Raw genomic sequence first — 922,746 nt, 5'->3', positions numbered from 1 at the left:
GTGGATGAACGCCCAGCTTCCATGGCCCCAAACCCTGCACACTTGTCAAATCAGGTAAAACCCGGGAACAGAGCAAAAACCGATACCTTCCCCGAGTGGAGGGAGACTGTTATTCAGGGTTACACTTGACACATCATGAACCTGTACCCGAGACACCTGTTTTGACCAATCTCGTCCGGATCGCTCCCGGCGCCCTCACCATTGGCCGGCCGTTACCGTGGAACGTCTACGACGCCGACGGCAATGTGCTGTTGCGCCAGGGCTATGTGATTCAGACCAACTCCCAGTTGGAGCAGCTGTTCGAGCGGGGCCGATTCAAGCCCCGTAAGATTGAACGTCCACAGGAGGAAATCTTCGAGGATAACCGGGAACGCAACCCCTTCGCGGACTACCCGGACCTGCTGCATACCCTGGAAGCCACGCTGAACGCCATTACCGGAGCCGACCCTTCGGCACATAAGCGTCTGCTTGGTCTGGCACGAATGATTGAACGCACCTGTACCGAGTCACCTGACGCAAGTCTGGCGCTGATCCATCTATACTCCATCGGTCCGGTCATTCATGAACAGATTCTGTTTCACGCCATCCTTTGCCAGTTCATTGGCCGGCAGTTCGGGCTGGAAGAAAAGCGCATCAGTGTTCTCACAACCGCGGCACTCACCGCAAACCTTGCGCTCGTTCCGATAGCAGACAAACTTAACGCGTCAAACAAGGTACTCAGCAATGAGCAGCGAGGTGTCATCCGCAAGCACGCGGAGCGCAGCATTCAGGCCCTCCGATCGGCGGGCATCAATAACAAACTGATGCTTACCATCATTGCCCAGCACCATGAACAGGCCGACGGCAGTGGCTATCCGAGAGGCCTGAGCGGCACCGACATCCGACCGGAGGCGGAAATTCTGGCCCTGGCCGAGCGCTATATCGCCATGATTACCAAACGCGCCTACCGCGACCGGATGGATGTGGCAAACGCCCGAAAACTCATTGCCAATCTGGCCGATGGGAAATTCCGGCCGGCGATACCAAAAGCTCTGTTGCAGGTTCTTGGCGAATTTCCGCCGGGCATTCTGGTGCGCCTGGAAAACAATGAGGTGGGCGTAGTCACCGGGCGGCCGGTGAGGGCAAGAGGGCCTTTCGTCAAGGCGATCTTCGGCCCCCGGGGCAACCGTTATGCCGGAACCTTTGAACGCGATACCAGCCTTCCGGAATTCAACGTCCGGGCTCTTGAGGAGCCCGAAATCATGCCATCCATAGACTTCGGCCTGGTCTGGGGACTGAATTCATAATCCCAGCGCGTCGGCATGATGGTCCAGATGATCATCAATAAACGAGGCAATAAAAAAGTAACTGTGGTCGTAACCCCGATGCATGCGCAAATTGATGTGGTGGTGAAACTTCTCACAGGCATCAGCCAGGGCGTCCGGGTTAAGCTGACTATCGAGGAACTCGTCCGCGGTGCCCTGATCCACCAGTAACGGCAGGCGCTCCCGGGCCGTCGGGATCAGCAGGGTCGCATCCCACTCTTCCCAGTTGCGGGTATTGTCACCGAGGTACCCGGTGAAGGCTTTCCGCCCCCAGGGGCATTCGGTCGGGTTGGCGATGGGCGCGAAGGCCGACACCGAGGCATAGCGGCCCGGGTTTTTCAGGGCACAGACCAACGCGCCGTGACCTCCCATGGAATGGCCACTGATCGCCCGGTTGTCCGTTACCGGCAACTCGCTCTCGATCAACTGCGGCAATTCCTTAACTACGTAGTCGTACATCCGGTAATGGGGTGCCCAGGGTTGCTGGGTGGCGTTGATGTAGAACCCGGCGCCTGAGCCAAAGTCGTAACTGTCGTCTTCGCCGGGCAGGTTCAGTCCGCGGGGACTGGTATCGGGGCACACGATCGCCATGCCCAGTTTCGCGGCCCGTTTCTGGGCGCCGGCTTTCTGCATAAAGTTCTGGTCGGTGCAGGTCAGCCCGGAGAGCCAGTACAGAACCGGCACTTTTTTCGGGTTCAGGCCCATCGCCGCTGGCGGCAGATACACCGCAAATTCCATGTTGCATTCGAGGGTAGCGGAGGTATGCCGGTAACGGCGATGCTCTCCTTCGAAACTGACGTTCGTGGATAAGAGTTCCATAGTGTCCTCGATCTTTGAGAGGGATGTGGATCAGTCCTCCGCGCTGGCGTATTTGGGCAGCTCAAGCCCGAAACCGGTACGCGCCAGTTCTGCCAGGATGGCACTGCGCGTCACAATGCCGATCAGTTTGCCGTGATCCACGACAGGATACACCTTTGGCTTGCCGGCACCGAGGTTCTGGGCGAGATCCACAACCGCCATCTCCGGCGAAATGGTCAGCGGCTTCCGGAACATGACATCGTCGACGATCGGGTCCCCCTCGCAGTGATAGCTGCTCACCAGCAGGGCATGGATGCAATCGTGCTCGGACACGAACCCAAGCACATGGCGGTGCTCATCAACCACCGGCAAACCGGTCACATGGTTGTGCAGCAGGATTTTCACGACCCTGGTGAGCGGCACACCACACCGGATCGGCTCAATGTGATTCCACATAACATCTGAAACTTTGAGTGAACGCATGGACACAATCCCTCCTGTTTGTGGATGCTCGCCTCTGCTATGAGCATAGGCAATCACACCCGAATCCACCACTTTTACCGGCCTATCAGTTTACACGGGAATATAACCGACTAAACTCAGTCGGTTATACCCTCTTTGGGTCAAACAGTGAATCCAATACATGGCACGCACAGGGAGAACCCATGGAAGCCATTGAACAATTTGTCAAAGATGTAAACGGACTGGTCTGGGGCCCCCCCATGCTGGTCCTGATTCTGGGTGTCGGGCTGTTCCTCAGCCTGGGCCTCAAATTGATGCCGGTCCTCAAACTTGGCGCCGGTTTCAAACTGATGTGGAGTGGCCGCACCGCGGCGGGTGCTGAATCCGAAGGCGAAATCCCTCCTTTCCAGGCCCTGATGACGGCTCTGTCCGCCACTGTCGGCACCGGTAACATCGCCGGTGTTGCCACGGCCGTGTTCCTCGGTGGCCCGGGCGCCCTGTTCTGGATGTGGCTCACGGCCCTGGTTGGCATGGCCACAAAATATTCCGAGGCGGTCCTCGCGGTCCGTTTCCGGGAGGTAGACGAACGCGGCGCCCACGTCGGCGGCCCCATGTACTACATCCGCAACGGGCTGGGTAGCAAATGGGCCTGGCTCGGCATCCTGTTTGCCATTTTTGCCGCCATTGCCGGATTCGGTATCGGTAATACTGTCCAGGCCAACTCGGTGGCCGATGTGATGCAGACGAGTTTTGGTCTGCCGCACTGGGTAACCGGCCTGATCCTGATGGTTCTCGTCGGCATGGTGCTGATCGGCGGTATCCGCCGGATCGGCCACGTCGCCAGCACCCTGGTGCCATTGATGGCGGTTTCCTACCTGATCGCGGGGCTGGTGGTTCTGGCCATCAATGCCGCGGACATTCCCGCGGCGTTGGCCCAGGTGCTCGGGCATGCCTTCAGCCCCATTGCCGCCGAAGGCGGCTTTGCCGGTGCTGCCGTCTGGGCAGCGATCCGGTTCGGTGTTGCCCGGGGCATTTTCTCCAACGAAGCGGGGCTGGGTTCCGCGCCCATTGCCCACGCTGCCGCGCAAACCAGGAATCCCATCAATCAGGGCATGGTGGCCATGCTCGGCACCTTCATCGACACCATCATTATCTGCTCCATTACCGGCCTGGTGATCATCACCTCCGGCACCTGGACTTCCGGGGAGTCCGGCGCAGCCCTCACTTCCATGGCTTTCGAGGGCGCGCTGCCCGGTATTGGCAACTACCTTGTGGCCATTACGCTTGCGGTCTTCGCCTTCACCACCATTCTCGGCTGGTCGTTCTATGGTGAGCGCAGTGTCGAATTCCTGTTCGGCGTGAAAGCCATCGTGCCCTACCGGGTCGCCTGGATTCTCGCCATACCGGTGGGGGCCACCATGAACCTGGGTTTTGTGTGGCTGCTGGCAGACACGCTGAATGCCATGATGGCACTGCCAAACCTGATCGCCCTGTTGTTGCTCAGCCCTGTGGTATTCAAGCTGACCCGGGAGCACTTTGAAAAAGAGAAGGCAATGGGGCTCTGAGCCCCTTGTAATTGCCTCACCCGGCACCAAGGTCTGTCTTATACATTCGGAATGTAACCCCGGTCACTGTTGAGCCGGAATGACAAACGAAATCGTCACAACCATGATCACAGGAGAGTAAACATGACTTTACGTCTCGGAGACACCGCACCGGATTTTGAGCAGGAGTCCAGTGAAGGGAAAATTTCGTTTTATGACTGGCTGGGCGACAGCTGGGGCGTTCTGTTCTCGCACCCGGCTGACTTTACGCCCGTGTGCACCACTGAGCTGGGCCTGACCGCCAAGCTCAAGAACGAGTTTGCCAAACGCAATGTCAAAGCCATCGCCCTGAGCGTGGATCCGGTGGACTCCCACAAGGAGTGGATCAAGGACATCAACGAAACCCAGGGCTGCGCAGTAAACTTCCCGATCATCGCAGACCAGGATCGCAAAGTGTCCGAGCTGTACGACATGATTCATCCCAACGCCGACAGCAGCCTGACTGTACGCTCCCTGTTCGTGATTGATCCGAACAAGAAGGTTCGGCTGATGATCACCTACCCCGCCAGCACCGGCCGTAACTTTAACGAAGTGCTGCGGGTTATCGACTCGCTGCAGCTGACCGATGAACACAAGGTTGCCACCCCGGGTAACTGGGAGCATGGCGGCGATGTGGTCATCGTGCCGTCCCTGCAGGATGAGGAAGAGATCAAAGAGCGCTTCCCGAAAGGCTACAAGGCCGTGAAGTCCTACCTGCGGATGACACCGGATCCGAAATCCAACTGGAGCGGTGATTGATTGGATAACTGAAATTGGGGTCATGAAATTGGGGTCAGATGAAAGCTTTCATCTGACCCCGGGCTTCCGGGCTTCTCCGACCTTCTCGGTTATCAGAATGCCGGAACCACGGCACCTTCATACTTCTCCATGATGAATTCGCGAACGGCATCAGAGTTCAGCGCGGCCGCAAGCTTCCGCATCGCGTCACTGTCCCTGTTGTCCGGACGGGCAACCAGGATGTTCACGTAGGGTGATTCGGAACCCTCAATCACCAGCGCATCGTCAGATGGGTTCAGGCCCGCTTCCAGTGCGTAGTTGGTGTTGATCAGTGCGAGGTCAACCTGGTTCAGGATGCGCGGCAGAGTGGCGGCCTCAAGCTCTTTGAACTCGAGACCTTTCGGGTTCTCGGCAATATCACGAGGTGTCGCTGTGATCTTGCTGGCATCCTCAAGCCTGATCAGACCGGCCTTCTGCAGAAGCAGCAGTGCACGGCCACCGTTGGTGGGGTCGTTCGGAATAGCGACCACAGCGCCCTCTTTGAGGTCATCCAGCGAATCAATCTTGCTGGAGTAGGCGCCGAACGGCTCAACGTGAACGCCGGTCACGGTCACCAGACTGGTACCACGGCCGTCATTGAACTCATCCAGATACGGCTGGTGCTGGAAGAAGTTCGCATCCATCCGCTTCTGGTCCACCTGGATGTTCGGCTGGATGTAGTCGGTGAATACCTTAACGTCCAGTTCCACACCCTGTTCAGCCAGCTGCGGCTTCACAAATTCCAGGATCTCCGCGTGGGGTACGGGAGTTGCGGCTACAGACAGCTCCCCGGCAGCAACTGCGCCAGAGAAAGTAGCGGCCGCAGCCAGTGCTGCGAATGTTTTCTTCAGATTCATACGTCTGTTCTCCTTTGAGAAATTACGAACAATGAAATCAGTCCGGGAGTACGGCCCACGGCCGGAAACCCCTTCCGAAAAACGCCCGTAAATACATCCATGTAGGGCTCGGTCGCGCCATCCCTGGCGCTCCACGTTTTCGGAAGGGGTTTCCGACCGCGTGCCTATATCTGGCTGTACCTATTTGCGGCTGAAATACAAAACCAGACGGTCGCCGGCCATCTGCAGGACCTGGACGAAAATGACCAATAGGGCCACAGTAATGACCATAACATCGGTCTGGAACCGTTGATAACCGAAGCGGATGGCCAGATCGCCGAGGCCGCCGCCACCGATGACACCGGACATGGCGGCGTAAGATACCAACGTGATGGCTGTCACCGTAATGCCAGCGATAATGCCAGGAAGCGCCTCTGGCAGCAGGGCACCGAAGATGATCTGGCGCACGTTGGCGCCCATGGCCTGGGTGGCTTCGATGATGCCCCGGTCCACCTCCCGAAGGGACGTTTCCACCAGCCGGGCAAAGAACGGCGCACCACCGGCCACCAGCGGCGGAATCGCACCGGCAACGCCGAGAGACGTTCCGATCAGCATTACGGTGAAGGGAATCATCACGATCAACAGGATGATAAAAGGCACTGAGCGCAGCACGTTCACCACGAACGACAGCACCGCGTAGGCAACGGGCTGCTCCAGCAACTGGCGCTTGCCAAACAGGAACAACAGCACACCGGTGGGCAGGCCAATCAGCACGCTGAACAACAGCGACAGGCCGACCATGACCAGGGTATCCCAGCTGGCCCAGCCGATCTCACTCCAGTCTACATTGCTCAACAGGGCTTCCATCAGCGCAGCACCTCCACATGAACGTCGGCGGCATCCAGCGCCTGCATGGCAACGCGCAGGTCACCGCCCACCAGGGACAGTGTAAGCTGGCCATAAGGGGTGTCCTTGATGTGGTCAATACGCCCGGACAGAATGCTGAAATCCACGCCGGATTCCCGGGCCACGCTGCCCAGTAATGGCTTGTAGGTTGATTCACCCTTGAACGTCAGCCGCAGGATCCGGCCATCGGCCTTGCTCAGGTCCTGCCGCAGTTCGTCCCGGTCAACACTTTCACTCTCGAACACAAAATCCCGGGTGGTCGGGTGCCTGGGATGCAGGAATACCTCGCTGACCGGTCCCATTTCCACCACCTGGCCGGCGTCCATTACCGCCACCCGGTCGCAGACACGGCGGACCACGTCCATTTCGTGGGTGATCAGTACAATGGTCAGGCCCAGTTCCCGGTTGATGTCCGCCAGCAGCTTCAGGACCGACTGGGTGGTTTGCGGGTCCAGGGCGCTGGTAGCTTCGTCGCAGAGCAGGATCGTGGGCCGGCAAGCCAGAGCCCGGGCAATGCCTACCCGCTGTTTCTGGCCACCGGAGAGCTGTGACGGGTATTTGCTGGCATGGTCAGTGAGGCTGACGCGGGCCAGCAATTCCCGGACCCGCTCCCGGATTTCCGTTTTCGGGTAGATGCCCGCCAGCTTCATGGGGAAGGCAATGTTGTCGGCCACGGTTTTCGAAGACAGCAGGTTAAAATGCTGGAAAATCATTCCGACTTTACGGCGGAAGGCCCGCAGTTCGGCGGCGTCATAATCGGTAATATTCTCATCGTCGATCAGAATGCGGCCGCCGGTGGGTGGTTCCAGCAGGTTGATCAGACGCACCAGCGTCGATTTGCCCGCGCCGGAGTGGCCAACGATGCCGAATACCTCGCCGGTTTCTATGGTCATATCGGTGGGGTGTAGCGCGGGGATCGCCCGGCCGCCTACCTGATACGACTTCTGTACCTGGTCAAATACAATCACGGTCAGCGCCTTGTGGGTGCAGCGTTAAAACCGGCGATTATAGCCGATACGGCGGGCAAACCCGAATTCCGGCAGAATTCGCCGGGTGGGTAGATATCCCTACACAAACGGTTACCTGACACCGGACACCCGCCTGAACTAGACTGTGGGCCACAGAATAACCTTCCATTTCCCAGAGGCGCGCTGCCCAGAGACTCACTAACGTGACCAACGAAAAACAATCAACGCCCCCAAGGATGAACTCCACCCAGGCATGGGTCACCTATCTCAGCAAAGTCGAGCTACCGGTACTGGCAAATACGCTCCGGCGCATCAGCGAACTGACGGACAGCCGGAACAGCACCGTCAACGAACTGGCCAACGTTATCCTCAATGATGCCCAGTTGACCTCCCAGGTGTTGCGGCTGTCCAATACCGTATTCTACAACCAGACCCGCACCCAGGTGAGCACCGTCAGCCGGGCCATTACCCTGATCGGTTTCGACGCCGTGAAATCCATGGCGATTTCCTCACTGATCGTGGACACGCTACTGCAACGCAATGACCGCCCCCACTTGCTGCGCTGCCTGGCCCGGGCAATCCATGCGGCCGTGCAGGCCCGGAGCCTGATGCCCAAAAGGAACGAAACCGCGCTGGAGGAAGTGTTCATCGGGGCGCTGCTGATGAACATTGGCGAGCTGGCATTCTGGTCCTGCGAAACTCAGCAGGCCACCGAACTGGAGGAACGACTTCGACTGGATGAGCCCCCGGCGGAGGCGCAAAAGTCCGTACTGCATACAACGTTTACCGAAATTACCCGCGGTCTGGTAGAGGCCTGGTCGTTGGGGCCGTTCATCCGGGACGTCGTTTCCCCGGGCCAGGCCAATTCCGTGGCGTCCAGCCTGGTGCGCAACTCCGTAGAGATGGCCAGGCTGTCGGAACAGGGCTGGAGCGGCCCGGAGATGAACAAGGTTCTGGAGCGGCTTGGCAGGAATATCGGCGAAAGCCCGGCCGTGGTCCGGGATCAGCTCAAGGTAAACGCCTCGGAAGCAACTCGCGTCGCGGTCTCCCTGGGCATTCCCCAGGTCACGGCCATGATGCCGGGCGCGGAGCGAGACTCAGGTGATGCCGCACGGGCACCGGACATGGACGCCGAACTGCAGTTGGAAATCCTGCGTGAGTTAAGCCAATGCCTCACGGAAAAGCCGGACATCAACGAGGTGTGCCAGCTTGTGATCGAAGGCATCCACAGGTCAATCGGCATGCAGCGGGTGGCCCTTTTGATGAGCGACCGGACCGGTAACGAACTGGTGCCGCGGAAACTGGGCGGGCGCGGAACTGAGGAATGGCGCGAGAACCTGGTCATTCAGAAAGATGGAACGGGGCCTTTGGGCTCGCTTCTGCCTCCTGCCCACTGCACCATTTATGAACCCGAACCGGCATCGGAAGGCGTGCCTTACGACCGGTGGCTTGGCAAGGTGCCCGCCCTGACCGGCCCGATCACGGCAAACGGTCGGCTGGTAGGCTTGTTCTACGCGGACAACGCAGCCTGCGCCTATGTGCCCTCGAAGGAGCAGCTGTCAGCGTTCGGGCATTTTATCCGGAACGCCCAGCTTTGCCTTACATTGCTCTCCAGCCGCTGATATCCGGGGCTTTTGCCCCGGGTAAAGGGTGTGCCTGTCAATGCAGAGCCCGCAACTGCCTTGGGTAGAGTGCAGCACTCACTTCGGGCTCCTCCAGAAGATCCGCCAGTTCGCGGTCCACATCGGTCTCCGCACCGTCTTCAGGCAGCGGCTCAAACAGCGTACTCAGCCACGAGGCAACCGAAGGCGCTTCATCACGCTTGTAGTCGGTGGACAGCGCCTTGATCCGGCGAAAGCCGATAATGCGCTGGTGTTTGGGATCCCGAATCTGTTCAAAACCCCGCCAGTAGACATGATCCCGGGTGTGCAGCTGCACAAACAGGGTATCGATGGGCCCGTCTGAGTCGTCAAAGTCATCGGACTCGTCCGGCACATCCTCGGAGGCCGCTTCGGCTTCCAGGTCCGGTTTCTTATGGCGGATGGTAGTCCAGGCCGGATAGAGCACGGCCACGGCATCCGCTTCAACATGCTCGCGGGCGGCGCGGAGGATTAACCCCCAGCGGGCCTTGTCGGCATCGGTTTCAAGGGAATTGATGGGCAAGTCATAGCTTTGTTCGCTGGACAGGACAATGGCCATCATCGGGGCGTCAAGCTCCCCCATGGCCTCGGCCTGTGCTACTGATACCAGTTCGTCGATTGCCATCGGTTGGTTCATAATACGCTCGCCTCCTCGATGCCATCAGGATCTGTCAGGAAGAAGGGCCTTCCTGTCTGACAGCATAGCCTGTTCCGCCTGCAAAGATAAACGTGGAGTTTCACCAGCCGGATCACAACCCCTGCTGTCTCAAAACGCGTCCTCAAGCTTTTCGTAGTTGCTGAACCAGGGGTTCGCCTCTTCCAGCTGGGCCGCCAGCTGAAGCAAAACCGCTTCGGCCCCGTGGCGCGCACCGAACTGGACACCAACCGGCAAACCTCCGGAAGTCCAGTGCATGGGGACAGACATGGCCGGTGTTCCGGTGAGGTTCGCCAACTGAGTGAATGGCGTACGGGCCAGACTTTCCAGGGCCATCTGGTCTACCTGGCCGGATCGGTGCACCAGTTTGCCTGCATTGAGCTTGAGCATCAGCCGGGCCGCCAGTTTCAGATGGGGCGGTGTCTCCAGCTCCCCGATCACCGCCGGCAGTTGCCCGGTGGTGGGACTGAGATAGAGATCATAGCTGCCAAAAAAGGCCCCCAGGGCCCGGGCAAATTCATTCCACTGCTGGCGACGGCGGACATACTCCGACAGCGGCATGGTTTGGCCCAGCATGCCGATCAGGCGGGTATCCAGCTCAAAATCACGGTCACTGGCGCCGAATTGCTCTTTCGCCTTCGCCATCAGCGCCGACACTTCGCCGAAGTACAGGGCCAGATAACAGCGCGCCAGGGCCATGCCGTCGAATTCCGGCGCAGCGTACTCGACCTTGTGGCCCAGGTTCTCCAGGACCCGCGCCGTTTCTTCAACCGCCGCAACGCACTCGGGGGCCACCTCGGTGTTGTAGGGAGAGGAGGTGAACACGCCGATTCGCAGGCTGCCCGGCGACTTCTGCATCAGATCAGCATAGGCCGAGGCCGGCGACGGAATCGCAAAAGGATCACCCGGAGCAGGGCCACTGAGTACATCCAGCATGGCCGCGCTGTCTCTCACCGTCCGGCTGACCACATGATCGGTGGACGCGCCGGTCCAGGCTTCCCCCATGAAGGGGCCCACGGAAATGCGGCCACGGGACGGCTTCAGGCCGAACAGGCCGTTGTAGGCAGCCGGTATCCGGATGGAACCGCCGCCATCGTTGGCGCCGGCCATGGGCACGATACCGGCCGCGACGGCGGCACCTGAGCCGCCACTTGAACCGCCAGGCGTCAGTTCCGTGTTCCAGGGATTGCGGGTCGGGCCCCACAGCTCGGACTCTGTCACCGCTTTTAAACCAAACTCGGGGGTTGCGGTTCGTCCCAGAAAGACCAGCCCGCCATTGCGGGCCCTGCGGACAAATTCCGAGTCCTGGGGCGCGACGTTCCTTTTCAATCCCCGGCTGCCATAGGTACACGGGTGCCCCGCCTGCTCCTGGGCCAGGTCCTTGAGCAACAGGGGCACGCCGGCAAAAACGGCCTGCCCGGGAAAGTTCTGGCCAAGCGCCTCGGAGAACTGAGGGTAACAAATGGCGTTGAGCGTACCGTTCACCTGGGTTGCCCGTTCCACAGCCGCCTCGCATACTTCCCTGGAGCTTACCTCGCCCCGGCGGACCAGATCAGCCAGTGCAGTTGCGTCGTAACGAAGGTATTCGGATTGCTTCATGGCAGGTTCCATTTGTTATTGTATTTTGGGGAAGGTCACGGACAAAACACTTATGATCAGATTTCTCAAGAGCTTACGCCAACTGGCCTGGTTTTTCATCCTGACCGCAACAACAGCCGCCCTGGCTCAGGAGGGTGAGGAGATCTCGGCCGGCGACAGTGACTGGACCCGAATTGTCCGGACATCGCCCTATTGGGTCAGCCAGGGGGTATTCGAAAACATTCTGACCATCCGGCGCTGGGTGCTGAAGGAATCCGGCTACTGTTCAAGCCCCGACCGCCACATCATATTCGACATGCGTGGCCAGTTTCTGGCCTGGATCAGTGACGGGGATGACCGCGAAGCGACCCAGCGCCGTCTCAACGAAGCCCGGCAATCCCTGTACGACAAGGGCCGTGTGGAAACCTGGGTGCCGGGCGATGCCGGACAAACCGGCTATCCCTTTGCCCTGTCCTGTGACCAGCCACACGTGAACATCAATGAGGCGGTTGCCCGCTACCTCGGAACGCTGCCCGGCGACCGTATCTGGGGCGCCTGGGATGATCTTTCCTTCGCCACCAGTGGGGCGCCGGGCGCGCTTCATGATGCCCTGCTTTATGTTTCACAATACCGGAACAGCCAGAACCGCCTCTCTCTGCCCAAAACCCTGCCCCGGTATCTGGCCGGCCAGATTCTGATCGAAAGCGGGGCACAGGCCCGGGCCCATTCCCGGGCTGATGCCCGAGGCATACTGCAATTGTCGCCCGCCGCCCTGGGTGACTGCGAAATCGCGCCGAGAAACACCTGGCACCGGCTGGCCCAGATTGACTGCGCCCTGCGCCTGATGAACCAGAACGCTCGCAACCTTGAGCCGGTATTCCAGCAACGTTTCGGCGATCTGCCCGACAGCAAACGGAACCGCTTGTTCAGCCTCTTGCTGATTCAGGCTTATCACGGCGGCGTTGGGCGGGTTCAGGCTCTGCTCGAAGACCCTGTTCTGTCACAGCCGTCAGAGTACTTTGCCGACAACCATGAACGTTTTACCGCAGGCGACATTGCCTTCGGCCTGATCTTCCACAACCTGGGCCGCGATAGACTGGGGCTGGCTTCACTTTACTATGTTGCCGATGTGCAGCTGGCTACCGAAGCGCTGTGCCGCACGCCGCGCCTGAAACCAACGGAATTCTGTGAATGGAAGTAGCGTTTATTCCCGACTACCTGATTCCCGAAAGCCTGAGCCTTCCCGTGGCGCTTTTCCTGCTTGCCAGCTCCACCATCACTTCCATGATTACCGCCAGCCTGGGCGCCGGGGGAGGCGTACTGTTGCTGGTACTGATGGCTACCTGGATGCCGCCAGCGGCGATTATTCCCGTGCACGGCATGATTCAGCTGGGTTCCAATTTTGGCCGGGCCACACTGACCTGGCGCCATGTGGACTGGCGGGTCATCGCCGCCTTCGCCCCCGGAGTTCTCGTTGGCGCGGCTCTGGGCGCCTGGTTGCTGGTAAATCTTCCGGCCCATATCTGGCAGCTCACAATCGCCCTGTTTGTGCTTTACCTTTGCTGGGGCCCGGCTTTGCCCAAGGGCGCTTTCGGAGCACCAGGGGTTTTCCTGGCCTCGGCGCTGACCAGCTTCGTGAGCTTATTCGTGGGCGCCACCGGGCCACTGGTTGCCGCCTTCATCAAGCAGATTCACGCCGACCGATTCAAAACCGTTGCCACCTTTGCCACTGCCATGACGTTACAGCATGCACCCAAGGCACTGGTGTTTGGAATTGCAGGGTTTGTGTTCCTGGAATGGCTGCCGTTCATTCTCGCCATGATCGCCTGCGGGTTTGCCGGCACCTGGCTCGGATTGCGTGTGCTGAAATCCCTGAGCAACCGCTGGTTCAGCCTGATCTTCAACCTCGTGTTAACCGCCCTGGCGGTTCGCCTGCTCTGGCAGGCCAGCGCCTCAGCCGGCTGGTGGTGACGGCACCACAACAACCGCGTTACGGCCGCGGGACTTGGCAAGATAGCAACCCTCATCGGCCCGGCCCATGGACTCCCTGGGGCTGCTGTCATCCGGCGCCAGCTCGGTCAGACCGATACAAGTAGTGACACCAAACGACCGACCGTCGTGTTCTATGCGAAGGTCTTCAACATTCGCCCGTATCTTCTCGGCAAGCGCCTCGGCTCTGGCAAGCCCACAGGCCGGCAGAATAATGCCGAATTCATCTCCACCCAGCCTCGCTACCGTATCAGACTGGCGGACGGATTCCTTGAACAGGTCCGCGAGCCGGCGTAACAGCTCATCCCCGAGCAGGTGCCCACCCTCATCGTTTACCGGTTTGAAGTGATCCAGGTCTATCAGCATCAGCACTGAGCGCACCTCCTGGCGGCCGGCCTCGCCCATGCACCTGACCAGGGCGGCATTGAATGCCCGGCGATTAAGCAGCTGGGTGAGACTGTCGTGGGTCGCCTCCCAGGAGAGCCGCTCCTCTTGCCGGCGGCGATCACTGTCGTCACGCAACACGAAGACCAGACGTTCATCCTCGAGGCCCCGGCGGATGTGGAGCAGGGTCAGGTCGATATCGAAGGTTTCACTGGCCGTGTTCAACAGCGTTACATACAGGCTGCCCAGATCCTCGCCAGTGAGAAACTCCTGCCGTGTCAATTCGCGGTCGTGGTCCTTGATTGTTACCAACTGGAAAAAATTGCGAAGCAGGCATTCGCCTTCCGCACCCAGAAAACGGCAGGCTGCGTCGTTGGCGTAACGAATGGCACCCTCGGTATCGACCATCAGAACCCCTTCCTGAAGCACACCGAGGAGTGTCTCGGCCCGCTGTTGCTCATCCCGAAGAGCCTCTTCCACCTCCAGTTCATGAGAAATGTCCCTGACAACGGTAACCGTACCCAGTGCTTTCTCCGGCGTTTGAATAGGTGCGGTCATCACGTCTCCCCAGATCAGCCGGTCAGGCTCGCGGGGCGCGAGACGAAACCGCCCCCGGAACACACTCTGGTTACGGATCGCATGTTTCCAGCCGGCAATGGCAGCGTCACGGTCTGCCTCGTGCACGCGACCTGCAAGCCAGGTTTGAGTAAGGTCCTCCGAGGGACGGCCGATAATGGCTTCAAAGGCAGGATTGGCAAATTCGATGCGACCCAGAACGTCGGTCTGCACAATGCCGATAGGCGCACTCTGAGTAAGTGAACGAAAGAACGCTTCGCGCTCAGCGAGCGAGACCAGCACTTCATCCCGCTCATCCATGACGGTATTGAAAATCTCCGCCACTTGTCGGATCTCGGTACCCCCAGATACATCGACCGGGTCAGACCGCATCCCGAGATGACGCTCACGAATCTGATTGCCCAGCATCTCCAGCGGCGCCATCAGCCGGCGGAACCGCCACAGGGCGATGGGTGCTATCAATACAATCACCAACAACAGCACCCAGATAAAGGCATCTGCGGTGCGGGTTATCGGCGCGTAGGCTTCACGGGATGGCCAGACTGCAGACACGAACCAGGGTACCTGGGTCAGTTGCCGTACCGACATAATCGTGGCCTCCCCCTCACCATTGCGGGTTTGCAGCGTACCCTCAAAACCTTCCATCGCATCCCGCAAAACCGGATTGGCGACCCGCACCGGTGCCATTGGCCGGCCAGAACGACCGTGAGCAACCGTCACCCCGCTTCGGGTAGCAACGCCAAGGTAGCCGGTTTCACCGATCCGGAGGTTAATGAACTCTTTCATAAAGTTATCGCCATCCAGCAGGATGGCACCGCCAATCATTCCGACAAAACGCTGGCGATGATCAAAGACCGGCGTCGCCACCATAACGGCGGGTTTATCCTGATAGTTTGATATATATGGCTCACTGATCACCGGTGTCAGGGTGGAGGCGACCCGCCGGAAATACTCTCGGTCACTGACATTCAGCCCGGTTTGCTGGAAGGATTCCGGGTACTCCGCCAGTACCTGGCCTGACTCATTGATCAGGTAAATGCCATCAAACAGATGCTGCAGTGCCGTCTGGCGCCGAACCAGCAAGCGGGCGCGGGCATCCAGAGCGTGTATGGACATGGTAAGGCTCCGGGCGACATGGCTCAGGGTTTCAAGCCTCAGCACCAGCTTGTCATTCAGTTCCCCCGCCACCAGTTCGGCAATGGTCTCAACCTGGCTACGGGCCTGTTGCTCCAGCTCTGCCCGGCTGAGAAGGGCGCCAGCAACGGTGACCAACAGTGCCGAGAGAACAATTACCACAACCACCAGGGCAACCGCCCGGTTAACCAGACTGCCCAACCAACGCTTGATCAACACAACAGCCACATTTTCGGGTAAGCCCGACCAACAGTGATGATCTTTACCTCCGATTCCAATCGCATACCTTTGCTTCTTATTTCTGACCGAATTCTAACAGAGGCATCACCGGTATCAGGTTACACTCTTGCATATTAAATAATAATCTTTATTATTTAGATCCAACTTCATTGCGCCTGAGGGTCATGCCATGACAGACATTTCCGCGCCTTTTAGCAACGGCCTGCTGGCTCAACTGACCGAGATGGGCGGGCCGGTGATGGTCGTGCTCCTGGTGATCGCCGTGCTTGGCGTCGTTACCTTTATCTACCTGATGTTGCTGGGGACACTATACGCACCCCGCTTGCCGGGTAGTCTTAAAAAAACCGTAATCAGCTGGCAACAAAACCCCGGCTCTGTGTCGCCCGCCGCCATTCGTGAACAGGCTGGTCGCTGGGGCAGGCTGAATCCGTTGCTGCACCTGGTTACCAACACCTTTGAAGCACTGAACAGCCAGCAGGATGAGCGGCAGATTCGTGAAACCGCGGCACGGGACGCGCAGCAGTCACTGGAGCCGTTCGAAGCGCCCCTTAAAATCATTGAAGTGATTGCGGCCCTGGCACCCTTGCTGGGACTTCTGGGAACCGTGCTGGGCATGATGGAAGCCTTCAGCGCCATGGCAGCCACCGAAGGACGCGCCAACGCCACCCAGTTGAGTGGCGGTATTTATGAGGCCCTGACCACCACTGCAGCCGGCCTGGTTGTTGCCATACCCTTTGCAGCACTGGCAGCCTGGGTGGAATTCCGTTTACGCCGCATTCACAAAACCATCAACAGCACCCTGGTTTCGATCCTGAACGTAACCGTTGACCCCGATGCCAAAGCGCAGGCTGATGCCCGGCAGGCCGTGGCAACCCGGGAGTGTGCGTCAACCCAGCCCGGGGCCGATCTCTCATACGACAGCGCCAGCGATCGACGATTCGCCCATGCAACTGGTTGAACCCCGGCCGAATCGCCCGATACCAATCCGCATCACGCCGTTGATTGATGTGGTGTTCATTCTACTGGTGTTTTTTATGCTCACCAGCCGCCTGCAGCCGGTGGATCACCTGGAACTGGCCAACAACCCGTCCGCCCGGAGTCCGGCGACTGGTGAACCGCTTCCGGAGCTGACCGTTATCGCAAACGGTCAGATTCAGTGGCAGGACATGACAATGCCACTGGAGCATCTCCTCCCTGAACTTGCACAGGCCGGGATAACCGAGGTCAACCTCGCCACGACGAACGACGCCAGCCTTGGCGCCTTCACCCTGGCACTCAGCCAACTGACCGACAGTGGCATCGACACTCACTGGAAACGGGAAAACGACAAAGCACCATGACCGACCTGGTTCCACCCCCGTTTTCTTCTGGCAAATCCCTGATGGAGCGAGTGGAAGATGCCCTTCTGCCGCTGATCAACCTGGTGTTCCTGCTGCTGATGTTTTTCATTGTGGCAGGCCAGCTTGCCGACGACCCGCTGCCCGAGCTCCCCGCCACAACGCAGACCCGGGAGCAGCGGCCACCCGATGCCGATCTGACAGTGGATGCCGGGGGCAATTGGCGGATTGCCGGAGAGACACTTGATGAAGAGTCCCTTCTATCAACTCTGCCTGCCCCGAATGAGCTGCACCCCCTGAGAATCGCTGCAGCACAAACGATCACCATGGCGGATCTGGAAACCCTGTTCCGGGTGCTTGAGAAGGGTGGCCACACGGATATTCTGTTGCTGACGGAGCCGGGTGAATGACTCTGCAACCCCAACCCTCACGCTTCGTTTTGCTGATGCTTGCAGCGGCAATTACAGCCGGCGCTCTGGTCTTGACCGCACCCGGGAAAACCGTGGAGCTCAATTCCCTGGGCGAGGCCGCCATCAACACGGCACCGGCCATCCGCATCAAGCTTGCCGCGGAACCTGGGCCTGAACCGGAAGTTACGCGCGAGCCCAGCCCGCAACCCGAAGCGAAGCCAGAGCCAGAGCCAGAGCCAGAGCCAGAGCCAGAGCCAGAGCCAGAGCCAGAGCCAGAGCCAGAGCCAGAGCCAGAGCCAGAGCCAGAGCCAGAGCCAGAGCCAGAAATGGTGGCGGAGGTACCGGAGCCGGAATCAACCCCCATAGAGCCTGAGCGTACCCAGACTGGGGCAGCGGCAGAATCTTCCACTTCCCAACCGGCGGAAAGTGAGGTGGAGGAAGCCGAGTCCCGCGCCACCATTCCACTGCAAAACGCAGGCGAGCGCTCCGAGGTCGATCACTATCTGAGCCGCCTCAGGCGCCACCTGGCCCGTTTTTACGACTACCCCCGGCGGGCCAGGCGACTAGGGCAGGAAGGCACACCGGTGATCGTCTTCGAATTCCGGCGAGATGGTTCTCTGGTAGCACACAGCCTGCAAACCGGCTCCGGCCACTCGTTGCTGGACGACTCTGCCCTGGCCATGCTGGAACAGGCCGCGCCTCTGCCCGCCGTGCCCAGGGAGATCTCAGGGAATCGCTTCCGCTACGCGCTGCCGGTGCGCTTCAGTTTGCGCTGACAGCTTGCCCCGCTGATTGCGCCAGCCTGCAGCATAAGGGGCCGGCCACGCACCGAACAGGTGCGCAGGCTCGGGTAAGCGCAGTTACCATGACGACCACCACAAACCCGCCACCGACCTTTACCTCATTGAAATCAGTGCTGTTTGGCAAACCATAATCACTCTGGCACGGTCTCTGCAATCTCTCCTGCTAACGGAACCAATGTGGGTTCTGTTCACGGCAACAGCTTCATTCAGACGACGGCGTCTACTTGCACCTGCGAAATGCAGGCGGCGGGTAACGCCGTTTTTTGTGGCCAGTCCATCGGGTTGGTTATCAGGTTAAGGTCAGAGGAACACACTATGTCTTACATCGCGCCTTCAGAGTTCGTCACCAAAATGGTCGACGCGGGCGAATCGAAAATCTATATGTCCACCCGGGACACCCTGATCCGGGCCTTCATGGCCGGGGCCATCCTGGCTCTGGCGGCAGCTTTTGCCATCACCGTTGCGGTCCAGACCGGCGTTTTTCTGATCGGGGCGATCCTGTTCCCCATCGGGTTCTGCATGCTGTACCTGATGGGGTTTGATCTGCTCACCGGCGTGTTCATGCTGACACCGCTGGCGCTGCTCGACAAACGGCCCGGCGTGACCGTGCAAGGCATCCTGCGGAACTGGGGCTGGGTCTTTCTCGGCAACCTCGGTGGTGCGCTGACCGTTGCCTTCATGATGGCGTTTATCTTCACCTATGGTTTCAACACAGACCCTGGCGCGGTTGGCACCAAGATTGCCAGTATTGGTGAAGCCCGTACCCTGGGTTACGCTGAGTACGGCGCTGCCGGTTGGGCCACCATCTTCATCCGCGGCATGCTGTGCAACTGGATGGTTTCCATGGGGGTGGTTGGCGCCATGATCTCCACCAACGTCAGCGGCAAGATCCTGGCCATGTGGATGCCGATCATGCTGTTCTTCTTCATGGGTTTTGAGCATTCCATCGTCAACATGTTCCTGTTCCCGTCTGCGCTCATCATGGGAGGCGAGTTCTCGGTGATGGACTACCTGTGGTGGAACGAAATCCCGACCGTTCTTGGCAACCTGGTCGGGGGGATCGCGTTCACCGGTCTGACCCTTTACACCACCCACGTCCGCACAGCACCGAAACGTCAGGCTCCGGCCGCCCGTAACGCCGCCGCCCTGGCGCGGTCCACCTAAGCCCGGCACTCCCGCAACTCCGGTAGCCGCACCCGCCGGAGTTGCCTTTTCTTTTACAGTGGAAACCCTGCCTGACGATGACAGCTTTCCTTGCCATCTCTGCCGGCCAGCACTCAGAAGCCGGTAAAAAACCGGTCAACCAGGATTTTCACGGACTGCTGGTGCCGGACAATCATCAGTTGGTGACCAAAGGCATTGCCGTTGCCATCGCCGACGGCGTCAGCTCCAGCAATGTCAGCCAGATCGCCAGCGAATCCGCGGTCGCCGGTTTTCTCAGTGATTATTTTTCAACGCCAGACAGCTGGTCCGTCAAGCAGTCTGCCCAACGTGTTTTGCGGGCAACGAATGCCTGGCTGTATGCCCAGACCAGGCAAAGCCAGTACCGCTATGCCCGGGACCGTGGCTATGTCTGCACCCTGAGCGTGATGGTGTTCAAATCCGCCACGGCACACCTGTTTCATATCGGTGATTCCCGCATCTACCGGGTTCACCCGGCTCAGCTTGAGCTCCTGACCACCGACCATCGGCTCTGGCTTTCACGGGAGGACAGCTGCCTGACCCGGGCCATGGGCATCGGGGACCAGCTGGATATCGATTACCAGAGCCTGCCGATCCAGCCGGGCGACACCTTCCTGCTGGCAACGGACGGCATCCATGAGCACATTGATGAGCGCGGCATGGCGGCCATCATCCGTGAATCCGGAGACGATCTCGACGAAGCCGCCCGCCGCCTGTCGGCCGCCGCCCTTGAGCGGGGAAGCGATGACAACCTGACCGCACAGATTATCCGGGTTGACTCGGTGCCCTCGGAGCGCGGGAACGACGAGCTGTTCCGGCAGTTCGCGGGACTGCCCTTCGCACCCGAGCTTCGCCCCGGGCAAAGCCTTGATGGCTATCGGATTCTGAGGCAGATACATGCCAGCAGCCGCAGCCATGTTTACCTCGCTGCGGATGAAGCCACCGAAGCCCGCGTGGTACTGAAGCTGCCATCCATGGAGCAGCGGCATGACCCGGTGTACCTGGAGCAGTTTTTCACCGAGCAGTGGATTGCCCGGCGACTCAACAATGCCCATGTTGTGCGCCCGTTTGCGCCGGACCGGCAACCCGGGTTTCTGTACCTGGCCACGGAATTCGTGGACGGCTGCACACTCCGGCAATGGATGCTGGACAACCCGGCTCCGGACCTGGAAACCGTGCGCAATCTGGTAGAGCAGATCGCCCGGGGCCTGCGAGCCTTCCACCGGCTGGAAATGGTGCACCAGGACCTGAAACCGGACAATGTTCTGGTGGACGCCCACGGCACCATTACCCTGATTGATTTCGGCGCCACCCGGGTCGCCGGCCTGGAGGAGTCCGAAACCCCGGAAGAGCAGCCCGGGCCACGGGGTGCCGCCCTGTTCAGTGCTCCCGAGACCTTCCTCGGAGAACCCGGTGGCCCCGAATCCGACCTGTTCTCCCTCGGGGTGATCACCTACCAGCTGCTTACCGGCCGCTTGCCTTACGGAGCCGAAGTTCCGAAACTGCATAGCCGCAACCAGCTGCGCCGACTCAATTACCAATCGGTCCGGCTGTTCCGGGAGGATGTACCCGGCTGGTTCGATGAGGCCATCGGAAAGGCGGTTCATCCACAGGCCCACAAACGCTACCCGGCACTCTCGGAGTACCTGTACGACCTCCGCCACCCTGCAATGGACTGGCACAGGCGGCAGCGTCCGCCGCTGATCGAGCGGCATCCCATCGCCTTCTGGCAAGGTGTATCCGCCTTGCTATTGTTGGCCTTGCTGACCTCCCTGGCCTTTGACTAACGCAGGGGCCACTCGAGCAATTTCTTGCCTCGCCAGCAATCCGTTGCCCGGCAAGCGGGCGCGGGATTGCCCGCCAGTGTGGAAAGCAATCCCGGAAATCCGGCAACCATCTGTTTTAACTCGTTTTAACTGGCTTTAACTGAATTGGCACAGGCTTTGTAATATCAGTAACCGTCCAGGGAACACCCCGGGGACGTTACTCACTCACCCGTCATGGAGCATGACTATGCCAACTCCTTGTTATATCAGCATCGAAGGCCAGACTCAGGGCAACATCACTGCCGGCGCATTCACGTCCGATTCCGTAGGCAACATCTACGTCGAAGGCCACGAAGACGAAGTGCTGGTCCAGGAATTCAGCCACGTTGTCACCGTACCGACCGACCCCCAGTCCGGTCAGCCCTCCGGCCAGCGTGTGCACAAGCCATTCAAGTTCACCTCGGCACTGAACAAGGCCACCCCGCTGATGTACAACGCCCTGGCTTCCGGCGAAATGCTGCCGAAGGTCGAACTGAAGTGGTACCGCACCTCCGTTGAGGGCAAGCAGGAGCACTTCTTCTCCACCATTCTCGAAGATGCCACCATCATCGACATCAACTGCAACATGCCGCACTGCCAGGATGCCGGCAACGCCGACTTCACCCAACTGGTCACCGTTTCCCTGTCCTACCGCAAGGTCACCTGGGAGCACGCCGTTGCCGGCACTTCCGGTGCCGACGACTGGCGCTCGCCGATCGAGGCGTAAGTCAGACCGCCACTAGCGGAATGGATGCTCCGGAGGCCGAGAGGTGTTCGGAGTATCCGCTTTGGAACTCCAAGGAACGAAGAGCATGAGCGACCCAATTATTCAGAATGATGTTGATATCATTCAAGCAATCATCAGGTCGTTTTATGGGCAAGGCAATGCCCGTCTGTTTACCTCATCCACAATCACGGATGGAACTATTATTAAAGTGGTGGAATTATTGGCAGAAACGGAAGACTGCAGCACTTGGATTGACGCAGTTCCCAGCCCGCAGGATTTGCTTATGCCCGGCAATAAATTAAGAAAGTGGGCTCTGCGAATCATCAGAAAGTCTGGAGAGCCCTTTCTACTGGGAAACGTGCGCATTAACCTAATGTGTAAGCGCTTCCGCGCTGCGCAATTCAAACCTGGTATCATCGACTCTTTAAATTGAACAGGGATCCGTTTAATGAAAGCGTTCATCGCTTGCGGGATTTTTTGGGTCAGCCTGATCTCAGGTTGTGCCTCTCTTAATCAAGAATCCATCGAATTTCACACTTCCAATAACATCAAATTTGAACTCAGTAGTGGACGATTTGATAGTGTCAATGTCCAACCGTTTGAGACTCAGCTCTGGCTCGACACGGAATTGGTGGGCTCTATACTGACGATGGAAACCAACCCAGACTTCTCAACGGCAGTAGAAGAAGTCAGACAGGGTTTTCGGGAAGCGCAGAAATCCTCCGGTAACGTGACGGAACTGGACTTAGGCGAGGGAATCTTTGGCTTCTCTGTGGCCGTAAACCGCTACACCACTGCATTTATAGCAACGTCGCAACACCCTTCATCATGGATTATTATCAGCACTACTGATAGCGTTTCCGACGAAGTGTTATCCACTTTGAAGGTCCACTAAAGGTACGAATTATCTACGCCGTCTATGTCTCGTCTGCACGGGTGGCGGTAAACATGGACGCATCAACAACCGGGGTCAAGTCTTGCCTTTTGCCTCTCGAGGAATTCTACTGACACGGGAATAATGCCGCCCAAAGAAATCACCAATCTCTTTCATGCGGTATGCCCCGCTTGCACAGGATAGAATGATTGCCTCGTTCCGGAAGGAGGCGATGTCAGCATAGCGTTTCAAGGTGCCTTTAAGTCCTGTTGATAACCCACCGTCGCTCGATAACTGCTCCATAGCCAATCAACAGCGGGTCGAACCATGGCAGCGCGAACCGGATTTAGAACAATGTACCGACAAAGCTCCAGAAAATAGCTGTCTTTTTTGACGAGGATGGCTTTGTAGTGCCCTGCCCCGGTACGCTAGTAGTAGTTGGCTTTCCCGAAAATGGCTTCTATTTCCTTCGGCCACTTGTATTTGAAAGGAGAGAATTTCCACCAAATAACGGTTGGCATAAGAAAAATAAAAACCAGATGACCAAAAACTTTGGCTCTTAAAGACTTCCCTTGCATCTCATCCAAATATGAATCGTAGTTAGCCAAAGCAAGATTATCAGAATCTTCAGGAAGTCTGCCTCGATTAAAGAATCTCAATACAAAGTTCCACCTCCGATAAAGATCTTCCTCTTTATAACAAGAAAAAAACTTCTTACGCTCCAGTTGCTTTTTAGGGCGTCTACCACATAAATAATTCTTATCCCGAAGATAGATATGGGCGTAATATTGCTTATCCCACATCACGCCTGAACCAAAATATTGCCAATTGTATGAAAAGGCCACCTCTAGCTCTTGCCAGGGGATCTGGTAACAGGTACCCCGACGGACAACGTAGACACACTTGCCCTCGCGATCTATTCTGACTGGCAGCGTTAGCGGAAAGAAGATCTCGAATAAATAGCACGCAGCCCATACGGGCACAAGGAAAGCCGCTGTTGCCATTAGCGCTTCCGAATAGAAGTTATCCATTAACCACATTAGTAACAGGATGGCCACCATAAATAGATTTACGACAACCAGCATACCTCTTCGGAAAAGGGAAAATGCCGTCCGTAAATCTATAAATCGTTCGCAGATGTAAGCAACGGCCAATTCCATCTCTTCCGACGAATCAGATACACCAACCACTGGCTTCGCCGGTGGACTCGCAAGCCGTGCTCCCCGCGTATGGAATACCCTGGTTTCAAGCAGGTCTTCCAGATCCGTTTCTGGAAAATCACAAATCAAAGGTGAGTCTTTCATCGACACTCAACTCCTCTACGTCATTTCCATTTAAAATGAGGCGGAGTCCGTTTTCGCCCGTGATTTTCCGGCCATCCTTTACGTACTCAATCAGCATTTCAAGCTGCTCCCAATTGTCGTGGTTGTAGTGGGTAAACCGGTAAATCGCCCCATGGGAAGTAGCCTCTACCTTCTTCCTATTATCAAACAGACGGGTAATCTCGTTCGAATCGTCGTCAGAGAACCAGTTTCTATTCGCCTCGAACAGCTTGATGGAAACCGCGCAAGTCCCCTCGATAAAACCCGGGAAATACACTACGAGACTCGTGAATTCCGACAGAACTCGTTGTTCGCCCTGTTGGGTAACGTCCCAATGCTTGGGCATGTACTCGGTTATCTGCACTATGGGGGAGAACAGCATGTAGTAGAACGCATCCAGTTCCGCTTCGAAATAGCGCCTGACTTCAACGCCCTCATCCGGCGAAATTACGGTTCGGCTTTCCTCCAGCAGCTCTCCGCTCAATGGCCTGGACTGTTCATTCCAGTATCGCAGCGTGGGCGCGTTACCCCAGAAACACAGAGATAGAAAATCTTCAATCTGGGATCGGGCAATATAGGCCTGTACCATGCCAATCGCGATGGAAATTATGATCAACGCAACCCCTACGGCCACCCCCACACCTAATGAGAAAACCCCAATCGCAGCCAAGCCGGGTAAAACAAGAAGACTGACACTGAGCCCGAATTGAACGTTTCCTAGGGCTGTGGAGGCGTGGTGTCCAGTTTCCAGGGATCTGTTAATCGTCCTCAACTCCAACCACATCGTTAATATCGGCCCAGCTATTGCAACAGTCTTAACCATTCCTTTTGCAATTATCTTCGTTACAAGCCCCACCACCCTAAGTTCTTTAGATGCGCTAAGGGCCACTGAAGCCTTTGACCCTGTTGCCAATGACATCCTCGATTTCAGAGCATTCACGTGTTCTGACTTTGCCAATAAAGCGCTGCCGTTAATGACACCCTCGGCCACATTGGCCAGACTATCCATAAAAGGCAGCCAACGGTCGAGTACCGAGCGATCCCCCAGCATCACGTCTTCCCGGGTCTCTTTCAAACCCGAGAACAGGTTGGCCATATTGATCGCCTGAAAGAAGGTCACCGCCCCAATAAACTTTCCCCGGTTCTCCTTGATACTCTCAACAAACGGACCAAGGCGTGTGTGAAGCCACCCGAATGGGTTGTCTCTTAGATTCGGATCAAGGTGGAACACGTTCATCAACCCTTCGCGCAGATAACCCCTGATCCTAGCATCGGCCATGCCGGCTGCCAGTGGTGTCATTGAGAATTCAGAAAGGTTGTGACCCAACGCCGCGTCCAGCGATCTGCGATTAACTTCCAGAAGTAATTCTGTTGCGTCATTCAGATTGATTTCACGCTCGTGGAGCTCGATGCCGTAACGTTTCGAGACATGCCTGATCCACTTCTTCCACTGTGGACGGGTTTGTTCGTTTTTCGCCCACTCCCCCATGACGGCAGCGGGGGCGGCAAACTCCAGCATTAGAGTGTCGGTAGAGAGATTTACCGGCACATACGACGGCATGTCATAAATCCGATCCACCACCTTCAGGCTGCCATAATCGAATTCGGGGAGATCTTGCAGTTTTCGAGTAATCTTGTTTGCAGCCGATGTTAGGAACAACACACTTTTGAGCAAGGTTTCTAGAGTACCGGCCCCATCATCTTCTGCGACCATCCATTTCTCTGCATCTTGCCTGCCCTTTTCTGCGCCGACGTAACCGTCGAGGATGTCTGCAAGCTCTTTCTCGATGGCTTCAAACCCAGTTGCACAATATATGTCGTTGAACTCCAGCTTCTTTGCCAGTTGCACAGAGTCGATCCATCTTTTCCAATCATCAAATATGCGGCCACGTGCCTGGTCGTATTCCTCAATTTTCTTATGGTAACCCTCTATGAACGCGTCCTTGTCAGCGGAACGGATGCGTTCCTTGAGTTCCTCTATTGTCTCATTCCGTTCGTCTTCCGTTTCCTTCTTACTGGCCTCACGGGCAATGAGCGCGTCCACCATCTGGGAGGTGGTGTAGGCGTAGGCGTTCTCCTCCGCGTAATTCATGATCAGATTTACATGAAGTGCATGCAGTTGGCCTAATTCGGAGGTGATACCGATTTCATCATCAAGAGCAACGCAGTACGAAAATTCAGTTTCCTTTTTGCACTGCCCCTGCAAATCCGACTCTCCGATTCCCTGTGCAAACTCCGTCAGGCTCCACTCGAAATCCATTGGCTCTGGCCGAAAATCTTCAACCACCCCGCTTATCGCTTCGGTTTCGCTGATATTTACGCCTTCACGCTTTTCCGGGAGTCCGCTCAAGTCGAATGACTGCATGTGTTCTTCACGAACTTGCACGTCCGTTCGCACAAGTTCCTGCAAACGCACAGTCCATCGATGCTGCACGAATTTCAGAAGCACCTCGCCTTCCGCGGGGTGGTGTATGGCGGGCAAAGCACTTTGCGCTTCAATATCTGGCAGCAGTACAGAGTTTACACCAGGCTGCACTTCCGTTATCTGGCCCTGCTCATTGACCCGGTACTCATGCAACGTTCCGAAGGCTTCGGAGAACATGTAGACCCAACCGGCCGTCAGTTTGCGAACGCAGTAATGAGTAGTTCCAAGCGCGACGGAAGGTGGTTGGAAATTGGCGGGCAAAGCAACTTCTTCCTGACTGATCGCCCAGCGCACCGGATACAACGCAACGGTTTTGAGCTGGAGCGGGCAGACCTGTGCCGCCGAGTCGATGTCATCGGCACCCTGCAAAAATGCTGAGCTGTTAGCACTACCCATGAGCCAGTCCCTCCTTTGACTTTTTCTGGGCAAATTCTGCAATTCGCACTATGGCTTTAGCCGGTGATGCGGAATTCTCCCTCCACAGGCTCTGCACATCACTGTCTTCGAATGCATGGTGCCCAAGCCAGCCAATCGTATTGATGTACAGAGCAATATCACGGGTGCTGTATAGACCTCGGCCTCTGGCCTGGCTGACCAGATCAGATATCACTCCCCAAGCCTGACCGGTTGTATCAGGATGGTGAAGCAGATGCGGAAAGTATTTTGCCGTGTGAATTTCCAGCTTGCTTCTGGCTGTCCGCTCTGCGGCGCGTTCCATGGCAACCTGGTGTTCCTTGTGAACGGTGAACACCTCTTGCTGACTTTCATCCGATGGCTGGTGATTGTATAGGCATTCCCACTCGCCCGAACGGCGGTCCTGGATGGCAAAGACACTGCAGGGCCCCATAAACCGCCTGACACCCTTACCTGATGAATCGCGCTTCAACAGGTGCCGCGCGATTTCAGGATCATAGAACCGAAAAATAACCTCTTCTCCCGTCGCCAGCCGGGCTATAAGCAGCCCGCGCAAATGGTCCAGAACATCTTCGAACGGGCAATCGGCCTGCAAAACGATAGCAGCCCCCAGCTGCTTCCACTCCTCAAAACACTTCCGTGCCAGTGCACTGTTCAAGTGTGTTTCGACCAACCAGGGCGATACCTCCAACAAATCGGCGAGTTCAGTTCCCCGGTAAAGCGCATCACAGCGAGGGTTCGCTTCTTCGCGGTAGATGGCCTGTGCCAGGTCTTTCACCTTGGCGCCATCAATTAGCAGGAAAGTTTTACTTTCTTCTGCAAGGCCAGCCAGATTGCCCATCAGGTCGTTCCTCGTGGTTCCGGTGAGCAGACCTGGCAAATCCCCTTGCCCTGATTCGCTGCATTCTTGATGGCCCGTATCTGATCTGGTTTGGCCATCGGCCTTTGGGGGGCCTCTGGCAGTTTTTCAGGCGCGTTACTAACAATCCCTTCCCTGGCCACCGACCCAGGCATCTCCGGCACCTGCACCTTCTGTCCGCTACCCTTCCCTGGCGAACCTCCGGCATTCAGTTGGATCGCCGCCCCGCCCATGGCCACGCCGCTGGGATCGATCATCACAAAGCTGCCACCAGCCTTGAGGGTGATTTCGGCGCCGGCTTCAATCACGGCTTTCTGGCCGGCCTTGATGTGCAGTTCGGTGCCGGATTCACTGAGCCAGGCGGTGCCGGCTTTCAGGTGCAGGGTGCCGGTAACGTTGAAGCTGTGGTCCTTGCCAGTCTGATCACGTTTTTCGCCGTCCACGGTGTGATGGCTGCTGCCTTTGACATGGCTGAAGCGGTTGTTTTCTACCGTCAGGTGGCTGTCGTTCCGAATGACTTCGGTGCGATTATTTTGCGTCAGCAGGTCCAGGTTTTTCTGGGCGTGGATGTAGATCTGTTCCTGGTCTGCTTCGTCTTCGAATCGCAGTTCGTTACTACCCTCGCCCTTGTGTGTCCGGGTCTTGAGGGTGGTACGTGTCTTGTGTTCCGGCAGCGCGTAGGGCGGTGTGTTGGTGGCGTGGTAGGTGTGCCCCGTGATGATGGGCTGGTCCGGGTCGCCGTCCAGGAAAGAAACAATCACTTCGTGGCCGATTCTGGGCAGGGCCATGAAGCCATACTGGCCGCCGGCCCAGCCCTGGCTGACCCTGAGCCAGGCACTGCTGTGTTCGTCATTTTTTGCGTAGCGATCCCAGGGGAACCTTACTTTCACCCGGCCGAACTGGTCGCAATGGATTTCTTCGCCTTCCGGGCCGGTGACCATGGCCATCTGGGGCCCATCCATCAGGGGTTTGTGTTCACACAGTGGCCGCCAGACGCGGTCCGCCGGAATGGCGTTGAAGTGATTGCCGTAGGTTGTCGGTTCGCGGCCAGCCTCTTCTTCAAGGGCCTGGGGCTGTGAGCCGGTATGGGTGATCGCCATGAGCAGCCAGTCCCGGTTCAAGGTTTCGCTGTCATGGTCGGTCAGCAGGACCCTGGCGCCAGGCGCAAAATCCGGGCGATTGCTTTCACCACGGGCGGTGCTGGCGTCGCTGCGCAGGGCCTCCAGCCTCGCTTCGGTGAAAGGCCGGCCGCTGGCGTCCTGTTTGAATCGGCCGGGGTAGTCGTAGTGCTGGTAATCCTCCCGGTGGACGAGCTGGTCGCCGGACGGTTCATGCATCAGGGCGTAGGCCGGGTTTTTGAAGGTGTAATCCTTCATGGCGACCGAAGCAGGACGCACCCGCTCTCGGTACGCGAAACGGAAAATACAAGGCGTTCGGGTATTGCCCCCTGCTTTTCCGTTGTATGGCACAGCCTCCAGCCGTGGCGCGTCACCATGGTGATCGGCAAAAATCAGGGCAGGTGGTTCCTGACCATCCAGGCTGCCGTGTTGGTAGCGATAGTGCCACCCTTCCTCAGCAGCCAGTCGTTCGACAAAGGCCAGATCGCTTTCCCGATGCTGGACGCAGTATTCCCGCTCCTGGGGCCTGCGTTTGAGATCAAAGATAGTGTCGACGATCCCCCGCTCCTCGAGCAGGGTGCGCACGATCACGTCCGTGCCCTGGTTCTGGAAAATGCGGCTGTTGTGCATCAGTTCCAGGCGCCAGAGCGGCGGCAGAATAACCAGTTGGTAGCGGGTGCGCCGGTGGCCGGAATCGCCGCGGGCAAATTCGCTGACCACACCGGTGAAGCGCCGCAGCGGTGCCCCGTCCCGCCAGATCACCAGATCCACCGGTTGCTCCAGCACGTCGGACGCGCCAACGGACGGATCGGTACTGGCCAGGTCAAGGCGGCCCTGGAACAGCTCGGACAGCCGTTCTGTCAGCGCAAAGCCAACAACGGAAAAGTGATCAGAGGGGAATTCGCCAATGGTGGCGGTAAACTGCAGTCCGCTTGCCTGGGGCATGTCTTCGGTCCCTGAAGAGTGAGGATTTTCCTGAGGCCCGGTGACAACATCCTGCCATCACCTGGGCCTGGATAGTCTAATACAGGCTGCGGGGTATACGGTACCCCGCCAGCAGTTGCTGTGTGAACGGGTTGGTGTTGCTGGCGGCATGGAGGCGATAGCGCATCTCGCCGTCGTCGACCCGGAACCGGACATCCACCGCGCTGCTGCTCACGCCGGTAATGTCGGCTTTATCGAGCAGGCGGAACAGCGCCCAGGGGCCGCTCTCCGAGAGGCTGCGGGGCGAACGGTTGACCTGGACCGGAACCAGGGTAATGCGGCTCTCCACAGAGTCCCGGAGGGTATTGGGCCAGACCAGCGGAATACTCTGGCGCGGGCCGTGGCTGAACTCCACCAGCTGTCCATCCACGTTGACCACACTGCGGCGCTTGTTGGATGAGAGATTGAGAGGCTCCAACGCGAACTCCACATCCAGGGCGCCACCGCCGGTGAAGTAGGCCCTGCGGATCCGGTCTGCGTTTTCCAGGGAGGCCAGTACCTCACGGCGCACCAGTCCGGCACGCCGGGCATCGCCCACCTGTTCGGGGTGATCCTCGAGGAACAGTTTCAGGTTGTCCTGATAAAAGGTGTCCAGTGCCCCGCCCGGGGCAAAGAACTGCTCAAAGTCCTGCAGCGCGACATCACGCCCGGAATCAGGGTTGAACGGATAATGGCGTGCCAGGTTCTGCTGGAAGGGCTGGTATACCTCGCGGTACCACTCACGCTCCAGCTGTGCCACGGCCTGGTCCAGAACCACCCGCCAGCTTTCCGTGGCCAGCCGGCTCAGAAGCCGGTTCAGGGGCTCCGGCTGGTTGCCGGCCATGCGCTGCAGGGTGAAGATCGGATCGGCGCCCTGCAGGCCCATTCGGGCCCGGGCAGCGGCGAGGGCGGCCTTGCCCTTGTCTGGCGCTTCCTGGATGTTGCGCATGTATTCGTGCAGCTCACCGACCACCATCATGACCTGTTCGAGCCCGGTTGGCTGATCGCCATTGTTCCGGGTCAACTGGTTGAGGTCCGCAAACTGCCGCTCAATGTCCTGCAACATGCGAAAATGGGGCGACTGCTCCAGAAGCTCCCGGGCCGCAGCATTCTCCCCTTCAGCCGAGGGAACAAGGCGCGTGTTGAGGCGAACCTGCCCAAGCAGGTTTGCCAGGGGTTTGTGGCCGCTGGTCAGGCTCTCAAGAATGCGTACGCCGTGGTTCAGGTCCTCAAACCGCTGAATATTGATGCGGCTGAGTGCCATGCGCCAGGCCTCGGCATAGTGCTCTGCATAGAGGGTCTGCAAACTGGCCAGCAGTTCGGCTTCGTCCGCCTTGCTGAAATCGACGTTGTCCCGGCGGCCCAGCACCCAGGCATCCACCAGGGCCAGATCCGTTACCGAGCCGGACTTGCGCAGGAACCACTTTTCCAGCCCCGCCCGGGTCAGCAACGCGGGGATGATCAGGGGATCGTCATCCACCACTGGCCCGGAGTCGGCCGGCTCGCCATACTCATCCACCCGGGTGAACACCGTGCTGAATGCCGGCCCGGATGCCCGGGCCAGTTCCAGCGGAGCCCGGAATTCCCGTTCCGCTTCGGCTTCCAGATCCCGGTAGACCCGGTCTGGCGTGGCAATCCGGCCAAGCTCGTGTTGTGCCCATTGAACGCTGCTGCGGAACGGCGCCAGGGTCATGTCGGCGACGGCATCGCCCTGGCGGGTCAGCTGTGCCAGGTCGGTATGGGCCATGGCATAGTCCAGGTGACCCAGTAACCGCTGCTGCAATTCACTCTGGCCGGGGAACGCGTGCTGCCAGTAGTCCTGCATGTAGCGGGTCACGATATCGTCCCGGCGACCACTGGCGTCGTAAAGCATGCGCAGCACCCGCAGGTGCTCCAGGCGCTCAGTGCTATTGTCCGGTGCCCGGCCCATTTCAGCCATCACACCAAACATCAGCGCCGGCAAATACTGGTAAGCCAGCATATCCAGGTAGGATGCCTCCACTTCCGGCCCGACCTCGTGGCCACGGTAAAGACCCATGTCGCTGAGCAGCGGCCACTTCCGGCGATGATCACCAAAAGCCAGGGTCGCCTCGCGAAGCTCGTCCAGCGGGCCAAGCAGGTTCCGGCCAGTGTTGTCCGGTTCAAGCCCCACCGGTTGCCAGTTGTCGATGAACCCCCGGATACGGGTTTCAACGGCAGTGGCAGCCTCCGCATTCCTGATAAAGAAATGCTGCCAGCCGGCGGTCAGGCCCGCGCCGGCAAATACTGCCACCACTGCGGCCACGGCCAGCCTGCGTTGCCGGGTCTGAACCACCCTTCGGTTATCACCGGCAAGGCCGGCCTCCGGATAGATGATCTCCGGAAACAGTGCCCGGGTGAACAGGTTGGCTGACTGCCCCGCCCTCTGGGCAGGTTGGATGGGGCCAGCTATCTGGTAGTTGGCAGCAGCCGCTGATACAAACGCATCCTCCGGCACGCCCTCCTGCAACACAGATGTAAAATAGGTGCCGCGAACCATCGCCGGCGTCGAGAACACATCCGCGGACAACAGGTCGGTCAGGAAATGCTCCAGTACCGGCTTCAGTCCGGCCAGTTGGCGGGTAAAGGAGTAAGCCGCCGCCCGTTCCTCGGCGTCCCGGGTATTGGCCAGGACATCCGGCAGGCGATCAGTGAGCCGCTCAACCATGGCTGTGTATCCGTCGCCAAACTGGTTCAGCCAGTCGTCATTAGCCGGCTGACCTCCGAGGCTGAAGGTAAAGCCAAGGGCCTGCTCCTTGTCCTGCTTGCTCAGGGTTCGCACCAGCGGACCAAAGCCATAGAGCAGGTCCATCTTGGTAAAGGTCACATAAACGGGCAGGCGCGAACCGATCTGTTCCATCAGCTCCCGAAGACGCGTGCGCAACAGGATTGCCCGGTCCTGCCTCTGGCCGGGATCTGCCACGCTCAGACTGGCCAGATCAATCGCCAGCACCACCCCGTTCAGGGGGCGTTGTGGGCGATTTCGCTCAAGCCAGGCAATGAAATGATTCCACAGGCGCTGCTGGATCTCCGCGCCAGCGCCCTCGCCTTGACTCTGGCTCAGCAGCTTACCATCCGGATCAATAAGCACGCCCTCATCGCCGATCCACCAGTCGAAGCCGAAGGGGTTGCGATCAACCCGGTTGTTTCGGGTTACGTTGGTGAGCGTGTACGTCTGCCCGGAGCGCTGAATCAGGCTGGTCTTGCCAGCGCCTTCAAGGCCCATCACCAGATACCAGGGCAACCGGTAAATGCCTTTGCGGCCCGGGAGATTGCTTTTCAGGGCCGCCAGCTGGCGATCCAGCAAACGCTGTTGTTTGCGCTCCATCGGCAGAACCGGATCTTCCTGCTCCTTCTGTTCTTCCGCCTGCTTAACGTTCACCTTGCGCAGGCGGCGCGCCAGCATCATGCCCCACACCATGGCGACAACAAGCACAACGCCCAGGGTTACCAGAGCCCGCATCTGCCAGGCCGCCAGAGGGAATTCGCCATTCACTTCCCAGCGTGGTCCCAGCCACCAGGTGGCCACCAGCAATGCAATAACGCCCAGTGTCAGGGTGACCGGGGCTGCGTTTTTAAGGTATGGCAGAAGCCAGCGACCGATGAGTAAAGCTTTTCTCCACATGGTGTCCATTCCTGCTGTGATTCCTTGGTGTGTTCCGGGGATCAGCCCAGCTTTTCAAGCTGCCTGATCAGGGCGGGCTCCCAGTCCTCGAGAGCCAGCCCGCGGACCTGTGCCTGAAGGTCCTGAACCTGCTGCGCGGCGAGGGATTTCAGGCCCGCGTCTTTCATCAATCGTGCGCTGGCAAGACGCCAGTAGAAACGGGCTCTTGGCTCCCTGGCCTCCGCCAGACCGTCTTCCAGAAGCTGCATCGCGGCAGCCAGCCCCTTTTGCGCAACCAGGTCCCGGGCCTTGTCATAGGCCTGTTCCCAGGCATTGGCGCTGCCGGCAGGACCGCCGCTGGCCGGCGCGGACCAGAGCCATTCTTCAGCTTCCGGGGATAGGAACGGGGTGCCGTCGTTGAAGGTAAGCTCCGGCAACTGGGCAAGCCGCTCGACAAAGTCTTTTGCGGCAACACGAATGGCTTCGGCGCAGGCAGCATGGCCGAGAGCAACTGCCGCCCGGGCACTTAACCAGTGCCCATCGAGCCAGAACGGACTGACCGACAGGCTCTGCTCGATCCGCTGCCACAACGCCAGGTCCGGAGATTTTTCCAGCGCTTCCCGGTAATCGGCCACACGATCAGCGCTGACGGCCGCAAGATCGGTCCGCTTGCCGTCCCGTGTCGGCGGCACCGTGGTGATGTTCTGCCAGATAGCGTACCGGCGAAGCTGATACCCCAGAGGTTGGTCCGGTCCCGTTTCGGTAAGCATGTCGGCAACTTTCAGAAGACTCTGCCGGGTTGCCCGCTCGTCGCCCGGGTCCAGAGTGAGCGAACCCAGGGAAGGCGTTGCCTGTGCGGGTTTTGGATCCCGCGTCTCAGTGTCTGAGTCCTGGCTGGCCCGCGATGCTACCGGACGGGTCTCGGGCGCTGCCGTGGCATCATTGACCCTGGGCAGCTTTTCCACGGCCCGCTTGAGATCCAGCAGTGACTCCTCCGGCAATTCCCGGCTTGCCGCCTGGTCCATCAGCCTGGCCAGAACATCAAGACAGAACTCGCGGCCGTCGCCAACACTGCCATCGAACGCCAGGCTATCCACACCCTTGCCGGCGCGCTGGAGCATCTGGGTGAACATCATCTTGCGGGCCCGCTTGCCCTTGTCCCCGGGGTAGGGCCAGGCCTGCTCCCACCATCCGTCCAGAACCCTGTGCAACAGGTACAGGGACAGGGCAAACCGTTCACCGTCGCCACCGCGTTGCAGGGCAATCAGCAGAAAGCCCAGCACCTTCAGATCCTTGCTGCGGTCCGAGAGAATGGTCAGGGCAGCGCTTTCGACTTTGCTCCAGTCGATGTCGGTATGGGCCAGCGAGCCCACCTTCATGATCTCGTTTTCCAGATACTCAAGCGCTGCATCGTCTCCGAGTGCCTCGCCCACATCCGACTCACCGGGCAGTGGCGGGACAACCAGTTCAACGTAGGGATGTTGCTCAATGATCTGCATATTTCTATCCTGACTTTCTGTGTTCAGCCTGCGTTTACCAGCCACAGGTCTCGCGTAACGGTTCGATCGCCTGGCGGTATCCCGTCAGATCAAACAGCAGGCCATGGATGCGACCGTTGGGCGATTCGATGCGAACCTCTGTGCTGGCTATCATGGCCTTCACGGTGCGAATGGCCGGCAGCCCCCGGCCACCGCTGAGTACGAAACCGTTGTCCCGCACCCGCCAGACTGTCTGTGCCCCGCCAAATCCCAGACGCACCCGTTCCTCGTCCAGCGCCTCTGGCAGCATCAGGGTGAGTTCGGTGATGTTGTTGTGGCACTGCAGGGCCAGCAGAGGCCGGGGAGGCTGCACGCCCAGAGCCGGAACCGTGACCAGCTGGCCGGCCGCCCGCCCGGTATTCCGGTAAATCACACCGGAGCCACCGTTTTGCTCATCAAGGCCGGCATAGGCCTGTCGCCAGCGTTCAGACCGCCGGGCATCCGGGGCCGTGCTATCGGCTCCGGGTGCCGCCAGCGGCGTACCGAAAACGTCATCAAAGCAGGCCAGCCGTTCAAGTCGCTGAGGCTCGCCTGTACAAAACCGGGCATCCTCAAGCTGGTCAGCGGAAGCATGCGACAGCAGGGAAAACAGCAGGGAAACCAACGCCAGCGCCGCCGGAACGCGACCGGGAAAACGCACTTTCCGGGACATCATAAATCCGTCACCCGATACTTCAGACATTTGTGGGCCAGGGTCCGCTTTGGCAGCCCGAGGCTTTCCGCCGCCTGGGCGCGGTTGCCACCGTACTGGCGCAGACGCTCACGAATAATCGTCGCTTCGAAGGCCTGGGCTGCAGCTTTCAGGTCCCGGATCTCGTCCAGGGCCGGCCCCTCAACGGACGCGCCACCTCCGGCATCCCAAGGTGCGGTACTCCAGCTATCGGGTTCTTCAAACAGATCATTGAGCCTGAGAACTTCCGGCTGGATATCATCCCCGCCCGGCGTCTGCAGGCAGGCCAGCTCAATGATGTTGCGCAGCTCCCGGACGTTGCCGGGGAAGTCGTAACCGGCCAGCAGGTGCAGGGCGTGGCTGGAAATGCCCATGGGGCCGTTACCCTCACGCTCGGTATATAGCCGGATGAAGTGACGGCTCAGGGCTTCGAGGTCGTCGGGGCGTTCCCGCAAAGGGGTTACCCGCAGCGGAAACTGGCTAAGACGGTAAAACAGGTCCCGCCGGAAGCTGCCGCCTTCAATTCCTGCCTGCAACGGTTGGTGGGTGGCCGCCACCAGGCGGAAGTCCGAACGCTGTTCCTCACGGGCGCCCAGGGGGCGGAACTGGCGGCTTTCCAGCACCCGGAGCAGCTTCGATTGAAGGGCCATGGGCATGTCGCCGATTTCATCAAGGAACAGGGTGCCGCCATTCGCCTGGGCCAGAAGCCCCTGTTTGTCCTGATCGGCACCGGAAAACGCGCCTTTGGTGTGGCCGAAGAGTTCACTTTCCAGCAGGGTGTCCGGGATGGCAGCACAGTTGACCACGACCATGGGGCCTCCGGCCCGGTCGGACAGTTCGTGAATACCGCGGGCAACCACGTCTTTGCCACAACCGGTTTCGCCCTGCACCAGCACCGACAACTGGCTGCTGGCAGCCCGGACGATCTGGGCCCGGAGTCTGGTCATGGCTTCGGAGTTGCCTACCAGGGTTCGGGCCAGCTGTTCGCAGCGGCTGCGGACGGTTTCGGCGTCGTGCAGATGATCCAGGGAGCGTTTGAGCAGGCGGCGCTGCCAGACCTGGTCACGGCTCTGCAACTGGGCAATCCATTGATGGATAAGCAGTTGCCGGAGGCCACAATACAGGGGCTGGCCGGTGATACCGTCCCAGTCGGGCTCGTCCCGGCAGAGCACGAGTATGCCGAGGGTTCGGCCGTCATTGCCGGTCAGGGGCTCGAGCCAGAGGGATCGGGGGCGGTCACTGGCGTCGAACAGTGCCTGGAAGCCGGTGTGGTCGAGGCGGTAGCTGGCAACGCGGGTCAGTTCCCGGGCTTTGCCGGTTTGCAGTACGTGGGCAAAGGGGGTGGCTGAAGTCGCCACAATCGAATTCGCTCGGTTCGGCGAGGTCGCTGCAGTGCAGGGTTCGGCCGCTGAGGTCGAGTTCGAGTGCCCAGCAGCGGGTCAGGCCGAAGGCGTTTTCCAGCTGTCTTGTGGCGGTTTTCAGCAGATCCGGCAGGTTGTCCTGCCGGATCAGTGCCACCGCCAGGTCGATGCCGGTGTGCAGTTCCATCTGCATCCGTCCCATTCTTCTTGTTCCCTTTGTTGAGTCTTCGCCGACCGCGGCCCCTGTGGTTCGGCTTTCCAAAACACGCTGTGAATACGTCCCTGTAAGCTCCGCTCCGCCATCCACGGCTCCGCAGGGTATTTGGAAAGCCGAACCACAGGGGCCGCTACCTCCCCAGTTGCCTCAAACAACGGTCCCCACGAATCGGTCCTCATCTACCCCAAGAGTCACCTTTGTTACCGGTTCCCTGGCCGCCAGTTTCTCAAGCAACGCCAATGAAACCGGTGGTAACAACTCACCCTCTATGATCGACTCCAGCATCCTTGCGCCGTTTTCACTTCGTGTCGCCCGGCTTCGGATGGCTTCGATAAGGCCTTCTTCCAGTTCCACTTCGGCGTGGTAACGGGCTTTAATCTGGTCCGCCAACCGCTGGAGTTTGTCGCCGACGATTCGGTTGAGGGTGTCTTCGCCCAGCGGCAGGAAGGGCACCACTTCCATTCGGGCCAGTAATGCCGGTTTGAAGAAGTTGGCCAGTTCCGAGTAGAGGGCCTGTTCCAGGCTGGCCGGGGACTCGGCGTGGTTGACGATGGTCTGGTAGCCGAGGTTGGAGGTGAGGAAGAAGACGACGTTTTTGCAGTCGATCAGCCGGCCTTCGCCGTCGGCCAGTTCGCCCTTGTCGAAGGCCTGGTAGAACAGGTTGAGGACGTCCGGGTGGGCTTTTTCGACTTCGTCGAGCAGTACCACGGAGTAGGGTTTCTGGCGGATGGCTTCGGTGAGGATGCCGCCTTCGCCGAAGCCGACGTAGCCCGGCGGTGAGCCGATCAGGCGGGAGACGGTGTGCTTTTCCTGGTATTCGGACATGTTGATGGTGGTGAGGAACTGGCGGCCGCCGTAGAGCAGTTCGGCCAGTTGCACCACGGTTTCGGTTTTGCCGACGCCGCTGGGGCCAACCAGCAGGAACGCGCCCATGGGGCGGCCGGGCCGGCGCAGGTCGGCGCGGGCGGTGAGCAGATGCTGGTGCAGGCAGTCGATGGCGGTGTCCTGACCTTTGATGTGGGTCTGGAGGTACGCCGGCAAGTGGGTGATTTTTTCCAGTTCATCGGCGGTCATGCGGTTGACCGGGATGCCGGTCCAGTCGGCGATGACTTCGGCCACCTGGCGGGCATCGACGCGGGCGTGCACCAGAGGTTCGTCGGCCTGGAGTTCGGCCAGTTCCTGCTCAATGGCCCCGGCCTCGCTTTTCAGGTCCGGGCATTGCTCATCGCCCTTTGCCGGCTGATCTCCAGTATCCTGTATTTCAGGCTCTTCACCGGTAAGCAGTTGTTCACGGATCTCCACCAGGCGGGCCACCAGCACGCGTTGGTCGTTCCAGCTCTGTTCCAGGGTTTCCGATTCCGCTGTCAGCTCGGCGATGCGCTGGTCCAGTGTCTGTTCACGCTCGTTATCAACGCTCTGGCCCAGGGCGTGTTCGCGGTTAAGCAGGCCCTGCTCCATGGCCAGTTGGTGCAGCTCGCTGCGCACGTGGCTCAACCGACGCGGAGGCGTGCTGAGGTTCAGGCTGACCCGGGCGCAGGCGGTGTCCAGTACGTCAATGGCTTTGTCCGGGAGCTGCCGGCCGGCCAGGTAGCGGGCAGATAGTTCGGCGGCGGCTTTCAGGGCGCTGTCGGCGACCAGAACCTTGTGGGCCTGTTCGTAGACGCTGCGCAGGCCACGGAGGATGTGAACGGCTTCACCCGGGGTTGGTTCGTCCAGGGCGACCGGCTGGAAACGGCGGCTCAGGGCCGGGTCTTTTTCGAAGTATTTCTTGTACTCGCGCCAGGTGGTGGCGGCGATGGTCCGCAGCTCGCCCCGTGCCAGGGCCGGTTTCAGCAGGTTGGCGGCATCGGAGCCGCCTTCGCTGTTGCCGGCGCCGATCAGGGTGTGGGCTTCGTCGATAAACAGGATGATCGGGGTGGCGGAGCCTTTGACCGCTTCGATCACGCCTTTGAGGCGCTTCTCGAATTCCCCTTTCACCGAAGCACCGGCCTGCAGCGCTCCCATATCGAGGGTCCAGAGCTCCACCTGTTTCAGGCGGTCTGGTACATCGCCGTTAACGATGCGAAGGGCAAGGCCTTCCACCACGGCGCTTTTACCCACACCGGCGTCCCCCACCACGATGGGATTGTTCTTGCGGCGGCGGCAGAGGATGTCGATCATCTGGTCGATCTCGGCGTCCCGGCACACCACCGGGTCCAGTTTTTCTTCCCGGGCCAGTCTGGTGAAGTCGGTGGCGTAGCGTTTGAGCGGGTCCAGATCAGCACTCGCCACCGGTTCTCCGGACTCTTGCACGTTCAGTTCCGGATGCTCCGCGGAGCCCTCGGTGAGCCGGTCAAACTGCTTGCGCAACTGCTCACGATTGATCTCCACCAGGGCCTGGGCCACCCGGGGCATCAGGTAGCGGTCGGCGTTCATCAGCAGGGCCAGGAACACGGCGCCTGAGCGCAGTTCGCTGTGGCCCAGTTCGGTGGAGGCCAGCAGCCATGCGTCCTGCATCAGTTCCACCAGCAGTGGTGAAAACGAAGGATAGGCCTCGGCGGTTTGCGGTTCGCCGTTCAGGCTGTCGCCCACGACTGGCTGCAGTTGCAGATGATCGATACCGGTGTGCTCCAGAATCTGGCGCACATCGGAAAACGGGATTTCCAGCAGTTTGAACAGCAGGTGCGCCGGGGTAATCTCGGCGCCCTGGCGGCTGATGCACAGGGCCGCGGAGGCCTCCAGGGCCTGGCGTGACAGTTCGTTGAGGCGCCCGATCAGCGCCGGCAGTTCTACCCGAATCACAGTGATGTCCTTATTTCGGTAGTTGATCCAATACGCGCAATACGTCCGTGATGCGCTCGTTCAATGCCATGTTATACAGGGAGTAGATCCCGGCCATCGCGGCCACAAACAAACCGGCGATCCCCCAGACCGGCAAACCGCTGCGCAGCCGGTTACGGGTTGGCGTGACGTTGGTGCGGGCATCCGCCAGGGGGGCGTGATCCTGCTGCTCCCGCAACGCTTTCAATTGCTCGTGAAGGCCGCGGACAATCTGGTCGTATTCATCCCGGCCGTTCTCCATCACCTTGTACCGGCCCTCGAAACCGAGACAGAGACACAGGTAGATAAACGACAGCATGTCGCGGTAGCGGGCCGGTTCCTGCTCCATCCGGGCGAGGATGGCAAAGACCTTTTCCCCGCCCCAGGTTTCGTTGTGGAAACGGGACAGCAGGGAATGCTGGGACCAGACACTGTGGGCGCCCCAGTCGGTTCCCAGCACTGCCTCGTCAATGAAGGCGCAGAGAACGTACCGGTAGGCCACAACGACCGGCCGGTCGTAACCCTGCTCCACCAGTTCCCGGTCAATGGCGGCGATCTCATCCACCACCTGCTGATAGAGGGTTTCCACGGCGCGATAATCCACCAGTCTGCGTATCCGGATAACCAGGCCCAGCAATGGCGTGGCGGCATCAATCAGGCGGTTGTGTTCCAGTCCCCTGAGCTGGAACTGTTCATCGACCTGGCCTTCACGGTTGCCCTCAGCGGGGCCCTGGCTGTCGGCAAACATCAGATCACTGAACGCACTGCGGCCGGGATGCGTGCTGCCATCGGGTAAATCCATTACCTGTGCATCTGCCATGGTTTAGCTCCTGATTGCCCAGAACTGCATTTCCATGCCCGGGAAACTGCCGGCCACGTGGAACGCGAATCCGCTGGCGTTGTCGAGCATCTGCCAGGCCTGGCTCTGGTCGTCCAGCCGGAAGTACACAAAACCGGCGTGATACGGCAATTGCCGGGGTGCAACCGGTAGCGCAGAGAGCGGAATCCCCGGGAGCTGCAAGCTGATGAGGTCCCGTATTTTCTCGACCGAGGCCACCTTGCACTGCTGGGTGAACTGCTTGCGCAGATCGTCCAGCGGCATGTCGGCTTTGACCGCAAGAATGAATTCCGCGCCCTGGACCAACTGGGCATCCTGAACCGGCGCCACCGTCAGGCCGTACTGGCGCTGCTGGAGCTGGATGGCCAGAGCCCGTGGTTCCAGCACCGTGCTCAGGGACTGTCGCAGTACCTGCATGAGCGGCGTAAAACAGTCTTCCGGCAGATCGTGATCATAGGCCGGGTACTCCCTCGGCAGGCGCCCCTCATCGGTGAAGGTCACCAGCTCGCCACACAGCTCAAGCAGGGCTTCGAACAGTCGCTCCGGATGCAGCTGACGCAGTCGGGCAAGGTGCATGAACCTGGGATGGGCCCGGTTCAGCATCTGCAGCAACATGAAATCCGCCACATCCGCAACGCCGCCCTGCCCGGGCGCACCGACACGCTCGGCGATAGTGCGTGCGCGCTCCCGCATCAGGCCCGCCATTTCCCCGACAAATCGCTGCAGCCTCGGTGCCGCTCGCACACTCAGCATGGTCGGGATGAAGTTCGGGTCCATCACCAGGCTGCCGTCCGGGCGCTTCTCAAGAATCCGGCCGATGGCCAGGGCCGCATAGGCACTGCGATCGTCCCGCTCCAGCATCAGGCGGGGTGCAACCCGGCCCACATTGATGGTGTGGGCATCACCGTCGACCGAATGCAGATCCCGGATTTCCAGGGAGTCGGCACGGAACCGGCCCGCCACCGGGGCGTCCGGCCATTCCACTTCGGCGAGGCTGTCACTGCCCAGTGGCAGGGCCAGGTACACGATCTGATTGGCCACGGAGGCATCGGTGATTTCCATCGGCTCCGGCATCACATCGTCCTGGGGCAGACTGAAGCGGGTGCCATCGGGAAACAGTCCGGATGCCCGCACCAGACCGACCCGGCCGAAACTCAGATACTCCGCGTTCAGTTCCAGGTCACTGAAGCCGTACAGATAATCGGAGATCGCCAGGGCGCGCTCGTTGATCTGGTGCTCCAGGTACCGCTGCTGTTGCTGGAAGTGTTGAGGCTTGATGAACAGGCCGTCACTCCAGACAACTCGATTGGTTACCGCCATCAGGTGTCATCCGAATGCTTGAGTTGAACTTCCCGCTCCCGAAGGTTCACCAGCAGGTTGTAGCGGCCTCCGATCGGATCCACCTTCACCACCTTTTTCCACTGGGACAGGTTCGGATAGGCGTAGAAGGCGATCACACCGATAAAACGGGTGTCCTTGCCGATTTCAAAGGGCTCAATGAACTTGAACTGGCCCGGCACCAGGGAATAGTCGCTGTGGTCCACATAGTTCTGGCCCAGTGACGACTCAAGATCACTCAGCAACTGGTCGAAATCTCCGGCCATCAACAGGGAGCTGTCGCGCATCTCAATGACCTGAAATGCAATGGGGGTGGGTGCCAGGGATTCATTCGGGTTTACATCCGGCTCGGCGACCATGGTCAGCCCCACCCGGCTGGGCAGATCTTCCGCGTACCCCACTGGGATATCCGGGTCCCAGAGTACTTTCGCGGTTTTGGTGACCGCGTTGTAGGGGGTACTGCATCCTGCCAGCACGAATACGATGGCCAGCAAACTCCATTTGCAGGTCTTCACAACGGGTTCTCCCTCTGTAGTTGGCGCAGGTGTTGGTCGTAAGCCTGTTCGAACACCTCCCGGAACAGGCGCTCGAATCCCTGCTGACGACTGGATTTCAGTTCACGGTAATAGTGCTGGTACATGTCCCAGGCCCAGTGGCCTTCGTCTTCGTTCTCCCGCAGGCCACGACGGTATCCGTGAAAACGGCGTAGCAAGGCCTCCGGCGAAAAGGCATGCAGGATGGCTTCCAGTGCTTCGCTGATCGCTTCCCGGGTGGCCTGCTGGTGATGATTCAGGCTCTGCAGGCTCTCCCGCACCGCCGCCGGCGCCGACAGGTGAACCGGGCTGCGGTGGCTGGCGAACAGGGTCTGTACCGTGTCCTCATAATCCTCACCCAGACGCAGTGGATTGTCTTCAATGGGTTGCAGACGGGTCCTCAGCGCCTGATGCCGGCTGTCTTCGCCCTGGTGCAGGGCCAGCAGGCCTTCCATGGTGGCCTTCAGGGTTTGCCCCGCCTCCTCCAGGAACAGCCGCATCTCGTCGCTGTCGGCAAAGTCCAGCCCGGCTTCCATGCCCCGCAGCAGGGGGGCACCACTGATGTGTTTGCTGCTCTGATCTGACGCATCCCGGCGATCACCCGTCTTTGTGATCTCAGACATCCTGTCTCTCTCTCCTTTGCGAACGGGTAGGCCGACCGCCACGTCGCGGTTTTCCCGGTACTCATCCGACACATTCCTTTCCGCGGCATACCAGGAGGCCTCGCCGGCCATCAGGGCGTCGGTATCCGGCTCTTCTTCACCGGGCTGTCCATTCCAGGGCGCCAATGGGTCCTCACTCATGGCCGCCACGGCTACCGAAGCGAGTTTCTGCAACGGCTCCGGATTCTCGTTCAGGCCCATGGGATCCGACCCCCGGACCAGTTGCCCCTCGCCCACATCAACCAGGTGAGTGGTCTGCTCTGTCTCACCGCTCTCAATGAATGTCTCCGAGACGGCCTCGGCCAGCTCGGCACGAAGCCGGTAGCGCCCGACACTTATCCTGTCGCCATGCTTCAGTCGTGCCCGGCGGCCCCGCCCCACGGGCTGACTGGCGCTGTTGATGTAGGTCCGGCCACTGCGATCAATCAGGCAGAAGCCACCATCCAGAAACCGGATTTCCGCGTGGCCCGGAACCGCGCCCGTTCGCTGGGGCGACAATCGCCAGGTATCGCTGGCGGCCGTGCCGATGGAGCCGCCGCGAACGCTGAAACAGTGCTCGATGGTCGCGCCACCGCCGGCAACGGTCGGATTGGTGATGGTCAGTTTCAGGCCCGCGGCCTGTTGTTCTTCCATGAGTGCCTTCCCTGCCGGATCTACCGGCGTATCTGAATCCGGACCGCCGGCCGGCGCTGGGCCTTGTCGGGGGTGACAAAGGAATTCCAGCCCAGGCACACATCCTCACCCAGTTGCATGGGGCGGATATCCTTCGGACGCATCTGGAGTTCCAGGTCGTAGGCCAGTTGCTCCCGCGTGGCGAACTCCACCAGTTTGACCAGGCGCTGATGATCCTGGCCATTGGGCAGGAAATCCGCGAATCGTTGCCGGCTGAGGTTCCGCAACCGGAGCACGAACTTGCCACTGCGGTCCCGAATGGCCGATCCCACCAGCGTGTCGTTGCCCAGGCAGGCGTTAGCCTGCCCCAGCCGGGTCTGTTGATCGCTGGCGATGGCCACCTTGCGCAAGACCCATTGCTCAATACTGACGTCATCCAGATCAAAGCAGTGGGCCACGATGCCACTCACCACCTCTGGCGAGCGGCTGCGGCCCGCCATCAGACCGGAATACGCCAGCATTCTGGACCAGTTTACCGGCGTGGCCTCCCGCAACCGGCTGTCGCCGAGGCCCACCAGGGCAAAGATCAGTTCCGAAAAACCGTCCGAGGCGCCGGGCTGAAACCGAACGTAGTAGCGGTACTTGCGCCACGCCCGGTGAAACAGGGTGACCAGGCGATGGTTGAAGAAATCGAGAAAATGGCGGCGGATGCCCAGATTCTGGCCCGCCTCCCAGGCCAGATCCTCCAGATAATATCCCGGCAACGGCGACTGGGAACCGTGCAGCCCCAGAAAGCTGACTTCCATCTGATAAGGCCCGTGCTCGTGCTCCGGGGACAGTGCCGATACCACGTCGCTGCCGGGAAAGCCGAGACCCGCGGAGGCGGAAAACCGGATCCGTTCCTGGCGGGGCTGATCGTCGCTGTTTCGCTCGAGATCATCGCCATGATGCCGGTGAATCAGGTCCACCAGCTGGAAAAAGCTGTATCGCCGCGCATTGCCCAGAACGGGTTGCAGCCCGGCTACATCAGCGGCTGCTGACCTTGCTGTAACGTCCATGTGTACCGTTCCTGATTGTCGGTATTCACCACTTCCAGTTGGTGAAATGCGTTGATACTGGCGTAAAGGGCAAAGAACTGGCTGAGAACCGTGCCGAACAGGTAAAGATCACCCTCTGAAGCAAATGCCTGCTGGTCCAGCTTCAGCACCGAGCGGATGCCCCGCACGGGCAGCCCTTTCACCATCCGGTCCACCGGGCTTGTCTCGATGCCGGTGATACCGGCCAGGCGCTTCCGGGACACCCGCTCCGCCTGCCGGTCCACCAGTGCCCGGAAGTCGTAGACCCGCAGCACCGTGCGCAGGGCATCCACATCCAGCATGGACAGATAGTTGAGGGACAGATTCGATATCAGCGTCCACAACAGGCTGCCGTCGAGGGTCGGCCGCAGGGTGGCGGTGGGCCGGGTAATATTACTGAAGGTGGCAAACGCCGGCGTGCTCTCGGTTGCCATGCAGATTTCGCCCACCGCCAGCTGACTTGGCAACTGCCGGTTGGTGCAGGTTAGTGTCAGGGAAATCGCTTCCTGCCGGCTCAGGCACTCGGACTCGTCACCCCGGACGAACGACATGTAATGATCAAAGCCGTCGCCGCGAACACTGTTCCGCGCCCGAACCCGGTAGTACAACGCCGTACGGCCCCGATCCCGCTCCACCTCATGCTGGAAACTCTCGAAGGCGGTGTAGATGCGGGGCTCACCACGCCCGGACCGGCCTTCCAGCCAGCCTTCCACCTGCTCGATGCTGAACACCTCAAAATGGTCCGGCGACCGGCTGGACGGTGAAATCCGGTACTCGGTCTGCCGGCCGTTCAGATCCACCGGTTCGCCTTCGTGGGTAAAGAGGTTCACCGCCGGCGTGCAGTACAGCTGGAAATTGTCTTCCCGAACCTTGGCATCCGGCGGCAGTATCCGGCTGAAATGAAAACGCAGGCTGATTTCGTCCGCCTGCACGGCCGGCAGCCGCCGCCCTAGATCCTGAATGTCCACAAACCGGAACGCCTCGGGGAAGCTCAGATATTCCTGCAGAATGCGGTAGCCTGGGTAGGCATTCTTTGGATACGGCAGCAAGGCTTCGTCATCGCCGAAGCCGACCGGCTGCAACAGCGAGGCGGGCAGGCGGTAGACCGATTCACCCACCACCAGTTCGATCCGCTCCAGATAGTGGTTGAGCCAGAGAAACAGGGTTTCCGCAATGTGGCTCTCGCCGCCCAGGTAAAAGCGCAGGCTGTCCATGCCCAGGGATGACAGCGGCTGATCGGTGTGTAACGCCAGGTCCAGGGTTACCGAGGACACTTCCCGTGAGTGCTCGGCGTGGGCCGCGGCCACGCTCACCGGAAACACGTCCACGGCCCGGCAGGTCCGGAACCGGCACTGGGTCTGGCGGGTAGCGTCGCCCAGGGGCCGGCTCTTGATCTCGGTATGGCGGTCCACCCGCTGGTGTTCGCTGATGGCGTGCAATTGCGGATCAAAGCGCATGATGGTGCAGCTGGGCACCGGCCGCAGGTAGTTCGGCCACAGCATGTTCAGCAGCGAGTGGGTGATTTCCGGAAATTCGTCCTCAACTTTTTCACGGAGCTTGCCGGTCAGGAAGGCGAAGCCTTCCAACAGCCGTTCAACATCCGGATCGGTGCTCTGCTCCGAAAGGAACCTTGTCAGCTGTGGATGGGCATCCGCGAATTCCCGGCCCTGAAGCCTGAGAAAACTTAACTCGTCCCTGTAGAATCGGTTCAACTTCATAACTACTGCACCAGTCTGGCTCCGAGTAGGGGGGTGGGCAGGCTTTCCAAAAGACGCTTCAAGCCCATCCATGGGACGCTTGGGCTCCGCCATCCTTGGCTCCGCACACTTTTGGAAAGCCTGCCCACCCCCCTACTCTCATCCTTGCCTGCAAACTATCTACATCACTCTGTAGTAGCGCTTGTCGTCCAATAACAAATCAATGGTCGTCTTATCATCTTCCGAACCAACGCGAAGATACACCGTCACCTGAAACCTTAGTTGCAGCGGATCAGGCCCTTGGGGAAGATTGACGACGTCTACCCGCTTCACCCTGGGTTCAAACTTCTCGATGCACTGTCGGATCGCGCCGCGGATCTGAACACTCAGATCGTGGGTGCCGAGCGTGGCGTCGTTGAAATCCAGCAACCCCAGATCCGGTACGCTGGCGCTGTTGCCCGGATGGGCGTTCAGCAGGCGGACCAGGTGGCGTTTGATGGATTCAACAACATGGGTGACGTCTCCCATGCTCTGACCGGCCGGCGCGGCGGCCTGTTCCAGTCGTTCGAACAGGCTGCCGCTGCTGGCCTGCGATCCGTCGCTGGCCGGGTGATGGAACACGGACTAATCCTTGTCCAGTCGGCCAACCAGTGACAGTTCGAAGTTGGCGCCCATGTACTTGAAATGCGGACGCACCGCCAGGGAGACCTGGTACCAGCCCGGATCGCCTTCCACGTCGGAGACGGTGACCTGCGCGGCGCGCAGGGGGCGACGGCTGCGGACTTCCGCCGGCGGGTTTTCCTGGTCGGCCACGTACTGGCGGATCCAGGTGTTCAGTTCCCGCTCCAGGTCCTGGCGTTCCTTCCACGAACCGATCTGTTCCCGCTGCAGCACTTTGATGTAGTGGGCCAGGCGGTTGACGATCATCATGTAAGGCAGTTGGGTACCCAGCTTGTAGTTGGTTTCCGCTTCCTTGCCTTCCTTGGTGTTCGGGAACTGCTTGGGTTTCTGCACCGAGTTGGCGGAGAAGAAGGCCGCGTTGTCGCTGCCCTTGCGCATGGTCAGGGCGATGAAGCCTTCGTCGGCCATTTCGTATTCGCGACGGTCGGTGATCAGTACTTCGGTCGGGATCTTGGCTTCGAGCTGGCCGAAGGATTCGAACAGGTGCACCGGCAGGTCTTCCACCGCACCGCCACTTTGCGGGCCAATAATGTTCGGGCACCAGCGATACCTGGCAAAGCTTTCGGTCAGGCGGGTGGCCAGCAGGTAGGCGGTGTTGCCCCACAGGTAATGCTCGTGGTCGGCGGACACGTCTTCCTTGTAGTTGAAGCTGCGCACCGGATTTTCAGTGGGGTCGTAAGGCACCCGCAGCAGGAAGCGCGGCGATGCCAGGCCCAGATAGCGGGCGTCCTCGGACTCACGCAGGGAACGCCACCTGGCGTATTTCGGACCTTCGAAAACCGCCTTCAGCTCCTTGATGGCCGGCAATTCCTGGTAGCTGTCGACACCAAAGAACGAGGGTGCCACGGAGGACAGGAATGGCGCGTGGGCCATGGCGCCTACGGAAGAGACATACTGCAGCAGCTTCATGTCTGGCGTGGACGGGGTGAACGCGTAGTTACCCACCACCGCGCCGACCGGCTCACCGCCGAACTGGCCGTATTCGGTGGAGTAAATATGCTTGTAGAAGCCGGTCTGGGTGACGTCGGGCGCGAACTCGAAGTCTTCCAGCAATTCGGTCTTGGTGGCGTGAAGAATATCCACCTTGATGTTCTCGCGGAAATCGGTGCGATCTACCATCAGCTTCAGGCCACGCCAGGAGGACTCCAGTTCCTGCAGTTTGGGCGCATGCAGGATTTCATCCATCTGGGCGCTGATCTTGCGGTCCAGTTCAACCACCATCTGGTCCACCAGCGCCTTGTTGACCGGCTGGCCTTTCTCATCGCTTTTCAGCAGGTTGGCAATAAACGTTGCCACGCCCTTGCGGGCGACATCGTAACCCTCATCGGCCGGCGCCATTCGGCTGTTGGCCATCACCTGGTCCAGCAACGAGCCCTCAGCCCCTGATTGAATAGCATCTGCGGCGGATTCGGAGGCAGCAGATTGCTGCACGGCAGTATCAGACATACCACATCCCTTCAGTACGTGTTGAAAACAGAGTTTTGTGAACCTGGCGTTACCCGCCGGCTTCGATTACTCGCTGTCGGTGGCCAGTTCCAGTTCGGCCAGCAGTTTGTCCCGGGCGCCATCGTTGTCCAGCAGTTCCTGTAGTTTGGACCGAAACGACGGTACATTACCCAGCGGGCCCTTGAGGGCCACCAGAGCTTCCCGCAGTTCAATCAGCTTGTTCAGCTCGGGCACCTGACGGGCAACGCTGTCCGGGGAGAAGTCGTCGAGAGTCTGGAATTCCAGGTTCACCGGCAATTCGTCGGCGTCCTCCTCCAGCTTGTTGGTAACCGTGGTGGAAAGGGTCAGGCCGGCTTCCTTCATGACCGAACGGAAATTGTTCTTGTCGACGGAAATGGCCTTGCGATCTTCGATGGGGGTTTCTTCGGCGTGTCCCTTGAAATCGCCAACCACGAACATTTTCAGCGGTAGCTCGGTTTCAGCCTGCTGATCGCCGGTGGCGGGGACGTACTTGATATTAATGCGCTCTTTCGGCGCGACGGAACCGTCTTTTGAAGACATGCGCTTGCTCCCTGTGCAAATCATTTGCGATTTTTCAATCCCTTGCACGCACCGTCCTGGCGCGCAACGATCAAAACTCTACACAGATCACTTGCCTTTCTCAAGCAAAAACTGGCCAGTATTCTTCCAGAATGTGCGCCCGGGCAAGCTTTTGCCAGAATACCTCCGTTTCGCCGCCCGTGCAGGGTTGTAGAGCCAATGACGGACCACCTGGCTGTGGCTATACTCGCCCAACTGACAGGAACAAAGTGTAACCAGTAAGGAGATCAACATGAGTGACCTGAAAACCCGCTTCGACGAAGCCGTCAACTACATCCAGACCGCCGAGGGTGACTTCAAACCGTCCAACGAGATGAAACTGGAATTCTACGCGCTCTACAAACAGGCTACCGCCGGTGATGCGTCTGGCAAGCGCCCGGGCATGATGGATTTTGTCGGCCGTGCCAAGTTTGATGCCTGGGAAAAACTCAAGGGCATGTCCGGCGACGATGCCATGCAGAAGTACATCGACAAGCTCGAATCACTAAAGTAAGCCGCACTACCCCGGATCCCGGTCAGGAGCCTGATCGGGATCAATCCCCTCCCAAAAGTTTTGCGACGGTCAAAAGACTGTCATAAGATGCGCGCACTATAACAATACCAATTCATCAGGAAGAGTTTCTCATGGACATCACCGAGGCGCTGGAACAAAGCCAGCCGGGCCTTGTGGGCCGGGTCAAGGACGCCATCCGCAAACATCAGCTCAATCAGCGTTCCGAACAGACATACCTTCACTGGATCACCCGATTCGTGCTGTTCCACGATCCGAAGAACCCGGAAGCCCTGGCCAATGAAGACCGCCAGCTGTTTCTGGATTATCTGAGCGATCGCCTCCGGGTATCCCGGGCACGATTCAACCAGGCCAGTCAGGCACTGGCGTTCTTTTACGAGGATGTGCTTGGCAAGGCGTCGATGGACAGTACCGGCTGTGCCGCTGCCTGAAACCAGCTTCAGCGCCCGGTCATGTTGATGTTCAGGGCGTCGTAGGTGCGGTTCTCGCCCGGGCGGATCACATAGTTGTTGCCATGGGTCTGCCCGGGTATGGACTTGGGATTACTGAACCGGAACTCCACCGGAATCTCGGAGCGGCCCAGGTCGGTGCGGTTGTCGCCCGGGCGAAGGCCCAGACGGTCCAGATAGAAATCATCCTCTACCCAGGGCTTCAGCGGAACAGTCATTGCCGGAACCGTAAGGCCGCCCTCGATCACCGTGTTCGCCAAGGCTTCTTCCTCAATGGAACGAAGCGGAATGGTGTGAATCGTCGACCGCTCTTCAAACTGGAAGGCGCTGACTTCACTCTCAGCGGATGACGCTTCCTCGGCCAGGGCAAAGGCCGGACACATCAACGCTGTCACCAACCCGACAAAAGCCAGCGAATGACTGGCATTCCTTTCCGTTTTCCCGCATTCCGAACGCATACCCATGATGACAATCCCGGCTGGCAGATCCTTGCCAGTAAAAAGCAGTGTGACGATTTTTGATCAGTCTATCGCCAAAACACACCGATTGCCTGGCCAGGCGACGATTCTGTGACGCTTTTCACTTGTCGCCCAAGAGCTCCTGATAGCGGATGCCAACCACAAACACCGATTTCCAGCCCTCCGGGGTGCGGACACTCACCTCATCATCAAGGCGCTTGCCGATCAGGGCCCGGGCCATCGGCGAGTTGATGCTCAGATAGCCTTTATCCAGATCAAATTCATCCGCCCCTACCAACCGATAGGTCTGCTCGTCGCCATCCTCATCTTCCACTGTCACCCAGGCGCCGAAAAATACCTTGTTGCGATCATCCGGCAACCGGTCCACAACGGTGAGCTCTTCCAGTCGCTTGCCCAAAAAGCGAACCCGGCGGTCGATTTCCCGTAACTGCTTCTTGCCGTAGATGTATTCAGCATTCTCGGAACGATCGCCAAGGGCAGCGGCTTCTCTCACTGCCTGGGTCACTTCCGGCCGCTTCACCTTCCACAGGTACTGCAATTCGTCACGCAGTGCCCGCTCACCGTCCGGGGTGATGTATCTGGGGCGCGGAGCACCATTTCCGGGAGCCTCGGTCATCGGTTCACAATGTCCTGTGCCTGTATGAAAAATATGAGGGTATAAAAAAACCCCGTAAAAACGGGGTAAGGCTAGCGCTGTGCTGGAGGGAGAAGCAAGCAACAATTCGTGCATGCTTCCAAAGCTACAGTGTCTATTATGCACAGCGAGCATTACACCGGCGTGGCCGAGGAATTACCTTTTGGTCAGGGAAATGGCCGACCCTCTCCCCCGGGAATTAGGTTGCACACTCTAGGGGCAAGGCATAACTTTGCAAAATAACTTTTTACAGGTTCCAGTGACGGAGATACCGACATGAATACTCAAAAATTGTTGAATATGGCGCTTAATGGCGTAGACGCCGTGGGTTATAGGCTGGACCAGTTCGGCATCACCGGCAAGGTGAACCGCCATAACATTGCGGCCTTTCTGATGGCCGAGCAGAAGCATCTGGAGGGGGAGTGGGACAGTATTCAGGTGCGGGTGAATCGCCGCCGTTCACAGGTTGAAAAGATCACCCACCAGATTGAATGCCGCACAGATGCCCTGGTAAGCCCGGTACTGTCGAGGATTAACCGGTTCCGCGCCAGTCAGTGAGTTTCTGCGCCAGTGGATTCTGTTGCGATTCGGGCTTCCGCTCCCGCTGAGTCCGCTGGCTGTTCTGCCTGCGCTGCCCGGATCCGTTTCCGGGCCTCGGTAAAGGCAGGCATCCGGACGGTCACAGTCAGTCCGGGCGGAGTATCCCCCGGGTGGGTATCGCTCAGAACAATTCGGCCCTGGTGGATTTCCGCAACCGCGCTCACCAGGCTCAGCCCCAGGCCGTTGCCTGGCAATGAGCGGCTCTTGCCAACACGATAGAAGCGCTGGAACACCTGATCTTTCTCGGCGTCGGGAATACCAATACCACTGTCCCGAACCTCGAAGATCGCCTCGGCACCTTCCTTTCGAACGGCAACACCAATAACCCCGTGTTCCGGAGTGTATTTGATCGCGTTATCGATCAGGTTACTTACCATCTGGAACAGCAGATCCCGGTCACCTTCGATCATCACGCCGCTTTCCAGGGACTGCTCAAAGGACTGGTCTTTATCCTCCGACAACGCCTCATAGAGTTCGCAGGCGTCGGTAACCAGTTCATCCAGCGATACCGGTTTCATATCAGCCGCATTGCCCCGGGTTTCAAGCCGGGCAATCCGCAGCAAGGCGTTGAAGGTTGCCAGCAACTGATCGGCCTCGGCCACGGCGCGGCCGGCCTGTTCCCTCGCTTCATCGTTATCTACCGACATCAGGGTATTTTCAAGCTGGTTCCGCAGGCGGGTCAGGGGGGTGCGAAGGTCATGGGCAATGCTGTCGGAAACGTGCCGGATACCTTCCATCAGATAAACAATGCGGTCCAGCATCTGGTTAAGGTTTTCCGCCAGCTGGTCAAAATCGTCGTCCGTTCCACGGGTAGGAATTCTCAGGGACAGGTGGCCATTCATGATCCGGCGGGAGGTGTTGTTGATGATCTCAATGCGGCGGGTGGTGCTCCGGCTCATCAAAAAGCCGCCCAGCAGGGCGAGCCCCAGAGTGATCCCCATCCCCCAGTTGATGGCGGTTTCAATCACCCGCTTCAGATTGGTGAGCTCGTCCACATCCCGCCCCACGAGCAGTCGCAGACCACCCTGCACCTCGAAGATGCGGGCGCGGGCCAGCCGTTCAGGCCCGGTCCAGCCAACCGATTCGTTCAGGGTGAAGTTGATCCAGCCGCTCTCGGAACGGCTGCCTTCCGGCCAGGTCTCGATATTTCCGGCCAACTTCAGGAAGTCGTCTGTGGTCAGCAGGTAAATGGATTTGGCATTGGGATCGCGGGCAACCCGCTCGCGAATAATGGTGATCAGGCCGTTTACCCCACGGCCCCGGTACTGCTCCGCCAGACCGGCGATTTCCGCTTCAATGGTTTCGTCGGTCTGGGCGGTCATGAAGCCCGCTGTACGCCAATAGATAAAGGCCAGTAACAGAAATACCGAGGTGGCAAACACCACCATGTACAGCAGGGCTAACTGAAAAGACGAGGTCCTGAGCTGGCTAAGCAGTTTCACGTAACATGTACCCTGCACCCCGGATGGTTTGCAGTAAGGGGGTATCGAATTCCTTGTCGATCTTGGCTCGCAGCCGGCTGATATGCACGTCTATGACGTTGGTCTGGGGATCGAAGTGATAGTCCCAGACTTTCTCCAGCAGCATGGTCCGGGTGACCACCTGGCCGGCGTTGCGCATCAGATATTCCAGCAACCGGAATTCGCGGGGCTGAACATCAATGTTCTGGCCTGCCCGCTTGACGGTCCGGGCCAGCAGATCCATCTCTAGATCGGCCACCCGCAATACGGTTTCGGTTTCCGCCGTCTGCCGATTGCGTCGGATCAGGGATTCGATGCGGGCCAACAACTCGGTGAAGGAAAACGGCTTGGTCAGGTAGTCATCACCGCCGCCCCGCAGACCCTCAACACGGTCGTCCACATCGCCCAGGGCGCTCAGAATCAGAACCGGCACCTGGTTTCCGGTGGCCCGGACGGTCTTGATGATAGACAGCCCGTCCATCCCCGGCAGCATGCGGTCCACAATCATGATGTCGTAGTCCTCACTGGCCGCCATCATCATGCCTTCCTTGCCGTCGGCCGCATGATCCACCACGAAGTCGGATTCCTTCAGCCCTTTGACAAGATAATTTGCTACGTCCTGATCGTCTTCGATTACCAGCGCTTTCACCGGCTCTCCTCCCGATAGCGGATTACATTGACCACGATTTCATTGACCACATTTCATTGACCACAAGGGTACGAAGAACTTGGTAAGCCGGCCAGTTACCATCTTGTAAGAGGGTGTCGCCTATGGCGACGGTCAACCCTTACCTTTAAACCAGCCCAGACTGTCGCCCGTGGCGCCTGAGGGCCGATACTCGGCACTTACCCAACCTTCATAGTCCATGCTGTCGATGGCCGCAAAAACATTCGAAAAGTTAATCTCCCCGGTGCCCGGTTCATGACGCCCCGGATTATCGGCAAACTGAATGTGGCCAATCCAGGGCAGCAGACACTCCATCGAGCGCACCAGATCCCCCTCCATGATCTGCATATGGTAAAGGTCATACTGCAGGCGAACGTTGTCTGCGTCCACCTCCTCAATCACTGCAAGCACCTTGCCGGAGGTGTCCAGAAAGAAATCCGGCATATCCACCCGTGAGTTAATGGCTTCCAGGCACAGGGTGATGTTGTCCTCTGCCAGCTTTCCGGCCGCCCAGGCCACGTTGTCCACCAGGGTCTGCCATGCGATATCCTCGGGCAGATCGGCCGGCTTCAGCCCTGCCAGGCAATTCAACTGCCTGCAACCCAGCGCCCGGGCATACACGATTGCCTGAGTCACACCAGCTTTGAACTCATCCACCCGGTCTGGCAGGCAGGCAATGCCCCGCTCACCAGCCTCCCAGTCACCCGGCGGCAGATTGAACAGCACCTGCGTCAGCTGATTGTCGTTCAACATCTGACTGAGCATGTCTTTCGGGTAGGCATAGGGGAACAGATACTCCACTCCCTCAAATCCCGCAGCCCGGGCCATGGCAAAACGCTCGGGAAAATCGACTTCTGTGAACAACATGGACAGATTGGCAGCAAAACGGGGCATGGCGTCGTTACTCCTTGGGGCGGCGGCCAAGAGCGCCAAGCAGAGCACCATTCAGGTGCTCCAGCTCAAGCAGCAGACCGCTGTGGTCAACCTCACTGTGACCATTGGCCACCAGCGACAGATATTCATTATGGGTCTGCTGGGCCAGCGGCAGGGTTAAACCTTCCGCGCGAGCCTCATCCAGAATCATGCGCATGTCCTTGAGCTGAATACGGGCCGGAGCGCCGGGCGCGAAATCACGGTCAATCATCCGCTGACCGTGCAATTCCAGAATCCGGCTACCAGCAAAGCCGCCCAACAAGGCTTCCCGAACCGCTGCTGGATCCGCCCCGCCCTTCGCAGCGAGCAACAACGCCTCAGACACCGCACCGATGGTAATCCCCACAACCGCCTGGTTGGCCAGCTTCGCCAGCTGCCCGGATCCCACCGGACCAATCCTCGTACACTTGCCAAGCGCATCAAACACCAGCCGGGCCCGGTCCACATCCGCCTCCGAGCCACCGGCCATAATGCTCAGGCGGGCCTCAGCGGCACCCACCGTGCCCCCGGATACCGGCGCGTCCACATAACCAGCATTGCGCTCCGCGGCCAGCTCGCCATGACGCCGGGCCACAGACGGCTGAACAGAGCTCATATCGATCACCAGCGCACCCGGCTTCAGGGCATCAATCGCCCCTTGTACCACCAGCACCTGCTCCACCACATCACTGTTCTCCAGCATGGTGATCACCACATCGGCACTGGCAACCGCCTCTGCCGGAGACTCGGCAATCGATGCCTCCGAGGCGAACGGCTCACACTTGCTGGCAGTCCGGTTCCACAAAGTCATCGGGAAACCCGCATTCAGAAGATTTCGGGTCATCGGCGCGCCCATCAGGCCGATACCCAGAAAGGCAATATGAAGACGATTTGTAGTCATTTTTCAGGCCTTAACACCAGAAGTTCGAGAAGGGATTGGGTGGGCCTTTCCAAAACCGTGCGGAGCCATGAATGGCGGAGCCGAGCGTACAGGGACGTATTCACAGCGTGTTTTGGAAAGGCCCACCCAATCGCTTCTGCCCCCAAGTTATAATTTCCGATTATACAAACAAAAACGCCACCAACCGGAACCGGTGGTGGCGTTCTTAATTGCGCAGCCCAGAAAGCCTGGCCGATAAATCAGGCAGCCTCAGACATCTGCACGCGGATCTTCTTCATCGCATTCTTCTCAAGCTGCCGAATCCGCTCCGCAGACACGCCATACTTATCAGCCAGCTCATGCAACGTCGACTTGCTTTCAGACAACCAGCGCTCGCGCAGGATGTCCTGGCTACGCTCATCCAGCTGCTCCAGAGCCTCCATCAGGCGGCCATTGGAATCCTCTGACCAGTCGGAGTTCTCCAACTGGGTGGCCGGATTGCTACGGGTATCTTCCAGATAATACGCCGGCGCCTGATAGGCGTTGTCCTCGTCATCGTCCATCGGACCATCGAACGCCGTGTCATGGGAGGCTAGCCGGCCTTCCATTTCCCGAACAACCTTGGGCGCAACACCCAGATCTTCCGCCACCGCGTTCAGCTCATCGTGACTGAGCCAGGCCAGCTTCTTCTTCTGGCTGCGCAGATTGAAGAACAGCTTGCGCTGGGCCTTGGTAGTGGCCACTTTCACAATACGCCAGTTACGCAGAATGAACTCGTGAATCTCGGCCTTGATCCAGTGCACGGCAAAAGACACCAGCCGAACCCCATACTCAGGGTTAAAGCGCTTGACTGCCTTCATCAGGCCAACGTTACCTTCCTGGATCAGGTCTGCCTGCGCCAGGCCATAACCAGAATAGCTCCGGGCAATGTGGATCACGAAACGCAGGTGTGACATAACCAGATAACGGGCTGCGTCCACGTCGCCCTCATAATGGAGCCGCTCGGCCAGCTCCCGCTCTTCATCCGCTGTGAGCACCGGAATGCGACTCGCAGCCTGAATGTACGACTCGAGATTTGCGCCCGGAACCAGTCTGTCAACCAGCTGTAAACTCGTACCCATGCCTTAACCTCCGAACCCGACGATCCTTAAATATACCAACTGCACGTTAGACCGCCAAGAACCTTAAAAGTTCCCGGACTCCCCAGTAAAACGTTATGAATCAACTATCTGGAAAATCCACCCTGAATATGCTGTCCTCGACACTACGTCAGCGGAAGCTGTCTCCACAATACGGTTTTCCCGCTATCCGGATCATTAACCCCCGGTAATATCGCCCGGCTCCATGTCATCCAAATGACGTTTCACCGCGACCCAGGCGCCAAGCCAGCCTAGCAGCATTGCTACAATAATCAACGCCAGCGCACCATCAAAGTTCAGTCCGTTGAGCGAGAAATCACTCCGGTACAGGCCTGCCAGCCGCTCTATGGGCCCACTGAGCCACCATAAGGAGAGCTGCAACAATATCAGTGCTACCACCCCACCACCCAAACCGAACCAGGCGCCGGTATAGAGAAAGGGCCTGCGAACGAAGCTGTCAGTGCCGCCCACCAGCTTGGCGACGAGGATTTCATCCCGCCGGCTCTCGATCGACAGTCGCACAGTATTCCCTATCACCAGCACCACCGCAGCCGCCAGCAGGATAGCCAGCGCCCAGACAGCCCGGGCCAACAGGTCGGTCATGGCATTCAGGCGCTGCAACCAGCCCAGGTCCACCTGAACCCGCTCGACGCCTTCCATCCCCTCCATAAACCGGACCAGAGCTTCCACACCTTCCGCAGAGCGGGCACCTTCCTCGGGCGTCACCAGCAGGGTGTGCGGCAAGGGATTTTCTTCCAGGTAATCCAGGGTATCTTCAAGCCCGGACGATGCCCGGAACTCCTTCAGCGCCTGATCGCGGTCCACCAGTTCGACACTGGCGATCCGGCCGTCCGCCGCCATCTCATCACGGAGCTCGCGAGCCTGTTCCAGGGGCACCTCCAGGTCGATATAGGCGGTCACCCGCGCACTGTTCTCCCAGCCAGCACTCACACCCTGAAGACTGGTCAGCAATAATAGCAACGCGACCGGCAGCGCCAGCGCCACCCCCATCACTGTCCAGGTCATCAGGCTGGCAACCGGGGTGCGCCCCAGACGCCGGGCGCTGTCGCGGGCCACCTTGCGGTGGTGGGTCAGGTAGCTTTCCACCTGCTCGCGCCATGCCGAGCGGACCCTGTTTGCGCCACGGGTCTGCTCCGGCCTTCGTCGGGGGTCAGTAGCCACTCACACCCCCTGCCATTGGCGCGCCACCCGCTGTCAGGCGACCGTGATCAAGCGTCAGGGTCCGCCGCCCCATTTTGTTGATCAGGGCAGTGTCGTGGGTCGCGATCAGCACGGTAACACCCACCTGGCTGAACTGACCAAAGAGGTTCATGATGTCGGCAGACAGCGCCGGATCAAGGTTACCCGTCGGCTCATCCGCCAGCAGGACCGGGGGTTTGTTAACCACAGCCCGGGCAATACCCACGCGCTGCTGCTCACCACCGGAAAGCTGCACCGGGTTCATTTTTTCCTTGTTCAGCAACCCCACCTTGTCCAGGGCGGCCCGAACCCGGCGCCCGGTATCCCTCGGGGATGCCCCCATAACCTCCAGAGGCATGGCCACGTTGTCAAAGACCGTACGGTCAAACAGCAGCTGATGGTTCTGAAATACCACTCCGATGTGACGGCGAATGTAGGGAATCTGGCGACGGGGTAAACGGTTCAGCACTTGCCCGCCCACAATAACCTCGCCGGCACTGGGGCGCTCCATCACCATGATGAGTTTCAGCAGGGTACTTTTACCGGCACCGGAGTGGCCGGTGAGAAACGCCAGCTCACCACGCTCCAGGCCAAAATTGACCTGGCGCAGGGCGGTGTGATCACTGTCGTATCGCTTGGTGACCTGACGGAACTCAATCATGGGCGGCTACCGCTGGACTTAACTCCGGGCTATTCGTCAAACAGTGCACCCACAAAGGTTTCGGCATCGAAACTGCGCAGGTCGTCCACCTGCTCACCAACACCGATAAAGCGGATGGGCAACTGCAACTGACGGGCAATGGCAAACACAATACCGCCTTTGGCGGTACCGTCCAGTTTCGTTAACGTAATGCCGCTCACGCCGACCGCCTGCTGGAAAACCTGGGCCTGGCTCAGGGCATTCTGGCCGGTGCCTGCATCCAGCACCAACATCACCTCATGGGGCGCGGATTCGTCCAGCTTTTTCATCACCCGGACAACCTTCTCAAGCTCGCTCATGAGGTTATCCTTGTTCTGCAGCCGGCCCGCGGTATCCGCAATCACCACGTCCACGCCCCGGGACTTGGCAGACTGGATCGCATCAAAGATGACCGATGCACTGTCAGCGCCGGTGTGTTGCGCCACCACCGGCACGTTATTCCGCTCACCCCAAACCTGAAGCTGCTCAACGGCGGCGGCGCGAAAGGTATCACCTGCCGCCAGCATCACCGACTTGCCCTCATTCAGGAATTTTTTGGTGAGCTTACCAATGGTCGTGGTTTTACCCACCCCGTTAACACCCACCATCAGGATCACATAGGGCGCCTTGCCGGCATCCACCTCCAGGGGCTTGGTGACATCTTTCAGCAGACCGTTCAGCTCATCCCTCAGGGCCTTGCGAAGCGCCTCGCCATCCTTGAGCTGATTACGCTCAAGCTTGTCGGTCAGAGATTCGATAATCTCGGAGGTGGCGGTAACGCCCACGTCTGCCATCAGGAGTGTGGTTTCGATTTCCTCCAGCAGATCCTCGTCAATTTTCTTGCTCAGCGAGAAGATATCCGACAAGCCACCGGTCAGATTCGCCCGGGTTTTGCCCAGGCCCTGCCGGATGCGCTCAAACACACTGACCTGGGGCTCAGGTTCCGGAATGCGCTCCGGTTCGGGGGCTGCCTCGGGCTCCGGTTCCGCCTGAGACGGCGGTACGATGGCGGGCGGTGCTTCGCTCTCGGATGATTCTGGCCCGGGTGCAGGCGCCGGACCCTTCGCGACCTCCGGCTTACGTTGCGGAACCGGCCTGGGCCGTGGTGCGCGGCTTCGGTTGCCGGCGATATCCAGAACAAATACGAGCACAAGAAGGGCCAGAAGGCCGATTGAAATCCACTCTGCCGTCATAAAGTCATACCATCAGTCTGAATGGGCGGGACAAATTAAAGCCGACATTCTAGCAGACTGTCCCGGTGAAGTGAGGACTACGCGGATTATCACGCCGGGCCCGCTTTCCGTTACCATGCACCGGATATTCCGAATCAGACCCGCCTCTGGAGCTGCAAACATGGCGCGCCGAAACCCCGCAAACCGGAGCCAGCCAGGAAAACCAAAACCCCGGCCGGGTGCTTCCTCATCCCGGAAAGAGGTTGGTACCGGCGAGCTGCGCATCATAGGCGGCGACTGGCGCAGTCGGAAACTGCGCTTTCCGGACGCCGGCGGCGTCCGCCCGACACCGGCCCGCGCCAGGGAAACCCTGTTCAACTGGCTCACCTTTCACCTTGCCGGCAGTAGCTGTCTGGATCTGTTTGCCGGCTCGGGCGCATTGGGACTGGAGGCACTTTCCCGGGGCGCTGCCACGGTCACCCTCGTGGACCACACCCCGGCATTGGCCACGGCATTAAGAGACAATCTAAGGCTGTTGAAATCCAACGGCGGTGAAGTGATCTGTGCCGACGTTGAAAGCTACCTGAAACAGAGGAACCGCCCACCGTTTGACATTGTGTTCATGGATCCACCATTCCGTCAGGGCTGGCTGGGAAGACTGTTTCCACTCCTTGACCAACAGGAATGGATCAGGCCCGGGGGCTGGGTTTACGTGGAACACGAAAGCGAGATCCCGACCCCTGCCGTGCCAGGCACCTGGCAGCTGCATCGCCAGAAAAGCGCTGGCCAGGTGACCTATTCCCTGTTTCGGGTGATGGCTGAGGCGGAATGACAAAGGGTAAAGACGGGGTCAGATGAAAGCGTTCATCTGACCCCATATTCAGTCGCCTATCAAACTCCGGCAGAAGGCCGCAGAGAATAAGCCCTAAGGTGCTCGGCAAACTCTTCCAGGTAGCGAATACCACTGGCTTCCGCTTCCCGACACCACTCCATCAGAGCGTTGAGCTTGTCCTGGGGTTTGAGACCACGCTGGCGCCAGAGTGCTTGCAGCTCATGACTTTTCTCATAGATCTGACGCAGCACCGGATTTCGCGCCAATACGGACTCCAGGGTCTCCTTTTCTGTCGGCTGAATCAGTGTGACTTCACGAGACAGCAGCCGTTTGAGCTTCCGGTACCGGGGACGGATTTCATCGTCCATAAGCGCCTTCTGCTGGCGCAGCACGGGCTCCATCACCCGCTTGCGGTACTGACGCATGATATCAAACCGGTTATTGGCAATAGCCTGAACGGTTTCCACGTCAACATCGATCTTGCCGGGCACATGATGGGCAATCGGGCGGAACCCTTTCGGCTTCGCCAGTCCGAACAACTGGAACAGCCGGATGTAGCCCCAGCCAATGTCCACTTCGAACCAGCGACGGGATAGCTTGGAGGAGTTCGGGTAAGTGTGATGGTTATTGTGCAGCTCTTCGCCACCGATCAGCAGCCCCAGGGGCGAGATGTTGCGGGCGTTATCGGCACATTCATAATTGCGGTAACCCATCCAGTGGCCGATACCGTTCACCACGCCAGCGGCCCATACCGGGATCCACATCATTTGCACCGCCCAGATCCAGATTCCGTGAACACCGAACAGCGCCAGATTGATGATCGCCATCAGGGTAATGCCCAGCGTCCTGTGCCGGCTGTAGACGTTGCGCTCGACCCAGTCCTCCGGGGTGCGCTGGCCGTAGCGCTCAAGGGTCTCAGCCGTTGCCGAATCGGCATAAAGTTCGGCGCCCTGGAACAGTACCTTGCGGATACCCAGCACCACCGGGCTGTGAGGATCTTCCTCAGTTTCGCATTTGGCGTGGTGCTTCCGGTGAATAGCGGTCCACTCCTTGGTGTTCTGGGCCGTGGTCAGCCACAGCCAGAACCGGAAAAAGTGTTTCAGAGCCGGATGCAGATCCAGCGAATTGTGCGCCGAATGGCGATGCAGGTAGAGCGTTACACTGACAATCGTGACATGGGTCATTCCGAGCGTAACCAGAATGAGCTGCATCACCGACAGGTCAAGAAGACCATTAAACCACATAGCAAACCCTCAAAATCATAATCCCTGGCGCAAGGCCAACTTCATCACTTTAGCGTACAGCTGTAAGCCACAACAACAGCATTTGGCTGCAAAATTGTTACTGATTACACTTATTCCTTTTCCTGTGGAGACTCCCCTTTGCCCGAACTGCCTGAAGTCGAAACCACCCGCCGCGGTATTGCGCCCCATTGCGAAGGCCAGACCATTGTTGGCGTTACTGTACGAAACAGCGGCCTGCGATGGCCCGTTCCAGCGGATCTGGGCGAGAGACTCAGGGGGCAGATGATAAGAAGTATAGACCGGCGTGCGAAATATTTGTTCCTTAATGTGGACCAGGGAACGGTGATTGTTCACCTGGGCATGTCCGGCAGCCTCCGGATCATTACTGATGACACACCACCTATGGCCCATGACCATATTGACTTGGCACTACAATCCGGTGTCATTCTGCGGTTCAACGATCCCCGGCGCTTTGGCTGCTGGCTCTGGGCCGACTCCGTCACAGATCACCCGCTGATCAGCCACCTTGGACCTGAACCTCTGGCGCCGGAATTCAACGGTGCGATGCTGTTCCGGCGTTCCCGAGGCAAAAACACCCCAGTGAAGTCCTTCATCATGGACAATCATGTGGTGGTGGGCGTTGGCAACATCTACGCCAATGAAGCCCTGTTCAAATCGGGCATACACCCCCGGCGCAAGGCGGGTCGCATCAGCCGGGACCGCTATCACCGGCTGGCTGAGGCCATTCGGGAGACCCTCAGCGCAGCCATCCTGATGGGCGGCACCACCCTGAGAGATTTCGTCAACAGCGACGGCAAACCCGGCTACTTCGCCCAGTCTCTTCTGGTGTATGGCCGTGGCGGAGAACCCTGCAAGAAATGCGAAACCCCGCTAAAAGAAATTCGCATGAACAACCGTGCCACGGTTTACTGCCCCCGCTGCCAGCACTGAACGCTAACGAAAATGCACATTCCGCAACGGAAAATCGTTTGAAAATGCGCAAATATGATTCATAGTTAACAGAGGATTAACGCCCACGGTTTACAATTAGGATTGTATCCACTCGATGCGATTCTGGTGCCATTTTCTCTGGAGACAGCACCTACAAGGGCCAAAAAAGCTCAGGAGACAGTACGATGACCCGCAAGATTTCCCGCACCCTGGTGGCCACTGTGGCGGCCTGCCTGTTGGTATTTTCATCCCTCGGACACGCTCAGGCTGTGGATGAAACCCCGTCAGCGTTAGCGATGACCGGCGACGCCATTTTTGTTCGCCCGGCCCTGCTGGCAACCACCATCGTGGGCAGCGCCGTATACCTCGTATCACTGCCCTTCTCCCTGCTGGGCGGTAACGCAGATGAAGCCGGTGAAGTGCTGGTAATGGGCCCGGCGCGAGCCACCTTTGTACGCTGTCTCGGCTGCACCCGTACCGGCCGCAAGCCGGAAACGGTTAAACAGACCGACAACTGATCCGGACCCAGCGGGACAGCCTCCGTACTATCACGGCTTGCCCCGGCGAGCGATCTCCGGCAGCCTGAAGAAAAATTTTCAGGCTGTTTTTGTATATGGTTGACTGGTCTTCCCTCGAAACGGTGTTCCTTGATATGGACGGAACACTGCTGGATCTGCATTTTGATAACCACTTCTGGCTCGAGCATCTGCCCGCACGCTATGCCGAGCACTATGACCTCCACCCTCAGGAGGCCAAGGACCGGCTGATCCCGATGATCATGGCCGAACGCGGCTCCCTGAACTGGTATTGCACCGACTACTGGAGTGAACGGCTTTCCCTCGACATCACCGGCCTGAAAGCGGAAGTCGGCGACCGGATCGGTTACCGGCCCCACGTGACCGATTTTCTTGACGCCCTTCGGGCATCCGGCCTTCGCTCGGTCATTGTCACCAACTGCCACCCGGCCCCCCTGGCCCTGAAACTCCGGCGTACCGGTCTTGAAGCGCGGGTCGATGACATTGTTTCCAGCCACCAGCTTGGCAAACCCAAGGAAGACCCCGAATTCTGGCAGGATCTTCAGGGGCTGGCGCCTTACCGGGCCGAAACCACCCTGATGGTGGACGACAGCTTTCCGGTGCTGGAGAGCGCTCGAAGTGCGGGCATTGCGCAATGCCTTGCGGTACTGGCACCAGACAGCCAGCAACAGGCCCGGGCCCGGCACCCGGAAATACCCTGCATTCACCACTTTGACGAAATCCTTCCGGCCCTGCGAAAGCGCTCACCCCTGCCATCCGGCCGATGACAGGGTTATAATCAGGTTACAAGCCCATCAGGTGAGGAGATATGACGGCATCAACCCCTGACGACCTACACGTAAGGCTCGACAAATGGCTCTGGGCTGCGCGCTTCTACAAGACCCGATCCCTGGCCAAGGAAGCGATTGAGGGCGGCAAGGTTCACTACAACAGCCAGCGCTGCAAGCCCGGAAGGCTGGTGGAGACCGGTGCCAAACTGACCCTGCGCCTGGGCTGGCAGGAAAAGGTGGTCATTGTTGATGACATCAGCGACCGGCGCCGCGGTGCACCGGAAGCCCAGAAGCTTTACCACGAAACCGAAGACAGCGTAAAAAAACGCGAGGAAATGGCCTGGCAGCGTAAAACCATGCAGGCAGCGCAGCTTCCTCCGGCCAGGCGTCCTTCCAAAAAGGACCGCCGGGATATTCAGCGCTTCCGCGAGCAAAACCGCATCTGAGCCCATTCATGCACCCCCGCACGTATGTCGGGATCATCACTGCCAAGACCGGCATTCAGTTTTCAGGAGACACATAATGGCATCCCGCGACCAGTTCCAGCGTTTTATCTTCGAGCACAGTCAGGTGCGGGGAGCCTGGGTACAGCTGGGAGAAAGCTTTCGCGAAATCGGCAGCCAGGCGCCTTACCCGGACACCGTAAGAGGCCTGATGGGCGAAGCCCTGGCTGCCAGCATTCTGATGAGCAGCACCCTGAAGTTCGAGGGCACCCTGTCGATCCAGGCCCAGGGGGAAGGGCCTCTGCGCACACTGATGGCAGAATGCAGCCATGACCGCTACATCCGGGGGCTGGCACGCTTTGACGAACACGCCGTCAGCGAGGACAGCTTCCACGACCTGTTAGGCGAGGGCCGTATGGCCATCACCATTACTCCGAACAAGGGCAACCGTTATCAGGGTGTGGTGCCACGGGAACAGGGCACCCTCGGCGGCTGCCTGGAAGACTATTTCGAGCGCTCGGAACAGATTCCCACCAGCCTGTTCCTGTTTGCCGATGAAAATGCCGCCGCCGGCCTGATGCTTCAGCGCCTGCCGGGCGCCACCGAAGAGGACGACGACCTTTGGGACCGGGTCAACCATCTCGCCCGGACGGTAGAGGCCTCCGAGCTACTGGAACTGGACAGTGAAACGCTCCTGCACCGCCTGTTCCACGAGGAGACCGTGCGCCTGTTCGATGCCGAACCGGTCGCCTTCCGTTGCAGTTGCTCCAGGGAACGAACCCTCGGTGCACTGGAGGCCATTGGCAGTGAAGAGTGCTACAGCATTCTGGATGAACAGGGCACCATCGATATGGATTGCCAGTTCTGTCATGCTCACTATCGTTTCGATAGAAATGATATCGATCATCTTTTCACCGGTCATACGCTACACTAACAGCTCTTCTGATTCGCCGGGAAGCCACTGATAGCAAGGCTTCCCGGGCAGTCGTTTTTTACCGGCGTGTCTGGCATAATAGCGCGCCTGAATTGACCCGATTGTTCAGATTTCCGTCAATTTTGGGGGCAGCCTGAGCAATCACTAAGACATCCCGAGGGCGAGGTCGAAGTGAGCAACACTTATCATGATCTGAGTACAGCACGACTGGTCGAGGTGGCACTGGCACGTGACGAAGGCCAGCTGGCTTCCAACGGGTCACTGGTGGTAACAACCGGTGATCGCACAGGCCGGTCTCCCATGGACCGTTACATTATCGAGGAGCCAAGCACCTCTGACGACATCCATTGGGGTCCGATCAACCGTCCGTTTGACGCTGAAAAATTCGACGCACTCTGGGACCGTGTTGAAGCCTACATTGCCGAAAAAGACCGTTTTATATCCCACGTTCACGTCGGCTCCGACCCCGAGCACTATCTGCCGGTGAAAATGACCACCGAAACCGCCTGGCAGAACCTGTTCGGCCGCAACCTGTTTATCCGCCCGGACAGTTACAACCCGGCCGACAAGCAGGAATGGCAGATCCTGAACGCCGCCAACTTCGAGTGCGTGCCCGAGCGGGACGGCACCAACAGTGACGGCTGCGTCATGATCAACTTTGCCAGGCGCAAGGTTTTGCTGGCAGGCATGCACTACGCCGGCGAAATGAAAAAAGCCATGTTCTCCGTGCAGAACTTCCTGCTGCCGGAAAAAGACGTGCTGCCGATGCACTGCTCCGCCAACGTGGGCGAGGACGGCGAAACCTGCCTGTTCTTCGGCCTGTCCGGCACTGGCAAGACCACCCTGTCTGCTGACCCGCACCGTTTCCTGATCGGCGATGACGAGCATGGCTGGGGCCCTGGCACCGTATTCAATATTGAGGGCGGCTGCTACGCCAAGTGCATCGACCTCTCCCAGAAGAACGAACCGATCATCTGGAACGCCATCCGTTTTGGTGCCATCGTCGAAAACGTGATGATCGACCCGGAGACCCGCGAACCGGATTACACCGACGTTTCTCTTACCGAAAACTCCCGTTGCGCTTACCCGCTCGAGCACGTCGAGAAACGGGTGATCGAGAACCGTGCCGGTGAACCCTCGCACATTGTGTTCCTGACCTGTGACATGACCGGCGTACTGCCGCCCGTGTCCATCCTGAGCCGTGAAGGTGCCGCCTATCACTTCCTGAGCGGCTATACCGCGCTGGTCGGCTCCACCGAGATGGGATCTTCCTCCAAGCTGAAGTCCACCTTCTCCACCTGCTTCGGCGCACCGTTCTTCCCGCGCCCGGCCGGCGTTTACGCAGAACTGCTGATGAAGCGCATGGACGAGTTTGGCAGCAAGGTCTTCCTGGTCAATACAGGCTGGACCGGTGGTCCCTACGGTGAAGGCGAGCGTTTCAGCATCCCGACGACCCGCGCCATCATCGCCGCGATCCAGAACGGTGATCTTGACGATGTGGCAACCGAGCACCTGCCCACCCTGAATCTGGACGTTCCGAAACGCGTACCCGGCGTGGATACCAAGCTGCTGAACCCGCGCAATACCTGGGTAAGCCCGGACTACTACGACGGCAAGGCCCAGGAGCTGATTGCCCAGTTCGTGGAGAACTTCAAGAAGTTCGATGTGGCAGAGGCGATTGTAGACGCTGGCCCCAAGCTGAGCTGAGGCTAAATACTGAAAGAGGGGTCAGATGAAAGCGTTCATCTGACCCCGGGTTCACGTTTTGCCGTTACCCCGCGTAGAACATCAAAGGCACAAAGGCCACCAACAACAACGAGATGCCCATGACAATCAGCGGCATGATAATGCGCTCGTGGCGCTGATAGAAAGTCCCGGGTTCCTGCTGCGCGGCCAGCACCTCTGCCTCGCCCACCACCTGCCGGGTCAGCAGGTGATTCAGGGCCACCGGCGGGCTCAGGTAACCCAGTTCAAACGCCACCAGAGTGACCATCCAAAAATGAATGGGGTGAATGCCACTGGAGTAAGCAATGGTCGCAACCGTGGCGGTCACCAGGATCACGGCGCCGAAGGCGTCCATGATCATGCCCAGTACCACCAGAATGACCACCATCAGCAGCATCGCCGACCAGGCACTGTCGAAGGACTGCGGGAAGGCCGCCATGATGTGGGAGCGCTCGATAACCCCGCCAATGCTGACCGACAGCCCCAGTAACAGGAGCAGTGCACCGATCTCGGCCGTTGTGTCATTGGTGGCGCCACGCAGGCTTCGCTCCAGTCCCTGATGATTAATCTCCCCGGATGCCCTGCCCCTGCGGTTTTTCAGGCTGACATGCTCAAACACCAGGATTGCGAGCATAATCACCGGCAACAGCCTGGGTGCGGAGAACTCGTCCATGCTCACGTCCAGGGCAAGACGGTAGAACAGCACCACACCGGTGATCACCAGCACATAGGGAATCAGCGGCCAAAGGGCCTGAGTCATGGCCGGGAAGGCCTCGGCGGACGGTGCAAGATTGAACTGGCTCTGGCGGTTTACCGTCAGGGCCACCACCGCAAATAGGGTGGCGGTCAGCACAAACACCCAGATGCCCCAGCCGAACAGCTCGTCGGTGGTCACTTCCCGGTTCAGATAGGCAATCACAACCACCAGCAAGCAGGGCCGCAAGACCACCCCCAGCGAACCGGACATGGCCGTCGCGGCCAGTGCCAGATGGCGGCGGGCGCCGGCGGCTCGCAACTCACTGTAGATCACCGCCCCGGCCGCAATCACAAAGATGCCGGAAGCACCGGTGTAGGCGGTCGGCACCGCCGCAACCAGAACGGCTACGACGGCCAGCATCTCCGGCGGCATGCGCCAGGGCCGAAAGACATTGAACACCAGAGTGGCAAGTCGGGTCTGCTTGAGCATCATACCCACCCACACGTAAAGACCGACATTCAGGAACATATCGGACAGTTCCATCATCTTGCCGAGATAGATGCCGATCCCCGAGGCGTGCCCGATCAGGGCGAAATAGGTACCGGAAATCAGGGTCATAACGGTGTAGAGCGGCACCGCCAGGAAGGCCTTGTTCAGGCTGCCGCCTTCGGGCAGATCATCCGGCACCCGGAACAGCCGGTACAGGCTGGCCAGGGTCAGGCAGGCAAAACCGATAATCCAGAAATTGTGCAGCAGCAGTTCTTCCGATGAAACCGCGGTATCCGAGCCCAGGCTGGATTGCCGGAAGATGGCACTGGAACCCAGCAACATGGCGTTAGCAATGGTTTGCAGCGTATGGGATACCGTGTGGTCCAGCCGGGTCTCCATCGCACGCATGGCGATGTGATGGCGGGTCAACGTGGCGGTCACCGCGCACAACATGACCAAAATCACCAGAATGAAACGCTGGGATTCCAGGCCAAAGGCGATCAGGTCGGCAATGAACAGTTCCACTGTCCGGTAGGCTGTGACACCCGGCGTCAGCTGGTCCCGGAGGTTCTCGAAGCTTCGATGGGCCTGCCTGCAGTCGGCGACAGACCGCTCGATGGCCAGCCGGATGTCTGCCGGGTCCTTTTCCCCGGCGCCCAGCAAGGCGGCCATCGGGTCGTCTGCAGGGGCATCCGCGGCCAGTTCAGCAGCCACTGCCGCCTCAATGTCCCGATCGGGATCACAGGTTGGCTGAACCGGATCCACGCGCAACTTGTAATACCCGCTCCACAGCTGCTCACCTCCGCGCAACATCTGGTTATGGATATCACTGCTGGTGGAGAAGATGACCACTGCCAGCAACAGCAGACACGCGGGCAGCGACGAAAACCACTCCAGCCCGCTACGATGAAAACCGCGCTTCGACATAACTGATCACTCTGGGTATGGAATGGTTACAGCAGATCGTCCAGATCCATGGTTTCAACGGCTTCCTGCTTGTCATCCCAGAAGGTACCAAGCTGGCCAAGCGGTGTACGGTGGCCTGTGTTCTCAACCCAGAGGCGGTCGGAGACTGCCACGATCATGTCCGTTGCCATGGCATCTACAAACCGCCAGTCCTCGTTGGCTGGCGCACTCTCCAGGGACTCGGCATGGTTCCGGATCACCTCGCGGACCATGGCCTCATCACCCCTGTTCAGGGCAGCGATGGCGTGAAATACATGGGGCAGCCGAACACCGGCCGCTTCCCCCTGGGCATCCGCAATTTCCAGTCGCTCGAAGGCGTCTTCACCCTTCGGCTGGGCGCCGGGGATCATGGCCCATACGGTTGCCCGCAAAGCCATAGGTGCGCCCCACCACTTGTCATTTTCAAGACAGCCGGTGGCCCGGGCCACGACCGAACCGATATTCGCCGGAACGCCAATGGATGAGGTGGACTGGGTCTGGGCGTTCAGGGCCTGCAGACCTGAAAGCAGGCCGGCCATGTAGATGAACTCATCCATGTCGTCGTCAAAATCGGGACACTCGCCATTGCCTGGCTCACCGTAATGGGCGTTGTGGTGCTGCCAGCCCTTGAAATAGCGCCGGGCAGCAAGGGCATGGGCCCGCTTCTGACGGATCATCGCATCTTCTGCGGCATTCCCGTTCATGGCGTGCAGGGCGGCAAGGGCCGCCAGCTCATGTTCCCGCGCCTGTTCATCGGCACAACCGCCGGCAGAGAGATAGAGCATGACCGCCAGCTGATCCGGCTCGCTGGTCACCCGGCCGAAAGACATCAGCAACGGTGCCGTCGCCTCACTCATGGCACAACCCATGGCCAGGTCACCGCTCTCCATGAGAAAGGGAACGGTGTGATCGCGGGAGAAGCCTTGCATGACATCCCCGGTGGTCTTGTACATCATGTGATTGACCGCACCGCAGCCGCTCAGGATCGCACTGGCTGTACAGGCTGCCACCAGGTTACGGAAACGGCGCGCCGTAAAAAGCGCCTTGCGGGATGGATTCCGGAAATGGGTCATACCTTCTTCACCTTTTGCGTGTTTTGTTCTGATGCACTCTTATGCGATGCCGGTCACACCGGCTAACCAACCGGTTTGTTACAGAGTGTAATCAGGCACGCATTATGGCGTACGAGATTCTGTTTTTATGCGACCGATGCCGCAAATGACGCCAAATTACACACACCGCCAACGCCCGATCGTTTGCACAACAGGCCGCGAGCCACTATAGATTGAAGCAACCGTGAGTCGTTGTGATTCCGGCCAGGACCCAGACCAAACAGCAGAATTACAAAGCAGAACTACAAAAAAGGAGTATCCGATGCGCAAACCTGAACTCGCCGCGGCCATTGCCGACCGCACAGGCCTGACCCGTGAAAAAGCCAGCGAAGTGATCACCGCCTTTACCGACCAGGTCTCAGCCGCTGCTTCCCGGGGCGAAGATACCACCCTGACCGGCTTTGGCACGTTCAATATCCGCAGCCGCGAGGCGCGGGAAGGGCGAAACCCGAAAACCGGCGAAACCATTCGCATCCCTGCCAGCAAAACGGTCGGATTCAAGGCCGGCAAGGCACTGAAAGACAAGATCCGGTAGGCAGTCGAAGGCCCGCCGACGCGGGCCTGTTTACCCTCTGACCGAATTTCAGGTTCCGGCCACGGACGCACACTCGGAACGGGTGGCATCAACCCGGCAGCGAATCGCTTTCATCAGCTTGATGGCGCGCTCGTCGTAAACCCCGTCTTCCAGCAGAGACAGACGAACCTTGCGCAGCATCTTGTCATACTCCGCCGTGTCTTCCTGTGGCAGAATCATCCAGACATCCTCAGGGATCTCCGCCTCTGCCTGGGCAATGATTTCATAGGCCTCATCAATGCGTTTGATCGCCTGTTCCCGCACCATCTGGCCGGCGGAGTCGGGGAAACGGTCGCGGCGGATGATCACCTGGAAATTCATGTAACCCAAAGCGTACTTCACCACCGCGCCGTTTGGCTGCACACCCTTGTAGAGCTCAAGCGGGGTATAGGCGACCGCCGGTGCGTACGCCAGATCGACACTGCCGTTATTGAATTTGCCGGCAAAGTTGGCCGAGTTCGATCCCACCACCGATGCGCCTACGTGGCGAACCATACGGACGGACGCCTGATCATAGTCCAGGGTAGCGATCCGCTTGCCCTGCAGCTTCTCGACCGAATCGATACTGCGGTCACGGGTGTGCAGATAAATGGCACCGCCCGGGAAGACACCGGCAACCTCATAGGGGCCGTCGATCAGGAACGGCCGGGCCTTGGGCTGGCTCAGGGTGTTGTACAGCAGCCGCATTTCCGCTTCACCGGGCACAGCACCCATGGCCTCCAGGCTGCCTGTGAACTTGTTGAACTCCCGGGCCCGGGTGCCGGTTAGCAGGACGGCATCGCACTGCCCTGCCTTGAAGTCCTCGGCGGCAACTTTCTCATCGGTGTAGGCCCGGAGATCCAGCTTGATGCCACTATTCAGGGCAGCCGGCTGGAAGGTTTTGGTGATGGCGAACAGCGGGCCATTGGCACCAACCGGGTCGAAGACGCAGAAGCTGCGCTCAAGAGGCTCGTTCTGTGCCTGAGCATGACCCAGCGAGGGCAACGCCAGACTGGCACACAGGGCAGCCGCCATGGCTACCCACTGGGGGAGATTTGTTGATTTCACGGGATGACTCCTGATTTTTATTGTCGGGCACCGGCCGGGCCACACGTTCCTTGGTCGACCATAGGACGACGGCTACAAGAATACGTCGGCACGGGTGCCTGCTATCAAGGGTTTTTCAGCAAGAGGGGGTGATTCTGTGATGGTGTCGACAGAGGTTCCGCAACCCCTGCCGCATTTTGGACCGGCGACCGGAAATCAGCCCGCCGGCTGTTGCCAGGCTTTTCGGCCCTCAGCAAGAGTGAGCCGGACCACGCCAGGCAATTCCCGGTCGGTTACCGGCGCATGACGGCCAACCGAGACAAGCGTTTGCGGACCCGGTGCCCAGAACGCTTCCGGATCAAACAGACAAAGATCGGCAGGCTCACCCTCCGCAAGGCGGGCCGTTCGGCCAAGCACGGAGGCGGGACCGGTGGTCAGCGCCCGGACCAGGTCAGGCAAAGCCAGTTCGTTCATTTCCACCAGTTCCAGCCCCAGCGACAACACACTCTCAATGCTGGAGAGCCCCGGTTCGGTGGCCGCCATGGGCGCCTGCTTGGCCGCAGTGTCATGGGGCTGATGCTGGCTCACGATGGCATCAATGACGCCCTCTCGGACTCCTGCAATCAAGGCCTTTCGGTCTTCCTCGCTGCGCAGTGGCGGACGCACATGGAACCGGCTGTCGAATCCGGCCAGGGCGTCGTCGGTGAACACCAACTGGTGCATGGCCACGTCGGCCGTCACGGCAATGCCTCGGCGGCGGGCATCCGCGAGCATCTCAACACTGCGGGCACAGGACAGCTGGCTCAGGTGCAACCGCACGCCGGTTTCCTCTGCCAGCAACAGCATTTCCATCACCGCCGCCGTTTCCGCCACTTCCGGAATACCCAGCAGACCCAGACGGGAGGTTACCAGCCCGTCGTGGGCATAGCCGTCCGCCGCCAGGGCCTGGTTCTCGGGGCTGAACATCACCGTTAAACCGAAGGTCTGGGCGTAGGCCATGCACCGGCGCAATATCCGGGCATTGCGCACACCCCGGGAGCCATTACCGACCGCCACGCAACCGGCAGCGGCCAGCCCAGCCATGTCGCTGAGCAGGTCGCCTTCAAGGCCCCTGGTAATCGCACCTACGGGTAGCACCCGGATAGGCGACCGGCTGGCGGCACCGTCACGAATCAGGTGGGTAACGGCACTGGAATCGTTCACCGGAGAGGTTTCCGGAGAGGCACAGACGGTGGTAAAGCCACCGTGGGCCGCTGCCCGGGTTTCCGAGGCAATATTGCCTTTCTGGCCATTGCCCGGTTCACGGAGGTTGCAGCAAAGATCAACAAAACCCGGGGCAATCACACAGCCTTCAGCGCTGATGGTTTCGTCCGCCCGCTCCCTGGTGGCCGTTTCACCCATAGCGGCGATCCGGCCATCCCGAACCAGCAAGGCGATGTTTTCAGACTCATTTCCTTCGCCATCGTACAGACGTCCGCCAGTGATTTTCAGGCTGTTGCCGCTGGATGTTTCAACACTGCTCATGCCTGCCCCCTCCCACTCAGTTTCTGCTGGCGCTCGGCCACCTGGCCACCCATGGCCATGGACATGACCGCCATCCGGATGGCGATGCCGTTGGTCACCTGATTGAGAATCACGGATTGCGGGCCATCGGCCACCGCCGATTCAATTTCAACGCCCCGGTTGATCGGGCCCGGGTGCATCACAATGCACGCCGGATGAGCCAGAGCCAGCTTTTCCTGATTCAGGCCATAGAGCCGATAAAACTCACGCTCGCTCGGCAGCAGGGCGCCTTCCATCCGTTCGTTCTGCAGGCGCAACATGATCACCACATCCAGATCCTTCATGCCTCGGGTCATATCGTACTCGACCTTACAACCCAGACTTTCCACATCCTTGGGCAGCAAGGTCCCCGGGGCAATCACCCGGACCTCTTCCGCCCCAAGCACATTCAGGGCACGAATCTGGGAGCGGGCCACCCGGGAGTGAAGCACGTCACCCACAATGGCCACCTTCAGGCCCTCAAAATGCCCCTTGTGCTGGCGAATGGTGAGCATGTCGAGCATGGCCTGGGTCGGGTGCGCATGGCGGCCATCACCGGCGTTGATAATGGCCACGCCCGGGGTGACGCTCTCGGCAATAAAGTGCGGCGCGCCACTCTGGGAATGCCGAACCACGAACATGTCGCTGGCCATGGCCTCCAGGTTCAGAAGCGTGTCGGACAGGGATTCGCCCTTGGACGTGGCCGAGGTGCTGATATCAAGGTTAAGCACATCGGCAGACAGACGCTTGGCGGCCAGCTCAAAGGTGCTGCGGGTCCGGGTGCTGGATTCAAAGAACAGGTTCACCACAGTCCGGCCGCGAAGCAGGGGCACTTTCTTGATGGTGCGTTCGCCGACTTCAATAAACGAATCGGCGGTATCCAGGATGTCGGTCAGTAAGGCGCGGTCGAGGCCATCAAGGGTGAGAAAGTGCCGCAACTGACCATCCCGGGTCAGCTGCAAGGGGTGCGGGGAAGCGTCGTTTGCGGTCATGGGTCGCCTGTTATCTGTTTCGGAGGTTTACTGTCTGGCTTCCTGGAACTCGATGCGGAGCGGGTCGGGGCCACGGAGCTTGACGCGCTGATGGGAGTCCAGTGCCAGCGTCTTGCCGGTCACGTCCGGCTGGATCGGCAGTTCCCGGGCTCCGAGGTCTATCAGGGTGGCCAGTATGATACTGGCTGGACGGCCATAATCGAAAATTTCATTCATTGCCGCGCGAATGGTGCGGCCACTCATGATGACATCGTCAATCAGGATGATGTCCCGTCCTTCGGTATCAAAGGGCAGACTGGAAGGCTTGACCCTGGGGTTCAGCCCGATGCGGCTGAAGTCATCACGATAAAAGGAAATATCCAGTTCCCCGAACGGCTCTTCAATATCAAGACGCTTACTAAGCACATCCGCCAGCCAGACCCCACCGGTACGGATACCAATGAGCACTGGGGATTCAGCGCCCCGTTGCTCAAGAACCTGGCGCAATCCGGTTTCCATCTGATCCAGTAACTGGTCGATATCAAGCAATGCGGTCATTAATGCCTCACTGTTATTAAAAGCCGGGGACTATCCTTACTGTCATTCACCGGCAAGGTTGCCCTGCAGGCCAAACCAGGTTTCCAGAATCAGAACCGCCGCCCGGTCATCCACCCCATGGCGGCCAAAGTCGCGATTGCCACCGGCTGCCATTACATCGCCCTTGGCCTCAAAACTGGTCAGGCGCTCGTCCACCATTTCAACCGGCACATGGTAACGGCCGTGGAGGCGCTTGCCGAACTTGCGCGCCCGGGCACACATGTCGTTCTCAGTGTCGTCCATATTCAGCGGCAGACCAACCACCACCAGATCCGGACGCCACTCCTGCAGCAGCATTTCAATCTTTTGCCAGTCCGGAATACCGTCCCGGGCGGCTATCAGCGCCACGGGCTGGCCGGTTCCCAGCATTTCCTGGCCGGTGGCAACCCCGATCCGGCGGGTTCCGAAATCAAACGCCATCACGCGACGGTTACCGGTCTCAGGCATGGCCAATCGATTCGCTGAGCTGGTTAAGATCAATACCAATCACTTCAAGCACGGCCTTGTAACGATCTGCCCAGGGAGTCCGGAACAGGATATCCGTGGTAGCAGGACACGTGAGCCAGGCGTTGCTGCCCAGTTCGTCCTCCAACTGGCCCTCGCCCCAGCCCGAGTATCCGAGCGCCACCAGGTATTCCTCCGGCCCTTCCCCACGGCCAATGCCCGCCAGTACATCACGGGATGTGGTCAGCAGAACGTCTTCGGTCACCTTTGCCGTATTCTGCCAGCTGGTCCCGGGAGAATGCAGGACAAAGCCCCGTTCCGGCTGCACCGGGCCACCACTGAATACCGGCAAATCCAGCTCACCTCCAGGCAAGTCCAGCTGCTCCAGAATCTCGCCCAGATGGATGTCCAACGGGTGATTGATCATTAATCCCAGGGCACCGTCATCGGAATGTTCACAGAGATAGATGACGCCGCCATGGAAACGCGGGTCGGCCAGGTAAGGCGAAGCCACCAGAAAGTGGTGCCGCAGGCTGTGGGGAGAATGTTTTGACGCTGTCATCCGGATGTCAGCCCCCGACGCTGGAAGGACCAGGTGCGTATGATTTCAAGTTCGTCCACCTCTTGCCGCATTTCCTCGGGGAACGGGGCAAAAGGTGCGGCCATTCTGACAATCCGGATGGCGGCATCGTCCAGAACGGTGCTGCCGGAGGACTGCAGAATCGCTACCTCTTTGAGGGTGCCGTCTTGCTTCAGGGACACCAGCATTCTCAGTGTGCCATAGATTCCGGCACGGCGCGCCTCGGTGGGGTAGTTGATATTGCCAACCCGGGTCACCTTGGTCACCCAATTCTGTACGTACCAGGCGTTGGTGGATTTGAGTGTGGAGGCTGCGGTTACGCGCATCACCCTCGGCTTCCGGGCGTAAGCCCTTTGCTGGGCGTCGAAGCGGGCCTCCAGGCTGGCGATCTCAAGACTGCGCTCCATCAGGCTCCTTTTCTTGCGCACCGGCAGTGGCTCTTCTTCCGGTGTCGTCCGCTCCTCCGGCTGCTGCACTGCCTGACTGGACCGGCTTTCGGTCTGCACCACCGTTTTTTCCTGGCGCGGCTGCGGCTCGGTCTGCGCGGGTGGCTCCGGCTGGACCCGGGCCACTTCCGGCTGGCTGACCTCGGCCGGCAGGGGCGTGGTCATTTCCCGGACCTCCTCTTCAGTACCACTGCCCTGCTGGCTGGTCTGGGCAAGAAAGTCCGCTTTCTCCGGTGCTTTCTGGTCATCAAACTGAGAGAGGGTAATTTCCATGGTCTGAGCGGACGACCGGGGTGGTTCAGGCGCAAAGCTGATCCCCAGCACAACAATGGCGTGCACCGCCAATGCCATAAAAAGGGTGAAGGAAAACCGGTCAAAGTCGCTTACCTGAACTGCCATTCCTGATCTTGGTCCTGTCGTTAAACCTGTCCCGCCAGTGTTGCCGGGTTACGCCTGTCCCAGACGCTTTGCAATGGCGTCCATCAGCATGCCCCCGATATCGATCCCGAAGGCCGTATCAAGCTCCCGGATGCAGGTCGGGCTGGTGACATTGATCTCGGTAAGATAATCACCGATCACGTCCAGCCCCACAAAAATCAGGCCTTTCTCCCGGATCACCGGCGCCACACGATCGCAGATCTCACGGTCCCGGGCGGTCAGCTCACGGCCCTCGCCTCGCCCGCCAGCTGCCAGGTTGCCGCGATTCTCTCCCTGGGAGGGAATTCGCGCAAGTGCATAGGGCACCGGCTCACCGTCAATCAGCAGAATGCGTTTGTCGCCATCACTGATTTCCGGGATGTATTTCTGGGCCATGGCCTGATGGCTGCCATAGTTGGTCAGGGTTTCAATGATCACCCCGAGATTGAAGTCGTTTTCCCGGATACGGAAGATGGAGTGACCACCCATGCCATCCACCGGCTTCATGATGACATCGCCGTGCTCGGCGTAGAACTTCCGGAAACGGGTCGCCGACCGGCTGACCAACAGTGGTGGTGTCAGATCCTCGAACTGGGTGGCAAACAGCTTTTCATTGCAATCGCGCAATGTTGAAGCAGGATTGACCACCAGCGCGCCCTGCTGCTCGGCCGATTCCAGTATATAGGTGGCCATCAGGAACTCCCGGTCCACCGGCGGATCCTTGCGCATCAGGATCACATCCAGATCGCCCAGCGCCCGGTCCTGGCTCGGACCAAAGCTGTACCAGTTCTCGGGATCCATGTGCACGGTCAGATCCCGGGTGTGGGCCATTGCCTTGCCGCCATCCAGATACATGTCCGGCAGTTCCATGTACTCGATCTGCCAGCCCCGTTTCTGGGCAGCCAGCAACATGGCCAGTGAACTGTCTTTCCTGAAGTGGATATCTTCAATCGGATCCATCACGATCCCGAGGCGGACGGTCATAGGCTCTCTTGCGCTCCTGAGGATTAAAAACACGAACCGGTCTGCAGAGTGCACCGGGCAAACAGTGCTATGCTGTGAAATCAGATGGTATTGTACCCGAGCCGCGAATGCATCCGGAGAAATCCTCAGTCAGTTACGTGACGTTGCGGGCAGAAGTACATTTGGTCACAAACTAATACTTTTTATCCGGCCATTGATAATCTATAAATGAGCGGGGTTTATAGAAGAACCCTAAGGTTTGTGTTAAAAACCCCGTTTTAAAATAATGACAGTCGCTGAGCGCAAGGCAGTTGGACAATGGATGACAACTTCGAGAACTTGAAGATCATGGTGATCGACGACAGTAAAACCATACGTCGCACCGCGGAAACCCTTCTGAAAAAGGTCGGCTGTGAGGTCATCACCGCAACTGACGGCTTTGACGCTCTCGCCAAGATTGCCGATTCCCAGCCGGACATCATCTTTGTTGATATCATGATGCCCCGCCTGGACGGCTACCAGACCTGCGCACTCATCAAGAACAATTCCTCCTTTAAAAAGACGCCGGTTATTATGCTCTCCAGCAAGGACGGGCTGTTCGACAAGGCCAAAGGCCGGATCGTAGGCTCGGACCAGTACCTGACCAAACCGTTCAGCAAGGATGAGCTTCTTAATACCATCCGCCAGTACGTTCCGCAGGCGGAACAGTAAACCTGCTGACACCAAGAACCATCGAGGAAACCATGGCCCGCATTCTGATTGTTGACGATTCCCCTACCGAGGTTAAGAAAATTTCCACCATTCTGGAAAAGCACAAGCACGAAGTCCTGACCGCCGATAATGGCGCGGACGGCGTTGCCAAGGCCCGTGCTGAAACCCCGGATCTGGTTCTGATGGACGTGGTTATGCCGGGCCTGAACGGCTTCCAGGCAACCCGTCAACTGACCCGCGCGCCGGAGACCGCATCCATCCCCGTGGTTATCGTGACCACCAAGGATCAGGAAACTGATCGTGTGTGGGGCACGCGCCAGGGCGCCAAGGGTTATCTGGTCAAGCCGGTTAACGAAGACGATCTGATCAAAACAATCAACAGCCTGATTGCCTGATCCCCAACCGTGGAGTATGCATGTCCGCCCAGGCCGCCCCTTTCGCCGTTCTGACGGATATCGCCCAGCGCAGCCGGTCCATGGCCGCCGGCCTGCCGGAACAACCGGAAGCCGTTGAACTGTGGAACGGCATCGGCTTCGTTCTTGCAGGTGAACGCTACGTTACCCCAATGGGCGAAGTCACTGAAATCCTCCACGTCCCCCGGTTTACCCATATTCCGGGGGTTCGCCCGTTTCTGCTCGGAGCGGCCAATGTTCGCGGCCGCCTCCTGCCTCTTGTCGATCTCGCCGGCTTTTTTGATATTCCCCGCTCGTCCCGAAGCCAACGGGAGCGCCGGGTACTGGTTGTTGAACAGGGGGACATTTTCAGCGGGCTCGTGGTCGACAGCGTACTGGGCATGCAGTACTTCGCAACAGACAGTTTCAAGGATGCGCCCGAAGGCGTACCTGAAAACGTTCGGCCGTTTGTCTCAGGCGGTTACGAGCGCAACGAAGAAGTCTGGAAAGTGTTTTCGGCCGTCGACCTGCTCGAAGACGAACGCTTCCTGGACGTCGCACAGTGGTAAGGGTGGTGACAATGGCAGGAACATCACCCTGACCGCCTGAAGCCCGATAAAACAAACTTGCCAATTTCTTGAAGAGGCCGGGAGCCAGAAAATGAAGAACAGAGCCGGAAGACTCAGTATGGGACAGGGAGGCAACAAGCTGGTTGCCAGCCTGATCGCCGCACTGATCGCACTCACCGTCCTGCTCGTTGTGGTGCTGTTCATTCTCAATAAAGACAGCCAGCACGATCAGGAATACATCTCCAACACCGCCGAGCTGAGGGTGCTCTCGCAGCAGATCGCGAAGAACGCGACTGAGGCTGCCGGTGGTACCGCCGAAGCGTTCAACCAGCTGCGCAGCTCCCGTGATGATTTCCAGCAGCTCTGGACCAACGTGACCGAGGGCAACCCGAAGACCGACCTGCCACCGAGTGAGCTGGCCCGGCAAAGCGGTGTACAGGAGAACTGGAACACTGTCCGGGAAAACGCCGACAGCATCCTCTCGACCCAGCACGCGGTACTTGGCCTGCACGAAGTAGCCCGGACCCTCAACGAAACCATCCCGCAGCTTCAGGTCGAGTACGACGACATCGTACAGATCCTGCTGGACAACAACGCGCCCGCCGAACAGATCGCACTGGCGCAGCGCCAGTCCCTGCTGGCGGAGCGGATTGTCCGCTCGGTTAACAACGTACTGTCCGGTGACGAGGATGCGGTTATCGCCGCCGACCGTTTCGGCCGGGACGCCAGCCTGTTTGGCCGGGTTCTTGAAGGCCAGCTCAATGGCAATGAAGCCATGGGCATCTCCCGGGTAAACGATGAAGATGCCATTTACGGCCTCGAGGCCGTTGATGAGTTGTTCCAGTTCGTTTCCCAGAACGTAGACGCCATCCTTGAAGCCTCTCCCGACCTCTTCAAGGTGCGTACTGCGGCCAGCGACATCTTCCAGAATTCCGAAATCCTGCTTTCCGAACTCTCTGTACTGGCGGAGAGTTTCCGCAACCAGCCCGGCTCGCGATTGATCAGCCCGACCCTGGCCTTTGCTATCCTGGCCGCCATGGTGGCCATTGTTGTGTTCATCGGCCTCGCCCTTTACCGGGGAGCCCAGGCCCGGCTGGCGGCCACCCAGGAACAGAACGAACAGAACCAGAACGCGATCCTGCGACTGCTGGACGAACTGGCCGACCTGGCCGACGGTGACCTGACCACCGAGGCCACGGTCACCGAAGACTTCACCGGTGCCATCGCCGACTCCATCAACTACGCGATTGACCAGATGCGCGGACTGGTACAGGCGATTCGTGGTACTGCCGTACGGGTAGCCTCAGCCGCCCAGGAAACCCAGGCCACGGCCATGCACCTGGCCGATGCTTCCGAGCACCAGGCCCAGGAAATTGCCGGCGCCTCCGCCGCGGTGAATGAGATGGCGGTGTCCATCGACCAGGTATCTTCGAACGCGGCGGAATCCTCCGCGGTTGCGGAGCGGTCGGTTGCGATCGCGAAGAAAGGCGCGGAAGTGGTGCAGAACACCATCCGCGGCATGGACAACATCCGTGAGCAGATCCAGGAAACCTCCAAGCGGATCAAGCGCCTGGGTGAATCTTCCCAGGAAATCGGTGACATCGTATCCCTGATCAACGACATTGCCGACCAGACCAACATCCTGTCCCTGAACGCCGCAATCCAGGCCTCCATGGCCGGTGACGCGGGCCGGGGCTTCGCGGTGGTTGCGGACGAAGTTCAGCGGCTGGCGGAACGTTCCTCTGCGGCAACCAAGCAGATCGAGGCACTGGTCAAGACGATCCAGTCTGACACCAACGAAGCCGTTATCTCCATGGAACACACCACCGCCGAGGTGGTCCGTGGTGCCCGTCTGGCCCAGGACGCGGGTATCGCCCTCGAGGAAATCGAGAACGTATCCATGTCTCTGGCGGAACTGATCCAGAACATCTCCAACGCGGCACGACAGCAGTCGTCGTCTGCGGCGCACATTTCCAACACCATGAACGTTATCCAGGAAATCACGTCCCAGACTTCCTCCGGCACCAACGCCACTGCGAAGTCTATCGGTAACCTGGCGGAAATGGCGTCCGAGCTGCGGTCCTCCGTTGCCGGCTTCACCCTGCCGGAAGAAGACGAGGCTGATCAGGAAGAAGAGGAAGACAGCGACGTTCCGGTGGTGGGCTGATTTCGGATCCAGGGCTGTTGACGGTTTATGGCGCAAATGCATAACAACCTGTCACCCGCCGAGGGCATCTGGTCACTGCGCCGACTCCCGGATATGGACGAGGCGCAGTTCAGCCAGTGGCAAACCCTGCTGGAACATCGCACCGGCATAACCCTGCCGGCCGGGCGCCGTTCGTTTCTGGAGACCAACCTTGGCATCCGGATGCGGGAAATCGGCTGCAGCAGCTATCAGGCCTATTACGAAAAAATCGTCTCCGGGCCTGATGCGATCAGGGAATGGTCAACGCTGGTAGACAGGCTGACGGTTCAGGAAACCCGGTTCTTCCGGGATCCCGACGCCTTCCGGCTGGTTTCCGACTATGTTCTGACACGGCCCCGGGAACCGTTGAAAAAGCGTCCCCTGGAAGCCTGGAGTGTCGGATGCTCCACCGGAGAGGAGCCGTACACACTGGCCATGGTGCTGAACGAGTGCATGAGCCAGCTGGCGTTGCAGCCGCTGTTTGGTGTCACCGGCTCTGACATCAGCAAGCCCGTGATCGACAAGGCCAGGAACGGCCAGTTCAATCCCCGCAAATTGCTGGGAGTGGACGAGGACATGAAATCCCGGTATTTCCGCCCGGCCGAGCGGAATACTGTAGAAATTGTGAACAGCATCCGCGACAGGGTGTGCTTTACCAGACTGAACGTTCTGGATCTCGACAAGGCACCCATGCACGGGATGAACATTATCTTCTGCCAGAATCTGCTGATTTATTTTCGCCGCTGGCGCCGGCGGGAAATTGTCAGGCGACTTGCAGAGCGGCTGGCGCCCGGGGGGCTGCTGGTTCTGGGCCAGGGGGAACTGACCGATTGGCAGCCTCCAGGGTTACAGAGAGTTCCCTCGGAACATGTGCTGGCGTGGATCAAACGCCAGACTGACGAAGAATAACCGGAGTGGTTATGGGCAATCACCATGACAGCATCGCCCTCGACTGGGTTCGGGGCGAAATACAGGACACGCTGACCCAGGGCCAGCATGCACTGGAAGCGTATGTCGAGAATCGTGACGACACTGCGCGCCTGCGCTTCTGCCTGAATTATCTCCATCAGGTGCATGGCACCCTGCAAATGGTCGAGCTTTACGGTGCGGCGCTGCTCACCGAAGAAATGGAAAAGCTCACCCAGGCGGTACTCAACGACACCGTTGCCAATACGGATGAAGCGGTCGAAGTACTGATGCAGGCAATCCTTCAGTTGCCCCAGTACCTTGAGCACCTGGCCAGCAGCCAGGACGATTTTCCAATGGTGCTGCTGCCGCTGCTGAATGACCTCCGTGCTGCCCGTGGCGAATCCCTGCTGTCTGATACGTCACTGTTCAAACCTGACCTGAGCCCCTCAAAGATCCGGGTCACCGGAAAGGTTTCACAGCGTCTGCAGGACCCGACAGTTCTCGGCCACATCCGCAAACTGCGGCAGATGTACCAGTTCGCTCTGGCCGGCGTCATCCGGGAGGCGGATCTCGGCGCCCACTTCGATTACATGCAGAAGGTCATCCAACGGCTCATCCGGTTATGCCAGAAAACGCCCAGGGGCGAACTCTGGAAGGCCGCAAGCGCATTTGTTGAGACCCTGCAGGCAAACGTCAATCCGGTGAACGCAGCGGTGAAGTCCCTGCTTCGGGAACTCGACAGCGAAGTGCGCCGGCTGACCGATGAGCACGCGGATATTCTTCAGCAACCAGCGCCGGAAGCCCTGCTCAAGCACCTGCTTTACTACGTGGCCCGCGCCCGTGACCTGGACTCACCTCAGGTCAGTGCCCTTCGGGATACCTACCAGCTCAGTCAGGCGCTGCCCTCGGAAGACGACGTGGATGCCGCCCGAAGCCGGGTCTCCGGCCCTGGCCGGGATGCTATTCACTCGGTTGTCGGCGCACTTAACGAAGAGCTGGCCAAGCTAAAAGACCAGCTCGACCTGTATGTACGTTCAGAGCTTCGCCAGAACAGCGAGCTTGACGACCTGCTGCCCGGACTGCGCCAGGTGGCCAATACCCTGGCGGTACTCGGTCTCGGCATACCACGAAAAGTCATTACCGAGCAGGTTGAACTGGTCGAAAAACTCAGCGCCCAGACCGAACCGGTGGATGACGGCACCCTGATGGACATTGCCGGTGCGCTGCTCTATGTCGAAGCCAGTCTGGCCGGCCTGGACGCAGAAGGCCGCCAGGAAACTTCCGGCGATGAAGCCAACGATGCTCCGGTTAACCTGGGCTCTCGTGAGCTTGGAGAGGCCAGCGGCGCCCTGCTGAGAGAATCCCGGAACACCCTGGAACAGGTCAAGTCCGCCATTGTGAACTTCATTGCATCACAATGGGATACCCGGGAAATTGGGCACGTGCCCGGCCTGCTGCACAGCATTCGCGGTGGCCTCAGTCTGATCCCGCTGGATCGCGTTGCCAGCATGCTGGCCTCAGCCGAGCGCTACATTACCGACGTGCTGCTGGGCAGCAAGCAGGTACCGGACTGGCAACAGCTCGACATCCTGGCCGATGCGGTAACCAGCATCGAATATTACCTGGAGCGCCTTGCCGAAGGGATCGGCGAGAACGACTCCATCCTCAGAGTGGCAGAGGACAGCCTGGCCTCCCTCGGCTTCCCGGTTGGTGCCGAGCCCACCTGGTCCGAATCCGCTGCGGAAGAAATTCCCGTGGTTGAGCCGGCTGAAGAGTTTCCGGAAACCGATGCAGCCAGTCCCAAAGAATCCAAGGGCTCGGATTCGGAACTTCTGGACGATGAAATCCTCGGTATTTTTGTTGAGGAAGCCGAGGAAGTTCTCGAAACCATCCATGAGTTCTACCCGCGCCTGCGCCAGAATCATGGTGATCGTGAAGCCCTGACCGAAGTGCGTCGCGCATTCCATACGCTCAAGGGCAGTGGTCGCCTCGTCGGCGCAACCAGCATTGGTGAATTAGCCTGGTCGGTGGAAAACCTGCTCAACCGCGTTATCGACCAGACCATCCGGCCGACCGACGACATGTTTACTCTGGTGGATGAGGTCAATGCCCGCATTCCCTCACTGATTCGGGAATTCAAGACTGGCCAGACGGCCGGTGATGTCGGTGAGCTCATTCAGCGCGCCGAAGCCATGGCTACCACACGCCGCACCGAGGGCGAGGCACCGGCCGAAGCGGATACCCGAAAAGCCGCTGAAGAGCCAATGGTGCAGGCGCCTCCTGTCGAGGAACCTGAGCTCACGCCCGCGGACACCAGCGCCGCAGCTGAAAAGCCCGCCGATGACGACAACCTGATCGACGACGAAATCCTTGAAATCTTTGTCGAGGAAGCCGGCGAGGTACTGGAAACCATCCGCGAATACCTGCCCATGCTCCTGCGGCGGCACGATGACCGCAGTGCGCTATCCGAAGTCCGCCGGGCGTTCCATACCCTGAAGGGCAGTGGCCGGATGGTAGGCGCACTGGTTGTCGGGGAGCTGGCCTGGTCCGTGGAAAACATGCTGAACCGGGTCATCGACGGCAGCATCTTCATGAATGACGACATTGCCAGCCTGCTGGACGATGTCACCACCAATCTGCCGGCACTGGTTGAGGATTTTGAAAAGCGCCGGGCACCCTCACTGGACATTTCCAATCTTGAAGCCCGGGCTAACGCTCTGGCCAATGGAGAAATTCCGGACGCCAGCATAATGCCCGCCGCGGAATCCATGGACGAGGTGGAAACAGAGACCGGAACTGACGCCGGAGAAGCTGAGGAAGACGCCGTTGATCCAGTTTTGCTCGACATCTTTGAGAGCGAAACCGAGACCCACCTGCAAACGCTGAAGGACTTCCTGGCCACAGCCGGTGACAAGACGACCGTTACCTATACCGACGACCTGTCCCGGGCCCTGCACACACTCAAGGGCAGCGCCCATACGGCCGGTATTGCACCGATCGCGGCAGTCATCACGCCGCTGGAACGGTTCGTCAAGGAATCCCGTGCCCAGAACAAACGGGCCAACCGCGAGGTACTCTCGCTGATCGGGTCTGCCTGCGATTTCCTGACCCAGGGACTGGCCCAGATTCGCGAAAACCCGCAGGCCTCCCTGCCAGGCACTGAAGTGTTCCTTGAAAAACTGGATCGCCTCACGGATGAGACCCTGCGCACTCATAGCGAAGACAAGACCGACCAGCATCAGCAGGAAGCCCCCTCTCAGCTGGTTCAACTGTTCCTGAACGAAGGTCTGGATATCGTTCTGGATGCCGACCGGATTCTTGATCACTGGGCCGCTAATCCTCAGGAGACTGGCTCACTGGACCAGCTTCGCTCCGAACTTGAGCAGCTCACCCAGGGTTCTTCCGATGCTGGACTTACAGACCTGGCCGCGCTCTCGGGTGCCCTGAAAGATACCTACGATTCCGCCGCCGAAAACGATGAAGCGCCCGATGACGGTTTCTTTGAGACCGTTCGGGCCGCCCACGAACAATTGATCAACATGATGGATCAGGTCGCCGCCGGACTCGCCACCGAGTCCAGTGACGAGCTGGTTGCCAGTCTCGAAGCCCTGAAGCAGGCCCCAACGGAAGAACACGCCGAGCCGGATGCCTTCGAACAGGAGTTCACCGACGACCTGGAAGAGATCGATCTCAGCTTCGACATGGACGAGACAGAAGCGCCTTCGGAAGCACCATCCCCGGCCGAAGAACAGCCGCCCCTGCCGGAATTGTCGGAATCCGACGATGATATGGACGAGGAACTGGCAGAAATCTTCCTGGAAGAAGCCCAGGACCTCATCGACAGCACCGCGGAAGCCCTCCAGAGCTGGAGCGAGAACACCGGCAACCTCGATATCCTCCGCCTGCTGCAGCGGGACCTGCATACCCTCAAGGGCGGTGCACGACTGGCGGATATTCCAGCCGTTGGCGATCTCTCCCACGAGCTGGAGAACCTGTTCGAAGGACTGACTGAACAACGGCTGTCGGTCAACGATGAGCTGTCAGATCTGCTGTTCCGCTGCCACGATCGCCTGGCCGGCATGGTAGAGAACCTGGAAGCCAGGGAAACACCGCGCCCGGCACCGGACCTTATCGGTGAGATCCAGGCTTATATGGACAGCGCCACCGGGACACGGCCAGTGACTAACGTCAGTGCCCGCGACGATCAGACGGACCTGGAGGACAGCTCCGGGGAGCAGGCTCCACTTCCGGAGCTTGATGAGCCGGAGAAGTTCGAACCGGCAGAGGTTGCCTCCGAACAGGAGCCTGATGCCGGGGACGGCGTAACCGACCTCTCCCACCTGGATCCGGAACTGTTAGGCATCTTCCTGGAAGAAGCCTATGACCTGATCAATTCCACCGGCAGCGCCCTGCACACCTGGACCGAAGATCCCTCGGATCGCCAGGTTGCCGCAGAACTCCAGAGGGACGTGCATACCCTCAAGGGTGGCGCCAGAATGGCCGGCGTCGAAGCCATCGGCGACCTGACTCACGTTCTTGAAGACCTTTTCGAGAAGGTTGCTGAAGGTCAGCTGGACGCCAGCGATACCATGAACGACCTGCTGTTCGCCTGCCATGACCGGCTGGCCCGGATGGTCGAACAGGTCGCCACCCAGAAACCCTGCCCGCCAGCGCACGAACTGGTCGCTCAGGTTCAGGCTCTTCTTCGTGGCGAACCCATGCCGCCTCTGGCCGGCGTGGAAGAGTCCGGCGAGCCGACAGAAGCCGAGCCTGCCGAGGCAATGCCGGAAACAACCAGCCTCAGCGCCACCCTGGCCCAAGCCAGTGATGACGACCTCACTGGTATTTTCCTGGATGAAGGCCTGGAAATCCGCGACGCCATCCGTGAGTGTCTGGACCAGTGGCGCGACGAACCGGAAGAACTGACCGGCGTGACCCAGCTGCAGCAGGAGCTACATACCCTTAAAGGCGGAGCAAGACTCTCCGACATCGACCCGATTGCCGATCTGGCGGAAGCCTGGTCTGATGCCCTGGACCCCCTGATCTCGGGTGCCAACAACCAGAATACCCTGCTTGGCCTCAGCGACCGCGCGCTGGCCAGCCTGAAGGTCATGCTCAACAGCCTGGAAGAAGGCAAAAAGGCGGAACCCGATGGCGGACTCATCGCTGACTTCCGGTCAGCCCACGACATCGCTGCCGGAGAGACTGCCTCGCCTCGGGAAGAAACCGAAGAAACGGGGCAGGAAGCCATTGATCCGGAAGTTATGGAAATCTTCCTCGAGGAAGCCGGTGACATCATGGATCAGCTCGAACAGCTGCTCGATGACTGGCGCAAGGAACCCGCAAACCACCACTTCAACCAGGAAGCCCAGCGGGCCTTGCACACCCTCAAGGGTGGCGCCCGCCTGTCCCGGCTTACCCAGCTTGGCGACAAGGCCCACGCCCTTGAAACCCGGCTGATTGACCTGGGCGGCAATGCCCCCGACGAGCATCAGTGGCAGGCCATTACCGAAGACCACGACGCCATTATTGCCCTGGTCTCCGGTATTCAAAAACGCTTTGAATCCGGTGCGTCTGCGCCGGAACGGGTCCAGGCCGAAGAACCCAGGCCAGCCCCCGTCGCGCCGGAACCGAAACGGCCGGAAGAGCCGGCCGCACCAACGCCAAAGCCCGCGAAGTCTCCCGCCAAGGTTCGCAAACAGGCGGCGGAAGCACAGCGCGCTGCCCAGGAAACCATCCGGGTATCCGCACCGCTGCTGGACGAGCTGGTCAACCTGGCGGGTGAAACCAGTATCACCCGTGGCCGGCTGGAGCAACAGACCAGTGACTTCGGCCAAACCCTGGACGAAATGGCCGCCACCATCGAGCGTCTGCGGGAGCAGCTGCGCCGGATGGAAATCGAAACCGAAGCCCAGATCCTGTTCAGTGCCGAAAAGGAGCACGGGCCGGACTACGGCGACGATTTCGACCCTCTGGAGATGGACCGTTACTCGTCCATTCAGCAGCTGTCACGGGCACTGACCGAGTCCTCCTCTGACCTGGCAGACCTTCGTGAAACCCTGTCTGACCGGGTTCGGGACACAGAAACCCTGCTGGTACAGCAGTCCCGGATCAACACGGAACTCCAGGAAGGTCTGATGAAGACCCGGATGATTCCGTTCGCCTCCATGGTGCCGCGCCTGCGGCGGATCGTCCGCCAGATCAGCGGCGAACTGGGCAAGAAAGTGGACTTCGATGTCCGCAACGCCGAAGGCGAGATGGACCGGAACATCCTTGAGCGCATGATTGCACCGCTGGAGCACATGCTCCGGAACGCGCTTGACCATGGTATCGAGAGCCCCGCCGACCGCAAGAAATCCGGCAAGCCGGAAACCGGCGAAGTCACCCTGTCACTGACCCGCGAAGGTGGTGATGTGGTGCTGCGCATGATTGACGACGGCGCCGGCATTCCCTCCCCGGTCATCCGCGACAAGGCCATCCGCCAGGGCATGCTGCGGGAAGATGAGGATCTGTCCGAACGGGAAATCCTGCAGTTCATCCTGCAGCCGGGCTTCTCGACCGCGCAGCAGGTAACCCAGATTTCCGGCCGTGGTGTGGGCATGGATGTGGTTGCCAGCGAAATCAAGCAGCTCGGTGGCAGCCTGGATATCGATTCTGCGGTCGGTCGTGGTACGACCTTCACGGTGCGCCTGCCGTTTACCGTATCCGTGAACCGGGCCCTGATGGTCTCCACCGGCGAAGACTTCTACGCCATCCCGCTGAACACCATTGAAGGCATTGTCCGGGTCAGCACTTACGAACTCGAAGAGTACTACAAGCCGGACGCGCCGATGTACGAGTATGCCGGCCAGGAATACCGGCTTCAGTACCTCGGCAGCCTGCTGAACAGCGACCACCATCCCAAGCTGCAGGGCCAGGCCCTGCCACTTCCGGTGATTCTGGTTCGTGGTGCCGAACAGCCCATGGCCCTGCAGGTGGATAACCTGATGGGCAGCCGGGAAATTGTTGTTAAATCCCTTGGGCCGCAGTTCAGCACGGTCCGGGGCGTGTCCGGTGCCACCATCCTGGGGGATGGTAACGTGGTGGTGATTCTCGACCTGCCGGCGATGATCCGTTCCGACATCCTGTCCGAACGCCAGCGCCTGGCCAATCTCGAGAAAGCCCGCGAGTCGGCGCGGTATGAGGAGCAGGCCACCGTGGTGATGGTGGTGGACGATTCGGTTACGGTACGGAAGGTTACCTCGCGACTGCTGGAGCGCAATGGCATGGAAGTCATCACTGCGAAAGACGGCCTGGATGCCGTGGCCCAGCTTCAGGACCACAAACCGGACATCATTCTGCTGGATATCGAGATGCCGCGCATGGATGGCTTCGAGGTTGCCAGCTTCGTGCGCCACGACGATAACCTGCGGGAAACCCCGATCTGCATGATCACCTCCCGTACCGGTGAGAAACACCGCGAGCGGGCGCTCGCCATCGGCGTGAATGAGTACCTCGGCAAGCCATTCCAGGAAACCGAGCTGCTCGAGACGATTGAGCGACTGACCGGAAGGCAGTGATGGCCGGCCAGTCTGCCAGGCCGAGGGTCGGGATTGTCTCGGATGTGGTCCTGCAGCGTCATCGCTTGCAGGCCGCCACGGCCAAGTTCGGTCTCGACGTCTGCTTTTCCGGGGATCCGGACCGGCTTCAGGGCTATCCGGAATTTCCGGATGCCAGCCTCTGGCTGGTGACCCTGGAAGACGAGGCGGATCACCCGGTGCTGTTCGATCACCTTCTGGAGAACACCGAAGTGCCGGTGCTGTTCGGTCTGGACGAAGCGCCCAGGCCCGGCAGCACCGAGTATTTTCGCTGGGAACGGCGACTGCTGGGCAAGCTGGAGCAACAGCTTGGGCACCTGGAAGAACTGGATTCAAAGGCAACACTGGAGCAACTGGAGGAGGACGCTCCGGCCGTGCCTTCCTCGCCGGACCTGCCACACTGGATTACGCCGGCGGTTCCCGGATCGGTGGCCGAGGAAGTCTGGATTCTGGGCGCCTCACTGGGTGGCCCGGCGGCGGTCAAGACATTCCTCGATCACCTTCCAGCCGGCCTTCCGGTGGGTTTTATCTACGCCCAGCACATCGATGGCAATTTCACAGATGTGCTGACCCGGGTGCTGGGCCGCCATGCCCATTACGAACTCAAACGGGCAGGCGAAGGCTACCGGGTGAAAAACGGCGATGTGGTACTGATGCCGGTTGAACACGAATGGAAGCTGAATGAGCAGGGTGCGCTGACGGAAACCGGCAACACCTGGCCGGGACCCTACGGCCCTTCCATCGATCAGGTGCTGCTGAATGTTGCGGATCATTATGGCCAGCGCTGCCATGCGATTCTTTTTTCCGGCATGGGCAACGACGGCGCGATTGCAGCACCTTTGCTGAAAGCCTACGGCAGCCGGATCTGGGTGCAGGAAAGCACCAGCTGCGGCAACAGCTCAATGCCGGACTCCGTGGCAGCCACCGGCTGCACCGGATTCTGCGGCTCCCCGGAACAACTGGCCCGGGAACTGGTAAAAATCATTGAAGAATCCTGCCTGCTCAAGAACCGGCAGAAACGTGATTCCGCCTGAGGAAACAAGCAATGAATGACAACAGCCAAACCCTCTCCTGCGTCATGATCCCCATGAGCGGTCGGCAACTGTTGCTGCCCAACGTCTCGATTGCGGAAGTGGTGGATTACGCCAGCACCGAAGCGGGAGCCAATACACCGGAGTGGCTTGTGGGCTACCTGGACTGGCGGGGCCTGCAGCTTCCGGTGATTTCCTACGACGCGGCCAACGGCGGCGCTCTGACCGTGCCCGGCGACAGCCGTGGCCGGATTGTGGTTCTCAACAGCATCGGAGACCACCACAAGGAAGTTCCGTTCATGGCCCTGGTTACCCAGGGTATTCCCAGCCAGGCCCGCCTGACCGGGGAACAGGTCAGGAAGCTGGATGGCGAACCCGGCCCCGCTGACCTGATGCAGGTGGAAGTGGACGGGGAAAACGCCTGGATTCCCAACCTTGAGTTCCTGGAGTCTCTCGTCCGACAGACCCGTCACTGAGCTGTTCTCCCGGACCGCCGCGCCGGCATGGCAGGGATTCTTGCAAATGTTATAATGTTGCAAATTTTGCAGGATTTCCGTCATGTCTGCCCGACCCATTCCCTATCGGCCCCACAATCACGATGCCTGTGTCAGCCAGGCTCTTGCTGACGCCAGGATCATCTGTCAGCAGCACAATGCCCGCCTGACCCCCATCCGGGAGCGCGTTCTGGAACTTATCTGGCAGTCCCACAAGCCCCTGGGGGCCTACGATGTGCTCGGAGAGCTGTCCTCTGATGGCCATAACGCGGCGCCACCCACGGTTTACCGGGCGCTGGATTTCCTGCAGCAAAACGGCCTGGTGCACCGCATTGCCTCCCTCAATGCCTTTATCGGCTGTACCCACGCCGGGGAAAGCCACACCGGTATGTTTCTGATCTGCCGCGCCTGTGGCAATGTCCTGGAGCTGACTGTGCCGGAAGTCTCTTCCGAGGTACGTAAAGCGGCTGCTGACGAGGGTTTCAGAGCCGAAAACACCACCCTCGAGATCGCCGGGCTATGTCCCCGTTGCCAGGCGGAGCCCGGCCATGACTGACCCATTGGTAACCCTCGACAATCTCACCGTCCGGTTTGACAAACGGCCGGTGGTGGACCGGGTCAATCTGAAAGTGCACCGCGGGGATATCATCACCGTTATCGGCCCCAACGGAGCGGGCAAGACCACCCTGATCAAGGCCATTCTTGGCATTCAGAAGGTGTCGGATGGCAAGGTGTCGCTCCGGAAAGGCCTGGTGATCGGCTACGTTCCGCAACATCTCACACTCGAAGCAACGCTTCCCCTGAGCGTAAAGCGGTTCATGTTGCTCAGTGGCATGCCACTGGCGGAATGTGAGTCAGCCCTGGCCCGCACCGGGGTCCGGCAGCTGCTGGACGCTTCCGTCCACCACCTGTCCGGCGGCGAGAAACAGCGGCTCCTGCTGGCACGGGCCCTGGCCCGGAAGCCGGATCTTCTGGTACTCGATGAACCCGCCCAGGGCGTGGATATCAACGGCCAGGCATCGCTGTATGACCTGATTCGCCAGCTCCGGGACGAGCTGAACTGCGGCGTGATCATGATCTCCCACGATCTGCACCTGGTAATGGCGGCAACCGACAAGGTCATCTGCCTGAACCAGCATGTGTGCTGCAGCGGCTCCCCGGCGGATATCTCCCACGACCCGGCCTTTATCGAAACCTTCGGACAGCCGGTGGCTGAGTCCCTCGCGGTTTACCATCACCACCACAATCATCGCCATGATCTGCACGGCGATGTGGTTGCCGCTGGACCGCATCGTGCCCATACCGGCCATGAGGGGTGTGACCATGCCCACCATTGATGCCGTTCTGGACGACTTCTTCTGGCGTGCCCTGATCGGCGGCCTGGGTGTGGCGCTGGTGGCGGGACCGCTGGGCTGTTTTGTGGTCTGGCGCCGCATGGCCTATTTTGGCGACACCCTGGCACACTCTGCCCTGCTCGGCATTGCCCTGAGTTTTCTGATCAGCGTGCCACTGAATGTCGGCGTGATCATCACCTGTGCGGTTCTGGCCATGGCACTGGTGATGTTTTCCCGCACCCAGGCCCTGGCCACCGATACCCTGCTGGGCATTCTCGCCCACAGTGCCCTCGCCATCGGTCTGGTTACCCTGAGCTTCATGCCGGATGTCCGGGTGGATCTCACCGGCCTGCTATTCGGCGACCTGCTCGCCATGAGCCGGAACGACCTGCTGTGGATCTACGGGGGCGCCACGCTCATCCTGATCCTTCTGGCCGTGCTCTGGCGCGGGCTGTTGATGAGCACCATCCACGAGGAGCTGGCCCGGGTCGAAGGCATTGCCGTGGAACGTCTCCGGCTGGTGCTGATGTTGATGTTCTCCCTGGTGATCGCGGTGGCCATGAAAATCGTCGGTGTGCTGCTGATCACCGCCTTGCTGATTATTCCCGCCGCGACCGCCCGGCGACTGGCCCATAACCCGGAAATCATGGCGGCCATGGCGGTGGTGTTCGGATTTGTTGCGGTGACCGGAGGCCTGAGCCTGTCCTGGCACCTGGACACGCCCGCGGGGCCTTCGGTTGTGGTGACGGCCTTTGCGACGTTTCTACTGGTGTACGGCGCGGCCGGAAAGGCCCGGGCCTGAGTATTTCCCTTAGGCAAGATTCTTGTGGCTGCCGTCGCAAAACGGGGCATTGCCGGTCTGCTTGCAGCCGCAAAACCAGACCCACTCCTTCTTCCGGGCCTCATACTTCACCGGTGTTATCCCGGTTCCTTTGTGGGTCCCATCACAGAAGGGCTGGCTTTGACTTCGCCCGCAAGCACACCAGAAGTAGTTCTTGCCGGCTTCCACAAGCACGGAGAAGGGTGTCTTACTGGCCACTACCGGTTTCTCATCTGACATATTCTTCTCCCGGACGGTTCGGTCTGCACTCTTTACCTGTAATCTGTACCAGTATAGACCGTCCGCGACTCAGAGGGGTCTGACAACCTCGGACAGGCTGCCAGGCCCGCTCAATGATCGCACTGTTTGCGTAAATCCCGGTAGGCGCTGAAGACGTCCCAAGGGCATTCGAAATGGGGGTAATGGCCGGTATTCCTCAGGCAGACCACATCGGCATCTGGAATCAGTTCCCGGTAACGTCTGGCCATGCCGGCACCGGACACCGGATCGGCGGTACCGGAAATCAGTCGCATCGGCTGTTTTGCCTTCTGCAAGGCGCCGACCCACCGGTTTCGATGACACCGGCGCTCCTCCATGAACTGGATCAGGTGGTGCAGTATGCCCCGGCCGTTGTTGTAGGTCAGCAGGTGCCAGAAGTCTTCCATATCCTGCCGGTCCGGCGGGTTCTGGCTCCCGAACAGCCGGCGGAAGTTGCGCTCGAAACTGCGCCGGGTCAGACCCCGGCTGATCAGCCCGCCAAAAGGGCTTCGCAACAGCTTCTGGATCAGCAAGGGATTGTGCACTTCCGGAAAAAGGGCACCATTCAGAAAGCACACACTGGCAATCCGGAACGGCAAACCACCTTCCTGCTCACGGGCCAGCAGCTCCTGGGCCACACTGCATCCGTAATCATGGACAAACAGATGTACCGAAGGCAAACCCAGGCCCTCGATCCAGCCCTGGAACAGGTCAGCCTGGTCCTCAATGCTGTAATCGTAGTTCAGAGGCTTGTCGGAAAAACCGAAACCCAACATGTCCAGGGTCAGAACATTGTGCTGCTGCACCAGCATCGGCCAAAGCCGGTTCCAGTCCCAACTGGCAGTGGGAAATCCGTGAATCAGGACCAGCGGCTCTCCCGTGCCCGCCATGCGACTGAAAATGGCATGGCCCTCGTAACTGAACCATTTACCTCCCTGTTGCCACCCCTCAAGGGTGGCGGCATCATGCCCTGCGGCGGTTGCACCACCGACATTGGCTATCACCTGTTCCATGCACTGTCCCCGGCGAACGTTCACAGCCTGAAACTTTAGAACAAACCCGCCCCCTCTGCCATAGCCTTAGCGAACTGCCATAGCCTTACCAAACAGGCGGGCAGCGTTACCGAGAAAGTGGTCTTTTCCCGGCGTGTTGCCGTAAACCGTAGAGATAACGGACGAATTGACTTAAGCTTTTGCCCTCGTAAGACACAGCTAACCGGAAGAGATTATGACCAGACTCCTTGACGACCTCTCGGGCCACTACCGCGCCATTATTGACGGGCTGGGCGAAGACACCAACCGTGAAGGTCTGCAGGACACCCCCATGCGTGCCGCCAAAGCCATGCAGTTCCTGACCCACGGCTATCAGCAGGATCTCGGCGACCTGATCAACAATGCCGTGTTCGAGTCTGCCATGGACGAGATGGTAGTGGTTCAGGACATCGAGCTGTACAGCATGTGCGAGCACCATATCCTGCCGTTCATTGGCAAGTGCCACATCGCCTATCTGCCCCAGGGCAAGGTGCTTGGCCTGTCAAAGTTTGCTCGCATTGTCGATATGTATGCCCGCCGCCTGCAGATCCAGGAAAACCTGACCCGGCAGATTGCCGAGGCCATTGAAAGCGTCACCGACGCCAAGGGGGTGGCCGTGGTCATCGAGGCGCAGCACATGTGCATGATGATGCGGGGCGTGGAGAAACAGAACTCCCGCATGAAAACCTCCATGATGCTGGGGCAGTTCCGAAAATCCCAGGCGACACGTACCGAGTTTCTCAACCTGATAGGCACCAACCGCTGAGAACAGCAACCCGGAGGGCGACGGTATGACAGAGGTTATCGGGAATCACCAGGCCAGGGTCCGTATCAAGGACCTGTTACTGAGAGCCTATATTGGTATCAAGGAAGAAGAGATCAGCAATCAGCAGGACGTGCTGATTAACGTAAGCCTGACTTACGATGCCACCGAGGCGGTCAACCGCAATGAGATTTCGGCGGCCCTGAACTACCGCACGATCACCAAGCAGATCATCCATCATGTGAATGGCAACCGCTTTGTCCTGCTGGAACGGCTGACCCATGAAGTGCTGACTATCGTGATGGAGCACGAGGCGGTCCAATGGGCCCAGGTGGAAATCGACAAGCCACACGCGCTACGCTATGCGGAATCTGTGTCAGTCTGCCTTGAGGCACACCGTTAAATCAGCGAAGGCGTCCATTCTTTATGCCAAGCAACAATCCCGACCAGTTGCGCCATATTCTGGAAACCGTAAAAACCATTGCACTTGTGGGCGCCAGTGAAAAGACCACCCGGCCCTCTCACGAGGTCATGGAATACCTGCAGGCCCACGGCTACCGGATCATTCCGGTGAATCCCCGGCTGGCCGGGCAGCAGGTACTCGGTGAACCCGTCTACGCCGACCTTCATGCCCTGCCGGAACCGGTTGACATGGTTGAGCTCTTCCTCGCGCCTGAGCGCACCGACACAGTGATCGATCAGGCCATCGAACTGAATATTCCGGTGGTCTGGATGCAAATTGGGGTGATTAACGAAGAGGGCGCTGCCCGGGCCGAGGCCGCCGGCCTGACAGTGGTGATGGATCGCTGTCCGAAACAGGAAATCCCACGCCAGGGCATCCCCCCAGTTGCCGGACGCACCTGAAACCTGACCTGAATCAGGAACCACGTCACACTTCTGGCACTCCGCTGTAACAGGCCTGTCAGGTCTGACATAATCGGCACAAATAATCAGAAGTCTGGTAGCGCCATGTGGTTCCGACGTAAATCCAGTAAACCGGCCCTGGAATCAACGAATTCAGCAGGCACGTTTCCTGACAACGCCCGCTCCCGCGTTTCGATCCTTCAGCGGGCAAGGCTACCTGTCGATCTGTTAAAACCGGGGATGCGGATTGTCAGCCTGGACCGGCCATGGACCCAGGTTCCGGTTCTGTTCCAGGGTTTTACCCTCACCGATGATGACGAGGCGCAGATCCTCCGCCAGTATTGCGAATGGGTCCTCGTGGAAGACGAGGAAGATCGGCTGAATCCGGTGCTCGACCAGGTATCGCTGCTCAAGCGGCGCACTACTGAGCCGTTACCGGAAACCCGCACCCTGGCCCAGGAAATCCCCCGGGCACAAGAGACCTGGAACCGGACTCAGGCGTTTGTGGAGGAGGTTACCCGAAAGATCGAGGCGGGCAAGGACCTCAATCTCCAGAGTGCCCGCCCGGTCATTCGGGAGTGTGTTGAGAGCGTGAAAGCCAATGCCAGCGCCATGTTCTGGATGAGCCGGATCAAATCCCGGGACGCCTACACCGCTGAGCACTGTCTGCGGGTGGCCATTTTCTGCGTGGCCTTTGCCCGATTTCTGGGACTGCCGGACGATGATCTGGAGACAGTGGGAATGTGCGGGCTTCTGCACGATCTCGGCAAGCTCAAGGTGCCTGACGAGGTCCTCAACAAGCCCGGAGCACTGACTCCGGACGAACACAGCATCATGCGCCAGCACACCACGCTGGGGTATGAACTGCTCCGGGCCGACTCAAGCCTTGACCCCATCGTCAGCGATGTCACCTGCCACCATCATGAAAGAATGGATGGTCAGGGCTACCCGCAACAACTGGCGGAATGGCAGATCAGCCGGTTTGCCCGGCTCGTCTCCATCGTTGATGCCTTTGATGCCATCACCAGCGACCGTTGCTACCGGGACGGGCTGCCCACTTCCGATGCCATTCGCATTCTCTACCGGAACCGGGGCCAGCAGTTCGATGCCAGTATGGTGGAGGCATTTATCCGAATGGTTGGTGTGTATCCGCCTGGCAGTCTGGTAGAACTGTCTACCGGAGAGGTTGCCATCGTGGTGGCAACACACCCGGGGCGCAAGCTGAGGCCGAGGGTGGAAATTATGTTGGATGCCGGCAAGAAGCCGGTAGAGCCCAGGGTGATTGATCTTGCAGCCACTACCGCTTTCCAGGGCCGGACCTCACCGGAAATTGCACGCCCCCTGCCTGATGGTGCCTTCGGAGTCTCGTTGCATGACCGGATTCAGCAACTGATAGCGGTGCCCGATCAAAATGCCTCATAATCGATTTCGCTCTGCCAACCCGTTCAAAGTCACGGAGTAACCTGTGGAAAAACCTGCATCGCCCCCTGGAGCCGTTATATCGGGTCTTTTAAGCCCGGTGTTTCCGGTGGTGATCTTTCTGGTTTTCCTGGGCCTGGCCACGGGCCTGCGTTACGGACTGGCACAACAGGACAGGAACCAGATCGATACCAGTCTGGCCAATGAAGCCCGGGCCCTGGCCAACCATCTGGAACGGGAGTTTCGGGTCCATTCCGAGGCCATCCGGCGCATGGCGAAACGCCTGCAGGCAAATCCCTCCACGACCGAACGTGAGTGGCGGCAAGACGCCCGCAATTACCTGGACGACTTCGGTGTTTACCAGGCTATCGAGTGGATCGACCGGAACTTTGTTATCCGCTGGCTGGAGCCGGTAACCGACAACGAAGAGGTTATCGGCTACAACGTGGCGTTTAACGATGAACGCCGACAGGCCCTTGAGCTGGCAAGGCAAACCGACAACTGGGACCTGTCCGGCATCGTTGATCTGCGCCAGGGCGGCAAGGGCATGGTGATCTATGCGCCGGTGGGCGCCGGCGCCGACAACAACGGCTTCATTGCCGGCGTGTTCCGGATGGACGTACTGGCCCGCCAGCTCCTGACCAGCCGGGTGCTGGAGTTTGTCCGGATCGAGATCCGCCAGGCCGGCGCAGTGCGCTATGTGCTGAACGACTCGCAATCCGTTAATCCTGACTTCGCGCATACCCACCCGGTTGATCTGCCAACACTGGACTGGACACTGACCCTCTACCCTTCCGAAGAGTGGGTGGAGAACCGGTACAGCGACTGGCCGGGAATGACCTTCACAACCCTCCTGCTGATGGGGCTGCTCACCAGCCTGACCGCATTGCTGGTGCAACTGATCCTGAAACGGAACCGGACCCTGCTGAAGACCCGCAGGGAGCTGGACCGGGAAATCGCGCAACGAGCCGCCATCCAGAAAGACCTGGCCCGGCTGGAATCCACGGATACCCTGACCGGCCTCGCGAACCGTCGTTTCTTCATGGAAGACCTGTCCCATACCCTGAATATTGCCGATCGCCAGATGCGCCAGGTCGCCCTGATCATGCTCGATCTGGACCGCTTCCAGACCCTCAACGACTCCCTTGGCCACCAGTTTGGCGATGAGCTGCTGATCAAGGTTTCCGAGCGGCTGAACCGACTCAGTAATGAGCGGATTCTGGTGGCCTACTCCGGTGGCGATGAGTTTATGCTCTGCCAGCAGCAGGTGGATGATATTGACGATATCATCCACCTGCTGGGCCAGATCAAACAGTGTTTCGACCTGCCTTTTGATGTGCAGGGACAATCCCACAGCATTACCGCCACCGTGGGCGTGGCGGTGTATCCCCAGAGCGGTCTGGATGCGGACACCCTGCTGCGCAATGCCGACGTCGCCCTCTACCGGGCCAAAGAGCAGGGTCGGAACACTTATCAGTTCTACACCGAAGGCATGCAGGACCGGGAGGTCATGCGCCTTGAGCTGGACAAGGACCTGAGCCAGGCCCTGGCCAACAATGAGTTCGTGCTCTATTACCAGCCCCAGCTGAACCTGGACAACGGTGAAATCCAGAGTGTTGAAGCGCTGATTCGCTGGCAGCACCCACGGCGGGGGCTATTGCCGCCGGTGGAGTTCATTCCTCTGGCCGAGGAAAGCGGCCGGATTACCGATATCGGTCGCTGGGTGGTGATGGCGGCGTGTCGCCAGTTGGCAAAATGGCAGGGGACCCCGCAAGAAGGGCTTTGCATTGCAGTGAATCTCTCCGGCCGGGAGCTGGATGACGAAGGCCTGGTGGATCACATCCGGGAAGCTCTGGCCGCGGAAAATGTGCCCGCTGATCGCCTGGAGGTGGAACTCACCGAGGAGATCTTCATCCAGAACATTGAGCACAACCTGAACCAGCTCTCCCGCCTGCATCAACTCGGGGTGCGTCTGGCGATTGATGATTTCGGGGTTGGCTATTCTTCTCTGGGCTATCTGCGCGACTTCCCGGTGGACCTGCTGAAAATTGACCGTTCCTTTATCACGGATGTCACCGAGCGCCATGATGATGCGGTGATCACGCGGGCAGTGATCAATCTGGCCCACAATCTCGGCATTCAGGTGGTCGCGGAAGGTGTCGAAACCGAGGACCAACTGAGTTTCCTGAAGAATCACCGGTGCAACTTTGCCCAGGGGTATCTGATCAGCCGGCCGATTCCAGTGTCCGATCTTGAGCAGGCGCTGGCTTCCGGCATTCTGGTGGCGGGCATTACCGCCGATTCCGGTTTGTAATTGCCGCCGGCCATCGCCATGATACCCGTCAGATACTTCAGGTGAGACTTTATGGCCGAAAAATACCTGACTCCGGAACAGGACGAAAAAATCCGCCAGTGGGAGCGCTGGAACCGGAACTATTTTATTTTTGCCTTTGTGGCGCTGACCATCATCCTGGTGTTCAGCAGTCAGCTTGGGTTGTCCAGTGGTGAGAGCTGGGGGCCTCTTGGGGTTCTGATCGCTGCTCTGATTACGCCGATCATTGTGCTTCAGTTGCGGCTGGCATGCCCGGCCTGTGGCCACAGGATTGGCTGGCAGGCGAAACTGATGGCACCGGACCAGTGCAAGGCCTGCGGTACGTTTCTTCGCTCCAGGGGCCAGTAGCTTTCCTTCCCAAAAAAACCTTTGACCTATGAGTTGCTCACAGGTTTTAAACTGTTGTAAGTTTTCGGTTTCGGTGATTGCCGCGTCGGCGTGGGAGATTCTTCCGAAAATGCTCGGAGCCAAGGATGGCGGAGAGCAAGCGTACAGAGACGTATTCACAGCGGTTTTCGGAAGAATCTCCCACGCCGGCGCTCCGCAAGTTGTATGCTTCCCGTCCGGGTAAATGATCAGAACTGTATCGGAAGATCCGCCATGAAAGTCAAAGACATTGCAGAAGCCGCTGGAGTGAACCCGGATACCGTGCGCTTTTACACCCGGGAAAATCTGCTGAAGCCGGCTCGCAATCCGGACAACAACTACCAGCAGTTTGATGCCGACGATCTACGACGCCTCCGGTTTGCCCGGAAGGCGCGGCAGTTGGGGTTTTCATTGCCGGAGATCCGGCAGATTCTGGATCAGGCGGACGATCACCATTCTCCGTGTCCGATGGTGCGGGATGTGTTTCAGCAGCGGCTTGCGGAGGTTGAGCGGGAAATTCGTGAGTTGCAGCAGCTTCGCCAGCGGATGACCGCGGCCTTGTCCGCGTGGCAGGAGATGCCGGATGGCACGCCGGATGGCCATACCATCTGTCGGTTGATCGAACACTGGGAAGACCCTTCGCCCATTCGTGGGAAAAGCGACCCGGTTGAGGAGCAGTAACGAATGAATGAGGCAGTCGTGTTACACACCACACTCAGTATTTCCGGGGCCTCGTGCCAGGGTTGTGCCAGAAAGATCCGCACGGCCCTGGAGCCGCTGACTGGCGATACGGAGCTGGTAGAAGTGGATCTCGACAAACAGACAGTCGCACTGCCTGAAGGAGTGAATGCGGCCGAGGCGGCGCGGATTGTGACTGAAACGGGTTACCCGGCCGGACCCTTCGAAGACGCCCCGGAGCCTGCCAGTTGCTGCGCATCCAAACACGAGGACAGCAAAGACATCGGTGATCGTCAGGATGATCTGGCTGACGTTACTCCTGAGGCGGTCTCTGACGATACCCGGTCCGGATCTTCTGCCGCCGGGGACGGTCAGGTTCATCTGTCGGTGACAGGCGCCACCTGCGCATCCTGTGTCAATACCATCGAGAAAGCCCTGATGTCGGTGCCCGGTATCCGCCATGCGCACATGAATCTGGCGGACAACACCGCAACGGCCACGGGTGACGCAGATCCCGGGACTCTGGTAAGGGCAGTGGAAAGCGCCGGTTATGGCGCCAGCGTGATTGAGGATGAGGACGAAGCGGACGACCGCAGGCAGGAACAGGACACCAGGCAGTACAAGTCCTTGCTGGTGAAGATGGCAGTGAGCCTCGTGCTGGGGCTCGGTCTGATGGTCTGGGGGATGGGCTTTGGCACCATGGTGGTGACCGAGGCCAACCAGGGCACCTGGCTCGGGCTGGGGGTGCTGACCCTGATTGTGATGGCCGCCACCGGCGGGCATTTCTACACCGGGGCCTGGAAGGCCCTCCGGCATCATAACGCCAACATGGATACCCTGATCGCCCTCGGTACCGGCACCGCCTGGCTCTACTCCATCGTGGTAGCCAGTGTACCCGGCGCGCTGCCGGAGATGGCGCGGCATGTGTATTTTGAGGCCTCGGCCATGATTATTGGCCTGATCAACCTGGGTCAGGCTCTGGAGCTGCGGGCCAAGGGCAAGACTTCCGAAGCAGTGCGCCGGTTGCTGGACCTGAGAGCGAAAACTGCCCGGGTGATCCGTGACGGTGAAGAGCAGGATATCCCGGTGGAAGAGGTCCGGAAGGGCGACCACATCCGGGTCCGGCCCGGGGAGAAACTGCCGGTGGACGGTATTATCGCCGAAGGCTCCACCCGTATTGATGAAAGCATGCTGACCGGCGAGCCCATGCCGGTGAGCAAGTCTCAGGGCGATGAGGTGTCTGCCGGCACCCTGAACACCCATGGCTCCATTGTCTACGAAGCCACAAGAGTGGGCAGCGAAACCGCACTGGCGCAAATCATCAGGCTGGTGAAAAAGGCCCAGGGCTCCAAGCCCGCCATTGGCCGGCTGGCCGACAGGATTTCCTCGGTGTTCGTACCCACGGTCATGCTGATTGCGGTAACGGCGGCATTGGTCTGGTACAACGTCGGGCCGGAGCCGGCAGTGGTCCACATGATGGTAGCCGCCACCACGGTGCTGATCATTGCCTGCCCCTGTGCCCTGGGGCTGGCCACACCCATGTCGGTGATGGTCGGCGTTGGCAAGGCGGCGGAATACGGCGCGCTGATTCGCCAGGGCGATGCCCTGCAGACGGCCGGAAAGCTGGATCTGGTGATTCTGGACAAGACCGGCACCATCACCGAAGGGCATCCGGCGGTAACCCGCGTGCATGCCAGCAATGGCGACAAGCAGCGCCTGCTGACTCTGGCGGCTGGGCTCGAACAGCACTCGGAACACCCTCTCGCCGAAGCCATTCTGGCAAAGGCGAAAGAGGAAGGTGCCGAGGCCGCAAAGGTCAGCGGGTTTGAAGCCCTGAACGGCAAGGGCGTTAGAGGCGAGTTCGACGGCGAGCCCTTGCGCCTGGGCAACCGGCGCTGGCTGGAAGGCGAAGGTATTGCCCTGGGCGACCTGACCGATGCCGCCAGCACGATTGCTGAAGAGGCCGGCACGCCGCTGTTCCTGGCACTGGGCAACAAAGCCCTCGGTGTCATCGGTGTTGCCGACGCCATCAAGGCCGACTCCCGGGCGGCGATACGGCGCCTGCACGACGCCGGAATTCGGGTAATGATGGTCACCGGCGATGTCGACGCCACCGCCAAAGCCATTGCGAACAAAGCGGGGATTGACGACTACCGGGCGGAAGTGCTGCCGGAAGACAAGGCCAAAGTGGTCAGTGAGATGCGCGGCAAGGGCCATACCGTCGCCATGGTCGGCGACGGCATCAATGACGCCCCGGCCCTGGCAGCGGCCGATGTTGGCTTTGCCATCGGCACCGGCACCGATGTTGCCATCGAAAGTGCCGGTATCACGCTGATGCGCGGTTCCCTCCACGGCGTGCCCGATGCCATTGAAATTTCCCGGGCCACGGTGAAAAACATTCACCAGAACCTGTTTGGCGCTTTCGTATACAACACACTGGGTATTCCGGTGGCCGCCGGCCTGCTCTATCCTGTCTGGGGAATCCTGATGAGCCCCATCCTGGCCGGCGCCGCCATGTCCCTGTCGTCCGTGACCGTGGTCTCCAACGCCAACCGCCTGCGGCTGTTCAGAACCGGCTACAGACCGGCACGGGACGACGCGAACAGTGGTCCGAAACAGCAAAAGGAGCGGAACTGATGGAAACACTTCTGGTCAATGCCGGAGGACTTGCCCTGATGGCTGCCATTGTCTGGTGGTTCTGGCTTTCCGGAGCCGGCGAAAAGGGCTCAAACGAACACCAACAGTCACCACTGAGGAAAACGCCATGAAAAAACACACCCTGGCTCTCGGCCTGATGGCCGCCCTGGGCTTCAGCACCACCACGCTGGCGGCGGGTGCCGCCCAGAATATCCATGTTTACAAATCACCGACCTGCGGCTGCTGCACCGCCTGGGTCAAACACCTGGAGGAAAACGGTTTTGAGGTAGACGTCACCGAAACCAGCAACCTCAATCCGATCAAGGCCGATGCCGGTCTCACTCCGGCCCTGGCCAGCTGCCACACCGCATTTATCGGTGACTATGTAATCGAAGGCCATGTGCCGGCCAGCGACATCCAGCGGCTGATAGCGGAAGCGCCGAAAGCCACCGGGCTGAGCGCTCCGGGCATGCCGATCGGCTCACCGGGTATGGAAATGGGCGACCGGAAAGACCATTATAAGGTCATCCTGTTTAACGAGACCGGCCAGACCCGGGTATTTGCACAGTACAATTAACCCAGACATTACGCCAAAACCGGGGCCACTGCGGCCCCGGTTTTGGTGGCGGGCTCAATACAGGTAAGGTGCCAGTGCCAGCTCCAGGCGTGCCTGGGCGGCATACAGATTGGCGACAGGAATGACAGGCTGTTCCGGCGGCACTGCTGTTGGCCAGGCCTTCAGCATCTCATCCAGAGCCTTGCCGGCATCCCGCCAGGCTTCTTTATTCCGCTTCTTGAGAACCACTTGGTGATTATTCAGATATTCCCGGGCAGAGCGGACAAAACCACGGCCGTCCTGGTATTCATGCTCGGCCACGAAACGCCCGTTTTCCAACGCCCCATCATACTCCAGTACCGCTTGCTTGGTCAGCGACAGTACAACTTTGGACACGCTGGCGGCACTGCGGCCCTCAACGGATTTCTCCGCCTTCTGGATGGCCATCCAGGCCGCCTGAAACTCCTGGCTGACATCCCCCCAGTTTTCTACCTGTCCGGCATTTTCAGCCAGTGCCTTCAGATGGTTGCCCAGCTCTTTCTGACCCCGGCTCTCAAGGCCTGCCTCGGCCATCGGATATATCTCAACCCAGGGATGGGTCAGATGGGGCCGGCCGTCGGCGGCTTTCCCCGATTTGATCAGTTCCCGGGCGGCCATCAGGTGCCCCTGCATCATCTGGAGCATGGCAACATAGGCTCCGTCGGAGTCAGCGGCAGACACAGCGCCTCCGGCCTCACCACCTTCGCCACCTTCACCACCGGCAGCAAAATAGCTGAACGCGGCACCGGCTTCGCCATGGTTTTCACCACCTTCACCGCCCTCTCCACCGTGGGAGCCAGAGGTCATCCCATCGTCGTGTTGCCGATCCTTGTGTTCATCGGCCATGGCACCGGAGCTTGCCAGCAAGGTCGCCACACCAATGCCGGTCCACAGTTTCAGTTTCTGATTTGTCATCGTGTTCTCCTCAAACAGGCCGCAGGCGGAGGGCCCTCAACGGCGGGAAGATTAATGGCTGTACCATGGTGGTGCATGATGCTTTAATGCCACACCTGATTGCAAATTATTCGTATTACGGATTGGAGGAACCATGATTCTGTGCATCAGCGAGATCCTGACCACCGGGCAACTGGACCGTATACGCGCTGCGCTGGACAGCGGCCGCTTTGAAGATGGCCGCAACACCGCCGGCTGGCACGCCAGACTGGTCAAGAACAATGAACAGATGCAGATGGCCGACAAAACCGCAAACGAGCTTCGCTCCGAGGTGGAGAAGGCACTGACCGAACACCCGCTCTTCCAGATGGCGGTAAGGCCCGCGAAAATGACGCCCATCCTGTTCAGTCGCTACCGGGATGGCATGACCTACGGTAACCATGTGGACGATCCGGTGATGGGCCGCGGGCCCGGCCGGTTGCGGACCGACATTTCCTTTACCCTGTTCCTGGATGATCCCGACAGCTACGAGGGCGGTGAGCTGGTGACCGATACCACGGCCGGTGAACAGTCCTACAAACTGCCCGCTGGCGCCGCCGTGATCTATCCCTCCTCGACCCTGCACCGGGTTGAGCCGGTGACCTTTGGCCAGCGCCGTGTCGCCATTGGCTGGATTCAGAGTACCATCCGGGATCCGGCTCACAGAGAGGTGCTGTTCGATCTCGACACCGCCCGGCGGCAGCTTTTCGAACGCGAGGGCAAGACCGCCGAGTTCGATCTGCTCACCAAGTCCCTGGCCAATCTCCAGCGATTCTGGGCCGAGATCTGATTCGGGTATTCTGCTATCTGACGCATGAGGCCATAACCGTTATACTCCGCCCCATCATTCATTATTTACCAGCCAGGTTACTTCATGCTTAATGCCGACGCTCTCAGCCAGTTGCGCCAGCTGAAATCCGATATTGAGGAAAACAAGGTGGTCTTCCCCGGTACCGTCAAAGCCACCAATGGCCGCTTCGGGTTCGTTGCGCTTGACGAGGGCCGCGATGTTTTTCTGCCTCCGGAAGAAATGCAGAAAGTCCTGCCGGGAGACCGGGTGAATGTCACCGAACAGGAAGTGGAGAAAGGCAAAACCCAGGGTGTGGTGGACGAACTGCTGGAAACCCGCCTGAACACCTTTGTTGGCCGTTACCTGGTCAAAGGCAAAGGCCATTTCGTAGTGCCCGAGACCCCGGGTATCAATCGCTGGATCTTCATTCCGCCCAAAGAACGGATGAATGCCCAGCCGGATGACTACATCTATTGCCAGATTCACAAGCATCCGATCAAGGATGGCAAGGGCCAGGCCAAGGTGCTGCGGGTCATCGGCAAGGCCGGGGAACCTGGCATTGAACGCGCCTTCACCCTGGCTACATTTGACCTGGCGGACACCTGGCCGGACGCCGTACAGAAGCAGGCCGACAGCCTGAGTGACCGCGATATCGAATCCCGGAAAGCCGGGCGGGAAGACCGCACAGACCGCGCCTATGTCACCATCGACAGCCCGGGCACCCAGGACATGGACGACGCCCTGCTGGCCGAGCCCAATGCCACCGGCTGGGCTCTGTCCATCGCCATTGCCGACCCGACCGCGGTGATTGAACCGGACAGCCCGGCCGAGCAGGAGGCGTTCAACCGGGCCACCGCCATCTACTTCCCCGGCGAGCCATTGCCGATGCTGCCGGACAGTATCAGTACCCGCCTGTGTTCCCTGATGCCGGAGGCGAGACGTCTGGCGCTGGTCTGCGACCTGCAGGTGAATAATGATGGCAGCCTGGGCGACTACAGCTTTCACCAGGCGGTGATTCAGTCCAAAGGCAAGCTCAGTTACGAGCTGGTCTCCAACCTGATCGAAGGCCGGATAGACGATGACATCAAGGCCCTGCCGGATGCCGTAGGCAACAGCCTGGACCAGCTGCATCAGGCGGCTACCGCCCTCAGAAAATGGCGCAGCGAGCATGCACTGCTCAGCGGTGACCGGCCGGAATTCCGGTTACGGCTGGATGAGAACAAACGCATCCGCCTGATTGAGCCGTCCGTGCAGAACGAGGCCCATCGTCTGGTAGAGGAATGCATGGTCGCCGCCAACCGCTGCGCCGCCGATTTCCTCACTCGCCAGACTGACGGCCTGTTCATCCGGCATCCCGGCCTGCGGGATGATCGCGCCGACAACATCCGGGCGCTGATCGACAGCCATGCACCGCACCTTTCCGGAGTGGACGCCCATCAGGCTGACGGCTTCAGGACCCTGATGAAGGAAACCGACGCACTGGAAGCGGAGGTGCCGGTCAAGGCCATCCTTTCAAGGCAGCTGGCGAGGGCCGAGCTGGGCTTCAGGCCCGAGCCCCACCACGGCATGGGACTGGAGGCCTACACCACCTTCACGTCACCGCTGCGCAAGTTCTCCGATTTCTATGTGCACCGGCTGATCAAGGCCGCTCTCTGGGATATACCCATGAAGGCTCTGACCGTGGATCAGCTGGAGGCCCTGCAGGCTGCCCAGATCCGCGCCCGCCAGGCCGCAAACAGCCTGGAAGCCTGGCTCAAGAGCGACTTTGCCAAAACCCTGGGCGACGAGCCCATGGCCGGTGTCATCAGCCGCACCGTGCCAGCCGGATTCTTTGTGCGCCTGGACGCAAACGGACTGGAAGGCTTTGTCAGCTGCAAGGATCTGGAGGGTAAATACGGCTTTGATCCGGTCACCCTCCGCCTGATCCACAACAAGAACGGTCGCATCTTCCAGCTGGAGCAGCCCGTAACCGTGAGTTTTTCCGGCGTGGATGAGGAGCGCAGACAGATCAATTTCAAGCTGGTCGCAGCCGAAGAAATCCCAACCGGGAACGGCTCCGCCAACGGTTGAAAAACCGCAGTGGCAGGCGCATCCGGATGAGATTGAGGAGGACGAAAGCAAGAGCTGACACCCTCCGCCGGTGTTATTATTGGGCCAGCATTCGCTCCAGCCGCTCATCTTTCGCCCGCCACTGATCCCGCAGCCAGTTTTTCACATTCCGGCGGTGCTCGGCATCCGTTGAATAGTCCCGGCCTTTCAGGTGTTCCGGGATGTCGACGGTGTGGATTTCCATTTTGACTTCGCTCACCCGGCCGCAGATAAACTCCCAGAAGGTCGGCGCGCCACCCGGGTAGGCGATGGTGACATCCACCAGGGTCTGGATCGAGTCGCCCATGGCGTCCAGCACGAAGGCGGCACCGCCGGCCTTGGGGGTAAGCAGGTGGGTGTAGTGGGACTTCTGCTTGTCGTGCTTGGCCTGGGTAAACCGGGTGCCTTCCACGAAGTTCATGACGCTGACCGGGGTATGTCGGAACTGCTCACAGGCCCGGCGGGTCGCCTTGAGATCTTCGCCCCGTTTTTCAGGGTGTTTGATCAGATACTCGCGGGTGTATCGCTTCATAAACGGGAAGTCCAGCCCCCACCAGGCCAGGCCGATAACCGGCACCCAGATCAGTTGCTGCTTGAGGAAAAATTTCAGGAATGGCGCCCGGTGATTGAAGACCCGCTGCATGGCGAAGATATCAACCCAGCTCTGGTGATTGGCCAGCACCAGGTACCAGCTTTCCCGTTTGAGGTTTTCGGCGCCTTTCACTTCCCATTTGGTTTTGTGGGTCAGCTTCATCCAGCCCGTGTTACAGGCGACCCAGGCTTCGGCGACCCAGATGATGGCTTTGGTGCACAGGATCCGGAAGCCCTTGGTGGGGATGATCAGTTTCAGGATGGCCGGGATGTAAAGCAGGATGCACCAGAACAGGGTGTTGAGTCCCAGCAGGATGGAGTTAAGTACGCCGATAACGGGGGCGGGGAGGAAGCTGAGCATGGCAGTCCTGTTTTTGGTGGTTGTTTCCAGTGGGGTGTAATCATATCAACCAGAGGCAGGATTGGGCAGTGGCCGGAAGTGACCGGTTTGCCCACCGGATGTGACCGTAATGCCATGGTGCTTTGTTCATCACCATGGATAATCAGCCTGCGAGGCCAGGAGTCCGGCGGTCAGTGGGCAGGCCTTTGCCAGGCACGCCGTGAACCCATCCCTGGGGGCTCGGCACTGCCATCCATGGCTCCGCACAGTTTTGGACAGCCTGACCCAACACCCGCCTCCGCTAGCTTTTAAGGTTTCGTAGCGCTGATGGTAGTTCCAAAAGACTGCTTATCACCGCCGAAGGTTCAATACCCCAATCTTCGAATACTTTATCAGGATCCCTTTTCACCCAGATTGCCAACAAACCAGACGCCCTCGCACCAATGACATCCCATGCGTTACTGGAAACGAGACAGAGAGGTTTCTCCCAAGCTCCGGTCACACGCCGCGCATAAGTATACACAGCGGGGTCGGGTTTAAAGCTTTTGATGTCGTCGACGGAGACAAGGCCTTCAAACTGATCAAGCAGGTTATTGTGCCCTAGCACTTTCTCAAGGGCCGGGTAGCTGCCATTGGAAAACGCAAACAACGGATACTGCCCCTTCAGGCTTTCCAGTGCCGGCAACGAATCGTCAAAAGCGGGCAGTGAGAGATACGCCGCCATCAGGGCGTTCTCACGTTCTTCGGTTAACGGCAATTTGTGGGCCGCCATGGCATAGCGCAGGGCCTGGCGGGTGCACACGCCAAAATCCTCATACACCTTCATCAGGCCCTTCCGGAACGAGAACTCCAGTTGCTTCTCGCGCCAGAGCGCAGCGACTGCTTCGGCTTTGTCTCCGGCATCTTCCGCCAGCAGGCGGGACATGCCCATGGGGTCGACCAGGGTTCCGTAGACATCAAAAGCAAGAGTCATGGTCATCGGTGGGACTCCTCATCCGGACGGGTATTGGGATCGTGTACTGAAACCACAGTATCGGGATTTGAACGATCACTCAACACGAACAGACAGGAACGCAGACCCACCGTGGCACCACCTGCTGGTATCGGGTTACACTGCCATTCATGAATCCAATTGATACATTGAACCTGGACTTCCGTGCCCTGAGCACTTTCCTGGCTGTGCTGGACGAGGGCAGTGTCTCCCGTGCCGCAGTGCGGCTGGGCGTCACCCAGTCCGCGGTGAGCCACACGCTTGAGCGCCTCCGCCACGCCCTCGGCGATCCGCTGTTCGTCAAATCCGGGCGGGGCATCGCCCCGACGCGGTATGCACTCCAGGCCGGCCCCCACGTGCGCCAGATTCTGGACGACCTCCAGTCCCTGTCCGCCGGCCCGCCCTTCAGCCCCGCCACCGCGGAGTTCACCTTCACGATCGCTGCCAACGATTACCAGCGCGACCTGCTGTTGCCGGGCCTCGTGCGCACCCTGCGCCGGGAGGCTCCCGGTATCCGCCTGCAGGTCATTCCGTCGGGTATTCCAAGGGCGGATATGCTCCGGAAGGACGTTTGTGATCTGATCCTCTCGCCCCACGCCCCGGAAGCCACGGACATTATGCAACGGGGCCTGATGGCGGACCGCATGGTGGTGTTCTACGACCCGGCGCACCGGGAGCCTCCGGCGGATCTGGCGGATTACCTGAAGGCCGACCACATCGCCCTGCTGTTCGCCACCGGCGAGAAACCGAGCCTGGAAACATCGCTCGACACCCGGGGCCTGATCCGCCGTAACGTGGTGACGGTCTCCAACTTCTCTGGCCTCCCCGAGTTCCTCCGTGGTACTGACATGCTGGCCACAGCCCCGCAAGGCATGAGCAAACACTTACTCCGCGACTTCGCCTGGGTGCCCCTGCCCTTTGATTTCAAACCCTTTACCCTGCTGATGCTCTGGCACCGCCGCAACCAGAACGACCCTGCCCATAAGTGGCTGCGCAATCAGATCAACGTCGTTGCGGCCGCACTCAACAGCCTGAAGAGTTAATCAATTACTTTTACTCATAGGTTGTATGAGCGTGCAGGCCGTTATCTTTTGGTCGCCCCTCGCCTAGACTGCCAACACTCGGTGGTCGGCCAGGTTGGGGAGGTGGCTTTCCGAAACACGCTCCTTGCGGCACATCCCTGTGACGCTTGGGCTCCGCCATCCATGGCTCCGCACAGTTTCGGAAAGCCACCTCCCCAACCTGACCTGTCGTAACTCCTCGATAACGCACTCAGGAAGCGAATGCTTACTTTGACCAGTGTCTGGACAACTGTACTTCTTGCTGCGGCTGTGGCTCTCGGGCCGCTGGCGACGGATATGTATCTGCCGGCACTGCCACAGATTGGCAGAGACTTCGGTACCGGCACCGATCAGGTACAGCTGACTCTCAGTCTGTACATGGTGGGCTTTGCCATTGCCCAGCTAGTCTGCGGCCCCCTGGCGGACCGTTTTGGTCGCAAACCGATCATGATTGGCGGATTTGTGCTTTTTGCCATCGCCAGTATTGGCTGCGCGCTGGCCACCAATATCGAAACCCTGATCCTGTTCCGCTTCCTGCAAGCCCTGGGTGGCTCCGCAGGCCCGGTACTGGGCCGTGCGGCGATCCGGGACATTTACACGCCCCGTGAAGCCGCCAGGATCCTCGCCATCCTGGCCAGCATCATGGCCCTGGCGCCGGCGATTGCACCAACCATTGGCGGGCTTATGACTGCCAGCCTGGGCTGGTCATCGGTATTCCTGGTACTGGGCGGCTACGCGCTGGTGATGGCTGTCGTGGTTGCCATCGGCCTTCCCGAGCCCATGCGCCCGGAGCATCGCCAATCCCTGAAACTCTGCAGCCTGCTCCGGAACTACCGCACCATCGCACGGGACATCAGCTTCCTCGGCTATACCCTGACCAACGCCCTGATCTTCTCCGGCCTGTTCGCTTTCCTGTCCGGCTCATCGTTCGTGCTCATCGACTTTCTGGGCGTACCCACGGAACAGTTTGGCCTCTACTTCGCCGGCATGGTCGCCGGCTACATTGTCGGCAACCTGACCGCCGTCCGGCTCGGCCGCCGCCTGCTGCCTGACCAGATCCTGGTTCGTGGCCTGGTAATCGCAGTAGGTGGAGGCAGCCTGATGGCCGTGCTGGCCCTGAGCGAAGTCTTCAGCGTCTGGGCCGTCATCCTGCCCCAGGCCCTGTTCATGATCGGCACCGGCATGGTCCTGCCCCAAACCATGGCCGGTGCCCTGGCCAACTTCCCGACCATGGCCGGCTCCGCCTCCGCCCTGTTCGGCTTCACCCAGATGGCCATCGCCGCCTTCGCCGGCATGCTCGTCGGCCACCTGCACGACGGCACCTCCCTGATCATGGCCACCATCATCGCCGCCTGCGCCGCCATTGCCATGGGCTGTTATCTGCTGCTGGTTCAGCGTTATCCTGCAAGGGGTTTCGAAGCACAAAGTGCGACCAGCGGTTAAGATCAGTTGAGCACTAAGGTAGGCCACTCCGAGGCTCGGGGACTGGTGCGGGGCGGTTATCCAAAACTGTGCGGAGCCATGGATGGCGGAGCCCAAGCGCCACAGGGATGTGCCGCAAGGAGCGTGTTTTGGATAACCGCCCCGCACCAGTCCAGCCACCAAAGCTCACATGCAAAATCATCCAAAGTGGTCTACACAGAGTACGTAAGACTCTAAACCAGACGACAAGGAGCAAACCCCATGAACAACGTTACCCTCGACGGCAACCCTATTGAACTGAGCGGCAAATTCCTCGAAACAGGCGACAACGCACCACCCTTCACCCTGACCAACAGCGGCCTGGAAGAAGTCAAACTCGATAACTGGGCCGGCAAACGCAAAATCCTGAACATCATCCCCAGCATCGACACCGGCGTCTGCGCCGCCTCCACCCGGAAATTCAACGAAAAAGCCGGCAACCTCGACAACACCGTGGTACTCGTTATCTCCGCCGACCTGCCCTTTGCCGCCGCCCGATTCTGCGGTGCCGAAGGCCTGAAAAATGTCGAAACCCTCTCCACCTTCCGGAACTACAGCTTCCAGCAGGACTACGGCGTCGCCATCCAGGACGGCCCCCTCGCCGGCCTTTGCGCCCGGGCAGTAGTGGTACTGGATGAGAACAACAAGGTTCTGCACAGCCAGCTGGTCGACGAGATCAAGAACGAGCCGGATTACGACGCAGCACTGAACGCGCTTTAAAACACTGGATCAGTAATCAGGCGCTGGCCGTAACGCCTGAGCTCGAGCAAAGCTGCTGGCGCGGCTTTCCAGGACTGTGCATTGCCAGGGATGGCAATGCCAAGCCCCCATGGATGGGTTCACGGCGTGTCCTGGAAAGCCGTGCCAGCAGCTTTGCTAACACCCAAACCAGAACCTGTTAGAATCCCCGCCCAAAGCCGGAACCCCAACCCAAGGCCCCAAACACCCCGTGCAAACAACCGCCCAACCCCCAAGCCTGGCCCGCCAGCTCTACAGCATGACCTGGCCCATGCTGTTCGGGGTACTCTCCCTGATGACCTTCCAACTGGCCGACAGTGCTTTTATCGGCCAGTTGGGAAAAGACCCGCTGGCGGCGCTCGGCTTCACCCTGCCAATGCAGCAACTGATCATCGGTCTTCAGGTGGGCCTGGGCATTGCCACTACCGCCATCGTTTCCCGCACACTGGGTGCCGGTGACGAACTCCGCGCCTATCGTCTGGGCGGCCTGATCATTACCGTAGGTGGAACCCTGGTTTTCCTGATCTGTGTGACCCTGTGGCTTCTCCAGGGCCACATCATGACCGCACTCGGCGCGGAAGAGACATTGCTGCCGCTGATCAGACGCTACTGGATTCCCTGGCTGATCGCCGCCTGGACCGGCGCGGTTCTCTACTTCGGCTACAGTGTGTGCCGCTCCCACGGCGACACCAGACTGCCGGGGTACATGATGGTGGCCACCAGTCTGACCAACATCGCCCTGGATCCGCTCTATATTTTTACCTTTGGCTGGGGTTTACCCGGCGCCGCCTGGGCCACCGTCACCTCGTTCGGTATCGGCTGCCTGGTGATCTACCCAAAACTTCTGAAGCGGCACTGGGTCCGGTTTGATCTGCGCCAGCTTGCCCTTTGGCAGGCCCTCAAGCAGCTCAACGGCATCATGGCACCGGCCATGGTCAGTCAGCTGATGCCCGCCGTCTCGGCGATGCTGGCAACAGCCCTTGTCGCCGGCTTCGGCTCCGCAGCCGTAGCCGCCTGGGGCCTCGGCACCCGCCTGGAGTTTTTCTCCATTGTCGTGGTGCTGGCACTGACCATGTCGATGCCGCCGATGATTGGCCGGTTGCTGGGTGCCGGAGATATTGAACAGATCCGAAAACTGGTGCGCATCGCGGTCCGGTTCGTGGTGGTCTGGCAGCTTGCCATTGGCCTGACCTGGGTGCTGGCTTCAGGGCTGGTGTCTGAATTGTTCTCAAGCGACAGCGACGTCCGGGAGGTGCTGGCCGCCTATCTGGTGCGGGTGCCGCTCAGTTACAGCGGCCTGGGCGTGTGTATGCTGATGGTGTCGGTGTGCAACGCCCTGGGACTGGCGATGCGGGCGCTGCTGGTATCCACTTTGCGGCTGTTTCTTTGCTACTTGCCGCTACTCTGGCTGGGCAGCCAGATCAGTGGCATCTTTGGCCTCATGAGTGGCGCACTGGTGGGCAATCTCCTCGCTGGCGTTATGGCTTACGGCTTCTATCGGGCCGGCATGAAACGGCTCCGGAACAGCACGAGACAGAATGGGGTCAGATGAAAGGGTTCATCTGACCCCGCCTTCATGTCCAGTGCTGGGTCAGGCAAAGCGTGAGCGGAAGCTTTCCGGCACAGGCACCACTTCCTTGCGCTGGTAGTTGAAGAACACGAATCCGTACTTGGCGAGCGCAACGGGCTGGCCGCTCTCGGCCTTGGTGACCCGGAAGACGAAATCCCCACCGTACCTGTTGAAGTCCATCAGGCCGACTTCGAAGCGCAGCATTTCCGGGAAGAAGGACTCGGACTGGTACATGGTGGCCAGGTCGGTGACGATGATGCCAGTGCCATCCTTGCCCGCTTCCTGGAGGCCGTAACTGACGAGGAACTGGGCCCTGGCTTCGGAGAGCATGGAGATCAGGGCGTCGTTGCCCAGGTGGTTGGCGCCGTTGATGTCGGTGATTCTGACGGGCATTCTGGTTTCGAAGCGGAAGGCGTCGTCCGGGAAGGAGAGTTTGATTCGGGCCACATTGGGTTCCTGTTCTCGCTGGGTCTCTGGGGGCGAATCATACGCTGTTCGACTTTAGTGTTCATCTCAAGACGTTCTGCTTTAAATCGGTTATCTTGCTATTGGACCTTTGCGCTGTAAGCTTTGGTGCAGCGACATCAGGAAAGAGCCTTCCAAAACACGCTCCTTGCGGCACGTCCCTGTGACGCTTGAGTTCCGCCATCCCTGGCTCCACACAGTTTTGGAAGGCTCTTTCCTGATGTTGTTCGTACTCTCTTCGCGCACCGAATAATAAAGATCGCATTTGGAGTTTTATGGATATCCGCCCTGCCGCCACATTGGTTTTAATTCGCGACACTGCCGAAGGCCTTGAAGTCCTGCTGCTGCAACGTACCTGGGATGCGGTGTTCATGCCCGGCTATTTTGTGTTCCCCGGAGGAAGGGTCGAAGAACACGAGCCCAGCGGGCGGGAACACGCCCTTGGGCCCGGAGATGCCGAGGTCAGTCAGACCATGAGTGTCGACGAGGGTGGCGCGGATTACATGCTGGCGGCGGTTCGGGAGTGTTTTGAGGAAGCCGGGATTCTGGTTGCGGTGGATGCGCAGGGGCATCCGGTTTCCGGGGACCATCCGGCCCATGGCGACCGGGAAGCTTTGTTCAGGGGCGATTTGTCGTTGGCCAGTCTGTGCAATAACCATGGGCTGTCGATTCCGCTGGACCGGCTGGCCTACCTGGGCCACTGGGTTACGCCGCCGGGACCGCCCCGGCGGTTTGATACACGGTTCTTTGTGACCACCGCGCCTGAAGGCCAACTGGCCAGTCATGATGGGGTGGAGACCATTGATCATGTCTGGATCCGGCCGGAGAAAGCACTGGAGGATCACCGCGGTGGCCGGCGGTTATTGGGGTTGCCGACGATCCGGACGCTGCGGGTGCTCAGTGATTTCGAAACCACGGATGCGCTAATGCGTTATGCCCACGCCAATCCGCCTGAACCTCATCCAAGCAAACCCTGGCCGGGGCTGAAGAAAGGCAAGCCGGTGACGCTGGAGCCGGGGGCGCCGGCCTATGATGAGGCGGCCAAGCTGGATCCGGAAGGGGAGGGCTCAACCCGGGCAGAGATTATTCCCGGTGAGCCGGTTGAAGTGGCGGCGGGGGTGATCCGGCTGACGGCACCCAACCCCGGGATGATGACCGGGCCGGGCACCAACACCTATGTACTGGGTCATGAGCGGTTTACCGTGATTGACCCCGGCCCCGCGAGCGACAACCATATTGAGCGGATTCTGGAGGTGACCGGTGGGGTGATTGATCAGGTGTTGGTTACCCACACCCATAAGGATCACTCGCCGGCCGTTGCGGCTCTCAAGGAGCGAACCGGTTGCCGTGTTTACGGCTGGCCGGCGCCCGAAGGCGCGAGTCAGGACCAGACGTTCCGTGCGGATGACGAACCGGAGCACGGTGACCTGATTGTTACCGAAGCCGGGATTCTGAAAGTACTGCACACCCCGGGCCATGCCTCGAATCATTTGTGTTATCTGCTGACGGATCAGGAGCTGCTTTTCTCCGGCGACCACATCATGCAGGGGTCCACGGTAGTGATTAATCCGCCGGACGGGGACATGAAGGCCTACATTGAGTCCCTGTACGACCTGTTGGCCGAGTCCATCCGCTACATTGCCCCGGCCCATGGATTCTTAATGGGACAACCGGAAGCGGTCATTGATTTCCTGATTACCCACCGACTGTCTCGGGAGCACAAGGTCGCTCGTGCCCTGGAAGCGCTGACCCCGGTGAATCTCAAAACGCTGACAGCAAAGGCATACGATGATGTGCCGGCGGCGATTCACGGGGTGGCCGAACGGTCAGCACTGGCGCACCTGCTGAAGCTGGAGGCCGAGCACAGGGCGTTCCGCAGGGACGACCTGTGGCAGGTTGTACACGCGAACTAACAGGGCAGTAACAGAAGCACACCGGATGTCGCGATCAACCCCTATTGTTACAGGCCCTGTCGGCGTATAACGATCACCTTCATGCAAACCAATGCATTTGACACTGGCTGGACAGGTACTGCCGCGCCGGGTTTGCCCAGACTTCATGGAAGGGGCATTAAACCTTTGTTACAGCCGTATCCATGACCGCCAGAGACCCTCTATCCTTGGGCGCATACGGACGATCCGTGAGGAATTATGCTGTTTGAGCGGCTTCAAAAACCGAGCCACCTGATATTGCTGACCGGCCTGCTTGCAATCTCGCTGCCGGCGCCCCTGTTCGCCAATCCCGATCCCGCCAAATCCCGCAAGGCATCCGAAGTCCTGGTCGCGGAACTCGCCGAAGACGAGAGCGTGGAGGACGTTGAACAATCGGTGCCACGGACAACCGCGGAACGGGAAAACAAGGCCCTGAAGCCACATCCGTCCCGGACCGGGGCTGGTATCGATACGCCCTCGGCGCCTGCCCGCAAAGTGGCTCCGAATATTGACCTCAAGGAGGTTGCGCCAGCGCCTGAGGCACAGGCGACAGCCCCGGCCGAGAACACTGCGGATACCACCGGATCTGAATTGCCGGACGCTGGCGCCGGGACAGAATCGGAGCCCGGACCCGAGCTTCGGCCAGGAGAAGCTTTCACCCTCCTTGGTAATGATGTCATGCCGGGAACCTCGACCCGTCTGGCCTGGGCGCCGGGCATCCAGATTGCCGGTTTATCCCAGCCGACACCGGTGCTGGTGGTTAATGGCGTCAATGCAGGTCCGACCCTGTGCCTCACCGGTGCCGTTCACGGTGATGAACTCAACGGCATCGAGATTATTCGCCAGACGGTGTATGACCTGAACCCGGAAAAACTCTCTGGCCGGGTCGTAGGCATTCCCATCGTCAACCTGCCGGGGTTCCAACAAGGCAGCCGCTATCTGCCCGACCGGCGGGATCTCAACCGGCATTTCCCCGGCAGCCCGGAGGGCAGCCTGGCCGACCGGATTGCCTATTCGCTGTTCGAAAACGTCATCCGCCGTTGCGACATGCTGGTGGACATTCACACTGGCTCACTGAAACGCACCAACCTGCCCCAGCTCAGGGCCGACATGAACAACCCGGAAGTGGCCGAATTCACCCGGGGCTTTGACCGAATGGCGGTGGTTCACAGCACCGGCTCCCCCGGCATGCTTCGCACCGCCGCGGTTGCTGCCGGCATACGCACCGTGACCATGGAAGCCGGGGAATCCCACCGGATTCAGCAACACCAGATCAGCGCCGGGGTTAACAGCCTGACCAGCCTGATGGAACGCCAGGGCATGATTTCGCGGATGTTCGTGTGGGGGGATCCGGAGCCGGTCTACTACGATTCCGACTGGATCCGCGCTGATCACGGCGGCATTCTGTTCAGCGAGATCGAGCTTGGGGCCCGGGTATCGCAGGGAGAGATTCTCGGTTACGTCTCCGACCCCATCACCAATGCCCAGCATCCCATCCGTTCCTCCAGTGATGGGCGGGTTATCGGTATGGCGGTCGACCAGGTGGTAATGGCTGGTTTCGCAGCCTACCACATTGGTACGGAGGCAGAAGTTCCGGGAGAGTAGTATCCTATGCGTTTTATCGGCCAGTACCCAACCAACAGGAGCGTGTGTGTCTGCGGAAAGCGCCGGAATCTTGCCCCGAACTCCAGGGCTGGCCTACGTTGGTCTGGTCCTGACGCCTCTGTTCTGGGCCGGCAATGCCGTTGTCGCCCGGGGCACGGTTGAGAACATCCCGCCCCTGTCCATGTCCTTCTGGCGCTGGATCATTGCACTCGCCATTCTGTTGCCCTTCGGGTTTCCGGGTGTCTGGCGCCACCGCCAGGTTATTCGCCAGCGTTTCGGGTCCATGCTTGCCCTGGCGACCTTCAGCGTGGCGGCCTTCAACTCGTTACTCTACTTCGCGGCGACCACCACCACGGCCACCAACATCGCCCTGATCAACGCCACCATTCCGATCTTCGTGGCACTGCTGGCCTGGATTCTGCTCGGCGACCGGACCCGCCCCATCCAGGCCCTCGGTATCGCCCTGGCCATCATCGGGATTATCACCGTAGTGGCCCGGGGCGACATTGCGGTACTCACCGGCCTGCAGGCGCAGCCGGGGGACCTGATCATGGTGGCGGCGGTCTTCAGTTGGGGGCTGTTTTCGGTCCTGCTGCGACGCCAGGCGGTGCCGCTGCCGGCCCTGACCTTTCTGACTACCCAGATACTTCTGGGTACCCTGGTGATACTGCCTTTTTACCTGACCGATCTGTTTTTCTTCGCAGGTGGTTTCGATCTGTCGCGGGACACAGCCCTGCCCCTGCTGTATTTCGCCATTTTCCCGGGCATTCTGGCCTACGGTTTCTGGAATCACGGTGTGCATAAAATCGGCCCGGCCCGGGCGGCCATCTTCATGTACCTGACGCCGGTCTTCGCCTCCGTGCTGGCGGGTGTCTTTCTGGGGGAGTCCCTCGGGGTGTTTCATATCATCGGTGGTCTGCTGATTCTCGCCGGACTGCTACTGGCAACTCAGACCGGCAAACGTGCGAACTACCGGATCAAAGAACAGCAAGCAAAAGGAGACAACCATGACTGAATCCATCCGACGCTTTCGCAGCCTTCTCTTTCTGGTGCTGCTGATGCCTGGCCTCTCACTTCCGGCTGCCGCTAAGCCCTGTGATCCGGAGCAGGCCAAGTGGGTGCCTACCCGCTACTACCCGGCAGGCACTGTGGTATTTCATCAGGGAAACTGGTTTGAATCCCGTGAACTGCACGAAGGGCAGGAACCGGGAACGGCATTTAACTGGAAGCGGCTCGATTCGGTTCCGGACTGTGGCGCCAAAAGCGACAACGCCGGCGGCAAGTCCGGCGCCCGCGTCGACACTGATGCAAGCATGTCAGAAACCGGCAACAGTGAGCGGTCGACTGCCCAGAGCCGTAACCCGGCTCAGGAGCCGTGCGAACAACCCGAGCCATGGCTGTTCTCCCGAAGTTACACCGTCGGCAGCCTGACCCGCCACGGAGGCAAGATCTGGGAGGCAATCCGGCCCACCAGTGGCGACCTGCCCGGCATAGCCGAACCACCCCACTGGAAACCGGTGCAAAATCACTGCTCCATGAAGGATCAGTGATCCGGTCCGAGGTTCCCGAGTGCGGTTTCGATTCGATCAAGAACCTCTTCAAGCACGGCTCTGGGGCAGCCGATGTTGAGCCGCATGAAGCCGCTGCCCTGATCACCAAACGATACCCCGGGATTCATGCCGATACCGGCGTCCCGGACAAAAAACCGCTTCAGGCCGGCATCGTCCAGATCCAGCCCGCGGCAATCCAGCCACATCAGGTAGGTTCCCTCGGGAGCCGATACCCGAATGCCCGGCAGCCGTTGGCTGACCGCCTCCACCACATAATCCCGGTTTGCCTGAAGGTATGCCATCAGATCATCCAGCCAGGGACCGCCGTGGCGATAACCGGCTTCGAAGCCGGCGATGCTGAACGGGTTGCACTGGGGCAGATGCATGGACGCGAACACGGCTTTCATGGCGCTGCGCCGGTCCGAATCGGGGATCACCAGCGCGGACAGCCCCAGGCCGGGCATATTGAAAGTCTTGCTGGGTGCCACCGCCATCACCAGGGCATCCTCCGGCCCGGCCAGGTTGGCCAACATGGTGTGGCGGGGCTTGTCCCGATAGGTCAGGTCGCAGTGAATCTCATCCGAGACCACCACCAGCTGGTGCCGTCGGGCAATGGCGAGCACGGCCCTGAGCTCGTCATCAGACCAAACCCGCCCAACCGGGTTGTGGGGTGAACACAGCAACAGGATACGGGCATCCGGTCGCGCGGCGCACTGTTCAAGGTGGTCCAGATCCATCCGGTAATGGCCGGGGTCACCGGTGTCAGGGTCTTCCGGCACCAGGGGGTTCTCGATCACCTTCCGGCCACTGTGCCGGATCGAACTGAAAAACGGCGGATACACCGGTGGCTGGATGATGACACCCTCGCCCGGCCCGGCATAGGCCATGCAAGCCGCGTTCAGGGACGGGACCACACCGGGCGCCATCAGGATCCATTGCCGTTGGATCTGCCAGCCGTGTCGGTCGGCGAACCAGTCGATCATGGACCGATAAAGACTGTCCGGAAACAGGGTATAACCATACACCGGGTGTGTAGCCCGCTCGCTGAGCGCCCGGGTAACAGCCTCAGGAGCGGCAAAATCCATGTCGGCAACCCACACCGGAATAACGTCATCGCGGCCAAACACCGCCCTTCGGGCATCAAATTTGACCGAACAGGTGTGTTCCCGGAAAACAGGCTGATCAAAGGGACTGGACACAGGGACTCTCCGCAGCAGATTAAGAATCTCAGGCCGGTATTCTGGTGGGCCTGGCCGGCCACCGCAACCTGGTCCGCTCACACCATATTGCCTCCGGCTTTGGTCGAACGTTTGCGATTAATGCTTGCCCAACCGGCTCGATACTTGCGAACCTAACGGATTATTCATTCACTATCTCTCTTACGCCTGTCGGAGCCTGTTCAATGATCGGCCAGATTCTGTCCACCATGTTGCCGGTTTTCCTGATCGCCGGTTGCGGTGCCCTTTATGGCCGTTACCGCACCCCGGATATCCAGGGACTCAACGTTCTCAACATGGAGCTGTTCGTGCCCATGCTGGTGTTTGCGGTGCTGGCGGACCAGAAGGCCCCCCTGCAGGACTATGCCCAGCTGGCGCTGGCGGCCACGGTGGTGGTGCTTGGTTCGGGTATCGTGCTGTATCCGCTGGCAAAGGTTCTGAAGCTGAACCTGAAAACCTTCCTGCCTCCCATGATGTTCAACAATTCCGGCAACATGGGCATTCCCCTACTGGTGCTGGCCTTTGGTGACGGGGCCCTGCCAGCGGCAATTGTGCTGTTCATCGTGGAAATGCTGCTGCACTTCTCTGTCGGTCTGTACATACTGGACCACCATGCCTCCATTGTGAAACGCCTGAAACTGCCGATTGTGCTCGCCAGTGTTGCCGGGCTCTCGGTGAATCTTGCTGCCGTTCCTCTACCGGAATGGCTGCTGGAGACACTGAACATGCTTGGTGGTGTCAGCATTCCGCTGATGCTGTTTGCTCTGGGCGTCCGCATGCTGGATGTGGATTTCAGCGACTGGAAACTGGGCATGCTCGGTGCAATCGCCTGCCCGGCCAGTGGCCTGCTGCTGGCCTGGCCCATGATCGCCATCCTCGACCTGCCGGGGATGCAGGTCGCGGCGCTGTGGGTATTCGCCGCCCTGCCGCCGGCGGTACTGAACTACATAGTGGCAGAACAGTATCGCCAGGAGCCACATAAGGTGGCTTCACTGGTATTATTGAGCAATCTTGGTAGTCTCGTTGTGATGCCCGTGGTGCTCGGGCTGGTATTCGCAGCCGGTTACATCTGACCACCGGATCAAGTCAGCCCTGTTTCGTTGAGGAAGGACCCCATGTCTGAAACCGTCGCGGTGGTGCGTGCCGCCCGCCCCAACTTTCTGGTGCTCGCCCCCCTGTGTGCGGGCCTCGGTGTGGCATTGGCCTGGCAACAGGGCGAGCCACCGGCGTTACTGGATACCTTTCTGGTTCTGGTCGGCGCCCTGCTCGCCCACGCGGCGGTCAACCTGCTCAATGAATACGAGGACTTTGTTTCCGGGCTGGACCTGATCACCCGGCGCACGCCCTTTTCCGGCGGCAGCGGGGCGCTTCCGGAGGTTCCCGCCGCCGCAAAACGTGTGTTGCTGGCGGCCCTCGGCACGCTCGCCTTGGTGGTGGCCATCGGCCTGTACTTTCTCTGGCTCCGGGGGCTGCCCATGCTGGTGCTCGGGGCCGCGGGCGTGGTGCTGGTACTGACTTACACCCGCTGGATTACCCGCTCGCCCATCCTCTGCCTGCTGGCCCCGGGGCTTGGATTCGGGCCGGTGATGATACTGGGCAGCCTGATTGCCCTGGGTGCCCGCATCGACGCTGCAGCCATTGCAGTGTCCGCCATCAGCTTGCTGCTGGTCAGCGAGCTACTGCTGATCAATCAGATACCGGATGCCGAAGCAGACCGGAAAGTCGGGCGCCGACACCTGGTGATAACCCTGGGCCAGCCTGCCGCTGCCCGACTGGTGGGCATTCTGCTGCTGGGAAGTTACGGCGTTCTGGGGGCCGGCATACTGGTAGGCTGGTTGCCGGTATGGGCCACCATCGCGCTCGCTCCGGCGCCCGCAGCTCTGTGGGTCAGCCTCAGGCTGCCGGGCGCCCTGGCGGACCCTCCGCGGCTTAATTCTGTTCTTGGAATGAACGTGGCGGTGCTGCTGACCACTCTGGCGTTACTGATTTTTGGCCTCAGCTTTTAAGGCCGATCATACCAACCAAGCCCTGCACCCGCCGGCTCTCCTTGCAACTGCAGGGACTTTGACCGATGGTTAGAAGCACAATCTGGCTGATTGCATTCACGATACGGAGGTCTGCCCCATGAGTGTTCTTTTCCTGCTGATCAGTGCCCTGATACTGATTTATCTGGGTATCGGCGGCACCACAGCTGCTTTGGTGATGTCCATTGCCACAGTTATCGGTCTGTTTCAGGATGACTGGCACATTCTCAGCATCCTTTTCGGTGGCGCTCTGCTGGCCCTGGCCCTGATTCTGGCGATTCCCGGCGATTTACGGCTCGACAAGCTCAGCCGGCCACTGCTTGGCTGGGTTCGCAGCCGCCTGCCGAAACTCTCGGATACCGAGGCCGAAGCCCTGAAATCCGGCTCGGTGGACTGGGACGGTGAACTCTTCTCCGGCAAGCCCAAATGGAACAAACTGCTGGACGCCAAACCGGCACACCTCACCAGCGACGAGCAGGCCTTTCTGGATGGCCCGGTGGAAAAGCTCTGCGCCATGCTGGACGATTGGAAAATTACCCACGAACAGTACGACCTGCCGGACAAGGTCTGGAAATTCATCCGGGAAAAGGGTTTTTTCGGCCTGGTGATCCCGAAAGAGGACGGTGGCCTGGGTTTCTCCAACACCGCCCACTCGGAAATCGTGATGAAAATCTCCACCCGCAGTGTGTCGGCCGCCGTCACCGTGATGGTGCCCAATTCGCTGGGCCCCGGCGAGCTGCTGATGCACTACGGCACCGATGAGCAGAAAAAGCACTACCTGCCAAGACTGGCCGGTGGCGACGAGATTCCGTGCTTTGCCCTGACCTCGCCGGTGGCCGGCTCCGATGCAGGCGCCATTCCCGACAAGGGCATCGTCTGCAAGGGTGAATGGAACGGCAAGGAAGTACTGGGCCTGAAGGTCACCTGGAACAAGCGCTACATTACCCTGGCACCGGTGGCCACACTGATTGGCCTGGCCATCAAGGTTTATGACCCGGACAAGCTGCTCGGCGATAATGATGAGATCGGTGTGACCTGCGTGCTGGTCCCGCGGGAGACCGAGGGCGTCAATGCCGGCGCCCGCCACCTGCCCATGAACACTGTGTTCATGAACGGGCCAACCTGGGGCAGCGATGTCTTCATTCCCATGGACCAGGTCATCGGCGGCCAGGACATGCTCGGCAAGGGCTGGACCATGCTGCTGGAGTGCCTCTCCATCGGCCGGTCCATCTCCCTGCCCGCCCTGGGCACCGGCGCCGGCAAGGTGGCCAGCCTTGCCACCGGGTCCTACGCTTACACCCGGGAGCAGTTCGGCCGTTCCATCAGCCAGTTTGAGGGCGTACAGGAAGCTCTGGAGCCAATTGCCGGCTACACTTACATGATGGACGCGGCCCGGCTGCTCACTTCCGGTATGCTCGACCGGGGGGGCAGGCCCTCCGTGCCCTCGGCCGTGCTGAAGTACCGCAACACTGACCTGATGCGGGAAGTGATCAACCACGCCATGGATGTTGTGGCGGGCCGGGGCGTGATCACCGGCCCGCGCAATTTCCTGGCCCGGGCCTACCAGGCGGTGCCCATTGGCATCACCGTGGAGGGCGCCAACATCCTCACCCGCAGCCTGATGATCTTCGGCCAGGGCTCCATCCGCTGCCATCCCTTTATCGTGGAGGAAATCGAAGCGGCCGGCATGGAGGATGAAGACAAGGCCGCGAAGACATTCGACGGCATTTTCTACCGCCACCTGGCTCATACCACCCGCAACGCCCTGCGGGCCTTGCTGCTGGGCCTGACCCGGGGCTGGATCGAATCGGTGCCTCGCCAGGGTGATATCAAGCCCTGCTACCGGCAACTGGCCCGGTTCTCAGCCGCGTTCGCACTGATGACGGACGTAACCCTGCTGACGGTAGGTGGCGGCCTGAAGGCCCGGCAACGGCTCTCAGGCCGAATGGCGGACTGCCTGGTACACCTGTACTACGCCACTGCCGTGATCAAACAATGGCACGAGGAGGGCTACCCGGATGACCAGCGGCCACTGGTGGAATGGTGCCTGAAAACCTGCCTGCGGGATCTTCAGGGTTCCATGCGCGAAGCCATCATCAACTTTCCGGTAACGGCCCTGCGCTGGCCACTGCGCCTGCTGGTATTCCCGTTGGGCGCCACCGGGCTCAATGGTCCGGACGACAAACTCGGCGCCAGAGTGGCTGAAAGTATTGTGAAGGACACCCCCGTGCGTCAGCGGATCAGCCGTGGCGCCTACACCACCATGGACCCGGAAGATCCCCTGGGGCGGGTACTCAATGCCTACAGACTGGCCAACGAGACCGCAGAGATGCGCAGCCGGCTGCATGAAGCAATCCGCAACCGGAACGAAGACGAACTGGATGGCATCGCCCTGCTGATGGGCCACGAACGCAAGGAACTGGTGGACTGGGCCTGCGCCGAGGGCGTCGTCAAGGCGGACGAATGCGACAAGCTGCTGGAGGCGCTGACCGCACTCTACGACGTTATCCGTGTGGATGCCTTCGATGGTGATGGCCTTAAGGCCCTGTCCCGTTGTGCCAAGGGCAAACGCAAGGTCGTTGAGCGACCCGCCCGGGAGTGAGTCCAGTCTCTGCCCGCCGGGCCGCTCTCACAGCCCGGCCACTTCACTCTGATCTTATCTCCTTGCAGAACTGGCGCAATTCCCCAGCCGGGATTCCCCGTCAGTGTCCTCGAATAGGTAAAAGTGCATAATCCACTTTTATACAACGCTTCGTAGTTATAAAATAGAGATTGTTTATTCTTTTTTAGAATATAAACATATTCTGGCGGGTTATATGGAACTCCATTTCGACCAGGTGACCAAAAGCTTTGGCGACCTGAACGTGATCAAACAGTTCGACACCACCATCCAAACCGGAGAAATAGTGGCGCTCGTTGGCCCGTCCGGCTGCGGCAAGTCCACCCTGCTGCACATGGTCGCGGGCTTGCAGGGTGCCTCTACCGGCACCCTGACGGCCGATGGCAAAAGTGTCTCGAACCCCTCACCGGAGCGGACCCTGGTGTTTCAGGAACACGCTCTCTACCCGTGGATGACGCTGCTCGAGAACGTGGCTCTGGCCCTGGAATTCCAGAACCAGCCAAAGCAGGCCGCCCGGGAAGATGCCCACAAATGGCTGGGCCGGGTAAAACTCACCGGTTTCGAGGACTATTACCCGCACCAGGTGTCCGGTGGCATGCGCCAGCGTTGTGCCCTGGCGCGGGCCTTCATTGCCCGGCCCCAGGTGCTGCTGCTGGATGAACCGTTTGGCGCCCTCGATGCCCTCACACGAATGACCCTGCAAAGCGTGCTGAAAGACCTGATCGAGGAAGAGCGTCCGACGGTGGTCCTGGTCACCCACGATGTCGACGAAGCCCTGTACCTGGCCGACCGGGTGCTGGTGTTCAGCAACCGCCCAGCCGTTGTGCTCAAGGAAATTACCCTGGGCCACATTCCCAAAACCCACGACCTGTCAGCATTCGCCGATATCCGTCGCGACGTTCTGAACCTGCTCGGTATCGACACCGACACAACCTCAACCCCTGTTGAGAAAGGAGAAACTGTATGATTCGCTGGTTAGTTACGGCTGCCCTGGCACTGGTGATCGCCAGTCCGGTTAATGCGGCAGAAGAATTCCGGGTCGGTTACGTCCGGGTTATGGACGATGCCCAGGCCATGCTGGCCTATGAGGCCGGGCTGTATGAGAAGTACGGCCTGGATGCCAGACTGATCGAATTCAGCTCCGGCACCGACCTGATCAAGGGCATCGTGGGCGGCCAGCTCGACATCGGTGTGCTTGGCTTCTCCAACGCCTTTACCTGGGCGTCCCGCGGGGCGGACCTGAAAATCGTTGGTGGCGCCCAGCGCGGCTACCACTCCCTGCTGGTGCGTGACGATTCCGGCATTGAATCGGTGGCGGACCTGAAAGGCAAAAACCTGGCTTCCCAGAAGCAGGGCAGCACCGCCGACATCGTGCTCAAAGGCGTGATGCTCGACAACGCCGGCCTTCAGCCCGGTGATCTGAACATCATGGGTGTGGCACCGGCTGTCGCCGTTCAGTCCCTGGTTGGTGGCCGGGTGGATGCGGCCTTCCTGTTCGAACCCTACGACCGTATCGCCCGGCTGGTGGCGCCGGTCAAGCAGATCTATGAAATCGGCGAAGTCTGGCCGTTCCCGTGCATGGTGGTCATCACCTCCGCCGACACCCTGAAGAACCGGAAAGACGTTCTCTGGGCGGCGCTGGATGCCCAGCGCGAGGCCATTGACATGCTTGAAAGCGAGCCCGCGACAGCGGCCCCGCTGATAACCGAGTATTTCATCAAGGATGAGTTCGTCGAATCACGCAACCAGGGCAAGGTTCCTGCCGTGGACGTCATTACCCAGGCCATCCAGACCAATGATTTCAGCGCGAAACTGACTGAGGATGACATCAACCGGATGAAGGAACTGGCCGGCATCATGCAGGCCCAGGGCATTCTTCCGGCAGACAGCGATTTCGACGTTGACTCGCTGCTCGATCTGTCCTGGCAGAAGGCCCGTGAGCTTTAAGCATGAGTACTAATCAAACCGCCGGCGTCGCCAGCAAACGGGCCTATGTGGTCGCCATCGCCGTCATTCTGTTCTTCTGGCAGGTGGCGGCCTGGTTCCTGCCGGACTTCCTGATGCCTGACGTTCCCGCCGCCTTTGTCCGTCTGTGGGAAGAGTTCAACAACCCGACCTTCTGGGAAGGGCTGGGCAACAGCATGACCCGCCTGGGTGCCGGTTACGGCTCCGCAATCGTGCTCGGCATCCTGATCGGGCTGGTGGGCGGCACCCTGAACGCGGTTCGCAGCCCACTGAAAGCCGCCATCATCATTCTGCAGTCGATTCCCTCCATTGCCTGGGTGCCGCTGTTCCTGATCCTGATGGGATTCGGCAACCTGCCGATCATCGTGGTGGTGGCCATTGGTGCCTTTTTCCCCACCGCTCTGAGCGTGATGAACGCCACCGAGAGCGTGGAAAAAGTGCATATCTCCGCCGCCCGGGTGATGGGCGCTTCGAAGCTGCAGATGCTCAAGCGGGTCTATTTCCCGGCGGTGACACCGGAACTGATCACCGGCGCTCAACTGGCCTTCGGCAACGCCTGGCGGGCATTGATTTCCGCCGAAATGATTGTCGGTTTCAGTGCCGGCCTGGGCAAATCCCTGGCCTACTCCGGCGAAATCGCCGACATGACCGGTGTAATGACCAACATTCTGGTAATCGCGGTGCTGGCTGCGGTGATCGACCAGGTCGTCCTCGAACGCATCAAGCACCGGCTGCTGCGTTACCAGTATCTGTAAAACCGGTTTCCGCTCTCCGGGAGGCGCCCTGCCTCCCCTCTTTTCTTGACAGACTCCACACTCCCCGACTATTACTGAATGTCAGTTCAATTGGCAGTATCTGCAACCTTTTCAGAAAAATTTTGAATAACAAATAATAACGAACCTACGGCGCACCCGTCGCCGACTTGAACCGAAAGGGGTGTATTTCCGTGAACGACCAGGCTGCGGGCGAACAGACAACGCCTTCCCCGATCATCCTCGAAACCCGGAATCTGCAAAAGGATTTCAAGGGCTTTACCGCCATCAACAACGTCAGCGTAAAAGTGGAGACGGGGAGCATCCATGCCCTCATTGGCCCCAACGGTGCCGGCAAAACCACTTTTTTCAACCTGCTGACTCAGTTTCTCAGGCCCAGTGCCGGCCAGATCATCTACGACGGTAAAGACATCACCCACTCCCGGCCCGCCGGCATCGCCCAGCAAGGCATGATTCGCTCGTTCCAGATCTCGGCGGTGTTTCCGCACCTGTCTGCCCGAGAAAATGTACGCATTGCCCTGCAGCGCACACTGGGGGTTTCTTACCAGTTCTGGCGTTCCAAGCGGGTGCTGGACCAACTGAATGAAGAAGCCCAGGCAACCCTGGAGCTGGTCGAGCTTGGCGCCTATGCCGACACCAGGGCGGTCGAGCTGCCTTACGGCCAGAAGCGGGCCCTGGAAATTGCCACCACCATTGCCCTGAAGCCCCGGCTGATGCTGCTGGACGAGCCCACCCAGGGCATGAGTTCCGAGGATGTGGGTACGGTCACCGATCTGATCAGACGAGTGGTCGAGGGCCGGACCATTGTGATGGTAGAGCACAACCTGAATGTGGTCGCCACCCTGGCCGACACCATCACCGTGCTTAACCGGGGCGAGGTACTGGCGGAAGGTGATTACGACACCGTATCCACCAACCCAGCCGTGATGGAAGCGTACATGGGGACCACCGATGCCGCCTGATCAACGCCCGGAGTTACTCCGAATCGAGAACCTGCACGCCTGGTACGGCGAGTCCCACATTCTCCACGGCATGAACCTGACCCTGCACGAAGGCGAGGTGATTACGCTGCTGGGCCGTAACGGGTCCGGGCGCACCACCACCCTGAAGGCCATTCTGGGCCTGGTGGGCCGTCGCACCGGTTCTATCAAGATCCATGGCACTGAAATCATCAACATGCCCACACACCGGATTGCCCATGTCGGCAAGCTCGGCTATTGCCCGGAAGAGCGCGGCATTTTTGCTTCACTCAATGTCGACGAAAACCTGGAACTGCCCCCGATGGTCGCCGAGGGTGGCCTGTCGGTGGATGACATCTACACCATGTTCCCGAACCTCAGGGAGCGGCGGAAAAGCCAGGGCTCCAAGCTCTCCGGGGGTGAGCAGCAGATGCTGGCCATTGCCCGCATCCTGCGCACCGGTGCCAACCTGCTGTTGCTGGACGAAATTACCGAGGGGCTTGCTCCGGTGATCCTGAGAGCCCTGGATGATGTCATTCGCAAACTGAGGGAAAAGGGCTTCACAATCATTTTGGTGGAGCAGAATTTCCGCTTTGCCGCGCCTCTGGCCGATCGACACTATGTGATCGAGCATGGTCAGGTGGTAGAGCAGATTGATGCGGCCGATCTCGAGGCCAAAAAAGAGCAGTTGAACAGACACCTGAGTGTCTGAGCCTGTGGGCCTGGACCGCCTTCGCCGGTCCGACCCGGAATCTAATAACAAAAGGATACCCACTATGTTCAAGCACTGGAAACAAGGACTGGTCGGCGCTGTGACTGCAGCAACACTAACTTTGCCGCTAACCGCAGCCGGAGCTTTGTCTGACGACAAGGTCAAAATCGGTGTACTCAGTGACATGTCCGGGGTCTACAAGTCCCTGGAGGGCCCGGGCGCCGTTATCGCGGCCCAAATGGCCATCGAAGACTTCGGTGGCTCGGTTATGGGCAAACCAATCGAAATCATCTCTGCTGATCACCAGAACAAGCCTGACATCGGCGCCAGTACTGCCCGGGAATGGATCGACGCCAAGGAAGTCGACATGATCACCGCCCTCGACAACTCCTCGGTGGCCCTGTCGGTTCAGGGACTGGCCAAGGACAAGAAGATCATCACCATGAACACCGGCGCCGGCACCACGGCCCTCACCGAGGAGCAGTGCACGCCCTACGGCATTCACTATGTCTACGACACCCACGCGTTACCCGTGGGCACGGCCACGGCCATGGTCAAGAACGGCGGTAAGAGCTGGTTTTTTATCACCGCTGACTATGCCTTCGGCCACTCCCTGCGGGACAACACCGGCGCGGTAGTGGAGAGCCTGGGCGGTGAAGTGGTTGGCAACGTCAACGCGCCGCTGTCCACCAACGACTTCTCCTCCTATCTGCTGCAGGCGCAATCATCCGGTGCCGATGTCATCGGGCTTGCCAACGCGGGCCAGGACACCGTGAACGCCATCAAACAGGCCAACCAGTTCAGGATCGTCCAGAGTGGCCAGAAACTGGCTGGCATGCTGGTATTTCTAACCGATGTGCATAGTATGGGTCTCGACATTGCCCAGGGCCTGCAGTTCACCACCGCGTTTGTCTGGAACCAGAACGACGAAACCAAAGCGTGGTCCAATCGATTCAATGAGCGCCATGGTGCCATGCCAACGATGGTCCAGGCGGGTGTCTATTCGGCGGTGACCAACTACCTGAACGCGGTTAAGGAGACCGGAACGGACGATACCGACACGGTTCGCGCCAAGCTGGGGGAAATGACCCTGAACGACATGTTCGTAAAGGGCGGAAAAATCGCGCCCAACGGCTCCATGCTGCACGACATGTACCTGGTGGAAGTGAAGAAACCGTCGGAATCGAAAAGTGAGTGGGACTTGCTGAACGTGGTCTCGAAGATTCCCGCCGACCAGGCCTACATCTCGATGGCAGACACCAAATGTTCGCTGGTTAACTAACACACGGTTTGACCACCACTTAAAGAGGAGATAGCCAACGTGTCGATGCAGGTCATCCTGGCCCAGGCGCTGCTTGGGCTTAATGTCGGTGTGTTCTACGCCATGTTGAGCCTCGGGCTTGCGGTGATATTCGGACTGCTCAATATCATCAACTTTGCCCATGGCGCCATGTACATGCTCGGTGCCTTCATCGCATTGATTGGCTACTCCTTTCTGGAGCAATGGTTTGGTATCAGCGTTCAGATCGGCTTCTGGGCGTCCCTGATTCTGGTGCCCGTGCTGGTCGGGCTGCTGGGGGTTCTCATTGAACGCCTTCTGCTCCGGCGTCTGTACGCTCTGGATCACATCTACGGGCTGCTGCTGACCTTCGGTATCACGCTGATTCTGCAGGGTCTGTTTTCCAACTATTTCAACGTCTCCGGCACCCCCTACCCGGGCCAGCCGGAGAGCCTCAGTGGCGTGGTCAATCTTGGCTTTATGTACTTCCCCACGTACCGCCTGTTTGCCATTGTGTTTTCCCTGGTGGTCTGTTTCCTCACCTGGTGGGTCATCGAACACACCAAGCTCGGGTCCCGGTTGCGGGCCGGCGTAGAAAACCCCGACCTGACCCAGGCCTTCGGCCTGAATGTTCCCCTCATGGTCACCCTGACCTTCGCCTTCGGTGCTGGCCTGGCTGGCCTGGCCGGGGTTCTGGCCGCTCCCATCTACTCCGTCAGCCCGCTGATGGGGGCCGACCTGATCATCGTGGTGTTTGCCGTGGTGGTCATCGGCGGCATGGGCTCGATCATGGGCGCCATCCTCTCCGGCCTGGCCCTGGGCCTGGTTGAAGGGCTGACCAAGGTGTTCTACCCGCCCGCCGCCAGTACCGTGATTTTCTTCCTCATGGTGCTGGTTCTGCTGTTCCGCCCCGCCGGCCTGTTTGGTAAGGAGAAGTAAGCGCCATGACCAACCGCATCCTCTTTATCCTCATGCTGGTGGCAGGCCTGACAGCGCCACTGTTCGCCTACCCGGTGTTCGTCATGGACCTGCTGTGCTTTGCCCTGTTCGCCTCTGCCTTCAACCTGTTGCTGGGCTATGCCGGCCTGCTCTCGTTCGGCCACGCTGCGTTCTTCGGCGGCGCCGCCTACATCACCGGTTACGTCACCAAGGAATGGGGCTTTACCCCGCTGCTTGGCATACTCGCCGGCGCGGGGTTTGCCATGGTGCTCGGCGCGGCCTTCGGGTTCCTGGCCATACGCCGCCAGGGCATTTACTTCGCCATGGTGACCCTGGCACTGGCCCAGATCATTTACTTCCTGGCCCTGCAGATGCCCTTCACCGGCGGCGAAAACGGCCTGCAAGGCATTCCCCGGGGGCACCTGTTCGGCCTGATCGACCTGAACAACTCCCTCGCCATGTATTACTTCGTGTTCGCCATCTTCCTCGTTGGCTTCGGCATCATCTACCGCACCATCAATTCGCCGTTCGGCGAAGTGCTGCAGGCGATCCGGGAAAACGAATCGCGCGCGCTGTCGCTGGGCTACGATGTCGATCACTTCAAACTGCTGGCCTTCGTGATATCCGCCACCCTGGCCGGGCTGGCCGGCGCCACCAAGGCGATCATTTTCCAGTTCGCCGCGCTCACCAACGCCCACTGGCAAACCTCCGGTGAGGTCATCCTGATGACCCTGGTCGGCGGCCTGGGCACGGTATTCGGCCCGGTGGTGGGTGCCATCACCGTGGGAGCCCTCAGCCACGAGCTGTCCGCCTTTGGCTCCTGGGTACAGGTCATACTCGGCACCATCTTCGTGGTCTGCGTCATGGTATTCCGCCGCGGCATCATCGGTGAAATCCAGCGACTGGCCAGTCGTAAACAGGGTTAAGGTCTATGCGGGTTATTTCTGCACAGGAGGTGGCCGGCGCACTGGCATGGCCGGCACTGATTGAACGTCTCGCCACCACGTTTCGCGAGGGAGTGGAAGCGCCGCCACGACATCATCACGCCATGCACCGCCCGGACGGTGAGGCCACCATGCTCCTGATGCCGGCCTGGGAAAAAACAGGTTACATCGGCATGAAAATGGTCAACGTGTTTCCCCAGAACGCCAACGCCGGCCTGCCCGCCATCTCGGGTCTGTACATCCTGTGCGAAGGCGAACATGGCACTCCGCTCGCGTGTATCGACGGCAGCGCCCTGACCAGCCGACGGACCGCCGCGGCCTCAGCCCTGGCCGCCCGCGAACTGGCACGGCACGATGCCAAATCGTTGCTGGTGGTCGGCACCGGCAAACTGGCGCCAATGCTGGTTGAGGCTCACGCGGCCGTCCGGCCCATCGATACCGTACGGATCTGGGGCCGAAACCCGGACAAGGCAAAAGCCCTGGCCGACACATTCCGCGACCGGTTCGACTGTGAGGCGGTAACCGATCTGGAAACCGCAGTACCCGAGGCAGACATCATCAGCTGCGCCACCCTGTCGACCGAACCGCTGATCCGGGGTGAATGGCTGCAACCTGGCAGCCACCTGGATCTGGTGGGCGCATTCCGGCCCTCCATGCGGGAAACCGACAGTCAGTGCCTGGCCCACAGCCAGGTCTTTGTCGACACCTACGCCGGTGCCCTGGGCGAGGCCGGCGACATTCTCCAGGCCATCGACGAAGGCGCGTTCCGCAAGACCGACCTGCGGGCCGAACTGGCGGAACTGCTGCGGGGCGACAAACCGGGACGCACGAGTGATGACGCCATCACCCTGTTCAAATCCGTGGGCGCCTCGCTGGAAGACCTGGCCGCCGCCATCGAAGTCTGGGAAACCCTGGAACGCGGCTAGTCCGCCTCACCCCGAAGCCCACCCTCGATGGCCTGACTCACCAGCCAGCGTCGCAACAACTGAATACCCCGCTCCTGGCGCCGGCTGGTTTTCCAGGCAAAGTAGAACTGGTCCCCAGTCATCACCGGATGGCACGGCAACCGGACAAAGTCCTCCGAATCCTTACGCGTGCTCAGCATGTAGTCGTTGGTGAGCGCGATACCCTGATGGAACCGGGCCGCTTCCAGCGCCAGCAACATGTGGCTGAAATGCTGAACCCGGGCGTGCCGCGGAATTAGCTGTTCGACGGCCTTATACCAAACCTCCCAGTCACCCGCGGCACGGTCGAAAATGCTGTGGGTCGATAACAACGGGAAACGGGAAATGTCCGCGGGTGTCAGTGAGATATCATCACCATCGACCCCTTCCAGGCCCAGCTCCCGGCGGATTTTCTGCCAGTAATCCTGACTGCACACGGGAAACAGACGCTCCACATACAGCAACTCATAGCTGTAAGCCGGTGAGTCCTTGTGGATGGTTATGAAGCAGTCCGCCACCCGGTCCGACAACACCGGATTCTCACTGCTCATCTCCAGCGCCAGATCCAGCTGCGGATGCAAGCGCTGCAAATCCGGCAACCTTGGCACCAGCCAGCGCACTGCAAACGAACTGAACACCGACAACCGCAACCGCGACTCCTCATGCCCCAGCAACTGTTCACTGGCCCGTTCAATCTGCAACAGGGCCGAACTGACCGCATCCAGGTACTGCCGGCCTTCGTCGGTCAACGAAAGAGTTCGCCCACTGCGCCAGAACAACTGCTCCCCCAGGTAGGTTTCCAGCTGTTTGATCTGATGACTGACCGCACTCTGGCCTACCGCCAGTTCATCGGCAGCGAGTGAAAAGCTGTTGAGGCGGGCAACGGCTTCGAATACGGGCAGGGCTTTCAGGGGTGGCAGCTTCATTATCTATTTTTCTAATACCGGTTAAATAAAGATCATTTTATCGGATATTAAAACCCAAATAGACTCTCACTGCGAGTTAGGGGAGACCAGGCAGGAAATGGCTTCCGAAAATGCTTGGAGCCATGGATGGCGGAAAGCAAGCGTACAGGGACGTATTGACAGCGGTTTTCGGAAGCCATTTCCTGCCTGGGCTCATGCACTCAGGGTTTGAGAACGGAGGAAAAGAATATGTCAGGAAAAACCGTAAACAGTGCCATTGTGCTGCTGATCATCGGCAACGCCATGGCGTTGATTTCTGACGTATTCATAAAACTGCTCGAGCCCGGCGCACCGGTGTTCCAGTTTGCCTTCCTGCGCAGCCTGATCACACTGGCATTCCTGCTGCCCCTGGCAGGACAACTGGACCGGAAGAATCTCTTCGCCGGCCTGAAAATCCACGCTTTCCGGGCCCACATCCACCTGGCCGGGATCATCTGCATGGTCATCGCCCTCGGCAACCTGCCGCTGGCCACCGCCAATGCCGTCTTCTACGCAGCGCCCATTCTGGTTATGGTGCTCTCCGTTTTCCTGTTCCGGGAGAAACTGACGCCGCTGAGTGTGACCGCCGTGTTCAGCGGTTTTGCTGGCATCGTATTGATCCTCCGGCCGGTGGAATTCAACTGGGCCGCCGTCGCAGCTCTGGCGTCCGCGTTTGCCCTGGCCATCAATGCCGTATTGGTCCGCCAGCTCCCGAAACAGCAGACTACCGTCCACAAACTGTTCCTGAACTACCTGCTGATTCTGCCAGCGGCCGGCGCCCTGGCCTGGTGGGAAGGCGCACAATGGAATTCAGGGATGCTCATCAGCGCCATGGGATCTGCCCTGTTCATACTGGGCTACAACATCACTGTGCTGCTGGCCTACCGCCAAGTGGATGCCAACCAGGTCACCAGCGCCGAATACACCGGGCTGATCTGGGCCGTGGGCATTGGCTGGATCTGGTTCGGAGAAGTGCCGGACCTCTGGTTCCTGGCCGGCAGCCTGATGATTGTGGTGCCCTTGCTGCTGATCGGCCTGCAGCAGCGGCGCAGGTCACCGGCCCGGGGTTTCAATCCCGCCCCGGTGCCGCGGCATAGCTCTGGTTCACTCAGCGGCGCGACGATTCAATCAGCACATGAGTGTCGTGAATGATCCGGCCAATCCGCGCCTCTGGCGGAAGACCGAAGATGGGATTCAATGGCAAAGGTGTGGGGACAATCGGCGCCAAGGGCGCGCAGCGATTCCGCCAGCCTCAGAAGATATTCCGCATTGGGGCCGCTGGGGCCAGTCGCCGTGGCAATCTGACGGGCGATATCTGCCTCCGGCGCGTGGCCGAGGAAGGCTTCGTTGTCTTCAGTAGCAATGTAAACCAGACCTCCGGCATGGCTGCCGTCCTCGAACGTGAGGGTAGTGCTGAAGCGGAGGTAACCGTTCTTTTCCCGTACGTCCAGGTGCTCGAAGACATTGGGCGACACCCGGAACGCCATGCCCTTGCAGACGGCACCGGGCTTCTCCACCAGGGTCACCACCCGGCCCGGCGCTTCCGGCGTGCCCCGGTGATCGTGGGAGCCCTGCCAGAACCGCCGATCCCAGCCACGAATCGAGGCCGGGCGCCGCTCCAGGAACGGGAAATCCACCTTGTAGATCAGCGAGCCGTAGCCGAACAGCCAGATCGACTCAACGCCGGAGAAGTTGTACCGGTTGCGGTTATGCTCAATGGTGTTGGCGGACATCACAGACCCCACTGCGGAAAAAAGACCCGCGATACTCTAGGTGGATGCGATGAATCCCGCAATGCCCGTCAGCACAATTTCAGCAGCCATGGCGGAGAGAATCAGCCCACTGATTTTCGAGAGAATGTTGAGGCCGGTCTTGCCCAGAACCTTTTCCAGATAGCCGGAAAGGTGCAAAAGAACCCCGAGGATCAGCAACCCGGACACCAGCCCGAGAAGCCCACCGGACACTTCGGCGACGGTTTTCAGCTCCGCTCCGTACACCAGAATCGCACCAATGGTCGCCGGGCCGATCATCACCGGAATCGCCAGGGGCACCACGGCGATGTCGTCACGGTCTTCATCCGGCAAGCCGGTGGCGTGATTGCGGGTGCCACTGGTGACCAGACTGATGGCGGTCAGGAACAGCAAACTGCCTGCGCCGATCCGGAAGGAGTTGAGGGTGATACCAATGGCGCTGAACAGCAGCGGACCGGCAAAGAACAGAATCACGCCCAGAACAAACGCCGAGACACAGGCACGGCGGATGATCGACGACTTCTCGGGTGCCGGCAATCCTCTGGTCAGTGCCAGGAACATGGTCACCACGAAAAAGGGTGCCAGCAGGAACAAAAAGCGAACAGTACTGCTGATAAAGGTGGAGAAAAACGTCTCAAGCATTCCGGGCAGTCCAAGGTTCAAAGAAAGCCGGCAAGCATAGCGTGCTGCAACGGTTTCTGCCGTAAGGAAGTGGACGTATGAAGCGCTTGCGATACTGTTCCATGGTGCAGCCCACGGTTCGCCTGAACAATTGAGAACCGGCACAGCGGGAAACCGGGCATTTCATCAACCGGCAGTTTCGGGCAGATCTGGCAACCTGCACTAGTATGTAGGTATGTAGGTATCCAGGTAACTGGTTCATCGGGCAATCCGGAGGACATACCAACAATGAAAATCGGTATCCCCAGGGAAATTTTCAAGGATGAGCGGCGGGTGGCAGCCACGCCACCGTCCGTTCACAAACTTATCGGGCTTGGCTACGAGGTGGTCGTTGAAGGCGGCGCCGGCGAGGCCGCGAATTACTCCGATGAGGCCTATGAGAAAGTGGGCGCGGCCATAGCGGTCGATACCACGTCGCTGTGGCAGGACGCGGATTTCATCCTGAAAGTCCGCGCGCCGATGAAAAACCCTTCCCTGAACAGGCATGAAGTGGACCTGATGAAGGAAGGGGCGTTTCTGGTCAGCTATATCTGGCCGGCGCAGAATCCGGAGCTGCTGGAAAAGCTGGCGGCGAAGAAGATTACCTCGTTTGCCATCGACAGCCTGCCCCGCATCAGCCGGGCCCAGAAGATGGATGCACTCAGCGCCATGGCGAACATCGCCGGCTATCGGGCGGTAATCGAGGCGGCCAATCACTTCGGGCGTTTCTTTACCGGCCAGGTGACGGCGGCTGGCAAAGTGCCGCCGGCGAAGATCATGGTGATTGGCGCCGGCGTGGCGGGACTTGCCGCCATTGGTGCCGCCAACAGCATGGGTGCCATCGTGCGGGCATTCGACACCCGGCTGGAGGTGAAGGAACAGGTCGAGAGCATGGGTGCCGAGTTCCTGGTACTGGATTTCGACGATGAGGATGGCAGCGGTTCCGGCGGCTACGCCAAGCAGATGAGCGACGAGTTCATCAAGGCGGAGATGGCGCTGTTTGCGGAGCAGGCTGAGGAGGTGGACATCATCATCACCACCGCGCTGATTCCCGGCAAGCCGGCACCGAAACTGATCACCGCCGATATGGTCAAATCCATGAAACCCGGCAGTGTGATTGTCGACCTGGCATCCGAGCGCGGTGGCAACTGCGAACTCACCGAACCCGGCAAGGTGGCCCATCACCACGGCGTGACGCTGATCGGCCACACCGACCTGCCCAGCCGCATGGCCAAGGTGGCCAGCGATCTCTACGCCACCAACCTGTTGCACCTGCTCACCGAACTGACCCCGGAGAAAGACGGTAAGCCCCTGGTCAATATGGAGGACGACGTCATCCGGGGCCTGACCGTGGTTCGGGACAACAGCATTACCTGGCCGCCACCCCAGCCGGAGGCGCCCGTCAGCTCCGCACCGCCGCCGGGAACAGAGGAACCGTCGGCCGCCGACAAAGCCGCGGCAAAGAAGAACGCCGACCGTCGCAGCCTGATTGGCAAGAGCACGCTTCTGGTGGTAACAGCGCTGGCGCTCTATGGGGTTGGCGCCTACGCGCCGGAAAGCTTCCTGCAACACTTCACGGTGTTTGTGCTGGCCTGCTTTATCGGCTGGCAGGTGATCTGGAACGTGACACCCTCCCTGCACACCCCCCTGATGAGCGTAACCAACGCCATCAGCGGCATCATCGTAATCGGTGCCATGCTGCACCTGGCCCAGGCGGAGAACCTTGCCGTCGGCATCATGGCCTTTGTCGCGGTGCTGATTGCCAGCATCAACGTGGGGGGCGGCTTCCGGGTCACCCATCGCATGCTCAAAATGTTCCGCAGGTAGGAGACGCCCGATATGAGTACAGGACTGGTGAGCGTGGCCTACGTGGTCGCAAGTATCTGCTTTATCCTCAGCCTGGGCGGCCTCAGCCACCAGGAATCGGCACGGCGGGGCAACCTCTACGGGGTCGCCGGCATCATCATCGCGGTGGGGGCCACCCTCGCCAGCGTGGGTGATGGCGGCATCATCGCCATCGTGATTGCGGTGCTGCTGGGCGCCGGCATTGGCATTCCCATCGCCAACAAGGTGGAAATGACCCAGATGCCGCAACTGGTGGCCCTGCTGCACAGTTTTGTCGGGCTGTCGGCGGTGCTGGTGGGCTTCTCCGGCTATATCGAACCGTTGGGCGCAACGTCCGGAGCCGAGCACACCATCAAACTGGTGGAAGTGTTTGTGGGCATCTTTATCGGTGCCGTCACCTTCACCGGGTCACTGGTGGCCTGCGGTAAGCTGGATGGCCGCATCGACAGCAAGGCCCTGACCCTGCCCGGCCGCCACCTGATGAACCTGGCGGCGATCATCGCCTGCGTATTGCTGGGAGTCTGGTTCCTGGGCACCGACAGCATGGCGCTGGGCATCGTTGCCCTGGTGCTGATGACCGCCATCGCCTCGGTACTCGGTATTCACCTGATCATGGCCATCGGCGGAGCCGACATGCCGGTGGTGGTGTCCATGCTCAACAGCTATTCCGGGTGGGCAGCGGCGTCCATCGGCTTCATGCTGGGCAACGATCTGCTGATCGTGACCGGTGCACTGGTGGGCAGCAGCGGCGCCATCCTCAGTTACATCATGTGCAAGGCCATGAACCGCTCGTTCATCAGCGTGATTCTTGGCGGCTTCGGCCAGACCACCAGCAGCGCGGGCGCGACCGATTCGGACCAGACGGTCCATGAATCCAGCGTGGATGATGTCTGTGAAGAACTGCGCAATGCCGACTCGGTGATTATTGTGCCCGGTTACGGCATGGCGGTGGCCCAGGCCCAGAATGGCGTCAGCGAGATGACGAAGATACTCCGGGAGCGGGGCGCGAACGTGCGGTTCGGCATCCACCCGGTGGCCGGCCGGTTGCCCGGGCACATGAACGTGCTGCTGGCTGAAGCCCACGTGCCTTACGACATTGTGCTGGAAATGGACGAGATCAACGCCGATTTCCCGGAAACCGATGTGGTGCTGGTAATTGGCGCCAACGACACGGTGAATCCGGCAGCCGCCGAAGACCCGGGCAGCCCGATTGCCGGCATGCCAGTGCTGGAGGTCTGGAAAGCCCGGCAGGTGGTTGTTCTCAAGCGGGGCATGGCCACAGGCTATTCCGGTGTTGAGAACCCGCTGTTCTTCAGGGACAACACCCGCATGCTGTTCGGCGATGCCAAGGAAAGCATCGATAAACTGGTAGGAGGGTTGCGGGGCTGAGGACAGCCCCACGCCTGTTTTCTACGGAGTTTATTCGGTGGTGTTGTAAACGTAGGAGGACACGGTTCCGTCCTGGTTGAATCGCACCACCAGATCGGTGGTTTCCGCGTCACCGAAGGCCGACCATTTGTACTTGCCGTAGGTCCAGGTCCGTTTGCCGTCCTCGATCCCGGTGCGCCAGGGCTCGCCGAACATCTCCTGGATGTCTGACCTTGTGGTTTCACCAACCTGTATCTGATCGATGTTGTGGGTGGCAAAATCCTTTCCAACGGTCGCACAGCCCACCATCGCCGCCATCACCAGTGCCACAAACAGTACTTTAACCGAACCAATCATCGACATACGGGCCCCTCACTTTTGGGTGAATTTCATCCATCATAACGTGTCTCAGTTCAGACGCGATTACGAAGACGACAGGTTCGCCGGGGGCCACAAAAAAGCCGCAGGCCCGAAAGCGCTGCGGCAGGTTCTGATCGAAGGGGCGATCAGTAAAGCTTGGCGAGGGACTTCCTGGCGAAGGATTCCACCTCGTTCAGGCGGCCTTCCTTCACTTTGACCAGCCACTCCGGGTCCTGCAGAAGCGCACGACCCACGGCAATCAACTCGAACTCATGGTTGTTCATGCGCTCCACCAGCTCATCGACGCCGGCCTTCTCAACGGCTTCCTGCTTGCTGGCAAAGGTTCCGCTGATAAAGTCTTCCGTCAGCCCGACACTGCCAACCGACATGGTCGGTTTACCGGACAGCTTCTGGGTCCAGCCGGCGAGGTTCAGGTTCGAACCTTCGAATTCCGGCTCCCAGAAACGGCGCGTGGAGGCGTGAAAAATGTCCACACCGGCTTCCACCAAGGGCGTTAGGAACTGCTCGAGCTGTTCCGGGGTGTTCACCAGTTTCGCCTCATAATCCTGCTGCTTCCACTGGGAGAAACGCAGCATGATCGGGAAGTCCGGACCTACCCGGTGGCGAACCGCCTCAACAACCTCGACCACGAAACGCAGGCGGTTCTCCATGCCGCCGCCGTATTCGTCGTCACGCTGGTTGGTGCCTTCCCAGAGGAACTGGTCCAGCAGGTAACCATGGGCGCCGTGGATCTCTACACCGTCAAAACCGAGGGCTTTGGCATCCTGCGCCGCATCGGCAAAGGCGGCGACCACATCGTCAATATCCTCTTTGGTCATGGCTTTGCCGTTGGGCTTGCCGGGAGCGAACAGGCCGGACGGGCTGTAGCCGGGCACCGAAGGATCCGGAGGTGTACCTTCCTTGCGCACAGCACCAACGTGCCAGAGCTGTGGGAAAATGGTGCCCCCCGCCTCGTGCACGGCATCAACAACGTTTTTCCAGCCTTGAAGGGCGTCGGACCCATGAAACGCTGGAACATTAGGGTAACCACTGGCCGCCGGGTGATTCACCGTGGTGCCTTCGGTAATGATCAGGCCAATGCCGGCCTCGGCACGCCGACGGTAGTAGGCCACCACGTCCTCGCCCGGAACACCATCAGGCGAGAAGTTGCGGGTCATCGGCGCCATGGCGACCCGGTTACGCAGCTTGAGGTTGTGGAGTTCAAACGGTTCGAAAAGCGGGCCAAGATTTATACTCATGGTAATGTGCAACCTCACTAATTTGGTTTCGTTAAGCAACCCTATTGAATCTGGTTTTAAAATGCAACCCTATTCAGTACACTCCCACCATGGCCAGAAAACGTTTTGATGACTCCAGTTGCTCCGTCGCCCGTGCCCTCAATGAAGTGGGTGACTGGTGGTCCCTGCTGATTGTGCTGCACGCCATGTACGGCACCCGCCGATTCGTGGATTTCCAGCAGGAACTGGGCATTGCCAAGAACATCCTCTGCGATCGCCTGGCCCGGCTGGTGGATAACGAGGTGTTGCGCAAGGTGGATGTCGGCGAACACGGCTCCCGCTTTGAATACCGCCTGACCGAGAAAGGCCGGGATCTGTTCCCGGTGGTGATTGCCCTGCGCCAGTGGGGCGACAAATGGAATCCCGCCCCGGACCAGACACTCCTGGACCTGCGCGACCGTGCCACCGGCCGCCCGATTCAGGCGGTTGAAGTCCAGAATGCCGACGGTAATCCCCTGACTATCCGTGATGTGTTCGTACCAGACGAGAGTCTGCCCGAAGGCAAAAGAACTCAGCCTGACTCTCCGCAGTAATCGCAGCGCCGCCCGATTTCTTGAGCTACGTCAATCTGGCGATCAAACCAGGCCCCCTGCCCGGCCAATCTTGCGCTAAATCAAGTTTCCTTTCTCCGCTGCCACTAATCTGAAGCCATCAACGATTCAGGTTAAGGAGATGGATATGTCCCGCACATTTAAACTTGGTGTTCTGGCTGCAGCGGTTATGGCTGCGGCGCCGGCTGTTCAAGCGTACGAAGCTGGTGATTTTATTGGCCGCGTTGGCGTGGTGACTGTTGCACCAGACGCTTCGAGTGACCCTATTACCAACCTCAGCTCCGACGCGAGAGTTGACGTAGACAACAACACCCAACTAGGTCTGACCCTGAGCTATATGCTTACAGATCAACTGGGTTTGGGCGTGCTCGCAGCAACGCCCTTCAGCCACGATATTAAAGGTGACGGTGATCTGGCTGGTCTTGGCAAGCTGGCCGAGACAAAACAGCTGCCACCAACCATCACACTTCAGTATTTCCCGATGCCGAGCGGCAGCAAGCTGCAACCCTATGTTGGAGCGGGTGTGAACTATACCATCTTTTTTGATGAACAAACCGCTGGCGCTCTTGCAGGCACCGATATTGAACTCGATGACAGCTTCGGCCTGGCTGCGGAGGTTGGCCTGGATTACATGATCACTGAAAACATCGGTGTTAACGCGGCAGTCTGGTGGATAGACATCGACACCGAGGCGAAAATTGAAGCTGTAAACCAGACCGTGGATGTGGAAATTGATCCCCTGGTTTACATGGTCGGCCTGTCCTACAAATTCTGATCCCCGTGCCCTCCGCCAGCCTCCATGATCTGTGGGCTGACGAAAGGTGCGCTCTCCTGTGCGGGGCCCTCCGGCCCCGCCTTTTTTTGTCCGCCAGAAACAGGAAGGCGGAGCATCTGCTCCGCCTTCCTGAACTGTCCTGACCGGCCTCAGGCACTCTGGCGCTGGGCTGAGCGGCTTCGCTGACCGCCGCCATTCTGGCTCCGGCCACCACTGCGGCCACCTGGCTTGTCCCCAAAGCTTTTCGGCTTGCCTCCGGGCCGGCCATTGCCAGCGCCGTTACTACTGCGGGTACGGGCGCGGCTGGGGTCTGCCTTGGCCTTGGGCTTCAGCGGCAGGTTGTTGGTGGGCTCGAAGCCTTCCATGCTCTTGCGCGGCAACTGCTTCTTGATCAGCCGTTCGATACCCGTCAGTAGTTTGCCTTCATCCGCACTCACCAGTGACAACGCATGACCGCTCTCACCAGCACGGCCGGTACGGCCGATACGGTGCACGTAATCTTCCGGTACGTTGGGCAGTTCAAAGTTCACTACCTGGGGCAGTTGCTTGATGTCCAGACCACGGGCTGCGATGTCCGTCGCCACCAGCACACGCACTTCGCCGGCCTTGAAGTCAGCCAGCGCACGGGTGCGGGCACCCTGCGACTTGTTGCCGTGAATGGCGGCGGCGGTAATACCGTCCTTCTCCAGCTTCTGGGTCAGGCGGTTGGCGCCGTGCTTGGTACGGGTAAAGACCAGTACCTGGTCCCAGCTATTGTCACGTACCAGCTTGCTCAGCAGCGCCGTTTTCTGGCTCTGATCCACCGGGTAGACAGACTGCCTGATGTTTTCCGCAGCGGTGTTACGGGCCGCTACTTCCACCTGCACCGGGTTATCCAGCAGGCCTTCCGCAAGAGTACGGATCTCGTTAGAGAAGGTGGCGGAGAACAGCAGGTTCTGGCGCTTGGCCGGCAACAGCGCAAGAATCTTGCGGATGTCGCGGATAAAGCCCATGTCCAGCATTCGGTCGGCTTCGTCCAGCACCAGAATTTCCACTTCGTTGAAGCGCACAGCGTTTTGCTGATACAGGTCCATCAGCCGGCCCGGTGTTGCCACCAATACGTCCAGACCCTTGCGCAGCTTCATCATCTGCGGATTGATTTTCACACCACCGAAAACCACAGCGGCCTTGGTAGGAACGTATTTGCTGTAAAGATTCACGCTGTCGTGAACCTGTGCCGCCAACTCCCGGGTCGGCGTGAGGATCAGGGCACGGGGCCCCTTGCCGGTACGGGAGGTTTCGCCAAGACGCTGCAACAGCGGCAGGGTGAAACCGGCGGTTTTGCCGGTGCCAGTCTGGGCGGCAGCCATCACATCCCGGCCGGAAAGAACGGCGGGGATGGCCTGGGCCTGAATTGGGGACGGTGTTTCATAACCCTGATCGGTGGTGGCACGGACCAGCTGCTCGGACAAACCGAGTGAAGAAAAACTCATATAGAATCAACTCTTGATTGTTCTGCCTCCACGAACACCGGTTTCGGCGAATGCGGGCAGATACCATGAACATTCATGGAATAAAAGACGACTACAGTCACGCGCCGGTATCGGGGTGACGTCCTCTGACAGGTCGTATGGAAAGGTCGCACGGGCTTAAAGCCTTGAACTGCGGAATCCCTAGAGGCAGGATGCGGGCACAGTAACAGAGGACCTTCGAAATAGCCATAGATGCTTTTAGTTAGCAGGCTCTTTATTTTTCAGAGAAAAGCAGAAAGATGGAACTCACGCCTATGTCAGTGGTCACTACTCGCCTTGCTGCAACGAAAATCATCCGATGACCGGAGAAGTCAGGGTGGGCGCCCGCCTTGGCTTTGTAGTCCGTTACTTTGGACGCCAGCCATCTCGAATCATCACCAAAGGAGGCAACAACCCAATGAGCCTTTCCCCATCTCGCCGTGTGCTGCATGGTGCACTGCTATCCACCGCCATCGCTGCAGCCAACGTTCAGGCCGGGGATTTCCCGCCGGTCATTCAGAAACTGGAACAACAGGGTGTGGAGGTTATCGACAGCTTTGAGGCACCCGGTGGCATGACCGGCTATGTGGGTGAAATGAGAGGACGCTCCCTGGCCTTCTATCTGACGCCCGATGGGGATCACGTTATCGTTGGCACCCTGATGGACGAACCGCATGATGGGCCCGCGCCCCTGAGGCCTCCGAATTCACGCCAGCCAAAGCGTGGAGGATGAGACAATCAGGCTCGCCATTATCCAGTCGTAACAATCTAACAATGTAGGGTGCGAAGGATCATTCCGTGGCGGCTTTGGCGAATGCGGCCAGGGCGCCACTCACCTTTTCAAGCACCTCGTCACAACCCTCGATACCGTGGCGGGACTTCAGGTAGTCCAGATCATTGTAAGCCAGCCAGGTATCGCCATTTTCATCTTCCCAGATCAGCGCTTTCTGAGGCAGATCAATGGCCACGCTCTGGGCACACTGCATCAGCGGCGTGCCGACTTTGGGGTTTCCGAAAATCAGCACTTCGGTCGGGCGAAGCTCCAGCCCTGCCTTCTTGGCGCCTTGCTGATGATTCACACGGGCCATTACGGTCATGCCCTTGTCCTTCAATACGGACTCAAGTTTGTCCACCGTGGCCTTGACGTCGTGACTGCTTTTGACGGTTACCAGACCTTCAGCACCCAGGGTCAGGGTGGCAAAAAACAGGGTCGAAACCACCAGAACCGATTTCAGAATGCAGCGCATAGTATCCTCCAAAGCTTGTGATGACAGTTTGAGCATAGGACATCTGGCCGCGGTACGCCGGGAAGTGATTCATTCCGCCGTTGACTGATCAGGCCCCAAACAGAGCCGAGCGGATTGGTCGCAGGCAGCCACTGGATTCACTCGCTCTGGCAGGGGTTCGTGTGCCGTCGAACTCCAGATAGCCGTCTTCAATCGGCTCGAAACGCAGGATTTTCACATCCTCCAGATAATTCTGTGAAGATTTCCAGGGACCATGGGTGCCCTGGCGAGGCAAGCGGTCGGCCGCGCGGCGAATGTAGCCGGAGTTGAGGGAACCAAGGATGGTGTCTTCGGCACGGCTGTTTTCCGTATCCCTGGCAACCACGGTTCGGTAACCCTGTCTGTCCATCAGATTCATCAGGCGGCACAGGTATTCCGCCGCAACATCCACCTTCAGGGTCCAGGAAATATTGGTGTAGCCGAAGATCATGCCGGCGTTGGGGACGCCCTCCACCATCACGTTCTTGTAGATGACCTTGTCTTTCATCACCACTTCCTGGCCATCCACCGTCGGCCGAATGCCTCCCAGCATCTGGATATCAAGGCCGGTGGCCGGGATGATGATGTCTGCCTCAAGCTCTTCACCGGATTTCAGGCGGATCCCGGTTTCGGTGAAACACTCAATGTGATCAGTGGCGATAGATGCCCTGCCGGCTTTCATTGCCTGGAACAGATCCCCGTCCTTCACCACGCACAGGCGCTGGTCCCACGGGTTGTAGTCCGGTGTAAAGTGCCGCATGTCGGCCCTTCCGGCCACCTGCCGCTTGATAATTCCGAGAAACAGGCGCCGCATGAACCGGGGGCTTTTTCTGGAACGCAGGTAAAGAAAACGGGAAATCGCAATATTCCGGGCCCGGGTAAGCCGGTAAGCGGTCTTCTCTGGCAAAAACTTCTGCAGGGCCAGGGTAACCTTGTCGGTCGATGGCAAGGATATCAGGTAGGTGGGCGAGCGCTGAAGCATGGTGACATGGGCGGCCTTCTCCGCCATGGTCGGCACCAGGGTAATGGCGGTTGCACCACTGCCGATTACCACCACCTTCCTGCCGGTGTAATCGAGATCTTCCGGCCAGTGTTGCGGGTGCACAATCCGGCCGCGGAAATCGTTCTCACCCGGAAAATCCGGTTTATAGCCCTGGTCATAGTTGTAATAGCCGGTACAACCGATCAGGAAACTGGCGGTGAAGGTTGCGGTTTCACCGGTAGCTTCATTGCGGGCGGAGAGCTTCCAGCACTTGTCCATACCGGACCAGTCTGCCGTTTTCACCGCCAGTCCGTAGCGGATGTGGCGCTCAACATCATGCTCTCTGGCCGTCTCGCGCACATAATCCTTGATGGAGGCACCGTCCGCCAGCACCTTGCCGCCGGTCCAGGGCCGGAAGTCGTAGCCGAAAGTGAACATGTCCGAATCGGACCGGATACCGGGATAACGGAACAGATCCCAGGTGCCACCCAGGGACTGCCGGCGCTCCAGGATGGCAAACGACTTGCCCGGGCACTCACGCTTCAGGTGACACGCCATGCCAATGCCGGAAACGCCGGCGCCGATGATCAGTACATCGAAATGCTGCTTGCCCATTACCTGCCCTCTCGGATTCCAGTCCGCTTTTGGTAATCAATGGTCTGCAATCAAGATAGCTCAGGCCGGGCTATGCGGAAATTGGCCAAAGTGGTCTCGGACCCTGGTTGTTTCAGTCAGTCGTCTGACCCGGGGACGTAGTGCTCGGAAAGACGTCCGTGATCGATTTCCAGGTAACCCAGGCAACCAGGCCAAAAAAGCTGGCCCAGCCCCTCGGCCAGGGACAGTTCTGCGATCAGATCAGTCATAGCTCGCCGGCGAGCTGCCGGATCAGCTGCCCGGCGGGAATCTCCCGGCAGCCGCTGGCGTTCTGTCCCGACCACAGGGGGGTGAAATCACCGGAGCCTTTGGCTTCAGCCGCCGCCCGGAGCGGAGCGATGGCCGAGGTCGCCAGCGGGAATTCAGGCGCCACCTCTGCGACCGGCCCCAACTCCCGCATCACTCGGTTCATGATGCCCCGCGCCGGGCCGCCGGAAAACAGGTTGGTGATAGCGGTGTGGCGGACTTGCGGGCTTTTCAGTGCCTCCCGGTGAATGGGCCTGGTGGTAGCCTCCGGGCACAGCAGGAAAGCGGTCCCGAGCTGAACGCCTACCGCCCCCAGATCCATGGCCGCACGAATACCACCGGCGTCGGCAATGCCGCCTGCTGCGATTACCGGAACCTTTACTGCGCCCACCACCTGGGGTAACAGGGCAAAGGTGCCCATCTGCGTGGACATGTCCCTGGTCAGGAAAATACCGCGATGGCCACCGGCTTCCAGCCCCTGGGCGATGATGGCGTCTGCCCCTTGCTGCTCCAGCCAAAGCGCTTCTTCAACCGTCGTAGCTGTCGACAATACCTTCGCGCCGGCCGCCTTGACCCGTTGCAGCAATGTGGCATCCGGTAGCCCGAAATGGAAACTCACCACCGCCGGCCGGAACTCCTCTACCAGAGCAGCGGCTTCCGCGCTGAAAGGCGTGCGGCCACCCCCGGCAGGAATGGTCTGGGGGTCAATACCGAACGCGCTGTAGTAAGGGGACAACGCCTCCCGCCAGGCCTGTTCCCGGGCGTCGCTCGGTACTGGCGAGGTATGGGCGAAGAAATTGACGTTGAAGGGTTTGTCGGTACCGGCCCGCAGGGCCTCCAGCTCGGATCTGAGCGCCCCGGGGCCCAGCATGGCACAGGGCAGCGAACCCAGTCCGCCAGCGTTTGATACCGCCAGAGCCAGATCACTTCCCTGAACACCCGCCATGGGTGCCTGAATGATCGGCAACTCGGTACCCAGCAAATCTTGCAGCGTCATAACGGTCATCCCCTCTCCCTGAAAAAGGCTTCAGCCTGCCACAATTATCGCAATTGAGCCACGGAGTGCCGGGTGCACACCGACAACTATGTCGCCTTCCTGGATGCAGGGTTTCGAAAGGGCAACAGGCTGAGTCAGCCCTTGAAGCCCTTGCCCAGGACGTAGACTTCCCGGGAGCGGGCACGGGAGGAGTCGGGCTTGCGTACCACGACCTTGTCGAACACAGCGCGTACTGATTTCAGATACTCGTCATAACCCTCACCCTGAAACACCTTGGCGAGGAAGCTGCCTTTGGGCTTGAGCACCTGACAGGCCATGTCCAGCGCCAGTTCTACCAGATACATGGACGAAGCCTGATCGGCTACGGTGACCCCACTGATGTTGGGTGCCATGTCGGAAATCACCAGGTCCACGGGGTCATTACCCAGGGTGGCCATGATGGCCTCAAACACATCATTCTCGGTGAAGTCCCCCTGAATGAATTCCACACCGGCAATGGCATCCATGGGCAGAATGTCAGAGGCAATCACGCGGCCCTTATGGCCCACCAGATTTGCCGCCACCTGAGACCAGCCGCCCGGTGCCGAGCCGAGGTCCATGATCACCATGCTGGGGCGGATCAGCCGGTCCTTCCTGTTGATTTCAAGGAGCTTGTAACTGGCACGGGAGCGGTAGCCGTCCACCTGCGCCTGCTTCACGAAGGGGTCGTTCACATGTTCTTCAAGCCAGCGGTTACTGCTTTTGGATCGGGCCATAGGGACTCATCAAACGGGAAAGCCTGCGCCAATTGTACGTGCCGGGCCCGCCTGCGGCAAAATCCTGACAACCGGGGCGGGCACACGTACAATTCACCCAACATTCTCCGATTCCTCTTTACCCGGCAACGTCCACTCCATTAGCGGCAAGAGCCGGGCAGGACTGACTATGATCCGCCTTACTGAACTGGCGCTGCCCCTGGACCATCCGGAAAGCGCCCTGCGTGCTGCCATTGTCGAACGGCTGGGCATTCGCGATGCCGATCTGACCGACTTTGTCGTGTTCAAACGCAGCTACGACGCCCGCAAGAAAAACTCCGAAATCAAGTTCGTTTACATCATAGATCTGCGCGCCCGAAACGAAGAAGCCATCCTCGCCCGTTTTGAAAAAGACCAGCACGTACGCCCGGCACCCGATACCGACTATCACCCGGTCGCACAGGCACCCGCCGGTCTCACCGAGCGTCCGATTGTAATCGGTTTCGGGCCCTGTGGTCTGTTTGCCGCGCTGCTTCTGGCCCAGATGGGGTTCCGCCCAATTGTGCTGGAACGTGGCAAGGACGTGCGGCGCCGCACCAGAGACACCTGGGCCCTGTGGCGGAACAAGCAGCTGTCTCCGGAATCCAACGTGCAGTTCGGTGAAGGCGGTGCCGGCCTGTTCTCGGACGGCAAACTGTACAGCCAGATCAAGGACCCGAAGTTCTACGGCCGCAAGGTAATGCATGAGTTTGTCCGGGCCGGCGCACCGGACGAAATCCTGTACCTCAGCAAGCCCCATATCGGCACCTTCCGGCTGACCGGCGTGGTGTCTGCCATGCGCGAGGAAATCATCCGCCTCGGCGGAGAAATCCGTTTTGAAAGCAAGGTTACCGACCTGCGCATCCGCAACGGCCGGGTCGAGGGTGTGGAACTGGCCAGTGGCGAACGCCTCGACAGCCGTTATGTGGTGCTCGCCCTCGGCCACAGCGCTCGGGAGACCTTCCGCATGCTCCAGCGTAATGATGTCTTTATCGAGGCCAAACCCTTCGCAGTCGGCTTTCGCATTGAACACCCGCAATCGCTCATCGACACTGCCCGCCTTGGCAAATACGCCGGCCACCCGGCCCTGGGCGCGGCAGACTACAAACTGGTGTACCACGCCAGCAACGGGCGCGCTGTCTACAGTTTCTGCATGTGCCCGGGCGGCACGGTGGTGGCAGCAACCTCCGAACCGGGCCGAGTGGTCACCAACGGCATGAGCCAGTATTCCCGCAACGAGCGCAACGCCAATGCCGGTATTGTTGTGGCCATTCACCCGGAGGAAGACTTCCCGGGCGGCCCGCTGGCCGGTATCGACCTTCAGGAGGCCCTGGAATCCCGGGCCTACACGCTGGGCGGCAACGATTACTGCGCGCCAGCCCAACTGGTGGGTGATTTCATCAAAGGCAAACCCTCCACCGAACTGGGCGAGGTCGAGCCTTCCTACAAGCCCGGCATCAAACTGGGCGACCTCGCGCCTGCCTTGCCGCCCTACGCCATCGAAGCCATCCGCGAGGCCCTGCCGGCCTTTGGCAAGCAGATCCGGGGCTTTGACCGGCACGACGCCATCCTGACCGGCATTGAAACCCGAACCTCCTCGCCGGTGCGAATCACCCGGGACCGGGTAAGCCTTCAGAGCCTGAATACCCGCGGGCTCTATCCGGCAGGCGAAGGTGCAGGCTATGCCGGAGGTATTCTCTCGGCCGGAGTGGATGGCATCAAGGTCGCCGAGGCGCTGGCTCAGGCCATGCTGGAAGACCTCCAGGACAGTGAGGGAACCCCCGCGTGAATCTGGCTGATATAAGGAAACTGCAACAGAAAAAATACCGCCAGTCACTCGGTCACTACCTGGTCGAGGGGGAGCACCTGGTGCTCGAGCTGCAGGAAGCAGCTACCCGCCAGCCAGCGCTGCGGGCCTCGGAGTTGTATGTGACCGGTGCCTACGGGCACTGGCAAAGCCCGTTCAAAACCCATCTCATCAACGACCGCCAGATGGCACAGCTCGCCGATACCCGCACACCACAGGGAATTCTGGCCGTGGTCCCCATGCCGGACAGCCCTCCTGAGCCGGAACCCGGCGAAAAAGCCATTTACCTGCACGAGGTTCAGGATCCGGGCAACCTGGGCACGATATTGCGGTCCCTCGCCTGGTTTGGCGGTTTCCGGTGCCTGCTGAGCCCGGGCAGTGTGGATCCCTACAACCCGAAAGTGGTTCGCGCCAGCATGGGGGCGCTCTTCCACGTTTCCCTGGAAACCGAGGTTACCCTGGCCAGCCTGTCCGGCCGGTACCAAAGCCTTGCCTGCCTCGACCTGAATGGCGACTCGATGATGTCGGAAGCCTTCCGGCAGCACGACTGTTACCTGTTTGGCAACGAAGCTCGGGGCGTGCCACGGGACGCACTGGCTGAGCTTCAGGCGGCGCCCTATACCATTCACGGTCGGGGCCAGATCGACTCCCTGAACCTGGCCTCGGCGGTAAACATGTGCACCTACGAACTAATGCGCGGCCAGTAAACCGCCAGCACCAGAGCAATGAGCTATTTCGGCAATCGTTCTGGCGGATACCGCCATTGCCTGTCGGCGGGGATTTGGTGACGATCAGGGGCTGATACCGATACCGGACTTTTGATTATGGAACCCTATCTCCAGCCAACCACCTTCTTTGACTACGACCAGCCCCAGCTGAAGGCCTGGATTGAAGCACAGCTGGAGGGAGCGCCTGACGACCCGCTGGCGCAGATCAAGGCACTCTACCTCTCGGTACGGGACAGTATCAGCTACAACCCCTACGTGTTCCAGACCGCTCCGAACACCTTCAGCGCCAGCTACGCCCTGGAAGCCGGCGAATCCTACTGCATTCCCAAGGCGGTTCTGCTGGGTGCCGCTGCCCGCTCCATTGGCATCCCCAGCCGGCTGGGCCTGGCGGATGTGCGCAACCATCTGTCCAGCCCCAGGCTGATCGAATGGCTGCAGTCGGACATTTTCCGCATGCACGGGTTTATCGAGTTATACCTGAACGGTAAATGGTTGAAGGCCACCCCGGCCTTCAACCGGCAACTCTGTGAACTGATGAATGTGGAGCCTCTGGAGTTTGATGGCCTTCACGATTCGATCTTCCAGGAGTACACAGAATCCGGTGAGGCCCACATGGAATACGTCAACGACCACGGCCTGTTCGAGGACGTGCCCCACGCCTTTATCGTGGCGGGTATACGGAACGCCTACCCCCATCTTTTTACGGAATCGGGAGGGGAAGAACCTTCTCTTTCTGAAGCAGGTAGTCTGGAAGCGGATCTGGAGTAGCTATCGGTTGCTAACGACCTGCCCGCCGCCCTTCTCCTCCGAGAGCACCGATGTGAAGCGATCCATAAGCTGATCAGCATTCAGGGATAGTTCGGGCTCTGCCAGACTATGGGCACGGCTGAAACGCCGGAAATCCAACTGCCGCCAGTTTTCCGGATCCAAAATCCGTTCAACCTTGTGAATATTATCCTCAGTGGCCGGCTTAAGCTGGTAGCTCAAAGAAGCGGAAGACACCCCCTTCGCGAAGTCGTAACCATGATGAAAATCGTGCAGTAACAGCAGAGCCAGACCTCCCCCCATGAAGTGGCGCCCCAGACTGGTGGCAAGCTCTCCACGGCGTATTGCATCCAGAGCCCGGGGCTCCCAATCCACCCCACCGACTACAACGTCTTGTCCTGGTTGCTTGCCGTGCATTTTTGCCGCTTCAATGGCCCCCATGGCCATGCCGTCACTGGCACTCCAGATGGAGGCAACCTGTGGGTATCGTTTCAGCAGTACCAACGATTTTTCTTTCGCCAGCCGATCGCTCCAATCGGCATACACCAGTTGCAGAATCTCGCTACTCTTGTCATCTACAGCGGCTTCGAGCCCCCGGTTCCGGTCCTTTGCTGCAGATGAATCCAGGGTTCCGGACAGGGCGATCATTGGCAACGGCTGCCCCGGCTCGCCTAAATCCAGTCGCTCGGCTCGTTGCTCAAGGAGTGCTGTCAGGGTGCGACCGGCACCGACGTTATCTGGCGCCATATGCCCGATCCAGTTTGGCAAGGTCTCTCTGGGCAGGCCGACCGCAACCCTGGTATCGGCAGGCACATCGGTATTGAAGGTGAAAACTTTTACTCCCAGATCATTCGCACGTGTCAGCATTTGGGTGGTGACAAGCTCCCTGCAAATGAACAGCAGGTAGTCTGGCCTGTCCTCACGGCGGAGAACCTGTTCGGCCATTCTCAGGTAACTGAAGCGGTGGCTGTCCTGATCGACCCGGACTTCAAGGTCCATATCCAGATCAGTTGCCACCTCGGCCATGAACTCCGACACCATTTGCCAGAACCGGGAGTCATCCGGCGAGAGGAAAACAACGCTGGGACGAGGCCCGGCATCTGCTACACGAAATCCCGATAGCAAAAGCAGGCTGAGCAGAATCAGGGCTGTACGGAACATCATATAGTTACTCATCCCCTGGATGATCCGGCATGACTGGCGTTCAGGAGGATAAGCTACCTGGCAGCCAGCTCACAGGCAAGCAGGGAAGAGAAACCGACATCTCAGTTTTCGTTTACGCCGCTTCGCTCTCGCTGTCATCCACGGAATTGCGGATCAGGAAGTCGAAGGCGCTCAGAGCTGCCTTGGAACCCTCGCCCATGGAAATCACGATCTGCTTGTAGGGCACAGTGGTGACATCGCCGGCGGCAAAGATCCCCGGAATGGAGGTCTCGTTGCGATCATTGACAATAATCTCGCCATGCTGGCTCAGCTCGATGTCCCCCTTCAGCCACTCGGTGTTCGGAACCAGGCCGATTTGCACGAACACACCTTCCAACGCGACGTGGTGCTGCTCGCCGGAGTTGCGATCCGTATAGTTCAGGCCGTTGACCTTACCGTTCTCACCAGTAATTTCAGTGGTCTGTCCGGAAGTGATGATTTCCACATTCTTCAGGCTGCGCAGTTTCTTCTGCAATACGTCATCCGCGCGCATCCCGGAACCGAACTCGATCAGAGTCACGTGGCCAACGATACCGGCCAGGTCGATGGCTGCCTCTACACCGGAATTACCACCACCGATCACGGCAACACGCTTGCCCTTGAACAGGGGGCCGTCACAGTGCGGGCAATAGGCGACGCCCTTGTTGCGGTATTCCGCTTCGCCCGGCACGCCCATCTGGCGCCAGCGGGCACCGGTGGACAGCACCAGGCTGCGTGCCTTGAGGGTCGCGCCATTTTCCAGTCGAATCTCGTGGGGCATGCCCGGGCGTGAGGCCGGGATCAGCTTCTCGGCGCGCTGCATGTTCATGATATCGACGTCATACTCTTTCACGTGCTGCTCCATGGCCGCCACCAGCTTCGGGCCCTCGGTGTAAGGCACGGAGATCAGGTTTTCGATGCCCATGGTGTCGGCCACCTGGCCACCAAAACGCTCGGCGGCAATACCGGTAGAGATGCCTTTGCGGGCAGCGTAAATGGCGGCAGAGGCACCGGCAGGGCCACCACCAATCACCAGAACCTCAAAGGTGTCTTTCTGATTGATTTTTTCGGCCTCTTTTTCGCTGGAGCTGGTGTCCAGCCTGGCAACGATCTCTTCCAGCGTCATCCGGCCCTGACCCCAGGGCTCACCATTCAGGTAAACGCTGGGCACCGCCATCACTTCCCGCTGCTCCACTTCGTCCTGGAACAGGGCACCGTCGATGGAGGTGTGCTTGATATCCGGGTTCAGCACGCTCATCAGGTTCAGGGCCTGAACCACATCCGGGCAGTTCTGGCAAGACAGGGAGAAATAGGTTTCAAACTCGAACTTGCCTTCCAGTGACTGAATCTGCTCAATCACCTCCTGGGAAGCCTTGGACGGGTGCCCACCCACCTGCAGCAGCGCCAGCACCAGCGAGGTAAACTCGTGGCCCATGGGAATGCCGGCAAAGCGAACGCCAATATCGGTACCTACACGGTTGATGGTGAAGGAAGGACGACGCACACCATCGGATTCTTCGGTGCGCAGGCTGATTTTGGAAGACATCGGTTCCAGCTCTTCCAGCAGCTCCCGAAGTTCCTGGGACTTCTTGCTGTCGTCGTAAGCTGCCACCAGCTCGATCGGCTGCTGCAGTTTGTCCATGTACGCCGTCAGTTGTTCCTTGATATTGGCATCCAACATATTCCTGCTTCTCCTTTAGAGGTTGAAACTAAGCATCTGAATTTAAAACGGGTCGCCAAGCGAAGATGGCGCAACAATACGGCGTGGCAAGCGTACGCTCAAATTAATTGCCACAAACTGTTTGATAGAACTTTGCTATGCTGATTTATTGAAGGTCTCCTGGGGCTTGACCAATAGCGCATATCCACCCGAAGCCTGTCGACGTATCATGTTACAAGGACGTCGCAACATCACTCTCAGGCACCAGAATAGGCAACGCATGTTTCTAGACCGTTTCCACTCCGTCCAGGACGGACACGTAATCATCTCGGCCCTGCAGGCCAGTCAGTTCGCCAAGGAGGTCGCCGGGGACTTCAACCCCATCCACGATCCGGATGCCCGCCGCTTCTGCGTCCCCGGGGACCTGCTCTTCGCCCTTATTCTGGCGCGCTTCGGGCTCTCGGAAAACATGACCTTCCGGTTCCGCAGCCTGCTCGGCGAGGGTGTACCGCTCAAGTTCGTGGAGACCGAGGACGCCATTGAGGTCTGCGATGATGCGGGAAAAGTCTACATTGAAGTGGCCCGCAGTGGCGCCCGGACCCAGGACGAGCAACTGATTAAAGACATCACCCGCGCCTACGTGGCGGCCTCCGGCAAGAACTTCCCCCATACCCTGAAGCCGTTAATGGAGTCTAATGGGGTGATGTTCAATCCCGACCGCCCGATGGTGATGTACGAGAGCATGAGCGTGGCCCTGGACAACCTGGATCTGCCGTCGCCGGGCCTTGAGCTGCACAACGCGACCCTGGATGCAGCCGGAAAGCGGGGCAACGTTCTCCTTGAGTACCAGCTGACCGCAGACGGCAAAACCGTGGGCGAAGTCACCAAACGCCTGGTTCTCAGCGGCCTTCGGCCTTATTGCGCGGAGGCCATGGCCGGCGTCATTGAGGAGTTCTATCGCCTCAAAGCCCGTGGCGCGAACTACTTCAATAACGACAACAACGGAGGTGTGAGCAATGCCGATCCAGCCCGGTGATACCCTGCCAGACATCGAGCTTCAGGTGATGGGTACCAGTGGCCCCGAGAAGATTCGCACCGGTGACCTCTTTGCCGGCAAAAAAGTGGTGCTGTTCGCCGTACCAGGAGCCTTCACGCCCACCTGTTCGGCGGCCCATCTGCCCGGCTTCGTAGTAAACGCCGACAAGCTTCGCACCAAAGGCGTCGACAGCATCATTTGCACGTCCGTCAACGACACCTTCGTGATGGACGCTTGGGGTAAAGCCCATAACGCAGACGACATCACCATGCTGGCCGATGGCCTGGGAGAGTTCGCCAGGGCCATCGGCCTGACCCAGGACCGGACCGCGAGCCAGATGGGCATCCGCAGCCAGCGTTACGCCATGATTGTCAATGATGGCAAGGTGGAACTGCTCAACATCGATGCCCAGGGCCTGGACCAGACCAGCGCCGAAACCATTCTCGACGCGCTCTGAGCAAACCTTTTTCCAGATACAAAAAACCCCGGAAAAATCCGGGGTTTTTTGTCCGTAAGCTTCCCTTGAGGGAGAAACTCAGATCTTGCCAACCAGGTCCAGGGACGGCGCCAGAGTTGCTTCGCCTTCTTTCCACTTGGCCGGGCACACTTCGCCGGGATGGTTGCGAACGTACTGGGCCGCTTTAACCTTGCGCATCAGGTCGTCAGCGTCACGGCCGATACCTTCGGCAGTGATTTCCATGGCCTGGATAACGCCATCCGGGTCGACCAGGAAGGTCGCGCGGTCTGCCAGGCCCTGGCCTTCACGCATCACACCGAAGTTGTTGGTGATGGTGCCGGTCTGGTCGCCCACCATGTAGTAGTTGATCTTGCCGATGGTCTCGGAGCTGTCGTGCCACGCCTTGTGGGTGAAGTGGGTGTCGGTAGACACGGAGAACACTTCAACGCCCAGCTTCTGCAGCTCTTCGTACTTGTCTGCAACGTCGCCCAGCTCGGTCGGGCAAACGAACGTAAAGTCTGCCGGGTAGAAGAAAAATACAGCCCACTTGCCTTTGACGTCTGCTTCACTGATCTCAACAAACTCGCCCTGCTTAAAGGCGGTGGCGTTGAACGGCTTGATCTCGCTGTTAATGATGCCCATTAAAGCTAACTCCTTGTTGATGGATTCATACGTTACTGAATATACGCCGCGAACAATACGGAGATTTGACGACCGAATAAAATTGATAATTTCCAAGCCAAAGATAGGCTGTGCCTATCAGGGTCGTCCTGGCGTAGACACAGTCCCTGCCGGGCGCCAAGGCAGCGGTTCCTATCCGCTGAACCGGCCGCCGCCCCTCTATGGAGTCTTAACAAAGGAAGGGCACCAGAAACTTGGTGATGTGGCGCAAATCACGACGTTAAATATCGGATTCCGGCTTTCTTGCCGGGGAAAGGCGAGTAAGCTGAATTATGCGATAGCAAGAAAAGTCTGACGGCCACCAAACGGGGTTTGCTGTTCGTGATCCTTAACAAAGCTCTGCGTATCTTTATTCCGATTCTGGCTTCCTGCGCCCTGCAACTTGCCAGCGCAAACTCAGGCACGATCACTATTACCCCGGATGCGCCCATCGAAAGCCATTTTCAGTACTGGGAAGACCCAGGCGCCGATGCAGGGATAGACGAAGTCCTGACAATTCCCGAGTCAGAATGGCAGCTCAAACCCTCGGGCAAGGCCTCATTCGGTATTACCGGCTCCGCCTACTGGCTTCGGCTATCGGTACAGAACCAGACCGGCCAGGACCAGCTTCTGATCGCCGAGCTTGCCTACCCCCTACTCGATGACGTCGTGTTCCACGAGTTCTCCGGAAACACCCTGCTCCGCGAATTCCGAACCGGCGATACCCGCCCGTTTTATCCGAGGGATGTCGACCACCCCAATATGCTGCTGCGATTCCAGCTTGCGCAGGACACCACCAAAACCCTCTATATCCGCGTAGCCACTGCGGGCTCCATGGTAGTGCCCCTGCGACTCTGGCGCCAAAAGGACTTCTATGAAGCCGTTGCCATTGAAGAGAAACTGCATTTCTTCTACTACGGCAGCCTGACGGTCATTATCCTGATCAATCTGGCCGTGTTCCTCACACTGCAGGAAAAGCTGTACCTGTTCTACGCTCTGGCCATTTTCGGCTACCTCGTGTTCTTTGCCTCCTTCCGGGGTTTCACCCTTCAGCATCTCTACCCGAACGCCCCATTTCTCCATACCCATGTGCTGTTGCTGTCCATACCCTTCCTGGCCATATTCTCGATTCTCTTCTGCATGGAGTTCCTGAAAATACGCTCCCACAGCCCACGTTTGCGACGGGTGTTACTGGGAATGCTGGCCTTCGAGATTGTGTTTTTCCTGAGCGCGCCCTTGCTCGACTATGAGACTGGAGTCCGAATCGCAGCGGTCTCCGCTTTTATCTTTTTCTCACTGTTGTTGGTGGCCGGGCCCATCGCCTGGGCGGCCGGTGTTCGGGCAGGTGTCTTTTTCACCATCGCCTGGTCGCCACTTGCCTTGGGCGTTTCTGCAACCGCCGGCCTGGCGCTTGGTCTGTTGCCGGAGAATTTCTTCACCGAATACGCCATGCAGATCGGCTCGGGGCTTGAGGCATTCATACTGACCCTCGCACTTGCTGATCGGCTTTACCGTGAGCGGGAACAGAAAATACAGGCCCAGGCCGATAACCTTCAAAAAGAAAAAGCCCGCAGCGAGATCCAGGACCGACTGAATGAGGCACTCACCCATGATCCGGTTACCGGCCTGCCCAACCGGAACCGATTCGAACGGATGGTCGACGAGCAACTGGAACGCAACCCCGATGGGCGCTACATGGTCGGCGTGGCCCGGGTGTCACGGCTGAAGGAAATCAACCGCACGCTCGGCCTGGAGCGAAGTGAGCGCTTGCTAAAGCGCAAGGCGGAGCAAATGACCGAACTGGCCGAAAGCCTGCCGATGGTCCACGCAACCCGTGACAATCAGGGCCGGCAGGAACGCGTGTACCAGCTCTCGGGAGACAGTTTCGGCTTGCTCGTCAATGTCAGCAAAGCCGGTGGCGACTTCCAGACCCTGAACGAGGCACTCAAACGGCTGGCCGACCCGGTGTTACTGGATCATCTTGCCATCGAACCCAACCTGAAATTCGGGGCCGCCAGCTACCCGGAGCATGGCAGAAAGGCCGCAATGCTGATCCGGAATGCCCATGTCGGCATGGAAATGACACCCCACGGCTCCTTCGAAACCGGCGTTTACTCCAGCAAGAACGACATCTACAGTGAGAGCCGGCTGACCCTGATGTCTGATCTTCGGGGCGCCCTTCACCACAACCGGACCCAGTTGCATTATCAGCCCAAACTGGACCTCAAAACCGGGCAGGTCGTGGGTGTGGAAGCCCTGATCCGCTGGCACCACCCTGAAAGGGGCTGGGTACCTCCCATCGAGTTTATTCCACTGGCCGAAAAAACCGGCGTTATCAAACATCTGACCCGATGGGTTGTGGACCAGGCCCTGAACGACCTCAAAACCCTCCACCAGGTTGATCCGGCACTGACCGTGTCAGTCAACGTATCCGCCCGGGATCTGATCTCGTCGGAGCTGAAAGGCCTGTTCGAAACCCGGATGAAGCGTTACCAGCTGCGCCCCGATCAGATTACCGTGGAGCTCACCGAAACCGCAGCCATGGATGACCCCGAGAAAGGGCTCGCGGCGCTGGAAGGGCTGGCCAATACCGGACTGAAAATCTCGATTGATGACTTCGGTGCCGGCTACTCTTCCCTGTCTTACCTTAAACGGCTACCGGCCACGGAAATCAAACTGGACCGGGCATTGGTGCAGGATATCGATTCCAGTGAAAGCTCCCGAATGATTGTGGAAACGGCGATCAATATGGGCCGCGGCCTGGGCTTTCAGGTAGTGGCGGAAGGCGTGGAAACAGAGCAGACGGCCCGTCTGCTACAGGGCATGGGTGCTGGCCTGTTACAAGGCTACTGGCTCTGTCGCCCCATAGCCCTCAGCGAGTTAAGCAACTGGTTGGTGATTGAAAGACAGTCTCCCCGCCTCCAGCACACAGACTAGTCTCTCCCCGCGCTCGCCACCCCCTGTTATAGTCAGAACTCCAACACGGATACGGAAGCGTGACATGTCGCAGAGTATGGAACTGACCGAGCGGATTGAACACATCCGCGAACTCACCCCCCTGGCTGCCGCCGAAGAGCTGTTTCCGCTGCCGGCGGACGATATCCAGTTCATTCTCTCGGGGTTGCCCACGGAACAGGCTCTGACTATCGCCTCTCACCTCGGAGAGGTAGCGGCGCCGAACAACGCGGCCACCCGTGCGGTGCTCTCAGGTATGGAGGACACCATCGGTGAACTGATGACACCGGTTACAGCGACGTTACCGCACAGCTATACCGTCGCAGAAGCGCTGACCTTTATGGTCAAGAGCGCGGATGTTTCCGAGATCAGTTACATCTTTGTGACTGAAAATCACCGCCTGGTCGGTGTCGTGGGCATGCGCGACCTCATTCTTGCCAAGCCCTCCGAAGCCTTGTCCAGCATCATGGTGCGCGAGCCCTTCGCCTTTCAACAGGACACACGGATCGAAGCAGCGATTAGCGAAGTGCTTTACCGGCACTACCGAATGTACCCGGTGGTGGACGACGCACAGCACGTGGTGGGTGAGGTGCGCGGCTGGAAACTGTATGAACGCATGGCCTCGGAACTGAGCGCCCAGGCCGGCTCCCAGTATGGTGTCGCGAAAGAAGAGCAGATAAACACACCCGTGCTTGCCGCCTTTCGCATGCGCCACCCCTGGCTGCAGGTGAATCTGATCACCGCCTTTGCCGCAGCCTTCGTGGTAGGCATGTTTGAGAACACTATCGCCCAGATCGTCGCCCTCGCCGCCTTCCTGCCCGTACTTGCCGGTCAGAGCGGAAATACCGGTTGTCAAGCGCTGGCGATTACCCTGCGTGGTATCACTTTGGGGCAAATAAATGACTATCCGATCAGGCAATTGCTGCGCAAGGAAGTCCTGCTAGGCGCCCTCAATGGCGCCGCCGTGGGCGTGATCGCCGGCGTCGCCATGTTCGCCTACGCCTTCGCCACCGATTCCGCCAACCCCGCCATGCTCGGCCTTGTCATCTTCATTGCCATGATCGGCGCCTGCATTGGCAGCGGCATCTTCGGGGTGGCAGTGCCATTGGTGCTCAAACGCTTCGGCGCCGACCCGGCAACCGCCAGCAGCATCTTTCTGACGACCTTCACAGACATCATCGGTATGGGCCTGATGCTGTTCCTGGCAACGTCATTGGTGCTGTAGCCAACACCGAAGGAAAACCGGGACTGATCTATTTTGAGGCCGCGGAAAAGGTTTCTCGGTTCGGTTTCTCACATCAGGCATCGGGCTTAAACTTCTCGATCTCTGACCACGGTATAATCCGGTTGAACTGGATAGTTTCAAACACTTCCTTTGCGTTGCTTTCGCCACTCATGAGCCATAGCAGCACCAGTGCCCCCTGATAAGACGGAACGCCGCCATTACTGGTGATTCGATTGCGATCAACCACCACGTTTTGATCGACGACCACATCAATCTTCGGGAACTGGTCCTGTAGGTCCGGTTCACCACCCGCCCAGGTTGTTGCTCGATAGCCATCCAGAAGCCCTGCGTGGGCATAAAGGAACGCACCGGAGCAGTTGCTGGCCAGCCACTCGACCTTTTTGGCCTGATCTCTCATGAATTTGGTCAGATCCTCGTTTTCAAAGAGCCAGTCCATATCGTATGCGCTGTTGACGATCAGCACATCCAGATCAAGATCGTCGTAGATCGTGGCATCGACCTGGAGGGTCAGCCCTTCCTCTGTCGTCACCGTTTCGTTTCGCTCTACGTTGATGAGTACAACCTCATAGTCCGAAAACCAGGCCTTTCGCGAGGCAACGCCGAACACTTCGGCGGGGGCGACAGCGTCACTGGTCAGCACTTCGTCATAGACCAGTACACCAATTTTCTTATCGGCGGCTGAGGCTGAAAAGCTGAAGCCGGCCAAAACGAGAAACGCGAGTAACGTGTGAAGGGTATGTCTCAAAAGCATGTCGGAATCTCCTTAGAACTATGCTTACAGATTTAACGGATCTTCATGGACATTGTCCGAAATCGCTGAAAACGACTACTCGAACAACCGGTCAATACATGCGTTGGTGTCCTCAAGCGCATTGTCGGAACAGCCGCTATTCATGGCGGTATATTCCAGGGTGATGGTTTTCACGCTCTGGATACCCAACATACCCAGGACGGCGGTAAGGTACGGTTCCTGAAAGTTCATGGGAGCATATGCCCCGCCCGGTTCGTAGCCGTAGCCGCCTCGCACCAGCATCAGGTAGGTGGGCTTGTCGCTCAAAAGACCGACATAGGGACTCTGCGGGGTATCGGGCACCAGTTTGGTGGTGACGCCGATACGTACGACCTGATCAATGTAGGCTTTTAACGTACTGGGCACGGACAAGTTATGCATAGGGCAACCAATAACGATGGTTGTCGCGTCCTGTAGTTCGGCGACCAGAGCATCGCTGACCTCAAGAGCGGCTCTTTGATTGGGAGTCCTTGCCTCCTCCGGCGTAAACGCGGCGCTTATCCATTGCTGATCCACGTGAGGCACAGGCCAGCGGCCGAGATCGCGCTCAACCACTACGCCGTCCGGATTATTTTCAGCCCATCGACGGGTAAAGCGCGCCGTCATCTGGCGGCTGTGTGACGCCTCGCCCTGAGGGCTGGCATTAATCACGAGCAGGTTTTCCATTGCGGGTCCTTTCTGGCCTGCCATAGCAAGTGTCATTTCCAATAATACCGGGTTAAGGTTCATTAAAAAGAACCATGAATGGCAATTTTCAATGTACCATTCGCAAACCACGCCTGAGTCACCGCACCATGGATGATTTGCGCATAGAACTGAACCGTCAGGCCGGAACGTCTTTGGTCGAACAGATCGTCGAAGCTATCGGAACCTCCATTTCCGAAGGGCGCTTGTACTCCGGGGCTCGCCTGCCCTCGTGGCGTGATCTCAGCGCCCAGCTTGGGGTCGCGCGCGGTACGGTAAAGTCCGCGTACGAGAGGCTGATCGATGAGCAACTGGTGGTCGCCCGCGGCGCTGCGGGTACCTTTGTCGCCGATCGGTTGCCGGTGTCACATCCGGCAGACACCAGTGACTTACGAGGGCCGTTGCCCGAGTTCTACCAGCATCCATTCGGCGACCCGGCCATGGTGTTCCAGGTTGGTATACCTGCCCAGGACGTATTCCCCTACAAGGTATGGTCGCGTATTGCCTCAGGCGCCGCCCGCGAGGCTGCCATGGCGTCGGTCAGCTATCCGGACCCACGTGGTGAGCCAGGCTTGCGGGCTGAAATTGCGGCTTACCTGTCGCTGTCACGGCGTCACCAGTTGCTCGAATGGGCGGCCAGACGCGGGGGTTGGATCATCGAAGACGACTACCTGAGTGAGTTGCAGCTCGCCGGTCGCGCCGCTCCGGCTCTGGCGTCGCAGGACAAATACGGCCGCGTTATTCATATCGGCACCTTCAGCAAAACCATAAGCCCCGGTCTGCGTCTCGGCTTTATTGTGGTGCCGCCGGCGCTGGCAAACCGGGTTGGCGATGTTGCCGCCGCTCTGGCCCCAGCCGCTTCGATAGCGAGCCAGAGAGCGCTCGGCGAGTTCATGCGCAAAGGTCACTATCTGCGCCATTTGCGCAGGATGAAACGGACCTACACCGCCCGGCGCTCTTCACTTCAGCGCGCCTTAAACGCATCCGCTACCGATGAAGCCATGGCGGGCTTGGCGTTATTGCTTCGATTACCCGATGGCACGGACGACAAGGCGATTGCTCTTGAAGCGCTGGAGTTTGGCCTGGCCCCCGCCCCATTGTCTACCTGGTATGCCGATCCGGCGAGGACCCGAAGCGGGTTGCTGCTGGGTATCACCAATATTCCGGAACAGGGGCTGGATGCATGCTGCAACCGCCTGAAACAACTCGCCGGAATCGCCGTCGGTCAAGAATAGGAAGTCTAATTGAGATACCCACCGGTAACCTGAGTAACGCCCAAGTGGGAAAATAGTTCTGTCCCGGTTTCGCGGTTTCGAGTCGAGATCGCCCGAATCGCGGCGCCCTGCTATTTCAAAATCGAGGCCGTACCCGACTAACACCAGCCGCGCAGGTGCATCGCCTCTTCAATCCGTTTGAGCGCATTAATCCAGGCACCCAGCCTGACCGATTTCACCTGGTGGTCAGCCGCAGCATTCGCGGCTTCCCGATAACCCCTTGCCAACCGCTCCTGTCGCAGGCGGTTAATCGTATCGATATCCCAGTAATTATCGGAAAGGCCCTGACTGCGTTCCATCTGGCACAAGTGCACGCTACCGGCATTAGCCAGCACATCCGGCACGATGGTTACGCCCCTTTCCAGCAGCATCACTTCGGCTTTTACGGTCGTCGGCGCATTGGCAGCTTCCACGACCATCCGGGCCTGGATCCGGTCCGCATTGTCCGCGGTAATCACGCCCTGAACCGACGCGGGCACCAGCACGTCGCAGTCACATTCGAGCATCTTTTCACTGGTAATCGGCTCGCTGCCGGCAAAGCCCGAAACTTTACCCGTGGACTTTTTGTGCGCCAGCAGGCCGGGAATATCGAGCCCGTCGTTCGAATAAATGCCGCCGCGGCTATCACTCACCGCCACAACCATACAGCCGGCTTCGTAGAACATACTCGCCGCCACCGAGCCGACCTGGCCGAATCCCTGGATAGCGACACGGGCATTTTCGATGGCAAAGTCGGCCTGCTCCGCGGCCTCCCTGAACACATCGAAAACCCCACTCCCGGTCGCTTCATAGCCCCCCAGCGACCCGCCGAGGATGGGCGGTTTATCGTTGACCGCTGCCGGTTCATGATAGCCGGTGACCGACTCGTATTCGTCCAGCATCCAGCTCATTGTTTGCAGATCCGTGCCGATATCCGCACCGGGGACATCGTACGCCTGCCCTTTCGGGCGCAGGTAGCGAATATAGGCGCGGCAAAGTGACTCGAACTCCCGGTCACTTAATTCACGCGGGTCGGCCACGATGCCCCCTTTGCCGCCACCTGCCGGAATTCGCCCAGCCGCGTGTTTGATCGACATAATCAAGGCGAGGGACTTCACCTCATCAAGGTCGAGATCGGCAGAAATACGCGTCCCATCACGGCTCGGCCCAAGCGCATCGTTATAACGGACACGGTGAGCATCAAACACCCGAAAACTGCCATCGTCCATTTTCATCGGAATGCGAAAAGACACTACGCGCCCGGGTGCCGCGAGAAATTCAATCACATTGGGGTCAATCTTACCGAGACGGCCCGCCTCACGAAGAATTTGCCCGCTTTCGTCCAGAAAATCGTAGTTCATGGAACTCCCCATAAATGCTGTGCACGACATTGCTCCCTGTTTGGCAGGGTGCCCCAACCTGCCACCCCCGGCTGATTGATCCTCGGCTGGATGGTAATCAAGCGGGGCGGGGAGGCTCCTCAACTTAAAACGTAGCAGTTACCGGCATTATTGTGGAATGGATTTGCCCGTCTTTATAGAAAGCTTTTTATGCAATGGGGTTTTTGGGTACGGTGGCGAAGCCGCCCCCAAAGTTCAACGCAGCGGAAGATGTCATTTCGAAAAAATTGTTAAGTGTTTCGGTACCAGGCACCGAACTCATCAGCTACTTTTCAGGTTAATCTGCTTCGAACCTGCAGAGACGATTTGCCCACTTTTACCTTTGCCTACATCCTCAATAGCTCCGACAGGCTTCAAAAAGGCAGCAGTTTGCTCTCAAAAACCGGGACAGATCCATTTTGCGGGAAAATAGTTCTGTCCCCCTTTCGTCCCTGTCCCCGTTTCGTCCCGTTTCGCGCACGCGCGGCCAACCTGCCAGTAGCAAACTGAGAGCCGTTGGCTATACTGGAAAACAGCGTATTTGACATTATTTGACAATATGGCCAGTACCGTCACGCTGCGGATCATGTTGTGAACCCGGGAGTTCCTTTATGAAACCGCACCTTTCAATGACACGCACTCTGACTACCCTCACGTTGGCGACCCTTTTAGTCGCCTGTGCCGGGCCGGGGCCAAAGCCCAACAGCGAGCTGCAGTCTGCGGAATCCGCCATCAAACAGGCCGAGGCCTCGGACGCCCGAAGATTCGAGCCTGTGTTGCTGAATGAAGCGAAAAACAAAGTGGCCGATGCTCGCGGCCTCATGGACAAAGAACAGTACAAGGAAGCCAGGCGCTTGCTGGAGCAGGCCGAGGTTGATGCGCAACTCGCAGGCGCGCGCTCGGAGACCGAAAAGGCTCAGCAAGCGGTTGCCGAGATCAACAGTAACATCGAAAACCTCCGCAAGCAGCTCAATTCAAATCAGCAGTAAGCCCGGCGACAGGAGACACGAAAAATGAACGTTACACTATCTATCGGTTTCGCGGTCGGGCTGTCCGCAATTATGGTTGGCTGTGCAAGCACGCCCAAACAGAATGCCGACATTGACGAAGCCAGAGCCGCATACACGGAAATAGAGCAGGATCCCAACGTCGCGCGCAGTGGTGCGGCACAACTGCGCCAGGCCAAGATCGAACTAGATCGTGCCCAGGCGCTGTTAAATGAAGGCGCTGACGTAAACCGCGTCGAACACGCAGCCTACCTGGCAAAGCGTCACGCCGAGATCGCCATGCAACAGGGAAAGCGTGCCGATCTGGAAGAAGAGATCAGCTCTGCGGAAGAGCGCCGCAAACAGCTAATGTTGCAAATGAAGTCAACTGAGGCGAATGAGGCTCGCATGGAGGCAGAAGCGCTGAGGGCTGAAATGGCCGCTCTCAAAGCGGAGAAAACCGAACGTGGAATGGTGCTTACGTTGGGTGATGTGCTCTTTGACCTCAACAAAGCTGATCTGAAAGCCTCCGGCAAGCGCACCGTGGAACGACTGGCTGACTTTATGAAGCAGTACCAGGAGCGCCGGGTACGCATTGAAGGCTATACGGACAGCACAGGCTCTGCCGAATACAACCAGGGATTGTCAGAGCGACGCGCCATGTCGGTTCAGAGCGAGCTGTTGAATCAGGGAATACCCGGTAACCGGATTGAAGTGGAAGGCTATGGCGAGGCCTATCCCGTTGCCACCAACGATACCAGTGCAGGGAGACAGCAGAATCGCCGAGTGGAGATCGTGATTTCGGATGAATCCGGCATGATCAATGCGCGTTAACTTTTTCAATGAAACTGCCGCCCCCATCGCCGGCGACAAAAACACAGCTGATCCGGGTTCCAAGCACCAGGAAGGCGTGGAACCATTCGAGGACACTGCTGCCGGGGCCGGCGTTCTTTGCCAGTGATTTGGCGATAACGCCATGGTACGACGAAAAATGGTGGTACGACGAAAAACGGTGTTTTTTACCGCAGGCAGAAAGGTGATTTGCCGGGGTTGACCTGGTTTGTGTGACTTACGACGGTCTGTTTTTTTGCCCGGTTGTGCCACACTTCTCGAACCAACAACGACAACACCCAAAACCGAGCCTGTCGACATGAGCGAGACCCAGACCCACTATCGCACCTGCAATATCTGTGAAGCCATGTGTGGCCTCGAAATCAAGCACCGGGGCAACGAGATCCTGTCGATCAAAGGCGACCACGACGACCCGTTCAGCCGAGGCCATATCTGCCCAAAGGCGGTCGCCCTCCAGGACTTCTACAACGACAAGGACCGCCTGAAAACACCCATCAGGCGCACCGCTGACGGCTGGCAAGCGATCAGCTGGGATGAGGCGTTCGAGGAAATCGCAGCCCGTTTTCGTGGCATCCAGGAGGAACATGGCCAGGATGCGGTCGGTGTGTATCTCGGCAACCCCAACGCCCACAACTTCGGCAATGCCATCATGCTGCCGCGGTTCTTCAAGACCCTGGGCACCAACAACCGCTACAGCTCCGCCTCCGCCGATCAGTTGCCCCACCACGTGGCCTCCAACTACATGCTCGGCGCCGGCATGCTCATCCCGATTCCAGACATCGACCACACCGATTTCATGCTGATCATCGGGGCCAACCCGATTGTCTCCAACGGCAGCCTGATGACGGCCCCGGGTGTCGGCAAACGGCTCAAGGCGATTCAGCAACGGGGTGGCAAGGTGGTGGTGGTTGATCCCCGTCGCACCGAGACCGCCAGGAAGGCCGACCAGCACCTGTTTATCCGCCCGGAGACCGACGCCCTGTTCATGCTGGCGCTGGTGCACACCCTGTTTGACGAACAGCTGGTGACTCTTGGCCACCTGGAACCCCGGATTGACGGCCTGGACCAACTGGCGGGTGCGGTTCAACCCTATTCGCCGGAAACCGTGGCGGAGGCCTGCGGCATGTCAGCCACCGCCATTCGTGGGCTGGCGCGGGAAATGGCCGCCGCCAAGAGCGCGGTTTGCTACAGCCGCATGGGTGCCTCGACCCAGTCTTTCGGGGGCCTCTGCCAGTGGCTGAACAACGTGCTGAACCTTCTCACCGGCAATTTTGATCGCCGGGGTGGCGCCATGTTCCCGCAGCCGGCGTTCGATCTGGTACGGGATAAGAAGGGCAAACCCAGCTCCTACGGCCGCTACGAATCCCGGGTGAGAAAACTGCCCTACTTCAACAACGAGTTCCCGGTCGCCACCCTGGCCGATGAAATCCTCATGCCGGGCGACGGCCAGATCCGCGCGATGATCACCATCGCCGGTAACCCGGTGCTCTCCGCGCCCGGCGGCGCCCGGCTGGAAGAGGCTTTCGAGGCGCTGGATTTCATGGTGTCGGTGGATATCTACCTGAACGAAACCACCCGCCACGCGGACATCATCCTGCCGGCGACGACGGGCCTGGAAGTGCCCCATTTCGATGTCTTCTTCAACTCGTTTGCGGTGCGCAACACCGCCAAATTCTCCGAGCCGATGTTCGAGAAAACACCCGACCAGAAACATGACTGGGAGATTCTCCGGGATCTGACCCTGCACCTGACCGGGCTGAAAGACGATGGCGTCACACCCGAGGCGATGCTGGATCTTGGCCTCAGGCACGGCGCCTATGGCAAGCAGGGCATGAGTCTCGAAAAGCTGAAAGCCAACCCCCACGGATTAGACCTGGGGCCTCTTCAGCCCTGCCTGGAACAACGCATCCAGACCGGGGACGGCATGATCCGGATCGCGACCTGGCTGTACCTGGACGACCTGAAACGCCTGGATGCCTCGGGCCTGCTGCAGGTTGATCAGAGCAACGACTATCCCTTCGCCATGATCAGCCGCCGACTGCCACGCAGCCACAACACCTGGACCCAGAATTCCCACCGGCTGGTGAAAGGCAAAAACCCGTGCACGGTGCAGATAAACGACGCCGATGCCCGCAAGCTCGGCCTTCAAGACGGGCAGATGGTGAGTGTCAGCTCAGTCACCGGCACCATCCAACTGCCGGTGGAAATCGACGACGACATGTTCGAGGGGGTGATCAGCATTCCACAGGGCTGGGGCCATAATCGCGACAACACCGGCATGTCCATCGCCGAATCGCAACCTGGGGTCAGCATGAACGACGTGACGGATTCGCAGCGCATCGATGCACTGACAGGGAATGCGGCGTTTAACGGAACGCGGGTGGCGGTGCAGGCAGTCCGCTCATAGGCCCCCAATGGAGGCGAAGCCGGAACGAAAGAGCCGCCGCCGTGCCTGGCCTTAAGCTGCTTCGAAATCCAGGGGATGAATGCCATCCAGGTTCACCGTGCTGCGAGCCACCCAGAGATCGTACATGCCCTGCATCGCCAACCAGCTCTCAGGGCTACGTCCGAGAACCTTGGATAGCCGCAGAGACATTTCCGGGCTAATACCACTATCCCCTTTGAGCAAGCGAGACAAAGTAGAAGGAGAAACGCCCAGACTGGAAGCAAGCTGACGGGAACTGATGCCGAAAGGCTCCAAGTACACCTCCCGAATGAATTCACCAGGATGCGGCGGATTATGCATAGTCATTAGTGATAATCCTCATAATCAAGAATGTCGGCGTTGCCGTCCTGAAATTCGAACGTCGTGCGCCAATTTCCGTTAACCCAAATCGACCACCGCCCTTTGTCTTTTCCCTTCAATGGGTGAAGCCGAAAACCAGGGATGTCCATGTCTTCCACCGAAGTGGCTGTATCCAGAGCAACGAGCTGCATACGCAGCTTCTTGGCGTGATCAGAGACTGTATGCCAGCCATGCTACCGGTCGAGTAGAACCGTTTTAGTCCTTTGTGACGGAATGATTTAATCATGAGGGGAGCCTAGCATGTTGCGCACCACGCAACAATAGTGCTTAGTCGGGTCGGGGTAAGGCTTGCGCAAAACCGTAGTAGCCTTTCCAGCCCCTCAAGTACACCGCTAACTCGTCGATCACCGTTTGCATGGCCCGACCCCCGCGTGAGTTATTGTCAAATCTGGTGTATGACCATCAGGCAGCGTTCCTGTCAGATTGATCTTCCACCTCTATACCATCCCGAAACTGCACGTTATTCACGACCAGCTTCAGTTGGTCAAACCCCTTGATCCGCTTCCAGCGTTTCTGGGCGGACTGGAGCAGTTTGAACACCATCGATAACGTGGTGTCGCGGGAGCCGCAGGATCGGCTCCGTTTGGTTCTCAGCCGTACTGTGGCGAAGGTGGATTCAATCGGATTGGTGGTCCGCAAATGAATCCAGTGAATCGCCGGGAAATCATAGAAAGCCAGCAGCTCATCCCGGTCTTTCTCCAGGTTTTCCATGGCCTTCGGGTACTTGTCCCGGAACCGCCGCAAGGTGCTATCGAACGCTTTGTGGGCGCTATCACGGGTCTCTGCCAGATAGATCTCATGCAGTGCCGACTTGACCTTGGGTTGTACCGATTTGGGCAGCTTGTCCAGCACGTTGGCGGTCTTATGCACCCAGCACCGCTGATGCCGGGTGTCCGGAAATACCTTGCTCAGGGCTTTCCAGAAGCCCAGTGCGCCGTCGCCAACAGCCAGCTTGGGCGAAGGCTCCAGGCCACGTTCCCGCAAGTCCGTGAGCAGCTCTCGCCAACTGGCTTCGGACTCCCGGTGGCCATCCTCGACAGCCACCAGTTCCTTGTGGCCATGCTCAGTCACGCCGATGATCACCAGCAGACAGAGCCGGTCATCCAGGCGAACATTGCTGTACACGCCGTCTGCCCACCAGTACACATAGCGTGTCTGGCTCAGATCCCGGCGCTGCCAGTTCTTGTGCTCGTCCAGCCACTTCACCTTTAGCCGGGACACGGTGTTGGCCGACAAGCCATCAGCCTGTTCGCCGACCAGGGCACTCAGGGCTTCCTGGAAGTCGCCTGAGGAGACGCCGCGCAGATAGAGCCAGGGATAAGCTCCTCAAGACTCCGGGCGCGCTTCAGGTACGGCGGCAGCAACTGGCTATTGAAGCGAATGCCGGAGCCACTGCGATCCCGGATCTTGGGCACCTGGACTTCAACGTCGCCAACGCCGGTCTGGATGGTGCGCTTGGGCAAATGCCCGTTGCGCACCACCGCCTGGCGTCCATCGGGTGTCGTGACATCCGCATACTGGTTCAGCAGGCCTTCCAGTTCCGTTTCAACGGCTCTGGCAATCAGGTCACGGGCACCTTGACGAATCAGCTCGTGCAGTGGGTCATTGGTCGCTGTCTCTGGTTGTGAAAGAGCATGCAGGTTAGACTTGGACATGGCGTATCATTCCTCTGTTGGTTGTGATCGTCGCGGTGATCAACCAACAGGATACGCCACCTCTTCAGCCTGCTTCCATACACCAGAAATCACCATAACTCCCCCCGCGTTCGCCGGGTAGAAGCTTCTGTCCCACTCCGCCTGCAAGACCTGGAGCAGTGCCTGCTGGATCAGGCGGTCAGGTCGTCAACGGTCATGCCGTCTATCCCCGCGCTTCCCTTGTTGCGTTTGACCTGACGGAAGGCACGGCGCAGGTAGTCCCTTTCCAGCACCCCGCTCCATCAGTTGATCGTGAACAACCGGAGTGTCTTCCCTGCCAGATCCAGCCACCACTTCACCCCCTGTTTCCAGAGACAGCGATTGCTGTTTCTCCGGTGCGGTCGGAGCCAATCACTCAGCTCCCAGCGGTTTTCGGCTGCACGCTGCGTCCCAGCGCAGCATCAGGAGATCTCCCAGGGTAAGACACCCGACTTTCATTGCGTAAATGCTGGTTTTATAAAACGCCGGCCAAGTGCAGATGGCGGGCTTAATGGTCACGTGCCCACTGGCCCCACCGATGCCACACCTCTTATCCAGCTCCTGTCCGTCATCCCGCAATTTTGCGTTGGGCTTACTTCCGGCCGGCGCTCCGGAGACTTCCCCTCGTGGGTTTGCCCTTACCCTTTCGCTAACCTTCGGCTCTGCGAATACCTGGTATCGGGACTTTCACCCGACAAGTCTGGGGCCATGCCTGGCACACCGCCCGGCTCACGCGCCGGTTTGGAGCCGCGAGGCGGCGGAAAACCGGTCGCCGTGCAGCCGGTTATGCCCTATGCCCGATTTCTGATACAGCACTCCACGGACGAATATTCTTCAGCTGATCCTCAAGCGCATCTTCCGCAATCTCAGTGTCATAGGCTGCCTGAGCTCGCAACCAGTAGCCATTGGACAAACCAAAGAAGCGACAAAGTCGCAGGTCCGTGTCTGCGGTTATCGAACGCTTCCCAGCAATAATCTGGCCGATCCTCTGAGCAGGCACCCCAATCTCTTTAGCCAAGCGGTATTGAGAAATACCCATCGGCTCAAGGAACTCTTCCTTCAGTAACTCGCCTGGCGTTACAGCTTCAATGTTGCGCATGAGTTACCTCCTAATGGTAATCAACAATTTCGACATCTTCCGCACCAGCCTTGGTCCAGCGGAAGCAAACCCGGAACTGCCCGTTGATTCGAATGCTGTGCTGACCTTGGCGGTCACCGTGCAATGGCTCCAACATATTGCCGGGCGGTACTTTAAGATCATCCAACTGGCTTGCAGCCTGGAGTTGCCGAATTTTTCTCAAGGCAACTCGCTCAAAATTGACGAAGCGTCTGACGCGACGTCCGCTTGCCAGCTTCTCGGTATCCTTACACTTGAACGATATGATCATAGAGAAATGATGACGCAGAGCGTTAATAACGTCAAGCGTTAGTATACGACAAAGTAAGCTGAGAGAGGGGCATAACGAATGAGCTTAGCGGCGCCCTTGTAATGAAGGCGAAGCCGCAATGAAAAGGGCGTCCGGCGGCCATCGGCCGCGTACTACAGCGACTGTTATGCAGGTTCATCTGAGGGCCCGACCCAGAACAGCGGGTTGTGAGCCACTTCCCAGAGATAACCATCTGGATCAGAAAAGTAACCTGCGTAGCCACCCCAATCCGTTTCCTGAGCAGGCTTCGTGACAACGGCACCGGCTGATGCAGCCTGAGTCATAACTTGGTCAACCTCTTGCTCGGAACTAACATTGTGCGCCAAGCTGAACCCTGCAAATCCGCTTGATTCTCCAGACACCGACGCATCTTCCGCCAGAGCTTCACGCCCATATAATCCGAGCCAGGTCCCATTCAGCGTAAAGAATGCCACCCCAGGCGGAGAGTCCATTCGCGGAAGATCTAACCCCTGCTCATAGAACACAATTGAGCGTTGCAGGTCATTTACCCCCAAAGTGATCATACTAATCCGTGGCTTCATTTTGGCCCCCTGCATAACCTCTGTCTCAACGGCAGACAAAATTGGTGCTTAAATTGCGCAAGCAATTTGAGTGACAGTTTTGGCTGTCCGATTTCCGATTGCAGGCACTTGTTAGCAAATGACATCCACATTGGTGATTTAAGATTCCAATGTAGTTTTCACCACAAGACTATTTAAACCATTGGTATTTCAAATTTTGTCATTTTAAAACGGAATTGGTCCATCATCATCTTCCATATATGACATTTCGCTCATCAAACCGAGAAAAACCCCAAGCGATTCGCTTAAGTTTTTAACTATTTCACTGTACATGAGCTTTTCTTCAGCCGTCTTGGCTTTACCCATAGCTTTTAGAGCAACAGACATCTCCTTGGAAATGCCTTCCATCAATTTATCTGGTTCCATTACTTAATATGCCTCATTTTATTTTTCGCTAATCTTTTCTCATTCTAAGAATCAAAGCAATTTCATGCAAACGTATACTCCTGAATCCGTGACTTCGCACGGCTTGATAAGGGCTATGACGGCTATGACCCGAGTACCCGCCTACCTGACTCCACCTGGCGAACGTGATAACGTGATCGGGACAAATCGCGATTGGCGCTCAGTTCAAGAGCTCCCACCCCAAAACATCATGAGTCACTACCAAACCCGGTACGGCCTGCTTAAACTGACTATCTGCCGCGTGTATATTGGTAACGAAGGCACTGATGGTCATCAGAAGCGGTGGCGGCGCAACGAACCGGCCCAACTTGTCCGATAGTAATTTCACCTGACCCATCAATAAGCATTTCAATGTTTTTAAATTTCATGCGCGAGAGTCTGACTCCTTACAAACATAACGCTGAACTAACCGGCGCCGTAGCGAAGCGGAGGGAACCAAAAGCGCCACGCTTTTGGCGTCCGGTTGAGTGACTTGATACTGATTGAGCCTTCTCCCCAGCCCAGCGGTTGCCCGCTAAGCTGGAAGGCGACCAAGCACTACAAGGGAGAAGACTCATGAACTTTTACCATAGCAGTCACAGGCATTATTGTGGAATCGATCTGCACGCCCGCAGCCTGTACGTCTGCATCCTCGACCAGCAGGGGGAGGTGTTGCTGCACAAGGAAATCAAAGCTCGTCTGGAACCGCTGTTGGCACTGCTCGAACCCTTTCGCGATGATCTTGTGGTTGGCGTCGAATGCATGCACTGCTGGTACTGGATCTCGGATCTGTGTGAAGAACACGGCATCAACTTCATCCTGGGGCACGCGCTCTACATGAAGGTCATCCACGGTGGTAAAACCAAGAACGACCGTATCGATTCCTTCAAGATCGCCATGCTCATGAAGGGCGGCAACTTCCCGCTGGCCTACGTTTATCCGAAGGAGATGCGGGCAACCCGGGATCTGCTTCGTCGACGCACCCGCATCGTCCAGCACGGGGCCATGCTCAAAGCTCATGTGGTCAACACGACCAGTGACCTTGTTTGGCAGCCCAGTCCAGCAAAGCTACCAGAATCCACCATCCTCTCAGACCGCTCAGAGTTAATGAGCATGCGACGTGGCTCCAGGCCAGTGGTTAACGACGTACTGAAAAGATGAGAATGGCAACAAAAAAGACAACGCGATCGCTGATGAATGGCGTGCCCTCGGAGACTCACAGGTGTCGTACTCAAGCAGCGTCTTGTGACGCACCTGTGAGTCTCCGAGGGTAGCTGAAAAAGCGTTCAACAACGATCTCCCTTATTTTGTTTCGTGGTTCAGATCTCAACTCGAATAATACTGGTTGAATATGGCTATGTTGGTTTTCACTGTTGGTACGCTCTAATAATACTGTATATACTACTGTATAAACAGTCCTTCAGTGGAGAGTATCATGAAGCGAGCCGACATTAATGCTATTGAAAAGAGCTTAGCCAACCTCCCTGTTGACCTGAAAAAATACCTTGCCGATCAGCTCCTTGGGCAAATCAATGCTCAGGCGCACGCCTTGCTCGAAACGGCCACTTCTCACCGCCTTTGTCCTCATTGCAACGGTGAACATTCCGTAAAGTGGGGCCATTCCGCGGGCCTGCAGCGCTACCGCTGCCAGACCTCGATCTGCCGCAAGACTTTCAATGCTGTTTCACGAACACCACTGGCCAGGTTGCGCCACCGTGATAAGTGGTTTGATTACTTACGATGCATGCGAGACAGTCTGACCCTGCGGGTATCGGCAGCCCGGGTAGGCATTAATTTGAAGACAGCTTTCCGGTGGCGCCATCGTTTTTTACACGCCAGCGCAAACGCCAACGCGAATGCCCTTTCCGGGATTATTGAGGTGGATGAAACCTTCTTTGCTGAGTCCTGCAAGGGGAAGCGAAAACTTGAGCATCGCAGCCCCAGAAAACGGGGTGGCCAAAGTAACCGGAAGTATAAATCCGATAAAATTCCTGTACTTATTGCAAGAGACCGCAACGGCCATGTCAGCGACCTGGTAGATCCGACGTTGAACAAATCGACGGTCCATGAGTTTCTGACGCCGATCATCAATCGTGATTCGATTTTATGTTCAGACGGCCACAGTTGGTATAAATCCTTCTCAAAAGACCGTGGCATTGCGCATCATCGACTGATCACGCTCGACAACCAAAGGGTGATCGGCAAGGAATACCATATTCAAAACGTCAACAGCTATATCAGTCGATTGAAGGGCTGGATGGCTCGCTTTCATGGGGTGGGGACGGCCTATTTGCCGAGCTATCTGGCCTGGCGACGGCTGTTTGAAAATGAGCAACCTTCTGAAGAGGCTTGGCTACTTACCGCGATAAATGCAAAACAACAGTCAATGCCAACATAGCCTTGAATATACAGTTATTTTTATCTAACTTACTGGGTCTTTGGGTTCATTGCACTTACTGAGGCCTGTCCAAACGCCGCTCAGCACGCGCGGCTACGGAATGGAGGCGAAGCTGCAATACAGTAGACGTCGCCGTGACTGGCCTGCTTAGGCGCACTATACCCGTCCTCTCAGCTTAGCAGCGATGTATGGTGCGAGGACCGTTGCCGCAAGAACAACAGGCCAAATGTTGCCACCCTTGAACGTGTAGGCCTCAAGCAACTCGGACCACGACTTGCCTTGCCAAAGCCCGAACGAAAACTCAAAAACGAGAGTAAGAGCGAGCCAGCCCACCCCGACGACACAGAGCCCGACGGGGCGACTAATTTGCAGCCAAGGAAGCGAAAAATACGCCACGCCAATGATTAATGCTGAAAGCAGCAAACCGCTTAGCAAGAGCGCGGCCGGAGTTCCGAGCCCTGGCACAAATACCGATTCACGCAACACTCCATTGGCAACAGCTAGAACTAGGATGCCAACCCAAATTACTAAAGCCTTTAAAGCGACTACCGTCAGCATTGACTGCTCCCATAGCGCCTAACGACCAAGCTGTGCGGCGTGAACGAAGCGCAGCGTAGTGAACGTCCGAACGAGCGCCTTAGGTTCCTCATGATGGGACGGCTTCAAGAGTACGCTGTTTCCATTTCTCGACGCTCACACCCTTGATCAAGAGCCACAACGGAAGCAGTAATTCTCCCCAGAACGTATACATGGCGATCGGTCCAAAACTAGGGAAGAAGAAGAACCTGATCGAGTCCGCCAGATAGCCAACGCCGCCGATAATCAATAGGACGCCTAGAATTTTGGGCAGGAAGTCCGACTTAACGATCAAATACCCCATGGGAAATAACCAGAGACCCCAGAACATGCCGGAGATATGAATTCCATGCTCATGCAAATCAAGGAAGAGGAGTACTTGAGCATTCAGCTGATCCTTTCCGAATACTGTCAAATAGTCAGCGCCGCTTAAGAGTTTCAAGACGGCAAATTGGTTGACCTCATTGAGCATCGTAATGGGAGCGCTGACAAGAAAGAAGACCACCATGAGCAAAGCCTGGTTTCGATTGACTGGCCTCAGCAGCTTGTACAGCACTAGAACTAAGAGGATGTTGACGATCTGGACAACCAAAGCGCTCACGATGCTGAGGTGGAACAGCAATTCAGATGCCTTGATATTGCTGACTGTTGTTGCAGCATCTCCGGGCGCGACAAGGTTGGAGTGACCGAACATTCCGAAAAACCCCAGTGGGACCATCGCCAGGTACAGGATCCCTGCAATTCTAGCGATCCTGTTGGGATTCGTGTTCTCTTCAGCGTGCATGATACTTGGTCCTTGCTGTTCGGAACATAATCGGGATAGGGAGGCGCCTCACGGCGCCCCTCCTCCCACACCACCGGGCATACGGGTCACGTACCACGGCGGTTCGGTTAATTGTTTTGATTCACTACCATGGTGAGCCAACGTCATGAACGTCCATTCAAAACAGTCGAATCGGTAGTGTGCCAACCGGATTCCAATCACTTGCCAAGCCCACCGCCGCTTCACCAGGTCTGGTGCAATACCGCAGTACCAAGGCAAGGCTTCCTCCTCTTAACCGTTCAGGCCTTCCTGCCGCTATTCACTTCACGATGCAACACCGTGCCGAGTAGGCCGCAGTACTATGCCCTCTGCTGACTTCTGCAACGCGATCAGGGGCAATTGCTCACCCCTCAGTTGATCCCTCAACACGCTACAGACCTCCCGGGGTAAGACACCAGACTTTCATGGCGTAGACGCTGGATTTATAAAGCGCACCCCAGTTGCGGATGGAGGGCTTCGCTGTCACGTGCCAGCTCGCCCCGAGTACGCCACACCTCATATCCAGTTTCTGTTCGTCGCCCCGCCAATTTGCGTTGAGCTTCCTTCAGACCCCACCTCGCGATGACGCCCTTGCTCTTTCGCTAACCTTCGGCTCCGCGAATACCTGGTATCGGGACTTTCACCCGACAAGTCTAGTGCCATGCCCGGCACACACGCCTGCATAAACGGCGCCCGACTAGGGCGTCCGGTGGAGGGCCGAAGGCCCGGAACGTACTACAACTACTGGTTGAACGAAGCCGCTACGCGGCAGAGGCATAATTCGTCTGTACTTCCCTGACCCCTTCCACTGTGGAAGGGCCTGTCAGGAGAAGTCTGATGAACACCCACGAACAAACCCGTTTTCAAGCTCTGCAACAACGCTACCTCACCGAACTCACCCTGCGGGGCAAAAGCCCTACAACATCGATCTCTACACCCGCTGCCTACGACAGGTGAGCGACCATTTCGATACCTGTCCCGACCAGCTTAGCACCGATCAGCTGCAGCAGTATGTCATGTACCTGGTCGAACATCGCTCCTGGAGTCTGGTCAAGATTGCCCGCAATGCCCTGCAGCGTTTCTATCAGTATGTCCTCGGCAAGCCCTGGGACTACGTGCCCATCGCCAAGCCACCCAAGGTTCAGACCCGGCAGGATGTGCTTTCCCTGAACGAGATCGGGCGCCTGATCAGCCACACCCGTAAACTCAGCTATCAGGTTTGCTTCCTCACCACCTACAGCCTGGGCCTGCGGCTGAGTGAGTCCCTGAACCTGACCATTGCCGATGTCGACAGTCACTTGATGCGGGTCCACGTGCGCTGTGGCAAGGGCAGGAAGGACCGGTTCGTGCCTTTGCTGCTGATGACGCTCAAGGCCCTGCGACGTTACTGGACCACGCATCGTCACCCGGACCTGTTGTTTCCCGGCGGCCAGCCGCCCTTTGAGGGCGGCGAGTCCCGGATCATGGCCCGGGCCGGTGACCACCGCCCGTTACACCCGAATGACCCATGAGGCCCAGCAGAACAGTGCCTTGATGATCAATGCCCTGGTGGACCGGCTGCAGGTCGACTGGGTGACCGAATGATCACCCTGGCGCAGATTCTGCGCGATCATCAGCTCAACCTGCAGCACCATTTTGGCGAGCGGATGCGACCGGAGCATCACGCGGCCATTCAGTCGATACTCGCCTGTCATACGCCGGACTGTGGCGAGGTCCGCTATCAATGCGTGCCCCGCCAGGGCAAACCAACTGTCGGTTTTACCGACGGCCTCGGGCAACTCTGGCCTGACGAAAGAGCCGCCCCAAAGTCAGGGCGAAATCACCTCTGAGTTCTCCGCCGCTATTTCCTTAATAGAGAAGCACCGGGCTCGTCCAACACCGGATCAGGTCGCGGCTGCGCGCGACCTATCCTTATTTGTTAAGTTTTTATAGGCTCGCTTCTCTATTTAACGCTTCAGATGCCCATTGATTTATACTTTGCCCGCTTAACTCCGCTGCCGTAGCAACAGCTGCGTGAATTTCAGGACGAATGCGTAGCATTAGCTTACCTGAATATGGTTTTTGAGGTGTCTTACCAACTGCATGACATGTTTCTAGGTAATCATTAACAGCTTCTTCAAATGCAGTTTTTAACTCAGAAACTGTTTCTCCATGAAAGCCTACAACGTCTTTTATGCCTGCAATATGCCCGATAAAACACTCATCTTCTGAACTAAACTCTATGCGAGCAGCATAACCCTCATATACCATTGAATTACTCATGGCTCTACTCCTAGTTGTTTGAGAAAGGTTCGTGCATCTCTGACTTGATATGGTTTTGCTTCTTTTTTCGGGTGTGGACGATGAAAACTCGCAATAATTCCATTCTTATGGAACCTTACTCGAGAACCATTGCCTTCTATTACTTCAACTTCCAAAGATACAAAAAGAGATTCAATATCTTTCCACGCTAAAGAGGATGATACCGGATCAGTGTATATAGTTTTCAAAGTGCGCTTTTGTTTTGAATTCATACCGTCATGATATCACATAACGATATCATGGCAATCTATTTCTTGAAACTTAACGCCTGAGTTCAGGGGCGTTTGAGGCGATGACTGTTTTTGCGGCAGCAAAAATGGGCAGCGGGTCAAACGTCCCTTGCAACGATTTGATACTGATTGAGCCTTCTCCCCAGCCCGGCGGTTGCCCGCTAAGCTGGAAGGCGACCAAGCACTACAAGGGAGAAGACTCATGAATTTTTACCATAGCACCCACCGTCATTATTGTGGAATCGATCTGCACGCCCGCAGCCTGTACGTCTGCATCCTCGACCAGCAGGGGGAGGTGTTGCTGCATAAGGAAATCAAAGCCCGCCCGGAACCGCTGTTGGCACTGCTCGAACCCTTTCGCGATGACCTGGTAGTCGGTGTCGAGCGCATGCACTGCTGGTACTGGATCTCGGATCTGTGTGAGGAAATGTTCGGCGACAAATAGGATGACCGGCATGACGTCTAACTGGATCAAACAGGATGATGACTGAAAGCCGGGAGTCCGCTGACTGGTACTCGATACCAAACCGGCCCGGTCTTCTATCACCGCCGTTGAAGCCAGTCGCTTTGATTAGCCACCCCGTGGGCGTGCCTTAATACCATGAGCCAGCGCGCTTACACCGGTCCTGAGCCTGACCCTAACTGGAGCCATGCAGCCCGACACCTTGAATAGTGCCAGTGACCGGTTAACCGATGAATGTCTGGTGCCCCTGACCGACCGAAGGAACGACTGGTCAGGCCGTGGTCCAAAGCCACGTAAGAGAGCCCCTATATGTGTTTGCTGTGAGTGCCTGACAGCCCCCGCGAGACTCGCGAAGCAGGCGTTCTCGCTCATGGGTTTAGGTTGGCCGCTGGTGCGGCCAAAAAAAATGACTATTGCCTATTGATTCCGAGAAGGCTCATATGGGTTATGTGTTTGCACTGCGCCCACCTACAATTGCGAACCAAAAAAACGCTACCCCAGCCAAAACAACCCCCAGCGCGGTGTGATTAGGCTCGATACTCCGAACGTAAAGCAGCGGAGTTGCAGCCATTGCAATCGAAACGAGCACATAGACACCGTAGCGCCACCCTCGGCCGTTACCTAATTTCTTGCGCCATGCATTTAGGAGCAGAGTGCCCGTTGGAATAAAAACAATCATGCCTACTTCGAAAATACCCATGATCCCTCATGACACATAATCGGGATAGGGAGGCGCCTCACGGCGCCCCTCCTCCCACACCACCGGGCATACGGGTCACGTACCACGGCGGTTCGGTTAATTGTTTTGATTCACTACCATGGTGAGCCAACGTCATGAACGTCCATTCAAAACAGCCGAATCGGTAGTGTGCCAACCGGGTTCCAATCACTTGCCAAGCCCACCGCCGCTTCACCAGGTCTGGTGCAATACCGCAGTACCAAGGCAAGGCTTCCTCCTCTTAACCGTTCAGGCCTTCCTGCCGCTATTCACTTCACGATGCAACACCGTGCCGAGTAGGCCGCAGTACTATGCCCTCTGCTGACTTCTGCAACGCGATCAGGGGCAATTGCTCACCCCTCAGTTGATCCCTCAACACGCTACAGACCTCCCGGGGTAAGACACCAGACTTTCATGGCGTAGACGCTGGATTTATAAAGCGCACCCCAGTTGCGGATGGAGGGCTTCGCTGTCACGTGCCAGCTCGCCCCGAGTACGCCACACCTCATATCCAGTTTCTGTTCGTCGCCCCGCCAATTTGCGTTGAGCTTCCTTCAGACCCCACCTCGCGATGACGCCCTTGCTCTTTCGCTAACCTTCGGCTCCGCGAATACCTGGTATCGGGACTTTCACCCGACAAGTCTAGTGCCATGCCCGGCACACACGCCAGCAATAAACGGCGGCCCGACAGGGCCGTCCGGTGGAGGCCGAAGGCCGGAACAAATTTAATGGCCTTGTTACGTGTTTAATGCAAGCGGCTGGCCACCAGCCTATTTAGGCTAACACCAGCCTCCGCAGCTTCTATCGCCAGGTGACGGTGTGTTTCTGGTGGCACACGCACCATAAACTTACCGCTATATTTTTTTGTTGCCATCGGCTCTGGCGCTAACTCCCCATTCTCTTCCATATCGCTGAGGCATTCTTTAACCAGAACTCTAATACCGGATAGCGCTTCTTCCTGAGTTTCAGCAAGCCAGCTAAGGCTAGGGAACTCAGCACACATTGCGACATATTCCTGGTCTTCTTCCGACCAAGTGACGCGGTATGTATAACGATCAACAAACTTAGCCATTTTTCACCTCCAGCCGCTCGGTAGCAGCGAGCACTTGCCGCACCTAATAAGGCTTGGCTTTACCTTTGGCATTTTGGATATTGACTCGTGGATCTCCCTGCCACGGTGTTTTGTAGACACGATGACTGGAACCCGACTGACGAGCTTCTCCAAAGTAGGTCTCGCAGACCTTGCATAAGTCATTGAACCTTATGCTTTTTGGGTTAGCTCGCATTTTAGCGAGGATATCTTCTATATTTGCCATCACTCAATGGTATCAAAAGTGATACTAAACATAAAGAAGATAGTGCTGAGAGGGGGATGAGTTTGACACACCTGGTAGCTAAGGGCCTTGCGGCCCTTCGCCCCATAAGAACTGTACGTGATAGTTTCCCATCATACAGCTCAAGCCCTTTGAAGGCCGCGCAGGCGACCCACCTATTCATATCCAGTAAGGCCTCCCTTCAGGCGGCCAGTTTCTCGTACGACGAACGGTTGAGGAATCGTCGGTCCCGTCGTGCGTTCATCCGCTGCTTTCGGGCTCTCGCTTCGAAGTAGTCTTTGTCCGCCAGGTCATAGGGATTGGCACCACTGCGGATTTTGCTATGATACCGAATCGGCAAGTCCCCGGCCTTGAACAACCGTATGAGCTTCATACCTGACGCGGTCGGGTAATAGCACCCATACTCAATACGACCTTTGAAACGCCCTCGGTAGCGCTTTCTGATCCAATGCCCACGTCTTGGATCGGTGCTCCTGCTGTAACCACTTTTTAACCAGTGGGTAGATCCTGTCATCGACGTAACTCAGGCGTTCTTTCGCTACCACGTGTCGATACGCATAGGCCCAGCCTCTGATGACGGCATTGAGCTTTGCCAGTAAAGCGTGGAAAGGGATGCCACGGTACTTCTTCAGCACACCTCGCACTTTCTCCGGCAACTCCCGGGTTTTGCCGTCTTGCGGCTGGACCAGCAAGGTACTTCGGTATTTCCTGTAGTGAAAGCCCAGGAAGTTGAAGCCTTGCCCAATATGGCGGATGCGATCAAAACAGGCCTTGATATCGGCTTCCAGAATCCACTGTGCAGCGGTTCTTTGGGCCAGTACGATAAAGCCTTGTTTGCAGGCATCGTGCAAGCTACGCCCCTCTCTGAATCCGTAGGAGTGTTGGTCTCCGGTGGTTTCTGCTATGGGTTTGAGCCCCAACGCATAGAGAGCTTGCATCGCCCGGTCGTGAAGGGTGGGTATCCCTAAAGGGCGGCGATCGCCGTTCTTTTTCGGGATGTAGATCCTGCGCAGCGGTTGCGCTTGATAACCGGCTGTCCCTAGTCTTTGCGCCGCGCGCCAGTATTGGCCGGGTGACGTCCAAAGCACCCCGTCAACACCGGCGGTGCGACTTCCTTTATTGGCTATGACTCGTTTGACCGACAGCACTTTCGCGGCAAACGAGCGCGACAACAGATGCTGCAAAGCACGCGCCTTGCCCCACCTTTGTTCGCGAACAGATTGTGCGATACGCACCTGCAGTCGATAAACGCGCTTTTCAACCTCCGGCCAGTCAATCGCCTGCCAGCGTTGTGCATCGCTTGAAGGTGCACTAGCCTGTTCGGCCATCATTTGCCTTCCTTCATAAAATCAATCCCGAAAATTCTCTCGCACCAAAGCACCAAGGGGACGTCTGCACACTTTCGCGTCGGACAAATCCTGAATCCGTATGTCTTCCATTACAGAAGACCCTTCGCTTCTTCCCCCATCTCATCGACGCAGAGTCTCCGGCTCCATCACGGGTTACCTTCTTCCTCCCTGAAGGCTCTACGACATTGCCATGGTTCATTGTCCCCAACGCTTCATACCAAGTCCTTTTCGCATGGTGGGTAGGATACTGGTGGTAGAACACCAGGTTGCACTTCCGACATCCGCTCAGTTACGGAAAAAACATCGGGTTACAACATATATTCATGCAACTTCATGTCGCAAGTAACGCCCGGCTCACGTGCCGGTTTGGAGCCGCGAAGCGGCGGAAAAGCGGTCGCTGTGCAGCCAATTGTTAAATCCTTCTATGTACGGTATTCTGCACAGGAACAACATTCTGTACAGGAGCAGCCTTATGGATGCCATTAGCTACACAGCCGCCAGAACCAATCTAGCAAAAACCATGGAGCAGGTCTGTGAAGACCATTCTCCTGTGGTCATCACCCGAAGCAAGTCGCAATCCGTTGTGATGATCTCCCTTGAGGACTATGAGGCGTTGCAAGAGACCGCATACCTTCTGCGCGCTCCCAAAAACGCCCGTCGTTTGCTGGAATCCGTTGCCGAACTGGAGCAAGGCGGTGGGCAGGAAAAGGAACTTCTTGAATGAAACTTATCTTCTCCGAGAACGCCTGGGAAGACTATCTGTACTGGCAGAAAACCGACAAAAAAATCCTGAACCGAATCAACAAGCTTATCAAGGAGATCAAACGAGAACCATTCGAGGGAGTGGGCAAACCGGAACCCCTCAAACACAGCCTCGCTGGTTACTGGTCCCGCCGAATTAACGAAGAACACCGCATCGTTTACAAGGTCACGGATGACGCTTTGCTCATTGCCCAGCTCCGGTACCACTACTGATTTAATCGGGATAGGGCGAGGCCTCACAGCCCCGCTCCCCCCACACCACCGGGCATACGGATCACGTACCACGGCGGTTCGGTTGATTGAGCTGTTCAGCGATCCACAAGGTCCGGTAACCCCATCGACATAAAATACTGTCGGGGTAAGGCTTGCGCCAATCCCGGACTGCGGCTCAAACGCCACGGACCATGAGCCGACTTAGCCGTATTCCAGGCCAGTCTTACACTCACTCCGCGCTTGCACAACTGGCGGTAGCCGGATCGTCCCCATTGCTTCAGGTGATAGCAACGTAGCTTGCGGCGTACCCACTTTTCCAAGTCCTGGATCGGCGATTTCACTTGCGCAAAACCGTAGTGGCCTTTCCAGCCCCTCAGGTACACCGCCAGCTCGTCGATCACCGTTTGCATGGTTCGGCCCCGCGTTCGCCGGGTGATTTTCCGGACACGATTCTTGAACTGCGTGATCGCATCGTCACTCACCTTACGCCGCTTTTCCCGACCTTGACGGGTGAACGTGAACCCCAGGAACACTCGCTCCCAGGGGCGACCAACCGCGCTCTTGTCCTCGTTTACCGTCAATTTCAATCGGCGACGCATCAGGCGGTCGAGTACAGTCGGAATGCCCAGTTTGCGCACGCCACCTTTGGGCTTCGGTATCTCTACCTGCCGTACCGGCTGAGGCCGGTAGGTGCCTGCCAGTAGCTGAGCGCCAATTCTGGGCCAGTGCTGTTGAACAAAGGCGGCCAGGTCGTAAACGGTCCTGCCGTCTATCCCTGCGCTTCCCTTGTTAGGCGAGAGAATGCACCGCCAGCTAATCATACGGTCACTCCGAAGAGCGCTCCGACCCCAGCCGTCAAAGCCATTGCCAAGGCCCCCCAAAACGTAACCCGAGAGGCTGCCTTAAGAACAGGAGCGCCGCCGACTTTCGCTGCTAATGAGCCTAGTAAGGCAAGGAACACCAGTGAACTGCCGGGGACGACCCACATAAGCAACGATGCCGGAAACAACAGGACGACACATAGGGGAAGGGCCGCACCTACCGAGAATGTGCCTGCCGACGCAAATGCAGCCTGAATTGGACGGGCCGTAGAGACCTCTGAAATTCCAAGTTCATCGCGTGCATGTGCCCCAAGTGCATCCTGCTTCATCAGTTGACTTGCTACGGTGTCTGCGAGCGCCCGGTCTAACCCGCGCCTGACGTAAATCTCGGCAAGCTCCGCATGCTCTTGTTCAGGCGCATCAGCCAGCTCGGCTCTCTCTCTGGCAAGGTCGGCCCCCTCCGTGTCGGCTTGAGAGCTGACTGACACGTACTCACCCGCTGCCATCGACATAGCGCCTGCAACGAGACCAGCAACGCCTGCGACCAATAAAGCCTTGGAGTCCGCCCCGGCTGCTGCCACACCCAGGACCAGGCTCGCAGTAGATACAATCCCGTCGTTTGCACCAAGAACCGCAGCACGAAGCCAGCCGATCCGTTCTGTTTTGTGTCTTTCAGAGTGCCTCACGCGAAGTTCCAAATAAAAAGGTGAGCAGAAGCGCAAACCTGGTAGCTAAGGGCCTTCCGGCCCTTCGCCCCATAAGAACTGTACGTGATAGTTTCCCATCATACAGCTCAAGCCCTTTAAAGGCCGCCCAGGCGACCCACCTATTCACATCCAATAACGCATCCATTCAGGCGGCCAGTTTCTCGTAGGACGAGCTGTTCAAGAAGACTCGGTCCCGGCGCGCGTGCATTCGCTGCCTTGCGGTTCTCGCCTTATAGTAGTCGCTGTCGGCCAGGTCATAAGGATTGGCGTCACTGCGAACTTTGCTGTGATACCGGATCGGTAAGTCTCCAGCCTTGAACAAGCGTATGAGTTTCATGCCCGATGTTGTCGGGTAGTGGCACCCATACTCTATGCGACCCTTGAAGCAACCCCGGTAGCGTTTCCTTATCCATGCCCACGTCTTGGATCGGTGTTCCCGTTGTAGCCACTTTTTCACCAGTGGGTAGATCCTGTCATCGACGTAACTCAGGCGTTGTTTCGCTACCACGTGTCGGTACGCATAGGCCCAGCCCCGGATCACGGCATTGAGTTTGGCCAGCAGAGCATGGAAGGGGATGCCTCGGTATTTCTTTAACACCCTCGCACTTTCGCCAGCACTTCTCCGGTCTTGCCGTCCTCGGGCTGGATCAGCAGGGTTTTCCGGTACTTCTTGAAGTGAAAGCCCAGAAAGTTGAAACCCTGATCAATATGACTTAAACGTGTTTTCTCTACTGACAACTGTAGCCCACGCTCCGCCAGAAAGCGCTCGACCTTGGGCCGGACTTCGTGCTCCAGAATGGCGGGGGTGGTCCCGGTGATGATAAAGTCGTCCGCATATCGAATGATATGCAGTTTGCTGCGCCCCTGACTGCGGGACGCCGGCACAACCAGATCTTCCAGGCCATCCAGTGTCATGTTGCAGAGGGTGGGCGAGATAATGCCACCTTGCGGGGTGCCGTCTTCCGTCTCGTAGCGTGCTTCCTTGTCCAAGTACCCCGATTTAAGCCACTGCCCTAACACCCGCCTGGGCAGCGGGATATGCGTCAACAACCAGTCATGACTGATGCGGTCGAAGCAGGCTTTGATGTCTGCCTCCAGAACCCACTGGGCCGCGGTTTTCTGGGCCAGTATAATGAAGCCCTGTTTGCAAGCATCGTGCAGGCTGCGTTTTTCCCTGAAACCGTAAGAGTGTTTGTCTCCCGTGGTTTCCGCAATGGGGTTAAGCCCAAGAGCATAGAGGGCTTGCATCGCCCGGTCATGAAGGGTGGGTATCCCCAAAGGACGGCGGTCACCGTTCTTTTTCGGGATATAGATCCGGCGCAGTGGTTGCGCCTGATAACCGGCTGTCCTTAGTTGTTGCGCCGCCCGCCAGTATTGCCCGGGAGCGGCCCACCGCTCTCCGTCAACACCTGCCGTGCGGCTTCCTTTGTGGATATGACCCGTCTGACGGCGATCAGCTTTGCCGCAAACGAGCGCGATAGCAGATGTTGCAGGGCTCGCGCCTTACCCCACCGCTGCTCGCGGATAGATTTTGCGATACGCACTTGCAGTCGATACACGCGCTTTTCCATCGCCGGCCAGTCTATGGACTGCCAGCGTTGGGCGTCGGTTGAAGGTGCACTCGCCGTGGCGGCGATCATTTGTCGTTCCTTCATGAAATCGATTCTGTCAGCTCTCTCGCAACAAAGCACCGAGGGGACGTGGGCTCACTTTCGTGCCGGACAAAGTTTGAATCCGTATGCCTCCCATTACAGGAAACCCTTCGCTTTTTCCCCCATCTCATCGACGCAGAGTCACCGGCTCCCTTACGGGTTACCTTCTTCCTCCCTGAAGGCTCTACGACATTGCCATGTTCTGCATAAGCACCTTTACGAGCGACGTAGATGGAATCTGTATCCCGGCAATGCGGTGTCTACGCGCCGCCCACGTTATCAAGGCGACGACCGAGATTGCTTACCTTTTGGTGACTGCCTGTCAGCGCCTTTGGCAGATCTGGCATCTCACGGAACGTCAACGATTCTTCACTTACGTTCATCCTATCGCTCCATCCTAGCCCCCGACCGCCTGGCACTGGCAGTTCCGATTCCCCTCACGGTTCCTCTTAACAGGGTTCATTGTCCCCAACGCTTCATACCAAATCCGTTTCGCATGGTGGGTAGGATACTGGTGGTAGAACACCAGGTTGCGCTTTCGAGTACTTCTCTGTTGGGTGGGCCAATGGTGCGCAGAGCCAACAACTACGAAAATAACTCGAATTACAACATATACTTATGCAACTTCATGTCGCAAATAACGCCCGCAGCATGCGCGCCCATGGAATGGAGCCAAACACGCAATCTAATGGGCGTCGCCGTGCCTGCACTGGTTATGCATTGTTACCCGCAGCACGGATCTTCCGGAATACTTTAGCTATAAAGTCGTTACCTAGAATCAGAGCTACAGACAAAATCAGAACTGCAAACCAACCATAGTTTAGTGAGGCTTGCGAACCCAGCTGAGTCAACAAAACACTCGCAGAGCGAACGAACCAATAAACGCCTATCAAGAACACTCCAGCAGCCACGACACCACTCTCCGGAACTACCGGCCCAGGGACCTCGGGCGAAAGTGCGGCCTTGGCAATTTTTGGGGCTCTAAGCCACAAAATAATGCCGATACCGATGGGCACAGAGACGCCTGCCGCTAAGAACCCAATGTACGGTGAATTTGGCCCGCTGAATGCGTTAGGAACTAAAGCCATGGGGACATAATTCCCCACAGTGCTAAAGACCAAATAGGCCGCAAAAACCTTTATTACGATCTCGATGAGTTCTCTCATAGTCCCTTATGCATAATCGGGATAGGGAGGCACCTCACGATGCCCCTCCCCCCACACCACCGGGCATACGGATCACGTACCACGGCGGTTCGGTTGATTGAGTTGTTCAGCGATCCACAAGGTCCGGTAACCCCATCGACATAAAATACTGTCGGGGTAAGGCTTGCGCCAATCCCGGACTGCGGCTCAAACGCCACGGGCCATGAGCCGACTTGGCCGTATTCCAGGCCAGTCTTACACTCACCCCGCGCTTGCGCAACTGGCGGTAGCCGGATCGTCCCCATTGCTTCAGGTGATAGCAACGTAGCTTGCGGCGTACCCACTTTTCCAAGTCCTGGATCGGCGATTTCACTTGCGCAAAACCGTAGTAGCCTTTCCAGCCCCTCAGGTACACCGCCAGCTCGTCGATCACCGTTTGCATGGTTCGACTCCGCGTTCGCCGGGTGATTTTCCGCACGCGATACTTGAACTGCCGGATCGCGTCTTCGCTCACCTTGCGGCGCTTTTCCCCACCTCTACGAGTGAACGTGAACCCCAGGAACACCCGCTCCCAGGGGCGACCAACAGCACTCTTTTCCTCATTCACCACCAGTTTCAGTCGGCGACGCAAGTAGCCGGTGATGCTCGCCAGTACTCTCTGCCCTGAACGCTGGCTCTTGACGTAGATGTTGCAGTCGTCCGCGTAGCGGACGAACCGGTGGCCACGTCGCTCCAGTTCCTTGTCCAGTTCGTCGAGCAACAGGTTTGCTAATAGCGGTGACAGTGGACCACCCTGTGGGGTGCCTTCCGAAGCCGGAGCCCAGACATCTCCCACCAAAGCGCCTGCCTTGAGGTAGCTGTTGATCAGTTTGAGTACCCGCTCATCCGTGACTCGCCGCTTCACCAACGTCATCAGTTTGTCGTGGTTGACCCGGTCAAAGAACTTTTCCAGATCCATGTCCACGGTCCATCGGTAGCCTTTGTTGATATAACGCTGGGCTTGGTGGATGGCCTGATGGGCGGAACGCCCCGGTCGGAAGCCATAGCTGGAATGGGAGAAGCTTCCGTCCCACTCCGCCTGCAAGACCTGGAGCAACGCCTGTTGGATCAAGCGGTCGAGTACGGTCGGGATGCCCAGTTTGCGCACGCCACCTTTGGGCTTGGGTATCTCTACCTGACGAACCGGCTGGGGCCGGTAGTCGCCCGCCAGTAGCTGTGCCGCGATGCTGGGCCAGTGCTGTTTTACAAAGGCGGTCAGGTCGTCAACGGTCATGCCGTCTATCCCTGCGCTTCCCTTGTTGCGTTTGACCTGACGGAAAGCGCGGCGCAGGTTGTCCCTCTCCAGCACCCGTTCCATCAGTCGATCGTGAACAACCGGAGTGTCTTCCCTGCCGGATCCAGCCACTACTTCACCCCCTGTTTCCAGGGACAGCGTTTGCTCTTTCTCCGGTGCCTTGTGGGGTCTCATCGCGACAGTGACTGCTCTCTTCATTTAAGCCCGGTAAAGGGCACCGTTCGGGCCTTCCCGCCGACATTCACTTCAGGCCATGCCTGCCGAGTAATCCGCGGTACTATGCCTTCTGCTGACTTCTCCTGTGCGGTCGGGGCCAATCACTCAGCCCCCAGCGGTTTTCGGCTGCACGCAGCGTCCCAGCGCAGCTACAGGAGATCTCCCAGGGTAAGACACCAGACTTTCATTGCGTAGATGCTGGATTTATAAAACGCCGGCCACATGCAGATGGAGGGCTTAATGGTCACGTGCCCACTGGCCCCACCGACGTCACACCTCATATCCAGTTCCTGTTCGTCATCCCGCAATTTTGCGTTGGGCTTCCTCCAGACATTCCCTCGCGGGTTTGCCCTTGCCCTTTCGCTAACCTTCGGCTCTGCGAATACCTGGTATCGGGACTTTCACCCGACAAGTCTGGTGCCATGCCTGGCACACACGCGAAGATAAGCGGCGCCCTGTAAAGGGCGTCCGGTGGAGGCCAACGGCCGGAACGAACTTGATCGACTTGTGTACGCCCAGCATGGGCATGAACTAATGGGGTGAAAGTCCCCTGTGGGAAGATCACCGTTTAGCCGGTTTTACCCGATTGAACGCTAACCACTAGCGAATGGCAAGGGCCGATCCGTGAGGGGCGGTCTCCGGAACGCCGGCCGGAAGTAAGCCGCTAGCAAAACTGCGAGCTGATGAACAAGAACATCATATGAGGCGTAGGCTGAAGGCGAGTTGGCACCAGACGACGAAGCCACGTGATCTAACGGCCACCGTAAATGATGCAGCAGTGCAGTGACAGTGCATGCTCTTATCTGGGGCGGTCCGACGCATCGGGATCTGCTCAACGAGCGATCGGTCAATTACCAGTCAGGCCACTGGTCGATCAAGCCTGGGCGCAGCCGTTGCCATCGGCGGTTGCGAGCGAATGAGATGGACACCGATAGCGCCGATGGGGGTAACCCCACCGGTGATTGAGCAGAAGTCAGCAGCGGCCATAGTAGCCAAACGCCCGTCGTAATGGTCGGGACAGGGTGAAGGGCCTAACACCGGAAATAAAGGAGGAGCCTTGACCGACTTGAACGCACGAATGCCGCCCGGCAATGACGTGACTCAGCGTACGGTCACGAAGCCAGCCTTTAGTGAAGATCTACTCGATGCGGTACTGCACCGGGCTAATCTACAACAAGCCTGGAAGCAGGTTCGAGCCAATAAGGGAGCGGCGGGTATCGATGGCATGACCATCGAGGAGTTTCCCGCCTGGGTAAAGGGCGGCCATTGGAGTGTGGCCCAGCAGTCGATTCGCTCGGGCGATTACCAACCAGCGCCGGTGCACCGGGTTGAGATCGACAAACCGGACGGTGGCAAGCGCCAGCTTGGCATCCCGACGGTGACAGACCGGGTGATTCAGCAAGCCATTGCCCAGATCCTGATGCCCCTGTTCGACCCGGGATTCTCAGCGGACAGCTACGGCTTCCGTCCGGGGCGGAACGCGCACCAGGCGGTGCGACGGGTACAAAGCGCTCTCAAGGAAGGGCGACGCTTTACCGTGGATGTGGACCTGTCGAAGTTCTTCGACCGGGTCAATCACGACCTGCTGATGACACACCTGGGCCACAAGGTCCGGGACAAGCGTTTGCTGGGACTGATTGCCCGGTACCTGCGAGCTGGGATTATCGATAACCAGCTCTATCTGGAGAGTCGGGTGGTCAGAACCAATGACAGCAAGTTCCTGGGCTTCACCTTCAAGGGAACCCAGATCCATTGGCACCCGGACACGCTGCGCAAGTTCAAGCAACGTATCCGGGAACTGACGAATCGGAACTGGGGTGTGTCGATGCACTACCAGCTTTTCAAGGTAAGCCAGTACCTTCGGGGCTGGATCAACTACTTCGGCATCGCCACCGGCTACCAACGCTGCTGCGATCTGGATCACTGGATTCGTCGCCGCGTGCGAATGGCCTACTGACGACAGTGGCGCAAACCGCGAACCAAAGTCAGGAGCCTGATGAAGTTGGGTGTGCACGTGCAGGCCGCCGTAGCGTGTGGCATTACCAGTAAAGGTCCCTGGCGTAGCTCCAAGACGCCCGGCATTCAGCAGGAATTATCCAATGACTATCTGAAAGCCGAGGGTCTGGTATCGCTGCGTGATGGATGGATCAAGCTTCACCATTCCCGGTGAAACGCCCTGTGCGGAGCGGCCGGTCCGACGCATCGGTGCAGGGTGTTGTGGGGGCTGGGGGTTAAATACCCCCGGCTACCCGATTATGTAGTGCGCGGCGCAAACATGATGATTGCCATGCCCACTAAAGCGACTGCTGAGCCAACCAAGTCCCAGGCCGTTGGACGGATGCCATCCACTGCCCACAGCCAGAGTATTGCCATGAAAATATAAACGCCACCATACGCAGCATAGACTCTACCCGCAGCGGTCGGATGTAATGACAGCAGCCAAGCAAATGCCGCAAGACTCAGCGCACCTGGTACCAGAAGCCAGATAGTTTTACCTTCGCGAAGCCAGAGATAGGGTAAATAACAGCCAACAATCTCCGCTAAAGCGGTAACGAAGAATAGGCCAATGGTTTTCAACTCAGGCAAAAGAACCTACTCCTTGGCAGTAACACATAACGCCCGCTATCACCGGTGACAAAACCGGAGCGAAGCGGAGGGTTTGGCATCCGGTGCATGGCATTATGTGGGCCTGCCTCGAAGGTCAAAAGCAAACGTTCACCAACCGTCGTATCGTATTCCGTTTTCTTGAAGAAAATCTCCCTGCCTTTCAAGATAACTCTCCGTACGCCTAGTGTAGACCTCGCCTTCTTTTTTGTGATCGTAAGGCGTAGCCTCGTACCGCCCCACTTCAATCGCATTTTCCGCCCCGTTCATGATCCAGACAACCACTGTTCCTCCAGGTGCCAGACCAAATACGAGGTTGTAACGAGGTACCTCAAGAATATTGCCATACCGCTCAAGTTTGGTGATTTGTTTCATTTTATCTTCGATTTCTCGAGCATTCTCTAGTTTGATCAACGCCCGGTAAGATTGCTGTTCTGCAAACGAAAACCACTTGATGAGCACCAGCCCCGGCATTGCCTGCCATTCTGCGTTTTTTCCAGACGGATGTTTCCAACAGCAGGTGATTATGCCGATGGGTGCCCGCCAACCGATTTCACCCGACACAGATTCGAGGATAAAAGTCTCCACCCATGCATCGTAGTGTTGCGGCACCACAACGGAGATACTTCGATAGGAGGGATCCGGGCCATACGTTGGTTCTTCTGATTCAGTGTGATCCGAACACCCCAGAAGCAAAAAAACGCAAAGACTGACGACGAGCGTTTTAATACTCATGGTATTCCCCCTCAATCCATTGCCCTTTATTCGGATGGACGGTTCGGCGGCCATACTCGCCGGGCTTGAAAGGGTATAAGGGGCCAAGAAGCAGGTAATGATCGGAATGGTGAATATATCGCTGTTTCAGTAGTGCTCTGGATTCCGGTGTCATCAACAGCGGACCGCCATGCCAGACATGGGCCGCGAGATTTCTGGCGACGGTTATTAACTCATCAGGAAGAGAAAGTGACGAGTCTTCAGGATCAATCACATCAAAAGGCACACCAGCATCCACCGCCAACTTATGCATCAGGTACAGCGGAATACGGGAGTATTCACCACGAACCTCGCGGTCCAGCCAAAGGCGAAGCGTGATGTCGCCACCAGGCAAACCACGTGAGCGCTCCTGTTCAATTTCAAGTGTGGCGAGTGGGTTAAGTGGCCCAATCCAAGCCTCGTTTTTAATCAGCGCCCGTTCCTGCAACATGCGGGAGAATTCGAAACTGGCTTCGGGATTACGACGGTCCTTTCCTTTGACGACCAGGGGCGGGCGAACTTCAATCCGTTCCCGGAAGCGATCCGGGTAACCGCCGCCAATATCGGAGTGGACACCAGGCAACACCCATTCGCTGAAGTGGTCCGGCAAGCTGCCGGACTCACCCCTGAGGCTGTTGAGTGAGAAGTTGTGCCGACGCTCATCCCTCGCGGCAAACTGAACGACTCGTTCGGCATCCTCCGGCCGTAGGTTGACGTTGATACGTCCGGTTTCTGCATCGTGAGCCGATACGTCCAGATTGCCGAGGTCGGCAATCCCCGCAACAGTATCGAACAGGCCGACAAAACGAACGGTAACTTTCTTGGGCCATGGGATGCCCTGCCGCTCGAATGCTCTGACTAACCTTCCCTTATATTCACCATATAAGGAATCCGTTGTGTCACGAACCTCCCGCCTGACAAAATGCCGCGCAGTCGCCGCGCCACGGCTGAAGCCGAAAACGTCAAGAATCAGTTCATCTATGGGTTCGCTGACATAATCAAAAACGTCAATCGCCAGATTGGCACAGCCTTGATCGATTTTCTTGAGTATCCCTTGTTCGCCAAGGCCGAGTCCCATGCTGGGGCCATCGTCAGCTTCTCCGGACTTTGTACCCACACCGGATACGTAAGATGAAATGCGGTGAACTTGGTCGCGGTCGCCACTCTGGACTTGGCCCTGCTGATACATTCGCTCTAACTTGGAGACATTGGTTTCCGCATTAAGGTAACTGCCCTCCATGATCTGCGACAGTTCGCTGCTGCATTCTTCTTCTGAAATGGCTCCGGCAGCATTGGCCGTCAGACACTCGTCCATCTGCTGCTGATACGTCTGGGTGTTGTCGCGGTTATTGCCAGTGCCGTCGAAAAAGATGCCAGCCTCTACCCGAACCTTGGGGCGATCTTCTTCAGCGGGGGAATCTTCCGGTTCTTCGTCCGGCAAGCCTTCGTCAATCAACGCACCCTTCTGAGCGGCTTTGCGAACAAATTCCTGCGGGTCTTTGTCCAGCAACTTTTTGGCGGCGCGGGTAAGTTGGCCTTTGTCATCCAGTGTGCCAGCCATGGCGAAATCCACAACCGGTGCCGTGTTAGTGGCCACACCCAAAATCACTCGTGGATTACCGCTGACAATGGAACCACCATGATTGGTGGGGCTGCCAAGGTACGCCACAGGCATACCATCAGCCAACGCCAGTGGGTAGCCTTGAGTAATAACGGCACCGCAGCCGGTGACATCGCCCACCCGGGCAATGGGTTTACCTTCAACAAGGATGCTGGAGCCGTTGGGCATGATGGGGGAGGAGCCGTGCCCTTTGATCGGGCAAACGTGTATGTCGCCGACGCAGGCGGCAATCAGATTGCTCATGGTGAGAGTTCCTTTCAGTAAAAAGTAGCTTCCTGGCTACCCGTGATTAAACATTGTCCAAAACCCGTGAGTGTAGCATGGTTGGCACCACATAACGCTTTTGTTCAGCGGCAGCCTTTGCGTAGCGAAGCGGAGAAAAGGCTGTCCGGTGGAGGCCCGCCAGGGCCGTAACGAACTGGAACTATTGGGGTTAGGTGCCAACCATACCCAGTAACCAGTAACCGAAAGCCCAAGCACATAAGAGCCATACAACAATAACTACAGCGGCTGCACCATTGCTGACTGGCTGAGCCGCCACTTCAGCCGCTCTCGTCCGGCTTACCTCTATGACCAATGCTGGCGTCAGCTTGATAACAAGCATGATGCCTAATGGCAACAGAATAACGTCATCCAAATAGCCAAGGACAGGTATAAAGTCTGGAATTAGGTCTATTGGGCTCAAGGCGTATGCTGCGATTGCAAGTGCGAGAAGCTTTACGAATATTGGTGTATCCGGATTCCGCGCAATAAAGTAAACGGTCAACGCATCATGCTTGATGCGTCTTGCGGACTCTTTAAGCTTTCTCATCAACTCCATAAGCACCTAACTCGGCATAATCCGGAATGCGGCATTATGGCGCTTATGCCGAATTCGGCATAACCGGCATACCTTCGCTACCGAATTGCTGAAACGAGGTAACGACATCCGCACGGTGCAGGATTTACTCGGCCATTCGGACTTGCGCACCACGCAAATCTATACCCATGTACTGGGCCAGGGTTTTGCCGGGGTGCGCAGTCCCCTGGGTTAGCCTTTGCGCTAACTCATGGTCAGTGCGTATTCACCACTCCAGTTGTGCCCCGGTCTGGTACTCGATCACCCGAGTCTCGAAGAAGTTCTTCTCCTTGCGCAGGGTGGCCTGTTCATCCAGCCAGGGTGAGACGTTTTGCGCGCCGGGGAACGGCTCTTCCAGGCCCACGGTTCTGGCTCGGCGGTTGGCCACGAAGCGGAACTGCTCGCTGTGGTACTCGGCGGAGTAACCCAGGATGGGGTCGCGCAGGATGTAGTTGGCGTAGGCGGTTTCCGCCGCTTCTGACTCATCCCACATCTCGCGCACGGCTTTGGGATCGAAGGTGATGCTCTCCTCTTCCATAATCTGGTTCACCACTTTCAAGCCGAAGGAGAAGTGCATGGCTTCGTCCCGCAGGATGTACTGCAGCTGCTCACCGGTGCCGCGCATGAGGCCGCGGCGCTGGAGGGCGAAGATGGGACTGAAGCCGTTGTAGAACCAGGTGCCTTCGAACACGGCCGCAAAGAACAGGTAGGACATGATGAATTCCTCCAGGTCATCCTTGTTGCGCAGGTTCATGTCCGGGCGCATGGCGGCGTTCAGCCGGCGGTTGGCAATTTGGATTTTGCCGTTGATGGCGGGCACCACCCGGTAGCGGTTGTAGATCTCGCTCTGGTCCAGGTTCAGGGTTTCGATGCAGTGCTGGTAGGCCCAGGTGTGCATGGCTTCTTCGTACACCTGCCGGGCCTGGTAGATCTGCAGTTCCGGCGCGCTCATCTTTTCCATCACAGCCAGGCCGATGTTGCGCATGGCGAGGATGTCGGAGGTGGTGAGGTAGGCCAGCACGTTCTCGTACACGTGCTTTTCCGGCGCGGTCAGCCGGTGGTGGTAGTCATGGACGTCCTGGGCCATGTTGACGTCCAGCGGCGTCCAGTGGTTCTTGTTGGCGTTCATGAAGTACTCCCAGGCCCAGGGGTACCTGAATGGCGCAAGCTGGTTGATGTCGGTGTTGCCGTTGACGACGCGTTTGTCGTCCACATTCACTGGGGCCGGGGCGTCTGGATTGGCGGCCCTGGTTTCGGTTTTTGGTTCGTCGTCCCAGTTCAGCATTATTCGTTCCTTTTAATTTGATTTGCCACGGACCCACACGGACAAAGACAAAGATGTTTTTTCGTCTGTGTGGGTCCGTGAGTGTCCGTGGCTAAAAAAGTCAGTTACTGACAGGCCTCGCAGTCCGGATTATCGATGCTGCAAACCTGCGGCTGTGGCGCGGATACGGGTGCGATTTTTTCGGCGCCGGTAGCTCCCAGGGAACGCAGGTAGTAGGTGGTTTTCAGGCCCCGTTCCCAGGCCAGTTGGTACAGGGCATCCAGTTTCTTGCCGCTGGGTTCGGCCATGTAGAGGTTCAGGCTCTGAGCCTGGTCCAGCCATTTCTGGCGGCGGGCGGCGGCTTCCACCAGCCAGCGGGCGTCAAGCTCGAACGCAGTGGCGTAGCGGGCTTTCAGTACCGCCGGAATACGGTCGATCTGCTGCACGGAGCCGTCGAAGTATTTCAGGTCGTTGACCATTACGTTGTCCCACAGCCCCTCCGCCTTGAGATCCCGAACCAGTGAGGGATTGACCACCGTGAACTCGCCGGAGAGGTTCGATTTCACGAACAGGTTCTGGTACGCAGGTTCAATAGACTGGGACACGCCCACAATGTTGGAAATGGTCGCCGTAGGGGCAATGGCCATGACGTTGCTGTTGCGCATACCGTGTTGGGCAATCAGTTCCCGCACCGGGGTCCAGTCCAGCCGGGCATTGGTATTAATGGACAGGTCCCCTTCCCTGCGTGCGTTTTTGAGCAGGCTGATGGAGTCGATGGGCAGGATGCCTCGCTGCCAGAGGGAGCCGTCATAGCTGTCGTAAGCGCCGCGCTCACCCGCCAGCGTGGCCGAGGCGCGGATGGCGAAGTAGCTGAGCTGTTCCATGGCGACATCGGCAAACTCCACTGCCTCGGGGCTGGAGTATGGCAGGCCCAGCTGGTAGAGCGCGTCCTGAAAACCCATCAGGCCAAGACCCACCGGGCGGTGCCTGAGGTTGGAATTGCGGGCCTGGGGTACGGCGTAGTAGTTGATGTCGATGACGTTATCGAGCATGCGCACGGCGGTGGTCACGGTGCGCTCCAGTCGCTGCACATCCAGCTCGCCGTTGGCGATGTGGGCGGCCAGGTTCACCGAGCCCAGATTGCACACGGCAATTTCATCAGCGCTGGTGTTCAGGGTGATTTCCGTGCACAGATTGGAGCTATGCACCACGCCCCGGTGCTGCTGGGGTGAACGCAGGTTGCAGGGGTCCTTGAAGGTGATCCAGGGGTGGCCAGTCTCGAACAGTACAGTGAGCATCTTGCGCCACAGTTGTTTGGCCGGGGTCTTCCTGAACAGGTTGATCTTGCCCTGCTCCGCCAGTGCCTCGTAATACTCATAGCGTTCACGGAAAGCATTGCCGTAAAGATCGTGCAGATCGGACACATCGCTGGGGGAGAACAGCGTCCAGTCGCGGTCTTCGCGCATGCGTTCGATCAGCAGGTCCGGTACCCAGTTGGCGGTGTTCATATCGTGGGTGCGGCGGCGTTCATCACCGGTGTTCTTGCGCAGCTCCAGGAATTCCTCAATGTCCAGGTGCCAGCTTTCCAGATAGGCGCACACCGCGCCCTTGCGCTTGCCGCCCTGGTTCACCGCCACGGCGGTGTCGTTCACCACTTTCAGGAAGGGCACCACGCCCTGGCTCTGACCGTTGGTGCCCTTGATGTGAGCGCCCAGCGCCCGCACCGGTGTCCAGTCGTTGCCCAGACCGCCGGCCCATTTGGAGAGCAGGGCGTTGTCGCGGATGGCGCCGTAGATGTCTTCGAGGTCGTCGCCGACAGTCGTCAGGTAGCAGGAAGACAGCTGGGAATGGCGGGTGCCGCTGTTGAACAGCGTCGGTGTGGAAGCCATGTAATCGAAACTGGACAGCAGCTTGTAGAACTCGATGGCGCACGCATTCGGATCGTCTTCACGCAGGGCAAGGCCCATGGCCACCCGCATGAAGAATACCTGCGGCAGCTCAAGCCGGGCCTTGTTCCAGTGCAGGAAATACCGGTCGTACAGGGTTTGCAAACCAAGGAAACCGAACTGCAGGTCCCGCTCCGGTTTCAGGGCCGCGCCCAGGCGCTCCAGATCGTAGGCCGCCAGCGCTTCGTCCAGAAGCTCATAGCGAATACCGGCCTCAATGAATGCCGAGAGTGCCTGCGGGTAGATTTCCGCCAGCGGCCGGCTGATGGGCAGGTTCAGGGCGGCGGCATTCTCCAGTCTCAGCTGTTCCAGCAGCAAACGCGCAGTAACTACGCTGTAATCCGGCTCCTGCTCGATCCGGCTGCGGGCGGTCATGATCAGCGCGGAGAGTACGTCTTCCTCGGCGATGCCGTCATAAAGATTGGTGAGTGCATCGTCCACCAGGGAATCGCCATCAATGCCTTCGAGCCCGGTCGCCGCCTGCTCCACCTGGAGCTTCATCAGGCCAAGATAGAGGGCGGCGATCTCGCCGCTGGTTTTCTTCACGGTCAGGTGCGGGTGGGCCTCCACCGGGGCATGGCGGGCACGCTCGCGGGCGTGCTCTTCCCGATACAGCACATACGCCCTGGCCACTTTCTGTTCCTCGGCCCGCATCAGGGCCAGTTCCACCTGGTCCTGGATGTCTTCGATGTGCACTTTACCGCCGGCTTTCAGGCGCCGGCCAATGGCGTGGATAACCTGTTCGGTGACCCGGTGCACAGCATCGTTAATACGGGCAGAACCGGCGGCTTTGTCCCCTTCCACGGCCAGAAACGCCTTGGTGACGGCGACGCTGATCTTGGACAGATCAAAGCCAACGAGGGTGCCGTTGCGTTTGATGACCTGCAGGGATTGGGTATCGGCGTGTGAGGTTGACCGGGGTTCGGCCGGGGCAGAGGCGGACATGCTTTGTTCTCCTGAATACGCGTTGAGTTCCATAACCTTCGCGTAGGCAGGGGATCTGAGCAGCAGCACCGTAGGATTAGCGAATGCGTAATCCGACCTACGAGCCTGGCCTGGGTCCGATCTGCTCACCTTGAAACGCGAAGGTGCAGTGTTCTCCCAGGCAGGTCTTCGGACTCAGGGGCGTGAATCGTTCGATTCAGCCTTGCGTGGCGACTTCCCGGCTTGCGCCAGTGTCTGTGATGCCACGCTCGTTCCCCAATACCGCTGCGCGTCAGTTCCGGAGTCTCACCGGATTCCCGATACCAGGATGTAGGGATTGATCAGGCGCCAACCATGTTGGTTATGCGATGGTCACTACATATGGTATTTTGCCAAGGATGGAGACACTATATACAGGTAGCTTTTACAGAACAAGGCACTTTCCGGTAAAACATCTGTCTGCCTTCTTACTGTCTGAGCATAGGAAAACCGTCATGCATTTAACCGGGTATTGCAAAACCTGGGCTCTGAGCCTCGTTTGTTTGTTGGCGTTTTCCCAGGCCGGTGCGCAGGAAGCAATCCTGACTCCGTTTTCTGAAATGCAGTCCCTTAACGACGGCTGGGAGCCTCTGGAGTTTCCCAAAATCGACCAGCTCACCCGCTATGAGTTGGTAACAGAGGATGGAGAACAGGTGGTGAAGGCCACCACCAGGGGCGGAGCTTCCGGCCTGATTGCCCGGGTGAATCTGGAACCGTCCGACTCGCTGGTTCTGCAATGGCGCTGGAAAGTCTCAAACGTTTTTGAACAGGGTGATGCCCGGGAAAAGTCGGGGGATGACTACCCCGCCCGAATCTATGTCGCCTTTGAATTTCAGCCTGAGAAGGCCGGCTTTTTCGAACGTGCCAAACGCAAGGCCGTGGAGGTGCTGTTCGGCGAAACCCTGCCGGGCAATGCCCTGAACTACATCTGGGCCAACACCCTGCCGGAGGGGAAGTTCGTACCCAACCCCTACACCGGGAAAACCGTGATGGTCGCCGTCAATTCCGGCTCGGAACAGGTCGGCGAATGGGTCACGATTGAGCGGGATATCGTGGCCGATTATCGAAAGGCCTTTGGCGAGGCACCGCCGCCGGTAGTGGGTATTGCGATCATGTCGGATTCAGACAACACCAACGAAACAGCGACCGCCTGGTACGGTGATATCGTGCTCAATCCCTGATATATCCCTGTGCAAAGGGCCGTTTACCGAAGTTCCTCGGGGAACCCTGGTATCACATAACCTCCGGTAATTTCACGCACCGGGGGCACTTCGCCCTTCTCCACCAGTCGCAGGTAGGCATCATCAAAGTCGTCCCGCAGCAACGCTGCACGGGGATGTGCAAGCGAGAAAATCCACGCGGCATTGCGGGTGCGCACTTCCGATTCCCGGATAACACTATCCGAAGGCTCTGTCAGGATTTCCTGAACCGGTTGCCGGTAATCCAGGAGATAGTCACCCCGCTTGCGCTTCAGCATATCAACGGCCGATCGGTGGTTCGGCGCTTCGGTTACCCGTATGCCACCGTTCTGTTCCAGCCAGGCCAAAAGACCACCGTAGGTGTAGCCGCCAATCACGATCACCCGTTTGCCTTGAAGCAGATCAAAATGATCAAGGGCCGGGGTGCCTTCACGGTACCAGGCACTCAGTTGCACAGCCAACGGGCTGACCCAGCTCTCCAGGACATCGTCCACCAGGCGTGGAACCTCGGTCACACCGGGCCAGACATCGATCCTTCCGTTGCTCAGGTAAAGATACGTGCGACTCAGCGGCAAGTAGACAAATTCCGGCTTGTAGCCCGCCTCAACCGCCACTTTACGGGTAAGTTCGATGAAGCTGCCTGCCGGTGCGCCGTCGTCGGTTTGATAGGTAATGGGCGGAAACTCGACATAAGCCACGCGAAGGGTTTTTGCGCCCGGGCCAGACTGGGCGGTGGCGCTTGTTGATAACAGAGCGGCTACCAACAGGATAACGAGCCGGGCGACATGAAAGAGCCCGGGCGTCAGGAAGACAAACAAGTGAAGTGAAAAGCTGCTGCGCATGGAATCCGGAAATGTCGGGTCTGTTTAAGCAAAGATTAACAGACCCGACCAAATCTACACTGACACTGCCCGCAAAAAAACCGGGAAGATTGTCAAATATAGTTAGTTTCCGTCCATAAACGGCCTGTTTTCAAGGCTACTCGCCCGGCCGGGTCGGTCAAATTGTTTCTCTTGACCCACTTTATCCCGGTCACATCACAACCTGTGGTCTTCCGTCGCCATTTTGACCGCGAATTGGCATTTTTCAGGCACAGGAAAGCCTCGGCCAGAGTGCCGATAAGGCTTTTTGTGAGTGCTCTTGAGTGGCTCGGGCTGAAGCGCTATCTGGCGAGCAGTCGCGAGAACACGGCCAGGTTGTGGGCGACCACAGCCGACCACACGTACGACTTAAAGTGCTCCAGCCCCTTCCAGGTGCAGCGCGACAAACCGTAGGACCGCTTCAGGCAGGAGATGCCCGCTTCGATCCCGGCCCGGAAGTTGCGCAGCTTGCGATAAACCCAGTCGCTCTTCGCCATCTGCTCGACCTTCAGGCCCTTCTTTTTGTGGAAGGCCACATCCTTCACGCCTTTGTCTTTGGCTTGCTGCACGTTGTCTTTGCTGGCATACCCCCCGTCCGCTGCTATTTGCCGGGGCGCACGGCCATAGATCTCGATCTGCCGTTCCAACAGCGGCATAAAGCGTTCGCTATCGGCTGGATTACCTTCCTCGATAACGGCATCAAGAATCAGGCCGCTACGACCGCTCGTCAGGTTCAGCTTGTGCCCATACTGAATATCACGGCTGCCTTTGATAATGATATCGGTGTGCTCCTCGAACAGACTGAAGATCTTCTCGGTGGCAGGAACCTGTTCACCGTTGATGACCCGCCGTTGCGCCTGGTCGATCACTCCCTCGATCAATCCCCGGTAGTGCTTTACCTGCGCTTCCCAGGCGGCGAACGCCGCCTCATCGACGGTCAGTTGGCTTAACCTGCACCAGGCCTTATCCAGGTAAGTGAGACCCTTGCGAGTGACCTTGATCAGATCCCGATACCAATTGGCCTTTTTTTCCTTCCCCCGGGAATACTGGATCTGACAGGCACGCTTTTTGGCCACGCGCCGGTGGTTGCACCAGGTCAGTCGCGTCTGCCCAGCCAGCTCTTGCGCTTGCTCCATCAGCCGCACCTGGGTGCGGACCGAATCCCACAGCAAAGTGCTGTCTGTTGGTTCGTGAACCGGTGTCTCCGTGACCGTGCTATCGACCCGGACCACGCGCCCGCGCTCGATTTTCTGAACGTTGGCATCCCGGACCATCAAACGGTGGATCCGCTCCCAGCTGGCATCGCTAATGGCACTGACCCCTTTCTGTAAAACCGACTTCTTTGGCCTTAACCCGAGAGGCAGCCGTGCAAAGGCCTGAAAGGAATGGGAGTCCTCCAGATGAAAGGCCAGTGCCTCGTAGCTGAGCTGACGATGCTGTTTAAGAATGGCGCTACGCACGATCGACTCGACTGACAACCCTTCACGCCCAGTCTCTTTGATTTCAGCCCGGCACAGCTCTGGCGCAATCCAGTCCAGAATCTCGGGATGCTTATCCAACCAATCGGACATGGCCTTCAGTTCGCGTCCGATCTCGTGCTCTGCGTAAAGATCAAATATACTGCCCTGGACGGTGCGTTTTTGACGCATTGTCACCTCCGCGGATTTTTGGTTGTTCTTTTGTTTCAATGGCTTGCGACAAAGAATACCATTTTCCGCTGGAGGTTTCCCTCTCGGTTACTGAATTTTCCTGTTTAATATCAGCTTTTTATGTTTATGGATGGAAACTAGTTAATTACCATGTACAGGCCGACTCCGCCCATCACCAGTGTGTAGGGAAACGCCATGATGACCATCTTGCCATAGGATAAACGCACCAGCGGAGCAATGGCGGATGTCAGCAGAAACAGGAACGCGGCCTGGCCATTCGGTGTAGCAACACTTGGTAGATTGGTGCCTGTGTTGATGGCAACCGCCAGCTTCTGGAAGTGCTCATAGCTGATAGCACCGGCATCCAGGGCCTGCTTGACCTCACTGATGTAAACCGTCGCTACAAACACGTTATCGCTGATCATCGAGAGAATGCCGTTGGCGATGAAGAACATGCCGGGCTGCTGGTTGGCCGGCAACGAGAGCACGTAATCAATGATCGGCTTGAACAGGTGCTGTTCGTGAATTACAGCCACCACGGCGAAGAAAACCACCAGCAGAGAGGTGAAAGGCAGCGATTCCTGGAACGCCCTGCCGATCTGGTGCTCGTCGGTAACGCCGGTAAACGAGGTAATCAGGATAATCACCAGCAAGCCAATCAGGCCCACCTCGGCCAGATGAAACGCCAGCCCCACCACCAGGATCAGCGCGGCCAGGGCCTGAACCCACAGGGCGGCCTGGTCTGCCTTGGTCCGTTTGGCGCGCTCGTTATCGGCAAACTCCTCCAGCACCCGGCGAACGGGTTTTGGCAGCCGTCCGCCGTAACCAAACCAGCGCAGCTTCTCCAGGGCCCAGCAGGTGAACAGACCCGCCGCCAGTACCGGCAAACTGACCGGCGCCACGCGCAGGAAGAAGGTCGCAAAATCCCAGCCCACCACTTTCGCGATCAGCAGGTTCTGGGGCTCGCCCACCATGGTCGCCACGCCACCCAAGGCGGTGCCGATGGCACCATGCATCAGCAGGCTGCGCAGGAAAGCGCGGAAATTTTCCAGGTCCTCCCGGTGCAGCTCGATCACTTCTTCGTCGCTGTTGGCATTGTGGTCGGCGTGTTGATAGCCCTTGCCGGAAGCCACCTTGTGATAAACAGCATAGAAACCCACGGCGACCGAGATAATAACGGCGGTTACCGTCAAGGCATCCAGAAAAGCCGACAACAACGCGGCCGCACCGCAAAACAGCAGCGACAGCGCCGATTTGGACCGCACACCCACCAGGATCTGGGTGAAGGTCACCAGCAACAGCTCCTTCATGAAATAGATCCCCGCCACCATGAACATCAGCAACAGGATCACCGGGAAGTTGGTCAGCACCTCCAGATACACTGCATCCGGGTTAGTCAGCCCGATCAGCAGGGCCTCCACAGCCAGCAGGCCACCGGGCAACAGCGGATAGCACTTCAGGGCCATGGCCAGAGTGAAGATGAACTCGGCAATCAAAAGCCAGCCCGCCGCTCCGGGCCCAAGCACATACATCACAATCGGGTTGGCAATGAGAAACAGCAGGATCACCTGCTTGTACCAGACAGGCGCCTTGCCAAGGAAGTTGTAGGTAAAGCCGGAGATAACAGTCGTGGGCATTGCGAAAATCTTCTGAGAGAACGGGTTGTCGGTATTGTGTGGCAGAGCGTCGACATCTTCCTTGATATTTATGTACCGGGGTATGGTCCAAAGGTACATTGTTTGACCGTATTTGGTCTTAATAACAACAAGAAGGTGAGGTGGGTCTAACCACTACGGATTTTTTTCGTAATATTACTTAACTAAAGTAATAAGAGCGACCGCATTTTAACCGATTCCCGGCGCAATGCGGTCGCTTTGCGAAAAAAATAACAAAATAACAAAACTGGTGTCAGAAGAACGCCTGGATCCCGGTCTGGGCCCGGCCCAGAATCAGGGCATGGACATCGTGGGTGCCCTCATAGGTGTTCACCACCTCCAGATTCACCAGATGACGTGCCACACCGTATTCATCGCTGATACCGTTGCCACCGAGCATGTCCCGGGCCAGGCGGGCAACATCCAGAGCCTTGCCACAGGAGTTGCGCTTCATGATCGAGGTAATCTCTACGGCAGCGGCGCCCAACGCACCCCAAGAAATACCATAGCGGGCAATCATACCGCCCGGATCGGAACCGTGATCCGGCTCAGTCAGACCGAAACGAGTGTTTTGACGATGTTTCCACAGGGAGGCTTCTCAAGGAATGCTCTGAGGAGGCCGCGGATCTGCCCGACTGACGCGTCGGGAGTTGGCTCCTTGTCAGACGACAATAAAGTTTGATAGAAAACAGTAAATATTCGCGTGCTTTTGTGCCTCAGGGTATTTCAAACTTTGATAAGATTTTTGTCGACCAGCTAGATTTTTGCTGGGAGGGGTGTCAAAAAAGTTTGATAAATTCCGAGCAAGAGCTATGTCCATCCAACATAATTCGAACTCTTTTAGTTTTTGCTGGAGTCTATTCAGGTCTGCTTACCATTAACAACAGATACGATTAATGCACTAGAAATCAAAAGTATTTGGTGTAGTCTCGTTCACAACTCCAGAGCGTACGCGACATCCAGAGATATGATCCTGTCACCCTCGTCAAAATCGTATGCAAGTGCAGTAAAAGGTGAACTCCAGACTACGCCCTGAGTTTCTTGTCCAAGGCGGTCAAGATACCTCTCTCCATTCTCACCCAACATTCGTAGCATTTGCGTCAACCAGTGCAGGCCTTCTGTATACACCGGCAAGCCAACATCAAAACTCTGCTTGATGTAATTCAGGATCTTGGCTCGTCTCGGTCGCCCAAGTGTACAGTGCGCAGCTGCGATAATGTAAATATCCGGAATATCTGGGTGGCAGCGCTCTAAAGCCTTAAGCGAATCCTGCATTAAACTAGACGGTTCAAGCCGTAGCAGCAGATAGAGAGCTAAGATTGTGGAATAGGGATCGGTTTCTCCTGAATGTGGACCAGAAACCGCCAACCTCGCCCAGTCCAACAGAGTTCGAGCGGAAACATAGTCACTTTGGGCAATATAACCGCCTACGGCATCCGCATCAGAGGATACGGTTCCAACACGAACGCTAATCAAGTAATGGTTTGTCCCAACTAAGTCCGAGCGTACGAAAGCAGATTTCACACTACCGGGTATTCTTATTTGAAAACGTCTTCGGCCATCTATAGTTAGCTCGTAGGGCTTATCTTGAGCCTCAGGTGTGAAGTAGACTTCGTCTATGTCTTCATCGACCATCCCAAGTACAGCCGGTTTCCAGCGAACGTTAAAATCGCCTGGAAGCTTTGTCTCTACATCCCCGCTGATTTGTGAACGTCTGTACAATCTTCCATAACGGAGACGAAGAGGATCCAAAACCTCTACAGACCGCATCGTATTGTAGGCTTCAACCTGAGCAATACTGAGCTGTCGCAAACGACTCAGTTGCGTTATGGCATCGGGCCTAATTAAAGAGTCTCGCGAACCATAATATTCAAACGCACTGACACCTCGTTCGATTGAATGAACAGCGTTTGGTGTTGCACTTCTCCGGATCAAGTTGGGAGTAATTAAGTACTGCAAGTCGCCCGCATGGCGCAAATTCACGGTTCGGCCTGTGGGAAGACGCAGGCGGATGAAAGAATCAGAGGAAGGCACTTCGACAATCTTTTCTTCACCCGCAGCTAGCGCACAATGCTCAATGGTACCATGCTTCGGCGTCACAACCTCGAATGCCGTCATCGGCATGTCAAGGTCGAACCGAATATTCATTAGTTCACTCACAGGGGAAACTCCAGGTCGTAGACAGGAGGATCTATCAATTCGTTGATAACCTCGGTCGGAAAATTGCTGAACTTAACGCGGATATCAACATTCCCTGCGACCGCGGGTTGTATCCAAGGCCGAGGATCCCCTGGCGGTGACATTTTTATACCAGTGTCCTGAATGAGCGTTATATCTGCTTCATTATTCATATCTTCTGATTTACATCCCACTTTCACCATTACTCGCCCATTAGGGGGAAAGTGCAACGGCTCGGGCTTCTGCATTCGACACTCGCAACTTAGCGGGAGATTTTCGCGAGCGGCGATCGCCTGGATCACCGAGACCAGTCCACGACTCAAAGTAGCCGCATCTACGCGCCAGTTGCGACCTCCTGCAAGCCGGCTAGCACCCATACCATCAAGGCACATTATTAGCGCTTCACAGAAGAAAGTTTCACCTCCATCACGACCAAAAGCTTGTCTACCATCTGACGCGGCCGAATAGTCAGCAGACAATTCAACAGTATCGCTCAAATCAGCCCCTCCGATCAGACTTGCACCGTGCGGATTTCGCTTCGTTAAAGCATCTACAGGTGCGTCTCGACAAGCATCGAAGAAGTAGTACTGGTGCTGAGCGTTACACTTAAACATTCCCGATCGTAACCCGCTGCCATCAATACAGTTCCTCCAGTCGTCGGCGATATCCGGGTTACCAAAGTCTGCAGGTAGCAAGTAGCTGCCTTTAACGGTGCTAATTCCGTGCCCAACAAAATAAAAGAATACGATATTGTCCTTCGAAGAGTCGCAACGTCGAAACCAACGGTTCGTGGCCGCTTCGATGTTGGCCATGTCAGCTTTTTCAACGGCGACTTTCGAACCGTCTTTGCGAGTGTAATCACCTGCTGGTGCTAAAAGGAGTTCGATTGATCCCAGAGGACAGTTCGGATTTGTATATTTGTTTTCAAGCCATGCAGCTAGTCGGCGAGCAGCTGGTTCAGTCACCGTTAGCGGTTTTAATCCACTCAACAAACGGCTTGGCTTTGGTACGCCCAACCCTAAGTGATCGTATTCACCCACGCCTATGATGAGTGCGTGCAACCTGCCTTGCCCCGACACAACACTTGCCTCATCGGCAGGAAATATTAAGCTCATAAACTGTCAATCCTTGACCGAAGCCGATCATAAAATCGAGCCTGCTTAAAGTACTCTGAGTGCGATTTCACAACATAAGTTCTTGTGTCGTACTCAGCGTCCACATCTACTCTATCGAATACTTCCGAGCAGGCGTACGAAAAAACGTCCACTGTGTCAAATATATTAATCCAGTGCCGAATATTAGTTGGAGTTGGTGCTTTTGCAGGTGATTTTTTAGCTTTGTCACTGACGTGATAAAGCTTAATCTCCTCGAAATGAGCAACTTGGGATCCCACAGACACAAACAAGTCCACATTTAACCCTGGACGGTAATGACTCAAAAGATCGAAAGTAATTACTCCTCCCATACTGTGACCGATAATTATCAATGGCTCATTTTCTACCTTGCTATTAGCTGCGGCAGCGTCAATGTCTTGTAATATACGACCGGGAATTGCTCCAACATTCTCTTGATCCCCACGTCCATCAAAGTAGTGGAAAACGTCGCCGAAAAAACATCCGAGGTTTTCATTGAGCGGTTCTCGCACCCAGCCCAACAGTTTGCTTGAGGCAAAATCACCCGTAGCGTCTACAACCTTGCCGGCCAAGCCTTTAACACAATCTTTGAGTTTTTTTGCAGCGATGGCTACTGCATTGAAGATGTCACCCAAGCCCTGCGCTTGAATATTGCTGTCTTCGTCGACAGCAATTTTTAGGCTTCCGATGAACTGTTCGTCGGTGGAGAGGTTAGTCAACCACCGCGGAGTGGTTTCAACCATCGCATAATTTTGTATAGCAACTACGAAGCGCGCGACTTCGTCCTCTTTCCCCCCCGCTGTATCTTCTATCAAAAGGGAGGTTAACACTTCGACGGCCAACCCGAAGTCCTGTTTGGCCATTGCTAGGAGAGGTTCTTCACCCAGGCCAGACTTACTACCATCCTTGAGTGTGGCGGCAACCGCTTTCAGACTGGCTTCGGCCGCTCCTCCCAAAGCCTGTATGTGGCCACGGGGCAAAGACGCCATATCCCAAGCAAATGAGGTACCCAAATCTCCCCAGTACGGAAAGAATATTTTGTTAGATTGAGTAAGGTCTTGGAGCTTCTTGCCGTTGAGAACTACTCCATTGAGTCGCTGCTGCAAAAAGTTGTTAGTAACAGCTACCTGAGCATCATAGCTCGTTTCCGTCCATAAACGGCCTGTTTTCAAGGCTACTCGCCCGGCCGGGTCGGTCAAATTGTTTCTCTTGACCCACTTTATCCCGGTCACATCACAACCTGTGGTCTTCCGTCGCCATTTTGACCGCGAATTGGCATTTTTCAGGCACAGGAAAGCCTCGGCCAGAGTGCCGATAAGGCTTTTTGTGAGTGCTCTTGAGTGGCTCGGGCTGAAGCGCTATCTGGCGAGCAGTCGCGAGAACACGGCCAGGTTGTGGGCGACCACAGCCGACCACACGTACGACTTAAAGTGCTCCAGCCCCTTCCAGGTGCAGCGCGACAAACCGTAGGACCGCTTCAGGCAGGAGATGCCCGCTTCGATCCCGGCCCGGAAGTTGCGCAGCTTGCGATAAACCCAGTCGCTCTTCGCCATCTGCTCGACCTTCAGGCCCTTCTTTTGTGGAAGGCCACATCCTTCACGCCTTTGTCTTTGGCTTGCTGCACGTTGTCTTTGCTGGCATACCCCCCGTCCGCTGCTATTTGCCGGGGCGCACGGCCATAGATCTCGATCTGCCGTTCCAACAGCGGCATAAAGCGTTCGCTATCGGCTGGATTACCTTCCTCGATAACGGCATCAAGAATCAGGCCGCTACGACCGCTCGTCAGGTTCAGCTTGTGCCCATACTGAATATCACGGCTGCCTTTGATAATGATATCGGTGTGCTCCTCGAACAGACTGAAGATCTTCTCGGTGGCAGGAACCTGTTCACCGTTGATGACCCGCCGTTGCGCCTGGTCGATCACTCCCTCGATCAATCCCCGGTAGTGCTTTACCTGCGCTTCCCAGGCGGCGAACGCCGCCTCATCGACGGTCAGTTGGCTTAACCTGCACCAGGCCTTATCCAGGTAAGTGAGACCCTTGCGAGTGACCTTGATCAGATCCCGATACCAATTGGCCTTTTTTTCCTTCCCCCGGGAATACTGGATCTGACAGGCACGCTTTTTGGCCACGCGCCGGTGGTTGCACCAGGTCAGTCGCGTCTGCCCAGCCAGCTCTTGCGCTTGCTCCATCAGCCGCACCTGGGTGCGGACCGAATCCCACAGCAAAGTGCTGTCTGTTGGTTCGTGAACCGGTGTCTCCGTGACCGTGCTATCGACCCGGACCACGCGCCCGCGCTCGATTTTCTGAACGTTGGCATCCCGGACCATCAAACGGTGGATCCGCTCCCAGCTGGCATCGCTAATGGCACTGACCCCTTTCTGTAAAACCGACTTCTTTGGCCTTAACCCGAGAGGCAGCCGTGCAAAGGCCTGAAAGGAATGGGAGTCCTCCAGATGAAAGGCCAGTGCCTCGTAGCTGAGCTGACGATGCTGTTTAAGAATGGCGCTACGCACGATCGACTCGACTGACAACCCTTCACGCCCAGTCTCTTTGATTTCAGCCCGGCACAGCTCTGGCGCAATCCAGTCCAGAATCTCGGGATGCTTATCCAACCAATCGGACATGGCCTTCAGTTCGCGTCCGATCTCGTGCTCTGCGTAAAGATCAAATATACTGCCCTGGACGGTGCGTTTTTGACGCATTGTCACCTCCGCGGATTTTTGGTTGTTCTTTTGTTTCAATGGCTTGCGACAAAGAATACCATTTTCCGCTGGAGGTTTCCCTCTCGGTTACTGAATTTTCCTGTTTAATATCAGCTTTTTATGTTTATGGATGGAAACTAGCTCGGGCTCTTTCGATTATTTACACCGTGAACGAAAACAATAGGCATGATCATCTCTTCCATGTAGAGGCCACCACCTTTGATCAAAAAATAGCCTACCGAGCCGTGAGTTCAAGTTGCTGGCTCACATAATTCATCTTTTTTGCTTTGATCAGATACAAAAAGGGGGCGAATCCGAACTCCGGATCTATTTCTACGAGGAAGACTTGTGAACAAGTGCGATCCTGGAAAGAGGCATAGTTTTAGGACGCTTATGTGCAGAAAAGCTTGGATTTTCTGGCAATTAGCGGTAATGAAGCGGAAATAGGGCCACCAAAACCCTAACCAAATACAAACGGTTCAATCTCTTCCGGATTCGCTACAACCAAAGGCTGCTCCTCCGGCTTAAACCTTTCCCTGCCCAAGAACACATTCAGCGAGAGCATCAGGTAATGCACCATGGCCGCCCTTACACGGACATTCAGGTATCGCTCATCACCCATACCATAGTCCAAAGCCACCATTCGCTGTTGCGCTTCACTTAGTTCCGGATTGGGAATTAACCTAACCCGAATTATTCATAAAAAAAGGCGAACCTTGCTCAACCCATTGATATAATGGGAGTTACACCAATAACGCTTCGGAAGAAGCTAAACAAGGTTCGCCCATGTCCAATTCTATCCCAACTCAACTGCGCTTTCCTCCCTTTGCCGGCTTTACCGTGCGAGCTGATTTCGAGGGCGGAGCGTTGTCATCCGACTTTGGCCCCCTGCTGCTGCGTGGGGTGGACCAACAGATTGGCCTGGTTCATCGACTGGCCCAGGCCATCGACGACCGCCGTCACGCCTCTTATATCGACCACTCACTTTCCGATCTATTAACTCAGCGGATCTTCCAGATCGCCTGTGGCTATGCCGATGCCAATGACGCCAACACCCTGCGCCGTGACCCGATGTTCAAGCTCGGCACCGAACGCAAGCCGCTTGAGCCAGAGCAGGATCTGGCCAGCGCACCGACCTTCTCGCGCCTGGAAAATGCCGTTAACACCCGCGACCTTTACCGTCTCGCCGAGGCCTTTGTAGAGCAGTTTGTCGCCAGCTACGCCAAGCCTCCAGAGATGATCGTGCTGGACATGGATCACTCCGAAGACCAGACCCACGGCCAACAGGAACTGGCGTTTTATAACCACCATTACCAGAGTCACTGCTACCTGCCACTGTTTCTGTTTGAAGGTCTGTCGGGCAAGTTCATTACCGCGGCACTGCGCCCCGGCAAACGCCCGACGGGGGCAGAGAACGCAATGATCCTCAAGCGGGTGCTCAAACGGCTGCGCCAGCATTGGCCCGAGACCCGCATCCTGCTGCGTGGTGATGCTCATTTCGCCAACGTGGAATTGATGCAACTGGCGCTCGACGATCCGTACACCGATTTCCTGTTCGGCCTGGCCGGCAACAGCCGTCTGAAAAAACTGGCCGAGCCACACCTGCAATCCACCCGGCGGCTGCACGATACCCGCTGCCATAACGCTCGCCTCGCGGAACAGGCCCCGCCGCAACGCTCGCGCACCTTCCACGAGATCGATTATCAGGCCCGTTCCTGGCCACAGGCGTTTCGCACTGTCCTGAAAGCCGAAACCATGGCCCTCGGCGATAACCCCCGCTTCGTCGTCACCTCCCTGGAAGAGTCAACCCCGGAAATACTGTACGCCGAGCTGTATTGCGCCCGGGGCCAGGACGAGAATTTCATCAAGATGATGAAAAACGACCTGGCCAGCGACCGCACCTCGGATTGCCGCTTTGCGGCCAACCACCTGCGCCTGTTTTTCTCCTGCGCCGCCTATGTGCTGCATCACGCCTTGCGCGCCGAACTGTTGCAAGGCACCGAGTTGTCTCAGGCCCAGCCCTCGACGGTCATCATCAAGCTGTTCAAGCTGGCCGTACGGGTGGTGCAGTACAAAGACCGCATCAAGCTCCACCTGCCAGGTAGCTGCCCGGTCAAGGCCCTTCTGCACACAGTCACCGAACGGTTATATCGCCTGCCTCGGCCCAGGTTAAACACCGGCTGAGCCGCCGTCGGCGCTCACCTCCATCTCGGGCTCGGGAGGCCTTCCCTCGCCCGGACGCTGGAATTGATCAAATAATAAACACTTAAGGCCGGTGACTGGATGACATCAGAGCGACATTGGCGCGCATACTACTAATAATTCTCATATCTGGGCGTAATGGGCTAACCGAGAAAATTTCGTGGCTGCTGCTTGGGGTGTTTATGAAATGTTCGGGCTAAGGTCAATCTGGCGATTCCAGTTTTCATCCAATGCTGGATCAGCCTCCGGTAAGGCTTCACCGATCACTTCGGCACCGGGTTCAATACGTGTGAGCACAAAATCCCGAAAGTTTTTATGCTTCTCGCACCATGCACGAGCATGCCAGCGTAGTCCTGAATAGACCAAAGTGTGAGGTGCAATAATGCGATCTTCCCCATCCGGGCTTGAATGTGACCGATAAACTAACTCCAGCCTTGATCTTTGTTGCGTTGCAACAACCACTTGCCTGACAACCGAAGGCGAAACAGCCCTATGGGGAATCGAGATTGCCTCTGTCGGTGCAGGTAGATCTTTGATGCCGGAAAAAGATGGGTTCAGAGTATCGTGTTGGGTCATAAGCGACAGGTACTCGCCCAGATCACCGATGCTGAACTGGAAGTCAAAGCTGTCGCTCGGAACATAACCTCTGTGGCTAGCAGAGTAGCTCAGGTTGCCACGTGTAATGCTGTTATACGCTTGGAATAGTCGAGAGCCGGTAGTGCGACTGTTTATTTTGAAAGCGCGCTTTAAGTGATCGTTCGTCACGCGCCCCTCCCAATAGGCAACTACTTCGATTAGGTGGAATTTACTCTTCTTTTCCCACGCGACATCATCCGCTGACATGGCTCTCCCGATTACACCTGTTCAAAAAGTGGACGCATTGTAGACCTATCCAGTATCGAGATTTCTGGCGAAACCCGGCAACCTGCTATCCATCTTTTCATTAAAAGGAGTTGGGAATGATAACAGAGCGTGGGTTTGCAGGTGATTCCAAACCACCACTCTCGCCATTGGATGAGATCCTGCAACGCGATCTACAAGACGTTCTGGGGGCAGAAAATGATCAAGGCTGCCTGGTGCCGATACCAGCGCCAACGGGTATAGGGAAGACCCACAGCATCAAAGTCGCCATCCTGGAAGAGCTCATCCAATCCCAAAATCTAGACCCAAACCGCCGTCGCACTATCTACTACATTACTAACTCCGTGGACAACGTTCGTCATACCTATGAAGAACTTCTGCAATTGATCGATTCACAAGCCGTCGACGGAAAACCACGCCTATCTGAGTATGAAAAAGAGCAACTAAAGCAACGAATCGTCTATTTAACAGGTCAAGACTCTCAACTGCTCGACGTGAACGAATCCGTTGTTGAGTCGGTTATGGATCGATTTGGCCTGCATTCCGACCCAAGAATTCAAAACTGCTGGAGATCCTTACAAAAACTCAGGCAGTCGGTCGCCGCACACCCTTCGATGCGTCCCGGCGTGCAAGAGGTCATAAAGGAGAAGGCGGCAGAGACCTATCGGCTCATGCTCAACAGAATTCACAGCATCCTGCGAAGCGAAAAAGGGATACAACTATCGGCATCTGATTATCAGAACCTAGATCAATTGGTCCCAGGCGATCGCCTTCAACGGAAGGTGGCCAACGTATGCTTCATGACCACTCGTAAGTTTCTCTCAGGCTATCAAACGCTGAGATCAAGAGTTCATCCCATTCGGGAGCTCGATGGCGCCGTGCTCATTATCGATGAATTTGATCGCCAGAACGAAGTTATCCTTCAGCACATGGCCGAACAAACGGCCTTGGACTTAATCCAAGTGACCCGGACAATACATGCAAATCTTCAACAACATGAGCTGGAACGCTCAGAACGCTACGAAGGCATTGAGGAAATATTCGACGACCTAAAACAAAGCCTCAAAGAATTTGCTGATCGCTGGCATATTCAGTTTGCCTTCAACACTGAAGGAACAACGCTGGAGACGGAAAAGGTCCGGCTATTTTCGGATCGAACCATTACACATGCGCACAGTGCAGAGCACATGCTAAGACTGCGCACAGATAGCGATCGACGCAAAAACTTCATTCACAGTGAGTCCCTTCCCGCCGATGCAATGCATCCAGAGCAGCTCTCAAACCGGCTGAGTCGATTCGTCAATGAAGCGGATTGGCAATTCCGACGCTTCATCTGGACGATGCGGGCGTCAGTTTGGCGTTATCTCAGTAATAACGCCTCTTCTCACTTCGGCGATTCTGGGTCGCAGAGTTCTACCTATCAAGAAGCTGTGATGTCTATTTTGCGGCACTTCAACTTACAGGACCTGAGTCCGGCAGTGTTCGCTGCTTTCGACGCTCAAGTCAGCTTTGCAGGCAGGCGCTCAAAATTCCTGCAATCTCCCACCCGTATGGCCTCTCGAACTTACCATGATAACGGCCTGAAACTCACCGATGTTCGTCGAAACGAAGGCACGAGTGACACGGTTAGCTGTTTCTACACAGGTTTCACAATTACGCCTTCTGGGCTTATGGCACGCTTGGTTGAATCAGGCGCCAAGATCCTCGGTATCAGTGCGACCGCCACCTCCCGAACTGTCATCAAGAACTTCGACCTGGAGTATATGAAAACCAGGCTCGGCTCCAGGTTCATCGAGTTATCCCCAGCGCAGACAAAGAAAATCAGCGACTACTACCATTCTAGGCGGAGATATAGCTCGTGTGGGGTCAGCGTGAATTCAAGCTTTTTGACGGCAGACCGCGGGTTAGTTGCTGAAGAACTATCTGCCCAATCCGGGAAGCCCGTGCGGAAGCCAGCAATGGTCCTTAATACCTGGTTGCAGCTGGATCAAGATGGAGAGTACGTCTTGAACTGGGTATCCAAGCTTCTCAAAGCTCTGGAGCACTTTATGGCTGCTCAACATAATCGATATATGCTCGTAATGTTGAACCGCACGATTGATTCCGCCCGTTACCCAGACTTTGTTCGCTTTCTCCAGCAATTCCTCGATGATAAGAACTTGTCGGGGAAGAAACGAGTTCGGCTATTTCCGGGAATGGATGCGCAGTCGATGAAGCTCGGAGAGTTCAAAGAGGTGCTCACTCAACTGAGTAATACCGATGACAAGGTCATTCTTTTGTCCACTTACGCATCAATGGGCGAGGGCAAGAATCCTGACTACCACGTGGTGCATCCTAACGATCAGGACAATCTTATTTGGGTCGGGGATGGTCCTAGAGCAGAGGAGGTCAAAACTGACATCGATACCCTATATCTAGAGAAGCCATCTCATCAATGGCTTTCGGACACGGACGATTATCAAATCAACCAGTTGCTGCTTTTCCACCAGATTATGGCTTTACAGGAATCAAACTGGATTCCATTTAGAGAGGCCAGGCAATGGATAAAGAGTTCGCTTCTGGGCTCCCGGCACGAGCAAAACCTTAGTCGCTATCATCAGACCGGCGATTACATTTGGCTTGTTCGTAAAATTGTCGAGCAGGCGGTTGGCCGCACCGCCCGAACAGCCTTTAAAAGACCAAATATTGAACTGCTAGCTGATGGAGACCTACGGGAAGCTCTGGCGTCAGACCACCGGCCTGAAGAAGGACTTTCAATTGAATATGTGACTCTTGTAAAGGCAGCACAAGCCCTGGGAACCGACATCTTTAAGGATAGGGAAACGACGCGCCTACACAATCGCGCTGCCTTCTACACTGCAGATACACTTTCACTGATAAAGGAACTGATGTCCGGTTTTCGGGGAAACGATCCCGAAGCGGCCATTCGCGATTGGGAGGCCCTACGAAAACAGCTTTTAACTGAGCCAACACGCGAAACAGCTGCCGGAACCTATCCTCGTGTCTATATTAAATCGCCAACCCAGGATGGATACCTCTTCACCGGAAGCCTTGAGACGAAGACGGAGGCTCTCAGCTCTGAGGGCGAACTCAAGTTTTTCGACCGAGCTGACCGCGGACGCTGGGTAAGCGAGGGCGAGAGTGGCCTGCCAGAACTGATGAGAAATTCAGAGGTACGCAAGCATTTTGAAGAACAAGGCTTTGCGAAAGCATGGCAACCACATCCATACCTTATGAATCCAGCGGCATTTTTTAACTTGTACAAGGGCGCTCTCGGCGAAGAGGGGATCAAAGTCATACTCCGCCATTTCGGCTTTGAGGTCTCCGAACTCCCCAATCATGTTTATGAAACATTTGATTTCCTCATCAGGTCATCACCTGACTCAGCCTGGATTGCTGTAGATGCAAAACATTGGCGCAATGAAGGTATAGTCGAAAATCACTCACGCAAAGCTGCCGCCCTTGAGCAAGCTATCGGAGTCACACGCTTTGCCTACATTAACCTGTTTGACTCCACGGGTAGCGAGCTTCGGTTCTTGGACAAGGAGTTAAAACCGACACATCAGGCAGCGAGCTCTGTCATTGAAATACCAGGAGCAATTGAAAGAAGCTCCGGAACCGTTATCGAGAAGCACTTGGTGACCCTCTTGGAGTGGATAGGGAGCGCCCAATGAAGCCAGTTTTAACGAATTTCATGACGATGACACCATCCGACTTACCTGCCCTGGCCGATCGGTTTTCGGTGGCATCGATTTCGTATCGTGGCTGGAGCGAAAAAGAAAAGGAGTCCGGATTCCCGCATCTAGCGACGAGAATTTACAAATCCGGCTCAGTGCTGGCTTTGATCAAGGAAGGGAAAGAATCACGATTTCTAGTGCTACTCCCGAAATCCGAAACCATCTCGCTGCACGACCACACGTTGAGCGTAAAAGCAGAACCGCTAGAACAGATCCCGCAATGGGCGTTGCGAGCACTCCTGATAAGGGCCATCCCAAGGGTCTTAGACCCGGATGACAAGCCCACACGGTTCGATGCTGACGGTCTTTACTACGTAATAAGGCAGAAAAAATTTGCCGCAAAATGGAACGTCATTACAACGGTTCGGATAGATCCGACCTGGAGCCGGATCGCAAAACGCTGGCGTTTGGATATTCAGACGACGACGTTCACTCCCCTAAAAATGCACGAAAATGAACAAGGGCAGCTTCCACCAAAGATTGCCAAACTACCACGATATGAACTGGATAGCTTAGGGCAGGAGGTTCGTAAAGGTACGTCAGGCGAGTACGTCAAAAGAGCGCCGGCGACAAAAAGGAAAAATCGCGTTTCAGCAATTGATCTACAGGGACAGCCGACACTGGAGTCCTATTACCAGACCCGCCTTGGGGTTCTCTCCATGTTTCTGGATGACCTGAAAAGGGCCTATGGTTCCACCATCGATTTTAGTCAGGAATCAATCTATCCAGACATCCACCAGCGAGTAAAGCACCAGCAAGTAAGCGATGCGTACAAAAAGTTAAATGATCAGATGAGGCAACACCCTATTTGGGTGACAAATTCTAGCAACGATCCGGAAGCTGGTGTTCGACTCACAGCGGAGCTGGACCGTCTTGGAATTCAGTCAGAGTTCACTAACGAAATCGAAGGAAATGGACTGAACATCCTGATCGTCAATGCCAAGGACAGTTATGAAAGCAAGGATATAGATCCCTATCAAATAGCTCGCAGAAAGTACCCAGATACGGTTATACAGTCCTGCTATCCTGAGCGTTTGCACGAGGAGGGAAAATCTCACGTTGCTCAGGTTCTTATAAAAGAGCTATTGATCAAAATGGAGGTAAGAGAGAGAAGATTATTTCTCGACTATCCGGACTTGCCAGCCGACGCCTGGTTCATCACATCTATAAGGCCCTCAACGAAAAACTTACAGCCGAAGGCACCTTGGCCAATGTTTTACGCTCGCCGGGATCACGACCGATTAGTCTTCGAAAGCCTTCCAGATGCTGTAAGGGACGAATTATGGATGGATCTCGATGAAAGCCGACAGAAGCAGGTCTTCGAGGGCTACGATCGCGCCGATCTCATTTATTGGCCGGACACTGGTAAATTCATTATCGCAGCCGATACTGAAGCAGTTTGCCTTCCAAACGAAGCGCAGATACACACCTGGGTCAAAGAAATGGACGCCGCGCTTACAAGCGGCATTCCCGCTCAACTCATCGCGCAGTATTGTGCCGATAATCCCGATAGCACGTTAGTGCCAAAACTGATGGAATTTGTCTCCAGCGCCCGGGGGACTATTTCTGCCCGTAAATTGAGTGACATAGACTATAAGAGCTTGGAAAAACGCCATTTCCATGACTTCCTCGCAGACCATGGATACCGGCTAAAAGCTCCCTTCGCTTCTTGGGAGCTAGGCGTATTTCAAGCCTCAACAGGGACATGGATTAATCGGGAATCGGGCATGTACACAGCGGGTGCAGTTGGATCGCCCGCCCGGAAGCAAGATAACTTCAATCATGTCTATATTGCAGATGCTGGAAATGACACCGTACCCGAGTGGTTTTGGAATAGCCTAGATGTTTGGCATGTCCGCCACAAAGGAATAACAGCATTTCCTTTTATTTTTAAACACTTACGAGAATATGGAGAGCGGAAAGCGCAATTAACGAGCTAATTTTTGATCTTACTGATCCCAGGCGAGAATCGCGGATTCCCCTAAAAGTCCGCTACGACTTATCGGAGATCCATGAACGGCAAAACGATTCTCTGTAAGCGCAGCGAGCGGCTACAGGAAAAGCAAACGTTGAGGCATCAATGAATTTTCCACTCGGAAAATCGTTGTTTAGCGTCCAATGTCACAGATCTCTAACAAGCATAAGTACCGGCTCCGGCTCAAAACCCCTGATCAACCAGTCCCGAGGAGAATAGCACTCCTCATCATTTTCAAGATCAATGCTTTTCATCAGCATGAACCGTGAGAAAACTAACGGACTGACGGACTCTTCAACTACTGACAGCAGGCTATGCAGGTTCGGTATACGGCCTAACTCATAAAATTGCCACTTTGGAAAAAGCCATTGGCCGTTGTCTGCCAGTTTGAAAGCATACAAATCACGAGCCCTGCCACTCGTACAAGCTTTGGTGGCTTCCGGAGAAATCCGAAGCCGTTCTGCAACGACTTCAAGTTCATAGGATTGCTCTACTAGTTCTCGGCACTCATGTAAGTGCTTTAGAGCCATCAAATGCTTCTCAGCTTTCGTGGCATTTGTATTTCCGTCCAATCCAAGGGCGCCCCCGGATCGCAAAACTGCCTTCTCAGTTGGTGATAGTCCTTGAGATTCCGCCTGCTCCGATGGCATCAAATTGTCTGGTATCGGAAGGCCTGCTTCATTCAATAAAATTCGAATGAGTGCAGCAGGGACCCCAAGACGCACCATCAGTTGCACATCATCGGTACCAATCTGAGTATCGTTCGGAGTGCTAATAGTCATGGCAAACCTTGGGGAAACGGCCCGTCGTTGTCATAAGCCTACCACCTTTCATCAGCCCCTGGGCAACGCCATTCCGTACGAAGAGCCCCGAAAATATCGACCCCGCAAAGCCAGCAAGCTGTGCGATACTGATTACCAAGGGCTCGATCCGGCAACGGACTTTCTTGCCCAGTTGGAGGGCCATATATAAGAATTCCGGAGCTCTGAAAAAGGTGCACCGGAATTGGCCGGCTAGAACATGACATCATCTGAATCTGTTAGGAGGCTTTTCTAACCTGTTTAACCAGCGCTTTAATATTACGCTCCAGTATATTCACCCACCTCTCCAGATAATCCTCGGGGCTAACCACCATATTTTTGCCATTTCTCCGGGTTTGGCGGTGAGGGTGCCTGCTATGTTTAGCGACAGCACTCAAGCTTCGGATATGCTCCAAATCCCAATGAACGCCATCGTTCGAGCAACGCCTAAGCAATGATGCAACTCCATCAGCTGCATTTTTGGAGAAGATCACAACCAGTGTGCTCAGCGTGTGCTCTTTCTGAATACTTTCTGTGTCTACCTCAATAATAACGACGGGGATTGACTGATATCTGATTAAAGAAACACAAGCCTGAATTGGCTGTCCCGTTGCTGTCCGTGTGGCTGTCAAATTACCACCCTTTGGCCACGGCAAACGTATCGCTGAAATTTTCTCGAAGCTGAAGTTCTCGCAGTCGCCTAACCGACGAACAACCTCATCGAAAATCGAGAATCTTTCCGTCAGCTCAACCTCAGCAAGCTCCTCCACCGTGAGATCTTCACTCTCTTCGGGTCGGTTAATCCCGTAGTCCAGTTCTTGGCCACTTCCTCGTTCGGTCGCATGCCCCGGACTGGTGGTTTCGGTCGCGGGAGTCGATTCAGGATCCACTATGGGTTTTACCGCGTACCGCGTTTTATTTACCTGTATCCCGACCTTCAGATTATCGTTGAACGAACAGGAAAATCCTGACTCCGACACTTGGTCCAACCGCTTGCCAAGCAACGGTTCAACACTCAGATCCAATTGGGCATCGTCATCACGACGAGGAACGGTCGGCCTCTTTCCATTTGCCGGATCTTTGGCCAAAAGCTCGTTGAGTTTCGGATGATCGAAGACGATCTGTTTGGGGTGGTAGAAAACAGGGTTATGGAAGTGCGTGATCTCGTCGATGGTGAATATGTTACTGGAATCACCTGTCCCGTAATAACCAGACCCTGCTATATGCCAACCTGTTAGACGGGGTGGCTTGAAGCGGAAATTCCACTCCTCGCTATTCGAATTCATCCAGAAATTGAGGATTGATCCAAAACTCTGCCGAGCATCGTTATCCAGAACCACCCATGACAGATGGGTCAAGGCTGCATGCGTTCGCAGATTCGAGGGCGGGTAGTCCACCATCGCAGGAAATTTAATAATGGTCGCATCATTGGTTTCAGACACCTGGGCCAAGCCAGCAAGGCCATTGTGCCGAAACGCTGTTCGGGCTAAATGAAGATTCTGAAGGAACAAACACCTTGCCAACTCCAACTGCCGGACGCGAACGATATCCCCTTTCTTGGTTCTAAACCTAAGCCAATGCACTCCCGAGGACGTCGTTGTCGACTTCGGCTCGCTAACTACGTTTAATCGCACGTCTTTGGCGTTAGGGCGTGGAAATCTTTTCTTGTTTTCGTAAGTGCTCCCTACCGCTAGCATGGGGATCAGCTCTGCCGGGACAGATTGCGGTCCATTCCCTTCAAACCAGACACTTATGAAGGGGCGAGCTTTCATGAAAAACCACTTGCGATGGTGAATTCCATCCACCTTTTTGAGAACACTATCGGAGGGAAATCTCCTTAGAAATGCGCCAGGCTGGGATTGCTTCGGCAAGAATCTTTCGGCCAGCTTCCCGACATTTTCGCTGATCAAGCCCGGCAATTCGTTCAATTTCATAGTTGGGTATGAGCCATTCTTTTTGCAGAACCAAGCGAGTAAATATACTCGCCAGCCGCCGTGCCTGATACTCATCAATCCATTCTGCGTAGCGGATGAAGAATGCTTGGCATAAGGGCAGTTTACTAAGCTTCTTTTCCAAGGTTCTTCGGCTGGCAACTTGTTTGCAGTACCAGCTTTTAGAACGCCTTGGACCCTCCAGAGTTTGCCAGACTGAGCGCTCAATGATTATGAGCTCCCGCACAATAAACCGGTCTCGCTTTGCCCAATCGACTTTTGGCTGTCTTTTAACGCTGATCTTCTTGGGCTTGTGTTCGACGAGCCATTGCGAATCAAAGCGATAAAGCCAGGAGTAGACTCTTGCACCATCCCTATGCCTTCTAACCTCACGTAGTGAACCATAACAGTTCAACAATTCCGCCCAACGTGCACGGTACTGTCTAAAAACCTGGCGGGCGCGTGATGAGTAATAGCCTACTTTCGTTGGGGGCTGTGCTGAAAAATGAACGGCCTCTGTCATTACTTCGTCCAAAGTCGGCGCCATATCATACAAAGCAAGCCAACACGCGAAATGCTGAAGATAAGAAAAGGGGCGACGGTGTTTTCGAAACATTGAGACCAGCCAGTTATCATCGGCGTCGAGCGAGAGACCTTGTCTTTCCAGCCATCCAACTCCCCAGTAGCCCCGCACACGGGTGGCAATCTCCCAGTGCAGCACACCTTTGCCCCTACAAAGACCCTGCTCAGTGGCTAGAGCTCGGTAGAATCTGGTCCATTGGTGGTTATTTGGCGCTTTAGCCACCTCACTCCGAAGCAACTCTTTTACAAGAGAAGATAACAACACACTTTTACCATCTCCCAGTGACGAAACTGCAGGAATCGGTCTCCTGATCGCTTGGGTACCCACAAACCGGTGTCGACTGGATGACTGCAACGGGATGCCTGAATCGACCAGTACGCATTGATGTTCCGGACAAGCGTCGACGCCTGGGCATTGGAAGAGTCGCTGCCAGTAATAATAACCAAGCCTTCTCGATTGATTCTGGCAGCATAGGGGACACACGCGGTAATTCGATGGCCAAACAATATTCGAAGCATTCAGGCCTGTTCTGAGCATGCTATGATTCTTGCCCTCACCGCATAGATCTCGAACAAAGCGATCGTATGAATCTACAGGCACAAAAGGCCGAAAAATCGGAATAAGGGTATGTTGTTCCAACAGATCATGGGCCGAGATATTCCAGAGGTGACCGACCTTTTCGAGGAGCTGGTTCACATGCCCCTGGAGGACTGACGATGGAACGATCTTCCGAGAACCGAAAAGCTGATTCAAGGCCACCTTATCGTCGTTTAGGCCCTGCCTGTGTACAAACCTCGCTATGATGCTACCCAGCAATTCGTCTTCATGGGCGACGGGAAACTGCATCAACATATCCGAGCAACCGAGAACGCATTTGATCAAATAATAGTCGACAGTTTATCCCTCAGCAGATTGGTCAGCCCAACTACTGTTGATACAGTCATAACGAAGTTAGCAAGCGAACCAATAATCCTATTCGAACAACGTGTAGTCAAAGTGATGGATCACCTTTATGCTCAACACGATTTGAGTACGGCCCAGACTGTCTAACTATCCAAATGCTGCCCATCGTCACATTGATCGCAACGACTCCACGGCTAGAGCAGCTGGAGCTTCACGCGCTGCCATCTATCCGAAAACAACTCACCCCCCCGTCTTTGGTGGTGATAGTTTCAGATAGCCGCAGTTTACTCGATTCCGAAAAGCAATCGATTCGAGACCAACTGCCCGGGATCGATGTTCTAGTTTTGGATAACGAGAACAGTCCAGGAGCCGCTGGCTGCTGGAATACAGGTATCAAGGCAATTCTAAAGATCTTCGCTGACTGCTATGTGGCAATCATCGACGATGATGACGATTGGCGGGAAAACCACCTTAAGGTCTGTCTGGACGCCTCAGAGGCTTGCTCCGCGGATGTCGTGATTTCAGGGATCAACCGTGTCATCGATAACCAAGTCGCGGAAACCAACCTGCCATCCAGATTACATCCGGAAGATTTTCTAAGGGGCAATCCCGGCTGGCAGGGATCCAACACTTTTATAAAAGCATCAATGCTTCAACTGGTTGGAGCTTTCACTGATGGGTTGGTCAGCTGCAACGACCGGGATCTTGCCATTCGGGTGCTTTCTCAGCCAATGGCTAATATCCGCTACACAAAAACTGCGACCACATTCTGGAACTGCAACGCTACCCCTCATGCCCTTTCCGCTCCCGGTTCCCTTCAGAAGCTCAGAGGTTGTGCCCAGTTCCTCCAACTCTACGAAAGACGAATGTCGGAGCTCGACCGCATCGCTTTCTTTCATCGGATAGAGGAATTATTCAAGTGGTCAATGCAGGATATAGAGGCAGAGAAACTGAGACTTTCCTTTGAATAAAAAATTCACTCCATCCGCCCCCAAACAATATTCAACCGTCTTGGCCGACAGGAGATTGTGCACTCTTAAAGACTGTTCAAGCCAATACCACAATGCTTCGGTTTTGATCGCCATTGCGCATAGAAACCAGTCAAAAGAGCTCAGAAGAGCTCTATCCAGCGCTCTCAACCAGACGTTGGTCAGGCGAGCAGAGGCGCGGATTGCTATCCTTGATGATCAGTCTGAAGAAGGCTGGGAGTCGGCAGTGGAAGATCTCTTGAACGAATCACCCGTTACGTTGTTAAGCGCAGAGTGTGGCTCTCCAGCCAGAGCACGCAATCAGCTTCTGGACTGGGCGGACAAGCAAGCCGGAATCCAGTGGGTAGCCCGCTTAGATGCAGATGACGAGCTCGCCGAGATCAACAGCCTGGAAACTTTATTCAACGAAGCGAACGGTCACGATACGATTGCCGTGATTGGCAGCAACGCCCTCCGGGTAGGCGAACGAATTCTTCCATGGACGAATCGCGCCGACTCCAATGAGCTTCTCGATCTCACTAATTTGACCGAGTACGTCGAGCGTTTTTCGTCAGGCACACAGGAACGCGAACTACCTTCCTGCAACCTGATGATGAAAACCAGGCTAGGATTGCGCTATCCCAACACTCGGAGCGCAGAGGACCACTGGCTTCTTTGCAACTTGCTTATTAAATTCCCAAAGCATGTTCGTACAGTGTCCGATCCACTTTTTTGCATTTATTCTCTTGGTGGAACTGATACCACACAAAATAAACAGGCTGGGGTTTGGCAAAACCAGCGCCGGCGGCTTGCCTATTTTTTGCAAAGACTGAATCTGTTGAAGAACACGCATCCCGAGATCCTCGGTTATGGCATGGAAGGCATTGTCTGGCGAGAGGGGGATCGGATCATAAAGGAATTCTACCCTTGGGCGATGTCTGATTCGGACGTCGAGCGCCTTGAAGGGCTTCTTGCTGGGCCTCCACCTTCCATTTCGAGAGTTAGCTGGGCGAAGCGACAAGATACTTGGCAGTGCAGTAGCCCTCGGTCCCAAACGAGAGCAATCGAAACCTATATCCCTAGAGACAGCATCTTCAAATTTCTGGTAGAGCTCTATGAATCAGGAATATGTGCCTTAAATATCAAGCGGGACAACCTCCGTCTGGATGACGATGACAATCTGCATTACATCGATATAGGAAAAGACATCTGTCGGCTTTCTAGCAGCGGATTCCTGGATATGGCGGGTAGGCTCTACTCGATCGGCATTCTTGGCAATGACGACGAGGAGCTGGTTCGCAGAATGTCTTGGAGAACGCAGGAGGAGTCACTGCAACAAGTACCGGGCTTTCAGGAATTCTACCAACAGATTATCGAGCATTTGCATGTCCGACCTATCGAGCAAACGCCTCTGTTCCGGCCAGTTAAAGAATACGGGCACGTCACACTTCTGATCAAGGCATGCGCTCAAGATGCCGACGGTTTCTATGAACAGATATCCCACATCGTCTACCAGCTGACGTTCCCGGCCAAGTTCGCCCAAGTATTGGTCCTCATTGACCACTACCCCGGCCCATTCCTTCGGCAATATGCGGAGCCGAATCTCCAATTGCTCATCGAACAAACCCGGCAATTGAAGGAAACGGGGGTGATCGATGGGTGGCTGGCACCACCCACAGACGAATCAACTATCCAGAGAACCTATAAAAAGTGGTTCAACAACGGCGAAATAGTTCAAACCCACACGATTAATAACGCGCCACTCTATCCCCAGATATGGGCCTTTTCTGAGCTCGATACTCGATATGTACTGCAGTGCGATTGCGATGTGCTGGTGGGGCGCAAGGACTGGCATCATGACTATCTGGCGGACATGTTGGAAGCCTTAAATCCGGATAGTGTTCTCGCAGTAGGGTTCAACATACCGAAGCAAACCGATCGTTTTCTGGACTATTTTGGAGAGCCCGGTCAATTTGCTCCCGAAGTACGTTTCGGCTTATTAGATCTACACAGCGTAGAGAGCCATTTACCCATCGAAAATCCAATTGAAGAGGCCCGCTTTAAGCTAACCTGGCACCGAGCAATCCAGAAATATCAGCGCTCAAGCCAGAGCTCCACTTGCGTGCGAGGAGGCGACCCAGCTTCGTTTTACATACACCCTCAAAATAGTGATAAAGCAGCACTTCAGTCTGGCGTAATCAGGGATCTAATTTCACAGGGCGTGGTACCAAACCATCAGCTTGAGCAGTTCGATCTTATCCCTCAACCACAATGGCTTTACCCAGAGCGCAACGAATCAGTCATCTTCCTCCTGAAGGGTCGTCATACTCCAAACGAAAAACTTCGGCGTTGCCTGGATTCCCTTGCACGTCAGTCACAGCAAGGGTTTGGCCTAATCGTAATTGATGACTCAAGTGGTTTTCAGGAAACCTGGCACTACCCAATGATGCTTGCCCAATTCGAGGGCCGTTGCACCTTAGTACGACGAGCAGAGCATCACGGCCGAATGCCAAACTTTCTTCTCGCAATCAATGAAATCTGTGCGCGCGCAGACTCGCTGGTTGTTGTTCTGGATCAGGATGACTTTCTAATGCAGGACGATGTCGTCGCCCAACTTCTCGAAGCGCAGAAGCACGGGTGCGACCTTATACAGATGCCTATGTATCGTCCGGAAAAACCTCTTAAACAGTACCAGCCTGACTACCATCAACCCAGACTAAAGGGTGGAGGTAATACCTGGGCCCATTTGAGGGCATTTCAAAAGTCTCTTTTTCAGAAGGTTCCGGAGTCCTATTTTAAAAGGCCGCAAGGTGGCTGGTTCGATAGTGCAACGGACTACGCGACCATGCTGCCAATGTCAGAACTCGCCAAACAGCCAACTTTCTTGGACACAGGTTATGCGTACTGGCATGAGCGCGCGCCTTACGACCAACGTGAGCTATCTCACCAAGCGCAATTAATTCCTGAAATACTGGCTAAGCCCTCAGCCAGAGAACCTGCTGAGCTCGGGCGAGCTGATGAAGAATGTGAGACATTGCCTTCGAAGCAGCGCGGTCGTACAACCACCAGTTAGGAGTCGTGGTTTCGGATCTTGAGAGGAAGAAAAGCGGCTCCAGTTCCCGAATTGCCTCTTGGGTCGCATGTTCTATCCACTGTTGCGTAGCCACGTGCTCTAGTTCTGCAATCAGCTTCTGCCCTTCTGAGCGCTCAAGATCCGATAGCGCTGTCAGTAAAGAGTAGGGATTGATAGAACCAGCTCCATAACTTTGGTCCTCGGACAGCCAAAAGCCGGGCCAGCGCAATCCGTTCACTATTGGTAACGCGACCCTGCGCTCCCCCAGCCAATTGTGAAAAGTGCATGGAACCGGTACTCGTGCTCCGAGGTTCATTGGCCTGACAATGGAAGGCAACAGATTCATACAACTGAGTCTGACGGTAAGTCCGGCATTATAGAGAGTGAAAAGGGCTGCCAATCCCGACGATGGCCTAGTACCCAGCTCCTCTTTGAGTTTCTCCGCACTGTCCCTTAACAAGGTTGCAAATCCATGCACCGGCTCAACGCCATCTACGGAAAATGATCGGCTTTCACCTGCAAGCTTGCCGTTGCAGATATTGAGATCCCAGCGTTCATCACTATCAGGTCTTCTGTTGAACCGAACGATCTTCTCACCAGCCCGGCACACAACCCCTCCGTCTCCGCTGCCAATTAAGTGCCAGGTGGACATTGTTGGATTTACCCTACGCTATCGACTTCAAGTCTCGGGACCTTCCCGCCAAGAATGATAGATCTTTGCCCACGATTTGGATGTCTTCTGTTCCATCAGAGGTTTTCGCAACTTCTCGGGCACATAATGTCCGTCTCGAAAACGGCCACATAGGCGACATGCCTCAGCCATTAAATCACGCATGTCATCGCCCGTGTGGGGGATGGATTGTCGACCACGTTCAAGACCCAGCACTCTGTCTATACCACCAGCCACCGCACATGGGTAATAGCCTTGGGGTGTAAGTCCAATCCCACAACTCTGAGCAATATCGCAGCCATTCCGATAATCAGCGAAAGCGTATTGCCAGCTATCAATAGGCGCCAGATTGAAGGGGCCGAAGCCTGGCTGAATGTTCTGGCTTTTGGCCGAGTTCTCTACCTGAACACCTTCAGGAATCCTGTCCAGAATCGCATTGACCTTCGCACCAAACCCATTGGTGACCACTTCGATGATCGTTTTCGGTGCAACCTCTTTGAGCCTGATCAGAATCTCCATAATTTGAAGGAACTCAGGGTGTAATGTCGGCTCCCCTCCCAAGATACGAATGCGCCTCCAGTGGCGCTTCTGGGCGATTGAGTCATCAACAAACTGCCTGATTTGAGAGATGCTCATATGGCGAGCTTCTGGGGCCTGCGCGGACGAACGGTTGCAGTTGTTACACCTCAGGTTGCACAGGTATGTTAAGTCAATCTCTATCAGATCCCGGGCTGGAGCATATTGATAGCCCAGAAATCGAGTAACAGGCTTTTGAATCCTGACCCAGCGTTTCACACTCTTAAAAGCGAATTTCAGGCGTACCCAAAAAACAAAACGGGTCGGGTAGTTCCTGGGATATCGAAAACCGCCCTCGCTCTTCTTCCTATTAAAATTCAGAATAACCGGCTTCCTCCAAGTGCTTGAGATGAAACATCCTGAAAGCGGTCATTTAGTCTCAGGCTCCAGTAATGGATTAAAATTGAAAACCCTTTTCTATGGAAATCCATGTTCCAATTTGCCGATGACGCTTCTGAGCATTTGAATGCGTTCGAGGCTATTCATAAAATCGATCGGCCTCTCGTTCCCGAGAACCTTAATCGGTTGGTGTAGCCAGGATTCTGCTAGCTTTGCATCGCCGTCAAACGCCTCAATGACCGCTTCCCTGGCTACCGCTCGCTGTTCTTCCAAGGCATTGATTCGGTCGTTCATGGATGAAGCTCCGATAAGTTCTCGCGAATTTCTATAGGCATGAGCCAAATACTGCCAATAAAACTGGAGCGACCAAACCACAGGGAGTTCCATACAACGAAACTAATCACTCAGAGCAAGAAAAGCAGGCTTTTCCTCACCAAGCTTGGATAAGTGTCTCACGGCAATGAAAACCCGCCCAGTCAGTAATAATAGCCCGGCGACCTTGGTTCCGGGCTATCTAAGATCGCATCGGATACAGCTACCAATGGGTCAATGCAATCTGCTTTTATCCGAGCCCAAGAAATCCAGTCTGCAAGTTCCTCACTTGCCTGGCCATTACTAACCGCTGATTGCTCTACTGCATCGATATATTGTCTTAGTCGTTCCGCTTCCATCCACTGCGCAGCACTCGTCTTCAGCTTCTCAATTTGCTCAAGCTCCTGTTTACGGAGCTCCATTTGACGGTCATACCGGTCTCTTGCCTTTTGCCAGGCCAGACGCCTGCGTTCATGTTCTTCAGTTCGAAGACGTTCCTCTTCAATCAGGTCCAAAGCACCCGCAACAACTTGGTGTAGCCTTTGCTCTAACGAGGTCTTAGGAGTATCACTCCAACTTCTGGAAGGATAGCCGCCGATTGAAATCGTCAGCTTTCCAGTTGGGTGGTAGTCATAGTCAGGTGGGCTTGGGTAATGGTATCCAGTTCCCCAGCGATTTGGAGACCGTCGCCAGCGCTCAATGGCTTTTTGCTCCGCTGCGGTTACCTCATGCTTAGTCCTGGCAACATGCTCGCTGATAGCTATTTGCAGAGAGGTGTCGTCCAGCCCTATCAAAGTACGACTCTTCTCAGGATCCACCCATACTTTTATGTTCTGGCTCTCAAGCGCTTTTATCAGCGTATCGCCGACTAGTAGTGCTCGATTGATCGCGTCGTGAGTCACTTCGAAATCGAATATTTCTGCCGGCGCTGAGCGCAGGCCCTTGTAGTTGTCCCAACCTGTCTTCCGCTTTAATCGCTTGGATGCAGATCGTATTAGTCGATGCGGTGACTCTAACTCGTCTGGTACTGCGATTATCCCTATTCGTTCCTGGGCGGTGATGGCCTTTTTCCGAGAAGCATCGGGGTTGTTGGGATCATAGGTGGGTGATCGGCTGAGCGGCAGGGAATGATTCTCAAATTCCTTGGCAGTGGGAAGCGGGAGTTTTCTGGGTGACTTCCCGGCATTGATTTTTGCCCAGTAGCCCCTGGGCGGCAACGGTATTCTGTACTTACGACACACCTTCCCCAATGCAACATCAGAGATCCCATAGCGAGGTGCGACCCTGGAGACCGGCTCAGCCCAGACCTCCTCGTAAAGCGATTCCCTAGTAATTGTAGCGGAGCTGTTCATTGACCACCTCTTCTAATCCCGAAGTGACATCCAAGTGTCATGCTCATGAGGAACTACAAAGTTACCCAACAGGGCTCCGCCACACCGTTAAGAGACACGATCCATCCTTACAGACGTATCGAATCTGACGGGAGCCACTTTTCCAAAGATTTGCTTTTAATAAGTGCAACAAACAACTACTAATTGGGCTCCACATCTTCTGATTCAGCATCCTGAGCCAGCTCTTCTAGCACTTCAAACACCTTCGGCAAGTCCTCATGATAAAAAGCAATATAACTCGGCGTATAAACTTTTTTGTCACCTCCATCATGAAAATACTGCAGAATAGTTTTGCTGTGCTTGCGCCAATAGCGACCCATCTCGACGGGATCAAGGCCTCCCGGCAAGCCGGCCTTCGTCGGGATATAACCTTCCTCAAAGCTCCCTGACATGAAAGGGCTACTTAGATTTGATAGGCAATGGTTAACGAAGTGAATCACATTGTCGGGATCGATGCTTGGGTCAAAGCAAACATTAAACACGTACTCGTTCATAGCTGCAGCTATGCCTGCACAATCTGCCGATCCGTCTTCGTCATAATATCCACAGCCTACTCCTGAGCCCTTCGGAGGGGATGTGTTGCTCAACTGGTAAATAACAAAGGATCTGAAATAATTCCGATAGGCAGACAGCTTCTCCGACAGGTCTGTCGGCATCTGCTCTGCCTCTCTGGGGTCACCTGAGCCCATTTCCAAAGATGCGAACAATGCATCTCCAAGAAGCTCTTTATCTGAAACAGCGAGAGCTTCTGAATAGAAGTTACGCCGTGGGTCAATGAAGGTTTGTCTAAATAGCGAAAACACTTCTTGAGACAGTCTCCTCATTCCAGTAATGGCAAGTGAACTGACCAAACCCGAAGTCTCCGCATCCATATCCGAATAGACGATGAGTGCTGAATGAAGATTATGCAGTTGCCCTTGTCGATCCGCCGAGCAGTGGAGCCGGAACAACATAAGGTCGTACCACCCCAGAACTCCTCGATCATCGTTTGTAAGCCTCTGCAGTATCCCCTTGTTTTGGTGGGACTGCTCGCCGAAGATTCTCCAAGCAACCTCAACAATATTGTCCCTCGAATTCGGGAGCCGATGCCCCGACGTTCTTCCCCAACCTGCACGATCTAATAACCGCAGTAGCGAATAAATTGACCTCTGTCGTAAACTCAGGTCATCAGACGATATGAAAGAATAGCGCGGTAAATATTCGATTAGCGTGTTAATCGAATCCTCGGCAACGACGTCAGTGAAATCATGAGACCGATTGACCAGGACGCGCCAAAACTGATCATGGGCGTGCTCTCCCTGATCTAAACTGAAATCTGGTGATTCGAGGATTGACGGAACAGAGGTACCACTACGAACCTTCTCTACAGCCTCTTGGTAGAGTACGAAGGTCTCTCTCGGCTCGGGCGTGGCGACTCGGACGATTAATTTTAAATAACCCTCAAGGTTTCTAAACGAATCTTCGTTAAAACACGCGCGAGATCTCAAAACATCCTCTTCAAGTCCGGTTGCAGAGTTCAGGCCCAGTGTTTGTACATCGAAAAGTTGCTTTAGCAAGAAAGCAGCTGTTTCTGGATGCTTATCTAAACCTGCAGAGAACTCCTTACTGTTCTTGAACTCATCCTCTCCGAATTCACGATGCACAGAGAAGATGCCTTTACGCCCCTCTGTTTCTTCTGCATAAATTCGTCGAAATAGCCCAGGGTAGTGCAGATGCAGGAGCATCAAATTAATAAGATCTCGTTCGTAAAAATCCGTCCGCCCCAGATCGCTTTTCTCGATTTGCATCAGTAGCATCGCATTGACAAAGCGCTTTACTTTTCGCAAATCGCCGACGAGCGGCAAATACTTTGCTGCGTTGTCACCATCGAGTATGTTCGAGAGTTCGGTCAGCACGGAGCCGAGTTTCACCATCGTGTCCGAGGGAATGGAACCGAGCTGATTTTCTATTCGTTGCCAGTCCCGTCGCAGAAAGTCCCGAATACGCGAACTGTCCACAAATAGACTCAGTTTCACGGTCACGAACTTCTCCAAAAACTCTCGCGCTCGGGAGCTCTCCTCGTGGTTTTCAGCGAGGACCTCGGTGTCGTAGCATAAAATATAGGTAGCTTGAGATAACTTGAACGTCTGACGGGTTGCAAACAGAACATTATTCACAGTCTTAGCATCAAGGCGATCAAGGTCGTCTACGACAATAATGACACGGCGATTAATCCGACGAAGAACTTCATTGATATCGTCCAGCAGCTCATCGACAGTCTCCTGGGATGGCTCCAATGAGAGCCGGAAGCCAAGGAAGGAAAAATCAGCTTTTCCCTTTATCAGCCTGGAGTACCGTGAGGCTGCAGGACGAAATTCCGGTGCAAACACAGTTCTTTTAATCGCTGCTGACAGATCTCGAATCAACCGCTCTACAAGGTCAGGCTCTGATGCGTACCGGAGCGGTTCGAACCTACAAACAATGGCTTTGTCTTCTGCCTTTGCCCAATGCCTCTCAGCAAGATTGATAAAGCTTGTCTTTCCTATACCCCAAGGTCCGTCTACCCCGAAGATGAGACCTCCGTGAGCACCGCTTGCCAGCACAGTCTCAGCGAAAGACTTAGCTTGGGACTTGCTCTCAAAAAGATCCTCTGCCTCATTATCAATCTCTTCATCTGCAAGGAAGTACAGTTGATGGTCTCGTCTTCGAGATTTCGGCAAATAGTATCGAAACAAAGTAGATAACAGCGTTGCGCTGAGTAGAAGCAAAACCAGAGGGGCCCAGTGTGGATCTGCACTTTGGAAAACACGATGAAACTTGGCAAGCATGGGAGAAACCAAGATATTTATCCACACCCCTACAGCCAGTGCGATAAATAGATCAAGCCGAAAACTACGGATCATCCGCTCGGCTATTACATGGATTCCTCGATTAAACACGTAAACAACGCATAAGGCTGCGACGAGCAGGGTTCCAATAGCTACCAGCCAAGGATTGCTTCTGGATAATGAAGGGGCGAAGTTCTCGCCTAAATAAAACGCAAGGCGCCAACCTTCGGCGAGCACAAAGCCGCTAGTCAGCGGCTTTGTGAATACCAAAAGCTCAGGCATGTTCATTGCTGGCTTGTTATCTACCATTTGTTCAGGTCCCACTCTCCTTGTTAGTTTATTCGCCAGCTAGAATGCTTTTCCCATCAGCTCCGGAAGCAATTCAATCCTCCTCAAACTCCGAAGAGCTGAATCTCAGCACATTACAGTTCTCCTTGATAGTTCGCTGCAATGATTCATCGAAGCCATCCTTCTTCCGGGCTTCGATCTCTACGGAAATGGTTACGTCTACACCCAGCTGCGCAGTGAACTGCTGAACCACTTCATCCATGATGGTGGCGAAATCCATCTTCGCCTTTACGGCGTCCAGCTCGACTGTTCCATAGAAGTGGCTCTTGGCGGTACCCGTTACTGCTGGCGGCGGCGTAGTTGCTCCACCAGGTTGACCGCCGGGTACACCCGGGGGAGTCAATGGACTGTCCGTGTCGCCAGTTGGCGGTGTTGGTCCCCCAGCTCCTGAGGTCGTGCCTCCCGTGGGAGGGGTGGGTTGTTCCGCTGCCCGCAGCTTTTCGGCATAGGCTGCTGCTGTTTCACGCTCGATCAGCAGAGAAGACTCGGCGAGGTCCGCAAGTGAGTTCCTGCCGAACGAGAAACCAAGGTAGCGGTCGCCTTCCTTTCCGGAAGCAAAGCCGAAGTAGTCCTCGGATTCAACGCCTTGCGCAATGGCATTCCGGAACACCTGGTCGTTCACCAGCCGTGGCAGATAGAGGTAATGGCAGCTGTCCTGCCATACCTTAAGCGCGCTGATTTCTGTCACTCCGTCCTTCAGGTACCAGTCTGATAGAACCTTGCGCAAGTGGATGGGGGACCACTCGTATACCAGCCACTCCTCTTCCCTGAGCTTTTCCTCAATGCTCTTGACGAGGTAGGGCGCAGTTGGAGGTACAGTCACTACTTCCCAACTGAGCTCCGGGCGGCCTTTCACAAAGTTCTCGACAGGTGCCATCAGCCATTTCCAGGTTTCCCGGATTAGCTGGCCAAGGCTTTGCCCTGCTGCATCTCGACTCCGCTCTGATTGCTTGAGGTGCGACAAATCCTGATTAAGCGTCCCATTCTCGATATCCGTCACGATGGAGCGCCAGGCAAGGTAGATCCTGGTTTGCTCCTTTAACCGTCCAACAACATCAAAGTCCGGAGCCAGGAACAGCAGGCGGTTTTGCTTCTGGCGGGGTTGTTCACCGCGGTTGCGGAGGATCTTCTCAGCCTGTCCGTAGGCCTGATTGGTCTCGGTGCGGCTATAGCCTGCATCCAGTGGGAGAACTACAAGGCGAGGCCCGGTTCCATAGTCATCCGGAACATCTGCAGACGTCGTAAACACATGGATGCCGGCAAAATGGTGGTTCTGCCCCCTGAAAAACTGACCAACACGATCTTTCAGTAGCGGAATCACGTCGTCCCGCTCACTGATATTCTGCTTGCGGCTCTCCATCTCACGACGCAGGTTCGGCTTGGTGTCCAGCCAGTACCGATCTTGCTCTGCGTACAGGTAATGCAGCCGATCCCTCAGGCGCTTGAGCACATCCTCAAACACACCAATGGTCTGACCAGGCTGAACAGAGCCAAGCAGTATGCGCTCGGTCTGAACACCGCGGATCATTTCTGCCTGGGTCGAAGGAGCACTGCCAAGGAAAATGGTTCTTGCGGTTCGGCGGGCGGCTTGAACACCGCCAAATAGAGTATGGTGGCCGTCGATATCGGCCGGTACCGACCTTGGCCCATCCACTTCCTTCTCAATGACGGGCTCCCAGCCTTGAGGCAGGTAGTGAATGCTCTTGTTACGGACATTCGCGTCATCCAGGGGCAACGAGCCAGGCATGATCAAAGCGTCACGGTTACCATCGTTCCACAGGCGGTGGATGACGATGGCCATGTATTGAAGAACGCCCCGAGTTCGCTGGAATTTGTCGAGTGTAGACCAATCTTCATAGAGCCGGTCGAAGACCTCCGGATGGATCGGGTAGGAGGAGCAGAGGCGTTCATAGTATTCGTTGGACTGGGTTTCTACCGGGAATTTCTCTGCGTGCTGGCGATAGAAGTCTGAGAACTGACGACTGATACCCTCCACCTCGGCACGCTCGCCGGAACTTTCGAACAGCCGGCGTCTTACGATCTCGAAGGCCTCACTGGAGCCGACGGGCTTCCATACAGACTCTACCCGGGCAAAGTATTTCTCCAGGGAGTTCAGGGTGCGCTGGCCCATGGTGCCACCCACTTCCAGCTCGGACTCCGGGAGTGAGGCCAAGAGAATGGCATTGGGTACAGCCTTCAGTGCCTCCGTCAGCGCCTGGATAAAGCTGATGTTGCTGTCGAAAGTACCACCTTTGTACTGCTTGCCCAGTTCCAACTGGCGGATGTAGGCGACCAGCTCGTCCACCAGGATGACGCAGGGCGCGGCGCGAGTGAGCAGCTGTTTCAGGCTGTCTTTACCCGGTGAGGTGCCATCCCGGTCGCTATCCGCCACCAGTGCATAGCCTTCTTCACCCAGCAGTTGCCAGGCCAGCTCGCCCCAAAGCGTGTTCACTGTAGTAGAGCCGTAGGTGCGAACCTGGCTGGGTGACAACTGAATACCATCGATCACAGCCATGCGGGCGGTAGGGAGCTCAGTAATACCGGCTTCATCCAGCACCGGAGGGATGCCCATCAACTTATCGGTACTCACTTTGCGGCTTGCGAGGTGGTAAACAGCCAGCATGGTGTGGGTTTTACCGCCACCAAAAGCAGTTTGCAGCTGAACGACTGGGTCGCCGCCCTGGCCTGCGAGTCGCTGTGCGACAGAGATCAGCAGAAGGCGCATCCCTTCAGTAATGTAGGTTCGGGAGAAGAACTTCTCGGCGTTTTGGTATTCTTCTGGTGCGGTGCCCGTGGCCACTTGGGTGATATCCGCGGCGAACTCCGACTGCTTGAAAGTGCCTTCCAGAACATCTTTGTGGGGGCGTGCTATCTCACTCCAGGGTTTTAAGCTCATAATCCTATCCTGTTACCTGCCACTGCATCTCTGGCCGAAGACTATTCTGATCCACAATGCGGGGATGTGGATCTACTGCTTTAAGGGTCTGTTTTAGCTTCATCAGAAGCTTTGACTTATCAACAGCCTGAGGGAAAAGCTTCGAAGGTTTGTCTGGTTGTTCAAGATGGAGCACGATGGAAAGCCTGTTTCTCTTTAGCGCCTTGCGAGCAAAAGAACGCTCAGACTGATCATTTGCGTTGACTTTTGCTGCGGCTAGACCAGCAAGGGTATCTCTAACTTTGAATGCTAGCTCTTCGCCTAAATCAATCGTTTTCGTGCGCCTGTTGGCACGATAGTCTTTCACCTCGATCAGCCAAGTGCGGTCGTTGTCTACGCATATGAAATCGACGGCTTTCGTGCTGCCAAACGCGCTATTGAACTGATTACGGTAAAAAGCCCAGTCATCGTATTGGCTGGCTTCAGCGCTTGGTTGAAATGTAAACGTTAAACGTCCTTCCATAAGCACTGACATATCAGTTGCCGGCCTCCATGAATCTGTCGGATTGAGAAAGTTCCTCATCCAGAAGCACCAGCGTATTCAGGTCGTCGATGCGCTCACCTTGTTCGACCTCTACACCATGGGTTTCAGGCTTCAAGGCAAAATATCTGTGTTTCACTTTCTTGAACTCTCGCTCCTGAGACAAGACCTCTAGTTCCCTGAGGAGGAAAAGCGAATGTGTGGCTATAAATACCTGAATACCTTGCTGACATAAGTGATAAATGACCTTGGCAACCAACTTAACCAATTTTGGATTGAGGTTTGTTTCTGGCTCATCCCAGAACAAATAACCTTTATCGAGAAGCGAACCGGTACTTATCAGCCGGGCAATCATGGCCAGCTTTCGCAAACCTTCAGCCACGAGAGGCATTTCCATATTTCCCTTGCCTGGTAGCTGAAGGTAGAAACGTCCATTTTTATCAAGAACAACCTTTCCACCCATGGCCTCTTCGAGTGGCTTCAACAACTCTGCAATTTGCTTTTCTCTTGGTCCTCGCAGGGCCAAGGCACCAAGTAACAAACAGGTGTCTCGGTACGTTTCTTCAAATTCCAAATAATGATTTTCATAAACTGAAACAAAATTAGGAAATATAGTCAGCAGCTCGCGAGTAGGGATAAAAACAGGGGATTTTTCATGCCATTTCCCGGGCAACTGGTTTATTTGAACTTCAGACTTGCTGGAGGTGGCAAAACTGAAAGTACAATCAAGTTGGGAATCGTCAAACTTGAACGCCACTTCACAGCGCTTCCTGCCTGGAGCTCGTGCCGCCAAGCGGCCCAGGGTTTCGGGGCGCATCACATGGACGAGCTTGTCAGCTATAGTTTTCTGTAGCGTATTTTTAGTCGGATCACCGGCTGTCGGTTTCTTTCCTTCCTCAGCACTGTTGGCAATAACTGAATAGGCCACTTTTAGAAGGTGAGATTTACCACAGCCATTTTCTCCCACCACCACATTGAGGCCAGGAGCAAAAGACAGCTCGGAGTCAGAGAAAACGGTAAAATCCGTCAGTTTGAGTTTTTTAAGCATGGGAGTCTCTCACTTAACCTGTCTCTATTGGTGTTAGTACCGAAGCAGCGCTATACCAATTAACGAAATCCAATAAATCATCAGCACCCTCAAGCTTCCAAACATAGGCTGGATTCCCGAGGCGTAAAGCAGGGCAGTTCTTTCGGTTAAGATTTGAATTTCGGGGATCCGTGTCGGAATACTCTCGCGCCGGCTCAAACTCCGCCCCGGACAGAGATACCGTTTGCGTCCAAAGGGTAATGTCCCGACCCTTTCTCTCCAATGCAAGCTCTTTGCCGTCTTTTGTTCTGAAGCCTGCAATATATTTTGTCGGCTCAGCTATGCGTTCAAGAAATTTGGCCAGTGTCGCTTCAGGGCCTTTTGCATCCACGCCATCAAGGGAGCTTTCTCGCTCTTCTCCCTCAGCTTCCAAGGAGTTCACCCCATCCGTCAGATCGTCATTGTCCGATGAAACCACAACGTCTTCGACCTCGTCTGGCTCAACATTGTCGATGGCATCGGGCGTACTGGAGAATCGATCTGTTTCAGTATCTGTTATCAGATGTTTCAATTTTTCTACAATCAACGCCCTACGCGCTTCGAGGAAGTCTTCAAAGCGCTCAACCTCCCATAGTGAAGGTCTTTTGGGTATGAGATGCATGTCCAGATATGCATCGGATTTGTCCGCGAACCAGTCCCGAGGGAGCGCATCATTTTTACCCTGAAAGCCGTTTTCATCAGCGGGCAGCAGCATACAGTTTGCCAGTTGGTCTCTGGTCGCTGCGGGATAGCGCATCAGTGATTGCCGGCCGGTTTCAGGGTTTTCATCCTTAATGCTCTTCAGCAATGACTGGGGGAAAATATGGTCCACCTGCGGCAGATTCCCTGCGTACGCAGGTTGGTAGTCGAATTGCCGGTACCACAGATTAAAAATCAGATGAATGGCGCGAGATCCGTAGCTTGCCTGGAGGAGGCTTTCCTCGGAAACATCCAGATTGCGCCCGTCACTGCGGATGACCTCAAAGAGGTTGGCAACTGAGAAGGTTTTATCCTGATTGATACGGCGAATGCATTTATCAATCAAACCGTCCGGTCGTCCGTTAAAGGCACCGCAAAGCAATGTTCTGAGTAGGTATGTGTCCAGCCCGGCCAAAGACTGCCAGTTCTCTGGATAGTGATAGCGGTAGTAGATGACCGGTATCAGTGTCAGATAAGAGGGCAGCGCCTTATCGGAACGAATGTAGGTTTTGGAGAACAAGTAGTCTCTCACATCTCTGATGGCTGCAGAGATCTGGGGCCACTTGTCGATCATCGACTGCTTGGTTTGCTCGTCCCGAAATTTCTTCACATCGTAGGCAGCACCCTTACCCAGCAACACCAGGCAAGTCTTCATTACGAAATCGCGGGTGAACTCATAGCCCGAAACATTCAGCTCAGAAATTAGCTCTTCCATCGCTTCATCGGCATCTTGCCAGGAAGCCGTTAATAGTGAGAACAGGAGATCAGATTTGCCAAGCTTCGTGCCACCGGAGTTGGCGCGAATGAAAATCTCGACCACATCATTTTCGGTGTATGCGTCTGGGTTATCGACGCTATCCAACTCCTGATAACCCACATACTCCTCAGATACAAACACCTTTTGGGCCTGCCAGAGATTCCGGATCAGTCTTCGCTCTTGCTCATCGGTGATAGGCGAAGCGGCTTTGGTTTCCAGCTGTTTGGCCAAGTCATTTGGCATTTCATTACTAAATACAATGTCCTTGAATTTAACCCATGGGAAGCTGGCTCGGTTAGCATCCAGAAAACGGTACTGATACCGCATTTCCTCGGTATGCGTTGGTGCTCCACTGAGAACGTTGAAGTAAAGTTCCTGCTTGCTGTGGCTACCACATAACCCGATAAACAGGCTCTGAAGCCGCTGCTGACCATCCAACACAAGGAGCTTTGTACGACTATCTTCCGGCACCTGGAACTGGGAGAGCTTGATGCCATCGTGGTAGTTGTCGATAAACTTCCGCCGCTTGATCAGGGAATGGGTACGCCAAACCAGCATCGTACTGATCGGGTATTCCCGCATGATGGAGTCAAACAGCTTCTCGATCTGTTCCGGGCTCCACACGAATGGCCGCTGGATGTTTGGCAGCCAGAATCCGCCGTCGTACTCTGGGTTGTTGAGATATTTTACAACCTTACGTATGGCTACATTTTTGTTCTTCACATACGCTCCTTAGAGTTCCAGTCCTTGTTGTTCGCCTTTGTGGCCTGTGTCGTGGGATGCCTCGACAATGGCATGCCAGGAGCCAATCAACTCGTTGTAGGCGCGGGCCTCTTCGGCCCATTTCTTTCGCTCGCACAGAGTGTACAAGTGGTAGGCCAACTGGCGGATGGCTTCGCCTTTCTCTGGCATTTTTGCCAATAACTCACCGGCTGCGGACTCGCCACTGTTATTGAGCCGGCGGATCATCTGGTGACAAGCTTCCCACACCGGGGTGCGATCGTCTTTGGTCGGATCCCAGTCGGATTCGTATTCGGCCCAGCGCAACAATCGCACCTTGCCGCCTCCGGACTCGGCCACACCGGCGGCTTTAACACCATCCACCGTGGTACCTTTGGCCTGAGCCAGCACGTTAGCCTCCCCAAACTGGCCAGCGTTCCATCCATATTGCTCGAACCAGCTTGAGCAGAACTGGGTGTCAGCATCGAAGCTGCCGGAGTCGGGGCTCAGATACTCGGTAATCGCGCGGTTAATCAATACCAGAGCATCGTGCACACTCATGCGACTGCCATCCTGGTTCAGCACCGCTTCGTATTTAGCCCGAATTATTCATAAAAAAAGGCGAACCTTGCTCAACCCATTGATATAATGGGAGTTACACCAATAACGCTTCGGAAGAAGCTAAACAAGGTTCGCCCATGTCCAATTCTATCCCAACTCAACTGCGCTTTCCTCCCTTTGCCGGCTTTACCGTGCGAGCTGATTTCGAGGGCGGAGCGTTGTCATCCGACTTTGGCCCCCTGCTGCTGCGTGGGGTGGACCAACAGATTGGCCTGGTTCATCGACTGGCCCAGGCCATCGACGACCGCCGTCACGCCTCTTATATCGACCACTCACTTTCCGATCTATTAACTCAGCGGATCTTCCAGATCGCCTGTGGCTATGCCGATGCCAATGACGCCAACACCCTGCGCCGTGACCCGATGTTCAAGCTCGGCACCGAACGCAAGCTGCTTGAGCCAGAGCAGGATCTGGCCAGCGCACCGACCTTCTCGCGCCTGGAAAATGCCGTTAACACCCGCGACCTTTACCGTCTCGCCGAGGCCTTTGTAGAGCAGTTTGTCGCCAGCTACGCCAAGCCTCCAGAGATGATCGTGCTGGACATGGATCACTCCGAAGACCAGACCCACGGCCAACAGGAACTGGCGTTTTATAACCACCATTACCAGAGTCACTGCTACCTGCCACTGTTTCTGTTTGAAGGTCTGTCGGGCAAGTTCATTACCGCGGCACTGCGCCCCGGCAAACGCCCGACGGGGGCAGAGAACGCAATGATCCTCAAGCGGGTGCTCAAACGGCTGCGCCAGCATTGGCCCGAGACCCGCATCCTGCTGCGTGGTGATGCTCATTTCGCCAACGTGGAATTGATGCAACTGGCGCTCGACGATCCGTACACCGATTTCCTGTTCGGCCTGGCCGGCAACAGCCGTCTGAAAAAACTGGCCGAGCCACACCTGCAATCCACCCGGCGGCTGCACGATACCCGCTGCCATAACGCTCGCCTCGCGGAACAGGCCCCGCCGCAACGCTCGCGCACCTTCCACGAGATCGATTATCAGGCCCGTTCCTGGCCACAGGCGTTTCGCACTGTCCTGAAAGCCGAAACCATGGCCCTCGGCGATAACCCCCGCTTCGTCGTCACCTCCCTGGAAGAGTCAACCCCGGAAATACTGTACGCCGAGCTGTATTGCGCCCGGGGCCAGGACGAGAATTTCATCAAGATGATGAAAAACGACCTGGCCAGCGACCGCACCTCGGATTGCCGCTTTGCGGCCAACCACCTGCGCCTGTTTTTCTCCTGCGCCGCCTATGTGCTGCATCACGCCTTGCGCGCCGAACTGTTGCAAGGCACCGAGTTGTCTCAGGCCCAGCCCTCGACGGTCATCATCAAGCTGTTCAAGCTGGCCGTACGGGTGGTGCAGTACAAAGACCGCATCAAGCTCCACCTGCCAGGTAGCTGCCCGGTCAAGGCCCTTCTGCACACAGTCACCGAACGGTTATATCGCCTGCCTCGGCCCAGGTTAAACACCGGCTGAGCCGCCGTCGGCGCTCACCTCCATCTCGGGCTCGGGAGGCCTTCCCTCGCCCGGACGCTGGAATTGATCAAATAATAAACACTTAAGGCCGGTGACTGGATGACATCAGAGCGACATTGGCGCGCATACTACTAATAATTCTCATATCTGGGCGTAATGGGCTAACCGAGAAAATTTCGTGGCTGCTGCTTGGGGTGTTTATGAAATGTTCGGGTTAGAGTAAATAGCCATCCCAGGGCCAATGGCGGACTGAGCCAAGTCAACGGGCGCAATGGGAGTTTGGCCTGTCTGACCTCCGATCATGGTTTCCAGAGCCTCGGGCATTTCTTCCCGCAGTTGCCGTTGGAAATCGCGACGGGAGATAGATTCCGCATTGGTTTCGCGTTTGCGGCAGACCAGGACGATGGACGATGCGAGGGCATTAGTGCCGATGCCAATCATCCTAGCACCTCTTTCAGTCCTCAAAGGCCAGGTGCCATCAATTGAAAAGCCCGCTTGGATAACGGCTTCCAAGAAAGTCACCCAGCCGGTGCTGGTGGTGCTGCCTTCTTTGGTCTCTGACTGCTTGAAGGCGTAGTAGATGGAAACTGGAAATCCAGGATGCGCTTGCACAGCCAAGTTATGAATCGCACGGGTCATGCCATCCATAAAAAAAGCTTCGGCTTGGTCTTTATCACCGTGGCGGTAGGGCGTAGCGACCAGTTCTTCGGCTTTCGGTACCGCCATAGTGCTAAACAAGGCAGGATAGATGTTCCGTAACGATCGGCGCATCCACACGTAAAAAAAGTCAGAAAGATCAGCATAGCCGATGTTATCGTAGTAAGGCGGATCAGTTGAAATGACTTTGTCAGAGCTAATACTCTGTGATTGAGCATCAGATTGAAAAGCACTTCCTGACGATGCAGGAGTAAAATTTCGAATTACTCGGATTACCCAGTCCAAACACGTTGATTCCCAATTCCCACTGCCTCCAGAGAATGGATTCGCCTCTGAATAATCCCAAATCATAGGTATCGCTTGACGGGTAAATGCATGAGCAATGAAACCGCCGCCAGACTCCCATGTAGCATTGGAGTTCCAATAATCTGATCCTCGGCCAAGCGTTAAGGCCAGAAATGTTGCCAAAGCGTCCCCGTATGCGGTTGATCCTGCGCCGCCTTGATCCAGGCCTTGGCCGTCATCCGGCCAGCCGGCAGCTCTGGCGTCGGTAATGGCTTTTGTGCGAGCTTCCTGTACCAAATCGGAAAAGGTCGTTAGTGCTACTAGTTGGCGTTGGCTGAAGAGGTCACCGTAAGTTCTCAGCCCATATGGAATGGTCCAAAAGTTTCTTGGGTCATCTGGCAGGCGGGTTTCGGGCCTCCATTCAGGTTTGGCACTCTTCGCAACTGCTTCGGCTTCCTGGGTAGGTGATAAATACAGGCGGCCGCGTTTCCCTTCAACAACGACGGCCATTAAGCGAACGCCTAGCCGGCCTGCTTCACCCTCACCTTTGATATGCGGACCTGATATCGGGGTTCCTGACATCAAACAGGTGAAGTTGGCGCCCCTTGCAGCCTTGGTTCCTTGCTTTGCTTCAACAGGAGGGATTCCTACTTTGATTTCAAACCGATACTGATCACCCTCAATAACCGGCTCTACGTATGCCTCTTTGCCCTTTTTACTGGACAACACGAAGCTGGATGATAGTGGCACTTCTACATGACTGAATGCCGGGTTGGGACTTTTCACGGTTCTGGCCCAAAGCCAGGCAATGACGGTCAGTTCCTCACCTTCATAGGCTTTCAGGTCGGGCCGCTCGGCGGCCATATCTGAAGTGACCTTGATTTTAGGGTACAAATGACCGATGCGCCTAAAGGCCTCGTCGCGCATCCAGTGGCCATAGCGTCGCACGTCTTCGGCAAGGCCTTTAGCACCGGTCCAGTCTTCCATCATGTTCTGCTGCTTTTCACCTTCCGGCAGCGGGCCAACTGGCGCCTGCCCGGCAAACTTAGGCGGAATCTCGATCATCGCTTTGTTGATCATTACCGCCACCGGGTTCAGGTCGCTGGCATAGCTTTCCAGTCCCAACCGCTGGGCTTCCAGCGGAATGGCACCTCCCCCGGCAAAGGGATCGTGGAAGGCTGGCAGCTTGTCTGGATTAAACAGCTCAGCAGCCTGCGGATGATTACGATTAAGGTGGCAGGTTTCACGCCAGCTTTCCCAAATCGCTGCGCGGGCGCGGTTCAGCACCTCTTCGTTGTTGGTATTTTCCCATTTCACCAGATCGCGGATGATCTGGAACAGCTTCTCCCGCTTGATCTCCGCCTCTTTCTTGTTTACCCCATACCCCAGCTCGCGCTGATACCCGGGATCGTTCACTAGCTGGGCAAAGAGTACCGCGCGTGCAGCGGCAAGGGGTCGGCGTGCCCACCAAAGGTGGAGGGTGCTGGGGTGGCCGTGACGAATGGATTTCTCGCGCGCCGCTGCGGTGTTAATGTCATCCAGTGGTAGGGCCACTTCGATGAGTTTTTTGGGCGTTTTAATGCTGATCATGAATATTCCTACTTCCAGGTTGCCGGGCGCTGCAGAGTAACGCCGTCGGCAGTGGTAACGGTCTCAGGCAGCTGGCTAGTCTGTACCTTTTTTCTGCTTATCTGAAAAGCAGTGGTAGCGGCCTGGCTGAGCTGGTTGGAGTTTCTGCCCGGCGGCTGGGCAATCACGATTTTTTTGTTAGGAAAGCGCTCACGTACAAGCTGAACGGGCGTGGTCAGGTCGCTGTCTGCAGAGATGATCAAGGCGGTATCAAAGTTGTCATCGAAGGCGTCGGCGATAAGCTGAACCGCAATATTTACATCGGTCATCTTTTCCTCATAGTCGGGCCAGCTGGCCCCACAGCTCCGACATTGGCGGGTTTTCCTCAAGTAGTGTCCGTGGTGAATCTGCAGGTTGTTGCGCGTGAGCAACGCATCAAGATAGTCGTCTTGCCGCTGTTTATCGGCGTGGTTGTTTCCAACCAGTCTCAGCCGAGCTGTAAAATAGTGGGTGGCTTCCAGCATTTGGCCGGGGATCATGAGTGCCGTTGAGAGCGCCTCAAGATCGAGCCAGTAGTAGCGCTTCCAGCCCTTGTTTTTCAGGCCAAAATACAGGTTGAAGCCGTCGATGTAACTGATAACCCGGCTCATAAAGCGCTCCAGGCTGAGTTGGAAAAGACTTGACAAAGCTGGGTGGGGTAACTAGAGTTTGCCTCGTAAACCCCGCTAGCGAGAGCATCGCTGGCCCGGCGCCACCCTTGAGGTGGCGTTCTTCTTTCTATACCCCCCAAACGAAAGATTCCCAGAATCACTGGCTCGCCCCTTTTTCGGCCTTGCCGAGCAGATACTTCAGTTCATAATTCACAGACGGCACCCCGAAATCTGGCTCGGTCGTAAATGGATTCTTTACGTAGTAAGGGCCTTCGTAATCGTCCCCATCAACCAGCACAATGGCCAGCCAGAATTTGTCTGCCTGGTTGAGGGCATAGAGAATCTCGTTGCGACTCACTGTGATCACTTCCTGGCCCTTCGCTCGGCCTTTTACTTCGATGTGCCGGTCTTGCGGCAATGAGCCATCGGGTAGGGTGGCGGGGCGAGCCGTGATGTCCCAGCCGCATTTCTCCGCAGATACGTCTTTGGTGGCGTGACCAAGGGATTCCTCATGCCGAATGACAGCCTGCATGGCAACTTGCTCAATACGAGCGCGGGCCTGGGCATCAACCGTGACTGTGGTTTCGCCCTTGCGCATAGCTAACAGCCCTTGGGGTATGACGAGCGCACCGCCGATAACGACTGGTGTACTGGAAACAACACTTTTCATGGCTTCCAGCTCTCGCTTTCGCTGGGCAAGGCGTTCGGTAAGTTCATCCACTCGGCGGCGAGCCATTTCGGGCTGCATGCGGGGCTGCTTGCCGGCGGCTACATCATCACTGAGCTTGATGTAGCGATCTGACCAGTAGTTGATTTCCTTAACCAGTCTCTCGTTAACAGCGGCCATAACCTTGTCTGCTTGTCGCTCACGGCGAGTTTTTACTTCCTGATAGTGCTCCGGAACCAGCTTTTGAGATGCATGGTGCAGGGCCAGCGCTTCAAGGTTATCCGTTATCCAAGGGGCATTGAGAATGTCCTGGATCAGTTTGTGGTCGTAGTTATCGATTGGCTGAAGATCCAGGTGTGGCGCCCAGCCTGCATGGTGGGTACCGCCCTTCTCGTCAATTTCAACGAACTGCAAGCGGCGGGATGCAATGACAGGTTTCCCACCGCTACTTTGATGTTCACCCTCGCGGATGCTGTGGTCCACCATAAACAGGACTTTCGGTTCGATCCCGTCGTCATTGGGATCTACCAGCACGGCACCCTGTTTCAGTTTGCTTCGATGGGCGGACAGAACCAAGTCTGTAGTAGCAGCCATTAGCGGGTGGTTGGGGTGAATCAGGTCAGCCATTGGTTTGCCAGACATACGGATCAGCTGCTTTTCAAAGCAGATGCGCTCGTACTTTTTGAGTACGGGTGTGCGGCTTTCCCCGATAATCCTGTCTCGCTCGCGGATGGCTGCGGGCACATGACGTACTTCATAGCGCCCCGACTCTCGTTGGCGCATCTCACCACTTAACGTCTGGAACGCTTCGGTGAAGAAGGCTCGGATGAAGTAGGGCTGGAGCTTGCGCGCCTCAGCCTTTTCCATTTCTTCTTTCACCGCGTAGAGATCCTGCAAGGACATGTGCTGCTCGACCAGCGCATTGCGTTTGAGGATTTCCTTGAGGTGTTCGGTATCCAAGGCACCATCAATGACCTGATTGAGCTTGGCTTTAACCTCGGCGGACTCGCCGTAGCGAATGGCCTCGACCAATAGATCCTTGAGGGACTGGTTCTCGAAGGCTTCGCCAAGAATGTCGAATACCTTGCCACCCAACGCCTGTTTCTCGACCTCCAGTTTGTCGAAGAGCTTTTTGAAAACCTCGCCTTCACGGGTTTCGTTGGCCACCAGGTTCCAAAGATGGCAGACCTCAGTTTGTCCGATTCGGTGAATACGACCAAAGCGCTGTTCCAAGCGGTTGGGGTTCCAGGGAAGGTCGTAGTTGACCATGAGGTTCGCGTTTTGCAGGTTAACGCCCTCCCCTGCGGCATCGGTAGCTACCAACACCAACACCTCGGGGTTATTACGGAACTCTTCCTGGGCCTTGCGGCGGTCATCCCGGTTGGTTCCGCCGTGAATGGTGATCACGGCACCAGGGTCTCCCAGCATGCCGGAGATGCGGTGCACCAAGTAGTTCAGGGTGTCTTTATGCTCGGTGAAGATAATGAGCTTGCGGCGACTGTCACTGGAGGTGTACATCTCGGGACGGTCTTGCAACAGGTGGGAGAGCTCTTCCCATTTCTTGTCGTTGCCAGACTGCACTACCGTCCTTGCCTGATATTCCAGGTCCTTGAGGATCACGATTTCAGCTTCCAGCTCTGGAATGGTCTCGGCAGCTGTGGCCTGATCTACGACCTGCTCAGAGAGGATTTCGTATTCTTCTGCGCTGAGTTCATCGTCTTCCAGTTCGTCGATGTTGTCCGGAATGTCGAGCTTCTTGGTGACCTGGTACTCTCCAAGAGTCTCAGCAATGCCGTTGTTTTTGGCCTGTGAAGCCGACTGGCCCCGGGCAACGAGCTTCATCTCTTCCAGCCGGGATTCCAAACGTTTGCGCCGGCGCTTAAGGGACTGGTAAATGGCTTCAGGGCTGGAGGCCAGCCGACGTTGGAGCTGGGTGAGAGCGAAGCCTACGGTGCCTCTGCGTTTACCATCCAGACTATCCGCCCGGTTCATTTCGTTGCGGACGTAGTCGGTGACCTGTGCGTAGAGCTCTGCCTCAGCATCAGACAGCTGATAGTTGGCAGAATAGGCACGACGTTCCGGGAACAGGGGGGTGCCATCAAACTTGAGCAGCTCTTCCTTGACCATGCGGCGCATCATGTCTGAGACGTCAACTTTGTGTGCACCTTCGCGGAATTTGCCGTAGAAGCGGTCGCCATCCAGCAGCGAGAGCCAAATCTGGAAGTCTTCTTCCTTGCCGTTGTGAGGGGTGGCTGTCATTAGCAGGAAATGGCGGGTGATCGAGCCCAGAAGCTCTCCAAGCTGGAAGCGCTTGGTTTTATTGACCTTGCTGCCATAGTAGTTGGCCGAGAGCTTGTGGGCTTCGTCTACGATGATCAGATCCCACTCAGTGTTCTTGAGCTTCTCCTGGAAGTCTTCGTTGCGGGATAGCTGGTCAAGGCGACAGATAAGCAGGTCAGCTTCGTCGAAGTAGTTGCCAGAGGCGCACTGTTCCTGCTTTTCGCGGCTGAAGATCTCGAACTGAACGCCGAACTTCTCCAGCATTTCGTCTTGCCACTGTTCGGTTAGCCCACCCGGGGAGACTATCAGCACCCGCTTGGCATCAGCTCTCATTAGCAGCTCGCGAATGAGCAGGCCCGCCATGATGGTCTTGCCTGCCCCCGGGTCATCGGCCAACACGAACCGCAGAGGCTGGCGGGGGAGCATTGACTCGTAGACTGCTGAGATCTGGTGTGGCAATGGTTCTACATTGGATGTGTGAACCGCCATCATGGGGTCGAATAGGGCTGCCTGGGTTATTCGGTAGGCTTCCAGGCCGAGCTTAAAGTCTGCCCCGGGCGCATCAAATGCCCAAGGGCGACCAGCCTCTGCCATCTCCAGGCGGGCTTCATCGGAACGGAACAGCATTTGCTCGTTGAGGCGGCCCTGGCTGTCTTTGTAGTAGATGGTCAGAGCATGCTCGCCAACAGGCTCCGTTTGCACGATGCGGACGATCTCTTCGCCCTGGATGCCTCGGATTTGGGCGTCTTTCTTGATGTCTTCCAGTTTGATCATTCAATGTCTCCCCAGTCCCTGGTAGTTTTGCCGGTAGTTCTTCTCTCTCTACTTGCCGGTAGGTTAGTCGCAGATGAGTCATAGCCAGGGGCCAGATTCAGGTTTTCCACACCGTACAATGTTGGTTGATTGCTCAGCCAAAGATGATATTCAGGTCCTTCTAAACTATGTTCTGCCGAGCAATCTACATTCCACCGGCGCAAAACATACCCTGCAACGGCAGCACGAACCTGAACGTTTAGTTGTCCACCCTGCATACCATACTCGTATTCAATCGTTTCCGGGTGCGTCAGTTTTGGGTGGGGAACCAGATGCATGTCCACTATTCGATTCCACTGGATATCAGCGTCTTTCGTCTCCTTGGATCCGAAGTTTGTATCTACCAGTGGGCAGACATCGCTGATTCGGTTGATAACAAAGTCGCTGAATTTGTCACGGAAGCGATCATAAGCGCGAACGTGCCACCTCAAACCATTGTCCACAAGCGCATGAGGAATAATCTCCCGCTGGGTTACTCCGCTACTAAGAGACCGATAGTCAATCTGTAGTGGGATTCTGTGATAAATCGCTCGACTGACGGCAGAAATCTTATCCAGGTGTGGCAGGTTAAGCTGGGTCGGTGTGTCAGTTGGGATTAGAGCCTGATGAGTCCCAAGGTAGTCATCACCCAGACCTTGGCTCAGTGCCGACAATGCCTGGCTTTGTGAACAGGAAAACAACGGAGAGAATTTAGTGGCGGCGGTATAGACCTTAGCCTTCGTATCATATTCGAGATTTCCAGGAGCTACTTCTTTGTAAAGCGATAGATCTCGCGTTGCAGCCGCCGCTTTAATTCCAAACCGATTGACGAGATCAGCGCGGGAAACTTCGCCCAAAAATCTGAGCTTGAAGTCTATGTGAAAAAGCCGCTCTCTTTGAGCCTGGCTGATGTCTTCCAGTCCATCTCGGGGCATTTTTCTTCCGTCTAGGAGTCAATTTGTACCCTTATGGGCAGGACCTCATTGTGCCATATCCGACTTATTTTGGAACTGGGTGGTCATCAAAAAGAGGCGCATTGCTGTAAGGACCACGTAAGGGCATCTAGCCGAGGATCGCCTTGCGGCACTGCTGAAAATCTAAAGAGCGCAGAATCGATCTCGCATCCTCATAGGTATGAGGAAATCTCAATGATCACCCCCCTCGCTTTCAAGGTCTGGTAGCATTCTTCCGAATCATCATCCCTTATCAAACGCAGATCATCTTCCAGATAGACCGGGGCTGATTTCTCCTTTGTTCGCGAACGAACCTTCGGTGATGGTGCGGCCGGCTTTCTCTCTTCCAGGTGTTTTATATGAGCCACCAACTCAAATAAATCATCATTTGGACACTCCGACAGAGCTTGGTCTGCAACAGTAGGAGCGATGTCCTCTCCGATACCCATCTGGACCAATATTGTAACCAGGCTATCCCGCTTGGAGCCTTTAGCTTCAGCGGGGCTTTCCTGATCAAATGACTCAAGATGAGCTGCAGACTGCAACGAGCTTTGAGCCCGGAGAGACTCTCGGGGAACATCGAGATCGGCATACTGGAGAATCGTTGCCTCAAGACCACTCCGCAAAGCGGCAATCATTGGATGAATCATGGCAAGCTCTTCTTGATAGACCTTGTTTACAAGAGTCCGATCAATCACTTCCCTGCCAGCGACGACAGCTCGCGCCTGGCTGAGGTAAAAAAGAGCAACAGCGATGTGCGCAATTCCTTGCGTATACTCCCAGAACAAATCCATTATTTCCTGGCTCAGGGGAGTGGGGCTTTCAAACCACTGAAGCTTCCATAACCGTTTGAAAAATCGCTCCCACTCTCCATCAGCCCCCTCATTCTCAGCCCGTGCAAACCGTCCCCAGTCCAAACTACCAAATTGCGCTGCTCGCCTTGCCGATCTCATGGTTGGCTGGAAAAGCTCCAAAGCCTTTGGCGTTCCGATGAAAAGAACCGGAACCTTGATGACGTTAGTCAGCGTCACGAAGAAATTTAGCATCTTTACCGCCCCGCCAAATCGGGACTTCTCCAAGTGCTGAATTTCATCAATGGCAAGAACACCAACTGAATGTAATGCTGATACTCGGGCGATATCCCCAAGCATGGACTCCGCCGAAGACCGGCTTTTTACGTAGAGCGCCTGGTAATCCGTACCCAGCGCATCATCGACAGCCCGGAAAAAATTGGTACATAGACTCTTGACCGAGCCATCATGAGGGCACTCCACCTTCAGCCAGACCAATTGGGCATGCTGGTATTCTGGATGATAAATCGCTTGCGGGTAGGTTTTCAGGATTGCTTCTACAGCCGTGGATTTGCCGGTGCCGGAACACCCGATAACGGAACTCACGAGGGCCTCATTTCCGGCATTTCGAACGATCGCATTAAAATCGGTATGGCCAACGTCGTCCAGGTTGCGTTGATAGTCCGGAGTCGCAATATTTCGGCTAAGGTAGCCGCGACGAATCATGCCGGAAATCATCTGCTCTAATTGGAGATGGGATTTCGTTGGGTACAGGAATTGATCCAGAATCCTCATCATGGCGTGGCGACGAATGTGGGCTGGCAATGCCTTTTCAGCCTCGTCGACTTTTGGGAAACGAGCCAGCATCCTCGCTGTATCCTGCGGCGAATTAATGGGTGGCAGGGCATTGATTAAGGGCTGTCCTTCGTATTCCCGGATTTCTGCTTCCCGATATTGTGCCAGTGGCAGTTTAATCATCGTCGTCCTCCAAGAAGGCATCCATATCCGGGTAATCGAGACTGTCGTTTGATTGGATCTTATTAGAGCGGAACGGCACTACATCCGCCGGACGGTCACGCTTTGAACGTTTCTTGGATTTGATTCCGCTGCGATTTCGCTCAACCTCTTTTTCTGTGGCTCGGTTCTGCCGTATGCCCCGAAGTCGCTCAGAGTCAGTAAGGGACGGTTCACTGGTTTTCTGCCGCTTCTTCGCGTTCGAAACGATCGCCTCAACCGCGGATAAGGCATCCGGCTTCTGATAATCCTCCTCTTGTTTGGCTGTGGCTTTGGTGCGATTCATCTCTTTCAGTATTCCTGCGGCCTCCACGAAGCTCATGCCTTTATATCGCCTACTTCGGTCCGAAAGCTCGCATACCCAGTAGCTTTCGAATTTGGAATCAGGTCTCAGATAAACAGTGTCAGTCCGTCTCGGGTCAAAAGCGATTTCTACTCTTGAAGGGCGGTTCGGGCGAATGCGATCAAACCAGCCTTGCGCCAGCGCCTCCTGACAGGTGTACACAATTCCTTTGAAGGTGATGCCAACCTGTGACACCGTTCCACTCTCATAGGGCAGGAGATTAATGCGGGCCAAGTCTTCATCACAGGAGCGAAGCTGGCCGGTACGGTTTTGAATTCCCCAGTTCCATAGTTCACGCGGCACTGCGGGCAAGTCCGTTGGCATATCAGGTGCGAAATCATAACCTTCAACAACATGCTGGGTGTTGTAGATGATGACGAGGTTAATCAACATTTTTGTGAACTCAGAGAGGTTAAGTACAGCATCCAGCTCGAAGCGTTTTCCGGTACGCTTTTTCCCATTCACTGGCTCGACTACCCCGCCAACATAGGGCCGAAACTTACTCTGAATAGTGTTGAAAAATCGCTCACAGATCGCTTTGTCATCACCGCGATAGGCGCGTGAATTGCTCAATTGAATGTTGAATCTGTTAACCAGCACATCCGCTTGTTTGTAAAGAAGCTCACCGCGGTCAGCCATGATAGACGCGGGAAGGCCGAAACTTGGCCAGTCTTCTTTACCGATAGCTATCCCATAACCTCGACAATACGTTGTTTTATCGCTGAAAGCGTTACTAAGAGCTAACATTGCTGCAACCCATGAGGGATTCTCAAGACCCACATACATTCCAACAACCATACGGCTGAATACATCTTTAACGAAATACAAAACCGGACGGCCAATGATGAGAGCAGGATCGTCTTCTGCTACTAAATAGAGATCCGCAATGGTCGCGTCTATTTCATACCGGGCTCCCGGGCCGAAGTTGAGATTGCCTGAAGTGCTGGTCAAAGCCCGTTTATCTTTTTGATAAATGCGGCTTGGAGTCCGTGTCCTTACCACATCAGACTTCCGGTAATTCGTTTCATAGAAGTACCGGAATTGTCTCATCGTGGGCATACTTTTCTGTGTTGCCGAGGGATAGCGCGCTTTAAAAAGACCGACTGCCTTGTCTTTTGCGGCAGTCAAAGGAACCTTCTCACTGGTTAGATAAAAACCATCGAGTGCCATCCGAAACAGTTCAGCAATTTCCTCTGTGACTGGCACTCCCACTCCGGGCGTAACTGAACGTTTTGGACCAACCTTTTGCTCCACCTCACGTCTGGGACGCCCTTTGGCCCCGCATTTGTGGTAATCGGGTACCAGGGCATTCGGAGCCATTCCCCTTTGCCAATATCGACGAAGTTGTCTAGTGATATATAACCTTGGCTTATCGGTGGATTTAAGGAGTTCTTTTATCAGCCGATTGCGTTCGTTTTTAACCAAAAGTGATTGATAGTGTTCCAACAATGGACTGATCGTGGCCCAGGCTTCATCACGTCTTTGGGCGCCGATGCTGCCATCCTCGACACTCGGCATCGGATAAGGGTCGGAAATGGAGTCATACCCAACCGAACGTAGCTCGTCTTCTGACATTGGGAAAGGCCAGGCCTTGTCACTGTCGACGTCGATTAGCATCAAATCTGAGAGGTGCTCAAGAACCACACGATATCGCTTGCCTGTCGAGGGATCCTGGAATACTTGATTAAGAAGCATTGTTCACCTCGCTGGCGAACTCTGGCTTTCGTAGAGTCAGGTCTCCGAATTTCCAGCTGTGAAATGCGTTGTTCAGAGGAGCCTTTATGAAACGGTGAGCTACAGCGTATCGAAAGATACTCAAATGGAATCCGCGATCGACGTTATATTGGTCATCAAGCTTCGCACAAAGCCGTGTGATCTTGGTTTGTGGATGCGACTGAAGCCGATGGAAAAGATCCTGCACATCTGAATAATCCACCTCTTGATGTGCCGCCATATCCGGGGATAGATAGGGCTGGATCCACAAAAGGTTTTCTCGCATCCCATCTGTGACTTCTCTCTCTGTGAAAATCTTCCATTCCACATCACGAGTTTCCCAGTAGGTTTTTTCAATCTGGAGCTTCTCCATCACTCTCAGCTTGGATAGCTCCGACGACGATTTCACTGCAATCGCCAACCGATGGCCCGACGAGAAGTCGACTAATAGATCCGTTGAAACCACCGTTAAACTGCCATGCATCTGGGGATGACGGATTCCCAGTCGAGCACAAATGTCGAGGGTATCGTCTATTGGCAGGGGGTATTGTTCACGGATATCGGTCGTTTGCTCGAACTGATCGAATACGAGGAACGCTAGTAGTTCTATACCGGACAGCAGATGATGAATCCGTCCTACCGAGGCACTGCGGATTCTTACGCTCTCACCTGAACTGCTGAGTTCATGAACCTTGATGAAAGGTTCATAGTCTTTGCCTGATCCCAATCCACGAGTTTTCAACAATTTCTCGTGTTTTGGATCAAGCGGTTTGTTGGCATCTGTCATGAAAAAAGCCCCCTGCTATGTTGAGAATAGCAGGGGGCTTTTTTTGATCAAACTTTAATGTAAATTATCAAACATTAATGTTATTTTTCAAACTTTAATGTCCTCTGACACTCCTCTTGCCTGACCAATGGCGGTTTATTCTACCGTCACACTTTTGGCCAGATTTCGAGGCTGGTCCACATCCGTGCCCTTGAGCACCGCCACATGATAGGACAGCAGCTGCAGCGGAACCGTATAAACGATCGGGGCAGTAATCGGATGCACTGAAGGAAGCTGCATCACATGGATGCCCTCTTCCGGCTTCACGTCCGCCTTTTTATCGGCAAACACGAATAACTCACCACCCCGGGCGCGGACTTCTTCCAGGTTGGATTTGAGCTTTTCCACCAGGTCGTTGTTCGGCGCTACGGTGACGACCGGCATCTCACTGTCTACCAGAGCCAGGGGGCCATGCTTGAGCTCACCGGCCGGGTAGGCCTCGGCGTGGATGTAGGAAATTTCCTTCAGCTTCAGGGCACCTTCCAGGGCAACCGGGAACTGGGAACCACGACCCAGGAAAAGGCTGTGGTGTTTGTCCATAAACGCCTTGGACATCTCGGCAATCTCGCCATCCAGGGCCAGCACATCACTCACCTGGCCGGGCAGCAGGTGGATCGCCTCCACGATCTCTGTCTCCTGGTCTTCAGGCAGGCCGTTGTGGCGGGCCAGTGCCAGGGTAAAGATCAGCAATGCCGTCAGCTGGGTGGTGAAGGCCTTGGTGGAGGCAACGCCGATTTCCGGCCCGGCCTGGGTCATGATCACCAGGTCCGATTCCCGCACCAGGGAACTGCCGGGTACGTTGCAGATCGCCAGGGCGGCACGGAAACCGGCTTTCTTGGCCTGACGCAGGGCGGCCAGGGTGTCGGCGGTCTCACCGGACTGGGAAATGCACAGGAATAGGGTGTCCTGCTGGATCACATGCTTGCGGTAGCGGAACTCGGAAGCCACCTCTACAGAGCAGGGCACGCCGGCCAACTCCTCAATCCAGTAGCGGGCCACCATTCCGGCGTGGTAGCTGGTGCCGCAGGCAATGATCTGGACATGACGAACGTTTTCGAGCAGATTCGCCGCATCGGTACCCAGGGCCTGTTCCAGTACCCGGGTGTTGGTTACCCGGCCTTCCATGGTGGCCTTGATGACCCTGGGCTGCTCGTAGATTTCCTTGAGCATGAAGTGGCGGTATTCGCCCTTGTCGGCGGAATCGGCGCCGTGCTCGAATCGGGTAATCTCCCGCTCCACGCTCTGCCCGTCCCGATCAAGGATGGCAATACCATCCTTGCGGATATCAGCAATGTCCCCCTCTTCGAGGAACATGAACCGGTCGGTGACCGGCAGCAGAGCCAGCTGATCGGAGGCAATAAAGTTCTCGCCGATACCGACACCGATCACCAGGGGACTGCCTTCGCGGCATACCACGAGATGATCAGGCTCATCCCCGTGGACCACTGCCAGGGCATAGGCGCCGCGGAGGCGAGCGATGGCCGCCCGGACCGAGTCCTGGAGGTTACCCAGGGAACGGTAGTTCTTTTCGATCAGGTGCGCGATCACTTCGGTATCGGTTTGCGAGGTGAACTCAAAACCCTCGGCACGCAGCTCTTCGCGAAGTTCCTGATAGTTCTCGATAATGCCGTTATGGACGATGGCCAGGCGGTCACCCGACATGTGCGGGTGGGCATTGAGCTGGGACGGCTCGCCATGGGTGGCCCAGCGGGTGTGGGCAATGCCCAGATGGCCCGCGAGGGGGTTGGCTTTCATGGCGTCTGCCAGTGAGGCGACCTTGCCCACTTCCCGAGCGCGCTGGACGCTGTGGTCACCACCGATCACGGCCATACCGGCGGAGTCGTATCCCCGGTATTCCAGGCGGCGCAGACCCTCAAGAAGGATGCCCTGAACGTCCCGTTCCGAAACCGCGCCTACAATTCCACACATACTGTTCTACCTGTCTGTTGATCGTTTGAGTCAGTGTTTCTTCGGCTTTTCCCAGCCGGAGATATTCCGCTGGCGGCCACGGGCCACGGCCAGTTCGCTGTCCGCCACATCCCGGGTAATGGTGGACCCGGCTCCGATGGTGGCGTCTGCCGCGACCGTCACCGGCGCTACCAGGGAGGTATTGGAACCCACAAAAACGCCGTCACCGATCACGGTCCGGTACTTGTTCACACCATCATAATTACAGGTGATGGTTCCTGCACCCACATTCACATTACGGCCCAGTGAGGCATCGCCCACGTAGCTCAAGTGGTTGATCTTGCTGCCCTCGCCGACCACGGCCTTTTTGGTTTCAACGAAATTTCCCACCTTGGTGTTGGCGGCCAGTTCAGTGCCGGGACGAATACGGGCAAATGGCCCGACTTGGGCGTTGGCACCGATCGTGGCACCTTCAATCACGCTGTTGGCCCTGATTTCAGTGCCCTCAGCGATGGTGGCATCCTTGATCACACAGCCGGGCCCGATCGACACGTTGCTGCCCAATGTGACCCTGCCCTCAAAAACCACATTCACATCAATCCACAGATCGTTGCCGATGGTCAGCTCTCCGCGCACATCAACCCGCGCCGGATCAGCCAAAGTGGCGCCTTCGGCCATCAACCGGTCTGCCTCCCTACGCTGGAACCAGCGCTCGAGTTCAGCCAGCTGAAGGCGGTTGTTGACGCCCTGTACCTCGTAGGGGTCCTTGGGCTGGGAAACCGAAACGTTCAGGCCCTGCTCCACCGCCATGGCAATAATATCGGTCAGGTAGTACTCGCCCTGGGCATTGCTGTTGGACAGCGCCGGCAGCCAGGTTTTCAGATGCTTCGCCGAAACCGCAAGAATGCCTGTGTTGACCTCGCGGATCTGTTGCTGTTCCGGCGAAGCGTCTTTCTGCTCCACGATGGACTGCACCGCGCCATTGGCATCGCGGACAATGCGGCCGTAACCGTGGGGATTGTCCATGGTCACCGTCAGAAGCCCAAGGGTGTTGTCATCCAGGGTGCCAACCAGTGCGTCCAGGGTATCGTGACGGGTAAGCGGGACATCGCCATAAAGCACCAGAACCCTGGCCTCGTCCGGAAGATCGGGCAGGGCCTGGGCAACGGCGTGGCCGGTACCCAGCTGCTCACTCTGGGTCACCCAGTTCACCGAGGCCCCGGTGGTGGTTTCCCTAACCCTGTCGGCACCATGCCCGATCACAGTGTGAATCTTTTCGGCGCCCAGCTGTTTGGCCGTGGCAATCACATGATGAAGCATGGGGCGACCGGCCACCGGGTGGAGAACCTTGGGCAGGGCGGATTTCATTCTGGAACCCTGGCCAGCGGCCAGAATGACAACGTGTAACGGGCTCATGGAATGGTCAGGCTCCCGGTGTATGGAATGTCTTGAATCGGAAAATAAAAAAACCGCACCCCTCGGGACCGGAGGCCCAACGCCGGGCGTTGGTCTTCCAGCCGCTCAGGATGCGGCTTCGGTGTTCGGCACACCCGAAACAGAAATGCTTAGCGCATTTTGTTACGCAGCTGCTGGATGGTGCGAAGCTGGGCAACAGCCTCGGCCAGCTCTGCAGCGGCACGGGAGTACTCGAATTCACCGGTCTTGTTGGCAAGTGCTTTCTCGGCTTCTTTCTGAGCCTCAAGTGCGGCTGCTTCGTCCACATCCTTTGCACGAACCGCAGTATCCGCCAACAAAGTGACCAGATTGGGCTGGACCTCCAGATATCCGCCGGACACGTAAAGAATCTCTTCTTCACCGCCCTGCTTGATGATCCGAATGGGACCCGGCTTCAGCTCGGTCAGCAGCGGGGTGTGACCCGGGGCAATACCCAGGTCACCTTCAGAGCCCGCAGCGATCAGCATTTCAACCAATCCGGAATAGATCTTTGTTTCGGCACTTACCACATCACAATGCACGGTCATACCCATGTCAGTTGCCTCTTTGATCGATCCGGAAACAAGTGCTTCGGCTCAGATTAACTCTTTGCCTTGCTCTTCATTTCCTTCGCTTTCTCGACCGCTTCCTCAATAGTACCAACCATGTAGAACGCCTGCTCGGGCAATTCGTCATAGTCGCCATTCAGGATGCCCTTAAAGCTGCTGATGGTTTCCTTGAGGGAAACGTACTTACCAGGCGAACCGGTGAAGACTTCAGCAACGTGGAACGGCTGGGACAGAAAACGCTCGATCTTACGGGCACGGGCAACGGTCAGCTTGTCTTCTTCTGACAGTTCGTCCATACCCAGGATGGCGATGATGTCTTTCAGCTCCTTGTAGCGCTGCAGGTTTGTCTGCACGCCACGGGCCACTTCGTAATGCTCCTGGCCGATCACCAGCGGATCCAGCTGACGGGAGGTGGAATCCAGGGGATCGATCGCCGGGTAGATACCCTTTGAAGCGATGTCGCGGCTCAGTACCACGGTCGCATCGAGGTGCGAGAAGGTGGTCGCAGGCGACGGGTCCGTCAGGTCATCCGCCGGTACGTAGACCGCCTGGATAGAGGTGATAGAGCCGTTCTTGGTGGAGGTAATCCGTTCCTGCAGCTCACCCATTTCCTGGGCCAGCGTCGGCTGATAACCTACCGCGGAAGGCATACGGCCCAGCAGTGCCGATACCTCGGTACCGGCCAGGGTGTAACGGTAGATGTTGTCAACGAACAACAGTACGTCACGACCTTCGTCACGGAACTTCTCAGCGATGGTCAGACCGGTCAGGGCCACACGCAGACGGTTTCCGGGAGGCTCGTTCATCTGACCGTAGACCATGGCAACCTTGTCGAGAACGTTAGACTCCTTCATTTCATAATAGAAGTCGTTACCTTCCCGGGTCCGCTCACCCACACCCGCGAATACGGAGAGACCGGAGTGCTCTTTCGCGATGTTGTTGATCAGCTCCATCATGTTTACGGTTTTACCAACACCGGCACCACCGAACAGGCCAACCTTACCACCCTTGGCGAACGGGCAGATCAGATCGATAACCTTGATACCGGTTTCCAGCAGGTCAGCCGAAGCGGCCTGGTCTGCATAGCTCGGTGCCTTGCGGTGAATGGCCCAGCGTTCGTCTTCGCCGATCTCGCCGGCTTCGTCAATGGGACGACCCAGAACATCCATAATACGACCAAGGGTCTTGGTACCAACCGGTACCGAGATTGCCTTACCGGTGTTTTCTGCTTTCAGGCCACGCTTCAGGCCTTCGGTGCTGCCCATGGCGATGGTACGTACAATGCCGTCACCCAGCTGCTGCTGGACTTCCAGAGTTGTTTCGCCACCTTCAAGCAGCAGTGCGTCATATACTTTGGGTACGGAGTCACGTGGGAATTCCACGTCGATAACCGCGCCAATGATCTGAACGATTTGTCCGCTACTCATGCTCGGTTCCTCGTTATCTTGATAGTCAATAAAACCAGTTGGATTGTGGGCCGGATCAGACCGAAGCGGCGCCGCTCACAATCTCCGATATCTCTTGGGTAATGGCTGCCTGACGCGCCTTGTTATAAGCCAGCTGAAGTTCGTCGATAATGCTACCGGCGTTATCAGTTGCGCTCTTCATGGCGATCATCCGGGCTGCCTGTTCACATGCCAGATTTTCTACCACACCCTGGTACACCTGGGATTCAATAAAACGTGGCAGAAGGCCATCGAGGATCTGCCTGGCATCGGGCTCGTAGAGATAATCCCACTGGTTCTTGATCTCTTCTTCGTCTTCGCTCGGAGGCAGGGGCAGAAGCTGCTGTACCTTCGGGCTTTGGGTCATGGTGTTGACGAATTCGTTGCTCACCACGTACAGGCGATCAATCTTGCCCTCGGAGAACGAATCCAGCATGACCTTGACGTTGCCGATGAGTTTTTCAGAGCTCGGGCTGTCACCCAGGTGGGTCAATGCCGCAATGACATTACCGCCATAGCTCCGGAAAAAGGAAGCCCCTTTCTGCCCGATGGCGCACAGATCGGTTTCCACTCCTTTTTCTTTCCACGCTTTCATTTCACGGACAAGCGCTTTGAACAGGTTGATGTTCAGACCACCGCAGAGGCCACGATCAGTTGACACCACGATATAGCCCACGCGCTTAACGTCGCGCTCGAGCATGAACGGGTGCTTGTACTGAGCGTTCGCCTTGGCAATGTGCCCGATCACCTGACGCATCTTGTCGGCATACGGGCGAGTCGCCTGCATGCGTTCCTGAGCCTTGCGCATCTTACTCGCAGCCACCATTTCCATGGCGCTGGTGATTTTCTGCGTGCTCTTGATGCTTGAAATCTGGTTACGTATTTCTTTGCCGACGGCCATAACTCACTGCCTTCTCAAGTTAGACACTCGTTGCTATGAAAAGCGGCCCGCGACACACGCCGCAGGCCCGTTTTCTTACCAGCTCTGAGTGGTCTTGAATTTCTCAAGTGCAGCTTTGAGGCCGGCAGCGATTTCGTCGTTGTAATCGCCTTTCTCGTTGATCTTGTCGAGGAGGTCTTTCTGCTCGGAGCGCATCCAGTCGAGCATCTGCGCTTCAAACTTCACTACCTTGTCGACATCAACGTCGTCCAGGAAGCCTTCGTTGGCTGCAAACAGAACCGTACCCATTTCAGCCACGGACATCGGGCTGTACTGGTTCTGTTTCATGAGTTCCGTTACCCGCTGACCGTGCTCAAGCTGCTGCCGTGTTGCTTCGTCAAGATCGGAAGCAAACTGGGCGAAAGCGGCCAGTTCACGGTACTGGGCCAGGGCCAGACGGATGTTACCGCCAAGCTTCTTCATGATCTTGGTCTGGGCGGAACCACCTACCCGGGATACGGAGATACCGGCGTTCATCGCCGGACGGATACCGGAGTTGAACAGGTTGGTTTCCAGGAAGATCTGGCCGTCGGTAATGGAGATTACGTTGGTCGGTACGAACGCGGAAACGTCACCGGCCTGGGTTTCGATGATCGGCAGAGCGGTCAGGGAACCGGTTTTGCCTTTCACTTCACCGTTGGTCAGTTGCTCAACGTAATCCGCGTTAACACGGGACGCACGCTCCAGCAGACGCGAGTGCAGGTAGAATACGTCACCCGGGTAGGCTTCACGGCCTGGCGGACGACGCAGCAGCAGGGAAATCTGGCGATAAGCCACGGCCTGCTTGGACAGATCATCATAGATGATCAGGGCGTCTTCGCCACGGTCACGGAAGTATTCACCCATGGACGTACCGGAGTACGGAGCCAGGAACTGCATCGCTGCAGGATCCGCGGCGCCGGCGGCAACCACGATGGTGTGGTCCATGGCACCGTGCTCTTCCAGCTTGCGCACAACCGCGGCGATGGAAGACTGCTTCTGGCCAACGGCAACGTAGATACACTTGATGCCGGTGTCTTTCTGGTTGATGATCGCGTCGATGGCCACCGCGGTCTTACCGATCTGGCGGTCACCGATGATCAGCTCACGCTGGCCGCGGCCGATCGGCACCATGGTGTCGATTGCTTTCAGACCGGTCTGGACCGGCTCGTCAACGGACTGACGTGCGATAACGCCCGGTGCCACCTTTTCAACCGGAGAGGTCAGGTCGGTACCGAGGTCGCCCTTGCCGTCAATCGGGTTACCCAGAGAGTCGACAACGCGGCCCATCAGTTCCGGACCAACCGGTACTTCCAGGATGCGGCCGGTGCAACGAACTTTCTGGCCTTCGGCCAGATCTTCGTAGTCGCCCAGCACAACCGCACCAACGGAATCACGCTCCAGGTTCAGAGCCATACCGAAGGTGCCGTTGGCAAATTCAATCATCTCACCGTACATAACGTCGGCAAGACCGTGGATCAGCACGATACCGTCGGAAACCGACAGGATCGTACCTTCGTTCTTTGCTTCGGAAGAGATGTCGAGTTTCTCGATTCTCTTCTTGATGATGTCACTGATCTCGGATGGATTCAGTTGCTGCATGCCAATATCCTCAAACCTTGTGCTGAAATCAGGAGCCCAGAGCGTCGGCCAGCTTGGTCAGCTTTCCGCGTACAGAAGCGTCAATGACCAGATCACCGGTGCGAATAATCACGCCGCCAATCAGAGACTTGTCCAGTGACGCTGCGAGTGACACTTGCCGCTCGAGTTTCTTCGAGAGTGCCTGGGCGAGCTTCTGTTGCTGTTCGTCCGTCAGCTCGAAAGCCGCGGTAACTTCGATATCAACAGTGCGCTCCAGATCAGCCCGGTACATGTTGAAGAGCGCTGCAATCTCAGGAAGAAGAGTCAGCCGGCGGTTTTCAGCCAGTACAGCGAAAAAGTTCCGGACCTGTTCGGTGACGCCTTCTTCGGCGACCTCCAGAATCAACTCCGCCTTCTTCTGCTCTTCGAGACCCGGATTCGCGAGAAGCTGTCGAATGTCTTTGTTCGCGGTGACCTGTCCGGCAACCGTCAGCACCTGTGACCACTCAGCCAGCTGCTTATGCTCCTGAGCGGCAGAAAATGCTGCCTTTGCGTATGGACGGGCCAGCGTTCTCAGTTCTGCCATGATGAACCTCGTCGTTTAAAGTTCTGCCGCCAGTTTGTCCAACATCTCGTTGTGCTTGGAGGCATCGACAGAGGTTTCCAGGATCTTCTCAGCACCGGCGACAGCAATAGCGGCAACTTCTGCACGCAGCGCGTCACGGGCCTGATTCCGCTCCTGCTCAATTTCGGCCTTGGCCTGCTCAACCAACTTCTGGCCTTCCTTGCGGGCGTCATCCTTGGAGGCTTCCACAATCTGGGCCGCACGCTTGTTGGCCTGTTCAATCAGACCAGCAGCTTGCTGCTTGGCTTCACGCAGTTCCTGAGCTGACTTTTCCTGAGCCAGTTCCAGATCGCGCGAAGCGCGGTCTGAGGCAGCCAGTCCGTCAGCGATCTTCTTTTGACGCTCCTGCAGTGCGGCCATGATAGGCGGCCACACATATTTCATGCAGAAGACGACAAAGATAAAGAACGCGATGGCTTGACCAATCATCGTCAAATTAATGTTCACGTCTTCACCTCTCGCCTGTTTTGTTAAGAATCATCTGACCGGAGTGTAGCCCCCGGCTGGCGACTCGATTAACCGGCGATCTGGCCGACAAACGGGTTGGCGAAAGTGAAGAACAGAGCGATACCAACACCGATCATGGTTACGGCGTCCAGCAGACCTGCAACGATGAACATTTTAACCTGCAGCATCGGGGTCATTTCCGGCTGGCGCGCAGCGCCTTCCAGGAACTTGCCACCGAGGATACCAAAGCCAATCGCAGTACCCAGGGCACCCAGGCCAATCAGCAGTGCAACGGCAATAGCGGTCATTCCAACTACAGTTTCCATGATAACTCCCAGTTTTCAGTTAGGTTTTTCAGTTTAAGGGTTTAGGGTTTAGGGTTTAGAACTACGGCTTAATGGTGTCCGATCAGTGACTGTCCTCATGAGCCATGCTCAGGTACACGATCGTCAACATCATAAAGATGAATGCCTGCAGGGTGATAACCAGAATGTGGAAGATCGCCCAGGGTACAGACAGTGTCCACTGCGCCCAGAGCGGCAGCAGTGCAATCAGGATAAAGATCAGCTCGCCGGCATACAGGTTACCGAACAGACGCAGAGCCAGTGAGATCGGCTTGGCGATCAGGCTCACGCCCTCGAGCAGGAAGTTTACCGGCACCAGCAGGATCTTCAGGAACAGGTTGTCGGAAGAGAAGGGGTGGAGGGTCAGCTCACCGAGGAAGCCACCCACGCCCTTCACCTTCAGGCTGTAGTAGATGATCAGCGCGAATACGGACAGGGACATGCCCAGAGTCACGTTCACGTCTGTGGTCGGAACCACCTTCATGTATTCCAGACCCATCAGGTGGAACAGCTGGGGCAGGAAATCCACCGGCACCAGATCCATGAGGTTCATCAGGAACACCCAGCAAAAAATGGTCAGTGCCAGCGGCGCGATGACCTTGTTCTTGCCGTGGAAGGTTTCCTTAACACTGTTATCGACAAACTCGATCATGACTTCAACGAAGTTCTGCAGCCCACCGGGCTGACCGGATGTGGCGCGTTTGGCCGCCAGACGGAAAATGAACAGGAAAATCGCACCCAGGGCGACGGACCAGCCGAGGGAATCGACGTGCAGTGCCATGAACCCCATATCGGATGCTTCAGCCGCATTGTGGGCCATAGTCCACTGCGCTTCCTGCAGTACCGTGCCGTCGGCACGTTCATAACCCGCAGGCAGCTTGCCATACGTCAGGTTCTGGAGGTGATGCTGGATATATTCGGATGCATTTCCTGCCATAACGGTTTCCCAGGTCCAGTTAGCTTTGCTGCGTATTGCTGCCCGCCAGAAGCGGTGTCAACCAGTTGGTGACCAGCATGATCGCAAATGTTAGAAAAAGTGCCGCTACGTCGAGCGGCTGAATCCATTTGAACACCATCGTGAAAAGGATGGCGCACAGGATGAGCTTGCCGGCCTCACCCTGGTAAAAAGAGCTCATGATCTTTCTGGCAGACCGCGCGCCGGCGTAGCGGAATGCCTTGAACGCAAAATAACCATGGGGGATCAGAAAGATAAGTCCGCCCAGCAGCGCAGAATAACCGGCCACCTGGCCTCGCAAGAGAAACGCCAGGCTGACGACGGCAAGTATCACACTTTCTATTACAAACCATCGTGCGATGGGCGGGCGGCCGATACCCCCCGAAGCTGCCTTCGTCATGTTTGTCCCGAAAGTACGGTGCTTTTCGCCCGGTGCAGTTTAAAAAGTAAGCAAATACACCGATACGAGCGCCGCAGATTATATGTGTTCAATGTGCACGAATCAACAAAACCCGGTGCCAGCTGGCCCGTCAGAAGTGGCGTAATAACTGGGTTTTGGCAATTTTCGTCACAAATAGACGGCCGTTCAGTTTTTCACCACTACATGTTGTGTACATAACCAGATACGAACTTTCGTAGGGGGGTCGGAAGACCCACAAAAGCCCAACGATTTTATTTGATGTGGCCCAGAATGCCGTCGAGTTCGTCCAGGGAACTGTATTCGATCACCAGCTTGCCTTTGCCACGCTGGCCATGGTCAATGGACACTCGGGCTCCAAGCCGTTCGGCCAGATCATCCTGCAACGCCCGAATGTTGGGATCCAGCGCGCCTTTTTTCCGGGATTTACTGTCCGGCGTTTCCTGCTGGACCCGGCGCACCAGGGCCTCGGTCTGGCGAACGGACAGGGATTTCGCCACCACCTGTTTCGCCACCTGCATCTGCAATTCCGGCGCCAGGGTCAGCATCGCCCGGCCGTGGCCCATCTCCAGATCGCCATGCTCCAGCATGATACGGACATCTTCGGAGAGCCCGATCAGGCGCAGCAGGTTGGTAATGGTGGTCCGGGATTTGCCGACGGCTTCGGCAACCTGGGCCTGGGTCAGGCCGAACTCGTCCTGCAAACGCTGCAGGGCAAAGGCTTCTTCAATGGGATTGAGGTTTTCGCGCTGGATGTTCTCGATCAGCGCCATGGCGATGGCGGCTTCGTCCGGAACATACCGGACGATGGCGGGGATGCTGTCCAGACCGGCCATCTGGGTGGCACGCCAGCGACGCTCTCCGGCAATCAGTTCATAGCGGCCTTCGGCGATGGGGCGAACCACCACCGGCTGCATCACCCCTTGCTGACGAATGGAATCGGCCAGTTCCTGCAGGGCGGCCGGATCCATATCGCGCCGGGGCTGGAAGCGGCCACGCTGGATCAGGTCGACCGGGACTTCGCGGAGCTCACCGTCGTGGTCTTTCAGCTCCTGGTCCAGATTGACCCTGGAGCCCGCCAGCAGGGCGCCCAGTCCGCGTTCACCCAATCCTCGTTTCTTAGCCGCCATGGTGTCAGTCATTCTTCCCGTTGAAAATCGTTGTGCTTCAGTGAGTGACAGGGCGGTATGTTACACCGCAACCGGCGCGGATGTCTTTTTCGAGCCATGGCGGCGTACCATCTCGCCGGCCAGGGCCAGATAGGCGATGGCACCCTTGGAGGCCCGGTCGTATTTCAGCGCCGGCATGCCGTAGCTTGGCGCCTCGGCAAGGCGGACATTGCGGGGAATCACCGCACGGTAGACCTTGTCGCCGAAGTACTCGCTGAGCTGGCCGGACACATCCAGGGTCAGGCTGTTCCGCGGATCGTACATGGTCCGAAGGATACCCTCCACCTCGAGATTCGGGTTCACGGTCTCCTGGATCTGGTCGACGGTGTTCATCAGCGCGGCCAGGCCTTCCAGCGCGTAGTACTCACACTGCATCGGAATCAGTACCGCATCCGCAGCGGACAGGGCATTCACCGTCAGCAGACTGAGCGAGGGCGGGCAATCGATCAGGATGTAATCGTAGTTGTCGCGAACGGTATTGAGGGCAAGGCGCAGACGGTGCTCTCGGCCGATTTCGTTCATCAGTTCCACTTCGGCAGCAGTGAGATCGCCGTTGGCCGGCAGGATATCGAAGCCGGAAGCTTCTGCAGGAATGATGACTTCGGCGGCGCTGGCCCGTTTGGTCAGCATGTCGTAACCGGACCGTTCCAGGGCGTTCTTATCCACACCGCTGCCCATGGTGGCATTGCCCTGGGGATCCATATCCACCAGCAACACCCGGCGTTTGGTGGCGGCCAGGGAGGCGGCAAGGTTGACGCAGGTGGTGGTTTTGCCCACACCGCCTTTCTGATTGGTCACTGCAATCACGCGCGCCATGTCTTGCCTCCTTGTTTATGGGTTACCGGTTCAGAAACTCGACTGCCGAACTATCGCCAATTCTCTGCCCGGGCGATCACCAACAGATGGCGTTCGCCGTCGGCGCCGGGGACATCCAGGGAATGGCTGGATCTTACCTGCCAGCCAGCCGGAAGGGCCGCCACTTCATCATCCGGAAACTGACCTTTCATGGCAAGGAACTCACCCTCATTTGCCAGCAAATCGCCGCACCAGTTCACCAGATTCTCCAGCGCGGTGAAGGCGCGGCTGCTGATCCGGGTAAACGGTTCGTCAGGGCTACAATCTTCCGCCCGGCCGTGAATCACCTCGACGTTATCCAGGCCCAGCTCCAGCACACACTGATTAAGGAACCGGGTTTTCTTGCCGTTGCTGTCCAGCAGGGTAAACCGCTTTGCGGGCAGGGCGATGGCCAGGGGAATTCCGGGCAGGCCGCCGCCGGCACCCACGTCCAGCAGATGATCCGTGGTAACCCAGGGCAGGATGCTCAGGCTGTCCAGCAGCTGCCGGGACACCATTTCCCGCTCATCACGAACCGCAGTGAGGTTGTAGGCCCGGTTCCATTTGTTGAGCAGGCCAAGAAAGGCCAGCAGCTGTTGCTGTTGGCCGTCGTTCAGGGAGAGATCCATTGCCGCCAGCCCGTCCCGGAGCTGACCCTGCCAGAGCGTGTTGGTCATGGCCACGGATCAGGCGGACTGCTTGCGCAGCAGGTCGCGCTTTTTCAGATGCACCAGGATCTGGCTCACCGCCGCCGGGGTCACGCCCTGGATGCGGGAGGCCTGGGCCACGGTTTCCGGACGAACGGTCTGGAGTTTCTGCCTGATCTCGTTGGACAAGCCGCCAATCACGTCATAGTTCAGATCCACCGGCAGGGCGGTGTTTTCGTTCCGGCGTAAACGCTCGATCTCATCGGTCTGGCGGGAGATATAGCCTTCGTACTTGATCTCGATTTCCACCTGATCCGCCACCACCGGGTCTTCTGCCTGCTCAGCACCAATCTCGGCAATGTGGCTGTAAACGATTTCCGGGCGACGCAGCAGCTCCGCCAGGGACTGATCCCGGGTCATCGGCTGCTTGAGAAAGCCGTTGGCCCGCGCACCGGCTTCGGTGTTCGGATGAATCCGGGTGGCTTCGAGACGGCTGCGCTCGGTGGCAATGGCCTCACGCTTGCCATTGAATTTCTGCCAGCGTTCATCGTTCACCAGGCCCAGCTTGCGGCCGGTTTCGGTCAGGCGCAGATCGGCGTTGTCTTCCCGCAGGATCAGCCGGTACTCGGCACGGCTGGTGAACATGCGGTAGGGCTCGGAGGTGCCCATGGTGATCAGGTCATCCACCAGCACGCCCAGATAGGCTTCATCCCGGCGCGGGTACCACTCGTCTTTGTCCTGGGACCGCAGGGCGGCGTTGATCCCCGCCAGCAGACCCTGGGCACCGGCTTCTTCATAGCCGGTGGTGCCGTTGATCTGGCCGGCGAAATACAGACCCTGGATGAACTTGGTTTCCAGGGTGTGTCGCAGGTCCTGGGGGTTCAGGTAATCGTATTCGATGGCATAACCCGGCCGGGTTATGTGGGCCTTCTCGAACCCCGGAATCGAACGCACCGCCGCCAGCTGGATATCAAACGGCAGGCTGGTGGAAATGCCATTCGGGTACAGCTCGTTGGTGGTCAGCCCTTCCGGTTCCACAAAAATCTGATGCGAATCCTTGTCGGCAAAGCGGTTCACCTTGTCCTCGATGGAGGGGCAGTAGCGAGGGCCCACACCTTCAATGCTGCCGGCAAACATCGGCGAACGGTCAAAACCGCTGCGAATGATGTCGTGGGTTTCTTCAGTCGTGCGGGTGACGTAACAGCAGACCTGTTCCGGATGCTGACTGCGGCTGCCGATAAACGACATCACCGGAGCCGGGTCATCACCCCACTGCTCCTGCATCACCGAGAAATCCACAGACCGGGCATCAATCCGCGGCGGTGTGCCGGTTTTCAGGCGGCCGACATTGAACGGCAGTTCCCGCAGGCGTTTGGCCAGGGCGTTAGCCGGGGCATCGCCGGCACGGCCGCCGGCATGGTGTTGCATACCGATGTGGATAACCCCGCCGAGGAAGGTCCCTGTGGTCAAGACCACTGTCTTCGCGTTAAATCGGATGCCCGTCTGAGTGACGACACCGGTCACCTGATCGTTTTCCACAATCAGGTCGTCCGCCGCCTGCTGGAACAGGGTCAGGTTCGGCTGGCTCTCCAGGGTATGGCGGATGGCCGCCTTGTACAGTACCCGGTCCGCCTGGGCGCGGGTGGCACGGACCGCCGGTCCCTTGCGGCTGTTCAGCACCCGGAACTGAATGCCAGCCTGGTCCGTGGCTTCTGCCATGGCGCCGCCCAGCGCGTCGATTTCCTTCACCAGATGGCTCTTGCCGATACCACCGATGGCCGGGTTGCAGGACATCTGGCCCAGGGTCTCAATGTTGTGGGTCAGCAGCAGGGTTTGGCAACCCATGCGTGCAGCCGCCAGCGCGGCTTCGGTACCGGCATGGCCACCACCAATGACAATGACATCGAAACGGGTCGGAAAATCCACAGTTCACCTCGGAAATCGGGCTGAAAAAAAGGTATAAAAACAGGGCGGCGAGTATAACGCCTCACCTGGGAAAATGCAGTCGGAATGTGCAAATTTTAACCAGATAAAATCGCCATTGAAAGCCGGCTGGTTGTCACAGGGGGCCGGAAACCGCTTTTTTCACGATTCAGTGGGTAGTGGAAAACCGAAATTTCCGGCTTTTCATAGGCTTGGATTGCTCTTCTCAGAAAAGTTTTCAAGAAAGTTATCCACATGCAAGGCTACTTGTCAACCACCCAAAATAACACCTTAACCTATTGTTTTAATTAATATACATACAGGTAATCCAGAGTTTGTCCGTAGGTTGTCCAACTAATTATCCACAGAATGAGCCGCGGTTTTGCGCCGCAGCTGCCATACCACCACCAGAACCACCCCGTTCAGCACTGACAACAACAGGAAAAAGCCCGGAATGCTCACTTCAAGCAGGCCAAGGACTACAATCCCGGCCAGGGCACTCACCACCATGAACAGGGCGTTGATCACATTCAGTGCAGCGATGATCCGGGCGCGTTTGGTTCGCGGGGTTTCATGCTGGATAAAGGCATACAGGGGCACGATGAACAGACCGCCGCATACCCCGATGCCGGCCAGATCCAGCAGGACTCTCAGGTAAACCGGGTCGGTCACCAGGGTCCACCAGGTGGAGGCAACCGGATCGTCCGGCACCGCGAAGAACAGATCAATCCCCAGCAGACTCAGGCCAAGGGCGCCCCAGGGCACGGGGGCCAGGGTAATCCGGTGTTTGGTGAGCCGTTCGCACAGCATGGAACCGATGGCGATACCGATAGTGAACATGGCCAGCAGCAGCGTCACCACCGTTTCATCGCCCAGCAGACTGGTGCGGGCAAAGTTGGGAAACTGGGTCAGGTAGGCGGCGCCAAGAAACCAGAACCAGGAAATCGCCAGTACCGCCAGCAGAACCTGACGTCGCTCCGCCGCCACGATCATCAGATTCCGGGTTTCCAGCACCGGCCGGAAGCGAACCGTAATGCCGGAAACGTCGGGCCCGGTTGCCGGAACCTGGCGCGCCGCCAGGTACCCCAACACCGCCATCACCACCACGGCAATCGCCGTCAGCCTGGCGGCAGTCTCAAAACCCATCAGCAGGCCCGCGGCAATGGTGCCCAGCAGGATCGCCACGAAGGTGCCCATGCCCACCAGACCGTTGCCACCCACCAGTTCGTCGTCTGCCAGTACCTGGGGCAGGATGGCGTATTTTACCGGGCCGAAAAACGTGGACTGGGCGCCCATCAGGAACAGCAGGACCAGCAGCAGTTCGTACCATCCAAACCAGAGCCCGAGTGCCGCAACCGACATGATCACAATTTCCGCCAGTTTCACATTCCGGATGATCCGGGCTTTTTCATAGCGATCCGCCATTTCCCCGGCGATACCGGAGAACAGGAAGAACGGCAGTATGAACAGGAAGGCCGCGAGATTGACCACGACATTCACCGACAGGCCCATCAGGTCGCCGGCGCTGTAGGTAATCAGCAGCAACAGGGCGTTCTTGTACAGGTTGTCGTTGAAGGCACCGGAGAACTGGGTCAGGTAGAACGGCAGAAACCGGCGCTGACCGAGCAAACGGAACTGACTGTGTGTTGCCATGAAGAATCCTGTTTTGGTGCAGCTTGCAAGGCCGGCGCCCTCAGAAATCGTCAGCACGGTTCCGGGGTGCTGCTGCCAGCCCGGTGCCACCGGCCCGGCCTGCGGCCTGGCGTTCCAGTTCCTTTTCCACGGCGTTGGAGGACTGGGCAAACCGGGCCAGCAAGTTGTACAGCACCGGAATGATGAACAGGGTCAGTGTGGTGGCGAAGGTCAGGCCACCGAGAATCACCATCCCGATGGCCGCCCGGCTCTCGGCCCCGGCACCGGTGGCAATCACCAGGGGAATCGCACCGAACACGGTTGAGATGGTAGTCATCAGCACCGGACGGAACCGCAGGCAGGCACCCTCAAGAATCGCATCCCTCACCTCGTAGCCCCTGTCCCGGAGCTGGTTGGCAAATTCCACAATCAATATGCCGTTCTTGGCCATCAGCCCCAGCAACATGATGATTCCGATCTGGCTGTAGATGTTGAGACTGATCCCCGTCCACCACAACGCCAGCAGGGCACCGGTGACCGCCAGGGGCACCGAGAGCATGATGATCAGCGGATGAATCCAGCTTTCAAACTGCGCCGCCAGCACCAGGAAAACGATGACAAACGCAAGAGCGAAGGTGACATAAATCGCGGCGGAGGACTCCTGGAATTCCCGACTCAGGCCCCTGTAACTGACCCGCGCTTCCGGAGGTAGGTTATCCACAGCCAGGTTGTTCAGATACGTGAGGGCAGAGCCGAGATCGTAGCCGTCAGCCAGAGAGGCACTGATAACTACCGCCGGAAGCCTGTCAATACGGCGCAGGTCCGGATTGGCACCAATCTCTTGCACCGAAACCAGCGCCTGCAGCGGGATCAGGTTGCCACCCTCACGGGGCCGCAAAAAGATTTGCCCGAGGTCTTCCGGCGTCGCACGGTTGGCATCCTCTGCCTGGATGATGACATCGTACTCACGGCCACGGTTGAGGTAAGTGGTGACTTGTCGGGACGCCAACATGGTCTGGAGTGTCAGCCCCACATCCTCAATGGTGATGTCCAGATCGGCGGCCCGTTCGCGGTCAATGGAGACCCTCAGTTCCGGCCGGGTAAGTTCAAAATCCGTGTCGAGGTTCTGAAGATTCGGGTTTTCTCTGGCCCGCTCGACAATCTCGTCACTCCAGGCCTGGACCGATTCGTAGTCCGGGCCGGCAATCACGAACTCAACCGGCTGGCTGAATCCTCGCTGACCCAGACCCGGCGGGTTTACCGCCACAGTCCGGATACCTGAAACGTCAGCCAGCTTCTTTCTTATTTCACTGGCGACCTCTTGCTGCTTGATGTCCCGCTGCTCCCAGGGCACCAGGCCCATAATCAGGAACGCAGCGTCTTCTTCGTCCCGAAACCCGACGATAGCCAGCAGCCGATTGGCGATGCCCTCGTCCAGATAGGGAAGAAGCTGCTGCTCTACCTGGCGGACATAGTGATCAGTGTACTCGACCGTCGCCCCCCTCGGGGCGCTGGTGGGCATGATAATCACGCCACGGTCTTCCGTGGGTGCCAGTTCCTGGGGCAGCTTCGGAAAAACCACCACCGCAATCACCAGTCCGACCATGCCAATCCCCAGCAGCAGTCCGGGCTGGTTCAGGGAAAACTGCAGCAGCCTTCTATAACCGTTGGTAAGCCCGTTCAGGACTTTTTCACTGGCGGCCCAAAGACGGTGCCCCTCGGCCGATTCCGGGCTGTGCCTGAGCCACCTGGAGCACAGCATCGGTGCCAGGGTCAGTGCCACCAGACTGGAGAAAACCACCGCCGCCGCCAGGGTAAAACCGAATTCGGCGAACAACCGGCCGATGTTGCCCCCCATGAACGAGATGGGAACAAACACCGCCACAAGCGTCAGTGTGGTGGCAATGACCGCAAAAGCGACCTGTTTTGCGCCCCGGTACGCGGCGAGCAGAGGCGGCTCCCCCTCATCAATCCGGCGCTGGATGTTCTCCAGCATCACGATGGCATCGTCCACCACCAGGCCAATGGCAAGAATCACTGCCAGCAGGGTAAGAACGTTGATGGAGAATCCGAGAAAGCCCAGACCAATAAAAGCACCAATAACCGCGACCGGAATGGTCACCGCCGGAATCAGGGTGGCCCGCCAGGAACGCAGGAACAGGAAAATCACAAGGATCACCAGAGATACAGCGATCGCCAGGGTGGTGACCACCTCCTTTATGGAGGCCCGGATAAAGATGGATTCGTCGTAGCTTTCGGCAATGGTCACTTCCGGCGGCAGGATTTCCCGGATCTTCTCAAGCTCGGCCCGAACGGCATCGGATACCGCTACGGTATTGGCCTTGGACTGCCGGATAACGCCCATCCCGATGGCGGTCTGGCCGTTGGCACGCAAGCGACTGACATCGGACTCAACGCCCATCTGCACGTTCGCCACCTCACCCAGGCGCAGCAGATCGTTGCCATCCCGGCGAATCACCAGTTCCCGGAACTCCTCAACATTCGACAGACGCCCCTCGGCCCGAACCGTGAAATTGCGGGTGGAGGAATCCACCGAACCGGCTGGCAGCTCAACGTTATTGGCTCGCAACGCCCGCTCCACCTCCGCCACGGTGATTTCACGGGCAGCCAGCCGCTCCCGGTCAAGCCAGACCCGGATGGCATACCGGCGTTCACCGCCAATGCGGACATCGGCGACGCCGTCAAGAACCGACAACCGGTCTGCCAGCACGCGGTCGGCAAAATCACTCAGCTCGGCGCTGTCCCAGACATCACTGCGCAGGGTGACCCACATCATCGGCCGGGCGTCGGAATCTGCCTTTTGCACCACCGGGGGATCCGCTTCGTCCGGTAGCTGGTTGGCAACCCGTGATACCGCATCGCGCACATCGTTGGCGGCGATATCCACATCCCGGGAGGTGGAAAACTCGATACTGGTCCGGGACTCGCCCTGCTCGGTTGAAGATTCAATGGAACGGATGCCTTCAATACCACTGATCGCACCTTCAATCACCTGAGTGATCTGGGTATCCACCACCTCCGCCGCCGCGCCGGTGTAATCGGTGGATATGGACACCACGGGCGGGTCGATATCCGGGTACTCTCGCACCGGCAGACCCAGCAATGCCGCCAGTCCGAACACCACAATCAGCAGGCTGAGTACGGTGGCAAAAACCGGTCGCTTGATGGAAAGGTCTGAGAGAATCACGAATTATGACTCCCTGGCGGTAACAAAACGGTTATCGGGAATGGCCTTGTCATCCTCCAATACCCGAATCCGGTCACCGCTGCTGAGGCGGTCCTGGCCGGTGACAATGACCGGATCGTCTTCCCCAAGCCCACTGGCAATCTCGACCAGGCCCGGCATACGGGAACCCAAAATAACAGAGACCCGCCGGGCCACCCCGTCTTCCGCGACAAAAACATACTGTTCATCACCCCGGACCATCACCGCCTGCTCCGGAATCACCAGGGCCTGCCGTTCCCGAAGGGTGAGCGTGGCCGACATGAACTGACCCGGCCTGAGCAGCCCGTCCGGGTTATCAATCAGCGCGCGTACCGGCAACGACCGGCTCAGCTCACTGACCCGCGACCCAAGTTCAACCAGTTGTCCGGAAAATGGTCGGTCCGGATAGGCTGGGGACGTGCCCTTTACCTGTTGCCCGAGACTTACCTGGCCGAGAAAGCGTTCGGGAATCGAAAAGCCGAGCTCCATCCGATCCGTGGTGTCCAGGGAGGTTACCGTAGTTCCGGAGGTAATATAGGCGCCTACGCTGATATCACTCAGGCCGACCACGCCGGTAAACGGCGCTTCAATACGGTGATTTTCCAGACGGACCCGTGCCGACTGACGCTGGGCCTCGGCCACATCCACCGCTGTCCTCAGTGCATCCACCTGGGACTGGGAAATACTGTTGTTGGAGCGCAACCGCTGCGCCCGCTCATATTGCCGGCGGGCATCCGCCAGCTGGGCTTCGATCACCTGCAGATCGGCCCTGGCCTGGCGATCATCCAGGCGCAACAACACCTCGCCCTGCTCTACCCGGCGACCTGTCCCAAGATTCAGGGCCACGACCCTGCCGCTGAGTTCGGTAGTGAGTTCCACCGCGTTCAGGGCCTTCAGGCTGCCAACAGCCCTCACCACATCCTGAACCGTTTGCAGCCGTGGCAGGATCGTATTGACCGCACTGGCCGGACGCTCACCACCGTCCTGAGCTAGGGTGCCCTCGTCCAGCTTCTGGTAGATAACGGCGCCGCCGACAGCTAAAGCCACCATCACCAACGCAATCAACCACTGTTTCCACATAGAATTTCCAGGCTCTTCCCGGTTACGGTTTATCAGTTATTCGTTATCACATTTACCGGATAACAAGCACCACTTCACCCAGGGTTCCCACCCCGTCGTCATCCCAGGTAGCGGTAATGTCCGCATCAAAGGTGCGAATGACCTCCCCGGAAAAGTTCCTGACCACGCCACGGGCCGAAAGTTCGCCGGTGAAGAAGGCTTCAGGTACCAGTTCAGGGGTCCTGTCCGCGTAATCATCGAGCGATGGACCGGCGCAGCCGCTCAGCAGCAGAGCTGAAGCTACTATCCAGAGTATAGGTGCCGGTAGGCACTTCGAAATCACAGTTAGCAGGCTTTGCATGACTTTTACACTCCCTGATCGGTTTTTGGGATGGCATGGGTGCTGAGAGATACGCCGGCCCGGTCGGTAACGACCATTCCCTGAAACCACCGATGCCGGTTCCGTCAGTTCGGCCAATTGTCCGTTCTGACATTCCTGTCAGTGGTTTTCGTCAATGGCAGTGCCTGGGGAATGGCGTACAACAACAGAAACGGGCGGTTGTCGCCCCAGACTGATTCCGGGACAGATACAGAGGATTCCGCCATGCCGGTTTACAAGGCGCCCCTGCGCGACATGAAGTTTCTGCTGAACGAAGTGTTCGACTACCCGCGCCATTACGCAACTCTGGCCAGCGGTGAAAGCGCCACGCCGGACATCGTGGAAGCCATACTCTCTGAGTGTGGAAAATTCTGCGAGCAGGTACTGAGCCCCCTGTATCTCTCGGGAGATGAAGAAGGCTGCAAGCTTGAGAATGGTCAGGTAACCACACCGGCAGGCTACCGGGAAGCCTATCAGCAATACGCCATGGCTGGCTGGCAGGGGCTCTCGGCCCCGGAGGAATTTGGCGGCCAGGGTCTGCCCGCTTCCATGGGCCTGCTGAAACAGGAAATGATGGGCACCGCCAACTGGCCGTTTTCCATGTATCCCGGTTTGTCCCTGGGCGCCATGAACACGATTTTCCTGCACGGCTCGGACGACCAGAAACAGACCTACTTGCCGCCACTGACGGAAGGACGCTGGGGCGGCACCATGTGCCTGACCGAGCCCCAGTGCGGCACCGATCTCGGACAGGTGAAAACCAAAGCCGAACCCCAGGCCGATGGCAGCTACCGGCTCACCGGCACCAAGATATTCATCTCTTCCGGCGACCACGACCTGACCGGGAATATTGTTCATATCGTGCTGGCCCGACTGCCGGACGCGCCGAAAGGAACACGGGGTATCAGCCTGTTTATCGTTCCCAAGTTCCTGCCAGACAACGAGGGTGGCCCAGGCAAACGCAATTCTGTGGTGTGCGGCAGCCTGGAAAAGAAAATGGGCATAAAGGCCTCCGCCACCTGCGTGATGAATTTCGACGAGGCTACCGGCTTTCTGATTGGGCCGGAGAACGAAGGCCTGAACTGCATGTTCACCTTCATGAACACCGCCCGCATCGGCACCGCGATTCAGGGTGTCGGGCCCGCGGAGCTGTCCTATCAGTGGGCCCTGGCCTACGCGAAGGAGCGCCGCTCCATGCGCGCGCTCTCGGGCAAGAAGGAACCGGACCAGGTAGCCGACCGCCTGATCCACCACGCCGATGTACGCCGGATGCTGCTCACCCAGAAGGCCATTGCCGAGGGCGGACGGGCGATGCTCTACTACGCCGCCCGTCTGGCGGATCATATGGTGGAGGGCTTTACCGATGGGGATCACAAAAAGGCGGAGAAGTACGACGACAAACTCGGTTTCCTCACCCCGATCCTCAAGGGTTTTCTGACCGAACTCGGTTACGAGGCGGCTAACCTGGGCGTGCAGGTGTTCGGCGGCCATGGCTATATCCGTGAACATGGCATGGAGCAGATTGTCCGGGATACCCGCATTGCCACCCTGTACGAAGGCACCACCGGCATCCAGGCCCTGGACCTGCTTGGCCGCAAGGTCTTGCTCATGACCCGGGGCGGCGCGGTGCGTGAATTCACCCTGAACATTGCCAACTTTGCCCGCAAGCACCTGACCGATAAACGGCTGCGGCCCTATGCCCTGGAGCTGCTCAAGCTGACTGGCCAATGGAATCTGCTGACCGTGCGGATCATGCTGGCCGCCCGCAAGGACCGGGATGTGGTCGGCTCCGCCGCCTACGATTTCCTGATGTACAGCGGTTACGTCACCATGGCCTATATCTGGCTACGCCAGGCCGCCGTGGCTGTGGCTAGGCTCGATAGCGGCGGCGAGGAATCGGCCGGGTTCTACCAGGCCAAGCTGGCCACCGCCGAGTTCTATTTCCAGCGGTTGTTGCCCCGGGCCCAGAGCCACGGGGCCAGCATGCTCAGCCCCAGCAAGAACCTGATGCAACTGGATGCCGAGGATCTGGCCTTTACCGGATAAGCTCTCCAGACGAGGGAAGTCGGCTGGCTTCCTTTTTTTGGTACAGGCTCCATAGGCGCCAGTGCCTAATGATTGCTTTGTAAGCTTTGGTCGAACGCGTCACGAATCGGCGCCATCCTGTTTGTCGCCACCTGCTGTTTGGCCAAACAGCAGTTTTTTTCCTTCGTCGGTGACCGTCGGGCGACCAGACCAAGGCGCGCCTTTTTCATAGGCAGCAATCACCGCCGGACGCTCTTGCATCGAGCGGAACCAGCGCTCGAGGTGGGGGAAGTCAGTCAGGGTTTGCTTTTGCCGCTCATGAGGGACGATCCAGGGATAGATGGCGATATCGGCAATGGAGTAATCGCCGGCAACCCAGTCCCGACCACTCAGGCGGCGATCGAGTACACCGTACAGGCGGTTGGTTTCATTGACGTAACGATTGATCGCGTAAGGGATCTGTTCCGGTGCGTACTGCGCGAAGTGATGGTTTTGCCCCGCCATCGGCCCCAGCCCTCCCATCTGCCACATCAGCCATTCCATGACCGTTTTTCTCCCGCGCAGATCAACAGGCAGGAGCCGCCCGGTTTTTTCCGCCAGGTAGAGGAGGATGGCGCCGGATTCGAACACTGTGATCGGTCCATCACCATCGCCGGGGTCGTGGTCGATGATGGCCGGCATGCGATTGTTGGGTGAGAAGGCAAGAAACTCCGGCTTGAACTGGTCTCCAGCGCTGATATCCACCGGATGAATCCGGTAATCCAGGCCGGTCTCCTCCAGAAAAATGGTGATCTTGTGGCCATTGGGCGTCGGCCAATAATAGAGATCGATCATCATTCAGCTCCAGGCATTAATTCCAGAGTCTCGGCCAACAACTCCACCCGATCCTGACCCCAGAACTGCTCGCCATTCAACACATAGGCAGGAGCACCGAGAACGCCCTGCCGGACGGCATCCTCGCTGTTGCGGTCGTACTGGTCCGTAATATTCGTTGACTGGGCGGCCTGGATCAACCCGTCGGCGTCCAGTTCAAGGGCGTTCAGAATGTCACGAATCACCGCTTCATCCGCAATGTTTTTCTCCTCGGCCCAACAGGCTGCCAGCACCCGCTGCACAAACTCGCCAGGATTGTGGCCGGCCTGCTGCAGTGCAATAACACAACGATCTGCCAAGCCGGGGTCTGTCGGAAAATGCGCAGGTTTGAGGTTGACGGCCAAACCGCGTTTCCTGGCCCATCGTTCAATCTCAAGCAGGCGGTACGCCTGACGGCATGCCGGGCGTTCAGGGACGGGTTTCGCGCCGGAGTTGGCAAACACCTCTGCCAGTTTTACTGGCTTGAAGTTGACCTCAGCCCCCGCCTGCCCGGCGGTCTCAAGGAATGCCTGATGTCCAAGGTAGGTGAACGGTGAAATGCTGGTGAAGTAATAATCAATCCTGGGACTCATCGCTTTCGACTCCTGGACAATTGCTGTTGGTTTTTACCTGTCCAGTACTCTATCGGTTATTGAGTGATCGCTCAACAAAAAGTTCAGCGCGTGAAGCCTCACGTGCTGCCGCTGAAGCAGGCCTGAAGAACATCTCGGGCTGACGTGTTTTCCCTGTTCTTCTCAAAATCTACAGTAGCCGGGTTTGCTGCTCGGAATGGCCAAACTGCACGCAGACCGCCATTGATGAAGTCCTCCTGCCAGCAGAGCAGATTTCTCCGGAAAACGTGATGACTGGCAAGAGGTGCGTAATTACATCGAGGCCGTCAACTCTGCGATTACCCAACTTGCCAGTACCCCCCCCCTTTCCAATCGTCTGCTGAAACATACTCATGAACTGTTGCTGCAAGGGGTGCATGGCGAACACAAATTGCCCGGGGAGTTTCGGAGCAGCCAGAACTGGATTGGTGGTTCCAGCCTAGCCGATGCCAGTTTCATCCCACCCCATTATGAAGGTGTGGTGGCAATGATGGGCGATCTGGAATTGTTCTGGCATAACGATCAGATTCAGGTGCCCCAACCGATCCGTATTGGCTTGAGCCACTACCAGTTTGAGACCATTCACCCGTTTCTTGATGGTAATGGCCGTATCGGGCGCTTGCTGATTCCACTTTACCTGGTAAGTCATGGCTTGCTGAATAAGCCATCGCTGTACCTGTCGGACTTTTTTGAGCGCAACCGCGCCAGTTACTACGATGCGCTGATGCAGGTACGAACCAATAATAATGCTGCGGTTTTTCCTGAATGGGGTGTCGGAAACCGCCACTCGTGGGCGTGATCTGTTCCGGGAGATTCTGGCATTGCGTGCTCAAGTGGAGCAGGACGTGCTGGGACAGCAGACACTGATTACACTAGGTGGCTACTACCCTTCGTTATCAATCATATAATAGCTTTCCGGGGTTCGCTCGGGGAATGTGCAGAAAATCGTAAATTTTGCGCCTTTTCGCGTTTCACTTGCCGATAGTTCGACGCACGCACGGCCAAGGGCATCAGTTGGCTCCTAAACCGTCTAAGCTTACACTACGCCCTGATAAATTTTGTTCCGAGCAGCAGTCATGGCCACCACCTACGCCAGAATCAATGCAGATATCCTAACCTGGGCCCGGGAGCGGGCACAGCTTAGTGTGTCTGCTCTGGCATCCAAACTGGGGGTGCCAAACGATAAACTTGACGCCTGGGAGCGAGCGGAGAAACCACCGACCTTCAAGCAGGCTCAAGACTTTGCCGCCAAAACCCATATTCCGTTTGGCTATCTTTATCTGAAGCAGCCGCCGGAAGAGACGTTACCGCTACCAGATCTTCGAACGGTCGGGGGGCATCATCCTAACCGACCTTCTTCCGAGCTTATCGAAATGGCCCAGATCGTTCTGCGACGGCAGGAATGGTACGCGGAGTATCTCCGAGACCAAGGTGTGGAGCGCAACCCATATGTTGGTCGGTTCACTGCTCGTTCCAATATCCTGGATGTGGTTCAGAACATGCGGCAGGTGCTCGGCATACCAGCTCATCCCGAGCGAGGTAACTGGGAAGATTACTGGCGCCTACTCATCCGCAAGATCGAAGAGGCGGGCATCCTGGTCATGCGGCAGGGATTCATCCGTCATCACTCTCGCCCGCTGTCTGTTCAAGAATTTCGCGGCTTTGCGATTTCCGATCCTCTGGCACCGGTGATTTTCGTCAACCAAGCCGACGCCCCGGCCGCACGATTGTTCACCTTGATCCATGAATTGGTGCATATCTGGCTTGGCAAAAGCGGGGTTTCTGACGCAAGTCCCGATACTCACCAAAGAGAAGAGATTTTCTGTAACGCTGTAGCGGCGGAATTTTTGGTTCCTGAGGCGGAATTTGATACCCACTGGCAAGATGCGGAAGATTGGAAAGAAAACCTTCCAGTATTGGAAGCTCATTTCCGCGTCAGCACATGGGTAATCGCAAGGCGGGCACTGACACTCGGGAAAATCTCCCGGGATGAGTACCGGAATTACGTCGACGATCTTCAGGAACGTTACCGGAACCGTGAACGAACTCAAGGTGGCCCTACGTTCTACAGAACTCAACGAGGGCAGATCAGCGAAACCTTCTCTAAGGCTCTGGTCAGTGAAGCTCTCAGTGGGCGCGTTCTTCTTCGGGATGCGGGTAGCTTACTGAATATGAAACCCCACAAAATAACCAACTATGCCAAAGAATTAGGGATCTGATGTATTTGCTGGACGCCAACACCTATATCCAGGCAAAGAATCTCCACTACCAAATGTCATTCTGTCCGGCTTACTGGGCGTGGCTCGACCAACAGTACGCGATGTCAGCGCTGGCGAGCATCCGCACAGTCTATGACGAATTGTCTGATGGAGATGACGAGCTTTCGGATTGGGTAAAGGATAGGAAGGACCAGTTCATCCCGGTTTCAGACGACGATATCCAGAAAAAGTTCGCAGAAGTAGCTCAGCATGTAGCTGAGCTGGAAGGAAAAAAGCAAGAATTTGTAGCGGAGTTCCTCAGCAAGGCTGATCCTTGGCTGATAGCAACTGCGGCTGTTGTCGGTGGTACTGTCGTTACTCACGAAATACCAGTTCCCCAAAACAGTACCAAGGTCAAAATTCCAAATATCTGCGACGTCTTCGGTGTACCCTATATCACCACTTTCCAGCTCTTGAATCAGCTAGAAGCCCAGTTTGTGCTGGGATAGCGAGCATCCATACATCGTCACCACTCTTGAGCCCATAAGCCGTCTTCATCCTGTCTTCGGGCGTCTAGCTCGTAAGATTTCGCAAGGTCTTCGATCATTGCCGCAAGGTTGGGTTTCGAGTCTTTCCAATGGGTAGAAAAACGCCTGAATTCGTCTGAAACCTTGCGTTCCTGCTTCCCGCCATCGTATGGCATGCGAGAAGTAACACCTCGTGAATTGTATAGGCTGATTCCTTCACGGGGAGAACGACGGTTGCCAAGTCGGTTATCGGTGATGACCACCAAGTCAATGCCAGGGTTGGCATCCACAAACTGCCAGCCCTCTTCTGAGGTCACGCAGGCGGCGCGTGGAGAATAGCCTTCTTCAATCAATAGTGCGCATACAAAGGCAACAGCTTCGGACTGGCTGTCTGCCATAATGGAAATCAAAGGTTCGCGCTGCTGAATGCTGTTCTTGAGTGAACCCCTGGATTCCTCTCGCCCGGCAAACAACTTAGAGGCTGTTACGGCCGGTTTGGATTGGTTGCTCCAGTGCGCCCAGTGATTCTCTACAGCCTCTATGCCGTGACCGGCGATACCCAACTGAATGCCCAACCACAAAGCGGTTGCAGGAGAAGTTTCCAGCCAGGCTTCAAGGATTTCCCTCCACCGTTTCTATAACGCCATCCCAGCCTGGTAGGTTCACCGAGTCGCCGCCCGGCATGGCAAGCGCCGTGGTGCGAGCTGTTGCCGAGATCAACCTTCTCACAAATACAGGAAGCGTTCCTTGGGCTTCACGCTTGTCTGACCACTGTGCGAGATGAGTTGCCGTTATACGCATGGTGAAAAATCTCCGCAGTTATTGCCTGCATGCTAAACATCATGGGTAGAACCGAAACTATTTGCCAATACAGAAACTGCTGAAGATCTTGCCGAGCAATTCATCGGGTGTCAGATGCCCGGTAATCTCGCCCAAGGCATCCTGGGCAGCGCGCAGGTCTTCGGCCAGCAATTCACCGGCACCGAAGCCCTCGAGTTGACTCTGGCCCTGAACCAGCAGTTCCAGAGCTCTCTCAAGGGCATCCAGATGCCGGCGGCGGGCCAGGAATCCGCCTTCGGTGGTACTGGCAAACCCCATGCATTGCTTGAGATGGTCCCGGAGAATCTCCAGCCCTCCGGCAGATTTCGCTGCCAGACGGATGACCGGAGCACTCTGGTGAGGCTCCGCGCTGATACCAACCCCTTCACCGGAAAGATCCACCTTGTTGCGGATGACCGTAACCGGAGCGTTCGCTGGCAACCGGTCGATAAAATCCGGCCAGATTTCATGGGGCTCGGTTTTATCGGTGGTGGTCGCATCCACCATCAGCAGGATGCGATCGGCCTGACGGATCTCATCCCACGCCCGGGCGATCCCGATCTGTTCCACTTCATCCGGGCTATCCCTCAGGCCAGCGGTATCAATGATGTGCAGCGGCATGCCATCGATGTGGATATGTTCCCTGAGGACATCCCGGGTGGTACCTTCAATGGCCGTTACAATCGCCGCTTCGCGACCGGCCAGGGCATTGAGCAGACTGGATTTGCCCGCGTTTGGCCGCCCGGCGATCACTACTTTCATGCCGTCCCGTAAAATGGTGCCCTGCTGGGCGTCGGCAAGAATCCGCTCAAGCCGGTCAAGCAGGGCCTGAAGGTCACTGGCCACCTTGCCATCGGCGAGAAAATCGATTTCCTCTTCCGGAAAATCGATGGCCGCCTCAGCGTAGATCCTCAGGTGGGTTACCGCCTCCACCAGGTCCTCAATCTGCCGGGAAAACACCCCCTGCATGGAACGCACGGCACAGCGGGCGGCCTGTTCCGAACTGCTCTCGATCAGATCGGCAATCGCCTCGGCCTGGGCCAGATCCAGCTTGTCGTTCAGGAACGCCCGCTCGGAGAATTCACCGGGCCTCGCCAGTCTTGCGCCCCGGCTACAGACTTCACGGAGCAGGAGATCCAGGATCACCGTGCCACCATGGCCCTGCAACTCGAACACGTCCTCTCCGGTAAAGGAGTGGGGATTGGGGAAAAACAGTCCTATTCCTTCATCGATCAGTTCACCGTCGCTGTCCAGGAAGGGGCCGTAATGGGCATAGCGTGGTTTGGGGCGGAAACCCAACATCTGTCCGGCAATCTCCGAAGCCTTCGGGCCGGATACCCGGACAATGCCAACACCGGCCTGGCCGGGTGCCGTGGCAATGGCGGCGATGGTGTCAGAATTCTGGCTCATGTTGGTTGTTCCTCGGGGCGGAAACAACAGAGGCTCCGCGAAGGAGCCTCTGTTTGGGTCAGATCAATTGCACGGGTCAGTGCTTTTTGGCTGCCGCGTCTGCTTCAATTTTGCGGGTAATGTACCACTGCTGACTGATCGACAGAATGTTGTTTGTCAGCCAGTACAGCACCAGACCTGCCGGGAACCACAGGAAGAACACGGTAAAGACCAGCGGCATCAGCTTCATGATCTTGGCCTGCATCGGATCCGGTGGCGTCGGGTTCAGGTGCATCTGCAGGAACATGCTTGCACCCATCAGGATCGGCAGGATGAAGTACGGGTCCATTTGAGAAAGATCATTTATCCACAGCACGAAGGGGGAATGTCGCAGCTGTACGCTCTCAAACAGAACCCAGTACAGGGATATGAACACCGGCATCTGCACCAGGATTGGCAGGCAGCCACCCAGCGGGTTGATTTTTTCACGCTTGTACAGCGCCATCATTTCCTGGGACATGCGCTGGCGATCATCGCCATAGAGTTCCTTGAGCCGGGTCAGTTGCGGCGCCGCCGCACGCATTTTGGCCATGGACTTGTAGCTGGTGGCGGACAAATGGAAGAACACGGCTTTCACCAGAACGGTCAGCAGGATAATGGAGACACCCCAGTTCCCGACAATGCTGTGAAACCACTCCAGGATGACGAACAGTGGCAGGGAAATAAAGAACAGCCAGCCGAAGTCGACGGTGCGATCCAGATTGGGCGCCATGTTTTCCAGACGATCAATAATTTTAGGCCCAACGTAGGCACGGGCACCGATTTCAGCGGTCTGGCCAGGCTCAACGGTTGTCGCCGGGTAGACAAAGCCCATTACGTAATAGGGCCCGCGACGGGTAGTCTGGAACTGGGCAGCCTGGTCGCGCTCGGGAACCCACGCTGAAATGAAGTAGTGCTGGAGGAAGGCCAGCCAGCCGTTGGTGACGGACCGGTTGAGCTGGTTTTCCTGAAGATCGTCGAATTTGAATTTCTGGTACGGATCCTCCGGAGAACTGACAACCAGACCGAGGAAGGCCTTAATACCCATGCTGGCCTGGGATGTGGGGTCGGGAGACTGGTCACGTACAATTTTTCCGGTGAAATTGGCCTGCCAGTTCTCACTGGACTGGTTTTCAACCAGGTATTTCACAGCAATTTCGTAACTGTTGCGTTCGAACTGATAGCGCTTGGTGATCCGGACGCCCTTGTCGGTTGTGAAGGTCAGGTCGACGGTTAGCTGATTATCACCTTCGGCCAGTTCATAGCTCGACGCTTCGGTCTGGTACAGGGGGGCTGTGCCGTTTTTACGGCTGTCCGGACCGTCACGGCCAATAAGCCCACTCTCAAGAACATACAACCGGTTTTCGGTGTTATTGAGCAGTGTCAGAGGTTCTTTGCTGTGGAGTGATTTGTCGTAATCCAGAAGCTGGGCGCGGACAAGATTGCCACTGACACGGTCAATCGTCAGCTCGTAAACATCAGTCCGAACCTTAACGAACTGATTCGTGACGGTGGTACCAGCTTCGGTCTGGCTGACAACGGACTTTCCGGTTTCGGGAGTGGCAAATTCTTCAGAGCCAGGGTTTGGCACGGATGAGCCAGTACTGTTTTCCGGCAGCACCATATCATCTGGATTGCCCGGGCCAACCGTGGTTTGTGACGGAGCGGATTGAGAAACCTGGGCGGCCTCCGGTTGCTGGTGGTAATCCTCATTCCAGGCAAGCACCATCAGATAACTGACAATAGCCAGGCCGGCAAATAATACGATGCGTTGAATATCCATAGAGTTACTGTCTGGTCTGGGTTGTTGTGTGGGGATGATCAGCGTGCACGCAGGGTGTTCCGGATTCCAGGCCCACGGATTTTTCCGTGCCCGGCACCGGATCATACCCGCCTTCCGCCCAGGGATGACACCTTAACAGACGCCGGATTGCGAGAAATAACCCTTTCAGGGCGCCATGATGAGTAATGGCTTCAACGGCATATTGTGAGCAGGTGGGGTAATGGCGGCAATGGCTGGCCATCATGGGACTGATGGCATACTGGTAGAAGCGGATGGGCAGGAGCAAAAGTTTGCGCATTAACCCGTTCCTCGACCGGCAGTCTCCGATGGTGCTGCCCGGGATGGCTGAGATTGAGTGTATTTTTTCCTGAGCCGTCGCCAGAGGTCGTCCATGGATGCGCGAACGGTTGGGTTGTCCAGGGAAACAAGGCCCTGTCTTCCCAGTACCACAACGTCAAGCCCCGGGAGGTCCGTCTGAAGTCGGAAGCTTTCCCTGACCTGGCGTTTTATCCGGTTTCTCTGGACCGAGAGCTTCAGATTTTTCTTGGAAAAAATCAAACCGATCCTGGCGTGACCGAGATTATTCGGTGTCGCCAGGATCAGAAAATTCCTGTGCGGAACTTTCAGCTGCACGTCATCGAAGACTTTACCGTAATCAGCAGGTCGCAGGAGACGATTTGATTTCGGGAAACCCAAAGCCTTCATTCGGCGGACAAAGCTTACGCGGACAGACGTGCGCGGCCTTTGGCACGACGACGGGAAATAACCTTGCGGCCGTTGGCAGTTGCCATACGGGCACGGAAACCGTGAACGCGCTTACGCTTCAGGACGCTTGGTTGAAACGTTCTTTTCATGGTGATGGTCTCACAATTCGTAAGTTGGAAATTCAGTAACTGGCCGGAAATTGTACAGCCGAAACAGGAGCGGCATTCTATGCAAATAGCGGCGGGAATTCAATGTTTATTGCTACGGGGTTATGCCAATGGCTGAAATCCGGAACAGGTTCGACCAGGTAATAAATTCAGTAAGTCTTTTTAGAATTTCTTTAAGGATTAATTATTACTGTTATTAGAGACGACGTTTTCTGTGGATAAGCAAAACTAAGTCCGAAAAAACAACATGTTGGTTGGTTGACAAGGGTATTGACAATGGGCCCTGAAGTCTGTGGACGACGCAAGGGCGGAATGTGGGTAACACGGTATTGTTGAATCCGATCGAGTTATCCCCGGTTGCGTCCCATGGTTCCTAACAGGGTTCGTCCATGCTTGTACACACAGGGCTGTGTATAACCCTGGAAGCGGAAATTTTCTGTACACAAGGTTGTAGGTAAGTTCGTACAAAATTGAAATATAAGGGAATAAATTTCCACAGGCTGTTCATGAACTGGCTTTAGCACTTTCACTGCGGGCCCTGGCGGGTTAGAATCCGGGGTCATCTCTCTGGACAGGATGTCCTTTATCCGTTCAGCGACATTTCAGGGTTATCGGGAGCAGGCTGTCGTGCCAAATAGTATGTGGCATCAATGTCTTGAAGTACTTCGGGACGAGTTTCCCGCACAACAGTTCAATACCTGGCTCAGGCCCCTGCAATCCGATCACCGGGAGGGGCAGCTGATGTTGTTCGCGCCCAACCGCTTTGTGATGGATTGGGTAAACGAAAAGTACCTTCGGCGCATTGAAGAGGTTCTCAAGGATCTGAACGGTGGTCAGGCGCCCCGGGTTAACATGAAGGTGGGATCGGCGCCCCGGGAAAGTGATCCGGTCAAGCGCTCGGAAATGCCTGCCCGGCTGAACGGCCAGGTGCTGGAGGAAGCCGGGAGTCGGGTCACGGAAGAGGAAAGAGGCGTCGCCGCGACGGTGCCCGGATCAACGTCTGTGCGACCCAAAAGTTATAGTGAGCGCCGGCCGGTTCAGATTGAAGGGGATATCAAGCACCAGAGTTTTCTCAATGAAGGCTTCACCTTTGAAACCTTTGTAGAGGGTAAGTCCAACCAGTTGGCGCGGGCGGCGTCCATGCAGGTGGCTGAAAATCCGGGTGGCGCCTACAATCCTCTTTTCCTCTACGGTGGCGTGGGTCTGGGTAAAACCCACCTGATGCATGCGATTGGGAACGAGATTGTCCGTCGCAATCCCAAGGCAAAAGTGGCATACCTCAGGTCAGAGCGTTTTGTGGCCGATATGGTCAAGGCGTTACAGCTCAATGCCATTAATGAATTCAAGCGCTATTACCGGTCGGTGGATGCCCTGCTCATCGATGATATCCAGTTTTTTGCCCGCAAGGAGCGTTCCCAGGAAGAATTCTTCCATACCTTTAATGCGTTGCTTGAGGGCGGCCAGCAGGTCATTGTGACCTGTGATCGTTTCCCGAAAGAAATCGTCGACATGGAAGAACGGCTTAAATCCCGGTTTGGTTGGGGGTTAACGGTCATGGTGGAGCCTCCGGAGCTTGAAACCCGGGTAGCCATATTGATGAAAAAGGCGGAGCAGGCCAACGTCAAGCTGAGCAGTGAAGCGGCCTTTTTTATTGCCCAGAAAATCCGATCGAATGTTCGGGAGCTTGAAGGAGCGCTGCGTTTGGTGATAGCGAATGCTCACTTCACGGGTTCCGAAATCACTCCCCCGTTTATCCGTGAAAGTCTGAAAGACCTGTTGGCACTTCATGAGAAGCAGGTGAGTATTGATAATATTCAGCGCACCGTCGCGGAATATTACAAGATCAAGGTGGCGGATCTGCTGTCGAAACGGCGGACCCGCATAGTGACCCGGCCACGGCAGGTTGCCATGTCTCTGTCCAAGGAGCTGACCAATCACAGCCTCCCGGAGATTGGTGATGCTTTCGGCGGTCGCGACCACACCACCGTGCTGCATGCATGTAAGAAAATCGTGGAGTTGCAGGAGACTGATCCGGGCATCCGCGAGGATTATCAGAATTTTATGAGACTGCTGACAACCTGATGCCGGGCGTTGGCGAACAACATTCACCCTTCCAACATAAAGAAAGCTGAGTGCCATGAAACTGACGATCAGCCGTGAATCCCTGCTTATCCCGCTGCAAAGCATTGCGGGCGTCGTGGAAAAGAAACAGACCATGCCCGTGCTGTCCAACGTATTGCTGGTGGCGGAAGACAATACCCTGACCCTGACCGGGACCAACATGGAAGTGGAACTGGTTGCCCGGGTAACACCGGTGCATGTGGATCAGCCTGGCCGGATTACTGTTCCGGCCCGCAAGCTGTCCGACATCTGCCGGGCCCTGGGTGATGAGGCACCGATGGAGCTGTCGCTGGAAGGCGATCGTTTGCATCTGCGCTGTGGTGCAAGTCATTTCACTCTGTCCACGTTACCAGCTGAGCACTTCCCCAATGTGGAAGACGAAGCGGAAAGTTTCCGGCTGGAACTGCCCCAAAAAGAGTTGGGTCAAATGCTGGATACAACCGCCTTTGCCATGGCTCAGCAAGACGTTCGTTACTACCTGAACGGGTTGCTGCTGGAAGTGGATAAGGATCATGTGCGGACGGTTGCCACCGATGGTCACCGTCTGGCTATGGCTCACCTGGACCTGCCGACGAATTGTCCGGAACTTCGCCAGGTTATTGTGCCCCGTAAAGGCGTGCTGGAACTGGCACGGTTGCTTGAGGATGTGGAATCACCGGTCACCCTGGTGATTGGCGATAATCACCTGCGCGCGACCGTGGGCGCTTACACCTTCACCTCAAAACTGATTGAGGGCAAATTCCCGGACTATAACCGGGTGATTCCCCGGGGCGGCGACAAAGTGGTACTGGCAGACCGCGCCACGCTCAGGAATACGCTGCAACGGGCGGGGATTCTGTCTCACGAGAATATTCGGGGTGTGCGCCTGAATCTTGCCCCTAACGAACTCCAGGTATTCGCCAATAATCCGGATCAGGAACAGGCCGAAGACGCGCTGCCTGTGGATTATCAGGGCGAATCCCTGCAGATCGGTTTTAATGTAGGCTACCTGGTGGACGTGATGAACGCACTGGATGAGGATCAGGTAAAGATGACCCTGTCCAACCCCAACAGCAGTGCGTTGATCGAAGCGCAGAACGATGCCCGTTGTCTTTACGTGGTTATGCCCATGAGGCTGTAGGAGGATGAGACTGATGAGTGCCGTAACGAATGGAATCAAAGGAGCTTTCCGGATTGGGCAGACTGTGTCGGTACTCGGGCGCACAGGGATCAACTGGGTTCGGGGAGATCGTCCCCCGACACCCCGGCTGCTGAGGCAGACATTTGAATCACTGGGTGCCACCTACATAAAGCTCGGGCAATTTATCGCCAGCTCACCGACGTTCTTCCCCAAGGAGTACGTTGAGGAATTCCAGAACTGCCTGGATAAGACACCCAACCTCCCCTTTGGCGTGATCCGGAAGATCATTACTGAGGAACTGGGGCGTCCGCTGGACGAAGTCTATTTGGACATTGATCCTGTAGCCCTGGCGTCCGCCTCTATTGCGCAGGTACATGCCGCAAGACTGGTGACCGGTGAAGACGTGGTCATCAAGGTACAGAAGCCGGGTGTTGAGAATATCCTGCTGACGGATCTGAACTTTCTGTATCTGTCTGCGCGGATTCTGGAAACACTGGCGCCGAAATTGTCCTGGACCTCCATGTCCGGGATTGTCGAAGAAATCCAGCGGACCATGATGGAGGAATGTGACTTCATCAAGGAAGCCAACAACCTGAAGGTGTTCCGGGAATTTCTGCACGATACTCATAACCAGGATGCGGCCGTCCCCCGGGTTTTCGAACATTGCAGTACCCGTCGAATCCTGACCATGGAACGTTTTCACGGGGTGCCGTTGACCGATCTGGAAAGCATCAGGGGTTATGCCCGGGATCCGGAGCGGACGTTGATCACGGCGATGAACACCTGGTTTGCGAGTCTGACCCAGTGTGAATTTTTCCACGCGGACGTTCATGCCGGAAACCTGATGGTCCTGAAAGATGGGCGAGTCGGGTTTATCGATTTCGGAATCGTGGGCCGGATAAAGCCGGATACCTGGCAGGCGGTCAGTGATTTTATTTCTGCGGTGATGGTTGGAAATTTCGAGGGCATGGCCGACGCCATGATCCGTATTGGAATTACCCATAAGACTGTCCGGGTGGACGAGCTTGCCGGCGATCTTCGCAGGCTCTACCAACAGATGGACAAGATGGTACCCGACGAGGTTCCTTACGAGGCCGATAAGGCCGAAGACGATGTGAATCATATTCTGATGGATATGGTAAAAATCGGGGAAAGCCATGGACTCCACTTCCCCCGGGAATTTGCCTTGTTACTGAAACAGTTTTTGTATTTTGATCGCTATGTGCACATCCTCGCGCCGGAAATGGATGTGTTCATGGATGAGCGGCTGAATATGCTTCATTGAGGCGGTCGCCTTCAGGCATTGGCTTTTGTACACTAAGGCAGCGTTACCGGAAGCGGTAACGCTGCCTTTTTCATTGTGCGGATTCTTTTTTCGGCTCCTTCCTTTCCGCTTCGAGTTCTCTTGTCTATGGCGTTAGTTAAATTCCAGACTGAAAACTTCCGCAATCTGTCGTCGGCGCCCGTGACCTTTTCTCCTTCCTTTAACCTCCTGTATGGAGAGAACGGCAGTGGCAAAACCAGCGTTCTGGAAGCTATTGGTTATCTGGGGTTGGGGAGATCGTTCCGGGTAAATCGGCATCAGGCGGTAGTGCACCATGGTGAGCAGCGATTCACCGTGTTTGGCGGACTCGATCACGGACTGACGGACGATGCCAGGAAAAGCGGTAATGGTCTGGTACATCGGTTGGGTATCTCCCGCGATGTGGTGCAGAAAGAGACTGCGTTGCGGGTCGACGGCGAAGGCGTTCGTAGTTTGTCCTCGCTTGCAATGCATTTACCGGTATCGGTGATTGATCCGGGCGTTTTCGATGTCGTTGCCGGGGGGCCGGGGAAACGACGGCAGTTCCTCGATTGGGCAGTGTTCCACGTGGAACCTTCATTTGCGTCAGTGTGGCAGCAATGTCAGAGAGTGACATCACAGCGGAATCAAACGCTCAGAAATGGTAGACTGGACGAATCCTTATTGCGGGTCTGGGACCGCCAGTACGCTGCCTTGAGTGACCGGATCAATGACGCCCGAATCAATACGTTTGTCCGCTTCAAGGCCGCATTCGAAGCGCTGGTCAGGGAAGTTGAAGTGCAGTGGACCGAAGGGTTGAAGCTCGAATTTTACGCCGGGTGGGATGCCACTCAATCCCTGGTGGACGTACTGGTAGGCCATCGGGAGCAGGAGCGTAAAATGGGGCACACCCTTTATGGGCCCAACCGCGCGGATATCCGGTTGAGGTTTCAGGGACGGCCCGTTGCGGAAACCTTCTCCCGGGGCCAGCAGAAAACCCTGGTAATTTTGATGAAGATTGCCCAAGGCATGGTGTTGAGTGACATGGGCAAACAGGTGACCTTTTTGCTTGACGATATTAATGCCGAGCTGGATGAAGGGCACAGGGCGATGTTGGCCCGCAGGTTACAGGCATTGCGTTGTCAGGTGTTTATTACGTCGATCGAACGGCCTCGGGTTGGTCAGCTTTGGCCGGACGGGAAGGCACCAGAATACAGAATGTTCCACGTGGAACATGGCAAATTGATGGAAGAATAAGACCGGTGCGGAACGCTAAGATGCCCCGGCCTAATCACGCTTCAGGAGTTTCCGAATGAGTGAATCGAACTACAATTCCTCCAGTATCAAAGTCTTGAAGGGACTGGATGCGGTGCGAAAACGGCCCGGCATGTACATCGGTGATACCGATGATGGCACAGGCCTGCACCACATGGTCTTTGAATTGGTGGATAACTCCATCGATGAAGCGCTGGCGGGCCACTGCTCCGAGATCGGCGTTGTTATTCACCCCGATGAATCGGTAACGGTAAAAGACAATGGTCGTGGTATTCCGGTGGACCTGCACGAGGAAGAAGGCGTCTCCGCCGCCGAAGTTATCATGACGGTTCTGCACGCCGGTGGTAAATTTGATGATAATTCCTACAAGGTCTCCGGTGGTCTGCATGGCGTAGGCGTGTCGGTTGTTAATGCCTTGTCCTCTACCCTGACCCTGACCATTCGTCGCGATGGCAAGGTCTACGAGCAAACCTATACCCACGGTGTACCGGACGCCCCTTTGGGCCCCGTTGGTGAAACCGACGCATCCGGTACCAAGGTTCACTTCATTCCGTCACCGGAGACCTTCACCCATATCGAATTCCACTACGACATTCTGGCCAAGCGCCTGCGGGAGCTTGCGTTCCTGAACAGTGGTGTGCGCATTCGTCTCACAGACGAGCGCAGCGGCAGAGAAGAAGTGTTTGAATACGAAGGCGGTTTGCGGGCATTTGTTGAGCATCTGAACACCAACAAGACGCCGATTAACCGGGTGTTCCACTTCAACCGTGAGCGTGAAGACGGCATCGCCGTGGAAGTGGCGATGCAGTGGAACGATGCCTTCCAGGAAAACCTTTACTGTTTCACCAACAACATTCCCCAGCGGGATGGTGGTACTCACCTGGCCGGTTTCCGCGCCGCCCTGACCCGGTCCCTGAACAACTATATCGAGCACGAAGGCCTCGGTAAGAAAGCGAAGGTCGCTACGTCTGGTGATGATGCCCGGGAAGGCCTGACCGCGATTGTCAGCGTCAAGGTCCCAGATCCGAAGTTTTCTTCCCAGACCAAAGACAAGCTGGTGTCGTCGGAAGTGAAAACTGCGGTCGAACAGGAGCTGTATCAGAGCTTCGCCGATTACCTTCAGGAACAGCCCAACGAAGCCAAGCTGATCGTCAACAAGATGATTGAAGCGGCCAGGGCCCGTGAGGCGGCGCGCAAGGCCCGTGATATGACCCGTCGCAAGGGCGCTTTGGATATTGCCGGCCTGCCTGGAAAACTGGCGGATTGTCAGGAGAAGGATCCGGCACTTTCAGAACTGTACATTGTGGAGGGTGACTCGGCCGGTGGCAGTGCCAAACAGGGCCGGGACCGCAAGACCCAGGCGATCCTGCCGTTGAAGGGCAAGATCCTGAACGTGGAGAAAGCCCGGTTCGACAAGATGCTGTCCTCAGCAGAGGTCGGTACCCTGATCACCGCCCTTGGCTGCGGAATCGGCCGGGAGGAATTCAACCCGGACAAACTTCGGTACCATTCCATCATCATCATGACCGATGCGGATGTGGACGGCTCCCACATCCGTACCCTGCTGCTGACTTTCCTGTTCCGCCAGATGCGCGAAATCATCGAACGTGGCCATGTCTTTATTGCCATGCCGCCGCTGTACAAGGTCAAGCGAGGTAAACAGGAACAGTACCTGAAGGATGAGAAAGCCAAGGAGGCCTACCTCACCCAGACGGCTCTGGAAGGCGCACAGCTGTACGTAAACCCTGAAGCACCGGCGATCAAGGACTCCGCGCTGGAAACCATGGTTAAGGACTATCAGGCCGTGATGGCCATGATCGGAAGGCTGTCCCGGGCGTATCCCGCCAAGGTGCTGGAACAGATGCTTCAGAACATCACTCTCAAGTCAGAGCACCTGAAGGATGAAGAAACGGTGACCCGCTGGGTCGCACGCCTGGGCGAGGGGCTGGATCTGGATACCCGTACCGGCACCAAGTACACGTTCTCGGTCACTAAGGATCCCGAGCGGGATCTGTACCTGCCGAAGGTCACCATCTATGTTCACGGGATTCCCCATGAGCACGTCTTCAGCCATGAATTCTTTGAGTCGTCTTCCTACGGCGCTATTGCCCGCATGGGCGAAACCCTGGATGGCCTGATTGAAGAGGGTGCCTATATCCAGCGTGGTGAGCGCAAGCAGCCGGTTCTGTCCTTTGAAGGCGCTCTGGACTGGTTGATGAAGGAAGCCCAGCGTGGCTTGAGTATTCAGCGTTACAAGGGCCTCGGTGAAATGAACCCGGATCAGCTGTGGGAAACCACCATGGATCCGGAAACCCGTCGCATGATGAAAGTGACCATTGAAGATGCCTTCGCGGCCGACCAGATATTCACCACCCTGATGGGTGACGATGTGGAGCCGCGGCGTAACTTTATCCAGACCAACGCTCTGGAAGTCACCAACCTGGACATTTGATTCGTCAACGTTCTGATGAATAAAAAAAGCGGCGAAGGTTACTAACCTTCGCCGCTTTTTTTCGTCCAGGATTTACCGTTATCAGCGTTGTTCTATTTCCTTGATGTCGATTCCGCGGACTTTTCCTTTTCAGCAAGGTGCGGCGCCATAACCTCTTCCAGGGTAAACCCGGTCAGTCGGCGAATGGTGCGCCACAGGTAGTAAAAAATGAGCACCATCATCACCATCGAGGGAACGGCAATCATGGGATAGCTGACCAGCGTCATTTGGCCAAGCTCTTCGTTGAAGGCCTCGGTCCCGGAGGGGCTGACCACGATCCACTTGGCGAGCACGTAATTCATGATCGACGAGAACAGAAACGTGCCTGCAAAAAAGTAGCTGGCCTTCTGTAGCCGTTGTTCGAATTCGTCGACCTGATTGTGTTCTTCCAGAGAGCGCTGGATCTTCTCAACATCCAGTACGTTCGGGTTATACAGCAGGGTCCGGACCAGCGGGTACTTCGTCCATGTGGATATCAGTACGGCCAGACCAATGATGGCAGGAATCGCTGCTTCCTTGATGGCGAGCCAGCCGGCATCCAGCTCCAGTAATCCGATGCCTCCTGTGAGCCCCACACTGATCAGACCCAGCACTGCAATAAAATTCTTCTTGTGGTACTTAACCAGCTCGAACAGCCCCCAGCCCAGGGGAAAGGCGAGCCCGATCAGCAAGGCATTCACACTGCCCAAGTGCTCATCGCCACTGAGTTTCATCAGGATCACGGAAGGAATAATGATACTGACCAGCAGATCGACCCAGGGCCTTGGTTTGTGGTCCGGAATGTTGGAGGAACTCGGAGAGGTCATGGTTTAGCCTGGTTGGTGAAACAACAGCAGGCCGAACGGCACTGCCGGAGAACTCACCGCAGTATACGATGAATCCGAAGGCTTGCGTAGGCGCACAAAAAAGCCGGGCCCTTGAGCCCGGCTTTGATCTTCACAGAAAGTCTAAAGGGTTTTAAGCCCCAACTTCCTTCAGGCTCTCTTCCACAATCGCGAGCCCTTCTTCCAGCACATCGTCCCCAATGGTCACCGGCATCAGGAACCGCAAGGTATTGCCGTACATACCACAACTCAGCAGAATCAGCCCCTTCTCCTTGGCCTTCTTGGTCACCGCAGCCGCCAATTCCGGCTTCGGCGTATGGCTGGATTTGCTTTCTACCAGCTCAAAAGCCGCCATGGGACCGAGGTTGCGGACGTTATCCACATGCTCGAACTGCTCCTGCCACTGGCTGAAACGCTTGTTCAGCTTTTCGCCGAGTGCCTGGGCCTTGCCAAGGATGTCCTCTTCCTTGAACACATCGAATACCGCCAAAGCTGCAGCACAGGCGGTCGGGCTGCCGGTGTAGGTACCGCCCAGAGAGTTTGGTCCGGAAGCATCCATGTGCTTGTCCGTACCCACGATGGCCGAAATTGGCATACCGTCGGCCATACTCTTGGCCATGGTTATCAGGTCCGGCTCAATACCGCTGTGTTCAATGGCAAACATCTTGCCGGTACGGCCAAAGCCGCTCTGAACTTCGTCCACAATCATCAGGATGTCGTTGTCATCGCAGATCTTGCGGATTTCCTTCAGGAAACTGGTCGGTGCGGCGTAAAAACCGCCCTCGCCCAGTACCGGCTCAATCACGATGGCCGCCGTATTGTTGGCCGGTGAGTCCGCTTTCATGGTCATCTTCAAACCACGAAGTGCTTCGTCTTCGCTGACCCCGTGATACGGCACCGGGTATGGTGCGCGGTAAACCGTGCCTGGCATCGGCCCGAAATCGGTCTGGTAGGGCGCCGCTTTACCGTTCATGGCCATGGTGTAGAAGGTACGGCCGTGATAACCACCATCGAAGCAGATCACGTTGGTTTTGCCAGTGGCTGCCCGGGCGATCTTCATTGCGTTTTCCAGGGCTTCCGCACCGGAGTTGGCCAGCATAACCTTGGCGTGGCCCTTGACCGGAGCCACTTCGCTGAGCTTCTGCGCCAGCTTTACGTAGCCCTCATAGGGCATCACCGTCTGGCAGGTGTGCATCAGCTTGTCCAGCTGGGCCTTTACCGCCTCTACCACTTTCGGGTGGCGGTGGCCGATGTTAAGTACGCCGATGCCGCCGGCAAAATCGATCATGCGTTTGCCGTCTGCATCCCACAGCTCCGCATTCGTTGCATGGTCGGCAAACTGTTCATTGGGACTTGCCGCGCCCGCTGCAACGTAGCGTTCTTTGAGTGCCTGCAATTCTTTATTGCTCACTTTGCCATTCTCCCTGGGTTCAGGTTCAGAAGTTTCACCTACCAGTGTAAGTAGTACGGTGACAGGAAACAAACCGACTATTGTCGCTGTCAGGCGGCGTTTTCCCGAAACTGCAGTTTTGCCAGCCGCCGATAGAGACCATTATGGCGCATTAATTCGTCGTGGGTACCCACGGCCAGCAGGCGGCCCTGATCGAGAACCGCGATGCGATCTGCGTCTCTGACGGTCGCCAGTCGATGGGCAATCACCAGCGTGGTGCGCCCGGTTGTGAGTGCTGGCATGGCTTGCTGAATGAGATTTTCACTCTCCGCATCCAGCGCACTGGTGGCTTCGTCCAGCAGGAGAATCGGGGCATCGGCCAACAAGGCCCGGGCGATGGCAAGGCGCTGCTTCTGCCCGCCGGACAATCCCAGGCCGGCATCCCCCAGGGATGTCCCGTAGCCCTTGGGCAGGCTCTGGATAAAGTCATGGGCGTAGGCTATCCGTGCGGCCTGCTCGACATCCCCCTGGCTCGCATCCGGACGGGCATAGCGGATGTTGTCCGCCACCGTGCCATGAAACAGCGCCGGGTTCTGGGGCACCAGGGCAAAACACCGGCGCAAGGATTCCAGAGACAGGTCAGCCGTATTTATCCCGTCAATCAGAATCCGGCCCTGACCGGGCTGGTAAAAATGCAGTAACAGATCGAACAGGGTCGATTTGCCCGCGCCAGACGGGCCCACCAGTGCCAGGGTTTCTCCGGCTTTCACCTCCAGGGTAAAGTCAGAGAGTGCAGGCTGCTCCGGACGCCCAGGGTAACTGAAGCCCAGGTGCTCAATGCGGATCTCGCCTTTGATGGGATCCGGAAGGGCTTTGCCCGCATTCTTTCGAACAAATTCCGGCTCCGTTTGCAGCAGTTCGAACAGCCGCGCCGCCGAGCCTGCTGCTCTCTGAAGTTCACCAATCACCTCACTGATGGCGCCTGCCGCCACCCCCACCAGCAGGCTGTAGAATACAAACGCCGCCAGTTCACCGGGGCTGATGCGGCCATGAATGACATCCAGCCCGCCAATCCAGATGACGATGCCCACGGCCCCCATCACCAGGGAAATGGCCAGAGTGGTCAGCCAGGCGCGCTGACGGATACGCTGCCGGGCAATCTCGAAGGCCTTTTCCGAAACCCCGGCAAAAAAGCGCCGGTCATGGGGCTGGTGATTGAAGGCCTGAACGGTCTTGATCTGGGTCAGGTTCTCGCCCACGTAGCTGCCGACGTCCGCGACCCGGTCCTGACTGAGACGGGACAGCGCCCGCACCCGCCTGCCGAAAAACAGGATCGGTGCGATCACCAGGGGAAACCCCAGCAGAATGATACTGGCCAGTTTGGCGTTGGTAATGAACAGGAGCAGCAAACCCCCAACCAGCATGAGGGCGTTGCGCAGGGCAATGGACACGGTGGAGCCAATCACCGACTGCAGCACCGTGGTATCCGCGGTAAACCGCGACTGGATTTCCAGGGCACGGTTCTGCTCAAAGAAGCCGGGATGAAGATCAATCAGGTGGTTGAATACCTTCTTGCGAATGTCCGCCACCACCCGTTCGCCGATCCACGACACCAGATAGAACCGGGTAAACGAGCCGAATGCCAGGCCCAGCACCAGCACAAAGAACAGACCGATAGCTTTTGCCAGATTCTCAGGGGATTCGGTGGCCAATCCCTGATCCACAAGGATTCGTAAACCCTGACCAAGACCCAGAGTAATTCCCGCAGTGAAAATCAACGCCACCAGAGCACCGGCCACGGCTCGGCGGTAGGGGCTGATAAATCCAATAACCAGTTTCAGGGCCTTGCGGTGACGGGTTCTGATGATGTGCCTCCTGAGTGCCGGCTGCTGTAGACTCTGGCAACCATACGATTTGTTCTCCAACAGGACCTATCATACATCCGGGTAGAGCGCGAGTGGGTGGTAGTGACTTCCGGGACACGCTGTAAATAGGTCCCTGTACGCTCGGCAAAAGCCATCCATGGCTTTTGACGGTCCCGGAAGACACTCTACCACCCACTCGCGCTCCCCAACCTTGGAGTTATTCGCAACAGTGAGAGCCTACGCTGATAACGATTATCCCGCTGACCACAAACCCGACTGGAAAGTGATTGCCGGTCTCTGGCCTTATCTGGCCGAGTTTCGGGGCCGGGTGGCCCTGGCTCTGGCATTGCTGGTCCTGGCTAAACTGGCAACGGTGGCCACTCCGGTGGCGCTGAAGTACATCGTCGACTATCTGGACCAGACCCGTGGCGCGGACATGCTGCTGTGGATTCCGGTGGTACTGGTGGTGGCTTATGGTTCGCTGCGTTTTGGGGCCACCCTGTTCAGCGAATTGCGGGATGCGGTGTTCGCCCGTGTAGCAGAGCGTGCCATGCGTCGGGTGTCGTTGCGGGTCTTCGAGCACCTGCATCACCGGGAACTGGCCTTCCATCTGGATCGAAAAACCGGAGGCCTGGCCAGGGATATCGAACGGGGCACCAACGGCATCAGTTTCCTGCTGCGTTTCACCCTGTTCAATATTGCCCCCACCCTTCTGGAAATCCTGATGGTCGCCGGCATCCTGTTCGTGGCGTTCAATGTGGGATATGTCCTGGCCATTCTGGTGGCTGTGGCCGTTTATGTGGTCTTTTCCATCAAAATTACCGAGTGGCGTACCCGGTTTGTGCGGGAGGCCAATGCCCGGGATAACCAGTCCAACTCCCGGGCGATAGACAGTCTGCTTAACTATGAAACCGTCAAGTACTTCAACAATGAGCGCTATGAATCGCAGTTGTACGACGTGGATCTTGAGGACTGGGAACAGGCACGGCTGAAGAACCGCCTGTCACTGGCGGCCCTGAACTCGGGCCAGGCGCTGATCATCGGCCTGGCGATGATCGTGATTATGGCCATGGCAGTGCGGGAAGTGGCGAGCGGCGCGATTACCCTTGGTGACTTCACCATGATCAACGCCTACCTGTTGCAGCTGTTTATTCCCCTGAATGCATTGGGTTTTGTATATCGGGAAATCCGTCAGGCGCTGGTCAATATCGAGCGGCTGTTCAAACTGCTCGGGGACGAGCCGGCCATTCAGGATGCACCGGAGGCCAGGGAACTGGCTGTGGATAACGCTGAGGTGCGCTTCGACCACATTCACTTTGCCTATCGCCCGGATCGCCCGATTCTGCAGGATGTGAATTTTTCCATTCCGGCCGGCCATACGGTGGCCGTGGTCGGCGCCAGTGGTGCCGGCAAGTCTACCCTCGCCCGCCTGCTGTTCCGTTTCTACGATGTCGATAAAGGGGCCATCCGCATTGATGGTCAGGATATCCGCCAGGTCACCCAGGACAGTCTGAGATCGGCCATCGGTGTGGTGCCCCAGGATACGGTGCTGTTCAACGATACCCTTTACCGGAACCTGGCTTATGGGCGGCCAGAGGCCACGGAAGAAGATGTGTACCGGGCAGCGCGCCTGGCGCATCTGGAAGATTTTATCCACAGCCTGCCGGATGGCTATGAAACCAAAGTGGGTGAGCGCGGTTTGAAACTATCGGGTGGCGAGAAACAACGGGTGGCCATTGCCCGGGTGATTCTCAAGAACCCGCCGTTGCTGATTCTGGATGAGGCTACCTCTTCCCTGGATTCGTTGTCGGAACAGGCGATCCTGGGCGCACTGAAGGAAGTCAGCCAGCAGCGGACGACGCTGGTGATTGCCCACCGCCTTTCCACTATCCGTGATGCCAACACCATCCTGGTGATGGACGGCGGCCGGATCGTCGAGAGTGGCAGCCACAACGCGCTGCTGGCCGCCGGTGGCCACTACGCCCATCTGTGGGCGCAGCAGCACCGGAGTAGCGACGACACAGACACTAGCCCTCGCTGAGTCTCCTGGCTAGCCCGGAGGCGCGGATTACCTGCTGCCCAACGCTGTCTTTCAGAACCTGGGAGTCGCCGGTAATCAGGCTGAACCAGTTTTTCGCCCGGGTGATGCCGGTGTAGATCAGCTCCCTGGTCAGCACCGGGCTGAGGCGGTCCGGCAGTACCAGGCAGGTATGGTTGAACTCGGAGCCCTGGGATTTGTGCACGGTCATGGCGTACACGGTTTCCTGTTGCTGTAGCCGGCTGGGGGAAATCCAGCGGATGGCTCCAGTGCTGTCGCCGCTCGGGAAGGCGACCCGCAGCGTGTCTTTGGGTTCACCGGATTCGGTCCTGTCCCAGGGCACGTTGAAGGTAATGCCGATATCCCCGTTCATCAGGCCCAGGTTGTAGTCGTTGCCGGTGACCAACACCGGCCGGCCAGCGTACCAGCCTTCCGCCCTGGGGATCAGCTTTTCCGCCAACAGATGCCGGGCAACCCGGTCGTTCAGACCTTCCACCCCCCAGGGACCCTTGCGCAGGGCACAGAGGATCTGAAAGTCGTTGAAGGCGTCCAGAACCCGAACCGCCAGGGCATCCCAGTCTTCGCGAGGACTGGTTTCTGTCAGGCCGTGATCCTGCATCCGTTTCAGGTAATGGCAATAACCGACTGGCGGCGGTAACTCCTTGTTATTCAATACCCGACCCTGCCCGGCGTTGCGGAAAGCCTCCGGCGTGCCGGTAATGGCATGGCGGCAAATCAGCGCCTGTGTTTGCTCCGGATCTGGCCTTGCTTTGTCGCCATTCAGCCAGACCACATCCTCGAACTCTGCTTCCCGGATCTGGTGCAGCACAGCGCTATCAAGAGCGTTGGTGTTCACAGCGTCCGAGAGCGCCCGGATACCGCTGTCTTGCTGGAACCGGTAGCTCTTGCGCAGCATGGCCACGGCCTGGTCCAGGGGTTGGCCGCCAGGATCAATCAGGGTCTCCGGAACCTGATTGCCGGTGATGGCGGTAAGCCACCGGGCGGTTTCCGGGGTGTAATGCGCTTTCAGAGCACGCTGGCACAGCTCACCCAATACCGCACCGGCATCCACCGAGGCCAGCTGGTCCTTGTCCCCCAGCAGGATCAGTTGGGCATTGGCGGGCAGGGCGTCGAACACCGAGGCCATCAGGTCCACATCCACCATGGAGGCTTCGTCGATCACCAGAATGTCCACCAGCAACGGGTTGTCGCGGTTGTGGCGGAACCTGCGGGTATCCGGCCGGCTACCAAGCAGGCGGTGCAGGGTGGTGACCCTGGTGGGAATATCCTCCAGCTGTATGTTGCCCGGCAGTTGGTCCAGTGGCAGACGACTGACCGCACCGCCAATGGATTCGTTCAGGCGGGCGGCAGCCTTGCCGGTGGGGGCGGCCAGACGAATGCGGTATTTCCGGCCGGCCCGTTCCGGGGACTCACCTGCTACTGCCTGCAGCGCCGCCAACAGGTTGACCACGGTGGTAGTCTTGCCAGTGCCGGGGCCGCCGGTGATCACCGAAAAGCGGTTACGGGCGGCCAGGGCGCAGGCGAGTTTCTGGTAATCCACCGGTTCCGGTGACTGGAACAGTTGGTCAAGAGTTTTGGACAGGGTTTGGGCCGGGGCGGAATCCGGCTCCGCCAGGGGTGATGGCAGGGCCAGACGCTGCTGAATCCCTTCGGCAATGCGCTGTTCATAGCGCCAGAAACGGCGCAGGTAGAGCCGGGTCTCGTTCACTACCAGGGGAGTAGTCAGTGAGCCATCACTAACCGCTAGAGAACCGTTCAGGGCGGCTTGGCAATCGGCCAGGGTAATCCGCGTAAGCAGATCGCCGGGTTTCAGCTGGCTCAGCCCGGCCGCTTCGGATTCGGTGAGGGTGTCGCGAACTGGCTCCTCCGGCGGCAGCGACAGGGTGTTGCCTGTATCCGCCAGCAGGTTGGCCAGATCAATACAGACATGGCCCCGGCCCACTTGATGGGAGGTCAATGCCGCCAGCAGCAGAACCAGTGGATTGGGGCGTTCGCCCTGCTCTTCCGACAGTTCACAGATCAGCCGGGCAAAACCCACATCCAGGGGGCGTAGCCATTCTGCCTGTTGCCATTGCTGGAGCAGAGCCTCGGTTTTATCCAGGCTGGTGAGCAAACCAGAGGTGTCAACGGCCCTGTTTTCCGGCCCGGGCATGGGGGCGACGTGCGGGGTGGAATCCCCAAAATCCAGCGCGATCTGGTTTTCGGTATTGTGGGTGTGAGTGCGGGTACGGCTCATGCGGCCACCCTCCCTGGCACGGATTCACCATCAAACAGGGCATCCAGCTGTTCAATCAACGCTCTCGGTGGTTTGTCGGTAAAGGCGCCACCGGTGGTGGAATTGACCCCCCGCAGGAACAGGTAGACGGCGCCGCCGATGTGCTGGTCGTAGTCGTAACCGGGCAGCCGGGCTTTCAGCAACCGGTGCAGTGCCAGCAGGTACAGCACATATTGAAGGTCGTAGCGTTTATCCAGAATGGCGTTACCCATGGCCTGATCAGTGTAGGCGCTGTCTTCCTCGCCCAGGGTATTGGATTTGTAGTCCAGCACGTAATACTGCCCGTTGTGTTCAAACACCAGATCGATAAAGCCCTTGAGCATACCGTTAAAGCGGTTCTCCTCCACTCGGGGCCGGTCGGCGCCGTTCAGGGTGTAATGGGTCACCAGCTGGTCGAGCTTGCCGATGCTGACGTTGCGGCTCTCAAACCAGAATTCCAGTTCCGGGCGCAGGGTGGCCAGGTCTGCCAGGCTGACGCTTTCAGTGCCAGAGCGTTGCAGTTGTAGTGGCCGGGTGATCAGCGCCTGCAGCCAGTGTTCCAGCGGGTCCAGCCAGTCATTCCAGCCCCGGGTGCCGCACCGGCGTGTAAGTTGTTCCCGGAGCGTGGACGGATTATCCACAACCCGCTGGAAGCCATGCTGGCTGCACCATTCCAGCAGTTCGTGCAGGAAGGTGCCGGGGCCGGCGCCTTTGGGGAAATTGTGCTGGTTTCGATGAGCCGTCATCGGTGCTGTCTGCTCGCCGTCTTCCTGGGTGCTTTCCTCCAGCAGGTTCTGGGTCTGGGCGTCCTCCACCTCACCGGTGAACGCAACTCCGGTGCCGGCCATGCCGGTGTATTCGATGGCGGAGTAACTGGCAATCCACCAGTCCTCTTTCGCCTCACGGGTGGATTCCAACGCCGGGCCCAGGGCCTCCGGCGCCGGTTCGCTGTATTGAGTCTGTTCCGCTTCCGGCAGCGGGGTTATGGTAATTTCCGGTTGGCCTTCGCCCAGCCGGGTCAGGCAGTCGGTGATCCGACTCCCCGCTTCACCGGCGATCAGATAACCCAGGCCACTTTGCGGCCAGTTATCGAGGGCAGCAGCGCCTACCCAGGTCGCAAACCGGGCCCGGGTCAGGGCCACGTAGAGCTTGCGGATATCCTCGCCCAGACGCTCCCGGTCGGCCTTGGCAACGTCTTCGGCGTTGGGGTCGAAGACAGTGACCAGTTTGCCCTGGTCATCGTGGTAGCGCACAAAGGCCTGCTTTTCGCTCTGGGCCCGGTAAGCGGTGCCAAAGGGCAGGAACACCAGCGGGTATTCCAGCCCCTTGGACTTGTGCACGGTAATCACCTTTACCAGTCCGGCGTCGCTTTCCAGGCGTAAGGTGCGGTGTTCGTCTTCCTCGTCCGCCGCCCGCAGAATCCGGGTGTAGTGATGCACCAGGGCATGCTCGCCGTCCAGTTGCAGGCTGTCCTGCTGCAGCAGTTCGGCGATATGCAGGATGTCGGTCAGCCGCCGCTCGCCATCGGCCCGTTGCAGCAACCGGCCGGGCACCCCGAAATCCATCAGGAAGCTGCGCAGCATCGGCAGTACACCCTGTTTCTGCCATTGCTGCTGGTAGCCCATAAACCGTTCGATTTCCCGCTCCAGGGCAATCTCATCGGTGAGCAACCGGTCCAGGGCCTGCCAGGACTGGCTCAGGGTGGGGGTGGCCAGCGCCGCGCGAATGCAGGCCAGTTGCCGGGGCTCGGCGAAGGCCCGCAGCCAGCACAGCATTTCCTTGGCTTCCTGTGAGGTCAGCACCGAATCCCGGTCCGACAGGTACACGCTCTTGATGCGCCGGCGGCCGAGGGCATCCCGCACTGCGCTGGCTTCGTTGCGGTTGTTGACCAGAATGGCGATGTCTTTGGGGGTTACCGGTTCCAGATCTGCCGGGTTCTCCGGCAGGGCAAAGCCGGCCTGCCCGGCCTGCCCCAGCGTGAGCAGACGGGCGATCTCGCTGGCGCAGGTTTCGGCGACATCGGCGGTGGCGGTGCCTTTGGCCAGGCCCTTCGGGTTGCCGTCTTTGCCCTCTTCCCCGGATTCGTGCGTCCAGAACATCAGGCTGGATTGAACCTCGCCGTTTACCGACCACAGGCGTTTGGTGCCGTTGGCGGCCACACCCTGGAATGGCAAGGGTGAGTTGTCGCCCTTGCCGAACAGGAAAGCGCCATCGCGGCTGTGCTGGTCGCTGTGTTCAAACACCCGGTTCACCGCAGCCACCATGGGTTTGGCGGAGCGGAAGTTCTTGCCCAGCGTGTAGGTGCGCTCTTTTACGCCCTGGCGGGCCAGAAGGTAGGTGTGGATATCGGCGCCCCGGAAACCATAAATGGCCTGCTTAGGATCCCCGATCATCAGCAGGCAGGTGTCCGGATCGCTGCCTTCCACATTGTAGACCCGGTTGAAGATACGGTACTGCACCGGGTCAGTGTCCTGGAATTCGTCGATCAGCGCCACCGGGAACTGGCGGCGGATGGTGGCGGCCAGCTGATCACCCCGGGGCCCGTGCAAGGCTCCGTCCAGGCGGGTGAGCAGATCATCAAAGCCCATCTCCGAGCGTTTCTGCTTTTCCGATTCCAGCCGTTCGGCAATCCAGTGGCTGGCGTGGCGCAAAATGTCGGATTTGGCGCTGGGCTGGTTCTGGCTAAAGTCCATCAATGCTTCTATGGCTTCGAATGCCGGGTGATGGGGAGCGGGCTCCTCGCCTTTGAGAATATTGGCGAGGCCCTCAGGCGTCTGGTTTTTGAACCCGGCGGCATTGTCTATCTTGTCCGGTAACAGGTCGTCGGATTCCGCCCACGTGATCAGAGTGTCCCAGACCTTGACCATGGCGTTCTTGCTGGCGCCATGGAGCCGTTTGCTCTTGTTCAGGTCGTTCAGGAGGTCGATCACCTCTGCCTGCCACCGGTCCCAGGGATGGGCCTTCAGCGTTTGTGATTGCTGTTGACGCAGGCTGACCACCTGATTGATGGCCTGTTGCACGTTTTCCGGCGGGGTGCCCAGGCTGTCCGGATCATCGATCAGGTTGCGCACGGCCCTACGCAGGTCGGCCGGGGTTTTCCAGTGGCTCAGGGCCTCGTCCATCAGCGCCGGCGGCAGCGGGTACACAAAGGTGCGCCAGTAATCCCGGGTGACATCCTCCAGCAGTTCGCTCTGGTCGGTTTCCAGGGTGAGCTTGAACAGGCTGCCGCTGTCGAAGGCGTGCTCGCTGAGCATGCGGTTGCAGAAGCTGTGGATGGTGGACACTGCGGCTTCGTCCATCCATTCGGCGGCCAGCAGCAGCTTCTTGCGGCAGTCTGGCCATGTGGCCGGGTCCGGGTAACCTTCATTCCGAAGCTGGTAAATCAGTGCCGTTTCGGCCGGCGGATCGGACTCGTCGGGGGCATCGGAAAACACCTCGGCGGCCTGGGTCAGCCGGGTGCGGATACGGTCTCGCAGCTCTTTGGTGGCAGCCTCGGTGAAGGTAACCACCAGCAGGTTAGGCGGAAGCAGATTCTGCAGCGGGCTGTCTTCGGTCTGGCCATGGCCCAGCACCAGGCGTACGTAGAGGATGGCGATAGTGAAGGTTTTGCCGGTGCCGGCACTGGCTTCGATCAGGGCGCTGCCTTTCAGGGGCAGGGCGAGGGGGTTCAGACTGCGGCCAAGGGTGTGGTTGTTCATTTTGGGAAAGATACGCCATACCAAAGTTCTGCAGCGAGGAAGACGTAGACGCTCAGAGGTAGTTTGTAGATAGTTCGCATGGTGTGGGTTTTACCGCCAGGTTTTAAATTCATGGTTGTACTCCTGCCAACCGTTTGATGCCACCAATCAACTGATTAAAACTTTGGGACTGGTTCTCATCCAGTGACAACACTGGGCCAATGGCACGTGAGCCAGAGAGCTTCTGATAGGTTTTGGCGATACGTTTCAGTTCCTGGGCGGCGTTGTTGAGGCGATCCGGATCACGGTATTTCGCGTTGTTTTGTTGTTTGGCCAGTTTTTGTGGCCCAATCGTAGCGGCTACGGCATTCAAGTCGCCCAGATAAAAGCTTTCCAGCTCATGACAGGCAATGCGAATCAGTGCATCCGGTCGGCCTGCTCTATCACAAATGCCTGCCAGCTTGCCTTTAATCTCGTAGCAATCACCAGAATCCTGGTCTCGCATCACCAAAAAGCGAGCATGGGGGTTCTGCCAGCCACGTAATCGACGTGGAAGGCGTTTTTCCAAGTCCTGCTTGCCTTCAAATACCACATAACGTACGTTAATGCTGTCATCCAGAAGCCTGGGGACCACACCTTCCAGCATGGCTTTGGCGGATGGCTCCTCAAGAAAAAATACCAGTTCGGTCATCGTGGATCAGCCCCCGGGAAAAAGCCTTCTTTCCACAGGTAGCCCATCTGGTCCCCTTCGTTTATAAAGGCCTTCAACTGTGGGTCATCTTCCGCCCGACGAATGTGGGTATAGCCCTGCTCTTTCACCAGCCAGTACACTTCCTCAAGCTTTACCGCGTTCAGGAAATCGGGCGAGTGGCTGGACACAAATACCTGGCCACCCCGCTCAGCATAGGCACGGAATTCTTCAGCCAGCTCCCAGAGTAAGGTGGGGTAAAGCTGATTTTCCGGCTCTTCGATACACAGCAGCGGATGCGGCTCCGGGTCGTACAACAGCACCAGGTAGGCAAACATTTTGATGGTGCCGTCAGAGACGTACTTATCAATAAAGGGGTCTTTGAACGTGTCGTCCTGGAAGTTCAGGATCAGCCGTCCGTCCTGGGTTAATAAGGGTTCGACCTGACTTACACCGGGAACCCGGTGTTTCATTGCGGTGACGATGTTCTGAAAAATTTCCGGGTGACTTTCATAGATGTTGCGAGCCACCAGTTGTAGGTTATCACCGGAAACCGACAGATGTTCGTACTCACCAATGGCCTCTTTGCTACCTCTGGCGAGGTTGATGTGAAAATCCGACACATGCCAGTTCTCAATAAGCTGCCGAAAAGCATTGGCGGCTTTAAAGCGCTCGAACTGCCCTAAGCCTTTGATGGCAAGCGCATCTTTGCCGACATTCTGTTGTTCCCTCTCGAGCTCCTCATCCTGCTTGTCAAAGTCCTCCTCGTTGGTAATGGCATAGCCGGTTCCTTTGGTAAAATCGAGGAAGTGGTAAGGGGAGCCATAACGCCCGCGTTTGTAACGCAGCACTTCACGAAGTACCACTACCTGGCGGTTATCCATACCAACTTCGATAAGGTAGGTTACCAGTCGCTCGACTCCCGCAATATTCATCCGAAATTTGATTTCCAGCTCAATGGATTTGGTATCGTCTACGCCTCGGCTGAGCACCTCACGAAATCCTCCCCTGACCTGGAGAGCCTGTTTTACGTTGAATGTCAGGCAGTCTTTCAGAAAGCCAAAGACATCGAACAAGTTGGACTTCCCGCTTCCGTTGGCACCAACCACAACGCAAAACCGGGGGAGGTTTTTCATCTGGGCTTGGCGAAAGCTTTTGAAGTTTTTGATGCGAAGGCTTTCTATCAACATGGTTTTTCCCTTAAAAATCTAGCCAGGTTTGCTCGACTTTATCGCAGATGTGGTAAGACGCGGTCACACTGGTATGACAGGAGCCATCATTTCGCAGTAGGCGTGGCTTCCCAGGCCCATTGCATCCCAGGCAGCTACCACTGTGCAACCCTGGCACGCTCGAAATCAGGTGGCCAGACTCACTATGCCACGACAAAACCCGAGGAAGTTGCATCGTTTCCAAAAAAGGTCGCTCATTCCAAACTCCCAATCTGGTCCGCGGCCGACTTGCCCTGCTCCGCTTCCCACAGGGGCACATAGAGTTCATGCAACAAAGCTTCGAACTCGCCACTGGCCAGCAATAACTCCGGGCTTTCAAAGGCCCCGCGCAGGTAGCCGGTATCCCGCTCCAGGGCAGTGCTGTAGGCCTGTTCCGCATCGCTGATGGCCCGTTCGTGGTCACCCAGGAATTTCTTACTCTGGTAGAAGCTGTAAATCCAGGCAAAGCCGGCATCGCAGTGAATGGGCAGTGCCCGGGTGGTGGCATCCATCCAGCGGCTGAGGATGGCATCAAAATGGCGCTTGGCAATCTCCGGCGCCAGCGGCGCGAAACGGAATTTCCGACCCTCTTCCTTGCCCAGAATCAGGGTTTCAAACGGCTGGCCACCGAGCTGGCCGGCCAGGTGAATCACCCAGTCCCGCATCAGGTTGGCGTAGCGCACTTTCCTGCTGCCTCCGGAGCCGGTCAGCAGGCCGGAACTGGCCACCACCAGGCGGCACAGCTGGCCCGCAGGGTTGCAGCGCAGGCTGTCAATCAGATCCGCCACGTCCACGGCACCCATCGAGTTTTCGAACCGGTAGTCGAAGGGCAAGGGTTCAGCCACGGCCTCCGGCCATTCTGCGAGAGCGCTCTGGTAACGTTCGAACAGATCCGGCAAACGCCCGGACAGCTCCGAGCGCAGCCGGTGTTCGGTCACCCCCATGCCCAGATCCCCCCGGCGGGCCATGCGATCCAGAGTGTTTTCCAGCCGCTCGTGCAGCTCCTCTTCGGAGCCGGCTTTCAGTAGGCTGTCCTGAATCAGTTCGTTGTCCAGACGCCAGCGGTCCAGGCCATTCAGATCAAAGTTTTCGTTGTCGGTATCGTCGTCTTCGACATCCTCAAACCGCACCTGCAGGCGACGCTGGTAGAAGGTGTCGATGGGCTTTTTCAGGAAGCCGGCCAGATCGTTCAGGCTGATGGGTTCTTCCGGTGTCTGGTACGGCAGGGCAGTGCCAGTCTGTTCGGACGCTTCAACGCCATGGGCGCCGCGCCATTCCCGTTCGTAGGTGAACAGGTTGCGGGCCTGAAGCACCTCGGCCAGGGGTTTCGGCGGGCTGTGTTCACTATCAGCCCCGCTTTCGCCCATGCCATTGGCTTTCGGGAAATAGGCCCGGCTGAAGGGTTGCAGTGGATGCTGGATCGTCAGGGCTCTGGTGACTTTCGCATCGGGGTCGCCGGCCACTGTCCACAGACTGTCGAGATGATCCTGAAGCTGTCCGACCAATACCGACGGCGGCCGTTCGGAATCGTCCCTGATGCTGCGCCCTACCCAACTGATATAAAGCTGTTCCCGTGCTGACAGCACGGCTTCCAGGAACAGGTAGCGGTCGTCCTCCCGTCGGGAGCGGTCCCCCGGGCGGTAATCCTGGGCCATCAGGTCGAAATCCACCGGTGGCCGGGAGCGGGGGTAGTCGCCATCGTTCATGCCCAGCAGGCAGACCTTGCGGAAGGGGATGGCCCGCATGGGCATCAGGGTGGCGAAATTGACCTTGCCGGCCAGGAAGCGCTGGTTCAGGCCGCCCTCGTCCAGGCCTTCGAGCAGCACATCCTTGACGATGTTCAGGGGGAGTTTCCGCTCCTCAAGTCCCGCGGCCAGGGAATCCTCCAGCCATTGTTCCAGCTGCCGGCGGAAACGGTTGAGCAGTAACAGATCGCTGCCTTCGACCTTGTGGAAAAACTGCCCGAGCATGTCCGAAAACAGGGTTTCCCAGTCGCCCGGGCTTCGGCTGGTTTGCAGTGCCTGCCACAGGGTTTCCAACTGGTGCACGAATTCGCTCAGACGCCCGGCCAGGCTGGCCTGCAGGCCGCCGATTTCGCCATAGGGCTCCACGCCGGCCCAGGGTTCGTCCTCGCCCATGCCATAGCCCAGCAGCATGGCCCGCAGGCCGGACTGCCAGGTGTTGCGTTCCAGCTCTGCCGGCAGGTCCAGGCTTTCCCGGTGGCGGCCGTGCAGGCCCCAGCGGATGTTGGCGCCTTCCACCCAGCGCCGGGCCACGGGAATCTCGTCTTCGCGGATGCCAAAGCGGTCGCGGATGCCGGGCACCTCCAGCAGGCTGATGATTTCACTCACGCCGAAACGGCTTCGGGGCAACGACATCAGGGTTTCCAGGGCGATCAGCACCGGTTCGTGGTGGCGCTGGCCCTGGTCGGAAATGGTAAAGGGAATGTGGCGTTTGCGGCCGGGCTGGTAGCGGCCGAAGACCGCCTGAATGTGGGGCGCGTAGACGTTGATATCCGGCACCATCACGATGATATCCCGGGGCCGAAGGTTCGGGTCGGCATTGAAGGCGGCCAGCAGCTGGTCGTGCAGGATCTCCACTTCCCGCTGGGGGCCGTGGGCCGCGTGGAATGCCAGGGAATGGTCGTGGACCAGATCCAGCTGGCGCTGCTGTTCCCGGATTTCCTGCAGCGGGGTGAGGTTGTGGATATCGTTCTGCAATTGGTACAGCAGGCAGGAGGCTTCGCCGGCGCCATGTTCCGAGAAGATGTCGATCTTCTGGTCCGGGGTCTGGAAGCTGCTGCGGTAGTCGTCCGGGTTGTCGAACTCGTCCAGCAGCCGGATGTAGTCCCGGCCCTGCTTGCCCCAGGCGGCCAGCAACGGGTTGGCGTGCTGGTGCAGCTGGTCCGGATCGGCAATCTGTGACAGCACCGGGTGGGCCACACCCCGTTTGCGTTCGGCTTTCAACAGTTCCCGATCGCTGATGATATCGGCCCAGTAGAACTGGCAGGGGTTGTGGACGCAAAGCACCACCTGGCTGAAGCGGCTGAGTACGTATAAGGCTTCCAGGGCCTGCCGGGGCAGTGACGACACCCCGAATACCACAATGCGCCTGGGCAACCGGGCCGGATTGGCCGGGCTGTTGACCTGTTGGCCCTGTTCCATAAAGCGGGTGTGGATTTGGGAGCGGCTGGTGTCGGCGGCTTCGCCAACGTCTTCCACCAGTTTGCGCCAAAGCAACGGTTGCCAGCGGGTCTCCGTGTCCAGGGCTTTTTCCTGGCCCCGGGCGGTGATGATCGCATCCTTGCCCTGCTCCCAGGCCGCCAGCCAGTCAGCGCGAAAGACCTGGTACTGGTCGAACAGGTCGGCCACTTTCTCGGCCAACTGAAAATTACGCAGATCCGGATCCGTGCCTTCCAGAAACCGTGCCAACGGGGTGAAGGCGTCGTCCTGCCCCACCAGTTCCGGCAGCAACCGGTACAGCCGCCAAACCAGCCGGCGCTTGTCGAAGGGGGACTGCTCCGGTACTTCCCCGTCCGGCAGAACGGCCCGGTAGGCCTGCCAGATAAAACGGGCCGGGAACAGGAAGTCCATGCCGGCGGCAATGCCCAGACCACCCTCTGCACCATCGTCCGTCCGCTTCTCCGCCAGCGCCAGCTTCAGCCACTGGGCAATGCCGTTACTCTGCACCAGGAAGGTTTCGCTCTGCAGCGGCGGCATGGGGCTCTGCCGGCAGATGTACACCACCGCCCGGCGCAGGTCTTCCAGATGGTTGGCGTGGATGGCGTGAAAGCCGGGTTCGATGGTGGTGGGTTTATCGGTGGACGGAGCAGCCATGGGTTTCCTTGTCTGGTGAGCAGTTCAATCCTGATGCCACAGGTTACCGTATGTGACCACAGATTCAGACAGTCTGAAACGCCTGATCGCTGCAGTCATGATCCACAACCGCATCGATATCATAAAGGGAGCACTCCCGGGGCAGCCAGCCCGGGGCATTGTGAATGATGGCCCTGAGGCGGCCGGTTTTCGTCTTGAGGGTTTCAACAAAGGCATCGATACCTTACATTCGTGGCAAAATCCGCATGGGTGTAACCGGCACCGGCTTTGTGCAGGGCGTCGACCGCCGGCCGGTAGGTGCGACAGGTGACGATGACGGGCTGGCCCTCTTCAAGACAGGCTATGGCAGCACGGAGACCGATGGATAACAGACCGGGCACGGCGGATCTCGACAATCCGCTGTATTACCTTGAAAACATGGAAACCGTGATCGGCTGGGTGCTGAGCCATCATGCTGATTTGCTGATCAGGGAGGAGCGGGATCGACTGAGCGCATTCCGGGAGCTTTCAGTGCCTGCCCGGGCACTGCTGACCCGGATGGTCATGCGTACGGGCGAGCTGTTTCGTGCCGATAAACTGCGTTACCCGGAGCTCGGCGTACCGGAATCCGTGGCCCTGGAAGAACTGGTTACTGGCAACTGGGTGGATACCGGCCCCGTGCTCACCATCGATCAACTGTTTCGCCTCTACACGCTGGGTGAGTTACGCCCGGTGTTTGCAGCGGTGCTGCAGGAAGCGGGATGGCCGAAAATACTGCCGAAGGGGCACATGCTGGAGGCTTTGCGGCAATCCTTTCCCGATGCACGCCCGCTGGCGGACTGGCTGGGGACAGCGGTAAATCCTGTTGTCTGCATTAACCACATGGCGCTGTTTGACCGGGTCCGATTGATGTTCTTCGGCAATCTCCGCCAAAGCTGGTCCGATTTCGTTCTGGTGGAGCTGGGCCATCAGCGCTATGAACCGGTGACCTTCACCCCGGATTCCCGGGCTTTTCAGCTTCGTTCGGAGGTGGACCTGTATCTGGCCATGCACCAGTGCCGGGAATGGCTGGATGAGGGCGTGCCCGCTCGTGAGGTCTGGCCAGAGGTGCCGGCGCCGTCGGACAACGCCTGGCTGAGCAGTCGTCGGGACCGGTTGTTGCTGGAGCTGGGCCGCCAGGCTGAACGGCAGGGCGACCGGGAACTGGCCTTGCAGGCGTTTGGTGCCGGTGGCCACCGGGAAGCGCGACTGAAACAGCTCCGGCTACTGGAGCGGATGAAACGCCATCGGGAAGCCTGGGGCATCGCCTCCAGGTGGCAGGCACAGCAACTGAGCGATGCCGAGGCCCAGGGCCTGGCCCGTATTCTGAAACGCCTGGCAAGCAGGCTCGACGAGACGCCCCCACCTGCTTCCATGCAGCCGCCAATCCGGGAATTCACCCTGACTCTGCCAAAACCGGCGCTGGGTTCGGTCGAAGTCGCCGTGCAACAACACCTGTGGCGGGACGATACCCCGGTGTTCTATGTGGAGAACACCCTGGTCAACGGTTTGTTCGGGCTGTTGTGCTGGCAGACCATCTTTGAGCCCGTGCCCGGGGCCTTCTTCCATCCGTTTCACGTGGGGCCGGCGGATCTGACCCGGGAGGATTTCGTGGCCCGTCGCCAGGCGTCGTTCGACCGGTGTTTCGCCTGCCTGCAAGATGGCAGTTACCGGGACCGTATCCTGGCAAATTACCGGGCCAGGCAAGGCACCACCAACCCTTTCGTGATCTGGCCGGTGATTACCGACGAAGTGCTGAATCTGGCGCTGGGTTGCATTCCCCCGGCGGATCTCGAACGCCTGTTCCGGCGCCTGTTGCTGAATATCCGGGAGCATCGCAGCGGCTTTCCGGACCTGATCCGGTTTCACCCCGGCAATACCGCGTCTGGTCGGCGCTATGAGATGATCGAAGTGAAAGGCCCGGGCGATCGGCTTCAGGATCACCAGATTCGGTGGCTCGAATTTTTCGCGGGTGAGGGAATTTCCGCGAGCGTGTGCTATGTGCGCTGGCAGGATAACAGGGTGATGGAATGACCGTGAAGGTTGCCATCCGCACCCTCTGCGAGTTTGCTGCCCGCCGGGGTGATCTGGATTTCCGCTATACGCCGGCACCCAGTGCCGAGGAGGGTATTGCCGGTCACCAGGCGATCCAGTCCCGGCGTGGCTATGGTTATAAAAGTGAGTATTTACTGACTGGAGAGTGCCTGGGACTAGAGCTTTCCGGGCGTGCGGATGTTTATAACCCGCACCGTGGGCGGCTGGAAGAGATCAAGACCCACCGGGGCGACCTGTCCCGCATTCGTGATCATCAGCGGGCGCTCCACCGGGCCCAATTGAGGGCCTACGGTGCCCTGCTGTGCCGGCAGGAGAGCTGGAAAAACCTGGAGCTTGCCCTGATCTACTATGACACCGGCAAGGACAAGGAAACGCCGGTGGTGGAAACCGCCAGTGCAGAGGCGCTCTGGCAGGAACTGGAAACCCTGTGCCGCCAATACAAGGCCTGGGCCGGGCAGGAAGAACACCACCGGGTGCAGCGGGATGCCCTGCTGTCCAATCTGACGTTTCCCTTCCCGGCGTTCCGCCCCAGACAGCGCCAGTTGGCGGAGACCGTGTACAAGAACGCGGTGAAGTCCGGCACCCTGCTGCTTGAGGCCCCGACCGGCCTCGGCAAAACCTTGGGCACCCTGTTCCCGGCGTTAATGGCCATGCCGCCGGCGCAGCAGGACCGGCTGCTCTACCTCACCTGCCGCAACACCGCCCGCCAGTTGGCCATGGATGCGGTGGCGCGCCTGCGTTCGGCTCAGGCCGCTCCGGAATGGCCCCTGAGAACCCTGGAACTGGTGTCGAAAGACGACGCCTGCGAGCACCCGGACAAGGCCTGCCATGGCGACTCCTGCCCCCTGGCGAAAGGCTTTTTCGACCGGCTGCCCGATGCCCGGGCCGAAGCGGCTCAGATCGAAGGTACGCTGGATCAGAACACCCTGGCGAAGATCGCGGCCGGTCACGACATCTGCCCCTATTTTCTGGCCCAGGAAATGGCCCGCTGGAGTGATGTGGTCATCGGCGACGTGAACCGGCTGTTCGATCAGTCCGCCCTGCTCCATGGCCTGATCAGGCAGAACAACTGGAAGGCCAGTGTGCTGGTGGATGAAGCCCATAACCTGGTGGACCGGGGCCGGGGCATGTATTCCGTGCGGCTGGAGCAGCAACGATTGCTGACACTAAAAAAGGTGGCACCGAAGCCGTTGAAGTCGGCGATTGACCGCACGGCCCGGGCCTGGCAGAGCCTGATCCGGGATCATCAGGCTGCCCCTGAAAGCCCGCAGTTCCTGGAAACACTGCCGGCCCAGTTACTTGGTGCCCTGCAGGGCCTGGTCTCCAGCCTGACTGATTACCTGGCCGATAACCCCCCGGACCTGGCCTTGCAGGAACTGCTGTTCGAAAGCGTGGCCTTTATGAAACTGGCGGACCGCTTCGGCGACCACTCCCTGTGTGAATTTCAGCGCGCCGGCCGGGGCCGGGCCAGCCTGACCATCCAGAATCTGATACCGGCGGACTTTTTGCGGGACCGGTTTGAGGCGGCGCACTCGGTGCTGCTGTTTTCCGCCACCCTGAGCCCCGGTGTCTACTACCGGGATCTGCTGGGACTTCCCGAGGACTCGCGGTTTACCTCCCTGCCCAGCCCGTTCAGCGCCGATCAGTTGCAGGTGCATTTCACGCCGGGCATCAGCACTCGCCAGGTTCACCGGGACACGTCGTTGAAGCCGGTTGCCGAACTGATCGCCCGCCAGTTCCGGGAGAGACCGGGGCACTATCTGGCGTTTTTCAGCAGCTTCAAATACGCGAAGCAGGTCTGCGAAGCCCTGGCTGAACAAGCGCCGGATGTTCCCCAGCGGAGCCAGCAGCCGGGCATGTCGCCTCAGCAGCGAGCCGCGTTCCTGGCGGGTTTTAAAGAGCCGGAAGGCAGTGTGGCGTTTGCCGTCCTGGGTGGGGTGTTCAGTGAAGGGATTGATCTGCCCGGGGATCAGCTGATCGGTGCCTTCGTGGCCACCCTCGGTCTGCCGCCCTTCGATGTCTGGCATGAAACCCTGAAGGTCCGCCTTGAGCAGCGCTTTGGCACCGGTTACGACTACACCTATCTGATTCCGGGCCTTCAGAAAGTGGCCCAGGCCGCCGGTCGGGTGATTCGCACGCCGGAGGACCGGGGCGTGATCTGGCTGATTGATGACCGGTTCCTACAGCCGTCGATCAATCGGCTTTTGCCACCTTGGTGGTTCCCGAAAAATCATGCTGAAAAGTGACCTCTGTTGGCAATCGAACAGACCGGTTGCGGGAGCAGCGTTAATCTTGAAGTTGCCCGGTTAGCCAACCGCCGGGGCTTGGTTCCCAGTGGACCTACGGTGTCTGGTGTTGGTGGTCAGAGGAGAACACGATATGGAACGGATAATGCGATCGGTCCCGATGCTGGCGATGGCGATGCTTTTGGCCCTGTTTGTCGGATGCGCCTCTACGGAATCCAGTTCGGGTACTGGTGAGTACATCGACGATACGGTGATCACTACTAAGGTCAAGGCGGCGATTTTTAACGAATCAACACTGAAGAGCGCCGAAATCAATGTTGAGACATACAAAGGTGTCGTTCAGCTGTCAGGTTTTGTTAGCTCGCGGGAGGACATTGATACCGCTGTCAGAGTGGCCCGTGGTGTCAAGGGTGTGAAATCGGTCACGAACGGTATGGAACTGAAATAGCCTCTCGCGGGTTAATCAAGGATGCTGTGGAAAGCCTCCGTTTGGTCCCGCGTCAGAGCTTCGGCTTCTGCCGTAATGACGATTCCAGGTTCTTGGTCTCGGTAATATCCACCAGGGTGATGACCACTCCATCAATCATATTATCCAGCCTCCGGTAAGGTATGATCCTGACCGAAAACCAGCGGTCATCGCTGGTGGTTATCTGTTTTTCGGTGGCTACCAGGCTGTCCAGGGTCTTCCGGGTATCTTCCTGCAGTCCGGGGTAACGGAGGCTGGTGGCCAGGTCGCTGAGTGGGCGACCGATGTCGCTTTCCCGCAGGCTGATGATGGTTGAGGCCCGCTCGGTATAGCGCCGCACATTCAGATCCTGATCGAGAAACAGAACCGCAATTTCGATGCTGTTGAGCACATTCTGCATATCGCTCTGGGCGAGGGCGAGATCATCCAGTTTGGTTTGCAGCTCGGTGTTGATGGTCTGCAACTCTTCGTTCATCGACTGCATTTCTTCCTTGGAGGTTGTCAGTTCCTCATTGGCGGACTGCAACTCTTCGTTGGTGGACTGCAGTTCCTCATTGGAGGCCTGCAATTCCTCCCGTGACAGTCGTGCCTGCTCTTTCAGGTGTTCGATTTCCTGCCGATATTGCTGGATCTGCGCGCCGTTGTCCGCATCGCCGGGTTGCGCGGATTTGCGCCGCCGGGCGCCAACCCTGGCAGGCGCATCGCGGAACACCACCATGGTCATGCCTTTCAGGGCATCGGGCTCACGGAGGGCCTGGACGGTCACATCAACCAACTGGATACCGGAGCCGGTCTGGATCAGCAGCCCGGTAAGCTCCACTGGCTCGGATTGGGAAACCGCCTGTTTCACCGCGGCATACAGTGGCTCCCGCAAACCTTCACGGGCCATGGCGTGGATGTTCCAGTTGGCCTTTCCGGCAGCAGGTTCCAGATACTTGCCGGTACGCCCGCTGATGTACACGATATCAGCCCCGGAATTCAGCACGACGGCGGCTGGTGCATAGACCTGCAGCAACACATGATCCGCGGCGGATTGCAGGCTGTTGAAGGCGTCCTGTGGCGGAACCGGCTTGGTCGGCACGGGTTGCTCCTTGGGCAGGGTGGACATGGGAGGAAAGGATTCTAGCAGGAACTCAGAGTGGCGGACGGATTTGTAGGGCTTGCTCCGGTAAAGGCGCAGTTTTGGCTTCAACGGCGCGAACAGATGGTTCAGCCGGCCAACGGTTTCTGAACTGCCCAGCAGTAACAGCGCGTTCGGACGCAGGCTGTAGTGGAACAGGGGCAGTATCCGGCGTTGCAGTTTCAGATCAAAATAAATCAACAGGTTGCGGCAGGCAATCAGATCCAGCTTGGTGAACGGTGGATCCAGGATGACGTCGTGCTGGGCAAACAGGATCTTGTCCCGTATGGATGGCTTTATCTGGTAATAGCTGTCGTGTTTGGTGAAAAAGCGCGCCAACCGGTCCTCAGAGACAGAGTTTTCAATAGTGAGCGGGTACTGCCCCCGCCTTGCCACGGTAATGGCTTCGGGGCTGATGTCGGAAGCGAAAATCTGCACACTGGGCTCCCGCCCCGGCTGGGTGTGTTCCAGCGCTTCCGTGAATGCCATGGCCAGGGAATAGGCCTCTTCACCGGTTGAGCAACCCACCACCCAGGCTCGTAGCGTGTATTCCGGCGGGAGTCCGGCGAGCAACTCCGGCAGACCGGCCTCAATCAGGTAGGTCCAGGTGTCTGGATCCCGGAAGAAATGGGTAACACCGATCAATAATTCCCGGAACAACAGCTGTACTTCCTGAGTGTTGTCGGCCAGGAAGCGCGAGTAGTCAGCCAGATCCGAAATGCCATGGATGGCCATGCGGCGCTCAATACGGCGATTCAGGGTCGTCGGCTTATACAGGGAAAAGTCATGCCGGGTCTGTTCCTGCAACAAGTGGAGAATCCGGTCGAGCTGCGGCAGTGAGGTTTTAGCCTGGTGGTCAGGCTCAGGGCGATGATCCGTTTCGGGAACGCGCCGGACGTAGTCGAGTATGCGAGCTGGCAATTCAGCAGCAGGCGCCACGATATCGCCACAGCCGGCGGCAATCGCGCTTTTGGGCATGGCATCGAACTGGGCCGATTCGGGGGCCTGCACCACGGTCAGCCCCCCTGTGGCCTTGATGGCCTGCAGGCCCAGGGTGCCATCAGAACCCATGCCCGAGAGCACAACGGCTATGGCCTGCTCGTTCTGTGCGCTGGCCAGGGACGAGAACAGTACGTTGATGGGGAGGCGCAATCCGCGGGGTTCCGCTGGCCGATCCAGCTTCACGGTGTTGTTGAGCACACGCAGTTCCCGGTTCGGCGGGATGACGTAAATGGAATCCGCATGAATGGCCATGTTCTGTTCGGCTTCATACACCGGCATTTCAGTGTAGCGTTGCAGGAGTTCCGGTAACAGAGCCTTCTGGGTCGGATCCAGATGCTGCACCACCAGAAACGCCATGTCGGCATCGCAAGGCGTATTGCGGAAGAAGTCCTCCAGGGAGGCCAGGCCGCCAGCGGAGGCGCCGATACCAACGATACGCATCAGGAACTGGCGGAGGTTGTCGTGGCTTCGGTCAGTATCATCAGAATGCTGTCCCCGGCGGCGGCAGACCGGGCGTTGATCGCCAGCTTCCGGTGATCCGGAAGTTCAACCGAACCGTGTCGGGCGGGCCGAATGCTCGTCTCCTGTTCTCCTGAATTCCCGAGGAGTGCCGCTACGGCGTTTTTCTGGCCAGGCGCCAGAAGCGAGGCAAGGGCTTTGCCGGTCAATGTCATGGCCGATTCCCCGAAAAGCACACCTGCCGCCTGATTACCTTCAATAATTTCACCGTCAGTGGCGACAACCAGGTAGGCCGCGGGAGCCAGTTCGAAGAGTGATCGGTAGTGTGTCAACTCTTCAGTGATTTCATATTCGTTGGCCTGTAGTTGCTCATACAGCAGATCAAGCTCCACCTGATAAGTCTGAAGCTCATGAAGCAGTTTTTGGGCTTCGGCAGCGGATTCGGGTGTGCTCGCTCGCTGGTAAAGCAATTGCAGTGCATCCACGCTGAGAGTGCCGCCACGGTGAGGTGGTGGCACCCCGTGATCAATCAGCTCCCTGGCGCTGCGGCGCAGCCGCTCATGACTTTCGGCATTCGGGTATCCGTGCTTGTCGGCCATAGTCCCTCCAAAGAGTCCCTCCAAAATGCGCCTCGCAAAATCGGCGTCTGAGCTGTGCCATTCAATACTACGCCACCCCGAGACAGGCTAATAGCGCGCGTCAGGTGTTTTTTAACAGGGGGGACCTTCTTTGTGCGTTAGCGAACGGAAGGTCTGCCGGCTGAGGGCCTAATGTGGTTGTCAGGAGTGTGTTAGGACTGCTGAGGTTCGGGCGACTCCGTGGCATAAGGAGCCATGTTATGAATACCGACATAATCCGGTGCGCTTTGAGACGCATCGGTCTTTTCACCGCCCTGATGTTCGCCGCATTGACTCTGGCTGCCTGCGCGTCTGCGCTACTGCCACCAACGGAGTCTCTGAACGCGGCCCGGGATGCCATTGCCAGTGCTGAGCAGGCCGAAGCCCGGCAGTACGCCGGGGCCGAACTGGAAGAGGCGAACCGGCACCTGGCGGCGGCCGTTAAAGCGGTTGAGGCAGAACGCATGGCGGAGGCGGATCGTCTGGCCAAACAGGCCCATATCGCTGCTGAATTGGCCATAGCCCGGACACAAGCCGCAAAGGCGGCTGCCATTAATCGTGAAATGGGGCGCAGTGCCGAGGCTCTGGATGAAGAGATGCAGCGTCGGGGAGACAGGCAATGAATATTCCATCGTTTTTGAGACCGGTTCCGGGCGTGAAGACCATTACCGTGGTATTGCTTTCCTCGTTGCTCCTGACGGCCTGCGCCATGTCGCCGACGAGCCCCGATGGCTCAGAGGATGTGCGCGCGAAGCTGACGATGCTGCAACAGAACCCGGACATGATGAACTATGCCCGTGTGGAATTGCGTGACGCGGAAGCCGCGGTCCAACTGGCCGAGCAGCCACTGGGTAACGACGAAGCCGCGCTGGCAGCTCACAGGATTTACATGGCAGACCGGATGGTCGAAATTGCCCGTGCCAAAGGCGAGACCCGGCTGATGGAAGCGGAGCGGGTACGGTTAGGCGAGCAACGCGACGCGGCCAGGCTTTCGGCCCGCACCCGGGAGGCAGACCGGGCGCACGCCGAGGCGGAGAGTGCGCGCAGCTCGCAAGCACAGGCGGCCGCCATGTCAGCCCGCGAAGCCGAGGAGTTGCAACGGCAGATCGACACTCTTGAGGCCGAAGCGACCGAACGGGGGCTGGTCCTGACTCTGGGCGATGTTCTGTTTGCCACTGGCAGCGCTGCCATCCAGGGCGGTACGAACCGGAACCTGGAGAAACTGGTGAATTTCCTCAATCAGTACCCCGATCGCCAGGTGTTGATTGAAGGCCATACCGATAACGTGGGCAGCGCCGCTTTCAACCAGACACTGTCACGTCAACGGGCTGAGTCGGTCCAACGGTTTCTGGTAAATCGTGGCATTAACAGCCGAAGACTCACGGTGTCCGGGTTCGGCTTCGAACGCCCCGTCGCCAGCAACGACACTGCAACAGGTCGTCAGCAGAATCGCCGTGTTGAGGTCATCATTGAGAACAGGGAGTAAGGGCATGTTGCGCTATCGCGACTTCTTCCCGCTGGCGGCGGATACCCAAGCCAGCGCGGGCCTGGGCAGGGGTATTCCGCTGAGCGATGCTTTGCCCCTGGGCATACTGGTGACGGATAGGGATGGCAAATGCCTCTACAGCAATACCGCCTACCAGAAACTCTGTGGCTGGACCGGCGACGAGCTGATCGGATCGCACTGGAGTTCGGTTATCCACCCACAGGATCTCGACAAGACGCTCCGGCACTGGGATAAAGCAGTGCTGGGGCATGAGGCCTTCCTGTGCGAAGCCCGATTGAAGTGTGCTAACGGCCAGGTCATCTGGACCCGTCGTAACGCGGCCTTGCTGACGGATGGCATGCCCGGGCATGGTTACGTACACACGGTCGAGGACATCAGCACCTACAAAGCCCATGAGAGAGCCCGGAGACAGGCCGAGGAGCAGCTGTTTGATGAAAAGGAACGGGCACAGGTGACGCTCGACTCGATTGGGGATGCGGTTTTGAGCACCGATATCGACGGCCGTGTGTCCTATATGAACGTCGTAGCGGAAACGCTCACCGGCTTCGGTCGCCATGAGGCTATTGGACGACCCCTGAGTGAGATTTTTCATGTGGTGGATGCAAACACGCACAAGCCTACTTCCGATCCGGCACGGCGGGCGATACTGTCGGACAGTATTGTTGCCCTGGAGGCGAATGCCCTGCTGGTGGCCAGAAACGGCGTGGAGTTGGCCATTGAAGACTCTGCAGCGCCCATCCACAACCGCCATGGGGTGGTTGTTGGCGCGGTCATCGTATTCCACGACGCCCGCTTTTCCCGGGAAACCACCGCCCGTATGGCATACCTTGCCCAACATGATGAGCTGACGGGGTTGCACAACCGCAACGCCTTTTACGAGCGCTTCGACCAATCTCGGGCACTGGCACGGCGGCATGGCGTCCAGATGGGCCTCCTGTTCATTGACCTTGATAACTTCAAGAGCGTCAACGACGTTCTTGGCCACAACAGTGGTGACATGATTCTGGAGGTACTGGCTGGCAAACTGAAGAGCTGCGTCAGAGCGGCGGATACGGTTTGCCGGTATGGAGGGGATGAGTTTGTGGTGTTGCTGGCCGAAATCGCCCAGCCGGATCACGCCTACGCCGTTGCCGATAAAATACGCGAAGCCGCCGCCGAGCCTATGGTTATTGGTGGCCATGAGGTGTCGCTTCAGCTCAGTATCGGGGTCAGTGTATACCCGGACAACGGAGAGACTGCCGACGAACTCCTGAAACTCGCGGATAGAGCCATGTATCGGCTAAAGACATTGAATCGGCGCCCCGTCGCCGGGAGCCTGATACCCGTTCCGACGAGTCTGCAGCGGCTGCTCTAAGATAGGGTGTTGGCGTAGGTCAGGCGGTCGGTTTCCCGCTTGACCACAACGTAGCATTCACAGCAGAGCGCTTCGAGTCCTGGCCGGTCAATCACGGTAATGTGCCCGCGGTGGTACTCGATAACTCCCAGTTTCTGCAGCTTGCCCGCAGCCTCCGTGACACCCTCGCGGCGAACCCCCAGCATGTTGGCAATGAGTTCCTGGGTCATGGCCAGCCGGTTGTCCGGGAGGCGATCAAGGGACAACAGCAGCCAGCGCACAGTTGCTGATCGATCGAGTGATGGCGATTACACACGGCAGTCTGGGACATCTGGGTGATCAGCGCCTGGGTGTACCTCAGGGCCAGCACCCTTACCTCGGGGCTATTATTGAACTCAGCCTTGAGTTCCGGGGCGGGCAGCCGGTAAGCGAACCCCCGGCTTTGCACAACCGTTCGGCTGGGGGTGCTGTCGCCGCCCATGAATACGGCGATACCGGCCATACCCTCATTGCCAACCACCGAGATCTCAGCGGATGAGCCGTTGATCATGACGTAAAGCAGCGAAATGATGCAATTGGTCGGGAAATAGACGAATTCGATGGGCTGGCCGGATTCGTAAATCACGTCGCCCAGATTCAGCTCAACCAGTTTGAGCTTTGGAAATATCCGCTCTCTGGCACTTTTCGGCAAGGCGGCCAGTAAATGATTTTGCCCGGGGAAGATTGGTGCGTCAGACATAGTCACCTCCCTGGTGGACCTATCGTTGATGGGCACATTCCCCTTATGCGGGTGACCATTGGCGGGGAATGAGCGATCCCTTTAATCACGACACGAAGCTAACACACATCAGGCACTCTGGCTGCAGCAATAACAATATAAATATCGGGGCAGGAAAATTCCAGACCGGCCGCGTTAACCTGAATGCAGAATGAAAGACAATAAAAGTGGCCCTCCCTTTAGGTAAGGCCATTCATCATTAACCGAAGTGGAAAAACGCCAGCTTGTTGCCGTCCGGGTCTTTCACGTAGGCGCCGTAAAACTGGTTGGGAATTCTCTGGCCGGGTTCGCCGTCGCAGGTAGCACCCAGCTCGATGGCCTTGTGGTAATGGGCATCCACTGCCTGTTTTGAGCCCGGCTGAAGGGCCAGCATATTGCCGTTGCCCGGATGGTTCGGCTCACCGTTGAACGGTTTGCACACCGCCAGCATGGGCGAACTCATGTTCTTGCCGATAAAGGCAATGCGGTCCAGATCCAGCAGTACCTTTGCGTCCAGGTGCTCCAGCAGGTCTGTTCGTCGAACTCGATGCCGCCATGGGCGTTCCTTGCATGGCTTGTCCATGCATGCTTTTGTCAGCTTTCCGAACCAGGCCTGGAGGCTAATCCGGCCCGAGTCGTGCCAGCCGAACCAGTTGTAACTCAGAGCCGAAGCCCAGACAAATGCCTTGAAGCCATCGTGACCTTTCCACATCGCTTTCGCAGCCATATATTTGATTCCTTATTCGGTTTCATGCTTACTTGGGCTCTTTAGTCCCATTAATTTCCAGAGCCGCTTTGTCAAAGGTATACAAAGGAAAAACCGACAAAGTTTTATTGATCCCGTATCGCTGGGATTTGTTCACAATCAATGCATCGGCAAAGTCGGCTTGCTTGGTCTTTCCACTGACCTTTATCGGCTTGGCGTTAACAAAATCATCTAGGGCGCACCAGACTGCATGGCCATCTTCCCACACGACATTCGGTTCTTCGATTAGGCTGTGTATTACCTCTATCAGCGCCTCTTTGGAGAGCGCATAACGCTTACCCCGAAGCGTCCAGATAGTTTCAACCAAGACCACATCGGTGATCAGGATTTTCTCATGCCCCATGAACTGCTTACTTGCTTTTGACGACTGCTTCACATCATCTTGCAGCAGGTAGCGGAGTACCACATTTGTATCAACGGCAATCATCAGCGCATGGCACTCGCAAGGGATTCTTCCTCGTTCACCTGGTCATTGACCGGAATCCCTTTAAGCAGGCCCTTGGCGGCCCCTTTGTGCTTAATAACTATGGAAATTACACCCTTTCGACTGACAAAGCTCTCGTACTCATCGCCGGGCTGAATTCCTGCAATTGAGCATTGTTCGACGGGAAGAGTAACTTGTCTTTTTTGGCTGACAACTGGCATACGGGCCTCTTTACTATTGACTATACGTAAAGAATAACATCCCTTTACAAAAGAAGCAAAGTAAAGCGCTTGGGGTGAGTGGTCTGGGCAGGCTGGTTTTGCTGGCGATTTGTGCCATATCGGTCACTGAACTGAGGCAAGTGGAGGGTAGCGTTTCTCCGTCAGTTAACCCGAATGGCATAGACCGCCATTGGGCTAGATCCTACGTGTTTGCGCTCAATAATCTGGAATTTAAAGCCCCGCCACGGGCACATGAGTATTCGATCAGAATCATTTGCTGCTGGGTAGCCCAGTTTGATGTGAGCCTCGTCGCATTCCCATAGATCAGCGTGAAATCCTGCGGGCTATACCGCGAGGCAATGTTGAATTCTCATCACGGTCAATGATCGCCAGGCACCATTCGCACATTGCTGGCCGATTCTCGCAGAGTGCAGACCGCCTGATTTGATCCTTGCGGAGCAAGCCTGCAGCAGAATAACCACGACTGGCTGCGAATGGATAGGCAAGTCTGGGGAAAGATGTCAGTGGAGAGCGGGAAAGTGGTCGGCGTGGCAGGATTCGAACCTGCGACCCCTTCGTCCCGAACGAAGTGCGCTACCAAGCTGCGCCACACGCCGATCAACGGCCGGTATTATACGGATTCGCTTTGGTTTTACCAGCCCTCGGCGGATAAAAGCGCATCCGTGAATTTGCTGAGATTGTCGTAGATGCTGACATGGGCGCCGGGTATCGGCCTGGCGTCCAGGTGGCGTTCAGTGTCCAGTCCATTGCCGGTTCTCACCAGCACCGGTTGGCAACCTGCGGCGTAGCCTGCCTCCAGATCCTTGCGGCTGTCGCCGACCATGATGGCGCCCTCGAGGCTCGTCAGGTGAAAATGCTGGCGGATCTGTTCGAGTAAGCCGGTTCGCGGTTTTCGGCAGTGACACCGGTCGTTGGGGTGATGGGGGCAGTAGGCGATGAAATCGATGCAGCCGCCCTGGGCTTCCACCAGGTGCTCCAGCTTTTCATGCATGGCATCCAGTTCGTCGATGCCGTAGTAACCGCGGGCGATACCGGACTGGTTGGTGGCGATGGCGATGCGGTGGCCGGCATTACAGAGCCGGGCCATCGCTTCTACGCTGCCGGGAATCGGGTGCCATTCATCCGCTGAGCAGATGTAGTTGCCATCGTACTCGTTGATGACCCCGTCCCGGTCCAGGATAATCAGCATCAGCGCCACGCAGTAGGTCAGCGAATTAGCCGGCGGCGGGCAACAACGAAATATCCGCAACGCGCAGGAACAGGTTGCGCAGCCGGTTCAGCAGTGCCAGGCGATTGTTCCGGATGGCTTCGTCGTCGGCCATCACCATCACTTCATCGAAGAAGTTGTCCACCGGCTCCCGCAGGCTGGCCAGGGAGCTCAGGGCGCTGGCGTAGTCGCCGTTCTCGAACAGAGGCAGGACCTTCGCGGCCTGTTGGTCGACCTGTTCGGCCAGGGCTTTCTCGGCACTGTCCTGCAACAGGCTGGCGTCGACGGTTTCACCGATGCTGTCACCGCCCTGCTTGGTCAGGATGTTGGACACCCGCTTGTTGGCGCCCGCCAGGGCCTGGGCTTCCGGCAGCTGGCGGAAGGCTTCGACGGCCTTCACCCGGCGGTCGAAGTCCAGCGGGCGGGTCGGGCGCCGGGCGTGAACGGCCAGGTAAACCTCGGCGCCGATGCCCTGCTCGTCGTAATGGGCCCGGAAGCGCTCCAGCATGTAGTCCACCACGGTGCTGGCGGTATTTTGCTCGGTCAGCACCGTGAAGTTCTCTTGCGCCCACTCGCAGCAGGTCTGCAGATCCAGCGGTAGCTCACGTTCGATGATGATACGCAGTACCCCGAGGGAAGCACGGCGCAGGGCGAACGGGTCCCGGGTACCGGATGGCGGCTGGTGGATGCCGAACAGGCCGACCAGGGAATCCAGGCGGTCGGCGATGGCAATGGCGCAGCCGGTCAGGGTGGTGGGCAGACTGTCACCGGCGAAACGGGGCATGTACTGCTCGTTCAGCGCCTTGGCCACGTCTTCCGGCTCACCATCGTTGGCGGCGTAGTACTGGCCCATGATGCCCTGAAGGTCGGTGAACTCCAGCACCATCTCGGTGACCAGATCGGTCTTCGCCAGCATGGCGGCACGCTCGGCCAGGGCCGGGTCACTGCCGATGGCACCGGCAATTTTCCGGGCCAGGGCCGCGACGCGGACGGACTTGTCGTAGATGCTGCCGAGCTTTTCCTGGAACACGATAGGCTTGAGGGCGTCAACGCGGTCCTCGAGCCTGGTTTTCCGGTCGGTTTCGTAAAAGAAGGCGGCGTCGGACAGGCGGGGCCGGATCACCTTCTCGTTACCGGAAATCACCTGCGCCGGATCCTTGCTCTGAATGTTGGCGACGGTGATGAACAGGGGCAGCATTTCGCCATCGGCAGCCACCACGTGGAAGTACTTCTGGTGCTCCTTCATGGAGGAAATCAGGGCTTCCGCGGGAACCTCCAGGAACCGCTCCTCGAAGCGGCCCATCAGGGGCACCGGCCACTCGTTCAGGGCGGTTACTTCGTCCAGCAGGTCTTCATCAATTACCGCCTTGCCGCCGGCTTCCTTCTCGGCCAGTTCGGTCACGCCGGCGCGGATCTGTTCCCGGCGCCCGGCGAAATCGGCAATCACATAGCCTTCCTGTCTGAGCACCACTTCGTAATCGCCGGGTGTGGGTACAATCAGGGATTTCGGGCAATGGAAGCGGTGGCCACGGGTCTTGTTGCCCGGAGTCAGGCCCATGATGGGCGTATCAATCACCTTGTTGCCGAACAGCATGATGACCCAATGTACCGGGCGCACAAACTCGGTCCGGTGGGCACCCCAGCGCATGCGCTTGGGAATGGGCAGGCCCGCCAGGGACTGCTCCACCAGTTCCGGCATCAGTTCCACGGTGGGCTTGCCCTGTTCCACGGTTCGGTAAACCACCCAGGCACCCTTGTCGGTCTCCAGGGTGTCGAGCTGGTCCGGGGTTACGCCCAGAGAGGTTGCGAAGCCGGTCAGCGCCCGGGTCGGGTTGCCGGCGTCGTCGAAGGCGGCCTTGACCGCCGGGCCGCGTTTCTCAACAGACTTGTCCGGCTGGGCATCGGCCAGCTTCCGGATACGGACCGCCAGACGGCGCGGTGCCGCGAAGGCCTCAATCTTGCCGAATTCGATGCCGGCCTCATCCAGACCCCGGGCAATGCCCTGGGTGAAGGCGTCAGACAGTGGCTTGAGGGCCTTGGGGGGCAGCTCTTCGGTGCCCAGTTCGACCAGAAAATCCTGTGTTGCCATGATTATGCGTTCCCCTGTTCCTGCTGTGCCTTCTTCGCTTTTTTGCCGTTTTGGCTCTTCGCCTTGTCATCGGCGGCCTCGGCGGCGGCCAGCACTTCCTTGCGCAGAGCCTCGGGCGCCAGCGGGAAGCTCAGTGCCCGGCGGCTGTCGAAGTACGCCTGGGCGACTGAACGCGCCAGGGTACGTACCCGCAGGATAAAGCGCTGGCGCTCGGTCACCGAGATGGCGTGGCGGGCGTCCAGCAGGTTGAAGGTGTGGGAGGCTTTCAGAACCTGCTCATAGGCTGGCAGCGCCAGGCCGGCTTCGATCAGGCGGGCACTCTCCCGCTCGTGGACATCGAAGCTGTGGAACAGGAACTCGGTATCGGCGTGTTCAAAGTTGTAGGTGGACATCTCCACTTCCTGCTGGTGGAACACATCACCATAGGTGACCACACCATCAGGGCCTTCGGTCCAGACCAGATCGTAGACACTGTCGACACCCTGCAGGTACATGGCGATCCGCTCTAGCCCGTAGGTGAGCTCGCCGGTCACCGGGAAGCATTCCAGGCCCCCCACTTGCTGGAAGTAGGTAAACTGGGTGACTTCCATGCCGTTAAGCCAGATTTCCCAGCCCAGACCCCAGGCGCCGAGGGTGGGTGATTCCCAGTTGTCTTCCACAAACCGGATGTCGTGCACCAGCGGGTCCAGGCCCAGAGCCTTCAGGGAATCCAGGTACAGCTCCTGAATGTTGTCCGGCGACGGCTTGAGGACCACCTGGAACTGGTAGTAATGCTGCAGACGGTTGGGGTTCTCGCCGTAGCGGCCATCAGTCGGTCGGCGGCTGGGCTGAACGTAGGCGGCATTCCAGGTTTCCGGCCCGATGGCCCGCAGGAAGGTGGCCGGGTGGAAGGTGCCGGCGCCCACTTCCATATCCAGTGGCTGGAGAACCACGCAGCCATGTTGCGCCCAGAAATTCTGCAGAGCCAGGATCAGGCCCTGGAAGGTCCCGATGTCCGGATTTGTCTGTTTCGTTGCCTTGTCTGTCACGACGGTTGCCTGCTGATCAGTCTGTGTGTGGCACCCCGGTTATCCTTCGGGGCACTCCGAAAAAAGGCGCATTATACGCGTGCTGGATGCGTATTTCTAAATCAGAAGAAGGTGAGACCCACCTGGAACAGTTTTTCCACTTCCCGTATCCGGGTTTTGTCCACCAGGAACAGGATAACGTGGTCATCTGGCTGGATCCGGAGGTGGTCGTGGGCAATCAGTACTTCGCTGCGCCGCACGATGGCACCGATGGTGGTGCCTTCCGGAAGATTGATCTCGTCCAGCCGTTTGCCGACCACCTTCGATGACCGGTGGTCACCATGGGCGATGGCTTCGATGGCCTCGGCGGCCCCTCTGCGCAGTGAGTGAACATTCACAACGTCGCCTCTGCGAACGTGGGTAAGCAGACTGCCGATGGTGGTTTGCTGGGGAGAAATGGCGACATCGATGTCGCCGCCCTGGATCAGATCGACATAATCCGGGTTGTTGATCAGGGTGAGTACTTTCCGGGCGCCCAGGCGCTTGGCCAGCAGCGAGGCCATGATGTTGGCCTCGTCGTCGTTGGTGACCGCGCAGAACACATCGGTATTCTCGATGTTCTCTTCCAGCAGAATATCCTTGTTGGCGGCATTGCCTTCGAGGACCACGGTCTTGCGGAGGTTTTCCGACAGCATCACGCAGCGTTCATGGCTCCGTTCCAGCAGCTTGACCTGGAAACGGTTTTCCAGGGTATGGGCCAGCCGTTGGCCGATGTTGCCGCCACCGCAGATAAAAATGCGTTTGTAGGGCTTCACAAGTGGCTGAAGCTCGCTCATAACCGATTTTATATGATCGCCTGCGGCAATAAAGAAGACCTCGTCGCCATCCTCAATGACGGTGTTGCCCTCGGGCATGATGGCCCGGTCTTTCCGGAAAATGGCGGCCACCCGGGTATCGATTTTGGGCATGTGGGTGCGAAGGTAAGACAGCTCATGGCCGACCAGTGGCCCGCCCCGGGTGGCGCGGAGGGCAACCAGCCGGGTCAGGCCTTTGGAGAATTCCAGAACCTGCAATGCCCCCGGGTTTTCGATCAGCCGGGTGATGTGTTTGGTTACCAGATGTTCCGGGCTGATCAGTACGTCGATGGGAAAGCCACGCAGGCTGTCCAGATCTTTTGTCTGATCCCGCTGGTAAAACAGCTCGGATTTCGCCAGGTAGGCACTGGCCCGCACCCGGCAGATGGTGGTTGGCGTCTTGTACAGGAGCTTGCTGACCTGGCAGGCCACCATGTTGGTTTCGTCGCTGTTGGTGACGGCGATCAGCATGTCGGCGTCTTCGGCGCCGGCTTGTCGCAGTGTCGTCGGATAAGATGCCTCGCCCTGAACGGTGCGGATGTCGAGCCGGTCCTGAAGTTCACGCAACCGGGCACTATCGCTGTCGATAATAGTGATGTCGTTGGCTTCGTTGGCGAGGTTTTCCGCGAGTGTGCCGCCCACCTGGCCAGCACCGAGAATCAGGATTTTCATGGTTCGGGTTTCTCCAGCACGGCGTAGAAGAAGCCGTCATGGCTGAACGGATCCGGGAGCAATTGCCGCCCGGCACCCATGTCACGCCCCCATTGAGCGTTGGGCCCAACAAGGATGGCATCGGTTTGCTGTTTGCAGAACCGCTGAATTATACGGTGGTTTTCCTGGGGGAACACCGAGCAGGTGGCATACACCAGCCGGCCACCGGGTTTCAGGATAGCCCACATGGCGTCCAGCAGACCAAGCTGGATAGCGGCCAGTGGGACAATATCCGATTCCCGGCGCAGTAACTTGATGTCCGGGTGGCGGCGGATGACGCCGCTGGCGCTGCAGGGCACATCCAGAAGAATCCGGTCGAAAGCCTGGCCATCCCACCATTGACCGGTAGCGGCAGCATCCGACTGTTTCAGGGTTGCGTCCAGATCCAGGCGATCGAGGTTTTCCTGTACCCGGGGTAGTCGATCGGCGGACTCATCAATGGCCACAACTTCTGACAGTTCCGCACAACTTTCCAGGATTGCACAGGTTTTACCTCCGGGAGCGGCACAGGCATCCAGAACCCGCTGACCCGGAGCCAAATCCAGTAACGTGGTGCAAAGCTGTGCAGCCTCGTCCTGGACACTGGCAGCGCCGTCGGCGAACCAGGGCAGGCGCTCCACGGGAACCGGGCTGGCCAGTTGAATGCCATGGGGCGCGAAACGGGTCGGGCTGGCCTCAATGCCGGCTTCTTTCAGCAGCGCCAGATACTGGTCCCGGTGAAAACGCAGGGCGTTAACCCGCAGGGTCATGGGCGCCTGAGCGTTGTTGGCTCCCAGAATCCGTTGCCAGTCTTCCGGCCAGTTGTGGCGCAGCTTTTCCACCATCCACACCGGGTGGCTGAAACGGGCAGAGTCATTGGCAGGTTCGGGCGAGCCTTCTCGCTCGGCCGCTCGCAATACGCCATTGACCAGACCGGTGAGGTGCGGCTTGTCCAATGCCCGGCAGGCTTCCACGGTTTCGTTCAGCACGGCGTAGGTAGCCTGCTGGCTGAAGCGCAACTGAAAGAGCGCAACCAGCATCAGGTGATGGACAATCCGGTCCGGTTTGCGCAGAGGTTTCTTCAGTCGGCCATTGAGCTCACTATCAAGCCGGTGGAACCAGCGGCAGGTGCCGTAACACAGGGCCTGGAGTTCCGGGCGCTCATTCGGTGGCAGGCGGTTCAGGGCCGGCGGCAGGCACTGGGACAGGGACTGGCCATGCTCCACCGCCAGCATCACGCCGGCGGCGATGGCACGCATGGGCTGTTGTTGGTCGCCCATGTCAGTGCAACTCCTGGCCGGGCATGAGCAGCTCCTTGCCGCCGTTAATCAGGTCGTTCACGCTCTGGGCCCGGGAACCGGGCAGTTGCAGCCGGCTGATGCGCAGGGTTCCGGTTCCGCAGGCGATGTCGATGCCGTCCCGCTCCCGCCGGAGTACCGTGCCTGCCGGTTTGTCGCCAGTGTCATTGAGGGCTTTGGCTTGGTGAATCCGGATGCGCTGATCGCCCAGATCGGTGTAGGTCCCGGGCCAGGGGTGGAAGGCACGAATCAGCCGTTCAATGGAGATGGCATCTGTGTGCCAGTCGATGTGTCCCTCGTCCTTGCTTAACTTACGGGCATAGCAGGCGAGATCGTCGTTCTGGGGTTCGCCACGGAGTTCACCTTTCTCCAGCAACTCGAGGGCTTTGACAATGGCCTTGCCGCCCATCTCTGCCAGCCGGTCGTGGAGGCTGCCGCCGGTATCGTTTTTTCCGATGATGGTCAGGGATTTGAGGAGCATGGCGCCAGTATCCAGGCCCTCGTCCATCTGCATGATGGTGATTCCGGTTTCCTGGTCGCCGGCGGCAATGGCCCGCTGGACAGGCGCGGCGCCGCGCCAGCGGGGCAGCAGGGAGGCGTGGATGTTCAGGCAGCCGTGGGTCGGGATCTCCAGTACATCTTTCGGCAGGATCAGACCATAGGCGGCGACGATCATGACGTCCGGCCGCAGGTCTGCCAGCTCTTGCCTGGCTTCCGGTGTTTTCAGGCTCTCGGGCTGGAGCACTGGAATGCCGTTATCCAGGGCGACCTGCTTGACCGGGCTGGGTTGCAGCTTCCGGCCACGGCCGGCGGGCCGGTCCGGCTGGGAGTAGACGCCCACGATGCTGTGGTGGGTGCCGATCAGGGTCTGGAGAGCGGTGGCAGCGAAATCCGGAGTGCCGGCAAAAACAAGTCGCACGGTGTTTTGGTCTCTGTTCCGTTGAATACGAAAAGACCGGGTCGTGACCCGGTCCGGAATAGTGCCTGGTTTTTGTTACCCGCCCGCAGGCGGATCAGGCGCTCTTCTTGTGGAGTTTCTCAAGCTTCTTGCGAATGCGGGTACGCTTCAGGGAGCTGAGGTAGTCCACGAACAGCTTGCCGTTCAGGTGATCCATCTCGTGCTGGATACAAACCGCCAGCAGGCCCCGGGCTTCCAGCTCGAATGGTTTGCCGTCACGACCCAGCGCCCGGATCTTGCAGTGTTCGATCCGCTCAACCTCTTCATAGAAGCCGGGTACTGACAGGCAGCCTTCCTGCATGGCTTCTTTTTCGCCATCCAGTACTTCCACCTGCGGGTTGATAAACACCCGGGGCTCGCTCTTGTCTTCCGACAGATCCATAACGATGATCTGTTTGTGAACGTTCACCTGGGTGGCCGCAAGGCCAATGCCAGCCGCATCGTACATGGTCTCCAACATGTCGTCGATCAGCTTGCGGTCGGCGTCTGTCACCTCTTCAACCGGTTTGGCGACGGTGCGCAGACGGGGATCCGGGTATTCGAGAATCTCTAATATCATATATTCATACTTTTAGTCTGAATGACAGGACGCCAGTCGATCCGGCCGACGTCTCTTTTAACTTTGTAACCTTTTAACTTTTGTAACTTTTGTAGCATTGTGAAAGTGATCTCCGAAATGCGACAGCGTACTGCGCAAATTTTCGCCCTGACTTTACCATTATCGGGGCGGGGCCTCAGCTTTCAACGGCTGACGGAGTATCCAACGTTAGGCCCACTATTATCTAACAATTCGGCGATTGAGTACAAACTGATCAGTTAATAGTTAAAATCTTTCACCGGTGGGATAGAATTTACTGGAAGAACAAAAGATAACATCACAATTTTCGAGACTTCTTCTATAGTAACTGGAATACCAACGTAATAAGCTGCAGGTAACTGACTGCATCCCAACAGAATGCAAAAGAATCAAGGCACGCGATCAAGGACTTACACAATGAGGAAACTGCTGTACGCTCTGGCAGCAACTACGCTGCTGTTAACCTCCTGGGCCCATGCGGCACCGGAGTTGCGGTCCGATCATCCCGAGCGTTACACCGTTGTGAAAGGTGATACCCTCTGGGACATTTCGGCCCGTTTTCTGAATAACCCGTGGTATTGGCCGGAGATATGGCATGTGAACCCGCAGGTCGCCAACCCTCACCTGATTTACCCCGGCGATCGCCTTGCCCTGGTTTACATTGATGGCAAGCCCCGTATTACCAAGGTAGCAACCAGCGACGTGGTCAGGCTGTCGCCACAGGTCCGTTCCGAGCCCATCGATACGCCGATCCCCGCAATTCCGCTGGATGCCATCGGCAGCTTCCTGACCGACACCCGCATCGTAAGCCCGGAAGAACTCAATGGTGCTCCTTACGTGCTGGAAGGTGAGGATGGCCGGATTATTACCGGCGCTGGCGACCGGATCTACGCCCGCGGAGAAAAGCCGGCCAACAAGGTTGGAGTCTTCCGTCGCAGCAAGGAATTCAGGGATCCGGGGACGGGCGAATTCCTTGGTCTTGAGGCCCGCAGCATCGCCCGCGGTGACGTGGCCCGTGAAAATGGTGACGTACTGACTGTGAACCTGACCAGCTCCAATGAAGAAGTTCGTATTGGCGACCGGCTGCTGGTAAGCGAAGACCGCCGCCTGACCACCAGCTTTGTGCCCAGCGTACCCAGCGAAAACGTAGAGGGTCAGATGATCTCCGTCGATGGTGGTGTCAGCCAGATCGGCCAGTTTGACGTGGTTGCCATCAACCGCGGTACCCGCGAAGGCCTGGAAGCGGGTAATGTGATGGCGGTGCTGAAGAGTGGCAACCTGGTTCGCGATCCCGTGACGGGTGAAACCATTGAGCTGCCCTCAGAGCGCGCCGGGCTGCTGATGGTTTTCCAGGCCTATGAAAAAATGAGTTATGGCCTGGTGCTTCAGGCCAGTCGTGCCCTGGCAGTTGGTGACAAGGTCACCAACCCCTGATCGACTGATATTGAGTGGCCGGACCAGGAAGGCCGGCCGACGCTTACTGCAAGGATGATGCTGTGTTTTCCTCCCCTTTGGCCCCCTGGCTGCTGCTTACCTGTTTACCAAAATTCGGCCATGCCCGACGCCGCGAATTGCTGGCGGAAATCCCTGAACTGAAGAACCTGCTCACCATGAACCCGGCCACCCTGCGGGCACTTGGCCTGGCCGCAGAAAGCCGTGCGGCCATCCAGGCGTGGCAGCAGCAGGACGAATCGCATCCGGTGGTGCGTGAGGTCCGGACCATTCTGGAAAACTGCCGGCGCCATAACATTGGCATTCTCACCTGGCAGGATGTCGACTATCCGGAGCAGCTAAGGCACATTCACGACGCCCCACTGGTACTCTATACCCTTGGCAACACGGGGCTTCTGGGTCGGGAGCAGATTGGCATTATCGGGAGCCGCAAGGCCACACGGGCCGGTCTGGACCATGCACGCCGGTTCGCGGCTGAACTCAGCGCCCGGGAGTTGCTGGTCACCAGTGGTCTGGCGCTGGGTGTGGACGGCGCCGCTCATGCCGGCGCCCTGGATGCGGGCTTCCCGACCACGGCGGTGATCGGGTGTGGGCTGGATCGTCTTTATCCAAACCAGCACCGCCGCCTTGGCGAGCGGGTGATTGCCGAGGGGCTGATGATTTCCGAATACCCGCCTGGTACCCCGGCCAAAGCGGCCCACTTTCCCCAGCGTAACCGGATTATCAGTGGCCTGAGCCGCGGCGTCCTGGTGGTGGAAGCGGGTCTCCGCAGTGGTTCCCTGATCACCGCGAGGATGGCCCTGGAGCAGGGACGCGAGGTGTTTGCCATCCCGGGGTCGATCCACAGTCCGGTCGCCAGGGGCTGTCACCATCTGATCAGGCAGGGCGCGCGCCTCGTAGAAACAGTGGACGACATTCTTGAGGAACTGGGGTCCTGGTGGTCCGGGTCATTGACGGAAGATGTCGCCACCACGCCGGAGCCGAAGCGGCAGAACCGGTCCAGCCAGTTGCTGGCCGGTCTGGACAGCCGGGAAATCGCGGTATTTGAGGCTTTAGGGTATGATCCACAATCAACCGACGCACTGAGTTCAGCCACCGGTCTCCCCGCTGACCAGCTCATGCAATCCCTGTTGCTACTGGAGTTGCAAGGGTTGGTGAGCTCGGCACCGGGAGGCTTCCAGAAAATCGCCTGAGCCCCGTGTGATCATCCACCCTGATTGATTCTGACAAGAGCAGTATGGCTGTTTCCCACCCGCTTTCTGACTGGCAATTGCATTGTGTTCGCCGCACTGTGATGCACGGGGGTGTGATCGCTTATCCGACCGAAGCGGTCTGGGGCCTGGGCTGTGACCCCTGGGACCAACAGGCGGTGGAACGGATTCTGGAACTGAAGCGTCGTCCCGTCGGAAAAGGGGTGATTCTGGTAGCCTCCTCTGTGGACCAGATTCGTTTCCTGCTGGATCCCCTGCCCCGGTCGCTTCAGGCCGAAGCAGAACGTCACTGGCCCGGGCCGGTGACCTGCCTGTTGCCGGATGTAGAGCAGCAGGTGCCGGAATGGGTGCGTGGCCAGCATCATTCCATTGCGGTTCGGGTAAGTGAGCATCCAGTGGTGCGTGCCCTGTGCGACACGGTTGGCATGCCGCTGGTATCCACTTCCTGCAACCCGGCCGGGCGCCAGCCGGCGCGGAATATCTGGCAGGTCCGGCGGTATTTCGGTAACCAGCTCGACTGGATTGTGCCCGGCTCGCTTGGCGGCAATCGCAAACCCAGCCGGATTATTGATATTGTCAACGGTAAGCAGCTTCGTTAGGAGAATTCATGTCACAGCAGCCCGATAGCCATGCGGTAAAAGAGTACCTGCTGAGTCTGCAGGAAAATATTTGCAGCCGCCTGGAAGTCGTGGATGGCGGCGCTGCCTTTATCCGGGATGCCTGGGACCGCCCGGAAGGTGGCGGCGGTGTCAGCCGGGTAATTACCGAAGGGAAAGTGTTTGAAAAAGGCGGAGTCAACTTCTCCCATGTGATGGGAGAGACCATGCCGGCTTCAGCCACGGCCCACCGACCCCATCTTGCCGGCGCGCCCTGGGAGGCTATGGGCGTTTCCCTGGTGATTCATCCGAACAACCCCTATGTGCCCACCTCGCACGCCAATGTCCGCTTTTTCATTGCCAGGCCCCGGAACAGTGAGCCGGTTTACTGGTTTGGCGGCGGTTACGATCTCACCCCCTATTACGGTTTCGAGGAGGACTGTGTGCATTGGCACAAGACCGCCCGGGCCGCGTGCGAAGCCTTTGGTGAGGGTACCTACCATCGCTTCAAGCACTGGTGCGACAATTATTTCTATCTCAAGCACCGGGACGAGCCCCGGGGTGTGGGTGGTCTTTTCTTTGATGATCACAACACCGGGGGTTTCGAGCAGGACTTCGGCCTGATGAAAGCCGTCGGTGACAGCTATATTGAAGCCTATGAGCCCATTGTCCGGCGCCGGATGGATCACCCTTACGGTGACCGTGAGCGGGATTTCCAGCTCTACCGGCGTGGGCGTTACGTGGAGTTCAATCTGGTGTACGACCGCGGCACCCTGTTTGGGCTGCAATCCGGCGGCCGGACGGAGTCCATCCTGATGTCCCTGCCGCCCCTGGTGCGCTGGGATTACAACCGGACCGTGGAACCGGGGTCTGACGAGGCCCGGCTCACGGAGTTTTTCCTGACCGGCCGGGACTGGCTGGAGGCCAACCATGACTAACGATCTGTACGCCGTTGTTGGCAACCCGGTCAGCCACAGCAAGTCGCCAAGGATTCACAGCCTGTTTGCCAGCCAGACCGGCGAGGCGGTGGAATACACCGCCATCCAGGCGCCCCTGGACGGTTTCCCGGGCACCGTGAGGCAGTTTTTCGAGCGCGGTGGCCAGGGCCTGAATGTGACGGTGCCGTTCAAGGAAGACGCCTGGAAGCTGGCTGAACGCCGGACCGAGCGGGCGGAGAAGGCCGGGGCGGCCAACACCCTTTATCAGGATGGCGCCGGCGTGCTGACCGCCGACAATACCGACGGCTGCGGCATTGTCCGGGATCTGGTCCGGAATCATGGGGTGCGCCTTGAGGGTGCCGATATTCTGGTTCTGGGTGCCGGAGGGGCGGTCCGCGGCGTTCTGGGCCCCCTACTGGCGGAGCGGCCGGCCTCTCTTACCATCGCCAACCGCACGCTTGCCCGGGCGCAAGCCCTGGTTGAGCTGTTTGCACCGGTTGCCGGCTCCACACAGCTGTCTGCCTGCGCTTTTGACGAGCCCCGGGAACCCTATGACCTGATCATCAACGGCACCAGCGCCAGCTTGCAGGGCGATCTGCCACCTCTTTCACCGGAGGTGATTGGTGAGAAAACGGTGGTCTACGACATGATGTATTCCTTGCAGACCACGACCTTCAATCAGTGGGCCCTCGATCAGGGCGCGCAAACCGTTTACGACGGTCTTGGTATGCTGGTGGAGCAGGCGGCGGAATCATTCCGGATCTGGCGTGGTGTGGCCCCGGAAACCGCGCCGGTGATTGATGAATTGCGCGACGACTGAGCCCCTGGCCCCGGATTGGGCTATGCTCAGGGTCAACATTCCGTAAGGATTTTCAATGGATATTCTTACCCTTGTGGGGCTTGTAGCCGGTGTCCTGATTGTCATCCTGGCAATGCTGACCAATGCCTCATTCCTGACATTTCTGAACCTCCCGGGCCTGGCCATTGTGCTGGGCGGAACCTTTGCCGTTACCCTGATCAAGTTCCGCATGGCGTCTGTGATGAGCGCCTTCCGCCTGGCCATGTCGGCGGCGTTCACCGACCGCATGGCCCGGCCCGCGGAGTTGATCCGGGAGGTAGGCTCGCTGGCCGTGGTGGTGCGCAAGGAGGGTATTCTCGGGCTGGAGAATCATCAGACCGGCAACGAGTTCCTGCAGAAAGCCATCAATCTCTGTGTTGATGGCCATTCGCCTGAACTGGTCGAAGAAGCTCTGGCCCAGGAGGCCCAGCAGACCGCCGAACGCTATGAGGTGGCCGAGCGGGTGTTCCGCGGCATCGGGGAATCCGCGCCGGCTATCGGCATGTTGGGTACTCTGGTGGGGCTGGTGCAGATGCTCAATACCCTGGACGACCCCTCGTCCATAGGCCCGGCCATGGCCATTGCCCTGTTGACCACCCTGTATGGTGCCTTCATCGCCCAGCTGATCGCCCTGCCCCTGGCGGACAAACTCCAGCTCAAGGCGGAGGACGAGGCGCGCAACCAGCTACTGATTCTTACCTCGATCAAGAACATCATGCGTGGCGAGAATCCGCGGGTAATGACCGAGCTGTTGTCATCGTTCGTCACTCCGGAGCAGCGTACCGGTCTGGCGCCGGAGCGGGAGGCCTGAGGCTTTGGAGCTGGTCCGGAAGAAAAACAAGCTGCGTCTGAAGAACGACACTCCGGCCTGGATCGTCACCTTTGCCGACCTGGCCACCCTGCTGCTCACCTTTTTTATTTTACTGTTGTCCTTTGCAGAATTGGATGTCGAGAAATACCGGGCCATGGCCAACTCCATGGCGGTCGCTTTCGGGTCCAGCAATGTGCTGGCAGACGATGTCGGCGGCTCGCCCCTGACCCTGATCGAATCGGAGTCCGTTTCGCTTCCTCAGCCATCCGAATCCCAGGCGAGGGTGCCGGAGTTTATTGACGAGCGCACAGATGGCGCCGCCCCTACCAAGATTCCCGGCGGCGTGATTGATCTGGCCAGCCGGATGATCCGGGAGCTGGAACCGGAGGTGGCCTCAGAGGCCCTGAGCGTCAATTACGATGAAAACCAAGTGGTTATCCGGTTCTCCGAGGAAGCCACCTTCCGCTCCGGGGAAGCCGCTATCAAGCCGGAGATGATGCCGATTATCGAACGTGTCGTGAACGTGCTGTCAGCCTGTACCGGTGACGTTCTGGTATCCGGATATACCGATGACCGGCCCATTTCCAGTGACCGTTATCGCTCGAACTGGGATCTTTCAGCGGCCCGGGCGGTTTCCGTGGTCCATGAGCTGGTCATGAACCGCCAGGTTCCGGCGGAGCGGGTGGTTGCGGCCGGTCGCGCCGAGACCAACCCGCTGGTGCCTAACGACTCACTTGAAAACCGGGCGCTGAACCGCCGGGTGGAAATCGCCATTCGCAATCCGGAATGCAATGACGAGGTTGCCACCGGCGATCTTCCGGTCGAAATCCTGCCCTGAGCCTTATATCTGCTGCGCAGCCTCTCATGCGCAATCCATATAACTGACGTGCTTTCAGGGCTTTATACTATGCCCCCGATAATTCACTGGCACAGCGGAATGAGAGAACAACCATGAGTGGACCGGACAAGCCCAAAGTCATTGGCGAGGAATGGAGTGATGAGCGGGTCAGGAGTTTCCTGGACATCCTGCCCTGGGATGCTGCTGAAAACGCCGATTACAACGCCCTGCTGAAGGCCTACCAGGCCATGCGGGCCGGAGATTTCGAGCGCTTTATCGGGTTCTTCGTTGCCGAGGGCCGGGATCTGAACGCCACCAACGGCGAGGGTGAAACCATCCTTGATCTGATTTCCCGGCATCGTCGGAGTGTGGACTACGCCCGGTCGCTGGAAAACGCCGGTGCCAAAAAAACGACCGCAGCCGGGAGCTGATCCCGGTGCGGCCGCGTCTCGCGGTCTGAAGCCGGCGGAAGTTACTGCACGTCGACCTCAATGGCCTTGGGCTCTTTCGGTTCAGTCTTCTGGAGTGTCAGGGTCAGCATGCCGTCCCTGAAGCTGGCCTTCACGCTGTTTTCATCGACATTGTCCGGCAGCGTGAAGCGGCGCAGAAAACTGCCGTAGAAGCGCTCAATCCGGTGGTGCTTCTTGTCTTCGGCTTCTTCCTCGCTCTTGCGTTCGCCCTGAATGCTCAGAACGCCCTCGTGCACGGTGACTTTCACGTCTTCCCTGGACATGCCCGGCAACTCGGCTTCAATGGTAAAGGCTTCCGGCGTCTCCTTGATGTCGACCGCCGGGGCCCAGTCGCTGCGGCTGAACAGATCCCTGCCTTCGCGCTCGCCACCGGAGCGGGTCAGGCCAAACATGCGGTTATAGCGGTTCATCAGGTCTTCAAACTCATTGACCGGATTCCAGCGGGTAATATTGCTCATAAGGATTTCCTCCTTTTCGTCGTGAACGAATCTGAATAAACAGACATCAGCTTCGATCACGGAACAGCTCCATGCCGGTGGCGCCAGCCGGATGGTTATCCGTGAACCTCTGCTAATTTCGAATGTAGGTGCGCACGAAGGGTTTTCAAGGGCTGGGTGTTCGGATTTTGATCGGAATCAATCCCCACCGGACTGTGGCGCCTCAAGGTATTCATCTTTCAGCCGGACATAGTTGGCGGCCGTGTATTTAAAGAACCCCCGCTCCTGGTCGGTCAGCGCCCGGGCCTTTTTACACGGCGAGCCAACGTACAGATGCCCCGATTCCAGCGTCTTCCCCGGCGGCACCAGACACCCGGCAGCGACAATCACCTCGTCTTCCACCACGGCCCCATCCATGATGATACAGCCCATACCCACCAGCACCCGGCTACCAATGGTGCAACCATGCAGCAGCGCCTTGTGGCCGACGGTTACATCATCTCCCAGCGTTAGTGGGTAACCCCCGGGGTTATAATCACTGGCGTGCGTGATGTGCAGCACCGATCCGTCCTGAATGCTGCAGCGATCCCCGATCCGGATTTGGTGCATGTCCCCACGCACGACCGTCATGGGCCAGATGGAGACGTCATCACCGGTCTGGACATCGCCAATCACCGCGGCACTGGGATCAACCCAGGCGCGCTGTCCAAAATGTGGCGTGATACCCTTGTGTGAGCGTACATTTGTCATTACATAGTACCTGTTAATTAAGCGTTTACCCGGTGGCCCGGGGTACCTGTGGGAGAGGCCCTTCCAAAACTGTGCGGAGCCATGGATGGCGGAGCCCAAGCGTCACATGGACGTGCCGCAAGGAGCGTGTTTTGGAAGGGCCTCTCCCACAGGTGCCCGCCCCGGTAGTTGATACACCGAAACTACCTTAGATACAAAGAGCTGAGAAGGGGACTTATGAATAACCCGTTACTGACCGATGACCTGTTGCCGAAGTTTGACCATGTCCGCACGGAACACATGGAAACGGCAATTGACCAGATTCTCAGTGAAAACCGGATGAAGATCAGCCAACTGGCCGGGCAGGAGGACCCCACCTGGGATACCCTGGCGCAGCCGATGCAGGCAATGGAAGACAAACTGAGCAACGCCTGGTCGGTGATTTCACACCTGAACGGGGTGATGAACAGCGACGACCTGCGCAAGGTGTACAAGAACTGCCTGGAGAAGCTGACCGAGTACAGCACCGAAGTCAGCCAGAACGAGGCACTGTGCAACGCCTATAAGAAACTGGCGGCACGGGAGGATTTCAGGGATCTGAGCGAAGCCCAGCGCAAGTCGGTGGACAATACCCTGCGGGATTTCCACCTGGGCGGTGTCGACCTGCCCGAGGACAAGAAAAAGCAGTACGCCGATCTGTCCCGGGAGCTGGCAGAGCTGTCCAACCGCTTCAGCGACAACGTTCTGGATGCGACCCAGCACTGGTTCAAACACATCACCGATGTGGATGAGCTGACCGGCATTCCGGAAACCGCCATCGAAGGCGCCAGGCAGGCGGCCCGGCAGAAGGAGTTGGACGGGTATGTGATTACCCTGGATTTCCCCAGCTTCTTCCCGGTGATGACCTACTGTGACAACCGGGATCTGCGCCGGGAAGTCTACGAGGCGTTTGTTACCCGGGCGTCGGATCAGGGCCCGGATGCCGGCCAGTGGGACAACACGCCGGTGATGGCGGAGATTCTGAAGCGCCGCCATGCTCTCGCCCAACTGCTCGGTTTTGACAACTTCGCCGAGCGCTCCCTGGTCACCAAGATGGCCCGCAGCAGCGACGAGGTGCTGGAGTTCCTGACCCAGTTGGCGGCCAGGTCCAGGCCCCAGGCCGAAAAAGAGTTTGCCGAACTGAAGGCTTTTGCCAAAGACGAGTATGGCGTGGAGGACATGCAGGCCTGGGACATTGGCTACTACAGCGAAAAACTGCGCCAGAAACGTTATGACATTTCCCCGGAAACCCTGCGCCCCTGGTTCCCGGTGAACAATGTAGTGCCCGGCCTGTTCCGGGTGGCGGAGAAGTTGTTTGATGTGCAGATCGAAGCCAGACCCGAGGTGGAGACCTGGCACGAAGACGCCACCGCCTACTGCATCAGCCGTAACGGCGAACCCCTGGCCTGGTTTTACCTGGACCTGTTTGCCCGCCAGGGTAAGCGCGGCGGCGCCTGGATGGCGGATTGCCGGGTTCGCTGGCGCAACCAGCGTGGCCACCTGCAGCTACCGGTCGCTTTCCTGACCTGCAACTTCACGCCCCCGGTGAACGGCCAGCCGTCATTGTTGACCCACGACGAGGTCACCACCTTGTTCCATGAGTTCGGTCACGGCCTGCACCACATGCTGACCCAGGTCGACGTGCTGGACGTATCCGGCATTAACGGCGTGGCCTGGGATGCGGTGGAGCTGCCCAGCCAGTTCCTGGAGAACTGGTGCTGGAACCCGGAATCCCTGGGATTGATCGCTTCGCATCACGAAACCGGCGAACCGCTTCCGGAAGATCTGTTGCAGAAGTTGCTGGCAGCGAAGAACTTCCAGTCCGGAATGGCCATGGTGCGCCAGTTGGAATTCTCCCTGTTTGACTTCCGCCTGCACGCGGAGTTCACCAGAGAGGCGCCCACCAACCCGCTGGATATGCACCGCAAGGTGCGCAGCGAAATTGCGGTGGTGCAAGCCCCGGAATTCAACCGCTTCCCGAACTCGTTCTCGCACATTTTCGCGGGTGGATACGCAGCCGGTTATTACAGCTACAAATGGGCGGAAGTACTGGCGGCCGATGCTTTCTCACTGTTCGAGGAGAAAGGCATCTTCGATCCTGAAACCGGCAAGGCCTTCCTGAACAACATCCTGGAGAAAGGCGGCTCGCAGGAGCCCATGGAGCTGTTCAAAGCGTTCCGCGGCCGGGAACCGCAGGTGGATGCCCTGTTGAGACAATCCGGCATCACGGACGAAGCCGCCTGAGAATAAACGGTGTCGGGTCAGGCCAAAGGCCGTAACCCGACAACCAATACCCATATTGACGGGAGTACTCTTATGGCGAGTCCAAAACGTTTTATCGCCGGGGCCGTCTGCCCTCGCTGTGGTGAGATGGACAAGATCATGATGTTCACCACCGATGACGATGACCAGGTACGCGAGTGCGTGGCCTGTGGCTTCACCGATGCGGTGTCTGACGTCGAACAGCCGACCAGCCCGGAGCTGGAAACCCGGGTGAACAAGCGCAAGAACGAGGACGATCACACCGTCCGGCAGGTGGTGTTTTTCAAGGCCGGGGCAGACGACTGACGCCGGCAGTCAAGGTACGTGATTACCGTCAGGCTTCGTCGAGGCGGGCAAAACGGGGAACCTGCTCGCCGGCCACTTCCACGGTTTCCCGGAACATGGTCAGAGGGCGTACCCAGAGGCTGTAGTCGCCGTACAGGCAGCGGTAAACCACCATCTGCTCTTCGGTTTCACTGTCCCGGGCGATGCCGATCACTTCGTAATCCTTGCCCTTGTAGTGGCGATAGCGGCCGGGCCGTATCGTGTTTTTATGTTCTGTCATCCTGTACCTCGGCGGATTCAGGCCTGTTGAACCCTGCTTTTACGGGGGACGCAGGGGGCGTAACCGTATAAACTTGATCAGGAATGGCAGGGATGCGAAAAGACTCAGCCAGGGCCTGAAGTGTAGAACAACTACCCGGCCCCGGAAACCGGAAACCGCTATGACTTGGCAGGCCTCCTGCGTATTCCTGATTCTATTGTGGCTGACAGGTCTGGCCAGCGCCCCCGTTCAGGCAGCCCCGGTGGCTTTCGAGTGGCTGGAGGCGCCGGCCAATGAGCTGGCGCTGGCTGATGTCCGCGCTGCGCCGTCGGCCAGTTGGCAACGCTTTGGCGCCAGCGAGGTTTTCAATCGCGGTTTCAGCAATGGCAGTTTCTGGCTTAAGATCGAGGTTCCGCCAGAGCCGGCCAACCGGGTGCTTGAGATTGGCTATCCGCTGCTGGACGAGGTTTCTGTGTACTGGGTGCTCAATGGGGAGCTGATCCAGACTCACCAGACTGGCGACACCCTGCCTTTCAGCAGTCGCCCCATCTATCATCGCAATTTCGTGTTCCTGGTGCCCTCGAATACCCAGCCGGTGACCGCCTTCGTGCGGGTGAAAACCCTGGGATCGGTTCAGATTCCCGTGGCGGTCACGCCTTCGGCCGAGTTTCTGGCCAATGAGCAGTTGTCCTATGGCTGGCAAACGGTGTTTCTGGGCATCATCATCGCGATGGCGCTGTACAACCTGTTCCTGTTCGTTATTGTCCGTCATTCAACCTACCTCTGGTACGTGCTGACGGTCGTTGCCACCGGGCTGGTACAACTGAATTTCCATGGCCTGCTGTTCCAGTGGCTGTGGCCGGATTTACCCGTTATCAACCGCTACTTCACGGTGCCGGCCATCAGCCTTGCCCTGTTTTGTGCCGCCATGTTTACCCTTCGGTTCCTGAACGTCCGCCTCTACAGCCATGCCAGTTACCGGTTTCTGCAACTGGCTCTGGCGGGCGCCGGATTTGCGTTTCTGTTCGGCCTGTTCGGCAGCTACCAGGCGGGAATCGTGCTGATCAGTGTGCTTGCCGCTGTGGTAACACCGGCGGCCTGGCTGATTGGCATGCTGGTCTGGCGCAAAGGCCAGATCCTGGGTGGCTTCTATGTGCTTGCCTGGACGCCGCTGCTGATCGGCCATCTGATTCTGGCCTTAAGCAAGCTGGGTGTCATGCCCCGCAGCTTCATGACCGAGTTCGTGCCCCAGGTGGGAATAGCCCTGGAAGTGATCCTGCTTTCATTCGCCATGGCCTATCGCATCAACCTGGAGCGCCGCCGGAGACACCAGGCTCAGGAACAGGCGCTGGTTATTCAGCAGCAGGCCAACCAGACCCTGGAGTCGCGGGTTCAGGAGCGCACCGAAGAGCTGGAGCGGGCCAACGAGCAGCTCAAGGCTATCAGCCTGACGGATGGCCTGACGCACGTTGCGAACCGACGGCGGTTCGATGAAAAGCTTGCTGACGAATGGAGTCGGGCCCAGCGTCACGGTCATCCGCTGAGTCTGTTGATGCTGGATATCGATCGTTTCAAACGGGTAAATGACGAGCTTGGGCACCTGGTGGGTGACGATTGCCTGACGGAAGTCGCAGCCCTGTGTGCCCGTGAAATCCAAAGATCCGGAGATCTGCTGGCCCGTTATGGCGGTGAGGAATTCAGTATTCTGTTACCGGCAACGCCGGAACAAGGCGCGGTTGAGGTGGCCGAGCGGGTTCGCCAGGCGGTGGCCCGCCATCCGGTGCATTCCAGGGAGCGGGTGGCACCGGTCAGCCTGACCATCAGTGTGGGTGTCGCCTCCCTGGTGCCCACTCCGGGCATGGCAGCCCACGAGCTGATCCGGCAGGCCGATGAGGCGCTGTATGCCGCCAAGGAATCGGGCCGCAACCGGGTAATGGTTGCCCGTGGATTCGGGGCGGCGTCGGTCCCCGGCGCCTGACCAGAGCAGTCAGTTTTTCAGCTTGTAACGCCCAGGCCCGAGGAAAATCACTGCCACCGCTGTGAACAGGAAGAACCCCTGGAGTTCCAGCGCCCAGCCTCCGTTGCGGCCCAGGGTCAGTAATTCGTTGGTATGCACAAGCACAATTGCCACCAGCATATTGAACACGATCAGCAGGGCGCCAATGCGGGTCTGGTAGCCCAGAATCACCATTAGCGGGGCAATGATTTCACCCACGAAAACCCCGTAAGCCAGGAAGCTGGGCAGCCCGTGGCTGGCCAGCGCGCCTTCAATGAAACCAACACCGTTGAGCAGTTTGGCAATACCGTGGAACAGTATCAGGCCGCCCAGGGTCAGGCGGATAATCAGTTTTCCCAGATCAGCGTTTTCGAGCAAGGTGTGGGTCTCCAGTGTACTGTTGATGGTCGCCGCATCACGGCAGGCCACGGCAGAGCACTCAAAACCTGTCAGGACAGGCCGGAACCGAGGGAGAATCGAATGTGGTTCCTTACCAGCAGATTTTCCCAGTAATGCCGCATCCAGTCCCAGGCGGCGTTGTTGACCTGTTCGACGAAGGGGTCGAGGTTGAGCTCGTAATAGTCTGGCGTGCCGGCTATCTGCAACACGGTCACGGTTATGGAGTCGTCCAGTTCATTGGCAAAAGGCTCGCCAATCAGCTGGTGAGCGAGCAGGTTAGCACGAGTCGCCTCCATATCCACCAGTTTGCTGGTCCGGGTGCACCGGTTGTTTTCATACATTTCTTCCATCAGCCGGTGGCACAGATAGGCCCGGATCAGCAGGCCATCGAGGCCGTCATAACGCACCAACAGGGCTGAGGGCTGGGTGAAGTAACGGATGGCGGCACTGACAAACGGTTCAAACAGATCGGCTTTGCCGGCCTCACGGGCACAGGCTTCGACGCATTCAATCAGTCTCGGTGCCAACTCTACGTATTCAACCACAAACTGGAACAGACAGGTGGCCGGCTGGTAGCCCTCGATAGTGACGGCAGAGGGCAACGCGGCAACCTTCGCATGCAGCTGCCGGAGGAAGGTGCCGGAGCGGGCTTCCTTGCGCCGAGCCTGATCAATAATTTCGAGGACTACCTGTGGTGTCATTTCAGGAGATGCCAATGTTTGAACGAATTGAGGTCGCAAGGCGCCTCCCGTTGTTAGTAGCAGTTAGCAACGAGTTCCCGGGCAGGTAAAGAGTAGGGCTGGCTACCCCATCGTGCCTGCCTTTTCTGACAAGTGTAGCCGAGATTCGGCCAACTGCTTTTCCGGCATTGTGAAAATACACAGTCGTAATGTTACAGATTGAACTCCGGTCACTGGCTCTCAAACCATCGTCCGTTTCGGGTATGAGAGCGGCACAGCTACCCATACTGAGACTCGGGGCTATCGAGGAGCCCTGGCACGGCGGCGTCCACCAGCCCCGGCAGGGGAACGGTGAGGTTGGTGAGCATCAATGGTCAGGCCAGCACCCAGAGACGCCGGTTGGTTACCGGAAGGTTAAATAACATATTCGTTTTAATTCTTAAAAATTCTCAGTTAGATTTTTTGGGTTTAGCCGATTTTTTAGTCTTTTCTTGATCTGTGTCTATACTCGGAACTGATGTATCCGTAAGTAGGCTTCCACTCTGGTTTTTTCGGTGTATGCGAGCGCCAGTCAGGCCAGAGGGGTAACGCAAAATCCGACAAGAATAACACTCTGTGGAGACACAGTATGCGCGTGCACGCTCAGCGGGCAGGTGCCCTTTTAGGCGGTCTGATGTTCCCCGCCTGGTCCATGGCGGACTGGACACTGAACATGACCCCGGGGGTGACCGGCACCAGTAACGAGATTTTTGACCTTCACATGACCATACTCTGGATCTGCGTCGTCATCGGCGTGGTGGTATTCGGTGTCATGTTCTGGTCCATCTTCGCCCACCGGAAATCCCAGGGCGCAAAACCTGCCAACTTCCACGAAAACACCCTGGTCGAGATTCTCTGGACCATCATACCCTTTGTGATCCTGGTGGTTATGGCGATTCCTGCCACTGCTACGCTGGTGGACATGTACGACTCCACAAAGTCCGAGGTAGACATCAAGGTCACCGGGTACCAGTGGAAGTGGCAGTATGAGTATATCAACGAGGACTTTGGTTACTTCTCGAACCTGTCCACGCCTATGGACCAGATTGAAAACCGGCAGGTCAAAGGCGAGAACTACCTCCTGGAAGTCGATAACCCCCTGGTGATTCCGGTAGGTAAAAAGGTTCGCTTCCTGCTGACGGCCAACGATGTGATCCACTCCTGGTGGGTGCCGGATTTTGGCGTGAAGAAAGATGCCATTCCCGGCTTCATCAACGAAACCTGGACCCGGGTGGACGAGCCGGGCATCTACCGTGGCCAGTGCACCGAACTTTGTGGCAAAAACCACGGCTTCATGCCCGTGGTGGTCAAGGCTGTTCCTCAGGAAGAGTACGCGGCCTGGGTGGCCGAGCAGAAGGAGGCAGCCGAGCAAGAGCGTGAGCTGACCCAGAAAGACTGGACCATGGCCGAGCTGATGGAGCGGGGCGAAAAGACCTATCAAACTGCTTGTGCCGCCTGTCATCAGGCCGATGGCAGTGGTGCACCGCCGGCGTTCCCGGCGTTGAAAGGCAGCAAAATAGCCACGGGAGATATGGCAGCGCACATCGACATCGTTGTGCATGGTAAATCCGGCACCGCGATGCAGGCCTTTGGGAATCAATTGAGCGAGGTGGACCTGGCCGCAGTCATTACCTATGAGCGGAATGCCTGGGGTAACAGTACCGGCGAGATGGTTACACCAAAAGAGATCTTTGATTACAAGAACCAGCAGTAATCAACGCCAGATAACAGATATCACCAGCCACAATAAATGGCGGTAACGGGGGTTTTCATGAGTGCGGTTGCAGATACCCACGCCCAGGATCATCATCACGGCCCGGCTAAAGGCATCAGCCGCTGGCTGCTGACCACAAACCACAAGGATATCGGGACAATGTACCTGATATTCAGCTTCACCATGTTCCTGCTGGGCGGAACCATGGCCATGGTCATTCGCGCCGAACTGTTCCAGCCCGGTCTGCAGATTGTGCAGCCGGAATTCTTCAACCAGATGACCACCATGCACGGTCTGATCATGGTCTTTGGCGCCGTCATGCCGGCCTTTGTGGGGCTGGCGAACTGGATGCTTCCGTTGATGATCGGCGCGCCGGACATGGCGCTGCCACGGATGAACAACTGGAGCTTCTGGCTGCTGCCCTGCGCCTTCCTGATCCTGGTCTCCACCCTGTTCATGGAAGGTGGCGCGCCCAACTTTGGCTGGACTTTCTACGCGCCCCTGTCGACCACTTACGGGCCGCCAAGCACCACCTTCTTCATCTTTGCCGTCCATATCATGGGTATTTCCTCGATCATGGGTGCCATCAATGTGATTGCCACCATCCTGAACCTTCGGGCCCCGGGCATGACCCTGATGAAAATGCCCCTGTTCGTCTGGACCTGGCTGATCACCGCGTTCCTGCTTATTGCAGTAATGCCGGTGCTGGCCGGTGTGGTGACCATGATGCTGATGGACATCAACTTCGGCACCAGCTTCTTTGATGCCTCCGGCGGCGGTGATCCCGTTCTGTTCCAGCATGTGTTCTGGTTCTTCGGCCACCCCGAGGTCTATATCATGATCCTGCCGGCGTTCGGGGCGGTGTCCCACATCATTCCGGCCTTCTCCCGCAAGCCCCTGTTCGGCTATGCCTCCATGGTGTATGCGGTCGGTGCCATTGCCCTGCTGTCGTTCGTGGTCTGGGCGCACCACATGTTTACGGTGGGCATTCCCATTACCGGCCAGGTGTTCTTCATGTACGCCACCATGCTGATCGCCGTCCCCACCGGGGTGAAGGTGTTCAACTGGGTAGCCACCATGTTCCGGGGTTCGCTCAGTTTTGAGGCGCCCATGCTGTTTGCGGTGGCCTTCGTGATCCTGTTCACCATCGGCGGTTTTTCAGGTCTTATGCTGGCGATTGCGCCGGCTGATTTCCAGTATCACGATACTTACTTCGTGGTTGCCCATTTCCACTATGTGCTGGTGCCGGGCGCGATCTTCGGAATCTTCGCCTCTGCGTATTTCTGGCTGCCCAAGTGGACCGGCCACATGTACGACGAAACCCTCGCCAAAACCCATTTCTGGCTGTCATTCATCGGCATGAACCTTGCCTTCTTCCCCATGCACTTCCTTGGGCTGGCGGGCATGCCTCGGCGGATTCCGGATTACGCGTTGCAGTTTGCGGATTTCAACATGGTGTCCAGCATTGGTGCCTTCATGTTTGGCGCTACCCAGATCCTGTTCCTGTTCATTGTGGTCAAGTGTGTCCGGGGCGGTGAGAGAGCGGCTGCCAAGCCCTGGGACGGCGCTCAGGGCCTGGAATGGACGGTGCCGTCGCCTCCGCCCTACCACACCTTCGCGACACCGCCGGAAGTGAAATAGGGATGTGAAGACGCACTCGCTCCAGGACAAAAACAACTAACAACGAATAAGCCATCGGAGACTGTCATGGCGGAAAACCAGAGCTATTACGTTCCGGAACAGAGCAAATGGCCGATCATTGCCACGGTTGGCCTCGGGGTAACCCTCTATGGCGCCGCGTCCATCATGGTCAATGCGCAAAAGGGTGAGAGCTCCACCGGCGCCTGGATCATGTTCCTGATTGGCGCGATGATTATGGCCTACATACTGTTCGGCTGGTTTGGCAACGTGATCCGGGAGAGCCGGGCGGGGCTCTATAGCCCGCAGATGGATCGGTCATTCCGCTGGGGAATGAGTTGGTTTATCTTTTCCGAGGTCATGTTTTTCGCGGCCTTTTTTGGCGCTCTGTTCTATGTGCGGGTGTTCGCCGTGCCGTGGCTGGGCGGTGAGGGGGACCGGGGCAGCTCAAATATGCTCTGGGAGGGATTCCAGGCAACCTGGCCGCTGATTCAGACTCCTAATCCCGAAGCCTATCCGCCGCCAGAGGCCATCATCGGCCCCTGGGGCCTGCCACTGGTAAACACCATTCTGCTGGTGACTTCTTCGTTCACCATCACCGTTGCCCATCATGCGCTGAAAGCAGGCAACCGCACCAAGGTCAAGATCTGGATGATTGCCACGATTCTGCTGGCTATCGGCTTCCTGGTCCTGCAGGCCGAGGAGTACATGCACGCCTACCAGGATCTGAACCTGACTCTGGAGTCTGGCATCTACGGCAGCACCTTCTTCCTATTGACCGGCTTTCACGGTGCCCATGTGACACTGGGAACACTGATGCTTTTCATCATGCTGATGCGTATCAACAAGGGCCATTTCACGGCGGACAGTCACTTCGGTTTCGAGGCCGCGGCCTGGTACTGGCATTTTGTGGATGTGGTGTGGCTGGGTTTGTTCGTGTTTGTCTACATCATTTGATGTACAGGGTCAGGGAGTCGGATTCAATGTCAGGCTCCCTTGCCAGAGCGCAATAAGAATCACCGCCAGGAGCAGTATGCTAAGCGTGACCCGAACCGCCAGGGAATTCACCACCCGATTGGTTTTACCACCATCCTTGATGAGAAAGAACAGGCCACTGAACAGGCTCACGACTACGGCAAGCATCAACACAACGATAACGGCCTTGAGCATGGAACTTCCTGTTTTTATTGGTGTTGTGAATATACAGTCCGGAACGTCTTCCGGGCTCGATGAGGTCACTATAGCAGAGCATGTCTGATTCGCAGCGCCAACGCCGTCACTGGCAATTCGATTGGCGGTTGCTGGTATTCAGTGGGGTCTTCCTGCCGGTTCTGATCAGCTTGGGTGTCTGGCAGCTCAACCGGGCAGCGGAGAAACAGCTACTGCTGGATCAGTGGCAACAGGAGGCTGTAAACCTGGACTGGCCAGACATGGTGGCTCTGGATCTGAGCAATGGCCGGCCTGTGACCCTGACCGGTCTTTACGGAAACCGGAACTGGCTGCTGGATAACCGGACCCGGGATGGTGTGCCAGGGTATGAGGTTCTCACCGTGTTTCGCCCGGTTTCGGGTCCGCCGGTGGTGGTCAATCGCGGCTGGGTGCAAGCGCCCCGGACCCGGGACCAGCTTCCGGAGGTTGACCCGCCGGATGGTGTTTTCACGTTACAGGGGCGGATCAGCGATTACCCGGTGCCGCCGGTTCTTGGTGATCAACCCCCGGCAACCGGCCCCTGGCCCCGGCGCGTGCAAAGCCTCTCCAAAGAGGCGGCCCGAGCCGAAATCCCGGAGCTTCCCGGCAGGATCGTTCGCCTTTCCGGCGACCATCAGCCTGGAGCCTACCGGGCCGACTGGAAGCCGGATCTGATGGGACCGCAAACCCATTACGGATATGCCACGCAATGGTTTGCGCTGGCTGTGGCGCTGACTATATTGACTATAGTGGCAAGTTACCGAAAGACAGGAGCCAATAATGACAATGACGATGGCTAACCGGATATCCGACCAGGAGCAGAATGAAGGCCCCACCCCGGAACAGGCCCGTCGTGGCCGTCGGACCGCACTCCTTCTGTTCGTACTGGGTTTTGGCCCGATCATTGTTGCCACCATCATGTTCTACACCGGCTGGCTGAACCCGGCCGGCCACACCAACAACGGGGTTCTTCTCCAGCCGGTCGTGCCGGTTTCAACCCTTAATGTTGAAACTTCATCCGGGACACCACTGAGCGAACGCTTTGGCCCGGACAAGGCCGATCCTGACTGGATGATGATTGTGGCGGCCGGGCAGTGTGGCAGCCAGTGTGAGGAACTGCTCTACCTTGCCAGGCAGGTCAACATTGCCCTTGGCAAGAATGCCAGCCGGGTATCGCGGGCAACGGTACTGGGCAGCGTACCGGCCGATCTGCAGGCCCGCTGGCCACAGGAATACAGTTCAATGGAGCGGCTGGTTCCAGCCGCCGGCACTCAGCCTGCCTGGCCCGCCGGCATCGATCCGGAAGCGGAGCCCCGTATCCTGTTGGTGGACCCCTTCGGCAACATCTTGATGCATTACGGTTCCGAGCACACGGGTAAGGACATGCTCGAGGATCTCAAACATCTGCTCAAACTGTCGCAGATTGGTTAATGGTCAGAGCCGGAGAGTCAGCCTTGAATCAGTCGTACCTTTCACCATCACCATCACCATCACCATCACCCGCGGCCCGGGTTATGGCCAGATGGGCAACCCTTGCTGTTTTGCTGGCCGTTGTGGTGATCATGCTCGGCGCCTGGACCCGACTGGTGCATGCCGGGCTTGGCTGTCCCGACTGGCCAGGCTGTTATGGGTTTCTGACGGTTCCCCAGAGTGACTCGAGCATCGCCATCGCCAACGCGCGTTTCCCGGAAACGCCGGTGGATGTCGAGAAGGGATGGCCGGAGATGATTCACCGCTATGCCGCCGGTACCCTCGGACTGGTGGTCTTTGGTCTGGCCGCCTGTGCGGTTCGCCACCGGCGTAGCGGCGTGCCGGTGAAACTGCCTTTGTTCATTGCGGGTTTCATTATTCTGCAGGGTGCCTTTGGCATGTGGACGGTGACTCTGAAGCTGTGGCCCCAGGTGGTGGCCTTGCACCTGTTGGGAGGATTTACCACCCTCAGTCTGCTTACTCTCCTTACCTTGCGGCTACGGAAACGGGCGAAAGGCGAGGAGACTCGGGAGCAACCCCGCCACGCCGGAGTGTTAGCAGGTTTCCGCCCCTGGCTTTATGGCGGGCTTGTGCTGGTGGTGATGCAGATTGCCTTCGGTGCCTGGACAGCCGCCAATTACGCCGCCGTGGCCTGTACCGATCTGCCCACCTGCCAGGGCCAGTGGTGGCCCGGGGGTATGGATTTTCGCCACGGCTTTGATGTTACCCAGCATGTCGGCCCCAACTATCTCGGCGGCCAGCTGACTGCCGACGGGCGGGTAGCGATTCACGTGACACATCGTTTGGGAGCCGTGGTCGTGCTGGTTTACTTTGCGACACTATTGACCCTGATGTGGCGCCGACGGGGGAACACCGGCCTGGGCAATGCCATCCGGCTGGTGGCCGTAGTGCTGAGTGTGCAGGTCCTGCTGGGGCTGGCCAACGTCCTGTTCCATATTCCCTTGTCTGTTGCCGTCGCCCATAACGCCATGGGCGCCGGACTGCTCCTGTCAGTCATTCATCTGATCTGGCGGCATCAGCTGTTACCGAAAGCGCACACCGCGGCAGCAACACACACAACAACAATGAACCAGGAGGTTACGGCATGAGCGAGCAAGTGGAAGCACTGCCGGCCCAGGCAATTGCGAGCGAATCCAGAACACCCATTTCGTGGCGTGACTACCTGGAGCTGACCAAGCCCCGGGTGGTTGCGTTGATGATCCTCACATCGGTGATCGGCATGTTGCTGGCTGCGCCGGGGGTGCCTGGCTGGGGCGTTCTGGTGTGGGGTAACCTGGGTATTGCGTTGTTGGCCGGCGCCGCGGCAGTGGTCAACCATGTGGTGGATCAGAAGATTGACACGGTCATGGCCCGTACCCGCAAGCGTCCGGTGGCCACAGGCAAGATCTCACCCCTGGACGCCATCCTGTTCGCGACCATTCTTGCCGGTATTGGCATGGCCGTACTGATGTGGCAGGTCAATCACCTGACCGCCTGGCTGACCCTGGCCTCCCTGGTGGGCTATGCGGGCGTGTATACCCTGTTCCTGAAGCGGGCCACGCCCCAGAATATCACCATTGGCGGCCTGGCCGGCGCCATGCCGCCACTGCTTGGCTGGACCGCGGTTACCGGCCAGGTGGAAGGCCACGCCCTGCTTCTGGTGCTGATCATCTTTGCCTGGACGCCACCGCATTTCTGGGCCCTGGCGATCCACCGCAAGGAGGAATACGCCAAGGCGGGTATTCCCATGCTGCCGGTAACCCATGGCAACAAGTTCACCGAGCTCCACATCCTGTTGTATACCCTGATGCTGCTGGCGGTCAGCCTGCTACCTTTTGTCACAGGCATGTCCGGCGGCATCTACCTGGTTGGCGCCCTGGCCCTTGGCCTGCGCTTCCTGCAGTACGCCGTCCGGCTCCTGAAGGGCGATGACCGGCGGGTCGCCCTGAATACCTTCAAGTATTCCATCACTTACCTGATGGCCCTGTTTGTGGTATTGCTTGTGGATCATTTTGTGTTTTTCTGAAGTAGACACCGTGCGGGCGCAGGCGGGAAGGGTTTTCCGAAACACGCTGTGAATACGTCCGTGTATGCTCGGCTCCGCCATCCCTGGCTCCGCACGGTTTCGGAAAGCCCTTCCCGCCTGCTCGATTGGTCACCGAATTGGATTCAGCATGAACAGCTCTATTCGCCTTACCCTTTTCTGCCTCCTGTTAATTGTGGTTTTGATCTTCGGGCTTGTCGTGGGACGGCAGGTGTTCCTGATCGGCAGCCAGGAACCGATCCCCGCACCGGAACTGACCGAGCTCAATACCTATGTATATGACCAGCCGCGGCAATTGGCCGAGTTCACATTGACCAATGAAAACGGCGAGACGGTGACCCGGGAGAGCCTGAAGGGGCGCTGGACCTTTGCTTTTGTGGGCTATACCAACTGCCCCGATATCTGCCCGGCGGCGATGGCGAATCTGCGGCGTACCGATCAGCTTCTGTCGAATGAGCTGCCTCAGCCCAACTATCTGCTGGTCAGTGCTGACCCGGAACATGACACTCCCGAGAAGCTCCGGGAGTACACCGACTTCTTTGGCGAGCACTTTCATGGCCTGACCGGGGATCTGGAAACCCTGCGTGCGCTGGCCAAAAGCCTGAGCGCGGTGTTCGTGCACCGAGAGGTGGATGGCGAGTTGCTGGTGGACCACAGCGGCCATTTCGCCTTGCTGAACCCGGATGGTGAACTTGCTGCGGTGATTCAGCCGCCTCATAATCCCGAACAGCTGGCCGAAGCCTTCGAGCGTATTTACCAGTGGGCGAAGGCCAATCGTGACCGGGCCCGTTCCTGACGCTGTTCAAACCCTGGTCGCCGCCGTAAAACCGAAGTCCGGAATCCCATGTTCCCTATCGATGCCATCCTTCCAGAGCTGAAAAACGCCCTGGAACAGACCAGTACTGCTCTTTTGCAGGCGCCACCCGGTGCCGGCAAGACCACCCGTGTTCCCCTCGCCCTGCTGGATGCACCCTGGCGGCGTGATGGCAAGATCCTGATGCTGGAACCGCGTCGCCTTGCGGCCAGGTCCGCAGCCCGGTTTATGGCAAAACAGCTGAATGAGAAGCCCGGCCAGACCGTCGGTTACCGAACCCGGCTGGATACAAGGGTGTCGGCGGTCACCCGCATTGAAGTGGTCACCGAGGGTATCCTGACCCGGTTGATCCAGGCCGATCCGATGCTGGAAGATTATGCGGCCGTCATTTTTGACGAGTTTCATGAGCGCTCCCTGCAGGCGGATCTCGGCTTGGCCCTGGTGCGGGAATCCCAGCAGGCGCTGCGCGAGGACTTGCGGCTATTGGTAATGTCGGCCACGCTGGATACCGCCCCGATTGCCAGGGTGCTCGGGGATGTGCCGGTAATCTCCAGTGAAGGCCGGGCCTTCCCAGTGGAGGTGTTGTATCGGCCGCTGGCCCGCAATGCCCGGGTGGTGGATCAGGTGGTGGCAGTCATTCAGGAAGCAGTACTGGCGGATCAGACCGGATCCGTGCTGGTGTTTCTTCCGGGTGCCGGGGAAATCCGGCGTGTGGAGCAACAGCTTCGGGGCACACTGGCGGAGAAGGTGCGTGTCGCGCCCCTCTACGGCAACCTGAAATCGGAGCAACAGGATCAGGCCATCTCGCCGGCGCCGGAAGGCCAGCGTAAAGTCGTGCTGGCCACGGCCATTGCCGAAACCAGTCTGACCATTGAAGGTGTCAGAGTGGTGATTGACACCGGCCAGCAGCGTCGGGCGGTATTTGACCCCAACAGTGGTATGACCCGCTTGGTGACCGGCCGGGTGTCCCGGGCCTCCGCGGAACAGAGAAAAGGACGGGCGGGACGGGTAGAGCCCGGAGTGTGTTACCGGTTGTGGAGTGAATCGGAGCAGTTCGGGCTGGCGGAGTACACGCCGCCAGAGATTCTGGAGGCAGACCTCGCGCCGCTCGTCCTGGAACTCGCCCAGTGGGGTGCCCGTGAGGCCGCCGGCGTTGCGTGGATCGATGAACCGCCGCGGGCCCACTGGCAGCAGGCCGTGGCCCTACTGCAATGGCTGGACATGCTGGATGCGGATGGCGCCATTACCGATCATGGCAAGGCCGCCCGGGAACTGGGTATTCACCCCCGCCTGGCCCATATGGTGTTGCGCGGAAGAGAGCTCGGTCTAGAGGTGCCTGCTGCGGAACTGGCCGCTTTGCTGGGGGAGCGTGATCTGCTTGGCCCCGGCGCCGGGGCGGATATGCACGAGCGTATTCGCGTGCTCCATGGCGAGCATCGCGATCCTTCGTTGGACCCTGCCCGCCTCAAGGCTGTGCGACAGGCGGCAAAGCGGCTGTGTGGTACTGCTAACCCTGGTGGTCGGGAAATGCCCACAGAAACCGACATCGGACGTTTACTGGCCCAGGCCTATCCGGACCGCGTTGCTCGCCGGCGATCAGGCACGGCGCCGAGGTATCAGCTCAGCAATGGCAAAGGGGCGGTCCTGAGAGAGGATGATCCTCTCGCCAGACACGACTGGCTGGTTGCCGCGGAGCTGGATGGCAAGGCCCGGGAAGCGACCATCTATCTGGCGGCGCCGGTGGATATCCCGGATCTGGAGCAGGATCTGGCCAACCACATTCACGACACCGAAGAAGCACTGTGGGACGACGCCAGGGGCAGGGTGGTGGCCCGGCGCCTCAGGAAACTGGGTGAGCTGGTGCTGCAGGAAAAACCGCTGGCGCAGGTGGACCCGGTGCTGGTCCAGCGGGGTCTGCTCAATGCCATCCGGAAGAAGGGGCTGGAAAGCCTGCCCTGGACGGACGACGGCCACCAATGGTGCGCCCGTGTCCGGTTGCTGGCCGAAACCTTCCCCGATGATGACTGGCCTGATACCAGTGAAGGGGCCTTGCTGACGAATCTGGAACAGTGGCTGGGGCCGTTTTTGGCCGGTAAGAGTCGCTGGTCCGATCTGGGCCGTCTGGACCTGTTGAACGCTCTCAACAGCCTTCTGGGTTATCCGGCACAACAACAGCTCCAGGCGCTCGCGCCGGTTGCCCTGACCATCCCCACAGGCCAGCGGGTCCGGCTCGATTATGGCCCGGAGAACGGACCGGTGCTGGCAGCCAAGCTCCAGGCCCTGTTCGGCTGGACTGAAACCCCGCGAGTGGCTGGCGGCCGCGTCCCGGTGGTCATTCATTTACTGTCACCGGCTCAGCGCCCGCTGGCAGTGACCGCCGATCTCGCCAGCTTCTGGCAGAATGTTTACCCGGACGTGCGCAAGGACATGCGTGGTCGTTACCCCAAGCATCCGTGGCCGGACGATCCGTTTACCGCAGAGGCCCAGCAGGGAACGAAAAAACGCCCTGCTCGCTGATCTGCTTCTATGGTAAATAAACACTTTGAAAAACCTGAAGACCGGGCGGCTGTTGCCTTCGTTTGAAGGGTTGGGTTGAGAGTCGGCTGGCAGCGCAGGATTACTCCATATAACGCCCGCCATCTGAAGGCTCATTTGGGTTATGTGGTGACTAACTGCCAAACTGTCAGGCTAAGCACCTACCAGCCATCCAGCTTGATTCCATTTTCCCGGAGATACTCGCCCTCTTTCTCCAGATATTCATCTACCCATTGCGAATAGTCCGACTTTTCGTTGTTGTACGGCTTGGCCTCGTAACGCCCTACCCGCACTGGCCTGGCCGGGCATCAGGAAACGTCGGCCACCGCGTCAGAGGTTTTCGTAGCGGTTGATGTCGAAGATGCCTGCCTGCAACGGCTGGTGTTCCCGATGCCAGGCAGTGATGTCGTGGAGGATGGTCCAGAAGTCCGGATGCGTGCGGCGTACGCCCCAGATGCTGACCAGCTCGTCGAATGCTTCCTGGGTCTTCAGCCGCCGCAATGTGTTGGTGAACAGGGCCACCTGCGCGGCCGGTACATCAAACATGAAATTGGGATAGCTGCCAATGATGCCTGGATAAATGGTCAGTTTGTCGTCATCCGGCTGATACCGGAAATCCTCACCAAACATGAAGGCAACATTACTGTGGGCGCGGTCCCGGATCACCGTGTAAACGGTACGTTCACCCTTTTCGTTACGTACCCGCAGGAAGCTGACCTCCGGCAGGAAAGTAATCGCCGGCAGGAACTCGGCGCGGGTCGACGCCAGTTGGGACAGCGTCTGGTCGGTGCTGCGAATCCACTCAGGCAGATAAGGGCGACCACAGCTGCTACCACCGCAGCGGTTGATCGGATCGTTCCGTTCGGCGTTCAGGTCGCGAAACGTGAGCAGCAACCTGGCCCCGAGCTCCTCATTGTGGGCGCTGGTGACATAGGGTACCTGGGAGGGGGTGCGGTCATCCATGTCAGCATAGCTGTAACCCAGTTTGAGCTTGCCGGCACCCTGGTACCAGCGTTTCAGCACCCGGTTGCGCTCTCCGGCCGGGATCAGGCGCAGGTAATTCTGCTCAGCACCGTTGCGAATCAGGTCAAAATAGAGCCGGGTCTGGGTCTGGTGGGCGACATTGCCGAAGACATCGAAGTTCACCACCAGTTCGTAGTAGGTGCGCTCAAAGAGTGGGTAGTCCATCCACCAGCTTGTTGTCGGCACCTGGCCAATCAGGCCCCGCTGCACGGAGGCGTTGTTGTGATGGCGGAAAATGGTGAGCAGGGCATTGGTGTTGTAACCGTCACCATCCCAGATCTGGTCCAGCCCGGCGCCATCCGGATAGGCAAGGCGATAAGCGGTCGAGCGCAGTCTGCTGTATTCGTTACGCTTGGCCTTATAGGTGCTCCAGTTATCACCAAAGTCCAGCAGGTCGCTGTCCTGGCCGGGTAGGGCCAGCAACGGCGTTACCCGTTGGCGATAACCGGGATCGGTGACATACAGATCGTCGTCGGGGGCCTGGAACACGGCCCAGAACTGGTCGCGGATCACATCGGTGGCAATCTGCCCACGGCACACTGGCCCGCGAATGAAAGTGCGGGTGAAATACTCGGCGTTGTCCAGCATGAACTGGTAGCGGGCGCGTGCCGGGATGGCGGCGAAGGTGGCAAAGGGGTTGGCCCGTTCATCGGCACCATAACCCGGAAGGGTGGCCAGCGGCCAGTCGTGGCCAAAGAATAACTGTTGTGTCCGCTGCCGTTGCTGGGGGCCAAACGCTAAGGTGATGTGGCGTTTGTGGATAATGCTGCCGGCGACCGGGCGCAGACGATAGTAAAGGGCCCCCCCGGGCGCCTCATTGGGACGGCGGGTGGCAATCAGCTCAACGGGCGCGCCGGGCGGTGTGCGCGAGCGAACCAGTTCGAAGAAGCGGGTGTCGGCACCATCGTCCACAAAATACAGGTGGGCCAGGTAGAGATGCTCGTACAACCAGCGGCTGACCAGTTGCTGGTGGTTTTCTGGCTGATTCAGCCATTGTTCCCACTGCTCGATATGCTGCTGTTCCGCCGGGGTCACCTCAACCTGATGAGGGTGGATAGCGCCGCCCTGGTTGAGCCAGCCGGCGAGGGTGGCGTATTCGTCGTCGGTGAGGCCGGTCACCGCCAGGGGCATGCCCTCATAGGGATGGTCGTCGGCGTAATCGCCAAACTCCGCGTTGGTCACACACTGGTTGACACGCCCGATACCCAGTTCGATGTCCCCGGGAAGTTTGCTGTTGGGGGCAAACTCGTGCTGCTTGCCCAGGCGGATCATGTTTTCAAACAGACTACGGGTTTTGTTGCCCTGCGCCAGCACCGAGTAAAAGCCCAGATCCCGCCACTGCTGTTCGGTCTGGGCATCGATACCCAGGCGGGTGGTGGCCTGGGTCTGCAGTCTAGCGCTGTTATAGACCGGCTTTGGATGAGCCCCGCGGATCAGGCCGTCGGCGTATTCCATCTTTAGCTGACAGGGGGCGTCGTAGCAGCTATGGCAGGCCAGGCATTTGCGCTCAAGAATGGGTTGGACATCGGCCTCGAAGGCAATCGGTTGCTGCGACGGGGCCGGCAGTATTCGCTTCCCGGTGGATTCCGAGGTGTTTTCGGCACAACCGGCCAGCAGCAACAGGCATACAGCAACCAGAATGGCGGGCATGACCGGACTCCCTGATAATCGATCTGTGGGTGGGGCGGCAACTATAAGAGTTCAAGAGTAAAACCGCCATAATACCGGAGTCCGGTCGATCCGTTTACCGCCGAGGCCCAGCCGGGGGCGAAAAAACGCCCTGCTCGCTGATCCGCAGGCCGACCAGTTGCTGCGGAACGGTTTCAAAATACACGTTGCGCGGGGTTATCCAGTGCCCCTCCGGGGCCTTGAGCTCACTGGCGGGCATTTCCTCAAGGGTGGCCGAATTGTGGCTGGCATCGCTGTTGCGAAAGCTGTCCGCCAGCACCCAGAATGGCTTACCGGCGGCCTGTGCCGCCAGTGCAAGTGGCCCTGTGCCGACCTTGTTCACAAAATAGCCGTCTGTCAGCCAGGTGTCGCACCCGGTGATGACCACATCCGCGCTGGCGACAAACACGCCCATCTGGGCATCCGTAATCAGGGTGACCGGCACCGCCAGGTCATTCAGCGCGCGGGCCAGGATATGCCCCTCAAACCCGGGGCTGCTCTGGGTGCAGATGACGGAAAAGGGCTCACCGGCGTCGGCCAGCGCCCGAAACAGGGCGAGCACCACCGAGCTGGCGCTGTGGGTCATTAACACGGGATTCTCAGGTAACTGGCTTCGCGCGTGTCGGGTGATCGCCATGCCCGCATTTTCGAGTTGTCGGAGGGTGTCCAGAATCGCCTGCCGGGGTCGGTCCGGGGCCTCTGCCCAGCGTTCCCGGACCATGCCAAGGGCGTTGCCAATGACGATCATGCTGGGACGGGCGGCCCGAAGTTCGGATATCAGGCGAGACAGGGTTTCAGCGTCGGGGTTGACGTCATCCAGGTACCAAAGCAGTTCATTGAGCGTGCGACTGGCCAACTGAGTGGCACCGGACTGGTAATCCTCCCGCACACCGGCCAGCAGAGTCTCCGCCTTTGTATCCAGCTCCTGCATACTGTCTGTCCCGGGCATCGTTCAGCTCAAGGGTAGCAGCGGCTGAAGCATTTGTCCGATGGCCCGGTGGAGCCGGCGCCTTGGTGGCCAGTGGCTGTCAGAGAATTTTCACGCCAACTTTCATGCCATTGGCCTGTCGCTTTTCACGGATTACGCATGGGTAGATATGCTCATATCCGGGCCTGAAAAAAAGCCTGATGATCGCGCCATCTAACGGGTGCTGCAGCGTTGCTGTGGCGCCTTTTTTTATGCCTGTTTGCCCTGTGGAGGGAAACACCATCCATGACCGAGTCAGCCAACGCTAACATCGCCGATTATTACAGCGCCGAGACGTTCAAACGTATCAAAGACTTTGCAGATGGCAGGGAAACCCCGTTCGTGGTGATTGATACCGCCACGGTTGATCGCCAGTACGATGAGCTGGTGGAAGGCTTCCCCTACGCCAGGGTGTACTACGCGGTGAAAGCCAACCCCGCCCCGCAGGTCCTGACCATGCTGCGTGACAAGGGTGCCTGTTTCGACATTGCGTCGGTGTATGAGCTGGACAAGGTGATGGCCCTGGGTGTGACCGGAGAGCGCATCAGCTACGGCAATACCATCAAGAAGGCCAAGGACATCCGCACCTTCTACGAGAAGGGCGTGCGCCTGTTTGCCACCGACTCCGAGGCGGATCTACGCAATATTGCCAAGGCGGCACCGGGCTCAAGGGTGTACGTACGTATCCTGACCGAAGGCACGTTGACAGCGGACTGGCCCTTGTCCCGCAAGTTTGGCTGCCAGACCGATATGGCCATGGATCTGCTGATCCTGGCCCGTGATCTGGGCCTGGTACCTTACGGTGTGTCCTTCCATGTTGGCTCCCAGCAGCGGGAAATCGGCGCCTGGGACGCGGCCCTGAACAAGGTGAAGGTGATTTTCGAGCGCCTGAAGGAAGAAGATGGCATCGAGCTGAAGATGATCAACATGGGCGGCGGCTTTCCGGCCAATTACATCACTCGCACCAATGAACTGAAGGTGTACGCGGAGGAGATTGCCCGGTTCCTGCACGAGGATTTCGGTGCCGAGCTGCCGGAGATCATCATTGAGCCTGGCCGCTCGCTGATTTCCAATGCCGGCGTGCTGGTAAGTGAGGTGGTGCTGATTTCCAGGAAATCGCGAACGGCCCTGCACCGCTGGGTATTTACCGATGTGGGCAAGTTTTCCGGGCTGATCGAGACCCTGGATGAGGCGATCAAGTTTCCGATCTGGACGGAGAAGGTGGGCGAAGGCGAGGACTGCGTGATTGCCGGGCCCACCTGTGACAGTGCCGATATCATGTATGAGCACCACAAGTATCCGCTGCCTTTGAATCTCGCTATTGGGGATCGGATGTATTGGCTCTCTACCGGGGCTTACACGACTACCTATAGCGCTATTGAATTTAACGGGTTTCCCCCGTTGAAGGACTACTACATCTAGGTTTGGGGTCTGGCCAAGGGGTCAGAAGAAAGCTTTCTTCTGACCCCATTTTCACCTGACCCCATTTTCACCTGACCCCATTTTCACCTGACCCCATTTTCAGCTTTTAAAGGATCAGCTTCCGGGCTGTGTTTCAGGTCCAGCGTGAAGGCCCAGGGCAGAACCAGCAGGCTATAGGCGATGATGGTGAGAATGGCGTGTCTGGCGTCGCCGGTCCAGTCGGCGACCAGGCCGCCGAGCATGGGGATGGAGAAGGCCAGGGTGTAACCGACCAGGAAGGTGCCGGCGGAGAGGCGGCCGGTTTCCTGGGAGATTGTGACCAGGGGTGGCACGGCGACCAGGAGGATCAGGAGGATGCCTGAGGTCAGGCTCATCAGGGTCGCGCTGACGATGGACCACCAGCCGGTGACGGTGATGGCGCCGAGGGCGCCCAGGATGCTCAGGGCAGCGGTAACGATGATGGTGGAGCGGCGGCCGACCCAGGCCCGGGCCATTTTGAGCATGATCAGGGACGCGAGGACCTGGGCGAGGTTGAACCAGAACAGGGCGTCGGAGAGTTTGCCGAACTGACCCTGCTGTTCCAGCAGGTTGCCCATATAGGCATTGAGGCCGAAGAACATGGAGCCGGACAGGCCGAGAAGCAGGCCGATTTTCAGGGTAAGCGGGTTGCTCCAGTCCGGAAGCCAGGCGACTTTACCCACGGGTTTTGCCTGTTCTCTTTTGGGCAGGTAGAGGGCAGCAGCCACCAGCAGGGCCGGTAGTGACCAGGCCAGGAGAGTGGCGCGCCAGCTGTTGTCGAACAGGGGCATGAGCACTGGCAGGGTCATACCGGCGCTGATGAACTCGCCCATCAGCATGCCGTTCATGTAGATGGCGGAACCCAGGGCCAGGTGGTGGGGCTCGAGCCATCTCGGCAGAAGTGCCGGCAAGGCCGGTTGCATCATGGCCACACCAAACCCCATGACGGCGCTGGCCAGCATCAGTGTGAGGGTGTCGGGTACCAGGGCGCGGCCAGCGGAGCCGATCACCATGATGACCATGGCCAAAGCCAGGGTGTTCCGGGGACCAATGCGGGCGATGGCCAGGGAGCCAGGCATGGCGCCGATGGCCAGCATCAGAATGGGCAGCGTGGTCAGTGCCCCGGTGAGGGCCTGGGTCAGTGCCAGTTCATTACTGATAAACGGCGCCAGAGGTGGGGCCACCAGCACGGGTATACGCAGATAAATGCCGGCGAGCCAAAGCAACACCGCCACCGGCAGCAGCCTGGCTGACGGTGGCGGCGTGGTTGCGGCCTGGTGTTCAGCCACGGATCAGCGAATCAGCCTTCACTGGTATCCGGCAGGTAGGCGCCGTCTTCGTCGTGCACTTCACGGCCGGTGACCGGCGGGTTGAAGGCACAGATCAGGCGCATGTCCTCGGTGCCACCGCGCAGGGTGTGCTGGTCATGCTTGTCGAGCGCATACAGGGTGCCGTCGGTGATCTGGTGGGTTTCACCAGTGGCCTTGTCCAGAATGCTGCCGTTGCCCGCCACGCAGTAAACCGCTTCGAGGTGGTGCTTGTACCAGAGGTTGAGCTCTGCGCCGGCCGGAATGATGGTTTCGTGGAAGGAGAAACCCATACCGTCCTTCTTAAGCAACATCCGGCGACTGGTCCAGCCCGGACCGGTGACTTCGCGCTCGGTACCAATGATGTCTTGCACTCGTACAATTTTCATTCGCATTCCCCATTGTGTGATGGAACAGCCTTTCAGTATAAACATCCCTGTCAGGTCCGGTTCAACCGCCAGTCGTCGTAGATCGCCATGGATTGCTCGATGGCTGCGGTGAATTTCTCCCTTTGGCGCTGGTCCAGGGGGCGCCGTTTCCGGCACTTGTCGAAGGCCCGCTGGATGTCCTGTCGGCTGCTTTTATCAAGGCTTTCCAGCCAGTGGTGGCCCGCTGGTTCCAGATCCAGCAGGTCCCGGCCGGCGTGGTTCCGGTGGCTGATGTGCCACCAGTGATCAATCGCGCGCCCTAATACAACATAGCCGAACTGGCTGTCCTGTACAGGACCGAAGGTGGCTGTTTTCAGTCCGTCCCGAAGCACCCCGATGTTCAGCGCCGGCAGGGTGAGGCGGTCGCCATAGAAATAACTGCCGGCAGCGCCGATCAGCCCACCCACCAGGGCGCCGGTTCCCAGGGAGGAACCCAGGGTCAGGGCGTCGATGCCGGCTCCGCTCACCGCTCCGGCGCCGAAACCGGCAGTTGCCAGGTAGCGTTTGCTGACCGCCCACGCCTTGCGGCTGTCTTCGGAAAACAGATCGTGCTCGCTATGCCACTCCAGCTCGGCTTCCTGGCGCCGGATGCGCTGGTGCTGGTACAGATGCTCGATATCAACACGCAGGGTCAGTTCCCGCTGGCGTTGATGACGGTACCAGCGCTGGCGGAGCTGTTCGGCCAGTGAGCCGTCGCTGGTTTCGGCGGCCTGGCTGGCGGTCAGGGTGCGTTTTTCCCGGAACGACATCATGTCCTCCAGGGCTCTGGCAACCAGCGCGGCGGCCTGCCGACGGCGGTGCCGCCGCTGCCCGGACAGGAACTCGGTGGCCTGCTCAAGCGGCTTTTCCCAGTCTGGCTCCAGTTGGCCGAATGCCCGCAACAGGCCGAGATGTTGTGCAAACGGGGCGCGAACGGCGTCGAACCTGCGAACAACCTGGAAGAACTGGCCCAGCGCGGCCTGCCAGGTGTCGCTGTAATCGTCCGCACCAATGCTGTTGATCAGCGCCAGGCTCGGGCGGCCCGTCCAGCGCAGGATGGTCATCTCGGCCTCATGTTCGGCGCTGTAGGGTACCGAGCCATCCACCACATAGATAATGCCAGCGCCTTCCAGCAACGGTGTCAGCAGTTCGCATTCATCCGTAAAGCGGCCATTGCCCTGGTGCTGGGTCACAAAGGCCCTGACGGTGTCGGCGTGGTCAGAGGCGGACACACTGTGGGCCTCCAGCCATTCCAGGACCCGTCTCGGGCGTTGAAAGCCGGGGGTGTCCACCAGGGTGTACAGGGTTTGTCCGTCCACTTTCAGCGGATAGGCCTGGCGTTTTCGGGTGGTGCCGGGTTCCAGGGCAATGGCGATGGCATCGTTCTGGGACAGGGTGGCTACCACGCTGGATTTGCCCTTGTTCGGGTGCCCGACCACGGCGAAGGTGGGTATTTGTGTCATGAGGGCTCCCCACTGGTCGTGTAAGGGAACTGCCGCAGGAGCGGTGGCAGTGACACCCTCACGAACTCGTTGCCGACACGCTCAGCGAACCGGAGCCAGGGCTGGATCTGTTGGGCATCCGGCTCGAGGTTTGTGTCAGCCGCCAGGGGTACAAGCGCGACCCGGATTCCACCGGGCCAGAGTCGGCGGGCCGATTCCAGGAAATCCTGAAGCTCGCCGGTTGGCGGCTCCCAGCACCGGGTCAGCAGGATCACGGCGTTGCCACGGGTCTTCAGGCAGTGCTCCGCCACCTGCTTGAGGGTCTGCTCGTCGTCTGTGAGGCTGGCCCTGCCCCCGGCCCGGAGAATCAGGTGCCTGCCTGAGCGCAGGGCTTCGGGCAGTTCCGGTTCGCCGGCTCCGGCCCAGCACAGCAAGGTGTCGCTCTCAGGCAGCGGAAGCAGATTGTCGCGGGCTCTGGTATCCGGCAGGTCGTCGGCATCGTTATGCTCATTGCCTGTGTCCAGGGCCGGCGTTTCCATGCGGTACAACAGCGCATGCATCGCCGGATGGCTGGATAGCAGCCGGCGAGCCCGGTTCCGGATCAAGGCCGAAGTCACAAGCCACATCAGCAGGCGCGGCAGCAGTACCCAGGTTGTCCACAGCATGGTGACAAACGGCCACCACTGGCCCCAGAGGCCGGGATCCGGGCTAGCATTATCTATTCCGGCCCGGAAAAAGCGCGTGGCTTCGACCAGGGCGAGATCCGGAACCGCCGCTGGCCACAACCAGGTCCAGGGTACAGCTATGATTTGCACCAGCCGGTGGTAGTTTGCGGCAGCCGTCTCCAGTGTGGTGCTCCAGCCGAAGGCGAGATCCTGTACCACCACCAGCACCAGTAGTGTGGCCAGTCCCGAGATGGCGAAGCAAAGACCGCCGATGTGGGCGGCCCTGGCCATCAGCAAAGGATGGAGCCTGCTGATCACAATGTTGGCCGGGCTGGTCCGGAAGCGTCGAAGAAGCCAGCGCCAGGGCTGCCATCCGACCAGTGACTGCAGGCTGGTGAACAGGGCGAGTATCAACTGGAGCAACACGAAGCCGAGCAAGACGGTGATATTGATACGCTGGCCACCGTCGTAAAACAGCAGTCCGGCCATGGTAAGCAGTCCTGTGATAAGGCCGACCGCTGCAAAACCCGCATGGACCCGGCGCCAGAAACCCAGGGTCTGGTCCGCTGCTGACGGTGTCGTGTCGGGTCCGCTCAGACGGTTCAGGTGTGCCAGCCAAAGAGCCGCATTCGGGTCAACGCCCTGCTCTTCGCAGATCAGTGCGAACTTGCGGTCCCGGCGATGGAGGAAGGTCAGCGACTGTGACTTGTCCCGCTGGGCCTGGGCATCAAAACCCAGCAGCAGTCGGAGGGGGCTATCGGTCATTCAGTGTCCCGGGTGGTGAATTCGGCCAATCATGCTTTGATGCTAGGATATAGGGATTCCCGCTTCCGATACCAGACAACGAGCCGCCATGCCACACCATCTGATGAACCTGCGCCATGTGCCCGATGACGAAGCCGACGAAATTCGGGCTCTTTTTGAAGCCCATGACGTGGTTTATTACGAGACACCGGCAAGCCGCTGGGGTATCAGTATGGGAGGCTTCTGGGTACACGATGACGACGAGGCAGCCCGCGCCCGGGCGTTGCTCGAGGCCTATCATCGGCAGCGTCAGGAAACCCAGCGGCGGGTTTATGAGGAGAACCTGGCCCGGGGCGAGTCCGGCGGTGTCTGGTTTATGTTCAGACGCCATCCGCTAAGGACCCTGGCCGCCTGCCTGGCGATTTTGGTGGTTATGGGGCTGAGCCTGTTGCCGTTTGTCCGATAATCCATACGGTGTCCAATTTTCCGGACACCTTGGCCCAGGCTCGTATTTACCACTATCTTTACGTCATTTCCCACTCCGGACTGTCCGGATATCCGGATTATTCTTTCTCTCTATCTACCGGATTTCAAATATGGTCATTTAAAATCAATGCCCTGGGTGATTGGCACAGGATCCGCATGGCGTTCCCCGGGGCCTGGCTCAGGGCCTGGCCCGTTCGTTAACAACAACAAACAAGGAACGACCATGAAACGAATGATGCTCTTCGCCCTGATCGGCGCCACGGGGTTTGCGTTGACTGCCTGCAAGGACGGCAAGTCCCCGTTCAATGAAATTCCTGATTTCGTCCAGGGCGATATTCAGCAATCCAGCTACGATGGCATTACCGATGACCTGCTGACGGCAGGACTGGGTGCCACTGGTCTTGGCAGTAGCCCGGCACCGGCGTTCGCTGATCCCCTCAACCCCACTGCCGCCGAACTCCGGCGTCTGGCGATTTACAACAACTACCGGGCTTTGGTCGATACTGCGCCGGGCGGCGGCTACGGCACCTTCTTTGGTCCTCAGGTGGGTAGCGGCGGTGAAGGTCTGATTCCCGGTGAGGAGTTTATTGCCTTTATGTCCGTGCCTGGTACCGATGTACCGGTGACCGTGATGGCCCAGGTGCCAGACAGTTTTGATCCGGATCGCCCGTGCATGGTAACGGCACCGTCCTCCGGTTCCCGTGGCATTTACGGTGCAATTGGCACGGCCGGGGAATGGGGTCTGAAGAAAGGCTGTGCCGTGGTGTATACCGACAAGGGTACGGGAACCGGTGCGCACAACCTTGCCACCAACAGCGCACAACGCATTGATGGCACCCTGAGCGCCACGGACGGGGCCGTTCAGTTCCGGGCAGACCTTACCGACGCAGAGAGGGCCGCGTTCGAGAGCAGCTGGCCGGATCGCTTTGCCTGGAAGCACGCCCATTCCAAGGCCAATCCGGAAGCAGACTGGGGCCGCCATGTGCTGCAGTCCATCGAGTTCGGCTTTTACGTGCTGAATGAAAAATTTGGCCGGGAGCTGGGCAATGGCGAGATTCTGCGGACCATCAAGCCGAAGAACACTCTGGTGATCGCGTCCAGTGTGTCCAACGGCGGCGGTGCTTCAATTCGTGCCGCCGAACAGGATAAGAATGGCCTGATTGATGGCATCGCCGTATCCGAGCCAAACGTCAATCCGGCGGTCGACCGGAGCTTTACCATCCGCCAGGGAGAAGGCCCGGTGATTACCGAGCACAGCCGAAGCCTGCTGGACTACACCACGGCCCTGGCCGTGTACCAGGGTTGCGCCAACCAGGCGCCGGCGATTCGTGACACCGCGCCACTGAACGCGGCGTTCAATCCTCCGGTGATCGGCGAGAACATCTGTAACTCGCTCGCCAATAAGGGGCTGGTGACCGGTGCCACCCTGGACGACCGGGCCACCGATGCCTTGCGCATACTGAACGAGGGGTTCGGGGTTCAGCCTGAGCAGAACCTGCTGGCGCCGGTGCACTTCGGGCTGGCCGTGGCCCAGAGCATTTCGCTGACCTACGCCAATGCCTACGGCCGCGCCGGTGTTGAAGACCGGGTATGTGACCTCAGCCTGGCCGCCACCGATTCAGCCTGGGCGGTGACGCAACTGGCGCCCGCCGCCGAGGCGGCCCTGTTTGCGACCAGTAACGGCATTCCGCCGTCAGCCGGGGTGAATATTGTGTATGACAGCGCTGAGGGCCAGCCCACCAACCTCGCAGCCAGTGCCTCGCCCAGTTCCAGTCAGCCCGATTACGGCCTTGATGCCCTGCTGTGCCTGCGCAGCCTTGCCCAGGGTAGCGACGCGGTGACGGGTGCGGCCCTGACAGGTCCGCAAGCCGAGCTGGCATCGGTCATTGCCGAGGGCATCGCTGAAGTGCGTGCTACCGGTGATCTGCAGGGTAAGCCGGCGGTTTTCGTTACCGGGCGCGCCGATGCCATCCTGCCGATTAATCACACCTCCCGGCCCTACTTTGGTCTGAACCAGCGGGTGGAAGGCAGTAAGGGCAACCTGCGGTACTACGAAATCCTGAACGCCCATCATCTGGACGTGCTCAACGGTTTCCCGGGCGTTGCCGACCGCTATGTTCCGCTGCACCACTACTACTTCCAGGCGCTGGATCTGGTCTGGGCGAATCTGACGGAGAAGCAGCCGTTGCCACCGAGTCAGGTGGTCCGGACCGTGCCCCGGGGTGCCATCACAACACCGTTGGCGGAAGTGAATCTGCCGGCAATCAATCCTGCCCCGGACCAGGGTGACCGCATTGTGTTTGCGGATAACCAGCTCCGGATCCCGGAGTAACCGCGCCGCTCGCCGGCCCGGGCTGGTGTCGGGCCGGCTTTGTTTGCCCCCGCTCCGGGGGCCCCATATACTTCCGTGACTGCATCCGGCGTGCCGGGTGCCGGGGTTTTTACCATGAATGACACCCAACCCATTGGTGCACGGTACATGACAGAGCTGTTTACCGATAAGAACAAGAGTGGCCTGACCCGGGACCTGATTGAAGCCCTGTTTCCGATGTTTGAGGAGGCCAGTGCCGGTGCCATCGCCGTGGACCGGGACGCCCGGATTACCTGGATCAACGCCAGCTATTCCCACCTGCTGGGCCTGGGAGATCCTTCGCGGGTCATTGGCAAGCCGGTACGTCAGGTGATTCCCGAGACCCGGATGCCGGAGGTGGTCGAAACCGGCAAGCCTCTGCTGCTGGATATCATGGAGCACAACCAGCAACAGCTGGTGGTGACCCGGCTCCCCTTTTACGATGAGGAAGGACAGATTGTCGGCGCGGTCGCGTTTGTCCTGTATGACGATCTGCAGCCCTTGACGCCGCTGGTTTCTAAATACCGGCGACTTCATCAGGATCTGGCTGCCGCCCGCAAGGCTTTGGCGAGGAAGGCGCGAGGAACCCGGTACAGCCTGGGCGATTTTGTCGGTGCCAGCCCGACCGCACTTGAAGTCAAGCGGCGGGCTCGCCTGGCTGCCGGACGGGACATGCCGGTGCTGTTGCTTGGGGAAACCGGAACCGGCAAGGAAGTTCTGGCCCAGGCCATCCATTCGGTTTCCGCCCGTGCCGAAAAGCCGTTTGTGGGTGTCAATGTAGCCGCTATTCCAGACAACCTGCTGGAAGCGGAGTTTTTCGGGGTGGCCCCGGGTGCCTATACCGGCGCGGATCGGAGAACCCGGGAAGGCAAGTTTCAGCTTGCCAATGGCGGTACGCTGTTCCTGGACGAGGTGGGTGATATGCCCCTTCCATTGCAGGCCAAACTGCTTCGGGCGTTGCAGGAAGGGGAGATTGAACCTTTGGGCTCCAACAAAGTTGTTCCGGTGAATGTCCGGGTTATTGCCGCTACCAGTCGCAATCTGGAAGTCATGATTTCCGAAGGGGGGTTCCGTTCCGATCTCTATTACCGGCTCAACGTTCTGGAAATTTCGATTCCACCCTTGCGAGACCGGCTGGCGGACCTCGGGGTGCTCTGCGAGGCCTTGCTGGAAGAGGTTTGTGAAGGCCTGGAGCTGCGGGGAGAAATTACGGACGCCGGCGTTTCGGCCCTGGGCAGCTATGACTGGCCCGGCAATATTCGGGAATTGCGGAACGTTCTGGAGCGGGCGCTGACCATGGGTGAGGATGGTGGCCTGCTGGATGCCGATGCGATCTTCAAGGTGCTACCCCGAAATGGCAGTCGTTCAGTCTCCTCATTAACGTCGCAACCGGTCCGGCCCTTATCCCAGACACTTGCTGAAGCCGAGGCCCAGGCCATTGAGGAAGCCCTGGTAGCCAGTCGTGGCAACCGGACCAGGGCCGCCAAGCTTTTAGGTATTTCCCGATCGGTGCTGTATGAAAAGCTCGCCAGATTGTCCTGAAATCCGGACGATTGTCCTGGTGTCCGTACAATCACCTACGACTGATGTCTAAATGTGTCTGGATTATCGGACGATTTGTTTCTGTTGGAGTCTTCTGTATATTTTTAAGTATATGAAATAAAAGGGAAAGTATTTTTTGGCATGATGCCTGCCTTTGTCCGGTGGCAGGACGTCAGAACAATGCAGAGAACAAGACTGACGCCAACCGTTGGACTCCCGATTTTGCCCTGTCCGTCTTTTCCTGCATTTCTATCTATACTCAGACCAGGCCTTTCAGGTTGTACGCCGCCAGGCCAGATACAATAACAACGCTAGGAGACTTGCCAATGAAACTTCTTAAGGTTCTCGCCGGTGTGGCCGGTGCGATCGCCCTTACCACAGGTTCCGCTTTCGCAGAAGATCTGCGCTGGAAAATGCCGGTTGCCTTCGCGACCAACCTTCCCGGTCTCGGCTCTCCCGCCGCCTGGGTTGCCGACAACCTGACCACTGCGTCTGACGGCAGTATCCAGGTTCGTGTTTATGAGCCGGGAAAACTGGTTCCCCCTTTCGACATTCTTCAGTCTGTATCCGACGGCAAAGTTTCGGCAGGTTATACCTGGATCGGTTACGACCAGGGTAAGGTGCCTGCGATTCCGCTGTTTGCTGCTGTACCCTTCGGCATGAAGCCGCCGGCCTACATTGGCTGGTACTACTACGGGGGCGGCCACGAAATGCTGCAGGAAACCTACGCCAACAAGGGCTTCAATGTGTATGCGCAGCTGTGCGGCATTATCGGGCCTGAAACAGCCGGTTGGTATTCCAAGCCCATCAAGACACTGGAAGACTACAAGGGCCTGAAGATTCGCTTCGCCGGTCTGGGTGGCAAGGTGCTCGAAAAGCTGGGCGCTTCCGTGACCATGATGCCCGGCGGCGAGCTATACCAGGCGCTGGAGAAAGGCACCATTGATGCGACCGAATTCTCCATGCCTGCCATTGACCAGATCCTTGGTTTTGATCAGGTGGTCAAGTACAACCTGTTCCCGGGCTGGCACCAGCAATTTACTGCCCAGTACATGCTGATCAACAAGGATGAGTGGAACAAGGCTACAAAGGCGCAGAAGGCGTTGGTTGAGGCCTCCTGTACCGCTGCCACTACCCGTGGCCTGGCCGAGGGTGAGTACAAGAATGGCAAGGTTCTGGCCGAGTTCCAGGACAAGGGCGTTCAGGCCGACCAGATTCCCCGCGACGTTCTGCTCAAGCTGAAAGACGTGACTCGGGAAGTGCTTGAGGAAGAAGCGTCCAAGGATGCCGACTTCAAGCGTGTGTACGAAAGCCAGCAGGAGTTCATGGAAACCTACAAGATCTGGGATACACGCGCCTATGTTCCGGCGGACCTGTAAGGTTCGGGGCTGACCCTGAGCACCGGAAGATAATCCGGTGCTCTCTGATCCAGTCTGGATGGCCCTGCGGGGCCATCCCTGTTTCATGGCATGCTTTCTGAACGAGGAACTGTTGTATGGCAGTGTCTGATAAAGGCTCACCGCCCGATGTGCACGCATCGGCGTCGGACGCCGGTCAATTTATTCATCATCACACGGAGTTTCCTACAACCCGCCTCAGCCAGGTTATGGACGCGGTGATTTCTGCAATAGGCAAGAGTGCCTCCTGGCTTTGGGTTGTGGTTACCGGCGTAATCATCTACGCCGTGGTCGGTCGCTATGCCTTTGGCTCGGGGTCGGTAACCCTGGAGGAAGTTCAGTGGCACCTGGCCGGTGCAGGCTGGTTGCTGGGGCTGGGCTACACCCTGGTGACGGATGATCATGTCAGGGTGGATGTGATCCATGAGCGCCTGTCCCTCAAAGGCCAGGCCTGGATTGAACTGTTCGGCCTGGTATTCCTGCTGTTGCCGTTTCTCGGGCTGGCGGTTTACGAAATGGTCCCCTACGCCTTCAGTTCCTGGCAACAGGGCGAGACCAGCCAGGCACCCGCCGGCCTTCCTTATCGCTGGATTCTCAAGGGCGTTCTGGCACTGTCTTTTGTGCTGCTGATTATCGCTGCCCTGTCCCGTCTGCTGAAAGTCACTGCCCTGCTTTTCGGCTTTCCGAAGCCAATCCGGGTCGAGTCCGGGGATAACAAGAAAGAGGATGCGTCCTGATGGAGCTTGAAACCCTGTTTGTAATCGGCATGTTCCTCACGTTCGGGGCGCTGTTGATGACCGGTTACCCGGTTGCGTGGGTGTTGGGTGGCACCGCGGTTATCTGGACAGTCATCGGTGTAATCGCGGTCGAAAATTTTGGCGCCAATCTATGGTTTGACTATTCCTCCTCCATGGGGCTTGTGCCTGAGCGGATATGGAAGGTCGTAAACAGCGAGACCCTTGTCGCCCTGCCCATGTTTATCTTCATGGGCATCATGCTTGACCAGTCTGGCGTGGCTGAGCGGCTGATGAACAGCATGGTAAAACTGTTTGGCGCCGTTCGCGGAGGTTATGCGGTTACAGTGATTGTCATCGGCGTACTGCTGGCAGCGACCACCGGTATCATCGGTGCGTCCGTGGTGCTGCTGGGCATGCTGTCCCTGCCCGTGATGATGGAGAACAAGTACGACAAGGGGTTTGCCGTGGGCACGGCCTGTGCCACCGGGACCCTGGGTATCCTGATTCCGCCTTCCATCATGCTGGTGCTGATGGCTGACCGGCTGGCGGTTCCCGAAGCGTCGGTCGGCGACCTATTCATGGGGGCGTTCTTCCCCGGCCTGATGCTGGGTGCCATGTACGTGACCTACGCCATTATCCGTCCCATGCTGCAACCGCACATTGCGCCGGTGCCGGAGGGTACGGAGAAAGTGACATGGGGCATCGTCTGGGAAGTGGCGAAGGCCGTTGTACCGACGGCCGCGTTGATTCTGGGTGTGCTGGGCTCCATCTTTGCCGGAATAGCGACACCAACGGAGGCTTCCGGTGTCGGCGCACTGGGCGCTCTGCTGTTGGCCCTGATGTCTGGCCGACTGAACCTGGAAGTGCTCAACTCCTCCATGCAGCAGACAACCCGCACGGCGGCGTTCATCTTTGCCATTTTCCTGGGCGCAACCGCGTTCTCTGTGGTGCTGCGGGGTCTGGGTGGCGACCAGGTGATCGAAGACGCCCTGCTGGGCCTGTCTTTTGGACCCTATGGTGTGGTTCTCACCATCCTGTTTGCTGTCTTCCTGCTCGGCTTCTTCCTGGACTGGGTGGAGATCACCCTGATCATCCTGCCCCTGGTGGCACCGGTAGTGCAGCAGCTCGGTTTTGACCTGGTGTGGTTCACCATCCTGTTTGCCATGTGCCTGCAGACGTCGTTCCTGACCCCGCCGGTGGGCTTTGCGCTGTTCTACATCAAGGGTGTGGCGCCGCCGGAGATCAAGGTAACGGATATCTATCGTGGCGTTGTGCCGTTCATCATTATTCAGCTGGCAGCCCTGGCTATCGTGTTCCTGGTACCGGAAATCGCGACCTGGTTGCCGAGCGTGGCTTACGATTAAGGAGAAAATAACAATGCGTCTGGAAAACAGGATTGCCCTGATTACCGGTGCCGGCCGCGGCATCGGCCGGGCCATCGCCGAACATTATGGCCGGGAGGGTGCCAGGGTTGCGGTTGCCGACCTGACCCTGGAGAGTGCCCGGGAAGCCGTTGATGCCATCGAAAAGGCCGGTGGCACCGCCATGGCCCTGGCCATGGATGTCACCGATGAAAAGGCAGTTGATGATGGTGTCGCCGCCATTGTTGAAAAGTGGGGCGGCCTGGATATCGCCCTGGCCAATGCCGGCATCCAGCATATCGACCCGGTGCACAAACTGGCGTTCTCCGATTGGCAGAAGGTCATGAGCGTGCACCTTGACGGTGCCTTTCTGGTCACCCGGGCTGCGTTGAACCAGATGTACGCCAATGGCGGTGGCACCATGCTCTACATGGGTTCGGTGCATTCCCTGGAGGCGTCTCCACTGAAGTCACCCTATGTCGCCGCCAAGCACGGCATGCTGGGCCTGTGCCGGGCGGTTGCGAAGGAAGGCGCGGAACACGGGGTACGCAGCAATATCATCTGCCCCGGCTTTGTCCGCACACCACTGGTGGACAAACAGATTCCCGAACAGGCAAAGGAACTGGGCATTTCCGAGGAAGAGGTCATCAGCAAGGTGATGCTGAAAAATACGGTGGACGGAGAGTTCACCACGCTGGAGGACGTGTCTGAACTGGCCGTGCACCTGGCGGCCTTCCCGTCTGCGGCGCTGACCGGCCAATCCATCGTGGTCAGCCATGGCTGGCACATGCAGTGAGTAACAGGAGAGACGGATGAGTCACACAGAGCAATCACCGGTAGTCTGGTCTCCCTCGGAAGACACCCTGAAAAATTCCCGCATGGGCCAGTTCAAGGCCTGGCTGGAGCAGCAGGGCTTCGGCCCTTTCGAGGATTACCATGCCCTGCATCAGTGGTCGATTGATGAGCTGGATACCTTCTGGCAGAAGGTATGGGATTACTGCGGCCTGGTGTGCGATACCCCGGCTAACCAGGTCTTGGGCAAGCGCGATATGCCCGGTGCCCAGTGGTTCCCGGGCATGAAACTCAACTTCGCCGCCAACCTGCTCCGGCTGGCGGATGGTGAGCATGCGGACCGCGAGGCCGTGGTGGCCTATTGCGAAACCCGGCCGGTGCTGCGCCGCAGTTATGCCCGGCTCAAGGCAGACGCCGGCGCCCTGGAGGCCTTCCTGCGAAGCAGGGGTATCCGCCAGGGGGATCGCGTCGCGGGTGTCGTGACCAACGGTTATGAAGCCATGGTCGGCATGCTGGCCGCTACCAGCCTTGGTGCGGTGTGGAGTTCCGCCTCGCCCGATTTCGGCGTGGGTGCTATTCTCGACCGGTTTGGCCAGATTGAACCCGCCGCACTGATCGTGGTGAACGGCTACGGCTATGGCGGCAAGGTCTTTGCCCGCCAGCAGGACTTTGCCGGGCTGGTCAACGGCTTGCCGACGCTTAAAACCGTCGTCAGTGTCCAGCAACTGCCGGACGAAGCGCCTGTTTCGGGTGACCTGGTTACCACCTGGGAAGACGCTCTGACCTTCGGTGCTGGCAAGCCGCCCTCGTTCACCCCGCTGCCACCGGACCATCCCGTTTATATCCTGTACTCCTCCGGCACCACTGGTAAACCCAAGTGCATCGTCCATGGCAACGCCGGCCTGCTGGTGAATCATGCCAAGGAACTGATGCTGCACGGCGATGTGGGCCCGGAGGACCGGTTCCTCTACTTCACCACGTGCGGCTGGATGATGTGGAACTGGCAGGCCTCCGCCCTGATGACCGGCGCGGCGGTGATTACCGTCGACGGCTCCCCGGGTTATCCGAGCCTCAGCTTCCTCTGGGACACCGTGGCGGAGGAGAAGGTCACTCACTTCGGCACCAGTGCCCGGTTCATCGCCGGCTGCCGCAAGGCCGAGCTCCAGCCCGCGAAAACCCTGGACCAGAGCAAGCTGCGGGTCGTGTTCTCCACCGGCTCCCCGCTGCTGCCGGAAGATTACGACTGGATGTACACCGATGGCGCCCCCGATGCGCTGCTCGGCTCCATCGCCGGCGGTACCGACATCTGCGGTTGCTTCGTGGGTTCTACCCCGCTGCTGCCGGTGCGCCGCGGTGAGATCCAGTGTCGCTTCCTCGGGGTGGATGCCGTTGCCTATGGCGATGACGGCAAACCGGTCAGTGAAGGTCGGGGCGAACTGGTCTGCCGCCAGCCACTGCCGTCCATGCCGGTGTGCTTCTGGCAGGACCCAGAGGGCGAACGCTACCGCGACGCCTACTTCAATACCTTTCCCGGTGTCTGGGCCCACGGTGACTTCATCGAATTCACCGAACACGGCGGCGCCATCATTTACGGCCGCTCCGACGCCACCCTTAACCCCGGCGGCGTCCGCATCGGCACCGCGGAAATCTACCGTCAGGTAGAGACCGTGGCCGAAGTCAAAGACAGCCTGGTGGTTGGCCGCCAGATCGAAGGCGATGTGGAAGTGGTCCTGCTGGTGGTCCCTGCCGAAGACCAGGCCATCACCGACGACCTGCTGAAACAGCTCAAGAGCCGGATCCGCGAAGGTGCCAGCCCACGCCACGTGCCCAGGCACATCGTGCAGGTGAATGACATTCCGTACACCCGCAGCGGCAAGAAGGTGGAACTGGCGGTGGCGCGGTTGATCAACGGCTCGAAAAAGGCGGACAACCGGGATGCTCTTGGGAATCCCGAGGCCCTGGACCATATTCGGGAGCGGTTGGCTGCGGTCGGGTTGTTGCCGGAATAAGGCTGGTTTTGTTGACAATAAGTCGCTGAAAACGGGCGAGATTCTTCCTGCGGAACTCACCTGAATAGCCCAACAGCGGGACGGGTGGAGCCTCCCAAAACTGTGCGGAGCCATGGATGGCGGAGCCCAAGCGTCACAAGGATGTGCCGCAAGGAGCGTGTTTTGGGAGGCTTTACCCGCCCCGCGTCTACTCCAAGGCAATGTTAGAAAGTTTCGTAAATTCCCGCCATTTCATCGTCTTGTAATCGAAGATCAGGCATTTTTAGTCTGTTCTTATACTAAGATCGTAACCAAAATTTACGAAAAAATGGTATCTTAGTCAGTCTATCAAAAGTTCCTAATCAGTCATTGCTCAGGCCAGGCGTTCAAGAGACGCCTGGCCCCGCCATGACCGTCCTGAACCCACCCATTAGCCTGAGGACGAAAATGACATCATCCAAAGCCAAGATTGTCTACACACTGACCGATGAGGCACCAGTCCTCGCGACGCGGTCACTTCTTCCGATCCTGGAAACCTACGCCAAGCCCGCTGGTATCGAGTTTGAAACCAGCGACATCTCTCTCGCGGCGCGTATTCTGGCGACCTTCCCGGATTATCTGGAAGAAGATCAGCGGGTTCCGGATGCCCTGGCCGAACTGGGCGACTACACCAAAGACCCCGACGCCAACATCATCAAGCTGCCGAACATCTCAGCCTCCATCCCGCAGCTGCGTGCGGCTATCAAGGAGCTGAATGAACAGGGTTACAAGGTTCCCGAGTACAAGGAACACCCCGAGACTGACGAAGAGAAGGAAATCCAGTCCCGCTATGCCAAAGTCCTCGGCAGTGCGGTAAACCCGGTGCTGCGTGAAGGTAACTCTGATCGCCGGGCTCCGGCCGCGGTCAAGGCGTTTGCCCGCAAGTACCCGCACTCCATGGGCGAATGGAGTCCTGCTTCCCGTACCCACGTGTCACACATGCGCGGTGGCGATTTCTACTCCAGTGAACAGTCGGTGACCCTGGACAAGGCCACCAACGCGCGCATTGTGTTCGAGAACAAGAAGGGCGAACAGACCGTTCTGAAGTCTGACCTGCCGCTGCAGGAAGGCGAAGTGCTGGACGGCATGTTCATGAGCAAGAAGGCCCTGGTGAAGTTCTTCGAAGATGCCATCGAAGACTGCGAAAAGACCGGCGTCATGTTCTCCCTGCATGTGAAAGCCACCATGATGAAAATCTCCCACCCGATCGTGTTTGGTCACGCGGTGAAGGTTTTCTACAAGGACCTGTTCGATAAGTACGGCGACCTGTTCGACGAAATCGGCGTTAACCCGAACAACGGGCTTTCCAGCGTGGTCGAGAAGATCAAGCAGCTGCCGGAATCCAAGCAGGAGCAGATCCAGGAAGACCTGCATGCGTGCTACGAGCACCGTCCGGAAATTGCCATGGTCGATTCCGTCAAGGGCATCACCAACCTGCACGTGCCCAGTGATGTGATCGTCGATGCCTCCATGCCGGCGATGATCCGTAACTCAGGCAAGATGTGGGCCCGGGATAACAAGCTCAAGGACACCAAGGCGGTGATGCCCGAGTCCACCTACGCCACCATCTACCAGGAAGTGATCAACTTCTGTAAGACCCACGGTGCCTTTGATCCCACCACCATGGGGACGGTGCCGAACGTCGGCCTGATGGCCCAGAAGGCGGAAGAGTATGGTTCCCACGACAAAACCTTCGAAATCAGGGAAGACGGCATTGTCCGTGTCGTGACCGAAGACGGCACCGTACTGACCGAGCACAACGTTGAGCAGGGTGATATCTGGCGCGCCTGTCAGACCAAGGACCTGCCGATCCGGGACTGGGTCAAGCTGGCCGTCAACCGCGCCCGTGCAACCGGCATGCCGGCCGTGTTCTGGCTGGATGATGAGCGTGCCCATGATGCCCAGTTGATCAGGAAAGTCGAGACTTACCTGAAAGAGCACGACACCGAAGGCCTCGAGATTCACATCATGTCGCCGGTTCGCGCCATCCGCTGGACCATGGAACGCCTGATCCGCGGACTGGATACCATCTCCGTGACCGGCAACGTACTGCGTGACTACCTCACCGACCTGTTCCCGATCCTGGAGCTCGGCACCAGTGCCAAGATGCTGTCCATTGTTCCGCTGCTGAACGGTGGAGGCCTTTACGAGACCGGCGCCGGCGGTTCCGCGCCCAAGCACGTACAGCAATTGCTGCAGGAAAACCACCTGCGCTGGGACTCCCTGGGTGAGTTCCTGGCCATCGCGGTATCCCTGGACGAGCTGGGCGAGAAACAGAAGAACGATCGCGCCTGCCTGCTGGGCCAGACCCTGGACAAGGCCACCGAGCGCCTGCTGGAGAACAACCAGTCGCCGTCCCGTGTTACCGGTGAGCTGGATAACCGTGGTTCCCACTTCCACCTCGCTCGTTACTGGGCGGAAGAGTTGGCCAACCAGGACGAGGACAAGGAGCTGAAGGAGTTCTTCGGTAAGCTGTCCACACAGCTGGAAGAGAACAAAGACAAGATCCTTGAGGAAATGAGTGTGATCCAGGGCCATCCGGCTGATCTCGGTGGTTACTACCATCCGCCGACGGAGGAGGTTTGCAAGGTGATGCAGCCGAGCGAAACCTTCAACAAGATCCTTGCCGATGCGCGAGCGTCTGTGAAATAAGGATACGGAATCACGCCCGGCCCTCCGTCGGGAGCCCGTTAGACTGTGTTGGTCTTACGGGCTTTTTTATGCCGGTGGAGCCGATAACCAGCGGCAAAATGAACATTCGGCGAATACCAGCAGCACGCTGAAGAGAATTGCCCTCCATGCATCGTCGATGGCAACCACCCCGTGGCGTGATTCATCGCTTACTCCTGATGCAACGGGGCAAAGGTGCCTCCGGTCAGCCGGGCCAGGTCGCCCGGTGCCAGTTCGATTTCCAGACCCCGGCGGCCTGCGCTGACAAAAATGGTTTTGAAATTCCGGGCGGACGCATCAATAAAGGTTTTGAGTTTTCTTTTCTGGCCCAGGGGGCTGACTCCGCCCAATACGTAACCGGTGCTGCGCTGTACAGACTGTTTGTCGGCCATGGCGGCCTTTTTGCCGCGGGCTGCCCGGGCAATCAGCTTCATGTTCAGCATGGTGGTCACCGGAACCACGCCGACAGCAAGCTCCTTGCCATCAATGGCGACCACCAGTGTCTTGAACACCCGGGCGGAATCAACGGCCATTTTCTCGGCTGCTTCCGTGCCGTAGCTCTCGCTGGACGGATCATGGTCATACTCGTGAATGGAATGGGCCACGTTGGCCTTGCGTGCGGCGTTGATGCCCGGCGTCATGCTCGGCTCCTTCGGAATGACTGGATTCCGGGATTAGATCAGCTAAGGACGAGAGCGACAACTGCTCGCTGGCGGGCGGAGAGGGACAGGAACCCCGCTGATTTTACCGGTAATGACATTTGGCCCTCGACTTGAAGTCCCCTTATGACTATTTTTCGTACATCATGAAAATCCAAACGCTGGTGACAGTGTGTCCATGGCGCCTTCAGGGGCGAAACATCGGGGAATGAGTACTTTGAGCAGCAATCAGACGCCTCTGCGTCGGGCCGGCTGGGCAGTTACGGTGTACCTGATCGCCGGCTTCGCCTGGATTATGTTTTCCGATGCCCTTGCCGAGGTCTGGTTTCCGGACCCGAAGACCCTGTCTATGGTTCAGACCTGGAAAGGCTTCTTTTTTGTCCTTACGACCGGCCTGGTGCTGTTTTCGGTGCTTTTCCGCCAGCTCACCAGGGACCGGGCGCTGCTGGCCCTGCAGCACGGCCAGCGTCTGGCGCTGCGTAAACGGGAGCGCCAGCTCCAGGTGTTGATGGACAACCTCCCGGGCATGGCCTACCGGTGCCGGTACGATCCCCAATGGACCATGCTGTTTGTCTCCCGGGGTTGTGCCCGGTTGACGGGTTACGAGCCGGAGGAACTGATAGAAAACCGCGTAACCAGTTATGCCAGCCTGATGGACGACGAGGACGGTGAGCGTATCTTCTGCGAAGTGAAGGCGGCACTGGCGAACGACAAATCGTTTTCACTGGAATATGGCCTGACCCGTAAGGACGGCAGCCGGATCTGGGTCTGGGAGCGTGGCCGGGGTGTTGAGGAGGAGGACGGCACGGTCGTGCTCGAGGGCATTGTCCTGGACATCTCCGACCGCAAGGAGTTGGAATCCGAGCTGGAGGAACTGGCGATCCGGGATCCACTGACCGGACTCTTCAACCGGCGGGAAATGTCGAGGGTTCTGGAGGAGGAGCTGGAGCGGGCCAGGCGTTACCAGCGACCGATGGCTTTGCTCTGGATTGATTTTGACCATTTCAAGGACGTTAACGATACCTACGGCCATGCCGCGGGTGATTCGGTGCTCCGTTCTATCAGTCGTCTGCTGTTGGGCAGCGTCCGCAGTGTCGATTCCATCGGTCGGTTCGGGGGCGAAGAATTTGTGATTGTATTGCCGGAAATGGGTCTGGACGAAGCACGTGACACCGCCGAGCGTTTGCGCCGCAAAGTAGCCGGGGCGCCACAGCCACTGGGCGACGGAAAAACCGTGCCACTGACCATCAGCGTCGGTGTCGCGGTCTACCCCGAACACGCCCAGAACGGGGCAGCACTGTGTGCCGCCGCGGACAAGGCAATGTATCTGGCGAAGGGCTGGGGCCGTAACTGTGTGGCCATGGCGCACCTCCACGACCAGGTTCATAATGAGTCCTGAGGCCCTTGCCGGGGGGAGTCGTTGACGCTGGCCCGGACGCCATCCGGCCAATGTCATTTGTGTCGGCTGAATTGAAGATAGAATAAAAACAACCATCTTGATAAAGGTTTGACCAGATGAACCGATTTGCCCGTCGTGCGCTTCACACCTGCCAGATTCCCGGAGATCTCGAGACCGTCACCTTCCGGGACGCTGCGGGTGAAAATCCGGCAGCCGCAGGTGTCAGTGAAGAGACTGTCGAGACGATCTGGCGCAGCGTCCAGGGGCTTTACCGGACAGGAGTGCACCCCGGAATCCAGATTTCTGTTCGCCACCAGGGCGAACAGATCCTGCATCGCGCCATTGGCCACGCCACCGGCAACGGACCGCACGACCCCCCGAATGCGGTCCGGGTTCCGATGACCACCGATACACCGATCTGCTACTTTTCCGCCTCCAAGGCGGTAACTGCCCTGCTGATGCATATTCTGGCGGAACAGGGGCTGGTTAACCTGATGGATCCGGTGTCCTACTATTGCCCGGAGTTTGCCAGTAATGGGAAACGGACCATCACGGTCCATCAAATCCTCTCCCACCGCGGCGGTATTCCGGCCATTCCGAGGGAAACGCCCATTGATGTGTTGTGGGATCGCGACGAGATCTGGCGCCTGTTATGCGCGGCCAGGCCTGTGGAAGTGGACGGTGCCAAGGTTGCCTACCATGCCATCACCGGTGGCTTTGTGTTACAGCGGGTGTTGGAGAGTGTCACCGGGGACACCATCGAAAACTATCTCGACCGGCACCTGCGCCGGCCGATGGGCATGAAATGGTTTACCTATGGCATTGCCCCCGAGCACCTGAATGATCTGGCCAGTAATTACGCCACCGGTCCGACGCCCAGGTTCCCGGTTTCCTGGATAGTAAACCGGGCCCTGGGTGGCGACATCCGGACAGTTGAGAGGGTTGCCAGCGACCCCCGCTTTCAGGAGGCTGTGATCCCGGCAGGGAACCTGTGTGGGACAGCAGAAGAAATGGGGCGTTTTTTCCAGATGATGCTGAACGGGGGCCTCTGGAATGGCCGGCGGGTCTGCAGTGAGCTCACCATTCGTCGTGCCATCCAGCAGTTCGGCTCGCTCCAGATCGACCGGACCATGATGGTGCCCATGCGGTTCAGTGCCGGCATGATGCTGGGCGGAAATCCGGTGGGTCTCTGGGGACAGCAGAGCCGGTTTGCCTTTGGCCATGTTGGTCTGATCAACAAGCTGTGCTGGGCCGATGCTGCCCGGGATATCTCGGTCAGCCTGCTCAACACCGGCTTTCCGATTGTTGGCCATCACCTGCCGGCACTGGGGAAGTTTGTCTACACTGTCTGCAACCGGTTCCCACTGATCCCGGAGCACCGGCGACCGATGATTGCCGCCTGAGGCGGAGGCCTCACATGGTTCGCAGCTGTGCTTCCAGAATGCCCAGCACAGACGACAGTATGTCGCGGAAATCGGTCAGTGTCTGGGTGCGCTGGATCACGTCCTCCCGGTTTTCATCCAGCCGTTCCAGTTTTGGGACAACCCGCCTGATACCTTCCGTAATCACTTCGTAGGGATAGTGGTGATCCTGGATGCTGAGCTTGTTGATCTCGGCCACTTCCTGGCTGAAGATGCTGATGATGTCATACAGCATGTCCTTGTGATGAATGCTGCTGGCTTCCCAGTAGGCATCGTCCAGCAGTTCCAGCAGTGACAGGTATTCACGCAGGGTATCCGCCACGGATGTCTGGGTCATGGTAGCTCCTGTAAGGGTGGGAAATTTCTTGTCTACAGGGAACTATAGCAGGGGTTCTGTTGCCTGAGCCGCATGCGGATTCTGCCAGCCCATAAATAAAAATGGGGTATACGGATTTTCCACTCATCCAGGGCATCGTTGGCCATGCGCACCAGATGGAACTTATCGACGACGATTCGGGCTTGTGGCAGCACGGCTTTGACGGCGGGCGGCCAGCAGATCGGGCAGGGTCCTCTCCTCGATGTTGGTCAGAATGCAGCGGTAGCGCTTGTTCAGGTACAGCTCGTCGATGCCCAAAATGCGGGGCGTCTCGAAGCGGTGCCAGCGACCCAGGAACTCGGCGCGGGCGTTGAATATTTCCCGTACCGTCTTCTCGTCCAGGCCGGTCTGGGCTGCCACGAAGGTGTAGGGGTGGTTGAAAGATTCCTTCTCCACGTATTCATATGGACAACAGGGCATACGGCGAGAGATTTTTGCCAATAATGGACATTATTTAACCCTTGAGCGCCAGAATACGCCTGGCACCGTTAAGCACGACAACCCCCGCGATGGTACCAATTATCAGATCCGGATAATTGGATCCGGTCCACGCGACCAGGGCGCCAGCGGCGATGACGCCCACGTTGATTACCACGTCATTAGCCGAGAATATCCAGCTTGCCTTCATGTGCGCCCCGCCCTCTCGGTGTTTGGATATCAGCAGCAGACAAATGGTATTGGCAATCAATGCGACGAATGCGATAGCCATCATCATCAGCGATTCGGGTTCACTACCGAATAAAAAGCGTCTCACCACCTCTGCGAGTACGCCAACAGCCAAGATCAGTTGGAGTACACCAGCAAGATGCGCGGCACGTACCTGCATTTTCACGCTATGCCCAACGGCATAAAGGGCGAGCCCGTACACTGCCGCATCGGCAAAATTGTCCAGGGACTCGCCAATCAGGCCGGTGGACTGGGCAATCAGACCGGCAGTCATTTCCACCACGAACAGGACTGCATTGATGCCGAGCAACCAACGCAGGGTGCCGGACTCTTGCGTAGCAGAGGCTGCCGAGGACTCGGCGGCCTTGATTGTCTCCGGATCGGCAGCAACAGTTTCCTGAAGCGAGGCTCCTAGCCTCAAGGTCGTCAGTTTCGCGGTGATGGGCTCGACCTCGCCGTCGTGCACGACCTCCAACCGACGGTTCGACAGGTCGAACGACAGCGTCCGAATATCTTCAAAGCCGTTCAGGGCCAGGCGAATCATTCGTTCTTCTGATGGACAGTCCATCTTCGGCACGGCATAAACGCTGACCCATTTCCCCGATGCTTCGGAGGAGTCCCGCATATCGGTATCCGCTGGGGGCGTTGCATCGCAGCCACAGGCGTCTCCACAGGTTTTGCTCATGATACGACTCCACTTGAACATTATTGGGTTATCATTTAAAACCATATAGCCACTATAAGGTCAACAAAGCGGAGAGAATCCGTTGAGGAGGAGTCTGATGCGCATTGGTCAGTTGGCACGGTTAGTAGGGGTCGATACACAGACGATCCGCTTCTATGAACAGCAGGGCTTGTTACCGCCGCCTGATCGGCAGGAAAACGGTTACCGTGTCTATACCGAGAAGCATAGTGAGCGGCTGGCCTTCATCCGTCGCTGCAGAATCCTGGACCTCTCATTGGCTGAGATTCACGAACTACAGAGCTATCAGGACGACCCTCATCAGCCTTGTACTGCCGTCAACGCCTTGCTCGATGATCACATCTCTCATGTGCGGTCGCAGATAACCGCTCTGCAAGCGCTTGAGAAGCAACTCGTTTCACTGAGAGCGAGTTGCAACGATGACCGGGAAGTTGAGGCGTGTGGGGTTCTTGCTGGAATTAGCGAGGGAAGCATGCACCAGCAGTAGGTTGATGTATCAACCAGATAATCCGATCACCCTAAAAATGAAACTCTATTCATTTTCATTGCGCTTTGTCTGACAGTTGTGCAGACTTACGAAATGGGAAAAGGATCTATCACGACTCAATGGACGAGAGGCCGAATGGACAAACCCACACTACCCAGCCACCAGCCTGTCTCCCGCGAGGTCAGGCTGGATCATCATGACAGTGTTCGCAATCATGTGCATCAGCAGGTGCGTTCGGAAGTAGAGCGCCTTGAGCGCCGGATTGAAACGCTTCGTTTAGTTAAAGCCCCGCACGCGGCGATCATGATTTCCACCTATGAGCGGATGATCGACCGGAAAAAGGGTTTTCTGCGGAACTGGGATCTGCGCGAAGAGGGTCACTGACGATCTTCGACGTTGATCGTAGTGTAGATAAAAGCTTCATCTCCACTCCGTTGGTTTCCGCAATGCTGCGGATTGCGCGTTCTTGCGTCTCCCTCTTCCAGCATGGCGGGTTCGTCTTTCGAGGTAAAAACCCGGGCCCGCGTCTCCCCGTAATTTATTATGACTTTCACGCAATCCGGCTCGTCCCCGTTAATGACAATTCCTGAGGCGTTAGTGAGTGTCAGGGTATCGCGTTGGGTTTCCATGAATTCCTGAAGAAGCTCCACATTGCCAAGGGTGCGACCGGTATAACTTGTGGCGGAAAATTCCGGTTGGTTGAATCCGGTGGTGCCAAACGTATTCGAGCTGAATCGGCCGCTCCAGGCCGCGCTGGCTACTTCTGCCGGGCTCTCGTCATCCTCGGCCGGTTGCCTGGCAACAAACTGGCTGGCACGAAATACTTTCTTCATCGCAGGGTTGTAAGTCCAGTCCAGCATCACGTAGATCCAGGTGCTGTCGGCTTGTGAGGCGCTGTCCTCGCTTCCAGTTTCGGTGAACCGGATCAGTGCGTCGTTGGCCGGAGTGTTAAAGCTTGCGGCTTCGTCCCTTTCAATGCTGTCCCGCATCAGGCGACGCCCCTCATTGAAGTTATCCACCTGGCCTGAGCGAATCACCTCATTGATGAGGTCGAGAGGGTTGCGCAAGCTGATGTAATCGGACCCTCCGGAATCCGGCTCTGTACCCAGGAAGTTATCCAGATGATTTCGAATCGCCATGGCGCTTCCGTTATCGTTGCCCTCGGTTGCCGGCTCCATGCCCCGGTAGAGGTCCTGGAAGGTTGTGTATTGCAGAACCGAGTCCAGCCCTTCAGTGTCTCTCAGCCGGAAGGTTTCCAACGGCAGGTCTACGTCGGTTGCAGGGTTCAGATAGCCACCACCGGAGGTGTCCGGGTCGCACCCTGCCAGAACCAGGGTCACAATGGAAGTTGCGGCGAACAGGTAGGAATGTCTCATTTCAGAAGGCCCCGGGATGCGAAAAGCAGTGTAAACCGCTAAAGTGAATGACCGCGGGGCGAATGTCCCTGCGCGGCTGCTGACAATAAAACATAAAACCGGTATCTACCCTCGCGGAGATCACATTTTGCGGCAACGGCTTACATTGGCGCTCCCAGCGGTGACGCGTTCGTTGATGGTCCTGCTGTTCCTGGCCACCATCACGATGCCGGCGTCGGCCGGTGCGGCCGAACCCTGCCGTGATGGCGAGATTATCCTGAGTGCGGGTGTCGAGAGTATCCGGGATCTGGGGGGCTGTATCTGGTACCTGGAGGACCCGGGGCAGACCCTGACCCTGGATGAGGTCCGCAAACTTGAACCTGGCGCGTTCACCCGTCACGACGGCGGCGTGCTGAACTTTGGCTACACGGAATCCGCCTACTGGGTACGCCTTGATCTGCGTCCAGGCAAAAACCCGGACCAGACCGACTGGATTCTGGAACTGGCCCTGCCCCTGGTGGATGAAGTCGCCCTGTTCATGGTTCGCGACGGCACCCTGGTTGAGCAGCGGCGGGCCGGCTATAAAGATAACTGGGCGGAGAGGGACCTGGCGGTGCCCAACCCGACCTTCCGACTGTCCCTGGCGCCCGATACCCTGAACCGGGTTTACCTGCGGGTCATCAACACCAACACCTTCCGGCTGCCCATCAGCCTGTGGCACCCCGACAGCTATATTGAAAAGGTATCGGTGGATGAACTGGTCCGGGGCATCCTGCTGGGAGCGGTGCTGGCGATTCTGGCCTATAACCTTTTTGTCGCCGTTTCGGTCCGTGAGCGCAGTAATATCTATTACGTGCTCTATCTGGTGTCAGCGACCGTCTTTATTTTCACCGAACAGGTCCACGGTATCCAGTTACTAGAGAACCGGCCTGCCCTGTTCAACAAGCAGTTTCTGCACTTCCAGATCACTCTGACCTGGTTCTGGGGCCTGCTGATGGCCCGGTCGCTGCTGGAGACCCGGGAGCGATCAGCGGATCTTGATCAGGTTATCCGGCTTTGTCTCTATGCCGTGGTCACCACGTTTGTACTGTCGCTGTTCCTGCCCTATCACGTGGCAATGGAATGGATTGTTGTCGGCTCGATCCTGCTGAGCCTGATCATGATCGTGGTCAGTTACCTGTCCTGGCGCTATTACAACCCGGCGGCCCGCTCCTACTTCTTTGCCTGGACCCTGGCGCTTGTTGGCTTCGGGATCTATGCCTTTACGGTAATGGGCCTGCTGCCCCTGAACACCTTCACCACCTATTCACCCCAGTTCGGCCTGACGGCCCAGATCATACTCTTCTCGTTTGCGCTGGCGGACCGGATCAAGCAGGTCCAGGGCGAGGCCCTGGGCTGGAGCCAGCGGGCCTTATCGAATCTGCAGCGCTACCAGTCACTGTTTGACAATGCCATTGAGGGGGTGTTCCAGATGTCCCCGGGCCGTCGTTTCGTCACTGCCAACCCGGCGATGGCCAGGTTGCTGGGCTATAACAGCAGCCGGGAGCTGCTCAAGCGCAATCCGGACGTACTGGAAACCTGCATTGCCGATGATCGCCTGCGCCGGTTGGTGGTGGAGCAGTTGGAAGCAAAGGGCACAGTGAAGGGTATCGAGGCCCGGTACCTGACCCGGGACGGCGATGAGCGCTGGGCCACCATTTCACTGCATACGGTGTACGACGCCGATGGCGAACCGACGCACCTGGAGGGAACCTGCATCGATGCCACGGAGAGCCATAACCGGCAGCGCATCGAACGGGAACGAGAGCAGGAGCGCCTGGAGAAGGAGCTGGCCCGCAATTCGGCCGAGGCGAAAAGCCAGTTCCTGGCCAACATGAGCCATGAAATCCGCACGCCGCTGGCAGCGATCATCGGTTATGGCGAAACCCTGCTTGACCCGGACCTGAGCGAGCCGGAGAAACGAAGCAGTGCCGAGACAGTGGTGCGCAGCGGGCGCCATCTGCTGGAACTGGTCAACGATATTCTTGATCACTCGAAAATCGATGCCAACAAACTGGACGTGGATATCGTCTCGGTCAACCTGCCGGAACTGCTGGATGAAATCCGGGCATTTTTTGCGCCCCGGGCCCGGGAAAAGGGCCTCGATTTCAGCATTATCTGTGAATACCCGTTACCGGAACAAATCCAGACGGACCCGACCCGGTTGCGCCAGATCATTATAAATCTGTGTGGAAATGCCCTGAAATTCACTGAAAAAGGCTCGATTTCCCTGGTCGTACGATGCGATCGCGATCAGGAGCTACTGGTGGCCCGGATTGTCGATACCGGTATCGGCATGAAGCCGGAGCAGTTGGGCCGGCTGTTTGATCCCTTCGCCCAGGGTAGTGCCGCCATTTCCAGACAATACGGTGGAACCGGGTTGGGGCTTAGCATCTCCCGACGTCTGGCGGAAATGTTAGGGGGCAGTATCCGGGTAGACAGTACCTATGGCGAGGGCAGTGAGTTTGAGCTTTCGATCCGTACCGGATCACTGGAGCAGGTGCATTTCCTGCGGGATGCCTCGGAGCTGAGTCAGCGTCGCAGAGCCATACCCATGGTGGTGGCGCCGCGACTCTCTGGCCGAATCCTGTGTGCCGAAGACAACGACGTTAACCGGCGCCTGGTGTCCCTGCTGGTGTCTCGCACCGGGGCAGAGCTGGTGCATGTGGCCAATGGCGCCGAAGCACTGGAGCTGGCCATTCGTGAACCTTTCGATCTGATTCTTATGGATATCCAGATGCCGGTCATGAATGGTCGGGATGCGACTGCGGCGTTGCGCGAAGCCGGCGTGAATACGCCGGTTATTGCCCTCACTGCCAATGTGATGTCTGAGGATATTGCCGATTACCGGCTGGCGGGCTGTAATGAGCATCTGGCCAAGCCCATTGACAAACAGCGGTTTTTCGAAACCCTGGCCAAGTATCTTGTGGTCAGCCCGGACAGTGCGCAACGGCCCGCGCGGCGTTATCAGGGCAAGGTGCTGGTGGCGGAAGACAACGAGGAAAACCGCCAGCTGGTGGAGCGTATGCTGCGCCGTGAAGGGGTGGACGTGGTGGCCGTTACCAGTGGGGATGAAGCGGTCCGGACGGCGCTTTCAGACACGATCCATCTGGTCCTGATGGATCGCCATATGCCTGGCATGGATGGCGTTGCCGCCACCGCGCTGCTCCGCCAGGCGGGGTTCCGGCGGCCGGTGATTGCCTTTACCGCCGGCGATCAGCAGGAAACGGATGCTCTGCTTGATGCCGGTTGTGATGGGGTTTTGAACAAGCCTATTGATCAGTCGCATCTCCGATCGTTGCTGGAACGACTGCTGGTTGCCAGCCCGGCCTCCGTTACGGAGGCCGGTGAGGAGGCCGAGGTTGCCGGCCTGGTAGCCCGGTTTCTTGACAGTCTGGCGGATCGCCGGCATAGGATGGAAGAGGCGCTGGCCCATGGCGATCGGGAAGTCTTAAGAACGGAAGCCCATCAGATTAAGGGAACAGCAGGGGCAATGGGCTATCCTCTGATGACCCGCCAGGCGGGCAGGCTTGAAGACCTTCTGAAAGCCACTGACCCGGACTGGGATCGGGTTCGCAGCGAACTGGAAGGGCTCGGTGAAATGATAGACCGCGCCCTGACGGCTTCGGAGGCCCCGGGCTGATTCGACCCGTGAACAACCAACAGGAACAACGCAATGAGTGAACTGCCGGAACGCCGAGAGCACCATTCCCTCAGCATGATGTACGGGACCTATGCAGACATCCTGTTCGTCCTGTTTCCCTTTCTGATCATTGGTATGCAGCGGCTGTGGGAAGGCCGGCTCTACGAAACCCTGCTCCGGCCGGATCTGAGTATTGCGGCGGCCATTCTGGCCGGTCTTGCCATTGGCAAGTTTGTGCTCGGGCTGGTTACCAACCGGGACCTGGGGCGCTACAAGGAACGCATCGTTTTCTTTATCGCGCTGACCCTGTTTGTGGTGCTGGGCCCGGCAATCATTCTGATATTGAGTATACTGGGAAGTTCCGATGTGCCCGGCTTTGTCACCTTTGTTCAGCCGATCCTCCTGATCATCGCCATCTCCCTGTACACCACGGCGGTGAGCATCAGCAATATCCTGACCCGATTTGGTATGGAGGAATCACTGACCGGGCCGCAGGAGGTATCGGCCAGCTCGGATCTCAGGGAGCCGGACCAGCCCCGCCCTGCGCCACTGGATCTGCCCCGGCGCACGGGCAACGACCCAACAGTATGACAGGAGCAACCCATGACAGATCTGAGAGTGTTGGTAGTAGAAGACGAGCCGGTGATGAGAGAGCGGCTGGTGGAAATGCTCTACAAGGCCGGGGCAACGCAGGTAGCCGAATGTATGGATGCGGGCTCAGCCAGGGCGGCTTTTGAAGCCCAGGAGTTTCAGATCATTCTGCTGGATCTGGGCCTGCCTGACGGCGATGGCCACGAGCTGATGTTGGAGTTCAAGCGCAGCCGGGAGCAGCAGCATATCGTGCTGGTGACAGCCGATGATTCCATTGAAAGCATCCAGCGGGCCATCAGTGCTGGCGCCAACGGTTATGTGGTGAAGCCCTACTCCCAGGAAAAGATTCATGATGTGGTGAACAACTACGCCATGGTCCACGGGGGAGACATGGCCATGATGCAGGGCCTGAACCGGCGCCATTGACCGGTTCAGGCCCTGTACGTTCCAACCCTGAAGACGGCGGTCAGGCGACCTGACGCGCAATCCAGGAGTTATAGCGATTAGCCAGTGCCCTGACGTAACGGGCCTCGGCACCGTCCAGATTGCCCAGAACGCCGTTGAAGATCCAGCCACGCTCGTACACACCCAGCACCCGCTGCTCATCATCCAGGTTGACGCGCTGATTCAGTTTTTGGCAGATCGCATCCAGCAGCGGCAGCTTCTCCGGAGGCTTGATCGGCCCCTGGCGATTGTTCATGGGCTGGTTCGCTGCTCGTGTTGTCGGATGTCTTTTCATGATGTTCTCCTTGTCGTTTTGCGGCTGCAAAAACAAAACCCCGGTGCCGAGGGCGACCGGGGTTTTGCGGAGAAGCTGACCCGGTCGCTACAGAGGCTCCCGGGACTGACCGAAAGCCGTCAGATGTCGTTCACCATCGCGCGAACAGACTGCCCTGCATGGCAACCTGCGGCTGTGTAAGCAATGAGTTGTGGAATCATTCTGGTCATACCGGCTCTTGTGTTTCGGTTCGACTATCAGTGTATAGGCTAACGGGCCGTTTGCAATAGGCCGGCATCTTCGGCAAACCCCTACAGACGGCGCCATGGGCGGTTGGCATAATTCCCAGCGTCACGTGTTTTACGTTGTGCAATCCCGGCTGCCTGCCGCGCCAGGCAGTCGATGGATCTCTCCTTTATACGCAGCCTCTATGGCTGCGTTTTTTTTACGTAGTGAAAACGTAGTGGAAACCTCGTAGCCACTACTTCGTACAGATTTCCGACCCATCTCTGGCGATAAAACGATCAGGCCTGGCGGCTGTGGCCGGCCAGTGGCATCGCGGAGTCTTCTGGCAGGGCGATCCGTTCCCAGGTTTTGTGGAGGATCAGGGCGTCATTGGCCGCCCGGTGCACTGGCAAGCCGAGTTCTGAAATCACCTGCTGGCGCATGGCGGACCACTGCCGTAGCTGCTGCGAGTTCAGCAGCGCCGAGATAGATTCAAGCTGGAAAGCGGGCCTGATACGGGCTGCCCTGAATAACCGGTGCAGCCAGAAACTGTCGAAGGTCCAGGCATCGCAAAATACCTGTTCCGGTAGCAGCTCATTCAGGGCCCGAGCCACTTCACTGGCCGCAATGCCCTCTGCCTCAAGCGTCTGGCGGGAAATGCCGTGAATCTGTTCAGCGCTCTCCGACCAGTCTTGCCACAGAACGTAGGGACAGATCAGCCAGCTGTGCAGGGTGCCGTCCGGCATACAGATGCCTACCTCAATCGGGTAGCTTGCGATCAGATCAAGACTGGATGCCTCGAAATCGATAAATGCCGGGCGGATAGTAGTCATGGGATCAGTGTAGATGATGAGTTGTTTTTAGCCGAGTTTACCCGCCCCGAACCCGAGACGCGAACCCAACCTGAGCCTGTACTGTTACAATATGTCCATTCATTGTAAAAGCCCGATGACAGCAACAGGAACGGGCCCGACAGTAAACCAGCCGAACTCGAATCGCACCATACGGGGAGCCCGAATGACTGACACCGTGGTTGTAATCTATTCCGGAGGCATGGACTCCTACACGCTGCTACACCTGGCCAGAAATCGTGGTTACCGGGTTCATGCCCTGTCTTTCAATTACGGGCAGCGACACGTCCGCGAACTGGAGTGTGCCCGTTCAGTGTGTGAAGCCCACGACATTCCCCACAAGGTGATTGATATCCGGGCCATGAGCGAGGTGATGGCCGGCTCGGCGCTGACCTCGGAACTCGAGGTGCCCGAAGGTCACTATCAAGAAGACAGCATGAAGGCCACCGTGGTGCCCAACCGCAACATGATCCTGCTGTCCCTGGCCACCGGATACGCGGTAACGGTGGGTGCCAGGGCTGTATGGTACGGTGCCCATGGTGGTGATCATGCCATCTACCCGGATTGCCGCCCTGAATTTGTGGCAAGGATGGACGCGGTGTGCCGTGTGGCCAACTATGAGCCTGTGGGCATCGAAGCGCCCTTCATGGCTATGGATAAGGGCCGGATCCTGGCCGAAGGCCTCCGTCTGGGGCTGGATTATGCACAGACCTGGACCTGCTACAACGGTCGCGAGCGCGCCTGTGGCCGCTGTGGCTCCTGTGTGGAGCGGCTTGAGGCGTTTGCTGCCAATGGTGTTCCAGATCCAATCGAGTACGAGGATAACTGCTGATGTACCGGGTCAAGGAAGCCTTTTATACCTTGCAGGGTGAAGGCGCCCAGGCCGGCCGGGCCGCTGTCTTCTGCCGGTTCAGCAAGTGCAACCTGTGGACCGGGCGGGAGAAAGACCGCGCCAGTGCGGTCTGTCATTTCTGTGACACGGATTTTGTTGGCACCGATGGCCAGAACGGTGGCCGGTTTGACTCACCGAAAGCCCTGGCCGGGCACATTCGCAGCCTCTGGCCGGATGCGCCCGGTAAACCCTATGTGGTTTGTACCGGCGGCGAACCCTTGTTGCAACTGGACACGGCCGCGATCGAGGCGTTCCACCGGGAGGGTTTCGAAGTCGGTGTGGAAACCAACGGCACCCTGCCGGCCCCCGCTGGCATTGACTGGCTGTGTGTCAGCCCGAAGGCGGATGCGCCGGTGGTTATCGAAACCTGTGACGAGCTGAAACTGGTGTATCCGCAGCCTCTGGCCACGCCGGAGCGGTTCCTGCACATTCGGGCCAGTCACTATTTTCTTTCCCCGATGGCATCGCCGTCAGCGCCGGAAGGTGGTGTTGACGGCGTCAGGCAAAGCAATACCCGCCTTGCCACGGATTACTGTCTGGCCCACCCGCAATGGCGTCTGACCCTGCAAATGCACAAGATCATCGGTATCGACTGACTACCCGGCTGTCAGTATCCGGTCTGTTGGCGCTGGCACGGAGCCAGGTGTCCTCGAAGCGTTTCGGTAATGGCTTGGGCTGGTATTGGTCCAGCGCTTGAAGGCCCGGGTGAAATTGGCGGCATCGGCGTAACCCAAGGCATCGGCAATCTGGCTCAGGTTCATGGTGGTGTTTCGTAGCAGGTCGCCCGCCCGCTCCAGGCGGACCTGATCCACCAGCTGCTGAAAGCTGGCCTCTTCCTCCTGTAACCGGCGCTTGAGTGTCCGTTCGGAGATAAACAGGGTGCCGGCAACCCGGGCGAGTTTCGGTGGAAAGGGATGGCTGGTTTCAATAACCCGCCGTACCCGACAGGCGAATCCGGCGTCCTCGGTCAGCTGCCGTAACGCCTCTTCGCATTGGGCCCGGGAGGAAGCAGCCAGCTGGTCGTCGGTGAACCGCACCGGCAGGCTCAGCCGGGAGACGGGAATCACCAGGGCGTTGTCGGTGGCACCAAACTCCACCGGTACCGGTATCTGTGAGCGAAACCGCTGAAAATAAGCGGGTTCCGGGCACCGTCGAAGGATCCGCAAGCCGTCAACGACCGATCCGGTCAACTGGGCTCCCATGGACACGCAACCGAACAGCATGGCATCCATAATGAAGCCGTGCAGCGGCCCGAGATCGATATCGCAGGTCACGATGTACCAGACGAGGTTGGCGTTTTCGCGTTTGCTGATCTGGAGGTGAGGTACCCGCAGGGTGAGGTACCGGGTCATCAGCTCCATGGCGTCACCCAGGGTGCGACTGCTCATGACGGCGGTACCCAGGGCACCATGGAGCGGAAGCTTCAGTTTCCGGGCGAGCATGATGCCGAGTCCCGGCTCTCCGCTTTCGATGATGGCCCGGGTGACAAACTCGCTGGCTTGGGTCTGGCTGACCCGGAGTTCAGTGGATTTCAGCCTGGCCGGGTCCAGCCCGACCCGGAGCAGAAGGTCCTGCTCATCAACACCAATGGTGTTCAGCAGTTCGGCCAGAAGGTGCAGGTAAATGGCCGGCATGCCAAGATCCTGTGCCGTTGATACTGAGGCGCGCATGGGGTTTCCTCGTCGGGTTCTGTTGTTGTTATTTAGCGGATCGCATAGCGTGTCCGATTATGGCGACTCCCGATGCATTCCCCCATGACTTCGCTGACGGATTAAAATGGCCCGAAAGGCCAACTGCCGGTCTGGTCCGGCGGACGGGCAATCGGTAGCGTTGACCCGGGGGACAGTTCTCAGAGCCTGAGGTCGATAATCACCGGGTTGTGGTCGGAGGATCGCCAGGGCCCTTGCTGATCGGATTGGGAAATGCCCTGATAGCCGAGCGCCCGGGGCTCATCGGCATTGATCAGCCAGGTCTGTGCCTGGAGTACCAGTGGTCGGAGGCTTTTGGAGGCCAGGGCGTAATCCAGGGTGCCTTTCTCACCCTTGTAACGATAGGTGTAGTGGGGGCAGGTCGCGCGAGTGCAGGGGTGGAACTGGTGCACCATGCTGGTAAAGCCGGCCCTGGTTAGAACGGAAAGCGGATGTTCACGGGCGTAACTGTTGAGGTCGCCGACAATCAGGGTTCCGGCGGATCGGGTGTCCCGGGAAAAGGCACCGGGCCAGTTGGCCAGGGCCCTGGCTTCGGCAACCCGCCGGCTGGTATAGCAACCCTGCCCGTCGGATTGATCCTGATCTTCGCCCACGGCGCCCCGGCAGGATTTCGATTTCAGGTGAGGGACAACAACCCTGACTGTCTGCTCACCGTCAACACGGCGAAAATCCTGTGCCAGAGGGGGGCGGCCTCCGGATCGAAAGACACCGTCGGTCAGGCGTTCGGGTAAACCGATTGGTGTTATCCGGTCGCGGCGGTATAGCAAGGCGGTACGGATTTCGTCGCCACCGTCGTTACCCGGGGTGCTGACAAATTCCCATTGACTCCCGAGAAAACGGGCCAGCCCGGCGATTGTGCTGGCGGCGGCATAACCGTCATTTTCCAGTTCGGCAACCGCCAGGATGTCCGGGTCTGGCGCCTGAAGAGTCTGAATCAGACGCTGTCGCTGTTGGCGAAACTCAGCCCTGGTTTCAGCGCCTCGCGGGGTGGGAAAGCCAGCGCCCTGGCCATTTCCGTTGAAGAAGTTTCCGAGATTCAGGGCCATCACCCGCACAGCATCGCCTGGCGGACGTGGGGGCGCCTTTTTGCGCGGGTTGGTCACGACGAATCGGGGCTCAGTCACCGGCTGGATTCGCCAGGCATCAAAGCGGAAATCGAGGATGCCAGCGAGTCGGTCGATCTGATCACCGGCCCGCACGGTGGCTGATGGCGACAGGCCGGTTGGCGGCCAGGGGACCGGCCTGGGGTCCCGTTGGGAGCGGTTGTCATCCAGCAACACCCGGCTTTGCCGATGGCTGGCAGACCGTCGGTGCGCCCGCTGCCCGGGGGCCAGGTATTCGGTGGGCTGGACCTGATCCGATGCCGCCAATGCCAGTTCGCCGTATTTTGTGAGGTTGTAGTTGTCCACCACTGTCAGGGGGTAGCGGAAGGTCACCCTCATGTTTTCCAGACTCTCGGGGTCCCTGGACCAGGGCAGCTCGATGGTGGCCGGCTCTGGCTGCGCTTCCTGGCCGCATATCCGGAGGTTCTGTACGGCGACCAGTTCGGTCAGTCCGTGGAATTCCCTGACCTTGCCGGTTACTCGCAGACGCATGCCGGGTTTTCCGGTATCCCGGTTGGTATAGACGAAAACCGCTTCAGAGGTGGCCGGGTTGTTGTCGGTCTGGTGGTCTGCCTGCTGAAGATAGAAGCCGCCGAACCCGCCTTTTGAGCGGGAGTCCAGGGTAAGAATACCCTCCACCGTCACCGTCTGGCCGGTGAGGGCAGAGGCAGGGCCATCGCCCTGGACAGCAGAAATAGCTGTGGCCGGTTCACCACAGCCTGGTTCTGCCGTTGTTGCCATTGGCAGCAACGGCAGAACCAGAAAACTGAGGAAGGGAAGAAACCGGGTTTTGGAGCTCACACCGGGAGTCTAGCAGAGGCCGGCGACGGCTTTGAGCGCCTGCTCGCGTTTGCTGCCGAAACCAAGCTGATCCGGGTTGGCCAGTTCAAGCTGTTGTACCAGAGGGTCCGGGTGCTGGTTATCGAAGGTAATCCCCAGGCGTGACAGCACGTAGGGTGCGAGCGCAGCGCGGGTATCGATCTCCAGCCGGCCACGTTCCATGCCGTAATCCCTGGCGATAATCTGTTGCTGGGCCTCGGTCAGGCGCTGATCCGGTGTCACCACCAGGGTGACTTCGCGGTTCCAGTCGTCGTCCTGCTCGCGAGTATGTTTTGCCCGTGGTCTCAGAGCTTCCGGGGAAGTGCGGAAGCGGCTCAGGGCGAAGTCGCGGAATTCCCGGTTTGAATCGCACCAGGCCCTCAGGTGCCAGCTGTTGCCGGCACAAACCAGGGTGTGTGGTTCAAGGATGCTTTCCACGGCTTCAGGCCGGCTCAGGGACGCGTAGCTGGCCCGCAATTGTCGGCCTTGCCGCGTTGCCGCGACCACCGTCCGCATGGTTTCAGGCGCAATCACCCGGTTGGGGCCCTGGACAACCGTACTGTCGGGCAGGCCGATGTTCAGGGACTTGAAGGTGCTGCTCAGGCTCTGCTGGCGGGCAAGCAGGTCCAGATACTCGTTCACCAGTCCCCGGGTAACCACCGGCCGAAATTTCGCGGCTGGCACATAGCCCTTCAGATGGCGATCGTAAACCAGATTGCCGGGTGCCAGCTCACGCAGGTAGGTATTGATGTCCTTGGATGCTTGCTGACGACCAATGCCAAAGCTGTGGCAGATGTGGTTGGTGGTCAGGCGACCTTCCCACAGGGCAATGGTTTCAATCAGTCGGTAGCGAAGCAGCAGATCCCAGCGGATGGGCCAGTCCGTTTTTTTCATAACCAGGCGCTCATGATCCAATGAATAGCTTGATTTCATGTTACCCGCTCCGACACGCAGGGTCTGTTACGGCACATTAATGTAAAACTCTGTTAAACAGCAATATAGCGGCCTTTGCGGGTTTTTGTGACGCAGTTAACGGGTTTCGGGAAGTGCTTAGTGGTTTTACTTCAGGCTCCTGATCTAATACGTAGCCGGCAAGGTCCGGTGCTTGCTGCTACTTTGAGTTCCATCACCCCGAAAACATCCTGTAACGCCCGGAGCTGCTGTAATGACCCGAATGGTCGCCTCCCTGTCTGCCCTGATTCTGAGTATCATTCTGCTGGTCAGCGGTAATGCGTTCCTGATGACCCTGTTGGGTATCCGCCTCAGCATTGAGGCCATATCGCCAGATATTATCGGCTGGATTCTGGTCTGTTACTCCATCGGTTTTGTGCTTGGCACCCTATACGTCCACCGGATTATAGGTCGTGTTGGCCACATCCGTGCCTTTGCGGTGCTGGCTGCGATTGCTGCCGTGACTTCCCTGCTCTATCCGATGGCCATTTCCGAGATTTTCTGGGCGGCACTGCGAGTGCTTTCCGGTTTCAGCATTGCCGGGGTTCTGGTTGTTATCGAGAGCTGGTTTTCCAGCCGGGCAACCAACGCCAACCGGGGCGCGCTGTTTGCCGTTTACCAGATAGTATTTTACCTCTCAGCCGCCGGTGGCCAGTTGATCGTCAACATCGGCGACCCGGCCAACTTCATGCCATTCTCGATTGCAGCGATTCTGTTGACGCTGGCCCTGGTTCCGCTGGCGATGACCCGTATGGAAGCACCGGTGATTGAACAGGTTCAGCGTATCTCCATCTTTACTCTGGCCCGTGAGTCCTTTACCGGCGTCGCCGGTGCTTTGGTCTGTGGCATCATGATTGGCGGCTTTTATGCCCTCGGCCCGGTTTACGCCACGCTGGTCGGGCTGGACCTTGCCAGGACATCCACCTTCATGGCCAGTGCCATCGTGGCCGCGATGATACTGGCCTGGCCACTGGGCCGGCTCTGTGACCGGTTTGAACGTCGTCGGGTGATGTTCTGGGTGGCTGTGTTTGCGGCCTCCGCGGCCGGCGGTATCGGGGTTCTGGGGGCGTCTAACCCTTGGTTGCTGACCCTGCTGGTGGGCTTGTTTACCGGCCTGTCTGCCACCCTGTATCCGATTGCGGTGGCCATCACCAATGACCGCATGGAGAGTACCCGCATTGTTGCTGCCAGCGCCACGCTGCTGCTCAGCTACGGTGTTGGCAGTGTCATCGGGCCGGTCGCCATGGCCGAACTGATCAATCTGCTTGGGCCGAAAGGGCTGTTTCTGGGCAATGCCGGCTTCCTTCTGGTGCTGGCGGTTATCACCAGCTATCGGATCAGTCATACCGAGGATGTTGCGGTGAAAGATCAGGAGCACTTTGTGCCGGCCATGCCGGAAACGTCTCCGGTGCTTACCGAGCTGGATCCACGGAATAGCGAGTTCCACCAGTCTCCTGAAGTCGATGAGATGCAGGACGAGCTGCGTCAGGCCGGCTGACGCAGCTCTCGGTTTTCCCCGATTTTGTTTTTACTTCCACATCTGTTTTTATTTCAATGATTAGCATACTATTGGTAACTTTCCGATATGTGGCTTATTGGCTGATTGCCGGTCTTTCCGAAGGCTTGACCTTGTCCCTTTTTGAACGGAGTGACGACAAATGAGAGAGCAGTTTCCTTTTGCGGTAGCCCGGGTTACCCGCCGCTGGAGAAAAATGCTGGATGAGCGCCTGAAGGATCTTGGCGTAACCCAGGCACGGTGGAGCACCATGGTGTATCTGGAGAAGGGCGGTGAAGGCCTGACCCAGCGTGAACTGGCCAGCCTCATGGCTATCGAGAATCCGACCCTGGTTCGGCTGCTGGACAGCCTGGAACAGCAGGGGCTGATTGAACGCCGGCCCTGCCCGAACGATCGCCGGGCCCGCCGCCTGCACCTGACGGACGCCGGCCGTGCCTTTATGGATGAGCTTTCCGGGCGAGCCGAGGTACTTCGGGAGGAAATGCTTGAGGGCATCAGCGACGAAGAGATCGAGTGTACCGTCAAGGTTTTCCACAAGATCCTGGAAAACGCTGAAAAGCAGAAGTAATCCTTGGCTGATAACTCGGTTGAGGGCCTGAAGGCCCGCTACGGGGATCGCTGGCGTTGGCTGGCACTGGCTACGGTGGTTACGGGCACCATGGCCACTGTTCTCAGCGCCACTGTGGTCAACGTGGCGCTTCACGACATCATGGTGGAGTTCGGTATCCGTCAGGGCCAGGTGCACTGGCTGGCAACCGGATTCATCGCCGCCATGACCACCACCATGCTCGCCTCTTCCTGGTTGCTGGATCATTTCGGGGTTCGAAAAACCCTGGCCACGGCCATGTTCCTGTTCACGCTGATTTCCCTTGCCGGTGGGTTCGCCAGCTCGCCGGAGCAATTGATTGTCGCGCGGATTGGTCAGGGCGCCATGGCCGGTCTGATGCAACCCATGGGGATGTACCTGGTGTTCCGTATTTTTCCCCGGAACCGGCGTGGTCAGGCCATGGGCATCTATGGCATGGGCGTGATCCTGGCGCCGGCTCTGGGTCCGGTACTGGGCGGCTTTCTGGTTGATCAGCTGAGCTGGCGATACGTGATGTTTGCCCCGGCTCCGGTGACGCTTGTGGGTGTCCTGATGGCATGGCGCTTTCTGCCTCTGCCAGTGTCGCGGCCGGCTCCCTACCCCTTTGATCTTCCCGGCCTGGCGTTGCTCGGGTTTACCATCGCACTGTCACTCGACACCCTGAACAGGCTGCAGCAGGCGGACGGACAGCAGGCATGGCTCGTGGCTGAGGCACTGTTGGCGATAGCAACCCTGTCGCTCTTCATCTTCCGGGAGCGGCGCATCCGGCACCCGTTGGTGAACATTAGCCTGTTGCGCAAGCCGGCCTTTCTCTATGCCTGTCTGGGTGCTATGGCACTGGGCCTTGCCCTGTTCGGATCCACCTACCTGATTCCCCTGTTTGTACAGACCGCCCTGGGGTTCACGGCGACAGAAGCCGGGTTGCTGATGTTGCCGGCCGGCATTGTCCTGGGCATGATTTTCCCCCTGGCGGGCCGTCTGGCGGACAAGCAGAGCGCCCGCAAGCTGGTTATCTTCGGCATTGCAGTATTTGCCCTGTCGGCGGCGCTGTTCGCCCTTTCGGATCTGGATCTGGCCTTTGGCTGGCTGGCCCTATGGGCAGTGCTGGGCCGGATCGGTATCGGCTTTATGCTTCCGGCACTGTCAACGGGTGCCCTGAATCCGCTGGAACCGCAGGAGCTGGGTGCCGGTTCCAGTACTCTCAATTTCATGCGACAGCTGGGCGGCGCCTTCGGCGTCAACTTGGTGGCGCTGACCATTGAGTTTGGTGAACACAGTGCGGGAATGCCCACGGTCAACGCCTTCCATTCGGCCTGGTGGCTGGTGGCGGTGTTTGTGGCGGTCGCGGCGATACCGGTATGGCGGATGCGGGTTTAGTTGCCATAGCGGAAACCGGTGACAAGGCCCAGGTGGCGACGGTTGTGCTCGCTGCTCGTGTCAGCAAGACCCGCTGGGTTATCCCGGGAGTCACGGTGGGGATGCTGCTGGCCAGCATACCGGTTATTATGACGGGGCGTTGGCTGACGGAACGGTTGCCCCTGGCCACGGCGCGAACTGGTGCGGGCGTTCTGTTTATTGCGCTTGCTGTAGTCACGGTATGGGCGACCTACGTGAACTCCTGACCTACGTGAACTCCTGAAGGTACCTGCTGTCATTACCCGGGTGCCCCTGATGCTTTCGGAACTTTGTTTATGTGGTTGAGATCTCTAGTGGTGTTTTTCCTGGCGCAGTTCCTGATGCTACCGGCACTTCAGGCTGCGGAACCTGCAGAAGGTGTGTCTGCACAGGGTGGAGAGAATGCCGGCGATCCCGAAAGCCCGGAAGCGCCGGACCGAAGCCCCCGTGTTCCGACCTTCCCGGTCCAGGGTGACCTGGCGGGACAGTTGGGAGTCTATGAAACCAGTTACGAGGATACCTTTGCGGCTATTGGTAACCGCTTGGCTATGGGGTATCTGGAGCTGGTGAAGGCCAACCCCGGCGTTGACCCCTGGCTGCCCGGCGAAGGCACCACCATTACCCTGCCGCGCCGGTACGTTTTGCCGGATGCCCGGCGTGAGGGGATTGTCATTAATCTGGCCGAATATCGCCTCTATTATTTTACCGACCAGGGCGTGCAGGTTTACCCGGTCGGAGTTGGTACCGCGGAAAATCCCTCACCCCTGACCGATGCGGAAGTGACCATGCCTCTGGAATCCCCTGCCTGGTATCCGCCGGCCAGTATCCGGGCCGAGTACGAGGCATCTGGTGATTATCTGCCCCGAATGATTCCCCCTGGTCCGGGGAATCCCCTGGGTACTCATGCCCTGTTGCTGAGTGAGAAGGGTTATCTGATTCACGGCACCAACAAAAAGTTTGGTGTGGGTATGCCCGTTAGCCACGGTTGTTTCCGGATGTATAACGAAGACATTTCAAGGTTCGTTTACCAGGTTGAAAAAGGCACGCCGGTTCAGGTAGTGCATGATGCCGTCAAGATCGGGTTTTCCGATGGCGAGGTCTGGCTCGAAGTGCACCGCCCCCATGAGGACTACAATAGTCAGGACCGGGACCGTTTGTGGCAGCAGGTATTTGCCGAAGTTGAGTCTTTCCGGGCAAACCATCCGGGGGTAGAGGTGAAGCGCAGCGCCATTGAGCTTGCCGTGGATCAGGCCGATGGCCTGCCCACCATGATTGGTGAACGGGTTACCCGGATGGCTGCGGACAGGACCGTTGACGAGAAAACGCCCGAATCCGAGAGCGAACCGGAACAGCGGCTTTACTTCTGAGGGGGAGCTTGCGGCCAGTCCAGTTCCCCACAATAATGAAAAACAGGGAGTGTCCATGAGTCAAACCATTCTGATTACCGGCGCCAGTTCCGGCCTGGGGGAAGGCATGGCACGCGAATTCGCGGCCCGCGGCGACAATCTGGCCCTGTGCGCCCGGCGCACCGATCGCCTGGAGAAGCTCAGGGAGGAACTTGGCCGGGAGTACCCAGGCATCACGGTGAGTCTTCGGGCTCTGGATGTGAACGATCATGATCAGGTGTTTTCGGTATTCAGGGCGTTTCGTGACGAGTTCGGTAGCCTGGAGCGGATTATTGTCAACGCCGGAATCGGTAAGGGGCAGCCATTGGGCACCGGCAAGTTCGATGCCAACCGGCAGACGGCGGAGACCAATTTCGTGGCGGCCCTCGCCCAGATGGAAGCGGCCATGGAGCTCTTCCGGGAACAGAACCGGGGCCATCTGGTCACCGTATCTTCAGTAACAGCCGTGCGGGGCCTGCCAGGGAATGTTACCACCTACGCGGCAACCAAGGCTGGTATTGCGGCTCTGTCCGAGGGGTTGCGCGTGGACCTCGCGAAAGCGAAATCCCCGATAAAGGTGACTACACTGTACCCAGGGTATATTCGAACCGAGATCAACGAGAAGGTCCGCAACACGCCCTTTATTGTTGATGCAAAAACAGGATGCAGGGCCATGGTCAAGGCGATTGAGTCGGGTAAGGACGAGTGTTTTGTGCCCACCTGGCCCTGGACTCCGATCGGATTTTTGCTTCGGCGTCTGCCGGTTTCGGTGCTCGCCCGAATATTCTGAATTTCTTCCGCATCCGGGGAGGCGTTATGCAGGTACACCGTGCCATGCGATCACAGAATCCCGCCCGTCTGCGGCTCTGGGCCCTGGTGCTGTTGACCGGTGTGCTTCTGGCACTGGCTTCTCTGGCGCACCAGGTCTTTGCCCAGCAGAAGTCGTCCGGCATCGCCCTGGTACTCACCGTTGAGGGCGCCATCGGCCCCGCGACCATGGACTATGTCACCCGAGGCATCCGCCGGGCTGAGTCCGAAGGCGCCGGCCTCGTTATTATCGAAATGGACACACCCGGCGGCCTGATGAACTCCATGCGGGACATCATCAAGGTCATCCTTGCCTCCGAAGTGCCCGTGGCTACCTATGTTTCTCCCCAGGGCGCCCGGGCAGCCAGCGCCGGCACCTACATTCTGTATGGCAGTCACATCGCCGCCATGGCACCGGCAACCAACCTGGGCTCGGCAACCCCGGTGCAGATGGGCGGCCTGCCGGGAAGTCAGGAGCCGGCCAGTGAACCTGCACCCAAAGACGCTGATGCCAAGGAGGGCGCTGAGTCCGGAGCTGAGTCGCCTGCTGCCGAAGAAAATGCCGGGGAAGAGAGCAACAAACGTCGTGGCACCACCGCCATGGAGCGCAAGGTGCTGGAAGATGCCGTCAGTTACATTCGCGGGCTCGCAGAGCGCCACGGCCGCAATGCCGACTGGGCAGAAGAGGCGGTGCGGGAAGCGGTGAATCTTGGTGCCGCCGAAGCGCTTGAGAAGAACGTCATAGACGTGGTTTCTCCGAATCTCCGGGATCTGCTTCAGCAAGTCGACGGCCGTCAGGTTGGCATGGCGTCGGGAGACATGACGCTGGCAACCGCAAATCTTGAAATTGTCCGCTCCCAGCCAGACTGGCGCACCCGCCTGCTGTCCGTGATCACCGATCCGAACGTCGCCTATTTCCTGATGATTATCGGGTTTTACGGCATTATTTTCGAACTGGCCAATCCCGGTGCCGTGGTGCCCGGCGTGATTGGCGCCATCAGTCTGATTCTTGCACTCTTCGCCTTCCAGGTGCTGTCGGTGAATTACGCCGGTCTGGCGCTGATTCTGCTCGGGTTGGCGTTTATCGTGGGTGAGGCCTTTGTGCCGAGTTTCGGAATACTGGGTGTCGGCGGGATTGTCGCCTTCGTGACCGGATCGGTCATCCTGATGGATGGCAGCCACCGGGATATCTCCCTGCCGACCATTGGCGGCACCGCCGTGGTTGCGGCCGGGTTTATCCTCTGGACGGTCACCCGGTTCATTGGTCTGCGCCGCAGGTCTCCGGTCAGTGGCACCGAGCAGTTAACCCACGAGGAGGGCGTGTCGCTGGACGATTTTTCAGGAGAACATGGTCACTACCGGGGGCACGTCAGACTCAGCGGTGAGCGGTGGAATGCCATAAGCGAGGAGCCCGTCAAAGAGGGCGACCGGGTCCGTGTTGCAGCAATCGAGGGTTTAACGGTAACCGTCAGGGTCATCCCGGAAAACGGCTGATCCGGCAAACAGAGTCTAACGGCAAAACAAGGAGGCCGTATGATTGGCGAACTGATTCCTTACCTTGCACCTATCGTGGTGTTATTACTGATTCTCGGCTCGGCCATCAAGATACTGCCGGAATATCAGCGTGGTGTGGTGTTTTTTCTGGGCCGGTTTCAGGGGGTGAAAGGCCCGGGCCTGATCATCATAATCCCGGGTATACAACAGATGGTGCGGGTTGACCTGCGGGTCATTGTACTGGATGTGCCCAGTCAGGACGTGATTTCCAAGGATAACGTCACGGTTCGGGTAAATGCCGTGCTCTATTATCGGGTAGTGGATCCGGAGCGAGCGATCATCCGGGTTGAGGATTTCGACTCGGCCACCAGCCAGCTGGCGCAAACGACACTGCGTTCGGTGCTGGGCAAGCATGATCTGGATGAAATGCTCTCGGAGCGGGACAAGCTGAATTCGGACATTCAGGAGATCATCGATTCCCAGACGGAGGAGTGGGGCATCAAGGTGGCCAATGTGGAAATCAAGCATGTGGACCTGAACGAATCCATGATTCGTGCTATCGCCCGTCAGGCAGAGGCCGAGCGTGAGCGGCGGGCCAAGGTCATTCACGCCGAAGGCGAATTGCAGGCGTCGAAGAAACTGGTAGAAGCGGCGGATGTGATGTCAGCGAATTCGGGGTCGATGCAGCTCCGGTACTTGCAGACGCTGGCGGACATGAGTAATACCAATACGGCCACCATCGTGTTTCCGCTGCCGATGGAACTGATGACAACGTTCCTGAAGGAGAACAAATCGGTGACTCCGGAAAACCCGGACGCCGAGGCATAAAAAAGGCCGGAAAACCCGGCCTTTTCAGCATCATCGGCGTGAGCCTTACTTCATGCTTGAGCGCTCGAGCATACGCTTGGCACGCTCGTTGGCTTCGTCAGCAGCCCTTTGAGCTGCCTTGGCTGCCGCCAGTGCTTCTTGCGCAGTCTGCTGGGCAGAGCGGGCAGTGCCGGCAGCGCTGTTCGCGGTGCTCAGTGCATTTTTAGCAGTGCTCTCAGCGGAGCTTGCTGTTGCATTTGCTTCGTCGACGGCACCCTGATCCGTCGTGGCACAGCCTGCAGTCAGAACAGTGGCCAGTGCAAGCCCGGCGATCGTCAGTTTACGCATTGTAAATCCCCTTATTGGTCGAGTTATTTCCTGTGATCCGAAAGTCAGTATAGACGACTTCCTGTCAACCTGCCCGATAGGTGCAATAGGCAACGACTACCGGAGTCGTTAAACAGTGTAAAACACTGTAAGGCAAAATGTTAACTCAGGATAGGTAAATATTCTTAGCTTATGACAACAACTTAATGCTGTTGCCAGACTTTCTTCAGGGATGAATGCTGATCGGGGTGCCGTTGGACACGAGTTGCCAGATTTCGTCTATCTCTTCGTTGGTAACGGCGATGCAGCCGTCGGTCCAGTCCAGGCCGCGGTAGGCAAACGCCATGTCTTCCTCGCCGTTCGGCAAGCCGTGAATCATGATGCTGCCACCGGGATCCAGCCCCCAGGCAGAAGCCAGCTCCCGGTCCCGCTCGCTGGGGTAGGAAATGTGGATGGATCTGTAGAAATCGCTTTCGGCGTTGCGCCAGTCCAGGGTGTAGTCGCCCTCCGGGGTCCGTTCGTCACCCTCATACAGCTTATGGCCTTCCGGGTTGTCGCCCAGGGAAATGCGATAACTGCGCACCACCTGATCCCCGCTCATGAGGTAAAGGCGCCGTTCACCCTTGCGAACCACGACCTTGCTGACATCCTGAATATCGACGGGGGTGTATGCGGTTTCTGCAGGCATCCGGGGGTCGGCTTTGGCCAGCAACTCCGTGGCCATAGCCTGAGGTGTCATTGCCAGCCAGAACAGGACCAAGGCGTAGAAAGCAGCGCGAGTAATCAGCATATCGTTAACTTACCAATGATTAATCTTTGTACAGGCGTTTTATACCATAGCCTGTCAGCGATCTGTTAAGGGGTTTTGTTAACTTTTTTAGCTATCCGGGTCGTCCCTCAGCTGTTTTGTGAACTGTCCATTTTAAGACCCACCTTGGTCACCTGGTCGGCACTGGTAGCCCTGGCAACCAGTGTAACCGGCCCAAGGGTTACGATATCCCCAACAACCGGGTGCCCCTTGGTCCGTCTGGTGAAGCACTCGGCCAGGGACAGTTCCGGGGGCAGTTCGTCGAACTCGATGCCGTAGACCTGCTCCACGTCCCCCAGCAGGGCATCGCCATTGAGAACGAAATCACCAAAGAATGCCCGCTCGGCAAGGTATTTGGGGGCATGGCGGCCGCTGAGTGCCTTACCGAGCTCCGGCAACACGCCGGGCGTGGCAAACATCGCCACCATATCGCCACTGGCCACTTCCAGATCCCCTTTTGGTTGCAGGCAGACCCGATTGCGGAAAACACCGGCCACCGCCGTGTTTTCCGGAAATCGCAGCTGGCTCAGACGGCGCGGTGTCTCCCAGCTCTTGCCGCGCAGGGGAAACAGCATCAGTTCGTGATCACCCGCCGCAGGGGCATCCAGGGGCAGCCGGCGATAGGGGTCCTCTCCGGCAGGAACCTCCAGGCGCAGTTTACGGGCCAGGGGCGCCATGGTGGTTCCCTGAACCAGCAGGGAAACAAGGACAATGAAGAAGGCCGCATGGAACACCAGCTGCGCCTCCGGCAGGTCCGCGATGATCGGGAACAGGGCCAGGACGATCGGAACCGCCCCGCGCAGGCCAACCCAGCTGATAAAAATCAGCTCCCGCCGGTTAAAGGCAAACGGCCAGAGCGTGAGCATAACCGTGAGTGGGCGAATGACAAAGATCAGGGCGAGTGCCAGCACCAGGCCACCACCGGCCAGCGGAATCAGATCGGACGGATTGACCAGCAAGCCGAGCATCAGGAACAGGCAAAGCTGTGCCAGCCAGGCGAGGCCATCGTGGACCTGCAGGATCATCGGCATCATCCGTACATGGCGGTTGCCGATCACCACACCTGTCAGGTAAATCGCCAGGAAGCCACTGCCTCCCAGGGCGTTGGTGGCGGAAAATACCGAAATGCCGGCAGCGGCCACCAGCAGCGGATATAAAGAGGGTGTCAGGCGAATGCGGTTGGCCAGCTCCACTACGGCAAAGCCGCCAAGAATGCCCGCTATACCTCCAATTCCGAACTGTTTGACCAGCATGGTCAGCGCTGCCCAGCCGGCCTGGTCGCCGGTATTGCCAATCAGGGTAACCAGCATCAGGGTCAGAAAAATGGCCATTGGATCGTTGCTGCCGGATTCAATTTCCAGGGTGGCGCTGACCCGCTCATTCAGGTGCAGGCCGCGGCCCTGAAGCAGGGAGAAAACGGCGGCGGCATCGGTGGAGGAAATGATGGCACCGATCAGCAACGCAGTCAGCCAGTGCAGGTCAAATACCCACCAGGCGACAACGGCAGCGCCCGCGGCTGTCATGGCCACCCCCAGCGTTGCCAGCACCAGGGCGGGTTTCAGACCTACCCGAAAGGTTTCTGAACGGGTACGCATGCCGCCATCCAGCAGGATGACGCCCAAGGCCAGGTTGGCAATCACGAACGCCAGTTCAAAATCATTGAACTCGATTCCGCCCGGGCCGTCCTCGCCCATCATCATGCCCACGATCAGGAATATCAGCAGCACAGGCATACCCACCCGGCTGGAAAGCGGGCTGAGCACAATGCTGATGACCAGCATCAGGGCACCGAGCAGGGTCAGGGTGGGGTCCATTTATTCTCCAGACAGAATCCTTGCCCATAACCGGGCTGACCGCTTATATTGCTCACGCGGCCATTGTTTTGCGGGTGTAGTTCAATGGTAGAACGGCAGCTTCCCAAGCTGCATACGAGGGTTCGATTCCCTTCACCCGCTCCATTGCCTCTCCGGCCGGTTTCCTTTCTAGTGTAGTTTGAGACGCGGGTGCATGGCACGGCTGATTTTGTCCATCAGCCAGATGATGCCGGTGCGGAGCATGCCGTGCAGCGCCACCTGGTGCATCCGGTAAAGCGACAAATAAAACAGGCGCGCAACCTTGCCTTCAATATACATGCTGCGGCCTGACAGATTGCCCATGAGGTTGCCAACGGTGGTATAGCGGCTGAAGTTGATCAGTGAACCATGATCGTTGTAAACGAATGGCACAGCTTCGCCGTTCTCAAGCCGGTTGCACAGGGTCTTGAACAGGGTGTCGGCTTGCTGGTGGGCAGCCTGGGCCCGGGGCGGTACCGGCCGGTCTGAATCCGGTTGCGGGCAGGCGGCGCAGTCACCGAGGGCGAAGACATCGGTGTCCTGGGTAGTCTGCAGGGTCTGCTCCACCACCAACTGGTTGCTGCGGTTCACCTCCAGGCCGTCCAGCTCGGCCAGGAACGCCGGGGCCTTGATTCCGGCTGCCCAGATGGTCATCTCGGCGGGCAGCTCGGTGCCGTCCTTCATGATAATGCTGGCCTCCCGGACCTCGCTGACCGGCTGGCCGGTGAGTACCTGTACATTCTGGTGCTCCAGCTCTCGCGTGGCCGCGGCCGAGAGCCGGGCTGGCAGTGCCGGCAGGATGCGGTCAGCGGCTTCGATCACACTGATCGAGACGTCGGATGCCTGCAGGTGATTCATTCCGTACACCGGCAGCTCCCGGGACGCCAGGCGAAGTTCTGCCGCCAGTTCCACTCCGGTGGCGCCGGCGCCGATAATACTGATGTTCAGGGTGTGCTCTGCACCTTGCAGTGCCTTGTGATTCTTGCGCAGGAAGGCATTGAGCATGAGCTTGTGGAAGCGCCTGGCCTGTTTCAGGCTGTCGAGGAACAGACAGTTGTCCTGGGCGCCGGGCGTACCGAAATCATTGGCGGTGCTGCCCACGGCGATGACCAGGGTGTCGTAGCTGATGTGGCGCTCGGGCACCACTTCTGCGCCTTCTTCGTCGTGAAACGGAGCAATGACCAGTTTTTTGGCGGTGCGGTCCAGCCCGCTCATGCGCCCGAGCTGGAATTCGTAGTAATGCTTCCTGGCATGGGCGCGGTAGTTGATCTCGTTGGCGTTGGCGTCCAGGGAACCGGAGGCGACTTCGTGAAGGAGGGGTTTCCAGACATGGGTGAGCCCGGCATCCACCAGGGTAATTCTGGCCCTGCGCTTCTTTCCCAGTTTGTCGCCCAGGCTGGTTACCAGCTCAAGACCACCAGCGCCGCCGCCAACCACAACAATATGATGAAGTTTGTCCATAGCAATCAGACCTGTAAGTGAAGAAAGCCAAGCGCTCTGCAGGCAAAACGCTTGGCTGTCCTCACTGGGGAACCGATGAAAGATAGGGTGCTAATGCTACCGCAGTGTCGCTACCTTCAGCCCCGCCCCGCCCCCGGGGCCGGTAAACCTAGTGGTGGGTGCGGTAACAGTCCAGAATAGCTGCCATGTCGTCGCCGAGCTCCTTTATGGTCTGGGCCTCAAGCTTGCGCTCACCCATGGATCGGAGCCCCATAATCTGGGCCTGAAGCAGCCGGGCAAGGCGCCGGCAATCCACCGATTGCACCAGCTCGCCCCTTGCCCTGGCCTGTTCCAGCAGTTCCGTAATGGACTGCTCGATGGCAGCAAGAATGCTGTTGGCCTGGGCGGCCAGGGCCAGGTGAGTGTTGCTGGATTCCAGCAGTGTTTTCACGATCATGCACGCCCGGGAGGGTGGTGTATCTTCACCGCCACAACTGCAGGCGATGCCGCGCAGGTAGTCCTGTAGCCCGTCAACGATGGACTCGTACCCTTTAAGGTGGGCCGCCAGTTCAAGCCCCCCCTGTTCGGCGTAGGCCGCCAGGGCTTCTGAAAACAGGCCATCCTTACTGCCGAACGTAGCGTAAATACTGCCCGGGCGCATATCAAGGGCCTGCTCAATCTGTTTCATGGAGCTGCCGTGGTAGCCTTTCTCCCAGAACAGTCCCACCGCTTTTTCCAGAGCGATTTTTCTGTCGTAGCGTGCATGTCTGGCCATAACAACGAATCACCAATACCGTGTTTTGAATGACTGCTCAATTATAGCTTGAGTAATCAATCAATAACAGTCAGCTGGCGTCGGTTGCCAGAATGTTTTCCTGCCTTGCCCGTTTCCTGTTTTCGAGCCGCTTGTCGACGCAGGCTTCCTCATCCCGCAGGATAACGACGCACTCCAGGCACTGAATGCACTCATCGTAGTCTACCCGGCCGTCCTTGCGGATGGCGTTGATGCCGCAGGCGTTTTTGCAGTGCTGACAGGGATTGCCGCAGAGCTCGACCCGGTCCAGCCAGCTGAACAGCCGGAGACGGCCCAGCACCGCAAGGCCTGCCCCGAGCGGGCACAGGTAGCGGCAGTAGAACTTGTGAATGAACATGCCGGTCACCAGCAGGCCAACGGCGTAAACCACGAATGGCCAATAGCGAACGAAGAGCAGCGTAATGCTGGTTTTGAAGGGCTCCACTTCCGCCAGTTGCCCGGCCAGGGTGAGAGAATAGAACGCAGTACCTACCAGTCCCAGCAGAATCGGGTATTTGATCAGGATCAGGCGCCTGTGCCAGTGCTCGGGTATTCTGGCCTGACGGAATTTCAGTTTTTCCCCGAGCCAGGCGGCCATTTCCTGAAGGGCCCCGAACGGGCACAGCCAGCCGCAGAACAGGCCCCGGCCCCAGATAAACAGGGTGATAAAGGTATAGACCCAGAGAATGAAAATCACCGGGTCGAGCAGGAAAACATTCAGGGAAAAACCGTCCCAGATGGCCAGGAACAGGGTATAGACGTTGACGACCGAAAGCTGGCCCTGTGCATAAAAGCCGATAAAGAACAGAGTAAAAAACAGGAATCCCCAACGGAAACGGTGCACCAGTCTCGGGTGCCGGCTCAGTGTTCTCTGTTTGGCGAAGAACATTGTCAGTAATGCCAGGCTCAGAACCAGCAGCGAGATCTGCCACCAGCGTTCTTTCCAGAGGCCGACCCACACCGGTTCCCGCATATCCCGGGGGTTGGGGGCAACCTCAACGGTTTCAAACAGCGAATCATTGAATTTGACAGGTATTGTCAGTGAGGTGCTATCTACCATCAGATGGTTTCGGGCCAGCGCCACGTTGAGTTTGAGGCTGGCCTGGGCGCCGGGGTTGAAGCCGGCGTTACCGCCGACGCGGAACAGGTGGCGGGCCTCAAACGAGGGGATGCCGGCAGCATGGAAGTCCAGATCCTGATCAAGCAGGTTCAGATCCCGCATTTCAACGGCCAGGTTGTTCTGGATAAGGCCGATCCGGTCCGGTGAGCTGCCTGGGACAAACTCTTCGGACACATGGGGAAACACACCACGGGACATAACAGCGAGCACCTGGGCGTTGTCATCGAGCCTTTGCATTAGTCGCTGGTAGCCTTCGTTACCCAACAGGTTACGCCCGACCATGGGCGAGTTGATATAACCGAAGAACAGCTCGCTGAAGGGCTCACCCCCGGCGGGCTCGATATCCACCGGATAGTCGCTGAGCGGCCGCCCGAGCGCCGCTTCAATGGCCTCTCCTGAGGCCTGCCAGTGGCCGATAAAGCCACGGTCCACCAGCTGCTGCCAGGACAGGGGCTCGAAGAACTCCGGTTTCGCCCGCGTCGGGGCGCTCTGGGCAAAACCTTCGAGTTTGGTGCGGGCGACTTTCAGCGCCGAGGAAAGCACGGTGTCGTTGATGATCAGTACCGACACGGTGGCCTTGCTGACGCCGTCAAAGTGCACCACACTGCCGTCGCTGGTACGCCCGGACCGGCTGGAATTTGAGGTGCTGACAATAATCTGTTCCCGAAGTGAACGGCCTTCGTACTGGTCTACAAAGGCGAACAGGGGTTCTTCACCCAGCCCGTGCAGGAAGACCGGCTCGTGGTGGTTCAGCACCTTTACGCCGGTAAACCGACCCTTGGTGTCCAGGCCAATCAGCAGACTGATGGGTTTGCCGGCGAAGCCCTGGAGACGGCTGTGGTCCACGGACTCGTAGGCATAACCCAGCAGCTCCTGGAGTTGATACACCGGGTACACGGGAAAGTCCGGCAACTTGTCTTGAATCACGGTTGCCGAGGGGAACAGCTCCCGGATCATTGCCCGCTTGCTGTCCGACAATTCCGCGTCGGCTGCGGGCAAGATAAACAGACAGGTGAAAAGGAGCACAATGCGCCCCGCCATGGAGTACTCCTGTGGTTCTTTTTGTCTGATCTTCCATGCTAGAGTTTTCGGCCCCGGGCTCAATGCGACCTCGGAACCAGCTGACTGCTACTTTGTGAGGAGAAATGCCATGACCGACGCTACCTACGCACCACCGAAAGTCTGGAAATGGGACTCCGAGAGCGGGGGTAGATTTGCCAACATCAATCGCCCCATCGCCGGGCCCACCCATGACAAGGAACTGCCGGTTGGCAAACACCCGTTGCAGCTCTATTCGCTGGCGACACCCAACGGCGTGAAGGTCACCGTGATGCTGGAGGAGCTTCTGGCGCAGGGGTTTGAAGGGGCGGACTATGACGCCTGGCCGATCCGGATTACCGAAGGTGAGCAGTTTGGCAGCGGCTTTGTTGAGGTGAATCCCAACTCCAAGATTCCGGCACTCATGGACCACAGCTCCGATCCTGCGATCCGGGTGTTCGAATCCGGCTCGATCCTGCTGTACCTGGCGGAAAAATTCGACGCCTTCCTGCCCAGGGACATTGTCCGGCGCACAGAAACCCTGAACTGGCTGTTCTGGCAGATGGGCAGCGCCCCCATGCTCGGTGGCGGCTTCGGTCACTTCTATGCCTACGCGCCGGAGAAGTACGAATACCCGATCAACCGTTACGCCATGGAGGTCAAGCGCCAGCTGGATGTCCTGGACCGTCAGCTGGCAAATAGCCGCTATATCGCCGGTGATGAGTACACCATTGCCGATATGGCGATCTGGCCCTGGTACGGCGCCCTGGTGAAGAACAAGGTTTATGAGGCTGCCGAGTTCCTGGAAGCTCACACCTATGCCCATGTTCTCCGGTGGACGGACGAGATCGCCCAGCGGCCGGCGGTCAAGCGCGGGCGCATAGTGAACCGCACCTGGGGCGAGCCGAATACACAGCTGCACGAACGGCACGATGCCAGTGATTTCGAGACCCGGACCCAGGACAAAATCGGGGATGGCGAATGAAGATTGCTATCCCTTGCTTTCCTTTGCCTTCTGAATGGCTTCCAGTTTCTCGTGCAACAGGGCTTCCAGCTTGATCAGCTGCGCCCGGTTCTTTTCATTTGGCCGGTTGGTGTACAGGTCAACGTAGGTTTTGGTGACCTCGCTCAGCACCGGGTGGAGCTTCTTGTAGTCTTCCTCGCTCATGGCAGCACTCCCTACAGGTTTCTGTGAGTTCCTTACAACAAACTATGGTGCATCCTCACCAATCCTCAAGGATTGAGATCAAATCCCGGGTAGTTTCCTGCTCACTCGAGGCGACTGACCTTGGCCATAAGGCGGCGCCAGTCGATCGGTAGCCGGGTTTCCAGCTCCGCCAGAATCGGGTCTTTTGAGTGGACTGACTGGAAATGCTGTTTACTGGCGTAAATGACTGTGTTGTTGCTCTTGCTTTTGAACATCAGCAACACGGTGAAGTGTTTCTTCAGTTGCCTGAAATACAGCCCCTCGACATCCGGCGTGCGATGGTAATTCAGCACCAGCCAGCCATTGCTGCCTAGCACCCTGGCGCAGTCATCCACGAAGTGTCTCTGGGCCTGGGCGGGGCTCATACGGTCGGCGTTATAAAGATCAGCCAGGATCATGCCGGTGCTGGCGTCTGGCAGTTTTTCCAGCGCATTGCGGGCATCGGCGATGGTGACTTCAAGGCGATTGCTGACGGGCAGGTCAAAGAATTCCCGGGCGGTATCGAGAACCGCCTGCCGGAGTTCCACGGCGTGAATCCGGCATTCCGGGTAAAGATGATGGAAAGCGCTGGCCATAACGCCCCCGCCGAGGCCGAGGATGGTGACATGGCTGGGAGGGGCAAAAGCCGCTGGTAACAGCATGGCCCGATTGTATTCGTGCACCGGGAGATGCGGATAGCGCCGGTCGATCTTGCTCTGCTCGAACACCGAATTGAAGGTGAGTACCCGGTGCTTGCGGTAGTCGATCACCAGAATACTTCCAAGGGCATCCCGGGTGTGATGAATAATCTCGCCCTTGTTGAACATTGCGGGTTACTGGTTCGAGTCGCTGATCAGGCTCCGGACGCTGTCCGTTTTCGCCAGTGTGAGCGCGGTCTCACCCTCGTTATTCCGGGCCCCGGGATCAGCCCCTTTCTCCAGTAGCAGGCGGACCGTCTCGGAATGACCGTTCCGGCTGGCGAGCATCAGCAGGCTTTCGCCCTCGCTGGTGCGCATGTTAACCGGTACGCCGGCATCCAGCATCACGCTGAGCGGGCCGGCACCGCCATTGCGCGCGAGATCGAAAATACCCTGGGCAAAGGCAACGGCGTCCTCATCCTTCTGGTTGGCGGGCTTTTGCGGCTGGCCGGGTTTCTGGTGGCTCATCAGGGCTCCATGGTCAGGTCAGTTGATTTTGTGTTACAACCTATTATCACAGAACGGGCTCATTCCAGACACCGTCAGAGAGCCAAAGGCCAACGATTAACAGGAGGCAAAGCCGTGAAACTGAAGGTTCAAGGCATTGAAGAAGGCCAGCCGATTCCGGAGAAATTCGCGTTCGGGGTCTACAGCGAAGAGGATCACATGAGCTTCGGGCCCAATCGGAACCCCGAGATGGTCTGGGAAGATACGCCGGAAGGCGCAAAAAGCTTTGTGGTAATGGTGTTTGATCCGGATGTGCCCAGCGTGGCGGATGATGTTAACCAGGAAGGTAAAACCGTCTCCAAAGACATTCCGCGGGTCGACTTTTTCCACTGGCTGCTGGTGGATATCCCGGCCAGTATTACCCGGATTCCGGAGGGCGAGGACAGTGATGGCGTGATCCCCAAGGGCAAGGATCCCGGTCCGGGGCCCATCGGTGTCCGTGGTGTCAACACTTACACCCAGTTCCTGGCCGGCAACCCGGACATGGCAGGCACCTATGCCGGTTATGACGGTCCCTGTCCGCCGTGGAACGATGAAATCATTCACCACTACCATTTTGAAGTGCACGCACTGGATGTGGACAGTCTGGGCCTTGAGGGCGAGTTTGATGGTAACGACGTGCGCGAGGCGATGGCCGGCCACGTACTGGCCAGTACCCGGGTAACCGGTACCTACACATTGAATCCCGACCTCCGTTAACTCCCCGATTTAGCTGTTCCCTGTCAAGGTTATTGCCGGAACCCTTCTGCTTTGGTTCCGGCACCCTCCGATTCCTGATTATCTGAATCCCCGGCGATCAGCGCCTCGAAGGTGGTAATTTCGCCGGGGTTGTCCGGAGCGTAACCGGGCAGCTCCTGCAGACGCCCAATGAACGGTTCGGACCGCATCAGGCCAATAAGGCGAGAGAGGTTTGTCTGATTCAGCCGGTCCTCCCGGCACAGCAGGAGGTAGTGTTCCCGGGCCAGCTCGACAAAGGTCAGGCCGAATTGCCGGGCGGCGGCTTCAACGCCAAAACCGACGTCCGCCATGCCGGCGGCCACAAAGGCGGCAACGGCGGTGTGGGTGAATTCCTGCTGGGGTGACCGGTTAATGGCGTCTTCGGCCAGGCCCTGCTGCTTGAGCAGCAGGTTAAACAGAATTCGGGTGCCGGAATGGCGGTCCCGGCCGATGAAGCGCAACTGAGAATCGGCAAGATCGTGCAGGCTTTGGATCCGGTTTTGTTGGTTCTTCCGGAACATCAGCCCCTCCCGGCGGGTGACGAAGCGGATCAGCTTCAGGTTGTTGCCGGATAAATGATGGCGATAGTGGGCGAGAATTTCCCGGGCCCGTTCCGGGCAAGTGGGGAAATGGAAACTGGCCAGGTCGCATTCACCGTTGTTGAGTGCCGACAGGGCCTCTTCCGGATTGCGGTACTGGAGGTTGATCTCCAGCTGGTCCGGGAACTCCGGTAACAGGGCCACGGCGTATCCGTGGCTGGCATGCAGGCGCAGGACCGGGTGGCTGCCGGCCAGAAGCTGCTGGACCTGGTCATTGAGTTCCGAGGCCATGCTGTCGATCTGAGGCCCCAACCGGGCCTTGACCCGGTGATCGGCCCAGAGCAGCTTTTCGCCGAGGTCCGACAGGCTGGTGCCCTGGCCCTTGCGCATGATGACCAGGGGCAGGCCGAAGACATGGGTGGCACGGTTAAGCAGGTTCCAGGCGTGCCGATAGGAGATGCCGGCCGCCTCGGCGGCGACGGTGAGTTTGCCGGTGTCGCGGATACTTTCGAGCAGGCGGAACAGAACCGGCTCGAACAGTTCACCGTCCTCGGTCCGGAAGACCCAGGCGGGAGATATGTTGAGCTTCTTGGTATGCATTTCAGTTCATATTCCGTGGTCACGAATTGGGTGCTAGCGTAGTGCTAGAACTGTACCAGAACAAAAACAGACAGGAACAGTCATGCATATGTCAGAGCAGATAAATCAACAACCGGGTGGCTCCACCAGGCCCAGCGCCGGCGACTGGACACCTGACATGATCCGGGACGAAGTGGACGCACTGAAGCACAAACCCGGCGCCCTGCTTCCCATTCTTCACGCTGTCCAGAACCGGATCGGCTACATTCCCGAAGGCGCGGTAGCCATCATTGCCGGGATGCTGCAACAGACCCGGGCCGAAGTGCACGGGGTAATCAGCTTCTACCATCATTTCCGCACTCACCCGGTGGGCAGCAAGGTCATCCATGTTTGCCGGGCAGAAGCCTGCCAGGCCATGGGTGGCCGCGCTCTGGAAGACCATATCAAGTCGCGGCTGGGTGTGGATTACCACGGCACCACCGCCGATAACGAATTTACCCTGGAGCCGGTGTATTGCCTGGGCAACTGCGCCTGTGCACCGTCCATTCGCGTGAACGACGATATCCATGGCCGGATTACCCCGCAGAAGTTTGACCGCCTGGCGGACAAGCTCACCACCTCCGCGCTGGACATCCGGTAATCACAGGAGCCTTGATCATGGCGACAAAAATCTTCGTGCCCTGCGATACCACCGCCCTGTCCATGGGCGCGGACGAGGTGGCAAGACTGATCGAGTATCACGCCGGCGCCCGGGGCGTGGACATTGAACTGGTGCGAAACGGTTCCCGCGGATTGTGCTGGCTCGAGCCGCTGGTGGAAATCGGGACCGCCACGGGCAGGATCGGTTACGGCCCTATTGAACCGGACGACGTTCAGGCTCTGGTGGATGCCGGCCTGTTCGATGGCAAATCCGATCACCCGCTGTTTCTCGGCCCGGTGGCGGATATGCCCTACCTCAAACGCCAGCAGCGCCTGACCTTTTCACGGATTGGTATTACCGATCCACTGTCTATTGATGATTATCGGGCCCATGGTGGTTTTGGGGGGCTGGGCAGGGCCGTGGCCATGACGCCCCAGGCGATTGTGGATGAAGTAAAAACTTCGGGCCTGCGTGGCCGGGGTGGTGCGGCGTTCCCCACCGGCATCAAGTGGCAGACAGTTCATGATGAGCCCTGGCAGCAGCAAAAATACATCGTCTGCAATGCCGATGAGGGCGATTCCGGAACCTTCGCCGACCGGCTGGTGATGGAGTGCGACCCGTTCATGCTGATCGAAGGCATGACCATTGCCGGGCTGGCCGTCGGTGCGACCCGGGGCTATATCTACCTGCGCTCGGAATACCCGGTGGCGCATCGCATGCTGGACGAAGCTATCCGCCGCGCCGAGGCGGCCGGCTATCTGGGCGAGGATGTCCGGGGCAGTGGTCGTACTTTCCACCTGGAAGTGCGACTGGCGGCGGGCGCCTACATTTGTGGGGAGGAGACGTCGCTGCTGGAAAGCCTGGAAGGCAAGCGGGGACTGGTGCGCGCCAAGCCGCCCCTGCCCGCCATCAAGGGGCTGTTTGGCCAGCCCACGGTGGTGAACAACGTGCTGTCGTTCGCGGCGGTGCCGTTCATTCTCGATCAGGGCGGCCAGGCCTACGCCGACTACGGCATGGGCAAATCCCGGGGCACGCTGCCGATCCAGCTGGCGGGCAATATCCGCCAGGGCGGCCTGATCGAACTGGCCTTCGGCGTCAGCCTGAAGCAAATCCTGGAAGACTTTGGCGGTGGCACCTTCACCGGTCGGCCCATGAAAGCCGTCCAGGTGGGCGGACCCCTGATGGCGTATATGCCCGAGAGCCAGTGGGACACACCGATGGATTACGAAGCCTTCGCCAAGCTCGGTGCGGGTATTGGCCACGGTGGTGTGGTGGTGTTTGACGACACCGTGGATATGGGGGCGCAGGCCCGTTTTGCCATGGAGTTTTGCACCGTGGAGTCCTGCGGCAAATGCACGCCCTGCCGGATCGGTTCGGTACGGGGAGTGGAAGTGATCGATCGCATCCGCGCCGGCGAGAACCGGGAGGCTAACCTGGCGCTGCTGGAAGATCTGTGCGAGACCATGGTTGATGGTTCCCTCTGCGCCATGGGCGGTATGACACCCTTCCCGGTGCAGAGTGTGATGAAACATTTCCCGGACGACCTGACGGCCTGACCGACGCGAGTGGAGGCAATAACAATGTTGCACTATTACGACCCGAACAAGAGCGACCCCGGTACCCGCGGCCTGAATCCGGACATGGATTACGGCACGCCGCCGAGCACCTCCGCAACCCTGGTCAGCCTGTCCATTGATGGCACCGACATCAGCGTACCGGAAGGCACGTCCGTATTGCGGGCCGCCGCCCTGGCCGGGATTAACATTCCAAAGCTGTGTGCCTCCGACAACCTGGAAGCCTTCGGCTCCTGTCGCCTGTGCGCGGTGGCAATCGAGGGTCGTCGCGGCTATCCGGCGTCCTGCACCACGCCGGTTACCGAAGGCATGGCGGTCACTACCCAGAACGGCAAACTGGCGAAGCTTCGCCGCAACGTCATGGAGCTGTATATCTCCGATCACCCACTGGACTGCCTTACCTGCCCGGCCAATGGCAACTGCGAACTTCAGGATGTCGCCGGTGCCGTGGGCCTGCGGGAAGTGCGCTATGGTTTCGAGGGTGAAAACCATCTGGATGCGGAAGTGGACGACTCCAACCCCTACTTCAGCTTCGACCCCGGCAAGTGCATCGTCTGCTCCCGTTGCGTACGCGCCTGCGAGGAAGTGCAGGGCACCTTTGCCCTGACCATCGACGGCCGTGGCTTCGACTCCAGGGTGTCCGCCGGCCAGAATGACCCGTTCATGGATTCCGAATGCGTATCCTGCGGCGCCTGCGTCCAGGCCTGCCCCACCGCTACGCTGATGGAAAAGAGCGTGATCGACGCCGGCCAGCCCGGGCACAGCGTGGTCACCACCTGTGCCTATTGCGGTGTCGGTTGTTCGTTCAAGGCCGAAATGAAAGGCGGCCAGCTGGTGCGCATGGTTCCCTACAAGGGCGGCGAGGCTAACCATGGCCATTCCTGCGTGAAAGGGCGCTTTGCCTTTGGCTACGCCACCCACAAGGACCGTATCAGGGAGCCGATGATCCGGGACTCCATCAACGATCCCTGGCAAGTGGTGTCCTGGGGCGACGCCATCGGGTTTGCGGCGAAAAAACTCAAGGCCACCCAGGCCAGATACGGCCGGGAAAGTATCGGTGGCATCACCTCCTCCCGCTGCACCAACGAGGAAACCTACCTGGTGCAGAAGCTGGTCCGGGCTGCCTTCGGCAACAACAACACCGACACCTGTGCCCGGGTCTGTCACTCACCGACCGGGTTTGGCCTGAAAACCACTATGGGTGAATCCGCCGGCACCCAGACGTTTGATTCGGTCATGAAAGCCGACACCATCGTGGTGATCGGAGCCAACCCCACCGACGCCCACCCGGTGTTCGCCTCCCAGATGCGCCGGCGTTTGCGCCAGGGCGCCAAGCTGATCGTCATTGATCCGCGCCGCATCGACCTGCTGAAAACGCCCCACGGCAGTACAGGCATTCACCTGCCCCTGCGCCCGGGTACTAACGTGGCCATGGTCAATGCCCTGGCCCATGTGATTGTCACCGAGGGCCTGGAAAACACGGCGTTTATCGAGAGCCGTTGTGAGCCGAAGCAGTACCACGACTGGCGGGAATTCATAGCGGAGGAACGCCATTCGCCGGAAGCCGTGGAGGCGGTCACCGGCGTACCGGCCGAGCGGGTACGCCAGGCCGCCCGTGCCTATGGCGAGGCCGGAAACAGTGCCATCTATTACGGGTTGGGCGTCACCGAGCACAGCCAGGGCTCGACCATGGTGATGGGCATTGCCAACCTGGCCATGGCCACCGGCAACATTGGCCGTGAAGGTGTTGGCGTGAACCCGCTGCGGGGCCAGAACAACGTTCAGGGTTCCTGCGATATGGGCTCCTTCCCCCACGAATTGCCCGGCTACCAGCATGTGGGCGACCCGGCGGTGCGGGCCCGGTTCCAGGAGGTCTGGGGCGTGGCGATTGACGACGAACCCGGCCTGCGGATTCCCAACATGTTCGATGCGGCCATCGCCGGCAGCTTCAAGGCCTTGTACGTTCAGGGCGAGGACATTGCCCAGTCCGATCCCAACACCCAGCATGTGGAAGCGGCACTCAGCGCCCTGGATTGCCTGATCGTGCAGGACATCTTCCTGAATGAAACCGCCAAGCACGCGCACGTGCTGTTGCCAGGCGCCACTTTTCTGGAGAAAAACGGCACCTTCACCAACGCCGAGCGCCGCATCAACCGGGTGCGCAAGGTAATGGCACCGGTGGCAGGCATGGAAGACTGGGAAGTGACCATGGCTTTGTCCAATGCACTCGGTTACCCCATGGACTACAAGCATCCGTCCGAGATCATGGATGAGATCGCCCGGCTGACGCCCACCTTTGCCGGCGTCAGTTACGACAAACTGGAGAAACTGGGCAGCATCCAGTGGCCGTGCGACGAGGAGCATCCGGAAGGCACCCCGACCATGCACACCCTGGATTTCCCGATCGGCAAGGGCAGGTTTGCGGTTACCGAGTATGTCGCCAGCGAGGAGAAATCCAATCGCAAGTTCCCGCTGCTGCTGACCACCGGCCGCATCCTGAGCCAGTACAACGTCGGCGCCCAGACCCGCCGCACCGCGAACAGCCAGTGGCACGACGAGGATGTGCTGGAAATCCATCCCAGCGACGCCGAACTGCGCGGTATCCGGGAAGGCGACTGGCTGGGTATTTCCAGCCGTGTGGGCCAGACGGTTCTGCGGGCGCGGATCAGCGACCGCATGTTGCCGGGCGTGGTCTGGACCACCTTCCACCATCCCGGCAGTGGCGCCAACGTGATCACCACCGACAGCTCGGACTGGGCCACCAACTGTCCGGAATACAAGGTCACCGCGGTGCAGGTGGAGAAAGTCAGCCAGCCGTCGGCCTGGCAGCGCCACTTTGAGCAGTTTGACCAGCGCCAGCACCAGTTGCTGGCGCCCTCGGCCAGCCAGACGGAGCCATCCGATGCTTCGGCCCTCAAGTAATCCGGGCGCCGCTGCCATGGCAGTCACAGGCCTCGATGCTCCCAAGGATGTTTTGGTGGCCTGTGAGACCCCGGTGGAGGTGCGCGGCGGTATTGAAGGTGCGCCTTGCCGGGATCTGGTCGCTGAAGAGGTGCCCGTGGCGATGGTGTACAATGGCGTTTCTCACGCCGTGATGATGGCCTCACCCTGCGATTTGGAGGACTTTGCCTTTGGCTTCAGTCTGACCGAGGGCATTCTGGACCGCCCGGAGCAGCTGTTCCATCTGTATGCTGTGGTCAGTGAACAGGGTATTTCCCTGGAGATGCACATTGCCGGCGACTGCTTCGCCCGGTTGCGTGAACAGCGCCGGAACATGGCCGGACGAACTGGCTGCGGGCTGTGCGGCACCGAATCCCTGGCCCATGCCATCCGGGCCATCCCCAGGGTACCGGCGCGCCCGGCACCGGTTGACAAAGCGGTGCAACGAGCCCTGCGTAATCTCCCGACTTACCAGCCCTTGCAGGAAAAGACCGGAGCCACGCACGGTGCTGCCTGGTGTGATAACCAGGGCCGGATACAGCAGGCCCGGGAAGATGTCGGCCGGCACAATGCCCTGGACAAGCTGATTGGAGCGCGCATTCGCGACCATGGTGCCAGGGCCTTTGACGACGGTTTTGTACTGATTTCCAGCCGGGCCAGTTACGAGATGGTGCAGAAAAGCGCCACCGTCGGCGTCAGCAGCCTGATTGCCGTTTCGGCGGCCACCGCACTGGCCATCCGGGAGGCCCGCAAGGCCGGCATGACCCTGATAGGCTTTGCCCGCCCGGGCCGGCACGTTATTTACGTCCGTGGTGACGAGTAACCCTCTGAGGAGATGCGAGAATGAGCGACCAACAGCTCCAGAACCTGATCAAAATGATCAACCAGATCAGTATCAACAACCTTCACCACGGCGATGAAGATCAGGCCGCCGAGGTGGTGGCAACCCACATCAAGAAATTCTGGGCCCGAAGCATGAAGCAGCAGATCATCGCCTACGCGGAATCTGACGGGCTCGAGCTGTCCCCGGTGTCCCGGCTGGCGGTTAAACGACTGGCGGAGCCCCAGGAAGCCTGATCCCGGTCACTTAACTGTCGCTTGTCTGTCACCTCCCCGTCACCGCCCTTTGCGAGGGTGGCATCGTCCGGATATGTTTGGGAATCCCTGCCCCTGGGTGGTTCTGTTTCTTTTCTTGAATGTTCTATCAACAACTACTAACATCGTGGTTGTTGAGCATTCGTTCAAAAAAGGAGATTGAGTATGGCTGATTTCAAATTGCACGATATCGAATCCGCTCCGGAAGGCGCCAAGCCCTTCCTGGAAAATTCCCGGAAGAATTCCGGCATGATCCCCGGACTGCATGCAGTGATGGCGGAATCGCCACAGGTACTGGAGGCCTACCAGAAGCTGCACCAGCTGGTTCTGGACAACAGCTTCAACAACGACGAGACAACTGTGGTCTGGCAGACCATCAACGTCGAAAATGCCTGCCACTATTGCGTGCCGGCGCACACGGGTATCGCAAAGATGATGAAAGTCTCAGATGACATTGTTAACGCGCTGCGTGACGAGACTCCGCTTCCCAGTGACAAGCTCGAAGCACTGCGCAACTTTACCCTCGCGGTCATGCGCAAGCAGGGCAACGTCAGCGAGGAAGATCTGGCTGCTTTCTTTGAAGCAGGCTATGGCAACCGCCAGGTACTGGAAGTGATTATGACCTTGTCCCAGAAGGTTATGAGTAACTATATCAACCACATTGCTGAGACGCCGGTGGATGAGCCGTTCAAGAAATTTGCATGGAGCAAGGACCAGTAAACGTTCGTCAGGCCGTGCAGACTAATCCGCACGGCCAAGCCATTTTTCCCTCCCCCGATCCCTCAAGCCGGCTAGAATAGCCCGATGAACCATTCACCGTGGCTTTTCCGTCTCTCGTTTCTGGCGATCGTGGTCTTGCTGATGGCCGCCATCTGGCTGTTGCTCCAACAACTGAGCATGCCCGCCAGCCTTGCTCCCTCGGCACTCTCCGACTGGCTGGCCCAGCAGGGGCTCCTTGGCCCTGTGCTCCTGATGCTGATGATGATACTTGCGGTGGTTGTCGGGCCGATTCCCACATTGCCAATCAGTGCCGCCGCCGGACTGGTTTATGGCATGTTTACCGGCACCGCCATTGCCGTTACGGGAGCCCTGGCTGGCTCGATCATCGCGTTTTATCTGGCGCGGGTACTCGGGCGGGAAGCCATCCAGCGCAAGCTGGATCACAACCCGGTATTTTCGGCCCGCGGGTCCCAGCGCTTTCTCTTCATTGCGGTATTTCTGACGCGGCTTATCCCATTGTTTTCCTTTGCCCTCATCAGCTATGCCGCCGGGGTTACCTCCATCCACCTATGGCGCTATGCGCTGGCGACCGCCGTGGGCATGCTGCCCATGACCTTCGTGTTTGCCGGGCTGGGCCACAGCTTTGAGCTCAATCCAATACTTACGGTGATAGCCGCAGCCACTATCCTGGTGGTCATGAGTACCCTGCCGCTGTACCTCAGACGACGCCCCCACTCCCGGCTGTCCCGTTTCCTGCACCTGGATACTGAGGTCTGAAGTCAGGCTTACCGTTGTAACAGAACGCGACTGTCTTGGTCTGTAACTACGGTTCTGAAGTAATACTGAAGACTGACTTGGGAGTGATTATGCGTGGTTATCGATTGGCGTCCGGTTTTGTTGCACTGGTCCTGATGCCCGGACTGGTATGGGCGGATATCAATTCCGGCCTGTACAAGCCATACCAGCGACTGTTGTCCAGCTATCTCATTGAACGGACATTGCCCGGTGACGGGCTGGTCTCCGCTTTTGATTACCAGGCCGCATTGGCGGATACAGACCTGGTGTCGACGCTGGAGCGCCAGCGCAAGGCTTTGTCGGAATTCAACACCGGAGCCCTTGAGGCTAGGCAAGAGTCCGTCGCATTTTGGATTAATGCCTACAATTTTTTCATGCTTGAACAGATTCTTACCGAGCGGCCTGACGGCTATCTCGTCTCATCCGTCTGGGATTACGGTGGCCGGGTGAACCCGTTTGTTGACAGCGTCTTTGAACGGGAGAGCTTTGTGATTGGTGGTGAGCGCTTCAGCCTGAATGAGATCGAAAAAGGCGTGTTGCTGGGTGAAGGCTATCAATCCCGGGGTTGGAAGGATTCCCGCATTCACTTCGCCGTGAACTGTGCTTCTGTGGGCTGCCCGCCATTGCGGGATCAGATCTATACCGCTGCCAATCTCGAGGGCCTGCTGGAAGAAAATACCCGCCGAGCCTTCAATACCCAACATCACCTTCGGGTGACCGGCGACACCCTGTATGGCACCGAACTGTTCAAGTGGTACAAGGAGGATTTTGTCGAGGCGGAGGGCTCGGTTCGGGCCTTTATTCGTCGCTGGGCCAGCGACTCGGTAGCCGAACACGTGGCCAGGACGGCGGAACTGGATTACATCGACTACGACTGGTCCCTCAATCGGCCCGCTAATGTTGGGCTGACCGGATTCGAATGATGTGAACAGCCGAGGCTGGCGTAGTCAGGGAAAAAAGCGGCGGGGATGGCCCCCGCCGCTGATGGTTGATGTGTTTGATTACCGTGCCGAGACCTTTACATGTGCCACCGTGTCAACGGCTTTGGTCGGATAGCTCCTGGCTTCATTGATACGGTCTGCCTGACCGCCCATGGCAAGTGCGATGGTGGCAGCAACTCCAGGTGCGCTGTTGCCGTAACTTCATAGACACTGGCTGCTGTCCGCGTCGTCTGTTACAGAGAAGGCGCCTTTATTAATGGAAATATTCTCCATTTTCATAGACCAAAAAAGAATATTTGGGCGCCTATGCATAACGGATGTAAAGATTCATAATGATCGTTCAAAAATGAACTCCGACTTGGAGGTGGTTCGATGAATCGTTTAACGACAGTGCTTGTCCTGTTGCTGCTTAGCGGGCTGTCCTACGGTGCAGAACCAGGATTGCCTGCCCTGGTCGATGCCCAATGGCTGAATGAGCACCTGGACCAGAAACAGCTGGTGGTGCTGGATGTCCGCTCTGGCATTGATAACGGCGGTGATCGGAGCAGCTTCCAGGAAAGTCATATTGCCGGCTCTGTTTACAGCAGTTACACCAACGATGGCTGGCGGGAAACCCGGGACGGTGTGGCCGGTTTGATGCCCCCGGTCCGCTCTCTGGAGCGTCTGATTGGTAGCCTGGGGATTGCCAACGGTAATACGGTGGTCCTGGTTCCGGCCGGCACCGGCTCGACCGACTTCGGCAGTGCCGCCCGGGTATACTGGACCTTCAAGGTGCTGGGGCACGAGGCCGTGACCATCCTTAATGGCGGCTTTGCCGGCTGGAAAGCCGCAGGATACCAGGTTACCGAGGGTGACGGTGCGCGCCTGCCGGTGACGCAATTCGACGCTGAGCTTCAGGATCACCTGATCGCCAGTCTGGACGAGGTCCAGGCCGCCCGGGAGACCCAGGCTCAGCTGGTGGATGCCCGCCCTGTGGACTATTTTCGGGGCGAAACCAAGTCCCCGGCCGCCAAGGTAGCCGGCACGATTCCCGGATCAAAGAGCCTGCCCCACCACTCTTTTATCAACCAGGAAAACCAGGTGTTCTATCTGAATCGGGACGTCATCACCGAGAAGGTTAACAGCGCTGAGCTGGATCCTCAGGCCCGGACAATCGCCTTTTGCAACACCGGCCACTGGGCAGCCACGGACTGGTTCGTGTTGAGCGAACTGGCGGGTTTCCAGGAGGTTGCGCTTTATGATGGTTCCATGGCGGAGTGGTCCCAGGACAGCAGTCGCCCGATGCAGGTAGCCAGGAAGGGACTTGGTAAACTCCTGGACCTGTTTAACTGAGCCGTTTAGTTGAGTGATCAAATGGCAGATTCTGCAGTTCTCCAGTCCGGGCTTCAGCAGCCCGGGTGGCAGGTGGACCGTTTTATCGTATCCACAGCGCTGGCTGGCTTTGCCCTGCTGGGCGGGCTGATCTGGCTGGAAATCGCTCCGTTCATGGTGGCGCTGTTCGTGGTGGGCACCGTGCTGGGTATGGCCCTGTACCACGGTGCCTTCGGTTTTACCGCCGGTTGGCGCAATCTGGTGGTTAAGAAGCGCGGCGCCGGCATGCGCGCACAGTTACTGCTGTTCGGAGTGACTTCTCTGATCATGGTGCCCATGCTCCACAGCGGGCAGGCCGGTCTGGTGGGGGCAATCGCACCGGTGGGTACTTCCCTGGTGGTGGGCTCTTTCCTGTTCGGGATGGGCATGCAGCTGGGTGGTGGATGCGGCTCCGGCACCCTGTTCAACGTCGGCGCCGGCAATATTCGTATGGTAGTCACGCTGGTGTTCTTTATTGCCGGTACCGTGTTGGGCTCCATTCATCTGCCCTGGTGGCTGGACCGGCCGGGTTTCGATCCGGTGCCGCTGGTCGGCAGCTTCGGTGTCGTCGGTGCTATCCTGGTGCAGTTTGTCGGGCTGGGGCTGATTGCCTGGTGGGTCAACCGCATTGAACGCAAGGCCCACGGCGCCATCGAACGGGACGAACTGCTCTGGAAAAGCCAGGGTCACGGGGTGTTCCGAACCCTGCTCAGCGGTCGCTGGCCGTTTACCTGGGCGATCCTGATCCTGGCGGCCGGTAACGCACTGACCCTGGCCATCGGTGGCGCCCCCTGGAGCATTACCTTCGCGTTCAATGTCTGGGGTGCCAAAGCCCTGGAGGTGGTGGGCGTGAACATGTCCCAGTTCGAGTTCTGGACCTGGGATTACCCCGCCATGGCCCTGAAGGATTCGGTGCTGACCAACATTCCCTCGGTCATGAACTTCGGGTTGCTGCTCGGCGCCATGCTGGCGGCGGGCCTGGCCAATCGCTTTAATGAAGCCAGTCGCAACCGGCCGGAAAGTCGTCAGTTCCTGGCCGCCGTAGTCGGTGGTTTGCTGCTGGGTTATGGCGCCCGGCTGGGTTTTGGCTGCAACATCGGGGCGCTGTTTTCCGGCATTGCCTCGGCCAGCCTGCACGCCTGGATCTGGTTTGCCTGCGCCTTCGCCGGTTCGCTGATCGGCATTCGCCTGCGGCCCTGGTTCCGGCTGCCTAACTGATGCGGGAGGGCGTAATGGAAAGACCGTATAGCCGTACCCGCATTCTGGGTATGCTCGGGATCATTCTGGTACTGATTATGGCCGATCACCTGAACAGCCCGACGTTTGCATTCAATTCCGGTCGGGGCAACGTGGAAACGGCCCTGATGCAGCGGGATCAAACGGCTTGTGCGCCCTGTGGGGCGCCGTGCCCGTCAACACGAGACTGATGAGGTTCTGACACGCTGGCTGATGGTCGCCAGTACTTATCCTGCGCAACACGACAGTTGGCTCACATCTTTGGTGAAAGTCTGGGCACAGAGCTTCAGGCCTTCCACCATGGTCAGGTAGGGAAACAGCTCATCGCCGATTTCCTGCACGGTCAGGCGTGACCGTAGCGCCATCACTGCCGTCTGAATCAGTTCACTGGCCTCCCCGGCTACCGCCTGTACACCCAGCAAGCGCCCTGAATCGCGGTCGGCGACCATCTTGATAAAGCCATGAGTGTCGAAATTCACCAACGCACGCGGCACGTTCTCCAGATCGAGCACGCGGGTGTCCACGTTGAAGCCGTGTTGGAGTGCCTCGGCTTCCGTCAGGCCAACGGTGGCGACCTGAGGGTCGGTGAACATCACTCCCGGCATGGCGCTGAGGTCCAGGGTTGCCTCGCCTCCCGTCATGTTGATGGCGGCGCGGGTGCCCCCGGCGGCGGCGACATAGACAAACTCTGGCTGATCGGTGCAGTCACCGGCGGCATAAATGCCCGGTAACGTGGTTTGCAGGTGCTCATCCACCAGAATCCCACCCCTCGCGGTTTCAACGCCGATGCCGTCGAGACCAAGAGCCTCGGTGTTGGGTGTTCGTCCGGTGGCCACCAGCAGTTGATCGGCCCGCAATGTCCCGGCTTCGGTGTTTAGCACGAACTCGTTGTCAGTGTAGTCCACATGGCTGGCCTGGCTCTGATTGAGCACGTCAATACCTTCTCGTTGAAACGCCGCTTCAATGGCTTTACCTATTGCCGGGTCTTCGCTGGAGACCAAATGACTACGGGCCAGTACCGTGACTCTGCTGCCCAATCTCGAGAACGCCTGGGCCAGTTCCAGGGCGACAAACCCGGCACCGATCACGATCAGCCGTTCGGGGACGCTGTCCAGTGCCAGCGCACTGGTGGAAGTCAGGTAAGGCGTATCGGCCAGCCCCGGCAGCGGCGGTTCCGCCGGCCGGGCGCCCGTGCCGATAAAGGCGCGATCAAAAGGGACAGTCTGCTCCCCGCCCTCGTTCAGCTTAACCACCAGGTTACTGGCATCGACAAACCGGGCCTCACCGCGCAGGACCGTGATGGCCGGGTGGTCGCGCAGTATGCTTGCGTACTTGGTGTCACGCAGTTCCTCGACACGTGCCTGCTGTTGCCGGAGCAGTTTCGCCCGGTCCACCACCGGTGGCTGGGCACTCACCCCCAGATCAAAGGGACTCTCCCTGCGCAGCTGCGCGATGTGCGCGGCGCGAATCATGATCTTCGAGGGCACACAGCCGATATTGACGCAGGTGCCACCGATGGTGCCGCGCTCGATCAGGGTGATGCGGGCACCGCGCTCGGCCGCTTTCAGAGCGGCCGCCATGGCCGCCCCGCCGCTGCCGATCACGGCAATAGGCAGGTCGTTACTCATTCGGGGAATTCCTTATCCATTTTCGAGGGCTTCAGGGTGGAGGGGTACCCGGCGTTGGCCGTGGCTTCGGTCAACGCGTCCACGGACGTTAGCGTGTCGTCGAAGGTAACCACGGCCGTACGATCCGGGTAGCGCACGTCAACTTGCGAAACACCGTCCACCTTATTCAATGCTAGCTTGACAGTGATCGGACACGCGGAACAGGTCATACCAGATACCGAGAGCGTGACAGTCTGCATGGCGGCTGAAGCAGGCATGCTGAGCACGGCGATGAGCAACGTCAGAACAAGGCGCATTCTCATGGGACAATCTCCTTTTCAGTAGAACAGAGGCAGGACATAAGGGAACACCAGAGCAACCAGTACCAGTGCCGCCACCCCCCAGAAGATCACCTTATAGGCGGTTCGCACCCGGGGTACGGCGCAGATGTCTCCCGGCTGGCACTGTTCCGCTGGCCGATAGATTCGGCGCCAGGCAAAGAACATGGCTACCAGTGCCGCGCCAATGAAAAGCGGGCGGTAGGGCTCCAGGGCGGTCAGGTTACCGATCCAGGCGCCGGAAACGCCCAGAGTGATCAATACAAGAGGCCCAAGGCAGCAGGCCGACGCGAGCAAAGCGGCAACGCCTCCGGCAATCAGTGGGCCACGCCCCGATTTCGCATCCGACATAACGCTTGCACCTTTCATGACTTTATTCGCTGGGATAAGGTTACATCCGTAGTCAGCTACGGAGTCAACACGCATGTTTGATAAAACGGGTTCAATAACCATCGGTGGCCTGGCCAGGGCGGCGGGCGTGCACGTCGAGACCATTCGCTATTATCAGCGGCGCGGCCTGTTACCGGAGCCCCAACGCCCTCCCGGCGGGATTCGGCGTTATGGTCCCGCCGACATCGACAGGTTGACGTTCGTGAAAACGGCGCAGCAGTTGGGCTTCAGTCTGGACCAGATCAGCGATCTGCTTCGGCTTGAAGATGGCGCCCACTGCCAGGAAGCCAGTGCGCTCGCCGAAAACAAGTTGCGGGACGTGCGAGCGAAGATCGACAGGCTGGAGAAAATTGAAGAGGTGCTGGGCGAAATGGTTGACCGATGCCACGCCCAAAAAGGCAATATTACCTGCCCGCTCATTGCGGCATTGCATGGAGGGGTTGGGTAAAAAGCTAGCACATAGCCTTTCCAGAACGGGATCTAATCTCCAAGTAAAGCGGGTATGAGACCCGGAAGTACCGCCGCCCGGTGCCGAAAGTACGGATCGGTACCGGCGCGGCGATTACGCATTTAAGTTTCCGGTGGTGGTGTCGGTGCTCCCTTGGGCAGGCCGCGCCCCCGCCATAGCATGAAGATTGCCGGGTACACCACCAGCACTATCAGGAGGGCAGAAATCACGCCGCCGACCATCGGCGCGGCGATGCGCTGCATCACATCCGCGCCTGTGCCGCTTGACAGCAAAATCGGTATCAGCCCCATAAACAGGGCCACCCCAGTCATCAGCATTGGACGGATGCGCTGGCCTGCACCGCTCTGAATCACTTCCGCCATGTCCCCGCCGGTATTGAGTCGGCGCTCCACTTCGCGATCACGCCAGGCGATATCCAGGTACACCATCATCAGCAGACCCAGCTCCACGGCGAGGCCCGCCACGGCGATCATACCCACCCAGACGGCGACGCTGAGCTTGAAACCCAGCCACCACAATAGCCAGACAGCGCCGCTCAACGAGAAAGGCACGCTCAGCATCACCACCAGGGTCTCGGTGAGGGAGCCCCGGTGCATGAACAGCATGAAGAAGATCAAAAACAGCGTGGCTGGCACCAGTAACTGCAGCTTGGCTTTGGCCCGCTCGAAATACTGGAACTGTCCGGCCCAGGCCAGTCGGTAGCCGTCCGGCACCGTGACCTCGTCGGCGACGACCTGCTTCGCCCGTTCGACATAATCGGCAATGCCGATATCGCTTGTGACGTCGACAAAGACAAAGCCCACGAGCAGGCCATCCTCGCTGCGTATCGCCGGCGGACCGGTGCGGAACTCGATATCTGCCACTTGAGTGATGGGAATTTGCGCACCGGTGGGAGTGGGCACCAACACCCGCTCCAATGCCTCGACATTATCGCGGTAATCCCGGGCGTAGCGCACCAGAATGTTGTAGCGTTCCCGACCTTCCACAGTTTGTGATACGACGGTACCGCCCATGGCCGCCATAATCACCCGCTCCACGTCGCCAACGTTCAGCCCGAAGCGTGCGGCCGCCGCTCGATCAACGGTAAAGTCCAGAAAATAGCCACCGGTGCTGCGCTCGGCGAAGGCACTGCGGGTAAAGGGAGCCGTGCGCTCATCCTGCTGTAGCGCATTCTCGATGGCAATGCCGGTTTCCTCGATGGTGGCAAGGTCGGCACCAAAGACCTTGATGCCCAGGGCCGAGCGAATACCGGTGGCAAGCATCTCGGTGCGGGTCTGGATCGGCATCCAGAAGATATTGGGCATACCCGGAAACTTCAGTTTCCCGTCCATCTCCTGAATCAGCCCGTCCCAGGTCATCCCCTCGCGCCACTGGTTTTTAGGTTTCAGGGTGATCACCGTTTCCACCATGGACAGGGGTGCGGGATCTGTGGCGCTGGTGGAGCGGCCCACCTTACCGAAGACATGCTCCACTTCGGGGATATCGGCAATGATCCGGTCCATGGTCTGCATGGTCTGGGTCGCCTCGGTAATGGACATGCCCGGCAGGGCCGTGGGCATAAACAGAATCGAACCCTCGTTGAGGGGCGGCATAAACTCGTTGCCCAATTGCCGGAAGGGTATGACGGTTAACAGCAATACCAGCACGGCTGCTCCGGCCACCGCCCAACGAAAACGCACCGCAAAGGCGACCACCGGCCGGTAGGCGGCCACCAGCCACTGGTTCAACTTGCTGTGATCGGCGCGGATTTTGCCGCGGATCAGCCATACCGCCAGGGCCGGCACCAGGGTGATGGACAACAGCGCCGCAAAAGCCATGGAGTAGGTCTTGGTGAACGCCAGCGGTTTGAACAGCCGCCCTTCCGTGCCCTCCAGGACGAATACCGGCATAAAGGAAATGGTGATGATCGCCAGCGAGAAAAAGATGCTGGGCCCCACCTGCTGCATGGCCTCGATAATCACGTCCCGCCGGGACTTGGCCTGTTCCTCCTGATCGGCGTCGGGACTCTGCCAGCGATGCAGCCGTTTGTGGATGTTGTCGATGATGACGATGGCGGCATCCACCATGGCGCCGATGGCCACGGCGATCCCGCCCAGGGACATGATATTTGCCGTCAACCCCTGAAAATACATCGGGATAAATGCCATCAGCACCGCCACGGGCAGGGTGATCACCGCCACTAGGGTAGAGCGCACGTGCAACAGGAAGATGCCGATAATCAGGGAGACGATGAGCATCTCTTCGATCAGGGTTTTAGCCAGGGTGTCGATGGCGTCCTTGATCAGGGTCGAGCGGTCGTAGACCGGTACGATCTCCACCCCCTCGGGCAACCCCGGTTTGATATCCGCCAGCCGTTGCTTGACCTTGTTGATCACATCCAGGGCGTTTTCACCGTAGCGCATCACCACGATACCACCCACGGCCACGCCCTCGCCGTCCAGTTCCGCCTGGCCCCGCTGCATGGCGGGCCCCAGGGCCACATGGCCGACATTTTTCACGGTAACCGGGACGCCGGCCGAGGTGGTTTTCAGCACCACCTTCTCCAGGTCCGCCACAGACTTCACATAGCCCCGGCCGCGGATAAACTGCTCGTGACCCGCCACCTCCAGGATGCGTCCGCCTACATCCTGGTTGGAGTCGCCCACCGCCTCGGCTACCCGTTTGAGAGGGATGTTGTAAGAGGCGAGTTTGTTCGGGTCGAGACTGATCTGGTATTCCCGCTGGAAGCCGCCAATGGAGGCCACCTCGGCCACGCCTTCCACCGCCTCCAGGGCATAGCGCAGATTGAAATCCTGCAGCGAGCGCAGATCGGCCAAGCTGTTCTTGCCGGAAGTGTCCCGCAGGGCATACTGGTAAACCCAACCGACGCCGGTGGCGTCCGGACCCAGGGTAGGATTGACCCCATCCGGCAAGTCGGCGACAGCACTGTTCAGGTACTCCAGCACCCGGGAACGGGCCCAGTACATGTCCACCCCGTCGTCGAAGATGACGTAAACGAAAGACAAGCCGAAAAAGCTCTGACCGCGTACGTAGTTGACTCCCGGTGCCGCCAACAGTGTGGTGGTCAATGGATAGGTGATTTGATCCTCCACCAGATCCGGACTGCGCCCGGGCCAGTCGGTGAAGACGATCACCTGCACATCGGACAGGTCGGGTATGGCATCCAGGGGGGCACGCATCAGCGCCTGCCAGCCGCCGAAGGTCAGAGCGAGCACCGCCACCAGGGTAATCAGGGGGTTGCGGGCGCAATAGCCAATAGTTCGCTGCAGCCAGCCGATGGCCTGCCCTTCGGCTGGGGGGTGAGCTGGGGGGTGCCTTTGATCGTTATCTACCATTGTTCCATCCCCGCTTTGAGTCGGCTTTCCGAGGCAATGAGGAAGTTACCGGAGGTGACCACCCGGTCGCCGGCCTCGATACCCTCGATGATTTCGATAAAACCGCCGGCCCGCTGCCCGGTTTGCACCTTGCGCGGCGCGAGCCGGCCTTCGCCCAGATCCTCGAATACCACCCGCAATTCACCAGCGATAATGACGGCTGCTTCCGGCACCGCCACGCGTCGACCTAGGTCGGCCTTGAGCTTCACTTCGGCGTACATGTCGGGCTTGAGACGGCCTTCGGGATTGGCGACGGTAAGACGCACCCGCCCGGTGCGGCTGGCACCGTCCAGATAGGGATAGACGTAGTCGACCCGGCCCTCGAACGCTTCCCCGGGCAGGTAAGGCAGGGTCACCGTCACCGGCATTCCCTCCGTTAGCAGCGGCAGTTCGCCCTCGTAGATATCGGCTTCCACCCAGACCTGTGACAGGTCGGCGATGCGCAGCAATGTCATGCCTGCCTTGTGGGCGGTACCTTCCACCACGTTCTTGGCCACCACGGTGCCGCTGATCGGCGCGTGCATGGCGACATAGTCGAAGGGCTCGCCCCGTTTCTCCAGGTTAGCGATTTCCCCGGCGGTCATGTCCCAGAGCTCGAGCCGCTTGCGAGCGGCAGCCACCAGGGTTCTAGAGGCACTGCCACGGCGCTTCAGCTCCAGGTATTCCTGCTGGGTGGCCAGCAGTTCGGGGCCGTACACCGTGAATAGCGGTTCGCCCTTGGCGACGTGAACCCCCACATAATCGGCATAGAGCTCGCCAATCCAGGCATCGAACTTGAGGCTGACGTCTGCCAGGCGGGTCTCGTCGTAGGCGATCCGCCCTTCCGCGCGGATGGTCCGCGTCATGGTCATGGCTTGCGCCTCGGCGGTCTTGACACCGATCAACTGGCGGCGGCGATTGTCAAGGGTCACCATACCCGGCGGTGCCTCTTCGGCCATGTCGCCACCGTCGGTTCGGGCGCCGCCTGCCCCTTGTGTCAGGGCAGTCACGCCACTGGCCGGCTGCAGCCCCTTTCGGCCCGTGGCCAGATCGAAGTTGGCACGTGCGGAGCCAACACCCTCCTTGCTGATCTGCAACGTGAGTGGCCAACTGCCTTCCATTAATGGCTCGAAAGTCCCCCGATAGAGACCGGGTTCGATTTCCTGCATATCGGCCGGGGCCTGCATGGCGGGCATGGTGCCCATGGCGGGCATTTCCGCCACGGCCTTGATGGCAGCGCCACTGACCCGCTCACCTGAGCCATCCAGCAATGCCAGGGTCAGGTCGTTTATACCTACCCGGGGTGTGTCCGGCTCAATATCGATACCCAATTGAAAGGGACCGCTTCGGTAGGAGGCGCTGAGGGGCGGCCCCTCAGCGGGAGCGGCAGTGGTGGCATCCTCACCGGAGAGCCACTGAAGGCCCAATATGCCAGCGATACCTACCAGCAACCCGATAACAAACAGCGAAATAAATGTGGTGCGTTGAGTCATGCCAGTTACTCTTGCTCGAGGCGCTGACCGACGGTATCCGTCGGTGCCTGATTAATCTGGGTTGAGTGCGAACTGTCATTGGCCAGGAGCCGGCCAGCCGTCTGCTCCAAGGTCGCCAGAGCTCGAAGATAATCGGCATGGGTGCGGGCCAAGTTGTCCTCAGTACGCAGTTGTTGCCGCTCGGCATCGATGACCGCGAGGAAACTGCCCTGCCCCGCTCGGTAATCGGCCACGGCGGCATTGAGGCTCTCCTCGGCGAGGGGCAGCAGCCGCTGCCGGTTGATGGCCATGATGTCCCGGGTCTCCTGTACCTGCGCCCGCCCCTGTTCCAGTTGCGCCAGCAGTTGCGCCTCGCGATCCGTCAATTGCCACCGGTAGCGCATGACATCGGTCAAGGTCGCATTCCGAGTGGCACTGCGCTTGCCGGATAGATCGAAGGGCAGGTTGATACTAAGGCCCACCGTCCAGCGTTTGTCGGCGTCATCCCACAGGCTGTTGTAACCGGCGGACAACTTGAAATCGGGGAAATAGTCCTTCTCCGCTAAGCCGTGCCGGGCCCTTGCCTCGTCAATACGCGCCTGGATCCGGCGCAGTTCCGGGTGCTCCTCCAGGGCCGCCTTTTGCAACGCCAGCAACGACGGTGGTTCGGCCGGTGTGGGCAGTGGCGCTGGCGGCGGCAGCCGGCTTTGGGGAGGACGGTTCAGCAAGCCGTTGATCATCGCCTGGACTTCCCGCTGGCGCCGCTGATGAGTGACGATGCCGGTGTCGATAAGGGCCGCTTCCACATCCGCCTGCAGCACATCCTGCTGGCGGGCTCGCCCCGCCGCGTACCGGGTTTCGGCGACGCGGCGCAACTCGGCGAGCAGATCCCTGTGGGCGTGTTTGATTTGCAGGGTACGATGAATATATGCCCACTCGGCGAACAGGCTCTTGGCGGCCGCCATCAGGGCCAGCCGGCCGTCCGCCAGAGATTGTTTGGCACCCTCGGCCCGGGCGCGAGCCGCGTCTTCCCGAAGCCCGAGTTTGCCCGGCCAGGGGAGACTCTGACTCAACTCCACTCGTTCTTGGAAGCCACGGGGTCCGCCGACAGTTTTCGGAGCCCCGGCATAGGTCAGCATGGGGTCGTCCAGAGCGCCGGCGGGCTCAATACGGTAGTTCGCCGCCTTGGCAGCGGCTGTCAGTCCTTGAAGGCCCGGGTTCCGGGTCAGTACTGCGACCACTAGTTGTTCGGCGGTCAGCGCCTTCACATCCTGCAAGGATTGATTGTTTTGTTGTAACGACGGCGCAGCGATGCCCTTCAGCGGTACGATAAGCACCACCATGGCCATCAGGCCACCAATTCGGTTGCGCATGGGAAATACCCTCAATCGGCATAACGAAAAATCCTCGGCTTCCCAACAGGGAAAGCCAGAGTTCATGACAACTCGGGCGGATTAATCAGATACGCAGACGAAGGGTAGAGAAATAGACGGTACGACCACTTTCGGCCTGGGCAAGGAGCCAGCCCGGGGCAGGGGGAGAGGTCGCTGGAGACAGGGTAAACAGCGAATCCAGGTGGGGCCAGTACAGCAAGGCGACCATACCCACCCACGTTAATACCTGATCGGCGCTTGACGAGGCAGGAGCAGCGTCTTCGAATGCGGACTGGTGCTCGACTTCACAGCAGGACGCTGACGACGTGGTCGAGCCAACATGTTCGCAACCATCCTCCGAGGGGGAAGGCGCTTCCTTGTCGCAGCCCGCCATGCCGTCTTCACAACAGCAAACCGGCTGGGGCGGCATTTCCATGGTCTCGCAGGCATAGGTAAACTGCCCCCAAAGCATGAGGAACAGCGGAACCACTAAAAGCCAACGATTACGTTTAATCATCTGTCCTGGGTGCAATCTACTTAGAGTACAGAGTTTAATTTTAGCAGGGCTACCGATCCCTGAAATACTTTTCCCCACTTTTCTCGCTCAAAGTTGCTTGCCTTTCTATCACAGGTAAGAGTCGGGGTGAAGTGGTCTAATACTTCTGGGCACCCTGGATATAAGCGGCAGTGCGCAAGGGTATGGCTTCTCCTCCGCCAGGGTTAAAACAGGTATTCACCTCACGCTCAAAGCGCACCTCGCCCATTTTCGAGGGCTCCAGGGCGGTCAGGCTACCGATCCAGGCGCCGGAAACGCCCAGAGTGATCAATACAGGAGATCCAAGACAGCAGGCCGACGCGAGCAAAGCGGCAACCAGTGGACCAAGCCCCGATTTCGCATCCGACATAACGCCTGCACCTTTCATGATTTTATTCGCTGGGATAAGGTTACATCCGTAGTCAGCTACGGAGTCAGCGCGCATGTCGGATAAAACAGGTTCAATAACCATCGGTGGCCTCGCCAGGGCAGCAAGCGTTCATATTGAGACGATCCGTTATTACCAGCGGCGAGGGTTATTACCGGAACCCGAACGTCCTCCGGGAGGTATTCGGCGCTATGGTGATGCTGATATAGACCGATTGACGTTCGTGAAATCGGCGCAGCAGTTGGGCTTCAGTCTCGACGAGATAAGCGACCTGCTCCGGCTTGAAGACGGCACCCACTGCCAGGAGGCCAGTGCCCTGGCCGAGCATAAGCTGAGAGACGTGCGAGAGAAGATCGGCAGACTGGAAAAAATTGAGAGAGTGCTTGGGGAAATGGTCGACCGATGCCACGCTCAACAAGGCAATATCAACTGTCCGCTCATTGAGTCATTGCATGAGGGGATCAGAGAACAAGATTCTGAGAGGTAGCACCAGCCTCAAACTGGAGTACCGCTTCAGTACGCGCTGGACCGAACACTGGTTAATCACACCGAGCTTCGGTCTTGGTTCTTTTGACAATGGTCTGGATGTAAAGCTTGGAAGTAAACTGGGATTTCGCTCGGGGCTTAAATCGTTTATCGGTTTCACAATAAAATGCGTTTAGGGGTTGAGCTGTTTCATCTTTCGAACGGTGGCATTGCAGATCGTAACCCCGGGACAGAGAGGGTGGCAACGCGTTGACCGGCCTGCGGACGGGTTCTATCTTTAAAGGGTGAGATTCCGTAGTAATCGCTGACACTCACGAATATCACGGACTCATAGGAGACATCCCATGAACATGCCGATGAACGCTCTGCTCTTCCTGACGGCTCTGGTAGCCGGACTTCCCGCAGCCAATGCTGCAGAGCCTGCCAGGGCCACCGTGGCCGAAAAATCGCCTTTCGGCGCCTACCTGACTGATAGTGAAGGCAGAAGCCTCTACCTCTTTGAGGCCGACGAAGCCGGCAAAAGCACTTGTTACGATGCCTGCGCTAATGCATGGCCGCCTTATACTACGAGTGGCGAACCCTGGGCGGGTAAAGGTGTTGACGCCGATGCTCTCGGCACCCTCGAGCGCCGGGACGGTACGATGCAGGTGACCTACGATGGATGGCCGCTTTACTACTTCATCAAGGACAAGGCACCCGGCGATACCAGGGGCCAGGATATCAACGGCTTTGGGGCGGAATGGTACCTGGTCACGCCAGGCGGCCAAAAGGTTCACGCCGAGTGACGGCGTAATTCGGCCCAAACCGAAAGTATAAGGGGAGCTATGAGTCATACACTGGAAATTCAGGATATTCGAGAGGTTACTCACGACGTCAGGCAGATTCGGCTTGAAAAGCCCGAGGGGTACACCTTTACGCCCGGGCAGGCCACAGAGGTGGCCGTTGATCGTGAGGGCTGGACGGATGAGAAACGACCGTTCACCTTCACCTCGCTCAGCACGGATCCCTGGCTGGAGTTCGTCATCAAAACCTACCCGGACCACGAGGGCGTGACCGATCAGATTGGACAGCTTGGCGTGGGCGATAGGCTGATCATCGGCGACCCGTGGGGCACCATCGAATACAAGGGCGAGGGCGTGTTCCTGGCCGGCGGTGCGGGCGTGACGCCATTTATTGCCATTCTTCGCGACCTGCATCGCAGGGGCGAGACCGGAAACAACCGGCTGATTTTCTCCAACAAGACCGAGCGGGACATTATCCTGAAAGTGGAGTTCGAGACGATTCTGGGTGACCGTTTCATGAACGTTATCACCCAGGAGAAACCGACCGGTGATCATATTTTTCTGAATGGCGTTATCGACAAGACTTTTTTGAAATCACACATCGAGGATTTCGGCCAGGCTTTCTACGTGTGCGGACCAAGTCCGTTCAACAAGGGCATTATGGCTGCGCTTGAGGAACTGGGAGCCAGCCCGGACGCGCTGATCTTCGAAAAATAGATTGCCTCGCAAAATGCCCGGATTTCAGAGTAACAGAGGTTGCGTCACCGACAGCGCCGGCCGGGGCAGGGCCTGCCGCGTAGCATTCAGCCAGGCTGCAACCCCTTCTGTTGCAGCCACTGCGGGTTGAACAGCCGCGAGTAGTAGCGTCCGCCGCCGTCGCAGAGGACGGTAACGATGGTATGCCCGGGCCCGAGCTCGCGGGCGACACGGACGGCCGCAGCCACGTTGATACCCGACGAGCTGCCGAGGAACAAGCCCTCCTCGCGCAGCAGCCGATAGACACAAGTCACCGCTTCCTGGTCCTCAATGAGACAGGCATCGTCGATGGGTGTGCCCTCAAGATTGGCAGTGACGCGGCTGGTGCCGATGCCCTCGGTGATAGAGCCATCGCCCATGACCTCCAGGGTACCGGTACGGACGTAATGGTAGAGGGCGCTGCCGCTCGGGTCGGCGAGCACAATGCGCACCCGCCCGGAGCGCTCCTTGAGATAGCGGGCCACACCGGCGAGGGTACCGCCGGTGCCAGTGGCGGCGACGAAGGTGTCCACGCTGCCATTGGTCTGGGTCCACACCTCGGGGCCGGTAGTGGCGTAGTGAGCGTCGCGATTGGCGGTGTTGTCGAATTGGTTGGCCCAGATGGCGTTGTCCATTTCCCCGGCCATGCGCCGGGCCACCTTCTGGTAGTTGTCGGGATCCTTGTAAGGTCTCGCCGGGACGGTATGCACCTCGGCGCCGAGAGTACGCAACAGGTCAATTTTTTCCCGCGACTGGGTCTCGGGGATGACGATAACACAGCGGTAGCCACGGGCGTTGCACAAGTGGGCCAGGCCTATGCCGGTGTTGCCGGCGGTGCCTTCGACCACCGTGCCGCCCGGGCGAAGCTCACCACGCTCCTCGGCGACGCGCAGGATGGAGAGGGCGGCGCGGTCCTTTACTGAACCACCCGGGTTCATGAACTCCGCCTTGCCGAGGATCTCACAGCCGGTCTCTTCGGAAAATCCGCGCAACCGGATGAGCGGCGTATTACCCACCGCGCCGGCGAAGCCGTCAACAATATCCATGGAGAGCCTCCTTCGACACAACACCTCTCCTGACACTAACACACGGATCAGCGACGGAGCTATATTGCGAGCGTTGCCTAACGCCTCCCGGCCATACACGATGCGAGTGCCCGACAGTGCAGAAAATTGGCGACGGGCTGTTTCCCTGTCTCACTATGGTGGAAGGCTTGAAGCTCTGTGCCCAGACCTTCACCAAGGATGTGAAGCAGCTATCGTGTTGGGCGGCGTAAAGGGAAGTAAAGGGCAACTATAACTGACGACCCCACCCACGGCGAATTTTGAAATCCGTAGGGGAAGTGGCCATAAACCTGTTCGCTGGCGGTGCTGGATGCCGCCACGGGAAAGTATAGAAGTGCGCACGCTGGCTTTTTTTGAGTAGTGATCGCGGGTCTGTCTGGCCCTCGCCTTAAGAACCTTGACCCCGTACCACAGTACGGACGTTAATCTGAACTCAGGAATCGCGAAGGTGCGGCCATGACTGAAATGACCATTGGCAAAGTGGCTGATGTGGTGGGTGTCGGGGTCGAGACAATTCGTTTTTACGAACGGCGCAAGCTCATTGAACAGCCGCCACGTCCCAGGGAAAGTGGCTATCGGGTTTATTCGGACGCCACGGTGCGCCGACTGCATTTTATTCGCCGTGCGCAAGAGCTTGGTTTCTCCCTGCGTGAGATCGCCGAGCTGCTTGCGCTGCGTGATGCCGACAGTGACCATGCCGACGCAAGTGATGTGCGGCGACGGGCGATGACAAAACTCCACGATGTAGACCAGAAAATTGACCAGTTGCGGCAAATCCGCCAAGGCCTTGCGGCACTTGTGGACCGTTGTCCGGGGCAGGGGCCGTTGCAATGCTGTTCCATCTTTGAGGCGCTGGAACACAATGCGGGGTCTGCCAGCGGGCCAACAATGAGTGAGGAGATAGACATGCAGACAATCAGGCTTTCAATCGGCGGCATGCACTGCAACGGGTGCGAGGAAATTGTCCGCCATGTGCTCGAACAGCAGACAGGTGTCAAGGGGTGTTCTGTCTCCCATGAACGCGGTGAGGCCCGGGTGGCGGTTGACGAATCACGAATTTCGGACGAACAGCTTGCAGAGGCTGTGCGCGGTGCGGGCTATTCGGCAAGCGTCATGGAGACGAAGTAAACCCCTTGGAGTTTTCAGTTGCCTTGCCACTGGCCGTCGGCCTTGGGTTGCTGGCCTTCGTTGAGCCCTGTTCTGTGGGCAGTCACTTACTGTTCATCCGCTACCTCAAGGGGTTTTCACAGCGGATGAAGGTTGCCCACACGCTGCTTTTTGCCCTGACGCGAGCCTTGTTGATGGCAGTGCTCGGCGTGGTTGCCGTATTCGTTGGCACCGCCTTCACCGGACTGCAGCAAAGCCTCTGGGCTCTGCTTGGGAGTGTTTATGTGGTGGTCGGGCTGCTGTACCTGGGTGGTGGTACGTCCTGGTTTCTTGCGCTCGTGAACCGCTTTCTGCCACGCATAACCCGTATCCCCGGCGGTCCCGGATTGGGCGTGGTGTTTGGTTTGAATGTGCCGGCCTGTGCCGCCCCGCTGCTTGCGGTGCTGCTCGGCGACGCCGCTGCGCGGGGAGCAACGGACGGCGCTGTCATCTTCGGAGCCTCGACCTTGATGGTTTTTGGGCTGGCGTTTTCCGCACCCCTGCTGTTCATTGTGTTTACCGTTCGCGGCCGTCGCTGGCTGGAACACCTTACGCGCCTTGCGGGGCGCATGCCCCGCTGGACCGGCGCCATAATGGTTGTGCTCGGCATCTGGACCTTTTGGCTGGCGCTGGCTTAGCTTCTGATACCAAGCATTCTTCCTGTTCTGACATCCCTCTTGTTCTGATGGGTTTCATGTTCCTCGATCCCTTGACTCCGTATCTTGGTACGGGGCCTACCCTTGAAATGTGATTTCATTTCATCAAGGGGATGCATCATGGACACGGCAGTGACAACCGCTGACGACGATACCAGGCCCTGGAGTCTGGAACCCACGGCGGACCCCGACATTCAACGGGTCAAGGCTCATATCGGTGGACTGCACTGCTCGCTGTGCACCGGCACGATTGAAAGCGCGCTGGGCAAAAAGTCTGGCGTGCGCCGGGTTGCGGTGAGCCTGACTCACGAGCAGGCGCTGGTGGAGTTCGACGCCCGGGAGAACAGCGCCGAGGCCTTGATGGGTACCTTGCAGCAGATCGGCTACACCCTGAGCGACCCGCGCAAGGTGGAACCGTTCGAACGCCAGGAGCGGGCGTTGGCGATTGAGCGCAATCGGTTTGTCGTCGCCCTGGCCATGAGCCTTGCAGCGGTCGGATTGATCGTTGATTTTGCCTCGGCCTGGACCTTCGGGCTTTCCGCGCTGGTTTACGTCAGCTTGGTTCTGTTCGGCTTCGCGGTGTTACGCGGCGAGGGCATGTCAGCCGCACTCACGGGCACGGCCTTGTTGGCGGCAGGCGGATTGGCGTTTCTTGCGCTACGCACCGCCGGCGTTTTGGGCGGCTATGAGCCGTTGGCCGTCGGCGCGCTGGCACTGGGTATGGTGTTTGGCGTGGCGCGGCAAATGCTGAACATGGCCTTTCAGGCGTTGCGCCGTGGCATCCTCAACCAGCACGTACTGGTGGAAATCGGCGCCTTCGCCGGGCTGACCGGGGGCGCCATCGGCCTGATCGCATCGCCCGGAAGCTACCCCACTGCAGCGTTTTTCGCCGTCTCCGTCATGGTACTGACCTATCATCTATTCTCCGAATGGCTGTCGCTGATCGTCAAGACCCGCAGTTCGCAGTCGGTCAAGCGGTTGTTGGACCTGCAGCCGGAAACCGCGTGTGTCGTTACCGAAGACGGTGAGCGTGACATGCTCGCAGACCAGGTTGAGGTTGGTATGCGGGTACGGATTCGGCCCGGAGAACGAATTCCCTTAGACGGAGAGGTGGTTGAAGGCGGCTCGGCCGTGGACGAGTCCCTGATCACGGGCGAGCCGCTACCGGTGGAGAAAATGACCGGGGATACCGTCGTGGGCGGCGCGATCAATGGCTCCGGCACGCTTCTTCTGCAGGTAGCGGCTATCGGCAGCGAAAGCTTCCTCCAGCAAGTGGTCAGCAGCATTGAAGATGCGCGTGCACTCAAGCCAGGATTGCTGCATCTGGTAGATCGCGTGCTGAGGATTTATACGCCGGTCGTATTGATCATATCCGCGCTCGCCTTTGGGTTCTGGTCGGTTGGCCCCGTCCTGATTGGCGGCGAGCCGGCCCTGGAGCGGGCCGTGTTCGCCGCCTTGACCGTGCTGGTGATGGGTTACCCCTGCGCGGTGGGTATCTCCGCGCCCCTGTCCATCGTGCGCGGCGCCGGAGAAGCCGCAGACCGGGGCGTGCTGATGCGCACCGGTGAAGCCTTCCAGGCTCTGCGCAGGGTGAACAAGGTGGTGTTTGACAAAACCGGCACCCTCACGGAGGGGCGCCCCGCGGTGCGTGCCGTATACAGCGTGGATGGCGACGACGATGCGCTGCTGGCGCTGGCTGCGGCCGTCGAAGTGGCCTCCGAGCACCCACTGGGGCGGGCTGTGGTTGAAGCCGCACTTGAGAGGAATGTGGACTTTCCCGAGGTTGCCGACTTTCAGGCCGAATCCGGCCGTGGTGTCACCGCGCACGTGGACGGCAAACAGGTACTGGTAGGCAGCCCGCGCTTCGCCGAAGCGGCCGGCGTGAAAATGGCGTCCGTTGCCGATACCGTGGAAACGGACGAGGCTCAGGGCCATACGGTGATCGTGGTGGCCCGCGACGGATATTTGTTGGGCACCATCGCACTCGGCGACGCTCTGCGCCCCGACGCCGTCGACACCGTAGCCAGGTTGAAGGCGATGGGCATCCGCACCGCCCTATTGACCGGCGACAATGAACGCACTGCCCATCATATCGCGCTACAGGCCGGTATCGACGAAGTACACGCCGGTGTCCTGCCTGAACAGAAGGCAGATCGACTGCGCACAATGCAGCGAGACCAGCGGGTCGCCATGGTCGGCGACGGCATCAACGACGCCCCTGCCCTGATGCAGGCGGACGTCGGTATCGCCATGGGCGGCGGCACCGACATTGCCATTGATGCCGCCGATATCATCATCCTCAACAGCCGGGTGGGCGCCGTGGTGACGGCAATGGACATCAGCCGTTGGGGCTATCGCAAAATGCTCCAGAACGTCAGCCTGGCATTTCTGTTCAACGGCATCGGTATTCCGCTGGCCAGCACTGGTCTGATATATCCGGTCTGGGCGATGGTGGCCATGGCGGCCAGCGTCACCGCCATTTTTGTCAATTCGCTGTGGCAACGCCCGGCGCTGTTTTTCGATACGTTGGCGAGCGTGGGTGATTGAACAGGCCGGCCCGGTCTGGCAGGCAATGATGTTGCCTTGGACGTGGCAACAAACACAGTGGGGCTGACGCTGACCGCCATACGCCCAATGTCAAGAAGGATTCTGTTGATGAAAGACAATCGGCAACCCTTATCACTCACGCGATGGCAGGGCATTGCACTGATCGCATTGCAGCTTCTGTTTGCCGCGTGCGCGACAAGCGTTTTGGTCTACCGCGCCCAGGGCTGGGCGCCCGAGACCATCAACTTTGGCTTGCTGTCGTATCGGGCATTCAATATCTATATCTCACTTGGCCTGGTCATCTATTTTATCTGGGGCATCGTGCGCAAGAATCGTTATGTCGTGCCGTTACTTTCCTTGTTCGCCCTTTTTCACATGGTCGAGGGGATGATCATCGGCTTTTGGGTCAAATCGGCACTGCAATTGGCGACTCTGGTGATCCTTGCGCGGATTGTCTATGCAAGCCGGTCGTAAAACATTACCTCGCCCGGCTCTGAGGTGGAGTCAAATCAAGGTGAAAAGCTGTGATTGTACATCCATGGAGAGAGGATTCGTCATGTTAACAAAACTGTACGTGCTGCTATCGGCTCTGATATTCAGCATTGCCGTGCTGGCCGCCGATAATCAATACGTGCTGGGTGTGGACGGCCTGGCCTGCCCCTTCTGTGCCTACGGCATCGAAAAACGTCTGAACAAGGTCGACGGTGTCACTGATGTGCAGGTCGACGTTGGTGAAAGCCTGGTACGCGTAACCCTGCAAGAGGGCAAGACACTCACTGAGGAGCGGGCCCGTCAGGCAGTCGATGAGGCTGGCTTCACGCTGCGATCCTACTCAGAGGCCGGAGGCGAGACAGGAGGTGGCGATGCGAAATAACAACCATTTACTTAGCGTACCAGTGCTGGTCGGCGCTTTGTTAATGGCCGGTGTGTCTGCAGTACAAGCCGCCCCCAATACTTTCAACACCGCCCTGCCCGTGGCCCAGGGCCAGACTATCTGGCGTGAGCAGTTTGTGTTGCGGGAGCGCTCGGACAATGGGCCTATGGACCGCCAAGTCTCGGTACAGGCCCTGGGCAGTGTGCTGGGTTATGGCGTCACTTCGAAGTTCGCCGTGTTTGGCATGGTCCCCTACTTTTTCAATAAAGAGCTGGACGTTACCACACCCATGGGCCGGGTGGAGCGTGACACCAGCGGTTTTGGCGATATTTCGCTGTTTGGCCGCTACACGCTCTACAAGAAGGATTATACGGGCAGCACCTTTCGCGTGGCACCGGTTGTCGGCCTCACCGCCCCAACCGGCGACGATAACGACAGTGATCGTTTCGGCGAACTGCCACGCCCGCTACAGGCCGGCGATGGCGCATGGGATGTCTTCGGTGCTGTGGTAACTACCTACCAGACGCTGCAGTACCAGGTGGATGGGCAGTTACTCTACCGCGAAAACGGGCGCCACGATGGTTTCGCACGAGGGGATGAGACGCGCTTCGACGCTTCGCTGCAATACCGGATCTGGCCGCGAAGCATGAAGGGTGTGCCTGGCACGCCGAGCTTCGTCTATGCCCTGCTGGAGTCCAATGTAATCCATCGGGAACGCGACGACCTGGGGAGTGGCACCGATGCCGATTCCGGGGGTACCCAGTGGCTGCTGGCACCCGGGCTGCAATACGTTAGCAGAAGCTGGATCGTCGAAGGCACGGTACAACTGCCTGTGGCCGAAGACTCCAACGGTGACGCCATCGAGGACGATTATATTGTGCGCGTCGGCTTTCGCCGCAATTTCTAGGTTTCGGGTGCGGCATGAAAAAAATCGCTAAATGGTCAGGCTACAGTATTCTCGGTCTCGTGGTAGTGCTCACCATACTCGGCTGCGCGGGCGGGGCGATCAACTGGAACCAGGAGCCGCCGTACGCTCTCGTTCATAGCTGGGGTGAAAAAGGCAGCGGCCCGGGGCAACTGAATGACCCTACCGGTATTGCCGTCACGGATACCGAAGTCTTCGTATCCGATGCACGCAACGGACGTATCCAGGTCTTTGACCACGAAGGGCAACTCAAACGGGCATTCGGCACCACCGGCGATGGCATCGGCGAGCTCGGACGGCCGATGAACCTGACGATCCACGACGAAAAACTTTACGTTCCCGAGTACATGAACGACCGGATTCAGGTATTCAGCCTCGCTGGCGAGCCTCTTGCGGTAATCGGCGGCCCCGGTGAGGAGCCGGGGCAGTTCAATGCACCGGGCGGTGTTGCCGTCGCCGGTAATGGCGACCTGTTCGTGGCTGACTTTTACAACCACCGTGTTCAGCACTTACGGGCGGATGGTTCCTTCGTCAAACAGTGGGGAACCACCGGGGAGACGGGAAAGAGTGCAGGGCAATTTACTTATCCTACTGATGTAACATTTGCTGATGACAGAACTCTCTATGTGGCAGATGGCTACGGAAATCGTGTCCAGAGTTTCGATACCGGAGGTGATTTTCTGCACAAGTGGGGTGGGCCGTTTGCCCTGGGCATCTACGGGCCGCTCAAGGGCTGGCTCACCACCGCGACGTCAATTGCGGTCGGCCCTGAAGGCAACATCTTTGTGGCCGATTTTTATAACGATCGTATACAGAAGTTCGCGGCGGATGGGGACTACCTCACCGCATTCGGCAGCGAGCCGGAAAACCCCGGCCACACGGCAATGGCCGTCGCCATCGAGAGTGACGGAACCGTTTGGAGCGTGAACTTTGCCGATAATCGGGTCGAGAAGTGGGAACCCGTGAAGTAAGCTGGCAAAGAGGGGATCAGAAGACAGACGCTTCACTTACGTAGAAGATCGAGGAGATTCACCATGGGTAAAACCTATCAATCAGTTGTGGTCAATGCACCGGCTGAGACGGTCTGGGCAAAGCTTCGCGACTTTCACGACATGAGCTGGGCGCCGGATGTAGTAACCAATGTTGATATTGTCGGGGACAAGAAAGGCGACCAGCCGGGCGCCAAACGGGTGCTGAACGGGGCATTTCACGAGACCCTGCATGCTCTCGACGACGATAACCGAGAGCTCACCTACAGCATCGACGAAGGACCTTCTCCGGTTTCTTCAAATGAAGTCAGTAGCTACGAGGGGCATGTCCGGGTTCGTCCGGTAACGGAAGGTGATGGCGGCACCTTTGTGGAGTGGTACTCCAGTTGGACCGGTAACGATGAGGCAGCGCAGGAATTCTGCCAGGGGATATACACGGCTCTCCTGGGTCAACTGAAAAAAGCGTTGGACCAGTAATTCTTTGACGCAGGTTGGGCGTTCCCTGCTTTTGCGCATATCCTAGGCGTTTAGCGCCCTCAAAAGGGTGATGCGTATTTAAAGGATTCGGCAAACCCGGAGCAAAATGGACGACCATCCGGCCCCGTAATGATACTGGTATGAACCCGAAATACCTGGTTGATCAGGGGCTCGGTAATCACTTCCCCGGGGTTGCCGATGCTTTCGAGCTGGCCACCGGCCAGGACGGCGATCCGGTCAGCAAATTGCGCGGCCTGGTTGAGGTCGTGGAGTGACATCACAACGGTCAATCCGTGCTGGCGATTTAGCGTGGATAACAGTTCCAGCACTTCCAGCTGGTAGCCCCAGTCCAGAAACGTGGTCGGTTCATCCAGCAGAAGAATGTCGGTTTCCTGGGCCAGCGCCATGGCGATCCATACCCGCTGCTGCTGCCCTCCGGAGAGCGCTTCCACCGGTCGCTCCGCCAGGTCCGAAACCCCCGTCATTGCCATTGCATTGAGGGTCGCGCTGTCGTCGGTGGTGAGGTTCCTTTGCCACCATTTCCGGTGTGGGAAACGACCCAGCGCCACCAGATCCCGAACCCTGATGCCATCGGGTACAATCGGTTTCTGGGGCAGCATGGCGAGCCTGAGAGCCAGCCGGCGCCGGTCCCATTGCTCAACCGGCCTGTCGTCCAGGTAAACCTGTCCTGACCGGGCCGGTAGCAGGCCCGCGAAGCTTTTCAGGAGTGTACTTTTACCGGAACCGTTGGGGCCCAGAAGACAGGTGATCCCACCTTCTGGAATGGCCAGCGAGACGTTGTCCACAACTGGCTTGTCACCGTAGGCAAGTGAGAGATGCTCGGTTCGTAACATGGCGGATCCCGGCCTCAGGGTTGACGCGATAACAGGTAAAGAAAAAACGGTACGCCGAGGACGGCGGAAACCACACCCACGGGCACTTCATAGGGTGTGAACAGTGTCCGGCCGAGTAAATCCGCCAGCACCGCCAGTACCGCTCCCAATAGTACACATAACACCAACTGGGCCGGAAGATTGGCACCGGCCAGCCGGCGGCTGATGTGGGGAATCAGTAAGCCAATGAAGCCAACCGGCCCCACCACTCCAACGGCACTGGCGGCCAGCAGGGTGGCAATCAGCAGGGCAAAGGCACGCCAGCGATTCAGGCCCAGACCCAGGGTGCGTGCGTGTTGATCGTCAAGCTGCATGACCTCCAGTGGGCGCACGAGCAGCCCGACACCGGCCAGCCCGATGAGTGTCCATGGCAACAGCGCTCGGAGATGTTGCCATTCTGCGCCGTACAATGAGCCGGCCAGCCATTGGGCAACCAACTCGGTATGGGCGTGGCCCCAGAACGCCAGGGCGCCCGTGGTCAGTGCGTGTAACATGCCGGCAATTACCGCGCCGGTCAGGGTCATCTTGACCGGCGACAGGTGGCCATGTCGCATGCCAAGGAAGTACACCGAAAGGGCCGTCACAAGCCCGCCCGCCATGGCAAACAGGGGTAAATACTGAAGCGCGAACGACGCATTGTTGTAGGGATTCGCGCTGGACACTATCCAGTCTCCGATAATAAAGGCGGCGACGGCCACCAGACTGGCGCCCGCGGAGATACCAAGAATGCCGGCCTCGGCCAACGGGTTGCGGCTCAGCAACTGTAACAGCCATCCTGACAGGGCAAAGTGAATGCCAATCAGGGCGCCGGCCAGGGTGCGGGGCAGCCTTAATTCGAAGACCACTCGTTGCACGTGTTGCGAGCTGTTGCCGGTCAGTCCGGCCCATACCTGGGACCATGTCAGGTCTACCGCCCCCAACTGGACGCCCGCGACGATGACAACAACCAGACTGAGCCCGCCCGCCAGTAGCAGTCTGGCGACAGGGCCGGCGCCTGGAATCTGCATGCCACGGCGGCCTGCCCGAGGAGGTGTCGTTGCCGGATTTGTCACCTTATGCGCTCCGGGGTGAGGTTCGCGAATTGAGCAGATAAACCAGCCAGGGCGCCCCGATAAGGGCCGTCAGCATACCGACGGGTAACTCCTGGGGAAAAGCCAGCTGTCGTGCCAGGATATCGGCTGCCAGTAACAACAGCCCTCCAAACAGGGCGCTCAGGGGCAGCCAATGCTGGATCTGGTTGCCAATCATCCGCCTGGCAATGTGCGGCGCCACCAGGCCAATAAACACGATCGGACCGGTGAAAGCGACCAGTGCTGCAGCCAGCAGTAAAGCCAGCAACAGAAAAATCAGTCGCCAGCGCCCGACGGCCAGCCCCATGGCAAGCGCCAGATCATCATCGAGTTGCAGCAAGCGGAATGGCCGCTGCATGACGAACAAGGTGCCGAGTGGAAGCAGCAGCCAGGGCAGCACCATCTGGAGCTGAAGCCATCCCCGCCCCATCAGACTGCCGGCCAGCCAATAGTAGAGCTCTGCCGCCTCCGCCCCTGACACCAGCAGAAGGCCCGTGGTCAGTGCGGTGGCCAGCGATGTTACCGCTATTCCGGCGAGCACCACGCGCTCTGGCTGAAGTTGTCGCCGACCGGCGATGGCAAACGTCAGTGCACCACCCAACAGGCCTCCGGCAAGGGCCATCAGCGGTAGCCACAGGGCGCCGGGCGTACTCAGGGTATGAAGCGAAACCACTGCCAGGGCGGCCGATGCGATCACGCCGGTCAGGCCAGGCGAGGCCAGGGGGTTTCGGGTGACGCCCTGCATGACGGCACCGGCAACCCCGAGGGCTGCGCCGCCGAGAATGCCGAGCAAGTTGCGCGGCAGCCTCAGCTCCAGCACGGTGATGCGTGTCAGCAGGTCACTGCTGCCGTCCATGGCTGTCAGCAACAGGGTCGGCGACACCCAGCGGGAGCCCGCCATCAGGCCCACGAAGAACAGCAGCATCAGGAGCAACACAGTTGCTCCGTAAATGCTGATGGGGCGGGTGGTTGAATCGTCACTCATCATTTGTCGGTTCTGTCGGCGCTGACGTCAGCAACAGGCGCTGAATGTCGTCAAGGATCCGTTCCCTGGCGATGGGGCCGGCCCCTTCTTTCCAGTATTGCGGAACTTCGTAGACGCCGTTGTTGCGCACTGCCTTCAGGTAAGGCCAGATCGGATTCATTGTGAATGCTCGCTGACGACGGGTGGGCAACAGGAGAATGGTATCCGGGTTAAGCTCCAACAGTGCTTCAAGACTGATTCTGTAACCCAGCGGGATACCGCTGTCGGGATTAGGCGGCTTTCCCCCGACATTGTCGAAGCCCAGGCGCTCCAGCAGCGCTGTCGGCAGAAAGTGGTCGTAATAGACAAAGGGTGTTTCACTGCCGCTGGTCAGGAGCGCCACCGTTTCGGTCCCCTTTCCTTTATTACCCTTGGCGAGGGCCTGAAGGCGGTCCAGAAAGCGAGCGTTGAGTTCCGTGGCTTTTGCTGGTGCCCCCAGCGCTTGTCCCGCTAATTCCACGGCCCGCAGGCTGTCCTGAACCGTGATCAGGTCCAAGGCGAGCAGCGGGGCGATGGCTTCAATCTGATCACCGTCTTTCTCGGTATAACGGCCAATGGCGATGACCAGATCCGGCCGGACCGATGACAGCACTTCCAGGTTTGGCTGATGTCGCGGGCCGAGGCCATGAACACCGGTTAGTTCCGACGCCAGGTAGTCCGGGATCCCCTGGATACCGTAGTCGGTGACCGCAACCGGTGGGGTGCTCAACGCCAGTGCGACATCGGCGCCAAAGGTCGAAATCGCAGCGGGTCGGGTCGCGGGTTCGGATAACCGCAGGGTCTTCCCGCGGTCATCCGTCAGCCGGATGCCGCTGTCGTCAGCCAATCCTGAAGCAGGCGACAGCAGGACAATGATCAGGATCTTCGCGATCCGGTTCCGTAAACAGGCCATCAGATGTCGAGCTGCGCCTCAAGGATAAAGCTTCGGCCGGGCTGGGGCACACGGCCGACCGGACTGACGTCCACGCCCCGGAAGTAATAATCCTCATCCAGCAGATTGTTGACAGCCAGGCCCAGGTTAAGGACGCGATCACCGCCAACAGGGATATCGCGACCGACTCTGGCAGTGACCAGATGGTAGTCCGGCAACTCACCGGCGCTGCCATTACTGGTTTCTTCTTCTGTGTTGTCCGCATCACTGTAGCTGGAACTGACGTACACCCAGTTCAGGCTGGCATCCCAGGCCTGGTAACTGTACACCGCATCGGCGCTGACTTTATGGGTCGGCGCGTTGGGCAGTTCGTTGCCCTCGTTTTCACCCGTCAGTTGCTCCGTGTCCAGGAAGGTGTAACCAAAGCCGAGTTCCCAGTGGTTGTTGACACTCCATTGGTTCGTCAGCTCGACACCCTGGTGGCGGGTCTCTCCAAGGTTCTCGAAACGACTGGTAGTGCGATTGAACTGAATCTGGTCTTCATAGTCAATTCGAAACAGTGTTGCAGATGAGCTCAGACTGGGGGTTACCTGCAATCGTGCGCCAAACTCGTTATTCCAGGCAGTTTCATTGGCGACCGCGCCCTCACGCGTGGTCTGGGCAATCTGGACCGGCACAAGAGAGCGCTGGCTGTTGGCAAAGACAAACAGATCATTGGAAGCCTGATAACCGACAGTCAGGCCCGGCAATAACTCCTCGGCGCGGTTTCCCTCGGTGGTGCTGCTGAGGTTGTCACGGAAATCCATATCCACGTCTTCGTAGCGCAGACCCGGAGTTACGGTCAGGCGGTCATCCAGGAACGACAGGGTATCACTGGCGTAAAAAGCCATGGCCCGGGTGTCCAGGTGCCAGTCGCGCGCCACGGAACGGGTACCGGAGGAAAATTCCAGGCGATTGACGTCGAACTCCACATCCTCACTGACAAATCGGGCACCCAGCGTAATGTCGTGACGGCCATAGTTGATGGCGATTCGTGGCTCAGTGCCGTAAACGGTGAACAGTCTCGGTGAATCAGCGACGTGGGTAGAATCCAGCCCGGGATCCGCCCAGTGGCCGCTACCGCTGAGGTTCTGACCAAAAAAGAAGGTACGGTCGGCATCTTGCACGAAATTGCGCCATTGAAATTCCATGTTGTTGGCCGGCGTGTACGTCCAGGTGAAGGTGGCGCGACTCATATCCGCTTCGTATCCATCATACGGGCGCTGACTCTGGGTACGGTCCTGCTCATAGGCTTCCGGTGTCAGGGCACCGGGAAGTTCGGCATCCACACGGTAGTATTGCAACTGCGAGGCCAGTTCGTGCCGGTCGTTCAGGTAGTAGCGGGCGTCCAGGATCAGGTTATCCACTTCGGTATCGGAGTGATCGCGAAAGCCGTCACCGCGCTGGACGTTGGCCTGGAGCTGCAAGTCGAGTTTGTCGGTGGCGCGTCCGCCGACACGGTAATAGGTATCGGTGAAGACGTTGCCGGTCTCTTCGGCGATGGTGACCCGCTCGCGAAGGGTCTGGGAGGTTTTCGCCGGAATCGGCCTGGTCACGAAATTAACCACGCCGCCCACGTTGTTAGGGCCGTAATGAACGGAGGCACCGCCACGGACAATATCCACGGCTTCCAGGCTCGGAAGCGTGACCGGGAAAAGCGAGACGCCAACGTTACTGTAAGGTCCAATGGCAATCGGGTAGCCATCCACCAGAATCTGAAGCCGTTCACTGCGCAGCGGGTTCAGACCGCGCACCCCGATGTTGGGAAGAATGCCCGTACCTGTCTCATCAAGCACCGTGACGCCGGGTACCGGGCGCAGGGCATCCTCCAGATTCAGCGCCCCGGTATCCTGGAGTTCTTCTTCCTCCACCACCGTGCGGGCGCCGGTGTAGGTTTTCTCGGAGTCTTCGGTCGGCGGCCCCAGCCAGTCGGCGGTAACGTTCAGGCCGGGTAGCAGGGCGGGCGCATCAGCCTGCTTCTGTGCCAGGGCAGGTGCAGTACCAATAGCCAGAAGCGAGACCGGGAGCAGGGCTATTGCCACAGACAGTGGGTGGCGCTTAAGCGGCTTTGAATATTCGGATTTTGGCATTGGATTCTCCAGCACTAGTTCCATATTTTAGTGCGCATTTTACTGATAATGATTCGCATTACAATTAATTTATGGGTAAGGAGGGAAGCCGCGTGCTCGATTTGGAACCACCAAACCTTCACCACCGCGCCTTGCTCTCAAGGCCCTCAGTGGCTCAGTAGATTAGCGAATTAGCCAGACGGGGCACTGGCGGCCTGTCGGACTTAAGGCTGATCTACTGTGCCGCTTTCCCACCTTGCTCGTGACGATCACTTAAGTCCGACAGGCTTCTGGAGCGTGAACTTTGCCGATAACCGGGTCGGGAAATGGCAACCTGCCCTCCGGTAACATTTACCCTGTTCGCGTGTCCTGAACTTCAGGATAGGGAGCAGGGTTTTCATGTTTTCAGTCGCAATCGCACTGACCATTGCCGCGGTGATTGGTTACACCGCCCAGGTAACTGGCCTCTGTATGGTCCGTGGTGTCAACGACTGGATCAGGGGCCGACGTTTGCGCCTGACAGCTATCCTCATGGCTGGATTCTGGATCTATCTGTTCACGCCCCTGATTGAATATCATGACCATTCCTTTCTGGCGGTCTATCCTTTTCACTGGTCTATCCCCCTGGGTGGTTTTGTGTTCGGGGTCGGGGCAGCGATCAATGGCGCCTGTTCCATCTCCACGGCTACACGCCTTTCCAGTGGAGATCTGCGCATGCTGTTAACCATGCTGGGCTGGTTGGCCGGATGGGTATTGCTGATCATTGCAGACCTGAAGCCAGACCTCCGGAGCACGCCATACCAACTAGGGCTGCTGCCCTGGTTTGCGGTGGCAAGCCTGGTGCTGGCCTCGATACTGGTTTACCGGAAGTTTCGCCACCGCTGGCGCATGTGGGGCGGCATCATGCTAGTGGGAGTTTTTGCGGGTGCGCTCTTTCTATATGAGCCGGCCTGGTCGCCCAGTGATTTTGTTCGCGACGCAGGGCTTAACCTGATAGTAGGCACCTCGCCACCGCCGTCGTTCTCCCGGGCACTGATACTGGTCTCCATGTTGCTGGGCATGACCGCGGGCGCCTGGCGCTTCCGCCGTTTCCGATGGGTGGTGCCAGCCTCCGGCGAAACCGGCAAACACCTGGGCAGCGGGTTGTTGATGGGAGCCGGATCAGCTCTGGCGCTGGGGGGTAACGATTTCCAGTTGCTACTGGCCTTGCCCGCCCTGTCCCTGGCCAGCCTGTCTGCCCTGGCCGGTATGCTGGCAGGGATCTGGTTGGGGGTGCGGGAGCTATAAGAATCGCCGGTAGATCTTGTCACAAACGACTGATCACGGGGTTGATGAAAACCTCAACCACGCTATCTTCACCTTTGAACAGCCGTGGACGTGCAGGGACAGGGGGTGTAACAACCGTAAGCCTGTTGTGTCGATAGTACGTGGAATCAACGGGTACGCCAATCAACGGGAGACAGTGCAATGAGGTGGCCGGCTGGGATGGAAGCAGGTTTTGACGGTGCGAGGGAAGGCACTGGTTTCGGTCGGACCAACTGGCAATCGCTGATGAACTGGGCCAGACAACTTGTTGCCTGTCGGCTGTGCCGGAACCTGACCGTGGCCGCCTTTGTGGCGATCCTGGTCATCGAGTTCGTGATTCTGATTCCGTCTTATCGAAATTACGAAGAGAGCCTGTTACGCCAGCATGCCACCGTCGCTGAACAGGCCATCAAAACCTATCTGGCTACAAAGTCAGGCTCGGTAACCGCCGACTCGCTTGAGCATTTGCTCGAAAGCTCACGGTTAACGGGTATCGAGCTGATGGTGGGTGACCAGTGGTTACGCGCTGGTGAGGCGGTCAGGGAGCCGGGCGATGCCCTGGGGCGGCTGCGGGATCTTGAGCGGCCCGAAGGTATCCGGTTGGAGATTGCCTGGCGGGAGGGCCAATGGCTCGGCGACTACCCGGTGCGGGCGCGGGTGGACGTTACCGGTGTCTCGGCGGAGTTGACCGCGTTCGTAGCTCGCATTTCGGGGCTGTCGTTGCTGATTGCCATTTTCGTAACCATTGTCACCATGGCCGTGGTCGATCGCATGATGCTGTCACCTTTACTGAGACTACGCAGCCGTATTATCCAGGCCGGCACCGATGCCGAGCACCCCCTGAGCTACGTCCGGCAGCCGGAACGGTGTGATGAGTTCGGGGAGGTTGAGGGCGCGTTTAACGGCATGTTGAAACAGAATGCGTCTTACCTGAACCGCCTGCAGTCCCTGAACCAGCGCCTCGATCAGTTGCTGATGGAGCGGACCCGTTCACTGAAGCGCACCGAGCAGGAACTGGAGATCCGGAGCCTTTACGATCAACTCACCGGGCTGGCCAATCGTAACCTGTTTGAAGAACGGATTACGCAGTATCTGGCGGAGGCGGGCAAACACGATGCGGCAGCCAGTGCGCTTGTGGTGTTTGGTCTTGATGAGTTTCAGGCACTCAACGGGCTTGCGGGCCACCAGGCGGGTGATCGGGTATTGCAGGAGGTGGCGCGGAGGCTTGGCCGTTTCAGCCGGGAGCCGGGTTTTGTATCCCGGCTGGGCGGTGATGTCTTCGGTTTGTGGTTTACGGCCCGCGAAGACAAGCCAGAGGTACATCTGGAAGCGGATATTGCTGATGTGATCAGTGCCTGTACTGCGCCAGTCCAGGTTGGGGGATTCAGTCATGAATGCCATATCAGCGCTGGTGTTGCCGTTGCTCCGATGGATGGCAGTGACGCCGAGACCCTGCTGAGCCACGCCGAGATCGCCATGCACCGGGCGAAGAAATCGCCGGATCAGAAGGTCCAGTTCTTTGCTTCGGATTTCGGCGAACAGATTCAACGGCATCAGACGTTGGTGAGGGATTTGCGTACCGCTATCGAGCACCGGGAATTCGAGCTCCACTATCAACCCCAGTTTGACCGGCTACGTCGTTGTGTAGGGTATGAGGCCCTGCTGCGCTGGCGCCATCCCGCTGATGGTCTTGTGTCTCCGGCTGACTTTGTTCCGGTTGCGGAGCAGACCGGGTTGATTATCCCTATGGGTTTGTGGGTCGTTGAACAGGCCGTTGTGACCATGAAACGTTGGGTTGAACAGGGATTCGAGGGACGCATGGCCGTCAATATATCCGCCCGCCAGTTGGCAGACCCGTCTCTGGCTGAAACCATCGAAAACATTTTGCAGTCCCACAATCTGGCACCGGACTGTCTGGAACTGGAAATCACCGAAACCGCGCTGATGGAAGATGTCACCATGGCGCTGAAGATTCTTCAGCGCTTCCGGGCACTGGGCGTATTATTGGCGGTCGATGACTTTGGTACCGGTTACTCGTCGCTGGCCTACCTGAAAGCACTGCCGGTCAAACGCATCAAGATCGATCGGGCGTTTGTCATCGGATTGCCGGATAACGAACAGGATGAGGTGCTTTGTCGCACCATGATCTCCATGGCTCACAGCCTTGGCTGCGAGGTCATTGCCGAAGGCGTGGAGACAGAAGCCCAGGCCAGCTGGCTGCTGACCTCAGGGTGTGATGAACTCCAGGGCTTTCTGCTCGGTCGCCCGACACCTGAGGGTTACCGGTCCTCCCAGTCGATTGCCCGGTAATCGAAGTTGCCCTCAATGGTGGGCTTGATAATCCGGAAATAAGGTGAGGCATCAAAGTCCCTCGGTGTGAACAGGGAGGGATGCCGGATCCGGAAGCGCTCGATCTCGCAGTCTTCACAGTCCGGATCGTTGGCGGGAAATGTTTTCACCACTGGCAGGATCGGATAGCGCAGTTGCTGGAAGCCTTCTGCAATAAAGGTGGAACAGATGGCCCGCGTGGGATCGCCGCTTCCGAACGCCAGCAGTCTGTGCCGGTAACGCGTCGGCACCGGCGGTGTCGGCCACAGGTAACGCGCCAGATCAAACACGTTTTTCATGTCGTACTGGTGGCCGAGGCGGCTTAGGGCATAGTCCGTCAACGCGTGAATGTCGTCTTCATCAAGTCCGACCGGACGGCAGATGCGGGTATGGGTATTTCGGTAGAAAGACAGGGGAAGCGGGCGGATACCTGCCTCAAGGTCTGCCTCTATGAGTACGTGGGCTTCACCATCGTCCGAGGTTCCGAGACCGGCATCCGGCCCCAGGTACAGTGCCGCGTGAGACCAGGTGGACTGGGTCAGATACTTGATGGCAACACTGATTCGCGTATTACCCTCTACCAGCAGAACGTCTCCGGGCTCAAGCGTGTTTACCATGGCTTCCCAGGTGGAGGTTCGGGTGGAGTGCCGGGAAACTTCCTTGGAAAGGTAGGCGGCCAGGCGCCTGGAGAGCCAGTTCAACAGCATATTTTACCCCGGTTTTTCTTAAGTTATGCCAATAGAATAGACAAACATCGGGGAACTCTGTTACATCGGCCAGCCGAGGCCGCGGAGCAGAGGGTGCATGAAGAAGCACAAAAAATTCAGTTTCAGAAAGGCGCGTCGTAACACTTCGGTTGTTCAGGGGTCTCTCACCTTGCGGGCCATCAGGCTGGAGCAGTGTCTGATGGAGCTGGGGATATCAGGAGGTGAATCGTGAGCATGGATAACATGATTGGTTCGGTACTGATTGCTCTCTTGCTCTGGGCAACACAGCCGGCCATTGCCGAGAGCAAAAACGGATTTGATGTCAGCAACGCACGGGTGCCGGTTGATGAAATCCTCCGTGGTGGGCCACCTCGTGATGGCATCCCCTCAATAGACGATCCAAAATTTGAGCGCCCCGCCGATAGCCTGCCCTGGCGCGCCGATGACCTGATGCTGACCTTTGATGACGGAGACGCCCGCTTTGCATACCCCATCGGCATTCTGAACTGGCACGAAATCGTCAATCATGACCTTGACGGTACGCCGCTGCTGATTACCTTCTGCCCGTTGTGCGGAACCGGCATGGCGTTCGATCCGGAGGTTGAGGGTCGTCACCTGACCTTTGGTGTGTCGGGTCTGCTGTATAACAGTGATCTGCTGATGTATGACCATCAAACCGAATCCCTATGGTCACAGATTGAAGGGCGGGCAATTTCAGGCCCGCTGGCCGGGACTGAGCTGACGCCTGTCGCCATTCGCCATGAACTCTGGGGAAGGTGGCAGGAACGGGTTGGCTCTGACGGACAGGTGCTCTCAACAGACACCGGCCACAGTCGCAACTACCGGATGTCGCCTTACGGGGATTACGATCATTCTGAGCGGCTTTACTTTCCCGTCACCCACACCAGCCGGAAGTATCACCCGAAAACCTGGGTGCTGGGCTGGACCCATAATGGCGAGAGCAAAGCCTGGCCATTCCCCGAACTGGCGGACCACGGTGCTGTTCTAGAAGACCGGATCGGCGGCAAGGCGGTACGAATCCACTACGATCCGGAGGTGCCGTCGGCGGAGCTGCGGGATGCGTCGGGCAAGCTGCTTCCTGCCACGAGAGCCTTCTGGTTCGCCTGGTACACCTTTCATCCCGACACCCGGATTTATGAGGCCGATTAATTTTGAAAACTGGTGTAATAGTTCCGGAACTCATGTGTCTCCTTCATGACCGCCCCTTGTGCGGTGACGGGCTCCGAGGGCCCAACCCATAACTCCATGATCAGGGAGAGAGACCATGTCCACGATACATCCTCTTAGAAAAGCCATTCGCATTTCCTATGAACATCAGCGCACTGCCTGGTGGTCCGCTGCATTGATGACTGCCATGCTTGGCACCGGCGGGCTGGCGGTTGCCGCCTGCAATCCGTGCTCTCCTTGCAAGAGCAAGTGCAAGGCCGGGCAGCACTGCAAAGCTGGTTGTAAGGCCGGTTGCAATCCGTGCGCGGCCAAAAACCCGTGCGCGACTAAAAATCCCTGTGCCGTGAAGAACCCATGTGCCAACAAGAACCCATGCGCCACCAAGGGCTGTAATCCCTGCGCTGTGAAAGGCTGTAATCCCTGCGCAGCTACGGGCAAGTGTGGCGCCAAACCCAACCCCTGTGCTGCCAAAAAGGTCACTCGACCAGCCAACTATCAACCTTATGAGGGGAATCCCTGCAAGCTGATGGCTCTGGGGGAGAAGCTGTTTAACGATCCTTCCCTCAGCAGCAACGGCCTGTCCTGCGCGACCTGCCACAACGATGGCGCTGGCTACAACGCAACCTTTGCCAATGCCTATCCGCATTCCGTGGCCATGGCCAGGGACATATTTGGCATGGATTCGGTGCATCTGGATGAGATGGTCCAGGTTTGTATGGTTCAGCCCATGGCGGCAGAGCCTCTGGACTGGAGCGGTGAACAGCTGGCGGCGCTCACGGCGTACATGGGCAAGGTTCAGAAGCAGCTTGCAGCTAATCCCTGTGCCCTGAAGGGTGGCAAATGTGGCGCCTGTAACCCTTGCGCCACCAAAAACCCCTGCGCCACGAAAAATCCGTGCGCGACCAAAAATCCCTGTGCAGCGAAGAACCCCTGTTCGGCCAATGCCGGGAAACGATTGGCAGATGCCGCTGCCTGAGGTGAATAGACCAGTCGGACGCGCGCGGCTTCCGGGAACTCCCGGAGCCGCGCGGGTAAGGAGATAAGAGATAATGACGGAACTTGGTATTCCCAAATTGGCGAGTCTCACGGATAACCAGGTGTTGACCAGTCTGGCGGCCATTGACGATATCCGGGAGTGCTACCGGGTGCTGGAGAAAGGCGGGTTAAATGTGGTTGGTGAGGTGCTCAAAGGCCAGGGCCCTTTTTACGAGATGGACCACTACCCGAAAGAGGACGTCTATGACCGGGAAACCGCGTCCCAGTATTACTACCATGCTCACCGGGACGACCACGCCGAGCATGGGCATTTCCACCTGTTTCTTCGTAATGCGGCATTGCCTGAAGGGATAGAGCCGGTGATGGGGCCCACGGGTGAGGACAGGGTGGCGCACCTGGTCGCAGTTTCCATGGACGCCTGGGGTTACCCTACCGACCTGTTTGCCGTAAACCGCTGGGTAACCGATGAGAGCTGGCTGCCTGCGGAGACGATCATTCGAGTGCTGGATCAGTTTGCCATTGATCACGCCTACCCCAGCTGGCCGGTCAATCGCTGGCTGACGGCGATAGTGCGTTGCTTCCGGCCCCAGATCGAGGCGTTGCTGTATCACCGGGACGAGGTTATCTATCAGCGGCAGGCGCAGGGTCTGGAGCAGGTGCTGGAAGATCGTTCCCTGGAGATTACCGGGACTGTTCCGATCGACGTGGACAGTTGGGCGGATAAGCTCAAAGCGGAGCAGATAAAGCGTAATCAGGCCAAGCGAATTCAGCAAAACAGAAGCTCTGAATATACCAGGTAATCACTGACATCAAAAAAACAGGGTTTGACGGGTTATTAACTATCGCTGCCCCGGGATTTCAGTGCGTTAAGTGCCTCGGTCACACGTTCGTCGATCCTGCGCAGCAGCTCCTCGTCCGGCTGGGCCGAGGAGTGAGCCTTCATCAGCTCGGTACTCGCCCGCAGATTGCCGATAAAGGTTCGGCAGTCCTTGCACATCATCAGGTGCATTTTCACGGACAGGCTCTGCCGACCAGCCAGTTCGCCATCAATGTAATCACTGGCAATTACGGCCAGATCCCTGCACATCAGCATTCGCCCGTCTCCTGGAAGGTTTCGACCATCAGAAAGATTTTTTGCCTTGCACGGTGTAAAAGGACACGAAGGTTAGAGGCACTGACATCCAGAATGTTACAGACATCGTCGGATTTGTGCTGGTGAGCCTCGTAAAGCATCAGGGCGGAGCGCTGGGTTTCCGGTAGCGCGGAAAGGTGTTTGTCCAGGCAATCGCTGAGGGCACCATTTTCCATCAGTGTGTCCGCGGATTCGTGAAACTGCAGCTTTGGCGGCAGATCCCAGCGGCCAGTGGAATTAAAACGGCTGGCCAGCTCCGGCTCAAGGCTTTCGGAAAAATCGGTGGCCACTTCCCGTTTGCTGGAACGAAGCCTGTTTTTACAGCGGTTGGCAACAATCCGGTGCAGCCAGGTTTTCAGGCCCGACCGGCCTTCAAACTCTTGAATGGCATCGATCACGGTAACCCAGCAATCCTGGACAATTTCCTCGGCGCTGGAGTGGTCCAGATAGAACCGGGCGACCGCCAGCATCCCGGGTGTGTAAACGCGCACCGCTTCCCGATAGGACTGATTGTCGCCCGCTTTCAGGCTTTGAATCAGTGTTGCTTCCCTGGGGGTGTCTGGATCCGACATCGCTGTTTCCTATTGTGAACAACTGCTCAAGAATAGCAGTAAGTTCTGACAGCTGTCGAAAAGTTCCCTGCGTACACCATGCAAGGGGCCGTGACCAAATTGTTAGATATTCATGAGCAATCGTTGACACAATGCCGGCCTGAACGACGTACAACTTCTTTAAACCTGCGAAAGAAGCAAAGAAGCGAAACAGAAGGGCCGGATGTAACACTTCCGCAACTGGCGTGTCTCTGCGGTACTACATTATTAAGGGTAACAAGGATTATTACATGACATCGAAAAAATGGATTCTGGTCGCGTTGATCGTGGCGGTGATCATCGGTTTTATCGCCAGCGGTGGTAATGAACTGCTGACGCTGCAGAATCTCAAGGATAACCAGCAGCTTCTGGAAAGCTGGATTGGGCAGAATCTGACGACTGCGGTGCTCGGGTTTGTGGCCATCTATGTAGTGGTCACCGCGCTGTCACTGCCCGGAGCGACGATCATGACCCTGGCGGGCGGTGCTTTTTTCGGCAACCTGTACGGCCTGGCGGCGGTGTCGATTGCTTCCACCATCGGTGCCTCTCTGGCGTTTCTGGTGGCCCGCTTCCTGATGCGCGATACCTTGCGCAAGCGCTATGCCGAGACCGTGGCGAAAATGGACCGTGGCATCGAAAAAGACGGTGCCTTCTACCTCGCAACCTTGCGTCTGGTGCCGGTCTTCCCGTTCTTCCTGATCAACCTGGCGATGGGCCTGACTGCCATGAAGTTGCGCACCTATGCCCTGGTGAGCTGGATTGCCATGCTTCCGGGAACCTTCGTCTACGTAAATGCAGGCACCCAGCTCGGGCAGATCCGGTCCACCGGTGACATTGTCTCGGCCGACCTGCTGCTTGCCTTTGCCCTGCTGGGACTTTTCCCGCTGATTGCCAAGTTTGTGGTGGGCTTCATTCGTCGCCGCAAGGTCTATGCCGGCTGGAAGAAGCCCGAAAGCTTCGATTACAACCTGCTGGTGATTGGCGGTGGCTCTGCCGGCCTGGTTTCGGCCTACATCGCAGCGGCGGTGAAGGCGAAAGTGGCCCTGATCGAAAAGCACAAAATGGGTGGCGACTGCCTCAACACCGGCTGCGTGCCCTCCAAGGCGCTGATCCGCAGTGCCAAGGCAGCAGATACCCTGCGCCATGCCAACCGTTACGGGTTGGAGTCAGTGCCGGTGAACGGCTCGTTCAGGAGCATCATGAACCGCGTCCAGGACGTGATCGCCCAGGTGGAGCCTCACGATTCCCCCGAGCGTTATCGCAAACTGGGTGTGGACTGCATCTCTGGCGAGGCCAGCTTCGTATCGCCCTGGGAGCTGGAAGTCAGGCATAACGACGGCCGCACCGAACGGCTGACCGCGCGCAGCATTGTTGTCGCCACCGGTGGGAAGCCAGCCATGCCGCCGATTCCGGGCTTGAAAGACATGCAGCCGCTGACCTCCGATAACCTGTGGGAATTGCAGGAGCAGCCGGGGCGCCTGCTGGTACTGGGCGGTGGTCCGATCGGTTCCGAGCTGGCCCATGCGTTTGCCCGGCTGGGCAGCAAGGTGACTCAGATTGAGATGGGGGAGCGCCTGCTGGCAAAGGAGGATGTCGATGTCTCCGAGTTGGTCCTCAAGCAGTTCCAGGCTGATGGTGTGGATGTCCGTTTGAAACATTCTGCGGTGGAGTTCCGTAAAGAAGAAGACGAGAAGGTCGTCTACTGCGAGCATGAAGGTGAGCGGGTACGCATTCCCTTCGATCAGGTACTGGTGGCCGTTGGCCGTGCGGCAAACACCGCCGGCCTGAATTTGGACAGGATTGGTGTCGATACCTTGCCCAACGGCACCGTACCGGTGGAAGAGGACATGAGCCTGCGCTACCCGAACGTGTTTGCCTGTGGCGATGTGGCTGGCCCGTATCAGTTTACCCACGCTGCCGCCCATCAGGCCTGGTACGCCGCCGTGAATGGCCTCTTTGGGCAGTTCAAACGCTTCCGGGTGGATTACCGGGTGATGCCCTGGGTGACGTTTACTTCACCGGAAGTGGCGCGGGTTGGGCTTAGTGAGGCCGAGGCCAAAGAGAAGGGGGTTGCCTACGAGGTCACCCGCTACGGCCTGGATGACCTGGATCGCGCTATAGCTGAGAGCGAAGACCATGGCTTTATCAAGGTGCTCACACCGCCGGGCAAGGACAAGATTCTTGGAGCGGTTGTGGTTGGTTCTCATGGCGGTGAAATTCTCGCGGAATTCACCCTGGCAATGAAACATGGCCTTGGCCTGAACAAGATCCTGGGTACTATCCATCCGTACCCGACCTGGAACGAATCCGCCAAATACGCTGCCGGTGAATGGAAGCGCGCCCATGCTCCCGCGGGCATCCTGAAGTTGCTGGAAAAGCTGCACGGCTGGCGTCGCGGCAAAGACACAAAAGCACCGAGGAGTCTCTATGTCCCTGACTGAAACCCCCACGGCCCGCAGAAGGCGTATTCCGGCTGTGGAGGTCCTGGAGCCCCGGGCGTTCGACAGCTGGACCCACACCCGCAACGGTGACCCCCGGGGCTACATTGATGCGCACAGGCTGAAGGAGCTGTGGATTCATACCGGCACCGCCTGCAACCTGGCCTGCCCGTTCTGTCTGGAAGGCTCCCATCCCGGTGACGGCCGCATTCCCGGCATGAAGCTCAGCGATGTGAAACCCTTTATCCACGAAGCCATCGATATGGGCGTGGAGCAGTTTTCCTTCACCGGCGGCGAACCCTTCGTGATCCGGGACTTTGTCAACATCCTGGATTACGCCAGCCAGCACCGGCCCTGCTTCGTGCTGACCAATGCCACCGAGCCGCTGCGCAAACGCCGGCACCAGGTGTTGCCGTTGCTGGACAATCCCTACCCGATCCACTTCCGGGTTAGCCTGGATTTCCCGGACCGCGCCCGGCACGACAAGGACCGCGGTGAAGGCAGCTTTGATCTGGCGCTGGAGGGTATCCGCTGGCTGATTGAGCAGGGTTTCAAGGTGTCGATTGCCCGCCAGACCGATCCTGAGGAAATCCCGTCGGATGTGGAAGCGGTTTTCCGGGCGATTTTCCGTGACTGGCATATTCCCGAGAACCTGGCGTTTACCGCGTTTCCGGACCTTGGTACGCCCGGTTCGGAAGACGGCAGCCCGGAGATTACCGAGACCTGTATGGAGAAGTATCCGACCAAGGAGTCGCGGGCGCACTTTATGTGCACCTACACCCGGATGCTGGTGAAGAAGGGTGACCGGGTTCGGGTGTATGCCTGCACGCTGGTGGATGATGATCCGCAGTATGACCTCGGGGGCTCGTTGGCCGAGAGTATGGACGAGCGCATTATGCTGCGGCATCACCGGTGTTTTTCCTGTTACCGGTTTGGGGCCAGTTGTTCGGCTCCTGGTTAGTTTTTTAGGACTGGTCGCGGATATCGCGACCGAGCCCTACAGGGACGTATTCACGGGCGTTTTTTTGAGCCCCTTCCCGGCCAGCGCCGTCACCACCCAAATCAGAAACCCCGGGCAGGGCCCCGGAAATAACGAACCAGGAACAAGACAATGAATTTTACCGAAGCCTCCCTGTTCTGGGGATTCCTGCTGGTGTACGGCGTGGTGATGTACGTGCTGTCGCCAAAGAGCAAGAACGCGAATTCGTTTTACAAGGGCGCGGACGATAACGGCAATCCGGTGGGGCAGTGGTCATTGACGGCCAGTATTTTTATCAGCTGGATCTTCGCCAAGTCGGTCACCAACGCGGCTAACCTCGGTGCGGCCTATGGCGTGACCGGCGGCCTGGCTTACGCGAGTTACTGGCTGTCGATTCCCGTAGCCGGTTACATCATCTACCTGATCCGGACCCAGACCGGTGCCCGTAGCCTTCAGGATTTCCTGACCTCCCGGTTCGGGCGGTTTGCGGCGCTGGCGTTTGCCGCTGCGATTTTGATCCGTTTATACAATGAGGTGTGGAGCAACACCGCCGTGGTCGGTGGCTATTTCGGGTTGCCGGGCGAGTGGGAGTACTACACAGCGGCGATGGTGTTCACGGTATTTACCCTGGCCTACAGCCTGAAAGGCGGGTTGCGGTCCTCGATCTTTACCGACGTGATCCAGGCCTTTGTGTTTGTGTTCTTTGTCGGAGCGGTGCTGTTCCTGATTATTCCGGCCAACGATACCAGTGCCCTGCTGAGCAATGGCGAGTTCAGGCTTGATGCCGGCTTTGATCTGCTGCTGGTGGCCCTGCTGCAGATGTTCAGTTATCCGTTTCATGACCCGGTACTGACCGACCGGGGCTTTGTGAACAAGGAAAAAACCATGCTCAAGAGCTTTGTGGTCGCGGGGCTGCTGGGCTTTGTGGCGGTGTTTATTTTCAGTCTGGTTGGTGTTCATGCCCGTTTGAACGGAATCGAGGCCATGGGTAATGCGCCGGCAGCCGTAGGGCAGTCCCTGGGGCTGGCGGCCTTGTTCTTCATGAGTGTGGTAATGATGACCTCGGCCGGCTCAACACTCGATTCCACCTTCACCTCGCTGGCGAAATCGCTCGCTGTGGATCTGCCGCGGCTCGCGCGGCGGGCGCAGGATCGCCTTCCCGGCATTCGTGTGGGGGCGGTGGTGATGATTATCTTCGCCTTCGCGGGCAACCTGCCGATGTTCGCCGGCACCGATATCCTCAAGGCCACCACCATATCCGGCACCATGGTGATGGGGCTGGCGCCGGTGTTCCTGTTTTATCGCTTTACCCGTTGGTCACCCTGGAGTTTTCATCTGAGTTTCTGGACCGGTCTGAGCCTGGGGGTTCTGCTGGCTGTGGGCCTGATTCCATCAGGCTGGGCCATTGGTGAAGGCAAGTACGCCATGCTGCTGGGCGTAAACGCCTGGGGCTTTCTGATCTGTACGGCCGGGTTCTTTGTTCCGCTGGTACTTCGACGCCTGGCGGGGCGTTCCCTGGCGGCGCGCCAGGCCTGATATTTGGAGGCCTAAAGATTTTTGTGGTGCATGGGGTCCCGAGTCATTGGCAGGCCGGTTCGGCAGCGGGGGTCTTCTATCGGAACCGGATGCCCAGTGGCACGCCCCCGAAGTGGCACGTCCCTGAGTCGCGCGGATATCGTTTTTCCTTCCACTGTTTAATCAATTTGTCACTGGCGAATGGGACAATCCGGGCTATTCTGAAAGAGTGAGCCGGGGCACCCCGTCGGGCAGGTTCAGGGCTTAACTTGAAATATATTTTGTGGTCTATATAATTCAACACTAACTTTTTGACACGAACTGATCACGCTATGACATCAGAAGGATCGAATACCACCGCCATCATGCTTCGCACTCCGGTGAAGGATGATGGCTTCAGGCTCCACCAGCTGGTGGCAGAATGCCCGCCGCTGGACCCCAACTCGATTTACTGCAACCTGTTGCAGTGCAGCCACTTCGCTGAAACCGGCGTGGCCGCGGAGAAGGAAGGCGATCTGGTCGGCTTTATCTCCGGATACATCCCTCCCCAACAGCCCGATACCGTGTTTGTCTGGCAGGTGGCGGTTCACGAGAAAGGTCGTGGACAGGGCCTCGCCAAGCGCATGCTCAAGGAAATCGTCGGTCGTGATGCGTGTAAGGACGTCACCCATATGGAGACGACCATCACCGAAGACAACGAGGCCTCATGGGCGCTGTTCCGGTCATTCGCCCGTGATATGGGAGCCGAGCTCACCTACCACGAGCACTTCGAGAAAGAGACCCACTTTGGCGGGCAGCATGATTCCGAGTTTCTGCTGCGCATCGGGCCCTTCACGAAGCCAGTCTGAGAGCCCGGTCCAGGATCGGTCCTACTACGTGATGGCAGGGCTGTGAACGACTGTAAAGCTGTGATTTGGATTAGCCGGCAGGCCACTGAGGTAGGTCTGCCAACAGGCTTTAACCAACGCCCGGGGCCTATCGCGACCGAATCTGCATTTGTTTGATACGCCACCGCGCACCTACCTCGAACCTGACATGCTAAGAGGCAAGACAATGGAAATTTTCAAGTCGACTGAATCCGAAGTACGTGTATACAGCCGTGCGTTTCCGGTCATCTTCAACCGCGCCAAGAACGCGCACCTGTACACCGAGGACGGCAAGGAATACCTGGATTTTCTGGCCGGTGCCGGTTCCCTGAATTACGGCCACAACAACGACATCCTGAAGCAAGCGCTGATCGAGTACATCGAAGCAGACGGCGTGAGCCAGGGCCTGGACATGTTTACCACGGCCAAGCATGACTTCATGGAATCCTACAAGAAGCACATCCTGGACCCCCGTGGCCTGGACTACAAAATGCAGTTTACCGGCCCTACCGGTACCAACTGTGTGGAAGCGGCCCTGAAGCTGGCCCGTAAGGTAAAAGGCCGCAGCGGCATCATCTCCTTCACCAACGGTTTCCACGGTGTCACCATGGGTGCGGTCGCCACCACTGGTAACAAGCATCACCGCGGTGGTGTCGGCACGCCGCTGGGTAATGTTGATTTCATGTTCTACGACGGCTACCTGGGCGACGACGTGGACAGTCTCGCCATCATGGACAAGTTGCTGAGCGATGGGTCGTCCGGCTTTGAATTGCCGGCAGCGGTGATCGTGGAAGCGGTTCAGGGCGAAGGTGGCCTGAACGCCTGTCGTGCGGAATGGCTCAAGGGTTTGTCCGAGCTGTGCAAGAAGCATGACATCCTGCTGATCCTGGACGATATCCAGGCGGGCAATGGCCGTACCGGTGAGTTCTTCAGCTTTGAGTTTGCCGGCATCAAGCCTGACATTGTCACCGTTTCCAAGTCCCTCAGTGGCTACGGTCTGCCGATGGCGCTGGTACTGTTCAAGCCGGAGCTGGACGTCTGGGATCCGGGCGAGCACAACGGCACTTTCCGTGGTAACAATATGGCCTTTATCACGGCCCGCACCGCCGTGGAGACATACTGGAAAGACGATGCGTTTGCCAATGAGGTAAAGGCCAAGACCAAGGTACTGAGCGACGCCCTGCAGGTGATTTGCGACAAGTACCCCGGTCAGTTCAAAATGAAGGGGCGCGGTTTGATGCGTGGTATCGAAGCAAGCCACGCGGATATCACAGGCCCGATTACCAAACGTGCCTTTGAGCACGGCCTGATCATTGAGACCAGTGGTCCGAATGATGAAGTCATCAAGTGCCTGATGCCGCTGACAACCAGTGAGGATGACCTGAAAAAAGGTGCCGCACTGCTTGCCAAAAGTGTGGACGAAATCATGCAGGAAGGGCTCAGCGAGGCGTCGTAAGACGCCGCGCACCTCCGGACATTCATGCTGCAGGATAGCGAAGGCAAACCTATGACTAGCCAACTACATACCGTTGAAAAAATCGGCGGTACGTCGATGAGTAATTACGAGGCCGTCCGCGATAACATCATTATCGGTAATCGCAGCAAGGACGACCTGTACCAGCGCATTTACGTGGTGTCCGCCTATGGCGGGGTGACCAACGAGCTGTTGGAACACAAGAAAACCGGCGAGCCGGGCGTATATGCCCTGTTTGCGGATGCCGAGTCGGACTGGGCCTGGGGTGACGATCTCACCAAGCTGGTGAAGTTTCTGACCGACATCAACGGCGAGCTGTTTGTCGATCCGATGCTGAAACAACAGGCAGACCAGTTCATCACCGATCGTGTTGAAGGCGTACGGGGCTGCCTGATCGACCTGCAGCGTCTGTGCTCCTACGGCCAGTTCCAGCTGGAAGAACACCTGCTGACGGTGCGTGAGATGCTGGCCGGCATTGGCGAGGCGCACAGCGCCTTTAACACCGCCCTGAAGCTCCAGCAGGAAGGCATCAATGCCCGCTTTGTGGATCTGACCGGGTGGCGTGACAATGAGTTGCTGCCGCTGGACGAAAAGCTGAAACAGGCCTTCGACGCGGTGGATCTGAGTCGTGAGCTACCGATTGTTACCGGCTACGCCCAGTGCAAGGAAGGTCTGATGCGCACCTTCGACCGGGGCTACAGCGAGATGACCTTCAGCCGGGTGGCGGTGATCACAGAGGCCCGGGAAGCGGTTATCCATAAGGAATACCACCTGAGTTCCGCCGATCCCAACATCGTGGGCGCGGACAAGGTGGTGCCCCTGGGTCGCACCAACTACGACGTTGCCGACCAGCTGGCCAACCTGGGTATGGAGGCTATTCATCCCCGCGCCGGTAAGGGTCTGCGCCAGAACGAAATCCCGCTGCGGGTGATGAATACCTTTGAGCCGGAGCACACCGGTACCCTGATCACCGGCGACTATGTCAGTGAAAAACCGCAGGTGGAGATTATCGCCGGCGCCAAGGGCGTGTTTGCTGTGGAAGTATTCGATCAGGACATGCAGGGCGAGCCGGGTTCGGATCGCCGTATTCTGGACGTACTGGGCCGCTTCAAGGTGCGTTTCATGTCCAAGGACACCAACGCCAATACCATCACCCACTACGTGGGCAGCACCCTGAAGCACGTAAAACGTGTGGTTAAGGCCCTGAAGGAAGAGTTCCCCAATGCCGAGATCAACACCCGCAAGGTGGCTGTGGTGTCTGCCATCGGCAGCGACATGAAGGTGCCGGGCATTCTTGCCCGTTCCGTGAAAGCACTGGCGGATGAGGAGATCAGTGTGTTGGCCCTGCACCAGTGCATGCGCCAGGTGGATGTCCAGTTTGTGGTGGATGAGGACGACTACGAGAAGGCGATCGTGGCCTTGCATGGCGTGCTCATTGAGCCCCATAACCACGAATACGCCATTGTTGCAGCCTGAGCTGCACAGGAGGTCAGTGGGCTGGAATAAGGAAGAGCCAGGCTGCTGCGGACAGCTGGCATACCACCACTACCGACGTAAGCACCAGGCGTAGCCGCAGATACCATACCGGCCAGTACGCCCGCATCCATCCTGCATCCACCAGGTAGAGTGCCAGGTAAGCGGTGGTGTACAGGAGGACCTGTCCCGAGGTGGGCAACAGTAAGCCAATACCGGCGGCCACAAAGAATACCTGGCTGAGCAGCATGGTTACCAGTGGCGACACCGGATAGCTGCAATTATCGAGCTGCATGGCAATGGGCCAGTACACCCCTGCCATGAAGGCCAGGACGCCGGCGCTGTAAAGGTAGAAGTAACCAATCAGCGCGACACCGTGTTGGGGCATGAAAAACAGCCCCGCGATCATCGCGATAAACGGGATCAGCCCGGCAATGCCAACGAGAATGGCGAGCCTAGCTACAGCAATCACGTTTTCTGCTTCTGAGTTCGTTGAGGGTGATTCTCATGGTCAAGCTCCGGGGTTTAAAACACTCCAGAACGTACGACCCTCCAGTCCATTGAGATCATTGGCTCAGCAAATAGCATTCCTGATGTTGCGGGCACTGTACCAAGTGGTCGTTGATCATGCCGGTGGCCTGCATAAAGGCATAGACAATGGTAGGGCCGACAAAGGTAAAGCCAGCCCGTTTCAGGGCTTTGGACATGGCCTCGGATTCAGGGGTTGCCGTAGGCACTTCTGCCAGTGAGCGCCAGCGGTTCTGAACCGGCTGGTTTTCGACAAAGGACCAGAGAAAATCGCTGAAGCCAATGCCTTGTTCCCGCAAATCCAGATAGCTCCGGGCATTCTTGATGATCGACCGAACCTTTAGTCGGTTGCGAATGATGCCTGGGTCGGCCAGCAGTTCCTCCACCCGGGCTTCACCGTAATTTACGATTGTTTCCGGATCGAAGTGATCATAGGCCGCGCGGTAACTCTCCTGTTTTCGCAGGATGGTGATCCAGCTCAGGCCGGCCTGCTGGCCATCCAGGCAGAGTTTTTCGAACAGTGCGAGGTCGTCGTATTCGGGGCGCCCCCATACGGTGTCATGATAGTGCACGTAAAGCGGATCATTTCCGCACCAGGGACAGCGTTCGGGATTATCCATATAGAGTGGCCTTTGTTATCTCCGCCTGGTTCAGAACACTAGCAGCCTGTCGGGCGGATGGTACGCTGGAACAGCGGCTCCCAGGAAGCCTCCATCGATACCGCATCCACCAGGCTGAAATCGCCGGGCGGTGGTTCCAGCAGGGTGATGTCAGGCCATTGCGGCCGGCTTCCACGGAATACCAGGGTCACCAGGTAGCCCTCGATATAACAGCAGGAAGCCTGCCAGTCCTCGTCGGGCTGGTCTCCGTAGATTTCGAAATTCTTGCGCACCTCCAGCGTCTGCAGGTTACCGGCAATACCCCGGCCGGTGGCTTTCAGCCAGGCTTCTTTCAGGGTCCAGACCTTCAGGAACGCATTGGGGTCGTCTTCCCGGAACAGCCATTCCTGTTCAACCGGGGTGAACCAGCGCCTGGCCACCTTCTGCCATTGCGGGTGGCGCTGGCAGGGTTCCAGGTCCAGGCCAATGGCAGAGCTGGCACGAGTGGCACAGGCGGACAAACCGTGGCTGTGGCTGAGCGATAGCTGCCAGCCATCGGGGCGGCCTGAAACAGTGGGGCGACCGTCCACGGGACAACATTGATGCGCAGGCAGGCTGGCGGATTTGCCGATTGCCTGGCGAATCAGCCAGCGGCTGGTCAGATATTCCCGTTCACGGGGCCCGCTGAATTTTCCGACCGTATCCCGTTCGTACCCGGTTAGCCAGGCCGGAGGGGGCGCCTCGATTCCATCGGTCTGATGGCACAGCCAGATGGCTGGCCGGGGGTCAGGGCTGTAGCCGTTGGATGAGCCAGCCATCGCCTTCCCTCACATATTCAAAGCGGTCGTGAAGCCGGCTGGGCCGGCCCTGCCAGAACTCAATGCGCTCGGGAACCACCCGGTAACCGCCCCAGAAACCGGGCAGGGGCACTTCACCCTCGGTGAACTTGCGTTTCACCTCGGCAAGCTTCTGCTCAAGCAGCCCCCGTGAGGTGATGGCCTTGCTCTGCTCGGAGACCCAGGCGCCAATCTGGCTGCCTCTTGGCCGGGATGCGAAGTAGCGCAGTGATTCTGATTTGCTGACTTTTTCCACCTGGCCCTGAATCCTGACCTGACGGTTGAGGCCGATCCAGGGAAACAGCAGGGCGGCCTGCGGGTTTTCATCCATCTCCCGGGCCTTGCGGCTGCCGTAGTTGGTATAGAAAACAAAGCCGTGTTCGTCAAAGTATTTCAGCAACACGGTTCGGAGATCCGGCATGCCATCCCGCCCCGTTGTGGCCAGTGACATGGCGTTGGGCTCCAGAATGCCGGCCTCCCGGGCATCCTCGAACCAGGTCTGGAACTGCCTGACCGGGTTGTTGTCCAGGGTGTCGCGATCCAGACCCTCACTTTCGAAATCACGACGCATGTCGCCGATGTTCATAGACCTTCCTCTCGCTCGCTCGTGTTAATGACACGGGATAACCACGACTGCCGAGCATATCGGGTTCAGGGCCGCCTGTCAGCGCTCCGTGTGTCGTACCGGGTTGCAATTCGGCCAGTATCCCTTTGCGCATTGCCATGGGCCCGGGCGAAAGAGCGGGTCCTGCCCGATCAGCACCTGAGGAGCTGACAAAGTGGCGTCAGGCCGACTATCCTTGTGAACAGGCAGGTGGGCAAGATTGCCCCGGGATTCCGCCGCTTATGAGGAGATGTCCGTGGCCCAGAGCCGTCAACGCAGTCGTGTTCCCAGGAATCTGTTGATCGTATTCCTGGTCCTTCTGATTCTGTACACCCTTGCGGGTTTCCTGCTCCTCCCCTGGTGGTTGGAGCGGTCGATACCCGAACAGCTGGACCAGCGGCTGGGGTGGCAGGCGGAAGTAACCGGCATCAGCACCAATCCCTATACGCTGAGTGTCGAAGCGCTCGGGCTTTCGGCCAGGGACAGTAACGGCGAGCCGGTGGTTGGTTTCGACCGGTTGCTGGTTGACATGAATTTCTTTCAGCTGATCCGTGGCGTCGCCGGCTTTGAGTCGATTCAGCTGGAAGAACCCTTTATCCGGGTTGACCTGCTGAAGGATTACAGAGTCAATTTTGCCCGGGACTGGCAAAATGCCAATCCTGAACCTGTCGGGGCAGCGGGACCGCCTGCCGCTGAAGAAAGTACTGGGCTACCCCGCGTCTATTTCCGGCAGATCGTCGTGAATGGCGGCGAATTGCTGTTCCGGGATTTCAGCAAGCGGCAAATGGCTGAATTCCGGGTAACGCCACTGGATCTGACCCTGAACGACCTCGCCACCTGGCGCCGTGAGGGCCAGAATAGCGACTACTCCCTGAACGCCGCACTGGACCGCCAGACCGTTGAGTGGGCGGGGGATCTCAGTATCGCGCCGCTCTATTCCAGCGGTTCCCTGAAGATGTCTTCGGTGGGCTATGAAACCATCGCTCACTTCCTGGGCCCCTACTTTCCCTACGATCTGCGAGGCGGAAGTGTCACCCTCAGTTCCGACTATGAAGTGCAGGCCGGTGAGGTCTTCTACCTGGAGACCAGCAACGGTCAGTTGGCGCTCGAGGACCTTGCCATTGCCCTGAATGAGGAGAGCGAGCAGGTCCGGTTGAGTAACGGAACCCTGTCTGTCGATGCCATCGGATTTGATCTGAACGCGCGTGAAATCAACGTGGGCCAGGTCTCCCTGGAGAACCTGGATCTGGCGCTGGCCCGGAGTGAGACCGGCCAGATTGACTGGCTGGTGCCACTGACTTCAGACCCCCAAGCCAGCGAGCCATCGAATGGTGGGGCAGGGCCGGTAGTCACCGGGCAGCCATTCTGGTGGTCTGTGGCGGGCGTGACCCTGTCTGGCAGCCGGGTTCTCTGGCAGGATAACCAACCGGAGAATCCTGTGGAACTGACGCTGGAGCAGTTATCGGTGTCCACCGGGGCAATCAGTCATCAGTTGGAAGAACCGGTGACGTATAAGATGCAGGGCACCTTGGCCAGTGGCGGACAGTTGTCACTGACGGGTCAGGTAACCCCCTCGCCATTCACCCTGGAAGCCGCCATTTCCGGGGCCGGGGTGCAACTGGCTGCCTTTGAATCCTATGTTCAGGAGGGCGCAAATCTTGCCATTGTCAGTGGAAGCCTCGGAGTAGATGGCAATCTGGACCTGGACGGCCAGCAGGAGCCACTCACCGGCACTTTCAGCGGCACCGCGGAAGTGGCCGGGTTTAGTGTGCGGTTGCCCGACAGTTCCGAGCGGCTGGTGTCCTGGCAAACCCTGCGCCTGGCGCCCATCGAATACAATGTTTATCCCGCTCGTCTGGAAATCGGCACAGTGACCCTGGCACAGCCGGTAATCAATGTGGTTCGTAATGCGGACAGCGTCCATAACGTTGAGCGGATCGTCAGAAGGTCTGCCTCTGGCAACCAGGACGCCCCCTCTTCCGGCCAGCAGAAAGCGGGCGATTCAGAGCCTGAGTTTATCTTCAGGATTGGACAGCTGATGCTTGAGGATGGCGCCCTGGCCTATACGGATCGCACGCTGCAGCCGGCCTTCACGACCTTGGTCGATAAACTGAACGGCAGTGTCACCGGGCTTAGCAATATCGCCCCGCAAGAGGGCAAGGTGTCGATAAACGGCCGCGTCGGCGGCGTCGGGGATCTGGATTTTGAAGGCACTATTGGCACCCTCGGTACTGAGGGCGTCAGCGATCTCCGGCTGATTATGCAGAACCTTTCCCTGCCCACGCTCTCGCCCTATTTCGGCCGATACCTGGGGTACGGAGTAGACAGTGGCAAGCTTGATCTCAACCTCGATTATCAAATCGCCGGTACACGGATCGATGCCTCTAACCTGATGGTCATGGACCGTCTTGAACTGGGGCCTTCGGTGCCGGGTGACCAGGCCGTCAATGCTCCGGTCAAGCTGGGGCTGGCCCTGCTGCGGGATCGGAAAGGCGTTATCGAAGTCAATTTGCCAGTCAGCGGTGACCTTGCCAATCCAGACTTCAGTGTCGGTCAGGTTGTTATGCGGACGTTCGTGAACCTGCTGGCGAAAGCCGCAACGTCTCCATTCAGCATGCTGGGATCCATTGTCGAGCTGGCGGGGTTCAGTGGCGAAGAGCTTGGCCAGGTGGGCTTTGTTCCCGGCAGTACTGAACTGGCAGAGGGTGAAGCGGAAAAACTGTCGGCACTGGCGGACGCCTTGCTGGAACGGCCGAATCTGCTTCTGAACATCCGTGGCAGTGTCGCGCCTCAAGCCGACGGCCTGGCGCTACTGCGTGAAGAGTTGACCGGAGGAGGCCAACAGGAATTGTCCGGGGCGGCGTGGCAGGCGGCCCGGGAGGCATACATTGCAGGAGAGCGGGCGTTGGCTCCGGAGGCCCTGAGTAACCTCGCCTCGGCTCGTGGTGTCGCGCTTCGCAGTATCTTGCAGGACACTCACAAGATCCCGGCTGACCAGGTATTCCTGCTCGACCCCTCCCGCAGTGCGGAGGTTGGTGATGATGGCAGCGTGATCGTTGCGTTTGCCCTGGACGTTCGTTGAGCTCAGGGCGCTTCGGCACCGGTCGGGAAGTCGGCTGGCAGCCGCAGGCCCCACTTTTCAACGAGGCGCTGGTACCGGCCGTTCTTTATCAGCGGTGACAGTAGCTTCAGTATTTCGTCCGCACTCGCGGTGCCGTCCTTGCGGGCAATAATACCGAACTGGTAGCGTTGATCCGGTTTGTCCGAAATCAGCAGTGTGTCGCGGTCCTCCGGATGCTTGGCGAGGTGCATCTGCAGATAGGAGCGACTGATGACGGCCACTTCGGCAACGGAGGGCCTGTCCGCCTTGATCAGTTTAAGATTGCGGCTGTGGCTGTCCGAGAACTCGATACGGAACTTTTGCTCAAGTACTGAACTGTCGGTTTCATAACCGGCAAATCCGTAATGGTAACCGGAGATCACCACGATGGAGTGGTTGGGAAGGCCGTCGAAAAACGAAAGATCCCGGCCTGGTTTTCTCAGCGCCACGTAGAAATCTTCCTCTGCCAGAATGGGGCGGCTGATGCTCACCTCTTTTTTGTCGCGCCAGCCCCAGTCCGGGCATTCGAAGATCATCACGTCATAGAGCTTGGCGTCGAAATCCAGGAACCGGCGCTTCGGAGAGGTGTGGACAACCCTGAAAGAGATATCCTCGTGGGTCTGTTCGAGTTCTTCCAGCAGATCGCCGAGGAGTCCGGTTGGCTTGCCATCGGGACCGACGCTGGCGACCGGTGGGAAGTGATATACGCCGACCGTGATTTCGGTTTCCGCGACTGATATCGGGGACCACGCCAGCATGATGCCGGCGAAAAGTGCCGTCAGACTATTCCGAACGAAGGACACTGGACCGAACACTATGCCCCCGGGTATGTAACAATTGAATGCTTATTCAGAATAGCACGGCGAATTCCCGGATTTGAATAAAAAGATTATCAACTTTTATAAAACAGGACTGTGACTGATGGGTGATGTTGTCAGCCATTTTTTTGCCTATGTCTCCCGCCTGCGCTGGATCAAACGCTGGGGGTTGATGCGAAATGCCATTGAGGAGAACGTCGCTACCCATTCCTGGGAAGTGGCCACCCTCGCCCATGCCCTGGCGATTATCCGCAACCGGCATTTTGGTGGCCATGCAAACGTTGACCGGATTGCGGCAGCGGCGCTCTATCATGACGCAACCGAAGTGATTACCGGGGACATGCCGACACCGGTGAAATACCATTCCCGGGTCATGCGGGAGGCGTTCGGGGATATCGAACACAAGGCGGAAGCCGAGTTGCTGGCTTTGTTGCCGGAGGATCTGAGAGACGATTTTTCGCCCTACATTCGCGAGTCGCAGTTACCGGCGGAGGACAGGGAACTGATCAAGGCCGCCGACCGGCTGTCGGCGTGGCTCAAGTGCCGGGCGGAAATCCGGGCCGGCAACACGGAGTTCGAGCCTGCTGCCCTCCAGATTCGCCGGCGGCTGGATGAGGACGGGCTGCCAGAGGTTGCCTACTTCCTGAAGGTCTTCGCGCCCAGTTACGAGCAACCCCTGGATAACCTGCTGGGTTGAGAGCGCCTTTGCGGGATGCCAGGCCTTAACTGTTACCCGCAGAGCCGACCAGCCCGCCCCGCAGGCCGTCACGCTGGAGGTGCTGGCGAACCGTGTCTTCCGGGCTGCCCGCCAGTTCACGGAACATGCCCATGGAGCCCAGCAGTGCTGAGGATTCATAGGGCACAAACACCCGCTCCCCGTCCTTCGCCATGTTGGGCAGAACCTTGATGTAGCTCTGCCCCAGCAGGTAACCGATAACGGTCTGTTTGTTGTCTTCGGAATCCCCCATGGCACTGAGCACCAGGCGGATGGACTCCTGCTCGCCCTGGGCCCGGAGAATGGCGGATTCCTTGTCGCCCTGGGCATTGAGGATCGCCGATTCGCGCTGGCCCTGTGCCTTGGCAATCGCGGCCGACTTTTCACCCTCGGCTTCGGTCACCGTGGCCCGGCGCTTGCGCTCGGCGGCCATCTGCAAACGCATGGCCTCTTCTACCTCTTCGGGCATGCTGATGTCCTGAACCTCGACCCGGGTAAGCTTTACACCCCACTTGGAGGCCGCTTCTTCCATTTCGGCCTGGATGGCATTGTTCACCTCGCTGCGGGATTCAAACAGCTTGTCCAGTTCCATCTTGCCCACCACCGAACGCAGGGTGGTCTTGGCGAGGACTTCCACCGCCTGGCTCATGTTGGCGACTTCGTACACGGCCCGGCGAGGGTCAATGATCTGGTAGTAGAGGGCACCGTTGATATTAACAGTGACGTTGTCGGTGGTTACCACCGGCTGGCCCGGAAAGTCCATAACGGTTTCCCTTCGGTCAATCCGGATCTCATCGCTCATCACTGGATGATAATCCTCGCCCATGCGCACATAGCGGAGCATGCTGATGGGCCGTGGCCGCTCAATGAAGGGAATAATGATGTTCACGCCGCTCTCGAGGATGCGATTGAATGAGCCCAGGCGCTCAATGACCATAACCTCGGACTGGCGAACGATCACCAGGCCCTTGGCGATGATGAAAATACCGATAACGACAACAACCAGACTGATAATCAGTCCGGGTGAAAGATACGATTCCATGCTTACTGCTCCTTATGTGTGATCGTCTGAACAATGGCGGTAGTGCCGTCAAACTGTCTGAAAATGACGTCGGTTCCTTCCGGAAGGTCGGTGTCTCCGGTGTCACTGACTCGCAGGCGGTAAAAATCGCCATTGACCCTGATGCCGGTGGCGCCATCAAAGTCCCGCTTCAGGGTCTGGTAGCGCCGACCCTGCTCAACGCCGGTTCCTGTCGTGCCGTAGGCCACGCCCCGGGGCGAAAAGCGAGGGCGGATCCAGCGAATCGCAGTCGGTACCAGGATCCCCGAGAAAGCGCCCATGCCAACAAGCTGCCACTCAAATGACACGCCCAGAAATGACAGCAGGGATGTCAGCGCTGCCGCGATTCCCAGGGCGAGAAGCAACAGGACGCCTGATGCCAGTTCGGCGAGGCTGAGCACCAGGGCCAGGATCAGCCAGAAATGCGTAAGACTCCATTCCATAAAGAAATCCACTGATTCGGGGAAAGGTGCGCAGGCCGGTTCGATGAGCCGCCTGCTGGTATCGGATTGTACCCAAAACCCGGGGCCACGTCAGAGGGTGGCCGGATTGCCTTGAGGCAAAGTTCACTAAAGCCATATCTCGCCCTCAGGCAGCTGTTAGAGTACCTGCTTTAATTGCCAGAGCACACAACAAGAGACCTGTGACCATGAAAAATCTGAACAACAAAGTTGCCGTCGTGACCGGAGCCGGCTCGGGTATCGGCCGCGCCCTTGCGATATCCCTGGCTGGCCGCGGTTGCCGGCTGGCGCTTTCGGACGTCAATGAATCAGGCCTGGCCGAGACCGCCGAGGCGCTCACGGGCGTGGAGGTGAAGACCTATCGGCTGGATGTCTCTGACCGCGATGCCCTCTACGCCCACGCAGAAGACGTTGTGAAAGACTTCGGACAGGTTAATCTGGTGATCAATAACGCCGGTGTTGCGTTGTCTGCCACTGTGCGTGAGATGACCGACGAGGACTTCCGGTGGGTCATGGACATTGATTTCTGGGGTGTAGCCCACGGCACCCGTGCCTTTCTTCCCCATCTCATTGCTTCTGGCGATGGCCACGTGGTGAACGTTTCCAGCGTGTTTGGCCTGATCGGTGTGCCCAAACAGAGTGCCTACAACGCCGCCAAATTCGCGGTTCGTGGATTCACTGAAGCCCTGCGCCAGGAAATGAAACTGGAAAATCAGCCGGTAGCGGTGAGCTGTGTGCACCCGGGCGGAATCCGGACCAACATCGCCAATGCTGCACGCATGGGTAAATCGGAAAATGCCGACGCCCAGCGCAAAGGGTTCGACAAGCTGGCCATGACCACGCCGGAGAAGGCAGCCGAAATCATTGTAAAAGGCATTCTGAAGAATGAATCCCGCATACTGGTGGGTCCGGATGCCTGGGGCATCGACGCACTTAACCGTCTGCTGGGTTCTGCTTACCAACCACTGGTAGAGCGTTTCTCCCGTAAGAACCTGTATGTCTGACGTTTGAGGCTAACGGCGGCGGGTCAACGACGCACCGGCTGTACGTTTTACAAACAGGTTTTCAGGGCTATACTCGGAAGCTGGTCCAAGGAAGAGTCAGCATGAATTCACGCCACCATCCTGATCTGGGGGCCACTCTGGAACAGAGCCGCTCAGGTCTGCGCGATAGTCATCGCCGTTCACTGATGCGGCTGCTTTTTCTCAGCACTGGTTCTGCGCTGGTGGTTTTTGCGATCCTGCAGATCCTCAATGGTCACGTCTGGGTGGGTGTCGGTGAACTGGTGGCCAGTGTGGTACTGTATTTTGGCGTGTGGCGGCTGAGGGCCACGCCTCATCTGCAGCAGTGGATTTACGGCTATCTGGTTACTCTGTTTGTCTTCTTTCTGGTTATCATGTTGTTGCCGGAAGCGTCGGTTGCTGCCTTTGTCTGGGTCCTCATGATGCCGGTTCTGGCCTATCTGCTGCTCGGAAAACGTGAGGGCATGATTCTCAGCGTGCCCTTCATGCTGGCGGGAGGTGTGATTTACTTCGTTTACCTTGGCCAGGTGGGCAATCCCGGTGCCCTGATCGACCTCCTTAACATGGTGTTGTGTGGCATTCTGATGCTGGCGTTTATCCACCTGTATGAAATGCGCCGTGAAGAATCCGAGCAGCGCCTGGTGGATATGGCGCAGACCGACTCACTGACCGGCCTGGCCAATCGCAGCAATTTCCAGGGCACCCTTAACCGCACTATCGCGGAAAGCGAACGAAGTGGCTCCGGGTTCGCGCTGGTGGTTATGGATATTGACCATTTCAAGTTGGTCAACGATACCCTTGGTCACGAAGCCGGTGATCTTGTACTGAGAGATATCGCACGCTGTCTGACCGAGCGGCTGCGAAGTACGGACTTTGTCGGCCGGCTCGGTGGAGAAGAGTTTGGCCTGATCCTTCGGGACGTGGAACCCAACGCCGCCTTTGAGTTGATGGACGAACTGCGCCAGCGAATCGCCGACCGGAAACTTGAGTATGGCAAAGCCCGCATTCGTGTTACGGCTTCTTTTGGTATTGCCCAGTGGCCGGATCACGGGCGGCAGGCTGCAACCCTGTTCCGTATTGCCGATGGCTATCTCTACAGCGGAAAGCAGGCGGGCCGGAACCGTGTGGCCCGGGACGAAACCGGGCAAACTTCCTTTGCCAGGACGGTTCTGACTGGCGAGACTGGTTAGTTCTGGTATTCCTGGGAAAATGCCGTTAAGAGGAATAACCTACCCCCATGTGTGAATTGCTGGCCATGAGCGCCAACACGCCGACGGACCTGTGCTTCAGCTTCACCGGGCTGACCCGCCGCGGCGGGGAAACAGGCCCCCACAGGGACGGCTGGGGCGTCGCGTTTTACGAAGGCAAAGGCATCAGAGCCTTCCACGATGCCGACGCCAGCGCCAGCTCCCGCATTGCCGAAGTGGTCCAGACCCATCCGATCAAAAGCGAGGTGGCGGTCTGCCATATTCGCCAGGCCAACGTCGGCGAAATCTGCCTGGCCAACACCCACCCGTTCGTGCGCGAACTCTGGGGCCGATACTGGGTGTTTGCCCATAACGGTCAGCTCTCGGGGTTCCGGTCCTCCCCCGGCTTCTACGAGCCGGTGGGCACCACCGACAGCGAGGCCCTGTTCTGCGATATCCTCAACCACCTGCGCAGCCACTGCGACCGGAACACCAAAACCGATGAGATTGTCGACCGCCTGGTCCGGCTATGCCGGACCTACGCCAGCCAGGGCGTTTTCAACCTGCTCCTTAGCAACGGCGACTGGCTGTTCACCTACTGCACTACAAAAATGGCCAGCATCACCCGCCGGGCACCGTTTGGCCCGGCCCGTTTGAAAGACGCGGACGTTACGGTGGACTTTGAATCGGAAACCACGCCCAACGACATTGTCAGCGTGATCGTTACGGAACCGCTGACCAGCGATGAACAGTGGGATGTGTATCAGCCCGGTGAATGGCGGCTTTGGCGCAAGGGAGAGGTTATCCGTTCAGGCGTCGCTGAGCCGAATGCCTGACCTGGGAGTGGGTAAGCGGGTTGGGGAGGTCTTTCTTCTCGTTTCACCGTTTTCACGGAGTCTATGTGCATTTTTGCTAACTCCATAATTTATATACTAAATAAAGATTTCTTAAACCTGGCAGCCTGTCGGACTTAAGGCTGGTCTACTGTGCCGGTGGGAAAGCGGCTCAAATTTTTTGGATTTTTCGTTACCCTGAAGGGGCTAGTCTTCTGACTGGCAATTTGCGAGGTGGCTGCAGGGCGCCCTAAGAAGTTGCATTTCCTTAACCGACTGAAATTTAGGATCCCGTGTTCCAGAGTCCTTAGGGTGATGCATGCCCCAGATTCTATGAACAAAAATTAAATTGCGACAAATGTGGCAAATGGCGACCATGCACTATAATGTGTCTAAAAAATTGTCTAAGGCGAATTTGAACGGACACGAAAATGCCCGGCCAATACAGAAAACCACCGCTAATTTACGTCACTGCAACCATCCACACGGTTGAAATTCCGGAGCTGGATTCAAACGGTGACCGGGAGCTTCATCACGCGATGGTGCGCGCCGGTCTAACCGAACGCCGCCAAAGCACCACCAGCGGATACAATCTTGAAGAGCTGACTAGAGCCGCCCAAGGCGGTACAAGCCTACAGAACGTGCGGAAAGAGCTGACACGCAAGGGGTTCTTCAACGCCGATCATTCAGAGTGTCTGATTTTAGATCCGAATTATTTGGAATATCGGGTCACCAAGTACGAGAAGTATCAGACGTTCATTGATCGGTTGGCCGAGATTGTTAGGGCGGTCAATTCTGTGGACATTATTGGTTATATCGATGTGCGCGAAATTATTCTGACGTATTGCGACGCGATCATCCCGGTTTATGGAACGGAGTTATCCCAATATTTCAATGCTGATTCATCGGTATTGCCGCTTGATTTCATTAAAAATCACCAGCCAAACGATGTATTTCAGGCAGGACAACTTCAGGTCACTCGTGTGATCAGGCCCAATGAGAAAATTTCCATACACTTGGAACAATTGCCCTACGACAAGAACTCAACCATCTCGAAACCGACAAAATGGTTGACTGGACCTGTGATCGAACCGGACCCGAAGCTCAACATGCAATTACGTCCGCGTGAAGAATGGGTAACGCAGCCACGGAATGACCAGTATTTTGGCCTTTTGACGATACGAGCGAGCAAGATTTATCAGAAGCGAATGGCTGATTTTAATGTCGCCGACGCCTTTGCCAGCGCACACGAAATCACTAAGGAAACTTTCATTCAGGTTATCAATAAGCCAGTTTGCGACCAAGACTGGGAATTCATCGACAATTAAAGGACTGATACAGCATGGATATTCCAGATAACGGTGCCCTGGACCTGATGGCAGCGCTGAATCCCCCTTTTGCAGAAGTCCAGCCGTACAACACTAGACCATTGCCGCTTGATGAAGCTTATGACTGGTACCCATTCAGTGATCGAACACTGCTGACCGATCTGGTTATCTTTTCAGATGGTGGTTATTCCCTGTATGCGCAACCATCCTCAGTTGGCGAATCCAAATCGCCGAATGCAATCATCGGTATTGAAGATATGGTGAAGCATATTAAGGCGATTCTTGGTCTTAACGTCCACCAGATTGCCAAACTGGTTGGCGTTTCGCGAGCCACGCTATATAACCACATCCAGAATGCAAAGTCTGGCGAGGTAGATCGGTACCGGCCACTGTATGCAATCAGCCTAGCCGTGGAAGAAAAAGTGCCCGGTGGCATTAAGCGAGGCCTTAAAAACATCCTTGTGGAGAACAAGACTCTGCTCAGACATTTGCAGGACGATCTCTCAGACCCGGATCGAATGGCCAAACTCGCTGTCGAAGTGGATAGCAAACTGCGGAATCACGGTAATGCTGATGAGCTAACCACAGTCAAGCGCAGAGCCCGGATTCACGCTTATACTCGTGAGGGATGATTCGCAAAGGATACACAGTGCAACCCTCATCTCCGTCCGCCAACGCTACGACTGCCGAACTCATACTTGACCAGCTTCGCAAGGGGCATCTCATCGAGTCGTCCACTCTGGAAGAGAAGGTCAAGGCGCATATTCAAGACTCCCGCGTTATCATGGGTAAACGGGGGAAAGGACTAGGTGACTATCTGGTTGTACTTTCTCAAGATTGCGACATTGGCAATTCCAAGGATAAATGCGTCGAGGTCGTGGTCGGCAGAACCCTAAATGCCAATAAAGCGACCAGGGCAAAAGGCAGTCGCTTTGACAAACCGATCAATTACCAAAAATTGATTGTCCGATTCGGTGATCAGTACCTAGAGCTGCACACCGATTTAATTTCGGTAATCTTTGGATTTGGTTGCTGAAGCGCATGATATTTCTTTACACGACCTGACGTATCTCCGGCGATTCAATACGGCAATGGCCTGTTACCCCGACACCGACGAAGAATAACAGCCATTCATTACTCTGCTACAGCGAAAGTTCGATGGTGTTGCCTTCCTTGACTGAGCTTGAATAAGGCAACTCGCTGCGCTCAGACATCTTTTCCCCTGCAGAAAGACCTCCCCACCCGCTTACCTTCAGGGTCGGGGAGTTGCTGTCACGATCACTGAAGCGTGCGGCGACTACCTTTCTGATACTGGGGAGCAATGTGCGTCTGGATCTCCGCCTTGAAACGGGCAATCAGCTCGCTGTTGTCGTGATCCCAGGGGTGGAAGCCGGGTTTGAAGTACTCCAGCCAGGTCGGGATCAGGCTTGAGAAGGTGCCATTCTTGCCCCACATGCGCCAGAGACCTTTGGCGCCGTCTTTCAAAGAGAAGTTCCTGCGGTCGTTGAGCATCATCCGGCTGGTAAAATAGGTGCTCATCACACCCAGGGCGGCGGTGCTGAACGCGAGATAAAAGGTTCTTTCGGCGTAGGTGCCGCCAGCCTGCTGGAAGACATCGTAGGCAACCGCCTTGTGCTCGGTTTCTTCAATCGCGTGCCAGACCCACAGCGGACGCATGGATTCATCAATGTCTGCGCGCACATCGTCACGGGCCAGCAGCATGTCGGCCATCATTGCAGTGAGGTGCTCCAGGGCGCAGGTGATGGCCAGCTGGTGCCGTTTCGGCAGCTTCCTGGTGATGCCCAGAACTACTGCCAGGTGTTTCTCCAGCTCCTCCACCGGCATGCCCTGATCCCGAACGTGCTGGTTCATGGCGACGTGTTCCAGGGAGTGCATGGCCTCCTGGCCAATGAATCCGCGTATCTCTTCCTTCAGCTTGGGATCGGAGATCTGGTCCCGGAATGCTCTTACCGAATCCACGAAGAACTGCTCGCCCTGCGGAAACAGCACCGAGAGCGCATTCATGATGTGGCTGATGGTGTAGCTGTTGTCGACCCAGTAATGGGGCACCTGCTCGCCGAACTCAAAACCCATGCGCTGGGCGGTGATGGTGACGTTGTCCGGTGTGTTGGAGGCCCGGGTAACCGGAGCCTTCTTCTTTTCCGCGGTTTTGCTGCTCAGCATCTGTGTACTCCTCACTCTGGCTGATGTCATGGCTTCAGTGTGGGCCAGTCAAGGTCGGGCAGGAATGCGCAAAGGGGACGGCCGTCGATCAGGATGGGACACGCACGGGAAATTGATTGGCCAAGTTGACGGCCGGCATGGTGTGCCTGGCCCCACTGTTGCGGCACAGGGCATCTGATAGAGTCAGTTCAAGTGCTTCAGCCAACTCAATAATAAGGAATGCCCATGAGCGCAACCGGACCGGACAAAGAACGGCAGATGCTGGGATTGTTCCTGGTGCCGGGCGTCTACCTGCGGGTTCTGGCCGACACAGTCCGGCAACTGGGCTATAACGACCGGCTACTCTATGAAGGCCTGGACTTCAGTCCGGAGGATCTCAAAACCAATGACAGCCGGGTATTTGTCACCGATGCCATCATCATGGCCAAGCGGGCCGTGAGCCTGGCCGGAAATGACGGCCTCAGCTTCATGCTGGCCCGTGAGTTGCGGCTGACAATTCATGGCACCCTGGGCTTCGCCGCGCTGACCAGCCCCACCTTCGCCGATGCCCTGGATTCTGTTCGCCGGTACCTGCATCTGCGGGTGCCGTTCCTCAGCATGAGCCAGTCCGAAGCCGGCGACCAGGTGCTGGTAAAGCTCTGCGCCGAATTTGAAGTGCCCGGCCTCTATCCGTTTCTGGCGGAGACCGTCAGCGCCACGCTCATCCTGCTGACGGAACAGTTATTGGATCGCGAAGACGCGATCAAGCGCGGCTTCGCCCTGGAGGAAGGCAAACTCACGGGTGTCACAGTTCGTCTGAGCGCGCCGGAGCCGCCCTGGTACCGGCATTTCGCTGACCAGCTACCGGCGCGGTTCGAATACGGTCAGTCAGATGAGATGATGGTGTTCCCTCGGGAACTTCTGAACGTGCGGATGCGCCTGGCCGATGCGGAAGCCTCCCGAATGGCCCGTGACCCACCCACCTCAGGCCCTGCTGAGAGTCGAGATTGCCGTCTTAATTTTTATTGCTCTGTCTTAATTTGCTTTTCGTTTCTTATGCCACAATGTTTGAACGGACAGGGGAACATCCACCGACGAGACCGAAAACAGGACCCAGAAAACATGACCCAACGCCCAGACACCCACAGCAAACTGATCGGCTACCTGCTCTGGATCTTCGGATTCCTGGGCTCGCACCGTTTCTACTACGGCAAACCCATTACCGGAACCATCTGGTTCTTTACCCTGGGGCTGCTGTTCATTGGCTGGATCATCGACCTGTTCCTGATTCCCGCCATGGACCGGGAGGCGGATCTGCGATTCCGGGAAGGTGAAGTCAATTACAGCATTGGCTGGCTGCTGCTGACCTTCCTGGGTGTGTTCGGGCTGCATCGGATGTATATGGGCAAATGGATTACCGGCATCATCTACCTGCTCACCGGCGGGCTGTTCCTGATCGGTGTGCTCTATGACTTCTGGACCCTGAATGACCAGATCTCAGAGCGGAACCGGGAGCAACGCTTCGGCTGATCCCCTTCGGATCAAAGGCCGGCGGCGGATTCCAGTTCAGCCAGCGCGTCTTCGAGGTAGTCGAGCATCCGCTGCAGGCTTGGCAGGGTGCGGCGACAGCCGATCAGGCCGAACTCTACCTGGTCGCCGTAGCTGGTCAGGGTCATGTTCAGGGCCAGGCGATCCATGGCGATGGAGACCGGATACATGCCGTCGAGTTTGGCGCCGTTCCAGTAACAGGTTTTCCGAGGGCCGGGGACGTTGGAGATCACCACGTTGAAGGTCTGCCACTTTGGAGCCATGCCGGTAAGCAGATGAAAGGCTGCCGGCGCCAGGGTCAGGGCGGTGTAGTTGATGATCTCTTCCGGGGACATATTGGCATAGCGGTCCTTGGCGGCTTTTACGTCCTGGTGGATCTGCATCAGCCGTGTTACCGGGCTGGTCACATCGGTGTGCAGGGAGGCGAGGATCACGCCCACCTGGTTGCCGCCGGAGCTGTCATCCTTGCGCAGGGATACCGGCACCATAGCGATCAGGGGCTTCTCCGGCAGGGCGTCCTGGTTCATCAGATAGGTGCGCAGGGCACTCGCGCACATGGCCATTACCACATCATTGATGGTGGTTCCGTAGGCGTTGCACACTCCCTTAATACGGTTCAGGCCATAGGATTCCGCAGCAAAACGCCGGGAGCCGGTTATCTTCTGGTTCAGGGTGCTGCGGGGCGCGTGGAAGATGGACGAGTAGGCCGGATCCTTTCGGGCGTCGTTGATGGTTCGTAGCAGTTCCCGGGCCACGGTGGGCACAGTGCCAAGCTGTTTGCCGGACTTGCCCAGCAAGTGGCCAACGCTGCGCCATAGCGAGGGATTCCCCTCATTACCTTTCCGTGCCGGGCGGAGCGGCATGGCCCAGATCGGCGGCATGTCCCGCTCGCAGGTATCCTGGCACAGCATCTGTGTCACCATCCGCATGGCTGAGACACCGTCCACCAAAGCGTGATGCACCTTGATGTAAACCGCGAACTGCCGCTCCCCGAGCCCTTCAATCAAATGAAATTCCCACAGCGGGCGCTCCCGGTCCATCAAATGCGAATGTTCCGCCGAGACAAAGGACAATAGCTCCCTGACCCGCCCCGGTGTGGGCAGTGCTTCGAACCGAAAGTGATGCTCCAGGTCCAGATGCTCGTCTTCGACCCAGACCGGCTGACCGAAACGGTAATCCAGGCGTTGGTTGAACGGCGGAGTTACATCCGTGTACTGCCTTAACCGGTCGGCCAGCTGGGCAACATAATCGTCCGGTGCGTCGTCGGGAAAGGAGAACAGCTGAAGACCGCCCACGTGCATGGGCTGTTGCCGTTTTTCCAGCCAGAGAAAAAGCTGATCCGTAGGGCTGAGGGGTTTCACGGGAGCGTCCTTGTTGTCGGTATTGTGACAATAGTATCGCAGATAAACGCCTCCGGAATTGACCCCTGTGCAGTTTCAGACCACCGACCAGGCCATAGTTCAAGCGGCTATCGATTCCTGCCTGGTTTCGGAGATTTCCAGACGTATCTGGTTGCCGTCCAGCAGAACCGGATAGGTTTTGACCCGCACGGAATCGTCTTCCAGACAGATACCGGTGCGCAGACTGAAGTGCTGCTTGTACAACGGCGATGCCACCACCGGCTCGCCCTTCAAATCCCCGGTAATCCCCCGCGCCAGCACATTGGCCCCGCTGAACGGGTCAGTGTGACTGATGGCAAACAATGCCGGCAACCGGTGCGGCAGATAAAACACCGCCACCGGCCCGTCCGAAGTCCAGACGGCAATGCCGGACTCCGGCACCAGATCTTCGACGGTACATACCGCATCCCAACGAGTGCGTGCTTTCATGATGTCTCTCCAAATTGATCTGTGTTCATCTCGAACGGTTTTTTCTACCAGCTCTTCACCAAAACCGGAACGCTACGCAGACTCCAAAGCAGGCCGACGCTGCCCCCGCTCAACCGTCCACTCCTGCACCGGATCCGTCTGCGAAGGCGCATTCACAAACTCCCGGAAGCGCTTCCGCTTATCCGGATCCTCCACGGCGGTCTTCCACTCGCACTGGTAGGTACTGACAATGCCCTCCATATGCGCCTCAAGCTCGGCGCAAATGCCCAGGCTGTCCTCAAGCACCACCTGCTTCAGGTATTCCAGACCACCCTCAAGGTTCTCCATCCAGACACTGGTGCGCTGCAGACGGTCGGCGGTGCGCACATAGAACATCACCACCCGGTCGATGGTGCGAATCAGTTCCTCATCGGACAGGTCGGTGGCAAACAGGTCGGCGTGGCGCGGCCGCATGCCGCCATTGCCGCAGACGTAGAGGTTCCAGCCCTTCTCCGTGGCAATCACGCCAAAGTCCTTGCTCTGGGCTTCGGCGCACTCCCGGGTGCAGCCAGAGACCGCCATCTTCACCTTGTGGGGCGCCCTCAGGCCCTTGTAGCGGTCCTCCAGTCGGATCGCCATGCCCACGCTGTCCTGCACACCGTAGCGACACCAGGTGCTGCCGACACAGGATTTCACCGTGCGCAGTGACTTGCCGTAGGCGTGGCCGGTCTCGAAGCCGGCGGCGATCAGCTTTTCCCAGATCTCCGGCAGTTGGCTCAGGGTGGCGCCGAACAGGTCAACGCGCTGGCCGCCGGTGATCTTGGTATACAGATCGTATTCCTTGGCGACCTGACCCAGCACAATCAGTTTGTCCGGGGTGATCTCGCCACCGGGAATACGCGGCACGATGGAGTAGGTGCCGTTCTTCTGCATGTTGGCCATGAAGGTGTCGTTGGTGTCCTGCAGCGGCACATGGTCGGTGGCCAGGATGTGCTCGTTCCAGCAGGTGGCCAGGATGGATCCGACTGCTGGTTTGCAGATATCACAACCCTGGCCCATCCCATGCTGCTTGATAAGCGTTCTGAAGGTGCGAATACCGTTCACCTTCACCAGATGGAACAGCTCCTGACGGCTGTACGGGAAGTGTTCGCAGATGTCTTTACTGACTTCCACGCCGCGCTTCTCCAGCTCACAGTCCACCACGTTTTTAAGCAGGGCGGTGCAGCCGCCGCAGCCGGAACTGGCTTTGGTCTCGGCTTTAACGCTGCCGAAATCCGTGCAGCCAGCATCAATGGCACCGCAGATATCGCCCTTGGTCACGTTGTGGCACGAGCAGATGGCTGCAGTTTCCGGCAGGGCATCCGGGCCGAGGGCTGGTGCGCCGCCCTGGCTTTCCGGCAGGATCAGGGTTTCCGGGTTGTCCGGCAGGGCGATGCCGTTGAGGGCGTACTGCAGCAAGGTGTCGTAGTGGCTGTTGTCGCCCACCAGGATGGCGCCGAGCAGGGTCTTGCCGTCCTCGCTGATCACCATGCGGCGGTAGTGACCGGCCTGTTCATCGTTAAAGCGGATGTTGCGGGCGCCCGGCGTCTGGGCATGGGCGTCGCCGATGGAGCCCACATCCACCCCAAGTAGCTTCAGCTTGGTGCTCATGTCGGCCCCGGTGAACGCGGTCTCACGGTCGCCGTTCAAATTTGCGGATAAAGTACGGGCCATGGTGTAGCCTGGCGCCACCAGGCCGAAAATCTTCTGTTCCCAGAGCGCGCACTCGCCAATGGCATGGACATGGGGGTCCGATGTGGTGCAGTGGTTGTCGATCACGATACCGCCGCGCTCGCCGATTTCCAGGCCGCTGGCCCGGGCCAGGGCGTCCTGGGGGCGGATGCCGGCGGAGAACACAATCAGGTCGGTCTCCAGAAAGGAGTCATCGCTGAAGTTCATGCGCAGGCGGGCATCCTGGCCTTCGGTAATGGCCGTGGTCGCCTTCTCGGTATGCACCTGAACGCCCAGTTCCTCGATTTTTTTGCGCAGCAGGGCGCCGCCGTCGGCATCGAGCTGAACCGGCATCAGCCGGGGCGCGAATTCCACGACGTGGGCGTCTAGCCCGAGGCACTTCAGGGCGTTGGCTGCCTCCAGGCCCAGCAGGCCTCCGCCGACAACCACACCGGTCCGGACGCCGTCCGAGCTGGCGCGAATGGCGTCCAGGTCGTCCAGGGTCCGGTAGACCAGGCAATGGCGGCGATCATTGCCCGCAATCGGCGGCACAAACGGATAGGAGCCGGTGGCCAGTACCAGTTCGTCGTACCGGTAGCTGCCCTGTGGCGTTTCCACGGTTCGGTTTTCCCGGTTGATGCCGGTCACCTGTTCATTCAGGTGCAACTGAATGCCCTGCCCGGTGTACCACTCCAGCGTACCCATGGCCAGATCCGCATGGGTAGAGCCGCCGAAATACTCCGACAGGTGAACCCGGTCGTAGGCCAGTTGCTTTTCCTCGCCAAACACGATGATCTCGAAATCGGCAGCGGCCGGGCTGGCGCAGAATTGCTCCAGGAAATGGTGGCCGACCATGCCATTGCCGACGACTATCAGGGTTTTCTTGCTCATGGGTTTGTCCTCTTTCCGGGCGGATGGCTCTCTATGGGCTGAAGGCTCAGGCCGCCGCCTCGCAGTAGTTTTTGCCGAATGCAATGTGATCCCGGTACCGGGAAATGTCGTCCTGCTGCAGAATGCGCTGGCTGTACCAGGGGCCGTCTCGGGTATCACCCAGCAGCACGGCGCCGGTCAGGCGCTGGTTCTTGATCAGCAGCCGGCAATAGTGATTCTGTTCGTGGTCCTGCCAGACCACCGATTCGGTGTCCGGGCCGGCGCTGACCTGGCCGCAGGAAAAAATGGGGACACCGCTGATTTTCAGCCGTGTTGGTGTGTCCACTGGCCGGTACTCCGCCTCCGGTGTGCTGCCATTGAGCACGCCGGCGAGCACCTCCGCCTGCTGGTACCCCGGCTCCACCAGGCCGAAGGTGGTGTCTCCGAGCTGGCAGCATTCGCCCAGCGCAGAAATTGCCGGGTCTGTGGTCCGCAGCCGGCCATCCACCAGGATGCCGCGGTCGCAAGCCAGACCGGCGTCCCGGGCCAATCCGATCGAGGGTGAGATCCCGGCGGCAATCACCACCAGGTCAGTGCTGATCAGGGTTTCGTCCTCCAACTGCACCGCACGAATCTGATGGCGGCCGAGCAGTGCCCTGGGAGAAGCCTTGGTGCGAATGGAGAGGCCACGATCTTCCATGTGCTGTTGCAGCAGGTGCCCGCCGACCGCGTCCAGTTGCCGGTTCAGCAGGTGGCCACTTCGATGCAGAAGGGTGACGGCCATACCGCGTTGCCGGAGACCTTCGGCGGCCTCCAGGCCGAGAAAGCCTCCGCCGATCACCACCGCCCGGCGGTGGCGCCGGGTGGTCTCAATCAGGACCCGGGTATCGTCCAGATCCCGGAACGTCATGACGCCCGGGAGATCCTCACCCGGCACACCCGGTTTCGCGGGCCGTGAGCCGGTGGCCAGAACCAGGTGCGTGTAGGGCTGGACCCGGCCGGTTGCGGTAGCGACCGTACGGTCCTGCCGGTTGATGGCCGTAACCGGTTCGCCATCGTGTACTTCTATGGCGTTGTCCCGGAACCAGTCGCCGGGCTGCAAGGCAAGGGAGCGTTCGTCGGTTCCGCCGGCGAGCAGCGACGAGAGCTGTATCCGGTTATAGGCAGGCGTTGTTTCGCCATTGAACACGACAATGCGGGTAAACGGCCGCCCCGGCTCACGGCAAAGGGCTTCCAGCAGGCGCTGGGAAACCATTCCATGCCCGCAGATCACCAGGGTCGATTCGCTCTGTTTAGTCATCACCTTCATGCCCGTCCGTTTCGTTTCTGGCAAACAAAAAAAGCCGGAGCATCTATTCCCGAGGGAAGTCGATGGTCCGGCGCCAATGCCAACAACAATGATCTGATGGTCCGGCCTGATCCTTGGCCGGGAGGTTCGTCCTTGCTTAATGCAAAGCGATCTTCGTGCCAGTTTTTATAATTCAATAAAATCAATAAAGTAAGTGTTTTTTGTCTGTGTGTTGACCAGGCTGGCGCAAAAAAACTGCCCTGCCGCGGGGCAGTTTGCACGGCTTTGGGGCCAGAGTGCGGTGGCGCGGTAATTGCTCACATCACAACTGTCCAGAGGTTGGTTCCGTGAGCGATCTGACCTGTCATTGATTGTTGCATTCGAGGCTGCCGTGCCTCCGGAGTCTGTTATGAACACGAAACGCGCCGCCGCTCATAAATCGCCTTCAGCGGGCGATTACCTGATCGCCTCAAAGAGCTGCGAGTTGATGAATCTCCAGTATTTCCTGCAGATGGGCAAACTGGTCCAGTGCATCAGCAACCTGGTGCATGCGCTGCAGTGCGAGCGGGGCGCTTCCAATGTGTTTCTGGGCTCTGCCGGCGAGAAATTTGCCCAGGAGCGACAAACCATGGTCGCGGCATCTGATCGGCTGCGTGGAGAGTTCGATCAGGCCCTGGCGGAGATCCATCGGGAACTGACCGCCCACCCGGTGAGCAGCCGGCTGCTGAACCAGTTGGCCACTGCACTTCATAGCCTGGAGGGGCTGCCGGAACTGCGGCGTTGTGTGGTTGCCCGGAAAGTGACGGCGCCCTCGGCCACAGAGGATTACAGCTGCCTTATACATAACCTGATTGCGGTGGTGTTTGAGGCCGCGGATACCGCTGTTGACCCCACCATTGCCGGGCTCCTGGTGGCCATGGTGCATCTGATGAACGGCAAGGAGTTCTGCGGCCAGGAACGGGCTGTGGGGTCGGCGGGCTTTTCCAGCGGCCGGTTTGATCGTGCACTGTCTGAGCGCATGGCGCACCTGATTGAGGCGCAGGAGCGCTGTTTTGACGTGTTCACCAGCTTTGCGGATGATGGTTCCCTGGACCTGTGGGAAAAACTGCGCGACAACCCTCGCGAGGCCGATATCGAAAAGCTTCGGCAACGGGGTACAGCCATAGGCCGCTACAAAAGCCTCGATCCCGCCCTGGCAGACGACTGGTTCAGGTTGATGTCCGAGCGGATGGATGAACTGAAAAAGGTGGAGGATTCGGTGGAAGGCTGCTTTCACGCCCGCTGCACCGAGCGTTTTGCCGACGCCCGGAACTCCCTGGCCCATCAGGAAACCCTGATCATGTCCCTGGATGCCCAGGAACCGACCTCGCAGCCCATGCTGGTACTGTGCGATTCGGGGAACGAGCGGCAGGTGGGTGAATCCTGGGCCAGCGACGGTGTCGGGCAGCAGTTTGGCCGCTCCATCTTTGATCTGGTTCAGGAGCAGACCCGGCGCCTGCAACAGATGACCGATGAGTTGCGGAGTGCCCGGGAAGCCCTGGAAGACCGGAAAACCCAGGAAAAGGCGGTGCTGCTGCTGATGGACCATCGCAGGATCAGCAACGACGAAGCACACCGGGTGTTACGGAAACTGGCCATGGACCAGGGCCGGAAACTGCCCGAAGTCGCCCGGGCCCTGGTGTCCATGGCGGATGTATTGAAGTGATTGGGCCGGCTCAGGCCCTGGCCGCCCGGGACTCCGATTCTTTGGTCTCGGGCGCTTCGGGCTTTCCGGAACGACGTGGCGAGATGTGCTCCAGCTTGCGTTGCTTCTCGTACAGGAATCGCAAGACTTCCTGCCGGTAGTGCACGTATTCCGGGTTATCTGCCAGGGTCACCCGGTTCCGGGGCCGGGGCAGATCAATGTACAGATCCTCGCCGACGGTCGCCGCCGGTCCGTTGGTCATCATGATGATCCGGTCAGACAGCAACACCGCCTCGTCCACATCGTGGGTAATCATGATCACCGTATTGTTCAACTCCTGCTGAATCTCCATCAATGAGTCCTGCAGGTGAGCCCGGGTCAGGGCATCCAGGGCGCCAAACGGCTCGTCCATCAGCAGCACACTGGGTTTCATGGCCAGGGCCCTGGCAATCCCCACCCGCTGGGCCATGCCACCGGAGACCTCACCCGGCCGCTTGTCGGCCGCATGGGCCATATTCACCAGCTCCAGATTGTGGTGAATCCAGTCGCGCCGTTCCTGTTTGCTCATGGACCTGCGAAACACCTGCTGTACCGCCAGTTCCACGTTCTCGTACACCGTCAGCCAGGGCATCAGCGCATGGTTCTGAAACACCACCGCCCGTTCCGGTCCTGGCGAATTCACCTCATGGCCATCCAGTACGCAGCCACCCTTGGTGGCCTGAAGCAAGCCCGCCACAATGTTGAGGACCGTGGACTTGCCACAGCCGGAGTGCCCGATCAGGGAAACAAACTCTCCCTTTTTTATCTTCAGATTGATGTTGTCCAGGGCCACGAACGGCCCTTTCGGCGTATCGAATGCCATCTCAACGCCGGTTAATTCAAGATGTGATTTGGTCATGGAGAGCACCTCTCTGGTAAACGGAGCGCCGGGTGGGTTACGCCTCCCGAAACCCTCAAAAACATGGATGTTTTGGCGGAGCGTACAGGGATGTACTCGCCGCGTGTTTCGGGAGGCGTAACCCACCCGGTGCGGCTTGCTCCAAAGCGGAGTTCACTCGTTCCACGCAACCCGACGCTGAATCAAAAGCATCACCCGATCCAGTACAAAGCCAATAAACCCGATGGCCAGCACCGCCACCATGATCCGGCTCAGGGACTCACTGCTGCCGTTCTGGAATTCATCCCACACGAACTTGCCAAGCCCCGGGCTCTGGGCCAGCATCTCGGCTGCGATCAGCACCATCCAGGCAATCCCCAGTGACACCCGCAGCCCCGTGAAAATCATCGGGACCGAAGAAGGCAATACCACCTTGCGGACATGGGTCCAGAAGGACAGGCGCAACACCCGGGACACATTCAGCAGGTCCGGGTGTACCGCTGCCACGCCAACACTGGTGTTGATCAGCGTGGGCCAGAGGCTGCACAGGGTGACCGTGATCATGGAGGTCAGGAACGACTTCTCGAACATCGGGTCATCGCTCACGTAGGTGGCAGACACCACCATGGTGACCAGGGGCAGCCAGGCCAGTGGCGATACCGGTTTGAAGATCTGGATCAGCGGATTGACCGCGGCCTGGAAATGCCGGTTCAGGCCCACCACAATGCCCAGCGGCACCGCGATTGCCGTCGCCAGTACAAACCCCGCCAGAACCGTGAACAGACTCGTTACAACCTGGTCCGGAAAGGTGGGCGCGCCGGGGTAGTTGCGGATTTTTACCTCGGCCTCCGGATTGTCCGCCAGAATGCGGGCGTTCCGCTCTTCCTGCATGGCAATGAACCTGTCAGCCCGCTCGCGCTGGCTGACGTGCTCCTGCCAGAGCTGGCCCGACTGTTCCCAGACCTGGGCCGGGCCGGGAAAGCTGCCCAGGGAGGTGTCCACCTGGGGCGCGGCCAGGTGCCAGAAGCCGACAAACACCAGAATGCCCATCAATGGCAGCAACAGTTGCCGGCCGGCAGCAGCCAGCTGATCGGGTGCCAGGGCATCGCCCAGGGCCTTGAGCCTCTGGGCCAGCCAGCGCGGTGACTGAGGGGTGCTGTTGGCCGAAGTGATCGTAGTCATGGTGATAAAACCTCCTTGCAAACCCGGTTACGGGGTTTGCGTGCCTTTCAGGCCAATGTCGAAACTGTCGATATAGGCGTTCGGTGTCCGGGGGGTGAAGGCCACACCGTCAATCAGCTCACCCTGTTGCGGGCGCTGGAAGTTTTCGGCATCGAAATCCGGAAAATCCGATGCTTCCAGGGTTCCGTCCGCAATCAGTGACCGGGCGGCCTGCTCATAGATATCGGCACGGTAGACACGGGCTGCCGTCTCCATGTACCAGTCGTCCGGCCTGGCCTCGGGAATCTGGCCCCAGCGGCGCATCTGGGTGAGATACCAGATGGCATCGGACGGGTAGGGGTAGGTGGCGTGGTAACGGAAGAAGACGTTGAAATCCGGTACCTCACGGACATCGTCCTTTTCATACTCGAAGGTGCCGGTCATGGAGTTGGCGATCACCGCCTCATCGGCACCGACATAGTTGGAGCGCGCGAGGATTTTCACGGCTTCCCCGCGGTTGGCATTGTTGTTCTCATCCAGCCAGTGGGCAGCGCGAATCAGGGCCCGCAGCAGGCGCAGATGGGTGTTGGGGTAGTCCTCGGCCCATTGGCGGGTCACCCCGAAGACCTTTTCCGGGTTGTTCGGCCAGATCTCGTAATCGGTAATTACCGGCACACCGATGCCCATGAACACGGCTTGCTGATTCCACGGCTCGCCCACGCAGTAGCCCTGGATGGTGCCTGCTTCCATGGTGGCGGGCATCTGCGGCGGTGGCGTGACCGAAAGATGCACGTCTGCCTCAAGGGTGCCGCTGGTGTCGCCGCGCTGTGGCGCATAGTAGCCCGGGTTCAGGCCACCGGCGGCAAGCCAGTAGCGCAGCTCATAGTTGTGGGTGGAAACCGGAAACACCATTCCCATGCGAAACCGTTCGCCCCGGTCCCGGGCGGCTTCAACCACTGGCAACAGAGCACTGGCACTGATCGGATGTTCGGGTTTTCCATCTGCATTGTCTGGAATGTGCTGGCTCATGGTGTCCCAGACATCATTGGAGACGGTAATGCCATTGCCGTTCAGGTCCATGCTGAAGGCGGTAATGATATCCGCGCGGGTGCCGTAACCAATGGAAGCACCCAGGGGCTGACCCGCCAGCATATGGGCGCCGTCCAGCTCCCCGGTGATTACCCGGTCCAGCAGAACTTTCCAGTTGGCTTGTGCCTCCAGTTCCACGAACAGGCCTTCGTCCATGAAGAAGCCCTGTTCCCAGGCAACTGCCAGCGGTGCCATGTCCGTCAGTTTGATAAAGCCGAGCTTGAGGTCTGGCTTTTCGGCCGGACCTATTTCATCCTGGGCCAGCGCACTGCTGGCCCAGAAGGTGGCCACCAGTAGCATTCGAGTAAGCCATCGGGCAGGTTGTCGTGTGAGTATCTGCATGGGTGTGCCTCATTCTGTTTGGCCCAGACAAAAAAATGCCTGCTTTCCGTTGCCGGAAAGCAGGCGCCTGTGCCTGGGGATCGGTTTTCTGTTGAGTCGTAAACGCGCGTTCTGTAAAAGGCTCTTGCACGCCCTATGCCATATCTTTAAGGCGTCTTAAAACAGAGAGTTAGAGGTTTATCGCCAATGGGTGCCCGGGAAAGGGAATGGGTATCCGGATGGTTTTAGTGCGCCGACGGTCAGGTTTGCACCAATTTGATACCGGGTTTGGTCGTCGACGCGAGACCGTTTTGCAATCTGGCAGGAATGAAATCCTTCAGAGCCGCCGTATACGGGCGCTGGCAGGGCTTAGAGCCGATTCCGTCCGGAGTGGCCCTGTTATTGCAGCCGCGTACCTATCTGTTCAAGACAACTTAATCCTATTGGCAACGAAGCCCGCCCCTGATGGCCCCCTATGGCATCCGGATTGGCGGGCTTTTTGTTTCTGAAACAAAAGGATGTGCTGTGACCGGAACCAACAATAGACCGGCGACGGTTCAAACCACCTGTCCATACTGCGGCGTGGGTTGTGGTGTGAATGCGTCGCCATCCGCCACCCAGGGGGATGAGACCCATCCCGCGAATCTGGGCCGCCTGTGCGTGAAGGGCTCCGCCTTGCACGAAACCCTGACCCAGGATGGACGACTGTTGAAGCCGAATGTCTTCGGGCGGGAAAGCACCTGGCCCCGGGCAGTAACGGAAGTCGCCCGGGCTATCCGCGAATCGGTGGCCGTTCATGGCCCCGGGTCCGTGGCCTTCTATCTTTCCGGTCAACTGCTGACGGAAGACTATTACGTGGCCAACAAGCTGGCCAAGGGGTTTATCCGCACGCCCCATGTAGACACCAATTCCCGGCTGTGCATGTCTTCTGCTGTCGCCGCCCACAAGCGGGCTTTCGGGGGCGATTTGGTGCCCGCCTGTTACGAGGATCTGGAACTGGCGAATCTGCTGGTACTGGCCGGCAGCAATGCCGCCTGGGCCCATCCGGTGCTCTACCAGAGAATGAAGGCCTCGGGCCGGCCCGGTCGCCGGGTAGTGGTCATTGATCCCCGTAAAACCGCCACCAGCGATCTGGCGGATTTGCACCTGGCCATACGCCCCGGAACAGATACCGTGTTGTTCAATGGCCTGCTGGTTTGGCTGGCGGACCAGGAGGGCCTTGACCGCCGTTACCTGGCGGAGCACTGCGAAGGATTCGAAAACACCCTGAGGGCCGCGAAATCGGCGGCACCCTCGCCTGAGGCGGTGGCCCGACTCTGTGACCTGCCCATTGAGAGCGTCACCACCTTCTACCGTTGGTTCAGGGAGGAGCCGCGCACGGTGACCGCGTTCTCACAGGGAATCAACCAGTCCTCCGCCGGGACCGACAAGGGCAACGCGATTATCAATTGCCACCTGGCAACCGGCCGGGTTGGCAAGCCCGGCGCCAGTCCGTTTTCCCTGACCGGGCAGCCCAATGCCATGGGTGGCCGGGAAGTGGGCGGGCTCGCCAACTCCCTCGCAGCCCACATGGATTATGACAGCCCGGGTGCCCGGGACCGGGTGGCCCGGTTCTGGGGTACGGACGCCGTAGCGGAAGGGCCCGGAATGAAAGCCGTTGACCTGTTCGACGCGGTCGAGCGCGGCGATATCAAGGTGCTGTGGATCATGGCCACCAATCCGGCGGTCAGTTTGCCGGAAACCGATCGTATCCGCCGGGCCCTGGCCCGGTGCCCGACAGTCATCGTTTCGGACTGCGACAAAGATACCGACACCGCCCGCCACGCGGACATCCTGCTGCCGGCGGCCGGCTGGGGCGAGAAGGACGGCACGGTCACCAATTCCGAACGCTGCATTTCCCGCCAGCGCCGCTTCCTGCCGCTGACCGGTGAGGCCCGGCCGGACTGGTGGATCATCAAGGAAGTCGCCCGGGCCCTGGGGTATGAAGCCGGCTTTGACTATGAGGGGCCGGCGGACATTTTCCGGGAACATGCCCGCTTGTCGGGTTTTGAGAATTCCGGTCAGCGTTTCTTTGATATTTCCGGGCTGGCGGAGCTCAGTGATGACCAGTATGACACCCTTGAGCCCCGGCAGTGGCCGGTCACCGGGTCGGCCTCTGATTCGAGGCGTCTGTTTACTGATGGCCGGTTCGCCACCAGCGACGGCCGGGCACGCCTGATTCCGATAGCCTCTCGACTCCCGGCAAGGCCGCCGACGGATGCATTCCCGGTGATTGTGAATACCGGGCGCATCCGCGACCAGTGGCACACCATGACCCGGACCGCCCGGTCCAGCCGTTTGCTGGCGCACCGGCCTGAGCCGTTTATCGAGGTGCATCCCGAGGATATCCAGGCGCTTTCCCTGACGCCGGGGGCATTGGCGACACTCAGTAGCGCCCACGGCCACTTTGTCGGCCGGGTCCGAGCGACACCAGATCAGCGACGTGGCGAGGTGTTTGTGCCGATTCACTGGAACGACCAGTTTACCGGGCAGGGCCTGGCCACCGCACTGACCGACAGCGTGGTGGATCCGGTTTCCGGACAACCGGAGGCCAAGCACGGTCGCGCCACCCTGGCGCACTGGCCGGCCCGCTGGCACGGTCGTTTGCTGGTACGACGGGACCGGCCGAAACGTTGGACAGCAGACTACTGGGCCCGCCAGACGTTGGCTGATTGCGACAACTGGACCGTCGCCGGGCAGTCACCCATGGACTGGAAAACCGCAGTGCCAGACTGGCTGGGCGGCCAGCCGCAACTGGTTATGGAAGATGTCCGTGAGGGCCGCTTCAGAGCGGCCCGGTTGTACAATGGTCAGCTGGAGGCGGTTTTAATGGTGGACCGTGAACCGGACGCCCTGCCATCCATGGACTGGCTGGCCAGCTGCTTCAGCCAGCCGGAGCTCGACGAGACCACCCGGCGCGGCCTGCTGGCGGCAAGGGCAGTTGATGGAGATGATGCCGGCAACCTGGTTTGCAGCTGCTTCCAGGTGGGTGACCGGCAGATACAGCAGGCGATTGAACGGGGTGTGAACAGCGTGGACGCACTGGGTCGGGACCTGCAGTGTGGCACCAACTGCGGATCCTGTTTGCCGGAGATCCGGAGTTTGCTGGTGTCCGTTACCGAGGCGGTGTAAGCGGGCTCAGCATCTGCACCGGCACCCGGTAGCGCACCCCTTTCGAGGACCCGATGCCATCCACGGTACAGGTCTTGCGATTGACCCGGATGATCTGCCCGTGCAGCTCCCGGAGGCCGGCACCGAAACTAACGGTATCTCCCACTTGCCAGCGGTCCAGATGCTGCCGGGTGTCCACTGGCTCAAAGGGTGTGTCCGGTAACGCCAGCGCCTGTTTCCGGGCCTGGTCGGCAAGCGCCTCCCGCGTGGCTCCTGCGGCACCGCTTTCGTGCAACTCATCCAGAATGGTGTAGAAGTGCCGGTTGTGCACCGAACCCCGGCGCCGCTGCCCGGCGCTTTGCTGTAGCAGATGGGCAAACTCGTGGCAGCAGGTATGGGCCAGCAGGTTCAGGGTGCTCAGCTCGCCACCAAAGTAACCCCGTTTCCGGATCTCCCGCCCGGACAGCCAGCCGCTGGCTGTTTCCGGCTGGTGCTTGGCGGCAATCATGCGAACCCCGTAGGTGATCAGATGTTGCCTGTCGCGGGAATCGAAACGGTGGTAGGTCGCCTGGCCCGAACCCACGCGGCAATGCAGGAAACTGCCCGGGCTGCGTTTCCGGACCCATTGCTCGGCCGGTTGCCAGAGGCAGTCCCGGGTCACGGAACACATCAGTTCGCCAAGGCCAACGGCGGTTTCGGTTAATAGGGGCGTTTTCAGCAAACTTCGATACCTTGTCATCATCCGCGATAGGTTTGGTTCTCCAAGCTTAACGCCCGGAATTGCGGTTTGCTATGGTCTGGCTCTTCAGTATTGTTTATAGACGCTGGTGGGCAGATGACGGCTTGCGTTTCGATCTGGATACCCTGAACGCTGGGGCTATTACCGAGGATGCGGATTACCAGGGGCTGAGGGTGACCTTCACCGGTTTCCCCCATCGCTGAGAAGTTCCAGGCGATAGTGAACCTTGGCAAACCGAACAGCCGGATAAAGGACTTTTAATGTTCGCTTGCGTTTGCGCCAATTAGTACATGGCGACGTGGCCCGTTCATGCGTGCTATCCCAACTACATTCCGTGCTGACGGTGATGTCGGAGGTATCTCGCGGGCTCAGCCTCAAAGGCTTCACTACAGGCTTCGGAACAAAAGTAATAGGTCTTGCCCTCGTGAATGAGTTGATCAACTGCGGCGATAGGGCTGACCTCCATGCCACAGACCGGATCCTTGTGGCTGCGTTCGTTTCTTTCCCGTTTCATTTTTACTTCACTCCTCTGCTGCAAGCTCGCAGCAAGTCGGCATTGACGCAGTGTACAAAACTGCTTCATTCGAGCCTATCGCACTGGTCGCGTCCTTCTGTTGATACGCATCAATTGCACATGCCTCCGATTCAAATGACCGGGGGCCGGTCCGACAACGGCCATTGGTTAAATGCTTGAATGCGCATTTATGTGCGCATAAACTGAAGCGATGCATTAAATCGCCACTTGGAGGCTCCTATGGCCGAACTCTACAATGCAGCCGCACCCAAAAAAGCAGCGAACCTCTCAATCAATAGCGATCTGCTGCGGAAAACCCGGGAACTGAACATTAACTTGTCTGCCACCCTGGAACGAGCTCTGAAAGAAGAGCTTTCAAAACGAGAAGCAGCCCAATGGGTCGAGGAAAATCGCGCCGCGATCAAAAGTTATAACGATTTCGTCGAACAACATGGATGCTTCGGCGACGAATTCAGGGAGTTCTGATGGCACAGTTCGATGTGTATCCCAACCCAAGCAAAGTCAGCAAAGCGCACTATCCTTACCTTGTCGATATTCAGAGCAGCCTCCTGAGCGAACTGGCAACCCGCATCGTTATCCCTCTTGGCAAACGTTCCGCCTTTGGTGGAGGAGCCATGCACGGACTAACTCCGGAAATCAGCTTTGCCGACCAGGAACTACTGCTGTTAACCCCGCAAATTTCCTCTGTGCCTGAAAAGCATCTCAAAAGCCCAATTGGCTCCCTCTCGCATTTCAGAGCCCAGATTGTTGGAGCTCTGGATCTTGCTGTCACTGGCTTACCTGGTAGCTAAGGGCCTTGCGGCCCTTCGCCCCATAAGAACTGTACGTGATAGTTTCCCATCATACAGCTCAAGCCCTTTGAAGGCCGCGCAGGCGACCCACCTATTCATATCCAGTAAGGCCTCCCTTCAGGCGGCCAGTTTCTCGTACGACGAACGGTTGAGGAATCGTCGGTCCCGTCGTGCGTTCATCCGCTGCTTTCGGGCTCTCGCTTCGAAGTAGTCTTTGTCCGCCAGGTCATAGGGATTGGCACCACTGCGGATTTTGCTATGATACCGAATCGGCAAGTCCCCGGCCTTGAACAACCGTATGAGCTTCATACCTGACGCGGTCGGGTAATAGCACCCATACTCAATACGACCTTTGAAACGCCCTCGGTAGCGCTTTCTGATCCAATGCCCACGTCTTGGATCGGTGCTCCTGCTGTAACCACTTTTTAACCAGTGGGTAGATCCTGTCATCGACGTAACTCAGGCGTTCTTTCGCTACCACGTGTCGATACGCATAGGCCCAGCCTCTGATGACGGCATTGAGCTTTGCCAGTAAAGCGTGGAAAGGGATGCCACGGTACTTCTTCAGCACACCTCGCACTTTCTCCGGCAACTCCCGGGTTTTGCCGTCTTGCGGCTGGACCAGCAAGGTACTTCGGTATTTCCTGTAGTGAAAGCCCAGGAAGTTGAAGCCTTGCCCAATATGGCGGATGCGATCAAAACAGGCCTTGATATCGGCTTCCAGAATCCACTGTGCAGCGGTTCTTTGGGCCAGTACGATAAAGCCTTGTTTGCAGGCATCGTGCAAGCTACGCCCCTCTCTGAATCCGTAGGAGTGTTGGTCTCCGGTGGTTTCTGCTATGGGTTTGAGCCCCAACGCATAGAGAGCTTGCATCGCCCGGTCGTGAAGGGTGGGTATCCCTAAAGGGCGGCGATCGCCGTTCTTTTTCGGGATGTAGATCCTGCGCAGCGGTTGCGCTTGATAACCGGCTGTCCCTAGTCTTTGCGCCGCGCGCCAGTATTGGCCGGGTGACGTCCAAAGCACCCCGTCAACACCGGCGGTGCGACTTCCTTTATTGGCTATGACTCGTTTGACCGACAGCACTTTCGCGGCAAACGAGCGCGACAACAGATGCTGCAAAGCACGCGCCTTGCCCCACCTTTGTTCGCGAACAGATTGTGCGATACGCACCTGCAGTCGATAAACGCGCTTTTCAACCTCCGGCCAGTCAATCGCCTGCCAGCGTTGTGCATCGCTTGAAGGTGCACTAGCCTGTTCGGCCATCATTTGCCTTCCTTCATAAAATCAATCCCGCAAATTCTCTCGCACCAAAGCACCAAGGGGACGTCTGCACACTTTCGCGTCGGACAAATCCTGAATCCGTATGTCTTCCATTACAGAAGACCCTTCGCTTCTTCCCCCATCTCATCGACGCAGAGTCTCCGGCTCCATCACGGGTTACCTTCTTCCTCCCTGAAGGCTCTACGACATTGCCATGGTTCATTGTCCCCAACGCTTCATACCAAGTCCTTTTCGCATGGTGGGTAGGATACTGGTGGTAGAACACCAGGTTGCACTTCCGACATCCGCTCAGTTACGGAAAAAACATCGGGTTACAACATATATTCATGCAACTTCATGTCGCAAGTAACGCTTGCAGCATGCGCGGCTTTGGAATGGAGCCGAAGGCGCAATGTAATGGGCGTCGCGGTGCCTGCACTTAAAGCCTGCCAAGCCAGTACTGCGGACGTCGCCGATCATGGGCGACCGCCAGAACTTGAAAACCATCAAGTTTCTCTCGGTAAACGATGGATAGCGGAAATCTGTGAAGGGGCGCTCTACGAATATCTGGCGGCAACTCAACTTGCCAGGCTTTTGGTGACTCGCCAATTAAATTGGCCAGGGCCTCAAATTCCTCTATGAAGGCACCACCCAATCCCGGAACTTTTGATTCGTAATAACCAACTGATTCCAGAAATTCGGCTTCCGCTGCCGGGTGAAACGAATAGTTCATTTGATCAGTGCTCTAGCCTTCCTCATGACATCTTCACCGGACACGGCCTGAACTGAGCCATTATCGAGCTCTTCGCCTCTACGGCGGGCCTCAAGCAACCAATCTGACCTGAGTTCTTCTTCTGACGGAGACTCCAGGCTCAGTACCAGTCGCTGGATCAATTGAGCTCGCTCTTCTTTAGAGAGGTGTAGCGCCTCGTCTTCAATTCTCTGGAGATTCATGAAAGAAACCTCTCGTTCGCGTATCGCTCAATTTTGACACGGATAGGTACTGGGTGCCACGACTCGGCTTTTTCGCTTTAACGCCCGCCGGTTTGGAGTGGCAGCGGAAAACCGGTCGGGTGGAGCACTTTGATGCTATAAAGAATAGGTATCAGGATGCCCCTTCTTATATACCTCTAACCATTTTTTTGAAAGATTCGTTATCCAGAAAATCAGAATCCACCTTCAAAAGTTTGCCGTTATCTCCAATTATAAAGATGTATGACTTTTCTTTATCACCGGAGTACACGATAGAATATTCATTTGAAGACCACGTCTCAACTTGCTGACCTTCCACAAAGGACTCTTGCATTAACCTAACATTATCCTGATCACATCCAGATTTATCAGTATCGAAGAAAACATTCTTAAAGAAAACGCTAGCTAGACACCCATAATCAATAGTTTGATCATTCGTCATATCTGAAAAAGCCAAGAACCTCTTGCCCAACTCATCCCCATACCTGAATATTAAAATGTTTTGGTTGTCTCCTGCATCACCCACCACGGAGAAGTTCCCGGGTATTTTAAATCTGAGATCCGAGTAAACCAGCTCAACATCTGTCTTTGAAAATGCGCTAATAGAAAACAATAAAAGAAGAACAGAAAGTCCGAGTTTTAACATTTTAAATTCCTTTTAATGCCATAGTTATTTCAGATTTATAGCTTGCGCTAATTTTGACCTTACAAACATGGTAAACCAAGGTGTTTCCAGATATTATATTCTTACCAATGCTTGCAATCTGTTTAACTATGTATGAGATCCCCGGTTTGCCACTACTGGGTCTTGGAACGAGATCCATTGATGCAGAACACGCCTGCGCTTCAGCGACTGCTTTGTAAATCACCTCTGCAGATCTCTCATTTACTGATTGAGGCGATGCTGTGCCGTCCCCCAAAAATAGTTAATAACTGCAGATATGTATTCTCTATCGTAGTAATCCACGCCCAATCTCCCTTTGGTCTGTTTTAGCGATGATGTCCTCATGGACTGCTCAGAAACTACCAAAAAACGATGGCTCCCGTCAGAGCATAACGCCCACATAAACGGCGGAGCGTCAGCGACGTCCGGCGACCATAGGGAGCGAATTTAATGCACTTGTGTACGCCCAGCATGGGCATGAACTTATGGGGTGAAAGTCCCCTGTGGGAAGATCACCGTTCAGCCGGTTTTACCCGATTGAACGCTAACCACTAGCGAATGGCAAGGGCCAATCCGTGAGGAGCGGTCTGGAGGAAGCCGCTAGCAAAACTGCGAGCTGATGAACAAGAACATCATATGAGGCGTAGGCCGGAGGCGAGTTGGCACCAGACAACGAAGCCATGTGATCTAACGGCCACCGTAAATGATGCAGCAGTGCAGTGACAGTGCATGCTCTTATCTGGGGCGGTCCGACGCATCGGGATCTGCTCAACCAGCGATCGGTCAATTACCAGTCAGGCCCCTGGTCGATCAAGCCTGGGCGCAGCCGCTGCCATCGGTGATTGAGCAGAAGTCAGCAGACGGCATAGTAGCCAAATGCCCAGCGTAATGGCTGGGACACGGTGAAGGCCTGAACCCGGAAATCAATGAGGAGCCTGTGCAGCTCAACTGCTCTATATCCGACCGGACCCAGGAGCGTTGGCGCAAAATCAGAAGCCGTCATTGGGGTAAGAAGGAGGTAATCGGCCATTTTACTTTAAACATTTCCGGGAAACGCCCTGTGCCTGTCCGGTCCCGCATGCAGGGTGTTGTGGGGGCTGAGGGTTAGATACCCTCGGCTACCCGATTATGTTTCGTCATCACCGAGTTCAGACATCCGCAATAACTGGCTACTGCGACGCACAGTCAAAATATCAACCTGATCTTTGACGCTGTAAATAACCCGGTACGCTCCAAATATCAGCTCCCTGATGCGAGGTGACCCCACCTCAGGAACCATGCGTCCACTTTTAGGGAAATCAGCTAACCGCTCTACTGTGGCAAATAAATCATCAACCCACCGTATCGCAGTATCTGGGTTGTCTTCTGCAATATACCGAGCGGTATCCTCGACGCGCTCCAGCGCAAGCGGGGACCAAACAATCTTCATTGGGCCAGCCCGCTTAAAACCCGAGCCTTCGCGTCTTCATGCGCAATACCATCACCGGAAGTTATCTGTTCTTCCGCCTTATACACCTCTTCTAGTATTTCCAGACGTTCTTGCATCTTCTCGTACTCGTGAACATCCACCAGTACGGCAACGCCACGACCTCTTTGTGTCAGCACCATAGGACGACGGTTTTCATGGAGCTGCTTTACAAATGTGGCTACCCCTGCCCGGAATTCAGACAGAGGACGGATATCTTCATCTACACGAACCCTTGACATGGAAACACCTCGGTACGCTTAAGTGTACGTAAAAGAGTACGATACTGCGTGACGCCTGGCAAGGTGTTCAAGGGAAGGAATATAACGCTTTTGTTGAACGAAGCCGCTACGCGGCAGAGGCGTAATTCATCTGTACTTACCTGACCCCCTTCATTCCGGAAGGGCCTGTCAGGAGACGTATCATGAACGCCAACGAACACGCCCGTTTTCAAGCACTGCACCAACGCTACCTCACCGAACTCACCCTGCGGGGGAAGAGCCCCAAGACCATTGATCTGTACACCCGCTGCCTGCGGCAGATAAGCGACTATTTCGAGACCTGTCCCGATCAGCTTAGCACCGATCAGCTCCGACAGTACTTCATGCACCTGGTGGAACACCGGTCCTGGAGTCTGGTCAAGATTGCTCGCAATGCCCTGCAGAGCTTCTATCAATATGTTCTCGCCAAGCCCTGGGAATACGTGCCCATCGTCAAGCCGCCCAAGGTTCAGTCCCTGCAGGATGTGCTCTCCCTGGAGGAGGTCGGGCGGCTGATCAGCCACACCCGTAAACTCAGTTATCAGGTCTATTTCCTCACCACCTACAGCCTGGGCCTGCGCCTGAGTGAGTCCCTGAACCTGACCATCGCCGATGTCGACAGCCACCTGATGCGGGTTCATGTGCGCTGCGGCAAGGGCAAGAAGGACCGGTTTGTGTCCTTGCCGCTGATGACGCTCAAGGCCTTGCGGCGCTACTGGGCCACACACCGTCATCCCGAGCTGCTGTTCCCCGGCGGGCAACCGCCCCACGAGGCAGTCGCCGCTTCCGGTTCTGGTGTATCCCGGGTCATGCCTCGCGAGGGGGTACAGAAGGCCATCAAACTGGTGGCTCTGGAGTGTGGCATTCGCAAACGGGTCCACATCCACAGCTTTGCCACTCATCTTTTGGAGAACGGCGTTAACCTGCGCTCGATTCAGACTCTGCTGGGCCATGCCAGTCCGGTCACCACCGCCCGCTACACTCGGATGACCCACGAGGCCCAGCAGAACAGTGCGCTGATGATCAACGCTCTGGTCGATCGCCTACAGGTAGACTGGGTGGCCTCATGATCACCCTGGCGCAGATTCTGCGCGATCATCAGACTTCTTTGCAGCAACACTATGGGGCGCGGCTGCGCCCGGAGCATCACGCCGCCCTGCAATCCATCCTTGCCTGTCACACACCGGACTGCGGTCAGGTGCGCTATCAATGCTCGCCCTGCCAGCAGACACAGACCGCGTACCCCTCTTGCGGCCATCGCAGTTGCCCCGCCTGTTATGGCTTTTTACGGATTGCATCGAGTAGCTTACGATCATCAAAAGGTCGGTCAAAATAGCCAATGTCTTCTAGCGTCTGCCTAATTTCAGCGGGGACGGACTGATAAATCGCTTGAAATTTCCGAATGTCACCAGAGAATGCCAGCACCTTGATGGCTGAAATAGCTTCTCGTGTATGCTGCTGAAGCTCCTCATTTTCCGTGATCAAGATTGCATAAGCGAGTTCCGTCAACTCGGGTTTTTCGCACTCCTGACGCAACAATGCGGCCTTTGACATCAATAGACGCTCGATATCACGTTGAGTGAAATCGGTCAGTTTGGTGATTATTTCTTTACTAGGTAGATCCCTACTCTCCGCGATTTGATTACAACGATCAAATGCTTGAGTGTACTCCGCGATTTTGCCAGTGATGTAGTAATGATTTCCATCCGGTGCCCCTGCCACGGACAACGACGAAAGTGCAAGCAATAGCCCAGACATAAATAGCTTTGGCATCTCAATAGCCTCCGCACCCGTTGTCTACCGCGTCCCAAAACTGCCGCTGTTCATAGCTGAGACTACCAGTGAGAATTCGGATTTTGGCAACCTGACTAACTCTCGCACGGATCATGTCAGGGAGGGTACTCATGGCGTGGGCAAACAGGACCCAATCGGTAGAGTGGATGTTGTAGGTGGCTTGTGCCGCATTATTACCGAGGAATATGGTCGCCATCACTCCGGCGGGCATTACGACTTCGAGTAGACTCCCCGCACGCTGGGCTCTTCTGATCTCCTCAAGAGCCTCTTCATCGGCCCGGTCTAACTTCAGACTGCTAATATCGGGGCATTCCATGCCAATTTCTCCTTTGGTTTTCGAGGGTTAAATCTTACACTGAATTATCCACTGAGGACCATAACGCCGCGCTTTGCGGCTGCTTTGTAGCGCCAGCGGAAAAGCAGTCCGACAACAGCGCCTTGTTACAACTTGCCTCAATTGTGGCATGCTGCTACAATTGAGGCGAGTCAACACTGGAGGTAAAAATGGCCACGAACAGCATTCGTTTAGATCAGAATCTAATTGAAAAAGCCACTATTATAGCCAAAGCGCTTAATCGAACCCCGCCCAAACAAATTGAACATTGGGCAAAAATCGGCGAGATAATGGAAGATAACCCCGATTTACCCTACGAATTTGTAAGGCAAGCCATAATTGCGCAGGCAGAGCGGGACGCCGGAAAGCTAGAGGCCTACGATTTTGGTTAAAGCCACGAGTGTATTACAGACCCCTACGTTCAAGAAAGCGGTAAAGAAACTCAAGCCCAACCAGAAAAAAGACCTTGATTTGGCTGTTAAGGACTTAATGGCCGACCCCAACATTGGTGAGCAGAAGAAAGGAGATCTGGCCTTTCTGCGAGTCCATAAATTCAAGATGAACAAGCAATTGACTCTGCTGGGTTACAGTTTTGATGATGGTGCCCTTGTCCTTGAACTGATGGCCCTGGGCTCACACGAAAACTTCTACCGCGATATCAAGCGAAACAAGTGACGTTGTAACGCCAATATTCAGCGGCGACCTTTACGCAGCGGAGCGGAGAAAAGGGCGTCCGGTGGAGGCCCTGCAGGGCCGGAACGAACTGGAATGACTTGTTACGCGCTGGCAGATACCAGGGGTGAAATATGCGTTGTCGGGCGACTAGCAGACAGGTCGTAGGTTGACTGCAAGTTGAGCCAAAATTCCGGTGATGTATTGAACGCCTCAGCAAATAACCAAGCGGTATCTGGTGTAATTCCTCTCTTGCCGCGCGCAATCTCGTTGACACGCTGAACTGATACTCCAAGATGATTTGCAAGAGCTTTTTGGGTAAGGCCTATCGGTTCGAGAAATTCTTTAACCAGTATCACACCGGGATGTGTGCTTATTCTGTGAGTAGGAATCATGGAAACACCTCAATGATAATCAACAACTTCGACCTCATGAGCGCCCGAGCCTTCCCACCGAAAAACTATGCGCCATTGAGCATTGATACGAATACTGTGGAAGCCTGTATAGTCACCTTTCAATGCCTCAAGTCGATTGCCTGGCGGCGACCTGAGCTCATCGAGAGTCACTACCGAGTTCAGGACATCAAGCTTATAAAGAGCAGGCTCCTTGATGTTCTGCGGCAACCTTCTCACGCGAGCATTGGTCACACCATTATATAGGTCTTCGGTAATTCGGTTGCCAAAGGACTGAATCATGGATATAGGTTACCGGATACACGGTATCCATGCAATAGAGTGGGAAATGTGCGTAACGCCAGGCTCACACGCCGGTTTGGAGCCGCCAAGCGGCGGAAAAATTGTCCGGCAACAGCGACTGGTTATGCATTATTCGTAGTGGCTCCACAGCCTGAGGACTTTCACCACTTGCTTGTCCTCTAGCACTTGGTAGACCAGACGATGCTGAATATTGATGCGGCGTGAATAGGCCCCCGCAAGATCACCAATGAGCTTCTCAAACGGAGGCGGTTTGCGGTATGGATCTTCCGTTATCAGCGCTAACAGTTCCTGGGCTTTTGGTTTGAGGCCGCTGGAGGCCAACTTCTTTGCGTCTTTCTGGGCTTGCTTGGTGTAAACCAACTTCCATGTCACCAGTCCAGCTCCTCATCGCATTCATCCACGGGGGTATCCATCCCCTCACGAATAGACTCCCGCATACCTGGTACGGAGAGCAGGTAAAGTGTTTCCTGAATTGCAGACCAGTCTTCCTCGGAAACCAGGACGGCTTTGTTCCGCTTCCCCATGATGACGATCGGTTGGTGGGACTCGGCGGTCTCGTCGATCAACCGATATAGGTTGCTGCGCGCCTCAGTTGCTGTGATTCCGGTCATGACGCACCCCTTGTGTGTTCAACTTTTCACCAAGTGTACGCTTTTGGGTACGTACGTCAATACGAACGTCCGCATAACGCCAATATTCAGCGGCGGCCTTTGCGTAGCGAAGCGGAGAAAAGGCCGTCCGGTGGAGGGCCGCCAGGCCCGGAACGAACTGGAATGACTTGTGTACGCCCAGCATGGGCATGAACTAATGGGGTGAAAGTCCCCTGTGGGAAGATCACCGTTCAGCCGGTTTTACCCGATTGAACGCTAACCACTAGCGAATGGCAAGGGCCAACCCGTGAGGGGCGGTCCGACGCATCGGGATCTGCTCAACGAGCGATCGGTCAATTACCAGTCAGGCCACTGGTCGATCAAGCCTGGGCGCAGCCGTTGCCATCGGCGGTTGCGAGCGAACAAGGTGGACACCGATAGCGCCGATGGGGGTAACCCCACCAGTGATTGAGCAGAAGTCAGCAGACGGCATAGTAGCCAAATGCCCAGCGTAATGGTTGGGACACGGTGAAGGCCTGAACCCGGAAATCAATGAGGAGCCTGTGCAGCTCAACTGCTCTATATCCGACCGGACCCAGGAGCGTTGGCGCAAAATCAGAAGCCGTCATTGGGGTAAGAAGGAGGTAATCGGCCATTTTACTTTAAACATTTCCGGGAAACGCCCTGTGCGGACCCGCATGCAGGGTGTTGTGGGGGCTGGGGGCTAGATACCCCCGGCTACCCGATTAACTATCACTGCCACTGCAGTTTGAGATCCCTATGCTGGGTAGCACAGTCTCGAAGATACAAGTTGATCAAGCTCTGATAGGGAATTCCCTTCCGCTCAGACATTTGCTTGAAATACTCTACTGTATCCTCGTCCAACCTAATCGTTACCTGCTTCTTAAGCTTCGCGGCGTATGGATTGGGCTTAGATTCAGTGAAATCGTAGTGATCACGCATGGCGGAACCTCTCATAAATTTTTCTTTCCCGCTTCTCGGCTTTTCTCGCGGAAATGATGCGAATCCTGTCCTCCTGTCTGGTGCAGTGGCATACAACCAGCAGGCGCGAATGGATACTCGTTCCTAACAATAGGAAGCGATCCTCGCTAAGCTCAGAGTGATCTGGATCGCTCATCAACCGACCAAACTCATCAGTAAACACTGTCTTCGCTTCTTCGAACGAGACACCGTGCTTTCGCAAATTCGAGTCGCTTTTTGTGCTATCCCATTCGAAGGTGAAATGATGCATGCATATATTGTACTTACAGTGTAGTTTCTTCGCCAGTCCTACCTGATAGTTAACGCCAATATTCAGCGGCGGCCTTTACGTAGCAAAGCGGAGAAAAGGCCGTCCGGTGGAGGGCCGCCAGGGCCGGAACGAACTGGAATGACTTGTGTACGCCCAGCATGGGCATGAACTAATGGGGTGAAAGTCCCCTGTGGGAAGATCACCGTTTAGCCGGTTTTACCCGATTGAACGCTAACCACTAGCGAATGGCAAGGGCCGATCCGTGAGGGGCGGTCTCCGGAACGCCGGCCGGAAGTAAGCCGCTAGCAAAACTGCGAGCTGATGAACAAGAACATCATATGAGGCGTAGGCTGAAGGCGAGTTGGCACCAGACGACGAAGCCACGTGATCTAACGGCCACCGTAAATGATGCAGTTGTGCAGTGACAGTGCATGCTCTTATCTGGGGCGGTCCGACGCATCGGGATCTGCTCAACGAGCGATCGGTCAATTACCAGTCAGGCCACTGGTCGATCAAGCCTGGGCGCAGCCGTTGCCATCGGCGGTTGCGAGCGAATGAGATGGACACCGATAGCGCCGATGGGGGTAACCCCACCGGTGATTGAGCAGAAGTCAGCAGCGGCCATAGTAGCCAAACGCCCGTCGTAATGGTCGGGACAGGGTGAAGGGCCTAACACCGGAAATAAAGGAGGAGCCTTGACCGACTTGAACGCACGAATGCCGCCCGGCAATGACGTGACTCAGCGTACGGTCACGAAGCCAGCCTTTAGTGAAGATCTACTCGATGCGGTACTGCACCGGGCTAATCTACAACAAGCCTGGAAGCAGGTTCGAGCCAATAAGGGAGCGGCGGGTATCGATGGCATGACCATCGAGGAGTTTCCCGCCTGGGTAAAGGGCGGCCATTGGAGTGTGGCCCAGCAGTCGATTCGCTCGGGCGATTACCAACCAGCGCCGGTGCACCGGGTTGAGATCGACAAACCGGACGGTGGCAAGCGCCAGCTTGGCATCCCGACGGTGACAGACCGGGTGATTCAGCAAGCCATTGCCCAGATCCTGATGCCCCTGTTCGACCCGGGATTCTCAGCGGACAGCTACGGCTTCCGTCCGGGGCGGAACGCGCACCAGGCGGTGCGACGGGTACAAAGCGCTCTCAAGGAAGGGCGACGCTTTACCGTGGATGTGGACCTGTCGAAGTTCTTCGACCGGGTCAATCACGACCTGCTGATGACACACCTGGGCCACAAGGTCCGGGACAAGCGTTTGCTGGGACTGATTGCCCGGTACCTGCGAGCTGGGATTATCGATAACCAGCTCTATCTGGAGAGTCGGGTGGTCAGAACCAATGACAGCAAATTCCTGGGCTTCACCTTCAAGGGAACCCAGATCCATTGGCACCCGGACACGCTGCGCAAGTTCAAGCAACGTATCCGGGAACTGACGAATCGGAACTGGGGTGTGTCGATGCACTACCAGCTTTTCAAGGTAAGCCAGTACCTTCGGGGCTGGATCAACTACTTCGGCATCGCCACCGGCTACCAACGCTGCTGCGATCTGGATCACTGGATTCGTCGCCGCGTGCGAATGGCCTACTGACGACAGTGGCGCAAACCGCGAACCAAAGTCAGGAGCCTGATGAAGTTGGGTGTGCACGTGCAGGCCGCCGTAGCGTGTGGCATTACCAGTAAAGGTCCCTGGCGTAGCTCCAAGACGCCCGGCATTCAGCAGGCATTATCCAATGACTATCTGAAAGCCGAGGGTCTGGTATCGCTGCGTGATGGATGGATCAAGCTTCACCATTCCCGGTGAAACGCCCTGTGCGGAGCGGCCGGTCCGACGCATCGGTGCAGGGTGTTGTGGGGGCTGGGGGTTAAATACCCCCGGCTACCCGATTACACCTCACGCTGATTAGTGAAGCTGATTAAAAACTTCTGGGTGTTGCTCAGCAATGCGCAAAAGAGCAACCGCTGGCCCCTGTGGTTCCCTACGTCCCTGTTCCCAATCCTGAAGGGTTCGCACGCTCACTCCCATAAGACCGGCAAACGCGGATTGCGACATATTCAACTTCAGCCTGATAATTTTAGGTGGGGAGGGCTCTGAAAGCTCATGCGTTCGTAGAGCCAATTTGCCCTTCTTGAACTGCTTGATTTCATTGATACCGTCAAGAATCTCTGCCCCAAGGTTCCTGTCACCCATTTTTGATTGCCTCCGCTACCTGCTTGAGCGTATGGCCAGGAATACTGGCGCGCTCTGATTTACTGTACAGCGTGAGCATCCATATCTCGTGGTCAGACTTCTTCCAGTAGTAAATGGCTCTGATACCACCGCTCTTTCCCGAACCCGCTGGTGCCCATCGAACTTTACGAACGCCACCCGAACCTTTGATCAGATCCCCGGCATCCGGCTTCTGCAAAAGGTAGGTTTGAAGCCCACGGTATTCCTCGTCCGTGAGGTAGTTCGGCAATAGCTTGGTGAACGTTGAGGTTTCGATGAATAGCATTGTCAGAATATACGGCGATGCCGTATAAAATTCAAGGCTGGATCAGGGAGGTGTAACGCCCTGGCTTTGCGGCGTGCCGGAGCGCCAGCGTAGGTGCGTCCGCCAACAGCCACTGGTGTACGCCCAGCATGGGCATGAACTAATGGGGTGAAAGTCCCCTGTGGGAAGATCACCGTTCAGCCGGTTTTACCCGATTGAACGCTAACCACTAGCGAATGGCAAGGGCCAACCCGTGAGGGGCGGTCCGACGCATCGGGATCTGCTCAACGAGCGATCGGTCAATTACCAGTCAGGCCCCTGGTCGATCAAGCCTGGGCGCAGCCGCTGCCATCGGTGATTGAGCAGAAGTCAGCAGACGGCATAGTAGCCAAATGCCCAGCGTAATGGCTGGGACACGGTGAAGGCCTGAACTCGGAAATCAATGAGGAGCCTGTGCAGCTCAACTGCTCTATATCCGACCGGACCCAGGAGCGTTGGCGCAAAATCAGAAGCCGTCATTGGGGTAAGAAGGAGGTAATCGGCCATTTTACTTTAAACATTTCCGGGAAACGCCCTGTGCGGACCCGCATGCAGGGTGTTGTGGGGGCTGGGGGCTAGATACCCCCGGCTACCCGATTAGGCCTCATGTGGTTAACCCCACCCAATCGTTCTTGACGTCGAACCGCAGCCAACTCTGAGCTCTGGCATGAATAAAGAATCCGACAAAATTGTTGTTCAGATCAAATTCAACGAAGACGTTCTGCCGAGCACTCACAGCGACTCCGGTAAATTGACAGCGCGGATCGAACAACAACCAATAGCCCTGAGCTGCCTGTACTGTGAACCCTACTGCATCGAGACCTAGATCAAAGAGATATAGACCAGAAATATTGGATGAGAGGTTCGGGTTGATCGACGAAGTTACCTTGGGATTGATGCTCGACGTAAGACTTGGATTTCTGCTTGATGTGAGCTTGTAGTTGATGGAACTAGTCAGCTTGGGGTTAATATTAGATGTAAGTGCCGGATTGATGCTTGAGGTCAGCTTGGGGTTAATGCTCGACGTCAGCTTTGGATTAATGCTGCTAGTGAGACGCGGATTGATACTGCTCGTCAGGTTCGGGTTGACGCTCGACGTCAGGCTGGGGTTACGACTAGTTGGAATTTGCATTTTGTCTCCCTACGACGATAGTTTTCAGCGCGCACCTGGTAGCTAAGGCCCTTGCGGCCCTTCGCCCCATAAGAACTGTACGTGATAGTTTCCCATCATACAGCTCAAGCCCTTTGAAGGCCGCGCAGGCGACCCACCTATTCATATCCAGTAAGGCCTCCCTTCAGGCGGCCAGTTTCTCGTACGACGAACTGTTGAGGAATCGTCGGTCCCGTCGTGCGTTCATCCGCTGCTTTCGGGCTCTCGCTTCGAAGTAGTCTTTGTCCGCCAGGTCATAGGGATTGGCACCACTGCGGATTTTGCTATGATACCGAATCGGCAAGTCCCCGGCCTTGAACAACCGTATGAGCTTCATACCTGACGCGGTCGGGTAATAGCACCCATACTCAATACGACCTTTGAAACGCCCTCGGTAGCGCTTTCTGATCCATGCCCACGTCTTGGATCGGTGCTCCTGCTGTAACCACTTTTTAACCAGTGGGTAGATCCTGTCATCGACGTAACTCAGGCGTTCTTTCGCTACCACGTGTCGATACGCATAGGCCCAGCCTCTGATGACGGCATTGAGCTTTGCCAGTAAAGCGTGGAAAGGGATGCCACGGTACTTCTTCAGCACACCTCGCACTTTCTCCAGCAACTCCCGGGTTTTGCCGTCTTGCGGCTGGACCAGCAAGGTACTTCGGTATTTCCTGTAGTGAAAGCCCAGGAAGTTGAAGCCTTGCCCAATATGGCGGATGCGATCAAAACAGGCCTTGATATCGGCTTCCAGAATCCACTGTGCAGCGGTTCTTTGGGCCAGTACGATAAAGCCTTGTTTGCAGGCATCGTGCAAGCTACGCCGCTCTCTGAATCCGTAGGAGTGTTGGTCTCCGGTGGTTTCTGCTATGGGTTTGAGTCCCAACGCATAGAGAGCTTGCATCGCCCGGTCGTGAAGGGTGGGTATCCCTAAAGGGCGGCGATCGCCGTTCTTTTTCGGGATGTAGATCCTGCGCAGCGGTTGCGCTTGATAACCGGCTGTCCCTAGTCTTTGCGCCGCGCGCCAGTATTGGCCGGGTGACGTCCAAAGCACCCCGTCAACACCGGCGGTGCGACTTCCTTTATTGGCTATGACTCGTTTGACCGACAGCACTTTCGCGGCAAACGAGCGCGACAACAGATGCTGCAAAGCACGCGCCTTGCCCCACCTTTGTTCGCGAACAGATTGTGCGATACGCACCTGCAGTCGATAAACGCGCTTTTCAACCTCCGGCCAGTCAATCGCCTGCCAGCGTTGTGCATCGCTTGAAGGTGCACTAGCCTGTTCGGCCATCATTTGCCTTCCTTCATAAAATCAATCCCGCAAATTCTCTCGCACCAAAGCACCAAGGGGACGTCTGCACACTTTCGCGTCGGACAAATCCTGAATCCGTATGTCTTCCATTACAGAAGACCCTTCGCTTCTTCCCCCATCTCATCGACGCAGAGTCTCCGGCTCCATCACGGGTTACCTTCTTCCTCCCTGAAGGCTCTACGACATTGCCATGGTTCATTGTCCCCAACGCTTCATACCAAGTCCTTTTCGCATGGTGGGTAGGATACTGGTGGTAGAACACCAGGTTGCACTTCCGACATCCGCTCAGTTACGGAAAAAAAATGTCGGGTTACAACATATATTCATGCAACTTCATGTCGCAATCAACGCTTGCAGCATGCGCGGCTTTGGAATGGAGGCGAAGCCGCAGTGAAAAAGACGTCGCCGTGCCTGCGATGGTTATGTGCTGTGGGCGACATTCGGGAACCTTTCGGGATGCTCAATAATTTCCTCGGTAAGGTCTACGTCCAGATCAGGCCAATAGAAATGGCCAGGGAATTGCTCTTCGACATTTAGAATGGCACTGACTCGCTGCTCCTTGAACCAAGGAAAGCTGTTGTATGGCATGAAAAATTCGCGGTCGTGAGCCAAGAGCCACACACCGTGAGTCGATATATTTGTCACCTCAACTGCTGAAGTGTTGTTCCCAAGCGCTGACAAGCTCATCGCGGTGACCCTCCACCAATGACTCGATTTCTTTCAATTGCTGACGGCTATATCCGTGATTCTTGGCTAGTTCAAGGTCTGGTTCAAGCCAAAATTTGGCCTCGCCATCGCCTGAGACTATATGGACATGCATGCGAGACTCCTCCCGCGAGAAGAAAAAGAAGCGGTACCCCTTCTCCCTGAAAACTGTAGGACTCATCCATACTCCTCACACATAACGCTGGCATAACGGGCCGGTTTGGAGCGGCAGCGGAGAACCGGTCCCGTTGATGCGATGGTGTACGCCCAGCATGGGCATGAACTAATGGGGTGAAAGTCCCCTGTGGGAAGATCACCGTTTAGCCGGTTTTACCCGATTGAACGCTAACCACTAGCGAATGGCAAGGGCCGATCCGCGAGGAAAGGTCTGGAGGAAGCCGCTAGCAAAACTGCGAGCTGATGAACAAGAACATCATATGAGGCGTAGGCTGAAGGCGAGTTGGCACAAGACGACGAAGCCACGTGATCTAACGGCCACCGTAAATGATGCAGCAGTGCAGTGACAGTGCATGCTCTTATCTGGGGCGGTCCGACGCATCGGGATCTGCTCAACGAGCGATCGGTTAATTACCAGTCAGGCCACTGGTCGATCAAGCCTGGGCGCAGCCGTTGCCATCGGCGGTTGCGAGCGAACAAGGTGGACACCGATAGCGCCGCTGGGGGTAACCCCACCAGTGATTGAGCAGAAGTCAGCAGACGGCATAGTAGCCAAATGCCCAGCGTAATGGCTGGGACACGGTGAAGGCCTGAACCCGGAAATCAATGAGGAGCCTGTGCAGCTCAACTGCTCTATATCCGACCGGACCCAGGAGCGTTGGCGCAAAATCAGAAGCCGTCATTGGGGTAAGAAGGAGGTAATCGGCCATTTTACTTTAAACATTTCCGGGAAACGCCCTGTGCGGACCCGCATGCAGGGTGTTGTGGGGGCTGGGGGCTAGATACCCCCGGCTACCCGATTAAAAGATTGCCGGTCATGTGCTCACGAACGCTTGGCAAAAAGCTGCTGAAACAAGCGCTCGGATTCTTCGAGTCCTTTTTCTGTGAACACCACTGACTTTGCCTTGCCCACCGGATTTTGAATGAGACCTTTTTCGTGAAGCCTATTCATAGCTTCCCAGTCAAAGGATTTCCACGCGCGCCCTTCATCGTGCAATGTCAGATGCAGCAAGGCCAAAATGGCCTCATCGACTTTTTCTTCATCTATCTCCATGGCTTAAGCCTCTGATGCTTTACCTTTTAACGCTTTGGCTTTGCTGCGCACCGGAGCGCCAGCTTAGGTGCGTCCGCCAACAGCCACTGGTTATACAGACTTTGCTACCAGCATCTCGGTAGCACCTTTTTGAAATCGGTAGCTCACAGGCTGCAAGGAGACATTAATACCGTCTGCGGATAGTGCCGTCATGACCTGATCCAAATGATTCGAGACCTTTCCATCCAGCGACACAACAGGAAAAACCCGGACCTCGGTCGCAACTCTGCACAGCTCCCGCATTGATGCTAGGTGAGCAGGCCCATCTACATGGTCACTGTAGAGGAAAAGGAAGTGGGAGCAGAGTGCCAGATCGAATCCTGAGTCAGGAAATGGCAATGATGGCAGTGATGCTGATACATACCGCCCTTCTCGAATACCAACATCAAAATCAGAAAGGAACTTTGACATTGCCCTCATCCGGACCTCGCCAAGCTGCTCAACACTGCGCAGTGAGTCCCAGATATAGTTGTCCGCTCCCTGCTGGAGCTTAGTCATGATCTCCGGGTACACGTCATCAATCCGGCGACGTATCTCCTCTGCCTCGAACTGATATATCGGATCACAAGATGTGATTTGGCATCCCCGGCCTGTCGCTTCTGCATTAAAGCTCGCGGGGCCGTCACCGCATCCAAGGACTCGCTTGTTCAAATCATCTTCCGATAACCCGAACATTGCCTGGTATTCTTCAAAAGACCGGCCCCACGGGACTACGCTGGCTAACTCCAAGTTTGACTCTCCCTAGTCTGTACCTGGTAGCTAAGGGCCTTCCGGCCCTTCGCCCCATAAGAACTGTACGTGATAGTTTCCCATCATACAGCTCAAGCCCTTTAAAGGCCGCCCAGGCGACCCACCTATTCACATCCAATAACGCATCCATTCAGGCGGCCAGTTTCTCGTAGGACGAGCTGTTCAAGAAGACTCGGTCCCGGCGCGCGTGCATTCGCTGCCTTGCGGTTCTCGCCTTATAGTAGTCGCTGTCGGCCAGGTCATAAGGATTGGCGTCACTGCGAACTTTGCTGTGATACCGGATCGGTAAGTCTCCAGCCTTGAACAAGCGTATGAGTTTCATGCCCGATGTTGTCGGGTAGTGGCACCCATACTCTATGCGACCCTTGAAGCAACCCCGGTAGCGTTTCCTTATCCATGCCCACGTCTTGGATCGGTGTTCCCGTTGTAGCCACTTTTTCACCAGTGGGTAGATCCTGTCATCGACGTAACTCAGGCGTTGTTTCGCTACCACGTGTCGGTACGCATAGGCCCAGCCCCGGATCACGGCATTGAGTTTGGCCAGCAGAGCATGGAAGGGGATGCCTCGGTATTTCTTTAACACCCTCGCACTTTCGCCAGCACTTCTCCGGTCTTGCCGTCCTCGGGCTGGATCAGCAGGGTTTTCCGGTACTTCTTGAAGTGAAAGCCCAGAAAGTTGAAACCCTGATCAATATGACTTAAACGTGTTTTCTCTACTGACAACTGTAGCCCACGCTCCGCCAGAAAGCGCTCGACCTTGGGCCGGACTTCGTGCTCCAGAATGGCGGGGGTGGTCCCGGTGATGATAAAGTCGTCCGCATATCGAATGATATGCAGTTTGCTGCGCCCCTGACTGCGGGACGCCGGCACAACCAGATCTTCCAGGCCATCCAGTGTCATGTTGCAGAGGGTGGGCGAGATAATGCCACCTTGCGGGGTGCCGTCTTCCGTCTCGTAGCGTGCTTCCTTGTCCAAGTACCCCGATTTAAGCCACTGCCCTAACACCCGCCTGGGCAGCGGGATATGCGTCAACAACCAGTCATGACTGATGCGGTCGAAGCAGGCTTTGATGTCTGCCTCCAGAACCCACTGGGCCGCGGTTTTCTGGGCCAGTATAATGAAGCCCTGTTTGCAAGCATCGTGCAGGCTGCGTTTTTCCCTGAAACCGTAAGAGTGTTTGTCTCCCGTGGTTTCCGCAATGGGGTTAAGCCCAAGAGCATAGAGGGCTTGCATCGCCCGGTCATGAAGGGTGGGTATCCCCAAAGGACGGCGGTCACCGTTCTTTTTCGGGATATAGATCCGGCGCAGTGGTTGCGCCTGATAACCGGCTGTCCTTAGTTGTTGCGCCGCCCGCCAGTATTGCCCGGGAGCGGTCCACCGCTCTCCGTCAACACCTGCCGTGCGGCTTCCTTTATTGGATATGACCCGTCTGACGGCGATCAGCTTTGCCGCAAACGAGCGCGATAGCAGATGTTGCAGGGCTCGCGCCTTACCCCACCGCTGCTCGCGGATAGATTTTGCGATACGCACTTGCAGTCGATACACGCGCTTTTCCATCGCCGGCCAGTCTATGGACTGCCAGCGTTGGGCGTCGGTTGAAGGTGCACTCGCCGTGGCGGCGATCATTTGTCGTTCCTTCATGAAATCGATTCTGTCAGCTCTCTCGCAACAAAGCACCGAGGGGACGTGGGCTCACTTTCGTGCCGGACAAAGTTCGAATCCGTATGCCTCCCATTACAGGAAACCCTTCGCTTTTTCCCCATCTCATCGACGCAGAGTCACCGGCTCCCTTACGGGTTACCTTCTTCCTCCCTGAAGGCTCTACGACATTGCCATGTTCTGCATAAGCACCTTTACGAGCGACGTAGATGGAATCTGTATCCCGGCAATGCGGTGTCTACGCGCCGCCCACGTTATCAAGGCGACGACCGAGATTGCTTACCTTTTGGTGACTGCCTGTCAGCGCCTTTGGCAGATCTGGCATCTCACGGAACGTCAACGATTCTTCACTTACGTTCATCCTATCGCTCCATCCTAGCCCCCGACCGCCTGGCACTGGCAGTTCCGATTCCCCTCACGGTTCCTCTTAACAGGGTTCATTGTCCCCAAGAGTTATTGTCAAATCTGGTGTATGACCATCAGGCAGCGTCTCTGTCAGATTGATCATCCACCTGTTCTCCATCCCGAAACTGAACGTTATTCACGACCAGCTTCAGTTGGTCAAACCCCTTGATCCGCTTCCATCGTTTCTGGGCGGATTGGAGTAATTTGAACACCATCGATAACGTGGTGTCGCGGTTGCCACAGGACCGGCTCCGTTTGGTTCTCAACCGCACTGTGGCGAAGGTGGATTCAATCGGATTGGTGGTCCGCAAGTGAATCCAGTGAACCGCCGGGAAGTCGTAGAAGGCCAGCAATTCATCCCGGTCTTTCTCAAGGTTTTCCATGGCCTTCGGGTACTTGTCCCGGAATCGCTTCAATGTGCTGTCAAAGGCTTTGTGAGCGCCATCCCGGGTCTCCGCCAGATAGATTTCATGCAGGTCTGACTTCACCTTCGGTTGTACGGATTTGGGCAGCTTATCCAGCACATTGGCGGTCTTGTGCACCCAGCACCGTTGGTGCCGGGTTTCCGGAAACACCTTGCTCAGCGCTTTCCAGAAGCCCAGAGCGCCGTCGCCCACGGCCAGTTTGGGCGCGCGGTCCAGACCCCGTTCTCGCAAGCCGGTGAGCAGTTCCCGCCAACTGGCTTCGGACTCCCGGTGACCATCTTCAACAGCGACCAGCTCCTTGTGGCCGTGCTCGGTTACCCCGATGATCACCAGGAGGCAGAGCCGATCATCCAGACGAACATTGCTGTAGACACCGTCCGCCCACCAGTAGACGTAGCGCTTCTGGCCCAGGTCGCGGCGACGCCAATCCTCGTGCTCCTTCAGCCACCGCGCCTTGAGCCGGGACACAGTGTTGGCCGAGAGCCCTTTGCCTGTTCGCCAACCAAGGCACTAAGGGCCTCCTGGAAATCGCCAGAAGAGACACCGCGCAGGTAGAGCCAGGGGATGAGTTCATCCAGACTCTGAGCCCGCTTCAGATACGGCGGCAGGAGCTGGCTGTTGAAGCGAATGCCGGAACCACTGCGGTCCCGGACCTTTGGCACCTGAACGTCAACATCCCCAACGCCTGTCTGGATCGTGCGCTTAGGCAGGTGTCCATTGCGCACCACAGCCTGGCGACCATCGGGTGTCGACACATCGCCATACTGATCCAGTAAACCCTGGAGCTCCGACTCGACTGCCTTGGCAATCAGGTCACGAGCACCTTGTCGGATCAGATCGTGTAAAGGATCGTTGGTGGCTACTTCTGGTTGTGAAAGAGCATGCAGGTTAGACTTGGTCATGGCGTATCGTTCCTCTGTTGGTTGTGATCTTGGCGGTGATCAACCAACAGGATACGCCACCTCTTCAGCCTGCTTCCATACACCAGAAATCACCATAACTCTGTCCCCAACGCTTCATACCAAATCCGTTTCGCATGGTGGGTAGGATACTGGTGGTAGAACACCAGGTTGCGCTTTCGAGTACTTCTCTGTTGGGTGGGCCAATGGTGCGCAGAGCCAACAACTACGAAAATAACTCGAATTACAACATATACTTATGCAACTTCATGTCGCAATTAACGCTGCCAACACGCGCAGCTTTGTAGTGGAGGCGAAGCCGCAATGAAAAAGCTGTCGCTGTGCGTGGCCTGGTTATACGCGGGCATCGGTCCTGTAGCCATCCATGTAATAAATTGAGTTGTGGCTCCACTTATCAATACCGTAGACCTTTGCTTCTTTAGCCACTATGACTGAAATGGAACTAGCTCCATGCAGCGGGGGAATTATCACATCACGGTCAACAAAGTATATGTTGTGGTCCCTAATCTTGACCTCTTTAAGGTAGCTCTCTTTGGCACCATCCTCCCATGCTTTGATTTCTGCAGGCGTTGCTGGCTTAGCGACGGAAAAAAAATGATGCTTTATGGATTCTTGCAGTTGTTGGGCTTGTTCTTGTGCCCTTTGAACATCATGTCCCAAGCTCCATATTTGTGACTGGGTGTGGTTTAGCTGGCTTCTGAGCAAATCCATTTCGCTTGTAGACTCGGTCTTGTCCTTCTGAGATTCGAGTCTTTTAATGACCTGCTTTATTTTTGCACAGCTCCCTGTCACTGCATCCGATAAGTTTTCCTCTTGATCATCGTAAAATGAGGCTGTCACGCCAGCCAAGTCAGTCGGGAGACGAAAGGCCGTTTCTGCAGACTTTGGAACCAAAATAAAGCATCTCTCTAGCCCGAGCGCACCTATCCCGGATGTTTCATAAACGCTCCAAATTGCCACCCAATCCTGCAGCCGAAACGTCCATCTAACCCGAACATGAGATCTGTTCTTATTAACTGGCCGGAGTTCGCCTCCGAGCAGACAAATCACCCGCTCCAATCGATTACTATTTGAACATTTCCGGCGCCCAGGCGCGCGAAAGCCTCCTGAGACCGGGATAGCGGTGAGCGCCGACATCGGCTCAGCTGGTGTTTAACTTGGGCCGAGGCAGGCGATATAACCGTTCGGTGACCGTGTGCAGGAGGGCCTTGACCGGGCAGCTACTGGGCAGGTGGAGCTTGATGCGGTCTTTGTACTGCGCCACCCGCACGGCCAGCTTGAACAGCTTGATGATCACCGTTGAGGGCTGGGCCCGGGACAGCTCGGTGCCTTGCAACAGCTCGGTGCGCAAGGCCTGGTGCAGCACATAGGCGGCGCAGGAGAAAAACAGGCGCATGTGGTTAGCCGCAAAGCGGCAATCCGAGGTGCGGTCGCTGGCCAGATCGTTTTTCATCATCTTGATGAAATTCTCGTCCTGGCCCCGGGCGCAATACAGCTCGGCGTACAGCATCTCCGGGGCCGGCTCCTCCAGGGAGGTGACAACAAAGCGGGGGTTATCGCCGAGTCCCATGACTTCGGCTTTCAGGACGGTGCGAAAGGCCTGCGGCCAGGAGCGGGCCTGATAGTCGATCTCGTGGAAGGTGCGCGAGCGTTGCGGCGGCTCCTGTTCGGCGAGGCGGGCGTTGTGGCAGCAGGTATCGTGCAACCGCCGGGTGGATTGCAGATGTGGCTCGGCCAGTTTTTTCAGGCGGCTGTTGCCGACCAGGCCGAACAGAAAATCAGTGTACGGATCGTCGAGCGCCAACTGCATCAATTCCACGTTGGCAAAATGAGCGTCACCACGCAGCAGGATGCGGGTCTGGGGCCAGTGCTGGCGCAGCCGCTTGAGCACCCGCTTGAGGATCATCGCGTTCTCTGCCCCCTTCGGGCGTTTGCCGGGGCGCAGGGCGGCGGTGATGAACTTGCCCGACAGGCCCTCGAACAGAAACAGCGGCAGGTAGCAGTGACTCTGGTAATGATGATTGTAAAACGCCAGCTCCTGTTGTCCATGGGTCTGGTCTTCGGAATGATCCATGTCGAGCACGATCATCTTTGGAGGTTTGGCGTAGCTGGCGACAAACTGTTCCACAAAGGCCTGGGCCAGGCGGTAAAGGTCGCGATTGTTAGCGGCATTTTCCAGGCGCGAGAAGGTCGGAGCGCTGGCCAGATCCTGCTCAGTCTCAAGCGGCTTGCGCTCGGCGCCGAGCTTGAACATCGGGTCACGGCGCAGGGTGTTGGCGTCGTTGGCATCGGCGTAGCCACAGGCGATCTGGAAGATCCGCTGAGTCAATAGATCACAAAGCGAGTGGTCGATATAGGAGGCATGGCGGCGGTCGTTGATGGCCTGGCTCAACCGATGGATCAGGCCAATCTGTTGGTCGACACCTCGCAGCAGCAGGGGCCCAAAGTCGGATGACAATGCCCCGCCCTCAAAATCAGCTCGTACGGTAAAGCCGGCAAAGGGAGGAAAGCGCAGTTGAGTTGGGATAGAATCAGACATGGGCGAACCTTGTTTAGCTTCTTCCGAAGCGTTATTGGCGTAACTCCCATTATATCAATGGGTTGAGCAAGGTTCGCCTTTTTTTATGAATAATTCGGGCTATGAACATTCCAAGCTCGAGGACGACGTTATCCCTTACTGCACTGTATTCTGTGTTTCGAATAATGCTTTTATCATCCGGATGGAAGACGAAAACACTATAGTCGGCTTCCTTGGTCTTATCTATCAGAGTAGTAATAGTAACCGAGGACAAATCAAAGGCATTTTCCCACAACCTGACTCGCAACTCCTGTTCGAGCTTTATATGTACGGCCTCCGCGACTGATATCGCTTCCGAAGAGGACGCAATGAAAACTGTGGGCTTGTTACTCATGGAGAATTCCTCGACTAGAAAATACCGTATAACGCTTAGCTTAGCGGCGCCCTTGTAATGAAGGCGAAGCCGCAATGAAAAGGGCGTCCGGCGGCCATCGGCCGCGTACTACAGCGACTAGTTAGAAGCCGGTTCACCCGGTAGTTTACGGTCCGCCCCTTAACCCGCATGCGAACTCCAAAGAAGCCCCGCACATGCTCAAGGTCCGGCACCGATACAAAGCACCAAACTACCCGGCCTACTCGGAACTTTCGGCGAACAGCCCCACAACCTGGGCACCCTGCTGATAACCCGATAGAAGCCGAAATTGGCTTCCAGTTTGGACGACGATGTTGCTGGCCTTGGCAACGACGCGAAACCAGAAACTACCCACCAATTTGCCGCCAAGGCCGATGCACCCAACCACCCAAAAACTACCGGAGCCTTAGCTTATAACGCCTTGGCTTTGCGGCGTGCCGGAGCCGCAGCGTAGGTGCGTCCGACAACAGCTATTTGTTAAGCATAGGACCCGTTGATTACCTTCTCATACTCCAAAGGCAGTCGCTCTAAGATTCCCGGAATTTGGTCACAAAAGAAAAAGCGGTTCCGGAAAAACTCAAAGTCATCCTTTGGGTCAGATAGGTGCTTTTTAATCTGATTCCTGGCGAATTTTATGCCGAGCCTTGCCACTTTTGGATCTTGTAGAACTCGACTAACCAGCGCCTCAGTTCTTTTTCTCTTCTGTTTTCCTCGACAGTAATTCCAGTAGTACTTCCGAAAGCTCTCGGCAAAGAATCGCCTCGCGCCAAGGAATATAAACTTCTGAGATGGATCAGAGGCAGCCTGATTTAGCGAACCCAATGCAGCATTAGCATCTCCCGCAGTTTCAAAAAGAGTCCTGTAAAAGCTTTTGAAACGTCGTTCAAGATCTCCACTGGTAATCTCGCCATCAACGCCGATCACGCCGAAGAAGGGCGCGCCGTCCATATGGCTTGCAGTGCCAATCAAATGACCACCGTTACACGCACCAACAACCACCGTTAAATTAAGTTGTGTAGCTCGGTTTAGGGGTATCAGCTCGTTCTTCAATCTGGCCCATGGCAACATGCTTCCGTCTGCCATTTTTAATCCATGTTTGCTTCCATGACACTCAATATGGAGAAGCGGGATCAAATTCTGCTCATTCACCTGATCCGTCAATTGTCTAAGGGCATCAACAAACTCACCACTTGTGTCCACCTGTACAAGCTCTGATTTCAGGATGGGATATTGGGCATTAATATGCATTAGCTGATCATCGTATATTTGTTTACCTGTCTTCATTTCATTCTCAGGTAAGGATTCGAGCACCACCACGAAATTGAAGCTTGATGAAGCCTGCATAGCTTTCCTCGATTGCTTAACGCCAGCCATAAACGGCGCCCTGACAAGGGCGTCCGGTGGAGGCCACGTCTTTTGTGGCCGTAACGAATTTGATGGCCTTGTTAAGTGTATTACCTGCCGATGACATAAGCAGCCACCCCAAAAGTCCCGAAAACCAAGAACATTAACCTGCCCCAGAAGACGAGATTCTTGTGCTCTCGGCTAATACCGTTCTGGCCGTAGGGAAATACTAGCCACCAACCATTCAACATATTGACGCCGCCAAAAAATGATCGATCTATGCGTTTTGAATATGCAGATATGGACAACGCTAGATAAACGAGACCACAAATGACACACGCAATGAAAAGAGCAACTTTGAGCAAGACCATCCGTACCTTTTACACTTAACGCCGAAATAAGCGGCGCCCCGACAGGGGCGTCCGGTGGAGGCCGCAGGCCGGAACGAACTTAATTGACTTGTTAATTGCCAATGGTCACCCCCGGTTCCAGAAGCCAGCAACGGTCACTGTGCGTGTATCCGAGTCGACCATAGTACGAGCTGGCCGCTGGGGCTGCGAGTAGTGTCACTTTGCAACGAGGACCAAGCTGCATCTGAGTCAGTGACTGTAAACGCTTGCCTATGCCTGTTCTCTGGTAATTTTGGTGGACCGCAAGATCGGATAAATAGCAGGCATAGTGAAAATCTGTGACGCTGCGGGCAATACCAACGAGTAGCGAACCATCCCAAGCGCTTACGATGAGATTAGAATGTACCAACATTCCCTCCATACACGACCGGTCCTGTATCGGCCTGCGCTCCCCAAGCGTCGAGCTTTCAAGTAGGCCAATGAACTGGTCAGTTGTGACGGGATGGTTCACTTTGAAGTCGATGGTCATACCTTTCCTTGGCAATTAACGCTAGCCAGCATGCGCGGCTACGGAATGGAGGCGAAGCCGCAATGCAGTAGGCGTCGCCGTGCCTGGCCTTGTTAGATTAGTACTTTCACTCACACGGGTATGCATCCATAAATGCTGCAATTGCCAATACACCTTCGTGTTGATGAAGATCTTGTGGATTATCTTTCAAATACTTTACAACAATCCTTGTAGCTTGGCCGTTATTGATTCCGTCTTCCGGCCCGCAGAATAGAGCTTCATCTTCTAGCCGAATTTCATAAACCGAGTTCAGATTCGTGATCCCTTGCATCATGCCCAAACAAAAACCAATTGAGCCAAAGTCAGGGTTTTCTGGAGGGCTATCCATGAACTGAACAGCTTTATTGCACTTCTGAAGGAGATCGTTTCCATCTGCATTTGCTTGGAAAGAGAAAACTATAAATAACGAGAAAAACCAAGACAACTTTTTATAACTCATGACAGATAATTCCATATTTCTAAATGGGCATGCTATTCATGCTTTATTTCACCTAGCTTTACAGTTATTCCCCTCCCAGCGCCAAGTAACAATGCGTTTAGCATCATTTACCTCGAAGTATGTTCTGCACCGGAAATTTAGAGTTTGACCACCCGTTGTGGTCGAGTTTCCGTAAACGGTATTGCCAATGACGTTATAAGTCGTATTCGTTTGAGTTGGCATCGTGTAACTGCCTGAGCTCGTATAAACGTACACGGTATTTCCGTTCGGTGCTTCAAACGAACCGTCTGGGTACCCCCATGAACTTACCAACCGGTTTGCATCCGCACCAACCCAAGTATCCAAAATCTTTTCATAATTTGCTGTCGTAGCGCATCCTGCCAACACGCTGAGCATTGCAATTGATAGAAAAACTCTCATTTTCATAGCTACTCCTTAAAATCTAACGCGAAGCTTAGCGGCGCCCTTGTAATGGAGGCGAAGCCGCAATGAAAAGGGCGTCCGGCGGCCATCGGCCGCGAACTACAGCGACTGGTTAGCTGGGGGTTCCTGTGAAACCCGATACTCAGCAACCAACAAAACGGCATGCACTTTTGCCCTGGCACCGAAAACCGCCGAAGCACTGTGATTGAAAACACCGCCGATGATGCGGTGGACGAACCTGAACTTCAGACTAGCTGACCCAGACCCAATTTTCGGTGAACAACCCCACAAGGCAAGCACCGACTTTTATACCAACACCGGAACCAGATTGAGCTGCCAATCTGACCACGGATTCTGACGGCCTTGGCGAACCGCCAACCTTACCGGTTTTGCTACCCGCTTTCGGCCAAGGCTACTGGCACCCAGCCGCCAAAAAAGACCAAGGCACTACCAGCTAACGATATAGATAACCGTCCACCTCCCGCCAACTCTCAGGCACACCCGAACTAAGGCAGGCACGCGACCGGGCCCCTGTGGATCGGTTCATCGGCTTGTTGGACTGGTCCGCACTCGAGGTCTCAGGCTAGCCTATGGGGATTTGAAACGCCAGATTTCCGGAAGGGGCTCCGGAACAGCGGAAAGGCTCTGTGATTCCGGGTCAGTTTAAGGGCGTGGGCCTGATCCGGTCGAAACGGGCGAAGGAGAATGGCGTCGATTTTCTGCGATCTCCGGGCAACCGGCAAGACAAGCGCCCCACCGACGGCGCCTGTCATGGTGTGATTCCCTGTTATCCCTGAGTCCCGACAGCTCATGGCGGAGCCCTCGAAGGGGCAATGGGGGCCATCAGTGTCAGTTGCCGCTCACAGACCGAGCAGTGGGTCTGCTTCTGACTGTCGGGAAAACGGCCAAGATAACCTTGCCACCGAACCGGCTTCGGTTGGCGAACCGGCGCTTGCCCCACGTCCGCCCGGGCCTGGTCCAGCTTGCCCCGGCAGGCAACCGCATACAGACCATAACTGCGCACAATGTTCAGCCCCTTGCGGGGCACATGCTGCAGTAACCGCCCGGCAAATTCGCCCGTACTCAGGCGTTCCTTCCGGCACCGTTTACGTCCGCCATCCGGGTTGTCCCGGTGCGCATGGTAGCGGAACAGGACATCGTTCTGGTCGGTCCGGAACCTTGACAACTGACTCGGGCGCATCGGCCCGCCCCGCACGTAGCGGGCCAGGTATTCCACCACGCCTTCCGCGTTGTCATAACGCTCTCGAAGGTTCACATTCCAGGGCTTACGTCCCAATCGGTTAAACAGGTTGTGGCTGCTCGTCGGTGTCTCACCGTCCGGTAGCGACAACTCCCCGCAATCCACGGCGGATTTCAGCTGCGCCAGGAAGTGCCCACGATACTTGAACATGACCGCCCGGATCGGCAGAAAACAGTTCCTGACCGGCAACCGCCACAGCCCCTGATCGTCCAGACCACCCTCGGTAATGGCGCAATGAATATGGGGGTGCAACGTGAGCGACCGCCCCCAGGTGTGCAAAACGCTCAGAATGCCAGGTTGGGCCCCCAGGTACGCCGGATCGCTCAAAAACACATCAGCGTCTCTCGCACGGACTGGAACAACCAGCGAGTCATCCGGTCGGTGTTGCGGCGCCAGTACGGATGCAATTCGTGCGGCAGGGTAAAGATCACATGGCGATGGGGGTGATCAATCAGGCGTGACTTCTGGCCCTCCAGCCAACGCTCAAGCTGAATCCGGTTGCATTGCGGGCAACTGCGGTGGCGGCAGGAGTTGTACCAGACCCGCTGGACATGCCCCTCGGGGCAGCCCTGTATGTGACCGCCCAGTGCCGCCGTGCGGCACAGCACCACCGCCCTGGCCGCGCGATGAACATGCGGTGGCAGAGGCGTCTTCTCCGCCAGGGCCGGATACCCCCGGCCCATCACCTCTTGTAGTATCGTCTTCATCCTTGAAAACCCTACTCAGTAATCGATGATCAACAAAGATCTCAGGCGCGCTCCCCGCGCTTGCGCGGCTAGTTCAACGCCTTGCTCACCGGTAAATTAGGAGCGTAGCGAGTAATTTATCCGAGTGCAGCAAATTGTTATAGGTTTATCGGTCAATCTTCGATGAAGAAGTCAGTATCCACTTTCTTGACTTCGTATATGGCCGCAGAACTGACACCTACCCCATGATCGATCATTAACTGAACAAGGTCGGCGCCATCTATCAGAACGACTTTCGGATCGATCTGGCCAACATAATCCAGCGCCTCTTTTGAGAAACGGCTTGTGGTAATAAACACACCTTTCTTGGCTCGCTGACCATGAAGAGCGCCAACAAATTTCTGAATTTCCGGACGCCCAACCGCTGCTTCCCAGCGTTTTGCTTGAAGATATATCGTCTCCAGCCCGAGACGGTCTTCTTTGATAACGCCGTCAATGCCTTCATCCGCTGTTTTCCGCGTAGCCTTTCCGGCTTCTTTCACCGAACCGCCATACCCCATTGAAACGATAAGGTGAACGACAAGTTTCTCAAAAAACTCTGGTGTATTGCCTTTAATGAGATAAAGAAGCTCATTGGCGACTTCGTCCCGAAGCTGTTGATACGCTTGCTCTAGCGTTTCTTCAGGTGTCGTAGACGAGGTGTCGCCGTCGTCCGCATGGGTCACTTGTTGAGTGCGGTTCTTGTTGCTTGCCTGCCGAAATTCCTGAAATTCTTGGAACCGTTCCAGGTACTTGATACTGATTCGATCAGGGTTTTCTGAAAGGATTTTACTACCGCGGTCAGAAATATAGAATTTTCCCCGCTTGGGAGACTCCAAGACCCCTGCCTGAGTCAGATACACTTTTGCCCATGCCACACGATTTGCGAACGTAGATTGCCGGCCACTTGGCAGTTTTTCTTCGAGATCATCTTGAGACAGCTCCATTTTTGCTGCCAGCCCTTCTCGGGCTTCCTGCATCGTATGCTCTTCGCCATCTGCGGAAAACTTCAGCAGTGGCAACATCAATGATTGAAAGTCAGGTACAGCCAAGTGGTACTCCTATTTTTACCTATAACGCCGGCCATAAACGGCGCCCTGACAAGGGCGTCCGGCGACCGTAGGGAGCGAATTTGATGGCTTTGTTAGCTGCGAACGACCGAACCAGGATGAAACCCGATCTTTGGCAACCAACAGGACAGCCTGCACCGATGCCCCCTTGGCACCGGCAACCGCCGATGCACTGTGATTAAGACTACCGCCCATAATGCGGTGAATGAACCTGAACTTCAGAGTAGCAGGTAAGCAAGGAATCAGGTTTCGGCGGACAGCCCCGCAACGTAAACGCCCACCTTTATACCAACACCAAAACCCCGTTGAGCTACCAGCAAGACGACGAGTTCTGACGGCCTTGGCGACCCCGCAGGGCCTTCAGTTTTGCTGCCTGCTTGCGGCCAAGGCCACTGGCACGAACCACCCAAAAGGAACAACGCACTACACAGCTAACGATATAGATAACCGTCCACCTCCCGCCAACTCTCAGGCACACCCGAACTAAGGCAGGCACGCGACCGGGCCCCTGTGGATCGGTTCATCGGCTTGTTGGACTGGTCCGCACTCGAGGTCTCAGGCTAGCCTATGGGGATTTGAAACGCCAGATTTCCGGAAGGGGCTCCGGAACAGCGGAAAGGCTCTGTGATTCCGGGTCAGTTTAAGGGCGTGGGCCTGATCCGGTCGAAACGGGCGAAGGAGAATGGCGTCGATTTTCTGCGATCTCCGGGCAACCGGCAAGACAAGCGCCCCACCGACGGCGCCTGTCATGGTGTGATTCCCTGTTATCCCTGAGTCCCGACAGCTCATGGCGGAGCCCTCGAAGGGGCAATGGGGGCCATCAGTGTCAGTTGCCGCTCACAGACCGAGCAGTGGGTCTGCTTCTGACTGTCGGGAAAACGGCCAAGATAACCTTGCCACCGAACCGGCTTCGGTTGGCGAACCGGCGCTTGCCCCACGTCCGCCCGGGCCTGGTCCAGCTTGCCCCGGCAGGCAACCGCATACAGACCATAACTGCGCACAATGTTCAGCCCCTTGCGGGGCACATGCTGCAGTAACCGCCCGGCAAATTCGCCCGTACTCAGGCGTTCCTTCCGGCACCGTTTACGTCCGCCATCCGGGTTGTCCCGGTGCGCATGGTAGCGGAACAGGACATCGTTCTGGTCGGTCCGGAACCTTGACAACTGACTCGGGCGCATCGGCCCGCCCCGCACGTAGCGGGCCAGGTATTCCACCACGCCTTCCGCGTTGTCATAACGCTCTCGAAGGTTCACATTCCAGGGCTTACGTCCCAATCGGTTAAACAGGTTGTGGCTGCTCGTCGGTGTCTCACCGTCCGGTAGCGACAACTCCCCGCAATCCACGGCGGATTTCAGCTGCGCCAGGAAGTGCCCACGATACTTGAACATGACCGCCCGGATCGGCAGAAAACAGTTCCTGACCGGCAACCGCCACAGCCCCTGATCGTCCAGACCACCCTCGGTAATGGCGCAATGAATATGGGGGTGCAACGTGAGCGACCGCCCCCAGGTGTGCAAAACGCTCAGAATGCCAGGTTGGGCCCCCAGGTACGCCGGATCGCTCAAAAAACACATCAGCGTCTCTCGCACGGACTGGAACAACCAGCGAGTCATCCGGTCGGTGTTGCGGCGCCAGTACGGATGCAATTCGTGCGGCAGGGTAAAGATCACATGGCGATGGGGGTGATCAATCAGGCGTGACTTCTGGCCCTCCAGCCAACGCTCAAGCTGAATCCGGTTGCATTGCGGGCAACTGCGGTGGCGGCAGGAGTTGTACCAGACCCGCTGGACATGCCCCTCGGGGCAGCCCTGTATGTGACCGCCCAGTGCCGCCGTGCGGCACAGCACCATCGCCCTGGCCGCGCGATGAACATGCGGTGGCAGAGGCGTCTTCTCCGCCAGGGCCGGATACCCCCGGCCCATCACCTCTTGTAGTATCGTCTTCATCCTTGAAAACCCTACTCAGTAATCGATGATCAACAAAGATCTCAGGCGCGCTCCCCGCGCTTGCGCGGCTAGTTCAACAGCTAATTATACGAACGCGTTCGTATATCACCCGTTCGTAAAACTCCACTCAAGATTTCTCAGGAAAACGCCTGATTCTCTCTCAAAAACAGAGTCTTGAGAACCAGTTACCATGGCTACCGCCGGAGTTATACGCTCATTCCTGAGCCACTCCCGCTCTTGGCCATGGGCGTATAACTCCGCCCTTCCTGTTCCAACTTTTCAACCCTATCAGATAGTTACCTTATTTTCACACTCGGTGTTTTGGAGTTTTGCGAACGCGTTCGTATAACTGCGGCAGTCCGTTCATACCTGCAGGGTAGCCTACAAACCTGGAAGTGCCCCAAATGGCGGTTTTTGTTGCGTCGTTCATGGTGTTGGCGGGGGCTGCGGTGATAGAGTTTTCGCCTATCGTGAAAGCCTTTCGTTGGTAAAGGCGCCAAGGAAGCAAATAGTTGAAAAGGATTTCTGTGTGAAAGCATTAGTGGTTTTAATGTTCCTCTGCTCCATCCCCCTCTCCGCAAACGCGGGTGTCTACAAATGGGTGAATGCCAACGGCCAAACCCATTTCGGAGATCGCCCACCGGCCCAGGCGACATCAAGTGAAGTTGCGGTTAATGCCGCTCCGGCCAATGCGGATACGGGTGCCCGGGAACGCCATCAGAAAATGACGGAATTTCTGGAGCAGCAGCAGGCGGAACGCAAGGCGCGGCGGGCGGCTGATGCCAAGGCTAAGGAGAAAGCGGAGAAGCGTGCCGATGTTTGCCGAAAACTTCGGGCGCGTCTCAAGTATCTGGCCAGCGTCTCAACTTTTTATGACCTCAACGATCAGGGTGAGAGGGTCTTCGTGAGTGAGGCTGAGAATACCCGTATTCGTGAGGATTTCCGGGAGAAGGTGAGGAGCACCTGCGGAAACGAATAACGACCTGTTGATCATTATGGCCGGAACGGAATATCTGGTCCAGTAGAGCAAAGGAGCTGCCATGCTTTCCCGATTGTTTTGTACCGTGCTTCTGGTGCTGCCTTCCTTCTTGCCTTCCCCCGTGGCCTGGGCGGAACCACCAAAGCTCACACTCGCCAATGTCTATCAAAAAGGCATGCCGCTTGAGGGCTACTGGGTCAGTGAAAAGCTCGACGGGGTGCGAGCCTACTGGACCGGTGAGCGCTTTCTTTCCCGTGGTGGTCACGAGTATCGGGCGCCCGGGTGGTTTACCAAAGGGTTTCCGGCGCGTCCCCTGGATGGCGAGCTCTGGATGGGGCGTGGCCGTTTTGCGGAATTATCGGGGGCGGTGCGTCAGGTGGTTCCGGTAGCTGCCCAGTGGCGGCAGGTTCGCTTCATGGTATTTGATCTTCCGGATCAGGAGGCTACTTTCGATCAGCGTCTGGCCCGGCTGAGGGCATTGGTCGATAGGGTCGGATCACCCTATATGGTGCTTGTGGAGCAGCAGCGGGCGAGCACCCATGAGAAGTTGATGCGGCGTCTGGAAGAGGTGGTAGACAGCGGGGCAGAGGGGTTAATGCTGCACCTGGGGGCCAGTGGTTACCGAAGCGGTCGCTCGAATGACCTGCTGAAAGTGAAGCCGTACCAGGATGCCGAAGCGGTGGTGGTTCGTCACCTGCCGGGCAGTGGCAAATACGAGGGCATGATGGGGTCACTGCTGGTCGAGCTCGAAAATGGCCGGCAGTTCCGGATTGGTTCCGGGTTCAGCGATACCGAGAGGGCGTCCCCACCAGAGCCCGGAAGCACGATCACATTCAAGTATTATGGTCTTACGGCCACTGGTCTGCCCCGTTTTGCCAGTTTTCTGCGAGTCCGCAATGACGAACCGATGGATTAAGTTACAGTAACGCGCGCTCGAATATACTGTGCTAATTTTGGGGTAGGCGCTTCGCTGTTACGTTGTTGGGTTCAATAACTGGCAGAGGTTGTACTGTATTATGGAAACGCCACATCAGCGGTAAATCGATTGTTCAAGGAGGCAGAAGAAAATGGAAGCAAAATCTACCCAGGACGACTACGACCAGGTAAAGCGGGATCTGCAAGCGCTCCGGGACGATTTGTCCAAACTGACCCGGACTGTTTCGGAAAGCCAGAAAAGCAACATCAGCAGCCTCAGAGATGAAATTCGTCGCGAGAGCCGTGAGGCCTTGGATCAGGTCAAACAGAAAGGCGATGAAGTATTGCATCGCGCAAAGGATGCTGGAGACAAAGCCTTTCATGACGTTGAGCACAAAATTGAAGAACGGCCGTTCCTCAGCATTATTATCATGTTCCTGGCCGGTATTCTGGTGGGCAAACTGCTTGATCGCTGATCATGCTTGATTCTGCTCAGGTTCAGGGTGCGTTGCGCAAGGCTGCCGCTGCCCTCATTGGCTTTGTATTGGCGATGGTCTTGCTCACCACCCTGTTACTTACCGGGTTTTATCTTCTGGTTCAGGCAGTAATCCTGGCACTGTCCCCCTTGCTTGGCGAGGCCGGAGCCATGGGGCTGGTCGGGTTCGTCTGTGTCTTTTTCCTTGCGCTCTTTTTTCTGCGTTTAACTCGCCCAGCTTTTTCGGGCAAACGCCGTAAAGAGGCCAATGGCAAATCGGGTTCCGGTATTGACGTGCTTCGCGACCTGATTAAGGAAAATCCTCTGGAGGCGGCCCTGATGGCTTTTGCTGTGGGGATCGCGGAACAGGGAGACCCCCGACTTAAATCATTGCTGCTGCAAGGTGGCATGGTTCTGATGAAACGGGCGGACTCCGGAGTAACTGATAACAGCGCGGGCACCGGTGAGGCTTCTGCTCAAGATAACAACTCGCCGGCAGATCAAGGGACGGCCCCTTGACTTGATCGCCTTTCTCCTTTTTGGTTAATCCAGGATTACCAATTCTTAGGCCGGTTTTAACCCACTTCAGGCACAACCCCTAGTAGGGTGAGTTCGGGTAATTGAGAGACTGCTTTCGGTTACCCATGGAATGAGAAGGACATCTGAACTCACCAGGAGGAAAGCCTTATGAATTCCGGAATCCGTTTCGCCTGTGCAGCATTTTTCACAGCATCTGCCTTTTCTGTCCCCGCCGCCCTGGCTCAGGGCAGCGAGGAGCGAGATCAGTCAGGCCCATACATCAGCGGTAGCTACGGTGGTTACAAAGCCCACGGTGGAGAGTTTGAGGACGAGAACGACCTGCTTGGCGCAGCCCTTGGCTACCAGTTCAATCCGTTTTTTGCTCTGGAAGCGGAGTACATCGATTTTGGGAACTTCGGCGAAGATGATGTGGAAGGCAAACTCAAAGGAGTTGGCCTGGGCGCGATTGGTCGTCTGCCGTTGACTGACAGCTTTGGTGTATACGGCAAAGCCGGTGTATTTGCCTCGGCCTTTGATGTGGACGCCTTCGACGAGAGCGAGACTTACGATGAGGTGACGCCCTTTGTGGGTGCCGGTGTGGATTTCCGCGTAACGCAGCAGCTGACGGCGTTCGCGGAGTACAACCGCTACAACGTTGACATTGATGAAGAAGATTTCAACGGCCAGGTGACCAACAGCGGGCCGGAGTTTGATACCGGCCGGGTTGGCCTGAAGTACCAGTTCTGATGAGCACAAGGCGCAGCACAAGGCTGCGCCTTTTTTTCCTTACTGCACGTTTTCCAGCTCGCCAAATCGGTCAGCAAACAGGGCTGAGGAAAGATAGCGTTCTGCCGAATCCGGCAATACCACGACGATGTTCTTGCCTTTGTGCTCCGGCTGCTTGCTCACCCGGACCGCCGCGACAACGGCGGCACCGCAGGAAATGCCGCAGAGAATGCCTTCCTCCTGCATCAGCCGGTGGGCCATGTCCATGGACTCCTCGTTGGACACCAGTTCTACCTGGTCAACCAGTTCCAGGTCCAGGTTCTTGGGTACAAAGCCGGCGCCAATGCCCTGAATCTTGTGGGGCGCAGGTTTGGGGTCTTCCCCATTCATCACCTGGGTGATGACCGGTGAATCCGTGGGCTCGACGGCGACGGTGGTGATCTTCTTGCCACGGGTGTCCTTGATGTAGCGGGACACACCGGTCAGCGTGCCGCCGGTACCGACACCGGCCACGAAGATGTCCACCTCACCGTCCGTGTCATTCCAGATCTCCGGGCCCGTAGTGTCTTCGTGAATCCGTGGGTTGGCAGGGTTCTGGAACTGCTGGGGCAGGAAATGGTTGTCCGGATCGGAGGCGAAAATCTCTTCTGCTCTGGCGATGGCGCCCGGCATGCCTTTGGCTGGCTCCGTAAGCACCAGTTCCGCCCCCAGGGCTTTCAGGACCTTCCGGCGTTCCAGGCTCATAGAGGCCGGCATGGTCAGGACCAGTTTGTAGCCGCGGGCAGCAGCCACGAACGCCAGTGCGATGCCGGTGTTGCCGCTGGTGGGCTCCACGATGGTCATGCCCGGTTTGAGGGTGCCCCGTTTTTCGGCGTCCCAGATCATGGCCGAGCCGATCCGGCACTTAACGGAGTAGGCCGGGTTACGGCCCTCAATCTTGGCCCAGATGGTGGCGCCGTCATTGACCCGGTTCAGTTTTACCAGCGGGGTGTTGCCGATGGAGAGTGAGTTGTCCTCGTAAATACGTGCCATGGTTTTCTCCTTATCCTTGTTTTGTGTCAATCTTACCACCACTCAGGAACTGACCGCTCGCGCCTCCAGCCGGTTCCGACCATTTTCTTTGGCCTGGTACAGGGCCTGGTCGGCCTGTCTGAGAAATTCCGCCGGTGAGTCATCCGGCCCCGGAATACCGGTCGCCAGACCAATGCTGATGGTCAGCTTGATATCGTTGCCATCGCAAATACTGCAGGCATTTGCGACAGCCTCCCGGAAACGCTCCAGGCGGTTACGTATTTCATTCCTGTCCTCGTAGCTGGCAAAAATGACGAATTCCTCGCCCCCAAAACGCGAGAGCCTGTCTGTTTCCCGCCGGAAGTGTTCGCGCATGGTGTTTGCCAGAGTTTTCAGGCAAAGATCTCCGGCTTCGTGGCCATAACTGTCGTTGATTTTTTTGAAATGATCCGCGTCTATCATTGCGACCGCAAAGCCTGAATTGTGGCGCTGACACCACTGGAAGCTCTTGCGGAACTCCTGGTCAAAGTAGCTTCGGTTGCCTAATTGCGTCAGGTCGTCCGTTACGCTTAGACGTGCGAGCCTCTCATTGGCATCGGTCAGGTCTTTATTGAGGCGGTTGAGTTTCCGGTTCCAGTGAACCAGCAGAGCGGTAATCAGCACGCCAGCGACCAGCAGTTGCCAGGTCAGGGTGTAGTCCACGGATTGCTTGAGCCGTAAGTTCCGCCACTGCCGTTCAAGGTCTTTCCGCTCCTGGGCGGTGAGGCTGGAAACCAGCTTTTGCATGATGCCCAGAACAACAGGCTCGTCCTTTCTCGTTGCCACGGAGAGTGACCAGTCTGCGGGAACTCTGCCAATTACTTTCAGATCGGCAAGGCCAAGTTCCTGCATGTAGTAGCTGGCAGTTGCCAGCGTTGTGATGTAGCCGTCCAGCTCATTGCTTTGCAGTTTCCTTAGCCCGTCTTGTTCGTTCCCGACTTCGATAAGATTGAGAGAGGGGTAGCGGTTCTGCAAAAGCTCCGCGAACGCGTAATCCTCGACAACGCCAATCCTCTGGCCCCGCAGATCTCCCACGCGCTCGATGAAGGGGGCTTCAATCCGGCCAAGAACAACAGTCGGCACCTCAAGGTACGGCTCGGTAAAATTCAGGAATCGGGACCGTTCAGGGGTCTTCATTGCCATCGTGAAGATATCGCACTTGCCTTGTCTGGCGGCTCTCATGGATTCTTTCCAGCTGTCTGTGCGAACCAGCTCAAACCGCACAGGTGCACGTTTTGAGAACAAGCGGGCCACCTCGGCGGACAATCCGGTATGGTTGCCTTCGGCGTCTATGCCTTCAAGTGGAAACCAGTGTGGATCAACACACATGTTTAACTGACTGTTATGGGCTTCCAGCCAGGCCAGCTCTATTGCATTCAGAGTCACCTCACCCGTTTCAGCTACCTGCCGGTCAACGCTGGCTCCCAGCCAACGGCTCTCGATCGCATGCATCTCTTCAGCGCTGATGGCTGACAGTGCCTGATCAAGAATGTCGGCCAGCGGGGCGAGTCCGGGCCTTACCCCGAAACGGAGATCTTCGCCAGCCTGGCCCTCCAGCATCAGTTCACCCGCGATTCGTACTCCGGGGATACCCAGCTCCCGTATCCAGAAATTGCCATTGGGCAAAGCGGCGAGAACCACATCGACCTCGTCTCTGGCCAGGGCCTGGAACATGGCGTCCTGCGTTGTGAATATCCTCGCATTGTCACCCAATGCAGCTCTGACGGGTTTTTCGTAATAGATGCCGGAACCCAGCGCTACGCGTTGCCCCCTGAGGTCGTCAAGTGTCTCCAGTCTCAGGGACGGGTCATGGGTAAAGGCAACATTGGGAATCGTGTGGTAAGGCTGGGTAAAGCGAGTGAAGGTCTGACGTTCGGGTCTGAAAGACATGTTGGCCAGAAGATCAATTTCGCCGTCACGGAACAACGGTAACAATTCGATCCACTGCCCTTCGACTGGAATCACCTGCAATCCGGTCAGGTCCGATATGCGGTTAAGCACATCAATACTCAAACCGTGAATACGGGTGCCGCTTTCAAAACTGTAAGGGGCATAATCCCGCATTAAACCTACGCGAACCGGACCGGTTTCCGAAATAAACCGGCGCTGTTCCGGGGTCAGGGTAAATTCTGTGACTTTGTTGAGGTTGTTGCCGCCGAATTCCCGCCAGCGCTCAAGCAACTCCTGTATTCGCGGTTGTGGAATCTGTTGCAGGCCACGACTGATCTTTTGAAAGAGGTCCTGGTTGGTTTTCAGAACTCCAATGCGGAAATCCTCGTTAGAGAGCTCTCCGAAGGGGGCCGCACCGGCGATCTCGAGAAAGCCGAATCCAGCTTGGCTAGCGTAGTACTGGAGAGTCAGCCTTGGACCGACAATAACATCCACCCAGCCAAATGCGAGTGCCCGGATAAGGCTGTATAGAGAGTCGTAGGTAGTGATGGAAATACCCTGACCTGCCAGGGCATCGCGATAATAAACGTCACGTACCAAACCTACTCGACTGCCTTTGAGGTCCTCTATTGTGCTGATCTTTCCGATCGGTGTCTGGGTATTGTGCATCAGGAAGGTCTGACGCAGGTGGTACGGCTCAGTAAACAGGACTTTTTCAGCGTGATCCGGATGGAACGAAATTCCGTCGATAACATCAAGCTCTCCGCGCAGGAACGCATCGTAGATCTCCGGCCAACTGCCAGCTCGGAAGACGAAGTTCAGACCGGACTGCCTGGCGACCTCCCGGAGAACATCGACGGAAAAACCGGAGGCCCCCGGACCGTCATCAAAGGAATAGGGTTTGTTATCACCGACAATGCCGACAGTTATCGTTTCGTTCGACTGCTCTGCCGTTGCCAGCGGCGATGCGGGCAGCAGACACAGAACCCAGAAGAGAGCAACGGCCACGCTCAAAAACCGATGTTGGAGGAAAGTGGCATGACTATTCATTGGCGTGCCGGCGGTCCGTTACAGCTACCTTATCAGTGTAGTCATAACCACTGGCCTTGCCTAATGCCTCAGGCGCCGACCGGGCGACCGGTGTAATCGGAGAAATCCGGTTTTTTCGGCTGGTGCTGGTCGTCAGTCATGTAGGCAGAAGTCAGGATGAATTCCGCCGTTGCCCGGTTACAGGCCACGGGAATGTTCCAGAGTGCCGCGATCCTTAGCAGGGCCTTGATGTCGGGGTCATGGGGCTGGGGTTCGAGGGGGTCCCAGAAAAACACCAGCAGATCGATTTCGCCCTCGGCAATCTTGGCGCCGATTTGCTGATCTCCCCCTAACGGGCCACTGAGCAGGCAATGAATGTCGTCCCGCTCCAGATTGTCCCGCAACAGCCGGCCGGTGGTGCCGGTGGCATAGAGTTTCAGCGGAGCAAAGCGGGTGCGGTTGTCCGCGACCCAGTCCACCAGTTCCTTTTTCTTGTTGTCGTGTGCCACCAGGGCAACGGATTTTACGGCCATTTGGGGTAAAGTCTCCTTTTCAACCGGTTATAAACAGAGTGTTCAGTGTTTCACAGGCTGACACGGGACGGAATAGGAAAGAGGTGTATGTCCGGAACTGTATCTATAGACTGGCAAACCACGCCGGCGGCGGTCTGGCGCCGTCACCGCTCCGGTCTGCGGGCGATTCGCCGGCTCGATCCGGTGCAATGGCAGGATCTCGCCGGCATCCGCCGGCAGCAACAGGCACTGGCCCGCAATACTGAGCGTTTTCTCGCCGGTGAGCCTTCCAACAACGCTTTGCTTTGGGGCTCCCGGGGCACGGGCAAGTCGTCTCTGATCAAGGCGCTGCTGAATCGCTACCAGGAGCGCGGGCTGCGGATGATTGAGGTGGACAAGGATGATCTGGTGAATCTGCCGGAAATCGTCGATGACATCTGCGATTTGCCGTTCCGGTTCGTGATCTTTTGCGATGATCTGTCGTTTGATGTCGGCGAGACTGGCTACAAGGCCCTGAAAAGTGTGCTGGAGGGCTCCCTGGAATTGCCGCCGGAGAATGTGCGGGTGTATGCCACCTCCAATCGCCGGCACCTGATGCCGGAGTTCATGTCTGACAACCTCAAAAGCGAGATGCGCGACGGTGAAGTACACCCGGCGGAAGCCATCGAGGAGCAGGTGTCGCTGGCGGATCGCTTCGGCCTGCAGCTGTCGTTCTACGCGTTTTCTCAGGAGATCTACCTGCAAGCGGTGGATGCCCTGTTTCCGGAGGTGGCCGACAGGGAGAGCCTGCACCGGGAGGCCATCCGTTTCGCCACCGCCAAGGGTGTCCGCAATGGCCGCACGGCCCAGCAGTTTTACCGGCAGTTTGCCGGAGAGGCGGGCGCCGGCAGTTAGCAGCCTGTCAGCCTTAAGTCCGACAGGCTGCTGGTGTCGGCTACTGCTGTTTCGCCATTTTGATGAAGTGATGGTGAACCATCCGGACGCCAAGGAACACCAGGGTCATGACCACGGGAATGGCGACGCCGAGAATCAGTGTTTTGTTGACGGCGAAGCCTGCCTCGTAAATCGAATCCAGGCCAAACTTGAGCAGCCCGATCAGGTAGTAGGTAATGGCCACCACCGAGAAACCTTCCACGGTGTGTTGCATCATCAGCTGGATCCTGGAGCGTCGGTCCATGGAACTGAGCAGTTGCTGGTTCTGGCTCTGAATGGCCAGTTCCACCCGGGTCCGCATCATGTCCGAGGCCCGGTCCACCCGGCGTGACAGGTCTTCCAGGCGTTCGCTGACCGCTTCGCAGGTTTTTACCGCCGGTGTCAGCCGGCGGGTCATGAATTCGGTGAGGGTCAGGTGGCCGGACAGTTCGTCTTCCCGCAGCTCCTCCAGTCGGGTCAGCACCAGCCGATGATAGGCGCGGGTAGCGGAGAAACGGAAGGTGGAGTGGGCCCGGAAGGCCTCAATGCGGGCGGCGATATTGGTCAGCTGGGCGAGCAGCTTTTCTTCATCAACTTCCTGATTCTCGGCAAGAGACTGGGTGATCACCGCCAGCTTTTCGTCCATATCATTCAGGGATGGGGTGATTTTCCGGGCTACCGGCAACGCCAGCAGCGACATCAGGCGATAGGTCTCAATCTCCATCAGCCGCTGGGTGAGGCGCCCGATCTGGCTGTCGGACATGTGGTGGTTCATCACCATGAATCGGCCAAACCCGTCGCTGTGCAGCCTGAAGGTGCCCCACACCCGGGCGGCGCCTTCCTGGGGGCTGCTGCCGACCAGGCGCATGCCTTCAAAGTGTTTGCGGACATAGTCCAGATCCCCCTCGGTTCCGTCTGCGGCTGGTCGTATTTCCAGGTGAAAGGCGGCGATCACGGTGCCGGACAACTGCTCCAGCCAGCCTTCCGGAAGCGGTGTAATGCCAGCTTCGGTGAAGGGGGCCTTGTTGCTGGCGGCCAGATTGATGAAGGTGTAGGAGGCAAACTCCATGTGCATTTCACGGCGTACCCGGAGGGAACCGAACGTGTGCTCAAAACAGCCTGTTTCGTGCTCCGGCACCGGCTGGCCCAGCACCCGGTGCAGCTCCTGCAGGTGCCGGAACTGCTGCTGGCGCTGTTCCGGGGTGGTCAGCACCGCCATCTGGGTGACCCGTGCCGGAGTTGGCAGCACCTGGAAGGGACGCGAGTGCAGCTCGTTATAGAGTTCGTTGCGAAGTGGATGAATGTCGAGGGAGTCCAGTCGTGCGCTCACGGCGGTGCAGTCCTGTTTCAAGAATGGATGGCGGGGATAATAACGCGGAAGCATACACCGTCAATGCCACCTTGGGTGTGGTTCTGTGCGTCCACACGGCCACCATGGTAGTCGGCAATCAGGCTGACAATGAGCAGGCCCTGGCCCAGGTGGCCCTGTTCCTGCCCTTCCCGCAGTGATACGAAGGGGCTGAAGATGTCTGTGGCGGGGCTTTCCGGCAGGGCGGAGCCCTCGTTGAAAACCGACAGGCAGAGGCCATCGGTTGTGGCTTCCAGTCCGACTTCAATCAGCCCCCTTTCCGGTGTGAAATCCCGGGCATTGTCCACCAGTTTGTCGAGCAGCTGCACCATCAGCTCCGGCGAACCGGTCATCTGCAGGCCCGCTTCCGGACCGGAATAACGGATTCGATGGCCGCTATCCAGTGCCTGGTAGGCGGCGGTGGCCTGGGTTGCGACCTCGGCCAGGTCAAATGGTTCCTTGTCGGCGTGGTCCAGGCTCTGTTCCAGCCGGGCGGCTTCACTCATGCCATGGAGTATCTGCCGGAGACGTTCGGTGGCCGAGGCTGCCCGCTCAATGTATTGCCTGCGCTCGGCCTCAGAATCGCAATGGCTGAGGTTTTCCAGTGACGAGCGCACCACGGCAACCGGTGTTTTCAGTTCATGGGAGAGGCGCCGGGAAAAACTTTCCAGGTAGCGGTTGTAACCATGGAGGCGATCCACCATCAGGCTGAAATGCCTTTGCAACTGGCCCAGTTCATCCTTCGCACGGGAGTCCGGCACCGTACCCGTTATCCGCCCATCCTCGTCAATACTGGCGCTGACCGCCCGTTGCAGCCGGGTAATGCGCCACGACAGCCAGCTGGCGTAGCCGAGCAGCACCAGTGTCAGGGCCACGATAATGAGGGTGCTGCGGGCAATGACTGAGCCGAGCGTAGAGCCGGACAGCGTCAGGAGCTGATCCAGGGACTGTTCCAGGATCAGTGTGCGGCCACCGAACACCGGCCGGGTGGTCAGTAGCCAGACGCTGTCATCCTCGTGGCGAACCAGGCCTTCGCCGGGGAGTGTGTCGGTGTCTATCCGGTTTCTGCCGGTCTGGATGGCCGTTGGCTCCGGTTGGTAAAAGCGCACCAGCGCCCGGAGTGCGTTGAGACTGATCTGTTCCATCACCTGAAGCGGGCTGAGGGTGTTGAATTTCGGACCTGGCGGGGTAGAAGCGGCACTCTGCCTCGCAATAACCCAGCCTGCCGGTTCCACCAGACGGGCGCGCTGGCCCCGGTTCAGCTGCGGTTCAAGTTGCCGTTCAAGGGCCAGGTTACGGCTGACCAGTACCGGCAGCGGGTCGGTCGGGGTTGAGACCGCCATTTCCCGGTTCCCGCTCCCTCGCTCTCCCCAAAGGGCCGCAAAACCAAGCCGACTGCGGCCCTTGGGCATGGGTAACCTCAGCTCGAGTTGCCAGCCATCGCCCGCACCTTGCCAGAAGCTGGAAACCCGGTAGTCCGGTTTCAGGGTGGCCCCGATCAGGCCATAAACCTGCCCTGGTGCTGGTGTGCGGATCAGCCAGGAAAGTGCTGACTGGTCAGGCGAAACGCTTTGGATGTCGGGCTTCAGCCACAGTCTGAGCCGGTCGTGGGGCTGGTCCGGATTACCGGGGTTGAAGAACACCGGCTGGCGTGGAGTGACACGGACCAGCAGGTACAGGTTTTGCTGGTCGGTGGCGGCCTGCCAATGCAGGGTTGGCAGGCCGGAGCCGGAAGCGTTGCTGCTCTGCCAATTCCGGAGTGGGTTTTCTTCGTCATAGCCCGGCCAGTCGTCGCCATAGCCGTCCAGGTTGATGGTACCGGTGAGAGGTTCAACGTAAATCGCGGGTTCACCAGAGGCCACTGCGGGCATGCCGATCATCAGATCGCCGGCGGTCTCGGCCAGCCGTTCGGCCTGTTCCCGGAGGTGTTGCCGGGCCTGTTGTCGCAGGGCATCGTCCAGCTCCAGGACAAACTGCAGACCTGCCCAGGGAATCAGCAGCATCAGCAGGCTGGCAACGAGCAGCTGGCGCTTCAGGTTCAAGGCTCAGACCTCACGGGCATTCCAGCGATAGCCCATGCCGTAGGCGGTCTGGATGCCATCGAAGGTTTCATCCAGCTGCAGGAACTTGCGCCGGATGCGTTTGATGTGGGAGGTCACGGTATTGTCGTCCAGCACCGTGCTGGCGGCTTCCATCAGCTGTTCCCGGCTGCGGACGTGGCCCGGGTGCTGAACCAGTGAATACAGCATCCAGAATTCGGTCACGGTCAGGTCGATGGGTGCATCGTTCCAGGCGACGGTCATGCGATCCACGTTGAGGGCGAGTTGGCCCCGTTGCAGAACTTCGTCCGGCTTCTGTAGGGCTTCGGCCCAGGCATCGGCCCGGCGCAGCAAGGCGGTAACCCGGGCCAGCAGGTGGTCCAGGCTCATGTCTTTGGTGACGTAATCGTCGGCGCCCAGGCGCAGGCCGTGCACCGAATCGATGTCGCTGTCCCTGGCGGTCAGGAAGATGATGGGCAGGGTTTGCGACAGTGAGCGCAGGTCCTGGCACAGGGCAAAGCCGCCTTCCGGCTCGTCTCCCAGGCCGACATCAATAATGGCCAGATCCGGCAGCGATTGTCGCAGCACCTGCCAGGCCGATGCCCGGTCGCCATGGGCAGATACCCGGTAGCCGCGGCGCTCGAAAGCGGCGCGGTAGTTGTCGCGGATGGCGGGTTCGTCCTCAATCAGAACAAGGTGTTTCTTCATGGTGTCGGCTGTTTCCCCTGGCCGGTGAGTATCTATTTAACCACGGCAGGTATTGATGACAAGGGCGGAGGGCGTTGTTGCCATAATTCATCATTTTTTGTGGCCGGTTTGTCGCATTCTGCCATGGGAGTTCCTTTCCGGATTGCTGAAATGGGGGTGTTTCGCACAGTCATGCAGTCAAAAGGATTCCGCCATGATGCTTTCTAACTCCTTTTTACGGTTTTACTCCCCCGTTTTCGGAAAGAGCCGCGCACTTGCCTCAGTTTTTACGCGCTTTCAGAAACTTAACTCCAGGCGTGTTTGGGAGGGGGTAAGCCTCTGGTTCGCTGTCTTGCTGATGCTGTTTGTGCATCCTCTTTATGCCGAGGCGAATGTAACAGACAACGTCGGCCAGCTTCACTTTGTCGATGGCCAGGGTCAGTGGCAGGAACCGGCGCTGGTGCTGGGCAGTGAGTTTGATATCCGGGTCAGCGGGTTGATTGCCGACACCCGGCTGGTGCGCAGTTTCCGGAACACCAGTGACCAGTGGCGGGAGGGGGTGTTTGTGTTTCCGTTGCCGGAGAAGGCCAGTGTGTATGGCCTGACGATGAAGGTGGGGGAGCGGACGATTGAGGGCAAGGTGCAACCGAAGGAGATGGCCCGGCGAACCTATGAGAAAGCGAAACAGGCCGGGCAGCATGCGGCGAATGTTGAGCAGCAGCGCCCGAATCTGTTCACCGCCCGGGTGGCCAATATTCCGCCGGGGGAGACGGTGTCGGTGGAGCTGAATTATCAGCAGCCGGTGGGGTATCAGGCCGGGGTGTTTGAGCTGAGTCTTCCCACCACGCTGACGCCCCGTTATATGCCCGGAACACCCATCCGGGCTTCAACGGATCAGTGGCAGGGTGGCTGGGCTTTGCCTACGACCGAGGTGGCGGATGCCGATGCCATTAGCCCCTTTACCGTCAAGCCGGCCGATGTGGCAGGGGACAGCCACCGGGCGTCGATTGAGTTGTTGATTGATGCCGGACTGCCGCTGGAGGAGGTTTCCAGTCCGTCCCACCAGTTGACAACCAGCCAGGCCAGCCAGGATGGCCAGACGGTCACGGTGCGGCCCGCTGAGGGCAGTATTCTGATGGATCGGGATTTTGTGGTGCGCTGGCGGCCGCGGGCGGGCCGGGAGCCTTCTGCGGCGGTATTTCATCAGTCATGGCAGGGAGAGGATTATCTGCTGGCTATGCTGGTGCCGGGTCAAATCGGCAAACGCGTTCTGCCCAGGGAGCTGGTGTTCGTGATCGACACGTCCGGGTCCATGGCCGGGGAGTCCATCCGCCAGGCCCGCAGTGCCTTGCAGGCGGGTCTGCAAACCCTGACACCCCGGGACAGGTTCAATGTGATCCGGTTCAACAGCCAGACCCACGCCCTGTTCATGCAGCCGGAGGTCGCCACCGGCAATAACCTTGCCCGTGCCCGTCAGTATGTGGCTCGCCTGAGGGCCGATGGTGGCACCGAAATGGCACCGGCGCTGTCGCTGGCTTTGCAGGATCGCGAGGGCAGGGAAGAGGAGTCACCACGGGTACGCCAGGTGATTTTTATCACCGATGGTGCGGTGGGCGATGAAGCCGGCCTGTTTCGTCAGATCCGTCAGCAGCTGGGTGACCAGCGGTTGTTTACGGTGGGCATCGGTTCGGCCCCGAACCGGCACTTCATGCGGGAAGCCGCTCGCTGGGGCCGGGGTACCTATACCGCGATTCACTCGGCGTCGGATATGAGCGGGCCTCTGCAAGCGCTGTTCTCGGCCATGGAAGCACCGGTTCTGACGGATATCCAGGTGCAGTGGCCTGGCCAGGAGGCGGGTGTTGAGAGTTTTCCCCGACGCGCCGGCGATCTGTTTCAGGGCGAACCGCTGATTCACGTGGCGCGTGGTGTTTCGGCCATGGGAGAACTCAGGGTGTCGGGTCGTTTGCCGGATGGCGAGGACTGGCGGAAAACCCTGGATCTGCAGCAGGCAGCACCGGGAACCGGGCTTTATCGTCATTGGGCCAGAGAGAAAATCGACAGTCTGCAGGATGAGGCCAGGGTATCCGGCCAGGAGCCTGACAAAGCGGCTATTACGAAGCTGGCGGTCGCTCATGGATTGATGTCGGCTTACACCAGTTTTGTGGCAGTGGATACAACCCCGGTCCGGGATGCGGGAACGCCCTTGGCCCCGGACAACCTGCCCACGTTACTGCCGGCGGGGAGCGAGGCGGGAATGCTCCGGTATCCGCAAACCGCAACCGCCGCGCCCGTGCTGATCGCCCTTGGACTTGTCGGGCTGATGTTCGCCGTCGCGATTGTGCTGCTGCAGAGGAGGGCGTTGCCGTGACCAGGCTGCTGCTGTTGCTGTTGACCAGCTCTGCTACCTTGCTGGTATTCGGGTTGTGGATTCCGCTCAAGGCGGTGCTGGCCCAGGAAATGCTTGAGGTTGCCTGGGCAGAGAGCCAGGCCCGGCAGACGGAATCACGGCCCTGGCCCTGGGCGGACACCTGGCCGGTTGCCCGCCTGGCCATACCGGAGCTGAACGATTCGATGATCGTTCTGGCCGACACTCACGGCGAGAGCCTGGCGTTCGGGCCCGGCCGGCTGGCCGGCGACGACGATGGCAACGGGGCGGTGATTATTGCCGGGCACCGGGACACCCATTTTCGTGGCCTCAATGTGCTGGAGACCGGCAACGAAATCAGGCTTCAGGGCCGCAATGGCCGGTGGCGCAGTTACCGTGTCGAAAACACGCGTGTGGTGGACAGCCGTTCAGAGCTGATTGACACCCAGCGGTTACCGGGTGGCACCCTGTTGCTGGTGACCTGCTATCCGTTCAACAGTGTCGATGCGGGTGGCCCCCTCAGGTACGTGGTGCGGGCGCGAGCCGCCGGGATCACGGCCCCCCGGGAACAAATTGACACTGTCACCAGGATATAAGGTTGGCGTACACTTGTGCGCCATAATTTGGTTGCAGAGTTGTGTTACATGGGCGTTATCAGAAAATTCCTGGCGTGGTTGAGCGTGCCGGTCATCTGTCTGTTTGCGATGGTGCTGTATGTTGCCCGGCCATTCAACCCGGACAACAACCGTTTGCTGGGCTGGGCTGTGGCCCGGGTGGGCAGGGCACTTCTTGGCATGGAAAGGCCCCTCGAAGGGCGCGAGAACATACCGACAGGCCGGCCCACCGTGGTCATCGCCAACCACCAGCACAATGACGATCTGTTCGTGATAGGCGATCTGCTGCCACCGCGCACGGTGACTGTTGGCAAATCCGCACTGGTCTGGGTGCCTTTCTTTGGCCAGGTGTTCTGGCTCGGCGGCAACGTTATCCTCAACCGGGGCCGGTCCCACAAAGCCGTTGCCGTCATGCAGGCCACCGCCAGCGCCATCGCGGGAGACCGGAAAAGCCTCTGGGTGTTCCCGGAAGGAACCCGTAGCCGGGGCCGCGGACTCCAGAAATTCAAGAAAGGTGCCTTTCACGCCGCTGTCGCATCCGGGGCCCCCATCACCATGGTATGCATCCAGCAGTACCGTGATAAGGCCATTGGCTGGCGCGGCCGGCGTGAGTCGGTCGCCGTCCGGGTTCTGCCTCCGGTAGAGACGGAAGGCCTGACCATCGGGGATATTCCCGAGCTGACGGCGCGCTGTCACCGGCAAATGGCGGAAGCCATTGCCACCCTCTGATCCGGCCACCGGAAGTGCTTGAAGCACCAGCGGAAACAGGGCAGTCTTTGCGGGAATAATCGTTTCGTTCAACGACCCTCAGGGAGAGGCAAGAGATGAATCTGATTCTGTTTCTGATTATTGGTGGTGTCGCCGGCTGGCTGGCCGGACTTATCATGAAAGGCCGGGGCTTTGGTATTCTGGCCAATATCGGTATTGGTATTGTTGGCTCGTTCCTCGGCGGCTTTGTGTTTCGCCTACTGGGGCTGGCGGCCCAGGGTGCCGTCGGTGAGTTGGTGACGGCAACCGTTGGCGCAATCCTGCTGCTGGCCATCGTTAGCGCAATCAAGAAGGCCTGAGCATGATCGTACCCGTAACCGGAGTGTTTGCCGCAGTTATTGGTATTCTTCTGCTGGTATTGTCGGCCCGGGTTGTCAGGTTCCGCCTGAAATACCGCAAGGGACTTGGCGTTGCTGATGACCGGGATTTCGAGGCCGCGGTGCGGGCTCATGCCAACCTGATTGAGTATGCCCCCCTGGGTTTGATCATGCTGGCTATCGCAGAGCTCAACGGTGTGGCCAGTGGGTTGATCTACTGGACAGGTATGGCGCTGGTCGTCGGCCGCCTTCTCCATGCCTGGGGCATGATCAATGGCCGCGGTGGACTCCATAAGGCCCGGATGATCGGCATTCTGCTGACCTGGTTGGCGATACTGGTTGCTGCGGTATTATTGCTGTGGAATGTCTGGCAGGTTTACGGCTGAAGCTACGGTCACTGGCAGGAACGGCGGAGCGACAGAGGTGGAGTTACAGAGAAGGAGGCGAGGCCCCCTTCTTTTCGTTCGAGAGGCTGCTAGAGAGCCTGCGCCACATCCAGGGTCAGGTATTCCAGTTCAACGCGTCGATTGGCCGCATGGTCTTCCGGGGTTGCCAGTGGGCGACCCGCGCCCCAATGGGCCACCAGAATCCGGTGCTCTGGGACGCCTTCCCGCACCAGGGTTTTTGCCACCGCGTTTGCTCTCAACCGGGACAGGAACCGGTTGTAGTCTTCCGGGCCAAAGTTGTCCGAGTGGCCATGGACCCTGATACTGACTGAAGGATGCTGCCTGAGGTAGGCGGCATGCTGTTTCAGGAACGCCAGGTCTTCACTGTCCAGAGAGTGCTTGTTGAAGCCGTAATGAAACTTCATCCGGTGTGGTCGCCTGCTCCCGGCCTCAAAGGCCGCAGGGGTGAAGCCGGCTGCAATCGCTGCTTTGGCAATCAGCTCCGGGTTGTCCAATACGAGTATGGTCATCTGAAGAATCCTTGTTTCGGGTATCCGGTTTTTCTTGTTATTCCTGTTCACTATTGGCGGGAGCAGGAATAACGGCAATTGGCGAATGGTCGATAAGGGAGTGTGCACATTTCCGGTATTGACCCGGGGCGACCTTTGCACCGGATTCCATTTGAACGCGAAAAGAAGGCGTGGCTGTGGTAAAAAACACACTTTCCGGGACAGATTATGATGAATTGTGACCGCCCATGCTGATTATCCCCGCCGAAAACGCGATCAACTGGAAGCGCCCGCCCTGGGTCACCCTGGGTCTGATGATGGCGAGCCTGCTGGTTTTCCTGTTCTACCAGGGCGGCGACAGCCGCAAGCTTGAACTGGCGGTTGAGCAATATCTGGATGCCGAGCTCCACGTTCTGGAAGCACCGGCGTACGAGGATTATCTGCAACGCCAGATCCGGTTCGAAGGTGAGCAGAGCCGGATTTACGAACTCCAGCGGTTCCAGCAACTCCGGGAGGCAAACGAGAACGTCTGGCTGGCGGCCAACCTGTTGCTGGACCGGGAGTTCCACCAATACTTGCTGCGCAACCAGGATGTGATCTGGGCGCAGGCTGAGCGGGCCTACTGGCAGGAGCAGCGCAGTGCCATTGAGCTGAATTACCTCCAGAAGCTGAGTGCCAACCAGCTCGGGCTGGTACCTGCTGATCTGTCACTCCATACCCTGATTACCTACCAGTTCCTGCATGGGGGCTGGGGCCATATCATCGGTAACCTGGTGTTCCTGTTTCTGCTGGGCTTCACGGTTGAGAAGGCTCTGGGGCCGGGTAAGTTTCTGCTTGCCTACCTGATGTGTGGCGCCCTGTCCGGCCTGGTGTTCACTGCGTTCTCCACCGGCAGCTACGTTCCTCTGGTGGGAGCATCCGGCTCAATATCCGGGCTGATGGGCATGTACGTGGCCATTTACGGCTTGCGGAAAATCCGGTTCTTCTACTTCCTGGGTGTTTATTTCAACTATTTCCGGGCGCCGGCCATCGCCATACTGCCGGTCTGGCTGGGCAAGGAAATCTACGATTACTGGTTTGCCGGTGCCACGGGGATCGCCTACATGGCCCACGCCGGCGGCCTGATCGCCGGCGCGAGCCTGGTCTGGCTGCTGGGCAAAAGCTGGCTGCAGGTGCGTGAGGAATTCTTCGAGCCCAAAGAAGAGGAACAGGACGCCCGCTTCACCACCAGCTATGCCCAGGCCATGGCCAGCCTCGGCCGAATGGAGTTTGATCTGGCCCGCCGCCAGTTCGAAGCCTTGCGTGAGCATTATCCGGAGCGGCCCATCCTGCTGGAACATCTCTACCACCTGGCCAAACTCCGGCCAGACCTGCCGCAATACCGCGACCGTGCCAGGGAGCTGATGAATGATGCCCTTGGCCGTCGCCAGCCGGAGCAGACGATTGCCATCTGGCAGGAGTATCTGGCTAAAGGGGAACCTCACCATCCATTAACGGCGGAAGATCATAACCGGGTGCTGTTCAGCAGCCTGAAACAGCATGATCTCAAAGCAGCGGAGAAAGCCTTTGAACGGCTCAGAAGCACCGGTGACGAACTGCTCACTACTGAAGCCTGCCGGCTACTGGCTGAAGAATTTGAGAAACGCCAGATGACGCCCAAGGCCCGCCACTATCAGCAGATTCTGGAAGCCGCGCATTTTTGAGGACTTATCCGCAGATATTAATCATCACGAGCGATTGAGAGGTTAAAACAAGTACCACCATGTGGGTAGGTTGTTATTATTTATAGGTATTTTGGTCTGTTATATGCCGTTTACCGGGTGGTCAGAGCTCTCGGCTGACTTTCATCAAGGTTGGTACGGTTTGAAGCGCCCTAGACTCGCACAGCTTCATCCGCTTCTGTTTGTCAGCAACCCGTTAGCCAGCACACAAGGTACAATACCGATGAAAAAACGATCACTGCTCTTCAGTTCGCGCGCCCGGAAACTGTCGCTGCCGGTTTTGCCGCTCGGCATTTTATTGGTCTCGACAGCGACTCCGGTGGCGTCGCAAAGCATTACCGATGCGCTGACCTCTGGCACAGCGTCGGCTGATATTCGTTATCGCTACGAGTTTGTCGACCAGGACAACCCGCTTGATAATGCCCAAGCCTCCACCATCCGCACACGCCTGGGTTACCGCACTGCTCAGTATCAGGGGTTCGAGTTATTCATGGAGGCTGAGAACGTCACTGCGGTAGGTGATGAGAACTACAACAGCACCGTCAACGGCACCGTTGACCACTCGGTGGTGGCCGACCCTACAGAAACCGAGGTCAACCAGGCCTACCTGCGCTATCGCGGTCTGGCGGATACGACCTTGACCTACGGCCGTCAGCGTCTTGCGCTGGACAACCATCGCTTTATCGGCAACGTTGGCTGGCGTCAGAATGAGCAGACCTTTGACGGGTTCACCGCCATTAACACCTCGCTTCGGGATACACGGATAACCGCAGGCTATTTGTATAATGCCAATCGAATTTTTTCAGATGCGAGTCCGGTGGGTGATTTCCGCATGCGTGCTCCGGTGCTCAATGTTCAGTATGAGGGGCTGGCAGCAGGCACGGTGACGGGTTACGGCTACCTGCTGGACTTTACCGATTTACCCTCTTTGTCTACGCAGACCCTTGGCTTGCGTTTCGATGGAGGAACGGCCATTACCGAGGGGGCTAAGGCCGTTTACACACTTGAGTATGCGCGCCAGAGCGACTACGGGGACAATCCCCAAAGTTTTGATGTGGACTACTGGCTCCTGGACGCAGGACTAGCAGCCTTGGGAGTGACGTTTAAGGCGGGTGTGGAAACCCTCGGCTCCGATGACGGCAATGCGTTCCAGACACCGTTGGCGACGCTTCACGCCATGAACGGCTGGACCGATCAGTTCCTGGTAACCCCGGTGGACGGCCTGCAGGATATCCATGCGTCCGTTGCGACCTCGGTCAACGGGGTCAAGCTGATGGTGGTCTATCGGGACTTCAGTAGTGATAGGAATAGTGTTGATTATGGCAGCGAACTCGGTCTTCGGGCGACGTATGCCATTGATGAGAACCGCAGTGTGGGCGCCAAGTTCGCCAGTTTCTCGGCCGATGACTTTGGTGTCGATACGGACAAGGCCTGGTTGTGGGCTGGAGTGAAGTTCTGATCCGCCATAATTGGTGTTAACTTCAGGCCAGAAAACGATCCCCAGGGGGCGTTTTCTGGTTTTCCGTTCCCACCCGCTCATTATGGAGCTACGCGGGTTTACCTCTCCGTCAGATACTCAGCCAAAGCCTTAATATCCCCCTCTGACAAAGTCGCGGCGATCCCAATCATGGGCGTGCTTTGCTTCTCGGGATCCATGTCCTGAAACCGCTCCAAGGCAATCTCAAGATACTCCGCCGGCTGCCCCGCAAGCCGCGGCATATCACGAAAGCCCTGAGCGTCTTTTTGATGGCACGCCGCACACCGCCCAGCAAATAGCTTTCCGCCTGTTTCTGCCAGGGCCGGGTCGCTACCGGTCCGGGGTTTGGCAGTCTGCTGGCTGTAGTAAACCGCGATGTTAATCCGCTCTTCCAGCGAAAGCGTCTTCGCCAGTTTCGACATCACATAGTCTTCGCGGGTGCCGGCCCGGAACTTTTCAAACTGGTTGAAGAGGTATAGCGGATGCTGTGCCGCGAGATTCGGAATGTAATCCCGCTTGCTATTGCCATCCTCGCCATGGCAATAACCACAGAATCGAATGCGCTCGTGCCCCGCCTCGTAGCTGGCCTGCCGTTTCTCATCATCCGCCATGATGGCGTTAAGCTGGTCCATTGCATCGTCTGTCGAACCCGCAAGTGCGAGGGAGGAGGTTGTCAGGCCAAGCGCCAACACCAGATTCCTCAGGCGAGAACTACGAATCATAAGCCACCTACTGCTACGGGAAGGGCAAAGGATATTCGACCACTCAGATCTCAGCCTTGCCAAATATCAAAAAAACCAGAATAGCTCATCAGGGCGCGGTTTGTGAAGCAGGTCCGGTGTCTCTCTTGAGCTGTCCGTGGTTCCCCCATCCTGGGGTACCGGTTTCCGTTGATTGTCGCTTCCGAATCCACTCACTCCGACACGCTGAAGCGGGCCTTTGGCCCCTTCAGGGGTTCCCGGTTCTCCGCCTGCCTGAGATAAGTCGCAATCTGCTCCTGTAGTGGGTGACTAGCGCATCGCTTCTGGATAAATGTCAGGAAGGCGGTTGCCTTTTCCCACTGGGATAAACCGTTCGCCAGAGTCTGGGCCACCAGCAGGTACGCCGGCGCCAGCTGTTCGCTGTCCGGGAAGCGCTTATGGAAATCCTGCAGCAGCCTCAAAGCCGGTTTGAACTGGCCCCGGTTATACAAAGACCGGGCACAGCGCACGGACAGTTCGGGATCTTCAACCTTGAGACCCGGTTCTGCCTGCTGCAGGGTGTTCAGCAGGGCCGCAATACTTTCACCGTCGTTGCGGTCAGCCAGCCAGCCCAGAATTCTGGGGTGATAGCGGTACAGCTCCGCGGTATCGTTGCGTGCTGTGAGCAGCTGATACAGCTGGCCGATCCGCAGGGCGTTGTCCCGGTCCCGCTTCAGGGCTTCCTTCAGCATGCTCTGAACCCGGTCGTAGTTGCCGTCTTTCAGGTTCATGTCGATGTCTGCGTCGAAACGTGCGGTACGATCCCGCTGATGGGGATCCTGGCCGGCGGCTTCATCCTGAATGTCCGAGGCAAATCCCAGCTCTTCCTGATACTGGAACAGCAGGTAACCGAGCATGTGGAACAGGATCAGGGTGAAGGTACTGTTCAGGAAGCCGGCCAGGGGCCGGGCCGCCCACACCGGGAAATGACTGACGGCAAAGTCCTGGGCGGCGCCGGAGGCGAGGGTCAGCAGGATCAGGTAACCGTAGAGCAGAAAATACGGTGAGCCAATCCTGGAGATCAGCACCGCCAGATTCATCGGATTCACCGCCGCCCCCACCGAGCGCTCCATGGCCAGCACCATGATGCTGGCCGGCAGCGCCAGGATCACAAAAGCCAGGGCCAGCAGCATCAGGATCGGGCCGCCGAGCATGGCCGCAGCAGTCACCAGTCCGCCCATCAGAACGAAAACCAATAGCTGCAGGATGACAATGTCAAAACCGCTGCCGGTGAACGCGACGGACACCGGGGGTGGTTTCAGGTGGCCTTCCGCGGTGTGATTGATGACCGCATAGGTGTACTTGAACAGGGCAAGCGCGAGCACCAGCCAGATCACAATACCAATCAGGTTGGCCGGCGCGATCACCGGCACCAGGGTGAAAATGGAGACAACGATCAGTGGATCGGTATGAAAGGGATAACGGAAAAACGCACCGAGTCGTTGCCAGAAGGGTACCACTTCAGTAGCCGCCCCCAGGTAACGCATGGCCTTGTTGCAGTGGGGGCAGAGTGCGCGGCGCTGCCGGGTGTCGGCATCGGGCATACAGCGGCTGCAGTAGTGAATCTGGCACTCTCCACAGTGCCATTTGGCGGGGTCGCCCGGGTGGTAGTGGCAATCGTGTTTCACAGGTGCGCGTGTCCCGGTCCATCAGAAAATCGGTAGCTCATGATGACAGATGTCGCGGGTGATCGCAGCAAACCAGTTAACAGGCAGGCTATTGTCAGATTCCGGGCGTATTCAACCCGGCAGGTTGTCCGACATTGGTCTGATATTCACCGTACGCATTCCGAACATTCAGCAGCCAGCGGTTGAACTCTCGCAAATTGCTGCAATAGTTAAAGATGGCTATTCCTTCGGGAGTCCTTCCATCAGTCTGTTGTCCGGTTCCGGGGCGGCTTTCCGGCAGGGACGCTGATGAAAGGGCTTCTCAACAAGCCTTCCGGAGTGCGCGGACAACGACGAAAAAGGAGGCACCACATGTCGAATGAAAGTCTCAGCAAAGACAGCCTGAATACCCTTTCCAGCCTCGATGCTGGCGGTAAGACCTTCCACTACTACAGCCTGCCCAAGGCAGCGGACACCCTAGGCGATCTCAACCGTCTGCCTTTTTCCCTGAAAGTGCTGATGGAGAACCTGCTGCGCAACGAAGACGGTACTACGGTCGACCGGAGCCACATCGATGCCATGGTGCAGTGGCTTAAAGACCACCATTCCGAGACCGAAATCCAGTTCCGGCCGGCCCGTGTCCTGATGCAGGATTTCACCGGCGTGCCCGGGGTTGTCGACCTGGCCGCCATGCGGGAAGCGGTTAAGGCCGCGGGCAAGGACCCGGCCATGATTAACCCGCTGTCGCCGGTGGATCTGGTGATCGACCATTCGGTGATGGTGGACAGGTTTGGTGATGCGTCCTCGTTCAGGGACAACGTGGCCATCGAAATGGAGCGCAACCAGGAACGCTACGAGTTCCTGCGCTGGGGACAGCAGGCCTTTGACAACTTCCGTGTGGTGCCGCCGGGTACGGGTATCTGTCACCAGGTAAACCTGGAATACCTTGGCAAGACCGTGTGGCACAATGAGCAGGGTGGCAAGACCATTGCCTACCCGGATACCCTGGTGGGAACTGACTCGCACACCACCATGATCAACGGCCTCGGCATCCTCGGCTGGGGTGTCGGCGGTATCGAAGCCGAAGCGGCCATGCTGGGCCAGCCGGTCTCCATGCTGATTCCGGAAGTGGTGGGCTTCAAGGTCACCGGCAAGCTGCGTGAAGGCATCACCGCCACCGATCTGGTGCTCACCGTGACTGAAATGCTGCGCAAGAAAGGCGTGGTGGGCAAGTTTGTGGAATTCTACGGCGACGGCCTGAAAGACATGCCGGTGGCAGACCGGGCCACCATTGCCAACATGGCTCCGGAATATGGCGCCACCTGCGGTTTTTTCCCGGTGGATGAGCAAACCATCAAGTACATGCGCCTGACCGGCCGTGAGGACGACCAGCTCGAGTTGGTGGAAGCCTACGCCAAGGCCCAGGGGCTGTGGCGCGAGCCGGGCCATGAGCCGGTGTACACCGACAGCCTGGAGCTCGACATGGGCGAGGTGGAGGCCAGCCTTGCCGGGCCCAAGCGGCCCCAGGACCGGGTCGCCCTGAAGAATATGAAATCGTCTTTCGAGCTGCTGATGGAGACTGCCGAAGGGCCTGCCGAGAACCGTGAGGCCAATCTTGAGTCCGAGGGCGGTGGAACAGCCGTTGGCGCCCAGGACGCTTACTTTGAGCACCCGTCCAGTCAGCCGCTTCACATGAACGGGGAAAAGTTCCGGCTGGACCCGGGCGCGGTGGTGATTGCCGCTATTACCTCCTGTACCAACACGTCCAACCCCAGCGTGATGATGGCCGCGGGCCTCATCGCCCAGAAAGCCGTCGAGAAAGGTCTGAGCACCAAGCCCTGGGTGAAGACCTCACTGGCACCCGGTTCCAAGGTGGTCACCGACTACCTTCGGGTAGGGGGGTTCCAAGACGATCTGGACAAACTGGGGTTCAACCTGGTGGGTTACGGCTGCACCACCTGTATCGGTAACTCGGGGCCTCTGCCCGAGGAAGTGGAGCAGGCGATTGACGATGGCAACCTGACCGTGGCCTCGGTGCTTTCCGGCAACCGCAACTTCGAGGGCCGGGTGCATCCGCTGGTGAAGACCAACTGGCTGGCCTCGCCGCCCCTGGTGGTGGCCTATGCGCTGGCCGGCAACGTCCGTCTGGATCTGTCGAAGGATTCCCTGGGCACGGACAAGGACGGCAATCCGGTGTACCTGAAAGACCTCTGGCCCAGCCAGCAGGAGATTGCCGAGGCCGTGGAGAAGGTGAAAACCGACATGTTCCGCAAGGAGTATGCGGAAGTCTTCGACGGCGACGCCACCTGGAAATCGATCAAGGTGCCGGAAAGCAAAGTGTATGAGTGGTCCGACAAGTCCACCTACATCCAGCATCCGCCGTTCTTCGAAGGCCTGGGTGAAGAGCCGGAAGCCATCGAGGATATCAGGAACGCCAACATCCTGGCGCTGCTGGGCGATTCGGTAACCACCGACCACATCTCGCCGGCCGGTTCCTTCAAGCCGGACACCCCTGCCGGTAAATACCTGCAGGAGCATGGCGTCGAGCCGAAAGACTTCAACTCCTACGGTTCCCGCCGGGGCAACCACGAAGTCATGATGCGTGGCACCTTCGCCAACGTACGGATCCGGAATGAGATGCTCGATGGCGTGGAAGGCGGTTTCACCAAATTCGTGCCCACCGGCGATCAAATGCCGATCTACGACGCTGCCATGAAGTACCTGGAGCAGGGTACGCCGCTGGTGGTGATTGCCGGCAAGGAATACGGCACCGGTTCCAGCCGGGACTGGGCCGCCAAGGGCACTCGCCTGTTGGGCGTGAAAGCCGTAGTGGCCGAATCCTATGAGCGCATCCACCGCTCCAACCTGATCGGGATGGGCGTAATGCCGTTGCAGTTCCCCGAAGGCACGGACCGCAAGAGCCTGAAACTGACCGGTGAGGAGACCATCAGCATCGAAGGCTTGTCGGGCGATATCAAGCCGGGCCAGACCCTGAAGATGACCGTGGAATACAAGGATGGTTCAACCGAGACCTGTGAGCTGAAGTCACGGATCGATACCGCCAACGAGGCGGTATATTACCGGCATGGCGGTATCCTGCACTATGTGGTGCGGGAAATGCTCAAGTCTGCCTGAGCGTAAGCCAGCCTGAAGATTGGCTGGCTTACAAAAAACCGGCAGCGTTCGCCTGGGCAAACTTCTGGAATGCCCGGTCCCGGACATTATTCTCCGGCACACCGGGCCCCTGATGCCTCACCTCCACAGCTTTTCGATATCGGGCAGGTCGTCTATCAGGTGTCTGAGCTGATCGCTGTTGCGCCGGACAATGTCCAGCATCTGGATGGTTTTTTCGGTCAGCGGCCCGGTGACACCGCCCAGAATCAGATCCAGTGATCCTGAAATCGAAGTAAGCGGTGTCCGCAGTTCATGACTCACGGTGGAGATGAACTGGTTTTTCATTTCATCGATCTTGTGGCGCTCGTTAATGTCGGCAATGTAGCCGTGCCAGAGGACGCTGCCGTCGGGCAGCTTTTCGGGCTTGGCCTGATCTTCAACCCAGTGCCAGCCCCCGGTTTTCCAGCGTATGCGGTATTGATGTTGCCAGTTACCGAGGGTTTCAGCGGAGACCCGAATGGATTCTGAAACGCCGGCAAGGTCCTCCGGGTGAATTCGCCCGAATACTGGAGCTGCATCTGTCGCGGCTTCCTCCGCAGTGACGTCATAAATGTCCTGAATGCCGGGGCTGGTGTAGGGAAAGGTGCTGTGGCCGCCGGGCCAGAGCCGGTATTGGTAAAGCATGCCGGGTGTCTGGGTTACCAGCTTGTTCAGGGTTTCCGAATGCTGCTGCTGATAGATGGTATCGGCAACCCAGCGTGCCAGCAGGGTGACGAACATTTTCTCGGTGGTACTGAACGGCCGGCTTCTGGGGTGCCGGGCGGAGAAGTTGATGGTCCCGAAAATTTCGCCGTCAATCCAGACGGGCGCAGCCAGGTAGCTTTCCAGGCCGAAGACCTGATAGCACGTGTGAGCGTGATAAGGCGACTGGCCCATGTTGTCTATGGCGAGAACCTGTCCGGTTTCCAGCATCAGCGAGCAATAAGTGCGCTCCAGGGGAAGCGTGTTGCCATTGGCAAGGGTTCCTTCCAGGCGCGTGAAATGCCAGTGAACGGTGTTAGCGCGGCCGGTAATCCGGCTGACGATCCCGGTCTCAAGGCCTAGGTAGTCGCAGGCAATTTCCAATGCTCTGGTGGCTCTCTGGCCGGCATCGCCCTCCGTATCCAGGGCGACCTCGGTCAGAATGTTCAGGGCCCGATTGCGCTCTTCGTAGTAGTTGCCCAGTTCCCCGAGCCCGAATTCGCGTTCAACCAGATCGGCCAGATCCCGCAGGGTGGCTTTATCGCCCCCGGTGAAGGTCCTCGGTCTGTTATCGATTACGCACAGGGTGCCTACCCGGTGACCGTGCCGGTCGTGCAGCGGAGCACCGGCGTAGAATCGGATGTTCGGATTCCCTGTCACCAATGGGTTATCGGCGAACCGCTCATCGTTCAGGGCGTTTTCGATAACCAGGGGTTCCTCGCGAAGAATGGCATGGCCGCAAAAGGAAATATCCCGGGCGGTTTCCGGGGTTTCCAGTCCATACCGTGACTTGAACCATTGTCGGTTACGGTCGACCAGCGACACCAGGGCGACCGGAACGCCGAAAGTCCGGGCCGCAAGCCGGGTAAGCCGATCAAATCGCTCCTCCGGCGGTGTATCGAGAAGCGCAAGCTCATCAAGGGCTGACAGGCGATGCGCTTCATCGTGCGGCAGATCAGGCGTTTTCATGGTGGCCTCCGCTTTCCGGCGTTTCAGTATCCGTTACGGGCAGCTCCACCCGGAAGTGCGCGCCCTGCTGATAATAGTAGCCCACCTCGCCATCCATCAGCGTGGCCAGCTCCCGGGTAATGGCCAGGCCAAGACCGGTGCCGGCTCCAGTCAGATCCGGGCGGGCACAAACCTGGTTTCATTGGGCGGAGAATAGTGGATTTTGCATGTGTGGCAAAACACCTTCATCAGGAGAATTGATTTGGCTTCGCTTCACAGATAAGCGGCGATGTCTCGGCTCTCTGGTTCGGCGGGCACTTTCGGCTTGCCGGAGCTTGGGGCAGCGGCCAGATCCCAAGCCATTCGACCCCATGACCCTGGCAGAACAGATCGCCGAGATTCTGGCAGATGCGGCAGGGGACAATTTCCGGTAGTCTGGCCGGTCTGAGCCATCGTTTCCATCGTTTGATGAAAGAGGTAATTATGTCATCCTCCCCGTCCCGGGACGAACTGAAAGCGAAACTGAATCTCGAGACCTCCCGCATCCACTGGCATGACCTGCAAACCTATTTTGCCCGGGGCCAGGTGGTGATGGTGGCCCCGGAGCTGGATCTGCTGAAGGTCGCTACCGAACTGGCAGCCGACAACAAGCCCCGTTTTGAACAGTGGATGACTGAGGGCCAGGTTGGCGAGGTTGCGCCTGACATCGCGCAAGCCTGGTACGACCGCAATGCCGAACTATGGGCGGTGGTTGTCGCGCCCTGGGTGCTGGTTCAGGAACGGTCCGGCCATGTTCTGCACTGATCGGCCGGCACCATGAAACTCCACTATTTTCACGGTCGCGGCCCGCTCAGGGAGCTTGTGATGGTCAGGGATGGCCATCGTATAGAGCTGCACATCCGCCCTGTCGGCAACGGTCTCTGGGGGCTGGTGGCTTTGGCAGGGCCAGACCAGGGTCGCCCCGACGGCCAATTCTGCCGTGGCCCCTGGAAAACCCAGGCCCGTGCCGAATCGGTATTGCGCAGTGTCGCGGGCACTATGATGGGCAAGGGTTATGAGCCCCGCCCTGGCGATTATGCCGTCTGGTCCGTTACTGCCCAGCGATTGGCCCGAAGGATCGGGACGGCCGGGGGCGAGCAGGCAGGCAGACCTGACGCCGATTCCGACCAGTTCGATCCCCTGGCCTGATAGCCTCCTTTCCCCCTTTCGAGGACACCATGCTGACCGGAGCATTGCTTATCCTGGCGCCCCTGTTCCTGGGGTTTGCCCTTTCCCTTGAAAATCGCAGGCTCATGACGGTGATTCATTATACGGTCGAGACACTGGTCTGTTTCATCCTGGCGCTGCTCGGCCTTGGCCTCGGCCAGATGGAGGGCCTGGCGGCCCAGCTTGGTGGCATGGCAACACAGGTTTTGGCACTGGTGCTGGTCCTGTTTGTCGCAAACATGGTTGGTCTTTGGCTGTTCCACCGCTGGCAGCCGATGGCGGTTGAGCGTCCGGAGGGCGATGTCAGTCCGGGTTACCGCCGGCTGTTTCTCGCCGGCCTGAAACCCTTGCTGGCGGTGATGGCCGGCCTGCTTGCCGGATATTACCTGTTGCCGGACATGCCGATGGCGGAACAGGTAGCCACCTGGGCTCTGATGCTGCTGCTTTTTCTCATCGGGCTCCAGTTGCGCAACGCCGGCCTGTCACTGCGCAAGCTGCTGATGAACCGCCAGGGTCTGGGTATCGCGCTTACTCTGACGCTAAGCTCACTGGTGGCAGGAGTTGCGCTGATGCCGTGGCTGGGCCTGTCCTGGCACGATACCCTGGCCCTGGTGTCCGGTTTCGGCTGGTATTCGCTGTCCGGTATCGTGATTGGCGATGCCCTGGGTCCGGCCTGGGGCGGTGTTGCTTTCCTGAATGACGTTCTCAGGGAGATTGTCGCACTCGCCATCATTCCCCTGCTGATTGCCGGCCGGCCGGCAATGGCGATTGGCTACGGCGGTGCAACAGCCATGGATTTCACATTACCGGTGATCCGAAGCAGCGGTGGCCTGGCCTGCGTTCCAGTGGCCATTGCCTCCGGCTTTCTGCTCTCGTTTCTGTCGCCAGTGCTGATGGGGGTGTTTCTGGCTCTGGGATAAATTGACACGTTGCAAGGCAAGTTGCGGTTTTGCCGGTAATATGTCACACAGTAAACTACCGTCCATCGACAAAAGTTAACTGTCTCCACTTTGCCCGGAAACCCGATGCTGCGCCGTGACTTTCTTGGTTTATCGATAGCCGCCGGTCTCTTTGCGACCGGACTGTCCGGTTGCCACAGGTCCGATCCCCTGGCCTTCGGGGTCCATCCATGGATTGGGTACGAACCGTTGTATCTGGCCCGGGACTTCGGCTGGATGCCGGGGTCTGTGGTTCTGAGTTCCGGCGCCTCCTCCAAGGATTCCATGGCCGGACTATTGTCAGGCAAGCTCCATGGCGCAGCGCTAACGCTGGATGAGACCATCCGGGTCTGGTCGGAAGGTACCGAGCTGGTTGTTGTTGCCGTAACCGATGTGTCTGCCGGTGCGGATGCCCTGATTACCCGGCCTTCTATTACCGGGCTGGCGGAACTCCGGGGTAAACGGATCGCCGTTGAAGTCAATGGAGTCTCCGGCATCATGTTGCTGAAAATTCTTGAGCTGGCAGGTCTTGGCCGGAGCGATGTCGTCCCGGTCGATTTGCCTGTCAGCGAGCATGCGGAGGCCTGGTCCCGGGGTGATGTCGACGCATCGGTATCTTATGAGCCGACTGCGACCCGACTGAAGCGGGAAGGTGGGATCCGGCTTTTTGACAGCAGTGATATTCCGGAAACCATTTTTGATCTGTTGGTGGTCACCCGGGAAACAGCGGACGGAAACCCGGATGCCGTTCGGGATCTTGTCATGGCCCACTTCAGAGGGTTACGGCATCTGGTTCGTAGCATGCACGATGCGGTGTATCGGGTTGCAGACCATCAGGGTATACGACCGGAGGATGTTCAGAGTGCGCTGGCGACTGTGATGCTGCCGGACCTCGCAGCGAACCAGCGTTATCTTTCCCAGGGAGGGCGGGTGGAAACCATGGCCCGTTCTCTGTCGAAGCTGATGCTCAGAACGGGAATGATCCGGAACGAGCCCGGCTTTGAGCGTTTGAGTGACCCGTCTTTTCTCCCCAGGAGTCTGCCTTGAAGGCTCGCCGCTGTTCGCTGATCCCGATGCTACTGGTTGCCACCGGGTGCCTGACCGCCACCGTTGCCAGTGCCCGGGAAACACTGACATTCGGTATCTTTGCCTATCGGCCCGACAACATTATCCGTGAGCGCTTTGAGCCTCTGGCCCGTTACCTCTCCGGCGAGGTGGGCTCAGAGGTAAGGTTGGAAGTGCTCAGTCAGGGCAATATGAATCGCGCAGTTGCCGCGAACGAGCTGGACTTTTTTCTGACCAATCCGAGTCACTTCCTGTTGATCCGCAGTGAACGCAGCCTGACCGGCGTATTGGCTACTCTCGTCCGACGTTCCGGAAACCGTTCCACTTCCAGCCTTGGCGGCGTCATTTTCACCGGCGCTCGGCACCAGGACATCAACAGCCTTGAGGATCTGCGGAGCAAAAGCATTGCCGCGCCGGGGATGCATTTTCTGGGTGGATACCAGGCTCAGGTTCTGGAATTGCAGGATAACGGCATTGATATCCGCAAGGTGAATCTGGTTCGGTTTCTCGGTACTCACGACAGGGTGGTCCGGGCGGTATTGGCAGGCGATGCGGATGTCGGTTTTGTGCGCACCGGCATTCTGGAGCAAATGGCGAAAGCCAACCCCGATCTTTTTACGCAAATCAAAATCCTGAATCGGCAGGAATTGGCGGGTTTTCCCTACGTTGTCTCCACACGCCTCTACCCGGAGTGGCCGCTGGTGGCTTTGCCCCACGTAGACGAACGAGTTGTCCGCCGGGTTGCATCGGCGCTGTTTGCCATTGAGCCGGAAGACGAAGTTGCGGTGGCGGCCGGCATTACCGGGTTTTCCCCGCCCGCGGATTATCAGTCCGTGGAATACCTGGCCCGAACGCTGCGCGTGGCACCCTACGACCAGATGCCACGGGTCACCTGGCTGGATGTTCTGCACCAGTATCGTCTCTGGGTTTTCACGGTTGCGGTTCTGGTTATTCTGTTGCTTGCCAGCTCCTTATGGCTCGGCAAGAGCAAGCGTCGGCTCGCGTCGGAACAGAAACGTCTGAGACGGCTGATTTCTGGTTGGCCACAGCCGGCGTTGCTTATAAAGGGGGGTGTCTTTGTCGATACCAACCGTGCAGCGGCCGATCTGCTGGGGTACACCACAAGCGTTTCACTGTACGGGAAGGATCTTGCGGTCTTCTCTCCCGAATTTCAGCCTGATGGGCAGATATCCCGGCAGAAAATGGAGCAGATAAATACCCGGGTGGGTGATGGCCATGTAGAGCAGTTTGAGTGGCTGCTCCACCGCTCCGACGGTTCTGAGGTCTGGGTGGATGTCACCATGGCGCCGGTTCACGGTGAGGGTGAGCAGGAAACCTTTATCCTTTGCTCCTGGTACAACATCACAACGAGGAAACAGGCCGAGCAGCGTCAGCGCCTTGCCGCGAGTGTGTTTGAATACGCCCGTGAGGCGATCTTCATTACGGACAGCCACGGTATGGTGATCGATACCAACGATGCCTATCTTGCCATCACAGGTCGCCCACGGAAGCGGACCATTCAGCGTTTACCACCCTTGCCGCTGGATGAGGGCAGTGGCGTTTTTTCCAGTGCCTGTGCACAGGGGTTCTGGTCCGGTGAGTTTGCCGCCAGGCGTCACAGCGGTGAGCCCCTGGTCCTTTCGATGACGATCAGCAGCGTTCGTGACGATCACGGCAAAGTCTCCCATTTTGTCGGAATCTTCAGCGATATTACGCGCCTGAAGGAGCAGGAGCGGAAACTTCGGATCATGGCCCACTACGATGCCCTGACGGGGCTGCCAAACCGGGTGCTGTTTTCCGACCGCCTGCAGCAGGCCATGGCCCTGACTCGCCGGCAGAGTGGCAAACTTGCGGTGATCTATATTGATCTTGACGAGTTCAAGCCGGTCAATGATGCTTTCGGCCACGAGGCAGGCGACCAGTTGCTGGTTGAGATTGCCTCACGAATGCGCGCTGTGCTCAGGGAAGAGGACACCCTGGCCCGATTGGGAGGTGACGAGTTCGCGGCCATCGTCATGAATGTCCAGGATGAGGCAGCGCTACAGGGTTTGCTGGTACGTCTGCTTGGCCGGATAGCGGAGCCCACGTGGGTGATGGATCACAGCGTGGAAGTATCGGGCAGTATTGGCTACACACTATTCTCGCAAGCCGCTGATCTGGAAGGTGACCAGCTTTTGCGCCAGGCGGATCAGGCCATGTACCAGGCCAAACAGAGGGGGCGTAACTGTTACGTCCGGTTTTCCGGTCCCTCTGACTGAAGATCGCCGTTGAGCAGAACGGACGAAGGGCGCCAGGCCTGGGACTTGTACCACTGATCAAAGAGCCGCCGCACCGAGCTCAGATCGTCCAGGGTTCGCTCCCCGGCAATCGCAGGTAATTCCCGTGTCACGATCATGGCAAGCATTCGGGATTTGAGTACGTGGTAGACCTTTTCGGTTTCCCCGAACGTCTCCGCTGATACTGCCTCCGAGGCTACCATATCCCGGAGCAGCCCCATAAAACGTTCCGTTTCTGCCGAGAGCGGGGTTAACTGCGGCAGTTTCCAGGCGCGCCGCAACTGGAGGAGTGCCGGAGCCAGATTCGTGGCCTCGGCGAGATACCGACAGGTGCGAATGGTCTGGGTCAGGGTATCCACGGTTAATGGCAGCATTTTTTCAGCGCGCAGCCGGGAGACATACTCGGTAATCGCGTTGTTAAGACTCAGAACGGCTTCTGACTTGGCGCGGATCTGATCCGGCATCAGATCTTCCCGGTCCAGGCATACCCGCAACAATCCCCGGCTCATGCCCAGCAGACGCTTCATTTCCTGGTCTACCGCGCCAACAGCCAACTCAGGCGTTGTTATCAGGGTATTGTCCAGGAAGCGAGGTTCGGCGCTATCTTCCTCCCGGCTCCGAAACCGGCGGCCAAGAATCCGCGCAAACCTCGGCAACAGCGGAAGCATGATGGCAGCGCCAAGCAGATTGAAAAGGGTGTGAAAAATGGCAAGGGACATGGCGGCGTTGGTGTCGAGTGCCAGCCAGATTGTAACGGTGGTCACCAGCCAAAGCATCAGCGGTAGAATCAGCACCGCAATAGTGCCGGTTACCAGATTGAAAATAACGTGGCCCAGGGCAAGGCGTCTGGCGTTGGCTGTTGCCTTGAGAACGGCAATGGCCGCGGTGGAAGTGGTGCCGAGATTGGCTCCGATGACGGCAGCGGCAGCGTCCTGTAGTGATAAGAGGTCGCTGGCTGCCGCACTGAGTATGATGGCCAGGGCTGCGCTTGAGGATTGCATCAGAACGGTGGCGAGAAACCCGAAGAGAATGAAAAGTGGCAGGCCGAAACCACTGTCGAGGACCTCTGTGCTGTCAAAGCCGAGGGTTAACTGGCCGAGGGATTCCTTGAGTATCGAGAGCCCCAGGAAAAACAGCGCGAACCCCGCCAGTGCTTCCCCCAGGGACCGGTTTCGCTGTTCTCGGCCCAGTAATTTCATCGCCATCCCGGCGGCCAGAAGAGGCATGGCAAAAGCCTCAATCTTGAAGCCAAACCCCACCAGGCTTACCAGCCAGCCGGTCATGGTGGTGCCGACGTTTGCGCCAAAGACAACGCCAAGTGATTGCGCAAGGCTCAGTAAGCCGGCGTTGACAAACCCGATGGTGGCAACCGTGACGGCGCTGGAAGACTGAACGATCCCGGTGATTAGAACGCCTGCCGCGAACCCTCTTAGTGGCGTCTTGGTCCAGTGGCCGAGCATGTGGCGCAACTGCTGTCCCGCAGCGCTTTTCAGGCCGTTGGTCATCATTTCCATGGCCAGCAGGAACAGGGCGAGGCCGCCCAGAATCTGGAAAAGGGTTGCGGTCATTTCCGGGTATTTGCGTTAAAAGTGACGTTGTGCTGAGCTTAGCAGAGCTTCCGTGGATTTAAACGGTGGTCAGACAAGAAATTTCCGGATATCAATCTTATATTCGTCCGGGTCGACAGACCGCAGTATGCGGTCCTGGATACCGGGTTTGGCGAGGTCAATGGTTTCAACGGGGATCGGCATACGGAACCTGGTGTGGAACATAACCCTGACGGTCGGCAGCCTCTGGTCACTTTCGCTGGTTTCCACCACCACGCCCAGACGGCCACTTTCCAGAAGCACCATAGAGCCCACCGGATAGAGACCGATGCAGCGGATGAACTGCTTTACCAGCTCGGGATCCAGGTGGTCGCCGCTCCACTCCAGAAGCTTCTTCATGCCCTGGGTTGGCGTCATGCCCTTATGGTAGACCCGGTCAGCGGTAATGGCGTCATAGACATCGCTGATGGCGACCATTCGACCATATTCCGAGATTTCACTATCCTTCAGTCCTTCGGGATAGCCAGTGCCGTCAATACGTTCATGATGCTGGGCGGCGGTTATGACAGTCAGTTCGCCAATGCCCTCGGTGGCGGCGAGAATATCCCGGGAATGCCGTGCGTGCAGTTTCATGACCTCGAATTCTTCAGGGGTCAGGCGCCCGGGTTTATGCAGTATCTCATCTGGCGTGAGGATCTTGCCCAGGTCGTGGAGCAGCGCGCCAACAATGGTCTGGTGCAGAACGTCGGCTGGCAGGCCACGGTAATTTCCGAACAGTGACATCAGAACACTCAGATTGACCGAGTGTTCCAGGAGGTAATTGTCCTTCTCCCGAATGCGACCGAGACAGCTCAGGGCGTTGGCATTCCGAAAAACCGAACGCTGGAGTTCATCCGCCAACTGGTGGATCGGGGCAATGTCGATGGCGGCGCTCATCTTGACGTTATTCATGAAATCGCCCACCAGCCCCTGGGCCTGGCTGTGAATTTTCCGGGCAATCACAATTTCTTCAGTAAGCGGAACATGCGGACGCAGACCCGGCGCCTGCTCGCCCGCACGCTGGAGGGCGGATTCGTTTCGGCGATCCACTTCGGAGGCGGTTTCGGAGTCCTGGGTGTCGGCACCTTTAGAGGCGTCGATATAGACAAACTGCACCCCCATCCGGCGGATTTTCTCAATGGTTTCCTCCTTTTTGATCACGCCGCGCTTGCGCTGGGTGTTATGAGGAATCCAGTCATTGTTCAGGTCGCTGATGTACATGCCGACCTTCAATGCCGAGATAGGAATGCGTTTGATCATTGTCCGGGGAAAAACGTCTGCAGGCTGTTTTTGTAGGTCCGGGTAATCACGTCATCCAGCGGCAGGTGTTTCACCTCTGCGATTTTTTCCGCGACAAACGGCAGGTAAAAAGGCGCGTTTTCTTTGCCACGGTAAGGGACCGGGGTGAGAAACGGTGAGTCGGTTTCCAGCAGGATCTGATCCAGGGGCGCCATGCGGACAATGTCTCGCACGTTTTCCGCCTTGTTGAAGGTGGTGATGCCGTTGAAACCGAGGCACCAGCCCTGATCCAGCGCGTATCGTGCCAGGCCTGGCCCGGAGGTAAAGCTGTGAATCACGCCACGGCGTTTGAGGCTGGCCTCGAACTCACTGAGGATGGCGATGGTGTCCTCGTCTGCCTCCCGGCTGTGAATGACCACAGGGCGGTCGGTATCGCAGGCAATCTGAAGCTGGCGCCGGAACACCTGGCGCTGAACTTCCCGGTCGGCGTTGTCATAGAAGTAATCCAGTCCGATTTCACCAATCGCCACGATTTTCTCGTCACCGGCATGGGCGCGGATTTCGGCCTCCACCTCATCAGAATAGCTTTCGGCGTCATGGGGATGAATGCCTTGCGTGCCATAGACCCAGGCGGCAATCTGGCTGAGCTCACGAACACGGGCAAGGTTGTCCGGGGACACGGCAATGGTGATCACTTTCTCGATGTTGACCTGTTGCGTCTGCTCCAGGGTCTCCTCCAGGGGGCGTTCCCTGAGATAATCCAGATGGCAGTGGGTCTCGATGATCGGGTGACCAAATACGGGAATCTCACGACGTTTTTTACTCATTACCGGGCACTACACTCCATCACAACCGGTGCTAAGGCTGCTATTCTGAGAATTGGCTCACGCAAGTTTACCAGCTTGTACGATTGCCGGCCTGCATTAGATTGATAGGGAGTTCCACGGAGCATCTTGATGACGTTATCGGCGTTTGCCCGTTCCTTTCTTTTTGACGCCAACAAACCCAGGTTCCGGGATTACCCGACGCTATTGGATGATGGCGAGAACCTTCCCGCGCTGGAAACCAGCCTGGAGCAGATTGGTGAATACCAGCGCCGGTTGTGGGCCAATCGGGCAAGGGCCTTACTACTGGTTGCACACGGCCCCGACACCAGTGGCAAGGACAGCCTGATCCGTACACTGGCAACCTACGCGGATCCTGCCGGTTTTCACGCCTGGTCGTTCAGCCGGCCCCAGGGCGCGGAAACCCGCCATGATTTTCTCTGGCGGGTAATGCCATTTTTACCGGGCTTCGGCGAGATGGTGGCGTTCAATCGTAGCCATCACGAGGCGGTCATCGCCGAAAGGGTGTGGCCGGTTCACGAGCCGGAAAGCTACAACTGGCAGAACCGGTACCACTCCATCCGGAACTTCGAGGGCCACCTGGTGGAGGAGGGCACCACGCTGATCAAAATCTGGCTCAACCTGTCCGAAGACGAGCATCGCCAACGGCTTCTAAAACGTCTCGACAAACCCCGCAAACGCTGGAAGTTCGATAAGTCGGATATCGATGGCTGGGAGAAGCGGGGCCAATACGAGGCCTTTGCCGAAGAAGCCATGGCCGCGACCCACACCGGGAAAGCGCCTTGGTTCATCGTGCCCGGTGACAGGAAACCCCAGGCCCGGGCCGTCGTTGCAGCCGTGCTGGCGGAACAGTTGCAGCGGCTGGCTCCGGAATACCCGAAAGAAGACGAGGGCGTGCTGGACGAATACCGCCGCCTGTTGGCCAAAAACGGCGTGAAGTAAACAAGACGGAGAGGCACATGCACATTGTTGTTGTCGGTGGCGGCGTAGTGGGAATGACCACCGCCTATGAGCTGAATCGCCGGGGTCACAAGGTTACGGTACTGGAGCGCCACAGCATTGCGGGAAACGAAACCAGCAAGGGCAACGCGGCCCAGCGTTCCTACGGTGTGGTCTACCCCTGGGCAGATCCCGCCATGGTATTCAAGGCGCTGCCCTGGCTATTCAAGCAGGATGGCCCCCTGAAACTGCGGGTGCCACCTTCGGTGGAAACACTCAGATTCCTGTTCGCCACCCTTCGTTACGCCTGGTCTCCGGGGCTGTTCGGGCTGAACCGGCGCGCCATGCTACGCCTCGGTATCCACAGCCGTGAACGTTTTCTGACACTGGAGAGGGAGCTCGGTCTGGCGTTCGACGGCGCCCACCAGGGTCTGCTGCACCTGGCCAGTACGCCGGAGGCACTGGAAGGCTACCGGGCCACCCACGATTTGCTGAACGAGCTGGGCATCCCATCCCGTTTGCTTACTCCCGAGCAGGTCCGTGAAGCGGAACCCGGCATGGCCGGCAACGGCCCCCTCTACGGCGCCCTGAGCTACGACACCGATGGCACCGGCGATTGCCACCTGTTCGCCCGGGAGCTGGCGAAAGCCTGTGAGGAAAAGGGGGTGGTCGTTCGCTACAACGTGGAAGCGGAAAAGCTGATCGCCGATGACCACAAGGTCAGTGCAGTTTCAGTCAGGACAAGCGATGGGGGTATGGAAACCCTGGAAGCGGATGCCGTTGTGATCAGCGCCGGATGCTGGTCCAATCATCTGGTTCAGCCCATGGGCCTGGAACTGCCCATCTATCCGGTGAAAGGTTACAGCCTGACGGTTCCGTTGAAAGACCCGGAACGAGGCCCGGCCTCCACCATTCATGACGACAACTACAAAGTGGTGTCCACCCGTCTGGGGAATCGTTTACGCGCCACCGGCTTTGTCGAGCTGGCCGATTTCAACCGGGATATTCCCGAAGCCCGACTGGCAACTATCAGAAAGTCGGTCGAATCCCGGTTCCCCGGCTGCGCCGACCTCGACGCCGCAGAAACCTGGACCGGCTTTCGCCCCATGACGCCGGACGGCCCGGCGATCATTGGACGAGGTCCCCGAGACAACCTCTACCTCAACACCGGCCACGGCACGTTCGGTTGGACCCTGTCCGCCGGCAGTGCAGATGTCATCGCCCAGGTAATCGAGGGCGAGGAACCAGCCATCTGTCTGGATGCCTTCCGCCCAGGAAGATTCCAGGAGTAGTTTCAATAAATCGGTGCGCGCAAAAGGCCCGGGAGGGCTTATCCGGCTGGCTTCTTCTCAGAAGCTGAGCGCGCCTGAGAGCCAAGCGCGCGCTCGACGTTAGAGCACAGCGTATGAACAAACCCGATATCCCGATCGGACAACAACGGCAGCCGTTCGAAAACCCAGTGGGACAGTTTTCCCTCAGGCGGCGTGTCCAGCTTCGGCAGTAACGACTCAAGCCGGCTCCTGAGCGCACCGAGACGGCTTTCTTCGGCGTGTTCGTGCTGGACACCATAGGCCTCGGAAAGCCCCGACATTTCCCAGGCATAGAGCATCACCGACTGGGCGAGGTTCAGGGAGGGGTAGGCCACCTTCATGGGAATGCCGGTCAGCAGGTCGCAGAGCGCCAGTTCCTCATTGGACAGCCCCCGGTCCTCACGGCCAAACACCAGTGCGGCCCGGGCAACAGAGGTGCCCTTGCTGGCCAGAAGCTCCCGCAGTTGCGCGGGCGCGTGCCAGTCCCGCCGCTGGTGCCTTGGCTTGGCGGAGGTGCCCATCAGCAGGTCCACGGAGTTTCTTACCGCGGCCAGATCGGGGAAAATGCGCGCACTGTCCAGGATATGATCGCTGCCATGGGCCAGCCAGTGGGCCTCCGGCCGGGTGTGCAGGTCGGAGTTGACCAGCCAGAGCTCGCCGAAGCCCATGGTGCAAAGGGCCCGGGCGGCCGCTCCGACATTTTCCGGAACCTTGGGTTCAACAAGTACAAAGGCCAGTTGCATGACGTTACCTCCGGCGGCGAGTTTACACCACGGCGTGGCATCTTTTTACCAGCGATGGCAACAGCTGAACGACTGGCTGTTGCAGCACCGCGAGTTCTGGCAACCGGCCCCGTTCATGAATCCGGAACCGGCCTGGACCCGGCGTTATCCGGAACTGGCCGCCATGGTGGCGGGGCTTTCTGATAGCGACTGCGAACATCTGGATGAGGCCCCGGATGAACTGGCGAGGCAGGCATCCCGGTTTGTGCCGTCGCTGACAGGTTATGCCGAACTGGTCCAGGTGCCGCAGCTCTCGCCCTCCGGGGACAAGGTGGCAGAAGCGACTCTTCCGGAAGTCCGGGCAACCGATATGCCGGGTCGAAAGCGGCTCCAGTCCGGCGCCTTTGCAGCCTCACTGGCGCCTCTGGAATATCCGGCCCTTGACTGGTGCTGCGGCAAGGGGCATCTGTCACGGACACTGGCACCGTTTTGCCCTGGGACACAGGGTTACGAATGGAATCCGGAACTGGTCCGCGACGGCAATCGCCTGGCCCGGCAGTTCGGGGACCCGGTGTCGATCTCATGCCAGGATGTCATGGCTTCGGAACTCACGCTTCCAGACAATCTCCACGGCGTTGCCCTGCATGCGTGTGGGGATCTGCACCGGCAGTTACTGCGCCGAGGCAGCGAAATGGGGCTGCCCAGGTTGAGCGTGTCACCCTGCTGCTACCATCTGACCGGCGAAGACCTTTATCGACCGCTTTCGGAGCGAGCGACCGGCCATGACACGCTGCTTCAACCGAGCCGGATTGACTTGCGGCTGGCGGTTCAGGAAACCGTCACGGCTCCGGCACGAGTGCGTGAACAGACCCGGCTGGTGAGCCAGTGGCGCCTGGGTTTTGATGGCTTGCAGCGCCACCTGCGAGGGTGCGACGAATATCTCCCGGTGCCTTCCCATCCGGCCCGGCTGATGAACGAAGGGTTTGCGGCCTTCTGCCGCTGGGCGGCGGACAGGAAACAGCTGGCTTTGCCCGGGAATACGGATTTTGATGCCTGGCTGGACCTTGGTGCGCAGCGCCTGGCGCAGGTTCGCCGCCATGATCTGGTGCGGCATCTGTTCCGGCGCCCGCTGGAACTGTGGGTAGTTCTGGATTACGCGATTTTCCTGGAAGAGCAGGGCTATCGGGTACGGCTGGGCCATTTCTGTGAACGGGCACTGACACCCCGCAACCTGCTGATCGATGCCGTCAGGGTTCCCGGTACTCCACCCGTTCAACACAGCCTTCCCTGAAATACACGTAGGCCCGTTCATGCAGGCGCCTTTTCCATCCACTAAGATTTCGACCGGTACTTAACGGCGAATCTGAATACGCGCCTCTACCCGACGGTTAGCGGCACGGCCATCCACAGTGTCGTTGGAAGCGATCGGGGCCTCTTCACCATAACCTACGGCGTTTACCCGGGACGGATCAACACCCAGAGGTCCGGTCAGGCGGCCGGCAACGGCTTCAGCCCGGCGCTGGGAAAGCGCACGGTTGTAGTCGGCAGTACCGCGGCTGTCGGAATGGCCGGCAATTTCCACGATGGTTTCAGGGTTTGCCTTCAGGAAATCGGCCACCCGGCGGATCTCTGAATCGAAGGCATTACCGATAACAGAGCTGTTGGTCGGGAACTGTACTTCGATGGTGAAGGTCTCGATAGTCTCGACGACACCCTCACAACCGGTCTCGTCAACTTCGGCGCCGGCGGCAGTGTTCGGGCACAGGTCCTGGCTGTTGACGATGCCGTCGTTATCACTGTCCAGTTCGCAACCACGGCTGTCCACCTCGGCACCGGGAGGCGTGTTCGGGCAATCGTCGCGACTATCGACAACGCCATCGCGATCGGCATCCGGTTCACAGCCGGTGCTGTCAACGGTCGTGCCTGCGGGCGTGCCCGGGCACTGATCCCGGGAATCGGGAACACCGTCACCGTCGGAATCCACGGGTTCAGGAGCTGCCTGGGCAATGGTCCGGGTAAAGGCAAAGCTGATCCCCAGAGAAACCTGGGTATCGAAGGTACTTTCATCAATGCCGTGGAACTCACGGAGGTCTCCGCGCAAAGAAACCGTGTCACTGACGTTGTAGCGGAAACCGGTACCCACGTTGACCCGGGTTTCATCGTGATTGCTGCCGGCCGTTCGTACGCCGCTTGTATCAGTGCCGAAATCTGCATAGCCGGCACCGAGGGACACATACGGGTTCCAGGCTTCGTCCGGACCTGCAAAGTAATAGGTGCCATCCACCCGTACTTCCTCAAACTCCGACTCGCCGGGTACGTACTTGCGGTCAGCATCGGCTCTGGAGTACAGCGCTTCCACGGACCAGTGGGGCTGGAAGCGGTATTCCACGCCGACACCCAAAGTGCCGGTTTCGCTCAGATCACGCTTGTCGTCAAACAGCTGAAAGCCGGCAAACGGGTTGATGTAGACGGTTTCCTGGCGATCGGCCAGGGCCGGGGTTGCCAGAACAGTGGCCAGGGCGGCCACGGTAACCGGACGCATGATGTTCATGCAGAACCTCCTGTTCATTGTCGTTGTGGTACCACACTTTCCCATGAAAAGTGCTTGTATACTCGGAATTTAGGCCAGTAGGCCAAAAAAGACAAAATAATGATACAAGTTGTTACGTCAGCAACTGTACCTGGCTGACGTTTACGTGCCGGAAGTCGGTTCAGACCAGAGCAGTGAAATACAGGTGCGCACTTTTCTTGCTGAAATTCAGGGTTTCACCATTGTCGAAATGCACCTCAAACGAGCTTTCATCCTCGGCAACCACGGAGCCGGTGCCAAAAATCGCGTGGCTCAGGCGCCTGTGGTGCCAGAGCGGTTCCGTCGAACTCGCCGATTGTGCGGCCTGACCTTCCAGAGTGACGTTCTCCCGGGTGGCATAGCGCTGGCTGACCGGCGTAAGAGGGGCGGTCAGCCGGATAGTGCCGGTTCCGGCCGGGCTGCGCTCATCGAGCCATCGCCCGAATTCCCCGGCCAGCTCGAAACAGCACTCCCCCACAAACCGGCTGGGGCCCTGATCGCCGTCCAGGTGCGGTTGTGCGCTGGCAGGCCGGGTGATCAGGTGAAGGTGCTGGCGGGTACGGGTCATGGCCACGTACAGCAGTCGCCGCTCACTTTCCAGAAACCCTCGGGCATCGTCCTGGGGCCGCGGGCTGTAGGGCAGGTACTTTTCCTGCAGGCCGGGAATGATCACCGTGGGCCATTCCAGCCCCTTGGTGCGGTGAATGGTAGACAACAGAACACCATCTTGCTGTTTCGCGCCGGCCTGTTGCTTCAGGGCCTTCAGGTGCGCCAGGGTGCCCTCGGCGGTTACGTCCAGACTTTTCAGGTACTGCCGGAAACCCTGGATAGTATCGATCCGTTCCTCGGCACCTTCATGGGTCAGCGCCAGGCTCCGGATACCCTCATAGAGGTCCGTATGTTCGGCGTAGACGCTGATCAGCCCCGCCACCGGCCCGCCGTAACTGCGCAGCTGCGCGAGTACTTCGCCCAGTTTCCGCAGTTTGCGCGCCGCCATCGGCGCCAGGGCGTCAAAATCCATCGCCAGCAACCGCTCGTGCCAGCCGCTGGAAAAGCCCGAAAGAAACCGCGCCAGCTGCTCCAGCTCCGGCTCTTTCAGGCCAATATGGGGAAACCGCAACAACTGCCGGGCCTGCTCCAGCCGGTCTTCGTCCGGAAGGTTTTCGAGCTTCCCGGTCACCACCATCAACAGCGCAGTAATGGCCTGCACCTCCCGGCTGAACAGGGCGCCCTTGCCGGCATCAATCCGGTAGGGAATTCGCTGTGCCAGCAGCTTCAGCTCGATCGGCACACTCTGGCTCCACACCCGGAACAGAATGGCGGAGCCTGCCAAAGCCGGCTCGGTCTGGTTTTGCAGAATCTGCAACACCGTATCGGCATCGCTCTCCACCCGGTGCAGGGTAATCTCCGTCTGAGGCGTGGACGGGTGGGAATGGCACAGCACATCCTTGCGACCGGTGTTGTGACAGATCAGATGATTCGCCAGCAGGGCCACCCGGTGACCGTAGCGGAAGGTGTAACTCAGCGTCTGCTCCAGCGGGCTCTCGAACTCATCGCTGAAGCGCTTGAGAATAAACTCCGGCCTGGCGCCCCGGAACTCGTAAATCGTCTGGTCCGGATCCCCCACCACCGTCACCCGGGCCCGGTCCCCGGCCACATAGCGCAGCAACAGATGCTGGACCTCATTGGTGTCCTGGTACTCATCCACCAGAATCAGATCCATCTTGTTGCCCACCAGCCGCTGCAACGGCGGATTCTGATGGATCGCCATCACCGGCTCATACAGCATATCCGCATAACTGATCCGCCCCTGGCCCTTACGCCACTGCTCGAAGCTGTGGAACAGATCAATCAGATACCGGTGCTTGTCCGAATACCCCAACTCCTCAAACACAACCTCCGCCGGCGACAGCGTCGTCTTCACCAGGTCAATAAAGCCCGTCGCCGTCTCCACAAAATCCTTCTTGCTCCGCCGGATCTCGTCCGCCAGATCCTCCGGCGCCAGCCGCCGCGTCAGCTGCCAAGCCTGAAAACTGATCTCCTGATCCGTCAGGATCTTCTCCGAAAACCCCGGCAGGTACCCCTCCCGGACAAACCGCCTGTACAAACGCAGCCCCATGGCGTGATAGGTCCGGATCTCCGGCAACGCCAGCCCGCTCTGACCGCCCACCTCCTGCAACTTCCGCTCGAAATCCACCCGGGCACTGCGATTGAACATCAACACCAGCATCCGGTCCGGGTCATGCCCCTGTTCAAGCAGATATCGTATCCGCCACGCCAGCGTCGACGTCTTGCCGCTCCCGGCCACGGCGGTGATCACCGCATGTTCATAGCCGGCAGTAATAATCGCCCGCTGCTCATCGGTGAGATAATCCGGAAGGTTGGGGGTATCAGGGATTTGGGATTCGGTCGGCATGGCCGGTATTGTAACGGGCTGCTGGTAGAGCGGATACCGCTACCGCATAATTGACAAAGTTCGAGGTGTGAGGACGTTAACTCCCAGGTATGACAGCCAGTTGGTGAGGGGGCCTTCCAAAACTGTGCGGAGCCATGGATGGCGGAGCCCAAGCGCCACAGGGATGTGCCGCAAGGAGCGTGTTTTGGAAGGCCCCCTCACCAACTGGCTGCCCCCAATGTCCCGCTAACTCCAAAGTTAGAAGGCCCAGATAAAGATGCAAATGTCAGAATCCATAAACGTACTAGGCGAAAAACTGGAAACCTGCGGCAAAGACCCGATCACCGGCTTCTACCGTGATGGCTGCTGCAACGTAGGCCCAGATGACTTCGGCCTCCACGCCGTCTGCGCCGTAGTAACCGACGAATTCCTCGAATTCTCCAAAGCCCGTGGCAACGACCTCAGCACCCCCAGACCCGAATTCGGCTTCGAAGGCCTCAAAGCCGGAGACAGCTGGTGCCTGTGCGCCGCCCGCTGGCAGGAAGCCTTCGACGCCGGCTGCGCACCAAGAGTGCGCCTGCGGGCCACCCACCAGGCCGCCCTGGAAAAGTGCGCCCTCGACGACCTCAAGACCCAGGGCACTGACCTCAGCTGATGAGCCATACCGGCATCAACACCGCGCCGTGCACAAAAGCCTGGCGCAACCTCCAGCAAAGCCTCGCTGCCCGCGGCGAACGCCGGCTTGTTTTGCTGGAAGGCACCCGTGATGCCGCGATCCGGTGGCTGGCCGGCTTGCTGCCAGGCCTGGACTTCCAGACCGGCGTCTGGACCGGTCCGGCTGCGGACACTCCCGACAATCGCCTGCCCCGGCTTGCACCATCAGCGGCCCGGAAATGGCTGGGCCGTGAACTCCCGGTGATTGTCTGGGACGGCTGGCAGGGCAATCCGCCGGATGCCTTCGCCGCGCTTTCCGGAGCACTTACCGCGGGCGGTTTGCTGTTCTGGCTGATGCCGCCCCTTGAGCAGTGGCGCCAATTTGCAGATCCGGACTATTCCAGAACTGGCCTGGACCATGAGGGCGGGCACATCTTTGCTGCCCGCATGGCCAGAATTCTGAGGAATCACGAGGCGGCGATCCGAATCACGCCGGACGGTGCGTCCTCCTCGCTTTTACCCTCTCTAACCATTCCGGAGACTGCCTTTACCATTAAAACCACGCCCGATCAGGAACAACTGATCCAGCGTCTGGTTCGCTTTGGCCTCGGCCGCCGACGCCGACCGGTGATCGTGACTGCGGACCGGGGTCGGGGTAAATCCGCGGCCCTGGGTATGGCAGCGGCGCAACTGCTGCAACACGGCAGACAGGACATCCTTGTTTCTGCCCCGTCGGAACAGAGCGTGGAAACCCTGTTTCGACATGCCCGCGAAGCACTGGGGGATCAACTGGCCAGCGCCAGATCCGGGGAACTGACGACCCGCGGCGGAGGGCGCCTCAGGTACCTCCCGATCCGGGAACTGCTGGCCTCGCGCCCGGAGGCCGAGGTGGTCATGGTGGATGAGGCCGCCGCCATTCCCGCCCCCCTGCTCAAGGCCGTTCTCCTGGGCTGGCCCCGGGTGGCGTTTTCCACCACGGTTCACGGCTATGAGGGGGCAGGAAGGGGGTTTTCCATACGTTTCCGTCAGGTGCTGGAGCAGTCAGCGCCCCACTGGCAATCCCTCAGCCTGACCGAGCCGGTGCGCTGGGCCCAGGGCGATCCGCTGGAAGCCCTGGTCTCAGAATTGTTCATGCTGGCGGCGGACGGTGGTGGTAAATCCCCAGGTCCTGCTGCCAGTTCGGACGAACTGATCATTCAGCCGTGGCAGCCGGCAGAGGCACATGATCCGGAGCTGTCTGATGCCTTCGGCCTGCTGGTGGATGCCCATTACCGGACTGCCCCGGCCGATCTCCGGCAATGGCTGGACGACCCGGCGGCCCGCAGTTGGCGGGCACGAATTGGCGACCAGACGGTGGGCGTGCTCTGGTGTGCACTGGAAGGCGGGCTTGAGCCGGCACTGGCGGAACAGGTCAGCCTCGGTACCCGTCGTATCCGCGGCCATCTGTTGCCCCAGTCACTGGCCAGTCATAGCGGTTATCCGGAAGCAGCCTCTCTGGGGTGTCTCCGGGTGGTCCGTATCGCGGTATCGGACGAGTCGAGGCGGCTGGGTATCGGGAACCGTCTGGTTGAGGCAGCAAAGGCTTTTGCCAGCGAGCAGGGACGGGATTATCTCGGCACCAGTTTTGGTGGTAGCACCGATCTGCTGGCCTTCTGGCAGAGTTGTGGCTTGCAGGTGGTGCGGGCGGGCCTGCAGCAGGAGGCGTCAAGCGGTGAATACCCCTTGCAGATGATCCGGGGTACCAGCCCGGCAGGCTCGGAATTGGCGGAGCGTATCCGTCAGCGGCTGGGAGGGCACTGGCTGACGCTGGTGCCGGCAAACTGGCCGGAGTTTGAACCGCGGTTGCTCGCCGGCATCAGCGCCGATCTGCCACCGGGGCCGCCGCCCGATAACGACGACCTGCGGGATTTGCACAACTTCGCCAACGGTCATCGGGGATTCCAGATGACCGTCCCGGTGTTGCGGAAACTGAGCCGGACACCGGGGATCATGGCGTGGCTGGCAGATCAGGAGCCACTGGCCTTGTGGTGTCGGGCGGTACTCCAGGGCCGGCCATGGTCCTCACTTCAGGCTGAGAAGCTTTGCCGGGGGCAAAAGGATGGCGAAGACCGTTTGCGGCAACTGGTTCACGATCTTATGGAAAACGGGCCGGAGTTGTGAACCGCTCGATTTAATTCCCGGCGTTGGCTGCCCAGAATAGGCGCACCTATCCTTCCACCGAGATTGTTTGTTATGGCCAAGGGAACCGGCTCTCCCCGCTCTTTGCTGATTTTGCTCACGCTGTTCACTTTTTTATCTGCCTGCGCTTCCCAAAGCCAGCCGGTAAATCTCACCCAGCAGGCCCTGGCCGAGGCCGATGTGCTTCTGGTTTCAGCCGCCGGTAATGGCGAAAAAAGGCGTGTACAGTTGTTGCTGTCGGCCGGTGCCAATGTGAACACCAGCGATCGTGAGGGCTATACCCCGGTGATGCGCGCCGCTGAGAACGGGCATCTGTCTGTGGTCAAGGTGTTGCTGTCGGCCGGTGCCAATGTCAATGTCAGCCAGGGTGGAGAATCCCTGCTCATGAAGATTGTCGCCAGGGGTGATTTGCTGACGGCTGAAATGCTGGTGGCCGCCGGCGCCGATGTGAATTACCGGGCTGACAGCGGCAAGACGGCGCTGGACATTGCCCGCGCCACCAACAACCGGGATCTGGAGATGCTGCTGGTACAGGCGGGCGCTACGCTCTAGTCGATGTCCCGCAGGACTATTCCAGCCCCATCGGATCGGTTTCATCGTTCCATTCCGGCATGAAATGGGCCGCAACCACCTCCTCGGGCACATCGGCAATCCGCTCATAGGACCACCGTGGGTTGCGGTCCTTGTCGATGGCCAGGGCCCGGATGCCCTCTTTCAGATCAGGTCTGCGGGTGCACTCCGATGCCATCGCCAGCTCCATCCGGAAAATATCCCTGAGTGACATCTGCTGGGCCTTCTTCAGCTGTGTCCACACCAGCCATGCCGACACCGGGCAGCCAGTCCTGAGGGTTTTCATACAGGTATTCCACCACTCACTGCCGACCTCTGCCGACAACAGCTGATCGACGATCTCCGGCAGTTCGTCGCCGGAACTCAGCCGGGCGATGTATTGCTCATGCTGCTCCAACTGGCTGACCGGCAGCGCCCGGTAATCGGGGGTCTGGACCCGGCTGAGCAGCCGGAACAGGCGGTTGTCATTGGCGGCGGCCTTGCCGGTCCAGCGTTCTTCCTGTAGCCGCGCCATCAGGTTGTCACGGTCCTCCGGCCGGATTGCCAGATCGGCGAGGCCGACGCGGAGGGTGTCCGTGGCATTCAGGCGAGCGCCGGTCAATCCCATGAACAGGCCGAGGCGTCCGGGAAGCCGGTTCAGAAACCAGCTGGCGCCCACGTCCGGGAACAGGCCAATGGCGATTTCCGGCATGGCCAGCGTAATGTCCGGAGTAACCAGACGATAACGGCAGCCGGAAAACAGGCCAAGGCCGCCGCCCATAACCACGCCCTGGGCAATGCCAACCACCGGTTTCGGGAAGCGGTGAAGGCTGTAATCCAGCCGGTATTCGCGGGTAAAGAAGCGGGCCGGCTTTTCGGGATCGGTTGGATCAATGATGGCATCGTAGAGCTGCCGGATATCCCCGCCGGCACAGAACGCCCGGTCACCGGCGCCCTGCAGGACAACAAGGCAGATCCGGTCGTCCCCGGCCCAGCGGTCCAGGGTGCTCTGGGCCTGCTCAATCATGCTGTCGGAAAGCGCATTGAGGGTGCCGGGTGAATTCAGTGTCAGCAGGCCGATGTGGCCTTCGCGACAGGCAAGTTCCTGGGCCTCTACAGACATTGAGGGTATCTCCGGAAAATGAAAATAATCCTTGGCACGGAATCGGTCGTACTGTCACCTAAATAGCCAGGACAGGTAAAGAGGACCAACGTCGGAGGAAGGCCCTTGATCTATCACATTTGAGGTTCCGGGGCTCTGTGCTATAAATGCTAGTCAGTTTACCGTCCGGTTCAAGGTGCCGGTCGAAAATCCGAAAACGATGATGAGAGGGTAATGGCAATGAATCTGAAACACTACGCTATTGTGGGAATCTTTGCGTTCAGCGCTGCAGTTCCTGCTGTAGTTTCTGCGGCAGACGCCGCGGCAGGCAAGGCCAAGGCGGCAGTCTGTGCTGCGTGTCACGGCCAGAACGGCCTGGCACAGATCCCCACCTATCCGAACCTGGCGGGCCAGAACGAGCAGTACCTTGTATCGGCACTGAAGGCCTACAAGAACAAGGAACGCTCCGGTGGCCAGGCGGCCATTATGCAGGGCCAGGCTGCGGCCCTGAGCGATACTGACATCGCAAACCTGGCGGCCTATTATGCCAGCCTGCCGGCGGACGGCGGCAAGTAAGCCATCTGCCGCGTCAGCGGTGCGGCTCAGGCCGCCCCGCTGACAATCCGATAGCTGGGTCGATAGGCCGAAGAGCCCGGCAACTTCATCCGGTTCTGCGCCACGAATTGTTCCAGCATCGCTTCAAGTGGCTTGATCAGGCTCGGGTCGCCGGCAATTTCGAACGGTCCCTTCTCCTGAACCTGACGGATTCCTCCCTCCTTGACGTTCCCGGCAACGATACCGCTGAAGGCCTTGCGCAGATTGGCGGCAATCAGATGTACCGGTTGGTCCCGGTGCAGCTCAAGGGCGCGCATGTTGTCGTGATTCGGCTCGAAGGGTAACTGGAACACCGGATCGATTTTCAGCATCCAGTTGAAGTAATAGGCGTCCTGCATGGCGCGCCGGAAGGTTTCCACCTCCTTCATGCCTGTTTTCATGGTCTGCGCCACACGTACCGGATCGTCAATAATGATTTCATACTTGTTCGCCGCTTCATCGCCCAGGGCGTTGCGGATGAACTTGTCGATCATCTCGAAATATTCGGCATTCTCCTGCTGGCCGGTGAACACCACCGGGAAGGGCAGGTCGGCGTTGTCCGGGTGCAGCAGGATGCCCAGCAGGTAGAGAATTTCCTCGGCGGTGCCGACACCGCCCGGGAACACAATCACTCCGTGGCCACAGCGGACAAACGCCTCCAGACGTTTCTCGATGTCCGGCATGATCACCAGTTCGTTGACGATGGGGTTCGGCGCCTCTGCCCCAATGATCCCGGGCTCGGTGATGCCAATATAGCGGCCGTTTTTTACCCGCTGCTTGGCATGGCCGATGGTGGCACCCTTCATCGGACCCTTCATGGCGCCTGGCCCGCAACCGGTGCAGATGCTCAGGGCTCTCAGGCCCAACTGATGGCCCACTTCCTTGCTGTACTGGTATTCCGCGTGGCTGATGGAGTGGCCGCCCCAGCAAACGACAAGATCCGGCTGCCGCCCCGCCTGCATGACGCGGGCGTTCCGCAGGATGTGGAATACGTAATTGGTGAGGTCTTCAGGATCGTCCCGGCGAAAACCGGCGGCGGACTGGGGGATCGAGTGTGAATAGATAATATCCCTCAGAACGGAAAACAGATGCTCCCGGATTGCCCTGAGCATCTGGCCGTCGACAAAGGCGTGGGCAGGGGCATTGATCAGCTCCAGCTTCAGGCCACGTGGTTGCGGTACCAGCCGGACGTCAAACTCCGCATGGGATTCCATCAGGGCCTTGCAGTCATCGGTTTCTATTCCGGTGTTCAGAACCGCCAGTGCGCACTGGCGGAACAAGCGATACAGGCCGCCTTCGCTGCGGTCCTTGAGCCGGTTGACCTCGTGATTGGAAAGAATTTCAAGGCTGCCCTCGGGGGAGACCAGGGCATTGATGGTCATTTCCTGCATTAACGGTGAAGCTCCTGAATGTTGCGGCAATGCCTGATTTTGAGGCACGGAGTCAAAACGGTACACTAAGCGCTTTCCCTTTCATACGCCACCCGACAAAATTCCGATTTATGAAACTGTTGATTCGTCCCGCCCCGGAAGTAGCCATCAAAAGCAAGCCCGTCCGCCGCCAACAGATGCGTCATCTGAGGCAGAACATACGCAAGCTCCTTGCCCGGGTGGATCCGGAAATCCGGGTGGAAGGCAGCTGGGACCGGGTCGACGTGGAGGTGCCGGATGGTCGCCGTCTGTCCGGCCCGGTAGTTGAAGCGCTTCTGCGCATTCCGGGCATCTCCACCATCCAGGAAATCGGGGCGTTTCCGCTTGTCAGCCTTGAGGATGTTGCCGAAAAGGCCGTTGACGCCTTCTCCGGGCGCCTGAATGGCAAGACCTTCGCAGTCAGGGCCCGTCGCCATGGCGAGCACAGCTTCCGCTCCATTGACCTGGAGCGGATGGTCGGCGCTGCACTCATGCAGGCATCCGGCGCCACCGGGGTTGATTTGAAGTCACCCCAGGTTGAGGTGCGCATCGAAGTTCAGGGCGATCAGTTCCATATTGCCCACCGCAAGCATCGGGGCCTGGGTGGCTACCCGCTGGGCAGTGTCGAGAACGTTCTGACCCTGATCTCGGGTGGTTACGACTCCTCGGTCGCGGCCTACCTGATGATGCGGCGGGGGCTTCGCAATCACTTTCTGTTTTTCAGTCTGGGTGGTACCGCCCACGAAGTTGGCGTGCGCCAGGTGGTGCATTACCTCTGGGACCGCTACGGCGCCTCCCACAGCGCCAAGTTTATCGCCGTGCCGTTTGAGGGTGTGGTGGCCGAGATCATGCGTTCGGTCAGCCAGCGACACTGGGGTGTGGTACTGAAGCGGCAGATGCTGGTGGCCGCAGCCGAGATTGCCCGGAAGAACAATGCCATTGGCCTGGTGACCGGCGATGCCGTGGCCCAGGTGTCCAGTCAGACCCTGAGCAATCTGAATGTAGTGGACCGTGCCACTGACGAAGTGGTCCTGCGCCCGCTGGTGTCCATGGACAAGGAATCCATCATCCGGATTGCCCGGGAAATTGGCACCGAATCCTACGCCCGCACCATGCCGGAATACTGCGGCGTTATCTCCCGGAAGCCTGCAACCCGCGCCAAACTGCACCGGGTGGAAGAAGATGAAGCCCAGATGAACGCGGCCGTTCTGGCGAATGCCATTGACGCCCGGGAGGAAACCCCGGTAAACCGCCTGCTGGAAACGAACGTTACGCCGGAGGAGGTCGAGCTGGTGCAGACGCCGGCAGTGGATGACGTGATTATCGACGTGCGCCATCCCTCAGAGGGGGAGCAGGCACCCCTGGAACTGACCAGCAATGAAATCCTGCAGATTCCGTTCTACGAACTTAACCGGCAGATGGCGGACCTGCCGGGGAATCGACAGTATCTGCTGTACTGCGATCGCGGCACCATGAGCCGCATGCACGCGGGGCACCTGAAAGCCGAAGGGCACGAAAACGTGAAGGTTTACGCGCCCGTCGTCTGAAATTTCAGCCCTCCAGGCCTTTGAAGAACTGCTGGACATTCTCGCTGAGCGTGTCCAGATCATAGCCCCCTTCCTGAACCACCAGCGTCGGCAGCCCCAGCTTTCGCACGTGGGTACTGAGCTTGCAGAAGCCTTCTGACGACACAGATACCTTGGCCTGGGGGTCGTTCTTGTAGATATCAAAGCCAAGGGCGAGGATCAGGGCATCCGGCTGGAACAGTTTGATGGCGGTCAGGGCTTCGTCCAGCTTCGCAAAGAAATCGTCCTCGGATGAACCGTGGGGCATTGGCATATTGATGTTGTAACCGAAGCCTTCGCCTTCGCCCCGCTCGGTCCCGAAGCCGGTGACCACCGGATAGAAATTGGTGGGGTCGCCGTGGATCGAGATATAGAGCACGTCGCTGCGATCGTAGAAGATCTCCTGAATGCCTTGGCCGTGGTGCATGTCGGTATCGAGAATCACGATCTTCGGGAACCGGGTTTTCATGTGCTCGGCGGCAATGGCGGCATTGTTCAGGTAGCAGAAGCCGCCTGCGGCATCCCTCCGCGCGTGATGGCCGGGTGGGCGACACACGGCGTAGGAGGTACGATCACCCGCAATCAGGGCATCGGCCGCTCCGAGGGCACTTTGGGCGGACCAGTAGGCGGCATGCCAGGTATGCTCGCCAATCGGACAGCTGCCATCGGCCTGGTAACGGGCTGCTTCGGCGAGAATGCCGGTCAGGTGATTGGGAGCGCGGACGAATATATTGGAGATGACCTCGTCGCCCCAGTCATCCATCTGTTTCCAGCGACGATGGGCGGATTCCAGAAAGCGGAGGTAACCCAGATCGTGAACCTTCGAGATTGGGCCGGCGCCCTGATCCGCCGGCTGAAGCACTGACACGCCCATCTCCTTCAGGCCATCCAGCATCTGCCCGGTACGATCCGGCACTTCCTGGGGCTGACGCATCTGGCCCCGGGTAAAGTAAGTCTGTGGAATGTGCTGGTCCTGTGCGGGATGGAAAAATGCTTTCATTGTCCGGCCTCCTGAATGTCTGGTTCTCCGAGTATAGGCACAGTCGGAGGATGATCAATAGTCCGCCCTTGACTTTACAGGCTGCGCTACAACACTCACTATGAAAGACCTAAGCTACTGACGCAATGCCGTCCCGTAAGGGACGCCGCCAACTACCGAAAAGGAGCCAAGATGATCGAGTCACCCCTGTTGAAAAAGATGACTGGCTACATTGGCGGTCGCTGGACAGACAACGCCGACGGCAACACCTTTGATGTCTACAATCCCGCCACCGGTAAAGTCATCGCGCAAGTGCCGTCAATGCCGGAGCAGGACATTCTGGCGGCCGTGGCCGCCGGCAAGTCGGCCCTGAAACTGACCAGTCCCTACCCGATCGAAACCCGCCGAAAATGGCTGGAAGACATCCGGGATGCGCTCAAGGCCAATAAGGAAGAGGTTGGTCGGATTCTGTGCATGGAGCACGGCAAACCGCTGCAGGAAGCCCAGGGCGAAGTGGATTACGCCGCAGGCTTCTTCGATTACTGCTCGAAGCACATCCAGGCCCTGGATGCCCACACCATCCCGGAAAAGCCGAAAGACTGCACCTGGACCGTCCACTACCGGCCGATTGGTGTTACCGGCCTGATCACGCCCTGGAACTTTCCCATCGGCATGATCGCCAAGAAACTCTCTGCAGCCCTGGCAGCAGGCTGCCCGTCGGTGATCAAACCGGCCAGCGAAACCCCGCTGACCATGATTGCCCTGTTCACCCTGATGGACAAACACACCGATTTGCCCGATGGCATGGTTAACCTCGTGATGGGCAAGGCCAGCGTGATCGGCAAGGTGCTGTGCGAAAGCCCGGACGTGCCCATGCTCAGCTTCACCGGCTCCACCGAAGTGGGTCGCAAGCTGATCCTCGATACCGCCGATCAGGTCAAGAAGCTGGCTCTGGAACTGGGTGGCAACGCGCCGTTTATTGTCTTTGACGACGCCGATCTGGACGCCGCCGCCGATAACCTGATCGCCAACAAATTTCGTGGCGGCGGCCAGACCTGCGTCTGTGCCAACCGCATCTTCGTGCACGAGAAAGTGGCCGATGCCTTTGGCCAGAAGCTTGCTGAGCGCGTGAACAGGATGACCGTGGGTGATGGCATCAACGGTGATGTCGATCTCGGCCCGCTGATCAACCAGGCCGGCTTCGACAAAGTGAAGCGTCACCTGGAAGATGCTCTCGACAAAGGCGCGAAACTGGTTGCAGGCAAGCAGCCCGGCGAACTCGACGAGAGTCTGTTCTTCCCGCCCACGGTGGTGCATGGCGTGAACCGGGATATGCTTTGCTATCGGGAAGAAACCTTCGGCCCGCTGGTGCCCATGGCCCTGTTCCGCACGGAAGAAGAGGTCATCGAAGCCGGTAACGATACGGAGTTCGGCCTGGCATCCTATGTGTTCACCAGCGATGCCGAGCGCGCCCAGCGTGTTGCCGCCGGCCTCCGTTTCGGCCACTGCGGCTGGAACACCGGCACCGGCCCGACGCCGGAAGCGCCGTTCGGTGGCATGAAGGCGTCCGGCATCGGCCGGGAGGGCGGCCTTGAAGGGCTATTTGAGTTTGTAGAAGCTCAGACGGTCCCCAGAGGTTTCTGATAGAAAAGCTTTCTCCCAAGCAAGATAAGTACGGGGGCGGGCCCCTGTTCAGGACTGTCTGTGGCCATGGATGGCCACAGCCAAGCGCACATGGATGTGCTCGTAGCGTGTCCTGAACAGGGGCCCGCCCTCGTGCTACGCCTCCGAAAGAAGAGGGCTAACCCAAGCCCAACACAAATCCCGCTTTTCTCCTGTTATACTCACAAACCTGTTTATTTAACCAGTAGCGAACCGATTCTTTATGGACGTCTCCCACATCATCGATCCGTTGAACGATGCCCAGCGCGAAGCTGTCACCGCCCAAAACGACCACCTGCTGGTGCTAGCGGGCGCAGGTAGTGGCAAAACCCGGGTCCTGGTCCACAGGATCGCCTGGTTGATGACCGTGGATCGGGTTCCGCCCACCGGCATCCTGGCGGTGACCTTCACCAACAAGGCCGCCAGGGAAATGCGGTATCGCATCGAGCAGATGATGCAGATTCCTGCCCGCGGCCTCTGGTTCGGAACCTTCCATGGTATTGCCCACCGGCTGTTGCGGTCGCACTGGAAAGACGCCGGCCTGCCGGAGAACTTCCAGGTACTGGACAGCGACGACCAGCTGCGGCTGATCAAGCGGGTGATGCGGGAAAACCAGATTGACGAGAGCAAGTGGCCGCCCAAGCAGGCCCAGTGGTTCATCAACAGCCAGAAGGACGAAGGGCTGCGGGCGGATCATATCCAGGAGAATCCGGGTGATCATTTCCTGTCGATCATGCTGAAAATCTACCGCCAGTACGAAAAGCTCTGTCAGCAGGGTGGTCTGGTGGATTTCGGTGAGCTGCTGCTGCGTTCCCACGAGCTCTGGCTGCATCGGCCGGAGCTTCTGGCCCATTACCAGAGCCGATTCCAGCACATCCTGGTGGACGAGTTCCAGGATACCAACACCATTCAATACGCCTGGCTACAGGTGCTCGCCAGCAATCGGGTGCCAATGACGGTGGTGGGGGACGACGATCAGTCCATCTACGGCTGGCGGGGTGCCAAGGTGGAGAACATCCAGCAGTACCAGCGGGACTTTCCCAATGCCCGGCTGGTGCGTCTGGAGCAGAACTACCGGTCCACACAGATGATTCTGAAAGCGGCCAACGCGGTGATCGCCAACAACCAGGGCCGGCTGGGCAAGGAGCTGTGGACCGACGGCCCGGAGGGTGAACCGATCAGCCTGTACGCGGCCTTCAACGAACAGGACGAAGCCAACTACATCGCCGACAGCATCTCCGCCTGGGTACAGGACGGCAACCTGCGCAGTGAATCGGCGATTCTCTATCGCTCCAACGCCCAGTCCCGGGTGCTGGAAGAATCCCTGATGCGCCAGGGCATTCCCTACCGGGTTTACGGCGGCCTGCGGTTCTACGATCGCCAGGAAATCCGCAATGCGCTGGCGTACCTGCGACTGGTGCAGTACCGGCGCGATGACGCGGCCTTCGAGCGGGTGGTCAACGTGCCGCCCCGGGGCATTGGTGCCAAGAGCCTGGCAGAGCTTCGGGAATACGCCACGGAGCAGGGCATTTCCCTGTGGGAGTCCGCCGAACGGTTGCTGGAAGCCGGGCAGGTGAAAGGCCGGGCCAAAACCGGGCTGCAGTCATTCATTGCCATCATCGAAGGGTTGTCTGAGATGGCAGGCGATGCGTCGTTGCATGGCCTGATGAAGCAGACCATTGAAGACAGTGGACTGAAAGACTATCACGCCAGCGAAAAAGGCGAGAAAGGCCAGGCCCGGGTGGAAAACCTGGAGGAACTGGTCAACGCACTGTCTGATTATGAAGTAGAGGATGGCGTTGATCCCCTGGCGGAATTCATCGCCCAGGCGGCGCTGGACGCCGGGGAATCCCAGGCCGAAGACCATGAAGACAGCGTCCAGCTTATGACCCTTCACTCCGCCAAAGGCCTTGAATTTCCGCTGGTGTTCCTGGCCGGTGTGGAGGAAGGCCTGTTCCCCCACGGCATGTCCCTGGAAGAACCCGGCCGCATGGAAGAAGAACGGCGCCTGGCCTATGTGGGTATTACCCGGGCCATGAAAAAACTGGTGCTCACTTACGCTGAATCCCGCCGCCTGTATGGCCAGGAAAAGTTCAACGCCCTGTCCCGGTTCGTACGGGAGATCCCGGGTGGCTGCCTGCAGGAAGTCCGCTTACGCAACACCGTCACCCGCCCGGCCATGGTTGAGCGGCCAAACCAAAGTCTGTTCGCCCAGGACTCGGCGCAGCAGTCCGGCTTCAGCCTGGGGCAGAGGGTGCGCCATCCGAAGTTCGGCGAGGGTATCGTTATGAATTCAGAGGGAACCGGGCACCATACACGGGTGCAGGTGAACTTTGATGACGGCGCCAAATGGCTGGTGCTGGCCTATGCGCCGCTGGAAGTCTGCTGACAGATCGTTACCCGTTACTGCAACTGGAGCTTGAAGAGCATGATTGAAGTGTTGGTGCTGGCCGTGGCACTGAGTATGGATGCGTTCGCCGTGTCGATTGGCTTGGGTTCCAAGCACAAGAAAAAAGCATCATCGCTCGCCGTCATGGCGGGGCTGTATTTTGGGGTGTTTCAGGGGCTGATGCCACTGATCGGCTACCTGGGCGGTCAGGGTGTGCTTGGCTGGGTTGAGGTCTATGCGCCCTGGATTGCGTTCATCCTGCTGGCGCTTGTTGGTGGCAAGATGATTTATGAGGCATTTTCCGAAGGGGTAGAGGAGGACATCGCAATCATCACCCATCGGGTTATGTTGATGCTGGCCATTGCCACCAGCATTGATGCCATGGCGGCCGGATTTGCCCTGACCCTGCTGGATGTTGCGCCTTTACAGGCTTGCCTGGTTATTGGTGTGACCACGTTGCTCTTCAGTGTAGCCGGAGTCTATATCGGTACCCGCAGTGGCACCTTCCTTGAGGGCAAAGCGGAATTTGTCGGCGGCGTGGTGATTGTGCTGATCGGGCTCAAGATTCTGTTCATGTGAGCCCGGGTATCCACCAGCAGTACCTGTCTCTCAACGATCCTGAAAGCCTTGGCATGCGCACACGCCGAACGGTTTTATTGCCTCAGGAGGGCGTTTAGCGCATCAGAACCGCATAGATGACGATGGCCAGAATCACCCGGTAAATCACGTACGGCCACATGCCAACTGTGTTGAGCCACTTCAGGAAGAAATGAATGGCGGTTATGGCCATCAGGAAAGAGGTGATGCCGCCGATCAGGAAACCGCTCCAGTCCACGACAACATCCGAGGTTGCCACTTCCAGCAGCTTCACGGCAGATGCCAGCACGATAATCGGAATGGCCAGCAGGAAGGAGAACCGGGAGGCGGTTTCCCGGGTCATGCCCAGGAACAGGCCGGCGGTGATGGTGACGCCGGAGCGGGAGGTGCCGGGCACCAGGGCCATGGCCTGGGCGATGCCGACCAGAAGTGCGTCTTTCCAGTTGAGCTTGTCGAGGGTGCGCTGGCGTGTGGGTAGCCAGTCGGCAATACCCAGCAAAAGGCCGAAGGACAGGGTGGTGAAGAAGATGACTTCCACGGCCCGCAGCTCGTTGTCGATCATGTCCAGCAAGGCCAGGCCAGCCAGACCCGCGGGGATGGTGCCGATGATAAGGTACCAGGCCAGGGCGCCCTGGCCAACGATCTTGCGCCGGCTAACGGAAATCAGCCCGTCTCGGGCGATGCCGAAGACATCCTGCCGGAAATAGAGCACTACGGCCAGCAGGGTTCCGAAATGGACAGACAGGTCGAAGCCCACGCCCTGATCATCCCAGCCAAAGAAAACCGGCGTCAGGATCAGATGGGCCGAGCTGGATATGGGCAGGAATTCGGTCAGTCCCTGGAGAAGGCCAAGGAAAAGGGCCTGGAAAACGTCCATTCGGTAGGTTCCGTTCGGTTCAGTGCGTCAGAAATGTGGGCGCGATATTAGCAGGGTGGGGGGTGGCTGAACAGATGATGCGTTTGATGCCAGCGCCGACTGAACAAGATTTTCCCGGGTACCCACACACATCCCAACAAGCCGGATGTCGAGACAGAAAGATGCCTTCCAGGCTTGTCTGAGCAGGCAAACCCGAACGCTTACCCCCCCCCTAAAAGCCCCTTGCCTCTGGCCGGTCTGACCAATGTAACCAGGGTGTTGCATTCGTCTTACACTTTGATACCTCTCCCGGAAATGTTCCCGCCTATAGTGAAATTCGCGGTTGGTCCTGGCTGAGAAAGCCGCTGCCATCGTCGGCACACTGCCGCGGATGCTCACTGCAAGCTGCAGTCAAATTACAAAAAAATCTCATAAAAACAAAAGGAGAAGGCATGTTCGAGCAACAACGACTATTTTCACCTGCCTGTGCAATTACTAATGATAATCCCGCACGTCGGCATTGTTTTTCCCCCACGAATCTCGTCACACTGTGTGTCATCCTTGGTCTTGGTTTTGCCGCGCCCGGCCACGCAGAGACATTTCGGGACGCTTTCAAGTCCAGCATTGTCGACGACGCCAGCATATCGGGCAATCTTCGTATCTACGATTTTCGTCGCCGCAACTCCGGTAACGCTCCCTACCCTGTGCCGCAGGGGACAGTGGCGGAGCAAGGTCAGTCTTTTGACCGTCGTGGCACAGCGTATGGCGGCGACATATCCATGTCCACCGGGAGTCTTTATGGCTTCAGTGCCCATACCTCCCTTTTCACGACGCATCCGTTGGTCAGTTACGATGACGGCGTCTATAAAGGGCTCCTCGGGCAGCCTCAGGACCTGAACCAGCTCACCGAAGGTTTTCTGCAGTATCAGGGGCAGGGTCTGCGTGTGCGTGCCGGGAGACAATTGATTAATACTCCCTTTGCCAACACCGATATGTATACCCTCCTGCCAAGATCTTTTTACGGAGTTTCAGGAACTCTCTCGCTGTTCGATTCTTTTCAGAAACACGGTCCGCAGGAGGTCAGAAATTCGCAATATGAAGTGTCGCAATACATGCCGTTTGCTTATGATGCGGGTTCTTCAACTCCCGATATGAAACTGTATTTCGGCCGGTTCACGCGTTCGCTTGGTCGCTTCACGGACGAATGGAGTAATCGCAATACAACTGGCTACCCGGTCGGCGCGCAACCCGGCCTTTTGACAGCCGGGCTGCAGTATCAGCAGCAAACTTCGGCGGGGGGGCTGCTCGGGCAGGCATGGTTCTACAATTTTTTCAATATTGCGAAAATGGGATACGTTGAGGCGGGTTACCAACTTCCACCGCTTGCACGCAATGGACTTCGCCCCTTTGTGCGCTTGCAGGCGCTGCATGAAACGGATTCAGGCTCGGCGGCGCTTGGTCAGATCGACGCTGCTATCTATGGCGGTAAACTCGGTGTGCAGGGGCCGAACTGGAAAGCATCAATACTGGCGCAGTATTCTCCGGTCAATAAGGGCACTTTCCGCAATGGTGGTTTCGTTCACCCCTATTCTGACCTCAGCGGGACCTTATTCGATGATACGATGAACGCGGGCATCGAAAACAGTGGCCCCGGAAGAGCTTATGGTGTCCGATTAAGTGGCTCTGTCACAAACAACCTGTCCATGTTCACCCGTTATGTCTGGCACAAAGCCGCTTATGGATTCAACGGCAATTATTACGATTTCAGTGGCAGCCAGGGTTACCCCGCCAACGCGGTTATCAAGAAGGGACAGATCGGCTACGGTTTCGATGTCGGCTTCACCTACCAGTTGGCGGGAGTGAACCCGAATCTTGAAGGGCTCTCGGTCAGCAACAATCTGGGTGTCGTGGGCTGGAATGGTCAGCCTACCTTTTTCAATAATCGCCTCAGGCTGATTTATCAGTTTTAAGGAGACGGAGGCGTCGCAAGGCAAGGCATTCGCTGTTTTCTATTCCCGGGCGCCCAAACAGGGTTTTTGCTTTACAATTTCAGGGCGTACTCTTGTCGCATGAATAACAAAAAAGTTAAGTCCATGAATGCAAATCCATGAATGATAGTAAGGCATTGATTCTGGTTGTTGACGACGATGTCGCTATCCGGGAGTTGTTGGAGGAGCACCTGACCCGTGTGGGGTACGGAGTGCTGACCGCAGCGGATGGCGAACAGATGCAGTCCCAACTGGATTCCGCCCATGTCGATCTTATTGTGCTTGATGTAATGCTGCCCGGTGACGATGGCTTTACCCTTTGCCGGCGGATACGGGAACAGTCGAGAGTGCCCATCATCATGCTGACAGCAAGTTCCGACGAAACCGACCGGGTGGTAGGTCTTGAGCTGGGCGCTGATGACTATCTCGCCAAACCATTCAGCGCCCGGGAGCTGCAGGCCAGAGTCAAGGCCTTGCTCCGAAGAGCGAGTTTTGCCCGATCTGACAACCCTCGGTTCCTACTCTTTGATTGCTGGCGCCTCGACACACTTGCCCACGAATTGATCTCGGAAGATGGCGAGACGGTCCCCCTTTCCGGAGCCGATTTTGCACTGCTGCAGTTGTTTCTGGCCAACCCCAACGAAGTGCTGGACCGGGACACCATTTCCGATGTAACCCGGGGGCGCGAGTCCATGCCCCTGGATCGGGTTGTGGATGTGGCGGTCAGCCGCTTGCGCCAGCGTCTCGGTGATCATGGGCGAAATCCAAAATTGATAAAAACAGTCCGGGGAGCGGGATATGTTCTGGCCGCTTCGGTAAGACATGCCAGCGAGTAACCGCAGGGGAGAAGGCAAACCACGCCGGTCATGGCGGCTGGTGCCATCGTCCTTGCTGGGGCGGATCCTGCTGCTGACATTGCTGGCCATGGGAGTTGCCCAGGTGGTTTCAAGTCTGGTCTGGGTCGGCACTTTCCGGGCCCATCAGATTGAAGGTCTGGTCAGTACTACCCGTAACCTGGCCTATTCGGCGGCGGCCACCACACAGTTCTTCAAGTCTCTGCCCTTGCAGTACCGACACATTGTTCTCGACCAGTTGCGGGACATGGGAGGCTCCCGGTTTTTCGTTTCGCTCAACGACAGACGCATCGACATGAAAGCCTTGCCCGACAGTGAGCGCAAGCAACTAGTCAGAGAGGAGGTACTTTCGGTTCTCAGGAGTCGGTTGGGTAATAGCGTGAATTTGCATGTTGATTTCGTTCACCCGGATGATCTGCGGATTCTGAATGCCGAGCTGCCACTGGATGCCCTGCCAAGGAGCTGGGCGCACTATGCGCTGACTCTTGAGCCCATCAAACCGCCGGTGTTGGTCACCCAGGTTGAGGTCGCCGACGGGGAGTGGTTATATCTTGCCTCTCTGTTGCCGGCGCCCTATGTCTCGCTGGAGGACGAGAGCATTCCGGGCCAGCAGATTCTGTTCATCCTGGTGATGATTGGCATTCTGTTTCCGGTGCTGGCCTGGCTGGTGCGTCAGCAGACCCGCCCCCTGCGCACGCTTGCCAAAGCAGCGCGAGACTTGCCTCTGGATGAAAAACAGCCGCCGTTGAGTGAGCAGGGTAGTGCTGAAATCGTTGCCGTTACCCGTGGTTTCAACACCATGCGTCGACGCCTGCAGAGCTTCATCGGTGACCGGGACCAGATGTTCCGGGCCATCTCCCACGACCTCCAGACCCCCATCACCCGCCTGCGCCTGCGGGCCGACCTGATCCAGGACGACGCCATGCGGGGCCGGTTGGAGGATGACCTGCTGGAGCTGGAACTGCTGGTGAAGGGCGCGCTGCAGTCCCTCAAGGACACCGACATACACGAGAACGTGGAGCCGGTGGACATTGAACGGTTGGTGGCGCGCATGGCCGAGGCCTACCGGGACGGCGACCAGTCGCTGGTGACGGTGCGGGGCCACAGCCTGCCGTACCGGGGCAAGCCGCTGGCCCTGTCCCGCTGCCTGGGCAACCTGCTGGACAACGCCGTCAAGTACGGCGAGCGGGCGGTGATCACCCTGGAGGACTCCGCCGACCGTCTGTGGATTCGGGTGGACGACCGGGGGCCGGGTATCCCCGAGGCCGCGCTGCCCCGGATCTTTGACCCCTATTACCGGCACGATTGCCAGCACCAGGAGGGCCACGGCCTGGGCCTGGGCATTGCCCGCAACATTGCCCACAATCATGGCGGCGAACTGACCGTGGACAACCGCCCCGGCGGCGGCCTGCGGGTAACCCTGGACCTGCCCCGCCGCTAATCCGCCGTGTCCCGGACCGCCCTACGGGGCCGCGCCCGCTATGTAACAAGCCTGTCACATCGGGTTTTCAGTTTGATACTTAGCCGGCCAGCCCCTTGCCCTATACTCGTTGAGTGATTCTTGACCGATTGGCCCCTGGCTGCCGGTCGTCGCTGACAAAAATAACAAGGAGTCTGTATGAACCGCATGACCCGTACCCTTGGCGCCCTGGCGCTGTCTTCCGCCCTGATGCCCCTGGGTAATGCCCAGGCCGGTGAAGTGGAAGTCCTGCACTGGTGGACCTCCGGTGGCGAAGCGCGCGCGGCCGCCGCCCTCAAGGAAATGATGGTTGCGCAGGGCCACACTTGGAAAGACTTCGCGGTGGCCGGCGGTGGCGGTGAGGCTGCCATGACCGTGCTCAAGACCCGCGCCGTTTCCGGCAACCCGCCCGCCGCCGCCCAGATCAAGGGCCTGGACATCCGGGAGTGGGCAAAGCTGGGCTTCCTGACCAGCCTCGACGACGTTGCCGCTCAGGAAAACTGGAACCAGCTCATTCCCCCACGCATTGCCGACGTGATGAAGTACGAAGGCCATTACGTGGCGGTGCCGGTAAACGTGCACCGGGTCAACTGGCTGTGGGTGAACCCGGAGGTACTGGCCAGGGTGGACGCCAAGGTGCCCACCACCCTCGACGAGTTTTTCACCGTCGCCGACAAGCTCAAGGCCGCCGGCATCATTCCGCTGGCCCACGGTGGCCAGCCCTGGCAGGACGCCACCGTGTTCGAAGCGGTGGCACTGGCGGTACTCGGGCCGAAGGACTACAGCCGGGCGTTCGTGGACAACGACATGGACGTAATCAACAGCGCGAAAATGGAAGAGACCTTCGCCAGGTTCGCTAAGGTGATGAGCTACGTGGACGACAACGCCGCGGGCCGGGACTGGAACACCGCCACCGGCATGGTGATAAAGGGCGAGGCAGCCATGCAGATCATGGGTGACTGGGCCAAGGGTGAATTCACTGCCGCCGGCCTGACGCCAGGCAAGGACTACCTGTGCGCTCCGGCGCCGGCCACCTCGGGTGACTTTACCTTCAACGTGGATTCGTTCGCCATGTTCAAGCTGAATAACGAGGACAACGTGAAGGCCCAGAAGGACCTGGCCCGCACCATCCTGTCGCCGGAGTTCCAGACCGTCTTCACCAAGGCCAAGGGCTCCATCCCGGTGCGCACGGACATGGACATGTCGGATTTCGACGCCTGCGCCCAGGACTCCATGGACGCCTTCAGGGCCACCGCCAAAACCGGCGGGCTGGTGCCCAGCTTCGCCCATGGCCTGGCCAACACCAGCTACGTGCAGGGTCAGATTTTCGATGTGGTGACCAACTTCGCCAACTCGGACAACCCGGACCCGGCCGAGGCCACCGATCAATTGGCGGCTGCCATCCAGGCCGCACTGTGATCTGACCGGGGCCACCGCGTCGGTGGCCCCGTCGCTGCTTCCGGAGAACCCCCATGGAACAGATCCAATATCATCCCGCGCGAGTGGCCAGGGCGCCGTCGCGTCTGCTGGACGGGCTCCAGCGCTGGCTGCCGAAGCTGGTGGTGGCCCCCACCTTTGTTCTGGTAGGCATTGGCGTGTACGCCTTCATGCTGTGGACCGGCGTGCTCTCGTTCACCAGTTCCAGCTTCCTGCCGGTGTACGACTTTGTCGGCTTCGATCAGTACGCCAAGCTGATGGCCAATGACCGCTGGCTGACTGCCTCCGTCAACCTGGGCATCTTCGGCGGCCTGTTCATTCTAAGTTGCCTGGTTATTGGAGTGGTGCTGGCTATTTTTCTGGATCAGCGGATCCGTCAGGAAGGCGCTATCCGCACCATCTACCTCTATCCCATGGCCTTGTCGATGATTGTCACCGGCACCGTGTGGAAGTGGATCCTGAACCCCAGTCTGGGGCTGGAGAAGCTGATGCATGACTGGGGCTGGACGTCATTCAGTTTCGACTGGCTGGTGAGTTCGGATATGGCCATCTACACCATCGTGATGGCTGCTGTCTGGCAGGCCTCCGGGTTCGTTATGGCCCTGTTCCTGGCGGGGCTTCGTGGGGTGGATTCTGCCATTATCCGGGCCGCCCGGGTCGATGGCGCCAGCCTGCCGCTGATCTACTGGAAAATCATCCTGCCCTCCCTGCGGCCGGTGTTCTTCAGTGCGGTGATGGTACTGGCCCACATCGCCATCAAAAGCTTTGATCTGGTCATGGCCATGACCGCCGGTGGTCCGGGCTACTCCACCGATCTGCCGGCGGTGTTCATGTACGCCCATACCTTCACCCGGGGCCAGATGGGCCTGGGGTCGGCCAGTGCCATGCTGATGCTGGGCGCCATACTGGCGCTGATCGTGCCTTACCTGTACTCGGAACTGAGGGAGAAACGCCATGACTGATGTGGTTCGCCCGGGCTTTCGTCCCAGCCGCGTGGCCATCTATGGGCTCCTGCTTCTGGCCGCGCTGGTGTATCTGATCCCGCTCTTCATCATGCTGGTGACCAGCTTCAAGACGCCCATGGACATTCGCACCGGCAACCTGATGGCGCTGCCCACGGACTGGACCACCATCGGCTGGACCAAGGCCTGGTCCGAGGCCTGCACCGGTGTCCAGTGCGAGGGCATACGCGGGTATTTCTGGAACTCGTTCAAGATGACCGTGCCGGCGGTGCTCATTTCCACGCTGCTGGGCGCCTTCAACGGTTATGTGCTGTCCAAGTGGAAGTTCAAGGGCTCCGACCTGTTCTTCGGCATGCTGCTGTTCGGCTGCTTCGTGCCGTTCCAGGTGGTTCTGCTGCCCATGGCCGCAACCCTGGGCAAACTTGGCCTGGCCAATACCACTGCTGGTCTGGTTCTGGTGCATGTGATCTACGGGGTGGCTTTTACCACGCTGTTCTTCAGGAACTACTACGTGGCCATTCCAGATGCCCTGATCAAGGCCGCCCGGCTGGACGGTGCCGGCTTCTTCACCATTTTCTTCCGCATCCTGCTGCCGATGTCCACGCCCATTTTCATGGTGTCGCTGATCTGGCAGTTCACCCAGATCTGGAACGACTTCCTGTTCGGGGTGGTATTTGCCAGTGGCGACAGCCAGCCCATCACCGTGGCGCTTAACAACCTGGTAAACACCAGTACCGGGGTGAAGGAATACAACGTGGATATGGCTGCGGCGATGATTGCGGCGCTACCGACGCTGGTGGTCTATATCGTCGCCGGCAAATACTTCATCCGGGGGCTGACCGCCGGATCTGTCAAAGGCTGACCTGAGAGGACAACAACAATGTCTCAACTGGAACTGCGGAGCATCCGCAAAACCTACCCGGGAGTTGCCGAGGAAACCCTCAAGGGCATCGATATCGACATCGCTTCCGGGGAATTCCTGATACTTGTCGGCCCGTCCGGCTGTGGCAAATCCACCCTGATGAACACCATCGCGGGCCTGGAAACCATCACCGACGGTGCCATCGTGCTCGACGGCAAGGATATCTCCAGCATGGAGCCGAAAGACCGGGACATCGCCATGGTGTTCCAGTCCTACGCCCTGTACCCGACCATGTCGGTGCGCGAGAACATCGCCTTTGGCCTGAAGATCCGCGGCCTGCCGAAGCACGAGATTGATCAGGAAGTGGAAAGGGTGGCCGACCTGCTGCAGATTTCCCAGTTGCTGAACAAGAAGCCGGCGAACCTCTCCGGCGGTCAGCAGCAGCGGGTGGCCATGGGCCGGGCCCTGGCCCGCCGGCCGCGCATTTACCTGTTCGACGAGCCGCTCTCGAATCTTGACGCCAAGCTGCGGGTGGAAATGCGTACCGAGATCAAGAAACTGCACCAGCGCCTGAAAACCACCATTGTGTACGTAACCCACGATCAGATCGAGGCCATGACCCTGGCGGACCGGATTGCCGTGCTCAAGGACGGTGAGTTGCAACAGCTGGGTACACCGAAAGAGGTTTACGACCGGCCGGAGAACCTGTTTGTGGCCGGCTTCATGGGCTCACCGGCCATGAGTTTTGTGCCGGTGACTGTGGAGCAGGGAGAAAGCGGTCTGCAGGCGGAGGTACGTGGTAACGGCGGACGGGCCATCAAACTGCCGGTACCGGAATTTCTAGCCGACCGCGTGGGCCGGGACGTGATTCTGGGCATCCGCCCGGAGCACATCACCCAGCCCCAGGATCAGAAAAACGACCAGACCCTCGTGGCCAGGGGCGAATTCACCATCGAAGTGACCGAACCCACGGGCCCGGACGTCATCGCGCTGATTCAGCTGAACGACACCAACGTGCACTGCCGGATCGACCCGGAGCACCCGGTGGAGTGGGGTGAAACCGCCGAATTGATGTTCGACATGAAGAAGGTGGTGTTCTTCGACCCGGACAGCGGTCGGCGCATCGCCCCGGCGTGAGCGGTGGCCGGCCAGTCAATTGAGAGTGGCCGCGCGCAGGGCGCTCTCCCCGTCCAGCCTGAGGGCAGTTACCCCGAATACCCGGCCGAATCCGATTTACACGGTCAGTGTCGATGAGAAGCCAGGGGTGCAAGCGATTGGTTTGACGGCTCCCGACTTGCCGCCGGTTCCGGGCAAGGCGCCGACTGTGAGCCGGAATTATGAGTATGTTCACACGCCCAAGCATGGTTCCTGGCTCAACCTGATCGAATGTGCCTTCTGATGTTGATCAATTCACGCAGGAAACCTGTCCCGGGTCTTGTTGGCAATGCGCACCAGCATCAGCATCAGCGGCACTTCCACCAGCACGCCAACCACCGTCGCCAGGGCGGCGCCGGATTGCAGGCCGAACAGTGCGATGGCGGCGGCTACGGCCAGTTCGAAGAAGTTGCTGGCGCCGATCATCGCGCCGGGTGCCGCAATGCAGTGGCGCACTTTCCACAGTCTGGCCCAGCCGTAGGCCAGGAAGAAGATCAGGAAGGTCTGTACGATCAGCGGCACGGCAATCAGCACAATGTGAAGGGGGTTGTTCAGAATCACTTCGCCCTGGAAGGCAAACAGCAATACCAGGGTGACGATCAGCGCTGCTGGCGTGACCGGCCCAAGGCGCTTCATGAACACCTCGTCGTACCAGCGCTGGCCGTGGCGGGCAATCAGCGTGCGGCGGGTCAGGTAGCCGGCGGTCAGCGGTATTACAATGTACAGCACCACCGACAGGAACACGGTATCCCAGGGCACCTGAATATCGGAAATGCCAAGCAGGAACACCACAATGGGTGCAAAGGCGAACAGCATGATGAGGTCGTTCAGTGACACCTGCACCAGGGTGTAGGCGGCATCGCCTTTGGTCAGGTAGCTCCAGACGAACACCATCGCGGTGCAGGGCGCGGCACCCAGAAGAATCGCGCCGGCCAGGTATTCGCTGGCCAGTTGCGGGGCAATAAACGGCTCGAACACCACCGTCAGGAAGAACCAGGCGATGGCAAACATGGTGAACGGTTTGATCAGCCAGTTCACGATGGTGGTAATGGCCAATCCTTTGGGCTCTTTGCGCACGCCGACCACGGCACTGAAATCGATCTGCGCCATCATCGGAAAAATCATCGCCCAGATCAGGATGGCGATGGGGATGGACACCTGGGCGTATTCAAAGCGGGACAAGGTCTCTGGTACCGACGGTGTCAGCTGACCCAGGGCCACGCCGGCGATGATCGCCAGGGCCACCCAGACTGACAGGTACCGCCCGAAAAGGTCCATGCCTTCGGAGGACGGCGTCACCCTAACTTCCCTGGTGTTGTCCATTTTAATGTGAGGTCCCCCTTTACTCGGTGCGCTGGAGATTCTATTATGCATTAAAATATATATGTGGCAACTCAAATATACGGAATTGAAGATATGAAGCGCCGCGTTTTGTTCGTCTGCACCGCCAACAGTGCCCGCTCACTGATGGCGGAAGCGTTGCTCCGGGACGTGGCGGGGGACCGGTTTGAGGTGGCCAGTGCCGGTACCGAGCCAACCAGTCCGCACCCTATGGCATTGCAGGTTCTGGAGGAAGCCGGCATCTCCACGGAGGGTCTGCACAGCAAGCGGTTGGCGGATGTGCAGGGGAGCGACTGGGATTACGTCATTACTCTCTGCGAGAAAGCCGCCCACGAATGCGGCACCCTGTGCCAGCCGGCCCAGCCGATTGCCTGGGATTTTGCCGACCCGGTTCCGGCAAACCGCCACGGGACCTTTGCCCTGACGCTCAAGGAAATCAAAGAGCGTATCGCACTTTTTGCCCTCGTCCATCAGAAAGAAACCGGGTCAAAACCGTTCAGTTATGACCCGGTGGCGGTGTTCAAGGCATTGGCCGATGACTTCCGCCTGGCTGCGCTGCTGCTTATCCGGAACCAGGAACAACTCTGCGTCTGCGAGCTGACCGAAGCCTTTGGCGTCTCCCAGCCCAAAGTCAGCCGGCACCTGGCGACCCTGCGGGAGGTTGGCATGCTGACAACGGAGCGCCGGGGGCAGTGGATTTACTATTCGCTGAATCCACAGTTGCCTTCGTGGCTGGTTCGGGTGCTGGACGAAACGGCCACCAGCAATACCGCATTGATTAAGAGCCCGCTGGAGCGGCTGCAGGCCATGGCGGATCGGCCGGCTGTCCAGTGCCTGTAGTCATTACGTTGTTTACTGGATTGACCAGACCCTTCAGGAGCACATCATGAGCAAGATCAGAATCGGAATTAACGGATTTGGCCGCATCGGTCGCCTGGCCTTGCGGGCTGCCTGGGGGTGGCCGGAGATGGAATTTGTCGCCATCAACGATCCGGGTGCGGATGCCGGCACCCTGGCCCACCTGCTCAATTTTGACAGCATCCATGGCCGCTGGCGCCATGACGCCTCTGCCGATGGTACGGAGATTGTTATCGAGGGGCAGCGACTCCGCGTGACCCACAACAAGACCATCGGCGAAACCGATTGGTCCGGCTGCGACCTGGTGATTGAGGCCAGTGGCGTCAACAGGAAAGTCAGCGCCCTGCAGGGGTACCTGGACCAGGGGGTGAAGCGGGTGGTGGTTACCGCACCGGTGAAGGAAGCAGGTGCCAGGAATATCGTGGTCGGCGTAAACGACGACATCTTTGATCCTGCCAACGACCGCATCGTCACGGCCGCCTCCTGCACCACCAACTGCCTGGCGCCGGTGGTAAAGGTGATCCACGAGAAACTGGGCATCAGGCACGGTTCGATCACCACCATTCACAGCCTCACCAACACCCAGACCATCATCGATGCGCCCCACAAGGATCTGCGCCGGGCCAGGGCCTGCGGCAGTTCGTTGATCCCGACCAGCACCGGTTCCGCGACGGCGATTATCGAGATCTTCCCGGAACTGAAAGGGCGGCTGGATGGCCACGCGGTGCGAGTGCCTTTAACCAATGCGTCGCTGACCGATTGCGTGTTTGAAGTGGAAACACCCACGGATCGCGACACCGTGAACCAGCTGTTGAAAGCAGCGGCAGAGGGTGAATTGAAAGACGTTCTGGGATATGAGGAACGCCCGCTGGTGTCCATCGACTACAAGACCGACCCGCGTTCCTCCATCGTTGATGCCCTGTCCACCATGGTGGTCAACGGTACCCAGGTAAAAATCTATGCCTGGTACGACAACGAGTGGGGCTACGCCAACCGCACCGCCGAACTGGCGCGCCGGGTGGGCTCGGCGTGATATGACGGCCGCCATCCGACAGTACCTGATTATCACCGGTAACTACTGGGCTTTCACCCTCACCGATGGTGCCCTGCGGATGCTGGTGGTGCTGCATTTCTACCAGTTGGGCTATTCGCCGCTGGAAATCGCCCTGCTGTTCATCTTCTACGAGTTTTTCGGGGTGGTGACCAACCTGGTGGGCGGCTACCTGGGCGCCCGCGTGGGCCTGAACCGTACCATGAATATCGGGCTGGGCCTGCAGATTGTCGCGCTGGCCATGCTGGCGGTGCCGGCGGCCATGCTCACCGTGCCCTGGGTGATGGCCGCACAGGCACTCTCCGGTATCGCCAAGGACCTGAACAAGATGTCCGCCAAGAGCGGCATCAAGTTGCTGGTGCCGGATGAGCAGCAGGGCACCCTGTACAAGTGGGTGGCGATTCTTACCGGCTCCAAGAATACCCTCAAGGGTGTGGGGTTCTTCCTGGGTGGCGTGTTGCTGGTGGCCGCTGGCTTTAAAGGTGCGGTCGTGATCATGGCAGTGGCGCTGGGCCTTGTGTGGCTGGCGAGCCTGTTCCTGCTCAGGCGGGAGCTGGGCAAGAGCAAGGCGAAGCCGAAGTTCCGTGAAATCCTGTCCAAGAGCCGGGCGATCAACGTACTGTCCGCCGCGCGCATGTTCCTGTTCGGGGCCCGGGATGTCTGGTTTGTGGTGGCCCTGCCGGTGTATCTGCACACGGTATTTGGCTGGGATTTCTGGCAAGTGGGCGGTTTCATGGCCATCTGGATTATCGGCTATGGTTTTATCCAGGCCATCGCGCCCCGGATTACCGGGAATAGGGAAGGCAAGCAGCCGGCCGTGCTCTGGGCGGCTGCCCTGGCGTTGATTCCCGCCGCCATTGCCAGTGGCCTGCTGGCTGGCTGGTCGCCTCAGTTTGTCGTCATCGGCGGTCTGCTGCTGTTCGGGGTGCTGTTTGCCATCAATTCCTCCCTGCACAGCTACCTGATAGTCTCCTACGCCAGGGGTGATGGCGTGTCCCTGGATGTGGGCTTTTACTACATGTCCAACGCCGCCGGACGACTGCTGGGAACGATTTTGTCCGGTTGGGTCTATCAGGCTTATGGCCTGGAAGCATGCTTGTGGATATCCTCAGTGTTGGTGGTAATGGCAGCGATGTTGTCGCTCCTGTTGCCAGATCGTCGCGCCGTGGCTGTCTCGCAAACCGGACGACCAGCGTCGTGACCGGCCTGGAGGCTTGTGAATGGTTCGGAGTTGCCCGGGCGAGCCGGTTTTGAAGGCACTATTGCTGGAAGGCGTCCGTGTCGGCAGCCTGGATGAGGTATCGATGGCTGTGCCCGGAGGGCAAGTGGTCTGCTTGTCCGGGCCTTCCGGCAGCGGTAAAAGCCGGTTGCTGCGTGCCGTTGCAGACCTGGAGCCCCATGGCGGCAGCATCTCGCTCAATGGCACCGATCAGCTTTCCCTGCCAGCGCACCAGTGGCGCAGGCGTGTGGTGATGGTGCCGGCGGACAGCCAATGGTGGTTTGATGATGTGGCTGCTCACTTCCCTGGTACGACTGGTGACCTGCTACCACCGGCGCTGGGTTTTCCTCCAGAGGTGATGGGCTGGTCGGTCAGCCGGCTGTCTTCCGGGGAGCGGCAGCGTCTGGCGCTCTGGCGCGCCCTTGCCATGCAACCGGAAGCGCTGTTGCTGGATGAACCTACTGCCAATCTGGATGGCGAGACCACGGAAACCATTGAAATCTGGCTGCTTGAGGAGATTCGACGGCGGCAGATTGCCACCCTCTGGGTTGCCCACGACCCGGCGCAGATCCACCGCGTCGCCAATGCACACTACCGGATTTACGGAGCCAGACTGGAGCCTGTCCATGGACGTGATTGATCTGGTCTGGTGGAAACTCGGGCTGGCAGCTCTGCTGATTCTGGCCCTGGCGGTGACCGGGTATCTGGCCCGACTGGGCATTACCCGCAACCTGCTGGTTGCCGCTTTGCGCACGGTCATCCAGTTAGCCCTGATCGGACTGGTGCTGGAGGTCCTGTTCGCCTCCTCCGGGTTCTACTGGATTGCCCTGATGGCATTGGTCATGCTGCTGGTCGCGGGCAGGGAAGTGGTAGCGCGCCAGAGCCGGCGGCTGCAGGGAGGGTGGGCCTTTGGTATTGGTACCGGGGCTATGTTCGTGTCCTCCTTTACTGTCACGGTGCTGGCGCTGAGCGTGGTGATCGGCCCAACCCCCTGGTATGCCCCTCAATACGCCATTCCGTTGCTGGGTATGATGCTCGGCAACACCATGACCGGTGTCAGCCTGGCACTGGACCGGCTGAACGAGTCGGTCTGGCGGCAACGGGCGGTCATCGAGAACCGGCTGATGCTGGGGCAAACCTGGCAGCAGGCACTGGAGGATATCCGGCGGGAGGCCATGCGCAGTGGCATGATGCCTTCGATCAACGCTATGGCGGTTGCCGGTATTGTCAGTTTGCCGGGCATGATGACCGGTCAGATTCTGGCGGGCAGTCCGCCTGCGGTGGCGGTGAAATACCAGATTCTGGTGATGCTCATCATCACGGCAGGCACCGGTTTTGGTGCAGTGATGGCGGTCTCCTGGGGTGGCCGCAGACTGTTTGATGATCGAGAACGTTTGCGTCTGGACCGGTTGGTAAAGTCCTGAGCCAGGGAGAAAAGACAACAATAATGATCGACCTGCTAAGACGTTACCCCCTGCCTGTTATCGTGCTGGCCCAGTTGTTCGGTACTTCCCTGTGGTTCAGCGTTAACGGCGTCTGGTTATCGCTCTCCGGCGAGCTGGGCCTCACGGAGACCGATCTGGGCCGGCTGACGCTGGCGGTCCAGGCCGGCTTTATCGTGGGCACTCTGACCATCGCTGTAACCGGGCTGGCGGACCGGTTTGGCGCCAGCCGGATTTTTGCGGTGTCGAGCCTGCTGGGGGCATTGGTGAACGGTGGATTTGTTTTTGCCGCCCATCTGCCACCCCTGGATTTCCTGCTGCGGTTTGCCACAGGCCTGTGCCTGGCCGGTATCTATCCGCTCGGCATGAAAATGGTCATTGCCTGGACACCGAAATACGCCGGCGCGGCCCTGGCGTGGTTGGTGGGCATGCTGACACTTGGCACCGCATTGCCTCATCTTATGCGCGGCGCCACATTCGGCCTGCCCTGGGAGTTGCCGTTACTGGTGGCATCGGTGTTGGCGCTGGCTGGAGGTGCCATGGTGTTCCTGTTGGGTGACGGGCCGCATCTGCCCAAAAGCAGTGGTCCCATACCCCTGAGTCAGGGTCTGGCGGCATTGCGTATACCCAGGTTTCGGGCGGTCGCCGGTGGCTACTTCGGGCACATGTGGGAGCTTTATGCCTTCTGGACGCTGACGCCCTTACTGATTGGCCGGGAGTTGCAGCGTTTGGGTGCGGATGACGGGCTCATCCCCTGGCTGGCTTTTGCCGTAATCGGAATAGGGGCAGCCGGTTGTATCGGTGGCGGCAGACTGAGCCGTACCAAGGGGAGCGAATGGGTTGCCTGGCGGGCCCTGATGCTTTCAGGAACTGTTTGCCTGGTATACCCCTGGTTAAGCGGGCTGTCGCCGGTGCTCCTGATTGCCTTGCTGTTTGTCTGGGGGCTTGCGGTAGTCGCGGATTCGCCGCAGTTCTCCGCCCTGGCGGCGGCCACGGCGCCGCGGGAATCGGTAGGCTCGTCGCTGGCGGTAATGAATGCCGTGGGGTTCGGGCTCACCTTGCCGGCCATCTGGCTGACCAGCGGCTTGTGGGGTGACCTGGGGGTCTGGGTGGCGCTGCTGCTGGTGCCCGGCCCGGTATTCGGGCTCTGGTCGCTGGGCCGGGCCAAGGCGTAGGCCGGTTTACCGGTATTCCGACAGCCCGACAGCCAGAACTCTGCGGATGTGTGAGCGTCTTGCCCTGGCCGGGCTTTTTGACGAATTGCGCAAGCTTGGTTCGGCAAGCTGTCCCACCGCTTGTGGCTGATAGCTGCCCCGCCTAGACTCAAAGCAGTCTGACAGTTTTGACAAGGAGTGGTGTTGATGGCATTCCATACCCTGGATGGCAATGAAGCCGTGGCCTCGGTGGCCTATCGATTGAGTGAAACCATTGCCATCTACCCGATCACCCCGGCTTCGGCGATGGGTGAACACGCGGATGACTGGGCTGCGCTTGGCAAGCCTAACCTTTGGGGCCAGGTGCCGGGCGTGGTGGAAATGCAGTCCGAAGCCGGGGCTGCTGGCGCGATGCACGGAGCGCTGCAGGCGGGTTCGCTGGTGACCACGTTCACCGCCTCCCAGGGACTGCTGCTGATGCTGCCCAATCTGTTCAAGATTGCTGGCGAACTGTCGCCTTTTTGCATGCACGTTGCCGCCCGCAGTGTTGCCACCCATGCCCTGTCTATCTTCTGTGACCACTCCGATGTAATGAGCGCCCGAGGAACGGGTTTTGCGCTACTGGCCTCGGGCTCGGTGCAGGAAGCTCAGGATCTGGCCGCCATTGGCCACGCGGTAACCCTGGAAAGCCGGGTACCGGTGATGCATTTCTTTGACGGCTTCCGCACCTCCCATGAAATCGGCAAGATTGTGGCGCTCAGTGACGAGGACTTGCAGGCACTCGTGTCTCATGAAGGGGTGGAAGAACATCGCAACCGCCGGATGACCCCCGACCGGCCAGTAGTAAGGGGCACTTCCCAGAATCCGGATGCGTTTTTCCAGGCCCGGGAAGCCACCAATCCGTTCTATCGGGCATTTCCGGAACGTCTGGAAGCCGTCATGGGGCGATTTGCTGAAATCACCGGTCGCCAATATCAGCTGTTCGATTACCTTGGCCATCCGGAAGCGGAGCGAGTGGTTATCCTGATGGGGTCCGGCGCCGAGTGCGCCCACGAGACTGTGGAATGGTTGATGGCGCAGGGGGAAAAGGTGGGCGTCCTCAAGGTGCGGCTGTTCCGGCCCTTCGCCACGGACCGTTTCCTGCAGGCGCTGCCCGAGACCGTGAAACACCTGGCGGTACTGGACCGGACCAAGGAGCCCGGTGCCCAGGGCGAGCCTCTTGTGCTGGAAGTCAGCGGCGCGCTGATGGAGGCCTATAGCCGGGGCGACCGGGAGATTTTGCCCCGGGTGATCGGCGGGCGTTACGGCTTGTCCTCCCGGGAATTCACCCCGGCCATGGTCTGCGCGGTCTTTGACCAGTTAAAGGAGACGTCACCGAAAACCCGCTTTACCGTGGGCGTCCGCGACGACGTGACGCACCTGTCGCTCGACGTGGACAGCGAACTGGATATCGAGTCACCGAAAACCCGCCGGGCACTGTTTTTCGGCCTTGGGGCCGATGGCACGGTCAGCAGCAACAAGGCCAGCATCAAGATCCTCGGCGAGGGCACGGATCTGTTTGCCCAGGGCCACTTTGTCTACGATTCCAAAAAATCCGGCGCTACCACCGTGTCGCACCTGCGCTTCGGGCCGCTGCCGATCCGCTCCAGCTATCAAATCCGTCAGGCCCAGTTCGTGGCCGTCCACGCGCCGCAGTTTCTGGAGCGGTTCGATGTGTTGGAACATGCGGCTCCGGGCGCCACGGTGCTGCTCAATGTGCCCTGGGCTCCGGACCAGGCCTGGGATCGGTTATCCGTGGAAGCCCAGCGGGTATTGGTCGAGCGCAAGGCCCATCTGTTCGTGATTGATGCCGCTGAGGTGGCGGAAAAGGCCGGTCTGGAGCGACGTATCAACACCGTCATGCAGGTGTGCTTCTTCGCCCTGGCGGATATCCTGCCCCGTGATGAGGCCATTGCCCAGATCAAGGAATCCATTCGCCAGACCTGGGGCCGTCGTGGGCCGGAGGTGGTGCGTCGCAATGTGGAGGCAGTGGATTCTGCCCTGGCGAACCTGCATGAAGTGTCTGTGCCGGAGGCGGTGACGGCAACCCGCCGTCGTCCGCCAAGGGTTCCGGAAGATGCGCCGGACTTCGTCCGGAAAGTCACCCGTCTGCTGATGGATGGGCAGGGTGAAAAGCTGCCAGTCAGCGCCTTTCCGCCGGACGGTACCTGGCCGACCGGCACCAGCCAGTACGAGAAACGCAGCATTGCCCAGGAGATTCCGGTCTGGGAGTCGGACCTGTGTGTGCAGTGCAACTTCTGCGCGATGATCTGCCCGCACACCGCCATCACCTGCAAAGTCTTCGAGCCGGAGGCCGGCCAGGGGGCCCCGGAAACCTTCGAAGCGGTACCCGAGACCCATACCCCGGAACTGGAGGGCCTCGACTATCGGATTCAGGTGGCGCCGGATGACTGTACCGGCTGCGGTTTGTGTGTAGAGGTCTGCCCCGCCAGGGATCGGACCCAGCCAAAGCGTAAGGCCATCAACATGAGGCCGGCGGAAAAACACCGGGAAGCGGAGGCGGAAAACCTGGCGTTCTTGCGCAACCTTCCGGACGTTCCCCGGGATCGTATCCCCCGGGATTTCAAGTCGCTGCCGCTGTTAATTCCCCTGTTTGAGTATTCCGGCGCCTGCGCCGGCTGTGGCGAGACTCCGTACATTCGCCTGCTCACCCAGTTGCTGGGCGATCGCCTGCTGATTGCCAATGCCACCGGCTGCTCGTCTATTTATGGCGGCAACCTGCCCACGACGCCTTACACGGTGGATGCGGATGGCCGGGGGCCGACCTGGAACAACTCGCTGTTCGAGGATGCCGCTGAACTGGGTCTGGGCATGCGAATGGGACTGAACAAGCTGGTGGCCCGGGCCCGACAGTTGCTGGACGGACTGAAAGAGCGGCTGCCCCCCGAACTCTACGGCGCCCTGACGGGCCCCTGTGCCACTGTCGACGAGACCGCCGTGGCGGCACGGCGGGAAGCGGTGGGCTGGCTGCATGATTGGCTGGCGGATCAGCAAGGCCCGGAGACACAGGAACTGGCCGGCCTGGCGGATGAACTGTGCCCGAAGAGTGTGTGGGTGATTGGCGGAGACGGCTGGGCCTATGATATTGGCTACGGTGGTCTGGACCACGTGCTGGCGTCGGGCCAGAATCTCAAATTGCTGGTGCTGGATACCGAGGTGTACTCCAACACCGGGGGCCAGCAATCCAAGGCTACGCCTATGGGTGCGGTTGCCAAGTTTGCCGCCGCCGGCAAGGAAACCCGCAAGAAAGATCTGGGCCTGCTGGCCATGAGCTATGGCCATGTCTACGTTGCCCAGATTGCCATGCAATCCCATAGCAATCAGACCGCCAAAGCTCTGCAGGAAGCCGAAAGCTTTGATGGCCCGGCACTGATCATTGCCCACAGCCCCTGTATTGCCCACGGCTATGATCTGGTGTATTCCCCAGCCCAGCAGCGCCGGGCGGTGGACAGTTGGGCCTGGCCGATCTATCGCTTCGACCCCCGCCGAATTCACGAGGGCCTGCCACCGTTACAACTGGACTCCGTGCGCCAGAAAGTGCCCATGAAGACCTATATGCAGGAGGAAGCCCGCTTCCGCATGCTGGAACTCAGGGATCCACAGCGGTATGAGCAACTGGTGACCGCGGCCAGCGAAGCGGCGAAGGACCAACGCGAGCTGTACATGCAACTGGCGGGCATTCACTTTGAGCCCCATGAGCCGCCAGCAGACCAGGACAAGGGAGTAGACAATCATGACTGACCTGACAATCCAGTGGCTCGGGCTCGACCTGCGCTCGCCCCTGGTGGTTGGTGCCAGCCCACTGACCGATGATCTGGACGCCCTCAAGGCCTGCGTGGATGCCGGCGCCGGTGCAGTAGTCATGCATTCGCTGTTTGAGGAGCAGTTGGTGGCGGAACAGATGGCCGCCCACCACTTTATCGATTCCCGCATCAACATGGATGCCGAGGCACGCTCGTTCTTCCCCGAATCCGAAGTGTTTGAGATGGGTTCCGGCAGCTACCTGAAACGCCTGGAACTGCTGCAAAGCGCGCTGGATGTTCCAGTGATTGCGTCGCTCAATGGCACTTCCCCCGGGGGCTGGACCCAGCATGCCCGGGAGTTGGAAAACGCCGGCGCCTCCGCCATCGAGCTCAACCTTTATGATCTGGTCACTGACCTGTCCGATACTGCCGCTACCCTGGAACAGCGCCAGACCGATGTGGTGCGCTCGGTGGTGGAGCAGGTCACCATCCCGGTCAGTGTCAAACTGTCGCCCTTCTATTCCGCGCTACCAGCTTTTGTCGCTGGCGTGGAAGCGGCGGGCGCCCGGGGGCTGGTGCTGTTCAACCGCTTCTTTCAGCCGGATATGAATCTGGATGAGCTGGAACTGAGCCGGGAGGTGGTGCTGTCCACCAACGCCGAACTGCCTCTGCGGCTGCACGGCGTTGCCATGCTGTATGGTCGGACAGGCCTTGAGATGGCCGTTTCAGGTGGCGTTCATAGTGGCGACGATGCCGCAAAGGCGATCCTGTCTGGCGCCACTGCTGTACAGGTCGTCTCAGCCTTGCTGGCTGAGGGACCCAAGGCTCTGGCCAGGATCACTGAAGAGATGACGCGCAGACTGTCCGGAATGGGCTACGACTCACTGGCCGAAGCCCGGGGCGTCCTTTCCATGGAAAACGCCCCGAACGCTCAAACCTGGGAGCGATTGAACTACGCCCGCCTGTTACATGGCTGGAGATGAAGTTCAGAGGCTTTGCTCGGGTACTTCCCGGATCCGGCCGTGTTCATCGATCGCTACATAAACGAAAAGGCCTTCGGTTACCTTGCGGGGATTCTTCGCGGTGCGGTCCAGAGTCCAGACCTCGACGTTGATCTTCATGGAGCTGCGACCGATATCGACCAGCTCGCAATAACAGCCCACCTGCGAACCAACCCGTAACGGCGACAGAAACTCCATCCGGTCCATGGCAACGGTGGCGTTGCGGCCCTGGGAAATGCGACCGGCCATGGTGGCAGCGGCGATATCCATCTGTTTGACCAGCCAGCCGGCGAACACATCACCATTGGCGTTGGTATCGACGGGAAGGGGAATTACCTGAAGCGCCAGTTCACCACGAGGTGTGGGTTTGTCATCGTCATACGCGGTCATAGTATTGCCTTTAGCAAGCCTGGAATTGTTGTAACCCGCATGGTAGCGGGCTGAGGCGCCGCTGCAAGCAAATTTGAACATTCCGGACTATATTTCAGATGCTGTAACAAAGTTGTCACAGAGTGCCGTTAGTCTGCATCCATCGGTAAAACACATCCGACACAACGTCCAAACCGAATAATGGAGATTTGATGTGATGAAACTGAACAAAGCACTCGCGACCGTTGCGCTGGCCGGCTCCGTAGCCGCCCTGTCCGCGCCGGCCATGGCCCGTGACACCATCAGCATCGTGGGTTCCTCGACTGTTTATCCGTTCGCTACCGTGGTGGCTGAGCGCTTTGGCACCAAAACCGACTTCAGCACGCCGAAGCTCGAGTCCACTGGCTCCGGTGGCGGTATGAAGCTGTTCTGTCAGGGTATTGGTACCCAGCACCCTGACATCACCAACGCTTCACGCCGAATGAAAACCTCCGAGTTCGAGCTTTGCCAGAAAAATGGCGTCAAGGACATCACCGAGTTCCGCATTGGTTCTGACGGCATCGTTATCGCCAGCTCCAGGAATGCCGAGAACCTCGATATCACCCTTGAGCAGCTGTTCCTGGCTCTGGGTTCCAAGGTTCCCGTTGACGGTAAGTGGGTTGCCAACCCGAACAAAAACTGGAGCGACGTTGACTCCAGCTTGCCGAACAAGCCGATCCGTGTAATGGGCCCCCCTCCGACCTCCGGTACCCGTGACTCCTTCAACGAGTTGGCGCTGGCCGCCGGTTGTGACGCGCTGCCTGAGGCAAAGAGCCTGGGCAAAGACGAGCACAGCTCCATCTGCGAAAGCGTCCGTGAAGACGGTGCTTTCATCGAAGCCGGTGAGAACGACAACCTGATCGTTCAGAAGCTGATTGGCGATACCGCCATGTACGGTGTGTTTGGCTACAGCTTCCTGGAAGAAAACTCGGACCGTCTGCAGGCAGCCACTCTGAACGGCATGGTTCCGACCGCTGAGGCGATTGCTGCCGATGAATACCCGGTTGCGCGTTCACTGTTTTTCTATGTGAAGAAGGCTCACATCGGTGTGGTTCCCGGTATCAAGGAATATGTTGACGAGTTCGTCAGCAACGCAGCCATGGGACAGAACGGCTACCTGAAAGACGTTGGCCTGATCGTACCGCCCCGCGCAGCTCTGATGGACCTGATGGATAAGGCTGAGAACATGCGCAACCTGACCCTGGACGAGCTCAAGTAACCCAGAAGTCTTGTAAAACAGGGGTGCGGGTCTCAACAGGATCCGCACCCTTTTGCACGTTTGGACGACCTGGTGCCAGCGCAGAGCCGAATCTGTAAACTGTGCGCCTATCTGAAGTCGAAGACAGGAATTTTCATGCAACCGGCTAATCTTCTTTTGCTGACCCTGGTGCTGGCAGTCGTCGCCTACGGGCTGGGATATGCGCGGTCCCGGTCATTGGCCATGCCGCTGGGGGGTATTCGCCACCTCAAGTCCCTGCCTTTCTATTATGGGGCCCGTGCGGCACTCTGGAGCGGTATTCCTGCGCTGATTGTTCTGGCCCTTTGGGCGGCTTTTCAGGGAAAAGTCATTCAGTTGATTGTGATTGGCGGGTTGCCGGAAGGCATGATGCCGGCAAATGAAGGTGAGGCCAGCCTTCTGCTCAGTAAGATCAGCAACGTGGCGAGCGGCGCCTTGCCGCCGGGGTTTGCGGAAGCGCCCATCGCGGAAGCGGCGGAGCGTCTGAAGGCCTTGCGCTCCCAAAGTCAGTTTCTGATGTCGGCCCTTGTAATCGCGGTCGCTGTTCTCGCGGGTTTCCTGGGGTGGCTGAGAATCCGGCCGCGCCTGAACGCCCGGACCCAGGTCGAATCCATCCTCAAGTGGCTCTTTTTCTCCTGTGCCGCCCTGGCCATTCTGACCACCGTCGGCATCATCTTTTCGGTCGCACTGGAAACCTTCCGCTTCTTTGAAAAGGTGCCGTTTACCGAGTTTTTCTTCGGTAGCCAGTGGAGTCCGCAGACTGCACTTCGGGCGGATCAGGTAGCTGCAGAGGGTGCCTTCGGGATGATTCCCCTGTTTACCGGTACGCTGCTTATTTCTGCCATTGCCATGGTGGTGGCGGTGCCGGTCGGCTTGCTGTCTGCTATTTACCTGTCTGAATACGCGAACAAGACAGTTCGCGGTGCGGTCAAGCCGCTGCTGGAAATGCTGGCAGGCATTCCCACGGTGGTTTATGGATTCTTCGCTGCCTTGACGGTTGCGCCCTTTATCAGCGATCTGGCCGCTTCCATTGGCATCGAAGCGTCGTCGCAAAGCGCGCTGGCTGCCGGTGCTGTCATGGGTATCATGATCATCCCATTCGTATCCTCCCTGTCAGATGACGTGATCAACGCCGTACCCCAGGCGATGCGTGATGGCTCCCTTGCCCTGGGGGCGACCCAATCGGAGACCATGAAGAAGGTTATTTTCCCCGCAGCGTTGCCGGGAATCATGGGTGGCATCCTGCTGGCGGTTTCCAGGGCCATTGGCGAGACAATGATCGTGGTCATGGCCGCTGGCCTGGCTGCGAATCTGACTGCTAACCCACTGGAAACGGTCACAACCGTAACCGTTCAGATCGTCACCCTGCTCACCGGTGACCAGGAATTCGACAGCGCCAAAACGCTGGCCGCGTTTGCACTCGGTGCCATGCTCTTCCTGGCAACCCTGTTGCTCAACGTAATTGCCCTGAAAATTGTCCGTAAATATCGGGAACAGTATGACTGATCAACGTTCACAGGCGGAGATTGTCCGCCAGTCGCTCAAGCGCCGCTACCGCAAGGAACGCAGGTTCCGCGCCTACGGAGTTCTGGCAATCGCCATTGCCCTGGGTGCTCTGTTAATCCTCTTTACCGATATCATCGGGAAGGGGTACACCGGCTTCGTCAAAACCACCATCACGCTTGAGGTGAATCTCGATCGCGAGATGATGTACCTGGATGACCCCACGGATGAGCGCCAGCTGAAGATGGCGGATTTTGTGGAGCCTCTTATTCAGGCGCTGATCAAGGAAATTCCGGGAGCGACTGAGGATGATCGGAAGCAGGTAAAAGACCTGATCAACCCGTACGCGTCTGTCGACCTTCGTGATGCGCTCAATGAGAATCCCGGTTGGCTCGGTACCACTCAGACCATGAGTTTCCTTACTCATACGGATGTTGACGTCTATGTGAAGCACGCCGGAGATGAGGCCTACTCGATCAAGCTGGATGAACAGCAGATGGCCTGGGTGGATGAGCTACTGGAAAGGGATGTCATCGAGACTTCTTTCAACGATGTGTTCTTCAGTGGTGGCGACTCCCGGGATCCGTCCAAAGCGGGTATTCTCGGTGCCATTGTCGGGTCTCTGCTCACGATGTTCGTGACCCTGATACTTTCCTTCCCGATCGGCGTGGCTGCGGCTATCTATCTGGAAGAGTTTGCCCCGCAAAACAAGTTCACCGATTTTATTGAGGTCAACATCAACAACCTGGCGGCTGTCCCGTCAATTATTTTCGGTCTGCTGGGTCTGGCGGTGTTCATCAACCTTTTCGGCATGCCGCGGTCTGTTCCGGCGGTCGGTGGCCTGGTACTGACCCTGATGACATTGCCAACCATCATCATATCGAGCCGCGCCGCCATCAAAAGTGTGCCGCCTTCCATTCGTGAGGCTGCCGAAGGCATTGGCGCCTCCAAGATGCAGGTGGTTCTGCACCATGTATTGCCTCTGGCCATGCCGGGTATGCTCACCGGCTCAATCATCGGTATGGCCCAGGCACTCGGAGAGACCGCGCCGCTGCTGCTGATTGGTATGGTCGCGTTTATCGTCGACGTGCCGGACGGCTTCTTCGACTCCGCAACCGTATTGCCCGTGCAGGTGTTCCTGTGGGTAGGCAGCCCCGAGCTGGCCTTTATTGAACGTGCATCAGCCGCCATTATGGTGCTGCTGACCTTCCTGATCAGTATGAATGCACTGGCGATCTGGATGCGTAAGCGTCTTGAGCGCCGGTGGTGAGGAGATTCCAATGAATAGCATTAACCCGACGATTACCAGTGAGGCGTCTCAGTCGGAAGAGGCAGCTGTCCCGATTCAGGAAGAGAAACCGGCGGAAACCATCATCGAGGAAGGCAAAACCGTCGGCAAACCGTTCTCTGACGATCCGAAGTTCAAACTTCGGGATGTTGACGTATTCTATGGTGACACCCGTGCGATCAAGAAAATCAGTCTGGATATTTCCCGCAATGAGGTCATCGCCTTTATCGGGCCTTCAGGCTGTGGTAAATCCACTTTCCTACGCTGCCTGAATCGCATGAACGACAGTATTGATATCTGTCGTGTGAAGGGGTCTTTGCAACTGGACGATCATGACATCTACGACCCCAAGCGGGATGTGGTTGAGCTGCGTGCCCGGGTCGGTATGGTGTTTCAGAAACCGAACCCGTTTCCGAAGTCGATCTACGACAACGTGGCCTACGGCCCGCGTATTCACGGCCTTGCCAACCGCAAGTCCGATCTGGACGAGATTGTCGAAAACAGTCTGCGCAAGGCCGGCCTGTGGGATGAAGCAAAGGACCGGCTGGATGCCACCGCAACGGGTATGTCCGGTGGCCAGCAGCAGCGCCTGTGTATCGCCCGGGCCATTGCTGTCAGCCCGGAAGTGATCCTGATGGATGAGCCCTGCTCCGCGCTGGACCCCATCGCGACCGCCAAGGTGGAAGAGCTGATCGCAGAGATGTCGGAGAGCTACACTATTGTTATTGTGACACACTCCATGCAGCAGGCGGCCCGGGTATCCCATCGCACGGCCTACTTCCACCTCGGGCACCTGGTGGAAGTGAACGAGACCAACAAGGTATTTACCTCGCCGGAACATGAACTGACCGAGTCCTACATAACCGGCCGTTTCGGCTGATTCCGGACCTGGGGAATTTTGGAGAACAACAGTATGCCTACGAAGAAGGACGACGTGTACGGAGATCACATCTCCAACAAGTTCAATGACGAACTGATGGCGCTCAAAACCGAGTTTCTGAAAATGGGCGGCATGGTTGAAGTCCAGGTTGAGAATGCCATTCAGGCTCTGGTGGATGGTAATGGTCATATGGCCGATGAAATCCGTGCCAACGACAAGAAAGTCGACCGGATGGAAGTAGAGATCGACGAAGAGGCGACACTGATTATCGCCCGCCGTCAGCCTACCGCCCGGGACCTGCGCCTGGTGATCTCGGTCATCAAGATGGTGGCTGATCTGGAGCGTGTGGGTGATGAGGCCAAGAAGATTGCCAAACTGGCCATCAAGCTGACCGAGGAGGGGCAGGCCCCCCGTGGTTACGTGGAAGTCCGCCATATCGGTGCCCACGTGCTCAGCATGCTCCACGATGCCCTGGATGCCTTCGCACGTCTGGACTCCGAGCAGGCCCTGCGGATCATGAAGGAAGACAAGCGGGTCGATGAGGAGTATCAGGCGGCCGCCCGTACCCTGCTGACCTTCATGATGGAAGATACCCGCAACATCTCACGGTGTATGTCGGTCATGTGGGTGCTTCGTGCCCTGGAGCGGGTCGGTGACCACGCTTGCAACATTGCCGAGAACGTGATCTTCATGGTCAAGGGCGAGGACGTTCGTCATACGCCGGTGGAAGAGGCCGAAAGAGTCGTCGGTCGCTGATCGGTTAAACATCGGAGTTAGGACTTCGTCCAGTCAAAGCTGGGGTCGAAATTGGGGTCAGATGAAAGCTTTCATCTGACCCCGTGTTCATGACCCCGTGTTCATTCAGGCCTGCTTCATCTTGTCGGTATAAGGCGGCCACCCCAGCGGCTTGCCGGCCAGGACGTGAAGGTGGATGTGAAACACCGTCTGCCCGGAATTCTCGCCGCAGTTCATGACCACCCGATAGCCGTCATCCGCAAAACCCTGTTCACTGGCAATCTTCGCTGCCACCAGATACAGGTGCCCGACCAGTTCGCGGTCAGCTTCCGTCAGGTCGTTGATGGTGGCGATGGCCTTTTTCGGGATCACCAGAAAATGCACCGGCGCCTGGGGATTGATGTCATTGAACGCCAGGCTGATGTCGTCCTCGTAAATAATGTCGGCGGGGATTTCCCGGTTGATGATCTTGGTAAAAATCGTCTCAGACATGGTGACTCCTTTCTAGTTGTAATGAGTGTCGGGTTCGGGGTTTAACGCTGGTTCAGGCCCGGAATCCGGGCGGTGACCTGTTTTAGCACGGGCGGCAACTCTTCATCGATACCCATGGCATAGCGGGCAACCCGGTTACGGGCGAAGGGCAGGGCGCGGGCGGCGCCGAGGCCGAGGTTCCGGAGCAGGTGCACCGGCGGAACCTGGTTGCTGAACAGGTGGTAGAACACATCCATGGTCAGCATCATCCGGCGGTTGGCCGGGCGGCGTTGCTGCTCGTACTGATCCAGCCATTTCCGGTCAGCCAGGTCGTCGCCGGCGCGCCTGGCTTCCCTGAGCACGCCTTGCAGTGCCTGGGCGTCCTGGAAACCGAGGTTTACGCCCTGGCCCGCCAATGGATTGATGGTGTGGGCCGAATCACCGGCCAGAACCACCCTGCCTGCGAAATAGTGCCTGGCGTGCTGCCGGGCAATGGGAAAAGAGGCCCGGGCGTCGATGTGGGTCAGCGGTGGCAGGCACGATGGGAAGGCCGACTGGATTTCGGCCATCAGTTCGTCGTCGTCCAGTGCCTTCAGGCGGGCCAGTTCATCGGGCGCATCGTACCAGACCAGCGAGCCCCAGCTCTCACCCGGAAAGTCCAGGCCAGCACTGTGCAGCGGCAGGAACGCCCGGGGACCGGAGGGGTGGAAGCCCTGCCAGGTAATGTCCTCAACCGGGCCCTGGTAGCGCACGGAGATCACCATGGCCTGCTGGCCATACTGGTTCCGGGTGGTGCCGATGCCGGCGAGATCCCGGACCCGGGACCGGGCGCCATCAGCGCCGATCACCAGGGCTGCGGTGAGTTCGCGACCGTCGTCCAGGGTAACGGTGGCCGATTCACTGGACAGGGCCAGCGATGAAATGCCGTGTCCGTGAATCAGGGTCACCCGTGGTTCTGCCTCCGCGGTCTGCCAGAGCGCCTGCTGGGTTACCGGGTTCTCGACGATATGGCCGAGATGGTGGGCGCCCAGTTCCGTTGCGTCGAATTCAACTGCAATCAGTTTCCGGGGCACGAGGTTTTGAAGTGGATACCGGGTTTCATCCCACACCGCAAGCCGCTGGTAGGGCGTTGCCCGCATGTTAAGGATTTTGTTCCAGGCATCGATGCTCCGGAGGTAACGTTCACTACCGGCGCTCAGGGCGGATACCCGGATATCCGGGCTGGCTTGCGGGTCGAAGACGGGTGGGGGAGCACGATCAACCACGGCGACACTGAAGCCACTCTGGCCGAGGCCAGTGGCCAGGGCAGCTCCGACCATGCCGGCGCCAACAACCACAATATCAAAGGCTTGAGTCATATCGGTTTCCTGTCTGATGCCCTCAGTTTACGCGATGACGGCGGTCAGACAAGAGATCGGGATCAAGCCGGCATGAAAAGTGTCAGTACCCTGCCATGCCGAATACCCGCTGTTTCGCGGTGTCGTCAGGCCGGCGGCGGTTTTTGACCAGCCAGGCGGGCTTCTGGGCTCCGGGTTTGGTAAAGCCCTGGTTCAGGACCATTGGCTGAACCAGGGTGAGAAAATCCGGTGTTTTCATGTGAACCGATTCGGTATGGCTGCCAGCAGCGAAAGCGAGTTCGGGCTGTTCGGTCAGGGCCTCGGCGCAGTACACGGTCATGCCGAACAGGTTGCCAAATGGCGGCATGGCGCCCACTTCACAATCCGGAAACCGGTCCTGGAATTCCTGTTCATCGGCAAGATCAAGAAAGTCGGTCTCGAGAATCCGGGACAGCCTGTCCCAGCGGATGCGCCAGGTAGCCGGCATGACCAGCATGGCCATTTTGCCATCCAGCTCAATGATCACGGTTTTGACGACGCGGTCGCCGGCAATCTTTACGTGGTGGGCCAGTTCCTGGGCGGTAAACGCAGGGGGGTGAGAGAGGCACATGTATTCCACATTTGCCTCTTCGAGGAATTCCTTCAACTGCTGTACCGGCATAGTGACCACCTCCTACCAGCAATGACAGCGTTCCGGAGCCTGCGATTGTTGGCCTGCCGGGCCCCGATGGCCTGGCGGGGCCGGAAAACCCCGCCATTAATGGTCAGCTTAGTTGAGGCTACGCAGTTTGCGAGTAACCAGATGTATCAATGCGAACCGGTTCACTCGTTCTTGTAGAGATGAACGTCGCGCTGTGGGAACGGGATCGTGAGGCCTTCCTTGTCAAAGGCTTTCTTCACCCGCTCGTGCATGTCCCAGTAAACCGGCCAGAGATCGTCAGTTCTGGTCCAGGGCCGGACGATGATGTTGACCGAGTTGTCGCCCAGGGAACCCACCGATATTCTCGGCTCAGGCTCCGGCAGTACCCGTTTGTCCTCGTCCAGAAGCTGCTTGATCACGGCCCGGGCCTTGTCGATGTCATCGCCGTAGGCAATGCCAAAGGTCATGTCGCAACGGCGCGTGTCGTAGTAGCTGACGTTCACCAGCGTAGCGTTGGACAGGCTGCCGTTGGGAATGACGATGCGGCGGTTATCGAAGGTGTCGACAATCGTGTAGAGGATGGAAATTTCCCGCACGGCGCCGAGATAGCCCTGAGCATCAATGGTGTCTCCAACCTTGAACGGTTTGAAGATCAGGATCAGCACGCCGCCGGCAAAGTTGCCGAGGCTGCCCTGAAGGGCCAGACCCACCGCCAGGCCGGCAGCACCGATGATGGCAATGAACGAGGTCGTGGCGATGCCGACCATGGACGCAACAGAGATGAACAGCAGAATCTTGAGGATCGCGCCGATCAGGCCACAAAGGAATTTATTAAGTGTCGGATCCTTTTTGCCCAGTTTGTTGTCGAGCACACCGACAAACCGGTTGATCAGCCAGAGGCCGATCACCAGGGTGATGATGGCCAGCACCACTTTCGGTGCATAAGTCATAATCAGGGTCATCGCCTGATTGATCAGCTCTGAAGCGCGTCCATCAGCCCCAAGAAGGTCTTCCATAGTGGACTCCTTGTTCATTGGTGTTTTTTCATAAGTGTCTGATTATCGGAAAAATCCGGCGGCAACCTGATTCGTCTGTACCTCACATGGCAGACAAACCGGACGGGCGTGTATCGCAACCGGCCTTTTCTGGTACATGCTTACGCAACGAAACCGGCTCTGGCCCAGTCCAGAATTGCGTCCGGGCCCCCGCGAACAAGAATTCGACCCTCTTTCCGGCTCAGCTGGTAGTCATACATGGGGTCGTAGTAATCCTGCAGCAATGCCTGGATCCACGCGTTGTGGGCTTCTGTCCGGCCATCGGCTTGCTGTTCTGCAAGCGCCTGCTCCATCAGGCTGCGAAGCTGCTGGTGCCGCTCGCCTCCCAGACGTTTACGAATGCGATCAAGGGCGCTGAGCAGATAGTCCCGGAAATTCAGCCAGCCGGCCTCGGCGCCATCCCGGTTGACGTAATCCGCGACCATACCCTCAACATAGTCTTCGCGAATGATGGTAATGCGCTCTTCCAGCGGCTGCTCCAGGACCATCAGGGGGGATTCGGCCATCCTTGCCCTGAGCGATTCGGGCAGGGCGCAGCGACCGACCAGACGGCTCTCGTCTTCCAGATAAACAGACCCGCCAATGAGATGATGGGCTTTGAGCATGGCCACGGCGAGCCGGTTCTCAAAGTCGATCTGGGAGGGTTGCGCAGTAACCTGCCGCCCGAAACTGGAGCCTCGGTGGTTGGCCAGGCCTTCAAGGTCCACCGGATTGGGGAGCTGCTTCAGAACCCGGGTCTTGCCTGTCCCTGTGCGACCGCTGAGGATGCGGAATTCGCTGGATTCAATCCGGGCTTCCAGGCTGTCGATCAGGAAGCGGCGCAGGGCCTTGTAGCCGCCTTTTACCAGAGGGTAGTCAATGCCGGCCTCGTGGATCCATTGCTGGGTAAGCCGGGAGCGCAGGCCGCCCCGGAAGCAGAACAGGTAGCCCCCGGGGTGGCGGGCGACAAAGTGTTTCCAGGCTTCAATGCGCTGAGCCTTGATATCACCTGAGACCAGTTGGTGTCCCAGTTCAATGGCCTTGTCCTGGCCCTTTTCCTTGTAACAGATGCCGACCCGATGGCGCTCCTCGTCATTCATCAGGGGCGCATTTTCCGCATTCGGAAAGCTGCCCCGGGCGAACTCCACCGGTGCCCGGACGTCCATCAGGGGCACGTCATCCAGGAACAGGGAAAGGTAGTCGTCGGTGTCGGGTCTGCTTGCCATTTCAGCGTTTAACCGGTTGTCGGATGAAGGCCGAAGTATAGCGGAAATGACTGTTTTCCGCTTGCCGGGCCCTGTTTCCGGCCCAGGCCGCTGTACCGGCGTCCGCTTTTATTCAAGCGGAGCTGCGGAGCAGGTGTCAGTTGAACGGCGGAACAAGCCTCCAGGCAAAACCCTCACCGGGGCAGGGTTGCAAGGTCGCCTGCCCACGAAGATCACAAAAAGAAAGGGCAACCCTGGGGTTGCCCTTTCGCGGAACAGGTCGGCGCATCCTTGCGCTTTGGGCAACCGCCGTGTTGCCAGATCCCTGAGCCACTCCGTGGTGCCGGCATCCGAGCCGGCTGTCCGAATAATTATCCCTTAAGCGAGGCGTCCCTGTATCCCTGCCTCTCCCTGCAGTCCATGCCGGGGTGCATCCAGTGCGTCGTCCTTTTCCCTGTCATCCTTGATGTAAAGACTATACCAATTGAATATTGACAATCGTGTGAACGGCGCGCTCGCCGTTAACGGCTTCGGGAGGGTATCCAGCAATAAATTATGATTATCAGTGGGTTAGGTTTTTCATGAGGGTCGGCTAATGCCCCCGCGTACGCGATGTCACTGCAAGATCGCACGTGCTTGTAGGAGATATCTCACAACGATTCGGGTGAATTTCTCAAATCCGGTTTTCCAGTCTTTCGGATGCCGGGCCAGGGGAGGAGCCCGATGGCGATGCCGGCGGCGTCTGCGGCCAGATCGGCCAGGGAAAAGTCCCGGTATGGCAGGTTCGCCTGAATGGCCTCAATACCCAGGCCAAATGCCAGCAGTGCCGGCACAAACCAGATGGCCCGGAGATCCGGCCACGAGAGGCGGGTCAGGATGGTGAGTTCAAGGAAGGCGACCAGGTGGTTCACCTTGTCGCTGGATGACGAGGGCACGGGATAAGGATTATCCGTTGTCGCCAGGAACCCGATGGCCAGCACGGATATCACAAAGGCTACCCGCCACAGTGCGCGATAGTTCAGCAGGCTGGTCAGTCGATGTTTCAGTGTTGCCATCGGGGAAGTCCCTGAGAGTTGCCGGGCTGTGGGAATGTTGCCAACATGATATGCTTTGCGCCCCGTCATTGTCATGGAAGCGGAGGTCCTGCCAGCGATGCTCAAAGGTAATTTTTTTCGTGGACTGGGCTATCTGGGTGAAGGTTTCCGCCTGATTCGTCAGCCCGGCCTGCGGCTATTTGTCATTATTCCACTTGTTATCAATATCCTGCTCTTCGGGTTGCTGTTCATCTTCCTGGGCGAGCTTTTTGCCGGCCTGGTTGCCGCCGCCATGGGTTGGCTGCCGGACTGGGCCTGGCTCCAGGCAATGGACTGGCTGTTCTGGATTCTTTATGGCGCCGTCATTCTGTTAATGCTGGCGTATGGTTTTGTGATTGTTGCCAACCTCATCGGCTCCCCATTCTACGGATACCTTGCCGAACTGACCGAAAAACATCTGACCGGTCAGGAGGTCAACACCGATGACAGCTGGGCAACGATCATCAAAGACATTCCACGCGCGCTCTGGCGCGAGGTACAGAAAATTCTCTACTACCTGCCCCGAGCCATCGGCCTGCTGATCATCGGTCTGATCCCGGTGGTTAACCTGGTTGCAGCCGTTCTGTGGTTTGTTTTCAACAGCTGGATGATGGCGCTGCAGTATGTCGACTATCCCGCAGACAATCATAAGGTCAGTTTCCCGGCATTGCGCCGCCTACTGGGTGATACGCGGTTGTCGGCATTCGGCTTTGGCCTGCCGGTGGCATTGGCGGCCATGGTGCCGGTTCTGAACCTGTTTGTGGTGCCGGCGGCGGTGTGTGGGGCTACGGCTTACTGGGTGCGCGAGAACGGCGCGACCAGAAATTAATCGGTCTGGAGGTTTCTTGGATACATCGGAATTTGTTATCGGTCAGCGTTGGGTCAGCCACAGTGATACTGGCCTGGGGTTGGGGATTGTCACGGACATCTCTGGCCGAAGGGTTACCCTGGGATTCCCTGCTGCCGATGAGGAGCGCACCTATGCAATTGATAACGCACCGCTTTCCCGCATCATTTATCAGGTCGGGGAGGAAATTGAGACCTTTGAGGGTGAGCGTTATATCGTGCGCGCGGTCGAGGATCTCGGTGGCGTGCTGATGTATCACGCGGATGATGGCACTGACCTGCACGAAATCTCCGAAGTGAAGCTGGCCGGATCAGTGAATTTCTCGGCCCCGCACCAGCGGCTGTTTGCGGGTCAGTTCGACCGAAACGGCGCCTTTCGTCTGAGGTTCGCCACACTCCAGCACATGAATCGCCTGCGTGGGTCCCCGGCCCAGGGGCTGATCGGTGCCCGTACCCAGCATCTGCCGCACCAGATCTACATCGCCCATGAGGTGGCAAGGCGCCATGCGCCGAGGGTTATGCTGGCAGACGAGGTGGGTCTCGGCAAAACCATCGAAGCAGGCCTGATCCTGCACTACCAGCTTCACACCGGGCGGGCAAAGCGCGCACTCATCGTAGTGCCGGATTCCCTGACGCATCAGTGGCTGGTGGAAATGCTCCGGCGCTTCAACCTGCGTTTTTCGATCCTGGACCAGAGCCGCTACGACGCCCTGAAAGATGAAGAAAGCGATGTCGATGCGCTGGTAAACCACATCTTCGGCGGCGATGACTCTGTCAATCCCTTCGAAAGCGACCAGTTGGTGCTTTGCAGCCTCGACTTCCTGGTGAACAGCCTGCAGGCCCGTGAGGATGCCCTCCGGGCCGACTGGGACCTGATGATTGTGGACGAGGCCCACCATCTGGCCTGGAGCCCGGGGCAAGTCAGCCCCGAATACCAGGTGGTGGAAGAGCTTTCGGCGATCAGTCGTGGCCTGTTGCTGCTGACAGCGACCCCCGAACAGGTCGGTGTGGCCAGTCACTTTGCCCGGTTGCGGTTACTGGACCCCGCGCGTTTTCACGATCTGGAGGCATTCCGGGAGGAGGAACAGCAGTACGAGGTCATCAACAACGTGGTCCGCAGGCTGCAGGACGAGCGTTCCGACATAAGCGCGGGCGATCGAAAACTGCTGCAGGCCTGGCTGGGTGAGGAGCTGGATCAGTTGCTGGCCGGTGATGCCCCCCGCCAGTCGGTGATTGATGCCTTGCTGGATCGCCATGGCACCGGCCGCGTGCTGTTCCGTAACACCCGGGCGGCGATTCAAGGGTTCCCCGAGCGTCGTCCGGCCCCCGCGCCCTTGCCATGCCCGGATATCTACAAGGGGCAGGTCTCCGGAATGCAGGGACTGGCGCCCGAGCAGTTGGTATCTGAGGAACGATGGTTGGCAGACGATCCCCGGGTGGCCTGGCTGGAGAAAAAACTGGCCAGCCTGCGTCCCGCCAAGGCAGTCGTCATCTGCGCCCGCGCCGAAACCGCTATGGCCCTTGAACACTATCTCCAGCTACGCGCCGGTATCCGCAGTGCCGCATTCCATGAGCACCTTAGCCTTCTTGAGCGCGACCGGGCTGCGGCCTATTTTGCGGATAGTGAACAGGGTGCCCAGGCGCTGATCTGTTCCGAGATCGGCAGTGAGGGCCGGAACTTCCAGTTCGCCCATCACCTGGTGCTGTTTGATCTGCCTGCCAATCCGGATCTGCTCGAGCAGCGCATCGGTCGCCTGGACCGGATCGGCCAGACCGAAGCCATTGATATCCATATTCCTTACCTGCAAGGGACCAGCCAGGAAGTTCAGTTCCGGTGGTTCCACGAAGGTTTGAATGCCTTTGCCGAAAGCTGTGCGGTTGGCGTGGCGGTTCAGGAGGCTGTCCAGAGCCAATGGCAGAAGGCCATCGAGGGTGACACCGATGCTATTGAGCTGGTCAGGGCCACGGCTGAAGAGTCGCAGCGTCTGAAAACGCTGCTCCAGAACGGCCGTGATGCGCTGATTGAACTCAATTCCTGCCGCCGGGATGTGGCTGAAGGTCTGATCGCCGCCATTGAGGAAGAAGAAGGTGAGGTCCGGGTTCGTGACTACATGATGGAGGCCTTCGACATTCTCGGGGTGGATGTGGAAGACCACGCTGATCATTCCGACATTCTCCGCCCCGGTGAGCAATACCAGGCCGGTCACGTGGCCGAGTTGCCGGAAGACGGCATAACGGTGACCTGGGATCGCCGGAATGCCCTGGAACGGGAAGATCTGGCCTTTATGAGCTGGGAGCACCCGATGGTGACCGGGGTGATGGATTCGGTCACCAGTTCCGGCCTGGGCAAGGCGGCCCTGGCCAGTCTGTCTGTGAAAGCGCTGCCGGCGGGTACTTTGCTGATGGAGGCGCTGTTTACTGTGCACTGTCCCGCCCCGGATGCCCTGCAGCTGACCCGCTACCTGCCGGTCTCGCCGTTGCGACTGCTGGTGGATGTGAACGGCAAGGAGTTATCCGGTGCGTTGCCCCATGACCGGTTGAACGACCTGTGCTCAAACATCCGCCGGCGCACGGCCCAGGCCATCGTGCCGCAGATTCGTCCTGAGGTTGAAACCATGGTGGATCATGTGGAGCGTTTGTCCAAGCCTCACCTTGAGCCCCTGAAGGCGCAGGCCCTTGACCAGCTAGCTGCCAGCTTTGAACCGGAGATTCGCAGGCTGGAAGCGCTGCAGAGGGTAAATCCGGCGATTCGTGAAGAGGAAATCGACTATTTCCGGGGCCAGTTCGAGGCGGCCCGGGATGCCATTGGCCATGCCAGTCTCGCCCTGGAAGGCATCCGGGTGATAGTGACTGCGTAAGCCGGGGTGTGACGGCTGTAACTGGCTGACTGTGCGGCATTTGCTGGTCAGCCATCCTCTGATGCGGTACGGTGAACGTAACAAATTGTAGTCTTCAACATTCCTGAACCATGGATGACAGAGAGAACCTATGATGACTTTCATTCTGTTTGTAGTGGCACTGGCCGGCCTGTTGATTGTGATGCGGCGCGAGTCCGGTGCAACGTCCGCCATTGGTGTGATGGCAGGGACCGGTTTGCTGTCCCTGATCTTTGCCTCCGGTTGGCTGGCGCTGGTGCTGTTTATCGGTGCCGCGGCAACAGCGGCCGCAGGCTTGCCAGGTTTCCGCCAGAGCTGGCTGACACCCCGCATTTTTGCGATGTTCAAGAAAGTCGCGCCCAAGGTTTCGGATACCGAGAAAGTCGCTCTGGAAGCGGGCACTGTGGGCTGGGATGGCGAACTGTTTACCGGTCGTCCGGACTGGCACAACCTGCTGGTTAACCGCTATACCGGCCTGAGCGAGGAAGAACAGGCTTTCGTGGACAATCAGTGCACCCAGGCCATCTCCATGTGCAACGCCTGGGACGTGGCGGTTGAGCGTGCGGACCTGCCGAAGGAGCTGTGGGATTTCCTCAAGAAGGAAAAATTCTTCGGCATGATTATCCCGAAGGAATACGGCGGCCTGGAGTTCTCGGCCAAGGCCCAGACAGCGGTTCTGCAGAAACTGGCTGCGAACGAATCACTGATGGTGTCTGTCGGCGTACCCAACTCTCTCGGCCCGGGTGAGTTGCTGGTCAAATACGGAACCGACGACCAGAAGAATCACTACCTGCCACGTCTGGCCGATGGCCGTGAGATCCCCTGTTTCGGCCTGACCGGCCCCCGTGCCGGCTCGGATGCAACCTCACTGCCTGACACCGGCATCGTCTGCAAGCAGACAGTGGATGGCAAGGAAGTGGTGGGAATCCGGCTCAATTTCGAGAAGCGCTGGATTACCCTCGCACCCATCGCCACGGTTGTGGGCCTGGCCTTCCGGATGTTTGATCCGGACGGGGTGCTGGGCGACACCAAGGATTATGGCATTACCTGCGCCCTGATCCCCCGGGACATCAAGGGTATGGAAATCGGCCGCCGCCACTGCCCGATCGGCAGCCCGTTCCTGAACGGACCGATCAAGGGCACGGACGTATTCATTCCGCTGGATTACATCATCGGTGGTGTGGAGATGGCGGGCCAGGGCTGGCGCATGCTGGTTGAATGCCTGTCGGTTGGCCGCTGTATTACCCTGCCTTCCGGTGCCGCCGGTGCGGCTGCCTATTCCGTGGCTACCGCCGGTGGCTTCACCCGGATCCGTCGCCAGTTCAACACGCCGGTTGCGGATATGGAAGGTGTGCAGGAGCCCCTGGCCCGCATTGCCGCCAAGACCTATATCGCTCAGGCGGCGGTTAACCATACCGCCAACATGATCGACAAAGGCGAGAAGCCGGCGGTGCCGTCTGCGATTCTCAAGTATCACCTGACCGAGTTCCAGAGAGGCATCCTCACCGATGCCATGGACGTCCACGGTGGCAAGACGGTGACCCTCGGCCCCCGCAACTATCTGGGTATCAGTTTCAGCGGTGCGGCCGTTTCGATCACCGTTGAGGGTGCCAACATCATGACCCGCAGCCTGATGATCTTCGGGCAGGGAGCGATCCGCTGTCATCCTTACGTGCTCAAGGAACTGGCGGCCAAGGATAACGATGATATCAAGGCGTTCGACGGCGCCATCTTCGGTCATGCCGGTCTGATCTTCGGCAATGCTGCCCGCGCCTTCACCCAGGCACTTGGCCTTGGTCGGGCGGATGTGCCGTTCGACAGTGCCAGCCGGAAATACGCTCAGGCGGTGGTCCGGTTCAGCGCGGCCTTCGGTCTGTGTTCTGATGCCGCCATGACCACCCTGGGCGGCGAGCTGAAAATGCGTGAGCTGATCTCGGCGCGCCTGGGAGATATGCTGTCCAACCTGTACCTCGCATCCATGGTGCTGAAGAACTGGCACGAGACTCAGCCGGTGCAAGGCGAGAAGGAAGTGATGGAGTACAGTCTGGGCCTGCTGATGCATCGCACTGAAAACGCGCTGGATGAGTTCCTGCAGAACCTGCCCAACCGCGCCGTGGCGCTGGTCTTGCGCGCTGTTACCATGCCGTTGGGTCGCCGCTGGGGCAGCCCCGGGGATGATCTGGCCCGTAAACTGGCCCGCGCCATCTCCACCGATACGCCGATTCGCAATAAACTGATCGCCAGCATTTGGACTAGCGATGGCGAAGGCACGGTGGAGAACCCGGTTGCCCGTTACAATGGTCTGCTCAAAGACTATGACAAGGCCGAACAGCTGTACCGGAAGGTCACCAAGGCCTACGCTAGGGGCGAGCTGCCCATGACGGCGCTGCATCCGGAAGAGCGGTTCGAAGCGGCCCTGGAGGCCGGTGTTTACACCAGGGAAGAGACGGACTTCATGCGTCAGTACGAAGCCGTGGTGCTGGAAATGCTGACTGTGGACGACTTCCCGTTTGATGCCTTTGCGCACAACAAGGAGTCTGTGATTGACCACAATCCTGCCTGACCGGAGACATGCTCTGACATGTGGTTGTCTTTTTTTGCAGTAAGTGTTGGCGCCGTGATCGGCGCCAACCTTCGTTGGGCCCTGGGGTTGTGGCTGAATGCCACCTACCATGCAATTCCTTACGGTACGCTGGTCGCCAACCTCAGTGGTGGCTGGCTGATCGGCCTGCTGATCGGTTATTTCAGTCATGGCAGCACCCTGGCGCCGGAGTGGCGGCTGTTTGCCATTACCGGACTGTGCGGCGCGCTGACCACGTTCTCTACCTTTTCTCTGGAGATGTTCGCCGCCATCCAGGAAGGCAAATGGGCCATGGCCATCACCGGTATTCTGGCCCATGTGGTGGGCTCCATCCTGATGACTGCATTGGGAATTTACACCTTCGGCCTGGTGAAGGGCTGATGGGTATCACTACCTATATTTTTTCTTGAAAATACCCTTGGCAAGTCTCGGATTCAGGAGTAGAGTTAAAAATGTAGGAAAGATTCAGTAAAGCATTTCATGAATAAGGCGTACCTCCGCAGTGTGTAGTGACCGTCCTGTTTCTGATTCCGCGAGTTCTGTATTTCCGCAAAACGTCGACCTTGCACCACGAGGGTGTACGGCGGCAGATAATATGATTGATTTCAGGAAGTTTAAGTATGTCTACTACTACCGGTACTGTTAAGTTCTTCAACGAAGCAAAAGGCTTTGGCTTTATCACTCGTGAAGGCGGCCCGGACGTTTTTGTTCACTACAGCGCTATTCAGGGCAGCGGTTTCAAGACTCTGGCAGAAGGCCAGCAGGTTGAGTTCACCGTTACCCAGGGCCAGAAAGGTCCCCAGGCGGAGAACGTTGTTCCGCTGTAATCCCTGAGGGATTCGGGAATAACCGCCAGAAAGGCAGCTTCGGCTGCCTTTTTTTCATCTTGAAATCATCCTTCCGTGGCTATCCGTTTTGTGATTTTCCCCGCGCTGTGTAATCTTTGTTTCCCTGTTGCTCGTTAAAACGGAAGTCGAGACCTACAGGAATCATTTCATGCTCCGAATGCTCAAAGCTGCCTGGATTCTGTTCTGGGCCATATCGCTCACGCTGATCCTGTTTTTGCCGATCGTGATCGCCGCTCTTTCCGGAAAGCGCGGTGATGCGGCGTTTCACGGTACCCGGATCTATGCCTGGGGGATCCTGAAAGTCTGCGGTATCCGGCTGCGGGTCCGTGGCAGGGAAAACATTCAGCCCGGTCAGCGTTATGTGATTCTGAGCAATCACGCCTCCTACTTTGATCCTCCGGCCCTGGTGCTGGCGCTCCGGTTGCAGTACCGCTGGGTAATCAAGAAGGAACTGCGCAAGGTGCCCCTGTTCGGGCTGGCACTGGAGACTTCCCGCAACCTGTTTATCGACAGGTCCAGGGGCAGTGATGCGCTGGAGAGTATCAAGCGGGGTGTTGCCCAACTGCCCAATGGCACTGGCATCCTGATTTTTCCGGAGGGCACACGCTCTCTGGACGGGAAGCTGCTGCCGTTCAAGAAAGGTGGTTTTGTGATCGCCAAGGATGGCCAGCTTCCGATTCTCCCTGTTACCATCCGGGGCTCCCACCAGCGGCTTCCCAAGGGGCATGCTGCCTTCACTCCCGGTGAGATTGAAATCGTGATCCATCCTCCGGTGGCCACCGGGGATTTACCCCTTGATGACTTGATGACGGATGTTCGAAACAGCATCGCTTCGTCACTCTGAGGCATAAAAAACCCGACAACTTTGCCGGGTTTTGAACTCCCGAAGGGATATCGGTGAATTACAGGGCGAAAATCTCCTCGTAAAACGCCATGGTACCTTTCCAGGAGCGGGTAGCGGCCTCTTCGTCATAGCCAATCGGCATGCCGAATTCTTTAGCGAGCTTATCTGCGCCAGGATTGGTGAACGAGTGCAGAACGCCGGGGAAAGTCACCAGCGTGAGGTCGACTTGCGCATCCTGCATTTCCTTGACCAGCCCGGCGACCTGCTCGGAGGGCACCATCCGGTCGGCGCCACCGGTGTATACCTGAACCCGTGCCTTCACCACTCCGGGTTCAGCGCTAATGGGACTGCCAAGAGCGCCGTGAAGGCTGACGACGCCATCCAGATCCACGCCCATCCGGGCCATGTTCAGGACCACAGCGCCGCCAAAGCAATAGCCCTGTGCGGCAATGCGTGAGGCATCAACGCTTTCATGGTTCTGCAAAATCTCCATGGCCTTCATGAAACGGGCTTTGACCTGGTCCATGTCCTTGGTGGCTTCTTGCATGAACTTCTGGGCGGTATCCGGATGGTCCGCCTGTTTGCCGGAGCCATACATGTCCAGGGCAAATGCGGTGTAGCCTGCCGCAGCCAGTTTTTCCGCCTGGTCACGGGCGAACTCGTTGTGGCCCCACCATTCGTGAACCACCAGAACGCCGGGGCGCTTCTGCTCGAACTCATCGTCCCAGGCCATGTAGCCGGTGAAGGTGGTATCACCGACCTTGTATTCGACGGTTTTGGTCTGCATTTCTGCCAGTGCCTGCGTGCTTGCGAGAGTCAGTGACAGGGTTGCGGCTGTGGCCGCTTTTTTCAGAGTAATCATGATGTTTCCTGCTCCTTGTGGGTTGGGGTGGTTTTGTCCGGAATTCTGCGTCCGGAACCGGTAAACCGGTGCAGTCAGTTGCCAAACCAGTATAGGATCTTTTGACTACACTTCATGCAGACACTTGCAAATCGGCGGATGCTTTGGAGGCAGTGCATGAAAATCGGTGTGCCAAAGGAAATCAAGAATCGTGAATACCGGGTAGGCATGACGCCGGCAGCAGTGCATGAGCTATGCGGCCATAACCATGAGGTCTTCGTGGAGACCGGGGCCGGCATTGCAATCGGATTTACCGATGACGATTACCGACAGGTGGGGGCCAGGATTCTGGATACCGGAAAGGAAGTCTTCGATACGGCGGAACTGATCGTCAAGGTCAAGGAACCCCAGGCCGAAGAACGGGCGATGCTACGACCGGATCACACGCTGTTTACCTATCTGCATCTGGCCCCGGACAAGCCTCAGACCGATGATCTGGTGAAATCCGGCGCCACCTGTATTGCCTATGAAACCGTGACCGACCACGCCGGCCGTTTGCCCTTGCTGGCCCCGATGTCGGAAGTGGCGGGCCGGATGTCGATTCAGGCCGGGGCACACTGTCTGGAAAAGGCCATGGGCGGTCGCGGTGTGTTGCTCGGTGGCGTGCCCGGAGTCAGCCCGGCACGGGTTGCCGTCGTAGGTGGTGGCGTGGTCGGCCAGAATGCCGTGGCCATGGCTGTCGGGCTTGGTGCCCAGGTCACGGTGTTGGATCGCGACATGGAGGTACTGCGGCTCCTGGACCACCTCTATGGCAACCGGATTACCACCCTGTTCTCCACCGCCCAGACGCTGGACCAGTCGGTAACGGAATCGGACCTGGTGATCGGCAGCGTCCTCATTCCCGGTGCCTCGGCACCCAAGCTGATTAGCCGCGATATGATCCGGCGTATGCCCGAGGGCAGCGTTATCGTGGATGTCGCCATCGATCAGGGCGGGTGCGCGGAAACGTCCAGGGCAACAACCCACGATGACCCCACGTATATCGTTGATGGTGTGGTACATTACTGCGTGGCTAACATGCCCGGTGCCGTGGCGCGTACGTCGACACTGGCCCTGAATAACGTGACCCTGCCGTTCGTGGCGGCGCTGGCCAACAAGGGCCCGGACCGGGCAATGAAGGAAGATCCGCACCTGAGGGCCGGGCTCAACGTGGCTGCAGGCAAGGTGACCTACAGGGAAGTGGCTGAAGCTACCGGGCACCCATACACAAACCCTGAATCCCTGTTGGGATCCTGAGCGGGAAACACTCGGAGAAACCATGAAACTGATCGGCTCCACCACCTCGCCTTACGTCAGGCGCATCCGGATTCTGCTGGATGAAGAGCGCTATGAATTCCTGAATCTCGACATCTATGGTGAAGACCGGGACGAACTCAGACGCCACAACCCGACCCTGAAAATCCCGGTTCTCGAAGACGGTGGCCAGGAAATCTACGATTCCCGGATCATCGCCCGCTACATCAGTGCCAAGCAGGGCAGGGATCCGCTAACCTGGGATCAGCAGAACCAGCTGACCATGATCGACGGTGCCAATGACTCCGCGGTTACCATGCTTCTGTCTGAACGTTCCGGGATTGATACCAGTCAGGACCTGATGTTCTACAACCTTCAGCGCGAGCGGATCATGACCACGCTTCGCACTCTGGCGGCGATGGTGGAAGACGGTCAGTTCGAGACCTGGAACTACCCGGCGATCTGCCTCCACTGCATGGTGGACTGGCTGGATTTCCGTGATCTTGTGGATTTTACGGGCGTTGAAGGCCTCCTGGCGTTCCGCGACAGCCGCAAGGATTACCCCTGGGTTGCCGAGACCGACCCCCGCAATTCCTGATGTCCGGCGGCCGCTGTCTGCCGGTCGCCCTGACTGACCTGATCATCAGGCCGCTTTTTAGTCAATTCTCCTTTGCACTCTTTCATTCTTGACTATAGTTAAGAACAAGGGACGGTCGCTGGTCCGACCGTTTCCGGTTTTCGTATTTCAAAATACCAACAACAGCAAGGAAAGGGGGTTGTCCATGCTCCTGTCACATGCGTTCGGTCTCTTTACCCATCCTGGTGAAGAATGGGCTTCCATACGAAAAGAACATGAAACACCACGCCGGGTCTATGTTGCCTATGTCCTTATCCTGGCAGCCATTGCGCCCATCAGTGCCTATATATCGACAGCCTATTTCGGCTGGACGGTGGGCAATGAGCGTCTGATCAAGCTGACGGAAATCAGCGCATTGCAACTCAGCGTGCTGACCTATCTGGCCATGCTCGTCGGTGTCTTTGCGCTGGGGTACGCTATCAACTGGATGGCGAAAACCTATGGCGCCAAGGAAGAGTATGTGCCGTCCAACGGCATTGCCCTGGCAGCGTATTCCTGCACGCCACTGTTTCTGGCCGGTTTTGCCCTGCTTTATCCGGTACCCTGGTTCAACGCTATCGTGTTCCTGATTGCTGCGTGTTATGGCGCCTGGCTCATGTACGACGGCCTGCCGATTGTCATGGGCATCGAGAAGGAGCGGGCGGTCATGTACGCCGGCGCCTTGCTCACCGTGGCCCTGGTCATCCTGGTTTCCACCCGGGTTGGTTCCGTGATTCTCTGGAACTTTGGCGTAGGGCCGGTCTTCATCAGCGGATAGATCCGGTGTAATCCGGCCATAACAAGGCAAAAAGGGGAGCGCACTGCTCCCCTTTTTGCTGTGTCTGGCTTTCGCCAGCCTCAGGGGCTTGCGGCCCTTTATCATGCAACATATCTTCAAGCTCCGGCATTCAGGCGATGGCAAATATGTTGGATACGAATCGGATCATACTGTTTTGCAGCGCGAGGCCTAAATCCTCCTCATTGAGTGAGTGCGCCCTTCGGCGCTCTTGCGTTATCAGCTCGGCTTAAACATCGAGAGGGTGTCTTCCTCACCTCTGTTGTCCATCCAGTTTTCTATGATGCTGAGATCCTCAAACAGGCGTCCATTTAGGATCGGGTCATCTTCGTAGGCAGTGGCGTAACGTTCCATCAAATACGCGGGGTCGCAAAGGAAGTTCTCCAGCTGGTCAACGATGTTGGCCGGCAAATCGGCTTCCCAGTTACTGGCAATAAATGCAAGGTCGTGAAGGTCACGTGCGGCTGTGCGGTAGCGGCGTGATTCATCTTCCTGGGCAGCCAGGAGTTTTAGGCGCGCGATCTCGCTTACTGAGTAGACGCTAATGCCGTTGATGGATCGGATGCACTCGGGATTTAGGGCAGAACGAGAGGATATTTCGATTTTGATCGAAATGGGTGGAACATCCTTTCCTGCAGAAAAAATCGGACGACAACGGTGTGTTGTTTCGGTTTTCTTCAGGTCTTTGAAGTCAGTGAGAGTTACCCTGATGCCCTGTCCTGTTAGCTTTTTCAGAGCACTTTTACAGATGCTTTTGACATTCAGATGCCCCTCAAGGGGCATCGTAAGGTCGAAATCCAGGTCTTCACTGAACCGCTGCAGGTCGTATCCCAACAACAAAGCCGTACCGCCTTTAAGAACCAATGGTTTGTTCTCATCATGGATGACTTCACAAATTGCCTGCATGATTTTTTGGTGTATGCCCTGCTGTTTGGTCAGCTTCATCAGTAAACGCCTTCGAGCCAGTCACCTATATTCTCTTCACCCTCCCGGGATAGGAATGCCCTGCAGAGGCCAATCCAGTTGATCACTTGCTCTAGGTCAACAACATCGTCGATGTCAGATGCCTGGATGTTTGGGACCGCTTTGCGTTTAATCTCGCAGTGATGGATTAACAAGTCGAATACCGCACGTTCCGGGCTCGCGGCCCACATACACGGCACAGTCACTCCGTAAAGGGAGATTGCTTTCGTCGCGTTCCACAAACCGATAACGCCGATTAGCTCGCCGGTATGGGTTAGGTGTTTTCCGGCGACCCGCCAATTCTTCGGGTTGCTCAAACTGCTGGAGTACCAGAGAGCTGGCGGTCGACCATCTTCGGGGGGCAATGACAGTGCGGAGGCCCCCGACAAATAGTACCTCGGAAGATGAGGAGAGCTTTTGTTGGCGTCTGTGCAAAAGGCATCCAGAAGCCAGTCGAGATTGAGGCATTGAGCTACTGCCCGGTAACTGCCAAAGGCCACGCTCTCGTCGCCTTGCTCGATCTTGATAATCGTCCTTCGCGATAAACCTGTTGCAGACGCCAGCGCCTCGCCTGACATGCCACGCGCATTTCGGGCGCTGCGAAACGCGGCTCCGATAGCCTCAGCGGGTGAGCCAGGTCTCTGATCAGATTCTGTCGTCTCGAGAGCTAACATTGAGGTGTACTCTTTTTTAAGGGGCTATGCTTTTAAGGGGCTATGCTTTTAAGGGGCTAAGGTGCATTATACGTCGCTGTGCAAGTTTCTGCACACTTTGTCTCCGGTTTTACCTATTCCAGTATATACCCGCCACCTCGTGGTACTTGGCGCACATCCCGGGCAGTTGTCGTGATTTGCCATCCCCCTGTCGTAATTTGGCAATGCGTTCTTAACGCAGCCCGACTAGGTTCTTCTGTTGGAGTAGTAACGGCGCGGACCGCAGGAAGCCGATGCTACAAAGGACGAACGCAGGGGATGACATAGCAATGAAACGACTAACGCGACGGGACTTTCTGAAGGCATCGGCCATGGGCATGGGGGCGGTGGTGGTATCCACCGGTCTGGCCGGCTGTGTGCTGGACAGCTCCGATGAACGGGCCATCAGTTTTACTCACGGTGTGGCAAGTGGTGATCCGCTCGCCGACGGCGTCGTGCTCTGGACCCGCGCGGTGCCAGGGACAGGCCAGGATCGCCCGGTTGGGGTGGCCTGGGAGGTGGCCACGGATGAGGCCTTTGAGGGCCTTGTCCGTTCAGGTGCCGCCGAAGCGGTAAAGGCCAATGACTTTACCATCAAGGTGGATGTCCGCGGACTGGCGCCCGGGCAGACCTACTACTATCGTTTTCAGGCCACTGGCAGCCGTTCCACGGTCGGCATGACCCGGACACTTCCGGAAGGCAGCGTTGAATCCGTCCGCCTTGCGGTGGTGTCCTGTGCCAACTACCCGGCCGGTTACTTCAACGTCTATCGTGAGATCGGCAGGCAGAGTGATCTCGATGCCGTGGTGCATCTGGGTGACTACATCTACGAATACAGCTCCGAGAGCAGCAGTTACGGCGCCGGTGATGCCGAAGCACTGGGCCGAACCTTTCCGGAGAACAACAACCTGGAGCTGATTGAGCTGGAGGATTACCGCCGGCGCTATGCCATCTACCGGGCTGACGAGGACCTTCAGTCCCTGCACGCCAGGGTGCCGTTCATCGCGGTCTGGGATGACCACGAAGTGGCCAACGACACCTGGAAGGAAGGCGCGGAGAATCACAATGACGGGGAAGGGGATTTTGCCGAGCGCAAACTCAGTGCCCTGAAGGCCTATTTTGAATGGATGCCGATCCGCCCGGTGATTGAGGGTAGTGACGAGGCCATTTTCCGTACCTTCCGGTTTGGTAACCTGGTGGATCTGCACATGCTGGATACCCGTATCATCGGCCGTGATCAGCAACTGGACTACATGGATTACTTTACCGGTGAAGGACTGGATGCAGCCCGGTTTACTGCCGATGTCGGCAGCCCGAACCGAACCCTGCTTGGCGCCGAGCAGCTGCTCTGGCTGCAGGCTTCCCTGAGTTATTCCAGTGCCACCTGGCAGGTCCTGGGCCAGCAGGTGCTGATGGGTCGGATGAATCTGCCCGCCGAATTGCTGGTGGCGATTGCCACCGAACAGTTGGAAGGCCTGCCGGAAAATCTGGCGGCGCTGGCTCAGCTCAAGGTCCGCGCGTTGCAGGGTGACCAGAGCCTGACTGATGGTGAGCTGGCCAGAATCAATACGGTTGCGCCCTACAACCTCGATGCCTGGGATGGTTACCAGTACGAGCGGGAAGTGGTGCTGGGTACCGCCAAGGCCCTCGACAAGAACCTTGTTGTGCTGGCCGGTGATACCCACAACGCCTGGGCTAATAACCTGAAGGACAGGAACGGTGATCAGGTTGGCGTCGAATTCGCCACTTCCTCCGTCACCTCGCCAGGGCTTGAGGAGTATCTGGGCATACCCAACGCCATGATTCCGGGCGCGGAACAGGCCATTGGTCTGCTGGTGGATGATCTGGATTACCTGAACGTGAATCAGCGGGGTTATATGGTGGTGACCTTTACCCCGGAAGAGGCGCGGGCGGACTGGTATTTCGTGGATACCATCAAGTCTCGGGATTATCAGGTTGATGCCCCGCGAACCTCATCCCGCAGGGTGTTGCCGGGGCAGGGCAATCGCACCGTCGAGAACGTAGCCGCGGGGTAAGGAATCGGTCCTTGCTGTTAGCTGTCCTGTCCTTGATGCAGCGCAAGCCGCCCCGGGTTGTTCCCGGGGTTTAATGGCGGTATTGCAGGGGCAGGCAGGTGTAAACGGTATGGCAGAATCCGTGGAACGGAAAAATGGCGCGAAGCTTGAGCAGGAGGCTGAATGGCACGTGCTCGAACCCGGGGGCGCCAGAAACCGGCTACAGTCGGCCGGTCCGCTTTCTGCAGAGGAAGCCGGGAGCCGACTGGCCCGGTACGGGCCCAATGCGCTGCCCGAAGCCCGCGCCAAGGGGCCCTGGGCCAGGCTGGGCCGGCAACTCAGGAATTTCCTGATCTACGTGTTGGCATCGGCTGCAGTGATTACCGCCAGCCTCGGCCACTGGGTGGACGCCGGAGTCATTATGGCGGTTGTCGTTATCCAGACCCTGGTGGGCTTTGTTCAGGAAGGCAGGGCCGAACAGGCTTTGTCGGCCATCCGCCACATGCTCGCGCCCAAGGCCCGGGTGGTGCGGGCCGATGGCCAGCATCAGATTGACGCCGCCGGGCTCGTTCCGGGCGATACCGTACTGCTGGAGCCGGGCGACCGGGTGCCCGCCGATCTCCGTCTGGAAAAATCCCACAACCTGAAAATCGATGAAGCCATCCTCACCGGTGAATCCGAGGCTGTCGATAAATCGACGGAGGCGGTTCCTTCGGATGCGGCACTTGGGGACCAGGCCGGAATGGCCTTCTCCGGCACCATGGTAGCGACCGGCACCGGTCGCGGCATCGTGGTTCGTACCGGCGCCAATACTGAAATTGGCCGGATCTCCGGCCTGCTTGCCCAGACCACCACCCTGAAAACCCCACTGCTGGAACAGATGGACAAGTTCGCCCGGGTACTATCCATTATTGTCATTCTTACCGGCATTGCGATTTTCTTTGGCGGGCTGGTGTTCAGCGGCCTGCCATTCCGGGAGCTGTTCATGGCCGTGGTGGGGCTGACGGTTGCCGCAATTCCTGAGGGTTTGCCGGCCATTCTCACCATCACCCTGGCCATCGGCGTGCGCCAGATGGCCCGCCGTAAGGCGGTCGTTCGCCGCATGCCGGTGATCGAGACCCTGGGCGCGGTCTCGGTGATCTGTTCCGACAAAACCGGAACCCTGACCCGTAACGAAATGATGGTAACCCGGGCGGTGTTGTCTGGTGTTCGGCTGGAGGTGACCGGGGAAGGGTATGACCTTGGTGGTGCGGTAAATAGCGAACAGGGACAGCTGGCGAAGTCACCCCTGCTGGATGAACTGGCCCGGGCAGCGGCGCTGTGTAACGATGCCCATGTACACCACGATTCCGGCCGGGTCCGTATCAACGGCGATCCCATGGAAGCCGCGCTCTCGGTGTTTGCCCGTAAAGCCGGGTTTGATGTCGAGAGCGGCGCCACCGACTGGCCCCGGAAAGACGAAATCCCCTTCGATACCCAGAATCGCTTCATGGCCACGCTGAACCACGATCATCATGGCCACAGTGTTATCTACCTCAAAGGCGCGCCGGAGCGCATTCTCGACATGTGTGCCAGCGAGGTTACGGAGTCCGGTGAGACCACGGCCCTGAACCCGGCGCTCTGGGAGCAGGTTATTGACGAGATGGCATCCGGGGGGCTCAGGGTGTTGGCCATCGCCCGTAAACCGGCAGAGCGGGGTATCAGCGAACTGACGATTGAGGATCTGGGCCAGGGGGCAGAACTGCTGGGGCTGGTCGGGCTGCTGGATCCGCCCCGGCAGGAGGCGATCCGGGCCATAGCCGACTGCCACGACGCCGGAATCCGGGTCAAGATGATCACCGGAGACCATGGGGTAACGGCCGGCGCCATTGCCAGGAAGCTGGGCCTGAAAAATACCGATCGTGTGCTGACCGGTAGAGAACTGGACCAGCTCGACGACAACCAGTTACGTGAGCTTGTAGGTGAGGTGGATGTCTTTGCCCGCACCAGCCCCGAGCACAAGCTGAGATTGGTGACAGCGCTTCAGGCTCTGCACGGTGTGGTGGCCATGACCGGTGATGGCGTAAACGATGCGCCGGCCCTGAAACGGGCAGACGTGGGAATTGCCATGGGGGTGAAGGGGTCTGAGGCTGCCAGGGAGGCGTCTTCCGTGGTGTTGCTGGATGACAACTTTGCCAGCATTGCCGCAGCCGTGCGCGAGGGCAGGACCGTTTACACCAACCTGAAAAAAGGCATTGCCTTCATGCTGCCGATCAATGGCGGTGAATCTATCAGCCTGATCACTGCCCTGCTTCTGGGGCTGACCCTGCCGATCTCCGCATTGCAGATTCTCTGGGTCAACATGGTCAGCTCGGTGGTCCTCGCCATGACCCTGGCGTTCGAGCCGGCGGAGCCAGATGTCATGAAACATCCGCCCCGGGCCCGGGATGAATCGCTGCTTCGGGGGTTCGTGGTCTGGCGGGTGGTCTTTGTATCGTTGCTATTCCTGGCAGGCATCTTCGCGGCCTGGTACTGGGCCATGCATCATTATGGCAGCGAAACCACGGCCCGTACCCTGGCGGTCAATACGTTGGTGGCGATGGAAATGTTTTACCTGTTTGCGGTCCGGTATCTCGACAGCGCGTCGATTACCCTGCGCGGTGTACTGGGAACACCGGTCGTGTTGCTGGCGGTTGCAGCCGTTGTCCTGTTACAGCTGTTGTTTACTTACCTGCCCTGGTTCAACAGTACCTTTGGCAGCGAAGCGCTGAGCCCCGACATGCTTGGGTTTGCTGTTGGCTCCGGAGTAGCGCTTCTGGTGATTCTGGAAATCGAGACCGCGTTGAGAAAACGTCTGCTCAGGGCAGGCCCCGGGTAATCATGGTCGGGTCACCCCGGCCTTCCACCGCAGCCAGTTCGGCACTGGACAGCCACTCGCCGGGCGGCTTATCCATAACGCTGGCGCAGGCGGCCAGGGTATGGGCCCAGGAGCAGCCATTGGCGAACAGCATGCCTGCCTCATTCAGGGTGCCGCCCCGGTTGATGTAGCCGAGAACCCGTGCCCGTGAAGGCTCCGGGAACAGCGGATACAGATGCCCGCGGAACACTTCCGGGCGCATGTGGGTGAGGGCAACCCGGCGGTGAATGCGATGGGGGAACAGCCGCTCGCGTTCAAATTCAGACAGGCAGCTTTCGGCCTCCATGGTATCCCGTGGCTGCCGGAAGCGGCCGGGCTCCTGGATATAGACCAGCCGGAACGGCGTGCCGGTTTCCCGAAGGCGTTCGCAGGCCCGTATAGCTTCAGACAACTGGTAGGCGCCGTTGGCCATCAAGAGCAACGGCTCGCCGGCAGACGTGTCTTCGTCCACCACCAGGGCACCGTGTCGTGCCAGCAGTTCGGCTTCCCGGGTGTCAAAGACGCAGGGCCGTTCGCGCTTCGGGATCACCATGCAGCTTATCTTGCCGCGTTCGCTGAACACCGATGGCAGCGAGGCGAGTGTGCTGTTGTAATCGGCCGGAAAGAGAACGCGGGATACATCGTTCATTTCGCCGAGCAGGCTCTCGCAGAAGGTGGTGTCCTGATGGGATTGCTCGTTCTTACCGTTTTCCCAGGTATGGGAAGTGGCAATGACCGGCAGGCCAAGCCAGCATGCCGGCCGGCCCACCTCTTTCTGGTGCCGGGCAAAGATCAGCTCCTGGCGGATGGCGCCGAGCATTTTTACGCAGAAGGCCTCGTAGCTGGCTACCAGGTTAAGCCCGGCCTTGTTGGCCAGACAGGCGGAGACCACGGCTTCCTCGTTAAGGGCGGTGATAATTTTACCGTGGACCGATTCCTGGTCGCTCTCAGGATCGTTCACCCGGTGTTTCAGACTGTCCAGAACCCCACCGAGTCGGTTGCTGGCCAATTCATCCGGGTTGCCCACTCGGGGCCTCAGGCCGGGATTCTCTGCCACGAGTGCCTGGAAAAAGTCATCCACTGCCTTCATGGGCGAGGTTCGGTCCGGATTGGCTGGCAGTTTTGGAATCACCGGATCCGGCGGATTCCGGGTTGCCAACGGGTGATCCCGCTCAAGTGGACGGGCCTGCTTCGCATGCTGATTCAGCGCGGCAATGCAGTTATGGAGCACATCCGGCGCCACCCATAAACGGGCGGAATGTTCGTTGAACAGTTCCCGGGCACGGGCATCCATGCGTGGGTTGCCCGGAAGAGGGAGGTTGTGGGCAGCATTATTGCCGGCCCCGAAAAAACCGTAGCCCTTGACCGTCTCCGCAATACCATAGGGCACCCGCACCGGGTAACGGCTTTCGCCTCTCTGGGCCGCCTCGCCATTGGCGGCAAGTGCCTGCTCCATCTCATACAGGGTACAAACGAAGGCAGACGGATCCCGGCCATCAAAACGGAAGGGTACAAAACCGCGATGCTCCAGATGGGCTTCAAAACGCTCCAGGCCCTCGCGGGTGCCCAGTTCGGTGCGCTGCTCAATGCGACGGCCATTGGCAATCATCACCGGCATCACGGCGCCGCAGTCTTCCGCACGCCACCAGCGGGGAATCCAGTCGCTGCCCCGTTGCTCCTCGGCGGCGCCGTCTGACAGGAAGGCCACTAACGATTCCCCGGGCAATGGCATATGGGCATACTGAAGCTCGGCGAACCCCAGATAGCCGCCTTCCAGTATGCCGCCCGCTGTATGCGGATTGACATGGCTTCCTAGCGGCGCCGCCATGGTTCCGTCCGGCTTCTGGCGGTAACTGTAGAAATCGGACACCAGCGCCGAGAGCCCGTCCGGCCCGCGATAACGCCCGGCTTGTTCTGGATGAAGATTGCCTGTGAGGACATTCAGGGCATCCACCGCCGCCACGCAATGGCCCTGGCCCATCAGCCAGCTCCGGGTCCGACCGGTCAAATTGTTCAGCGCCAGATAACCGGCATAAGCCGGCACCATGTTCAGCGCGCCGCCTGTGTGGCCTTCGGGATTGGTCTTGAAATCCTGGGGTGCCAGCGGCTGTCCCGAGACATCGACCCGGCGGGCATAGGTCATATGAACCACCAGCCAGAGCCCGGCGCTGGTGAGCCGGTCCAGATCCGCAAGCCGGCGATACACTGTTGCCGCATCCGGCTGGTGCCCGGCAGCGACCAGATGCTCCGCCAGAACCCTGACCTGGTGTCTGGTTGCTTCGCTGTGCTGGACAACACCATAGCCGTCGCACCAGCGCCGGTAATCGGGGCAGTCCGAAGCGGTGTTGTCCACCGGTGCTGATTGAGTTGGCGATGGCACGAAAGGCCTCCATGGCGTCAGTATGTCAGGGGATTTTAAGACCACCGCCGGGTAAAGCCATTGATGCAGGTCAGTCGGAAATACATCTTTCCTGTAAAGCTTTTTGCCTCCGGGGGAGCGCAGGTCGGTGGGAAGCCCTGTCCAAAATACGCTGTGAATACGTTCCTGTACGCTCGGCTCCGCCATCCATGGCTCCCACGATTCTGGACAGGGCTTCCCACCGGCCTGCACCAGGCCTGGGAATAGACTTCCCGTTGCCGAATGTCATGGTTTCTGAGAGTCTGGTCAGATAAGGCATCTGAAAAGGAGACTCCCATGACGCAAAACAAGAATCAGGACAAGCGCCGGAAATATTCGGCACCCGTGGTCGATGGCATTGGCAAATCGGCCAGTCGCGCCATGCTTCGGGCGGTCGGGTTTACCGATGAGGATTTCAGGAAGCCCCAGATCGGTATTGCGTCTACGTGGAGTAATCTCACGCCCTGCAACATGCACATCAATCAGCTGGCCGAAGCGTCGGCGGCCGGTGCCGATGAAGCTGGCGGCAAGTCGCTGATCTTTAACACCATCACCGTATCCGATGGCATCGCCAATGGCACCGAGGGCATGAAGTACTCCCTGGTGTCCCGGGAGGTGATTGCCGATTCCATTGAAACCGTGGCCGGCTGTGAAGGGTTTGATGGTCTGGTGGCCATTGGTGGCTGTGACAAGAACATGCCGGGCTGCATGATGGGACTGGCTCGCCTGAACCGGCCGTCGGTGTTTGTGTATGGCGGCACCATCATGCCCGGGGAGAACCACACCGATATTATCTCGGTGTTCGAGGCTGTTGGAGCCTACGCCCGAGGCGATCTGGACCTGATTGAGGTCAAGCAGATCGAGGAAACCGCGATTCCCGGGCCCGGCTCCTGTGGCGGCATGTACACCGCCAACACCATGGCGTCGGCCATTGAAGCCATGGGTATGAGTCTGCCGGGCAGTTCCGCCCAGAATGCCGTGTCGGACACCAAGGCGGCGGATTGCCGGGGTGCCGGGGCGGCGGTGCTGAACCTGCTGGAGAAAGACATCAAACCCGGCGACATCATGACCCGGGAAGCCTTCGAGAATGCCATCACCGTGGTGATTGCCCTGGGCGGTTCCACCAATGCGGTGCTGCATCTTCTGGCCATGGCCAGCACGGTGGGTGTGGATCTGGGACTGGAGGATTTCGTAGAGATCGGCAAGCGGGTGCCGGTGCTGGCGGACCTCCGGCCAAGCGGGCATTACATGATGTCAGAGCTGGTGGCCATTGGCGGTATCCAGCCGCTGATGAAGATGCTGCTGGACCGGGGCCTGCTGCACGGAGATTGCCTGACCGTGACCGGCCAGACCCTGGCGGAGAATCTGGCGGATGTGGCACCCTATCCGGAGGGGCAGGCCATCATCCATGCCTTCGACAACCCGATCAAGGCCGACAGCCATCTGCGCATCCTGTTCGGGAACCTGGCGCCGACCGGCGCGGTGGCCAAGATCACTGGCAAGGAAGGCACCCGTTTCACCGGCCGGGCCCGGGTATTCCATTCCGAAGAAGAGGCCCAGGAGCGGATTCTGGATGGCACGGTAGTTGCCGGCGATGTACTGGTCATCCGTTACGAAGGGCCAAGAGGAGGGCCGGGTATGCGGGAAATGCTCAGTCCCACGTCTGCCATCATGGGCAAGGGTTTGGGCAGCGACGTAGCCCTGATTACCGATGGCCGGTTTTCCGGTGGCAGCCATGGATTTGTGGTTGGCCATATTACGCCAGAAGCGGCCGAGGGCGGTCCGATTGCGCTGGTTGAGGATGGCGACACCATCACCATTGATGCGGTCAGTAACCGGATTGAACTGGGTGTCTCGGATGGAGAACTGGAGCGGCGCCGGCAGGCCTGGCAGGCACCGGTCCCGCGATTCACCCGGGGCGTGCTGGCGAAATATGCCCGCACCGTAAGTTCGGCGTCCAGGGGCGCCATTACCGATCTGCCATGAACTGATGACACCTGACTATCGCTGCTATAATCCGGCGCTGGTGAGGACGTAACTGGCTGGACAGAAGACGACAGAAGGGGCTTTGATGCATGGGTAACCGGAGTATGGCGATTGGTTGGGCGTTTTTTCTGATGTTGGCGCCCTGGCTCTCGCAGGCCCATCAACAGAATTCATCCGCCAACGCTCTGTCATCAGCGAAGGAAGCGGGTCCCAACTTGGCATCGGTGAATGCCGCGGTTGCGGTGGCCGGCGCCGACGAACTGATTTTCGGCAAAAACGCGGATCGATCCGTGCCCATTGCCTCGATCACCAAGGTCATGACGGCGCTGGTTGTGCTGGAATCCGGAGAGCCGCTGGATGAATGGCTGACTTTTCACCAGCGCCACACCCCGGCCGCCGCCAACGCCTACAGCCGGATCCGTATTGACTCGCAGATGCGCCGTGCGGACGTGCTGAGAATCGCGCTGATGTCTTCAGAGAATTTTGCGGCCTACACCCTGGCCCGCAGCCACCCGGGCGGTTTTGATGCGTTCATCGAGTCGATGAACGCCAAGGCCCGGGAGCTGGGCATGACTGGAACCCACTTCGTAGACCCAACGGGGCTGTCATCTGACAATGTCTCCACCGCGTCCGATCTGGTTAAACTGGTGAACGCAGCCACCGCCCATCCCGAGATCGGTAAATATTCCACGACCGACTATTTCCGGGGGCAATTCCGTAATCCCCGGTACAGCCTGTCTTTCGGTAACACCAATGCCCTGGTTCACAGGGACAGCTGGGGCGTGGCTCTGAGCAAGACCGGCTATCTCTCTGAGGCCGGGCGTTGCCTGGTGATGATTTCGCAGATGAACGGCAAGGAAGTGGTTACTGTCTTGCTGGACTCCCTTGGTACCCGCTCTCCCATGGGTGATGCCGGGCGGATCAGGCGCTGGCTGGACACCGGGGCCCGGGGTTCGGTGGCGGCAGCGGCCCGGCGCTACGAACAGCAGAAGAACGCGGCCTATGCGACTGCCGGTAACAGCACGGTCAGCGTGAACTGATCCTGGACCCTGAAAGGAATCCCGTCATGATCCAGATCTTCACCACCGGTGGCACCATCGACAAGGTGTATTTTGACGCCAACAGCGAGTTTGAGGTGGGCCACAGCCTGTTGCCGGAGGTGCTTTCGGAATCCAATATCCACGGTGGTTACCGACTGCGTGAGTTGATGCGCAAGGACAGCCTTGAGATGAACGACGAGGATCGGCGGCAGGTACTGGCGGCAGTCAGCGAATGCGATTGTGACCGAATCGTTATCACCCATGGCACTGATACCATGGCCGATACCGCAGCGGTGTTATCCAGCCTGAAGGACAAGACCATTGTCCTGACCGGTGCCATGCAGCCGGCCCGCATGCGCCGGACCGACGCGGTTTTCAATGTCGGTTTTGCCTGGGCGGCAGTGCAACTGTTGCCGCCCGGTGTCTATATCGCCATGAACGGTGAGGTATTCGAAGCCGGTGCGGTGCGGAAAAACCTCCAGGCCCAGCGTTTCGAACGCACCTGACTTCAGGCCAGGCTGTCTTTTTCCTCGCGGGTCAGTTCCCGGTGTCCGCCGGGGCCCAGCTCCGGGTCCAGCGTGACACCGCCGATCCGCAGGCGGTGTAGTGCCTCGACATGGTTGCCGACCGCCGCCAGCATGCGCTTGACCTGGTGGTAGCGCCCCTCTGAAATCGTCAGCTCGATGATTCTCTCTTCCAGAATGGCCACTTGCGCAGGCCTGGTGGGTTTGGGCTCATTGTGAAGATACACCCCCTGCTGCAGTTTCCGAACCGCCATGGTGGATAGCGGTTCGCTCAGGGTTACCCGGTATGTCTTGGGGCAATCCGTGCGGGGCGAGATGATCCGGTGGGACCACTGGCCATCGGTGGTCAGCAACAGCAAGCCGGTGGTATCCGCATCCAGGCGACCGGCAATGTGGAGGTTACGGGCCAGATTCGCGGGTAGCAGGTCCAGTGCGGTTGGATGGTCGCTGTCGGTGGTGGCGCTTACCACGCCTGCCGGTTTGTTCATCATCAGGTAGCGCTTGCCCGGCAAGGTCAGCGGCGTTCCCGACAACGCCACCCGCTCATGACCGGCCAGCTTCGTGTTGGCACCTGTGCAGGTTTGCTCATTCACCGTCACCTGGCCCTGGCTGATGGCCCGTTTGGCCTCCTTGCGGGAAAGTTCTGTGCTGTTGGCAATAAACTGGTCCAGGCGCATGGTGTTCAGCAGTGTTGTCCCGGTGCCGGTGTGCTAAGGCTGGCCAGGGTAATGGAATCCATATCGGTTCAGTCTCGCCTTAAACAGTAACCTGCAATAGCAGGTTGTTGCTCTGGTGCTAGTGCCCCGTCTGGCTAATTCGCAGTAGGTTAGCGAATTAGCCAGACGGGGCACTAGATCACTGACTGGTCAGGACGCCCAGTTTTGTCAGCACGGTTTCGCCGGGATAACCGTCGGCGATCAGCCCGCTGGATGCCTGGAACTGGCGGATGGCAGAGCGGGTTGCCGGCCCCATAATGCCATCGGGCTTGCCAGGCTCATAACCCCGTTGCTGCAGAGCCTCCTGAAGGCTGATGATGTTGTCACGGGACAGCGCAGGCGCATCCTCCGGCGGCGGGTTCTGGAGCATCCCTGCTCCGGCAATCCGGTCTGCCAGGTAACCAACCGCGATGGCGTAGAATTCCGATCGGTTCCAGCCCATGATCACCCGGAAGTTGTCGTAGGCGAGAAAGGCAGGGCCCCGGTGCCCGGCGGGCACCACCAGGGCCGCATCAATGGGTTCCCGGGCCAGTGCATTGCCGAACGCATCGGTAATGCCCATCTCCCGCCACTGTGCCAGGGGCAGTCGCCGTCCGTCTGCCAGGGAGTAGTCGAAGTTGTCGGGCAGAAGTACTTCCCGGCCCCAACGGTAGTCGCCGTTCCAGTTCATGGATTGCAGGAACCTGCCGGCGGACATCATGGCATCCGGCAGGCTGTTCCAGAGGTCCCGGCGCCCGTCACCATCGGCATCCACTGCGTGCTGCAGAAACACCGTGGGCATGAATTGCACATGGCCCATGGCGCCGGCCCAGGAGCCTTCCATCTGATCTGCCGGTATGGCGCCTTCATCGATGATGCGCAGGGCGGCTATCAGCTGTTCGGTGAAGAAGGTGCTGCGGCGGGGATCGCAGGCCAGGGTGGTCAGGGAGCTTGGCACCGGCATTTTGCCGAAATAGCTGCCAAAGTTGGTTTCCAGTCCCCAGAAGGCAACCAGATAGGGCGCCGGCACGCCGGTTTCCCGGGTCACACGGTCCAGCAGCTCCCGGTGTTCCTCCAGCAATTCACGGCCCTTGCTGACCCGGGCATCGTTAACCCGCCGGTTCAGATAATCGGCAAAGGTGGTAGTGAATTCCGGTTGCCGGCGGTCCAGTTCAATTACCCGGTCCAGGTGTTCAGCCCTGGCCATCACTTCGCTGGCGGTCTTGCTGTTGACTCCGGCGGCAATGGCCTGTTCCTGCAGCCGGGCCTTGCATTCGGAAAAACCGGCCGGTGCTGATGCCGCGCTGTCCTGGGCGATGGTGGGCAGTGACAGAAGTGATAAAAAACCGGAAACCAGTAAGCCGCGGGTAAGGCCGCGAGGGTGCAGAATCCTTGCAGGTGTGGTCAGCACACAGAACCTCTATCAGGGCAATGATGGTGTGAAAATTCCGGACCCCATGGTAGCGCGTTTTCACGCCGGAGAAACATTGTGTGGGGCCAGGAGGGGTGACAATTCTTTAACCTGCCGGTTCCCGGCAAACCGCATTTGTCGTCTTTTTGTTGCAGGCAGGTTTCCGGCGTTGGCCTTTGTTCTATAGTTGGACCATTAACCCGGGCGGTGGAGAGCGGAAGGTCGCAATTATGGTAATGCTGAAAGCGCTGGTGGTGGACGACGCCAGCTTTGTACGTGATTTGGTCAAGCGAACAGTGCGCCAGCGCTTTCCGGTATTCGAGACAATCGATGCCCAGAACGGCCGGCGGGCTCAGTCACTGATGTCCCGGACGGCATTTGATCTGGTGCTATGCGACTGGGAGATGCCGGAAATGTCCGGGCTGGAGCTGTTGCAGTGGATGCGTGAGCAGCCCCAGTACGAGAAAGTGCCGTTTATCATGATCACCAGCCGGGGGGACAAGAATCATGTGATTGAAGCGGTCAAGGGAGGGGTTTCCGAATACCTCGGCAAGCCGTTCAGCCCGGATGGCCTTAGCAGGAAAATTATCAAGGTCATGGGGCGAAAACTGCAGGACGCCATGGATCACAGCGGCAAGTCCATGGCCAGTCCCGCAGACGCATTCAAGGAATCTGCGGCCTTGCTGACCCGCAAGCAGGAGCCGGCCACGGCGCCGGGAACTCCTGAGAAATCGGCCCCGTCGTCGCCCTTGATGCCGGGCAGTCCGGCAACCCCGAGACAGGCCCAGGCCCGGGGTGCGATGAGTCTTGCCTCTATCCGCTTTGCCGGAAGTACCCTGAAATCCGTGGTCAAGGACATCAACCTGACGGAAGTCCGGGTGATCGCCAAACGGGATCAGGTATTTCCCGGTATTCTTGATCAGGCCGTGGTTGATATTGAGACAGGTGAGGGCCAGATGGCCCGGCTGAATGGCTACGTGCATCAGTTACAGGCGGTAGACAAGCGCCAGGACACCGATTTCGTCAGCGTGACCATCCGCTTTGTCGACGAGGACCCGAAAAAGCTGGAAGATCTGTCCCGGTTTGTCGCCCGCTTCCGTGCCGGTAAGCGCTAGTTTCCGGTCTTCTCCGGTACGCGCTCTGCCAGCCTGTCCCTGGGGAAGTGGCAGATGAATTCGCTGCCATCGCCAATGCGGCTGCGTATTTCCAGATTGCCATCGTGATTGAGCAGCACGTGTTTGACGATCGCCAGACCAAGCCCGGTGCCTCCGGTGTCCTTGTGCCGGCTTGGATCAGCCCGGTAAAAGCGTTCCGTCAGACGAGGGATGTGCACCGGATCAATGCCGATTCCGGTGTCTTTGACCGACAGGTGCGCGCCTTCCCGGTTGGTGGACCAGGATACGGTAATTTTTCCCCCGGCTGGCGTGTACTTGACGGCATTGAAGATCAGGTTTGAGAAGGCGCTGCGCAACTGGCTTTCATCACCTTTCAGTAACCGGTGGTCACCGACCTGAACCCTTATCTCGTGCTGCTTGTCGCCACTGAGCGCCCGGGCATCGTGGCTGATCTGGCTGATCAACTGGTCCACGTCCGTGAGGGTGTCATTCACCGTCTGTTCACCGGTTTCAATCTTCGACAGCAGGATCAGATCCGTAATCAGGGCTTCCATCCGGGACGACTGGGCGGCCATGGTGTTAATGGCCCGGCGCCACTTTGGCGGCAGGTCATCGGCGTTGTCGACCAGGGTTTCCAGGTAACCACTGATCACCGTCAGTGGCGTGCGCATCTCATGGGACACGTTTCCGACGAAGTCCCGGCGCATCTGCTCCAGCTGGAACAGACGGGTGACGTCCTTGGCGACGATCAGACGGTCGTCGTCACCGAACAGGCTGATCTGTATCTGCAGGTGAATATGGGGTTTGGCCGGGGAGTGGATCTCCAGCGGCTCCCGGTAGTTCCGGGAATCGAAGTAGGTCTTGAAGGCGGGTGTGCGGATCAGGTTGTGGATGTACTGGCCGCGGTCCGTGTTGCGCCGGAAGCCCAGCAGGTATTCGGCTGATCCGTTCCACCACTCCATGGCACCCCCGGAGTCGGTCATGATCACACCATCGCGCATGGCGTTGGTGGACTCCTGCACCCGGTTTATCTGGGCCCGCAAGCGATCCTGGGTTCTCAGATGAGTCTGGTGCAGTTTGTGGAGATTGTCGAAGATGTCGCCCCACAGCCCGATGCTCTGAGGCGCTTCGTCCGTGGCGCTGGGGTTGGCCAGCCACTGGTACAGGCGCCGGGCCTGAACAAGCGTCCACCAGAGATAGATGACCAGTCCGAAAGTGAGCCCGTAATAAGGCTCGCCGAAGTAGAGGCCGACCAGAGTGGAGCCGAGCAGTCCGCCGAGGATGTAGCGCAGGTACCGAGACCAGTTGTGTTGCATCAAAAACTGCCTTGTGTCCGATCCGGGGCTGACGCTCAGCTGGCCGGAGTTACTTACGCGGCTTTGGTCGAGAAGCGGTAACCGGTTCCCCGAACCGTCTGGATCAGATGGTCGTAGTCGTCGCCAAGGGCCTTGCGCAGCCGGCGGATGTGGACATCAACCGTCCGTTCCTCGACATAGACATTACCGCCCCAGACCTGGTCCAGAAGCTGGGAGCGAGTATATACCCGTTCCTGGTGGGTCATGAAGAACTGCAACAGCCGGTACTCGGTCGGGCCCATGGTGAGGGCGCCCTCGTTGGTGGTGACCCGGTGGCCGATCGGGTCCAGGGTCAGGCCTTCCACTTCAATGGGGTTGTCCACGCCGGGCGGTGTCGCGCGCCGCAGGACCGCTTTCAGGCGGGCAACCAGTTCCCTCGGGCTGAACGGCTTGGTGATGTAGTCATCAGCACCGACTTCCAGACCCTGAATCTTGTTGTCTTCCTCCACCTTGGCGGTGAGCATGATGATGGGAATATCGGCGGTCGCCTCTTCCTTTTTCAGGCGACGGGCCAGCTCCACGCCACTGGTGCCGGGGAGCATCCAGTCCAGGAGCACGAGATCCGGGTGTTTGTCGACAATCAGGGCATGGGCTTCCCGGGCGTCCGCTGCCTCCAGATAGTCATAATCCGCCATTTCGAGGGCCACGGCGATCATCTCGCGGATCGGCGCCTCATCATCGACGATCAGGACAGTTTTTCCAGTCATGAGCTTTAACCTGTGTCAGACCTTGATTTGTTGCTACCCCATTACAACGTCCAAGTGTTACAAGTATATGACAGGATCAGCGCATCAGCAGATCGATGGCCAGGCCAGTAAACACCGCGAACCCGGCCCAGCTGTTATTGAGAAACGCCTTGAAGCAGCCCTCACGCTCCCGTTCCCGGGCCAGGAACTGGTGGTACACGAACAGGCAGGCCATGACCACCACGCCCAGATAATAAAATGTGCCCAGTTCGGCGCGCTGGCCCACGATGACCAGGATCAGCACAACCATACCCTGCAGGGTGGCAATGATCGCTTTATCGGCATCACCGAACAGGATGGCCGTGGACTTGATGCCCACTTTCAGGTCGTCGTCCCGGTCCACCATGGCATAGAGGGTGTCGTAGGCCACCGTCCAGAGTACGTTGGCGGTGAATAGCAGCCAGGTGAGCTGGCTGAGTTCGCCGGCCTCTGCCGCCCAGGCCATGGGAATGGCCCATGAGAAGGCAGCTCCCAGAAAGAGCTGGGGCAGGTGGGTGTACCGCTTCATGAACGGGTAAATGAGCGCCAGCAGCGCACCACCGAAGGACAGGTAAAGGGTCAGGGGGTTGGTGAACAGTACGACCATCAGGAATGAAATCAGGCACAAGCCGGCAAAAAGCGCAACCGCTTCCCAGGGCTTCACCCGGCCGGCCGTGAGCGGGCGGTCCCTGGTCCGTTTTACATGCCGGTCCCAGTCCCGGTCGGCGAAATCGTTGATGGCGCAACCGGCGGCGCGCATGAAGAAAACGCCCAGTGTGAAAATGATGACATTGCCAAATCCGGGGCTGCCTTCTCCGGCCAGCCAGAGAGCCCAGTAGGTAGGCCAGAGCAGGAGCAATGTCCCGATCGGGCGGTCGATTCTGAGCAGGCTGGCGTAGTCGGCCAACCGGCGCTGGATAGGGTCTGGCATGGCATCGGGCAACATGGGGTGCGTCCGTCTGGTGTTCTGCGAATTCAGCAAGTGCAGGGGATTATAGCCAGTGGCAGGCGGTTGGTTAAAGCGTGTTCCGGTGAAGCAGGGCGGGCAGGAAATATTCACCCACCAGCAGGGAGCTGTTATGGCCACTGAACAGGGAGCGCCGGGCCAGCTCTGGCTGGCCGGGAATGACAGGATTGCAGAGGCCGGTTTCCAGCGGGCCCCGTTCCCAATGAGGGCTGGTGAACAAATAGGCCCCCAGTGGCCTGTTGCCCAGGTGCAGCAGGCGGCGCCCTTCACCTTCCAGGCAGTTCAGGGGGATGACGGTCCGTGCCAGCACCCAGGGCTCGCCATCACCGCACAGCCGGACTTCCCGTATCCAGGCGTGTTGCCTGGGGGGAATTGCCAGGCGCCGGGATTCTTCCAGGTTCGGCGAGTCGAAGCCCTCCCGCCGAACCTCGACATGGAATGACCGGGTGCAATGTTTCTGCAGGGCCCGGGTAAACGAGCCTTCCACCTGCAGCCAGTACCGGGCGCGGCCGTGCACCGCGGGATTGCGCAGCCCGGCCGCTGTGAGAGAGCGATACCAGCTCGTCGGGGGGATAGTCAGGTGGCTGTTGATATCGCTCAGTTGGCTTTTGATATCAGAGTCCCTTGACCGCATAGATGCCGGGCGCGTTGCGCCAGTAGCCCTTGTAGTCCATGCCGTAACCGAACAGGAAACGGTCTTCCACGTCCAGGCCGGTAAAATCCGCCTTCAGATCCGGGCGGGCTTTCCGGTCGTGTTTCTTGTCGACCAGTACCGCGGTGAGCACTTCCCTGGCACCGTGGGCCCGGCAGTAATCGGCAATGGCGCACAGGGTTGTGCCTTCATCCAGGATGTCATCCACAATCAGGATGGTGCGGCCGTTGATGTCGGCTTCGGGTTGCAGCTTCCACTCCAGGATGCCGCCGGTGGTTTCCTGGCGGTAACGGGTGGCGTGCAGGTACTCGGCCTGGACCGGGAACCGGAGCCGGGGCAGTAACTGCCCGGTGAGGATCAGCCCGCCATTCATCACGCAGAACAACAGCGGATTGCTGTCTTTCAGGCGGTCGGCAATATCGTCGGCCAGCTTGCCAATTGCAGTCTGTACCTGCTGTTCATCGACCAGGCAGTCGGCTTCGGCCATTACCTGGTTCATCTCGGCGACGGTATCGGTCATATCGGTCGGTCCTGTCGTAAAACGGGCGATTATACCGGAGAGGGGCGCCGGAAGGGAGGGGCGGTCAGTTCTCGCGGGCCGGTATGTGTGGCTACTGGCGGAAAACTCCGGAACCGAGTGTCGGCATTGGCATTGGTCAATTCCGGGGCGATGGGTATGATGGCCTGATTCAACCGTTGTTCGTATCTGTTAACAAGGGTAATACACTTGCGCGAAAGATTGTCGGACAATTATCATTGCGCCCGAAAGACATGGGGAGACGTTCTATGAAGAAGTGGCAGTGCGTGGTTTGCGGTCTGATTTACGATGAGGCGGAAGGCTGGCCCGAGGATGGCATTGAGCCCGGCACCAAGTGGGAAGACGTGCCGGAAGACTGGGTCTGCCCCGACTGCGGTGTCGGCAAGGAAGACTTTGAGATGATCGAGATTGGCTGATACCAGCCGGCGCGGTTGGTTAAACAAGGAACGCGGTTATGACTGAACAGGCCCCCATCGTTATCGTTGGCACCGGGTTGTCCGGCTACTCACTGGCGCGGGAAATCCGCAAGCAGGACAAAGAGACCCCGGTCATCATGGTGACGGCCGATGACGGCGTAAGCTACTCCAAGCCCATGCTTTCCACCGGCTTTACCAAGGGCAAGGATGCCGGGGGGCTGGCTCAGGCTTCAACGGAGGCCATGGCGGAGCAACTGAATGTGCGGGTCAGGACCTTCACCACCGTCACCGGAATTGATACCCAAGGCCACGAACTGGTGCTGGGCGACGAGCGCCTCGTCTACCGCAAGCTGGTTCTGGCCTGGGGCGCCGATGTCATTCGGCTGAGCCTGGAGGGCGATGGTCAGGAGCACGTGTTCTCCATCAATGACCTGATGGACTACCGCGAGTTTCGCAAGGCCCTTGGCGACGGCAAGCGGGTCGCAATTATGGGTGCCGGCCTGATCGGTTGTGAGTTCGCCAATGATCTGCGCAACGGCGGCTACGAGGTGGACGTGATTGCGCCCTCGGAAGTGGTGATGCCTGGCCTGTTGCCGGACGTTGCCGCCAATGCGGTTCAGCAGGAGCTGGAAAACCTGGGCGTCCGCTTCCACCTCGGCACCGTGGTGGACCGGATCGACCGGCAAGGCGGTGGCGTAGCCCTGAGCCTGGCCAATGGCGAGACTCTGGATGCCGATCTGGTGCTGTCTGCCGTGGGCTTGCGGCCCCGGATCGGGCTGGCCGAGGCGGCAGGCATTGCCACCGGTCGTGGCATTACCGTCAACCGTGCTCTGGAAACCTCGGCGCCGGACGTCTATGCCCTCGGGGACTGTGCCGAGGTGGATGGCCACGTTCTGCTCTATGTCCTGCCCCTGATGGCCTGTGCCCGGGCCCTCGCCAAAACGCTGACCGGCGAGCGAACCGAGGTGCGCTATGGCACCATGCCTGTGATGATCAAGACCCCCTGTTGCCCTACTGCCGTCTGCCCGCCGGCTCCGGATGCCCGGGGCAGCTGGGATGTGGAGCAGGACGGCACTGACGTCAAGGCGCTGTTCAAGAGTCCGGATGGTGAGGTCCTCGGGTTTGCAGTAACAGGTCGCTTTGCGTTGGAGAAACAGGCATTGTCCCGGGAAGTGCCGCCGATACACGGGTAACCCTCCGAAATGACTGAACGGCCCCCGGTTTTCTGGGGCCGTTTTTATCTGCCGTTCGCGGCTTTTCATTGCGAAATCTCCCCGCTTGCGGTAGAAAACTCCGTCGTGTGCTAACGAAATCACAGGAGCAGGCATGCTTGAGGTAACCAGGAAGCTGGTGGAATTGCTGGACCTTTCGCCCATTGGCGATGATCACTTTCAGGGCGATAGCGAGGATCTGGGCTTTCCCAACGTGTTCGGCGGACAGGTTATCGGCCAGGCGCTGATGGCTGCCAGCCGCACCGTTGAGGGGCGTCTGTGCCACTCCCTGCATGCCTATTTTCTGCGCCCCGGCAATCACAGCATGCCCATCGATTACGAAGTCCAGCGGGTCCGGGATGGTGGCAGTTTCTCCGTTCGCAGGGTGATTGCTCGCCAGGATGGCAAGGAAATCCTGACCGGCTCCATGTCGTTCCAGGTGGCTGAAGAGGGCTTTGAGCATCAGTTAAAGATGCCTGACGCGCCGGGCCCGGAATCACTTCGTTCGGAACAGGAATGGGGCAAGATCCTGGCACCCCAGGTGCCGGAAAGAGTGCGCGAAACCCTGACCCGTGATCGCCCGATCGAGATCCGGCCCGTTAACCCGGTAAATCCGCTAAAGCCCGAAAAACGTCCGCCCCACAAGCAGAGCTGGTTCCGCGCTCAGGGGCCGTTGCCGGATGATCCGGTGCTGCACCGCTGCCTGCTGACTTACGCGTCCGATTTCCAGTTTCTCGGGACCTCCCTGAACCCCCACGGCCTGACTTTCATGAGCAAAAACCTTCAGGTCGCCAGTCTTGATCACGCCATCTGGTTCCATCGGGATTTCCGGATGGATGAATGGCTGCTGTACGACAAGGACAGCCCCAGCGCCTCGGCGGGTCGTGGTTTTAACCGCGGCAACTTCTTCAGTGAGGAGGGTTTGCTGGTGGCTTCCACCACCCAGGAGGCGCTGATCCGTCAGCGTTGACAGGGTGCTCAGCCGAGTTTTCGCTGGTCCGGTTGGTGGTGGTTTCGGCTCAGCCAGTCCAGCAATTCATCGAAGGGGAGCGGTGGTGTGATCAGGTAACCCTGGATCATGTCACACCCCATCTCCCGCAGCAGATCCGCCGTGCCGTGATCCTCCACGCCTTCTGCAACTACCCGGTAGCCCAGACTGTGGCACATATCGATGGTGGTCTGCACAATGACCCGGTCTTCGGCCTCGGTGGCAAGATCCGTGACCAACGACCGGTCAATCTTGACCTCGCTGGCCGGTAACTGCTTGATGTAGGACAGAGATGAGTAGCCGGACCCGAAGTCGTCGATGGAGATCGGAATGCCGGTGGCGCTCAGGGAGTTGAGGGCTCTCAGGGAATTGCCCGGGTCCTGCATCATGGAGGTCTCGGTGACTTCAAGGATGATGGCGCCCTGGTGGCTGTGAAAACTGCTCATCAGCTTCTGAACGAAGGCCGGAAAATCCGGCTCGCGCAGGTTGTTGGGCGAGATGTTGACGGAGATGGTCAGTGGCCAGCCCTGATCCAGCAGCCGGGAGCGAAGCTTGAGGGACTCCTCGAGAACCCAGCGGGTAAGGGGTTTGATCAGGCCGCTCTGCTCCGCCAGCGTAACCAGTTCGTCGGCCCGGAGAGGCTGGGAGCGTCCCGGCCAGCGAATCAGTGCCTCGAGGCCGACGATCCGGTTGGTCCTCAGCGACTGTTTGGGCTGCATGAAAAGCGCCAGCCCATCATTTTCCAGTGCCTGCCGCAGCTCCGAAACCATGGTAAGCCGGTCAGCGCTGTAGGAATCCCTTGCCGGCTTGTAATAGGCGATGCCCCGTTCCCGGGCCGAGTCCGAGCCCTCGGCGATCACCGCCCGGCGGATCAGCGTGTTCGCATCCAGGCCATGCTCCGGGAAAATCGCCACACCCAGTCGCGGGTCCAGAGGCACCTGCATGCCAAGGTACTCGATAGGGTACCGAATGCCGTCCAGGCCCTTGAGAATCGACCGGGGAACGGAGCCGGTGGCATCGGCATCGACGATAAACGCAAAGGTCTGTGGATCCAGTGAGGCCAGGAAAAAGTTGCGCAGATCGCTCTGTTCCACTGGCATGGCGCCCGGCAGCTCCCGGATAACGGCATTGTAGTGTTTCGACGCCAGCTCCAGGATCCGGTCGCTGTTGCGGTGGCCCAGAGTCTTGGTAACGGACTGCAGGTTGTTCAGGTGAATGATCGCAACGCCATAGCGCTTATCCGGGCCGCGCATCATCAGGTCATTCAGCATCATCTCGAAACTGCTGCGGTTGGGGAGACCGGTCAGCGGGTTATGCAGGGCGTGGTCCATCAGTTTGAGCTCTGCCGAGCGTCGCGCTGCCATGGCTCTGAGTTCGGCCTCCCGGGCTTCCACCTTCTCCTGCCGTTGCTGATACAGCCGCGCCGCCAGAGCCAGTGTGAGCAGGATGGCCTCCAGCGCCGAGCCAATCTGCATCCCGTAGGTGGTCAGGAAGGTAGTGGGTAGCAGCCCGTATTTGTTGGCCGCGGTGACGGCACTGCCGAGCGTCAATGCGCCCCAGGCCAGGGTGTAGTAACTGGCCTGGGGGTTACCCTTGGCCCACTGCAGGGGGCCAAGGGTTGTCAGCAGCAGGAAGCTGGGAATGGCCAGTGCAACGGTCAGACGGCTCCCGGTGCTGTAATCGGCGAAGAACGTGATTGCGGCCGCTACGGCATTCAGGGCGATGGCAATTACGACCAGGCGGTCCAGGGTAGGGCCGGTATCTTGCAGTTTCAGAAACGAGCGGGAGAACAGCAGGGTGAACAGCATGGCGAAGGGCACCGAGAGCAGCATCATCTGGTTCTGTATGGCAGGGTTGTCCGGCCATATAAGCTGAAAGGAGGTGCCATTGAGGCTGCCGATCACCAGCAGATAGCCGAGCGTGGACAGCACATAGAGCAGGTACATCGGTTCCCGCAAGGCGGAAAAAATGAACAGATTAAAGAAGATAACGGTGATCAGGATGCCGTAATAGACTGCGTGCAGCTGATCTTCGATGGATGCGTGCTCGAAGAATGCCTGCGCGTTCCAGAGTCTGAGTGGTATCTGCATGGCTCCCTGAGTGCTCACTTCGAGCAGAATCTGGTACTCACTGGCAATGCTCTGTTCAAAGGGAAACAGGAAATGGCGGTATAATATGGGCCGTTGCGCAAAGGGAGCCCGGTCTCCGGTTTCTACCCGGTTTGCAATGCGACCGTTTTCCAGCAGATAGAAAGTGAGCCTGTCGAGCTGGGAATAGCGGACTTCCAGAAGATTGATCGTTGCCGGGCGGCTAACGGGAAACCGGAGCCAGACCGTGTCCCTGATGTAGCCGAAATTCGGGCTTTCCTCTTTCAGGGTTTGCCAGTCGTCGGACGCCAGCGCTTCAGTGGCGGTGAGGGTGCTGTCCGGGTCAACGCGGAGGTACTCAATCTGCGGGATATACGATGTTTCAGCCCCCTGGGAAGGGGCTGCCAGGCCTGACAACAGAGTCAGTGCTATCAGCAAACGGAGCCATTGTGTCGATGCCACGGTGTACCGCTTTATATCGTTGTCTTTCCGAGTATGGCGTGTCGCCATTAATGGCTCAAGTCGGTGGCAGGACCGGTTACGCAAATTTGTGTAATCCGGTCAGATCTGGCTAAGCCAGTCCCGGGCCCAGGGCAGTGCGTCTGCTTCAGGCTCCATGGTTTCCAGGGAGTCAATGCGCAGGGTATCACCAACCTTGCGGGCCGAAGTCTCGTACAGCGCTTCCTCCATCAGTTCACCGGCGCCGCAGAAGGTGTCGCCGTAGGAGCTGTCGCCCAGAACGATCACGCCGAAGGGTCGGCCCGGTTGCTGTGGCAGCTGATCCCGCAAATCCAGATAGAACGGCAGCAGGTTCGGTGGCAGCTCGCCCTGCCCGGTGGTGGATGTGCAAACCAGAAGCGGGTCATGGTTCGAGGTGATGTCTTCCAGCGCCGCGCTTTCCAGCAAGGTGACCTGATGTCCGTCGGTTTCCAGATCCTTCTTGATTGCCCGGGCTGTCAGTAGCGCGCCGCCGTAGACGCTGCCCACCAGAATACGGATGGCTGTCATTGGTTTACCTGTTCAGTGTACTGGGTTCAGACCATAGGGTCCCGTGGTGGCGCACGATCATAACGGGAGCGTTTGGCGGGCTCAACTCACGGGCTCAACTCACGGGCTTAACTGGTGGGTCAGTCTCCTGACTGCGCACTCGTGGCGCGATTCGGTTGCGGCCGGATTCCTTGGCACTGTACAGGTTTACATCGGCTTGTTTAAGCAGGTCGTCCAGGGATCCGGCCTTGGCAATAGAACAGACGCCGGCACTGATGGTGACCGGCAGGCTCTGCCCCCTGAACCGAAACGGCTGCCTGGCTACCCTGGAGCGAAGCCTTTCTGCCAGGGTCAGTGCCTGGAGCAGGGAAGTGTCGGGGAGGAGTACCAGAAATTCTTCGCCACCCCACCGGGCCGCCACATCGGTTTGCCGGATTACTGTTCTCATCAGCGCAGAAAATTCACGGAGCACTTCGTCACCGGCATCGTGCCCGAACTGATCGTTGATGGTCTTGAACAGGTCAAGATCAATCAGGGCAATGGAGAAGTGGTGCCCGGAGCGCAGGTAGCGGGAAAACTCCATGGCCAGGCGGTTTTGCATGTCCCGGCGGTTGGACAGCCCGGTGAGCTCGTCGGTTCTCGCCGCATACTCGTGGGTTTCGGCAAGCGCCACCAGCTCATTGCGGGCCTTGAGACGGCTGGCTTCAAGGACAAAACAGAAAATTGATTCGAAGGTGAGGGTGGCAAAGAAGCGGATCTTGAAGTCCATGCTGTATTCCGCGGCCACCAGTGGCAGGCCGGGAAACTGGAACACCACAACGGCAATGAGGTAACAAAACAGCAAAACCGCCGTGCCGGTTTTCAGGTCGGTGAGGTAGAACAGCAGGGGCGGAAATACATAGAACCAGAGGGGGCCGGTATTGCTCTCGCCGCCAGAGGCCATCAGATAGGTAAACAGCAGGCCGACAATGACAATCAGCCCGCCTTTCTGCCTTGTCTGGTCGCCGGTGCGGGCAAAATACAGCATGTTCAGGCCGATCAGCCCGATAAACGACCAGAGCACCCAGGCGTGGGTTGTGTGGCCTGCGAACCAGGCCTTGGCGCCGATTCCGACGAGAAAGGCTATGGCAGTGACCGACAGCCAGGTGAGCAGGCGCGAGACCTGGAAGTCTTCCCGTTCGCCGGCGGCGATCTGGCCGGAGGAGGTTGGTTGGGACATGCAAGCCTTATTCTTGGTGTTTTTGTAATTTAGACGCTTTTAGCCCGGATTATGAGTGAAGTTAGTGAAATTTTGCAGTCCCGTCTGTGATGTGTTTAGCCTGATTGAAATATGACCGTTTTATTTCAATTTCATGTCAAAGATTTTATAGTTGCGGCGCGGCAAAGCTCGCTCCCCTTTTTTCACAGACTAAACGAGACCTGATCTGTTATGGCCCGTTCGAGCGGATTCCTGGATACCCTCCTTACCAGCCCTACCACGGAACGATACAGGGTCGGCATCAGCCTGCTTTTCCTGCTTGGAATATGGCTGACTGTCGGATCATTCAGCCAGGGAATGCCGAACAGCATGTTGCTGATGGCCGCCGCGGTTATTGGCGGGTACATGGCGATCAACATCGGCGCCAATGACGTTGCCAACAACGTTGGTCCGGCGGTGGGGTCCGGGGCCCTTTCACTGGGCGCGGCGGTTGTGATTGCTGCTGTTTTTGAAGCGGGCGGTGCGATCATTGCCGGTGGCGATGTGGTCTCTACCATCAAAGGCGGCATTATTGATCCCTCAACCCTGGAAGATGGCCGGGCCTTTGTCTGGCTGATGACAGCGGCCCTGCTGGCCGGCGCGCTCTGGCTGAATCTGGCCACCTGGATGGGCGCGCCGGTATCGACGACCCACTCCATTGTTGGCGGCGTGCTTGGTGCCGGCATTGCTGCCGGCGGCTGGGACATTGCTGACTGGGCGGTGATGGGCAAGATTGCCGCGAGCTGGGTTATCTCACCGGTGCTGGGTGGTGCCCTGGCGGCGCTGTTCCTGTTCGTGATCAAGAAGACGGTGCTGTATCGCAAGGATGTCATCCCGGCGGCGCGCACTTTCGTGCCCTGGCTGGTGGCTATTATGGCCTGGGCGTTCGGTACCTATCTGATGGTCAAAGGGGTGAAGAAAGTCGTCAAGGTAGACTTTCTTGAGGCTACGCTGATCGGTCTTGCGGCAGCGGCTGTGGTGTTCTTCGTGATGCGTGCACTGGTGGGACGACTGGCATCAACCATGGAGAACAGCTCGACCGGAGTGAACACACTGTTTATCTGGCCGCTGATCTTTGCAGCTGCGCTGCTGAGCTTTGCCCATGGTGCCAATGACGTGGCAAACGCCATCGGTCCGCTGGCAGCCATTAACGATGCCCTGTCGACCGGAACGGTGATCACCTCGGCCAGTATTCCGCTATGGGTCATGATGGTAGGTGCTCTCGGCCTTGCCGTTGGCCTGATGCTGTTTGGCCCGCGCCTGATCAAGACGGTTGGCAGCGAAATTACCGAACTGGACAAGACCCGGGCCTTCTGTATCGCGCTGTCTGCCGCACTCACCGTTATTCTCGCTTCCCAGCTGGGCCTGCCGGTCAGTTCCACCCATATCGCGATTGGTGGTGTATTCGGCGTTGGATTCCTGCGGGAATACCTGAAATCCAACTATGTGACTCAGCTGCACAAGATCATGGAGCACCACGATCCTGCCGAGCAGGAGCGCCTCAAGCCGTTCCTCGACGACTTTCGCAACGCCTCTGTCGAGGAAATGGAAAACCTGCTGAAGCAGGCCAAGAAGAAAAAACAGGTGCCGCTGTCCAAATCCGAACGCAAGCGGCTGAAAAAGATTTACCGGGAAGAAATGGTCAAGCGCTCCCACCTGGTGCGGATTGCGGCGGCCTGGATCATCACCGTGCCCGCCTCGGCCATTATGGCGGCCATCCTGTTCTTCACCCTGCGCGGCCTGCTGGTCTGATGCGTCGGGCTGGTTGTAACAGACCAGTTTGGCCATACTATGCAGAAAGTACGGGGGCTATGCCCCCGAGCATCCATTTGTCCGGGGAGTGAAGTATGAGTACATCGAGTGAGAGCCGTCAGGCGAAGATGATTGATGAGCTTCGGGTATTCATCAAGAAGGTGTTGAGCGATCCGACCATTGCGGTCAAATCCATGGAGATTGCCCGCAAGCATCGGGGTGAGCCGAATGCCGAGGAGATCATTGCCCGGGAAATCAGTGCCAACACCACCATCCGGATTCCCGAGAACTGGAGTGAGGCGGACCGCATGTTCCTGGATATCATCCACGATGTTCTGGATGATGAAGAGGCGCTTTACTGACCCGGCCCCGAACTCAGAGCGATTGGGCCAGAGCCCTGGCCCAATTGCGGTCTAGGACTGAACCCACCTCCATGGCTCCGCACAGCTTTTGAAACGTCCCCCAGCCGGCTCACCTGGCATTTACAGTCGCCTTCATGCTTGCCGGGCGTTGGGAGTTACCTGTTTCAATACTGCATCCGCCATCTGATGCAGTATGTTTATTTCGTCCTGGATTCCCTCATCCGCTGACAGTTCCCGTTGTTCAGCCAATATGTCCGCCAGGATGTCCTTTGTGGTCAACGGGTTTGCCAATACCACCCGGAACACGATGCAGGGGAAGTTGAAATAACGGGCGGGTTCCAGTCGGGTCCGTGAGACGAACGCCTTGCCCCGTTCCCGCTGGGTTTTCTGGATGAACTTGGTGATCCGGTTCAGGCAGGTGTTAAGCTTTTCCGCCTGCAATGGATCGGCACATGCCAGTGCTTCCTGAACGTTCCCCGGGCAATAGCGATAAGTCAGGATGTTCAGTTCCGGTCGGGTGACCAGTTCGAAATCCGGCTCTGCTTCGATCATTTCCGCAAAGGTTTTGGCCTTGTCGATGCCCTGGTCGATCAGGATCTCGTAGCCCTCTCTGGCCAGGATTTTCAGGCCGGAGTGGATGAGCATGGACATGCCGGGCCGGGAGCCTTCGAGGGTGGTGCTGCCGAGGTCCCGGGAGCCTTTCCGGATGATGTACTGGGCGTGGTGTTCGACCGCGCTGGCCAGGCTTGGGTCCCGGAACACGACCAGGCCCACGCCCATGGGTACATAGAGCTGTTTGTGGGCGTCGAAGGTGACGGAGTCCGCTTTTTCGATGCCTCGCAGCAGGTGTTTGTAGGTGCGTGAGAACAGGGTCGGCCCGCCCCAGGCGGCGTCTACATGGAAGTGGGCGCCGAATTCCCGGGCGATGTCAGCCATGGCATCCAGTGGGTCGACGTTGCCGGTTTCGGTGGTGCCGGCGACGCCGCAGATGGCCATGACCTTGATCTTCTGACGCTGCAGTTCCAGGCATTTGTCCCGCAGGGCGTCGGTCTGGATTCGGTTTTCGTCGTCAGTATCCACCGAAATCAGGGATTCCCGGCCCAGACCGAGGACGTCGGCGGCCTTGCGCAGGGAGTAATGGCCGCGACGGGAGGTCACGACGGCAGCGCCCTCGTAACCGTAGTATTTCAGGGCCCGGAACAGGCCTTCCTGGTGCAGGCCACGGAAGCTGCCTTCGGCGGGGAAGGCGCGGTTGCGGGCTACCCAGAGGGCGGTCAGGTTGGCTACGGTGCCGCCGGAGCACATGGCGCCCAGGGCATGGCGGGGATCGTGCATCCACTTGCGATAGAAGGCGCCGTCCTCCTGGTAGACCAGTCGGTGAATCATGCCGAGGACCTGGCGCTCCATGGGGGTGAACGCCTTGGAGGTTTCGGTTTTGACCAGGTTCTGGTTCAGGGCAATCATGATCTTGGACAGCGGCAGCATAAAATAGGGCAGCGCTGCGGTCATGTGCCCGATAAAAGCCGGGGAGGCGGTGTGAACGGAGTTGGCGACCAGTTTGTCCAGGAGGAACTGGGCCTGTTCAGACACGAAGACGGGTTTTTCGGGGATGCTGTAATCGGAAAAGTCTTTCTCCACATCCGAAAGGTCCCGCTCAACCGCAACAATGTGCTCCTGCAGGAAGCCTGTAAGGTTGCGGGAGATGTTCTGGTCAATCCGGCTCAGCGTGGATTCCGGCGCCTCGGGCACCGTGAATACGCGATACATGGCCTCAACCGAGGCCTGGGCGGATTTTTTCTTTCCGGTCATAGGCGCCACTCACACTCAGTGGTCATCCGGAGGGCCGGTTCCGGATGCCCTGCGGATACGGCCGGCATTCATGTCCGGCATTGGTTTCTGGTCACCTGCCCCTGGCAGGCGCACTGGCATCCCTGAGGGGCCGTAGTATACGGCCTGGCGACAGGTTACGCCACATATGGCCCCTGCCCGGGGTGTTGTGTTCCGGTCAGAGTATCTCCCGGTGTATGTCCAGTATGGCAGCATCCACCCGTTCCTGGATGGCTTTTTCGACTTGGTCGAGGCGTTGGGTGATCTGCCGGGAGGAGGTGCCCAGGGCGGCGATGGTCCAGGTGGCGCGATCCAGGGCATCCTGATCGGCGGTTTCGGCCACGGCCAGGTCGGGTTCTTTGCCCCAGACGGCCTTCAAGGCGGTGAAGACTTTGCGCTTGGCTTTGAGGTCTTCGCAGCCGTAGAGTTGGAAATGTAGTGTCAGGACGCCTACGTGGGGCGTGATTACTGGCTGTTGGGGCTTTTGGCCTTCCCTCAGGAGTTTTCTCAGGGCTTCTGACATGGTTGGTTCCGACTTTGGTGCCTGAACCGGCGGGGGTTGGCTTTCCAAAACACGCTCCTTACGGCACATCCCTGTGACGCTTGGGCTCCGCCATCCATGGCTCCGCACAGTTTTGGAAAGCCAACCCCCACCGGTTCGCATAGTTCTCAGTAGGCTTCTGTTGCCTTGGCCGTCGTTCGTTATAGCGCCGACAACAAATACATTAGCCTACTACAGGCGTTGCCCGTTTGATAATGGCTGCCGGGTCGGTGCCGGAGGGCAGGTTGCCGTAGTTCATGCCACCGCCGGACTGCAGGCGGGAGGCGCAGAAGGCGTCGGCTACGGCTCTGTCGGAGTGGCGCAGAAGCAGGGACGCCTGCATGACCAGGGCCATCCGGTCGACCAGGTTGCGGGCGCGGTACTGGAAGTCGCTGATGTCGGCGAAGTCGTGTTGCAGTTGCGCCAGGAACTGGTCGAAGCGTCGGTCGGCGCCTTTGGCTTCGGCGGCTTCTTTGAAAAAGGCGTCGAGGGTTTCGGGTTCTTTTTGCAGGGCGCGGAGGGTGTCCAGGCACTGGACGTTGCCGCTGCCTTCCCAGATGGCGTTGACGGGGGATTCCCGGAACAGGCGGGGCATGATGCAGTCTTCCATCACGCCGCTGCCGCCGATGCATTCCATGGCTTCGTAGGCATGGTTCGGGGTGCGTTTGCAGATCCAGTATTTGCCGACCGGTGTCGCCAGGCGGGCCAGGAGGCGTTCGTGTTCCTTGTCCTGGTTGTCCAGGGCGCGGGCGATTCGCATGGTGTAGGTCAGTGCGGCTTCGCTTTCCAGGGCCAGGTCGGCGAGCACGTTCTGCATCAGCGGTTGTTCGATCAGGCGGTTGCCGAAGGCGCTGCGGTGGCGGCAGTGGTGAGTGGCCTGGGCCACCGCCTGGCGCATACCGGCGGAGCTGCCGATCATGCAGTCGAAGCGGGTCATGGCGACCATTTCGATGATGGTGGCTACGCCACGGCCTTCTTCGCCCACCATCCAGGCGAGGGCGCCGCGCAGTTCGGCTTCGCTGGAGGCGTTGGCGATATTGCCCATCTTGTTTTTCAGGCGCTGGACCTGCCAGGGGTTCTTGGTGCCGTCCGGGCGCCAGCGGGGCATCAGGAAGCAGGATAGTCCACCCGATGCCTGGGCCAGCACCAGGAAGGCGTCGCACATGGGGGCGGAGACGAACCATTTATGGCCCACCAGTTCATAGGCCTGGCCGGGGCCTTCGGCACCCACCGGGTAGGCTCTGGTGCTGTTGGCCCGGACATCGCTGCCGCCCTGTTTTTCGGTCATGGCCATGCCGATGGTGACGGAGGTTTTCTGGCTGTCCGGCAGGTTGCGTGGGTCATAGCGGTTGGCGAGGATCCGGGCTTCCCAGTCCGCCGCCAGTTCCGGCTGTTTCCGGATGGACGGGATGGCGGCAAAGGTCATGGTCACCGGGCAGCAATGGGCCGCTTCCACCTGGGAGTGCATGTAGTATTTGGCGGCGCGGGCCACGTGAGCGCCCTGGCCGGGCTGGCTCCAGGGGCTGCTGTGCAGGCCGTTTTCGAAGGCAATCCGCATCAGTTCATGGTAGGCCGGGTGGAAGTCCACTTCGTCTATGCGGTGGCCGAAACGGTCGTGGGTATTGAACACCGGCTTGTTGGCGTTGGCGCGAAAGCCCAGGTCGATGGTTTCGGCGGCGCCGGCCAGGGCGCCGAATGCCTTGAGGTCTTCGGTTGCGCTTCCGGCACCCTCTCGGAGAGCGGCTTCCTGCAAAGCAGTGTCCTGCTCAAACAGGTTATAGTTCTCCAGAGCCGGGGGCTGGTTGAAGACCTCGTGGGTGGTGGCCAGGTAGCGATCCTCCTGGTCGGTTGTTGGCATCTGGGGTCTGGGTTGCCGCGCGTTCATTGCTACCTCCTGGTGCCGGTCAATCCCTGTATGCAGAAGCGGATGATGGAATCGACCAGCGGGTCGTTGTTGTCAGTTGTTGCGCAGGCAGTCTGGCTGGTCTGGGTTGGCGACAGCGGGCCAACCAGGCTTTCTGCAATGGCACCGACCAGGCAGGTACTGCTCTGGCGTGCGTCCTGATCCGGTATGCACTTTTCTGCGATGCCTTCCCGGATCGCTTTCTCAAACAGGCTGGCGTAGGCCTTACGGTACGCCAGCCGCTCCTCTTCAACTTTCGGATCCACCGGCTCGGCAATCAGTGACCAAGCCATCATCGGGCCTTTCAGGGCCCGTTCGGCGAACTGTCTCAGGGCCCGCTCAAGCCGTTCGGCTGCGTTTCCTGTGGTGGCCAGTGCTTCGGCAACCTTGTCCACTTCCCGCTGGGTTGCCAGCCGGAATATTTCCGCAAACAGGTCTTCCCTTGACTCGAAGTGCCGGTAGATGGTTCCCGTGGCGACGCCCGCCAGGTCAGCAATACGGGTAACTCTCGCGCTTCGGAAACCACCCTCGGCAACGCACCGGTAGGTGCATTCCACAATCCGCTTTCGCGCCTCGGCCTTACGCTGGCGCATTTTCTCCGTTTCCCGATAGGCCATTCCGGCTCCCTATAAGTAGTGAATCATCATTCATTCTTTGTGTCAATTCTTCAGGCTCTGGATAGATAATAAATTAAACCTTTTAATTCATTGCCTTATTAATGGTTACAAAAAATTACAAAAAAGTCGTTGCCGGTCAATGGCGTGGTCACAAAAAGCAGATTATAAAGACGCCAAGACGAGGCCGCAGGCGGTCGTTCGTCGATACGGAGTGAGGTTCCCTGCGGGGTCGCAGCACTCGACCATCTGTTTTCGTTGATGGAGAAAAGATGATGAGTGAATTCGACGAAAGCAACCTGGAGCAGTCCGGAAGCTGGACCAGCGACAGTGATGACAACCATTCCATTGCCGGCCGTGCACGGATTCGCGCACAGTTGCAGGCAGACATTGATGCTTTCCTGAGCCAGGGCGGCAGGATACAGGAAGTCGATACAACCTTTCGTTCTGATTGCCCGCGCAAGGTGGAAGTCGGGTTCAACAACCGCTCCCTCTGAACGCCGGTCAGGCAAGCCGGGGCACTGCCCCGGCTCTGTTTTTGATCCCTGTCTCGGTACGACCTGCCAGCCTGGTTTATCCTCGCCCGATACCATCCTGTCCTGTTAAACCGGGGCAAGGCGCCAGTCACCCGATGATTCCGGATCCGCCCTTGGCCATGAAACCCCTTATCCGATTCTGCGTTGCATTGTCAGTGATAATAGCAGTTGTTGTCGCATTCTGGCTGTTCACCACCGATTCACAGGAAACCACCCCACCCGCCAATTCTTTCAATCAGGGTGGGCAAACGGTCGTGGTGGCGGAACAAGGGGCTTCCGGCGGGCAGAATGCCCCCTCGAAGCTGGTTGGCGGGTCGTCGGCAGTTACTGTCCCGGAAACCTTGCCGGCTTCCCTGGCAGGTACATCTGTTCCGGGCGGATGGGCCAGAACGGACCGGTTAGGCAATTTGATACCCACCCCGCATTTGCGCCAGATGTTCGAGTATTTTCTTTCCGCCCTGGGAGAGGAGTCACTGCACCAGCTGGTGGCCCGTATCGAGTCCGCCCTGGCGGCGCTTGAGGAACCAGCGAGATCCCAGGCCCTGGCAACCCTCGGCGCTTATCTCGATTACAAGCTGGCCGTTTCGGAACTTGAGCAGGCCTATGGCGATGCGACTGGCCTTGGCCTGGATGAGACGCTGCGACGGATGTCTGAGGTCCATGCCCTGCGCCGAACCTGGCTGGATGCCGCTACCGCAGAGGCCTTTTTCGCCGATGATGAAGCGGTAGACCGTTTTCAGATGGAGAAACGCCAAATTGCCCGGGACGGGAGCTTGACGGCTGAAGAGAAGGCCGAAGCCCTGCGCAAGGCCGAATCATCGTTGCCGGAACCGCTCCGCGAGGCCCGGGAAGAAACCCGTCAGTTCGCCGAGTATGAACAGGTGCGCCAGCAGCTGGCAGGCGATCCCCGGGCACTGCAGGCCTGGCGGCAGGAGGTGTTCGGCGCGGAAGCGGCGGACCGGCTGGCGCAGCTTGAAAAGGAACAACAGGAGTGGGACCAGCGTTGGCAGGTGTACTCCGTGGAACGGAACCGTCTGATGTCGTCCGGGTTGGCGGCACAGGAGCGGGAAGAGGCGCTGGATCGCCTCAGGGCCCGCCACTTCAATGAAACCGAACGGATCCGTGCCGAGGCGCTGGATTCCATCCGGTAATCGCCCTGTCATCAAATCGGATTAACCTGCTGGGCGAGCCTGCAACCGGCGGCGCTGGCCGTGTATGATGGTGCAGAGGGCGCCGGACCGGCGCCGGGAATATTCATCAGACGTTTTGTTCAGTCATTCAGGAGGTTGTCCGTGCCGATTCCGACTCCCCGTGCTTTCCCCGCTGCCCGCCTGCGCCGCAACCGGGCCAGCGATTTTTCCCGCCGGCTGGTTCGGGAAAACCAGCTGACACCGGGCAACCTCATTTATCCGGTGTTCGTGCTGGAAGGCGAGGGCCAGCGTGAGCCGGTGCCGTCCATGCCGGGGGTTGAGCGCCTGAGTATCGATCTTCTGGTCGATCAGGCAGCGGAGCTGGCAGAGCTGGGAATTCCTGCCGTTGCCCTGTTTCCGGTGGTGCCCGCGGAGAAAAAGAACCTGTCCGGTTCCGGCGCCTGGGATTCTGACGGCCTGGCCCAGCGGGCTGTCAGGGCCCTGAAAAAAGCGCAGCCGGAGTTGGGCGTGATCACCGATGTGGCGCTGGACCCGTTTACCACCCACGGCCAGGACGGCATCATTGATAACGAGGGTTATGTGCTCAACGATGTGACCGTCGAAGCGCTGGTCAATCAGGCGCTTTCCCATGCCGATGCCGGTGCCGATGTGGTCGCCCCCTCGGACATGATGGACGGCCGGGTTGGCGCCATTCGGCAAGCGCTGGAAAATGCCGGCTATGTGAACACCCGAATCCTGGCCTATTCTGCCAAGTATGCATCCAGCTATTACGGCCCTTTCCGTGACGCGGTGGGTTCGGCCGCCAACCTCGGCAAAGGCAACAAGTCCACTTACCAGATGGATCCGGCCAACAGCGACGAGGCATTGCACGAGGTGGCGATGGATCTGTCCGAAGGTGCCGACATGGTGATGATCAAGCCCGGTATGCCGTACCTGGATATTGTGTACCGGGTGAAAACGGAACTGCGGGTGCCCACATTTGTGTACCAGGTCAGCGGTGAATACGCCATGCACATGGCGGCGGCACAGAATGGCTGGCTGGATGAAGAGGCGGTGATGATGGAAAGCCTGATGTCGATGCGTCGGGCTGGCGCCGACGGGATCCTGACCTATTTTGCCGTGCGTGCCGCCCGCCTGATGCGGGACCGGCAACGCTGACAATCGATACAAACCAATCGCCGGCGTGCAACACAGCGGCGGTGAGCAACACTGAAACCGAGGAAACATGACAGCGGAAACGGTCAAGAATCAGACAAAGGGTGGTGAGCTGAGTGTGCCTGCGCCGGTGGAAGTTCCCCCGGTGGGCGAAGAGGTCAACCTGGACGCCAGTGAAAACTACTTCAACCGGGAGCTGAGCCAGCTCCAGTTTAACTACCGGGTGCTCAAACAGGCTCTGGATACTACCCACCCGCTGATCAATCGTCTGATTTTCTGCTGTATTTTCAGCAGCAACATGGATGAATTTTTCGAGATTCGTGTCGCGGGCCTGCGTCAGCAGATGAAGTATGGCCGCGAGACCATTGGCGCCGATGGCATGATGCCGGACCAGGCACTGGCGGAAATCAGCCGCGTTGCCCATGACTATATCCATGAACAGTATGACATTCTCAATAACGTACTCATTCCTGAAATGGAGCAGCAGAACATCCATTTCGTGCGTCGCCGGGAGTGGACCCCGCAGCAGGCCGAATGGGTTCGTAACTATTTTGAGGAGGAAATTCTGCCGGTTGTCAGCCCCATCGGGCTGGACCCCTCGCACCCCTTTCCGCGCCTGGTCAACAAGAGCCTGAACTTTATCGTGGAACTGGACGGCAAGGATGCTTTTGGCCGTGAAACCGGTATGGCGATTGTCCCGGCCCCCCGGTCGCTGCCGCGCCTGGTGCGACTGCCGGATGATGTATGCGACGGCGGAGAAAACCTGGTGTTCCTGTCCTCCATGATCCACGCCCATACCGACGAGCTGTTCCCTGGCATGGAAGTGAAAGGCTGCTACCAGTTCCGGCTCACCCGTAACGCCGACCTTGAGCTTGAGGACGACCTGGAAGACCTGGCTTCGGCCCTGCGAGGGGAGCTGCTCAGCCGGCGTTTTGGTGATGGCGTGCGCCTGGAGGTGGCGGATAACTGCCCGCAGGAACTTGTGCAGTTCCTGCTGACCGAGTTTGGCCTCACCGAACGGGATCTGTACCAGGTCCATGGCCCGGTGAACCTGACTCGGCTGATGGCCGTGGGTGGTCTGGTGGATCGGCCGGACCTGACCTATTCCGGCTTCTCGCCATCGATTCCCAGGCAGATCCGAAGCAAGGACTCGATGTTTGACGCCATCCGCAAGCAGCCGATACTGCTTCTGCATCCCTATGAAAATTTCAGCCCGGTGGTGGATTTGCTGCGCCAGGCGGCCAAGGATCCCCAGGTACTGGCCATTCGCCAGACTCTCTACCGGACCGGGGCGGATTCCGAAATTGTCGAAGCGCTGGCCGATGCCGCCCGGCGCGGCAAGGAAGTGACCGCCGTTATTGAGTTGCGGGCCCGGTTCAGTGAGGCAGAGAACCTTGAACTGGCGAGCCGGCTTCAGGAAGCCGGGGTGATCGTGGTCTATGGCGTTGTCGGCTATAAGACCCACGCCAAGATGATCCTGATTGTTCGCCGGGAGGAAGGACGACTGCGGCGCTATGTGCACCTGGGCACGGGTAACTATCACGCTGGCAACGCCCGCCTGTACACCGATTACAGCTTCATGACCTGTGATGAATCCATCAGCGATGACGTCAACAAGCTGTTTCAGCAGCTGACAGGCATGGGCAAGGCCCTGAAGATCAAGAAGCTGTTTCATTCCCCGTTTACCCTGCACTCGCGTTTGCTTAGCCTGATTGATCGGGAAGCCGGCTATGGCGAGAAGGGCCGGATTATCATCAAGTTCAATGCCCTGACCGAGATCCAGATGATCAAGGCCCTGTACCGGGCGTCCCAGGCGGGCGTGAAAATTGATCTGATCATCCGCGGCATCTGTTGTCTGCGCCCCGAGGTACCGGGCCTTTCCGATAACATTCGGGTAAGATCCATCATTGGTCGCTTCCTCGAACACACCCGGGTCTATTACTTCGGCAACAACGGCCGGCCCGATGTTTACTGCTCAAGTGCGGATGGTATGGAGCGTAACCTGCTGAGCCGCGTGGAAACCGCGTTTCCCCTGGACGACCCGGCCCTGGCGGCCCGTGTTCGCGAAGACCTGGATACCTATCTGGCGGATAACTGCCAGTCCTGGGTGTTGCAATCGGACGGCAGTTACATCCAGAACCAGCCCGCCGAAGGTGAGGAGCGCCTGGCGTCCCAGCTGGTGTTGCTGGAACGGTTGACTGGAAAAAACTGATGTCCCGGACGGAGAGCGCATTTTGAATGCCAAATGGATGATTGCCGGCGCCGGAGTGCTGGTTGTGGCCGGTGGCCTGCCGTGGGTGGTGGGTTATGTCACCGAACAGCAGTGGCAGCGGGCAACGGCAGAGGTCAACAGTACTCAGCCGTTCCTGAAGTTAGAGACAGAAGATTATCGCCGGGGCATTCTCGGTTCAGAGCTGAGCGGCTCAGTCAGCCTGTTGAATCCTGAAACCGGTGAGTCCAATCGGGTGGCTTTCCGGGCGGATGTTACCCATGGGGTGACAGGCAGCCTGATGAACTTTGAGCCGGCCGACGGTTGGTCCGCACCGGGTATGGACTGGTTTCCCGTGGAAGACCCCAGGCTGACCCTGGAGACTCGGCTCTGGGGTACCGCGACCCTTGAGCTCGAAGTGCCGGGTATGTCTGTTACTGACGCCGGGACAGGCGAGTCCCTTGACACCAGCGGCGGGCTGGCGAGGATCGAAATCAGTGACGCGGGCTCCAGTGCAGAGGCACTGGTGGTCTGGCCCGCGCTGAGGTTGTCTGGCCCGGAGATGGATGTCCGTGTCAGCGACTTCCGGATGGAGCAAACCATGAATCACCTTTCCGGTGAGGTCTGGACTGGCTCCGGAGAGGTTGTGGTCGAATCGGTGTCTGTCACGCCCGATCAGGAGCAGCCGGTTGCTCTGAACGGCATCTCTGTTCAGAGCAGCAGTGAGTCGGTCAACAATGGTGGGCGACTGGATTCGCGTGTGGCCTTCGAGGTTGCCGATATTGCGCTTTCCGAGGAAGCTTATGGCCCCCAACGGCTGGTATTCGCCTTGGAGGGGCTGGATGTGGCAGCCTGGAGTACCCTGACAGAAAGTCTGTCGGCGATGCAGGCACTGGCTGTTACTCAGGCTTCGGGCGATCAGGACCGGTTTGACCAGCAGATGGCCGCCATGGAGCAGATGAATGCCGCCGTACGGGATTTGGCCGCGGCCGGCTTTTCCGTGGGTTTTCCGGAGTTGTACATAACAACGCCGGAAGGCGCGGTAACGGGAAGCGCCCGGATTTCCCATCCGGAGCTGACGGCGGATCAGAAAACCGAGATGCTGATGGTGATGCAGCGCCTGACCGGCGACATGAATCTGAGCCTGCCCCTGGCCCTGGCAGAGACGTATCCGGAGCTGCGGCTGCAGCTGGCGCCCCTGATCAAGCAGGGTATACTGGTTCAGGAGGGCGACAGGCTGGTGCTGGATGCGCAGGTTAAGGATCTGATGGTTGATGTGAACGGCGTGGAAATTCCATTACCACCGCTGCTCTGAATCGTGGGTCAGGAACAAAAAAGCCCCGGTGCCGGGGCTTTTTTGTTCCCTCAGGCCCGTTCAAACTTCTGTTTCAGGGCAGCCTCTACCACTGGATCGACGAATTCAGACACATCGCCGCCCAGGGATGCGATTTCCCGGATCAGGGTGGAGGAGATGTAGGACAGGTGGTTCGCGGGAGTCAGGAATACGCTTTCCACCTCCGGGGCAAGCCGACGGTTCATGTCTGCCAGCTGGAATTCATACTCGAAATCGGAGACGGCGCGCAGGCCGCGCAGGATCACGGTGGCGCCCTGCTCACGGACAAAGTCCGCCAGCAGGTTGCTGAAGCCGGTGACGCTGACATTGGGGAGATGCGCGGTTGCCCGGCGGACCAGTTCACAGCGCTCTTCGAGGTTCAGAAGCGGCTGTTTCTTGGGGTTGTAGGCGACGGCAACGACGATTTCGTCAAACATGCGGCCGGCCCGTTCGATCAGGTCGGTGTGGCCGTTGGTGATTGGGTCGAAGGTGCCCGGGTAGACGACTTTAGGCATGCACAGCTCCTTTCTTTGCAAGGGCCTAGGATAGCAGAATTTTTCGCCATCTGTAGGTGGCTTCCAGGGCTTTGGGAGGTGCGTGTTGGTTATGCGGGTATGGCCGGCAGGAAGGGCTTATCCGGGAAACGCTACAAGCACATCCATGTGCGCTTGAGCGAAGCCATCCCTGGCTTCTCACATTCCCGGATAAGCCCTTCCTGCCGACCTGTCGATCTCCGTGCTGGCATCCCCGATGGAAACTAGGCGCTCATTGGCCAGCAATGCCAGCAGCCTGTCGGACTTAAGGCTGATCTACTGTGCCGGTGGGGAAGATCGAGGCGTCGTGGATGCTGAGATTTCTTACGTGGTGGTGTTCGCCAAAGCCGTTGCGGAAGTTGAATTCGTCCGAGTAGACGGATTGGGGCGCGCCGTAGAACGGGTCCACCTGCTGGGGCATCTGGGCGACGGTGGCGTTAACGGGGTGGATGAAGGAACCTTTGCCAATGCGCTGGTGGGGATCCGGGATATAGGACCTCAACAAGAGACCTGGCGAGCCGATGGCACTCGCCGCGACCACGAAGTGCCGGGCCCTGAGGGTCACGTTCACGCCGGTTGGGGTGACCCCATCGGCGGCCAGGGCAGCAGCCTGGAGGTGGCTGATCCGGTCCTGGTTCATCACCAGTTTGTCGGCCCTCAGGCTGTGGAACAGCCGGGCGTTGTTGTCCAGGGCGCCGACCGCACTCAAGCGGCCGGCCGGCCCCGAGGAACGCAGACTAAGGTTTTAGCGGATAAACAACTTATAAACCATCTTGTGTGTCGCCGTGCCATGGGGCGCATAAACAAACTTGCCGCTGTTGAACTTCTGCTTGGTGAAAATGGCCCGGTGATGGGAGAAGGTCAGGAAGCCTTCGCGGCCATGGTAATGGCCCATCCCGGAATCCCCGACGCCACCAAACGGCAGATCATCCTGAGCCACATGCATCAGCGAATCGTTGATGCACATGCCGCCCGAGTGGGTGTTATCCACAACATGCTGCTGCTCGGTCTTGTCATAGCCGAAGAAATACAGCGCCAGCGGCCGCGGCCGGTCATTGATGTAATGGATGGCTTCATCCAGGCTGCCGTAACTGACCACCGGCAGAATCGGGCCGAAAATCTCATCCTGCATTAGTTTCATGTCCGGCGTGGTTTTCAGAGCCAGCGTCAGCGGAATCTTGCGGGTACCGTCCTTCATGTTTTCCCGGGCCGGATTGACCTCCAACAGCTCGGCACCCTTTTCCCGGGCATCATCCAGGTAGCCCTGCAGCCGATCGTACTGGCGTTCATTGATGATGGCCGTGTAATCATCGTTGTCCCGCAGGCTCGGATACATTTCCGAGAAGCGGGCCCGGAATTCATCGACAAAGGCCTGAACCCGGTCTGCCGGGCAGAGCACGTAATCCGGCGCCACGCAGGTCTGCCCTGCGTTGAACGCCTTGCCGAAAGCAATGCGCTGGGCGGCATCTTCCATCGGCACATCCGGTGACACCACAGCCGGCGATTTGCCACCCAGCTCCAGGGTGACCGGGGTCAGATTTTCCGCAGCCGCCCGCATGACCAGCTTGCCCACGGTGGTGGAGCCGGTAAACAGCAGGTGATCAAACGGACGCGACGAGAAGTCCGCCGCCACATCCGCCTCGCCATTGATAACCGAAACCAGGTCCCCGGGGAGGCTGGCCTCAATCAGCTCCCTGAACAGCGCCGAGGTGTGCGGCGTGTATTCCGACATCTTGATCATGGTGCGATTGCCCGCTGCCAGGGAAGCGACCAGAGGCCCCACAGCCAGATACAGTGGATAGTTCCAGGGCACGATCACACCGACAACCCCTTTTGGCTGGTAGTGAACCTTGTTGCTGGCCGGTTGGAACAGCACGGATACGTGTCGTTTGGAGGGTTTCATCCAGCCACTGAGGTGCTTCAGGGTGTAATTGATGCCCTGAATGGAGGGCATGACCTCGGCGATGAGTGATTCGTCCTTTGAGCGGCAGCTGAAGTCGCGGTCGATGGCGTCCAACAAACGGTCCTGGTTGCTCAGCAGTACCCGCTTGAGGCGTTTCAGGTTCTCCTGACGTTCGGTCAGGGAAGGCATGGGATTGTTGCGGAACGCCTTTTTCTGCTCCTCGAACACCCGGTGGGTGTGCTGGATCTGTTTCTTGCTCTCGGTGAGCTGAACGACAGTGGCTCCCATGATGATCTCTCCTCTGTGGTGCCGCCCTGAATCAGTCGGCAGCCGGTTATTCCTGGCATTGCACGATTGGCGAAAAATTGTGCGATTTGCGTCTGGAGCTATTATTAGAGTATATACTCTAGTGAGTCAAGCGAAGGCAGGTGGCGAATCGGGCCATCTGTGAGCTGCACAACAACAAACGCCGACGGGCCTATGAAGACAAGAGACAAGATACTGCTCTCCAGCCTGGAGCTGTTCAACGAGCGAGGTGAGCGCAATATCACCACCAACCATATTGCTGCGCACCTGGCTATTTCGCCGGGCAACCTTTATTACCACTTCCGCAACAAGTCGGACATCATTTACGAGATCTTCCTGGAATACGAAAAGCTGGTGGATTTCTATCTGGATATTCCGGAAGACCGGGCCATGACGCTCGAGGATATGACTTTCTACCTGGAGTCGGTTTTCGACGGCCTCTGGAGTTACCGGTTTTTTCACCGGGACCTGGAGTACTTGCTGGATAGCGATCAGCGCCTGCGAAAGGACTACCGGGAGTTTACCAATCGATGTCTGGTGTCGATCAGTCGGATCTTCGAAAAGCTGGCAGAGGCCGGAATCATTGAGCCTCAGGAAGAAGATCTGCGGTCGGCCATGTCCCTGAACGTGTGGCTGGTGATCACTAACTGGATGGCATTCCTGAAAACGGCCCATGCGGAGGAGGAGTCGGCCAGCCTGACGCTCACTGAACTCAAACAGGGTATCTACCAGGTGCTGACCCTCGAGATTCCTTACCTGACCCCGGCCTACCGGGACCGGGTGATGGCGCTGAGGGAGAAATACCGGCCGGCACTTCACGACAGGGATGATCTGGGTGTGGACGAGGCACTGTGTAAGTGAAACCCGGAGGTCTGGTCAAAAAATGATCTGGCCTGGAACTTTTGTCGAATACCATACTCAAAGAAAAAGACGTTGGGAATTCGGACATTCCTTGCGTCTCCTGAGTGCGATCTCAGGTTTTAGCACGTCGCAAACCCTGACGTTTCACCGGTCTGCTTTCTGGCAGGCCGGTTTTTTTATGTCCTGTTTCAGGCCGTTACATCATCGGTGCCATTATCTTCCAGCCAGTCAGTCAGTGCCTCCTGGCATTCGTCGACGCCTCGTTTTGAGGTTGCCGAGAACATGATCAGGTGTTCCACACACTGAAACCCTGAAAGCTTTTTGGCGATGCCCATCATGCTGGTTTTGGCCTGGCCAAACTTCAGTTTGTCGGCCTTGGTGGCCAGAATCATCAGCGGAAGGTTGTTATGCTCGCACCATTCCACCATCATTTGGTCAAAATCGGTCAGCGGGTGGCGGATGTCCATCACCAAAACCAGCCCACGCAGGCAGCGACGGTCGTTCAGGTAGTGCCCCAGATGCTGTTGCCAGTCATCCTTCATGTCTCTGGAGACCTTGGCATAACCATACCCGGGCAGGTCCACCAGGCGGCACTGCTCCCGGTTGAGGGAGAAGAAGTTGATCAGGCGGGTGCGGCCAGGGGTTTTGCTGGTTCTCGCCAGTTTGCCGTTTACTGTAATGGCGTTGAGTGCGCTGGATTTGCCGGCGTTGGAACGGCCGGCGAAGGCGACTTCCGCACCGATATCCGGTGGGCACTCATCCAGACGGGAGGCGCTGATCAGGAAACGGGCGCTGTTAAAAGAGACGGTTTTTTGAGTCAGATCAGGGTCCACAGTGGTTGGCTTTCCTTTGCATTTCAGTTATCAGGGATTAATGTATAATGCTACACCAATTCCGGGCGGCGCGCTGTGCGTGACCGCTGGCAGCCCCGGTTTTGAGCCTGAGTGCTCAGCGCCTGCTGGCTGCATAGCGAAGAATACCCTTAAAAAGATGAGAGAAGCGGAGCGGGCATGAAAAAACTGATCGCAGGAGTTGTTCTTGGCGTTGGCCTCGTAGCGATGGCGCACGGGGCAGGAGATTCTCAGGCAGGCGAACAAAACGCAGCGGTATGTGCTGGCTGTCATGGCCAGGGCGGTGCCAAACCGATAATGGGTGTTTACCCGAAGCTGTCTGGTCTGGGCGAAAAGTACCTGTATAACCAGTTGGTGGCTATCAAGGAAGGCGAGAGGGTCATTCCTGAGATGACCGGTCTGCTGGGCAGCATGTCCGATCAGGATCTGCAGGACCTGGCGGCGTACTTTAACGAACAGGACATGGTTGTCAGCCAGGCGGACCCCAAGCTGGCTGACAAGGGGGCGGCACTATACCGCGGCGGTAACATGGCCACGGGTGTGCCGGCCTGTGCCGGTTGTCATAATCCTCGGGGCAACGGCAACGAGCCGGCCGGTTATCCGGCTCTGGGTGGCCAGAACGCTGAGTACGTGACGAAGCAGCTCAAGGCCTACCGTGAAGGTGCCCGCAGCACCGGTGCCAATGCGGCCATTATGATGGATGTAGCGTCAAAGCTGACTGATGCTGAAATCGAAGCGGTCTCCAGCTACATTTCCGGTCTTAACTGATCTGTTGGGTTTGCGACAAAAAACCCCGCCTCGTGCGGGGTTTTTTGTCCCTTTCGATTTCGTAACCGCGGGCGTGTGGAACTTATCAGGTTCGCTGGGTCATAATTCTTTTATTGGCGACATTCAAATAACCGGAGATTCCCCATGTTTCGATCTTTCAGAGCGGTTTTCCTGCTGCTATTGGCTATGTCTGTCCCTGGCCTCGCCAGTGCCGCAGAGTGGAAGGAGGGTACGCATTACGAGCGCCTGGATACGCCTGTGGCTACAAACAGTCAGTCAGGGGTCGAGGTGGCGGAGGTGTTCTGGTACGGCTGTCCGCACTGCTACAACTTCAAGCCGCTGATTGAGAACTGGGAGGCCAATGCACCGGAATACGTCAATTTTGTCAAAATTCCGGCCGCCCTCGGACGGAACTGGGAACCCCACGCCTATGCGTTTTATGCCCTGCAGGCCATGGGGGAGCTGGACAAGGTGCACGATGCCCTGTTTGATGCCCTCGCCGGCGAGCGCCGTCCGCTGAATACCCCGGAAGCCCTGGCTGATTTTGTCGCAGGGTACGGTGTGGATCGGGACGAGTTTCTTGCCAATTACAAAAGCTTTGGCGTGAATGCGCTGATGCAGAAGGCCCAGGCCAAAATCCGTGGTGCGCGGGTTACCGGAACACCGACTATGCTGGTAAATGGCAAGTACAGGGTCACTGCGTCCATGGCTGGCAGCCATGAAGCTGTTCTGGAAGTGCTGGACTACCTTGTTGCCAAAGAGCACGACAACGCCGAATAGGTGTCTCATTATTGAGAGTTGAGACTGAAGCCCGAATACCGGGAACAGCTGGCCGGTTGAGACCGCCATTATGTACAAGCATATCCGAAAGCAGTTGAATGGCATTCTGGGGCGGGCCGGCGGCCCCAGGGGTGCCTGCTCCGGAACCGAACATGTGCCGGAATTCGAACCACACCGACACATTCGCCTGCTGACGTTCAATATTCAGGTGGGTATCAATACCTCCTCTTATCGCCATTACCTCACACGGAGCTGGCAGCACTTCCTGCCTCACCGCAACCGTATCGGGAACCTGGATCACATTGCGTCGCTGTTGTGCAACTACGATGTGGTCGCCTTGCAGGAATGCGACGGTGGCAGTTTGCGCAGTGGCTACATCAATCAGGTGCAGTATCTGGCAGAGGCCGCGGGCATTCCCTACTGGTACCAGCAACTGAACCGCAATCTCGGCCAGATCGCCCAGCACAGTAATGGTCTGCTAAGCCGATACCGGCCGCTGGATGTGACCGAGCACAGGCTGCCGGGGCTGATTCCCGGCCGTGGGGCCATCATTGCCCGCTATGGAACCGAACATGACCCGCTGGTACTGGTGTTAATGCACCTTTCCCTGAGTAAGGCAGCCCAGCAGCGACAACTGGGTTATATCCGGGAGCTGATTGCGGACTACCAGCATGTGGTTCTGATGGGGGACATGAACGCCCACGCTGAACAGTTGCTGACCCAGACGCCTCTGAAAGAGACCAATCTGGTGCCTCTGCCGGATACCGCCCACAGTTTTCCCAGTTGGCGACCCGAGAAGGCCCTGGATCATATTCTGGTGAGCCCGTCCCTGGAAATCCGGCGCTCGGAGGTGGTGAGCTATCCGATGTCGGATCACCTGCCTATCGCCATGGACGTGGCGTTACCCGAGGGTTACCTGAAGAAGTTCTGAGCGGGGTTGGTCCACAAAAAAAGCCCGGCACATTGGCCGGGCTTTTCTGGATGCCGGATCAGGAGTTACTTGATCTTGGCTTCCTTGTACGCAACGTGCTTACGGACAACCGGATCGTACTTTTTGATCTCGATTTTTTCCGGCGTGTTACGCTTGTTCTTCTTGGTCGTGTAGAAGTGACCAGTGCCTGCTGAAGATACCAGCTTGATTTTCTCGCGCATGATGCGGCTCCTTAAAATTTCTCGCCGCGGGCGCGAAGATCGGCCAGCACAGCGTCAATGCCTTTTTTGTCGATGATGCGCATGCCCTTGGTGGATACGCGCAGCTTCACGAAGCGCTTCTCGGACTCAACCCAGAAACGATGGTTCTGCAGATTCGGCAGAAAACGACGACGAGTGTGGTTCATCGCGTGGGAAACGTTGTTACCGGACAGCGGACGCTTACCGGTAACCTGACAAACTCTGGACATACTTGCCTCCGACCTGAGCAATGGTCTCAAAAATACGAATTCGTTTTAAATGCGTCTCTGGTTGCTAAGGAGCCGTTACGCTCCCATTCGCGCCTCTAAACTGAACGCTGCTCGCCAGACGCCGCCAGAAAGGGACGCTTTTATACCAGAACTGACCCCCCAACGCAAAAAATTGTTGGGAATTTGGCCGGTTTTCCGGTATTCGCGCTCACTGTTCTTACATCAGCCCCCGTTCAGCCAGTGATATTACCTCACCGTGGCCAACAACCATATGGTCAAGAACCCTGATATCCACCAGGCCGAGGGCCTCCTTCAGGCGACGGGTCAGAGAAATGTCAGCCTGGCTGGGCTCTGCTACGCCGGATGGATGGTTGTGTGCGAAAATAACCGCCGCTGCGTTGTCCTCCAGGGCCTGTCGCACCACCTCTCTGGGATACACGGCAGCGCCGTCGATAGTGCCCCGGAACAGTTCCCGGTATTGGATGACCCGGTGCCGGTTATCCAGGAACAGACCGGCAAATACCTCGTGGGGGTAGGTGCCCAGGCGACTGGTCAGGAACCGGCGGGTGTCTTCCGGTGAGCGCAGGGGGTCCCCCTGGCGAAGTGGCTCGTCCATGACCCGGCGGGCCATTTCCATGGCAGCCTGAACCTGGGCGTATTTGGCGGTTCCCAGGCCTTTTACCTCACAGAACTGGCGGCGGGATGCGGCCAACAGGCCCCGAAGCCCGGAGAATTCATCAACAAGGTGGCGGGCCAGCGCCATAACCGGCATGCCGGTGGTCCCGGTGCGCAAAAAAATAGCGAGCAGTTCGGCGTCGGAGAGGGTTTGCGCGCCATGGGCGAGCAGACGTTCCCTCGGGCGTTCGTCCGTGGGCCAGGTGGGATCTGTCATAGGGGCTTCCTTGCGTTGGGTTTTGTGATCGGGTGCTTCCTGCACCGAGACGGCGGTCTCAGGGTTACAAAGGTTACTTTAAAAAGTAACAATCGGTAAACGTATGTTCATTGTCTGTGGGCTGTCGGTGCCGCCGGAGCATGCTATCTTAGTAAGCCTTTCTTTTTATGTGGAAACGGAGCCTCTATGGCCGCCAGACGAATCCTTCTGGGAGTGACCGGTGGTATTGCCGCCTACAAGAGTGCCGAACTGGTGCGCCTGTTCAGGAAAGCGGGCCATGAGGTCAGGGTGGTGATGACCCGCGGTGCGGAAGCCTTTGTAACACCGCTAACGTTCCAGGCGCTCAGTGGCGAGCCGGTGCGCACCTCCCTGCTGGATCCAGAGGCAGAAGCGGGCATGGGCCATATTGAGCTGGCCAAATGGGCCGATCAGGTGATCATCGCCCCGGCGTCCGCGGATTTCATTGCCCGGTTTGCCCAGGGTATGGCAGATGACCTGCTCACCACCGTGTGTTGCGCAACCGAGGCCCCCATCGCGGTGGTGCCGGCCATGAATCAGGCCATGTGGAGCAATACGCGTACCCAGAGAAATGTCCGGTTGCTCGAGGAGGACCCGCAGGTTGCATTGTGGGGGCCAGACCAGGGGGAACAAGCCTGTGGCGATACCGGTCCCGGGCGGATGCTGGAGCCGGAGGCTATCCTTGGTTTTTTGGATGCCGGTAACGGTACGGCACTGACCGGCAAGCGGGTGGTAATCACTGCAGGCCCCACTCGCGAACCCATTGATCCGGTCCGGTACATCAGTAACCACAGTTCCGGGAAAATGGGCTATGCCCTGGCCAACGCGGCCCGCGCGGCGGGTGCCCATGTGGTCCTGATCAGCGGTCCGGTCACCCTTCCGGCACCTGCCGGAGTTGAGGTGCGCCGTGTGTTAACGGCAGAGGATATGTTGCGGGAAGCCTCCGGGGCGGTGGATGAGGGGTGTGACCTGTTCATTGCCACCGCGGCGGTGGCCGACTACCGGCCGGAAAAGTGCGCCGGTGACAAGATCAAGAAATCCAGTGACACCATGTCGCTCTCGCTGGTGCGCAATCCCGATACCCTGGCGACGATTGCCGGGCGTACCGATGCGCCGTTTACCGTGGGCTTTGCCGCGGAAACAACCGATGTGGAACGCTACGCCACCGATAAAATGCAACGCAAAAAGCTCAATATGATCGTGGCCAATGATGTGGCGGCCCCCGGCCTGGGGTTCAACAGTGAGAATAATGCGGTCACCGTGTTCTGGCCCGACGGTCATGAGTCGATCGGGCCGGACAGCAAAACGAACATTGCCCGGCGTCTGGTGGCGATGATTGGCGACCATCTTAACCAACAGGATCCTTCATGAGCAGGAAAAATCTTCAGGTACGCATTCTGGACGATCGCATCGGCAACCAGATTCCCTTTCCAGAGTATGCAACCGCAGGCTCTGCAGGCCTTGATCTGCGTGCCTGTCTTGATAAACCGCTGACTCTGGAGCCCGGGGATACGCAACTGATAGGAACGGGGCTGTCCATTCATATCGCCGATCCGTCCCTGGCGGCAATGATCCTGCCGCGAAGCGGTCTTGGCCACAAGCACGGTATTGTTCTGGGCAACCTGGTAGGGCTGATTGACTCGGATTACCAGGGCGAGTTGATGGTCTCCTGCTGGAATCGTGGGCACAGTTGTTTCACCGTGGACGTGGGCGAGCGTCTGGCGCAACTGGTGCTCGTGCCAGTGGTTCAGGCGGATTTTGAGGTGGTCACCGAATTTGATGAAAGTGTGCGGGGTGAGGGCGGTTTTGGTTCCACCGGTACGCGGTGACAGGGAGGCCGGCCACGCAGAGTCAGGCGCCGGCGTCTATACTTTGCGGATAATGCCCTGTCCAGGACGAAAAAATCATAATTGCAGGATGGACTATGAAGCTGGGTAAGAAGAAGGCTACCGACGCGTCCGTTGATGAAAAGCCGGCAAGAAAAACGGAGAAAAAGGAGAAAGGCAAGGCTGCGGGGCCGAAACTCAAGCGGCTCAGTTCGGTGGCGGTGACGCAATCAGTTATCGTGGTTCTGGCGGGTGTGATCGCGGCGGCATTGGTTCATTTTCTGGTGGTCCAGCCCTCTGCCACGGATCGCTTTACCTCGCTGAAGACGCTGGAAGCCGACGGGGCAGCCCTGCGCCTGAATCAATACTTCGATCAGTTACAAAAGAGCGTTAATGGCCTCGCCACGCAACCGCATGTGATCCAGGCTGTCATTGGCAGAAACGAAATTGCCGAAACCGAAGTGGCGTTGGCGGATTCCCTGCCCGGAATCGAAGCCGTACATCTGTTTCCCTATCGCATGGTTCCCCGTACCGCAAACGGTGACGGGTTGCTGGGCTTTTCGGGCCTGGAACTTGCCCGGCGAGCCGAGACAGGCCAGAGGTTGTATCCGGATGCGTTCCCCCGGGATAACCGGTGGTTTGTTCAGATGGCGACACCGGTTCGTAACCCCAGGAGCAGTGCCATTGTCGGAAGCCTTCTGATGATCTTCGACATCGGCCAGATTCAGCCGTTGCTGACGGTGGTCAACTCAGATCTCGGTGGCAAGTTGGCCCTGATTCAGACAGTGTCCGGGGCATCCCGCACGCTGGTCAGTAACGGCAGTGGGTCCGGCAATAGCGAATCCCGTACGCTTATTAACCCGGACTGGACGGTGGCCTACACTCCGGCGAAAGCGCCGGCGGCTCCGGTCAGCAGCGTGATGATCGTAACGCTCGTGGGTGTCCCCGTGTTGCTTGCGGCCATAATTGTCTGGGTGCTGCTCGGTGGTGCCCAGAAGGGTCTGCGTCAGGATGTGACGGCCCTGATTCAGTGGGCCCACAAGGTGTTTGGCGGTGAGCGGGTCAAGCTCCCGGCATTTCGCTGGGACATGGTGGCGTCCACGGGTGAAGTGCTTTATCGGCTGTCCCAGGTTGTCGACAAACGGGTCGGAAAGGCCGGCGAAGCCGCGAAGCCCAAGCCCGCCAAAGCTGGAAAATCGGGCTCCGGAGCATCGCACAGTGCCGACGAGCCGTTGTTTCAGGACAAAGATATGCCGGATATCGATATGCTGGACGGCGATGAGGATGTTCTGGGCTTTGGCAGCGGCGACGATACCGCCTTTGGCTCTGACGACACCCCCGAAGTTGAGGAGGTGGCTCTGCCGCAGGTGGACATTTCCCGGGATATTTTCCGTGCCTACGACATACGGGGCATTGTCGGTGACACGCTGACGGCGGATATTGTCCAGGTCATTGGCCGTGCCATTGGTTCGCAAGCCCGGGAGCGTGGCGTCGGTAGCTTGTGTATCGGTTACGACGGCCGCCATTCAAGCCCGGATCTTGCCGATGCGCTTGCCCGGGGCGTCATGGCGGCTGGCTGCGACGTGATTCACGTGGGTGCCGTGCCTACTCCGGTGCTCTATTTTGCCACTCATGAGCTTCAGACCGGCTCGGGCGTGATGGTGACAGGAAGCCACAATCCGGCTAACTACAATGGCCTGAAAATCATGCTGGGCGGGGAAGCCCTGTCTGGTGAGGCGATACAAAAACTGTATCAGCGTATTCAGACCGGCGACTTCGCCAGCGGTCAGGGCAGCCAGTCCTCAGAGGATGTGCGTCGTGCCTACCTGGACCGGATTGTCGGTGACATCGCGGTGGCCGCGCCGCTCAAGGTGGTGGTGGATGCCGGTAACGGCATCGCCGGTGAGCTCGGGCCCATTCTGATTGAAGAGCTGGGCTGCGAGGTGGTTCCGCTGTATTGCGATGTGGACGGGGACTTCCCGAATCACCATCCGGATCCCGGTAAGCCGGCGAACCTGGTGGATCTGATCGCCCGGGTGAAATCGGAAGGGGCCGATATCGGGCTGGCCTTCGACGGTGATGGCGACCGTATCGGTGTGGTGACCAATTCCGGCAAGATCATCTGGCCGGACCGCCTGATGATGCTGTTTGCCCGGGATGTGGTGTCCCGGAATCCCGGTGCCGACGTGCTCTATGACGTGAAGTGCAGCCGCAGGCTGGCGGGTGTGATTTCCGAAGCCGGCGGCCGGCCGATCATGTGGAAATCCGGCCATTCGCTGATGAAAGCCAAAATGAAAGAGACCGGTGCCCTGCTGGCCGGTGAAATGAGCGGCCATATCTTCTTCGGGGAACGCTGGTACGGTTTCGATGACGGCCTCTACTCGGCCGCTCGCCTGCTTGAAATTCTGGGTATCGAAGACCGTCACAGTGATGAAGTCTTCGAGGAATTTCCGGAAGATGTCAGTACCCCCGAGCTGAATGTCGAGGTGACGGAGAGCACCAAGTTCGAGATTATTGCGCGTCTCGGTGAAGCGGGAGACTTTGGTGACGGCAACATCAGTACCATTGACGGCATTCGGGTGGATTACGCCGACGGCTGGGGCTTGTGCCGGGCATCGAATACCACGCCGGTTCTGGTCCTGCGCTTTGAGGCAGAGACCGAGGACGCCCTCGAACGCATCAAGGCTGTCTTCCGGGAACAGCTGCGGAAGGCGGCGCCGGATCTGGTGGCAGACTTCTGAACAACTGCCCCGGCGGGTTTTCGCAGGTCATTTTAACTCAGGATTAGCAAGGCATACACATGACGCTGGATCGTGAAACAGCAATGCAGGTGGCTTCGGTACTCAGCCGGGGCTTGCCCTATATTCAAAGATTTACCGGCAAGACCGTTGTTATCAAGTACGGCGGCAACGCCATGGAGAACGAGGACCTGAAGAGCAGCTTCGCCCGTGACGTGGTGCTGATGAAACTGGTGGGCATCAACCCGATAGTGGTTCACGGTGGCGGCCCCCAGATCGGGGAGCTGCTGGAGCGCCTGAATATTCAATCCCGGTTTGTCAACGGCATGCGGGTTACCGATGCTGAAACCATGGATGTGGTGGAAATGGTGCTCGGGGGGCAGGTGAACAAGGAAATTGTCTCGCTGATTAATGCTCAAGGTGGTACCGCATTGGGCCTCACCGGAAAGGATGCCAACCTGATCCGGGCGCGGAAGCTTGAAGTTGTTAACCGTTCTCCGGAACTGGAACGCCCGGAAATCATCGATATCGGTCATGTGGGCGAGGTTGCCAGTGTCAACGTGGATGTTATCGATATGCTCACCCGCAGCAATGTGATTCCGGTGATCGCGCCCATCGGGGTGGGGCCGGACGGTGCTTCCTACAACATTAACGCGGACCTGGTAGCCGGCAAGGTGGCGGAAGCCATGAAGGCCGAGAAGCTGATATTGCTTACCAATGTGTCCGGGCTGAAGAGCAAGGACGATAAGGTGCTGACCGGGCTGACGGCAAAACAGGTCAATGAGCTCATTGAGGATGGCACCATCCACGGGGGAATGCTGCCGAAGATCCGGTGTGCCCTGAGTGCGGTGGAGAATGGCGTGCGCACGGCCCATATTATCGACGGCAGGGTCGCCCATGCCTGCCTGCTGGAAATCTTCACCGATGAGGGTGTCGGCACCCTGATTTCCCGTAACTGACGGCACCCGGCAAGGAGTTCCCGGATGAGGCGCCTGTTAACGACGCTGGTAATACTGGTCCTGGTCGGCTTTGCCGCGTTCAAGGCGGGCGTCTGGTGGCTGGCAGACCAGCGCATGGCGGACGCACGGCAGGCGCTGGAGCAATACGGCGTACTGCACCGGGGCGGTATCAGTTCCGGTATTGAGGGGCGCCTGGTTCTCAATGGCGCCAGCTGGCAGGATTTTGAACTGACCCAGCCCCTGAACATAGCCCGTGCTGAGTTTGATGCCGGCTCTCCGGTCAACCTGCTGACTGGCCTCGCCGACCCCTCCCGAATGCTGCCGCAGTGGTCTGTGAGACTGGATGGTCTGAGTCTGACCCTGGACCCCACCATGTTGCGCAGCTGGGTGACTGCGGAGGGTGTGAACAGCGAAGGCGAGCAGGCCCTGTTTGTTCTCTCCTGTGCTCCGGATCCCCGTCAGCAGCTTGGAAGCGGGGATCTGATCCGGATGGGGATTACCGGCCTGGCTGGCGAAGCCTTTCTGCAACAGGATCCCGACCGTATCCATGCCGAGCTTAATACCATCAGCACTGGTAGCCTGGAACTGGACTGGCCAGAGGCCAGAGTCCGTTTGCAGGACGGAGAAGTCACGGTATCAAGCGGCACGGAGCCTCTGCAGCTGACCCTGCGGGATGCTGGCCTGATGCGCCGCATCGCCGCCTATTGCGCCCGTGAGGCAGGCGTTAAGCCCGATGAATGGGCCAGGCGTTCACTGGACGCCCTTGTAGCGGGGCTGGAAGCCCGGGGGCTGGAGCCAAGTGGTCAGTTGAAGGCACTGTATCGGCAGTGGTTACTGGAAGGTGGTGAGCTTACGGTGAGTCTCCGGCCCGGCGACGCCTTGTTCGGTATCCCGGTCAGAACTGAAGAGGTGGAGCAGACCGGTCGTGGCTGGCCAGTGCGCTATAATGGCGCGGGGGTCCCTGATGTCTATCTCACGGAAACCCAACCAGTGATGGCGGAAACGTCAGACGTCGCCGTAGCACCTGTCGTGCCGCGGGAAAACACCGGCGTCGAAGGCTGGTATGTGGCTGATATGGCCAATGCGGACCAGTGGATTGATCATAAGGTCAGGGTGACGCTCTCCAACGACAAGGTTGTGGACGGCCGTCTGGTAAGTGTCAGCGAAAAGGAACTTGAGGTGGCCCGGCTGGTTGCGGGCGGAGAAGTCGCCTACCCGATGCTGATCCGGGTCATTACCAACTTTGAAGTGTGGCGGCGCGGCCGTGCACAATGAGTCCATTGGGAATCTGAGAGGAAACTATGTCGCAGTCCGATAGCAATACCTCAGCGGTGCCGGGCATTCGTGACATGCTTGCCCGCCTGGTATCCCTGCCGTCCATCAGCAGTGCCTCAGCGGAGTGGGATCACAGCAACGAACCGGTGGTACGAACCCTGGCTGAGTGGCTGGAAGCTCTTGGGTTTTCCGTGGAGATCCTGCCAGTGCCGGGCACGCCCGGCAAGTTCAACCTGATTGCAACTCTGGGCAGTGGCCCGGGTGGTCTGGTGCTGTCCGGGCACACGGATACGGTGCCCTTCGACGACAAGCGTTGGCAGAGTGATCCCTTCACCCTGACCGAGCGGGACAATCGCTGGTACGGCCTGGGGACCTGTGACATGAAAGGCTTCTTTCCGCTGGCAATCGAAGCAGCCCGGGCCTTTGCCGCTGAGGACCTGAAGCAGCCGCTGATCATTCTGGCGACCGCCGACGAGGAAAGCTCCATGAACGGTGCCCGGGCCCTGGCAGAAGCCGGCAAGCCCAGGGCCCGCTACGCGGTCATCGGCGAACCCACCAGCCTGAGGCCTGTGCGCATGCACAAGGGCATCATGATGGAGCGCCTGAAGTTTGAGGGCCAGTCCGGCCACTCCTCGAATCCGGCCCTGGGCCGAAATGCCCTGGAAGGGATGCACGAAGCCATGACCGAGCTGCTGGCTCTCCGGTCAACATGGCAGGCACAGTACCGGAACCCCAACTTCGAGGTTCAGGTGCCGACTCTGAACCTCGGCTGCATCCACGGCGGTGATAACCCCAACCGCATCTGCGCCCAGTGCGAGCTGCATTTTGATCTGCGTCCGCTGCCGGGCATGAATATGGAAACCCTGCGCCAGGCAATCCTCAGCAAGGTCCAGCCGGTGGCCGAACGCCGTGAATTGTCCATGGTGTTCGAACCCCTGTTCGACGGTGTCCCCCCCGTTTGAGACCCCTGCCGATGCCGCCCTGGTCAAAGCCTGCGAGCAGTTGACCGGCCACACGGCCCATGCCGTTGCCTTTGCCACCGAAGCCCCCTGGCTGCAGAAACTGGGCCTGGAAACCCTGGTTATGGGGCCTGGTTCCATCGATCAGGCGCACCAGCCAGACGAATATATCGAGCTTTCCCAGCTGGCGCCGACGGTGAGAGTACTACAAGGGCTTATCCGGCAGTTTTGCCTTTAGCCCGGAGTCCGGGTCAAATAGGGGGCTGAACACTGTCGGGGGCCCGCTCCAAAACACGCCCGTGAATACGTCCCTGTAGGGCTCGGTCGCGCCATCCCTGGCGCTCCACGGTTCTGGAGCGGGCCCCCGACAGTGTTCGTCAGACTGATCTGCAGGCCGCCCAAAGAAAACGATTGGAGTACTCGCATTGAAATCAAACGACTGGCTGCATGGATTCCGCCACTCATCCCCCCTACATCAATGCTCATCGCGGCCACACGGTGGTGCTGACCATTCCCGGGGATGCCATTGCGCATGAGAATTTCATCAACATTGTTCATGACATCGCTTTGCTGAGCAGCCTCGGCGTTCGGCTGGTCGTTGCCTTCGGCGCCCGTCCGCAGATCCAGGCGCGCCTGGATGGTGCCGGTGTGGAGTCGTCGTTTGCCCGGAGTCTGCGGATTACGCCCGAGAATCATCTGGGCATGGTGATGGAGGCGATCGGTGGCCTGAGGGCCTATCTGGAGAGCCACTTGTCCATGGGGCTGGTGAATTCCCCCATGCATAATGCCCGCATCCGGGTTTCCAGTGGCAATTATGTGGCCGCCAAGCCGGTGGGCGTGCTGGACGGTATTGATTTCGGCCATACCGGCAGGGTTCGCCGGGTCGATGTCGCCGGTATCGAGAAATTGCTGGAGCTGGGGCACATTGTGCTGTTACCGCCGATGGGCTACTCGCCCACCGGGGACACCTTCAACCTCTCCTACGAGGATGTTGGCAGCCAGGTGGCGGCCGCGCTGCAGGCCGAGAAACTGATTGTGTTTATTGATGATCCCGGCTTGCAGGAAGAGGATGGCACCCTGATTCGGGAGCTGTCGGCGCGCCAGGCGTCCGAGCGGCTTGCTGCCGGTGCCGTGACCGGTCACGATGCCGACCTGCTCAGAGCCGCCTGTGATGCCTGTGTGAAGGGCGTGCGACGGGCGCACATTATCAGTTATGTGGACGACGGCGCGCTGCTGGAGGAACTGTTTACCCGGGACGGTTCCGGCACCCTGGTCAGTGGTGATCACTATGAGCAGTTCCGCCAGGCCAGGGTGGAAGACATTGGCGGCATTCTGGAGCTGATCCAGCCGCTGGAAGAACAGGGCATTCTGGTGCGCCGCTCCCGGGAAATGCTGGAAACCGAAATCGACCGGTTTGTGGTGGCCGAGCGCGACGGCACTATCGTGGGCTGTGCTGCCCTCTATAGTTACCCGGATGAGGGCGCCGGTGAGTTGTCCTGCTTTGCGGTAGATCCGACCTACCGCCGGGCCGGGCGGGGCGATGAGATTCTGGCGATGGTTGAGAAACTGGCCAGGGGCCAGGGTATCCGGAAGCTGTTTGTACTCACCACCCAGACCGAGCACTGGTTCCGGGAACGTGGCTTCCAGCCGTCAACCGTGCAGGCGTTGCCCGGGCCCAAGCTGGCTTCCTACAACACCCAGCGGAACTCAAAGGTGTTCTTTAAACCGCTCTGACAAGTCAGTGAGCAGTTCTGACCGTTGAGGCTCGGGTTTCTGTGATAATTCGTCGACTGCGCGGTAGAAACCGGCGAAGTCGTAGCCGGTTTCCCGGAGCAGCTGGCGGAACGCCGGCACATGCTGGTTGTACTGCCGGAACAGAGCGAGGTTGGCATTGTTAAGGGTCACCGGCGCCGGGCCGAATGGACCTGGTTCCGGCCAGTCTTCTGAGATCTGTTGGTAGGCCTGCGCCAGTTGCTCCAGCAAGTCTGCCTTACGGGCCCGTAGCTGGTCATCGGGCACACTTCCCTGCTGTTCGTAGAGCGCTTGCAGTCGGCTACTGAAGGCCTGAACCAGGGCCAGGGTCTGGTTCCGGTGCGAAAGGCGCTCCAGCGCCTGCCGGAATTGGGCGGGTTTGCCCTGTTCGGACAACCAGAGTCTCAGCCCTTCCAGTTCCACGGCAGTGGCGAAGCTTTCGTTAAAGGCCGTGTCACCGGGGATGTACACCACCCGGTGGGCCATTTCATGAAACATCAGGGCGACCATCCGATCCTCCGGTAAATGGGTAAAGCCCGTGTGGAGGGGGTCATCGAACCAGCCCAGGGTGGAATAGGCGGTTACCCCGCCGATGAAGGTGTCGAAACCCCGGGCGTGGAACAGGACCTGCTCCTGTTGCGCATCTTTCAGGCGGAAATACCCCCGGTAGGCCTGGCAGCCGAGGATCGGGTAACACCAGCTATGGGGCTCCAGCGAGAACTCCGGCGCGGCCACGAGGTTGACCACCACCCAGGAGCGTTCAAGGTCCACGTATTCACGGAACGCATCCCCGACAGGCAGGGCAAGCCGCTGGGCAGCAAATTCCCGGGCCTGCCGGGAGACGGCGAGTTTGTCCCGGAGCCCTGCCGGAGTGCTGTCGTCAGCGATAACCGCTTCCACCGGTTCCCCTGAGACCATCAGGGAAATATGACCACTGACCGCCTGGGAATAGTAGCCAATGGCCGTACACCCGTTAAGCAGTGTTACCAGTAGCAAAAGTGGATAGATCTGACTAAGCTGTTTCATGGGTCAGGATGTTATAGTGTGTTGGTTTGCCTGTGGGGGCCAGGTCGCTATAGTACTGTCAGGGTTCCCATAGTAGCAGGTGGCATCCGCCGCCGTTTCAGGGACGTGAGTCGGTGTCGGACCGTGGGTCCGGCGATTACTCCGGCTTAGCGAGATATCAGGTAGTTCATGGATCCAAGAGAACGTCGTAGCAGCCCCCGCCAACCCATCAAGCTTGCTGCCCAGATTGATCTGGGAACCGGTGAGGCCTGGCCGTGTCAGATTTCAGATTTCTGTCCGGAAGGCCTGTTTGTTCGCTATTCCGACGAAACCTCTCGCAAGCTTGACCGGGCCTTTGCGTCCGGTACACCACTGGAGTTGATCGTGCGTTTCCGCGGCCTGGATGGTGCTCGCCGCCATGAGCTGCACGTCGCCATCGTCCGGCGTATTGATGGGGCGATGGGGGTGAACTTTACCCGGCCAAACCCGGAAGCCGTGGATGCCATGCTGCAGCAATGCGGCAGCTCCCGGAATCAGGACCGCTCCTCCCTGCATGCCCCCAGTGACAGGGTCCAGTTTGTTTTGCACCAGTCTGCCAAAGCGGTCATTCAGTTTATTGAGCCGCTGATGGATGCCTGTTTTGTGCAAATGGTCGCGGGGCTCAGGCAGGCTGCCCGGAAAGCCCCGAATGATCAGCAGGCCAATGAATACATGGACGCATCGGGCCAGATCCAGGCCCGTCAGCGCGTCATGTGGCACCAGATGGCGCGTAGCCTGGAATCTCCCCTCAAACCGGCGCCCAGAGGCTTTCCCGGTTCAGAACTGTCAGTGGTAGACAAGGGCGAATTCGAGGACTGGCTGACCATCCGGGTGATGGTCACCAAGGCGGATACCCAGTATCGGGGCGAGCTGCTCCAGCTGAAGCTGCGCCTCGACAACCTGGGTATTGCCAACGCCACCGGGCATCACAACCCCCTCGGGCCGTCACTGGTTTGTGAGGCTTTCCATAGTGGGCTGAACCAGCTCAAGGCCTCCCGTGAGGTAGAAAAAGTCTGCCTGCGGGTTTTTGAACAGGCTGTTCTGCAACAGCTGGGGCCTCTTTACAAGGAACTGAACAATATCCTGATTCGTCACGGAGTCCTGCCGGATCTGGATCTGAGCAAGTACTTGAGCGAACAGGGCGGTGTTAAGTCCGATGAAAAACCGGCGCAGGCCAGGCCGGCACCGCCGCGTGCGGAAGAAAAACCGGCCACTGCCCCGGAGCCGGAACCGGAAAAGGCCGCTGCCTCCGAAAACGCTGCCCGCCGCAAACCCGGTATGCCCGGTGGCGACTTCCGGGGCTACGCCCAGGCGGCGCAAACCGCCTTCGCGACCGTACGGAACCTGCTCAATACGCTGACCGCAAGCCGTGTGGCGCGGGGTGATCCGGAACCTGTGCCATTCCAGCCCAACGCCCGCCCGCTATCGTCCGGAGAACTGCAGCGTGAACTGCAGCAACTGCAGGCACAGCCGCTGGATTCCGGGGACGATATGGCGCCGCTCAGGGAGCGGGTTGTCGAGAAGGTCAGGGAAAGTGGTGATAACCGGCTGAACGAGGAGCAGCAGGGCACACTGGATGTGGTTGACCGGTTTTTCCGTTCAGTGGTGGAAAGCCCCAAACTCAGTGACTATGCCCAGCAGCGTATGCGGCAACTGGAAGTGCCGGTGCTCAAGGTGGTCATGCGGGATCCCGCGTTTTTCGACGACCAGGACAGCCCCGTTCGTGGCGTAATGAATCGTCTGGCCCAGTTGGGGGTCAAGGGGGGGCGGATTAATCCCGTGGTCCAGCGTCGGGTGGATGAGCTTGTTCACCGCATTACCACCGATTTCGAGCAGGACACCGGAGTGTTCGAGCAAACCGTTCAGGAGCTGGATACCCTGATTGACCGCCAGAATCTGGTGTATCGCAGAAATGTCGAGCGGGTGACAGCCGCCGCAGAGGGCGCCCAGAAGGTTGCCGAATCAAAGAAGGCCGTGACCGATGTCCTGAATCAGAAGCTGGGTGGGCGCAAGGTGCCGAAGGCTGTGCTGAGTCTGCTGGACGGTGGCTGGCGGGATTTGCTCTCGCTGACCTGGATTCGTCAGGGCCCGGACAGCCAGCTGTGGCAGGATTACCTGGCAGTGATCGATTCCCTGCTTTCGTTTGCCGCCGATCCCAACAGCGCCATCAATCTGCCAGAGCTGTTGCGGGTGATCCAGGACGGTCTCGCCTCCATTTCCAGCAATCACATGCCGTCCTCCCAGATCCGGGACGAGCTCAAGCAGTTTCTGGTTCGCAGCCCGGATAAATCGCCCGAGCTGGTGGAGATCCCGCCGGCAAAGCCGGACCAGAGCGATACCAGGAAATTATCTGACCGCGAACAACGCAGCCTGCAGCGCTGGATCAACCGTGCCCAGCAACTGCGCACAGGGGACTGGCTCCGGGATCAGGAAAAACCGGAGGAACCGCAGTATATCCGGCTGGTCTGGATTGCCCGCGGATTCAGTCGTTTTGTGTTTGTGAATCACCAGGGTATGCGGGTGGTGGAACTGGAGCTTGACGCTTTGGCCCGGCATATGCGCAAAGGCATCATTGTGCCGGACAGCCAGTATGAGCGGCCCCTGGTGGATGAGACTATCGACCGGATGGTGCGCAAGGTTTATGACCAGCTGTCATGGGCCTCCACCCACGATGAGCTGACGAGGCTTCTGGGCCGCCGTGAATTCGAACGCATGCTGGATCAGCAGCTGGCCAGAAGGGAAGATGAGCGGTCCCTGGTGCGGCTGGATCTTCGCCGTTTCCGTCTGCTTAACGACACGGCGGGCTACCAGGCCGGTGATGAAACCCTGAAACGGGTCGCTGACCTTCTTCGCAGCCATGTGGGCGACGGCATGCCCGTGGCCCGGCTTGCAGGGAACGAGTTTGCCATGCTGGTGCCCTCGGAAAGTGCCAGCGAGGCGGCGGAAAACCTCATTCAGGCTATCGAGGAAGCCGAGTTTACCTTCGGCGGCCGGGTTTACCGGCTTTCCGCCAATATCGGTGTGGTGCCTACGCTGCCGGCGCTGGTGAGTGCCGAACGCTGGTTACGGGCCTCGGAACAGGCGTTGGCCGGGTCCCGGCAGCAGGGCCATGGCAAGGTTTCGGAATATGCCCTGGGCGCCGAAGACCAGGCCCGCCAGGAGCAGATTGCCGCCAAGGTGGCCAGCCTCAGTAATCTGAATGAAGAGCGCATGCTGTTGCGATGCCAGAAAATCATACCCCTGCACGCTAATGCATCCATGGCGGCCCAGTACGAAGTGCTGATCAGCATGTACGATGACGAGGGCAACCTGATTACCGGCCGGGACTTTGTCCGTATGGCCGAGCGTTACGACCGCATGCAGGCGGTGGACCGCTGGGTAGTCGGACACATGCTCGACTGGCTCAGGGAGAAGGCCCCGGACCCGCGGCATTTTGGCGGTGTGTGTATCAACCTTTCCGGCTACTCCCTGAATGATCAGACACTGCTGGAGTTTATCTATGAGAAGCTGAGCGAGAAGGATGCTCCTATCGAGCGGCTCTGGTTTGAGCTCACCGAGGCCTCCGCCATTAACGATGTCCAGTCGGTGGCGGATTTCATCCTGGAAATGAAGGAACTCGGATGCCGGTTCTGCCTCGGTAACTTTGGCAGTGGCCCCAGTTCCTTCGAGTTCATGCGTTCATTGCCGGTGGATTTGATCAAGATTGACAATGCCTTTACCGGCCAGCTGTCGACCAGCGAAACCGACCGCGCGATGGTACGCTCTATGGTGGATATGGCCCATTACATGAAGCGGGAGGTGATCGCTTCCCGGGTCGAATCGCGGGATGTACTGGATATGCTCCGTCAGTTGGGTGTGGATTACGCCCAGGGCTTTGTGGTCGAAAAGCCCCGTTTGCTCGACAGCCTCACCTGATTCCGGCAGGCTGCCCCTATGTCAAAACGCCACCCGATTATCGCTGTTACCGGCTCATCCGGGGCAGGTACCACCACCACCGGCCAGATTTTCAGCCGGATGTTTGCCAGTGAAGGCCTGAATGCGGCCATGGTCAGTGGTGACAGCTTTCACCGCTACAACCGGGAGCAGATGGCCCGGCTGGCGGCCAAGGGGCAGTTTGGCGAGCGGAACCACTTTGCCCTTGCGGCCAATCACATCGACAAGCTGGAAGCGCTGTTCTACGACTACGGTCACACCGGTAATGGTCGTTACCGACAGTATGTGCACGATGAAGACCGCAAACTGGTGGCGGCCGGCCACAAACCCGGAACCTTTACGCCCTGGGGGCCATTACCTGCGGATACGGACCTGTTGTTTTATGAGGGCCTGCATGGCGGCGTGGTCAGCGAAACCTGCAACATTGCCCAGTATGTGGACCTGCTGATCGGGGTGGTGCCCATCGTCAATCTCGAGTGGATCCAGAAGATCCACCGGGACACCCATAAGCGCGGATACAGTCAGGACGCGGTTGTGGAGACCATCATCAACCGCATGGACGATTACGTTCACGACATCGTGCCACAGTTTTCCCACACCCATATCAACTTCCAGCGCATTCCGCTGGTGGATACTTCCAATCCCTTCGTGGTCCGGGACGTACCCACCGAAGATGAGAGCATGTTGGTGATCCGGTTCCGGGATCCCTCGGAAGTTGAGTTTCCGTATCTGCTGCAGGTGATTTCCGGCAGTAGCCTGTCACGCCACGATACTCTGGTGATTCCGGGCACAAAAATGCCGCTGGCCATGGACCTGATTGTCAGGCCTATGGTCCAGCGGCTGATGGCCCGAAAGCCGTTCGCCTGAGCGCCGGCGGCTGTTAAGCGGTCAGGCGGCCATCCCGGTAATCACGAAGCGCCTGCTCAATTTCTTCCCGGGTGTTCATCACGAACGGACCATACTGAACCACTGGCTCACCGATGGGCTTGCCGGCAATCAGTAGCAGGCGTGCACCCGCGGTTCCGGCATGGAGATGGATCCCGTCCCCGTCACCGAGGATGTTGGCGGCACTGCGCTGCAGGTCCGCGTCACCGAGACGGGCGTCCCCCTCGTACAGGTACAGCATGCCGTTGTGAGTCTCCGGAACCGGCAGGGTAAGGCTGCCGCCGGAAGCCAGGTGAATGTCAGCGTACACCGGTTGGGTGCTGCGGTCGGGCATCGCCCCGCGATGGGATTGGCCATCGACCACCATTGCCCCGGCGATCAGCTTCACCGTGCCACCTTCAAAGCCGATCTCCGGGATCTCTTCGGGCTGGATGTCACGGTAACCGGCCTCGGTCATCTTTTCCGCGGCGGGCAGGTTCAGCCAGAGCTGGAAGCCGCGCATCACGCCTTGCTCCTGCTGGGGCATCTCCGAATGAATAATGCCACGGCCAGCGGTCATCCACTGCACGCCGCCGTTGTGCAGATTGCCACGGTTACCGAGATGATCCTCGTGGAGCATGTGCCCCTCAATCATGTAGGTCACGGTCTCAAATCCGCGATGGGGATGGGACGGAAAGCCGGCAATGTAGTCTGCCGCCTCGGCTGAGCCGAACTCGTCCAGCATCAGGAAAGGGTCCAGGCGAACATTTTGCCGCTGGCCAATGGAGCGTTTGATACGCACACCGGCACCGTCGGATGTTTCCAGTGCGGGAATAATCTGTTTCAGGGAGCGCAGGGTCATGGTGTCCTCCTCTCGTTTGCCCTGGTGACTATTTAATCGGGAGGAGAGGCGAGTATAAAACGCAGAAATCTGGCGGGTGACATCAAAAAAACTGAAGGACCGGTGGCGCCCTGTTCAGGACGCTACCGGTGAACACTTATTCCACGTTTCGGGAATAGAAAATCTCCAGCATTTCGCGGCGCAGGCGATCCTCAATGGACTGGGCTTCCCGTGGCTCAAGGTCACTGGCATTGACACCGAACACATAGTTATCAAGGTTGAAATTCTTCAGCATCATCTTGGTGTGGAACAGGTTTTCCTGGTACACATTCACATCGATCATCTGATACGCATTCTGGGTATCTTCGGTCAGATAGTTCTGGATCGAGTTGATGTCGTGATCGATGTAGTGTTTGGTGCCGTCCACGTCGCGGGTGAAGCCGCGGACACGGTAATCCACGGTGACCACATCGGAATCAAAGCTGTGGATCAGGTAGTTCAGCACCTTTAGCGGCGAAATCAGGCCGCAGGTGGACACGTCGATGTCTGCCCGGAACGTGCTTACGCCATCGTGGGGATGGCTTTCCGGGTAGGTGTGAACAGTGACATGGCTCTTGTCCAGGTGCGCCACAATGGTATCCGGCAGCGGGCCCGGAGATTCTTCGTTGTCGGGCTCTTCGCCACCGGTGAGTTCATGCTCGGCGATCAGCATGGTAACCGACGCGCCGTGAGGCTCATAATCCTGGCGTGCAATATTGAGGATATTGGCACCGATGATCTTGACCACGTCAGACAGGATCTGGGTAAGGCGCTCGGCGTTATACATTTCATCGATGTAGTCGATGTACGCTTCACGTTGTTCTTCGGTCTGCGCATAACAGATGTCGTAGATGTTAAAGCTCAGGGATTTGGTCAGGTTGTTAAAACCGTGCAGCTGGAGTTTTGATTCCATGCTCAGCCCCTCCGGATCGTGGAGATGAATGACTGCAGAGCTGCTGTTAGATGCTCTGCCGAGGCCGCCACCGACTACTGACCGGGTTGTTCACCTTTTGCGCAGACCGGCGGAGAGGGTGCGTATTATGCACACCGCAAGTGGCGTTGAATAGTATGTGCAATGACATTTTAGCATCCGTAACTTCCCATGCATCCGGCCTGCGGAGAATGGGCCGTAGAGGACCCTGAGCCGGATTTCCGGGGCTCCGGCCTGCCGGGCTATTGGGCCTCGCGGATTTCGTAACTGTGGGTAATTGCAACACCGGCCTTTTCGAGCATGATGGACGCCGAGCAATACTTCTCGGCCGAGAGGCTGACTGCCCGCTTGACCAGGTTTTCCTTCAACTGGCTACCGGTGACCACGAAGTGCAGGTGAATCCGGGTGAAGACCGCGGGAACTGCATCGGCCCGCTCCGCTTCGAGCTCGGCATGGCAGGCCGTCACGTCCTGTCGGCTTTTGTTGAGAATGCTCATGACATCGAAGGACGAGCAGCCACCCAGCCCCATCAGCAGCATCTCCATCGGGCGGGGGCCCAGATTCTGGCCACCATGATCGGGCGGGCCATCGAGCTGAACACTGTGGCCACTGCCACTGGTAACTTTGAAACTGGCGTTGCCGGTCCAGTCGACAGTTGCTTTCATGGGGTGTTTCTCCGTTGTGATTGCAGTTGGCCGGTGTTACACGCAGCGCTGATGTCGATCCTATGAGGCCGGATGCTAGCACAACCCGCGAGAGGGAGCAGCCGGGCCCGGATACATGTTGTATACTCTTTCCGGTTGCCCGCAACAGGCCTTCTTGTTATAAGTTGCGCAGTTTTGCAAGAAAAAAGAACGAACCGGCACGGAAAGCCGGGTGAATAACAAACAATGGGACCCGCCAGTATCTGAGGAGGCACGACTCGCATTATGGCCACTATCGTCAAGCCGGTTGAGCAGAAAACCAAGCATCTGGATTACTTCCTGTCACAGTGCCATCGTCGGCGCTATCCAGCCAAGAGTACGATCATTTACGCCGGGGACAAGAGTGACTCCCTGTTTTACATCGTCAAAGGCTCGGTAACCGTTATCATTGAAGATGACGACGGCCGCGAGATGATCATGGCCTATCTTAACGCCGGTGATTTTTTCGGTGAGATGGGCTTGTTCGACAACATGGATTCCCGCAGTGCCTGGGTGAAGGCCAAGACCGAATGCGAAGTGGCCGAAATCAGCTATACCAAGTTCCGGGAGATTGCCCAGCAGGATCCCCGGGTACTGTACTTCATTGGCGAGCAGATGGCCTCCCGGCTGCGCCAGACCACTCGCAAGGTGGGTGACCTGGCGTTCCTGGATGTCACCGGCCGTGTGGCGAGGACATTGCTCGACCTGTGCAAGGAACCCGATGCCATGACCCATCCGGATGGCATGCAGATCAAGATCACCCGCCAGGAAATTGGTCGCATTGTTGGCTGTTCCCGGGAGATGGTCGGTCGGGTCCTGAAAACCCTCGAAGATCAGGGGCTGGTGCGGGTCAAGGGCAAGACCATGGTGGTTTACGGAACCCGCTAAGGCAAACAGCGTCTCGTGGTGATTCAGTCGACAATCGCCACGGACTTGATCTGCATCCAGACGCTCCTTCCGGCCTCCAGATCTAACTGATGCAGTGACCGGGTTGTCAGGCGTGCCAGAAAAGGCGTCTGCCCCGCCAGAAGACGAACCATCGACGTGCCCGGTGTTACCTCCCGGGCAATTTCGTCAATGACTGCCGGTACCAGATTCTGAATGCTCTGATCCGGGTGCGCCGCCAGTGCGATACTGATGTCCCGCGCCAGAACCTGCACTCGTACCGGGTTTCCTGGCGATAGCCCGTCATGCAGGCGCAGCCACAACTCACCACCATCGAATCCCGCCCGGCATAGATGCCACTCAGGTTCAACCTGCTCAACGGTTGCGTTGAGAATCACGCCGGCATCCGCTTCAAGGCCGAATGGCTGGTCGGTCCGTGCCAGGGTTTCCTGAAGCGGCCCTTCGGCGATGACCCGGCCGTTGTCCATCATCACGATGTGATCTGCAAGGCGTGCGACTTCCGCGGTTGAATGGGATACATAGATCACCGGAATGGCGAGGCTCCCCCGCAGGTTCTCAAGATAAGGCATGATCTCCTGCTTGCTGGGCTGGTCCAGCGCTGACAGGGGCTCGTCCATCAGCAGCAGCCGGGGGCTGGTCAGCAGGGCCCGGGCAATGGCGACCCGCTGGCGTTCACCGCCGGAAAGTTTTGCCGGCATCCGGTTCAGCAGAGGCGTGAGCCCGAGCCAGTTTACCGCCTGATCGAAATGGATCCGGCGCTCAGCCGGAGGAATACGCCGGTAGCCATAGTTCAGGTTGCCGCGCACAGACAGGTGGGGAAACAGGCTGGTTTCCTGGAACACATAGGCCAGTGGACGCAGGTGCGTGGGCCGGGAGCCCGAGCTGTCCTGCCAGCAGTCGCCCGCGACATTCAGGTAACCCTCTGAGGTCTGTAGCCCGGCAATGCATCGCAACAGGGTGGTCTTGCCGCAGCCGGAGTGGCCAAACAGGGCGGTGACCCCTCCGGCGGGCAAAGACAGATCCACAGACAGCTGAAAGCTCTCCAAACGGCACTGGAAGCGGGCCTGGATGGGGCTCATCGGACCACCCCGGGGTACCGCCGGTTGTTCAGGGAGTAAAGGCTGACCAGTACCACGAAGGAGAACAACAGCATGCCGGCGGACAGCCAGTGAGCCTGGGTGTACTCCAGGGCTTCCACATGGTCGAAAATGGCAACCGAGAGCACTTTGGTTTCACCGGGAATGTTGCCGCCAATCATAAGGACCACGCCAAATTCGCCAATGGTGTGGGCAAAGGTGAGCACGGCCGCCGTCAGAAAGCCCGGGCGCGCCAGCGGTATGACCACCGAGAAGAAGCGATCCCGGGGCGAGGCCCTGAGCGTGGCCGCGACTTCCAGCAGGTTGTCGTTGATGGTCAGGAAGGCATTCTGCAGTGGCTGCACGGTGAAGGGCAGCGAATAGATGACTGAAGCCACCACCAGGCCTTCGAAGGTAAACGGCAGCAGACCAATGCCCAGGCTCTCCGTCAGCTGACCAATAGCGCCGTCGGGGCCCAGCAGTATCAGCAGATAAAAGCCAAGCACCGTCGGCGGCAAAACCAGTGGCAGGGCCACAAGGGCTGCGATCGGCTGGCGCGACCAGTGACGGCTGCGGGCGAGCCACCAGGCAATGGGCGTGCCGATTATGAGCAACAAGGCGGTGGTGATGCCGGCAAGTTTCAGGGTCAGCCAGACGGCCTGCCATTCCGGGCTCATGGATGCTCCGTTCGGTGAATCGGGTGGCCGACTCAGTCTGTCGGCATGGGTTCCGTATCGTAGCCGTCTTTTTCAATAATTGCCCGGGCCTCTTTGCTCTGGAGGAACGCAAGAAAGGCGGCCGCTCCCGCATTGTCTTTGCCACGCTTGAGTAGCTGAGCCTGTTGGGTAATCGGGCTGTGGAGGGACTGAGGCACCAGCCAAACTGACCCTCCCGGCTTGTTCCATGCACGGACCTGCGCCAGCGCCACAAAGCCGGCGCCGGCGTTGCCGGTTGCCACGAACTGAAAGGTCTGTGCGATGGAGTCGCCACTGACCAGCCTGGGCCGGACGGCTTCTGACAGATTCAGGTGATCGAACACTTCCATTGCGGCTATGCCGTAGGGGGCTGTCCTGGGGTTACCAATAGCGATCCGGGGGCCAGATGCCGAGGCCAGGAACGATTCCGGGTCAGAGAAAAGATTGTCTTCCCGGCTCCAGAGCACCAGCCGCCCTCTGGCGTAGGTGAAGCGCGTGCCCGCAACGCCGTCGCCTTCACGTTCCAGGCGTTCCGGCCGGGCCTGGTCGGCAGCAAGGAAAACATCGAACGGCGCGCCGTGACGAACCTGAGCATAAAGCTTGCCGGTTGAGCCATAGCTCGCACGGACCCTGTGCCCGGTCTGTTGCTCAAACCGGGGGATCAGTTTCTCCATGGTGCCGGTAAAATTGGCCGCGACCGCGGCGGTGACCATCGCTGCCTGGCTGCCTGCGGATGCCATTGTGAGCGAGAGGGCGATCAGGCCGGCACAGAGGCCTCTGAGTAGCGGGTGTTGACCGGAGTGCACTGCAAAATATGCTGCCATACTTCCCCTGAGTTGGTTTCATTGAGCATTTCATGACGGCCACCCTCGAACAGCCGGAGTGTGACCGTTTCAACGCCTGCCTCGCGAATGGCCTGAAAGTGGTGCCGGATGCCCTGGCCCATTTCTCCGACCGGATCTTCCGTGCCCGCAAACAGATGAACCGGCAGGTCTTTGCGCCACAGCGCCGGGTTGATGGACAGCATACCCTCAACGAAATCATGCCACAGCCCCGTCGTGCATTCGAACCCGCAAAGCGGATCGGCCAGGTATTTGTCCACTTGCTCCGGGTCGCGGCTCAGCCAGTCGCAGTCCGTGCGGTTGGGGCGGAACTGTTTATTGAACTTACCGAAGGTCATCCTGGCAATGGTCGCGCTGCGATGGCGTCGGCCGCGAAACAGCCTGATCAGGCCGATCAGGAATCCTGAGGCCAGAAGCCCGGGGCGGTGAATGCGGTTGGTGGCGCTGAGGATCAGGGTGTCCACTGCGTCGCCATGGCGCTGGACGCAACTCTGGGCGATGAACGAGCCCATGCTGTGGCCGAACAGGATCAGGGGCTTGCCCGGATATTGGTCCCGGGCAAAGCGGATTATCTGGTGCAGGTCTTCGACGACTTTGGGCCAGCCATTCTGATCGCTGTAATGACCCAGCTGCTCAGGTGTGCAGGTTGGGCCGTGGCCGCGGTGATCAAAGCTAACAACGGCGATGCCGTGATGGCACAGCCACTCGGCGAAACCGGCATATCGGCCGGCATGCTCCGCCATACCGTGGGAGATAACCAGGACTGCCCGGGGATGGCCAGGGGAAAACACAGTGCCGGAAACAATGTGGCCGTCAGCTGCGTTCAGCTTTAGTGGGAGTTTGTTCATCGTGCCTTCCCGGGTCCTTGTTATTCCTGTACGTTGCCGGGCGTTGCCACTCCGGCGGTTTCCATAAATGCTGGAGGTGAGACAATAATCTGCCTGGCTGTGCCATGTCGCGGAACAGGTCCACGTATTCGTGAGTCCAGAGCACAATCAGGTTAGTGGAATGCACCGGTCGGGTAATGCCGTACTCCGGGGCTCTCCGTTCATCCAGTGCCAGTTTGCCTTAACGGTTACCAGCGTAAATTTTCTCCAGTGTCTGGAGTTGAGGTTGCCACTGGTCCAGCCAGGCTTTGATGTCTTTCGGAATACGCCCCGGTTTGGGCCAGGGCACCGGGTATTCCGGGGGCTGGAACAGGGGTGCAAACAGCGCTGCGGCGGTCAGATCGGCCCGGGAAAAACGGTCGCCGACCAGAAACGCCTGTTGGCTGTATATGCCGGCCAGTTCGTTGAGCAGACCCTCCATGACCTGCCGGGACTTCCCAGCGGTTTTCTCGTTGATCTTCATCCATTGGCGCATGACTTCGTCAACCCGGCTGAAGGTCAGGCTCAGCAGTATCCGGTTATAGAACGGTGTACCGGCGGCCAGCATGGGCACAACGATTTTCGGGCGCTGGAGAAAGTGGTGGTAGGAGTAACAGCGAATGGCGGGCCCGGCCTCTTCATCCAGCCGATGCTCCCAGGCCAGCGCCTGCTTCCGCAATTCCGGATCATCCGGCGTTAGCGACCGTTCAGGAAAGGTCTCATCGAGATAGTCCAGAATCCGGGCCGAGCCCTGAACGATCTGCCCATCGTGGTCGAGCACCGGAACTGACGACGCCTTGCCCGTCAGTGTTCGTACGGTTTTTATATGCTGGCCGGGCAGCAGGTTGACGGTTTCATAGTTGAGCCCTTTAAAATCGAGGGCCCAGCGGATTTTCTCGCAGTAATGGGAAATGGCAAATTGGTAGAGTTTCAGCGCCATGGGTTGTCTCCTGAATCCGGCCCTTTAGCATAATGTCGGCGGCGCCGTATAAGAAGCCCTGCCTCGCGATTCCTTGGCGTTGGCCTTCGCGACCGTTGGGTTTTAAACTGTGCGTCTGTATTCATGTCTTCAAGGGAACTGACCATGTACTCAGGACGAGTTTTGATGCTGTCTGTCGTCACTGCCTCCGGACTTGCCGCCACTGCCTGCTCTTCCTTGCCCGAAGGCAGTAAGCGTGCTTCCGGGGTTTACTCGTGCGGGCAGCTCGAGATCGGGGTATCCGGCACTGAGGATAGCAAGCTGATCAGCGTAGACTATCTCGATCGGCGCATTTTGCTGAAGCCAGCGGAGAGTGCATCCGGTGCTCTGTATGTTGCTCCGGGAGATGAAACGACCCGTTTCTGGAACAAGGGTGAGAGAGCAACCCTGACCATACAGGGGCAGACCTATCCCGAATGTCTGCCTCCGGGTGGCCTGGAGATGCCTTTCGAGGCCAGGGGCAACGAACCTTTCTGGCATGTGACGATTGAGGGTCAGGAGCTTTTGCTGACGAGGCCCTACGAAGAGGAAAGGACCCGACGCATTCCGGTGGCGCTGCAGACCGCCAACCGGCACGGCCGGGAATTTGTTGCAACGCTGGATGATCTGTCAATTACTCTGACCGTTGCCCAGCAGCTCTGTGAGGACAGCATGTCGGGCGCCCAGTATCCGGCGCAGGTGCGCCTCGCCGTCAATGGCGGGGAGTTCAGTGGCTGTGGTGGCGATCCGCAACGCCTGTTCAGAGGTGCTGAATGGGTCGTGGAGAATCTCGCGGGCAGCGGAATCATTGATCGTTCGCAAATCACGATCGAGTTTCTTGAGGATAACCGGATTGCCGGCCGGTCCTCGTGTAACCGCTACACAGGCAGCTACAAGCTTGGCGGTGAAGGGATTGCCTTCGGACCGATGGCGATAACCCGGATGGCGTGTGCGCCCGTTCTGATGCGACAGGAGGATCGTTTTCTCAATCTGCTGGGGAGAGTCGCCTCAGCGAAAATCGGGCGAAAAGGGGAGTTGCGTCTGTCCACGCCGGAAGGCGATACGATTCGGGCTTTTCACTCCGGCCATGTAAGCCCGTAGCGGGCCATAATCTGCTCTATCCGCCCGGATTTCTTCAGGGCTCGTGTCCCTTCTGAAAGAAGGTCACTGAGCTCTTCTGAGTCCTGGTTCCCCGGAGAGAACGCGATGTAGATCGGGGCTTGGTGTATCACATCAGTCATCCGCAGGGCTATAGGGTTCCCCTGCTGCTGCAGTGCCAACTCCATGACCTCGCGGTCTTCCGGGAAAACATCCGAACGGTGTTTGTCCAGTAATTCGATTGCCCGGCTGAGGGGAGCCGGTCCGGACAGTATCCAGACCTTTCCGGGATCATCCTGATGTTCTGCAATGTAGGCATCAAGCTCGGGTGAATAGGAATAGCCGTTGATGGCCAGCAGGGTCAGATCGCTGAGAGAGTCTGTGCCTCTGTAATTCCAGGCGTTATCCGGATGGGTATACAGGGCCGTCGCCGTGTGGCCGGTAGCCTCCTCCGGGAAGACAAAATCCGGTACATCGCCGTGTAAGGCCCCGACAACACCATCAATGTACCCGTCACGGGCCTGCTGAATCGCCCGGGCCCAGCTCATATTGACGTACTCGACATCGACTCCGGCCAGCGCAAAGACTTCCCTGGCGATATCAACCATGTAACCCTCACGGTCTGAGCCGGCTTCACAGTTGTGGGGGCACCACGGATCTGCGCCAATAATGATCTTCTGGCGGGGTTGCGTTGCGCGGGCCGCCGGGGAAGTTTCACTCGCCTTTGCAGCCACTTCCGGAACCAGTGTTGATGGGTCCTCTGACTGTGAGCAGGCGACCAGGATGAGCGTAAAACACAGAACCAGGGCTCTTGACATGGTTGGAAAGCCGGTGTGCCGAAGGGGGTCGGCTTTACCTTGATCATAGACCCTGGCAGCGGTTTTGTAACCCTGCGGCGGCGTTCAGGCTGCGCTTTTACTCCGGTCTTCTGAGGCCGGGGTCGGTACCAGTGCAAGGGCGAGGTCTTTCATGTGCAGGGTGCCTACATGCTCCTGGTCCCGCATTACCCGGTAATTCAGAGACATATCGCCGCCGGATTTCAGGAGCACCGACTCCAGATTATCTTTCTCCGAGATGTCGCCAGCATAGGTGGCTTCACGGGAATCTGGCGGGCCCATCACTGAACGTACCCTGAGAACCCGTGCCCGGTTAATATCACTGATGAAGTCGACAATATACGGATCGCCCGGGTTGATCAGTATCTCCTGTGGATCACCTTGCTGGACGATTTCACCGTCCTTGAGAATTACCAGGTGGTCGGCCAGTTTCAGGGCTTCATCCAGATCGTGGGTGATGAACACGATGGTTTTTTTCAGCTCTTCCTGCAGTGCCAGCAGCAGGTCCTGCATGTCTGAACGGATCAGTGGGTCCAGCGCTGAAAAAGCTTCGTCCATCAGCATGATCGGTGCGTCGGAAACCAGCGCCCGGGCAATGCCCACGCGCTGTTGCATGCCGCCAGACAACTGGTGCGGATACTGGTATTCGTTACCTTCAAGGCCAACCCGGGCCAGCCATTTCCTGGCATCGGCTTCGAAGTCCGATGTGGTGTAGCCGCGGATATCCTTGGCCATCCCCGCGTTCTCCAGAACGGTCTTGTGGGGAAGCAGGGCGAATTTCTGGAATACCATGGACATGCGCTCCCGTCGGAGCTGACGAAGCTGTTCTTCGCTAAAGTTCATGATGTCCTCACCGTCGACCCGGATCTCGCCAGCGGTTGGATCAATCAGGCGGTTCAGGTGCCGGATCAGAGTCGATTTCCCGGAACCCGAGAGCCCCATGATCACGGTGATTTCGCCATCGTGCATATCCACATTGATGTCCCTCAGGCCAAGAACGTGTTTCTGCTGCTCCAGCAGATCGGCCTTGTTCATGCCCTGGCGAACATACTCAAGCGCCACATCCGGAGTGGGGCCGAAGATCTTGAACAGGTTTCTTATCGAAATCTTGATGTCTTTTGCCATGGGTCTTTCCTCACTGCTTCTGCGAAACGTTGATACGTGCCAGTGATGCCTTGGTTACCCGGTCGAGAATGACCGCCAGGATCACGATGCCCAGGCCGGATACCAGACCAACGCCCAGTTCCAGATTACGTATGCCACGCAGAACCAGCACCCCAAGCCCGGGCGCGGACACCAGGGAGGCGATAACAACCATGGCAAGGCTCATCATGATGGTCTGGTTCACACCCGCCATGATGTTGGGCAGGGCCAGCGGAATCTGGACCTTGTAGAGCTTTTGCCGGGGTGTCATGCCGAAGGCGTCGGCAGCTTCAATGACGTCCTTATCAACCAGCCGTATACCGAGATTGGTCAGCCGGATCACGGGAACGATGGCGTAGAGGATGATCGCGATGCCGTAGAGTTTTGATTCGGTGACACTGAACAGGAAAATCAGTGGGATCAGGTACACGAATGGCGGCAGCGTCTGCAGCATGTCCAGCACCGGTATGATCAGTCGCTGGAGTGTATTGCTTCGGGCCATGGCAATGCCGACCGGCACCCCGAGCAGCACACAGAGAAAAGCGCTGACAAGAATAATCGCCAGGGTTTGCATGGCGTAGTCGTAATAATCAATAAACGCCAGAAGCACGATGCTGCCCCCGACAAAAAGCATCAACTTCCAGGATTTGGTCACCATATAAACAACCGCCAGCAACAGTGGAATAATAATCCACCAGGGCGTGCTGAGCATGGCGTAAAGCGCGCCATCGAGGAGCCAGCTGAGTGGCTGGGTCAGTGGGTCGAGCACCAGGCTGAGGCTGTCCTTCACCGCCAGAAAACCCTGCTCAAGCCCCTTGGTCAGTTCCCGGGATTGGGGGAAGGCGGAACAGGACTCGTTCATTGCATCCATGGATGGGAACGGCAGTTCCCAAATCGATGTTGGTTCGGCGCTTTCTCCCCTGGTTTTGTTCAGCAAATCGGCCATCGACATGGGGCCGTCGCTTGTGCCTTCCGAGCACCATTTTTTAAGGCCTAATGATGAAAACAGGGAATCGTAGGTTGCCATGGGCGGTCAGTCTCTCCTGCGCGCGTCTGAAATCAGATCGGTTTTCGGGAAACTGCCCGGGACATGTCAGGGAAGATGTCCCGGGCGGGGCAGGTTGATCAGTTGTTGAGAATCTTGGCCAGCCGTTGTCTGGCCGAGTCGTTCAGCCAGGTTGACCATTCGTCACTGTTGTTGCTGAGATAATACACAGCAGCCTCCTCACCAGAGGCATTGTTGGCGTCCATCCATGCCAGAACCGAGCTCATGGTGGAGGTTTTGAACGTCAGCTTGCTGAGCATCTCGGCAACGTCCGGTTCACGCTCTTTGAAATCCTTGGTTACCGACGTCAGGACGGTCGCTGCCGGGAATTCGGAAACGCCCGGATTTTTCGCATTGGCGGTCTGGTTTTTCGTGTGCACTTCGGGCTTGTATTCGCCCAGCTCAACCCGGGTCATGTCGTACTTGCCCAGAGGCACGGTCGGCCCCCAATAGTAGCCGAACCAGGGCTCTTTCTTCTGTACGGCCGACGCCATGGAAGACGCCAGAGTTTCACCAGAACCGTGGTTAAAGACTTTGATGCCGGACCCTTTCAGGTCCAGCGCCCGAATCAGGTTATCGCTGACAACCCGGCAGCCCCAGCCGTCCGGACAGTTGTTGAATGTGCCTCCCACCAGTTCCGGATTGGCCATCACGCCTTCGATGGTGGTGAGTTCGGGGTTCTTTTCCGCGAGGTAGGTCGGAATCCACCAGCCTTCAATGCCGCCTGGATCCAGCACCTTGCCGAGCCGCTCTACCTTGCCCTGTTCTTCCAGGCGCAGGTAGGCTTCGCCCGCCGAGTTCAGCCACAGCTCGGTAACAATGTCCGGTTCGCCATTTTCGGCAACCGAGGTCACCGCGGGCACGGTGTCGGATGGAACAATAGTCACGTCGCAGCCGTAACCCTGCTCCATAATGAATTTGGCCACGTTGGTAACGACCGTATTGGAAGCCCAGCTCATCTCGGTGATGGATACCTCGCCGCAATCGGCCTGGGCCATGGCGGGTATTGAAAGCGCGCAAAGTATTGCAGCAGACGTAAGCTTTCGCATAGTCACTTCTCCTTTTTCAGGGTTTGTGATTCTTTGAGGGTGTTGTCGGTGCTATTTCCGATACAGGTTCCGATATAAGGGGGCCGCGATCCGCAAGGATCGGGAAAACAGCAGTTTTATTGTCGTTGTTATGGTCGAACAAATCAGTGAGTCTCGGTTAATACGTAAATATAAGGATAACGAACCTCAGCTCAGTTACAAGGGCGTATTCTGAATCCGTCTTTACCGGAGACATGTTCTGCCTCCCGGCGGACCGTCAACAAGTTGTAGCAATCATTTGTGGGATTACTTCTACAAATAGGTGAACCGTGAAAATGCCGGCGTTTTCCTGCCACGAAAACTGGTTGCCGGCCCGGGAAGAGGAGTCCATGCTGAGAGAGGCCGCCATCATGCACTGGTATCGGGATTCTCAATAGCATGCACTGGATTCTGTTGCGGGGTCTGACACGGGAGCGGGCGCACTGGGGAGGCTTTCCGGCCTGCCTGCAGGAAACGTTTCCGGACCACCACTTTCACACCGTCGATCTGCCTGGTACGGGTGTGCACTATCGGGATCCCAGTCCGGCCTCCGTGGCCGGTATTCGTGAGAAAGTGCGTGAGCAGGTAAGTCATATTCCCAAGCCATTCAGTCTGCTGGCGCTCTCCATGGGAGGGATGGTTGCTCTGGACTGGGCCCAGAACGTCTCCGAAGGTGAAATTCAGAATCTGATCCTGATCAACACCAGTTCCGGCTTCAGCCCGACGTGGCAACGGATGCGTCCAGGGGCCTGGCTCCGGATTCTAAGGTTGTTGGGCCGCAAGGAACTGTTTGACCGGGAGCGGGACATCCTCAGGCTTACCTGCAATCATGAGGTTCCGTTGTCCCTGGCGAAACAGTGGTATAGCATCCAGCGCCAGCGCCCGGTCAGCACCCGCAATGCCGTGAACCAGCTGGCTGCGGCTGCGCGGTACCTGCCGGGGCAGAAGCGCCCCCTGCCGGATGCCCTGTTGCTGGCCAGCCGTGGTGACCGCATTGTTCACTGGCGTTGCAGTGCTGCCCTGGAAGAACGCTGGCAATGGACATTGAAACTGCACCCCGATGCCGGCCATGACCTGCCACTGGATGAGCCGGAGTGGATCATCCGGCAGGTTCGCAACTGGTTGTACCGATAGCATTGGTTGCTTGACGCAACTCTTCTTTCCGGTCAGTCTTTCGTCTTTCCGGTCAGTCTTTCGCTTTTGACCTTTTACACCGCCAGACATCATCAGGAACGGAGCCGATAACAATGAAAATCTTCGAGACCAAGACCGCCCCCAATCCCCGCCGCGTGCGTATGTTCATGGCCGAAAAAGGCCTGCTCGACAAGGCGGAATTCATCGAGATCGACCTGCAGAAGGGTGAAAACCTGACACCCGAATATGTCGCCCGCAATCCCATGAAAAAAGTGCCGGTGATGGAGCTGGACGATGGCACCTGCATTGCCGAAACCATGGCGATCTGCCGCTACTTCGAAGAGAGCTATCCGGATACGCCCAGCCTGCTGGGCGACACCCCGCTGGAAAAGGCGCAGCTTGAGCAGTGGCTGCGCTGGATCGAATATTACTTTTTCATGCCCACCGCCATGTGTTTCCAGCACACCACCGGCTACTTCAAGGACCGGATGAACCCGGTCAAGGAATGGGGCGAGGAATGCGGCAGGAGCGTGGAGAAGTTCATGCATTTTCTGGATAAGCACCTGGCGGACAAGGAATACATCTGCCTTGGCCGGTTCACGGCTGCGGATATCAACGCCTTCACCGCCCTCGCCTTTGCCCGGGTGGTGAACATTCGTATCAAGCCGGAGCAGGCCAACCTCCAGGCCTGGTATGACCGCATCAAGGCGCGTCCTTCTGCCCAGGCCTGAGCCCCCGGCTTCACAGGGCTCACTGTCGGCGTGCCGAAGCGCTGGTGAAGCACGCCCAACATGGTCACCCGATAAACCGTACAAAGTTCAGGAAGGATAATGACAGGCCAGGATTCACGTCTTCAATGCGCGCTTAAAGCCATCGACCAGGCAAACCAGGCGGACCCGAACCGGGAGCAGTTTGGCGATGAGCGTCTGCCCAAGGAATATGCCTACAGCCTGCACATGACGCGCTGGCTGTTCGAGCTGGAGGCCGAACCCTCCGAGCGCATGCAGATCGCCTGCCGGGCCCAGCACATCGAGCGCTGGACGATGCCCCGCAAGGATTATCCGGAGGGCCGCAAGGCCTACTATCAATGGCGCCAGGCCTGCGGCCGGATGCATGGCCGGCGGGCGGCGGAGATTATGGCGGACTGTGGCTACCCTGCGGATGAATGCGAGCGGGTGGAGACGATTCTCACCAAGCGCGAACTCAGGCAGGATGAGGACACCCAGCTGCTGGAGGATGTTGCCTGCATGGTTTTCCTCGAGCGGTACTTCGCGGATTTCTATGAGGAGAAAGCGGAGTACGACCGGGAGAAGTGGTTACGCATCGTGCGCCGGACCTGGGGCAAGATGTCGCCCCGGGGGCATGAGGCGGCGCTGAAGCTGGCTGAGGGAATGCCTGCCCATCTTCTGGAACTCTTGCAGGAGGCATTGGCGAAGCCTGGGTAATAATGCCTTTTGCATATTTTGGTGCACAGGCCAGCGGGTACGACCTGCCAAAATACGCTGTGAATACGTCCCTGTACGCTCGGCTCCGCCATCCATGGCTCCGCACGATTTTGGCAGGTCGTACCCACTGGCCTGTTCAGGCTTGAGAGTTAGCCTTCTGGAAAAAACAGCTCTCGCAACTTCTGACCAGGCTCTTCAGCCCGCATAAACGATTCGCCGACCAAAAAGCCATAAATGCCTCGTGAGGTCATGGCGCCCACGTCATTTCTGGTCATAATGCCGCTTTCGGTGATGGTCAGCCGGTCCTGAGAGATCCGTTCGTGCAGATCGAAGGTGGTGTCCAGAGACACGTCGAAGGTGTGCAGGTTGCGGTTGTTGATGCCGACCAGGGGTGTTTTCAGGGTCAGCGCATCGTCCAGTTCCTCGCCGTCGTGCACTTCCACCAGCACGTCCAGACCGATGTCGTGGGCGATGCCTTCCAGTTCCTGCATCTGGTCTTTGGTCAGGCAGGCGGCGATCAGCAGGATGCAGTCCGCGCCGATGGCCCGGCTTTCGTAGACCTGGTAGGGCGCGACCATGAAGTCCTTTCGGATCACCGGCAGGCTGCAGGCGTTGCGGGCGGCAACCAAGTAGCCCTCGTGGCCCTGGAAGAAGTCTTTGTCGGTGAGCACGGACAGACAGGCGGCGCCGCCTTTTTCGTAGCTTTCGGCAATGACTTCCGGTTCGAAGGGGTCACGGAGGATGCCCTTGCTGGGGGAGGCTTTCTTGATTTCGGCGATGACCGCAGGGGTTCTGGATTCAATTCGCGTGCGCAGGGCGTTTGCGAAGCCCCTTGCAGACGGCTGGTCTCCAGCCATGGCCTTCAGGTCATCGATGCTGACCTTAGGCTTGCGCTCATCAATTTCTTCCCATTTGCGATCCACAATATTCAGAAGAATCGTGGGTGTCTTGTCCAAATGTCTGTCAGTCATCTCATGCCTGCGGAATTGGGTGCTGGAGCCGGTGCTGGGGGCCTTTCCAAAACACGCCCGCAAGTACGTCCCTGTAGGGCTTGGCGGTAGCCATCCATGGCTACCGACAGTTTTGGAAAGGCCCCCAGCACCGGCTCGTCAAACTTGGTCAGATCCTTTCGGAATTTCTGGCCCTCAAAAACACTGGGAAAAATCAGCCAGCTCCGACATCTTGCCGGCGGCCAGCCCAGAGCCCATGGCGTCGAGGGCCATATCGACGCCTTCTTTAGTTGTACTTGCCAGGCCTGCGACATAGATGGCCGCACCGGCATTCAGGGCAATGAGGTCCCGTGCTTTTTCGGCCATTTCATCATGACCACGTCCGAAAGCGGCCTTGATTAGCTTCAGGGAATCTTCGGCCGTGTCGACCGTCAAACCTACCAGAGACTGGCTCTTGATGCCCAGGTCCTCCGGGGTGGTGTCGTATTCGGTGATCTCGCCGTTTTTCAGTTCCGCCACGTGGGTGGCGCTCGCCAGACTGATTTCGTCCAGGCCATCCTTTGAGTGAACAACCATGATGTGCTCGGCGCCGAGTCGTTGCAGAACTTCAGCCATGGGACGGCACAACTCTTTGGTGAACACGCCGATCAGCTGGCGTTTAACGCCTGCCGGGTTGGTCATCGGGCCGAGGATGTTGAAGATGGTGCGACAGCCCAGCTCCTTACGGGGACCGATGGCGTATTTCATGGCGCCGTGATGGGCCGGGGCGAACATGAAGCCGACGCCGATCTGCTCCACACAGCGGGCCACTTCCTCGGGGTTCATGCTGAGGTTGATACCCACTTTTTCCAGCAGGTCCGCGCTGCCACTTTTCGAGGATACGGCACGGTTACCGTGCTTGGCCACGAAGCCACCAGCGGCCGCCACCACGAAGGATGCGGCAGAGGAGACATTGAACAGGTTGGCGCCATCGCCGCCGGTGCCGACGATGTCCACCAGCGGCTCGGCGTCCACGGTGACCCTGGTGGCCAGCTCGCGCATCACCTCGGTCGCGCCGGTGATTTCATCGATGGTTTCGCTTTTCAGGCGCAAACCCATGAGAAACGCACCGATCTGGGCGTCCGTCGCTTCGCCGTTCATGACGATGCGCATCACGTCCTTCATTTCCTCCCGGGACAGGTCCAGGTTGGAGGCAATGCGGTTGAGAGCTTCTTTCATGTCCATGTGTCGGCCTCTTAGTGTGTTCTCAGAAAGTTGCGCAGCAGTTCGTGACCCTGTTCCGTCATAATAGACTCCGGGTGGAACTGCACGCCCTCGATCGGCAACGTCTTGTGGCGCACCCCCATGATTTCCTCGATGGAGCCGTCGTCGTTGCGGGTCCAGGCGGTCACTTCCAGGCAGTCGGGCAGGGTGGTCTTGTCGATCACCAGGCTGTGGTAACGGGTCGCCTGCAGTGGGTTGCTCAGGCCACGGAACACGCCGGTATCCTTGTGGAACACCGGGGAGACCTTGCCATGCATCACGCGCCCGGCGCGGATAATGTCGCCGCCATAGACCTGGCCAATGGCCTGGTGGCCCAGGCAGATGCCCAGGATCGGCAGCTTGCCGGCAAAGTGCCGGATGGCGTCCATGGAGAGGCCCGCCTCGTTGGGCGTGCAGGGGCCCGGGGAAATCACCAGGCGCTCCGGGTTCAGGGCCTCGATTTCCTCAACGGAGATTTCATCGTTGCGGTGCACCTGAACGTCCGCGCCCAGTTCCGCCAGATACTGCACTACGTTGTAGGTGAAGGAATCGTAGTTATCGATCATCAGCAACATAATCCGTTCCTCCGCCTCAGTGGTCGAAATCGTTGTAGGTCATGGCCACCGCGCGGAAGATCGCACGGCCCTTGTTCATGGTTTCCTTCCACTCAAGACGGGGCACCGAATCGGCCACCACGCCGGCACCGGCCTGGATGTGCAGGGTGTTGTCCTTGATCACGGCGGTACGGATGGCAATCGCCGTATCCATGTTGCCGTTGAAGGACAGGTAACCCACGGCACCGCCGTAAACGCCCCGTTTGACCGGTTCCAGCTCGTCGATGATCTCCATGGCCCGGATTTTGGGTGCGCCGCTGAGAGTGCCGGCGGGCAGGGTGGCCCGTAGCACGTCCAGGCAACTGGTGTTGTCCTTCAGTCGGCCGGTCACGTTGGAGACAATGTGCATGACGTGGGAATAGCGTTCGACAATCATCTTGTCGGTCAGCCGAACGGTGCCGGTTTCCGAGACCCGGCCGGCGTCATTGCGGCCCAGGTCAATCAGCATCAGGTGCTCGGCGATTTCTTTCGGGTCGGCCAGCAGTTCGGCTTCCAGCGCCTTGTCTTCGGCATCGGTGGCGCCGCGCTTGCGGGTGCCGGCGATGGGGCGCACGGTGACTTCCTCGTCTTCCACCCGGGCCAGGATCTCCGGGGATGAGCCGACTATATGAAAGTCTCCCAGATCCAGGAAGTACATGTACGGTGATGGATTCAGCACCCGCAGGGACCGGTACAGGTTCAGGGGTGGCGCCTCGAACGGGATCGACATGCGCTGGGAGATGACGGTCTGCATGACATCGCCGTCGAGCACGTAGCCCTTGATCTTGTCCACGGCGGCTTCGAATCTCTCCCGGCTGAAGCCGGAGATGAAGTCGCTCTCGTCCACGGTCTTGCCGCGCAGGTGTTCCGGGGTGCGGGGGGCATCGGCGGTCTGCCGGTGCAGGCGGTTTTCCAGTTCATCAATGCGGGCCTGGGCCTGGGTAAAGGCCCCGTCAACAGCCGGATCGGCGTGGACAATCAGGTGCAGCTTGCCGCGCAGGTTGTCGAACACCACGATTTCGTTGGACACCATCAGCAGGATGTCCGGCGTACCGATTTGATCGGGCGGACAGCTCTTGCGCAGGCGCTTTTCGATATAGCGCACGGTGTCATAGCCGAAGTAGCCCACCAGGCCGCCGTTAAACCGGGGCAGCTCGTCCAGATCCGGAGCGTGAAAGCGCCTCTGGTAGGCTTCCACGAAGGCCAGCGGATCGTCCACCTCTTTGGCTTCGACAATCTCGCCGCCGCGGCTGATCTCGACCCGGTGGTCAAACACCTTCAGCACCTCATGGCTGGGCAAGCCGATGATGGAGTAACGGCCCCATTTCTCGCCGCCCTGGACGGACTCGAACAGGTAGGAACAGGGCCCGCTGGCGAGTTTGAGATAAGTGCTCAGAGGCGTGTCGAGGTCGGCCAGAACCTCGCGGTACACGGGGATGCGGTTAAAGCCGGCGTCGGCGAGCTCGGCGAATTGATCGGGTGTCATGGTGCGGTTTCCTGAAATCGGATTTGCATCTTTACAAAAGCTCGGCGAGCGAATCAACAACCGCGTCGGCACCCAGGGTGTCTACGGCGGGCCCGAAGTTGTATCCGTAGCGGACCGCCACGCAGGGTATGCCGGCGGCCAGCGCCGCGTTCACATCGGCGGCGGAGTCACCCACCATCACCGTGGTGCCGCGGGTTCCGCCCAGGGCGTCCATGGCGTGAAGCAGGGGCGCCGGGTCCGGTTTCTTTACCGGCAGGGTGTCACCGCCAATGCTCAGTTCAAACCAGTGATCCAGCCCCATCTGTTCCAGCAAAGGCGCCACAAACTGTTCCGGTTTGTTGGTCACCACACCCAGGCGGCAGCCCTGGTTCCTGAGGTGGGTCAGGCAGGCTTCGACGCCTGCGTAGACCACGGAATACTGACCATTGATGGTGCCGTAGGCGTGATAAAAAATCGCCAGGGCATCTTTGAACAGGGCGTCGTCTTTGGGGCATGCCGGCTGCCAGTCTATCTGCCCGGCCAGCGCCCGGCGTACCAGTACGCTCGCGCCGTTGCCCACCCACTGCCGCACCCGGTCAATACCGGCCGGTGAACGGCCCAGGTGCTCCAGCATCTGATCGACAGCCGCCGCCAGATCCGGCGCGCTGTCCACCAGCGTACCGTCCAGATCAAACAGGGCAACGCCAGGCCAGCGCGGACTGAACAGCCCCGCAAGACTCATTGATTGATCACCTTGCGGGCCTGCTCCAGCTCTTCGCGCATGGCGTCGATGGTCGCCCGATAGTCGCCGGTGTTGAAAATGGCCGATCCGGCCACGAAGGTGTCGGCGCCGGCCTCGGCGATTTCCCGGATATTGTCGGTTTTGACGCCCCCGTCGATTTCCAGCCGGATATTGTAGTTGGTGGCATCGATACGCTTGCGGGCTTCCCGCAGCTTGTCGAGGGTGCCGGGAATGAATTTCTGGCCTCCGAAACCGGGGTTCACCGACATCAGCAGTACCATATCCAGCTTGTCCATCACGTAGTCCATGTAGTGCAGGGGCGTGGCGGGGTTAAACACCAGGCCGGCCTGGCAGCCGCCATCGCGGATCAGCTGCAATGAACGGTCAATGTGATTGGTCGCTTCCGGATGAAAGGTGATGTAACTGGCACCGGCGTCAATGAACATGCGGATCAGATCGTCCACCGGTGACACCATCAGGTGCACGTCAATGGGGGCGGTCACCCCGTGCTTTCGCAGCGCCTCACAGACCGTGGGGCCAATCGTGAGGTTGGGTACGTAGTGATTGTCCATCACATCGAAGTGAACGATATCGGCGCCGGCAGCCAGCACGTTATCGACCTCCTCGCCCAGACGGGCAAAATCGGCGGACAGGATGGATGGGGCAATCAGGTAAGGGTTCATGACGGCTCTCTCAAAACAATTGATAATGGCGTAGTCAGCGGTCCCTGCCGCACATTCAAAGTGAATGCTAGTCTAACAGCTCAGTCGCGTTTTTTCGCAGTCAAAGGATCAGGATCTGTGCTCAGAGTCGAGAATTGCCGGCCCCGGTTGTGGTGGTTTGTTGTGATTGCCGTGATCGTAACCGTTGTGTCACCCGCACTTGCCCAGGGTCAAGACCCGCGGACGAACGCCAAGCCAGAGCAGGCGGGCTCAGGCGCCGGTTCCGCCAGTCGGTCCCTGGTCTGGACGGGCATCGGCGAGCGGGGGCTGAGTCAGGCATTTCCCGAGGCTGCCGTCTGGCTGGAGCTTGAAGAGGGCGTGCGCGCGTTGGGGCTGTTTTACCCCGAGACCAGGCTGCCGGCGCAGGGTGCCCTGGTGGTTCTGGCTGATGAAGGTGAAACTGCCGCATCCGGATTGGCGGGAGCGGTGGCCAGGGCATTGGCTGCGAGAGGGTGGGCGGTGCTGACGCTTGGCCTGGAAGCCCCGTCTCCTGCCTTGCAAAGAATGCTGGCGGGACCAGTTGTGAGTGCCCCGGGACCGGAGGCGAATGATGAAGCGCCCACCGAGTCGGTGATGATTGACGTGATGGCACCGGAAAATGCGGATGATCTGGAGGCCCGCTACCGCAACCGGATCAGCCAGGCCCTGGAGGCAGGACTGGCGGAGCTGGTAGAGCGGGGCTACGAGGCGCCGGCACTTATGGGTATTGGCCGGGCGAGCATTCATGTGACCAACCGAATCCTGGAGGGGGCGAGCGTCTCGGCCCTGGTCTGGGTCGCGCCCCAATTTTATCCCTCTGACCGCGCGGACTTGCCGGAGCGCCTCACTTCGCTCGGCACGGCATTGCTGGACCTTCATCCGGCAGGCTCAGGCGGTGGTGAGCCGGGCTGGAGTACCGGTGAGAAGCTGCTTCGGGCAGGGGCTGACGGCTACCAGCGGCAACCGATTCCCGGGTTCGGCCCGCCGTCGGCGGCATTTGGCGATACTATCGCCAGCCGCGTTGCGGCCTGGCTGGAATCCCGGTGAAATCATGGTCGGCTGGCGGCGTGGTGCCGTTTTATCAGTTCCCAGGCCTGCTGATAATTCAGCAGCCGTTCCTTGGCCAGATTTTTTTCGCTGGTACTGACTTGCTGCTGCGCCAGCTTATCCGGATGGCATTCGGACACTTTTTTGCGGTAGGCCCGTTTGATCACTTCCAGTGAATCCCGCCGGGTAACCCCCAGCAGTTCGCACGCCTGCTGGTAACTGGTTGGTTTGGATTGGCTTTCTGTGTAGCGACTCCAGACCTTGCTGGCGTAGCTGTCAAAGATGTCGTCGCTGACACTCACGGGCAGACCAATCTGGTCAATGGCATCCTCGCAGCGGTAGCGCCGGGGTTTACCGGGGCGACCACCAAGCTGGCTGGCATGACACAGGCAGATCGCAGTTTTCAGGGCCGGTGCCGGCCAGAGTCGTCGGGACAGCCTCAGGGCAAGCCCCCGGATAGAGGGCGGTTGTCCGGCGGCCTTGCCCTGCTGAAACCAGTTGATGGCACGCCGGCGCTGGCGTGCCGACAGCCTCATGGCCTTGATCAGCGATTCGGCATAGCCAATGTCGGCTTCGGTGACCCGCCCTTCCGCCCTGGCAATGTAGCCAAGGAAAAAGAACAGGGGGCGCCGGCACCACCGGGGCAAATGGGCCCGCTCGATCAGGGCAGGTGCCTGATGGCCGCACGCTGAGAGTTCCCGCATCAGGCTGGAAAATTCGGCTTCCATTCGGGCCGGCAGCACGGGTTGTTTGTCACCGCTTGCCATGGTTTCCGGGCTCCCCGCTGTGAAGTTGCCGGTCCAGCGCTCTCAGTCGTTCCGGAGTTCCCACATCCACCCATTGGCCCGGATGGTAGAGGCCCTCCACGCGGCCTTCGCCCATGGCTTTGCGCAGGACCGGCCCCAGCTTGCCGGCCTGATCCGTCAGGCCCTCAAACAGGCGACGGTGCAACAGGCTGATGCCGGTGAAGGTCAGCCTGTCAGGGCCGGATTCGGCCAATACACCCTGTGGCGTCAGGCAAAAGTCACCCCCGGGATGGTGCGGTGGATTATCGGTGACCACCAGCAGTGCGTCTGACTGCTCTGGTGGTTTGAGTTTCGCCAGTTCGAAGTCGCTCCAGATGTCGCCGTTGATTACCAGAAACCAGCCGGATTCGCCCTCTGTGATCAGGGGAAGGGCACGGACGATGCCTCCGGCGGTTTCAAGGGGCTCACCCTCCCGGGAGTAACGCAGGGACAGGCCAAACTGCTCGCCCGTGCCCAGGGTTTCTTCAATCTGGTCACCCAGCCAGGCGTGATTGATGATCACCTCGCTGAATCCCGCCCGGCGCAGGTGCTCAAGGTGGTGAACAATTAGCGGCTTGCCCCCGGCGCAAAGCAGGGGTTTGGGGGTGGCCAGGGTCAGCGGCCGCATGCGTTCACCTTTGCCGGCGGCGAGAATCATGGCTTTCACTGCGGCGAATGCTCCTGCGCCGGGCCGATGCTGGCCTCGATGAGGGGCATTACCCGGTCGCTGAGCCACTCGTGAAAATGGCGCAGGGCCGGCTGACGGCTGCTGGCAACAATCAGGTACTGCACCGTGCGGGGAATGTCCTTGAGGTAGGCGTGCTTGCCATCCCGGATGGACAGCCGTGCGAATATTCCGGCTGCCTTCAGGTGGCGCTGCATGCCCATCAGTTCAAACCACTGGCGGAACGTTTCCCGGTCTGCCCGGTGTAGTCCGGCGTCAAGGCCGTTTTGGCGAAATGCCTCCAGCCAGTCGCAGATGCGATCTTCCGGCCACTGGATATAGCAATCCTTGAGCAGTGAGACCACATCGTAGGTTACCGGCCCGGTCACCGCATCCTGAAAGTCGATGACGCCGGGGCGGGCCTTGCCCTGACGCACCAGCAGGTTGCGGGAGTGAAAGTCCCGGTGCACGGTGACTTCCGGCTGGGCCAGGGCGCTTTCACGGAGTATCGAAAATGTGGTGTCCAGCAAGGCTTTTTCGCTGTTTTCGAGCGTCATGCCCAACTGCCGTTCCAGCAGCCAGTCCGGGAACAGGGCCATTTCCCGCTCAAGCAGCGTGGCATCGTAGGGCGGCAGCGGATAGTTGGCGGGCGAGGTCTGCCGGGCAATCAGGGTCAGCTCATCCAGCGCATTCCGGTAGAGCCGGCCGGCAGAGTTATCGTTCAGCTGTCCGAGCATCAGCTGGTCACCAAAATCCTCCAGCAGCACAAAGCCCTGTTTCAGATCCACCTGTACAAGGTCCGGTACCGCCACGCCTTGCCGGTGCCAGTGTCGGGCAATGGCTACAAAGGGCACGCAATCCTCGTGCTCCGGCGGCGCATCCATCACGATAAAAGGTGTGTGCTCATCCTGGCCCACACGCCGCCAGACCCGGAAATAGCGGCGAAAACTGGCGTCGCCGGAAACCGGTTCGGGTTTGCTCTGTTCAAGTCCCGGAAACTGTCTGACCCAGTCGGTCAGCAACTGCTGGCGGGTGTCCATGGCTCGGGTTGCGATCCTTTTAAATTAAGTTGTCGCTGACTGCGAAAGTTAGCAGACCAGTATAAAGAGGGTAAAACGGTTTTGCAGCGGAGTTTCCGTTAACAACCCCGGAGGGCACGTGTAAACTAGGCCGCTGTTAACGTTGCCCGTCCTCACATTCACCCGGAACAGGATTCAGCCACTGTGCCATGTCCAGAACGCCCACCGCAGAGGCCGATAAGCCGGCAGCAGCACCGGTATGGCCTATTGCTGGTGGCTGGCACGCTGGGGCTCGGATGGGCCACTGGCCATGCAGAAACGGCCCCGTCGGCGGCGGAGATTGACTGGCGGCCCAGGGCAGAGTTGCCGGAAAAGACCCGGTTGGCATTGCCCGCGTTCTGTGACGGCGGCTACCTGCCGTCCGGCAATGGTGAAGGCGCAGGCGGTGCATTTGCCGGAGGCGTTGACGTGGAACAGCCCCTGGAAGCCAGAGGCCTGAATGCCCGCTACGAGATAGATCAGGAGCTCTTTCTTCAGGGCGATGTACGCATTCGACAGGGCCAGTTCCAGGTAACGGGTTCTGAAGCAAGATACAACCAGGCCGAGGGGGCGGTGTCGGTTCAGGGGCCTCTGGTAAGCCGAGGCAACGGCTTCCTGCTGACCGGTGACAGCGCGAATTACAACGTCGAGACCGGACGCCTCGACGTCAATACCGCCACTTTTCTGCTCCATGGGCCGGAAATGCGTGGCCGGGCCGGCAGCCTGTCACGGCTCAGCGAGCAACAGGTCGTGATGGAGGACGGGTTACTGACCACCTGTGGCCCGCGGCAGAACGACTGGGCCATTGTCGCCTCGGATATCAGACTGAATCGGGCGGAGGGTTTTGGCACTGCCAGGCACGTTCGCCTTGAGGTTCTGGATGTGCCGGTTTTCTATTGGCCCTGGGCCAATTTTCCTATTGATGACCGCCGGAAATCCGGTTTTCTGTATCCCCAGTTCGGTTCTTCCACTGCCGGTAGCGGAGGCTTTCTCGCGCTACCTTATTATCTGAACCTTGCCCCCCATTATGACGCCACGCTCACGCCTCAGTACATGAATGGCCGGGGCCTGTTCAACGAGGCCGAGGGCCGCTATCTCAGTTCGCTGGGCGAGACGACGCTGCAATTGGGCTACATCGGCAGCGATTCGGAGTTCGCGGCCGAGAATCCCGGCGAATCGGGCGAGCGCTGGGCTCTGGATGCCACCACGAGGGCGGTGTTCGGCGGTGGCTGGTCCGGCTACGGTGATTTTTCCGTAGTGAGTGACGAGGACTATTTCAGCGACCTGAACCGTAACCTGGAGATTAACCAGGCAACCCACCTGCAAAGAAAGGGTGGGGTCACTTACCGGAGCGACCAGCAGTATTTTGATGCCTACCTTAACGATTACCAGACCATCAGTGAAAGTATTGCCAATGAGGATAAGCCCTATGCCCAGCTGCCTGAAATAATCTACGCGGGACAGGCAGGCGCGGGTATTCTGGAAGCGAATCTGGAGAGTCAGTACACCGTTTTTTACCGTGATAACGAAGGACTGACTGGTCTGGACCAGGCCAACGGTCAGCGGTTCCGGGCCCGGCCGGAACTGGCTCTGCCACTGCGGGCGTTGTGGGGCTTCAGTCGCCCCTCGGTGAGTGTGGATTACACCCGCTACGATCTCGATGATTACGATCTCGGCGATGGCGCGTTTGATCGCACGGTGCCGGTTGCCGAGTGGGATAACGGGCTTTATTTCGACCGTCAGGGCAGTCTGTTTGATGTGCCCTACAACCAGACCCTTGAGCCCCGGCTGTACTATGTATGGGCCAATGCGGACGCGGATCAGAATGACATTCCTGACTTTGACACCGACCTCCAGACGTTCCGGTTTGACCAGCTGTTTCAGCCGGATCGCTTTACCGGCGGTGATCGGGTAGGTGACGCCAACCAGTTGACCGTGGCCCTGACCAGCCGTTTCAATGACCTGCTCACCGGTGCCGAGCGGGCCAGGTTCAGTATCGGCCAGGTGCAGTACTTTGACGACCGTGAGGTAACCCTGTTTGGTGAGGGGGGCGGAACCCGGAGCCGTTCTCCGCTGGCGGGTGAGGTGGTGCTCAACCCGCTTGATACTCTGGAGATCCGGTCGTCTGGCCTGTGGGATCCCGACACCGGTGATACCGAGGAAGGTCGAAGTCAGCTGACTTTCCATTCCAGTGATTACCGCTACCTGGCCAGTCTGGGGCACACCTATAGCCGGGATGAACTGGAACAGTCAGACATTGCGACGGTTTTCCCGGTGACGGACCGTGTTAGTCTGATCGGCCGCTGGGTCTACGACTCAAGCCTTGACCGTACGGTGGGATCCCTGGCCGGCATTGAATACAACAACTGCTGCTGGAGCATTCAGGTGGTTCACCAGAATTACCTGACTTACGACCGGGAGCTTCAGGGGCGCATACTGTTTCAGATTCAGCTGAAAGGACTGGGTGGCAGTGGTGGTGCCTCGGCGCGGATTTCCGAGGCGATTTACGGGTTTGACGAAAGGGAGCGTCGCCGGTACGGAACTCCCTGACCAGGAGTGGGACTAAGCCCCGTACTGGCATGCAGGCTCATATTCTATTTGCAGAGGTGATTATGAAGGCGACTCTTCGCCATGGTGTTCAAGCGTTACTGGTTTTTCTCGCCGTCATGGCACCGCTGACCGTGCAGGCAGAGCGAAAACTGCTGGATCAGGTGGTGGCCATCGTGGATGAGGATGTCATTCTTCAGACCGAGCTGGAGGCCCGGATCAACACCATCGCCAGCCGGCTCAGAGCCCAGGGTACCGGACTGCCGCCGAGACAGGTGCTGGAAGAACGGGTTCTTGACCAACTGATCACCGACTCGATCCAGATGCAGATGGCGGACCGGGCCGGCATGCGTATCAGCGATAACGAACTGAACGAAACCATGGCCAATATTGCTGATCGCAACGGCATGGCTTTGTCCGAGTTTGAAGCGCAACTGGAGGCGGAAGGGGTTACCTATAACCAGGCCCGGGAGCAGATCCGCAAGGAAATGCTGACCAGCCGGGTGCAGCAGCGACAGGTGGGTACCCGGGTCCGGGTAACCGACCGGGAGGTTGAGAACTATCTGGAGAGTCAGGAAGCCCGCGGAAACAACGGTGCGGAATATCGGCTGGCCTATATTTTTGTCAGTGTTGACGATCCCTCCGATGAAGCTGAAATGGAAGCCGCCCGGGAAAAGGCTGAGCGTCTGCGCAGCGAGATCGCCCAAGGGCGTGATTTCCGCGAAGTTGCTGTCGCGGAATCCGATGCCAGCAATGCCCTTGAAGGTGGTGACATGGGCTGGCGGGCCGAGGGGCAACTGCCCTCTCTGGTCGCTCCGGTGGTGCCGGATCTGGCGGTGGGAGAGCCATCGCCGGTGTTGGAAAACAACAGTGGCTTCCACCTGGTGATGGTGATGGACAAGCGCGGTGGAGAGCAAAAGCAGGTCATTCAGCAGCATCGCGTTCGTCATATTCTGGTTCGGCCGTCTGAAGCGACAACCGACAGCCAGGCGGAAGCCAGGATCCGGGATCTCTACCAACAGCTTCAGAATGGCGCCGGTTTCAGCGCCCTGGCTAAGGAGTATTCCGACGACCCGGTATCCGGCTCCGACGGCGGCAACCTTGGCTGGGTGAGCCCGGGCCAGATGGTGCCGGCGTTTGAGCAGGCCATGACGGAGGCTGATGTCGGCGAGTTCCGCGGGCCTTTCCGGTCCCAGTTCGGCTGGCACATCCTGCAGGTTCAGGAGCGCCGTCAGAAGGACATCAGTGGTGAAGTACGGGAGTCTGAGGCGCGCCAGGCAATCTACCGCCGCAAGTTCGAGACCGAATTGCAGAACTGGCTCCGGGAAATCCGCGACGAGGCCTTCGTCGAGTTCAAGGGTGAGTACGCCAACGATGCCCCCGCGGAAGAAGAGCCGGTTTCCTGATGACGGATCCCGTGGTGCTGGCACTGACCGCAGGCGAGCCTGCGGGCATTGGTCCGGAGCTGTGTCTTCAGCTTGCGCTGGAGATCCGGACGGCCGGAATTGTGGTGGTTGCAAGCCAGCCGCTGCTGGAAGCCCGTGCGCGGCAAATGGAGTTACCTGTTGTGCTGCACCCCTGGCGCCCGGGCAAGGCACCCCGAATGGAGGCGGGCCATGTGTCCGTGCTGCACGTCGAGGGGTGTGCCAGTCACCAGCCAGGAAGGCTGGACCCTGCCGGCAGCGGCTATGTGCTCAGAACCCTGGAAATCGCCGGTAACGGCTGTCTGAGCGGAGACTTTGATGGCATGGTCACCGCGCCGGTTCATAAAGGCGTGATTAACGAGGCCGGTATCCCGTTCAGTGGCCACACCGAATTTCTGCAGGAGCTGTGCGGGGTCCGGCGGGTGGTGATGATGCTCGCCACTGAGCAGCTGCGTGTGGCGCTGGTAACCACCCACTTGCCACTCAAGGACGTTTCGGCAGCCATCACCCCGGAGCGTTTGTCCCAGGTTACCCGGATTCTCGATGCCGACCTGAAACGGTTCTTCGGAATCGGACACCCGCGGATTCTGGTGGCCGGACTGAACCCCCATGCCGGTGAGGGTGGTCATCTTGGTCGTGAGGAAATTGAAACTATCGAACCAACCCTGGACAAACTCCGGGGTGAGGGTATTTCACTGACCGGGCCACTCCCGGCCGATACCCTGTTCACGCCACACTGGCTCGACCAGGCCGATGCCGTTCTGGCGATGTATCATGATCAGGGGCTGCCAGTGCTGAAATTCCAGGGCTTCGGGCGTGCCGTGAATATCACCCTGGGCCTGCCCATTGTGCGCACTTCCGTGGACCACGGGACGGCCCTGGATCTGGCCGGCACCGGCCGGGCCGATTCCGGCAGCCTGCATAGGGCCATCAGAGTGGGTGAGCAAATGGCCCGCTGTCAAAAATCTTCCAGTCAAGAGACACGTTCGTGAGTAACAAAGCCGGCCACCAGGCCAGAAAGCGGTTTGGTCAGAACTTCCTGCACGACCCGGGCGTTATCGAGCGCATCATCCGCGCCATTAACCCCGGGCCGGATGACTCGATCGTGGAAATCGGCCCTGGCCTGGGCGCCCTGACCGAGGAAATCCTGGCGGTGAACCCCCGGCTCCAGGTGGTGGAGCTTGACCGAGACCTGATTCCGGTACTGCGCACCAAATTCTTCAACTACCCGGAATTCCGGATCCATGAAGCGGATGCGCTCAAGTTCGATTTCAGCCAGCTGATGGTTGACCGGCCCCTGCGGATTATAGGCAACCTGCCGTATAACATATCTACGCCATTGATTTTCCACCTGCTGGGGCAGGCAGGTGTCGTGCAGGACATGCACTTCATGCTCCAGAAAGAGGTGGTGCAGCGGATGGCGGCGGTACCGGGGGACAACAATTACGGGCGTCTGGGCATTATGACCCAGTATTTCTGCAAGGTGCAGCCGTTATTTGAAGTCGGCCCCGGCGCTTTCCGGCCGGCACCGAAAGTGGAGTCGGCCATTGTCCGCCTGGTGCCTCATGGGACCCTGCCACATCCGGCCAGGGATCTGACCACCCTGCAGGCCGTGGTGCGGACCGCCTTCAACGCCCGCCGAAAAACCCTGCGCAAGGCCCTTGGGGGCATGGTGTCAGTGGCACAGCTGCAGAGCCTGGGAATCAGCGACGGCCTGCGCCCTGAGAACCTGGGCCTGGCCGATTATGTGGCCATTGCAGATCTGTTGGCGGATGAAAAAGGCGCGGCTAAAACGGCAAACGAGGTAAGTAATGACTGACTACGCCATTGGCGATATTCAGGGCTGTTACGACCGCCTGAGGGATGTTCTGGCCAAAGTGGACTTCTCACCCTCACGGGACCGCCTCTGGGTAGCGGGGGACCTGATCAACCGGGGCCCTTCCTCACTGGAAACCCTGAGATACATTGAAAGCCTTGGGAGCTCTGCGGTGGTGGTGCTCGGCAATCACGACCTGCACCTGCTGGCGGTTGCCCTGGGTGGCCATGAAACCCGCCGTAAAGACACCCTGGCCGATATTCTGGAAGCGCCCGACCACGACCGGCTGGTGGACTGGCTCCGGCAACAGTATCTCTGTATTCACGATCCGGCCCGCAACCTGGTCATGGCCCACGCGGGGCTGCCCCATATCTGGTCCGTGGAACAGGCCATGCGCTTTGCCCGCGAGGTGGAAGAGGTGATCCGCGGTAATGCCGCAGAAGACTATTTCACCCACATGTATGGCAACCGGCCGGAGTGCTGGGATGAAGGCCTGGCGGGCATGGACCGCTGGCGGGTTATTACCAATTATTTCACCCGTATGCGGTTTATTGCCGGGGATGGCACGCTGGAGCTGACCACCAAGGACTCCGCGGACAGTGCCCCGGAAGGCTTTGCCCCCTGGTTCCGCTACGCTCGTGGTGACGATACTCGTGTGGTATTCGGGCATTGGGCGGCATTGGAAGGCAACACCGGAGATGATCGGTTCATCGGCCTGGATACCGGCTGTGTCTGGGGCGGCGTACTGACCATGATGAATCTGGACTCCGGAGAAAAGATCCACTGTGACTGCTGACTCCGTAAAACAGGGCACCGGGCGCGTTTTGGGGGCTCCCCTTGTCGCCGGCGGCCTTCTGGCACTTCTGGCGGTGCTGGCCGGTGCCTTTGGCGCCCACGGTCTGCGCAGCCTGGTCAGCGAACGGGGTCTTGAAGTTTTCCAGACCGCCGTCACCTATCAGATGTACCACTCCATTGCGCTGGTTCTGGTGGCGGTGTTATCCGGGCTGGGCCTGTCCAGAAGACTTCTGTGCTGGGCCTCCGGGTTTTATCTGGCTGGAATCCTGCTGTTCAGCGGCAGTCTTTACCTGCTGGTTCTGACCGACATCCGCTGGATTGGTCCGGTTACTCCGCTCGGCGGGGGGTGCTTTATGGTTGGTTGGGCACTGTTGGTAATGTCCGCGATACGCCGGAACAAATGACGAATACAGAGGTGCAGCACACATGCAGGTTCAGGTAAATGGCGATGCGATGGAGTTGCCGGCAGGCGCGACCATTGCCACGCTGATTGATAAAATGGCCCTCGGCGGCAAACGGCTGGCCGTCGAGGTTAATGAGGACATCGTCCCCCGGAGCCGGCACCCGGAATTTACCCTAAGCGATGGCGACCGTGTAGAAGTTGTTCACGCCATTGGTGGCGGCTGACGATAGTGCACTTGCCGCTGATTGAGCCACCGTACCGACGGTTTTCATCGTCCCGAATTCAAGCTACCCAGGAACACTATGACAGAGACATCCGAACTGCAGCTTCCCGAAGACAAACCCCTGGAAATCGCCGGCCGGGTTTATCAGTCCCGATTGCTGGTGGGCACCGGCAAATACCGCGACCTCATGGAAACCGGTCATGCCATTGAGACCAGCGGCGCGGAAATCGTCACCGTTGCCGTTCGCCGGACCAACCTGGGCCAGAACCCGGATGAGCCCAACCTGCTGGATGTGATTTCTCCGGAACGCTACACCATCCTGCCTAACACCGCTGGCTGTTACACCGCCAGGGATGCGGTGCGCACCTGCAAACTGGCCCGGGAACTCCTCGATGGCCACGATCTGGTGAAACTGGAGGTCCTGGGTGAGGAAAAGACCCTCTACCCGAACATGACCGAAACACTGGTGGCGGCCGACGAGCTGATCCGGGACGGCTTCAAGGTGATGGTCTACTGCTCCGACGACCCATTGCTGGCAAAGCGCCTTGAAGATATGGGGTGTATTGCAATCATGCCCCTGGGCGCGCCCATTGGCTCCGGGCTTGGCATCCAGAACCGGTACAACATCCGCCTGATTGTCGAGAATGCCAGCGTTCCCGTGCTGGTCGACGCCGGCGTTGGCACTGCATCCGACGCCACTATTGCCATGGAGCTGGGTTGCGACGGGGTGCTTATGAATACCGCGATCGCCCAGGCCAAGGACCCGATTAAAATGGCCAACGCCATGCGCCTGGCTATTGAAGCCGGCCGTGAAGCCTACCTGGCCGGCCGGATGCCCAAGAAACTCTATGCCAGCGCATCGTCGCCGATTGATGGCACCTTCTTTTGATAAGGCTGAAATTGGGGTCAGATGAAAGCGTTCATCTGACCCCGGCTGAAAATGGGATCAGATGAAAGCATTCATCCGATCTCAGGTTCAAAGATAACCGAGGGCCGGCACCCAACGACCGGCCCCGACAACGATAAATCAGAGCGCTGCTGTCCTGCCATGACTGACCAGAAACCCAGTCGCCGCGAGGCGATTCTCCATGCCCTTGTGGAACTCCTGGAGACCGACCCGGGAGCCCGCATCACCACTGCCGGCCTTGCCAAATCCGTGGGCGTCACCGAGGCGGCGCTGTACCGTCATTTTCCGAGCAAGCGGAAAATGTTCGAGGCCCTGATCGAGTTTGCCGAAGACGCGGTTTTCTCACGCTGCCAGGTGATCCTCCAGGAGCAGGAGGATGTGCGGGTTCGCCTGCAACAACTGGTGCATCTGGTACTGGTGTTCGCCGAACGCAATCCGGGCCTGTGCTGCGTGCTGACCGGCGATGCCCTGATGGGCGAGAACGACGCCCTGCGCAGACGCGCGTCGCAGTTTTTCGAACGCCTGGAAACCCAGGTGCGCCAGGCCCTCAAAGAAGGCGAAATCCGCCAGGGCCTGAGGCCCCGAACCAGTGCCGCCCGGGGGGCGGATTATGTCCTGGTGTTCGTGGAAGGCCGAATCCAACGGTTTGTCCGGTCCTCGTTTTCGCGGTTGCCTTCGACCGACTTCGACGAGAGTTGGGGGTTGGTTGCTGAAGGTGTTTGGGGCTAAGCTTCGAGTTGGCTTCTGGTTCGTAGCCTGATGCTTGTGGCGCAGGGGATTGGTGGGATTGCCCTGCACAGAACCGCTACGAGCACATCCATGTGCGCTTGTTTCCGGCCATCCTTGGCCTCCAACATTCTGTGCAGGGCAATCCCACCAATCCCTTCTGAATCATCAGATATATCAGCGGTAGGTCGATTGTCAGATTACGGTTTTGTCTAATCGGACCTACGATGTTGCCTTGTTCGGGTTTCGAATATCACCTAAGTAACGTCGGCATGGGATGGGAGCCTTCTTCCCGGAATGTCGGAGGCCATGGATGGCCGGAGTCAAGCGCACATGGATGTGCTTGTAGCGGTTCCGGGAAGAAGGCTCCCATTCCATGCCTGCCTCTAAAGCCGGCAGGCTGCACAACAGAGGCTGGCTCCGAAACCTCACTCATACCCGGAAGCCGCACGAAGAATCCCGCGAACCGGCTCCCAGACCGCCGGTGCCGAAATCAGGATGTCCCGGCCCCAGAGGTCGGCGGGGTAACCGTCCGGCACTTTGCTGAAATGACCCGCTGTGGCGCCGGCTTCCAGGGCGATCAGGCGGGCAGCGGCGAAGTCCCAGGGGCTGACGTTTTCGTAATAGATGTCCAGGCGTCCGCAGGCCACCCAGCAGATGTCCAGCGCCGCTGAACCAATGCGGCGCAGATCCCGGCACTGGTGAATCATCGCGTCCAGGCGTTTGACCAACGGTTCCAGGTTGTCCTTGGTATACGGAAAACCGGTAGCGAACAGGGAGTCCCGGGGAACCGTGGCGCCACTGTGGCGGATAGGACGATCATTGAGGGTGGCGCCTCCTGAACGGGTCGCCCGGAAGGTTTCGCCGGGAAACGGTGCGTGCACAACCCCGGCCTGGACCCGGCCCTTTTCGGCATAGGCAATCGACACCGCAACCTGGGGGTGGCCGTAGGCGTAGTTCACCGTGCCGTCGATGGGATCCACGATCCACAGCGGCGTCTCAAGCTCCTCGGCCTGGCTCAGGTCCGGCATGGTTTCCTCGGAGAGGATGCGATGGCCAGGGAATCGCTTGCGGATGGCGCCGGTGATGAATTCATCGGCCATCACATCGGCGTGGGTCACCAGCTCGGTCTGGTGTTTGTAGTCGGTACGCAGGGCATTGCCGGCACGCTCGCGACGGATCAGTTCGCCTGCCTCGCGAGCCAGGGTTTCAGCAAAGTCGGTAATCTCGAGCAGGGAAGCAGAATCAGACATGGCGCCCTCGTTGATATCCCGTAGCAGAATGAGGGCGTCAGTCTAACACGGCAGAATCAGAGGCTGTTCAGCCATTGGTCCATCTTGTCCATGGCTTTGACCAGTCTCGGGCCGGCCTGTTTGATGAACTCGTCGCCCAGTTCCTGATCCGCGTAGTCGCCACCCGCCAGCCGTAGGGATTCGGCGCCGTCGAAATCCACAAAGGCCAGGCGGGCCGCCAGGTGATCCGGTACGAATCCGAAGTCGCTGGCCGGCAGGATGGCCACGCCGGTGTTTTCCAGCAGGGCCTGGCAGAAGGCCTGGCTGGTCTTGATGTCCTTCTTCGCCAGTTGATCCCGGAAACCCGAGAAGTCCGGGAACAGATAGAACGCGCCCTCAGGCTTCTGGACCACCGCCCCCATCTCGCTGAGGCGGCGATGCATGTACTCGCCCACCACTTTCAGAATCCGACGGGACTGCTTGAGGTATTCTTCAATGTCGTCGCCGCCGTTGAACGCGGCAATGGCCGCATGCTGAATCGGCGCACTGGTGGCGGTGTAGGTTTCGCTGGCGATGATGGCCATCGCGTCCTGCAGCGGTCGAAGTTCCGGCGGGAAGATAAAGGTACCGAGACGCCAGCCACCGGCACCGGCCCACTTGCTCAGGCCGGTACTGATGATGGTGCCTTCCGGGTAATAGCGGGCGATGGATTTGTGTCTGCCTTCGAAGTGTACTTCGCCGTAGATCTCGTCCGACAGCAGGATCAGCCGGTATTTGCGGGCCACGTTGGCAATGGCCAGCAGCTGATCGTCGGTGTAGGTGCAGCCGGTCGGGTTGGACGGGTAGTTCAGGATCAGGATCCGGGGCCGGGACGGGTCGTCGCGGCAGACGATGTCCAGTTCCTCGGCGGTCAGCTGCCAGTTGTTCTCGGCGTGAGTCGGCAGCCAGTGTACCGAGCGACCGATAATCCGTGCCTGCGGGGCATAGGACACCCAGCTCGGGCGCGGAATCAGCAAATCGCCGTAATAGGCCAGTTGCAGCATGAACAGAAGTTCTTTCGATCCCGGGCCGATGAGAACGTCTTCCCATGTACAGCGCATGCGCTCACTTCGGTTAATGTATCCGGCGATGGCTTCGCGGAGGCCTTTCAGGCCCTTGACTGGCAGGTAGTCTTTTTCGTGGGCGTGCTCCCTGAGCGCCTCCACCACACGATCGGGAACCGGGAAGGGCGATTGCCCCAGCCCGAGTTTGATGATGTCCTTGCCTTGGGACTTGAGCTGGTTGCTCAGCTCGTTGATGCGAAGGGTGGCCGAGGGCTGGATGCCCCGCACATTCAGGTTGATCGCGAAACGGTGGTCGTTTTGGATGTCCATTGTCCCTGTCTGTTGCTTGGAAGTGGCTGTTGATTGAGATTGACCCCGTCAGTATAGAAAACCCAAACATATCTGTGATGGGGGAGCGGATAGGTGATTGCCGTAGTTGCCGGTCGAACGTTGGTCGCTCTCACCCGCGTTCCCCGGCGGGCTGATCAGGGCTGACGCGACTTGATCCAGACTTCCACCCGACCGTTACGGGGGCTGCCGCTGCCGCCGACAGGCATGTATTGGCCGTAGCCGGTATAGGCAACGTCCGGCACATCCGCCTCTTGCAGCGCCTTGCGTACCGACAGGGCGCGCAGTTCCGAGATCATCTGCGCCCGCAACTCATGGCTCTGGGTGTCGGCGAATCCGATCAGTAACAGGTCGCCGGAGGATCGATCATTCCGTGCAAGGTATTGTTGCACCCGCTGCAGGTCCCTGCGGGCCTTGTTGTCGAGTTTGGTCCGGCCCTCGGAGAACCGGAAGTTGACCGTCAGGCGCTGATAGTTTCCGGTCAGACGGCGAAAACTGTCGGGCGTGGAGTCGTCAAATTCCGGCCGGACAGCGATGGGGTTCTGGGAAATGAACCCGGATTCCGCCACCAGGGCCTGACCGTCCTGGCCCAGCGCGAACTCAATCAGACCGGCTGCCAGCGATGGTATCTCGCTACCGGCTGTGTACATGAACAGGCGCCGGGACAGCGGGTAGTCCTCGCTCGCGACGGTCAACTGGTTTGGGCGCAGTGCCGGAGCATTTCCTTCGGAAATCGCCAGCAGTTTGCTGTTGTGTACGGAAGCCAGACCGGAAAAACCGATGCCTGATGGGTCCCTGCTGACGTCATCGGACAGCTGATCGTTCGATTCGTAACGCCTGGCCTCCCCGTCAAGTGTGTAGGTTTTCCCCAGAACCAGGGATTTGAAGGTGTCCCAGGTGCCGGAACGGTCGTCCCTTGCGTACAGGTGGATTGGCAGGTCGGGGCCTCCCAGCTCAGACCAGTTCCGGATCTGCCCGGAGAAAATCCGCCCCAGGGTGTCAATGCTCATCTGACTGACCGGGTTGGACGGGTGAACTAGAACCGCCAGGCCATCAATGGCAATGACGTGTTCGCTCTCCAGGGCCGTCAGGTCGGCACGGGTACGAAACTGCTCCGCCTCCGACGGTTTCACCGGGCGGGATGACGCCCAGATGTCTGCCTGACCGGCAGCCAGTGCCTTGAAACCGGTACTCGAACCATGGGCGGCGACCAGCACCTCCATTGGCCGGTTGTTCAGACGAGTAGAGAGTATCTGTTCGTTTTCCTGCCCAGTGCCTTTCGCTGAAACCCTGCCTTCGCTTCTTTCTTTCAGATAGCCGGTAACCAGCATGGGGGCGAGAGTTGCGCCAACGGTGTTGGAGCCGTGGATCTCCAGCTCATAGGCCTGTGCGGGTAGCGCCTGAATGGTCGCGATAAAAAGTCCGGATAACGTGGCAATATTCCGTGTGAGTCGGGGCATTTTAAGAAAAACCTTTACTAGGCAGATGGTTGAGAAACGAAAAGAATGCTCCGGAAATATGACATCTGTGTTTCAGTTGCAGGGTGCGATGTCTGGCTTTCTGGCCAGCGTGTAAAAAATGTTAAGCAGGCCGCGGAGCCATGGGCCAGCCTGTCCTATAGTGGCGTGTCTGCGGCAACAAAAATAAACAGAGTGGGGGAGGCATAACCATGGAGGCCATCACTTCAGAGCCGGGCCGGAACCGGGTTCGTTCCGAACGTCCGTTGCCCCTGGCGAAGGTGCTCCTGGTCGATGACCACGCCCTGTTCGCCCAGGGCCTGGCGGGGTTGATGCAGCAGGAGGCGTTGGCCGCTTCGGTCACCACTGTCCGGAGCGTGGAGTCCGCCGCCGACCTGCTGGCCCATCAGGATGACTTTGAGCTGGTTCTGCTGGACATCGCCCTGCAGGGCGAAACCGGCCTGGCGCTTTTGCCAAGGCTGGCATCTTACCGGGAGGCTCCGCCGGTGGTGATTATTTCCAGCAGTGAAGACGAAAATACCGTGCGGGCCGCACGGGCGGCCGGGGCAAGCGGATTCCTGGCGAAGTCGGCGGGCCGGTCCGCACTGGTGAGTATGGTCCGGGCGGTGATCCGGGGGGATGGCTATTTCCCCGGTGGCCTTGTGCCACTGCCACCGGACCTGCCATTAACCCCCAGACAGATGGACGTTCTGCTGTTGCTGGCCCAGGGCTTCCCCAACAAGCGAATCTGTCAGAGCCTGAGCCTGACCGAGCACACGGTCAAGACCCACCTCAAGGCGATATTCACCCAGCTTGGTGTTCACAACCGGACTGAATGCGTGAGCCTTGCCCGGGCCCGGGGTTGGCTGTAGCCGCGGCAGGCAGACGTACCCAGAACGCCGAGCCCCCGCTTCGCTCCGTGGCCACACCGCAGGTCCCCTGCATCAGCGCAGAGAACTCCCGGACGATGGTCAGGCCGAGCCCGAGGCCCGGGCAATCGCTTCGGCCGGGTCCCCGTACATAGGGCGAAAACAGGTCGTCCTTAAGGTCTGGTGACAGGCCGGCACCATTATCCGAGACGGTCAGAAGCACATGCTGGCCCTGGCGACTGGCACCAAGCCGAACCCTGGTGCCGCCGCTGTGTTCCGCGGCATTGAACACCAGATTCTGAAGCACCCGGAGTAGGAGACCGGGATCAGCCAGAACTTTTAGGTTGCCGGAATCATGGTCGATCAACAGGTCTATCTTTCGGATGCCCATCGAGTCGGTCATCAGATCACCCACGCCGCGAAAAATCGGTGCCAGCGGTGTTGGCTGGATGTCCGGCCGGATCATGCCTTCATTCAGCCGGGCACTGTCGAACACGGTGCCAAGCAGGCGGCGAAGATGCCGGATGGTGTCCTTTAACTGGGTCGTTACCGGATTTTTGCCAGGCTCCCCGGAACCCGGCGAAAGGCTTTCCAGTGTTATGTCGATCACATTCAGGGGTTGGCGCAGGTCATGACTGGCGGCAGTGATGAGTTCGGTTTTACGCCGGCTCTCGTCCCGGGCCGCCTGGTGCATCAGGTCCAGTAACTGTCGGTCGAGAAAATGGGCCCTGTGGCGGTACTCGCTGGTCCAGGCACCCACCATGCCGATGATGTTGGCCGTCATCAGGAAAAACAGGTTGCTCATGATGACGGGGCTTGGCATGCCACTCCATAGTTCAGTCATGAAATAGCTGAAAACCAGAGCCAGTGAGACCATGGAAGCGCTAATGAACGGCAGCCCCATGGCAAAGTAGCCGAACATCAGCATCAGGATCATACCCTCGTAGGGCAGCGGAAACGCCATGTGCCGGGCTACGCCGATAATTGCAATCACGCTGAGGCCGCCCAGGAAATAAGCCAGTGTATAGAGTCGCTCAAAGGTCCTGTCTGAAGGCGCAGGGCGAAAAGCCAGCCAGACCACGATGGCGATAACCGGGCAGGTGATGGCCAGCCGGATGGACACGGTGACCCGGGCCAGCTCGGCGGGCAAGGTCAGCACATCCATGGCGGCGTAGATCAGGAACAGGATCAGGCCCACGATGGAAACGGGCCGTGCCCGCTGTCGGACCAGCGATGCACGGGTTTTCCGGTAACTCTGTTCAAGATCGGGTGCAAAGCGCAGTCGCGGGAAACCGGTTGCCTGCTGGTGTCTGAGCTGCTCGGTATTCATCACCGTATCCAATGGCGGGCCAGTCCCCGGATTGTAGCGGGCTCAGGCCCGCGCTTTCGCGAGCCTGAGCACATTCCGGTCAGCTGCTATCGAGCATTTTAAGGCGTGCCCAGGTTCGGTCCTGCTCGTTTGGGAAGTGCTGGAGCAGGAGTTCTTCGCGACGGGCTTCCAGATCCTGTGCTGCCAGTCCGTTTGCGCCTTTGCGATTCAGTGCCTCCTGAAAACTCTGGAAGCGCTGATCAAACCGCTCCCGATGTTCCAGGTAGCTCACCACGCCCTCGACGCCCTCGGGGTCAAGGCCAAGATCGGTCAGTTGCTGGCCGGCAGCGTCCGCCGAGCTGGCATTGGTGATGGCGGCGATACGTGCCTGTTGCTGGCGGGTGGTGGCGTAAAGGCGCTCCTCGGTCGTTTTCAGGGCCTCCGGCAACTGGTTCCGATGCCATTCAACCAATGCCTGCTTGCCCTGCTGGCTCAGGTCGTCCCGCTGCTGGATGGCCAGCGTGGCCAGGGTGTATTCGCTGTAGGCTTCCTCGAGCCCGAAGAAGGCCTGGTGAACCTCGGCATCGAAGGTGGATTGGCGAAGCCTCTTCAGTTGTGCCATGGCATCGCCCAGCGCTGCCAACTGGTAGCCGGCGTCGCCTTGCCGGCGGGGATCCAGTCGGGTTTGCATCACGGCCAGCGATGCCTGTTTGTAAGCGAGGTACTGGTCAAGCAGTGCCAGTGCCTGCCCGGAAGCGGGCTCTGGCAGATGCGTCCGGGCCATCTGCTCAATCTGGCGGATGGCTGTTTCCGGCGAAACCTCACCGACGGTACTGAGAAAATAGTCGAAGAAGTCGCGGACCTTCAGGTCAATGACCAGTTGGCCGTCTCCATCTGCCTTCAGGGCGCCGTCGATATCGGTGCCGGCCAGGGACGGCGCAAAAGGCTCTGGGCCTAGTGACCTGGGGGTGGTGTTGGGTGCCGGCGGAACCCCGGCCTCCACTGGCGCGGCTGCGGGAAGGGTCCCGGGCGAGGGCCGCGCGGGCCCGGTTTGCTGCGCACTGGAAAGCGGCGCTTCGGCGGTTGGCAAAGGCGGGTAATCGTTGATGCCGTACCAGAGGCCGCTGCCGGCCAGAATGGCCGACAGGGCAACGGGAAACAGCCATCGACGGTGACCGATGAGGGGCTGTTTCATGATCGCCTCACAACCCGCGGTTTTTCAGGCGGTTGGCCTGGGTACGGTAGAGGGTAACCGGATTGGTCCACAGGGAGCGGGCGCCCAGCAGGTGGTTGATGGCATCCACGTGGTTCATGTCGTATTGGGTACCGATCACGTTACCCATCATGGTCGAACAGACGCCGACCAGCCCGTCGTTCGGCTCGCTGCCGAAGGCCAGGGCGGTAATGCCCAGGAAGGGGTCGGTGATGTCAAAGACGTTGGTCCAGACGCCACGGCCGGTCCAGGAAAAGAATTTGATGCGGTTGCCGTTGATCCACACGTCCTCGCTGGTGCCGGCGCAGGCGTTGCGGTTAACCCCTTTCCAGCCCAGCGCATCGTTCAGGCTGGTGGTTCCGGGCGTTGTCAGGGTCTCCAGCGCGGCCAGTCCGTCTTGTGGGTTATTGGCGCCGGACAGGGCGTTGATCAGATCGCCGAGGGCGTTGGCAATGGCGTCCGCCCCGCCTTCCACATAGCTGCCGGGCGGAAGAATGCCGCGAACCACGTCTGCCACTTTGGAGCCTTTGTTGACGCCGTCGATGGAGGTGATCGAGGCAATCCGCTGGGGAATCAGTGCGGCGGTCACCCGGGAGGTGGGGGCACCCTGGCTGTGGGCCATCAGGTTGACCTTGGCATGGCCCAGGCTGTTGACATAGTTGGCCAGTTGCTGGCCCCGTTGCTCACTGCTGTTGACGAAAGACACGCTGGCGCTATAAACCCGTGCGCCACTGCGCTCCAGGTTCCAGGGAATGGTGTGGAAGTAGTTGACCAGCCCACCGATGGTGTTGAAGCCGGTAACGCCATGGACCAGAACGATGGGGTAGCGGGTCTGGGTGTAACCGGCGTGGCTGAGAAACGAGGCGGACAGCATGGCCAGCCCCAGCATGACTGCTGCGGTAAATCGGATACGCATGGTTGACTCCTGTTGTTTTTGTTGACGGCTGCGTTTTACAGCCGACGGTCGTCGATGCGTTGTCGATTATTCGGGCCAAAGGGGCGGGCGGGAATCGCCCATTTGGGTGAGGGCGTGAAGCCGGGGCATGGCGGAGTGTTCAGGAAAACCGGTGAGGCTCCAGCTCCATGTGCTGGATGCGCTGGCCGAGCATGATGATGCGGCCGGTGTAACGTTCTTCGCCGGTAGACGTGAAATCGAACAGAAATCGGCGCCATACCCGGATCCGGCCCTGATCATCGCGCTTGAACCAGAGGCCCCGAAGGAATACAGCATCGTCCAGAAGCATGACATCCATAGTCTTGCAGTAGCGACGGGCGGCCTGAAGTACAAAATCCTTGATGGCTTTGGCGCGCCACCAGTACCAGACGGCGAATCCGGCCACAAACAGCCAGAACAGGGTTCCAAGAGTCACGGTTTCAGCGATCTTCCATGGTTTTTCAGAGGGTTGATCGCCAGACTACCTTATTGCGTTGGCTCGGGGAATCGTTGCCTTTTCTCCGCCGCCGGCGTCGGCAACAGTCGGTCACACAACATCTGCAGAAAATGGCTGGTCAGCAGCTGCGCCTGGTCGACATTGTTGCCGAGATGCTCCGATTCTTCCCGGGCGTTTTCGCTGCTCCGGACCGACCGGTTGCCGAGTTCCAGAAGCCGCTCTGCCTGCTTCAATGGCGGCGTTCAGTGCCAGCAGGTTGGTCTGTTCGGCGATGTCCGAGATAACGTCCAGAACCATGCCGATGGCATCGCTTTTCTCGGACAGGGTCGTCATGCGTTCATTGGCTGCGGAGAGCTGGTTTTTCAGCCCGGAAAGCGACTGATTCATTGACCGCATCTGGTCACGGCATTGTCCGGCGGACTGGCGTGCATCGTCAGTTGCCTGGTGGCTGCGGGTGGTCAGTTCGCTGACCCGGCGGACACTCTCGGCCAGCTCCTCAAACGCCCGGCTGATATCCTGTATCTCACCCTGTTGACTGCGGATGCTGGCCACCGAGTTGGCAACCCATTCAACCGTCCGCTGCTTGCGGCCGTGGAGTTTGCCAATATTGCCATGCATTCGGGCGGAGACGGCCCTGAGAATGGCGTCCCGCTTTTGCCGGTCGAATTCGATCCAGGCCCCTTCGTCCCGGCGGCCCGTGTAGATCCAGGGCATGGCCGGATGCGCGGCGCAGCAGGCAGAGCGGGCGCCGCGCACCATTGGCAGGGTAAGCCAGAACAGCGCGGCGAATACCAGCAGCAAAAGCCCCTCGATGGCCAGCATAGTGGGCAGGCTGAGCCCGCCCGGAGCCAATCCCGGAATGGCCAGCGCCAGGAGGCCATAAAGGCTGAAAAGCTTGACGGCCAGGGGAGGGCTGGCGGCCAGATAGCGCCGGGGCACCTTGCCCGTGTTCCAGGCCTTGTAGAGTTTTTCGGCCCGCTTGATCTGGTCGGGGTGGGGCCGCGTCCGGACCGACTGGAACTCGACAATGTCGCCGTCTTTGCGAATCGGCGTCACAAACGCGTCAACCCAGTAGTGATCACCATTCCGGCATCGGTTCTTGACAATCCCGCGCCAGGATTCACCGGCCCTGATGGTACGCCACTGATCCTCGAAGGCGCCTGGCGGCATATCCGGGTGGCGTATCAGGTTGTGGGGTTGGCCCATCAGCTCGTCCAGAGGGTAATCGGCCACTTCGGCAAACTCCTCATTGGCGGCGGTGATCTTTCCCCGAAGGTCGGTTGTGGTTATCAGGTGATAGTGTTCCGGGTACACCCGCTCTCGCTGGGTCACAGGTTGGTTAACGCGCATGGAAAATCCTTTCCTGAGTCGCTGTTCGTGTTATTGCCAGTCAACTATCGGCCGCACCCGGACGCTCCGGTATCCGATTATTGCAATAATTGAGCGAACCTTCAGTTTTTCTTGTGCTTTGGTCTGAAGCCGGTGGTTTTTGCAATATATGGCTATGTTGGCGACATATACGGCTTAAGCTGATGCCTGATCCGTCGGGATCGGGTTCAGGTTCAGGGATCGCTGAAAGGAGTAAGCAGCGGATGCAGGTAGTACAGCAACAGGATTTCCGGGCCCTGGTGGATAACCACCCCAGGGCAATCATGCTGTCCACGACAGAACCACGAATCGTCTACGCCAATCGGATGTTTCGCGCTGTCACCGGATACCAGTCAGATGAGGTCCTTGGACAGCCACCGTCGATACTGAGTTCCGGCCTGCACTCGCCCGAGTTCTATCAGGCCATGTGGCAAAGCCTTGAGCGACACGGGCGCTGGGAGGGGCTGATCTGGAACCGCCGAAAGAGCGGCGAGACCTATCCCCAGTGGCTGACAATCTATCCCGTGGAGCATGGAAATCGTCGATTCTGGGCCGGTGTGTTCACGGACGTTGGTGATGTGGCGGCGGGCGACGAGCGCCTGGCCTCGCTGGCTTACTACGACCCCCTCACCGAGCTGCCGAACCGTTCCCTGTTCCAGGAGTTCCTCAAGGCCCGTGTGGCCCGGCGCGCCCGTGACAGTCACCGGTTCGCCGTGCTGTTTGTGGATCTTGATTTCTTCAAATCGGTTAATGACCTCCACGGCCACGAATGCGGTGATCGCGTGCTGCAGCACGCCGCCCACTGCATCCAGAGCGTTCTGAGAAAGGGTGACGTGGTGGCGAGGCTGTCGGGTGATGAGTTTTCGGCCATTATAGAGTTGCAGTCCGGGGAGGATCTGGACGGTGTCTGTCAACGCATGATCCACATTTTCCAGGCCCCGATGGTGGTCGATCATCGTGAGTATTTTCTTTCAGCTTCCGTTGGCGCGGCGGTTTATCCGGAGCACGGCAAAACAGGCAGTGAGTTGCTGCAGAACGCAGACAGGGCCATGTACACGGCAAAGCTCGCTGGCCGGGCCTGTTATCGTCTCTATAGCGAAGTGGACACGGAGCAGGGCCGGCATGAACAACGCCTGTCGGAGGCCCTGATGGCTTCCCTGAAAACCGCTCCGGAAGAATTCAGTGTGGTCTACCAGCCCCAGTATTGGCTTGACAGTGGTCGCATCGCGGGCCTGGAGGCGCTGCTGCGCTGGCGGCATCCGGAGTTTGGCGTTGTCTCGCCCGCCGAGTTTGTCCCTATTGCCGAACAGCGTGGTCATATTCACGAGCTGACGGGGCATTTGGTGCGCTGTATCCTCGCCGACCTCCCGGATTCCCCGGGATTGCTGCCCCGGGACCTTCGGCTGGCGATCAATATCTCCGCCCGTCAGATCACCGATTCACGTCTGGAGGGGCTGCTTGGTCCGCTCTTTTGCCGCATTCGGCGGATAGGCTGGCTGCCGGAAATCGAGATTACCGAAACCCACCTGATGAACCTTTCCCCGCAATGCCTGAACCGGCTGCGGGAATTCGGTCATCAGGGGGTGGGTGTGGCAATTGATGATTTCGGGACCGGTTACTCGTCACTGGCTTACCTTCATACCCTGCCGGTTCAGGTGCTCAAGATTGACCGGCAGTTCACCTGGCGACTTGGCGGCAAGTCCGGGGATTCGCGGATTGTCGCGGCGATTCTGGGGATTGCCGAGGCCCTTGGCCTGGAGGTGGTTGCAGAGGGCATCGAGAGCGAGGATCAGCACAGCCGGTTGCGTGAACTGAAGTGCCACCGGGGACAGGGATTTCTAATGGCCAGACCGTTGCCCTGGCAGGCATTGGGCAGTGCACTGGTTGATTAACATCAATAACAGGCAAAAAAAGCGCCGGTTTCAGGGTGTTTTGCAACATCTGGCTACTGGAAACGCCCGGGTTGCCCTGATAGTGGGTAAAAACCACTTTCCTCCCGAACCTTATGCCAAACAAAGCACCCGATCAAGAACTTGATGCCTATCTGCGACTCAACCGGGCGTTTCCCGGAGAGTGGCTTGTCGCCCTGCGAAAGCTCTCTGGTTGGGATGGTGTGAAGTGTCAGCTGCACTCAGGCAGTGGCACGGCTGGTGCCCTGTCGGCACTGACGTCCAGTCTGGGCAGGGTGGTTTGTATCCAAGCCAGTCAGGCCATGGAGATCACTTGCTGGAGTGCGTCAGATCCGGTGTTTCTGCTGCCGCTGGCCGGCGACCCAGAGATCGCTCTGCAGGGCAAGCCGGGGCAGCCCATGCTGCATTTAACGGCTGCCCGATCCTCAGACCGGTTCAGGCTGCGCCTGCCCCGGAATGGCCGGGTCATGATTCTCCGGCCGGCAGCCGGAATCCCGGACAGCCTGATCAGAGACGAAGGCGACAAACGCCTTGCCGCCTGCCAGAATCTGATCACGGAGTATCTGCATAGCTCGTCCTTTTTCAGGGACGATGCTCACGCAAGAGAGCTGACCGATGACCTCTTCCGGCAACTGGCGGCAATGGAGCGGAATGAGGGGGGCGCCACCTCGCGGGCACCCCGAGCTTGATCGCCGGATAGTCCGGATGATCGAAAAAATCCGGCAGGAACCTGCCTGGGACTTTAACCTGCGGGAGCTGGCCAGCCATTCCGGTGTCAGCGAGCGAAACCTCTATTACCTGATGAAGCGGGAAACCGGGATGACGCCCTACCGGTTTTACCAGCGCAACCGGTTAATCAGGGTGCGGCGCAGGCTGGTGGATTGCCAGTGCAAGGTGCCCCACATTTCCTGGTATGCAGCTGATGAGGGCTTCTCCCACCTTGGCCGGTTCGCGGCCCTCTATCGGGAGCATTTCGGAGAACTGCCCAGTGAGACCGTGCAGTGGCGTCGCAACCTGCAGCACCGGAAGCCAGTCTCTGCCCCGGCCCCGGCGCTGGACTGAATTCCGGAACGGCAATAAAGAACCCGGCTCACTGAATGGTGGCCGGGGTTTTTCCAGTTGCCGGATTTAGTGAGCCGTTGCCGGCTTACCGTTATCGTCACCATCGGACGTGTCCGAGTACTCATCGGCTCCCGAACCATGGTGGTCCCGCCCCAGCAGGATATAGAACGCGGGCAGTACGAAGATGGTAAACAGCGTGCCGATACCCAGGCCGGCACTGATGGTCAGGCCAATGGCAAAGCGGCTTTCCGCGCCCGGGCCGATCGCAATCAACAGGGGCACCATGGCAAAGATCAGCGCCAGGGACGTCATAATGATCGGCCGCAGACGGATCGCGGCGGCTTCCACCACGGCATCAAACTTGTTCAGCCCACGTTCCTTTTGCAGCTGATTGGCAAACTCGACAATCAGGATGCCGTTCTTGGACACCACGCCGATCAGCGTGATCAGCCCGACCTGGGTGTAGATGTTCATGGTGGCGAAGCCGAGCACGATAAACGCCATGGCGCCGGCCACCGACATGGGTACCGAGACCAGAATGATGAACGGATCGCGCCAGCTCTCGAACTGGGCCGCCAGAACCAGGTAGATCACCAGCAGCGACAGGAAGAAGGTCACCATCAGGGCGCTGCCCTGAGTGGCAAGCTGGCGGCTCTGACCGGTGTAGTCATACGTGAAGCCCTGGGGGAAAACCTCTTCCGCCGTACGTTCCATGAAATCCATGGCGCTACCGGCGGCAACGCCGGGCATGACCACACCCTGGAGGGTCAGCGAGTTCTGCTGATTGAACTGGGTCCGGTTTGACGGCTCAACCTGCTGGCTGAAGCTCACGACACTCCCCAGTGGTACCAGTGCACCGTTATCGGCACGGATGTAGTACTCATTGAGCGCCTGGGCGTCCAGACGGAACTGCTGGTCAACCTGCGGAATAACCTGATAGGACCGTCCTTCCATACTGAACCGGTTGATGTAACCGCCTCCCAGCATGCTCGACAGGCTCTGGCCAACGTCCTGCATCGACAGACCCAGATCCGCAACCCGGTCCCGGTCCACATTGATGCGGGTAATCGGGCGGTCGAAGTTGATGGACTTCTGCAGGAACATAAAGTTGCCACTGGCCATGGCCTTACCCAGCATCTCGTCGGCCACCTGGTCCAGTTGCTCGTAACTGCTGCCCGTGGTGATCACGAACTGGAAGGGCAACCCGCCACCGGAGCCAGGCAGGGACGGCCGCGGGAATACGGCGGTCTGCAGACCGGTTACCTTTTTCAGCTCAGCGTCCAGCAGCGGCTGGGCTTCGAACTGGCTGATGTCCCGTTCGCTCCAGGGCGCCATCTTGAAGCCACCGAATACCGCGTTGGGGCCGGTGATGCCGATGATCATGAAGTCTTCGTTGTACCCCGGAACGGCAGACATGCGTTCCTGAATTTCATCACCATGCTCCAGCAGGTAGTCGAGGGTTGAGGTCTGGGGCCCGAGGCCCTGATAGAACAGAATGCCCTGATCCTCGGTGGGTGCCAGTTCGTTCTGGCTCATCGTTACCATGAAGTAGATGGACACAAGTACCACGATTGCAAAGAACACCACCACCGACCTGGTCTGCATCAGTGAACTCAGGGCAGACTTGTAACCCGCCGCCAGGCCGTTGAAGCTGCGCTCGACCAGGCTCTCGAATTTCCCGGAGTTACCGTGAGGCTTCAGCACCTTCCCTGACAGCATGGGCGAGAGTGTCAGGGCGACAATGCCTGAAATGACAACGGTGCCGGCCAGGGTGAAGGCAAACTCCGTGAACAGTGAACCGACCAGGCCACCCATAAAGCCAATGGGGGCATAAACCGCCACCAGCGTTGTGGTCATGGCAATGATCGGCACCGCCATCTCCCGCGCGCCATTGATTGCCGCCTCAAAGCGGGATTCGCCCTGCTCGATGTGGCGGTGCACGTTCTCAACCATGATGATGGCGTCATCCACCACCAGGCCGATGGCCAGCACCAGGGACAGCAGGGTGAGCAGGTTCAGCGAGAAACCGAACATCAGCATGATGAAGGCGCCACCGATCAATGACAGTGGCACGGCGACGGAAGGCACGATGGATGCGCGTACCGAGCCGAGACACAGGAATACCACCACCAGAACGATGATCATGGCCTCCAGCAGCGTCTGGATCACCTCATTGATGGAGTCCTCAATGAAGTCCGAGGCGTCATAGGCCAGTCGCACGTTCAGGCCGGAGGGTAACTGGCTCTCGATATCCGGCAGTTCGCCCTTTACCAGGCCTGCGACGGTCAGCGGGTTGGCGCCGGGGGCCAGTTCAATGGCCACGTAGGTGGCTGGCTGCCCTTTGTACAGGGCCAACTGATCATAGGTTTCCGAGCCCAGCTCGACACGGGCAATATCCTGCAGGCGGATCTGGGTGCCATCGGCCTGTTTGATGACCAGATTCCGGAACTGGTCCGGGTCCGCCACATCGGTGTCGCTGGTCATGCTGATTTCGGTGTAGGTGCCCTTGGTGTTGCCTACGGCGGCCTGATAGTTGTTGGCACGCAGCCTCGCCACCACTTCCGGGGGTGTCATATCCACGGCGGCCAGGCGTTCGGGGTCCAGCCAGACCCGAAGGGCGAATTTCCGGCCCAGCAGCTCGGCTTTACCGACACCGGAGAGCGCCTGAAGCCGGGGCTGGACAACCCGGGTCAGGTAATCGGTGATCTGGGGCACTGCCAGCTCGGTACTGTAGAAGGCAATGTACATCAGCGCCGTGGAATCGCCGGTGGTAGAGGTGATCACCGGGTCCTCGGCTTCGGCAGGCAGCACATTGCGCTGGCTGGCCACTTTGGCCTGAATCTCCGCCAGGGCCGCATTGGCGTCATAGTTCAGCACCATCTTGGCTTCGATGGTGGAGATGCCCTGGGAACTGGTGGAGGTCAGGTAGTCGATACCACTGGCTTCCGCTATCGCCTGTTGCAGGGGGGTGGTGATAAAGCCCTTGATCAGATCTGAGCTGGCACCCGGATAGGCGGTTGTCACCGTCACAGTGGTGCTCTCGAGTTCCGGATACTGCCGGATCTCCATTTCCATGGCGGCCCTTGCGCCAAGGAGCAGAATCAGCAGGCTGACCACCGTCGCCAGTACCGGGCGGTGGATAAAAATGTCAGTGAAGCGCATTACTCAGGTGCCTCCTGCGGCTCTTCGTCCTGAATGGCGACCTTTTGCCCGGCGCGCAGCCGCAGCAGTCCCTTGGCGACAATGGTCTCACCCGCTTCCAGGCCGGAAAGCACGGCGACGCGGGTGTTCCGGGTCTCACCGGTGGTGACGGTGCGTCGGCTGACGACCAGATTACCCTCGTCGTTTTCCTCAACAACAAACACGAAGTCGCCGTAGGTGTTATAGGAGATTGCGGTCCGCGGCACGGTTACCACGTCATTGTCTCCCGGTTGTCGGGTCAGGACCGTTGCAAACATGCCCGGGCGCAGCAGGCTCTCGGGATTATCCAGGGTGGCGCGAACGCGAACGGTCCGGGTCTCCGGGTTGACCGACGTGTTGATGGCGCTGACCGCGCCCTCGAAATCCTGTTCGGGCACCGCCGCCACTTTGGCGACCACCGCATAACCCGGCTTCGCGTTTGGCAGGTTTTTCTCAGACAGGGTGTAATCCACATAGATCGGATCAAGCATGTTGATCTCGACAATAGGGGTGCCGGTGGCAATGTATTCGCCCTGGTCGACCATCCGGATGCCGAGGGTGCCATCGAACGGAGCGCGGATGATTTTCTTGCTGAGCTGGGCCTCGGCTTCGTTAACCCGGGCCCGGGCGGCATCGAAGTTGGCCTTGGATTCATCGTACTGGGACTGGGAAACGGCGCGCCTGGGAAGCAGGTCGGAAACCCGCTTGAACTCCTGCTCCGCCAGTTGTGCCTCGGCGCGGCGTGTGCGCAGGGCAGCCTCATCGATGGCGGCATCGATGCGGATCAATATGTCGCCCTGTTTAACCGCGTCACCGGACTCGAAATTGATGGTCTCAACAACACCGGGCACCTCGTTGGCAACCTCAATGCCGTTAACCGCCTCAATGCTGCCCACCGCCTTGATGGCGGGTGTCCAGCTTTCGGTCTGTGCCTTGGTTGCGGAGATCTGGGCGGGCGGCTGGGGCTGGGACATCTGCTCCTGCATCTGGCCAAACTGGTAGAACTTGTAGCCGAAGATACCTCCGAACACCACGCCGAGGAAAATGATGACGATCAGAAAGCGGGAAGCAGTGCGCATAGTTCAGGTCCTGGAAATCTGAGTCCGGCCGTTGCGATTCAAGTATCGGTGAATATACAGGGAGGCTGGCGATCTGTGCTCCCTTGCCGATCCATTGCCCGACGACGGACTGATTGAATACGTGAATCATTCATGTTTGACAAAGCATAGCATCCTACAAAATTCAGGTCGCCATTGTCACCGGGTTGTAAGTATTTCTAGCTAGATTCCGGGTTTGCCGGTTTTGACGGAAGTCATAGCAGTCTCGGTGCCTGCCGGTTTTCAGCGCAGAGGTGCTGGTAAAGTGACAGGAGACGGTGACAGAATTACGACCGTACTCAAGGTAAGGATCAACCATGCAGTGGATTCTGGGAATCGCGTTGGCAGCCGCCATGTTTGTGATTCTGAAACAGTGGGGCGCGTTGTCCGCCGAGAAGAAAAAGGCCGCTACCTGGAAAGTTGTCCTGGTGGCTGGTGGCGCCCTTCTGGTTTTTATGGTTCTGACGGGACGTATCCATGTGCTGACCGCCGCAGTGGCTGCCGTTATTCCGCTGTTGCGCAAGCTGCCTGCGTTACTGAAATACGCCCCTGCCATAAACCGGATGTTTGCGGACAAGCAGCAGGATGGGGGCACTGGGCAGACAAACCGGCAGTCGGGCCCGGGCAGCGATCTGAGTGGCCAGATGTCGGTGCGCGAAGCCTGTGACGTCCTCGGAGTGAAAGCCGGCTGTTCTGAAGAGGACATCGTGATGGCTCATCGCCGGCTGATGCAAAAGCTTCACCCGGACCGGGGCGGTAACGATTACCTGGCCGCCAAACTCAACGAAGCCAAGCAGGTTTTGCTCGGCAAACGCAAGGCCTGAGGTCAGGGCAGAAGATCGACTCTGACTTCAAAGCTTCGGTTGTCGGAGCGGCTGCTGTTAACCTGATAGGTAATTCCGCTGCGCTCCCGGGCCGAGCTGGTTGCTGTGCTGCCCAGTGACACCCACTGCCCCGGCTCGACCCGTCGGATGGTGACTACGGCTTCGGTTTCATAACCGTCCAGACTCGCCGGATCCTCCTCGAACGAAACAATGCTCAGCTCAACCGCCTGATTGGAAATTACCTGCGGGCTGACCAGGAACCCGCTTCGGGTTTCGACCTGCTCAAGGAAGGCGGCCGGATTTCGGCCACCCCGAACGGCGACCGGAATTGTCCGGATCTGGCCCGAGGTGATGTGGGCGGACTGGCCATCCTGCATAACCAGCGTTCTCTCCCGGGTGCTGCCGGTGCTGGTCACGCGCCGCTGTGCCGAAAGTTCCACCCGGCCCCCGGGCGCAGAAAGGCCGGCTCCCGACCGCTTGCCCCCGGTGTCAGTTCTGGAGCGAACGGTAATCCGGAGCTGAACCGGCGCCACGTCCAGGGTGTCAACCAGCCTGCCAATTTCATCCAGCAACTCTGGCTCGCCGCGAACCACCAGTTGTGCCCCCCGGGCGGTGACAGCCACGGAAGAACCCTGGTAAAGCTGGCGAACCTGTGCCGCCACATCCTCCGCGGACCGGTTGTTGAGCTGGTAGTCCCGGGTCTCCGCCTGGGCCATGGCGTGGCTTGAACACAGGCCGAGGAGTGCGGCCAGCAAGAGATATAGCGGGTATCGCCCAGAATGTGCGGTCATTGCTCGCTCCCAACCTTACTGCCGGAACTGAAAAATTCCGGCACACGGGTTGCCAAGTTGAAAACCGGGGGTATATATTGAAAAGCATGAAGACGACACACGCGATCTGTCAATTGAATGTTCTGCAAGCTTTCGGCGCCAGGCCGGCGGCAGTCGTGGCCGTGTTTTTCTGGTGGTTTGGTTATGGCTTTTATTTTAGCCAGAGCCGGGGCCGCCCATAGCATCTTCACCGAACGAATAACGAGGAAGGCAGCCCGGCAGAAAACCCAGGCTGCCACCGGACTCAAAAAGCCCCGACTGGTAGCCCAGCCGGGGCTTTTTGATTCTGACGCAGGGAAACGGGAACACTGACATGAACATGCCCTTGAACACAGAACTGACAGACCAGACAGCGGAGTCTTTGGCCCTGCACCGGCAGGAAGTCATTCTGCCGACGCCGGCGGAGCTGAAACGGGAGATGCCGGCGAGTGACCTGGTCGTTCGGCAGGTAAGTGAACAGAGGCGGGCTATCCGGCGGATTCTGCGGGGTGCCGATGCCAGAACCCTGATCGTGATGGGTCCCTGTTCCATCCATGATGAGGTAGCCGCCCTGGAATACGGAGAGAAGCTGAAGGCACTGGCTGATGCCGTCAGCGACCGGTTCCTGATTGTCATGCGGGCGTACCTGGAGAAACCTCGGACTACAGTTGGCTGGAAGGGGCTGCTGTACGACCCCGGGCGCACCGGATCGGGAGATCTGAATGAGGGGCTGCGGCGTTCCCGTCGATTGCTGCTGAATCTGTCTGCCATGGGGTTGCCTCTTGCGACCGAAGCGTTGAGCCCGTTCGCCATGGATTACCTGGGCGATCTGGTGAGCTGGACCGCCATTGGGGCTCGTACCACCGAGTCCCAGGTGCATCGGGAAATGGTCAGCGGTCTGCCAATGCCGACTGGCTTCAAGAACGGCACCGATGGCGGTATTGTGGTTGCAACAAACGCCATGAGGTCGGCCAGCCATCCACACCACCACCTGGGAGTGTCCGCAACCGGAGTGCCAGTAATGATCACCACCCGGGGCAATCCCGACACGCACCTGGTGCTGCGGGGTGGACGGGGCATTACCAACTACGATGCCGACAGCATTGACTGGGCAGTCCGTACGCTGGCAGAAGCCGGGCTGTCCACCGCAGTGATGGTGGATTGCAGTCATGACAATGCCTGCAAACAGGCTGAGCGCCAGCTGGATATTGCCCGGGAGGTGATGGCCCGGCGCCGGGCCGGCAACCGCCATATTCGCGGCCTGATGCTGGAGAGTTTCCTGGAACCGGGCCGCCAGGACGATGGCGAGGATCTGCGTTACGGCTGCTCGATTACCGATCCGTGCCTGGGATGGGCCCAGACGGAGGCTCTGATCCGCTCACTGTAGACAACAGCAACTGGCCGGCCAGCACAAGCAGTACGCCACCCATTAACCGGTCCAGCCAGTGGCCAAAGCGATTGAAGCTCCTGCGTACCTGCGGCAGGGTGAAGAAAACGGCTACCATGGCGAACCAGAGCCCGGTGGCCAGTGCCATATAAAGGCCATATCCGGCTTGCAGGGCGATGGGTGTGCCGGGACTGATCACAACGGAAAACAGAGAGACAAAGAACAGCGTTGCCTTGGGGTTGAGGACATTGGTCAGAAACCCCAGGCGCAGGGCGGCCAGACCCGATTGATGGGTCGTTGGCCCCTTCTCCACATGGACGCCGCCGGCCCGGGCCCGCAGACACTGAATGGCAATCCAGGTGAGATACAGCGCGCCCAGCACCTTGAGAATACTGAACAGGACGATGGATTGCTGGATCAGCAGGCCAATACCCAGCAGCGAGTAGCCGACATGCACCAGAATCCCGGCGCCAATACCGATGGCGGTCAGGAGGGCATTCCTCCGGCTCTGACAAAGTGCCTGGCGGAGCGTCACGGCAAAGTCCGGCCCCGGGCTGGCGACAGCCAGCAAGTGAACCAGCGCGACCGTCAGAAATTCCGGCCAGTAATTCTGCATGTTTGCACCCCCGGAGCGTTCGCCGTCGTTTGAAAAGTCTGACAGCATAGGCTGATTCCGCGTTTTTTTCACGGGGCGGATGAAACTTGCCACGGCTTCTATACTGAGGTCACATCCGACCGAACCTTTCCCGGTTCCCGGGCTCCGGAAATGCCCCTCAGGAGACTGTTTTTATGAACAAACGAGAAGCAGACGTTGCCATTATTGGCGTTGGAACCGCCGGTATGGTGGCGTATCAGCGTGTGCGTAAAGTCACCGGCAAGGTGGTGCTGATTGAGGCCGGGCAGTATGGCACCACGTGCGCCCGAGTCGGTTGCATGCCCGGCAGGCTTCACTTCACAAATTTCAGTGATCTGGCGTACGATTGGCCGGTCAATATTTCATTCGCTGTCAAGGAGACACGCTATGGGTAAGAACTTTATTGGTCTGGATACCGAGAAGACCGCAAAACTTGCAGACTCGCTCAACGAGCTGCTGTCCAATTACCAGATTTTTTACATGAACGTGCGCGGATACCACTGGAACATCAAGGGTGACAACTTTTTCGAGCTGCACGTGAAATTTGAAGAGCTCTATGACGATCTGCTATTGAAAATCGACGAGATTGCCGAGCGGGTGCTCACCCTTGGCCATCGTCCTGCCCATGCCTACAGTACCTATATCGAACGCTCCGAAGTGCCCGAGCGCAAGGATGTTTCCGATGGCAAGGACGCCATGGAGAACATCGTAGACAGTTTCGTCAAGCTGATCGGCAAGCAGCGTGCACTGCTCAGCCTTGCGGGCGAAGCAGAAGATGAGGGCACGGTGGCGCTGATGAGCGATTACATTTCCCAGCAGGAGAAAACGGTCTGGATGTACCGTAGCTATCTCGGCCACTGAACCGGGGTGTAAGTGAATCAGTGGCGGCCCTACCCAGGGCCGCCATCTTTTTTTATCTTTTCGTCAGACCCTTGTTCTGCATCCGGTCAGTGGGTGGAGATGGAGCGGGTTGGCGGGATCAGACTGCAATTTGAAGCGGCGGCACTGCCTGATGCAGGAACCACTTCTCCGTCACCACCTTCCGGGTAAACCAGTGTGACCGCATCAGGGTGCTGGCCAGGGGCATCTTGACCCAGTCCGGCACCTGCCAGCCTTGTTCCGTGTCGGCGGCACGGTTGCCAAAGCGTTCTGCAATGGCATCGCCGTACACCTGCAGCGAGGAGGCGGAAGAGTCAGGGGCATGGCGAATCACATCCGCTGCCATCAGGGCTGATTCGATCGCTGGCCGGATGCCTTCACCGCTCTGGGTATAGGCAAGACCGGCCGAGTCACCGATCAGCAGCATGCCATCATCCACCAATGGCCGTTCCGCGTGAGCGTACAGCAGATAGGCGTGGCCCTTGAAGTGCCCGGGAAGATCCGCCGGGATACGTCCGGCTGACTTCATCTCCTCCACGAATGCCTGCAGGTGGCCGGTCAGTTTGTGGTTGTCTTCCCGGCCCAGGCCGATATTCAGGTAATTGCCTTTGCGGAAGACCCAGGCGTAGCCCTTGAGGTCCCGGCAGAACCAGAGTTCCGGTGTGTCGCCCCGGGCCTGGCAGACTGATGCCTGCTCCGGTGTCATCTCGAATTCAACTTCCTTGGCTGCAACCACGGTCTCATGGCTGCCGGGCCCCTCGCCAAGCAGCCGCGCCACCGGGCAGAAGTGGCCGCCCGCACCCACCACCAGGGGCGCTTCCCAGGTCTCGTTAATGACCCAGTTCCCCCCTCTTCGGACAATCGATTTGACGGGCGTGGCAAGCTGCTTCGGGCAGGTAACACGGCTGAGCAGGTACTCGTCAAACTCGAACCGGCGGATGCCATAACTGACCACGTCGCCGTGATCGTTTTCCACGGCGGCTTGCCCCATCATGCCAATGCGGAAACGCCGGATTGGCTGCAGGGTTCGGCCGGTCCCATAGTCTTGCAGGTCGATATTCAGGGTTTCCATTACTGCAGGCGTTACCCAGCCCGCGCAGGTTTTGTCTCTGGGAAAACCCTGTTTGTCGATGATCAGTATTCGTTTGCCGCTGTTCCCCAGGGCGCTGGCCAGGGTGGAGCCGGCGGGGCCGGCACCGACGATGATCAGGTCATAGTAGTCCATCAGGCCTCCTCGGGTGCCGCGGGAAAGTTGTAGAGATCCTGCCGGCTTTGTGGCAGCCGGTTATTGTCACCGTGGCTGAAGACAACCTGGAACAGCTGCAGGGAACCGGCCCGGAAGGCGGCCATGGAGCCGGCCAGGTACATGCGCCAGGCCCGGGTAAAGTGCCCGTCGTACATGGCCGTTACCTTGTCCTCGTTTTCTGTGAAGCGCTCCATCCAGTGGCTGAGGGTCTGGGCATAGTGCAGGCGCAGGTTTTCCACGTCCAGCACCGAGAAATCGCCGTGCTCACAGATCTGCATGAATTCGCCGATGCTCGGAGGATAGGCGCCGGGGAAAATGCGCTTTTCGATCCAGGCATTCATGAGCATCGGGCGGTTACGTCCGATGCTATGGAGCAGGGCAATGCCGTCGGGTTTGAGGCTCCGTTTAATCAACTCGGACAGGGCTGCGTAATTTTCCTTGCCCACATGCTCGAGCATGCCGATGGACACAAAGGCATCGTACTGGCCGCTGATGTTGCGGTAGTCATCCTCGACGTACTCGACCAGATGATCCAGCCCCTGTTTGTGGGCCTCTTCCCGGGCGTAGTCCAGCTGTTCCCGGGAAATGTTGTAGGAGTGGACTTTTACCCCGTAATTACGGGCCATGTAGCGGGCCAGCCCGCCCCAGCCGCAGCCAGCCTCGACAACGGTCATGCCGGGTTTGAGCCGGAGTTTGCGGCAGACGTGCTCCAGCTTGGCCAACTGGGCCTGTTCCAGGCTCAGGTCCGGGGTTTCGTAATAGGCGCAGGTGTACTGCATTTCGGCGTTGTCCAGCCAGAGCCGGTAGAACTCGTTACCGAGATCGTAGTGGTGATGGATGTTCTCCTTGGCTTCGGAGATGCCGGTGGATCGCGGGGTGTGATTGCGCCACAGGGCCTCCAGCCATTTCGGCCATTTCTGGCGGGCCTCATAAACCGCCCGGTAAACGGCCTCCATCAGATCTGGCAAATCGCCTTCCACTTCCAGCCGTCCGGCGCTGTACAGATCGCCAAAGGCCAGATTGGGGTTGGTGACCAGAGCATACAGGGCTTTGGGGTCGGTCAGGTGCAGGGTAAATTCTGCCTTCTGTCCCTCAGGTTCGATAACATCCCCGTTCCAGAGCCGGAACCGGACTGGCGGGGCGCCAGCCATCCGCACAAGCTTGGCGATCAGCCAGCGCTCGTAGGTATGGGGCGACCGGTCTGCCTGGGTGTGATCCAGTGGCAGGGTAAGAACGTGGCTTTTCTGTTCCTGCCCGGTGTCACGGGTTTTCTGGGTCGTACTCTGATTCATGGACTCCGCTCTCCCTTGATAACCTCAACATCAATGTCTTTCGGCGACGTTCGCGCGCCGGGGCTTCCCGAATATAAGCCTGAGAATTGCCGATTGTCTACTCAGTATAGAAAACTGTCGGGTTTTGTCAGGCGGGAATAATACCGAGGAAAACTATCGGGTAAATCGGGAAGGGCAGGTGGGAGCGAGGGAGTCGCGTCAGGTAAAAAAATACCGGGCCCGGGGGCCCGGTATTCGTGCAAGGTCAGTAGGAGGAGTTCATGCCAAACCATTCGGGGAAGACCACGATCAGCGCCAGCACCAGTATCTGGATCAGGATAAAGGGCACGATACCCCGGTAGATATCGATGGTTCGGACTTCCGGTGGAGCCACGCCTTTCAGGTAGAACAGCGAGAACCCGAACGGCGGGGTCAGGAAACTGGTTTGCAGGTTCATGGCGATCAGGATCGCAAACCACAGCATGTTGATGCCCATGGCTTCGGCCACCGGCGCCAGGATCGGCACGATGATGAACGAAATCTCCACGAAATCGATGAAGAAACCGAGGATCAGGATCACCAGCATGGCCAGGATGATGAAGCCCCATTTTTCCCCGGGCAGTTGCAACAGCCACTCTTCCAGCAGATAGTCGCCGCCGGTGTAACTGAACACCATGGAGAAGGCGGTGGCACCGATCAGGATTGCGAAGACCATGGCGGTAACCTTCACTGTGTCCTTGGAGGCGTCCCAGACCATCCTGAAGGAAAACTGCCGGTAGATAATCGCCAGAACCACGGCACCAACACCGCCCAGCGCCGAGGATTCCGTGGGTGTGGCAATACCGGTGAAAATCGAACCCAGTACCACTACGATCAGTGCCAGCGGCGGGATGATGGCCAGCAGCGCGTTGAGGATTTCCTTCTTGCGGGAAACGCCGGGTTCATCCGGCATGGCCGGCGCGGTTTCAGGCCGAAGTCGGGTCAGGAACAGAATATAGCCGATATACAGGCCGATAAGCACCACGCCGGGCCAGACGGCGGCCTTGAACAGGTCGCCCACCGGCAGGCCGAGTACATCCCCGAGAATGATCAGGATAATCGATGGTGGTACGATTTGCCCGAGGGTTCCGGATGCGCAGATGGTGCCGGTGGCCAGTCGCTTGTCGTACTTGTGCGCCAGCATGACCGGCAGGGAAATCAGCCCCATGGCAACCACGCTGGCGCCGACAACGCCGGTGGAGGCGGCCAGCAGGGCGCCAACCAGAATGGTGGAAATGGCCAGGCCACCCGGCAGGCCGCCGAACAGCCTGCCCATGGAGGTCAGCAGTTGCTCCGCCAGCCGGGTGCGCTGCAGCACAACCCCCATGAAGATAAACAGGGGAACCGCCATCAGGACGGTATTCTGCATCACACTCATGATCCGGTAGGGCATAAAGGCAAACAGATCCATGCCTTCGGCGAATATCCCGAAGAACAGGGCAACGCCGCCAAAGGTAAAGGCGACCGGAAAGCCCAGCATCAGCATCAGCAGGGCGGCGCCGAACATAATCATGCCAATCATGCCAGGCCTCCCGCGCTGTGCTCACCTTCGTATTCCTTGTCCCCGGCCATGACACGCAGGGCATAGGTGGCCATGTTCAGGCCGGCAATGCCGATAAAAACCGCGCTGACCGGAATGACGGATTTGATGATCCAGCGATAGGGCAAGCCGCCCGGGTCACCGCTGCCTTCGCCCATGGTGTAGGAATCGAGCGCAAAGTCGTAGCCATAGATACCGATCAGGTAGGCAAAGGGAATAACAAAAATGATCGCACCCACCAGGTTCACCCAGGCCTTGGCCTTGTTGCTCCAGCGGGTGTAAAAAACATCGACCCGAACGTGACCATCCGTGCGTAGCGCGTAAGGAATGCCCAGCAGGAACACCACAGAATAGAGGTGCCACTCCATCTCCTGCATGCCGATTGAAACCTCGTTAAAGGCGTAACGGGCCACCACGTCGTAAAAGACGTTGGCTGCCATCAGTATCATCGCGACACAGGCGACCCAGCCACAGAATGTGGACAAGCGGGCAAGCCCTTCGTCCAGTTTGATAATCCACCGCATTGATAATCCCCCGCCAGGCGGACTGACGCTTTTCCGGTTGCTATAAACGACAAAACCGGGATCACCTCGAGAGCGATCCCGGCTCCGTTAAAACCTCTATCTTACTCGACTTCGGCCATGGTGTTGAGGTATGCGCGCTCGGAAATATCTGTGTAAGCACGGCTCTGTTTCTGGTAGCTGGCCTGGGACTCAATGATCCTGGCTGCCATGTCGCTTTCAGCTGCTGCTTCTTTCAGCAGCTTGTTGTTGGCCGCGTACATGGCCTGGAAGATGTCATCCGGGAACCGCTTGATCTGAACATTCGGGTACTCCTCGCGAATGTTGGCCCAGGCCTCGGCGTTAGCGTGCTGAGACTGTACCAGCATGTCATAGGAAGCTGTGCGCATGGCGACACGCATGATTTCCCGCAGGTCCGCCGGCAGCTTTTCCCAGACCCGCTTGTTGACCAGGAACTGAAGCTCGGTGGCCGGCTCGTGCCAGCCGGTGTAGTAGTAGTCGGCAATCTGCTGGAAGCCAAGGCGCAGATCCAGGGCCGGACCTACCCACTCGACCGCATCGATCGTGTTGCGTTCAAGAGCGGTATAGAGCTCGCCCGGCGCGATGTTGGTCGGGTTGACGCCTACTTCGGCAAACACTTCGCCGGCGAAGCCGGGGATGCGCATTTTCAGGCCCTGCAGATCTTCCAGGGATTTGATCTCCTTGCGGAACCAGCCGCCCATCTGCACGCCGGTGTTACCGCCCGGGAACGACAGCATGTTGTGGGGCTCATACACTTCCTGCATCAGCTCCATGCCGCCGCCGTGGTAGAACCAGGCGTACTGTTCCATGGCATTCATGCCAAATGGCATGCTGGTGAAGAACAGCGTCTCGGGAACCTTGCCCTTCCAGTAGTAGGAGGCGGAGTGGCCCATGTCGTACTGGCCGGCCTTGACCATGTCAAACACGCCCAGCGGGGCTTTGTGTTTATTGGCGGAATCGATACGGACCTTCAGGCGTCCGTCGGACATCTTCTCGACCGTTTCGGCGAATCGCTTGGTGGTATCACCGAAAATCGGGAAGTTCGGCCCCCAGGTTTCTGCGAGGCGGAGGGTGAAAGTCTCTTGGGCGAGCGCCTGCGTGGCGGCAAAGGTCGTTGCCACAGCCAGCACAGCCGCGGAAAGAACAGAACGGATCTTCATTGCTCTTCTATCCTCTTATCGTTTTTGTGAGTCGAGCGTTTCGCCCTTTTTGGGGCTAAACAACTCTTGATGCTAGTTCACGGTAGCAATTATCGTTAGCAAACAAAATCAAAAACCGTCGCTCTTACGACCTTGGTCGTACAGCGGATCAGAGGTCTTCCATCCGGCTGATCTGGCTGGCCAGGCGCATGGCTTCGTGCTCCTCCAGGGCGAGCAAGTCCTCCAGCAGCGACTTGGCCTCGGGGATCTCGGCCTTTCCTATCAGGGACTCATAGAGGTCCATCACCTGGTCATGAAACTGAAAGACCTCCCGTGCGATGTCCGTGAAACTCATACCGGCATAGTGGGTATCCGGAACCTCGCTGGCCTTGATCGGTCTATGGTTCAGGTAATCGTAGAGGCGGGTTTTCATCGCCTTCGGATCGGCCTGCTTTTCGAACTCGCTCACGGCTCTTTCCAGCAGGCTTTCATGGCTGGACAGATAATCCAGGAGGGCGCTGGCTCGCTCGTCCTTGTTCAGGCTGGCTGAATCGTGCAGGCATCTGGCCAGGTACGCGTGTAGCTGGCGGGTCCAGTCGATCAGATCCTCGAAGGTTTTTATTTCCATCGCATTGCTCCTGATTGGAATGATCATGTTTTTTATAGTTGGCAATAATGATCAGTCTAGTCAAAATTGTTGTCTGAGGGGTACATGATTTGAGAACCCGGGAACCAGCTGGAATGGGGTGTATAGCCATGACAACGACATTGGGAGTCATCGAGGGATTCTACGGCCCCGTGTGGACCTGGCAGGAGCGCCGACAGCTGGTCCAGACCCTGGCGCCCCACGGATATGGTTTTTATCTGTACGCCCCGAAAGCCGACGCCTTCCTTCGCCGCAAATGGCAGCAGGCGCATCCGCCCGCCATGGCCTCGGAGCTGGCGGAGTTTGCCCGGTTTTGCCGGCGCGAAGGTGTGCGTTTCGGGGTAGGCCTGAGCCCGCTCGAAATCTTCAACCGGTTTGATGACGATGCCCGCGTGGCCCTGGCGGAAAAGCTTTCGTTGCTGGAGAACATGGGTATCGATGAGCTGGCCATCCTGTTTGATGACATGCGGGCGGATACGCCGAATCTTGCCGGTACCCAGGTGGAGATCGTGCACTGGATTCGCGAGCGCACAACCATCAAGCGTTTGAGCGTCTGCCCCAGTTATTATTCCGACGATCCAGTTCTGGACCGGGTGTTCGGCGAACGCCCGGCGGATTACCTGGAAACCCTGGGTCGCAGGCTGGACCATTCAATCAATATATTCTGGACCGGCGAGGAGGTCTGTTCCCGGGAAATTTCCCCCGGGCACCTGAAACGGGTCGGGGATCTGCTCGGGCGCAAGCCGGTACTCTGGGACAATTACCCGGTCAATGACGGCGACCGGATGTCACAACATTTGCACCTGCGCGCCTTTACCGGAAGACCGGCAGCCAACGCTGCCCACCTGGCCGGCCATGGCATCAATCCGGCCCTGCAACCAACCCTGACCGCCATCCCGGCGATCACGCTCGCGGAGTCCTACCGTCTGGGGCCTTCTTACCAGTATGGTCAGGCGTTTCGCCATGTGGCACGGGAAGTGCTCGGGAGGGAGCTGGCGGCACAGATCCACGCCGATTTACTGGTGCTGCAGGATGCCGGCCTGGGCCGGATCAGTGATGAAAAGCGGCAGAGCCTCCAGCATACCTACGACGCCTTTGATCACCCCGCCGCCACTGAGATCCTGCGCTGGCTGGCCGGGGAGTACCAGGTGACGGACGAAATGGTGGCGACCCAGTAAGCCTGCCCGCTATCCTGAACGCCGGTCGTTCGTCAGTCGCAGGTTTTTCTGGCGGAGCGCTGGAAACGGGCCGTCATGGCTTCGCGTTCGCGCTCCGGGTCCTTGAACTCGTCGGGCAGTGGCTGGATAAAGTAGAGGAAGTCACCTTTTGATCGATTCTGTTCCAGGGGAGGCTTACTGTTCGTTGCCGGCCAGAACACCGGGCTGATAACGGCAACAGAAAGCGCCGGCGCCCTCTGTTTCAGCAATGCTACGGTTCCCAGCCCGCCTTCACTGTGGAAAGTGCCGGTCAGGTGCAGCACCTGATATCCCGGAAATGCGGCCCTGGCCTCAAGAATGCGTGCCGCCATGGCGTTGTCCCGGAGCAACTGGGCTTTGTAGGTGTTCTCCATGCGTTCGTTCATGGTGCTGTTGGCCTGGTGGCTCGCGCCAATGGCGCCGGCAAACTTCTCACGGTAAGCGGGGGTGTCCGTGAATGGATCAGAGGGCAGTGCTTGCCGGATACTCCTGGAAACCTGATCGAGATAGGAAGGCCCCTTGCGGCCGACACAGCGAACAACATCCGCCGGCGCATTCGCAGCAATGACCGGCAGATTCTGCTGGCGCGCAAATTCCACCACGGGGCGGTAGGAGGCCCGGTAATTGTCCCAGGCGCCGGCATCCTCAATCATTTCTGTTTCCCCGGTTTCACCCTTTAAATACCGGTCCAGTTCAGGCTGACGGTCCAGGTTGAACTGCTCCATAGACAGGATCTGCCTGGGCTGTTGTCGAAAGAGTGCCATCTGAAGCCGGGATTGCAGCAAATGCGAGCCATGGTGCCCGTGATATTCGCCTACGATCACGACATCCGTTTCAGCGAGGCGCCGGGCCAGTTGCTCCGGAGTGAGGGCGGCGCCGCTTTCCGGCTCAACGACCCGGGCGTCGTACTGGGTTTGCGGTATGGTCAGACCTTTCGGGCTGCTGGAGGAGGGCATGGCGGTGCATCCGTTCAGAACAAACAGGACGGAGAGTAACAGGGCCGGCGCGAGAGGTTTCATGACAATCAATAGGCTCCGGCTTTCATCAGGATCTGTTTTTGCGATCTTCGCGCCAGTCTGGCCCCAGCCTTTCCTCCACGTATTCCCGGATAAACTGGCGGACTTTTTGGGAGGGCGTTACATCCTCCTGCTTGCAGAGTTCTTCAAAGGCGGCCTTTTTTTCCGGGTCGATCAATAATGTCAGACGGGCAGTGCGGTTTTCCATGGGGTACTCATTTCTCTGTGAAATGCTCGTTATATGTTAATCAGATTAACATTGAATGTGGATGTGGTGAGCATATAATCTAACCCGACGTGTTGCAATAAACGAGACTTTCATGCCCCACCGCGCGCACCTGTTTTCCCTCCGGCTGGCCCATGCCCTTCGCGAATCCTGTCTGGATGAACGCTACAGCGGCCGCCGGTTCCTGCGTGATCTTTTGGCCGGTGTCACGGTGGGGATCATTGCCATCCCACTGGCCATGGCTCTGGCAATCGCCAGTGGTGTTGCGCCCCAGTACGGGCTTTACACCGCCATCATTGCCGGTTTTGTGATTGCCCTGACCGGAGGCAGTCGTTTCAGTATATCCGGCCCCACCGCTGCCTTTGTGGTCATTTTATACCCGATTGCCCAGACCTACGGGCTGGGTGGCTTGCTGCTGGCAACCCTGATGTCGGGGGTGTTGCTGATGATTATGGCTTTGATGCGACTGGGCCGGTTTATTGAGTACATTCCCGAATCGGTAACCCTGGGGTTTACTGGTGGCATTGCGGTGGTGATCGCCACCCTTCAGGTCCGGGACTTTTTTGGCCTGCCGGTTGGCGATATGCCTGAGCACTACTGGGACAAGCTGGCGGTGCTGGCCAGCGCACTGCCGGAACTGGATGGGATGAGTACTCTGGTGGCCGGCGTAACCCTTGCGGTGATGCTGCTCTGGCCGAGACTGAAAACCCCCGTGCCGCCGCACCTCCCGGCTGTCATTGTCGGTAGCTTGCTTGCCCTGTGGTTCAATGCCAGCGGCGCATCCATCGAAACCATCGGCTCAAGGTTCAGCTATCTGATGCCCGATGGCAGTATGGGGGCGGGTATTCCGCCGTTTTTGCCCGAGTTCGCCTGGCCGTGGCGGCAGATGGGCGCTTCCGGCGAACCGATCGGACTGTCCTGGACCCTGGTCCGGGAACTGCTGCCGGCGGCCTTCGCCATCGCCATGCTCGGTGCCATCGAGTCCCTGCTGTGCGCGGTGGTACTCGATGGCATGACCGGTAAGCGCCACAGTGCCAACAGTGAGTTGATGGGGCAGGGTCTGGGGAACATTATTGTCCCGTTTTTCGGCGGCATTACCGCCACGGCTGCCATTGCACGCTCCGCGGCCAACTACCGGGCCGGTGCCGAGTCCCCGGTATCGGCAATGATTCACTCTCTGGTGGTTCTGCTGGCGCTGGTCTCGCTGGCTGGCCTGTTGGCTTTTCTGCCCATGCCGGCCATGGCAGCGCTGCTGGTGATGGTGGCCTGGAATATGAGCGAGGCGCCCAAATCCGTGCATCTTCTGAAAACAGTGCCACGTAGCGATATCCTTGTTTTCCTCACCTGCTTTTGGCTTACGGTGTTGCTGGATATGGTGATCGCGATCACCACCGGGGTTTTGCTGGCGGCGGTTCTCTTCATGCGTGAAATGGCCCAGATGACCAAGGTGACGGACATCACGCTGAACAGACGGGTTGCTGACTCTGGCCTGCCTGACGGCTGGCAGGTGTTCAAAATCAACGGGCCACTGTTCTTTGCGGCCGCCGACAGGATTTTCGGAGAACTGGCGGAACTGTCCCGGGAGGCCCGCGGGTTTATCCTGTATATGGACGGCGTCACTATTCTTGATGCCGGGGGCCTGTCTGCCCTGAACAAGCTGATTGACACCTGCGAGCACGACGGCACGCGGATTGTCATTGCCGATCTCCAGTTCCAGCCGCTGAGGACCCTGGCTCGCGCTGGTGTGACGCCGGTGTCCGGCGTCAGCCGCTATACTTCCTCCCTGGAAGAAGCCTTGCGTCTGATCAGTAACCCCGCTTCTGAATCTGATCAGCCCTCCGGATAAAACGTTGATTCTTAAAGTCCCCGGATAGTTTACCCTTAGGCATTGAAAACGCTCTGGACAAGAGGAATGCCATGCTGCCTTTCCGGCTGATCGACCGCCTGAAATTTATTGTGGAACGCCAACTGGTCAAGGGGGCGGGGTTTCAGCTCCTGGTCGTTGGTGTGTTTATCGGCCTGATCTCTCTGGTCGGCGGCCTGCTGGTGGTGTCTCAGGGCGGGGAATTGGAGGACCCGGGCTCGGCCATCTGGTGGGCGTTCCTGCGACTGACCGATCCCGGTTATCTGGGTGACGATGTGGGTACCTGGCAGCGGTTTGTCTCAACCCTGCTGACCATCAGTGGCTATGTCGTGTTCATGGGTACGCTGGTGGCGATCCTGACTCGGTGGTTGATTGCCAAAATGGCAGAGCTCGAGCGTGGGCTTACCCCGGTAACCCTGAAAAATCATGTGGTGGTACTGGGGTGGACCAGCCAGACCCTGCCGCTGCTGTCGGAATTGCTGGGCTCCAGCGGCCGAGTACGCCGGTTCCTGGAAAAGCACGCTACCCAGAGGCTGAATCTGGTTGTGCTGTCAGAAGAAGCATCGGCACAGCAGGTTCACGAATTGCGAAACGAGCCCGGCATTGGCCGACGAGCCCGGCAGATCATTCTGCGCTCCGGGTCGGCTATCCAGCCGGATGCACTTCATCGGGTGGCTTGTCTGGACGCCGCGGCGGTGATTGTGCCCAGCGCGACCCACGAGGCGGGCAGTCTGGTGACATCGGACGTGGAAACAGTCAAGGCGCTGCTCTCCATCGCCGCGCAGGCAAGGTATCTGCAGGCTTCGTTGCCGTTCGTGGTGGCAGAGATCCAGGATGTACGGAAGCTGCCGGTGATTGAGCGGGCCTATCCAGGGGCGGTGGAAGTGGTTGCCGGCGATGCCACCATTAGCCGGTTGATGGTTCAGAACATCCTTCACCCGGGGCTGTCGGAAATCTTTAACGAGTTGCTTACCGCCGGTGACGGTAATGAAATCTATATCCGGGGTGGCGAGTCGGTGGCTGGGTTGACGCTTGGAGAGCTGGCTTCGGCACGGCCTGAAGTTATTGTGCTGGGATTGCTGAGGCGCGGGGTGGCTGGCTGGGAGGTGTGCTTGCTGGCGCCGTCCGACACGCGGATCGACACGGAAGACCGGGTGGTGATGATGGCCCGGGATTACGTCGAGACCGAACCCGATCCGAAAAAGCCGGCAATGCCGGCAATTGCCAGGGGCGAGGCGGCCCGCGTGGCACGCCCGCCGGATCAGAACAACCACCGTGTGCTGGTCCTTGGCTGGAATCGGCGGGTTCCGAGCCTGGTGGCTGAGTTTGAAAGTTACGGCCATCGCAGCTTCGAGCTGGACCTTGTTTCCGTGGTGCCAAAAGGCGAGCGGGAACAGGCCATTGCCCGGTATGTTGAAGGCCACGGCCGGGTGGCCTGTGGCCATATCGAGGCGGACTACATGGTGGAGGGGGAGCTCCGCCGGGTTCAGCCGGCGGGCTACGACACAATAATCCTGCTCAGTAGCGACCGGCTGGCATCGGGGGAAGAAGCGGATGCCCGGGCCATGGTGGGGTATCTCCAGCTTGAGGACATCCTGGCCGAGTCCCCAAGGCGGCCCCAGTTGATTATGGAACTGAGCGATCCGGACAACCGGCACCTGTTGTACGGGCACCAGAGTGAAATGCTGATCAGCCCGATGATTCTGAGTCACGTCCTGGCCCAGGTCGCCTTGAGGCGGGAACTCCGGGTGGTTCTGGATGAGCTGTTCACCGTCGGCGGGGCCGAAATCCAGTTCCGGGATCCCGCGGATTACCCGTTGCCAGCCAGCGCCACGTTCCAGGTTCTGGAGAAGACGGTGGCGGCGGAAGGTGAGCTGGCTCTGGGTATCTTCCGGCACAAGGAGAATGAGCGTGGACGCCACCTCCAACTGAATCCGCCCCGCAAGGACTATCTTGAGCTACAGCCTGGTGACCGGCTGGTGGTGCTGTGCCTGACCTGAACGGTTTTCAGTCGATGCTTTCGAGCAGGGCGGCCATAATGTCATCCATCACCACAAAGCCTTTCAGGTCATTGTCCGCCAGCACCAGAAGGCGCTTCACTCGATACATACTCATCAGACTTGCCGCATGCCGGACATTCAGGCTCTCACCGACACTGATGACAGGTTTGGCGCAGGCGTCGTAAACATTCAGAAGGTCAATGTCGCCGTCTTCCGCAATCACGGTTTTCAGCACGTTGGTATAGGTGATCAATCCCCAGGCATCGTGTTCGCTCTGTTTCTCCACCACCAGTGATTTCACCGAGTGCCTCTTCATCAGAGAGAGCGCCTCACGGATGGTGGCAAACGGAGTAATGGTGATAATGTCCCGGACCATCACATCTTTAACCAGTTTCATTGTTGTTCTCCGGATACAGTGAACATTTCAGGTGTTGTTCGAATTTCTCGACCTGTGACAAATCGATCCCACCCAGGTGTTCCAGGGGGAGGGTGAACACAAGTCCCTGTGAATCGGTGTGGTCTGGCATGAGAATTTTCTGGATGGATTTCAGAATATCAAGTGAAAGGCCCTTCTCCAGTACCATCAGCAAAACGCTCTGGCTGCCGTCGTAGGTCAGCCCGAAGAACGTCTTCCTGGCGGTGTTACTGATGCCCCGGCCCGACAGCACCGTTATGCCCCCGGCGCCCAGGTCTCTTGCCGCATCAACACAGTTCTGCTCCTGATCCTCGGGAACAATGGCAACCAGTACGGAAAATTTCATGGCTCTGTTTTCCTTTGCTTTGCAAGCATTTCAACAATAATGGCATAGCTCATCACCGTAACAATCGGAAAGATCGACGCGAAGGCAATCAGGCCAAAACCGTCGATCAGTACGTTACGGCCCTCTATGCTGCTCGCCAGGCCGATGCCCAGTGCGGTCACCAGGGGCACGGTGACCTCGGAGGTGGTGACGCCACCGAGATCATAGGCCAGGGGAATGATGTACCTGGGTGCCAGCGCGGTCAGAAAGATGACCAGAATATAGCCGCCGATGATGTAATGGTGAATCGAATCGCCACTGATAATCCGGTGTACTCCGAGGGTTATGCCCACGGCCACCCCGACCGCCACGATGATCCTGATGGCGTTGCCATTGATGGTTCCGGCCGCCGCCTGTTCTGCCTGGTGCCCGATAGCGATCAGCGCAGGTTCGGCCATGGTGGTGGCAAAACCGATCATGAACGCAAAGAGGTAGACGAAGGCGAAACCCTCCATGCTCATCAACTGCTCGGCCATGCTGGTGCCAATGGGAAACAGGCCCAGTTTCAGGCCGACAACGAAGGCATAGAGCCCCAGGACAACCAGTGCAAATCCGGACAGAATCCTGCGGGGATTGGTCAGCCCCCGGCGCAGGACCAGGTACTGGAAGAACAGGATGGTGATAATGATCGGGAGCACATCACGGACCATTTCAGCCAGGTCCAGCAACATCGCGAGCACAAGCGGGGCGTCCTCCACATTTGCATTGGCAACCAGAGCCGGCAAAACGGACGGATCCGCGGTTTCCCCGGAATAGACAACAATCCCGTACAGCTGAACGGTGATCATGGGCACCATGACTGCAAGCGCGACCAGTCCGAACCCGTCCATTAGCGGATTACGCCCGCGGATGGAGGCAGCAAGACCAATGCCCAGGGCTGCAATCAGGGGAACGGTGACGATATTGGTGGTCACACCGCCGGAATCGTAGGCGAGTCCGACAATCTCCGGCGGCGCAAACCCAGTGATGATGACAACCACGATATAGCCGATGATCATGAACCAGTGCAGCGGGTAACCGAAGATGGTTCTGAACACGCCGAGGGCAACCACCAGCCCGACAGAGACGGCTACCAGTATCCTGAGCGTCAGGGCTTTGATCCTGCCTTCGCTGATTTCCTCGGCCTGCTGGGCTACGGCAATCAGCGCGGGTTCTGCCACCACCGCCGAGAAACCCATGGCAAAGCCGAACGAAAGCAGAATGGGCACTGAACCCCGTCGGGCAAACTGATTGGAGAGACTCTTGCCGACCGGAAAAATGCTTAATTCAAGGCCCTGGAGGAACAGGGCAACCCCCACAGCCACGATCAGTAAGCCAACGGCCATCGCCAATGTGTTTTCCGGCACTTGCTGGAGAATGACGAGCTGAAAGAAGGCCACGACAGCGATGATTGGAAACAGGTTCTTCAGGGCGTGCAGAAGGGAATGACTGAAAGCTCGCAGATAGAACACTATTCACGCCTGATGGATTCTGATGGGAAATGATCATTGTTCACAATAACAATAGCTACTGTTTCAGCGTTGATCCATCTCAAAAGCCGATCCTGTTCTTCATTCACCAAAAAAATGCCGAAAATAGATTATATAAATTTCAATTATAAATTTGAAACCACTAAAGTAACCATCAATGTCAGCGCTTCGCTCAAAAAGTGAGCAGGTTGTTGGCTTCGGAAGTTGCTGTACGCTTCTCCGCATCGACTTAGAAAACCAACGTAGAAAGGATTGAGACCATGCCCTACGCACAAGACGTTGACCAGATCGCTTCCCTTTTGAAGCAGCACCCGACCTGGAACGCTATCAACCCGAAGCACGCCGCTCGCATGCGCGCACAGAACAAGTTCAAGACCGGTCTGGATATCGCGAAGTACACCGCCAAGATCATGCGCGAAGACATGGCGAACTACGACAATGACACTTCCCAGTACACCCAGTCCCTGGGCTGCTGGCACGGCTTTATCGGCCAGCAGAAGATGCTGTCCATCAAGAAGCACTTCGGTACCACCAAGCGTCGTTACCTGTACCTCTCGGGCTGGATGGTTGCTGCTCTGCGTTCCGAGTTCGGCCCGCTGCCGGATCAGTCCATGCATGAGAAGACCGCCGTATCCGGCCTGATTGAAGAGCTGTACACCTTCCTGCGCCAAGCCGATGCCTGGGAACTGAACCACCTGTTCCGTGCCCTGGAAGAAGCCGAGAACGCCGGCGACAACGCCAAGGCTGACGAGCTGATCAGGCAGATCGATAACCACGAAACTCATGTTGTGCCGATCATTGCCGACATCGACGCCGGTTTCGGTAACGCCGAAGCGACCTACCTGCTGGCCAAGCAGATGATCGAAGCGGGTGCCTGCTGCATCCAGATCGAGAACCAGGTGTCTGATGAGAAGCAGTGTGGTCACCAGGACGGCAAGGTTACCGTTCCGCACGCCGACTTCCTCTCCAAGATCAACGCCGTGCGTCTGGCGTTCCTCGAGCTCGGTGTTGATGACGGTGTTATCGTTGCCCGTACTGACTCCCTGGGCGCGGGCCTGACCCAGAAAATCGCCGTGACCAACGAGCCGGGCGATCTGGGTGACCAGTACAACAGCTTCATCGACGGTGAGGTTATCGAGAAGGCCGAAGACATCAACAACGGCGACGTTGTGATCAAGCAGGACGGCCAGCTGGTTCGTCCGAAGCGTCTGGCCTCTGGCCTGTTCCAGTTCAAGCCGGGCACCGGCGAAGACCGTGTTGTGCTGGATTGCATCACCAGCCTGCAGAACGGTGCCGACCTGCTGTGGATCGAAACCGAGAAGCCGCACGTTGGCCAGATCGCGGCCATGGTTAACCGCATCAAGGAAGTGGTGCCCGACGCCAAGCTGGTGTACAACAACAGCCCGTCCTTCAACTGGACCCTGAACTTCCGTCAGCAGGTATTCGACGCCTGGAAGGAAGAAGGCAAGGATGTATCGGCCTACGAGCGCGCCAAGCTGATGAACGAAGAGTATGACAACACCGAGCTGGGTCAGCTGGCTGACGAATGGTGCCGTAACTTCCAGCGTGACGGATCACGTGAAGCGGGTATCTTCCACCACCTGATCACGCTGCCGACATACCACACCGCGGCCCTGTCTACCGACAACCTGGCCAAGGGCTATTTCGGTGACGAAGGCATGCTGGCCTACGTTGCCGGTGTACAGCGCAAGGAAATTCGTCAGGGCATCGCCACCGTCAAGCACCAGGATATGGCGGGTTCCAACATCGGTGACGACCACAAGGAATTCTTCGCCGGTGAAGCGGCCCTGAAAGCCGGTGGTAAAGACAACACCATGAACCAGTTCGGTTAATCGAAGGCTCAGGTGTTGCTGAAGCGGGCTTGAATGCTCGCTTCAAGCCCGAAACCCCGCCCGTTGCGGGGTTTTGTTTTTTTGACACTGTCGTTTCGGTGTATGTGTCTGAAACCACGGCATAAACCTCGGTTTCGATGTTTTCCACGCACCCTGCCTGTTTCATCCCTGAAACAGTTCTCCATCCCCGCGAAAGCTTCCCGTTCACGCAATAAAAATAAAAAGCCTTTAGAAATATTGGCTTAGGTATTTTTTTTTAATTCTGGCACGAGAATCGCTCCATTTCTCTGGCGGGTCTGGACCTTGGCTTACCTGAAGGCTAGCGGGTTGGGTCGGATCCCTTAAAAGCCAATAATCGAAAAGGAAGCGATATTATGAATACCAAAAAAAGTTTGCTAGCAGCTGCCATCGCAATGAGTCTGGGTGTTTCCGGTTTTGCCTATGCGGACCAGGGGGGTGACGGAGATCCGAACACCAATGCGGATAATACCTCCACGGCCAATAATGACCAATCCGGCAATACCGACTCTGGCAACGACAACTCCACCAATACCGACAATTCGGATAACTCGGATAACTCGGACAACAGCACCGACGTGGCCGACTCGTTCAAGATCGCTGACAGCGGCAATACCGATAATTCGGATGCCTCCGATAACTCTGATAACTCCGATAACTCGGACAATTCGGATAACAGCACCGACGTGGCCGACTCGTTCAAGATCGCTGACAGTGGCAATACCGATAATTCGGATGCCTCCGATAACTCCGATAACTCCGATAACTCGGACAATTCGGATAACTCGGACAATTCGGATAACAGCACCAGTGTGAACGATGCGTTCAAGATCGCTGACAGTGGCAATACCGATAATTCGGATGCCTCCGATAACTCGGACAATTCGGATAACTCTGATAACTCCGACAACTCGGACAATTCGGATAACAGCACCAGTGTGAACGATTCATTCAAGATCGCTAACAGTGGCAACGATAACTCGGATAACTCGGACAATTCGGACAACTCCGATAACTCCGACAACTCGGATAATTCGGACAACTCCGACAACTCCGACAACTCCGATAACTCCGACAACTCCACCAACGTTGCCGATAGCGGAAATAACAGCTCCGATAACTCCACCAACGTTGCGGACAGCGGAAACACCACCGTGTCTGACAGTGGCAATGACAGTTCCGATAACTCCCTGGCCCTGGATCTGGATGTGTTCCTGAATAGCGCCGATCTGAACGGCACCGTATCGGGTACTGCAACCACATACGGTAGTGCCAACGCTGACGGCTCCTACACCATAGTTCGCAACAGCAACGAAATCTCCGGTGGCTCAGCGAACTTCAACGGCGTCGGGGCATTTGCCCAGAACGCAGGTAATGGCAGCGTTACACAGGCTAATGTCAGTGTAATGTCCAACCTGTCCACCGGTAGCGGTGGCGGCACCCAATAAGGAATCCAGGTCGCACCTGCCTGTAGCGGGTGCGGCCCGGTTATTCCGGGAGAACTGCCATGGGTCGTGTCATCAGATGGAAACTGAAGGCTGCCTTGCTGGCGTTAATGTTCGGGGCAACGGGATTTGTATCGGCCGAGGAGTGGATGGAGGCCACGCCATTGTCGGCAGATCAGTTGGCGGATTCAAGCGGTCGCCAGGGAGTCCCGATGCAGTGGCAGATTAACGATAACCAGCAAAATGCGAATGTGTCCGATAACCTGCTGTCGGGTAATGTTGTCACTGGTAATAACAGTATTTCCGACAACGCGTTCGGTAACATGAGCGGGGTTGCCACGGTTATCCAGAACACCGGTAACCAGGTGGTCATTCAGGACAGTACCCAAATCAACATACTGATTAACCGCTGACGGAGGTGGGCCATGGCCAGAAAGGTTCTTGTTGCGATCTGCGCAAGTGCCGGGCTGCTATGGTCCACTGCCTTCGCCGGCTCGGTCACGGTGCCGGGTATTGGTGGTGATTTCTGGCTAAAGGTAAACAGTTTCGAGAACCGCCGGTTTGACAGCGTCATGCGCCAGCAATACGACTTCAGTTGCGGCTCCGCAGCTGTTGCTTCGTTGTTGTCCTTTCACTACGAAGACCAGGTCACAGAACACGATGTCTTTATCGAAATGCTTGCGTTGGCGGATGAAAAGAAGGTGCGCCGGGAAGGTTTCTCCATGCTCGATATGAAGCACTATCTGGAGTCCAGAGGGTACAAGGCCGATGGTTTCCGTATGCCGTTGACCGGCCTCAGGGAGAAGGTGCGCTTACCCACGATTGTGTTGTTGAACATTGATGGCTTCCGGCATTTTGTTCTGATCAAGGGGATCAGTGACGATGAAGTCCTGGTGGGGGATCCGGCCCGGGGGCTGAAGGTGTATTCCTACGCACAATTCAGCGAATACTGGAACGGCACCGCCTTTGTTATCCGCAGCCATCTCAAAGAAGGGCGAGAGGGCTTTCTCGGCGACGGACATTGGCCTCAAGTGGCGAGGGCGCCGACACAGACAGGTCTGGAAGGTCCTTCTCTCGGGCACACACTGCCCTACTGGCCCTCCTCAAGGGAATGGTGACGATCATGATGGTCCGGATGCCAGTTCTAGCTTTGTTGGTTAGTTCCTTTACCACGTTAACGCCGTCTGTTCATGCAGAACTGACACTTGGTGTTGAGTCCCTGAGCGATCTGGAACTGTCTGAATACCGGGGTGGCTTCCTGATGGACAGCCTGGAAATCAGTATTGGTCTGGAGCAGATCGTCGGAATAAACGGTGACACCCTGGTGATCAATCGTTTGACCATTCCCAATCTTAATCAGACCGTAAACGGCGGTTTGGTGGACAGTCAAATGGAAACAGTAGTCGAGGTTATCAGCGCGAACCGGAGTGGCGGCGCTCGGGTATCCAGTAATATGGCGGGGCCCAACGGCTGGATGACCGTCGTTCAGAACAGCCTTGATAGCACTGTGATACAGAATATGCATCAACTGAACATCGAGCTGAACAATGTCGGTGCCGGAAATCAGTTCCCGGCACGGCTCAGTGATCAGTTGGTCCAGTTGCTTGGCCGCTGACCGGCTATCCAGCTTGTCCGCCTAGCAGCCTTAAGTCCGACAGGCTGCTAGAGACTGATGGGAAGCTTCAGGGTAATTTCGCTGTTGGGCGCATTTTCCGTAACTCCTATACTCACCGTCAGGCTCAGACTTGTGGCGCGCGTCAGGCGCTGGGATAAGCCGAACGATAGTGACCCGATCTGTATACGATCAAAGTTGGCGGCAAACAGATCGTTATTCCTCTCGAACGTTGTTTTCCGGATGATCGAGTGGTCATAGCCCAGGCTAAAGGACGTGCGGTCGTTAAAGGCAAACCCCATTCCGAAGCCGAAACGCACAATGTCGCCGGGGTCGACCGTGCCCCCGTTTTCGAAGCCCTGCTCCTCTTTGAGAGTCCAGACATAACTCAGGTTTCCGAATAGCACGGCTGGGTCCGACGGGTAGATGAATGAGAGACCTGGTTCGAACGCCCAGAAACCGGTGCCCGTGGGGCGATCACCGAGCTCGACGCCGATGGGAGTGCCATCATCGCCCTCGATTACCCGTCGCTCGACGTCATAAGGGCCCTCTCCGGTTGGCGCTTTCACCCGCATTGCGCCAATAATGTATGGCCAGCCGCCCAAGCCATCGGTTAGCTGGTAACGAACCGAGAGTTCAACATCACCGAGGCCTTCGCCTGAGGACTCGCGCAGAGTATCCACCGGTGTGCCCTTGAAAATCTCACGTTCTCTCAAGTCCTCACTGATACTGAGGTAGGGTACACGAACCGCCGCTTCAAGCTTACTGGTGAAGCCGTACTTGAGTGACATCGCGCCGACGAAAATATCGCGCTGGATTTCCGAAATATTGATCAGCCCGATGAGCAGGGCAGGTATCACCGTGTAACCTTCCACCGCAACCGCCGTTGAGTTGCTGTACGCATGGGAGAAGGAGGGCTCGATCGTGAAGCGGCCCGGGCGGGTGACAATGCCCCGGTCAGCAGTTATTGATGCAATATCGGTAGCCGAGTTGTCGTTCGGCTCTGTGTGGCCAGCCGTGCCAGTGGATACCGGTGTGCTATCCCTGTCGACCTGTGCGGCCGCGGCAAGCATGGGAGCAGCCAGGGTGAGTACCGGGATGATCCAGCGTGTTTTTTTATGCATGGGGAATCTCCTTCAGTTATTCTTCGGTGGCCGGGTGTGGGCACCGTGGGGGAACTGGTGTTTGTCCATCAGCCGGTATAACGAAACCCTTGAAATGTTCAGCAGCCTTGCGGCTGCCGACACGTTGTTGTGTGCAAGTGCGAGACTTATCGAGATCGCCTGGCGATCCGCCCGGGATCGGAAAGCGTCGAGGGACAGTTCCTGGCTCCGGTGTTGGTTTTCTGAGGGAGGAACGGCAAAGCCCATATCCTCCGCTTCGATTCGGGGGCCGTCACCCAGCAACAGGGCCTGACGCAACCGGTTTTGCAGTTCCCTGAGATTGCCCGGCCAGGGGTGTTCGGCAAGGCAGATAATGGCGGCGTCACTGAGGTGCCGAGGACCCTCGGCCGAGGGTGTGGCCGAGAGTATCCGGTTGGCTAGCATGGGAATATCTTCCTTCCGCTCCCGCAGCGGCGGCAAAAGCACATGCAGACTTCCAAGCCGGTAAAACACATCACTCCGGAAAGCCCCGGTCTTCACCAGCTGTTCGAGCGGTCTCGTGCTGCTGGCGATGAGCCGTGTGTCGACGCTGATGGAATGACTGGAACCCAGGCGCTCTATCAGGCCCTCCTGGAGGAAACGCAAAATCGCCGATTGCTGTTCCGGGTAGAGCTCATCCACGCCAATAAGTAGCAGGGTGCCGCCATTGGCCGCTTCAAATCTGCCTTTCTGGGCACTCATGGCATGGGTAAACGCGCCTTTTTCATGACCGAAGAGTTCGTTCTGGGTGAGGGAGCGGGGTAAAGCGGCGCAGTTCACGGCGACCAGCGGCTTGTTCCTCCGTAACGAGTGGTCATGAATAAAGCTGGCAGCCGCTTCCTTACCGGTTCCGTTCTCACCATAGATAAGCACCGGTTCTTCGGTGCGGGCGAATTTCTGCAACAACACCCTGACCTGCTGGATCGCCGGGGACTCACCCTCAAGGGCAAATTCTTGATAGCTACCGGATTTCGTCCGTGAGGCCTTCTCCTGCAGTTCCGACATGCCCCACAGGTGGCCGAGGATGGCATTGAGCCGGTCTGGCTGAAGTGGCAGTGTGTGGTAGTCCTTGCAATAGCGATTTATCAGCGCACAGATATCGGGGTTCTGAATCTGGTGAGACTCCAGCGTGGCGACCCAGTGCTGGACGGGGATGGCGTTCAGCCATTCGGGCAGGCGAGCCAGTTGATCCCCTGTCAGTGAACCAAGATCAAACACGCCGACTCTGGCGCCTGAGTCAGGTGTCATTTCCGTGAGCGACCGGCCTGATAGGGAGACATGAATCAGCTGCCAGTCCCTGAACACTGGCTCGCTGGTTGTGAAAACCGGGTACACCGCCGACAACCAAACGAGCGGTCGCTTTTTCTGCATGGCGATTCTCCTGAGAACTTGCCGGGAAAACGAACTGCACAACGTTCAGTAAATGCTGGTAATACCGGAACTGCTCGATCCGGTCACTGCCCTGTGACCGCATACGGCTTGGGGAAACAGGCGAAACTCCTGCTGGCAGACATTCAGGTTGTATGCCAGTTTAAACACTTGCAGTCGTTTCAGCGGGTTAGAAACGGGGGATTTTGTCACAGTACGTTTTCTGTAAAGTCTGCCGACACAGTCTGTAAACCGGGGGAGAGTGCGAGTAAAGGATGTGGGTGCCACAGTGAGTGTCAGGGGCTTGTTAACGGAGGTGTTGTTGACTGGCTGGGATACTGATATGCAGGTACTTGATGAGGTTGAGATGAGTGAGGCGAAACATGACGACGATTGACCGAACGGATCAGGCCAGAGCGGAACTGCTGGATCAGCTTGAGTGGACACGGAAACGTACGGAAAGCCTGGTGTGCTCTCTGCCCGAGAAGCTGCTGGATGTGCCCTGGCATCCGGGGGTGAATCCGCCGCTGTGGGAAATGGGCCATGCCGCTTTTTTCTACGAGGTGTTCGTGTTCAACCTGCTCGATGGCACGCCCAGTTTTGACCCGTCCATGGACGATCTCTGGGATTCCTTCCATGTTGAGCACCGCGACCGCTGGAACCGGGACCTGTTTCCCGGGCGCGAGAAAACCCTTGAATACTTCAACACTGTTTACGATCAGGTGGCTGAGCGAATAAAGGCGCAGCCCCTGACCGACCAGGCGCTGTACCTTTACCGCTACGCGGTCTATCACCAGAACATGCATGTTGAGTCACTGATCTGGTGCCGGCAGACGGTTGGCTATCCGGCACCTCCGGGAACGGATCTGTACCGGCCAGCGCCGGGTGTTCAGCATGATGGCGATGCCTTGATTCCTGCGGGGGAATGGTTAATCGGCATGCCCGGTGATTCGGAGCGCTACGCCCGGGAGGATTTTGCCTTCGATAATGAGAAACCCCGGTTTACTGTAAAACTGGACCCGTTTGCCATTTCAAAGTGTCTGGTCAGTAATCGCCGGTTCCTGGAGTTTGTTGAGGATGGCGGCTACCGGCGGCCCGAACTCTGGTCGTTCGGCGGGCGGAAATGGCTGCAGACCGAATCCGATGTTGCCCTGGTTCATGGCAGTGACGAACCCCTGCTTCGTGTTCCCCGCCACCCGCTGTACTGGCGCTGGCACGATGGCCAGTGGCAGGAGCGGGTGTTTGATCGCTGGCAGCCCCTGAACCCGGATGCACCGGTTACCCATGTGACGTTCTGGGAGGCTGAAGCCTGGTGCCGGTGGGCGGGGCGTCGTTTGCCCACGGAGTTTGAATGGGAGGTGGCCGCCCTTGGTAATCGCCCGGGCAAGCCGTTCCGGCGTTTTCCCTGGGGCAACACGGCGCCGGATGAGCAACGCGCTGATTTGAATGGCCGTGCCATGGCACAGAATCCGGTGTTTGATTTCCCGGCCGGCGACAGCCCCTTTGGCTGCCGCCAGATGACGGGCACGGTCTGGCAGTGGACCAGCAGCCAGTTCTTCCCCTACGACGGCTTCAGGGTGGATATGTACCCGTTCATGTCGACCCTGCAGTTCGGTGATCACAAGGTGACCCGCGGGGGCGGTTGCGCCACCTCCTCCTGCCTGATTCGCGGCACCTATCGCCAGGCTTACCTGCCGGTGCGCAACGACGTCTATACCGGGTTTCGCACCTGCGCGCTTGACGATGAGTCGCCACGTGGCCGCCCTGGGTGTTGAGGCTACACGGATTTGCCGACAATCAGGGAGGGTTTCGCGGGTGTCCTGTCCATCAGGTGGCTGGCCAGGGCGACACCGGTCTCGCTCATGGTCAGGTAGGCCTCGTCGGCGCCGGCTTCCTGAATCTGTCTTGCTTCATCTTGGTACATGGTGTGAGCCACGATAAAGCCCTTGAAACCCATCGTTCTGAGCGTGCGCGCAGCAATCAGTTTGCCCTCGATGTCGCCCATGGCCAGGATCACCGATTCAATGGCGGGCATGTGCAGACCGTTCCAGAAGGAGGCATCCTCGGCGTCCGCGAAGACCACGTTACGTCCTTCCTTCTGATGCTGGGTGACTTTTGCCGGGTCGGAATCCAGGCCCATCAGTTTCGGCTGATCCTCACTCAGCCAGTCATAGGCGGCGGTGCCCGTTCGCCCCATCCCCATGATCAGTACCCGCGTATCGCCCAGCGACAGGGGCTGTTCATCCGGATGGTGTTTGCTGCCCTCAAAACGGCTGAGGCCATGGGCAAAACGCTCGTAAAGCGCATGGGAGAAGCGGTTGAGAGGCGCGGAAAACACAAACGAGAGCGACACCGAAATCGCCAGCGGAACCAGCCATTCGGGCAGCGCAACACTGGCGACAATCAGCCCGAACTCGCTGTAGTTGGCCAGGGCCAGCGAACTCAGGAAGCCGCTTCGGGCACGCAACCGGAACGCCAATAGCAGGAAAAAGAACAGGATACCCTTGAGCGGCAACACCAGGCCAGCGATGATCGCAAACAGAAGGGCGCTCTTATCGGGCAGGCCGCCAATGCCAATCTGCAGGAAGAACCCGACAAGGAAAACCTCCTTGACGCTCCAGAGTGACTTGGAAAGTTCCTGGGATCGCGGGTGGTTCGCCAGCATGGCACCGAATACCAGTGCCCCCAGTTCCGAACTCAGGCCAACGGATTCGAAGCCCAGTCCACCAATAACAAGTGCCAGCAGAAGCCCGAGCAGGATCAGCAGTTCGTCGTGGCCGCTGGCATCCAGCAAGCGGAACAGCACAGGGCGAAGCAGGGGCAGGCCAAAGATAATCAGTGCCCATTGCGACGGTGTCTGCCCGGCGGCCACGCTCATCACGACCAGGGCAATAAGGTCCTGCATGATCAGGATGCCAATAGCGACTCGGCCGTGAAAGGCTCGCAGCTCCCGCTTGGATTCCAGAACCTTGGCGGCCAGTACGGTAGAGGAGAACGAGAGGGCGATGGCCAGCAGAAAGGCTGTCTTCCAGGACAGTTCCATCAACAGATAGAGGCCTGGCGTAAAGATGGCGCAGGTGATCCCGAAATGAAGCAGGCTTCCGCCGATCACTTCCGGGCTGACAATGGACCGGAGTTTCAGTTTGAGCCCGACCGTGAACAGCAGAAGCAAGACACCCAAGTGCGCGATGCGCTCAAGAACGTCAGTCTCTTCGATCACGACGCCGGTTGTTTCGGCAATGCCGCTCAGAACAAAACCCGCGGCCAGGTAACCGACAAGAGGGGGAAGCCCCACAAGCCTGACCAGAAGGCCAAGACCAAAGGCAAAAGTTATCCAGATTGCTTCAGGCATGAGTGGTCAGTTCAGAGATCAAGGGCGCAATGCTTGCTAGGCTACCCTGTTTTTCCATGCCCTTGTAGTCGCTGAGGCCGGAATTCCCCGATTTTACGGAAATCCGGTTTACTCAGCTGTTGGCCCGATAAATTTCCGGAACAGTTGCGCAGACTCCTCGGGGGCTTCCAGCATCGGTGCGTGGCCTATTCCCTCCATCACCTCTAGCCAGGCATCGGGTATCGCCGCCACAAAGATTTCACCGTTACGGTAGTTGATGACCCTGTCCTCCTTGCCCCAGATGACCAGAACCGGCGCCTTGATCCGGGTGATGGCATTGCGGAAGTCCGACTCGAAACCGGCATCGCGAATGGCGGCAAAAATGACCTCGTTGACCTCCCGGTTGGCGATGGCCCGCTCCTCCATCACGCCCAGAATGGGCCAGGGTATGAAGGGTTCTTTCTCCAGGGCAAAGTCCATCAGGCGCTTGAAGTCGCCGGGCTGTTTCGGGATGAGGGGGTTGTCGCCCTCCATGACCAGTTTCACCAGTTCGCTCTCGTATTCCAGGATGCCGGCGGGGCTGAACAGTACCACTGATTTCACCTTGTCCGGATGATTGGCGGCATAGAGGGCGGCAATTGCCCCGCCCATGGAGTTGCCCATGACGTGTGCCTCATCGATGGACAGCGCATCCAGAATGCGTGAGACGTAACCGGCCTGGTCTTCCAGGCGGTAGCCGATGTCGAGAGGCTTGCTGCTGTCACCATGACCTGGAAGGTCGATCGCATAGACATTGAAGTCGTCGGTCAGGTAACCGGCCAGGCGGGTCCAGTTGTCCTTGTTGGCCCCGAAGCCATGAATCATGACAATGGTGTCGCCTGTGTTCGCCTCCTGGTTCCTGAGGTATGCGATGTCAAGGTTGCCCACCTCCACGCTTGCCGCATCCAGGCCCGCCGATGATCGCTCAAAACCAATCGCGGTCTCGTAGATGTCCTGACGTGAGCAGGCAGTGAACAGCAGGGAGGCGGCCAGGATGATCAGCAGCTTTACCGGTGACGGGCGGTGCATCGAAGGGACTCCTTTGGGCGATGTGGTCGGAACTTTGTGTCCGCAGTCTACCTTACTCTAGGGCCGGGAAATGGGAATTGCTTCCCCTGCCCGCACTAAAAAAAGACCCGGCCAACGGGCCGGGTCTCATCAGTGGGCCATTCACAGCGGGTTCGCCCGGAAACCAGGCCAACCCGGTCATTCGTCAGAAATTAACGCTTAACCCCAGTGAAGCGGTGCGCGGCAGGTTCGCCATGGCGCCATCGGGCAAACGTGAGACAATTTGCTGTTCATCGAACAGGTTGTCCACTTTCAGGAAGACATCGGCACTGGCGGTCAGTGCGTAGCGGCTGATGAAATCGACCAGGAACAGGGACTCGGTCTCGTCCAGTTTCGTGGCGGTGTTGTTGCATCCCGCGCTGACACACATCTCATCGACGTAGGTGGCCACAAGGTAGTTGTCCCAGCCACTCGGGTGTTCCATGCCTGTCCGGAAGCTCATCTGGTTTTCAGGTACGTCCTTGAGCTGCTCGCCTTTTTTCAGGCCCGAAGCGGCATTGTCCTTGCTGATTTCCGCCTGGGTAAAGGTGTAGGTAAGGCTGACCGGAAGGTAGAACTCGCCCGCCCGGGTGCCGGTCTGGAGCTGGAACTCAACACCGGAAATTTCAGCCTCGCCGGTTACAAAACTGCCAGAGGTTGCGCCATTGCTGCACGGCGAGCCCACGGAACAGTTTTCGGCCTTGTTGGAGAAGTCGCTGTAGAAGCCGATCATTTCCGCGAAGAACGCATTGCCAAAGTACCGGAGGCCGGCCTCCCAGTTCTTGCTGGTTTCCGGCTCTTCGTTTGCCGTGGCACCACCCCCGAGAGGGGAGAAACCCCGGTGCACGCCACCCAGAACCTGCCAGCTTTGGGACAGGTCATAGGTAAAGGAAGCGCCGGGCAGGAGTTCAGCACTGTCATTGGCGCGGGTGCTGTCGACGGTTGTGCGGCCGGGATCCGCGTATTGGGTGCGACCGGTTTTCACATCCTCGTAGCGCAGGGCGAGGTTAACGCTGAGCTTGTCCGTCGCCTGCCAGGTGTCGAGCGCCCAGAAGCTCAGGGCTTCGCCGGTCTCAAAGCGATTATTGCTGCCCGTGGGGGCGACAGTGTTCTGGAACACCAGAGAGCCGTTGACCTGGTCATAAACATCGACCGGCTGGAAACGATCCATTTCATCTTCGTGGTAGCGGGCGCCGAAATCAAACTGGTGGCTGCCCATGTCGACATCAAAGTTTACCTGCACGCCCTCGGACAGGTAGTCCCTGGCGTTGTTTTTGTAATCCAGGCCGCTGGCGTCAACTGTGCCGTCCAGAATACCCTGGGCATTGGCGTCGCCGCCGTTTGCCGAGTCGATGATGCTTCCGCCGCCGCTGAGCTTGAACCAGTTCCGCTTGAAGTCGTTGCGATAGAGGGTGGCCGTGCTGCTTACGGTATTACTCCAGTCGAACTGATGGGTCAGGCTGATACCGGAGTGGGTATTGTTCATCTGATCGATGCTGGACAACCCGTAACGCCGGTTCGGATCCTGGCTGAAGTCCGCATCGGTCAGGCCGAGGTAACTGGAGTTGGAGGTTTCTTCGGAGTATTGCAGCTTGGCGGTCACGCTCTGGCGCTCTCCCTGCCAGCGCAGCTTGCCGACATAGTCTTCGATATCAAAGCCGGTATCGCGGTTACTGCGGTCAATCTCCTTGAAGCCTTTCGCGGAGCGCTGGACGGTCTCAAGCAGGTAGCCCCAGTCGCCGGCCGTGTCACCATAGGTTACATGAACGTCGGTGGAGCCGCGGTCGTTGGTGACTGTCTCAACATAGCCCTGCCGCTGATCGGGAATGGGTGTGGAAATCAGGTTGATGACACCACCGGTGGTTTGCGGGCCATAGCGCAGCAGCGGGGCACCCTTGAGTACTTCCAGCGAGGACATGCGCTTCAGTGTCGGAAAATAATAGGCGGCCGGATTGGAGTAGGGCGCCGGTGCGATCAGAATGCCATCTTCCATCAGGGTAATATTACTGCTGCGCTCGGCCGTGGCGCCGCGGATGCCGATATTGGGGCGCAGGCCCAGGCCTTCTTCTTCCCGCACATAGACGCCCGGGACGGTTTTCAGTACCTGGTTGATGTCGGTCTCAACCTCGGTTTTCAACTGCTCCTCACCAACGACGTAGCCTGACCCTGGCAAGGTCTGGGCTGCGGACGCATCGCCAATGATTTCCATGGGTTCAAGCATCTGGGGCTGATCATCGCCGACTGCCCAACTGGCGCCCGGGGCAAGGCTGACAGCCACGGCCAGTGATAAGCGGGAAGGTTTAAACATGTGGTTAATCTCCATTACCATTTGTTTTTCGAAATGTAAGTGACAATCATTACCATTACGTTCGGGCGAAACTTTACGGTTCCGTAACTATAAAGTCAATAGTCAGTGCTTATGACGCAGGCAGGTGTCAGGTCAGGCGAAGAAATCCCCGGTCGGCCGGGGATTGAGAATAGGATCGGATCGGTCGGCCAGGCTCAGTGGGTCTCGCGGCCGATGGCGCGGTGGCCGATGTCCTTGCGATAAAACACGCCATCCCACCGGATCCGGGAGGCCAGCTCATACGCACGCTTCTGTGCTTCGGTGACGGTATTGCCCAGAGCCGTGGCACAGAGTACCCGCCCCCCGTTGGTGACCACCCGATCTCCATTGAGCCGGGTTCCGGCGTGGAAGACCTTTTCACCGTCGGTGTCGGTGTCGGGCAGGCCGGAGATGACATCACCCTTGTGGTAGCTGCCCGGGTAGCCGCCGGCCGCCAGAACGATACCGACCGAGGCGCGCTCATCCCACTCGGAGGAACACTGATCGAGCCTGCCATCGATGGCGGCATTGCACAGTTCAGCCAGGTCGGACTTCATCCGCAGCATGATCGGCTGGGTCTCCGGGTCGCCAAAGCGGCAGTTGAACTCGATGACTTTCGGGGCACCGCTGGTATCGATCATCAGGCCGGCATAGAGGAAGCCCTTGTAGCGATGACCTTCGGCCGCCATGCCGCGCACGGTCGGATAGATCACTTCGTCCATGATGCGCTGGTGAACATCGGTGGTCACCACCGGCGCCGGTGAATAGGCGCCCATACCCCCGGTATTGGGACCGGTGTCGCCATCGCCGACGCGCTTGTGATCCTGGGAGGTGGCCATAGCCAGCACATGTTCGCCGTCCACCATCACGATAAAGCTGGCTTCCTCGCCTTCGAGGAATTCCTCAATCACCACACGGCTGCCGGCATCACCAAAGGCATTGCCCGCAAGCATGTCCCGGATCGCGTCTTCGGCTTCTTTCAGGGTCATGGCAACAATCACGCCTTTACCGGCGGCCAGGCCATCAGCCTTGACCACAATCGGGGCACCCTGCTGGCGCACATAGGCCAGGGCTTCGTCGACGTCGGTGAAATTGCCGTAGCCCGCGGTCGGGATGTCGTGGCGCGCCAGAAAATCCTTGGTGAAGGCTTTCGAGCCTTCCAATTGGGCAGCACCTGCGCTCGGGCCGAAGACCCTGAGGCCCCGCTGTTCGAATTTATCCACGATACCCGCTACCAGGGGAGCTTCTGGGCCGACAATGGTGAGCCCTACATTGTTGGTCGCCGCGAAGTTGGCCAGGCCGTCCAAATCCATCACGTCGATGTCGACGTTTTCCAGGCCGGCTTCCCGGGCGGTGCCGGCGTTACCGGGTGCCACAAACACGCGATCCGCTTTTGGGGACTGGGCGGCTTTCCAGGCCAGGGCGTGTTCACGTCCGCCGTTGCCGATTACAAGAATATTCATGAGTTTTCTACCTTGAAGCCGGTTAACCCGGGGTCAGAAGAAGGCTTTCTTCTGACCCCACTTTCCTATGTTCACGAGTCGGTTCGGGGTCAGAATTGTGGTTCTGACCCCATGTTCACGTATTAATGCCTGAAATGGCGCATACCGGTGAAGACCATGGCGATGCCGTGCTCGTTTGCCGCGTCGATCACTTCCTGATCGCGCATGGAACCGCCCGGCTGGATAACAGCGGTAACGCCTGCGGCGGCGGCGGCGTCAATGCCGTCCCGGAACGGGAAGAAGGCATCTGAGGCCATCACGGAGCCTTTCACTTCCAGGCCTTCATCGGCCGCCTTGATGCCGGCAATTTTGGCACTGTAAACGCGGCTCATCTGGCCGGCGCCGACACCGATGGTGCGCCCGGCTTTGGCGTAGACAATGGCGTTGGACTTGACGTATTTCGCCACTTCCCAGGCAAACAGCAGGTCATTGAGCTCCTGCTCGGACGGTTGGCGTTCGGTGACCACCTTGACGTCTTCCATAGCCACCATGCCCAGATCCCGGTCCTGCACCAGCAGGCCGCCGGTCACGCGTTTGAAGTCCATGGCGGGCGCGCGGTCGCCGTCAAACTCGCCACAGGCCAGCAGACGCACGTTCTTCTTGGCAGACACCAGCTCCACGGCCTCGGGGGCGATGGTGGGGGCGATGATCACCTCCACAAACTGGCGGTCGATGATGGCTTTCGCGGTCTCCGCGTCCAGCTCCCGGTTGAAGGCAATGATGCCGCCGAAGGCCGAAGTGGGGTCGGTGGCGAAGGCCAGATCGTAGGCCTGGTGAATGTCGGCGCCGATCGCAACGCCGCAGGGGTTAGCGTGCTTGACGATCACACAGGCCGGGTCCGCGAAGGGTTTCACACATTCCAGGGCGGCATCGGTATCGGCCACGTTGTTGTAGCTCAGTTCTTTGCCCTGCAACTGCCTGGCCGTGGCCACGCAGGCTTCCTTCGGGTTGCGCTCGGCATAGAAAGCCGCGCGCTGGTGCGGGTTTTCACCGTAACGCATGTCCTGGACCTTCACGAACTGGGCGTTGAAGGTGCGCGGGAAATCGGCGTTGTCGTTGTCCGGCGTGCGGCCGCCCAGGTAGTTGGCGATGGCGCCATCGTAACCGGCGGTATGTTCGAACGCCTTGACCGCCAGATCGAAACGGGTGCTGTAGCTCAGTTGGCCATCGTTGGCATCCAGCTCTTTCAGAACCCGGCTGTAATCGGACGCATTCACCACAATGGCGACGTCGTTATGGTTTTTGGCGGCAGCGCGAACCATGGTCGGGCCGCCGATATCAATATTCTCTATGGCCGTTGGCAGATCGCAATCCGGATTCGCCACGGTTTCCTCAAAGGGGTAAAGATTCACCACGACCATATCGATGGGGCTGATGCCATGCTCGGACATAACGACATCGTCGGTGCCCCGCCGGCCAAGGATGCCGCCGTGGATCTTCGGGTGCAGGGTTTTTACCCGGCCATCCATCATCTCCGGGAAACCGGTGTAATCGGAGACTTCCGTTACCGGGATACTGTTTTCTTTCAGAAGCCGGTAGGTGCCACCGGTGGAGAGCAGCTCGACGCCGCGTTCGGTCAGGGCACGTCCGAAATCGACGATGCCGGTTTTATCACTCACGCTGATCAGCGCGCGACGGACGGAGGTGTTAGCCTGATGTGCCATGGGTCACTTTCTTCGCTGGAGATGAACGAATAAGGGCCTCGCGAATGGTGTCCGGGAGGCTCCTTAAGAATGTCTGGATTATAGCAGACCGTACTGCTTCAGCTTCTTGCGCAGGGTCCCTCGGTTCAGCCCAAGCATGGTGGAAGCCTTGGTCTGGTTGTTGCGGGTGTACTTCATCACCTGTTCCAGCAGCGGGGCTTCCACCTCGGAAAGGACCAGTTGATAGACCTCGGTGACCGGAGCGCCATCCAGCTGGGCGAAGTAGTTTTTCAGGGCAACCTCAACGCTGTCACGCAGGGTGACACTGTTGCCGCTGTTGTTCACCGTCTGCAACTGATGGGTGTCATCGTTGGCCGGGGTGCTCAGGTTGTCGTTTGCCAAAGTCTCAGCGCTCATGCTGCGAATACCTCTCCATTTCGTAAGCCTGCAAAATACCGTTGAATCGTGTCTCTCTGCTCCAGCGCATCATTGATGGCGTTGAAGCCTTTACGGAACTGTTTACCCGGATCGTGGGACTGCAGATACCAGCCCACATGTTTTCTGGCAATGCGCACACCCATGGTCTCGCCATAGAAGCTGTGCAGGGCCTGCAGATGTTCGCTCAGGATCTCCTCCACTTCGTCCAGTGCCGGGGCGGGCATATGGCGACCGGTTTCCAGGAAATGCTGAATCTCCCGGAAGATCCAGGGGCTGCCCTGGGCCGCACGGCCGATCAGCAAGCCATCGGCGCCGGTGTGTCGGAGCACATCCCGCGCTTTTTCCGGTGAGGTTATGTCACCGTTGGCAAACACCGGAATGCCAATGCGGGATTTTACCTCGGCGATGGTGTCGTACTCCGCGTTTCCCTCGTATTTATCCGCACGGGTCCGGCCATGGATGGCCACGGCCTGTATGCCAGCGCCCTCGGCCATCCGGGCAACAACCAGAGCATTGCGATTGTCCCGGTCCCAGCCGGTACGCATTTTCAGAGTCACAGGAACATCGACTGCGTTGACCACCGCCTCGAGAATATCGCGGACCAGCACTTCATCTTTCATCAGTGCCGAGCCCGCCGCCTTGTTACAGACTTTCTTGGCTGGGCAACCCATGTTGATGTCGATGATCTGGGCTCCGAACCGGGCGTTCTGTTGCGCGGCGTCGGCCAGCATTTGTGGATCACCGCCGGCAATCTGCACCGAGCGTGGCTCCGGTTCGCCTTCGTGGTTCAGGCGTGTCATGGACTTGCGCGTATGCCAGAGCTTGCTGTCCGCTATAACCATTTCCGACACTGCCAGGCCGGCACCGAGTCTCCGGCACAGCAGCCGGAACGGGCGGTCTGTTACGCCAGCCATGGGCGCAACAATCAATGGATTGGGCAAGGTGTACGGCCCGATTTTTGCCATTGGCAGCATGATCTGAGTCCGTGTCACAGCGGGTTTAGCAAGGCCGGACCTGAGCGGTTGTTCAATTAATGACCGATCCAGCATCCGAAGGGCGCTAATGATACCGCCGGGGGCACTTTGATTGAAGGGGCTTGATGGCGAAAAAACTGATTATTTTTCGCTCTTTCTGGTTGACTTTTGTTCTGCGCGATGGCCGCCGGCAATGCCTGCCGAGTAAATACCTGCCTGCTGCGTCAGGGTGAGTCGGGGCGGAACAGAATGTTATAGTTCACGGCATCGCGGCCAGGATCCCGGATGCTGATGGCGATTCGAACGGGCGTGTCAGTCGGCATGGCGTCCAGTTCTTTGCCTTCCCCGGCCAGGTATTCTCCAGGTGTGAACACGCTTTGGGCAACCACATCGCCGTTCAGGTTGGAGAAAGTCAGGGCAATGACCGGAAACGGCTGTTCAAAGTCGGCGCGATTGATAATTACGGCATCAACAACAAGCTGGGAGCGGTTATCCGGGTCGGTCCTTACCACCAGCTTCCGGCTCTGGATGGCATCGACGTTAATCAGCGGTTTGAGCTCGCAGCCTGCCAGTTCGCAGCCCTTCTCGTAAAACGGTCGCAGCTCCGGGATGGCCGACAGGCGATCAAACTGGAACCAGGTCACCTGGGCGACCAGAACCCCCACCAGTCCCAGAACAATCAGACTCCAGACCAGGGTCCGGATGCCGCCACCCCTGCCCGGGTCAACGCCGACGGGATCTCGTCGGAGGTCCCTGAAGGGTGGCTCGGCATGGAACGAGTCCCCCGGGCGATCTGGCTCATCAAAATCAAAGCCGGACTCGCCAACAAAGTCGTCGAAGGGATCACTGGCGCTGGCGGGTTCGGGGCGGGCCGGTGAGGGTGGCTGGGCCTGTTCGAATACCGGTTCTTCTTCAAGGCTCAGTTCGGGCTCTGGTTCCGGTTTGGGCACCGGCTCAGGCTTCGGTTCGGAGCGGGGGGCAGGTGTCTGTTCCCGGCGCGCTGGTTCGTCGTCTTTCAGGATGGCTTCTGCCCAGCTTTCATCCACATCTTCGTTCGAGGTGTCGGTGTCGGCATCCTTGTAGTCCGTCGCTTCGCGTTCGTCGAAGCTCCGGAAGCTGTCGCTGAGTTCGTCGTCGGAAAAGGTCAGTTTGGTGCCGGCATAACGGCCTTCTGCCGCGTCTTCTTCAGGGTTGTCGGCGAAGACGAACTCTTCCTCGCTGACGCCGGCGGAGTCCGATGGTGGTGACTTGGGTGACGGCTTTTCAGGGGCGGTTGAGGTCCCGGCTCTCTGGCCGGTGGCGGGAATGACCTGGTGCTCGATGGCATTGAATACGCTCATGCAGTTCCCGCAGCGCACCTTGCCCTTGGCAATGCCAAGCTGTTCGTCGGTTACCCGGAAACGGGTCTGGCAATTCGGGCACTGTGTCTGCAGGCTGCTTTGGGTCATGCTTCTTCCTGAAAGCGACTGGGCTACGAGTGTCGGAGTTTAGTCGTTAAGACCGTATTCGTCACCTGTCGTTACGCCGCCCTGTGAGGCGTATCCATTCTTCCCTCTGTTCGGGTTCGTCCATAACGAACCAGGGCTGGTAGGCCGCCATCACTTCCCGGGCCTGATGAGACAGGATGCCGGACAGTACCAGATCTCCGCCCTGTCTGGTCCGTGCCGCGAGATGGGGCGCAAGGCCGATCAGTGGCTGGGCCAGGATGTTTGCCAGCATGACGTCCGCCTGGGTGTCGGGCTCGTCCTCCGGCAGATAGAGGTCCAGCTTGCTGTCGTCGACGCCATTCCGGCGAGCGTTTCCCCGGCTGGCCTCCAGGGCCTGGGGGTCGGTATCGACACCAATCACATGGTCTGCGCCCAGTAACAGGGCAGCCAGGCCAAGAATGCCCGAACCGCAGCCATAATCGATGACCTGCTTGCCCTGCACATCCTGTCCGTCCAGCCACTCCAGGCAGAGGGCAGTCGTCGGGTGGGTGCCGGTCCCAAAGGCGAGGCCGGGGTCCAGCATCAGATTGGCGGCGTCCGGGTCCGGAGCCTCGTGCCAGCTGGGAACAATCCAGAGCCGTTCACCGAATTTCAGGGGCTGGAAATCGCCCATCCAGGCCCGTTCCCAGTCCTTGTCTTCAACCAGTGTCACTTCGATTTCCGGGAGCGCCTGCTGGGTTTGCTGGTGCCAGGCATCGCGGATATCGGCGCAAAGCTGCTCGATATCCCGGTCGGATTCGAATAATCCGGCGACGGTGGTCTGGCTCCAGAGCGGGGTAGTGCCGAGGTCCGGCTCGTACAGGGGCTGGTCGGCGGCATCTTCCATGGAGACGGCGTCACAGCCCATCTCCATGAGCAGATCCTCCAGCTGATCCGCGTTATCCGGATCAGCCGGGATCTGGAGTTGTATCCAGGGCATGATTAATCCCGCATCAGTTTCTCGAGGTAGTGGATGGTGAAGTCTACCTGCTTAAAACCACCATCGCGTACCAGTTTTCGATGCAGGGACTGGTTGGTCTTGATGCCCTCGACCAGCAGTTCGTCCAGCGCGTTCTTCATGCGCCGCCGTGCGATCTCGCGATCGTCACCCCAGGTGATCAGTTTGGCGATCAGTGAATCGTAGAACGGCGGTACCGTGTAGCCACTGTAAAGGTGCGAATCAACCCGCACACCGTTACCGCCAGGCGCGTGGAAGTGTGTGACCTTGCCCGGGCTCGGTACGAAGGTTTTCGGGTCTTCCGCGTTGATCCGACACTCGATGGCGTGCCCGGAAATGCGGATATCATCCTGGGTGTACTGCAGCGGCAGACCGCTGGCAATACGCAGCTGTTCGCGGACAATGTCCACGCCCGTCACCATTTCGGAGACCGGGTGCTCAACCTGAACCCGGGTGTTCATTTCGATGAAATAAAACTCCCCGTCCTGGTACAGGAACTCAAAGGTACCGGCGCCAACGTAGCCAATTTCCTTGCAGGCATCGGTGCAGGCCTTGAGGGTGCGCTCCCGGGATTCCGGATTGACGTCCGGAGCCGGAGCTTCTTCAATGACTTTCTGGTTCCGGCGCTGCATGGAGCAGTCACGGTCGCCCAGATGAATGCAGTTGCCGTGCATGTCGGCCAGCACCTGAACCTCCACGTGCCGGGGTGTTTCCAGGAATTTCTCCAGGTACACCGTCGGATCGCCAAAGGCATTCTTGGCCTCGCTCTGGGTAATCTGGACACCCTTGAGCAGGGCCGCTTCCGAGTGGACCACCTGCATACCGCGACCACCGCCGCCGGACGCGGCCTTGATCATCACTGGGTATCCGATTTCCCGGGCAATACGGAGTGTCCGTTCTTCGTCTTCGTCGAGCGGGCCGTCTGATCCCGGCACGGTTGGAACGCCCGCCTTGATCATGGCGTTGATGGCAGACACCTTGTTACCCATGAGGCGAATGGTCTCGGCCTTGGGCCCGATAAAACGGAATCCGCTTTTCTCGACCTGTTCGGCGAAATCGGCGTTCTCGGCAAGAAAACCATAGCCGGGGTGAATGCCCACGGAGTCGGTGACTTCTGCCGCACTGATAATTGTCGGGATGTTCAGGTAGCTGTCGGTCGGACTGTTGGGGCCAATACAGACAGACTCGTCTGCCAGGCGTACGTGCATCAGATCACGGTCGACCTGGGAGTGCACTGCCACGGTCTTGATGCCCAGCTCCTTGCAGGCGCGCAGAATCCGGAGGGCAATTTCACCCCGGTTTGCGATCAGTACTTTCTCTAACATGGCCATGAGTAACTATTACCCCGTTCAGGAAATGGCGACCAGGGGCTGGTCAAACTCGACCGGCTGGCCATTCTCGACCAGGATCTCCGTGATGGTTCCGCTCTTGTCAGCCTCGATCTGGTTCATCATCTTCATGGCTTCCACGATGCAGACCACATCACCCACGTTGACGGTCTGGCCGACTTCCACAAATGCCTTGGCAGTGGGAGACGGGGAGCGATAGAACGTGCCCACCATCGGGGATTTCAGGGTGTGGCCGGCCGGAGCTGCCGGCGCTGATGGTTCTTCCGCGGCCGGTGCAGAGGCCGCCGGAGTGGGGGCTGCCTGCGGCGCGGGGGCCGGATAATGGCTCATGTAGTGGGTGCCGGCGGCCGGCTCGCGGCGGCGAGAAATGCGCACCGAATCGTCGGCCTCATGAATCTCCAGCTCCTCGACATCAGATTCCTCAAGCAGCTCGATCAGTTTCTTGATTTTGCGAATATCCATAGTCAGTCCAGTCCCGTTTTGTCAGGTCTATCGGTGAATGCGTTTCAGGGCGGCCTGAAGTGCGAGGTCGTACCCCTGGCTGCCCAGCCCACAGATAACGCCTTTGGCGATATCCGAGAAATAGGAGTGATGCCGGAAGGGTTCCCGCGCATGCACGTTGGAAAGATGCACTTCGATAAAGGGGATCCCCGAAGCCAGCATGGCATCCCTGAGGGCAACGCTGGTGTGGGTAAAAGCCGCAGGATTGATAATAATGAAATCCACGCCTTCCGCCCGGGCTTCGTGAACCCGCTCAATCAGTTCGTATTCGGCGTTTGACTGCAGGTGCAGCAGGTGGTGGCCTTGCTCTGCCGCCCGCGACCGCAGCCGGTCGTCAATATCGGCCAGTGTCTCGTAACCATAGACCTCTGGCTCTCGGCTGCCGAGCATGTTGAGGTTGGGGCCATGGAGCACGAGAATTGTCGACATGGTTCTGTCTGCCTTGATGTCTTTTAACAGGATCGCCGAAATTAACGGCAAGTTCCCTCAATGGTGCGTGCTTGTTTCCCTCAGATCAACACTTTTTGACAATCTTCCCTGTTGTCCATTGGTCGTAAAAAGACGGCAAATGAAGCGAAACGGGATCTTTCCGTTGATGACAGTCATTGTCGTGAACGTTGGTAAGAACTTCTATACGACGTTGGTTTCATAAATGGCAGGCGCCGGGCAAGGGCTGAAGCTTGCCCGGCGGGGCAGGGGCGGGGCTGGATGGTCAATCCGCCAGGGTAACGCAGTTGCGGCCATGTTCCTTGGAGGTGTAGAGCGCCCGGTCCGCGCGCTCGCACAGGGCCTGGGAGGTATCTTCATTCCAGTCCGCGATGCCACAACTGAAGGTAACATTGAACTCCCTGTCCCCCGCTGGCCGCTGCAGTTCCGAGAAGCGTTCGCGAATTTCGTTGAGCACGTTCCGCGCATCGCTTGGGCGGGTGTTGGGCAGGATGATGGCAAATTCCTCACCGCCATAGCGGCCAATGTGATCGGTTTTGCGCAGGCGCTGCTTGAGGAACATCGACAGGCTCCGCAGCACGCGGTCTCCAATCGGGTGGCCAAAGGTGTCGTTCACCTTCTTGAAATAGTCGATGTCGATCATCGCAAAGCACAGAGGCTGGCCTTTCTGCCGCGCCCTGACAATTTCCTGGTCCAGCAGGTGCAGGGTGTGAGTGTGGTTGAACAGCCCGGTCAGGCTGTCGCGGATCATCAGCGCCAGCAGTGAACGCGCGCGCCGCCCGCGGTTATGAATGGTCGCAATCAGGTGTTTGGGATCGATCGGTTTGGTGAGGAAGTCGTCACCGCCCAGGCTCATTGCGTGGAGCTGCTTGCTGACATCTTCTTCCGCCGACAGGTAAATGATGGGTACGCTGTGAAAGCGGTCCTGCTGGCGGATTACCCGGGCGATTTCCATGCCGGTGCAGCCTGGCATGTACATATCCAGGATGATGATCTCCGGAGAAAATTCCTCCAGGCCATGAATAATCTGCATCGGGTCGGTGATGATGTGGGCGGTCATGCCCGCTTTTTTCAGCACCGTCTCCATGTATTTGGCCTGGGCCCGGGAGTCGTCCAGTACCAGTACCTTATAGGGCTCCACTGTATTGCCATGGGTGTAGGTTTCGATCTTCTCGATCAGTTGGCCGGGATCAACCGCCGGATAGAAGAATTCCTCGCCGCCACAGCGGGAAGCCTGCAGCCGGGTCTCGATGGAACCGTCCTCGTCGCTCACGAAGATGATCGGGATGGGCGTGTCGTGACGTTCCTGCAGATGTTCAATGGTGGCGATGCCCGCATTGGGCGTGCCGCCAAAGTTAACATCCACCAGAATGGTTTCCGGCTTGTGCAGTGCGCAGGCTTCGGTCAGATCTTCGGGACTGGCAAAGGCTGAGGCCCGGAAGCCGAAAAACTCCAGCTGACGGATGAGGCGGGCTGCCATCTCCTGGTGGGTCAGGGCAATGTAAACCGGAGTGCGACGGAACTGGTGAGGCACTTCGGGATTGTTGCGGTCCGTCCGGCGCAGCGTGCTTTGGGAGAGGGCTTCGATGGCATCCTGGAGTTTCCGTTCCAGAGTCTCGTCCAGCGCTGAACCGGCCTCCCAGTGGTTGATCAGCTCAAGGATGGTCTGGCCCGCTTCGGCGTGGCTGACCATTTCGAAACGTTGTGCGTAACGGACCAGTTTGTCCGTGGCGGCGGCGAACTCCCCGCGATGAGCCGCGGCCTTCTCACCGTCTTCGTGAATCTTTTGCCAGGTATCCAGAACAACCCGGGCCTGGGTTGTTACACGGCGTGCGAAATGCTGCCTGAGTTTTTCTTTCTGGCTTTCGTCGTTCATGCTGCTCCGGCCTGTCTCTTTTTCGTTATTGGTCGTCCTTCCCCGGTGCGGACAATTTTTCAACCTTAGTCCTTTTGCAGAGTCTATAGTGTTTAATGTTGTCGGCGTAGGTTGCGCACTGTAAATGTTTGTCAACTCTGCGGTGCAGGTCACAATCACCTGGCCAGCGGGCGGTATCTGTCGATTCATTATCCGAATCACCGGGATGGGCAGATCGCCGGCCGGGCCATGCTCCCACAGGAGTGGAAACTGCGGCGGAATACTCGGTACTCTGTACGCTGGGTATCGACGGAGCCATGGGTTACCATCCTGGCCGGCCGTTTGCCGCTGACAATCAACAGACAGGGGATTAAAAGTCATATGCCAGGCAAAATCAGACAGTACTTCAGGGGCAGGAAAGACGATGTTCAGGATTATGCCGGGGGCAGCGGTGTTATTGGCAAACTCATTCTGGCTTTGCTGGTGGTGTACCTCCTGGTGTCGGTCGTCCTCGGCATGTACTGGAGCAGCGAGCCCGACGCGTTTTCAGTTCGTGAATATACCCGCTCTGTAGCCAATTCCATGGAGCGTGAACCGGTGACGGGTTTCGCGACCACGGTGACCATGATCCGGATCGCAGAAACCCTGCTTGAAAAGCCCGGCGGCTATATCTCCAACGATATATTCCCGCCTGGCGTTTGGCTGGATAACATGCCCAGTTGGGAGTTCGGCGTGCTGGTGCAGCTCCGGGACCTGTCCCGGGCCATGCGCCGCGATATCGCCCGATCCCAGAGCCAGTCCGCAGAGGATCCGGACCTGATCATTGCCGAGCCGCAGTTTCATTTTGACAGCGGAAGCTGGGCCATCCCGTCTACCGAAGCGGAATACCGTCGCGGTATCGCAGCCCTGAAGCGTTACCTCAACCGGCTGTCGAGTCCGGAGCAGGCCAATGCCCAGTTCTACGCTCGGGCGGACAATCTGGCAAACTGGCTGGCGGACCTTGAAACCAGAATCGGCAGCCTCTCAAGAACACTGGGCGAGAGTGTCGGCAAGGCCTCGGTATCTGATGCAGTGGCCAATATGGATATGGATAACCCACTGCAGGAAGAGGCAGTGGGCATTGATGTGAAGACGCCCTGGACCCAGATTGATGATGTTCTCTACGAAGCCCGGGGAAGTTCCTGGGCCCTGTTGCATATCTTCCGTGCCATTGAGGTGGACTTCCGGAAGGTGCTGCAGGACAAAAATGCCATGTCCAGTATGAAACAGGTGATCATTGAGCTGGAGGGTGCCCAGGGGCCAATGTGGAGCCCGGTGGTACTGAACGGCAGCGGTTTTGGCGTACTCGCCAATCACTCACTGACCATGGCCGCCTATCTCTCCCGGGCCAGCGCGGCAATCAGTGATATGCGAGATCTGCTTTCCCGGGGGTGATTGATGACCTGTCCCGGGTGGGCAAGCATAAAAAAACCGGGCATCGCGTCCCGGTTTTTTGTGCCCTGGAATTACCGGATCAGCCCTTGTAGGCGTTCACGGAATCCACGATGGCTTTTTTGGCAGCTTCGGCGTTGTCCCAGCCCTGAACCTTGACCCACTTGCCCGGCTCAAGTGTCTTGTAGTTCTCGAAGAAGTGCTTGATCTGATCGCGCAGCAGCTCGGGCAGATCGGTGATTTCCCGAACGTTATGGTAGGTGGTGGTCAGTTTGTCGTGGGGCACGGCAACCAGCTTAGCATCACCACCGGCTTCGTCTTCCATGTTCAGCACGCCAACCGGGCGGCAACGGATCACGGAGCCTGCCTGAACCGGGTAGGGGGTTACTACCAACACGTCCAGGGGGTCGCCGTCGTCGGCCAGGGTGTGCGGGATGAAACCGTAGTTGGCCGGGTAGAACATCGGGGTAGCCATGAAGCGGTCGACCAGCAGGGCGCCCATGTCTTTGTCCAGTTCGTACTTGACCGGTGAGCTGTTGGCCGGGATTTCGATAGCAACGTAGATGTCTTCAGGCGGGTTCTTACCTGAGGGGATGTTGTCGAATTGCATGTGCGATCCTTCCTGGTACGTTAAGGTACGTTTAACTGCTAACTGCGGTTAAAAAGTGGACGCAATTATACGGGAGTCTCCTGCAGTTCGAAACTAAACCTTGGTCGGGCCGGACTTTGAAGCGGCTCCTGTCTGGGTATCTGGCATTTGTGCATGCGGCTATCTGCCAGGACCTTCCGAAAAACGCCCGTAAATACGTCCCTGTAGGGCTCGGTCGCGCCATCCTTGGCGCTCCACGTTTTCGGAAGGTCCTGGCAGATAGCCGCCCGAACTTTGGTGATAGGCCGGGAATCGACGCATGCGAATTGTGGGATAAGCATGCTCTGAATCCCGTAGGGGTGTGTCAGGGGCCTCTCCCAAAACTGTGCGGAGCCATGGATGGCGGAGCCCAAGCGTCACAGGGATGTGCCGCAAGGAGCGTGTTTTGGGAGAGGCCCCTGACACACCCCTTCCTCGAAAGTCTCGGGCTACAAGGTTCAAATGCGCCTCCACACCACGAAACCTAGAGCCGGAGCTGCTTGGCAATCAGTTCCTTCATGATTTCGGTCGTGCCGCCGCCGATAGAAAGAATTTTGGCGTCCCGGTAAAGGCGCTCGACGACGGTTTCCCGCATGTAGCCCATGCCGCCGAACAGTTGCACGGCTTCCCGGGTGACCTTTTCGCAGACGTCCACGGAGAAGTTCTTGGCCATGGCTACCTGCTTGATGGGGTTCTTGCCGGCCTGCATCAGGGCAGCGCAGCGGTAGGTGTATTCCCGGGCCACGTCAATCTGGGTGGCCATGTCCACAAGTTTGTGGCGGGTTACCTGGAAGCCGGCGATGCTGCGGCCAAAAGCCAGCCTCTGCTGGGCGTATTCCAGGGCTGCCTCATAGGCGAGTTGGGCGGTCATGTAGGCCATGATGGACAGACTCAGGCGCTCGGCCAGGAAGTTGCTCATGATGGCGATGAAACCGGCGTTTTCGGCGCCGATCAGTCGGTCGACGGGGACACGGCAGTCTTCAAAAAAGAGTTCGGCGGTGTCGCTGGCCCACCAGCCCATTTTCCGCAGCTTCCTGCCGGTGGAGAACCCGGGCATGTCCCGGTCAATGAGCAGCAGGCTGATGCCACCGTGGCCCTCGCCCCCGGTGCGGACGGCGACGGTGTAATGGTCGGCGCGCATGCCGCTGGTGATGAAGGTTTTGCTGCCGTTGACCATGTAGTGGTCACCACTGCGAACGGCCCTGGTTTTGAGGCTGGCCACATCCGAACCGCCACCGGGTTCGGTAACGGCGAGGGCAGAGATTTTCTCGCCCCGGAGTACCGGCGGAACAATCTGCTCGCGGACCTCTTTCTTTGCCCACTTGGCGACCGGGGGCAGGCCGATATCCAGGGAGCCGAGGCCGGCAACGAGTCCGCCAGAGGTGGAGCGCATGAGTTCTTCGGACACGGCCACCTTCAGAAAGATGTCCCCTTCGCCGATGCCGCCCAGGGCTTCCGGGAAGCCGATGCCCAGCAGGCCCGCATCGCCGGCTTTTTTGTAGAGCGCTCGCGGGAATTCGCCGGCTTCTTCCCAGTCATCGATATGGGGCAGCACATGGGTATCGATGAACTTGCGGGCAGTCTGGCGCACCTGTTCGTGAGTTTCGTTGAAGTAATCGGACATGGTCGAGTCCCCCCTGATCGGAATCAATGGCAAGCAGTGTCGCGTAATTCCTGAACCCAAGCAAGCGCTTGGTTTGCCTTCCGTGGGGCAATAAAAAAGCTGGCCCGAAAGGCCAGCTCTGTTGCGTAATCCAGGTAGGGGAGGCTCAGGCGCCCTTGCGGGGAATGCTCTTCACCCCGTCTTTGGTGCCAAGCAGCAACAAATCAGCCGGGCGGCGGGCAAACAGGCCGTTGGTGACCACGCCCACGATGTTGTTGAGCTTTTCCTCGATCTGGATCGGGCGGGAAATGTCCATGTTGTGAACATCGATGATGATGTTGCCGTTATCGGTCACTACGCCTTCCCGGTAAACCGGATCGCCCCCGAGTCTGACGATCTCCCGGCCAACATGGCTGCGGGCCATGGGGATGACTTCCACCGGCAGCGGGAATTTGCCCAGAATACCGACCATCTTGGAGTCGTCTGCGATGCAGATGAAGGTTTTGGCGACCGCCGCCACGATCTTCTCCCGGGTCAGGGCGGCACCGCCACCCTTGATCAGCTCCAGGCGCTCGTTGGTTTCGTCAGCACCGTCAACATAAAACTCCAGTTCGCCGGCACTGTTGAGGTCATAGACCGGAATGCCATGGCTTTTCAGGCGCTCGGCGGTGACTTCGGAGCTGGCGACGGCACCGTCAAATTCAGTTTTCAGCTCGGCCAACAGGTCGATAAAGAAGTTGGCGGTGCTCCCGGTGCCAACGCCGATGATGCTGTCGCTATCCAGACGAGGGGCGATGTAATCAAGGGCGGCTTTGGCGACGGCTTTTTTCAGTTCGTCCTGGGTCATGGGAGGCTCCGGCTGCAAATCAGATGGGATTTGCACGCATTATAGCGCTTAAGAGCGCTCTGCTTATAGACGGCTGGCGTGCAAACTTTCTACACTGTGGGTTTTTCCCAGCCGACCATCAACCGCAAACCAACCAAAAGCCGGAATTGCTATGCCGCAACGCTACATCAAGAAGATTCTCGATGCGCGCGTCTATGACGTGGCCATTGAAACACCCCTCACTGAAGCCCGTAGTCTGTCCAAGCGTTTTGGCAATAATATTCTGCTCAAGCGTGAAGATCTTCAGCCGGTGTTCTCCTTCAAGATTCGCGGCGCCTATAACCGGATTGCCCAGCTTTCCGAAGAGCAGAAGGCCAGGGGCGTGATCTGTGCCTCGGCTGGCAATCATGCGCAGGGTGTGGCTCTGGCGGCGAAAAAGCTTGGCATCAAGGCTGTGATTGTGATGCCCCAGACCACGCCTGAGATCAAGGTGCGCTCAGTGCGGGACCACGGTGCCAGGGTGGTACTGAAGGGCGATGCCTTTGATGAAGCCGCTGCCCATGCCCAGGAACTGGTCCAGAAACACGGCTACACCTACATCCCGCCCTATGACGATCCGGATGTGATCGCCGGCCAGGGCACGGTGGCCATGGAAATCATGTGGCAGTTCAGCAAGCCGATCCATGCCATTTTCATCTGTGTTGGCGGTGGCGGACTGATTGCCGGCATGGCGGCGTACATCAAATATCTGCGTCCCGAGGTCAAAGTAATTGGCGTCGAGCCGGAGGATTCCAACTGTTTGCAGGCGGCCATGAAGGCGGGCAAGCGGGTGGTGCTGGACGAAGTCGGTATTTTCGCCGACGGCGTGGCGGTCAAGCAGATCGGCAAGTACCCATGGGAGATCTGCAAGGACCACGTGGACGAGGTGATCACCGTATCCACCGACGAAATCTGTGCCGCCATCAAGGATGTGTTTGAGGATACCCGTTCTATTGCCGAACCGGCCGGTGCGCTGGGCGTGGCCGGGATCAAGAAGTACATCGAGCGGGAGCAGATTGAGGACGAAAACCTGATTGCCACCCTGAGCGGTGCCAACATGAACTTTGATCGCCTGCGCTACATTTCCGAGCGCACGGAAGTCGGTGAGAAGCGCGAGGCCATCCTGGCCGTGACCATTCCGGAAAAGCCGGGGGCGTTCAAGACCTTTATCAATGCCCTGCACAAACGCAGCATCACCGAGTTCAACTATCGGTATGCCGACGCCACCAATGCCACGATTTTCGTGGGCATCCAGATCGCAGCGGGTGGCCACGGCCGTGAAGACCTGGTTCAGGACCTGCGGGAGAATGGCTATTCCGTGGTCGACCTGACCGACAGCGACCTGGCCAAGCAGCACATTCGCCATATGGTGGGCGGCCACGCGCCGACCATTACCAACGAAAAGGTTTTCCAGTTCGAGTTTCCGGAGCGCCCCGGCGCTTTGCTGAAGTTCCTGATGTCACTGGGCACCCGCTGGAACATCTCCATGTTCCACTACCGAAACCATGGCGCAGCCTACAGCCGTGTTCTGTTGGGGGCTCAGGTGGAAGATGACGAAGTGCAGGATTTCGAGAAAATGCTGGACAAGGTCGGCTTCCGCTATGAAAACATGACGGACAATGAGGCTTACCAGCTGTTTCTTGGGCAAGGAAATGCACGATCGAGCTAACGTAGAGTAGGTCAGGGGCTGGTAGGGCTTTCCAAAACTGTGCGGAGCCATGGATGGCGGAGCCAAGCGTACAGGGACGTATTTACAGCGTGTTTTGGAAAGCCCTACCAGACCCTGGCCGGCCGCCGTGCACAAAGCTTACCTAATTTTAATCTGTCAAAAATTGTAAAAGTGCAGATAGGTGTTAGTCTTTCTTCTGATTCTTGAAGTCAAGAATAGCTCACTGATTTCCCGACACTTTCAAAACTGCATTTTGAGGAACTGAAGCCATGGGCGGCAAGCCTGACATCATCAAAGCCATTGTGCTGATTTTTGCCATCGGCCTTGTGATAACCGGTTTCACATCCATCCACACCTCAGAAGACAAAAATGGCAGGGCCAACAGCCTTGTAGGCTCTGTTCAGGTCATTAGTCAGCCGGTGAATCGGTAACGCCGTTTATCGGTAACCACGCTGTGCAGGGGCACGTCCCAGGGTTCTACTGGCAGCTTTTCTACTTTCTGAAAATCATGGGCCAGACCGATCAGTTTTGGGGCCAGTCGTGGTCGTATCCGGCTGAAGGCAAACGTCCTGTCGTAGAATCCCCCGCCCATTCCCAGCCTTCCGCCGTTCTCATCAAAACCCACTAACGGAAACAGCACCGCATCCAGTGCCCATGCCGGGCGCCGAAGGCCTTTGCTGAACGCCGGTTCGGGAATGCCGAAACGGTTGGCGGTCAGCTCCACGCCGTCGTAATAGGGACTGAACACCAGTCTGCCTTCGTGAATCGGGTGCAGTACGGGCAGATAGAAGCGGATGCCCTTGCGCAGGGCAATGTCCAGGTAGACATGCGGGTCAATCTCGCCGTCGTTGGGCAGATAGATGGCAATGTGGCGGGCGCGGTGCAGGTCGGGATTCTTCAGCAGGTTCAGGGCCAGGTACTCGGCGGCTTGTTGCTGCTGCTCGAAACTAAGCGCGCGCCGGTGCTGCCGAAGGCGTTTGCGAAGGTCACTGCGCGAAAGGGTGTCCGGATGGTATTCAAACGGTTGGGGGGCGATAAACTGGCTCAAAATAAAGCTTCCCGGGCTGCCGTTATCGGATGTTGCCCTTGAACCCAGAGTTCAAGGTCGGTGGCCGCTGTGACATATTAGGCTTTCCCCTGACGGGGACGTGCTCACAATGCCCTGAAGTAGCCACCTGGGTAATGCGCATCGGCTCGAGGACGTATCCGACCATAGCGAACAGCCCAGGAAGTTGATCCCATTATACGGGCAGGGTCGGGGCCGATTGCAACACCTGTCATGCATTCTGTGCGGATTTTAATGGCCCGAGCCGTCACCGAGGGCACCGTCGAGTTTGTTGTCCATGGCCCTGAGCAGTGTGCTGGTGGCGTCGGACATGGTGTCGCGTTCAAGCAATTCATGGGTCATGTTCAGGGCAGCCATGACAGCAATGCGCTCGGTGCCGAATACTTTGCCGCCTGCGCGGATTTCCCGCATTTTGCTATCCAGGTGCCTTGCGGCCCTGATCAGTGCGTCCTGTTCTTCCTCAGGACAGGCGACCAGATATTCCTTGTCGAGGATCTTCACCTCAACGGTGGTGGATTGCCGTGCCATCAGTGATGCTCCAGTGCCCGAAGGCGGCCGATCATGGCTTCGATCTTGTGCTTCGCGTGATCGTTCTTCTGCATCAGCTGGACCCGTTCCCGGTTCCAGTCATCCTGCAGCACCCGCAGTGTGGCGTTGTCCCGCTCCAGTTTCTGGCAGTGCTCTATCAGCCTGTCCAGCTTGTCCGCTAATGCCTGTACTTCGGACTGTTCCATGAGGTGCCCAGCAGTGGTTTGAGGTTATTAAAGCCAACTATAAGTGTGGATGGTAAGTCGGTCAATTTACAGGCTTGTCATTGCAGCCCCTGCGTGATGCAGATCACTGATCAGCCGCCTCTGCGAATCCGGGCGTCTGCTGTCGGGTTCAGGCGTGTTCTCCAGTGGGGTATCATCGGGCCATCCGACGGGAAGTGCCTTGGCATCCCCTGAATGCTAGGATAGGCACTTCATTCAACAACACAGGATCCGCCTGTTTCATGTCAGAATCCGACACTTCCGGTGCTGCCCGCGCCGCTGAATTTGAGCGCTGGGCCAATGTCTTTACCGCCCACAAGGCGTTCAGCCATCCCTCCGAATTGCATGGAGCCCTGTGTGGGCGGCTGGCTGCCGGATCCCGTATTGAAGAACTGGACTGGTTGGCGATGGTGTGCGAGCACATGGGGTTGCCCGAGAGCGCTGCCGAGGAGTCCGGCGACCTCGCCCCGTTCATGAATAAGGCCTACGATCAGGCTCTGGGGCTCTTGAAATCGGCCGACATGAGTTTCCATCCTCTATTGCCTGACGATGATTACGCCATTGAGCAGCGCCTTGAGGCCCTGGTCGCCTGGGTGCGGGGATTTCTGGAAGGAATGGCGCTGGCTGCCGGGGAGGCTTTGGGGCAGGCTCCGGACGAGATTCGCGAGCTGATTGAGGATATGGTAGCAATCAGCCAGCTTTCCGACGACGAGGAAGCGGACGATGAAAGCGAGCAACAGCTACTGGAGATTACCGAATACATCCGGCTGGGGGCGCTGGCGGTGTTTACCGAGTTCAATGCCCCGGAAAAGCCGGCGTCTGAATCGCCGACCCTGCACTGAGCAGGCCAACGACTGCAGGAGAGTGTATGACCTCCATGATACCTCTGAAGGAGTTTGCCGAGCGCCGTCGCAAGCTGATGGAGCGGATGGCGCCGGACAGCATTGCCATTATTCCGGCGGCGCCGGAGCGTGTTCGCAACCGGGACGTGCTGCACCCGTTTCGCCAGGACAGCGATTTTCATTACCTGTCCGGTTTTGGTGAGCCAGAGGCGGTACTGGCCCTGATCCCGGGGCGGGAACATGGCGAGTCGGTCCTGTTCTGCAAGGAGCGGCATCCGGAAAAAGAGCTTTGGGACGGTTTTCTGGTGGGCCCGGAGGGGGCCATTGAGCGTTATGGCCTGGACGATGCGTTTCCGGTCTCCGACATTGATGACATCCTGCCGGGCATGATCGAAGGTCGCAGCCGGGTCTACTACCCGCTGGGCAGGGACGATCATTTCGACGCCCGGGTGATGGACTGGGTGAAGGTGATTCGCAGCAAGGTCCGCAGTGGTGCCCACCCGCCCGGTGAGTTTGTGGCTCTGGAGCATCTGCTTCACGACCTGCGGCTTTTCAAAAGCGCCAATGAAATCAAGGTCATGGCCAAGGCCGGCGAGATCAGCGCCGAGGCTCATTGCCGGGCCATGAAGCGGGCCCGAAAAGGCGGCTTCGAATACAACCTGGAAGCCGAACTGATCCACACCTTCATGGAACACGGTGCCCGATCAACGGCTTACCCTTCGATTGTCGGCGGCGGAGCCAACGGCTGCATCCTCCACTACATCGAGAACAGCGCGCCGCTGAAAGAAGGCGACCTGGTGTTGATTGATGCCGGCTGCGAGTACCAGTGCTACGCCTCGGACATTACCCGGACCTTCCCGGTCAGCGGCAAATTCAGCACCGAGCAGCGTGCCTTGTATGAGGTGGTCCTGGCGGCGCAGTACCAGGCCATTGAGGCGGTTTCTCCGGAAAACCACTGGAACCGGCCCCATGAGGCGGCGCTGGAGGTGCTGACCCGGGGCCTGATCGATCTGGGCCTGTTGTCCGGCACGGTGGAAGACGCCATCGCCAACGAAGCCTATAAGCCCTTCTTCATGCACCGCACCGGCCACTGGCTGGGAATGGATGTGCATGATGTGGGGGATTACAAGGTGGGCGATGCCTGGCGCCAGCTGGAGCCCGGGATGGTGCTGACGGTTGAGCCAGGGCTCTACATCGCGCCGGACAATACCAATGTGGATGAGAAGTGGCGGGGCATTGGCATCCGTATTGAAGACGACGTGGTGGTGACCAAGGGCGGTTGCCGGGTTCTGACCGATGCGGCTCCCAAAACCATCGCCGACATTGAAGCCCTGATGGCGGACTGACAACCTGTGACCAAGCCCGATACCGATCTGATCATTGCCGGCGGTGGCCTTGCCGGGGCAACGCTCGCTCTGGCGGTGGCCCGGATGGTGCCCTCGCTGCGGGTGACCGTGGTGGAGGCGTTCCCGCTCTCGCCTGATGCCCTGCCCGAGAGTTACCAGCCCAGTTACGACGCCCGTTCCACGGCACTGGCCTGGGGCTCCCGGCTGATCTTCGAGGAGCTTGGGCTCTGGCACCGGCTGGCAGAACATGCGACGCCGATCCACCACATTCATGTGTCTGACCGGGGCCATTTCGGGGCGACCCGGTTGCACGCCTCCGAGCACGGGCAGGAAGCCCTGGGTTACGTCGCCGATAACCGCTGGATGGGCCTTTGCCTGATGCGGGAGCTGCTGGAAACCAATGTTCAGTGGCAGGCGCCGGCGGAAGTCACGGATATGACGCCAATGCCCGAGGGCGTTCGGGTGCAACTGACCTCTGATGACAACGGCACCCGTGAGCTGACTGCCCGCTGCCTGGTGGTGGCGGATGGCGGACGCTCCGGATTGCGGGAGAAACTCGGCTTCCAGCCCAGTCACCACAGTTATGGCCAGAATGCCCTGATCGCCAACATCTCCACCAGTGATAATCATGGCTTTACTGCCTTTGAGCGATTCACCGATGCGGGCCCCATGGCGCTGTTGCCCCACGGTTCCCCATCCTGCGCCGGCCATCAGTCTGCGCTGGTATGGACTCTGAACGACGAGGCCCTGGCCGAGGTTCTGGAGCTGCCGGATACCGACAAATGCCGGCGGCTGCAGGAACGGTTCGGCTGGCGCCTGGGGCGGTTTACCCGAATCGGCAGCTGCCATCATTACCCGCTGACGCTGACCACGGTGGACGAACCCGTCCGCCCCGGGGTTGCTCTGGTGGGCAATGCGGCCCACGCGCTTCATCCGGTGGCGGGGCAAGGCTTCAATCTCGCCCTGCGGGGCTTGATGACGTTGGTAGAGCAGTTCCGGCTGGCGACAGAGCAGGGCAAATCCATTGGCGACCTGGATGTGCTCAGGCGGTATCAGGCGCGGCATCGGCAGGACTGGCAGCAGACGGTCCGGTTCTCGGATTCACTGGTGCGGGTGTTTGGGCAGTCGATGCCACCGATCACCGCCGCCCGGGATGCGGGGCTGGTGGGTCTTGATCTTCTGCCTGGAGCAAAACGCTGGTTTGCCCGCAAGGCCATGGGGCTGGGCGGACGCCGGGCGGTGATAAGCCGTCCGGGCAGGTTAAACAGGGGCGGGACGCGCCATGAGTGACTCAACAACCTTCGATATCCTGGTGGCCGGTGGTGGCATGATCGGTTCGGCCCTGGCCCTGGGCCTGTCCCGCCAGGGCTGGCATGTGGGCCTGGTTGAGGGGGCTGAGCATAAAACACTGGTTCAGGCGCCTGGTCCGGCCGAAACCGTGGCGGATTTTGAGCCCCGGGTCAGTGCCATTTCGGTTGCCAGCCAGCAACTGCTGGAGCAACTCGGGGTGTGGTCCGGCATTACCGCCGGCCGCCATTGCCCATACCAGAGCATGACCGTCTGGGATGGTGATGGAACCGGGCGTATAGAGTTCGAGGCGGCGGAACTCCAGGCTCGGGCCCTGGGAACTATCATCGAGAACCGGAGCATTGTGCGGGCTCTGTTCGAAGCCCTGGAAGAAAGCCCGGTTGAGCTGATTGAAGGCGCGATCATGACCGGCTGCCGGCGTGGGTCCGACGACTTGACGGTTGAACTGGAGGATGGCCGTGCGCTGGCTGCCCATCTGGTGGTGGGCTGCGACGGCGCCAACTCCCGCTTGCGTCAGTGGCTGGGCCTGCCAACCCGGGAATGGGACTACGATCAGCAGGCTATTGTATGCACGGTGCGCACCAGCCAGAGCCACCGGTTTACTGCCTGGCAGCGGTTTTCACTGACCGGGCCACTGGCGTTCCTGCCCCTGCTGACCGAATCCGGAGATGAGCATTTCTGTTCCATTGTCTGGTCCCAGGACACCGAGGAGGCCCGTCGGCTGATGGCGCTTGGCGACGCTGATTTCACGGCTGAGCTTGAGCGGGCCATTGAGCGGGAGCTGGGGGCGGTTGAAGCGGTTTCCCGCCGGTTTGCCTTTCCGCTTCGCCAGCGCCACGCCAAGAACTACATTGCCCCCGGTTTCGCCCTGGTGGGGGACGCCGCCCACACCATTCACCCGCTGGCCGGGCAGGGTGCCAACCTGGGTTATGGTGATGTCCGCGCCCTGCTGGACGAGCTGTCACGGGCCCGGAAGGCCGGTCTGAACCCGGCCAACGAGCTGGTTCTGGAGCGCTATCAGCGCCGCCGGAAAGGTGAAAATCTCACCATGATGGCCACGATGGAAGTATTCAGGCTGCTGTTTGGTCGCGACGAACTGCCGGTGCGCTGGTTACGGAACACCGGCATGCGCTGGCTCAATCAGTTGGGGCCGGTCAAGAACCGGATTGCCGCCGAGGCCATGGGCCTAAATGCCTGAAACGCATCAACAAAGGAATGTTTAATGGCAGGAAGCAGTTTACTCGTACTGATCGATGACATCGCCTCCGTGCTGGACGATGTTGCCCTGATGACCAAAGCCGCAACGAAAAAAACGGCGGGTGTTCTGGGTGACGATCTGGCACTCAACGCCCAGCAGGTGACTGGGGTAAAACCGGCCCGGGAACTGCCGGTGGTGTGGGCCGTGGCCTGGGGCTCGATGATCAACAAGGCGATACTGGTGCCGGCGGCCCTGGCGATCAGCTTCTTCATGCCCTGGCTGGTCACGCCCCTGCTGATGCTTGGGGGTGCGTTCCTGTGTTTTGAGGGCTTCGAGAAACTGGTGCACAAGTTCCTGCACCGGGAGGAGGATCAGAAGCGCAAGAAGGAACTGCATGAGGCCCTGAAGAGCCCTGAGGCGGACCTTCGCGCGGTCGAGAAGGACAAAATCAAGGGCGCCATCCGGACCGATTTCATTCTCTCCGCCGAGATTATTGCCATCACTTTGGGCACCGTAACCACCCAGACTATTGGTATGCAGTTCATGGTTCTGGCGGTGGTCGCCATCATGATCACCGTCGCCGTTTATGGCCTGGTGGCAGGTATCGTCAAGCTGGACGACGGAGGACTGTACCTCAGCCAGACAGGCAACCCGATCTTACAGCGGCTGGGTGAGGGGATACTGTGGCTGGCGCCGTATCTGATGAAAACGCTGTCGGTGCTCGGCACTCTGGCCATGTTCCTGGTCGGCGGCGGTATTCTCATCCATGGCTTTTCGCCGGTTTACGATGCCATTCATCGCTTTGCCGAGGGTTTTGGCGGCATGGCCGGGGCACTGATTCCCACCGCTGCCAACGGCCTGTTCGGTGTTCTGGCCGGGGCGGTTCTGGTGGCGCTGATTACTCCGCTGGCCCGGTGGTGGCAGGCACGGTCAGCCTGACCGGCCTCACCTGCAGGCGTCAAACAGTCGGCTGACCAGAACCGTTACAGCGGTTTCCACGCGCAGAATCCGGGGGCCAAGATGGATGCCCTGGCACCCGGCCTCTTCCAGTCTGCCGACTTCATAAGTGGTAAAGCCACCCTCCGGGCCAACGCACAGGGCAGTTGGCTGGTTCAGGTGAACCGGACAGGGCGTGCTGGTTCCGGGGTGAGCCACCAGAGCCTGCCTGCCTTCCAGCAGAGCCGGCAATTCATCTTCCACGAAGGGCTTGAACAGCTTGCGGATCTGCACCCGGGGCATGCGGGTGTCTTTTGCCTGTTCCAGCCCCAGGGTGAGGTTTTCCCTCACCTGTGCTTCAGACAGCCATGGGGTTTGCCAGAAACTTTTTTCCACTTTATAGCTGTTGATCAGCCAGATGTCCTTTACGCCCAGGGTGGCGCAGGTTTGCAGGATCCGCCGGAACATCTTTGGCCGGGGCATGGCCAGGATCAGCGTGAGAGGAAGGGGAGCGGGCGGCGTATGATCCAGTGTCACCCGGAGTTCTGTTTCGGTATCCGTGAGTCTCAGAACCTCGCCGGTCCCCATGTTGCCATCAGCCCGGCCAACGGGCACCGAGTCACCGGCAGCCACCTTGATAACGGACTGCAAATGGGCGAGGCGGCGTCCTCGCAGGATCACCCGGTCAGGGCCGACGAAGTCTTCGTCGAACAGTAACGCCAGGTTCATTCGCTGGCAGGCTCGTCGGTATCCGGTTCCGCCATTTCCCGTTTTGCCAACCGGCCGAACAGGATCCCGATCTCGAACAGGATCCACATGGGCACGGCCAGCAGAGTCTGGGAGATGATATCCGGCGGGGTCAGCAGCATGCCGATGATGAAGCAGCCGACCACGACATAGGGGCGTTTGGCCGCCAAGTCCGCCGGTGTGGTGGCCCCGGTCAGAATCAGCAGGACGGTGGCGATGGGAATCTCGAAGGCCACACCGAAGGCGAAGAACATTTTCAGGACAAAATTCAGGTAGCTGCTGATGTCGGGCAGTTCAACAATGCCTTCCGGGCCGATGGCGGTGAAGAAACCGAACACCAGGGGGAACACCACGTAATAGGCGAAAGCGGCACCCAGGTAAAACAACAGCACCGAGGTAAACAGCAGCGGAAAGGCCAGCCGCTTCTCATGGGCATAAAGCCCCGGGGCTACAAAGCTCCAGAGCTGGTAGAGAATAATGGGGATGGCGGCAAACACCGACAGTACAAGCGCCAGCTTCAGGGGCGCGAAGAAGGGCGAGGTGACGTCGGTTGCGATCATGGTCTGGCCGACCGGCAGCAGCGAACGGATGGGTTCGGACAACCACAGATACAGTTCGTTGGCGAACGGGTAGATCGCTGCAAAGCAGATAACCACCGCCAGAACCATTTTCAGCAGGCGATTGCGAAGTTCCAGCAAGTGCTCAATCAGAGGCATTTCCTGGTGTTCCGGAGGCATCTGATTGCCGTCTGGCTTTGCATTCATGAACGTTTATCCGGCGGACTTTGCGGGGTTTCTGTTTGCGGGGTTTCTGGTTGATCGGTGGTGTTTTCGGCGGCGGCGCTCCCGGGCGTTTTGGTTTCGTTCCCGGGCAGGATCATGTGCTCGTATTTTTTGGCTTCATCCAGGGCGCCGCGCACGGTTTTCTGAACGTCGTCCAGGCCAACATCCCCCGCCTTGCGAAGTTCTTCACGGAGTTCGTCAGCTTTTAGCTGCCGGTCCAGTTCCGAGGTGAACTGGCTGACCATGCGCCGGGCACCACCCACCCAGCGCCCGGCAGCGCGGGCAGCTGAGGGCAGCCGTTCGGGGCCAAGCACCAACAGCGCAATGACGCCGCTGACCAGTAGCTCAAGAAAGCCGATATCGAACATTCAGCCAGGTCTCAGCTGTGGGATTTGTCCCGGGGCTTATCTTCAGCCGCCGGTTGCGGCTGCTCTTCGGTCTTGCCTTCCAGGGAGTCCGGATTCTCGGTCTTGGAGTCCTCGTCGCTCATGGACTTCTTGAAGCCGCGAATGGCGCCACCCAGGTCGCTGCCGATGTTGCGCAGTTTCTTGGTTCCGAACAACAGAATGACAATGCCGAGTACGATAAGTAATTGCCAGATGCTGATACCCATTACGGGGTCCTCGTTTTAATGTTTCTGTTCCGTGACATTGTACGTTACCAGAACCGGTTCGCGGAAATCCCCGTTAGGGGTACTCCCGGTCACTTGTTCCGTGACGCTTTTTCTTCGAGCCCTGACAGGTCGAACCGGCTGGCCAGCTCGTCCAGAATATCCTTTGGGCCGAGTCCGAAGCCGGACAGCATCACCAGGCTATGGAACCACAGGTCTGCGGTTTCATAGACCACATCCCGGGTTTCACCGGTGTGTTCTGCGTCCTTGGCCGCCAACAGGGTTTCCGTGCACTCCTCTCCCACCTTTTCCAGGATCTTGTTCAGACCCTTGGCATGGAGGCTGGCAACGTAGGAGGTTTCCGGGTCCGCTTCCTTTCGGGCTTCCAGAACCCTGGCCAGGTTTTCCAGTACATCACTCACTGTCCGTGCTCCTCAGTTGCTGCCGTAAATGGCGTCCGGGTCTTTGATCACCGGGTCAACGCTGACCCATTGACCGTCTTTCAGGGACCGGTAAAAGCAGCTTCGCCTTCCGGTATGGCAGGCGATACCACCTTTTTGTTCCACTTTCAGCAGGATGACATCCTCGTCGCAGTCCAGCCGGATGTCCCGGATCACCTGTTCATGGCCGGACGTTTCGCCCTTACGCCAGAGTTGGCCCCGGGAACGGGACCAGTAAATCGCATGGCCCTCCTCGGCGGTCAGCCTGAGGGATTCCCGGTTCATCCAGGCCATCATCAGGATGTCGCCGGTTTCGGCGTCCTGGGCAATGGCCGGCACCAGGCCGTCCGGTGTCCAGCGGACGGTGTCCAGCCAGTCAGGGGTCTCGACGTTATCGGAGTAATCTTGCATTTTTGTGAATCCTGAAATCTTTATCGGTTATCGGCCGCCCCGGAGCACCAGCCCGCCGGCAATGGCGAACAGTGCCCAACCCCAGGCGGGCAGCGCTTCAACCCACTGCCGGGACTCGGGTTGGGTGCCGGCCAGTGCTCCGGCAACCAGTAATGCGGCCACAGCGGTTCTGCGCCAGCGCCGCTCGGTACGGACCTGCTGTTCCCGGAGCAGTTCCAGTGTAGCCCGATTCTGCTGCTCTGTGGGGCCGGCATGTCGCAGTTGCAGCAGCGCGTCGTGTACCAGTTGAGGCATTTCCGGCGACTGCTCGAGCCAGGACGGCAAGTGTGATTGCAATGACTTGATCAGTCCGGACGGGCCAATGCGCCTGCGCATCCAGGCTTCCAGGAACGGTTGGGCCGTGCTCCAGAGGTCCAGCTCCGGATAGAGCTGGCGGCCCAGGCCTTCGACGTTCAGCAGGGTTTTCTGCAGCAGTACCAGTTGGGGCTGCACTTCCATGTTGAACCGCCTGGCGGTCTGGAACAGGCGCAGCAGGAAGTGACCGAACGAAATGTCTTTCAGGGGCTTCTCGAAGATGGGCTCGCAAACGGTACGAATGGCAGCCTCGAACTCGTTAACCCGGGTGTCCGGTGGTACCCAGCCGGACTGAATGTGCAGTTGCGCCACCTGGCGGTAGTCCCGGCGGAAAAAGGCCAGCAGGTTGCGGGCCAGGTAGCTCTGGTCATCCGGCGCCAGGGTGCCGACAATGCCGAAATCGATGGCAATATAGCGGGGGTCGGCCGGATTGGAGACATCCACAAAGATGTTGCCGGGGTGCATGTCGGCGTGGAAAAAGCTGTCCCGGAACACCTGGGTAAAAAAGATCTCGACCCCTCTCTCTGCCAGGACTTTCATATCCGCACCGGCCGCCTTGAGGGCGGCGGTATCGGCGATGGGAATGCCGTGAACGCGTTCCATCACCAGCACGGTTTTACGGGTGTAGTCCCAGTCAATGAAAGGGATGTAAATAAGCGGGGAATTTTCGAAATTCCGACGCAACTGGCTGGCATTGGCGGCTTCCCGCTGCAGGTCCAGCTCATCGTGGATGGTGGAGTCGTAGTCTTCCACCACCTCCACCGGGTGCAGGCGTTTGCCTTCGGACCAGTATTTTTCCAGTAGCCCGGCCATCAGGTACATCAGGGCCAGGTCCTGGCGGATGACCTTTTCGATGCCGGGGCGCAATACCTTGACCACGACCTTCTGGCCGTTGCGCAGCGTCGCGGCGTGTACCTGGGCGACCGAGGCCGAGGCCATCGGATCCGGGCTGAATTCGGCAAACAGGTCTGCTACCGGGGCGCCCAGGGAAGTTTCGATGATGCCCCGGGCAACGTCACTGGGAAAGGGCGGAACCCGATCCTGGAGGGTTTTCAGGGACTCGGCCATGTCATCCGGCAGCAGGTCTCGTCGTGTGGAGAGTATCTGGCCAAACTTGACGAATACCGGCCCCAGCTCCTCCAGTGCCAGCCGCAGGCGGTCGCCGCGATCAAGCTTGGGTTGGGGGAACAAGTGCCACGGAGCCAGCAGGAAAAACACCTTCAGAGGCGCCGGCAGTTCGGAAAGGGGCAGGAACGTGTCCAGCCGGTAACGGCAGAATACCCAGGCAATTCGGAACAGGCGTTGCAGGCGGGTCACAGGTTCTCCGGTTCGTCAGTCTTGCCGTGGTTTTCAATCAGGGTCAGCCGGGCCTCCAGCCGCTCCGTGCGCAGGCTGAGTTCATCGATATCCGCAAACGTGGCTTCCAGTTCCCGTCGCCCCGGCAGGCTGCGGCTTTCCTCGTGCACATATTCTTCGATGCTGGCATTGAGGGAATGAAACGCCTGCCGGCTCCAGCGCAGGGCTCCGCGAATGCGCTGGCCGAGAAAATGGGCGGGGACATCGCCGATGTGGCGGGCCATGGCGGCTTCCCAATCCGGCTCAAGCTGGTTCAGGGCGCGCTGTAGCTGGTGGGCCAGCGCGGTGTCGCCGGTCACCTGAAGGCGGCCATCGGCGAAGACGCGGTCGTCGCCGGTTGCCAGGGCGGCAAAGGCGATGGGTTTGCCGGTTATCTCCAGGGCCGGCTGTTCCACCGGCTGGCTGCCAACCCGGACCCGCTTACCGGCCCGGTCCAGGGTATAAGTGAAGGTAATCGGATCGGTGATGTTGAGCTGTACCGGCCCTGCCAATGCCTCCATCAGTGCCTGATGTCCGGCCGGATCCAGCTCCAGTGCCCGGTTCAGGGCACTTTCCAGAATGGCGGTAACGGCAGAAAGGACGGTGGGGCCGGGAAACATCAGGGCTTGATTCCCACATGCAGGGCGACAATGCCGCCGGTCATGTTGTAGTACTTGCAGTTCACCAGGCCGGCATTTTCCATCATGCCTTTCAGCGTTTCCTGATCCGGATGCATGCGGATGGATTCCGCCAGGTATTTGTAGCTTTCGCTGTCACCGGCGATCAGTTGGCCCATCAGCGGCAGTGCGGAGAACGAGTAGGCATCGTAAGCCTTGCTCAATAGCGGATTGGTGGGCTTGGAAAACTCCAGAACCATCAGCTTGCCGCCCGGCTTGAGAGCCCGGGTCATGTCCCGAAGCGCCTGATCCTTGTCGGTGACGTTACGCAGCCCGAACGCGATGGACACCGCGTTGAAGTTGTTGTCCGGGAACGGCAGGTGCTCGGCATCCGCCTGGACATACTCGATGTTGCCGGCGTATCCCCGGTCCGTCAGCCGGCTACGCCCGACCTGCAGCATGGAGGCGTTGATGTCGGCCAGCACAACCTTCCCGGAGGGGCCCACCAGATCCGAGAATTTCATGGTCAGATCGCCGGTGCCGCCGGCGATGTCCAGTACCTGGTGGCCCGGTCGCACGCCGGAAAGCTCAATGGTGAAGCGTTTCCAGAGACGGTGGATACCCATGGACATCAGATCGTTCATGAGGTCGTACTTGCCCGCCACGCTGTGGAATACTTCTGCCACCTGGCTCGCCTTCTGGCTCTTGGGCACGTTGCGGAAGCCGAAGTGGGTAACGTCGTTCTGGCCGTTGCTGTTTCCGGCCTGGCGGGGTGGCGTTTGCTGCTCGCTCATGGGAGGTGTCCTGTCAGAATCTGAACCCCGTATTCTAACCGTTGACGGGGTTGCTACAAGGGTGGCGGTGAGTTTAATCGCACCCTAAACTGTAAATCCGTCCAAAGTTAAGAGAAAACTGATTCATGTCTGTTATTGACGTACACCGCCCGCACGCCCTGGATAAAGAACACGCAAGGCAGGCTGCCGAAGCCCTGGCGCAGGATCTGTCCAGCCAGTTCGACGTACATTACCAGTGGGAGGGCGACCATCTGAAATTCAAGCGCAGTGGCGTCAAGGGGCACCTGAACATCACCCCAACGGATCTGCATATCCATCTGGAGTTGGGCATGATGCTGCGGCCTTTCAAGTCGCGCATTGAGCAGGAAATTCATTCCCAGCTGGACCAGATCATCAAGGCCTGAGGGGACACTGGCTGAGGCTTTTACAGGTCGCCCGGCAAACTGAAAGGCTCGGGGTGACCAGCTAAGATGTTGCGCATCACCTGCTGCTCCCGGGTGACCAGCCGGTCGATCAGTAAATTTACATCATTCATCTTCCGGAACGCCGAGTAGCCACGGTGCAGAAAGCTGTGCAGATCGGTGAGATCGGCCATTTCCGCCGGGCCGCGGCTCATGGACAGCAGCCAGCCCAGAGTGCGGTTGCGGACATAACGGTCAAGTTGCTGGCCGACGTCCGCCACCAGGGTAATCTGCTTTTTCCTTTGATCCAGCCGTTCGCTGGCCCGGTAGGCGGTGCAATAGTACTCGATGGTTAGCGAGTCGGTGGGTATACCTTGTCGATGGAAGAGCTCTGCCAGCTCCAGGTCCAGCTGCTGGGTGATCAGGTTCAGCTCGACCAGGCCGGCAAAGGTGTCCAGAAGGTTATCCGGCAACCACTTCACCATCTTGGGGAACACCCGGTCGATGTTGTCATCCCGGCGGGTCATCCTGGCCGGCGCGTAAAGATCGGTCAGCAGAAACTCCAGGCCGTGGTGGTAACCGGGGTGCTGGTAGAGATCGAGGTGGGTCGCTTTCAGGCGCTCTGCCTGCCAGTCGGCCACCCGGAAGCTATTTTCCAGCAACGGATGTGCCGCTTTCAACTGCCGGAAATCGTGATAGTCCAGCAACAGCTGCTGCAGCTGGCGAGCGCTTTCAGAGCGGGTTTCGGTCGCGACAAGACGCTCACGGTACATGGGGGTTGGCTCCACTAAACCTGATGATAAAGGAGGAAGTGGCGTAGTTTAGCGGAGCTGCTGAGGTCTTGCAGTAAGGTCGGGCAGGGCGCTACCCCTGGGCGGCCGCCGGCAGTGTTTCAAAACCGGGTACCCATTCCTTGCTGTCGAGCGTAATGAAATGGCTCGGAGCTTCGGTTTCCACGATTCTCATGGTGGTCGGGCTCTGGCGGGCACTGGCCAACATGGAGGAGCGATCGAGAATGCGGTCCACCGCCGGAATCAGGAAGGTGCCGTGGCGGACGTGGTTATAGATGCTGGTGTCGGTGCGCGCCATCCAATCCATGATGTTCTCGATATTGCGAACGATGGTCAGATGGTCTTTGGTGGCCGAGAACAGCTTGCTCAGCAGTTGCTTCTTCCGCGGGTTCATCTTGCCGAAGAAGGTCTGGCCGTAGGTCGAGGAAGGCGCGTTGTTGATCAGGCGGATCAGCCAGGGCCACATGCCGTGGCTGACGGGTTCCAGAAGGGTGGTAACCAGAGCATGAAGTTTGCCCTGGGGCAATACCGGCGCTTCCAGTACCACCTCCATATCTTCAAAAAGCTCCGGCCATTGTTTGATGGCCTCCAGAATCACCGCGCCGCCCCGTGAATGGCCGTGCACCCGAATATTCCCGGTGGTGGGCAGGTTGGACAGGGCCTGGTTCAGAATGCAGGCATCGTACTCAATGGTGCCTTCCAGATGCCTGATCGGCACCTCCCAGTCCGGGGCTTCCGGGGTAATGCCGTTGACCGGGATATGGTAGTTGCTGCAGGTCAGCAAAATCAGTTCGGTGGTGGGCGCTTCGTAGGCCTGGGTGAAGTAGCAGTGGTTTTCCAGAAAACCGTGCACGCCGACAACCGTCTGTTCTGCCTTGCCGCTGTGGTTGCGAACGGAAACAGCGCCTTTGCCAACGCGGTAGACCTGCCCCGAAAACATTTCCGAGTAGGCGCTTTCAATCGGTTTTATCAGCTTGCGAACATGGCTCGCTTTCATAACTGCTCTCCCCCCAGCACTGCAACGGCCTGTTATTGGAATTTGAGTGTGCTGGTAACCCTTTTGTACCCTGATTTGTACCCCGATCGGACCCGTGAGTTATTGGCGCTGGGTACCAGTTTTACGGTCTCCCAGAGCCAACCGATGACTGATTCGGGTGTTTAATAACCATTGCATTAAGGCTTATAACCAGTATAGGGCTGAATAGTTACTCACGTGTAATTTTTTGTAACGGCGTGAACCATTGCCTTCTCTGGAGCCTGTGGGGCTTGTCTGGCACAATGCGGGGTTCGGTTTTTATGTAGCCTCTGATTCAGGAGTGAATCAGAGGCTACATACCTTCACCATTCTTCCGGGGACGTTCGGGTTTGAGTCACGAGCAATCGCACCTTCTGCTACCTGCGGATTCGGCTTGGCTGGCCCTGGAGCGCCCGGAAAACCCCATGACCATCACCGTGATGGTGCGGGTTGATGGCCTCACGGCGCCACGCTTCCGGGAATTTCTCAGGGTTTACTGGATGGCCTGGGAGCGTTTCCGGTATCTGCCGGTCAAGCGCTCACCGGCCTGGTGGTGGGAGCCGGACCCGATGTTTGATGTGCGGCATCACCTTGATGTGGTGGTGGACCGCTTTACGCCGGAGACTCTCCGGGAATGGGTATCGGCCCGGCTGAATCAGCCGCTGCCCATGTACCGCCCGCGCTGGAAATTCTGGCTGGCCCCGAATGCCGAGGGCGGCGCCGTGCTGTTGCTGCGCATTCACCATTGCTATGCCGATGGTCTGTCCCTGTTGGGTATCTTTGATCGTCTGTGTCCGCCATCGCCTCAGCAGCATCCTGCTATTTACGGCGCGGCAGAAACCGCCGAATTGGCACGCTGGACATCGGCGGCAAAGGCCTGGTTGGGACAGTTGATGGCAACAGAACCGTCTTCGGAGCAGCCCGGTAGCGGTCCAGGGCCGGATGATGCCAGTGGGAATCAATGGCAGGACGCAGGCCGATTGCTGGAGCGGGTAGCCCGGAAGAGTCTGAATCTGGTGCACGAATTTTCGGAATTCCTGGTGGAGCCGGAAGATACGGTGACGGATCTCAGGCGGCCGCTGCTGGGGCGTCGGCACTGCCGCTGGTCTGATCCGGTACCGCTGGACCGTTTTCGCGCTATTGCCAGAGCCACCAATGTCACCATTAATGACGTGTTGCTCAGCTGCGTGGCAGCGGCGGTCCGGACCCGTCTGGGTATTGAAGGTGAAGATCTGGACGAGGCGATTCTCCATGCCGCGGTACCGGTCGATATCCGCAGCCGGCTACCGGAACAACTGCAGCCGGCGCCCGGCGCGCTGGGCAATTGTTTCGGCACCGTGTTCGTACCCTTGCCGGTGGATGGCGAAAGCCCATTGGAGCGCCTCTACCGCATCAAACACGAAACCCGCCGGCTAAAAAAGAGCTGGCAACCCGGTATTGCCTGGGGGCTGGCGGCCAGTGCCACGGTTATTCCGGAACCCTGGCGGCAGCCGGTTGCCGATGTGTTCTACCGCAAGGCCAGTGCGGTGGTTTCCAACGTGCCCGGTACCGCGGAGGCCCGTTACATTGCCGGCTGCCGGATAACCGAGCAGATGTTCTGGGTACCCCAGGCCGGAAATATTGGCCTGGGCATCAGCATTGTCAGCTACGCCGGGCAGGTGCAGTTTGGCGTGGTTGCCGACGAGGCCGTGATGGCGGATCCCGAGGATTTCCTGAACGATTGCCTGCAGGAGTTGGCACAGTTTCCCGGTGGCCTCTCCGGCGGCTTTTCTGACGGTTTTTCCGACAAGTACTAATCCCAAAGTTTCATTTCAGATGCCTCCCAAATGAGCAGAAAACCTGCTCCCTGGGCGCATTCCCCCCCTCTCCCGCATAACCGACCATGGAATTCAGGCGACAGACCATGCCTGGAGTGTCCGGATAACCCGGAACTCCGATCCCAGATTTCCAAAAACAACCGGGGGAACTATGAAAAACAACAACGTCAGAAAATCAGGGTTAGCCATTGCCATGGCAGCGGCCATGGGTGCCAGTGCCGGCGTCAATGCCGCCGTTGAACTGTACAACCAGGACGGCAACAGCTTTTCCGTTGACGGCTACTTCAATGCTTTCTACGTAAACCGTGACGACAAACTGAACGATGTCCGCGATTCACGCGTCAAGATGGGCTTTCTGCCCAACACCATCGGCTTCAACTTCAGCAAGGACATGGGGGATCTGACCCTCGGCGGACGGTCTTCGTTCTGGACCACCATCAATGACAGCCTGGGCGCAGATGCTGGCACCGCGACAGATACGCAGATTGATGTGCGGCAGTTCTACGCTACCGTAGACGGCGACTTCGGCCAGGTGCTGATCGGCAAGGATTTTGGCCTGTACGCCCGTTCCAATATTTTCCTGGACGAGATCCTGATGGGAGTCGGGTCGCCGGGCCTGGAGGGCGGTGTTTCCTTCGGCAACATTCGCTCCGGCTATCCGTATCCGACACCCTCCGCCCAGATTACCTATCGCTCGCCGGATATGAGTGGCTTCAAGGTGGCAGCCGGTGTCCTGGATCCGGCAGATACGGTGACCGGGGCCAATGACGAGAACTCAGCGCCCCGTTTTGAGTCCGAAGTCACCTACAACGCCAACCTCCAGGACATAGCCCTGGCGGGCTGGGTGAACGGCCGTTACCAGTCGGCTGAAAACGGCGCTACCACCGTTGACAGCACCGGTCTTGGCTACGGCCTGAAGGCATCGGTTGCGGGTCTCACCCTGGCAGCCTCCGGCTTCACTTCCAAAGGTGACAACCCGGTCCTGATCGGTAATGGCGCCGTGACCGAAGACGATGCTGATGGCTTCCTGGTTCAGGGCTCTTACGCATTCGGAGCCAACCGTGTTGTCCTGTCGTATGGCGAGACGGATGCGGAAATCCTGAACCTGGAAACGGAAAGCACAACCCTCGGTTTCTTCCATGACGTCAACAGCAACTTCAAGCTGGTTGCCGAGTACAACAGGTACGAAGACAACAACCGCAGCACGGGTGTAACAACCACTGAGGCGGACACCATCGCCCTCGGCGCCATCGTCATGTTTTAAGGAGCCGCCGGCCCCCGGGGATGGCAGGAGAACCTTCCCAGCAGCGGGTTGCCTAAGACTAAAGTGCCGGTTTGCCCCCGCGGAAACCGGCAGCGCCACCAGGCATTGATTCAGGAGGTAATTTAATCAATGACTTACGAACATTTTGGCGCGCCCATTAAAAACACTGAAGTCGCATTGGCTGCGTTTGCCGATGCCGTAGAATCGGTGGAAAGTCATCCGTTTCCGGGATCCGCGTTTATGAAGCCAGCGACGACCCTGCCCGCGGTCCGGGTAGCGAGCTCCAGTGTTCGCGATCCGATCCTGGCCGCCACCAACCTTGCCAGTCAGCTCAACCACGAACACCTGGGCTGTGTGCTGTTTTTCTGTTCCGCGGAATACGATCTTAGCCGTCTTGGCACCGCCCTCGAGCATGCCTTTCAGGGCGTGCGCGTGTGTGGGTGTACATCCGCCGGTGAGATCACGCCGGAGGGCTATGGCCGTGGATGTATTACCGCCATTGGCTTTGACAATCGCTACTTTGCCATCGACTGCGCGCTGATCCGGGAGTTGGACCGTTTCACCCTGCAGGACGCTCAAGGCGTAATCGACGGACTGTTGTCCACGTGTCGAGACGCGAAGCTGGCGCCGGTCAAGGGCAATACCTTTGCGATAACCCTTCTCGACGGTCTTTCCAGCCGGGAAGAACTGGTTCTGGCCACTCTCAATGCCGCGCTGGGCACCATTCCCCAGTTCGGCGGTTCTGCCGGCGACGATGAGCGCCTGGCCAACACCCATGTGTTTTATGATGGCCAGTTCCACACCGGTGCCGCCACCGTTTTGCTGGTGAACACACCCCTGGATTTCCGGGTGTTTTCCACTCACCACATGGTTGAACGCAGTGAGAAACTGGTGGTGACCCATGCCTGCGCGGAAAGCCGGACCGTATACGAACTCAATGCCGAGCCTGCCGCCGATTCCTATGCCCGAGCCGTGGGTGTGGCTGTCGATGCCCTGGACCGCAAGGTCTTCGCCCTTCGGCCCATGGGGGTGAAGATCGGCGGGCATTACTTTGTACGCTCGGTCCAGCGGGTGAATCCGGACAAGAGCCTGACCTTCTACTGTGCGGTGGAAACCGGAATCGTGATGACCGCTATGGAGCCGGAATCCCTGCTGGACAGTGTGCGCACCCAGATTGAGGCCTCCGAGCGAGTGGTTGGACCGCCCCTGGTGACCATCGGCTGCGATTGCTTCCTGCGGCGACTTGAAGCGGAGCTGACCGGGGAGGTGGAGGCGGTCTCGGAATTCCTGCGCCACCACAAGGTGATCGGCTTCAACACCTATGGCGAGCAGTTTGACGGCATGCACATCAACCAGACCTTTACGGGGGTGGTCATTGGCCAGCCTGATATCCGTTCCGGGCAAGACTGACAGTCCCGCACGGGATGACCGGGACCGGCGCATTGCCGAGCTTGAGGCGGAAAATAAGCGCCTCGGGCGGATTCGTGACGCCCTGATCGTCCGGGTGGAGTCCGGTTCCGCCCACAAGCCCGAGCCCTACGCCGCCTTCGAGCACTCGGTGGTGCTTGCCGAGCAGGTACGGGAGCGCACCGAAGCGCTAAATCAGGCCATGGAAGAGCTGAAGGGCAGTAACAAGGCCCTGAACCGGGCCCGGGAAGAAGCTGAAACCACCCGCCAGCGCCTGAACGATGCCATCGAAAGCATTGCTGACGGGTTTGTCCTGTTTGACAGGCAGCACCGCCTGATCCAGAGCAACAGCCGGTTCCGCAGCTATTGGCGCCAGGCCGGTGTCGAGGTGCCTGAAGCGGGCACACGTATTAACGAGGTCAAGGAGCAGGCCGTCTCCTCCGGACTGATTGTCGAAGAGCACGGTCATCCGGATTCGGAAGGCGTGGTGTTTTTGCTCTCAAACGGTCGCTGGGTTCAGATGACCGAGAGACCCACCCGGGAAGGTGGGCTGGTGGTGCTGTATTCCGACATTACCGACGTCAAGAACAGTGAAATGGCGCGGCGTATCAAGGCGCTGGAGGAAAGCGAGCGCTGGATCCGTGTGGTCACCGACCATGTGCCGGCACTGATTGCCTATGTCGGTGCCGACATGACCATTCAGTTCTGCAACAAGGTCTATGAAGCCTGGTATGGCCGCAAAGGCGAGTCGCCCCTGGGCAAGCGCCTGGATCATGTGCATACGCCCGAGTTGTATCAGCGCCTGCTGCCCCACATTCTGGAGGTTATGGGCGGCCACAACGTGACCTTTGAATTCGAAGAAGCCGGAGAACAGGGCGAGGTGCGCTACATGCTCCGCTCCTATGTGCCCAATTTCGACGAGCAGGGCGACATCATCGGCTTCTTCGTGCTGATCCGGGATATTACCGACCGCCGCAAGACCGCGCTGGCCCTGGAGCAGGCTTATGACAACCTGGAGCGCCGGGTGAAAGAACGCACCGCCGCGCTGACCGGTCTGAACAGCCAGTTGCGCCAGGAAATCAGCGAGCGGGCGGCGGTGGAGGCCCGGCTTCGCGATGCCAAACTGGAGGCGGAGCGGGCCAACCTCTCCAAAACCAAGTTCCTGGCCGCGGTCAGCCACGATTTACTGCAGCCCCTGAACGCCGCCCGACTGTTTACCAGTGCGCTGCTGGAACAGTCATTCGGGCCCAAGGCCGAAGGGTTGGTACGTTCAGTGAGTACATCGCTGGACGACGTTGAAAATCTTCTGGGTACGCTCGTGGACATTTCCAAGCTGGATGCTGGCGTCATCACGCCGGACGTGACGGCCTTTGATCTTCGGGACCTGCTTAACAACCTCGCCCGGGAGTTCCGGCAAATGGCCATGGCCGAGGGCCTGCGGCTGGATTTTGTCGCCAGCTCCGCCACCGTGGAATCCGATTCCCAGCTGCTGGCCCGGATTCTCAGGAATTTTCTGACCAACGCCATTCGCTACACCGGCAATGGCCGAATTCTTCTGGGCTGCCGCCGGCGCAGGGATCATATCCTGCTGCAGGTCTGGGATACCGGCCCGGGTATCCCGGAAGATAGGCTCACCGAGATTTTCCAGGAATTCAAACGCATCCGGCCAGCAGGCTCACAGCCCGACAAGGGTCTCGGTCTTGGGTTGGCCATCGTGGACAAGATCTCCCGGATGCTCGGCCATGAGGTGACGGTAGCGTCCATCGAAGGCAAGGGTTCGGTGTTCAGCGTCAAGGTTCCCCTTGGCCGACTGCAGCCTACGCGACCGGAGCCGGATCAGAACCGCACGGTGTCCTTCGACAGCGGCCTGGGTGGCGCCCGGATCTGGGTGATCGACAATGACCAGTCCATCTGCCAGGGCATGAAAACCCTGCTGGAAGGCTGGGACTGTCAGGTGGTCACGGCGGTATCCCTGGAAGACCTGGAACGCCAGCTCGATCCGGCAAACAGCCCGGTGGACCTGATACTGGCGGACTACCACCTGGACAACGATGAGAACGGCGTGGATGTGGTGGCGGAGATCAACGGCCGCCGCCGCTGCCCGGCGCCGGTGGTGATGATTACCGCCAACTACACCAACGAGCTCAAGCAGCACATCCGTGAGCTGGGTCACCTGCTGATGAACAAGCCGGTGAAGCCGCCGAAGTTGCGCAGTGCGCTAAGCGATCTGCTGGGAAACTGAAAGTGGGGTCAGATGAAAATGGGGTCAGATGAAAGTTCATCTGACCCCATTTTCATCTGACCCCGATTTTACCGCTTCAGATACTGACTGAAATCGACATCACTGGCGGAAAGAATCGCCTGAACCCGGTTATGCACGCCAAGCTTGCGCAGAATGGCCGAGACATGGGCCTTCACCGTGGTTTCGGCGATGTTCAGGTTGTAGGCGATCTGCTTGTTGGACTCTCCCTTGGACATACGTTCCAACACCAGCAACTGCCGGCGGGTGAGGGAGTTCAGCAGTTCCGGCGATATCGGGTTGTCTTCATGCCGGCTGCGGCGGTTACTGCTTTCCTTGCCGGTGCGGATGATGTCGGAGGGCAGATACACATTGCCGTTCAGGATCTGCTGGATGGCTTCGGTCATCTGGGCCCGGGGAGAGGACTTGGTAATGAATCCGCAGGCGCCGTAGGTTATGGCCTGCAACACCACCTGTTTGTCTTCTTCCGCGGAGACAATCACCACCGGAATGGTGGGCGCTTCATTACGTAGCGTGATCAGGCCGGTCAACCCGTGCATGCCGGGCATGTTCAGGTCCAGCAGGATCAGGTCCAGGTCGTCATTTTCACGGGTGATTTCCAGGGCACTGTCCAGATCAGCGGTTTCGATGATCTCGCTGCCCGCAAAGCCGGAAGCAATCACGCTGCTGATGGCTTCGCGGAAGAGCGGGTGGTCGTCGGCAATCAGGATCTTGTAAGCCGGCTCCATGGATGTCTCTACCTGTTTGTTGTCATTGCCGGGGTTGGCTTCCGCATCATGATAGCGGTTTTCGGAAGAGAGTGTGGCATCGAGCTCGTCCAACATGGCGGCCTCCTGTGCAGGGGATCGACGGAGTCGGTGCCGATCCTCTGGTTATTATTGTGATGATTTCATTACACGCGATCTTCGTCCCGGGTTGAATGCGACCATCGCACCAAAAAACAGGCACCAAAGTACTATTCTTGCCCGGCTGCGGGGTTCGTATCGTGGAGGGATGAATCAACAGCCAACAATAAAGTCAGTTCTTCAATCCTTTCCGACTGCGGCCCGTTTTGTCCGGGTGGTCATCGCCGCGCTATTGCTTCTGTCCTTACTGATGAGTCCCGCCCATGGCAGTGACGGTGACCCTGAAGAGCTGCCGGTGCTGTCTGTCAGTGTCCTGCAGTTTGGCACCGCGCACTGGGAACTGGACCATATCCTTCACCGGGGGCTGGACCGCGAGAACGGCTACCAGCTCAAGCTGAAGCTCGTTGCCAATCTACCGGCTTCCCACCTGGCGGTCACCAGCCAGTCGGTGAACGGCGCGGTGGCCGACCTGCTGTGGGCGCAGTCCCGGTTCCAGGCCGGCACGCCCTATCTCTATGTGCCGTTCTCTTCCCGGATTGGCGACATTGTGGTTGCCGGCGACTCTGCTATCGGTTCGGTGGCCGACCTGGCCGGCAAACGCATCGGCGTGGCTGGCGGGCCGGACAGCAAAGGCTGGATACTGTTGCAGAACGTGGCCGCGCTCCAAGGGATCAACCTGGCACAATCCACCGAGGTCCAGTTCGCCGCCCCACCCCTGCTGAGCCAGGCCCTGAAGCGCGGCCAGGTGGATGCGATCGTCACCTACTGGCATTTTTCGGCCCGCCTGAAGGGAGAGGGCGGCTGGCGCTCCGCGTTCGGTATGGCCGACCTGCTCACCGCCATGAATCTGGACCGGAACCTCCCGGTTCTGGGCTATGTGTTCCCGGCGGGCTGGGCTGAAAACCAGGGGCCGTTGCTGGATCGCTTCGCCGGGTCCCTGCAGCAGGCAAAAGCCGAACTGGCGGCGGACAAATCCCACTGGCAGCGGTTGCGGCCCCTGATGGGCAGCCCGCAAGAGGGCGTTTTCACGGCACTGCGCAAAGGTTTTGTCGCCGGCACGCCCGCGCCTCTCACGGACCAGCGAATTACTGACCTATATCGGTTGCTGGCGCTCACCGGTGCGGACCCAGGCAACCTGATGCCGTCGGAGCTGTTCTACCGGAGACAACCGTGAACACCCGCTCCGGCCGCCCGCCGGCCTGGAGTTACTGGGTGGTTCTGCCTTCGTTTGTCCTGCTCTGGGCATGGATTGCCTGGTTTATCCAGTCTCCACTCCTGCCCACGCCCCTGGATGTGCTCGACACCCTGATAAGGGAGTCCGCCTCCGGCGAACTCTGGCACCATCTGGGTGCGACCCTTGGGCGTGTCCTGGTGGCCTTTGTTCTCGCCATGCTTCTTGGCACCGCCATCGGCATCGTGATGGGCCGGTCACGAACCACCAACGCCCTGTTCGATCCCCTGCTGGTGTTGATGCTGAACCTGCCAGCGCTGGTCACCATCATCCTGATGTACGTCTGGTTCGGCCTGGTGGAAGTGGCCGCCGTGATGGCCGTAGTCATCAACAAGGTCCCCAACGTCGCCGTCACCGTCCGGGAAGGGGCTCGCAGTCTGGATTATCGCCTTGAAGAAATGGCCACCGTCTACAACTTCACCCGCTGGCAGCGATTTCGCGAAGTCTGGGTGCCGCAACTGTTTCCCTACCTGATGGCCGCCACCCGCGGTGGCCTGGCCCTGATCTGGAAAATCGTCCTGGTGGTCGAACTGCTCGGCCGTTCCAGCGGCGTTGGCTTCCAGCTGTACATGGCCTTCCAGGTCTTCGACGTTGCCGCCATCCTCGCCTACAGCCTTGCGTTTATTGCCGTGGTGCAGCTCATCGAACTGGCCATCCTCCAGCCCCTGGAACGCCGTTCAAGCCGTTGGCGCCAGCCGGAGGCTGCCCATGCTTGAACTCAGAATCGCCGGCCGGGATTTTGGCCAGCCTGTGCTTGGGGAAGTGTTCACCACCATAGCCCCCGGCGACCGTATCTGCCTGCTCGGCCCTTCCGGTATTGGCAAGACCACGTTGCTGAATGTCATTGCGGGCCTCGACAGATCGATACCGGACGATGCGGTCATCGGACGCGACAGGCTCAGGGTGGGTTATCTGTTCCAGGAACACCGCCTGCTGCCGTGGCGAACCCTGAATGCCAACCTCCGTCTGGTCGGTGCAACCGAGCAGGAAGCCGAAAATTTGCTAAGTCAGGTTGGTCTCTCCGGTTACGGTCACTACTTGCCGGATCAGCTTTCTCTTGGCATGGCCAGAAGGGCTGCCTTGGCACGTTGTCTGGCGGTGAAGCCGGACTTGCTGTTACTGGACGAACCCTTTGCGTCACTGGATCCGGTAATGGCGGGCGGGCTGAAAAAACTGATCGCCGGCATTCTGGATGCTCACCCCGAAATGGCGATGATCTGTGTTACCCACGATGGTGGTGACGCCGAGATATTGGCAAACCGACTTTGGTACCTGGATGGCAAACCGGCGCGCTTGCAGTGGGATGATGCAGTGGGTGAGGCTGGTTTGATTGATGGACTTCTTGGGAGGCTTCGTAACCTTGATTTAGCCTGTCCCCCATAGCCCACTACCGCCCGATCAAGCAGTCTTGGAGGTTCCGAGGATCTTGGTCCGCTGAGGCCGGAACCCGGCCGTGGCAAGCATTACCAGAACCACGGTTACCCCCGCAGTAATGCCATAAGCTACAGGGTTCCACTCCAGATACAGCGAGAAGCGGATCGCCTCCACCGCATGGGTGAACGGATTGAACTGGCTGATCCAGTACAGCCAGGGACTGGCCTCATTCATCCGCCAGAGCGGATACAGGGCCGATGACAGGAAAAACATCGGGAAAATGACAAAATTCATCACCCCGGCAAAGTTTTCCAACTGCTTGATCCAGGTGGCAATCAGTAACCCCATGGCCCCCAGCATAAGACTGGCCAGCACCAGCGCCGGCAACACCGCAAGATACCCCCACAACGGCGGCTCCACGTCCACCAGCAGTGCCAGCAGCAGGAACACATAAACCTGCCCGACCGACACCACCCCCATCGCCAGCAGCTTGGTCACCAGCAAAAATGGCCGGGGCAGCGGGCTCATCAGCAACACCCGCATGCTGCCCAGCTCCCGGTCATACACCATGGATAACGCCCCCTGCATGCTGTTGAACAGGATGATCATGCCGCACAGGCCGGGGGCGATGTAGGTCTGGTAGGTGATGTAGGTCTGGTAGGGCGGGATGATGGAAATCCCCAGTACCGCCCGGAAGCCCGCGGCAAACACCACCAGCCACAGCAGCGGGCGCACCAGGGCACTGGCGAACCGGGTGCGCTGCTGCCAGAACCGCAGCCACTCGCGAGTCTGTATGCCGACAAAACAGTGCCAGTAATGGGCAGCTTTCATGGTTATCCGGCTCCGGTCAGGGAATGGAAGGTTTCCGCCAGATCCCGGGTGCCTTGGGCCCGGCAGATGGCGTGTCCGGTACCGTCGGCCAGCAACCGGCCCTGGTGCAGGATCAGCACCCGGTCGTCCTCGCGAACCTCCTCAATCAGGTGCGTGGCCCAGAGCACGGTCAGGCCGTCCTCGTCACAAAGGGTGCGCACGTGCTCGTTCAGTGCCTTGCGGCTGGCCACATCCAGACCCACGGTCGGTTCATCCAGCAACAGAAGAGAGGGTTCATGGAGCAGCGCCCGGGCAATCTCCACCCGCCGGCGGTGACCGCCATTGAGCTGGCGGACGGCATCGTTGGCCCGGTCCAGCAACCCGAAGCGCGCCAGTTCCCGGTCGCCCCGCGCCCGGGCTTCCTTGCGGGACAGTCCGTGCAAGGCGGCGTGGTACTGCAGGTTCTGGCGCACGGTCAGGTCCAGGTCCAGGGCGTTCTGCTGGAACACCACCCCGATCTTGCGCATGGCCTCGGCCGGCTGCTTTTTCAGGGACTGGCCGGCCAGCAGGATATCCCCCTGCTGCAACGCCAGTAGTCGGGTCAAAAGGCCGAACAGGGTGGACTTGCCAGCGCCGTTGGGCCCGAGCAGGGCATGGAAACGGCCCGAGGTCAGCGCGAAGCTGACCTCTTTGAGCACCGGCTTGTCGCCGTAGCGAAAGCTGAGGTTGCGGGCTTCTATAGTCATGAAGTGGGATCGATCACCACGCCCCAGGGGTAGCGGCCCACCTTGATGGATTTGATCACCTTCAGGTCCTCCACATCGATCACAGACACGTCACCTGAGACACCGTTGGTGGTGTAAAGATGCTTCTCGTCCTTGTCCAGATCCAGCTGCCACACCCGGCTGCCCACCAGCAGGTAGTCCAGTACGTCATAGGTCCTGGCATCCACCACCGCCACATGGTTGGCAGGGCCGAGGGCGACGAAGGCGTATTTGCCATCGGAGGTCAGTTCGATGCCCACCGGCTGCACCCGGTCCTGGTTGACCCCAGGCACCCTGAAGGATAACTCATGGATCTGCTTCAGGGTGTCGACATCGATAATGTGCACGGTGCCGCCGATTTCCGCCGAGGCCCAGGCAATCTTGCTGTCCCTGCTGAACTCCACATGGCGGGGGCGCTGGCCCACCACGATGTTCTTTTCGATCTCGAAAGTCTCGGTGTTGATCCAGTGCAGCATGCTGGTGGTTTCGGAAGTATTGACCGCCCACTTGCCGTCCGGGCTTACCGCCATACCTTCCGGTTCCACGCCTACCTCAATCTGGGCCAGGATCTCTTTGGAGTGGACGTCCAGGACAGTGACGATAGCGTCGTCCTCGTTGGCAATGTAAAGGTGCCTGTTGTTTGGATGCAGGGCGATCTGCTCGGGATCCTCACCGGAGGGCAGGGTATCGATGATCTTGCGGGTGGCCAGGTCCAGCACCTGCACGGTGTCGTCGTCGCTGGCGCAGATGTACAGCCTGGTGTAGTCCCTGGAAAGCAGAATACCCCGGGGTCGGGCGCCCACCCCGATGGTGTCGACGACTTCCATGGACTCGGTATCAATGATCGTGAGGGTGTTGTCCTTTTCGTTGGATACGTAGGCCAGGCTGGCCAGTGCGGCCGGTGTCGAGAGGGCGATCATGGCGGCCAGGGCGGTTTGCTTGAACAGAGATTTCATGGTGGAGCTCCTTGTTGTTTTAAGATGCGGCCGCGGAAGCGATCAGTTGTTAATCCGACACTCGCTCTCTGGCTTGTCAAAACCGAGGGTATCCATCTGGCTGTAGGGATGGAGGAAGCCTTCGAAGGGCGCGCGGGCAACAAGGCCCCGGGGGTGAACCAGTGGGATTGGCTGGCGTAGCTGGCCGTTCCAGTCACGATAGGTGAGCTTTCGGCCCTTGAAGGCGGCCAACTGGAAATTGTCGCTGAACAGGAAATTGCGGATCTCGGTGGGGTTCGCACTGTCGAGATCCGTTACGGCTGTGCCAATGGAGCGAACGGCGGCCCAGGCGGCGTAATCCTCGCTGTTCATGTCACGGCCGGCCAGTTCCCTGAACCGGTTCTGCAACTGCGCGGCTCCCCAGCTTTCCACCACCCGGTGCCAGGCCACCGGCATCATGCCCTGGGTGCCCGCCACCGGCCTTGGCAACCAGGTGTTAAACGGCACGTATTCACCGAAATCACCCCGCACATCCGCCACCACCACGGCATCGTAGTCATCGGCCCGGGTAAACAGCGGCAATTCCCGGGAGGCGGTGCGGCGAAGATCGGCGTCAAAGGTCCAGGGTTTATCCTCGACAATCTCCAGGCCGAAGCGTTTGGCCGAACGGCGAAAGGCATCCGCCCAGCCTTTGTCGGCCCCGGTGGGCCCGGTAATCAGGAACACTTCCTTCCAGCGCCGCTGGCTCAGCCACTGGCCGAGGGCGTCGGTCAGCATGGAATAGCTGGGCATGGTGTGCAGCAGGTTGGTGTGGCATTGCCGTGTGCGCAGGGCGTCATCCCGGGCCCCGGCGTTAAAGATCAGGGTGTTCTGACCGGCCTTGTCGGTGATGGCTTTCAGGGTCTGTGCCGGCGCATTCACGACAAACAGCTCAATCCCGGTCTTGCGCATGGTGGCGAAGGCGGCCATCGCCGCGTCTGCGGAGTTGGCCACCGTGCTCTGGAGCGTGTAGGTCTGGCCCAGAAATCTGCCAGTGGTGCTGTTGTCGTCCATGGCCAGCTCAGCGCCCCGCAGGCCCGCATCTTCTGGCTCGGGAATCACGTTCGAGAGCACCGGGCCCTGATCCGGCACCCACTGGATGTAGCCAATTTTTGTGTCGAGAGGTTCTGCCGGCACGCCCGAGGACATAAGGCTGGCGGCCAGCAACCCCGTCAGAACTGCCAGGTGGCGAAACGGCATGAAGGTACCCCATGTTTTTGTTGTCTTTCGTGTGAGTTTAGAGAAGGCACGTACTGGCGGGAATATTCTGAAAGTAGGAATCAGACAGTACCTAAGGAGGAGTTTTCCGGGCAGACACCTGCCGCCTACTACCAAGGAACTAGGTCAAAAACTCCAAAGTGGCATTCGGATCGGGCGTGGGGGTTCCTAGACTGAAAGTCAGCAAGTTGGCATCCGACAAATCCAATCGCCAACCATGGGGAATCCAATAAGAGAGGTAACACCAATGGCAACGTCCTTTTCACTGAAAGCATTAATGGCTTCGGCCATGCTTGGTCTGGCCGGTCTGGTCTTTGCGCACGGCAACGTCACACCGCAGGAAGTGGATACGGGCAACCTGCCGGAGCTCGGTGACGAAGTGCGGACCGAGAATCCGTTCCGTGAGGGCAATGAATACGGCGAGTTCAATGCCCAGGCCGTTGAAATCGGCGAGAGTGCCTACGCGGGCAACTGCGCCGGCTGTCACGGTATCCGCGCTATGTCGGGTGGCCTGACGCCGGATCTTCGCGAGCTCACCGAATGGGATGACGAGTACTTCATTGGCCGTGTTCGTAATGGAACTGCCCGGGGTATGCCCTCCTGGAAGAAAACCCTCGACCAGAACGCCATGTGGGCCATTCGCAGCTATGTGGAATCACTGCCGAAGCCGGAGTAATGGCAACGCTTTCGTCTTATCCATGCCTGAACCCAGGCCGGCCCTGCGCCGGCCTGTTGTCGTTGGGAGATAACAATGAAACTACTGTCTGGAATTCTGGCTTTGCTGCTTCTCACACAGATTGCTCTGGCCCAGGAGGTTGACGACGGCGACAAGCTCCTGAACCGGCCGGCGCAGAGAACCTACGACATCATCCTCGCGTCCGGCTACCTGAAAGTGGGTGTCTACGAAAACTTCCCCCCCTACTCCTATGACGTTGATGGCGAGCCCAGAGGGATTGATGTCGAGCTCGGGCGACGGATTGCCGGAGCAATGGGTGTCGAATTCAAAGTGCACTGGATCACTCCGGATGAAAATCTGGGGGACGACCTGCGTAACAACGTCTGGAAGGGCCATTACCTGGCCAAACAACGGCTGGCCGATGTCATGCTGCGGGTTCCTTACGATAAGGAGTATGCCTACATGCAGGATTCCACGGGTGAATACATCAACGAGCAGGTGGTTCTGTTCGGTCCCTACCAGCAGGAAACCTGGCAGATCGCCTTTAACCCGGAAAAGCTGGACTCAGTGGAAACCGTAGCTGTTTTCCAGTATCACCCGATCGGCGTGGAGATCGATACCCTTCCGGACTTCTACCTTTCCTCCGGACTGCGCGGGCGAATGCGTGAGCAGGTCCGGCATTACCCCAACGTGCGTGATGCGTTCAGCGCCATGCGGGAGGGCGAGGTCAGCGCCGTGATGGGCATGCGGGCAGAAATCGATCATGAGCTGGCCAGACCCGAAAACGCTGGTTTCAAAGCCGCGGGTAATGGTTTTCCCGGCATAGGCAAACAGGTGTGGGATGTGGGTATGGCCATCAAACACACCCATCGGCAGTTGGGGTATGCCCTGGAAGCCATTGTCGACAAGCTGGTCAAGAGTGGCGAGCTGAACGAACTGTTTGCCAGCCAGGAACTGCGCTACAGCGTGCCCGACTACTACCGGGAGTTTCTGGATCAGCAGGCCATCGCCCGGGCCGAGGGCGAACTCTGATCCCGCAGCCCGCCAACCCCGGCGAGCGATTTCTTTCAGGTAGTACGACCAAGTGATGAGAAAACCTGTTCCGGGGGGCAATTGCTGGCTTTCCCGCCAAGGCGAAGAATCGTACCAGAGGCGGGAAACGTTCCCGGTTCGCCCTGAAACGAACACAAAAGAACCGAAAACAAGAGAATTGGAGAGCGCAACCATGAGATCGAACAAGTTCGGGATTCGCATTGCCGCCAGCACCCTGGCGCTGGCGGTGTCGTACGGGGCCTATGCGGTCACCGACGAAGACATCATCAATGATCATAAAACGCCGGGCGACATTGTCAGTTACGGTATGGGCACCCAGGGCCAGCGCTTCAGCACCCTGGACGATCTGAATACCAGCAACATCCAGTATTTGCAGCCGGTATGGGGTTTCTCGTTCGGCAGCGAGAAAATGCGTGGCCAGGAATCGCAGCCGATGGTCAAGGACGGCGTGATGTACGTAACCGCCTCCTATTCCCGTGTCTACGCCATCGACGCCAGGACCGGGGAGGAAATCTGGCAGTACGACGCCCGCCTGCCGGATGGCATCATGCCCTGTTGTGATGTGGTTAACCGGGGTGTCGCCCTGTATGGCGACAAGGTTATCTTCGGCACTCTGGATGCCAAACTCGTTGCCCTGAACAAGGACACCGGCAAGCCGATGTGGATCAAGAAGGTGGCAGATTACCAGGCCGGCTACGCCATTACCGCCGCCCCCATCGTGGTGAAAGGCAAACTGATCACCGGTGTTTCCGGCGGTGAGTTCGGTATTGTCGGCAAGGTGGAAGCCTACGACCCGAATACCGGTGATTTACTGTGGACTCGTCCGACCGTTGAAGGTCACATGGGCTATGTCTACAAGGATGGCAAGGCCATCGAGAACGGCATTTCCGGCGGTAAGGCCGGCATAACCTGGCCCGGCGATATGTGGAAACACGGCGGCGCGGCCACCTGGCTGGGCGGCACCTACGATCCGGACACCGACTCCCTGTTCTTCGGCACCGGCAACCCGGCGCCCTGGAACTCGCACCTGCGCCCGGGTGACAACCTGTTCTCGTCTTCCCGTCTGGCGATCGATCCGGATGACGGCAGCATCAAGTGGCACTTCCAGACCACGCCCCACGACGGCTGGGACTATGACGGTGTCAACGAGCTGATCTCCTTCGACTACCAGGAAAACGGCAAGACCGTGAAAGCGGCGGCAACCGCGGATCGTAACGGGTTCTTCTATGTATTGAACCGTGAGAACGGCGATTTCATCCGTGGCTTCCCGTTCGTCGACAAGATCACCTGGGCGGAAGGCCTTGATCCGAAGACCGGCCGCCCGATCTATAAAGAGGGAGGACGGCCTGGCGACCCTTCCGCCATGGAAGGAACCAAGGGTGAAGTCGTGGTTGCACAGCCCGCGTTCCTGGGCGGCAAGAACTGGATGCCCATGGCCTACAGCCAGGAGACCGGCCTGTTCTATGTGCCTTCCAACGAGTGGTCCATGGACATCTGGAATGAGCCAGTCTCCTACAAGAGGGGTGCGGCGTTCCTGGGTGCTGGCTTCACCATCAAACCGGCGAATGATGATTACATCGGCGTACTCCGCGCCATGGATCCGAAAACCGGCAGGGAAGTGTGGCGCTACCAGAACACCGCACCTCTGTGGGGTGGTGTCATGACGACCGCTGGCAACCTGGTCTTCACCGGCACCCCGGAGGGTTATCTGAAGGCCTTTGATGCCAGGACTGGCGAGGAGCTGTATAAATTCAATACCGGTTCCGGTGTGGTCGGTACCCCGGTGACCTGGACCATGGACGGCGAGCAGTATGTCTCCGTGGCCTCCGGCTGGGGTGGTGCGGTTCCGCTCTGGGGTGGTGAAGTCGCCAGGGTGGTGAAGCACTTCAACCAGGGCGGTATGGTCTGGACGTTCAAGCTGCCAAAGGATCGCGTTGCCAGCAACTGATCCTGGAAAGCGCCGGTGTTCTGCCGGTCTGAAAGGGGCTGCCCGCGGGCGGCCCCTTTTGTGTTCACACGTTCAGGCCGCCTGATGCCGTGCGGTTTGGATAACCGATTCGTTGATGTCGTCAAACAGTTTGCGGTCGGTCTGACCGATCGGAAGATCATAGGTGATTGTGGCGCCAAACGCCTGCGGGTCGTGGGGGTCGTTGCGGATCTTATCGAACACCAGCAGCCGGGTACCCAGATAGAAGCCTTCCTGAAGATCGTGGGTGACCATGAAAATGGTAGTGCCGGTCTCCCGCCACAACCTCAGCAGCAGGTCGTGCATGTCCCCGCGAATACCGGGGTCCAGGGCACCGAAGGGCTCATCCAGCAACAGCACGCGAGGGCGCATAATCAGGGACTGGGCAATGGCCAGTCGCTGTTGCATGCCGCCAGAGAGTTCGTGAGGCCATTTGTCCGCCGAGGGCGTCAGGCCTACGGATTCCAGCATGGCATCCACTCTTTCAAGAGCCTCACGCCGGGCGCTGCCGAACAGCTTGCCCAGCCAGGGCTTCTGCTCCAGCTCCAGACCCAACAGTACGTTCTGGCGAACGGTCAGGTGCGGGAACACCGAGTAGCGCTGGAACACGATACCCCGGTTGCGGTCCGGCTCTCCCGGGAAGGCCTCACCCTCCAGCAATAGCTCACCCCGGGTCTGGGTTTCCTGGCCCAACAACATTTTCAGGAAGGTGGACTTGCCACAACCGGAGGCGCCTACGAGAGTGCAGAATTCGCCCTGTTTCACGGTCAGGTTCAGGTTTTCCAGGACCACCTGGTCACCATACTCTTTCCAGAGATTGTTGACGGTAATAAAGCTCATCAGTGGCCTCCTGCGTTGTACCAAGGGAACAGCCTGCGGTTGGTTAAACGCAGACACTGATCAATAACAATGGCGAGAATCGTGATCCAGATGACATAGGGCAGGATCACATCCATGGCCAGATAGCGCCGCACCAGGAAGATCCGGTAACCGAGGCCTTCGGTAGACGCAATCGCCTCCGCCGCGATCAGGAACAGCCAGGCCGGGCCAAGGCTAAGGCGCACGGCGTCGATCAGGCGGGGCAATACCTGAGGCAGGGCCATCCGGGTGATCACCTGCCAGGAATTGGCGCCCAGGGTCTGGATCTTGATCCGCTGTTCGCCCGGCAGCTCCCGAACCCGCTGCGCCACATCCCGCATCATGATCGGCGCGGTGCCGATGACAATCAGCATGACTTTCGAGAGTTCTCCGAGGCCGAACACGATAAACAGTATGGGCAGTATGGCCAGAGGCGGCACCATCGAAAGCGCCGAAACCAGAGGGGCGAGGTTGGCCCTTACCAGAGGCAGAACGCCATTGAGAATGCCCACCACCAGGGCCAGCAACGCGGCAATGCCAACGCCGAGCGCCAGCCGTCCGAGGCTGGCGGTGGTGTCCTGCCACATCAGGTAGTCGCCACTGCGGCGATCCTCCTGAAAGGCCATCCGATCCACGGCAGCGGTCATCTGTTCCAGGCCGGGCAGCAGTTTGTCGTTGGGGTTTTCCGCCAGGCGCTCCTGGGAGGCCAGGCTATAGATCAGCATGATCAGCAGGAAGGGCAGCAGGCCCAGCAGGGTGGCCGAGGCCCGTCCGGGATGGCGGTTGATCAGTCGCATAGGTTGTCTCCTCTGGTCACACAACACGGCAAGGTTATCGCGGGCAACAGCATCCCTTGCGATTCGGTCTCCCGGGCTTTTGTCCCGCCGTGTAACCTCCCAGAGGTCGGTAACTCTCGGACCAGCCATCCGGGTAGCTGTTGCGTGCCTGCCCGGACCGGAACCCTAGTCACCCATTTGTCTTTCGTGTTCGCCGCTCTGTCTGCGATGTTGTGCACAGTGCCGTGAACGGATCGGGGTTTTGAAAACCGTCTGTTCTTAACAGTGCAGATGGCGTGCCAGATACATCAAGCGGGCAATAACGGGGGAGTCGGGGCGAATTTGGCAGCAAGTATGCGCCAATATGGTGCGGGGCGGTTCGGGGTGCACTGTCATGAGCCTGCTCGCTCCAGCAGGGACCGGGCCGGCCTCGAAGTCGGCTTTAATCCACTGTAAATCCATAACTTTGTCCTCAGATTCCGTCTTTTCTGGCTCTGTTTGAGCGGCGCATAATCCAACTTACATACATACTGGCATGTAAGTTGAATGGTTAGATCAAAGGAAAAAACGTGCCAGAAGACAAACCGACTGTCCGCGTCGCCGGGCTGAAGAGAGGAAAACGATGACAGAACTGACCAACACCAAGACCCTGAAAGAAAAACTCACCGAGGCGGGCGTGAAGTACGCTATCGCCAGCTACGTTGATATTCATGGTGTCACCAAAGGCAAGTTCGTTCCCGTTGCCCACCTGGGGCAGATGATGGAGGGCTCCGAGCTGTACACCGGTGCGGCTCTGGACGGCGTGCCCCAGGACATCTCCGACGATGAAGTCGCTTCCATGCCGGATCCGAACGGGCTGGCCATCTGCCCATGGAATCGCCGGCTGGCCTGGTTTCCGGGCAATCTGTACCTCAATGGTGAGCCGTTCGAAGCCTGTTCACGCAACATCTTCCGGCGCCAGCTCAGCGCAGCCGCCGATATGGGTTACCGCTTCAACCTTGGGATTGAAACCGAGTTCTTCCTGTTTCGTGACACCGAAGACGGCGGCTTTGCCCCTTTGAGTGACCGGGACAACCTGGGTAAGCCCTGCTACGACCCCCGCGCCCTGATGGACAATCTGCCCATCATCGACGAGTTGGTGGACGCCATGAACGAACTGGGCTGGGACGTGTACTCCTTCGACCATGAGGACGCCAACGGTCAGTTTGAAACTGACTTCAAATACGCCGATGGCCTGACCATGGCGGACCGTCTGGTGTTCTTCCGCATGATGGCCAACGAAATCGCCCGCAAACACGGCGCTTTCGCGAGCTTTATGCCGAAGCCGTTTGCTGACCGCACCGGCAGTGGTGCCCACTACAATATGTCCCTGGCCGACATCAAAACCGGTGAGAACCTGTTCGAGCCCAGGGATGATGACCTGCACAACTGTGGCATCAGTAAGATTGCTTACCATTTCATTGCCGGCGTGTTGAAACACGGCGCGGCTATCAGCGCGGTGATCGCCCCTACGGTGAACAGCTACAAGCGTCTGGTTCGCCAGGGCAGCATGTCCGGCTCCACCTGGGCGCCGGTGTTCATGTGTTATGGCTCCAACAACCGTACCAACATGATTCGCATTCCCAGCATGGGCGGTCGCATTGAATGTCGCGCTGCAGACATTGCCTGCAACCCTTACCTCGGCAGCGCCCTGATCCTGGCGGCCGGGCTGGAAGGACTTCGCGAGGGCCTGGATGCCGGCGAGCCACACCATGAAAACATGTACAACTACAGCGATGCCGACATTGCTGCCCAGGGTATTGAGTACCTGCCTCGTCACCTCGGTGAAGCCGTCGAGGCGTTCGAGGCCGATCCGCTGGCGAAGGACGTCTTCGGCGAAGCCATGTTCAGGAGTTTCGTCGATTACAAGAAAGGCGAATGGGAGAGCTACCAGAACCACGTGTCGTCCTGGGAGGTCGACCGTTACCTGAAGATGTTCTGACCCCCCAGGGCAGCAAGAAACGGATGGCAGCGACCGATGGATAACGGCATAGTGTGGGCGAGTGGAGAGACGGATAAACAGGACCTGAACCATGCCCAGATCACAGCACCATCCGCTGCCCCCTGCTTCTGGAGAACCCGAAGCCGCAACCCCGGTTGCAGACCGGATGGTGGCCCTGGCCAGATACATCGAAAGCCGTCCCGATGAGCCGCTCAGGCTGGCCGATCTCGCTGAGATTGCCGGGCTGTCAGCTTCCCATCTTCAACGGTCGTTCAAGGAGACCTTCGGGTTATCGCCAAAGGCCTATCAGGATGCCCTCCGGATGCGCGCGTTCAAACAGGCGCTGCGAACTGGCCAGGCCGTCACCGATGCCATCTACGATGCCGGCTTTGGCTCGGTCAGCCGGGTGTATGGCGCACCGGACCGGCAGGTGGGCATGCCGCCGTCGCGTTATGGAAAAGGCGGCGAAGGTGAAATGATCGCCTATGCCAGCAGGCAAACTGCACTTGGCCTGCTGATGATGGCCGCCACCGACAAGGGTGTGTGCTTTGCCGAATTTGGCGACGATGAAGAGACCTTGCACGAGCAACTGCAGAAGGAATTCCCGAAAGCCCGGCTCGCCCCGTCAGGGGCCAGTGAGTCTCCGGAACTGGATGCCTGGATGGTCGCGCTTGATGAACACCTCTGCCAAAACAAACCCCGCCCTGACGTGCCTCTCGATATTCGTGGCACTGCCTTCCAGACAAGAGTCTGGAAGCTGTTGTTAAGCGTTCGGGAAGGCGAGGTGGTGAGCTACACAGAACTGGCAAGGCGCCTTGGGGAACCCAAAGCGGTTCGGGCAGTGGCCTCCGCCTGCGGCAGGAATCGCATCGCGATATTGATACCCTGCCACCGGGTGTTGAGAAGCGACGGCTCGCTCGGAGGCTATCGCTGGGGCCTCGACCGCAAACAGCAGTTGCTTGAGAAGGAGCGTTCAGTCACGGCCGAGTAACACCCAGAATTGCCGTCGGAAAAATGCCGCCTCCTGTTTCAATGAAAACAGCTTCGGCGCGAACAGCCAGGTCTGGGTGATACCCATCAGGTAGGTATAACTCAACAGCCCCAGATCTTCCGGATCTTCCTCCGTTTTGATCAGACCAAGCTGAACGGCCTGGCCAACCAGATCCCGAAACATGGCAATAATCGACGCGGTCAATGCCCGCTCCCGTTTCAGAGTGCGGCTCATGGCATCGGTGAGTTCGGTCTTGTTCAGCAGGATTTCAAACGACTGCCGGTACTTTCTGTCGTTAGCCAACAACCCCAGCCAGCGCTCGATAAAATGGTCCATCGCCGCAATGGGGGTATCGCGCATGGCTGAACATTCTGCGACGAGTGCTTCCAGCGGTTCCTGAGAATAGGCCAGCACCGCTTCGTACAGATCGTCCTTGTTCTCAAAATGCCAGTAAATCGGCCCACGACTGCAGCCCGCTTCCTTTGCAATCCGGCTTAATGTGGTCAGTGAGTAGCCATCCCGACTGAACAGTTTTAACGCCGCTTCAAGAACGGTCTGGCGGGTTTTTTCGGCATCTTCCTTGGTACGACGCATAGGTGGTTTTTTCTCCGGTTTACTCGGGTGCTCGGGGTTGGGGGCGGATGGCCTCTCCAAAACTGTGCGGAGCCATGGATGGCGGAGCCCAAGCGCCCCAGGGATGGGCCGAAGGAGCGTGTTTTGGAGAGGCCATCCGCCCCCAACCGTGCTCCCAAGCTCACAAAAAAGGGCACGAGTAATCGTGCCCTCAGCTGTCCATCAAGGCAAGCAATGACCGGACTTAGATCTCGCCGTCGGCTGCCATCTGCATGTAGCTGTCGTTAAACCGCAGTTTCACGTTGGCTTCGTCGCCCATGATTGAACCATCCGGAAATTCGATGCCCACGAAATCCGGGCTCATGGCGCCCTGGCCAAGCAGGCCCTTGTCGAAAGAGAACTGGCGAACGCTGTCCATGGCTTCTCGGGCTTCCTCGCTGTTGATGAAGTCCACCGACATCTGCGGTTCCCAGAACATCTTCATGCCGGCCAGTTGGGCTTCATAGCCGGCTTGGTCGGTACCGGACAATTCACCCAGAAAGGCTCTTGCCTCCTGCCCTTTCTCGGAGTCTGAGGCCAGAATGCTCATGGTTTCATACCAGGCGCCGACAAGGGCCTTACCCAGGTTCGGGTTGTCTTCCAGGGTCTCGGAGTTCACCAGAGTCAGATCCTTGATGTGACCCGGAATCTGGCTGGAATCGAACAGTTTGGTGGCGCCCGGGTAGGCTGCCACCTCTGCCAGCAGCGGGTTCCAGGTGGCGACATGACGAACGTCGTCGGTCTGGAAGGCGGACACCAGGTCGGCATCAGAGATGTTCACCACGCTGATATCGCGCTCCTCCAGCCCAACCGTGTTCAACGCACGGACCAGGAGATAGTGGGAAACGGACAGCTCCACCAGATGCACGGTTTCGCCTTCAAGGTCCTCAATCGACTTGGCGTCCTTCGACACCAGGCCATCGTTGCCGTTGGAATAGTCACCCACGATCAGGGCGGTGGTGTCCACGCCTGAGGCCGCCGGAATCGAGAGGCCGTCCATGCTGGTGGCCACCACGCCGTCAAACTGGCCGGCGGTGTACTGGTTGATGGATTCGATGTAGTCGTTCACCTGCACGATATCCACTTCGATATCGTACTTGTCCGCCCACTTCTTCATGATTCCGTAGTCTTCGGCGTACTGCCAGGGTACCCAGCCGGCGTAGATGGTCCAGGCAATGCTGAAGGAGTCCTTTTCCTCAGCGAGAGCCCCCATGGCCAGGGAAGCGGTCAACACGCCGGCGGCCAGGCGTTTGCTCAGGTCAGTTGTTTTCATGGTGTCTCTCCTCGGGTCTTGCCCGTGTGTGCAGGTTTGGTCTTTTTCAGTTTGTGATGGTTGCTGGCATTACTCGTTTGTCTCTTCCACGATCACCACCGGCGTTCCGGGTGATACTGCCTGGCCGGCTTCCCGGCGCACGTCTACCACGCGACCGCTCACCGGGCTCAGTAGCTCGATTTCCATTTTCATGGATTCGATGACGGCCACCGGTCGCTGGGCCTCGATGGTGTCGCCGGGCTGGACCAGGCATTCCCACAGGTTGCCGGCCACGTGGCTTTCCACGGCGTGTTGGCCGGCTGGCAGGTTGGCGATATCGCCCTCGCCGGTGTCCTCGATGGGCGCCTCGGAGCTGAAATTGATCTGGCCGGATTCGATCCAGCGTTGCAGTTCCTCGTCGAAGGCCTGCTTGCGCTTACCGGTGAAGGTCTGGATCTCGTCGTTGTTGTCGGCCAGAAACTGCTCGTAGTCCTTCAGGTTGAAGCGGGTTTCTTCGACCCGGATCGGGTAGTCGCCGTTGGGGAAGTCCCGGCGGATCTGTTGAAGCTCCTCGGCGCTGACTTCATAGAAGCGCACCTGATCGAAGAACCGGAGCAGCCAGGGTTTGCCGGGCTCGAACAAGTCCGTCGTGCGGTAGCGGTTCCACATCTGCAGGGTGCGACCGACAAACTGGTAGCCACCGGGCCCCTCCATGCCATAGATGCACAGGTAGGCGCCGCCGATGCCCACGGAGTTTTCCGCGGTCCAGGTCCGGGCCGGGTTGTACTTGGTGGTCACCAGCCGGTGCCGTGGGTCCAGCGGCGTAGCCACAGGAGCGCCCAGGTAGACATCACCCAGGCCCATCACCAGGTAGCTCGCATCGAACACGGTCTTTTTCACCTCGTCGATGCTGCCCAGCCCGTTGATACGGCGGATGAACTCCAGGTTGCTCGGGCACCAGGGTGCGTCCTTGCGCACTGACTGCATGTATTTGGCAATGGCGGTCTGGCAGGCCTCGTCATCCCAGGACAGGGGCAGGTGCACGACGCGCGCCGGCACATCCCATTCCGGCTGCTTCTCCAGTTCCTTTTCGGCGCTGATCAGCAGATCCAGCAGAGTACGCTGGTTCAGTTTCTGGCTGTCGTAGTGCACCTGCAGGGAGCGGATGCCCGGTGTCAGCTCCAGGATGGCGTCGTGATTCTGCTCACGCAGCCACAGCATCAGGGCGTGGGCGCGAAATCGCAGGCGGATATCCAGCTCCATGGGGCCGTATTCCACCAACACGTAATTGTCGCCGGCAGCCCGGTACTCCACGCCGGTTTCGTGTTCCTCGGGCGTCAACGCATCGAGGATCGGCGTCTCTGGTTTCATGGGGGTGATATGGGCGGTGGCCGACGTCAGTGTGGCCACGGATTCATCCAGCGCTGCCCGCAGGGCAACCGCCTGATCCTGGCTCACCGGCACAAACTGCACCTTGTCGCCGGCCTTGAGCTGGCCCAGCTTCCAGAGGTCGGCACTGATCACCGTCACCGGGCAGACGAAGCCGCCCAGGCTGGGGCCATCGGGGCCCAGGATTACCGGCATGTCGCCAGTGAAATCCACCGTCCCCACGGCGTAGGCATTGTCGTGGATGTTGGAGGGGTGCATACCCGCCTCACCGCCGTCGCTGCGGGCCCATTCCGGTTTCGGCCCGATCAGGCGGACGCCGGTGCGGCTGGAGTTGTAGTGGATCTCCCATTCGCTGGCGAAGAAGGTGTCGATGTCCGCGCCGGTAAAATAGTCCGGCGCACCATGGGGGCCGTAGGTGACGTGCAGCTTCCAGGTTTTACCGATGGTCGGTTTCAGGTCGGCGGGCAGGGTGGTTCTGGTCGTCGGTTCCGCATCCGGCAGGGCCAGCACATCGCCGGCCCGGAGCGCCCGGCCGCAATGGCCGCCAAACTGCCCGAGCGTAAAGGTGCTGCAGGAGGTCAGGTATTCCGGGCAGTCCAGGCCGCCACGGAACAGCACATAGGCCCGGGCGCCGTCGGCCGTGGTGGCGCCCAGTTTCAGGGTGGCGCCAGCGGGCACGTAAATCACCTGCCAGAAATCCACCGGCTCGTCGTTCAGGGTGGCCTCCAGCGTCGCCCCGGTCAGGGCAATCTGGGTGGCGCGGTTGAACGTGAGTATCGGGCCCTTGAGGGTGATTTCCAGCCCGGGTGCTCCCTCGGGGTTACCCAGCAGCCTGTTGCCCAGACGGAAGGAGTAGCTGTCGAACGGACCGGACGGCGGCACGCCGATTTCCCAGTAGCCGATGCGGCCCGGGTAATCCTGAATGGTGGTCAGGGTGCCGCCGCTGAGGACATCCACCGTGGCTGGCCGGTAATCGAATTCGTTGAGGGTACGGGTGAATAGCCGGCCTTCGGCAAAGCGCGGGTCGTCCAGCACCTGGCGCACGTACTTGAGGTTGGTTTCGATGCCATACAGCTGGCTGGCATCCAGAGCCTGCATCAGCCGCTGGCGGGCCGACTCGCGATCCTGTTCGTGCACGATGACCTTGGCCAGCATGGGATCGAACAGCGCCGAGACTTCTGTACCCGGCTGAATCCAGGTATCGATCCGAAGACCGTCCCCTGCAGGCCAGGTCACGTTGGTGAGCGACCCGGCACCGGGCTGGAAGTCCTTGTTGGGATCTTCCGCATAGATCCGGGCCTGGATGGCGTGGCCGGAGGCGGTGAGGTTACCGCCCAGTTCTGCCAGGTCCGGCAAGGTGCCGGCACCCAGTTCGACCATCCAGCGCACCAGGTCAACACCGTACACCTGCTCGGTGACGCCGTGCTCTACCTGCAGGCGAGTATTCACTTCCAGGAAGTAGAACTCGGTGGTGTCCGGATCGTAGATGAACTCCACGGTGCCGGCACTGCGGTAGGCGATGCTTTCGCCCAACTGGCGGGCGGTAGCGTGCATGCGGTTACGAACGTCGTCGGTCAGTCCCGGGGCCGGGGCCTCCTCAATCACCTTCTGGTTGCGGCGCTGGGCGGAGCAGTCACGCTCACCCAGAGCCAGCACCTGGCCTTCACCGTCGCCAAACAACTGCACTTCGATATGACGGGCGTGTTCCACAAATTTTTCCAGGAACACACCGCTGTTGCTGAAGTTGTTCTGGCTCAGGCGCTGAACCGATTCAAAGCTCTTGCTCAGATCTTCGGCGCTGTAACAGCGGGACATACCAATGCCACCACCGCCGGCGGTGCTCTTGAGCATCACCGGGTAGCCGATGTTGTCGGCAGATTCCAGGGCCGCGTCCAGATCGGTCAGCAATCCGGTGCCCGGAAGCAGGGGTACGCCGGCGTTCTCTGCGAGGGCCCGGGCGGTATGTTTGAGACCGAACTGTTCCATCTGTTCCGGTGTCGGTCCGAGGAATACCACACCTTCGGCGTCACAGCGCCGGGCGAAACCGGCGTTTTCGCTCAGAAACCCGTAGCCCGGATGAATGGCCCCGGCACTGCTCTTGCGGACAACCTCAAACAGCTTGTCCTGGTCCAGATACGTCGCGGCCGCCGAGCCTTCGCCCAGTGAGTAGGCCTCATCCGCCTGGCGCACGTGCAGGGAATCTGCATCCGCTTCGGCGTAGACGGCTACCGAGGTGAGCCCCATGGCACGCAGAGTACGTATCACCCGGCACGCGATGGCGCCACGGTTGGCGATCAGGACCTTGTTGGGGTTGTTGAGGGTGCCGGTCAGCTCCATACCAGCACCTCGATCGGTGTCGGGTTCCAGCCGTTGCAGGGGTTGTTCAGCTGCGGACAGTTGGAAATCATCACCAGCACATCCATCTTGGCTTCCAGTTCCACGTACTTGCCGGCGTCGGAAATGCCGTCGGCAAAGGTCAGGCCGCCGTCTGCGGTCACCGGCACGTTCATAAAGAAATTGATGTTGTGGGTGATATCCCGCTTGGACATGCCCAGTTCCTCGTGTTCGGTGACCGCTACCAGCCAACTGTCCCGGCAGGCGTGCATGCACTTTTTCTCAAGGGCATAGCGGGTGGTGTTGCTTTCCGCCGCGCAGGCGCCGCCGAGGGTGTCATGCCGGCCGCAGGTGTCGGCGGTGATCTCCAGCATCACGTTGTTTTCCGAGGACATCAGCTTCGAGCCGGCGGTCAGGTAGACATTGCCCTGCTCGCGGATGGTGTCCACGGCGCTGTAACGCTCGGTCGGATTGTGGGCGTTGTAGAACAGGGTGTCGGCGGCCTGGTTGCCTTCCAGGTCCAGGATGCGGACGGTTTCGCCGGCCTTCACCACTTTCAGGAAATACTCGCCCGCCGGTACGGTTTCGCGGAAGGCGGCGTTTTCAGGTTTCAATGCGCTTTGCTTGATCATCTCCGGCCTCCGTTACTGGAACAGGTGGTACAGGGCGTTATTGGCGAAGGCCCGGGTGGCCTCCGGTGAGGACGTCTTGCAGGGATCGGCATCGGTGACCGGTGCCGCCCTGAAGAGCTGGTAACGCACGGGATGGCTGGGGTACCCGGTGGCCGGATTCATCGGGTGCGGGCAGGTGTGCAGCACCACGATGGTGTCCATCTCAAAACGCAGGTCGACGGTGGCGCCGGCGTGGGAGTGATCGCTGACAAAGGCCATGTTGCCGTCGTCGTCGGTCTGCACCTTGCTGAACCAGTTCAGGTTGGCGGTCAGGTCCTTCTTGCCCAGACCGTATTTGGCCAGTTCGTTCAGGAAGCTGGTGAAGCCGTTGCGGTGGTAGTGGTTGTGGGCCTGCTGATAGGTCTTCCTGCCCCAGCGCTGTTCCACCAGATCGGCGGTGCAGGTGCCGGTAACGGTGTCGTGCCAGCCCAGGTCGTCTCGGATGATGGAGGCGAACACCCGGCCCATGTCGGAAAGCAGGACATGGCCACTGGTGAGCAGGAAGGTGTGCTGGTTTTTCAGGGTGTCCGGCATGTTGTAGCGCTCGAGCGCGTTCTCGGGGTTGTACATCAACATGCCGACGTTGGCACCGCCGGTTTCGTCAATCAGGCGCAGCACGTGGCCGCGGCGCATGATGAAAGACCAGTGGGATCCGCCGGGAATCAGATCGTCGTAGAGGGGGGTTGCGGTTTGCAACATGGCCTTTTCCTCCTGGTTAGGGCATTTAAAAAGCGAGAGGCGTCAGTAACTGAGCGATCCTCCCGGGCTTTTGTCCCGCCGTGTAACCTTGGAAAAGGTCGTCAACTCTCGGACCAGCCGTCTGCACGGATTGATGGCAGACCGGAACCCTAGTTGACCATTGGTCAGATTGTGGCGCTTTGATTGTGGTTTCAGTAACCGACTTCTCGCTGCGTAATGGATCAACTGCAGAGTCTGTGCCAATCAGTAAGTTTCTGGTTTTAATAAGGTTTTGTTTTTTGAGCTCAACGCAGGTTGCTTCCTGCTTGGGCGTTCGCACTGTTTTTGTGCATCGGTGGGCGCGTCTGCAGTGCGGATTTCTGGCGGGTGTATTGCGCTTCAGGTCGCTGTTGGCATGGCGTTCCGGTCATCTACTACCAAGGGAGGAGTTTTTCGCCTCCATCGCATCATTCAACTTTCCGGGTTTGGCGTCTACATTGAATGGGTAAACGCGAAAGGCCGCGTTGCCTTGCGACAAACACAACAAGAGGTCGAAACCATGATCTACGCACAACCAGGAAAGGATGGCTCCGTCGTTTCTTTCAAATCCCGTTACGAGAACTTCATCGGTGGCGAGTGGGTTGCCCCGCTGAAGGGTCAGTATTTCGAGAACATCACACCGATCACCGGCGACGTTATCTGTGAGATTCCCCGCTCCGGCGCCGAAGACATTGATCTTGCCCTGGACGCGGCACACAAGGCCGCACCAGCCTGGGGCAAGACCTCTACCACCGAACGCTCCAACATTCTGCTGAAAATTGCCGACCGCATTGAGCAGAACATCGAGATGCTGGCGGTTGCCGAAACCTGGGACAACGGCAAGGCAGTGCGTGAAACCATCAACGCCGACCTGCCCCTGGCAGTGGACCACTTCCGTTATTTCGCCGGCTGTATCCGCGCCCAGGAAGACACCTCCAGTGCTATCGACAACAACACCGTGGCCTATCATTATCACGAGCCACTGGGTGTTGTAGGCCAGATTATCCCATGGAATTTTCCGCTGCTGATGGCAGTGTGGAAGCTGGCGCCTTGCCTGGCGGCGGGTAACTGTACCGTGATGAAGCCGGCCGAGCAGACCCCGGCCAGCATCCTGGTGCTGATGGAACTGATTGGCGACCTGCTGCCACCGGGCGTGGTTAATATTGTCAACGGTTACGGCATTGAAGCCGGCGAGGCCCTGGCCACCAGCAAGCGCATCGCCAAAATTGCCTTCACTGGCTCCACGCCGGTGGGCTCGCACATCCTCAAATGTGCCGCCGAGAACATCATTCCCTCTACCGTCGAGCTGGGTGGCAAGTCCCCCAACATCTACTTCTCCGACGTGATGCAGGCTGAGCCGGAATTTATCGACAAGTGTGTGGAAGGCCTGGTGCTGGCATTCTTCAACCAGGGTGAAGTTTGCACCTGTCCCTCCCGTGCCCTGATTCAGGAAGACATGTACGACGAATTCATGGCCAAAGTCATCGAGCGCACGAAGGCCATCAAGCGTGGCAACCCGCTGGATACCGATGTTCAGGTGGGTGCCCAGGCCAGCAAGGAGCAGTTCGACAAGATCATGTCATACCTGGAAATCGGCAAGCAGGAAGGTGCGGAAGTGCTGACCGGTGGTGGCCGTGAGGAAATGGAAGGTCAGTACAACAACGGCTTCTATGTCCAGCCCACGTTGCTGAAAGGCAAGAACGACATGCGTGTGTTCCAGGAAGAAATCTTCGGCCCGGTGGTGGGTGTAACCACCTTCAAGGACGAGGAAGAAGCCCTGGCCATCGCCAACGACACCGAGTTTGGTCTGGGTGCCGGCCTGTGGACCCGCGACATCAACCGTGCTTACCGCATGGGCCGAGCCATCCAGGCAGGCCGTGTGTGGACCAACTGCTACCACCAGTACCCGGCCCACGCCGCCTTCGGTGGTTACAAGAAGTCCGGTGTTGGTCGTGAAAACCACAAGATGGCGCTGGACCACTACCAGCAGACCAAGAACCTGCTGGTCAGCTACGACATCAACCCACTGGGTTTCTTCTGATTCTCTGAGCGGTAGGCGGGCTTCCCCACACGGGCCCGCCTGTGAGTCGGCACATCGGATGTGCACCTTGACCTCTTTTGGCCCTTCCCAGGGCCTTTTTTTCGTTCCAGCAGCCTGTCGGGCTTAAGGCTGCTAGGCAACGGGCAAGTCCGACTGCGGACTTATTACAACTTGGGGAGGCCCAAAAACAGTGCCAAAGTACCATATTGATCTCCTATCCCTGTCAACTAGGATGAGAAGTGGGTTATCGGCAATGTCGTTGATTCACCCGCAATGCGCTAACAATTACGACAACAGAGGTAAGCATTATGTGGACCAAACCAGCCTATGAGGATCTGCGCATCGGTTTCGAAGTTACCATGTACTTCGCCAACCGCTGAGTGCTGAAGCGGCCAGCCTGAGTGGCTGGCCGTTTTACTTCCGGAGTGTCCAATCATGTTCATCCACGTTCTGGGCTCCGCCGCCGGCGGTGGCTTTCCCCAGTGGAACTGCAACTGCGCCAACTGCGACGGCTTCCGTCAGGGCACCCTGAACGCCCGTGCCCGCACCCAGTCTTCCGTTGCCGTCAGTGAAGACGGCGAGCACTGGATCCTGTTCAACGCCTCTCCCGATATTCGCGCCCAGCTGGCTTCTTTTGAAGCCATGCAGCCGGCCAGGGCGCTTCGGGACACCGGCATCGATGCTATCCTGTTGATGGACAGCCAGGTGGATCACACCACCGGTCTGCTATCGCTTCGCGAGGGGCTGCCCATGGACGTCTGGTGTACCGAGCAGGTACACGAGGACCTCAGCGGCGGCTTCCCCCTGTTTACCATGCTCAGGCACTGGAATGGCGGCCTGAACTGGCGCCGGGTGGCGGCCTCTGAACAGTCGCCGTTTACGATTCCCTGCGCACCGTCCATCGAACTGACTGCCATTCCGCTGCTGAGCAACGCGCCGCCGTATTCGCCGCGCCGGGATAACCCGCACCCGGGGGATAACATCGGTATTTTTCTTGAGGACACCCGCACCGGGCAGACAGTGCTCTATGCGCCGGGCCTCGGAGAGCCGGACCCGCGCATCCTGGACTGGATGAAAAAAGCCGATGTGCTGCTAGTGGACGGCACCGTCTGGCACGACGACGAGATGATCCGCCAGGAAGTGGGCACCAAGACCGGGCAGGCCATGGGGCATCTGGCCCAAAGTGGCCCCGGAGGCATGATCGAGGTGCTCGACACCCTGCCGGCCAGCCGCAAGATCCTGATTCACATCAACAACACCAACCCGATCCTGAACGAGGACTCGCCGGAGCGCGCGGAACTGACGCGCCACGGGATTGAGGTGTCCTGGGACGGAATGCATATCGACCTGTCGGGGCCGCCATGAACGCCAAAGCCAACACCGCCATGAACCGCACGGATTTTGAACAGGCCCTCCGGGACAAGGGGCAGTATTACCACATCCACCACCCGTACCATAAAGCCATGTATGGCGGACAATGCACGCCGGAACAGATTCGTGGCTGGGTGGCCAACCGGTATTACTACCAGATCAGGATTCCCCAGAAGGACGCCGCGATCATGGCCAACTGCCCGGACGCCGGCGTGCGCCGGCTCTGGCTGCAGCGGATTCTGGACCACGACGGCCACGACGGCGATGCGGGTGGTATCGAGGCCTGGCTGTCCCTGGCCGAAGCGGTGGGTCTGACCCGGGAAGAAGTGATCGACCAGCGCCATGTGCTGCCCGGTGTCCGGTTTGCGGTGGATGCCTACCTGAACTTTGCCCGCCGGGCCACCTGGCAGGAGGCGGCCTGTTCCTCCCTGACCGAACTGTTCGCGCCGGAGATCCACCAGTCCCGACTGGACAGCTGGCCGGGCCACTATCCGTGGATTGACGAGGGCGGCTACCGCTATTTCCGCAAGCGGCTGTCGGAGGCGCGCCGGGATGTGGAGCACGGCCTGACCATCACCCTGGACCACTTCACCACCGGCGCCGGGCAGACCCGGGCCCTGGAAATTCTGCAGTTCAAGCTGGATATCCTGTGGACCATGCTGGATGCCATGACCATGGCTTACGGCCACCGTACGCCGCCCTACCATACGGTGACCGACCAGCAGGTCTGGCACCGGGGGCTGTAATGGGGGTTGCCATGCACCAGGTTCCGCGTTTTCGCCGTGGCTTCCGCTTCCAGTGGGAACCCGCCCAGGAAAGTTACGTTCTGCTGTATCCGGAAGGTATGGTGAAGCTGAACGGCAGCGCCGGTGCTATTCTCAACGAGGTGGACGGCCAGCGCAGTGTGGCCGACATCGTTGCCACCCTGGAGCAGCAATTCCCGGATGCCGGACCGCTCGGCAAGGACGTGAGTAATTTTCTGCAGGATGCGCAGCAACACCACTGGATCGACCTGTCATGAACACCTCGCACGCACCCACACCGGTCAACCCCCATAAGGCGGGGCCGCCCCTCTGGCTGCTGGCGGAGCTGACCTATCGCTGCCCGCTGCAGTGCCCCTACTGCTCCAACCCGCTGGACTTTGCCCAGACCGAACGGGAGCTAAGCACCGACGAGTGGGTGAGTGTGCTACGCCAGGGCCGGGCCATGGGCGCCGCCCAACTGGGCTTTTCCGGCGGCGAGCCCCTGGTGCGCCAGGACCTGCCGGAGCTGATCGCCGAAGCGCGACAGCTGGGTTACTACACCAACCTCATTACCTCAGGCCTGGGGCTGACCGACGCCAAGGTGGCTGCCTTTGCCGAGGCCGGACTGGATCATATCCAGGTCAGTTTCCAGGCCTCGGACCCCGAGCTGAACAACGCCGTGGCCGGCTCCCGCAAGGCCTTTGACCAGAAGCTGGCCATGGCCCGGGCGGTCAAGGCGGCGGGCTACCCGATGGTGCTCAACTTCGTGATCCACCGCCACAACATCCACCAGATGAACGACATCATGGCCCTGTGTGAGCACCTGGGGGCGGACTACGTGGAACTGGCGACCTGCCAGTATTACGGCTGGGCTTTTGAGAACCGGGAAGGGCTGATGCCCTCGAAAACGCAACTGGTGCAGGCGGAGCAGGAAGTGAACGTGTACCGTAAACGCCTGGACGCCACCGGCTCGGCCATGAAGCTGATCTTCGTCACTCCGGACTACTACGAAGAGCGCCCAAAAGCCTGCATGAACGGCTGGGGCAACCTGTTCCTGACCATAGCCCCGGACGGCACTGCGCTGCCGTGCCACAGCGCCCGCCTGCTGCCCATCGACTTCCCCAATGTCCGGGACCAGGATCTTCAAAGCATCTGGTACGACAGCCCGGGCTTCAACCACTACCGGGGTGACAGCTGGATGCCAGAGCCCTGCCGCTCCTGTGATGAGAAGCAACAAGACTTCGGAGGTTGCCGCTGCCAGGCCTATCTCTTGACCGGCAATGCCGATAACGCCGACCCAGTCTGCAGCAAGTCCCCTCACCATGATCGAATCCTGGCCGCGAGGAACGCTGCCGATCACGCCACGGCCGGCCTTACTGGACTCATCTATCGAAATGCGGACAACTCCCGACTGTTCTTCCGGGGCTGAGCATTGCCTTGAAGCCCGGGGATGTTGCCGATCAATAAGATGAGAGGGAAGTGCTGATGATGTACCACGCTCATGAAAATGCCCGTGCCGCGGTTGGTGATAGTCGTGCCCATGTCTGGCCATTTCCCAATATTACTGTGAGGCACGGTGCAGGAGTCTCACTCTCCATAACCTCGTACAGGTGACCAATGTTTCGAGCAAAGAACAATCCAGGCGCGTGTCGTCATCCAGTCCGACCGAAACAGGTCGTCTTGTGTTTGTTTTGGCCCTTTGCCGCCGAGGCGGAGCTCGCGGTGGATGAAATATACTCCCCCCGGATCACGGCAGGTGATCTCGAGATCGGTGTGGTTGGCGCGTTTCTGGACAGTCAGGGAAGCGAAGACGACAATCTCCGGTTTGATCAGTGGGAAATTGGTTACGGGATAACGGATCGCTTCAGTGCCGAACTCAACTTCAACGCCATTAAGAGCCCCGGGAGTGCCTATTCACTGGACGAATATGAAATTGAATTGGTTGGGAATTTTTTTCAGGACCATGAGAGCGCTGCGGGATTGTTTCTTGAACTATCAAAAGAACACCGGGGAACAGCCAGTGAGATAACCATTGGGCCGCTCTATGAAAGACAGTTAGCCGATCACTACCAGGTTCTGACCAATGTTCTGGTCGGCCGTTCATTTGGTGAAGACGACGAGCAGCTTGAGCTGACCGGCTCGATACAGGCTGCCTATACGAAGTCTGAAACTTTTCAGCCGGCACTGGAGTATTACGGGGCCCGAAACAACCATTTGCTGGGGCCCGCAATCCTGGCTGAGGTCAGGGTGGGCTCCAGCCTCCTGGAACTCCAGGCGGGCGTTGCGTTTGGCTTGAACGCGGAGTCCGACGATGTGATCTATCGCTGGGAACTGGGAATGGAGCTGTAATGACCTGCCCGGGTTCCCTCCCTAACCATTATTGCGGCGACAGCTGGATGCCGGAGCCCTGCCGCTCCTGTATCGAAATGCGGACAACTCCCGGCTGTTCTTCCGGGGCTGACGGCCCCTTCTGTGCATCCACGCCCGCAAGGTCAGCGCCTGACAATACCCCTATGAGCGCCTATGAGGCCTGTGCGGCCCACACTCAAAGAGGCGGGCTCGCGGTTTCTGCGGCCGGTGTTTTCTGGTTACAGAGCGATCCGGCCGAAGGCAACGCTAATCTCTGGTATCTGTCCGAACAGGGGCCCGCTCGCCTGGGCCCGGACGGGTTGGGCATCCGTAGCCGGGTGAACGGTTACGGCGGCGGCGCGCTGGCGGCTTCCGATACCGGTGTGTTCGTGGTCGGTGAGGATCAGCAGATCCGGTTTATCGATCTGGCCGACGGCACCTGCTCCTTGCTTACCGATGATCCCGGGGCCACCTATGGCGGACTGATCGCCGATGCGCCCCGGCAGAGGGTGCTGGCCGTTCGCGAGGCCGGTGGCGAGCAGCAGCTGGTGGCGGTCTCTGTGGACGGTGAGCTTCGGACTCTCCATTCCGGTCAGGACTTCTACAGTGCGCCCGCGCTGTCTGCCGACGGCAGGAAGTTGGCCTGGACAAGCTGGCAACTGCCGGACATGCCCTGGGTTCGCAGCCGGCTCTGGACAGCGGGCGTAGTGCAAGATGGTGGCCTCCGTGAGTGCCGCCACTGGCCGACGCCTTCAGAAGCCTCCGTTCAGCAACCGGTCTTCGATCGCGCCCGGTTGTGGGTGCTATCTGATCACGCCGGCTGGTGGCAGCCTTGGTACCTCGACACCCTGATCGGTGACGGACTCTGGCACTCGGGCCAGTCTGCCGAGCTGGACCATGCTAACGCGCCCTGGCAACTGGGGGAGTGCCATCATTGTCCGCTTGCCAATGGCGGCTGGGCTCGGGTGCAGTATCGCAACGGATCGGGAGAGCTGTGGTTGCTGTCACCGGAAGGCGGTGACGCTTTCCGGGTGGCCCGGGACTACAGCGATTTTCGTTACCTCCGGGCCTCCGGCGGTAGCCTGTATTGCGTTGCCCGATCAGCGACCCATCTGGATGCTGTCCTGCAGATCGAACTGCAAACCGGGCAGGCCAGGATTCTGGCGGGTGGCGAGAACCCCTTGCCGGGTTCAAGGCCTGCGCTGCCGCTGGATATTGAAGTGCCGGCACTTGAGCACGGCGAACAGCCGGTCCATGGTTTCTTCTACACACCGAAACTGGCCTCGCCGGAGTTGCCTCCGCTGATTCTCATGGCCCACGGTGGTCCCACCTCCGCTGCCTACCCGGTGTTCAGTCCCCAGGTGCAGTACTGGTGCCAGCGAGGCTTTGCGGTTGCCGAAGTGAACTATCGCGGCAGCAGTGGTTTTGGCCGTAAATTCAGGCTTGCCCTTGAGGGGCGCTGGGGTGAGGCAGATGTTGAGGATATGGAGCGGACCGCGGATCACCTGGTGTCTGTCGGCCTGGTGGACGGCCGCCGGGTGTTTATCCAGGGGCGGAGCTCCGGTGGTTACACGGCCCTGATGGCCATGATCCAGAGCCGGAAATTCACCGCCGGCGCCAGCATGTTCGGGGTGACAGACCCGCTGCGGCTGAGGGCCATGACCCACCGCTTCGAATCCGGATATCTGGATTGGTTGTTGGGGCCACCAGGAGCTAACCCCGAGCGCTGGCGCGAACGAACGCCGCTTTACCACGCCGACTGTATTGCCGCGCCCATGATCTTTTTTCAGGGTGGGCAGGACAAAGTCGTGGTGCCTGAACAGACCCGCGCCATGGTTGATGCCATGAAGGCAGCAGGACGCACATCGGAATTGCACTGGTTTGAGCAGGAGGGCCACGGTTTCCGGCATCAGGCGAACCAGGCGGACATGCTGGAAAGGATGTTCAGCTTTTATCGGAGGCATGGCCGCAAGGCCAATGAACGGGCGGAGAACATGAGTTAAACTCTCGGCTACGCCTATAACAACAAACGGTCGAGTAGAGTCTGATGAGCCACGACATCTCCGCCCTGCGAAAGTTCGTATCACCGGAAATTGTCTTCGGCGCCGGCTCCCGGAAGTCGGTGGCCAACTTCGCCAGTAACTTCGGTGCCCGGCATGTGTTTCTGGTGTCTGATCCGGGCGTGGCCGCGGCAGGCTGGGTCAACGAGATCGTAACCCTGCTGACCGACGCGGGAATTCGCTCTACCGTATTTACCGGCGTATCACCCAATCCCAGGGTCGACGAGGTGATGACCGGAGCCGAGCTGTACAAATCCAGTGAATGTGATGTCATCGTTGCCATCGGTGGCGGCAGCCCGATGGATTGCGCCAAGGGCATCGGTATTGTTGCCACCCACGGCCGCAATATTCTGGAATTCGAGGGCGTGGACACCATCACCAACCCCTCACCGCCCCTGATCCTGATCCCGACCACCGCGGGCACATCGGCGGATGTTTCCCAGTTTGCGATCATTTCCGACCCGAACCGCCGGTTCAAGTTTTCCATCATCAGCAAAGCCGTGGTGCCAGATGTGTCCCTGATTGATCCCGAAGTCACGGAAACCATGGACGCCTACCTGACCGCCTGTACCGGCGTGGATGCCCTGGTTCACGCCATTGAGGCGTTCGTGTCTACCGGCAGCGGGCCATTGACCGACACCCATGCCCTGGAAGCCATCAGGCTGATCAACCGGAATCTGGAACCCCTGGTGGAAAATATCGCCAATCCTTACCTCAGGGAACAGATCATGCTGGCCTCCATGCAAGCCGGGCTGGCGTTTTCCAACGCAATTCTGGGGGCGGTGCATGCCATGTCCCACAGCCTCGGCGGGTTTCTGGATTTGCCCCACGGGCTGTGCAACGCGCTGTTGCTGGAGCACGTGGTGGCCTACAACTTCCAGTCTGCGGAGGACCGTTTCCGCCGGGTGGCCGAGGCCATGAATATCGATACCCGGGGTATGAGCAAGCCGGAGATCAAGAAACGGCTGATGCAGCGAATCGTTGAGCTGAAACGCAAAGTGGGACTGGAAGCACGCCTGGCCCAGTTGGGAGTCAGCGTTTCGGATATTCCCCACCTGTCCGGCTTTGCCCTTCAGGACCCCTGCATTCTCACCAATCCCCGCAAGTCGTCGCTCAGGGACGTTCAGGTTGTCTATGAAGAAGCGCTCTGACGTTCAGGACGACGAACACGACAGTGGCTACGAAGTTGGCGATCTTCTTGGCCTCGGCAGCCAGTCGGTCCGCAAGAACTATTACCCGGCATTGCAGGAGCGGATTGAGGAGCTGGAGCAGGAGCGCAACCGCTACAAGTGGCTGTTCGAGAACGCCCTGCATGGCATCTTCCAGGCCAACCTGCGGGGTGGCTTCCTGGCCTGCAACCCCGCCATGGCGCGAATTTGCGGTTATGAAAGTGCCGAGGCCCTGACGCAGCGGGTTATCCGGCTGCGGGAACAGCTGTTCTGCAGTGCCAGTGAGTTCGATGCCATTCGCCAGGAACTTCTGAATGAAGGCCGTTTGAGCGCCCGGGAGACACGCTTCCAACGGGCGGACCGCAAGCCGGTCCATGTGGCCGTCACCCTGTTGCGGCGGCCGGATCTCGGGCCAGAAGTGGTGGAAGCCTTTGTGGCCGACATCACCGAGCGGGTGCTGGCCCGGCAAAAACTGGAACAGCTGAATGCGACTCTTGAGCGTCGGGTGGAAGAACGCACCGAGGCGCTTCAGAACGCCAACGTCGGCCTGCGCTACCAGATTGAGGAGCGGGAGAAGGTCGAGCGGGAACTGGTGGTGGCCATGGAGGCAGCCAGGGAAGCCAACCTTGGCAAGGATAAATACCTGGCAGCGGCCAGCCATGACCTGCTGCAACCACTGAACGCCGCCCGGTTGATGGTTTCCGCGCTTCAGGAGAGCAGCTTGCCGGAGCAGGAAACCCGGATGGTGCATCAGGTACACCGGGCGCTCGAGGGCGCTGAAGACCTGCTGGCGGATTTGCTGGACATCTCGAAACTCGACCAGCAGGCTATGAAACCGGATCTGGTGTATACCGATGTGGCCGCCCTCGCCAGGTCGCTGGCTGAGGAGTTTGAGGCGGTCGCCGCCAATAAAGGACTGGCCTTCCGGGTTCGGACCATCCCGGTCGTGGTCAAAACCGACCAGCGCATGCTGACGCGCATTCTCCGCAACCTGCTCAGCAATGCCTTGCGTTACACCCGAAAGGGGGGCGTTGTATTGGCCCTGAGAGCACGGGGTGACCAGTTGCGGATCGAGGTCTGGGATACTGGGGTGGGCATAGCGGAAGACAAACTCCGGGATATCTTCACGGAATTTCACCAGTTACTGCCCCATGACACCGGTGGCCGCCAGGGCGTGGGCCTGGGGCTTGCCATTGTTGAGCGTATGGTCCGGATTCTGGGTTATGACATTGACGTGTCTTCCAGGCCCGGGCGCGGCTCCCGGTTTGTGCTGACTCTGCCGCTGGAGCCGGCGCGAGCCCTGCCGGAAATGCCCCGTGCGGGTGCGCTTCAGGGTTTTTCCGATGGCTTCGGCGGACTCTCCATTCTGGTCATCGACAATGAGCCGGCGGTCCTTGAGAGCATGCAGGTACTGCTGGAACGCTGGGGCTGTGAGGTGCTCACCGCCGGCAGCAAGGTTCAGGCACTGGAAGTGCTGGAGCACGCCGACCGGATTCCGGCCATCATCCTCGCCGATTACCATCTGGACAACGAGCTGACCGGCTACGACGCCGTTCACGGGGTTCGTCGTTACCTTGGCCGGGACATCCCAGCCGCCATCATCACCGCAGACCGCAGTGACGATACCCGTAAACTTTTGCGGGCCCAGTACCTGCCGATCCTGAACAAACCGGTCAAGCCCAACCGGCTCAGGGCCCTGATGACCAGCCTTCTTGCCTCTGCCTGAGAATCTCCCTCCCGTGCCTGACCAGGGAATTGCCGCACAAAGCAGGGCATTACCGCACAAAGCAGGGCATTACCGCACAAAGAAAGATCCGCCGGACTACACTTACCAAAGGCAGACCTGAAGGGAGATTAGCCATGAGTATTCCGGAAAACAGCCTTACCAACCATGAAGTCACTGTATGCCTGGCCGGCGGTGCCGTTCTGGGCCCGTTCAACGCCACCTGGAACCAGGATTCCGGGGGCGACGTGCGGGAGCTGGTACGTGAATACGATGGTTTCCTGCAGGGTGAAAAGCAGCACCGGTACAAGTTTCACCTGCACGATACCTACACCAATACCGTTCATACCCTGATCCTGAATTTTGAGCAGGTAACCGGCATTTGCGACCATGTCCGGTTGAGATCCCAGGGCGGCGGCTGAGACACAGCCGGCAGCGTTACGTAAACGCCGGAGGGGCCAAAGTGCAAACGGACGGACAGGAGGGAGCATGAGCGAATACAGAACGGAAACCGACAGTCTCGGAGACATCCAGGTTCCCACGGACGCGCTCTGGGGCGCGCAGACCCAGCGTGCGGTCGAGAATTTCCAGGTCAGTGGCCAGCCGATGCCCCAGGCGTTCATTGCCGCAGTGGCGCAGATCAAGCGTGCGGCAGCGGAGGCGAATACCAGTCTCGGACTTCTGGACAACGATCTTCGGGACGCGATTGCAGAGGCTTGCCAGAATCTGGTGGACGGCGCGTACGCGGACCAGTTTCCGGTCGACCGGTATCAGACCGGTTCGGGGACCAGCACCAACATGAATGTGAATGAGGTGATTGCCAGCATCGCCCGCAACGCCGGTTACGAGGTGCATCCGAATGATCATGTCAACATGAGCCAGAGCTCCAATGATGTGATCCCAACGGCCATTCACGTCAGCACAGTCGCCGCCGTGAAGGAAAAACTTCTGCCGGCACTCTCGCACCTGCGCGGCGTGATCTATGAGCAGGAGGCGGCTTTCTCAAGCCAGGTAAAAACCGGACGAACCCACCTGATGGACGCCATGCCGGTTACCCTGGGTCAGGAACTGAGAACCTGGCGGGAGCAGCTTCTGGCCGCGGAGAAACGGGTGGAAGCGGCAGCGGACGAACTGTTGGCCGTGCCCCAGGGTGGTACCGCGGTAGGCACCGGTATCAACGCATTACCGGAATTTTCCGGCCAGTTCATCAAGTTCCTGCGTGCCAATACCGGCTACTCTTTTACCTCACTGGAACACAAGTTTACCGGCCAGAGTGCGGTGGATGGTCCGGTGGCGCTTTCTGCCCAGCTGCGCGGTGTGGCGATTGTGCTCACCAAGATCGCCAACGACCTGCGCTGGATGAACAGCGGGCCGATTCATGGCCTGGCCGAAATCAGCCTGCCGGCGCTGCAACCGGGCAGCAGCATTATGCCAGGTAAGGTGAACCCGGTGATTCCGGAATCGGTGGCCATGGTCGCAGCCCAGGTCACGGGCCTGGACAGCGCGGTGGCCATGGCCGGACAGTCCGGAAACTTCCAGCTCAATGTGATGCTGCCCCTGGTGGCCGGTAACCTGCTGGACATGACGGACCTGCTTACCAATGCGTCGATTATGCTGGCGAACAAGGCGATCCGGGATTTCACAGTCAACGCTGACAACCTGAATGCCGGAGTGGGACGGAACCCGGTGCTGGTAACCGCGCTGAATCCCGAAATCGGTTACAGCCTGGCGGCGGATATTGCGAAGGAGGCCTACCGCACCGGGCGACCGGTGATCGATGTTGCCGAGGAGCGCAGCGGTCTGAGCCGCGACAGGCTTGAAGAACTCATGGATCCGCTGAAGCTGACCCGGGGCGGCATCGCCTGACCGGTTATATGACCGACTGTACCAGAGGGAGCCCACGCGCTTGCTGATATCCCTGGAGCTGTTTGTCATGCTGGTGCTTGCCAATGGGGCACCGGTAGTTGCTGCCGGCCTGCTCAAGGGCATTTGGTCGGCGCCGGTTGATGGTGGCCGCCTGTGGAAAGACGGCCGCCCCATCCTGGGTAAAAGCAAGACCTGGCGGGGTGTAGTGTCTGGGGCCCTCGCCTGCGGGCTGTTTTCACTGATCACCGGGTTGGGATTCATTTTCGGGTTTATGTTCGGCGTTTTCGGGCTCATTGGTGACATGCTGAGCAGCTTCGTCAAGCGGCGGTGGGGCCTGGCTTCCAGCGCCAGGGCCCTGGGTCTGGATCAGATCCCCGAATCGCTACTGCCCATGTTGCTGGCAATGTGGTGGTTGCCTGTCAGTGGCTGGGTGGTCATTGGTGTGGTGGTGCTCTTTACCCTGTCGAACATCTTCGCTTCACCGTTGCTCTATCGCATCGGCATCCGCCGGCAGCCCCATTAATCCGGCCCTCGCGTCAGGGTATGGATGGTGACCTCCGGAGGGCAGTTCAACCGGGCGTTCACCACCGAAGTGCCGGAGCCGGGTGAGGTGTAACCCTGCATGCCATTCATCCGCCAGTAACCGCGCCCAAGGCTGCGCGGGCAATTAGAATCCAGGGTGACGGGAATGCCACCGGGCAGGCAGATCTGGCCGCCGTGGGTGTGGCCGCACAGAAATACGTCATAACCGGCGTGGGCGGCTTCGCGCCATATCTCCGGGGTGTGACTGAGCAGAATGCTGGTTCCCCCGGCCGGGATGTTGTCGCCGGCCCGATGCAGGTTGTGCACCTTGAAGAAGTGGGCATCGTCCACGCCCGCCAGGTACAGGGTCTGGCCCTTACGTCCAAGGGGGGCCATTTCGTTCATTAATAGCTGGTAGCCCATGTCTTCCAGTGCCGGCACCATGCGGACACTGTCGTGGTTGCCGAGCACGGCGTAGGCTTTGCCCCGGATGCCATCACGCAGTCGGGACATGCCGTCGAGGGCATCTTCGATGGGCCCGCACGTGAGCTTGCGGTAGTCACCGGTCAGTACACACAGATCGTAGTCCAGGGGCTCGATCTCGCGCAGAACTGCCTGCAGGTTGGCCTCGTCCATGTCCACATGCAGATCCGTCAGGTGCAGAATGCGGTAACCTTCAAAGGCGGCTGGCAGGTTTGGCAGGTGGAATCGATTGTGCACCGTGTTCAGGCGCCGGCTGTTGTTCTGGCCACGACCCCACATCCCCACCATTATCAGGCAGGTACGGATAAAACCGGGAGCCGTGGCCCAGTTTTCCAGATGGAAGGAGCTGTGATCCTGCCCGAAAACCTTCGCTTCGGCTTCCCGTTCAATGCCGAGTCTCTGGCGGGCATGAACGGGGCCAAGTCTCAGGCTCAGGCGGTATTCCAGGAGTTCGTCCTGGTTTTCCGGTGTGCGGGCCCTTGCCGTCATTTTTCTTCCTTTGTATGCCGAGCCGGGCATGGCCGATGTGCAAAGTGGCAAACCCTGTCTGTCATTATGGTTGGCCCTCAATGGTATGCAACCAAAACGACACAATGTTCATGTTTGATGCCAGAGCCGTGTTCAATACCCGATAACGAATATAAACAAGGTACTAATGATAGAGAGCGCAGGTAGTGAAAGGCTGTCTTCCCGGCAGTTGGCAAATCTGCCAATTTCCAGCCACAATCCATTCCTTACAGGCAGACAAACCCGAACGCAGAGGTCACCATGACGACATCGTGCAGTATTACAGGTCTGAGCGTACCCCGAAGCCGTTTTCCGGATCCCGGGCAGGATCTGCCAGCAGCCGGGGGTGAGCAGCGAGTCGTTCTGGCTGGCGGTTGTTTCTGGTGCGTCGAGGCGGTGTTCCTGGCCATTGATGGCGTAACCCGCGTGCAGTCCGGTTATGCCGGTGGGCATTCCAGCTCAGCCAATTACGAGGCAGTGTGCACCGGTACCACCGGGCACGCCGAGGTGGTGGATGTTCACTATGATCCGGCAAAGGTCGGTTTTGGCGAGCTGCTCAAAGTGTTTTTCTCCGTGGCTCATGACCCTACCCAGCTCAACCGTCAGGGCAATGACCGTGGCAGCCAGTACCGTTCTGCCATTTTCTACCAAACACCGGAGCAGAGACGGGTAGCAGAGGCCTATATCCACCAGCTCAATCAGGCCGGCGTCTATCCGGATCCGATTGTGACCACGCTGGAACCGCTGGAAGCGTTTTACCCGGCGGAGGAGTGCCACCAGAACTTTGCCGCCCGGAACCCGCACCAGCCCTACATTATGGCCGTCGCCGCGCCGAAAATGGAAAAACTGGTGGACAGTTATGGTGACCGCCTGAAACCTGAGTACACGGGCAACGGCACAGACAGCATGGCCTGAGGAGGCACATATGGGAGTTTCCGCTGCAGGTTATGACCTGACACCACTGACCAAGGCACAGGTTGAGGAGAAAGCCGCGGACCTGTCGGCTGATGAAAAACGTGTGCTGCTGGACCACGGTACCGAGCACCCGTTCTGCGGCACATTGCTGGACAACAAAAAAGCCGGCGTCTACCACTGTCGGCTCTGTGACCTGCCACTGTTCAGTTCCAGCTCCAAGTTTGATTCAGGGACCGGCTGGCCGAGTTTCTTTCAGCCCCTTGATTCAGACCATATCCGCTATATCGAAGACACCAGCCTGGGCATGAGCCGTACCGAAATCCGGTGTCCACGGTGCGATAGTCATCTGGGGCACGTCTTTCCGGACGGTCCGCCACCGACCGGGCAGCGCTACTGCCTGAACTCGGTCGCGATGGTGTTCAGGGAAAACGTATAAACCTTGCAAACGGGGGCGGTTCCGCCCCCGGAATCTTACTTATCCCCACCTGTGGCCCTGGCGACGTAATGCGCCACGGCCCTGATTTGTTCCGAGGACAGGAATTCACTGAACGCCGGCATGATGCCAACGCCACCGGTGACAGCGTTGATAACCTGTTCTCTGGACGGCTTCAGTTCGTCCAGATTCGGGCCGATAGCGCCAGCAGAGCCTGCGTCTGCAAGGGTGTGACACACAGTGCAGGATGGCTGCGCCTCCTGGGTGAAAACCTGTTTTCCCTTCTCGATATCACCGGCCTGCGCCAGAGGCGAGAGTCCGGTCAGGGGGGCCGCCAACAGTACTGCAAGTACTGCAGTCTTTCTCATGTTCTTGCATTCCGAGAGAGTCGGGGCGGCCGTTTTCCCTGGCCAGCCCCGTGGGTTATTAACTGACGGTGACCGTGACTCCGTGGTCGCCCCAGCCATTGTGGCCGTAGCCACGTTCGTTATCGATCCGGCCCTCCGGTTGACTGTTGCCATGAGTATCTGTTGCCCGGCTGACAATACGATGTTCGCCGGCAGGCAGCTCTGCAGCCATCACAAAGGGTCGCCAGGCATGGGGCCCCAGGTCCGGGCCCAGGAAGCGGGCCTGTTTCCAGGTTTTGCCGCCATCCAGGGACACGTCCACTTTTTCCAGGGCTACGGTGCCGCCAAAGGCCACGCCGTAGATCATGTTCCGGCCACTCCGCGCAGTTTCCAGTGGCGCCGTGACCCAGGATTTGACATTCATCTCCCACATGGACGGCTGGTCCGGTGCGCCTTTCACACCAACGGCGCGTATCCGGTAGCCGGAGGCCTGGATCTTGGCGTCGGTCTGGTTCTCGGTAAAGGCAATGTTTTTCACATACTTGACGTTGTTCACGCCGTAGTAGCCGGGCACTACCATGCGCAGCGGGCCGCCATGGGTGTGGGTCAGTGGTTTGTCGTTCATCTCCCAGGCCAGCAACGCACTTTGCATTGCCCGGGTGGGCACTGAACGCTCCACGATAATCGTCTTGGGATCAAGGCCATCAGGCAGTGTTTCACCGCCGGTGCTGGTGATGTAGCGGGCACCCTCTGCCGGGCCGCCCAGCGCTTCCACCACATCTTTCAGGGGTACGCCGGTCCACATGATGCAGCCTGCGGCACCAACAGACCACTGGGTGCCGCTGGCCCCGTGCGGGAAGAAGGCCCGGTCGTTACCGGAGCATTGCAGTACAGAGGCAACGGTGGTGACGCCCATCTTCTTGAGATCCCCGACCGTCAGGGTGCGAGGATTTTTGACGCCTTCGATACGAACTTCCCAGATGTCAGGATCTTCGGTTACCGAGGCCGGAGGGGCCGGCAGGTTATTGCGAATGAACAGGCGATCGCTGGGCGTGATGACGCCGTTTCCGATAGCGCCCCGCCGGGTTTCCATGGTGTTGGCGCTGTGCACAATCAGGGCGTTGCGTTCTTTCCATGCGGCGTAATCGGGCAGCGATTTCGGCTCCTCGGTCCTGGCCAGCGGCGTGAAGCCAAGCAGGCTCACTGCGGCCATGGCGCCGGCACTGCCGACCAGAAGGCTTCGGCGGGCCGGGTTCTCAGGGTCCGGATTATTCGGGCCTCGTTGTAGGGCTGTTTCGGGTTTCATGATCCGTCTCTCCTTGTTGGGCTTGTCGTTGGACGGCGATGGGCTGCCCGGTTGGCGCGAGCAGGTAATATCCTTATTACTTATAGGGCCTGGCTAATAATTGAGCAATTATTTTGTGCGTTATCCGGGGAGGTTCAGGTGGCTCCGGCGGTGACCACAGTGGAGAGCAGGTAGCCGGTGTACGCCACGTAAACCAGCACCAGGATGGTGCCGTCAACCCGGCTGACCTGTTTGCGCCGGCCGGCCAGGCCAAAGCCCATCAGGAACAGGCCCACCGTTAACGCCAGCATTAATGTCCAGTCCCGGTACAGGACTTCCGGATCAACAGACAGCGGCTGGATCGCGGCAGCCAGACCCACGACGGCCAGGGTGTTGAAAATGCCCGAGCCCAGGATATTGCCAATGATCAGATCGTGCTCGTTCTTTTTTACGGCAGCGAGGGCCGAGGCGAGTTCCGGAAGGGATGTGCCAATGGCAACGATGGTCAGACCGATCACCAGATCGCTGACTCCCAGGCTCTGGGCAATGGTGACGGCGCCCCACACCAGCAGGCGGGAGCTGACGATCAGCAGAATCAGGCCGATAACCAGCCAGATGATGGCGGTTTTCAGGGGCATGGGGTGGGCGATGATTTCGGCACCTGTCTCTCCGGCCAGCGGGTCGGCCTTGCCTTTCATGCCCTGATAGATGGACCAGCCCATTACCGCGGCAAAAACCGCCAGTAATACCCAGCCGTCCAGCCGTGACAGTTCGCCGTCGAGCAATTGGGCGCCGGCAATCAGCGTCAGCACGATCAGCAAGGGCAACTCTTTGCGAATGACCTGAGAGTGCACCGCAATCGGTGCGATGATCGCCGTCAGGCCGACGATCAGGGCGATGTTGGTAATGTTGGAGCCGTAACCATTCCCCAGGGCCAGACCGGGATTGCCGTCCGCGGCGGCCATGGCGGAAACCGCCAGTTCCGGGGCTGAAGTTCCAAAACCGATGATCACCATGCCGATCAGCAGGGTTGGCATACCCAGGTGCTTGGCGGTCGCCGCAGCGCCCTCCACGAACTTGTCAGCACTCCAGACCAGCAGAATCAGGCCGGCGATGATTGCGCCAAATGCCATTAGCATAGAAAAACCTCAGTTGATGAAACGTCCAAGCATGTAAACCCCTGTATAACCTAGGGTGTAAGCTGCGAGAAGATGTGCAAGATACCGCATGTAGGCCGCAAAGGTCAGCCCCGGAATCTTGCTCATGGCAACAATCCCGGCGGCCGAACCGATCACCAGCAATGAGCCGCCCACGCCGACCGCGTAGGTCAGCCCCATCCACTCGCCGGGGCTCATGTTGATGCCCGCCTTCAGCAGTGCTGCGGTCAGCGGTACGTTATCGATGACCGCCGAGAAAATGCCCATCAGGTAGTTGGCGTACAGTGGTGGCAGAATGTCGTATATGGCCACCAGGGAATCGAGCGCATGAATCTCCTTGAGCATGCCCACCAGCAGCAGGATGCCCAGGAAGAACAGCAAGGTCTCGAATTCGATAATACGGATGTATTCCAGAATCGGGTCCAGGTCGGAGTCATCGCTCATCAATCGCGACACCAGAAACATGATCGAGAGGCCAAACAGGAAGGTCAGAACCGGCGGAATGCTGAACAGGGCATTGCCGACAATGGTGCACAGGATTGTTAACAAAAACAGGCCGCTGATGATGGCGTCCACGGGCCGGACCGGGGTGGTGTTGGAGCGAAGTGTGACTGTTCCTGTCAGTCCTCCTGAAAGGAACAGGGCAAGGATGAAAACCGTGATCGAGGCCGGGATGGCCAGCGTCAGCAAGGTCAGTATTTCCACCTTGTCCGCCAGGAAAATCATCAACGTAGTGACGTCCCCGGTGATCAGTGATACGCCTCCGGAGTTGACTGCGAAAACCACCAGGGTGACGAACTGGATTCGCTTTTTCAGCTCAAGATCCAGGGAAAGAATCAGTGAGCATGAGACTAAAGTGGCGGTGATATTGTCTGCCAAAGAGGAGAAAATGAAGCAGAAAAGGCCGGTCAGGAACAGTAGCCGCCGTTCGCTCACCTGCTTCGGCATGATCAGGTAAATCACGTTTTCGATCATACCCTTCTTGTTCAGGTAAGCGACGAATGTCATGGCTGCAACAAGAAACAGCCAGAGCCCCGCGATTTCGGCAATGCTCTCTGAGAGTCCTGCGGAGATGGCTGAGGTCTGTTCGGCGTTATCGCTGAACAGAAACAGAACCACCCAGCTCATGGTGCCAAAGAACAGTGTAACCTTGGCCTTATTGATGTGGATGGCTTCTTCAAAGATGACGCCCAACAGCGCCAGAACTGCGAAAATAATCAGAATCGCTTCAAGGGCAGACATGGGAAATCCCGTCCTGGTTTTCAGAATAAAGGCCGGAGCCGGCCAGACAGATTACGCGGCCGGATTTTAGACCTTTGACCCGTAGCAAACCACTGTTCGTAAGTGGGACATACAGCCTCTGAACCATCGGCGATAGCCTGAAAAGCGCATCGATTGACAATCGCAATTTATTATTTCGGCGAAAATCGGGATAATCGCGCACACATTCAGACCGGAAGCAGACGGCGGCGCTCTTATACCTTGCGCCGGGCCGGCTTCCGACAGGCCTTCTTGCTGATCGTGAGGGGGCAAAAAAGCTCAACACTAGCTAGGGTGAAAACCAATGGCCGTTAGACAGGCAGACGTAGTGCTGGTCGGCGGTGGCGTCATGAGCGCCACTCTCGGCATGATGCTCAGGCAGCTGGATCCGTCCCTGGACATCGTCATGGTGGAGCGTCTCGACCACGTTGCCCATGAAAGCACGGACGGATGGAACAACGCAGGCACCGGCCACGCCGGCTACTGCGAGCTCAACTACACGCCCGAAACCGACGATGGCGATGTGGCCATCGAACGCGCCCTGCAGATCAATGCCCAGTTCGAGGTGTCGCTGCAGCTCTGGTCGTATCTGGTTGAGCAGGGCATTCTGCCAGAGCCCACCAGCTTTATTAATCGTACGCCGCACCAGAGTTTTGTCTGGGGTGAGAAAGACGTTGCCTTCCTGAAACGCCGGTTCGAGCGTCTGAGTGCTCACCACCTGTTCCGTGAAATGGAATACACCGAGTCCCCGAAGGATCTGGAAGAGTGGATGCCCCTGGTGGTCAAGAGCCGGGATCCGATGCAGCGCGTGGCTGCCACCCGGATCAGGCACGGCTCGGACGTGGATTTTGGTTCACTCACCCGCAGTATGGTCAAGTGGCTGGAAACCCAGCCGAACTTCGAGCTGATGACCAACTGCCCCGTGCATTACATCGACCAGCGTGATAACGGCCGCTGGAAAGTGCGTGTCAAAAACCAGAAAACCGGAGAGCTGATCAAGCTGGAGACCGGCTTTGTGTTTCTGGGCGCCGGTGGTGGTGCCCTGCCGCTGCTGCAGAAATCCGGCATTGATGAAGCCCTTGGCTACGGCGGTTTCCCGGTCAGTGGTCAGTGGCTGGTATGTCGCAAGCCGGACATCGTTGAGCAGCATCACTCCAAGGTTTACGGCAAGGCACCAATCGGGGCGCCCCCGATGTCCGTGCCGCACCTGGATACCCGTATCATCAACGGTGAGCCGGCATTGCTGTTCGGACCGTTTGCGGGCTTTACCACCCGGTTCCTCAAGCAGGGCTCCATCTTTGACCTGTTCGGTTCGGTGAAACCCACCAATCTGAGGCCAATGCTCTCGGTCAGCAAGAGCAATATGGACCTGACCCGCTACCTTATTGGTGAGGTGTTCCAGTCGCACCCGGACCGGGTTGAATCGCTGCGCAATTTCTTCCCGGAAGCGAAAGAGGAAGACTGGCAGCTTCGGATGGCCGGCCAGCGGGTACAGATTATCAAGCAGATTGATGGTGGTGGCGGCAAGCTGGAATTCGGCACCGAAATAGTGGCGGCCAAAGACGGCACCCTGGCAGCGTTGCTGGGAGCCTCGCCCGGAGCGTCCACGGCGGCCAATGCGATGATCAACGTTATCGAGCGTTGCTTCCCGGATAAGATCAGGACTCCGCAGTGGCAGGGGCGCATGAAGGAACTGGTGCCGTCCTATGGCCAGTCCCTGGTGAATGATGAAGCGCTGCTGACCAAAGTCCGGGAGCGGGCCCTGTCTACCCTGAAACTGGGCTGATATTCCCAAACGATCTAAGAAACCGGAAAGCACTGTGGTTGCTGGATTCGCTCCAGGCAGTCACAGTGCTTTTTTGGGTTAAGTAGGGCACAAAATTTGCGATTTTGTGCTGTCCGCGTAGGGTTATAAGGCAAACCCTGAGTAAAGGAGTGAGCCTATGACCGAGCAAAACTACAATCCTGAGAAAGGGTATATCGCGCTGTTGGGCTGGAGCCTGAATGCCATTGAAGCGGCTGACAAGTTCGACCGCCGCTATGTGGTCGTCGCGCCCGACTGGGCCGAGGCCTACTGCACAGAGCACGATATTCCTTACGTGCCCTGGAACTTCGAACGCCTGAATGACCGTTCCGTCGAGATTGCCCATATCCTCCAGGACAAGGGAGTGGACGTTGCCATCCCCCTGTTTGAAGAGACCGTAGAGTGGGCCGGAGCCATCAACTCGGTGCTGATGGGCAATCCAAGGCTCTTTGGCCAGGCCATGTTGCTGCGCGACAAGGCACTGATGAAACGCCGCGCCCAGCTGGGCGGTATCCGGGTGGGTATTTTTGAAGAAGCCCATGACCATGATGACGTCATCCGCTTCCTGAAGCGGGTGAACCAGACCCTGCTGAAACTGGACGGGGATCCGAACGACCCCATTCACCTCAAGGCCTTCGACAAGGCCGGCTGCCTGGGGCATCGGGTGATTCGTACCCCGGATGAGGTGGATACCATTCCTGATGAGGAATTTCCGGTACTGATGGAGTCCCACCTGGATGGCTGGGAGTTCGCTGTCGAGGCCTGGATCCACAACGGAAAGATCCGCTTCCTGAACATTTCCGAGTACGTCACTCTTGGTTATTCGGTATTCGTGCCAGCCACGCCGGACCTGGAAAAATACCGTGCCCAGATTACCGCTGAGATCGAAAAGCTGATCAAGACTTTTGATATTGAATTCGGCTTTGTCCATCCGGAGTATTTCGTGACCAGCGATGGCACCATGTACTTTGGTGAGGTGGCGTACCGGCCGCCTGGCTTCAAGGTCTTCGAGCTGCTGGAACGGGCCTACGGTTTCAACGCCTACCAGGGCATGATCCTGGCGTTCGATCCGAAAACCACCGAAGAGGAAATCGCCGCGTTCTTCCCGAAAGAAGTGGTGGATGCCAAAGGTTACGCCGGCTGTTTCGGTGTTTACCCGCGTCGCCGCGTGGTCAGCCGCCTCGAGATTCCGGAAGAAACCGAGAATCACGAGTACTTTGAATCCCATGAACTGACACCGCCGATGGAAGAGACGGTCACCAAGCGCACCGCATTCGGTACCCACTGGGGGCTGGTTTACTTCTTCGGTGAAGATCCCTACGTCATGCGGGATCTGCTCAAACATCAGGAAGAACTCGATTTCTATGTATAATCGAGGCATGCATTAATGAAATGGGTTTGATGCAGGCCCTGAGGAATCTCGTTTGAGTGAAAATCAACCGGTCAGTCATGCACCAGTGGTCAACTTTGACAAGCTGGTGCAAAAACTGGACGACTCCATTGTGGCGATGGAAGAGAGCCGGCCTTTTGCAAAGGCCGGCAAACTTCCCAAACTGTTTGATATTGCCCGGCGTGTGCTTTTGCAGCCGGACGGATGTCAGGCCATCGAGGCGCGAGCACAGCGGCTTGAAGAGGCCGGTGTGTTTGACGGCACCGACTGGGCCGATCCCGCCACCCTTCTGCCTTCACTCACCACCTTCTCGCTGCAGAGCCAGAATGCCGACACCGTGGTGATTGAAGCCTTCAGTGAGCTCCGTCTGTTATTGGTAGCCCGGGGCAGCTACCTGCATCCGAGCGTTTCGGCGGAGCAGGCCCATCATTACCTGACCCAGGTGCTGGCTATTAATCTGGGGCTGCTGTTCGGGATGACCGGCGAAGCGGAGCGGGAGCAGGGTAAGCTGGCGCTGATCAGTCAGTCCCTGGTTCAGTATGTGGCCAGTCATATCGGCTATGAACACGTCATCGATAGCCTGATCGAGGAGATCTGGCGCATTCTCGAGCAACGGCCGATCCGTGTGAGTGACGTGCGCCGGATGATCACCCAGATCGCAATCTGCCGGGCAGATCCGGATGCTGACCTGGGCAGTGCCGGCCGTGGTGCCGACCGGCTGATTTCCAGCCTGTACGGGCCTACGCGGGCCTGCAGCGAAGACCCGGGCACGGCGGTATACCAGCAACGGCTGGAATCCATGGACAGCGCTGCGTTACAGAACGAAGCTACCGGTTTTGCCCGGTCCATGCACGACACCGGCCTGGTGTCGCCTTACCACGCCTGTTTTGTTCGCTTTATCCTCGAGGATCGGAATTCGCTGCTCAGTGATGCTCTGGGGCTTTCAAGCACCGGGCGGGACTGCCTGCTTTGCTACAGCGAACTGGTGCGCACCCTGATTGAGGAATCCATTTTTCCCGAGACAGCCCAGGGCCTTTACGGCCTGGCCCTGCTCCTGGAGCGGGGTATTCTGTACCAGCCTCCGGTGGCGCCGGCGCTCTGGCGCCAGGTGCGGCTGTCGGTTTGCCCCGAGGCCCGGGAGCGTCTGCAGTTTGCCTATGGCTATCAGCCCCAGCCTGCTGCCTGGCTGATACAGGGCGTGCTGAACATGCTGGGGCAGCCACTGGGCGTGGGGCAGGGTAATAACCCCACCTGCCAGTCTGCCCGTGCCCTGTCAATGTGGGCCTACAACGACCCGGATTACCTGTTGCAGATGGTCGCCTGGGCGGCCCGGGACAATGAAATCGTCATGCATTTTGAGGGGCAGCCGGTTTCCTCTGCCCGAAGCGCGGGCGGCGTGGCTTCGGAAGTAACTCTGGACCTCGATCCGGTCTCTCTTGTGGTGGTACCACACCTGGACCGGATCTACGCTGAGATGGGCCGGTTATGCATCGGCCGTGAAGGCGACCCCCATAAATGGGTGAACCCTGAATTCCACGGCTGGTCCGCCGGGCGTGGCTTTGCCATCAATGTGGATGTGGCAACCGGCAAGCTCACTGACCTGGAAGGGTTTATCCGGCATTTTTACGCCAGTTACCATCCCTACTACAACGGCAATCAGCCGCTGATACACCCCCAACCGGCCGGCATCGCGGTTACCGACAGTGCCGCCCGGTTCATTGGCTGGCACGCCATTACCGTTCTTCGGGTGACGCTGGACCCGGAAGGCGAGATGCGGGTGTATTTCTTCAACCCGAACAACGACAGCGGCCAGAACTGGGGTGACGGAGTACAGGTGAGTACCTCCGGTTGCGGCGAGCGCTTCGGGGAATCGTCACTGCCCTTTGAAATGTTCACTTCACGGCTTTACATTTTTCACTATGATCCACTGGAACGGGGTGAGCCGGCAGGAGTGAGCGATGATGAACTTCGCCGCGTAACAGAGGGTGTGTATCGCAGTTGGGGTGCAGACCGGGTGCCCGCGGATGCCCATGCTCTCCAGGCGGAGCCACCCAGAACCGAGTGATTCCGAAATCTGCTGATCACCTGGAGCTCATGATCGAGAGGAAGCGCATGGCCAACGAGCAACATCCGGCCCGTAACGGAGCCGAGCTGTTTATCCGGGCGCTGGAAAATGAAGGCGTCAAATACATTTTCGCGGTGCCTGGTGAAGAAAACCTCGCGTTTCTCGAAGCGCTGAGGACCTCCAGTATCCAACTGGTGCTCAATCGCCATGAACAGGCGGCCGGCTTTATGGCGGCCACCTACGGGCGGCTGACGGGCCGGGTCGGTGTCTGCCTATCTACGCTCGGGCCCGGTGCCACCAATCTCGTTACCGCTGCGGCCTACGCCCAGTTGGGCGGCATGCCCATGATGATGATTTCCGGCCAGAAGCCGATCAAATCCTCCAAACAGGGCCTTTTCCAGATTCTGGATGTGGTGGACCTGATGCGGCCGCTGACCAAGTACACTCGGCAGATCAGTAACGCCAACACCATACCCGCCAAGGTGCGGGAGGCCTTCCGGCTGGCCTCGGAAGAGCGCCCGGGAGCCGTGCATCTTGAGTTGCCAGAAGATATCGCAGCCGAGAAGCCGGAATCTGATACCCACATCTTCAAACCCAGCGATGCCCGCCGGCCCACGGCCAGCCAGAAGAGCCTGGAAATGGCCTGCGACATGTTGCGTGAAGCCCGGTACCCGGTGATCATGATTGGCGCCGGTGCCAACCGGAAGCGAGTGTCCGAGGCACTGCTTCACCTGGTGAATGTAACCAGCATCCCGTTCTTTACGACGCAAATGGGCAAAGGTGTTATCGATGAACGGCATCCCCATTATCTCGGCAATGCCGCGCTCTCTGCCGGCGATTTTGTGCATTGTGCCATCGACCGCGCCGATCTGGTGATCAATGTGGGCCATGATGTGGTGGAAAAACCGCCATTTTTCATGACTCCCGGTGGCAAGAAAGTGATTCATGTGAATTTCAGCGCGGCCGATGTGGACCCTGTCTATTTCCCCCAGCACGAAGTGGTGGGGGATATCGCTAACAGCGTGGAATACATGGCGGAGAATTGTGGCCAGTGTTCCAATCATGATTTCACCCGGTTGATGGAGGTGAAGCAGGCGGTGGACTCTCACCTGCAGGAACGGGCCGAAGACCCCCGCTTCCCGGTGATTCCCCAGAGGATTGTCCATGACGTCCGCCAGGTGATGCCGGAGGACGGCATCATTGCGCTGGACAACGGCATGTACAAACTCTGGTTTGCCCGAAACTATCCAGCCTACGACAACAACACCGTCTTGCTCGATAACGCCCTGGCCTCCATGGGCGCCGGCCTGCCCAGCGGCATGATGGCCTCGATGCTGTACCCGGATCTCAAGGTGATGGCCATCTGTGGCGATGGCGGTTTCATGATGAACAGCCAGGAGCTGGAAACCGCCGTGCGCCTTGAGCTCAACCTGGTGGTGCTGATCATCAGTGATGGCGCCTACGGTATGATCAAGTGGAAGCAGGGGCAGGAAGGCTACACCGATTTTGGCCTGGACTACCGCAACCCTGACTTTGTCACCTACGCTCAATCCTACGGCGCCCACGGGCACCGCATTAACCGCACGGAAGAGCTGCGGCCGACTCTGGAAAGCGCCCTTGCCGGGGGCGGGGTGCATCTGGTCGAAGTGCCGGTGGATTACAGCGAAAACCGCCGGGTCTTTGACGAGGAATTGGCGGAGATGACCTGCAGGCTGTAAGTGGTTAAGTTTTATTGCGGAGTTCGGGGCTCACCGGGCCTGCTCTGCCCCTCTCAGCATCGCCTTAAGCAATTCTTCTGCATCGAACTTGGTGAGCGCCTCATTGGCGCCCACCTGGTTGGCATAGCTCAGGCTCATCTCGCTGTTCAATGACGTGTGCAGAATAATGTAGGGCTGTTTCAACGCCGAGTTATCCCGCACGTTGAACGTCAGCTCGTAACCATCAAGCCCCGGCATTTCAATGTCGCTGACCAGAATGTCCGTGGGTCGGCCCAGCTCGTCATCCCTCAGCAGGATCTGCAGGGCGTCATCGCCGTTGGAGGTTACCTGATAGGGAATGTCCTTGCTGTCCAGCACGTCTGACAACTGCTTACGGGCCACTTGGGAGTCATCCACCATCAGGATGTTCAGGGATTTGAGAGTCTCGCTCTGAACATCCGTCAGCATCACATCCTGCGTGTTCAGTGATTCCGGGTACACCTTGGCCAACAGCAATTCCACGTCCAGCAACTGGATGATATCGCCATCCAGGTCCAGCAGACCGGTAATAAAGGCCTTGCTGCCCAAAGCCTTGGGCGGCGCCATCACCGCTTTCCAGTTGGTTTCGATAATCTGCTGAACGCTGCGTACCAGAAAGCCGATCTCCTGGCGCTGGATGTCGGTGACAATAATCGAGGCCTTTTCCTGCTCTTCCCGGCTCAGCGGCGGATAGCCCACTGCAGCCGCCATATCAATCACCGGAACCGCGGAACCCCGGAAGGTCGCCGTACCGATCACCGCATGATGGCTGTGAGGCAGTTTGGTCAACCGCATGAAAGGCAGGATTTCGCGGATCTTCAGGGTGCCAATGCCGAACAGACGTTCGCCGGAAAGCCGGAACAGCAGAAGTTTCTGGGTCTGCTTCGCTTTGCTGGACATAAAGCCGGATCCTTTCAAATGCAAAAGCCCCCGGCGGCAGGAGCTTTTTCAAGGGGGTTGGTTCAGTGTGGCGCTTGCCGGAGGCTGCATAGCCCAGGGACTAAAGTTCTGTAGCAATAGTAGCAGCTTTATGGTGAAACGGAATTCAGGAGGTTTGTTTCAAATGGTGACAGAATCCTTCTGATACTCAGAATGCACAGTCAGACCCGTCCCAGGATTTAAAGCACCCGGTCCCGGATATCGTGAGCTTGTCAATCTGATTGCGAAGGCCCGGCACGGCTTCTTCCAACGTCAGATCTGCTGAATCGCCTCCCATGTCTGTCGCAACCCAGCCCGGATGGTAGATACCCACCGCTATACCTTCCCTCTCAAGGCTCACCGCCAGATTGCGCCCGAGATTTATGGCCGCGGCCTTGGAAGACCTGTAAATAAACCGGTTACCCGCCGGGGTACTCTGTGAACCCATCTGGCTGGCAATGATCGCAATTTTTGGAGCTTCGCCGGCGTCCCTGCTGGCTCGCAGGTTGGGGAGCAAAGCCTGAACCACCAGAAAGACACCGGTTACATTGACGGCAAACGACTGGGCCCAGAGTTGCGGAGCATATCCCGTTTCCAGATCATCGAATTTATCCAGAGAAACACCGGCATTGCAGATCAAGGTGGAGATTGGACGGCCCTCAAGCCGTTGGGCCAGCGCCTTGATGCTGGTCGGGTCGGCGACATCCAGCGGCTCCATGCCAGGGGAGTTCCGGGCCGTCGGAATAACTTCGGCTCCTGCACTTTGCCACTCCGTGGCCAGTGCGCTGCCAATGCCACGGTTGGCACCCGTAATCAGTATCGACATTCGCGAGTCTCCCTTAAGTTGGTGTTTACTTACCTTTTAGTGTTGAACTGACTACTCTAATTATTGGTAAGGATCCTACGATGCCCGGGCGCAGGGCCCATGCTTGCAAGCGTCGCACAAACGGGCCTGGAGTGCTCTATGAAGCTAAGCCAGCGGCGCAATCGTGCCACGTCTGCCCCGGTTTTCGAAAACCTTCAGGGTGTCTGGCGCTCGCAAGGTTATGGCAAGGTACTGCGGATCGAGAGTGACCGGTATACCTTGTTTGAGGAAACCGCCATCAGTTGCCGGAAGCTTTATGCGGGCAGCCTTGAGGAACTCAGTCATTATTACGAAGACCTTGAGGTCTCCCCTGGCGGACAGGCATTCAGTGCTCACCGTGTCAGTGGCGTGGCACGTATTGGCTTTCGGCGCCTGAAAGCATTACCAACGAGTGCCTCCGAAACCCTCAAGCATGACCCCAAGGACCCGGAGTACAACTTCGAGATCTTTTGGCGAACCTTCGCCGAGCAGTATGCCCTGTTTGAACTCAAAGGCGTGGCCTGGGATGAGGTGTACCGCACCTATCGCCCGCAAATTCACGCGGGCAGCTCACGAGAAACCCTGTTTGCCACCATGGCGGCCATGCTGCGGCCACTGAAGGACGGCCATATACGCCTGCACACACCTTCGGGCCACTACAGCGCCGGTGCCCACCCCGCGCTATACCAGCGGCTGACCCGGGAGCTGGAAGACGCCCGTGATGACCGGGAACTCACCAGTTATCTGGGCGACCTGAAAGAATGGCTGCACGATGTCATCCATGAGGAATATCTGGCGAATGGCGTAAGCCATGGCGGCAACCGGCTGGTGGAGTGGGGGCGGCTCAACGAGGCCATCGGCTACCTCAATATCCGCGCCATGGCTGGCCAGAGTGGCAAGACCGGCCAGCCAGCGGCAGACCTGAACGCCGTGGACGGTATAATGCAAAAGGTGCTCACCGATATTGGCGAGCTTCCCAATCTGGTGGTGGACCTCCGCGGCAACGGCGGCGGCTATGATGGTGTCGCGCTGCGGTTTGCCGCCTACCTGATGGATCGCAAGCGGCTGGCTTTCACCAAGGCAGCCCGCCATGGCAACGGCTTCACCGGTAAACAGAGCATCCATGTCGCGCCTGCCAGCAGGACGTTCCGTGGCAACCTGTTTGTGCTGACCAGCGAGTTGACGGCCAGTGCTGCAGAAATCTTTGTGCTCTCGTTGCTGCAACATCCCCGCCTCACCCTGATTGGCGAGCCCACCCATGGCATCCTCTCCGATACCCTTGAGCGCCACCTGCCTAATGGCTGGCACCTGACCTTATCCAACGAGATCTACCGGGCCTACGACGGCGAGTTGTATGAAGATGTCGGTATCCCGCCCCATATCCGCCTGTATTACCTTGGCCGGAAGGGGCGAGAGGAGGGCAAGGACCCGATGTTGGAGCGGGTGCTTAAGCTGGCCGGGGCGTGACGGGGGTGCTTTGGTGGTGGATATTCCGGACGGTGTAGAACGAAAAAAGCCCCTAAAATCAGGGGCTTTTCGGTTGGTTGGTGGAGACGGCGGGAATTGAACCCGCGTCCGCCAGTACTCAGCCTTGAGGTCTACATGTTTAGCGTCTCTCTATTGATTTAAGTTCGAGCGACCCGAGAGCCAGGGTGCAGGAACCGAGTTCTTTGAATCTTAGCCGCTAGCCAGTGAACTCTGGATAACGGAGCATCCCGTAAGCGATGACGTCCTGAGATGTTGCTTCCGGGCTACGGGCGACCCGGTCAGGACGACTAGCAGCTTACGCTGCTAGTGCGTAGTTTTCGTCGTTTGCGACTATTGCGTTGCAGCTTTGGATTAACGAGATTCGCTGCCATCTCGACATGCACTCAAGGGATCGCCACCAGCGTCGAAGCCATGTCGTCCCCTTACACCCAGTATATGTGTCCGGTTCGCCGGACTTCAAGGTTTGTTTGTTGCAGTTTTGTGCCGCCGGGCCGGTAAATGTACCTACCGGCCTAGCTGGCCTTGCGTTCATGACTGCCATGCCTGCCGGCCAGGGCCGCGTGGCTCAGGGCCTGGAAGCTTTCCCGGAAGTAGTCCATCACGGCATTTGGATCGGCGTGGATGGCCTTGTCGACGGTAATGCCGAACTGAACGGTGCCGGCGTAACTGAGAATGCTCATGCCGATGCCGATGTTGCCGCTCTGGGGTACCCAGAACATAGGCTGGGTCAGCTTACTGCCCGCTAGGTACAGAGCCTCTTTCGGCCCTGGCACGTTGGTCAGTACGGCGGAGGCTTTGTTGCTGAGCAGGTCCAGAGCTCTCCGTTCGATGACATCGGGGCCTCGACCGAATAAATCAAGAAGGCTGTAGGTGACCTGGGCCTGATAGGATCGCTTGAGCCGGTTCATGTTCTCCTGAACCTGTCGGAAGCACATGAGCGGGTCCATCACTTCCACCGGCAGGGTAACCAGCACCAGGCCGAACTTGTTGCCGAGGGTTTCTATGGGTTGATCAAGAGGTCGCAGGTTGAACGGAACGGCCACGCGGATTCCGCACTCGGGGACGGTTTCCTTATGAGCTGCAAAATGCCGCTGTAAAGCCCCGGTGACCGTACAGAGCAATGCATCGTTTATGGTGCCACCCAGAGCCTTGGCGCACGCTTTCACTTCGGCCAGATCCAGAGGGTTTGCCCAGGCTACCTGTTTGCGCCCGGAAAGTGGCTCCTTCAATCCGGTTTTGGGCTCGACGGGGGCCAGGCCGAGTTTGATGAGGTCCAGGGCCACGGCACTGGCGGTGGACGCCAGTTTGAGAGGGTAATTAGGCTCTTCCCGGACGGACTGAATGAACAGCCTGGCCTGATTTGTGGCAGTTTGCGCGTTGTTCACCGCGCGGTGGAGCAATTGCTGGACTGTGGACCTTTGGCGGGGTTTTGAATGACGCGTTGACGCTACTTTACCCAGCTTGGGTTCTGGCGTTTTATCCGTTAGTGACAGCATGACCCGAACCAGGGAGATGCCATCGGCAATACAATGGTGGATGCGGATCAGCAGTGCACCGCCGCTCCCATAATTGTCGATGTAATGCATTTGCCAGAGCGGTTGCCGGAAATCCAGCGAGGTACTGTTCATGTCGCTGACGAGTTTCTGGAGCTCGGCTTTATCGGCCTTTCCCGGCAGGGCGATCTGGTGGAGGTGGTTGTCCAGATCAAACAGGGGGTCATCCTGCCAGTAGGCACGGTCTCCGGTGTCCACAACCCGTTGCCGGAACCGGTTGAAGCACAGGAATCGCTCCTCAAGCGTGTGCCTGAGGCGATTCATGGAAACAGGACGTTCCAGCGTCCACACCCCGCAGATCATCATGGGGTTCTGGGGGGTGTCCATGCGCAGCCACGCCCGATCAACGGCGGACATGGGTATCCGTTTAGGTGACATAAGCTCTCCCTTTGCCATGCACCGGGACTCCCGAGTATAGGCCTGTTGGAAATCTGAACAAAGAGACTGAGTATGCGACACACCGGCCGGTGCTGGCCATGACCGGTGTCAGGTATTTGGTAATCGGTGCGGGGCCGTAATCAGAGGTTGGTATCGCGCAGGATGCGCTGCTTCTGGCGGTTCCAGTCCCGCTCTTTCTCGGTGGCGCGCTTGTCGAACTGTTTCTTGCCTTTTACCAGGGCAATCTCGCACTTTACCCTGTTGTTTTTCCAGTAGAGTGCCAGCGGAATACAGGTGTAACCGGCTTGGTTTACCTTGCCGACGATCTTGGCGATTTCCTTGGCGTGCAGCAGGAGTTTGCGGGTGCGGGTCGGGTCTGCAATGACATGGGTAGACGCGGCGATCAGTGGCGTAATGTGAGAGCCGAGCAGCCAGGCTTCGCCGTCCTTGAGCAGTACATAGGCGTCCACCAGCTGGGCCTTGCCGGCGCGCAGGGATTTCACTTCCCAGCCCAGCAGGGCGAGACCTGCCTCGAAGCGGTCCTCGATGTGATACTCGTGCTTCGCCTTCTTGTTCAGTGCAATAGTACTGCTCGGCGTTCCGGGTTTTTTCTTGCTCATGAATCAATGAATCCGGGGTCGGACGAATGAACGGGCCGGCGTTTGTACAGCCGGAAAAAGGCGCATTGTAGCCCAGGAGTGCCGGACCGGTCACGAAATCAGCGACACGGCGTTTGCCAGTTCGTGCGCGGCCGGATCCTTCGGCTACAATACTGACCCAGACTTATTCAGGGGTCTCAGGGGCGCGAATGCCTACGCCGTATCAGACACATGTCGGGTCCTTCACCCGAAAATCAACTTTCTTCTGGGCTGCGGTGGGTGCGACCGTTGGTCTCGCCAATCTGTGGCAGTTTCCCTATCTGGCCAGCCTGCACGGTGGCGGCCTGTTCATCCTGCTCTACCTGGCGTGCCTGCTGTTGGTCACCCTGCCGCTGATGGTCACGGAGGCCGCCCTTGGTCGTTATGCCCGCCACGGTATTGTGCTGGCGATGGACGGCCTGATTCGTAGTGCCAAACGTTCCCGCGCCTGGATGGCGGTGGGCCGGCTCAGCATTCTTGCGGCCTTCCTGGTGCTGTCGTTTACGGTGGTATTCGGTTCCATCGCTCTGGCTTATGTCTTCTTTGGCGCGTTGGGGCGGTTCTCCGGGGCGGGAGACGCTGAGGCAACGGCGATCCTGGCCGGGTTGGTTTCAGACCCTCGCGAGTACCGGATGTTCATGGGCTGGCATATCTTTTTCCTGCTGCTGGTGATCTGGGTATCGGCGCAGGGGGTTGTCAAAGGCCTTGAACGGACGCTGCGTGTGGTGGTGCCGGGAACTCTGGTGCTGATGCTGATGTTATTCGCTCTGGCGGTCTGGTACGGGCGGATAGATGGTGCCGTCGGCCAGATTCTGGCCATGCACCCGGAAGACCTCAGTTGGGGAAGTCTGAAAGCGGCTTTGTTCCACGCGTTCTATACTCTGGGGCTGGGTATGGGTGTATGGGCGATTCTTGGTTCCTACACCACGCCTCATACCCGCCTCAAGCGTTCGATTCTTGCCGCTGTTCTGATGGATACCCTGGTGGCGATCCTTGCCGGCCTGATGATCTTTGCCATGGCCACGGACGGCAATAGCTTTGATGGCGAACGTGGGTTCAGCCTGTTGTTCGTTTCCATGCCCGTAACGCTGGCCCAGCTGCCGGCAAGTCAGTTCGTGATTGCCACCGTATTTCTTATGGTGGTGCTGATCGTCTGGACCACATCGCTGAACCTGCTTGAACCCATCGTTGGCTGGTTCCGTGAATGGACCGGGGCGCCGCGGGGGATGTCTGTGGTGCTGATCGGCCTGGCGGTATGGCTGGCTGGGCTGGCATCGCTACTGTCGTTCAATCTGTGGGCACAGGAGCGTGTTGGCGGCGCCACCATTTTCCGGTGGCTGGAGCTGGTGACCGGTGGCTTGTTGATTCCTCTGGTCGCCATTTTGATTGCGTTGTTTGCCGGCTGGGGCCTGACCCGGCACCTTTCCCGCACGATGCTGGGTGCGGCACCGGGGTTGTTCGCCGGTATCTGGTTCTGGGTGATGCGGTTGGTGTTGCCACTTGTGGTTGCCTGGATTGGCGTTCAATACACGGCGTTTTCACTGTCGAACCTCTGTGACAGCGACAGCACGGCGGTGTGGTGTGGGCAGCCTGCGACGTTACTGTCCCGTGACAGGGCGGCACCTTTGGAGGAGCCTGTCGATGCCCGGGCATCGGCGGAGCCATCCGGGGCTGAATCCGCGGGCAATGAAACCGTGCCCGCCGCTGGACAGTCGCCGCCGGCGGAAAATGACAAGAACGGAAAGTCGGGGGAAAAAGCCCCAAAAGAGGACGATATCCTTTATCATAGCGTGTGATTGAGACTGTCTTCCTTTTCAGAAGTCCGCCACCCTTTGACAGCGTGTTTGCAAGCAGGACAACCGGTTCCAATGCCCCATCAGATCGACAAAACAGCTTTGGTAATGCACTCGGCCGAGCGCATGTTCCACCTGGTAAACGACATTGCCCGTTACCCCGAATTCCTTCCCTGGTGTGCGGGCGCCGAGATTCATGAGCGGAATCCGGAGCAGATTACCGCTTCCCTGGAAGTTGCCAAGGGTGGCATACGGCATACCCTGACCACCCGGAATCAGCTGTTAATGCCTGATGCGATAGAGATGAACCTGGTGGAGGGTCCGTTTCGGAATTTGACCGGTCGCTGGCTCTTCAAATCGCTGGACGACAACGCCTGCAAGGTGATTCTCTCTCTTGAGTTTGAATTTTCCGGTTCCCTGTCCCGAATCACCTTCGGACCGGTGTTCAGCCAGGCCGCCAATACCATGGTGGATGCGTTCTGCCGCCGTGCGGATGATCTTTATCGGACGGAGGGTGCATGATTCAGGTGGAAGTGGCCTATGCCCGCCCGGACAAACAGGAAATTGTTCCGGTGAAGGCTCCTGAGGGGGTGACCGCGCTGGAGGCAGCGAAACTCTCAGGTATTGCTGATATTTTCCCGGAAATTGATGTGGATGCCACTGACATGGGCGTGTTCGGGAAGGTCATCAAGGATCCTGCGACCCATGAACTCCGCGAGGGAGACCGGGTGGAGCTCTACCGACCGCTCAGGATCGACCCGAAACAGGCGCGCCTGAATCGGGCGAAGAAGAAAGCCTGAGCTCAGTAAGCCGGGGTTTCTTCGAGCAGCTGTGCTTCGTAATGGGCGTATTGATCGCCTTCGTAATAAACGATGATTCGCTGCTCCGTGATATCGCCACCTTCCCGCTGAAACGTATACACATAGTATTCCCGGGAGAGATCGACCGGGTTCAGCATGAGTGGTGTTCCCATCACTGCATGCACCTGGCTGCGGGACATGCCCTCGGACAGTTGCGACAGCTCATCATCGGTTACGATGTTTCCCTGTTGGACGTTGATCTTGTAAACGCCCGGGAAACCACAACCGGATAGAACGAGAGTGAGAATGAGAGCTGTGAGCTTTTGCATCGCCGGGGGAAATCCTCTATCTTGAAATCGCCTGCCCGAGGCAGGTGTGACACGGGTTAACCGTTTACGTTTAATGGCGGCTTCATCATACCGGAAGCCGTGAGGCACACCAAAGAGTGAATAGTAACATGTCATCTGAAAACGCCGAATTACGAAAAGTCGGTCTGAAAGTGACTCTGCCGAGAGTGAAAATCTTCAACATACTGGAGACGGCCGAAGAGCATCATCTCAGCGCCGAGGATGTTTACAAGAAGCTTCTGGATCAGGGGGATGACGTGGGGCTGGCGACGGTCTACCGGGTGCTGACGCAGTTTGAGGCGGCAGGGCTGGTGCTGCGCCACAACTTTGAAGGCGGCCATGCCGTTTTTGAAATGGCCGGTGATGATCACCACGATCATATGGTTTGTACTCAGACCGGTGAGGTTATCGAGTTCTTCGATGAAATGATTGAAGAGCGTCAGAAGAAGATCGCCAAAGAGCGCGGTTACGAAATCGTGGACCACAGTCTGATTCTTTACGTCAAGCCGATCAAATCCTGATTCCGGCCCGCGGAAGCGCCAGGTAGAAGGAAGCGCCAGGCAGAAAAAGGGGGCGGGTGTTCAGGCCCGCCCCAACAGCTCTCAGGATCGAGAGGGGTAGAGGTTTGGTTCTTTCGGGTCAGTGGTGAGTTGCCTGACCCTTTGAAAACATTTCCCTGGCATGAGCGATCGTATGGTCTGTCATGTCCACACCGCCCAGCATTCGTGCCACTTCGCTGATTCTGCCCTGGTCGTCCAGTGTTTCGATTTTTGAGAAGGTGGCATCCTTATCAGTGAACTTGCTGACGAACAGGTGCTGATGGCACTGGGCCGCGACCTGCGGCAGGTGGGTGACACAAAGCACCTGACCATTGCTCCCCAGTGTGCGCAGCAGCCGGCCAACCACTTCGGCAGTGCCGCCGCCGATACCGACATCCACTTCGTCAAAGACCAGGGTCGGTGTGGTTGAGGTCTGGGCGACCACCACCTGAATCGCGAGACTGATACGTGACAGCTCGCCGCCGGAGGCAACCTTGGCCAGTGGTCGTGCCGGTTGCCCGGGGTTGGCGCTGACCAGAAATTCAATCTCCTCCAGACCGTGGGCCGCAGGTTCTTCGCCGGTGTTGCGGTTCAGATGGGTGATGAACTGCATGTTGGGCATGCTCAGCTGGCCGAGCTCTGCGGCTACGCGCTGGTCAAGCTCGGCGCCAGCCTTGGCGCGTGCCTCCGACAGTTGGCCAGCCAGCGCATCGAACCGGCTGCGCTGGCTGGCCAGTTCCGCTTCCAGCTGTTCCAGGCTGCCTTCTCCCCCTTCCAGTTCGGCCAGTTCGGCGCTCAGGCGCTGGTGCAGTTCCGGCAACTCTTCCGGGGTAATCCGGTGCTTCCGCGCCATCTGGTAGATGGCGCTCAGCCGTTCTTCCACTTCTGCCAGCCTGGCAGGATCCGCCTCGTAATCCTCGACAAAGTGGCGCAGGTTGTCGCCGGCTTCGCTGATCTGGATCTGGGCCTCGTTCAGCATCTGGATGGTGTCGGCCAGTGCCGGCACGTCTACCGGAAGCTGTTCCAGCTGCTGCAGGGCCTGGCGGACCAGATCGGCGGCGCTGGTCTCGTCTTCCGTGCACAGCAGGGCAGCCTGATGGCTGTTGTGCAGAACCGTGTCCGCCTGGCTCAGCTGTGCCTGTTCCTGTTCCAGCTGCTCCTGCTCGCCACTTTCCAGTGCCAGGCGGTCCAGTTCTTCCACCTGGTAACGCAGCAACTGAAGCTTGGCTTCCGCTTCATCGGCGTTTTGCTGCCGTTCGATCAGGCGCTGGCGGATCTGGTTCCAGGTTTTCCACGCCTCCCGGGTATCGGCGGCCAGGGCCTCGGCGCCGGCAAACTCATCCACCAGTTTGCGGTGTGTTTCCTTGCGCAGCAGGGACTGGTGCTGGTGCTGGCTGTGGATGTCCATCAGCACGCCGCCAAGTTCCTTGAGGTGATTCAGCGGGCAGGGCTGGCCATTGATATAGGCGCGGGAACGGCCGTCTTTGCTGATAACGCGGCGAAGTATACAGTCATTTTCATCATCCAGCTCATGCTCTGCGAGCCACTCGGTTGCCTCGGGGATGGTGGATACATCAAATGTGGCCGTGATGTCCGCGCGCTTGGCTCCGTGGCGAACTGCGCCGGCATCCGCACGGCCGCCCATGGCCAGGCCCAGGGCATCCAGCACGATGGATTTGCCGGCGCCGGTCTCGCCGGTAAGAGCAGTCATGCCTTTGCTGAACTGGAGTTCCACCCGTTCGGCGATGGCGTAGTTGGAAACCGTGAGCTGGGTAAGCATGCAGATAACCTCCGCGACTTTCTGAAAACCGGTTGAGCAGTCTTATATTACTGTTCGATGCTGTGAATACATACAGTAACTGTGAATATATACAGGGTTTTTCCTGTTTGCAAACCTGTGATGTGATTTTCTTCAGGAATGCAGGCGCCGGTGGTTGAAACCTGAAAGCGGGGCCCCATATCCGTTCGCAACGACATTTTTCCGGCGCGCTGCGGCCGGAGCCCATGTTCAACCGGCCACAGAAAAGAAGGCCGCTGAAGACCAAGCAGGAGTAGCCATGAGCACTGATGAGAACCGCAACGAGCACGAGGAGCTGAACGAAGCCCTTGAGGCTGCCAAAGAGGAAGCCCGGACGGCTGAAGAGGATTCCACCGAAGGCGAAACGTCTGAGGTGGATGCGCTGAAGGCTCAGGTTCAGGAGTTCCAGGAGCAGATGCTGCGCTCCCAGGCCGAGATGCAGAACGTGCGCCGTCGTGCCGAGATCGATGTGGAGAAAGCCCACAAGTTTGCCCTGGAGAAGTTCGTCAAGGAGCTGTTGCCGGTTGCAGACAGCCTGGAAAAGGCGGTTGAGAGCACCGAAGGCCAGGAAGAGTCCGGCGAGCTGGTGGCTTCCATTCGGGAAGGCGTGGAAATGACGCTGAGCCTGTTCATGTCCAGCCTGAAAAAATTCAATGTTGAGCCGGTTAACCCGGTGGGCGAACCGTTCGACCCCCGGCAACACGAGGCCATGTCCATGGTGCCGGCCCCGGACGCCGAACCCAACAGCGTGGTGGCCGTAGTGCAGAAAGGGTATCTGTTGAATGGCCGTGTGGTACGTCCGGCCATGGTGGTCGTCGCCAAAGCAGAAGATGCACCAAAAATTGATGAGCAGGCTTGAAAAGCCGATTAAAGCGCCAATATAGCCATTAAATAGCGACAGCGGAGGCCGGGCCTCCGGGAAAGCATTCAGAAGAATTGGAGTGACTCAATGAGCAAGATTATCGGTATAGATCTGGGAACGACCAACTCCTGTGTAGCCATCATGGATGGCGACAAGGTCAAGGTTATTGAAAACGCCGAGGGTGATCGCACCACCCCGTCCATCATCGCCTACACCGACGATGGTGAAACCCTGGTTGGCCAGTCAGCCAAGCGCCAGGCGGTCACCAACCCGAACAACACCCTGTACGCCATCAAGCGTCTGATCGGTCGTCGTTTTGAAGACGACGTGGTTCAGAAAGACATCAAAATGGTGCCGTACAAGATTGCCAAGGCGGACAATGGTGACGCCTGGGTAGAAGTTAAGGGCGAGAAAATGGCGCCGCCGCAGGTGTCTGCAGAAGTTCTGAAGAAGATGAAGAAGACTGCGGAAGACTACCTGGGCGAGAAGGTAACGGAAGCGGTTATTACCGTTCCGGCGTACTTTAACGACAGCCAGCGCCAGGCCACCAAAGATGCGGGCAAGATTGCCGGTCTGGATGTGAAGCGTATCATTAACGAGCCGACCGCGGCTGCCCTGGCCTATGGCATGGACAAGAAGAGCGGCGATCGCACCATCGCAGTTTACGACCTGGGTGGTGGTACCTTCGATCTGTCCATCATCGAGATCGCGGACGTGGACGGTGAGCACCAGTTTGAGGTTCTTGCCACCAACGGTGACACCTTCCTGGGTGGTGAAGACTTCGACCTGAAAATCATTGAATTCCTGGCAGACCAGTTCAAGAAAGACAGTGGCATCGATCTGCGTGGTGATTCCCTGGCGATGCAGCGTCTGAAGGAGGCTGGCGAGAAGGCCAAGATTGAGCTGTCCAGCAGCCAGCAGACTGACGTTAACCTGCCGTACATCACCGCGGATGCGTCTGGTCCCAAGCACATGAACGTGAAACTGACCCGCGCCAAGCTGGAATCCCTGGTGGAAGACCTGGTTCAGCGCAGCCTTGAGCCCTGTAAAGTGGCTCTGCAGGATGCCGGCATGAAGGCCGCCGAGATCGACGAGGTTATCCTGGTTGGTGGTCAGACCCGTATGCCGCTGGTGCAGGAGAAGGTAAAAGAGTTCTTCGGCAAAGAGGCTCGCAAGGACGTCAATCCGGACGAGGCCGTGGCCATGGGTGCTGCTATTCAGGCAGCCGTGCTGTCCGGTGATGTGAAAGACGTTCTGCTGCTGGACGTAACCCCGCTGACCCTGGGTATCGAAACCATGGGTGGCGTGGCGACTCCGCTGATCGAGAAGAACACGACTATTCCGACCAAGAAGTCGCAGACTTTCTCTACAGCGGAAGACAACCAGACCGCCGTAACCATTCACGTGGTTCAGGGTGAGCGCAAGCAGGCTGCCCAGAACAAGTCCCTGGGCCGTTTCGACCTGGCCGACATTCCGCCGGCCCAGCGCGGTGTGCCGCAGATCGAAGTCACCTTTGACATCGATGCCAACGGTATCCTGAACGTGTCCGCGAAGGACAAGGCCACCGGCAAGGAACAGTCCATCGTGATCAAGGCTTCTTCCGGCCTGAACGATGATGAAATCGAGAAGATGGTTCGTGACGCCGAAGCCAACGCTGACGAGGACCGCAAGTTCGAAGAGCTGGTCCAGGCCCGCAACCAGGGCGACGCGATGGTGCACGCCGTTCGCAAGACTCTGAAAGAGGCAGGCGACAAGGTCAGCGACAGCGAGAAAGAGTCTATCGAAGCTTCCATCAAAGAGCTGGAAGAAGCTCTGGAGGGTTCCAACAAGGAAGACATCGAGGCCAAGACCCAGAAGCTGACCGAAGTCTCTTCCGAGCTGGCCCAGAAGATGTACGCAGATCAGGCCGAGCAGGCACAGCAGGCTGGTGGGCAGGAAGATGCCCAGGCAAAGCAGGCTGACGACGCCGTGGACGCCGAGTTTGAAGAAGTGAAAGACGACGACAAGCGATAAATCTGAAGTACATCAGGCAGTTGGAAAACGCGGGGGCATCTCCGCGTTTTCCGCGTTTAAAAACAGGGTTTTAACAGCATGGCCAAGCGCGATTATTACGAAATTCTCGGGATTTCCCGGGATGCGGACGAGAAGGAAGTCAAGCGAGCCTATCGAAAGCTCGCGATGAAGTACCACCCCGACCGTAACCCGGACGACAGGGAAGCCGAGAACAAGTTCAAAGAGGCCAGCGAAGCCTACGAAATACTGGCGGACCAGTCCAGGCGGGCGGCGTACGACCAGTTCGGTCACGCCGGCGTAGATGGTCAGGCCGGTGGTGGGTTCGGAGGCGGCGGAGCCAGCTTCTCCGACATCTTTGGTGACGTATTCGGCGATATCTTCGGTGGTGGCGGCGGCCGTGGCCGCAGCACCCGTGGCGCCGACCTGCGTTACACCCTGGAGCTGGACCTGGAAGAAGCCGTCAAAGGCAAAACCGTCCAGATCAAGATTCCCGGACATCGCGAATGTGAAGTGTGTGGCGGCAGTGGCGCCGAAAAAGGCTCCCGCCCGGAAACCTGCGGTACCTGTAAGGGTATGGGGCAGGTACGTATGCAGCAGGGCTTCTTTACCGTGCAGCAGGCGTGTCCCACCTGCCGCGGTTCTGGCCAGATCATCAAGAACCCCTGCCAGGCCTGTCATGGCCAGGGTCGGGTTCAGGAAGAAAAGACGCTCTCTGTTAAAGTGCCGCCCGGCGTGGATACCGGCGACCGTATCCGCCTGTCCGGTGAAGGCGAAATGGGGGTCGATGGCGGACCTCCCGGTGACCTGTACGTACAGATCGCCGTGCGCGAGCACTCCCTGTTCACCCGTGATGGCCGCAACCTCTACTGTGAAGTGCCCATCAGCATCGTGGATGCGACCCTCGGCGGTGAGCTGGAAGTGCCGACCCTGGATGGCCGCGTGAAGCTCAAGATTCCGCCCGAAACCCAGACCGGCAAGCTTTTCCGCCTGCGCAACAAAGGCGTTAACCCGGTTCGTGGCGGCCCCGCAGGCGACTTGCTGTGCCGGGTGATTGTGGAAACACCGGTAAACCTGACCAAGCGCCAGAAAGAGCTGCTGAATGAGTTCCAGAAGACCCTCGATGCCAGCAACGGAAGCGATCACGGCCCCAAGAAAACCTCCTGGTTTGAGGGTGTGAAGAGCTTTTTCGACGAAATGAAATTCTGACGGGCCAAGCTCTTAGGGTTCAACAAGGGTTAAAAAGGGAAAGCGAGCATGAGGGTAGCAATCATCGGCGCCGCCGGGCGCATGGGAAAAGTGCTGATCGAGGCCGTTGACGGTACCGAAGGCCTTGAACTCGGTGCCGCCGTCGTAGAGCCGGGCAGCAGTCTGATCGGTGCCGACGCCGGCGAAATGACCGGCCTTGGCAAAACCGGCGTGAAAATGGCCGGCAGCCTGGCCGACGTGAAGGATGATTTCGATGTCCTCATCGATTTCACCTTCCCGGACCTGACCCTGGAAAACGCCGAGTTCTGCAAAGCCAGTGGCAAGATGCTCATCATTGGCACCACTGGCATGTCCGACGCCGAAAAACAGCAACTGGCTCTGACTGCAGAATCCACACCCGTGGTGTTTGCGCCTAATATGAGCGTCGGCGTTAACGTCGTCCTCAATCTGCTGCGCACTGCCGCTGCGACCCTGGGTGACGACTACGACGTCGAAATCATCGAGGCCCATCACCGCCACAAGAAGGACGCTCCTTCTGGCACCGCGCTTCGGATGGGTGAGGTTGTCGCTGATGCCCTTGGTCGCGATCTGAAAGAATGTGCCGTCTATGGCCGCGAAGGTTTTACGGGTGAGCGTACTCGCAGGGAAATCGGTTTTGAAACCATCCGTGCCGGTGATGTGGTGGGCGATCACACTGTGCTGTTCGCTACCGAAGGTGAGCGCATCGAAGTGACCCACAAGGCCAGCAGCCGGATGACCTTTGCGAAGGGCGCCATGAGGGCGGCGCTCTGGCTGAAGGGTAAGCCGGCCGGACTTTATGATATGCAGGATGTTCTGGATTTGAAGTGAGGGCTTTTCCCGTGGACAAAAACCGCCATATTTTTTACAATGAGGCGGTTTAACTGCACCAAGCGTAGCTTTGAAAAACGCCCAGGGAACAAAAACCGTTCCCGGCCTACAAAAAAGCGGGACGGAGTTCTGACTCCCTCTCGCTTTTTTGCGACCTGAATTTGCGCTTGCGTTCCTGTTCGTGACGAACCGATACGCCACTCGATGAGGATACAAGCCTTGAGCACACCAGCAATCCTTGCACTCGCAGACGGAAGCCTGTTCTACGGCAGCGCCATTGGCGCTGACGGAGAAACCAGTGGTGAAGTGGTGTTCAACACCGCCATGACCGGTTACCAGGAAATCCTGACCGACCCGTCCTATTCCCGCCAGATCGTCACCCTGACATACCCGCATATCGGCAACACCGGTGTGAACGAAGAAGACGTCGAGTCAGATCGCATCCAGGCCGCCGGCCTGATCATCCGGGATCTGCCGCTGCTGGCCAGCAACTGGCGCAACAAGGGAAATCTGGACGACTACCTGCGAAGCAACAACATTGTTGGGATCGCCGGCATTGATACCCGCCGCCTGACCCGGATCCTGCGGGACAGGGGCTCCCAGAACGGCGCCATCGTGGCTGGCGAAAACGCGACTGCCGAGCGCGCACTGGAGCTGGCCAAAGCCTTCCCCGGCCTCAAGGGCATGGATCTGGCGAAAGAAGTCACCTCCGACAGGATCCGGTCCTGGAGTGAGACCGAGTGGACCCTGGGCGAGGGCTACGGTGAGCGGAAAGAAGCAAGGTTCAAGGTGGTTGCCTGGGATTACGGTGTAAAGCTGAACATCCTGCGCATGCTCGCGTCCCGTGACTGCGACATCACCGTAGTGCCGGCCCAGACCCCGGCCTCGGAAGTGCTGGCGATGAATCCGGACGGTGTGTTCCTGTCCAATGGCCCGGGGGATCCCGAGCCCTGCGATTACGCCATCACTGCCATTAAAGAAGTGCTGGAAACCGACATCCCGGTCTTTGGTATCTGCCTGGGCCACCAGCTCCTGGCCCTCGCCAGCGGCGCCAAAACCATGAAGATGGGCCACGGCCACCACGGTGCCAACCATCCGGTACAGGACCTGGTCCAAGGCACAGTGATGATCACCAGCCAGAACCACGGCTTTGCCGTGGATGAGGCAACACTGCCTGCCAATCTGGAGGCGACTCACAAGTCCCTGTTCGATGGCACATTGCAGGGCATCCGCCGGACCGATAAGCCGGCCTACAGCTTCCAGGGACACCCGGAAGCCAGCCCCGGTCCTCATGACGTGGCGCCCCTGTTCGACGAGTTTATCCGCCTGATGGAGACGCGATCTGCCTGAGGCTGATCGCCACGGAAAACTCACGGGCGCCGCGTGTTGCGCTGCCAGAATTCAACAGTTGCTGACAGGTATACCAAGACATGCCAAAACGTACCGACATCCAAAGCATCCTGATCCTGGGCGCCGGCCCCATCGTGATCGGGCAGGCGTGCGAGTTTGATTACTCCGGAGCCCAGGCCTGCAAGGCGCTGCGCGAAGAGGGTTACCGGGTGATCCTGGTTAACTCCAACCCGGCGACCATCATGACCGACCCGGTGATGGCCGATGCCACCTACATTGAGCCGATCACCTGGAAAACCGTTGAAAAGATCATCGAGAAAGAGCAGCCGGATGCACTGCTGCCCACCATGGGTGGCCAGACTGCGCTGAACTGCGCGCTGGATCTGGAAAGGCAGGGCATCCTGGAAAAGCACGGCGTGGAAATGATCGGTGCCAACGCCGATACCATCGACAAGGCTGAGGACCGCGATCGCTTTGACAAGGCCATGAAAAAAATCGGCCTGGAGTGTCCGCGCGCGACCATCGCCCACACCATGGCGGAAGCCTGGGAAGTGGCAGACGACATCGGTTTCCCCTGCATTATCCGCCCATCCTTCACCATGGGCGGCTCCGGCGGCGGTATTGCCTACAACCGCGACGAATTCGAGGAAATCTGTACCCGTGGTCTGGACCTGTCCCCGACCAACGAGCTGCTGATCGACGAATCCCTGATCGGCTGGAAAGAGTACGAGATGGAAGTTGTCCGCGACAAGAACGACAACTGCATCATCGTCTGTGCCATCGAGAACTTCGATGCCATGGGCGTGCACACCGGTGATTCCATTACCGTGGCCCCGGCCCAGACCCTGACCGACAAGGAATACCAGATCATGCGGAACGCCTCCCTGGCGGTGCTGCGTGAGATCGGTGTGGAAACCGGTGGCTCCAACGTCCAGTTCGGCATCAACCCGGACACCGGCCGCATGGTGGTGATCGAGATGAACCCGCGGGTGTCCCGTTCTTCCGCCCTGGCCTCCAAGGCCACCGGCTTCCCGATCGCCAAGGTCGCCGCCAAGCTGGCGGTGGGCTACACCCTGGACGAGCTGCGCAACGAAATCACCGGTGGCGTCACCCCGGCCTCGTTCGAGCCCAGCATCGACTACGTGGTCACCAAGATTCCCCGGTTTACCTTCGAGAAATTCCCCCAGGCCGACGCCCGCCTGACCACCCAGATGAAATCCGTGGGTGAGGTTATGGCCATTGGCCGGACCTTCCAGGAATCTCTGCAGAAAGCCCTGCGCGGGCTGGAAGTGGGCTCTGAAGGCTTTGATGAGAAACTTGAGGACCTGGATTCCGAAAACTCCCGGGAAACCCTGACCCGTGAACTGAACGTGCCCGGTGCCGACCGGATCTGGTACATTGGGGATGCCTTCCGCGCCGGCCTGAGCGTAGATGATGTCTTCCAGCACACCCACGTGGACCCCTGGTACCTGGTGCAGATCGAGGACCTGATCAAGGAAGAGCAGGCGCTCAAGAGTGCCGGCAAGGCCGACATCGACCAGGCCACCCTGTTCCGCCTCAAGCGCAAGGGCTTCTCCGACGCTCGCCTGGCCAGGCTGCTGGGCATCTCCGAAGTGAGCCTGCGCAAGCTGCGTCACGAGCTGGACATCCGTCCGGTGTACAAGCGGGTGGACACCTGCGCCGCGGAATTCGCCTCCGACACCGCCTACATGTACTCCACCTATGAGGAAGAGTGCGAGGCGGATGCCAGTGATCGCGAAAAGATCGTGGTGATCGGTGGCGGCCCGAACCGGATCGGTCAGGGTATCGAGTTCGATTACTGCTGTGTTCACGCGGCCCTGGCCATGCGTGAGGACGGCTATGAAACCATCATGATCAACTGCAACCCGGAGACCGTGTCCACCGACTACGACACCTCCGATCGGTTGTACTTCGAGCCGATCACCCTGGAAGACGTGCTGGAAATCATCCACGTTGAAAAACCCAAGGGTGTGATTGTCCAGTACGGCGGCCAGACTCCGCTGAAGCTGGCCCGTGGCCTGGAGGCGGCCGGCGTGCCCATTACTGGCACCAGCCCGGACGCCATCGACCGCGCCGAGGACCGGGAGCGGTTCCAGCAGATGATCACCCGCCTGGGCCTGAAGCAGCCGGAAAACGCCACCGTGCGCAGCCACGAGGAAGGCATTCTGGCGGCCCGTGAAATCGGCTACCCGCTGGTGGTGCGTCCGTCCTACGTGCTGGGCGGCCGGGCCATGGAGATCGTCTACGACGAGGAAGAACTGGTGCGCTACATGCGCAACGCGGTTCTGGTCTCCAACGATAGCCCGGTGCTGCTGGATCACTTCCTGAATGCCGCCATCGAGGTGGACATTGACGCCATCTGCGACGGCAAGGACGTGGTCATCGGTGGCATCATGCAGCACATCGAACAGGCCGGCGTACACTCCGGCGACTCCGCCTGTTCGCTGCCGCCGTACACCCTGTCCCAGCAGGTTCAGGACGAGATGCGCGACGCGGTCAGGAAGATGGCCATCGAGCTGGATGTGGTGGGCCTGATGAATGTCCAGCTGGCCTGGCAGGACGGCGAGATCTACGTGATCGAGGTCAACCCGCGCGCGTCCCGGACTGTGCCCTTTGTGTCCAAGGCCATTGGTGTGTCCCTGGCCAAGGTGGCGGCCCGGGTGATGGCGGGCAGGACCCTGAAGGAACTGGAGTTCACCCAGGAAATCATCCCGCGCTACTACGCGGTGAAGGAATCGGTATTCCCGTTCAACAAGTTCCCGGCGGTGGATCCGATCCTCGGGCCGGAAATGAAGTCGACCGGTGAGGTCATGGGCCTGGGTGACAGCTTTGATGAGGCCTTTGCCAAGGCCGCCCTCGCGATCGGCGATCGCTTGCCGACCAAGGGAACTGCGTTCATGTCGGTGCGCGACGTGGATAAGCCGGGCGCCGCGAAAGTTGCCCGTGATCTGGTTGAGGCCGGTTTCAAGGTGATTGCTACTACCGGTACCGCCAAGGCCCTGAAAGAGGCCGGAATTGAGGTTGACCGGGTGAACAAGGTCCGTGAAGGTCGTCCGCACATCGTGGATGCCATCAAGAACGGTCAGGTTCAGCTGATCATCAATACCACCGAAGGTCGCAAGGCGATTTCCGACTCGGCCCAGATCCGCCAGTCGGCATTGCAGACCAAGGTAACCTACACAACGACACTGGCGGGCGGCGAAGCCTTCTGCCGGGCCATCAAGTTCGGCCCGGAGCGCACTGTACGCCGCCTTCAGGATCTTCACGCAGGAAAGTGAGACTATGGCTGACAGAGTACCGATGACAAAGGAGGGGGAGAGCCGCCTCCGCCAGGAACTTCAGAAGCTGAAGTCCGAAGATCGTCCCCGGGTGATTGCGGCCATTGCCGACGCCCGTGAGCACGGCGACCTGAAAGAAAACGCGGAATACCATGCCGCCCGGGAGCAGCAAAGCTTTATCGAGGGCCGTATCCAGGAAATCGAGGGCAAGCTGTCGGGCGCCCAGGTGATTGATGTCACCGCCATGGAGAACACCGGAAAGGTGATTTTTGGCACCACTGTCCATCTGCTCAACATGGACACGGATGAGCAAGTCATCTACAAAATCGTTGGTGAGGACGAAGCCGACATCAAGGCAGGGAAGTTGTCGATTTCCTCACCCATCGCCCGGGCCCTTGTTGGCAAGAGTGAAGGTGACGTGGTCGCGATTCGCGTGCCCTCTGGTACCGTGGAATACGAGATCGAGGAAGTCGAATACGTCTGATCACCCGGTGCGGTGAACATGGGGTCAGATGAAAGCTTTCATCTGACCCCATGTTCACGTTTCCTGCTTCCCGGGCGTCGGATCAGTGCTTGTGGCGCAGTAGGTTGGACAGCTTGGGGTTGGGTTTCTTCGCGCGGCGCAGGATCACGGCGATTTTGCCGATGGTCTGGACCAGCTCGGCGCCGGAACTCTCGCAAAGTGCCGCGATGGCTTCCTGCCTTGCTTCGCGATCCTGGTTTGCCACCTTGATCTTGATCAGCTCGTGATCATTCAGGGCGCGCTCCAGTTCTTCCTGCAGCCCCTCCGACAGACCTTTGTCGCCAACGATGATGACCGGCTTCAGATTGTGGGCAATGGCCCGGTATTCCCGGCGCTGTTCCGGTGAAAGACTCATGATGTAATCTCTTTATCGATGCAATTAACAAAAGGTCAGCGGCACATGCGCAGACTTGAACGTATAATCGAAGGATTGTAACAGATCGTCTTGCCGTAAAAATGGCCGTTAACATGTATTGAAGTTATTGAAGTGGTCGCTGGCAGGCCGAAGGAACAAATTGATCGACTCTGGGTCAAAAAGTACCAGGAAGTTGGGGGGTGGTCTGGTGTCGCTGTTGTAATTTCAGATATGGCGCCCACTATGAATGGTATGGCCGCTTTTCATCGGAAAATCTGTATGTCCCGTGTGGCCGATACGGATGGGCCGTTTCTGGTGGACGGGCGTACAATTGGTGTAAGGTGTCTGAAAAGGGTGCTTTCGAAAAGCTAACCCTTCAATTCACAGGTGATGATCCTTGAACGATATGGCAAAAAATCTGGTTCTCTGGCTAATTATAGCCGCCGTGCTGCTGATGGTGTTTCAGAATTTCTCTCCCACCACCACCGGCCAACAAGTCAATTATTCCCAGTTTGTGGAGATGGTCCAGCAAGGGCAGGTCCGTCAGGTCACAATCGATGGGCTGGAGGTTCAGGGTACCCGTGGTGACGGCTCCCAGTTCCAGACAATCCGTCCGCAGGTGTCTGACAACAAGCTGATGGACGATCTTCTCGCGAACAACGTTGAGGTTATCGGTAAGCAGCCTGAGCGCCAGAGCCTGTGGACACAGTTGCTGGTGGCTGCGTTCCCGATACTGATCATCATCGCGCTGTTTGTCTTCTTCATGCGCCAGATGCAGGGAGGTGGCGGCGGCAAAGGCCCCATGTCCTTCGGCAAGAGCAAGGCCCGTCTGATGAGTGAAGATCAGATCAAGACAACCTTCGGTGACGTGGCCGGCGTTGATGAGGCCAAGGAAGACGTCAAAGAACTGGTGGACTTCCTGCGGGATCCCAGCAAATTCCAGCGTCTTGGCGGCAGCATTCCCAAAGGCGTTCTGATGGTGGGTCAGCCGGGCACTGGTAAAACCCTGCTCGCCAAAGCCATTGCCGGTGAAGCCAAGGTGCCGTTCTTTTCCATCTCCGGTTCCGACTTCGTGGAAATGTTCGTGGGCGTGGGTGCATCCCGTGTTCGCGACATGTTCGAGCAGGCCAAAAAGCAGAGCCCGTGCATCATCTTTATCGACGAGATTGATGCGGTCGGTCGTCATCGTGGCGCCGGTATGGGTGGTGGTCATGATGAGCGCGAGCAGACCCTGAACCAGTTGCTGGTTGAGATGGACGGCTTTGAAGGCAACGAAGGCGTTATCGTCATCGCCGCCACCAACCGTCCGGACGTTCTGGACCCCGCGCTGTTGCGCCCGGGCCGTTTCGACCGCCAGGTGGTCGTTGGCCTGCCGGATATCATCGGCCGCGAGCAGATCCTCAAGGTGCACATGAAGAAGGTGCCCCTGGCGGATGGCGTAGAACCGGCTCTGATTGCCCGTGGTACACCCGGATTCTCCGGTGCTGACCTGGCCAACCTGGTGAATGAAGCTGCCCTGTTTGCGGCGCGTCGTGACCAGCGCCTGGTTTCCATGGAAGAGTTCGAGCTGGCCAAAGACAAGATCATGATGGGCGCCGAGCGTAAGTCCATGGTCATGAGTGAGAAGGAAAAGCGGAACACGGCTTACCATGAATCTGGCCATGCCATTGTCGGCCGGCTGATGCCGGAGCATGACCCGGTTTACAAGGTCAGCATTATTCCTCGCGGCCGTGCGCTGGGTGTGACCATGTTCCTCCCTGAAGAGGATAAGTACAGCCACAGCAAGCGTTTCCTGATCAGCTCCATCTGCAGTCTTTTCGGTGGCCGTGTTGCCGAAGAGCTGACCCTTGGGTTTGATGGCGTTACCACCGGTGCATCCAATGATATCGAGCGGGCGACCAGCCTGGCCCGCAACATGGTGACCCGCTGGGGGCTGTCCGAAAAGCTTGGGCCGCTTCAGTACGACACTGACAGCGAAGAGCCGTTCCTCGGCATGTCCGCCGGCCAGTCCCAGACGGTGTACTCGCCGGAAACGGCCCAGCGGATTGACGAAGAAGTCCGCAACATCATTGACACCTGCTACGAAAAGGCCAGGCAGATTCTGATCGATAACCGCGACAAGCTCGACATGATGGCCGATGCGCTGATCAAGTACGAAACCATCGATCGTCACCAGATCGACGACATCATGGAGGGCCGAACACCTCGTCCGCCGAAAGGTTGGGGAGACAGTGGTCCCGCAGGTGGTGTGAAAGTCGATGAGCCTGAAGTGGCGCCGGAGCCCAAGGCTTCCGATGACGGTCGTCATCCGGGTGTCGGCCGACCTGCCGGAGAGCATTGACTCTGCCGGCCAGGAAACCCCTGTAGCTCCCAGCGCCGCCCGGATCCCGGGCGGCGTTTGTTTTGGTGCGCCAGGCATGGCGCGTAGCGCCTTGACGGGCGCTGTTCCGGTACAGGTGGTGCTGGCCGGATGACTTGGGGGTGCAAGTCCCCTGTGGGCCCGGTAAGGGGAACCACTAGCCGGACGGCAAGGGTGTCCATCGCGAGGTGGAATCTGAAGGAAGCCGCAGGCAAAACACTGACCTGACGAACAGAAATCGCATACGAGGCGGTCACACCGGGTAAGGCGGCCAATATCGTCAAAGCCCGATACTTGCACAGAAGGTGTGAACGTAGATGCGGCGGGTATAAGTGTGAAGGTCACGCGTCTTACCCTGGGAAGTCTGGTTTTCTGCCACCGTGCTACTCACCTCGTGAGGGGTGGGGATGGGAAGCCAGAACTCAGCAGAGGCCATAGTAGGTGTGTCACCGCACACTGAAGGGCTGAACATGGTTGACCGCAAGTAGGCGATGAGTGCTCGTGGTGTGCTTATGAAGACAGAAGCGGCCCGGATGGGTCAGGGCAATCAGGGAGGCGCCGGACGGAATCCGGCAGAGACTGGTGCCCGTGTCGAGGCAGACGCGGAGGCTCATTCGTGGACGAACGCGGAGCCGAACGCGCGGATGGAACAGGTGCTTGAGCGCCCGAACCTGATGCGTGCGTATCAGCGGGTGGTGTCCAACAAGGGCGCAGCTGGCGTCGATCAGATGCCCACAACGGCCCTGAAAGGCCACCTGCAACAGCATTGGCCAACGGTGCGTGAGCGCTTATTGGCCGGACGCTACCATCCTCAGCCCATACGCCGGGTCAGTATCCCCAAGCCGCAAGGCGGCGAACGGGTACTGGGTATTCCGACGGTACAAGATCGCCTGATTCAACAAGCCCTTCACCAAGTGCTGAGCCCGATGCTGGAACCGACCTTCTCGGATCACAGTTACGGCTTCCGGCCTGGGAGAAGTGCCCATCAGGCGGTCAAGGCGATGCAGCAGCACATCAATGAGGGCCACCGTTGGGTGGTCGATCTGGATCTGGCCCAGTTCTTTGACCGGGTCAACCACGATGTGCTGATGAGCCTGCTGGCTCGTCGCATCACCGACCGCCGGATACTGACCCTGATCCGACGTTATCTGGAAGCCGGCATGCTGGACGGTGGGGTGGTCAGCCCGAGACGGGAAGGGACGCCACAAGGCGGCCCGCTCTCGCCTCTGCTCTCCAATGTTCTTTTGACCGAACTGGACAGGGAGCTGGAGCGCCGGGGCCATCGGTTCTGCCGCTACGCGGACGACTGCAATATCTACGTTCGTAGCAAGCGAGCCGGGCACCGGATCATGGCCAGCCTCACCCACTATCTGGAAACGCACTTGCGCCTGAAGATCAACACGGAGAAAAGCGCCGTGGATCGGCCTTGGCGCCGGAGCTATCTGGGTTACAGCGTAAGCTGGCACAAACAGGTTCGGCTGAGGATTGCGCCCAAGAGCCTGAAAGCTCATCAGGCCAACCTGCGTCAGTTGCTCCGACGATCACGGGGGCGATCGCTGCTGACCACCATCCAACACCTGAATCCAGTGCTGCGAGGGTGGGCGAACTACTACCGCCTGACCGACTCAAAGCGCTCGGTAGAGGCGATGGACGGGTGGGTACGGCGACGACTCCGCCTGATCCTGTGGCGACAATGGAAGCGAGTTCACACTCGAGCTCGCAACCTGATGCGGCTTGGACTGGTGGAGGAACGGGCTTGGAAAAGCGCGACAAACGGGCGCGGGCCTTGGTGGAATAGCGGGGCATCGCATATGAATGCCGCACTCCCCAAGAAGGTCTTTAACCGCCTGTCTCTGGTAAGCTTGTTGGATACGATGACTCGGCTTCAGAGCCAGCCATGAACCGCCGTATACGGAACCGTACGTACGGTGGTGTGAGAGGACGGGGGAGGTAACTCCCCCTCCTACTCGATCCAGTCTGAAAAAGGTTTGCCATGAAAATGAATTTTGCCGGGCGGGAGCTGGATATGTCCCGCTGCCACGTAATGGGGATTTTAAACGTAACGCCGGATTCCTTTTCCGATGGAGGGAAGTTCAACCGGCCTGGCGTGGCTCTCCAGCGGGCCAGGCAAATGGTGGCCGATGGTGCGACATTTATCGATATCGGTGGTGAGTCGACCCGTCCGGGTGCGACGCCGGTGTCGGTTCAGGAAGAGCTGGATCGGGTCTGCCCGGTGGTTGAAGCGGTTGCCCGAGAGCTGGATGCCGTGGTCTCGGTGGACACCAGTGCGCCGGAAGTGATGGCGGAAACGGCGAAACTCGGGGCAGGCCTGATTAACGATGTGCGTGCGCTTCAGCGGGAAGGCGCGCCGGAGGTGGTCGCCCGGGCTGCCATACCGGTGTGTATCATGCATATTCAGGGCGAGCCGGACACCATGCAGGATTGCCCGGAGTACCGGAATGTCCGCCGGGAGGTGAGTTCGTTTCTCTCGGAGCGAATGCGTGTAGCCGAAATGGCCGGCGTTCGTCCGGAGAATATTCTGCTCGACCCGGGCTTCGGTTTTGGCAAGAGTCTCGAGCACAACCTGCAGCTGCTCGCTTCCCTTGAGCAGATGCATATCCTCGGGCACCCGCTGCTGATTGGGGTTTCCCGGAAGTCCATGCTCGGCCATATCACCGGACGCGATGTGAATGAAAGGTTGCCCGCAAGTCTCGCGGCCGCGACAATATCCGCCATGAAAGGTGCCAGCATAATTCGCGTGCACGATGTCAGGGAAACTGTGGACGCCGTCCGTGTGGTGACGGCAGTGAAGGAGGCAGGCTAATGTCCGAAAGAAAATATTTTGGCACCGACGGCATCCGCGGCCGTGTCGGTGAGTTTCCGATTACCCCCGAATTCATGCTCAAGTTGGGCTGGGCCGCCGGTCAGGCGTTCAAGCGCGATGGCCATCGCAACAGTGTATTGATTGGCAAGGACACCCGCCTCTCCGGTTACATGTTTGAATCCGCCCTCGAGGCCGGACTTTCAGCCGCCGGTGTTGATGTAAAACTGCTTGGCCCGATGCCGACACCAGCCATCGCCTATCTCACCCGTACATTCCGGGCCTCGGCCGGTATCGTGATCAGTGCGTCCCATAACCCTCATCACGACAATGGCATCAAGTTTTTCTCGGCTGACGGCACCAAGCTCGATGACGCCCTGGAAGCGGAAATCGAGCGTTGGCTGGACATGCCGATTCAGGTGTGTGAGCCGGCGGAGCTTGGCAAGGCCTCTCGGGTGGACGATGCCCCGGGCCGGTATGTGGAATTCTGCAAAAGTACCGTGCCGAACGAATTCACCCTGGATGGCATGAAAATCGTGCTGGATTGCGCTCACGGTGCCACTTATCACGTTGCCCCTAAGGTATTCAGTGAGCTTGGCGCCAGGGTGTCGGTGATTGGCGCCGATCCCGATGGTCTGAATATCAACCTGAACGTTGGCTCTACCCATCTGGAAGCGCTGAAGGCAGCTGTTGTTGGAAAGGGGGCGGATCTTGGCATCGCTTTTGACGGCGACGGTGACCGGGTGCTGATGGTGGACCGCGACGGCTCCGAAGTGGATGGCGATGAACTTCTCTACGTGATTGCCTCCCAGCGCTTTGCGGAGGGCAGCCTGAAAGGCGGGGTTGTCGGTACCCTGATGACCAACCTTGGTGTCGAGCTGGCACTGAATGAGATTGGCATCGAATTCGAGCGCGCCAATGTCGGCGATCGCTACGTAATGGAGCGCCTGGTGGCCAACAACTGGGTACTCGGCGGTGAAGGCTCGGGTCATATGGTTATTCGTGACTGCACGAGTACCGGAGATGGGATTGTCTCGGCGTTGCAGACCCTGCTGGCGGTCAGAAAATCGGGGAAGACGCTTTCCGACATCCGTCTGGGCATGAGCAAGCTGCCTCAGAAGATGATTAACGTGCGTGTAAGCCAGCGTTTCGATCCGTTCAGCCGAGACGACATTGTTGCTGCGGTGCAAAAGGCCGAATCTGATCTGGGCAGCTCCGGGCGAATCCTGCTCAGAGCCTCTGGAACCGAACCGTTGATCCGGGTTATGGCCGAAGGACAGGACGCAGAGGATATCCTGCGGGTTGTCGAGGAACTGGCGAAAGTGGTGGAGAATTCTGCCGCTTAATTTTGTGTTTTCAGGCGGTTGTCTGCCGGGAGGGAGTGCTGTATAGTTCGCCCTCCCTCACGTTCGGGAACTGTTATGCGTCGTAAGATCGTAGCCGGAAACTGGAAGATGAACGGGTCAAGAGACCTGGCCCAAACGCTGGTAGGCTATGTGCGATCCCAGGTCGAGTCTCTTGATAATGGCGTTGAGGTTGTTATCATTCCTCCCGCAATTTATATCGGAGATGCGGTCGCCCAGGCCGGTGATGCGCTGGCATTGGGTGTTCAGAACGTCGGGCAGTGGGAATCCGGAGCCTATACCGGTGAGATTTCCGCTGGGATGGCAAGAGATCAGGGTTGCCGTTACGGTCTGGTGGGTCACTCTGAACGTCGTCAGATCTTTGCTGAAAGCGACGACATGGTGGCTGCAAAAGTTGAGCGCCTCGTTGGCAATGATCTGGACGCCATCGTCTGTGTCGGTGAAACGCTTGAACAGCGGGAGGCTGGCGAGGCGGAGTCGGTTGTTGCAGGTCAGGTCCGGAAAGGGCTGGCAGCAGTGACGCCGGATCAGTGGTCGCGTGTTGTCGTTGCTTACGAGCCTGTATGGGCTATTGGCACCGGCAAAACAGCCACCGCGCAAGATGCCCAGGCCATGCACGCGTCGATCAGAAAAGTGCTGGCAGGGATGGGTGCCCCGGCGGAAGAGATATCGCTGCTTTACGGGGGCAGTGTAAAAGCGGATAATGCAGCGGCGCTTTTTGCCGAGCCGGATGTTGATGGCGGCTTGATCGGCGGAGCGTCGCTGATAGCAGAAGAATTTGTAAGTATTTGCCGGGCGGTTCCGGCAGATGCCTAAAGTTAAAGGTTCGCGAGAGTCGTTATGGATTGGTTAGAGACACTGGTTGTCGTTGTGCACGTCGTGATCGCGGTGGCGCTGGTGGGTCTTGTGCTGATCCAGCAGGGCAAGGGTGCTGACGCAGGAGCTGCCTTTGGTGGTGGTGCCTCTCAGACAGTATTCGGTAGTCAGGGTAGTGGCAGTTTTCTGACCCGCTTTACGACTCTGCTCGCCATTGTATTTTTTGTGACAAGTTTCTCGCTGGCGGTCTTTGCCAAGCAGCGCGCCGAACTGGCCGGGGAAGCAGGTATTCCTGTAGTCGAGGAATCCGCTGCCACCGCACCGGCTGACAGTGCCGCTGGAAATGGTAAGGCTTCCTCCAGCGAAACCGGGGGCGGGGAGTCTGGTCTCCCTGAACTCGAGTAAGAATGTTGCCCGGGTGGTGAAACTGGTAGACACGCTATCTTGAGGGGGTAGTGGCGAAAGCTGTGCCGGTTCGAGTCCGGCCCCGGGCACCATATAGAAGAAAAGCGGCTTGGACTCTCCAGGCCGTTTTTTTTGGTCAGTCCTTGACCACTCTGCCCGGCGTCTCTATACTCCGGCGGAGATTGGGACCTGCCGCGTGGTGCTGGCGGGTTTCTGGCAGGCCAGGTGTCTGTCAGCAGGAAGCGGTACATCGGTTTGCTTCCTGCGAGTTCTTGCAACAAAAGGCCCCATTGTTCGGGGCTTTTTGATTAAGGGGCCTGGCGCAAAGGGCCCTGGTGCATAAAAAGGGCTGATAAAACAGCCCTTTTTTTGTTTTTGGGGCCGGTAAATCTGATAACGGAGAAGGCGTAACTTGTCAGCCAAGCTTAAACAACTGGAAGACATTCTTCGGCCTGTAATTGAGGGTCTGGGGTATGAGTTCTGGGGCATTGAATTCCGCTCACAGGGCCATCATTCCCTGCTGCGGGTATTTATTGACGATGCCGAGAACGGTATCGGAATCGAGGACTGCGAAAAAGTCAGTCGCCAGATCAGCGGTGTGATGGATGTGGAAGATCCCATCCAGACCGAATACACACTGGAGGTTTCATCCCCGGGGATGGATCGCCCGCTGTTTCGTCTGGAGCAATACGAAGCCTTTGTCGGCCACCAGGTTCAGATTCGTCTCCGGATGGCATTTGAAGGGCGCCGGAAGTTCCAGGGGCTCATCAAGGGTGTCGAAGGTGATGATGTGGTGGTGGTTGATGACCACGAATATCTGTTGCCTTTTGACAGCATCGAAAAGGCCCACATCGTACCGGTATTCGAATGAACGATATGAAAAAGTCAGTGGACGCACAGTTTATGTTGAGGGCAGGGCAATCCAATGAGTAAAGAGATCTTGCTGGTGGTTGAATCCGTCTCGAACGAGAAAGGTGTCGAGAAGGATGTGATTTTCGAAGCGATCGAGCTGGCACTGGCCACCGCGGCCAAAAAACGCTTTGATGACGAAGAGGCGGATATCCGGGTTTCGATCGACCGGAAAACCGGGGAATATGAAACCTTCCGCCGTTGGCTGGTTGTGGACAACGATGCGGTTCCTGCGCTGGGTACAGAGCTCACTCTGCAGGAAGCCGAGGAAATCGACACGGCGCTGAAGCCGGGCGATATTCATGAAGAGAAAATTGAATCCGAGGCCTTCGGTCGGATCGGAGCCCAGGCTGCCAAGCAGATTATCTTCCAGAAGGTCCGTGAAGCTGAGCGCATGAAAATTGTCGACAGCTACCGTGACCGTGTTGGTGAGCTGGTGTCTGGTACGGTCAAAAAAGTGACTCGCGACAATGTCATTGTTGATCTGGGCAGTAACGCCGAGGCGCTGTTGCCCCGGGAGCACCTGATTCCCCGGGAAACCTTCCGTATGGGCGACAGGGTGCGCTCCCTGCTTCTGGAGATCCGTACCGACCATCGCGGCCCCCAACTGATCCTGAGCCGCACCGCAGCGCAGATGCTGATCGAGCTGTTCCGCATTGAGGTGCCGGAAATCGCGGAAGAGCTGATCGAGATCCGTGGTGCCGCAAGGGATCCTGGCTCCCGGGCCAAGATCGCAGTAAAAACCAATGATCGCCGCATTGATCCGGTTGGCGCCTGTGTTGGTATGCGCGGGTCCCGCGTTCAGGCCGTTTCCAACGAGCTCGGTGGTGAGCGTGTCGACATCGTACTCTGGGACGATAACCCGGCCCAGTTGGTGATTAATGCCATGGCCCCGGCGGAGGTTGCCTCCATCGTAATGGATGAAGACCGGCACACCATGGAAGTGGCTGTGGCGGAAGACAATCTGGCCCAGGCGATTGGCCGGAACGGCCAGAATGTTCGCCTGGCTACCGAACTGACAGGCTGGACCCTGAACGTGATGACCGAAGAAGAAGCCGGTGAGCGTCAGGAGCAGGAGTACAATCGACTTGTCGAGCATTTCACTGGCAACCTGGATATTGATGAAGAGTTCGCCGGTGTACTGATTGAGGAAGGGTTTACTTCGATCGAGGAGGTAGCCTATGTGCCAATGGAAGAGATGCTGGCGATCGAAGGTTTTGACGAAGAGACCGTCACTGAACTGCGTCGTCGTGCCAAGGATGTCCTGCTGAACCAGGCCCTGGCAAGCGAGGAGGCACTTGAGGGTGCCGAGCCGGCAGAGGATCTTCTTGGTATGGACGGCATGGACCGTAGCCTGGCCTTCAAGCTGGCTGGCATGGGTGTGCGCACCATGGAAGATCTGGCAGAGCAGTCCGTTGGCGACCTGCTCGATATTGATGGTATGGATGAAGAGCGTGCCGGTCAGCTTATCATGACCGCACGTGCCCCCTGGTTTGAAGACCAGGCCTAATTCGGGAGGAGGACCAGTATGGCTGAAGTAACGGTAAAACAACTGGCCGAAGATGTAGGCGCTCCCGTGGATCGTTTGCTGAAGCAGATTGTGGAGGCTGGCCTGAAGGCCCGCTCCGAGAGTGATTCTGTCTCCAGCGATGAGAAGCAGCAGTTGCTGGCCTATTTGAGAAAGACCCACGGTGAGGCCGGTGCCGAGCCGCGCAAGATTACCCTGAAGCGCAAGACCACCACGACCCTCAAGGCGGGCAAGGCAAAAACCGTCAATGTTGAGGTTCGCAAGCGCCGTACGTACATCAAGCGGGCTGAACTGCAGCCTGAAGCTGAAGCGTCGAAACAGGAAGAGCTGGTCGTAGAGCAGGCGCAAGAGCAGCCGCCGGTGGAAGAAGCGCCAAAGGCGGCAGCCGAGCAGGCTCCACAGGCGGAGGCTGAGAAGCCGTCCCCGGCTGAGGCAGCGACCCCGGAAGAGGCTGCACAGCAGGAACAGGCCGGGAAGGCAGAGCCGAAGAAAGCAGCAGAGCCAGCTCCCGCTCCGGAAGACATTCCCATGCCACCGCCTGAGGGCGAGGGCAAGGATCGCAAGCCGAAGAAGAAGAAAGAAAAGGTTCGCGAACGCAGCGACGAGGTCGAAGAAGGCAAGCCCAAGAAAAAGCAGGCTGGCCATCGCGGTCCTCGCGCTCGTCCGGTGGAAGAGCCGCTGGTGATCTCCGAAGACGAGGAAGATACCACGCTGCGTAAGCCGCTACGTGCGAAAAAGAAACCCAAAGAGAAGCGTCATGGCTTCGAGAGGCCGACCAAACCAATGGTCAGAGAAGTAGAGATTCCGGAAACGATTACTGTAGGAGACCTTGCCCAGCGCATGGCGGTCAAGTCGGCTGACGTAATCAAGACCCTGATGGGTATGGGCGTTATGGCCACCATCAACCAGGCACTGGATCAGGAAACTGCCGTTCTGGTGACCGAAGAACT

829 protein-coding genes, 3 tRNA genes, 2 other RNA genes, 18 pseudogenes and 3 riboswitches (1 of these 855 running past the window's edge) are annotated in these 922,746 nt (G+C 58.4%); of the genes and pseudogenes, 410 read left to right on the top strand and 442 right to left on the bottom strand.

Translation table 11 applies throughout. The annotated features are described in order from the left end of the window. Window positions 1-161 precede the first annotated feature (161 nt). Window positions 162-1,286 (top strand): HD-GYP domain-containing protein, encoded by a 1,125-nt coding sequence (locus NLK58_RS14460; protein WP_117619127.1) that lies wholly within the window; start codon window positions 162-164, stop codon window positions 1,284-1,286. Here NLK58_RS14460 and fghA read toward each other — a convergent pair. Together fghA and NLK58_RS14450 are read right to left on the bottom strand one after the other, a co-directional pair. Then, a complete protein-coding gene (gene fghA / locus NLK58_RS14455; protein ID WP_341581115.1) occupies window positions 1,281-2,123 on the bottom strand; it encodes an S-formylglutathione hydrolase in 843 nt (280 codons plus the stop codon). The genes NLK58_RS14460 and fghA overlap by 6 nt on opposite strands. A gap of 30 nt (window positions 2,124-2,153) precedes the next feature. Then, window positions 2,154-2,585, bottom strand: a complete 432-nt coding sequence (locus NLK58_RS14450) for a CBS domain-containing protein (RefSeq protein WP_117619125.1) — start codon at window positions 2,583-2,585, stop codon at window positions 2,154-2,156. Between the two features lie 182 nt (window positions 2,586-2,767). Here NLK58_RS14450 and NLK58_RS14445 point away from each other — a divergent pair, with 182 nt between their 5' ends. Further along, entirely contained in the window at window positions 2,768-4,129 is a 1,362-nt protein-coding gene (locus NLK58_RS14445) for a sodium:alanine symporter family protein (RefSeq protein WP_117619124.1), read from the top strand. 123 nt (window positions 4,130-4,252) lie between these two features. Beyond that, window positions 4,253-4,906 carry a peroxiredoxin gene (locus NLK58_RS14440; protein ID WP_117619123.1) on the top strand — a complete coding sequence of 218 codons (654 nt, stop codon included), beginning with the start codon at window positions 4,253-4,255 and terminating at the stop codon, window positions 4,904-4,906. 92 nt (window positions 4,907-4,998) lie between these two features. On the opposite strand, the gene NLK58_RS14435 is transcribed toward NLK58_RS14440, so the two are convergent. The 3 genes from NLK58_RS14435 to NLK58_RS14425 form a co-directional block, all read right to left on the bottom strand. After that, window positions 4,999-5,781, bottom strand: a complete 783-nt coding sequence (locus NLK58_RS14435) for a MetQ/NlpA family ABC transporter substrate-binding protein (RefSeq protein ID WP_117619122.1) — start codon at window positions 5,779-5,781, stop codon at window positions 4,999-5,001. Between the two features lie 180 nt (window positions 5,782-5,961). Next, window positions 5,962-6,627 carry a methionine ABC transporter permease gene (locus tag NLK58_RS14430; protein WP_341581109.1) on the bottom strand — a complete coding sequence of 222 codons (666 nt, stop codon included), beginning with the start codon at window positions 6,625-6,627 and terminating at the stop codon, window positions 5,962-5,964. Further along, window positions 6,627-7,634, bottom strand: a complete 1,008-nt coding sequence (locus NLK58_RS14425; protein WP_117619120.1) for a methionine ABC transporter ATP-binding protein — start codon at window positions 7,632-7,634, stop codon at window positions 6,627-6,629. Before NLK58_RS14425 ends, NLK58_RS14430 begins: the two co-directional genes overlap by 1 nt. A 203-nt stretch (window positions 7,635-7,837) precedes the next feature. Here NLK58_RS14425 and NLK58_RS14420 point away from each other — a divergent pair, with 203 nt between their 5' ends. Further along, window positions 7,838-9,256, top strand: coding sequence for an HDOD domain-containing protein (locus NLK58_RS14420; protein ID WP_117619119.1), 1,419 nt, complete (start codon window positions 7,838-7,840; stop codon window positions 9,254-9,256). A gap of 37 nt (window positions 9,257-9,293) precedes the next feature. Here the strand turns inward: NLK58_RS14420 and NLK58_RS14415 are convergent, their stop codons facing one another. Both NLK58_RS14415 and NLK58_RS14410 read right to left on the bottom strand, forming a co-directional pair. Then, complete coding sequence (locus NLK58_RS14415; RefSeq protein WP_117619118.1) at window positions 9,294-9,911, bottom strand: hypothetical protein; 618 nt, start codon at window positions 9,909-9,911, stop codon at window positions 9,294-9,296. A gap of 129 nt (window positions 9,912-10,040) precedes the next feature. Further along, window positions 10,041-11,528 (bottom strand): amidase, encoded by a 1,488-nt coding sequence (locus NLK58_RS14410; RefSeq protein WP_227539306.1) that lies wholly within the window; start codon window positions 11,526-11,528, stop codon window positions 10,041-10,043. A 52-nt stretch (window positions 11,529-11,580) separates the two neighbouring features. Here NLK58_RS14410 and NLK58_RS14405 point away from each other — a divergent pair, with 52 nt between their 5' ends. Together NLK58_RS14405 and NLK58_RS14400 are read left to right on the top strand one after the other, a co-directional pair. Beyond that, window positions 11,581-12,708, top strand: coding sequence for a hypothetical protein (locus NLK58_RS14405; RefSeq protein WP_341581105.1), 1,128 nt, complete (start codon window positions 11,581-11,583; stop codon window positions 12,706-12,708). Further along, window positions 12,699-13,478 carry a sulfite exporter TauE/SafE family protein gene (locus NLK58_RS14400; protein ID WP_117619115.1) on the top strand — a complete coding sequence of 260 codons (780 nt, stop codon included), beginning with the start codon at window positions 12,699-12,701 and terminating at the stop codon, window positions 13,476-13,478. Before NLK58_RS14405 ends, NLK58_RS14400 begins: the two co-directional genes overlap by 10 nt. On the opposite strand, the gene NLK58_RS14395 is transcribed toward NLK58_RS14400, so the two are convergent. Further along, window positions 13,461-15,809 (bottom strand): GGDEF domain-containing protein, encoded by a 2,349-nt coding sequence (locus tag NLK58_RS14395; protein WP_117619114.1) that lies wholly within the window; start codon window positions 15,807-15,809, stop codon window positions 13,461-13,463. The genes NLK58_RS14400 and NLK58_RS14395 overlap by 18 nt on opposite strands. 190 nt (window positions 15,810-15,999) lie before the next feature. Here NLK58_RS14395 and NLK58_RS14390 point away from each other — a divergent pair, with 190 nt between their 5' ends. The 9 genes from NLK58_RS14390 (at window position 16,000) to NLK58_RS14350 (ending at window position 22,989) form a co-directional block, all read left to right on the top strand. Beyond that, window positions 16,000-16,788, top strand: coding sequence for a MotA/TolQ/ExbB proton channel family protein (locus NLK58_RS14390; protein ID WP_117619113.1), 789 nt, complete (start codon window positions 16,000-16,002; stop codon window positions 16,786-16,788). Next, complete coding sequence (locus NLK58_RS14385) at window positions 16,775-17,170, top strand: biopolymer transporter ExbD (protein ID WP_117619112.1); 396 nt, start codon at window positions 16,775-16,777, stop codon at window positions 17,168-17,170. The genes NLK58_RS14390 and NLK58_RS14385 overlap by 14 nt, the downstream gene beginning before the upstream one ends. After that, window positions 17,167-17,577: a biopolymer transporter ExbD gene (locus NLK58_RS14380; RefSeq protein WP_117619111.1), complete on the top strand. Its 411-nt coding sequence runs from the start codon at window positions 17,167-17,169 to the stop codon at window positions 17,575-17,577. The genes NLK58_RS14385 and NLK58_RS14380 overlap by 4 nt, the downstream gene beginning before the upstream one ends. After that, a complete protein-coding gene (locus NLK58_RS14375) occupies window positions 17,574-18,353 on the top strand; it encodes an energy transducer TonB (protein WP_341581100.1) in 780 nt (259 codons plus the stop codon). The genes NLK58_RS14380 and NLK58_RS14375 overlap by 4 nt, the downstream gene beginning before the upstream one ends. 342 nt (window positions 18,354-18,695) lie before the next feature. Beyond that, window positions 18,696-19,544, top strand: a complete 849-nt coding sequence (locus NLK58_RS14370; protein ID WP_117619109.1) for a formate/nitrite transporter family protein — start codon at window positions 18,696-18,698, stop codon at window positions 19,542-19,544. A 77-nt stretch (window positions 19,545-19,621) separates the two neighbouring features. Next, window positions 19,622-21,349, top strand: coding sequence for a bifunctional protein-serine/threonine kinase/phosphatase (locus NLK58_RS14365; protein ID WP_341581098.1), 1,728 nt, complete (start codon window positions 19,622-19,624; stop codon window positions 21,347-21,349). A gap of 226 nt (window positions 21,350-21,575) precedes the next feature. Then, the gene (locus NLK58_RS14360; protein WP_008176957.1) at window positions 21,576-22,094 is read left to right on the top strand and encodes an Hcp family type VI secretion system effector; all 519 of its coding nucleotides are present in this window, start codon (window positions 21,576-21,578) and stop codon (window positions 22,092-22,094) included. A gap of 85 nt (window positions 22,095-22,179) precedes the next feature. After that, window positions 22,180-22,527, top strand: coding sequence for a hypothetical protein (locus NLK58_RS14355; RefSeq protein WP_117619107.1), 348 nt, complete (start codon window positions 22,180-22,182; stop codon window positions 22,525-22,527). A gap of 15 nt (window positions 22,528-22,542) precedes the next feature. Beyond that, window positions 22,543-22,989: a hypothetical protein gene (locus NLK58_RS14350; RefSeq protein ID WP_341581092.1), complete on the top strand. Its 447-nt coding sequence runs from the start codon at window positions 22,543-22,545 to the stop codon at window positions 22,987-22,989. A 407-nt stretch (window positions 22,990-23,396) separates the two neighbouring features. Here NLK58_RS14350 and NLK58_RS14345 read toward each other — a convergent pair whose 3' ends face one another. From NLK58_RS14345 to tssB, 18 genes and pseudogenes are all read right to left on the bottom strand, one after another. Continuing rightward, the gene (locus NLK58_RS14345; protein WP_117619105.1) at window positions 23,397-24,272 is read right to left on the bottom strand and encodes a DUF6708 domain-containing protein; all 876 of its coding nucleotides are present in this window, start codon (window positions 24,270-24,272) and stop codon (window positions 23,397-23,399) included. After that, window positions 24,247-27,111 (bottom strand): toxin VasX, encoded by a 2,865-nt coding sequence (locus NLK58_RS14340; RefSeq protein WP_341581090.1) that lies wholly within the window; start codon window positions 27,109-27,111, stop codon window positions 24,247-24,249. The genes NLK58_RS14345 and NLK58_RS14340 overlap by 26 nt, the downstream gene beginning before the upstream one ends. Further along, window positions 27,104-27,970 (bottom strand): DUF4123 domain-containing protein, encoded by an 867-nt coding sequence (locus NLK58_RS14335; RefSeq protein ID WP_341581089.1) that lies wholly within the window; start codon window positions 27,968-27,970, stop codon window positions 27,104-27,106. The genes NLK58_RS14340 and NLK58_RS14335 overlap by 8 nt, the downstream gene beginning before the upstream one ends. Next, window positions 27,970-30,051, bottom strand: coding sequence for a type VI secretion system Vgr family protein (locus NLK58_RS14330; RefSeq protein WP_117619102.1), 2,082 nt, complete (start codon window positions 30,049-30,051; stop codon window positions 27,970-27,972). Before NLK58_RS14330 ends, NLK58_RS14335 begins: the two co-directional genes overlap by 1 nt. A gap of 76 nt (window positions 30,052-30,127) precedes the next feature. Continuing rightward, window positions 30,128-33,721 (bottom strand): type VI secretion system membrane subunit TssM, encoded by a 3,594-nt coding sequence (gene tssM, locus NLK58_RS14325; RefSeq protein ID WP_341581086.1) that lies wholly within the window; start codon window positions 33,719-33,721, stop codon window positions 30,128-30,130. Between the two features lie 32 nt (window positions 33,722-33,753). Next, entirely contained in the window at window positions 33,754-35,190 is a 1,437-nt protein-coding gene (gene tssA / locus NLK58_RS14320; RefSeq protein WP_117619100.1) for a type VI secretion system protein TssA, read from the bottom strand. Between the two features lie 34 nt (window positions 35,191-35,224). Beyond that, a complete protein-coding gene (gene vasI, locus NLK58_RS14315; RefSeq protein ID WP_227539304.1) occupies window positions 35,225-35,911 on the bottom strand; it encodes a type VI secretion system-associated protein VasI in 687 nt (228 codons plus the stop codon). Next, window positions 35,881-37,453 (bottom strand): annotated as a pseudogene (locus NLK58_RS14310) (sigma 54-interacting transcriptional regulator). Before NLK58_RS14310 ends, vasI begins: the two are co-directional and overlap by 31 nt. Window positions 37,454-37,624: 171 nt before the next feature. Further along, window positions 37,625-40,258: a type VI secretion system ATPase TssH gene (gene tssH, locus NLK58_RS14305; RefSeq protein WP_341581084.1), complete on the bottom strand. Its 2,634-nt coding sequence runs from the start codon at window positions 40,256-40,258 to the stop codon at window positions 37,625-37,627. 10 nt (window positions 40,259-40,268) lie between these two features. Continuing rightward, window positions 40,269-41,096 (bottom strand): type IVB secretion system protein IcmH/DotU, encoded by an 828-nt coding sequence (gene icmH, locus NLK58_RS14300; protein WP_117619096.1) that lies wholly within the window; start codon window positions 41,094-41,096, stop codon window positions 40,269-40,271. 3 nt (window positions 41,097-41,099) lie between these two features. Further along, on the bottom strand, window positions 41,100-42,434 hold the full coding sequence (gene tssK, locus NLK58_RS14295; protein ID WP_341581082.1) for a type VI secretion system baseplate subunit TssK: 1,335 nt from the start codon (window positions 42,432-42,434) through the stop codon (window positions 41,100-41,102). Continuing rightward, on the bottom strand, window positions 42,434-42,967 hold the full coding sequence (gene tssJ, locus NLK58_RS14290) for a type VI secretion system lipoprotein TssJ (protein ID WP_117619094.1): 534 nt from the start codon (window positions 42,965-42,967) through the stop codon (window positions 42,434-42,436). Before tssJ ends, tssK begins: the two co-directional genes overlap by 1 nt. Then, complete coding sequence (gene tagH, locus NLK58_RS14285; RefSeq protein WP_341581081.1) at window positions 42,964-44,280, bottom strand: type VI secretion system-associated FHA domain protein TagH; 1,317 nt, start codon at window positions 44,278-44,280, stop codon at window positions 42,964-42,966. The genes tssJ and tagH overlap by 4 nt, the downstream gene beginning before the upstream one ends. Before the next feature lie 20 nt (window positions 44,281-44,300). Further along, entirely contained in the window at window positions 44,301-45,317 is a 1,017-nt protein-coding gene (gene tssG, locus NLK58_RS14280; protein WP_117619092.1) for a type VI secretion system baseplate subunit TssG, read from the bottom strand. Beyond that, entirely contained in the window at window positions 45,281-47,053 is a 1,773-nt protein-coding gene (gene tssF, locus NLK58_RS14275) for a type VI secretion system baseplate subunit TssF (protein ID WP_341581080.1), read from the bottom strand. Before tssF ends, tssG begins: the two co-directional genes overlap by 37 nt. Before the next feature lie 159 nt (window positions 47,054-47,212). Next, window positions 47,213-47,653: a type VI secretion system baseplate subunit TssE gene (gene tssE, locus NLK58_RS14270; RefSeq protein ID WP_341581079.1), complete on the bottom strand. Its 441-nt coding sequence runs from the start codon at window positions 47,651-47,653 to the stop codon at window positions 47,213-47,215. Window positions 47,654-47,656: 3 nt separating this feature from the next. Beyond that, a complete protein-coding gene (gene tssC / locus NLK58_RS14265; protein ID WP_117619089.1) occupies window positions 47,657-49,159 on the bottom strand; it encodes a type VI secretion system contractile sheath large subunit in 1,503 nt (500 codons plus the stop codon). 66 nt (window positions 49,160-49,225) lie between these two features. Next, window positions 49,226-49,720 (bottom strand): type VI secretion system contractile sheath small subunit, encoded by a 495-nt coding sequence (gene tssB / locus NLK58_RS14260; protein WP_341581078.1) that lies wholly within the window; start codon window positions 49,718-49,720, stop codon window positions 49,226-49,228. Window positions 49,721-49,991: 271 nt separating this feature from the next. On the opposite strand from tssB, the gene NLK58_RS14255 reads away from it, so the two are divergent. Together NLK58_RS14255 and NLK58_RS14250 are read left to right on the top strand one after the other, a co-directional pair. After that, complete coding sequence (locus tag NLK58_RS14255) at window positions 49,992-50,252, top strand: acyl-CoA-binding protein (RefSeq protein WP_341581077.1); 261 nt, start codon at window positions 49,992-49,994, stop codon at window positions 50,250-50,252. A 131-nt stretch (window positions 50,253-50,383) separates the two neighbouring features. Next, on the top strand, window positions 50,384-50,701 hold the full coding sequence (locus NLK58_RS14250) for a site-specific integrase (protein WP_117619086.1): 318 nt from the start codon (window positions 50,384-50,386) through the stop codon (window positions 50,699-50,701). Between the two features lie 8 nt (window positions 50,702-50,709). Here NLK58_RS14250 and NLK58_RS14245 read toward each other — a convergent pair whose 3' ends face one another. Continuing rightward, window positions 50,710-51,183: a hypothetical protein gene (locus NLK58_RS14245; protein WP_341581075.1), complete on the bottom strand. Its 474-nt coding sequence runs from the start codon at window positions 51,181-51,183 to the stop codon at window positions 50,710-50,712. Between the two features lie 115 nt (window positions 51,184-51,298). Then, window positions 51,299-51,814, bottom strand: a complete 516-nt coding sequence (gene greB, locus NLK58_RS14240) for a transcription elongation factor GreB (protein ID WP_341581074.1) — start codon at window positions 51,812-51,814, stop codon at window positions 51,299-51,301. A 294-nt stretch (window positions 51,815-52,108) separates the two neighbouring features. Here greB and NLK58_RS14235 point away from each other — a divergent pair, with 294 nt between their 5' ends. Beyond that, a complete protein-coding gene (locus NLK58_RS14235) occupies window positions 52,109-52,390 on the top strand; it encodes a hypothetical protein (protein ID WP_117619083.1) in 282 nt (93 codons plus the stop codon). On the opposite strand, the gene NLK58_RS14230 is transcribed toward NLK58_RS14235, so the two are convergent. From NLK58_RS14230 to ftsY, 8 genes are all read right to left on the bottom strand, one after another. Next, window positions 52,384-53,874, bottom strand: coding sequence for a HAMP domain-containing sensor histidine kinase (locus NLK58_RS14230; RefSeq protein WP_117619082.1), 1,491 nt, complete (start codon window positions 53,872-53,874; stop codon window positions 52,384-52,386). The two genes, NLK58_RS14235 and NLK58_RS14230, sit on opposite strands and share 7 nt — an antisense overlap. Further along, the gene (locus NLK58_RS14225; protein ID WP_117619081.1) at window positions 53,861-54,541 is read right to left on the bottom strand and encodes a response regulator transcription factor; all 681 of its coding nucleotides are present in this window, start codon (window positions 54,539-54,541) and stop codon (window positions 53,861-53,863) included. The genes NLK58_RS14230 and NLK58_RS14225 overlap by 14 nt, the downstream gene beginning before the upstream one ends. A gap of 132 nt (window positions 54,542-54,673) precedes the next feature. Then, window positions 54,674-55,453 (bottom strand): hydroxypyruvate isomerase, encoded by a 780-nt coding sequence (gene hyi, locus NLK58_RS14220; RefSeq protein ID WP_117619080.1) that lies wholly within the window; start codon window positions 55,451-55,453, stop codon window positions 54,674-54,676. A 7-nt stretch (window positions 55,454-55,460) separates the two neighbouring features. After that, on the bottom strand, window positions 55,461-56,372 hold the full coding sequence (locus NLK58_RS14215) for an NAD(P)-dependent oxidoreductase (protein ID WP_117619079.1): 912 nt from the start codon (window positions 56,370-56,372) through the stop codon (window positions 55,461-55,463). Window positions 56,373-56,611: 239 nt separating this feature from the next. Further along, the gene (rpoH, locus tag NLK58_RS14210) at window positions 56,612-57,472 is read right to left on the bottom strand and encodes an RNA polymerase sigma factor RpoH (protein ID WP_117619078.1); all 861 of its coding nucleotides are present in this window, start codon (window positions 57,470-57,472) and stop codon (window positions 56,612-56,614) included. Window positions 57,473-57,667: 195 nt separating this feature from the next. Further along, window positions 57,668-58,672, bottom strand: coding sequence for a permease-like cell division protein FtsX (gene ftsX, locus NLK58_RS14205; protein WP_341581072.1), 1,005 nt, complete (start codon window positions 58,670-58,672; stop codon window positions 57,668-57,670). After that, window positions 58,662-59,351 carry a cell division ATP-binding protein FtsE gene (gene ftsE / locus NLK58_RS14200; protein WP_117619076.1) on the bottom strand — a complete coding sequence of 230 codons (690 nt, stop codon included), beginning with the start codon at window positions 59,349-59,351 and terminating at the stop codon, window positions 58,662-58,664. Before ftsE ends, ftsX begins: the two co-directional genes overlap by 11 nt. A 29-nt stretch (window positions 59,352-59,380) precedes the next feature. Continuing rightward, complete coding sequence (gene ftsY, locus NLK58_RS14195) at window positions 59,381-60,562, bottom strand: signal recognition particle-docking protein FtsY (protein ID WP_341581069.1); 1,182 nt, start codon at window positions 60,560-60,562, stop codon at window positions 59,381-59,383. Between the two features lie 160 nt (window positions 60,563-60,722). Between ftsY and rsmD the strand changes: the two genes are divergently transcribed. Continuing rightward, on the top strand, window positions 60,723-61,373 hold the full coding sequence (gene rsmD, locus NLK58_RS14190) for a 16S rRNA (guanine(966)-N(2))-methyltransferase RsmD (RefSeq protein ID WP_341581068.1): 651 nt from the start codon (window positions 60,723-60,725) through the stop codon (window positions 61,371-61,373). A gap of 59 nt (window positions 61,374-61,432) precedes the next feature. Here rsmD and NLK58_RS14185 read toward each other — a convergent pair whose 3' ends face one another. Continuing rightward, on the bottom strand, window positions 61,433-62,617 hold the full coding sequence (locus NLK58_RS14185) for a fatty acid desaturase (RefSeq protein WP_117619073.1): 1,185 nt from the start codon (window positions 62,615-62,617) through the stop codon (window positions 61,433-61,435). A 138-nt stretch (window positions 62,618-62,755) separates the two neighbouring features. Between NLK58_RS14185 and mutM the strand changes: the two genes are divergently transcribed. From mutM to NLK58_RS14155, 6 genes are all read left to right on the top strand, one after another. Beyond that, entirely contained in the window at window positions 62,756-63,568 is an 813-nt protein-coding gene (mutM, locus tag NLK58_RS14180) for a bifunctional DNA-formamidopyrimidine glycosylase/DNA-(apurinic or apyrimidinic site) lyase (protein ID WP_341581067.1), read from the top strand. A 185-nt stretch (window positions 63,569-63,753) separates the two neighbouring features. Next, window positions 63,754-64,086 carry a hypothetical protein gene (locus NLK58_RS14175; RefSeq protein ID WP_117619071.1) on the top strand — a complete coding sequence of 111 codons (333 nt, stop codon included), beginning with the start codon at window positions 63,754-63,756 and terminating at the stop codon, window positions 64,084-64,086. A 95-nt stretch (window positions 64,087-64,181) separates the two neighbouring features. Next, the gene (yrfG, locus tag NLK58_RS14170; protein WP_341581065.1) at window positions 64,182-64,871 is read left to right on the top strand and encodes a GMP/IMP nucleotidase; all 690 of its coding nucleotides are present in this window, start codon (window positions 64,182-64,184) and stop codon (window positions 64,869-64,871) included. 41 nt (window positions 64,872-64,912) lie between these two features. Further along, entirely contained in the window at window positions 64,913-65,320 is a 408-nt protein-coding gene (gene hslR / locus NLK58_RS14165; RefSeq protein WP_117619069.1) for a ribosome-associated heat shock protein Hsp15, read from the top strand. Between the two features lie 76 nt (window positions 65,321-65,396). Beyond that, window positions 65,397-66,251, top strand: a complete 855-nt coding sequence (hslO, locus tag NLK58_RS14160; protein WP_117619068.1) for an Hsp33 family molecular chaperone HslO — start codon at window positions 65,397-65,399, stop codon at window positions 66,249-66,251. 171 nt (window positions 66,252-66,422) lie between these two features. Then, window positions 66,423-67,958: a phosphoenolpyruvate carboxykinase gene (locus tag NLK58_RS14155; RefSeq protein ID WP_117619067.1), complete on the top strand. Its 1,536-nt coding sequence runs from the start codon at window positions 66,423-66,425 to the stop codon at window positions 67,956-67,958. A 64-nt stretch (window positions 67,959-68,022) separates the two neighbouring features. Here NLK58_RS14155 and NLK58_RS14150 read toward each other — a convergent pair whose 3' ends face one another. Together NLK58_RS14150 and NLK58_RS14145 are read right to left on the bottom strand one after the other, a co-directional pair. Further along, window positions 68,023-70,089, bottom strand: a complete 2,067-nt coding sequence (locus tag NLK58_RS14150; protein WP_117619066.1) for a TRAP transporter large permease subunit — start codon at window positions 70,087-70,089, stop codon at window positions 68,023-68,025. Between the two features lie 26 nt (window positions 70,090-70,115). Then, complete coding sequence (locus NLK58_RS14145; protein ID WP_341581063.1) at window positions 70,116-71,180, bottom strand: hypothetical protein; 1,065 nt, start codon at window positions 71,178-71,180, stop codon at window positions 70,116-70,118. Window positions 71,181-71,481: 301 nt separating this feature from the next. Between NLK58_RS14145 and NLK58_RS14140 the strand changes: the two genes are divergently transcribed. Continuing rightward, a complete protein-coding gene (locus NLK58_RS14140) occupies window positions 71,482-71,754 on the top strand; it encodes an HU family DNA-binding protein (RefSeq protein WP_117619064.1) in 273 nt (90 codons plus the stop codon). A 48-nt stretch (window positions 71,755-71,802) separates the two neighbouring features. On the opposite strand, the gene NLK58_RS14135 is transcribed toward NLK58_RS14140, so the two are convergent. The 8 genes from NLK58_RS14135 to gshB form a co-directional block, all read right to left on the bottom strand. After that, a complete protein-coding gene (locus tag NLK58_RS14135) occupies window positions 71,803-72,807 on the bottom strand; it encodes a putative solute-binding protein (protein WP_117620409.1) in 1,005 nt (334 codons plus the stop codon). Window positions 72,808-73,035: 228 nt separating this feature from the next. Beyond that, complete coding sequence (locus NLK58_RS14130; protein ID WP_341581062.1) at window positions 73,036-74,343, bottom strand: dihydroorotase; 1,308 nt, start codon at window positions 74,341-74,343, stop codon at window positions 73,036-73,038. Next, window positions 74,340-75,353, bottom strand: a complete 1,014-nt coding sequence (locus NLK58_RS14125; protein WP_117619062.1) for an aspartate carbamoyltransferase catalytic subunit — start codon at window positions 75,351-75,353, stop codon at window positions 74,340-74,342. Before NLK58_RS14125 ends, NLK58_RS14130 begins: the two co-directional genes overlap by 4 nt. Before the next feature lie 27 nt (window positions 75,354-75,380). Beyond that, the gene (gene pyrR / locus NLK58_RS14120) at window positions 75,381-75,890 is read right to left on the bottom strand and encodes a bifunctional pyr operon transcriptional regulator/uracil phosphoribosyltransferase PyrR (RefSeq protein WP_117619061.1); all 510 of its coding nucleotides are present in this window, start codon (window positions 75,888-75,890) and stop codon (window positions 75,381-75,383) included. Window positions 75,891-75,932: 42 nt separating this feature from the next. Further along, window positions 75,933-76,376, bottom strand: coding sequence for a Holliday junction resolvase RuvX (gene ruvX / locus NLK58_RS14115; protein WP_117619060.1), 444 nt, complete (start codon window positions 76,374-76,376; stop codon window positions 75,933-75,935). Then, window positions 76,369-76,935: a YqgE/AlgH family protein gene (locus NLK58_RS14110; RefSeq protein ID WP_162893735.1), complete on the bottom strand. Its 567-nt coding sequence runs from the start codon at window positions 76,933-76,935 to the stop codon at window positions 76,369-76,371. Before NLK58_RS14110 ends, ruvX begins: the two co-directional genes overlap by 8 nt. Then, entirely contained in the window at window positions 76,932-77,798 is an 867-nt protein-coding gene (locus NLK58_RS14105; protein ID WP_341581059.1) for an energy transducer TonB, read from the bottom strand. Before NLK58_RS14105 ends, NLK58_RS14110 begins: the two co-directional genes overlap by 4 nt. Before the next feature lie 48 nt (window positions 77,799-77,846). Next, entirely contained in the window at window positions 77,847-78,800 is a 954-nt protein-coding gene (gene gshB, locus NLK58_RS14100; RefSeq protein ID WP_341581058.1) for a glutathione synthase, read from the bottom strand. A gap of 297 nt (window positions 78,801-79,097) precedes the next feature. Between gshB and pilG the strand changes: the two genes are divergently transcribed. The 11 genes from pilG (at window position 79,098) to znuB (ending at window position 94,783) form a co-directional block, all read left to right on the top strand. Then, window positions 79,098-79,490, top strand: a complete 393-nt coding sequence (gene pilG / locus NLK58_RS14095; protein ID WP_008175635.1) for a twitching motility response regulator PilG — start codon at window positions 79,098-79,100, stop codon at window positions 79,488-79,490. A gap of 32 nt (window positions 79,491-79,522) precedes the next feature. Next, window positions 79,523-79,885 carry a twitching motility response regulator PilH gene (gene pilH, locus NLK58_RS14090; RefSeq protein ID WP_011787171.1) on the top strand — a complete coding sequence of 121 codons (363 nt, stop codon included), beginning with the start codon at window positions 79,523-79,525 and terminating at the stop codon, window positions 79,883-79,885. A 20-nt stretch (window positions 79,886-79,905) separates the two neighbouring features. Next, entirely contained in the window at window positions 79,906-80,451 is a 546-nt protein-coding gene (locus NLK58_RS14085; protein WP_341581054.1) for a chemotaxis protein CheW, read from the top strand. 91 nt (window positions 80,452-80,542) lie between these two features. Beyond that, window positions 80,543-82,618 (top strand): methyl-accepting chemotaxis protein, encoded by a 2,076-nt coding sequence (locus NLK58_RS14080; protein ID WP_162893734.1) that lies wholly within the window; start codon window positions 80,543-80,545, stop codon window positions 82,616-82,618. A 27-nt stretch (window positions 82,619-82,645) separates the two neighbouring features. Then, window positions 82,646-83,545: a protein-glutamate O-methyltransferase CheR gene (locus NLK58_RS14075; RefSeq protein ID WP_117619055.1), complete on the top strand. Its 900-nt coding sequence runs from the start codon at window positions 82,646-82,648 to the stop codon at window positions 83,543-83,545. 11 nt (window positions 83,546-83,556) lie between these two features. After that, window positions 83,557-91,104 carry an Hpt domain-containing protein gene (locus tag NLK58_RS14070; protein ID WP_341581051.1) on the top strand — a complete coding sequence of 2,516 codons (7,548 nt, stop codon included), beginning with the start codon at window positions 83,557-83,559 and terminating at the stop codon, window positions 91,102-91,104. Next, window positions 91,104-92,156, top strand: a complete 1,053-nt coding sequence (locus NLK58_RS14065; protein ID WP_341581050.1) for a chemotaxis protein CheB — start codon at window positions 91,104-91,106, stop codon at window positions 92,154-92,156. Before NLK58_RS14070 ends, NLK58_RS14065 begins: the two co-directional genes overlap by 1 nt. Before the next feature lie 11 nt (window positions 92,157-92,167). After that, a complete protein-coding gene (locus NLK58_RS14060; RefSeq protein ID WP_117619052.1) occupies window positions 92,168-92,629 on the top strand; it encodes a chemotaxis protein CheW in 462 nt (153 codons plus the stop codon). Between the two features lie 82 nt (window positions 92,630-92,711). Beyond that, window positions 92,712-93,203: a Fur family transcriptional regulator gene (locus tag NLK58_RS14055; protein ID WP_341581048.1), complete on the top strand. Its 492-nt coding sequence runs from the start codon at window positions 92,712-92,714 to the stop codon at window positions 93,201-93,203. After that, window positions 93,196-93,984 (top strand): zinc ABC transporter ATP-binding protein ZnuC, encoded by a 789-nt coding sequence (znuC, locus tag NLK58_RS14050; RefSeq protein ID WP_117619050.1) that lies wholly within the window; start codon window positions 93,196-93,198, stop codon window positions 93,982-93,984. Before NLK58_RS14055 ends, znuC begins: the two co-directional genes overlap by 8 nt. Further along, window positions 93,971-94,783, top strand: coding sequence for a zinc ABC transporter permease subunit ZnuB (gene znuB / locus NLK58_RS14045; protein WP_117619049.1), 813 nt, complete (start codon window positions 93,971-93,973; stop codon window positions 94,781-94,783). The genes znuC and znuB overlap by 14 nt, the downstream gene beginning before the upstream one ends. A 9-nt stretch (window positions 94,784-94,792) precedes the next feature. Here znuB and NLK58_RS14040 read toward each other — a convergent pair whose 3' ends face one another. Together NLK58_RS14040 and NLK58_RS14035 are read right to left on the bottom strand one after the other, a co-directional pair. Further along, window positions 94,793-95,041, bottom strand: a complete 249-nt coding sequence (locus NLK58_RS14040; protein WP_117619048.1) for a CDGSH iron-sulfur domain-containing protein — start codon at window positions 95,039-95,041, stop codon at window positions 94,793-94,795. A gap of 110 nt (window positions 95,042-95,151) precedes the next feature. Next, window positions 95,152-96,072 carry an alpha/beta fold hydrolase gene (locus tag NLK58_RS14035; RefSeq protein ID WP_117619047.1) on the bottom strand — a complete coding sequence of 307 codons (921 nt, stop codon included), beginning with the start codon at window positions 96,070-96,072 and terminating at the stop codon, window positions 95,152-95,154. A gap of 214 nt (window positions 96,073-96,286) precedes the next feature. On the opposite strand from NLK58_RS14035, the gene folE reads away from it, so the two are divergent. From folE to NLK58_RS13985, 10 genes are all read left to right on the top strand, one after another. Further along, window positions 96,287-96,856 (top strand): GTP cyclohydrolase I FolE, encoded by a 570-nt coding sequence (folE, locus tag NLK58_RS14030; protein ID WP_117619046.1) that lies wholly within the window; start codon window positions 96,287-96,289, stop codon window positions 96,854-96,856. Window positions 96,857-96,881: 25 nt separating this feature from the next. Next, window positions 96,882-97,256 (top strand): dihydroneopterin triphosphate 2'-epimerase, encoded by a 375-nt coding sequence (gene folX / locus NLK58_RS14025; protein WP_117619045.1) that lies wholly within the window; start codon window positions 96,882-96,884, stop codon window positions 97,254-97,256. Window positions 97,257-97,279: 23 nt separating this feature from the next. After that, window positions 97,280-97,717 (top strand): CoA-binding protein, encoded by a 438-nt coding sequence (locus NLK58_RS14020; protein ID WP_117619044.1) that lies wholly within the window; start codon window positions 97,280-97,282, stop codon window positions 97,715-97,717. Window positions 97,718-97,822: 105 nt separating this feature from the next. After that, a complete protein-coding gene (locus NLK58_RS14015) occupies window positions 97,823-99,139 on the top strand; it encodes an HD-GYP domain-containing protein (RefSeq protein ID WP_341581045.1) in 1,317 nt (438 codons plus the stop codon). A gap of 43 nt (window positions 99,140-99,182) precedes the next feature. Beyond that, window positions 99,183-101,450 (top strand): EAL domain-containing protein, encoded by a 2,268-nt coding sequence (locus NLK58_RS14010; RefSeq protein ID WP_341581044.1) that lies wholly within the window; start codon window positions 99,183-99,185, stop codon window positions 101,448-101,450. Window positions 101,451-101,501: 51 nt separating this feature from the next. Further along, window positions 101,502-101,816 carry a hypothetical protein gene (locus tag NLK58_RS14005; RefSeq protein WP_117619041.1) on the top strand — a complete coding sequence of 105 codons (315 nt, stop codon included), beginning with the start codon at window positions 101,502-101,504 and terminating at the stop codon, window positions 101,814-101,816. A 252-nt stretch (window positions 101,817-102,068) separates the two neighbouring features. Continuing rightward, window positions 102,069-102,515 (top strand): MerR family DNA-binding protein, encoded by a 447-nt coding sequence (locus NLK58_RS14000; RefSeq protein ID WP_117620407.1) that lies wholly within the window; start codon window positions 102,069-102,071, stop codon window positions 102,513-102,515. A 3-nt stretch (window positions 102,516-102,518) separates the two neighbouring features. Continuing rightward, window positions 102,519-105,149 (top strand): heavy metal translocating P-type ATPase, encoded by a 2,631-nt coding sequence (locus tag NLK58_RS13995; protein ID WP_341581042.1) that lies wholly within the window; start codon window positions 102,519-102,521, stop codon window positions 105,147-105,149. Next, window positions 105,149-105,280 carry a hypothetical protein gene (locus tag NLK58_RS13990; protein ID WP_341581041.1) on the top strand — a complete coding sequence of 44 codons (132 nt, stop codon included), beginning with the start codon at window positions 105,149-105,151 and terminating at the stop codon, window positions 105,278-105,280. The genes NLK58_RS13995 and NLK58_RS13990 overlap by 1 nt, the downstream gene beginning before the upstream one ends. Next, the gene (locus NLK58_RS13985; RefSeq protein ID WP_341581040.1) at window positions 105,277-105,726 is read left to right on the top strand and encodes a DUF411 domain-containing protein; all 450 of its coding nucleotides are present in this window, start codon (window positions 105,277-105,279) and stop codon (window positions 105,724-105,726) included. Before NLK58_RS13990 ends, NLK58_RS13985 begins: the two co-directional genes overlap by 4 nt. A 54-nt stretch (window positions 105,727-105,780) precedes the next feature. On the opposite strand, the gene NLK58_RS13980 is transcribed toward NLK58_RS13985, so the two are convergent. Continuing rightward, window positions 105,781-106,659 carry a hypothetical protein gene (locus tag NLK58_RS13980; protein WP_341581038.1) on the bottom strand — a complete coding sequence of 293 codons (879 nt, stop codon included), beginning with the start codon at window positions 106,657-106,659 and terminating at the stop codon, window positions 105,781-105,783. Window positions 106,660-106,792: 133 nt separating this feature from the next. Here NLK58_RS13980 and NLK58_RS13975 point away from each other — a divergent pair, with 133 nt between their 5' ends. Then, window positions 106,793-107,467, top strand: a complete 675-nt coding sequence (locus NLK58_RS13975; RefSeq protein ID WP_341581036.1) for a Fe2+-dependent dioxygenase — start codon at window positions 106,793-106,795, stop codon at window positions 107,465-107,467. An 84-nt stretch (window positions 107,468-107,551) separates the two neighbouring features. Continuing rightward, window positions 107,552-109,537, top strand: a complete 1,986-nt coding sequence (locus NLK58_RS13970) for a VacB/RNase II family 3'-5' exoribonuclease (protein ID WP_341581034.1) — start codon at window positions 107,552-107,554, stop codon at window positions 109,535-109,537. A 76-nt stretch (window positions 109,538-109,613) separates the two neighbouring features. Here the strand turns inward: NLK58_RS13970 and NLK58_RS13965 are convergent, their stop codons facing one another. Both NLK58_RS13965 and NLK58_RS13960 read right to left on the bottom strand, forming a co-directional pair. Further along, on the bottom strand, window positions 109,614-110,507 hold the full coding sequence (locus tag NLK58_RS13965; protein ID WP_341581033.1) for an acyltransferase: 894 nt from the start codon (window positions 110,505-110,507) through the stop codon (window positions 109,614-109,616). 280 nt (window positions 110,508-110,787) lie between these two features. After that, entirely contained in the window at window positions 110,788-111,465 is a 678-nt protein-coding gene (locus tag NLK58_RS13960) for a haloacid dehalogenase type II (protein WP_341581032.1), read from the bottom strand. 143 nt (window positions 111,466-111,608) lie between these two features. On the opposite strand from NLK58_RS13960, the gene NLK58_RS13955 reads away from it, so the two are divergent. From NLK58_RS13955 to NLK58_RS13940, 4 genes are all read left to right on the top strand, one after another. After that, on the top strand, window positions 111,609-112,520 hold the full coding sequence (locus tag NLK58_RS13955) for a LysR family transcriptional regulator (protein WP_117619033.1): 912 nt from the start codon (window positions 111,609-111,611) through the stop codon (window positions 112,518-112,520). A gap of 240 nt (window positions 112,521-112,760) precedes the next feature. Then, the gene (locus tag NLK58_RS13950) at window positions 112,761-113,981 is read left to right on the top strand and encodes a Bcr/CflA family multidrug efflux MFS transporter (protein ID WP_117619032.1); all 1,221 of its coding nucleotides are present in this window, start codon (window positions 112,761-112,763) and stop codon (window positions 113,979-113,981) included. Between the two features lie 240 nt (window positions 113,982-114,221). Beyond that, window positions 114,222-114,719 (top strand): thiol peroxidase, encoded by a 498-nt coding sequence (gene tpx / locus NLK58_RS13945; protein ID WP_117619031.1) that lies wholly within the window; start codon window positions 114,222-114,224, stop codon window positions 114,717-114,719. A 277-nt stretch (window positions 114,720-114,996) separates the two neighbouring features. Then, window positions 114,997-116,289: an MATE family efflux transporter gene (locus NLK58_RS13940; protein WP_341582811.1), complete on the top strand. Its 1,293-nt coding sequence runs from the start codon at window positions 114,997-114,999 to the stop codon at window positions 116,287-116,289. Window positions 116,290-116,328: 39 nt separating this feature from the next. On the opposite strand, the gene NLK58_RS13935 is transcribed toward NLK58_RS13940, so the two are convergent. After that, on the bottom strand, window positions 116,329-116,754 hold the full coding sequence (locus tag NLK58_RS13935) for a thioesterase family protein (RefSeq protein WP_117619030.1): 426 nt from the start codon (window positions 116,752-116,754) through the stop codon (window positions 116,329-116,331). A 293-nt stretch (window positions 116,755-117,047) separates the two neighbouring features. Between NLK58_RS13935 and NLK58_RS13930 the strand changes: the two genes are divergently transcribed. From NLK58_RS13930 to NLK58_RS13915, 4 genes are all read left to right on the top strand, one after another. Beyond that, entirely contained in the window at window positions 117,048-118,685 is a 1,638-nt protein-coding gene (locus tag NLK58_RS13930) for an MBL fold metallo-hydrolase (RefSeq protein ID WP_341581030.1), read from the top strand. Between the two features lie 237 nt (window positions 118,686-118,922). Beyond that, complete coding sequence (locus NLK58_RS13925) at window positions 118,923-120,308, top strand: succinylglutamate desuccinylase/aspartoacylase family protein (protein ID WP_117619028.1); 1,386 nt, start codon at window positions 118,923-118,925, stop codon at window positions 120,306-120,308. A 46-nt stretch (window positions 120,309-120,354) separates the two neighbouring features. After that, window positions 120,355-121,323, top strand: a complete 969-nt coding sequence (locus NLK58_RS13920) for a DMT family transporter (RefSeq protein ID WP_117619027.1) — start codon at window positions 120,355-120,357, stop codon at window positions 121,321-121,323. Beyond that, window positions 121,316-121,858, top strand: a complete 543-nt coding sequence (locus tag NLK58_RS13915; RefSeq protein ID WP_117619026.1) for a carbohydrate-binding protein — start codon at window positions 121,316-121,318, stop codon at window positions 121,856-121,858. The genes NLK58_RS13920 and NLK58_RS13915 overlap by 8 nt, the downstream gene beginning before the upstream one ends. Here NLK58_RS13915 and NLK58_RS13910 read toward each other — a convergent pair. Continuing rightward, window positions 121,852-123,057 carry a PatB family C-S lyase gene (locus NLK58_RS13910; RefSeq protein ID WP_341581028.1) on the bottom strand — a complete coding sequence of 402 codons (1,206 nt, stop codon included), beginning with the start codon at window positions 123,055-123,057 and terminating at the stop codon, window positions 121,852-121,854. The two genes, NLK58_RS13915 and NLK58_RS13910, sit on opposite strands and share 7 nt — an antisense overlap. A 203-nt stretch (window positions 123,058-123,260) precedes the next feature. Between NLK58_RS13910 and NLK58_RS13905 the strand changes: the two genes are divergently transcribed. From NLK58_RS13905 to NLK58_RS13850, 12 genes are all read left to right on the top strand, one after another. Next, window positions 123,261-124,148, top strand: coding sequence for an AEC family transporter (locus tag NLK58_RS13905; protein ID WP_341581026.1), 888 nt, complete (start codon window positions 123,261-123,263; stop codon window positions 124,146-124,148). Window positions 124,149-124,190: 42 nt separating this feature from the next. Beyond that, on the top strand, window positions 124,191-125,081 hold the full coding sequence (locus NLK58_RS13900; protein ID WP_341581025.1) for a prenyltransferase: 891 nt from the start codon (window positions 124,191-124,193) through the stop codon (window positions 125,079-125,081). A gap of 118 nt (window positions 125,082-125,199) precedes the next feature. Next, window positions 125,200-127,701, top strand: coding sequence for an acyl-CoA dehydrogenase (locus tag NLK58_RS13895; RefSeq protein ID WP_341581024.1), 2,502 nt, complete (start codon window positions 125,200-125,202; stop codon window positions 127,699-127,701). Between the two features lie 214 nt (window positions 127,702-127,915). Further along, complete coding sequence (locus tag NLK58_RS13890) at window positions 127,916-128,686, top strand: ABC transporter ATP-binding protein (RefSeq protein ID WP_117619021.1); 771 nt, start codon at window positions 127,916-127,918, stop codon at window positions 128,684-128,686. Beyond that, entirely contained in the window at window positions 128,683-129,666 is a 984-nt protein-coding gene (locus NLK58_RS13885) for an ABC transporter substrate-binding protein (RefSeq protein WP_341581023.1), read from the top strand. The genes NLK58_RS13890 and NLK58_RS13885 overlap by 4 nt, the downstream gene beginning before the upstream one ends. A 2-nt stretch (window positions 129,667-129,668) precedes the next feature. After that, on the top strand, window positions 129,669-130,439 hold the full coding sequence (locus NLK58_RS13880; protein ID WP_117619019.1) for an ABC transporter permease: 771 nt from the start codon (window positions 129,669-129,671) through the stop codon (window positions 130,437-130,439). 191 nt (window positions 130,440-130,630) lie between these two features. Beyond that, window positions 130,631-131,419 (top strand): ABC transporter ATP-binding protein, encoded by a 789-nt coding sequence (locus NLK58_RS13875; RefSeq protein WP_205422204.1) that lies wholly within the window; start codon window positions 130,631-130,633, stop codon window positions 131,417-131,419. Further along, window positions 131,409-132,128: an ABC transporter ATP-binding protein gene (locus NLK58_RS13870; protein ID WP_341581022.1), complete on the top strand. Its 720-nt coding sequence runs from the start codon at window positions 131,409-131,411 to the stop codon at window positions 132,126-132,128. The genes NLK58_RS13875 and NLK58_RS13870 overlap by 11 nt, the downstream gene beginning before the upstream one ends. Before the next feature lie 64 nt (window positions 132,129-132,192). After that, window positions 132,193-133,410 (top strand): ABC transporter substrate-binding protein, encoded by a 1,218-nt coding sequence (locus tag NLK58_RS13865; RefSeq protein ID WP_341581021.1) that lies wholly within the window; start codon window positions 132,193-132,195, stop codon window positions 133,408-133,410. A gap of 45 nt (window positions 133,411-133,455) precedes the next feature. After that, window positions 133,456-134,346: a branched-chain amino acid ABC transporter permease gene (locus tag NLK58_RS13860; protein ID WP_162893788.1), complete on the top strand. Its 891-nt coding sequence runs from the start codon at window positions 133,456-133,458 to the stop codon at window positions 134,344-134,346. A 5-nt stretch (window positions 134,347-134,351) separates the two neighbouring features. Continuing rightward, complete coding sequence (locus NLK58_RS13855) at window positions 134,352-135,272, top strand: branched-chain amino acid ABC transporter permease (RefSeq protein ID WP_117619015.1); 921 nt, start codon at window positions 134,352-134,354, stop codon at window positions 135,270-135,272. A gap of 5 nt (window positions 135,273-135,277) precedes the next feature. Further along, window positions 135,278-136,216 (top strand): ornithine cyclodeaminase family protein, encoded by a 939-nt coding sequence (locus tag NLK58_RS13850; protein ID WP_341581020.1) that lies wholly within the window; start codon window positions 135,278-135,280, stop codon window positions 136,214-136,216. Here NLK58_RS13850 and NLK58_RS13845 read toward each other — a convergent pair. Further along, entirely contained in the window at window positions 136,213-137,160 is a 948-nt protein-coding gene (locus NLK58_RS13845) for a LysR family transcriptional regulator (protein WP_341581019.1), read from the bottom strand. The two genes, NLK58_RS13850 and NLK58_RS13845, sit on opposite strands and share 4 nt — an antisense overlap. 228 nt (window positions 137,161-137,388) lie before the next feature. Between NLK58_RS13845 and NLK58_RS13840 the strand changes: the two genes are divergently transcribed. Next, entirely contained in the window at window positions 137,389-138,330 is a 942-nt protein-coding gene (locus tag NLK58_RS13840; protein WP_341581018.1) for a DMT family transporter, read from the top strand. Here the strand turns inward: NLK58_RS13840 and NLK58_RS13835 are convergent. Further along, complete coding sequence (locus NLK58_RS13835; RefSeq protein WP_341581017.1) at window positions 138,303-138,911, bottom strand: gamma-glutamylcyclotransferase; 609 nt, start codon at window positions 138,909-138,911, stop codon at window positions 138,303-138,305. The two genes, NLK58_RS13840 and NLK58_RS13835, sit on opposite strands and share 28 nt — an antisense overlap. 36 nt (window positions 138,912-138,947) lie before the next feature. Further along, window positions 138,948-139,571 carry a MarC family protein gene (locus tag NLK58_RS13830; RefSeq protein WP_117619011.1) on the bottom strand — a complete coding sequence of 208 codons (624 nt, stop codon included), beginning with the start codon at window positions 139,569-139,571 and terminating at the stop codon, window positions 138,948-138,950. Between the two features lie 267 nt (window positions 139,572-139,838). On the opposite strand from NLK58_RS13830, the gene NLK58_RS13825 reads away from it, so the two are divergent. Next, entirely contained in the window at window positions 139,839-141,416 is a 1,578-nt protein-coding gene (locus NLK58_RS13825; RefSeq protein WP_341581015.1) for a Re/Si-specific NAD(P)(+) transhydrogenase subunit alpha, read from the top strand. A 12-nt stretch (window positions 141,417-141,428) separates the two neighbouring features. Continuing rightward, a complete protein-coding gene (pntB, locus tag NLK58_RS13820) occupies window positions 141,429-142,823 on the top strand; it encodes a Re/Si-specific NAD(P)(+) transhydrogenase subunit beta (RefSeq protein ID WP_341581014.1) in 1,395 nt (464 codons plus the stop codon). Window positions 142,824-142,853: 30 nt separating this feature from the next. Here the strand turns inward: pntB and bamE are convergent, their stop codons facing one another. Next, entirely contained in the window at window positions 142,854-143,159 is a 306-nt protein-coding gene (bamE, locus tag NLK58_RS13815; RefSeq protein WP_341582810.1) for an outer membrane protein assembly factor BamE, read from the bottom strand. A gap of 149 nt (window positions 143,160-143,308) precedes the next feature. Next, a complete protein-coding gene (locus NLK58_RS13810) occupies window positions 143,309-144,421 on the bottom strand; it encodes an NADH:flavin oxidoreductase (RefSeq protein WP_341581012.1) in 1,113 nt (370 codons plus the stop codon). 89 nt (window positions 144,422-144,510) lie between these two features. Between NLK58_RS13810 and NLK58_RS13805 the strand changes: the two genes are divergently transcribed. Together NLK58_RS13805 and NLK58_RS13800 are read left to right on the top strand one after the other, a co-directional pair. Continuing rightward, window positions 144,511-144,993 carry a helix-turn-helix domain-containing protein gene (locus NLK58_RS13805; RefSeq protein ID WP_117619007.1) on the top strand — a complete coding sequence of 161 codons (483 nt, stop codon included), beginning with the start codon at window positions 144,511-144,513 and terminating at the stop codon, window positions 144,991-144,993. Window positions 144,994-145,138: 145 nt separating this feature from the next. Next, a complete protein-coding gene (locus NLK58_RS13800) occupies window positions 145,139-145,786 on the top strand; it encodes an OmpW family outer membrane protein (RefSeq protein ID WP_341582809.1) in 648 nt (215 codons plus the stop codon). Window positions 145,787-145,935: 149 nt separating this feature from the next. Here NLK58_RS13800 and NLK58_RS13795 read toward each other — a convergent pair whose 3' ends face one another. After that, entirely contained in the window at window positions 145,936-147,258 is a 1,323-nt protein-coding gene (locus NLK58_RS13795) for a DEAD/DEAH box helicase (RefSeq protein WP_117619005.1), read from the bottom strand. A gap of 436 nt (window positions 147,259-147,694) precedes the next feature. Between NLK58_RS13795 and NLK58_RS13790 the strand changes: the two genes are divergently transcribed. Next, window positions 147,695-148,009: a hypothetical protein gene (locus tag NLK58_RS13790; protein ID WP_341581010.1), complete on the top strand. Its 315-nt coding sequence runs from the start codon at window positions 147,695-147,697 to the stop codon at window positions 148,007-148,009. A gap of 58 nt (window positions 148,010-148,067) precedes the next feature. Here NLK58_RS13790 and NLK58_RS13785 read toward each other — a convergent pair whose 3' ends face one another. The 5 genes from NLK58_RS13785 to rlmE form a co-directional block, all read right to left on the bottom strand. Then, window positions 148,068-148,523: a DUF302 domain-containing protein gene (locus NLK58_RS13785; RefSeq protein ID WP_117619003.1), complete on the bottom strand. Its 456-nt coding sequence runs from the start codon at window positions 148,521-148,523 to the stop codon at window positions 148,068-148,070. A gap of 88 nt (window positions 148,524-148,611) precedes the next feature. Beyond that, a complete protein-coding gene (locus tag NLK58_RS13780) occupies window positions 148,612-150,138 on the bottom strand; it encodes an NAD(P)/FAD-dependent oxidoreductase (RefSeq protein ID WP_117619002.1) in 1,527 nt (508 codons plus the stop codon). A gap of 116 nt (window positions 150,139-150,254) precedes the next feature. Next, window positions 150,255-150,386 (bottom strand): hypothetical protein, encoded by a 132-nt coding sequence (locus NLK58_RS13775; RefSeq protein WP_341581008.1) that lies wholly within the window; start codon window positions 150,384-150,386, stop codon window positions 150,255-150,257. Continuing rightward, window positions 150,383-151,420 carry a nitronate monooxygenase family protein gene (locus NLK58_RS13770; RefSeq protein WP_117620403.1) on the bottom strand — a complete coding sequence of 346 codons (1,038 nt, stop codon included), beginning with the start codon at window positions 151,418-151,420 and terminating at the stop codon, window positions 150,383-150,385. The genes NLK58_RS13775 and NLK58_RS13770 overlap by 4 nt, the downstream gene beginning before the upstream one ends. 134 nt (window positions 151,421-151,554) lie before the next feature. Beyond that, complete coding sequence (rlmE, locus tag NLK58_RS13765) at window positions 151,555-152,175, bottom strand: 23S rRNA (uridine(2552)-2'-O)-methyltransferase RlmE (protein ID WP_341581007.1); 621 nt, start codon at window positions 152,173-152,175, stop codon at window positions 151,555-151,557. Window positions 152,176-152,344: 169 nt separating this feature from the next. On the opposite strand from rlmE, the gene NLK58_RS13760 reads away from it, so the two are divergent. The 3 genes from NLK58_RS13760 to NLK58_RS13750 all read left to right on the top strand — a co-directional run bounded on the left by NLK58_RS13760 (window position 152,345) and on the right by NLK58_RS13750 (window position 155,496). Continuing rightward, entirely contained in the window at window positions 152,345-153,982 is a 1,638-nt protein-coding gene (locus NLK58_RS13760; protein WP_341581006.1) for an NAD(P)/FAD-dependent oxidoreductase, read from the top strand. Next, window positions 153,979-154,707, top strand: a complete 729-nt coding sequence (locus tag NLK58_RS13755) for an RNA methyltransferase (RefSeq protein WP_341581005.1) — start codon at window positions 153,979-153,981, stop codon at window positions 154,705-154,707. The genes NLK58_RS13760 and NLK58_RS13755 overlap by 4 nt, the downstream gene beginning before the upstream one ends. A gap of 117 nt (window positions 154,708-154,824) precedes the next feature. Then, window positions 154,825-155,496, top strand: coding sequence for a transglutaminase family protein (locus NLK58_RS13750; RefSeq protein WP_341581004.1), 672 nt, complete (start codon window positions 154,825-154,827; stop codon window positions 155,494-155,496). On the opposite strand, the gene NLK58_RS13745 is transcribed toward NLK58_RS13750, so the two are convergent. Continuing rightward, on the bottom strand, window positions 155,497-156,657 hold the full coding sequence (locus NLK58_RS13745) for an ABC transporter substrate-binding protein (protein ID WP_117620402.1): 1,161 nt from the start codon (window positions 156,655-156,657) through the stop codon (window positions 155,497-155,499). 112 nt (window positions 156,658-156,769) lie between these two features. Then, window positions 156,770-158,356, bottom strand: coding sequence for an alkyl hydroperoxide reductase subunit F (gene ahpF, locus NLK58_RS13740; RefSeq protein ID WP_341581003.1), 1,587 nt, complete (start codon window positions 158,354-158,356; stop codon window positions 156,770-156,772). A gap of 259 nt (window positions 158,357-158,615) precedes the next feature. On the opposite strand from ahpF, the gene NLK58_RS13735 reads away from it, so the two are divergent. Together NLK58_RS13735 and NLK58_RS13730 are read left to right on the top strand one after the other, a co-directional pair. Continuing rightward, the gene (locus tag NLK58_RS13735; protein ID WP_341581001.1) at window positions 158,616-159,371 is read left to right on the top strand and encodes a DUF3581 domain-containing protein; all 756 of its coding nucleotides are present in this window, start codon (window positions 158,616-158,618) and stop codon (window positions 159,369-159,371) included. Next, window positions 159,352-159,828 carry a peroxiredoxin gene (locus tag NLK58_RS13730; protein ID WP_117618995.1) on the top strand — a complete coding sequence of 159 codons (477 nt, stop codon included), beginning with the start codon at window positions 159,352-159,354 and terminating at the stop codon, window positions 159,826-159,828. The genes NLK58_RS13735 and NLK58_RS13730 overlap by 20 nt, the downstream gene beginning before the upstream one ends. Before the next feature lie 78 nt (window positions 159,829-159,906). On the opposite strand, the gene ahpC is transcribed toward NLK58_RS13730, so the two are convergent. Then, on the bottom strand, window positions 159,907-160,470 hold the full coding sequence (gene ahpC, locus NLK58_RS13725) for an alkyl hydroperoxide reductase subunit C (protein ID WP_117618994.1): 564 nt from the start codon (window positions 160,468-160,470) through the stop codon (window positions 159,907-159,909). A gap of 360 nt (window positions 160,471-160,830) precedes the next feature. Between ahpC and NLK58_RS13720 the strand changes: the two genes are divergently transcribed. After that, window positions 160,831-163,425, top strand: a complete 2,595-nt coding sequence (locus tag NLK58_RS13720) for an EAL domain-containing protein (RefSeq protein ID WP_341580999.1) — start codon at window positions 160,831-160,833, stop codon at window positions 163,423-163,425. 64 nt (window positions 163,426-163,489) lie between these two features. Next, on the top strand, window positions 163,490-164,668 hold the full coding sequence (locus NLK58_RS13715) for a magnesium transporter (protein ID WP_227539296.1): 1,179 nt from the start codon (window positions 163,490-163,492) through the stop codon (window positions 164,666-164,668). 73 nt (window positions 164,669-164,741) lie between these two features. Here the strand turns inward: NLK58_RS13715 and NLK58_RS13710 are convergent, their stop codons facing one another. After that, window positions 164,742-165,440 carry a DJ-1/PfpI family protein gene (locus NLK58_RS13710; RefSeq protein WP_117618993.1) on the bottom strand — a complete coding sequence of 233 codons (699 nt, stop codon included), beginning with the start codon at window positions 165,438-165,440 and terminating at the stop codon, window positions 164,742-164,744. A gap of 75 nt (window positions 165,441-165,515) precedes the next feature. Beyond that, window positions 165,516-166,145, bottom strand: a complete 630-nt coding sequence (locus tag NLK58_RS13705) for an FMN-dependent NADH-azoreductase (protein ID WP_162893733.1) — start codon at window positions 166,143-166,145, stop codon at window positions 165,516-165,518. A gap of 128 nt (window positions 166,146-166,273) precedes the next feature. On the opposite strand from NLK58_RS13705, the gene NLK58_RS13700 reads away from it, so the two are divergent. After that, window positions 166,274-167,398, top strand: coding sequence for a PLP-dependent aminotransferase family protein (locus NLK58_RS13700; RefSeq protein ID WP_341580997.1), 1,125 nt, complete (start codon window positions 166,274-166,276; stop codon window positions 167,396-167,398). Between the two features lie 137 nt (window positions 167,399-167,535). Here the strand turns inward: NLK58_RS13700 and NLK58_RS13695 are convergent, their stop codons facing one another. Next, window positions 167,536-168,777, bottom strand: coding sequence for a Glu/Leu/Phe/Val dehydrogenase (locus NLK58_RS13695; RefSeq protein WP_117618991.1), 1,242 nt, complete (start codon window positions 168,775-168,777; stop codon window positions 167,536-167,538). 629 nt (window positions 168,778-169,406) lie between these two features. Between NLK58_RS13695 and NLK58_RS13690 the strand changes: the two genes are divergently transcribed. The 3 genes from NLK58_RS13690 to NLK58_RS13680 all read left to right on the top strand — a co-directional run bounded on the left by NLK58_RS13690 (window position 169,407) and on the right by NLK58_RS13680 (window position 173,040). Next, window positions 169,407-169,784 carry a DUF4398 domain-containing protein gene (locus NLK58_RS13690; protein WP_117618990.1) on the top strand — a complete coding sequence of 126 codons (378 nt, stop codon included), beginning with the start codon at window positions 169,407-169,409 and terminating at the stop codon, window positions 169,782-169,784. Between the two features lie 24 nt (window positions 169,785-169,808). Continuing rightward, window positions 169,809-170,615, top strand: a complete 807-nt coding sequence (locus NLK58_RS13685; protein WP_117618989.1) for an OmpA family protein — start codon at window positions 169,809-169,811, stop codon at window positions 170,613-170,615. A gap of 316 nt (window positions 170,616-170,931) precedes the next feature. Beyond that, window positions 170,932-173,040, top strand: a complete 2,109-nt coding sequence (locus NLK58_RS13680; RefSeq protein WP_341580996.1) for a molybdopterin-dependent oxidoreductase — start codon at window positions 170,932-170,934, stop codon at window positions 173,038-173,040. Between the two features lie 51 nt (window positions 173,041-173,091). Here NLK58_RS13680 and NLK58_RS13675 read toward each other — a convergent pair whose 3' ends face one another. From NLK58_RS13675 to NLK58_RS13645, 8 genes and pseudogenes are all read right to left on the bottom strand, one after another. Further along, complete coding sequence (locus NLK58_RS13675; RefSeq protein WP_117618987.1) at window positions 173,092-173,385, bottom strand: HigA family addiction module antitoxin; 294 nt, start codon at window positions 173,383-173,385, stop codon at window positions 173,092-173,094. Next, window positions 173,385-173,665 (bottom strand): annotated as a pseudogene (locus NLK58_RS13670) (type II toxin-antitoxin system RelE/ParE family toxin). Before NLK58_RS13670 ends, NLK58_RS13675 begins: the two are co-directional and overlap by 1 nt. 41 nt (window positions 173,666-173,706) lie before the next feature. Further along, window positions 173,707-173,796 carry a hypothetical protein gene (locus NLK58_RS20640; RefSeq protein WP_376788050.1) on the bottom strand — a complete coding sequence of 30 codons (90 nt, stop codon included), beginning with the start codon at window positions 173,794-173,796 and terminating at the stop codon, window positions 173,707-173,709. A gap of 45 nt (window positions 173,797-173,841) precedes the next feature. Then, a pseudogene (locus NLK58_RS13665) lies at window positions 173,842-175,094 on the bottom strand (IS256 family transposase). A gap of 802 nt (window positions 175,095-175,896) precedes the next feature. Beyond that, window positions 175,897-176,211, bottom strand: a complete 315-nt coding sequence (locus NLK58_RS13660; protein WP_044385058.1) for a HigA family addiction module antitoxin — start codon at window positions 176,209-176,211, stop codon at window positions 175,897-175,899. 10 nt (window positions 176,212-176,221) lie between these two features. After that, the gene (locus tag NLK58_RS13655; RefSeq protein WP_341580995.1) at window positions 176,222-176,500 is read right to left on the bottom strand and encodes a type II toxin-antitoxin system RelE/ParE family toxin; all 279 of its coding nucleotides are present in this window, start codon (window positions 176,498-176,500) and stop codon (window positions 176,222-176,224) included. Between the two features lie 164 nt (window positions 176,501-176,664). Then, window positions 176,665-177,081, bottom strand: a complete 417-nt coding sequence (locus NLK58_RS13650; protein ID WP_117618983.1) for a VOC family protein — start codon at window positions 177,079-177,081, stop codon at window positions 176,665-176,667. Window positions 177,082-177,285: 204 nt separating this feature from the next. Next, window positions 177,286-177,486 carry a hypothetical protein gene (locus NLK58_RS13645; protein ID WP_117618982.1) on the bottom strand — a complete coding sequence of 67 codons (201 nt, stop codon included), beginning with the start codon at window positions 177,484-177,486 and terminating at the stop codon, window positions 177,286-177,288. 594 nt (window positions 177,487-178,080) lie between these two features. Here NLK58_RS13645 and NLK58_RS13640 point away from each other — a divergent pair. Continuing rightward, window positions 178,081-178,542 (top strand): annotated as a pseudogene (locus NLK58_RS13640) (transposase); the annotation flags it as partial. 397 nt (window positions 178,543-178,939) lie between these two features. After that, window positions 178,940-179,902, top strand: a complete 963-nt coding sequence (locus NLK58_RS13635) for an IS1595 family transposase (RefSeq protein WP_341580994.1) — start codon at window positions 178,940-178,942, stop codon at window positions 179,900-179,902. Window positions 179,903-180,058: 156 nt separating this feature from the next. Here the strand turns inward: NLK58_RS13635 and NLK58_RS13630 are convergent, their stop codons facing one another. Next, on the bottom strand, window positions 180,059-180,460 hold the full coding sequence (locus NLK58_RS13630) for a hypothetical protein (RefSeq protein ID WP_341580993.1): 402 nt from the start codon (window positions 180,458-180,460) through the stop codon (window positions 180,059-180,061). A gap of 88 nt (window positions 180,461-180,548) precedes the next feature. Further along, entirely contained in the window at window positions 180,549-181,262 is a 714-nt protein-coding gene (locus NLK58_RS13625; protein ID WP_341580992.1) for a DUF4386 domain-containing protein, read from the bottom strand. A 971-nt stretch (window positions 181,263-182,233) separates the two neighbouring features. Between NLK58_RS13625 and NLK58_RS13620 the strand changes: the two genes are divergently transcribed. Beyond that, window positions 182,234-182,791, top strand: coding sequence for a tyrosine-type recombinase/integrase (locus NLK58_RS13620; protein ID WP_341580991.1), 558 nt, complete (start codon window positions 182,234-182,236; stop codon window positions 182,789-182,791). On the opposite strand, the gene NLK58_RS13615 is transcribed toward NLK58_RS13620, so the two are convergent. The 3 genes from NLK58_RS13615 to NLK58_RS13605 all read right to left on the bottom strand — a co-directional run bounded on the left by NLK58_RS13615 (window position 182,771) and on the right by NLK58_RS13605 (window position 183,793). Further along, entirely contained in the window at window positions 182,771-183,058 is a 288-nt protein-coding gene (locus tag NLK58_RS13615; protein ID WP_205422358.1) for a hypothetical protein, read from the bottom strand. The genes NLK58_RS13620 and NLK58_RS13615 overlap by 21 nt on opposite strands. A 148-nt stretch (window positions 183,059-183,206) precedes the next feature. Then, entirely contained in the window at window positions 183,207-183,542 is a 336-nt protein-coding gene (locus NLK58_RS13610) for a type II toxin-antitoxin system HicB family antitoxin (RefSeq protein WP_117618980.1), read from the bottom strand. Further along, window positions 183,539-183,793 carry a type II toxin-antitoxin system HicA family toxin gene (locus NLK58_RS13605; RefSeq protein ID WP_117618979.1) on the bottom strand — a complete coding sequence of 85 codons (255 nt, stop codon included), beginning with the start codon at window positions 183,791-183,793 and terminating at the stop codon, window positions 183,539-183,541. Before NLK58_RS13605 ends, NLK58_RS13610 begins: the two co-directional genes overlap by 4 nt. Window positions 183,794-184,013: 220 nt before the next feature. Here NLK58_RS13605 and NLK58_RS13600 point away from each other — a divergent pair. Next, window positions 184,014-184,232: pseudogene (locus NLK58_RS13600) on the top strand (IS110 family transposase); the annotation flags it as partial. Between the two features lie 487 nt (window positions 184,233-184,719). Here the strand turns inward: NLK58_RS13600 and NLK58_RS13595 are convergent. The 4 genes from NLK58_RS13595 to NLK58_RS13580 all read right to left on the bottom strand — a co-directional run bounded on the left by NLK58_RS13595 (window position 184,720) and on the right by NLK58_RS13580 (window position 187,657). Continuing rightward, window positions 184,720-184,974 (bottom strand): hypothetical protein, encoded by a 255-nt coding sequence (locus tag NLK58_RS13595; protein ID WP_117618978.1) that lies wholly within the window; start codon window positions 184,972-184,974, stop codon window positions 184,720-184,722. A 763-nt stretch (window positions 184,975-185,737) separates the two neighbouring features. Then, window positions 185,738-186,064 (bottom strand): type II toxin-antitoxin system HicB family antitoxin, encoded by a 327-nt coding sequence (locus NLK58_RS13590; RefSeq protein WP_117618977.1) that lies wholly within the window; start codon window positions 186,062-186,064, stop codon window positions 185,738-185,740. A gap of 443 nt (window positions 186,065-186,507) precedes the next feature. Next, window positions 186,508-186,699 carry a hypothetical protein gene (locus NLK58_RS13585; RefSeq protein ID WP_117618777.1) on the bottom strand — a complete coding sequence of 64 codons (192 nt, stop codon included), beginning with the start codon at window positions 186,697-186,699 and terminating at the stop codon, window positions 186,508-186,510. 31 nt (window positions 186,700-186,730) lie between these two features. After that, window positions 186,731-187,657 (bottom strand): reverse transcriptase N-terminal domain-containing protein, encoded by a 927-nt coding sequence (locus NLK58_RS13580; RefSeq protein WP_341580841.1) that lies wholly within the window; start codon window positions 187,655-187,657, stop codon window positions 186,731-186,733. Window positions 187,658-188,147: 490 nt separating this feature from the next. Between NLK58_RS13580 and NLK58_RS13575 the strand changes: the two genes are divergently transcribed. Further along, window positions 188,148-188,399 (top strand): type II toxin-antitoxin system Phd/YefM family antitoxin, encoded by a 252-nt coding sequence (locus NLK58_RS13575; RefSeq protein WP_117618975.1) that lies wholly within the window; start codon window positions 188,148-188,150, stop codon window positions 188,397-188,399. Continuing rightward, the gene (locus NLK58_RS13570) at window positions 188,396-188,650 is read left to right on the top strand and encodes a Txe/YoeB family addiction module toxin (RefSeq protein ID WP_117618974.1); all 255 of its coding nucleotides are present in this window, start codon (window positions 188,396-188,398) and stop codon (window positions 188,648-188,650) included. Before NLK58_RS13575 ends, NLK58_RS13570 begins: the two co-directional genes overlap by 4 nt. A 95-nt stretch (window positions 188,651-188,745) precedes the next feature. On the opposite strand, the gene NLK58_RS13565 is transcribed toward NLK58_RS13570, so the two are convergent. From NLK58_RS13565 to ltrA (NLK58_RS13530), 8 genes are all read right to left on the bottom strand, one after another. Further along, the gene (locus NLK58_RS13565) at window positions 188,746-189,471 is read right to left on the bottom strand and encodes a group II intron maturase-specific domain-containing protein (protein ID WP_341580990.1); all 726 of its coding nucleotides are present in this window, start codon (window positions 189,469-189,471) and stop codon (window positions 188,746-188,748) included. Next, a complete protein-coding gene (locus NLK58_RS13560) occupies window positions 189,468-190,169 on the bottom strand; it encodes a VIT family protein (RefSeq protein ID WP_341582808.1) in 702 nt (233 codons plus the stop codon). Before NLK58_RS13560 ends, NLK58_RS13565 begins: the two co-directional genes overlap by 4 nt. 154 nt (window positions 190,170-190,323) lie before the next feature. Further along, a complete protein-coding gene (locus NLK58_RS13555; RefSeq protein WP_341580831.1) occupies window positions 190,324-190,776 on the bottom strand; it encodes a group II intron maturase-specific domain-containing protein in 453 nt (150 codons plus the stop codon). Continuing rightward, on the bottom strand, window positions 190,770-191,426 hold the full coding sequence (locus NLK58_RS13550; protein WP_341580989.1) for a reverse transcriptase domain-containing protein: 657 nt from the start codon (window positions 191,424-191,426) through the stop codon (window positions 190,770-190,772). The genes NLK58_RS13555 and NLK58_RS13550 overlap by 7 nt, the downstream gene beginning before the upstream one ends. A gap of 101 nt (window positions 191,427-191,527) precedes the next feature. After that, window positions 191,528-191,833 (bottom strand): reverse transcriptase N-terminal domain-containing protein, encoded by a 306-nt coding sequence (locus tag NLK58_RS13545; protein WP_341580988.1) that lies wholly within the window; start codon window positions 191,831-191,833, stop codon window positions 191,528-191,530. A 257-nt stretch (window positions 191,834-192,090) separates the two neighbouring features. After that, the gene (locus NLK58_RS13540) at window positions 192,091-192,213 is read right to left on the bottom strand and encodes a hypothetical protein (protein WP_264756443.1); all 123 of its coding nucleotides are present in this window, start codon (window positions 192,211-192,213) and stop codon (window positions 192,091-192,093) included. A 330-nt stretch (window positions 192,214-192,543) separates the two neighbouring features. Beyond that, a complete protein-coding gene (locus tag NLK58_RS13535) occupies window positions 192,544-192,996 on the bottom strand; it encodes a hypothetical protein (protein ID WP_341580987.1) in 453 nt (150 codons plus the stop codon). Window positions 192,997-193,102: 106 nt separating this feature from the next. Further along, entirely contained in the window at window positions 193,103-194,443 is a 1,341-nt protein-coding gene (gene ltrA, locus NLK58_RS13530; protein ID WP_341580986.1) for a group II intron reverse transcriptase/maturase, read from the bottom strand. A 1,099-nt stretch (window positions 194,444-195,542) separates the two neighbouring features. On the opposite strand from ltrA (NLK58_RS13530), the gene NLK58_RS13525 reads away from it, so the two are divergent. Then, window positions 195,543-196,442, top strand: coding sequence for a reverse transcriptase domain-containing protein (locus NLK58_RS13525; protein WP_341580836.1), 900 nt, complete (start codon window positions 195,543-195,545; stop codon window positions 196,440-196,442). A gap of 39 nt (window positions 196,443-196,481) precedes the next feature. After that, window positions 196,482-196,655 (top strand): hypothetical protein, encoded by a 174-nt coding sequence (locus NLK58_RS13520; RefSeq protein ID WP_341580985.1) that lies wholly within the window; start codon window positions 196,482-196,484, stop codon window positions 196,653-196,655. Between the two features lie 83 nt (window positions 196,656-196,738). Here NLK58_RS13520 and NLK58_RS13515 read toward each other — a convergent pair whose 3' ends face one another. The 4 genes from NLK58_RS13515 to NLK58_RS13500 all read right to left on the bottom strand — a co-directional run bounded on the left by NLK58_RS13515 (window position 196,739) and on the right by NLK58_RS13500 (window position 200,274). Further along, on the bottom strand, window positions 196,739-197,071 hold the full coding sequence (locus tag NLK58_RS13515; RefSeq protein ID WP_117618972.1) for a YnfA family protein: 333 nt from the start codon (window positions 197,069-197,071) through the stop codon (window positions 196,739-196,741). A gap of 129 nt (window positions 197,072-197,200) precedes the next feature. Beyond that, complete coding sequence (locus tag NLK58_RS13510) at window positions 197,201-197,824, bottom strand: DUF2931 family protein (protein WP_162893731.1); 624 nt, start codon at window positions 197,822-197,824, stop codon at window positions 197,201-197,203. After that, the gene (locus NLK58_RS13505; protein ID WP_341580984.1) at window positions 197,814-199,706 is read right to left on the bottom strand and encodes a phospholipase effector Tle1 domain-containing protein; all 1,893 of its coding nucleotides are present in this window, start codon (window positions 199,704-199,706) and stop codon (window positions 197,814-197,816) included. Before NLK58_RS13505 ends, NLK58_RS13510 begins: the two co-directional genes overlap by 11 nt. A 190-nt stretch (window positions 199,707-199,896) precedes the next feature. Beyond that, window positions 199,897-200,274 (bottom strand): YkvA family protein, encoded by a 378-nt coding sequence (locus NLK58_RS13500; RefSeq protein WP_227539293.1) that lies wholly within the window; start codon window positions 200,272-200,274, stop codon window positions 199,897-199,899. A 73-nt stretch (window positions 200,275-200,347) separates the two neighbouring features. On the opposite strand from NLK58_RS13500, the pseudogene NLK58_RS13495 reads away from it, so the two are divergent. Next, a pseudogene (locus NLK58_RS13495) lies at window positions 200,348-200,497 on the top strand (tyrosine-type recombinase/integrase); the annotation flags it as partial. A gap of 30 nt (window positions 200,498-200,527) precedes the next feature. Here NLK58_RS13495 and NLK58_RS13490 read toward each other — a convergent pair. Further along, window positions 200,528-201,586 carry a ribonucleotide-diphosphate reductase subunit beta gene (locus NLK58_RS13490; RefSeq protein WP_117618968.1) on the bottom strand — a complete coding sequence of 353 codons (1,059 nt, stop codon included), beginning with the start codon at window positions 201,584-201,586 and terminating at the stop codon, window positions 200,528-200,530. 104 nt (window positions 201,587-201,690) lie between these two features. Continuing rightward, window positions 201,691-204,456, bottom strand: a complete 2,766-nt coding sequence (locus tag NLK58_RS13485; protein ID WP_341580983.1) for a ribonucleoside-diphosphate reductase subunit alpha — start codon at window positions 204,454-204,456, stop codon at window positions 201,691-201,693. Window positions 204,457-204,597: 141 nt separating this feature from the next. After that, window positions 204,598-204,807: riboswitch (cobalamin riboswitch) on the bottom strand. Window positions 204,808-205,034: 227 nt separating this feature from the next. On the opposite strand from NLK58_RS13485, the gene NLK58_RS13480 reads away from it, so the two are divergent. Next, on the top strand, window positions 205,035-205,655 hold the full coding sequence (locus NLK58_RS13480) for a DUF3047 domain-containing protein (RefSeq protein WP_341582807.1): 621 nt from the start codon (window positions 205,035-205,037) through the stop codon (window positions 205,653-205,655). A gap of 23 nt (window positions 205,656-205,678) precedes the next feature. Here NLK58_RS13480 and NLK58_RS13475 read toward each other — a convergent pair whose 3' ends face one another. The 10 genes and pseudogenes from NLK58_RS13475 to NLK58_RS13435 all read right to left on the bottom strand — a co-directional run bounded on the left by NLK58_RS13475 (window position 205,679) and on the right by NLK58_RS13435 (window position 216,474). Continuing rightward, window positions 205,679-206,515, bottom strand: coding sequence for an ABC transporter substrate-binding protein (locus NLK58_RS13475; RefSeq protein ID WP_117618966.1), 837 nt, complete (start codon window positions 206,513-206,515; stop codon window positions 205,679-205,681). 320 nt (window positions 206,516-206,835) lie between these two features. Continuing rightward, on the bottom strand, window positions 206,836-208,182 hold the full coding sequence (locus tag NLK58_RS13470; protein WP_341580982.1) for an ISNCY family transposase: 1,347 nt from the start codon (window positions 208,180-208,182) through the stop codon (window positions 206,836-206,838). Window positions 208,183-208,319: 137 nt separating this feature from the next. Then, window positions 208,320-209,819, bottom strand: a complete 1,500-nt coding sequence (gene nhaB / locus NLK58_RS13465; RefSeq protein WP_341580981.1) for a sodium/proton antiporter NhaB — start codon at window positions 209,817-209,819, stop codon at window positions 208,320-208,322. A 271-nt stretch (window positions 209,820-210,090) separates the two neighbouring features. Next, window positions 210,091-210,321, bottom strand: a pseudogene (locus tag NLK58_RS13460) (acyl-CoA dehydrogenase family protein); the annotation flags it as partial. A 449-nt stretch (window positions 210,322-210,770) separates the two neighbouring features. Continuing rightward, window positions 210,771-211,997, bottom strand: coding sequence for a hypothetical protein (locus NLK58_RS13455; RefSeq protein ID WP_341580980.1), 1,227 nt, complete (start codon window positions 211,995-211,997; stop codon window positions 210,771-210,773). Continuing rightward, window positions 211,994-213,130 (bottom strand): caspase family protein, encoded by a 1,137-nt coding sequence (locus NLK58_RS13450; protein ID WP_341580979.1) that lies wholly within the window; start codon window positions 213,128-213,130, stop codon window positions 211,994-211,996. Before NLK58_RS13450 ends, NLK58_RS13455 begins: the two co-directional genes overlap by 4 nt. Then, complete coding sequence (locus NLK58_RS13445) at window positions 213,127-214,347, bottom strand: hypothetical protein (protein ID WP_341580978.1); 1,221 nt, start codon at window positions 214,345-214,347, stop codon at window positions 213,127-213,129. Before NLK58_RS13445 ends, NLK58_RS13450 begins: the two co-directional genes overlap by 4 nt. 159 nt (window positions 214,348-214,506) lie before the next feature. Beyond that, window positions 214,507-214,728 (bottom strand): annotated as a pseudogene (locus NLK58_RS20635) (transposase); the annotation flags it as partial. Beyond that, window positions 214,713-215,774, bottom strand: coding sequence for an ISNCY family transposase (locus NLK58_RS13440; RefSeq protein WP_376788093.1), 1,062 nt, complete (start codon window positions 215,772-215,774; stop codon window positions 214,713-214,715). The pseudogene NLK58_RS20635 and the gene NLK58_RS13440, both read right to left, overlap by 16 nt. 538 nt (window positions 215,775-216,312) lie before the next feature. After that, window positions 216,313-216,474: a hypothetical protein gene (locus tag NLK58_RS13435; protein ID WP_341580977.1), complete on the bottom strand. Its 162-nt coding sequence runs from the start codon at window positions 216,472-216,474 to the stop codon at window positions 216,313-216,315. 164 nt (window positions 216,475-216,638) lie between these two features. On the opposite strand from NLK58_RS13435, the gene NLK58_RS13430 reads away from it, so the two are divergent. Beyond that, window positions 216,639-218,036: an IS1380 family transposase gene (locus tag NLK58_RS13430; RefSeq protein WP_289114228.1), complete on the top strand. Its 1,398-nt coding sequence runs from the start codon at window positions 216,639-216,641 to the stop codon at window positions 218,034-218,036. A 198-nt stretch (window positions 218,037-218,234) separates the two neighbouring features. Here the strand turns inward: NLK58_RS13430 and NLK58_RS13425 are convergent, their stop codons facing one another. Next, window positions 218,235-218,897: a WYL domain-containing protein gene (locus NLK58_RS13425; protein ID WP_341580976.1), complete on the bottom strand. Its 663-nt coding sequence runs from the start codon at window positions 218,895-218,897 to the stop codon at window positions 218,235-218,237. A 116-nt stretch (window positions 218,898-219,013) separates the two neighbouring features. Between NLK58_RS13425 and NLK58_RS13420 the strand changes: the two genes are divergently transcribed. After that, window positions 219,014-222,589, top strand: a complete 3,576-nt coding sequence (locus tag NLK58_RS13420) for a hypothetical protein (RefSeq protein WP_341580975.1) — start codon at window positions 219,014-219,016, stop codon at window positions 222,587-222,589. Next, complete coding sequence (locus NLK58_RS13415; RefSeq protein WP_341580974.1) at window positions 222,586-224,592, top strand: hypothetical protein; 2,007 nt, start codon at window positions 222,586-222,588, stop codon at window positions 224,590-224,592. Before NLK58_RS13420 ends, NLK58_RS13415 begins: the two co-directional genes overlap by 4 nt. Window positions 224,593-224,773: 181 nt before the next feature. Here NLK58_RS13415 and NLK58_RS13410 read toward each other — a convergent pair whose 3' ends face one another. Next, window positions 224,774-225,409, bottom strand: coding sequence for a hypothetical protein (locus NLK58_RS13410; protein WP_341580973.1), 636 nt, complete (start codon window positions 225,407-225,409; stop codon window positions 224,774-224,776). Between NLK58_RS13410 and NLK58_RS13405 the strand changes: the two genes are divergently transcribed. Further along, window positions 225,408-225,599 (top strand): hypothetical protein, encoded by a 192-nt coding sequence (locus tag NLK58_RS13405; protein ID WP_341580972.1) that lies wholly within the window; start codon window positions 225,408-225,410, stop codon window positions 225,597-225,599. The genes NLK58_RS13410 and NLK58_RS13405 overlap by 2 nt on opposite strands. Window positions 225,600-225,666: 67 nt before the next feature. Here the strand turns inward: NLK58_RS13405 and NLK58_RS13400 are convergent, their stop codons facing one another. Together NLK58_RS13400 and NLK58_RS13395 are read right to left on the bottom strand one after the other, a co-directional pair. Beyond that, on the bottom strand, window positions 225,667-227,361 hold the full coding sequence (locus tag NLK58_RS13400; RefSeq protein ID WP_341580971.1) for a Tn7-like element transposition protein TnsE: 1,695 nt from the start codon (window positions 227,359-227,361) through the stop codon (window positions 225,667-225,669). Beyond that, a complete protein-coding gene (locus tag NLK58_RS13395) occupies window positions 227,246-228,787 on the bottom strand; it encodes a TnsD family Tn7-like transposition protein (protein ID WP_341580970.1) in 1,542 nt (513 codons plus the stop codon). The genes NLK58_RS13400 and NLK58_RS13395 overlap by 116 nt, the downstream gene beginning before the upstream one ends. Window positions 228,788-228,999: 212 nt before the next feature. On the opposite strand from NLK58_RS13395, the gene NLK58_RS13390 reads away from it, so the two are divergent. Both NLK58_RS13390 and NLK58_RS13385 read left to right on the top strand, forming a co-directional pair. Then, complete coding sequence (locus tag NLK58_RS13390) at window positions 229,000-229,815, top strand: glycosyltransferase family A protein (protein WP_341580969.1); 816 nt, start codon at window positions 229,000-229,002, stop codon at window positions 229,813-229,815. Further along, window positions 229,808-232,885 carry a glycosyltransferase family 2 protein gene (locus NLK58_RS13385; RefSeq protein ID WP_341580968.1) on the top strand — a complete coding sequence of 1,026 codons (3,078 nt, stop codon included), beginning with the start codon at window positions 229,808-229,810 and terminating at the stop codon, window positions 232,883-232,885. Before NLK58_RS13390 ends, NLK58_RS13385 begins: the two co-directional genes overlap by 8 nt. A gap of 679 nt (window positions 232,886-233,564) precedes the next feature. Here the strand turns inward: NLK58_RS13385 and NLK58_RS13380 are convergent. The 9 genes and pseudogenes from NLK58_RS13380 to NLK58_RS13340 all read right to left on the bottom strand — a co-directional run bounded on the left by NLK58_RS13380 (window position 233,565) and on the right by NLK58_RS13340 (window position 246,547). After that, window positions 233,565-234,350, bottom strand: a complete 786-nt coding sequence (locus NLK58_RS13380; protein ID WP_341580967.1) for a radical SAM protein — start codon at window positions 234,348-234,350, stop codon at window positions 233,565-233,567. Window positions 234,351-234,548: 198 nt separating this feature from the next. Continuing rightward, entirely contained in the window at window positions 234,549-234,764 is a 216-nt protein-coding gene (locus NLK58_RS13375; RefSeq protein ID WP_341580966.1) for an MbcA/ParS/Xre antitoxin family protein, read from the bottom strand. Window positions 234,765-234,946: 182 nt separating this feature from the next. Further along, window positions 234,947-236,134, bottom strand: coding sequence for a hypothetical protein (locus NLK58_RS13370; RefSeq protein WP_341580965.1), 1,188 nt, complete (start codon window positions 236,132-236,134; stop codon window positions 234,947-234,949). A 179-nt stretch (window positions 236,135-236,313) separates the two neighbouring features. Beyond that, window positions 236,314-239,289 carry a KAP family NTPase gene (locus tag NLK58_RS13365; RefSeq protein ID WP_341580964.1) on the bottom strand — a complete coding sequence of 992 codons (2,976 nt, stop codon included), beginning with the start codon at window positions 239,287-239,289 and terminating at the stop codon, window positions 236,314-236,316. Between the two features lie 1,639 nt (window positions 239,290-240,928). Next, window positions 240,929-241,843 (bottom strand): annotated as a pseudogene (locus tag NLK58_RS20630) (DUF499 domain-containing protein); the annotation flags it as partial. A 385-nt stretch (window positions 241,844-242,228) separates the two neighbouring features. After that, window positions 242,229-242,738 (bottom strand): hypothetical protein, encoded by a 510-nt coding sequence (locus tag NLK58_RS13355; protein WP_341580962.1) that lies wholly within the window; start codon window positions 242,736-242,738, stop codon window positions 242,229-242,231. Window position 242,739: 1 nt separating this feature from the next. Further along, window positions 242,740-243,792, bottom strand: coding sequence for an AAA family ATPase (locus tag NLK58_RS13350; protein ID WP_341580961.1), 1,053 nt, complete (start codon window positions 243,790-243,792; stop codon window positions 242,740-242,742). A gap of 13 nt (window positions 243,793-243,805) precedes the next feature. Beyond that, on the bottom strand, window positions 243,806-245,989 hold the full coding sequence (locus tag NLK58_RS13345) for a DUF262 domain-containing HNH endonuclease family protein (RefSeq protein ID WP_341580960.1): 2,184 nt from the start codon (window positions 245,987-245,989) through the stop codon (window positions 243,806-243,808). Between the two features lie 9 nt (window positions 245,990-245,998). Beyond that, window positions 245,999-246,547: a hypothetical protein gene (locus NLK58_RS13340; RefSeq protein WP_341580959.1), complete on the bottom strand. Its 549-nt coding sequence runs from the start codon at window positions 246,545-246,547 to the stop codon at window positions 245,999-246,001. A 137-nt stretch (window positions 246,548-246,684) separates the two neighbouring features. Here NLK58_RS13340 and NLK58_RS13335 point away from each other — a divergent pair, with 137 nt between their 5' ends. Further along, window positions 246,685-248,082 (top strand): IS1380 family transposase, encoded by a 1,398-nt coding sequence (locus NLK58_RS13335; RefSeq protein WP_341580958.1) that lies wholly within the window; start codon window positions 246,685-246,687, stop codon window positions 248,080-248,082. A 198-nt stretch (window positions 248,083-248,280) separates the two neighbouring features. On the opposite strand, the gene NLK58_RS13330 is transcribed toward NLK58_RS13335, so the two are convergent. The 26 genes from NLK58_RS13330 to NLK58_RS13205 all read right to left on the bottom strand — a co-directional run bounded on the left by NLK58_RS13330 (window position 248,281) and on the right by NLK58_RS13205 (window position 282,118). Continuing rightward, window positions 248,281-250,614 carry a DUF1156 domain-containing protein gene (locus NLK58_RS13330; RefSeq protein ID WP_341580957.1) on the bottom strand — a complete coding sequence of 778 codons (2,334 nt, stop codon included), beginning with the start codon at window positions 250,612-250,614 and terminating at the stop codon, window positions 248,281-248,283. An 8-nt stretch (window positions 250,615-250,622) separates the two neighbouring features. Beyond that, window positions 250,623-251,243 (bottom strand): NYN domain-containing protein, encoded by a 621-nt coding sequence (locus NLK58_RS13325; protein WP_341580956.1) that lies wholly within the window; start codon window positions 251,241-251,243, stop codon window positions 250,623-250,625. 157 nt (window positions 251,244-251,400) lie between these two features. Further along, complete coding sequence (locus tag NLK58_RS13320) at window positions 251,401-254,964, bottom strand: helicase-related protein (protein ID WP_341580955.1); 3,564 nt, start codon at window positions 254,962-254,964, stop codon at window positions 251,401-251,403. Next, the gene (locus tag NLK58_RS13315) at window positions 254,961-255,917 is read right to left on the bottom strand and encodes a WYL domain-containing protein (protein WP_341580954.1); all 957 of its coding nucleotides are present in this window, start codon (window positions 255,915-255,917) and stop codon (window positions 254,961-254,963) included. Before NLK58_RS13315 ends, NLK58_RS13320 begins: the two co-directional genes overlap by 4 nt. Window positions 255,918-256,108: 191 nt before the next feature. Next, window positions 256,109-257,704, bottom strand: coding sequence for an ATP-binding protein (locus NLK58_RS13310; protein ID WP_341580953.1), 1,596 nt, complete (start codon window positions 257,702-257,704; stop codon window positions 256,109-256,111). Further along, on the bottom strand, window positions 257,697-259,778 hold the full coding sequence (locus tag NLK58_RS13305; protein ID WP_341580952.1) for a Mu transposase C-terminal domain-containing protein: 2,082 nt from the start codon (window positions 259,776-259,778) through the stop codon (window positions 257,697-257,699). The genes NLK58_RS13310 and NLK58_RS13305 overlap by 8 nt, the downstream gene beginning before the upstream one ends. Then, a complete protein-coding gene (locus NLK58_RS13300; RefSeq protein ID WP_341580951.1) occupies window positions 259,768-260,583 on the bottom strand; it encodes a TnsA endonuclease N-terminal domain-containing protein in 816 nt (271 codons plus the stop codon). Before NLK58_RS13300 ends, NLK58_RS13305 begins: the two co-directional genes overlap by 11 nt. Window positions 260,584-260,718: 135 nt before the next feature. Next, on the bottom strand, window positions 260,719-262,551 hold the full coding sequence (gene glmS, locus NLK58_RS13295; RefSeq protein ID WP_341580950.1) for a glutamine--fructose-6-phosphate transaminase (isomerizing): 1,833 nt from the start codon (window positions 262,549-262,551) through the stop codon (window positions 260,719-260,721). A 30-nt stretch (window positions 262,552-262,581) separates the two neighbouring features. Further along, window positions 262,582-263,946: a bifunctional UDP-N-acetylglucosamine diphosphorylase/glucosamine-1-phosphate N-acetyltransferase GlmU gene (gene glmU, locus NLK58_RS13290; RefSeq protein ID WP_341580949.1), complete on the bottom strand. Its 1,365-nt coding sequence runs from the start codon at window positions 263,944-263,946 to the stop codon at window positions 262,582-262,584. Window positions 263,947-264,095: 149 nt separating this feature from the next. After that, window positions 264,096-264,518, bottom strand: coding sequence for a F0F1 ATP synthase subunit epsilon (locus NLK58_RS13285; RefSeq protein ID WP_117618963.1), 423 nt, complete (start codon window positions 264,516-264,518; stop codon window positions 264,096-264,098). Window positions 264,519-264,565: 47 nt separating this feature from the next. Then, window positions 264,566-265,960, bottom strand: a complete 1,395-nt coding sequence (gene atpD, locus NLK58_RS13280) for a F0F1 ATP synthase subunit beta (protein WP_117618962.1) — start codon at window positions 265,958-265,960, stop codon at window positions 264,566-264,568. A 55-nt stretch (window positions 265,961-266,015) separates the two neighbouring features. After that, entirely contained in the window at window positions 266,016-266,879 is an 864-nt protein-coding gene (gene atpG / locus NLK58_RS13275; protein WP_117618961.1) for a F0F1 ATP synthase subunit gamma, read from the bottom strand. Window positions 266,880-266,954: 75 nt separating this feature from the next. Next, entirely contained in the window at window positions 266,955-268,499 is a 1,545-nt protein-coding gene (gene atpA / locus NLK58_RS13270) for a F0F1 ATP synthase subunit alpha (RefSeq protein ID WP_117618960.1), read from the bottom strand. A gap of 28 nt (window positions 268,500-268,527) precedes the next feature. Beyond that, window positions 268,528-269,064, bottom strand: a complete 537-nt coding sequence (locus NLK58_RS13265) for a F0F1 ATP synthase subunit delta (RefSeq protein ID WP_117618959.1) — start codon at window positions 269,062-269,064, stop codon at window positions 268,528-268,530. 15 nt (window positions 269,065-269,079) lie between these two features. Then, window positions 269,080-269,550 carry a F0F1 ATP synthase subunit B gene (locus NLK58_RS13260; protein ID WP_205422201.1) on the bottom strand — a complete coding sequence of 157 codons (471 nt, stop codon included), beginning with the start codon at window positions 269,548-269,550 and terminating at the stop codon, window positions 269,080-269,082. A 68-nt stretch (window positions 269,551-269,618) separates the two neighbouring features. Continuing rightward, window positions 269,619-269,876 carry a F0F1 ATP synthase subunit C gene (gene atpE / locus NLK58_RS13255; RefSeq protein WP_012138088.1) on the bottom strand — a complete coding sequence of 86 codons (258 nt, stop codon included), beginning with the start codon at window positions 269,874-269,876 and terminating at the stop codon, window positions 269,619-269,621. An 82-nt stretch (window positions 269,877-269,958) separates the two neighbouring features. Further along, the gene (gene atpB / locus NLK58_RS13250) at window positions 269,959-270,831 is read right to left on the bottom strand and encodes a F0F1 ATP synthase subunit A (protein WP_117618957.1); all 873 of its coding nucleotides are present in this window, start codon (window positions 270,829-270,831) and stop codon (window positions 269,959-269,961) included. Between the two features lie 19 nt (window positions 270,832-270,850). Then, window positions 270,851-271,249: a F0F1 ATP synthase subunit I gene (locus tag NLK58_RS13245; RefSeq protein WP_117618956.1), complete on the bottom strand. Its 399-nt coding sequence runs from the start codon at window positions 271,247-271,249 to the stop codon at window positions 270,851-270,853. A gap of 272 nt (window positions 271,250-271,521) precedes the next feature. Beyond that, on the bottom strand, window positions 271,522-272,397 hold the full coding sequence (locus tag NLK58_RS13240) for a ParB/RepB/Spo0J family partition protein (protein ID WP_117620396.1): 876 nt from the start codon (window positions 272,395-272,397) through the stop codon (window positions 271,522-271,524). Window positions 272,398-272,457: 60 nt separating this feature from the next. After that, window positions 272,458-273,252 carry a ParA family protein gene (locus NLK58_RS13235; RefSeq protein ID WP_117618955.1) on the bottom strand — a complete coding sequence of 265 codons (795 nt, stop codon included), beginning with the start codon at window positions 273,250-273,252 and terminating at the stop codon, window positions 272,458-272,460. A gap of 50 nt (window positions 273,253-273,302) precedes the next feature. Beyond that, window positions 273,303-273,947 (bottom strand): 16S rRNA (guanine(527)-N(7))-methyltransferase RsmG, encoded by a 645-nt coding sequence (gene rsmG, locus NLK58_RS13230; protein WP_341582806.1) that lies wholly within the window; start codon window positions 273,945-273,947, stop codon window positions 273,303-273,305. Window positions 273,948-273,956: 9 nt separating this feature from the next. Beyond that, window positions 273,957-275,843, bottom strand: coding sequence for a tRNA uridine-5-carboxymethylaminomethyl(34) synthesis enzyme MnmG (mnmG, locus tag NLK58_RS13225; RefSeq protein ID WP_341580948.1), 1,887 nt, complete (start codon window positions 275,841-275,843; stop codon window positions 273,957-273,959). 351 nt (window positions 275,844-276,194) lie between these two features. Further along, entirely contained in the window at window positions 276,195-277,493 is a 1,299-nt protein-coding gene (locus NLK58_RS13220; RefSeq protein WP_117620395.1) for an MFS transporter, read from the bottom strand. A 40-nt stretch (window positions 277,494-277,533) separates the two neighbouring features. Continuing rightward, window positions 277,534-280,680, bottom strand: a complete 3,147-nt coding sequence (locus NLK58_RS13215; protein ID WP_117618952.1) for an efflux RND transporter permease subunit — start codon at window positions 280,678-280,680, stop codon at window positions 277,534-277,536. 3 nt (window positions 280,681-280,683) lie between these two features. Then, entirely contained in the window at window positions 280,684-281,778 is a 1,095-nt protein-coding gene (locus NLK58_RS13210) for an efflux RND transporter periplasmic adaptor subunit (protein WP_341580947.1), read from the bottom strand. Window positions 281,779-281,830: 52 nt separating this feature from the next. Beyond that, window positions 281,831-282,118: a DUF3833 family protein gene (locus NLK58_RS13205; protein WP_341580946.1), complete on the bottom strand. Its 288-nt coding sequence runs from the start codon at window positions 282,116-282,118 to the stop codon at window positions 281,831-281,833. A 243-nt stretch (window positions 282,119-282,361) separates the two neighbouring features. Here NLK58_RS13205 and NLK58_RS13200 point away from each other — a divergent pair, with 243 nt between their 5' ends. Next, entirely contained in the window at window positions 282,362-284,182 is a 1,821-nt protein-coding gene (locus NLK58_RS13200) for an acyl-CoA dehydrogenase C-terminal domain-containing protein (protein ID WP_117618950.1), read from the top strand. Window positions 284,183-284,281: 99 nt separating this feature from the next. Here NLK58_RS13200 and NLK58_RS13195 read toward each other — a convergent pair whose 3' ends face one another. Beyond that, complete coding sequence (locus NLK58_RS13195; protein WP_341582805.1) at window positions 284,282-284,995, bottom strand: glutathione S-transferase N-terminal domain-containing protein; 714 nt, start codon at window positions 284,993-284,995, stop codon at window positions 284,282-284,284. Continuing rightward, entirely contained in the window at window positions 284,995-285,606 is a 612-nt protein-coding gene (locus NLK58_RS13190) for a 2-hydroxychromene-2-carboxylate isomerase (protein WP_117618948.1), read from the bottom strand. The genes NLK58_RS13195 and NLK58_RS13190 overlap by 1 nt, the downstream gene beginning before the upstream one ends. A gap of 283 nt (window positions 285,607-285,889) precedes the next feature. Here NLK58_RS13190 and NLK58_RS13185 point away from each other — a divergent pair, with 283 nt between their 5' ends. The 3 genes from NLK58_RS13185 to NLK58_RS13175 all read left to right on the top strand — a co-directional run bounded on the left by NLK58_RS13185 (window position 285,890) and on the right by NLK58_RS13175 (window position 288,331). Then, the gene (locus NLK58_RS13185; protein WP_341580945.1) at window positions 285,890-286,423 is read left to right on the top strand and encodes a Fic family protein; all 534 of its coding nucleotides are present in this window, start codon (window positions 285,890-285,892) and stop codon (window positions 286,421-286,423) included. A gap of 277 nt (window positions 286,424-286,700) precedes the next feature. Beyond that, complete coding sequence (locus NLK58_RS13180) at window positions 286,701-287,843, top strand: XRE family transcriptional regulator (RefSeq protein WP_117618947.1); 1,143 nt, start codon at window positions 286,701-286,703, stop codon at window positions 287,841-287,843. After that, window positions 287,843-288,331 (top strand): DUF4411 family protein, encoded by a 489-nt coding sequence (locus tag NLK58_RS13175; protein ID WP_227539290.1) that lies wholly within the window; start codon window positions 287,843-287,845, stop codon window positions 288,329-288,331. Before NLK58_RS13180 ends, NLK58_RS13175 begins: the two co-directional genes overlap by 1 nt. Window positions 288,332-288,348: 17 nt before the next feature. Here the strand turns inward: NLK58_RS13175 and NLK58_RS13170 are convergent, their stop codons facing one another. From NLK58_RS13170 to rpmH, 6 genes are all read right to left on the bottom strand, one after another. Then, window positions 288,349-288,930 carry a hypothetical protein gene (locus NLK58_RS13170; protein ID WP_205422198.1) on the bottom strand — a complete coding sequence of 194 codons (582 nt, stop codon included), beginning with the start codon at window positions 288,928-288,930 and terminating at the stop codon, window positions 288,349-288,351. Between the two features lie 277 nt (window positions 288,931-289,207). Further along, window positions 289,208-290,578, bottom strand: a complete 1,371-nt coding sequence (gene mnmE, locus NLK58_RS13165; RefSeq protein WP_341580944.1) for a tRNA uridine-5-carboxymethylaminomethyl(34) synthesis GTPase MnmE — start codon at window positions 290,576-290,578, stop codon at window positions 289,208-289,210. A gap of 76 nt (window positions 290,579-290,654) precedes the next feature. After that, a complete protein-coding gene (gene yidC, locus NLK58_RS13160; RefSeq protein ID WP_117618944.1) occupies window positions 290,655-292,379 on the bottom strand; it encodes a membrane protein insertase YidC in 1,725 nt (574 codons plus the stop codon). A gap of 4 nt (window positions 292,380-292,383) precedes the next feature. Beyond that, complete coding sequence (gene yidD / locus NLK58_RS13155; RefSeq protein ID WP_117618943.1) at window positions 292,384-292,677, bottom strand: membrane protein insertion efficiency factor YidD; 294 nt, start codon at window positions 292,675-292,677, stop codon at window positions 292,384-292,386. Continuing rightward, window positions 292,677-293,084, bottom strand: a complete 408-nt coding sequence (gene rnpA / locus NLK58_RS13150) for a ribonuclease P protein component (protein WP_117618942.1) — start codon at window positions 293,082-293,084, stop codon at window positions 292,677-292,679. Before rnpA ends, yidD begins: the two co-directional genes overlap by 1 nt. 14 nt (window positions 293,085-293,098) lie before the next feature. Further along, entirely contained in the window at window positions 293,099-293,233 is a 135-nt protein-coding gene (gene rpmH / locus NLK58_RS13145; RefSeq protein ID WP_008172542.1) for a 50S ribosomal protein L34, read from the bottom strand. 645 nt (window positions 293,234-293,878) lie between these two features. Between rpmH and dnaA the strand changes: the two genes are divergently transcribed. The 5 genes from dnaA to gyrB all read left to right on the top strand — a co-directional run bounded on the left by dnaA (window position 293,879) and on the right by gyrB (window position 301,501). Continuing rightward, window positions 293,879-295,333 (top strand): chromosomal replication initiator protein DnaA, encoded by a 1,455-nt coding sequence (gene dnaA / locus NLK58_RS13140; RefSeq protein WP_341580943.1) that lies wholly within the window; start codon window positions 293,879-293,881, stop codon window positions 295,331-295,333. 55 nt (window positions 295,334-295,388) lie between these two features. Further along, a complete protein-coding gene (gene dnaN, locus NLK58_RS13135) occupies window positions 295,389-296,492 on the top strand; it encodes a DNA polymerase III subunit beta (protein WP_341580942.1) in 1,104 nt (367 codons plus the stop codon). Between the two features lie 13 nt (window positions 296,493-296,505). Continuing rightward, entirely contained in the window at window positions 296,506-297,777 is a 1,272-nt protein-coding gene (locus tag NLK58_RS13130) for an AarF/ABC1/UbiB kinase family protein (RefSeq protein WP_117618940.1), read from the top strand. Between the two features lie 126 nt (window positions 297,778-297,903). Next, a complete protein-coding gene (gene recF, locus NLK58_RS13125) occupies window positions 297,904-299,031 on the top strand; it encodes a DNA replication/repair protein RecF (protein WP_117618939.1) in 1,128 nt (375 codons plus the stop codon). Between the two features lie 55 nt (window positions 299,032-299,086). After that, complete coding sequence (gyrB, locus tag NLK58_RS13120) at window positions 299,087-301,501, top strand: DNA topoisomerase (ATP-hydrolyzing) subunit B (RefSeq protein ID WP_117618938.1); 2,415 nt, start codon at window positions 299,087-299,089, stop codon at window positions 301,499-301,501. A gap of 92 nt (window positions 301,502-301,593) precedes the next feature. On the opposite strand, the gene NLK58_RS13115 is transcribed toward gyrB, so the two are convergent. From NLK58_RS13115 to NLK58_RS13105, 3 genes are all read right to left on the bottom strand, one after another. Further along, on the bottom strand, window positions 301,594-302,346 hold the full coding sequence (locus NLK58_RS13115) for a VC0807 family protein (RefSeq protein ID WP_341580941.1): 753 nt from the start codon (window positions 302,344-302,346) through the stop codon (window positions 301,594-301,596). A 151-nt stretch (window positions 302,347-302,497) separates the two neighbouring features. Continuing rightward, entirely contained in the window at window positions 302,498-303,775 is a 1,278-nt protein-coding gene (gene gabT / locus NLK58_RS13110) for a 4-aminobutyrate--2-oxoglutarate transaminase (protein ID WP_117618936.1), read from the bottom strand. Window positions 303,776-303,864: 89 nt separating this feature from the next. After that, complete coding sequence (locus tag NLK58_RS13105) at window positions 303,865-305,595, bottom strand: ABC transporter transmembrane domain-containing protein (RefSeq protein WP_341582804.1); 1,731 nt, start codon at window positions 305,593-305,595, stop codon at window positions 303,865-303,867. A gap of 253 nt (window positions 305,596-305,848) precedes the next feature. Here NLK58_RS13105 and NLK58_RS13100 point away from each other — a divergent pair, with 253 nt between their 5' ends. Further along, window positions 305,849-307,660, top strand: a complete 1,812-nt coding sequence (locus NLK58_RS13100) for an ABC transporter ATP-binding protein/permease (RefSeq protein WP_341580940.1) — start codon at window positions 305,849-305,851, stop codon at window positions 307,658-307,660. Here the strand turns inward: NLK58_RS13100 and recD are convergent. From recD to recC, 5 genes are all read right to left on the bottom strand, one after another. Then, the gene (gene recD, locus NLK58_RS13095) at window positions 307,647-309,914 is read right to left on the bottom strand and encodes an exodeoxyribonuclease V subunit alpha (protein ID WP_341580939.1); all 2,268 of its coding nucleotides are present in this window, start codon (window positions 309,912-309,914) and stop codon (window positions 307,647-307,649) included. The two genes, NLK58_RS13100 and recD, sit on opposite strands and share 14 nt — an antisense overlap. Next, window positions 309,911-313,630, bottom strand: coding sequence for an exodeoxyribonuclease V subunit beta (gene recB, locus NLK58_RS13090; RefSeq protein WP_341580938.1), 3,720 nt, complete (start codon window positions 313,628-313,630; stop codon window positions 309,911-309,913). The genes recD and recB overlap by 4 nt, the downstream gene beginning before the upstream one ends. A gap of 109 nt (window positions 313,631-313,739) precedes the next feature. Then, window positions 313,740-314,300: a DUF4276 family protein gene (locus NLK58_RS13085; RefSeq protein WP_117618933.1), complete on the bottom strand. Its 561-nt coding sequence runs from the start codon at window positions 314,298-314,300 to the stop codon at window positions 313,740-313,742. After that, window positions 314,297-315,487, bottom strand: a complete 1,191-nt coding sequence (locus tag NLK58_RS13080) for an AAA family ATPase (RefSeq protein WP_117618932.1) — start codon at window positions 315,485-315,487, stop codon at window positions 314,297-314,299. The genes NLK58_RS13085 and NLK58_RS13080 overlap by 4 nt, the downstream gene beginning before the upstream one ends. A 233-nt stretch (window positions 315,488-315,720) precedes the next feature. Continuing rightward, window positions 315,721-319,341, bottom strand: a complete 3,621-nt coding sequence (recC, locus tag NLK58_RS13075) for an exodeoxyribonuclease V subunit gamma (RefSeq protein ID WP_341580937.1) — start codon at window positions 319,339-319,341, stop codon at window positions 315,721-315,723. 164 nt (window positions 319,342-319,505) lie between these two features. Here recC and NLK58_RS13070 point away from each other — a divergent pair, with 164 nt between their 5' ends. From NLK58_RS13070 to NLK58_RS13055, 4 genes are all read left to right on the top strand, one after another. Beyond that, entirely contained in the window at window positions 319,506-319,709 is a 204-nt protein-coding gene (locus tag NLK58_RS13070; RefSeq protein ID WP_117618930.1) for a hypothetical protein, read from the top strand. Then, a complete protein-coding gene (locus NLK58_RS13065) occupies window positions 319,702-321,393 on the top strand; it encodes a VRR-NUC domain-containing protein (RefSeq protein ID WP_341580936.1) in 1,692 nt (563 codons plus the stop codon). The genes NLK58_RS13070 and NLK58_RS13065 overlap by 8 nt, the downstream gene beginning before the upstream one ends. After that, window positions 321,390-323,660 carry an ATP-dependent DNA helicase gene (locus NLK58_RS13060; protein ID WP_341580935.1) on the top strand — a complete coding sequence of 757 codons (2,271 nt, stop codon included), beginning with the start codon at window positions 321,390-321,392 and terminating at the stop codon, window positions 323,658-323,660. The genes NLK58_RS13065 and NLK58_RS13060 overlap by 4 nt, the downstream gene beginning before the upstream one ends. A gap of 133 nt (window positions 323,661-323,793) precedes the next feature. After that, the gene (locus NLK58_RS13055) at window positions 323,794-324,108 is read left to right on the top strand and encodes a BON domain-containing protein (protein ID WP_117618928.1); all 315 of its coding nucleotides are present in this window, start codon (window positions 323,794-323,796) and stop codon (window positions 324,106-324,108) included. 52 nt (window positions 324,109-324,160) lie between these two features. Here NLK58_RS13055 and NLK58_RS13050 read toward each other — a convergent pair whose 3' ends face one another. Both NLK58_RS13050 and NLK58_RS13045 read right to left on the bottom strand, forming a co-directional pair. Further along, the gene (locus NLK58_RS13050; protein ID WP_341580934.1) at window positions 324,161-326,689 is read right to left on the bottom strand and encodes a chemotaxis protein CheB; all 2,529 of its coding nucleotides are present in this window, start codon (window positions 326,687-326,689) and stop codon (window positions 324,161-324,163) included. Next, on the bottom strand, window positions 326,689-327,306 hold the full coding sequence (locus NLK58_RS13045) for a PAS domain S-box protein (protein ID WP_341580933.1): 618 nt from the start codon (window positions 327,304-327,306) through the stop codon (window positions 326,689-326,691). The genes NLK58_RS13050 and NLK58_RS13045 overlap by 1 nt, the downstream gene beginning before the upstream one ends. 239 nt (window positions 327,307-327,545) lie before the next feature. On the opposite strand from NLK58_RS13045, the gene NLK58_RS13040 reads away from it, so the two are divergent. Genes NLK58_RS13040 through NLK58_RS13030 form a run of 3 tightly spaced genes read left to right on the top strand, consistent with a single transcriptional unit; the run spans window position 327,546 to window position 330,185 of the window. After that, window positions 327,546-327,947: a DUF4398 domain-containing protein gene (locus tag NLK58_RS13040; RefSeq protein WP_205422196.1), complete on the top strand. Its 402-nt coding sequence runs from the start codon at window positions 327,546-327,548 to the stop codon at window positions 327,945-327,947. Further along, window positions 327,944-328,810 carry an OmpA family protein gene (locus tag NLK58_RS13035; RefSeq protein WP_117618925.1) on the top strand — a complete coding sequence of 289 codons (867 nt, stop codon included), beginning with the start codon at window positions 327,944-327,946 and terminating at the stop codon, window positions 328,808-328,810. The genes NLK58_RS13040 and NLK58_RS13035 overlap by 4 nt, the downstream gene beginning before the upstream one ends. Before the next feature lie 4 nt (window positions 328,811-328,814). Then, window positions 328,815-330,185, top strand: a complete 1,371-nt coding sequence (locus NLK58_RS13030; protein ID WP_341580932.1) for a diguanylate cyclase domain-containing protein — start codon at window positions 328,815-328,817, stop codon at window positions 330,183-330,185. Here NLK58_RS13030 and NLK58_RS13025 read toward each other — a convergent pair. The 12 genes and pseudogenes from NLK58_RS13025 to def all read right to left on the bottom strand — a co-directional run bounded on the left by NLK58_RS13025 (window position 330,182) and on the right by def (window position 341,015). Next, window positions 330,182-330,903: pseudogene (locus NLK58_RS13025) on the bottom strand (Crp/Fnr family transcriptional regulator). The gene NLK58_RS13030 and the pseudogene NLK58_RS13025 sit on opposite strands and share 4 nt — an antisense overlap. A gap of 238 nt (window positions 330,904-331,141) precedes the next feature. After that, entirely contained in the window at window positions 331,142-331,504 is a 363-nt protein-coding gene (locus tag NLK58_RS13020; RefSeq protein ID WP_117618922.1) for a VOC family protein, read from the bottom strand. A 172-nt stretch (window positions 331,505-331,676) separates the two neighbouring features. Continuing rightward, on the bottom strand, window positions 331,677-332,114 hold the full coding sequence (locus tag NLK58_RS13015) for a PIN domain-containing protein (protein WP_117618921.1): 438 nt from the start codon (window positions 332,112-332,114) through the stop codon (window positions 331,677-331,679). Next, a complete protein-coding gene (locus NLK58_RS13010; protein ID WP_117618920.1) occupies window positions 332,114-332,332 on the bottom strand; it encodes an AbrB family transcriptional regulator in 219 nt (72 codons plus the stop codon). Before NLK58_RS13010 ends, NLK58_RS13015 begins: the two co-directional genes overlap by 1 nt. 540 nt (window positions 332,333-332,872) lie before the next feature. Beyond that, window positions 332,873-332,949: transfer RNA gene (locus NLK58_RS13005), tRNA-Pro, on the bottom strand. Between the two features lie 35 nt (window positions 332,950-332,984). After that, a complete protein-coding gene (gene gmhB, locus NLK58_RS13000) occupies window positions 332,985-333,542 on the bottom strand; it encodes a D-glycero-beta-D-manno-heptose 1,7-bisphosphate 7-phosphatase (protein WP_117618919.1) in 558 nt (185 codons plus the stop codon). 25 nt (window positions 333,543-333,567) lie between these two features. Then, window positions 333,568-335,649, bottom strand: a complete 2,082-nt coding sequence (gene glyS / locus NLK58_RS12995; protein WP_341580931.1) for a glycine--tRNA ligase subunit beta — start codon at window positions 335,647-335,649, stop codon at window positions 333,568-333,570. 2 nt (window positions 335,650-335,651) lie between these two features. Beyond that, window positions 335,652-336,677: a glycine--tRNA ligase subunit alpha gene (gene glyQ / locus NLK58_RS12990; protein WP_117618917.1), complete on the bottom strand. Its 1,026-nt coding sequence runs from the start codon at window positions 336,675-336,677 to the stop codon at window positions 335,652-335,654. A gap of 101 nt (window positions 336,678-336,778) precedes the next feature. Beyond that, window positions 336,779-338,182: a Trk system potassium transporter TrkA gene (gene trkA, locus NLK58_RS12985; protein WP_117618916.1), complete on the bottom strand. Its 1,404-nt coding sequence runs from the start codon at window positions 338,180-338,182 to the stop codon at window positions 336,779-336,781. Next, window positions 338,179-339,480, bottom strand: coding sequence for a 16S rRNA (cytosine(967)-C(5))-methyltransferase RsmB (gene rsmB, locus NLK58_RS12980; RefSeq protein ID WP_117618915.1), 1,302 nt, complete (start codon window positions 339,478-339,480; stop codon window positions 338,179-338,181). The genes trkA and rsmB overlap by 4 nt, the downstream gene beginning before the upstream one ends. Window position 339,481: 1 nt before the next feature. After that, a complete protein-coding gene (fmt, locus tag NLK58_RS12975; RefSeq protein ID WP_117618914.1) occupies window positions 339,482-340,417 on the bottom strand; it encodes a methionyl-tRNA formyltransferase in 936 nt (311 codons plus the stop codon). Between the two features lie 94 nt (window positions 340,418-340,511). After that, entirely contained in the window at window positions 340,512-341,015 is a 504-nt protein-coding gene (gene def, locus NLK58_RS12970; protein ID WP_117618913.1) for a peptide deformylase, read from the bottom strand. A gap of 435 nt (window positions 341,016-341,450) precedes the next feature. Here def and NLK58_RS12965 point away from each other — a divergent pair, with 435 nt between their 5' ends. The 8 genes from NLK58_RS12965 to NLK58_RS12930 all read left to right on the top strand — a co-directional run bounded on the left by NLK58_RS12965 (window position 341,451) and on the right by NLK58_RS12930 (window position 348,148). After that, the gene (locus NLK58_RS12965; RefSeq protein ID WP_341580930.1) at window positions 341,451-342,467 is read left to right on the top strand and encodes a LysM peptidoglycan-binding domain-containing protein; all 1,017 of its coding nucleotides are present in this window, start codon (window positions 341,451-341,453) and stop codon (window positions 342,465-342,467) included. 62 nt (window positions 342,468-342,529) lie between these two features. After that, window positions 342,530-343,678, top strand: coding sequence for a DNA-processing protein DprA (gene dprA / locus NLK58_RS12960; protein ID WP_117618911.1), 1,149 nt, complete (start codon window positions 342,530-342,532; stop codon window positions 343,676-343,678). A 44-nt stretch (window positions 343,679-343,722) separates the two neighbouring features. After that, complete coding sequence (locus tag NLK58_RS12955; protein WP_117618910.1) at window positions 343,723-344,295, top strand: L-threonylcarbamoyladenylate synthase; 573 nt, start codon at window positions 343,723-343,725, stop codon at window positions 344,293-344,295. An 8-nt stretch (window positions 344,296-344,303) separates the two neighbouring features. Then, the gene (gene hemF / locus NLK58_RS12950; RefSeq protein WP_341580929.1) at window positions 344,304-345,230 is read left to right on the top strand and encodes an oxygen-dependent coproporphyrinogen oxidase; all 927 of its coding nucleotides are present in this window, start codon (window positions 344,304-344,306) and stop codon (window positions 345,228-345,230) included. After that, on the top strand, window positions 345,223-346,050 hold the full coding sequence (gene aroE, locus NLK58_RS12945; protein ID WP_117618908.1) for a shikimate dehydrogenase: 828 nt from the start codon (window positions 345,223-345,225) through the stop codon (window positions 346,048-346,050). The genes hemF and aroE overlap by 8 nt, the downstream gene beginning before the upstream one ends. Before the next feature lie 55 nt (window positions 346,051-346,105). Then, a complete protein-coding gene (locus NLK58_RS12940) occupies window positions 346,106-346,879 on the top strand; it encodes a MotA/TolQ/ExbB proton channel family protein (RefSeq protein WP_117618907.1) in 774 nt (257 codons plus the stop codon). A 4-nt stretch (window positions 346,880-346,883) separates the two neighbouring features. After that, complete coding sequence (locus tag NLK58_RS12935; protein ID WP_117618906.1) at window positions 346,884-347,717, top strand: flagellar motor protein MotB; 834 nt, start codon at window positions 346,884-346,886, stop codon at window positions 347,715-347,717. 113 nt (window positions 347,718-347,830) lie between these two features. Beyond that, window positions 347,831-348,148, top strand: coding sequence for a PA4642 family protein (locus tag NLK58_RS12930; RefSeq protein ID WP_117618905.1), 318 nt, complete (start codon window positions 347,831-347,833; stop codon window positions 348,146-348,148). Between the two features lie 41 nt (window positions 348,149-348,189). Here the strand turns inward: NLK58_RS12930 and NLK58_RS12925 are convergent, their stop codons facing one another. Together NLK58_RS12925 and NLK58_RS12920 are read right to left on the bottom strand one after the other, a co-directional pair. Further along, complete coding sequence (locus tag NLK58_RS12925) at window positions 348,190-348,645, bottom strand: Hsp20/alpha crystallin family protein (protein ID WP_117620389.1); 456 nt, start codon at window positions 348,643-348,645, stop codon at window positions 348,190-348,192. Between the two features lie 177 nt (window positions 348,646-348,822). Then, window positions 348,823-349,374, bottom strand: coding sequence for a gamma carbonic anhydrase family protein (locus NLK58_RS12920; protein ID WP_341580928.1), 552 nt, complete (start codon window positions 349,372-349,374; stop codon window positions 348,823-348,825). Between the two features lie 216 nt (window positions 349,375-349,590). Here NLK58_RS12920 and prlC point away from each other — a divergent pair, with 216 nt between their 5' ends. Together prlC and NLK58_RS12910 are read left to right on the top strand one after the other, a co-directional pair. Then, on the top strand, window positions 349,591-351,636 hold the full coding sequence (gene prlC / locus NLK58_RS12915) for an oligopeptidase A (protein WP_341580927.1): 2,046 nt from the start codon (window positions 349,591-349,593) through the stop codon (window positions 351,634-351,636). Window positions 351,637-351,708: 72 nt separating this feature from the next. Continuing rightward, window positions 351,709-351,960: a YheV family putative zinc ribbon protein gene (locus NLK58_RS12910; protein ID WP_117618902.1), complete on the top strand. Its 252-nt coding sequence runs from the start codon at window positions 351,709-351,711 to the stop codon at window positions 351,958-351,960. 28 nt (window positions 351,961-351,988) lie between these two features. On the opposite strand, the gene NLK58_RS12905 is transcribed toward NLK58_RS12910, so the two are convergent. After that, window positions 351,989-352,219, bottom strand: coding sequence for a DUF1653 domain-containing protein (locus NLK58_RS12905; RefSeq protein WP_117618901.1), 231 nt, complete (start codon window positions 352,217-352,219; stop codon window positions 351,989-351,991). A 160-nt stretch (window positions 352,220-352,379) separates the two neighbouring features. Here NLK58_RS12905 and NLK58_RS12900 point away from each other — a divergent pair, with 160 nt between their 5' ends. After that, entirely contained in the window at window positions 352,380-354,176 is a 1,797-nt protein-coding gene (locus tag NLK58_RS12900) for a diguanylate cyclase (protein WP_341580926.1), read from the top strand. A gap of 9 nt (window positions 354,177-354,185) precedes the next feature. Here the strand turns inward: NLK58_RS12900 and NLK58_RS12895 are convergent, their stop codons facing one another. Together NLK58_RS12895 and NLK58_RS12890 are read right to left on the bottom strand one after the other, a co-directional pair. Beyond that, window positions 354,186-354,572 carry a DoxX family protein gene (locus NLK58_RS12895; protein ID WP_117620387.1) on the bottom strand — a complete coding sequence of 129 codons (387 nt, stop codon included), beginning with the start codon at window positions 354,570-354,572 and terminating at the stop codon, window positions 354,186-354,188. Between the two features lie 71 nt (window positions 354,573-354,643). Continuing rightward, the gene (locus NLK58_RS12890) at window positions 354,644-355,294 is read right to left on the bottom strand and encodes a hypothetical protein (RefSeq protein ID WP_117618900.1); all 651 of its coding nucleotides are present in this window, start codon (window positions 355,292-355,294) and stop codon (window positions 354,644-354,646) included. Between the two features lie 607 nt (window positions 355,295-355,901). Between NLK58_RS12890 and coxB the strand changes: the two genes are divergently transcribed. From coxB to NLK58_RS12875, 3 genes are all read left to right on the top strand, one after another. Further along, window positions 355,902-357,026, top strand: a complete 1,125-nt coding sequence (gene coxB / locus NLK58_RS12885) for a cytochrome c oxidase subunit II (RefSeq protein ID WP_341580925.1) — start codon at window positions 355,902-355,904, stop codon at window positions 357,024-357,026. Between the two features lie 57 nt (window positions 357,027-357,083). Further along, entirely contained in the window at window positions 357,084-358,667 is a 1,584-nt protein-coding gene (ctaD, locus tag NLK58_RS12880) for a cytochrome c oxidase subunit I (protein WP_117618898.1), read from the top strand. A gap of 66 nt (window positions 358,668-358,733) precedes the next feature. Continuing rightward, entirely contained in the window at window positions 358,734-359,621 is an 888-nt protein-coding gene (locus NLK58_RS12875; RefSeq protein WP_117618897.1) for a cytochrome c oxidase subunit 3, read from the top strand. A gap of 9 nt (window positions 359,622-359,630) precedes the next feature. Here NLK58_RS12875 and NLK58_RS12870 read toward each other — a convergent pair whose 3' ends face one another. Next, a complete protein-coding gene (locus tag NLK58_RS12870) occupies window positions 359,631-359,834 on the bottom strand; it encodes a twin transmembrane helix small protein (RefSeq protein WP_099618222.1) in 204 nt (67 codons plus the stop codon). An 80-nt stretch (window positions 359,835-359,914) separates the two neighbouring features. On the opposite strand from NLK58_RS12870, the gene NLK58_RS12865 reads away from it, so the two are divergent. From NLK58_RS12865 to hrpB, 6 genes are all read left to right on the top strand, one after another. After that, window positions 359,915-360,652, top strand: coding sequence for an SURF1 family protein (locus NLK58_RS12865; RefSeq protein WP_117618896.1), 738 nt, complete (start codon window positions 359,915-359,917; stop codon window positions 360,650-360,652). Further along, complete coding sequence (locus tag NLK58_RS12860) at window positions 360,645-361,283, top strand: hypothetical protein (RefSeq protein ID WP_117618895.1); 639 nt, start codon at window positions 360,645-360,647, stop codon at window positions 361,281-361,283. Before NLK58_RS12865 ends, NLK58_RS12860 begins: the two co-directional genes overlap by 8 nt. A gap of 83 nt (window positions 361,284-361,366) precedes the next feature. Then, window positions 361,367-362,431 carry a COX15/CtaA family protein gene (locus tag NLK58_RS12855; protein ID WP_341580924.1) on the top strand — a complete coding sequence of 355 codons (1,065 nt, stop codon included), beginning with the start codon at window positions 361,367-361,369 and terminating at the stop codon, window positions 362,429-362,431. After that, window positions 362,428-363,348 (top strand): heme o synthase, encoded by a 921-nt coding sequence (cyoE, locus tag NLK58_RS12850; protein WP_341580923.1) that lies wholly within the window; start codon window positions 362,428-362,430, stop codon window positions 363,346-363,348. Before NLK58_RS12855 ends, cyoE begins: the two co-directional genes overlap by 4 nt. A 148-nt stretch (window positions 363,349-363,496) precedes the next feature. Next, window positions 363,497-364,162 carry an SCO family protein gene (locus NLK58_RS12845; RefSeq protein WP_341580922.1) on the top strand — a complete coding sequence of 222 codons (666 nt, stop codon included), beginning with the start codon at window positions 363,497-363,499 and terminating at the stop codon, window positions 364,160-364,162. A 48-nt stretch (window positions 364,163-364,210) separates the two neighbouring features. Beyond that, complete coding sequence (hrpB, locus tag NLK58_RS12840) at window positions 364,211-366,697, top strand: ATP-dependent helicase HrpB (RefSeq protein WP_341580921.1); 2,487 nt, start codon at window positions 364,211-364,213, stop codon at window positions 366,695-366,697. 179 nt (window positions 366,698-366,876) lie between these two features. Here hrpB and NLK58_RS12835 read toward each other — a convergent pair whose 3' ends face one another. From NLK58_RS12835 to NLK58_RS12825, 3 genes are all read right to left on the bottom strand, one after another. Next, a complete protein-coding gene (locus NLK58_RS12835) occupies window positions 366,877-367,008 on the bottom strand; it encodes a hypothetical protein (protein WP_341580920.1) in 132 nt (43 codons plus the stop codon). A 37-nt stretch (window positions 367,009-367,045) separates the two neighbouring features. Next, a complete protein-coding gene (locus NLK58_RS12830; protein WP_341580919.1) occupies window positions 367,046-369,388 on the bottom strand; it encodes a fatty acid cis/trans isomerase in 2,343 nt (780 codons plus the stop codon). 94 nt (window positions 369,389-369,482) lie between these two features. Beyond that, window positions 369,483-370,337, bottom strand: a complete 855-nt coding sequence (locus NLK58_RS12825; RefSeq protein WP_117618888.1) for a translation initiation factor eIF-2B — start codon at window positions 370,335-370,337, stop codon at window positions 369,483-369,485. A 58-nt stretch (window positions 370,338-370,395) separates the two neighbouring features. On the opposite strand from NLK58_RS12825, the gene NLK58_RS12820 reads away from it, so the two are divergent. Together NLK58_RS12820 and NLK58_RS12815 are read left to right on the top strand one after the other, a co-directional pair. Beyond that, on the top strand, window positions 370,396-370,551 hold the full coding sequence (locus NLK58_RS12820; RefSeq protein ID WP_341580918.1) for a hypothetical protein: 156 nt from the start codon (window positions 370,396-370,398) through the stop codon (window positions 370,549-370,551). A 68-nt stretch (window positions 370,552-370,619) separates the two neighbouring features. After that, a complete protein-coding gene (locus tag NLK58_RS12815; protein ID WP_117618887.1) occupies window positions 370,620-371,795 on the top strand; it encodes a type III PLP-dependent enzyme in 1,176 nt (391 codons plus the stop codon). A gap of 83 nt (window positions 371,796-371,878) precedes the next feature. Here the strand turns inward: NLK58_RS12815 and NLK58_RS12810 are convergent, their stop codons facing one another. From NLK58_RS12810 to NLK58_RS12795, 4 genes are read right to left on the bottom strand one after another with little or no spacing between them, the layout of a single operon-like run. Further along, complete coding sequence (locus NLK58_RS12810; RefSeq protein WP_341580917.1) at window positions 371,879-373,102, bottom strand: MFS transporter; 1,224 nt, start codon at window positions 373,100-373,102, stop codon at window positions 371,879-371,881. A gap of 11 nt (window positions 373,103-373,113) precedes the next feature. After that, window positions 373,114-373,509 (bottom strand): ectoine synthase, encoded by a 396-nt coding sequence (locus NLK58_RS12805; protein WP_117620386.1) that lies wholly within the window; start codon window positions 373,507-373,509, stop codon window positions 373,114-373,116. A gap of 50 nt (window positions 373,510-373,559) precedes the next feature. Further along, window positions 373,560-374,990 carry a GTPase/DUF3482 domain-containing protein gene (locus NLK58_RS12800; protein WP_117618885.1) on the bottom strand — a complete coding sequence of 477 codons (1,431 nt, stop codon included), beginning with the start codon at window positions 374,988-374,990 and terminating at the stop codon, window positions 373,560-373,562. Continuing rightward, the gene (locus NLK58_RS12795) at window positions 374,987-376,399 is read right to left on the bottom strand and encodes a DUF2868 domain-containing protein (protein WP_117618884.1); all 1,413 of its coding nucleotides are present in this window, start codon (window positions 376,397-376,399) and stop codon (window positions 374,987-374,989) included. The genes NLK58_RS12800 and NLK58_RS12795 overlap by 4 nt, the downstream gene beginning before the upstream one ends. Before the next feature lie 88 nt (window positions 376,400-376,487). Between NLK58_RS12795 and NLK58_RS12790 the strand changes: the two genes are divergently transcribed. The 9 genes from NLK58_RS12790 (at window position 376,488) to NLK58_RS12750 (ending at window position 389,722) form a co-directional block, all read left to right on the top strand. After that, the gene (locus NLK58_RS12790) at window positions 376,488-376,844 is read left to right on the top strand and encodes a DUF6164 family protein (protein ID WP_117618883.1); all 357 of its coding nucleotides are present in this window, start codon (window positions 376,488-376,490) and stop codon (window positions 376,842-376,844) included. A 243-nt stretch (window positions 376,845-377,087) separates the two neighbouring features. Continuing rightward, window positions 377,088-379,196, top strand: a complete 2,109-nt coding sequence (locus NLK58_RS12785) for a 3-hydroxybutyrate oligomer hydrolase family protein (protein WP_341580916.1) — start codon at window positions 377,088-377,090, stop codon at window positions 379,194-379,196. Window positions 379,197-379,310: 114 nt separating this feature from the next. Next, window positions 379,311-380,756, top strand: coding sequence for a sigma-54 interaction domain-containing protein (locus NLK58_RS12780; protein WP_376788049.1), 1,446 nt, complete (start codon window positions 379,311-379,313; stop codon window positions 380,754-380,756). A 326-nt stretch (window positions 380,757-381,082) separates the two neighbouring features. Continuing rightward, window positions 381,083-382,135 carry a TRAP transporter substrate-binding protein gene (locus NLK58_RS12775; protein ID WP_341580915.1) on the top strand — a complete coding sequence of 351 codons (1,053 nt, stop codon included), beginning with the start codon at window positions 381,083-381,085 and terminating at the stop codon, window positions 382,133-382,135. A 116-nt stretch (window positions 382,136-382,251) separates the two neighbouring features. After that, entirely contained in the window at window positions 382,252-382,890 is a 639-nt protein-coding gene (locus tag NLK58_RS12770) for a TRAP transporter small permease subunit (RefSeq protein WP_341580914.1), read from the top strand. Then, window positions 382,890-384,254 carry a TRAP transporter large permease subunit gene (locus NLK58_RS12765; RefSeq protein ID WP_341580913.1) on the top strand — a complete coding sequence of 455 codons (1,365 nt, stop codon included), beginning with the start codon at window positions 382,890-382,892 and terminating at the stop codon, window positions 384,252-384,254. Before NLK58_RS12770 ends, NLK58_RS12765 begins: the two co-directional genes overlap by 1 nt. Window positions 384,255-384,267: 13 nt before the next feature. After that, entirely contained in the window at window positions 384,268-385,047 is a 780-nt protein-coding gene (locus tag NLK58_RS12760; RefSeq protein WP_117618877.1) for a 3-hydroxybutyrate dehydrogenase, read from the top strand. Between the two features lie 16 nt (window positions 385,048-385,063). Then, a complete protein-coding gene (locus NLK58_RS12755) occupies window positions 385,064-387,052 on the top strand; it encodes an acetoacetate--CoA ligase (protein WP_341580912.1) in 1,989 nt (662 codons plus the stop codon). A gap of 426 nt (window positions 387,053-387,478) precedes the next feature. Then, on the top strand, window positions 387,479-389,722 hold the full coding sequence (locus NLK58_RS12750; protein ID WP_341580911.1) for an NADP-dependent isocitrate dehydrogenase: 2,244 nt from the start codon (window positions 387,479-387,481) through the stop codon (window positions 389,720-389,722). Window positions 389,723-389,910: 188 nt separating this feature from the next. Here the strand turns inward: NLK58_RS12750 and ybaK are convergent, their stop codons facing one another. Beyond that, window positions 389,911-390,381 carry a Cys-tRNA(Pro) deacylase gene (gene ybaK / locus NLK58_RS12745; RefSeq protein ID WP_117618874.1) on the bottom strand — a complete coding sequence of 157 codons (471 nt, stop codon included), beginning with the start codon at window positions 390,379-390,381 and terminating at the stop codon, window positions 389,911-389,913. A 226-nt stretch (window positions 390,382-390,607) separates the two neighbouring features. Between ybaK and NLK58_RS12740 the strand changes: the two genes are divergently transcribed. Both NLK58_RS12740 and NLK58_RS12735 read left to right on the top strand, forming a co-directional pair. After that, a complete protein-coding gene (locus NLK58_RS12740) occupies window positions 390,608-391,798 on the top strand; it encodes a sensor domain-containing diguanylate cyclase (RefSeq protein WP_117618873.1) in 1,191 nt (396 codons plus the stop codon). Window positions 391,799-391,914: 116 nt separating this feature from the next. Beyond that, window positions 391,915-393,201, top strand: a complete 1,287-nt coding sequence (locus tag NLK58_RS12735) for a serine hydrolase (protein WP_117618872.1) — start codon at window positions 391,915-391,917, stop codon at window positions 393,199-393,201. Window positions 393,202-393,211: 10 nt separating this feature from the next. Here NLK58_RS12735 and NLK58_RS12730 read toward each other — a convergent pair whose 3' ends face one another. From NLK58_RS12730 to NLK58_RS12720, 3 genes and pseudogenes are all read right to left on the bottom strand, one after another. Further along, complete coding sequence (locus NLK58_RS12730; protein WP_099618196.1) at window positions 393,212-393,556, bottom strand: hypothetical protein; 345 nt, start codon at window positions 393,554-393,556, stop codon at window positions 393,212-393,214. A gap of 125 nt (window positions 393,557-393,681) precedes the next feature. Then, a pseudogene (locus tag NLK58_RS12725) lies at window positions 393,682-394,018 on the bottom strand (transposase); the annotation flags it as partial. A gap of 31 nt (window positions 394,019-394,049) precedes the next feature. Then, window positions 394,050-394,946 carry a cation transporter gene (locus NLK58_RS12720; RefSeq protein ID WP_117618871.1) on the bottom strand — a complete coding sequence of 299 codons (897 nt, stop codon included), beginning with the start codon at window positions 394,944-394,946 and terminating at the stop codon, window positions 394,050-394,052. 97 nt (window positions 394,947-395,043) lie between these two features. On the opposite strand from NLK58_RS12720, the gene cadR reads away from it, so the two are divergent. Both cadR and NLK58_RS12710 read left to right on the top strand, forming a co-directional pair. Beyond that, window positions 395,044-395,451 (top strand): Cd(II)/Pb(II)-responsive transcriptional regulator, encoded by a 408-nt coding sequence (gene cadR, locus NLK58_RS12715; RefSeq protein WP_117618870.1) that lies wholly within the window; start codon window positions 395,044-395,046, stop codon window positions 395,449-395,451. A 135-nt stretch (window positions 395,452-395,586) separates the two neighbouring features. Then, window positions 395,587-395,835: a hypothetical protein gene (locus NLK58_RS12710; RefSeq protein WP_341580910.1), complete on the top strand. Its 249-nt coding sequence runs from the start codon at window positions 395,587-395,589 to the stop codon at window positions 395,833-395,835. Here NLK58_RS12710 and NLK58_RS12705 read toward each other — a convergent pair. Then, the gene (locus NLK58_RS12705; RefSeq protein WP_341580909.1) at window positions 395,829-396,827 is read right to left on the bottom strand and encodes a hypothetical protein; all 999 of its coding nucleotides are present in this window, start codon (window positions 396,825-396,827) and stop codon (window positions 395,829-395,831) included. The two genes, NLK58_RS12710 and NLK58_RS12705, sit on opposite strands and share 7 nt — an antisense overlap. A gap of 175 nt (window positions 396,828-397,002) precedes the next feature. On the opposite strand from NLK58_RS12705, the gene NLK58_RS12700 reads away from it, so the two are divergent. The 3 genes from NLK58_RS12700 to NLK58_RS12690 are packed head-to-tail and all read left to right on the top strand — an operon-like array spanning window position 397,003 to window position 401,505. After that, entirely contained in the window at window positions 397,003-400,488 is a 3,486-nt protein-coding gene (locus NLK58_RS12700; RefSeq protein WP_341582802.1) for a response regulator, read from the top strand. A 33-nt stretch (window positions 400,489-400,521) separates the two neighbouring features. Further along, the gene (locus NLK58_RS12695) at window positions 400,522-401,079 is read left to right on the top strand and encodes a hypothetical protein (protein WP_341580908.1); all 558 of its coding nucleotides are present in this window, start codon (window positions 400,522-400,524) and stop codon (window positions 401,077-401,079) included. Window positions 401,080-401,091: 12 nt separating this feature from the next. Then, window positions 401,092-401,505 carry a response regulator gene (locus NLK58_RS12690; protein ID WP_341580907.1) on the top strand — a complete coding sequence of 138 codons (414 nt, stop codon included), beginning with the start codon at window positions 401,092-401,094 and terminating at the stop codon, window positions 401,503-401,505. A 40-nt stretch (window positions 401,506-401,545) separates the two neighbouring features. On the opposite strand, the gene NLK58_RS12685 is transcribed toward NLK58_RS12690, so the two are convergent. Both NLK58_RS12685 and NLK58_RS12680 read right to left on the bottom strand, forming a co-directional pair. Next, complete coding sequence (locus NLK58_RS12685) at window positions 401,546-401,818, bottom strand: hypothetical protein (RefSeq protein WP_341580906.1); 273 nt, start codon at window positions 401,816-401,818, stop codon at window positions 401,546-401,548. 503 nt (window positions 401,819-402,321) lie between these two features. After that, entirely contained in the window at window positions 402,322-402,855 is a 534-nt protein-coding gene (locus NLK58_RS12680) for a hypothetical protein (RefSeq protein WP_341580905.1), read from the bottom strand. Window positions 402,856-403,039: 184 nt separating this feature from the next. Here NLK58_RS12680 and queC point away from each other — a divergent pair, with 184 nt between their 5' ends. Both queC and queE read left to right on the top strand, forming a co-directional pair. Continuing rightward, window positions 403,040-403,705, top strand: coding sequence for a 7-cyano-7-deazaguanine synthase QueC (gene queC, locus NLK58_RS12675; RefSeq protein WP_341580904.1), 666 nt, complete (start codon window positions 403,040-403,042; stop codon window positions 403,703-403,705). Next, window positions 403,705-404,361: a 7-carboxy-7-deazaguanine synthase gene (gene queE, locus NLK58_RS12670; protein WP_341580903.1), complete on the top strand. Its 657-nt coding sequence runs from the start codon at window positions 403,705-403,707 to the stop codon at window positions 404,359-404,361. The genes queC and queE overlap by 1 nt, the downstream gene beginning before the upstream one ends. Here queE and NLK58_RS12665 read toward each other — a convergent pair whose 3' ends face one another. From NLK58_RS12665 to NLK58_RS12655, 3 genes are all read right to left on the bottom strand, one after another. Beyond that, window positions 404,362-405,435 (bottom strand): AraC family transcriptional regulator, encoded by a 1,074-nt coding sequence (locus tag NLK58_RS12665; protein WP_341580902.1) that lies wholly within the window; start codon window positions 405,433-405,435, stop codon window positions 404,362-404,364. A gap of 179 nt (window positions 405,436-405,614) precedes the next feature. Continuing rightward, window positions 405,615-407,378 carry an ExeM/NucH family extracellular endonuclease gene (locus tag NLK58_RS12660; protein ID WP_341580901.1) on the bottom strand — a complete coding sequence of 588 codons (1,764 nt, stop codon included), beginning with the start codon at window positions 407,376-407,378 and terminating at the stop codon, window positions 405,615-405,617. 9 nt (window positions 407,379-407,387) lie between these two features. Beyond that, window positions 407,388-408,290, bottom strand: a complete 903-nt coding sequence (locus NLK58_RS12655) for a YafY family protein (protein ID WP_205422338.1) — start codon at window positions 408,288-408,290, stop codon at window positions 407,388-407,390. Window positions 408,291-408,561: 271 nt separating this feature from the next. Here NLK58_RS12655 and NLK58_RS12650 point away from each other — a divergent pair, with 271 nt between their 5' ends. The 8 genes from NLK58_RS12650 (at window position 408,562) to NLK58_RS12615 (ending at window position 416,358) form a co-directional block, all read left to right on the top strand. After that, complete coding sequence (locus tag NLK58_RS12650) at window positions 408,562-409,845, top strand: MFS transporter (RefSeq protein WP_341580900.1); 1,284 nt, start codon at window positions 408,562-408,564, stop codon at window positions 409,843-409,845. Window positions 409,846-410,005: 160 nt separating this feature from the next. Further along, complete coding sequence (locus NLK58_RS12645; protein WP_341580899.1) at window positions 410,006-410,431, top strand: MarR family transcriptional regulator; 426 nt, start codon at window positions 410,006-410,008, stop codon at window positions 410,429-410,431. Between the two features lie 3 nt (window positions 410,432-410,434). Next, window positions 410,435-411,826, top strand: coding sequence for an MDR family MFS transporter (locus tag NLK58_RS12640; protein ID WP_341580898.1), 1,392 nt, complete (start codon window positions 410,435-410,437; stop codon window positions 411,824-411,826). Further along, window positions 411,808-412,071, top strand: a complete 264-nt coding sequence (locus tag NLK58_RS12635; RefSeq protein ID WP_341580897.1) for a TMEM165/GDT1 family protein — start codon at window positions 411,808-411,810, stop codon at window positions 412,069-412,071. The genes NLK58_RS12640 and NLK58_RS12635 overlap by 19 nt, the downstream gene beginning before the upstream one ends. Window positions 412,072-412,140: 69 nt before the next feature. Next, entirely contained in the window at window positions 412,141-413,211 is a 1,071-nt protein-coding gene (locus NLK58_RS12630; protein ID WP_341580896.1) for a L,D-transpeptidase family protein, read from the top strand. Window positions 413,212-413,266: 55 nt separating this feature from the next. Further along, window positions 413,267-414,019, top strand: coding sequence for an SDR family oxidoreductase (locus NLK58_RS12625; RefSeq protein ID WP_341580895.1), 753 nt, complete (start codon window positions 413,267-413,269; stop codon window positions 414,017-414,019). Between the two features lie 26 nt (window positions 414,020-414,045). Beyond that, the gene (locus NLK58_RS12620) at window positions 414,046-415,530 is read left to right on the top strand and encodes a nodulation protein NfeD (protein WP_341580894.1); all 1,485 of its coding nucleotides are present in this window, start codon (window positions 414,046-414,048) and stop codon (window positions 415,528-415,530) included. A gap of 39 nt (window positions 415,531-415,569) precedes the next feature. Further along, complete coding sequence (locus tag NLK58_RS12615; RefSeq protein WP_341580893.1) at window positions 415,570-416,358, top strand: slipin family protein; 789 nt, start codon at window positions 415,570-415,572, stop codon at window positions 416,356-416,358. Between the two features lie 45 nt (window positions 416,359-416,403). Here NLK58_RS12615 and NLK58_RS12610 read toward each other — a convergent pair whose 3' ends face one another. From NLK58_RS12610 to NLK58_RS12600, 3 genes are all read right to left on the bottom strand, one after another. Continuing rightward, window positions 416,404-416,685, bottom strand: a complete 282-nt coding sequence (locus NLK58_RS12610) for an Lpp/OprI family alanine-zipper lipoprotein (RefSeq protein WP_117618850.1) — start codon at window positions 416,683-416,685, stop codon at window positions 416,404-416,406. Window positions 416,686-416,890: 205 nt separating this feature from the next. Beyond that, complete coding sequence (locus NLK58_RS12605; RefSeq protein ID WP_341580892.1) at window positions 416,891-417,454, bottom strand: L,D-transpeptidase family protein; 564 nt, start codon at window positions 417,452-417,454, stop codon at window positions 416,891-416,893. Window positions 417,455-417,561: 107 nt separating this feature from the next. After that, on the bottom strand, window positions 417,562-419,286 hold the full coding sequence (locus tag NLK58_RS12600; protein WP_341580891.1) for a potassium/proton antiporter: 1,725 nt from the start codon (window positions 419,284-419,286) through the stop codon (window positions 417,562-417,564). Between the two features lie 70 nt (window positions 419,287-419,356). On the opposite strand from NLK58_RS12600, the gene NLK58_RS12595 reads away from it, so the two are divergent. After that, a tRNA-Gly gene (locus NLK58_RS12595) sits at window positions 419,357-419,430 on the top strand. A 24-nt stretch (window positions 419,431-419,454) separates the two neighbouring features. On the opposite strand, the gene NLK58_RS12590 is transcribed toward NLK58_RS12595, so the two are convergent. The 3 genes from NLK58_RS12590 to NLK58_RS12580 form a co-directional block, all read right to left on the bottom strand. Next, entirely contained in the window at window positions 419,455-420,765 is a 1,311-nt protein-coding gene (locus tag NLK58_RS12590) for an NAD(P)/FAD-dependent oxidoreductase (RefSeq protein ID WP_341580890.1), read from the bottom strand. A gap of 148 nt (window positions 420,766-420,913) precedes the next feature. After that, window positions 420,914-421,519 (bottom strand): TetR/AcrR family transcriptional regulator, encoded by a 606-nt coding sequence (locus tag NLK58_RS12585; protein WP_117618846.1) that lies wholly within the window; start codon window positions 421,517-421,519, stop codon window positions 420,914-420,916. 70 nt (window positions 421,520-421,589) lie between these two features. Then, window positions 421,590-423,698, bottom strand: a complete 2,109-nt coding sequence (locus NLK58_RS12580; RefSeq protein ID WP_341580889.1) for a 4Fe-4S binding protein — start codon at window positions 423,696-423,698, stop codon at window positions 421,590-421,592. 109 nt (window positions 423,699-423,807) lie between these two features. Between NLK58_RS12580 and yghU the strand changes: the two genes are divergently transcribed. Then, window positions 423,808-424,680 (top strand): glutathione-dependent disulfide-bond oxidoreductase, encoded by an 873-nt coding sequence (gene yghU, locus NLK58_RS12575; RefSeq protein ID WP_117618844.1) that lies wholly within the window; start codon window positions 423,808-423,810, stop codon window positions 424,678-424,680. Window positions 424,681-424,686: 6 nt separating this feature from the next. On the opposite strand, the gene NLK58_RS12570 is transcribed toward yghU, so the two are convergent. The 3 genes from NLK58_RS12570 to NLK58_RS12560 all read right to left on the bottom strand — a co-directional run bounded on the left by NLK58_RS12570 (window position 424,687) and on the right by NLK58_RS12560 (window position 426,047). After that, window positions 424,687-424,863, bottom strand: coding sequence for a hypothetical protein (locus NLK58_RS12570; RefSeq protein WP_162893729.1), 177 nt, complete (start codon window positions 424,861-424,863; stop codon window positions 424,687-424,689). A 101-nt stretch (window positions 424,864-424,964) separates the two neighbouring features. Continuing rightward, complete coding sequence (locus NLK58_RS12565; protein WP_117618843.1) at window positions 424,965-425,708, bottom strand: spermidine synthase; 744 nt, start codon at window positions 425,706-425,708, stop codon at window positions 424,965-424,967. A 6-nt stretch (window positions 425,709-425,714) separates the two neighbouring features. Next, window positions 425,715-426,047, bottom strand: a complete 333-nt coding sequence (locus NLK58_RS12560; protein ID WP_117618842.1) for an ankyrin repeat domain-containing protein — start codon at window positions 426,045-426,047, stop codon at window positions 425,715-425,717. Window positions 426,048-426,161: 114 nt separating this feature from the next. Here NLK58_RS12560 and NLK58_RS12555 point away from each other — a divergent pair, with 114 nt between their 5' ends. Then, the gene (locus NLK58_RS12555) at window positions 426,162-426,785 is read left to right on the top strand and encodes a YbhB/YbcL family Raf kinase inhibitor-like protein (protein ID WP_117618841.1); all 624 of its coding nucleotides are present in this window, start codon (window positions 426,162-426,164) and stop codon (window positions 426,783-426,785) included. 29 nt (window positions 426,786-426,814) lie between these two features. Here the strand turns inward: NLK58_RS12555 and NLK58_RS12550 are convergent, their stop codons facing one another. Beyond that, the gene (locus NLK58_RS12550) at window positions 426,815-427,942 is read right to left on the bottom strand and encodes a substrate-binding domain-containing protein (protein WP_117618840.1); all 1,128 of its coding nucleotides are present in this window, start codon (window positions 427,940-427,942) and stop codon (window positions 426,815-426,817) included. Window positions 427,943-428,024: 82 nt separating this feature from the next. Here NLK58_RS12550 and NLK58_RS12545 point away from each other — a divergent pair, with 82 nt between their 5' ends. The 11 genes from NLK58_RS12545 to NLK58_RS12495 all read left to right on the top strand — a co-directional run bounded on the left by NLK58_RS12545 (window position 428,025) and on the right by NLK58_RS12495 (window position 439,403). Continuing rightward, entirely contained in the window at window positions 428,025-428,561 is a 537-nt protein-coding gene (locus NLK58_RS12545) for a formate dehydrogenase subunit gamma (RefSeq protein ID WP_341580888.1), read from the top strand. Between the two features lie 17 nt (window positions 428,562-428,578). Continuing rightward, a complete protein-coding gene (locus tag NLK58_RS12540; protein ID WP_117618839.1) occupies window positions 428,579-430,117 on the top strand; it encodes an NADH-quinone oxidoreductase subunit NuoF in 1,539 nt (512 codons plus the stop codon). 24 nt (window positions 430,118-430,141) lie between these two features. Then, the gene (gene fdhF / locus NLK58_RS12535) at window positions 430,142-433,057 is read left to right on the top strand and encodes a formate dehydrogenase subunit alpha (protein ID WP_341580887.1); all 2,916 of its coding nucleotides are present in this window, start codon (window positions 430,142-430,144) and stop codon (window positions 433,055-433,057) included. Continuing rightward, window positions 433,038-433,898: a formate dehydrogenase accessory sulfurtransferase FdhD gene (gene fdhD / locus NLK58_RS12530; protein ID WP_117618837.1), complete on the top strand. Its 861-nt coding sequence runs from the start codon at window positions 433,038-433,040 to the stop codon at window positions 433,896-433,898. The genes fdhF and fdhD overlap by 20 nt, the downstream gene beginning before the upstream one ends. 20 nt (window positions 433,899-433,918) lie before the next feature. Continuing rightward, window positions 433,919-434,152, top strand: coding sequence for a formate dehydrogenase subunit delta (locus NLK58_RS12525; RefSeq protein ID WP_117618836.1), 234 nt, complete (start codon window positions 433,919-433,921; stop codon window positions 434,150-434,152). 183 nt (window positions 434,153-434,335) lie between these two features. Beyond that, complete coding sequence (locus tag NLK58_RS12520; protein ID WP_117618835.1) at window positions 434,336-434,890, top strand: carboxymuconolactone decarboxylase family protein; 555 nt, start codon at window positions 434,336-434,338, stop codon at window positions 434,888-434,890. An 84-nt stretch (window positions 434,891-434,974) separates the two neighbouring features. Beyond that, window positions 434,975-435,667 (top strand): TVP38/TMEM64 family protein, encoded by a 693-nt coding sequence (locus NLK58_RS12515; RefSeq protein ID WP_117618834.1) that lies wholly within the window; start codon window positions 434,975-434,977, stop codon window positions 435,665-435,667. A gap of 89 nt (window positions 435,668-435,756) precedes the next feature. Next, window positions 435,757-436,608: a DUF547 domain-containing protein gene (locus NLK58_RS12510; RefSeq protein WP_341580886.1), complete on the top strand. Its 852-nt coding sequence runs from the start codon at window positions 435,757-435,759 to the stop codon at window positions 436,606-436,608. A 390-nt stretch (window positions 436,609-436,998) separates the two neighbouring features. Beyond that, window positions 436,999-437,958, top strand: a complete 960-nt coding sequence (locus NLK58_RS12505; RefSeq protein WP_341580885.1) for a sulfurtransferase — start codon at window positions 436,999-437,001, stop codon at window positions 437,956-437,958. 21 nt (window positions 437,959-437,979) lie between these two features. Then, window positions 437,980-439,194 (top strand): YeeE/YedE family protein, encoded by a 1,215-nt coding sequence (locus NLK58_RS12500; RefSeq protein WP_117618832.1) that lies wholly within the window; start codon window positions 437,980-437,982, stop codon window positions 439,192-439,194. A gap of 14 nt (window positions 439,195-439,208) precedes the next feature. Next, window positions 439,209-439,403: a hypothetical protein gene (locus NLK58_RS12495; protein ID WP_117620383.1), complete on the top strand. Its 195-nt coding sequence runs from the start codon at window positions 439,209-439,211 to the stop codon at window positions 439,401-439,403. A gap of 36 nt (window positions 439,404-439,439) precedes the next feature. Here the strand turns inward: NLK58_RS12495 and merA are convergent, their stop codons facing one another. The 3 genes from merA to merT are packed head-to-tail and all read right to left on the bottom strand — an operon-like array spanning window position 439,440 to window position 441,508. Further along, window positions 439,440-440,840: a mercury(II) reductase gene (gene merA / locus NLK58_RS12490; protein ID WP_117618831.1), complete on the bottom strand. Its 1,401-nt coding sequence runs from the start codon at window positions 440,838-440,840 to the stop codon at window positions 439,440-439,442. Beyond that, window positions 440,837-441,142: a mercury resistance system periplasmic binding protein MerP gene (merP, locus tag NLK58_RS12485; protein WP_117618830.1), complete on the bottom strand. Its 306-nt coding sequence runs from the start codon at window positions 441,140-441,142 to the stop codon at window positions 440,837-440,839. Before merP ends, merA begins: the two co-directional genes overlap by 4 nt. Window positions 441,143-441,157: 15 nt before the next feature. After that, window positions 441,158-441,508 carry a mercuric ion transporter MerT gene (merT, locus tag NLK58_RS12480; protein WP_117618829.1) on the bottom strand — a complete coding sequence of 117 codons (351 nt, stop codon included), beginning with the start codon at window positions 441,506-441,508 and terminating at the stop codon, window positions 441,158-441,160. Window positions 441,509-441,581: 73 nt separating this feature from the next. Between merT and merR (NLK58_RS12475) the strand changes: the two genes are divergently transcribed. Beyond that, entirely contained in the window at window positions 441,582-441,995 is a 414-nt protein-coding gene (gene merR, locus NLK58_RS12475) for an Hg(II)-responsive transcriptional regulator (RefSeq protein WP_117618828.1), read from the top strand. Window positions 441,996-442,117: 122 nt separating this feature from the next. Here the strand turns inward: merR (NLK58_RS12475) and NLK58_RS12470 are convergent, their stop codons facing one another. The 5 genes and pseudogenes from NLK58_RS12470 to NLK58_RS12450 form a co-directional block, all read right to left on the bottom strand. Next, window positions 442,118-445,351 carry a CusA/CzcA family heavy metal efflux RND transporter gene (locus NLK58_RS12470; RefSeq protein WP_341580884.1) on the bottom strand — a complete coding sequence of 1,078 codons (3,234 nt, stop codon included), beginning with the start codon at window positions 445,349-445,351 and terminating at the stop codon, window positions 442,118-442,120. Beyond that, entirely contained in the window at window positions 445,345-446,862 is a 1,518-nt protein-coding gene (locus tag NLK58_RS12465) for an efflux RND transporter periplasmic adaptor subunit (protein WP_341580883.1), read from the bottom strand. Before NLK58_RS12465 ends, NLK58_RS12470 begins: the two co-directional genes overlap by 7 nt. Window positions 446,863-446,867: 5 nt before the next feature. Next, window positions 446,868-448,214 (bottom strand): TolC family protein, encoded by a 1,347-nt coding sequence (locus NLK58_RS12460; RefSeq protein ID WP_341580882.1) that lies wholly within the window; start codon window positions 448,212-448,214, stop codon window positions 446,868-446,870. A gap of 85 nt (window positions 448,215-448,299) precedes the next feature. Continuing rightward, complete coding sequence (locus NLK58_RS12455; protein WP_341580881.1) at window positions 448,300-448,731, bottom strand: hypothetical protein; 432 nt, start codon at window positions 448,729-448,731, stop codon at window positions 448,300-448,302. A 253-nt stretch (window positions 448,732-448,984) separates the two neighbouring features. Beyond that, window positions 448,985-449,119: pseudogene (locus NLK58_RS12450) on the bottom strand (mercuric transporter MerT family protein); the annotation flags it as partial. A gap of 73 nt (window positions 449,120-449,192) precedes the next feature. Here NLK58_RS12450 and merR (NLK58_RS12445) point away from each other — a divergent pair. From merR (NLK58_RS12445) to NLK58_RS12435, 4 genes are all read left to right on the top strand, one after another. Beyond that, window positions 449,193-449,624 (top strand): Hg(II)-responsive transcriptional regulator, encoded by a 432-nt coding sequence (gene merR / locus NLK58_RS12445; protein ID WP_341580880.1) that lies wholly within the window; start codon window positions 449,193-449,195, stop codon window positions 449,622-449,624. 165 nt (window positions 449,625-449,789) lie between these two features. After that, complete coding sequence (locus tag NLK58_RS20625) at window positions 449,790-449,876, top strand: acyloxyacyl hydrolase (RefSeq protein WP_376788092.1); 87 nt, start codon at window positions 449,790-449,792, stop codon at window positions 449,874-449,876. A gap of 91 nt (window positions 449,877-449,967) precedes the next feature. Further along, window positions 449,968-450,408 carry a hypothetical protein gene (locus NLK58_RS12440; protein WP_341580879.1) on the top strand — a complete coding sequence of 147 codons (441 nt, stop codon included), beginning with the start codon at window positions 449,968-449,970 and terminating at the stop codon, window positions 450,406-450,408. A 39-nt stretch (window positions 450,409-450,447) separates the two neighbouring features. Further along, window positions 450,448-451,122, top strand: a complete 675-nt coding sequence (locus NLK58_RS12435; RefSeq protein WP_341580878.1) for an FAD-binding oxidoreductase — start codon at window positions 450,448-450,450, stop codon at window positions 451,120-451,122. An 86-nt stretch (window positions 451,123-451,208) separates the two neighbouring features. On the opposite strand, the gene NLK58_RS12430 is transcribed toward NLK58_RS12435, so the two are convergent. Beyond that, the gene (locus NLK58_RS12430; protein ID WP_341580877.1) at window positions 451,209-452,186 is read right to left on the bottom strand and encodes a cysteine synthase A; all 978 of its coding nucleotides are present in this window, start codon (window positions 452,184-452,186) and stop codon (window positions 451,209-451,211) included. A 474-nt stretch (window positions 452,187-452,660) separates the two neighbouring features. On the opposite strand from NLK58_RS12430, the gene NLK58_RS12425 reads away from it, so the two are divergent. The 8 genes from NLK58_RS12425 (at window position 452,661) to NLK58_RS12390 (ending at window position 459,818) form a co-directional block, all read left to right on the top strand. Beyond that, window positions 452,661-453,332 carry a MerR family DNA-binding protein gene (locus NLK58_RS12425; protein WP_341580876.1) on the top strand — a complete coding sequence of 224 codons (672 nt, stop codon included), beginning with the start codon at window positions 452,661-452,663 and terminating at the stop codon, window positions 453,330-453,332. A gap of 5 nt (window positions 453,333-453,337) precedes the next feature. Further along, window positions 453,338-453,988, top strand: a complete 651-nt coding sequence (locus NLK58_RS12420) for a cytochrome c biogenesis protein CcdA (protein WP_341580875.1) — start codon at window positions 453,338-453,340, stop codon at window positions 453,986-453,988. Window positions 453,989-454,126: 138 nt separating this feature from the next. Further along, window positions 454,127-456,553 (top strand): cation-translocating P-type ATPase, encoded by a 2,427-nt coding sequence (locus NLK58_RS12415; RefSeq protein ID WP_341580874.1) that lies wholly within the window; start codon window positions 454,127-454,129, stop codon window positions 456,551-456,553. A gap of 108 nt (window positions 456,554-456,661) precedes the next feature. Then, on the top strand, window positions 456,662-457,027 hold the full coding sequence (locus NLK58_RS12410; protein WP_341580873.1) for a hypothetical protein: 366 nt from the start codon (window positions 456,662-456,664) through the stop codon (window positions 457,025-457,027). A gap of 82 nt (window positions 457,028-457,109) precedes the next feature. Continuing rightward, window positions 457,110-457,427 (top strand): heavy-metal-associated domain-containing protein, encoded by a 318-nt coding sequence (locus NLK58_RS12405; protein WP_341580872.1) that lies wholly within the window; start codon window positions 457,110-457,112, stop codon window positions 457,425-457,427. Beyond that, window positions 457,417-458,334 (top strand): transporter, encoded by a 918-nt coding sequence (locus NLK58_RS12400; protein ID WP_341580871.1) that lies wholly within the window; start codon window positions 457,417-457,419, stop codon window positions 458,332-458,334. Before NLK58_RS12405 ends, NLK58_RS12400 begins: the two co-directional genes overlap by 11 nt. Before the next feature lie 14 nt (window positions 458,335-458,348). After that, the gene (locus tag NLK58_RS12395) at window positions 458,349-459,323 is read left to right on the top strand and encodes an NHL repeat-containing protein (protein ID WP_117618813.1); all 975 of its coding nucleotides are present in this window, start codon (window positions 458,349-458,351) and stop codon (window positions 459,321-459,323) included. Between the two features lie 63 nt (window positions 459,324-459,386). After that, window positions 459,387-459,818 carry an SRPBCC family protein gene (locus NLK58_RS12390; RefSeq protein WP_117618812.1) on the top strand — a complete coding sequence of 144 codons (432 nt, stop codon included), beginning with the start codon at window positions 459,387-459,389 and terminating at the stop codon, window positions 459,816-459,818. Between the two features lie 59 nt (window positions 459,819-459,877). Here NLK58_RS12390 and NLK58_RS12385 read toward each other — a convergent pair whose 3' ends face one another. From NLK58_RS12385 to NLK58_RS12365, 5 genes are read right to left on the bottom strand one after another with little or no spacing between them, the layout of a single operon-like run. Further along, window positions 459,878-460,672 carry an ABC transporter ATP-binding protein gene (locus NLK58_RS12385; RefSeq protein ID WP_117618811.1) on the bottom strand — a complete coding sequence of 265 codons (795 nt, stop codon included), beginning with the start codon at window positions 460,670-460,672 and terminating at the stop codon, window positions 459,878-459,880. Window positions 460,673-460,686: 14 nt separating this feature from the next. Then, window positions 460,687-461,718, bottom strand: a complete 1,032-nt coding sequence (locus tag NLK58_RS12380) for an iron ABC transporter permease (protein ID WP_227539278.1) — start codon at window positions 461,716-461,718, stop codon at window positions 460,687-460,689. Window positions 461,719-461,764: 46 nt separating this feature from the next. Beyond that, entirely contained in the window at window positions 461,765-462,769 is a 1,005-nt protein-coding gene (locus tag NLK58_RS12375; protein WP_117618809.1) for an iron ABC transporter permease, read from the bottom strand. Beyond that, the gene (locus tag NLK58_RS12370) at window positions 462,759-463,697 is read right to left on the bottom strand and encodes an ABC transporter substrate-binding protein (RefSeq protein WP_341580870.1); all 939 of its coding nucleotides are present in this window, start codon (window positions 463,695-463,697) and stop codon (window positions 462,759-462,761) included. Before NLK58_RS12370 ends, NLK58_RS12375 begins: the two co-directional genes overlap by 11 nt. Next, window positions 463,697-465,805, bottom strand: a complete 2,109-nt coding sequence (locus NLK58_RS12365; RefSeq protein WP_117618808.1) for a TonB-dependent siderophore receptor — start codon at window positions 465,803-465,805, stop codon at window positions 463,697-463,699. Before NLK58_RS12365 ends, NLK58_RS12370 begins: the two co-directional genes overlap by 1 nt. A gap of 378 nt (window positions 465,806-466,183) precedes the next feature. Here NLK58_RS12365 and NLK58_RS12360 point away from each other — a divergent pair, with 378 nt between their 5' ends. Together NLK58_RS12360 and NLK58_RS12355 are read left to right on the top strand one after the other, a co-directional pair. After that, window positions 466,184-467,071, top strand: a complete 888-nt coding sequence (locus NLK58_RS12360; RefSeq protein ID WP_117618807.1) for a YeeE/YedE thiosulfate transporter family protein — start codon at window positions 466,184-466,186, stop codon at window positions 467,069-467,071. A 180-nt stretch (window positions 467,072-467,251) separates the two neighbouring features. Next, complete coding sequence (locus NLK58_RS12355; RefSeq protein ID WP_341580869.1) at window positions 467,252-469,399, top strand: EAL domain-containing protein; 2,148 nt, start codon at window positions 467,252-467,254, stop codon at window positions 469,397-469,399. On the opposite strand, the gene NLK58_RS12350 is transcribed toward NLK58_RS12355, so the two are convergent. Further along, window positions 469,369-470,124 carry a YiiX/YebB-like N1pC/P60 family cysteine hydrolase gene (locus NLK58_RS12350; RefSeq protein WP_341580868.1) on the bottom strand — a complete coding sequence of 252 codons (756 nt, stop codon included), beginning with the start codon at window positions 470,122-470,124 and terminating at the stop codon, window positions 469,369-469,371. The two genes, NLK58_RS12355 and NLK58_RS12350, sit on opposite strands and share 31 nt — an antisense overlap. A gap of 234 nt (window positions 470,125-470,358) precedes the next feature. Between NLK58_RS12350 and NLK58_RS12345 the strand changes: the two genes are divergently transcribed. From NLK58_RS12345 to NLK58_RS12335, 3 genes are all read left to right on the top strand, one after another. Then, the gene (locus NLK58_RS12345) at window positions 470,359-471,294 is read left to right on the top strand and encodes a DUF3179 domain-containing protein (protein ID WP_341582801.1); all 936 of its coding nucleotides are present in this window, start codon (window positions 470,359-470,361) and stop codon (window positions 471,292-471,294) included. A gap of 544 nt (window positions 471,295-471,838) precedes the next feature. Beyond that, on the top strand, window positions 471,839-472,288 hold the full coding sequence (locus tag NLK58_RS12340; RefSeq protein ID WP_341580867.1) for a cytochrome c peroxidase: 450 nt from the start codon (window positions 471,839-471,841) through the stop codon (window positions 472,286-472,288). A 73-nt stretch (window positions 472,289-472,361) separates the two neighbouring features. Beyond that, entirely contained in the window at window positions 472,362-473,108 is a 747-nt protein-coding gene (locus NLK58_RS12335; RefSeq protein WP_205422185.1) for a DUF6969 family protein, read from the top strand. A gap of 35 nt (window positions 473,109-473,143) precedes the next feature. Here NLK58_RS12335 and NLK58_RS12330 read toward each other — a convergent pair whose 3' ends face one another. After that, entirely contained in the window at window positions 473,144-473,401 is a 258-nt protein-coding gene (locus tag NLK58_RS12330) for a zf-HC2 domain-containing protein (protein ID WP_117618802.1), read from the bottom strand. Beyond that, complete coding sequence (locus NLK58_RS12325) at window positions 473,395-474,012, bottom strand: RNA polymerase sigma factor (RefSeq protein ID WP_117618801.1); 618 nt, start codon at window positions 474,010-474,012, stop codon at window positions 473,395-473,397. The genes NLK58_RS12330 and NLK58_RS12325 overlap by 7 nt, the downstream gene beginning before the upstream one ends. A gap of 269 nt (window positions 474,013-474,281) precedes the next feature. On the opposite strand from NLK58_RS12325, the gene NLK58_RS12320 reads away from it, so the two are divergent. The 6 genes from NLK58_RS12320 (at window position 474,282) to NLK58_RS12295 (ending at window position 482,778) form a co-directional block, all read left to right on the top strand. Next, on the top strand, window positions 474,282-476,471 hold the full coding sequence (locus NLK58_RS12320; RefSeq protein ID WP_117618800.1) for an FAD-dependent oxidoreductase: 2,190 nt from the start codon (window positions 474,282-474,284) through the stop codon (window positions 476,469-476,471). After that, a complete protein-coding gene (locus NLK58_RS12315) occupies window positions 476,458-477,429 on the top strand; it encodes a radical SAM protein (protein ID WP_341580866.1) in 972 nt (323 codons plus the stop codon). The genes NLK58_RS12320 and NLK58_RS12315 overlap by 14 nt, the downstream gene beginning before the upstream one ends. A 150-nt stretch (window positions 477,430-477,579) precedes the next feature. Beyond that, complete coding sequence (locus NLK58_RS12310; RefSeq protein ID WP_341580865.1) at window positions 477,580-478,983, top strand: sodium:solute symporter; 1,404 nt, start codon at window positions 477,580-477,582, stop codon at window positions 478,981-478,983. Between the two features lie 311 nt (window positions 478,984-479,294). Further along, window positions 479,295-479,810: a diaminobutyrate acetyltransferase gene (gene ectA / locus NLK58_RS12305; RefSeq protein ID WP_341580864.1), complete on the top strand. Its 516-nt coding sequence runs from the start codon at window positions 479,295-479,297 to the stop codon at window positions 479,808-479,810. A gap of 205 nt (window positions 479,811-480,015) precedes the next feature. Next, on the top strand, window positions 480,016-481,284 hold the full coding sequence (gene ectB, locus NLK58_RS12300) for a diaminobutyrate--2-oxoglutarate transaminase (RefSeq protein ID WP_341580863.1): 1,269 nt from the start codon (window positions 480,016-480,018) through the stop codon (window positions 481,282-481,284). 51 nt (window positions 481,285-481,335) lie between these two features. Then, window positions 481,336-482,778 carry an aspartate kinase gene (locus NLK58_RS12295; protein ID WP_341580862.1) on the top strand — a complete coding sequence of 481 codons (1,443 nt, stop codon included), beginning with the start codon at window positions 481,336-481,338 and terminating at the stop codon, window positions 482,776-482,778. A gap of 13 nt (window positions 482,779-482,791) precedes the next feature. Here the strand turns inward: NLK58_RS12295 and NLK58_RS12290 are convergent, their stop codons facing one another. The 4 genes from NLK58_RS12290 to pdxH form a co-directional block, all read right to left on the bottom strand. Next, complete coding sequence (locus NLK58_RS12290; RefSeq protein ID WP_341580861.1) at window positions 482,792-483,247, bottom strand: DUF3429 domain-containing protein; 456 nt, start codon at window positions 483,245-483,247, stop codon at window positions 482,792-482,794. A gap of 94 nt (window positions 483,248-483,341) precedes the next feature. Further along, on the bottom strand, window positions 483,342-483,923 hold the full coding sequence (locus tag NLK58_RS12285; protein WP_117618791.1) for a DNA-3-methyladenine glycosylase I: 582 nt from the start codon (window positions 483,921-483,923) through the stop codon (window positions 483,342-483,344). 38 nt (window positions 483,924-483,961) lie between these two features. Then, window positions 483,962-484,720 carry a 4'-phosphopantetheinyl transferase superfamily protein gene (locus NLK58_RS12280; RefSeq protein WP_341580860.1) on the bottom strand — a complete coding sequence of 253 codons (759 nt, stop codon included), beginning with the start codon at window positions 484,718-484,720 and terminating at the stop codon, window positions 483,962-483,964. Continuing rightward, window positions 484,689-485,324 (bottom strand): pyridoxamine 5'-phosphate oxidase, encoded by a 636-nt coding sequence (gene pdxH, locus NLK58_RS12275; RefSeq protein ID WP_341580859.1) that lies wholly within the window; start codon window positions 485,322-485,324, stop codon window positions 484,689-484,691. The genes NLK58_RS12280 and pdxH overlap by 32 nt, the downstream gene beginning before the upstream one ends. 268 nt (window positions 485,325-485,592) lie before the next feature. Between pdxH and NLK58_RS12270 the strand changes: the two genes are divergently transcribed. After that, window positions 485,593-488,424 (top strand): DUF748 domain-containing protein, encoded by a 2,832-nt coding sequence (locus tag NLK58_RS12270; protein ID WP_341582800.1) that lies wholly within the window; start codon window positions 485,593-485,595, stop codon window positions 488,422-488,424. 2 nt (window positions 488,425-488,426) lie between these two features. Here NLK58_RS12270 and NLK58_RS12265 read toward each other — a convergent pair whose 3' ends face one another. Further along, window positions 488,427-489,200 carry a transporter substrate-binding domain-containing protein gene (locus NLK58_RS12265; RefSeq protein WP_341580858.1) on the bottom strand — a complete coding sequence of 258 codons (774 nt, stop codon included), beginning with the start codon at window positions 489,198-489,200 and terminating at the stop codon, window positions 488,427-488,429. 163 nt (window positions 489,201-489,363) lie between these two features. On the opposite strand from NLK58_RS12265, the gene yfbR reads away from it, so the two are divergent. Beyond that, on the top strand, window positions 489,364-489,957 hold the full coding sequence (gene yfbR, locus NLK58_RS12260) for a 5'-deoxynucleotidase (protein ID WP_341580857.1): 594 nt from the start codon (window positions 489,364-489,366) through the stop codon (window positions 489,955-489,957). Between the two features lie 25 nt (window positions 489,958-489,982). On the opposite strand, the gene NLK58_RS12255 is transcribed toward yfbR, so the two are convergent. Together NLK58_RS12255 and NLK58_RS12250 are read right to left on the bottom strand one after the other, a co-directional pair. After that, on the bottom strand, window positions 489,983-491,017 hold the full coding sequence (locus NLK58_RS12255) for an SPFH domain-containing protein (protein WP_341580856.1): 1,035 nt from the start codon (window positions 491,015-491,017) through the stop codon (window positions 489,983-489,985). Between the two features lie 2 nt (window positions 491,018-491,019). Beyond that, on the bottom strand, window positions 491,020-491,478 hold the full coding sequence (locus NLK58_RS12250) for a nodulation efficiency, NfeD-like protein (protein ID WP_341580855.1): 459 nt from the start codon (window positions 491,476-491,478) through the stop codon (window positions 491,020-491,022). Between the two features lie 206 nt (window positions 491,479-491,684). Here NLK58_RS12250 and NLK58_RS12245 point away from each other — a divergent pair, with 206 nt between their 5' ends. The 6 genes from NLK58_RS12245 (at window position 491,685) to NLK58_RS12220 (ending at window position 496,902) form a co-directional block, all read left to right on the top strand. Continuing rightward, entirely contained in the window at window positions 491,685-492,500 is an 816-nt protein-coding gene (locus NLK58_RS12245; protein ID WP_341580854.1) for an SDR family oxidoreductase, read from the top strand. A gap of 101 nt (window positions 492,501-492,601) precedes the next feature. Further along, a complete protein-coding gene (locus tag NLK58_RS12240) occupies window positions 492,602-493,708 on the top strand; it encodes a diguanylate cyclase (RefSeq protein ID WP_341580853.1) in 1,107 nt (368 codons plus the stop codon). Window positions 493,709-493,755: 47 nt separating this feature from the next. Further along, entirely contained in the window at window positions 493,756-494,541 is a 786-nt protein-coding gene (locus tag NLK58_RS12235; protein WP_341580852.1) for a class II glutamine amidotransferase, read from the top strand. A gap of 428 nt (window positions 494,542-494,969) precedes the next feature. After that, on the top strand, window positions 494,970-495,866 hold the full coding sequence (locus tag NLK58_RS12230; protein WP_341580851.1) for a TIGR04255 family protein: 897 nt from the start codon (window positions 494,970-494,972) through the stop codon (window positions 495,864-495,866). 14 nt (window positions 495,867-495,880) lie between these two features. Beyond that, entirely contained in the window at window positions 495,881-496,498 is a 618-nt protein-coding gene (locus NLK58_RS12225; protein WP_341580850.1) for a hypothetical protein, read from the top strand. A 17-nt stretch (window positions 496,499-496,515) separates the two neighbouring features. Then, a complete protein-coding gene (locus NLK58_RS12220) occupies window positions 496,516-496,902 on the top strand; it encodes a hypothetical protein (protein WP_341580849.1) in 387 nt (128 codons plus the stop codon). A 242-nt stretch (window positions 496,903-497,144) separates the two neighbouring features. Here the strand turns inward: NLK58_RS12220 and NLK58_RS12215 are convergent, their stop codons facing one another. After that, window positions 497,145-498,050 carry a metal-dependent hydrolase gene (locus NLK58_RS12215; RefSeq protein ID WP_341580848.1) on the bottom strand — a complete coding sequence of 302 codons (906 nt, stop codon included), beginning with the start codon at window positions 498,048-498,050 and terminating at the stop codon, window positions 497,145-497,147. 219 nt (window positions 498,051-498,269) lie between these two features. On the opposite strand from NLK58_RS12215, the pseudogene NLK58_RS12210 reads away from it, so the two are divergent. Further along, a pseudogene (locus tag NLK58_RS12210) lies at window positions 498,270-498,899 on the top strand (AraC family transcriptional regulator ligand-binding domain-containing protein); the annotation flags it as partial. Window positions 498,900-499,151: 252 nt separating this feature from the next. Then, on the top strand, window positions 499,152-499,559 hold the full coding sequence (locus NLK58_RS12205) for a TM2 domain-containing protein (RefSeq protein WP_341582799.1): 408 nt from the start codon (window positions 499,152-499,154) through the stop codon (window positions 499,557-499,559). An 11-nt stretch (window positions 499,560-499,570) separates the two neighbouring features. On the opposite strand, the gene NLK58_RS12200 is transcribed toward NLK58_RS12205, so the two are convergent. The 4 genes from NLK58_RS12200 to NLK58_RS12185 form a co-directional block, all read right to left on the bottom strand. Beyond that, entirely contained in the window at window positions 499,571-500,938 is a 1,368-nt protein-coding gene (locus NLK58_RS12200) for a wax ester/triacylglycerol synthase family O-acyltransferase (protein WP_341580847.1), read from the bottom strand. Between the two features lie 99 nt (window positions 500,939-501,037). Continuing rightward, window positions 501,038-501,406 (bottom strand): nitrite reductase small subunit NirD, encoded by a 369-nt coding sequence (gene nirD / locus NLK58_RS12195; RefSeq protein WP_117618786.1) that lies wholly within the window; start codon window positions 501,404-501,406, stop codon window positions 501,038-501,040. Window positions 501,407-501,478: 72 nt separating this feature from the next. Beyond that, the gene (gene nirB, locus NLK58_RS12190) at window positions 501,479-503,986 is read right to left on the bottom strand and encodes a nitrite reductase large subunit NirB (RefSeq protein WP_341580846.1); all 2,508 of its coding nucleotides are present in this window, start codon (window positions 503,984-503,986) and stop codon (window positions 501,479-501,481) included. Between the two features lie 46 nt (window positions 503,987-504,032). Continuing rightward, a complete protein-coding gene (locus NLK58_RS12185; protein ID WP_341580845.1) occupies window positions 504,033-505,274 on the bottom strand; it encodes an FAD-dependent oxidoreductase in 1,242 nt (413 codons plus the stop codon). 388 nt (window positions 505,275-505,662) lie between these two features. Here NLK58_RS12185 and NLK58_RS12180 point away from each other — a divergent pair, with 388 nt between their 5' ends. Then, complete coding sequence (locus NLK58_RS12180; RefSeq protein WP_117618784.1) at window positions 505,663-506,958, top strand: nitrate- and nitrite sensing domain-containing protein; 1,296 nt, start codon at window positions 505,663-505,665, stop codon at window positions 506,956-506,958. 10 nt (window positions 506,959-506,968) lie between these two features. Here NLK58_RS12180 and NLK58_RS12175 read toward each other — a convergent pair whose 3' ends face one another. From NLK58_RS12175 to NLK58_RS12165, 3 genes are all read right to left on the bottom strand, one after another. Then, complete coding sequence (locus tag NLK58_RS12175) at window positions 506,969-507,835, bottom strand: ABC transporter ATP-binding protein (protein WP_341580844.1); 867 nt, start codon at window positions 507,833-507,835, stop codon at window positions 506,969-506,971. A 153-nt stretch (window positions 507,836-507,988) separates the two neighbouring features. Next, window positions 507,989-508,996, bottom strand: a complete 1,008-nt coding sequence (locus tag NLK58_RS12170) for an ABC transporter permease (RefSeq protein ID WP_117618782.1) — start codon at window positions 508,994-508,996, stop codon at window positions 507,989-507,991. 27 nt (window positions 508,997-509,023) lie between these two features. After that, the gene (locus NLK58_RS12165; protein WP_117618781.1) at window positions 509,024-510,406 is read right to left on the bottom strand and encodes a CmpA/NrtA family ABC transporter substrate-binding protein; all 1,383 of its coding nucleotides are present in this window, start codon (window positions 510,404-510,406) and stop codon (window positions 509,024-509,026) included. Between the two features lie 504 nt (window positions 510,407-510,910). Between NLK58_RS12165 and NLK58_RS12160 the strand changes: the two genes are divergently transcribed. Then, a complete protein-coding gene (locus NLK58_RS12160; protein WP_341580843.1) occupies window positions 510,911-513,556 on the top strand; it encodes a molybdopterin-dependent oxidoreductase in 2,646 nt (881 codons plus the stop codon). Here NLK58_RS12160 and NLK58_RS12155 read toward each other — a convergent pair. After that, entirely contained in the window at window positions 513,540-514,205 is a 666-nt protein-coding gene (locus NLK58_RS12155) for a hypothetical protein (protein ID WP_117620374.1), read from the bottom strand. The genes NLK58_RS12160 and NLK58_RS12155 overlap by 17 nt on opposite strands. Before the next feature lie 122 nt (window positions 514,206-514,327). Between NLK58_RS12155 and NLK58_RS12150 the strand changes: the two genes are divergently transcribed. After that, on the top strand, window positions 514,328-514,477 hold the full coding sequence (locus NLK58_RS12150; RefSeq protein ID WP_205422184.1) for a hypothetical protein: 150 nt from the start codon (window positions 514,328-514,330) through the stop codon (window positions 514,475-514,477). A gap of 122 nt (window positions 514,478-514,599) precedes the next feature. Here the strand turns inward: NLK58_RS12150 and NLK58_RS12145 are convergent, their stop codons facing one another. After that, a complete protein-coding gene (locus tag NLK58_RS12145) occupies window positions 514,600-514,788 on the bottom strand; it encodes a YHS domain-containing protein (RefSeq protein ID WP_117618779.1) in 189 nt (62 codons plus the stop codon). 240 nt (window positions 514,789-515,028) lie between these two features. On the opposite strand from NLK58_RS12145, the gene NLK58_RS12140 reads away from it, so the two are divergent. Next, on the top strand, window positions 515,029-515,274 hold the full coding sequence (locus NLK58_RS12140; RefSeq protein WP_071267913.1) for a type II toxin-antitoxin system CcdA family antitoxin: 246 nt from the start codon (window positions 515,029-515,031) through the stop codon (window positions 515,272-515,274). After that, entirely contained in the window at window positions 515,274-515,600 is a 327-nt protein-coding gene (locus NLK58_RS12135; RefSeq protein ID WP_341580842.1) for a CcdB family protein, read from the top strand. Before NLK58_RS12140 ends, NLK58_RS12135 begins: the two co-directional genes overlap by 1 nt. Before the next feature lie 117 nt (window positions 515,601-515,717). On the opposite strand, the gene NLK58_RS12130 is transcribed toward NLK58_RS12135, so the two are convergent. The 7 genes from NLK58_RS12130 to NLK58_RS12100 form a co-directional block, all read right to left on the bottom strand. Then, the gene (locus NLK58_RS12130) at window positions 515,718-515,909 is read right to left on the bottom strand and encodes a hypothetical protein (RefSeq protein WP_117618777.1); all 192 of its coding nucleotides are present in this window, start codon (window positions 515,907-515,909) and stop codon (window positions 515,718-515,720) included. A 31-nt stretch (window positions 515,910-515,940) separates the two neighbouring features. Further along, window positions 515,941-516,867: a reverse transcriptase N-terminal domain-containing protein gene (locus tag NLK58_RS12125; protein ID WP_341580841.1), complete on the bottom strand. Its 927-nt coding sequence runs from the start codon at window positions 516,865-516,867 to the stop codon at window positions 515,941-515,943. Between the two features lie 433 nt (window positions 516,868-517,300). Beyond that, a complete protein-coding gene (locus NLK58_RS12120) occupies window positions 517,301-517,594 on the bottom strand; it encodes a type II toxin-antitoxin system RelE/ParE family toxin (protein WP_117618775.1) in 294 nt (97 codons plus the stop codon). After that, on the bottom strand, window positions 517,591-517,815 hold the full coding sequence (locus tag NLK58_RS12115; protein WP_117618774.1) for an addiction module protein: 225 nt from the start codon (window positions 517,813-517,815) through the stop codon (window positions 517,591-517,593). The genes NLK58_RS12120 and NLK58_RS12115 overlap by 4 nt, the downstream gene beginning before the upstream one ends. Window positions 517,816-517,981: 166 nt before the next feature. Then, entirely contained in the window at window positions 517,982-518,479 is a 498-nt protein-coding gene (locus tag NLK58_RS12110; RefSeq protein ID WP_117618773.1) for a hypothetical protein, read from the bottom strand. A 1,144-nt stretch (window positions 518,480-519,623) separates the two neighbouring features. Then, the gene (locus NLK58_RS12105; protein ID WP_117618772.1) at window positions 519,624-519,926 is read right to left on the bottom strand and encodes a type II toxin-antitoxin system RelE/ParE family toxin; all 303 of its coding nucleotides are present in this window, start codon (window positions 519,924-519,926) and stop codon (window positions 519,624-519,626) included. Continuing rightward, complete coding sequence (locus NLK58_RS12100) at window positions 519,923-520,204, bottom strand: type II toxin-antitoxin system Phd/YefM family antitoxin (protein ID WP_117618771.1); 282 nt, start codon at window positions 520,202-520,204, stop codon at window positions 519,923-519,925. Before NLK58_RS12100 ends, NLK58_RS12105 begins: the two co-directional genes overlap by 4 nt. 182 nt (window positions 520,205-520,386) lie before the next feature. Here NLK58_RS12100 and NLK58_RS12095 point away from each other — a divergent pair, with 182 nt between their 5' ends. Both NLK58_RS12095 and NLK58_RS12090 read left to right on the top strand, forming a co-directional pair. Beyond that, complete coding sequence (locus tag NLK58_RS12095) at window positions 520,387-521,292, top strand: site-specific integrase (protein ID WP_341580840.1); 906 nt, start codon at window positions 520,387-520,389, stop codon at window positions 521,290-521,292. Continuing rightward, complete coding sequence (locus NLK58_RS12090) at window positions 521,289-521,558, top strand: transposase zinc-binding domain-containing protein (RefSeq protein ID WP_227539272.1); 270 nt, start codon at window positions 521,289-521,291, stop codon at window positions 521,556-521,558. The genes NLK58_RS12095 and NLK58_RS12090 overlap by 4 nt, the downstream gene beginning before the upstream one ends. On the opposite strand, the gene NLK58_RS12085 is transcribed toward NLK58_RS12090, so the two are convergent. Together NLK58_RS12085 and NLK58_RS12080 are read right to left on the bottom strand one after the other, a co-directional pair. Beyond that, window positions 521,498-521,995: a hypothetical protein gene (locus NLK58_RS12085; RefSeq protein WP_117618769.1), complete on the bottom strand. Its 498-nt coding sequence runs from the start codon at window positions 521,993-521,995 to the stop codon at window positions 521,498-521,500. The two genes, NLK58_RS12090 and NLK58_RS12085, sit on opposite strands and share 61 nt — an antisense overlap. A gap of 1 nt (window position 521,996) precedes the next feature. After that, window positions 521,997-522,332 (bottom strand): hypothetical protein, encoded by a 336-nt coding sequence (locus NLK58_RS12080; RefSeq protein WP_117618768.1) that lies wholly within the window; start codon window positions 522,330-522,332, stop codon window positions 521,997-521,999. Window positions 522,333-522,520: 188 nt separating this feature from the next. On the opposite strand from NLK58_RS12080, the gene NLK58_RS12075 reads away from it, so the two are divergent. Continuing rightward, a complete protein-coding gene (locus NLK58_RS12075; protein ID WP_341580839.1) occupies window positions 522,521-522,742 on the top strand; it encodes a hypothetical protein in 222 nt (73 codons plus the stop codon). Further along, window positions 522,735-523,025, top strand: coding sequence for a type II toxin-antitoxin system RelE/ParE family toxin (locus NLK58_RS12070; protein ID WP_341580838.1), 291 nt, complete (start codon window positions 522,735-522,737; stop codon window positions 523,023-523,025). Before NLK58_RS12075 ends, NLK58_RS12070 begins: the two co-directional genes overlap by 8 nt. Before the next feature lie 101 nt (window positions 523,026-523,126). Here NLK58_RS12070 and NLK58_RS12065 read toward each other — a convergent pair whose 3' ends face one another. The 6 genes from NLK58_RS12065 to NLK58_RS12040 form a co-directional block, all read right to left on the bottom strand. Further along, window positions 523,127-523,417, bottom strand: coding sequence for a HigA family addiction module antitoxin (locus NLK58_RS12065; RefSeq protein WP_117618765.1), 291 nt, complete (start codon window positions 523,415-523,417; stop codon window positions 523,127-523,129). A gap of 9 nt (window positions 523,418-523,426) precedes the next feature. Next, a complete protein-coding gene (locus NLK58_RS12060; RefSeq protein ID WP_117618764.1) occupies window positions 523,427-523,717 on the bottom strand; it encodes a type II toxin-antitoxin system RelE/ParE family toxin in 291 nt (96 codons plus the stop codon). Between the two features lie 129 nt (window positions 523,718-523,846). Then, on the bottom strand, window positions 523,847-524,110 hold the full coding sequence (locus NLK58_RS12055) for a Txe/YoeB family addiction module toxin (protein ID WP_341580837.1): 264 nt from the start codon (window positions 524,108-524,110) through the stop codon (window positions 523,847-523,849). Further along, window positions 524,107-524,349 carry a type II toxin-antitoxin system Phd/YefM family antitoxin gene (locus NLK58_RS12050; protein ID WP_058092928.1) on the bottom strand — a complete coding sequence of 81 codons (243 nt, stop codon included), beginning with the start codon at window positions 524,347-524,349 and terminating at the stop codon, window positions 524,107-524,109. The genes NLK58_RS12055 and NLK58_RS12050 overlap by 4 nt, the downstream gene beginning before the upstream one ends. A gap of 732 nt (window positions 524,350-525,081) precedes the next feature. Next, complete coding sequence (locus NLK58_RS12045) at window positions 525,082-525,291, bottom strand: BrnA antitoxin family protein (RefSeq protein WP_117618762.1); 210 nt, start codon at window positions 525,289-525,291, stop codon at window positions 525,082-525,084. Continuing rightward, a complete protein-coding gene (locus tag NLK58_RS12040) occupies window positions 525,284-525,580 on the bottom strand; it encodes a BrnT family toxin (RefSeq protein ID WP_117618761.1) in 297 nt (98 codons plus the stop codon). Before NLK58_RS12040 ends, NLK58_RS12045 begins: the two co-directional genes overlap by 8 nt. A 695-nt stretch (window positions 525,581-526,275) precedes the next feature. On the opposite strand from NLK58_RS12040, the gene NLK58_RS12035 reads away from it, so the two are divergent. Then, the gene (locus NLK58_RS12035) at window positions 526,276-527,175 is read left to right on the top strand and encodes a reverse transcriptase domain-containing protein (protein WP_341580836.1); all 900 of its coding nucleotides are present in this window, start codon (window positions 526,276-526,278) and stop codon (window positions 527,173-527,175) included. Window positions 527,176-527,214: 39 nt separating this feature from the next. Next, window positions 527,215-527,388 (top strand): hypothetical protein, encoded by a 174-nt coding sequence (locus NLK58_RS12030; protein WP_227539269.1) that lies wholly within the window; start codon window positions 527,215-527,217, stop codon window positions 527,386-527,388. 99 nt (window positions 527,389-527,487) lie between these two features. Here NLK58_RS12030 and NLK58_RS12025 read toward each other — a convergent pair whose 3' ends face one another. The 22 genes and pseudogenes from NLK58_RS12025 to NLK58_RS11925 all read right to left on the bottom strand — a co-directional run bounded on the left by NLK58_RS12025 (window position 527,488) and on the right by NLK58_RS11925 (window position 547,749). After that, on the bottom strand, window positions 527,488-527,775 hold the full coding sequence (locus NLK58_RS12025; protein WP_117620373.1) for a DNA-binding transcriptional regulator: 288 nt from the start codon (window positions 527,773-527,775) through the stop codon (window positions 527,488-527,490). Next, the gene (locus tag NLK58_RS12020) at window positions 527,768-528,079 is read right to left on the bottom strand and encodes a type II toxin-antitoxin system RelE/ParE family toxin (protein ID WP_341580835.1); all 312 of its coding nucleotides are present in this window, start codon (window positions 528,077-528,079) and stop codon (window positions 527,768-527,770) included. The genes NLK58_RS12025 and NLK58_RS12020 overlap by 8 nt, the downstream gene beginning before the upstream one ends. 622 nt (window positions 528,080-528,701) lie before the next feature. After that, window positions 528,702-529,229, bottom strand: coding sequence for a hypothetical protein (locus tag NLK58_RS12015; RefSeq protein WP_162893724.1), 528 nt, complete (start codon window positions 529,227-529,229; stop codon window positions 528,702-528,704). Between the two features lie 163 nt (window positions 529,230-529,392). Continuing rightward, window positions 529,393-530,541, bottom strand: a complete 1,149-nt coding sequence (locus NLK58_RS12010) for a reverse transcriptase N-terminal domain-containing protein (protein ID WP_341580834.1) — start codon at window positions 530,539-530,541, stop codon at window positions 529,393-529,395. A 438-nt stretch (window positions 530,542-530,979) separates the two neighbouring features. Beyond that, the gene (locus NLK58_RS12005; RefSeq protein ID WP_117618758.1) at window positions 530,980-531,246 is read right to left on the bottom strand and encodes a DUF2442 domain-containing protein; all 267 of its coding nucleotides are present in this window, start codon (window positions 531,244-531,246) and stop codon (window positions 530,980-530,982) included. Further along, window positions 531,206-531,445 carry a DUF4160 domain-containing protein gene (locus NLK58_RS12000; RefSeq protein ID WP_117618757.1) on the bottom strand — a complete coding sequence of 80 codons (240 nt, stop codon included), beginning with the start codon at window positions 531,443-531,445 and terminating at the stop codon, window positions 531,206-531,208. The genes NLK58_RS12005 and NLK58_RS12000 overlap by 41 nt, the downstream gene beginning before the upstream one ends. A gap of 819 nt (window positions 531,446-532,264) precedes the next feature. Then, a complete protein-coding gene (locus NLK58_RS11995; protein WP_341580833.1) occupies window positions 532,265-532,495 on the bottom strand; it encodes a DUF6429 family protein in 231 nt (76 codons plus the stop codon). A gap of 90 nt (window positions 532,496-532,585) precedes the next feature. After that, a complete protein-coding gene (locus tag NLK58_RS11990; protein ID WP_341580832.1) occupies window positions 532,586-533,263 on the bottom strand; it encodes a class I SAM-dependent methyltransferase in 678 nt (225 codons plus the stop codon). 151 nt (window positions 533,264-533,414) lie between these two features. Continuing rightward, on the bottom strand, window positions 533,415-533,867 hold the full coding sequence (locus NLK58_RS11985) for a group II intron maturase-specific domain-containing protein (protein WP_341580831.1): 453 nt from the start codon (window positions 533,865-533,867) through the stop codon (window positions 533,415-533,417). Then, window positions 533,861-534,925 carry a reverse transcriptase domain-containing protein gene (locus tag NLK58_RS11980; RefSeq protein ID WP_341580830.1) on the bottom strand — a complete coding sequence of 355 codons (1,065 nt, stop codon included), beginning with the start codon at window positions 534,923-534,925 and terminating at the stop codon, window positions 533,861-533,863. The genes NLK58_RS11985 and NLK58_RS11980 overlap by 7 nt, the downstream gene beginning before the upstream one ends. Before the next feature lie 256 nt (window positions 534,926-535,181). Beyond that, window positions 535,182-535,304, bottom strand: a complete 123-nt coding sequence (locus NLK58_RS11975; protein WP_264756443.1) for a hypothetical protein — start codon at window positions 535,302-535,304, stop codon at window positions 535,182-535,184. Window positions 535,305-535,422: 118 nt separating this feature from the next. Continuing rightward, window positions 535,423-536,675 (bottom strand): annotated as a pseudogene (locus NLK58_RS11970) (IS256 family transposase). A gap of 351 nt (window positions 536,676-537,026) precedes the next feature. After that, window positions 537,027-537,653 carry a hypothetical protein gene (locus tag NLK58_RS11965; protein ID WP_341580829.1) on the bottom strand — a complete coding sequence of 209 codons (627 nt, stop codon included), beginning with the start codon at window positions 537,651-537,653 and terminating at the stop codon, window positions 537,027-537,029. A 181-nt stretch (window positions 537,654-537,834) separates the two neighbouring features. Next, complete coding sequence (locus tag NLK58_RS11960; RefSeq protein ID WP_341580828.1) at window positions 537,835-539,232, bottom strand: IS1380 family transposase; 1,398 nt, start codon at window positions 539,230-539,232, stop codon at window positions 537,835-537,837. A 49-nt stretch (window positions 539,233-539,281) separates the two neighbouring features. Next, window positions 539,282-539,605 carry a TIR domain-containing protein gene (locus NLK58_RS11955; protein WP_341580827.1) on the bottom strand — a complete coding sequence of 108 codons (324 nt, stop codon included), beginning with the start codon at window positions 539,603-539,605 and terminating at the stop codon, window positions 539,282-539,284. Window positions 539,606-540,100: 495 nt separating this feature from the next. Beyond that, the gene (locus tag NLK58_RS11950; protein WP_341580826.1) at window positions 540,101-540,997 is read right to left on the bottom strand and encodes a hypothetical protein; all 897 of its coding nucleotides are present in this window, start codon (window positions 540,995-540,997) and stop codon (window positions 540,101-540,103) included. Window positions 540,998-541,429: 432 nt separating this feature from the next. Then, window positions 541,430-541,729 (bottom strand): GNAT family N-acetyltransferase, encoded by a 300-nt coding sequence (locus NLK58_RS20620; RefSeq protein ID WP_376788091.1) that lies wholly within the window; start codon window positions 541,727-541,729, stop codon window positions 541,430-541,432. 223 nt (window positions 541,730-541,952) lie between these two features. Continuing rightward, on the bottom strand, window positions 541,953-542,324 hold the full coding sequence (locus NLK58_RS11945; RefSeq protein ID WP_341580825.1) for a Rap1a/Tai family immunity protein: 372 nt from the start codon (window positions 542,322-542,324) through the stop codon (window positions 541,953-541,955). Window positions 542,325-543,555: 1,231 nt separating this feature from the next. Then, the gene (locus NLK58_RS11940; protein WP_341580824.1) at window positions 543,556-544,335 is read right to left on the bottom strand and encodes a transposase; all 780 of its coding nucleotides are present in this window, start codon (window positions 544,333-544,335) and stop codon (window positions 543,556-543,558) included. Next, window positions 544,332-544,715: a transposase zinc-binding domain-containing protein gene (locus NLK58_RS11935; RefSeq protein ID WP_341580823.1), complete on the bottom strand. Its 384-nt coding sequence runs from the start codon at window positions 544,713-544,715 to the stop codon at window positions 544,332-544,334. Before NLK58_RS11935 ends, NLK58_RS11940 begins: the two co-directional genes overlap by 4 nt. A 152-nt stretch (window positions 544,716-544,867) precedes the next feature. Continuing rightward, a complete protein-coding gene (locus tag NLK58_RS11930) occupies window positions 544,868-545,785 on the bottom strand; it encodes a restriction endonuclease (RefSeq protein WP_341580822.1) in 918 nt (305 codons plus the stop codon). An 803-nt stretch (window positions 545,786-546,588) separates the two neighbouring features. After that, window positions 546,589-547,749, bottom strand: coding sequence for a transposase (locus tag NLK58_RS11925; protein WP_117616802.1), 1,161 nt, complete (start codon window positions 547,747-547,749; stop codon window positions 546,589-546,591). Window positions 547,750-548,278: 529 nt separating this feature from the next. Here NLK58_RS11925 and NLK58_RS11920 point away from each other — a divergent pair. The 5 genes from NLK58_RS11920 (at window position 548,279) to NLK58_RS11900 (ending at window position 551,384) form a co-directional block, all read left to right on the top strand. Continuing rightward, on the top strand, window positions 548,279-548,728 hold the full coding sequence (locus NLK58_RS11920; RefSeq protein ID WP_341580821.1) for a DUF4124 domain-containing protein: 450 nt from the start codon (window positions 548,279-548,281) through the stop codon (window positions 548,726-548,728). 61 nt (window positions 548,729-548,789) lie between these two features. After that, window positions 548,790-549,644 carry a DNA ligase gene (locus NLK58_RS11915; protein ID WP_341580820.1) on the top strand — a complete coding sequence of 285 codons (855 nt, stop codon included), beginning with the start codon at window positions 548,790-548,792 and terminating at the stop codon, window positions 549,642-549,644. Between the two features lie 151 nt (window positions 549,645-549,795). Continuing rightward, window positions 549,796-550,119, top strand: a complete 324-nt coding sequence (locus NLK58_RS11910; protein ID WP_341580819.1) for a hypothetical protein — start codon at window positions 549,796-549,798, stop codon at window positions 550,117-550,119. A 32-nt stretch (window positions 550,120-550,151) separates the two neighbouring features. Beyond that, complete coding sequence (locus NLK58_RS11905) at window positions 550,152-550,637, top strand: hypothetical protein (protein ID WP_341580818.1); 486 nt, start codon at window positions 550,152-550,154, stop codon at window positions 550,635-550,637. A 168-nt stretch (window positions 550,638-550,805) separates the two neighbouring features. Beyond that, a complete protein-coding gene (locus NLK58_RS11900; RefSeq protein ID WP_341580817.1) occupies window positions 550,806-551,384 on the top strand; it encodes a porin family protein in 579 nt (192 codons plus the stop codon). Between the two features lie 39 nt (window positions 551,385-551,423). Here the strand turns inward: NLK58_RS11900 and cysK are convergent, their stop codons facing one another. The 3 genes from cysK to NLK58_RS11885 all read right to left on the bottom strand — a co-directional run bounded on the left by cysK (window position 551,424) and on the right by NLK58_RS11885 (window position 555,865). Next, window positions 551,424-552,395 (bottom strand): cysteine synthase A, encoded by a 972-nt coding sequence (gene cysK, locus NLK58_RS11895; protein ID WP_341580816.1) that lies wholly within the window; start codon window positions 552,393-552,395, stop codon window positions 551,424-551,426. 42 nt (window positions 552,396-552,437) lie between these two features. Next, entirely contained in the window at window positions 552,438-555,311 is a 2,874-nt protein-coding gene (locus NLK58_RS11890; RefSeq protein ID WP_227539266.1) for a transporter substrate-binding domain-containing protein, read from the bottom strand. Window positions 555,312-555,421: 110 nt separating this feature from the next. Next, window positions 555,422-555,865 carry a methylglyoxal synthase gene (locus NLK58_RS11885; protein WP_117618738.1) on the bottom strand — a complete coding sequence of 148 codons (444 nt, stop codon included), beginning with the start codon at window positions 555,863-555,865 and terminating at the stop codon, window positions 555,422-555,424. An 87-nt stretch (window positions 555,866-555,952) separates the two neighbouring features. On the opposite strand from NLK58_RS11885, the gene NLK58_RS11880 reads away from it, so the two are divergent. Further along, window positions 555,953-556,738: an ATP-binding protein gene (locus NLK58_RS11880; protein WP_117618737.1), complete on the top strand. Its 786-nt coding sequence runs from the start codon at window positions 555,953-555,955 to the stop codon at window positions 556,736-556,738. Window positions 556,739-556,778: 40 nt separating this feature from the next. On the opposite strand, the gene NLK58_RS11875 is transcribed toward NLK58_RS11880, so the two are convergent. Genes NLK58_RS11875 through pdsR form a run of 3 tightly spaced genes read right to left on the bottom strand, consistent with a single transcriptional unit; the run spans window position 556,779 to window position 560,851 of the window. Beyond that, window positions 556,779-558,086, bottom strand: a complete 1,308-nt coding sequence (locus tag NLK58_RS11875; protein WP_341580815.1) for a DUF3422 domain-containing protein — start codon at window positions 558,084-558,086, stop codon at window positions 556,779-556,781. 17 nt (window positions 558,087-558,103) lie between these two features. Next, window positions 558,104-560,146 (bottom strand): ATP-binding protein, encoded by a 2,043-nt coding sequence (locus NLK58_RS11870; protein WP_341580814.1) that lies wholly within the window; start codon window positions 560,144-560,146, stop codon window positions 558,104-558,106. Window positions 560,147-560,149: 3 nt separating this feature from the next. Continuing rightward, window positions 560,150-560,851, bottom strand: a complete 702-nt coding sequence (gene pdsR / locus NLK58_RS11865; protein WP_117618734.1) for a proteobacterial dedicated sortase system response regulator — start codon at window positions 560,849-560,851, stop codon at window positions 560,150-560,152. A 337-nt stretch (window positions 560,852-561,188) separates the two neighbouring features. Here pdsR and NLK58_RS11860 point away from each other — a divergent pair, with 337 nt between their 5' ends. The 5 genes from NLK58_RS11860 (at window position 561,189) to NLK58_RS11840 (ending at window position 565,280) form a co-directional block, all read left to right on the top strand. Next, a complete protein-coding gene (locus NLK58_RS11860) occupies window positions 561,189-563,198 on the top strand; it encodes a marine proteobacterial sortase target protein (protein WP_341582798.1) in 2,010 nt (669 codons plus the stop codon). After that, window positions 563,195-563,791 carry a class GN sortase gene (locus NLK58_RS11855; RefSeq protein ID WP_341580813.1) on the top strand — a complete coding sequence of 199 codons (597 nt, stop codon included), beginning with the start codon at window positions 563,195-563,197 and terminating at the stop codon, window positions 563,789-563,791. Before NLK58_RS11860 ends, NLK58_RS11855 begins: the two co-directional genes overlap by 4 nt. Before the next feature lie 48 nt (window positions 563,792-563,839). Continuing rightward, window positions 563,840-564,538 (top strand): 1-acyl-sn-glycerol-3-phosphate acyltransferase, encoded by a 699-nt coding sequence (locus tag NLK58_RS11850; protein ID WP_117620370.1) that lies wholly within the window; start codon window positions 563,840-563,842, stop codon window positions 564,536-564,538. A 95-nt stretch (window positions 564,539-564,633) separates the two neighbouring features. Beyond that, window positions 564,634-564,876, top strand: a complete 243-nt coding sequence (locus tag NLK58_RS11845; protein WP_341580812.1) for a GlsB/YeaQ/YmgE family stress response membrane protein — start codon at window positions 564,634-564,636, stop codon at window positions 564,874-564,876. Window positions 564,877-564,878: 2 nt separating this feature from the next. Beyond that, entirely contained in the window at window positions 564,879-565,280 is a 402-nt protein-coding gene (locus NLK58_RS11840) for an MAPEG family protein (RefSeq protein ID WP_117618731.1), read from the top strand. Window positions 565,281-565,369: 89 nt separating this feature from the next. On the opposite strand, the gene NLK58_RS11835 is transcribed toward NLK58_RS11840, so the two are convergent. Further along, window positions 565,370-565,810, bottom strand: a complete 441-nt coding sequence (locus NLK58_RS11835; RefSeq protein ID WP_117618730.1) for an OmpA family protein — start codon at window positions 565,808-565,810, stop codon at window positions 565,370-565,372. A 227-nt stretch (window positions 565,811-566,037) separates the two neighbouring features. On the opposite strand from NLK58_RS11835, the gene NLK58_RS11830 reads away from it, so the two are divergent. Together NLK58_RS11830 and NLK58_RS11825 are read left to right on the top strand one after the other, a co-directional pair. Continuing rightward, on the top strand, window positions 566,038-567,492 hold the full coding sequence (locus NLK58_RS11830) for a rhomboid family intramembrane serine protease (RefSeq protein ID WP_117618729.1): 1,455 nt from the start codon (window positions 566,038-566,040) through the stop codon (window positions 567,490-567,492). Window positions 567,493-567,733: 241 nt separating this feature from the next. Then, on the top strand, window positions 567,734-568,969 hold the full coding sequence (locus NLK58_RS11825) for an alginate export family protein (protein ID WP_341580811.1): 1,236 nt from the start codon (window positions 567,734-567,736) through the stop codon (window positions 568,967-568,969). A gap of 98 nt (window positions 568,970-569,067) precedes the next feature. Here the strand turns inward: NLK58_RS11825 and NLK58_RS11820 are convergent, their stop codons facing one another. Continuing rightward, window positions 569,068-569,709, bottom strand: coding sequence for a c-type cytochrome (locus NLK58_RS11820; RefSeq protein WP_341580810.1), 642 nt, complete (start codon window positions 569,707-569,709; stop codon window positions 569,068-569,070). A gap of 191 nt (window positions 569,710-569,900) precedes the next feature. Continuing rightward, window positions 569,901-571,355: a hypothetical protein gene (locus NLK58_RS11815; RefSeq protein ID WP_341580809.1), complete on the bottom strand. Its 1,455-nt coding sequence runs from the start codon at window positions 571,353-571,355 to the stop codon at window positions 569,901-569,903. Between the two features lie 351 nt (window positions 571,356-571,706). On the opposite strand from NLK58_RS11815, the gene acnA reads away from it, so the two are divergent. Continuing rightward, window positions 571,707-574,469 carry an aconitate hydratase AcnA gene (gene acnA / locus NLK58_RS11810; protein ID WP_341580808.1) on the top strand — a complete coding sequence of 921 codons (2,763 nt, stop codon included), beginning with the start codon at window positions 571,707-571,709 and terminating at the stop codon, window positions 574,467-574,469. 117 nt (window positions 574,470-574,586) lie between these two features. Here acnA and NLK58_RS11805 read toward each other — a convergent pair whose 3' ends face one another. Further along, window positions 574,587-576,158 (bottom strand): GAF domain-containing protein, encoded by a 1,572-nt coding sequence (locus tag NLK58_RS11805; RefSeq protein ID WP_341580807.1) that lies wholly within the window; start codon window positions 576,156-576,158, stop codon window positions 574,587-574,589. After that, window positions 576,145-576,255: a hypothetical protein gene (locus NLK58_RS11800; RefSeq protein WP_341580806.1), complete on the bottom strand. Its 111-nt coding sequence runs from the start codon at window positions 576,253-576,255 to the stop codon at window positions 576,145-576,147. The genes NLK58_RS11805 and NLK58_RS11800 overlap by 14 nt, the downstream gene beginning before the upstream one ends. Before the next feature lie 365 nt (window positions 576,256-576,620). Here NLK58_RS11800 and NLK58_RS11795 point away from each other — a divergent pair, with 365 nt between their 5' ends. From NLK58_RS11795 to NLK58_RS11775, 5 genes are all read left to right on the top strand, one after another. After that, window positions 576,621-576,941 carry a DUF2288 domain-containing protein gene (locus NLK58_RS11795; RefSeq protein ID WP_117618724.1) on the top strand — a complete coding sequence of 107 codons (321 nt, stop codon included), beginning with the start codon at window positions 576,621-576,623 and terminating at the stop codon, window positions 576,939-576,941. A gap of 12 nt (window positions 576,942-576,953) precedes the next feature. Continuing rightward, window positions 576,954-577,325 carry a hypothetical protein gene (locus NLK58_RS11790; protein WP_117618723.1) on the top strand — a complete coding sequence of 124 codons (372 nt, stop codon included), beginning with the start codon at window positions 576,954-576,956 and terminating at the stop codon, window positions 577,323-577,325. Window positions 577,326-577,354: 29 nt separating this feature from the next. Further along, the gene (locus NLK58_RS11785) at window positions 577,355-578,263 is read left to right on the top strand and encodes a lysine exporter LysO family protein (RefSeq protein ID WP_117618722.1); all 909 of its coding nucleotides are present in this window, start codon (window positions 577,355-577,357) and stop codon (window positions 578,261-578,263) included. A 105-nt stretch (window positions 578,264-578,368) separates the two neighbouring features. Beyond that, the gene (locus tag NLK58_RS11780; RefSeq protein WP_341580805.1) at window positions 578,369-579,328 is read left to right on the top strand and encodes an ABC transporter substrate-binding protein; all 960 of its coding nucleotides are present in this window, start codon (window positions 578,369-578,371) and stop codon (window positions 579,326-579,328) included. Further along, window positions 579,325-581,604: a PhnD/SsuA/transferrin family substrate-binding protein gene (locus tag NLK58_RS11775; protein ID WP_227539264.1), complete on the top strand. Its 2,280-nt coding sequence runs from the start codon at window positions 579,325-579,327 to the stop codon at window positions 581,602-581,604. The genes NLK58_RS11780 and NLK58_RS11775 overlap by 4 nt, the downstream gene beginning before the upstream one ends. Here NLK58_RS11775 and NLK58_RS11770 read toward each other — a convergent pair. The 3 genes from NLK58_RS11770 to NLK58_RS11760 all read right to left on the bottom strand — a co-directional run bounded on the left by NLK58_RS11770 (window position 581,574) and on the right by NLK58_RS11760 (window position 585,274). Then, the gene (locus NLK58_RS11770; RefSeq protein ID WP_117618720.1) at window positions 581,574-583,190 is read right to left on the bottom strand and encodes a Na/Pi cotransporter family protein; all 1,617 of its coding nucleotides are present in this window, start codon (window positions 583,188-583,190) and stop codon (window positions 581,574-581,576) included. The two genes, NLK58_RS11775 and NLK58_RS11770, sit on opposite strands and share 31 nt — an antisense overlap. A gap of 69 nt (window positions 583,191-583,259) precedes the next feature. Further along, window positions 583,260-584,468 carry an HD-GYP domain-containing protein gene (locus tag NLK58_RS11765; protein ID WP_117618719.1) on the bottom strand — a complete coding sequence of 403 codons (1,209 nt, stop codon included), beginning with the start codon at window positions 584,466-584,468 and terminating at the stop codon, window positions 583,260-583,262. Then, entirely contained in the window at window positions 584,465-585,274 is an 810-nt protein-coding gene (locus NLK58_RS11760; RefSeq protein WP_117618718.1) for a TatD family hydrolase, read from the bottom strand. Before NLK58_RS11760 ends, NLK58_RS11765 begins: the two co-directional genes overlap by 4 nt. Window positions 585,275-585,403: 129 nt before the next feature. Between NLK58_RS11760 and NLK58_RS11755 the strand changes: the two genes are divergently transcribed. Both NLK58_RS11755 and NLK58_RS11750 read left to right on the top strand, forming a co-directional pair. Then, window positions 585,404-586,234 (top strand): polyphosphate kinase 2 family protein, encoded by an 831-nt coding sequence (locus tag NLK58_RS11755; RefSeq protein ID WP_117618717.1) that lies wholly within the window; start codon window positions 585,404-585,406, stop codon window positions 586,232-586,234. A gap of 17 nt (window positions 586,235-586,251) precedes the next feature. Next, the gene (locus NLK58_RS11750; protein WP_117618716.1) at window positions 586,252-587,523 is read left to right on the top strand and encodes a D-amino acid dehydrogenase; all 1,272 of its coding nucleotides are present in this window, start codon (window positions 586,252-586,254) and stop codon (window positions 587,521-587,523) included. Window positions 587,524-587,561: 38 nt separating this feature from the next. Here the strand turns inward: NLK58_RS11750 and NLK58_RS11745 are convergent, their stop codons facing one another. After that, window positions 587,562-588,284, bottom strand: a complete 723-nt coding sequence (locus tag NLK58_RS11745) for a tRNA/rRNA methyltransferase (protein ID WP_117618715.1) — start codon at window positions 588,282-588,284, stop codon at window positions 587,562-587,564. Here NLK58_RS11745 and NLK58_RS11740 point away from each other — a divergent pair. After that, a complete protein-coding gene (locus tag NLK58_RS11740) occupies window positions 588,283-589,554 on the top strand; it encodes a methyltransferase (RefSeq protein WP_341580804.1) in 1,272 nt (423 codons plus the stop codon). The two genes, NLK58_RS11745 and NLK58_RS11740, sit on opposite strands and share 2 nt — an antisense overlap. Before the next feature lie 60 nt (window positions 589,555-589,614). On the opposite strand, the gene NLK58_RS11735 is transcribed toward NLK58_RS11740, so the two are convergent. Together NLK58_RS11735 and NLK58_RS11730 are read right to left on the bottom strand one after the other, a co-directional pair. Then, complete coding sequence (locus tag NLK58_RS11735) at window positions 589,615-590,814, bottom strand: OmpA family protein (protein WP_117618713.1); 1,200 nt, start codon at window positions 590,812-590,814, stop codon at window positions 589,615-589,617. A gap of 160 nt (window positions 590,815-590,974) precedes the next feature. Then, on the bottom strand, window positions 590,975-593,248 hold the full coding sequence (locus NLK58_RS11730; protein WP_341580803.1) for an ATP-dependent helicase: 2,274 nt from the start codon (window positions 593,246-593,248) through the stop codon (window positions 590,975-590,977). Window positions 593,249-593,504: 256 nt separating this feature from the next. Between NLK58_RS11730 and NLK58_RS11725 the strand changes: the two genes are divergently transcribed. The 3 genes from NLK58_RS11725 to NLK58_RS11715 all read left to right on the top strand — a co-directional run bounded on the left by NLK58_RS11725 (window position 593,505) and on the right by NLK58_RS11715 (window position 596,611). Then, window positions 593,505-593,882, top strand: a complete 378-nt coding sequence (locus NLK58_RS11725) for a DUF2237 family protein (RefSeq protein ID WP_117618711.1) — start codon at window positions 593,505-593,507, stop codon at window positions 593,880-593,882. After that, window positions 593,882-596,041, top strand: a complete 2,160-nt coding sequence (locus tag NLK58_RS11720; RefSeq protein ID WP_341580802.1) for a GNAT family N-acetyltransferase — start codon at window positions 593,882-593,884, stop codon at window positions 596,039-596,041. Before NLK58_RS11725 ends, NLK58_RS11720 begins: the two co-directional genes overlap by 1 nt. Window positions 596,042-596,113: 72 nt before the next feature. Then, window positions 596,114-596,611 carry an ankyrin repeat domain-containing protein gene (locus NLK58_RS11715; protein ID WP_341580801.1) on the top strand — a complete coding sequence of 166 codons (498 nt, stop codon included), beginning with the start codon at window positions 596,114-596,116 and terminating at the stop codon, window positions 596,609-596,611. Window positions 596,612-596,627: 16 nt separating this feature from the next. Here NLK58_RS11715 and NLK58_RS11710 read toward each other — a convergent pair whose 3' ends face one another. Then, window positions 596,628-597,731, bottom strand: coding sequence for an enoyl-CoA hydratase/isomerase family protein (locus tag NLK58_RS11710; protein WP_117618708.1), 1,104 nt, complete (start codon window positions 597,729-597,731; stop codon window positions 596,628-596,630). 219 nt (window positions 597,732-597,950) lie between these two features. Between NLK58_RS11710 and NLK58_RS11705 the strand changes: the two genes are divergently transcribed. Further along, window positions 597,951-598,286 (top strand): c-type cytochrome, encoded by a 336-nt coding sequence (locus NLK58_RS11705; RefSeq protein ID WP_117620367.1) that lies wholly within the window; start codon window positions 597,951-597,953, stop codon window positions 598,284-598,286. 26 nt (window positions 598,287-598,312) lie between these two features. Here the strand turns inward: NLK58_RS11705 and ppnN are convergent, their stop codons facing one another. Next, a complete protein-coding gene (ppnN, locus tag NLK58_RS11700; protein WP_117618707.1) occupies window positions 598,313-599,695 on the bottom strand; it encodes a nucleotide 5'-monophosphate nucleosidase PpnN in 1,383 nt (460 codons plus the stop codon). 110 nt (window positions 599,696-599,805) lie between these two features. Here ppnN and thiI point away from each other — a divergent pair, with 110 nt between their 5' ends. After that, a complete protein-coding gene (thiI, locus tag NLK58_RS11695) occupies window positions 599,806-601,260 on the top strand; it encodes a tRNA uracil 4-sulfurtransferase ThiI (protein WP_341580800.1) in 1,455 nt (484 codons plus the stop codon). A gap of 4 nt (window positions 601,261-601,264) precedes the next feature. On the opposite strand, the gene NLK58_RS11690 is transcribed toward thiI, so the two are convergent. Further along, window positions 601,265-602,278 carry a histone deacetylase family protein gene (locus tag NLK58_RS11690; protein ID WP_117618705.1) on the bottom strand — a complete coding sequence of 338 codons (1,014 nt, stop codon included), beginning with the start codon at window positions 602,276-602,278 and terminating at the stop codon, window positions 601,265-601,267. Window positions 602,279-602,449: 171 nt separating this feature from the next. Here NLK58_RS11690 and NLK58_RS11685 point away from each other — a divergent pair, with 171 nt between their 5' ends. The 3 genes from NLK58_RS11685 to NLK58_RS11675 all read left to right on the top strand — a co-directional run bounded on the left by NLK58_RS11685 (window position 602,450) and on the right by NLK58_RS11675 (window position 606,887). Continuing rightward, the gene (locus tag NLK58_RS11685; protein WP_117618704.1) at window positions 602,450-603,901 is read left to right on the top strand and encodes an NAD-dependent succinate-semialdehyde dehydrogenase; all 1,452 of its coding nucleotides are present in this window, start codon (window positions 602,450-602,452) and stop codon (window positions 603,899-603,901) included. A 241-nt stretch (window positions 603,902-604,142) separates the two neighbouring features. Further along, the gene (uvrD, locus tag NLK58_RS11680; RefSeq protein ID WP_117618703.1) at window positions 604,143-606,308 is read left to right on the top strand and encodes a DNA helicase II; all 2,166 of its coding nucleotides are present in this window, start codon (window positions 604,143-604,145) and stop codon (window positions 606,306-606,308) included. Window positions 606,309-606,347: 39 nt separating this feature from the next. Beyond that, complete coding sequence (locus tag NLK58_RS11675; protein WP_117618702.1) at window positions 606,348-606,887, top strand: manganese efflux pump MntP family protein; 540 nt, start codon at window positions 606,348-606,350, stop codon at window positions 606,885-606,887. A 94-nt stretch (window positions 606,888-606,981) separates the two neighbouring features. On the opposite strand, the gene NLK58_RS11670 is transcribed toward NLK58_RS11675, so the two are convergent. Next, complete coding sequence (locus NLK58_RS11670) at window positions 606,982-607,782, bottom strand: undecaprenyl-diphosphate phosphatase (protein WP_117618701.1); 801 nt, start codon at window positions 607,780-607,782, stop codon at window positions 606,982-606,984. A 431-nt stretch (window positions 607,783-608,213) separates the two neighbouring features. Here NLK58_RS11670 and NLK58_RS11665 point away from each other — a divergent pair, with 431 nt between their 5' ends. The 8 genes and pseudogenes from NLK58_RS11665 to NLK58_RS11630 all read left to right on the top strand — a co-directional run. Then, window positions 608,214-609,731, top strand: coding sequence for a hypothetical protein (locus tag NLK58_RS11665; RefSeq protein ID WP_162893717.1), 1,518 nt, complete (start codon window positions 608,214-608,216; stop codon window positions 609,729-609,731). Window positions 609,732-609,868: 137 nt separating this feature from the next. Next, on the top strand, window positions 609,869-610,585 hold the full coding sequence (locus NLK58_RS11660; protein ID WP_117618698.1) for a response regulator: 717 nt from the start codon (window positions 609,869-609,871) through the stop codon (window positions 610,583-610,585). After that, window positions 610,572-612,044 carry an ATP-binding protein gene (locus NLK58_RS11655; RefSeq protein WP_117618697.1) on the top strand — a complete coding sequence of 491 codons (1,473 nt, stop codon included), beginning with the start codon at window positions 610,572-610,574 and terminating at the stop codon, window positions 612,042-612,044. Before NLK58_RS11660 ends, NLK58_RS11655 begins: the two co-directional genes overlap by 14 nt. 177 nt (window positions 612,045-612,221) lie before the next feature. Further along, a complete protein-coding gene (locus NLK58_RS11650; protein ID WP_117618696.1) occupies window positions 612,222-613,481 on the top strand; it encodes an ABC transporter substrate-binding protein in 1,260 nt (419 codons plus the stop codon). Between the two features lie 53 nt (window positions 613,482-613,534). Then, window positions 613,535-614,461, top strand: coding sequence for a carbohydrate ABC transporter permease (locus NLK58_RS11645; RefSeq protein WP_117618695.1), 927 nt, complete (start codon window positions 613,535-613,537; stop codon window positions 614,459-614,461). After that, complete coding sequence (locus NLK58_RS11640) at window positions 614,454-615,323, top strand: carbohydrate ABC transporter permease (RefSeq protein WP_117618694.1); 870 nt, start codon at window positions 614,454-614,456, stop codon at window positions 615,321-615,323. The genes NLK58_RS11645 and NLK58_RS11640 overlap by 8 nt, the downstream gene beginning before the upstream one ends. An 18-nt stretch (window positions 615,324-615,341) precedes the next feature. After that, on the top strand, window positions 615,342-616,460 hold the full coding sequence (locus NLK58_RS11635) for an ABC transporter ATP-binding protein (protein ID WP_117618693.1): 1,119 nt from the start codon (window positions 615,342-615,344) through the stop codon (window positions 616,458-616,460). A gap of 76 nt (window positions 616,461-616,536) precedes the next feature. Continuing rightward, window positions 616,537-616,692: pseudogene (locus NLK58_RS11630) on the top strand (IS630 family transposase); the annotation flags it as partial. Between the two features lie 41 nt (window positions 616,693-616,733). Here NLK58_RS11630 and arsB read toward each other — a convergent pair. Continuing rightward, window positions 616,734-617,756, bottom strand: coding sequence for an ACR3 family arsenite efflux transporter (gene arsB / locus NLK58_RS11625; RefSeq protein WP_264756484.1), 1,023 nt, complete (start codon window positions 617,754-617,756; stop codon window positions 616,734-616,736). 138 nt (window positions 617,757-617,894) lie between these two features. On the opposite strand from arsB, the gene NLK58_RS11620 reads away from it, so the two are divergent. From NLK58_RS11620 to NLK58_RS11585, 8 genes are all read left to right on the top strand, one after another. Then, window positions 617,895-618,659, top strand: coding sequence for a metalloregulator ArsR/SmtB family transcription factor (locus NLK58_RS11620; protein WP_341580799.1), 765 nt, complete (start codon window positions 617,895-617,897; stop codon window positions 618,657-618,659). Window positions 618,660-618,705: 46 nt separating this feature from the next. Next, window positions 618,706-619,710, top strand: a complete 1,005-nt coding sequence (locus tag NLK58_RS11615; RefSeq protein WP_117618690.1) for an ArsJ-associated glyceraldehyde-3-phosphate dehydrogenase — start codon at window positions 618,706-618,708, stop codon at window positions 619,708-619,710. 1 nt (window position 619,711) lies between these two features. Then, window positions 619,712-620,929: an organoarsenical effux MFS transporter ArsJ gene (arsJ, locus tag NLK58_RS11610; RefSeq protein ID WP_117618689.1), complete on the top strand. Its 1,218-nt coding sequence runs from the start codon at window positions 619,712-619,714 to the stop codon at window positions 620,927-620,929. Window positions 620,930-620,948: 19 nt separating this feature from the next. Continuing rightward, window positions 620,949-621,587, top strand: a complete 639-nt coding sequence (locus NLK58_RS11605; protein WP_117618688.1) for an ATP-binding cassette domain-containing protein — start codon at window positions 620,949-620,951, stop codon at window positions 621,585-621,587. Beyond that, the gene (locus NLK58_RS11600) at window positions 621,574-622,371 is read left to right on the top strand and encodes an ABC transporter permease (protein WP_117618687.1); all 798 of its coding nucleotides are present in this window, start codon (window positions 621,574-621,576) and stop codon (window positions 622,369-622,371) included. Before NLK58_RS11605 ends, NLK58_RS11600 begins: the two co-directional genes overlap by 14 nt. A gap of 23 nt (window positions 622,372-622,394) precedes the next feature. Next, window positions 622,395-623,564 (top strand): MFS transporter, encoded by a 1,170-nt coding sequence (locus NLK58_RS11595; RefSeq protein ID WP_117618686.1) that lies wholly within the window; start codon window positions 622,395-622,397, stop codon window positions 623,562-623,564. A 186-nt stretch (window positions 623,565-623,750) separates the two neighbouring features. After that, window positions 623,751-627,344, top strand: coding sequence for a pyruvate:ferredoxin (flavodoxin) oxidoreductase (gene nifJ / locus NLK58_RS11590; RefSeq protein ID WP_341580798.1), 3,594 nt, complete (start codon window positions 623,751-623,753; stop codon window positions 627,342-627,344). Next, window positions 627,337-628,329 carry a dihydroorotate dehydrogenase-like protein gene (locus NLK58_RS11585; protein ID WP_341580797.1) on the top strand — a complete coding sequence of 331 codons (993 nt, stop codon included), beginning with the start codon at window positions 627,337-627,339 and terminating at the stop codon, window positions 628,327-628,329. Before nifJ ends, NLK58_RS11585 begins: the two co-directional genes overlap by 8 nt. Before the next feature lie 3 nt (window positions 628,330-628,332). Here NLK58_RS11585 and NLK58_RS11580 read toward each other — a convergent pair whose 3' ends face one another. After that, a complete protein-coding gene (locus tag NLK58_RS11580; protein WP_117618683.1) occupies window positions 628,333-628,737 on the bottom strand; it encodes an acyl-CoA thioesterase in 405 nt (134 codons plus the stop codon). A gap of 193 nt (window positions 628,738-628,930) precedes the next feature. Here NLK58_RS11580 and NLK58_RS11575 point away from each other — a divergent pair, with 193 nt between their 5' ends. From NLK58_RS11575 to phoU, 5 genes are all read left to right on the top strand, one after another. Continuing rightward, a complete protein-coding gene (locus NLK58_RS11575) occupies window positions 628,931-629,974 on the top strand; it encodes a substrate-binding domain-containing protein (protein ID WP_264756441.1) in 1,044 nt (347 codons plus the stop codon). A gap of 135 nt (window positions 629,975-630,109) precedes the next feature. Continuing rightward, entirely contained in the window at window positions 630,110-631,498 is a 1,389-nt protein-coding gene (gene pstC, locus NLK58_RS11570) for a phosphate ABC transporter permease subunit PstC (protein WP_117618681.1), read from the top strand. Further along, complete coding sequence (gene pstA, locus NLK58_RS11565) at window positions 631,491-632,765, top strand: phosphate ABC transporter permease PstA (protein ID WP_341580796.1); 1,275 nt, start codon at window positions 631,491-631,493, stop codon at window positions 632,763-632,765. Before pstC ends, pstA begins: the two co-directional genes overlap by 8 nt. A gap of 10 nt (window positions 632,766-632,775) precedes the next feature. Further along, the gene (pstB, locus tag NLK58_RS11560) at window positions 632,776-633,663 is read left to right on the top strand and encodes a phosphate ABC transporter ATP-binding protein PstB (RefSeq protein ID WP_117618679.1); all 888 of its coding nucleotides are present in this window, start codon (window positions 632,776-632,778) and stop codon (window positions 633,661-633,663) included. A 33-nt stretch (window positions 633,664-633,696) separates the two neighbouring features. After that, a complete protein-coding gene (gene phoU, locus NLK58_RS11555) occupies window positions 633,697-634,419 on the top strand; it encodes a phosphate signaling complex protein PhoU (RefSeq protein WP_117620366.1) in 723 nt (240 codons plus the stop codon). A gap of 105 nt (window positions 634,420-634,524) precedes the next feature. Here the strand turns inward: phoU and NLK58_RS11550 are convergent, their stop codons facing one another. The 6 genes from NLK58_RS11550 to NLK58_RS11525 all read right to left on the bottom strand — a co-directional run bounded on the left by NLK58_RS11550 (window position 634,525) and on the right by NLK58_RS11525 (window position 640,140). Continuing rightward, window positions 634,525-634,890 (bottom strand): histidine triad nucleotide-binding protein, encoded by a 366-nt coding sequence (locus NLK58_RS11550; protein WP_117618678.1) that lies wholly within the window; start codon window positions 634,888-634,890, stop codon window positions 634,525-634,527. Between the two features lie 41 nt (window positions 634,891-634,931). Beyond that, a complete protein-coding gene (locus NLK58_RS11545; RefSeq protein ID WP_117618677.1) occupies window positions 634,932-636,227 on the bottom strand; it encodes an FAD-dependent monooxygenase in 1,296 nt (431 codons plus the stop codon). 82 nt (window positions 636,228-636,309) lie between these two features. Further along, window positions 636,310-636,867 carry an aminoacyl-tRNA deacylase gene (locus NLK58_RS11540; protein ID WP_117618676.1) on the bottom strand — a complete coding sequence of 186 codons (558 nt, stop codon included), beginning with the start codon at window positions 636,865-636,867 and terminating at the stop codon, window positions 636,310-636,312. 161 nt (window positions 636,868-637,028) lie between these two features. Continuing rightward, the gene (locus NLK58_RS11535; protein ID WP_117618675.1) at window positions 637,029-637,862 is read right to left on the bottom strand and encodes a mechanosensitive ion channel family protein; all 834 of its coding nucleotides are present in this window, start codon (window positions 637,860-637,862) and stop codon (window positions 637,029-637,031) included. 140 nt (window positions 637,863-638,002) lie between these two features. Then, complete coding sequence (gene mnmH, locus NLK58_RS11530; RefSeq protein ID WP_341580795.1) at window positions 638,003-639,106, bottom strand: tRNA 2-selenouridine(34) synthase MnmH; 1,104 nt, start codon at window positions 639,104-639,106, stop codon at window positions 638,003-638,005. Between the two features lie 629 nt (window positions 639,107-639,735). Further along, window positions 639,736-640,140: a VanZ family protein gene (locus NLK58_RS11525; RefSeq protein WP_117618673.1), complete on the bottom strand. Its 405-nt coding sequence runs from the start codon at window positions 640,138-640,140 to the stop codon at window positions 639,736-639,738. Between the two features lie 97 nt (window positions 640,141-640,237). Between NLK58_RS11525 and cysZ the strand changes: the two genes are divergently transcribed. The 6 genes from cysZ (at window position 640,238) to NLK58_RS11495 (ending at window position 648,153) form a co-directional block, all read left to right on the top strand. After that, window positions 640,238-640,987 (top strand): sulfate transporter CysZ, encoded by a 750-nt coding sequence (cysZ, locus tag NLK58_RS11520; protein ID WP_117620365.1) that lies wholly within the window; start codon window positions 640,238-640,240, stop codon window positions 640,985-640,987. Window positions 640,988-641,003: 16 nt separating this feature from the next. Further along, complete coding sequence (rapA, locus tag NLK58_RS11515; protein WP_341580794.1) at window positions 641,004-643,862, top strand: RNA polymerase-associated protein RapA; 2,859 nt, start codon at window positions 641,004-641,006, stop codon at window positions 643,860-643,862. Window positions 643,863-643,992: 130 nt separating this feature from the next. Continuing rightward, window positions 643,993-646,443: an acyl-CoA dehydrogenase gene (locus NLK58_RS11510; protein ID WP_341580793.1), complete on the top strand. Its 2,451-nt coding sequence runs from the start codon at window positions 643,993-643,995 to the stop codon at window positions 646,441-646,443. Between the two features lie 18 nt (window positions 646,444-646,461). After that, window positions 646,462-646,842 (top strand): fluoride efflux transporter CrcB, encoded by a 381-nt coding sequence (gene crcB, locus NLK58_RS11505; protein WP_117618670.1) that lies wholly within the window; start codon window positions 646,462-646,464, stop codon window positions 646,840-646,842. A 239-nt stretch (window positions 646,843-647,081) separates the two neighbouring features. Then, window positions 647,082-647,288, top strand: a complete 207-nt coding sequence (locus NLK58_RS11500) for a cold-shock protein (RefSeq protein ID WP_044389091.1) — start codon at window positions 647,082-647,084, stop codon at window positions 647,286-647,288. A 169-nt stretch (window positions 647,289-647,457) separates the two neighbouring features. Further along, a complete protein-coding gene (locus NLK58_RS11495) occupies window positions 647,458-648,153 on the top strand; it encodes a lysophospholipid acyltransferase family protein (RefSeq protein ID WP_117618669.1) in 696 nt (231 codons plus the stop codon). A gap of 58 nt (window positions 648,154-648,211) precedes the next feature. Here the strand turns inward: NLK58_RS11495 and NLK58_RS11490 are convergent, their stop codons facing one another. Next, window positions 648,212-649,015 carry a dienelactone hydrolase family protein gene (locus tag NLK58_RS11490; protein WP_162893716.1) on the bottom strand — a complete coding sequence of 268 codons (804 nt, stop codon included), beginning with the start codon at window positions 649,013-649,015 and terminating at the stop codon, window positions 648,212-648,214. A gap of 156 nt (window positions 649,016-649,171) precedes the next feature. Between NLK58_RS11490 and ald the strand changes: the two genes are divergently transcribed. The 3 genes from ald to NLK58_RS11475 all read left to right on the top strand — a co-directional run bounded on the left by ald (window position 649,172) and on the right by NLK58_RS11475 (window position 651,681). Next, entirely contained in the window at window positions 649,172-650,290 is a 1,119-nt protein-coding gene (ald, locus tag NLK58_RS11485) for an alanine dehydrogenase (protein ID WP_341580792.1), read from the top strand. Window positions 650,291-650,312: 22 nt separating this feature from the next. Continuing rightward, window positions 650,313-650,885, top strand: coding sequence for a glutathione S-transferase N-terminal domain-containing protein (locus tag NLK58_RS11480; RefSeq protein ID WP_117618666.1), 573 nt, complete (start codon window positions 650,313-650,315; stop codon window positions 650,883-650,885). Window positions 650,886-651,069: 184 nt separating this feature from the next. After that, complete coding sequence (locus tag NLK58_RS11475; protein WP_117618665.1) at window positions 651,070-651,681, top strand: Yip1 family protein; 612 nt, start codon at window positions 651,070-651,072, stop codon at window positions 651,679-651,681. Between the two features lie 237 nt (window positions 651,682-651,918). Here NLK58_RS11475 and NLK58_RS11470 read toward each other — a convergent pair whose 3' ends face one another. Both NLK58_RS11470 and NLK58_RS11465 read right to left on the bottom strand, forming a co-directional pair. After that, entirely contained in the window at window positions 651,919-652,644 is a 726-nt protein-coding gene (locus NLK58_RS11470; RefSeq protein ID WP_227539261.1) for a nucleotidyl transferase AbiEii/AbiGii toxin family protein, read from the bottom strand. After that, the gene (locus tag NLK58_RS11465) at window positions 652,644-653,336 is read right to left on the bottom strand and encodes a helix-turn-helix domain-containing protein (protein ID WP_117618664.1); all 693 of its coding nucleotides are present in this window, start codon (window positions 653,334-653,336) and stop codon (window positions 652,644-652,646) included. Before NLK58_RS11465 ends, NLK58_RS11470 begins: the two co-directional genes overlap by 1 nt. A gap of 308 nt (window positions 653,337-653,644) precedes the next feature. Here NLK58_RS11465 and NLK58_RS11460 point away from each other — a divergent pair, with 308 nt between their 5' ends. Both NLK58_RS11460 and NLK58_RS11455 read left to right on the top strand, forming a co-directional pair. Continuing rightward, window positions 653,645-655,390: an alkaline phosphatase gene (locus NLK58_RS11460; protein WP_117618663.1), complete on the top strand. Its 1,746-nt coding sequence runs from the start codon at window positions 653,645-653,647 to the stop codon at window positions 655,388-655,390. Window positions 655,391-655,499: 109 nt separating this feature from the next. Next, the gene (locus NLK58_RS11455) at window positions 655,500-658,226 is read left to right on the top strand and encodes an HAD-IC family P-type ATPase (protein ID WP_341580791.1); all 2,727 of its coding nucleotides are present in this window, start codon (window positions 655,500-655,502) and stop codon (window positions 658,224-658,226) included. Here NLK58_RS11455 and NLK58_RS11450 read toward each other — a convergent pair. After that, entirely contained in the window at window positions 658,207-660,624 is a 2,418-nt protein-coding gene (locus NLK58_RS11450) for a xylulose 5-phosphate 3-epimerase (RefSeq protein WP_341580790.1), read from the bottom strand. The two genes, NLK58_RS11455 and NLK58_RS11450, sit on opposite strands and share 20 nt — an antisense overlap. Before the next feature lie 315 nt (window positions 660,625-660,939). On the opposite strand from NLK58_RS11450, the gene ilvD reads away from it, so the two are divergent. From ilvD to NLK58_RS11435, 3 genes are all read left to right on the top strand, one after another. Beyond that, window positions 660,940-662,628: a dihydroxy-acid dehydratase gene (gene ilvD / locus NLK58_RS11445; RefSeq protein WP_303286027.1), complete on the top strand. Its 1,689-nt coding sequence runs from the start codon at window positions 660,940-660,942 to the stop codon at window positions 662,626-662,628. Window positions 662,629-662,717: 89 nt separating this feature from the next. Further along, the gene (gene pbpG, locus NLK58_RS11440; protein ID WP_303286025.1) at window positions 662,718-663,668 is read left to right on the top strand and encodes a D-alanyl-D-alanine endopeptidase; all 951 of its coding nucleotides are present in this window, start codon (window positions 662,718-662,720) and stop codon (window positions 663,666-663,668) included. A gap of 26 nt (window positions 663,669-663,694) precedes the next feature. Continuing rightward, window positions 663,695-664,174: an asparaginase domain-containing protein gene (locus NLK58_RS11435; protein ID WP_341580789.1), complete on the top strand. Its 480-nt coding sequence runs from the start codon at window positions 663,695-663,697 to the stop codon at window positions 664,172-664,174. Between the two features lie 2 nt (window positions 664,175-664,176). Here NLK58_RS11435 and NLK58_RS11430 read toward each other — a convergent pair whose 3' ends face one another. Both NLK58_RS11430 and NLK58_RS11425 read right to left on the bottom strand, forming a co-directional pair. Further along, a complete protein-coding gene (locus NLK58_RS11430) occupies window positions 664,177-664,869 on the bottom strand; it encodes a pseudouridine synthase (protein WP_341580788.1) in 693 nt (230 codons plus the stop codon). A 178-nt stretch (window positions 664,870-665,047) separates the two neighbouring features. Beyond that, the gene (locus NLK58_RS11425) at window positions 665,048-666,298 is read right to left on the bottom strand and encodes a lytic murein transglycosylase (RefSeq protein ID WP_117618658.1); all 1,251 of its coding nucleotides are present in this window, start codon (window positions 666,296-666,298) and stop codon (window positions 665,048-665,050) included. Window positions 666,299-666,528: 230 nt separating this feature from the next. Here NLK58_RS11425 and NLK58_RS11420 point away from each other — a divergent pair, with 230 nt between their 5' ends. Then, window positions 666,529-667,413 carry a response regulator gene (locus NLK58_RS11420; protein WP_117618657.1) on the top strand — a complete coding sequence of 295 codons (885 nt, stop codon included), beginning with the start codon at window positions 666,529-666,531 and terminating at the stop codon, window positions 667,411-667,413. Here NLK58_RS11420 and phoR read toward each other — a convergent pair. From phoR to NLK58_RS11395, 5 genes are all read right to left on the bottom strand, one after another. Next, window positions 667,410-668,729, bottom strand: coding sequence for a phosphate regulon sensor histidine kinase PhoR (gene phoR / locus NLK58_RS11415; protein ID WP_117618656.1), 1,320 nt, complete (start codon window positions 668,727-668,729; stop codon window positions 667,410-667,412). The two genes, NLK58_RS11420 and phoR, sit on opposite strands and share 4 nt — an antisense overlap. A 53-nt stretch (window positions 668,730-668,782) precedes the next feature. Next, window positions 668,783-669,475, bottom strand: a complete 693-nt coding sequence (gene phoB / locus NLK58_RS11410; RefSeq protein WP_117618655.1) for a phosphate regulon transcriptional regulator PhoB — start codon at window positions 669,473-669,475, stop codon at window positions 668,783-668,785. Between the two features lie 76 nt (window positions 669,476-669,551). Further along, window positions 669,552-670,439 carry a 4-hydroxybenzoate octaprenyltransferase gene (gene ubiA, locus NLK58_RS11405; RefSeq protein WP_117618654.1) on the bottom strand — a complete coding sequence of 296 codons (888 nt, stop codon included), beginning with the start codon at window positions 670,437-670,439 and terminating at the stop codon, window positions 669,552-669,554. A 70-nt stretch (window positions 670,440-670,509) separates the two neighbouring features. Next, a complete protein-coding gene (locus NLK58_RS11400) occupies window positions 670,510-671,094 on the bottom strand; it encodes a chorismate lyase (RefSeq protein ID WP_341580787.1) in 585 nt (194 codons plus the stop codon). Further along, a complete protein-coding gene (locus tag NLK58_RS11395) occupies window positions 671,075-671,632 on the bottom strand; it encodes a hypoxanthine-guanine phosphoribosyltransferase (protein ID WP_117618653.1) in 558 nt (185 codons plus the stop codon). Before NLK58_RS11395 ends, NLK58_RS11400 begins: the two co-directional genes overlap by 20 nt. A gap of 266 nt (window positions 671,633-671,898) precedes the next feature. Here NLK58_RS11395 and NLK58_RS11390 point away from each other — a divergent pair, with 266 nt between their 5' ends. The 3 genes from NLK58_RS11390 (at window position 671,899) to NLK58_RS11380 (ending at window position 674,247) form a co-directional block, all read left to right on the top strand. Beyond that, window positions 671,899-672,066 carry a rubredoxin gene (locus NLK58_RS11390; RefSeq protein WP_008173532.1) on the top strand — a complete coding sequence of 56 codons (168 nt, stop codon included), beginning with the start codon at window positions 671,899-671,901 and terminating at the stop codon, window positions 672,064-672,066. A 38-nt stretch (window positions 672,067-672,104) separates the two neighbouring features. Beyond that, on the top strand, window positions 672,105-673,259 hold the full coding sequence (locus NLK58_RS11385; protein WP_117618652.1) for an NAD(P)/FAD-dependent oxidoreductase: 1,155 nt from the start codon (window positions 672,105-672,107) through the stop codon (window positions 673,257-673,259). A 133-nt stretch (window positions 673,260-673,392) separates the two neighbouring features. Further along, entirely contained in the window at window positions 673,393-674,247 is an 855-nt protein-coding gene (locus tag NLK58_RS11380; protein WP_117618651.1) for an acyl-CoA thioesterase II, read from the top strand. 8 nt (window positions 674,248-674,255) lie between these two features. Here the strand turns inward: NLK58_RS11380 and NLK58_RS11375 are convergent, their stop codons facing one another. The 3 genes from NLK58_RS11375 to NLK58_RS11365 form a co-directional block, all read right to left on the bottom strand. Continuing rightward, complete coding sequence (locus tag NLK58_RS11375) at window positions 674,256-676,862, bottom strand: EAL domain-containing protein (protein ID WP_341580786.1); 2,607 nt, start codon at window positions 676,860-676,862, stop codon at window positions 674,256-674,258. 51 nt (window positions 676,863-676,913) lie between these two features. Beyond that, window positions 676,914-677,360 (bottom strand): flavodoxin, encoded by a 447-nt coding sequence (locus NLK58_RS11370; protein ID WP_117618649.1) that lies wholly within the window; start codon window positions 677,358-677,360, stop codon window positions 676,914-676,916. A 94-nt stretch (window positions 677,361-677,454) separates the two neighbouring features. Further along, on the bottom strand, window positions 677,455-678,558 hold the full coding sequence (locus tag NLK58_RS11365) for a GGDEF domain-containing protein (RefSeq protein WP_117618648.1): 1,104 nt from the start codon (window positions 678,556-678,558) through the stop codon (window positions 677,455-677,457). A gap of 210 nt (window positions 678,559-678,768) precedes the next feature. Between NLK58_RS11365 and NLK58_RS11360 the strand changes: the two genes are divergently transcribed. Both NLK58_RS11360 and NLK58_RS11355 read left to right on the top strand, forming a co-directional pair. Beyond that, a complete protein-coding gene (locus NLK58_RS11360) occupies window positions 678,769-680,328 on the top strand; it encodes an inorganic phosphate transporter (RefSeq protein WP_117618647.1) in 1,560 nt (519 codons plus the stop codon). 95 nt (window positions 680,329-680,423) lie between these two features. Then, window positions 680,424-680,690 carry a hypothetical protein gene (locus NLK58_RS11355; RefSeq protein WP_117618646.1) on the top strand — a complete coding sequence of 89 codons (267 nt, stop codon included), beginning with the start codon at window positions 680,424-680,426 and terminating at the stop codon, window positions 680,688-680,690. 132 nt (window positions 680,691-680,822) lie between these two features. Here NLK58_RS11355 and panP read toward each other — a convergent pair whose 3' ends face one another. The 4 genes from panP to NLK58_RS11335 form a co-directional block, all read right to left on the bottom strand. Next, window positions 680,823-682,499, bottom strand: a complete 1,677-nt coding sequence (gene panP / locus NLK58_RS11350; RefSeq protein WP_341580785.1) for a pyridoxal-dependent aspartate 1-decarboxylase PanP — start codon at window positions 682,497-682,499, stop codon at window positions 680,823-680,825. A gap of 196 nt (window positions 682,500-682,695) precedes the next feature. After that, a complete protein-coding gene (locus NLK58_RS11345) occupies window positions 682,696-683,040 on the bottom strand; it encodes a DUF503 domain-containing protein (protein ID WP_117620360.1) in 345 nt (114 codons plus the stop codon). A 202-nt stretch (window positions 683,041-683,242) separates the two neighbouring features. Then, on the bottom strand, window positions 683,243-684,943 hold the full coding sequence (locus tag NLK58_RS11340; protein ID WP_341580784.1) for an isovaleryl-CoA dehydrogenase: 1,701 nt from the start codon (window positions 684,941-684,943) through the stop codon (window positions 683,243-683,245). Between the two features lie 2 nt (window positions 684,944-684,945). Beyond that, window positions 684,946-685,578, bottom strand: a complete 633-nt coding sequence (locus NLK58_RS11335) for a TetR/AcrR family transcriptional regulator (protein WP_117618643.1) — start codon at window positions 685,576-685,578, stop codon at window positions 684,946-684,948. Window positions 685,579-685,850: 272 nt separating this feature from the next. Here NLK58_RS11335 and NLK58_RS11330 point away from each other — a divergent pair, with 272 nt between their 5' ends. The 5 genes from NLK58_RS11330 (at window position 685,851) to NLK58_RS11310 (ending at window position 691,941) form a co-directional block, all read left to right on the top strand. Further along, window positions 685,851-686,072 carry a hypothetical protein gene (locus NLK58_RS11330; RefSeq protein ID WP_117620359.1) on the top strand — a complete coding sequence of 74 codons (222 nt, stop codon included), beginning with the start codon at window positions 685,851-685,853 and terminating at the stop codon, window positions 686,070-686,072. Window positions 686,073-686,230: 158 nt separating this feature from the next. Continuing rightward, on the top strand, window positions 686,231-687,262 hold the full coding sequence (locus NLK58_RS11325) for a lipase secretion chaperone (protein WP_117620358.1): 1,032 nt from the start codon (window positions 686,231-686,233) through the stop codon (window positions 687,260-687,262). A 141-nt stretch (window positions 687,263-687,403) separates the two neighbouring features. Then, window positions 687,404-688,420, top strand: coding sequence for a porphobilinogen synthase (hemB, locus tag NLK58_RS11320; RefSeq protein WP_117618642.1), 1,017 nt, complete (start codon window positions 687,404-687,406; stop codon window positions 688,418-688,420). Between the two features lie 67 nt (window positions 688,421-688,487). Then, window positions 688,488-690,629 (top strand): polyphosphate kinase 1, encoded by a 2,142-nt coding sequence (gene ppk1 / locus NLK58_RS11315; protein ID WP_341580783.1) that lies wholly within the window; start codon window positions 688,488-688,490, stop codon window positions 690,627-690,629. A gap of 22 nt (window positions 690,630-690,651) precedes the next feature. Next, window positions 690,652-691,941, top strand: coding sequence for a DUF945 family protein (locus NLK58_RS11310; RefSeq protein WP_341580782.1), 1,290 nt, complete (start codon window positions 690,652-690,654; stop codon window positions 691,939-691,941). Between the two features lie 50 nt (window positions 691,942-691,991). Here NLK58_RS11310 and coaD read toward each other — a convergent pair whose 3' ends face one another. The 3 genes from coaD to NLK58_RS11295 form a co-directional block, all read right to left on the bottom strand. After that, a complete protein-coding gene (gene coaD / locus NLK58_RS11305; RefSeq protein WP_117618639.1) occupies window positions 691,992-692,474 on the bottom strand; it encodes a pantetheine-phosphate adenylyltransferase in 483 nt (160 codons plus the stop codon). A 283-nt stretch (window positions 692,475-692,757) separates the two neighbouring features. Continuing rightward, entirely contained in the window at window positions 692,758-693,201 is a 444-nt protein-coding gene (locus NLK58_RS11300) for a GMC family oxidoreductase N-terminal domain-containing protein (RefSeq protein ID WP_341580781.1), read from the bottom strand. 36 nt (window positions 693,202-693,237) lie between these two features. After that, a complete protein-coding gene (locus tag NLK58_RS11295) occupies window positions 693,238-694,683 on the bottom strand; it encodes a coniferyl aldehyde dehydrogenase (protein ID WP_117618638.1) in 1,446 nt (481 codons plus the stop codon). A 192-nt stretch (window positions 694,684-694,875) separates the two neighbouring features. Between NLK58_RS11295 and NLK58_RS11290 the strand changes: the two genes are divergently transcribed. Continuing rightward, window positions 694,876-695,562, top strand: a complete 687-nt coding sequence (locus tag NLK58_RS11290; protein ID WP_117618637.1) for a TetR/AcrR family transcriptional regulator — start codon at window positions 694,876-694,878, stop codon at window positions 695,560-695,562. Between the two features lie 188 nt (window positions 695,563-695,750). Here the strand turns inward: NLK58_RS11290 and yihA are convergent, their stop codons facing one another. Continuing rightward, window positions 695,751-696,395: a ribosome biogenesis GTP-binding protein YihA/YsxC gene (gene yihA, locus NLK58_RS11285; RefSeq protein WP_341580780.1), complete on the bottom strand. Its 645-nt coding sequence runs from the start codon at window positions 696,393-696,395 to the stop codon at window positions 695,751-695,753. 177 nt (window positions 696,396-696,572) lie between these two features. On the opposite strand from yihA, the gene NLK58_RS11280 reads away from it, so the two are divergent. The 3 genes from NLK58_RS11280 (at window position 696,573) to NLK58_RS11270 (ending at window position 698,892) form a co-directional block, all read left to right on the top strand. Then, complete coding sequence (locus NLK58_RS11280; protein ID WP_341580779.1) at window positions 696,573-697,181, top strand: c-type cytochrome; 609 nt, start codon at window positions 696,573-696,575, stop codon at window positions 697,179-697,181. Between the two features lie 144 nt (window positions 697,182-697,325). Continuing rightward, entirely contained in the window at window positions 697,326-697,961 is a 636-nt protein-coding gene (locus NLK58_RS11275) for a thiol:disulfide interchange protein DsbA/DsbL (protein ID WP_117618634.1), read from the top strand. Window positions 697,962-698,031: 70 nt separating this feature from the next. Beyond that, the gene (locus tag NLK58_RS11270) at window positions 698,032-698,892 is read left to right on the top strand and encodes an endonuclease/exonuclease/phosphatase family protein (protein WP_117618633.1); all 861 of its coding nucleotides are present in this window, start codon (window positions 698,032-698,034) and stop codon (window positions 698,890-698,892) included. 65 nt (window positions 698,893-698,957) lie between these two features. On the opposite strand, the gene rpmG is transcribed toward NLK58_RS11270, so the two are convergent. The 3 genes from rpmG to radC form a co-directional block, all read right to left on the bottom strand. Continuing rightward, the gene (gene rpmG / locus NLK58_RS11265; RefSeq protein ID WP_008173465.1) at window positions 698,958-699,113 is read right to left on the bottom strand and encodes a 50S ribosomal protein L33; all 156 of its coding nucleotides are present in this window, start codon (window positions 699,111-699,113) and stop codon (window positions 698,958-698,960) included. Between the two features lie 11 nt (window positions 699,114-699,124). Further along, a complete protein-coding gene (rpmB, locus tag NLK58_RS11260) occupies window positions 699,125-699,361 on the bottom strand; it encodes a 50S ribosomal protein L28 (protein WP_091988362.1) in 237 nt (78 codons plus the stop codon). Window positions 699,362-699,578: 217 nt separating this feature from the next. Beyond that, window positions 699,579-700,253, bottom strand: coding sequence for a DNA repair protein RadC (radC, locus tag NLK58_RS11255; protein ID WP_341580778.1), 675 nt, complete (start codon window positions 700,251-700,253; stop codon window positions 699,579-699,581). 186 nt (window positions 700,254-700,439) lie between these two features. On the opposite strand from radC, the gene coaBC reads away from it, so the two are divergent. The 7 genes and pseudogenes from coaBC to argA all read left to right on the top strand — a co-directional run bounded on the left by coaBC (window position 700,440) and on the right by argA (window position 709,762). Beyond that, entirely contained in the window at window positions 700,440-701,642 is a 1,203-nt protein-coding gene (gene coaBC / locus NLK58_RS11250; protein ID WP_341580777.1) for a bifunctional phosphopantothenoylcysteine decarboxylase/phosphopantothenate--cysteine ligase CoaBC, read from the top strand. Then, window positions 701,639-702,100, top strand: coding sequence for a dUTP diphosphatase (gene dut / locus NLK58_RS11245; RefSeq protein ID WP_117618630.1), 462 nt, complete (start codon window positions 701,639-701,641; stop codon window positions 702,098-702,100). Before coaBC ends, dut begins: the two co-directional genes overlap by 4 nt. A gap of 95 nt (window positions 702,101-702,195) precedes the next feature. After that, window positions 702,196-704,838 carry a phosphomannomutase/phosphoglucomutase gene (locus NLK58_RS11240; protein WP_117618629.1) on the top strand — a complete coding sequence of 881 codons (2,643 nt, stop codon included), beginning with the start codon at window positions 702,196-702,198 and terminating at the stop codon, window positions 704,836-704,838. 59 nt (window positions 704,839-704,897) lie between these two features. Next, on the top strand, window positions 704,898-705,794 hold the full coding sequence (gene argB / locus NLK58_RS11235) for an acetylglutamate kinase (RefSeq protein WP_117618628.1): 897 nt from the start codon (window positions 704,898-704,900) through the stop codon (window positions 705,792-705,794). A 24-nt stretch (window positions 705,795-705,818) separates the two neighbouring features. Then, window positions 705,819-707,069, top strand: a complete 1,251-nt coding sequence (locus NLK58_RS11230) for an acetylornithine deacetylase (RefSeq protein ID WP_341580776.1) — start codon at window positions 705,819-705,821, stop codon at window positions 707,067-707,069. 26 nt (window positions 707,070-707,095) lie between these two features. Further along, window positions 707,096-708,266, top strand: a pseudogene (gene argE / locus NLK58_RS11225) (acetylornithine deacetylase). A 187-nt stretch (window positions 708,267-708,453) separates the two neighbouring features. After that, window positions 708,454-709,762 (top strand): annotated as a pseudogene (gene argA / locus NLK58_RS11220) (amino-acid N-acetyltransferase). Here the strand turns inward: argA and NLK58_RS11215 are convergent. Further along, entirely contained in the window at window positions 709,736-710,806 is a 1,071-nt protein-coding gene (locus NLK58_RS11215; RefSeq protein WP_117618624.1) for an aminopeptidase, read from the bottom strand. The pseudogene argA and the gene NLK58_RS11215 overlap by 27 nt on opposite strands. A 168-nt stretch (window positions 710,807-710,974) precedes the next feature. On the opposite strand from NLK58_RS11215, the gene NLK58_RS11210 reads away from it, so the two are divergent. Both NLK58_RS11210 and NLK58_RS11205 read left to right on the top strand, forming a co-directional pair. Further along, complete coding sequence (locus NLK58_RS11210; protein WP_341580775.1) at window positions 710,975-714,739, top strand: DUF1631 family protein; 3,765 nt, start codon at window positions 710,975-710,977, stop codon at window positions 714,737-714,739. 18 nt (window positions 714,740-714,757) lie between these two features. Beyond that, window positions 714,758-715,624 carry a phosphoribulokinase gene (locus NLK58_RS11205; RefSeq protein WP_117618622.1) on the top strand — a complete coding sequence of 289 codons (867 nt, stop codon included), beginning with the start codon at window positions 714,758-714,760 and terminating at the stop codon, window positions 715,622-715,624. Between the two features lie 13 nt (window positions 715,625-715,637). Here the strand turns inward: NLK58_RS11205 and NLK58_RS11200 are convergent, their stop codons facing one another. The 3 genes from NLK58_RS11200 to NLK58_RS11190 all read right to left on the bottom strand — a co-directional run bounded on the left by NLK58_RS11200 (window position 715,638) and on the right by NLK58_RS11190 (window position 718,097). Further along, the gene (locus NLK58_RS11200) at window positions 715,638-716,483 is read right to left on the bottom strand and encodes a pirin family protein (protein ID WP_117618621.1); all 846 of its coding nucleotides are present in this window, start codon (window positions 716,481-716,483) and stop codon (window positions 715,638-715,640) included. Window positions 716,484-716,619: 136 nt separating this feature from the next. Further along, a complete protein-coding gene (gene speD / locus NLK58_RS11195; protein WP_117618620.1) occupies window positions 716,620-717,414 on the bottom strand; it encodes an adenosylmethionine decarboxylase in 795 nt (264 codons plus the stop codon). Window positions 717,415-717,674: 260 nt separating this feature from the next. Beyond that, the gene (locus NLK58_RS11190; RefSeq protein WP_117618619.1) at window positions 717,675-718,097 is read right to left on the bottom strand and encodes an OsmC family protein; all 423 of its coding nucleotides are present in this window, start codon (window positions 718,095-718,097) and stop codon (window positions 717,675-717,677) included. 264 nt (window positions 718,098-718,361) lie between these two features. Between NLK58_RS11190 and crp the strand changes: the two genes are divergently transcribed. Next, the gene (gene crp / locus NLK58_RS11185; RefSeq protein ID WP_007153756.1) at window positions 718,362-719,003 is read left to right on the top strand and encodes a cAMP-activated global transcriptional regulator CRP; all 642 of its coding nucleotides are present in this window, start codon (window positions 718,362-718,364) and stop codon (window positions 719,001-719,003) included. Window positions 719,004-719,026: 23 nt separating this feature from the next. Here crp and modC read toward each other — a convergent pair whose 3' ends face one another. The 5 genes from modC to NLK58_RS11160 form a co-directional block, all read right to left on the bottom strand. Beyond that, the gene (modC, locus tag NLK58_RS11180) at window positions 719,027-720,100 is read right to left on the bottom strand and encodes a molybdenum ABC transporter ATP-binding protein (protein WP_341580774.1); all 1,074 of its coding nucleotides are present in this window, start codon (window positions 720,098-720,100) and stop codon (window positions 719,027-719,029) included. Beyond that, window positions 720,097-720,774 carry a molybdate ABC transporter permease subunit gene (gene modB, locus NLK58_RS11175; protein ID WP_117618617.1) on the bottom strand — a complete coding sequence of 226 codons (678 nt, stop codon included), beginning with the start codon at window positions 720,772-720,774 and terminating at the stop codon, window positions 720,097-720,099. Before modB ends, modC begins: the two co-directional genes overlap by 4 nt. Before the next feature lie 32 nt (window positions 720,775-720,806). Further along, on the bottom strand, window positions 720,807-721,616 hold the full coding sequence (modA, locus tag NLK58_RS11170; RefSeq protein WP_117618616.1) for a molybdate ABC transporter substrate-binding protein: 810 nt from the start codon (window positions 721,614-721,616) through the stop codon (window positions 720,807-720,809). Continuing rightward, the gene (locus NLK58_RS11165; protein WP_117618615.1) at window positions 721,550-722,482 is read right to left on the bottom strand and encodes an alpha/beta hydrolase; all 933 of its coding nucleotides are present in this window, start codon (window positions 722,480-722,482) and stop codon (window positions 721,550-721,552) included. Before NLK58_RS11165 ends, modA begins: the two co-directional genes overlap by 67 nt. A gap of 220 nt (window positions 722,483-722,702) precedes the next feature. Continuing rightward, complete coding sequence (locus NLK58_RS11160) at window positions 722,703-723,440, bottom strand: glutathione S-transferase family protein (protein ID WP_117618614.1); 738 nt, start codon at window positions 723,438-723,440, stop codon at window positions 722,703-722,705. A 144-nt stretch (window positions 723,441-723,584) separates the two neighbouring features. Between NLK58_RS11160 and NLK58_RS11155 the strand changes: the two genes are divergently transcribed. Beyond that, entirely contained in the window at window positions 723,585-724,559 is a 975-nt protein-coding gene (locus tag NLK58_RS11155; protein ID WP_227539258.1) for an META domain-containing protein, read from the top strand. Here the strand turns inward: NLK58_RS11155 and NLK58_RS11150 are convergent. The 4 genes from NLK58_RS11150 to NLK58_RS11135 form a co-directional block, all read right to left on the bottom strand. Then, window positions 724,535-725,374: an ABC transporter substrate-binding protein gene (locus NLK58_RS11150; protein ID WP_117618612.1), complete on the bottom strand. Its 840-nt coding sequence runs from the start codon at window positions 725,372-725,374 to the stop codon at window positions 724,535-724,537. The two genes, NLK58_RS11155 and NLK58_RS11150, sit on opposite strands and share 25 nt — an antisense overlap. Before the next feature lie 84 nt (window positions 725,375-725,458). Then, window positions 725,459-726,517, bottom strand: coding sequence for a glycine betaine/L-proline ABC transporter ATP-binding protein (locus NLK58_RS11145; protein WP_117618611.1), 1,059 nt, complete (start codon window positions 726,515-726,517; stop codon window positions 725,459-725,461). A gap of 10 nt (window positions 726,518-726,527) precedes the next feature. Continuing rightward, complete coding sequence (locus tag NLK58_RS11140) at window positions 726,528-727,562, bottom strand: ABC transporter permease subunit (protein ID WP_341580773.1); 1,035 nt, start codon at window positions 727,560-727,562, stop codon at window positions 726,528-726,530. Window positions 727,563-727,660: 98 nt separating this feature from the next. Further along, window positions 727,661-728,629 carry an ABC transporter substrate-binding protein gene (locus tag NLK58_RS11135; RefSeq protein WP_117618609.1) on the bottom strand — a complete coding sequence of 323 codons (969 nt, stop codon included), beginning with the start codon at window positions 728,627-728,629 and terminating at the stop codon, window positions 727,661-727,663. A gap of 417 nt (window positions 728,630-729,046) precedes the next feature. On the opposite strand from NLK58_RS11135, the gene NLK58_RS11130 reads away from it, so the two are divergent. From NLK58_RS11130 to NLK58_RS11120, 3 genes are all read left to right on the top strand, one after another. Further along, complete coding sequence (locus NLK58_RS11130; protein WP_341580772.1) at window positions 729,047-729,781, top strand: alpha/beta hydrolase; 735 nt, start codon at window positions 729,047-729,049, stop codon at window positions 729,779-729,781. A gap of 113 nt (window positions 729,782-729,894) precedes the next feature. Next, a complete protein-coding gene (locus NLK58_RS11125) occupies window positions 729,895-730,512 on the top strand; it encodes a glutathione S-transferase family protein (RefSeq protein WP_117618607.1) in 618 nt (205 codons plus the stop codon). Window positions 730,513-730,611: 99 nt separating this feature from the next. Then, window positions 730,612-731,226, top strand: coding sequence for a DUF4202 domain-containing protein (locus tag NLK58_RS11120; RefSeq protein ID WP_117618606.1), 615 nt, complete (start codon window positions 730,612-730,614; stop codon window positions 731,224-731,226). Window positions 731,227-731,375: 149 nt separating this feature from the next. Here NLK58_RS11120 and trpC read toward each other — a convergent pair whose 3' ends face one another. From trpC to rpe, 6 genes are all read right to left on the bottom strand, one after another. Beyond that, window positions 731,376-732,197, bottom strand: a complete 822-nt coding sequence (trpC, locus tag NLK58_RS11115) for an indole-3-glycerol phosphate synthase TrpC (RefSeq protein ID WP_341580771.1) — start codon at window positions 732,195-732,197, stop codon at window positions 731,376-731,378. Between the two features lie 174 nt (window positions 732,198-732,371). Continuing rightward, window positions 732,372-733,400 (bottom strand): anthranilate phosphoribosyltransferase, encoded by a 1,029-nt coding sequence (gene trpD, locus NLK58_RS11110; RefSeq protein WP_117618604.1) that lies wholly within the window; start codon window positions 733,398-733,400, stop codon window positions 732,372-732,374. A gap of 11 nt (window positions 733,401-733,411) precedes the next feature. After that, complete coding sequence (locus NLK58_RS11105; RefSeq protein WP_341580770.1) at window positions 733,412-733,993, bottom strand: aminodeoxychorismate/anthranilate synthase component II; 582 nt, start codon at window positions 733,991-733,993, stop codon at window positions 733,412-733,414. 16 nt (window positions 733,994-734,009) lie between these two features. Beyond that, entirely contained in the window at window positions 734,010-735,497 is a 1,488-nt protein-coding gene (gene trpE / locus NLK58_RS11100) for an anthranilate synthase component I (protein WP_117618602.1), read from the bottom strand. Between the two features lie 31 nt (window positions 735,498-735,528). Further along, window positions 735,529-736,218, bottom strand: a complete 690-nt coding sequence (locus tag NLK58_RS11095) for a phosphoglycolate phosphatase (protein ID WP_117618601.1) — start codon at window positions 736,216-736,218, stop codon at window positions 735,529-735,531. Further along, entirely contained in the window at window positions 736,215-736,901 is a 687-nt protein-coding gene (gene rpe, locus NLK58_RS11090) for a ribulose-phosphate 3-epimerase (protein WP_117618600.1), read from the bottom strand. The genes NLK58_RS11095 and rpe overlap by 4 nt, the downstream gene beginning before the upstream one ends. Before the next feature lie 117 nt (window positions 736,902-737,018). On the opposite strand from rpe, the gene NLK58_RS11085 reads away from it, so the two are divergent. Then, window positions 737,019-737,966, top strand: coding sequence for a DUF3530 family protein (locus NLK58_RS11085; RefSeq protein WP_117618599.1), 948 nt, complete (start codon window positions 737,019-737,021; stop codon window positions 737,964-737,966). A gap of 2 nt (window positions 737,967-737,968) precedes the next feature. Here the strand turns inward: NLK58_RS11085 and NLK58_RS11080 are convergent, their stop codons facing one another. From NLK58_RS11080 to NLK58_RS11070, 3 genes are read right to left on the bottom strand one after another with little or no spacing between them, the layout of a single operon-like run. Then, window positions 737,969-738,733, bottom strand: a complete 765-nt coding sequence (locus NLK58_RS11080; protein ID WP_227539257.1) for a DnaJ domain-containing protein — start codon at window positions 738,731-738,733, stop codon at window positions 737,969-737,971. Next, window positions 738,720-739,418, bottom strand: coding sequence for an N-acetylmuramate alpha-1-phosphate uridylyltransferase MurU (gene murU, locus NLK58_RS11075; protein WP_117618598.1), 699 nt, complete (start codon window positions 739,416-739,418; stop codon window positions 738,720-738,722). Before murU ends, NLK58_RS11080 begins: the two co-directional genes overlap by 14 nt. Then, a complete protein-coding gene (locus tag NLK58_RS11070; protein WP_117618597.1) occupies window positions 739,415-740,455 on the bottom strand; it encodes an aminoglycoside phosphotransferase family protein in 1,041 nt (346 codons plus the stop codon). Before NLK58_RS11070 ends, murU begins: the two co-directional genes overlap by 4 nt. A gap of 246 nt (window positions 740,456-740,701) precedes the next feature. Between NLK58_RS11070 and NLK58_RS11065 the strand changes: the two genes are divergently transcribed. From NLK58_RS11065 to slmA, 9 genes are all read left to right on the top strand, one after another. Next, a complete protein-coding gene (locus NLK58_RS11065; RefSeq protein WP_117618596.1) occupies window positions 740,702-743,023 on the top strand; it encodes an LPS-assembly protein LptD in 2,322 nt (773 codons plus the stop codon). Between the two features lie 62 nt (window positions 743,024-743,085). Next, a complete protein-coding gene (locus NLK58_RS11060; protein WP_117620356.1) occupies window positions 743,086-744,426 on the top strand; it encodes a peptidylprolyl isomerase in 1,341 nt (446 codons plus the stop codon). Next, window positions 744,426-745,436 (top strand): 4-hydroxythreonine-4-phosphate dehydrogenase PdxA, encoded by a 1,011-nt coding sequence (gene pdxA / locus NLK58_RS11055; RefSeq protein ID WP_341580769.1) that lies wholly within the window; start codon window positions 744,426-744,428, stop codon window positions 745,434-745,436. Before NLK58_RS11060 ends, pdxA begins: the two co-directional genes overlap by 1 nt. Then, window positions 745,433-746,263: a 16S rRNA (adenine(1518)-N(6)/adenine(1519)-N(6))-dimethyltransferase RsmA gene (rsmA, locus tag NLK58_RS11050; RefSeq protein WP_117618594.1), complete on the top strand. Its 831-nt coding sequence runs from the start codon at window positions 745,433-745,435 to the stop codon at window positions 746,261-746,263. The genes pdxA and rsmA overlap by 4 nt, the downstream gene beginning before the upstream one ends. Further along, entirely contained in the window at window positions 746,256-747,056 is an 801-nt protein-coding gene (locus NLK58_RS11045; protein ID WP_341580768.1) for a symmetrical bis(5'-nucleosyl)-tetraphosphatase, read from the top strand. Before rsmA ends, NLK58_RS11045 begins: the two co-directional genes overlap by 8 nt. After that, complete coding sequence (locus tag NLK58_RS11040) at window positions 747,046-747,459, top strand: DUF423 domain-containing protein (RefSeq protein ID WP_376788048.1); 414 nt, start codon at window positions 747,046-747,048, stop codon at window positions 747,457-747,459. The genes NLK58_RS11045 and NLK58_RS11040 overlap by 11 nt, the downstream gene beginning before the upstream one ends. 22 nt (window positions 747,460-747,481) lie before the next feature. After that, window positions 747,482-747,682, top strand: a complete 201-nt coding sequence (thiS, locus tag NLK58_RS11035; protein WP_205422177.1) for a sulfur carrier protein ThiS — start codon at window positions 747,482-747,484, stop codon at window positions 747,680-747,682. Window positions 747,683-747,760: 78 nt separating this feature from the next. Then, window positions 747,761-748,570, top strand: coding sequence for a thiazole synthase (locus NLK58_RS11030; RefSeq protein WP_341580767.1), 810 nt, complete (start codon window positions 747,761-747,763; stop codon window positions 748,568-748,570). 159 nt (window positions 748,571-748,729) lie between these two features. Further along, window positions 748,730-749,317 carry a nucleoid occlusion factor SlmA gene (slmA, locus tag NLK58_RS11025; RefSeq protein WP_117620354.1) on the top strand — a complete coding sequence of 196 codons (588 nt, stop codon included), beginning with the start codon at window positions 748,730-748,732 and terminating at the stop codon, window positions 749,315-749,317. A gap of 425 nt (window positions 749,318-749,742) precedes the next feature. Here slmA and NLK58_RS11020 read toward each other — a convergent pair whose 3' ends face one another. The 3 genes from NLK58_RS11020 to NLK58_RS11010 all read right to left on the bottom strand — a co-directional run bounded on the left by NLK58_RS11020 (window position 749,743) and on the right by NLK58_RS11010 (window position 753,397). Further along, window positions 749,743-750,567 (bottom strand): inositol monophosphatase family protein, encoded by an 825-nt coding sequence (locus NLK58_RS11020; RefSeq protein WP_341580766.1) that lies wholly within the window; start codon window positions 750,565-750,567, stop codon window positions 749,743-749,745. 56 nt (window positions 750,568-750,623) lie between these two features. Further along, window positions 750,624-751,919, bottom strand: coding sequence for a pyridoxal phosphate-dependent aminotransferase (locus NLK58_RS11015; protein ID WP_117618591.1), 1,296 nt, complete (start codon window positions 751,917-751,919; stop codon window positions 750,624-750,626). 155 nt (window positions 751,920-752,074) lie between these two features. Continuing rightward, window positions 752,075-753,397, bottom strand: coding sequence for a substrate-binding domain-containing protein (locus NLK58_RS11010; RefSeq protein WP_341580765.1), 1,323 nt, complete (start codon window positions 753,395-753,397; stop codon window positions 752,075-752,077). Between the two features lie 209 nt (window positions 753,398-753,606). Between NLK58_RS11010 and NLK58_RS11005 the strand changes: the two genes are divergently transcribed. Beyond that, complete coding sequence (locus tag NLK58_RS11005; RefSeq protein WP_341580764.1) at window positions 753,607-754,266, top strand: response regulator transcription factor; 660 nt, start codon at window positions 753,607-753,609, stop codon at window positions 754,264-754,266. Here NLK58_RS11005 and NLK58_RS11000 read toward each other — a convergent pair. From NLK58_RS11000 to NLK58_RS10980, 5 genes are all read right to left on the bottom strand, one after another. Then, the gene (locus NLK58_RS11000) at window positions 754,199-755,593 is read right to left on the bottom strand and encodes a sensor histidine kinase KdpD (RefSeq protein ID WP_117618589.1); all 1,395 of its coding nucleotides are present in this window, start codon (window positions 755,591-755,593) and stop codon (window positions 754,199-754,201) included. The genes NLK58_RS11005 and NLK58_RS11000 overlap by 68 nt on opposite strands. Window positions 755,594-755,672: 79 nt before the next feature. Further along, the gene (locus tag NLK58_RS10995; RefSeq protein ID WP_341580763.1) at window positions 755,673-756,767 is read right to left on the bottom strand and encodes a lipase secretion chaperone; all 1,095 of its coding nucleotides are present in this window, start codon (window positions 756,765-756,767) and stop codon (window positions 755,673-755,675) included. Window positions 756,768-756,774: 7 nt separating this feature from the next. Continuing rightward, the gene (locus NLK58_RS10990) at window positions 756,775-757,701 is read right to left on the bottom strand and encodes a triacylglycerol lipase (protein ID WP_117618587.1); all 927 of its coding nucleotides are present in this window, start codon (window positions 757,699-757,701) and stop codon (window positions 756,775-756,777) included. Between the two features lie 139 nt (window positions 757,702-757,840). Beyond that, on the bottom strand, window positions 757,841-758,155 hold the full coding sequence (locus tag NLK58_RS10985; RefSeq protein ID WP_117618586.1) for a DUF3301 domain-containing protein: 315 nt from the start codon (window positions 758,153-758,155) through the stop codon (window positions 757,841-757,843). Between the two features lie 111 nt (window positions 758,156-758,266). Then, a complete protein-coding gene (locus tag NLK58_RS10980; protein WP_341580762.1) occupies window positions 758,267-759,526 on the bottom strand; it encodes a PAS domain-containing protein in 1,260 nt (419 codons plus the stop codon). 242 nt (window positions 759,527-759,768) lie between these two features. Here NLK58_RS10980 and NLK58_RS10975 point away from each other — a divergent pair, with 242 nt between their 5' ends. The 3 genes from NLK58_RS10975 (at window position 759,769) to NLK58_RS10965 (ending at window position 762,516) form a co-directional block, all read left to right on the top strand. Next, on the top strand, window positions 759,769-761,436 hold the full coding sequence (locus tag NLK58_RS10975) for an EAL domain-containing protein (RefSeq protein ID WP_341580761.1): 1,668 nt from the start codon (window positions 759,769-759,771) through the stop codon (window positions 761,434-761,436). Window positions 761,437-761,549: 113 nt separating this feature from the next. Beyond that, window positions 761,550-762,143: a hypothetical protein gene (locus NLK58_RS10970; protein WP_341580760.1), complete on the top strand. Its 594-nt coding sequence runs from the start codon at window positions 761,550-761,552 to the stop codon at window positions 762,141-762,143. 16 nt (window positions 762,144-762,159) lie between these two features. Further along, window positions 762,160-762,516, top strand: coding sequence for a helix-turn-helix domain-containing protein (locus NLK58_RS10965; RefSeq protein WP_341580759.1), 357 nt, complete (start codon window positions 762,160-762,162; stop codon window positions 762,514-762,516). 66 nt (window positions 762,517-762,582) lie between these two features. Here NLK58_RS10965 and NLK58_RS10960 read toward each other — a convergent pair whose 3' ends face one another. Continuing rightward, entirely contained in the window at window positions 762,583-765,678 is a 3,096-nt protein-coding gene (locus NLK58_RS10960; protein ID WP_117618583.1) for an efflux RND transporter permease subunit, read from the bottom strand. Further along, window positions 765,678-766,775 carry an efflux RND transporter periplasmic adaptor subunit gene (locus tag NLK58_RS10955; RefSeq protein ID WP_341580758.1) on the bottom strand — a complete coding sequence of 366 codons (1,098 nt, stop codon included), beginning with the start codon at window positions 766,773-766,775 and terminating at the stop codon, window positions 765,678-765,680. The genes NLK58_RS10960 and NLK58_RS10955 overlap by 1 nt, the downstream gene beginning before the upstream one ends. A gap of 335 nt (window positions 766,776-767,110) precedes the next feature. Here NLK58_RS10955 and NLK58_RS10950 point away from each other — a divergent pair, with 335 nt between their 5' ends. Beyond that, a complete protein-coding gene (locus NLK58_RS10950) occupies window positions 767,111-767,617 on the top strand; it encodes a DnaJ domain-containing protein (protein ID WP_341580757.1) in 507 nt (168 codons plus the stop codon). Window positions 767,618-767,619: 2 nt separating this feature from the next. Here NLK58_RS10950 and NLK58_RS10945 read toward each other — a convergent pair whose 3' ends face one another. Continuing rightward, entirely contained in the window at window positions 767,620-768,408 is a 789-nt protein-coding gene (locus NLK58_RS10945) for a secretin N-terminal domain-containing protein (RefSeq protein ID WP_117618580.1), read from the bottom strand. Between the two features lie 352 nt (window positions 768,409-768,760). Here NLK58_RS10945 and NLK58_RS10940 point away from each other — a divergent pair, with 352 nt between their 5' ends. Then, the gene (locus tag NLK58_RS10940; RefSeq protein ID WP_341580756.1) at window positions 768,761-769,813 is read left to right on the top strand and encodes a 3-deoxy-7-phosphoheptulonate synthase; all 1,053 of its coding nucleotides are present in this window, start codon (window positions 768,761-768,763) and stop codon (window positions 769,811-769,813) included. Here the strand turns inward: NLK58_RS10940 and NLK58_RS10935 are convergent. Then, window positions 769,758-770,429 carry a LysE family translocator gene (locus NLK58_RS10935; protein ID WP_117620352.1) on the bottom strand — a complete coding sequence of 224 codons (672 nt, stop codon included), beginning with the start codon at window positions 770,427-770,429 and terminating at the stop codon, window positions 769,758-769,760. The genes NLK58_RS10940 and NLK58_RS10935 overlap by 56 nt on opposite strands. 173 nt (window positions 770,430-770,602) lie before the next feature. Here NLK58_RS10935 and NLK58_RS10930 point away from each other — a divergent pair. Beyond that, window positions 770,603-770,761: pseudogene (locus NLK58_RS10930) on the top strand (FAD-dependent oxidoreductase); the annotation flags it as partial. 73 nt (window positions 770,762-770,834) lie between these two features. Then, window positions 770,835-771,308, top strand: coding sequence for a Dps family protein (locus NLK58_RS10925; RefSeq protein WP_341580755.1), 474 nt, complete (start codon window positions 770,835-770,837; stop codon window positions 771,306-771,308). A gap of 118 nt (window positions 771,309-771,426) precedes the next feature. Here NLK58_RS10925 and NLK58_RS10920 read toward each other — a convergent pair whose 3' ends face one another. The 6 genes from NLK58_RS10920 to NLK58_RS10895 all read right to left on the bottom strand — a co-directional run bounded on the left by NLK58_RS10920 (window position 771,427) and on the right by NLK58_RS10895 (window position 777,731). Continuing rightward, window positions 771,427-772,551, bottom strand: a complete 1,125-nt coding sequence (locus NLK58_RS10920; protein ID WP_341580754.1) for an NAD(P)/FAD-dependent oxidoreductase — start codon at window positions 772,549-772,551, stop codon at window positions 771,427-771,429. Then, entirely contained in the window at window positions 772,551-773,864 is a 1,314-nt protein-coding gene (locus tag NLK58_RS10915) for a cyclopropane-fatty-acyl-phospholipid synthase family protein (protein ID WP_341580753.1), read from the bottom strand. Before NLK58_RS10915 ends, NLK58_RS10920 begins: the two co-directional genes overlap by 1 nt. 244 nt (window positions 773,865-774,108) lie before the next feature. Further along, the gene (locus NLK58_RS10910) at window positions 774,109-775,404 is read right to left on the bottom strand and encodes a TRAP transporter large permease subunit (RefSeq protein WP_341580752.1); all 1,296 of its coding nucleotides are present in this window, start codon (window positions 775,402-775,404) and stop codon (window positions 774,109-774,111) included. Further along, window positions 775,401-775,946 (bottom strand): TRAP transporter small permease subunit, encoded by a 546-nt coding sequence (locus tag NLK58_RS10905; RefSeq protein ID WP_341580751.1) that lies wholly within the window; start codon window positions 775,944-775,946, stop codon window positions 775,401-775,403. The genes NLK58_RS10910 and NLK58_RS10905 overlap by 4 nt, the downstream gene beginning before the upstream one ends. A 101-nt stretch (window positions 775,947-776,047) precedes the next feature. Then, window positions 776,048-777,124: a TRAP transporter substrate-binding protein gene (locus NLK58_RS10900; protein WP_117618573.1), complete on the bottom strand. Its 1,077-nt coding sequence runs from the start codon at window positions 777,122-777,124 to the stop codon at window positions 776,048-776,050. A gap of 148 nt (window positions 777,125-777,272) precedes the next feature. After that, complete coding sequence (locus NLK58_RS10895; protein WP_117618572.1) at window positions 777,273-777,731, bottom strand: ATPase; 459 nt, start codon at window positions 777,729-777,731, stop codon at window positions 777,273-777,275. 128 nt (window positions 777,732-777,859) lie between these two features. On the opposite strand from NLK58_RS10895, the gene NLK58_RS10890 reads away from it, so the two are divergent. Continuing rightward, window positions 777,860-778,927, top strand: a complete 1,068-nt coding sequence (locus NLK58_RS10890) for a beta-N-acetylglucosaminidase domain-containing protein (RefSeq protein WP_117618571.1) — start codon at window positions 777,860-777,862, stop codon at window positions 778,925-778,927. A 32-nt stretch (window positions 778,928-778,959) separates the two neighbouring features. On the opposite strand, the gene NLK58_RS10885 is transcribed toward NLK58_RS10890, so the two are convergent. Both NLK58_RS10885 and NLK58_RS10880 read right to left on the bottom strand, forming a co-directional pair. Next, the gene (locus tag NLK58_RS10885) at window positions 778,960-779,964 is read right to left on the bottom strand and encodes a ChaN family lipoprotein (protein ID WP_227539253.1); all 1,005 of its coding nucleotides are present in this window, start codon (window positions 779,962-779,964) and stop codon (window positions 778,960-778,962) included. A 25-nt stretch (window positions 779,965-779,989) separates the two neighbouring features. Next, complete coding sequence (locus tag NLK58_RS10880; RefSeq protein WP_117618570.1) at window positions 779,990-780,169, bottom strand: CopG family transcriptional regulator; 180 nt, start codon at window positions 780,167-780,169, stop codon at window positions 779,990-779,992. A gap of 112 nt (window positions 780,170-780,281) precedes the next feature. Here NLK58_RS10880 and dauA point away from each other — a divergent pair, with 112 nt between their 5' ends. Together dauA and NLK58_RS10870 are read left to right on the top strand one after the other, a co-directional pair. Further along, window positions 780,282-782,033, top strand: coding sequence for a C4-dicarboxylic acid transporter DauA (gene dauA, locus NLK58_RS10875; RefSeq protein WP_341580750.1), 1,752 nt, complete (start codon window positions 780,282-780,284; stop codon window positions 782,031-782,033). Between the two features lie 71 nt (window positions 782,034-782,104). Further along, complete coding sequence (locus tag NLK58_RS10870; protein ID WP_117618568.1) at window positions 782,105-784,051, top strand: ion channel DMI1; 1,947 nt, start codon at window positions 782,105-782,107, stop codon at window positions 784,049-784,051. Window positions 784,052-784,058: 7 nt separating this feature from the next. Here the strand turns inward: NLK58_RS10870 and NLK58_RS10865 are convergent, their stop codons facing one another. The 3 genes from NLK58_RS10865 to NLK58_RS10855 are packed head-to-tail and all read right to left on the bottom strand — an operon-like array spanning window position 784,059 to window position 786,302. Next, window positions 784,059-784,448 carry a CBS domain-containing protein gene (locus NLK58_RS10865; protein ID WP_117618567.1) on the bottom strand — a complete coding sequence of 130 codons (390 nt, stop codon included), beginning with the start codon at window positions 784,446-784,448 and terminating at the stop codon, window positions 784,059-784,061. After that, window positions 784,435-784,812, bottom strand: a complete 378-nt coding sequence (locus NLK58_RS10860; protein WP_341580749.1) for a transcriptional regulator — start codon at window positions 784,810-784,812, stop codon at window positions 784,435-784,437. The genes NLK58_RS10865 and NLK58_RS10860 overlap by 14 nt, the downstream gene beginning before the upstream one ends. Continuing rightward, entirely contained in the window at window positions 784,809-786,302 is a 1,494-nt protein-coding gene (locus NLK58_RS10855; protein WP_341580748.1) for a DUF1538 domain-containing protein, read from the bottom strand. The genes NLK58_RS10860 and NLK58_RS10855 overlap by 4 nt, the downstream gene beginning before the upstream one ends. Window positions 786,303-786,580: 278 nt before the next feature. Between NLK58_RS10855 and NLK58_RS10850 the strand changes: the two genes are divergently transcribed. The 5 genes from NLK58_RS10850 to NLK58_RS10830 all read left to right on the top strand — a co-directional run bounded on the left by NLK58_RS10850 (window position 786,581) and on the right by NLK58_RS10830 (window position 791,251). Continuing rightward, window positions 786,581-788,173 carry an isocitrate lyase gene (locus NLK58_RS10850; protein ID WP_341580747.1) on the top strand — a complete coding sequence of 531 codons (1,593 nt, stop codon included), beginning with the start codon at window positions 786,581-786,583 and terminating at the stop codon, window positions 788,171-788,173. 374 nt (window positions 788,174-788,547) lie between these two features. Further along, window positions 788,548-789,639 (top strand): hypothetical protein, encoded by a 1,092-nt coding sequence (locus tag NLK58_RS10845; RefSeq protein WP_341580746.1) that lies wholly within the window; start codon window positions 788,548-788,550, stop codon window positions 789,637-789,639. A gap of 59 nt (window positions 789,640-789,698) precedes the next feature. Beyond that, on the top strand, window positions 789,699-790,049 hold the full coding sequence (locus tag NLK58_RS10840) for a hypothetical protein (RefSeq protein ID WP_117618562.1): 351 nt from the start codon (window positions 789,699-789,701) through the stop codon (window positions 790,047-790,049). Between the two features lie 12 nt (window positions 790,050-790,061). Beyond that, window positions 790,062-790,754: a C39 family peptidase gene (locus NLK58_RS10835; RefSeq protein WP_117618561.1), complete on the top strand. Its 693-nt coding sequence runs from the start codon at window positions 790,062-790,064 to the stop codon at window positions 790,752-790,754. Window positions 790,755-790,771: 17 nt separating this feature from the next. Then, the gene (locus NLK58_RS10830; protein ID WP_227539252.1) at window positions 790,772-791,251 is read left to right on the top strand and encodes a hypothetical protein; all 480 of its coding nucleotides are present in this window, start codon (window positions 790,772-790,774) and stop codon (window positions 791,249-791,251) included. 47 nt (window positions 791,252-791,298) lie between these two features. Here the strand turns inward: NLK58_RS10830 and NLK58_RS10825 are convergent, their stop codons facing one another. Both NLK58_RS10825 and NLK58_RS10820 read right to left on the bottom strand, forming a co-directional pair. Further along, the gene (locus NLK58_RS10825; RefSeq protein ID WP_117618560.1) at window positions 791,299-792,372 is read right to left on the bottom strand and encodes a transporter; all 1,074 of its coding nucleotides are present in this window, start codon (window positions 792,370-792,372) and stop codon (window positions 791,299-791,301) included. Window positions 792,373-792,384: 12 nt separating this feature from the next. Continuing rightward, entirely contained in the window at window positions 792,385-793,761 is a 1,377-nt protein-coding gene (locus NLK58_RS10820) for a sigma 54-interacting transcriptional regulator (protein ID WP_341580745.1), read from the bottom strand. A gap of 380 nt (window positions 793,762-794,141) precedes the next feature. On the opposite strand from NLK58_RS10820, the gene senA reads away from it, so the two are divergent. After that, entirely contained in the window at window positions 794,142-795,533 is a 1,392-nt protein-coding gene (senA, locus tag NLK58_RS10815; RefSeq protein WP_341580744.1) for a selenoneine synthase SenA, read from the top strand. Between the two features lie 2 nt (window positions 795,534-795,535). Here the strand turns inward: senA and NLK58_RS10810 are convergent, their stop codons facing one another. The 13 genes from NLK58_RS10810 to NLK58_RS10750 all read right to left on the bottom strand — a co-directional run bounded on the left by NLK58_RS10810 (window position 795,536) and on the right by NLK58_RS10750 (window position 811,655). After that, window positions 795,536-797,110 (bottom strand): cation:proton antiporter family protein, encoded by a 1,575-nt coding sequence (locus NLK58_RS10810; RefSeq protein ID WP_341580743.1) that lies wholly within the window; start codon window positions 797,108-797,110, stop codon window positions 795,536-795,538. 108 nt (window positions 797,111-797,218) lie between these two features. Then, window positions 797,219-798,157, bottom strand: a complete 939-nt coding sequence (locus NLK58_RS10805) for an alpha/beta fold hydrolase (protein ID WP_341580742.1) — start codon at window positions 798,155-798,157, stop codon at window positions 797,219-797,221. Between the two features lie 184 nt (window positions 798,158-798,341). Beyond that, window positions 798,342-800,483: a TonB-dependent receptor domain-containing protein gene (locus tag NLK58_RS10800; protein ID WP_117618555.1), complete on the bottom strand. Its 2,142-nt coding sequence runs from the start codon at window positions 800,481-800,483 to the stop codon at window positions 798,342-798,344. Window positions 800,484-800,677: 194 nt separating this feature from the next. Next, window positions 800,678-801,964: a phosphoribosylamine--glycine ligase gene (gene purD / locus NLK58_RS10795; protein WP_117618554.1), complete on the bottom strand. Its 1,287-nt coding sequence runs from the start codon at window positions 801,962-801,964 to the stop codon at window positions 800,678-800,680. A 122-nt stretch (window positions 801,965-802,086) separates the two neighbouring features. Continuing rightward, entirely contained in the window at window positions 802,087-803,667 is a 1,581-nt protein-coding gene (purH, locus tag NLK58_RS10790) for a bifunctional phosphoribosylaminoimidazolecarboxamide formyltransferase/IMP cyclohydrolase (RefSeq protein ID WP_117618553.1), read from the bottom strand. Between the two features lie 78 nt (window positions 803,668-803,745). Beyond that, window positions 803,746-804,063 (bottom strand): DNA-binding transcriptional regulator Fis, encoded by a 318-nt coding sequence (fis, locus tag NLK58_RS10785; protein WP_117618552.1) that lies wholly within the window; start codon window positions 804,061-804,063, stop codon window positions 803,746-803,748. Further along, entirely contained in the window at window positions 804,060-805,058 is a 999-nt protein-coding gene (dusB, locus tag NLK58_RS10780) for a tRNA dihydrouridine synthase DusB (RefSeq protein WP_117618551.1), read from the bottom strand. Before dusB ends, fis begins: the two co-directional genes overlap by 4 nt. Before the next feature lie 224 nt (window positions 805,059-805,282). Then, window positions 805,283-806,506: a DUF3426 domain-containing protein gene (locus NLK58_RS10775; RefSeq protein ID WP_117618550.1), complete on the bottom strand. Its 1,224-nt coding sequence runs from the start codon at window positions 806,504-806,506 to the stop codon at window positions 805,283-805,285. Between the two features lie 61 nt (window positions 806,507-806,567). Beyond that, window positions 806,568-807,464: a 50S ribosomal protein L11 methyltransferase gene (gene prmA / locus NLK58_RS10770; protein ID WP_341580741.1), complete on the bottom strand. Its 897-nt coding sequence runs from the start codon at window positions 807,462-807,464 to the stop codon at window positions 806,568-806,570. A gap of 2 nt (window positions 807,465-807,466) precedes the next feature. Beyond that, window positions 807,467-808,813 (bottom strand): acetyl-CoA carboxylase biotin carboxylase subunit, encoded by a 1,347-nt coding sequence (gene accC / locus NLK58_RS10765; protein WP_117618548.1) that lies wholly within the window; start codon window positions 808,811-808,813, stop codon window positions 807,467-807,469. 18 nt (window positions 808,814-808,831) lie between these two features. Beyond that, window positions 808,832-809,293, bottom strand: coding sequence for an acetyl-CoA carboxylase biotin carboxyl carrier protein (gene accB / locus NLK58_RS10760; protein ID WP_117618547.1), 462 nt, complete (start codon window positions 809,291-809,293; stop codon window positions 808,832-808,834). A 27-nt stretch (window positions 809,294-809,320) separates the two neighbouring features. After that, window positions 809,321-809,761: a type II 3-dehydroquinate dehydratase gene (gene aroQ / locus NLK58_RS10755; RefSeq protein ID WP_117618546.1), complete on the bottom strand. Its 441-nt coding sequence runs from the start codon at window positions 809,759-809,761 to the stop codon at window positions 809,321-809,323. Between the two features lie 283 nt (window positions 809,762-810,044). Then, complete coding sequence (locus NLK58_RS10750) at window positions 810,045-811,655, bottom strand: diguanylate cyclase (RefSeq protein ID WP_117618545.1); 1,611 nt, start codon at window positions 811,653-811,655, stop codon at window positions 810,045-810,047. Between the two features lie 360 nt (window positions 811,656-812,015). On the opposite strand from NLK58_RS10750, the gene NLK58_RS10745 reads away from it, so the two are divergent. Continuing rightward, window positions 812,016-813,068 (top strand): DUF2333 family protein, encoded by a 1,053-nt coding sequence (locus NLK58_RS10745; RefSeq protein ID WP_117618543.1) that lies wholly within the window; start codon window positions 812,016-812,018, stop codon window positions 813,066-813,068. Between the two features lie 79 nt (window positions 813,069-813,147). Here the strand turns inward: NLK58_RS10745 and ppa are convergent, their stop codons facing one another. The 3 genes from ppa to rpiA form a co-directional block, all read right to left on the bottom strand. Then, window positions 813,148-813,675: an inorganic diphosphatase gene (ppa, locus tag NLK58_RS10740; RefSeq protein WP_117618542.1), complete on the bottom strand. Its 528-nt coding sequence runs from the start codon at window positions 813,673-813,675 to the stop codon at window positions 813,148-813,150. A 502-nt stretch (window positions 813,676-814,177) separates the two neighbouring features. Then, the gene (locus tag NLK58_RS10735; protein WP_117618540.1) at window positions 814,178-815,317 is read right to left on the bottom strand and encodes an acyl-CoA dehydrogenase family protein; all 1,140 of its coding nucleotides are present in this window, start codon (window positions 815,315-815,317) and stop codon (window positions 814,178-814,180) included. 145 nt (window positions 815,318-815,462) lie between these two features. Continuing rightward, entirely contained in the window at window positions 815,463-816,143 is a 681-nt protein-coding gene (gene rpiA / locus NLK58_RS10730) for a ribose-5-phosphate isomerase RpiA (RefSeq protein ID WP_117618539.1), read from the bottom strand. Between the two features lie 151 nt (window positions 816,144-816,294). Between rpiA and ilvA the strand changes: the two genes are divergently transcribed. Together ilvA and NLK58_RS10720 are read left to right on the top strand one after the other, a co-directional pair. Next, a complete protein-coding gene (gene ilvA, locus NLK58_RS10725) occupies window positions 816,295-817,830 on the top strand; it encodes a threonine ammonia-lyase, biosynthetic (RefSeq protein ID WP_117618538.1) in 1,536 nt (511 codons plus the stop codon). A gap of 269 nt (window positions 817,831-818,099) precedes the next feature. Beyond that, window positions 818,100-818,261, top strand: a complete 162-nt coding sequence (locus NLK58_RS10720) for a hypothetical protein (RefSeq protein WP_162893715.1) — start codon at window positions 818,100-818,102, stop codon at window positions 818,259-818,261. On the opposite strand, the gene NLK58_RS10715 is transcribed toward NLK58_RS10720, so the two are convergent. From NLK58_RS10715 to NLK58_RS10700, 4 genes are all read right to left on the bottom strand, one after another. After that, a complete protein-coding gene (locus NLK58_RS10715) occupies window positions 818,243-818,878 on the bottom strand; it encodes a 5-formyltetrahydrofolate cyclo-ligase (RefSeq protein WP_117618537.1) in 636 nt (211 codons plus the stop codon). The two genes, NLK58_RS10720 and NLK58_RS10715, sit on opposite strands and share 19 nt — an antisense overlap. Window positions 818,879-818,882: 4 nt before the next feature. Next, window positions 818,883-819,064: non-coding RNA, 6S RNA (ssrS, locus tag NLK58_RS10710), on the bottom strand. A 63-nt stretch (window positions 819,065-819,127) separates the two neighbouring features. Then, window positions 819,128-819,424 (bottom strand): cell division protein ZapA, encoded by a 297-nt coding sequence (locus tag NLK58_RS10705; protein ID WP_117618536.1) that lies wholly within the window; start codon window positions 819,422-819,424, stop codon window positions 819,128-819,130. Then, window positions 819,424-819,630 carry a TIGR02449 family protein gene (locus NLK58_RS10700; protein WP_117618535.1) on the bottom strand — a complete coding sequence of 69 codons (207 nt, stop codon included), beginning with the start codon at window positions 819,628-819,630 and terminating at the stop codon, window positions 819,424-819,426. The genes NLK58_RS10705 and NLK58_RS10700 overlap by 1 nt, the downstream gene beginning before the upstream one ends. Window positions 819,631-819,890: 260 nt before the next feature. Between NLK58_RS10700 and NLK58_RS10695 the strand changes: the two genes are divergently transcribed. From NLK58_RS10695 to NLK58_RS10675, 5 genes are read left to right on the top strand one after another with little or no spacing between them, the layout of a single operon-like run. Next, a complete protein-coding gene (locus tag NLK58_RS10695) occupies window positions 819,891-820,490 on the top strand; it encodes a UPF0149 family protein (protein WP_341580740.1) in 600 nt (199 codons plus the stop codon). Between the two features lie 26 nt (window positions 820,491-820,516). Further along, window positions 820,517-821,836 (top strand): Xaa-Pro aminopeptidase, encoded by a 1,320-nt coding sequence (gene pepP / locus NLK58_RS10690; RefSeq protein ID WP_341580739.1) that lies wholly within the window; start codon window positions 820,517-820,519, stop codon window positions 821,834-821,836. 6 nt (window positions 821,837-821,842) lie between these two features. Continuing rightward, window positions 821,843-823,126: a 2-octaprenyl-6-methoxyphenyl hydroxylase gene (gene ubiH / locus NLK58_RS10685; protein ID WP_117618532.1), complete on the top strand. Its 1,284-nt coding sequence runs from the start codon at window positions 821,843-821,845 to the stop codon at window positions 823,124-823,126. Beyond that, the gene (locus tag NLK58_RS10680) at window positions 823,119-824,342 is read left to right on the top strand and encodes an FAD-dependent monooxygenase (RefSeq protein ID WP_341580738.1); all 1,224 of its coding nucleotides are present in this window, start codon (window positions 823,119-823,121) and stop codon (window positions 824,340-824,342) included. The genes ubiH and NLK58_RS10680 overlap by 8 nt, the downstream gene beginning before the upstream one ends. Before the next feature lie 24 nt (window positions 824,343-824,366). After that, entirely contained in the window at window positions 824,367-825,281 is a 915-nt protein-coding gene (locus NLK58_RS10675) for a DUF808 domain-containing protein (RefSeq protein WP_341580737.1), read from the top strand. Between the two features lie 6 nt (window positions 825,282-825,287). On the opposite strand, the gene NLK58_RS10670 is transcribed toward NLK58_RS10675, so the two are convergent. From NLK58_RS10670 to ubiE, 9 genes are all read right to left on the bottom strand, one after another. Continuing rightward, a complete protein-coding gene (locus NLK58_RS10670) occupies window positions 825,288-826,007 on the bottom strand; it encodes a 16S rRNA (uracil(1498)-N(3))-methyltransferase (RefSeq protein WP_117618529.1) in 720 nt (239 codons plus the stop codon). Continuing rightward, window positions 826,004-826,789, bottom strand: coding sequence for a twin-arginine translocase subunit TatC (tatC, locus tag NLK58_RS10665; RefSeq protein ID WP_117618528.1), 786 nt, complete (start codon window positions 826,787-826,789; stop codon window positions 826,004-826,006). The genes NLK58_RS10670 and tatC overlap by 4 nt, the downstream gene beginning before the upstream one ends. Further along, window positions 826,786-827,175 carry a Sec-independent protein translocase protein TatB gene (gene tatB / locus NLK58_RS10660; protein WP_117618527.1) on the bottom strand — a complete coding sequence of 130 codons (390 nt, stop codon included), beginning with the start codon at window positions 827,173-827,175 and terminating at the stop codon, window positions 826,786-826,788. The genes tatC and tatB overlap by 4 nt, the downstream gene beginning before the upstream one ends. Window positions 827,176-827,186: 11 nt before the next feature. Further along, complete coding sequence (gene tatA / locus NLK58_RS10655; protein ID WP_117618526.1) at window positions 827,187-827,420, bottom strand: twin-arginine translocase TatA/TatE family subunit; 234 nt, start codon at window positions 827,418-827,420, stop codon at window positions 827,187-827,189. A gap of 89 nt (window positions 827,421-827,509) precedes the next feature. Further along, a complete protein-coding gene (locus tag NLK58_RS10650; protein WP_117618525.1) occupies window positions 827,510-827,839 on the bottom strand; it encodes a phosphoribosyl-ATP diphosphatase in 330 nt (109 codons plus the stop codon). A gap of 12 nt (window positions 827,840-827,851) precedes the next feature. Continuing rightward, window positions 827,852-828,268 carry a phosphoribosyl-AMP cyclohydrolase gene (gene hisI, locus NLK58_RS10645; RefSeq protein ID WP_341580736.1) on the bottom strand — a complete coding sequence of 139 codons (417 nt, stop codon included), beginning with the start codon at window positions 828,266-828,268 and terminating at the stop codon, window positions 827,852-827,854. Between the two features lie 27 nt (window positions 828,269-828,295). Beyond that, window positions 828,296-829,939, bottom strand: a complete 1,644-nt coding sequence (gene ubiB / locus NLK58_RS10640; RefSeq protein ID WP_117618523.1) for a ubiquinone biosynthesis regulatory protein kinase UbiB — start codon at window positions 829,937-829,939, stop codon at window positions 828,296-828,298. Next, window positions 829,936-830,577: an SCP2 domain-containing protein gene (locus tag NLK58_RS10635; protein ID WP_117618522.1), complete on the bottom strand. Its 642-nt coding sequence runs from the start codon at window positions 830,575-830,577 to the stop codon at window positions 829,936-829,938. Before NLK58_RS10635 ends, ubiB begins: the two co-directional genes overlap by 4 nt. Then, window positions 830,577-831,368: a bifunctional demethylmenaquinone methyltransferase/2-methoxy-6-polyprenyl-1,4-benzoquinol methylase UbiE gene (gene ubiE / locus NLK58_RS10630; protein WP_117618521.1), complete on the bottom strand. Its 792-nt coding sequence runs from the start codon at window positions 831,366-831,368 to the stop codon at window positions 830,577-830,579. Before ubiE ends, NLK58_RS10635 begins: the two co-directional genes overlap by 1 nt. Window positions 831,369-831,493: 125 nt before the next feature. Here ubiE and NLK58_RS10625 point away from each other — a divergent pair, with 125 nt between their 5' ends. After that, on the top strand, window positions 831,494-831,772 hold the full coding sequence (locus NLK58_RS10625; RefSeq protein ID WP_117618520.1) for a polyhydroxyalkanoic acid system family protein: 279 nt from the start codon (window positions 831,494-831,496) through the stop codon (window positions 831,770-831,772). Window positions 831,773-831,792: 20 nt separating this feature from the next. On the opposite strand, the gene NLK58_RS10620 is transcribed toward NLK58_RS10625, so the two are convergent. Both NLK58_RS10620 and NLK58_RS10615 read right to left on the bottom strand, forming a co-directional pair. Beyond that, window positions 831,793-832,542 carry a hypothetical protein gene (locus tag NLK58_RS10620; RefSeq protein ID WP_117618519.1) on the bottom strand — a complete coding sequence of 250 codons (750 nt, stop codon included), beginning with the start codon at window positions 832,540-832,542 and terminating at the stop codon, window positions 831,793-831,795. A gap of 91 nt (window positions 832,543-832,633) precedes the next feature. Continuing rightward, complete coding sequence (locus NLK58_RS10615) at window positions 832,634-833,557, bottom strand: alpha/beta hydrolase (RefSeq protein ID WP_117618518.1); 924 nt, start codon at window positions 833,555-833,557, stop codon at window positions 832,634-832,636. A 368-nt stretch (window positions 833,558-833,925) separates the two neighbouring features. Here NLK58_RS10615 and NLK58_RS10610 point away from each other — a divergent pair, with 368 nt between their 5' ends. From NLK58_RS10610 to NLK58_RS10595, 4 genes are all read left to right on the top strand, one after another. After that, a complete protein-coding gene (locus tag NLK58_RS10610) occupies window positions 833,926-835,371 on the top strand; it encodes a WS/DGAT domain-containing protein (RefSeq protein ID WP_341580735.1) in 1,446 nt (481 codons plus the stop codon). A gap of 172 nt (window positions 835,372-835,543) precedes the next feature. Then, window positions 835,544-836,656 (top strand): porin, encoded by a 1,113-nt coding sequence (locus NLK58_RS10605; protein WP_341580734.1) that lies wholly within the window; start codon window positions 835,544-835,546, stop codon window positions 836,654-836,656. Between the two features lie 240 nt (window positions 836,657-836,896). Then, a complete protein-coding gene (gene nosP / locus NLK58_RS10600) occupies window positions 836,897-838,066 on the top strand; it encodes a nitric oxide-sensing protein NosP (protein WP_376788090.1) in 1,170 nt (389 codons plus the stop codon). Then, window positions 838,032-840,305, top strand: a complete 2,274-nt coding sequence (locus NLK58_RS10595) for a NahK/ErcS family hybrid sensor histidine kinase/response regulator (protein ID WP_376788047.1) — start codon at window positions 838,032-838,034, stop codon at window positions 840,303-840,305. The genes nosP and NLK58_RS10595 overlap by 35 nt, the downstream gene beginning before the upstream one ends. Before the next feature lie 68 nt (window positions 840,306-840,373). On the opposite strand, the gene NLK58_RS10590 is transcribed toward NLK58_RS10595, so the two are convergent. Further along, window positions 840,374-841,051, bottom strand: a complete 678-nt coding sequence (locus tag NLK58_RS10590) for a response regulator transcription factor (protein WP_227539531.1) — start codon at window positions 841,049-841,051, stop codon at window positions 840,374-840,376. 367 nt (window positions 841,052-841,418) lie between these two features. Here NLK58_RS10590 and NLK58_RS10585 point away from each other — a divergent pair, with 367 nt between their 5' ends. Genes NLK58_RS10585 through NLK58_RS10575 form a run of 3 tightly spaced genes read left to right on the top strand, consistent with a single transcriptional unit; the run spans window position 841,419 to window position 843,782 of the window. Further along, complete coding sequence (locus NLK58_RS10585; RefSeq protein ID WP_205422332.1) at window positions 841,419-842,342, top strand: ABC transporter substrate-binding protein; 924 nt, start codon at window positions 841,419-841,421, stop codon at window positions 842,340-842,342. Beyond that, complete coding sequence (locus NLK58_RS10580; protein ID WP_117618502.1) at window positions 842,339-843,115, top strand: ABC transporter permease; 777 nt, start codon at window positions 842,339-842,341, stop codon at window positions 843,113-843,115. The genes NLK58_RS10585 and NLK58_RS10580 overlap by 4 nt, the downstream gene beginning before the upstream one ends. Then, entirely contained in the window at window positions 843,108-843,782 is a 675-nt protein-coding gene (locus NLK58_RS10575) for an ATP-binding cassette domain-containing protein (protein WP_117618501.1), read from the top strand. Before NLK58_RS10580 ends, NLK58_RS10575 begins: the two co-directional genes overlap by 8 nt. A 15-nt stretch (window positions 843,783-843,797) precedes the next feature. Here the strand turns inward: NLK58_RS10575 and NLK58_RS10570 are convergent, their stop codons facing one another. The 4 genes from NLK58_RS10570 to NLK58_RS10555 are packed head-to-tail and all read right to left on the bottom strand — an operon-like array spanning window position 843,798 to window position 847,470. Then, complete coding sequence (locus NLK58_RS10570; RefSeq protein ID WP_117618500.1) at window positions 843,798-844,604, bottom strand: ABC transporter permease; 807 nt, start codon at window positions 844,602-844,604, stop codon at window positions 843,798-843,800. Between the two features lie 2 nt (window positions 844,605-844,606). Then, on the bottom strand, window positions 844,607-845,329 hold the full coding sequence (locus tag NLK58_RS10565) for an ABC transporter ATP-binding protein (RefSeq protein WP_117618499.1): 723 nt from the start codon (window positions 845,327-845,329) through the stop codon (window positions 844,607-844,609). Then, a complete protein-coding gene (locus NLK58_RS10560; RefSeq protein ID WP_117618498.1) occupies window positions 845,326-846,303 on the bottom strand; it encodes a YVTN family beta-propeller repeat protein in 978 nt (325 codons plus the stop codon). Before NLK58_RS10560 ends, NLK58_RS10565 begins: the two co-directional genes overlap by 4 nt. A 42-nt stretch (window positions 846,304-846,345) precedes the next feature. Continuing rightward, window positions 846,346-847,470 (bottom strand): ABC transporter substrate-binding protein, encoded by a 1,125-nt coding sequence (locus tag NLK58_RS10555; RefSeq protein ID WP_341582796.1) that lies wholly within the window; start codon window positions 847,468-847,470, stop codon window positions 846,346-846,348. A 316-nt stretch (window positions 847,471-847,786) separates the two neighbouring features. On the opposite strand from NLK58_RS10555, the gene pedF reads away from it, so the two are divergent. The 3 genes from pedF (at window position 847,787) to NLK58_RS10540 (ending at window position 851,216) form a co-directional block, all read left to right on the top strand. Further along, complete coding sequence (pedF, locus tag NLK58_RS10550) at window positions 847,787-848,215, top strand: cytochrome c-550 PedF (RefSeq protein WP_341580732.1); 429 nt, start codon at window positions 847,787-847,789, stop codon at window positions 848,213-848,215. Between the two features lie 75 nt (window positions 848,216-848,290). Then, window positions 848,291-849,247 (top strand): ABC transporter substrate-binding protein, encoded by a 957-nt coding sequence (locus tag NLK58_RS10545; protein ID WP_117618495.1) that lies wholly within the window; start codon window positions 848,291-848,293, stop codon window positions 849,245-849,247. A gap of 193 nt (window positions 849,248-849,440) precedes the next feature. Further along, window positions 849,441-851,216: a PQQ-dependent methanol/ethanol family dehydrogenase gene (locus tag NLK58_RS10540; RefSeq protein ID WP_341580731.1), complete on the top strand. Its 1,776-nt coding sequence runs from the start codon at window positions 849,441-849,443 to the stop codon at window positions 851,214-851,216. 72 nt (window positions 851,217-851,288) lie between these two features. Here the strand turns inward: NLK58_RS10540 and NLK58_RS10535 are convergent, their stop codons facing one another. Then, window positions 851,289-852,074, bottom strand: coding sequence for an ABC transporter ATP-binding protein (locus tag NLK58_RS10535; RefSeq protein WP_341580730.1), 786 nt, complete (start codon window positions 852,072-852,074; stop codon window positions 851,289-851,291). Beyond that, window positions 852,074-852,889 (bottom strand): ABC transporter permease, encoded by an 816-nt coding sequence (locus NLK58_RS10530; protein ID WP_117618493.1) that lies wholly within the window; start codon window positions 852,887-852,889, stop codon window positions 852,074-852,076. Before NLK58_RS10530 ends, NLK58_RS10535 begins: the two co-directional genes overlap by 1 nt. Before the next feature lie 66 nt (window positions 852,890-852,955). Next, window positions 852,956-853,069, bottom strand: a riboswitch (guanidine-I (ykkC/yxkD leader). 421 nt (window positions 853,070-853,490) lie between these two features. Between NLK58_RS10530 and glnT the strand changes: the two genes are divergently transcribed. Both glnT and NLK58_RS10520 read left to right on the top strand, forming a co-directional pair. Then, window positions 853,491-854,849, top strand: coding sequence for a type III glutamate--ammonia ligase (gene glnT / locus NLK58_RS10525; RefSeq protein WP_117618492.1), 1,359 nt, complete (start codon window positions 853,491-853,493; stop codon window positions 854,847-854,849). A gap of 91 nt (window positions 854,850-854,940) precedes the next feature. Further along, window positions 854,941-855,840: a bifunctional transcriptional activator/DNA repair enzyme AdaA gene (locus tag NLK58_RS10520; protein ID WP_117618491.1), complete on the top strand. Its 900-nt coding sequence runs from the start codon at window positions 854,941-854,943 to the stop codon at window positions 855,838-855,840. Here the strand turns inward: NLK58_RS10520 and NLK58_RS10515 are convergent. The 5 genes from NLK58_RS10515 to NLK58_RS10495 form a co-directional block, all read right to left on the bottom strand. Continuing rightward, window positions 855,823-856,434: a TetR family transcriptional regulator gene (locus tag NLK58_RS10515; RefSeq protein ID WP_341580729.1), complete on the bottom strand. Its 612-nt coding sequence runs from the start codon at window positions 856,432-856,434 to the stop codon at window positions 855,823-855,825. The genes NLK58_RS10520 and NLK58_RS10515 overlap by 18 nt on opposite strands. 223 nt (window positions 856,435-856,657) lie before the next feature. Further along, a complete protein-coding gene (locus tag NLK58_RS10510; protein ID WP_341580728.1) occupies window positions 856,658-857,725 on the bottom strand; it encodes a putative urea ABC transporter substrate-binding protein in 1,068 nt (355 codons plus the stop codon). A 69-nt stretch (window positions 857,726-857,794) separates the two neighbouring features. After that, on the bottom strand, window positions 857,795-861,430 hold the full coding sequence (gene uca / locus NLK58_RS10505; RefSeq protein WP_341580727.1) for an urea carboxylase: 3,636 nt from the start codon (window positions 861,428-861,430) through the stop codon (window positions 857,795-857,797). Further along, window positions 861,421-862,059: an urea amidolyase associated protein UAAP2 gene (locus tag NLK58_RS10500; RefSeq protein ID WP_341580726.1), complete on the bottom strand. Its 639-nt coding sequence runs from the start codon at window positions 862,057-862,059 to the stop codon at window positions 861,421-861,423. The genes uca and NLK58_RS10500 overlap by 10 nt, the downstream gene beginning before the upstream one ends. A 12-nt stretch (window positions 862,060-862,071) precedes the next feature. Beyond that, the gene (locus NLK58_RS10495; RefSeq protein WP_341580725.1) at window positions 862,072-862,797 is read right to left on the bottom strand and encodes an urea amidolyase associated protein UAAP1; all 726 of its coding nucleotides are present in this window, start codon (window positions 862,795-862,797) and stop codon (window positions 862,072-862,074) included. Window positions 862,798-862,854: 57 nt separating this feature from the next. After that, window positions 862,855-862,961, bottom strand: a riboswitch (guanidine-I (ykkC/yxkD leader). Window positions 862,962-863,335: 374 nt separating this feature from the next. Between NLK58_RS10495 and NLK58_RS10490 the strand changes: the two genes are divergently transcribed. The 13 genes from NLK58_RS10490 to NLK58_RS10430 all read left to right on the top strand — a co-directional run bounded on the left by NLK58_RS10490 (window position 863,336) and on the right by NLK58_RS10430 (window position 876,660). Continuing rightward, a complete protein-coding gene (locus NLK58_RS10490) occupies window positions 863,336-864,856 on the top strand; it encodes an aldehyde dehydrogenase family protein (protein WP_341580724.1) in 1,521 nt (506 codons plus the stop codon). 308 nt (window positions 864,857-865,164) lie between these two features. Further along, window positions 865,165-865,236, top strand: coding sequence for a pyrroloquinoline quinone precursor peptide PqqA (pqqA, locus tag NLK58_RS10485; protein ID WP_007153157.1), 72 nt, complete (start codon window positions 865,165-865,167; stop codon window positions 865,234-865,236). A 55-nt stretch (window positions 865,237-865,291) separates the two neighbouring features. Beyond that, window positions 865,292-866,221 (top strand): pyrroloquinoline quinone biosynthesis protein PqqB, encoded by a 930-nt coding sequence (gene pqqB, locus NLK58_RS10480; protein ID WP_341580723.1) that lies wholly within the window; start codon window positions 865,292-865,294, stop codon window positions 866,219-866,221. Continuing rightward, on the top strand, window positions 866,218-866,973 hold the full coding sequence (pqqC, locus tag NLK58_RS10475) for a pyrroloquinoline-quinone synthase PqqC (RefSeq protein ID WP_341580722.1): 756 nt from the start codon (window positions 866,218-866,220) through the stop codon (window positions 866,971-866,973). The genes pqqB and pqqC overlap by 4 nt, the downstream gene beginning before the upstream one ends. Then, a complete protein-coding gene (gene pqqD, locus NLK58_RS10470; protein WP_341580721.1) occupies window positions 866,973-867,248 on the top strand; it encodes a pyrroloquinoline quinone biosynthesis peptide chaperone PqqD in 276 nt (91 codons plus the stop codon). The genes pqqC and pqqD overlap by 1 nt, the downstream gene beginning before the upstream one ends. After that, window positions 867,245-868,399 (top strand): pyrroloquinoline quinone biosynthesis protein PqqE, encoded by a 1,155-nt coding sequence (gene pqqE / locus NLK58_RS10465; RefSeq protein WP_341580720.1) that lies wholly within the window; start codon window positions 867,245-867,247, stop codon window positions 868,397-868,399. The genes pqqD and pqqE overlap by 4 nt, the downstream gene beginning before the upstream one ends. Before the next feature lie 293 nt (window positions 868,400-868,692). After that, window positions 868,693-869,319, top strand: a complete 627-nt coding sequence (locus tag NLK58_RS10460) for a hypothetical protein (RefSeq protein ID WP_341580719.1) — start codon at window positions 868,693-868,695, stop codon at window positions 869,317-869,319. Window positions 869,320-869,483: 164 nt separating this feature from the next. Then, window positions 869,484-871,322, top strand: coding sequence for a prolyl oligopeptidase family serine peptidase (locus tag NLK58_RS10455; RefSeq protein ID WP_341580718.1), 1,839 nt, complete (start codon window positions 869,484-869,486; stop codon window positions 871,320-871,322). A 44-nt stretch (window positions 871,323-871,366) separates the two neighbouring features. After that, a complete protein-coding gene (ercA, locus tag NLK58_RS10450; RefSeq protein WP_117618478.1) occupies window positions 871,367-872,530 on the top strand; it encodes an alcohol dehydrogenase-like regulatory protein ErcA in 1,164 nt (387 codons plus the stop codon). After that, entirely contained in the window at window positions 872,514-874,274 is a 1,761-nt protein-coding gene (locus tag NLK58_RS10445; RefSeq protein WP_117618477.1) for a NahK/ErcS family hybrid sensor histidine kinase/response regulator, read from the top strand. The genes ercA and NLK58_RS10445 overlap by 17 nt, the downstream gene beginning before the upstream one ends. Before the next feature lie 134 nt (window positions 874,275-874,408). Then, a complete protein-coding gene (locus NLK58_RS10440; RefSeq protein ID WP_117618476.1) occupies window positions 874,409-874,693 on the top strand; it encodes a hypothetical protein in 285 nt (94 codons plus the stop codon). A 67-nt stretch (window positions 874,694-874,760) separates the two neighbouring features. Then, entirely contained in the window at window positions 874,761-876,137 is a 1,377-nt protein-coding gene (locus NLK58_RS10435; RefSeq protein ID WP_117618475.1) for an aspartate ammonia-lyase, read from the top strand. A gap of 40 nt (window positions 876,138-876,177) precedes the next feature. Continuing rightward, window positions 876,178-876,660 (top strand): CDP-archaeol synthase, encoded by a 483-nt coding sequence (locus NLK58_RS10430; protein WP_117618474.1) that lies wholly within the window; start codon window positions 876,178-876,180, stop codon window positions 876,658-876,660. Here NLK58_RS10430 and NLK58_RS10425 read toward each other — a convergent pair. Further along, window positions 876,657-877,631 (bottom strand): metallophosphoesterase, encoded by a 975-nt coding sequence (locus NLK58_RS10425; RefSeq protein WP_117618473.1) that lies wholly within the window; start codon window positions 877,629-877,631, stop codon window positions 876,657-876,659. The two genes, NLK58_RS10430 and NLK58_RS10425, sit on opposite strands and share 4 nt — an antisense overlap. Before the next feature lie 279 nt (window positions 877,632-877,910). On the opposite strand from NLK58_RS10425, the gene msrA reads away from it, so the two are divergent. Together msrA and msrB are read left to right on the top strand one after the other, a co-directional pair. Further along, on the top strand, window positions 877,911-878,564 hold the full coding sequence (gene msrA, locus NLK58_RS10420; protein ID WP_117618472.1) for a peptide-methionine (S)-S-oxide reductase MsrA: 654 nt from the start codon (window positions 877,911-877,913) through the stop codon (window positions 878,562-878,564). A 10-nt stretch (window positions 878,565-878,574) separates the two neighbouring features. Next, window positions 878,575-879,000, top strand: a complete 426-nt coding sequence (msrB, locus tag NLK58_RS10415) for a peptide-methionine (R)-S-oxide reductase MsrB (protein WP_341580717.1) — start codon at window positions 878,575-878,577, stop codon at window positions 878,998-879,000. 35 nt (window positions 879,001-879,035) lie between these two features. On the opposite strand, the gene NLK58_RS10410 is transcribed toward msrB, so the two are convergent. From NLK58_RS10410 to nhaD, 4 genes are all read right to left on the bottom strand, one after another. Beyond that, a complete protein-coding gene (locus NLK58_RS10410; protein ID WP_117618470.1) occupies window positions 879,036-879,365 on the bottom strand; it encodes a cytochrome c in 330 nt (109 codons plus the stop codon). 58 nt (window positions 879,366-879,423) lie between these two features. Continuing rightward, entirely contained in the window at window positions 879,424-880,650 is a 1,227-nt protein-coding gene (locus tag NLK58_RS10405; protein ID WP_341580716.1) for a sulfite oxidase, read from the bottom strand. A 134-nt stretch (window positions 880,651-880,784) separates the two neighbouring features. Continuing rightward, on the bottom strand, window positions 880,785-881,768 hold the full coding sequence (locus NLK58_RS10400; protein WP_341580715.1) for a calcium/sodium antiporter: 984 nt from the start codon (window positions 881,766-881,768) through the stop codon (window positions 880,785-880,787). A gap of 9 nt (window positions 881,769-881,777) precedes the next feature. After that, a complete protein-coding gene (gene nhaD, locus NLK58_RS10395) occupies window positions 881,778-883,028 on the bottom strand; it encodes a sodium:proton antiporter NhaD (protein WP_341580714.1) in 1,251 nt (416 codons plus the stop codon). A 322-nt stretch (window positions 883,029-883,350) separates the two neighbouring features. Here nhaD and mqo point away from each other — a divergent pair, with 322 nt between their 5' ends. The 4 genes from mqo to NLK58_RS10375 all read left to right on the top strand — a co-directional run bounded on the left by mqo (window position 883,351) and on the right by NLK58_RS10375 (window position 890,023). Further along, window positions 883,351-884,832 (top strand): malate dehydrogenase (quinone), encoded by a 1,482-nt coding sequence (gene mqo / locus NLK58_RS10390; RefSeq protein ID WP_341580713.1) that lies wholly within the window; start codon window positions 883,351-883,353, stop codon window positions 884,830-884,832. A gap of 157 nt (window positions 884,833-884,989) precedes the next feature. Next, window positions 884,990-886,222, top strand: a complete 1,233-nt coding sequence (locus NLK58_RS10385; protein ID WP_117618467.1) for an acetyl-CoA carboxylase biotin carboxylase subunit family protein — start codon at window positions 884,990-884,992, stop codon at window positions 886,220-886,222. A gap of 52 nt (window positions 886,223-886,274) precedes the next feature. Beyond that, window positions 886,275-888,305 (top strand): hypothetical protein, encoded by a 2,031-nt coding sequence (locus NLK58_RS10380; protein WP_341580712.1) that lies wholly within the window; start codon window positions 886,275-886,277, stop codon window positions 888,303-888,305. A 47-nt stretch (window positions 888,306-888,352) separates the two neighbouring features. Then, the gene (locus tag NLK58_RS10375; protein ID WP_341582795.1) at window positions 888,353-890,023 is read left to right on the top strand and encodes an acetolactate synthase large subunit; all 1,671 of its coding nucleotides are present in this window, start codon (window positions 888,353-888,355) and stop codon (window positions 890,021-890,023) included. Between the two features lie 30 nt (window positions 890,024-890,053). Here NLK58_RS10375 and NLK58_RS10370 read toward each other — a convergent pair whose 3' ends face one another. Both NLK58_RS10370 and NLK58_RS10365 read right to left on the bottom strand, forming a co-directional pair. Next, a complete protein-coding gene (locus tag NLK58_RS10370) occupies window positions 890,054-890,941 on the bottom strand; it encodes a chemotaxis protein (RefSeq protein WP_117618465.1) in 888 nt (295 codons plus the stop codon). Window positions 890,942-891,128: 187 nt separating this feature from the next. Beyond that, on the bottom strand, window positions 891,129-891,785 hold the full coding sequence (locus NLK58_RS10365; protein WP_117618464.1) for an SDR family NAD(P)-dependent oxidoreductase: 657 nt from the start codon (window positions 891,783-891,785) through the stop codon (window positions 891,129-891,131). A gap of 138 nt (window positions 891,786-891,923) precedes the next feature. Between NLK58_RS10365 and NLK58_RS10360 the strand changes: the two genes are divergently transcribed. Continuing rightward, window positions 891,924-893,270, top strand: a complete 1,347-nt coding sequence (locus NLK58_RS10360; RefSeq protein WP_341582752.1) for a S41 family peptidase — start codon at window positions 891,924-891,926, stop codon at window positions 893,268-893,270. Window positions 893,271-893,348: 78 nt separating this feature from the next. Here NLK58_RS10360 and ssrA read toward each other — a convergent pair. The 3 genes from ssrA to smpB form a co-directional block, all read right to left on the bottom strand. Then, window positions 893,349-893,713: a transfer-messenger RNA gene (gene ssrA / locus NLK58_RS10355) on the bottom strand. A gap of 90 nt (window positions 893,714-893,803) precedes the next feature. After that, a complete protein-coding gene (locus NLK58_RS10350) occupies window positions 893,804-895,222 on the bottom strand; it encodes a wax ester/triacylglycerol synthase family O-acyltransferase (RefSeq protein ID WP_341582751.1) in 1,419 nt (472 codons plus the stop codon). Window positions 895,223-895,362: 140 nt separating this feature from the next. After that, on the bottom strand, window positions 895,363-895,842 hold the full coding sequence (gene smpB, locus NLK58_RS10345) for an SsrA-binding protein SmpB (protein WP_117618425.1): 480 nt from the start codon (window positions 895,840-895,842) through the stop codon (window positions 895,363-895,365). A 188-nt stretch (window positions 895,843-896,030) separates the two neighbouring features. Here smpB and NLK58_RS10340 point away from each other — a divergent pair, with 188 nt between their 5' ends. The 3 genes from NLK58_RS10340 to NLK58_RS10330 all read left to right on the top strand — a co-directional run bounded on the left by NLK58_RS10340 (window position 896,031) and on the right by NLK58_RS10330 (window position 898,453). Continuing rightward, window positions 896,031-897,656: a sodium-dependent transporter gene (locus NLK58_RS10340; RefSeq protein WP_117618424.1), complete on the top strand. Its 1,626-nt coding sequence runs from the start codon at window positions 896,031-896,033 to the stop codon at window positions 897,654-897,656. 72 nt (window positions 897,657-897,728) lie between these two features. Next, window positions 897,729-898,175, top strand: a complete 447-nt coding sequence (locus NLK58_RS10335) for a type II toxin-antitoxin system RatA family toxin (protein WP_117618423.1) — start codon at window positions 897,729-897,731, stop codon at window positions 898,173-898,175. Continuing rightward, complete coding sequence (locus tag NLK58_RS10330; RefSeq protein ID WP_162893710.1) at window positions 898,172-898,453, top strand: RnfH family protein; 282 nt, start codon at window positions 898,172-898,174, stop codon at window positions 898,451-898,453. The genes NLK58_RS10335 and NLK58_RS10330 overlap by 4 nt, the downstream gene beginning before the upstream one ends. 2 nt (window positions 898,454-898,455) lie before the next feature. Here the strand turns inward: NLK58_RS10330 and NLK58_RS10325 are convergent, their stop codons facing one another. Next, on the bottom strand, window positions 898,456-898,782 hold the full coding sequence (locus NLK58_RS10325; RefSeq protein ID WP_117618422.1) for an outer membrane protein assembly factor BamE: 327 nt from the start codon (window positions 898,780-898,782) through the stop codon (window positions 898,456-898,458). A 128-nt stretch (window positions 898,783-898,910) separates the two neighbouring features. Here NLK58_RS10325 and fur point away from each other — a divergent pair, with 128 nt between their 5' ends. Then, window positions 898,911-899,321 carry a ferric iron uptake transcriptional regulator gene (gene fur, locus NLK58_RS10320; protein ID WP_117618421.1) on the top strand — a complete coding sequence of 137 codons (411 nt, stop codon included), beginning with the start codon at window positions 898,911-898,913 and terminating at the stop codon, window positions 899,319-899,321. A 118-nt stretch (window positions 899,322-899,439) separates the two neighbouring features. On the opposite strand, the gene recN is transcribed toward fur, so the two are convergent. Then, window positions 899,440-901,119 (bottom strand): DNA repair protein RecN, encoded by a 1,680-nt coding sequence (recN, locus tag NLK58_RS10315; protein WP_117618420.1) that lies wholly within the window; start codon window positions 901,117-901,119, stop codon window positions 899,440-899,442. Window positions 901,120-901,396: 277 nt separating this feature from the next. On the opposite strand from recN, the gene grpE reads away from it, so the two are divergent. From grpE to greA, 7 genes are all read left to right on the top strand, one after another. Continuing rightward, on the top strand, window positions 901,397-901,996 hold the full coding sequence (gene grpE, locus NLK58_RS10310; protein ID WP_117618419.1) for a nucleotide exchange factor GrpE: 600 nt from the start codon (window positions 901,397-901,399) through the stop codon (window positions 901,994-901,996). 90 nt (window positions 901,997-902,086) lie between these two features. Beyond that, a complete protein-coding gene (gene dnaK / locus NLK58_RS10305; RefSeq protein ID WP_117618418.1) occupies window positions 902,087-904,012 on the top strand; it encodes a molecular chaperone DnaK in 1,926 nt (641 codons plus the stop codon). A gap of 78 nt (window positions 904,013-904,090) precedes the next feature. Then, window positions 904,091-905,218 (top strand): molecular chaperone DnaJ, encoded by a 1,128-nt coding sequence (dnaJ, locus tag NLK58_RS10300; RefSeq protein WP_117618417.1) that lies wholly within the window; start codon window positions 904,091-904,093, stop codon window positions 905,216-905,218. Window positions 905,219-905,266: 48 nt separating this feature from the next. Beyond that, on the top strand, window positions 905,267-906,067 hold the full coding sequence (gene dapB, locus NLK58_RS10295) for a 4-hydroxy-tetrahydrodipicolinate reductase (RefSeq protein WP_117618416.1): 801 nt from the start codon (window positions 905,267-905,269) through the stop codon (window positions 906,065-906,067). A 219-nt stretch (window positions 906,068-906,286) separates the two neighbouring features. Beyond that, on the top strand, window positions 906,287-907,417 hold the full coding sequence (gene carA / locus NLK58_RS10290) for a glutamine-hydrolyzing carbamoyl-phosphate synthase small subunit (protein WP_117618415.1): 1,131 nt from the start codon (window positions 906,287-906,289) through the stop codon (window positions 907,415-907,417). Window positions 907,418-907,497: 80 nt separating this feature from the next. After that, complete coding sequence (gene carB / locus NLK58_RS10285) at window positions 907,498-910,716, top strand: carbamoyl-phosphate synthase large subunit (RefSeq protein WP_341582750.1); 3,219 nt, start codon at window positions 907,498-907,500, stop codon at window positions 910,714-910,716. Window positions 910,717-910,738: 22 nt separating this feature from the next. Then, entirely contained in the window at window positions 910,739-911,200 is a 462-nt protein-coding gene (greA, locus tag NLK58_RS10280) for a transcription elongation factor GreA (protein WP_376788089.1), read from the top strand. Between the two features lie 82 nt (window positions 911,201-911,282). Here the strand turns inward: greA and yhbY are convergent, their stop codons facing one another. Further along, the gene (gene yhbY, locus NLK58_RS10275) at window positions 911,283-911,594 is read right to left on the bottom strand and encodes a ribosome assembly RNA-binding protein YhbY (protein ID WP_117618412.1); all 312 of its coding nucleotides are present in this window, start codon (window positions 911,592-911,594) and stop codon (window positions 911,283-911,285) included. A 397-nt stretch (window positions 911,595-911,991) separates the two neighbouring features. Between yhbY and ftsH the strand changes: the two genes are divergently transcribed. The 10 genes from ftsH to infB form a co-directional block, all read left to right on the top strand. Then, window positions 911,992-913,935 carry an ATP-dependent zinc metalloprotease FtsH gene (gene ftsH / locus NLK58_RS10270; RefSeq protein ID WP_264756473.1) on the top strand — a complete coding sequence of 648 codons (1,944 nt, stop codon included), beginning with the start codon at window positions 911,992-911,994 and terminating at the stop codon, window positions 913,933-913,935. 530 nt (window positions 913,936-914,465) lie between these two features. After that, window positions 914,466-915,854 carry a group II intron reverse transcriptase/maturase gene (gene ltrA / locus NLK58_RS10265; protein WP_117620288.1) on the top strand — a complete coding sequence of 463 codons (1,389 nt, stop codon included), beginning with the start codon at window positions 914,466-914,468 and terminating at the stop codon, window positions 915,852-915,854. Between the two features lie 92 nt (window positions 915,855-915,946). Further along, window positions 915,947-916,777, top strand: coding sequence for a dihydropteroate synthase (gene folP / locus NLK58_RS10260; RefSeq protein ID WP_117618411.1), 831 nt, complete (start codon window positions 915,947-915,949; stop codon window positions 916,775-916,777). Beyond that, window positions 916,777-918,120 carry a phosphoglucosamine mutase gene (gene glmM, locus NLK58_RS10255; protein ID WP_117618410.1) on the top strand — a complete coding sequence of 448 codons (1,344 nt, stop codon included), beginning with the start codon at window positions 916,777-916,779 and terminating at the stop codon, window positions 918,118-918,120. The genes folP and glmM overlap by 1 nt, the downstream gene beginning before the upstream one ends. A 75-nt stretch (window positions 918,121-918,195) precedes the next feature. Continuing rightward, a complete protein-coding gene (gene tpiA, locus NLK58_RS10250) occupies window positions 918,196-918,954 on the top strand; it encodes a triose-phosphate isomerase (protein WP_341582749.1) in 759 nt (252 codons plus the stop codon). A gap of 24 nt (window positions 918,955-918,978) precedes the next feature. Beyond that, window positions 918,979-919,359 (top strand): preprotein translocase subunit SecG, encoded by a 381-nt coding sequence (gene secG / locus NLK58_RS10245; RefSeq protein WP_117618408.1) that lies wholly within the window; start codon window positions 918,979-918,981, stop codon window positions 919,357-919,359. Between the two features lie 7 nt (window positions 919,360-919,366). Then, a tRNA-Leu gene (locus NLK58_RS10240) sits at window positions 919,367-919,451 on the top strand. Between the two features lie 320 nt (window positions 919,452-919,771). Further along, entirely contained in the window at window positions 919,772-920,230 is a 459-nt protein-coding gene (rimP, locus tag NLK58_RS10235) for a ribosome maturation factor RimP (protein WP_341582748.1), read from the top strand. A gap of 54 nt (window positions 920,231-920,284) precedes the next feature. Further along, a complete protein-coding gene (nusA, locus tag NLK58_RS10230) occupies window positions 920,285-921,778 on the top strand; it encodes a transcription termination factor NusA (RefSeq protein WP_117618406.1) in 1,494 nt (497 codons plus the stop codon). Between the two features lie 18 nt (window positions 921,779-921,796). Beyond that, a protein-coding gene (gene infB / locus NLK58_RS10225) for a translation initiation factor IF-2 (protein ID WP_117618405.1) crosses the window boundary here: on the top strand, window positions 921,797-922,746 show its 5' end (the start). It continues 1,603 nt past the right edge of the window; the window shows 950 of its 2,553 coding nt (coding positions 1-950); its start codon is at window positions 921,797-921,799; its stop codon lies off the right edge, out of view.

It is taken from the genome of Marinobacter metalliresistant (genome assembly GCF_038098645.1).
GTDB lineage: Bacteria > Pseudomonadota > Gammaproteobacteria > Pseudomonadales > Oleiphilaceae > Marinobacter > Marinobacter metalliresistant.
The sequence above is the reverse complement of the archived record's forward strand: the minus strand, read 5'-3'. Positions and strand labels throughout refer to the sequence as shown.

Coding starts and splice junctions, on each gene's coding strand:
- NLK58_RS13750 (WP_341581004.1), top strand. CDS start 154,825: ATGGAACCCTATCTCCAGCCAACCACCTTCTTTGACTACGACCAGCCC.
- NLK58_RS12390 (WP_117618812.1), top strand. CDS start 459,387: ATGGGTAAAACCTATCAATCAGTTGTGGTCAATGCACCGGCTGAGACG.
- NLK58_RS13605 (WP_117618979.1), bottom strand. CDS start 183,793: ATGAATTCAAAACAAAAGCGCACTTTGAAAACTATATACACTGATCCG.
- NLK58_RS12250 (WP_341580855.1), bottom strand. CDS start 491,478: ATGGAATGGAGTCTTACGCATTTCTGGCTGATCCTGGCCCTGGTGCTC.
- NLK58_RS13870 (WP_341581022.1), top strand. CDS start 131,409: ATGCCGCCTGATCAACGCCCGGAGTTACTCCGAATCGAGAACCTGCAC.
- NLK58_RS13240 (WP_117620396.1), bottom strand. CDS start 272,397: ATGGCGGCTAAGAAACGAGGATTGGGTGAACGCGGACTGGGCGCCCTG.
- hisI (WP_341580736.1), bottom strand. CDS start 828,268: ATGCAAGATTACTCCGATAACGTCGAGACCCCTGACTGGCTGGACACC.
- NLK58_RS13310 (WP_341580953.1), bottom strand. CDS start 257,704: ATGATTAAACTGCCACTGGCACAATATCGGGAAGCAGAAATCCGGGAA.
- NLK58_RS10565 (WP_117618499.1), bottom strand. CDS start 845,329: ATGACTATAGAAGCCCGCAACCTCAGCTTTCGCTACGGCGACAAGCCG.
- folX (WP_117619045.1), top strand. CDS start 96,882: ATGACAGAGGTTATCGGGAATCACCAGGCCAGGGTCCGTATCAAGGAC.
- NLK58_RS14380 (WP_117619111.1), top strand. CDS start 17,167: ATGACCGACCTGGTTCCACCCCCGTTTTCTTCTGGCAAATCCCTGATG.
- uvrD (WP_117618703.1), top strand. CDS start 604,143: ATGGACGTCTCCCACATCATCGATCCGTTGAACGATGCCCAGCGCGAA.
- NLK58_RS10410 (WP_117618470.1), bottom strand. CDS start 879,365: ATGAGAAAGACTGCAGTACTTGCAGTACTGTTGGCGGCCCCCCTGACC.
- NLK58_RS11010 (WP_341580765.1), bottom strand. CDS start 753,397: ATGCCCCGACTCACACGGAATATTGCCACGTTATCCGGACTTTTTATC.
- NLK58_RS13905 (WP_341581026.1), top strand. CDS start 123,261: ATGATCGGCCAGATTCTGTCCACCATGTTGCCGGTTTTCCTGATCGCC.
- NLK58_RS11545 (WP_117618677.1), bottom strand. CDS start 636,227: ATGACTCAAGCCTTTGATATTGTGGTTGTTGGCGCCGGCATGGTCGGA.
- accB (WP_117618547.1), bottom strand. CDS start 809,293: ATGGATATTCGCAAAATCAAGAAACTGATCGAGCTGCTTGAGGAATCT.
- NLK58_RS10575 (WP_117618501.1), top strand. CDS start 843,108: ATGCTTGAACTCAGAATCGCCGGCCGGGATTTTGGCCAGCCTGTGCTT.
- NLK58_RS11145 (WP_117618611.1), bottom strand. CDS start 726,517: ATGGCAAAAGACATCAAGATTTCGATAAGAAACCTGTTCAAGATCTTC.
- NLK58_RS20640 (WP_376788050.1), bottom strand. CDS start 173,796: ATGCAAACGGTGATCGACGAGTTAGCGGTGTACTTGAGGGGCTGGAAA.
- NLK58_RS12280 (WP_341580860.1), bottom strand. CDS start 484,720: ATGGCTGGCTCATCCAACGGCTACAGCCCTGACCCCCGGCCAGCCATC.
- pqqE (WP_341580720.1), top strand. CDS start 867,245: ATGAACACCTCGCACGCACCCACACCGGTCAACCCCCATAAGGCGGGG.
- NLK58_RS10890 (WP_117618571.1), top strand. CDS start 777,860: ATGACAACGACATTGGGAGTCATCGAGGGATTCTACGGCCCCGTGTGG.
- cadR (WP_117618870.1), top strand. CDS start 395,044: ATGCGCATTGGTCAGTTGGCACGGTTAGTAGGGGTCGATACACAGACG.
- atpB (WP_117618957.1), bottom strand. CDS start 270,831: ATGGCAGGAAATGCATCCGAATATATCCAGCATCACCTCCAGAACCTG.
- NLK58_RS10800 (WP_117618555.1), bottom strand. CDS start 800,483: ATGTTTAAACCTTCCCGCTTATCACTGGCCGTGGCTGTCAGCCTTGCC.
- gshB (WP_341581058.1), bottom strand. CDS start 78,800: ATGACCGTCCGCCTCGGGATCGTGATGGATCCGATTGAAGATATCCAC.
- NLK58_RS11715 (WP_341580801.1), top strand. CDS start 596,114: ATGGCCAAGGGAACCGGCTCTCCCCGCTCTTTGCTGATTTTGCTCACG.
- NLK58_RS14135 (WP_117620409.1), bottom strand. CDS start 72,807: ATGGCGGCTGCCCTGTGTGCCAGTCTGGCGTTGCCCTCGCTGGGTCAT.
- tssG (WP_117619092.1), bottom strand. CDS start 45,317: ATGGACGTTACAGCAAGGTCAGCAGCCGCTGATGTAGCCGGGCTGCAA.
- NLK58_RS13745 (WP_117620402.1), bottom strand. CDS start 156,657: ATGATGTTCCGTACAGCCCTGATTCTGCTCAGCCTGCTTTTGCTATCG.
- NLK58_RS11745 (WP_117618715.1), bottom strand. CDS start 588,284: ATGCAACTGGCCTTTGTACTTGTTGAACCCAAGGTTCCGGAAAATGTC.
- NLK58_RS13880 (WP_117619019.1), top strand. CDS start 129,669: ATGAGTACTAATCAAACCGCCGGCGTCGCCAGCAAACGGGCCTATGTG.
- pepP (WP_341580739.1), top strand. CDS start 820,517: ATGACCTCCATGATACCTCTGAAGGAGTTTGCCGAGCGCCGTCGCAAG.
- tatA (WP_117618526.1), bottom strand. CDS start 827,420: ATGGGTATCAGCATCTGGCAATTACTTATCGTACTCGGCATTGTCATT.
- pyrR (WP_117619061.1), bottom strand. CDS start 75,890: ATGACCGCATTGCTTGATATCGACCAGTTACTGGATCAGATGGAAACC.
- glyS (WP_341580931.1), bottom strand. CDS start 335,649: ATGGCAACACAGGATTTTCTGGTCGAACTGGGCACCGAAGAGCTGCCC.
- NLK58_RS12440 (WP_341580879.1), top strand. CDS start 449,968: ATGAACATGCCGATGAACGCTCTGCTCTTCCTGACGGCTCTGGTAGCC.
- NLK58_RS12320 (WP_117618800.1), top strand. CDS start 474,282: ATGACATCGAAAAAATGGATTCTGGTCGCGTTGATCGTGGCGGTGATC.
- NLK58_RS11760 (WP_117618718.1), bottom strand. CDS start 585,274: ATGAGTAAAAAACGTCGTGAGATTCCCGTATTTGGTCACCCGATCATC.
- NLK58_RS12570 (WP_162893729.1), bottom strand. CDS start 424,863: ATGAGCGAGGAAGACTACAAGAAGCTCCACCCGGTGCTGAGCGAGGTC.
- NLK58_RS13715 (WP_227539296.1), top strand. CDS start 163,490: ATGTCGCAGAGTATGGAACTGACCGAGCGGATTGAACACATCCGCGAA.
- NLK58_RS11945 (WP_341580825.1), bottom strand. CDS start 542,324: ATGAGTTATAAAAAGTTGTCTTGGTTTTTCTCGTTATTTATAGTTTTC.
- NLK58_RS10335 (WP_117618423.1), top strand. CDS start 897,729: ATGCCCCATCAGATCGACAAAACAGCTTTGGTAATGCACTCGGCCGAG.
- NLK58_RS11525 (WP_117618673.1), bottom strand. CDS start 640,140: ATGGCAACACTGAAACATCGACTGACCAGCCTGCTGAACTATCGCGCA.
- NLK58_RS12050 (WP_058092928.1), bottom strand. CDS start 524,349: ATGACCGGAATCACAGCAACTGAGGCGCGCAGCAACCTATATCGGTTG.
- glnT (WP_117618492.1), top strand. CDS start 853,491: ATGACAGAACTGACCAACACCAAGACCCTGAAAGAAAAACTCACCGAG.
- NLK58_RS11685 (WP_117618704.1), top strand. CDS start 602,450: ATGATCGAGTCACCCCTGTTGAAAAAGATGACTGGCTACATTGGCGGT.
- NLK58_RS13350 (WP_341580961.1), bottom strand. CDS start 243,792: ATGCTTAAAAAACTCAAACTGACGGATTTTACCGTTTTCTCTGACTCC.
- trpE (WP_117618602.1), bottom strand. CDS start 735,497: ATGACACCCGATCAATTCGCCGAGCTCGCCGACGCCGGCTTTAACCGC.
- NLK58_RS12170 (WP_117618782.1), bottom strand. CDS start 508,996: ATGACTACGATCACTTCGGCCAACAGCACCCCTCAGTCACCGCGCTGG.
- NLK58_RS13015 (WP_117618921.1), bottom strand. CDS start 332,114: ATGATTGCCGTTGATACAAATGTGGTACTCCGCTACCTGCTGCAAGAT.
- NLK58_RS13190 (WP_117618948.1), bottom strand. CDS start 285,606: ATGAGTCCCAGGATTGATTATTACTTCACCAGCATTTCACCGTTCACC.
- NLK58_RS10385 (WP_117618467.1), top strand. CDS start 884,990: ATGACCGAGCAAAACTACAATCCTGAGAAAGGGTATATCGCGCTGTTG.
- NLK58_RS13550 (WP_341580989.1), bottom strand. CDS start 191,426: ATGCAAGCCCTCTATGCTCTTGGGCTTAACCCCATTGCGGAAACCACG.
- msrA (WP_117618472.1), top strand. CDS start 877,911: ATGACGACATCGTGCAGTATTACAGGTCTGAGCGTACCCCGAAGCCGT.
- NLK58_RS11640 (WP_117618694.1), top strand. CDS start 614,454: ATGACTGATGTGGTTCGCCCGGGCTTTCGTCCCAGCCGCGTGGCCATC.
- NLK58_RS12580 (WP_341580889.1), bottom strand. CDS start 423,698: ATGGCGGGGCGCATTGTGCTCCTTTTCACCTGTCTGTTTATCTTGCCC.
- NLK58_RS10695 (WP_341580740.1), top strand. CDS start 819,891: ATGTCAGAATCCGACACTTCCGGTGCTGCCCGCGCCGCTGAATTTGAG.
- NLK58_RS13575 (WP_117618975.1), top strand. CDS start 188,148: ATGGATGCCATTAGCTACACAGCCGCCAGAACCAATCTAGCAAAAACC.
- NLK58_RS10330 (WP_162893710.1), top strand. CDS start 898,172: ATGATTCAGGTGGAAGTGGCCTATGCCCGCCCGGACAAACAGGAAATT.
- NLK58_RS12235 (WP_341580852.1), top strand. CDS start 493,756: ATGTGTGAATTGCTGGCCATGAGCGCCAACACGCCGACGGACCTGTGC.
- NLK58_RS13030 (WP_341580932.1), top strand. CDS start 328,815: ATGTTGCGCTATCGCGACTTCTTCCCGCTGGCGGCGGATACCCAAGCC.
- NLK58_RS11620 (WP_341580799.1), top strand. CDS start 617,895: ATGAAGCGCCGCGTTTTGTTCGTCTGCACCGCCAACAGTGCCCGCTCA.
- nhaD (WP_341580714.1), bottom strand. CDS start 883,028: ATGTCTGCCCTTGAAGCGATTCTGATTATTTTCGCAGTTCTGGCGCTG.
- tpiA (WP_341582749.1), top strand. CDS start 918,196: ATGCGTCGTAAGATCGTAGCCGGAAACTGGAAGATGAACGGGTCAAGA.
- NLK58_RS12550 (WP_117618840.1), bottom strand. CDS start 427,942: ATGCATACCAAGAAGCTCAACATATCTCCCGCCTGGGTCTTCCGGACC.
- NLK58_RS12150 (WP_205422184.1), top strand. CDS start 514,328: ATGGTCTGGCTCTTCAGTATTGTTTATAGACGCTGGTGGGCAGATGAC.
- NLK58_RS11380 (WP_117618651.1), top strand. CDS start 673,393: ATGCTTGAGGTAACCAGGAAGCTGGTGGAATTGCTGGACCTTTCGCCC.
- NLK58_RS12115 (WP_117618774.1), bottom strand. CDS start 517,815: ATGAATCTCCAGAGAATTGAAGACGAGGCGCTACACCTCTCTAAAGAA.
- NLK58_RS12620 (WP_341580894.1), top strand. CDS start 414,046: ATGCAGGTACACCGTGCCATGCGATCACAGAATCCCGCCCGTCTGCGG.
- NLK58_RS14360 (WP_008176957.1), top strand. CDS start 21,576: ATGCCAACTCCTTGTTATATCAGCATCGAAGGCCAGACTCAGGGCAAC.
- NLK58_RS12000 (WP_117618757.1), bottom strand. CDS start 531,445: ATGAGTCCTACAGTTTTCAGGGAGAAGGGGTACCGCTTCTTTTTCTTC.
- NLK58_RS11765 (WP_117618719.1), bottom strand. CDS start 584,468: ATGATCAAACGCATTCCTATCTCGGCATTGAAGGTCGGCATGTACATC.
- NLK58_RS13305 (WP_341580952.1), bottom strand. CDS start 259,778: ATGCTTCTTAATCAAGTATTCCAGGATCCCTCGACAGGCAAGCGATAT.
- pstA (WP_341580796.1), top strand. CDS start 631,491: ATGACTGATCAACGTTCACAGGCGGAGATTGTCCGCCAGTCGCTCAAG.
- NLK58_RS11395 (WP_117618653.1), bottom strand. CDS start 671,632: ATGACCGATACCGTCGCCGAGATGAACCAGGTAATGGCCGAAGCCGAC.
- NLK58_RS11740 (WP_341580804.1), top strand. CDS start 588,283: ATGACGTTACCTCCGGCGGCGAGTTTACACCACGGCGTGGCATCTTTT.
- NLK58_RS12105 (WP_117618772.1), bottom strand. CDS start 519,926: ATGAAGATTGTTTGGTCCCCGCTTGCGCTGGAGCGCGTCGAGGATACC.
- NLK58_RS10895 (WP_117618572.1), bottom strand. CDS start 777,731: ATGGAAATAAAAACCTTCGAGGATCTGATCGACTGGACCCGCCAGCTA.
- NLK58_RS13390 (WP_341580969.1), top strand. CDS start 229,000: ATGCTGCCCATCGTCACATTGATCGCAACGACTCCACGGCTAGAGCAG.
- NLK58_RS12565 (WP_117618843.1), bottom strand. CDS start 425,708: ATGTTCAACAAGGGCGAGATTATTCATCACACCCGGGATGCCCTTGGA.
- NLK58_RS11725 (WP_117618711.1), top strand. CDS start 593,505: ATGCAAATGTCAGAATCCATAAACGTACTAGGCGAAAAACTGGAAACC.
- NLK58_RS12185 (WP_341580845.1), bottom strand. CDS start 505,274: ATGAAGGTGATGACTAAACAGAGCGAATCGACCCTGGTGATCTGCGGG.
- NLK58_RS11915 (WP_341580820.1), top strand. CDS start 548,790: ATGCTTTCCCGATTGTTTTGTACCGTGCTTCTGGTGCTGCCTTCCTTC.
- NLK58_RS11205 (WP_117618622.1), top strand. CDS start 714,758: ATGTCAAAACGCCACCCGATTATCGCTGTTACCGGCTCATCCGGGGCA.
- NLK58_RS12140 (WP_071267913.1), top strand. CDS start 515,029: ATGGCCGAACTCTACAATGCAGCCGCACCCAAAAAAGCAGCGAACCTC.
- ahpF (WP_341581003.1), bottom strand. CDS start 158,356: ATGTTGGATGCCAATATCAAGGAACAACTGACGGCGTACATGGACAAA.
- fdhF (WP_341580887.1), top strand. CDS start 430,142: ATGTTGCACTATTACGACCCGAACAAGAGCGACCCCGGTACCCGCGGC.
- NLK58_RS13265 (WP_117618959.1), bottom strand. CDS start 269,064: ATGGCAGAACTGAGAACGCTGGCCCGTCCATACGCAAAGGCAGCATTT.
- NLK58_RS11155 (WP_227539258.1), top strand. CDS start 723,585: ATGTACTCAGGACGAGTTTTGATGCTGTCTGTCGTCACTGCCTCCGGA.
- NLK58_RS10835 (WP_117618561.1), top strand. CDS start 790,062: ATGGCCAGAAAGGTTCTTGTTGCGATCTGCGCAAGTGCCGGGCTGCTA.
- yfbR (WP_341580857.1), top strand. CDS start 489,364: ATGGGTGATGTTGTCAGCCATTTTTTTGCCTATGTCTCCCGCCTGCGC.
- merR (WP_341580880.1), top strand. CDS start 449,193: ATGTCGGATAAAACAGGTTCAATAACCATCGGTGGCCTCGCCAGGGCA.
- rpmH (WP_008172542.1), bottom strand. CDS start 293,233: ATGAAAAGAACGTTTCAACCAAGCGTCCTGAAGCGTAAGCGCGTTCAC.
- ppa (WP_117618542.1), bottom strand. CDS start 813,675: ATGCAATTCGACAACATCCCCTCAGGTAAGAACCCGCCTGAAGACATC.
- NLK58_RS12590 (WP_341580890.1), bottom strand. CDS start 420,765: ATGGACAAACTTCATCATATTGTTGTGGTTGGCGGCGGCGCTGGTGGT.
- NLK58_RS11705 (WP_117620367.1), top strand. CDS start 597,951: ATGAATCTGAAACACTACGCTATTGTGGGAATCTTTGCGTTCAGCGCT.
- NLK58_RS13650 (WP_117618983.1), bottom strand. CDS start 177,081: ATGAAGCCACGGATTAGTATGATCACTTTGGGGGTAAATGACCTGCAA.
- NLK58_RS13325 (WP_341580956.1), bottom strand. CDS start 251,243: ATGAGCCGGGTTATCAGTTACATCGACGGCTTCAACCTGTATTTTGGC.
- NLK58_RS13685 (WP_117618989.1), top strand. CDS start 169,809: ATGAACGTTACACTATCTATCGGTTTCGCGGTCGGGCTGTCCGCAATT.
- merP (WP_117618830.1), bottom strand. CDS start 441,142: ATGAGAATGCGCCTTGTTCTGACGTTGCTCATCGCCGTGCTCAGCATG.
- NLK58_RS13180 (WP_117618947.1), top strand. CDS start 286,701: ATGGCCACCACCTACGCCAGAATCAATGCAGATATCCTAACCTGGGCC.
- greA (WP_376788089.1), top strand. CDS start 910,739: ATGACAAAGGAGGGGGAGAGCCGCCTCCGCCAGGAACTTCAGAAGCTG.
- NLK58_RS12060 (WP_117618764.1), bottom strand. CDS start 523,717: ATGATTCAGTCCTTTGGCAACCGAATTACCGAAGACCTATATAATGGT.
- NLK58_RS14185 (WP_117619073.1), bottom strand. CDS start 62,617: ATGTGGTTTAATGGTCTTCTTGACCTGTCGGTGATGCAGCTCATTCTG.
- hslO (WP_117619068.1), top strand. CDS start 65,397: ATGGCATCCCGCGACCAGTTCCAGCGTTTTATCTTCGAGCACAGTCAG.
- NLK58_RS13890 (WP_117619021.1), top strand. CDS start 127,916: ATGGAACTCCATTTCGACCAGGTGACCAAAAGCTTTGGCGACCTGAAC.
- NLK58_RS12825 (WP_117618888.1), bottom strand. CDS start 370,337: ATGCAGGAGCTGGATACAAAGGCGGAGACTCTGCTGGCCGGTGTGCGG.
- NLK58_RS13320 (WP_341580955.1), bottom strand. CDS start 254,964: ATGATCAAACTGGAAGACATCAAGAAAGACGCCCAAATCCGAGGCATC.
- gyrB (WP_117618938.1), top strand. CDS start 299,087: ATGAGTGAATCGAACTACAATTCCTCCAGTATCAAAGTCTTGAAGGGA.
- atpA (WP_117618960.1), bottom strand. CDS start 268,499: ATGCAGCAACTGAATCCATCCGAGATCAGTGACATCATCAAGAAGAGA.
- NLK58_RS12205 (WP_341582799.1), top strand. CDS start 499,152: ATGACCCAACGCCCAGACACCCACAGCAAACTGATCGGCTACCTGCTC.
- NLK58_RS12435 (WP_341580878.1), top strand. CDS start 450,448: ATGAGTCATACACTGGAAATTCAGGATATTCGAGAGGTTACTCACGAC.
- NLK58_RS12500 (WP_117618832.1), top strand. CDS start 437,980: ATGGCAGATTCTGCAGTTCTCCAGTCCGGGCTTCAGCAGCCCGGGTGG.
- NLK58_RS13680 (WP_341580996.1), top strand. CDS start 170,932: ATGAGCGAGACCCAGACCCACTATCGCACCTGCAATATCTGTGAAGCC.
- NLK58_RS12910 (WP_117618902.1), top strand. CDS start 351,709: ATGGCGAGTCCAAAACGTTTTATCGCCGGGGCCGTCTGCCCTCGCTGT.
- yrfG (WP_341581065.1), top strand. CDS start 64,182: ATGGTTGACTGGTCTTCCCTCGAAACGGTGTTCCTTGATATGGACGGA.
- thiI (WP_341580800.1), top strand. CDS start 599,806: ATGAAACTGTTGATTCGTCCCGCCCCGGAAGTAGCCATCAAAAGCAAG.
- merR (WP_117618828.1), top strand. CDS start 441,582: ATGTTTGATAAAACGGGTTCAATAACCATCGGTGGCCTGGCCAGGGCG.
- NLK58_RS10360 (WP_341582752.1), top strand. CDS start 891,924: ATGAAGCTAAGCCAGCGGCGCAATCGTGCCACGTCTGCCCCGGTTTTC.
- NLK58_RS10370 (WP_117618465.1), bottom strand. CDS start 890,941: ATGTCCAGCAAAGCGAAGCAGACCCAGAAACTTCTGCTGTTCCGGCTT.
- NLK58_RS12515 (WP_117618834.1), top strand. CDS start 434,975: ATGAACCATTCACCGTGGCTTTTCCGTCTCTCGTTTCTGGCGATCGTG.
- NLK58_RS13510 (WP_162893731.1), bottom strand. CDS start 197,824: ATGAGTATTAAAACGCTCGTCGTCAGTCTTTGCGTTTTTTTGCTTCTG.
- bamE (WP_341582810.1), bottom strand. CDS start 143,159: ATGATTGGTTCGGTTAAAGTACTGTTTGTGGCACTGGTGATGGCGGCG.
- NLK58_RS10445 (WP_117618477.1), top strand. CDS start 872,514: ATGAAGAAGCGCTCTGACGTTCAGGACGACGAACACGACAGTGGCTAC.
- NLK58_RS13425 (WP_341580976.1), bottom strand. CDS start 218,897: ATGTCAGCGGATGATGTCGCGTGGGAAAAGAAGAGTAAATTCCACCTA.
- NLK58_RS13205 (WP_341580946.1), bottom strand. CDS start 282,118: ATGCAAAGCCTGCTAACTGTGATTTCGAAGTGCCTACCGGCACCTATA.
- NLK58_RS10805 (WP_341580742.1), bottom strand. CDS start 798,157: ATGCACCGCCCGTCACCGGTAAAGCTGCTGATCATCCTGGCCGCCTCC.
- NLK58_RS11270 (WP_117618633.1), top strand. CDS start 698,032: ATGTACAAGCATATCCGAAAGCAGTTGAATGGCATTCTGGGGCGGGCC.
- NLK58_RS13195 (WP_341582805.1), bottom strand. CDS start 284,995: ATGATCGATCTCTATTATTGGCCGACGCCCAATGGCCACAAGATCACC.
- NLK58_RS13775 (WP_341581008.1), bottom strand. CDS start 150,386: ATGACTGATCTGATCGCAGAACTGTCCCTGGCCGAGGGGCTGGGCCAG.
- mnmH (WP_341580795.1), bottom strand. CDS start 639,106: ATGGCAAGCAGACCCGACACCGACGACTACCTTTCCCTGTTCCTGGAT.
- znuB (WP_117619049.1), top strand. CDS start 93,971: ATGCCCACCATTGATGCCGTTCTGGACGACTTCTTCTGGCGTGCCCTG.
- NLK58_RS13970 (WP_341581034.1), top strand. CDS start 107,552: ATGCTTAATGCCGACGCTCTCAGCCAGTTGCGCCAGCTGAAATCCGAT.
- queE (WP_341580903.1), top strand. CDS start 403,705: ATGTACCGGGTCAAGGAAGCCTTTTATACCTTGCAGGGTGAAGGCGCC.
- argB (WP_117618628.1), top strand. CDS start 704,898: ATGACGCTGGATCGTGAAACAGCAATGCAGGTGGCTTCGGTACTCAGC.
- NLK58_RS12405 (WP_341580872.1), top strand. CDS start 457,110: ATGTTAACAAAACTGTACGTGCTGCTATCGGCTCTGATATTCAGCATT.
- NLK58_RS12145 (WP_117618779.1), bottom strand. CDS start 514,788: ATGAAACGGGAAAGAAACGAACGCAGCCACAAGGATCCGGTCTGTGGC.
- NLK58_RS10605 (WP_341580734.1), top strand. CDS start 835,544: ATGAAAAACAACAACGTCAGAAAATCAGGGTTAGCCATTGCCATGGCA.
- NLK58_RS12080 (WP_117618768.1), bottom strand. CDS start 522,332: ATGGAATGCCCCGATATTAGCAGTCTGAAGTTAGACCGGGCCGATGAA.
- NLK58_RS12545 (WP_341580888.1), top strand. CDS start 428,025: ATGCATATGTCAGAGCAGATAAATCAACAACCGGGTGGCTCCACCAGG.
- NLK58_RS12900 (WP_341580926.1), top strand. CDS start 352,380: ATGACTTGGCAGGCCTCCTGCGTATTCCTGATTCTATTGTGGCTGACA.
- NLK58_RS10935 (WP_117620352.1), bottom strand. CDS start 770,429: ATGCAGAATTACTGGCCGGAATTTCTGACGGTCGCGCTGGTTCACTTG.
- fur (WP_117618421.1), top strand. CDS start 898,911: ATGTCATCTGAAAACGCCGAATTACGAAAAGTCGGTCTGAAAGTGACT.
- NLK58_RS10975 (WP_341580761.1), top strand. CDS start 759,769: ATGCAGGTAGTACAGCAACAGGATTTCCGGGCCCTGGTGGATAACCAC.
- NLK58_RS10455 (WP_341580718.1), top strand. CDS start 869,484: ATGAGCGCCTATGAGGCCTGTGCGGCCCACACTCAAAGAGGCGGGCTC.
- NLK58_RS10555 (WP_341582796.1), bottom strand. CDS start 847,470: ATGTCCTCGGGCGTGCCGGCAGAACCTCTCGACACAAAAATTGGCTAC.
- NLK58_RS10560 (WP_117618498.1), bottom strand. CDS start 846,303: ATGAAATCTCTGTTCAAGCAAACCGCCCTGGCCGCCATGATCGCCCTC.
- NLK58_RS13730 (WP_117618995.1), top strand. CDS start 159,352: ATGCCGATCCAGCCCGGTGATACCCTGCCAGACATCGAGCTTCAGGTG.
- tssC (WP_117619089.1), bottom strand. CDS start 49,159: ATGTCTGATACTGCCGTGCAGCAATCTGCTGCCTCCGAATCCGCCGCA.
- NLK58_RS11370 (WP_117618649.1), bottom strand. CDS start 677,360: ATGACAGCCATCCGTATTCTGGTGGGCAGCGTCTACGGCGGCGCGCTA.
- NLK58_RS11460 (WP_117618663.1), top strand. CDS start 653,645: ATGAAACGACTAACGCGACGGGACTTTCTGAAGGCATCGGCCATGGGC.
- NLK58_RS12890 (WP_117618900.1), bottom strand. CDS start 355,294: ATGACACCACAGGTAGTCCTCGAAATTATTGATCAGGCTCGGCGCAAG.
- NLK58_RS13885 (WP_341581023.1), top strand. CDS start 128,683: ATGATTCGCTGGTTAGTTACGGCTGCCCTGGCACTGGTGATCGCCAGT.
- NLK58_RS12585 (WP_117618846.1), bottom strand. CDS start 421,519: ATGGCCAGACATGCACGCTACGACAGAAAAATCGCTCTGGAAAAAGCG.
- NLK58_RS10950 (WP_341580757.1), top strand. CDS start 767,111: ATGCAGTGGATTCTGGGAATCGCGTTGGCAGCCGCCATGTTTGTGATT.
- NLK58_RS11135 (WP_117618609.1), bottom strand. CDS start 728,629: ATGCGAAAGCTTACGTCTGCTGCAATACTTTGCGCGCTTTCAATACCC.
- NLK58_RS12605 (WP_341580892.1), bottom strand. CDS start 417,454: ATGCTGATTACTCGCGCTGCTTTCTACGCCTTGGTCCTGTTCTGGCTG.
- NLK58_RS13760 (WP_341581006.1), top strand. CDS start 152,345: ATGATCCGCCTTACTGAACTGGCGCTGCCCCTGGACCATCCGGAAAGC.
- NLK58_RS13985 (WP_341581040.1), top strand. CDS start 105,277: ATGAAAAAACACACCCTGGCTCTCGGCCTGATGGCCGCCCTGGGCTTC.
- NLK58_RS13965 (WP_341581033.1), bottom strand. CDS start 110,507: ATGCTCAGCTTCCTCCCCGCCCCCGTTATCGGCGTACTTAACTCCATC.
- NLK58_RS12065 (WP_117618765.1), bottom strand. CDS start 523,417: ATGATTCCTACTCACAGAATAAGCACACATCCCGGTGTGATACTGGTT.
- NLK58_RS10325 (WP_117618422.1), bottom strand. CDS start 898,782: ATGCAAAAGCTCACAGCTCTCATTCTCACTCTCGTTCTATCCGGTTGT.
- NLK58_RS12730 (WP_099618196.1), bottom strand. CDS start 393,556: ATGACCCAGACATCCGTGGCGGATACCCTGCGTGAATACCTGTCACTG.
- NLK58_RS10620 (WP_117618519.1), bottom strand. CDS start 832,542: ATGTACCGTGAGCGTCTTGTCGCGACCGAAACCCGCTCTGAAAGCGCT.
- NLK58_RS12925 (WP_117620389.1), bottom strand. CDS start 348,645: ATGAGCAATATTACCCGCTGGAATCCGGTCAATGAGTTTGAAGACCTG.
- NLK58_RS14145 (WP_341581063.1), bottom strand. CDS start 71,180: ATGACCCATTTCCGGAATCCATCCCGCAAGGCGCTTTTTACGGCGCGC.
- NLK58_RS11200 (WP_117618621.1), bottom strand. CDS start 716,483: ATGACCCTGCGCTCCCTGAAACAGATTATTCCCGCACTGGAAACATCC.
- NLK58_RS13845 (WP_341581019.1), bottom strand. CDS start 137,160: ATGAAGCTGCCACCCCTGAAAGCCCTGCCCGTATTCGAAGCCGTTGCC.
- NLK58_RS14370 (WP_117619109.1), top strand. CDS start 18,696: ATGTCTTACATCGCGCCTTCAGAGTTCGTCACCAAAATGGTCGACGCG.
- NLK58_RS11995 (WP_341580833.1), bottom strand. CDS start 532,495: ATGGAGATAGATGAAGAAAAAGTCGATGAGGCCATTTTGGCCTTGCTG.
- arsB (WP_264756484.1), bottom strand. CDS start 617,756: ATGGACCTTTTCGGGCGGTACCTGTCAGTCTGGGTGGCCCTGGCGATC.
- NLK58_RS13490 (WP_117618968.1), bottom strand. CDS start 201,586: ATGCTGAACTGGGACGACGAACCAAAAACCGAAACCAGGGCCGCCAAT.
- NLK58_RS10885 (WP_227539253.1), bottom strand. CDS start 779,964: ATGAAACCTCTCGCGCCGGCCCTGTTACTCTCCGTCCTGTTTGTTCTG.
- NLK58_RS11830 (WP_117618729.1), top strand. CDS start 566,038: ATGCTGATTATCCCCGCCGAAAACGCGATCAACTGGAAGCGCCCGCCC.
- purH (WP_117618553.1), bottom strand. CDS start 803,667: ATGGCACATCAGGCTAACACCTCCGTCCGTCGCGCGCTGATCAGCGTG.
- hemF (WP_341580929.1), top strand. CDS start 344,304: ATGTCACAGCAGCCCGATAGCCATGCGGTAAAAGAGTACCTGCTGAGT.
- NLK58_RS13955 (WP_117619033.1), top strand. CDS start 111,609: ATGAATCCAATTGATACATTGAACCTGGACTTCCGTGCCCTGAGCACT.
- NLK58_RS14060 (WP_117619052.1), top strand. CDS start 92,168: ATGAATGACAACAGCCAAACCCTCTCCTGCGTCATGATCCCCATGAGC.
- NLK58_RS11400 (WP_341580787.1), bottom strand. CDS start 671,094: ATGCGGTCAAGGGACTCTGATATCAAAAGCCAACTGAGCGATATCAAC.
- NLK58_RS11805 (WP_341580807.1), bottom strand. CDS start 576,158: ATGAAAACGCCTGATCTGCCGCACGATGAAGCGCATCGCCTGTCAGCC.
- NLK58_RS11005 (WP_341580764.1), top strand. CDS start 753,607: ATGGAGGCCATCACTTCAGAGCCGGGCCGGAACCGGGTTCGTTCCGAA.
- NLK58_RS10570 (WP_117618500.1), bottom strand. CDS start 844,604: ATGAAAGCTGCCCATTACTGGCACTGTTTTGTCGGCATACAGACTCGC.
- NLK58_RS10535 (WP_341580730.1), bottom strand. CDS start 852,074: ATGAGCTTTATTACCGTCAACAATCTCTGGAAAGAGTATGGTGACCAG.
- NLK58_RS10880 (WP_117618570.1), bottom strand. CDS start 780,169: ATGGAAAACCGCACTGCCCGTCTGACATTATTGATCGACCCGGAAAAA.
- NLK58_RS12270 (WP_341582800.1), top strand. CDS start 485,593: ATGTCCGTGGCCCAGAGCCGTCAACGCAGTCGTGTTCCCAGGAATCTG.
- NLK58_RS13520 (WP_341580985.1), top strand. CDS start 196,482: ATGAAGTTGGGTGTGCACGTGCAGGCCGCCGTAGCGTGTGGCATTACC.
- NLK58_RS13790 (WP_341581010.1), top strand. CDS start 147,695: ATGAGCCTTTCCCCATCTCGCCGTGTGCTGCATGGTGCACTGCTATCC.
- NLK58_RS13930 (WP_341581030.1), top strand. CDS start 117,048: ATGGATATCCGCCCTGCCGCCACATTGGTTTTAATTCGCGACACTGCC.
- NLK58_RS13405 (WP_341580972.1), top strand. CDS start 225,408: ATGGCAAACCTTGGGGAAACGGCCCGTCGTTGTCATAAGCCTACCACC.
- NLK58_RS11850 (WP_117620370.1), top strand. CDS start 563,840: ATGGGCGTTATCAGAAAATTCCTGGCGTGGTTGAGCGTGCCGGTCATC.
- NLK58_RS11330 (WP_117620359.1), top strand. CDS start 685,851: ATGAGTGAATTCGACGAAAGCAACCTGGAGCAGTCCGGAAGCTGGACC.
- NLK58_RS12700 (WP_341582802.1), top strand. CDS start 397,003: ATGGTCCTGCTGTTCCTGGCCACCATCACGATGCCGGCGTCGGCCGGT.
- NLK58_RS13825 (WP_341581015.1), top strand. CDS start 139,839: ATGAAAATCGGTATCCCCAGGGAAATTTTCAAGGATGAGCGGCGGGTG.
- NLK58_RS11390 (WP_008173532.1), top strand. CDS start 671,899: ATGAAGAAGTGGCAGTGCGTGGTTTGCGGTCTGATTTACGATGAGGCG.
- NLK58_RS11340 (WP_341580784.1), bottom strand. CDS start 684,943: ATGAACGCGCGGCAACCCAGACCCCAGATGCCAACAACCGACCAGGAG.
- NLK58_RS12625 (WP_341580895.1), top strand. CDS start 413,267: ATGAGTCAAACCATTCTGATTACCGGCGCCAGTTCCGGCCTGGGGGAA.
- NLK58_RS14055 (WP_341581048.1), top strand. CDS start 92,712: ATGTCTGCCCGACCCATTCCCTATCGGCCCCACAATCACGATGCCTGT.
- NLK58_RS11325 (WP_117620358.1), top strand. CDS start 686,231: ATGAAACCCCTTATCCGATTCTGCGTTGCATTGTCAGTGATAATAGCA.
- NLK58_RS11645 (WP_117618695.1), top strand. CDS start 613,535: ATGGAACAGATCCAATATCATCCCGCGCGAGTGGCCAGGGCGCCGTCG.
- NLK58_RS12245 (WP_341580854.1), top strand. CDS start 491,685: ATGAAAAATCTGAACAACAAAGTTGCCGTCGTGACCGGAGCCGGCTCG.
- NLK58_RS14430 (WP_341581109.1), bottom strand. CDS start 6,627: ATGGAAGCCCTGTTGAGCAATGTAGACTGGAGTGAGATCGGCTGGGCC.
- crp (WP_007153756.1), top strand. CDS start 718,362: ATGGCCACTATCGTCAAGCCGGTTGAGCAGAAAACCAAGCATCTGGAT.
- glmS (WP_341580950.1), bottom strand. CDS start 262,551: ATGTGTGGAATTGTAGGCGCGGTTTCGGAACGGGACGTTCAGGGCATC.
- NLK58_RS14390 (WP_117619113.1), top strand. CDS start 16,000: ATGACAGACATTTCCGCGCCTTTTAGCAACGGCCTGCTGGCTCAACTG.
- NLK58_RS13415 (WP_341580974.1), top strand. CDS start 222,586: ATGAAGCCAGTTTTAACGAATTTCATGACGATGACACCATCCGACTTA.
- NLK58_RS12650 (WP_341580900.1), top strand. CDS start 408,562: ATGACCCGAATGGTCGCCTCCCTGTCTGCCCTGATTCTGAGTATCATT.
- NLK58_RS13850 (WP_341581020.1), top strand. CDS start 135,278: ATGCGGGTTATTTCTGCACAGGAGGTGGCCGGCGCACTGGCATGGCCG.
- phoU (WP_117620366.1), top strand. CDS start 633,697: ATGCCTACGAAGAAGGACGACGTGTACGGAGATCACATCTCCAACAAG.
- NLK58_RS12765 (WP_341580913.1), top strand. CDS start 382,890: ATGGAGCTTGAAACCCTGTTTGTAATCGGCATGTTCCTCACGTTCGGG.
- dusB (WP_117618551.1), bottom strand. CDS start 805,058: ATGCTGCCAATGGCAAAAATCGGGCCGTACACCTTGCCCAATCCATTG.
- NLK58_RS14065 (WP_341581050.1), top strand. CDS start 91,104: ATGGCCGGCCAGTCTGCCAGGCCGAGGGTCGGGATTGTCTCGGATGTG.
- dnaK (WP_117618418.1), top strand. CDS start 902,087: ATGAGCAAGATTATCGGTATAGATCTGGGAACGACCAACTCCTGTGTA.
- NLK58_RS12340 (WP_341580867.1), top strand. CDS start 471,839: ATGGCTCTGGGGGAGAAGCTGTTTAACGATCCTTCCCTCAGCAGCAAC.
- purD (WP_117618554.1), bottom strand. CDS start 801,964: ATGAATATTCTTGTAATCGGCAACGGCGGACGTGAACACGCCCTGGCC.
- fis (WP_117618552.1), bottom strand. CDS start 804,063: ATGAGCGCTGAGACTTTGGCAAACGACAACCTGAGCACCCCGGCCAAC.
- NLK58_RS10955 (WP_341580758.1), bottom strand. CDS start 766,775: ATGCGCACTGCTTCCCGCTTTCTGATCGTCATCATTTTCCTCGGCGTG.
- NLK58_RS13770 (WP_117620403.1), bottom strand. CDS start 151,420: ATGACGCTGCAAGATTTGCTGGGTACCGAGTTGCCGATCATTCAGGCA.
- NLK58_RS10900 (WP_117618573.1), bottom strand. CDS start 777,124: ATGAAGATCCGTTCTGTTCTTTCCGCGGCTGTGCTGGCTGTGGCAACG.
- msrB (WP_341580717.1), top strand. CDS start 878,575: ATGGGAGTTTCCGCTGCAGGTTATGACCTGACACCACTGACCAAGGCA.
- pntB (WP_341581014.1), top strand. CDS start 141,429: ATGAGTACAGGACTGGTGAGCGTGGCCTACGTGGTCGCAAGTATCTGC.
- NLK58_RS11600 (WP_117618687.1), top strand. CDS start 621,574: ATGGACGTGATTGATCTGGTCTGGTGGAAACTCGGGCTGGCAGCTCTG.
- NLK58_RS12780 (WP_376788049.1), top strand. CDS start 379,311: ATGAATGACACCCAACCCATTGGTGCACGGTACATGACAGAGCTGTTT.
- NLK58_RS14000 (WP_117620407.1), top strand. CDS start 102,069: ATGAAAGTCAAAGACATTGCAGAAGCCGCTGGAGTGAACCCGGATACC.
- rsmG (WP_341582806.1), bottom strand. CDS start 273,947: ATGACCAACACGCTCTGGCAGGGTCAGCTCCGGGACGGGCTGGCGGCA.
- hslR (WP_117619069.1), top strand. CDS start 64,913: ATGACGGCATCAACCCCTGACGACCTACACGTAAGGCTCGACAAATGG.
- rpmB (WP_091988362.1), bottom strand. CDS start 699,361: ATGTCCAGAGTTTGTCAGGTTACCGGTAAGCGTCCGCTGTCCGGTAAC.
- NLK58_RS12085 (WP_117618769.1), bottom strand. CDS start 521,995: ATGCCAAAGCTATTTATGTCTGGGCTATTGCTTGCACTTTCGTCGTTG.
- NLK58_RS13540 (WP_264756443.1), bottom strand. CDS start 192,213: ATGAACGTAAGTGAAGAATCGTTGACGTTCCGTGAGATGCCAGATCTG.
- NLK58_RS12430 (WP_341580877.1), bottom strand. CDS start 452,186: ATGGATATTGTTGACGGCTTCGCCGGCGCGGTGGGTAATACGCCGCTC.
- NLK58_RS11095 (WP_117618601.1), bottom strand. CDS start 736,218: ATGAGTCTTGCGGGGCTGTTCAGTCCGCGCTGGCCTGGCGTTGCCCTG.
- NLK58_RS10515 (WP_341580729.1), bottom strand. CDS start 856,434: ATGCGTCGTACCAAGGAAGATGCCGAAAAAACCCGCCAGACCGTTCTT.
- NLK58_RS10850 (WP_341580747.1), top strand. CDS start 786,581: ATGCCCTACGCACAAGACGTTGACCAGATCGCTTCCCTTTTGAAGCAG.
- NLK58_RS11780 (WP_341580805.1), top strand. CDS start 578,369: ATGCTGCGCCGTGACTTTCTTGGTTTATCGATAGCCGCCGGTCTCTTT.
- NLK58_RS12335 (WP_205422185.1), top strand. CDS start 472,362: ATGACGGAACTTGGTATTCCCAAATTGGCGAGTCTCACGGATAACCAG.
- NLK58_RS12255 (WP_341580856.1), bottom strand. CDS start 491,017: ATGGAATCGTATCTTTCACCCGGACTGATTATCAGTCTGGTTGTTGTC.
- NLK58_RS12325 (WP_117618801.1), bottom strand. CDS start 474,012: ATGTCGGATCCAGACACCCCCAGGGAAGCAACACTGATTCAAAGCCTG.
- NLK58_RS14255 (WP_341581077.1), top strand. CDS start 49,992: ATGAGTGACCTGAAAACCCGCTTCGACGAAGCCGTCAACTACATCCAG.
- NLK58_RS11435 (WP_341580789.1), top strand. CDS start 663,695: ATGATCCAGATCTTCACCACCGGTGGCACCATCGACAAGGTGTATTTT.
- NLK58_RS13285 (WP_117618963.1), bottom strand. CDS start 264,518: ATGGGTATGACCGTGCATTGTGATGTGGTAAGTGCCGAAACAAAGATC.
- NLK58_RS13060 (WP_341580935.1), top strand. CDS start 321,390: ATGACCGTGAAGGTTGCCATCCGCACCCTCTGCGAGTTTGCTGCCCGC.
- NLK58_RS12875 (WP_117618897.1), top strand. CDS start 358,734: ATGGCGGAAAACCAGAGCTATTACGTTCCGGAACAGAGCAAATGGCCG.
- NLK58_RS12230 (WP_341580851.1), top strand. CDS start 494,970: ATGCCCGGCCAATACAGAAAACCACCGCTAATTTACGTCACTGCAACC.
- NLK58_RS13395 (WP_341580970.1), bottom strand. CDS start 228,787: ATGCAGTTTCCCGTCGCCCATGAAGACGAATTGCTGGGTAGCATCATA.
- NLK58_RS11080 (WP_227539257.1), bottom strand. CDS start 738,733: ATGGCAAGCGGTGACAAACAACCCGTGCTGCCGGCCCGAATGGAAGCC.
- NLK58_RS12395 (WP_117618813.1), top strand. CDS start 458,349: ATGAAAAAAATCGCTAAATGGTCAGGCTACAGTATTCTCGGTCTCGTG.
- hrpB (WP_341580921.1), top strand. CDS start 364,211: ATGTTCCCTATCGATGCCATCCTTCCAGAGCTGAAAAACGCCCTGGAA.
- trpD (WP_117618604.1), bottom strand. CDS start 733,400: ATGGACATGAAAGAAGCTCTCAACCGCATTGCCTCCAACCTGGACCTG.
- NLK58_RS12800 (WP_117618885.1), bottom strand. CDS start 374,990: ATGACACAAATACCCACCTTCGCCGTGGTCGGGCACCCGAACAAGGGC.
- NLK58_RS12075 (WP_341580839.1), top strand. CDS start 522,521: ATGGCCACGAACAGCATTCGTTTAGATCAGAATCTAATTGAAAAAGCC.
- yidC (WP_117618944.1), bottom strand. CDS start 292,379: ATGGATATTCAACGCATCGTATTATTTGCCGGCCTGGCTATTGTCAGT.
- NLK58_RS13700 (WP_341580997.1), top strand. CDS start 166,274: ATGGATGATTTGCGCATAGAACTGAACCGTCAGGCCGGAACGTCTTTG.
- NLK58_RS14445 (WP_117619124.1), top strand. CDS start 2,768: ATGGAAGCCATTGAACAATTTGTCAAAGATGTAAACGGACTGGTCTGG.
- NLK58_RS13210 (WP_341580947.1), bottom strand. CDS start 281,778: ATGTGGAAACAGTGGTTGATTGCGTTGGTGATGGTGGCTTTAGCTGTC.
- fdhD (WP_117618837.1), top strand. CDS start 433,038: ATGCTTCGGCCCTCAAGTAATCCGGGCGCCGCTGCCATGGCAGTCACA.
- NLK58_RS12505 (WP_341580885.1), top strand. CDS start 436,999: ATGAATCGTTTAACGACAGTGCTTGTCCTGTTGCTGCTTAGCGGGCTG.
- NLK58_RS11580 (WP_117618683.1), bottom strand. CDS start 628,737: ATGACCGCGTATGACGATGACAAACCCACACCTCGTGGTGAACTGGCG.
- NLK58_RS11000 (WP_117618589.1), bottom strand. CDS start 755,593: ATGAATACCGAGCAGCTCAGACACCAGCAGGCAACCGGTTTCCCGCGA.
- NLK58_RS13500 (WP_227539293.1), bottom strand. CDS start 200,274: ATGAGAAAGCTTAAAGAGTCCGCAAGACGCATCAAGCATGATGCGTTG.
- dapB (WP_117618416.1), top strand. CDS start 905,267: ATGAGGGTAGCAATCATCGGCGCCGCCGGGCGCATGGGAAAAGTGCTG.
- NLK58_RS12025 (WP_117620373.1), bottom strand. CDS start 527,775: ATGGGTGACAGGAACCTTGGGGCAGAGATTCTTGACGGTATCAATGAA.
- NLK58_RS12710 (WP_341580910.1), top strand. CDS start 395,587: ATGGACAAACCCACACTACCCAGCCACCAGCCTGTCTCCCGCGAGGTC.
- NLK58_RS10440 (WP_117618476.1), top strand. CDS start 874,409: ATGAGTATTCCGGAAAACAGCCTTACCAACCATGAAGTCACTGTATGC.
- NLK58_RS12425 (WP_341580876.1), top strand. CDS start 452,661: ATGACTGAAATGACCATTGGCAAAGTGGCTGATGTGGTGGGTGTCGGG.
- trkA (WP_117618916.1), bottom strand. CDS start 338,182: ATGAAAATCCTGATTCTCGGTGCTGGCCAGGTGGGCGGCACACTCGCG.
- NLK58_RS12775 (WP_341580915.1), top strand. CDS start 381,083: ATGAAACTTCTTAAGGTTCTCGCCGGTGTGGCCGGTGCGATCGCCCTT.
- NLK58_RS13420 (WP_341580975.1), top strand. CDS start 219,014: ATGATAACAGAGCGTGGGTTTGCAGGTGATTCCAAACCACCACTCTCG.
- NLK58_RS11670 (WP_117618701.1), bottom strand. CDS start 607,782: ATGGACGTTTTCCAGGCCCTTTTCCTTGGCCTTCTCCAGGGACTGACC.
- NLK58_RS12215 (WP_341580848.1), bottom strand. CDS start 498,050: ATGCTGAGCAGCAAAACCGCGGAAAAGAAGAAGGCTCCGGTTACCCGG.
- NLK58_RS11540 (WP_117618676.1), bottom strand. CDS start 636,867: ATGCCGGTACAGCAGTTGAAGGAATTCCTCGAAGAGGCAAATGTGGAA.
- NLK58_RS10940 (WP_341580756.1), top strand. CDS start 768,761: ATGAACATGCCCTTGAACACAGAACTGACAGACCAGACAGCGGAGTCT.
- NLK58_RS11755 (WP_117618717.1), top strand. CDS start 585,404: ATGACGTTATCGGCGTTTGCCCGTTCCTTTCTTTTTGACGCCAACAAA.
- NLK58_RS13595 (WP_117618978.1), bottom strand. CDS start 184,974: ATGGGTATTTTCGAAGTAGGCATGATTGTTTTTATTCCAACGGGCACT.
- pbpG (WP_303286025.1), top strand. CDS start 662,718: ATGGGTAACCGGAGTATGGCGATTGGTTGGGCGTTTTTTCTGATGTTG.
- NLK58_RS13055 (WP_117618928.1), top strand. CDS start 323,794: ATGGAACGGATAATGCGATCGGTCCCGATGCTGGCGATGGCGATGCTT.
- NLK58_RS14075 (WP_117619055.1), top strand. CDS start 82,646: ATGGCGCAAATGCATAACAACCTGTCACCCGCCGAGGGCATCTGGTCA.
- NLK58_RS13335 (WP_341580958.1), top strand. CDS start 246,685: ATGTCCAATTCTATCCCAACTCAACTGCGCTTTCCTCCCTTTGCCGGC.
- NLK58_RS12920 (WP_341580928.1), bottom strand. CDS start 349,374: ATGACAAATGTACGCTCACACAAGGGTATCACGCCACATTTTGGACAG.
- NLK58_RS12165 (WP_117618781.1), bottom strand. CDS start 510,406: ATGCAGATACTCACACGACAACCTGCCCGATGGCTTACTCGAATGCTA.
- NLK58_RS13675 (WP_117618987.1), bottom strand. CDS start 173,385: ATGACTATGCATAATCCGCCGCATCCTGGTGAATTCATTCGGGAGGTG.
- NLK58_RS11950 (WP_341580826.1), bottom strand. CDS start 540,997: ATGGCTGGCGTTAAGCAATCGAGGAAAGCTATGCAGGCTTCATCAAGC.
- NLK58_RS12100 (WP_117618771.1), bottom strand. CDS start 520,204: ATGTCAAGGGTTCGTGTAGATGAAGATATCCGTCCTCTGTCTGAATTC.
- NLK58_RS11770 (WP_117618720.1), bottom strand. CDS start 583,190: ATGACCGCAACCCTTTTCCAGATTCTGGGCGGCCTCGCCCTGTTCCTG.
- NLK58_RS11885 (WP_117618738.1), bottom strand. CDS start 555,865: ATGGCCGTAAAATCCGTTGCCCTGGTGGCACACGACAACAAGAAAAAG.
- NLK58_RS13580 (WP_341580841.1), bottom strand. CDS start 187,657: ATGATGGCCGAACAGGCTAGTGCACCTTCAAGCGATGCACAACGCTGG.
- NLK58_RS11280 (WP_341580779.1), top strand. CDS start 696,573: ATGAAAAAACTGATCGCAGGAGTTGTTCTTGGCGTTGGCCTCGTAGCG.
- coaBC (WP_341580777.1), top strand. CDS start 700,440: ATGGCCGCCAGACGAATCCTTCTGGGAGTGACCGGTGGTATTGCCGCC.
- recB (WP_341580938.1), bottom strand. CDS start 313,630: ATGAACAACCACACCCTTGGCCGCAGTCTGAACCCCCTCGCCCTGCCC.
- NLK58_RS12805 (WP_117620386.1), bottom strand. CDS start 373,509: ATGAAAATTGTACGAGTGCAAGACATCATTGGTACCGAGCGCGAAGTC.
- NLK58_RS12855 (WP_341580924.1), top strand. CDS start 361,367: ATGGCCAGATGGGCAACCCTTGCTGTTTTGCTGGCCGTTGTGGTGATC.
- NLK58_RS14080 (WP_162893734.1), top strand. CDS start 80,543: ATGAAGAACAGAGCCGGAAGACTCAGTATGGGACAGGGAGGCAACAAG.
- NLK58_RS14375 (WP_341581100.1), top strand. CDS start 17,574: ATGACTCTGCAACCCCAACCCTCACGCTTCGTTTTGCTGATGCTTGCA.
- NLK58_RS10905 (WP_341580751.1), bottom strand. CDS start 775,946: ATGCGGTGGATTATCAAACTGGACGAAGGGCTTGCCCGCTTGTCCACA.
- NLK58_RS13840 (WP_341581018.1), top strand. CDS start 137,389: ATGTCAGGAAAAACCGTAAACAGTGCCATTGTGCTGCTGATCATCGGC.
- ilvD (WP_303286027.1), top strand. CDS start 660,940: ATGACGCAAAACAAGAATCAGGACAAGCGCCGGAAATATTCGGCACCC.
- NLK58_RS13645 (WP_117618982.1), bottom strand. CDS start 177,486: ATGGAACCAGATAAATTGATGGAAGGCATTTCCAAGGAGATGTCTGTT.
- panP (WP_341580785.1), bottom strand. CDS start 682,499: ATGACCGGAAAGAAAAAATCCGCCCAGGCCTCGGTTGAGGCCATGTAT.
- NLK58_RS12525 (WP_117618836.1), top strand. CDS start 433,919: ATGAGCGACCAACAGCTCCAGAACCTGATCAAAATGATCAACCAGATC.
- NLK58_RS11935 (WP_341580823.1), bottom strand. CDS start 544,715: ATGAAGACGATACTACAAGAGGTGATGGGCCGGGGGTATCCGGCCCTG.
- NLK58_RS13950 (WP_117619032.1), top strand. CDS start 112,761: ATGCTTACTTTGACCAGTGTCTGGACAACTGTACTTCTTGCTGCGGCT.
- ftsY (WP_341581069.1), bottom strand. CDS start 60,562: ATGACGGCAGAGTGGATTTCAATCGGCCTTCTGGCCCTTCTTGTGCTC.
- NLK58_RS12705 (WP_341580909.1), bottom strand. CDS start 396,827: ATGAGACATTCCTACCTGTTCGCCGCAACTTCCATTGTGACCCTGGTT.
- def (WP_117618913.1), bottom strand. CDS start 341,015: ATGATATTAGAGATTCTCGAATACCCGGATCCCCGTCTGCGCACCGTC.
- NLK58_RS10350 (WP_341582751.1), bottom strand. CDS start 895,222: ATGTCACCTAAACGGATACCCATGTCCGCCGTTGATCGGGCGTGGCTG.
- NLK58_RS13810 (WP_341581012.1), bottom strand. CDS start 144,421: ATGAGTATAAATCTTGGCCCGCTTTTCGAACCGTTTGAACTCCACAAC.
- NLK58_RS11060 (WP_117620356.1), top strand. CDS start 743,086: ATGAAGGCGACTCTTCGCCATGGTGTTCAAGCGTTACTGGTTTTTCTC.
- NLK58_RS10425 (WP_117618473.1), bottom strand. CDS start 877,631: ATGACGGCAAGGGCCCGCACACCGGAAAACCAGGACGAACTCCTGGAA.
- mqo (WP_341580713.1), top strand. CDS start 883,351: ATGGCCGTTAGACAGGCAGACGTAGTGCTGGTCGGCGGTGGCGTCATG.
- ald (WP_341580792.1), top strand. CDS start 649,172: ATGAAAATCGGTGTGCCAAAGGAAATCAAGAATCGTGAATACCGGGTA.
- NLK58_RS13710 (WP_117618993.1), bottom strand. CDS start 165,440: ATGCTTTTGAGACATACCCTTCACACGTTACTCGCGTTTCTCGTTTTG.
- NLK58_RS13800 (WP_341582809.1), top strand. CDS start 145,139: ATGTCCCGCACATTTAAACTTGGTGTTCTGGCTGCAGCGGTTATGGCT.
- NLK58_RS12315 (WP_341580866.1), top strand. CDS start 476,458: ATGTCCCTGACTGAAACCCCCACGGCCCGCAGAAGGCGTATTCCGGCT.
- NLK58_RS10705 (WP_117618536.1), bottom strand. CDS start 819,424: ATGGCACGGCAATCCACCACCGTTGAGGTGAAGATCCTCGACAAGGAA.
- NLK58_RS20625 (WP_376788092.1), top strand. CDS start 449,790: ATGCGTTTAGGGGTTGAGCTGTTTCATCTTTCGAACGGTGGCATTGCA.
- ftsE (WP_117619076.1), bottom strand. CDS start 59,351: ATGATTGAGTTCCGTCAGGTCACCAAGCGATACGACAGTGATCACACC.
- NLK58_RS11690 (WP_117618705.1), bottom strand. CDS start 602,278: ATGAAAGCATTTTTCCATCCCGCACAGGACCAGCACATTCCACAGACT.
- NLK58_RS12495 (WP_117620383.1), top strand. CDS start 439,209: ATGGAAAGACCGTATAGCCGTACCCGCATTCTGGGTATGCTCGGGATC.
- ppnN (WP_117618707.1), bottom strand. CDS start 599,695: ATGCAGGAAATGACCATCAATGCCCTGGTCTCCCCCGAGGGCAGCCTT.
- NLK58_RS12610 (WP_117618850.1), bottom strand. CDS start 416,685: ATGCGTAAACTGACGATCGCCGGGCTTGCACTGGCCACTGTTCTGACT.
- NLK58_RS11665 (WP_162893717.1), top strand. CDS start 608,214: ATGTTCGAGCAACAACGACTATTTTCACCTGCCTGTGCAATTACTAAT.
- NLK58_RS10700 (WP_117618535.1), bottom strand. CDS start 819,630: ATGGAACAGTCCGAAGTACAGGCATTAGCGGACAAGCTGGACAGGCTG.
- NLK58_RS12560 (WP_117618842.1), bottom strand. CDS start 426,047: ATGAGCCACCAGAAACCCGGCCAGCCGCAAAAGCCCGCCAACCAGAAG.
- nirB (WP_341580846.1), bottom strand. CDS start 503,986: ATGAGCAAGAAAACCCTGATAGTCGTCGGCAATGGCATGGTCGGCCAC.
- NLK58_RS13410 (WP_341580973.1), bottom strand. CDS start 225,409: ATGACTATTAGCACTCCGAACGATACTCAGATTGGTACCGATGATGTG.
- NLK58_RS13780 (WP_117619002.1), bottom strand. CDS start 150,138: ATGGGCAAGCAGCATTTCGATGTACTGATCATCGGCGCCGGCGTTTCC.
- NLK58_RS12760 (WP_117618877.1), top strand. CDS start 384,268: ATGCGTCTGGAAAACAGGATTGCCCTGATTACCGGTGCCGGCCGCGGC.
- accC (WP_117618548.1), bottom strand. CDS start 808,813: ATGGCCATGTTAGAGAAAGTACTGATCGCAAACCGGGGTGAAATTGCC.
- modC (WP_341580774.1), bottom strand. CDS start 720,100: ATGAGCCCCATCCAGGCCCGCTTCCAGTGCCGTTTGGAGAGCTTTCAG.
- NLK58_RS13860 (WP_162893788.1), top strand. CDS start 133,456: ATGCAGGTCATCCTGGCCCAGGCGCTGCTTGGGCTTAATGTCGGTGTG.
- NLK58_RS11275 (WP_117618634.1), top strand. CDS start 697,326: ATGTTTCGATCTTTCAGAGCGGTTTTCCTGCTGCTATTGGCTATGTCT.
- NLK58_RS13795 (WP_117619005.1), bottom strand. CDS start 147,258: ATGAGTTTTTCTTCACTCGGTTTGTCCGAGCAGCTGGTCCGTGCCACC.
- NLK58_RS12135 (WP_341580842.1), top strand. CDS start 515,274: ATGGCACAGTTCGATGTGTATCCCAACCCAAGCAAAGTCAGCAAAGCG.
- phoR (WP_117618656.1), bottom strand. CDS start 668,729: ATGCAACACAACTGGTCTCGGTACCTGCGCTACATCCTCGGCGGACTG.
- NLK58_RS11015 (WP_117618591.1), bottom strand. CDS start 751,919: ATGGACATCCAAAACGACCACCGTTTCGCGATCAACCTGAATGTGCGG.
- NLK58_RS10870 (WP_117618568.1), top strand. CDS start 782,105: ATGCTGCCTTTCCGGCTGATCGACCGCCTGAAATTTATTGTGGAACGC.
- NLK58_RS11955 (WP_341580827.1), bottom strand. CDS start 539,605: ATGAGTAACAAGCCCACAGTTTTCATTGCGTCCTCTTCGGAAGCGATA.
- nirD (WP_117618786.1), bottom strand. CDS start 501,406: ATGAAAGCACGCACTCGTTGGGATGCGGTATGTACCGTCGAAGATCTG.
- NLK58_RS10830 (WP_227539252.1), top strand. CDS start 790,772: ATGCCAGTTCTAGCTTTGTTGGTTAGTTCCTTTACCACGTTAACGCCG.
- pqqD (WP_341580721.1), top strand. CDS start 866,973: ATGGGGGTTGCCATGCACCAGGTTCCGCGTTTTCGCCGTGGCTTCCGC.
- NLK58_RS10435 (WP_117618475.1), top strand. CDS start 874,761: ATGAGCGAATACAGAACGGAAACCGACAGTCTCGGAGACATCCAGGTT.
- phoB (WP_117618655.1), bottom strand. CDS start 669,475: ATGACTGGAAAAACTGTCCTGATCGTCGATGATGAGGCGCCGATCCGC.
- queC (WP_341580904.1), top strand. CDS start 403,040: ATGACTGACACCGTGGTTGTAATCTATTCCGGAGGCATGGACTCCTAC.
- NLK58_RS14070 (WP_341581051.1), top strand. CDS start 83,557: ATGGGCAATCACCATGACAGCATCGCCCTCGACTGGGTTCGGGGCGAA.
- NLK58_RS12095 (WP_341580840.1), top strand. CDS start 520,387: ATGAACGCCAACGAACACGCCCGTTTTCAAGCACTGCACCAACGCTAC.
- NLK58_RS12690 (WP_341580907.1), top strand. CDS start 401,092: ATGACAGATCTGAGAGTGTTGGTAGTAGAAGACGAGCCGGTGATGAGA.
- NLK58_RS10825 (WP_117618560.1), bottom strand. CDS start 792,372: ATGCATAAAAAAACACGCTGGATCATCCCGGTACTCACCCTGGCTGCT.
- NLK58_RS14020 (WP_117619044.1), top strand. CDS start 97,280: ATGCCAAGCAACAATCCCGACCAGTTGCGCCATATTCTGGAAACCGTA.
- NLK58_RS12460 (WP_341580882.1), bottom strand. CDS start 448,214: ATGCGCAACCGAATTGGTGGCCTGATGGCCATGGTGGTGCTTATCGTA.
- NLK58_RS12285 (WP_117618791.1), bottom strand. CDS start 483,923: ATGGATAATCCCGAACGCTGTCCCTGGTGCGGAAATGATCCGCTTTAC.
- cyoE (WP_341580923.1), top strand. CDS start 362,428: ATGAGCGAGCAAGTGGAAGCACTGCCGGCCCAGGCAATTGCGAGCGAA.
- NLK58_RS11470 (WP_227539261.1), bottom strand. CDS start 652,644: ATGAAGCTGACCAAACAGCAGGGCATACACCAAAAAATCATGCAGGCA.
- NLK58_RS14340 (WP_341581090.1), bottom strand. CDS start 27,111: ATGGGTAGTGCTAACAGCTCAGCATTTTTGCAGGGTGCCGATGACATC.
- NLK58_RS12845 (WP_341580922.1), top strand. CDS start 363,497: ATGAACAGCTCTATTCGCCTTACCCTTTTCTGCCTCCTGTTAATTGTG.
- dnaJ (WP_117618417.1), top strand. CDS start 904,091: ATGGCCAAGCGCGATTATTACGAAATTCTCGGGATTTCCCGGGATGCG.
- NLK58_RS14150 (WP_117619066.1), bottom strand. CDS start 70,089: ATGTCGAAGCGCGGTTTTCATCGTAGCGGGCTGGAGTGGTTTTCGTCG.
- merT (WP_117618829.1), bottom strand. CDS start 441,508: ATGTCGGATGCGAAATCGGGGCGTGGCCCACTGATTGCCGGAGGCGTT.
- NLK58_RS13080 (WP_117618932.1), bottom strand. CDS start 315,487: ATGTTGATAGAAAGCCTTCGCATCAAAAACTTCAAAAGCTTTCGCCAA.
- prmA (WP_341580741.1), bottom strand. CDS start 807,464: ATGCCCTGGATACAACTCCAGATCCCGGCTGATCCGGATAACGCGGAT.
- ruvX (WP_117619060.1), bottom strand. CDS start 76,376: ATGCCTGAGACCGGTAACCGTCGCGTGATGGCGTTTGATTTCGGAACC.
- NLK58_RS14035 (WP_117619047.1), bottom strand. CDS start 96,072: ATGGAACAGGTGATAGCCAATGTCGGTGGTGCAACCGCCGCAGGGCAT.
- NLK58_RS13450 (WP_341580979.1), bottom strand. CDS start 213,130: ATGAGCTTAATATTTCCTGCCGATGAGGCAAGTGTTGTGTCGGGGCAA.
- pdxH (WP_341580859.1), bottom strand. CDS start 485,324: ATGAACATCGGCGACATGCGTCGTGATTTCGAAAGTGAGGGTCTGGAT.
- aroE (WP_117618908.1), top strand. CDS start 345,223: ATGACTAACGATCTGTACGCCGTTGTTGGCAACCCGGTCAGCCACAGC.
- NLK58_RS13635 (WP_341580994.1), top strand. CDS start 178,940: ATGAAGCGAGCCGACATTAATGCTATTGAAAAGAGCTTAGCCAACCTC.
- NLK58_RS11980 (WP_341580830.1), bottom strand. CDS start 534,925: ATGAAGGAACGACAAATGATCGCCGCCACGGCGAGTGCACCTTCAACC.
- NLK58_RS11345 (WP_117620360.1), bottom strand. CDS start 683,040: ATGTCAGAAGCCCTGAGAAAACTCCTGAGGGAAGGCCAAAAGCCCCAA.
- NLK58_RS12735 (WP_117618872.1), top strand. CDS start 391,915: ATGAACCGATTTGCCCGTCGTGCGCTTCACACCTGCCAGATTCCCGGA.
- coaD (WP_117618639.1), bottom strand. CDS start 692,474: ATGCCTAAAGTCGTCTACCCGGGCACCTTCGACCCAATCACCAACGGC.
- NLK58_RS11490 (WP_162893716.1), bottom strand. CDS start 649,015: ATGATTACTCTGAAAAAAGCGGCCACAGCCGCAACCCTGTCACTGACT.
- rsmB (WP_117618915.1), bottom strand. CDS start 339,480: ATGGGCGACCAACAACAGCCCATGCGTGCCATCGCCGCCGGCGTGATG.
- NLK58_RS10670 (WP_117618529.1), bottom strand. CDS start 826,007: ATGAACCTGGCGTTACTGTTCGACGAAGACTTCGTCGGCCCTGACCGG.
- pedF (WP_341580732.1), top strand. CDS start 847,787: ATGGCAACGTCCTTTTCACTGAAAGCATTAATGGCTTCGGCCATGCTT.
- NLK58_RS10365 (WP_117618464.1), bottom strand. CDS start 891,785: ATGTCGATACTGATTACGGGTGCCAACCGTGGCATTGGCAGCGCACTG.
- rsmD (WP_341581068.1), top strand. CDS start 60,723: ATGGCGCGCCGAAACCCCGCAAACCGGAGCCAGCCAGGAAAACCAAAA.
- NLK58_RS10750 (WP_117618545.1), bottom strand. CDS start 811,655: ATGAACGACGAAAGCCAGAAAGAAAAACTCAGGCAGCATTTCGCACGC.
- NLK58_RS12655 (WP_205422338.1), bottom strand. CDS start 408,290: ATGAAAAAAACGGACTGGCCCATCCGCTGGGATCTGCTGCTTCGCTAC.
- NLK58_RS10490 (WP_341580724.1), top strand. CDS start 863,336: ATGATCTACGCACAACCAGGAAAGGATGGCTCCGTCGTTTCTTTCAAA.
- NLK58_RS12125 (WP_341580841.1), bottom strand. CDS start 516,867: ATGATGGCCGAACAGGCTAGTGCACCTTCAAGCGATGCACAACGCTGG.
- NLK58_RS11045 (WP_341580768.1), top strand. CDS start 746,256: ATGACTGACTACGCCATTGGCGATATTCAGGGCTGTTACGACCGCCTG.
- NLK58_RS11290 (WP_117618637.1), top strand. CDS start 694,876: ATGAAGACAAGAGACAAGATACTGCTCTCCAGCCTGGAGCTGTTCAAC.
- NLK58_RS13855 (WP_117619015.1), top strand. CDS start 134,352: ATGACCAACCGCATCCTCTTTATCCTCATGCTGGTGGCAGGCCTGACA.
- NLK58_RS13020 (WP_117618922.1), bottom strand. CDS start 331,504: ATGGACAAGCCATGCAAGGAACGCCCATGGCGGCATCGAGTTCGACGA.
- NLK58_RS14110 (WP_162893735.1), bottom strand. CDS start 76,935: ATGACAGCGTCAAAACATTCTCCCCACAGCCTGCGGCACCACTTTCTG.
- NLK58_RS12470 (WP_341580884.1), bottom strand. CDS start 445,351: ATGGTAGATAACGATCAAAGGCACCCCCCAGCTCACCCCCCAGCCGAA.
- NLK58_RS10945 (WP_117618580.1), bottom strand. CDS start 768,408: ATGACCGCACATTCTGGGCGATACCCGCTATATCTCTTGCTGGCCGCA.
- NLK58_RS12790 (WP_117618883.1), top strand. CDS start 376,488: ATGCCACACCATCTGATGAACCTGCGCCATGTGCCCGATGACGAAGCC.
- NLK58_RS11375 (WP_341580786.1), bottom strand. CDS start 676,862: ATGGCGACACGCCATACTCGGAAAGACAACGATATAAAGCGGTACACC.
- NLK58_RS11020 (WP_341580766.1), bottom strand. CDS start 750,567: ATGTCTGATTCTGCTTCCCTGCTCGAGATTACCGACTTTGCTGAAACC.
- NLK58_RS12905 (WP_117618901.1), bottom strand. CDS start 352,219: ATGACAGAACATAAAAACACGATACGGCCCGGCCGCTATCGCCACTAC.
- NLK58_RS11605 (WP_117618688.1), top strand. CDS start 620,949: ATGGTTCGGAGTTGCCCGGGCGAGCCGGTTTTGAAGGCACTATTGCTG.
- NLK58_RS13535 (WP_341580987.1), bottom strand. CDS start 192,996: ATGAGAGAACTCATCGAGATCGTAATAAAGGTTTTTGCGGCCTATTTG.
- NLK58_RS12815 (WP_117618887.1), top strand. CDS start 370,620: ATGACCGAGTCAGCCAACGCTAACATCGCCGATTATTACAGCGCCGAG.
- cysZ (WP_117620365.1), top strand. CDS start 640,238: ATGCTCAAAGGTAATTTTTTTCGTGGACTGGGCTATCTGGGTGAAGGT.
- ybaK (WP_117618874.1), bottom strand. CDS start 390,381: ATGACGCCGGGCATCAACGCCGCACGCAAGGCCAACGTGGCCCATTCC.
- NLK58_RS10615 (WP_117618518.1), bottom strand. CDS start 833,557: ATGAAAGCGAGCCATGTTCGCAAGCTGATAAAACCGATTGAAAGCGCC.
- NLK58_RS11835 (WP_117618730.1), bottom strand. CDS start 565,810: ATGACCATACTCGTATTGGACAACCCGGAGCTGATTGCCAAAGCAGCG.
- NLK58_RS10980 (WP_341580762.1), bottom strand. CDS start 759,526: ATGCGCGTTAACCAACCTGTGACCCAGCGAGAGCGGGTGTACCCGGAA.
- NLK58_RS14005 (WP_117619041.1), top strand. CDS start 101,502: ATGGCCGAAAAATACCTGACTCCGGAACAGGACGAAAAAATCCGCCAG.
- NLK58_RS13565 (WP_341580990.1), bottom strand. CDS start 189,471: ATGATTAGCTGGCGGTGCATTCTCTCGCCTAACAAGGGAAGCGCAGGG.
- NLK58_RS12015 (WP_162893724.1), bottom strand. CDS start 529,229: ATGCAAATTCCAACTAGTCGTAACCCCAGCCTGACGTCGAGCGTCAAC.
- NLK58_RS11215 (WP_117618624.1), bottom strand. CDS start 710,806: ATGAAACAGCTTAGTCAGATCTATCCACTTTTGCTACTGGTAACACTG.
- NLK58_RS11355 (WP_117618646.1), top strand. CDS start 680,424: ATGAGTACATCGAGTGAGAGCCGTCAGGCGAAGATGATTGATGAGCTT.
- tpx (WP_117619031.1), top strand. CDS start 114,222: ATGAACAACGTTACCCTCGACGGCAACCCTATTGAACTGAGCGGCAAA.
- NLK58_RS10745 (WP_117618543.1), top strand. CDS start 812,016: ATGCCAGGCAAAATCAGACAGTACTTCAGGGGCAGGAAAGACGATGTT.
- rnpA (WP_117618942.1), bottom strand. CDS start 293,084: ATGAAGGCTTTGGGTTTCCCGAAATCAAATCGTCTCCTGCGACCTGCT.
- NLK58_RS13035 (WP_117618925.1), top strand. CDS start 327,944: ATGAATATTCCATCGTTTTTGAGACCGGTTCCGGGCGTGAAGACCATT.
- NLK58_RS10400 (WP_341580715.1), bottom strand. CDS start 881,768: ATGCTAATGGCATTTGGCGCAATCATCGCCGGCCTGATTCTGCTGGTC.
- tssB (WP_341581078.1), bottom strand. CDS start 49,720: ATGTCTTCAAAAGACGGTTCCGTCGCGCCGAAAGAGCGCATTAATATC.
- NLK58_RS11655 (WP_117618697.1), top strand. CDS start 610,572: ATGCCAGCGAGTAACCGCAGGGGAGAAGGCAAACCACGCCGGTCATGG.
- NLK58_RS14435 (WP_117619122.1), bottom strand. CDS start 5,781: ATGAATCTGAAGAAAACATTCGCAGCACTGGCTGCGGCCGCTACTTTC.
- NLK58_RS11730 (WP_341580803.1), bottom strand. CDS start 593,248: ATGCCGACCGAATCCCAAATCCCTGATACCCCCAACCTTCCGGATTAT.
- NLK58_RS11795 (WP_117618724.1), top strand. CDS start 576,621: ATGTCATCCTCCCCGTCCCGGGACGAACTGAAAGCGAAACTGAATCTC.
- NLK58_RS14245 (WP_341581075.1), bottom strand. CDS start 51,183: ATGGGTATGCGTTCGGAATGCGGGAAAACGGAAAGGAATGCCAGTCAT.
- NLK58_RS10965 (WP_341580759.1), top strand. CDS start 762,160: ATGATCGAAAAAATCCGGCAGGAACCTGCCTGGGACTTTAACCTGCGG.
- ubiA (WP_117618654.1), bottom strand. CDS start 670,439: ATGTTGCCCGATGCCATGCCAGACCCTATCCAGCGCCGGTTGGCCGAC.
- NLK58_RS12645 (WP_341580899.1), top strand. CDS start 410,006: ATGAGAGAGCAGTTTCCTTTTGCGGTAGCCCGGGTTACCCGCCGCTGG.
- NLK58_RS12740 (WP_117618873.1), top strand. CDS start 390,608: ATGAGTACTTTGAGCAGCAATCAGACGCCTCTGCGTCGGGCCGGCTGG.
- NLK58_RS13340 (WP_341580959.1), bottom strand. CDS start 246,547: ATGAGTGTGCACGATGCTCTGGTATTGATTAACCGCGCGATTACCGAG.
- folP (WP_117618411.1), top strand. CDS start 915,947: ATGAAAATGAATTTTGCCGGGCGGGAGCTGGATATGTCCCGCTGCCAC.
- NLK58_RS10995 (WP_341580763.1), bottom strand. CDS start 756,767: ATGAAACAGCCCCTCATCGGTCACCGTCGATGGCTGTTTCCCGTTGCC.
- NLK58_RS11800 (WP_341580806.1), bottom strand. CDS start 576,255: ATGGATGGCGAGGTGGGCTACTATTATCAGCAGGGCGCGCACTTCCGG.
- NLK58_RS14355 (WP_117619107.1), top strand. CDS start 22,180: ATGAGCGACCCAATTATTCAGAATGATGTTGATATCATTCAAGCAATC.
- NLK58_RS12155 (WP_117620374.1), bottom strand. CDS start 514,205: ATGTGTTCCGTGACCCGGGACTGCCTCTGGCAACCGGCCGAGCAATGG.
- recF (WP_117618939.1), top strand. CDS start 297,904: ATGGCGTTAGTTAAATTCCAGACTGAAAACTTCCGCAATCTGTCGTCG.
- NLK58_RS11480 (WP_117618666.1), top strand. CDS start 650,313: ATGAAACTGATCGGCTCCACCACCTCGCCTTACGTCAGGCGCATCCGG.
- NLK58_RS10405 (WP_341580716.1), bottom strand. CDS start 880,650: ATGAAACCCGAAACAGCCCTACAACGAGGCCCGAATAATCCGGACCCT.
- NLK58_RS13040 (WP_205422196.1), top strand. CDS start 327,546: ATGAATACCGACATAATCCGGTGCGCTTTGAGACGCATCGGTCTTTTC.
- NLK58_RS12180 (WP_117618784.1), top strand. CDS start 505,663: ATGAACACGAAACGCGCCGCCGCTCATAAATCGCCTTCAGCGGGCGAT.
- NLK58_RS12130 (WP_117618777.1), bottom strand. CDS start 515,909: ATGAAGCTCATACGGTTGTTCAAGGCCGGGGACTTGCCGATTCGGTAT.
- NLK58_RS10500 (WP_341580726.1), bottom strand. CDS start 862,059: ATGATCAAGCAAAGCGCATTGAAACCTGAAAACGCCGCCTTCCGCGAA.
- NLK58_RS11150 (WP_117618612.1), bottom strand. CDS start 725,374: ATGTCAAGAGCCCTGGTTCTGTGTTTTACGCTCATCCTGGTCGCCTGC.
- ubiE (WP_117618521.1), bottom strand. CDS start 831,368: ATGAGCGAGCAGCAAACGCCACCCCGCCAGGCCGGAAACAGCAACGGC.
- NLK58_RS10585 (WP_205422332.1), top strand. CDS start 841,419: ATGAGTCCCGCCCATGGCAGTGACGGTGACCCTGAAGAGCTGCCGGTG.
- NLK58_RS11125 (WP_117618607.1), top strand. CDS start 729,895: ATGAAAATCTTCGAGACCAAGACCGCCCCCAATCCCCGCCGCGTGCGT.
- NLK58_RS11240 (WP_117618629.1), top strand. CDS start 702,196: ATGAAGCTGGGTAAGAAGAAGGCTACCGACGCGTCCGTTGATGAAAAG.
- NLK58_RS11500 (WP_044389091.1), top strand. CDS start 647,082: ATGTCTACTACTACCGGTACTGTTAAGTTCTTCAACGAAGCAAAAGGC.
- NLK58_RS13200 (WP_117618950.1), top strand. CDS start 282,362: ATGCCGGTTTACAAGGCGCCCCTGCGCGACATGAAGTTTCTGCTGAAC.
- NLK58_RS13130 (WP_117618940.1), top strand. CDS start 296,506: ATGAGTGCCGTAACGAATGGAATCAAAGGAGCTTTCCGGATTGGGCAG.
- icmH (WP_117619096.1), bottom strand. CDS start 41,096: ATGGCAGATGCACAGGTAATGGATTTACCCGATGGCAGCACGCATCCC.
- NLK58_RS11675 (WP_117618702.1), top strand. CDS start 606,348: ATGATTGAAGTGTTGGTGCTGGCCGTGGCACTGAGTATGGATGCGTTC.
- NLK58_RS11535 (WP_117618675.1), bottom strand. CDS start 637,862: ATGGAAGACCTTCTTGGGGCTGATGGACGCGCTTCAGAGCTGATCAAT.
- uca (WP_341580727.1), bottom strand. CDS start 861,430: ATGGAGCTGACCGGCACCCTCAACAACCCCAACAAGGTCCTGATCGCC.
- NLK58_RS14125 (WP_117619062.1), bottom strand. CDS start 75,353: ATGACCGCAAACGACGCTTCCCCGCACCCCTTGCAGCTGACCCGGGAT.
- rpmG (WP_008173465.1), bottom strand. CDS start 699,113: ATGCGCGAGAAAATCAAGCTGGTATCTTCAGCAGGCACTGGTCACTTC.
- NLK58_RS11130 (WP_341580772.1), top strand. CDS start 729,047: ATGCACTGGATTCTGTTGCGGGGTCTGACACGGGAGCGGGCGCACTGG.
- NLK58_RS11720 (WP_341580802.1), top strand. CDS start 593,882: ATGAGCCATACCGGCATCAACACCGCGCCGTGCACAAAAGCCTGGCGC.
- NLK58_RS12665 (WP_341580902.1), bottom strand. CDS start 405,435: ATGCGCGCCTCAGTATCAACGGCACAGGATCTTGGCATGCCGGCCATT.
- NLK58_RS12465 (WP_341580883.1), bottom strand. CDS start 446,862: ATGACTCAACGCACCACATTTATTTCGCTGTTTGTTATCGGGTTGCTG.
- recN (WP_117618420.1), bottom strand. CDS start 901,119: ATGCTTACCCAGCTCACGGTTTCCAACTACGCCATCGCCGAACGGGTG.
- NLK58_RS13115 (WP_341580941.1), bottom strand. CDS start 302,346: ATGACCTCTCCGAGTTCCTCCAACATTCCGGACCACAAACCAAGGCCC.
- znuC (WP_117619050.1), top strand. CDS start 93,196: ATGACTGACCCATTGGTAACCCTCGACAATCTCACCGTCCGGTTTGAC.
- NLK58_RS14415 (WP_117619118.1), bottom strand. CDS start 9,911: ATGAACCAACCGATGGCAATCGACGAACTGGTATCAGTAGCACAGGCC.
- NLK58_RS13735 (WP_341581001.1), top strand. CDS start 158,616: ATGTTTCTAGACCGTTTCCACTCCGTCCAGGACGGACACGTAATCATC.
- NLK58_RS11420 (WP_117618657.1), top strand. CDS start 666,529: ATGGTAATGCTGAAAGCGCTGGTGGTGGACGACGCCAGCTTTGTACGT.
- NLK58_RS10845 (WP_341580746.1), top strand. CDS start 788,548: ATGAATACCAAAAAAAGTTTGCTAGCAGCTGCCATCGCAATGAGTCTG.
- NLK58_RS13010 (WP_117618920.1), bottom strand. CDS start 332,332: ATGCCAGTTGTCAGCCAAAAAAGACAAGTTACTCTTCCCGTCGAACAA.
- nosP (WP_376788090.1), top strand. CDS start 836,897: ATGAAGCCAGCGACGACCCTGCCCGCGGTCCGGGTAGCGAGCTCCAGT.
- NLK58_RS12350 (WP_341580868.1), bottom strand. CDS start 470,124: ATGCTGTTGAACTGGCTCTCCAGGCGCCTGGCCGCCTACCTTTCCAAG.
- NLK58_RS14130 (WP_341581062.1), bottom strand. CDS start 74,343: ATGAGCAGTGTTGAAACATCCAGCGGCAACAGCCTGAAAATCACTGGC.
- NLK58_RS14385 (WP_117619112.1), top strand. CDS start 16,775: ATGCAACTGGTTGAACCCCGGCCGAATCGCCCGATACCAATCCGCATC.
- NLK58_RS13625 (WP_341580992.1), bottom strand. CDS start 181,262: ATGCACGCTGAAGAGAACACGAATCCCAACAGGATCGCTAGAATTGCA.
- NLK58_RS12630 (WP_341580896.1), top strand. CDS start 412,141: ATGTGGTTGAGATCTCTAGTGGTGTTTTTCCTGGCGCAGTTCCTGATG.
- NLK58_RS12540 (WP_117618839.1), top strand. CDS start 428,579: ATGGCGACAAAAATCTTCGTGCCCTGCGATACCACCGCCCTGTCCATG.
- NLK58_RS13065 (WP_341580936.1), top strand. CDS start 319,702: ATGGATAACAGACCGGGCACGGCGGATCTCGACAATCCGCTGTATTAC.
- NLK58_RS12770 (WP_341580914.1), top strand. CDS start 382,252: ATGGCAGTGTCTGATAAAGGCTCACCGCCCGATGTGCACGCATCGGCG.
- ctaD (WP_117618898.1), top strand. CDS start 357,084: ATGAGTGCGGTTGCAGATACCCACGCCCAGGATCATCATCACGGCCCG.
- nusA (WP_117618406.1), top strand. CDS start 920,285: ATGAGTAAAGAGATCTTGCTGGTGGTTGAATCCGTCTCGAACGAGAAA.
- NLK58_RS13610 (WP_117618980.1), bottom strand. CDS start 183,542: ATGAGTAATTCAATGGTATATGAGGGTTATGCTGCTCGCATAGAGTTT.
- NLK58_RS13995 (WP_341581042.1), top strand. CDS start 102,519: ATGAATGAGGCAGTCGTGTTACACACCACACTCAGTATTTCCGGGGCC.
- NLK58_RS12795 (WP_117618884.1), bottom strand. CDS start 376,399: ATGACCGATAGCCCCCTCCGACTGCTGCTGGGTTTTGATGCCCAGGCC.
- ahpC (WP_117618994.1), bottom strand. CDS start 160,470: ATGGGCATCATTAACAGCGAGATCAAGCCGTTCAACGCCACCGCCTTT.
- NLK58_RS13660 (WP_044385058.1), bottom strand. CDS start 176,211: ATGCGCAACATTGAAGCTGTAACGCCAGGCGAGTTACTGAAGGAAGAG.
- NLK58_RS11735 (WP_117618713.1), bottom strand. CDS start 590,814: ATGAACATCATGCGTCCGGTTACCGTGGCCGCCCTGGCCACTGTTCTG.
- NLK58_RS12265 (WP_341580858.1), bottom strand. CDS start 489,200: ATGCTGGCGTGGTCCCCGATATCAGTCGCGGAAACCGAAATCACGGTC.
- coxB (WP_341580925.1), top strand. CDS start 355,902: ATGCGCGTGCACGCTCAGCGGGCAGGTGCCCTTTTAGGCGGTCTGATG.
- NLK58_RS13430 (WP_289114228.1), top strand. CDS start 216,639: ATGTCCAATTCTATCCCAACTCAACTGCGCTTTCCTCCCTTTGCCGGC.
- NLK58_RS13365 (WP_341580964.1), bottom strand. CDS start 239,289: ATGGTAGATAACAAGCCAGCAATGAACATGCCTGAGCTTTTGGTATTC.
- NLK58_RS12345 (WP_341582801.1), top strand. CDS start 470,359: ATGGATAACATGATTGGTTCGGTACTGATTGCTCTCTTGCTCTGGGCA.
- NLK58_RS20620 (WP_376788091.1), bottom strand. CDS start 541,729: ATGTTGGTACATTCTAATCTCATCGTAAGCGCTTGGGATGGTTCGCTA.
- NLK58_RS12415 (WP_341580874.1), top strand. CDS start 454,127: ATGGACACGGCAGTGACAACCGCTGACGACGATACCAGGCCCTGGAGT.
- NLK58_RS14140 (WP_117619064.1), top strand. CDS start 71,482: ATGCGCAAACCTGAACTCGCCGCGGCCATTGCCGACCGCACAGGCCTG.
- NLK58_RS11550 (WP_117618678.1), bottom strand. CDS start 634,890: ATGTCTGAGACGATTTTTACCAAGATCATCAACCGGGAAATCCCCGCC.
- pdsR (WP_117618734.1), bottom strand. CDS start 560,851: ATGAAGAAACACCTTGTTCTGATTGAGGACGAACCCGCCATCCGCGAC.
- NLK58_RS11650 (WP_117618696.1), top strand. CDS start 612,222: ATGAACCGCATGACCCGTACCCTTGGCGCCCTGGCGCTGTCTTCCGCC.
- NLK58_RS12030 (WP_227539269.1), top strand. CDS start 527,215: ATGAAGTTGGGTGTGCACGTGCAGGCCGCCGTAGCGTGTGGCATTACC.
- aroQ (WP_117618546.1), bottom strand. CDS start 809,761: ATGTCGACAATTCTCGTGCTCCATGGCCCCAACCTCAACATGCTCGGC.
- NLK58_RS12755 (WP_341580912.1), top strand. CDS start 385,064: ATGAGTCACACAGAGCAATCACCGGTAGTCTGGTCTCCCTCGGAAGAC.
- NLK58_RS12615 (WP_341580893.1), top strand. CDS start 415,570: ATGATTGGCGAACTGATTCCTTACCTTGCACCTATCGTGGTGTTATTA.
- NLK58_RS10635 (WP_117618522.1), bottom strand. CDS start 830,577: ATGTTTCCCGGCCCCACCGTCCTTTCTGCCGTTACCGCCATTCTGGAA.
- NLK58_RS13220 (WP_117620395.1), bottom strand. CDS start 277,493: ATGGCAACACACAGTCAGTTCCGTTTGCTCGGTCAGCGCCGGTTTCTG.
- tatC (WP_117618528.1), bottom strand. CDS start 826,789: ATGAATGCAAAGCCAGACGGCAATCAGATGCCTCCGGAACACCAGGAA.
- NLK58_RS10520 (WP_117618491.1), top strand. CDS start 854,941: ATGCCCAGATCACAGCACCATCCGCTGCCCCCTGCTTCTGGAGAACCC.
- NLK58_RS12005 (WP_117618758.1), bottom strand. CDS start 531,246: ATGAGCTTGTCAGCGCTTGGGAACAACACTTCAGCAGTTGAGGTGACA.
- NLK58_RS10680 (WP_341580738.1), top strand. CDS start 823,119: ATGAGTGACTCAACAACCTTCGATATCCTGGTGGCCGGTGGTGGCATG.
- NLK58_RS13245 (WP_117618956.1), bottom strand. CDS start 271,249: ATGACGAAGGCAGCTTCGGGGGGTATCGGCCGCCCGCCCATCGCACGA.
- acnA (WP_341580808.1), top strand. CDS start 571,707: ATGTCGAATGAAAGTCTCAGCAAAGACAGCCTGAATACCCTTTCCAGC.
- NLK58_RS10865 (WP_117618567.1), bottom strand. CDS start 784,448: ATGAAACTGGTTAAAGATGTGATGGTCCGGGACATTATCACCATTACT.
- NLK58_RS13585 (WP_117618777.1), bottom strand. CDS start 186,699: ATGAAGCTCATACGGTTGTTCAAGGCCGGGGACTTGCCGATTCGGTAT.
- NLK58_RS11900 (WP_341580817.1), top strand. CDS start 550,806: ATGAATTCCGGAATCCGTTTCGCCTGTGCAGCATTTTTCACAGCATCT.
- NLK58_RS12380 (WP_227539278.1), bottom strand. CDS start 461,718: ATGCAGATTCCAGGCGCCGGCCCTGTCGCCAGACTGCTACTGGCGGGC.
- ectB (WP_341580863.1), top strand. CDS start 480,016: ATGGAAATTTTCAAGTCGACTGAATCCGAAGTACGTGTATACAGCCGT.
- NLK58_RS13570 (WP_117618974.1), top strand. CDS start 188,396: ATGAAACTTATCTTCTCCGAGAACGCCTGGGAAGACTATCTGTACTGG.
- NLK58_RS11120 (WP_117618606.1), top strand. CDS start 730,612: ATGACAGGCCAGGATTCACGTCTTCAATGCGCGCTTAAAGCCATCGAC.
- NLK58_RS13630 (WP_341580993.1), bottom strand. CDS start 180,460: ATGCTGACGGTAGTCGCTTTAAAGGCTTTAGTAATTTGGGTTGGCATC.
- nifJ (WP_341580798.1), top strand. CDS start 623,751: ATGGCATTCCATACCCTGGATGGCAATGAAGCCGTGGCCTCGGTGGCC.
- arsJ (WP_117618689.1), top strand. CDS start 619,712: ATGACGGCCGCCATCCGACAGTACCTGATTATCACCGGTAACTACTGG.
- NLK58_RS12020 (WP_341580835.1), bottom strand. CDS start 528,079: ATGCTATTCATCGAAACCTCAACGTTCACCAAGCTATTGCCGAACTAC.
- NLK58_RS11595 (WP_117618686.1), top strand. CDS start 622,395: ATGATCGACCTGCTAAGACGTTACCCCCTGCCTGTTATCGTGCTGGCC.
- NLK58_RS14215 (WP_117619079.1), bottom strand. CDS start 56,372: ATGACTACAAATCGTCTTCATATTGCCTTTCTGGGTATCGGCCTGATG.
- NLK58_RS10530 (WP_117618493.1), bottom strand. CDS start 852,889: ATGCGACTGATCAACCGCCATCCCGGACGGGCCTCGGCCACCCTGCTG.
- NLK58_RS13690 (WP_117618990.1), top strand. CDS start 169,407: ATGAAACCGCACCTTTCAATGACACGCACTCTGACTACCCTCACGTTG.
- glmU (WP_341580949.1), bottom strand. CDS start 263,946: ATGAGCCCGTTACACGTTGTCATTCTGGCCGCTGGCCAGGGTTCCAGA.
- atpG (WP_117618961.1), bottom strand. CDS start 266,879: ATGGCCGTCGGCAAAGAAATACGTAACCAGATTTCAAGCATCAAGAGC.
- NLK58_RS11960 (WP_341580828.1), bottom strand. CDS start 539,232: ATGTCTGATTCTATCCCAACTCAACTGCGCTTTCCTCCCTTTGCCGGC.
- NLK58_RS13375 (WP_341580966.1), bottom strand. CDS start 234,764: ATGAACGACCGAATCAATGCCTTGGAAGAACAGCGAGCGGTAGCCAGG.
- senA (WP_341580744.1), top strand. CDS start 794,142: ATGACGACGATTGACCGAACGGATCAGGCCAGAGCGGAACTGCTGGAT.
- NLK58_RS13070 (WP_117618930.1), top strand. CDS start 319,506: ATGATGGCCCTGAGGCGGCCGGTTTTCGTCTTGAGGGTTTCAACAAAG.
- fghA (WP_341581115.1), bottom strand. CDS start 2,123: ATGGAACTCTTATCCACGAACGTCAGTTTCGAAGGAGAGCATCGCCGT.
- NLK58_RS13940 (WP_341582811.1), top strand. CDS start 114,997: ATGACCTGGCCCATGCTGTTCGGGGTACTCTCCCTGATGACCTTCCAA.
- NLK58_RS12695 (WP_341580908.1), top strand. CDS start 400,522: ATGAGTGAACTGCCGGAACGCCGAGAGCACCATTCCCTCAGCATGATG.
- NLK58_RS13705 (WP_162893733.1), bottom strand. CDS start 166,145: ATGGAAAACCTGCTCGTGATTAATGCCAGCCCTCAGGGCGAGGCGTCA.
- NLK58_RS14450 (WP_117619125.1), bottom strand. CDS start 2,585: ATGCGTTCACTCAAAGTTTCAGATGTTATGTGGAATCACATTGAGCCG.
- NLK58_RS11495 (WP_117618669.1), top strand. CDS start 647,458: ATGCTCCGAATGCTCAAAGCTGCCTGGATTCTGTTCTGGGCCATATCG.
- NLK58_RS11165 (WP_117618615.1), bottom strand. CDS start 722,482: ATGAACAAACTCCCACTAAAGCTGAACGCAGCTGACGGCCACATTGTT.
- NLK58_RS14440 (WP_117619123.1), top strand. CDS start 4,253: ATGACTTTACGTCTCGGAGACACCGCACCGGATTTTGAGCAGGAGTCC.
- atpE (WP_012138088.1), bottom strand. CDS start 269,876: ATGGAAACTGTAGTTGGAATGACCGCTATTGCCGTTGCACTGCTGATT.
- recD (WP_341580939.1), bottom strand. CDS start 309,914: ATGAGCCGTACCCGCACTCACACCCACAATACCGAAAACCAGATCGCG.
- NLK58_RS10735 (WP_117618540.1), bottom strand. CDS start 815,317: ATGTCCGATTACTTCAACGAAACTCACGAACAGGTGCGCCAGACTGCC.
- NLK58_RS12045 (WP_117618762.1), bottom strand. CDS start 525,291: ATGCGTGATCACTACGATTTCACTGAATCTAAGCCCAATCCATACGCC.
- NLK58_RS12600 (WP_341580891.1), bottom strand. CDS start 419,286: ATGGACCCCACCCTGACCCTGCTCGGTGCCCTGATGCTGGTCATCAGC.
- NLK58_RS13545 (WP_341580988.1), bottom strand. CDS start 191,833: ATGAAGGAACGACAAATGATCGCCGCCACGGCGAGTGCACCTTCAACC.
- NLK58_RS10960 (WP_117618583.1), bottom strand. CDS start 765,678: ATGCGCTTCACTGACATTTTTATCCACCGCCCGGTACTGGCGACGGTG.
- NLK58_RS13830 (WP_117619011.1), bottom strand. CDS start 139,571: ATGCTTGAGACGTTTTTCTCCACCTTTATCAGCAGTACTGTTCGCTTT.
- NLK58_RS10720 (WP_162893715.1), top strand. CDS start 818,100: ATGGGCGGCAAGCCTGACATCATCAAAGCCATTGTGCTGATTTTTGCC.
- NLK58_RS11880 (WP_117618737.1), top strand. CDS start 555,953: ATGTCCGGAACTGTATCTATAGACTGGCAAACCACGCCGGCGGCGGTC.
- yhbY (WP_117618412.1), bottom strand. CDS start 911,594: ATGAGTCTTTCACCGGAACAGCGCCGGGAATACCGGGCCATTGCCCAC.
- NLK58_RS11455 (WP_341580791.1), top strand. CDS start 655,500: ATGGCAGAATCCGTGGAACGGAAAAATGGCGCGAAGCTTGAGCAGGAG.
- NLK58_RS12385 (WP_117618811.1), bottom strand. CDS start 460,672: ATGTTACGAACCGAGCATCTCTCACTTGCCTACGGTGACAAGCCAGTT.
- NLK58_RS10910 (WP_341580752.1), bottom strand. CDS start 775,404: ATGATTGGCATGATTATGTTCGGCGCCGCCCTGCTGATGCTGATGCTG.
- NLK58_RS12785 (WP_341580916.1), top strand. CDS start 377,088: ATGAAACGAATGATGCTCTTCGCCCTGATCGGCGCCACGGGGTTTGCG.
- dut (WP_117618630.1), top strand. CDS start 701,639: ATGAGCAGGAAAAATCTTCAGGTACGCATTCTGGACGATCGCATCGGC.
- NLK58_RS13370 (WP_341580965.1), bottom strand. CDS start 236,134: ATGAACAGCTCCGCTACAATTACTAGGGAATCGCTTTACGAGGAGGTC.
- NLK58_RS12365 (WP_117618808.1), bottom strand. CDS start 465,805: ATGCCAAAATCCGAATATTCAAAGCCGCTTAAGCGCCACCCACTGTCT.
- grpE (WP_117618419.1), top strand. CDS start 901,397: ATGAGCACTGATGAGAACCGCAACGAGCACGAGGAGCTGAACGAAGCC.
- NLK58_RS12360 (WP_117618807.1), top strand. CDS start 466,184: ATGTTTTCAGTCGCAATCGCACTGACCATTGCCGCGGTGATTGGTTAC.
- radC (WP_341580778.1), bottom strand. CDS start 700,253: ATGACAGATCCCACCTGGCCCACGGACGAACGCCCGAGGGAACGTCTG.
- NLK58_RS11825 (WP_341580811.1), top strand. CDS start 567,734: ATGAAAAAACGATCACTGCTCTTCAGTTCGCGCGCCCGGAAACTGTCG.
- NLK58_RS13835 (WP_341581017.1), bottom strand. CDS start 138,911: ATGTCCGCCAACACCATTGAGCATAACCGCAACCGGTACAACTTCTCC.
- NLK58_RS12955 (WP_117618910.1), top strand. CDS start 343,723: ATGGCTGTTTCCCACCCGCTTTCTGACTGGCAATTGCATTGTGTTCGC.
- NLK58_RS11910 (WP_341580819.1), top strand. CDS start 549,796: ATGGAAGCAAAATCTACCCAGGACGACTACGACCAGGTAAAGCGGGAT.
- NLK58_RS14365 (WP_341581098.1), top strand. CDS start 19,622: ATGACAGCTTTCCTTGCCATCTCTGCCGGCCAGCACTCAGAAGCCGGT.
- NLK58_RS10775 (WP_117618550.1), bottom strand. CDS start 806,506: ATGACCCAAAGCAGCCTGCAGACACAGTGCCCGAATTGCCAGACCCGT.
- NLK58_RS10920 (WP_341580754.1), bottom strand. CDS start 772,551: ATGGACTACTATGACCTGATCATCGTCGGTGCCGGCCCCGCCGGCTCC.
- NLK58_RS13925 (WP_117619028.1), top strand. CDS start 118,923: ATGCTGTTTGAGCGGCTTCAAAAACCGAGCCACCTGATATTGCTGACC.
- NLK58_RS12750 (WP_341580911.1), top strand. CDS start 387,479: ATGACATCATCCAAAGCCAAGATTGTCTACACACTGACCGATGAGGCA.
- dauA (WP_341580750.1), top strand. CDS start 780,282: ATGCCCCACCGCGCGCACCTGTTTTCCCTCCGGCTGGCCCATGCCCTT.
- NLK58_RS11845 (WP_341580812.1), top strand. CDS start 564,634: ATGAATCTGATTCTGTTTCTGATTATTGGTGGTGTCGCCGGCTGGCTG.
- NLK58_RS12410 (WP_341580873.1), top strand. CDS start 456,662: ATGAAAGACAATCGGCAACCCTTATCACTCACGCGATGGCAGGGCATT.
- NLK58_RS11210 (WP_341580775.1), top strand. CDS start 710,975: ATGGATCCAAGAGAACGTCGTAGCAGCCCCCGCCAACCCATCAAGCTT.
- NLK58_RS11465 (WP_117618664.1), bottom strand. CDS start 653,336: ATGTTAGCTCTCGAGACGACAGAATCTGATCAGAGACCTGGCTCACCC.
- NLK58_RS14235 (WP_117619083.1), top strand. CDS start 52,109: ATGAATACTCAAAAATTGTTGAATATGGCGCTTAATGGCGTAGACGCC.
- ltrA (WP_117620288.1), top strand. CDS start 914,466: ATGAAGACAGAAGCGGCCCGGATGGGTCAGGGCAATCAGGGAGGCGCC.
- NLK58_RS11230 (WP_341580776.1), top strand. CDS start 705,819: ATGAGGCGCCTGTTAACGACGCTGGTAATACTGGTCCTGGTCGGCTTT.
- NLK58_RS12175 (WP_341580844.1), bottom strand. CDS start 507,835: ATGACCAAATCACATCTTGAATTAACCGGCGTTGAGATGGCATTCGAT.
- NLK58_RS11140 (WP_341580773.1), bottom strand. CDS start 727,562: ATGGCAACCTACGATTCCCTGTTTTCATCATTAGGCCTTAAAAAATGG.
- NLK58_RS12820 (WP_341580918.1), top strand. CDS start 370,396: ATGGCCCGGTGGAGCCGGCGCCTTGGTGGCCAGTGGCTGTCAGAGAAT.
- NLK58_RS12860 (WP_117618895.1), top strand. CDS start 360,645: ATGGCTAACCGGATATCCGACCAGGAGCAGAATGAAGGCCCCACCCCG.
- smpB (WP_117618425.1), bottom strand. CDS start 895,842: ATGAGCAAGAAAAAACCCGGAACGCCGAGCAGTACTATTGCACTGAAC.
- NLK58_RS13315 (WP_341580954.1), bottom strand. CDS start 255,917: ATGCCCCGAGATGGACTGGAAGACATCAGCCAGGCTCAAAGAGAGCGG.
- prlC (WP_341580927.1), top strand. CDS start 349,591: ATGAATAACCCGTTACTGACCGATGACCTGTTGCCGAAGTTTGACCAT.
- NLK58_RS10810 (WP_341580743.1), bottom strand. CDS start 797,110: ATGCCTGAAGCAATCTGGATAACTTTTGCCTTTGGTCTTGGCCTTCTG.
- NLK58_RS11860 (WP_341582798.1), top strand. CDS start 561,189: ATGCTGTTTGTGCATCCTCTTTATGCCGAGGCGAATGTAACAGACAAC.
- NLK58_RS10990 (WP_117618587.1), bottom strand. CDS start 757,701: ATGCGTATCCGATTTACCGCAGCAGTCATGCTGGGGCTGGCCATGCTG.
- atpD (WP_117618962.1), bottom strand. CDS start 265,960: ATGAGTAGCGGACAAATCGTTCAGATCATTGGCGCGGTTATCGACGTG.
- NLK58_RS13865 (WP_341581021.1), top strand. CDS start 132,193: ATGTTCAAGCACTGGAAACAAGGACTGGTCGGCGCTGTGACTGCAGCA.
- yidD (WP_117618943.1), bottom strand. CDS start 292,677: ATGCGCAAACTTTTGCTCCTGCCCATCCGCTTCTACCAGTATGCCATC.
- NLK58_RS10625 (WP_117618520.1), top strand. CDS start 831,494: ATGTCTGTTATTGACGTACACCGCCCGCACGCCCTGGATAAAGAACAC.
- tssA (WP_117619100.1), bottom strand. CDS start 35,190: ATGCAGATCATTGAGCAACATCCCTACGTTGAACTGGTTGTCCCGCCA.
- vasI (WP_227539304.1), bottom strand. CDS start 35,911: ATGTCTGAAGTATCGGGTGACGGATTTATGATGTCCCGGAAAGTGCGT.
- secG (WP_117618408.1), top strand. CDS start 918,979: ATGGATTGGTTAGAGACACTGGTTGTCGTTGTGCACGTCGTGATCGCG.
- NLK58_RS12355 (WP_341580869.1), top strand. CDS start 467,252: ATGAGGTGGCCGGCTGGGATGGAAGCAGGTTTTGACGGTGCGAGGGAA.
- tssK (WP_341581082.1), bottom strand. CDS start 42,434: ATGGCGGTAACCAATCGAGTTGTCTGGAGTGACGGCCTGTTCATCAAG.
- NLK58_RS10915 (WP_341580753.1), bottom strand. CDS start 773,864: ATGAATCAGAGTACGACCCAGAAAACCCGTGACACCGGGCAGGAACAG.
- NLK58_RS11105 (WP_341580770.1), bottom strand. CDS start 733,993: ATGTTGCTGATGATCGATAACTACGATTCCTTCACCTACAACGTAGTG.
- NLK58_RS13695 (WP_117618991.1), bottom strand. CDS start 168,777: ATGAACTACGATTTTCTGGACGAAAGCGGGCAAATTCTTCGTGAGGCG.
- NLK58_RS12400 (WP_341580871.1), top strand. CDS start 457,417: ATGCGAAATAACAACCATTTACTTAGCGTACCAGTGCTGGTCGGCGCT.
- NLK58_RS13480 (WP_341582807.1), top strand. CDS start 205,035: ATGCAGTCCCTTAACGACGGCTGGGAGCCTCTGGAGTTTCCCAAAATC.
- NLK58_RS11160 (WP_117618614.1), bottom strand. CDS start 723,440: ATGGCGCTGAAACTCTACCAATTTGCCATTTCCCATTACTGCGAGAAA.
- NLK58_RS13470 (WP_341580982.1), bottom strand. CDS start 208,182: ATGCGTCAAAAACGCACCGTCCAGGGCAGTATATTTGATCTTTACGCA.
- NLK58_RS13235 (WP_117618955.1), bottom strand. CDS start 273,252: ATGGCGCGCGTGATTGCAGTGACCAATCAGAAAGGCGGTGTGGGCAAA.
- NLK58_RS12865 (WP_117618896.1), top strand. CDS start 359,915: ATGTCTGATTCGCAGCGCCAACGCCGTCACTGGCAATTCGATTGGCGG.
- NLK58_RS13975 (WP_341581036.1), top strand. CDS start 106,793: ATGATTCTGTGCATCAGCGAGATCCTGACCACCGGGCAACTGGACCGT.
- thiS (WP_205422177.1), top strand. CDS start 747,482: ATGCAGGTTCAGGTAAATGGCGATGCGATGGAGTTGCCGGCAGGCGCG.
- NLK58_RS12240 (WP_341580853.1), top strand. CDS start 492,602: ATGAATTCACGCCACCATCCTGATCTGGGGGCCACTCTGGAACAGAGC.
- NLK58_RS11295 (WP_117618638.1), bottom strand. CDS start 694,683: ATGGGAGCCACTGTCGTTCAGCTCACCGAGAGCAAGAAACAGATCCAG.
- crcB (WP_117618670.1), top strand. CDS start 646,462: ATGTGGTTGTCTTTTTTTGCAGTAAGTGTTGGCGCCGTGATCGGCGCC.
- tatB (WP_117618527.1), bottom strand. CDS start 827,175: ATGTTCGATATCGGCTTTCTTGAGCTACTGGTCAGCGGCGTCATTGCG.
- NLK58_RS10860 (WP_341580749.1), bottom strand. CDS start 784,812: ATGAAATTTTCCGTACTGGTTGCCATTGTTCCCGAGGATCAGGAGCAG.
- NLK58_RS13655 (WP_341580995.1), bottom strand. CDS start 176,500: ATGATCATATCGTTCAAGTGTAAGGATACCGAGAAGCTGGCAAGCGGA.
- modB (WP_117618617.1), bottom strand. CDS start 720,774: ATGAGCCCGGAATGGCAGGCCGTCTGGCTGACCCTGAAACTTGCCGGC.
- NLK58_RS14330 (WP_117619102.1), bottom strand. CDS start 30,051: ATGCCCCAGGCAAGCGGACTGCAGTTTACCGCCACCATTGGCGAATTC.
- glmM (WP_117618410.1), top strand. CDS start 916,777: ATGTCCGAAAGAAAATATTTTGGCACCGACGGCATCCGCGGCCGTGTC.
- NLK58_RS12830 (WP_341580919.1), bottom strand. CDS start 369,388: ATGCCCGCCATTCTGGTTGCTGTATGCCTGTTGCTGCTGGCCGGTTGT.
- NLK58_RS11430 (WP_341580788.1), bottom strand. CDS start 664,869: ATGCGCCTGGACCAGTTTATTGCCAACAGCACAGAACTTTCCCGCAAG.
- NLK58_RS14335 (WP_341581089.1), bottom strand. CDS start 27,970: ATGGGCAATCTGGCTGGCCTTGCAGAAGAAAGTAAAACTTTCCTGCTA.
- tagH (WP_341581081.1), bottom strand. CDS start 44,280: ATGGAAGAACAACAGGCCGCGGGCCTGAAACTGACCATCACCAATCCG.
- ectA (WP_341580864.1), top strand. CDS start 479,295: ATGACATCAGAAGGATCGAATACCACCGCCATCATGCTTCGCACTCCG.
- ilvA (WP_117618538.1), top strand. CDS start 816,295: ATGCCGCAACGCTACATCAAGAAGATTCTCGATGCGCGCGTCTATGAC.
- NLK58_RS12870 (WP_099618222.1), bottom strand. CDS start 359,834: ATGCTCAAGGCCGTTATCGTTGTGTTGATGCTTGCCGTAGTCGTGAGC.
- greB (WP_341581074.1), bottom strand. CDS start 51,814: ATGACCGAGGCTCCCGGAAATGGTGCTCCGCGCCCCAGATACATCACC.
- NLK58_RS12040 (WP_117618761.1), bottom strand. CDS start 525,580: ATGCATCATTTCACCTTCGAATGGGATAGCACAAAAAGCGACTCGAAT.
- NLK58_RS11385 (WP_117618652.1), top strand. CDS start 672,105: ATGACTGAACAGGCCCCCATCGTTATCGTTGGCACCGGGTTGTCCGGC.
- NLK58_RS13330 (WP_341580957.1), bottom strand. CDS start 250,614: ATGATCAGCATTAAAACGCCCAAAAAACTCATCGAAGTGGCCCTACCA.
- NLK58_RS13400 (WP_341580971.1), bottom strand. CDS start 227,361: ATGAAATTGAACGAATTGCCGGGCTTGATCAGCGAAAATGTCGGGAAG.
- NLK58_RS12680 (WP_341580905.1), bottom strand. CDS start 402,855: ATGACTACTATCCGCCCGGCATTTATCGATTTCGAGGCATCCAGTCTT.
- NLK58_RS11190 (WP_117618619.1), bottom strand. CDS start 718,097: ATGAAAGCAACTGTCGACTGGACCGGCAACGCCAGTTTCAAAGTTACC.
- NLK58_RS11840 (WP_117618731.1), top strand. CDS start 564,879: ATGATCGTACCCGTAACCGGAGTGTTTGCCGCAGTTATTGGTATTCTT.
- NLK58_RS13300 (WP_341580951.1), bottom strand. CDS start 260,583: ATGACAGATGCCAACAAACCGCTTGATCCAAAACACGAGAAATTGTTG.
- NLK58_RS14085 (WP_341581054.1), top strand. CDS start 79,906: ATGTCCGCCCAGGCCGCCCCTTTCGCCGTTCTGACGGATATCGCCCAG.
- carB (WP_341582750.1), top strand. CDS start 907,498: ATGCCAAAACGTACCGACATCCAAAGCATCCTGATCCTGGGCGCCGGC.
- NLK58_RS12310 (WP_341580865.1), top strand. CDS start 477,580: ATGAATTTTACCGAAGCCTCCCTGTTCTGGGGATTCCTGCTGGTGTAC.
- NLK58_RS10675 (WP_341580737.1), top strand. CDS start 824,367: ATGGCAGGAAGCAGTTTACTCGTACTGATCGATGACATCGCCTCCGTG.
- NLK58_RS10375 (WP_341582795.1), top strand. CDS start 888,353: ATGGCCAACGAGCAACATCCGGCCCGTAACGGAGCCGAGCTGTTTATC.
- NLK58_RS11710 (WP_117618708.1), bottom strand. CDS start 597,731: ATGTCTGTAGAGGCCCAGGAACTTGCCTGTCGCGAAGGCCACATCGGC.
- NLK58_RS11975 (WP_264756443.1), bottom strand. CDS start 535,304: ATGAACGTAAGTGAAGAATCGTTGACGTTCCGTGAGATGCCAGATCTG.
- NLK58_RS13475 (WP_117618966.1), bottom strand. CDS start 206,515: ATGCGCAGCAGCTTTTCACTTCACTTGTTTGTCTTCCTGACGCCCGGG.
- recC (WP_341580937.1), bottom strand. CDS start 319,341: ATGGCTGCTCCGTCCACCGATAAACCCACCACCATCGAACCCGGCTTT.
- NLK58_RS13045 (WP_341580933.1), bottom strand. CDS start 327,306: ATGGCCGACAAGCACGGATACCCGAATGCCGAAAGTCATGAGCGGCTG.
- NLK58_RS10970 (WP_341580760.1), top strand. CDS start 761,550: ATGCCAAACAAAGCACCCGATCAAGAACTTGATGCCTATCTGCGACTC.
- NLK58_RS13050 (WP_341580934.1), bottom strand. CDS start 326,689: ATGCGTATCGTTGGTATCGGCGCCTCCGCTGGCGGCCTGGCCTCCCTG.
- pilH (WP_011787171.1), top strand. CDS start 79,523: ATGGCCCGCATTCTGATTGTTGACGATTCCCCTACCGAGGTTAAGAAA.
- folE (WP_117619046.1), top strand. CDS start 96,287: ATGACCAGACTCCTTGACGACCTCTCGGGCCACTACCGCGCCATTATT.
- dnaN (WP_341580942.1), top strand. CDS start 295,389: ATGAAACTGACGATCAGCCGTGAATCCCTGCTTATCCCGCTGCAAAGC.
- mnmE (WP_341580944.1), bottom strand. CDS start 290,578: ATGAGCCAGAATTCTGACACCATCGCCGCCATTGCCACGGCACCCGGC.
- NLK58_RS12965 (WP_341580930.1), top strand. CDS start 341,451: ATGAGGAAACTGCTGTACGCTCTGGCAGCAACTACGCTGCTGTTAACC.
- NLK58_RS11750 (WP_117618716.1), top strand. CDS start 586,252: ATGCACATTGTTGTTGTCGGTGGCGGCGTAGTGGGAATGACCACCGCC.
- NLK58_RS13590 (WP_117618977.1), bottom strand. CDS start 186,064: ATGGCTAAGTTTGTTGATCGTTATACATACCGCGTCACTTGGTCGGAA.
- NLK58_RS11635 (WP_117618693.1), top strand. CDS start 615,342: ATGTCTCAACTGGAACTGCGGAGCATCCGCAAAACCTACCCGGGAGTT.
- NLK58_RS10925 (WP_341580755.1), top strand. CDS start 770,835: ATGGGTAAGAACTTTATTGGTCTGGATACCGAGAAGACCGCAAAACTT.
- NLK58_RS13175 (WP_227539290.1), top strand. CDS start 287,843: ATGTATTTGCTGGACGCCAACACCTATATCCAGGCAAAGAATCTCCAC.
- NLK58_RS14040 (WP_117619048.1), bottom strand. CDS start 95,041: ATGTCAGATGAGAAACCGGTAGTGGCCAGTAAGACACCCTTCTCCGTG.
- NLK58_RS13085 (WP_117618933.1), bottom strand. CDS start 314,300: ATGACCGAACTGGTATTTTTTCTTGAGGAGCCATCCGCCAAAGCCATG.
- NLK58_RS13915 (WP_117619026.1), top strand. CDS start 121,316: ATGACTGAATCCATCCGACGCTTTCGCAGCCTTCTCTTTCTGGTGCTG.
- NLK58_RS12295 (WP_341580862.1), top strand. CDS start 481,336: ATGACTAGCCAACTACATACCGTTGAAAAAATCGGCGGTACGTCGATG.
- trpC (WP_341580771.1), bottom strand. CDS start 732,197: ATGACTGACAGACATTTGGACAAGACACCCACGATTCTTCTGAATATT.
- ppk1 (WP_341580783.1), top strand. CDS start 688,488: ATGACAGCGGAAACGGTCAAGAATCAGACAAAGGGTGGTGAGCTGAGT.
- rlmE (WP_341581007.1), bottom strand. CDS start 152,175: ATGGCCCGATCCAAAAGCAGTAACCGCTGGCTTGAAGAACATGTGAAC.
- NLK58_RS13485 (WP_341580983.1), bottom strand. CDS start 204,456: ATGTCCGCCTCTGCCCCGGCCGAACCCCGGTCAACCTCACACGCCGAT.
- NLK58_RS14015 (WP_341581045.1), top strand. CDS start 97,823: ATGTGGTTCCGACGTAAATCCAGTAAACCGGCCCTGGAATCAACGAAT.
- NLK58_RS11070 (WP_117618597.1), bottom strand. CDS start 740,455: ATGGACACCCGCCAGCAGTTGCTGACCGACTGGGTCAGACAGTTTCCG.
- NLK58_RS13960 (WP_341581032.1), bottom strand. CDS start 111,465: ATGACCATGACTCTTGCTTTTGATGTCTACGGAACCCTGGTCGACCCC.
- NLK58_RS10545 (WP_117618495.1), top strand. CDS start 848,291: ATGAAACTACTGTCTGGAATTCTGGCTTTGCTGCTTCTCACACAGATT.
- NLK58_RS13990 (WP_341581041.1), top strand. CDS start 105,149: ATGGAAACACTTCTGGTCAATGCCGGAGGACTTGCCCTGATGGCTGCC.
- NLK58_RS10510 (WP_341580728.1), bottom strand. CDS start 857,725: ATGAAAACAACTGACCTGAGCAAACGCCTGGCCGCCGGCGTGTTGACC.
- NLK58_RS12120 (WP_117618775.1), bottom strand. CDS start 517,594: ATGAACTATTCGTTTCACCCGGCAGCGGAAGCCGAATTTCTGGAATCA.
- speD (WP_117618620.1), bottom strand. CDS start 717,414: ATGGAATCAAAACTCCAGCTGCACGGTTTTAACAACCTGACCAAATCC.
- rpoH (WP_117619078.1), bottom strand. CDS start 57,472: ATGGGTACGAGTTTACAGCTGGTTGACAGACTGGTTCCGGGCGCAAAT.
- NLK58_RS11925 (WP_117616802.1), bottom strand. CDS start 547,749: ATGAAGACGATACTACAAGAGGTGATGGGCCGGGGGTATCCGGCCCTG.
- NLK58_RS10495 (WP_341580725.1), bottom strand. CDS start 862,797: ATGTTGCAAACCGCAACCCCCCTCTACGACGATCTGATTCCCGGCGGA.
- NLK58_RS10590 (WP_227539531.1), bottom strand. CDS start 841,051: ATGGAGCCGGCTTACAAGATCCTGATTGCCGACGACCACCCGCTCTTC.
- NLK58_RS10540 (WP_341580731.1), top strand. CDS start 849,441: ATGAGATCGAACAAGTTCGGGATTCGCATTGCCGCCAGCACCCTGGCG.
- NLK58_RS13980 (WP_341581038.1), bottom strand. CDS start 106,659: ATGACAAATCAGAAACTGAAACTGTGGACCGGCATTGGTGTGGCGACC.
- NLK58_RS11335 (WP_117618643.1), bottom strand. CDS start 685,578: ATGGCCTATCGGGAAACGGAGAAAATGCGCCAGCGTAAGGCCGAGGCG.
- NLK58_RS14105 (WP_341581059.1), bottom strand. CDS start 77,798: ATGGCAGTTCAGGTAAGCGACTTTGACCGGTTTTCCTTCACCCTTTTT.
- NLK58_RS14350 (WP_341581092.1), top strand. CDS start 22,543: ATGAAAGCGTTCATCGCTTGCGGGATTTTTTGGGTCAGCCTGATCTCA.
- nhaB (WP_341580981.1), bottom strand. CDS start 209,819: ATGCCCACGACTGTTATCTCCGGCTTTACCTACAACTTCCTTGGCAAG.
- NLK58_RS13505 (WP_341580984.1), bottom strand. CDS start 199,706: ATGAGCAATCTGATTGCCGCCTGCGTCGGCGACATACACGTTTGCCCG.
- NLK58_RS14175 (WP_117619071.1), top strand. CDS start 63,754: ATGACCCGCAAGATTTCCCGCACCCTGGTGGCCACTGTGGCGGCCTGC.
- NLK58_RS10840 (WP_117618562.1), top strand. CDS start 789,699: ATGGGTCGTGTCATCAGATGGAAACTGAAGGCTGCCTTGCTGGCGTTA.
- NLK58_RS12225 (WP_341580850.1), top strand. CDS start 495,881: ATGGATATTCCAGATAACGGTGCCCTGGACCTGATGGCAGCGCTGAAT.
- pqqB (WP_341580723.1), top strand. CDS start 865,292: ATGTTCATCCACGTTCTGGGCTCCGCCGCCGGCGGTGGCTTTCCCCAG.
- NLK58_RS11615 (WP_117618690.1), top strand. CDS start 618,706: ATGAGCAAGATCAGAATCGGAATTAACGGATTTGGCCGCATCGGTCGC.
- NLK58_RS10820 (WP_341580745.1), bottom strand. CDS start 793,761: ATGCAGAAAAAGCGACCGCTCGTTTGGTTGTCGGCGGTGTACCCGGTT.
- pstB (WP_117618679.1), top strand. CDS start 632,776: ATGAATAGCATTAACCCGACGATTACCAGTGAGGCGTCTCAGTCGGAA.
- NLK58_RS11475 (WP_117618665.1), top strand. CDS start 651,070: ATGCTCCTGTCACATGCGTTCGGTCTCTTTACCCATCCTGGTGAAGAA.
- NLK58_RS14410 (WP_227539306.1), bottom strand. CDS start 11,528: ATGAAGCAATCCGAATACCTTCGTTACGACGCAACTGCACTGGCTGAT.
- NLK58_RS11660 (WP_117618698.1), top strand. CDS start 609,869: ATGAATGATAGTAAGGCATTGATTCTGGTTGTTGACGACGATGTCGCT.
- NLK58_RS13785 (WP_117619003.1), bottom strand. CDS start 148,523: ATGCGCTGCATTCTGAAATCGGTTCTGGTGGTTTCGACCCTGTTTTTT.
- pstC (WP_117618681.1), top strand. CDS start 630,110: ATGCAACCGGCTAATCTTCTTTTGCTGACCCTGGTGCTGGCAGTCGTC.
- NLK58_RS13355 (WP_341580962.1), bottom strand. CDS start 242,738: ATGTCAGTGCTTATGGAAGGACGTTTAACGTTTACATTTCAACCAAGC.
- NLK58_RS11030 (WP_341580767.1), top strand. CDS start 747,761: ATGACAGAGACATCCGAACTGCAGCTTCCCGAAGACAAACCCCTGGAA.
- cysK (WP_341580816.1), bottom strand. CDS start 552,395: ATGGCACGTATTTACGAGGACAACTCACTCTCCATCGGCAACACCCCG.
- rpiA (WP_117618539.1), bottom strand. CDS start 816,143: ATGACCCAGGACGAACTGAAAAAAGCCGTCGCCAAAGCCGCCCTTGAT.
- NLK58_RS13805 (WP_117619007.1), top strand. CDS start 144,511: ATGGCCAGAAAACGTTTTGATGACTCCAGTTGCTCCGTCGCCCGTGCC.
- NLK58_RS12930 (WP_117618905.1), top strand. CDS start 347,831: ATGAGTGGACCGGACAAGCCCAAAGTCATTGGCGAGGAATGGAGTGAT.
- pdxA (WP_341580769.1), top strand. CDS start 744,426: ATGACGGATCCCGTGGTGCTGGCACTGACCGCAGGCGAGCCTGCGGGC.
- NLK58_RS11365 (WP_117618648.1), bottom strand. CDS start 678,558: ATGTCCCAACCAACCTCCTCCGGCCAGATCGCCGCCGGCGAACGGGAA.
- tssM (WP_341581086.1), bottom strand. CDS start 33,721: ATGGACACCATGTGGAGAAAAGCTTTACTCATCGGTCGCTGGCTTCTG.
- NLK58_RS13440 (WP_376788093.1), bottom strand. CDS start 215,774: ATGTCCGATTGGTTGGATAAGCATCCCGAGATTCTGGACTGGATTGCG.
- NLK58_RS12110 (WP_117618773.1), bottom strand. CDS start 518,479: ATGTTAAAACTCGGACTTTCTGTTCTTCTTTTATTGTTTTCTATTAGC.
- slmA (WP_117620354.1), top strand. CDS start 748,730: ATGACTGACCAGAAACCCAGTCGCCGCGAGGCGATTCTCCATGCCCTT.
- tssF (WP_341581080.1), bottom strand. CDS start 47,053: ATGAAGTTGAACCGATTCTACAGGGACGAGTTAAGTTTTCTCAGGCTT.
- NLK58_RS11790 (WP_117618723.1), top strand. CDS start 576,954: ATGAAACTCCACTATTTTCACGGTCGCGGCCCGCTCAGGGAGCTTGTG.
- NLK58_RS12010 (WP_341580834.1), bottom strand. CDS start 530,541: ATGATGGCCGAACAGGCTAGTGCACCTTCAAGCGATGCACAACGCTGG.
- ercA (WP_117618478.1), top strand. CDS start 871,367: ATGAGCCACGACATCTCCGCCCTGCGAAAGTTCGTATCACCGGAAATT.
- rpe (WP_117618600.1), bottom strand. CDS start 736,901: ATGAACCCTTACCTGATTGCCCCATCCATCCTGTCCGCCGATTTTGCC.
- NLK58_RS14405 (WP_341581105.1), top strand. CDS start 11,581: ATGATCAGATTTCTCAAGAGCTTACGCCAACTGGCCTGGTTTTTCATC.
- NLK58_RS12510 (WP_341580886.1), top strand. CDS start 435,757: ATGCGTGGTTATCGATTGGCGTCCGGTTTTGTTGCACTGGTCCTGATG.
- NLK58_RS12375 (WP_117618809.1), bottom strand. CDS start 462,769: ATGATGAGTGACGATTCAACCACCCGCCCCATCAGCATTTACGGAGCA.
- NLK58_RS11585 (WP_341580797.1), top strand. CDS start 627,337: ATGACTGACCTGACAATCCAGTGGCTCGGGCTCGACCTGCGCTCGCCC.
- NLK58_RS11510 (WP_341580793.1), top strand. CDS start 643,993: ATGATGACTTTCATTCTGTTTGTAGTGGCACTGGCCGGCCTGTTGATT.
- yghU (WP_117618844.1), top strand. CDS start 423,808: ATGACCGACGCTACCTACGCACCACCGAAAGTCTGGAAATGGGACTCC.
- NLK58_RS13435 (WP_341580977.1), bottom strand. CDS start 216,474: ATGGGTGATGAGCGATACCTGAATGTCCGTGTAAGGGCGGCCATGGTG.
- NLK58_RS12520 (WP_117618835.1), top strand. CDS start 434,336: ATGGCTGATTTCAAATTGCACGATATCGAATCCGCTCCGGAAGGCGCC.
- NLK58_RS11360 (WP_117618647.1), top strand. CDS start 678,769: ATGGCCCGTTCGAGCGGATTCCTGGATACCCTCCTTACCAGCCCTACC.
- hyi (WP_117619080.1), bottom strand. CDS start 55,453: ATGCCCCGTTTTGCTGCCAATCTGTCCATGTTGTTCACAGAAGTCGAT.
- merA (WP_117618831.1), bottom strand. CDS start 440,840: ATGAGTAACGACCTGCCTATTGCCGTGATCGGCAGCGGCGGGGCGGCC.
- NLK58_RS13900 (WP_341581025.1), top strand. CDS start 124,191: ATGTCTGAAACCGTCGCGGTGGTGCGTGCCGCCCGCCCCAACTTTCTG.
- NLK58_RS12370 (WP_341580870.1), bottom strand. CDS start 463,697: ATGGCCTGTTTACGGAACCGGATCGCGAAGATCCTGATCATTGTCCTG.
- NLK58_RS11820 (WP_341580810.1), bottom strand. CDS start 569,709: ATGATTCGTAGTTCTCGCCTGAGGAATCTGGTGTTGGCGCTTGGCCTG.
- NLK58_RS12330 (WP_117618802.1), bottom strand. CDS start 473,401: ATGCTGATGTGCAGGGATCTGGCCGTAATTGCCAGTGATTACATTGAT.
- gmhB (WP_117618919.1), bottom strand. CDS start 333,542: ATGCTGATTATCCTGGACCGGGACGGGGTCATCAACGAGTACGATGGC.
- NLK58_RS11785 (WP_117618722.1), top strand. CDS start 577,355: ATGCTGACCGGAGCATTGCTTATCCTGGCGCCCCTGTTCCTGGGGTTT.
- ltrA (WP_341580986.1), bottom strand. CDS start 194,443: ATGAGACCCCACAAGGCACCGGAGAAAGAGCAAACGCTGTCCCTGGAA.
- NLK58_RS13895 (WP_341581024.1), top strand. CDS start 125,200: ATGAGTGTTCTTTTCCTGCTGATCAGTGCCCTGATACTGATTTATCTG.
- pqqC (WP_341580722.1), top strand. CDS start 866,218: ATGAACGCCAAAGCCAACACCGCCATGAACCGCACGGATTTTGAACAG.
- NLK58_RS12455 (WP_341580881.1), bottom strand. CDS start 448,731: ATGATTAAACGTAATCGTTGGCTTTTAGTGGTTCCGCTGTTCCTCATG.
- NLK58_RS12685 (WP_341580906.1), bottom strand. CDS start 401,818: ATGAAAAGACATCCGACAACACGAGCAGCGAACCAGCCCATGAACAAT.
- NLK58_RS12090 (WP_227539272.1), top strand. CDS start 521,289: ATGATCACCCTGGCGCAGATTCTGCGCGATCATCAGACTTCTTTGCAG.
- pilG (WP_008175635.1), top strand. CDS start 79,098: ATGGATGACAACTTCGAGAACTTGAAGATCATGGTGATCGACGACAGT.
- modA (WP_117618616.1), bottom strand. CDS start 721,616: ATGGCAGCATATTTTGCAGTGCACTCCGGTCAACACCCGCTACTCAGA.
- NLK58_RS14250 (WP_117619086.1), top strand. CDS start 50,384: ATGGACATCACCGAGGCGCTGGAACAAAGCCAGCCGGGCCTTGTGGGC.
- NLK58_RS14345 (WP_117619105.1), bottom strand. CDS start 24,272: ATGAAAGACTCACCTTTGATTTGTGATTTTCCAGAAACGGATCTGGAA.
- NLK58_RS12940 (WP_117618907.1), top strand. CDS start 346,106: ATGGATATTCTTACCCTTGTGGGGCTTGTAGCCGGTGTCCTGATTGTC.
- NLK58_RS12720 (WP_117618871.1), bottom strand. CDS start 394,946: ATGAGCAAAACCTGTGGAGACGCCTGTGGCTGCGATGCAACGCCCCCA.
- NLK58_RS12635 (WP_341580897.1), top strand. CDS start 411,808: ATGGCGGATGCGGGTTTAGTTGCCATAGCGGAAACCGGTGACAAGGCC.
- NLK58_RS10340 (WP_117618424.1), top strand. CDS start 896,031: ATGCCTACGCCGTATCAGACACATGTCGGGTCCTTCACCCGAAAATCA.
- NLK58_RS14400 (WP_117619115.1), top strand. CDS start 12,699: ATGGAAGTAGCGTTTATTCCCGACTACCTGATTCCCGAAAGCCTGAGC.